Below are 920,861 nucleotides of genomic sequence, written 5' to 3'. Positions count from 1 at the left end.
ATTGAATGATAAAAAAAGCCCCTGATTTTATTCAGGGGCTTTTGCTTTATGAGGCAAAGACTAGGTGAGGTCTAAATCCAAATCGGTTACTGCACCCTTACTTGCGCTGCTTGCAAGACTTGCATATTTAGCCAAGAGGCCGCGGGTGTAACGCGGCTTAGGTTGTTTCCATGCTGCGCGGCGTTTTGCAATCTCTTCATCACTCACATTAAGTTGAATCAGAAGCTTATGTGCATCGATGGTCACCGAGTCACCTTCGTTAATGAGAGCGATTGTTCCGCCAACATAGGCTTCAGGTGCGACGTGACCTACCACCATACCCCATGTTCCGCCCGAGAAACGACCGTCGGTAATGAGGCCAACGGATTCACCCAAGCCTTGACCAACTAAGGCAGAAGTAGGGGAGAGCATCTCACGCATGCCGGGGCCACCTTTAGGGCCCTCGTAGCGAATGATTACGATGTCACCATCTTTAATCTTTTGCGCCATGATGGCAGCCATGGCATCGTCTTCAGAATTAAATACACGAGCAGGACCCGTAATGGATGGGTTCTTGAGGCCAGTAATCTTTGCGACACAACCTTCGGGAGAGATATTGCCCTTCAGAATGGCTAAGTGACCTTGCTTATACAAAGGATTATCTAGAGTACGAATCACTTTTTGATCAGCACGTGGCACGGATGGAACATCCTTCAATACCTCAGCAATTGTCTCGCCAGTAATCGTCATGCAATCACCATGCAATAAACCGCCGTCTAACAAAATCTTCATTACTTGTGGAATGCCACCAGCTTGATGTAAATCTGTTGCCAAATAAGTGCCTGATGGTTTCATATCCACGATGACTGGAACGCGCTTACGTATGCGTTCAAAGTCATCAATTGTCCAATCAATTTCAGCGGCGCTGGTGATTGCCAAGAAATGTAATACCGCATTGGTAGATCCACCTACAGCCATGATCACGCTAACTGCGTTCTCAATCGATTTTTTGGTAATGATGTCGCGCGGGCGCAGATTATTTTTAATGGCTTCAACTAATACACGTGCAGATTCCGCAGCGCTAGCCACTTTCTCGGCATCTTCATTCGCCATGGTGGAAGAGTAAGGGAGGCTCATACCCAGGGCTTCAAAGGAAGAGCTCATGGTATTGGCGGTATACATGCCGCCACAGGAACCGCTGCCTGGACAGGCATGTTGTTCTACCCCTTTGAGGTCTTCTTCACTCATACGACCAGAAGTAAATTCACCAACAGCTTCGAATGCAGAAACAATATTGAGGTCTTTACCTTTGTAATGGCCCGGCTTTATTGTGCCGCCGTAAACATAAATTGCAGGAACGTTAGTGCGTGCAATTGCCATCATGCCACCAGGCATATTTTTATCGCAACCACCAATCACTACGACACCGTCTTGCCACAAGCCATTGACGCAAGTTTCAATACTGTCAGCAATGACTTCGCGAGAAACGAGGGAATATTTCATGCCTTCAGTTCCCATACCAATGCCATCAGACACTGTTGGTGTGCCGAACATTTGGGCTTTTGCGCCAGCTTCTTCTAGTGCAATCACAACAGCATCGCTTAATTTTTGTAAGCCACTGTTGCAAGGGGTAATCGTGGAGTGACCGTTAGCAACTCCAACCATGGGCTTAGAAAAGTCCTTTTCTTGATAGCCCATTGCGTAATACATTGAACGGTTTGGTGCGCGAGCGACTCCCTCGGTGACCATGCGTGAGCGTTCATTAAGGCGTTTCATGCTTATTACTCCAGAAAAGGGTTATTTTTGATAGGCTCTATTGTGCCGTGAGATGCGATGGAAAGCTCCTTAGGCTATAAATGAAGGTTTGGGCCGCTTTCGTGTTGCACCGCAACACAGAATTATCAATGAATTCATCGATTTAGGTAATGATGTTAGCTTGATAGCTAATAGCTTAGTAAAACAGGCTCTAGTACATTAGCTCATCTATTGCTTTTTTCCTTTGGATTCAATGACTAAAGTTGGGTATATCTATTTAATTGACGATGATGAGTCTATGCGGGTGTCACTGTCTCGTATGTTGCGAGATCTTGGTTACCTGGTTGAGGACTACGCATCGGCCAAAGGATTTCTAGAAAAGTCTGCACCAGTTTCACCTGCAGTCATTCTGTTGGATATGCAAATGCCAGACATGACAGGCCTAGATTTGCAGGAACAGCTTCTCAAAATTGGTCGTAAGACACCCATTGTGTTCGTAAGTGGTCAAAGTCACCCGCACCAAATCGTTCAGAGTCTCAAGAAAGGGGCTCTTGACTTCTTATTTAAGCCATTCAATCTAGAAGAATTGTTAAAGGCAGTAGCCGATGCAATTGATTTTGATGGTCGCCAACTCAAACGTGTCTCAATGGATGTTGAGACCAAGAGGGATTATGAAAGTCTGACCCCTAGGGAGCGAGAGGTCTGTGCTTGGTTGGTTGCGGGGCTTTTAAACAAGGATATTGCTGTTAAGCTAGGCACTACAGATGCCACAATTAAGGTGCATAAAGCCAGGGTGATGGATAAGATGCATGTGGATTCTGTTCAGACTTTGGTGAAGAAGTACTTAGAATCGGATTTGGAAAATCATCCCTTATCTAAATCATTCGCTATATAGATAGTTGCTAAATGGACAATTACTTTTGCGCTATTTTGGTATTAGTATCAGATTTATAACTCATAAATGAGACAGACGCTAAGTTGTGAGTACACAGATTAAGCTTCCGGAGATAAAAAAAGAGGCCTTTCAGCGGGCTAGAGAAAATCTTGGTTTAAGCACCAAAGATTTATCTGTCATGGCATGTCTCTCAGTTCGCCAGATTGAGCAACTTGAGAGTGGTGAATCTGGTTCTTTCTATGGCCCACAGATTAAATTAACTGCCGCTAAAAAGGTGGCTGGACTACTGAAGCTGTCTGAAGAGGATGCTTTTGATTTTATGGGTGTGGCGCCTGAAGAAAAAATAGCCCCTGAAAATATGGTGGAACAGACTAAGCCGGTTGTCGTGCCTGAAGAAAAAAAATCAGAACCAGCTAAACCGGTGGAAGACAAAATCCCTGAGGAGAAAATAGAGCCTCAGCAAACTATTTCAGTGCATGAGCAAAACTCAGAGTCATCAAATGTTGTGACTGTTGAAGCCTCGGCAAAGAATCCTAAGAAAAAATTATTCGTCTTATTGAGTATTGCTGTAGCAATTACGTTTTCCGTGGTCAACTTACGCCCACTATTCTTTCCGGAAGTGGTGAAGGAAGAAATTGTCGTAATTCAAGAGACGCCCGCTAATCCTGCGTCTGAGGCTACCACTGACGCTAAGCCCATTACACCGCTAACACCGGAGCCCACTGTCGCTGCAGCGCCTGTAGCTGCTTCCGCCCCAGCGGTTTCTGCTGAGTGCCCGCCTATTGAATCAGCTGCAGTGAGTTATAAGGTAGATGCTCCCAGAAAAGCAGGTGATATGGTCTATTTGCAATCAAAGACTGCGCAGACTGTTTGTGTCGTCGATGCTAGTGGCAAGACTCAAAATAAAACCCTAGAGCCAGGAGTGGGGGTAAGTATTTACGGTAAGCCACCATTGAAGGTATTAACTTCAGGACAAACTCCGGTGGATATGTATTATCAAGGCGCGAGAGTGCGCCTATCCAATATTACAGCCAAGACAATTGTTTTGGAGCCGGCCGAGATTACTCAGCCTGCCCCTCCAGCCGATACTCAGCCCCGTTAACTTTTAAAAAGATGTGCTGAGATTAAAAAAGCAGTTTTTATACCGCTGCTTCGTTTGTTTCGCCAGTGCGAATACGAATGACTTGCTCAACTGCGGTAACGAAAATTTTACCGTCACCAATTTTTCCAGTGTGAGCTGCTTTTGTAATAGCTTCAATAGCTGCTTCCACGCGATCGCCTGGAACAACGGCCTCAACCTTTACCTTAGGCAAAAAGTCGACGACATATTCAGCGCCACGATAGAGTTCGGTATGACCTTTTTGACGGCCAAAGCCTTTTACTTCGGTCACGGTCAGGCCGGTAACACCTACTTCAGCCAAGGCTTCACGAACTTCGTCGAGCTTGAATGGTTTGATGATTGATGTAATGAGTTTCATGTATTTCCCCCTAGTAAGGTAATCATACCTAGAACTAGAAAGGAGTGCCAAATTTGGCCCTACTCAGCAAATTAGGCTCTAAATTGAGATGTAATGGGGTAGCGCCAGTCACGACCAAATGCGCGGGTGGTCACGCGGACGCCGGGAGGGGCTTGGCGGCGCTTATATTCATTGAGCTTAATGAGGCGGGTAACCTTTTCAACGCTCTGTGCATCAAAGCCATCAGCAATGATTTGGGCGATCGATTGATTCTGCTCCATATAGCGCTCTACAATGCCATCGAGAACCTCATAGGGGGGCAGGCTGTCTTGGTCTTTTTGATCGGGACGCAATTCTGCAGAAGGGGCGCGTGTCAAGATGCGTTCTGGAATGACAGGTGCAAGACTATTGCGATAAGCACAAAGTCTATATACCAAGGTTTTAGCAATATCTTTAATGACCGCAAATCCGCCAGCCATATCGCCATATAAAGTGCAGTAACCAACCGCCATCTCACTCTTGTTGCCGGTAGTGAGTACAAGGCGTCCAGTTTTGTTAGAAAGTGCCATGAGCATCGTGCCACGCACACGAGCTTGAATATTCTCTTCGGTGGCGTCGACCTTCATGCCCTTAAATTGTTCTGCTAAAGATTGCTCCAAAGCATCAACAGGACCGCTAATCGGAATCTCGTCATATTGAACGTCCAGGTTCTTGGCCAACTCACGAGCATCAATCCAAGATATATCGGCTGTATAGCGTGAGGCCATCATCACGGCGCGTACTTTGTCTGCCCCAAGGGCATCGACTGCTACAGCTAACACTAAAGCCGAATCTACGCCTCCTGAGAGCCCAATAATCACACCAGGAAAACGGTTCTTATTGACGTAATCGCGCACGCCTAAAACTAAGGCCTGGTAAGCCTGCGCCTCAACACTTTGTGGTGGAGCAATTAAACCCTTTTCGAGCTCGCCTGTTGCGGTGACATCGACCATCCCGAGGCCAGTTTCAAACTGGGGCATGGACATAACGACTTCACTATTTTTATTTAAGGCAAATGATCCACCATCAAAGACCAATTCATCTTGACCGCCTACTGCATTGACATAAACCAAAGGCATTTTGGTTTGATCGATATGCCCACGCAACACATCGATGCGCAGCGCTTCTTTTTTCAGGTGATAGGGCGAGGCATTGGGAACTAGCAGAATTTGCGCACCAGCAGCGTGAGCTTGTTTAGCAGGTCCAGGATGCCAAGCATCCTCACACAGAATCAAACCATATTGAATGCTGTCACATTCAAAGACGCAGGCTTGATTGCCTGGCACGAAGTAGCGTACCTCATCAAATACTTCATGATTCGGTAGCTCTTGTTTGGCATAGCCTGCTACGACTTTGCCATTGCACAAAACAGATGCATAGTTCTGTAAGCCTGCAAGAGTTTGTTTGGGGTGACCTACGATGACGGTGAGGTCAACATAGCCTGCCAGCTCTTTCATCAAGAGCTCGAGCTGTTGCTCGGCTGCTTGAATAAAAGCAGGGCGTAGTAATAAGTCTTCTGGTGGGTAACCGGTAAGAGATAGCTCAGGTGTAACTACGAGCTTAGCGCCTTGATTAAAGGCCTCTAGAGCGGCTTTGTGAATCAGTTGAGCGTTACCAGCCAGATCGCCCAGTAACGGGTTCATTTGGGCTAGGGCAATTTTCTGTGCGCTCACTCCGAATCACAAGGCCTTTATGAATAACAATCTAAATTAAGCGTGCTCTTTGTTATAGCGCTCAATACCCTCAAGAATTTCTTTATGAGCATCAGCAACGCCACCCCAACCTCTAACTTTTACCCACTTTCCTTTTTCAAGATCCTTATAGTGCTCGAAAAAGTGTTGGATCTGATTTAAGCGCAATGGGTTCATATCTTCTGGTTTTTGCCAGTGGGTATAGATTGGCAAAATTTTATCTTCTGGAACAGCCAATAATTTAGCGTCTTCACCACCTTCATCTTCCATTTGCAATAAACCAATCGCACGGCAAGAAACAACTACACCTGGAATCAGTGGAAATGGAGTAATGACCAGAACGTCAACAGGGTCGCCATCACCAGCGATGGTTTTGTTGATGTAGCCATAGTTACACGGATAGTGCATCGCAGTGCCCATAAATCGGTCAACAAAAATTGCGCCAGACTCTTTATCCACTTCGTACTTCACTGGATCAGCGTTCATTGGGATTTCAATAATGACGTTGAAGCTTTCAGGGATCTTTTTACCTGGCTTAACTTTGTCGAGACTCATAAATACTCCGAATAAAGATTAGTAAATACCCTGATCCTAGGACGAGGGAGCAGGGGTGATTCTGTTACATACTGATACAGCTTAAAGACATAGTTTAAAGCTTTCGCAAACTAGGCCTACCTAAGCGCTAGTAATACAAAACAATAAAGATTAACTATAGGGAGTTCAAGCATGAGTAATGTCACTTTAGGCTTGTATTTTGCCTTGGCATGCGGTGTCCTGGCCGTGATTTACGGTTTTGTGATGCGCGGCTGGATTTTGAAGCAAAGTACGGGCAACGCCAAGATGCAAGAGATTGCGGAGGCGATTCAACAGGGTGCAGCAGCCTATCTATCGCGCCAATATAAAACGATTGCCGTAGTAGGAGTGGTCCTCACCATTCTGATGGCACTCTTTTTAGATTTTGCAACGGCGATTGGCTTTGTTGTTGGTGCAGTTCTTTCTGGAGCCTGTGGCTTTATTGGTATGAATGTTTCTGTACGTGCAAACGTACGGACTGCTGAAGCTGCTACCAAGGGAATGAACGAAGCTTTGAACGTTGCATTCAAAGGCGGTGCGATTACTGGTATGTTGGTAGTTGGCCTTGGACTATTAGGTGTTGGTCTGTTTTTCATGTTCCTGGTCTCAATTGGTGCAGGGCAAGACCTATCTTCCGTATTGCATCCTCTAATTGGTTTGGCATTCGGCTCATCATTAATTTCCATCTTCGCGCGCTTAGGTGGTGGCATCTTTACTAAAGGTGCAGACGTTGGTGCAGACTTGGTTGGTAAGGTTGAAGCAGGTATTCCGGAAGATGATCCACGTAATCCTGCGGTGATTGCAGATAACGTTGGCGATAACGTTGGCGACTGTGCTGGTATGGCGGCTGACTTATTTGAAACCTACGCTGTGACATTGATTGCAACGATGGTGCTTGGCTCCTTAATGGTTACTGGTGCTCCAGTGGCTGCGATCATCTATCCATTGGTGCTTGGTGGTGTATCGATTATTGCTTCGATCATTGGTTGCTCTTTTGTTAAAGCAACCCCTGGTATGAAGAATGTGATGCCTGCTCTGTATAAGGGCTTAATCATTGCTGGTGGTTTATCACTCGTTGCTTTCTATTTCGTGACCAATATCATCATGCCGGATGATGCACTGGGTATTCCAGGTAGTCAGTGGCGTTTATTTGGCGCAACGATTGTTGGTCTCTTGCTGACTGCTGCATTGGTATGGATTACCGAGTACTACACCGGTACTCAGTTCAAGCCAGTACAGCATATTGCTGAAGCTTCAACCAAAGGTCATGGCACCAACATTATTGCTGGTTTAGGTATCTCGATGAAGTCGACTGCTTACCCAGTATTGTTTGTTTGTGCAGCAATTTATGCAGCCTATTGGCTAGCTGGTTTATATGGCATTGCGATTGCGGCTACCTCCATGTTGTCAATGGCCGGTATCGTAGTTGCACTTGATGCGTACGGCCCTATTACCGATAACGCTGGTGGTATTGCTGAGATGGCAGGCTTGCCACAAGCGGTGCGTGATATTACCGATCCGTTAGATGCAGTAGGTAACACTACGAAAGCGGTGACTAAAGGCTACGCTATTGGTTCTGCTGGTTTGGCTTCATTAGTGCTTTTTGCTGACTACACCCATGCTTTAGAGGGTATTGGTCAACAAGTGTCTTTTGATCTCTCTAATCACATGGTGATCATTGGCCTATTTATCGGCGGCATGATTCCTTACTTGTTTGGTGCGATGGCGATGGAGGCGGTCGGTCGTTGTGCTGGCGCAGTAGTGGAAGAGGTGCGTCGTCAGTTCCGTGATATCCCAGGAATCATGGAAGGTACTTCTAAGCCTGAATACGGCAAAGCAGTAGACATGCTCACTTCTGCAGCGATCAAGGAAATGATTGTTCCTTCCTTGCTCCCTGTAGTTGCACCAATCGTGGTTGGTCTCTTATTAGGACCTGCTGCGTTGGGCGGCTTACTCATGGGTACGATCGTGACTGGTTTGTTTGTAGCGATCTCAATGTGTACAGGTGGTGGTGCTTGGGACAATGCTAAGAAATATATCGAAGAAGGTAACTTCGGTGGCAAAGGCTCTGAGGCACATAAGGCTGCTGTGACTGGTGATACTGTAGGCGATCCCTACAAAGACACTGCAGGCCCTGCTGTAAACCCACTCATTAAGATCATCAACATCGTGGCATTACTTATCGTGCCGCTCTTGCCGGTGATCTCACGTTAAGAGTCCAAGAAGTAGTAATGTAAATAAGCAATTCAAGGTAACAAATAAAAACGCCTAGCAATGCTAGGCGTTTTTGCTACCAAAGAATTTAAAACGAAGTGCTTATTCCAAAGTTTCCAAGTAACGCTGCGCATCTAATGCAGCCATACAACCTGTACCTGCACTGGTAATGGCTTGACGGTAAATATGGTCTTGAACATCGCCAGCAGCAAACACACCAGGGATATTGGTAGCTGTGGCATTGCCCTCAAGTCCTGAGTGTGTCTTGAGGTAGCCGTTATTCATATCAAGCTGACCAACAAAGAGTTCAGTGTTCGGTTTGTGACCAATCGCAATGAATGCGCCAGTTACAGCAATATCTTCAGTGCTGCCATCTTGTTTTTTGATGCGCACACCAGTAACGCCTTTTTCATCACCGAGAACTTCATCGAGAGTGGAGTTTAATTTCAATTCGACTTTACCTTCGGCGACTTTAGCCATCAGGCGATCATTCAGAATGGGTTCAGCACGGAATTTATCGCGACGATGAATCACGGTGACTTTTTTGCAAATGCCGGTCAGGTAGAGTGCTTCTTCAACGGCTGTGTTGCCGCCACCAACTACACACACATCTTGATTGCGATAGAAAAAACCATCACAAGTTGCGCAACCAGAAACACCGCGACCCATAAATGCTTCTTCACTTGGCAAACCAATGTACTGAGCAGATGCGCCAGTACAAATGATGAGTGCATCGCAGGTATAAGTTCCAGAATCACCAACGAGGCGAATAGGCTTCTCTTTTAGAGCTGCCGTATGAATGTGGTCAAAAATGATTTCTGTATTAAAGCGCTCAGCATGCTTTAAAAAGCGATCCATGAGCTCAGGACCTTGGACGCCATCAGCATCTGCTGGCCAGTTCTCTACGTCAGTGGTGGTCATTAATTGACCCCCTTGAGCCAATCCAGTAATGAGGGTAGGCTTTAAATTGGCTCGGGCAGCATAGACTGCAGCGGTGTAGCCAGCAGGGCCGGATCCGAGGATGAGAACTTTGGAGTGTTTTGGGGTATTTGTAGTCATAACCAAATTATAGATTTGCTTGTTTACAATCAGTAGAACATGGCGAGAACCGTATACCCGAAGTCCCAATTACCCCAGCCCCCAGATAATGGCGGGCAGGGCCGGATGCCCCGCCTACTGCTAGAGGCGCGCTGGTTCATTTCCCTCGGTTTGTGCCTTGGGCTATTTGCCATATTGCTGACGTATTCCAAGGCAGATCCTGCTTGGTCCCATGCCAGTTTTGAGGCCCCCAAGAACCTAGGCGGTCGTTTTGGGGCTTATTTAGCCGATTTAATGTTGTATATCTTTGGGATCTCTGCCTTTTGGTGGGTAGTTTTATTTGGACGCCGTGTCCTCAATGGCTGGCGTGAGCTCTGGAGCATTCCTTTGCCCCCAGATCCAGAGGCTAAGCCTGACTCCTTAGTAATGCGCTGGTTGGGCTTTGGCCTGACCTTGGTCTGCAGTATGGGTCTTGAGTCCATTCGGATGCATTCCTTGTCCTGGGAGCTTCCACGGCCGCCTGGTGGCATTTTGGGCGAGTTGATTGGCGATCCTCTGCAAATGTCCTTAGGTTTTACTGGCGCAACCTTGGTTCTCCTATTTGGTCTTTGTTCAGGCCTTTCTTTATTTCTGCACTTTTCTTGGTTAGATGTTGCGGAAAAAGTAGGTCGCTTCATCGAGGTGAGTTTTCACCGCATCCGCGAGCGTCGCGATAGCGAAGAAGATCGCAAGCTGGGCGAGGCTGCTGCTGAAGAGCGTGAAGAGTTTGTAGAAGAGATTCGGGGGCGCGTTGAAGTTGCAGCACCTGTTCAGATTGTGCGTGCACCAGTAGAGATACCAAAGAGCGTACGTGTTGAGCGTGAGAAACAGCAACCACTATTTGTCGATATTCCTGATTCAGAATTACCACCGTTGGCTTTGCTTGACCCAGTTCCAGAAGCAAAAGAAACCATCTCTGCTGATGTCTTAGAGTTCACCTCTCGCTTGATCGAGCGCAAGTTAGCAGAATTTAATGTTCAAGTCACTGTCATTGCTGCTTACCCTGGACCAGTGGTTACACGTTATGAGATTGATCCAGCCGTTGGTGTGAAGGGTAGCCAGATTGTGAATCTATCACGTGACTTAGCACGCTCACTGGGCGTGGTGAGTATGCGTGTTGTAGAAACCATTCCAGGTAAAACTTGCATGGCTTTGGAATTACCAAACCCAACACGTCAATCGGTTTACTTGTCAGAGATTCTGACTTCACAGGTTTACAACGATAACCATTCATTACTTACCCTTGCATTGGGTAAAGATATTTCTGGCAGTCCAATGGTGGCTGATTTGGCAAAGATGCCCCACTGCTTGGTAGCAGGTACGACTGGTGCTGGTAAGTCGGTTGGTATCAATGCCATGATTTTGTCGTTACTCTTTAAAGCAAAGCCTGATGAAGTGCGTTTGATCATGATTGATCCGAAGATGCTCGAGATGGCTATCTACGACAAGATCCCTCATCTGCTGTGTCCAGTGGTGACAGATATGAAGCAGGCCTATAACGCTCTGAATTGGGCCGTTAATGAGATGGAACGCCGCTACAAACTGATGAGTAAGTTTGGTGTGCGTAACCTAGCTGGCTTTAATAAGAAAATTCTCGAGGCAGAAGAGAAGGGTGAGAAGCTCACTAATCCATTTAGCTTGACTCCAGATGATCCTGAGCCAATCTATAAAGCACCAGTTATCGTCATCATCATTGATGAATTGGCAGACTTGATGATGGTCTCTGGCAAGAAGATTGAAGAGCTTATTGCGCGTATTGCACAAAAAGCCCGTGCTGCGGGTATTCATTTGGTGTTGGCAACGCAACGTCCAAGCGTGGATGTCATCACTGGTTTGATTAAAGCCAATGTCCCTACACGCATTTCTTTCCAAGTTAGTAGCAAGATTGATAGCCGTACGATTTTGGATCAGCAAGGCGCGGAAGCATTACTAGGTATGGGCGACATGCTTTACATGGCTCCTGGTACTGGCTTGCCTGTTCGTGTACATGGTGCATTTGTATCCGACGATGAAGTCCATCGAGTTGTTGAATGGCTTAAAGAGAAAGGCGAAGCCAATTACATCGACGGCGTGCTCGAGGGCGCTGATGAATCCAATATCGATGCACTCACTGGCGAGAGTGGTGGCGAAGCTGACCCACTCTATGATCAAGCTGTAGCCATCGTTCTAGAAAACAAACGACCATCGATTTCTTTAGTGCAGCGTCACTTACGTATAGGCTATAACCGTGCAGCACGCCTCTTAGAGGATATGGAAAAAGCTGGTCTTGTATCGAAGATGGGTAACGGCGGCAATCGCGAGATTTTGCATCGTCCTTCAGAGTAGGAAGCATCTTGCAACGATTCTTATCTGCGGTAACGATTCAATTTGCTTTAGGCATTGCAACGATCGTATTTTCCGGCGCTGCAGTCTCACAGGGCGAGAGTGGCTCAGAGCAGTTGCGTCAATTCGTACGGAATTCTAAAACTGCTGAAGGTGATTTTGTACAGCAGCAGTTACGTGCACCTAAAGTAAGTGAATCGCAAAACAAAGACTTTAAAGTCGTTCGTCAAACGCAAGGCCATTTTGTATTTCAGCGTCCCGGACGTTTTGTGTGGGATACCCAAAAGCCGTATGAGCAAAAGCTCATTGCCAATGGCAATCAACTGATCTTGTGGGACAAAGATTTAAATCAAGCAACTTTCCGTCCTTCAGGACAAGCGCTTGCATCAACGCCAGCGGCCATCCTGTTTGGCGAATCTTCTTTAGATCAACACTTTGATTTAATTGAAGGCGAAGAGCGTTCTGGTATGAAGTGGGTAGGCTTAGCTCCCAAAAGTGACCCCAATGCTAAGAAGCAAAACGATTTGCCCTATACCAAGATTTCGATTGGCATGGCCAACGGGCTACCAAAAGCGCTTGAGCTAATCGATGGATTGGGAAGTGTGGTGTTGGTCACCCTGGATAAGATCCAGATCAACGTCAATTTGCCTGTTAATCGCTTCAATTTCACACCACCAGCCGGGGCTGAAGTCTTACGCTTAAACTAGAGCCTCAATTTAAAACTCGAGCAATATATGATTGATCCGCAATTACTCCGTAAAGATATCGCTGCAGTAGCGGCCCGTTTGGCTACTCGTAAATACCAGCTTGATGTTGAGAAATTCAACACCCTAGAGTCTGAGCGCAAGTCTTTGCAAACTCGTACAGAAGAATTGCAAGCAAAACGCAATCAATTATCCAAAGCCATTGGTATGAAAAAAGGCAAAGGCGAAGATGCCTCTGCTGAGATGGCTGAAGTAGCTCAAGTCAATTCCGATATGGAATCGGGCGCAGCACGTCTAGCAGTCTTGCAGGCAGAGATATCTGATTTCTTGATGGGTATTCCGAATTTGCCAGATGAGTCTGTCCCGACTGGTAAAGATGAAACTGAAAATAAGGAGATCAAACGCTGGGGTGAAGAGCCCATCTTTGATTTTGAGATCAAAGACCACGTTGACCTTGGTGGTCCGCTCGGATTGGATTTTGAAGTAGCCGCCAAAATTAGTGGCTCACGTTTTGTTGTGCTTAAAGGACCGATTGCCAGATTGCATCGCGCTCTAGCGCAGTTCATGATTGATACGCACTCCACCAAACATGGCTACGAAGAGGTCTATGCGCCATACATGGTCAATACAGCCTCCATGCGTGGCACGGGCCAGCTTCCCAAGTTTGAAGAAGACCTCTTCAAGGTTCCTCGCCAAATGGGTGGAGAAGACGGCAATGGCGAATCTAAAACAGAAAACTTCTATCTGATTCCGACTGCAGAAGTCCCTGTCACCAATTTAGTGAGAGATGAGATCGTTAATGCAGATACTTTGCCATTGAAGTTTGTTGCCCATACACCGTGCTTTCGTTCTGAAGCGGGTAGTTATGGTCGTGACGTGCGCGGCATGATTCGTCAGCATCAGTTCGATAAAGTGGAGTTAGTGCAAATCACTAAACCTGAAGATTCAATGCAAGCCCTCGAAGGTTTAACTACTCATGCAGAGAAGATCCTGGAATTACTTGAGTTGCCATATAGAAAAGTGCTGCTCTGTACTGGCGACATGGGTTTTGGAAGCACCAAGACTTATGACTTAGAAGTATGGGTGCCTTCACAAAAGGCTTACCGTGAGATTAGCTCATGCTCCAGCATGGGCGACTTCCAGGCGCGCCGTATGCAAGCTAGATTCAAGTCAGGTCAAGGCAAACCAGAGTTGGTACATACCTTAAATGGTTCTGGCTTAGCAGTGGGTAGAGCATTGGTTGCCTTAATTGAGAACAAGCAACAAGTAGATGGCAGTATCGCTATTCCAAAGGCGCTGCAGCCATACTTGGGTGGCTTAGAAGTACTCAAGCCAATCTAATACCATCAGAAAATTGGGTATACCCAAATGAATAAGCGTTCATTGTTCTCATTCTTGATTGGCTCAGCACTGCTTTCTCAGGGGGCTTTTGCCGCTGGAAAGGTCTATCGCTGTGAAATATTAAGTGATGCCTATATTAAAACGAATGGTGAGCTGGCCATTGTTCAAGATAGCCCGCGAGTTGGTCAAGAATTTGCTGTGATTAAAAAAACAGGCGAAGTGGTTGGGGACGTCATGGATGCCTTGAAGAGTCCAAAGGTGCTTGCTTCAGGAAATGCCAGCAATTCTTATAAAGTGATCTGGACGCAAAAGTCAGCTGGTAAGAACGGAGTTTTTGTTGATTACTTGAGCATCGAAGAGTTTGTAGCCGGCAGTAAGAAGCCATTTGGATTCTTTTCTGGCGGAATGCTCATTACAGGTGTTTGTGAGTAAAAGATCAAAAAGCCATGAATGTGATTGCCGCATTATGGCACCATCAACAGTGCCTTCAGCGGCAATATAGCCGTCCCTTTAAATTAGAATAGTTTTTATTTTTAGATGCGCAGCATTTTTCTCAAGTATTTTGTCTAGGGTGATAAGGGCCTTAGCTTTGAAAGATTTGGCAGCTGCGAGATGAAGTGCATCGCCAGAGCGTAATTTAGATGAGCTATCAAGCACTAGAAGCCCGGCTGAGTAAAAGACTTTATTTTCCATTGGTAGCAATTCAATATCATTCGCGCATATAGCTTCAAAGAGTTTCCAAGCATTTTTGCTCTCTTTGGGAGTAATTTGTCCAGTTCTCTCTTTAATGCTTAATGCGCTGGCAAATTCAGTAAAGGTCCACGTCGATGAGATTAACTTCGCATCTTTGGAGTTCTCGTACCACTTATGGATGGCTGGACTTTTTCCTTCGTGAGTACAAAATCCAACTAATACGCTTGTATCGACATAAAGCATTAGTACCGCGCTCCAGAGCGAAGCTCATCCATTACTGATTTACCCCTTTTCATAGAATCTCTTAACTCCTTAGCCATTTTGGCCAATGTTTTACGATCTAGTTTTTGGGGTCGGATAACTAATGCTCCATCGCTAGATAGGGTAGCTTCAACTCTATCGCCATCTTTCAGTTGAATTTCCTTAATGAAGACTGCAGGAATGCGAAGCGCCAAGCTATTACCCCATTTTGAAATTTGAATATTCATGATGCGCTCCTTTTAAATAGATATACATAAAAGTATATCTATTTTAAGATAGCCAATCTCTTTTGTCAGTAAATCCATAAGTCAATATCAGTTGTATGGATTTGTATATCGCTAGCTATAATGGCCTATCGGTTCGGAGAGGTGGCAGAGTGGTCGAATGTACCTGACTCGAAATCAGGCGTACTGTCAAAGGTACCGAGGGTTCGAATCCCTCCCTCTCCGCCATTCATCAGTACTTTGGACTTGGGTAGACTTGATGAGAAAGATATTTTCCATTCTTGTCCACCTTCACTAAAACCATATCCCCGACGTTAACAACCTTGCCCGTGTAAGCCTGAATATTTACATGGTGCGTTACCAAGATAAGAGGCGTTTTGGGGTTTGCGTTGAGTTGATCTTGAATGAGTTTTTCAAGGTCTTGAGTTTGCTTCTTTTCAAGACTCATGTCATCAAAAAAAGAAGCTAATGCGGGGGAGGTAGTAACAGGTCCCTTATTCAGCAATCTTGCGGTATCAAGGCAACGACACCAAACACTACTGATTACCTTTGCAGTGCTGATGCCTTGGCTACTTAACCACTGTCCAATGATGACGGCTTGTTCTCTGCCTTTGTCGCCTAGATTCCTTTGAGTAGAGCACTTGTCTAATTGATAGCCCGCGGGATCTCCATATCCTGGCGCATCCGCATGGCGCATGAGTAATACATGTTGCCCGTCACTAAGATCATTGGCTAGATTTGTATTTGCACGCAGGGCACCAGTAGCTAGCAATGCACCTACTAATAGAGGGGTAATTATCTTTAGGTATTTCATGGTTTTATGCGTTTTGAGGGCCTCAGTGTATTAAAACTTTAGAACTTGCGCATCCTCCCGTCAATCAATTAAAAGTCCGAGCAGCTAGCTCTGGTTTGTGTCAAACTGACCTAGTTGCTTAACTAGTAATAAATATTACGGAGTCACTCATGAACATCAGAAAAACCCATTTACTTCTTGCCACAGCGGTTGCGGGTCTATTTTCGCTTGTAGCTTGTCAATCCATGGAGCAGGGTACAGGTCAAAAAGCGAGCGCTACCTTAGATTCTAGATCAGGCTCACAGGCCAAGGGTGAGGTCAACTTCACTTGGCAAGGCCATGACGTATTAATAAACGGTAAATTCTCTGGCTTAAAACCCAATTCTGAGCAAGGTTTTCATGTTCATGAAAAAGGGGACTGCTCCGCTCCAGATGCAATGAGCGCTGGCGGACACTTTAATCCTGAGACCAAGATGCATGGCGTGCCTGATAGCGGTATGAATCATGCTGGTGATTTGCCAAACATTAAATCCGATGCCAATGGCAATGCAGTGTATACAGCTAAGTTGCATGGTTTTGCTGTCAATACTGGGCCAACCGGAATTGTTGGTCGCTCGGTAGTTGTTCATAGAGACCCAGATGACTACAAGTCTCAACCTGCAGGTAACTCTGGTCCACGCATTGCTTGTGGCTTGATTAAGTAAATCTTTTAAATCCAAGGGTGCCGGCTAGTGAGCTGGCACCCTTTGTATTTAAGCCTGCTTGCCCAGTTGCTCAAACGCATTGATAAATTGCTCAGGTGGCTGTGCCCCTTGCAATAGATATTGATCATTCAGAATAATTGAGGGCACAGAGTTGATGCCTAAGTTGGTGTAAGTGCTCTCTTCAGTTCTGACCTCTTGAGTAAATTCATCCCCACTGAGAACGTGCCGCGCTCTATTGCAGTCTAGTCCTGCACGACTCACTGCATCAAGAAGGTTTTCTGGATCATCTAGGCTAACTGCTAGGCAAAAATAAGTACTGAGCAATTCTTTCTTTAAGAGCGCCTGCTTCTCGAGATTAAATTCTTTGGCCGCCCAATAGAGAAGGCGATGGGCATTGAAGGTGTTGTAAACCCGTTTCCTACCTTCTGGATGAAACTCAAATCCGGCCTCTAATGCTTTGGCTCGGATATTAGCTTGATTGGCTTTTACTTGCTCTACTGACAAACCATATTTTTCAGTGAGATGTTCAATGGCATCTTGGCCGCCTTGAGGCATCTTTGGATTCAGCTCAAACGGACGGAAATGAACCTCAAAATTGAACTGATCACTCAGCTTTGCCATGGCTTGATTTAAATTGCCAAGGCCTACAGCACACCAAGGGCAGGCAACATCGGATACAAAGTCAATTTTGATGGTCGGTTTCATGGTTTTGATTCTACAGATAATGAGTATGTAAGGTGAATAGGGGGTGTGCAAATCTGATAGAGTAGTTTCTATGAAACTGAATGTTAGCCAATCCTCTATTTTCTTAGTGCTCTGCCTTGCCATCTTATTGTCGGCCTGCTCAACTCCGCCAAGTAGATTTGGTGTGTATCAGCAGTCTGATGGAACGATAGGGGTGCACTCTCCGAAGGATGCTAAAGAGGAAGAGGCTCAGGAAATGGCTCTTGCAGAATGTAAGAAGCTCGGAAAGAGAACTGCAACGATTATCGACAGTCGAAAAACGGTCAATGACCGCTTTCCGATGACGTACAACTATTTATGTAGATAAGACAAGAATGTGATGCTTGGTTTAGCTAAGCAGCCACTTCTTAATGGACTTGTTGACACACATTGCATCTAAAGCAAGGCCAAAAAACTCAGAGCCATTGGTAACCATGCTCTCGATCGCTTCGACCTTGCCTGATTTAATGCCGCGCAAGTAAGTCGCTGCACGGTACCGCAAGAAGTGCTCAGTTTCACCATCTTCATTCTCGGTAGAGCACAGCTCTAGGCTGCCATAGCGTGTTTCAGGATTGATGTTGAGGATAGATAGGCTCAATGCCCCAACTAACTTCTCTGGTACCGGAATAGGCACGTAGGAGTAGAGGGAGATCAGCATTTCTTCTTCATCAACTTCAATAATGTGATCAATATCTAAAACATCTTGCTCGGTTAATTCAGTTTCACCTGAATCGCCACCGCCAAAAGTAGACTCAAACTGCAACATGGCAGTATTGCTACCTTTAGAGATTTCAATCATGTCAGGATAGCCAAGCAAACCTTTCCACCAATACATGAGGGAAAAGGTGCAGGGTTTAACTTCAACTAAACCTTTGCTGGTTGATTTAGCAAAGTAGAGGCCATAAAACTCGTCATCTTTTTCAAGGCCATATTGATCAACCTTGGATGATTTGGCTGCAGGTTTTGCAACAGTCTTTTTGGCCGCTTTCTTTGCTGCTGGTTTCTTAGCCGGTGCTTGTTTAGCAACAGTCTTTTTGGCCGCTTTCTTTGCTGCTGGTTTCACTACCTTTTTCATTGTCTTCTTAGCGGCTACTTTTTTGGTAGCAACCTTCTTAACGACTTTCTTTGTAGGGGCTTTTTTTACCACCTTAGTAGCTACTTTCTTTTTTGCTGTCGACTTCTTTGTAGCCATGGTTTATTACCCTTCTATTTGGTAGTTAATAATGTGCTTCAGCACGTGTTCATATTACTGCAAATTAATTACATTAATAATCAAAGGTATATGGGGTTTTTCCTGTTAATTGCAAGGGTCCCTGTGAAATATAAATATTTCTTAGCTTATTGTTCTCTGGGGTTGGGATTGATACACTGGAATCAGCAGTATTAATAAACCCAGTTACTTCTCAATGAGGAATTCTATGTTTCCAGAATATCGCGAGTTAATTACCAAGTTAAAGACAACAGATCGTCACTTTTCTCATCTCTTTGATAAGCACAATAACTTGGATGCAAAGATTTTGCGCATGGAAGATCATAAAGAGCCGAGCACCCCAGAGGAAATTGAAACTTTGAAAAAAGAAAAATTGCTGCTCAAAGACCAGATTTATGCGGCGCTAAAGAAAGCTAGTGCCAGTTAATGCTGGTCTATTAAGCTTTTTTCAAGAAGCAGGCTTTGAGCAACATATTGCCTGCTTCTGTTTTGCAATCGACTTCATGGTCACCAGAGACCAGGCGAATGCCCTTAATCTTAGTGCCCACTTTTAAGGTTGTTGAAGATCCTTTGACCTTTAGGTCTTTAATGAGGGTAACTGTATCGCCATCCGCAAGTAGATTCCCATTGGCATCTTTCACTATCAACTCAGCTTCTTCCTCTGCTGTAGTAGCCATTGACCACTCATGACCACATTGAGCACAAACATAGTTGACTCCATCAAGGTAGGTCATGTCTTCCTGGCAGGCGGGACATTTTGGTAGGTTATCAGTACTCATAGCCGTCATTTTAGTCTAGCCATATAGAATGAGGCGAAATGAACAAATCACACAAAATCTTTTTAGTAGTAGCGGCAACGGTTTTTGGTATTGGTGCTGTTGGCATCTGGTATGTAGCATCAGGCATTGATCCAGCGCGACTCACCCAGTTACTCAGCTCATCTGTAAAAGAAGCTACTGGCCGTGACTTAAGGATTGCGGGCCCCGTTAGTCTGAAGTTATTTCCAGCCTTGGGTATTACTGCTGAGCAAGTGTCGCTTAGCAATGCATCTTGGGCCGATAAGACGGATATGTTGACGGTCAGGCATGTGGAGCTGGATATCGAAGTACTTCCTCTACTAAAGAAAGAGATTGCATTTAATGCCATTAATCTAAGTGGAGTAGAAGCTCACTTGCAAACGAATCAATCAGGTGATGGGAATTGGGATTTCACGCCACCAGTTTCATTGGGGGGTAGTGCGGGCAATAGTACTCAGTCTGCTGCAAATAGTTCCTCTTCTGATCAAGTCGATCCAGTCGATCCAGTCAGAATCAGGAGTCTGAATATGACTGATGCAAACCTTAGCTATCAGAGTTTTGGTTCAGATCGCACCCTCATTGCAATACCTAAGCTCTCCATCGTTGGTAGAAGTACTAAAACAGAAATATTGGCTCAAGCAAAGTATGCCAACTATCAACTGGAAATGAAAGGCACGACTGGAAATCTTCATGATGCATTGGATGACTGGAGCACCAATTCAGTCAAAATGCCGATCGATTTGAGTCTCATGGTGAATGGAAAAGTATTGAATATCAACGGCCAAATTGATAAGAAGCCGAAATCATTGCCCACCTTTGATCTTCATTTAAGTTCTAAATCATTTGAGCTTGGCCCTTTGGCTGGTAGTGCAGCACTTGCTGGCTCAGGTGGTAAACAAGTCGCCGGTAGCAATTCTAATAAAGCCCAAAGAAAATTTCTTTTTGGTGAAGATGTTTTACCTTTTAATCTATTGCCCCAAGCAAATGGAAAACTAGCAATCAATATCGATGAGCTCAGTTTCCCCGGTCGTGTGCCCATGACTGCTGTTAAAGGAAATGTTGTCTTTGATGGCTCTAATTTTCATGTGAATGATCTTTCTTTTGGTCTTGGCAAGGGAAGTGCTCAAGTGCAAGCTAGCGTCTTGCAATTTCAAGGATTAAACCCAACTTTATCTCTCAAAGGTACGGCTAAGGGCTTCACCCTTGAGCAGCTAATGGATGCAGTTGATTCGGGCACCAAGGTCAAGGACGGAGATGCGGAACTTGCCGTTAATCTACGAAGCTCTGGAACATCTATGCATCAATTAGCTAGCAGGGCAAATGGTGCCATTCAAGTCTCTATAGGCAAGGGAAGCATTGATTCTCAATTTATTAATAAGGGCGGTGATTTGATGATTACCGTAGTTGATGCGATTAATCCCTTACGCAAGAAAACAGACCAAACTATTTTGGAGTGTGCAGTGTTTTACTTGCCAATGAGTAACGGTCAGATTGCCTTAAATAACTCTATTGGAGTAGTCACCGATCGCCTTGACATTGTTCTTTCTGGCTCGATAGACTTAAAAACTGAAACCTTGAATGTCAAGATTGATCCTAGAGAAAAGTCTGGGTTAACAACAGGCGTTAATCTAGCTGGATTGGTAAAACTCCAAGGAACCTTGCTCAATCCTCAGGCTGGGGTGAATAAAGAGGGCGTAGTCAATAGCGCAGTGTCGATCGGCTTAGGAATATTGACAGGTGGCGCAACGATCTTGGCTGAGAATGCTAAATCACTCGCGACCAAGTCGCAACCCTGCAAAGCAGCACTACATCCTTGGCCAGATATTTACCCAGGCGCGAACTAGCTAGTGGCAATCTAGAAAACTAAGCCGCTAACAAATAAACTGAATAATGAAATAAAGATGCTGGCGAAGAATGCGGTCCAGAAGCTGGAGATCGTAAAGCCACTAACAACAGCAGATACCAGCATCAATACCAATGCGTTAACCACCAGCAAGAACAGGCCCATGGTAACCACGGTTAATGGCAGCGTGAGTAGAATCAACAAGGGCTTAATGATTGCGTTAGCAAAACCCAAAACTAGAGCAGCAATCAACAGTGAGCCACTATCTGCAAAGCGGAGGCCGCTAAAGAGATAGCTAGCCACCCATAGAGACAAAGAAGTTAAGCCCCATTGGACTAGAAATAGCGTTAAGTTACTCATGATTGATTCCTTGCTGGTAGTTAATCTGGAATGTTAAAGCGTTTATACAGTAAGCCACCATTAATAATGGGGTGGAATTTCATCTTTCAAGCTGCCACCTCCGCCACCGCTACTGGCCTGCTCTTTAATGGCTTTGAGTTCGCGATACAAAAATTCAATTTGCTGTTGCTGCTTGTAGACGGTCTCATTGAGTTTTTCAATGAGATCCTCGGTAAAGCTCAACTTGATTTCTAGATTGGTGATTCTGTCCTCAGTCATATTACTTGCCCTGTCTATTCGGTAATGAGTTCAAAGCGACCATCTTCCATCTCCGCCTGTGGTCTGATCCAAAAATCATGTGACTGCAGCGATTCGTAGACATAAGCTGGCTCTAAGTTTGCTTCCACATTCGCTAGAAGAACTACTTTATAAAATCCGCCAGTCTTTTTGTGCCTCAATTTTGCGCCGGGCTTGAAGAGACCGTCATCGGGATCAGCCATTTTGGGTTTACTCATAAAACGTACTTTCTCGGTATGATTTGGTGATGGCTAATTCCATCCCGTACTCCATTCTAGATATATCTCCTATTCCGCAGGGATTTACCGCTGCAGATGCACTGCGCAACTCTCTAGACGTGGCTCAACATGCAGAGGAGTGGGGCTACACCCGTTATTGGGTAGCTGAGCATCACAATATGACGGGTAACGCTAGTTCGGCCACCGCAGTGCTCATTGGATACCTAGCCGCAGGTACCAACCGCATCAAATTAGGTTCTGGCGGAGTGATGTTGCCAAATCACGCCCCATTAGTGATTGCAGAACAATTTGGTACCTTAGAGTCTCTCTATCCTGGTCGGATTGAATTGGGCTTAGGTCGTGCGCCCGGAACCGATCAGATGACGGCTCGTGCATTACGTCGGGATTTGCTGGGTAGTGATGACCGCTTTCCACAAGATGTGCGAGAGTTGCAGCATTACTTTGGACCGATTCAGGATGGCCAGTCAGTAAAGGCTATTCCAGGTGCGAATACCAATGTACCAATATGGATCTTGGGCTCTAGTCTCTATGGGGCGCAATTGGCTGCGCACTTTGGCTTGCCTTATGCCTTTGCATCACACTTTGCCCCAGACCAACTATTAGAAGCGATGTCGATTTATCGCGAACTCTTTAAACCTTCTGCGCAGCAAGCAACTCCTTACTCTGCTTTTGTCATGAATGTTGTTGCAGCAGATACAGATAAAGAGGCACAACATCTCTTTACTAGCTTGCAGCAAAACGTGGTCCGGATGCGCCGTAATACCCGAGGTCAACTACCGCCTCCTATCGCCAATCTTGATGAGTTCTGCGATCCACATGAGCAGGCGGCCGCAGCTCATACATTGCAGGTCTCGGTAGTTGGTTCGCTCGAAACCATTAAAACGGGAATGCGAACTTGGCTAGACCGTACGGGTGCAAATGAAATCTTATTTACTGGCCAAATCTTTGATCACCAAGCACGCCTTAAATCATTTGAGATCGCAGCTAAGGCTGCTCAAAGTCTATAGGTTTTTACTGCAAGGCATCTACCCGACAATAGTACTGTAGTCAGACGTAATCAAAAGATCTTCTTTGATAGCTCTATTAGCAAGCTTAAGTACTTCATTGTCTTTGCTAATCAGTAGGGATGGCTTTGCGGTGTAAGCTAGATTTAAAAAGACTTGATCGTCTGGGTCTTGGCATTGCCAAGGGGCAATCAACAAAGTCTCATCGTCTAAGACTCTCGCGATAGAGTGCCATTGAGATAGGATTCTGTCTTGTACCTCTTGCTCGAGACAGAAGAGGGGGCGACTAATCACATCAGCAAACTCTTCAAGTGTTTTAGAGGTGGCTAAGGCATCGACTTGCCGGTCGATTAAAGCCTGCTTGAGATGAACTGCTCTAAAGTCATTAAAAACAAAGATGTCTAGTAAGACATTGGTATCTAAGACAACAGACTTCATTCGGTCAAGCTGGATTTGAGTTAATGTTGATGATTGCGCCAGAGTTCAGGCGTAATCGTGACCTGGCCTTTGTCTGAAGAGACATAAACTTCACCGTCTTGAACATTGACATGAATCACCATGCTGCGCTCCACCAGTTTATTGAGTTCATTGGCTTGCTCTGCAGGGATCGAGATAATTTGGAGATTGCGGGCACGATTGAGTTTATTCGCGATGCCATCCCACCAAATTTTGCTCGTATGGCCACCATAGCAATAAACAATAACTTGGTCTGATCTACCGCAGGCTTTCAGAATACGACGCTCATCTGGTTGACCAATTTCGATCCAAAGCTTAATGGCATCGGTGAGGTCTTTAATCCAAAGATCTGGTTCATCGTTATCACTCAAGCCTTTGGTAAAGGTAAGGTCCTCATGGGCCTGTAGTGCAAAAGCGATGATTCTGACCATCATCCGCTCATCAGTCTCCGACGGGTGTCTGGCGATAGTGAGGGAGTGACTGCTGTAGTAGTGGCGGTCTGAATCTGCGACATGAAGGTCGGCTTTATGAATGGTTGAGCGTAGGGCCATAAGGCATTATCGCCCTTAAATGAGGGTGCCCCAGATTGCCGTATCATTTTGGTAGTCAATTCCACCCTTAGGGCCAATATGAGTACTGCTATTACCTGGAAAATTCGCTTAGTAGCCACTTTCTTGCTTGGTATTTGTGCTGTGAGCTTTCATCCGGCAGCGATGGCTGATACATGGCCATCTAGGCCTATAAAGATCGTTGTTCCTTTTTCTCCTGGTAGCGTTCAGGATGCATTGGCAAGATCGTTTTCAAATGAGTTGGGCGCAGCACTCGGTGAACCTGTCGTAGTTGAGAACAAAGCAGGCGCAGGCGGCACCGTCGGCACTGGAATTGTTGGCAAATCTGCGCCGGATGGGTATACCTTTTTATTGGCTGCAGCCAGTCACAACATTAATGGCAGTTTGTTTAACAAACTGAGTTTTGATCCGATCAAGGATTTCACGGGCGCTGCCTACATTGGCACTAGCAGTTACATCATGATGACGAATGCCGAGTTTCCAGCAAAGTCGGTGGCTGAGTTCATTGCGCTAGCAAAAGCAAATCCAGGGCAATATAACTATGCCAGCGCTGGTAATGGCAGCGCTTCACATTTGGCAATGGCTTATTTTGATAGTATGGCTGGCATCAATCTCGTCCACATTCCTACTAAAGGTACCGGTGATGCGATTACTGAGTTACTAGCAGGGCGCGCACAGGCAGTGATTGCTGCCAATGTAGCGGCTCTTCCTTTTGCAAATGATTCCAGAGTGCGTTTCTTAGGCGTTTCTTCAGAGAAACCATCCCCATTCGTTCCAGGCGTACCTCCCATAGGCAATACCGTAAAAGGTTACGTCTTTGATAGTTGGTTTGGATTGCTTTCACCCGCTGGTACTCCAAAAGCAGTTATCACGAAGATGCAGTCTGAGATGACCAAGTTATTAAAGCAGCCAGAGATTATCGAGCGTATGCGCCGTCAAGGTATTGAAATAGGCAATCTTTCTCCCATGGAGTTCAATCAGCTATTAGTCAGAGACTATGTGCGGATGGCAAATGTCGTCAAAGCCTCCGGTGCAAGAGCTGAATAGATCAATACTTGTGTATCGTAGAGACCCATGATTCGTATCACTGAGCTACGCCTACCGATTCATCACGCCCCAGAAGAGATTGAGGCGGCAATTTTGAAGCGCCTTAAATTATCTCCAAAAGATTTAATCTCTTTTGAGATTTTTAAGCGGAGCTATGATGCCCGCAAAAATGTAGCCCTCGCTTTTATTTATACGATAGATTTATCGGTGAAGAATGAAAAGGCGGTACTCAAGCAATTTTCAAACGATAGCCACGTAAGACTTTCACCAGATACGAGTTATCACTTCGTCGCTAAAGCACCAGAAACGATTGAAACAGGAAAAGCATTGCGCCCAGTAGTCATTGGTTTTGGCCCATGCGGCATATTTGCTGCACTAGTATTGGCGCAGATGGGATATAAGCCAATCGTTCTTGAGCGTGGTAAGCAAGTCCGCGAACGTACACAAGACACTTGGGGTCTTTGGCGAAAAAATATTCTTAATCCAGAATCAAATGTGCAGTTTGGTGAGGGTGGGGCTGGAACATTCTCTGATGGAAAGCTCTATAGCCAAATTAAAGATCCTAAGTTTTATGGTCGCAAGGTCATTAATGAGTTTGTGAAGGCAGGTGCACCTCCTGAAATTCAGTATGTTGCTAAACCCCATATCGGAACATTTCGCTTAGTTGGAATGGTGGAAAAGATTCGCCAAGAGATTATTGATTTAGGCGGAGAGATTCGTTTTTCACAAAAGGTTATTGGCTTTGATATTGAGAATGAGCAAATTACTGGTGTCAAGATTGAAGGTCATCCGGATTTGGCTGCCAATCATGTGATATTGGCATTGGGGCATAGTGCACGTGACACTTTTAAGGCTTTGCATGATGCGGGCGTATTCATGGAGGCTAAACCTTTCTCGGTAGGCTTTCGAATTGAGCACCCACAGTCTTTAATTGACAAAGCGCGCTTGGGTCCTCACGCAGGAAATGAATTGATTGGCGCCGCTGACTATAAGTTAGTCCATCACGCCAAGAATGGTCGTGCGGTCTATAGCTTCTGTATGTGCCCAGGGGGAACTGTGGTCGCTGCTGCCTCAGAGCCCAATCGCGTCGTGACGAACGGTATGAGCCAATACTCTCGCAATGAGCGCAATGCTAATGCTGGCATTGTGGTTGGCATTACTCCAGAAGATTATCCCGGTGGTCCGCTAGCAGGGATTGAATTTCAACGCCAATTAGAGTCTAAGGCTTTTGAATTAGGCGGTGGAACGTATGAAGCTCCAGGTCAATTAGTGGGAGACTTTATTGAAGGCAAGCCCTCAACTGAGTTTGGTAGCGTTCTACCTTCTTACAAACCAGGGGTTCACTTAACAGACCTGGCTGATGCTTTGCCTGCTTATGCAATTGAGGCAATACGTGAAGCGCTACCTGCGTTTGAGAAACAAATCAAAGGCTTCTCCATGAAAGATGCTGTGCTAACGGGTGTTGAAACGAGAACCTCTTCGCCTTTGCGCATTACCCGTGGTCCGAACTTTCAGAGTTTGAACATTAAAGGACTCTATCCGGCGGGTGAGGGTGCTGGATATGCGGGCGGAATCTTGTCTGCTGGAGTTGATGGGATTAAAGTAGCAGAAGCAGTAGCGCTTGACTATCTTTCTTAGTTACCAAGATATCTATTCATATTTTCACGAGATCATCAATCAGCTTTTCAAAACTTGTCACTTCAAAAATGTGATTGTCAAATCGTCTAATTGCCGTATGCGCGGGCGGATCATTTCTGCGTTTGACGTATTCATTCCAGTGGGCAAGCTTCCACTCGTCTCTAGAGTCGCCACGCTTTTGCATCCGTATTCTGGCTTCATTCTCATCTAGATCAATCCATGCAATTGAAATTTTTGTTTGAGCAGGTATACCTAGCGCTTGCGGATTAAACATCCTACCGCTCTGTATTTCTTTAGAAAATGGACCCACTAAAATCACATTGACGCCAAGCAATAGGTTTTCACGAGCGATATCAATTAATCCTCGGTATTCCCAATCGCGTAAATTCTCAAGATAGTAGGGGCTGTCACGGTCATTAGGGTTCTGGGTAGTGAGCTCCATCACGTGTGCGCTATAGTCACCGTAGACCGTATCCTTATCTAAAAAGAAAAAGTCCTCACCTGTTTTCTCAATGATGAGTGGCAGCGCTTTCTTGGCTAAGGTGGACTTGCCTGTGCCTGCATGTCCTGCAAAGAGGATGAGGCGGGGCGCGGAAGGACTGAGTTTGCAGATCATTTATAGCTAGTCTCGCAGAAATTGGCAGAAATATCTCCTGTTTCTCTGAAGTGACGATAATGTCTCCATGGCTTTAATCGTACTCACAGATGCAAAACTGGCTTTCGGCCACGTTGACCTCCTCGCAAACACTGCTTTTTCACTCGAATCTGGTGAGCGTGTTGGCTTAATTGGCCGCAATGGCACTGGTAAGTCTTCTTTATTGAAGATCCTGGCTGGCATTGAAAAAATGGATGATGGCTTACTGCAATACCAACAGGGCCTGCGCATCTCTTATGTTCCTCAGGAGCCTATTTTTGAGGCTGAGGAAACTGTATTTGAGGCAGTATCAAAGGGCGTAGCTGAAGCTAAAGCCCTGCGAGAAGAGTATGAGGCTCTGAGCGTAGGCGAGTGGGATGATGACGCCCATCATCGACTGGATGAAGTGCAATCCAAACTCGAAGCTTTAAGTGGTTGGAATTGGGAGCAGCGAGTTCATGAAACCTTAGACCGCTTACATCTTGATTCTGAGCAAAAGATTAGCAATCTGTCTGGTGGTACTAAAAAGCGTGTCGCTTTGGCTCGCGCCTTAGTTGAAATGCCAGATGTCCTTTTGCTAGATGAGCCAACTAACCATTTGGATTTGGATTCCATTGCATGGTTAGAAGAACTTCTTAAAGAGTACCAAGGCTCTGTCATCTTGATTACCCATGATCGAGCCTTCTTGGATAACGTTTGTACCCAAATTGTGGAGCTTGATCGTGGCATTTTGCGTAGCTATCCAGGAAACTTTACGCAATACGAAGTGCTGAAAGAGCAAGAACTCAACGCAGAGTCCCTTGCCAATGCAAGAGCTGATAAGTTGTTGGCGCAAGAAGAGGTTTGGATACGTAAAGGAGTGGAGGCGCGTCGTACACGAAGTGTTGCCCGAATCGCTCGTCTCGAAAAGCTTCGTACTAGCCGTGCTGAACGCAGAGATGCTATGGGTCAGGTGAAGCTAGCAGTGTCCGCGGGAGACCGCAGTGGCAAGATCGTGGCTGAACTTGAGAATGTCAGCAAGTCTTACGGTAGGCCAATTGTGAAAGACTTTACGGCAACCATATTGCGTGGCGATAAGGTTGGCTTACTGGGGCCGAACGGCGCAGGTAAAACTACCTTACTCAAACTCATTCTTGGAACAATTGCACCAGACTCTGGTACAGCCACGATGGGGACTCGTATTGAGGTGGCTTACTTTGACCAGATGCGCGAAGGTCTTGATCTGAATGCATCCCTTGAAGACTACATTAGCCCTGGCAGTGAGTGGATTGAAATCAATGGCAATAAAAAACACGTTAAGAGTTACTTGAGTGATTTTTTATTTGCGCCTGAGAGAACGAATTCACCGGTAAGCACCTTATCTGGTGGCGAGCGCAATCGTCTTTTGCTGGCTCGTTTATTTGCACGTCCTGCAAACGTCTTGGTTTTGGATGAACCAACCAATGACTTAGATATTGACACCTTGGATTTGCTGGAGCAGTTACTACAAGACTATAAGGGCACGGTTTTCTTGGTTAGTCATGACCGTTACTTCTTAGATAACGTTGTCACTAGCATCATCGCCAATGAAGGTGACGGTTTCTGGCGTGAGTATGAAGGTGGCTATGAAGATTGGAAGATTCAAAAAGCCCGTTCAGACAAAATTCGCGCTGCAAACTCTAATCCAAAGATGGCGCTTAAGGCGGAAGCAAAGCCTGAGCCAGTTGCGGAAGTAAAGCCAGTAGCAAAGAGTGGTGTACAAAAGCTCAATGGTAAAGAGCGCCAAGAGCTTGAAGCCTTGCCTTTACAAATCGAAGAGCTTGAAACAGAGCAGGCTGATATTGGCATTGCGATGAGCAATCCAGACCTTTATAAAAATGAGCCTGAGTTGGCCGCCAGTATGCAGGCGCGCTTAAGTGAAATTACCGAACAGCTTGAACAAAAATTACAGCGCTGGGAGCAACTCTTGAGCCGCTCCGAGCCTTAATCATTACTCGCCACGCTGAAGACGTGCGCGAAGCTCAGCAATTTCATCAAGAAGATCCAAAGTAAGCGCTACTCCCGGAACATTAAGTTCTAAATCGTGAGTGAGATGTGCCGCGGTCTTTGCTCTTCTTAATGAGTCGCCACCAAAGCGCCAATCTTGAGGGGATGATCCAGTAGGGCTCAGTACACCCTCGGTAACCCATGACATGATCATTTCTTCTGGCGTGCGTGAGGCATGAGAGAGCTCGACAATACTCATGTGCACTTCATTTTCAACAACGCTACCTTCAATCCAGGTGATATTCGTTTGGTTCATCTCATCATCCCTTCAAATGGGTTCTAGGGTTGAAATCAAAAGCCTTCTCAAAGTTTTGATAGGCTTCTTTATGGGTATCCGTATCTGCAGGCGGTAGTGCAATTGTGGGAACGACATACAAGTCGCCAGGCTCAGCACTTGGAATGCCCTTGCCTTTCAGGCGCATCTTTCGACCCGCAACAGTGCCTGCTGGTATTTTGAGTTCTAAAGTACTTCCCGCTGGAGTGGGAACATTGACGGTAGTGCCTAATGCAGCTTCCCATGGTGCAAGTGGGATATCAATAAAGACATCTTTGCCGTCAACGCGATAAATGGGATTAGGGTGAAATTCAATTTCAAGATAGAGGTCGCCAGCTGGACCTTCGCCAACTCCTGGGCCCCCTTGGCCTGATAGGCGTAAATTTTGACCGGCTTTAATGCCCTTTGGAATGCTGACGTCTAGTTTGCGCTCTTGTGTAGTGACATGACCACTCGCATCTAATGTGGGCATGTGTAGTGCAATAGTGCGCTTGGCACCGTTATAGGCATCAGCAAGATCAATCATAATTTTGGCATGATGGTCTTGCCCTTTGAAGTTCATGCCTTGGTGTGTGTGACTACCTCTGCCACCTTGGCGATGCTTGCCTCTACCAAACAATGATTCAAAAAATTCGCTTTGATCACCTTCAAAGCCACTGCCATAACCAGGATGGGCTCCGCCATATCCATCATCAGCGTATTCAAAGCCTTCATTCCAATTTGGAGGAGGGGTAAAGTCTTGGCCATTCTTCCAGTTAGCGCCAAAACGATCATAGGCGGCACGCTTCTCGGTGTCTTTTAGGACTGCGTAAGCTTCACCAATTTCTTTGAACTTTTCTTCAGCACCAGCTTCTTTATTGACGTCTGGGTGATATTTGCGAGCAAGCTTGCGGTAGGCAGCTTTAATTTCTGCCTCGGTGGCCGAACGGGCAACACCGAGGGTTTCGTAATAATCCCTAAATTTCATAAGCCTGTATTAATCCATAGTAAGCCAATGGATTAATTCTACAGGCGTATTAGCTCATCACGCCAATTTGCCAAGGCACAAATTCATAATCGCCTAAGCCCAACAATTCACTCTTAGAAGGCTCTCCGGATGCAGTTCTGAGGAATAGCTCAAAAATACGCTGCCCCATCTCTTGAACGGAGACAGTGCCATCCAAAATTTCGCCACAATTGATGTCCATGTCTTCTGTAAGTCTTTGATACATGGGGGTGTTAGTGGCAAGCTTGATGCATGGTGCAGGTTTAGAGCCAAACATCGAGCCACGACCGGTTGTAAAGGCAATGAGATTGGCGCCGCCAGCAATTTGTCCCGTAGCAGATACAGGATCAAAACCAGGGGTGTCCATAAATACAAAACCTTTCGCAGTTACTGGTTCTGCATATTTATAAACTTCCATCAGCGGGCCTGTTCCACCCTTCATCGAGGAGCCTAAAGACTTCTCAAAAATATTGGCAAGGCCGCCAATTTGATTGCCTGGACTAACTTGGCCATTGATCTGCACATCACGACCAACCGAGTACTCATCCTTCCACCAGCGAATACGTTTGATCAGTTTTTCACCAACTGCTTGGCTTGCTGCGCGTCGAGTAAGAGTATGTTCAACACCATAGATCTCTGGAGTCTCCGACAGAATTCCTGTGCCACCATGACGAGACAAAATATCAATTGCTGCGCCTAGTGCTGGATTGGCGGTGATCGAAGAAAAGCCATCAGAGCCACCACATTGCAAGCCCACTGTTAAATGGCTTGCGGATACGGTTTCCCGTTTTGCTTTATTCGCTTCTGGTAAAAGAGCTTTGACCGCCTCAATGCCTGCTTCAATGGTTTTGCGAGTGCCGCCAGACTCTTGCATGATGAAGGTATGGAGGTTAGATCCTTCTTTAAGGTCCTCTTGCTCCATCAAACCTTTAAGTTGGTTGCGCTCACAACCTAAGCCAACGATCAATGCGGCCGCGAGGTTAGGGTGACGAGCATAGCCAGCCATCGTACGACGCAGCAACTGCATGGGTTCGCCACTCATTTCCATACCGCAGCCGATATCGTGACTAAATGCCACTACACCATCAACGTTTGGATAGTCTTTTAAACGCTCTGGGGTGAAGTAGTCAGCGATTTTATTCACTACAGTTGCAGAGCAATTGACGGTGGACAAAATACCAATGAAATTCCGAGTACCCACTTTGCCATTTGGTCTGACATATCCTTGGAAAGTAGCACGTTCTGATTCTGGCAACATTTGGGTTGGCTTGAACTCGCTTGCATAAGCATAGTCACGATCAAACTCTCTGAACTCGGTGTTATGGCTGTGAACCATGGTGCCAGGCTCAATATCGGTATTAGCAAAACCAACGGTGACGTTGTATTTAAGAATCGGCTCGCCCTTGAGAATCTTTTTGGTAGCAATCTTGTACCCAGCTGGTACTTGGCTACGACTTGTGAAGTTCTCACTAGGTACTTCAGTGCCAATACCCACGTCAACACGAGCAACGACGATATTGTCATTAGGATGCAGGCGAATAATCGGACCTATTAGACGTTTTTCAGAGATTTCAATCATGGATTTCTTTCAAATAGAGAGTTTGATTATTCAGGAGTTGCGCCAGACTTTTTCACGATGGGGGCCCATTTGGAAACCTCTGACTTAATGTAATCGCCCAATTGAGATGGACTGCTAGTCACAATCTCAAAGCCTTTACTATTGATTTGCGCTTTGATTTCTGGATTATTGAGAACCGCATTTAATTGTGAGTTCAGTTTATCGATAACTGCTTTGGGCGTCTTTGCTGGGGCAACAATGGCGTACACCAGCTCTACTTCAAACTTTGGGTAGTACTCTGAAATGGCAGGAATCTCAGGAGCGGCTGGGGAGCGCTTGAGGCTAGTAATGCCAAGCGGTACTAATTTCCCAGAGCGCACATAAGGAAGCGCAGCTGGGGTGCCCACTAAAGCAGTTTCAATTTGACCGCCCAACACATCAGTTAAAGCAGGTGCAGCCCCTTTGTATGGGACATGCAGGATATCCGTTCCTGCAAGCGTATTAAAGAGTTCGCCACCGAGATGCAATGGCGTTCCAGCGCCTGAGGATGCAAAACTGACTTTATTCGGATTGGCTTTTGCATAAGCCACCAACTCAGAAATCGTTTTAAATGGAGCAGAAGGGTTAGCAACAAAAAGTAGTGATGAAGAGGCAACCAAAGATACCGGGGAGAAATCCTTAACGAGGTTGTAATTTAATTTTTTATAGAGTGTTTCATTAATGGCCTGTGTTCCTACCATCATCAGAAAGAGCGTGTAGCCATCAGGTTTGGAGTTCGCGACATATTCAGCGGCAAGGTTTGCGCCAGCCCCCGGTTTGTTTTCAATGATGATTGCTTGCCCCAAGTTCTCACCCAGTTTGGGAGTAAATCCTCTCGCGAGAACATCGGAAGGGCCACCCGCAGCAAAGGGAACGATCAGTTTGATTGGTTGTGATGGGTAGGTTTGTGCCTGCAAAGTAGTGCTAAAGCCAATGGTGACCAGCAACAATGCTAAAAAAGTTTTTCTCATGTAATGTTCTCCGTATTCCGTATATTCTTATTTAATATTTGTTTTAGATGCTTTGTAAAAAATGAAAATCACTCAGGCAACCATCTTTCCGCTTTCGATACCACTTGTTGACCCAATCAAGATGGCTAAAGAGCTGATCGCGGATGCCAAAACAGTATTACTTTGCCTAACTGATGAAGAGGGCCGCCAAGGCTGGGGAGAGGCATCTGTCGCGCCACTCATGACTGGTGAAACGCTTGAGAGCTTATTGGCCAGCGTCAAATATCTAGTGGATAAGGCCCGTGAACCAGAGTGGAGCGATCCGAAGTATTTTGCAAAAGCTTGTGATGCAATTTTGTATGGCAATCCATCAGCGAAATCTTGCCTGCAAATGGCATTACTTGATCTATACACGCAGAAAAACTCAATTTCCTTATGGAAGTACTTGCGCTCACTGAGCGCTGGAGTCGATTTACCAGTATTCACTGAACTTCCATTGCTCCGTATGTTAGGTGGTACATTGGAAAAGGAAATGGCCGATGCCAAATCATTTCGTGAGGCAGGATTTAAACATTGGAAAATTAAGATTGGCTCTTTATCTTTGAAAGAAGATTTGCACAGAGTAGAAGTGCTATCTGATTTGTTAGAGGGCGATGTCATCTCGGTGGACGCAAATGGCGCTATGTCTTTAGATGATGCCGTGCAATTCTGTACCTCCAAACAAGCAAGCAAGTTATCTTTTGCGGAGCAATTAATCCATGCTGATTGTGCTTTGGCAGACTTTGTGGTGCTTAAAGAGCGTTCACCTATTCCTATTGGCCTAGATGAATCTATCCATGGGGCTGACGAGATAGAAGCATTCATGAGTGCTAAAGCGCTCGATGGGGCAAGTCTTAAGCTCATCAAGACCGGTGGAGTGTTAGCAGCTTGGAAATGTGCACAAATTCTGCGCAGAAACAATCTCAAACTCAACCTTGCTTGCAAGGTAGCGGAAACATCGCTAGCAGGAGCAGCAACGGCAGCGATTGGTTTTGCAATTGGAGATGTGCCTTGGGGATTTAGCATGTCAAATCAATATCTACGCTTTGATATTTGCGATCGTCCATTAAGCGCAAAGCACGGCCATCTGGATATCGCGCAACTCAACACTACTGGTGTTGGAGTGACTCCCAATCTGGATCGTGTGAAGGATGCCATAGCCCAAGGTCACTCAGTCATTCAATATTAAGTACATCAAAAGCGGCTTTTAATCTTCGAGAGTAGGAATCGGAGACGGATTTAATTTCTTCTGGAGTCCACTTTCTAAAACCTTCACCTGCTTTCATGCCTGTTTTACCGTCAGCCATGAGTTGAACGACCTTCGGGGGCAGGGCGGTGATGTTCGATAGTGATGGATAAATTTCTTTAGCGGCGTTAGCCATTCCATCCCAGCCAGAAATTTCTTTTTGGGTCATTGGGCCCACGGCAGCATAGCGAAAGCCAAAGCTGTATCTGACTGCATCATCAATATCTGCAGGGGTAGCGATCCCTTCTTGCACAAGCGAGAGCGCCTCTCTCATTAAAGCGTGCTGAATGCGATTGGCTAAAAATCCAGGGATGTCCTTCTTCACCAGAACAGGCTTCTTATCAATTTTTTTATACAGCTCACAAGCCTGCTCTGCATATTTGAGCTCTGTCTTTTGTCCCATGACGATCTCTACTAAGGGCACGACCTCTGCTGGCATGAAGTAGTGGGCGCCCATCATGCGATTGGCGGTCTTGAGTCCTTCGGCAATTTTGCTAATGGGAAAACCGGAGCTATTGCTGCCAATGGGAATATTTGCTGGCACGACCTGATCAAGGTATTGAAATACCTTTTGTTTGAGCTCTAAGTTTTCGGCTACGGTTTCAATCACCCATGAGCATTGATCCCAGCTCTGCCACTCCTCCATGACTCCAACGAAATGCTGCTTCTTAATGTCAGCTTCTTCTTTGGTGGCATTGTCTCCTACCACGCCAATTTTCTTTGCTAGGGTGATGGCCTTATCTAAGCAAGCCTCAGCCTTTTCTTTTGTTCTGCCCAATATGACTACAGGGATGTTCTGGGCGATAAAGCCAGCAGCAATGCCAGCCCCCATGATTCCGGTTCCGATAACAGTTACAGATTTCATATTTTTTAAACCTATACGGTTAAGTAATTAATTGGGCTTGATCAAATTTCATCAATAGATGCGTAAGATTAGCATTATTTATGGTTTAATAGTTAAATAATAAAATTCACTTATCCGTATAACTTATCCTAGGAGACCTCCACATGACGATGCATAACCCCTTCCAGCCGGTTGAAAAAATCAAGACTGAAGTTTTTTCATCCATGCCTGCGAAATTCCGCAAAAAATCCCGTACAGGCTGGTCTGACCCAAATCGTCAGGGCGCGGAAGTAGAGTGCTTTTTAGAGGGCCCTTCATTTGATCGTGAAGGAAATCTATGGTTTGTGGATATTCCTTTTGGCCGTATTTTCCGCATTGATAAGAAAGGCGAGTGGGAGCTTATTACTCAATACGACGGTTGGCCAAACGGCATGAAGTTTCATAAGGATGGCCGTGCCTTTATTTGTGACTACAAAGCAGGCTTACTCGCCTTGGATCCAAAGACTGGAAAAATTGAAACCATTTTGGGCTCCATGTACAGCGAGAACTTCAAAGGTTTGAACGATCTGCATTTTGCTTCTAACGGCGATTTGTATTTCACCGATCAAGGTCAGACTGGTATTGCTGATCCAACCGGTCGCGTATTTAGATTGCGTGCCAATGGTCAACTCGATCGCTTGGCTCTGAATGTCCCAAGTCCAAATGGCATTACTTTAAACACTCAAGAAAAGCATGTGTTCGTAGCCGCTACAAGATCTCAGCAAATCTGGAGATTACCTTTGATGGCAGACGGCTCTGTTTCTAAGACTGGTGTGGCGGTGCAGTTGACTGGTGGTGTTGCAGGTCCTGATGGTATTGAAATGGATTCAGAAAATGGCTTATTGGTGTGCCACCTCGGTATTGGTATCTGGAGATTTGACAACAATATGTTGCCAACCCACTTGATCTACTCTGAGAACCCACATCACCATCATTTGGCTAATATGTGTTTTGGCGGTCCCGACAATAAAGATCTCTATATCACTGAGTCTTTATCAGGCGATATTCTGAAAGCACACGTGCCAGTTGCTGGCAAAAAAATGTTTGGACTTTCCTAAATTGACTGAGCGATTACCGTTATACAAAGCTCTAGCGAATACACTAGAGCAGCGTATTTATAACGGTGATTGGCCGGTGGGATCCGTCTTGCCTGCCGAGGCGGATCTTTGCCGAGATTTTCAGTCTAGTCGGCATACATTGCGCCATGCACTACAAATCTTGGAAGCTAATGGCTTGATTTATCGCCATCAAGGCGCACCAACGAAAGTAGTTTCAAGGCAGCGCTTACGGCGTTTCACTCAAAGTTATAACTCTCCAATTGATATTCTGAGTTACTCACGCGATACCTATCGTGAAAACCTAGTTGAAGAATTTATTGAGCTAGATAAGCGCTTGAGTTTGATCGTGGGCGCCCCAGTTGGGTCGTCTTGGTATCACATTGGTGGAATTCGTAAGCGTCAACAAGCTGAAGAGGTGATTGCTTGGACAGACATCTATATCCTGCCGCAGTTTGCATCGCTGACAAAAGATCCAGAGCACACTCAGATAATGGTCTATGAGCAAATTGAGAAAAAATACGGCGCTCGCATTGAAAGGGCTGAAGTTGATGTCTATGCAGCTGTTGCCTCACCAGAGATTGCAGCAAAACTTCACATCAAGCCGGAAACTTCATGCTTGGTAATTATTCGTCGCTATTTTGATGATCAAGATAAATTATTTGAAGTGACAGTAACGCACCACCCAGAAAATAAGTATGTTTACAGCATGGAATTTAAAGCGAGCTCAGAGGTTTAAGTCACTATGAACTACTTGCCAATAGCAGACGCAGAGCGTTTTATCTCAAGCGCACTTCAGGCTGAAAAAGTTCCTGCGGGAGATGCTGACATCATTGCCAATTTAATGGTCAAGTCCGATCTCGTTGGGGCAGATGGTCATGGAATATTTCGCCTGCCTGCTTACCTCAAAAGAATTCGGGCCGGTGGCGTAAACCTTCATCCCAATATTCACGTTGAGCGCGAGCAGGGTGCAACTGCCTTAATTAATGGTGACAACGCCTTGGGTCATTTGGTAATGAACAAAGCTGTTGATCTCGCGATTGAAAAAGTAAAGCAGCATAGTGTCTGCTGGATAGGTAGCCACTTTGGTAACCATTCAGGAGCTGCATCGGTATATGTGCGCAAATTGGCAGAGCATGGTTATATCGGTATCTATATGGCAGTAGGCAATGCCAATCATATGGCGCCATGGGGTGGTATCGATTTGCTGCTATCCACTAATCCGATTGCAATTGCGGTGCCTGCTGGTGATGAGCCTACAGTGCTCCTCGATATTGCAACAACGGTAGCTGCTTACGGAAAAGTTAAAGTAGCGGCACAAAAGGGTGAGTCCATTCCAGATGATTGGATGATTGATCGTCAGGGCAAGCCGATTACTGATCCTAAAAAGTCCGCTGAAGGTTCGCTATTGCCCATTGGGGGTTATAAGGGTTATGGCTTGGCAGTCATGATTGGATTGCTAGCCGGTGCGCTCAACAATGCCGCGGTTGGCAGGGGAACGATTGACTTCAATGCGCATCACGATTTAGTCACCAATACTGGTCAAACAATTATTGCGGTTGACCCAAGCGCCTTTGGTAATAAGGAGGACTTTGTTGCCAGAGTAACCACCTTGGTGAATGATCTTAAAAATTCATCAACGTTACCTGGCGTTAAAGAAATTCGGGTGCCAGGTGAGGGTGCCGCTAGGACGATGTCGGAGAGAGCAAAGGCGGGCATTCCTGTGTCTCCAGAATTATTGGAGGCATTAAATACCTGCGCTAAGGAGTGCGGTATTCCTGCTCTGAAGTTCTAAAGAGCATACAAAAATTACTGGGGGAGACATATGTTTAAAAAATTCATCAAAAACATAGCAATAAGTGCAGTAGTAGCGGCGGCAATCATTCCAGTATTCATGGGTTCAGCATTTGCTGCTTATCCAGATAAACCAATCAAAATGATGATTGGTTATGCACCGGGAAGCTCTACTGATATTGTTGGCAGGATGATTGCCAATGATCTCAGTCTTGCTTTAAAACAGCCGATCATTGTAGAAAACCGTGGAGGTGCTGCAGGTAGTTTGGCTGCAGATGCGGTGGCTAAAAGTTCTCCTGATGGCTACACCATCTTATTTGCACAAAATGGCTTAGCAATTAATGTGGCCGCAAATCCCAAGCTGCCTTTTAATGGTCAAAAGGATCTGTTACCTGTAGTTGGTGTTGCGGCAACCCCTCACATCCTCATCGTCAATAACAATTCACCTGCAAAAAGTGTGGCCGATCTAATTGCCATGCTCAAAGCAGATCCGGGCAAGTTAAGTTTTGGGTCTTCGGGTATTGGTAACTCTGATCACATGGCTGGCGAATTGTTTTTGGCGACTACAGGCTTACAAGCAATTCACATTCCTTATAAAGGCGGCTCACCGGCAGCAACGGATTTAGTTGGCGGACAGATTGATTTTTACTTTGCAGGTATGCCGGTTGGTCTACCTTTGTATAAAGGCGATAAAGCCAGAGCTTTAGCGGTGACTAGTAAAAATCGTTTCAGCGGTGCTCCAGAATTGGTGACCATTCAAGAGTCAGGGGTGAAAGGTTATGAGATGGCTTTATGGCAAGGTGTCTTTGTGCCCGCAGGAACACCACAGCCAATCATCAAAGAGCTGAATAATTCGATCTTGAAAATCTTAGAAACCCCTGAGATGAAAGATCGCTTTCAAAAAGCTGGCGTACAAATTGCGCCAATGAATACGCAACAATTCTCTGATTTGTATTTCTCAGATATCGCTCGCTGGAAAGTCGTCATTGAAAAGGCGAAGATTAAGTTAGATTGATCTTCCCCTTGGCAGTCATCAAGCGCTGAGGTCAAATACCAAGACTTCAGCGCTTTTTCCATTAGAGATATCTAAATGGCTTTCTTGATCAATCATTAGGGCATCACCACCATTCAAGGTTTGACCATTCACCGCTAATGAGCCGCGAATGAGGTGAACATAGGCCTTGCGTTTTGGGTCTAATGTTAGTTGAGCAGATTGCGCTCCATCAAAAAGACCTGAGTACATGTTGGCATCTGCAGATATCGAAACAGATCCATCATGACCACTAGGTGATGCAACCAAACAGAGCCTTCCTTCTTTGCTCGCTTGCGGTATGGTTTTTTGTTCATAGTCTGGACGAATTTCTAGAACATTGGGCTCTATCCAAATTTGTAGAAAGTGTGTGGTTTGATCTTTTGCGTGATTAAATTCACTATGCATTACACCCGTTCCAGCACTCATGCGCTGAACATCCCCTGGAGGAATGCCCTTCACGTTTCCCATGCTGTCTTCATGAGCGAGCTCTCCTGAGAGAACGTAGCTAATAATTTCCATATTACGGTGACCATGTTTGCCAAAGCCCATTCCAGGAGCTATCCGATCCTCGTTGATGACCCTTAGATTGCCCCATCCCATAAATTGTGGGTCGTGATAACCGGCAAAAGAGAAGGAGTGAAAGCTTTTTAGCCAGCCGTGATCAGCATAGCCTCGATCTTGGGATTTTCTGAGAAATAACATATCTTTAGTGTATCAATTTAGTGAAATTGTAGATAAGGACATTATCATTAGCTTTTAGATTATTTGCTAATCGGCGCACATGGCTAGCTTCAAACAAAACTTACAGGAAACTTTTCTGGGGATTTCTGAGACGGCTCAGGAGAAATGGACAGACTTCACTCAATTTTTACAAGAGGCATGGCCGCTATTAATTTTTTTATTGATGGTTCTGATGGGAATCTGGTGGTATGCCGATCCACCCCCACCAAGACATGTCATCATGGCAACTGGGTCGCCTGGTGGTTCCTACGAAGTGATTGGCAAGAAGTATGCAGAATTCTTTGCCAAGAAGGGCGTGATTCTCGAGTTGTTGCCGACCAATGGTGCACAAGAGAATCTTGCGCGCTTAAGTGATCGCAATGATCCAGTGCAAGCTGCGTTTGTCCAGGCTGGAGTTGCCCATCCGAAAACCGTCACCGGAATCCAATCATTGGGTGCGATTGGATACGACCCGATTTGGTTTTTCTATTCTGGTCCGGAAGTGAAGTACAGCGATTTTGAGGTTGTACAAGGGCACTCTAAATTCTTTTCAAACCGTAAGATTTCTGTTGGAGTTGAGGGCAGCGGAACCCATGCCCAGTCCATGCGTATTCTGAAGGCTACGGGGCTAGACCGTGCTGACCTAAAGTTTGTCAATTTGCCTGGTGAGCATGCGGTTCAAGCCCTCAAGAAAGGAGAGATTGATGGCACCTTTATCGTCGACTCTTATGAAGCGCCTAATGTCCAGACTCTTCTGGCTGACCCTAATATGCATTTAGTCACCTTTAAGCGTGCTGAGGCCTTTACCAAAATCATTCCTTATCTGCAAATCCTAAAAGTCCCTGAGGGGGCTTTTGGCTTGGAGCGTAACTTCCCAAGTGAAGATCTCAAGTTAGTTGCAACAACTACCAATCTCTTGATAGATGACAGGATGCATCCAGCAATTCAGTTCTTATTTCTAGAAGCGGCGCGAGAAATTAATGGCAGAGAATCTTTCTTTAATAAGAGAGGAGAGTTTCCTTCATTCAAGGATTCTTTACTACCAGAAAGTCCGGTTGCGATTCATTATGAAAAAAATCGCTATCCACTGATCTCTACTTATTTCCCATTCTGGCTTGCTGAATTTATCAGTAGGTTGATATTTGTCCTCTTACCATTCTGTGTTCTTGCCTATCCAGTATTAAACACATTGCCAAGCTTTAGAACTCGGCGGATGTACAACATCATTAATCGTCTATACGGTGAGTTAAAAACTTTTGAGCAAGATCTATTGACGAACTATGACGAATTAAAGCGGGACGAGTATTTAAAGAAGCTTGATCTCATGGAGTATCAGGCTCTCAATATCAAAGTCTCGAAGCGATTGGCTGGCGATTACTACTCACTGCGCACCAGCATTGATTACGTTCGCAATTGCTTAAATAGGGGCGTTCACCCTTATCAATACACACCAGTACAAACATCAGCCTCTAGCCCGATGGCACTTTAATTATTCGCCTTCGCTGTGCCTGCTCGGAAACTTGAAGGAGGCATAGCGAACAACAGCGTTTGCTAGCGCTAAGATCAAGATTGTGATGCCCATAAATAGTATGGCCATATCTGCTTCGTGCTTGGTGTTGACCAAGTCGATGATTAAGCGGGTCACAGCTGTGATGGCAACATAGATCAAGAAACGCACCGGCATGTGGTTGGTCTTGAAATAAATACCTACCATTGCGCCGATTTCTAAATAGATAAACAAGAGCAACAGATCTTCAATCGAAGCAGCACCTTTGCTGACCATGCCTAAAAATGCGACAGCTGCTGACCACACGGTAGCTGCCCCAATGCCAAACAAAGCAATCCGATGAAAGAGTGAGACAAATAAGTTACCAATGGGCACTGTCCACTTTTCAATGGCAACCTCAAGTTTGGTTGCATCTTTTGGTGAAGTAGGGGTCATATTCATAAAGCCTCCATCGTTCTATTGATGAGACTCAGTATATTTATCTGTTGGGCTAAAGCAATAAAAAAGAGGCCAAAAGCCTCCTTTTTTTGGAAGAGTTGATCTGGGTCAACCGAGTGTGTCTGCCCAGATATTGTGAGCCCAGCCCCATGCATAAACGCCTTCAAGCGTTGTTGGCCCGGGAGAAACTCCCCCGGAGCCAGGAACTGGCTTAAAGGTCTTTTCTTCTGCGATGTACTGATGCACGCTAGCAACATGGACTACTTCCTTGGCGTTGACAAAGCTGTAGCAGGTATTCGTGAGGACTGGCGATGGGTTTACTTCCCAGCCACTTAATTCGGCAACGATTGCTGCCGCAGCTACTTTGGCATGCTGGTTCGCCATATGTCCTGATTTAGGCATGGCATAGGCAACCTGAATGGAATCACCCAGCACATGAATATCTTTCTGTGCAGTCGATTCGAAGTTAATGAAGTTCACATTTACCCAGCGACCATTGGAATTAGCTAGACCTGTTTTAACAGCGATTTCACCAGCACTCATTGCAGGTAGTAGGTTAAGAACATCGGCTTTGATGTCATCCTGAATTTCAAACTTGATCGTCTTTGTTTTGGCATCTACAGCAGTGACGTTGTGTTTGGGTAAATATTCGACCATGCCAGGATATTGCTCAGCCCAGACCTTTTTAAATAGGGTGCCTTTAGAAACCACATCTTGATTTGCGTCGAGGATGAGGACCTTTGACTTTGGCTTATTTTGTTTGAAATAACTTGCTACCTGGCAGGCCCGTTCGTAAGGTCCTGGCGGGCAGCGATAAGGAGCTTCGGGGATGCTAATGGCATAAGTCCCACCATCACGTATCGCAGCAAGTTGTTTGTGTAAGGCGACAGTTTCTGCTCCGGCTTTCCAGGCTTGGAGCGTTACTCCTGCTTTATTGGCTTGCGTAAGCCCTTCAATACTATTCATTAATAGACTTACGCCAGGCGACACAATCACTTTGTCATAGGGAAGGGTTTTACCGGAAGCAAGTTTGACTGTTTTTTTGTCGGGATCAATTCCTGTCACGCTATCTTGAATAATCTTTACCCCATGACGTTTACTGAGATTGTCGTAAGGACTTGTGATGTCTGCAAGGGAGCGGGAGCCGCCGACAACTAAATTGGAGAGCGGGCAGGAAACAAAAGAGGCATTAGGCTCAATCAGAGTTACCTTAGCTGTATTGTTGGAGAAGAGGCGTAAGTATTTGGCAGCAGTTGCGCCACCATAGCCACCACCAATGACCAAAATTTCAGCTTTCTGTAAATTAGCCTTAGCTTGTCCCGAGAAGCCTGCGAGTAAGCCAAGGGCTGCAGTGCTTTGGCCTAAAAAGTGTCGACGATCCATGCTGATTTCCTAATTATTTCTTGCCAAGTTGATTGGCGATGATTTGCAACTGCTCATCAGAGTAGCCCTTGGCCAGCTGCGGCATGATGGTGCCTTCACGTGCACCCGATTTAAATGCTTTTAACTGACTGAGCATTTGTTCACTCGTTAGGTTATTAATGAGAGGCATACCCCCATCAACAACACCTTTACCATCTGTTCCATGGCAATTGGCGCAGGTTGCGGCTAAGCCGCGGTGATAAAGATTGGTAGCGTCATTAGATTGCGCATAGCTAGTGGAGCAGAGTGTCATGAGGCTGATAAAGGGTATTGCTACTAAGGTTGATGTCATTCGAATTGATCTCATGGGCATGTATCTCCGTTCTTATTAAATGCGCACTGATTTCACAGATGCCTAAATTTATTCTTGAGCTATCTTACCCAAAGATTCTGCACAATGGGGAACCACGCTCATAGAGATTTGTCATAAGCTCATCTGAAAAAGTGCATATCAAGGCTTTTTCTGAGCCCAAGGTTTAAGCCTTAAACTATAGCCATGCGTGGCTCATTCCCCCTTCGGTATGCTCTCCTAACCCTCGTTTTAGCGATGTTTACCTACCTTTATGGTTTAGACAGTAGATTTGCGCCTAAAAATGGGGATGAGTACCCTTATATGCATATCGTGCGGATGACTGCTGATGTTGGTAATTGGTTGCCGCTACAGTCCCAAATGGAAGGCATCAAAAATACCAAGCCACCACTCATTTTCTGGCAGGGAATTGTCAGTACTCATTGGGCTAATGAGTGGAGCCTCTTTAATTTACGCTGGCCGAGTGTGCTCTATACCGGCCTAACTGCATTTTTCTTATTTTTGGCTGTTCGTCGCTTTAGCGGAAAAACCCAAACAGGTTTTTTAGCTGCGCTGGTATGGCTGTCATTCTTTGCAACTTATCGATATGGCCGTCCATTCTTGACGGATCCCCCAGAAGTGTTCTGGTTGAGTTTGCCATTCTTAGCGCTTCTATATTGGGGTAAGAGTGCTTTTGAGTCTAAATTGCTTTACCCAGTTTTAGCCGGCCTATGTTTTGGCTTGGCGCTCTTTGCAAAATCATTTGCCTACCTTGTTCCCGCATCTCTAGCTTTAGGTTTGCATTACTGGCACTGGAGAAATTGGAGTATTCCTCAAACGCTTATTCGAGATCTCTATAAATTAGTGCTGGTTGGCACTCTTGCATTAGGTGTATTTGCTTTATGGTTTGCTTTGGACCCACAGCCAGAGGCGATTTGGCGGGAGTTTGTATTGGGCGAGAATGCAGGGAAGTTTGCTGCGCGTAGCTCCAACTATTTCATGGATCTAGTGCGAGGTGGCGATAGTATTTGGATGTTGCTACTCACAACACTGGTAAATGCAGGTTTATTTACCTTTGTGTTGGTCGCTACCTTAATGCAATGCTGGCGTGAGCGTCGCTTCCTATCAGCACAAGAAGTTCTACTTGTATTGTGGGCTACAGCATTCTTGCTTGTATTTAGTTTGCCAAGTCAGCGTTCTGGTCGTTACCTCTTGCCAATAATGCCGGCTTTTGCTGCACTCATTGCTCTGCACTGGGAGCGTTTATCATTATGGGGATTTTGGATTGCACTAGTGTTGCAAGGTATCGTGCTTGCAGCTTTACTTTGGCTCGGTATGAATCTTCAACATTCTCAATTTATGGGTGATACAGGATCGTGGACATATCATCCTGCGCATTGGTTGCTCATGGCCATAGCTTTAGTCACAGTCCTTATAGGCCTCATCAAGAAAAACCAGTGCAAGATACTTGCGCTGATTGGATGCTTTTTTACCTACTGCGCCTTAACAAGCAGCCTTGCCCCATTGGAAGGTCAGCTGGGTCGCTTCACTGCTCAAACGATCTCTCAAGTCCAAGGTAAAGATGTTTGGATTCCGTGCGACTATCGTGCAAAAGACGAGGAATACCGATTATTACTTCCCGGTGCTCAGCTCCATGGTTATCTAGCGAAGGATGCTGCTGATCTAGGAGGGCTTACTAAAACGTATCCCCTTGTAGCTGTACATGCTCCATTAGGAATTGCCCCGGTCATCTGCGATGCTTGCCAGATCGTTGGACAAAGAATGGAGATGAGGGCGCGCCATTCCGATGAAGAGATAAAAGCTATGCTTCATGGAAATATCGGTGAACATCTTTTTGTAACGGAATATTTAATTGCAACACCAGTCTCGAATGCGGAGTTGTTGAATACGAAGGATGTCTGTAGATGAGTCGTGTGATTGCATTATGCTTTTTGCTACTAGCCGCAGTCGTTGGCTTTATTCATATTGATAGTCGTCCTGTATGGGCACCATTTTCTAGTGGTGAAGTTGAATTAACAGAGGCTGAAGATGCGAGTCAAGAAATTGGCTCATCGGCAAAGTTGTTAAACACAGTTGCAAGTAAAGCAAAAGGCTCCATCCAGACTGCTCCTCCAAGCCCCCGTGCTGACTGGTTGCCGGACACTGGCGCTCTTTCAGTTCATGCCGCGTCACTGATCGCCCTAAGAGATGGTGGCGTTCGTGCATTTTGGTTTGCTGGTACTCGAGAGGGCGCTCCTGATGTGGTTATTAATACAGCGGTGTTTGATACAAAATCAAATCATTGGTCCACCCCAGCTGTTGTGATAGACCGTGTAGGTGCGGAAAAAGGCTTATCTCGTTACATAGCGAAGTTAGGCAATCCAGTTCCTGCGCGCATGGCAGATGGCCGTATGCAATTATTTTTCGTTACGGTTTCCATTGGTGGTTGGGCGGGCAGCTCGATCTCTACGATGATTTCCGAGGATGAAGGTTTAAGCTGGAGCAGACCACAACGCTTGATCACTTCACCTCTTATCAATCTCAGCACTCTAGTGAAGTCTCCGGCGGTTCTATTTGCTGATGGTCGTTTAGGCTTGCCTTCATATCATGAGTGGATTGGGCGATTTGGTGAGTTCTTAAGATTGGATGGTGTTCGGGTCATCGATAAGCGCCGCATGAGCTCGGGTCGCAGTGCGATACAGCCCGTGGTCTTTGTGAATTCAGCTCAAGACGCTACTGCCTACTTTCGTCAAACAAGAGGTGCTGGGCTACCAAAACAGATTCCTGTGAGTCAATCTCAAAACGCAGGTCAAACTTGGCAAGCTGCTACAGATCTTAATATTCCGAATCCAAATTCAGCGCTTGCAGGTTTAACTCTACGGAACGGCGCCCATATTTTGGCTCTAAATAATATTGAGGCAGGACGTCATCGTTTGGTATTGATGATGAGCAATTCTCAATCAGGTCAGTGGCATGTTATTGAGACGCTGGAAAATGATGAATCTGCGCCCGATCAAGAGCGAAAAGAATTTTCTTATCCGTATTTAATGAGCGTTAATGGTAAAGATGTGCACTTGGTCTACACCTGGGATCGAAAAAGGATTCGCCATATCTATTTTCCAGATAATTGGCTTGTGCGCGCTAACAGCCAACTACCTATCCAGAGGGATAGTGAAGTAGGGGCTGATATGAAAGGGGCTCAATGATGAATTCATTTTTGCAGACGATTGCTTTGCTTGAGATGGCCATCACAAGTGCCATGATCATCATTTGGGGTTTGCAAAAAATCTCTCAGAAAGAATTTCCATTTGCGGTAAAAGCCGTTTTGCTCTTGGCTCTTGCCAATCTTTTTTTCTGGCCTTTGGGCATGTCACTTGAGTTGCCATTAGCAGCTTATGTTCGTGGCGTTACAGGCGATCTGAGTATCGTGTCAACCCTATTGTTATGGAGCTCTTTGCTGCCTGGTAATAAAAGTGCGCCGATTTCATTTAAGTTCGGTATTGCTTTGATTGCTCTTGGCTTCTACCCCTTTGCGCTAGGGTTGAGCATGATTGATCCATATGGATGGGGTTATGGCTCTATTGCATTCTTTATTGCTGTTTTAATCTTTGCAGTCATTTGTGGAGTTGCCAATTGGTCTAAGGGCGTTTGGATTATTGGCTTTGCCATTATTGCTTGGGGCGTTCATTGGCATGAGTCAATGAATCTTTGGGATTATCTATTGGATCCATTCTTGGCGATTTGGGCGATCTACGGTTTGTGTAGCGCCATCCTACATAAGCGCAAGGAGAAAGCGCGCGCAGGCTATTTGTTCAGACCAGGTTAAGGCATGCGATATATAAAAAATAAAGCCAGCTTCAAGCTGGCTTTATTTATTAAGGAGTAGGTAATTAGTCTGCGTAAGCTCCAGCCTTACGAATCACTGGGCCCCACTTATTGATTTCGGCATCCAGATGGTCTTTTAAGCCATTCGGAGTCCTCTTGGCTGGAGGAACGATCTCAATGTTGGACTCTGCTAAGCGCGCCTTCACTTCAGGATCGTTCAAGGCAACGTTCAAGGCCTTATTGATTTTGTTAACGATGGCTGGCGGTGTGCCTTTAGAAACATACATGCCGTGCCAAACTTTCACATCAAAACCTTTTAAGCCTTGCTCATCAAGAGTAGGAATATTTGGTAATGCTGGCAGGCGTTTAGGTGTGGTAACGCCATAGGCCTTTACTAAACCATCCTTAATATAAGGAACAGTCTGTGTAGTTTGATCGCAAAGTAGATCTACCTGCCCACCAAGTAAATCGGTTAATGCTGGACCAGTTCCCTTGTAAGGGACGGTGGTTAACTCAACACCCTCGCGGGACATGAACAATAAGCCGCACAACTGAGATACCGCACCAGGACCAGCATTTGCCAAAGTAACTTTATCTTTATTGGCCTTGATATAAGCCTCTAACTCTTTAAAGTTATTTGGCGGGAAGTTTTTGCGACCCAGAAGAACCATTGGTACATCAACCACTTGACCGATGTACTCAAAATCCTTCATAGGATCAAAGTTCAATTTTTTATACAGGGCTGGTGCGGTAGCCATACCCATGTGGTGAATGAAGATCATGTAACCATCAGGAGCAGAGCGCGCAACGCGAGTAGCAGCAATAGTGCCACCAGCGCCAACGGTATTTTCAACAATCACCGTCTGACCTAATTCTTTACCCATGGGTACTGCAATGAGTCGCGCAACTGCGTCAGTTGGGCCACCAGCAGCGAAGGGTACAACGAGCGTAACCGGTTTATTTGGGTAGACATCTGCAGCGAATGCATTGCCAGTAAATATTGCCGTGGCAGCGATGGCGCAGAATCCTGTGAAAAGCGATTTACGTAATTTCATAATGAGTCTCAGTAGTAGTTGTTATCAAAATCTGTTGAGTAAAGAGTTACTCGAATTCATTTTGCCAGTTTTTTGATAAAAATGAGCCTCACTGGGGATTAGTGTTTACCAGCAATTGCGACTGTTCTTTGGGCCAGCAGGACAACCGGTCGATCAATCATCTTCCCATCGAGTTTGACTGCGCCCCCTTTTGATGCAAGATCAGCCGCAATCACTCTTTTGGCCCATTCGATTTCATCTTCGGTGGGCATGAATGCATTTTTAACAATAGTCACTTGCTTGGGATGGATGCAAAGCTTTGCCCCAAACCCCATGCGCTTGGAGCGTTTGGCATCATCAGTGATGCGAGGGATATCGTCAGTTGAAGGTGTAACCCCATCAATAGGAGGGGCAATTCGGGCTAAACGGGAGGCCAAAACTATTTGATAACGCGCCGTTTGTAGCTCAGTCTCTTGAGAATCACAAATCATTCCTAGATCTGCTTGGAGATCAAGATTGCCTAGTGCCAAGCGAAGCACCTGATTTGCATTGGCGATTTCGCGCAGACGATCTAAACCAATCGCGGTCTCAATCATTGGAATGATTGCGACCTGGGGGAGACCCAAGGCGGCGCCATTGATTTGATCAAGGGATTCGCTTTTAGGAATCAGCAAGCATTCCACATGTAATTCTTGAGCAAGTAATAAATCCGCAGAGTAAAACTTGCTGCCTGGAGAATTGATTCGAATGACTAAACGTTTCCTTTGCTCTGCGGAGAACTGGGGCCACGCAGTCCGAATGGCATTGCGAGCGGCCTCTTTATCTTCTTCTGCAACAGCATCCTCTAAGTCGAGCACAACACCATCAGCGCCACTATCAAGTGCTTTGACAAAACGCTCAGGACGAGTACCAGGCACAAATAAAAAGTTAGAACTAAAGCCTAGAGGAGTATCAAGTGGATTCATGAGTGTGCTTAGATTAAATTGCTAGACAGTAAGGAGCCTACCTTGGCTTGTTTACGAATATTCCACAAACGGTCTATAGCTTGACTCATTTCTGCTGGGCTAGCGCCGCCGCTAAAAGCAGCCAAACGCATGGCTTTATCGGTAATTTCTGCGCGGGATAGAGTATTGCCTGGATCGCCTTTAGGCTCATCGACGCGACCATCTAATACCTGGCCATTATTAAGATGAACTTTAACTTTACCAATCCAACGTTGTGGATAAGCGCCATCCACCTCAGGATCGAGGGTCATAGTCACGCGATCTCTAAATAAACAAATCGCATCATCATGGAAATGTTCATCGAATTCTTGTAAGCCAGCAAATTGGTAATGAGCAATGAGCGCTAGTACAGTGCCCATGGAGAACTTTGATTGATGGACAGTTATCGGATCAGTAACTGGCCCTAAAACATCAATTGCACCTTGATGTACCAAAGTTTCTACTTTAGCGATATCACTAGGCTTGAGTTTATTCGCAAGCATCACTTGTAATAGGGCGTCAGCAGCAGGATGAGTATGACGGCAAGAAGCGTGATATTTAAAACTGGTTTCTGCCAAAGTCCAACGAGTACCAAGACGATCGACTAGCTTGCTGGGATCTGCATCACTAGACATGCCTGCTGCTAGCCCTTGCTTGCCTTCCAGAATATGTTGCGCCCCAGTGAAGCCTGCTTGGGCGATGTATGCTGACATCAAGCCAGTAGAGGCTGCATGCGCAGTGTGTAGCTGCTTGGAATCAGCGGCATCGCGTAAAAACTCCCAGAGACCTGCTGACTGTGTGCCCGCTGAACCAAAGGCGTGCAACATTTGTGCAGGATTGAGTTTAAGTAAGCGACCTACAGTAGCGGCAGCGGCAATCGTTCCTGCAGTGCCGGTTGTATGAAAGACTTTATAGTGCGAACGCCCTAAAAATTCGCCAACCCGTATACCGACTTCATAGCCCGCTACTGCTGCAACTAACATCTCTTCGCCTGAGGCTCCAATTGCTTGAGCACAGGCTAAGGCGGGAGGAAAAACAACTGTTGCCGGATGAAAGACTGAGCCGTTGTGAACGTCATCTTGTTCTGCAACATGTGAAGCAGCGGCATTAGCCATTGCTGCTAAAAAAGGACTAGAAGTTTTTCGGGAGATGAGGATTTCAGAAGGTCCGGTGTGAGTAGCATCAAAACCTCCCATATTTTGGGCAAACTGGGTAATGGTTTCGACAGGTCGTGAGCCTTTGCCTGCGATTGCAGATCCAAACCAATCGACCAATAAATCTTCTGCACGACTAATGACATCACTTGGAATATCGCTAATCTTGAGATTGGCGGCAAAGCTTGCAAGCTCGCGAGATAAGTGTTCTGTACTCATTAGGATGATGTCTCTAGTCTTTTAATTATCAATTGAATTACGCCAGCACTGCGCTTGCTTGCATCGTGAGCCAGCCTTCGTGGTCTTGCGCCCAGATCGCAATCGTTTTTCCAGATGGATCTTTTTCTAAATCTGGCTTAGCACTAACTTTAAAAATATTGATATCAAAAGTAGGGCGAATAGCCCGGAACTCAAAGCTCTTCAGCTTGCACCCTGGAATGCTCTGTCGCACTAGATCTACTAAAAGTGTAGCAATCAAGGGGCCATGCACAATCAGACCTGGGTAGCCTTCCACCTCAGTCACGTACTTGCGGTCGTAATGAATGCGATGACCATTGAAGGTCAATGCAGAGTAACGAAATAAAAATACATCATCAGGCGTGATAGTTTTGCTCCACTTAGCATCTGTTGGGGCGGGAGTAGGTGCTACAGGTTTGTCATCAGGACCCGGTGCATCGCGATAGACGATGTCGTGCTCCTCAATAATGGCCAAACCTTCTTGATTGGAGATTTCGTGTTTGACCAAAACAAAAATCAAATCACCGGTGCGTCCAGACTTATGGGTTACCGATTCAATTTTAGAAACGCGTTTGATTTCATCGCCAACACTTAAAGGTTCTAACCATTGCACCCGGCTACCAGCCCACATGCGGCGGGGTAGTGGTACAGGCGGTAAAAAGCCACCACGTTTAGGATGGCCATCGGACCCAATTTCAGATTGACGTGCATGTGGCAAAAAATATAGCCAGTGCCAAAGTTCAGGCAAGAAGGTGCCTTTGCTTGGCTCGGGATCGGGTCTATCAAGTGTTGCCGAGAGGGCGCGCACTGGCGCAGCCGTAACAGTGTCAGTGAGTATTTCGGTTTTACCGAGCCACTCTTGGAGATGGGTGATGGTTTGAGGTTCGATTCGCATAACTTCCATTATGCCAATCTTGGGAAAAATCCTAGCCGATCAAAATCGAGGCAAAGTAGCTCAGCAGCCCCGTCAGTGCGGAGCTGGCAATGACGAGCATTACCCCTTTTTGGAATTTAAACAAGGCTAAACCTGCTAATCCGCAAATGAAGATGGATATCCAAGAAATTGACCCACCCAAGCCATGGGGCAAGAAGACGTGATACGCAAAAAATAGACCTAGGTTAACAATCACCCCAACGACTGCCGCAGTTATGGCAGTGAGTGGTGCAGTAAATCCAATTTTGCCGTGGGTCGATTCCACCAGAGGACCGCCAACGAGAATGAAAAAGAAAGATGGCAAGAAGGTGAACCAGGTGGCCACTACTGCGCCCAATACGCCAAACCAAAACGGGCTGCTGTAACCAATCAGGTGTTGAATATGCCCTGCAAGATAACCAACAAATGCCACCACCATGATGAGTGGTCCAGGAGTAGTCTCTCCCAGAGCTAAGCCGTCAATCATTTGATTGGCGCTCAACCAATGGAACTGATCTACTGCCCCTTGGTATACATAAGGCAACACTGCGTATGCGCCGCCAAAAGTAAGGAAGGCGGCTTTAGTAAAGAACCAAGCAATATTTGGATACAGCGTTTTCCAACCAAAGTAGGCAATCAGCATTGCGAGCGGAAGTAACCAGCAGGCAAAGGCAGTAACGCTGTGAAGCACCGTTTTTTGCAAACGAAATTGGGCATGCGCTGGAGTAGGAGTATTGTCATCAATGATGGCGCTGCCATAGCTCTTGAGGTCTTGATTACCATGACCACTTTGCGCAAAATATTCTGGATAACGTTTGCCGCCCCAGTAGCCGATGGCGGCAGTAATGAGAACAATGATCGGAAAAGAGACATTGAGAATAAAGATGGCTAAGAATGATCCAACTGCAATCCACTTGAGTGCAGGATTGTGAATGGTGCGTTTACCTATGCGTACTGCAGCATGTAAGACGATTGCAGTGATTGCAGGTTTGATGCCAAAGAAAATGGCGGCAATCCATGGCACTTGCCCATAGGTGAGATACACCCAAGATAAACCAATGAGGATAAATAAAGAAGGTAGAACAAATAGTGCGCCAGCGAGAATGCCACCCCAACTACGATGCATTAACCAGCCAATGTAAGTTACTAACTGCTGAGCTTCAGGCCCGGGCAGTACCATGCAATAGTTGAGCGCATGTAAAAAGCGCCGTTCAGAAATCCAGCGACGCTTCTCAACCAACTCTTGATGCAATACAGCGATTTGTCCTGCAGGCCCTCCAAAGCTAATAAAACCTAGCTTTGTCCAAAATTTGAGAGCCTCGCGCAGGCTGATTGCTGAGGGTTCGCTCAAGCATCTTCCATTCCGCCAACAACTTGGCTAAAACCGTTATCTACATAGATGATTTCTGCTGTGATGCCATTTGCCAAATCAGAAAGCAAGAATGCAGCAGTATTGCCTACATCATCGATCGTGACGTTGCGACGCAATGGGGCGGTTTGTTCAACCGCTTCCAAAATCTTGCCAAAGCCTTTGATGCCTGAGGCAGCTAGCGTTTTGATCGGGCCTGCAGATATGCCGTTCGCACGAATGCCTTTAGGGCCAACAGAGCCGGCGAGGTAGCGCACTGATGCTTCAAGCGAAGCTTTGGCCAAACCCATGGTGTTGTAGTTTGGAACATTCTTCATTGAGCCTAAGTAGGTCAATGTGAGTAATGAGGACTTATCACGCAACATTGGCAATGCTTCTTTTGCCATGGCTGGGAAGCTATATGCAGAGATATCATGGGCAATCTTGAAGCCTTCGCGTGAGAGCCCCTCTAAAAAGTCGCCTGCAATCGCTTCGCGTGGAGCAAAGCCAATGGCGTGAACAAAACCGTCAAACTGAGGCCAGGATTTTGCAAGGTCCTTAAAGAGGGCAGAAATCTGTTCATCGCTACCAACATCGCAGTCAAAAATGAGTTCGGTATTAAATTCTTTTGCAAAATCAACAATCCGGTCCTTAAAGCGCTCTCCAACATAGGTAAACGCTAGTTCAGCGCCCTCGCGGTGGCAGGCCTTGGCAATGCCATAGGCGATAGAGCGGTTGGAGAGGAGGCCGGTAATGAGGATTTTTTTGCCGGAGAGAAAGCCCATGTTGTGTCCTTTGCTTCAAATATGATTTGCTATCTACAATTGTTGCATATATGTCAAACCAAACCCTTTTTCGCCAAACTGCCTATTTCTTGCTACTAGCCCTGCTATTGGGTGCTAGTAGCAATAATGCACAGGCGGCACAAGGGATTGCCCAATACGGTAAGCCAAAGTACGCCGATGGGTTTACCCATTTTGACTACGTCAATCCCAATGCTCCGCGGGGCGGAACGTTGACCTTGCCAAATCCGGGCCAAAGAACCAGTTTTGATAAGTTCAATCCTTACACATTGCGCGGCGTCACTGCTCCCGGCATTGACCTCATGTTTGAATCCCTCGCCGAGGGAAGTGCGGATGAAGTGTCAAGTATTTACGGATTACTTGCTGACGATATCGAAGTCGCTAAAGATCGTAAGTCAGTCACATTTCACATTCGTCCAGAAGCAAAATTTTCTGATGGCACCCCAGTATTGGCAGCCGATGTAAAACATAGTTTTGATACCTTAATGAGTGGTCTTGCTCATCCCCGCTACAAAACCACCTTTGCTGATGTGAAGCAGGCTATTGTGATTTCTGATCGAGTAGTTCGCTTTGACTTTGCAAATAACAATACAGAGTTACCCATCATGGTTGGAACCTTACCAATCTTTTCGCGAAACTGGGGAAAGCGCCCTGACGGCACCATGATTGCCTTTGACAAGATTGCCTTTGAAACACCTATAGGTAGCGGTCCTTATCTGATTGAGTCCTTCAAAGCTGGTAAATCGATCACATACAGGAGAAATCCACAGTATTGGGCGGATCAACTGAGTAAGCCATTGAATGTGCGAGTTGGTTTTTATAACTTTGATCGGGTGTTGTACAAACTCTATAGTGATGACGCAGTTCGGTTAGAGGCATTTAAAGCGGGCGAGTTTGATGCCTTAGTGGAGTACCGCGCTAAGATTTGGGCCAAAGGATATGTGGGCTCTAAATTTGATAACGGCACTCTCTTGAAGAAAGCCTTTATCAATCACAACGGTGCTGGTATGCAAGGCTTTGCCATGAATGTGCGCAAGCCTACATTGCAAGATCCACGCGTTCGTCAAGCCCTCGGATTGGCTCTCGATTTTGAGTGGCTCAATCGCCAAATCTTTTTTGATCAGTATGGGCGGATCAATAGTTACTTTACGAATAGCGATCTAAGTGCTAACTTCGATGGCCCGCGTAAACCGACTGAAGCAGAATTGAAATTGCTCAGGCCACTAAAAGCCAAATATCCACAATGGGTTCCTGATGCAGTTTTTGGCCCAATGCCTGCACCGCCTTCAACCAAGTTGCCAGGTAGCCTCCGTCAAAATTTACGTCTCGCTCGTGAATTACTAATGCATGCAGGCTGGCAGTATCGTGACGGCGCCTTGCGCAATGAAAAGGGCGAGCCATTTCGGATTGAGATGGTGGAGAACGGCGGATTTTTCTTGAGAGTGCTATCCGCTTACGGTCGTAACTTGGAAAAGTTGGGTATTCAATTGGATATTCGCACTAGTGACTTTGCTTTGTATCAAAAGCGTATGGATGAATATGACTTTGATATGACTACCACCCGTTTTCCAGATTCACAAAATCCTGGCAATGAATTGTGGGATCGTTTTGGTAGTCAGGCTGCAAAAGCAAAAGGGTCAGATAATATTATTGGCATTCAGTCACCAGTGGTTGACGTATTAATCGAAGAGATTACCAAAGCGCAAAATCGCGAAGAATTACGCGCTGCTTGCAGAGCGCTAGATCGGGTGCTGTGGAATAGCTATTACGTCATCCCACAGTGGTACAACCCAACACACCGCGTTGCCTTCCGTAAAGAAATGCGTTATCCAGAGCCACCGCTGTATTACCAGGCCGAGCCTTGGATCATGCAAAACTGGTGGAAAGAAGAGATTAAATAATGCAAGGACAAATGCGCGCCTACATCTTCAAGCGTTTGCTACTCATGATTCCTACTCTGTTAGGTGTTTTGACGCTGACCTTTGCGGTAGTTCAGTTTGTGCCAGGCGGCCCAGTTGAGCAAATGGTTTTAGAGCTTAAGGGCAAAGGTGATGCTGCGGTAGGGGGAACAGAATCTTCTGGTGCAGGCGCAACTTATCGTGGGCGTCAGGGTATTGATGCGCAGCGACTAGAAGAAGTCAAAGCTTTATATGGATTTGATAAGCCACCACTAGAGCGTTATTTCATGATGTTAGGTCGCTTTGCAAGATTTGATTTGGGTGAGAGCTATTACCAACACGAAAGCGTTTGGCGATTAGTGGTTTCAAAATTACCAGTCTCTATCAGCATTGGCCTGTGGACATTCTTTATTACCTATTTAGTATCGATACCACTGGGTATTGCTAAAGCGGTGCGCGATGGCTCTCGTTTTGATGCGGTCACGAGTACTATGATCTTGGTAGGTTATGCCATTCCAGGTTTTGTATTAGGCGTTCTCTTATTGGTAATTTTTGGCGGCGGAAGTTTTCTACAAATCTTCCCCTTGCGAGGATTAACTTCTGATAACTGGAGTGATCTGAGCTTCATTGGTAAGGTAATAGATTACTTGTGGCACTTAGTATTGCCCATTACGGCATCTGTTTTGGGTAGCTTTGCAGTAGTCACGATGCTGACCAAGAACTCTTTCTTGGAAGAGATTCGCAAGCAGTATGTATTGACTGCCAGAGCCAAAGGCCTCGCTGAAAAACAAGTACTTTGGAAGCATGTCTTTCGCAATGCTATGTTGCCACTAGTCACTGGATTTCCAGCAGCCTTTATTGGTGCCTTTTTCACTGGATCGTTGTTGATCGAAACCCTGTTCTCGCTTGACGGACTTGGTTTGCTCTCTTATGAGTCAGTGATGCGCCGTGATTACCCTGTGGTCTTTGGTACTTTGTATCTCTTTACTCTGATTGGTTTATTTACCAAGTTGATTTCTGATCTTTGCTATGTTTATGTAGACCCTCGTATTCAGTTTGGTGCCGGAGGTGGTTCATGAGCCGCTGGCACCGCTTTAGAAATAATCGTAGAGGTTATGCCAGCCTTTGGATCTTTATCGTTCTGTTTGGTTTATCGCTTTGCGCTGAACTGATTGCGAACGATAAGCCACTCATCGTTCGCTATGACGGACATTTTTATTTCCCAATTGTGAAGAATCTTCCCGAGACAGTGTTTGGTGGAGACTTTGCCACGCCAACAGATTTCTTGGACCCCGATATTCGTCACAACATTACAAGTGATGGCAATTGGGCAATCTATCCAATCATTACGTATAGCTATGAGACACTGAACTACTTCTCGCAAGTGCCTAATCCAGCGCCACCATCTTGGCAAAACTGGCTTGGCACTGATGACCGCGGTCGCGATGTCCTCTCGCGCTTGATTTATGGTTTTCGACTATCTATTTTGTTTGGCTTGGCGCTAACACTTGTGGGGGTCACGGTTGGCATCATCACCGGGTCCTTAATGGGGTTCTTTGGGGGTAAGTTTGACTTAATCTCTCAACGTTTAATCGAAATTTGGTCAGCAATGCCAGAGTTATATCTATTGATTATTTTTGCTTCAATCTTTAATCCTAGCGTTTCTCTATTGATTATTTTGTTAGCAGCGTTTGGCTGGATGGGGCTGTCCGATTACGTCCGCGCAGAATTCTTCCGCAACCGTTCTTTGGAGTATGTGCGCGCAGCCAGAGCGCTTGGTCTCACCAATTTGCAAATCATGTGGCGCCATATTCTGCCTAATAGTTTGACCCCAGTAATCACCTTCTTGCCATTTCGAATGAGTGCGGCAATTTTGTCGCTCACCAGTTTAGATTTCTTAGGTTTAGGCGTCCCCCCTGGAACACCTAGCTTAGGTGAGTTGCTTTCGCAAGGTAAAGGTAACTTGGATGCCTGGTGGATTTCACTTTCTACCTTTGTTGTCTTGGTAGCGACCTTGCTACTGCTCACTTTTATGGGTGAGGCACTGCGTGATGCTTACGATTCTCGTAAAGCAGGTCTGATGAGCGGAGGTCGCTCATGAGCTTATTGCGCTACGAAGACTTCTGCATTTCTTTCGGAACAGGTCGCCGTGAAAAATTTGCCGTCAATCATTTAGATTTGGAGATCGGTATTGGCGAACGGGTTGCCCTAGTGGGTGAATCTGGTTCAGGTAAGACGCTTACCGCACTTGCGCCCTTAAGACTTGAGCCTGAGGGTGCGAAAGTTTCTGGAAAGATTTTGTGGAACAAGAAGGATGGTAGTGGGACAGTGGATTTATTGTCTATGCCCATCCAAGATATTCGCGAGATTCGAGGGCGCGAGATTGCCATGGTCTTCCAAGAACCGATGACAGCACTGAATCCACTCTTTACTATCGGCAATCAAATCATTGAGGCAGTGCAGATCTACCAACCCTTACTCTCTAAAACTGATTGTATTGATGCGGCCATTGATCTACTCAAAAAAACCGGTATTCCCGAGCCAGACAGACGTTTTCATTCTTACCCCCATCAGCTGTCTGGCGGTCAAAGACAACGAGCCATGATTGCAATGGCTCTGGCTTGCAAACCGCGTTTATTGATTGCCGATGAACCAACGACTGCTTTAGATGTTAGTTTACGTTTGCAAATTCTTGATTTGCTAAAAGAATTGCAAGAAGAATCTAAAGAGCACGGTGGAATGGGCATCTTGTTGATTACGCACGATCTCAATTTGGTAAGGCATTTTGCACAACGTGTGGCGGTCTTGAACCAGGGCAATCTCATGGAGTCTGGGCCCACAAAGCAAGTCTTTGAGCATCCAACCGATCCTTACACTCGTGCCTTAGTGAATAGCGAGCCAGTACGCGAGCTTGCTCCAGTCATGCCTTTGGCGCCCGTGCTCCTCAAGACAGAGGGTTTGTCTGTCGCCTACCCAAGCTCTGAGTCGACTTCCTGGTTTAAAAAAGCGCCAGCTCATAAAGTATTAAAAAAAGTTTCTTTTAGTCTAAAGCAGGGTCAGACCATTGGTGTGATTGGCGAGTCTGGCTCAGGCAAGACGACATTAGGTATGGCAGTGCTTGGCCTACTTGGCGACTCTGCAGCGCAAGTCAGTGGTGATGTGGATGTTCTTGGTAAGGACTGGCAACAGTTAAAGCCTGTTGAGCGCCGTGCAATGCGTTCAAGTTTGCAAGTAATTTTTCAAGATCCCTTTGGCTCGCTTTCGCCGCGCATGAATGTGATGCAAATTATTTCCGAAGGATTGGATGTGCATTATCCAAAGCTCTCTGCGTCCGAACGTGAATCTCGAGTTGTTGACATGCTCAAAGAGGTAGGCTTGGATCGCTCAGCATTGTCGCGCTATCCACATGAGTTTTCTGGAGGGCAGCGTCAGCGCATTGCTATTGCGCGCGCTTTGATTTTGCGTCCACAGATCTTAGTTTTAGATGAGCCAACCTCCGCATTGGATGTATCGATTCAGAAACAAGTGCTTGCATTGCTCTCAGAATTACAGAAAAAGTACAACTTGGCCTACCTAATGATTAGTCACGATTTGGCAGTCATTCGTGCAATGTCGCATGAGGTCATGGTGCTCAAAGAGGGTAGGGTAGTGGAATTCGGGGATACCGAGACCATGATTAAGCAGCCTAAGCAGGTTTACACCAAAGAATTATTTACAGCAGCTGAGCTAACTTAGTTCTAATCCAAGACCCTATTTTTGGGCTATTTTGGTGCATTAAAGCGATATCAGCATCAAAAAAGTGAAAAAAACGCTTTCTAAACAATGACTTAATACTACAGTCAGGCTTGGTGAATTATGGGTTCTTTGTTAAACTGACTTGATGTCATTGAAAAAAGCGCTACTTTCACAAATCTTGGGCCTAGCCTTGGGTTTCGCGATTTCGTCTTCTGCCCAAGCGGTAGAGGCGAATGCCCCTGCGCCTGAGGTGACGTCTTCAAGCGTTGAGACGGTAGTTCCAAAAGAAAGTATGTTCCAGGCAGGCAGAGCCTATATTGCTCGGGTATCGGATCGTTTGGCTGATACCGTTACCGGAAAATCTGAAGAGCTTATTAATCGTGCCATGGAAGTGATTGGTGTGCGCTATCGCTGGGATGCTGAGTTGCCTCAGTCTGGATTAGATGGCAGTAGCTTTGTTCGCTATGTCTTTAAAGATAAATTAGGTTTCTTATTACCACGCAAGTCGACACAAATGAGTCGCGTTGGAAAGCCGATTGGTCGTGATGAGTTGCAGCCCGGTGACCTCGTATTTTTTAATACGATGCGTTTAACTTTCTCTCACGTGGGTATTTATGTGGGGGACAATAAATTTATTCACTCACCATCGAAAGGTACCAGTGTTCGCGTTGACGATCTGGGTAGCCTCTATTGGGATAAACGTTTTGATGGTGCCCGTCGTCTTGATGGTAGCGACAACTTAGATGATGCTGAGCGTCAAGAGTTGTTAAATGAGGTGAAGAACCTCAAACGCAAGTCTCGTAGCCTCTAGGCCTACTCCCCAGCCCCTTTGGCTGACTAGCCTTTGAGCTTTTCTTTAATCAATGCCATTTGTTCTTGGGTTGCTACTTCGCCAGCTAATATGGCCGCATTTCTGGATTTGAAATCACCGCTACTCATTTGTTTGAGTTGCGGCTGAATTACGATATCGGCACTTTTCAATTCGTATTGATTGATGCTTCTTTGCATTATTGAGATAGTTTGTTGCAACACTCCAAAGGTGCCACTCGCATCCTGATGAACGGGCTCTGAAGAGATATTGACTGCAATTACGAGTGTAGCTCCCATCTGTTTTGCATAACTCACGGGTACCGGCGCGACTAAACCACCATCAAGATATTCTTTGCCGCCAATGACAGTCGGCTGAAAAACGCCGGGAATACTGCAGGAGGCTCGTACGGCTTGACCAGTGTTTCCGGTACGAAACAAAACGCCTTTGCCTGATTGCAATTCAGTTGCAACAATGCCCAGTGGAATGCGCATCTGCTCTATGGTTTTGTTTTGCACTTCGCGGTTGACCATATTTTGTAGGGCATCACCCTTAATTAATCCCCCAAACCGTCCTGCAAACGGTAAACCCCAATCGGCAATGGTGGCCTCATCAAGATTAAGGGCTAGGCGATTGAGATCATTTCCTGTGGCGCCAGACGCTAGTAGGGCTGCGATAACGCTACCGGCACTACTGCCAACCACGAGATCTGGGTGAATGCCTTGAGCCTCTAAAGCTTTAATGACGCCAACATGCGCAAACCCCCTTGCTGCGCCAGCCCCCAACACTAGGCCAACAACTGGCTTTTTAGAGCCAATCAGACTGCACGAGCTCAAAGCGCCAGCACTAAGCAGGGCGCTCATGCCAATGCCAAAACCCAATAAATGGCGTCGTTCAGCGGAAACGGGGGCTTTTGATGAAATATTGTGCATGTGGCTATTGTATTGAGCCTACCTTATAATAGATACACGGTGAACGAAAAGGACTTCGTTGCAGCGCGGACATAATCCCTAACTAGAAATTATGAGATGGATTGTCTGTAGTCGCTAAAACACCAAAACCCATTACTGAAATACATTATTAAAGCCTGCTCAGGATATTCCTGATAGCCCCACATTTATGGACGATCACAATAAGCGCGTTATAGAAACAGCCCTCCTGTGCGCGCAGGAGCCACTGACCGTTGCTGACTTGTCTCGTCTATTTGTCGAAGACATCACTACTGCAGATATTGAGGAAGCATTAGTGGAACTGCAACGCGCGTGGCACGACAGGGGAATGGAGCTGGTGCATATTGCTACTGGCTGGCGTTTCCAAAGCCGTCTATCGATGCGCGAGTATCTTGATCGCTTGACGCCTGAGAAGCCGCCAAAGTATTCTCGTGCAGTGATGGAGACCCTGGCAATCATTGCCTACCGTCAGCCTGTTACTCGCGGTGAGATCGAAGAAATTCGTGGCGTTGCTGTCAGTAGTAATGTGATGAAACAACTAGAGGACCGTGGTTGGGTAGAGGTGATTGGCCACAAAGATACTGTTGGTCGCCCTGGTTTATATGCCACTACAAAACAATTTTTGGATGACTTAAGTCTGACCAATTTACAAAGCTTGCCAATGTTAGAAGATGCAGCGCCGATGGCCGCTGCAGAGCATTTAGGTCAAGCAGTGATGGAATTTGATTCCAGTGCCACTGTAGAAACCGTTGTGATTGATGGTGAAGCGCAAGCGGCAGAAGAGGTAGAGGTTGAAGAAGTCACCACCGAGATTACTGAAGAGACAGAAGCAGTTACCCCTAAGTCTGATGAGCAGTCAGACGAAACAAAATAATAATTAATGACAAGCTCCAACGAAAACGATTCAAATCCGCCAATACCAGCAGCGCCATCACAAACTGATTTAGGGTCTGCTCGCGCAGAAGGATCTCAGGCTGAGGGTAGTGAATGCCCACCACGTGAGGACCGCGGTCCGCGTCATCCACGTCGTGCAGGAACCGGCAAGCATCCATTCAACAAGAAGCGTCCTTTTAACAAAGACAAGCCACGTCGTGAAGGTGAAGGCTCTCAAGGCCCTCGTGAAGGTGGCAGTAATCATTCCGCAAAATTAGGGCCAAACCCTGCAGACGTAGAGGCATTATTTGCTTCTGTAGTATCTGGTGAGTTTGATGCTGCACTTGATGCGCCAGAAGTCTTGGAAACAAAAAATCCAGATGGCTTGAATGAGAGTGAGATCTCTCATCAGACTGGTGCAGAGCGTCGTGCACAACGCGCTCAGCGTGCGCGTGAAGATGAAGATCCAGATGCGCCAACGGAAGAAGAAGTCAGCAGTTTGCAATTTGCAAATGTGGATGACTTACCGCTCAGTTTGCGCGATGAAGTATGGTCCGACCTTGATGGTTTAGATGACGATGCTGACGACGAAGATACTGTCAAGTTACATAAAGTGTTAGCTGACGCGGGCATGGGTTCCCGTCGCGACATGGAAGACTTGATTATTCAAGGGCGCGTATCGGTGAATGGTTTGCCTGCCCACATTGGTCAGCGTATTGGGCCAACCGACCAAGTGCGTATCAATGGCAAGCCAGTGCATCGCAAGATTCAAACCAAACCGCCACGCGTCATCATGTATCACAAGCCTGCGGGCGAGATCGTGAGTCAGTCTGACCCAGAGGGTCGTCCAACTGTATTTGATCGATTGCCAAAGCCACGTCAAGGCCGTTGGATTGCTGTTGGTCGTTTGGACTTTAATACTGAAGGTTTGTTGTTGTTCACCACTTCAGGTGAATTAGCAAATCGTTTGATGCATCCACGTTATGGTGTTGAGCGTGAATACGCTGTGCGTATCTTGGGTGAGTTAAGCCAAGAAAACACGGCACAACTCAAAAGCGGCATTACGCTCGATGATGGCCAGGCTAAATTCTTGCGCCTCTCAATGGGTGGTGGTGATGGCGCCAATCGTTGGTATCACGTTGCATTAACGGAAGGTCGTAATCGCGAAGTACGTCGTATGTTTGAAGCAGTGGGTCATACGGTATCCCGCTTGATTCGTACGCGTTACGGCATTTTCTTATTGCCTCCTCGCTTGCGACGCGGCAAATGGGAAGAGATTGAAGCTGGCGGCATCTATAACTTGATGAAGTCTGCTGGTTTGAAAATGCCTCAGCCGCAAGATAAAGGGCGCAATCCCAATACTGGTGGACAAAGTCGTAATCCAGAGGGGGCGGATTTCCAACCCGACCCAATGCAAACCTCGGTCTCTTATTGGGGCTCAAGGGATGCTTTAACTCTAGCAAGCGGCCATAACGGCCTGACTCATCAGGGGAGAGGTGGAAAACCCGGTGGCGGAGGTTCAGGTGATGGTCGTGGCCCATTCCGGGGTCGCACCCAGGCCGGTAGACCTGGTCAAGGTGGTGGTCAGGGTGGTCAGGGCCAAAACCGCAATAAAGGCAAAAAAGTGCACCATGGTCAGTCCGCATTTGTGACGGGCAACCCCCAAAGTCCAGGAAATGGGCCCAAACGCAGTGCCCCAAAAGGTAGAAAACCGTTCAATAAAGGCCCCAGAAAGCCTCGAAATCCTGGCGAAAGCTTCTGATTTCTAACAGATTTCTCTAAAAATCAGCTATAATTTTGGTCTTGCAGTACAAACATACTGCAAGTGTTGTTACCGACTGATGTTGCGATCAACGTAAGTCGGCCTGTTCTGAATTTCGAGAATATGGGCTTCAAAGCCCATTTTTTTTTGCCGTTTTGGTTTGAAGGGTGTTGTGAAAGATCAAAAGATCATCGCTGCAGAGTTGGAAAACTTAGGTTACACGTTAGTAGATATTGAGCGTGAAGCTGGGGGATTGTTGCGCGTCACAATTGAAAACCCAGATTACGAGCGTTTGATTACTGTTTTGGATTGCGAGAAGGTGAGTCATCAATTGAGCTACACCTTGCCAGTTGAAAACATTCCATACGAGCGTTTGGAGATTTCTTCTCCGGGCTTAGATCGCCCTGTAAAGACAGCTGTTGATTTTGAGCGCTTTACTGGAATGGAAGTGGATTTGAAGTTGCGTGTTGCCGTTGGCAACCGTAAGAATTTTCGTGGTGTGTTGCAAGGTTTGCTGAGTGGTGATTTGAATTCACCTGATGCGAAATTTGGTTTGGTGTTCGAGGCAGCTGATGGTCAGCCGTCTCAATTGGAGTTTTCTTTAGCCGAGGTCGATAAGACTCGGTTGGTCCCTGTTATTGATTTCAAAGGAAGAAAGTCATGAGCCGAGAAGTTCTCATGTTGGCAGACGCGCTAGCGCGTGAAAAGAACGTTGATCAAGCGATTGTGTTTGAGGCGCTTGAAATGGCGTTGGCATCAGCCACTAAAAAGCGTTATGCAACTGAAGATGTGGATATTCGTGTATCGATTGACCGTGAGTCAGGCGAATACGAGACATTCCGCCGCTGGTTGGTTGTTCCTGATGAAGCCGGTCTGCAAGAGCCAGATAAAGAGATTTTGCAATTCGAGGCCAAAGAACAAATTCCGGATATGGAAGTCGGAGACTATATCGAAGAGCAAATCGAATCTTTAGCTTTCGGCCGTATCGGTGCGCAAGCTGCAAAACAAGTTATTTTGCAACGCATCCGTGATGCTGAGCGTGAGCAGATTTTGAATGACTACCTCGAGCGTGGCGAAAAAGTCATGACTGGTACCGTTAAGCGTGCTGATAAAAATGGTTTGATTATTGAATCGGGCCGTGTTGAAGCTTTGCTGCGTCGCGACCAAATGATTCCGAAAGAGAATTTACGTTCTGGTGATCGTGTACGTGCATACATCCTTAAGGTGGATCGTGAAGCCCGTGGTCCACAAATCGAACTCTCCCGTACTTGCCCAGATTTCTTGATTAAATTGTTTGAGAACGAAGTGCCTGAGATGGAGCAGGGCTTACTCGAGATTAAAGGTGCTGCCCGTGATCCTGGTATCCGCGCAAAGATTGCCGTTGTAACTTATGACAAGCGTATCGATCCAATTGGTACCTGCGTCGGTGTTCGTGGAACCCGTGTTACTGCAGTACGTAACGAAGTTGCTGGTGAGGCGGTAGATATTGTGTTGTGGTCAGAAGACCCAGCACAGTTTGTCATTGGCGCTTTGGCCCCAGCGCAAGTATCTTCAATTGTGGTGGACGAAGAGCGTCACGCGATGGATGTGGTGGTTGATGAGGAGAACTTAGCAATTGCAATTGGCCGCAGCGGACAGAACGTTCGTTTGGCTAGCGATTTGACTGGTTGGCAGATCAACATCATGACTCCTGAAGAGTCTGCTGAGAAAACCGAGAAAGAAGCTTCATCTGTACGTCAATTGTTCATGGATAAATTGGACGTTGACCAAGAAGTGGCTGATATTTTGATTGAAGAAGGTTTCAATACATTAGAAGAAGTAGCTTACGTGCCATTGTCTGAAATGTTGGAAATCGATTCATTCGATGAAGATACTGTGAATGAGTTGCGCACCCGCGCACGTGATTCTTTGTTAACAATGGAGTTGGCAAAAGAAGAGCGTATTGGGGAAGTATCCCAAGACTTGCTTTCCTTAGAAGGAATGACCAAAGACTTGGTTGCTAAGCTTGCTGACAATCAAGTACATACCCGTGACGACCTTGCTGAACTAGCTGTTGATGAGCTAGTTGAGGCGACACAAATTGACGAAGAAACTGCGAAAACGCTCATCATGAAAGCGCGCGAACATTGGTTTACTTCATGAGAGGAAGTAGTGCATGGCAACAACAGTAAAAGTACTCGCTAAAGAATTAAAACGTACCGCGCCAGACCTCTTGGAGCAGTTGAAGGCGGCCGGTATCGAAAAAAGTTCTGAGGACGATAGCATTACCGAAAAGGATAAGACTGCCTTGCTTGAGCATTTGCAAAAAGCTCACGGCAGTGCTGACACTGGCGCTCGCAAAAAAATCACCTTGATCAAGCGTGAGAGTTCTGAGATTCGTCAAGCAGACTCTGCAGGGCGGACTCGAACTGTGCAAGTGGAAGTTCGTAAAAAGCGTGTACTCGTTAAGGCTGGGGATAAAACTCCGGAGGCAGCTGAAGCCAAGCCGGCAAAAGAAACTGCCCCAGCAGCACCTGCTAAGCCAATTCTCTCAGAAGAAGAATTAGAAAAACGTGCAGCTGAAGCAACACGACAGGCCGAGTTATTGGCCCGTCAAGAAGCAGAAATGAAGGCAGCTGAAGAAGCGCGTCAAAAAGAGTTCGCCGCTCCTGAAGTTGAAGCTAAAGCTACCGATGAAGTGTCTGATGTAGCAGCAGCTGAGAAAAAAGCTACGGCCGAGAAGGCTTCCAAAGAATTGGCTGCAAGCAAAGAAAAAGAGTTGGCAGATATTCGTGTGCGTCGCGCTGCTGCGGAGGCAGAGGCTTTGGCTATTCGCGACATGATGAGTGCGCCTGCTCGAGTTCTAAAGGCACCAAGCGAAGTTGCGGCTGAAGAAGCGAAAAAGGGTACTCTACATAAACCTGCAAAAGCAGAAGGTGCGGACGATAAGAAAAAATCCCCAGCTAAAGTTGGCGGTAAGACAATTAAGTCTTCTGAGACATCATCTACTTGGCAAGAAGAAGGCGCCAAGAAACCAGGCGGTCTCAAGACCCGCGGCGATACCTCTGGTGGTGTTGGTGGTTGGCGTTCAGGTGGCGGTCGTAAGAAACAGCGTCAAATCGCTGAGGCAAACGTCGACACTAACTTCCAAGTGCCTACGGAGCCGGTAGTACGTGATGTTCATGTTCCAGAAACCATTACGGTTGCCGAGCTTGCCCATGCTATGGCAGTTAAGAGTGCTGAAGTAATTAAGCTCCTGATGGGTATGGGCCAAATGGTCACTATTAACCAAGTGCTAGATCAAGATACAGCGATGATCATCGTTGAAGAGATGGGTCATACAGCTCATGCAGCAAAATTAGATGATCCAGATTTGGACCTTGGTACTGATGGTCATGATGCAGAGTTACTACCACGTCCTCCAGTAGTGACTGTAATGGGTCACGTTGATCACGGTAAGACTTCTTTGCTCGATAAGATTCGTTTAGCGAAGGTAGCCTCTGGCGAAGCTGGCGGTATTACTCAGCATATCGGTGCATATCACGTAGAAACTCCACGTGGCATGATTACTTTCTTAGATACCCCAGGTCATGAAGCGTTTACCGCAATGCGTGCTCGTGGTGCTAAGGCAACCGATATCGTGATCTTGGTCGTTGCAGCAGATGACGGCGTGATGCCGCAAACCAAAGAAGCGATTCACCACGCAGTTGCAGGTGGCGTACCTTTGGTAGTTGCAATCAATAAGATTGATAAGCCAGAAGCGAACTCAGAGCGCGTGAAGACTGAATTAGTGGCTGAGCAAGTGGTTCCCGAAGAATACGGTGGCGATGTGCCATTTATTCCGGTGTCTGCTAAAACAGGTGAGGGTATTGATGCATTGCTAGAGAACGTACTTCTCCAAGCAGAAATTTTAGAGCTCAAAGCACCTAAAGATGCTCCTGCACAAGGTCTCGTGATTGAAGCGCGTTTGGATAAAGGTAAGGGTCCAGTTGCAACCGTCTTAGTGCAGTCTGGAACTCTCAAGCGTGGCGATATGTTGTTGGCCGGATCAACCTTTGGTCGCGTACGCGCTATGTTGGATGAAAACGGTAAGCCATGTAATGAGGCTGGCCCATCCATCCCAGTAGAGATTCAAGGTTTGGCAGAAGTTCCTGCCGCTGGCGAATCCGTGCAAGTGGTTGCCGATGAGCGCAAAGCTCGAGAGATTGCACTCTTCCGTCAAGGTAAGTTCCGGGATGTGAAGTTGGCGAAACAGCAAGCAGTCAAACTTGAAACCATGATGGAAAACATGGGTGAGGGCGCTATTGAAGCGAAGTTATTGCCATTGATCATCAAGGCAGACGTACAAGGTTCTCAAGAAGCCTTGTCACAGTCCTTAATGAAACTCTCTACACCAGAAGTCAAAGTACAAATCGTCCACGCTGCTGTGGGTGGCATTACTGAAACTGACGTGAACTTAGCTGTAGCCTCTAAAGCAGTCATCATTGGCTTTAACTCACGTGCAGATGCTGCAGCGCGTAAGTTGGCTGAGAATAATGGTGTGGATATTCGTTATCACAACATTATTTATGACGCAGTAGATGAAGTGAAGCTTGCCCTGAGCGGTATGTTGACTCCAGATAAGAAAGAAGAAATCACAGGTCTAGTTGAGATCCGCCAAGTCTTCTTGGTATCTAAAGTTGGCGCGATTGCGGGTTGCTTGGTTATTGACGGTATCGTTAAGCGTACTTCAAGCGTTCGCCTCTTGCGTGACAATGTGGTTGTCTGGTCGGGTGAGTTGGACTCTCTCAAGCGCTTCAAAGATGATGCTAAAGAAGTACGAGCCGGTGTTGAGTGTGGCCTGTCATTAAAAGGCTACAACGACATTAAAGAAGGCGATCAATTAGAAGTGTTTGAAGTTACTGAAGTAGCTCGCTCACTCTAATTACTCGAATCCAATCGGCATGCATAAAACTAGCCCTCATCGTAACCAGCGTCTCGCCGATCAAATTCAGCGAGACCTGGCCGAGCTGATTCCTCGTGAGCTAAGTACTTCTAGCGTGGGTTTGATTACTTTACAAAGTATCGAACTCTCGCCTGACTTGGCGCATGCAAAAGTGTTTTTCACTGTATTGGGTGCTGAGCCTGAGATTGCATTAAAAGCGCTCCAGGATAAGGCAGGCTATTTGCATTCTTTGTTGTTTAAGCGTTTGCATATTCACACAGTGCCAACCTTACACTTTCACTATGACAGCTCCGTAGAGCATGGCATAGAAATGTCTCGATTGATCGACCAAGCTCTAGAGAGCGATCAATCAGGCGAGAATAAATAAACATGTCCACGCGTATCGACGGCGTAGTGTTGCTAGATAAACCCGCAGGAATGAGTTCCCAGGGTGCGGTAACCGCTGTAAAGCGCGCATTTAATGCTGACAAAGCAGGGCATACTGGGACTTTAGATCCCATGGCAACTGGTTTATTGCCAATCTGTTTAGGTGAGGCTACTAAGTATTCTCAAGACTTGCTTGAAGCAGACAAGACTTATATTGCTCAAGTGAAGTTTGGCTCCCGAACAGATACTGGCGATGCTGAAGGCCTCACAATTGAGGAATTACCATTACCCACTTTTGAAAATATGGCTGCAATGCAAAAAGCACTAGATGCTTTGTTACCAGCTTTTTCTGGGGTGATTACTCAAGTGCCACCAATGTATTCGGCACTCAAACGTGATGGCAAGCCTTTATATGAATATGCGCGTGCTGGTGTTGAGTTAGAGCGCACCCCACGTGAGATTACCATTCACAAAATTCGCTGGATCAATATTCAATGGCCTGAAGCAACCCTAGAAGTCACTTGTAGTAAAGGTACCTATATTCGTGTTTTGGCTGAAGATATTGGTAATTTTTTGGGCTGTGGTGCTCATTTAGTCGGGTTGCGTAGAACCGAAGTAGGGCATTTAAGTCTTGAGCAGTCATTTACGATTGAATCGATTCAAAATGCTTTGCACGATAGCTCCAACTACATTCTTCCAGTTGATGCTCTCTTGCAATCATTGCCGCACTTAACCGTGGACGAGCAACAAGCCAAGCGCCTGGAAATGGGCCAACGGGTTCCATTGAATCTTCCTTCGATAGAAGCACTAGTACGTATTTATCGCGCTACCGCCGCTCCCCATAACTTTATTGGAACTGCCGATTGGCGTTCTGGAGTTTTACATCCAAAACGGTTGATTTCGCAGGCTCACTAAACACATTATTTACAACCCTTTTTACTTATCTTTAACTTTAGAAGCTTCACATGACTAAACGCGCACTTCGTAATATCGCCATCATCGCTCACGTTGACCACGGCAAAACTACTTTGGTTGACCAACTTTTGCGTCAATCTGGCACATTCCGCTCCAATGAAAAAATGACCGAACGCGTCATGGACTCAAACGATCTTGAGAAAGAACGCGGCATTACCATTTTGTCTAAAAACTGTGCGGTGGAATATGACGGCACACATATCAACATCGTTGATACCCCAGGGCACGCAGACTTCGGTGGCGAGGTAGAGCGTGTGCTGTCTATGGTTGACGGTGTGTTGCTGTTGGTTGATGCGGTAGAAGGCCCAATGCCGCAAACCCGTTTCGTAACCAAGAAAGCTTTGGCATTAGGTTTAAAGCCTATTGTGGTGATCAATAAGGTTGATCGTCCAGGTGCGCGTACTGATTACGTTATCAATGCGACTTTTGAGTTGTTTGATAAGTTGGGTGCTACTGAAGAGCAGTTAGATTTCCCGGTGGTCTATGCATCTGGTTTGAATGGCTATGCCGGTTTGACTGATGATGTGCGAGAAGGAGATATGCGCCCCTTGTTTGATACTGTCCTGAAGCACGTTCCAGTGCGTGATGACAATCCAGAGGGCCCATTGCAATTACAAATTACCTCTATTGAGTACAGTACATACGTAGGTAAGATCGGTGTAGGCCGCGTTAATCGTGGAACGGTGAAGCCATTGATGGATGTGGTCTTTATGGATGGTCCGGATGGTGTTCAACGTAAGGGCCGTATCAATCAAGTATTGAAATTCCGTGGCTTAGAGCGTGAGTTTGTTGAAGAAGCTCAAGCGGGCGATATCGTTCTGGTAAATGGTATTGAGGACTTAGCAATTGGAACAACAATCTGTGCGCCAGATACTCCGGAAGCATTGCCAATGCTCAAGATTGATGAGCCTACCCTGACCATGAACTTTATGGTAAACACTAGCCCATTGGCTGGTCGTGAAGGCAAGTTTGTGACGAGCCGTCAGATTCGTGAGCGCTTAGATCGTGAATTGAAATCCAATATGGCCCTACGCGTTAAAGATACGGACGACGACACCGTATTTGAAGTATCTGGCCGCGGTGAATTACACCTTACTATTTTGGTCGAGACCATGCGTCGCGAAGGCTACGAATTGGCTGTTTCTCGTCCACGCGTAGTGTTCCACGAAGAAGATGGTGTGAAGATGGAGCCATACGAGAACTTAACTGTTGACGTTGAAGACACCACTCAAGGTGCCGTGATGGAAGACTTGGGTAAACGTAAAGGTGAATTACTTGATATGGTGAGTGACGGTAAAGGCCGTACTCGTCTTGAGTACCGTATTCCAGCGCGTGGCTTGATCGGCTTTCAAGGCGATTTCATGACAATGACCCGCGGTAATGGATTGATGAGTCATACGTTTGATTCTTATGCGCCAGCTAAAGACGGTATTTTGGGCGAGCGTCATAACGGCGTATTAATTAGTCAAGATGATGGCGAAGCAGTCGCATATGCGTTGTGGAAGTTACAAGACCGTGGCCGTATGTTTGTGAGCCCTGGCGATCCTTTATATGAAGGCATGGTGATTGGTATACATAGCCGTGATAACGATTTGGTTGTGAATCCGATTAAAGGTAAGCAATTAACCAACGTGCGTGCTTCTGGTACCGACGAAGCAGTGCGTTTGGTAACCCCAATTGCAATGAACCTGGAGTACGCAGTGGAATTCATCGACGATGATGAATTGGTTGAAGTAACGCCGAAGAGTATTCGTATTCGCAAGCGTTACCTCAAGGAGCATGAGCGCAAAAAAGCCTCACGCGAGTAAGCATCTAACGGCTACACAACAAAAGTCACCTCTGGGTGGCTTTTGTTCTTCAGACATTAGCAATCTTCCAAAAATATCACCATTTACCAGTATTAGAGAATCCAATACATGCTGCCATCCATAGAACAACGTCTTGCCCAAGAGCTCTCTGCAAAACCTAACCAAGTAGCAGCTGCAATCTCTTTATTGGATGAGGGAGCCACAGTTCCATTTATTGCTCGCTACCGTAAAGAAGTCACTGGCGGCCTTGATGATGTGCAATTACGTCTATTAGAAGAGCGGCTGACATACCTGCGTGAGCTGGAGGAACGTCGCAAGACAATCGTGACTTCAATTGAAGAGCAGGGCAAGATGACTCCTGAGTTGCTTAAGGCGATCATGATGGCTGAAGATAAGACGCGTCTTGAAGATCTATATCTACCCTATAAGCCCAAGCGTAGAACGAAAGCACAGATTGCGCTCGAGGCTGGATTGGAGCCACTCGCTAATGACTTATTGGCTAATCCAGGTCTGGATCCAGAGGCTGAGGCCGCTAAATATATTAAGCCAGCTTTCAAAGCCGATGAAACTGAAAATCCTGGGGTACCTGATACTAAGGCAGCTTTAGAAGGCGCCCGCCAAATACTGATGGAACGCTTTGCTGAAGATGCAGCTCTTGTTCAGTCATTGCGTACCTATTTACAAGACCATGGTGTAGTTGAGTCCAAGGTGATTGCCGGGAAAGAACAAGAGGGTGAGAAGTTTGCTGATTACTTTGACTACTCTGAACCCATTAAGGCAATACCATCACATCGTGCACTAGCGCTCTTTAGAGGTCGTCGTGAGCAAATCTTGATGGTGATATTGCGCTTAGATAGCGAAGCAGAGAAGCCCAAGTGGGATGCGCCGCACAATCCTTGTGAAAACCGTATTGCCAATCATTTTAAGATCAAGAATGAAGGGCGACCAGCAGACGGCTGGCTGATAGATACAGTGCGTTGGACATGGAGAGTGAAGTGTTCATTGCATTTAGAGTCAGAGCTGATGACTGCCTTGCGTGAACGCTCAGAAACCGAGGCCATCAACGTCTTCGCGCGCAATCTGAAAGATCTTCTTCTGGCAGCGCCTGCAGGCCCAAGAGTCACCATTGGCCTTGATCCTGGAATGCGCACTGGTGTGAAGGTTGCAGTAGTCGATGCAACGGGTAAAGTGGTTGACACTGATGTCATCTATCCACATCAGCCCAAGAATGACTGGACGGGTTCGCTCCTAACGCTTGCCAAGTTGGCTGAGAAACACAAGGCGACCTTAATTTCGATTGGGAATGGCACGGCGTCACGTGAAACCGATAAGCTTGCACAGGATTTAATCAAGGCAAAGCCAGAGCTAGGTCTTACTAAGATTGTTGTCTCAGAAGCAGGAGCCTCGGTTTACTCTGCATCAGAGTACGCCTCAAAAGAATTGCCAGGAATGGATGTCTCTTTGCGTGGCGCAGTATCCATCGCCCGACGTTTACAAGACCCACTAGCAGAACTAGTGAAGATTGATCCCAAATCAATTGGCGTTGGCCAATATCAGCATGATGTTATGCAAACCCAATTGGCTAAATCATTGGTGGCAGTGGTAGAGGATTGCGTAAATGCGGTAGGTGTAGATGTTAATACTGCCTCAGCACCATTATTAGCAAGGGTTTCGGGTTTATCGAGCGTAGTAGCAGAAGGTATCGTGGCCTATCGCGACAATAAGGGGGCATTTCAATCCAGAATGGATCTCAAGAGCGTGCCACGACTCGGTGAAAAGACTTTTGAACAGGCGGCAGGTTTCTTGCGCATCATGAATGGTAATGATCCACTTGATGCTTCAGCAGTACACCCAGAATCCTATCCATTAGTTGAGAAGATTCTGAAAGATATTAATAAGGGTGTGAAAGAAGTGATTGGCGATACTAATCTTCTTCAATCACTCTCACCAGAAAAATATGCAGATGGCCAGTTTGGTGTACCAACCGTTACAGATATTCTGAAAGAATTAGAAAAGCCTGGTCGTGATCCGCGTCCAGAATTTACAACCGCCACTTTTAAAGATGGGGTTGAGAAAATGAGCGACCTCAAGACTGATATGATTCTTGAGGGAGTTGTGACTAACGTCGCGGCCTTTGGAGCTTTCGTAGATATTGGCGTTCATCAAGATGGCTTAGTGCATATCTCCGCGTTATCAAACACCTTTGTCAAAGACCCGCATTCTGTTGTCAAGGCGGGGCAGGTCGTCAAAGTCAAAGTGCTTGAGGTAGATGAGAAGCGTAAACGCATTGCGCTAACGATGCGTCTATCTGATGAGGCACCAAAAGCAACTGTAGGCGCTAGGCCTGAGCAAAGGATTGCAAGTCGTCCTAAATCGAATGAGCCTAGAAAACCTCAAGATGATAGAAGACAGGCTGCACCCATCAATAATGCGATGGCGATGGCCTTAGCAAAGTTAAAGAAGTAGTCTTGAGTGATTATTATTTTTAGGTATGACTAAGATTAATGCAGAGGGGGTATCGGCATCGAAGGTATTTTTGCCTGCGAATCAATCACATCCAAACCTGTTGCATTTCTTTATTGCTCAATTTCCCCATATCAATCCTGGTGAGTGGGAGCAGCGATTTAATGACAACCTCATTTTAGATATCGAAGGTCAACCCCTAGCAGCAAATGATCCATATCAACCCAACATTCATCTGATGTATTTCAGGAGATTGGAGCGCGAACCCGAGATTCCGTTTGAAGAGCAGATTCTCTTTCAAGATGAACATATTCTGGTTGCGGATAAGCCCCATTTCTTACCAGTGACACCAAGCGGCTTATATTTGCACCAAACCTTACTCAACCGTTTAAAGAAAAAGACGGGTATTCCAACACTCAGCCCTATTCATCGTATTGATCGAGATACTGCAGGCTTAGTCATCTTCTCAGTTAATCCTCAGGAGAGAGCTAAATACCAAAATCTCTTTCGAGATCGTGCGGTAAAAAAAGTATACGAAGCAATCGCTCCTTACTCAGAAGATCTGATTACGCAATTGCCCATAACGTATCAAAGTAGATTGGAAGAATCAAAGCACTTTTTGCAGATGCAAGAGGTGGAGGGTGATCCTAATAGCGATACTTTGATAGAGTTACTTGAAAAAAAGGCTGCTTGGGCTAGATATCAATTAACGCCCGGTAGTGGCAAAAAGCACCAACTGCGTTGTCATCTCAACGCATTGGGAATCCCAATCAAGTTTGATCAGATCTACCCAGATTTGACTCCGTATCAAGAATACGACCTGGATTTTTCTAAACCCTTACAACTTCTAGCAAAAAAAATCATATTTCAAGATCCCATTACGGGTGAGATGCACTCTTTCTGCAGTCAACGAGATCTTGAGGGTTGAGTTTTATTAGTCTTTGAGGGCTGCAAAACTAGCGGCCTGAGCCTTATTCCAGTAGAGCTCAAATACTTTCGGTAGATTCAGAGTTGGATCGATGTTACCCCCCTGAAGAAGAAGTCCTCCTGGCATTTCTGGTAACAAGAAGGACAGGAGGCGTACTTCATTTTTGCTAATCCGTCGAACAATATGGGAAGCATCGATCTCATTTGGATGATCTAAGCCCGCTGCCTCCACTAACTCTTTTAATGTCTTGAGAGTTTCATTATGAAAGTGATAAACGCGCTCGGATTTATCAGGTACCACCAAGGCTTTTTGGCGCTCAGGATCTTGGGTGGTTACGCCAGTAGGGCAGAAGCCTGTGTTGCAGACTTGTGCCTGAATGCAGCCGATTGAGAACATAAAACCACGGGCACTATTACACCAGTCCGCACCTAAGGCAAAGGCCACTGCCATATCAAAGGCGCTAATAATCTTGCCTGAGCAACCAATTTTGATCTTATCGCGTAAGTTCACACCCATTAGAGTGTTATGGACTAAACGTAAACCATCTTGCAGTGGCGTACCAACGTGATTCGTAAATTCCACTGGGGAGGCACCAGTGCCACCTTCAGAGCCATCCACTACGATGAAGTCAGGATGAATATTGGTTTCTAGCATGGCTTTAACAATCCCAAACCATTCCCAAGGATGGCCAATGCACAACTTGAAGCCAACCGGTTTACCACCAGACAAATCGCGTAAGCGTTGTATAAAGTGCATCATCTCAAGGGGTGTGGAGAAGGCGCTGTGTGATGAAGGGGAGATGCAGCTTTCACCTTCTTTAACGCCACGAGCGGCAGCAATCTCTGCGGTAACTTTAGGTCCTGGCAAGATACCGCCATGGCCTGGTTTAGCCCCTTGGCTTAATTTGATCTCGATCATTTTGACTTGAGCATCAAGGGCATTTTTTTTAAACTTATCAGCATTAAAAGTGCCGTCTTGATTGCGGCAACCAAAGTAGCCTGAACCGATTTCCCAAATGAGATCACCACCATGTACGCGGTGATAATGAGATATCGAGCCTTCACCTGTATCGTGCGCAAAGCCTCCCTTCTTAGCTCCTAGGTTCAAAGCTAAGATGGCATTAGCGCTCAGTGATCCAAAGCTCATAGCCGAGATATTAAAAATACTGGCCGAGTATTTTTGCGTACAGTCTTTACCACCAATCTCTATTCGAAAATCATGACTTGGTAAATGGGTAGGCACCAGGGATTGATTGATCCATTGATATCCCGGCGCCATCACATCTATAGTTGTGCCAAAAGGAATCTCATCGGCAACCGCTTTTGAGCGCGAATACACTAAAGTGCGTTGCTCTCTCGAGAAGGGCGTCTTATCGTTATCGCCCTCAATAAAGTATTGTCGAATCTCAGGACGAATAAATTCCAGCAAGAAACGCATGTGACCCAGAATCGGGTAGTTCCGCAAAATGGCATGTTTAGTTTGCAAGCGGTCATAAATACCTAGCAAACTAAGAAGGCTAAAAGCTATAAAGAGGAGCCAGCTAGAAGCATCCATCAGCAAGGCAATACCGCTGATGAGGGTGCCAACAATACAAATGGCAAAGGTACTTAAGCGAATGGGCAGAATAGGGCGAGATGATTTATTCATAAAGGATACTTGGCTCCATTGGGTCTGAACGCAGTATAGACAGTAAATATGTAAGCTTTATTGTGATTTAGGTCAAATTCTGACACGAATCCTCTGAATGGTAGGAGTATGCTGGATCTAAGGAGATCTTAGTGCTTGTTCCAGGCTCTGCAAAACTCGAGCCAATTCAGCATACTCATCACCATGACGCTTAGATTGTGGAAAAATCCTTGCGTAAGCATGCAAGTTTTTCTATAAAGTAGATCGAATGTTGTAATTTTTTAAATAGGACCAAGTAATGACTAAAGAAACTCTAGGGCCAGATGGCTTGCCAGGACATGATTACTTCTTGGATGCGGTAAACCATATTGATGAGGCCGTAGCCAACAAAACGATTGCCATCAGCGCAGCAAAGGGTATTGTCTATAGTCTTGTAGAAACTCTAGGAGCCATGGTTGGTGACCCTGACTTGCCGGCCCACCTAAAGTCTGGTTACATGGGTGCGCTTGATTTGGCTGTTGACTTAGAAGCAAAGCTGTCTAAGTAAGTTATATCGATAATCAGTCTCGTAAGGGCAACTTCGGTTGCCCTTATCCATTTAGAATGGAAGATAAATGCCTTTGTATAGATGTTTATGAGCACTCCCACAGAAAAACGCTTGGCGGTCGCACCCATGATGGAATGGACGGATCGCCATTGCCGTTCTTTTCATCGCACACTGACCAAACAGGCAGTTCTCTATACAGAGATGGTAACTACTGGGGCATTAATGCACGGAGATGTTCCCCGTCATTTAGATTATTCAGAAGATCAGCATCCCGTAGTGTTACAGCTTGGAGGCTCTGAGCCAAATGATTTAGCGAGATCAGCTGAGCTCGCTGCGCAATGGGGTTACGACGAAATTGACCTCAATTGCGGTTGCCCATCTGAACGTGTACAGCGTGGAGCATTTGGTGCCTGTCTGATGGCTGAGCCAAAGTTAGTAGCTGATTGTGTCAAGGCAATGAAGGATGCAGTCAATATCCCGATTTCAGTCAAGCACCGCTTGGGTCTAGATTTTATGGATGCTGCAAGCTCAGAAAAAGATTATCAATTTGCTCTGGACTTTATTCTTGCTGTAGCCGATGCGGGTGCAAGTCAAGTCACTATTCATGCGCGCAATGCAGTACTCAAAGGTTTGTCTCCTAAAGAAAATCGTAGCAAGCCTCCATTGCGTTATGAGGTAGCAGCAAAGCTTCGCATTGATGCACAAAAGCAGTTTCCCAGGCTCAAAGTCCTACTCAATGGTGGCTTAGAAACCAATGAACAAATTGCAGGGCACTGGAATGATTTTGATGGTTTCATGGTCGGCAGAGCGGCATACCATTTTCCAGCATTGTTATTAGGGTGGGATGATTTAATAAGCACTAATGGTGATGCGGCAGGATATCTTTTTAGTGAGACTGAGTGGCATCGTATCCAGATAGCTTTAGTAAAGCAGGTATGGGCTTGGTTTGATGAATGCAAAGAAAAGCAAAGACCGTTTTATATCGGCGCATTTACAAGACATATTCTGGGATTGGCGCATGGAAGGGCAGGCTCACGTTATTGGCGTCAACGACTTTCTGATCACCATGCTTTAGCAAAAGTACAGAGCAAAGCTGCCATCGCCGACTTCTTTCTGGATGCCAGCCTATGCCTTGGCGATTGGGCTGCTTTTGAGTTGGGAACGGCCGATTAGGGTCTTTTTGGCAGGTTTTTGGTCAAAAAGGCTATAATCTGACCTTCTACAACGGCGGACGTAGCTCAGTTGGTAGAGTCCCAGATTGTGATTCTGGTTGTCGCGGGTTCGAGCCCCGTCGTTCGCCCCACAATATTCATAAAAGGCTCCTCAATTGGAGCCTTTTCACTTGGCTTGTACAGTGCAAAATAATAGAGAATGACAAAGCCATACATCGAATCATCTGATATTGAAATCACCCCTGATTACCAAGCGGTGATTGAAGCTATCGAGCGCCATGACCCTTATATCTTTGTGAGTGGTAAGGCAGGCACGGGGAAAACAACCTTAATAGGTCACCTCCGTGAAACGATTCCTGGCAACGTCGTTGTAGTTGCCCCAACTGGCATCGCTGCATTGCAGGTAAAGGGTGTCACAATCCACTCGTTCTTTAGATTGCCTCCACGCCTGATTTTCCCTGAAGAAGACATCAAGCCACTGCGCGACAAACGTCTCTATAAAGACATTCGCTTGCTGATCATTGACGAGATTTCGATGGTGCGCGCCGATGTGGTGGATGCGATGGATTTATTCTTGCGTGAGAATGGTCCACAAAAAGGTAAGCCCTTTGGCGGTATTCAGGTGATGTTTGTGGGTGATTTATTTCAGCTGCCTCCGGTAGTCTCCAGTGCAGATATGCAGGTACTATCAGATCGAGGTTACGAAGGTCCTTATTTCTTTTGTGCCATGGCGTTACATCGTAAAGACGTCACGATGGTTGAGCTATCCAAGATCTTCCGTCAAAAAGATGAGCACTTTGCTAGTCTGCTCAATCGTATCCGTATTAACCAAGACGTAGATGAAGCGATTGATACCCTCAATGCACAGTGTTATCGCCAAGACGAACAAGTGGATGAACAAACTATCACACTAACAACGACTAACGCTCGGGCTGATCAGATCAATGGAGCAGGACTGCGCGCCATTACCACTGAGGGCAAGGTGTACACAGGTAAAACAACTGGTAAGTTCAATGTCGATGAGCGCAACCTGCCATCGCCAAATAATTTAGTCCTCAAGGTCGGCGCTAAGGTGATGTTTACCGCAACGGATCCTGGATTTCCGAAGCGCTGGGTGAATGGCACGATTGGAGTGGTGCGTGAGTTATTACCAGACAAGGTCAAAGTCATGGTGCAAAACGGACCTTACTCCAATACTGTTGAGGTAACGGGTCATCAGTGGGAATCGTATCGCTACGATCACGATATGATGTCAGGCAAGATTTCACCGAGCATCATTGGCACTTATGTGCAGATACCGCTGATGCTAGCTTGGGCTGTCACCATCCATAAGAGTCAAGGCAAGACCTTAGATAAGGTGAAGGTTGACCTTTCTTCCGGTGCCTTTGCCTCAGGTCAGGTCTATGTAGCGCTCAGTCGCTGCAAAACGATAGAGGGCATTTCTCTACAAAGGCCAATTGAGCCAAGAGATGTCAGCTGCGATCAAGAGATCAAGCGCTTTTATATGAATTGCCTGCCAAAGAATTAAAACCCGGCTGCCAATCCATCGCGGCGGTGATCACTACCAGCAATATAGGCAGAGTGAGTGTCATCACCCAGTTTGGCAATGGCTTGCGCGCTACCAAAATCTAAGCTGTTAGCAGGCTGCACAGCCACTTCATGGCCCATCGCTTTAAGTCCATCAACAACACTCTGCGGCATAGATGCCTCAACCGTCAGTTTGCCCAGATCATCAATACGCCAGCGAGGAGCATCAGAGCAAGCTTGTGGGTTTAAATACTCATCAACAAAGCGCATTACAAATTGAATATGGCCTTGAGGTTGCATATTGCCGCCCATCACGCCAAATGCCATTGCTGGCTGACCGTTCTTCGTTAAGAAAGCAGGCAAGATCGTGTGGAAAGGACGTTTACCTGGAGCTACTTGATTGGGGTGTCCGTCAACTAAGCTAAAGCTCATGCCACGATTATGGAAAGCAATGCCACCTGGAGCGACCACACCAGATCCAAAGCCTTTAAAGTTTGACTGAATATAAGAAATCATCATGCCCGATTCATCTGCGGCACAAAGGTATACGGTACCACCAGAGTGAGGATCACCGGCCCCGTAGTTGCCCGCCTTGCCATGATCAATCAGTGCAGCTCGACTTGCGAGATAAGTGCGATCTAACAAACTGGTTACTGGAACTTGCATCGAACGTGCATCACTGACATAAGCATACGCATCAGCAAAAGCTAAACGCATTGCTTCAATCTGAAGATGAATGCGCTGCGCAGAATTTGCTGGATATTGTTTGACATTAGCGGCTTGCAAAATTCCTAAAGCCATTTGCGCCGCGATGCCAGAACCGTTCGGTGGGATTTCTAGAAGAGTGTATTCGCCATAATCAAATGCAAGTGGCTCAACCCAATCCGGCTTGTTATCGGCAAAGTCTTGCATGGTGAAGCAACCACCAGTTTTCTGGGCAAAGTCCACCATACTTTGGGCAAGCGGACCTCTATAAAAAGATTCGCCTTCAGTTGCCGCAATTTCTTTCAAGGTCTTAGCTTGCGCAGGATATTTCCAGATCTGTCCAGCTTGTGGAGATTTGCCATCAATTAAAAAGGATTCACTAAAGCCCGGTTGATTTTTCAAAATTGGAATTGCTTCACGCCATTGACGAGCAATGACTGGAGATACTGGAAAGCCATTTTCTGCATAGTCGATTGCACGTTTAAAAAGTTGCGCAAAAGGCAGCTTGCCAAATTTTCTGGAGAGCTCAATCCAACCGGCCACCATCCCCGGAACGGTAACCGTATTCCAACCAATTAAATCCATTGCGGATTTGCCAACAAAATACTCTGGCTTCCATGCGGCAGGCGCACGACCTGAAGCGTTCAGACCATGAATTTTTTTGCCATCCCACAAAATTGCAAAACCATCCCCACCAAGACCATTCATGGTTGGTTCTACAACAGTGAGGGTGATAGCAGTTGCTAGCGCCGCATCGACTGCATTCCCACCGTTTTGCAGAGCTTCAATACCCGCTTGGGTTGCTAAAGGTTGGGAGCTGGCAACGGTATTTCTGGCAAGCACTGGGGCACGACCGCCACCAAAGGGAGGGGAAATAATCATGGATTTACTTACTTAAAGATTGAAGACACATTAGTCCACTTTAACATTCGCTGACTTTACAACTTTGGTCCATTTGTTTGCCTCTTCGGCTGTAATTTCAGCCAACTTCTCAGAGTTGGCAAACTGCGGATGAATACCTTGAGCAGCCATGCGTGATTTAAAGTCTGGATTGGTCAAAATCTTCCGTATCTCATGCTCTAACTTACTCACAATGGCTGGGGAGGTTCCTTTGGGAACAAATACCGCATAAAAGTTCTCAACATCAAATTGCTTCATGCCATCTTGTCCCAGCGTTGGTACATTGGGCATCAGTGGCGAACGTTCGGCAGCAGCAATCGCAATGGGTCTTAGCTTTCCGCTCTGAATGTGAGGTAGGGAAGCTGTTACGCTGTCGAACATCATTAAAGTGTTGCCAGCAATGAGGTCGGGTAATGCAAAACTACTACCTTTATAAGGAATATGAGTTCCAGCAGCACCGATGCGCTGCATAAACAAGGTAGATTCTAAGTGCGAGAGACTGCCGTTGCCTTGAGATGCGTAATTGAAATCACCTTTTTTAGATTTAATGAAGCCAATCAGTTCAGGAAGATTTTTTGCGGGGACGCTTGGGTTCACCACAATCAAATGGGGAATGGTACCTATGAGAGCAACAGGTACAAAATCCTTTTGCAAGTCAGCGGGGGGATTTTTAAATAAAGCAGATGAAATCGATTGATTAGTGAGTGCGCTGATATGAATGGTGTAGCCATCTGGAGCGGCCTTGGCGGCTGCTTGCAGACCAATCATGCCACCTGCGCCAGGTTTGTTCTCCACCACAATTGATTGGCCAAGTAAATCCGCTAGAGGGGCAGTTACGCTACGCGCAAAAATATCGGTAGATCCGCCAGCTGGAAAAGAAACAATTGCGAGGATGGGTTTCTTAGGCCAATCAGCCTCTGGAGCAGCGAACGCAGTACTCAACAAGCTAAGTAGGGTGCAAGTGCTGAAAAGTAAGGATTTGAGGATAGTCATTTCAAGGTCCGTAGAGTCAAACAGGTCAATGGGTAATATAGTATTGGATATTCATAAAACAGATTCATACAGACTACAAGAGACATTCATGACGGCAGCAAATAAAACATTGAACGGTGTAGATATGTCAGCGTATTGGCTGCCGTTTACTCCAAATCGCTATTTTCATCAGAATCCCAAGATCATGCAGTCTGCTAAGGGAGCTTACTACTACGATGATCATGGTCGTAAGCTATTTGATGGTCTTTCTGGGCTCTGGTGCTCACCATTGGGGCATGCTGATCCACGCATTGGTGCAGCAATCTCTAAACAGTATGAAACCATGGATTATTGTCCTGCCTTTCAGATGGCAAGCGAGGCCACTTTTAGCCTAGCTACTCGCATTGCCAACATGGCGCCTGCAGGGCTGGATAAAGTCTTTTTCACCAACTCTGGATCAGAAGCCGTCGACACTGCGCTGAAAATTGCTATTGGTTATCACCGTGTTATGGGAAATGCTTCGCGCATTCGCATGATTGGCCGAGATCGCGCATATCACGGCGTTGGTATGGGCGGTATTTCAGTGGGCGGCATGGTCGCTAACCGCAAAATGTTTGCCAGCATGATGATGCCCGGTGTTGATCATCTCCCGCATACCCTCAATCTTTCGCAAATGGCTTTTTCAAAAGGACAGCCAACCTGGGGCGCACACCTAGCAGATGAGCTAGAGAAAATTGTTGCCCTTCATGATGCCAATACGATTGCAGCCGTTATTCTTGAACCCGTACAAGGATCTACGGGAGTGATTGTTCCACCACAGGGTTATCTTCAAAAGATTCGCGAGATTTGTACGAAGCACGGCATCTTGTTAATTTTTGATGAGGTCATTACAGGTTTTGGGCGTTTGGGAGCAAACTTTGGTGCTGACCGTTTCGGAGTGACACCGGACATGATTACGTTTGCAAAAGCCATTACTAATGGCGTGATTCCTCTAGGTGGTGTGATTGTCCGTGGCGATATTTATGACAACATTATTGCTAATGGTGGTCAAGAACAAGCTATTGAGTTTTTCCATGGCTATACCTACTCAGGACATCCAATACCAACTGCTGCTGGTCATGCGGTACTCGATATTTTTGAATCTGATGACTTAGTTAATCGTGCAAAAGCGCTAGAGCCAATTTTAGAGAATGGTTTACACGCCATGAAAGGTAAATCTGGAGTGTTGGATATTCGTAACTTTGGTTTGTCTGGGGCGGTAGAGCTTGATCCCGTCCCTGGTAAGCCTGGTCTGCGTGCGCTCAAAACATTAGAGGCATGTATTGAAAGGGGCGTACTTGTGCGTGTTGCGGGAGATGTGATTGCTGTAGGCCCTCCATTTATTTCGGAGCCAAAAGAGGTAGAGTTTTTGTGCAGCGTTTTGGGTGATGCGGTAGATGCAGTGATGCAAATTAAATCGTAGCAATCTAAAAAATAATTAATAAATAAGCACATAAATAGTAGGAGACTTATGACCACTCAACGAAATTTATTTAATCAACGACTCAGTAAGCCAGGATTAATTGTTGCGCCTGGTGTTTATGAGATGGTGTCATTGCGTTTAGCGGATCGGATGAATTTCGATGCTCTCTATATGACTGGTTACGGCACGGTTGCCTCTCTAATGGGTTTACCAGATGCTGGTATGGCAACCTATACCGAAATGGTAGGCAGAGTAACTGCAATGGCTGGCATGGCCAAGACTCCTTTGATTGCTGATGGTGATACGGGTTATGGTGGGCTATTAAATGTTCGTCACACCATTCGTGGCTATGAAGCTGCAGGTGCAGTAGCGATTCAATTAGAGGATCAAGAGTTTCCAAAAAAATGCGGACATACTCCTGGGCGCCGAGTAATTCCCATGGAAGATATGGTTAGAAAGATTGAGGTGGCTGTTGCTTCACGCACGGACCCCAATTTCAAGATCATCGCTAGAACAGACGCGAGAACTACCTTAGGTTTGGATGAGGCACTGCGCCGCGGTGAAGCCTATGCAAAGGCGGGCGCAGATATTTTGTTTATCGAATCACCTGAGACGCAAGAAGAAATGCAACGCATAGGCAAGACCTTTTCAGGTCATCCCTTGATTGCTAATATGGTAGAGAAGGGAAGGACACCTGTTCTATCAAAGGCTGAGTTAGAACAGTTGGGATACAAAATCGCTATCTTCCCTGTAACCGCTTTACTGGCTTCAGTGCAGGCTATGACCAAGGTGTACGAACACTTCAAGGACTCTGGATCCTCGATTAACAATCCAGTCGATTTGTATGACTTCGGTGACCTATCTAAGCTAATGGGCTTCGAAGATGTTTGGGAGTTTGAGAAGCGTTTCGTTGAGACTAAATAAAATTAGATAAAGGTTTTTCATGAAATTACACCGTTACCTAGCAACAGGCCTGATATTCCTTGCGGTATTTAGTGCTTCGCATGCCTACGCTCAATCAAACTATCCGAATCGACCCATTCGTTTAATTATTCCATTTACCCCAGGTGGTGTAACTGATACATCAGGTAGATTTATTGCCGAACAATTGTCATTAAAGCTTGGTCAACAGGTGATTGCTGACAATAAACCTGGCGCATCGGGCAATATTGGCACTCAAATGGTTACAACTGCTGAACCTGATGGCTATACCTTGCTATTGGGATACGCAGGTACCTTATCAATCAATCCTTCACTTTTTGACAAAGTGCCATTTGATAGTGTGAAAGACTTTGCGCCAATCGGAAAGATTGGTGATGCCATCTTGATCATCGTTGCTAATAATGATTTTCAGGGAAAAACTTTGTCGGATGTCATCGCGATATCTAAAAAGGATCCCAATGGACTGTCCTATGGCACCTCTGGATCTGGTGGCACACCGCATATTGCGGGGGAATTATTTAAACAAAAGACCGGCGCCAACCTCGTTCATGTCCCTTATAAGGGTGGTGGTCAAGCTCTGCTAGATTTATTGGGTGGGAATATTCCGCTGGTCTACACCGCAGTTGCTGGAGCAAATCAATACGTGACAACCGGAAGAATTAGAGCAATTGCGGTATCAAGTGCAAAGCATAGTCCAAGCATGCCTGATGTGCCAACCTTTATCGAGAGTGGCGTGAAAGATTTTGTAATTGATGATTGGGTTGGTTTATTGGCACCAGCCAAAACACCCAAACCAATTATTGCCAAGTTGAATCAGGCATTAAATGAAATTCTGAATTCACCAGAAGGCAAAGCAAAGTTGCTATCTATGGGTATATTCCCATCACCCGGCACCCCTGAAAAATTTGGCGAACAAATTAAAGGTGACTTGGTCAGATTTGCGCCGATTGTCAAAGCTGCTCAAATCAAATCTGAGTAAACCAGGTTGGTTGCTAATTCACTTATTGAATAAGTGATAGATGATGGGAATGGCAACGGCACTAATAACGCCATTCATTCCCATTGCAAGGCTTGCATAGGTTCCCGCCTCTGGGTGAATGCTAAATGCGCGTGAGGTACCAATTCCGTGCGCGCCAATGCCAATTGCAAATCCTCTTTGCCACCAAGCTTTCATTCCTAGGGCATTCAGAACAAAGGGTGCCAAGATAGCGCCTAGTATTCCAGTGCTCACCGCAAAAATTGCTGTCAAAGTAGGTGACACGCCAATACGCTCAGCAATACCCATCGCAATTGGCGCAGTCACTGATTTTGGATACATGGCACCAGTAATACTTCTATCAGCCCCTAAAAGCGTAGCAATTTCTACGGCACTCACAATTGACACTAAACCGCCAGTACACAGCGCTGCAATCAAGGGCAGTGATCTTCCTTTGAGGCTGCTCAGCCCACGATAAATCGGAATGGCTAAAGATACAGTTGCGGAACCAAGCAAGAAGTGAATAAATTGAGCACCCTCAAAATAAGTTGAGTAGGGCATTTCAATGAATTGAATGCTAGTTGCAACAATCAAGATGGCAATTGCTACTGGGTTGGCTAAAGGATTTTGCTTGGCGTGCTTGTAAATGGTTAGGCCTATTTGGTAGGCGGCCAGCGTAATGAAGAGTGCAAAGAGGGGGCTACCCGATAAATAAACCCAAATTTCGACGATGGAATGCTTTTCACTCATGACTAGCCTTTCGGCTTAAGAAGCGAACCACTAATGCGCTTGAACCAATCGTGAGTATGACGCTGGCAACTAGTGCGGATATGATGGCCAAGGCATTGGCTTTGAGTTGCGGTAGAAATAGCACCACACCAACGGCAGCGGGTACAAAGAGTAAGCCAAGATACTGGCTAAAACCATCGGCGACCATCGCTAGTTCAGCATTGATCCCCTTACGGATGACTAGCCACCCAACCATCAGAACTAAGCCAATCACTGGGCCGGGTAGGGTAGGTAAGAGAAGCTTGGAAACCAACTCCCCAAGGCTCTGAAAAAGCAGGATTTGTACTAAGCCAGAAATCATGATTCGATCTTACAGGCTCTAATTTATGTTGCATAGCAATAAATCAATTCTTCAGTAAGATAAATGCACGAAATTAATGGGGGTTTTGCTAAAAGACCTTTGTTAAAAAAGTAACAAAGTAAAACAAGAACAGAGATAAATAGGAGACCACTCATGGCTGAGTTAAATGTCAATGGCAAGAAATACAAGGTGGATGTAGATCCAGATACCCCATTACTTTGGGTCATACGTGAGCAAATTGGTCTCACTGGTACTAAGTATGGTTGTGGAGTGGGCCAATGCGGCGCCTGTACGGTTTTGTTTGAAGGCCAGGCATTGCGTAGCTGCTCAGTGCCAGTTTCTGCAGCAGAAGGCAAGAAGATCGAAACCATTGAGAGCTTGGAGAAGAGCGGTCAACTTTCTAAAGTACAAAAAGCTTGGGTTGATAACCAAGTGCCACAGTGTGGCTACTGCCAGTCTGGCATGGTGATGGCAACAACTGCTTTGTTGCGTAACAACCCAAAGCCAACCGATGCGCAAATCGATGAGTCGATTACCAATATCTGCCGTTGCGGCACATTCCAACAAGTGCGTGCAGCGATTCATGCTGCTAGCAAGGCTTAAGGGGGGCATATGACTACTACTATTAATAGCTCCCGCCGTCATTTTGTCGTTGGCTCGACTGCTATTGCCACCGGTTTGGCAATCGGCTTTGATCTGACATTTATGTCAGCAGCAAATGCTGCAATGGGTACTGGCACAACATCTATGGCGCCACTAGCTACCCCAGAGATTGGTGTGTGGGTTGTGGTTAAGCCGAATGATGATGTGATTGTGCGTATCGTTCGTTCCGAGATGGGACAGGGCACTATTACTGGATTGGCGCAAATGGTTGCAGAAGAATTGGAATGCGATTGGAAAAAAGTCAGCTACGAATATCCATCGCCTGCCGAAAGTCTCAAGCGTAAGCAAGCCTGGGGTAGCTACTCCACTGGCGGTAGCCGCGGCATCCGTACATCCGAACAATATGTTCGCAAAGGTGGTGCAGCAGCGCGCATGATGTTAGTTCAGGCAGCTGCAGATCAATGGGGCGTTCCAGCCTCTGAGTGCGTTGCAGCCAATAGCGTGATTACACATACGCCATCTGGCCGCAAGACTACTTTCGGCAAGGTTTCTGTAGCGGCTTCACAGCTGCCCGTACCTACTGAAGTGCCATTGAAAGATCCAAAAGAATGGAAGTTAATTGGTAAACCTGTTAATCGTATCGATGGCGTTGCAGACAAAGTGACTGGGCGTCAGGTCTATGCGATTGATTTGAAGATGCCTGGCATGTTGGTTGCCAATATCAAAGAGTCTCCGGTTTTTGGCGGCAAGGTTAAGAGCTACGACGCTGCTAAAGCCCAAGGGATGAAGGGTGTGAAGAAGGTCGTGCAAGTGGGTGACTCTGCTGTTGCTGTTGTGGCAGAAACTTTCTGGCAGGCTAAGACTGCATTAGATCAAGTCAATATCGTTTGGGATAACGGCGCCAATGGTAATGTATCGAGCGCTTCCATCAAGAAAATGTTGGAGGAAGGCTTGACTGCGGATGATGCATTTGTTCATAACACCAATGGCGATGTGAACTCTGCGCTATCTAGTGCATCTAAGAAGATCGAGGCAACTTACTTCTATCCATTCTTGAACCATGCAACTCTAGAGCCACAAACTGCTACTGCTAAGTGGACTGCAGATTCATGCGAAGCATGGGTTCCAACACAAGACGGTGAAGCTTCTTTGGCTGCAGTCATTGCAGCTTCTGGATTGCCTGCTGAGAAATGTAATGTCTACAAGGTAAACCTTGGCGGCGGATTTGGTCGTCGTGGTGCATTCCAGGATTACACAACTCAAGCAGTCAACATTGCTAAGCAAATGCCTGGTACTCCGATCAAGTTGATTTGGACTCGTGAAGAGGATATGACACAGGGCCGCTTCCATCCGGTCATGATGTGCAAGATGACCGCGGCTATTGATGACAAGAAAAATGTCACCGGTCTGAATATGCGTTTATCTGGCCAGTCAATTTTGGCGGCGGTTCGTCCTGCAGTAGTTGCTGCTAATAAAGGTAAAGATCCATTGGCATTCCAGGGTGTCGAGCCTAGTGGCGAGCACGGTATTACTTATAGCTTCCCTCATTTGACGATTGATCATGCAATGCGCAATACCCATGTTCCACCAGGCTTCTGGCGTGGTGTGAACGTTAACCAAAATGCCGTCTTTATTGAAACATTTATGGATGAGCTGGCTGAAGCAACAGGTATGGATGCGGTGGAATTCCGTCGCAAGCATATGAAAGAGTTTCCGCGTGCAGTTGCCGTTCTCAATGCAGTAGCTGATGGTATTGGTTGGACTAAGCCTGCTGCTCCAGGCGTTTACCGTGGTGTAGCACAAATGCGCTCATTCGGTAGTTATGTAGCCGCTGCTTGTGAACTCTCGGTGACCAATGGCAATGAAGTGAAGATACATCGTATTGTTGCTGCTACCGATCCAGGTTATATCGTTAATCCAGCTCAGGTATCTCGCCAAGTTTCTGGCTCTTTCGTATACGGCTTATCTGCTTTGTTTGAAGAAGAGATTACGATTGAAAATGGTGCCGTCGTGCAGAAGAACTTCGACACATTTAATTCCATTCGTTTATCCCAGATGCCAAAGGTTGAAACTATTGTGATTCAGGGTGGCGGTAAAGAGTGGGGTGGCGTTGGTGAGCCTACGATTGCAGTGGCTGCCCCAGCAGTGCTCAACGCCATCTACCGTGCAACAGGCAAGCGTTACCGCACTGTACCTTTGAAAAATAGCGGCATTAAGCTCGTTTAATCATTAAAGCTTTGTGAAACAGCGTTTATGAGAAAGGGGTGCGTTCTAGCAATATTCTTGCTAGGCGCCCTCAATCTCCATCCGATTGCTGCACAAACGATTGTTAATGGCGCGATAGATCAACCGCTCACTGCATTGCCAGGTGATGCTCTTCGTGGAAGAGCCATTGTGGCTAGTCGTCAAACGGGATTGTGTCTGCTGTGTCATAGTGGACCGTTTCCAGAGGGGCGTTTTCAGGGCAACCTAGCTCCTGAGCTCAGTAGTAGTGTGGCGCGGTATACAACACCTCAATTAAGAGCCAGAATCGTGGATGCCAGTTACTTTAATCCCAATACCATCATGCCAGCGTATTACCGCACTGATCATCTCAATCGGGTTGCCCCAAAGTTTGCAGGGCAAACGATTCTGAGTGGTCAAGAGATTGAAGATGTTTTGACATTTTTACTGACCTTAAATACCAATAACAAATGATGCATAAAGAATTTGTTTTTCAAAAGAGTCGACGTGCTTGGCTCAAGAAAATTCAACAGCTCGGCTTGATTGCTGTCGGAGCTTGGTTTAGTCCTGCGACTGTATTTGCAAAACCAGAAGACGCTGCAAAAGCCATTCAAGAAATTACTGGTGGAAAGCCTGTGATAGACGGAAAAGTCAAACTCGTTATTCCACCCTTGGTGGAAAACGGCAACCTCGTCGTGCTCAAGGTCAGTGTGGATAGCCCAATGACAGCCAATGATTACGTGAAATCAATCCATGTGATTGCTGAGGGCAATCCATTGCCCAATATTTTTACGGTTTACTTAACGCCGCGCTCTGGCACGGCTACTATTACTACTCGCGTTCGTTTAGCCGATAGCCAAACTGTGCGGGCTATTGCGCAGATGAGTAATGGTAGTTTTTATCAAGGACAAGCGGAAACCTTGGTGACGCTATCAGCCTGTACTGAGTTGGTATGAGGAGGAATCATGAGTAAAACTTCTCGTACCTCTATCACCATGCCATCGAGTGCTAAGAAGGGCTCGATCATCGAGATTCGGGCAATTGCTCAGCACGATATGGAATCAGGATTTCGCTATACCGAAAGCGGCAAGTTAATCCCGAGAGACATTATTCGGGTATTCACTTGCACCTATAACGATGTCGAAATTTTTAAAGCGGACTTTTACTCTGGAATCGGCGCTAATCCATTGATCATCTTTACTACCATCGCTACAGAAACTGGTGTCTTAGAATTTAAATGGTCTGGTGATAATGGCTATGAGGCGGTGAACCAAGCCAACATCACGGTTTCATGAGTAAGCCACAGTTCTTGTGGTTTCTTGCTGCCACGATGATCTTGAATTCTGCCACGCTGTTGGCGGCTAGCGATAGCAGCAAATCAAAACCTCAGTCAAGTTACGAGCTAATGTCGTCTGAAAATAAAGCCATGCAAGATGATCCTAGCCTCAACCCGGCGATGTTTTGGGTAGGTGATGGCGAAGTTTTATGGAATAAGCCTGAAAAGAACAATCAATCCTGTGCCAGTTGTCATGGCGATGCCAAAAAATCAATGCGTGGTATTGCAACAGCATTTCCAAAAATGATGAAAGGGAAGTTGCAAACTCTAGAAGGTCAGATTAATCAATGTCGCGTTAGCGCGCAGGGCGCATCTGCATTGGCATATGAAAGCAAAGATCTTCTCTCGCTTACTGCCTATATTGCATATCAATCCAAAGGGATGCCAATCGCAATAAAAGAAACCCCAGAGAACAAATCCGCGATGCAGAAAGGACGCCAATCCTTTTACCAGCGAATGGGGCAGCTAAACTTGTCTTGTGCTCAATGTCATGAGGACCGAGCTGGACTTAAATTGGGTGGTAGCCCCATCCCACAAGGTCATCCTAATTCTTATCCAATCTATCGCTTAGAGTGGCAGACTCTAGGATCTTTACAACGTCGCTTGCGTAACTGCATGAGCGGGGTAAGAGCGCAACAATATGAATATGGCTCACCAGAAATGGCTCAGCTGGAGTTGTTTCTGGCTTGGCGCGCTCGTGGGTTACCTCTGGAGTCCCCAGGGGTAAGGCCCTAACTACTTTTATTGCCCTGATTAGTCTGAGAATACGACCGAGGTAGTGCCGTTGATTAAGACGCGATCATGCAGATAGTATCGTAGGGCACGAGATAAGACGGTACGCTCCAAATCACGACCCTTACGCACTAAATCCTCTGGAGTATCACCATGAGTGACGCGGGTGACGTCTTGTTCAATGATAGGACCCTCATCTAAATCGCTAGTCACAAAATGTGAGGTTGCTCCAATGAGCTTAATGCCGCGAGCATGGGCTTGGTGATAGGGCTTGGCACCTTTAAAGCTTGGCAAGAATGAGTGGTGCACGTTAATGCAACGACCAGATAATTTGGTGGATAGGTCATCTGACAGAATTTGCATATAACGCGCAAGAATCACCATGTCGACTTTAGAGTCAGCAATGATCTCAAGTAGCTTAGCTTCTTGAGCGGGCTTAGTTTCGGGGGTAACCGGCAAATGATAAAAAGGAATGTTCGCAAAATCAATGCTTGCATAGACATCGCGAGGGTGATTTGAAACAATGCCACTGATGATCATGGGTAGTTCACCAATGCGCCAACGGTATAAAAGATCAACTAGGCAATGATCTAGCTTAGAGGCCATGATCAACACACGCTTCAAATCTTTTACAGCACGCAGATTCCAGGTAAGTTCAAAGCGCTTAGCAATTTCTGTAAAGCCGGACCGCAAGGTATTACCATCAGTAGGGCAGCTAAAACTGACGCGCATAAAAAAGCGTTTAGAGGCTTTGTCATCAAACTGTTGAGCTTCTTCAATATCACCGCCCGCCTGAAAAATATAGGTTGATACTGCGGCAACAATGCCAGGTTTATTGGGGCAGGTGAGTGTGAGGTAGTAGTTTTCAGTAGTCATGGCGTAAATGCTCAATATTGCAAGATCAGTTGATTTTAATCCCCCACAGCATTGTTGACAGGGAATGCCGACCGCTACTGTTTGATGGTCTCTTTGGGCTTGTCAGCTGGGCCTGGAAGGGGGCTGCTGTTGTCAATGATTTTTGGCAGAACGACATCTTCACAGATGGGCTTGGGGCCAATAATATTGGTAAAGTTGCACTCTTTTTTTGTAGCCGCAGAAGCTGCATGCTCCAAAGGTGATTTTCCAGTGGCAACAGTTGAGGCAACACTTGTGGCTGTCATAGGATTTGCTGCGGCAGCAGTAACTACGGTTGTACCAGCAGAGCTTGCTGCTGCAGTACCGCTAGTGCCGAGTGCTGCTAAAGGAGCTGCGCAGCCTTGCAACAAGGCAAAGCCCAGAATGGATGTAAACCAAACCCAGTGTTTTAAGGGCATTCAGTCAAGAGTAATAATGAATTACTTAGCTTTGCAAACGGAGTTAAAGACACCAGCCACCCAGTCACCACTTGGTACAGGCTCAAATTTGCTATCAGGGGTATTGTTATCTGACACCACTTTTCCTGATCCCTTGTTGCCGGAAAATTCTTTAAAAGCAATTGGGCGGTAACTGACTGTAGGGCAGTCAAATTCATTGAGGCCAACGATGGAATTCACGGGCTCTTTATTCGTTGGATTTACGCCAGGCTTTTTGAAGTCAAGCATCGAAATGATTTGGGTCTTTTCACCTTGAGTTTGAACAGTATCAAGATCTACATACACCACCATTAGTTGATTTGAACCTAATTCTTTCCATGCAGCATTAGCATTGCCGGCAGAAAGCAATAAGGTTGCTGTAGTTAAGCTAGCGAGAAGGATTTTTTTCATAGAGCGGCTTTCAATAATGACGCGGACGCGTAAATACATTAAGGCTATTTTAAACACCTCAGATGTTTAATCAATTACTTATTGCTTAATTCAAGAGTGCGCTTGCTGGAATCGGGCTTCATCTGCAGGGGTAGATATTCATTCTTTGCCCAAAGAGGAACCATATTCCGATAGAGCTTGCTTTGCACCCAGCCTGATTGTCCGGACTGGAAGATAAAGAGGGATTTCTCTAGATCAGAAAGGTCATAAATTGCTCGCAAGCTTGGTGCTTGAAGAGTTTCATAGGGGTGCTCCGACCGAAGCAGCTCTAATCGACCAACATTAATCGTATTGCTATCGCCTGGGAAAGGAGTCTCGAGGTTAAAGAGTTTCCCAAGGACAGGAATCTTGCTTAATGGGCGATGCGCAGAGATTGCAATATGCGCTTTGCCCCAAGCCCATTTGCTGGGGTCATTACCGTACTCTTTGCTTAAAAACTCCAGCGCTTTATTAAAGGCGTCGTTAGAAGCCTCGGCACAAGTTTCTATTGCTTGAGTCTTGGGGTTATCGCACCAAGGACTATTCGGATTTTTCATTTGCGCAATCAGTGCGCCACGGTAATTGCGATCGCCGTAGGTTTCAGAGAAGATATAACTCAAGCGAGAAAATAAATTACGCGTTAGTTGATCTGCCCAGGCATTAAAAATCAAAGCAGCGGCGCTATCAACTCGCATGTCACCATTGAAATCTTTAGATATTTCTAATGCTTTAGCGCCTAGTGGGTGGCTTGGCACGCTGGATTTAAAGAGCTCTAGCAGAGGAATCGAAGTCAGGGAGAGGGTGTCGGCCTGCATTGTTTTCATATACTCGAGATCGTAACTATTTCTGGCTTTAATGAGATCCACAATCCGATCGTAACGGGCTGATAAGTCCCAGTCACTCGTCAGGGGATTGGGATCGTTACTCGCAATGATTCTTTGATTGGCCGTTGCAATCCATCCCTGCTCTGGATTATTGCTAGCTGGGAGTTGTTCAAATGGCACGTAGCCATTCCAGTCGTATTGCTTTTCCCAACCAGGCGCTGGAGCAACACCATATAGTCCGTGATGTAGTAAACGCTTAGGAGCAACACCGGCAGCTTGATAAGCAATATTGCCATCAATATCTGCCATGACGACATTTTGCATCGGGGCGTAATTTTTGCGTAAGGACTGTTTAAAAGCATCCATGTCCTTAGCGCGATTGAGGTCGAGTAATCCTGCTACCGATTGATTTTCAATATCCAAAGCGGTCGAACGCAGAGCCAAAGCGAAGCGGTCAGTGTCAATTGCGCGTTTTGCACGTGCATAAGAGTCTGATATCACGGGACCATGGCGTGTTTCTTTCACAATGAAATTTACAGATGGAGCCCCTTTGACATCAATTATTTCTTGACGAACTTTGAACGGTAAAAGGCCATCAGGCCCGCGGTACATCCCTGGATTGTTCGGGTCTATCTGTTCGATATACAGATCTTGCACATCAGGGTTGGTATTTGTAAAACTCCAGGCAAACTTTTCTGCTCTACCCAGAACCACTGTTGGTATACCAGGAAGGGTGCTTCCAAGAACATTTAAGCCGGGCGCATCTAGATGAGCAAAATACCAAATTGCTGGTGCAGATAATCCCAGGTGAGGATCGTTTGCAAGCAGTGGCTTGCCGCTTGCAGTGAGTTTGCCGCTCAAAGCCCAATTATTGGAGCCAATACCATCTTTACCGCCAGGAAGATCAATATTAGAGTGTTCAGTCGCAGGGAGTTTTTTTGAGCGCTTGTGAGCGGGGCCTGTCTTGGGATTAAAGACGTCAAGATCCCGATAGATTTTGGCAAAATCCATCTTGGTCACAGGTTCATCAACCTCAAATGGCGGAAGCACTTCCCAGATTTGTTTAGTTGTTAAATATTGAGAGAGCTCCAGCCTTTGTAGTTCTTTGTGCCAGTTGCCGCCCAAATCTAAAGCCATCATGAGCATCCAAGCAACACTATCAGTTGGAGACCAGTGTCCTGGCTTTGAGCCAGTTAGAAAGTATTCGACTGGTAGAGCCCAGCCTAATTGCGCATTACCTGCGTTTACACCATCTGCGTAAGCCTGTAGTAAACGCTTGGCTGAGACAGGGTATTTATCGAATTGCTGCTCAGCTGCGCGCTTAATTCCAAGAGTGCGGATGAAGCGATCAATATTGATTGTTTCGTTTCCTAAAATTTCAGAAAGGCGACCACTAGCAATGCGACGGTTCATTTCCAACTGCCAAGAACGCTCAGTCGCATGCAGATAGCCTAGAGCAAACAATGCGTCAGATTGACTATTGGCTTTGATGTGGGGAATGTCAGATTCATCAAAGGTAATCACTACTCCATCACCCAGACCTTTGATGCTGCGCTTGCCTGATGGACTTGATTGTGCTGAATATAGGTAAATCAGCGTTGCGCTGAAAATGGTTAGCAGAGTGACGCCCACCACCCAAATCAAGGGGCGAAGTAGCTTGCCATGTCTTGCCAAATTGCCAGCGGATTTCATGACCACATTTTAGTATTTTTGAAACTGACTCACCCAGAATCTATGGAGTATCAGGCCTTCTGAGGGGGTTGGGGGTGTACATGCTAAAATTAGAGTTGTCTTGATTTATATAGCGCGGCAGTTACTGCATGTGCGAGCCCGAGTGGTGAAATCGGTAGACACAGCAGATTTAAAATCTGCCGACTCAAAAAAGTCGTGCCGGTTCGATTCCGGCCTCGGGCACCACCACTGTTTTTCCTCAAGATTCACCTCATATGAATTTATTCAAAATCCTTATCAGCTTACTTCTTGGCTTGGTTCCTATATTTGCTTGGCCTATTGATGTTCTCGAATTTAACTGTAAGCGTACAGAGAATGGTTATATCGAAGAGTACGATATGAAGATTACTTTAGCTGCTGGCACTCAGAAAGCGAAAGTGTATTTAGATAATCGAGACCTTGATCAATCTGATGATTACGGTAAGCAAGTTGTTAAAAGTGTGACGCTGGCGCGACCCAATATCGTGATTGCAATAGAGGCTAGTTTTGAGCCAGAGAATTTGATGGGAGTTGTGTACCCCGCAGGAACGGTATCAACCCAAATAACACTGGACCCAGTTACTGGCAAACTCAAAAAGGTAGAAAAAATTCAAGGTGGTATTTTGGGTGAAACGATGGGCAATGGAACTTATATCAGCGAAGAAAGTTGTCTGCTTTCCAAAATGCCTTATAAAACACAGTAGGCACAAGCACTTATGTCAGCCTAGTCTGGTTCAGTTACAAAGCCCAACTTTGTTAAGCCCGCTCGGCGCGAAGCCGCTAATACTTGGGCGACATATTCATATTTCACTGATTTATCGGCACGCAGATTAATTTCTGGTTGCGGATCTTTTTCAGCAGCCTTTTGAGCATAGCCATCAAACGTTTTTAGTTCGATAGGGGTACTGTTCCAAAAGATTTGACCCTTCGCATCAATCGTCAGTTGAACAGACTCAGGCTTGATCTCGTTACGAACACTATTGGCTTTTGGCAGCTCAACTTTTACTGCCTGCTGAATCACCGGTAGGGTGATCATAAAAATAATGAGCAGGACCAACATGACGTCCACCATCGGAGTCATGTTGATTTCTGCCATGATGGCGTCATCACTCTGATCGTCTTGCATATGGAAAGACATGTTTATTCCCCAGACTTCACGCGTGCGCCAGTCACAAAATAGGCCAGCAAGTCATTGCCAAAGCGATTGAGATCAGCCACTAGAAGTTTGTTGGCACGATTGATGGCATTAAAGCCAAGTACTGCAGGAATCGCTACAGCAAGACCTAAAGCGGTCATGATCAACGCTTCGCCAATAGGGCCAGCCACTTGATCAATCTGCGCACTACCTGAGCTGCTAATTGAGATCAGAGCATGGTAGATGCCCCACACAGTTCCAAATAGGCCGATAAAAGGGGCAGTAGCACCAGTAGAGCCTAGAAAGGTGAGCCCTTTTTGGAGGCTGGCAGCAATACTATCAATGCCATTCTTAATACTCCGCGCCATCCACTCAGAGTAGTTTAGAGTTTGTAAGAGCTCACGATGATTACTCGCTTGACTCTGATGATGCACGGAAGCGCCGCTGGCTGATTTTGCAATTTGGTAATAAGGGTTGAGCGCATGATCGCTAAAAGAATGAAGGCCCTGCTCAAAAGAGGTGGCACGCCAGAATTGCTCTAGCTCAGGTTTAAATTTGCGTAAGTTGCGTAGCTCCCAAAAACGCGTGAGCAAGATGACCCAGGTAACGATAGAGCACAGCAATAAGGCAATAGCTACAAAGCGAGTGATGGCATCACCCTCAAGCCAAAGATTTGCAATTCCAAATGGTGTATTCATAGTCGTTAATTCTTGAGATTAAATTTAATTAAAAGATTGGTAGAAATTCTTTGAGGCGAGCCATTTACTAAAAAAGGTTTAAAGCGGTAGCGTCTGCCGATATCGGTTGCCGCACGATCGAGTCTTGGAAAGGAGCTAGATTGCAATATAGCCACATCTTCAACTTCTCCATTCTCTGAAATAATCAAACGCACAACTACGGTACCTTGCTCACCTGATCTCTTAGAGAAAGAAGGGTAGTAGGCATCTGCATCGGGCTGGTATACGACAACCAGTTTACCAATGTCCGTCTGAATCGGCGTGCCGCTGGCTCCACCTGACGTAGCGGGCGCTACAGCTGCATTTTGCATCTGGCTTTGCGACTGGGATTCACTCTTTTGTTGCTGCTGCGTGTTTTGTGTTTGAGGAGGAGTCGGCTTTTGTGAAGACTTTTCTTCTACCGTTTTTTTCCTAGGCTCTTCCTTTGGTTTTGGAGGAGGTGCAGGTGGTTGCTGACTTTTGCTTGAGGCGGTGTCGGGGCTCACTAAATTCGCCATCACACGCTCATCATCCATTTTTGTAGGCCGCGATGAAAAATGTAAGAACTCTAAAGCAGGTAAAGCATGCATCAGAAGAACGATTCCAATAATGATCCGTTCCGTTTTCGTAAACGGCAGGCGAGCATCGAGCTTATCTACAAACCTACTCATCGTATGTTGCCCAACATCTGAGATCTGACCTTGTGCATCTCAAGGTCACTATGCATTAAATCCTGCGCCATTTGTAGCAGTACTGCATCATCCTTACTGCTCACAAAGTTTACGGATCCATGATCCTGAATAGCTGACATGTCATCGAATACTAGTTGCTCTAGTTGGCGCTTGAGTTGTCTTACTACGGCTTCACTGGTATCAATGAGTGTGATGGAGTCGCCTAATAGTTTGCGAATCGCTTTTCGAAGAAAAGGGTAGTGGGTGCAACCCAGCACTAAGGTATCTGAGCCTGCATCTTGAATAGGCTCTAAATGTTTCGCGAGTAGATCTAAAGTCTCTTCACTATCGGCTTTACCAGCCTCAATCAGGGGAACTAAACCTGCACCGGTTTGTTTGATGAAATGACAATTACTTGGCAAAGTCGCCAAGAGTGCATTGAACTTATCGCTATTGAGTGTTGCCTCAGTTGCTAAGACCCCAACAACTCCATTTTGAGATTGCATTGCGGCAGGCTTGATACCAGGCTCTACCCCGATAACCGGGATTTGTAATTGCTCACGAATCTGTTTGATTGCTTCAGCAGTGGCGGTATTGCAAGCAACTACGATGGCGTCGCATCCTGAGTCCGCTAAGTACTTACATAAATTTAAACTGCGCTCAGCAATCCAAGAGCCAGACTTCTCACCATAAGGCGTGTTGGCAGAATCTGCTAGATAAATATAGTCGTGTTGCGGGAGTTGACGCAGGGCCTCATCCAAGATGGATAAGCCACCTACGCCAGAATCAAAAACGCCTATGAGGGGCAACGCGAAGCCTATTACGCAATCTTGACTGGAATATTGCCAATCTTCGCTTGCCACTCTTTGGGGCCAGTCTCGTGCATGGAGATGCCTTCAGAGTTCACGGCAACAGTCACAGGCATATCTTTCACATCAAACTCATAGATCGCCTCCATACCTAGATCCGCAAAGCCAACCACTTTAGAGGTCTGAATTGCTTTCGATACCAGGTAAGCTGCGCCACCCACGGCCATAAGGTAAGCAGACCGGTGTTTCTTGATCGCCTCGATTGCTACAGGGCCACGCTCAGCCTTACCAATCATCGAAATCAAACCAGTCTTAGCCAGCATCATTTCAGTGAACTTATCCATGCGAGTAGAAGTGGTCGGACCTGCTGGACCAACCACTTCATCGCGCACTGGATCTACTGGGCCAACGTAATAAATGACACGGTTCTTAAAGCTGACAGGTAATTCTTCACCTTTGGCGAGCATGTCTTGAATGCGTTTATGAGCAGCATCACGGCCAGTCAAAATCTTGCCATTCAACAGTAAGGTCTCACCGGGTTTCCAGCTAGCAACTTCTTCAGCAGTTAAGGTGTCTAAATTAATGCGTTTCGATTTTTGAACATCCGGTGTCCAAGTGACATCTGGCCAATCAGACAGAGAAGGAGCTTCCAACTTAGCAGGGCCATCACCATGTAAATGGAAATGCACGTGACGCGTTGCGGCACAGTTCGGAATCATTGCTACAGGCAAGGAGGCTGCATGCGTTGGGTAATCCAAAATCTTGATATCAAGCACGGTAGCCAAACCACCTAAGCCTTGAGCGCCGATACCCAGCTTGTTTACTTTCTCGTAGAGTTCAAGACGCAGTTCTTCAACGCGATTCTTCGCGCCGCGTTCAATGAGTTCTTGAATATTAACGGGACCCATCAACGCTTCTTTAGCCATCAACATTGCTTTTTCTGGAGTGCCGCCAATACCGATACCGAGAATGCCAGGTGGACACCAGCCGGCACCCATCGTTGGAACGGTTTTCAGAACCCAATCCACAATCGAGTCAGAAGGGTTGAGCATAACCATCTTGGCTTTGTTTTCTGAGCCACCACCTTTGGCTGCGCAGATGACCTCAACATCATCACCGGGAACGATTTCGTAATGGATAACCGCTGGAGTGTTGTCGCCGGTGTTCTTGCGTTTACCTGCTGGGTCAGACAAGACTGAAGCGCGTAGGGTATTTTCAGGATTGAGGTAAGCGCGACGGACGCCTTCATTCACCATGTCAGTAACGCTCATAGTGGCATCGGGCCATTTCACATTCATACCAATCTTGAGGAAAACCACGGCGATACCAGTATCTTGGCAAAGCGGGCGATGACCCTCAGCACACATCCGGCTGTTCGTCAGAATCTGCGCAATCGCATCCTTAGCCGCCTCACCTTTTTCAAGGGAATAGGCTTTGCCCATGGCATCAATGAAGTCTTTTGGGTGGTAGTAAGAGATGAACTGGAAGGCGTCAGCAACACTTTGGATGAGATCGTTTTGTTTGATATTGGTCATGGTTTTAGGCTAATTTCCACATAATTAGTAAGGTTTCCCCTATTTTAAGGGTTTGCCATAGAGCAAATCCCAAGTGTTTTCACTTATCTTCGAAGGTCTTAAGGGTCTAAACCCGCCATTTTGCGACATTTTGCGCATTATGAGACGTAAAGATCGTTGATTATTTGATAGAGGGCTGTGAAGCATGGAACCATTAAAACAAGAAAACCGCATATTTAACCCACCTGCAGACTTTGTAAAGGGTGCGGCTATTCCAGGTATGGATGCCTACAAGAAGCTTTGCGCTGAAGCCGAAAAAGATTATGACGGTTTCTGGGGTCGCCTTGCAAAAGAGAATATCTATTGGAAGAAACCATTTACCAAAGTTTTGGATGAATCGAAAGCACCGTTCTACAAATGGTTTGAGGATGGCACAACCAACGCTTCTTATAACTGTTTAGATCGCCAAGTTGAAGCTGGCTTGGGTGATAAGACGGCCATCATTTTTGAAGCCGATGACGGCGCTGTAACTAAAGTTACCTATAAAGAGATGCTCGAGTGCGTTTGCAAAATGGCAAACGCATTACGCAAGATGGGCATTAAGTCTGGTGACAGCGTCATCATTTATATGGCAATGACCATTGAAGGCATTGTGGCGATGCAAGCGTGTGCTCGTATTGGCGCAATTCACTCTGTTGTATTCGGCGGCTTCTCTGCGCAAGCGTTGCGCGATCGTATTATGGACGTTGGCGCAGTTGCCGTGATTACCGCTGATGGACAGTACCGTGGCGGTAAAGCATTGCCATTAAAGGCAATTTGCGATGAAGCACTCTCTACCGGTGAGTGCCCTAAAGTTAAGCACGTCATCGTCAGTAAGCGCACAGGCACTGATGTTCCTATGCAGGCCGGCCGGGATGTTTGGATGCAAGAGATCGTTGCTAATGAGGCGACAACTTGTGAGCCAGAGTGGGTTAGCGCTGAGCATCCATTGTTTATTCTTTACACCTCGGGATCTACTGGTAAGCCAAAGGGTGTTCAGCACTCTACAGGCGGTTACCTCTTGTGGGCCATTCTCACAATGAAGTGGACCTTTGATATCAAGCCAAACGATGTGTTCTGGTGTACGGCAGATATCGGCTGGGTAACTGGACACTCCTATATTACTTACGGCCCACTCGCAGTCGGCGCTACTGAGATTGTGTTTGAAGGTGTTCCAACCTATCCAAATGCTGGCCGTTTCTGGGAAATGATCCAAAAACACAAGGCAAGCATTTTCTACACTGCGCCAACCGCGATTCGTTCTTTGATCAAAGCTTCTAGTAATGATCAAGCAGTACATCCAAAGAGTTATAACTTGTCTTCACTACGTCTCTTGGGGTCTGTAGGCGAACCAATCAATCCAGAAGCTTGGATGTGGTACTACGAAAATGTTGGCGGCTCACGTTGCCCAATCGCTGATACCTTCTGGCAAACCGAAACTGGCGGCCATATGATTTCACCATTGCCAGGCGCAACCCCAATGATTCCAGGTTCATGCACATTGCCATTGCCTGGTATTCAGGCAGCAATCGTGGATGAAGCGGGCGTTGATGTTCCAAACGGCCAAGGCGGTATCTTGGTGGTAAAACGTCCATGGCCTTCTATGATTCGTACGATTTGGAATGACCCCGATCGTTTCGTGAAGTCTTATTTCCCAGAAGAGTTGGGTGGCACTTTGTACCTTGCTGGTGATGGCGCAATCCGTAACAAAGATACTGGTTACTTCACCATCACGGGTCGCATCGATGATGTCTTGAACGTTTCTGGTCACCGCATGGGTACCATGGAAATTGAATCTTGCTTGGTAGCCAATCCATTGGTTGCTGAGGCAGCGGTGGTTGGCCGTCCAGATGAGCTTACTGGAGAAGCAATTTGCGTATTCGTAGTTCTCAAGGGTGGACGCCCAACAGGTGAAGATGCTAAGAAAGTGGCGACTGAGTTGCGTAATTGGGTTGGTAAAGAGATTGGCCCAATCGCTAAACCGAAAGATGTGCGCTTTGGCGATAACTTGCCGAAGACCCGTTCGGGCAAGATCATGCGCCGCTTATTACGTGTAATCGCTAAGGGCGAGGAAGTCACTCAAGATACATCCACTTTAGAGAATCCCCATATCTTGGAGCAGCTCAAAGAGTCTCTCTAAGCAGTCTTTATCAGGGTTTGGAGTAAAGCCCTTTCGGCAATCGTATAATTAACGGTTCCGGAAGGGTGGATGAGCGGTTTAAGTCACACGCCTGGAAAGCGTGCGTAGGTTAATAGCCTACCGCGGGTTCGAATCCCGCCCCTTCCGCCAAGTATTGCTAAAACCACCTGCGGGTGGTTTTTTCTTTAGGGAATCAATTAATAGGTATTGACTTTAATATCAGCTAAGCTTGACACCTATTAGCAACTTTTAACATAAGGTTCCCAATGAAACGCTTTATTCAAACAACGCTGATTTCTGCTGGACTCATGGCAACAGCTTTTTCTGTGGCCGCAGCTCAAGTCGCTGACACCATTTTCTTTGGCGGTCCGATCGTGACAGTCAACCAGAAGAACGAAGAGGTGCAGGCATTAGCTGTACAAAATGGAAAGATTGTCGCCGTTGGTAAGAAGGATGTTGTTCTGAAAGAGTGGAGAGCCAATACAACACAGTTGATTGACCTCAAGGGTCAAACACTCATGCCCGGATTTGTTGAGCCTCATATTCATATTGTGATGACAGCGATGACAGAGGTGCTTTGGCTCAACCTGTCAAATTTCACGCCCCAATATGACACTTTAGATACCCTCAGTCAAAAGCTAAAGGAAAGATTAAATACATTACCAAAGGGTCAATGGCTGGGTGCTTTTGGAGTAGATCCATCTCGCACTCAACCATTTATGGCTGAATTAACTGCAGATATTTTGGATAAAGTTTCTACTGAGGTGCCTATTGCAGTTATGAATCAATCGGGCCATATTTTGTATGTGAATCACAAGGCTCTTGAAGTTGCTGGCATTAACGATAAAACGCCAAATCCAGGTGATGGTGGAATCTACATGCGCGATGCTCAAGGTCGACTCACTGGCGTGGTAGTTGAGCCATCCGCGATTTTATCTATCCTCAAACATGCACCCGCTCCAACAGAAGCAGAATTGGCAGTAGCGATGCAAAAGACGGCAAAAATGATTGCCTCAAAAGGGGTAACCACTTCTGCGGAAATTACTCTGGGTTTGATGCTGGGCTTGGATAATGAAATCAAACTCTTTAACAATATTGTTCATAACCAGGATTTCCCATTGCGGGTCAGGGCATATTTGTATGGACCCTTGTTGGCTAAGGGTACTAACGGACTCAAGCCTAACGATGGCGACGATAAGTTGCGGTATGTGGGAGTGAAGTTCGTTTCGGATGGATCTACTCAAGGCATTACGGCCGCATTAAGTGAGCCCTATATTTATCCTAAGGGAACTCAATTTCTTGGCCACTTAGATTATGCCGATGATCAAATTTACAAAATGACTAAACCCGTTTTTGATCAAGGATGGCAAATTGCCACACATGCAAATGGTGATCGCACGATAGAGCAAACGCTCAACACCTACGCTAAGTTGCTAGCCAACTCACCCGATCCTAAAGCTCGCCGTCTGCGTATTGAGCATTTCACGATCAATACTCCTGAGCAAGTCAAAAAGGCGGCGCAGTTAGGAGTGATTCCAGGCTTTACTATTGGTCACGTTGACTATTGGGGAGAGGCTTTTCACAATCACATCGTTGGTCCAGAGCGCGCTAATCGTATCGACCCTTCAGCATCATTCAAAAAAGAGGGTGCACGTTTTGCCTATCACAGTGATTCCCCGGTATCAAACGTAGGACCGTTGAATTACATTTCTGAAGGTGCAGGACGTTTGTGGCAAAAGGCGCCTCGTAAAGTATTGGGACCTGACGAGAGAGTATCCGTTGATGATGCAATTCGTGCGGTAACGATTAATGCTGCCTATGAAATGTTCTCTGATGATAAATTGGGTAGCTTGGAGGTCGGCAAGCAAGCGGACTTAGTAGTGCTTTCTGACAATCCTAGAAAAACGCCGATTGAGAAAATTCGTAGCATTGGCGTAAAAGAAACTTGGATTGATGGCAAGAGGCAGGCTTGGTAAGGCTAATCGATTAACATCCGATCACTAATAAAAAGACATGGAGAAAATATGATTTTTGCAATTCTATTAATGGATCGCCCTGGCACTGCTGATTTGAGGGTGCAAGTGCGTCCAGAGCATCGCGCTTATTTGGCGCAGCAGGCAGATCGTATGGCTTTTGCTGGTCCGCTCACTTCAGAGGATGGCAAAACAGTGCTTGGTAGCTTATTGGCATTGGACTTTCCGGATAGAGCCGCTGTTGATGCTTGGTTAAAAGATGAGCCCTTTACTAAGGCGGGTGTTTATGAAAAACCCGTGATTCATGTATTTAATAATATGTGGGCGCAGAAGGTCGGATTTCCACCGGCCTAAGTTCATAAGTCTTCAATACTGCAGTCAAAAGAAAAGCCACCCTTGGGTGGCTTTCATCTTGTGGGGAAAGACTTCAAATTGGCTTGATCTGAACTTTCCTAAATTTAATCACGCCTCCAGCAGACTGAAGAGCAATAGGACCTTCTGCAAATTTACTGTCTTGCCCATCTTCAACGGTGACTACGCCATTGAGGATGACTTTAAAGTGTGAGCCGTTTGCAATAATTTCCATGGTGTTCCATCGTCCACCAGCTTTATGAATGGGATTGACTTTAGCGACATCCACAATTGCACCAGTCGCATATGCTTGCTCAGGGCGGGTATCCCAAATATTCACCTCATAAGATGTGGCCGCAGAAACTTTTTTAGGATCTTGGCAGCGAATAAAGATACCGCTATTCGTGTTCGACTCTGCCCAAAACTCTGCTTTGATGATGAAGTTCTTGTAAGACTTTGTACTCACCAAAAAACCATTTGGTTTGTTGCTTTCAACTAGGCCCTTGCCGATGATCCAATTGGCATCACCAATAATATTCCAGCCATTAAGGCTTACTCCATCAATCAAGTCTATGTAACCATCTTGATTTTGAGCGATAGCCAAGCTGCCAAATAAGGCGGCATGAAGGCAAAAAACAAGTGAAGCAATCTTCTTTAAAGGTGATTTCATGAGGTCTCCAGTGGGTTTAGATTATTTCGTCTGCAATCATTTTCATTGTGACTGATATTGATCCGTAAAGACAAGTAGATGCTCTCCCTCGATGTTGAGCTCAGAATCAAGTAGACTTGAGCCATGAATTCAACGAAATTTCGCCTCTCCCTTATTTCAGCCCTTTTAGCTGGCATTTCTTTGGCAGGTTGTGGCTCGATTGAGCAAGCGGCCCAGGATGATTGCACCTCTATTGGCTGGAATATCGGTAGCAAAGGCTATGAAGATTGCTACAAGGCAAGGCTCTATGAGCGTAAGCTGGATTACTCCTTGCCCCCTGGAGATAAGCCATCTCCATCCCTTCTCTAAATTAGGGTTTACCCGTAATTCAATCCCTTGAGCGCCGTCAAGGACTTAGGGGTTGAAATAACCCAAAATCAAGCGTTATTTTGCCTTTCCCCTTATTTTAGGGTTTGCGCAAACGCATACATAAATATTAGAGACTAGAGACCATGAATCACCCAAAACCTACTAAGGAAATCAAAGCAGTTGCCATAGCAACAGCAAATGATTTGAGGGAGACCATTCGTCGCAAAAGCAAGCTCAAGGGTCGTCAAGCGGATGACGCATCGATTGCAGAAGTGCGACAGCTGATTGGCAATGCGCCACATCGTCGTGATTTATTAATTGAACATTTACACAAACTTAATGATGAGTATCGTGCTTTGCATGATCGTCATTTAGTTGCTTTGGCAAAAGAAATGAATTTGCCGATGGCCGAAGTCTATGAAGTCGCTACTTTCTATCACCACTTTGAGGTGGTACGCGGAAATGATCCAGTTGCTGACATCACTGTGCGTGTGTGTGATGGCATAGCTTGTGAATTAGCTGGCGCACAAAACTTGCTCGCTAAACTTCCTGCGATTTTGGGCAACCCCAAGGTTAAAGTCATTGCCGCTCCATGCGTAGGGCGCTGTGAGCAAGCTCCTGTAGCTGTGGTTCATCAGTATCCGGTGCTCTTTGCGACAACGGATAAAGTCAAAGCTGCTGTTAGCAATGGCTTAACTACTCAACCTATGGCAAAAGCTAATGCTAGCTTTGATCCAGCGGCATTAGCAGAGCAGGGCGTATCACCACAAGGTGAAAACCAAGCACTCTCGCCAGACTATGTAGGTTATGAAGCTTACCGTGCTCAAGGTGGTTATGCCTTGGCAAAAGAAATTCATGAAGGTAAGAAAGACGCTGAGAGTGTCATCAAGGCGATGGAAAGTTCAGGTCTACGTGGCTTAGGGGGTGCAGGTTTCCCAGCGGGTCGCAAATGGCGCATCGTGAGAGACCAAGTGGCGCCTAAATTAATGGCCGTCAATATTGACGAAGGCGAGCCGGGAACATTTAAAGATCGTACTTATTTAGAGCGTGACCCCCATCGCTTCTTAGAAGGCTTATTGATCGCAGCAAACGTTGTTGGTATTGATGCTTGCTACATCTATCTGCGTGATGAATATCACGGTTGCCGTGAGTTGCTCGAAATAGAATTGGCTAAACTCAAAGCGAACCCGCCATTTCCGATTCCGAATATTGAATTGCGCCGTGGTGCTGGTGCCTACATCTGTGGTGAAGAATCTGCCATGATTGAAAGTATTGAGGGCAAGCGTGGTGAACCACGTATGCGACCTCCTTACATTGCCCAGGTTGGCTTATTTGGCCGACCAACCCTTGAGCATAATTTTGAGACCCTCTACTGGGTGCGCGACATTATTTCTCGTGGCCCAGAGTGGTTTAGTTCTTATGGGCGTCACGATCGTAAAGGCTTGCGTAGCTATAGCGTGAGCGGGCGCGTCAAAAAACCTGGCGTGAAATTAGCGCCAGCGGGTATTACTATTCAAGAATTAATCGATGAGTACTGTGGTGGCATGCAAGATGGTCACCAGTTCTATGGCTACTTACCTGGTGGTGCATCAGGAGGTATTTTGCCTGCGACGATGAACGACATTCCGCTTGACTTTGATACCTTGCAACCTTATGGATGCTTTATTGGTTCTGCAGCGGTGATGGTATTTAGTGACAAAGATAAAGCGCGCGATATGGCCTTAAATGTCATGCACTTCTTTGAGCATGAGAGTTGTGGTCAATGTACGCCTTGCCGTGTTGGTACTGGTAAAGCCGCCAAACTCATGCAAGCTAAATCTTGGGATCAAGACACCCTCGAAGATTTGGCAACGGTGATGGTTGATGCTTCGATCTGCGGCCTAGGCCAAGCAGCACCAAACCCGATTCGCTGTATTCATAAATATTTCCCAGAAGAGATTCAATAAGGAAGTACCTTAATAAGAGAATAGGGAAGAACGAGACTATATGAACGCACCAACTAATCTAAAAGAACTCGAACTACAAACTGTTGAGTTCAAGCTAGACGGCAAGACCATTGTTTCTTATGAAGGTGAAACCATTCTTAAGGCAGCAAAACGTCATGGCATCGATATTCCACACCTCTGTTTTAAAGATGGCTATCGACCTGATGGCAACTGCCGTGCTTGCGTAGTCGAAATCAATGGTGAGCGTACTCTAGCGCCAAGTTGCTGCAGAAGTGCAACTCCAGGCATGGAAGTCAAAGCCAATAGCGAGCGTGCAGTCAAGAGTCAAAAGCTGGTTCTGGAGATGTTGCTATCTGATATGCCTGATGAAGGCTTTAAGTGGGTAGGTGACACCAAGGCAGAAGAGCAGAAGCAACAACATGGTGAGCTTAGTACTTGGGCGACTCGCATGGATGTCACAGTGCGTCCGCAGCTCAAAGCTTTGCGTCGCGATAAGGTTGCAAATGACGTTTCTCATCCAGCAATGGCGGTAAATCTTGATGCTTGTATTCAATGTAATCGTTGTGTACGCGCATGTCGTGAAGAGCAGGTTAATGATGTGATTGGCTACGCTATGCGTGGCGCACACAGCGAAATCGTTTTCGATTTAAACGATCCAATGGGTGATAGCACTTGCGTTGCCTGTGGTGAGTGTGTGCAAGCCTGTCCTACTGGTGCATTGATGCCAAAGGGATTAATTGGTTCACAAACAGTGGATCGTAAAGTGGATTCTGTTTGCCCATTCTGCGGTGTAGGTTGTCAGATCACTTACAACGTGAAAGATGAAAAGATTGTCAGCGTAGAAGGTCGTGATGGCCCGGCTAATCACAACCGCCTTTGCGTTAAAGGTCGCTTTGGTATGGATTACATCCATAACCCACAGCGCTTAACCAAACCCTTAATTCGTAAACCAGGTGTACCTAAGGATGAATCTATCCTCGAAGGTAAGCAGGACTGGTCTGATATTTTCCGTGAGGCGACTTGGGAAGAGGCGCTTGATTTTGCGGGCGGCGGTCTTAAGAAGCTCAAAGATCAACATGGTCTCAAAGCATTGGCTGGCTTTGGCTCTGCTAAGGGTAGTAACGAAGAAGCTTATTTATTTCAAAAACTAGTGCGTACTGGTTTTGGTAGCAATAACGTTGACCATTGCACCCGTCTTTGCCATGCATCATCGGTAGCAGCATTGCTCGAAGGTGTTGGCTCTGGTGCTGTAAGCAATCAGGTTAATGATGTCGAACACTCCAGCTTGATTTTCTTGATTGGATCTAATCCAACTGCTAATCACCCTGTAGCTGCAACTTGGTTTAAGAATGCCGCTAAGCGTGGCGCAAAGATTGTTTTGTGTGATCCACGTATAACCGAGATCAGCAAGCATGCCTGGCGCACCATGCAGTTCAAGCCAGATACTGATGTGGCAATGCTCAATGCCATGATCTATACGATTATTGAAGAAGGTTTGGCTGATAAGGACTTTATTGCCAATCGTGCCAATAACTTTGAAGCGCTTAAAGACAACATCAAGGGCTATAGTCCAGAAGCAATGGCGCCAATTTGCGGTATTACAGCAGAGACTTTGCGTGAAGTTGCTAGAGAATTTGCCACTACAAAATCTGCCATGATTTTGTGGGGCATGGGGGTTAGCCAGCACGTTCACGGCACCGATAATGCACGTTGTTTAATCGCATTGGTGAGTATCACTGGCCAAATTGGTAAACCAGGGTCAGGCTTGCATCCACTGCGCGGACAAAATAACGTTCAGGGTGCGAGCGATGCTGGTTTGATTCCAATGATGTTCCCGAACTATCAGCGCGTTGACAATCCAGAAGCGCATGCTTGGTTTGAGAAGTTCTGGGGCACACCGTTGGATAAAAAACCTGGATATACCGTAGTGGAGATCATGCACAAGATCACTGCACCAGATAGCGATCCAGACAAGATTCGTGGCATGTATGTGGAAGGTGAAAACCCTGCGATGAGTGACCCTGATTTAAATCATGCCCGTCATGCTTTAGCATCTCTAGAGCATTTAGTGGTACAGGATATTTTCATGACTGAAACAGCATTGTTGGCAGACGTAGTATTGCCAGCAAGTGCATGGCCAGAGAAGGTTGGTACTGCAAGCAATACTGATCGTATGGTGCAAATGGGCAAGAAGGCAATCAATCCTCCAGGTGATGCAAAGCCCGACCTTTGGATCATTCAGGAAATCGCCAAGCGTATGGGTCTCAATTGGAACTATCAAGGGCCAGATGATGGTGTTGCAGAAGTCTATGATGAAATGCGTCAAGCAATGCATGGTGCCATCAACGGCATTACATGGGAGCGCCTTGAAAAAGAATCAAGCGTGACCTATCCATGTCTTTCTGCTGAAGATCCAGGGCGCCCAATTGTGTTTGATGACAGCTTTGCTACGCCAGATGGTAAGGTTAAGCTCGTTCCCGCAGACATTATTCCTGCAAATGAACGTCCAGATATTGAGTATCCTTTTGTATTGATTACGGGCCGGCAGCTAGAGCATTGGCACACTGGCAGTATGACGCGCCGCGCAACAGTACTTGATGCGATTGAACCAATGGCAACCGTGTCGATGAATGGTGAAGATATGGCCCTGTTAGGTGTGACTGCTGGCGATGTGATTACCGTGCAGTCTCGTCGTGGTGAAGTTGGTATTCATGTGCGCAGAGATGACGGTACGCCAAGAGGAGTGATCTTCATTCCGTTTGCTTACTACGAAGCTGCGGCAAATTTGATCACTAATCCTGCTCTTGATCCATTTGGCAAGATCCCAGAATTTAAGTATTGCGCTGTCAAACTCGCCAAAGGTGGAGATGTTGCCAAGATCATGGGATACGGTACCAATGCACCTGGCGGATCAAAGGTGATGTCTAACGTCTAATTGCTCACCTAGTACTGAGCTAGCAAACCCAAAAGGCTCCAGAAATGGAGCCTTTTTACATCCGCTTCATGAATTTGAATTGCCCTTTAGAATGAACCCTCTATGGCAAGTTCCACACCAACACCCTCCCAAGCTCAAGCTGAGTTACCAGTTCTCATCATTGGTGCTGGATTAGCTGGCTTGACTGTTGCCCTGCATATGGCTGAAACCCAGCCCGTGATTCTCATGGCTAAGCGTGGCCTAGGTGAAGCAGCTACAGCATGGGCCCAAGGTGGCATTGTCGGGGTAGTAGATAAGGAGCATGACAGCATTGATTCGCACGTAGCAGATACGCTGGATGCTGGTGCTGGTCTCGTTGTGGAATCCACTGCGCGCTATATTGCCGAAGAAAGTGCTGAAGCAATTAAATGGTTAGTTGAGCAGGGCGTACCTTTTACTGAAGACAAATCTGGACCGATGGGTTTGCACTTAACTCGCGAGGGTGGCCATAGTCATCGGCGAATTGCCCATGCTGCCGACGCTACTGGTAAGGCAATTCATGAAGTATTGCTAGATAAAGCCAAGTCTCATAAAAACATTCGTATTCTGGAGCATTGGATTGCTCTTGATCTCATTACCAATCGTCAATTAGATGCCAAGACTCAACGCGCAAAGCCTAATCGTTGCTATGGTGTGTATGCCTTGGATATTAAAAACAATCGTGTAGATACCATTGAGGCGAAATCAGTAGTACTTGCTACTGGTGGAGTAGGTAAGGTATATCGCTACACAAGTAACCCCGATACAGCTACAGGCGATGGTATTGCCATGGCCTGGCGTGCAGGCTGTCGTGTGGGTAATATGGAATTTATCCAGTTTCATCCAACCTGTTTGTATCACCCAAGTGATCGAACTTTTCTGATTACTGAAGCCATGCGTGGTGAGGGTGGTTTGTTAAAGCTGCCCGATGGCATGCGCTTCATGCCCGATCATGATGAGCGTAATGAATTGGCTCCACGCGACATCGTCGCCCGCGCTATCGACTTTGAAATGAAAAAGCATGGTTTGGATTATGTGCATCTCGATGCTACTCATTTGGGTGAGGCATTTGTAAAAGAACATTTCCCCATGATTTATGCGCGTTGTTTAAGTCTCGGTTTGGATATCACTAAAGAGCCAATCCCGGTGGTACCTGCAGCGCATTACACCTGTGGTGGTGTTGTGACTGATCTGAAGGGCCGCACTGACTTACCTGGACTATATGCGGTAGGTGAGGCAACTTACACTGGTTTGCATGGCGCCAATCGCTTGGCAAGTAACTCTTTACTGGAATGCGTAGTCATTGGTAAGGCCGCAGCTGAGGATATCTCAGCACTGAAGACTCCAGTAATGCCTAAGTTGCCACTTTGGGATGAGAGCCAAGTAGAAGATGCCGATGAGCAAGTGGTCATTGCCCATAATTGGGATGAATTACGCTCACTTATGTGGAACTACGTTGGCATCGTAAGAACTAATCGACGTCTAGAGCGTGCCTTACATCGTATCAAGCTTCTCAGATATGAAGTCCAAGAGTATTACGCAAACTTTAAGGTTACCCGTGACTTAATTGAGTTACGCAATCTTCTTGAGTGCGCTGAACTGATCGTGCGATCAGCGCTTATGCGCCGAGAAAGTAGGGGATTGCATTACAGTCGCGACTACCCAGGCACATGGGCAGTTTCATATCCAACGATTTTGACTCCTCAATCCGAGGGAGGCGAGAATCCGCAGGAAAGTTAAAGCAGAAAGCTAGAGAACAGTTTCTAGCCTAGAATTCTCATTGAGAAATCCACTGCATTCACATCTTTGGTTAACTTACCTAGCGAGATGCGATCAACTCCAGTAGCCGCAATTGCACGCATCTGATCTAAATTGATCCCGCCAGAAGCCTCTAAGAGCGCACGACCTGCAGTAATAGCAACGGCTTGTTTCATTTGATCGGTATTAAAGTTATCAATTAAGATGCTCTGAGCACCAGCAGCTAAAGCTTCTTCTAGTTCAGAAAAGTTTTCTACTTCAATTTGAATATCTACTCCAGATTTCAGTGCTTGCGCATTCTTAAGGGCAGCGGTTACGCTACCTGCAGCGGCAATATGATTTTCTTTAATCAAAATACCGTGCCATAGAGCAAGACGTTGATTTTTCCCACCACCCACTCGTACTGCATACTTTTGTGCCTGACGTAATCCCGGAATCGTTTTACGGGTATCTAGAACTGCACAGCCTTTTGGGTTTGGGCTAGCGCTCGCAATCGCATCAACGTGCTGGCGAGTAATGCTTGCTGTCCAAGATAGGGTTTGCAGGAAGTTAATACAGGTACGCTCCGCAGAGAGTAGCGCTTGCGAGTCAGCTTGGATATCACAAACCTTGGTATCGGGTTTCATAAGGTCGCCCTCAATGTAGTGCCAAGTGACTTTCGCATTGGGGTCTAACTTCTTGAGGGTGCCTTCAAACCAATCTACGCCGCAGAGCACGGATTCTTGACGAACGATCAGTTGTGCTTGAACCAGCTTGCTTGGAACGAGCTTAGCAGTCCAATCACCCATACCAATATCTTCCATGAGTGCATCATGAATATTGCGTTGACGTGCTTGCTCTAAGGTTTCGTTGTAATCAAACATGAAAAACAATATCTATCTATAAAAGAAATAACTTAATTAAGCTGCGCCAATATTCTTCACAAAGCCATGTTGTGCTTTAGCAAGAAGATCAGGATGATTTTTTGTGAAATCGAGCATACGCTCGATGCAGCCAAGCGCCTCAACACGAATTGGCTCATCAATGAAGATTTCACCGGAGGCATTTTCAAGGCAATCTAGGATTCCTTGAAGACCATTCATGGCCATCCAAGGGCAGTGAGCACAGCTCTTACAAGTGGCACTATTGCCAGCAGTAGGCGCCTCAATCAGTTTCTTGTTTGGAGAAAGCTGACGCATGCGATGCAAGATGCCCTTATCAGTCGCAACAATATATTCGGTAGCTTGACCTTCAACTACGGCTTTGATCATGGCTGAGGTAGAACCAACAACATCTGCTAGATCCACCACTGCTTGAGGAGACTCAGGATGAACCAAGATCATGGCATTGGGGTGGGATGCTTTTAGGGTCTCTAATTCAGCCGCTTTGAATTCATCATGAACAATACAAGCACCATTCCACAAAAGCATATCAGCGCCAGTTTGTTCTTGAATATATCTACCAAGATGACGATCAGGTGCCCATAATATTTTCTTGCCTTCAACTTTGAGTTGATGAACGATAGCTAATGCACATGAACTAGTCACCATCCAATCTGCTTGAGCTTTAACTGCTGCCGATGTATTGGCATACACGACTACAACGCGATCAGGATGTGCTGCGCGAAATTTTGCAAAGTCAGCAGCATCACAGCCCAAATCTAAAGAGCAGGTTGCATCAAGATCGGGCATGAAGACGTGCTTTTCAGGACTGAGAATCTTGGCGGACTCACCCATGAAGCGTACGCCTGCAACAATGAGATTTTTGGCAGGATGATTTTTGCCAAAGCGCGCCATCTCTAATGAGTCGGCAACAAATCCACCGGTTTCAAGTGCTAAATCTTGGATATCGCCATCAACATAATAGTGGGCAACTAAGGCGGCATCTTTTTCAATGAGAAGCTGTTTAATGCGAGCAATAACTGCATTTTTCTCAGCTTCGGCTAAGTGGACTGGTACTTTTGCCCAGGCTTGGGCGGTGCAGGTAATCCCAGCAGAGTCTTGCTGAGGGTAGTCAAATGCAATTGGTGCGCTAACAGTTGAGTTCATAAGAAATCATAAACGAGTGCTAGTAAGTTTACTGAATTCTAAAAAGCTAACTTTGCATCAGGCTTGACTGCTAACAATACAGCCTTAAATTCGGCCTGTATTCTCTTGATGGCTTCTTCGCTATCTGCCTCAAAGCGCATAACAACTACTGGCGTGGTATTTGAGGGCCTTGCTAGGCCAAATCCATCTTTGTATTCCACTCGCACACCATCAATCGTGTTAATTGACTCAGAAGTGGGGAACTTAGCGGTTGCCTTAATGGTCTCTAGTAAGGCAAAAGGCTCACCTTCAGCGCAAGCTAGTTGTAATTCAGGTGTGCAAATTGCATTTGGTAAGTCATTTAATGTCTTACTGGGATCTTTTTCTTTGGAGAGGATCTCGAGTAAGCGTGCGCCGGTATAAAGACCATCATCAAAGCCGAACCAGCGGTCCTTAAAGAAGATATGACCAGACATTTCACCGGCAAGGGGAGCGCCAGTTTCTTTGAGCTTAGCTTTGACTAAAGAGTGACCTGTTTTCCACATCAAAGGCTCACCCCCATGTTGCTTAACCCAAGTAGCTAAGTTACGAGTGCATTTGACGTCATAAATAATCTGACCACCAGGATTGCGAGCGAGCACATCTTTAGCAAAGAGCATCATTTGGCGATCAGGAAAGATCACTTGACCATCTTTGGTCACGACTCCCAAGCGATCAGCATCACCATCAAAGGCAAGGCCGAGTTCGTTGTCAGTGGTCTGGAGGTTATGAATGAGGTCCTGCAGATTCTCAAGATGTGCTGGATCAGGGTGGTGATTCGGAAAATGACCATCTACCTCACAAAAGAGTTCCTCTACTTCACAACCTAATGCTCTGAATAGTTGCCCGGCAAATGCGCCGCCAACACCGTTGCCGCAGTCAACTGCAATCTTCATGGGGCGAGCGACTTTCACATCGCCAACAATATGTTTGAGATACATTGGGAAGATATCGAAAGTCGAGCGGACACCTTGGCCCGTAGCAAATTGCTTGGCTTCAATACGCTTGCGTAAAGCTTGAATCTGGTCACCATAAATTGCTGCACTACCTAGAACCATTTTGAAGCCGTTGTAATTTGGCGGGTTATGACTGCCGGTAATCATGATTCCAGACTTCGGTTTCTTGCCGTTTAGGATTTGATTGGCACCAAAGTACACCATAGGTGTAGCAACCATCCCAAGATCAATCACATGAATACCTGTAGAGAGCAGGCCTTCTGTTAATGCCTCAATCAGACTCGGTCCAGATAGGCGACCATCGCGACCAATAACGATTTCTGTTTCGCCAAGTTCACGCATCTCAGTACCAAATGCTTGGCCAATCAATTTGGCAATCGATGGATCCAGAGTCTCATCAATAATGCCGCGAATGTCATAGGCTTTAAAAATAGATGGGGAGAGTTGCATGTAAGACCTTGAATGAAAGAAAGCGCTTGGCGCTTAAGAAATTAAGAGTTGAGAAAGTTAATGCGGGCCGCAGTGATGGCATCAACACTATCGTCGGCTGCCACATGATCAGAACCGCTGGCAAGTGCTTTTTCAATTGGTTTGGCCAGAACCTTGCCATACTCGACGCCGGGCTGATCAAAACTATTGATGTTCCATAGTGCCCCTAGTGCGGCAGTACGATTCTCATAAAGTGCTAGCAAAGCGCCTAAGTAGAAGGCGTTTAGTTCGGGCAGGAGCAGTAGGCTGCTGGGGCGCTTGCCTGGATAGACATTATTGGGATTGCTATCTACCTTGCCGTGCGCCAAGGCTTGGGCTTGGGCTAAGCAATTGGATAAGAGGATACGGTGATGTGCCTCAGCCTCGGGTCGATCACTCATGGGTTTTCTGACTGCAATAAAGTCAATTGGAATAATCTCTGGGCCTTGGTGAAACAGCTGAAAATAAGAATGCTGAGCATTGCTACCAGCACTACCAAACACTACTGGGGAAGAGTGTTTTGCTGGCTTTCCGTCTTTACCAACACTCTTACCATTACTTTCCATATCAAGCTGTTGCAACCACTTCGGAAACCAATCTAGAGCATCGGCATAAGGAATGGCAGCATAGGCTTTAATGTCATGTTTTTCTTGTTGGTAGAGTAACGCTAGAGCCATGATGACTGGCAGGTTGCTTTCTAGAGGCGCATTCTTAAAATGCAAATCCATGGCATGAGCGCCAGCTAAAAATTCTTCGAAGGTCTTAAATCCATATTGCAAGGCAATTGGTAGGCCAACAGCTGACCATACAGAGTAACGGCCACCAACCCAATCCCAAAAGGGAAAGATATGATCCTCCTCAATGCCAAACTCTTTAGCGCCAGTAACGTTTGCTGTCACTGCGAATAGAGCCTTATTGATTTGGCTCTTGGTGCAACCAGAGGCTTTGAGCCAAGCCACAATTGCCTTGGCGTTCATGGTTGTTTCTAAAGTGGTGAAAGACTTAGAAACAATCACCACTCGGGTGCTATGGGGTAAGGCGCGCGCAAGAATCCGGGCTAATTCAGCGGTATCAATGTTGGCCAAGAAATGCATCCGCATGCCACGGCTATCAATATCGGGAACGTGAGCCAAGGCCTCAATGGATAAGCGTGGACCAAAGTCTGAGCCGCCAATACCAATATGAATCACATCGGTTACGCCAACCCATTTATTGCAAAGTGCTTCAATGCGACGCCATACATCCGTTATATCTGGCATGACGTCCTTGCCATCGAGTAAGACAGGGGATTTTGAGAGGTTGCGCAGCGCCGAGTGCAGGGCAGGACGATTCTCACTCTGGTTAATATGTTTGCCCGCAAACATATCAGAAATAAATTCTGAGAGTTTTGCCTTACGAGCTGTTTCAAATAACTGAGACCAGCCATTCTGATCAATACCTTGGTAAGCGGTATCTAGAACAACATCTACGGCAGTGTGAGCGCCATTGGGCATATTGCCAGATAGCTTATTTATAGCGTTCGGTTTGTCAGAAACAGTGTTTGAAGACATCCTTGGATTTTATCAATAAGGGGGTCAAAATCCCCTAAAACACTGAAAATGTTAGGATTTCGGTATATTGGGCGTCATCAAATAGTCACAATGAGTGAAAAAAGAGACTAGTGCTGCAGTAAATAAGCAAAAACAATCAGTAAAACTAAATACGGGCGGAGATAGATGGAGCAGGTTGATTGTGTTGTGGTGGGTGCCGGCGTTGTCGGGCTAGCGGTTGCCCGTGAGATGGCGCTTCAAGGTCGCGAAACAATCTTGCTTGAACGTGAAAGCGCCTTTGGTACTGTGAGCAGTGCCCGCAACAGCGAGGTAATCCATGCTGGCATCTACTATCCCAAGGATTCATTAAAGGCCAAACTTTGCGTTCAGGGCAATCGGTTGCTCTACGAATACTGCCGTAGTCATCAAGTTGCAACCCAGCCCTATGGCAAGCTCATTGTTGCTGCTGATGAGACCCAGATTGATGATTTACAAGCTATTTTGTATAAAGCACAAAATAATGGCGTACCTGAAATCAAGATGATTTCAGGGGAGGAGGCAAAAGCCTTGGAGCCAAATCTCAGATGCGTAGCAGCAATTCTGTCTTCGACGACGGGCATTGTAGATAGTCATGGATATATGCTTTCCCTACTCGGGGGGTTTGAGGATGCTGGAGGCATGGTTGCTTATCAATCTCCATTAATCAGTGCCAAGCCAATTAGTAATAAGGCTGAGGGTGGCTATGAATTAACGATCGGTGGACCTGATGGCATGCAAATTCAGACAAAATGGCTCATTAATTGCGCTGGTATGAGTGCGCCAGCGGTTGCGCAAAAAATCGAAGGATTAACAGCAGATCAAATTCCAAAAGCCTATTTTGCAAAAGGCAATTATTTTTCCCTCTCCGGAAAATCACCATTTACCCACTTGATCTATCCGATTCCAGAGCCAGGTGGATTAGGTGTGCATCTCACCTTAGACATGGGTGGCCAAGCTAAGTTTGGCCCGGATGTCGAGTGGCTTGATATTGAAACTGAAGAGCAGATTGATTACACGGTCAACCCAAAGCGAGGTGAGGGCTTTTATGAAGCTGTGAGACGTTACTGGCCTGGCCTTCAGGACAACTCCTTGCAGCCTGATTATTCAGGAGTGAGGGCAAAAATCGTCCCACCTAACTCACCAGCAGGGGACTTTAGCTTTAATGGTCCGCATGATCATGGTCTACAGGGGCTTTACAACCTATATGGCTTTGAGTCCCCAGGACTCACCTCTAGCCTTGCGATTGCTAAGCATTTAGAGGGACTAATCAAAAGTTCCTTATAATCTAGGGCTGAAATCGCAAAGGAAGAGTGGCAGAGCGGTTGAATGCACCAGTCTTGAAAACTGGCGAGGATGAAAGTCCTCCGTGAGTTCGAATCTCACCTCTTCCGCCAAAAAGCAAACCCCAGTTCTTGGACTGGGGTTTTTCTTTATTCGATCAAGCCCATATAAAAGCGATAGATCGTTGTACGATTTGACCTATGAAGCTATTGCTAGCCATCTATTTTTTCATTATCGCCATCATTCAGATGGGGCTGTTGTTTGGCATTTATCACTACTACCGCTCTCAAAGCTTGTTAAAACCCAATCCTTATTGGATGGGCTCATTACTAGTTAGCGTGTTGGCTTTATTTGTTTTTGGTGGTGGGATCCTAACCTTAGACAACATCATTAACCCTGGCTTTAATTTCACTATTGCCAATACTTTATTTGTTGTTGCAATTACTTTGCAAGCACTTTTCTGTTTATCGCTAAATCAAACAGTCTCTAAGAGGATACAGCTTGCCTTTTGCGTTTCAACAATCATCTTTGTGATTGCATTTGAATTCTTGCGCATCAACGGTAATTTTGAAATACGAACTGTACTTGTCGCAAGTTTTTATTGTCTCTTTTATATATGGCAAATTGTTGAGTTAACAAAGACAAGAAAAAGGACCCCCTCAAGTCAGTTGACATACTTGCAATACGCAACGTATGGAGAATTATTTTTTGCAATCGGACGCATTGCCATTCTAGTTGCGTCTACTTTCACCATCACCGAGGTGAGTCAGATCCCGCAAATTCTGATTCTATTTACGATTGCCCAACTGGTAATGAACACCCTGTCTTATATTGCGATTGGTGGCTTTTGGGCGGAGCAGATTGCCAAGTCCAGTGTTCGGTCGAATCTTGAGAATCGGGAAATTAAAGCACTCTTAGCCGAACGAGAGAGCTTGATTAGCTCATTGCTCAAGGCCAATAAAACCGCTAGTACTGGGGCACTATCAGCTTCTATTGCCCATGAGCTCAATCAGCCGCTTGGAGCATCAAGTCTCAATATTCAATTTCTGCAAAAGAAATTAGCTGAAGGTGAGATTAGTCCTGTGCTTGAAAAAGAAATTTTGGATACCCTACTTGCTGATAATCAGCGAGCAGCAAATATTATTCGTTCCCTACGATCCATCTTTTCAGAGGAAAAAGTAGTATCAAAAAAAGTAGATGTAGGTGAGTTATTGCAAACGGTTTTAAATATCGCTAAGGCAGAAATTACTAGCCAAAAAATTCAGATTACCCTGCAGCTGGAGCCCAACTTAATCGCCAATGTTACTGCTGGCGAAATTCAGCAGGTTCTCTTAAACCTGATTAACAACGCTATTCAGGTTTTGGCAGCCTCTAGTGGCCCTGATCGAGCCCTGATTATTCAAGGGCGTCACATTGATGGCAGTATCCAGATCTCTATTGCTGACAATGGTGAGGGAGTCTCACCAGAAGTTCAAGAGCACCTATTTGAGTTACTTTCTTCTACTAAAAAATCAGGGATGGGTCTCGGTCTGTGGTTGTGCAAACACATCATCACAAGACATGGTGGAACCATTTGGTATGAGAATTCTATTGATGGCGGGGCAAAGTTTATTTTTCAATTGCCTGTAGAGTCGGCGCCAATGCCGCATTAAGATTGCATTGCTCAACAAAAAGGGTCGTACGAAACCCTTTTTTATTGGCCAAAATAATGGTTGGGGTGTTAATTCAGATCTACTTGTAGCTTGGCATCTTTAACTAATTTAGCCCATTGATTACGATCTTTAAGGATAAATTTACTGAACGCTGCTGGAGTGCCGCCGCCATCTTCTGCGCCAACTTCATTTAACTTTGCCTGAATTTCTGGTTTACGCAAAATGGTGTTCACGTCAGCATTTATTTTTTCAACGATCTTGGGATCCAACTTTGCTGGACCCATTAAGCCATACCAAGCCGTTGCCTCAAAACCCACGTAGCCTAGTTGCTCCATGGTTGGAACGTTGGGGTATGCAGGTGAGCGCTTAGTTCTTGTCTGTGCCAGAGGGATCACTTTGCCACTTTGAATATGGGGCGTTGCGGCACCCATGGTTTCAAATGCATAAGTGATGTGGCCAGCAATTAAATCAACCAATACAGGACCGCTACCTTTGTATGGAATATGCAAGGCTTCTGTACCCGCCATGTGCATAAAGAGCTCATATGCTAAGTGTTGTGTACTGCCATTGCCAGCCGAGCCAAAACTGACCTTGCCTGGATTTTGTTTCATATAAGCAACCAGATCCTTCACATTTTTTGCTGGAGCATCAATATTTGCAATCAAGATATTAGGGGTGATACCTAACAATACTATTGGTGTGAAATCGGTAGAGGCGTTATAGGACATTTTTTGTCCAAGTGCCGGAATAATAGAAAGGGCATTCACATGCGCAAGGCCAAGGGTATAGCCATCAGCAGGAGATTTAGCAACTAAATCAGCAGCGATCGTACCTGCAGCGCCACCACGGTTATCGATAATGACCTGTTGACCCCACATTTGTGAGAGGTTAATAGCAATGATGCGAGCAATAGCATCAGAGCCGCCACCTGGTGGGAAACCAACATAGAGCTTTACTGGTTTATCTGGCCAACCTTTTGCTTGTGCGAAAGCAACTGGCGAGGTCAGTAGGGCGCTTAATGACATGGCTAGGCAAGCTAGCAAACGAGCGCAGTGCTGCTGATACAAATTACGATAAATCATTGGTTGTCTCCGGGGCGGATTGATATATTTTTCAGCAAGTTACTTTAACTGAGAAATATCTCTTGTAGATTATTTAAATAGCGTAAACCCTGATCGGTAGCTTTAAGTTTGCTCGGATTTTCATCTAACAAGCCCTTTTTGCTTGCTTCATCTAAGCCTTTGCTGATGATGCTTAATGGTAGCCCAGTGCGCTCGCTGAAAGTGCTGGTGTCAACCCCATCGCGTAATCGCAAAGCATTGAGCATGAATTCAAAAGGCAGATCTTCTGAATCAAGCTCTTTTGACTCAATCAAGGCATTACCTTTACTCTCCATTAAGGACATATAAGTTTCTGGGTGGCGTTCACGAACTTGACGAGTGATCTTGTTTGGAAAAGAAATCTTGCCATGAGCACCGGCGCCAATGCCGATGTAATCTCCGAAGCGCCAGTAGTTCAAATTGTGTTTACATTCTTGATTCTTCTTGGCATACGCGGATACTTCATAGCGTTTGTAACCAGCTTTTGTTAACAAATCCAAATTTTGCTCAAAGATGGCATCTACTTCATCTTCGCTTGGTAGCTTCGGAGGAAAGCTGGCGAAATAAGTATTGGGCTCAAGCATGAGGTTATAAAAGGACAAGTGCGGTGTTTTAAACGAGAGTGCAGTTTCGACATCGGCCTTAGCAGCTTGCAAGGTCTGATTGGGTAAGCCGTACATGAGATCTAAATTGACGGACGTGAAGTTTTCCAAGGCAATCTGTATAGCGCGCTTCGCCTCTGCGCCATTATGTATGCGTCCCAAGACTTTTAGTTGTTCGTCTTGAAAGCTCTGCACGCCAATCGATACACGGTTAATGCCGTATTTTGCAAAGGCGGCAAACTTGTCAGCCTCAATTGATCCGGGATTGGCCTCCATAGTGATTTCAGCATTGGGCTCTAAATTTACTCTGGCGCGAATTGCAGAGAGCAACTGATCCACACCCTCCGGTGAAAGGAGGCTAGGAGTACCGCCACCAATGAAAATACTATGGACTTGTCTTCCCCAGATATTGGGAAGCTCAGTTTCTAAATCTGCAATTAATGCTTTGATGTAACGTTGCTCATCAAATCCAGATCTTTTGCTGACACCTTCTTTAATTTGATGTGAATTGAAGTCGCAATAGGGACACTTCTTTTCGCACCAGGGAAAGTGGATATACAGAGCAAGAGGGGGAAGCGCTGTTAAAGAAACAGCTTTTGCTTGCAGCTTAGGCACGTAATTTCAGTTGCTCAATCAGTTCACGTAGTGCTTGGCCACGATGGCTAATGGCATTCTTACTCACGGGCTCTAACTCGGCAGCAGTAAGACCTAATTCGGGTAGAAAGAAATGCGGGTCATAGCCAAAACCATTTGAGCCTTTTGCTTCATGAATAAAAGTTCCATACCAGCGTGTTTGCACAATGATGGGTTCGGTGTCTTTTACGCTATCAACAAAAACTAATGCACAAACGTAGTGAACACTACGATCTTCCTTACCTTTGAGTTCGTGAATTAACTTTTGATTGTTAGCGGCATCATTTGCAGGCTCGCCTGCATAGCGGGCAGATAACACCCCAGGTTGACCATTTAAAGCATGTGCGCAAATTCCAGAATCGTCTGCCAGTGCTGGAAGACCGCTAGCTGCGCTAGCATGACGCGCCTTGGCAAGCGCATTCTCAACAAAGGTGTGATGGGGCTCTTCTGCAGAGGGTATACCTAACTCGCCTTGAGGAATAATTTGATAATGCAAAGGCGCCAAGAGCGCCTGAAACTCTCGAACTTTGCCAGCATTATTAGAGGCGAGCACGAGCTTTTGCATAATCAATACTTCCCCTGAATTATTTCAAAGCATCAATTTGTAATTGGGTCAGCTCTCGTATGCCTTGCTCAGCCAAATCTAATAGAGCAGTCAACTCACTTCGAGAGAAAGCTGCTCCTTCAGCAGTGCCTTGTACTTCAATCATGCCGCCTTTACCAGTCATAACCACATTCATATCGGTATCGCAGGAAGAATCTTCCGGATAATCTAAATCTAAGACTGGCACGCCTTGATAAATACCAACAGAAATTGCAGCTACGCTATCAATGATCGGGTCTTGAGTAAGGACACCACTTTTGAGCAATTGATTGACCGCATCACGAGCGGCAACATATGCGCCTGTAATGGAGGCGGTACGCGTACCACCATCGGCTTGCAAAACATCGCAATCCAAGTGAATCGTACGCTCACCTAGAATTTCTAAATTAAACACGCTACGCATCGCACGACCAATGAGGCGCTGAATTTCTTGGGTGCGACCCGATTGCTTGCCGCGTGCTGCCTCACGATCGCTACGGGTATGAGTGGAGCGTGGAAGCATGCCATATTCAGCGGTAACCCAGCCTTCGCCAGAACCCCGCTTATGAGGAGGAACTTTATCGAGAATGCTGGCAGTACACAGAACCTTGGTATCACCAAAGGCAATCAGTACAGAACCTTCGGCATGTTTGGTGAAGCTTCTGGAGATGGTTACAGGGCGTAAGTCTTTTGGCTTACGACCGCTGGGACGGGTGATATTGGCTGAATTTGGGCTGCTCATGGGTTTGTCCTGAAGTGACTATAAAGAATCTACAATGTTCATATGATATCGAGCATGACTGGTTATGGTAGCGCTTCTTGCCAAGTCTCCCTAGGAGCGGGCGTAGTTGCTGATCTGCAGGTGGAATGTCGGGCTGTAAATAGCCGCTTTCTGGATTTAGGCTTTCGTCTTCCCGATGAGTGCCGAGGGGCGGAGCCTGCCTTACGGGAGATGGTCACTCAAAACCTATCGCGGGGAAAAGTCGAGTTTCGGGCAGCCTGGCGGGTCAATAGTGGAGCTGCGGGTGCATCGAAGAGTAATCCCCATGCATTGGGTGCTTTAAATAAAGATCGTTTAGATGCGCTCTATACCCTTCAAGAAAAAGCCCAAGAGTCTTTTCCGAAAGCGCAAGAATTAAGCATTGCTGAAGTATTGCGCTGGCCTGGAATTGTTTCTGAACCCAGAGGCGAAGAGGAGGGTTGGATTGTGGCAACTGTTGAAGCAGGGCGCGCAGCTTTAGATGCCTTGATGGAAAGTCGCCATGCTGAAGGCAAGGCATTGGTTGGTGTGCTGGGCAGTATTACTGCCAAAATGCGCGAGATTGTTAAGGCCATTGAGCCTAAGGTTCCAGAATATGTGGCGCAGTACCAAGAGAAGTTAACGGAACGCTTGGCAGAAGCTTTGGTCGCTCAAGAACAAGCCAAAGCGGGTGCCGAGCTGATGGAGCGCATTCGGCAAGAAGTAGTTCTCTACGCAGTTCGGATTGATATTGCTGAAGAGTTTGCGCGTTTAAAAACCCATCTACAAGCAGTCGATACCGCCCTAGCTGGTAAGGGACCGGTTGGTAAGCGCCTTGATTTCCTCATGCAGGAATTAAATCGTGAGGCTAATACCTTAAGTTCTAAATCGGTTTCTGAGGAGTGCACTCAGGCTGCTTTAGAGCTCAAATTATTGATAGAGCAAATGCGGGAGCAAGTACAAAATTTGGAGTAATTAGCCCTTTGTACAATTGATCTATGACTAAGCCAATCTCAACCACTTCATATCAGGGCAGCATGCTCATGATCGTCGCACCTTCAGGTGCAGGTAAGTCATCGTTGGTTAATGCACTATTGAAAGAGGATGCCGGATTAAAGCTCTCGCTATCTACGACTACACGTGCTCCTAGGCCAGGTGAGGTTGATGGCAAAGATTATCGTTTTGTCACTCAAGAAGAGTTTATTGCCGAGAGAGATCAAGGTCACTTTTTGGAGTGGGCTCAGGTTCATGGCCATTTTTATGGCACCTCAAAACCTTGGATCGAATCTCAAATGCAAGCGGGCAATGATGTGATGCTTGAAATTGATTGGCAGGGTGCGCAACAAATTCGCAAACTCATTCCGTCAGTCCAGTGGATCTTTATTTTTCCACCATCCATTGAGGCTCTTGAAGAGCGCTTGCGTAAGCGTGGTCAAGATAATGTAGAGACAATTCAGAGAAGATTAGCGGCAGCACATGTGGAGCTTTTGCATGCCCATGAAGCGGATTACATTGTGGTCAACGATTCTTTTGATCAGGCTCTAGTTGATCTGAAACACATATTGGCTTCCAGTCGTCTTCGTTCTGGACCCAGTATGGCCCGAAATCCAGCCCTTTTGAGGCGCCTCGGGGTCTAATCAGTTATCCTATAGGTATTGAAGCTAAATTAAGTGAGTTCAGCATGGCCCGTATTACTGTAGAAGATTGCCTTAAAACCATTCCAAATCGTTTTGAACTAGTGCTGGCTGCGACATATCGTGCGCGTCAATTGGTTCAAGGTCACTCCCCACGTGTTGAGTCCCGAGACAAAGCTACGGTTGTTGCATTGCGCGAAGTAGCCGCTGGTGTGACTGACCGTGATATGTTGACCAAAGTACCTTTGTAATTTAGGAGTTCCGGTGTGGAGCTCCCTCTAGGATCGACCAAGACATCGGAATTAGTAGGAGGGGTCTCGTCCAAGGAGACCTCTTTGAGTGCAGTAAAAAATGATCTCCAAGCAGATCTACTAGATACACCCTCAGACACCTCAGGCGGTTTTAAAAAGCAGGATGGAAAAAAATCCATCATTGCTACTTTATTAGCGCAATCAAGTCGCCATTTATTCGGGCCGACTTCAGCCCCAAGCCTTCCTTTAAAGCATCAAGTTGTATCAATTGAAGGTTTGATTGCAAAATTGGCTTATCTCAAGCCTGACGAAATAACGCAGATCAAAAAAGCCTTCCAGTTTTCAGATGCAGCCCACTTAGGGCAGTACCGTCATAGTGGTGAGCCTTACATTACCCATCCAGTTGCAGTAGCAGAGCTTTGTGCCACTTGGCGTTTAGATGCGCCATCGATCATGGCAGCACTATTACATGATGTGATTGAGGACACAGGTTGTACTAAAGCAGACTTAGTCGAAAAGTTTGGTAGCAAAGTTGCAGAGCTGGTTGAAGGCTTAACGAAGCTCGACAAGCTCGAGTTTCAGAGTCATGCAGAAGCGCAAGCAGAAAGCTTTCGCAAAATGTTTATGGCCATGGCCCGTGATGTGCGTGTCATTCTGGTCAAGCTAGCAGATCGTACGCACAATATGCGTACGCTTGACGCTGTGCCGATGGAAAAGCGCCGCAGGGTAGCCGCCGAAACTATTGAGATCTACGCGCCGATTGCGCATCGCCTTGGTCTTAACGTGATCTACCGTGATTTACAAGACCTGAGTTTTCGATATTCCATGCCCATGCGCTTTCGCGTTATTGAAGGCGCCGTTAAACGGGCTCGTGGCAATCGTAAAGAAATGGTTGAGAAGATCTTGCAAGCCTCACGTCTGGCTTTTGCAAAAGCAAATCTCGAGGCAGATCTTCGTGGTCGTGAGAAAACCCTCTACAGCATCTATAACAAGATGCGCTCTAAGCATGTGAGTTTTTCTCAAGTGCTAGATGTATATGCATTCCGTGTAACGGTTGGGAGTATTGATGAATGCTATCGCGCACTCGGCGTCTTGCACTCATTTTTTAAGCCGATGCCTGGCAAGTTTAAGGATTACATCGCCATTCCCAAATTAAATGGCTACCAGTCTTTACACACAACCTTATTGGGACCATCTGGTGTGCCAGTAGAGTTTCAGATTCGTACAACAGATATGCATGCCGTAGCGGAGGCTGGTGTAGCTGCCCATTGGGCCTATAAGGATGGCTCACCCGATATGAGCGAGGTACAAAATCGTGCTCATCAATGGTTGCAATCCTTGATTGATATTCAAGATAGTAGCGGCGACTCCCAAGAGTTCTTAGAACACGTCAAGATTGATCTGTTCCCTGATGCTGTTTATGTCTTTACACCTACCGGACAAATTCGTGCGTTACCAAGAGGTGCAACAGCCCTAGATTTTGCATATTCTATTCATAGCGATTTGGGTAATAACTGCGTAGCGGTAAAAATTAATGGCCTGCAATTGCCTTTGCGCAGCGAGCTCAAGAACGGTGACATTATTGAGGTGGTCACCTCAGCCAACTCACAACCCAATCCTGGTTGGTTAGCCTTTGTTAGAACAGGTAAGGCGCGCGCCTCCATTCGACATTCATTAAAAACTAAGCATTATTCTGAATCACTGCAATTAGGCGAGCGACTGCTTGCTAATAGTCTACGCCAGCAGGCTGTTGATGCCGCATTACTTACCCCGGAGATTTGGGAAAAGCTTATGCATTGGACGGGTGACAAAACACGTGAAGAAGCTTGTGTGAATATCGCCCTTGGTCGCCGCTCACCTCAAGAGTTGGCGATTCGTCTCAAAATCTTGATTGACGATGAGGGTGGTGGTGAACAAATGCGTCTTGGTGCTGCTGATTGGGTTGCTCCTAATCAAGAGGCACATCAATATCACCACCAGCGTCAAGCGATATTGGTTGATGGTCGGGAAGGTAATTCTATTAGCTTTCAATCATGTTGCCACCCAATTCCAGGCGACAACATTATTGGCTATCTTGGTAAAGGTGAGGGTTTACACGTCCACACCAATGACTGTCCAGTAGCTATAAGAATGTTGTCAAAAGATAGCGATAAGTGGGTTGAAGTGGAGTGGGCCAAAGAGCTTAACCGTGAGTTTGAAGTTGATCTTGCGATTGATACTCGTCAAGGTAAGGGTGTATTGGCGCGGGTTGCTAGTAGCGTTACTTCAGCAGATTCGAACATCATGAATGTGTCGATGGAAGATCGTTTCAAGGAAGACTCTGTAACCATTCGCTTCACGATTCAAGTCTATGATCGTCTGCACTTATCTAAGGTGATGCGAAGCTTGCGTACTAATCCTGATGTAATGCGAGTCACACGTACTCGCGCAGTCTAAAGTCTGACTACTTTTTAAAGATACTGAACGTCTAGGATTTCAATTTCCGTTGGCCCCGTTGGTGTTTGGATCGTGACACAGTCACCCAGTCTTGCTTTGATCAGTGCCTTGGCAATAGGCGATACCCAACTGACGTGATTCTTCTCTAAATCCACCTCATCCACACCTACGATAGTAATGGTCGTCTCTTTTCCAACATCCTTACCCTCTAATGGAGAGTAGGTGACAGTTGCACCAAAGAAGATTTGCTCTGTATCTGCGTCGCCTGATTTTCGGGCAGAATTGTTGACCACAACGGCAAATTCGAGCCGTTTATTCAGAAAGCGAATGCGCCGATCAATCTCCCGAAGACGCTTTTTACCGTAGATATAGTCCCCATTTTCTGAGCGATCACCATTGCTCGCTGCCCAGTGCACCACCTTTACAACCTCGGGTCTATCAAGGTTTAGAAGCTGTAATAGCTCAGTTTTAATTCGCTCGTGACCAGCAGGGGTGATGTAGTTCTTCTCTTCCATGGCATAATTATGGCTGTTGCGGCTGTAGCTCAGCTGGATAGAGTACTTGGCTACGAACCAAGGGGTCGTGGGTTCAATTCCTGCCAGCCGCACCATCCTATATAGGGCCTAGTTAAAAAACTAGGCCCTTTTTTCATTTTTGCAAATTTCACAAAGGCTTTACAGAGATCCCTTATAGTCTATTTATGAGCGTTTCTGAGACAAATTCTGCGGTTTCCCCTAAAACTAGTACCCCAGTTGCTGTTTGGTCGCAAATTGATGCCTCCCACGCCAAGATCACGCTTAGTGGTGTGGTTAACGTCTATACCTTAGGTGGAGTGTGGACGCAGATTAAGGATTCCCAAAATGCTTGGCTTGCAAACATACCCGCCAGCATTCTTCCAAATGCTTCGCTGGTTTTTGATGCATCGCAGGTCACCTCATTAGATGGTGCAGGCATAGCCTTCTTAATCGGAGTTCAAGAGTCACAGCAAAAGGCTGGAGCTAAATTTGAATTGCAGGGCCTTGAGAGTCGCTATCAACCTTTGCTGCACGAATTTGATCCGATCTCGAATTTATTTCCAGTACCAGTTGTTAAGCCTAAAAGAAGTTTTGTGGTTAGTACTGGTATGGCTATGCAGAACCTGCTGGATGATGCGCGTGGACTCATTTCTTTTACGGGCCATCTAGCCGCAGATTTATTTTGGTCAATTCGTCATATTAGACAAGTGCGCTGGGGTGACTTTGTAAATGCAGCTGTAGAAGCGGGTATTGCAGCCTTGCCCATCATTGGCCTAGTTTCATTTTTGATTGGCGTGATTCTCTCATTTCAGGCCGCCATTGGCATGAAGCAATTTGGGGCCACAACCTTTGTTGGCCCCTTGGCAGCTTTGGGAATCGTGCGTGAGATGGGTCCTTTAATTACAGCCATCTTGCTCGCTGGTAGATCATCCGCAGCTTTTGCTGCTGAAATTGGCACGATGACTGTGAACAATGAGGTTGATGCATTGGTAACTGGCGGTTTGAGTCCAATTCGTTTCTTGGTGGTGCCAAGAGTCCTCGCTGGTATTTTGGTGGCGCCCATCCTGACACTATTTGCTGACATCGTGAGTATCGTCGCCTCCATGATCACCATGCTGCTTTACGGTATTCCTTTTATCAATTTTTATAACGGCATGATTAGCGCTGTCGGTGTTGAGGATGTGATCTCAGGTTTGGTTAAGGCAACGATGTTTGGGGTTGTTGTCTCTGCAATGGGTTGCTTGCGAGGTATGCAAACAGGTACTGGAGCTGCAGCTGTCGGTATCTCAGCTACGCGAGCAGTCGTGAGTAGCATTGTCATGATCGTTTTGGTCGATGGTATCTTCGCTGTCATTTCTTATAAAACAGGTTTCTGATGAGTACGCCGGTAACCGCTCCTATCTCTCCATACGCTATTGAGGTCAAAAATTTGACCGTAGGCTATGGCTCTAATATTTTGATGAAGGATCTCAATTTCACTGTCAATAACGGTGAGATCTTTGTTATCTTGGGCGGCTCGGGTTGCGGTAAATCAAGTCTTCTCAAAAACATTTTTGGCTTGTACCAACCTCTATCTGGAGATGTCTTGATCGAGGGTCAAAATATTACTGTGGCTCAGGGAGCTGAGCGCCAAAAAATTATGACAAGCTTTGGCGTTATGTATCAGCAGGGAGCGCTATTTGGTTCCATGAATTTGCTGGACAACATTACTCTGTTCATGCAGGAATACACCCAGTTAACGCAAGACCAAATGAACTTGTTAGCACGTTGTAAGCTTGATCTAGTGGGTTTATTGCCTTACGAGACCTATATGCCGAGTGATATCAGTGGTGGCATGCAAAAGCGTGCAGCAATTGCTAGAGCAATGGCACTAGATCCAAAGATCTTGTTCTTGGATGAGCCTTCGGCTGGCCTAGATCCAATTACTTCAGCAGATTTAGATCAAACCATTCTTGATCTATCCAAAAACTTAGGCATTACTTTTGTGATTGTTTCGCACGAGTTAGCCAGCATCTACACCATTGCAGATAAGGTGATCATGTTAGATAAAGCCGCCAAAGGAATCATTGCAGAAGGTGATCCTAGAGTTTTAAGAGATACCAGCACCGATCCCAGGGTGCGCCAATTCTTTAATCGCATTACGACTAAGGACGCAGTATGAGTAATAACTCCAACCCTAACTATTTCCGCCTTGGCGTTTTTGTGCTAGCCGCTATCGGTGTGCTCATAACGGTGATATTGATTTTTGGTTCTGGCCAATTATTTAAAAAATCCTTCATGATCGAGACCTATATCAAGCAGTCGGTTACCGGCCTAGATACTGGCGCTGCTGTCAGATTCAGAGGCGTGAAGATCGGTCAAGTAACTGATATTGGATTATCTGGCGATATTTATGAGCAGGATGTGCCGTTTCATGATCGCCATCAGTACGTAGTGGTTCGCATGCAGATTCTTGGTGAAACCGTTAACGAAGACCTGATTAAAGAGTTTGTGAAGAATAATTTGCGTGCTCAGGTTAAGTCGCAGGGTATTACTGGGGTGAACTATATAGAGTTCAACTTCACGCCAGTTGCAGACTCTTACCCACCATTGCCATATGGGTGGAAATCAAAATATCCTGTCATTCCTTCTTTACCAAATCAAGCAGATCAAATTATTGAAGGCGTTCAAAAGTTGATTGATGGATTAAATCAAGTCAACATTGACGGCACTCAGAAAAAGTTTGATGCACTGTTGGGTAATCTCAACACGCTCATGGCTGGCGATGGAAAAGACAATGAGGGACTAATTCGATCTGTGAAAGAGATGAACATCATCATGGAGCGGATTGCAAAAGTCACTGATAAGGAAGAGCTCAATATCCTAATGCGGGAATTGGTTGGCTCTATGGTTGCCTTGCGTCAAACCATTACCAGTATTCAGGGTGATACGCAGCTTACCATTGAGAATCTTAAGCAGACTAGCGAACAGCTGAATGAATTTAGTCGCATTGCTAGTCAATCGCCATCCAGTTTAATTTGGGGCGAGCCACCCCCAAAAATTACACCTCCAATGCAAGGCTCTCAAGCGCAACCAGGAGCCGCTAAATGATTAAATATTTACTTTCTTTTGCATTCGCTAGCGCCCTGATGGCGTGCTCCCTTCCATCTCGTGCGCCCGTTACGCCTGCTAGTTGGATGGTTGTACCCGAGCGCACTGGCGCGCCTCTTAAATTGCGTTCAGACTTTTGGCTGAAGGTTGGGTCGGTAAGCGTAGCCCCACCATTTGACGGTAAGTCTTTGGTTTACCGTATCTCCGATCAGCGTTATGAAAAAGATTTTTATAACGTCTATGCCGCCATCCCATCAGAGATGATTGCTAACTCAGAGCGTGATTGGCTGAATAAGGCCGGAATCTTTGCGGCAACCGTGGGGCTGAATTCCAGCTTTTTCTCCTATTACACATTGCAAGCTACCGTGAATGAGTTTTATGGTGACTATCGCGTCAAGCCTGAGGCGGTTGTCAGTGTTGAATTCTTCCTTACAGTCACTAACGCCGGCAAAGGCAATCCCTTAATTGGTGCAAACCGTTATACCAAGCGTATTGCTCTTAAAGACAATACTCCTGAGGCGCTTGTGTTGGGTCAGCAGCAAGCCCTTGCTGAAATCTTGAAGCAATATGAAGAGCAGCTTTATCAATATGCTGGCAATTTACCTAAGCCTATGGGGCAGTGATTATATGAAATGGATTGTTATGAGAACTAAGTTACAAAGCGCATTCGCAACATTATTTACTAGTCTGATTTTGTGTTCAGTTACCCATGCTCAAAGTTTTCCAAACAAGCCTATCCGCCTAATCGTTCCCTTTGCTCCGGGCGGTAGTACTGACATCATTGCCCGCGCTGTTGGGGATGCTTTAGGTCGTCAACTAGGCCAGCCGGTGATTGTTGAGAACAAGGCAGGGGGTGGTGGATCAGTCGGTGCGCTTGAGGTAATGAGGGCGCCAAAAGATGGTTACACCATTGGCATGGCAACGGTATCAACCACTGCGGCCAATCCCGCAATCAATCCGAAGATTGGCTACGACCCGATTGCGGATTTCACAGCCATTAGTAATATTGCTGCAACACCGAACATCATTGCAGTAAATCCAGCATTTCCAGCAAAAGATTTCAAAACTTTTATGCAGGTCTTAAAAGCGAACCCCGGTAAGTATTCCTACTCAAGCTCTGGAACAGGCGGTATTGGCCACCTTCAAACTGAGCTCTTTAAAAGCCTGACGGGCGTATTCATTGTTCATATTCCTTACCGTGGCGCAGGTCCTGCTTTAGCGGATACCGTGGGTGGTCAAGTGTCGATGATTTTTGATAACTTACCTTCCTCTTTGCCGTTTATTAAGGATGGCAAGCTAGTTCCCATTGTCATAGCGGCGCCTAAACGCCTAGCGCAGTTGCCAAACGTACCAACTTTTTCTGAGGTTGGTCTTGCACCGGTCAACCGCATGGCCTATTACGGTTTCCTGGGGCCTGCAGGCTTGCCTAAGGATGTGGTGGACAAGTATTACGCCGCACTGAAAGTGGTGGTCAACGACCCTGCCGTGAAAAAACGCATCGAAGATACTGGCTCCCTCATTAATGTAAATGGGCCAGATGCTTTTGCGAAAGAAATTAAAGCCGAGTACACGGTTTACAAAGAAGTCGTTGCTAAGCAAAAATTGGTTCTGGATTAAATTGCTTTAGCATTACCGATACGAATAAGTTGTCATAAATAAAACAATAGTGGGGACAAAATGGATTTAGGGATTAAAGGAAAAGTTGCATTAGTCATGGCATCAAGCCGTGGCTTAGGTCAGGCAATGGCAGTGGCTCTTGCGCGCGAGGGCGTTAAAGTCGCTGTGACTGGTCGTAGCCCGGAGGGATTGCAAAAGTCAGTCGAATTGATTCAGGCTGCTGGCGGTGTTGCTCTAGCGCTCAACTGGGACTTATCAGACCCATCCGTCATTGATGGCTTAGTTACTAAGGTAGAAAATGAGCTTGGTCCGATTGATATTCTGATTAATAACACTGGCGGCCCTCCGCCAACTCCCGCCGCTGGTCAGGATCCTGCACTTTGGCAGAAAAGCTTTAACGATATGGTCTTGTCCTTGATTGCCATTACTGATCGTGTTCTACCTGGTATGCGTCAACGTAAATGGGGTCGCATCATTACCAGCACCACATCAGGTGCGATTGCCCCGATTAAGAATTTGGCGATCTCCAATACTTTACGTGCCGCCTTATTGGGCTGGTCTAAGACTCTGGCTTCAGAAGTAGCAAGCGAGGGCATTACTGTGAATGTCATCATGCCGGGCAGGGTAGCAACTGATCGCCTTCGCCAATTGGATGAAGCGAGAGCGAAACGCGAAGGTACAAGTTATGAAGAGGTGGTGAAGGCCAGCTTGCGCCAAATTCCAATGGGTCGCTATGGCGACCCTAAAGAGTATGGCGATGCAGCTGCGTTTTTAGCAAGTCAAAATGCTTCTTTTATTACTGGCACTGTCATGAGAATTGATGGCGGCCAGATACAGGCAATTTGACCTATTTCTTGACTAGCCTTCTGCGAGGCTTGCGGCAAGATCTTCGCTCTAAAGAGCTGAAATGGTTATTGCTTGCACTCATCACTTCGGTGAGCGCAATGACCAGTGTGAGCTTTTTAGCCGACCGAATGCATCGGGCATTTGAATTTGATGCGCGCCAGTTACTTGCTTCTGACCTCCTGATTGCATCTGATCAACCTTTATCTGAGCGCTTTCTTCAGGAGGCGCAAGATGGACAACTGCAGATTGCGCAAACGGTCGTATTTCCGAGTATGGCAACTGTGGGCTCACACAGTAAATTGGCCTCGATTAAGGCAGTCAGCCCTAAGTACCCACTACGTGGCTCTCTACAAGTGGAGTCAAGTCAGCAGGTAATGTCCTCCAGCTTAATGAGGGGCACCGTTTACGTAGAGCCTGCGCTATTAAACAATCTGCATGCCCAGTTGGGTGATTCAGTGCGTCTTGGGGGCCGGCAATTTGTCATTGCTGGAGTCTTGATGCGTGAGTTAGACCGAGGTGCTGGTTTTATGAATTTTGCACCTAGGGTCATGATGTCCTTGGAAGATCTTCAATCGACCGGACTGATTGGCCTAGGTAGTCGCGTCACCTATCGTCTGCTATTGGCTGGACCAGATGAGCAGATCGCTGCCTATCAAAAATGGGCCAGCACCCATATCGAAAGTGAAAACCTTCGCGGTCTCCGGATTGAGACACTCGAAAACGCCCAGCCAATCATGCGTAAAACGCTAGAGAGGGCAGAGCAATTTCTATCTTTGGTTGCTCTACTAACGGCCATGATTGCGGCAGTTGCGATTGCCTTATCTGCAAGACGCTATATGGTGGGTCAGGCTGATGCCTGTGCCGCGCTGAAATGTTTTGGCGCCACCAGGGGTGTAATACTGAAAAAACAAGTGACGACCTTATTGTCGCTTGGAGTCTTTGCTGCTGCAGTGGGGTCAGTATTTGGTTATCTTATTCAGGAGCTACTCACAGGATTGCTTGGCAATCTGATGGTAGCTAACTTGCCCTCAGTTTCACTCACTCCAATGTTGTGGAGCATCGTATTTACTTGGGTATTTCTGTTTGCATTCGCTGGACCACCATTATTAAGTCTGGTAAATGTTTCACCCATGCGACTCATACGTAAAGAGTTTGAATTAGCAACTATGGCTACGGTTTGGCTTGCTCTGTTGTCATTGTTTACTTGCGCTATTTTAATTTGGGTCGCCGCCAAGGATGGCAAGTTGGCGCTTTGGGTGGGTTTCAGTTTTGCTGCCGCAATTTTCATTTTTGCAGCAACTGCGCGTTGCATTCTTTGGTTAGTATCTAAAGTTAGTGCTAATAGCTTTGCAATACGCTTTACCTTCACTGCGATGGGTCGTCGCGCTGGATTTGCAGTGATGCAAATCACTGCTTTGGGTATAGCCATCATGGCTATCTTAATGATTTTGCTCTTGCGCCAAGATTTATTGAGCACCTGGCAAGGCAATATCCCTACTGATGCTCCTAATCGCTTCATGATCAATATTCAAGGAGATCAAAAAGACGGTATCACTCAAGCGCTGCAGAAGGGTGGTGTAACTAAGCCTGAGTTCTATCCTATGGTCAGAGGCCGCTTGATTGAAGTCAATGGCCGCGAAGTTGCCCCAGTCGATTACTCTGAAGAAAACGCGCGGCGTTTAGTTGATCGAGAATTTAACCTGTCATACACAGATCAATTGCCATTGGGTAACCGCATTGTTTCAGGTGAATGGATTCAAGGCACAAGCCCGCAAATATCAATGGAAGCCGGAATTGCTAAGACACTCAAGCTCAAGCTGGGCGATCAAATTGCTTTTGAGGTGGCGGGCGAGAAGGTTAGTGCGCCCATTACATCGCTGCGTAAATTAGATTGGGGGTCGATGAGGGTCAATTTCTTTGTCATCATGCCTCCAGCACAACTCAGTGGCATGCCTGCATCTTGGATCACCTCGTACTATCAAAACCCCAATAAAGACATTTTGGATTTTGAGTTAAGCCAAGCCTATCCCAACTTAACTCTAGTGGACGTATCTGCATCCCTACAGCAGATTCAAGAGGTCTTGAATAAGTTATCAGCAGCACTAGGTCTGTTATTTGCATTTACGATCATCGCCGCTATTCTCGTCTTGATCGCAGCGATAGCAGCAACGCAAGATGAGCGCTTCAGAAATGCTGCTCTCTTAAAAGCAATGGGAGCATCACGTTCTGTATTAAGTCAGATTGCTCGGATGGAGTTACTGCTAATTGGTTTGGCGGCCGGCTTGTTAGCAGGTATTGCGGCAGGAGCGGCCGCTTGGGTCTTAGGTCGCTACGTGATGGAGATTGAATTTAATGCCTTTGCGCAATCTATTCTCATGGGAATAACCTTTGGAGTAGTGGCTTCACTAGCTGCGGGATATCGTTTTCAGAATCGAATCCAAGCTGCTACTGCAGTGGAATGTTTGCGAGAGGCCTAGGTGCTCCAGGTACCTTAGGAGAGCGTAACGAGATTCTTTGGTAGCTCAACCAATCTTGAGCCTGCAAGGCGATCTGGAAGACTCTGACGTAAGCTGGGTTCTCGACGATCCAAATAAATACTGAGTGGCCAAAAGAGGAGGGCAGTTGTAAATAGCATCTCAATAATTTGCCATTTCTCAAGATGTAGTATCCATTGCAAAATAATGCAGGGAATAATCCAGAGTGATCCATAGATATAACGCCACAAAGCTTGACGACGACTCAAGTTAAAGCCATTGCCGCCAATCATACGTACACGCCATGTCTGCATGGCGAGGGTTTGACCAGACTTAGTCCAATACCAAACAAAGTACACGCCGAGCACTGCATAGAGATATAAGAAAGTGAGCCAGCTTGGTAATGCTACGCCAAACAAAATTCCCAAGCCAAGATTGGGAAGTAGGAATGTCAGCGCGACTACACCAAGCAAAACCAGTTGTTCGTAAAGACAACAAGATACGCGGCGCCAAAAGTTTGGAGACGGTAAAGCATTTAATTCAGCAGGCGTCATAAAGCTAGGTAGCTCAAATGCTTATTGTGACTCAGTGCTAGCGGGCGCAGGAGCGGGTGCGGCTTCAGGAACTACTGCGCGTGGTCTCGGTGCCGGCGGCGGGGGAGTAGTTTCTTGTTTGATAGTGTGTTGCTGCAAGGTAGGAGCATTAATTGCGTTTGGCTTCTTCTTAGCCTCCATATCCGCAAGCTTTTTCTTTTGTTCATCACTAAGCTTTTGATATGCACTCCAGGCTTCCGCTTTTTTCTCTGCTGGAAACTTAAGGCTGGCTAAATAATTTTCACGAGCAATGCGGCGATCTTTTTGTGAGAGGTTAGACCAGCTCGTCATGCGAGACTGAAGTCGCTCTTGATCCTGGGCGCTCATTTTGGGATAGAAGTTAGCAATGTATATCCACTTCTTGCGACTATCGGGGAGCATGTAATCCCAGTCGCTTTCAAGTGGTGCCAGAATTTTTTGTTGAGCGGGATTTAAGCCATCCCAAGTACCGTCGGGCGCCTTCAAGGGAATGGCGGTTGTTTTGCCATGCGCACTGCCACCAGCTGTTTGTGCGTGGCTCATTGGCGCACACAATACAAAGATGGCTGCTATCACCGCAACCATGGCGTTGTTAGCGAGAGACTTCAATGTTGAAAGCATTGAATGTTGAATTATTTGCTCGGAGATAAATCAGAAGCATTATCTTCAGAGTCGGACAGAGGACCATTTTTAAGGAAGGCCATAAAGCCACTATCAGCATAAGCGTCTGGTGGAACATCGTCTGTCAGAAGTGCAGCATCTACTTCAGCAATGTCGGTGATGCGTGAATCGTTTTGCCACTGCCCAATACCAATGAGACCAAATACCAGAACGACCAAAGGCGCTACCCAGCTAACGGTATCCCACAGGCCATTTGAGCCTGAGGAAAAATTGCCCATCGAGCCAGCAAAAACAGGCTTTTGAGCACGCACCTTTTCAGCCTTGCGAACAGAGAGTGCTTTCATGCGAGCAGCATGAAGACGGTCTTTAATACCGGCAGGCAGGCTTTGAGCGCCTTGGGTCAACAGGGCGGCACTCGCTCGACCAAATCGGTCCGCTTGGATCTGGCTTAGGGTTTCATCAAGGTGTTTCACAGGGTAATTCCTTTTAATTTCAATGCTTTAGCTAAGGTTTGTGTTGCTCTCGAACAATGGGTTTTGACACTGCCTTCACTACAACTCATCGCTTTGGCAGTTTCAGTAATGCTTAGCTCATCCCAATAACGCATCAGGAAGGCTTCTCGTTGACGCACAGGTAATTTAGCTATTTCCGACTCCAAAGCCTGTAAAAGCTGACTTTGTTCTAGCTTTTGTGACCCATCTTGGTGAATTTCACTGTCATCCGGGGCGGAAAGTGACTCCAAGGGGTCAAAATCGTCGTTTTCATCGCTTTTTCTGCTCAAGCTAGAAAAAAGTGTGACCCAGGCGTTTCTGACTTTTTGGCGTCGAAACCAGTCATGGATGCGGTTTTGCAAGATTCTGGTGAAAACTAGAGGCAATTCAGCAGCTGGCCTATCGCCGTATTTCTCAGCCAGCTTGATCATGGCGTCTTGAACGATATCTAGGGCGGCATCGTCATCGCGAACGGCATACACCGCCTGCTTAAAGGCGCGCTGCTCGATGCTACTCAAAAAGTCAGATAGTTCTTGGGCTGATGCCATGCAATCGATTACACCTGAATCGGTAAGAATTGAGCCATTTTAGGGGATTGCTATAGAATATAGGGCTTACTACCTAGATTCTCATTCAAGAAGTGGTTTTTCCGGTAGCAGCGCCGTTCGAACTCAGGCCATAAGCAGGAGATAGAACAGACCAAACAATTTTTTGCCGAAAATTGCAAAGGACGAAAGAAAATGAATACAAGCAGCGCCGAATTTTTAGCTAATAAAGCTAACAAAGAATCAAATCCAAATACCGTAGCAGCTCCTCCAGAAATGATTGGTGCTGAAATGCTTGTGCATGCACTGCACAAAGAGGGTGTTGAATATGTCTGGGGTTACCCAGGCGGTTCTGTTCTCTTTATCTACGACGAAATTTTTAAACAAGACAAGTTCGAGCACATTTTGGTTCGCCATGAACAAGCTGCTGTGCATGCCGCCGATGGCTATGCTCGCGCAACCGGTAAGGTTGGTGTTGCATTAGTTACTTCCGGCCCAGGTGTGACGAATGCGGTGACTGGTATTGCTACTGCATATACTGATTCAATACCCATGGTGATCATCAGCGGTAACGTACCAACATACGCAATTGGTGAAGACGCGTTCCAAGAAGCCGACACAGTTGGTATTACTCGTCCTGTGGTTAAACATAACTTCCTCGTGAAGGATGTTCGAGATTTGCCCTTGGTTTTGAAGAAGGCATTCCACATTGCTCAAACTGGTCGCCCAGGTCCTGTGTTGATCGACATTCCTAAGGATGTATCTGCAGCCAAAGCGCCATTCGTATACCCAGAAACCTTGGAGATGCGTTCCTATAACCCGGTAGTCAAGGGGCATAGTGGCCAAATCCGTAAAGCGATTGCATTGTTGCAAGAGGCTGAGCGCCCATATATCTACACCGGTGGCGGCATCATTTTGGCTGACGCAGCACCGGAGTTAAAAGAATTCGCTGACCTTCTCGGTTATCCCGTTACCAACACCCTGATGGGTCTTGGTGGTTATCCAGGCACCAGCCCGCAGTTTTTGGGCATGCTCGGTATGCATGGAACCTATGAAGCCAATATGGCGATGCAACACAGCGATGTATTGATTGCAATCGGTGCGCGCTTTGACGATCGTGTTATTGGTAATACTGCCCACTTTGCTGGTCATCCGCGCAAGATCATTCACATTGATATTGATCCTTCTGTGATTTCTAAGCGCGTGAAAGTGGATGTGCCTATCGTTGGCAACCTCAAAGAAGTATTGGTTGAAATGACTGCGCAATTAAAAGCGGCTGGTCCTCGCAAGAATGGTGACAAGATTGCCGCTTGGTGGGATCAGATTAACGAATGGCGCAAAAAAGATTGCTTGAAATATGATGAGGCATCACAAATTGTGAAGCCACAGTACGTAGTTCAGAAGCTTTGGGAGCTCACAGGTGGTGATGCCATCATTACTTCTGATGTTGGTCAACATCAAATGTGGGCCGCGCAGTTCTATAAATTTGATAAACCCCGTCGTTGGATTAACTCTGGTGGCCTTGGCACCATGGGCGTAGGCTTGCCATACGCAATGGGTATTAAGAAGGCTTTTCCTGAAACGGATGTATTTGCCATTACTGGCGAAGGCTCAATCCAGATGTGTATTCAAGAGCTCTCCACTTGTAAGCAATACAACACACCAGTGAAGATCGTGTCATTGAACAACCGTTACCTCGGTATGGTTCGTCAGTGGCAGGAGCTTACCTATAACAAACGCTATTCCAGTTCCTACATGGATTCATTGCCTGACTTTGTGAAGTTGGCAGAAGCCTTTGGGCATGTCGGTATGCGTATCGAGAAAAAATCTGATGTTGAGGGCGCGCTCAAAGAAGCGATTCGCTTGAAAGATCGCACAGTGTTTATGGATTTCCAGACTGACCCAGAAGAAAACGTTTGGCCTATGGTCCAAGCAGGTAAGGGTATTACTGAAATGCTTTTGGGTAGTGAGGATCTGTAATGCGACACATTATTTCTGTCTTGATTGAGAACGAGCCGGGTGCTTTGTCACGTGTTGTGGGTTTGTTCTCGGCACGTGGTTACAACATTGATACCTTAAGCGTTGCACCTACTGAAGATCCATCCCTCTCTCGCATGACCATCGTAACTTTTGGTTCGGATGATGTGATTGAGCAAATCACAAAGCACTTAAACCGCTTGGTTGAAGTGGTGAAGGTCTTCGATTTGAGCGAAGGCCCGCACATTGAGCGTGAGCTCATGATGATTAAGGTGCGTGCAGTTGGTAAAGAGCGTGAGGAGCTCAAGCGCACTACGGATATCTTTCGTGGTCGCATCATTGATGTGACTGATAAGAGTTACACCATCGAGCTTACTGGTGATGGCGCTAAGTTGGATGCATTTATTGATTCGATCGATCGTGCATCGATTCTGGAAACAGTTCGCTCAGGCGGCTCTGGAATTGGTCGCGGTGAACGCATCTTGAAAGTTTAATTTTTTAACTGATTTATTACTCTAATAACGATATTTTTCAACACAAGGAAAGAGCATGAAAGTTTTTTACGATAAAGACGCAGATTTGTCCCTCATTAAGGGCAAGAAAGTCACCATCATTGGTTACGGTTCACAAGGCCATGCACATGCATTGAACCTCAAGGATTCAGGCTGTAACGTGACTGTTGGTTTGCGTAAGAACGGCGCTTCCTGGAGCAAAGCTGCTAATGCAGGTTTGACAGTGAAAGAAGTTGGCGAAGCTGTGAAAGATGCCGACGTAGTCATGATGTTGTTACCTGACGAGCAAATTGCTGATGTTTATAACAAAGAAGTGCACGCCAATATTAAGCAGGGCGCAGCGCTCGCTTTTGCTCACGGTTTTAACGTGCACTACGGTCAAGTACAGCCACGCGCTGACCTGGACGTAATCATGATTGCTCCAAAAGCTCCTGGTCATACTGTACGCGGCACATATTCACAAGGTGGTGGCGTTCCTCATTTGATCGCTGTTTACCAAGATAAATCTGGTTCAGCTCGCGATGTTGCTTTGTCATATGCAACTGCGAACGGTGGTGGTCGTGCCGGTATTATTGAAACCAATTTCCGCGAAGAAACCGAAACTGACTTGTTCGGTGAGCAAGCTGTTTTGTGCGGTGGCGCAGTAGAGTTGATCAAAGCAGGCTTCGAAACTTTGGTTGAAGCAGGCTACGCTCCTGAAATGGCTTACTTTGAGTGCTTGCATGAGCTCAAGTTGATTGTTGACTTGATTTACGAAGGCGGTATTGCCAATATGAACTACTCTATCTCTAACAATGCTGAGTATGGCGAGTATGTCACCGGCCCACGTGTTGTTACTGAAGATACTAAGAACGCAATGCGTCAGTGCTTGAAGGACATTCAAACTGGTGAGTATGCAAAGAGCTTCATCCTCGAGAACAAAGCTGGTGCTCCAACATTGATTTCACGTCGCCGTTTGAATGCTGAGCATGACATCGAAGTGGTTGGCGCAAAACTCCGTGCGATGATGCCTTGGATTGCTAAGAACAAATTAGTTGATCAAACGAAAAACTAAGTGAAGAACTCAGGATTCCTAAATTAAAGTAACTTAAAAGGCTCAGAACAAAGATGATGTATCCGCACCCCATTATTGCGAAAGAAGGTTGGCCCTATTTGGCGCTAGTGGGGGTAGTGACTTTGTTAGTTCACCAATTTGGTGGTATCGCATGGTCCTGGCCACTCTGGATAATTTTTGTCTTTGTTCTGCAGTTCTTTCGTGATCCCCAGCGCATTCCTGCCTTAGGTCGCGATCTTGTTTTATCTCCTGCTGATGGACGTATTGTGGTTGTTGAGACTGCTAATGATCCGTATGCTGGACGAGAAGCGCTCAAAATTAGCGTCTTCATGAATGTCTTTAATGTGCACTCTAACCGCAGTGCTGTAAATGGATTGGTTAAGGCGATTCAATATTTCCCTGGCAAGTTTGTTAATGCAGATCTAGATAAAGCCTCTACTGAGAATGAGCGCAACGCAGTAGTTATCGATGCTAACGGTCAAATCGTGACCTTGGTACAAGTAGCTGGTTTGATTGCACGTCGTATTCTTTGCTATATCTACGTGGGTGATCGCCTGAAAGCGGGTGAGCGCTATGGCTTCATACGTTTTGGATCTCGTGTGGATGTCTATTTGCCCTTAACTGCAGAGCCTTTAGTTTCTGTGGGTGATAAAGTGTTTGCAACCAATACCGCTTTGGCACGTGTGCCAGGCTTAGATTGATTTCAATCTTTTAACGGAAATACATTGACTACATTTCGCCGTCGTGGTCGTATTGAGCGCAGTCGCCTTGCTCATAAACGAATAGAGTCTACTCAAGCCGAGTGGGTTGATGCTTTGGGGGATGGAGTAGATTACGAAGTAGAGGAGTTGCATCCTCCTAAGCCTCGCCATCGTAGTAAAGGCATTTACCTATTACCAAACGCATTTACTACCGCAGCCTTGTTTAGCGGTTTCTTCGCCATCGTTAATGCGATGAACGATCAGTTTCAGATTGCAGCCATCGCTATTTTTGCTTCGCTAGTGTTAGATGGTATGGATGGTCGCGTAGCGCGCATGACCAATACGCAAAGTGCGTTTGGCGAGCAATACGATTCTCTAGCTGATATGGTTTCCTTTGGCGTTGCACCGGCTTTGGTTGCTTATGAATGGGCACTCAAAGATTTGGGCAAGTGGGGCTGGCTTGCAGCTTTTACGTATTGCGCTGGCGCTGCCTTGCGATTGGCTCGCTTTAATGTGAACACTGGCGTCGTAGATAAAAAGTTTTTCCAAGGCCTACCTAGTCCAGCAGCAGGCTCTTTGATTGCTGGGTTTATCTGGCTAGCCGATGACAACAAGTTGCCAGTGCGTGATACCGCAATACCCTGGATTACATTTCTAATTGCTGTTTATGCTGGCTTGACGATGGTCTCTAATGCGCGCTTTTATAGTGGAAAAGCCTTGGATGTTCGCTACCGCGTGCCTTTTGGTGTCATGGTCCTCTTGATTTTGACCTTTGTACTGATCTCATCAAATCCACCATTGACGCTATTTGGCTTATTTGTTGTGTATTCGATCTCAGGCTATGTCATTTGGGCATGGGAGCGTCTCAGCGGTAAGCGTTTTAGCTAAATCCGCATTTTTGGGGTATATTAATTCCATGTTGATGAATTTTTCACCTTTAACCGGCCTTCTTCTACTGGCACTAAGCATTACGCTTGGGGCGGGTAAGGCCTGAGTTGATGAGATAAAGAATATTCATTAACCACCAATACCAGCCCCAGCATTTTGCTGGGGTTTTTGTTTTTAAGATGCTGCACAGAATTTGTAACAAATCTAATTGAAGTAACTGGTTAAATCAGTAATCCAAACTGGAGAGTAGTGATGAGCGACAAAGTAATCATTTTTGACACGACCTTGCGTGATGGCGAACAATCCCCTGGGGCATCCATGACCAAGGATGAGAAGGTGCGCATTGCTCGTCAGCTTGAGCGTCTCAAGGTTGACGTGATTGAAGCCGGCTTTGCAGCGAGCTCTGAAGGTGATTTCCAGGCTATATCAGCCGTGGCTGCTGCAGTAAAGGATTCAATAGTCTGTTCATTGGCGCGCGCTAATGATAAAGACATCACACGTGCAGCGGATGCATTGCAGGCTGCAAATGCAAAGCGCATTCATGCTTTCTTGGCAACGAGTCCATTGCATATGGCTGTGAAGTTGCGCATGTCTCCAGAAGAGGTATTGGAGCAGGCAAAGCGCTCTATTCGTTTTGCTAGAAATTTGGCTGCGGATATCGAGTTTTCTGCAGAGGACGGCTATCGCTCAGAGATGGATTTCTTGTGCAGAGTGGTAGAGGCCGTGATCAATGAAGGCGCATCCACCATCAACATTCCCGATACAGTGGGTTATGCCACGCCAGAGCTTTATGGCGAATTTATTAAAACATTACGTACCCGTGTACCTAACTCAGATAAAGCTATTTGGTCTGTGCATTGTCACAATGACTTAGGTATGGCGGTAGCTAATTCCTTGGCTGGTGTGAAGATAGGCGGTGCTCGTCAGATTGAATGCACCATCAATGGTTTAGGTGAGCGGGCGGGTAATACTGCATTAGAAGAAATCGTCATGTCTTTGCGTACCCGCAAGGATTACTTTGATATGGTTTGTGGGATCGATGCCAGTCAAATTGTTCCTGCATCTAAATTGGTTTCTCAGATTACGGGCTTTGTTGTACAGCCAAATAAAGCAGTGGTTGGTGCTAATGCATTTGCCCATGCCTCCGGTATTCATCAGGACGGTATTTTGAAAAACCGTGAAACCTATGAGATCATGCGCGCGGAAGATGTGGGTTGGTCAACCAATAAAATTGTGTTGGGTAAATTATCTGGTCGCAATGCATTTAAGCAGCGCTTGCAAGAGCTGGGAATCACTGTCGAGGCAGAAGCGGATTTGAATGATGCATTTACTCGCTTTAAGGCTTTGGCCGATCAAAAAGCGGAAATCTTTGATGAGGACATTATTGCCATCATGTCTGACTCAGCGGCTGCGGAGGAGGGTGAACATTACCATTTCATCTCCTTAAGCCAGCACTCAGAAACTGGTGAGCGTCCTAAATCTCGTGTGACATTTCGCATGGGCGATAAAGAAGTGAGTTCTGAGGCAGAGGGAAATGGTCCGGTTGATGCTAGCCTAAATGCCATCGAAGAAATCGCTAAGAGCGGCGCGGAACAATTGCTTTACTCAGTCAATGCCATTACCTCTGGGACTCAATCTCAGGGTGAAGTGACAGTGCGCTTATCTAAAGGTGGGCGCATTGTGAATGGTGTTGGAACTGACCCTGACATCATTGCCGCCTCTGCAAAAGCGTATTTGTCTGCATTGAATAAATTGCATGATCCAAGTCAGGCAAAGCTCAATGCTCAGATGACCCCTTAAATCATCGAAAGTCAGCATGAATACAAACGAGCCAAATAATCTAGGCCACAATCGCACCATGTACTTTGGTTTGGATATTCCGTTTTTGGATCACCTGGGTGTCGTGCCCGAATCTGCAGAGAACGGTAAGGTTCGAATCAGTTATACCGTGAAGCCAGAGCATACGAATAGCTTTCATGTAGCCCAAGGGGGTCTCATCATGACTCTGCTGGATTTTGCGATGGGTGCGGCAGCTCGTACAGCCTCAAATCATCAGCTGGGTGCCATTACGATCGATATGACAACAAGCTTCCTGCGTCCTAGCTTAGGAAAAATAGTGGTTGAGGGTACATTACTTAAGGCAGGTAAATCGATTAATTATTGTGAGGCCGTAGCCCTGAATGAGGCCGGTGAGATAACTGCTAAAGCGAGTGGCACCTTTATGTTGAGAAAGTAAAAAGCTCAATAAAATCGCATTAATTAATAATGTTATTTATAATGATTATTTATATTTAGTTATTATTAATACAATAAACCTTTGATTAATAAGGACTTAATTTCTAATTCAGTAATATTGGTTTAGTTATTAATATCCCTATATAATAGATTCATGAAATACATTATTCATTAGATATTTCAGATAACCTATTATTCGGAGAAACCAATAGATGTCTTTTTATAAAGAGCTTTTAGCTCAACGTGAGCAATTAGATAAACAGATTAAAGAGGCAATCGCCCGCGAAAAAGCGGATGGCATTGCAAAAGCAAAGCTGATTATTGAGCAGTACAACTTGACTGCTTCAGACTTATTTAGCCGTAAAGCAGGCGGTAAGAGCGCAGGTGGCAAGGTTGCCCCTAAATACCGTAACCCATCTACAGGAGAGACTTGGACTGGCCGTGGTAAAGCCCCTAAGTGGATTGAGGGTAGAGACCGTAGTAACTTCTTGATCTAAGTGTTTGATTTAATTAGATTTATTAAAGGCCGCAACAGCGGCCTTTTTTATTGCAATGAGGTATTGGCTACCTAGGCACACTTGCGAGATAGTGCTTCTATAAAAAGGGGTTCAAGTAGTTCATGGCGACTTATTTGTGTCAGTGTTGAATCATGTTCTGGATTCGTTGCTGGGTAGCCAATGATGAGTGGATTAAGGTCAATTAAGCCATTTTCAAGCTCTTCCTTAATGCTCTCTGTTAGCTGAGGTCTATTGCCATTGTTTTCATCAGCTAGGGCTACAACCCCGGGATGAAGCTTAATGAAACCTTCATCTACTAGTATAGGAATCCGCTGTGTGTCCTTGTTTTTACTCAAATAATGGATCAAATGAACTTGCTCTACTGGTGGGATTAACGCGTCTAAAAAGATCAGGTCAGGAGCAATTGAAACTGCTTTCATCAATCCCTCGAGGCTGTCAACGGCTACCTCCATCTCTACCTTAAGTTGCCAATCGGCAATTGATTGCAGCAATTCTTCGCTGTTTTCAGTTCTTCTGAATATCCCCATCGCAACGCAGTTTTGGGTAGTTTTCTGGCGCATGGCTCGCTTTCTCCGTTGCAGTTGCTGCTCAAGAGAGCTAGCCAATATGCGACGGTGACCGCCACGGGTTTTCCAGGCGATTAATTCACCCAATTCGACCATTTTTTGAACCGTCCCCAATGACACCTGCAAGACCTTGGCGCTTTGTCTGGTGCTTAAATATTCCATTTCTGGCGTAATCGCTTTCATATTTCCCTTTAATTTCATTAATTCACTTGAAGATTTAGAGAATAAAAATCAAATAGATTTGAATCTGTCCGTATTTATTGAAAGCTCAGTAGGAAAGTTCTTATTCATTTTGGATTGATAGGGAAATACCCCCAAAAGCCGATAAATCAGGGAAAGCCCTTTATATGACTATGGGCACTCGTGTTAAATTACTGCAGTAGTACCAGTATTTGCACAGAGCAATTCGTGAAGCGGTACAGCCGTGTAGCGGATGGTTATAACCACAGTTTTTATTCGGGAAACCCGATGAAAGGTGAGCATCATGATGCAGGATCAAAGAGATAACTCCTATCTCTTCGGCGGTAACGCCCCTTACGTAGAGGAACTCTACGAATCTTACTTGCACGATCCAGCTTCCGTAGCTGATCATTGGCGAGATTATTTTGATAACGTGAAACAAGTCCCTGCAGTCGATGGTTCATCACGAACTGACGTTGCGCACGGACCGATTGTTGCGTCTTTTGCTGAGCGCGCTAAGCAAGGTCCCATCAGAACCATTTCTGATTCGGCTGACTCAGAAATGGGACGTAAACGTGTTGCAGTTCAGCAATTAATTGCGGCGTATCGCAACGTCGGTAATCGCTGGGCTAACCTAGACCCATTAAAGCGCACGGAACGCCAGGATATTCCTGAGCTTGATCCTGCCTTCTATGGCTTTACCGATGGCGATATGGATATCGTCTTTAACACCAGTAATACTTTCTTCGGCAAAAACGAAATGACTCTGCGCGATTTGCTGCAGGCATTACGTGAAACCTACTGCGGCACGATTGGTGTCGAGTTCATGTTTATTGCCGATCAAAAGATTAAGAAGTGGTGGCAAGAAAAGTTAGAGTCGATTCGCTCAACTCCACAATTTAATGTGGAAGAAAAGCGCCAAATTCTAGATCGCTTGACCGCAGCTGAGGGTCTTGAGCGTTACCTCCAAGCTAAATATGTTGGTCAAAAGCGCTTCTCGCTTGAAGGTGGCGAAAGCTTCATCGCCTGTATGGACGAGTTGATTCGTGATGCCGGCAACAAGGGCATTCAAGAGATTGTGATTGGTATGGCCCACCGTGGCCGTCTTAACGTTTTAGTAAATACTTTGGGCAAAATGCCACAAGACTTGTTTGCTGAGTTTGAGCACAAAGGTCCTGAGACATTACCTGCGGGTGACGTGAAATACCATCAAGGTTTCTCAAGTGATATTTCTACACCTGGTGGTCCGGTTCACCTATCCCTTGCATTTAATCCATCTCACTTAGAAATCGTGAACCCAGTAGTTGAAGGTTCCGCCCGTGCCCGCATGGAGCGTCGGGGTGATATGTTGGGTGAACAAGTCATGCCAGTCTTGGTACACGGTGATGCTGCGATTGCAGGTCAGGGCGTGATGCAGGAAACGTTAGCGATGTCTGAAGTGCGTGGATATTCCACTGGCGGTACGGTTCACATTGTGATTAATAACCAAATTGGTTTCACCACATCTGACCCACGCGATTTGCGTTCTAGTCTCTACTGTACCGACATCATGAAGATTGTTGATGCACCAGTATTGCACGTGAATGGCGATGATCCTGAGGCGGTAGTTCTTGCAACGAAATTAGCGCTTGAATTCCGCATGAAGTTCCACAAGGATGTAGCGATTGACATCATCTGCTTCCGTAAGCTTGGTCATAACGAACAAGATACGCCTGCCATGACGCAGCCATTGATGTACAAAATTATTGCTGCGCATCCTGGCACACGTAAGCTTTACGCGGATAAGCTCGAAACCCAAGGAGCATTGCCTGCTGGTACTGGCGACCTAATGGTCAAAGAGTACCGCGCCGCAATGGACGAAGGTAAGCAGACTTCTGACCCAGTTCTCAGTAACTTCAAAGGGAAGTTCGCGGTAGATTGGTCACCTTTCTTGAATAAGAAATGGACTGATGAAGCGGATACTGCCATTCCATTAACGGAGTGGAAGCGTTTGGCTGAAAAGATTTCGACGATTCCGGAGAACTTCAAAGCTCATCCATTGGTTGCAAAGGTCTATAACGATCGTGCTGCGATGGGTCGTGGTGAGGTGAATATCGACTGGGGTATGGGTGAGCATATGGCTTTCGCATCTCTGGTGGCAAGTGGCTATCCAGTACGCTTGTCTGGAGAGGATAGCGGTCGCGGTACTTTTACTCACCGTCATGCGGTATTGCATGAGCAAAATCGTGAGAAATGGGATACCGGTACTTACATCGCACTTCAGAACGTCACTAAAGATCAGGCTCCATTTGTTGTCATTGACTCGATTCTCTCTGAAGAAGCTGTGCTTGGTTTCGAATACGGCTACGCTGCTGCAGAACCAAATACGCTGACCATCTGGGAAGCTCAGTTTGGCGACTTTGCTAACGGCGCTCAAGTAGTGATCGATCAGTTCATCGCCTCTGGCGAAGTAAAGTGGGGTCGTGCCAATGGCTTGGTCATGATGTTGCCACACGGTTATGAAGGTCAAGGCCCTGAGCATTCATCAGCGCGTCTTGAGCGCTTCATGCAATTGTGTGCTGATACCAATATGCAAGTGATTCAGCCAACAACCGCATCACAAATCTTCCATGTATTGAGACGTCAAATGATTCGTCAGTTCCGCAAACCGCTGATCTTGATGACACCAAAATCATTGCTGCGTAATAAAGAAGCTGCTTCACCTTTGTCAGAGTTCACTAAAGGTGGCTTCCATACTGTGTTGGGTGAGCGCGATGAGGCTATTGATGCCAAGAAAGTTACTCGCTTGATTATGTGTTCAGGCAAGGTTTACTACGACTTAGTCAAGCAACGTACAGAGAAGAAGATTGATGATGCAGCGATTATTCGCATAGAGCAGCTCTATCCATTCCCACACAAAGCGTTGACCGCTGAATTGAAGAAATATCCAAAGTTAGAAGAGGTAGTGTGGTGTCAGGATGAACCGCAAAACCAAGGTGCATGGTTCTTTGTGCAACACAACATCTTGGAAAACATGTCTGACAGTATGAGGTTGGCTTATGCAGGTCGTCCTGCATCTGCTTCACCTGCTTGTGGATATGCGCATCTTCACCAAGAACAGCAGAAGTCTCTTCTCAATGCGGCATTTGCCAAATTAAAAGGTTATGTGATCACGAAATAATCGTTTTCATTACTCAACATACATATTTATAAACAGGATTAATCATGGCTATTTTCGAAGTTAAAGTTCCACAACTCTCAGAATCAGTTGCTGAGGCAACTTTATTGCAATGGAAAAAGAAGGTTGGTGATGCGGTTGGTCAAGACGAGATCTTGATCGAAATCGAAACAGATAAAGTGGTTCTTGAAGTACCAGCACCTTCTGCTGGTGTATTGACAGAGATCGTAGTGGCTGATGGTGGCACTGTCGTTGCAGAGCAGTTGATTGCAAAAATTGATAGTACTGCAGTAGCCTCTGCAGCTCCAGCCGCTGCCGCTCCTGCTCCTGCTGCAGCACCAGCAGCCGCTCCAGCTAAAGCTGCAGCGCCAGCAGCGAAAGCTTCAGGTGCAGCTGCGTCACCATCAGCAAGCAAGATCCTTGCTGAAAAGGGTGTAGATGCAAGTCAAGTTGCCGGCTCTGGTCGTGATGGCCGCATTACCAAAGGTGATGCATTAAATGCCTCTGCAGGCGGCGCTAAATCTGCTGCATTGCCAAGCGCACCAATTCCAACTGGTGACCGTCCAGAAGAGCGCGTTCCAATGAGCCGCTTACGTGCTCGTATTGCAGAACGTTTGCTTGAGTCACAGGCTAACAATGCCATATTGACCACATTCAATGAAGTCAACATGGGTCCAGTGATCGCATTGCGTAACAAGTACAAAGATCAGTTTGAAAAGACTCATGGCGTCAAACTAGGCTTTATGTCTTTCTTCGTTAAAGCAGCTACCCATGCTCTGAAGAAATTCCCATTACTCAATGCTTCCGTTGATGGCAATGACATTGTTTACCACGGTTACTTTGATATCGGTATCGCTGTGAGCTCACCGCGCGGCTTGGTGGTTCCGATTCTGCGTGACGTTGATCAAATGAATTTGGCTGACATTGAGAAGAAGATTGCAGAGTTTGGTGTTAAGGCTCGTGAGGGTAAGTTGTCGATTGAAGAGTTGACTGGCGGTACATTCTCCATCTCTAACGGTGGTGTATTCGGATCAATGCTCTCCACACCAATCATCAACCCACCACAATCAGCGATTCTCGGTATTCATGCAACTAAAGACCGTGCTGTAGTTGAAAACGGTCAAGTTGTGGTTCGCCCAATTAATTACCTAGCTTTGTCTTATGACCATCGCATCATTGACGGTCGAGAGGCTGTGCTTGGATTGGTTGCCATGAAGGATGCTTTAGAAGATCCTTCGCGTCTTCTCCTTGATTTGTAAGAAGGGAAGATCATGAGCCAAGCTTTTGATGTACTCGTAATTGGTGGTGGCCCTGGTGGCTATATCGCTGCAATCCGCGCAGCGCAACTCGGTTTTAAGGTTGCCTGTGCCGAATCTAATGCTTATGACGATCCTAAGGGTGAGCCACGCTTAGGTGGTACTTGCTTAAACGTAGGTTGTATTCCGTCTAAAGCCTTGTTGGCGTCCTCCGAAGAATTCGAGAAGATTGGTCATCATGCTGCTGATCATGGCATCAAAGTTGGCTCAGTCAGCATTGATTCCAAGAAGATGGTTTCTCGTAAAGATGACATCGTTACCAAGATGACTGGCGGTATTCAATATTTGTTCCGCAAGAACAAGATTACTTTGCTAAAAGGTCATGCTTCTTTTGAAGGCAAGGGTGCTGATGGCTATCAAGTCAAAATTGATGGCAAAGACAAAGAGACTGTTTCTGCGAAGAATGTGATTATTGCTACTGGATCTAAAGCACGTCACCTACCTGGCTTGCCAGTAGATAACGTCTTGATCTGTGATAACGAAGGTGCCCTGAAGTTTGATTCTGTGCCTAAGAAACTTGGCGTGATTGGCGCCGGCGTCATTGGATTGGAGCTTGGTTCTGTATGGCGTCGCCTCGGTTCTGAAGTGACTGTGCTTGAGGCATTACCTTCATTCTTGGCTGCTTGCGATGTCAGTATTGCCAAAGAAGCACAAAAGCTTTTCGTAAAACAAGGTTTGAACATCAATATGGGTGTGAAGATCGGTGATGTTAAGGCAGATAAGAAAGGTGTAGTGGTTAACTACACCGATAGCGCTGGTAAAGCTGCCAAATTAGAGTGTGATCGCTTGATCGTGTCTGTAGGTCGCATTCCAAACACTGACAAATTAGGCCTAGAAAAGATTGGCCTCAAGGTAGATGAGCGTGGTTTTATTCCAATTGATGATCATACTTGCGCAACTGCAGCGCCTGGTGTTTACGCGGTAGGTGACGTAGTGCGTGGGCCAATGTTGGCTCACAAAGCAGAAGACGAAGGTGTTTTGGCTGCTGAAGTGATTGCTGGACAAAAACCTCATATTGATTACAACTGCATTCCTTGGGTGATCTACACCGATCCTGAAATTGCTTGGGTTGGTAAAACAGAGCAAGCACTTAAAGAGGCAGGCGTTGCTTATAAAGCAGGTCAATTCCCATTTGCAGCTAACGGACGGGCCTTAGGTATGGGCCGCTCCGATGGCTTTATCAAAGTATTGGCTGATGCGAAAACCGATGAGATTCTCGGTGTTCACATCATTGGGCCAAATGCTTCTGATTTAATCGCTGAAGCCGCTGTAGCCATGGAATTCAAAGCAGCAGCAGAAGATATTGCACGTATCTGTCATCCGCACCCAAGCTTGTCAGAATTGATGCGCGAAGCAGCATTAGCGACAGATCAACGCGCACTCAATATGTAATTGAAAACTATTGAGTATTACAAGCAGGAATTAAAAGCGCGCGGGTATCACAGCGATCCCGCGCAGCTTCGTGCTGTTGAGCGTTTGCAACAATGCGAGGATGAATGGATTGCATACAAGGAAATCCGCAGCAACACTCTCAAGAAAAAAATCTTCAAGCCCAATCTCCCTCGCGGACTGTATTTATGGGGTGGTGTAGGGCGAGGTAAATCGTTCTTGATGGACTGCTTCTACGCAGCCTCGCCACTAGAGAAAAAGATCCGCATCCACTTTCATGAATTCATGCGCGAAGTGCATCGTGAGTTGCATGAGCTCTCGGGCCTCTCAGATCCGTTAGACGAGCTTGCAAAGCGGATATCCAAGCGTTACCGCTTAATATGTTTTGATGAGTTTCACATCAATGACATTGCCGACGCGATGATTCTATATCGTCTACTCGATGCGTTATTTGCTGATCGGGTTCAATTTGTGATGACCTCAAATTACCGCCCAGACCAACTCTATCCAAATGGCTTGCATCGTGATCGTTTGATTCCGGCCATCAAGTTGCTTGAAGAAAAGTTAGATGTTCTAAACGTGGATGCAGGCAATGATTACCGCCGCGTACAGATGGCACAAGTTGAGGCCTACTTAACGCCTGTGAATGCAGAAACGCAGGCGACCTTGGGTCAAATGTTTCAAACGCTGATTGGCAATCAAAAAGAAGCTCGCAGCCCAGTCTTGTATATTGAGTCCCGCGAGTTACGACCACTTCATATGGCTGATGGTGTAGTGTGGTTTGATTTTCAAACTCTGTGTTGTGGACCTCGTTCACAAAATGACTATTTAGAAATCGCAAATCAGTTTCATACGGTCATTTTGTCTGGAGTGCCTTATATGCCACCCAGAATGACCAATGAAGCACGCCGTTTTATTTGGTTAATTGATGTGCTGTATGACCACAAAATTAAGCTCATCTTGTCAGCTGAGGTCCCAGCCCCAGATTTATACACAGAAGGCCAAATTACCGCAGAATTCTCAAGAACGGTGTCCCGCTTGATTGAGATGCAGTCTCGTGACTACCTTGATGCGCCACGCCGGGTAATTGATACCAGCTTGACCTAAAATAGGGTCATGAGTAGCTTATCCACCTTAAATGCCGATTTACATTGCCACTCTGTGGTCTCTGATGGCACCTTGACGCCCGAAGCTTTGGCTGTGCGTGCCAAGGCTAATGGCGTAACTTTATGGGCGCTAACTGATCATGATGAGTTAGGCGGTCAACAGCGTGCTAAAGCCGCAGCCAGCGCAATCAATCTGGACTACTTGGCTGGCGTAGAAATCTCTGTTACTTGGATGGGGCAAACGATTCATATTGTGGGTCTGGGTATTGATGCTAATCATCAAGGCATCATTGAGGGTTTGCGCAGTACCCGTGCAGGACGCGGTAATCGTGCCAAGTTAATGGCTGAGCAATTGCTCAAAGTTGGAATTCCGGGTGCTTATGAAGGCGCCTTACATTTCGCAGGTAATCATGATTTGATTTCGAGAACGCACTTTGCGAGGTATTTGGTTGAGCAGGGTGTTTGTAAGGACACGGAGCATGTCTTCAAAAATTATTTGGTAGAAGATAAGCCTGGCTATGTACCCCATATGTGGGCCAAATTAGATGATGCTGTATCGTGGATTAAGGCTGCAGGCGGTGTCGCTGTTATTGCACATCCAGGTCGCTATAACTTTAATGCGATGCAGATGGACGAGCTGTACAAGCACTTTAAAGAGCTAGGGGGTCTTGGCATCGAGGTCATTACTGGTAGTCATAGTCCAGACCAATACAAGACCTATGCCAAGATTGCACAGCAATATGGATTTTTGGCATCCCGCGGTTCTGATTTTCATGATCCAAATGAAAGCCATATTGACTTGGGCACCTTGCCGCATTTGCCAGATCATCTAACACCAGTTTGGTCTGTATTCCATTAATTTCAATTCACAATAAAGACAAAGAAAAACGATGTTTGCTGAACGTGTTCTATCTGGTATGCGGCCTACGGGCAATTTGCATCTTGGTCATTACCATGGTGTATTAAAGAATTGGGTGCGCCTGCAATCTGAATATCCCTGCTTCTTCTTTGTTGCTGACTGGCATGCATTAACCACTCACTATGAAACCCCAGATGTGATTGAGCAATCCGTTTGGGATATGGTGATTGATTGGTTAGCAGCTGGTGTCGACCCAAATCAAGCAACTTTATTTATTCAAAGTAAAGTGCCTGAGCATGCAGAACTATTTCTATTGCTCTCAATGGGTACTCCATTAGGCTGGTTAGAGCGGGTTCCAACCTACAAAGATCAGATTGAGAAGCTCAAAGAAAAAGATCTGCAGACTTATGGTTTCCTGGGCTACCCATTGCTACAGGCTGCCGATATCTTGATATACCGTGCACAGCATGTCCCAGTAGGTGAAGATCAGGTGCCCCATGTGGAAATGACTCGTGAAGTTGCGCGTCGCTTTAACTACCTTTATGGTCGCGAGCCTGGTTTTGAAGAGAAGGCACTTGAGGCTGTGAAAAAACTTGGCAGTAAACGTGCCAAGATGTATTTAGAGTTACGAGTTGCATTCCAAGAGCGTGGCGATGATGAGGCCCTAGAACAAGCTAAGGCGCTACTACAAGAGGCTCAAAGTTTATCGATGGCAGATCGTGAACGACTCTTTGGTTTCCTCGAGGGCGCACGCAAAATTATTCTGCCTGAACCTCAAGCATTGCTTACTTCAGCCTCACGCATGCCAGGCATTGACGGACAAAAAATGTCTAAGTCTTATGGCAACACCATTAGCATTCGTGAGCAACCAGAAGAAGTGATTAAAAAGATTCGAACCATGCCAACCGATCCCGCTCGTGTGCGCAGAACAGATGCTGGTGATCCTGCGCGCTGTCCGGTATGGCAATTACATACCGTTTATTCCAGTGAAGAGACAAAGCAGTGGGTGGATAAGGGTTGCAAATCTGCCGGTATTGGATGCTTGGAATGCAAGCAACCTGTGATTGATGCAATCTTGGCAGAGCAACAGCCTATGTTTGAACGTGCTCAAAAATATTTGGATGACCCCAGCTTATTACGCTCCATCATTGCAGACGGTTGCGATAAGGCCCGTAAGGTTGCCCAAGAAACGATGCGCGAGGTTCGTGAAGCAATGGGCTTAGCATACGATTAAGGCGTCCCTCATAGTGAATCATCATGATGCTCAAATAAACGCTTCACCTTGGGTGAAGCGTTTTGCTTCTCAGATCCCCAAAGATGGTTTGGTTCTAGATCTTGCTTGCGGGGGCGGTCGCCATACAAACTATTTAGCGCAATTGGGATATTCGGTCATGGCCGTCGATCAGGATGTGACTGCACTTGAGCAAAACAAGCATTTCCTGGTTGAGACGAGATCTCTGAATTTAGAGCTTGAGGAATGGCCCCTAGAGAACCTGCAATTTAGTGGCATCGTGGTGACGAATTACTTATACCAACCCCATATGGATCGCTTGCCCTCTATGCTGGCTCAGGGAGGCATTTTGATCTACGAAACCTTCGCTCAGGGCAATGCCCAGTTTGGAAAACCATCTAACCCTAATTTCCTTTTAAATACAGGGGAATTGCTCAATTTTGCAGGTCGCCACAGCATGAAAGTCCTCGCCTACGAGGACATTTATACAGACGAACCCAAACCAGCTATGGTTCAGCGCCTATGTGCTGTAAAAGCAGGGTAAAAAGGGCGCATTCCGTTACAATTTCAGGGTTAAGACAGCTAAAAAATCGGTATACGTTCGGTGATCAATACAGCCCATTCCAAAGGTAGTAAAAAGACCATTTCTGGCAGCATGCCGGCAATCGTCACACCCATGTTTGAAGATGGTAGCTTGGACTTTTCTAGCCTGAAATCTTTGCTTGATTGGCATGTCGCTGAAGGTACCGACGGGATTGTTATTGTTGGTACCAGCGGCGAATCTCCAACGGTTTCCGTAGAAGAGCATTGCGAGTTAATTCGTGTCACGGTTGATCATATTGCAGGTCGCATTCCGGTGATTGCTGGCACTGGTGGTAATTCCACTGCCGAGGCAATTGAATTGACTGAGTTTGCCAAAAAGGTTGGTGCTGATGCAAGCTTGCAAGTCGTTCCCTATTACAACAAGCCTACCCAAGAGGGTATGTATGCACACTTCAAGAAGATTGCCGAGTCAGTAGATTTGCCAGTCATTTTGTATAACGTGCCAGGCCGAACCGTTGCTGATTTGGCTGGAGATACCGTGGTTCGCCTAGCAGCTGTGCCAGGGGTGATTGGAATTAAAGATGCCACTGGTAGCCTAGAGCGCAGCACCTTATTGATTAATGAGCTTAAGCACGCTGGGCATAGCAATTTCTCAGTATTTTCTGGTGATGACCTCACTGCAGCTATGTTGATGCTGATGGGCGGCAAGGGAAATATCTCTGTTACCGCCAATGTGGCGCCACGTCTGATGCATGAGTTATGTGTTGCTGCCATGTCTGATGACGTAAAGCGCACGCGCGAAATCCAATACCAATTGATTACAGTGCATAAAGCGATGTTCACCGAAGCTAACCCTATTCCGGTTAAGTGGGCTCTCCATGAAATGGGCAAGATTACCGCTGGTATTCGTTTGCCCTTAACCCCTTTAAGCAACTCACTAAGAGAGCCTTTGAAGGCAGCATTAAAACAGGCCAACTTACTATGAAGAATTTGTTTTTACTCTCACGCAGAACCCTCGCGGTGGCAGCATTGCTTACAGCAGCCTTTACTTTGATTTCATGTAAGTCTGTCACCAGCAGCGATACAGTCGACTATAAGAGTTCAGGTGCAGTTCGTGGCCCTAATTTGTCTTATCCACCTGATTTAATTACCGCTCAAGCAGATCGTCGTTATATCGTTCAGGACGGTACAGCCACGATGTCTGAGTACAATGCGGCCGTCAAGAAGTCGGCCCAAATGAGAAGCAATGTGATGACTGGCATTCCAGGAATGCGCATTGCAAAAGACGGTGAGCGCAGGTGGTTAGTGGTTGAAAAGCCAGCGCCTGAGTTATATCCACAAGTAAAAGATTTTTGGCAAGAGAATGGTTTCCTATTGGTAGTAGATTCACCATCTACTGGGATTATGGAAACCGACTGGGCTGAAAATCGTGCCAAGATCGCACAGGACTGGATTCGCTCCACAATCGGCGGCGCAATTGATTCTATTTATGACACTGGTGAGCGAGATAAGTACAAGACCCGCCTAGAAGTGAGTAAGCCTGGTGAAACGGAAATCTACATCACACAGCGCGGCGCAATTGAGAAGTGTGTAACGGATACTACGGGCGCATGTCTCTCGACCATCTGGACACCACGCCCTAATGATCCAGAGTTAGAGGCAGTATTTTTAGCTCGCTTGATGGAGCGGCTTGGTATGACGCAAGAGCAGGCTAAAGCCATGGTTGCCACTCCTTTAGGGCCGAAGACACCTAAAGCAAAGTTTGTCGAAGAGGCTGGGAATAAAGGCTTTATTGAGCTGAGCGTTGGTTTTGATCGCTCTTGGCGAGACGTGGGTCTGGCCTTAGATCGCTCGAACTTTACCGTTGAAGATCGCAATCGTTCCGAGGGTATTTATTTTGTTCGCTACGTAAATGCAAAAGATGTTGGTGATACAAAAGGTTTCTTTTCTAATCTATTTAGCAGCAAAGACGACTCAAAACTTCAAGCCAAGAAGTACCGGGTAGTTGTAAAGAGTACGGGCGATAACTCTGCCATTGTCTTTGTGCAAGATGGGGAAGGTAAACCTGAAAATACGCCGGCAGGTATTCAGTTACTCACGATTTTGACGGATCAGCTATCGAAGTAAGGCATTGGACAAAATAAAAAAGCCGCTTTTCAGCGGCTTTTTTTCTTCAAGAAGAAGATTACTTCTTAGCGTCAGCAGCAGGAGCTTCAGCAGCAGGAGCAGCAGGAGCAGCAGCAGGAGCTTCAGCAGCAGGAGCAGCAGGAGCTTCAGCAGGCTTTGCTTCTTCTTTTTTACCGCAAGCGGCCAAAGCGATAGCTAACATTGCAGCGAATACGAGTGACTTCTTCATTTGTAATTTCCTCTTAAAAATATTGAACACCAATTATCGATAATTGTTGTGGGAGGTACCGAGGGCAAATCCCTAGGTAGTTTCCTGTAATTATTATAGCCATACCTTTATTAATCCTCGAAAATTAGCCAGCCTGCCAGGTAGGCTTCGTAGAGGCTTGTTTTATCAATACTTTTTAGTTGTTGAGTGACCAGCCGCTTATTAGCTGAAAGGGTACTCCAGGCCGCGGCAACCGAAGGTGGCTGACCCTTGGTGACATTATCACCATTGCAAAACACCTGTTTCCCAAGGCTCAAAATGCGTGTTTGAGGGTTTGGCAGTAAGGCAGTCTTGGCCAATTTCAGTAAAAACTGTTTTGGTGAAAGACAATTCTTAGGCCCATCAAAATATGCTTGTTGCTTCGGCTCAGATAGATAGGCGGCGATTCCTGGCAAAAACCGATCAATCTGATGAAGTTGCAGTGTATCAAGCTGAGTTTTTAATTGTTTAATGAGCTCATCTGGCAATTGTTCTGCATTGGCGGTAGCTAATTGCTGTGGGTCGGCAAATTTGTTTTCTAACTCGGGTAGCTGCTCTAGAGATTCTGCAAGTCGCCATAAACCTTCTTGGAGTAATTCTTTAAAGCTTGGCGAGCGAAAGCCAACTGACCAAGTTTGACAACCGCTATCTAAAGCGATGCCATCATGAGCCACTTGAGGTGGAAGATAGAGCATGTCGCCAGGCTCTAAGATCCATTCTTGTTCATGTTTGAAGTTTTTTAAGATCTTCAAAGGTAAATTGGGGTTGAGGCTAAGATCCTTCTGCTCAGAGATACACCATTGCCTTCTACCTGACATCTGGATTAAAAAAACATCATAAGAATCAAAGTGGGGGCCAACGCCGCCACCAATACCCGCAATACTGATCATGAGGTCATCTAGACGCGCATCGGGGATGAAACGAAACCAGGAAAGTATTTTTGCTGCTGCGGGGTGATGGGCTTCCATACCTTGGAGCAGTAGGGTCCAATCGGACCTATCTATTTTGGGAATTGATTTGTTAGTAAATGGACCATGATCTAAGTGCCATGGTTTGGATTGAATCAGTCGTGACTCAACTTCCTCTTGACCTGCAAAATGAACTATTTCTTCATAGGAGATTGGGCTGTCTAATACTTCATCATTTTTGGCTGAGAGCGCAAAGGCTGGAATAGCGCCCCGGACAAGCAATGGCTTTTTGTGCCAATACTGTTTCATAAACCGATCGGGGCTGATTCCCCCCAATAATGCCCAAGGCTGCTTTAGGGGCAGGTTTTGAGGGGCTTGGGGTGGCTGATAGGGCTTGCTCAAGTAAAATGCAGTCATAAAGTAAAGGCTAGTGTTAACTCATTAAAAACGAATGTACGACAAATTGCGCATGAAAATTGAAAAAAATACCATCGTATCCCTTCGCTATAAGCTGACTGATGCACAGAACAATGTCATCGAGGAGCCAGATTCTCCGATGGTATACCTGCATGGTGGCTATGAGGGTACTTTTCCTAAGATTGAGTCTTTATTAGACGGTCAAGATGTTGGCTACGAAGCAACCATTCAATTGGAGCCAAACGAAGCCTTTGGTGAATACGATCCAGAGTTGCTCAAGATTGAGCCCCGGACGCGCTTTCCAGAGCCTCTTGAAGTGGGTATGCAATTTGAAGGTGTTCCAGACTCTGATGCTGATGAAGAATCGGAGGATATTTCTGCGTCCGCAGATGATTCAGATGATGCCGATGATGAGCCGCTCATTTATACAGTGACTGATGTTGCAGATAACCAAGTAGTTTTGGATGGTAACCATCCGCTGGCTGGCATGGCTTTACGATTCTGGGTGCAAGTAGAGGATGTGCGTGCAGCTACTGAGGATGAAATTGAAAATCGACACCCCGATGGCGGGGAGAACTTTAGCTTTGGCATGCCTAATGAAGATTCGGAAGATGCTGATGAGGAAGATTACCTCGAGCAGGCTTTAGGGCTGCAAGGTCAAGCTCCACGCACCTTGCATTAAGTCACTCCAATTATTCCTTAAGCCATTCTTTGATGGCGCCAAGGTCACGCTTGGTATCGCTGCTCCCTAAAGTTTCGGTTGGGCTATTACTTAGTCTAGCTAGAGCTTTCTCAAGCTGAGCAATTTTGGCTTCTTGCTCGATGGTCGCATCAATTAAGCCTTTCAATGCCATAGACACAGGATCATCAACATTTGGCGTTACACCATAAGCAGAAAAATATTCTTTGGTTTTACTGTCAGCACTTTGAGGCAAGTCTGGATGCAGAATGCGCGCAGGTATGCCAACCGCTGTTGCGCCTGGGGGGATTTCTTTTAGGACTACTGCATTGGAACCAACGCGTGCGCCATCACCAACCGTAAAGCCACCAAGTACTTTTGCGCCGGCGCTGATTACAACCCCTTTACCAAGAGTGGGGTGACGCTTAACACCTTTGTAGAGTGACGTACCACCTAAGGTCACACCCTGGTAGATCGTGCAATCATCCCCAATTTCAGTGGTCTCGCCAATCACAATCCCAAGACCATGATCTAAAAAAACGCGACGACCAATTTTTGCTCCCGGATGAATTTCTATTCCGGTAATAAAGCGCGACACCATTGAAAGTACGCGAGCGATCCACTTCAATCCCAGGTTCCATAGGAAGTGGGAGAGGCGATGAAACCAAACCGCATGTAAGCCTTGATAGCAGGTAATCACCTCAAGGCGATTTCTTGCGGCAGGATCTCGAACGATGATGGAGTCGACTTGGTCGAAGAGGGAATTAAACATTATGAGATTTTAACGGGGCTGGCTTATTTTCTCAGGAGCATCTGTTTTGCAATGCCACGTAACAGGTCAATCTCCTCCTTATGAAGGTGACTACGAGCAAATAAGGCCTCTAGGCGTGGCATCAGTTTCTTGGGGTTGGCAGGATCTAGATAGCCTATGGCTTCTAAGCCCTCACGCCAGTGACTTAGCATGGCAGCCACTGCTGCTGGATCGGCAAGGTCCGATGATTCGGCACGAGGGTTTAGATTCATTGATTTGCCCTCTGAAAGCGTCTCTCTGAGGCTAAACGCACAGACCATGAGGGCTTGCGCAAGATTTAAGGAAGGGTAGTCTGGATTGGCGTCCAGCCACACGCGATGGGTGCAAAGGGAAAGATGGTGATTCTCAAGGCCAGTTCTCTCGGGGCCAAAAACGAGGGCGACCTTGCCCTTGTTCTGCACGATTTGAGCAATGAGCTGGCGGGCTGACTTCCAATCTAAAGCCGGTGGTCCAAATTCACGTTCACGGCTGGTTAAGCCCAGCACCAATGAGCAACCTTGTACAGCGCTATCTAATGAGTCTGATTCTATTGCTGCCTCGAGAAGGTCAGTAGCACCACTAGCGAGGGCAATAGCTTCAGGCTGAGTAGTCATTCCGCTGATTTTGGGCTTGATCAGACGTAGGTCATTAAAGCCCATGGTTTTGAGGGCGCGCGCTGCTGAACCCACATTACCGGGATGGCTTGTTTCTACAAGAACCCAGCGAAGTAGGTGAGCTTGATCGTTATTCATGGGTTTCTAGCTAGCGAGTATCAAGTACAAAATGCAAATCGTTTAGAATCAGGGTATTAGCCTCGTATTGTCATGCAGTTTGGGCAATATCACAGGCTCGTTCTTATTTAATTTGTCCATCAATACTATGCATCCCATGTTAAATGTGGCCATCAAGGCCGCCCGTCGTGCTGGAACCGTGATAAATCGCGCTTCTCTCAATTTAGAACGTCTACAGGTTGATCGCAAACAGCACAATGATTTTGTGACTGAGGTGGACAAAGCCGCAGAAGCGGCCATCATCGAAACCCTGAGTGAAGCTTATCCAACCCATGGATTTTTGGCTGAAGAAACAGGCGAACACAATACCGATGCAGAGAATGTATGGATTATTGATCCATTAGATGGCACAACCAACTTCATTCATGGCTTTCCGCAATATGCAGTCTCAATTGCATTGGCAGTCAATGGCGTGATTCAACAGGCAGTTGTTTACGACCCAACTCGTGATGAACTCTTTACTGCCACGCGTGGTGCTGGCGCCTATTTAGATCGCCGTCGTTTGCGCGTTGGTTCACAAGATCGTTTAGCGAATTCTTTAATCGGCACTGGCTTTCCTTATCGCGAAGATCAAGACTTAGAGAAGTATCTCAAGATCTTTAGCGAGATGAGCCGTCAATGCGCAGGCTTGCGTCGTCCCGGTGCGGCTTCGTTGGATTTGGCTTATGTTGCAGCCGGTCGTTACGATGGTTTTTTTGAGAGTGATCTCAAGCCATGGGATATGGCGGCAGGTGCCTTGCTCATTACTGAGGCAGGTGGCTTGATTGGAAACTACCGTGGTGAAGAAGGATTTTTGAAAAGCGGTGAAGTGATGGCCGCTAATCCACGCATCTACGCTCAGATGGTGCAGTGCCTCTCCAAATACTCAGCTTCTTGAACTTTATCTAGGCTTTAGCAAACCTTAATTAAATCAATAGAACGGACGCCCTGATCATTTATCAGAAGTGCGTTCGCTCGCGGGCGCGCACCTTCAGGGTGATCTAAGTCCCAATCAGATAATACCCAGCGTTGCCATATTTGCTCACCTGAGGATTCTTGGTGGTGTGCGGGAAGATGGGTGTGCCCATGAATCAACTTATCGCAAGCATGGCTTCTGAGGCTGGCTGCGCAGGCGTCAAGTGTTACATTGGCCTTGATTTGATTCTGCCGATAGGAGATCTTAGCGTTGCGTTGATACTGAGCATGACTGTTAGCGCGTAAATGATTTGCGATGGCACGGCGCCAAGCGATGGGAAAAGCTAGAAAGAGCTTTTGAACCCAACGCTTTCTGGTCCAGGTTCGAAATACTTGATAACCCACATCGGCTGTACAGAGTGCATCACCATGAGCAAGCAAATATTGATGGCCAGCAATCTTCACAAGAGATGGATCTACTAGGACTGTCATGCCAGTCTTCTTCAAGAATGACGAGCCAACTAAGAAATCCCGGTTACCGTGAAGGTAATACGTTTTGGTTTTGGTGGAGAGGTTCGCAAGAGCGCTTTTTACTTCTTGCAGAAAAGGGGATTGGGATGCAGCGTCATCGCCAACCCAATATTCAAATAAATCACCTAGGATGAAGACCGCCTCTACTTGCGAGACATCTTTTTCACAGAAGTCAAAAAAGCGCTGCGCCGTCAAGGGCATTGACGGCGTCAGGTGAAGATCTGAGATGAGCAGTGCGCTCGCGTGCTGAGGGATCATTCCTCGAGGACGGAAGCCTTCTCAATGACTACATCTTCTTCTGGAACGTCTTGATGAAAGCCAGAATTGCCAGTCTTCACTTTGCGAATGGTATCAACCACATCCATACCATCTGTCACTTTCCCAAATACAGCATAGCCCCAGCCTTGAGCGTTTGGTGCAGTATGGTTCAAGAAATCGTTGTCATTAACGTTAATGAAAAACTGCGCAGTTGCAGAATGGGGATCGCTGGTGCGAGCCATTGCAATCGTGCCACGCTCATTCTTGAGTCCGTTATTTGCTTCGTTTTCAATTTCAGCGCCGGTAGGTTTTTGTTTCATTCCGGCAGTCATGCCGCCGCCTTGGATCATGAAATTGTTAATCACGCGGTGAAAGATCGTGCCGTCGTAGTGGCCGCTCTTCACGTATTGTAAAAAGTTTTCAACACTCTTAGGCGCCTTCGCAGCATCGAGAGTTAAGGTGATTTCACCCTTATTCGTTTTTAGTAGTACCTTCGCCATTATTGGATTTACCTTCAGAGGGGTTAGTGGATGGATTGCTTAAAGCAGGATTGGAATTAGAGCCTTTAGATTGAGGCTTTAATAAATTCAGAAGATATTTAGCGCGATTGGTATATAGACGTTGATTGAGCTGGGTATTGGCTGCAGCCTCTTCATAGGCCTTGACACCCAATCGGACATAGACTTCGCCTAAATTAGCGGCGGCAGAGCTGTAGCTGGGACGTAGTTTGAGGGCAAGCTCTAAATAGTCACGCGCTTCAATCCACTGATCTTGATTGGCTGCAATTGCCGCCAGGTTGTTATAGGGCTCAGGTAGCTCTGGAAATTGTTGAGTAATTTCAATTAAAGTTTTTTTGGCGTTACCAAAATCACGCAATTCAATTTGCAAGCGCGCTTTAACGTAACGTAGTTGTACATTGCGTGGCGTCTTTTTGAGCTTGGTATTAATTAGATCAATCGCATCTTGATATTTACGTGCCTTGACTAATTTTTCTACATCCGATGGCACCGCATTCTTAGTGACTGGATCTGGTTCAATGATCAAGAAGGATAAGAATGGAACGCCAACAGTCTCAGATAGTTCCGGATTGAGAGGGTTGTATGGGGCATCGGTAGAGAGTCTTGGGGGATCGGTTGGCCCATAACTTCCCAAGTAGGCTTGCGTTTGTGCTTGAGGTGAGCTTGCCGCTTGTTTGTTAGCCGCAGCGATTTCAGCATTTGCTAGCTGTTGAGCAGGGGTGCTACACCCAGTCACTAGTAAGAGGCTAGAGACAACGGCTAATGCCGTAAAAAGTATGGGGATCGGCGCTTTAAGGGTTGCAAACATAAGGGAAGGGGTAAAAAACTGGCTCATTCGATATACTCAGCGCTCAGTCTAACAAATTGGCGCTACTTGCCTCACCTTTATAGCCCTATGCTGCAAATCTATAACACTCTTAGCCGTTCAAAACAGGTTTTTAAGCCCATCGTACCGGGCAAGGTGAAGATGTATGTCTGCGGCATGACTGTCTACGATTTTTGCCATATTGGTCATGCCAGGGTCATGATCGTATTTGATATGGTGGTTCGCTGGCTAAGATCCAGTGGCTATGAGGTTCTTTATGTGCGCAATATCACTGATATTGACGATAAAATCATCAATCGCGCTATCGAGAATGGCGAACCAATTTCAGTCTTAACGAATCGCTTTATTGATGCAATGCACGCCGACTCCGATGAATTGGGTCTCATGCATCCAGATCAAGAGCCGCGCGCTACTGACTACATCAAACAGATGCAGGGCATGATTGGCAAGCTTATCGAGCATGAATTGGCTTATCAAGCTGAAGATGGCGATGTCAATTTTGCAGTGCGGTTATTGCCACGTTATGGTCAGCTCTCCGGCAAAACACTGGATGAACTGAATGCAGGCGAGCGCGTTGCTGTAGGTGGCGGCAAGCGAGATCCACTCGACTTTGTGCTCTGGAAGAGCGCCAAGCCCGAAGAGCCGGCAGATACGCGTTGGAGCTCACCATGGGGTGAAGGTCGCCCTGGTTGGCATATCGAGTGCTCGGCTATGTCCTGTGACTTACTTGGCGAGCATTTTGATATTCATGGTGGTGGGGCTGATTTGCAATTCCCACATCACGAAAATGAAATCGCGCAAAGCGAGGGCGCTATGTATGGGCAAAACCGCAAAGAGGATGACGCCCCCTTTGTAAATTACTGGATGCACAACGGCCACATCCGGGTTAACGAAGAGAAGATGTCTAAGTCTTTGGGTAACTTCTTCTTAATTCGGGATGTATTGAAGAGTTTTGATGCTGAGGTATTGCGTTTCTTTATGCTCAAGGCGCATTACCGAAGCCCAATTAACTATAGCGATGCGCAACTAGAAGAGGCGCGCGCTGGATTGGTTAGGTTATATACCGCATTGTCGCAAGCAGCACATTCTGCGAACCTTACCCTTGATGTGAATAATCCTTGGGCCAAGCGCTTTGCTGATGCAATGAATGATGATTTCAATACGCCTGAGGCGATTGCCGTCTTGTTTGATTTGGCTAGTGAAGTCAATCGTGCACAAGGCGAAGAAAAGCAGTTACTTGCAGGTACCCTGAAGTCCTTAGGTGGAGTGCTTGATTTCTTGCAAAGAGATCCTACCGCTTTCTTGCAATCAGGGTCTAAGGGTCAAGCTGGTTTGAGTCCTGCACAAATTGAAGATCAAATTGCCGCACGCGTTGCTGCCAAACAAGCTAAAGATTTTGCTAAAGCGGACCTCATTCGCAAAACATTGCTTGAACAGGGTGTGGTTTTAGAAGATAAACCTGGCGGTATTACCGAATGGCGAAGAGCATAGTGTCAGCTGTAAAAGAAGAATCTATCCTTCAAGAGGTAGCCCCTGATTATTGGGAGCAGGCTTGTCAAGAGTTGATGAAGCATGACCGCATTCTCAAGAAGCTCATTCCTAAATGCGGATCTGGTTTTTTAGTGACGCGTGGTGATGCATTTACTACTTTAGCCAGAGCGATTGTTGGTCAACAAATTTCAGTTGCAGCTGCGCAAACAGTGTGGGATCGTGTACTCCTAGCCAGTAAGAAAAAAGTAAACCCAAAAAATATCTTGGCGCTCACTGTTGAAGAACTTCGAGCCGCTGGATTGTCTGGCCGCAAAGTTGAGTACATTCGTGATTTAGCGGATCACTTTGATTCTGGTCGTTTGCACGCTAATCAGTGGAAAGACATGGACGATGAGAGTGTTATTAAAGAATTAAGCTCAATTCGGGGAATTGGCCGCTGGACTGCCGAAATGTTCCTCATTTTTAATATGGTTCGCCCTAATATCCTCCCGCTAGATGATGTTGGTCTAATTAAGGCGATTTCCCTTAATTACTTCAGTGGCGAGCCTGTTAGCCGTCATGAGGCGAGGGAAGTGGCAGCCAATTGGGCCCCATGGCGTACGGTTGCCACTTGGTATATGTGGAGAAGTATCGACCCCATCCCAGTCGAATATTAAAATCAGACTATGAAAACGACTTTCCTGGATTTTGAGCAGCAAATCGCCGAATTAGATTCAAAGATTGAAGAGCTGCGTTTTGTACAAGATGAATCATCGGTAGATATTTCCGATGAGATCAAAACGCTTTCTGAAAAGAGTCTTCAACTCACTAAAGATGTTTATGCCAACTTGACTCCATGGCAGGTGTCCCAAGTTGCGCGTCATCCACAGCGTCCATACACCCTAGATTATGTTGGTGCCTTATTCACCGATTTCCATGAATTACACGGTGATCGTACTTTTGCCGATGATCAATCCATCATTGGTGGCTTAGCCCGTTTTGATGATCAACCCTGCATGGTGATTGGTCATCAAAAGGGCCGCGACACTAAAGAGCGCGCATTACGTAATTTTGGTATGAGTCGTCCTGAGGGCTATCGCAAAGCGATGCGCTTAATGCGCCTTGCAGAAAAGTTTGGCATTCCAGTGTTTACCTTTGTTGACACACCAGGCGCATTCCCAGGGATCGATGCAGAAGAGCGTAATCAATCCGAAGCGATTGGCCGTAACCTTTATGTTCAAGCTGAACTAGAAGTGCCGATCATTGCTACGATTATTGGTGAGGGTGGCTCTGGCGGTGCTTTGGCTATCGCTATGGGCGATGTTGTCCTTATGTTGCAGAACTCTACGTATTCGGTGATCTCTCCAGAGGGCTGTGCTTCTATCCTTTGGAAAACAGCTGATAAGGCCTCTGAGGCTGCAGAACAGCTTGGCCTGACTGCTCAGCGCCTAAAGGCTCTCGGTCTGATCGATAAGATTGTTGCTGAGCCTATAGGTGGTGCGCATCGTGATTACGACGTCATGATGAGCAATATGCGCAAAGCTCTTTCTGAATCGATCAAAACATTTGATGGCATGAAGATTGATGCATTACTTGAGCGTCGCCATGAGCGCCTAATGAGTTATGGCAAGTTCAAGGAAATCACAGCCAAGTCCTAAGTTAGCAAAACGAATTGCGGTTGCCTTGAGTGGCGGCCTCGATTCTGTTGTGCTACTTGATACGGTTTGCAAGTCGCAAGCCCAAAATCAAAATACCAAAATTTTGGTTTTCCATATTCATCATGGCTTACAAAAGCAGGCTGATGATTGGTTGATCTTTTGCGAGAAGCTTGCTCAAAAATACAAAGTGCAATTTGATTTTCGTCTGTTACATCTTGATAAGGCGCAAGGTAATATTGAGGCCAGAGCACGAACAGCTCGTTATGAGGCTTTAGCGGATCTCTGCGAAGAGTATGGCGTTGAGGATCTACTCTTGGCGCACCACCAGAATGATCAAGCTGAAACAGTGTTGCTGCAGCTTCTGCGTGGCGCCGGTGTGGCTGGGTTATCTGGCATGCCTGCCAGCAAAACAGTCCAGCTTGGTTCTGCAGAAGTCACGCTATGGCGTCCATTGCTAGATCAAAGTAGGGTAGACCTTGAGATGTATGCGAAAGAACATAAGCTCAAATGGTTTGAAGATCCTAGCAATCAAGATCGTCAATACAGACGTAATGCGATCCGTAAAGACATTATTCCAAAGCTAGAAAAGATTCAGCCAGAGGCAATTGCTAATTTAGCGCGTAGTGCCAGCCTGCTGAGCGATGCGCAAATACTATTGGATCGTCTTGCAATCCAAGATGGAAAAGAGATTCTTTCCAAGGAAAGTCTCAATACAACGCCACTCTTAAAGCTAGCAAAGTCAGATCTACCGGCGGCAAATAATATCTTGCGTTACTGGTTAAAGCTTAATGAACTAGCCATGCCATCTCAAGAGCGCATGAACGCTTGGTGGCGCGACCTCGCTACTGTGAAAGCTGGTGCGCAATTAGAGTGGCCTCATGATGGCAAAGTGATTCGACTATGGCGTAATCAATTACTGCTGGCCTCAGACCCAACTGGGCAGTGGGTATTTAAAACAATTGCTCCTAGGAGTAAAAAACTGGGCTTTCCAGCCGCTTGGGTAAAAGAAGCTCAAAAGGAGGGCCGCATCGCTACCAAACCCAGGACCGGTTCCGAAAAGCTACAGACCAAACCCAATAGCCCCCGTAAAATTCTCAAGAACCTCTTTCAAGAAGCCGATATTCCACCTTGGGAACGAAATGCGCCTTTGCTCTATATCGATGATGAACTGATTGCCGTTGCAGGCGTTGGTGTGAGCTATCCCCGCCTTGTGCAATCTGGAGCGCGACTATGGCCGGAGTGGCAAGAGTCGTCTTAGTAGGCACAAAACCCTGTAAAATAAGCCCTTTTTAGACACTCGGGTTAGTGATTCCCGCTTACGGATAGTTAAATAGACGGTTTTTATGGCTCTTATCGTTCATAAATATGGTGGCACCTCAATGGGCTCAGTTGAGCGCATTGCTAATGTCGCTAAACGCGTTGCTAAATGGATGCGTGCAGGCCACCAAGTGGTGGTGGTGCCTTCAGCGATGTCAGGCGAAACCAATCGCTTACTTGGTTTAGCTAAGGAAATTAATCCTGAAGCAAGTCCACGTGAGTTGGATCAAATCGCCTCTACAGGCGAACAGGTTAGCTCAGGTTTGCTTGCCTTGGCTTTGATGCGCGAAGGTATTGATGCAGTAAGTTATGCAGGTTGGCAAGTAACCGTACATACCGATTCTGCATTTACTAAGGCACGTATCAAAAGCATTGAGAGCGAGAAGATTCTCAAAGATCTCAACGCAGGTCGTGCAGTTGTTGTTACTGGATTCCAGGGTGTTGATGCTAATGGCAACATCACAACACTTGGTCGTGGCGGCTCAGATACTTCTGCTGTAGCGATGGCAGCCGCTCTTAAGGCGGATGAGTGTTTGATTTATACCGACGTGGATGGCGTGTATACAACTGATCCCCGTGTTTGTGAAGATGCACGTCGTCTAGACAAGATTACCTTTGAAGAGATGCTAGAGATGGCTAGCTTAGGCTCTAAGGTATTGCAAATTCGTTCGGTAGAGTTTGCTGGTAAGTACAAAGTTAAAACCCGTGTTCTGTCATCATTGACAGATCCGTTGATGCCTTTAGACCAAGAGATGAAGTCGGGCACCTTGATTACATTTGAAGAGGACAGCACTATGGAAGCCGCAGTTATTTCCGGCATCGCCTTTGCGCGTGATGAAGCGAAGATTACCGTTTTAGGAGTTCCTGATCGCCCAGGTATTGCCTATCAAATTCTTGGGCCAATCGCTGATGCAAATATTGATGTAGACATCATCATTCAAAATCAATCAGTAGAAGGCAAGACAGATTTTACTTTCACAGTTCCACGCGCCGACTATCAAAAGGCCCTGGATATTTTGAAGAACACAGTTCAAGCCCACATTGAAGCGAAAGAAATCTCCGGTGATCCTAAAGTTTCTAAAGTCTCCGTAGTTGGCGTTGGTATGCGTTCACACGTAGGTATCGCTAGCAAAATGTTCCGTACTTTGTCGGAAGAGGGCATCAATATCCTCATGATCTCTACTAGCGAAATCAAGATTTCTGTAGTGATCGATGAGAAGTACATGGAATTAGCGGTACGTGCCCTTCACAAGGCATTTGAGCTCGACCAGAAGTGATCTCTTAAAAGGGCATTAAAGCCACTCAGGGGCGGTTATCCGTTAAACTGTGGGGCGTATTAGCGTTATAGGTAGTCAAAAGTACGGAGACGTGGCCGAGCTGGTCGAAGGCACTCCCCTGCTAAGGGAGCATCGGGGCTAAAACTCTGATCGGAGGTTCGAATCCTCTCGTCTCCGCCAGTACTTTTCATTAAACCCAGTAAATTCAATGAGTTACTGGGTTTTTTGTTGCCTAGAAATCCTAAATTTGGGCAAAAAACCCACACACTTTATATGGTTTATGTTGCTATGCAATAAATAATTGTTGCATCACAGCAAAATATTTCTTACAATGGTGCATCGCAATAAATAATGTAACTATTTACTAAATAAAGGATTAACCATGTTCCAGAATCAATTAAACGATCAAATCGCTCAAGCTCAAGCTAAAGCTGTTGAAAACGCTAAACATTTGGCACAAGTTGCTGTTGAAAGTGCGCAAGAATTGGCAGAAATCAACCAAGCTGCTGCTAAAGATGCATTGGCTGCTGCACAAGATGCTAGCTCACAGTTGTTGGCTATCAAGGACCCACAACAGTTGACTAAATTGGCTCAGCCAGAAGCTGCTCAAGAAGCTGCTAAGTACGCTGCTGCTTACCAAGCTAAAGTAAACAAAGTTGTTCGTAACGGTAACAAAGAAGTTGCTCAAGTTGTTGATGCTTCTATCGATGACGCACGTGATGACTTAGTTAAGTTTGTTAAAGAAGCTACTAAGACAGCTCCTGCTGGTTCTGAGGCATTTGTATCTGCATTCAAAACTGCATTCGAAGCTTCACTCCAACAGTTCGACCAAGTTCGCGCTACTGCGACTGATGCATTCGCAAACTTTGAAAAAAGTGTTGACGCTGCATTGGCTAACATTCAAGGCCAATACGCTGTAGCTAAGCCAGCTGCTAAAACCCGCAAAGCTGCTTAATTAGTTATTCCTGCTTCAATAAAAAAACCGCCTACGGGCGGTTTTTTTATTTCCTAAAATAAGTCCGATAGCTTTATGCAACAGGCTTTGTAGGGCTAACAGACTTAATAGTTTGTGCCATCAACTGCTGTTAAGTAGCCCTTAATGTACTGGGGCGGGACATAAACAACAGTACTGATACCAGCCTTTGAAGACAGATTGAGTTGAAAGCCTTCCTTCATATTCTGCTTCAGAAATGAATCAGTTAATTTTACGGATACAAGTTCTTTAAAAAGGCAGCCTCTGGCTTCGCAGAGGCCAGCTTCTCTGGAGATTACTTTGAAAGAGGTGACTGGGCCATTCAGAAGGCTTGCAGAATCGTAATTACGCATTTGCATGAAATAGGTCAAGTGAACCTGGAGTTCATAAGATTTAACACCTTGCGCTGTTTGCTCACTACGCAGATTAAATATCTCATAGGTATTTGCTTCATCCATCGTATTGATGGATGGACCAATGTAGGTCTTTCCACCAGAGGCATTGGGTGTAGCAATAGTGGATTGGTAGACATCATTGACTTCCCAAGAACTGATTTTTTTATCGTTATTGGCGCAGGCGGTGAGCCCAAGACTAACTACAAGTAATAGTGCAATACGGTACATATTTAGCTCCTTAGATCACCAAATCATACTATCGTCCCGCTAGGATCTCATTCTTTAGATCTAAACCAATCTTTTTATCTCCATTTCCTTATAAATCCACTTTTTAGGTCATTACCTAGGGTTTGTCATAGCAAAAATACTACAGTTCACAACTTCACAAGTTGTGAATTTGTGATATAGTGGAGGTTCTGGGAGATAAAATGAAAAGACAGATACCGAAAACACATCAAGCCTTGGAGTGGATAGGCAAGGGCATGAGCGCAGCTCAAGCCGCTAGAAAGATGGAGATTTCAGAATCCAGCGTTTATGCCGCCCTCAGAAAAACTAAGGCAAAAAATATGGGATGTTGTCCTACCTGTGGTCGCAAAATAAGGAACTAAGATGAAAAAGACTCTATTAGCAGCAGTAACAATTTCTGTCGCCGCATTTGCTTATGCAAATTCATCTTCTGATTCATCAGCGCTAGTAAGTCAGCAGTGCAAGATCTCTGCTGAAGCGGTATCTACTTTGAAGGGCTTGCAATATGGCAATACTTCGATTCGTAAGGATGTGACTAATTTGATTGACCGTCATTTGAAGACCCAAGAAAACAGAGACCTCGCTCATAAGAAGTTGAACTTGATGGTGGATGATAAGTCGACAGATGCTGGTGTTCTTGAAGTGAAGTACTGCTCCTAAGCCTTGCTTAGAGTAGTAAAGAAAAACCCCGCACATGGCGGGGCGTGAATTCCTGACGCTAAATTTCTAGTGCGTTTTAGTGCTTGAGGGTAGCTAAAAAGGCTTTGATTGCCTTATTTTGAAGATCGTTCTCTGCTTGTGTTGCTCCTGCCCCAGATAAGTGACCCATTGGCAGCCGATCATTAATAGCAATATATTTCGCGCCTGGTATTAATTTGGCTGTAGATTTGGCATCTGACTCTGGATTTAATAAATCACCAGTACCTGCCAAAATTAAGGTTTTCGCTTTAATAGATTTCAACGCGGCTGCAGTGTTGTTATCAAAACCTTTTGTTTGACCTACGTCATGACGATCATAGGCACGTGATTGCCAGATCCAATCATTGGCATCCATTCTTCTCCAGCCTGCATCCTGTACCTTTTTGAGATAGTCAATTTCAGCTGCAGGAGTTGGATTCAACTGATCTTGGTAAGCAGGGGTGCGAACAATAACTCCGCTTAACCAACCTGACCATAGACGCATCCCTTGTTCAACGGGCTTGTCATATTTGCCGCCCTGGTAGCCTGGGTCCGTCATGATACTTTGGCGAAGCATCTCTAATACGCCGGTGGTCCATGCAGAGGTTTTTGCAAGGGGGATGATGGGTATAACCGCTTGCATATCATTAGGATAGGATACTGCCCATTGCAGGGCCTGCATGCCGCCCATTGAGGCTCCGACTACGGCAACTAATTTTTTGATGCCAAAGTAATCCACAATTAATCGATGCTGAGTGTTCACCATGTCCCGAATATTGAATTCTGGAAAACTAATATTGGGTTGGGATTTGCTATTGGAGGGCGAAGTACTCAGGCCGTTACCAATTGCATCGGTACAAATGACAAAATACTTATCAGTATCTAAGGCTTTGCCAGGCCCAATGAGGTAATCAATACGATGGTGGTTGCCGCCAATAGCGGTCACCATGAGAATGGCATTACTTTTATCGGCATTGAGAGTGCCTTGTGTTGTGTAGGACAAATTGAAGTCCAGAATCACAGCACCATTTTCTAATGGGAAGTTGCCCTCGGAGTAAAGTTGATGCACAGACTCATTTGGTTTGTGGGCTAAGACATTTAGTGAGCTTAGGGCGAGCGCGAGTGCTATACCCCTCATAATGGCTAAATACATGTTTTGTCTCCTTTTTATTTTCATCATTTATAGCAGGAATTTTTGATGGCCCAAGCTTTTGAGTGCGCAGAGTGTGGAAACCCTAGACGTTTCATGGGGTCATGCCAGCATTGTTCGAGTGAGGAGCTGCCCAACGTCTTTGTCGACGCGATAGAGCTGAATATCAAACAGGGCTTGCCTACAGTCGAGGAAGCGCTGGAATTGCTTACCGACTATCTTCGGAGGGCTCATCAGCTTGGCATCAAGGCAATCGTTTTGATTCATGGTTATGGATCATCAGGCGAGGGTGGAAGAATTAAATGGGCTATTCATGATGCTTTGGAAAATAATCACTATGCCGATCGTATTGAGGAGTATTTCTTTGGCGAACAGGTTCCTTATGGAAGCAAGGCCTGCCAAGATTTACTAAAACAGCGGCCTGGATTAAAGCAGTATTTGAGGCATTTCAAGGTTGGAAACGCAGGGATGACCATCTTATTGCTGGGTTCTGGCTATAGAAGTGCTTAGAATAGATGTGAACTTAGGAAACGCACATGACTAATAAGAAATCAGAACATGCTGTAACTCAAGAGGCTGTTGCTTCGAGCGCAGATCAATTAATCGGCGAATTCAAATCCTTGATGGCAGATGCCGAGGCATTAATCAAGGCTACTGAGGATCATCCTAGCGAGACGATTAGTTCTATTCGCAATAAAGCGCTTGAAACGATTACGGGTGCGAAAGCAAGTCTATCTAATCTTGAGGGTACTCTGACTGAAAAAACGAAAGTCGTCGCTGAAGGTGCCGATGACTTTGTCCATCGCAATCCCTGGGAAGCGGTTGGGGTTGCAGCTGGCTTAGGTTTGTTGATTGGCCTATTGATTGGTCGTCGCTAGATTCTTATGTCTCAAGAAAACATACTTTCGTCCATTAAAAACCTTGCCTCTACCGGCGCATCCATTGCGCAAACTCGCTTAGAGCTCTTATCGGTTGATGTGCAAATTGCGCGTAGTAAGTTCATTAGCTTGCTCATCATGATTGTGAGCGCATTATTCTTTTTGTTTTTTGGCTTGGTGATGCTTGCCTTACTGATCGTCATCTATAGCTTGGAATCGGACCGCATGCTCGCCTTGGGCTTACTGACTAGCGCGTTTATTGGTGTTGGCCTCATCTTAGGGCTCCTTGTCATGCAGTCACTACGCAATATGCCTAAGTTATTTGAGGCTTCTATTGCAGAGTTGGCAAAAGATAAAGAAGATCTCTCTCGCTAAAGTCATGAGCAATACACTTCAATCTCTCGAGGCGCGTCGTCAAGCACTTCAAGAAAGAGCGGGTCGCGAACGGCGTGAATTTGCCCAGCATTTTGAGCCCTGGGAAAAGCCGCTCTCATGGGCGGATAAGGGCATTGATGCCTTCCATTTTCTAAAAGACAATCCACTTCTTTGGACCAGCGCATTTGCTGCATTGGCACACTACAAGCCTAAATTAGCCAGCAAAGTATTGGCAGTCGGTTGGGGCGCAATGAAGTTACTCAAAAGCGCCAAGAAAATGGTTTAGCTGATCAACACAGTTTTGTGTGCAATGTCATGTTGTTGCAAAATGGCGCTTCCGTTAAGCGCACCAATTTCCAATAAAGTAATTGCGCCGCAGACTGTAAATCCCGCTTGACGAAGTAATTTATCGGCGGCAATGAGTGTCCCGCCAGTTGCCAAGACATCATCAATCAATAAAACCCGAGCATCCTTTGGAATAGTCGATTGCTGAATTTCGAGGGAGTCTTTACCATATTCCAATCCATAGAACTCACGGTGGGTAGCCAAGGGCAGCTTATTGGGTTTTCGGGCAAGAGCTAAGCCCTTGTTGGCATGGAGGGCAAGGGCAGAGCCAAAGATAAAGCCCCGTGATTCAATTCCCAAAATATGGGTATAGTCAAATGAATGGGCTAGTTCTTCAAGCTGATGAATGGCTTCTTTGAACGCTTGGGGGTCAGCCAGCAGGGGGGATATGTCCCGAAATAGGATTCCAGGTTTAGGAAAGTCCGGCACTCCGGGTAGATAATCAAATAAATTCATATATGGCAGACATGAAAACGAATTACTTGATTATTACCGCATTAGAGAGCGAGCTCAAGCGTTCAGCACTTCCACCAGGGGTGGAAATTGTCTATTCCGGAATTGGCAAGATCAATGCCACGATTGCCAGTGTCAAGGCCATTCACCAATTTGCACCTGCACATATCCTCAATTTTGGTACCGCTGGGAAAGTCAATTCTGATCTTCATGGATTATTAGAGATTGGTAAGGTGATACAGCGCGACATGAATACAGAGCCTCTTGCTCCCCGGGGCCAAACTCCATTCTGCCTAAATCCTTCAGAGTATTTATCTTCAGGAGAATATGTTTGTGGCACCGGCGATAGTTTCGTTACTGCTCGCGATCCTTGGCTCCACAGTCAAGGCGTGGATGTAGTTGATATGGAATTATTTGCCATTGCGGCGACTGCACACCAATATCAAATTCCTTGGCAGTCCCTCAAATATATTACTGATGATGCCAATGAAAACTCTGCAAATGATTGGCAGGAAAAGGTTAATCATGGCCAAGATCTATTCATTGATCGACTAAAGCAGTTAATGAGCTAGGGATTGAGATACGGCATGAGTAACTCTAAGCCTTGGTTAAAAAACTATCCTCTAGATGTTCCTCAGGAAATTGGTGCTCCTTCACATTCATCTCTAGCGGATTTTTTTGAAGAATGCTTTGAGCGTTATGCCAATCGCCAGGCTGTGGAGTCCATGGGTAAATTTTTTACCTATCGACAACTAGATAGTTTGTCTCAAGAATTTGCCTCTTACCTTCACGCCTTAGGGCTAGAAAAGGGTGCGCGCGTAGCACTCATGTATCCAAACGTCATTGAGTATGTCGTCGCCATGATTGGAACATTGCGCGCTGGCTATACCGTTGTTAATATCAATCCCCTCTATACGGCCCGTGAACTTGAGGCTCAATTGCAAGATAGTGGTGCATCGGTTTTGGTACTCATGGAAAACTTTGCCAATACCTATCAACAGATTGCAGAACAAGTGCCATTAAAGCAAGTGATTGTGAGTAGCCCTGGCGAGTTGCTGGGTCTTAAGGGGCATATTGTGAATTGGGTGGCACGCAATATTAAGAAAATGGTTCCCCCTTGGAATTTTGATCACATCAAGTTTAATGACGCGCTGCGCATTGGTGGCCAACATTCATTTCAAAAGCTTGCCATTGAATTAGATGACATTGCTTTTTTGCAATATACCGGTGGCACCACGGGCACCTCTAAAGGCGCCATCTTGCTACATCGCAATATTTTGTCAAACGTGATGCAAATCGAGACATGGCTTAATCCTGGGCTCAAGCATCGCAATGAGCAGCAACTCCATTTTTTATGTGCGTTACCAATGACGCATATATTTGCTTTAACCGCATGTGCTTTTTTAGGTATTACCAAAGGGGCGCTGTTGGTATTGGTGGCTAACCCACGAGATATTGATGGTTTTATTAAGATGCTAATGAGGCATCCGAAGATCAATATATTTCCCGGAGTCAACACGCTCTTTCATGCCTTAATACATCGCCCTGAATTTAAAAAAGTTAAATTACCGAACTTGTTAGTCACCATTGGTGGTGGTATGGCAGTCCATAAAAAGACTGCTGATCATTGGCAAGCCCTTACAGGATGCTCAATTGCGCAGGGGTATGGCTTGTCTGAGACCTCGCCTGTAGTGTGTGTGAATAGTCCACTAGAGAAGCATTTCACAGGTCATATTGGGATGCCCATGCCCAGTACCGATGTCGTCATTCTCGATGATGATGAGGTGGAGTTACCACAAGGAACCCCTGGGGAGATCTGTATCAAAGGTCCACAGGTGATGCCAGGTTACTGGAATAAGCCCGAAGAGACATCGCATTGCATGACTGCTGATGGATACTTTAAGTCGGGTGATATTGGATTAATTACTCCAGAAGGCCATATCCAAATTGTGGATCGTAAAAAAGACATGATTGTGGTGGCTGGTTTTAAGGTCTTCCCAAATGATGTAGAGGATATCTTGGTGCAAATGCCCGGTATAAGAGAGTGCGCAGTCATTGGTGTGCCGCATCGCAAGTTAGGCGAGATTGTCAAAGCCTATGTCGTCAAATCCAATCACGACATTACTGAATCCGATGTTTTGCAGTATTGCAAAGAGCATCTCACCAGCTACAAGCGACCTAGAAAAGTGGTATTCATCCACGAACTTCCTAAATCAAATGTAGGCAAGATTTTGCGCCGTGAGCTCAGAAATATCTAAGCTTAAATACAGTTTTTACTTGCTAGGCGTCTTGCCAACCATCTTAGCTGCACGTAAGAAGTCAAAATCCACCCCTTTATCTGCTTGCGTTACCGTATCTAAAAAGAGTTTTTTATAGCCACGCTCGGCGGTAGGTGGGGTGATAGGGTTTTCAATTGCGCGTTTTGCTAATTCTTCATCAGAAATAAGCAAACTAATCTCACGGTTCTTCACACTCAGACGAATCCGATCACCATTGCGCACATGGGCCAAGGGTCCACCAATCGCTGATTCTGGTGTTACGTGCAAGACGATCGTACCAAAGGCTGTCCCGCTCATGCGACCGTCAGAGATGCGGACAATATCTTTCACGCCAGCACGCGCCAATTTCATGGGGATGTGAATATAACCAGCCTCAGGCATACCAGGCGCACCTTTAGGGCCGATATTTTTTAAAACAATAATGTCATCTACAGTGACATCCAGATCAGGGCTATCAATGCGATTGGCTAGATCTTCTGAGTTTTCAAAGACTACTGCGCGACCTTCATGCTCCATGAGTTTTTCATCGGCAGCCGATTGCTTAATAATCGCGCCACCAGGAGCTAGATTGCCATGAAGCACTGCAATACTGCCTCGCGGATAGATTGGATTATCGATTCTGCGCACAACATCTTGCTTAAAGCTTGGTGCCCCGGCATCAATTTCTTCACCAAGGGTCCTGCCAGTGACTGTCATGGTATTTAACTTTAGAAGGGGCTTGAGTTCTCTGAGAAGGGTTGTCATCCCACCAGCATCATGAAAGTTTTCCATGTAATGATCGCCTGATGGTTTTAGGTCAACCAACACCGGGGTTTCGTTGCCCATCTTATCCAGTGCATCTAGATCAATCTCAAGGCCCATGCGGCCGGCAATAGCGGCTAAGTGAACTATGCCATTGGTAGAGCCGCCAATGGCTAGTAAAACGCGCATCGCATTTTCAAAGGCATCTGCAGTCAGAATTTTGTCGATGGTTAAGCCATCTTTTGCCATTTGAACAGCGCAGGCTCCAGTTTCTTCTGCAACCCGAATGCGATCCGCAGTAACGGCTGGAGGGGTAGCGCCACCAGGAACCGTCATGCCGAGCGCCTCAGAAATACAGGCCATCGTACTGGCGGTACCCATGACTGAGCAGGTGCCAACACTAGCAACTAGTTGGTCGTTAACCTCATCTTTTTCAACTTCATCAATTTCGCCCGCACGAAACTTTCCCCAATAGCGACGACAGTCGGTACAAGCGCCAACACGTTCGCTGCGATGGGATCCGGTGAGCATCGATCCGGTAATGAGTTGAATGGCAGGAAGACCTGCTGAAGCGGCGCCCATCATTTGAGCCGGAACAGTTTTATCGCAGCCACCAATCATGACCACTGCATCCATTGGTTGAGCGCGCAACATTTCTTCGGTATCCATCGACATGAGGTTGCGCAAATACATGCTCGTAGGGGCGGCAAAACTCTCATGAATCGAAATCGTTGGAAACTCCATCGGTAAACCACCGGCAAGCATTACTCCACGTTTTACGGCCTCAATGAGTTGCGGCATATTGCCGTGGCAGGGGTTGTAGGCGCTTCCTGTATTAATAATGCCGATCACGGGACGATCAAGTGCGCTATTGGTATAGCCGGCACCTTTAATAAATGCTTTACGCAAGAAAAGAGAAAAGCCTTTGTCGCCGTAACTCGTCAGACCTTTACGCAGGCCTGTCTCTGAAGGAGTTTTATTGTCTTTTGGCTTGGAGCTCATAGTTGTCTCGAATGATTGTTTATGGAATGCTTTTTCTTAATTGTAGCTATCCCAGCGCGTTCATACCTAAGGGGAGCCTCCCCAGCGGAATTGCCACGATATACCCACCGCGTTATAGCTGGTGTCAGTACGTGAGTAGACTCCTTTGCTACCAGTGAGACGGATGGAATTTTGCTGATCAATGGGATAAGACAGGGTGCTACCAAAACGCCAATTTTCTTGAGGGCCATTAGCAGGAATGCCGTTGATGTATATTTGTCCGCCCGTGAAATAAGTGGCATCAGCAGAAATCCACGCAGTATTGGGGAAGTAATAAATGGCGTGGGTTTCGCCAGAATAGATAGGATTTTGTGAGAGCGTATTGCTGCCTAAATAACTGGTGTTACTGGTGTATATCGTTGCCATACCCGCCAATTCCAAACGCCATGGCCCAACAGCTTGTGAAAATCCCATGGCAGGTTGTATTAATGATCGATTGGCACCGACATTAATCATTTGATTGTTGTTGTATTTGCCCCATGGGATAGTAGCTGCCAAGCTGGCCCCAATAATGAGATCTTGTAGGTAGTCTTTAAATTGACTATTGGTTAGGGCTGGAGCACCGTATAGATTAACTGATGCCTTAATCATTGGATCAGATAAGCCTTCAGCAGAAGCGTTGATGGATTGTCCGCCAACTTGTCCCGTGCCCGTTAGTTCTGAGTAGGGTAGCACTAAGGTGAGTCGCCCAGATTGGCCAGCAACATCAAGCACATGCGTCATGCTCAGCGCCTGAGTATTCAGTATGTACGAACCGCTCTTAGCTTGTGCAAGACCACCCGTTATAAAGTTTATACCTATTGGTGCATTGGAATATGCACGCGCTTCAATTTCTTGTGCCTGCGCTTGCAGACAAACTATTGAGAAGCAAAGCATGCCAACTAGGCTAAGTTGCACCCGCATTGCTGACCATTGTCGGACAAAAGATTGCCGCAAAATCACTTCACTTGCCTAAGGTATTTTTGTAGCCAAAAAGCAATGTAGTGAAATTTTCTCTACCAAGGATGATTAAGGTGCCGCAATAGAGGAGGTACGGCCATACGATTAGCCAGTAGACAAGAGCCATAGCTAGAACGTGTAAGGGATCAGAGTGACCAAAGGCCAACATCGATTCAACAAAGTTTTTTCCATGGATCAAACCATCAATACCAGCTTCAAGGTAATTAAGCGCCAGCACAATGACAAGATAGATGATTGACTCAATCAAAAGTGATCGCACAATTCCATGATGTTTACTGACTCTGATTGGATAGATGGCTTGACCAATCAACATAAATTTTGCTGTGATCGCAGCCTTTACAAAAGCAAAGCCAAAAATAGTCAATGGAATAGGGCGCTCATCAATGGCTGTAACTGCTAATAAGGTTAGAGAACAAAACCAGAGGCCAAAATAAATCGTGAGGGCGAAAGCTTTTTTAGCTTCCTCTATTAATCCTTGTTTGAAATTATGTTTTGGTGCTGCAGAGGAAATATCGGTCATATCTCTTATTGGTACTTAGGCATTACAGCAAGATTCACCACTTGAGCAAGCGGAGCTCGCCTCGATTGGAGCGGGTTCATTGGTGTATCGAGCGATATATGCCTTCTTACCTTTGAGGGGTAGTTTGATCCAAACAAAGTGCCCAGAGCCAGGCGCAACAGCAATAGATTCGCCTTGCATATTCCACATGGCCTCTAAGATCACATCTTGATTGCCTTGTGGTTCAATCACTTCGAGTTTGTCCCCCACGGAGAAGCGATTCTTAACATCGACTCTTACACGACCACTAACCTGATCAATCTCAAGGGTCTCACCAACATAGAGACTTCTGCCTGAAAGAGAATGGCCGCGCATATACAGTTGATATTCTTTGTCATGATGGCGTTCGTAAAAGCCATCGGTATAGCCGCGATTAGCTAAGCCCTCTAGATTACCTAGTAAGGTTGTATCAAATGGTCTACCCGCCACAGCATCATCAATGGCAGATCGATAGGCTTGTACAGTTCGAGATACGTAATATGGCGACTTGGTGCGGCCTTCAATTTTGAAGGAGTCGACACCCATCTTGGTGAGCCGTTCAATATGCTCAACAGCACGTAAATCTTTTGAGTTCATGATGTAAGTGCCGTGCTCATCTTCTTCCATTGGCATCAAGTCATCAGGTCTTCTAGCCTCTTGGAGTAGTACGACATCACCACTTTGATTTTGCTGTCCTGGCTTCACTTTGTAATCCCAGCGACAGGCATTAGTGCAAGCCCCTTGATTTGAATCACGGTGTGACATGTAGCCTGATAGTAAGCAACGGCCTGAGTAGGCAATACATAAAGCACCGTGGACAAATACTTCAAGCTCCATCTCTGGACAATCTTGACGGACTTCTTCAATCTCATCAAAGGAAAGTTCGCGAGACAAAATGACGCGGCTAATCCCAACAGAGCGCCAAAATTTAGCAGAGGCCCCGTTAACTGTGTTGGCCTGAACAGATAGATGAATAGGCATATCCGGCCAAGCTTCTCGGGCCATCATGATAAGACCCGGATCAGACATGATGAGTGCGTCTGGCTTTAATGCCACAACCGGTGACATATCGCGAATATAGGTGCGAGTCTTGCCACCATGGGGTAACAAATTAGAAACAAGATAAAACTTCTTACCTAATTCATGGGCGGTATCAATACCCTGCTTGAGTACTTCAATCTTGCCGAAATCGTTATTGCGAACGCGTAGGGAGTAGCGTGGTTGGCCTGCATAAATAGCATCCGCTCCAAAATCAAAAGCGGTTTCGAGCATTTGGAGGCTGCCTGCGGGGGCTAGGAGTTCTGGCGTTTTCATCATGAGCCTATTTTAATGCCTGCCAAGCCCTTTTGCTCTGGGGTAGGAGCCCCTAATTGGCTCAATTAAGGCTAATTAGGGGAATATTTTTAATACGTAGTGACTTATTCGTCGGCGATGGTATTTCTCAGGATGCCAATGGATTCAATTTCAATTTCGCAGACGTCCCCTGGTTTCATAAAGACGGGTGGGGTTCTTGCGTAACCAACGCCAGCTGGGGTACCAGTGATCACCACATCTCCTGGCTCAAGAGTCATGCATTCTGAAATGAGCACAATGGTTTCTGCAACACCCCAGAGAAAATCTTTGGTATTGGCGTTTTGCATCACTTGCCCATTTAGGCGAGATTGAATACTCAGGCCATGACAGCCAGCAGGAAGTTCATCGGGGGTTACTAACCACGGACCAAATGCACCAGTTTGATCAAAGTTTTTGCCAATCGTCCACTGGGTTGTTTTGCGTTGGTAATCCCGAATACTTCCGTCATTAAAGATGCTGTAAGCAGCGACACAATCTAAAGCATTCTCTAGGTTGAGGTTGCGCGCCTTTTTACCAACAACAAAAGCTAGCTCTGCTTCGTAGTCAAGCTTGTCAGAAACCTTGGGTCGCATGATTGGACTCAAGTGTGCAGTCAATGAACTTGGTCCCCGCATAAAAAAGCTTGGGTACTCCGGTCTCGCATTGCCGCCTTCTTTCGCATGATCTGCATAATTCAGACCCATGCACACAATTTTTCCTGGTCTCTCGATTGGTACCTTAAAGGAAACGTCTTTGAGATTTCCTGTTACTGCTTTAGGGTTTGCAATAACCGCTGCAGTGCGATCTAAGTGGGCTTGAGACTGAATAATGTCTTGAAGATTATTGGGGATCTGAGGATCGGTAGCGCATAAATCAATATACGTATCAGATCCGCCTTTTGAGAGCGCACCAACGCCGTCGTTTCCATTCAAGCCCTTAAAGCCAAATAGCCTCATGTCTCTGTCTCCAATGAGATTGGTTTATGAATTATTCGTTTTCGCAGTATAGGTCAGTTAGAAGGGGCGGTGCGTCGCTTCAATCGGCTTTGGCAAGGGGGCTGGGACCTATAAAGTGTGATAACTTTCTAGATAGACGTTTGTGAATTAATACTCATCAGAAAGCATAAGAACTATATGGAGACACCAAGCAAGCTGCTAAATGGTGGCCAGATTTTGGCAAATGCATTAATCAGACAAGGGGTCGATACTGCCTTTGGTGTTCCAGGAGAGAGCTTTTTACCTCTTCTGAACGGACTTGTAGATCACCCAGACTTTCGCTTCATTACCTGCCGTCAAGAGGGTGGCGCTGCATATATGGCAGAGGCCTATGCAAAATTAACTGGTCAACCCGGTGTTGTGATGGTAACCCGGGGACCTGGCGCATCTAACGCCATGGTTGGTATTCATACTGCCTATCAAGATTCAACCCCAATGGTGTTGTTAGTTGGTCAGGTTGGTACAGATATGGTTGAGCGCGAAGCTTTTCAAGAGATTGACTATCGTCGTATGTATTCAGAGTGCGCGAAATGGGTGGGTAGTATTGATCGAGTGGATCGCATTGATGAATTTGTTTCGCATGCCTTTCATGTTGCGCAGGCAGGTCGTAAAGGCCCTGTAGTTCTGGCATTACCAGAGGATGTGCTGTACATGTCTGGACAAGAAAATCCTGTGAAGCCAGCACACATTGTGCAACCAGGCTTAGATGGCAATATTTTTAACCAGGCAATGCAGGCTTTTGCATCCGCTAAGAAACCTATGATTATTGCTGGCGGTGGTAATTGGAATTCAGCTGCCTGCGAAGACCTAAAGGCATGGGCCAATAGGGAGGGTGTGCCGGTTGCAACCAGCTTTCGCTCACAAGATGTTCTGGATAACTTAGATCCTGCATTTGCAGGTGATTTAGGAATTGGTGCTAATCCTGCCTTAGTCAAGCGAATTCAAGAGGCGGATGTGCTCCTGGTGATTGGTGAGCGCTTAGGTGAAATGACCACAGCAGGCTACAGTATTTTGTCAGTCCCGCAGACCAAAGCCACATTGATTCATGTGTTGTCAGGTCCTGAAGAGTTGGGTCGCGTATATAGACCGGACTTTGCATTAAATTGCAGTCCTGAAAATTTCTGTGCAGCGTTAAAGACCGTGAATATGGGTAAGAGTCATGATCCTGCGGCAATGAATGCTGCTCATGATGAGTATTTGGCTTTTTCAAGCCCAGTCACGGTTCCTGGGGATATGCAATTAGCCCAGATCATGAGTTCTTTGCCTCACTCGATTCCACGCGATTCGATCTTGACTAATGGTGCAGGTAACTTTGCAACCTGGGTGCACCGTTTTTATCCTTATGGTCCATTTAAAACTCAATTAGCACCTGCGAATGGCTCTATGGGTTATGGCCTGCCAGCAGCCATTGCTGCAAAGATTGCTAGCCCTGAAAAGGTAGTAATTGCTGTTTGTGGTGATGGTGACTTCATGATGAACTGCCAGGAGCTAGCTACTGCAGCTCGTTATGAGGCATTCCCTATCGTATTGGTTGTGAATAACAGCATGCTGGGAACAATTCGTATGCATCAAGAGCGTGAATTTAAATCTCGTGTGATTGCAACTGGCTTAACAAACCCAGATTTTGTGAAGTTTGTAGACAGTTTTGGTATGCCTGGATTTAGAATCACTAAGACTGAAGAGTTTGCACCGGCCTTTGCTAAGGCGTTAGCAAGTAAGAAGGGGGCCTTAATAGAGATTGTCTTGGATCAAGAGGTGATCTCACCCAGTAAATTACTCTCCCAATTGGGGAAGTAGTAGAACAAAAAAGCAAAGCAATCAGTCAATAAAAAAGAGGAGCGATGCTCCTCTTTTTGCTGGGTAGCTCAGGATTAATCTACCTTAGCCCCAGAATCTTTTACAACCTTAGTCCACTTAGCGATTTCATTTTTAATGAAGCTAGCAAACTGAGCTGGTGTGTTGCCTACAGGTTGTGCACCCATTGCTAAATATTTTTCTCTCACTGATGGGCTATTAATAGCAGCCATCAATGTGGTGCTATCTTTATTGAGAATATCTGCAGGCATACCTGCTGGGCCTACAACACCAAACCAGGAGGTCGCTTCATATCCAGGCAGGTTTGCTGCTTCAGCGACCGTTGGTAAATCTGGAAACGCAGGAGAGCGTTTAGCACTCGTTACTGCCAATGCTTTGAGGCGTCCAGCACGAATGTAGTTGATTGAAGACGGAAGGTTATCAAACATGATGTCTACGTTCCCTGCCATCAAGTCAGTCACTGCTGGTGGACTTCCCTTATAAGGGAGGTGAACCATATAGGTTTTGGTCATGGACTTAAAAAGCTCACCAGCCATATGAATTGACGTTCCATTGCCGCTTGATGCCATATTGATCTTGCCTGGATGCGCTTTAGCATAAGCAATCAAATCATTAACGCTATTAATGTTGTTCTTGGCGGCAAATTCTGGATTAAGTACTAAGACATTCGGTAACTCAGCTACTAAGGTGATTGGTGTGAAATCTTTAATGGGATCAAAAGGCATTTTTCCGCCACCCTGGGTGTAGAGCGGTAAGTTAATGCCATGTGTACCCACAGAGGCCATCAACCAGGTGTATCCATCTGGAGCTGATTTGGCAACTACTTCGCCACCAATATTGCCTCCAGCGCCGGGTTTATTGTCGATGACAACATTCCACTTGACTGTATTGAGGAGCTCATTTTGAAGGGGTCTTGCAATATTGTCAGTCGCACCACCAGCAGGAAAAGGCACCACAAACCGAATCGGTTTATTTGGGTAATCAGCTTGCGCAAAAGCGGCTTGAGCACCACCCAGCAAAACCGCAAGAACCGAGAACAGTTGTACTGCTCGTTCAGCCACTTTAAAAAGACTACTTTGAATCATTTCCATCTCCTATTTATGGAATCATTCTGTTGATGATTTCTCATTGCTGAATTTAAGCATAACAGAGCAAATCAGAGACTTAAAAATGAAAAAGGGCCTAGATTTCTCTAGACCCTTCACATATTTGGCTCCTCGACCTGGGCTCGAACCAGGGACCTACGGATTAACAGTCCGGCGCTCTACCGACTGAGCTATCGAGGAATAAGCCGATATTATAGCAAGATGGATACGCTTCTTCCCACTTCTGTGCAGATCCCCAAAGTACTGACCATTGCTGGGTCAGACAGTGGTGGCGGGGCAGGCCTTCAGGCTGACCTCAAGGTGATCACAGCCCTCGGCGGCTACGGCATGTCTGTGGTTACGGCAATCACTGCCCAAAATACTCTTGGAGTGACAAGAATTCAGGACATTGATTTGGATGTTATTGAGGCGCAGATTGATGCTGTTTTAACGGATATTGGCGCCGATATCGTCAAGATTGGCATGTTAGCCAGCCCAGAAATTGTTCGAACAGTGGCTAAATCATTACGCAAACACGGTATTCAAAGAATCATTCTTGATCCAGTGTTACGAGCCACTTCAGGCGCGAGTTTAGGAGGTGACGACACTGCGCAAGCAATGATTGCTGAATTATTTCCGATGTCAACACTCATTACGCCAAACCTGGACGAGGCATCTTTGCTCTTGGGTCGAGACATTGCTCAAATTGGCGACTTCAAACTTGCTGCACAAGAATTACTCGATATGGGTCCGCAGGCAGTTTTGATTAAGGGTGGACATCTTGATGCAACGCATACGCAGATTACCGATCACTTAATGTGGCGGAGTATTGAGGATGAGCTGGAGGTGATTCTGTCTAAGGAGTTCAAGCACTATCGTGTTAATACCGCCAATACCCATGGCACAGGTTGTTCGCTTGCATCGGCAATTGCTACTTACCTAGCAGATGGTCATGACTTATCTCATGCGGTTGCAAAAGCGATTGCCTATGTAGAAGCTGGCCTTGAAGCAGGGCGCTTTCTCAGTATTGGTGAGGGTCCTGGCCCCTTATGGCATATGCATGATTTCTATCCGACTGCTTTGTTGGATGAACAAGTAAAAAAATAATCACTTGAAATGCAGCTTAAGCCTGCATGAGTTCCTGCAACTGTTTCACTGCAGCCTTAGGGTCCTTGGCCTGGGTAATAGCTCTGACAACTGCAACCGAACCCACGCCACTTTTTGACACCGCATGAATACTGTCTTGGTCGATTCCACCAATAGCCACTAGCGGATAGTGACTCATTAATTTGGCGTATTGATAGAGCCTGCCAAGTCCTTGTGGGGCTGTAGGCATTTTCTTGAGATTGGTTGGGAAGACGGCGCCCATCGCAATGTAGCTCGGGCAAAAACGATCAGCGATAGTCAACTCAGCATAACCATGCGTACTTAAGCCTAGCCTTAATCCAGCCTCACGAATTTTGTCGAGGTCAGCAGTTTCTAAATCTTCTTGTCCGAGATGTACTCCATAGGCTTCCGCGTCAATGGCTTCCTCCCAGTAATCATTAATAAAGAGCAGGGTCTTGCTACCTTCAACAGCTTTAACCGACTCTTTGATTTGTTTTCTGATCTTGTAACGATCTTCAGACTTAAAGCGTAATTGGACGGTGGGGATTTCTGCCTCAACCATGCGCTTTACCCAGTCGGCATCAGGCATCACACCATAAAGCCCTAGTCGCTTAGGACATTCTTTAAAGGCGTTGGGATTCATGTTGCGAGTCCAGGGCAGCAAATCAAATTGTTCAGGTCTACTAGGCCACTTAAAGGGATTAAAGCCGCCATCATGAAGTGTCATCCGAGACCAGGCCTTGCCTAAGACCTTGGCGTCAGACTCAATAAAGCCCATCTCAATTGCAGCAAGCGCTCCAGCAAGTTCGTAATGATCAGCAGCAGCCTCGTTATCAATACGTGGCGGAGGTGAGCTCATTGAAAATGCAGGGATTAGTATACAAAGATCATCATTTAGATGAGCTTGAATAATTTGATCGGCAAGGTCGCGTACGAGACTCATCTGGTTGTCCTTAGACTTGATGCCAAAATGGGGTGCCCACTAACGGTGTGCTTGCTTGCGCAGATGCTTGAGGCTTCATTGCGCCAGAGAGGTAGGCAGTTCGTCCAGCCTCAACTGCCATTGCAAATGATTTAGCCATAGCAACAGGATCATTGGATAGAGCAACTGCAGTATTCAGTAACACGCCATCAAAGCCCCACTCCATGACAGTGCAGGCGTGTGAAGGTAAGCCTAAGCCTGCATCAACAATTAGGGGCACCTTAATACGATCGCGCAAAAGTTTCATGGCATAAGGATTGAGCGGTCCTTGCCCTGTACCAATCGGCGCAGCCCAAGGCATGATTGCTTGGCAACCAACATCAACTAAACGTTGGCACAAGATTAAATCTTCAGTGCAGTAGGGTAAAACTTTGAAACCTTCTTTTATCAAGATCTCTGCCGTTTGCACAAGACGAAGGGTATCTGGTTGTAAGGTGTAGTCATCACCAATGAGTTCTAATTTGATCCAGTCGCTCTCAAAAACTTCGCGTGCCATGTGAGCTGTAGTAATCACTTCTTGAGGGCTATGACAGCCAGCAGTATTTGGCAGTACGGGTACCGCCATCTTTTTGAGCAATTCCCAAAACCCGCTATGCGCTTCGGTTGTACTGGTTCCTTGACGACGAAGACTCACCGTAATCATTGCAGGGTTAGATGTCTGAACCGCATTCTCGAGAACCTGTGGCGATGGGTAGCGAGAGGTGCCCAACAGCAGGCGGCTTGCAAAGCTCTCGCCATACAAAACGAGTGCGTCAGCGTTATTGAGATTGTTTGGTAAAGGTGCAGTCATAAAGCGCTCAATCGTTTAGCCACCCGTAACCGGGGCGATGACTTCAATTTGATCGTTCTCATTCAAGGAAAATTGATCGTATTGCGTCTTTGGCACAAAATTCAAATTCACGGCAACAGCAAAAGGCGGTTTAGCATTGATCAAAGCAAGGGCATCTGAAATCATGCTTTGACTGGGAATATCGTATTCAATTTGATTGACGATTACGCGCATAAACTTGCCTTGTGACTGCTGGTGCTATCGGTCTTGCCAAAATTACTGCTGATGCTTAAGCCCAATTCCAGGGCAGTATTACTTTGACCACTTGCTAAAAGCTCCAAAGTGGAATCTAAAACCGCTGGAGAAATCATAAATCCATGGCGATAAAGACCATTGATCATGATCAAATCAGATAGACCTTTATCTTTCTGGACCCGAATTTCTGGAAGATTATTTTTTAATGTTGGACGACATTGCGTCGCCATCTCCAAGATGCGTGCTTCAGCAAAGCCACTGTGTACTGTATATACAGCACTGAGAAGCTCCATTGCAGAGCGAACGCTCATTTCCGAAAGGTCATCAGATTCAATTTCAGTGGCGCCAACAACATAGACATCATTTTCTTTCGGGGCGATGTAAATAGGGTAGCGTGGATGAATCAGGCGAGTAGGGCGACGCAATTTAACCTCTGGCGCATATAAACGAACTACTTCACCGCGAACACCTCGCAAGCTATTGACAGAGGATGACCAGGCATCTTTCGCCCCATTGCCTCGGCAATCAATGACGCACTCATACTGATGATTTGCGCGAAGTTGCTCTGGATCGACAGCTTGATTCCAGTGGCAGTTGACCTTGAGTAAATTTAATTCTGCTAATAAGGCATCAAGTAGTTGACGGTTATCCAGCTGGCCTTCATCGGGTAAATATAAGCCCTGCATAAAGCGATCTGCTACTCCGGGCTCAATATGACGCAACTCTGCACTGTTAAGTTTTTGAGGAAGCGTTAACTGAGGATTATGAAGACAATTCTTTTCAAGATGATTGGTAAATCGTTCCGCCTCACTGGCATCTTGCCTGTGCCACAAAATCAAAGTGCCATCTTGTTGAAAAAACACTGGCGTGGATAACGTATCAATTAACTGCTTCCATCGTGGCAGGCTATGAATGCCCATCCGTACAACAGAATCTTCGGTAATCGCTGATTCTGCTAATGGGGCTAGCATGGCTGCAGCAATGCGAGCTGCGGCACCTCTAGCATCACAACCACCTTGATCATATAAATTAACCTGGGCTCCAAGCTGAGCAAGCGCTACCGCTAGGAGCCGACCCATGAGGCCGGCACCAACAATAGCGTACTTGCTATGCAGTGATTGAGATTGATTCATCTTAATTACTGATAAATCTCGCTACCGCGTTTGCGGAATTCTGCAGACATTTCTTCCATACCTTTGGTGGCATCTGTCACTTCAGCAATCGGAATCACTTTAGAGCCTTGCTTTGGATTGCCATCAGCATCTAAGGTAGCTGCGTAGTCACGCACTTCTTGTGTGATCTTCATTGAGCAGAACTTGGGACCACACATTGAGCAGAAGTGCGCAATCTTGGCGCCTTCTGCTGGTAAGGTCGCATCGTGATACTCGCGAGCACGCTCAGGATCTAAACCAAGATTAAACTGATCTTCCCAGCGGAACTCAAAACGTGCCTTAGACAGTGCGTTATCCCGCACTTGAGCGCCAGGCAGGCCTTTTGCAAGGTCGGCACCATGAGCGGCAATCTTATAAGTGATGATGCCCTCACGCACGTCTTCTTTATCGGGAAGACCTAAATGCTCCTTCGGGGTGACATAACAGAGCATTGCTGTGCCGTACCATCCAATCTGGGCAGCACCAATACCGCTGGTGATGTGATCGTAACCAGGAGCAATGTCGGTAATCAATGGTCCAAGGGTGTAGAAAGGTGCTTCCAAGCAATGCTTGAGCTCCTCAGTCATATTCTCTTCAATGCGTTGCATTGGAACGTGCCCAGGACCTTCGATCATCACTTGAACATCATGCTTCCAGGCTTTAGCAGTGAGTTCACCTAAGGTGTGGAGTTCGCCAAACTGAGCGGCATCATTAGAGTCGGCAATGCAACCAGGGCGTAGGCCATCGCCTAAGCTGAAGGAGACGTCATAAGCCTTCATGATTTCACAAATCTCATCAAACTTGGTGTAGAGGAAGTTCTCCTTGTGATGGGCAAGACACCATTTCGCCATGATGGAGCCACCACGTGACACGATACCGGTAATACGATCAGCGGTTAGTGGCACATAACGCAGTAATACACCAGCATGAATGGTGAAATAATCCACGCCTTGTTCTGCTTGTTCAATCAAAGTGTCGCGGAACATTTCCCAGGTGAGGTCCTCTGCAATACCGCCAGTTTTATCTAAGGCTTGATAAATAGGAACGGTGCCAATAGGCACTGGCGAGTTGCGAATAATCCACTCGCGAGTCTCATGAATATGTTTACCAGTGGAAAGATCCATGATGGTGTCAGCACCCCAACGAATTGACCACACCATTTTTTCAACTTCTTCGTTAATTGAAGAGGTCACTGCAGAGTTGCCAAGATTGCCGTTAATCTTCACGCGGAAATTGCGACCAATAATCATGGGCTCAAGTTCAGGGTGATTAATGTTGGCAGGGATGATGGCGCGGCCAGCAGCAATTTCAGAGCGCACGAACTCACCAGTCACGATGTCAGGAAGATTGGCGCCGTAGCCTTTACCAGGGTGCTGCTTGAGTAATTGTTTGTATGCAGGGTCTTTGCGCAACTGCTCTAGACCCATGGATTCGCGCAGGGCGACGTATTCCATTTCTGGAGTGACGATTCCTTTGCGAGCGTAATACATTTGGCTAACGTTATGGCCAGCTTTGGCAACGCGAGGTGCACTGATGTGAGCAAAACGTAAATCTTGAGTTGCTTGATCTTTTGAGCGCGCAACACCGTACTCGGAACTTGGCCCCGCTAATTGTTCAGTGTCATTACGCTCCTTAATCCACGCATCGCGCAATCTTGGCAAACCTTTTTCAAGATTGATAACGATTTCAGGATCACTGTAGGGACCAGAGGTGTCATAAACAGGCACGGGTGGATTGGCAACCAACTCTTCACCAACTCGGGTTGGCAATTGCTCAATCATCCGAATAGGTGCTTTGATATCCGCACGAGAACCTTGCAAGTACGTTTTAGTCGAAGCGGGGTATGCAAATTTTTGACCGAAGTCGCGCTCCAAGCTTTTTAAGCTCGGAATCTCATGTTTGGTTTTTGGGTTGCCTGTACTCATGTCCATCTCCTCACTGTTTTAGATGGACGAAACCGGGTGTCGGTCTGATGTAACTCCCCACGCCAGCATTACCTGGATCGGGTTCTAGGGTCTTTCTCAGCGCCTTCAAGCTAAATCTACCTTGAAGGGCACCCCTGTTTCATCCTTAAAGAAGATTTAACCACGAAAAGGGCCTGAGTGGCATGACGCCGATCAAGTCGGCCTGGTTAAAGCTGATAACTTACTTATTCCGTCGCAAAATAAAGTCCGCGGTCACAAAAGCGGCGTCGCTGGTAAATTCATCCGCCAGGATGCGGGCAGCAGCTTCAGTAAAGGAAACCTCAATAAATCCACTGACTTCGCCATCGTGATTTGTGGGAATGAAGTTTTGAGTGAGCTCGAGGTCATAAACATAGAGTTGCTCGTCATGAAAACCGAGCCCCGGAATTGGTCGTCGCATATGAATGCGACCGACGGGTTCAATTTCTTCGGAAATTTGCAACGGTACCCCAGCTTCTTCCCATAACTCACGACGCGCGCTGATCCAGGGTGTCTCATCTGCAGTAATACCGCCAGCCGCAAGGTTGTCTAACTTGCCAGGATCAGTCGATTTATTTTCACTGCGTCTACCTAGCCAAATGGTGTTGCTCTTTGTATAGCCGTTGATATGGGTTGCCATGCTGCGGAAGCCAAATGTCCGAAACGCAGCACGCTCTAAGCGAAAGTATTTGTGTCCGTTTAGGTCAACCCAAGCAAAGTCTTCATTGCGCCATCCTGGAATGAAGCCGCCTAAACGCAAATAGTTTGCCAATTGATTTAAGCTGCTGGATAAATCTCTGGGCTTGCCAGGGTGAATCGTAAGACGATCATTGCCCGTGGAAATCAGTGGTACAGATTGCTTTTTGAGCGCTTCTTGTAAACAGGGAATAAATTCTGGATTTAAGTGACCAATTGCAGTTGATTCACTCGTGCCACGAGCAAAATAAATGGGCATGAAATCTGCTGGAGCGGGCCGCGAGGTATTCTGTAGCATCTCCTCAAGGGCGGCGATAGTGCTGGTAGATAGTGCAGTCATGAGCTGGAGTGTAAGGGAACTTGTCCCAACATGCTGTTATTTAGTTTGACTCTTAACACAAAGCTTAGAAGAATTAGCAATATGCATTGCACAATTTCACGCTCATCATTGTGCTGATAATTTAAGCAAGCTAGGTCAGTCTATACAAATCTGTGACTTACGAAAACTTTTGGGTATTTATCCACAAAGCCTGTGGATAACTCTCAATCATTTGATGGTCCCGCCGACAGGAATCGAACCTGTATCCCACGCTTAGGAGGCATGTGCACTATCCATTGTGCTACGGCGAGATGAAATTTGTTTCAAACTATGTTAGGCGACATTATGACAATACTTACCATCCACACAGCGCCCAAACTTGATTGGTAACAGCAACCATCATATCGGGGGCATAGTACGCGGAAAAAATTAATAGCAATACAAAGAATGAAAATCCATAAGCCATCCACTTCCAAATAGAAGCTTTGCTGCATTGCTGATTATGCATTCGCTACTCTGACAATAGCGCGCTCTTTCACAGGTAGATTCACTAAGAATGCAAAGACGCCTAATGCAATGGCAATTTCCCAAACGATGAGATATGAGCCCGTGTGGTCGAATAAATAACCACCCAGAAACGCTCCACAAAAACTGCCGAGTTGGTGTGAGAAGAACACCAAACCTGAGAGCATTGTTAAATATTTCACCCCAAAGATCTGCGCAACAATGCCATTGGTTAATGGGATCGTAGAGAGCCATAAGAAGCCCATAATGGCCGCAAAAATATATGTTGTTATTGGGCTTAATGGCAGCAGTAAAAACCCAGCGATGGCGATAGAGCGACCAATATAAATAGTTGACAAAAGGTAGCGTTTAGGAAAACGTTGACCCAAAATTCCAGCACTATAGGTACCAAAGATATTAAAGAGTCCGATTAAGGCAAGGGCAGTTGTGGCTACTGCTGGTGCACCTACTGCCGGGTAAATCGAGGACATGTCTTTCAGGTAGGGCGCTAAATGCACTGCAATAAAGACAACCTGAAAGCCACAAACAAAATAACCCAAGGTCAATAATCGAAAACTAGGATTACTGATTGCTTCTTTTAAAGCTTCCTTGATCGTCTGATCACCCAAGGTATGGTGATGAACAAAATTCTTCTCACGTAACATAAAAGCTGTTGGAATCATGAGGCTAGCCATCAACCCTAATAACAGAAGTGCATCCTGTGCCCCAAACGCACTTAACAAACCTTGCTCTGCTGGAATCATTAAGAATTGTCCAAAAGAACCGGCAGCTGCAGCAATGCCCATTGCCCATACGCGTTTATCAGCCGGAACGTTGCGACCTAAGATGCCGTAGACTACGCTATAGGTGGTGGCGGTTTGCGCAAGACCAATGAGTAAGCCACCGGCAAGCGTAAAGTTAATAGCATCTGTAGAAATTGCCATACCTGCCAAACCGAGCGCATACAGTGCGCCACCGGCAATCATGATTTTGAACGCGCCATAGCGATCGGCTAGGGCGCCGGTAATCGGCTGAACAGCACCCCAAATGAGATTTTGCAATGCAATGGTTAAGGCGAAAGTTTCGCGACCCCACCCATTAGCCATCGTGATGGGTAAATTAAACAAACCAAAGCCATGACGAATACCCATAGAAAGGGTCACCATCAAGCCCCCAAAAATCAGCACCTGTTTCATGGTTAACGAAGCTTTAGCGGTGTTCATTAAATAATTCCCTTTTGTCTAAGCTCGTCAATGGCCTTGCTATCTAAATGAAGGCGTTCATTCAAGATCTCATTGGTATGTTGCCCAAGAGTGGGTGGAGCCATGCGCACCTCAGTAGGCGTCTTGGATAATTTCATTGGGCTGGCTACCAGTTTCATATTTCCGACAGTTGGATGCTGCACATGAATTTGGGTGTTTCTCGCTGTGACCTGTTCATTTTCAAAGACTTCTTTGAAGTTATTAATAGGGCCACAAGGAACATTGGCTTGCTCCAGTAGTGCAATCCACTCGCCCTTTGATTTTTTCCGTGTCATTACTTCTAGCAAAGGAATTAAAGCCTTGCGATGTTGAACACGCAATGGATTAGTCAAGAACCGAGGATCATCTGCTAGATAGGCCTCACCGCCAGCAGTAACAAAATGGCGGTACTGACCATCATTACCGGCAGCTACGATCATCCAGCCATCTGATGTTGGAAAGGTTTGATATGGAACGATGATGGGGGATGCGTTACCCCAGCGACGCGGTATTTCACCAGAGGTGAGGTAGGCGCTCGATACATTGGCCATGACAGCAATTTGAGTATCGAGCAAGGACATATCAATATATTGACCTTCACCTGTGTGGTCGCGATGGACGATTGCGGCGAGGATGGCGGTAGAGGCATACATGCCAGTAAAGATGTCGGCAATTGCTACTCCTGACTTTTGCGGGCTGGCACCTTCAAAATCATCAGCCTCACCAGTAACACTCATAAAGCCACCCATACCTTGAATAATGAAGTCATATCCAGGGCGATGTGCATAAGGACCGGTTTGACCAAATCCAGTGATAGAGCAGTAGACCAAATCCGGTTTGATCTTTTTGAGGCTTTCGTAGTCAAGTCCATATTTAGCAAGATCACCAACTTTGTAGTTCTCAATCACCACATCGGACTCCGCAGCTAGCTGTCGAATGATGTCCTGACCTTCGGGCTTGCTGATATCGACAGTAATAGAGCGCTTATTGCGATTAATGCAAATAAAGTAGGCAGACTCGTCTGTTTCTTGACCGCAGGGGTCTTTTGCAAATGGAGGGCCCCAATGACGGGTGTCATCCCCAGCACCTGGGCGCTCCACTTTAATGACGTCAGCACCCAGATCCGCAAGATTTTGAGCGCACCAAGGTCCCGCAAGCACCCGGCTAAGGTCTAAAACACGAATATGACTTAAAGCTCCCATTGCCCAATTTTGGCATGGATGATAGGGGATTTCTGGAAAAGTTCCGACTTGAGCTCAGACATGACTACAATTTGCGCGCATGGCTACCCGTAAAACTTCCGAATATAGCGAATCGTCGATTCAGGTCCTAAAGGGACTAGAACCAGTCCGTCAGCGGCCTGGAATGTACACCCGAACTGATAACCCCTTGCACATCATTCAAGAGGTCTTAGATAACGCTTCAGACGAAGCTTTGGGCGGGTTTGGCAAGCAAATTGTTGTCACCATGCATACCGACGGTAGCGTTAGCGTTGAAGATGATGGTCGCGGCATTCCCGTTGGAATGCATCCTACTGAAAAATTACCCGTAGTTGAAATCGTCTTTACACAACTTCATGCTGGTGGCAAATTTGAAAAGGGCACTGGTGGTGCCTACGCATTCTCCGGTGGATTACATGGTGTTGGTGTTTCTGTTACGAACGCGCTATCCAAACGCTTAGAGGTTACTGTATGGCGTGATGGTCAAGTTTCCACATTGACCTTTGCTGATGGCAAAGTGATTGAGAAACTCAAATCTAAGCCCTCTGTAAAAGACGATAAGTCCCATGGCACGCGTGTTCGTGCATGGCCGGATGGTAAGTACTTTGATAGCTCTGCTATTCCCATGGCTGACCTCATTCGTCTGCTTAGATCTAAAGCAGTTTTGTTGCCGGGTGTCAAAGTAACCCTGATTCAAGAAAAATCTGGCGATACGCAAACTTGGCAATATGCGCAAGGTTTGCGTGGCTACCTGAATGAGGCCATCGCCCAGGCAGGACATGGCCCTGAGGTAATTCCGCCGTTTGAAGGTGAGCAATATGCTACTGGTACCGGAGAAGATGATTCTTTCGCTGAAGGCGAGGGTGCAGCTTGGGTCGTTAGCTGGACTGAAGATGGTGCGCCAGTACGCGAGAGTTATGTGAATTTGATTCCCACTCCAGCTGGCGGAACGCATGAAAGTGGTTTGCGTGAGGGCCTCTTTAATGCTGTTAAAGGTTTTATTGAAATGCATGCATTGCAACCCAAAGGCGTGAAATTAATGCCTGAAGACGTTTTTGCACGCGCCTCATTTATTTTGTCTGCCAAAGTGTTGGATCCACAATTCCAAGGGCAAATTAAAGAACGCTTGAACTCACGTGATGCAGTGCGTCTAGTTTCTGGATACGCAAAATCTGCATTAGAACTTTGGCTTAACCAACACGTTGACTATGGACGCAAGCTTGCGGATCTTGTAATCAAGCAAGCGCAAGCACGCACCCGTGCGGGTCAAAAAGTAGAGAAGAAAAAATCCTCTGGCGTTGCCGTTCTTCCCGGAAAGCTCACGGATTGTGAGAGCGAGGATATCGCTCAGAATGAAATCTTCTTGGTTGAGGGTGATTCTGCTGGTGGCTCAGCCAAAATGGGTCGTAATAAGGAATATCAAGCCATTCTGCCTTTGCGCGGTAAGGTTTTAAATACCTGGGAAGCTGAGCGCGATCGCTTATTTGCCAATAATGAGGTCCACGATATTGCTGTAGCGATAGGAGTAGATCCTCATGGTCCAAATGATGATCCAGATTTATCTAATCTGCGTTATGGCAAGGTATGCATTCTTTCAGATGCGGACGTCGATGGTGCGCATATTCAGGTATTGCTCCTGACATTGTTTTATAAGCATTTCCCTAAATTGATTGAGTTAGGTCATGTACATATTTCAAGACCTCCGCTGTTTAGGGTTGATGCCCCAGCCCGTGGCAAAAAACCCGCACAGAAAATTTATGCGCTAGATGCTAGCGAGCTTCAAGCAATTGAAGATAAGTTGCGTAAAGATGGCGTCAAGGATTCTGCATGGCAGATCTCCCGCTTTAAAGGTTTGGGTGAGATGAGCGCTGAACAGCTGTGGGATACCACTCTCAATCCCGATACACGTCGTTTACTACCCGTAACGCTTGGTTCGTGGACTGAAGATGAAACCTTTAAAACGATGGATATGTTGATGGGTAAATCGGAGTCTGGTGCGCGCCGTGATTGGCTTGAAGAACGCGGCAATGAAGTTGAGGCGGATATTTAATGGCAACGAAAAAGACACCAGGTAAAAAGCCGGCAGTAGAGCAGGCGGATTTGTTTTCTTCTCCGGTGGAAGAAATGGAGATTGTTGAGGTTGCTGAAACAGCCGTCGCTAAAGCTAGCGCATCAAACACACCAAATGGCCCCAAAGATCCACATGATCCTAAGACCATGGATTTAAATGAAGACAATAAAGATAGCCTAACGCTTGCAGTGTATGCAGAGCGAGCCTATTTAGATTACGCCATTAGCGTCGTTAAAGGACGTGCCTTACCTGAAGTGGCCGATGGTCAGAAGCCAGTACAGCGTCGTATTTTGTTCTCCATGAATGAGATGGGCTTGCGTGCTGATGCCAAGCCTGTAAAGAGTGCGCGTGTTGTGGGCGATGTCTTGGGTAAATTTCATCCGCATGGCGACCAATCTGCTTATGATGCGCTAGTGCGTTTGGCACAAAGCTTTTCATTACGTTACCCACTAATTGATGGCCAAGGTAACTTTGGCTCTCGCGATGGTGATGGTGCAGCAGCGATGCGATATACCGAAGCGCGTTTAACCAAAATCGCAGGCTTGTTGCTCAGTGAAATTGATGAAGGAACGGTTGATTTCGCGCCAAACTATGATGGCTCTTTCCAAGAGCCTAAGTTATTGCCTGCACGCTTACCCTTTGTATTGCTCAATGGTGCATCCGGTATTGCGGTAGGTATGGCAACCGAGATTCCATCGCACAATTTGCGTGAAGTCGGTAACGCTGCCATTGCTTTGATGAAATCACCAAAGCTTTCTACTGCGGATTTGCTCGAAATCATGCCGGGCCCTGATTATCCTGGTGGTGGACAGATTATTTCCTCTGCAGCAGAAATTGCACAAATCTACGAAACCGGACGCGGTAGTGTCAAAGTACGTGCCCGCTGGTCTGTAGAAGAATTGGCTCGTGGTCAATGGCAGGTTGTTGTGAATGAATTGCCACCATCCGCTTCATCTCAACGGGTCTTGCAAGAGATTGAGGAGATTACCAACCCTAAGGTGAGGGTTGGCAAGAAGACCCTCACTCCAGAGCAGAACAATCTCAAGTCAACGATTTTGAATGTGCTCGATGGTGTTCGTGACGAATCCAGTAAGGATGCTGCAGTGCGATTGGTATTCGAGCCCAAGAGCAAGAACATTGATGTCAACGAGTTTGTAAACCTCTTGTTGGCGCACACCTCGCTTGAGTCCAACGCACCAATGAACTTGGTGATGATTGGTAATGATGGTCGACCACGTCAAAAAGGTCTTAAAGAAATTATCTCTGAGTGGATTGAGTTCCGAGTAACAACGGTTACGCGTCGTACCCAATACCGCCTGGGTAAAGTTAAAGATCGTATGCATATTTTGGAAGGGCGCTTAATCGTTCTTCTCAATATTGATAAGGTCATTAAGATTATTCGCAATAGCGACGAGCCAAAAACAGACCTCATCAAAGAATTCAAACTGACCGATCGCCAGGCCGAAGATATTCTGGATATTCGCTTGCGCCAATTAGCACGTTTGGAAGGCATCAAGATTGAGCAAGAGCTCAAAGAGCTGAAGTCTGAACGCGATGACTTAGAAGGCTTGTTGCAAAGCGATACCGTACTGCGTAAACGCATTATTAAAGAAATTGAAGCTGATGTGAAAGATTTTGGTGATGATCGTCGCACCTTAATACAAGAAGATAAGCGCGCTATTGCAGAAACTAAAGTCATTGATGAACCGGTAACGGTTATCGTCTCTCAAAAAGGCTGGGTACGTGTACGTCAAGGTCATGAGCATGATGCAACCCAATTTAGCTTTAAGGCGGGTGATGCTCTCTATGCTACCTTTGAGGTGCGTACTGTAGATGTCATACAGGGTTTTGGTAGTGACGGTCGAGTCTATACCGTCCCGGTAAGTGAGTTGCCCGGCGCTCGTGGTGATGGTTCACCATTAACCAGTTTTGTGAACTTGGCCGCAGGCTCGCAAATGGTTGCTTATTACGCCGGCCAGTCGGATGATTTGGTGTTGCTCTCTACTAAAGCTGGTTATGGTTTCTTGGCCAATGTTGCTGATATGAGTACTCGCAATAAAGCCGGTAAATCGTTTATTACAGTAGATGCCAAAGTGCCTGGCGATGCTCCTTTAGGCGCAACCAAGGTTCAAGTCGGTATGAAGCAGGTTGCTTGCTTATCTCAGGCTTCTAAGTTGTTGGTTTTCCCATTAGATGAGCTAAAACGCTTGCCAACCGGCGGTAAGGGTATGATCTTGATGGGCTTAGACGATAAAGAATTTATGGCTTCTGCCATTGCAGTAGGTCCCAATGGCGCCACCTATTCTGGTGCAGGTCGTGCAGGCAAACCTACTGAGCTCAGTCTCGATGCAAAAACCTTGAAGTCATTTGTGGGCAATCGTGCACGCAAAGGTCACTTTGTTGAGCCACGCCTCAAAGACGGAAAGCTCACCGCAAATTAGTTCTGCTGAAAAAAGTTATTTAAACTTTTTTTGGAACAGAGATACCGTACTTCACAGCAATCACTTCTGCCAGAATCGATATAGCGATCTCTGGTGGGGTGAGAGCGCCGATATTCAGGCCCACTGGGCCATGTAATCTTTCCACCTCTTCTTTGCTGACATCAAACTCTAACAAACGTTCTTTGCGTTTCTGAGTATTTTTGCGACTACCTAAGGCGCCGACGTAAAAAGCTGGGGACTTGAGAGCCTCCATCAACGCCATATCATCCAGCTTAGGATCATGAGTTAAGGCAACAACAGCGGTATGGGGGTCAACTCCAATCTCTAGAAGGACATCATCTGGCATACCTTTAATGAAGCTCACATCATGACGATTGAGACCCTCGGCATATTCTTCACGTGGGTCAATGACGATCACCTCAAAGTCAGATGCTAGGGCAAAGTCTGCTGTATATAAAGAGAGTTGCCCAGCGCCAATAATGACCATGCGCCAGCGTGGGCCGTAAGTCGTGCACATTTCTGTATCAGTGCAAGTAAATTCATCATTACGATTGCCTGATGCTAATGTCGATGTGCCGTTCGCAATATTGACAGTGCGTCTAGTTATTTGATGTGATGAGATCGCCTCTAGAAGTTTTTCTAGAACGACTAATTGAGGTTTAGGCTCAACAAGCAGACGAAGCGTTCCGCCGCAGGGAAGACCAAATCTCGCCGCTTCCTCTTGACTCACTCCATAGACAACCATTTCAGGAGTATTGCGTGTGAGGATTTCTGTTTGGACGCGGCTAATTAAATCATCTTCTACACAACCACCAGAAACAGAGCCGGCAACTTGACCGTCTTGTCGAATGGCTAGCCAAGAGCCTACGGGACGTGGTGCGGAGCCCCAAGTTTGAACAACAGTAGCAATAGCAACAGGGTGACCCGTTTTTAGCCAGCTGACTGCAGATTTGAGAACGCTTAAATCGGTACTATTCATGCAATGTCTTTTTATGTTTTATTTTCAGATTCTTATTTATTATCACTCTAATGAGTTCAACCCGTAAATCTTCCCCAATGAACGCTAAGCTCAGTCTAGCTATTGTGTTATTGGCCGCTGGCGAGGGTAGTCGTATGGGATCCATTCCAAAAGCCTTGTTGTTGAAAGAAGGCAAAAGCCTTCTAAAGCGTTTTTGTGAGGTGGTAAAACAGCTTGAGCAGCTTGAGCCAGTGGAGTTTGTCGTGATTACAGGCTTTCATGCAAAAGAGATTGAAGCGGAGTTGGCAAGAATTAGTAAAGAGATCAATCTCGCCGTCACCATTCAACATAACCCCAATGCCCAGCATGGCCAAGCATCATCGGTACGCCTTGCTTTGGAAGGCTTGCAGTCTCAGTTTGATGTGCTTGCAATATGTCTTAGTGATCAGCCCAACATTGGACTTGAGGAGATGGTATTGTTGCTTGAGCAATTTTCAAATCGTCAGGGCGATCAAGAGATCGTCATGCCTCAAGTGAATGGGCAGCGCGGCAACCCCGTACTGTTTTCGAGAAAAGTAGTAAAGGCTATTTTGTCAACGCCGGGAATGGTTTGCCGACCTTATATGGATCAACATCCTGAACTAATTCAAATCTATGAAATGAATAACCCAGCTTATGTTCTGGATGTTGACACTGAGGCAGACATCCAGAAACTCGGAATCACACGCGCTTAGATCTCAGCGATTAATTCAATTTCAACGCAAGCACCCAGAGGGATTTGGGCTACACCAAAGGCGCTGCGAGCGTGTTTACCAGCATCACCAAACACTTCAAACAATAACTCTGAGCAGCCATTCACAACAAGATGTTGCTCTGTGTATTCGCTGGTGGAGTTCACTAGGCCCATGACTTTGACAATGCGCTTCACTTTGTCAAGAGAGCCTAGGTGATTTTGTAGTGTGGAAATCAAATCAATAGCGATAGAACGAGCAGCAGCTTTACCTGTTTCGGTATCCATATCTTTACCCAGTTTACCAACCCAAGGTTTACCATCGCGCTTAGCAATATGGCCAGACAAAAAGACGGTATTACCAGTCGTTGCTGCCATTACGTAAGCCGCAGCGGGAGGTCCGGGAGGTGGTAAATCAATGCCAAGAGTTTTAAGGCGCTCGCTAATGTTGCTCATAATGATTTTTCAGTCTAAGTGTTTGAGGTGATTAGTGGAATCTTACTGGCAAATTACTTTGAAAGTTGACGCATAGCGCTCTCAAGGCCACTTAGGGTGACCGGGTACATGCGATCCTTCATCAGGTTTTTTATGATGTCGATCGATTGTCGATACTCCCAAATAGATTCCGGTTCTGGATTAAGCCAGGCAAAATGGGGGAAGTGATCTAACAGACGATTAATCCAAACTGCGCCAGCTTCTTTGTTGTTATATTCGACAGAACCATTGGGGCTGAGAATTTCGTAGGGAGACATGGTGGCGTCCCCAACAAAGATGAGTTTGTAATCAGGGCCATATTTGTTGATGATGTCTTGAGTAGAGCTCACTTGATCTCTGCGTCGACGATTGCTTTGCCACAGGTTTTCATAAACACAGTTATGAAAATAGTAATACTCAAGATGCTTGAACTCTGCTTTTGCGGCAGAGAATAATTCCCCGATTTGTTTTATGTGGTCATCCATGGATCCGCCAACATCCATCAAGAGCAACACCTTAACTTGATTATGACGTTCAGGACGCATTTGTATATCGAGCATTCCCGCGTTAGCGGCCGTAGAGTGTATGGTCTTATCTAGGTCTAGCTCGAGCACCGATCCCTCGCGAGCAAAGCGGCGCAAACGACGCAACGCAACCTTAATATTGCGCGTACCTAAGGCAAGGTCGCTGTCGTAATCTTTGAATTCTCGAGCTTCCCAAACTTTGATAGCAGTTCGGTTGCCGGCGCTTTCGCCGCCAATGCGAATACCCTCTGGGTGATAGCCGCTGTGGCCAAAAGGTGAGGAGCCGCCAGCCCCAATCCATTTATTGCCACCGCCATGCCATTCCTTTTGTTCTTTGAGTAGCTCCTCTAACCGTTTCTTGAGTGCTTCGGGGCCGCCTAATTTCTGCAGAGCTGCCTTTTCCTCATCCGTTAAGACGCGTTGCAATTTTTTCTCCAACCAATCCATAGGAATATCGGGAGAGAGGGCGATGATTTGCTCAACACCTTTGAAGTAGCTGCCAAATACTTGATCAAATCGATCAAAGTGTTGCTCATCTTTGACTAAAGTCATGCGTGAGAGTTGATAAAACTCATCGATCGACGGGTTAATAACGCCTGACTTGAGAGCCTCTAGGAGGGTTAAAAACTCTCTCACTGAAACAGGCACTTTGGCCTCTTTCAAGTTGAGGAAGAATTGAATCAACATCAGCTTGCCCTGAGATGATTTAGCGGTGGTTACGATTCATCATTACTAGACGCTCAAATAAATGAATATCTTGTTCATTTTTTAAGAGCGCACCATGTAATGGCGGCACCACGATCTTGTCATCTTGGCTGTATAGCGCCTCCGGAGGGATGTCTTCTGCTAATAAGAGCTTTAGCCAGTCGATTAATTCGGATGTGGAGGGCTTCTTCTTTAAGCCTGGTAATGCGCGTATCTGGTAGAAAGCCTTCAAGGCAGATTCCAATAGATCCTGCTTGATGTTGGGGTGATGCACATCCACGATACTTTGCATTGTTTGCGCATCGGGGAAGGTGATGTAATGAAAGAAACAACGACGCAAAAAGGCATCGGGTAATTCTTTTTCATTATTCGAGGTGATGATGACTAAAGGGCGATGCTTTGCCTTAATCAATTCACGAGTTTCATAAACATAAAATTCCATGCGATCAATTTCACGCAAGAGATCATTCGGAAATTCAATATCGGCTTTATCGATTTCATCAATGAGTAGGACCGTAGGTTCATCTGCTTCAAAAGCTTGCCAGAGAACACCTTTGACAATGTAGTTGCGAATGTCTTTGACTTTTTCATCGCCTAGTTGAGAGTCTCGTAAACGACTGACCGCATCGTATTCGTATAAGCCTTGTTGGGCTTTGGTGGTGGACTTGATATGCCATTGCAACAGGGGCATCTTTAGGGCTGCCGCAACTTCTTCAGCCAACATTGTTTTCCCTGTACCAGGTTCACCTTTGATTAATAGGGGTCGCTGCAGTGCCATGGCTGCATTCACTGCTAATTTCAGGTCATCCGTTGCTACATAGCTTTGGCTACCCTCGAAACGGTTAGTAGATTGGGGTGATGGCTTGGTCATTGGCAGGCATTCAAAATGTCATTTATTGGACGTTCAAGTATAGGTAAATGGAGCCAATTTTTCAGTATTTCTACTGATTTTGATGTTCGGGACTGCTAAACAATGGTTAGGAGGGCGTCTGTCCGCTATACTCTCCCAAATTGATTTAAATCAAACTCATTAATACTGATTTCTATGAAAAAACTCTCAATTCTTTCCCGCTTGCTTATCTGTGCTGGCTTGGTTTTTGCTGGGTTCTCAGCTCAGGCTGACGAAGTGAAGGGCAGTGCTGCAGCTGGTAATGCCAAGGTTTGGCTTTGCGTTGGATGCCACTCTATTCCTGACTATCGTGCTGACTATCCATTAGTCTACAGAGTGCCGATGTTAGGTGGTCAAAATGCTGCTTACATCGCAACTGCTTTGTCTGAGTACAAAAAGGGCGAGAGAAAGCACCCAACGATGCGTTCTATTGCTAAGAGCCTCTCTGATCAAGATATGGCTGATATCGGCGAATATTATGCTGCGCAAACTGCCAGCTCACCTAACAACCCATTGAAGTGATAGAGGCACGTTTATGAAATTTGCACTAGTTACCGCAGTTTTGCTTTCCAGTATTGGTTTGATCAACGTTGCTAATGCCGCCAGCGTCGATAAAGGTCAGGCGTTGGTTGAGAAAGCCAATTGTGCTTCTTGCCATGGCGCTGGTTTAAATGCACCAATCTTGCCGGCTTATCCTAAATTGGCTGGTCAATATCCTGATTACCTTTTTTACGCTTTGAAAGCGTACAAGGTTGGCAATGGCAATGCTCAATATGGTCGCAATAACGCGATCATGGGATCCCAAGTACAGGTATTCTCAGAGGCTGATTTGCAGGACATCGCTGCATACATTGCATCTCTGCCAGGAAACTTCGTTATCAAGAAGTAATATTTGACTCCGTTGCACCTAAAATAAAGGCTTAGAATAAACTTCTAAGCCTTTATTTTTATTGAAAAAATCCCTTATCTGAGCGCTTCAAGACCTCTGGCTAAGTGTTTTCGCATGGCACTTTCTGCTCCTGCCTGATCTCGCTTGAGTAGGGCATTGAGAATGGCTCGATGCTCAATCAAGGAGTTCTGTAGTCGTCCAGTGCTCGTTAAGGAATCACGGCGATGGAGCTTGAGAACTTTGCGTAGGTCTGCGATAACACCATTCATCCAGCGATTTCCAGCGATTTTTTGGATTAATTCATGAAATTTGCCATTAATCTCAAAGAATTGCTCTAAATCTCTGTCGGCAGCCGCTTTTTCTAGGCGGTGATGCCAGTAATCCAATTGGTTTAACTCTTCTTCAGTGGCTTTTGCGGCAGTTTCCCTCGCTGCTTCGCCTTCGAGTAGGGAGAGGATAGTGAAAATCTGCTCTAAGTCTTTTCTGGCTACCTCTGTAACGTAGGCTCCACGCCGCATTTTGATGGTTACTAGGCCTTCAGAGGCCAATACCTTAATAGCCTCTCGCATTGGTGTGCGGCTAATGCCGAACTGCTCAGCCAAGCTTTGCTCATCAAGCCAGCTACCAGGAGCCAATTGTTTGGCAAATATCTGTTCACGAAGGCGATCTGCAACATCTTCGTATAGGGGGTGATTATTCAGTTTTGTATTCATAATTATGAATACATGATAGCTAGACAAAATACTAATAGTCAAGCAGAATTAGCAAATCTAATATGCAATGCAACAAAATTAACGGGAGTGCTTTGTGAGTTCAGAAAAGAAAGTTCCATCAAGTTCATGGCCATCATTTCCAGAAACGAATTTAGATGCCTGGAAAAAGTCAGCACAAAAGTCTGCGCCGAATGGTGATGTTGACAAACTTGGCTGGAAAACTCCAGATGGCATTCAACTCAAAGCACTTTACACATCCGCTGATACTCAAGGTCTCAATTACACAGATACATTGCCAGGCTTTGAGCCATTTGTTCGCGGACCTCAAGCAACGATGTATTCCGTTCGACCATGGACGATTCGACAATACGCTGGTTTTTCTACTGCTGAAGAATCTAATGCCTTTTATCGGAAAGCATTAGATGCGGGTGGTCAAGGTGTATCAGTTGCATTCGACTTGGCAACACATCGTGGTTATGACTCTGACCATCCACGCGTCACTGGCGACGTGGGTAAGGCTGGTGTAGCTATTGATTCTGTCGAAGATATGAAGATTTTGTTTGACGGTATCCCGCTCGATAAAGTCTCTGTATCCATGACCATGAATGGCGCCGTACTCCCGGTGTTAGCAGGCTATATCGTTGCTGGTGAAGAGCAAGGCGTCAAGCAAGAGCTCTTGTCCGGAACGATTCAGAATGACATTCTGAAAGAGTTCATGGTGCGCAATACCTATATTTACCCACCAGAGCCTTCAATGCGCATCATTGGCGACATTATTGAATACACCGCCAAGCATATGCCGAAATTTAACTCGATTTCGATTTCGGGTTATCACATGCAAGAGGCTGGTGCGAACCAAGTATTGGAATTGGCATTCACATTGGCTGATGGTAAAGAGTATGTCAAAACAGCGCTCGCAAAAGGTTTGGATGTTGATGGTTTTGCTGGAAGACTTTCGTTCTTCTTTGCTATCGGGATGAACTTCTACTTAGAGGTTGCTAAATTGCGTGCTGCTCGTTTGTTGTGGTGGCGCATCATGAAGTCATTCGAGCCAAAGAATCCAAAGTCCTTGATGTTGCGCACCCATTGTCAAACATCGGGTTGGTCATTAACAGAGCAAGATCCCTATAACAACGTCGTGAGAACGACTGTTGAGGCAATGGCGGCTGTATTTGGTGGTACACAGTCTTTGCATACCAATTCTTTAGACGAGGCAATTGCCTTGCCTTCCGAATTCTCTAGCCGTATTGCTCGAAACACTCAGTTAATTCTTCAAGAGGAAACCCATATCACCAGCGTAATCGATCCATGGGCTGGCTCTTACATGATGGAGAACCTCACTCAAGAGATGGCTGACAAGGCTTGGGAAATTATTGAAGAAGTCGATGCCATGGGTGGTATGACCAAAGCGGTTGAAAGTGGTTGGGCTAAGCTCAAGATTGAAGCAGCCGCTGCTGAAAAACAAGCCAAGATTGACTCAGGTTCAGATGTCATTGTGGGCGTGAATAAGTACAAGCTTGGCAAAGAAGATCTTGTTGATGTACTGATGATTGATAACGATAAGGTTCGCGAAGGTCAGGTCGCACGTTTGAAAGAAATCAAAGCTAAACGGGATGGCAAAAAAGTAGAGGCCGCATTAGAGGCGCTAACCAAGGCTGCTGAGGATAACTCAGGCAATTTATTGGAGTTGTCTGTAAACGCAATTCGTTTACGTGCAACGGTTGGTGAAGTATCTGATGCATTGGAAAAAGTTTACGGGCGCCATCGCGCCGATACTCAAAAGGTGACCGGAGTGTATGCAGCTGCCTATGACTCACCCGAAGGTTGGGCAAAACTACAAACAGAAATCGCTGATTTTGCAAAAGACTTTGGCCGTCGACCACGCGTGATGATTGCCAAACTTGGTCAAGATGGTCATGATCGTGGAGCCAAAGTTGTGGCTACTGCCTATGCAGACTTAGGTTTTGATGTGGACATTGGACCATTGTTCCAAACACCTGAAGAGTGTGCTCGCCAGGCGATTGAGAATGACGTACATGCCTTAGGCGTATCGACTTTAGCAGCTGGTCATAAAACATTGGTGCCAGCGATTATTGCTGAGCTGAAGAAGCAGGGCTCTGACGACATCATTGTGTTCGTAGGTGGCGTCATTCCAAGACAGGATTATGAGTTCCTATATGAAGCAGGTGTTAAAGGAATCTATGGACCAGGCACGCCAATTCCAGCTTCAGCTAAGGATGTGCTTGAGCAAATTCGTAAATCTGTAAAGCCGGTTTAATTAAAAACTGACTGATGAGCATGCTCGAAGCCGCTGATCTTGCATTAGTAAATGATCTGACCGGTGCACCATCGCTTAAACAGCGACGTGCCCTAGCTAAGGTTATTACATTGCTGGAATCAACGCGTCTAGATCATCGCAAGCGTGCTGATGAAGTACTCAATACGCTCTTACCTAAAACGGGTAAATCCTTTCGCTTGGGTATTTCTGGTGTGCCCGGCGTTGGAAAGTCCACTCTGATTGAAACCCTTGGGCTTCAGTTAATTGAAAAAGGGCATCGTGTTGCTGTTTTGGCAATCGATCCATCCTCAAGCTTATCTGGTGGCTCAATTCTGGGTGATAAAACCCGCATGGAGCGTCTATCTGTTCTCGAGAACGCATTCATTCGTCCGAGCCCATCTTCACTAACACTAGGTGGCGTTGCTGAAAAAACCCGTGAAGCAATGTTGGTCGCTGAAGCTGCTGGCTTTGACATCATCATTGTTGAAACTGTTGGCGTTGGCCAAAGTGAAATTGCGGTAGCCGGCATGACTGATATGTTTTTGCTCTTGCAGTTACCAAACGCTGGAGATGATTTGCAGGCAATCAAAAAAGGCGTGATGGAGATTGCTGATCTGATTGTGATCAATAAAGTGGATCTCGATCCGGATGCAGCCATGCGGGCGCAACTGTTTATTACAAGCTCACTGAGATTGCTTGGCTTTCAAGGAAATCCAGATCACGCTTCGCACAATGAAGATTATTGGCACCCAACGGTGATGACTTTAAGTGCGCTGGAAGGTAAAGGCGTTCCTGAATTATGGGATAAGGTAGCGCATTTCGAAAAGCTCCAGCGAGCCAATGGCAAGTTTGATTCCCGTCGCAAGCAACAGGCAGGCGCCTGGATGTGGGACCGCATTGACGCTGGACTAAAGAATGCATTTCGTAGTAACGAAGCGGTTCAATCGCTTCTACCAAGTCTAGTGGCACAAGTTAATCAAGGAACCATGGCGCCTTCAGTAGCAGCAAGACGTCTACTGGAATCCATGGGGCATGAATTTTTCTAAGGAGTCGGTAATGAAGGAAATCATTCAACAACTGGAAGCAAAGCGCGAGCTAGCACGCTTAGGCGGTGGGCAAAAGCGTATTCAGGCTCAGCATGCAAAGGGCAAGTTAACAGCCCGTGAGCGTATTGAGCTCTTGCTTGATGCTGGCACATTCGAAGAGTGGGATATGTTCGTTGAGCATCGTTGCTATGACTTTGGCATGAGTGATCAAACTGTGCCAGGCGATGGTGTGGTTACCGGTTACGGAATGATTAATGGTCGTTTGGTATTTGTGTTCTCACAGGACTTTACCGTTCTTGGTGGCTCATTATCCGAAGCTCATGCTGAAAAGATTTGCAAGATCATGGATCAAGCGCTGAAAGTGGGTGCTCCAGTCATTGGATTAAATGACTCAGGCGGTGCTCGTATTCAGGAAGGTGTCGCTTCCTTGGGTGGTTATGCCGAGATCTTCCAGCGCAATGTGACAGCCTCTGGTGTGATTCCACAGATTTCCTTAATCCTGGGGCCATCGGCTGGCGGCGCGGTGTATTCACCTGCGTTGACTGACTTCATTTTTATGGTGAAAGACAGCTCTTACATGTTTGTTACAGGCCCTGAAGTAGTCAAAACTGTGACACATGAAGATGTGACTTCTGAAGAGTTAGGTGGTGCCGTAACGCATTCGACAGTGTCAGGAGTTTGCGACTTGGCTTTTGATAATGATGTGGACGCAATCATGATGCTGCGTCGTTTCTTCAACTACTTACCACTCTCTAACCGTGAAAAACCACCGCTTATAAAGGGCGCAAATCGCACTGAAGAGCCAGATTTCTCCTTAGATACTTTGGTGCCATCTAATCCAAATCAACCTTACGATATGAAAGAGTTGATTGAGAAGATTGTGGATGATGGTGAGTTCTTTGAGCTGCAACCTGATTATGCCAAAAATATCGTGATTGGTTTTGCTCGCATTGAAGGTCGCTCAATTGGTATTGTTGCCAATCAACCACTAGTGCTAGCTGGTTGCTTAGATATCAAGGCTTCGATCAAAGCAGCGCGTTTTGTCCGCTTCTGTGATGCTTTTAATATTCCCGTGGTGACCTTAGTTGACGTACCAGGCTTTATGCCGGGAACTGCTCAAGAGTATGGCGGCATTATTAAACATGGCGCTAAGTTGCTCTATGCCTATGCCGATTGCACCGTACCAAAAGTTACCTTGATTACTCGTAAGGCCTATGGTGGTGCTTATGATGTGATGGCTTCAAAGCATTTGCGTGGCGATGTGAACTTTGCTTGGCCTTCAGCTGAGATTGCTGTCATGGGCCCTAAAGGCGCTGTAGAAATTATCTTCCGAGAAGAGAAGTCTGATCCACAGAAGATTGCAGCTCGTGAAGCGGAATACAAGGCGAAATTTGCAAATCCATTCGTGGCTGGACGTCGTGGCTATATTGATGACGTCATCCTGCCTCATGAGACTCGCAAACGTATTGCTCGTTCACTAGCCATGCTCAAAGATAAAGAGTTGAAGAATCCTGCGCGTAAACACGGCAACATTCCTCTGTAAAGGCGCCCAAACAATGACTACGAAAATGTTTAAGAAAATTTTGATTGCTAACCGCGGCGAGATTGCTTGCCGGGTCATGAAAACTGCCCAGAAGATGGGCATTAAGACTGTTGCCGTCTATTCTGAGGCGGATAAAGAGGCGCGTCACGTTCAAATGGCCGACGAAGCGATTTATATTGGACCTGCACCTTCACGTGAATCCTATCTCGTGATGGATCGCATCATTCAGGCATGTAAAGATACTGGGGCTGAAGCAGTTCACCCAGGCTATGGATTTTTATCCGAGAACGAGCAATTTGCTAAACGTTGCGAAGAAGAGGGTATTGTCTTTATTGGGCCTAAGCATCAATCCATTGCAGCAATGGGAGACAAGATCGCCTCTAAAAAGCTTGCTCTAGAAGCTAAGGTCAACACCATCCCAGGGCATAACGAAGCGATTGATACCAATGAAGAGGCGGTGAAGATTGCACAAGGCATTGGTTATCCAGTCATGATTAAGGCATCAGCGGGTGGCGGTGGTAAAGGCTTGCGGGTTGCCTTCAATGACAAAGAGGCTGCTGAAGGTTTTGCAGCTTGTAAGACCGAAGCAATGAATAGCTTTGGCGATGATCGCATCTTTATTGAGAAGTTCGTGGAAGGTCCTCGTCATATTGAGATTCAGGTCTTGGGCGATTCACATGGCAACGTGGTGTATTTGAATGAGCGTGATTGCTCCATTCAACGTCGTCACCAAAAAGTGATCGAAGAGGCGCCATCTCCATTTATTGATCCCGCAACCCGTAAAGCAATGGGCGAACAAGCGGTTGCCCTCGCTAAAGCGGTGAACTATCAATCAGCTGGTACGGTCGAATTTGTGGTTGGTAAGGATAAGTCTTTCTACTTCCTAGAAATGAACACCCGCCTGCAGGTTGAGCATCCAGTAACCGAGAGCATTACCGGCCTAGATTTGGTTGAGCAGATGATTCGCGTTGCAGCCGGAGAGAAACTAGCATTCAAACAGGAGGATGTGAAGCTTGATGGTTGGTCAATGGAGTGCCGCATCAATGCCGATGATCCATTCCGCAACTTCTTGCCATCTACTGGTCGTCTAGTGAAGTATCGTCCACCAGAGTCAGTTAATGGGGTGCGTGTCGATACTGGTGTTTATGAGGGCGGTGAGATTCCGATGTATTACGACTCCATGATTGCGAAATTAATCGTCCACGGTAAAGATCGTACAGAGGCAATTGAGAAAATGCGCTCGGCATTAAATGACTTTGTGATTCGCGGTATTCATTCGAATATCCCATTCCAAGCTGCTTTATTGCAACATCCTCGTTTTGTAAACGGCGATTTCACCACTGGCTTTATTGCAGAGGAGTACCCAGAAGGCTTCAAGAAAGATTCTGTGCAACCTGCAGATCCGAAGCGCCTTGCTGCCTTAGCGGCATTCATGCGTTATCGCTATCTTGAGCACATCAAGATGATTGACGGTCAATTGGCTGGTCATGAGATGGTGATAGCCAAGAAATTTGTTGTAGTGACCGGCAAAAAGACGGGCTCGATGAATGATCCATATGAAGAGCCGGTACGCATTGAACTAAAAGACGGCATTTACTCTGTTTATATTGATGATGCTGATGGCGTCAGTCGTTATGACATTGAGAGCAATTGGCGTCCAGGACAGCTTGCTTTGCATGCAACCATTAATCGCACCAGCAAGGTAACAACCCAAGTAGAGCGTAAAGGCGTTCGTTACTATCTGGTACTCGATGGCGCGCATTATGAATGTATGGTGCTCAGCCCCCTCGGAGCAGAGTTGCAACGTCGTATGCCTGTGAAGTTGCCGCCAGATACATCGAAGTTAGTCATGTCTCCAATGCCAGGCTTATTAACCAAGATCGCAGTCAAGGTTGGTGAAGCGGTTACTGCCGGTCAAAAGCTTGCCTCTATAGAAGCAATGAAAATGGAAAATACCATTTCGGCAGCTCAAGATGGCGTAGTTTCTGAGATCTGCGCTATAGAGGGTGACAGCTTGGCGGTTGATCAACTCATCATTCGTTTTGAATAAGCAGGATGATTATGACAGCTAAGCCATTCAAAATTTTAGGTATTCAGCAAATTGCAATTGGTGGTGAGAATAAGGATCGCCTCAAGAAACTCTGGGTCGATATGCTCGGCTTTGAATACAAGAGCACTTTTGTCTCAGAGCGTGAAAACGTTGATGAGGATATTTGTGCGATAGGCACAGGGGTAAATGAGGTTGAAGTTGATCTTATGCAACCCTTGGATATTAATAAAAAGCCTGCGGTTCACCAAACACCGCTCAACCATATTGGTTTATGGGTGGATGATCTGCCTAAGGCCGTGGAGTGGCTATCAGCCAATGGCCTGCGCTTTGCTCCGGGCGGTATTCGTAAGGGTGCGGGCGGACACGATATCACTTTTGTTCACCCTAAGGGTAATGATGACTTTCCCATCAGTGGTGAAGGTGTCCTGATTGAGTTGGTACAAGCGCCACCGGAAGTAATTGCAGGATTGCGTTCATAATTTGGGTTTCTAGCCAAATAAACAAGCGAGTCTGAATTGACGCGAATATTGGCCATCGATACCTCGTCAGCGTGGTGTTCGGTGGCTTTGTCTTTAGGTGATAAAGCGCCTGAACTCCGACACGAATTAGTGTCGGCTGGCGCTAGCCAACTTTTACTTCCATGGATCGAGGATTTACTCAGAGCATCAAACCAAGCGCTCTCTACGCTTGATGCCATTGCAGTTGGTATTGGTCCCGGTGCATTTACGGGGGTGAGATTAGGGGTTGCAGTAGTTCAGGGTCTTGCAATCGCTGCAAATGTATCGGTTGTGCCAGTTGCTAGTTTGGATGCCATTGCTGCTCAAGTAATTACAACGAAACAATTTACCAAGATCAAGCCAGTCTATTTTGTTGTTGCTATTGATGCTCGTATAGATGAAATTTACTGGGCAAAGTATGAGACCGAAAATTCAGCAGGATTGTCCAAGCGATTGGGGGATATTCATCTAACTAAGCCAGAAGAGATTCAATTGGATGGCGTTGGCTATATCGCAGGTAGCGCCGTTAAAGCTTATGGCGATAGGCTGTTTATGAATCATTCATTACCCCTTGATTGCCTCGATCCAGATGTCAGTATTAGTGCATTAGGTATTTTGGATTGCGCTAAAGAGATGATGACCTTAGGTCGGCAAATTTCGGTTACTGATTTGGAGCCGCTTTATGTTCGCAATAAGGTTGCTTTAACAACTGATGAGCGAGAAATTGCTTTTAAAAAGGTTCAGCAGTAATGGCTGTAAAGCAAAATGGAGCTGAGCTGTCCTTTATGCCGATGCATGTGGCCGACCTAGATGAGGTGCTTGCTATTGAAGCTGTATCGCACATTCATCCGTGGACCAGGGGCAATTTCTCAGATTCATTGGCAGCCGGTCATTGGGCTTACTGTATTCGACCGCAAACTGATCAAAACAATACACAGACTGGAACCTTTTTAGACCCATCTGTTCTTTGGGCTTACTGCATCTTATTTCCTGCGGTAGATGAGCTACATCTGCTTAACATTACGGTTTCACCAAAGCTGCGCAAGTTAGGAATAGGATCTCGCATGATGGCGGCCATTGAGGGTGTAGCAGCCCAACAAAACATGCCCCGCATCATTTTGGAGGTTAGACCAACTAACGAATCAGCCTTAGCGCTCTACCAAAAACTGGGTTACGAGCAAATTGGTGTCCGTAAAAACTATTATCCTGCCAATCCAGGGTCGGGTGATCGGGAAGATGCGCTTGTGATGGCTAAATCGATTAAGCTAGAGGCATGAGCAATACGCATTCAAGCTTCTTAAAAGAGATGGGGATTACCGAGTGGGTCGCCCGTGACGGGACTGCTCCTGAGGCAGTCTCTAGCAATCCTGTAGCAACGGAAGAGGCTGCTGTAGGTCACACTCCAAATGCTCCAAGAGCCCATTGGTGGTTCTTTGGAGCTCAACCTCTAGGTGATGCTCAATTATTGTTTCAGAATCTGATTCGAGTTCTGGGATTGGCGAGTAATGAGTGGTCATGGAAAAACCCCGGTGACAACCTTTCTAAAATTCAGTTACCTGAAAATGGCATGCCGGTAGTTGCATTCGCTTTTGGTGGACCAACTGCACAAAAGATTACTGGTGAGCGTGATCCATTGCCGCAATTGCGTGAGACCATCCTGGCATTAAATACTGGAAACGACGATGAGATACCAGTAGTTGCTAGTTTTGATCTTGCTCAGCTCGCAACGAAGTCCAAAGAGAAGGCCATGCTCTGGCAAGATCTGTTGCTGGCTAAATCCGTACTTCAAAACATTTAGTAATCAGCGAAGTCTTAGTGCTTATGTTCGCCGATGAGATGCATCGAGTCATACTCTGCTTGGTTGCGAACATGACGCTGAATCACCATCCACATGATTAGGCTCACTACCAAGCCAAAGCCAATAATCACATATTGAACTGGTAGATCGAGCCAGATCAGTAATGAGTAGATTGCTAACATTGCTAAAACAGAAATATTTTCATTAAAGTTTTGCACTGCAATTGAATGGCCAGCAGACATCAATACGTGACCACGATGCTGTAAAAGTGCATTCATCGGCACTACAAAATATCCTGCTAACCAGCCTACCAAAATGAGCAAAGAATATGCTGGCAAAAGATTTAAGTTCACTTGTAATTTGCCAATACTAAATAGAGTCGCAGCAGGGAGCATGTCAGAGTTATAAATCGCCATCACGCAGACAACGAGTCCCATAGCAATGCCATAAGGCAGGACGTTAAGTGAATTACGTAAGGGGACGCGCCATGCAGCCCATACAGCACCGCCAGCCACACCTACAGCAGAGATTGCTTGCAAGATTGCGCCTTGAGAGAGTGTCATGTGCAGAGCGACTTGTGCCCATTTAATTACAATAAACTGCAAGGTTGCACCAGCACCCCAAAATAAGGTAGTTACCGCTAAGGAGATTTGTCCGAGGCGATCATCCCAAAGAGTCTTAAAGCAAATCGCGAAATCCTTAATGAGTGCTACTGGATTGGTTTTTTGAGAAACATAGCGAGCGCCAGTATCGGGGATCTTGAGGTTTATGAGGGCGGCGATGACATAAATCATCATGATGATCAGGATGGCAGACTCGGCTGGAGTATCGATACCGGTATCCATGCTTGGGATATCTAAGGCCAAGAGGCTTTGAGAAACAGTGCTGCTGATCAGTACACCACCCATTACCGTTCCCAAAATAATGGAGCCAACAGTAAGACCTTCAATCCAGCCATTGGCTGCGACTAATTTTTCAGGTGGGAGCAATTCAGTGAGGATTCCGTATTTCGCTGGTGAATATGCAGCAGCTCCAAGACCAACGATTGCGTAAGAGAGTAATGGGTGTCCACCAAAGAGCATCGCCACGCAGCCAACAAACTTAATAGTGTTTGTAATGAACATGACGTTACCCTTGGGGCGGGAGTCTGCAAAAGCCCCTACGAATGCTGCAAGCAGCACGTAGGACAATACAAAGAATAATTTGAGTAAAGGGGTCATCCAGGCCGGAGCGCTAAGCTGGGCCAATAGGGCAATTGCTGCAATTAGCAGGGCGTTATCAGCAAGCGACGAAAAAAATTGCGCCGCCATAATGATGTAAAAACTACGGTTCATTCGTACAATCTAGTCATTAATACAATTAAAACATGAAAGGAGGGGTAGAAATGGGTGCTTCGGCTAATAGTTTGATTAATAGACCAATTTTGGCATCTATTCATACACAGGCCTTTCAGCATAACTTAAACCGGGTTCGAGGGCTTGCCCCGGAGTCCAAAATTTGGGCTGTCATCAAGGCTCGGGCATATGGCCACTGTTTTGATGCCGCCCTCAAGGGTTTGGCATCTACCGATGGTTTTGCGCTACTAGATATCCAAGATGCTGCCTGGCTCAGAGAGCATGGCTGGGAAGGTCGCATTTTGCTCCTGGAGGGCTTATTTCATGAAAATGAATTGGATCTGGCTCAGGAATTGCATTGTGATTTAGTGGTCCATTCTGAAGCCCAGATCGAATGGCTAGAGCGCTACGCGGATAAAGTCCACAAGCCAACTAGTGTCTTTCTGAAAATGAATACCGGCATGAATCGCTTAGGTCTGAAACCGGCTGCATACAGAACCGCTTTTCATCGATTGCATGCTGCAGGATATCGCATGCATCATATGACCCACTTTGCCAATGCCGATCAGGTGAGCCAGCAGCCTACTGTTGGTAGTCAACAAGAATTATTTAATCAAACCATTGAGGGCCTAGAAGGCCCAACTTCCTTGGCAAACTCTGCAGCAATTTTATGGCATCGTAACGCATTAGGTGACTGGGTTCGCCCAGGCATCATGCTCTATGGGGCGTCACCGACAGGTTTGCATGCCGATATTGAAGACGCTCATCTTAAAGCGGTAATGCAATTGCACAGTGAAATCATTGGTATTCAAGAATTGCAAGCGGGTGAACGCATTGGTTATGGTGGTCGTTATGTTGCATTAGAGCCAATGAGAGTGGGTGTTGTTGCTTGTGGCTATGCTGATGGATATCCGCGACATGCTAAGGATGGCACACCAGTTTGGATTCATGATGGCAAGTCTGGCGGTGTGATCTGTCCTATCGTTGGCCGTGTTTCGATGGATATGCTCACTGTGGATTTGCGTAATGCCCCACGTGCAAAGATTGGAAGTGTTGTTCAGCTTTGGGGTGATCAAGTGCCTGTGGATCAAGTTGCGCATATGAGCGATACCATTGGATACGAATTACTCTGCGCTGTAGCCCCTAGAGTGCCCGTCAAAATCATTTGAGCGTTCAAAATAAAAATTCTCTTTTACAGAGGATTTTTCATATCTGCTCATGTGACGCAAATCAAAAAATTACTTATTCCAGATCTGCCACCACTTACGTTCTTTTTGCACGCGTTGGCCAGTTTCCATCATCTGACTATCCGGGAAGTTCAGTTTAAATACGCGAGCTGTATCGTTGCTGAGCTGTGTCATACCCAGTTTTTCATAAGACTTTGTCAATATATAGAGCGCTTCTTCAACCGCAGGAGCACGATCGTAATCACGAATCACGAGCTGTGCACGGTTTGCAGAGGCAAGATAGGCGCCGCGCTGGTAATAGAAGCGCGCCACGATGACATCAGCCTCAGCGAGAGAATTGACGATATAGCGCATCCGATCCAATGAGTCTGGTGCGTACTTGCTATCAGGAAAACGTTCAACCACAGTCTTGAAAGATTCAAATGCTTCTTTGGCTGCTTTAGGGTCGCGCTCACTTAAGTCTTGACCGGTAAATTTACCCAACCAGCCAAGATCATCATTAAATGTAATCAGGCCTTTCAAGTAGTACGCATAATCAAGCGTTGGGCTACCTTGATGCAATTTAATGAAACGATCGATCGCTACCAGGGCTTGAGTTTGTTCTTGTGCTTTCCAATAGCAATATGCAGCATTAATTTGCGCTTGCTGTGAATAAGGTCCAAAAGGAAAGCGGGCCTCTAGCTTGTCAAAGTACTTGCCGCACTTTGCAAAGTCACCATCGTTTAATTTATCGGTTGCTTCAGAGTAAAGCTTGGATTCAGACCAAATATCGGTATCGTCTTTTTGACCATCGCTACCGGCACATGCACTTAATAAAATTGAAGAGCATATGGCTAAAAAGAGGATGCCAAATAAACCTATGCCATTACGGGTAGGAAATTTTTGAGGGGCTAATGACCCAGCAAGCCTTAAACTGGCGTCTGATATTACGTCGGACATAACTGAAAGGCTCTTTAAGCGTGGCATTGCCGCAAACTCCTGATTCGAATCCCATTGATTATATCGATGAAGAGGATTTCATCTCCCTGGAAATCCCCATGGAGATGGCTGGCGAGCGTCTAGACAAGGTGCTAGCAGGCTCTTTGCCGGATTATTCTCGAAATCGCCTCAAAACATGGGTGGAAGCCGGGGCGGTGATGGTTGATGGCAAAGTGACTAAAGCTCGTTATTTGCTTAGAGGTGGAGAGAGTATTAAGGTGTTTCCACAGGAGATGCCCGAGCAGTTTGCCTTTAGCCCAGAAGACATTCCCTTGGATGTGGTCTACGAAGATGATGCAATGATTGTGATCAATAAGCCTGCCGGTTTAGTAGTTCACCCAGCCGCAGGAAATTGGTCAGGCACTTTATTAAATGGCCTCTTATTTAGATATCCAGAACTTAAATCCTTGCCCCGCGCAGGAATTGTTCATCGCCTAGATAAAGATACTTCTGGTTTGATGGTCGTTGCCAGAACCGCGCAAGCACAAACCTCACTAGTCAGACAGCTTCAGGACAGAACAGTGGGGCGGCGGTATTTATCTTGGGTTTGGGGGGAAGCGCCAAGCCAAGGGAAAGTGCTTGCAAGTGTTGGGCGTGATCAACGCGATCGCTTAAAAATGGCTGCAGGCAGTCCGCAAGGTAAGCCTGCCGCAACTTTATTTCGGCGCTTGGCCAGGGGTGCATTTAATGAATCGCCGGTGGCTTTGCTCGAGTGCCGTCTAGAGACGGGGCGCACTCATCAAATTCGAGTACACCTTGAGTCTCTTGGATTTCCTTTGCTTGGTGACCCCGTCTATCGCAAAAAGACTCCTGGAGTCGCCCAGTCACTTCCATTTGAACGACAGGCACTGCATGCCTTTGCCCTAAACCTTCAGCATCCGGTTACTAACGAGCTCAGCAGCTGGTTTCGCTTGCCTCCAGCAGACCTGATGGTTCTGTTAACTCAGGTGGGTATGACTGAAGCCGATTTGCCTCAAGAATCTGTTGTGCTGGCGTCTATTCAGAATGAACGCTCACATGACTAATTTGCAGGCTAGCTTTATTAAGCCGAATTGGAATGCTCCAGCATCCATTCAAACTTTGGTGACTACTAGAGTTGGGGGTATCAGCGGCGCTCCCTATGATTCTCTAAACCTAGGAAATCATGTTGGGGACTTACCTGGGAATGTTTCTAAAAATAGAGAGCTATTAAGAAGCTATCTTCCAGGAGAGCCTCTGTGGTTAACTCAGGTGCATGGGACTAGAGTAAGCACGCCATCTGAACGGTGTAGCGAAGCTGATGCCATTGTGAGCAATATTCCTGGTGAAGTACTTTCCATCATGACGGCTGATTGTTTACCAGTTCTGTTTTCCAATCAGAGCGGAACAGTTATTGGTGCAGCCCATGCTGGCTGGCGGGGTCTATGTGCTGGAGTGCTAGAGAATACGGTCAAAACTATGCGTAGCCTATCGGCAGATGAGGATGACGCAAGTGAAGTAGTGGCCTGGCTAGGCCCTGCAATTGGTCCTTTGGCTTTCGAGGTTGGGCAGGATGTTGTGCAAGCCTTCAATGAATCTGGAATTCCCTACTCGGAAGATGCTTTCACTTCGATTCCGCAAAAGCCAGGAAAGTATTTAGCCAATATCTATTCTTTGGCGCGCAGTAGACTTCAATCTATAGGCGTGCATCAGATTGATGGTGGTGATTTTTGTGCTGTGACACAAGCCAATCAATTTTTTTCCTATCGCCGAGATGGAGTGACTGGAAGGTTTGCTAGCCTGATTTGGATTGATCCATCTCAATAATCGCAATTTTTATCACCCTTTCATCCGAGGGTAATTACTAGCTCAGCTCTACAGCTAGGGTTATTGCGTATAACTCTATATACCTTCTAGATGCAGAATGGTCTCTCTTAAATGAAGAGATAACTATGTTTGCAGGCATGAACACTGGTGCAACGCCTTCTTTGGCTCCGCACCACATGGCACTAATTCCACAAGAGCGCTTAGCTGAAATTCAAAAAGAATATTTCACTGAGTTGGCTCATATTGCGACAAATCCCGAGGCAATTGAAGTCAAAGATCGTCGCTTTTCAGGAAAAGCATGGCACTCCTCTTGGAGCAAGGTTATCGCAGCAACCTATTTGCTCAATTCAAAACACTTATTGTCTCTAGCTCAAGCGGTTGATACGGATGAGAAAACCCGTCAGAAGATTTTATTCACTACAGAGCAAATGATTGATGCCTTGTCCCCATCGAATTTCATTGCCACCAATCCTGAGGTCCTTGAGAACATCATCAGTACACAAGGTCAATCCATTCAAAAAGGGATTGTGAATTTACTGGGTGATATGAAAAAGGGCAAAGTATCCATTACCGATGAGAGTGCATTTGAAGTTGGTAAAAATATTGCCACCACCGAAGGTCATGTGGTGTTTCGTAATGAGCTTTTTGAATTAATTCAGTACACACCGCTGACAGAGACCGTTTTCTCGCGACCTTATTTAATGGTGCCCCCATGCATTAATAAGTATTACATCTTAGATTTACAGCCAGATAACTCCGTAGTGAGACATATGGTGTCTCAAGGGCATACAGTGTTTTTGGTCTCTTGGAAGAACCCAGATGCGTCTATGGCCCAAGTGAGTTGGGAAGATTATGTTGGCAAGGGCGTCATCAAGGCTATTGAAGTGGTTCAAGACATTGGTGCATCTAAGCAAATTAATATATTGGGGTTCTGCGTTGGCGGAACCTTGACGACTTCAGCACTCGCGGTGTTGGCTGCACGTGATCAGCATCCTGCAGCTAGCTTGACCTTGTTTACAACTTTGCTTGATTTTACTAACACTGGCATCTTAGACGTCTTTATTGATGAAGGCATGGTTGAACTTCGAGAGAACACTATCGGCGGCAAGGGTGGTAAATACGGAATGATGTCTGGTCTTGATTTGGGTAATACTTTCTCATTCCTCAGGCCAAATGATTTAGTGTGGAACTATGTTGTTGAGAACTATTTAAAGGGAAATTCCCCACCACCATTTGATCTCTTATATTGGAATGGAGACTCCACGAATCTCCCCGGCAATATGTATTGCTGGTATTTGCGTCACACCTATTTACAGAATGATCTGATAAAGCCCGGCAAAGTCACCATTTGCGGTGAAAAGATTGACCTGGGCAAGATCAAATGCCCTGCATACCTCTATGCATCTCAAGAGGATCATATTGTTCCTTGGCAATCTGCCTACCAATCTACCCACATTCTTAAGGGGAAGAACCGCTTTGTATTGGGCGCCTCTGGACATATTGCAGGAGTGATTAATCCTCCTGCTAAGAACAAACGTTATTACTTTGAGAACAACAAGATTGAGCCCACAGCCGAAGCTTGGTTAGAAGGCGCTAAACAAATACCTGGAAGCTGGTGGCCAAATTACACCGCATGGTTAGAGCAATTCGGAGGGGAACGCAAACCGGCAAGCAAAACATTTGGTAATGCCAAATATAAAAAGTTGGAAGCTGCGCCGGGTATTTACGTAAAAGAAAAAAGCAGCTTAGATCAATTGCAAACGAATAATTAACACAGGTTTTTTACAAGGGGAAAGTGATGTCTCAAAAAGTCGCATATGTAACTGGTGGTATGGGTGGAATCGGTACCGCTATTTGCCAGCGTTTGGCAAAAGATGGTTTTAAGGTGATTGCTGGTTGTGGTCCAAATTCACCGCGTAAGGACCGTTGGCTTGGTGAGCAAAAGGCTCTTGGCTATGATTTCATTGCCTCAGAGGGTAACGTATCTGACTGGGATAGCACTGTTGCGGCATTTGACAAGGTTAAGGCGGAAGTTGGTCGTGTCGACGTATTGGTAAATAACGCAGGCATTACCCGTGATAGCGTATTCCGCAAAATGACTCCAGATGCCTGGAAAGCCGTTATAGATACCAATCTCAATTCACTTTTTAATGTAACTAAGCAAGTGATTGATGGCATGGCTGATAACAATTGGGGTCGCATCATCAATATTTCTTCGGTGAATGGTCAAAAGGGTCAGTTCGGTCAATGTAACTATTCCACTGCTAAAGCGGGTTTGCATGGTTTCACAATGGCTTTAGCGCAGGAAGTGGCGACTAAGGGCGTTACAGTAAACACCGTATCTCCTGGCTATATCGGTACTGATATGGTGAAAGCGATTCGTGAGGACGTGCTCGAGAAGATTGTTTCCGGCATTCCTGTGAAGCGTTTGGGCACTCCGGATGAGATTGCATCCATTTGCTGTTGGATTGCATCGGAAGATGGTGGCTATGCAACTGGTGCCGACTTCTCACTTAATGGCGGTATTCACACTGGCTAATCTAGCCAAAAACGCAGTTTTGTTAGGGCGCAACACAGCTTGTTTACCTTTTGGTCAAACTAGAGATAAACTACACTGATGTTGCGTTGCAGTATTCAGTAAGGAAAAAAATGGCTACCCGTACCAAAAGAGCTGGTGAAGATCGGCTGATTAAGAAGTACCCAAATCGTCGTCTTTATGACACTCAAACCAGCACTTATGTGACTCTGGCAGATATCAAGGGTCTAGTCATGACCAACGAAAGTTTTAAGGTTGTTGATGCTAAGACAGATGAAGACTTAACACGCAACATCCTATTGCAAATTATTCTGGAAGAAGAGGCTGGAGGAGCACCAGTCTTCTCAACCCAAATGCTTTCTCAGATTATTCGTTTCTACGGTAATTCCATGCAAGGTCTGATGGGAAATTATCTCGAGAAGACTATGCAGTCCTTTGTGGACATTCACAATAAGTTGGGTGATCAAACTAAAGGCTTAGGTGCTGGTAGTACGCCTGAAGCTTGGTCGCAAATGTTGAACCTACAGAACCCGCTGATGCAGGGCCTGATGGGCAACTATATGGAACAAAGCAAAGACTTATTTGTGAAAATGCAAGAGCAAATGCAAGGCTCTCACAATATGTTTGGTAGCTTTCCATTTACACCACAGCCTAGCAAAACTGAAAAAGATTAGTTGTGGCTGGAAAAATTGGTTTTGTTTCCTTGGGTTGCCCCAAGGCTTTAGTTGATTCTGAACTCATCCTCACGCAACTGAGTTCGGAAGGTTATGAGACCGCTGATGATTATTCAGGCGCTGATCTCGTTGTCGTAAACACCTGTGGCTTTATCGACTCTGCTGTCGAGGAGAGTCTTTCTGCAATCGGTGAAGCGCTTGCTGAAAACGGCAAAGTGATTGTTACGGGGTGTTTGGGTGCCCGGAAGAATGCCGATGGAAGTGATTTGATTCAGAGCATTCACCCCAAAGTCCTTGCTGTAACTGGCCCGCATGCTACTGATGAGGTGATGCAAGCCATTCACTTGCACCTACCTAAGCCACATGACCCTTTTACTGATTTAGTTCCGCCCGCTGGTGTGAAGCTCACGCCAAAACACTATGCTTATTTGAAAATTTCTGAGGGTTGCAATCACCGCTGTACTTTTTGCATCATCCCCAATTTGCGTGGCGATCTTGTTTCTCGTCCAATTGGCGAAGTCTTGCTTGAGGCGAAACGTCTCTTTGAGTCAGGCGTTAAAGAATTGTTGGTAGTCTCGCAGGACACTAGTGCGTATGGTGTAGATATTCATTATCGCACTGGCTTTTGGGATGGTAAGCCAGTAAAAACCAGAATGTTTGATTTAGTGAACGCGTTAAATCAAATAGCGCGCGAACATCAAGCCTGGGTCAGACTTCACTATGTATACCCATATCCTCATGTGGACGACATCTTGCCGCTGATGGCAGAATTTTCTGAACATGGTTATGGGGTCTTGCCTTATCTTGATATTCCATTGCAGCATGCTCATCCAGATGTGCTCAAGAGAATGAAGCGTCCAGCAAGTGGTGAGAAAAATGTAGAACGCATCTTGACGTGGCGACAAGCATGTCCAGATTTAGTCATTCGGAGCACCTTTATTGCTGGATTCCCTGGTGAGACTGAAGCAGAGTTTGAGTATTTACTGAATTTCTTGGATGAGGCGCAAATTGATCGGGCTGGTTGCTTTGCATATTCACCAGTCGATGGCGCGCTTGCTAACCAGCTTGATAATCCAGTGCCAGACCAGGTTCGTGAAGACCGCAAGGCTAGATTTATGGCTAAAGCAGAAGAAATATCCATCAAACGCCTATCCAAAAAAGTGGGTAAGCGTATTCAGGTCATCATTGACCGCGTGGACGAATCAGGTGGAATTGGTCGAAGTATTGGTGATGCCCCTGAAATTGATGGTCTAGTGCGGGTTTTACCCCCTAGCAAACCCTCCAAACGCTATCGAGCGGGTGAAATCATTCGAGCTACGGTCATTAGCTCCCAAGGGCATGACCTAATAGCCGAAACTTGACGATTGTTATAAAAATACTGCTTGTGTCATTTAGATAGTGCAAATAAGCCTAATTTTTAGGCATAGTAAAGGGGATTGATATGAGTCGTGATGTCGTTGTCTTAAGTGCAGTACGTTCCGCAATTGGCGCCTTTAATGGTTCTTTGAGCAGTTTCGAACCTTCTGAACTTGGCGGAATCGTCATGAAAGAGGCGGTCACTCGCTCCGGTGTTGATCCTGCCCTGATTAATTATGTAACTGTTGGCAACACCATTCCAACAGACAGTCGTTATGCTTATGTTGCACGTGTTGCAGCAATTCAAGCTGGTTTGACAATGGAGTCTGTAGCAATGGCCTTGAACCGCTTATGTAGTTCCGGCCTACAAGCAATCGTGACAACTGCTCAACAAATTATGTTGGGTGATTGTGACTATGGTGTTGGTGGTGGTGTAGAGGTCATGTCTCGCGGCATGTATGGCTCACCAGCAATGCGCAGTGGTGCCCGCATGGGTGATACCAAGATGCTCGACCTCATGGTGGCTGTACTAACGGATCCATTTGGTGTTGGACACATGGGTGTGACTGCAGAGAACCTTGTTGAAAAATGGAAACTGACACGTGAAGAGCAAGATGCTTTAGCGGTTGAGTCTCATCGCCGTGCTGCAAATGCCATCAAGGAAGGCTGCTTCAAGTCACAGATCGTGCCGATCACTATCAAATCTCGCAAAGGTGAAGTTGTATTTGATACTGATGAGCATGTGAAGCCAGATACCACGATGGAAACATTGAGCAAGATGAAGGCTGTATTTAAGAAAGAGGGCGGATCAGTAACCGCTGGCAATGCCTCTGGTATTAATGATGGTGCTGCATTCTTTGTTTTGGCTGATGCTGAAACGGCGAAGAAAGCCGGTCATAAGCCAATTGCTCGTTTAGTTTCTTATGCGGTAGCCGGCGTTCCTAATCACATCATGGGCGAAGGACCTATCCCTGCAACCAAGCTTGCTCTAGAGCGCGCTGGTTTGAAATTGGATCAGATGGATGTAATTGAATCTAACGAAGCCTTTGCAGCACAAGCTTTGGCAGTGACCAAAGGTTTGGGCTTGGATCCTGCTAAAACCAACGTGAACGGTGGTGCAATTGCATTGGGTCATCCAATTGGTTGCTCGGGTGCTGCCATTGCTACTAAAGCAATTCATGAGTTACAACGTGTACAAGGCAAATACGCTTTGGTCACTATGTGTATCGGTGGTGGTCAGGGTATTGCGACCATCTTCGAGCGTATGTAAATACTTTAAGAAATTAGCAGCAAAGCTGCATCTAAGCCGACATGGTCAAAAGCCGCGTCGGCTTTTTCTTTGACTACAGGTTTTGCTTGATAGGCCACGCTAATGCCTGAACCATTCATCATGATTAAGTCGTTAGCGCCATCGCCCATTGTGATGGCGTTTACTTTAGAGCAACCGAGGATGCGACAAGCTTCGTCAAGGTATGCTGCTTTAGCTGCGCCATCCACAATATCTCCAAGAACTTTCCCCGTGAGCTTGCCATCAATGATTTCTAAGGTGTTAGCTTGCGTCTGTTTAAAACCTAAACGCTGACGGAGTTTTTCGGTAAAGAAGGTAAAGCCACCAGAAACAAGCAGGGTGTAGAGACCACGTTCATGGACGCCGGCCAAAAGTTCAAGTGCGCCAGGATTGGGGCGTAAACGTTCACGATAGACTGCCTCTAGAGCATCGGCATGAACACCCTCAAGCAAAGCAACACGTCTACGCAAACTCTCTTTGAAATCTTTAATTTCACCACGCATTGTGGCTTCAGTAATTTCTGCGACAGCGGATTTTTTGCCAGTGAAGTCGGCAATTTCATCAATGCATTCAATATTGATTAAGGTCGAGTCCATGTCCATTGCAAGAATGCGAATATCTTGCGGTACTAGGCCAGCATTCAGAAAACAGAGATCTGTTTTATATTGACTTGCAATCGCTCGCAGAGACTCTCTTTGGCTTACAACAAGATCTTGATTGCATTCCCATCGCTCTGAATGATAAGTGCCATTTGATAGTTGATCGCCAAGACTATGTAGTGCAGCGCCGAACTGTAGGGCGACATCTTTGAGCGCAAAAACAAGCTTTTCCGCAATGGGCTCTCGAGACAGGGCAACTATGGTTTGATACGTTTGCATATATTAATGATAGTAGATTGCTAGCGTAATACTCAGTCGACTTTGGCGCTGCTCAGAACTGCAGATTCATTTAGGCGGCGCAAAACTTGTCTAATGGCATCTAGGCGTTGCTCTAACTTGTCAAACTCCCTGTCTTTCTGAGGCAGAACCTTCAATTTGTCTTGACCGTTTAATTGAATGTGTTTTGAGGATTGAATTAATTGAATGATCTTCAGAGGATCAATCGGTGGGTTCGGAATAAATTGAATCTGGATAGATGCTGGAGTGGCATCAATTTTCTTAATACCAAAACCAACCATTTCTAAACGCAAGCGGTGAGTCTCGTAAAAGGATTTGGCTTGATCCGGTAAGTCACCAAAGCGATCGACCAATTCTTCTCGAAGACCCATGAGTTCAGAAAAATCATTACAACCAGCAAAGCGCTTGTATAAGGATAAGCGCTCATGAACATCAGGACAATAATCTTCGGGTAATAGGGCAGGCACTCCGAGATTTACATCGGTAGTGGCTTGCAAGGGTGAGAGCAGGTCAGGCTCTTTACCGCTACGCAATGATTTCACTGCACGGTTAAGCATTTCGGTATAGAGCTGAAAGCCAATTTCATGAATCTCACCAGATTGTTTATCGCCCAGCACTTCACCAGCTCCACGAATCTCCAAATCATGCATCGCTAGATAGAATCCAGAGCCCAGTTCTTCCATGGCCTGAATAGCATTCAAACGTAATTGTGCTTGTTTGCTCAATGCCTCTGGGTCTGGAACCAGCAAATAGGCATAGGCCTGATGGTGTGAGCGACCAACACGACCACGTAATTGATGTAATTGCGCTAAACCAAATTTATCAGCGCGATGCATGATGATGGTATTTGCGGTCGGTACATCAATACCAGTTTCGATGATGGTTGTGCATAAAAGAATATTTGTGCGCTGGGTTACAAACTCACGCATCACGGATTCGAGTTCACGCTCATGCATTTGACCGTGGGCTACGCTAATGCGAGCTTCAGGAATCAGCTCCTGTAAGGCATGCTTACGATTCTCAATCGTTTCGACTTCATTATGTAAAAAGTAGACCTGTCCACCACGTTTGATTTCACGCAGCACGGCTTCTCGTATGACGCCATCACCTTCACGGCGCACAAAAGTCTTGATAGCCAACCGTTTTTGTGGGGCGGTAGCAATGATGGAGAACTCCCGCAAGCCTTCCATAGCCATACCTAAGGTTCTTGGAATCGGCGTGGCCGTTAGGGTCAAGATATCAACTTCTGCACGTAAAGCTTTCAACGCATCCTTTTGGCGGACTCCAAAGCGATGTTCTTCATCAACAATGACTAAACCTAAATTAGCAAACTGAGTTTCTTTAGAGAGTAATTTATGCGTACCGATGATGATGTCTGCATCTCCTTTGACAATCGCTTCAAGGGCAGCGTTAATTTCTTTGGTCGTTTTAAAACGTGATAACTCCACAATACGCACAGGCCAGTCGGCAAAGCGATCTTTCCAGGTAGCAACATGCTGTTCGGCAAGTAGGGTCGTTGGCGCCAGAATAGCTACTTGCTTTCCGCCCATCACAGCAACAAAGCTGGCACGAAGGGCAACTTCAGTCTTGCCAAACCCTACATCACCACAGACCAACCGGTCCATAGGTGTGCCACTGGTCATATCACCGATGACTGCAGCAATTGCATTGGCCTGATCTGGTGTTTCTTCAAAGCCAAAGCTCTCTGCAAAGGCGGCATAGTCGTGTGCTGAGAATTCAAAGGCATGACCCTTGCGAATCGCTCTCGCAGCATATAGTCCTAATAGCTCTGCAGCAGTATCCCGAATTTGTTGCGCAGCTTTACGCTTCGCTTTATCCCATTGACCTGAGCCAAGCTGATGCAAGGGAGCAGAGTCTGGATCCGATCCTGCGTAACGGGTAACCATTTGCAACTGTTGAACAGGCACATAAAGGGTTGCTTGCCCTGCATATTGCAAATGCAGGAACTCTTCAAAGATGGGTGCTTCCTTGGGCGGCGCTAGATTGAGCAGAACTAGACCTTGATATCGTCCAATACCATGCTCTGCATGCACAACAGGATCGCCAATCTTAAGCTCCGATAAATCCTTAAAGAGCATGTCGGGATCAGCATTTTCTGAACCCTTGCTTTTACGTCGCTGTCTTGCAGTCGAGGTGAATAACTCTGCCTCTGTAAGAACTAGTAAATTTTCAGCCTGCCACAAAAAGCCATTAAATAGGGGGGCAGTAACCAGGCCAAATAGTGAATCGCTTTTCACAAAGTCAGCGATACCCTCAAAGCCTTCAGGCTTGAGTTGATAGAGAGGCTTGCCATCTTGGCCTGCAACAGAATTACTCTCTTCTAGTAGTTGTCGAATGGATTCTTTGCGACCCGCGCTATCACTGCATATTAAAACGCGCAATTTCTCCTGAGAAACGACTGCTCGTAGACGGGAAATCGGATCGGTATCACGACGATGTACAGCTATATCTGGAACTGGCAAAAATTGATTTGCTTCATTAATTGCGTTATCTAACACCAATCTTGCATTTGGTTTTGCAGTAGAAAAGAATTCATCAACATCAAGAAATAGCTCTTTCGGCGGAAGAATAGGTCGATCAAGGTCGTGTTTGAGAAACTCGTAACGAGAAAGCGTGTCTTTCCAAAAACTGCGGATGCTCTCTTCTGTATCGCCAATGCTTACCAACCATACTGGATCACCCGATCTAGGGAAGTAATCAAACAGATTGGATTGCTCTTCAAAGAATAAGGGTAGATAAGACTCAATACCTGCACTAGGAATGCCTAGGTTCGCATCTTTATAGATTGAGCACCGTGTTGGGTCACCTTCAAATACTTCACGCCAACGCCCCCTAAAAGCAGTACGTGCCTCATCATTGAAAGGGAATTCATGACCGGGCAACAGTCGAACCTCTTTAACTGGATACAAGCTGCGTTGAGTATCTGGATCGAAAGAGCGAATTTGTTCAATTTCATCGCCGAATAAATCAAGTCGATAGGGCAAACTCGAGCCCATTGGAAATAAATCAATTAACCCACCACGAATGCTGTATTCGCCCGGGCGCATCACTGCGCTCACCGGATCGTATCCCGCTTGTTGCAGTTGAAGTCTTAATGCCGCTTCATTAAGCTTGTCGCCTTGCCGAAAGAAAAAGGTATGACCGGATAAAAATTGTGGCGGGCCTAAGCGTTGTAATGCAGTAGTCACAGGAACTAAAACAATGTCACAGCTTCCATTCAGCAGCTCATAAAGCGTCGCCAGTCTCTCTGACACTAAATCCTGGTGTGGGGAAAAGTGATCGTAAGGAAGGATTTCCCAGTCTGGTAATAGGCGAACTTTCAGTTGTGGTGCAAATGCTGGAATTTCTTCAACGAGCCTTTGGGCTTCCTGCGCCTGAGCGCAGAAAACGACCATGACCGAGAAATCATTGCGATAACGTAGGGCGGATTGAGCGAGGAGAGCCGCATCAGCTGATCCCACTAGCCCCGAAAAGGTAAAGCGCTGCCCAGCCCGTGGCGCGGGTATGGGGGGTACTAGATTTAATGCATCAGACATCTACGCTCATTATAGAATCAGGCATGGGCTTACCAAACCAATCAAATATGAAGTGCCATGCGCTCTTGCCAACGGCGGGTACTGGCTCTCGTCTTGGCGGGCAGTTACCTAAGCAATTTCAGCAATTAGCTGGAAAGCCCATGTTGGCATACGCCCTTGAAGCTTTTTTGCAGTCCCCTGAGATTGAATCAATCTGGGTTGGTGTCTCCCCAAGTTTTATCGACAATCCCATTCTGAAGAGTCTTGAAAAGGGCGGTAAACCCATTCATTTTTTGCCCACTGGTGGACCAACAAGACAAGAAACGGTCCGCAATACTTTGCGAGCATTATTAGACTCTGGGATTGCAGAGAGTGACTGGATACTAGTTCACGATGCTGCGAGACCAGGTATCACGCCAGCATTAATAGAGAAGTTAATTAAAACTGTTCAGTTATCAATCTCAGGCGGCATATTGGCTGTCCCTTTAGCTGATACATTGAAGCAGGCCGATCTCGATTCTGCAATTGCAGGTAATTTGCCGCATGCTGAGAAAACGATTCCCCGTGAACATCTTTGGCAAGCTCAAACACCGCAGATGTTTGCCTTAAAGAAGTTGCATGATGCCCTTGAAGATGCCATTAGGCTGGAGGCAGATGTGACAGATGAAGCAAGCGCTATAGAGCTAACAGGTGTTAAGCCACTATTAATAGAAGGCGCTACTCGCAATTTCAAAGTGACTCATCCAGCAGACTGGGAATTGATGCAATTGCTCCTGAGTTCAGGAAAGTAACGGTAATATTTTGCAAAGATCTTGATATGACTCAAACCAACTTACACATTCCACAATTTCGAATTGGTCAAGGTTATGACGTTCACGCTCTTGTTGCTGATCGCAAATTAATTCTGGGCGGCGTTCATGTACCTTATGAAAAGGGTTTATTGGGTCACTCTGATGCTGATGCTTTATTGCATGCTTTAACGGATGCTCTACTTGGAGCAGCGGGCTTAAATGATATTGGGCAGTTATTTCCAGATACCGATCCTCAATTCAAAGACATGGATAGCCGTATTCTGCTCAGAGCAGCCCTTCAGAAGGTTCAAGCTGCCGGTTATCACGTTGGCAATGTGGATGCCACCATCATTTGTCAAAAGCCTAAATTGGCTGATTTTTTGCCAGAAATGGTCAAAAACATTGCCGCTGATTTGGCTGTTACTCCAAGTCATGTGAACCTCAAGGCTAAAACCAATGAATCCCTGGGCCATTTGGGTCGGGGTGAGGGCATAGCAGTCCATGCAGTTGCTTTGCTCTACAAGGCCTAAAAAGCCTCTAAAACCCTAAGCATTGTAGAATTATGGTCTTTAGAGTGAAGTCTAAGCTTGGCAGTGTTTGCGGATATTCGCGAGGATGGCGAAATTGGTAGACGCACCAGGTTTAGGTCCTGACGCCAGAAATGGTGTGGGGGTTCGAGTCCCCCTCCTCGCACCACAAGATTGCTACTTGGCTTGGACTTCACATTTCCAGATTTCAATTAAGAGACGAGAATGGCTGTGCAGATAGAAAATTTAGGTTCATTAGACCGCAAAATGACTTTGGAATTCGCTCGTGCCGATTTGGCGAAAGCGCGTGAAGCTCGTTTGGTTAAAGTTGGCAAGACCATGAAAATGGCCGGCTTCCGTCCTGGCAAAGTGCCTAAGAATATTGTCGAAAAGCAGTATGGCATGCAAGTGGATTTCGAACTTCAGTTTGATAAAGCCTCCGAACTCTTTTATGAGCAAAGTCAAAAAGAGGGTGTTAAGTTAGCCGGACAACCTCGTCTTGAACCAAAGAGTGAGCTTGATGCTGACACAATCATATTCGATGCATTTTTTGAAGTGCTCCCTGAAGTCAAGATTGGTGATTTCAGCAAAGCAGAAGTAACGAAGTACACAACCGAAATCGGTGATCCTGAGATTGACCGTGCTCTTGATGTATTACGTAAGCAGCAAGTTCATTATCACCCACGCGGCGAAGCCGGTGCTCATGGTGATGGTGGTGCTAATACAGCTGCTCAAAACGGTGACCAAGTAGTGATCGACTTCGTTGGCAAGATTGATGGCGTTGAATTTACTGGCGGCAAAGCCGAAAACTTTGAATACGTATTAGGCGAGGGTCGTATGCTTCCTGAGTTTGAGGCTGCTACCTTGGGCTTGAAAGCAGGCGAAAGCAAGTCATTCCCACTCAGTTTCCCTGCGGATTACCACGGCAAAGATGTCGCTGGAAAAACTGCTGAATTCACAATTATCGTGAAGTCTGTTAACTGGGCACATTTGCCTGCGGTTGATGATGCATTTGCTCTCTCCTTAGGTGTTGCTGAAGGTGGTGTTGCAAAGATGCGTGAAGAAGTAAAACAAAATTTAGATCGCGAAGTAAAGCGCCGCATCACCTCTTTGTTGAAAAATGAAGTGATGGATAAACTAAATGAATTATGTGAACTTGATGTTCCTAAGTCACTGGTTGCCTCTGAGCAAGAGCGTTTGGTTGAGGGTGCCCGTCAGGACCTTATGCAGCGCGGCATTCCAAATGCAAAGGATGCTCCAATTCCTGCTGAGATTTTTGCTGAGCAGGCGCTAAAGCGTGTACGTCTCGGCTTGATCTTGGGTGACCTAGTTAAGCAAAATAATCTCGCTGCTACAGCCGATCAAATTAAAGCTGAAATCGATGAGCAAGCAGCCACCTATGAAGATCCAAAAGAAGTGGTTCGTTGGTTCTATAGCAACCCAAGTCGCCTCAAAGATATCGAAAACCTAGTCCTAGAAGACAATGTGATCAAGCATTTCACATCATTAGCTAAAGTTAGTGACAAGGCGATTAGTTTCGAAGAGTTAAGCAAGCTAAAATAAATCTAACTATTTAACAACAAAGGTCTCAATATGAATCTGAACCATTTTCAATCTGATGATTTAGAACCTAAAGGATTGGGCTTGGTTCCGATGGTCATTGAGACCTCTGGACGTGGTGAGCGTGCATATGACATTTATTCACGCTTACTGAGAGAGCGCGTAGTTTTCTTGGTTGGCGAAGTAAATGATCAAACAGCAAACTTGGTCATTGCACAGTTATTGTTTCTAGAGAGTGAAAACCCAGACAAAGATATTTCTTTGTATATCAACTCCCCAGGTGGATCTGTATCTGCTGGCTTGGCGATTTATGACACGATGCAATTCATTAAGCCCCACGTCAGTACCTTATGCATGGGTATGGCCGCGAGTATGGGCGCATTCTTGTTGTGTGCCGGTGAAAAGGATAAGCGTTATGCACTACCTAACTCTCGCGTTATGATTCATCAGCCACTAGGCGGTGCTCGTGGTCAGGCTTCTGATATTGAAATTCAAGCCCGTGAGATTCTGTATTTGCGTGAGCGTCTGAATAAAATTTTGGCTGATCGCACAGGTCAGTCGATTGAAACCATTGCAAAAGACACTGATCGCGATAACTTCATGTCAGCAGACCAAGCCAAGGAATATGGCTTGATTGACAAAGTAATCGAAAAGCGTCCTTAAGTACCTAATTATTTTCTTTGAGTAAACACATTGAGCGATACCACTACCAATTCAAGCGATAAAGTTTTGTATTGCTCTTTTTGCGGCAAGAGTCAGCACGAGGTAAAAAAACTGATTGCCGGTCCATCAGTATTTATTTGTGATGAATGTATTGATTTATGTACAGATATTATTCAGGAAGAAATTGCCAAGCTTCCTAAGGAAGAGGACGATGATTCATTACCAACACCTCATCAGATACGCGAGAATCTAGATCAGTATGTCATTGGTCAAGACCATGCTAAGAAAACCTTGGCAGTAGCTGTTTATAACCACTATAAGCGTTTGCAGTACTTGCCTAAGCCTAAAAAAGAGAAGCTAGACAAGGATGGCAAAGCAGTTGAGGCTATAGATAAAAAAGAATCAAAGGCTCCAGCTAAAGCAATCGTTGACGGTGTTGAGTTGGCTAAAAGTAATATCTTATTAATTGGTCCAACTGGGTCCGGTAAGACATTGTTAGCCCAAACATTGGCGCGTATGTTGGATGTACCGTTCGTAATGGCTGACGCTACAACATTGACTGAAGCTGGATATGTTGGTGAAGACGTAGAAAACATTATTCAAAAGCTTTTACAGGCTTGTGATTACAACGTAGAAAAAGCACAGCGCGGTATTGTTTACATTGATGAGATAGATAAGATTTCACGTAAGTCTGACAACCCATCGATCACGCGTGACGTATCCGGTGAGGGTGTTCAGCAGGCTTTGCTCAAGTTAGTTGAGGGTACGATGGCCTCTGTACCTCCGCAAGGCGGACGCAAGCATCCTAACCAAGATTTCTTACAAGTGGATACCACCAATATCTTATTTATTTGCGGCGGAGCATTTGATGGACTCGAAAAAGTCATTCAACAACGCACAGCAAAAACAGGTATCGGCTTTAACGCTGCAGTACCGGGTAAGGATGATCGCGGTGTTAGCGATTTGCTCATTGAGGTTGAACCAGAAGATTTGATTAAGTTTGGTTTGATTCCAGAATTGATTGGTCGCTTGCCAGTTGTGGCAACACTAGCCCAGTTGGATGAAGAGGCCTTGATTCAGATTCTGACTGAGCCCAAGAATGCCCTTGTAAAGCAATATCAAGCACTGTTGACTATGGAAGGCTCTGAGCTTGAAGTACGTCGTGAAGCACTTTCAGCTATTGCCAAAAAGGCAATAGCACGCAAAACAGGTGCTCGTGGTCTTCGCTCCATCCTTGAGGGCTCTCTAATGGATGTCATGTATGACCTTCCATCCTTAAAGAATGTGCAGAAGGTTGTGATTGACGAAGCGAGCATTGCAGAGGGTGGGAAACCACTCTTGGTCTATAAGCAAGATTTAGATCAGTCCGATTTAAGCAAAAAAGCCTAAATTCTTAGGCTTTTTGCTATTTTTTGGGTATTTTTGCCCTTTTTTCGCACTTTTTCCCCTTGAATTTCTCAAAGTGCTACCCATATAGGTAGTATGCTACTCAATAATAACGTCTGTATTTAGTGCCTTATAAATTGAAGCTGCTAGATATTGATGCTTGAGGATTGATTACTTTGGAGGAATTGCCCCATGCCTGGCCACTTATTACTACCCTCTGAGCCGATTCAACTACCTTTACTCCCATTGCGGGATGTAGTTGTATTCCCGCATATGGTGATCCCTTTGTTTGTGGGTCGCCCAAAATCCATTAAAGCCTTAGAGGCTGCAATGGAAACCGGTAAAAACGTCCTGCTAGTGGCTCAAAAGACTGCTGCCAAGGATGAGCCTGGTATTGAAGATCTTTATGAGGTTGGTTGTATCGCCAACATCTTACAAATGCTCAAACTTCCTGATGGCACCGTTAAGGTGCTTGTAGAAGGTGTGCAACGTGCTGAAGTCAGTCAGATTGAAGATAGCCTTGGTTATTTCAATTGTGAAGCGACACCTACTGCTTTGAATGCGATTGATGCGCATGAAACGGAAGCATTGCGCCGCGCCATCATGGCGCAATTTGATCAGTACGTAAAACTGAATAAAAAAGTTCCACAAGAAATCCTGTCATCACTTGGCGGTATTGATGATCCAAGTCGTTTGGCCGACACGATCTGTGCTCACTTACCAGTGAAGCTTGAGCAGAAGCAGCGTTTACTGGAGATGACTGATGTCGTGCAGCGACTTGAAAGTCTTTTAGCCGATCTCGAAAGTGAGATTGATATTCTTCAAGTGGAGAAGCGTATCCGTGGTCGTGTAAAGCGCCAAATGGAGAAGAGTCAGCGCGAGTACTACTTGAATGAACAGGTAAAGGCGATTCAAAAAGAATTGGGTGAGGGCGAAGAGGGCGCTGATCTTGAGGAGCTAGAAAAGCGAATAAAGGCAGCACGTATGCCTAAAGAAGCTCTAAAAAAAGCCGAGTCTGAATTAAAGAAACTCAAATTGATGTCGCCGATGTCAGCTGAGGCTACTGTCATCCGTAACTTCATTGATACCTTGGTGAATCTCCCTTGGAAGAAAAAAACCAAAATCAATAATGATCTTTCTAATGCAGAAAAAGTGTTGGATGAAGATCACTATGGGTTAGATAAAGTGAAAGAACGTATTTTGGAGTACCTCGCGGTTCAGCAGCGAGTTGATCGAGTGAAGGCGCCGATTCTTTGCTTGGTTGGACCCCCTGGTGTTGGTAAGACATCTTTAGGTCAATCGATTGCCCGTGCAACGAATAGAAAATTCGTACGAATGGCGCTAGGTGGTGTGCGTGACGAGTCTGAGATTCGTGGCCATCGTCGCACCTATATCGGCTCTATGCCGGGCAAAATTTTGACTAGTCTGACGAAGGTGGGCGTTCGTAATCCCTTATTCCTCTTGGACGAAGTCGACAAGATGGGTATGGACTTTCGCGGAGATCCTGCCAGTGCACTGCTTGAGGTTTTGGATCCAGAGCAGAACCACACTTTCCAAGATCACTATGTCGAGGTGGACTTCGATCTGTCTGATGTGATGTTTGTGGCTACGTCAAATTCATTGAATATTCCAGGCCCATTACTAGATCGTCTAGAGATCATTCGTTTAGCCGGTTATACGGAAGATGAGAAGACCAGTATTGCTGTCAATTACTTGATTCCAAAACAAATCAAAAATAATGGTTTGAAAAAGGACGAACTCAAGATTGAAGAAAGTGCTGTTCGCAACATGATTCGCTACTACACTCGTGAGGCTGGTGTGCGCTCCCTAGAGAGAGAAATTAGCAAGATTTGCCGTAAGGTAGTCAAGCTGTTGCTCTTGAAGAAAGAGGCTGCTCCCGTAGTTGTCAATGCAGACAATTTAGAGAAGTTCTTATCAGTGCGTATGTTTGATTTCGGCTTAGCCGGTAAAGAAAATCAAGTTGGACAGGTAACTGGTTTGGCTTGGACAGAGGTTGGCGGTGATCTTCTCACCATTGAAGCCGCTACTATGCCTGGTAAAGGTGTTATCACACGCACCGGATCTATTGGTGACGTGATGAAGGAATCAGTAGAAGCTGCTCGCACTGTTGTCCGCTCAAGAGCTAAGCGACTTGGTATTTCTGATGAGGCATTTGAGAAGAAAGATATTCATATTCACTTCCCAGATGGTGCTACTCCTAAAGATGGTCCATCAGCCGGTATCGCCATTACAACGGCCCTGGTTTCTGTCTTTACAGGCATTCCAATTCGTTCGGATGTGGCAATGACCGGCGAGATTACCTTGCGTGGTGAAGTACTTCCAATAGGCGGCCTAAAAGAAAAACTACTTGCAGCTCATCGCGGAGGTATCAAACTTGCCTTGATCCCAGAAGAAAACGTGAAAGATCTTATTGAAATTCCTGACAACGTTAAGAATGCAATCGAAATCGTTCCGGTTCGCTGGATTGATAAAGTCCTTGAACTTGCGCTAGAGCGTATGCCAGAGGCTTTACCTGATCCGACCCCTGAGGAGTTAGCAAAGAAGGTATCTGAAGCCAGCAAAGCTAAAGAGAGCGTTTCTTCAGGAGATGTGCTCAAGCATTAAAGCTTTTCATCTGCTAGTGATGCCCACCAAAACCGCGCTTAAGAATGGGCTGGTTTTGGTGGTTTTCGGTCAATAAATCCACGTTTAGGTTACAATCTCTCCTTGTAATATTTTGGGGCGCTTAGCTCAGTTGGTAGAGCGTCTGCCTTACACGCAGAATGTCGGGAGTTCGAGCCTCTCAGCGCCCACCAAATATTCACATGCTTAAGCCTTTTCATGGCTTTCTGCTCAAAACCTTTCCTCCCTAGTAAAATCCTATCATTCCCGTTTATCTAAACGCGATACTACTTATTATTACTAGCGAACTCATACATGTTTGATACCGTCCGTAAGCATCAAAAATTACTGCAGCTTGTGCTGATGTTATTTATTGTTCCGTCATTTGTCATGTTCGGTATTTCTAGCTACTCCGGTTTTATGGATAAGGAAACCGATCTAGTAAAAGTCAACGGTAAACCGATTACTGCACAAGAGGTGGATAACGCAGCGAAACGTCAAGCAGAGCGTGTTGGTGGAAATTTGCAAATTGCGCAGAACTTGCAATTTCGACAGGCTATTTTGGATGATTTGTTACAGCAACGTATTTTGGGTTTTGCTGTTGCAAGCCTTCGTTTGCAAGTCAGCAAGGAAGCCCTGGTTAAAAATTTACAAAGCATCCCGCAAATTCGCGCTCTATACCGTCAAGATGGTAGCTTTGATGATGCTCGCTTTAAGCAATTACTAGTTAGCAATGGTCTTAATGAAGAACAATTCTATGCCAGCCAGGCATTCGATCTCAAGATTGGTCAGCTGGTCAATTCAGTAGCACGTACTGAGATTGGTACTCCGAAATTATCTGATATTGTTTCCACTCTTTATGCGAGAGAGCGCCAAATCCAAGCTTTGAACTTTAATGCAAAGGATTATTTGACGAAGGTGAACCCAAGTTCAGAGGAACTTCAGACTTTTTATAACGCAAACTCTAAGTTGTTTGAAAGTCCTGAGTATGTGGATGTTGAATACATTGTTCTCAAAGCCGATCCCAAAGAAGATGCAAAGATTTTTAGTGAAAAGGCAGATCAATTTGCCAATATGACTTATGACCAATCTGACAGTCTAAAGCCTGCTGCCGATAAACTAAAACTCTCTGTTCAAAGTCAAAAAGGTTTAACTAGGTCAGGACCTTCAGGTGTATCTCGAGACCATCCGTTGGCCAATCCAAAGGTGGTTCAATCCTTATTTAGCGATGAAGCCTTAAAAAACAAACGCAATATTGAGGCTGTGCAAACTGCTCCTGGTGTTTTTGTTTCTGCTCGCGTGCTTACTTTTCACCCGGCCGAAATCATGCCTTTTAAAGATGTTGTAACGGAAGTGAAGCGTCAGGTAAGTCAACGTGCCGCCGAGAAATTGGCGGTAGCGGCTGCCGCAGAGCGTTTTGCTGCTTTAGAAAAAGATCCCAAAAATGCAGCAGGCTTTGACAGCCCAATTTGGGTGTCGCGCAATAAGCCTGCAAACTTGCTTGGTCCTGCAATAGATGATGTGATGTCTATTGATCCAGATAAATTTCCTGTAGTGGTATCTGTAAGGAACCCCGGCGTTGGTACTACACTATATCGCGTTGATCAGGTGCGCCAGCCTACTGATGTTGATGCCAAAGTCCATAAAGCTCAAGCACAACAGATACAAGCTTTAGCAGCTCAATCAGAATTTGCAAGCTTTATGTCTTATTGGCGTGACTCCGCTTCTGTAAAAGTGATCAATCCTTTAAAGCCACCATCAAACAATTCTGGCAGCTAAGCTTACGGGGTTTTTTGGAGTAGCGACTGATATGGGGCCATAGCGTCCCATACATTTTTAAAGAGAATAGGTTGTGCCGTAACATTTGGATGAATGTTGTCACTCTGAAATAAATCTTTATTGCTTACTACCCCAGCCATGAAAAATGGTACAAGAGAAATGCCTTCCTGAATGGCAAGTTTGCTATACAAGTCTTTAAATTGCTTGGTGTACTGTTGCCCATAATTTGGTGGTATTTGTATGCCAAATAGTAGTACCTTGGCACCCGATTGTTTGCTCAGAACAATCATCTTGCGAAGATTGCTTTCGGTCTGCTCTATTGATAAACCACGCAATGCATCATTAGCGCCTAACTCCAAAAGAACGAGGCCAGGTTTCTTGCTATCCAGCAAAGCAGGAAGACGAGTCAGGCCGCCAGAGCTGGTTTCACCACTAATGCTGGCATTAAAAACAGTCCATGGACTAGCTTGTTTTTTTAATTGCGCCTCCAAAAGCTTCACCCAACCAGACCCGCGTGGCAGACCGTATTCTGCTGAAAGACTATCACCCATGACCAGGATGACTGGGTTAGCCCTACTTGCTGTGACAAACGAAATTAACAGGCAAAATAAGCCCATCGTTACTATTTGTTTGCCTCGGCAGTTCCACCAACCTAGATTCATTTATGAGTATTCCAGCAAAAGTATTGAGCGCCAATCACCTTGGTAAACAGGTGATTTCAAGCGATGGTTCATTGACCATTTTGCACGACATTTGCTTTGATATTGTGCAAGGCGAAAGCATCGCTATTACTGGAGCCTCAGGTTCGGGTAAAAGCACATTACTCGGGCTCTTGGCCGGACTTGATCTACCAAGCTCAGGCAATGTCACTTTGATGGGCCAAGATTTAAATATCTTGAATGAAGATGGTAGGGCAAATCTACGGGCAAAACACGTTAGCTTCGTTTTTCAGTCATTTCAGTTGTTATCCCATCTCACTGCCCTGGAGAACGTCCTTTTACCTGCTCAAATGTCTGGCCGTAAGGACGCTAAGAATGAGGCCATTGCTTGGTTGGAAAAAGTTGGCCTTGAAGACCGCCTGAATCATTTTCCAAAGACCTTATCAGGTGGCGAGCAGCAAAGGGTTGCCCTAGCCAGAGCCTTTATTACCAAGCCCGATATTCTTTTTGCAGATGAGCCTACTGGTAGTCTTGATGAGGCTAGCGGAGAGCGAGTTATAAGACTCCTTTTTGAGCTAAATCAGGCCAGCAAATCCACTCTGGTATTGGTGACCCACGATCCAGCCTTGGCTAGTCGGTGCCAGCGCCAATTGCACCTTCAGGGCGGTAGGCTGGCGTAAGCAAAACCTTATAATCTGGAGATGCATTTTTTCCACTTTTTGCCCGGCGCTGATGCGCTTTCCTCATTCCGTCAACAGCGACTTTTAGCCTCGCTAGCGTCACAAGGTGTAGAGCTCGAATCGATCGAGGCGCAGTTTTTACACTTTATTTGGTCAGAGAATCAGCTAAATACTAAAGACCAAGAGGTGCTAGCTAGTTTACTTACCTATGGTCAGCCATTTGCCTCCAAGATTAGCCAGAGCAAATCCTGGTATGCAATCGGTCAGAGTGGTGCTGAAAATATCCAAGGTGCAATTGTCATTCCGCGACTGGGAACAGTTTCACCATGGGCAAGTAAGGCAACAGATATTACCCAGCAATGTGGGTTAAAAGTTTTACGAATTGAGCGCGGTGTTCAATTTTCGTGGAAGAGTAAAAAGTCTTTAACTCCTGAGCAAGAGAAAAAGGTTTTAGCTGCAGTCCATGACCGGATGACCGAAGCTGTCATCAATTCAGTGGAGGACGCTAATGCTCTCTATCAAACTTTAGATGATCGTCCTTTAACGCGCATTGCAGTTCTAACAGAGGGCAGAGCGGCGTTGGACAAAGCGAATCAGGAGCTGGGGCTAGCGCTCTCTGATGATGAGGTTAGCTATTTGACTGAAAACTTTATTCGCCTGAAACGCAATCCAAGTGATGTAGAGCTCATCATGTTTGCGCAGGCCAATAGCGAGCATTGTCGACATAAGATATTTAATTCCAGTTGGACGATCGATGGTGATGATCAAGAGCGCTCACTCTTTGCCATGATTCGCAATACCCATCAATTACAGCCAGAGGGCACCATCGTTGCCTATTCTGATAATTCAGCAGTGATGGTGGGTTGTGAAGCGGAAACCTGGGTTCCTCAAGGCGATGATCATCGCTATGAAAAAGATACGCGGCTTGTTCATACCTTAATGAAGGTGGAAACCCATAACCACCCAACAGCGATTGCTCCTTTTCCAGGAGCCTCAACTGGCGCTGGTGGAGAAATTCGTGATGAGGGTGCTACTGGTATTGGTGGTAAACCTAAAGCGGGTTTAACTGGCTTCTCCGTATCCAATCTCAATATTCCTGGCACGGATCTTCCATGGGAAGGTGAAAAATACGGGAAGCCAGAACGTATTGCCACACCTCTGCAGATCATGATTGATGGCCCACTGGGTGGTGCTGCCTTTAATAATGAATTCGGTCGCCCAATTTTGGGTGGATATTTCCGCGTATTTGAGCAGACACTCAATGGTATCCGCCGTGGTTACCATAAGCCCATCATGATTGCTGGCGGTATCGGCAGCATCGACTCTATTCACACTGAAAAGAAAGCCATTCAGTCCGGACATTTATTGATTCAGCTTGGTGGTCCTGGCATGCGCATTGGTATGGGTGGTGCAACAGGTAGCTCAGTAGCAACAGGCACCAACACGGCAGATCTTGATTTTGACTCGGTGCAACGGGGAAACCCGGAGATGGAGCGTCGCGCTCAAGAAGTCATCAATGCCTGTTGCGCGCTTGGTGAGAATAATCCCATTGTGTCTATTCATGATGTTGGTGCGGGTGGTCTATCGAATGCATTCCCTGAGCTCGCTGATGGCGCAGGCTTAGGAGCAAAATTCAAGTTACGCAGCATTCCTCTCGAGGAAAGTGGTATGAGCCCAGCTGAGATTTGGTGTAACGAATCTCAAGAGCGTTATGTATTAGCGATTGAAGCTAAGGATCTAGATTTATTTAAAGCTTTCTGCGAACGTGAACGTTGTCCTTTTGCAGTTGTCGGTGAGGCCACAGAAGAGCGCCAGTTGCAGTTGGTGGATTCCAAGCAGGCAGAAGGAACTGATGCCTCATTGCCAATTGATATGCCAATGGAGGTGTTGTTAGGTAAGCCACCTCGTATGCATCGCGATGTCAAGTGCTTATCTCAAGAGTTCATAGAGTTAGATGTCACTGATGCTGATTTGGCACAATCGATCGCTTGGGTTCTGCAACAACCAACTGTTGCAAGTAAATCATTCTTAATCACCATTGGTGATAGAACTGTTGGCGGCTTAAATGCTCGTGACCAATTCGTTGGCCCATGGCAAGTCCCTGTGGCTGACTGCGCAGTCACCTTGATGGATTACAAAGGTTACCGCGGCGAAGTAATGACTATGGGTGAGAGAACTCCATTGGCGGTGATTGATGCTCCTGCTGCAGCGCGTATGGCTGTAGGTGAGGCGCTTACCAATTTGTTAGCAGCAGACATTCGCCGTCTAGAGGACGTCAAGCTTTCTGCAAACTGGATGGCAGCTTGTGGTGCTCCGGGAGAAGATGCCAAGCTCTATGACTCTGTAAAAGCGGTTGGCATGGAATTATGCCCAGCCCTTGGGATCTCTATTCCTGTTGGTAAAGATTCTTTATCCATGGCTACAGAATGGCGTGATGGAAGCGATGCGAAAAAAGTAGTCGCACCCGTTTCATTAATTATCTCTGCCTTTGCTTCAGTGCAAGATGTTCGGAGGACTGCAACACCATTACTAAAGCTTAAAAATCAGGATGGCTCAGCCTTAGAAACTGAATTAATTCTGATTGATTTGGGTCGCGGCAAGAATCGTATGGCCGGTAGCATCTTGTCTCAAGTTCTGAATCAATCCGGCAAAGTAGCGCCCGATCTTGATCACCCAGATGATCTCAAAGCAATGGCGGCAGCCATTATTGAGCTACGTAAAGAAAATAAATTGTTGGCCTATCACGATCGCTCTGATGGTGGTTTATTGGCCTGCGTTGCTGAGATGGCTTTTGCATCCCATGTCGGTATCTCCATTAATGTCGATATGATTGCTACCGACCCAGGACAAGAGCCAGATTATGGTGATGCCAAGAATTGGGCTCAGCAAGTATCTGGTCGCCGTCATGAGCAGACAATGCGCGCACTATTTAACGAAGAGCTTGGTGCAGTCATCCAGGTGCGCAAAGAAGATCGCGATGCAGTATTTGCTATCTTGCGTAAATTGGGCCTGAGCGCATTTAGTCATGTCATTGGCAAACCGAACACTAATGGTCGAATTGAAATTTGGCGCGATGCCAAGAGTATTTTTGCTGAGCCACGCGAGTTGCTGCAAAAGATGTGGAGCAACACAAGCTATCAAATTGCGCGTTTGCGTGACAACCCCGCTTGTGCTGATTCAGAATTTGCTTTGCTAGATAATTTATCTGACCCAGGAATGTCGCCTAGGTTGACATTCGATGCTGCGGAAGATATTGCTGCACCATATATTGCCAAGGGTGCACTCCCTAAAGTCGCTATTTTGCGTGAGCAGGGTGTGAACTCCCATGTTGAAATGGCTTATGCAGTGAACTTGGTGGGATTTGATAGTTATGACGTGCATATGTCTGACCTATTAAGCGGTAAAGCCAAGTTAGATGATTTCAGGGGCCTGATTGCCTGTGGTGGCTTTAGTTATGGCGATGTTTTAGGTGCAGGTGAGGGCTGGGCGAAAACCATTTTGTTTAATCAGCAACTGCGTGATCAGTTCTCCAGCTTCTTTAATCGTCAAGACAGCTTTGCTTTAGGCGTCTGTAATGGTTGCCAAATGATGAGTAATCTTGCTGGAATCATTCCTGGTGCAGAAGCTTGGCCAAAATTTACTCGCAATCAGTCTGAACAGTACGAAGCGCGTTTGGTAATGGCGGAAGTACTTGCTTCACCATCGATCTTTACGCAAGGAATGGAAGGTAGTCAGCTACCAATCGCCATTGCACATGGTGAAGGCTATGCGAACTTTAGCCAACAAGGCAATTTAGAAAAAATCACCAATCAAGGCTTTGCTACGCTACGTTTTGTAGACCACCAGGGCAATCCTACCGAAATCTATCCAATGAACCCCAACGGATCACCTGGCGGTTTAACTGGAGTAACCACTCCCGACGGACGATTTACGGTCATGATGCCGCACCCAGAGCGTGTGTTCCGTGCTGCGCAAATGAGTTGGTGTCCGCCAGAATGGCTTGAGACCCCAGACGGTGCTAGCCCATGGTTGCGGCTCTTTAGAAACGCACGTCGCTGGGCTAAATAATGTCCTTTGCAATGGAGCCGGTCACCTTTTCGGAAAGCGGAGGTATTCGATATCTCCATTTTGGGAGCGAATTGATTCAAGGGGCAATGCGCATTCGTGACCCTGATGAAATCTACCTCGAATACAACCAACAAATGATGGCTTGGCTTCTATTCTTAGAGACCAAGCCTGGAATGAAGATTGCACAACTCGGTTTAGGTACAGGTGCTCTGACAAAGTTTCAGCATCGCTATTGCCCAGCAGTAAAAACAACTGTGGTTGAGCTTAATCCTGCGGTAATTGTTGCTGCTAGGTCGATGTTCTTTACTCCGGACGATGATCGTAAGCTAGAAACGCTACAGGCTGATGCAAAGGCATTTGTGAAGGCTAATAAAAATAAGACCCAGTTTGATGCAGTACAGGTGGATCTCTATGACGCGATCTGCGATGGACCCGCTGCGAGCTCACTGGAGTTTTATCAGGGCTGCTACAACATCCTCAAAGCCCCCGGTGTTATGACAGTTAATCTTTTTTCTCGACACAAGAGCTATGATGTCAATCTAAAGAATATCTGTGAGGCTTTTGATAATCGCGTTTTATTATTTCCAGAGTCCCATGATTGCAATGTTGTGGCAGTGGCATTTAAAGGCCCAAAACTTGAGGCTGAATGGAGAGACGTTTCAAAGCGTGCAAAGTTGATATTGGAAAAGACCGGGCTTCCAACGAATAAATGGGTATCTGGCATCAGTCGAGAGAACGCAAGACAAGAAAGCAAACTTTCTATTTGAATTTGCTTATGAGGCTAAAGAAAAAGGCGATCATCAGATCGCCTTTTTGCATTCTTATCCCATTGCTGGGATGAGCGGTTTGGGTATTACACAGTTACCGTATCTGCTACATCGCTAAATGATTTGAGCTTATCAAAGCTCATGTATTTATACACATCCGCAGACTTAGCATCGAGCGCTTTAACTTGCTCTAAATACTCAGCAGGCGTAGGCAAGCGACCTAGGAGGGCGGCAACAGAAGCTAACTCAGCAGAAGCTAGGTATACGCGCGTATCGATACCTAAACGGTTAGGGAAGTTGCGAGTTGAGGTAGATACTGCTGTTGAACCCTTGCGAATCTGAGCTTGGTTACCCATACATAATGAACAGCCTGGGCTTTCCATACGCGCACCTGCAGCACCTAACATGCCGTAGTAACCTTCTTCCATCAAGACCATTGCATCCATCTTGGTTGGAGGAGCAACCCATAAGCGAGTTGGCATATCTTTTTTGCCTTGCAATACCTGGCCGGCGGCGCGGAAGTGACCAATATTGGTCATGCATGATCCAATAAAGACTTCATCAATCTTATCGCCAGCAACCTCAGACAATACTTTCACATCATCTGGATCGTTAGGGCATGCCAAGATAGGCTCTTTGATCTCATCGATATTAATCTCGATGATTTCAGCATAGTCAGCATTGGCGTCTGCTTTGAGCAATTGTGGGTTGGCAATCCAAGCTTCCATGGCCTTGATGCGACGACCAAGGGTGCGCTTATCTTCATAACCATTTGCAATCATCCATTTCATCAAAGTGATATTGGATTGCATGTACTCAATGATTGGCTCTTTGTTCAAGTGAACAGTACAACCACCGGCAGAGCGCTCTGCAGATGCATCAGACAATTCAAAGGCTTGTTCAACTTTGAGGTCGGGTAAGCCTTCGATTTCAAGGATGCGGCCAGAGAAAATATTCTTCTTGCCTTGTTTTTCGACAGTGAGCAAACCTTTTTTGATTGCATATAAAGGAATGGCGTTTACCAGATCACGCAAAGTGATACCAGGTTGCATCTTGCCTTTAAAGCGAACCAAAACAGACTCAGGCATATCTAATGGCATAACACCAGTAGCTGCTGCAAATGCAACCAGACCAGAGCCTGCTGGGAAAGAAATACCAATTGGGAAACGGGTGTGACTATCACCACCGGTACCGCAGGTATCTGGAAGAAGCAAGCGATTTAACCAGCTATGGATCACGCCATCACCGGGACGTAATGCAATACCACCTCGATTCGTCATGAATGGTGGCAATTCGTGTTGAGTGCGAATATCAACTGGCTTTGGATAAGCAGAGGTGTGGCAGAAAGATTGCATTACCAAGTCAGATGAGAAGCCCAAGCAAGCTAAGTCTTTTAATTCGTCACGAGTCATTGGGCCAGTGGTGTCTTGTGAGCCAACGGTTGTCATGCGTGGTTCGCAGTAAGTGCCAGGTCGAACACCTTGTCCCTCTGGCAAGCCACAGGCGCGTCCAACAATCTTCTGCGCCAAGCTGAAACCTTTTTTGTTATCAGGTGGGCTGACTGGGAGGCGGAACTCGGTAGAAGCTGGCAATCCAAGAGCAGCACGCGCTTTAGCTGTTAGACCACGACCAATGATTAATGGAATACGGCCGCCTGCACGAACTTCATCCAAAATGACCGGTGACTTCAAGGAGAAGGTGGTGATCTCTTGACCATTCTTGAATACCTTGCCTTCGTATGGGCGCAATTCAATTTCATCACCCATATTCATTTGAGATACATCTAATTCGATTGGTAATGCACCGGAATCTTCCATGGTATTAAAGAAGATCGGAGCAATGTTGCCGCCAAGACAGACGCCGCCAAAACGTTTGTTAGGTACGAACGGAATATCTTGACCTGTCCACCAGAGAACAGAATTGGTAGCTGACTTACGTGATGAGCCAGTACCTACAACGTCACCTACATAAGCAATTTGGTTGCCTTTTTTCTGGAGTGCAGCAATTTGCTTCATTGGGCCACGAACGCCAGACTCATCTGGCTCGATACCAGGACGTGGGTTCTTGAGCATGATGGTTGCGTGCAACGGAATATCTGGACGACTCCATGCATCTGGTGCTGGAGAGAGGTCATCAGTGTTTGTTTCACCAGTGACCTTAAATACGGTCAACTTCATGGACTCTGGAACAGCAGGGCGGCTGGTGAACCATTCGGCATCTGCCCAGCTCTTCATTACAGCCTTAGCATTAGCATTACCCTTTTCAGCAAGTTCTTGAACATCATTGAAGTAATCGAACATCAGGAGCGTTTTCTTGAGCGCCTCTGCCGCGACAGTGCCACATTCAGCATCGGTTAACAACTCAACTAAAGGTTTGATGTTGTAGCCACCAAGCATGGTGCCCAATAATTCAGTTGCTTTGATACGTGAAATCAATGGAGATTTCTCTGTACCTTTTGCAATCGCATCTAAAAACTCAGCCTTAACCTTAGCCGCCTCATCAACACCAGCCGGTACGCGATTAGTAATTAGCTCTACCAATTCCGCTTCTTTACCTGCGGGTGGATTATTTAGTAGCTTTACTAATTCCGCAGTTTGATCTTTAGTCAGGGGGAGGGCTGGAATGCCAAGAGCGGCACGTTCAGCAACTTGGGCGTTATAGGCATCTAACATTGTGTTTCCTAAGAGGTAAAAGTGATCAATAGAAAGGCCAAAAGGGGATTTCACCCGATTTGCTCAATTATAGTTACTAATTTAAGTCTTATATAAGAGTTTAAACCCTAAGCATTTTGAGAGATCTTGAATAAGCTAAAAAATAGGTCAAAAATTGCATTTTTAAGACAAAAACCGGGAATTTGAAACTAAACGACGTTTTCTTCCTTCAATGCCCAAACCAAGGCTACTACCCAACCAATCAAAGACCAGCCTAAAAAGAGGTTAAGGGCAAAAATAGCCCCTGTATTTGCTCGTTTCTTGTGAAATGCGATAGCAAAGGGCAGAAAGTAAAAAAGGGATAGTAGGGTGATAAGAACTGCGAAAAGGAGGCGCATAGGGTTTATTTCTCCCGTATCCAGGTCTGAGTCCGTCCCAGTAAAGGTATGCCAATATAGGCTCTGAGGTCTAGTTTTGAGCCCTGATCCTTTAATTTCATCTCAGCACGATAAATCTCCCCATCATCAGGGTCAAGAATCTGGCCTCCCGAGTAGCTATCACCTGTCTTTTTAAGATTTGAGAGGATTTCCATACCCATCACTGGCTTGCCTTTGCGGGCATCCGTGCATTTATCGCAGATAGTGGGGGCGCTTGGATCAAGTAATTTGGTGATTAGTCCTGAAAAAACACCATTTTTTTCCGAAATTTGGACAATAGCCGCAGGTTGGTTGGTGTCATCATCAAAAGTCTTCCAGCTACCAGCTATGGAATCTAGAGTCTCAGCAGAGATTTGAGTAGCACATAAACACAGCATGCCTGCTGTAATGGTGAAAAGATGCTGTTTTTTCATAGAATTTAACGATATTACCTTTTTTCATTTTTCAAAAATAGCAATTCCTATCGTTATAATTGCTTTTTCCAACAGAGCTTAAGCGATGACCAAATACGTTTTTGTCACTGGTGGCGTGGTTTCTTCTTTAGGGAAAGGAATTGCAGCTGCCTCGCTTGCCGCGATTCTCGAATCCCGCGGCCTGAAAGTCACCCTCCTAAAATTAGACCCCTATATTAACGTTGACCCGGGTACTATGAGCCCGTTACAGCATGGCGAAGTTTTCGTTACTGAGGATGGCGCTGAAACTGACTTAGATTTGGGTCACTATGAGCGCTTCGTATCTGCCAAGATGCGCAAGAGCAATAACTTTACTACCGGCCAAATTTACGAGTCAGTGATCAGTAAAGAGCGTCGTGGTGAATATCTAGGAAAAACAGTTCAAGTTATTCCGCATATTACGAATGAGATTCAGGCTTTTGTAGAACGTGGTGCAAAAGCAAGTCATGACGGAGAGGCCGATATTGCTATTTGCGAAATCGGTGGCACGGTAGGTGATATCGAATCACTTCCATTTTTAGAAGCTGCTCGCCAGATGAGCTTGCGCCTGCCGATGCATAGTTGCGCCTTTGTTCACTTGACCTTAGTACCCTTTATTCGCAGTGCAGGTGAGTTAAAGACAAAGCCTACTCAGCACTCCGTGCAAAAGTTACGCGAGATTGGCATCATGCCAACGGTTTTACTTTGTCGAGCGGATAGACCCATTCCTGATGATGAGCGCGCGAAGATTTCGCTGTTTTCAAACGTACGTGAAGAAGCGGTTATCTCAGTATGGGATGTAGACACCATTTACAAGATTCCAGAAATGCTTCATGCGCAAGGCATGGACGATTTGATCTGCCGTGAATTACAAATTAATGCTAAGCCTGCAGATCTTTCAGTGTGGGCGAAGCTAGTTTATGAGTTAGCCAATCCAAAGCATGAGGTAACCATTGGCATGGTTGGTAAGTATGTTGAGCTAACAGAATCCTATAAGTCATTGATCGAGGCATTGCGTCATGCTGGTATACATACTCATACCAAGGTCAACATCAATTACATCGATTCCGAAGTAATCGAGAAGGATGGTATTGATTGCCTTAAAAAACTTGATGCGATATTGGTGCCAGGCGGCTTTGGTAAGCGCGGTACTGAAGGTAAGATCGCTGCGATTCGCTATGCCCGTGAGAACCAAGTACCTTATTTAGGTATTTGCTTAGGCATGCAATTGGCAGTGATTGAATTTGCACGTCATGTAGCTAATATTGCCAAAGCAAACAGTACCGAATTTGAACCAGAAACCGATAGTCCTGTCGTAGCGCTGATTACCGAGTGGTTGGATCGAGAAGGTCGTGTTGAGAAACGTACTAATGAGTCTGATCTTGGCGGAACTATGCGCCTTGGATCTCAACGTTGTCCGGTGAAAACGAATACCTTGGCGCATCGCATTTACGGCGCCGAAGTAAATGAGCGTCATCGCCATCGCTATGAAGTGAATAATTTTTATGTGCCCAAGTTAGAGCAGTCAGGTTTGATTATTTCTGCAAGAACACCCAATGAGGAGCTTCCAGAAATGATGGAATTACCTGAGTCAATGCACCCTTGGTTCTTCGGCGTACAGTTCCACCCCGAGTTCACATCCACGCCACGTGATGGTCACCCGTTGTTCTCAGCCTTTATCAATGCCGCACTGATTCATCAAGATGCTGCATTAAAGCAGGTCGCCTAAAAGGACGGTATGAGTACATTTAAGCTTTGTGGTTTTAACGTTGGCTTAGATCAGCGCTTCTTCCTGATTGCCGGCCCTTGCGTTATTGAGTCTGAGCAATCTGCAATTGATATTGCGGGGCAACTCAAAGAAATGACTACAACCCTCAAGATTCCATTTATCTATAAATCCTCTTTTGATAAGGCGAACCGTTCATCTGGCACGTCTTTTCGTGGCTTGGGGATTGATAAAGGGCTTGAGATTCTTGCTAAGGTTAAAAAACAAGTTGGTGTTTCTGTTCTGACGGATGTTCATGATATTAGTGAAATTGCTGCTGTAGCCGAGGTCGTAGATGTGTTGCAAACACCCGCCTTTTTATGCAGACAGACTGACTTTATTCGAGCTTGCGCTCAGAGTGGTAAGCCTGTGAATTTTAAAAAAGGCCAGTTTCTTTCCCCTCATGAAATGCTCAACGTAGTTGAGAAAGCGAGGGCAGCTGCTGCAGAGAAAAACCTACCAGACCAATTTATGGTCTGTGAACGCGGTGCTTCATTTGGTTATAACAATTTAGTTTCCGATATGCGCAGCTTAGCTATTCTGCGCGAATCTAAGGCGCCAGTAGTATTTGATGCTACCCACTCTGTCCAGCTTCCAGGCGGCCAAGGAAATTCCAGTGGCGGTCAAAGAGAGTTTGTTCCAGTTCTCGCGCGTGCAGCCGTTGCTGTTGGTATTAGCGGGCTCTTTATGGAGACGCATCCTGATCCTGCTAAGGCTTTATCAGACGGCCCTAACGCAGTGCCCTTAGATCGCATGAAAGAGCTATTAGAGTCTTTGCTTGCAATCGATACGGTTATTAAATCTACAGGTTCTTTTTTAGAGAATAGTTTTAAGTAATTTCATTTTGTTTTGAGGAGAAGGTGCATGAGCGCCATTGTTGACATCATCGGCAGAGAAGTACTAGATTCACGCGGTAACCCAACGGTAGAGTGCGATGTATTGCTTGAGTCCGGTGTGATGGGTCGTGCTGCAGTTCCATCCGGCGCATCTACTGGGTCACGTGAGGCAATTGAATTGCGTGATGGTGATAAGTCACGCTATTTAGGTAAGGGTGTTTTAAAGGCGGTTCAAAACATCAACGTTGAAATTGCAGAAACCATTTTGGGTCTCGATGCTAGCGAGCAAGCTTTCTTAGACAAGACTTTGATTGACTTAGATGGCACCCATAACAAAGCGCGCCTAGGTGCGAACGCTACCTTGGCTGTTTCTATGGCTGTTGCCAGAGCAGCAGCTGAAGAGGCTGGTTTGCCTTTGTATCGCTATTTTGGTGGGTCAGGTGGTATGCAATTGCCGGTACCCATGATGAACATTGTTAACGGTGGAGCCCACGCTAATAACAGCCTTGATATCCAAGAATTCATGGTGATGCCTGTAGGCGCAGAAAATTTCCGTGATGCTTTACGTTGCGGTGCAGAGATTTTTCATGAGCTCAAAAAGATCATTGGCGCACAAGGTATGCCAACTACCGTTGGAGATGAGGGCGGTTTTGCGCCAAATTTCAAGAGCAATCAAGAGTGCTTACAAACCATCATGAAAGCCATCGAGGGCGCAGGCTATCAAGCGGGTGAAGATGTTGTTTTAGCCTTAGATTGTGCAGCTAGTGAGTTCTATAAAGACGGCAAGTACCATCTATCAGGTGAAGGTTTGCAATTAACATCCAGTGAATTTTCCGATTACCTTGGAAATCTAGCCGATCAATTTCCAATCGTTTCGATTGAGGACGGCATGCATGAGAGTGACTGGGATGGTTGGGCTGATATCACTAAGAAGCTTGGCAACAAGATTCAGTTAGTTGGTGACGATCTATTTGTTACCAACACACGCATCCTAAAGGAGGGTATCGAAAAAGGCATTGCCAACTCTATTTTGATCAAGATTAACCAGATCGGTACATTGACTGAAACATTTGCAGCGATCGAGATGGCTAAGCGAGCTAACTACACAGCGGTTATCTCTCATCGCTCTGGCGAGACTGAAGATAGCACTATTGCTGATATCGCTGTTGGCACTAATGCCGGTCAGATTAAGACAGGATCTTTATCTCGCTCTGATCGTATTGCCAAATACAATCAGCTCTTGCGCATTGAAGAAGATTTGGGTGATGTAGCCACATACCCAGGCAAATCTGTTTTCTATAATTTGAAGCGCTAAGTAGCCCAGTCTCAATGCGTTTAGTCATCTACTCCATGCTGGTATTGCTCATTGCAATTCAGTACCCACTCTGGCTGGGTAAGGGTGGATGGCTCAAGGTATATGAAATGGAAAAGCAAGTAGAGCTTCAAGAGGCTAAAAATAGTCTTCTGGCACTACGTAATGCAAAACTGGCCGGCGATGTTAAGGATCTAAAAGATGGCACACGTGCGATTGAAGAGCGGGCTCGTGTTGAGCATGGCCTCATCAAAGAGGGGGAATTCTTTGTGCAAATCCTGCCAGCAGAAAAAACTACCCCAGCTCAAGCGACCAAGCAGTAGCCTTCTTAATGGCCACCAGAGGGTGGTCTTGTTGCATCGCTTAATGAATCTGTTTTGAAAACTTGCAAGCAATCCACTGCATCAAAGCGATAGGGTTTTGAGCAAAAATCACAGATTGTCTCTACGGATCCTTGTTCTGCAAGGATGTTTTTGACCTCTTGCTCACCAAGCATACGCAATACATCGGCTACTTTGGTTCGCGAGCAGCGGCAAGCAAAACGAATTTGACGGGCAGGGAAGCTGCGCACTCCATTTTCAGTAGACTCTTCTAAAAATAGACGTCTCAAAATCGTTGCTGGAGGCAAAGTAAGCAGCTCTTCATTGGTAATCGTCTCACCAAGGGCTTGAATGCGTGACCATCCTTCGGCAGCAACTTGAGGGTCTAAATGTGCATGACCACCAGAATCTGGCAATCGCTGTAACATTAAGCCGCCTACATTGGTGTCATTGGATGTTAACCAAATGCGTGTATCCAACTGTTCAGAATTTTGCATGTAGAGAGCGATGGCTTCAGCCGCACTGGAGACGGGTTTGGACATGTCGCCACGATGATCCTGAAGAGCCACAATTCCTTGATAGGGTGCTTGGCCTGGCTCTCTATTCGAAGGGTCGAGTGTAATAACCAATCTACCGCTATTACTCGCATCTAACAAATCACCCAGCGTTGCGTTATCCGCAACTTGTGATGCATCAACGGAAAGCTTAACGGTTGCCCGCATAGAGAGATCTGACTTACATTCCACTACCAATAGTTGAATAGGTCCCTTGCTTTGGGCTTGAATGATGAGGGTGCCATCCAATTTCAAGCTGGCACTCAAAAGGGTGGCAGCGCCAACAAAATCCCCCAAAATACGGCGTATTGCCGGGGGATCATTACGACGCTCTAAAACAGCCTGCCAAGCGGACCCAATAGAGACAATTTCTCCGCGCACTGGGGCGCCATCACACATAAATACAAGCAATTCATTCATGCCTCAAAGTATCCACTTTTTTTGAATTCCCTGTCCATTTTTGCCGACCTGAGATAATAGAACTTATGCATATTCGTACACGTTTCGCTCCCAGTCCTACAGGCTTTATCCACTTAGGAAACCTCAGAAGCGCCCTATATCCGTGGGCCTTTGCTCGCCACAATAAAGGCGACTTCATATTGCGTATTGAAGACACCGATATAGAGCGCTCCACACAAGAAGCTGTTGACGTCATCATTGAAGGCATGGCTTGGTTAGGTATGGATATTGATGAAGGCCCGATCTATCAAATGCAACGCATTGATCGTTATCGCGAGGTCATCAAGCAGATGTTAGATTCTGGTCTAGCTTATCCATGCTACATGAGCGAGGAAGAGCTTAATCAACTGCGCGACCAACAAATGGCCAATAAAGAAAAGCCACGGTACAACGGTCTTTGGAGGCCTGAGCAAGGTAAGACTCTGCCACCAGTTCCAGAAGGTGTATTACCGGTGATTCGTTTTAAGAATCCCATCGGTGGTTCTGTTATTTGGCAAGATGCAGTGAAGGGTCAAATAGAAATCTCTAACGATGAATTGGATGACTTGGTGATCGCTCGACCCGACGGCACGCCAACCTATAACTTTTGTGTAGTTGTTGATGATCTGGACATGAAGATTACCCATGTTATTCGGGGTGATGACCATGTCAACAATACGCCTCGCCAGATTAATATCATGAAAGCATTAGGCGGAACACCCCCCATTTATGCTCATCTACCAACAGTTCTCAATGACTCTGGTGAAAAGATGAGTAAGCGTAATGGCGCGATGAGTGTGCGCGATTATCAAAAAGCAGGGTATTTGCCTGAGGCAATCTTGAACTACTTGGCGCGTTTGGGGTGGTCCCACGGTGATGCAGAAATATTCACTAAAGAGCAGTTTGTGGGCTGGTTTGATTTAGAGAGTTTGGGTCGTTCGCCAGCGCAACATAACCCAGAAAAACTACTGTGGCTCAATCATCAATACATTCAGAATGCTGATGCAACTCAATTAGCAGAGGCAGCAAAACCATTTGCTCACGCTTTAGGTATTGATACCGATAAAGGTCCCAATTTTGTTCAAGTAGTTGCTTTATTAAAAGACCGTGCAAATACTTTGATTGAGATAGCAGAAGGATCTAAATTATTCTATCTACCAGCACCTCAGTTAAATGCAGAACAAATTGCTGCAAATATTCCTGCAACTGTAATTCCAGCGCTTAAAGATTTAATTGAGGCCATAAAAAATGCTGAGTCTACGAAGGAGGCTTATGGTGCAGCGTTTAAACAAGTTTTGGCTCAGCACCAACTGAAAATGCCAGCCTTAGCAATGCCCGTTCGTTATGCATTATTTGCCACAACTCAGACTCCCGCGATTGATTCTGTCCTAGTGGTGTTGGGTAAAGAGGAGGCTGTAGATAGGCTCTCTAAGGTGGTCCTGTAGTCAATTTGCGCACTTGCACAAAAATAGGCTAAAATCTTGGATTGTTTTGAGTGTCTTGTGGTTTTATTGCGAGATTTCGGGGGTATAGCTCAGCTGGGAGAGCGCTTGCATGGCATGCAAGAGGTCAGCGGTTCGATCCCGCTTATCTCCACCAAGCATTTAAGGCATCAGCAGTTAGTAGTAGTCCAGGTCCCCATCGTCTAGAGGCCTAGGACATCACCCTTTCACGGTGAGTACGGGGGTTCGAATCCCCCTGGGGACGCCAAATCTTTTTGGTAGTAGTAAACGTTTTAACAGTTGTAATTTGGAGCGGTAGTTCAGTTGGTTAGAATATCTGCCTGTCACGCAGAGGGTCGCGGGTTCGAGTCCCGTCCGTTCCGCCAAATTCCAAAATAAAAAGCCTCCAAATTGGAGGCTTTTTATTTAAGCACTACCGCACTATAGAGTTCTAGCTTTCAGAGGTTTTGGAGACATGTCTGAGTAGTAATTCTCTAGTCCAATGTTTCCCCCAGCTGCGCGCGTAAGGAAGCGCAAGACTTCGTTCAAGACGATTTCACGCTCATTATCGATAGTAATAATGTGATAACTATTGCCTAACCATATTGTTCTTCTTAAATCAGATTTCGTATTTGCCAAGATTTTTTCAGCAGACCAAATGGAGCAAGTGTCATCCTCAACCGACTGGATAATCAGCAATCTTGAGGTGATTGAATCTAGATTCTTGGTGACATAGGACATGAGTCCTTTGGCTTCATGTAAATGACGCGCCGTGATCAAGGGTGCGCCAACTTCAGACAATTCATGTGCCTTGAATTTATCTCGAATGCGCCTGCGTAAATCAGGGTTCTTGATGCCAAAAGGCTCCCTCTCGGAATATTCCCAATTACGAATACCAATTTTGTAGGCAATATTAAGCAAAAATCGATACCAGGGCACTGACCAACCGTCATATCGCAGGACTGGAGACAGTAGGGCTATAGAAGAGATATCGATTCTTTGACTGGCAACCGCTAGAGCTAAGGTTGAGCCCATGCTAATACCTACAAGATTAATCGTTTTGAATTCACCTCTGAGTACATCAATAGTATTGTGAACTTGGCTGATCCAACTTTCAAAGGTATCAGCAGGACTACCATAGAGATAGCCTTGAATCTCCGGAATACGAGTTTCATAACCATTAGCATTTAAAAAATTAGGCAATTGCCCAAGTTCTAAACCACCACCGTTCAATCCTGGCAGTAGAATGGTGACGCTCTCTTTTAGATTCTCTATTGCATTTCGGTAAGGCATCTTTTACAGTGTCTCAAATAATGTATTGCTAAAGGATACACTGACTAAGGAATCCATGAAACACAATCTCAACGCTACTAGATGGTGCCCCAATAAGAGTGCTGGCTATCTAAATGCCTGTGTAGGGGTATTTTTTGCATTTTGCGTCAGATTGGGTCTCCAGCCTCATATTGAAGAGGCATTGCCGTTGTTCTTCTTCCAAATTAACACTATTGTGATTGCTTTCTTTTTTGGTGCTGGCCCAGCATTTTTAACCGTTGCTCTTAGCATTCCCTTGATATCCTATTTTTTTATGGCGCCATTTGGAGAATTTACTGTGCTTGATGCTAGAGATATCTCCACTTTATTCGTCTATGGCACCTATACATTGTTAGTTTCTTTCTTGGTGGAGTGGTTGCGCCGTGAGCAGTACAACGCCAAGATGGCAATATTAGTCAGCGAAACTCGATTCAAATTGATGGTTGAGGGTGACGCCAAAATTCGGGAGCTGATTAAGAGTACCCCCCCTCAAATCTAACTAATTAGATTTTTAGGCCTTCTAAATCCTTATTTGGATTTCGCTTTTGGGGCTGATTGATAAAGAGGTTCCACGGCAGGCATCAACTCTGTGAGTTGCTCAATCCGCGTTTCACCGGAAGGGTGGGTCGATAAAAACTCAAGAGTCCCTTTGCCCTGAGTCGCTTTATTCATTTTTTGCCACACACTAATTGCTGCATGAGGATTGTATCCAGCTCTAGCGGCTAACTCTAGACCAATAGCATCAGCTTCACTTTCATTTTGCCGCGAGTTTGGCAGCACTAAGATGTACTGTGATGCTTGGTTGGCGGCGCTTATAGCTGATCCGTAACTACCAGCCGCAGCCATCGCTATGTTGACAACGGCGCTTTGTGCCATAGCCTGAGATAAGCGTTCCCGACCATGCTCACGAAGCGCATGGGCAATCTCATGACCCATAATGGCAGCGATTTCATCATCGTTTAGATTGAGTTGCTCTATCAACCCTGTATAAAAGGTTATCCTTCCACCAGGCGCACAAGTTGCATTTAAAATTGGGGCATTGATTAATACCAATTCCCAATTCCATTGCCTTGTGTCATCACGAAATACTCCGGTTTGCGCAATAAGGCGGTTTGATATGGTCTTCAACCTGTCGTATTCGGGACCAGAGGTCACCAAAACGTTTTTTTCTTTAGCTTTTTGATTTTGTTCGTTATAGCTAATGGCGGATAAACGATCTACTTCGGTGGCAGATACGAGTAAGAACTGGGAGCGATTAATACCAACAGCCCCCGACCGAGTGGTATTAGCACAGGCCGAGAGGAGGGTGATAAGAGTAATACAGACAAATAACTTACAGCAAATTACTTTGAGCAGCATCGAATGAGATTATTTTTTCGGAGAGGTAATTGAAGCTGCCATTGCATCGTAGTAAATCACCTTGACCTGTTCGCCTACATTAACGTCAGCCAATAGCGCAGGATTCTTTACAACCACGGTAGTAACTTTGCCACTTGGCCCTTTAACGGACACTAATTTTTTCTCACGGTTCACTTCAACAATATCCGCAATGATGGTGGTCTTGTTTGCAATGGTCTCTGCTGGCTTTTCATTTGCCTTAGATGTAGTAACGGTATTGGTTTCCACCTTGCTACGTACACCATCGCTTTTGGTTTTAATTAATTCGATTGCTACAGCCAATTGATAGGTTACGCTTAGGCGATCACCTTTCTTTATTTGATCAAAATTTTTGATTTCTGGCCCAGCTACGAACTTAGATTCACCTTCATTATTTTTGAATGTAATAGTTCGCGTCTTTTTATCGGTTTTGATAACGCTGCCCTCATAAAGGAGGTAACTATTATCAACAGCAGCAGCATCGATCACCATGGGCCTATTCTCAGCTGCAACAGATTGTGCAATCGCGGCAAATGAGCAGAGTAGGGCTGCTGCAAATGCCAGGAAGATTTGGGTTAATTTGATATTCATTATTTTCCTTATTTGATAAAAGTTATTTATCTCAATATTAGCCTACTTTCTATAGATTTCTGGCTCAAATTGCCTATTTAGAGACTTATGAAGGAATCTCACATCTTTGTTAACATTCTCTCCTTACCATCCCTCCCTCAGGTTTTCAATGCCAAAATTCGCCGCTAACTTGACCATGCTCTTCAATGAAGTTCCTTTCCTCGATCGATTTGAGTTGGCCGCTAAATCAGGATTTAAGGCTGTGGAATTTTTGTTTCCATATCCATTTCCTGCAGCTGATATCAAACAAAGATCAGATCAACATCAGCTCACCTTGGTATTACATAATTTACCTGCTGGTGATTGGGAAGCTGGAGAGCGCGGCATTGCATGCCATCCCGATCGCAAGGAAGAATTTCGTGCGGGAGTTGCTAAGGCAATTGAGTATGCTAAGGCGCTGGGTGTTCATCAGTTAAATTGTTTGGCTGGTAAGATTCCCACCGGCTCTGATATCACAGTCGTGCATGCAACTTTCGTAGAGAATTTACGCTACGCTACTAGTGAACTCAAAAAAGCCAATTTACGCTTATTGATTGAACCTATTAATACCTTTGATATTCCAGGATTCTTTTTGAATACTACTCAACAGGCAATTGATATTCTGGGTGAAGTGGGTGCAGATAATCTATTTGTTCAGTATGACATTTATCATGCACAAAGAATGGAAGGTGAGATTGCCAACACCATTGAAAAGAATCTTACAAAAATTGCCCATATTCAATTAGCTGATAATCCTGGGCGCAATGAGCCCGGTACTGGTGAAATTAACTATGCTTACTTATTTAAATCCCTAGACCATCTAGGTTATAGCGGTTGGATAGGCTGCGAATACAAACCGAAGACTACTACTGCAGCTGGTCTTGGCTGGATCAAACAACTGAATTCATAAAAAAATATTTTTAATCGGAGACGTTATGAGCAATCAACAAAAGCTGGGATTTATTGGTTTGGGCATTATGGGCGCACCAATGGCCCTGCACCTAGTTAATTCTGGCCATCAGGTATTCATTAATACGCGCAGTAAGGTACAGGACGATTTGGCTAATTCAAAGGCTATTCAATGTAAAACACCTAAGGAGGTTGCTGAGAACGCCGATATTATTTTTACAATGGTTCCCGATACTCCCGATGTTGAAAAGGTATTGTTCGGTGAGAATGGCGTTGCATCTGGTCTTGTCAAGGGCAAAATTGTTGTTGATATGAGCTCAATTTCTCCCATTGCTACAAAAGAATTTGCCAAGAAGATAAATGCTCTCGGTTGTGACTTCCTAGACGCCCCAGTATCAGGAGGTGAAGTAGGGGCTAAAAATGCAACTCTATCGATCATGGTTGGAGGCGATGAGGGTGTATTCAATAGAGTGAAGCCTGTATTTGAGTTAATGGGCAAGAACATAAACTTAGTAGGCGCCAATGGCGATGGACAGACCGCCAAGGTTGCCAATCAGATTATTGTTGCTCTCAATATAGAGGCTGTAGCAGAGGCTCTATTGTTTGCCTCTAAAGCCGGCGCTGACCCTGCTAAAGTTCGCCAAGCACTCATGGGTGGTTTTGCGGGCTCTAAGATTCTCGAAGTTCATGGCGAGCGCATGGTGAAGCGAACCTTTGATCCCGGTTTCCGAATTGAGCTGCATCAGAAGGATTTGAATCTGGCTCTTAATAGTGCGCGTGCATTGGGTGTCTCTCTGCCAAATACTGCAACTGCTCAAGAATTATTTAATTCGTGCTCAGCACACGGCGGCAAATCCTGGGATCACTCAGCGATGGTGCGAGCTCTTGAAAAATTGGCAAACTTTGAAATTGGTCAAAAAGCTTAAGGCCCAATTTATATGTCTTCAACGCTGTTAGTCTATCTTCATGGATTTCGCTCCTCGCCACGTTCTAGTAAAGCAGTGATGACAGGTGAGGCTATTAAAGCTTTATCAAGCGCCGCATATCCCATCGAGTGGTATTGCCCTCAACTGCTTGCTTCGCCAAAAGAAAGCATGGATATGGTGACTGCTCATATTGAGCAATCTAAAGCAGATCGTATAGTGATCATTGGATCATCCTTGGGTGGCTTTTATGCCAACCACTTAGCTGAAAAATATGCTTGTAAAGCAGTGGCACTTAACCCTGCAGTACGAGCAGCGCGTGAGCTTGCTCCTCATGTAGGCATGATGACTGCTTATGACAGCGATGAGCCATTTGATTTTCGCCCTGAATACATTGACGAACTCAAAGCGTTGCAAGTTGAAGCAATTACTAATCCTGGTCGCTATTTCCTGATTGCCGCTAAGGGTGACGAACTTCTAGATTGGCGTGAGATGGTGGATTTTTATTCTGGCGCAAAGCAGTTAGTACTGGAGGGTAGCGATCATGGAATCGCTGACTATGCAGAACACCTCCCAAAAGTCCTAGATTTCATCTCTGGAAAATAGCCCTTTATTGATTGCCTAGCACTTCTTCTGTAAGATGGTCTAAACGACTGCAGCTGTTTTTAGATCAGTCTAGAAAGGAGAGTTTGTGCTAAGCATCTTGAAATTAGACGCAGGTGGAATCCCCCAGGGTTGGGTTAACGCAGAAGAAGCCACCAAACAATACGCTGATAGTAGTGTGTTGTGGACCTTAGGTGATCCAATCATGCGAATGCGAGGCGGTATATCACGGTCAAGCGGCCTTCAGTCAGTTATTGAGCTGCACTCCATTATTGCTGTAAAGGGTACGTCAAAGATCAATCTTTTCGATGTTGTCCCCGTTATCACGAAGCACAAACTGTTTAAACGTGATCGTGGCTTATGCGCCTACTGTGGAGACGCTGTTCATGAAAATCATGCAGAGGCTGAGCACATCATCCCCAATAGTCATGGCGGTAAATACTCCTGGATGAATTTAGTGATCTCCTGCAGGGCTTGCAACCAACGCAAAGGTAATCGCACTCCTGAGCAAGCTGGCATGAGTCTTTTGTATACGCCATACTTGCCCAGCCTCTATGAAGATATGATTTTGAGGGGGCGCAATATTTTGGCAGATCAGATGGATTTTTTGGCCGCCAATCTTCCAAAAAATAGTCGCTTGCTTGAAGGATTTTCCTGAAAAGATCACTCGTGCAGTTGAGTTTTTCACCCATCATCCGCACACACTCGTTGCGAATTATTTTTCTTGCACTTTTAGTTTCGGTGCTTGGGCACTTTTTACTTTTTTTTGGCTTATCTTTTATTTCATTTGGAAGTTCTCCAGAGATAGCCGAAGATCTCATTATTAGGACGGAAATTAAAGCCGAGCCACCTCAAAAAATTCAGATGGCAAGATCACCTAAGAAGAAAGTTTCGGAAGAGAGTGTTTCTAACAGTAGTCTTGATAGCAATACTCTTAGTGGAGAGCAGGGCGGCAATATAGATCAGAAGGGCGTTGCTTTTAAATTACCTCTGCCGGGCATTCTTTACTACGATGCCTATGTTGACGGTCAGAAATATCAAACCGCTGAAATTGATTGGATTACAGAAGGTAATTCCTATCGACTCTATGTCAATATTCCCTATGCATTTGTTGGCCCCTTTGTATTTGAATCTCGGGGTACGGTTGACGGTTACGGTATTGCCCCCATTATTTATTGGTCACAGCGAGGCACTAGAACTCCACGCTACTCAAGATTTGATCGCGATGAAAAAGGAGGAGGGCAGATGTATTTTTCTGAAAAGCCAGAATTTACTCCTGCGATCGTGCCCGGCACTCAAGATCGATTTAGTCTCATGTTCCAGTTAGCATCTCTTTTGAATGGTAATAACAAGATAGATGACTCCGGAAGCATCCGCTCTATACCCGTTGTTGATTACAACACCCTTGAAAATTGGCAATTTAAAAGCTATGGAGAAGCCTTTAATGAGGATATTCCTAGCTTAGGGAAAACCGTAAATCGACACTACGCATTAATGCAAAGAGAAAATGATCCCTATAAGCGCCAAGTCGATATTTGGTTAGCAAAAGACCTGGAATGGTTGCCGGGCAAGATTCGATCCCTGGAATCGAATGGGCGAATTCTGGAGCTGGTGTTTAGGCAAAAGAATCCTATACCAGTGGGTGTAACCCCCTAAAAGCCAGAACCTGATATGGGGTGCTGATTTTGATTATTGTGTCCAAGCAATGCGCCCATCATGGTGTACAAAGCAGCGCCAGACATCGATACAGCAAAAATACCCGAGAAAGAAATAATGATCGGCAAGATACGCCATTGTTCTGCTAGGTTGTAGTTTCCATATCCCACAGTGGTATACATCTCGCCAGCAAAGTAAAAGGTTTGGGGATTCGTTGGAAATACCCTTAGGGCCACGCATATATAGGCCCATACAACGATTTCAGCCAAATGTATTGCAATGACCAACAATATGGCAATGAAATAGGAAAGAAAGCTAGCCCCAAAAATCCGGCGCCTTGTCATCAAATCATCGATGGAATGAAATGCTCCAGCAATACCTAATACTGCAATAGCGTGGATCGCAAGCATCAAGCATGCTGATACAACCATGACCCATATTTGACTGTTTCCCATATCTGTATTGATCTCATTAAAGAGCGTTGCAAAGCTGGGGAGGTCGGTATTGTGAAATAGGCTGAACATGAGATTTGTACCTAGGCTTTCCTACAGAAATATCTTATTTGACATAATAATGATTATACGCAAATAGGGATTAGGACGATTTGTTTGAAGTGTACTTCTGAGGCCCTGGATATGGCTGCTTATATAGCTTTTGCCAACGTGATGACAATGCCTCCGCTATCCAAGGCTTTTGATAAATCTCAGCAATCTCAATTACTGAGAAGCCATGGGAATTGCGCATCCGGATATCAGCACCGTTATCCAATAGGAGCTTAATGAGTTCTTCGTTGCCAGCTTGAGCGGCCATCATTAATGGCGTGGTGCCATTTGGGCTACGGGAATTTACATCTGCGCCACTAGTGACTAAAAACTGGGCAACCTGTAATTGACCTTTGGCGCATGCGTAATGCAAAGGTGTCCAGCCGATGTGATCAATCTTGGCCTTATTTTGCTGAACCAAGGTCTTAACAACAGGCAAATTACCGTCAATAGAAGCCATCATCAACGGCGTTTCTCCATACTTATTTGACAAATCAACATCAATTTTCTGGTCTTTAAGGAGGTATTCCGTCACTTTGGACGATTTGTCCCGTATCGCTATAAGTAGCATAGGGTCGCCTTTGGGATCCACCGTATTTGGATTTACACCTGCAGCCAACAAAGCTTTGACCTCAGATAAATCATCGAACTTTGCAGCCTTTGTGAAATCATTAATTTGGGCTTCTGTTTGGGCAAAAGTGAGTGAAGAAACGCCCAAAAGAGCTACTAAAGCAGATATTTTGAAAATATTATTAAACATTAATTAACTGCTCTATCTATTTGAAAACATTGATAAAAATTACTTGATGTACAGCTTGCCAACTCCTCAATAGATATGCCCTTAAGGTCGGCAATAAATTCACCTACTTTAGATACCCAGGCTGGTTCATTGGTTTTACCGCGGTACGGAATTGGAGCCAAATAAGGTGAATCTGTCTCAATCAGCATGCGATCCAAAGGAATCTGCTTACAGGTCTCCTGAAGGTCTTTGGCACTCTTAAAGGTCACTATGCCAGAGAATGATATGTAAAAGCCTAGGTCCATAGCCTTGCGCGCAACATCAAGGCTTTCGGTAAAGCAATGCATCACACCGCCAATACCCTCTGCACCCTCTTCCCTCAGGATTTTGATTGTGTCCTCAGAGGCGGACCGAGTATGAATAATGAGGGGCTTTCGGGCTGCAAGGGCTGCGCGAATATGAGTTCTAAATCGCTCCCTTTGCCATTCCATGGACTCATAGCTCCGATCCCCCATGCGGTAATAGTCGAGTCCCGTTTCGCCAATCGCAACGATCTTGGGGTGCTTTTTGGCGGTATCAACTAGAAATTCAAGGCTGGGTTCAGGCGTATCTTCATAGTCCGGGTGCACGCCAACTGAAGCGTAAAGATGCGGATGCTCCTGGGCAAGCTTGAGGACATTTGGAAAATCTGGAATATCTACGGATACACAAAGCGCATGGCTGACCTGCGCTGATTTCATATTAGCCAGCACTTCTGGAAGGCGCGCTTGGAATTCTGGGAAATCGAGGTGGCAGTGTGAGTCAATAAACATAACTCTATTTTAGTCTGCCTTATCTAAAGAAACTTGCCGCTATCCCTCAAATACTTGCTGATACTGGGATAGCAAAGCCTCAATCTGGATACGATTAGCTAACGGATGGTTTTCTGAGCGACGGGCTTGCACTAAGGCCTTCCAAAAAGCTAATAGTTTGGTGACCCTGGCAGTTTGGGATAGACCTTGTAGTGTGGGGAGATGTTTTGGGTAATAACGCGGATGTCCACCTTGTGAAACCATTTGAATATCGGAAACCCAGCGCTGCATTGTTGCCAGTAAAAATGAAAACTGGGCTTTATGGATCTTTTCAGCCGTTTCCAACCAAGGAATACGACCGCCCTGCGCCATGGATTGCAACAACACTCGAGAGGAGGCAATGGCAATTGTGAGTTCATCCTTCTCGTCCTTGTTGTGACGTGCAATGATCGATTCAAGAACGGCAAAGGGCGCCCCACCCTGCTCGTCATAAATCGTATCAATATCACCATCACTAATTTTGAGGTAGGGAATAGTTGTTACTTGGGACTTTAGCCAAGCCAATCCTTGGTTCCGATCAGGTCTGGGAGCTGTCAATAGTCGGCAACGTGAGCGGATGGTTGGTAAAACACGATCAACGCGATCGGCCAATAGAATAAAGATCGTATTAGCTGGTGGTTCTTCTAGCGATTTCAGCAAGGTATTAGCAGCATCAGAACGAAGTAGCTCTAAGGGGTAAATCAAGATCACGCGGTGACCACCACGATGCGAGCCAATCGAAAGACTCTCAATTGCGCTTCTCGTTTCCTCGATGGAAATATTCTTCTTCTCTTTTTTCTCGCTTGGTTCACCATCAGAATCATCTTTTGAGGCTTTACCACGTTTGGGCGTATCTTCAGATTCAAAATCTGCTTGTGGCAAAAGTTTACGATGCGTCTCTGGCACCAATGCAATAAAGTCTGGGTGATTGCCAGTATTAAACCAATGGCAAGCTTCGCATTGATTGCAAGGCTTAGGGCTATTACCTGCCTCGCAAAGCAAGGCCTTGGCAAGTTCTACAGCAAATGCGAACTTACCAATACCAGATTGCCCATGTAACAAAATGGCATTGGGTAACTTGCCAAAGTTCAGGCTATCCCATAGAGGTTTGAGCCACGGTGCTACCTGGCTTTCTTGCTCCATAGAAGACATGAGATCAGACATTTATAGATCGATCTTCAGAGATTGCAATTCTTCCCAAATGACTTCTGGGGTTTTAGTCGCATCCACTAGATGAAAACGCTTTGAGTCTTCTTTGGCGCGTCGCAAATATTCTTGACGAACTTTTTCAAAAAAAAGTAAATCCATTTGTTCAAATTTATCTGGAGCGCGAACTTTTGAGCGACGCGCTTCTGCTATGTCGCCGGGTAAATCGAAGAGGATTGTCAAATTGGGCTCCAATAAAGATCCATCGGGACGCCCCTGAACCCATTTCTCCAAATCATTTAATTTCTGGATACTCAGTCCGCGACCGCCACCTTGATAAGCAAAACTTGCATCAGTAAAGCGATCTGAAATCACAATTTTTCCTGCAAGCAATGCAGGTTCAATCACTTGGGCAATATGTTCTCGGCGAGCTGCGAACATGAGCAAAGCTTCTGTTTCCAGATTCATGGGGGCATCGAGTAATAATCGACGCAACTGTTCACCTAATGGTGTTCCACCTGGCTCTCGCGTTAGGATGACTTCACGATCTGGAAAACGTTGTTGCATGAGCTTGCAAAATGACTCGATGTGTGTACTTTTACCTGCACCATCTATGCCTTCAAAGCTGATGAAATATCCCAGAGATGTTGATTTCATATTAATTTTATTTTGGAGCTAATTTTCGCTGATAGAGATCAACGGCGGATTCATGTTCGTTAAGAGTTTCAGAAAAGTGACTGCTACCATCCCCTTTTGCAACAAAGTAAAGGGCCTTGCTTTGAGCAGGATGGACTGTTGCCAAAAGCGATTCTTTGCTGGGCATTGCTATTGGTGTAGGGGGTAAACCTTTGCGCATGTAGGTATTGTAGGGACTATCTTTACGAAGATCTGCCTTGCGTAAATTGCCATCAAACTGAGGCCCTATTCCATAAATGACCGTAGGATCAGTCTGCAACATCATGCCCTTATTCAGGCGATTAATAAAAACTGCTGCAACAAAGCCTCGATCACTGGATTTGCCGGTCTCTTTTTCAATGATGGAAGACAAAATGAGCAACTCATAGGGGGTTTTGAGAGGTGAATTAGCGGGCTTTTGCTCCCAAATTTGAGTAAGCTGCTTTTGCATAGCAAGCGAGGCACGTCGATAGATGCTGACATCAGATTCACCTGGATCAAAGACGTAGGTGTCAGGAAAAAATAGACCTTCATCATTTGGAAAACTCAGATTCAAGCTTTGCAGTAATGCATTTGAACTCAACCCTTTAGTTTGATGTACCAATGCAGGGTGTGAATCTATTAGGGCACGAAGCTGCCGTATGGTCATGCCCGGAATAATCGCAATGCTTTCTCTCACACGATCGCCGCGTGCCATCTGTAGCAATATTTTTCCTAAGCTAGCCCCAATAGGTAATTGATAGGTTCCTGGTTTTAACTTTGAGCCAACAAATAATGCTTTAGCGCTTACTTGAAATGCAAGTGTGTAAACAGATACGCCCTGATCCTGTAATTGTTTTGCAATGCTCGCCAGACTCGATTGCGGCGAAATTTTGACCTTATACGCTGGTATATCTTGAATGTTTGCTTGGCTTGGTACGACTGACCATAGAAATATGCCGCCGTAAACGAATACCAATCCGATGAGTCCAATCATGAGAGTCCTCAGGACAAGACGTTCCGTCTTTTTATTCATAAAAAGGATCTTCCCTGAATTTTTCCGTGCATCAGGCTATGATAAAAGGGAGATGACCAACATTAGCCAAAATACACATAATCAAGGGGAAATCCCCTCCTCTGGCCTATCCCCCCTACCTCAATGGGGGTTGATATTGGTAGAGGGGTCAGATGCCGCAAGCTTTTTACAGAATCAACTCACGAATTCAGTTTTAGGGCTGCGTCGTACCTTTTCGCCTCAAATCGCAGAAAGCTATGCAGCCACCAGACTAGTTGGATATTGCAGTCCTAAAGGGAGATTACTCGCAAGTGCGTGGATCACTTTAGTTCCAGTAAGTGAATCATCAGACGATCGCTTTGCTTTATTTATCTCTAAAGATATTGCGGCGAGTATTGCTAAACGATTAGCGATGTTTGTATTGCGATCTAAAGTCAAGATAACGGATGTATCTAATCAAATGACCATCTCGGGGTATTTTTCTGCAAGCAGTGAGATTGCAGAATTTGAAATAAATGACTCTGCGATTGGGCTGCGTTTACCGGATGTTTTTGTAAACAGTCAATCTTACGGTCGCATCTTGGTTGCTCAAGAGAACGCGGTACCAACTGAAGATCATTCCATGATCAATACATGGAATGATTTGGAAGTTCAAAGCGCCATTCCCCGAATCGTGCTGGCAACGCAAGAACAGTTTGTTCCGCAAATGATTAATTTTGAATCTGTTGCCGGAGTGGATTTCAAAAAAGGATGTTATCCAGGTCAAGAAATTGTCGCTCGCAGCCAATATCGCGGCGTAATTAAAAGACGTCTTTTTTTAGCTCATACCGATAGAGCCGCTGATCTAGGCCTCTTTGGTCCAGGAACAGAGTTATTTCATAGCTTGGACCCGAGTCAACCAGCTGGAATGGTGGTTTTATCGTCCCCAAGCGCACAAGACTTAAATCGGCTGGATTTACAGGTGGAATGCAAGTTGGAAGCGCTAGAAAAGGGTGAAATTCGGTTAGGAAGTGCTCAAGGACCTGTGTTAAAAATAGACGCATTGCCCTACCCTTTAATCGAAATCTAAATCCAGAATAACTACCCTCCTTTATGTGCCTCATTCTCTTCGCATGGAATTCGCATCCCGACTATTCATTAGTCGTTGCAGCTAATCGCGATGAGTTTTATGAGCGTGATACCGAAGGTCTCGCTTATTGGCCAGAGCATCCTCATGTCTTGGCGGGCAGAGATCGCGCAGATGTTTTGGGTAGCCCTGGTACTTGGTTAGGTTTTACCAAAACAGGAAAGTTTGCCGCCCTTACAAACGTTCGTGCGCCAAGCGAAAAAAATCCAGATGCCAGAACTCGCGGCGAATTATCTTTGATGTATTTAACAAGCAAAGATAAGCCAACTTCATTTGTTGAAGAAAACTCGAAGCGCTTTTCTCACTACAACGGCTTTAATTTATTAATGGCAGACCTTAGCGATCCTGCAAATGCGGAGATGCACTGGGTGAGTAATCGGATCTTGATGGGTCAAAATATCCGCCCTCGTAAAGTGTTTCCGCATCAGCCCCTGTCACCAGGTGTATACGGGTTATCCAATGCCATGCTTGATACCCCATGGCCCAAGGTAAATCATCGGGTTGCCGCCTTTGCTCAGGTATTAGCAATGGATCATGGTCAACTCAAGAGCGCGGACCAATATCTTAAAGTTTTGGCCGATACCCACCATGCCAGCGATCATGAATTGCCTAGCACGGGAGTTAGCAAAGAGTGGGAAAAAGCGCTCTCCCCTGCATTTATTAAGACCCCCTCTTACGGCACCCGTTCCAGCACAGTGCTCAGGGTGCGTAAAGATGGTCAATTTGAAATGGTGGAGCGACGTTTTGATGCAAGCGGTACCGTTGGCCACGACGTCATTACGGGCGCACTAAGTACTGCGCCAGGATCAAACCTGTCTGTTTAAAAACGCAGGTAACTTGAGTTAGTCTGAACGAAGATCTTCGTTCACAACACGGTCCCCTTTTGCATCTCGGGTCGGCAGGCGCTTAATGAACTGAAAGGTTCCTGTCGCCATGCAACATACTTCACCTTGATCGTTGTAGAGTTTGGCCTCACAAAAAGCCATTGTCGCGGTTCTGCGAACGGTATCTGCCTTAACGCGCAATACACCATTAGCAGCTTGCATAAAGTTGTTTTTTAACTCAATCGTGACTACGCTGCGGTCGCTGGGGTCGCCCGAACGTGCAGCTACAGCCATTGCCACGTCCATCAAAGTCAACAAAACACCGCCGTGTGCAACTGCCCAAGTATTGGTATGTTCAGGCTTGATTGCGAGAAGAATTTCCCCTTTGCCCATCTCTGCGCTCAGGAAGCGAACACCTAAGAGTTTTAGAAAGGGAACATTTAATTCCTCGCCTAAATTGGCTAATTGAGTTTGCGGATTAATTTGGACTTGTTTGTTCATATTTCAATTTTAGAGGCTTCAGCACCATTTTGGGAATACACCTAGAATAGTCTGATGGCCTTTACCTTAAGCGGCGATGACGCCTGTCAGATAACCCACCCTAGCCCAATTCCCAATCCTTATTGGGTGGCATTTTCTCCTGCCGCTGCGAAGCTCATTGGATTAGAGCTCAATAGCGATGGATTACCATCCGATCCTGCCTGGTTAGAAGTCTTGGCGGGAAATTCGTTGACTACCAATCAACAGCAATTCCACAAACCAATTTCCACTGCATACAGCGGCCATCAATTTGGTGTGTGGGCAGGTCAATTGGGTGATGGCAGAGCAATTTTGCTTGGCGAGATGAATGGTCAAGAGTTGCAATTGAAAGGCGCAGGAAAAACGATGTATTCCCGCATGGGTGATGGTCGCGCTGTCCTGCGCTCTTCCATACGAGAGTTCTTATGTAGTGAAGCAATGCATGCCTTGGGTATTCCAACGACACGAGCACTCGCCATTGTTGGCTCCGAGCTTCCTGTAAGACGAGAAACTATCGAAACTGCCGCTGTTTGTACGCGGCTAGCACCTAGCTTTCTTCGTGTTGGTCATTTTGAACACTATGCATCGTTACAAAACGTAGTTCGAATCAAGGAGCTGTCGGACATATTAATTAAGGATTATTACCCAGAGTGCCAGAGTGATGCAGAGCCTTATTTAGAATTATTCAAACGTATTTGTGAGCGCAACGCCATTTTAGTAGCTCAATGGCAAGCCGTTGGCTTTTGTCATGGAGTTCTCAATAGTGACAACATCAGCGTATTGGGTCTAACGATGGACTATGGTCCCTTTGGATTCCTAGATCAGTTTGAGATTGACCATATTTGCAATCACAGTGATCAAGGAGGTCGATATGCATATCATCGTCAGCCACAAATCATGCACTGGAATATGGCTTGTCTTGCCAGCGGCTTTTTGCCACTTCTAGAGCTAACGCATGATGAACAGAAGGCACAGTCTTTATTGCGCGAAGCATTAGAGACTTTTCCCATAACCTATGCCAAGGCTTGGCAATCTCTTTTTAGGCAAAAGCTGGGTTTTACAAGCGAAAAAGAAGGTGATATTCGATTGATCGAACGCTTATTGCAGGCAATGCACGATTCCAAGGTCGATTTCACCCACTTTTTTAGGCAACTGGGCGCTGTTCGTCAAGATCAAATTGTCCAACAGATTAGTCTGCGAGAACACTTTGTGGATCGCGATAGTATTGATCAGTGGTTTACAGACTACCTCATTCGGCTTAAAGAAGAGTCTAGCCAAGATCGCTCTAGAAAAATGGCCATGGACTTGATAAATCCTAAATACATTTTGCGCAATCATTTGGCACAAGTTGCTATCGATAAAGCTAAGCAACATGATTTCTCAGAAATTAATACACTTCTGGAAATACTGAGTAAGCCCTATGATGAGCAGTCGGCACATGAGCAATATGCTATACCTCCTCCACCAGATTTTGAAAAGGTAGAGGTGAGTTGCTCATCTTAAAGATCGAGTCTAAATACATACTGTGGAGCAAATATGAAAAAAACAGACGAAGAATATAAACAAACACTCACTGATATTGAATACCGAGTTACTCGAGAAGCGGCGACTGAACATCCTTTTTCTGGAAAATTCTGGGATCACTGGGATAAGGGCCGTTACTCTTGCGTTTGTTGTGGCACCCCCCTTTTCTTATCTGAGACAAAATTCGATGCGGGATGTGGTTGGCCAAGTTATAACGCCCCTGAAAATGAGTCCACCATCAAAGAAATCAAAGATACTTCACACGGAATGATTCGTACTGAGGTGCGCTGCGCTAATTGCGATGCTCACTTGGGGCATGTATTTGATGATGGACCAATGCCGACAGGGTTGCGCTACTGCATCAACTCTGCCTCACTGAGCTTTGAGCCTAGCAACAATGCCCAGCTAAACCAAAAGGGTTGATTACCGCTTTCTGTGACCATGAGAAATAGTTGGATAATCCTTTTATGAAATTTCTATTTGATCTCTTCCCTATTATTTTGTTCTTTATCGCCTTCAAGCTTGGCGATATCTACACGGCGACTATTGTGGCAATGGTTGCGACAATTGGCCAAATCTTGTGGGTCTATTACCGTCACCGCAAGATTGATGCGATGCAATGGGTGAGCTTGGCCATGATTGTGGTCTTCGGTAGCCTAACCATCTTCTTGCATGACAAAACATTTATTCAGCTAAAGCCAACCGCACTTTATTGGCTTTTCTCTGGTGCTCTACTAATTAGTGCACAGTTCTTTAATAAAAATTGGATTCAGGTTCTGATGGGTAAACAAGTTACCCTCAAAGCCGAGCATTCACACTCTGTATGGCGTCAGCTCAATTTTGCCTGGGCAGGATTCTTTTTCTTCATGGGCGCCCTCAATCTTTATATCGCTTTTGAATATTCCGAAGAGACCTGGGTGAACTTTAAGCTCTTTGGCAGCACAGGATTGTTGATTGCATTTGTGATTATTCAAGGTATTTGGTTGTCTAGGCATATGGAGCATCCGCAGGAATGAGCATCAATCAAGAGCGTATTGCACTGTTTCAAGAAGACTTAAATAAAGCCTTTTCTATCAAAAAACTCTTGATAGAAGATGAAAGTCACCTACATGCCGGTCATGCAGGGGCTGCAAGTGGCGGCGGCCACTTTAAGCTAAGCATTATTGCCCCCGAGTTTGAGGGGATGAACTCTGTAGCCCGTCATCGAGCAATTTATGCCGCTCTAAATCGCCATATTCCTAAGGAAATTCATGCTTTAACGATTTCTGCCCTAACTCCTGGGGAGGCGGGCTTATAGCCTGCTTTACACTCTAGAAGTTCATTACTTTTAATCGATTGCGATCATGTTAAAAACCCGTCATCTTATTTTCGTGGGCATTGCTTCTATCCTTATTTCAGCGCCAACCTTTGCTCAAAACGCAGTGATTGTGAATGGCAAAGCTATTCCTAAGGCACAGCTAGATAGGCTAGTTCAAAAATCTGGTCAGCCAGACAACCCTCAAGTGCGGGATCAAGCTCGCGAGATGCTTGTTACTAAAGAACTGATCCTGCAAGAAGCTGATAAGCGTGGCGTGACTCAAAAGGAATCCGTACGTGAACAGCTAGAACAATCCCGTGTGGGTATTTTGGTTGCGGCTGTTTTCGAAGATTATGTTGAAAAAGAAGGTGTCACAGAAGCAGAACTAAAAGTAGCTTATGAGTCTGTTAAAGCCCAATACACCGGCAAGGAATACCATGTTGAGCATATTCTGGTTGAGAAGGAATCTGACGCTAAAGCCATCATTGCTCAATTGAAGGCTGGCAGTAATTTTGAAGAGATTGCTAAAGCAAAATCAAAAGATCCTGGCTCTGCCCCAAGTGGTGGTGATTTGGGCTGGGTTACCGAAAAGTCTTTAGTGCCCGAGTTTTCTAAAGCGATGGTGCAACTCAAGCCAGGTCAAGTTACCGACAAACCAGTGAAATCTCAGTTTGGTTGGCACGTTATTAAGATGATGGATTCTCGTGATATGAAGGCGCCCAGCTTTGATGAACTCAAAGCCCAACTCAAACAAATGATTGCTTCAGATCAAAATTGGCAAAAGGCGAAGTTTTCAGAAATGATGCAAAAGTTACGCGCTAAAGCAAAAATTCAGTAATCATAGTGAATTAATCTTTTCTGGCTGGGTAGTGGCGAGGTCTCATCTTTTGAATCGCCATACCCGCCAGTCCGCAAGCAAATGCGGACATCACGAATACATCTCTTGGTTGCGATAAATCCCAAATCCAACCAGCACATAAGCCTCCAATAGTTCCACCTAAACCATACGATACTGTTGCCATGATGGCTTGCCCCCTTGCCTGTAGAGGTCCCGTAAACCATCGTTGTAATAATTTAGTCGCTGCACTGTGATGCGCGGCAAACGTTGCAGCATGCATGAGTTGCGCCAGAATCAGCACAGACGTAATAGGCATGAATGCAATCAAAATAAACCTGATTACGCCGATGCCAAAGGCGCCTTGTAGCACCACTTCAGCATCTAATCGGCCTAATACTTTATTTTGGAAGTAAAAGAATAGAACTTCCGCAGCAACTCCTAATGCCCAAAAGAGTCCGATCTGAAATTTGTCATAGCCCAGGTCAGCCAAATAGAGTGAATAGAAGACATATAAGGAGGCATGCGCAAAGATCATAAAAAAGCCAGAAACCAAAAACCAGCGCACATCAGGATTTAATAAGACAGCAAGTAGTTCACCCTTAACCATTTTGCGACGTTCCATCTTGGGTTCATGCAGGCAAAAAGTCATTAAGGCCAAAGCAGAGAGCACTACAACGCCCACATAGGGGTAGAGCTCAATGCCCTTGCGTTGGAATAGTTCACCGGCTACTAGTACCATTGTAATAAAGCCTATAGAACCCCACAGTCTCAATCGGCCATAGCGCTTATCAAAAGAATTGTCTTTATATAAAGCGTGAATAGTCGCAGTCTCACCCAAAGGCATCTGGCTGCTGAGAATGGTGTGCAATACAAACATCCAAATAAAAAAACTGATGTAACTATGTAAGAAAAAGATGCATAGAAAGACCAAAGCAGCAAGACAGGCGCAGACCCTAATGATGCCAATGCGATTGGATAAATAATCTGAGAGCCAACCCCAGCTAAAGGGTCCAACAATGCGCGTAATTTGCAGCATGGACATGAGTACTGCAATCTCAATGACATTAAAGCCGCGCTCTAAAAAGAATAAACTTGCGTACGGTGAAACTAAGCCAACATAAGCAAAATATAAAAAGAAAAAGGACCCGAAGGCCCAGCGAAGCACAGGCGTCATCTAGCTCTTCTGTTTAATCGCGCGCGGAACCGAGACGTGCCGCTGGAATCCGCGATACATCTACTTTGACATCTGCGCATTGTGCGCGATGACGCAGTGCATGATCCATCAACACTAATGCCAACATTGCCTCTGCTATTGGAGTTGCACGAATACCAACACAAGGATCGTGACGACCTTTGGTTTGCACGGTAATCGGTTTACCACTCAGATCAATAGACTGTTTCGGGCTCATGATGCTAGAAGTAGGCTTGATCGCAATGGAGACACGAAGATCTTGTCCGGTGCTAATGCCACCCAGAGTGCCGCCAGAATGATTTGTTGCAAAACCATCGGGGAACAGCTCATCACCATGCTCGCTGCCACGTTGGGAGACAGATTCAAAGCCTGCGCCGATCTCAACGCCTTTAACAGCATTAATACCCATCATGGCGTGCGCAATATCCGCATCTAACTTATCGAATAGCGGCTCGCCAAGACCAAAAGGAACATTTTGAGCACGCACTTCAATTTTGGCTCCGCAAGAGTCCCCTGCTTTACGCAGCTCATCCATGTAACTTTCTAATTGCGGAATGATTTGCGCATTCGCCGCAAAGAATGGATTTTGTTCAATGTGAGATGCATCTACAAACGGAATCTCAATTTCACCAAGCTGACTCATGTAGCCATAAAACTCAGTGCCATATTGTTGCTTAAGCCATTTTTTTGCAATTGCTGCTGCAGCCACAACAGGAGCAGTTAGTCGCGCAGAAGAACGGCCTCCACCACGTGGATCACGCAAACCATATTTATGGTGATAAGCGTAATCCGCATGACCAGGGCGGAATGTTTGCAGAATATCGCCGTAGTCTTGGCTGCGTTGATCAGTATTGCGAATTAATAGGCCAATTGGTGCGCCAGTGGTCTTGCCCTCAAAAACACCCGAGAGGATTTCAACCCTGTCATCTTCTTTGCGTTGAGTAACGTGGCGTGAGGTGCCTGGCTTGCGTCGATCGAGATCTGTTTGAAGGTCTGCTTCGCTCAGGAGCATGCCTGGTGGGCAACCATCAACTACGACTCCGATTGCCGGACCGTGTGATTCACCAAAAGTGGTAACAGTAAAAAGAAGGCCTAAAGTATTTCCTGACATATCGACATTATGTCATTTGTCAGCAATATTGGGCTGGAAAAGCTTAGTTTGCAGTCTTTTCGGATTCTTCAGGCCAATCACGAATGTAGGCCTTGAGCATGGTGTTCTCAAAGTCTTGCGCTTCTACAACAGATTTAGCGACATCGTAGAAAGAGATCACGCCCATCAACATCTTTTGATCAACGACTGGGAGATAACGAGCATGGTCGACGAGCATCATGCGACGCACTTCGTCAATTTCAGTTTCCATATTGCAAGTCAATGGTTTTTGGTTCATCACTGATTGGACTTGCAAGCCGTCTAACTTGCCGTGATGTTTGGCTAGCGCAGAAATCACTTCACGAAAAGTGAGAATTCCAACGAGCTTGTCATATTCCATTACAACTAGAGAACCAATATCATGTTCGCTCATCACTAACACGGCAGTCTGCAATGCAGTCTCAGGGGCAACAGTAAATAAAGTGCTGCCCTTCACGCGCAAAATGTCACGAACTTTCATTTGGTCTCCAAAACAATGAATTTATAGCTTCAATATAGACCCAAGCAACCCTTGAATCAAGTGCCTAGAAGCAGGTTTTAGTAACGAATAACCCTAATGACGCCGGTGCGGATGCTTGGAAGATTGGCCACCAGGACGGCGCCCGCCAGCGTAATCCACCAAGTCAGGTAGACCCACAGTAAGGCCAGGGGGAAGATTGCAAATGCGCCATAGACCGTCTTGTAGAACGCTGTATGGGTCAAAAATATGGCGAAACCAAATTTCATCAATTCGAAACTGAGAGCGGCAAAGAAAGCCCCAGAAAAGGCATCCTTCCAGAGTATTTGTGAATACGGCAAGATCTTGTACACCACGGTATAAACAAGAACCGCAAGAAGAATGGGTGCTACTGTTGCAATGACTCTAAAGCCAAATGAAATGGCTTCAGTCCATCCTTCGGATGCACTAAATAAGACGCCACTCAGATATATACCTACACCCAGTAAAACTGGACCCAAAAATGTAGCCGATGTGTATATCACCAATTTTTTATAAAAAGGTCTACTCTGCTTTACTTTGAAGATCTGATTAAAAGCACCCTCAATAACCGATAAAGTCATGATCGCCGTTACAAACAATCCTGCCAAACCTAAGAGTGTTAAACCCCGAGCTTGTGATGAGAATTGATCAAGGTAAATAAAAACTTGTTGATTGATGCCGCCAGGCATGTAGGTTTCTAGAAGCCAAGACCTGAAAGCATTTTTTACCTGAATAACCCTCGGTAGGTAGCCAATGAGAATGGTCGCAATTGTGACCATGGGAACCAAGGACAGAATCGTTGTGTAAGCCAAACTGGCCGCAATTTGATTCAATTTTTGGTCGCGGTTGCCCTCCCAGATCTCTTTAGCCAGAGAGAGCCATAATTGGGGGTTACGAAATAGGCGCATCGCCGTATCATAAGAGAAGAATATGAGCCAACACTATATTTTAGTTTTGTACTACTCCCGTTATGGTGCAACTAGGGATTTGGCACGTCTAATTGCCGAGGGAATTGAGAGCGTCCCCGGAGTCAATGCCCGTCTAAGAACTGTTCCTGCAGTATCTACGGTATGTGAATCTAGTGAACCAGCCGTTCCTTCTGAAGGCGCACCCTATGTAGAGTACTCAGATCTACAGGAATGTATTGGCTTGGCTTTGGGCTCCCCTACTCGGTTTGGCAATATGGCCGCACCAATGAAATATTTTTGGGATGGCAGTTCATCTCAGTGGCTCAGTGGCGCCTTGATTGGGAAACCTGCATGTGTATTTACCAGTACTGGCAGCATGCATGGCGGTCAAGAAAGTACGCTACTCACGATGATGATTCCTCTGCTTCATCACGGCATGATGATTGTTGGCCTGCCCTATAGCGAACCAGATCTCATGTCATCTTCCACAGGTGGCAGCCCATACGGCGTAACCCATCTTGCGCATGCTGACGGTAGAGCTCCTATCAGCGCCGAAGAGCAACGCCTTGCCAAAGCACAAGGTAAACGACTTGCTGAAACAGCATTAAAGCTCATCATGGCATGATCCATATGTACAAAAAGATTCTCGATAAGAATCCCTATCTAGTAGTTGCTACAGCCGCTTTTATAGATCTGTTTATTCTCTGTGTTGCCTGGGAATGGTTTATCTCCCCTTTGCGCCCAGGCGGCTCTTGGCTCATCCTTAAGGGCGTGCCACTACTGTTTGCGATTCCCGGTATTTGGAAAGGTAAGGTCTACACTATGCAGTGGGCGTCAATGTTGATATTGCTCTACATCACTGAAGGCTTGGTGCGTATTCTAGAAACTGGTACTAACTTTTGGATGGCGCTGCTCGAGACAATTTTGGCAACGATCGGCTTTGTGTGTCTGCTGATGTATCTCAAGCCTATCAAAAAAGAGGCCAAAGCTTTAGCTAAGCAAAAATTACATACCCATCCGCAATGAAATCTTTTCTTGAACAATTACAGCAAGTCATTGAGGAAAAATATATTCTGGTCGAGGATGCAGATACAGAACCCTATCTCACCGACTGGCGCAAACGCTATACCGGTAAAGCCCTAGCAGTTGTCTTGCCAAGAACAGCTCATGAAGTTGCTCAAATAGTGCAGCTTTGCGCTAGCAATCAAATTGCCGTGGTACCCCAGGGTGGTCACACCGGTTTTTGTGGTGGCGCCACTCCAGATGACAGTGGCAAACAGATTGTTCTCAATCTGAAGCGCATGAACACTATCCGTGAAATTGATGTTGCCAACCAAACCATCACCGTTGAAGCTGGCTGCATTTTGCAAGCCATCCAAGAAAGGGCTGCTGCACAAGACTTTTTATTTCCATTAAGTCTAGGTGCGGAGGGTAGCTGCATGATAGGTGGTAACTTAGCAACTAATGCAGGCGGTACCAATGTATTGCGCTATGGCAATACTAGGGATCTTTGCCTTGGTCTTGAAGTGGTGACCGCAAAGGGCGAGATTTGGAATGGCTTAAAGGGGTTACGTAAAGACAATACTGGTTACGATTTACGGGACCTCTTTATTGGCTCTGAGGGCACATTAGGAATCATTACGGCTGCCGTCATGAAGCTTTATCCTTTGCCGATTTCTCAATGGACAACGCTAGTTGCAGCCAATAGCGTTGCCTATACCATTGCCCTGCTGAACTTGTTTCAGAAGCGTGCCACTTCATTGCTCACAGGCTTTGAGATGATGACCCAAGAATCCTTAGAGCTTAATGAAAAGCATTTTCCGCAAATGGCCAACCCCTTAAAAGGTAATCCACCCTACACCGTCTTGATTGAGTTATCAGATCATGAAAGTGAAGCGCACGTAAGACAACTTCTGGAAACGATTCTGGAAGATGCTTTTGAAGCAGGTTTAATCACCGATGCAGTCATTGCCAATAACTTGGCGCAAGCGAATACTTTTTGGCATATGCGTGAGCACATCACCCTCGCGCAGGCTGAGGAAGGCGCCAACCTAAAGCATGACATTACCATCCCTCTCTCAGCCTTAGAGAGCTTCATCAAAGAAACTGATGCCTTGGTAAGGGCTCAATATCCAGGGGTTCGAATCATTAATTTTGGCCACCTCGGCGATGGTAACTTGCACTACAACATCGCTCCACCAGTGGGGGTTGATCACAAAGCCTTTAACTTGGCGAATGAAAAACCTATTCATGAACTGGTTTATGCCCAAGTTGAACGATGCCATGGCTCTATATCTGCCGAGCACGGCGTAGGACAGCTCAAATTAGAGGGTTTGAGGGCTCATAAGGGTGAAGTTGCCCACGAGCTTATGAAAACCATAAAAAGGGCTCTAGACCCCCAAAATATCCTCAATCCCGATAAAGTTGTCTCTATCTAAGATATTTGACATTTTCTTTAGTTTTTTGAGATTTTTTTGTATTTCCTGTCATCTCGGCAAGTTTCTGAGGCGTTGTATGCCCATGGAGGTGACAAACATGTCAACAAGACTGAAACGTTGGGCCCGTGCAATTCAAGAAATCGACTTGTCCAAGAGGACGCCTGAAGTCGCTATTGGCTACCTAGATAGCAAATACCGCGATATCGCTTGGCGCTATATCCGTATTCTTGGGTTTGAGCGCACCATCAGCTTCATGGCTAGCAACAACTTCCATCCAGAATAAGTAAAGCACTTTAAAAATAAGACCTAAATAATTGATTTATTTAGGTCTTTTGTATTTCTAGGCATGGATTTCTTCAGAAACTAGTTGAAAAATGCCTTTGCCTCCTCGATCACGTTATCCGGGAGTTCTTCAGGGATGTAGTGACCACAAGGCACAGCCATGCCACTAACCTCATTGGCAACCCTCTTCCAGTCTTCAATAGGCTTAAAACACTTATTTACTAATCCGTGCTCACCCCAAAGAACGCGCAGGGGCATTTGTAGTTTCTTACCTAAATCTCGATCTGCCCTGTCATGCACTAGGTCAATGGTCGCTGCCGCTCGATAATCCTCACACATGGCATGTATGCCCTCGGAATGGCTAGCACCAGCAAGGTACTCTGCCCAGCGATCTGGGCTAAAAATCCCAGTACCTGCATGACGACCCATATGATTCCTCAACCAGTATTCAGGATTAGCACCAATCATGGTTTCGGGGACTGGTTCTGGCTGGATTAAAAAGAACCAATGCCAATACCCTTTAGCAAACTCCATTGTCGTGTTTTCATACATGCACAGCGTTGGAGAAATATCTAAGACCATCAACTTCTTAATGCTAGCTGGGTAGTCCATCGCCATGCGATGTGAAACCCTGCCGCCACGATCATGACCCAATAGAAAAAATTGTTCATGACCTAAAGCCTTCATGAGGGCAACTTGGTCGGCTGCCATAGAGCGTTTTGAGTAAGTTGAATGGTCAGACTTGCCATGAGGCTTAGATGATGCGCCATACCCTCGTAAATCTGCAGCAACTACTGTGTAATGCTTGACTAACGCTGGGGCAACCTGATGCCAAATGGCCTTAGTTTGAGGAAAGCCATGCAAAAGCAATAGCGCTGGGCCAGAGCCGCCTACGTGACATGCAATATCAATCGGACCATCATCTGATGAAACGGTAATGAGTTTTTGCTCAAAGCCCGAAAAAGAAACTGCCATATAGGTCTCGCTCAACGAACTGCTATTGCTTGAAGTTCAGCTACAGACAGGTAGCCCTGATTGCCAGAGTCAAGATAGCTAAAGTGATCATGGATGCGATGCATACAATCCTTGGCGTATGAAGATTAATCTGGTGTCGGGCATGGCAGCATGCCACCAGTTTTTTTGTGAAGCTGTGGCTTGCAATCAGCTGGCGTTGTTGCGCCCGGAGAATAAGTTTTGCCTGGTGATGCTGCAGAGGGTGAGCTAGAGATTGGTGCTGAATCAGTTACGATTACCGCCCCCGCTGTGGGGGTAGCTTGAGGGGCTCCGGCTGGGACGCTAGCTTTAGCAGGCTCTAGACCCACTGATCGATAGAATGATTTATCAGTACCAGGGCATGGCATGACTGCACCAGTCTTTGGATTAATGACATCCTTGCATTGCGGGTTGGCTTCTAGCCTGGCTTCTAATTTGGCTACAGTGCAAGCTGTGAGGCTGAGGCTACCAAGTATTGCAACTATGTATAGCTTGGTATAAGTACGCATAGGAATTTAGTGAGCCAGAATTTTAGATAGAAAGTCTTTGGCGCGATGAGATCTGGCATCTGGATTGCCGAAGAACTCATCTTTACTACAGTCCTCGAGAATGCGGCCTTGATCCATAAAGATCACGCGGTTACTAACTTTACGAGCAAAGCCCATTTCGTGTGTGACGCAGCACATCGTCATACCTTCATTAGCAAGTTTGACCATCACATCCAAAACTTCGCCGACCATTTCAGGATCGAGTGCTGAGGTTGGCTCATCAAAGAGCATCACAATCGGGTCCATACTTAAAGCACGTGCAATAGCAACACGCTGTTGTTGACCACCAGATAGTTGACCTGGAAACTTGTCTTTTTGCGCCATCAAACCGACGCGCTCTAAATACTTAAGACCATGAGACTTCGCTTCATCAGCAGAGCGCCCAAGCACTTTCATTTGGGCCAGCGTGAGGTTTTCAGTAATGCTTAGGTGTGGAAAGAGCTCAAAATGCTGAAATACCATCCCTACTCTTGCTCTGAGTTTGGGAAGATTAGTCTTTGGATCATGCAAGCGGATACCGTCAACCGTAATTTCACCAGCCTGGAATGGCTCTAAGGCATTAATCGTTTTGATCAAGGTTGACTTACCTGAACCAGAAGGTCCGCAGATAACAACTACCTCACCTTTTTGGATGGAGGTAGTGCAATCAGTCAGGACCTGAAAGTCGCCATACCACTTCGAAACGTTTTGAAGTTCAATCATGATTTAGAAATAGTAAACATTAATAAAATTAGCGAATGATCGCTACTTTGGATTGCACTTTTCTCACAATTTTTGATAGTGAGAAGCAAATAATGAAATAGGTAAAGGCTGCCAAGATATATGTCTCAATGGGGCGACCAAAGTTTTTACCTGCAATTTCAAAACCTTTGAGAAGGTCATATGCACCAATGGCATAAACCAAAGATGTGTCTTGAAACAAGATGATGGTTTGGGTCATGAACACCGGAATCATGTTTCTAAAGGCTTGCGGTAAGACAATAAAGCGCATGTTTTGACCATATTTCATACCAAGTGCTTGGGCCGCATAACCCTGTCCCTTTGGTACAGATTGAATGCCTGCACGAACGATCTCTGAGAAGAAGGCGCCTTCAAAAGCAATGAAGGTAATCGTGGCTGATAAGTCTGCTCCAATCGGGCGGCCGATTAACATCGGAATTAACAAGAAGAACCACAAAATTACCATCACCAAGGGGATGGAGCGCATGGTGTTGACATAAATTGTTGCCGGGTATGCCAAGCTTGGTTTTCCTGATAGACGCATCAGCGCTAAAAAGGTACCAAAGACAATTCCACCAACAGTTGCGATAACGGTGAGCTGAAGGCTAAACAGCAAGCCCTTCAAAATATAGTTGGTGAAGAGATCCCAATTGTAAAAACTCAGGTCTAGGCTCAGCATGATGTCACCATGAAATCAGTAGTCAGTTTCATTTAGTGCGCTGCCGCTTCTGTATTGGCCACGATGAAACCTGGAATACGAGAGCGCTTTTCAATGTGCGCCATCACGCGATTTACTGCAAATGCTGACAAAGCGTAAAGCAGTGTTACAGCTAGATAGATCTCAACTCCGTGAGAGGTTTCTTCTTGTGCCTGCATCGCAAATAAAGTGAGTTCTGGCACAGAAACCGCAAACGCAACCGATGAGTTTTTGATGAGATTCATACTCTCTGATGTCAAAGGGGGAATAACGATACGTAATGCCATTGGCAAGATAATGTATCGATAGCTTTGAAAAGTGGTTAATCCTAATGCGGTTGCCGCTGCTTTTTGTCCAGAAGGTAGAGATTGAATACCCGCCCTCACCTGCTCTGCGATACGCGCAGAAGTGAAGAATCCGAGAGCAATAGAGACTAACAAGTACGATGGGAAGGCTTTTAATGCAGGAATAAACGCTGGGATTACGTGGTACCAAAGGAGGACCTGAACCAAGATTGGAATATTTCTGAACAGCTCAACCCACGCAGTAGAAAAGCGAATGAGAAAGCGATTCAAGGGTGTATCTGTAGGTAAGGTACGTAAGGTACCCATGATTGCACCAAGAGTTAAAGCTATCACTAAACCTAGGCAAGCAACCGCTAAAGTCCAGCCCCAAGCTTTCATTAGCCAGTCTAAGTAACTTGGGTCCGGATTTTTTCCAAGAGTGAATAGAGCAGAAAAACAGTGATCAACTGTTTCCTGCTCTAGCGTACTTTTACAGAAGATTCCTAAATCCATAAATCCAATCGCATTGATATTGACTTATTAAAAGCTGAATGAGCGATCAGAATTACTTCTTGTTGTAGTCCTCCGCAGGTTTATCGTTTAAGTTTGCCCATGCATTTTTAGTTGCTGGAGATAACTCAAGACCAACGACAATATTTTTTGGTGGAATTGGCGACAAGAACCATTTGTTCCACAAGCCAGGCATTTTGCCGTTGGCAACAATCTTAGCAATCGCAGCATTTACAGCAGCTTTAAATTCTGGATCATCTTTACGAACCATGATAGCGATTGGTTCTGTGCTCAATACTTCACCAACAATCTTGTAATCTTTTGGATTTTTAGAGTTAGCAATATTGCCTGCCAAGATGGAACCATCCATCACAAAGGCATCGGCACGTCCAGACTCAAGCAATAGGAAGCTGTCAGCATGATCTTTACCAAAGACTTCATCAAAGTTCACGCCATTAGCTCTTTCATGTTTGCGGAGCAATTGAACAGAAGTTGTACCGGTTGTTGTAGCAACCTTTTTGCCGTTCAAGTCAGCAATAGATTTAATACCTGAATTTGCTTTAACAGCAATGCGTACTTCCTCAACATACAAAGTATTGGCAAAGCCAACATCTTTTGCACGAGCAGTGTTGTTAGTGGTTGTACCGCACTCAATATCAACAGTACCGTTTTGAACTAAAGGAACACGGTTTTGGGAAGTGACTGGCTGATAGTTAATACGCAAGGTATTCATACCAAGCTTGTCTTTGATATCACCCAAAATCATGCGGCAAATTTCAACGTGATAACCATCAAAACGGCTATCACCAGTTGTGTAAGACATTGGAATGGATGATTCACGAACGCCCATGGTGACAGCACCAGTTGATTTGATCTTATCCATCGTTGCGCTTGCAGCATGTACGCTGACAGCGCTAATAAATAGTCCAGCTACTAGGCCAGCCTTCATCAAAGATTTGCTCTTCATCGTCTTCTCCTGTTTTTACTTCTATATTTATCTAGCAAAATAGCCACATCTGCATTTATAGCAAATTTATGAAAGCAAAATGCGTTTTAAAGCCTCTTTTTGAGGCTTTTATAAGCAGAATGGAATGCAAAATAGGCTAATACTGAGGTTATTGAAGATTTTGGCCTGCCCAGCACGATTCGAACGTGCGACCTACGCCTTAGAAGGGCGTTGCTCTATCCAGCTGAGCTATAGGCAGTATGAGTGCACTGGGACTAATTGGAACAACTAAATGAGAAAATGGTCGGAGTACAAGGATTCGAACCTTGGACCCCCTGCTCCCAAAGCAGGTGCGCTACCAGGCTGCGCTACACTCCGACGGAATTGCTATTCTACACCGACAGGGCTATTCGAGGCAAATCCTGTAAGATTTAACGCATGGTTGCCTATTTTTCTAGCAAATTCACAAAGCAAATTCAAACCGCTCTAGCGGTCGTTTTGCTCATGGTTTGCATGATGGGAACCCATTGGGTTGGATTTGCCCACAGCATTTCTCACTCAACATTTCAACAGCAGTCAATTAGTCAGGCGTCTTCGAGTGAAATTGCGCCTGTATTTAGTCATAGCTCTGATACCTGCCATTTATTTGACGCCTTAACATTGGCTGGTTTTATACCTGATGCATCTACGCAGACGCTAACCCCGCTTATTGGTAGGTCTGTTTCTGAATCTCATATTCAGCTCGCTATTGCACAAGCCGCAACAACGGCTTACCAGTCTAGAGCTCCACCCAGCTTCATCCTTTAAAACCTCTGCCTACCAGTTTGGTGGCAACTCTCGTTTTAATTATCACCGTGATTGGTGATCTTGGATGAAATATGAAATACAGGCATTACCTTCTTCAGAAATTACTATTGATATTGCTCGCTGCAATGTTCAGCAAGTTGTCATGGTCACAAAGCGATAGTGAACCCTCCTTACAACTTAACGTTAGCGGTGTGCGCGACGACGGACAAGGATTTTTATCGCCAAATAAAGTACTTTCTGGTGATGAGCTGCAAAACAAATTGAGTGGTACCCTCGGTGCAACCCTAGCGAATGAACTGGGTGTATCCGCTACAGGCTACGGGGCTGGCGCCTCTAGACCTGTCATGCGAGGATTAGAGGGTGCACGTGTTCAGATTTTGCAAAATGGTTTATCGGTAGGAGATGTTTCTAGCATCTCAGCAGATCATGCGGTTGCCAATCCTATGCAAAACACTCATCAGATTGAAATTCTGCGTGGCGCCTCTGCGCTAATGTATGGATCGGGCTCAAGTGGTGGCTTGGTGAACGTCGTCAATGATCGCATTGTGACTTCTATGCCGGATGCTCTTTCAGGAGCGATGAATACTAGCTATGAAACAGTAAACCAAGGCAAGACTGGTAACCTTGAATTAGATGCGCCTGCAGGTCCATTCGCATTACACCTTGACTCCACAATCAGCAATTCAAATAATTACCAAATCCCTGGGTATGCTGAGCAAGGTGGACCTAATGCAAACTGGGCAATTAATCCTGGCCAATCCCTCAACGTTCCATACAGTGGAAAACTACCTTTCTCTTTTAGTAATCAGAATAGCCTTGGGCTTGGGGCATCGTTTTTGAGGGCTGATGGCTACACCGGTGTTTCTTTGGAGCGCATGAATCATGACTACGGCATTCCTACTGCTGAAGGTGGATTTATTCAGCAATCACAAAATCGTTATGACTTTGCCCATCAAACCAATGATCCATTTGATGGCTTTTCATCCATCAAGGTCAGCGCCGCTAATACCAACTATCAACATACTGAATTTACCAACAACGGTGTCGCTTCAACGCAATGGAACAACACGGCTACTGAGGCGCGCCTTGAACTTGCGCATAAAGAGTTGCTGGGCTCAAAAGGCGTCATTGGCGCGCAAATTACTGGCTCAACATTAAATGCCACCGATCTGAGCACCAATAACTACGCTATCGTGCCGCAAACTAAATCGAATTCAAGTGCATTGTTCTGGATAGAGGAAGGACGTTATGGGGCCTTGAAGACAAGCCTAGGTTCGCGCTATAACTATGCTGCTCAAAACCCGAACTCAGCCACCCAATTTCCGAGCCCAGGTTCGCAGGGATTTCAGCCAACTAGCTACGGTCCACCGAGCATTCAAAACCGACAATTTAATTTGATGTCCTACTCTGCTGGTGGCATGCTGGATATTGAACGAGGTTACGGTCTGGGATTGGCTTATACAGTTTCACAGAGAGCACCAACACCCCAAGAGCTCTATTCATATGGTCCACATGATTCAACAGCAACTTTTGATATCGGTAACTCCAACTTGGGTACCGAAACATCCCATAACGTTGAGTTGAGCCTTCAAAAAACATTGGGACTGATTCGGAGCAAAGTCAGCGTGTATCGTAATCAATTTACGAATTACATCTATGGCTTTTATACAGGTTCGTGCAGCACAAATAATGACAATTTTTCAGTTGTTCAAGCCTCACAGGCTAATGCAAACATTCGAGGTATTGAGGGAGAGCTGACCTATAACTGGAATCAAACTGGTTTTGGTGGTCGCTTATTTGGTGACGTAGTGCAAGGCAGCTTTAATGCCGGTGGAAATCTTCCACTTCAGCCAGCACCTAGACTAGGTACTGAGCTAGTCCATCAACGAGACGGTTGGTTAACCAGTGCAACTTATATCTATAGCTATCAACAGAATCGATTAGCAAGCTGGGAAATTGGTCCCGTACCAAGTTATAACCTCTTAAACGCCAACCTCTCCTATACAGAGCGTATAGGCAAAATCAATTGGACTGGATATCTTGCCTTAAAAAATCTCTTGAACGAAGAGATTCGATATGCAACATCTCCGATGGCTGTGAGGCTCTATGCCCCTCAACCAGGTAGAAGCCTGATGGTTGGTGTTAGAGCAGCGTTTTAAAGAAAATGAAGGTAGCGTAAATAAATAAATCCCAACCCGCCTGACCCCAGAATCACATATACCGGATTTAACTTCGTTTTGAGAATGAAATATAAAGCTAGAAGGCCTAATATAGCTGTTATGGGACTATTGATGGATGCCTTTGCTACAGCATAAACACCTGAAGCCATTAACCCGATGGATATAGGTTCAAGCGCATCCTGAATGGAGCGGCGCCAAGGGTTATCGGCAAAATGATTCCATAAACGCCCAGCGTAGAAACACAAAATACTTGAGGGAACAAAAAAGGTGATTAATACTATTCCCGCCCCGATTAAGCCCGCTACCTTAAAGCCAATGATCAAGACCATCAGCATGTTTGGCCCTGGAGCTACCTGCCCAATACTATAAATATGAACAAATTGAGTATGGTCTATATGAAATTGTTGAGCTAATAACGTTTGCATCTCTGGCAATACGGCAGTGCCACCCCCAACGGCCAGAATAGATAAAAGACTAAAAGTCAGTGCGAGTTGTATTAGCGAACTCATCATGAACGATTTGGTCTGTATAAATAAATTGAGATCGGTGCCATGATTAATAGAACTAGCGGCAAGGAAAACTTAGCAATACTCATTAAGCCAAAGGTACAGACGATAATGATGAGAGATTTAAAATGCTTCCAGTGTTGATCGCCGATACGGTATGTAATGGCCGCTAATAATCCGCATGCACCAGCTGCAATCCCAGTCAAGACGAGGTTTGCGAATGGGTGCTCGTTATTGTTTGTATAAGCTACCCCAATGATCATGACGAAAGCTGATCCAGGGAGAATGAGCCCAATAGTCGATACTAATGCGCCCCAAATCCCACGAATATGATCACCCGCTAGCACTGCTAGGTTTACTGAATTTAATCCAGGCATGGTTTGGCTGATAGCGAGAAATCCCATAAATTCATCTACGCTTAACCATTTGCGTTTTTGAATGAGCAATATCCGCTCATAGGCAATAATGCCTCCGCCAAAACTCACTGCACCGATGATTAAAAACTCTATGAATAAATCAACTAGCGCAACCTTTGGCTGCTTAACCGATGGTTGATCAATCATTCTGGTTTTCCATAAACCAGTGCTGTTTTCGTACTTCCGATCTCGAGCCAATCCGCTAGCTCTATTTGAAGCTTTTTGAAAAATTTATCTGCACGCTTATGCGCTTTTAATTGGGCCCTATTTTCATCGTTCACGCGGTAGGAAAAAGCAAGCTCCCCAACCATCGGGTCGCCTACGCTCTTCATCCAAATAGCAATTTCACAGTGAGCCTGAACGCCATCTCCAAACACCAAATTCCCCATTGGCAAGCATGCTTCTAAAATTTTATTAGTCGAACCCCCAACGATGCGTAAGGGGGTCTTCATATCAATGGCTAATTTGCCAAGATCGGGAAAAAATTTTGAAATGCTATCGAAAGTTCGGACAAACAAGTCATCAATCGGAACCGCATCCAATATCGCATTATTTGAATAGATTTTCCTTTGTGTCCCCAATTGGTCACCACGTAGAATCTCTTCCTTAAATCGAATGCGCGATTTAATCTTCTTCTTAGGACTGGGATTAAAGCTGGATGCTTGCAGAAGATCATGCGCCCTGCATTTCAGCGTCACCTCTGCAAAGTCATCAACCCAAACATTTTGACGAGACTCACGAACTCGCAAAATAATATTGTTTTGGCGAAAGTCTTGACCTGGCGTATCAAAGAAATAAATATTTCTGAGGCTAGTGGAAGCATTATCAAGATGGAAAAAATCCACCTTATTATTCTTGCAGAACCTTAAAATCTGATCACTTAAGGCAGTAATTCGACTACGACGATCTAAGCCCTGAGGCTTAATCAGTAATTTAAATTCACGGTTCGTGATGGCTGGATGGAGCTTTTTCAAAATAATCCCTTCTTTTAGGAGAGATTATCACCATCCTGAAAATATTAGTAAACCTCTGGAACGTACATCTCAGGGGGGACTGGGCCACGCAAATAATCTGGGTTGTGAACTCGCTCGGGCAGAGTAATTACAGGGTGATCGATTTCTTGATAAGGGATTTGATTTAAAAGGTGCGTAATACAGTTTAAGCGCGCCTTTTTCTTGTCATTTGCTGCTACTACCCACCATGGCGCCTCAGGAATATGAGTGCGCTCTAGCATTGTTTCTTTGGCCTTTGTATATTGCTCCCAAAGACGACGTGCCTCTAGGTCCATAGGGCTGAGCTTCCACTGCTTTAATGGGTCATGAATGCGCATCATAAAGCGGTTGTACTGTTCATCATCAGAGATAGAGAACCAGTATTTGATAAGGATAATGCCGGAGCGAATCATCATGCGCTCTAAATCTGGAACAGTTCTCAAAAATTCTTCGTACTCAGCATCAGAACAAAAACCCATGACTTTCTCTACCCCAGCTCGGTTGTACCAGCTGCGATCAAATAGTACGATTTCACCACCCGCAGGTAAATGGGATATATATCTCTGGAAATACCACTGAGTCTTCTCGCGTTCATTTGGAGCAGGTAGCGCTACAACTTTGCAAACTCGGGGATTTAGTCTTTGGGTGATACGTTTAATTGCACCCCCCTTACCTGCTGAATCACGACCCTCAAACAAAACGGCTACTTTTACCTTATTGGCAACAACCCAATCTTGAAGTTTGACAAGCTCACCCTGAAGCCTAAAGAGCTCTCTGAAATAGGTATTGCGTGGAACTTGTGAACCAGAATCGCCGTCTTGAGAAAGACGATCATCATCAAGCTCCATCTCGAGCTCTTCATCCATGCTGTCAAGAATTTCTTCTTGCGCACGCTGATACCACTCTGCCATTTCTTTATGTTTGGTGGGCATAACTATCCTCAAAGGGTTTTTGCTAGTTTACGCTCTAAGTTATGACGCTTTTATTACATTCCCTAATGCTTGTTGACCTGATCAAAGTAAGTAGATATTTGCTCATAACTATGGAGTGCCAGCCATTTTCTATCAGTGGGACTCATGGGGCTGGATCCTGCCGGCGGGAAAAAAGTTAGCTCTACTGCAAGATTTCGATTTTTAAGAATATTGCTCATAGATTCAAGAAGCCCCATATCTCCAATAAAAGCAGGTACATTAGAGCGCCTGCCAGTATTTTTGCAAACATAGCGAATCGCTAAGGTGTATACGGGGGCATCTGAAACTACGGCTGACTCGAATAAATTAGGCTTAAAAGGTCTTACGCCCTCACCATCAGTAGAAGTCCCCTCAGGAAAAATGCAAATGGACTCCTTCTTTAAAGACTCAGCCATATTGCCAACCACTAGATGGGCATGCTTTGCACTCTCACGCTTGATAAATACCGTTCCCAATTGCTTAGCCATCCAGCCAAAAATAGGCCATGATTCGACTTCTGACTTTGCTACAAAGCGTATAGGCTTAAAAGCATTAATCGCATGGATATCCATCCAAGAAATATGATTTGATGCAAGCAAAATTGGCTTTATAGGAAGAATTGAGGAATTTTTAACCCTGAGCTCAATACCAAAAATACTCAGTAGTTTTTCTGACCACCGCTTTATATGAGCATCCTTTTTCGCCCTATTGGAAATTGGGAAGAAAACAAACAAGGTGAAAAGCCCACGAATAACATGAAGCCAAATTGAAGCCCATAGAAATAGGCGAACAATAAAAGGCGCTATCTTGTCTTGATGTTGATTGATTTGGCTCATAACGGTACTCAATATAAATTATCCACGCAAAAGGTCTACTAGTCATCAAAATGACTTAAAAGTGTCATGATCCTTACACAGTGGTTTGGCTTAATACGGTTTCATGATGCATTACAGAGCCATCTGGATTTCAGACGTACACCTCGGAACATCAGGGTGTCAGGCAGACTACCTTCTCGATTTTCTCAAACACAACGAAGCAGATAAGTTCTATCTTGTTGGTGACATTATCGATGGCTGGCGCCTCAAGAAATCATTCTACTGGCCACAAGCACATAATGATGTAGTGCAAAAATTACTTCGTAAGGCCAGAAAAGGCGCTGAAGTTATTTATGTTCCAGGAAATCATGATGAAAGTGCGAGACAGTTCTTTGGCCTTTCTTTTGGCGATGTCAAGGTCGTTGAGGAAGTTATCCACACAACCCTTGATGGCAAAAAACTCTGGGTCACCCATGGAGATCTTTTTGATGGGGTGATGCAATACGCAAAGTGGTTAGCTTACGTTGGCGACACGCTCTACTCATTGATCCTATACATCAACCGCTATTTCAATATGTTGCGGGTAAAAATGGGTCTTCAATATTGGTCGCTTTCGCAATATTTAAAGCATCAAGTCAAAAATGCCGTCAGTTACATCGCTGACTTTGAACACATCATGGCTCGAGAGGCTCGCCTACGAGGTTGCGATGGTGTTGTTTGCGGTCATATTCATAAAGCTGAAATTCGTGAAATTGACGGCCTTATCTACTGCAACGATGGAGATTGGGTGGAGAGCCTTACTGCTCTTGTTGAAACCCATACCGGCGAACTCAAAATTATTCATTGGCCCTATATCAAAGGTGAGCCAGTAGAAATTCCTGAAGTGACTTACCAACCTGCTGTTGAATCAATTCTATAAGAGGCTGCTCTATGAAAATAATGATCATTACAGATGCATGGGATCCACAAGTAAATGGCGTGGTTAGAACTCTGAAGCAAACTCGTGCTGAATTAGTTGCAATGGGTCACGAAGTTGAAATGATTACCCCAAATGGCTTCAAATCTATTCCCTGCCCTACATACCCAGATATTGCCCTATCTTTATTTCCAGGCAAAGAAGTTGCTCGTCGTATCAAAGAGTTTGCTCCCGATGCCATGCATATTGCAACGGAAGGGCCGCTAGGTCTTTCTGCGCGATCTTATGCAGTGAAAAATAACTTGCCCTTTTCAACCGCCTATCACACCCGTTTTCCAGAATATGTAAAAGCGCGTACAGGCATTCCTCTTGCCATTACTTACGCATTCATTCGTTGGTTCCATGGTCCTTCTATGGCTGTCATGGCGCCTACGATCGTCGTCAAAGAGGATTTAGAAAAATACGGTTTGAATAATGTTGTTCTATGGTCTCGCGGTGTTGATTTAGATATTTTTAAAGTACAAGAATCAAAAGCCCTCAATACAGCGCACCCTATTTATTTATATGTCGGTCGCGTTGCTGTCGAAAAAAATATCAATGCATTTTTAGAGTTAGACCTTCCTGGCTCTAAGTGGGTGGTAGGAGACGGTCCAGCCATGGCTGGCATCAAAGAAAAATATCCTGACATTAACTATCTCGGCGTTCTGCAACAGCACGAGCTTGCTAAAGTCTATGCAGCAGCAGATGTTTTTGTATTCCCGAGCAAGACAGACACATTCGGTTTGGTATTACTAGAAGCCATGGCCTGCGGCACCCCTGTCGCAGCCTATCCGGTAACAGGACCCATCGATGTTTTGGGAAGTTCCAAAGCAGGAGCCATGAATGAAGATCTGCGGCAAGCTTGTATTGATGCATTAAAGATCCCTCGCGAAGTGGCGCGTGCTCATGCGGAGAAGTTTTCCTGGAGAGCGGCTTCTGAAGAATTTGTGCGCCACCTTAAGCCTGTGCCATCACCTAATGTGCATGTAACTGCAATTGCTTAAAGGTAATCATAATTGAGCTCACCCTATCACATTGACCAAAACCCTCATAAAGGCAATCGTGGGTTGGCGAGAGCATGGCATGCTGCCAAAAATTCTTGGTGCGGTCTTGTTTATGCATTTCAAGAGGAAAGTGCTTTCAGACAAGAGTTGACCTTATTTCTAATACTGACCCCGATTGCCCTTGTATTGTCGATAAGCCACCTTGAAAAAGTACTCTTGATTAGCTCTTTGGTGATGGTATTGGTGGTTGAGCTATTAAATTCCAGTGTTGAGGCAGCAATCGACAGAATTTCATTTGAACACCATGATTTATCCAAAAGAGCTAAGGATTTTGGGTCTGCGGCCGTCATGCTTGCGCTTTTAATTGCTGTTTTATTGTGGTCTGCCGTGTGCGCACCCCTTGTCTTCAATTTGTAACAAATAGACCCTAATATTAGTAAAACTACCAAGGCTAACTATGTCTGATATTCCAAACCCGATTGGCGCATTTGAAATCTTCTCCCCCAAGAAAAAGAAGGATGTGACGCAATCTAAGTTAAATCCGATAAAAAAACTATCTAAGAAGTTTGCGAAGAAGCTTTTTGGTAAAAAGTTTGCCACTAAATCGCGCGCCGATCTCGTTCAGCCTGAAATTGTTGCTCCAGTTGGTCAAGTCGCCAAAGTCAAAAAACCTGCATTCAAAATTGAGTGGGCTACCAGTGCTATTGAAGTTAAAGAAGCTCAACGATTACGTTACAAAGTATTTGCTGAGGAAATGGGTGCAAACCTTGCTCAAAATGAAGAAGGTCTAGATGTAGATGAATTTGATGCATATTGCGATCATTTATTAATACGCGATCAAGACAGTCTGAAGGTGGTTGGAACTTACCGTGTTCTACCCCCTCATAAGGCCCAAGAGATTGGTCGCCTCTATTCTGACTCTGAGTTCGACTTATCACGTTTAGATCACCTTCGCTCTAAATTAGTTGAGCTAGGTAGATCTTGCGTACACCAGGACTATCGCTCAGGCGCAGTCATTATGGCTCTCTGGAGCGGTTTAGCCCAATACATGCTCAAAAATGGCTATGAAATTATGTTGGGTTGCGCAAGTATCCCAATGGCAGACGGTGGCCATTTTGCAGCGAGCCTTTATAACTCACTGGGCACTGATCAAATGGCTCCAACAGAGTTTCATGCCTTCCCTCGTCTCCCCCTCCCATTAGATAAATTAAATGGCGGACTTGATGTTGAGGCTCCTCCGCTGATCAAAGGTTACTTAAAGCTAGGCGCAAAGATTTGTAGCGCCCCAGCTTGGGATCCAGACTTTAATACAGCGGATTTACTGACTATGTTGCGTCTTTCAGATATCAATCCAAGATACGCAAAACATTTCTTGGGCATGTAACAGACTATAGCCCTCCAATAAACAAAAGCCGTTTCATTTGAAACGGCTTTTTTATTCCCATTAGATTTATCTGATGTTTACTTAAGGCTAACTTGGTAAGAGCGTCCAACCCTTTCCCATTCAGCCGCTTCCTTTAATAGACTAAATTCAGTCAGGGGATGTTCTGATGTCCATTCCTTTGAAAGGCTTACCAAATAGGATCCGTCATGCTCTGACACTTTCACCTTGGGAAAATTTGCATCATTGCGACCCCGACAAAGAACCTGAGCTAAACGCAAGCAAAACAACATACGCCAATCTTGGAAATTATGATTATTGGCCAGTTTTCCTAGCTTTCCTGCATGACCAATTAATAGAGCAGCTAAACGGGCTTGATCATTCTTTGAAAAACCTGGCATATCCGCATTTCCTGCTATGTACGCAGAATGTTTGTGATAACCATTGTGAGAAATCGATAAACCAATCTCATGTAAATTAGCAGCCCATTGCAAGAGTGCAACATTATTGTCCCTGCTCTCTGATTGTGGCTTGGGTAGTTGCTGAAGGAATTCAGCGGCAAGTCTGCCTACTCTAGAGGCCTGATCTCGATCTACGTTGTAGCGTTGCATAAATTGCTCTACCGTCACATAACGCATATCGTGATGCTGTGATCGGCCCAAAAGGTCATACAAAACGCCACTACGCAAAGCAGCATCTGTTACCTCCATATCTTCAATACCTAATTCATCAAATACGGCAAGCATGATTGCAAGGCCACCCGGCCAAACAGATCTTCTATCATCTTTTAGGCCATTTAACTCAACTTGATTTACGTTTTCATATTTCAGAAGATGCTTCTTCAATGCCTTTAAGCCATCGCGTGTTATCAAGCCGCTTCCGGCGTTCACGCGACCCATAGTGAGGCTATCGCCGCTACCGTTAAAGTCATTTGCTGCAATCAACTCAGCAAGTGCCCTAGCGGTGCCAGACGATCCAATGGCTTGCTTCCATCCACTTTTAAGGTATGCACCAGAAATGACTTGAATCTCGCGTCTTGCTGCAAGCTCAGCCTCTTTAAAGGCATGCCCATCAATATTGCCCTTGGGAAAGAAACGCATACTGTGCGATACGCATCCTATGTATAAGCTTTCCATTAGCTTAGGCTCATAGCCCTTACCAATAATGAACTCGGTAGAGCCGCCACCAATATCGACAACCAATCGATTTCCTTGGACGGCTGGAACTTCATGTGCAGCGCCTATATAGATGAGACGCGCTTCCTCAACCCCCGCAATCACCTCAATCGGAAATCCGAGCGCCTCTTGGGCATCATCAACAAATTGCTGGGCGTTTTTTGCAACACGAAGAGTATTGGTGGCAACCGCACGAACATTGGAAGGGTCAAAGCCTCTAATCCGCTCACCAAAACGTCTAATAGCAGTAAGACCTCTTTGATAGGCGTCATTACCTAGAAGTTTATTTTCAGTAAGACCAGCAGCTAAGCGAACTGATTCACGTAAAGTATCAATTGGACGTAATTGGGTGCCCGAGGGCGTATTGACTGCTTGGGCGACCAGCATACGGAAACTGTTTGAGCCTAAGTCTACGGCGGCAACAAGATCCGCAGACTGCGTTAAAGGTTCAACAGGATTGCTGGCCAAGATAATCCCCAGTAAAGTTTTCAACATCAATTATGTCTATTTTATGTAAAAACCGTGACATATTGATGAAAACAGCCATCAGGCCATATAACTCGGGTAAGGATCTATCAGGCAGCTAAGTTTTGTTCCGGGGCGGAACAGTCACTAGACCCGAAACTGCATAAGATGCAGCAGTCGCCAGATTTAGGCTTCAAAATCGCGCTACAGGATCTACAACGATAGAAATGATGAGTAGAGCCAGATTGCAGTAACAATGTCTCAGAAGCCTCGCAATGCGGGCAAGTAACGGTTGATTCGAGATAATTATTGTTAAGCACAACTTGATAGTGAACTAATAATGTTTCACTATTATGTCAATGCAGATCCCTCTAGTCAGTTGTACTTGGACTCCAAAACGCTTGGGTTACAAACTCTTGATCCGCAATCTTGGCGATAAGCTTATCCATCTCATCCCCATCAACTGCAGAAGCAGTGAGCACAGCCTGAATCTCAACCTCATCAATACCAAATTGGTGCACTTCAATATCCTGAGTTTGATAACCAGCTTCTTCCAAGGTTCTGATGAATTCCTTTAACGCATGCTTCTGAGCATGTTTAGGTGTAATGATATAAACCGAGTTTGTAACCTCTACAGATTTAGTATCTAAGGGCTGGCGATTAATAAAACTCACTACCGGTCTCAATAAGGTATTTGCCGCCAATATAAAAGCTGTTGCTAAACCAGCCTCTAAAATGAGATCAGCTCCTGCGCAGGCTCCTACTGCACCCGAGGCCCATAAAGTGGCAGCCGTATTGATTCCGCGAACATTACCTTCTTCGCGCATGATGACACCAGCACCCAAGAAGCCTATACCCGAAACAACATAAGCCATGATGTGAACAGCGCCATCATGACCAGTTAGGCGATTACCAGCATCTACAAAAATTGCAGCCCCTAAAGCAACTAAGATATTCGTTCTGAGACCGGCTGTTCGTTGTCGATATTGACGCTCTAGCCCAATTAAGCCGCCAAAGAAAAAAGCGGCACACAGACTGATAGCAGTATCTGTTAAAGATGCATAGTTGATGTTGTGAATAAATTCCATGAATACAGGGTGCTTTATTTAGAGCTCAGTCCTAAGGACTCTACCATTACTCTAAATACCTCAGTGTTATCCATGAAGCCTTTGAACTTTTCTGATCCAGGGCCCTGTGCATTTAATACAGCATCGTCGGCTGCATGAACTCCGGATTCTTGATTTGTGGGTAGATTTCCGCCCACATGAATGGCATCTTCTTGCAATTGAATATATTTAGGATTAGCCACGTATTTCCCTGCCTCATCTTTAATGGCTGGTACAAATGTGCCATCTAATTTTGGATGCATTGTTTCGTAATGGTCTGGATAGCTTCCATAGAAATAAGCCAAACGCTTAGAAACATCGATCTTATTAGGGTAGCCTTTGAGGTCTGCTTTTGGGTAATTTGGATACCCTGCATCCGCGTAGACACCTACCTTCTCGCGCAATGCCCCAGGTTTGTCATCATGCACGACGCCGCTAATTGAACCACTATGGGTGTGATCTGGAGTAACGATGATGAGAGTATCGGGATGGGTTTTGGCAAAATCTTTGGCAATTTGGACGGCATTACTAAGCATTATCGTGTCAAAAGCTGCTCGCTCCCAATCTAGGGGATGATTGAATTTATCGATTAATGCGGCCTCAACCATTAAAAAGAAACCATTTGGATTTCTGGAGAGCACATCGATTGCTGATTGGGTCATCTCAGTCAAATCGGGTTGGTTCGGATATTGCTCGACAGTGTTCTTTTTAAGGTAAAGGCGGTCTAGAGACCCATCCATATTATCCGGATGAAAAACACCAAATAATTTCTTTGTATTTTTACTGGAGGATTCGGCTAATAGTTGCTGTTTTGTAAAAGCCAACTGATAGCCTTTTGCTTTAAAACCATCAATAAGATTTTGCTCGTCTTTACGCTTCGAGCCTTTAGTTGACTGAGGATAAAAATAGGCTGATCCTCCACCTAAAATAACATCAGCACCACTAGCTAGTAATTGATCAGCAATATACTGCTTATCTGCCCTACGACGTGTATGAGCAACTACGGCTGCTGGAGTTGCATCTTCAAGTTCGGCATCTGACACGATCCCTACGGACATTCTTGTATTGCGCTTAATCAGTTCAGCGATGGTCTCAACCTTAGGATGCGATAAATTATCAGTGGCTCGGGATACATACAATCCCATTGCATTAACAGCTGTTTTATGTCCAGTTGTGTAGGCACTCATTGAATTTGCCGAATCCGTAATGAGAGAGTCTGAACCGGAGGTTCCTATCATGGCCGTACTAGGCATGTCATCAAATGCCAACCTACCCTGATATTTGCCCTCGGTTATGCCTTTAGATAAAACTCTGGCGGCGGTTCGATTGGCGATCGTCATACCATCACCAACAAAAAGAATGACATTTTTGACCTTACGAGGGCCGCTAGCATATACATCCCAACTCACTTGAAGACGTTCTTGTGGGACGGATGCTATCAATTGATATTTACCAGCCTTTGAGATCTGTACATCTCGAAAAACCAATGAACTTCCCTTGCCATTCTCATTAGCAATAAATTCTGGTTTCACCGTGACTAGTGTGTTGATAGGCTTGCCGTTCAGCTCAAGAATGACATCATTCTGATTGACAACGGAATTGAATTCAACCTTGATGTCAAACTTGGAGCCAGCCAAAATATTAGCCTGATCTATGGGGTAGATTGCAGCCGCATGGACAATGCCTGTAACCAAACAAAATAACGCGATGAGATGAGGCTTAAGCAATTGGATTAATTTCATGATGATTTCCAGAGATGGATAAGGTCAATATTTACTATCAATCAAAATGATGACATCTTGATGACTCAAGCTCAAGACACCTAAAGTGCTGCTTTTTTACTTGCAACTTGCAATTTACCGCTTTTGACAGCTTTTTTAAAAACCTCAAAATCGCTCTGATTTTGTTTGGCATAGGACTTCGCAAAAGAATATAAGGCATTCCCAAACTCTTGTGATTCTCCGCAATATCCAGAGATCATTGCAGCATCACCGGAACGCGCATGACCCAAAGCCAAGGCCCAACCGTACAGTCTTGCGTAGTCAGGAAAGTTTTTTAAGGAAACCCCTTCTGCACCAATATCTAAGCCACCTTTCATATCTCTGAGCTGACGCATATAAAAACCTTCACCGCGATTGATATCAAACTGCACCAGCCCAAAATTCAAAAAGATGTCAGGTGCCCCTTGGAGAAGTCTTTGACCAGCAACAACACGATGACCCATGTCGCGGAAAATCGATTTGCCGAGATAAGGACTCAATACAGATTTTTGAGCCTCTTTGTATTGCAAAAATAAGGGGTCGTGCTCGCTATCGCCCTCAAAGTAAAACAGCATACAGTTAGTGCCTACGCTGCCAACGCCCACTACTTTTCTAACATAGTCCTTTAATGTGTAGCGCTCGAATAATACTTTTCGGTCCGCTAGCAAAGTACTTGCATAATTCATGAGGGCTTTATCAATCAGAGTCTGCAGTGGCACACCATATGCCTCTTCCTTGAAGTGTTCAATAAGAGGTGGTTTATTAATGATCTTGCGGTTCTTGCCAACAAGTGTTGTGAGCTTTTGCAACACTTGAATATTATTCTGACCTTTACACTCCTTTAGATAGGCATCAATTTTCTTTTGATGCTCCTTGCTGAAATGTTTGCGAATTTGTTGTTCACCAATAAATTCTTGCGCTAACTCGAGATACGGCATATTTGCATACCTAGCCATTTGCTTTTGATACTCCGAGCAAATTCGATAAACCAGCTGTTTGGCTAGTGCTTTATCGCCACCGGCACTTTCACATGCAATCAATGCGCTTGCTACAAGCCTCTTTAAATCCCACTCCCAACTTCCGGGCAAAGTTTCATCAAAATCATTAATACCGAAAACTAGTCTGTGCTCAGCAGTACCGAAGAGTCCAAAATTAGAAACATGCATGTCACCGCACAGCTGGACAATAATATTGGTTGTCGGTTGATTGGCTAAATCCTGAGCCATGATTGCAGCCCCACCTCGATAAAATGCGAATGGCGACTGCAGCATTCTTCTGTAGCGAATAGGAATGAGCGATTGAATGCGAGTTTTGGCTTGTTCTTCAAGAATGGTTATCGGGTCAACACGAATTTTGGGGGGTGTATAAATTCCCTGCTCCGCAAAACTAACCCTTTTGCGCAATGCCTTCCCATCCGCAATGCGCCTTCTAATGGTAGGTCGCCCTTTAGCAAAGGACTCTACAGATCGCAATACAGCATATTTAGGTTTTTTATCGGCAGGCATTCATGCAATCACTCATTAGGATCGCATCATTTTAATGCCTATGTAGTCCTGCTGGAGCTTTTAAGAATTAAGGTAGTTCAACTTCTTCTGGATGCCATTAGGCAAGGTAGAAAACCAAACCTTATCTTGCCCCACTGATGGAAGGATTTGGCCATACTCAATCATTTGGCAAGGGGCTATCTCATCAATGTAAGCCCAAATCTGGTGGCTGGCTAACTTAGTGGTAGTTTGTAGGGCAATCTCAATCTCAACCAATAATTGTTTTTTAGTTTGCTCGCTTCTTCCAGATCGAATTTGACCATTCAAAAAAATGTGCGGCTCCTCTAGCAATACACCGCCAATAAAACAGTCATGTAGGTCTAACTCTTTAAAAATCACTTGCGCAAAATAGGCTTCTGCACCAGTGACTTCTGCATGAATTTTTGTAATGGCGCGCGCAATCGCAAACTTCTCATGAGTTCCGAATGATAGACCTGCAGAGTAGACGCTATACGTTGCCATAACTACGCTTTATTTGGGATCGCTTGCTTGCTGGTGGATTGCTAGCAGATGATCTTTGACTTGTAAGTGATCAAGACTATCAAGAGGCAGATCCAGAAGCAATTCAATACGGTTACGCAGACCAATCTCAACCTTTCTAAAGGCATCCCAGATTTCTTCTTCACTCCCCGCTGCAGCCGCAGGATCCGGAAACCCCCAATGAGCTGTTGCTGGGTGACCAGCCCAATAGGGGCATTCTTCTCCAGCAGCTGCATCACAAACGGTGATGATGAAATTCATATGGGGTGCATCTTCCCTCCCATACTCATCCCAACTTTTACTGCGAACTAATGTTAAGGGGTAACCAATCTCTTTAATGATTTTTAAAGCTACGGGATGAATAAATCCTGCAGGCTTTGAACCAGCAGAATAGCCAATAAAACGACCATGGCTTAATGTAGTAGTTAAAGCTTCTGCAAGAATTGATCTAGCAGAATTACCTGTACATATGAAAAGAATATTAAAAGGCTTGTTCATGCGCTCTTCATTTGTCAGTTAAACAATCTCATCAAGACCAAGTGAGTACTTTTTTTCTACTAGAAATTTCCTAGCGATATGATCCTCAACCACCACATCTCTAGAGTGCTTGATTGGGGCACCTGCACTCTGTTGCAAGTCTTGGATTTCATTACGAAATACCTTAGCCAAATACTCATTGATATTGTGGTCCACAGACACCCCCTGAAAAGTAGCCAACAGAATGATCCTAAATGGGCTTTATTTCAGATTTATTAAAGGTATATAGGGTGCCTAAGGCTCATCAAAGCGTCTAGCAAACTCCAATTAGCTTCCAAGTCGATGATTAATATACCGTTTTGCGTAATTTAAGCGCGCCTCGTACCATGCATGCCAAATCATAGATAGCGTATTTTTCATTTTATATCCTTGTGGTGAAAGACGAGGTTAGGAACAATCATTTTGCGAAGTCTCCTGGAAATATTGCCCCTCTATTGTTCGCCATAAAGATGACAAGGCGGAGGCGAATTGATGACGGATTGAAGTCCCTGCGATAAACTGAATTGGTCAATACTTAGGAAATAAATGATGAGTAACTTGGATTTGTATTGCAACATTGCTTTACGACTGGGTCTGGCATTGATTGTTGGTGCAGTGCTAGGCCTCAATCGATGGTTACACCATAAATCTGCGGGTATACGCACCCATTCTTTAGTTTCTATCGGTTCGGCGATGGCGGTAATGCTGATTAGCGACTTTGTAAATGATGATGCGCAATCGGTTAGTCGCGTCTTACAGGGATTAATTACTGGTCTTGGATTTTTAGGTGCCGGCGTCATTATTCATGAGCAAAGTTCCCAAAAAATTCATGGTCTAACCACCGCCGCAAGCTTATGGGCGTGCGCCCTCATTGGGGCTGCTTTTGGAGCCGGAAAATTCGCTTTAGGGCTGCTAACCTTAGGGGCAATCTTACTCACCTTGTTTATAGGGGGTCCTTTGGAAAGGCTTTTAGCAAGGCTGACTGGTATCAAACGGGGGTCGGAAATTTCAGGGGATCCGGACTAAAACCCACCAAAACACTCAAAAAAGCAGGTTTTGTCATATTTGTTTGCTAGGATTAAAGATCCTAAGGACCATATGTCAAAGCTATGAGCAATTATCGATACGAAGACGCAGTAAAACAATTGCAAGAATCTGGTGCCATTGGGCTTGTAGACCTGAAAAATCTACCCCATGATGATCTCGTAGAGTTGTTCGAGGAGATCAAAGTATGGTGTTTATACGCCAGCGGAAAACCTGAAAAACTCCCAAAAGAGTCTAAGAAAAAGAAGAAAAAGAAGAAAGACTGAGCTTAATTGCCCAGTCTTTCCCTCGGAATGCGCAGCATGAATGTGCTGCCTTTTCCGGGGGTACTTTCAATCATGAGCTGAGCCTGATGTCGACTGGCAATATGCTTCACAATCGCCAATCCCAGCCCTGTACCACCCGTATCTCTGGAGCGACTTCTATCTACCCTGTAAAAACGCTCTGTCAGCCTAGATAAATGCTCAGACGCAATACCAGGACCAGTGTCTGAAACAGCAAACTCACCTTGACCTTGGTGATTCACAGACCATTTGACATTGATCTTCCCTCCGTCTGGAGTGTAGCGAATTGCATTGGAAACTAAATTGCTAAAAGCAGAGAGAATTTCCCGCTCATCTCCCAAAATACTCTGGGTAGAGTCAATCTCAAAACTAAATTGATGCTTACCTTTTGATAGAGCTTCAGCATCATTTCTCAATAAAGCCATGAGCGTTTCACTTTTGACAACATTTGTTACAGCCGGCTGTGTGTTGGCTTCTAGGTTGGCAAGTGTTAGTAAATCTTCTACCAAGCTCTTCATGCGTTGAGCTTGGGACATCATCATTTCAAAATATTGATCACGCTGCTCCTTTGCCAACTCCAGTGACTGAACCGTCTCTAGGAAACCCATCAATACTGTAATTGGCGTACGCATTTCGTGGGATACGTTAGCCACGAAATCTCTGCGCATTGCATCAGCCTTCTGGAGGTCTGTGACATTTTGAATCAGAAGGAGATGGCGATTTTGTCCAAATGGGAATGCTTGCATCATCAGACTCAAACTACTATCTGGCCCCATACGCTCGATCAATAGCGGCTCGTCAAAATGGCGTCTATTGAGATAGTGAATAAACTCAGGACGGCGTATTAAAAAATTGATACGTTGCATCGCGTCACGCTTAAAAATCAGACCAAAAAAATGCTCTGCAATGCTATTGCACCATTCAATCTGATCATTTTCATCGAGCATCACAATGCCATTAGGCGATGCTTGAAAAGCCTCGATAAAGTGATCATGCTGTTGTTCAATCTGACCCATTCTCTGCTTCAGATTTTTAATTAAACGCTGAAGTCTAAAAAATATTTCTTCCCATAAGCCGCTAGGTAATGGCATATTTTCTAAAGAATCATTCTGGATATATCTGCCCAAACGAGCAAGATTGATATAGGAATAGATCAGGGGGATAGATAAGATAAAAATCCCCGCAGCAATACCCCACTCATTACCCCAATTAGCCAGGACAATAAATGAGACGATAAAAGCAACGCAAATGATGAGAATGAAGCGTGATAATGCTGAAATCATGCTGCAATCTTAGACCATTCTTTCAGAATACCTCAGAATGCAATAAATCGGTCGCTCAATCTTAGGACTGATTGGGAGTTTTGGTAATCCTGTAGCCGCTACCCCGGACAGTTTCTATATAGCGATCACAATCAAATGGGGCAAGAGCTGCTCTGAGTCTTTTTATGTGGACATCGACAGTTCTTTCCTCGATATAGACCTCATTTCCCCATACATTATCTAGAAGATTTGTGCGAGAATGAACCCGCTCAGGGTTACTCATAAAGAACTGCAAAAGACGGTATTCGGTTGGGCCCAAGGAAATTGACTTTGGCTCAGAACTGGGCCAAATTGCCAATACTCGATGGGAGCTAGGATCTAGCTTTAAGGGGCCTATCGTTAATGGCCCTGTATCCTCAACTGGTGTTTGGCGGCGCAATAAAGCCCTAACCCTGGCAACGAGCTCTTTTGGTGAAAAGGGCTTTGTTACATAATCATCAGCACCAGAATCAAGACCCATGACTTTATCCGCCTCTTCGCTCTTGGCAGTAAGCATGAGAATAGGTAGCCCCCTAGTTTTTTCATTAGCGCGCAATTCTTTGGCAAATTGCACGCCTGATTTACCCGGAAGCATCCAATCCAAGATGATCAAGCTTGGCAAACGATCTTTCATTAAATTCAAGGCAAGATCGGCTTGCATCGCCTTTTCAACTTCGTATCCAGCATGAGTTAAGTTGATAGCAATTAACTCTGAAATTGATGGCTCATCTTCTACTACAAGTATTCGGTGAGTCATATTCGGCAAGCTTTACTTTGTTGCTTCGCGCACCAAATCTTCGTGCGGAATATGTCGAACATCAGAACCTTTAGCAATGTAGATGACGAATTCAGCAATATTTTTTGCATGATCACCAATACGTTCAATCGCTTTAGCAATTGTTAGCATATCGAGACCAATGGAAATGATGTGCGGATCCTCAGACATATAGGTAATGAGCTTGCGAACAAATCCACGGAACTCCTCATCAATCTGTCGATCTTCAGCAACCACTTCAGCAGCTGCAACAGTATCTAAGCGAGCGAATGCATCAAGACTGCGGCGGAGCAGATTAATGGCCATTTGGCCCGATAGACGAATCTCAGCAACGTTGATATTGTGAGTCGCACCAGATTCAATGAGACGCTTTGTACGCTTTGCAACGCGCTCAGCTTCATCACCAGCTCGCTCTAAATTGGTAATTGCCTTTGATACAGCCATGACCAAGCGTAGATCACGAGCAGTAGGCTGACGTCGAGCAATGACCTCTGTACATGCTAAGTCAATCTGAATTTCAAGATCATTTACAAGTTTTTCATTTTCGATCACTACATTGCAAGTCTCGATATCCATTTGAGTGAATGCACGCATTGCAGTGGCAATCTGGGACTCAACTAGACCACCCATTTCTAGCAATCGGCTAGAGAGTGAATTCAGATCAGCGTCAAATTGTGATGATAGGTGTTTATCTGGCATATTCATCTCCCAATCAACCGAAGCGGCCGGTTATATAGTCTTCTGTTTCTTTGCGCTTAGGTTTAATAAATATTTCATCAGTTTTACCATATTCAACCAAGCTTCCGAGATACATGTAAGCAGTGTAATCGGATACGCGAGCCGCTTGCTGCATATTATGAGTAACGATTGCAATGGTGTACTCATGCTTTAGTTCGTTAATGAGTTCCTCAATTTTGCCGGTAGAGATTGGATCTAGGGCTGAAGTAGGCTCATCCAACAGAATGATAGATGGCTTTACTGCAACACCACGTGCGATACATAGACGCTGCTGCTGACCACCCGATAGCGATAAACCGCTTTGATTTAACTTATCCTTAGCCTCAGTCCACAAGGCAGCCTTATTGAGAGCCCATTCAACCCTCTCATCCATTTCTGAACGAGACAGCTTTTCATAAAGGCGCACACCAAAGGCGATGTTTTCATAGATAGACATCGGGAATGGAGTTGGCTTTTGGAAAACCATACCAATACGTGAACGCAAGAGGTTCAAGTCTTGACCTGGCTCGAGAATATTTTGGCCGTAGAAATTGATTTCACCTTCGGCACGTTGACCTGGGTAGAGGTCATACATACGGTTGAGGGTCCGTAATAGGGTTGACTTACCGCAGCCAGATGGCCCAATAAATGCAGTAACCTTGCCCTGCTCAATATCCAGATTGATATTCTTTAGACCTTGAAATGCGCCGTAAAAGAAATTTAGGTTTCTTACTTCAAGGGCATTGACAGCTTTTTGCCCTCCATTTTGATTAGTTGCTTCCACGCTACCCCCTTGACTATCAATCTTGTTTAAGTCGAACATTGTTTTCATGTTGCTCATCATCCTTGCACCTTCTCACGGAATACGACACGCGCCAGAATATTGAGACCTAGCACGGCAAATGTAATGAGAAGCGCTCCACCCCAAGCTAATTCAACCCAGTTATCGTATGGGCTCATTGCAAATTGGAAGATCACCACAGGCAAGTTAGCCATTGGCGCATTCATATTGGTAGAGAAAAATTGGTTATTCAGCGCGGTAAATAACAATGGCGCTGTCTCACCGCTCACACGAGCTAGCGCAAGCAAAATACCAGTCATGACACCACTCTGCGCTGCTCTCAAAGTGATCATGAAAGCAACTTTCCACTTTGGGGTACCCAGAGCATAAGCTGCTTCACGCAAACTACCAGGTACCAAGCGCAACATATTTTCCGTTGTTCGAACCACTACTGGTATTGCAATGAGTGAGAGCGCAATAGTGCCAGCCCAACCAGAAAAGTGTTTGGCTTGAGCAACCACAAAAGCGTACACAAACAAACCGATCACAATAGATGGGGCAGATAGCATGATGTCAGTAACAAAGCGGGTTATAGCTGCTACCTTGCTGCGATCGCCATACTCAGAAAGATAAAGACCTGCAAGCACACCAATTGGAGTACTAATTAAAGTACAAAAACCCACCAATAGAAGGCTTCCAACAATAGCGTTAGCCAAACCGCCGCCATCAGATCCTGGGGCTGGAGTGCTATGCGTAAAGAGCGACAAATCAATTGCCGAAAAACCCTTAATGACTAAAACACTCAAAATCCAAAGCAAGAAGACCATTCCCAAAAGCATGGCCCCCATAGAGAGAGTTAAACCAATTTTGTTGGCACGTTTGCGCTTAGCAAAAATGGATGCATCAATATTAGAAGTATTGTTCATGTTTTCAGACCCTGCTTCTTCTCCATATTATTTAGCATCCACTTAGCACATGCCAACACAATGAAGGTAATAATAAAAAGCGCCAATCCCAAAGCAAATAAGGAAGATAAATGGTTACCAGCCTCAGCCTCGCCAAACTCGTTAGCTAAGGTAGAGGCAATTGATGTGCCTGGAGCAAATAATGATGCAGAGAGGCGATGTGCATTACCAATCACGAAGGTAACAGCCATTGTTTCACCAAGTGCACGCCCTAATCCCAACATCACTCCACCGATCACACCAGCCTTTGTATAAGGAAGCACGACATTTTTGACCACTTCCCAAGTTGTGCAACCAATACCATAAGCAGACTCTTTTAATACCGGCGGAACAATTTCAAAAACGTCACGCATAACTGAAGCTATGAAGGGCAGAATCATCATGGCCAATATCAAGCCTGCGCACAAAACACCAATGCCATTAAACGCACCAGAGAACAAAATTCCCAAGCCAGGCACTTGGCCCAGGGTTGCGGCTAACGCTGGCTCGATGTACTCGGCAAACAGCGGAGCAAAAATAAAGAGACCAAACATACCGTAAATAATGGATGGGACTGCTGCCAACAATTCAACTGCAGTACCTAGCGGTCTACGGAGGTAACCAGGACAAAGCTCTGTTAGAAATACCGCAATACCAAAACTCAGTGGAACGGCAATTAACAATGCAATAACAGAAGTAATGACCGTGCCATAAATGGCAATTAGGCCACCAAACTCACCGTTCACAATGTCCCATTCTTGGGTCACAAAAAAGGCTGGACCGAAGGTATGTAATGCAGGCCATGCATTGATCACCAAAGAAATCAAGATACCCATCAGAGCGATTAATACTGACAAGGCAAAAAATTGAGTAATCCCATGAAACAAAAAGTCTTGGACTCTTTGTAATTTAGCGATTCTGAGAGCTTGTGGCGTTGGCGCTGATTGAGACTGCGTTATATCCATCATATTTTCTACAATTTAAATATTGAAACAGCCCCACGGACTTGTGGAGCTGTTCATTAAAGAATGTGAAAGCTAAAAAATATCAACGCTTATTTTGTAATTACCTTAGTAAATACATTTTTGCGAATGAAGTCTGTAGTAGCGTCAGGCATTGGTACATAATCCAACTCTTCAGCCATTTTCTTGCCTTCTTTGAATGCAAATTCAAAGAATTTGATTACTTCAGCAGAGTTAGCCTTGTTCTCAGGTTTCTTGTACATCAAGATGAAAGAAGCGCCAGTAATAGGCCATGATTTAGCACCAGATGCATTGGTGATGAATGTGCCCATACCAGGAATCTTTGCCCAGTCAGTACCAGCTGCTGCAGCTGCAAAAGTTGCATCATCTGGGGCTACGAAGTTACCATCTTTGTTCTTCAAAGAAATGAAAGTCATCTTATTTTTCTTGGCGTAAGCATACTCAACATAACCAATGGAATTCTTGACGCGGGTGACGTTAGCAGCAACACCTTCGTTACCTTTTCCACCAACTGTTGAAGCAGCAGGCCACTTAACGTTTGCACCAGAACCCACAGCATCTTTGAACAACGTGCTGGTTTTAGCCAAATAGTCGGTAAAGATTGCTGTTGTGCCAGAGCCATCAGCACGAGTTACTACAGTGATTGGACCAGAAGGAATCTTTAAGCCAGGATTCATGATGGCAATACGCTTATCGCCCCAGTCAGAAATGACGCCTTGAAAAATATCAGCCAATGTAGGGCCATCTAATTTAATTTCGCCTGGCTTAACACCATCAACGTTAATAACCGGTACAACGCCACCGATGATTGCTGGGAACTGAACCAAGCCATCAGCTTCGAGCTCTTCGAACTTCACTGGATTGTCAGTTGCACCAAAATCAACAGTCTTTGCTTTAATCTGTTTGATACCACCAGAGGAGCCAATAGACTGATAGTTCAAATTTGAACCTGTCTTCGCCTTGAAAGCTTCTGCCCATTTAGCGTAAATAGGGTACGGGAATGTCGCACCCGCACCGGTCATGTCAACAGCGAAAGCGGCTGGGGCAAGAGAAATAGCAATAATTACTAGTGCTTTTTTCAAGAAAGATTTCATTTGATCAGTCCTTAGTTAGAAGTAACGCAACATCGCGATATTCGGACAATACGGATCAACTATGACGCTTTCATGACATTTGCCATTCAATCAAAATAAATTCAATTAAATCAATAACATGAGAATACTGATCGAGAAATTATTTAGATAATTTTCTTTAGTTTTAGGGCACCATAAACACCAGCGCCAGCTAGCGACATTAAAACCATGACCTCAAAAAATGAGCCTTTCAGGCCTGGTAAGTCCTCCATATTCATCCCCATAATGCCGCTTAGCAATGTCATCGGAAGAAATATCACAGTCATCACAGATAAAACATGCAAATTTTTAGCGTTAAATTCTGCTACGTGAGCCGCTTGTTCGTCCTGAAGCAATTTAGCGCGGTCGTAAAGACTTGCTATCTCCTGCGCTAGGTAGCTTAGCAAATCCAAGTCATCATTAAGACTATGCTTATCTTCCTCACTAAACCAATAGGGTAGACGCTTTAAAAGCCGATGTAATGCTACTAATTCAGGAGAAAAATGCCGCCTGAGACGACTGCACTGCATGCGAATGCGTCCAAGTGTTTCATGCTCAGGAAACTCTCTACCCTTAAGCAGCTTTTCTTCTAAGCCATCCATATCCTCAGATAAATGAACTAATAAGGAGCGTAAGTGCTCTGCACGCAAATCAAGAAGCTCATGGAAAAGCTCAATAGTCGATGCGGGGTTAATATGGCCACTTCGAAGTTCATATCGCAGGTTGTCAGTAGTTCTTAAGGGATTATTTCTCAGAGAGACCATTAATTTGGGCGTCAAGATAGCCCATAGGGTTCCAAGGCCTGCATCAGCACTAATGTCACCAAACTCTTGCTGAAAATCATTCATCACCATGAGAAGGCAATCATCGAGTTTTTCTATCCGCTCAAGACGACTTAGATTTACCCCCTCTTCTATCATTTCTACAACTCGCTCTGGGATCAGTGGGGTATCTACCAGCCATCGCTGAATTTGGGAGTTGGAAAGATTTAAATGTAACCAAACCGATACGTTTTCATCTTCTAAGGCCTGAGGAATCTCAAACAATGGAATTTCATAGCCCCTACCTGATTGAGGCATTGCCCAGGCAAATACGACTCCAGCGACTGGAAAGGGTTTATGGATAATGGCTTGAGACATAACAAAATTGTATGACACAACTTACAAAAGCCCCCTCACTGATGACATAAAAGCGTCACGACATTGCGCTAAAAGTTCATGTGAGCTAGATCTATTCTGACTTATGGCTTTGAATTTAATGGGGGTGAACTATCCATGCAATACCAAATTATTCCCCTAGAAATAGGCTCCTTAGTAGAGCGCTATATTTTTCAGCAAAAAAATAAAGAGATTAAATGCGGTAAGGTGTGGAAACTAGGCTCTGTTCTAACATCTATAAAACCTAATTTTATAGATGACTATGATCCCAATCTCGGGATTTGTATCGAAAATATACCTGGCGGTCAAATCAGCCAAACTTATGGTGGAGAAAAAGTCATTTACTTCTCTGAAACAATAGATCATGAGGAGCAAGATGAATTGACGGATATTTTTTATCAGAGTAGTAAAAAATATGCCAAAAATTTTTCTGATGTATTCCATGATCTGGGCTGGAAGCAAGTAAGCTTCAATACCTATATTTTTGGTGAACTTGAAATTAAAGAACTACGAGAATCATCTCACCCCAATAAACATATATGAAATTACATATTGCATTCTTACTTGCTCTACTAACCAGTATCTCAACCTCTCTGAATGCCCAATCATCCTCTGCGTTTAAGTTCGTGGCATTGGGAGATATGCCCTACAACATTCCTAGTGACTATCAGCGTTATGAGCGGCTCATAAGCGCTATTAATCAGACCAACCCCAGTTTCAGTATTTTTGTTGGAGATACAAAGTCAGGTTCCACACCATGTAGCGATGAATACAACCAAAAGGTAAAGAACTATTTCAATCAATTCAGTGCACCACTCATCTACAGCATCGGGGATAACGAATGGACAGATTGTCATCGTCCATTAGCAGGTTCATACGACCCAATAGAGCGCTTAGAAAGCGTGCGAGCAACTTTTTTCAACTCTTCAAAAAGTTTAGGGAAAAAGCAAATAGACCTCGTGCGTCAGGCAGATATTGATTCTCAATTTATAAAATACGTAGAGAACTCTTATTGGTTAAAAAATAAATTTATTTTTGTAAATCTGCACATACCTGGTTCTAACAATAATTATGAAAGAAATGAAAGCGCAAAGGCAGAGTATCAAGACAGAAATCGCGCAAACATTTCTTGGATCAATCACATCTTTTCAATCGCTAAGTCATCCGATATTGACGGTATCGTATTGGCATATCAAGCTGATATGTTTTATCACCCATCCCAAGCGACAAGTCCTGAAAGTGGGTATCGAGATACCTTGGTGGTTCTGAGCCAAAAAGCTTCTGAATTTAAAAAGCCGATACTCTTAATACATGGCGACAGTCATAGACTAATCATTGATCAACCACTTAAAACAGCGGATCAAAAAGGCTATCTCGAAAATGTAATCCGCCTAGAGGTAATGGGGGCAGAACAAATACAGGCTGTTGAGATTCAGGTGAATCCTCAATCAGCACAACCCTTTGGATTCAAGCCGATAATCCTACGAGAAAATATGTTGAACCCCTAAGGTTCTTCATGTTTACCTACCAATGTTACCCATATAGAGGTCTTAAGCTGATACTAAATAGAGTTATCAGTGGGTACTAAATCAGCAATACTTTTAGCAGAACTCATAGCAAGGTCAGCGTCTTGAGTTTCAACCATTACCCTGAGAAGTGGCTCTGTGCCAGATGCACGAATGAGTACCCTTCCAATGTTCTTGAGCTCGTTTTCTACTTTTGAAATCTGTTTTTTAAGAACTTCATCTGCTTTCCAGTCATAGCCTTGCTTAAATTTCACATTCAGAAGCACTTGTGGAAAGATCTTCACTGAGTCGAGTAGTTGCGCTAAGCTCTTCTTATTCATACTCATAGCAGCCAAAACTTGGAGTGCGGCAATCGTGCCATCACCGGTTGAGTGTTGATCCAAGCAAAGCAAATGACCTGAGCCCTCTCCGCCAATAATCCAGCCCTTTTGCTTTAAAAGTTCTAATACATAGCGATCACCGACATTGGCACGATCAAAACCAATACCCAGTCCTTTGATGGCATTTTCAACGGCTAAATTGGTCATGAGCGTACCAACGGCACCACCAATCTTTTCACCTCGATCTAAACGATCTTTAGCGAGGACATATAGTAATTCGTCACCATTAAATAAGCGACCAGTAGCATCTACCATCTGAAGTCGATCAGCATCGCCATCTAAAGCAATACCTAAATCAGCGTTGACCTCTTTGACCTTAGCAATCAAGGCAGCGGGTGCTGTAGCACCGCAACCATCGTTAATATTGCGGCCATCTGGATTGACGCCAATGGCAATCACTTCAGCACCCAGTTCATGAAATACGTGAGGAGCCGTATGGTACGCAGCTCCATTAGCGCAATCAACTACCAGCTTTAATCCTTTGAGGTTAAGCTCACCTGGAAATGTCGATTTACAAAACTCAATATAACGTCCGGCTGCATCATCCAATCGGTAAGCCTTGCCTAATTCTTTTGAATTAACGCAACCCATCGGTTTTGATAGCTCTGCCTCAATGGCAAGCTCAAACGCATCATCTAACTTATCGCCATTTGCCGAGAAAAACTTAATCCCGTTATCTTGATAAGGATTGTGCGATGCAGAGATCACGATGCCTGCTGATAATCGCAATGCTTTAGTAAGGTAGGCCACTCCCGGAGTTGGAATCGGACCGCATAGCATGACATCAACACCAGCAGCTGCAAAACCGGCCTCTAAAGCGGCCTCTAATAAATAACCTGAGACACGCGTGTCTTTGCCAATTAATACTTTGCAACGCTCGCCTGGTTTAGCATTCTTGTTCAACACCATGCCAGCGGCATAACCCAAGCGGGTCATAAATTCAGGCACGATCGGAAAAGTTCCAACCTCGCCACGAATACCATCAGTTCCAAAGTATTGTTTTTTCATGGATGTCATTATAAAACTGTGAAGCAAGGGTTTTAAAACCCAAGTCTAGGTATATACAGCCTCCCACAGCTTTAAAGCATCGATCGTCTCTGGTACATCATGCACCCTCACGATCTTGGCGCCTCGATCTGCCGCCATGATAGCTGCAGCAATGCTGGGAGCAACGCGCTCATTAGTGTCTTTACCTGTAATTTTTCCGATCATTGACTTGCGAGATATTCCGGCAAGAACTGGATAGCCAAGTTCAGAGAAGCTTTGGAAATTAGTCAGCATATTGAGGTTATGTACAAGACTCTTACCAAATCCAAAGCCAGGATCGATTGCAATGCGGTGATGGTCAATCCCTTTTCCGATTAACAGGTCGATACGTTCTTTTAGAAACTGCTTCACCTCAGCAACCACGTCAAGATACTCAGGATTAAATTGCATTGTGATCGGGTCGCGCTGCATATGCATTAATAGAATGCCGCAATTCGAATTATCAAGAACAGCATTTACAGCACCCTCTTGTCTAAGTGCCCAAATATCATTCACACAATCAACGCCAGACTTTAGCGCTTGGCGCATGGTTTCTGCTTTGTAGGTATCGATCGATAGCGGTACTCCACAATCTTTTAAGCCCTCAATCACTGGCAGCACGCGATCTAATTCTTCTTGAAGTGATACTGGTTCGGCGCCAGGTCTAGTGGACTCACCGCCAATATCAATCAAATCAACACCACTCTTAATCATCAGCTCTGCTTGAGCAATTGCATCATTGGCGTTTCGAAATTGGCCGCCATCCGAAAATGAATCAGGCGTAGCGTTCAGAATGCCCATCACAATGGGGCGCTTACGTTTGCTGAAGTCAAAAAGAAAACGCCCACAACGCCATGTTGTGGGCATCTCTTGAATGCCTATCTTAACCATAAAGCTCTATTTAAGCTGTGGCTGGAGCGCTACCGGCTGCTGGACCTGGTGTACCAGCGGAGTTACCAAATTGGGTTGCAGGTGGCGGTTTAGGAGCACGGGGTGGACGACCCTCCATGATGTCATTGATTTGCTCTGCATCAATGGTCTCCCATTCAAGCAATGCAGCAACCATGGCTTCAACCTTGTCGCGGTTTTGCTCCAAGATCGACTTCGCCAAAGCATATTGACTATCGATCAACATCCGAATCTCGGCATCAACCTTTTGCTGGGTTAATTCAGAAACAGTCTTAGTGCTATTGCGACCAAAAATGCTCTCTGATTCTGTATCGACATAAACCATCGTACCCAAGCTATCACTCATACCGTAGCGTGTCACCATATCACGCGCCATTTTGGTAGCACGTTCGAAATCATTTGATGCGCCAGTACTCATAGAGTGCAAGAAGACTTCTTCAGCAGCGCGGCCGCCAAACAAAATCGCCAACTCTTCCAACATGCGATCTTTGTAAAGATTCACACGGTCAAATTCCGGCAGTTGCCAAGTCACACCCAGTGCCATGCCGCGGGGCATGATGGTCACTTTATGGACTGGGTCGGCCTTAGGTAGGATCTTTGCTACAACCGCATGGCCAGACTCGTGATATGCCGTATTACGGCGCTCTTCTTCACGCATCACAGCAGACTTACGCTCAGGACCCATATAGATCTTGTCTTTAGCGTCTTCAAAGTCTTTCATATCCACTGAACGCTTATTGCGGCGTGCAGCAAACAAAGCGGCCTCATTGACCAAGTTAGCTAAATCAGCGCCCGAGAAGCCAGGGGTGCCACGCGCTAGTACAGCAGCATTCACATCTGGGTCGATAGGAACCTTACGCATATGTACCTGTAAAATCTGCTCACGACCGCGAATGTCTGGCAAGCCCACATGTACTTGACGGTCAAAACGACCTGGGCGTAATAACGCCTTATCCAACACATCAGAACGGTTCGTCGCGGCAACTACGATTACGCCGCTATTGCTTTCAAAACCATCCATTTCAACGAGCATTTGGTTTAGCGTTTGTTCACGCTCATCGTTACCGCCGCCCATGCCGGCTCCGCGATGACGACCAACTGCATCAATCTCATCAATAAAGATGATGCAAGGAGAATTCTTCTTAGCATTCTCAAACATATCGCGCACACGTGAAGCACCAACACCCACAAACATCTCTACGAAATCAGAACCTGAAATGGAGAAGAACGGCACTTTTGCTTCACCCGCAATGGCGCGTGCCAAAAGAGTCTTACCAGTTCCTGGAGGACCTACAAGCAATACACCATGCGGAATACGTCCACCCAGCTTCTGAAATTTTTGAGGATCTTTTAAGAAGTCAACTAATTCAAAAACTTCTTCTTTTGCTTCATCGCAACCTGCAACATCAGCAAAGGTAACAGTGTTGCTGTTCTCATCAATTAAGCGCGCTTTAGATTTACCAAAGGAAAATGCCCCACCTTTGCCGCCACCTTGCATCTGACGCATCATGAAAAACCAGAAACCAATGATCAATAAAGTCGGTCCGAGATAATACAAAGCAGAAACCAACATATTGGGTTCATCTTCTGCTTTACCAGTAACTTGTACGCCGTATTTCATTAAGTCACCAACCATCCAGATATCGCCTGGAGAGATGATGGAATACTTATTACCGTCTGCGGGTGTCACTTGCAATGTCCGACCCTGCACATCGACACGTTTTACTTTGCCTGCCTTGGCATCATCCATGAATTGGGAATACGTGACTTGATTTTGGTCCTTAGGCTTATCAAACTGTTTGAAAACAGTGAAGAGCACCAAGCCCACAATGAGCCACACGCCGATTTTTTGGAACATATTGCTGTTCAAAATTGAGTCCTTTTCTGGATAAATCCAGGAGTTAAAGCAAATCGCTACCTAAGTATTTGATTCTACTACCAGCCTTTTTCAAGGGCTAATGGCTTGTTTATTTGATAAACCCATGTATTTCAGGGGGTTATTGGAGATTGATGGGGCTATTTCCTAGCTTATTTAGATGGCTTGAGGTTTCTGCCCAAAAGGAAGATCTCTGAAGACCTTGCCCGAGAAGCTTTGGGCTTTCTGGATGCTACTGATTTGAAGACCTTTTTAAAGGATTCAACGATCTGGCTGTAGCCGCTACCATTAAAGCATTTAATCAGCAAAGCACCTTCTGGCTTCAGATGGTCGACTGCAAAATCAAGGGCTATCTCAGCCAAAAAGGCCATACGCGCAGCATCAGCCACCCCGACTCCGGACAGATTAGGCGCCATGTCGGAAAGCACGAGATCCACTTTGCCATCAGCACTTTTTGGCAATAAAGCCTCCAGTGCTGCAAGCCCTTCGTCCTCTCTAAAGTCACCTTGAATAAAACTTACATCAGCAATATCTTCCATCGGCAAGATATCGATGGCAATAATTTGGCCATCAGGCTTGCCGGACTCGATATTGGGATTACTTTTGCCTAATTCAGTTAAACGATTACGGGCGTACTGAGACCAGCTACCTGGAGCACTACCCAAGTCCACAATGGTCATACCTGCTTTGATGAGTTGATCTTGCTCGTCAATTTCACTGAGCTTGTAAACCGCTCTAGCGCGATAGCCCTCTTTTTGAGCCATCTTCACATAGGGATCAGTTAAATGATCCTGCAACCAACTTTTATTAAATTTATTCTTTGCCACAACGTACCCACTTTCGCCCTACATTTTCCTAGTTTCTGCCCCCTAAAGCAAAAGGAATTGCTCTAAAACGGCTCAAATCTCTTTTAAATAGGCTCATTTAGACATCAATGCTCTATCATCAAGCCCATGACCGCACTATCCATCACCCCCCAACAACGTAAATCTCTCAAAGCCGATGCCCATGACTTAAGTCCCGTGGTGATGGTTGGTGGAGATGGCTTAACACCTGCTGTGATCAAAGAAGCAAAACTTGCTATCAACCATCATGGTTTGATCAAGATCCGTGTGTTTGGCGATGATCGTGAAGCGCGTCTGGCTATTTATGAAGAGCTATGTGACAAGCTTGATGCCGCTCCAGTGCAGCACATTGGTAAATTACTGGTTCTTTGGAAACCCAAAGATATCGTTGATGAGGCCTACGCCAACTTAGGTCGCTCAAGCAAGCAAACCAAAAAGATATTGCAAGCACCTAGAACAAAACGTCAACCGAATCGTGTACCAGCTAAATCTGGCGTGCGCACCAGCACTTCAGAAAGATCTGATCGACGCTCCATCAGCAAGTCGCCGTTTGAACGTGCTGCAGCTGTGAAGTCTGCAACGCCAAAGAAACGCGTACTGCGTTCAGAGGCCGCTGAATCTAAGATTGGCTGGTCATCACCAGGTTACCGTAAAGCTGCTGCAGCACCAGCGCCAATTAAGCGACGCAAGGTTCGCATGAGCAGCAACAAAAAGAAATCGCTTGGGTCTTAAACTGCAACCGAATGTGTTGCAAAGGATTTACAAAACGCCGCTAGTCGGCGTTTTTTGTTGCTCGCCATACTAAGAGCAAACCTAAGGCCGATTGAATCATGAATAAGACAGTAGACACGCCATGTAAACGCCCAAACAGCATCGCATTACTTGACTCACGTATAGCAAGTCCGGCATATAGAGCCTGATCTCTGAGGGAATTCATCCAGGGGATGATAATCAAAGCAGCGCCAATCGCGCAGGCGAGCATGCCTAATAAAATCCAACGGATCAACGTGTAATGTTGATGACCCTGTCGCACTAAATGATTGGCCATCACCATCAAAAATCCACTCAGAGCAACGCCAATATATGCAGTTGCTTTAAACAATAATGCTGCAACCATGCCAGCAACTTGACGATCGCCAAGCGTAGAAAATAAAACTGGTACAACCAGAAAACCAACGGTGATAAAACTACCTACCCACAACCCAGAGAGGATGTTAAAGAATCTCTGGGTTCGGGGATGAGTCATTAGATGTAGCGAATCGCCAGAATTTCAACCTCACGATTACCGCCAGGGGCTTGAACAGCAACCACATCACCCTCTTCCTTACTAATTAAGGCGCGAGCAATTGGAGAGCTAATAGAGATTTTATTAAATGCAATATCAGCTTCATCATCACCAACAATTTGGTAGGTGAACTTTGTGCCATCTTCAAGATCCTCAAGATCAACCGTAGCGCCAAAGACAATCCGACCCGATACATCTAATGATGCAGGGTCAATGATTTGGGCGGCAGAAAGCTTACCCTCGAGTTCTTGGATGCGGCCTTCGATAAAGCCCTGTTTTTCTTTAGCGGCATCGTATTCGGCGTTCTCAGATAAATCGCCTTGAGCACGTGCTTCAGAAATGGCGTTAATCACAGCCGGACGTTCTACATGCTTTAAGCGATGCAACTCCTCTTTGAGGAGTTCTGCACCGCGTTTGGTAATTGGAATTGTGCTCATGCTACTCACCTAACTTAAAAACAGGCGCAAAACGCGCCTATGAGTTCGATTTTAAATTAAATGAGCGCTCGATGTAAGTCTTGCAGAGAATAGACCTCTAGTGACTCTTTACTGCCATTCTGAGATGCTAGCAAACCATCCATCACTGCGCGAGCTGCACTAATGGTGGTGTAGTACGTCACGCCATTAGCTTGAGCGCTGGTCCGGATAGATCTAGAGTCAGCAATCGCAGTGCGGGTTTCATCAACAGTCGTAAATACCAATGAGATTTCTCCATTCTTAATGAAATCAACAATGTGTGGACGACCATCTTTCACCTTATTCACTAAGCGCACCGGTAACCCAGCAGCCTCAATCGCCGCTGCTGTACCTTTGGTAGCAACCATAGGGAATCCCAGCTGATGCAAAAGTTTAGCAACTTCAACCGCTTTAGGCTTATCACTATCTTTTACGGTCAGAAGTACTGTGCCGCTCTTAGGTAATTTGATACCAGCGCCCAACTGAGACTTAAATAAAGCCTCGCCGAAGGTTTTACCGACACCCATCACTTCGCCAGTAGAGCGCATTTCTGGTCCGAGGATTGGATCGATGCCAGGGAACTTATTAAATGGGAATACCGCCTCTTTGATAGAGAAGTATGGAGGCTTCACTTCAGACTTAATGCCTTGTTGCTCGAGTGATTGACCGACCATGCAGCGGGCTGCGATCTTTGCTAACTGCAAGCCTGTTGCTTTAGAAACAAATGGCACGGTACGTGAGGCACGTGGATTGACCTCTAATACATAGATCACATCCTTGCCATCGACATTCTGAATCGCAAACTGTACGTTCATTAAGCCAACAACATTAAGTCCTTTTGCCATGGCCGCAGTTTGACGCTTAATCTCTTCGACAGTTGCATCAGACAAAGAGTATGGTGGCAATGAACAAGCAGAGTCGCCAGAGTGCACTCCGGCTTGCTCAATATGTTCCATCACACCGCCAATAAATACTTTTGCACCGTCACTAATGCAATCGACATCGCACTCAATGGCATCATTTAAGAAGCGATCAAGCAATACTGGAGAATCATGGGATACCTTCACTGCTTCGCGCATATAGCGCTCGAGATCACGGCCATCATGAACGATTTCCATCGCACGGCCACCAAGCACATAGGATGGACGAACCACTAATGGGTAACCAATCTCTTCGGCAAGCTTCAGTGCCTCTTCTTCAGTGCGTGCAGTACGATTCGGTGGCTGACGCAAACCGAGGTCTTGCAATAGTTTCTGGAAGCGCTCACGGTCCTCTGCAGCGTCAATCATATCTGGCGATGTACCAATGATCGGCACGCCATTTCGCTCGAGGTCTAAGGCAAGCTTCAAAGGTGTTTGACCGCCATACTGAACAATGACGCCGTTTGGTTTTTCCTTGGCTACGATTTCCAATACGTCTTCGAGCGTCAATGGCTCAAAGTAGAGTCGATCAGAAGTATCGTAGTCAGTGGAAACCGTTTCTGGGTTGCAGTTGACCATAATGGTTTCATAACCATCATCGCGCATTGCTAAAGCGGCGTGGACACAGCAATAGTCAAACTCAATACCCTGACCAATACGATTTGGACCGCCGCCCAAGACCATAATCTTCTCTTTGGTCGTTGGACGTGATTCGCACTCACCATGTTCAGCTTCATAAGTCGAGTACATGTACGCAGTATTGGTTGAGAATTCTGCAGCGCAGGTATCAACCCGTTTATAGACTGGTACCACTTTCAAACGATGACGGGCTGAGCGAACTGAGGAAGCATCTACACCAAGCAATTTAGCGAGGCGACGATCAGAAAAGCCTTTTTGCTTCACATGACGTAGCTCAGCGGCAGACAAGCTATCAATCTTGCGTTGCTTAAGTTCTGTTTCAATCGCAATCAGCTCTTCGATCTGCTCTAAGAACCAAGGATCCACTTTAGTTTCGTTGTAGATTTCATCTAAGCCCATTCCCATACGGAATGCATCGGCTAGATACCAAATACGATCTGGGCCTGGTTCATTAATTTCATTAATGATGTCATCTAGATCGGTTGACACTTCATCTAAACCATCAACACCTACTTCCAAGCCACGCAAGGCTTTTTGGAAGGACTCCTGGAAGGTGCGCCCAATCGCCATGACTTCGCCAACGGATTTCATCTGTGTGGTTAAGCGAGAATCGGCTTGTGGAAACTTCTCAAAGGCAAAGCGCGGAATCTTCGTGACCACATAGTCAATTGATGGCTCAAACGATGCTGGGGTTGCACCGCCAGTAATATCGTTTTTAAGCTCGTCAAGGGTGTAGCCAACTGCCAATTTCGCTGCGATCTTTGCAATCGGGAATCCAGTGGCTTTTGAAGCTAATGCGGAAGAACGAGACACCCGTGGATTCATCTCAATGACGATCATGCGACCGTCTACTGGATTAATTGAGAACTGAACATTGGAGCCGCCAGTATCAACACCAATTTCGCGCAGTACCGCAATCGATGCATTACGCATGATCTGATACTCTTTATCGGTCAAGGTTTGCGCAGGAGCAACAGTAATGGAGTCTCCGGTATGCACGCCCATTGGATCTAGGTTTTCAATTGAGCAAACAATGATGCAATTGTCGTTACGATCCCGCACGACTTCCATCTCGAACTCTTTCCATCCAAGCAATGATTCTTCAATCAAGAGCTCACGCGTTGGAGATAAATCAAGGCCACGTTTACAAATCTCTTCAAATTCTTCACGGTTATACGCAATACCACCGCCCGATCCACCCATAGTGAATGAAGGGCGAATGACTACCGGGAATCCAGAGCTGCCGGTTTCCTTTTGAATGCGCTGCTGAACTTCATGAGCTTCATCCATGGAATGGGCGATACCCGATTTCGCTGAGCCTAGACCAATCTTGGTCATCGCATCTTTGAATTTCTGACGGTCCTCAGCTTTATCAATGGCTTCTGGCGAGGCGCCAATGAGCTCACAACCATATTTCTCTAGAACGCCATGACGGTGCAAATCCAGAGCACAGTTCAAAGCAGTCTGACCGCCCATCGTAGGCAAAATAGCGTCTGGTTTTTCAGCAGCAATAATGCGTTCAACCACTTCCCATGTGATGGGCTCAATGTAAGTGACATCCGCCATCTCTGGATCAGTCATGATGGTTGCAGGATTGCTGTTCACCAAAATGACTTTGTAACCTTCGTCACGCAATGCTTTACATGCTTGTGCGCCAGAGTAATCAAACTCACAGGCTTGGCCAATCACAATTGGACCAGCTCCAATAATCAGGATGCTCTTAATGTCGCTACGCTTAGGCATTATTTGCCCTCCTTCTTACTGGCAGCATTCATGAGCTCCACAAATCGATCAAATAAATAGGCAATATCATGAGGACCTGGTGAGGCCTCTGGGTGCCCTTGGAAGCACAGTGCTGGCTTATCTGTCCAAGCTAAACCTTGGAGTGAGCCGTCAAATAAAGAAACATGGGTAACACGCAAATTACTTGGAAGCGTATTTGCATCCACTGCAAATCCATGATTTTGTGAAGTAATGGCTACACGACCAGTATCAAGATCTTTTACTGGGTGGTTTGCGCCGTGGTGACCAAACTTCATCTTCAAAGTTTTAGCGCCTGCAGCTAGACCCATGATCTGATGTCCCAAACAAATACCAAAAGTAGGAACGCCCTTTTCAATAATTTCTTTTGCCGCAGCAATCGCATAATCACAAGGCTGCGGATCACCAGGGCCATTGGAGAAAAATACACCGTCAGGATTCATGGCCAATACTTCTGCTGCACTGGTTTGCGCAGGCACGACTGTTAACTCGCATCCACGCTCTGTGAGCATGCGCAAGATATTGCGCTTCACACCAAAGTCATATGCAACCACTTTCTTAGTTGGCTTCGAAATATCTAGAGTTCTGTAGGCGGGTTTACCGTCAGGACCATGCAAATCCCACTCGCCCTCGCGCCATTCATAAGATTTCTGGGTAGTAACGACTTTTGCCAGATCCAATCCAGCCATTCCGGGGAATGCCTTTGCTAACTCTAGCGCTTTTTTTCCTAGCACCTCATAGTCGTCACCAAGCTTGCCAGCAATAATCGCGCCAGACTGAGCGCCTTTATCTCGCAAAATCCGAGTGAGATTACGGGTATCGATTCCGGAGATACTTACTACCCCAGCTTTTGTGAGGTAGCCATCTAGAGTTCCTTCAGATCGGAAATTCGAAACACGCTTTGGTAGATCTTTAATGACTAAGCCTGCAGCATGAATCTGATCAGACTCTGCATCTTGTGCATTGACGCCAACATTACCAATATGAGGATATGTCAGGGTGACGATCTGGCGTGAATAGCTAGGATCAGTGATGATCTCTTGATAACCAGTCAGTGCGGTATTGAAAACGACTTCACCGGTTGTTTCGCCAGGGGCGCCAATACTAAATCCGGGAAAAATTGTGCCGTCGGCTAGAGCCAACACGGCGGGAGGAAAAGAAGGAAGCAAGGGTGACAAACCATCTCCAGTCCCTGCTCCATCCGACGCTCAAAACCCCCAAAAAGACCAACCCGAGGCTTGTTAATGCGGGAGGTGAGTGTCTTTAAGCGCTAGGGTATTTAATAAGTTTCGAACCTTGCAATGATACCAGTTTTGGTCCCTAAGTCCTTGAATCCCCAGCCAAATAGGCTCTAAAGGCAGATTTCCTCCCCCAACTCGAAGACTGAGGAGGTTCACCTGAACAGCTTAAGCGGCAGCGCTTTGCTCGATGATCGTCTTAATTTGAGCCAAAACAGTTTGATCTTCCATGGTGCTGATATCGCCCGGATCACGCCCTTCGGCGACCGCTTGTAAGGCGCGACGAACGATCTTGCCAGAACGTGTCTTTGGTAAAGCTGTAACCACATAGACGCGTCCAGGACGAGCAATCGCACCTAACTGGCTATCGACTGTCTTCATACACTCTTTTTCCAAGTTTTCTGCTTTAGAAGCATCTTTTGGAATCACGAATGCAATTGCAGCCTGACCTTTCAGCTTATCTTCAATACCAACAACAGCTACCTCAGAGATATTAGGATGACTAGAGATACTCTCTTCAATCTCCCGAGTACCAAGACGGTGGCCTGCAACGTTAATCACATCATCGGTGCGACCCAAAATAAAGAAGTAGCCATCTTTGTCTTTAATACCCCAGTCAAAGGTGGAATAAATCAATTTGCCTGGAATGGTTTCCCAATAGGTGCTGACGAAACGCTTGTCATCGCCCCATACGGTTTGCATACAACCTGGAGGCAATGGGCCTTCAATAGCAATAACCCCTTTTTGATCTGGGCCCAACTCTTCAGAAGTTGCATCATCCAAGAGCTTCATGTTGTAACCAAAAGATGGCACGCCTGGTGAGCCAAACTTGTGTGGCATCACTTCTACGCCACGTTGGATTGCCAGCATTGGCCAGCCTGTTTCAGTCTGCCAGTAGTTATCGACGATCGGCTTCTTAATCGCATCATGAATCCAACTTGCTGTTGGTTCATCCAAAGGCTCACCTGCCAAAAATAAGGCGCGTAATTTAGAGAGATCATGTTTAGTTAAGAATGATGGGTCTTGTTTTTTCAAGACACGTACCGCTGTTGGTGCCGAGAACATTACAGAAACGTTGTATTTCGCAACCAATTCCCACCAGATACCTGCATCAGGACGCAATGGGGTTCCTTCATACATGATGGTTGCCATACCGCTGAGTAACGGAGCATAAATGATGTAGCTATGTCCAACCACCCACCCAATATCAGAAGTACAGAACATGGTTTCACCGGCATTGCCAGTAAAGATATGCTTCATCGAAGCAGCCAAGGCGACAGCATAACCGCCGGTATCCCGTTGAACGCCCTTTGGCTTGCCTGTAGTTCCTGAGGTATACAGGATGTAGGAGGGGTGAGTTGCATCAACCCATTCAATCGCAACGATCTCATTCAAATGCTTTTGACGCTCCGTTGCGTAATCCAAATCACGGCCGGCAACGGTAGTGAATTCTGTTAAACCGCGGTTAACAATCAAGACCTTTTCTGGCTTGTAGCTCGCCAAAGTAATTGCTTCGTCTAATAGAGGCTTATAAGGAACGGCTTTGCCGCCACGAGCACCAGCTTCTGCAGTGACAACCATCTTGGGTTGTGCATCATCAATGCGCGAAGCTAAGCTGTGTGATGCAAAACCACCAAATACAACTGAGTGAATAGCGCCGATGCGCGCACAAGCGAGCATTGCAAAACATGCTTCCGCAATCATGGGCATGTAAATCAGAACGCGGTCGCCCTTTTGAATACCATTGGCTTTATAGATAGCAGCAATACGATTGACTTCTTCGTACAGCTCTTTATAGGTATAGGCTTTTTCTTGATTGGTCTCAGTGGAGACAGCTACAAGTGCAATCTGATCGGGACGATCTTTAAAGTGACGATCTACTGCGTTATAGCAAAGATTGGTAAGACCACCTTCGAACCATTTTGCAAATGGTGGATTGTCGTAATTTAAAACTTTGTCGAACGGTTTTTCCCAATGAATCAATTTTGCTTGCTCACCCCAAAATCCGTCAGGGTCTTTAATTGAGCGTTCGTGATGTGCTTTATAGGACATGGTCAACCTAATCTAAAAGTTTCTGAAATTACCGGTTTTTGCTTGTCCCCCTACCGCTTGAATTGGTACTAGAGGACACTGAACTATCATTTTTCGCAGATTTTGCAAGCCCTGTCGATGCGGATTTATGCTGAGATGCAGCATTTTTTGGAGAAGAATTACCCTTAGATCCAGCTGTTTGAGCTGCAGTATTCGATTTTGCTGGCGCGCACTTCACCGCCTTGGCGTTCTTCGCGCCCTTTGCAGGTTTGGGGCACTTTGATGCTGATGAGGACGGCTTTTCTAGGCTAAGACTTGCGTTATCCGCCATAGCTGACGACACATCGCCCGAGCGATTACCTGTTTTGGGAATGATGACGGTAGAGCCAGCCTTAATCCGCATCCCTTTGGGAATGCCATTCACTTGTCTTAAAGCATCAGCTTCAACACCCAGGGTTTTCGCCGCCTGATCAACGGTTTCTGTCTTGCTCACTTTTACAGCCGTCCAAGTCGACAATGGTTTAGTGTATTGCTTTAAATTGGATTGAAAGATTTCTGCATGACCAAAAGGTAGCAAAATTTGCTGATTGGCATTGCTCAAGATCACTGGCTTATTAAATGAGGGATTCAGACTATGAAATTCATCCTCAGGAATTTCCGCCAACTTGATTACCAATGCAACATCAATATCGCTACCAACATCAACAGCAACAAAGTATGGGTGATTTTCTAATTCCGGCAACACGATGCCATAAGCCGAAGGATCTAATACGATCGCTCGGTAAGCCATGAGTTTTGGCACGTACATACGTGTCTCACGGGGCATTGTTAAGCTCTCATAATCTGTAGGAAGGCCTGCAGCAAGATTGCGTTTCTGGGCCTTGGCAACATTCCCTGCACCCCAGTTATAGGCTGCCAATGCAAGTTCCCAGCTACCGAATTGGTTGTTCAGGCGCTGCAAATAATCTAAGGCGGCATCCGTTGATTGCAAGACATCTCTGCGCTCATCACGAAAAACGTTTTGCGTTAACTGAAAATCTTTTCCGGTAGCAGGCATAAATTGCCAGAGACCAACAGCCTTTGCACTCGACTTTGCATTCGTTACAAATGCACTTTCTACAAACGGGAGTAATGCGATCTCGGTTGGCATATTCCGCGCATTCACCTCTTGAACGATGTAGAACAAGTAACGCGATGAGCGTGCCATCGAGCGATTGACGTAGTCTGGTCTTGCGCTTAACCAGCGTACCTGCTCAATCTCTAGGGGGCTATTCATGGACTTCATTTGGAAACCGTCCCGAATGCGAAGCCACAAGTTATCGGAGGGTGCGTAGACCTTGCTGACAGACTGATTCTTTAAATTGATCCGTGTTGCACCTGAGGCTTTTGAGCCTTGCTTGGTTGGGGTATCCGATGACCAATCACCGGTGCTAGCACAACCCGATAAAAAAGCGGCAATCAACAGTGACACATAAACCAAACGCATCAGAATCGATCTTTCCAGGCACGAATGACTGCTAAAACATGGGCCGGGGTCGGCAGATCCGTCTGATCAGATACTGCTTTTGCCGATGCAATCACCTCAGCTTGATCACAGCGCATAAAAGGGTTTACTTGAAGCTCTTGGCCAATAGTAGTTGGCAATGTTGGAAGTCCCTTTTGACGTAACTCTTGCGCGCGTTCTGCCCAGGAAATTAAATTCACATTGTTTGGTTCAACTGCTAATGCAAAACGAATATTGGATAGCGTGTATTCATGAGTGCAAAAGACCAGGGTGTTTTTTGGTAAGGCCGCAAATTTAGCAAGTGACTGCGACATTTGAGTAGGCGTACCCTCAAACAAACGTCCACATCCTGAAGCAAATAAGGTGTCACCACAAAAAAGCATCGGCTCGACAACGTTGGCTTGCATATTCGCAAAATAAGCAATGTGACTTAATGTATGACCTGGTACTTCAAAAACTTTTAGGCTCAAGCGCGGAGAATCAATCTCTATCTTGTCGCCCTCCATAACAATATCTGTTCTACCTGGGATGTTGTCGCCAACCGGACCGTAAACCGGGATTTTGGGACCCAAGGCATTTAAGAGATTGAAAATACCCCCCGTATGGTCAGCGTGATGATGCGTAATGAGGATTCCCTTGAGTTGGAGATTTGCCTTCTCGAGGTACTCCAATACAGGCGCGGAATCTCCTGGGTCAACCACCAAGGCAGACTTCCCATCGTGGATACACCAGATGTAGTTGTCGTCAAAGGCTGGAATCGGCCAAACTTGCAATAAAGTATTCTTATCCATAAGACGATGATACCAACCCCACCCATCCCCTCGCAGATGCCTGCACCCCCATGGAGCTCATGGGAGAAATGGCTGCAATCTCCTCCTGGTCGCTATGTACTGCGTTGGGAGCAACAATGTTTTGACCAAATTGTGGCCGATGTTTTTGGCTTCCATGCCTTACAAATTGGCTTACCGCAAATGAATGCGCTTAGCGAGAACCGGATGCCTTTGCATGCACTACTCATTCATGCGAACGACAACCTTGAATATGCATCCAGGTTTAACTGGCATTTAATTGAAGGAAATACCTCTGAGCTCCCTTTTGCCAATGAAAGCCTTGACCTTGTAGTGCTGCCTCACGTTCTTGAGTTTGCTGCAGATCCCCATCAAATTTTGCGTGAGGTCGATCGCATCTTGCGTCCTGAAGGTCGCCTTGTGATCTCGGGTTTCAATCCTGCAAGCTTATGGGGTGCCCGTCAGTATCTCAGTAGATTAATAGGTAATCCTTTCCTTCCGAGAGACGGTCAATTTATTAGCTTGATTCGAGTGAAGGACTGGCTACAGCTTTTAAATTACTCTCTAGACCGTGGTCATTTTGGTTGCTATAAATTCCCGCTTCATGGTGAATCATCTATGTCCAGAATGGAATTTCTGGAATCGATGGGCAACCGCTGGTGGCCAATTTTTGGGGCAGTTTTTCTTGTATCTGCAATTAAACGACACAAAGGCATGCGCCTCATAGGACAAGTTCAACCTGTACGGATACCCGCCATTACCCAACTCAGTCCAGCCGCTGAGCGAAATCAATTGCGTGATTCTTTGAAGAACAGTCAGAAGCAGTAAATTACTGAGATGCCACATTCCAAGACCGCCCATCATCCGCCCCATATCGTTATTTATACCGATGGTGCTTGCAAAGGGAATCCAGGGCCTGGGGGTTGGGGAGCAGTTCTTCGATCAGGCAACCATGAGAAGCACATTCATGGAGGCGAGAAGCTCACTACCAACAACCGCATGGAAATTAGCGCAGTGATCTTTGCTCTGCGTGCACTCAAACAAAGAAGCTCAGTGGAGCTTTGGACGGACTCCCAATATGTCCAAAAAGGCGTTACTGAGTGGCTGGAGGGCTGGAAAAAGCGTGGCTGGAAGACAGCCAGCAAGGATCCCGTCAAAAATGCCGATTTATGGCAAGAATTAGACGCTCTACTGCCTGACCATGACATTTCTTGGCATTGGGTGCGGGGTCATGCTGGCCACCCAGGTAATGAGCTGGCAGACCAGCTCGCCAATAAGGGGGTTGAGGAGTTTTTGCCTTAGAGCCAATAAGCCTCAGACCAGCACTTATTAAGCCTGCTTATGAGAGAATGGGCGAGCTATAAAGTAGCTATAAACCGCATTTAAACTATAAAAAACTTAGAAAAACGAGACTGTGTCAAAAATTGAATCTTCTCTCGATCAGCTTGTCGCCAAGTTAGGTCAACTGAAAAATGGCAGCAAGACCCGTTTGTGCGCACTTTGGCAAAAAGCATCGCCTCGGCTGGGTAAATTAAAACAGCTTGATGTTCCTACTACTAAAGCTTTTATTCTGAAATTTAAGTGGCGCATTTTATTAGTCATCATCGTTCTTTACGCGGCCTCCAAAGCTTATGACTATTTTTTCCCGGCGCCCGATAAAGCTGGTGGTCCAGTGACTGTAACAACTGTCATTGTCGAAAAGAAAGATGTACCGCTCATCATTGAGGCTACTGGAACGATTGTTTCTAACAGCATTGTTGATATACGCCCAATGGTCAGCAATACAGTAGCAAAGATCAATGTCAAAGATGGTCAGGAGGTCAAAGCGGGCGATCTGCTATTTACCCTTGATGATCGCAACGACAAGGCAAATTATGAAAAGCTCAAGGCATTAGCTGATGACGCCCAAAAGCAATATTTACGCGCCAAGGAGTTGGTTGCTAAGAACTTTATCTCTAAAGCAGGTTTAGAGACCTCCTTAGCGAATGCCAAGTCCGCCCAAGCCGCAGCTAAAGCAGCTGAAGTTCAACTTTCATTTGACTACATCCGCTCACCAATTGATGGACGTGCCGGTATCGTGAACGTATTTCCTGGTTCTTTGGTACAAGCAAGTAACGTCGTCACTACTGCAACCAGTTCAACTGCCACCTCCAGTGTTGGATCAATGGTCACCATTACCCAATTAAATCCTATTAATGTGCAGTTTGTTATCCCAGAAAAAGATATTCCAACGCTACTTGAAAATCAATTGGATGGTGAGCCCTTAAAAGTGAAGGTCACCGTAGGCGATTCAAGCAAGAAGGTTTATGAAGGCACAGTATTGGTGGTTGATAACCAAGTAGATCCATCCATTGCAGCCGTACGAGTTAAAGCGCAAATTCCGAATGACTCAATGACATTGCTCCCGGGTCAATTTGCACGCGTCTCTTTGGTTGCCAGCGATTTAAAGGATGCCCTATCTGTTCCCTCTCAGGCAGTGGTCATCAATCCACGCGGGAAATTTGTCTTCACCTTGGATAAAGAAGGCAAAGCCAGTCTAGTACCAGTCAAAGTGGTTTATGACTATCAAGGCTCTTCTGTCATCACCGGCATCCAGGCAGGTGATAAGGTTGTGGTCGAAGGAAAGCAAAACCTTCGTCCGGGGGGCAAAACACGCGAGGCGAAGTCTAGTGAGAAGCCAGGGGCTAAACCAGAATCAACTCCTTCAGCACCCAGTGCACCAGCCCAGCCTGCTGCATCGGCCACGCCTCCAGCTACTCCAAGCACTACAGACAAAAAATGACGCTATCCGAGTTATGTATTCGGCGGCCCGTGATGACCGTGTTGCTTTCCGTAGCAACCGTGATCGCAGGCACAGTTGCCTATTTAAAAATTCCGGTAGCTGCGCTACCAAGTTTTAATTCACCAATTATTTCAGTAAGCGCCTCGCTACCAGGTGCATCGCCTGAGAATATGGCTGCGTCTGTTGCGCTTCCATTGGAAAAAGAATTCTCAACTATTGACGGCATCACCGTCATTAGCTCAACAAACTTTCTAGGCAGCACTAGTATTACGCTCGAATTCAACAATGATCGTGATATTGATAAAGCGGCCGTGGACGTTCAAGCAGCGCTATTGCGCGCACAAAAGCGCTTGCCGATTGAGATGACAATTCCACCGTCTTATCGAAAAGTGAATCCAGCAGATACGCCAGTCTTAGTTGTTCGTATGAGCTCGCCATCAGTCAACCTGTCCGATCTCAATGCATACGCCGAAAATTTGCTTTCACCCAATATCTCCACTATTAGTGGTGTTGCTCAGGTGTTGGTCTATGGTGCAAAGCGTTATGCGGTTCGCGTCCGCGCTCATCCTGATGCTTTGGCCAATCGTAATCTCACCATGGATGATGTAGCCCTTGCCATCAATAAAGCAAATGCTAATAGCCCGGTGGGCGTTCTTGATGGACCCCGTCAGGCCATCACAATTTATGCCAACCCACAATTAGTTAGGCCTGAAGAATTCGGTAATCTCATCATTAGCCAGAAAAATGGTTTGCCCATCTATTTGAAAGATATTGCTGAGGTTTCTGAGAGTTATGAAGATGTGAAGACCTTGGCAAGCGCCAATGGTGAACGCTCCATCGCGATTGCTATCTTGCGTCAACCTAGCGCTAATACCGTAGAGGTTGTGAAATCGGTAAAGCAATTATTGCCCGAGCTACAAAAGCAAATGCCGGAGTCCATCAAGCTCCAGTTACTCAATGACCGCTCACTGTCGATTATTGAGGCGATTCATGACGTGAACTACACCCTGGCATTAACTGTGCTCTTGGTAGTTCTTGTTATCTTCTTATTCTTAAAACATGTATCAGCAACAGTCATACCATCGATCAGCCTGCCTATTTCATTGATTGGTGCATTCTTCTTGCTGTATTTCTTGGGCTATAGCCTAGATAACATTTCTTTACTTGGCATTACTCTGGCTGTTGGCCTGGTAGTTGATGATGCGATTGTGGTGCTTGAGAACATCATGCGCTATGTTGAAGAAGGCATGGATCCGCTGAAAGCCTCTTTAAAGGGTAGTAAAGAAGTTGGGTTCACCATTATTTCAATCTCAATCTCACTAGTAGCAGTGTTTATCCCACTGTTCTTCATGGCGGGTCCTATTGGCTTGTTATTTAGGGAATTTGCAGTTGTGGTTTCGCTATCCATTCTGGTATCGGCAATTGTTTCTCTCACTGTGGTTCCGATGCTTTGCAGTCGCTTTTTGCCAAAACCTGGACAGCATGCCAAGGAGTATGCGATTAACAAGAAATTTGATCGCTTCTTTGATTGGATGCTCAAGACCTATATTCACTATTTAGATTTAGCACTAAAGAATCGTAAGAAAGTGCTTTGGGGTGCGGCTTCTACTTTTGTGATTACCGTTGTCCTATTTATCAATAGTCCAAAGGGCTTTTTCCCAGAGGAAGATATTGGCCAAATTCAGGCAACAACTGAGGCATCGGAAGATATTTCATTTAGAGCGATGCTGGCTTTACAAGATAAAGCGGCTGAGCTGGTTAACACCGATCCGAACGTCGCCAGCTCCATCTCTATTGTGGGAGGTGGCGCAAGCTCTGGTACGAATACAGGCCGTATCTTCATCATCTTGAAAAATAAGGCCGATCGCCAAAAGATGTCTAAGGTGCTGGAAGGTTTGCGCGCTAAATTTAAGGAGCTACCTGGACTACAGGTCTACATGCGTCCCGTGCAAAACCTCCAACTCGGCGGTAAAAATAGTAAATCCCGTTACCAGTTCATTTTACAAAGTGTTGGTTTTGAGGGCGTGAACGAATGGGCGGATAAGCTCATGCAAAAAATGCGGGCTGACCCGATGTTCCGTGACGTGACTTCTGATTCTCAACTCAAGGGCTTAAACGTCAAGATTGATATCAACCGTGAAAAAGCGGCGAGTGCTGGTGTCTCGATTTCTGACATTCGTACCGCGCTATATTCATCCTACGGTGAGAAGCAGGTTTCAACAATTTATACCCCTGTAAATACTTACTATGTCATTCTTGAGGCCTCAGAGGATGACCGTCAGTTCGAAACTGATCTTAATAAGATATTTGTTCGCGGCCGCGCCACGGATAAGTTAATTCCACTGTCGAGCCTGGCAACATTTACTCGCACGATTGGTCCAACTGCGGTGAACCATCAAGGCCAAATTCCCGCGGTAACACTATCATTTAATTTAGCGCCAGATGTCTTCTTAGGTGATGCCACTAAGAAGATTGAGGAATACACCAAACAAATTGACTTGCCCCCTTCTATCATTACTAGCTATGGCGGTGATGCTGCTGTCTTTAAGAGCAATCAATCGGGCCAGTTGATTTTGATTTTTGCCGCATTGGGCGTCATCTATATTCTTCTGGGCGTTCTCTACGAGAGTTACATTCACCCGCTGACTATTTTGGCTGGCTTACCATCAGCTGCTATTGGTGCAATTCTTTCCTTACGCTTATTTGGTTTTGAATTAACGATAGTTGCTTCGATTGGTATTTTGCTTTTGATTGGTATTGTTAAGAAGAATGCGATTCTGATGATCGACTTTGCCCTAGATGCACAGCGTAGTCAGGGAATGACTCCCGAAAAAGCCATTCGCGAAGCATGTATCTTGCGCTTCCGCCCAATCATGATGACCACATTTGCAGCCTTGATGGGCGCTTTGCCTATTGCATTCGGTATTGGTGCTGGCGCTGAATTGCGTCAGCCTTTAGGTATCAGTGTTGCGGGTGGGTTGATTTTTTCTCAGTTTGTAACCTTAATTATTACCCCTGTAATTTATCTCTACCTCGATAAATATGCTGGCAATGGTCCAATGGAAATTCCACCATCAGTTCTTGAGGGCACCTAATGCGTCAAGTTATTCTCGATACCGAAACTACTGGCTTAAACCCAGCAACAGGTGACCGCATTATTGAAATCGGCTGCGTAGAGGTCATTGACAGACGTTTAACGGATCGTACCTTTCACTATTACATCAACCCCGAGCGTGATATTGATGCCGGTGCTTTTGCAGTTCACGGACTCTCTCGTGAATTCCTTTCTGATAAACCTGTTTTTGGCAATATCGTAGAACAACTCATTGAGTTCGTTGATGGCGCTGAAATCGTGATTCATAATGCTGCGTTCGACTTGGGCTTTCTTGATAACGAATTCGCGCTTCTCAAGCGCCCTCCATTTCGAGGGTTAGCCGCAAAGGTTATCGATACTCTACTTGATGCGCGCCAAATGTTTCCAGGTAAACGCAACTCCTTGGATGCGCTTTGCGATCGTTTTGGTATTAGCAATGAGCATCGCACTCTCCACGGCGCGCTTTTAGACGCCCAGCTACTAGCTGAGGTCTATATAGCGATGACTCGCGGTCAAGAAGATCTCTCGATCGACTTAATTGATTACACCGTGGGTTCTGATTCTGATGGGCATGCTAGGGCTTTACCAACTAACCTTAAAGTTTTGGGCGCTAGCAACGAAGATCTTGAGCAACATGAAAAGATACTTGCGGAAATTGCAAAAGCTTGCAAAAAAGACCCCATTTGGAGTCCCGCAAATATTAGCAATTAAGCCTTTTGCTCTATTAGACTTAAATACAGAGATTCTAAGTTTGCAACGTATTGCTTGGTATCGAACAGGGGCGCTGTAAATCGATTTAACTCTTGCTTGTTTCGCAGATCTTTTAATAGCTGCGGATTATTAGCGAGCTCTAGCGCTTTGCTGAAATACTCATCCTGAGTTTTAGTAATTAACTCAGACATCCCTAAGGCTGACAACTGGCTCGCAGCAACTCGTCCTGCAAACGTCTCACCTATCTGGGTTAACACAGGCACTCCTGCCCACAAGGCATCAGCGGCTGTAGCATGCGCATTGTAGTTAGGAGTATCGAGAAATAGATCCGCAAGACGCAATCGGCTAAGGTGGTCTTTTCTTGCGGGAACTCTGGTAGCAAAAATAATGCGCTCAGAATCCACTCCTCGCGCATTTGCCTCAGCCCGAAGATTCTTCATCGCCTTCTCTGAGGTTTTTGAAAGCCAAAGGATACTATCAGGGATTTGTTTTAAAAGCCCCATCCAAACATCAAAGATCTGCGGTGTGATTTTGTAAGGGTTGTTAAAGCAACAAAAGATAAATGCATACTCAGGAAGATCTTGACTCTCCCTACTTGGCAGTGGGCCGAGTTGATCAAGCGTAATGCTTGTATCTACTGGAAAAAATGAGTGAGGCAAAACGGCAATCTTCTCGGTGTAGTGAATGCGATGATCTACTGGAACTGCAATGTCATCGGCAATGAGACAGTCGTAAAAGTCTGACCCTGAAGTTCCCGCATACCCTAAATAGTTAATCTGCACGGGTGCAATTTTTTTAGCAAATAAGCCGGTTCTCGCTCCTGCAGTATGACCATTGAGATCTATTGCAATATCCAGCCCTTGTTCAAGAATAAGATTCTTTGCAACAACATCATTGAGACCAAATAATTCAATCGATTGATCAAAACTTGATACGAGGCTAGTTTCCACCTCATCGCCGACTCTTCTATTAAGGAAGAATCCAAAAACCTCAAAGCGAGATCTGTCGTGATAACGAATCAGATTTTCCATCAAGATACCAACTGGATGGTTCTTAAAGTCTGATGAGAAATAACCAATGCGGATCTTTTGATTTGGATTCTTGTTTGGGCTAGGAACTACTTGAGAATCTAGTGCTGGGTAACGATCCGCAATAAACATCTGTGCACAACGTTTTTGGAGCTCTAGGCTGGCTGGAGTTTGGAGCAAGGCAAAGGGAATAGTCACCTGATTGCCATCACTCAGCAAGGAGAGCATTTGAGGAACAGTCGGCTCTGAGTCATTCCAAATGCAGGACGTTAACTTGGTAGAGAGTAACTGCCCAATCAAATAGGGATGCAATGGTTTTAAGGAGAATGCCTTTTGATAACTTTCAAAGGCTTCTTCACCCAACTTCAGCTCAAGTAATGCATTGCCGTGGTTAGACCAAGCCTCTGAATAATTGGGGTTTAGAGATAAGGCCCTCTCATGAGCTAGTCTAGCCTCTTCAAAACGGTCTAGATTGAATAATGAATTCCCAAAATTGGTCCATGCCTCTGGATAATTTGGATTGAGCTCAAGTGATTTTTGATAACTATCTACCGCCTCAGCGTTATAGCTAAGGTCTGATAGTAAATTGCCTCGGTTGGACCAAACTAGGTAGTAGTCAGGCTGCAATTGAATCGCCTGATCATATAGAGACATAGCCTTGTCATAGCCCTTTAACTTTGCGTAGGAAGTCCCCATATCCGTCAACACATGCGGATTATTGGGCATCAGGCGATTTATCTTCTCGTAGGTTTGGGTAGCCTCTCTAAATAAATTAGACTCATGTTGTGCTTTAGCCAGGTTATTGAGGAGCTCTGCATTTTTTGAATCTAAACTCGCTGCTTTTGTAAACGGTTCAACTGATTCAGTCACTCGACCTTGCATCGCCATGCACAGGCCTTGAACCTGAAGGGCTACAAGATCTTTAGAGTTAACTCGTAAAATGGAGCGCGCGATGCGCTCAGCTGATTCCAGACGCTGATTTTGAAATTCCAGCAACATCTGCTGGAGTAAAGGTGCGTACGGCTGAGCCATGCATTAAAGAATCACGTGATTAGATAGCAGCAGTAATTGCTTTGCCAAGGTCATCTGTTTTAGCAGTGCCGCCTAAATCTGGTGTTAACGGGGCATGCCCAGGACCAGCAGCCAAAACTTTTTCAATCGCTGTGAAGATCGCTTTACCAGCCTCTGGATAGCCCAAGTGGTCTAACATCATTGCACCACTCCAGATCTGCCCAATCGGATTAGCAATCATCTTGCCGTAGATATCTGGAGCCGATCCGTGAACTGGCTCAAATAGTGAGGGGAACTTACCTTCTGGATTAATGCTGCCAGATGGGGCTACAGCAATCGTGCCAGTACAAGCTGGACCCAAATCAGACAAGATATCGCCAAATAAATTGCTAGCAACAACAACATCAAAGCGGTCTGGGTTCATGACAAAGTGCGCTGCCAAAATATCAATATGGTATTTATCGGTGCGCACATCGGCAAACTTCTTAGACATTGCCTCTACACGCTCATCCCAATATGGCATAGTGATAGCAATGCCATTAGATTTAGTGGCTGAAGTCAGATGCTTCTTAGGGCGACTCTGCGCAAGATCAAAAGCGTATTGCAAGATGCGATCAACACCCTGTCTTGTAAAAATGGATTCCTGAATGACAAACTCGCGATCGGTATCAGGGAACATTTTTCCACCAACACTAGAGTACTCACCTTCAGTGTTCTCGCGAACCACAAAGAAATCAATATCGCCTGGCTTGCGATTAGCTAAGGGGCATGGCACGCCCGGCAATAAACGCACTGGACGTAAATTTACGTATTGATCAAAGCCACGACGGAATTGGATCAAGCTACCCCATAATGAAACATGATCAGGCAGAATATCAGGCATGCCGACTGCGCCAAAGAAAATAGCGTCGTATTTCATGAGCGTATCAAACCAGTCATCCGGCATCATCTTGCCGTGCTTTAGGTAGTAATCACAGCTTGCAAAATCAAAGTGGTCAAACTGCATGCCAATATTAAATTTGCGATTGGCAGCCTCAAGAGCACGAACCCCCTCAGGAATAACTTCTTTACCAATACCATCACCTGGGATCACGGCAATTTTGGGGTTCTTAAAGATTTTTTTTGCATTCATGTGCTTGTAGTCTCTAGTTATATGGATGGGTAAGCTAATTTAGGCTCTATAAAGTAATTTTACTCACTTATGGCTTAACTAATCGCGCGTCGAATCTCGTCTGGAGCCGCCTTAGAGCTTTTGCCAACCGAGTCGCTGTCATGGTCGCTAGTATTTTCAATCGTCTCAGGGATATCTTCTTGCATTCGGATATTGTCTTTGGGGCAAATAGGTGCGCCATAGCTAGCCCATTTTTTTAATAAAGTCACTTCATAGCCACACTGACCGCATTTAGCTTTGCTTCTACTAGCGTTTGACGGTCTTGGTGGTGGAAACACAATTGCTTGGTGTGGATAAGGTCCAAGCTCCTGACTAATCATCATCAGCTTGACGGTTAACTCTTCAGTGGCATGCGCCATTCTCGCAGGCCCCTCAAGACCCACCGTTTGAGCGATACCTTTGAAATCTTCTCCATGCCCACTAAAGCAGTCGTCAACCGCATGACAGAGTTCATGCACCAAGGTATCGAGCAGCTGTACTGGATCATCAATTTTTGGAGAGATAAATATCTCATTGACTCCTCCACCGGAACGTTCGCGCGGCCAACACTGACCCAAGGTAGTTCTTGGGCTACTGGAGGCAGGAAATCCACAAGAAACTCTTACAGGCGGAATTGCATAGCCAGCTTTTGAAAATACAGGCTCAAGATGTTTTACGGCATCCTCTAGCCACGCTTCACGGACAGAATGTTGCTTCATTTATAGGCAGATATCAGAAAGGTTAAAAACGGTAAATTGCGATCATACGCCACCAAAAGTAGAATAGATGAATGAAAGATTTGGAAAGTCTCAGCGCGTCCCAGGCAGCAAAAGCCCTGGCCAAAAGGGAGATTAAAGCTGCTGACCTCTTGCTATCCTGTCTTGACCGTATTGGGCAGCGTGAGAGCACCGTTAAAGCCTGGGTTAGCCTAAGTAAAGAAAATGCCCTAGCACGCGCCAAAGCCCTTGATAAGGGACCTATAAAAGGCATTCTGCATGGGCTACCTATCGGCGTGAAGGATCTTTATGACACCTACGACCTACCAACAGCATATGGCTCCCCTATTTACGCCAACCACTACCCCAGCACGGACGCAGTCTCAATAGCACTCATGCGTCAATCTGGCGGAATAATTCTAGGGAAAACCGTCACAACTGAATTTGCTTCATTCAAAAGCGGTCCGACAACCAACCCCCTCGATCAAAAACATGCTCCCGGTGGATCCTCTAGCGGCTCAGCTGCAGCAGTAGCCGATTTGATGGTACCGATTGCCACCGGCAGTCAAACCGCAGGTTCGATTATTCGCCCCGCTTCTTTTTGTGGCGTCGTTGGATATAAACCGAGCTTTGGAAAAATCAGTGTCGCCGGCGTGAAAAGCTTAGCACCCTCATTGGATACGCTCGGATGTTTTGGCAGATCGGTTGAAGATGTTGCACTTGGAGTTGCTGCAATGAGTGGTGATCATGGGCTGGCAACGGTTGATGACCTCCACAACAAACTGCGGATTGCCATATGCAAAACCCCAGACTGGGAATTAGCCAGCAAAGACACTGTCAGTGCAATTGCACTGGCTCGCTTTAGCGCAGAGAGTATTGCTAAAGGAAAGGTTGAGGATTTGTCTCTCCCTAAGACTTTTGATCATCTGCGTGAATCACAAACGCGCATCATGCTGAGCGAAATGTCTCGTAGTCTAGCGTTTGAGCGAGATCATTACTCTAAAAAAATGAGCGCTCAAATCAATAAGCAACTTACCGATGGTGCGATGATTACTTATGCGCAATATTCACAAGACTTAGACCACGCCAAAGCCGCGCAATTTTGGATAGCTGAGCTGATGAATAATCAGGTAGATTTGATTATTGCCCCTAGCGCAGTCGGCGAAGCCCCTTTATTAAAGGATGGTACTGGTGACCCAATTTTTTGCAGAATCTGGACCCTACTCGGATTGCCCTGCATCAACTTGAATATTGGAAGCGGCGTCAATGGCCTACCAGTTGGCATACAACTCATCGCCGGCCCTGGTAAAGATCGCTTTTTACTTAGCACTGCTAGAGCCTTTGCACTTGCTTTACCTGATCCCGTTTTGCGAGATCAGGCTTAGTCATTTCTAAAATAATGAAATGCTTTCAGGCTCTAGTCCAAGGTAATGTTGGCTGAATGGATTACCTTATTCCAGTAAGGAAGTTCTTTCTTTACCAAGACTTCGGTTGCGGCCGGATTTTGATAGCGAATTTCTACGCCAGCAGCGTCGGCGCGCTCTTTGACTTCTGGCAATGCTAGGCCTTTTTTAACTGAGTCTGTGAGCTTAGCAATGACTGACGCTGGAGTGCCTGCCGGAGCAAATAAGCCCACCCAAGATTCCAACTGAAAAGATGGTAATCCCGCTTCAGCAGTGGTTGGGACATTAGGCATGCCTGGATGTCGATTCTTACCAGTCACCGCCAAACCTTTGAGTTTGCCACTTTGAACATGCTGCATTACAGAGGGTGGTGTTGAGATAAATACCTGTACCTGACCAGCCAAAACATCCTGAATGGCCGGGCCTGATCCTTTGTAAGGCACATGAACCATATCAACGCCAGTAGTTTGCTTAAACATCTCAGTTCCGATGTGAGATACAGAGCCATTACCTTGCGAGGCATAGTTCAGTTTGCCCGGATTGGCTTTGGCATAAGCAATAAATTCTTTTAAGTTATTCACTGGTACTGAAGGATGTACAGCAATCACATTCGTTGAAACCGTTAACAAAGCGATTGGTGAAAAATCCTTAATCGGATCCCACGGAAGTTTATCCATGAGCGCAGGATTTCCAACGTGATAACCAGAATAGGAAATTAATAAGGTGTAGCCATCAGGCTTTGCCTTAGCAACAAATTGGTAGGCAGTATTACCACTGGCACCAGGTTTGTTATCAACAATCACTGGCTGGCTAATTACACGGGTAAGCGGTTCACTCAACAGGCGCGCTGAAGTATCTACTAGACCACCTGGAGGATTGGGAACAACTAACACAATGGGTCTATCTGGAAAACTTTGAGCGCTGGCTACATTCAGCAACGCTGCCAAACTGAGTGTTAGAACACCCTTAGAAAGAAATTGGAACTTTTTCATTACGATCTCCACTGAAATTTATCTAATGCTCTTATCGTTGACCAACCTTAACTGCGCCAAAAACTGCCTGTGCCTCACGAGGCAAACAACGCCAATAGCGTTCATTTGCAGTAACAGTGGCGCCAAGAGCAGCAGCAGCTTCCCAAGCCCAGCGCGGTTTGTACAAGAAAGCTCTTGCTAACGCAATGAGATCGGCATCGCCATCTTGCAAGATCTCTTCGGCTTGATGTGGATCTGTAATTAATCCAACAGTCATGGTTGGTAATCCAGATTGCTCTTTCACAATTTTGGCAAAAGGCACTTGGTATTTTGGGCCGATAGCAATTTTTTGCAATGGAGAAATGCCGCCTGAAGAGATGTGGACAAAATCACATCCCAACGGTTTAAGTTGTTTGGCAAAACTCGCTGCCTCCTCCGGAGTCCAACCACCCTCTACCCAGTCGCTCGCTGATATGCGAATACCTAGTACACCCTTGTAGGCTGCTCTGACTGCTGCAAATAGCTCCAATGGGAAACGAATGCGATTTTCAAATGAGCCACCGTATTCATCAGTACGCTGGTTAGCAATTGGCGATAAAAATTGATGCAATAAATATCCATGCGCACCATGCAGTTCGATGCCATCGAGCCCAATACGATCAGCACGTTTAGTAGCTGTGACAAAAGCATCAATGAGATCTGTTAACTCTGACTTAGAAAGTTCATGCGGTAAACGTTCACCATCAAGCTGTGGAATTGCTGAAGGTGCCAAGGTCTCCCACCCACCTTGTTCGACTGAAAGCAATTGACCGCCATCCCATGGGGTCGCACTGGAAGCTTTGCGACCAGCGTGAGCCAGCTGAATAAATACGGGGGTAGCTGGAGCCAATTGACGTGCTCGGCTCAATTTATCCTTTAAGGCAGCTTCTGTGCGATCGTCCCATAAGCCTAAACATGCTGGAGTAATGCGCGCTTCTGGAGTCACCCCAGTTGCCTCAATAATAAATAGTGCAGCACCACTATTTAAAAGATTGCCCCAGTGCATGAGGTGCCAGTCAGTAGCCTCGCCATTAGACGCTGAATATTGGCACATTGGGGCCACAACGATGCGATTGGCAAGCTCTAGGGTTCCTCGAGGGGAATTGATGGTGTATGGGGAGAATAAAAGACTCATGGAAATGCCTTAAAAGTCGGAAAAATGGGGTCAAAAATACTAAAATTGCCTTAAAGCGATAGAATACTAAAAAAAGCAGAATAAACGAGACAGCAAAGTTGTGCAGGCGCCCTAGCCTAACGCTTTTTACCCCATAATTAACAATTCTTAAAACTGAAGACTATGAACGCTCCAAAAGCCTTTGAATCAAAAGAAGATATCGGCCACTACGTTGGTGGATCTGTTATCAATCCAAAAGAAGGTCGTTTCGCAGATATTTACAACCCTGCAAAAGGCTCAGTAGCACGTAAGGTAGCTTTGGCTAGCCGCAGTGAAGTGGATGCTGCAGTAGCTGTTGCCCAAAAGGCTTTCCTGACCTGGAGTCAGACCAGCCCCCTGCGTCGCGCACGCATCATGTTTAAGTATTTAGAGTTGCTCAATGCCAACCGTGATGAATTGGCAGCCATCATCACTGCTGAACATGGCAAAGTATTTACTGATGCACAAGGTGAAGTAACCCGCGGTATTGAAATCGTAGAGTTTGCTACTGGTATCCCAGAGCTCCTCAAAGGTGAATACACCGAACAAGTTTCTACTGATATTGATAACTGGGTAATGCGCCAACCTTTAGGGGTTGTTGCTGGCATTACGCCATTTAACTTCCCAGTAATGGTTCCGATGTGGATGTTCCCAATGGCGATTGCCTGTGGTAATACCTTCATCCTCAAGCCTAGCCCAACAGATCCATCACCCTCTTTATTGATGGCGAAATTACTCAAGGAAGCCGGTCTTCCTGATGGCGTATTCAACGTGGTACAGGGCGACAAGGAAGCCGTTGATGCATTGATTGAGAATCCAGATGTGAAGGCGATTAGCTTTGTAGGCTCAACTCCGATTGCCAATTACATCTATGAGCGTTGCGCTCACTTTGGTAAGCGCTCCCAAGCGTTGGGTGGTGCCAAGAATCACATGGTCATCATGCCTGATGCCGATATTGATAAAGCAATTGATGCCTTAGTAGGCGCCGCTTATGGATCTGCTGGCGAGCGTTGCATGGCGATCTCTGTAGCCGTATTAGTTGGCGATGTTGCCGAGAAGATCATGCCGAAGTTGATTGAGCGTACCAAGACCCTTAAAGTGAAGAATGGTATGGAGCTCGATGCCGAGATGGGCCCTATTGTGACCAAGGCAGCTTTAGAGCGCATTACTGGCTATATTGATAGCGGTGTTGCATCTGGTGCAAAGTTATTGGTAGATGGCCGTGGACTTAAGGTTCCAGGCAACGAAAATGGCTTCTTCTTAGGTGGCACTTTGTTTGATAACGTCACTCCAGACATGAAGATTTACCTCGAAGAGATCTTCGGACCGGTGCTCTCTTGCTTGCGTGTTGCCAACTTTACCGATGCGCTCAACCTTGTGAACTCTTGTGAGTTTGGCAATGGTGTTGCTTGCTTTACGAGCGATGGCAATATCGCCCGTGAATTTGCACGTCGTGTTCAAGTAGGCATGGTTGGTATCAACGTTCCTATTCCTGTGCCAATGGCTTGGCACGGTTTTGGTGGTTGGAAGAAATCCCTGTTTGGTGATATGCATGCCTATGGCAAAGAAGGCGTGCGCTTCTACACCAAGCAGAAGAGTGTGATGCAGCGCTGGCCTGAAAGCATTGCTAAAGGCGCAGAGTTTGTCATGCCGACCTCAAAATAAGATCTCAAGTTTGAGACTCTAAATAAAAATAGCGATCTTCGGATCGCTATTTTTTTATCAAGTTCCGCTAAGCATTACTGCAGCGTATTTTTGAAAGCAGGCATCAGCGGGACGGCAAGCACCTCAATACCCTCTTCTCTTAAAGATTCTGCTTCATCCAGCGTCGTTTGCCCACGAATACTGCGCTCAGGCGCTTCTTTGTAATGAATCTTTCTAGCCTCTTCAGCAAAGGAAGTACCAACATCCTCTGACTTACCCATCAATTCACGCATACCTTTAAGAAAGGCAGCCTGTACTTGAGATTCTAGCTGAGAGTGATCGCTACCAGTCAATGCAACCACATCACCACTAGCTGAGCCAATATCTTCATTGGCAGTAGCAATTGGTGTAGTTAAAGCGGTGGATGATGATTTTACGATATGGGGTGCAGAAGGCATGCGGGCAATTTGCGTGCTATCGCATACTGGGCAGGCGAGCATACCTTTATCCTGCTGTGCAAGACAGTCCTCTTCAGAGTAAAACCATCCTTCAAAGCGATGATCTAGTGGGCAAGCGAGGTTGTAGACTTTCATAAGACCTATATAGGGGCAAAAATGCCAAATTCAATAGATCTATTTTAATAGGTTTTATACAGCGTCTATTTGATGGCCTTTGGAGTCGCTAAGCCACGACGATAGCGATCCAACCAATAGGCAGAAATGGTCGTTTTAACGTCGGTAATCTCACCCTCTTCTACCCAGGCTAGCAACTGCTCCAAAGGGGCAGCAAATACATCCAAAAACTCTTCATCATCCAAATGACTATTACCAGCTACCAAGTCTTCGGCCAAGTAAATGTCAATGAATTCTGTTGAATAGGAAATCACCGGGTGAATGCGGCGAATATAGCTCCACTTTCTGGCGGCATAACCAGTCTCTTCTTCTAATTCACGTTGAGCACATAACAAATGATCTTCGCCGATCTCTAATTTTCCAGCCGGAATTTCAATACAAGCCTTGGCAATGGGATAACGATACTGACGTTCTAATAACACCCTGCCATCATCCAATAAAGCAAGCACAGCAACTGCGCCAGGATGAGTTAAGTATTCGCGCGCTGCAAGCTCACCATCAGGTAGGCGCACTTGATCGCGCTTCATATTCAGAAAGATGCCGCCGTAAATATCCTCACCTGACACCCGCTCTTCTCGCAAGTGCTGATCACCAAGGGGCAAATCTTTAAAGAATTTTTCGGTCATAGACAATCTCTCACCATAGGTAATCTTTGTTATTCCTCAATCGTACAGAAATCAGATGTCATTTAAGTGTCATATCACTGCATATACAACCCAAACAATAAAGGCTCCCAAAGGAGCCTTTATGCATTGAGATAAACAAGGCTTACGAACCCAATAAGGTGCGACGCATTGCGTCCAAGCAAACGCTCATTAAGCCAGCTGGAATAATCCCAAGCGCCAATACCAAGATCGTATTTAAGCTTAACAAGCCCTTAGCAAAGCCCGAACCAGAAACACTAGCTTCATGGCTAGGCTCATCAAAATACATGACCTTAACCACCCTGAGGTAATAGAAAGCGCCTACGAGAGAAGCCAATACCGCAATAACAGCCAAGAATGTGTGCTCAGCATCAACTAAAGCTTCTAGCACGCCTAATTTAGCCGCAAAACCTACTGTTGGTGGAATACCAGCCAATGAGAACATCATCACTAGGCCAATAAAGGCAAACCATGGATGCTTCTTGTTTAATCCTTTAAGACCTTCTAAAGTCTCGCAGTCATAACCTTTGCGCGATAGCGCCATCAAAAGACCGAAAGTCCCTAGAGTGGTTAGAACGTAGGTAATGACATAGAACACTGATGCGCTAAAAGCATGATCATCAAATACTGACAACATACCTAACATCACAAAGCCCATCTGAGCGATCGCCGAATAAGCCAACATACGCTTGACATTAGTCTGCGCAATTGCGGTGACGTTACCAACCACTAAAGAAAGAACGGCGAGCAATACCAACATTGGCTGCCAATCACCCATCAACGGCAACAAGGTATTGACCAACAAGCGGAAGAGTAGCGCAAATGCTGCCAACTTCGGAGCGCCTGCAATCATCAAGGTCACCGCAGTCGGTGCACCCTGATAGACATCAGGAACCCACATATGGAATGGCACTACGCCTAATTTGAATGCCAGACCGGCAACAATAAATACCAAGCCAAAAGCCATCACTAAATGGTTTACGCGTGGGTCAGCAACGGTTTTAAAGATCTCGATTAGGTCTAGCGATCCGGTCACGCCATAAAGCATAGACATACCATACAAGAGGAATCCTGAAGCCAATGCGCCCAAGATGAAATACTTAATTGCGGCCTCAACACTCTTTTCACTGGTATGGCGCATTGCCACCAACGCATACATTGGCAAGGCCATCAGCTCTAGACCAAGATACAGCGTCAGTAAATTTGCGCCAGAGATCAAAACCATTTGACCCAATAGCGCCAGCAAGACCATCACGATAAAGTCCGGACGGAACAAAGCGCGATCAGTTAAATACTGTTTTGAGTAAATCAAGCTAACCAATACAGCGCCACAAGAGCATGCCTTTAATAAATTGGATAAAGGATCAGATTGAAATAGGCCATTCATAGCGATGAGAGACACATCACTCAATCGACCAACGAAAGCAAAAATCAGATAAATCAGCAAGAGCAACGAGAAGAAGTAGACAAATCCAACGCCACGCGGAGTATGGAAGATATCTTGCTCAACACCTGGAGTAGAAGAAACTCTCTCACGTACATACACACTCGCCACCAACAATAAGCAAGTAGCAATAAGTAAAACGAGTTCCGGCAGGACGGCGTATAGGTCGAATGCTTGCATTTGCTTTTACTCAGAGTTTGCTTACAGCAACGTGCTGCAGCAGATTGATTACGGCTGGATGAATAATGTCTGTAAATGGTTTTGGATAGACACCCATACCAATGACGCAAATCGTCAACACAGTCATCATGAAATATTCGCGGGCGTTGAGATCCTTGAGTTCTTCAACATGCGCATTATTAATGGTTCCAAAAAATACGCGCTTAACCATCCACAAAGAGTACGCAGCACCCAAAATCAATGCGGTAGCTGCCAAGATGCCAATCACAAAGTCGTAATCGACTGCAGCCAAAATCACCATGAATTCACCGACAAATCCTGAGGTGGCTGGTAAACCGCAATTGGCCATAGCCATTAAGACTGCAAAAGCCGTAAATGCGGGCATACGATGTACAACGCCACCGTAATCAGCAATTTGTCGTGTGTGCATGCGGTCGTAGAGTACGCCAATAGACAAGAACATCGCACCAGCAACAAAGCCGTGGGAAATCATTTGTACAATGCCGCCCTCAATGCCTAATGGACTAAAGAGGAAGAAGCCAAGCGTTACGAATCCCATGTGAGCAACAGATGAGTAAGCAACGAGCTTTTTCATATCCTTCTGTACCAACGCAACCGCACCTACATAAATCACGGCTACCAAGGATAAGAAGATGACAAATGGGCCGAGGTACTGGCTCGCATCAGGAGCAATTGGTAATGAGAAACGCAAGAAACCATAAGCGCCAAGCTTCAGCATAATGGCAGCCAAGACAACTGAGCCGCCAGTTGGTGCCTCAACGTGCACATCTGGCAACCAGGTATGTAAAGGCCACATAGGAACCTTCACTGCAAATGCCATAAAGAAGGCAAAGAACAACAAAATTTGCTCAACAATATCTAAACGGGCATTTTGCCAAGCCAAGATATCAAAACTATTTGTAACGTTATAGAGGTACAACATGGCAACCAGCGTCAGCAATGAGCCAAGCAAGGTGTACAAGAAGAACTTGAATGCTGCATAAATACGGTTATGTCCACCCCATACACCAATGATGATGTACATCGGAATCAAGGTAGCTTCGAAGAATACGTAGAACAACAAGGCATCTAAAGCACAAAACACACCAATCATTAATCCTGAGAGGATCATGAATGAAGCCATATATTGTGAAACTTTGGTGTCAATCACTTCCCAAGCAGCAATGACGACAAAAATATTGATAAATGCTGTGAGCACGATGAACCAAACAGAAATACCGTCGATTCCAAGGTAGTAGTTAATGTCGTAACGAGGAATCCAGCTCACCTTCTCAACGAACTGCATGCCTGCATTGGCAATATCAAAATGAATTACCAAAGGTAATGTGGCGATAAAACCGATTATTGCTCCAACAAGTGCTAACCAGCGCACTCCAGCAGATGGTTTCTCAGACCCATAAAACAAAATAATGAGTCCAAAAACAATCGGGGTCCAAATGGCGTAAGAAAGAATCATAGTGGCTACTTAAGTAACAAAGGCCTATCGAACAAAAGGCAGGTAAGCGTACAAAACCCAAGCTAGCAATACCGCTAAGCCTGCAATCATTGCAAACGCATAGTGATACACATAACCGGATTGCAAATGGCGAATTACTCCAGCAAAGCGTCCCACTGTATGAGCGCTGCCATTAACAAAGAAACCATCAATGACTTTTTGATCGCCACGATGCCACAGGATACTGCCGATCCAAATCAGCCCTTTAGCAAACACCGCTTGGTTTAGATCATCTAAATAGTATTTGTTATCAAAGAGTTTCTTGATTGGTGCAAATGCCTCTGCGACCTTGGCAGGTAATTTTGGTACCCACAGATAGCCAATTGCTGCAGTGAGAACACCAAGGGTTACAAGACCTAATACAGGCGAAGTAAATGCATGGATTGCCATTGCTATCGGGCCGTGGAACTCATCCTCGAGTTCTTTCATCACTGGGTGACGCGCTAAATCAATGAAGATAGAATCGCCAAAGTAGGTGCCAAACAACAGTGGACTAATTGTGTAAAAGCCAATGATCACAGATGGAATGGCCAGAAGGATCAACGGCAAGGTGACAACTAATGGAGACTCATGTGGCTTCTCACCGGGAGCTAAACCATGGTGGGCATGATCATCGCCCTGCTCCGCATGGTCATGATGGTGATCATGTGAATCTGCGTGACCCCAACGGGCCTTACCGTGGAATACCCAGAAATACAGGCGGAAAGAATACAAAGCCGTCACAAATACACTGGCCATCACCGCGAAGTAAGCAAATCCTGAGCCAGGAATATGACTTGCTGCAACAGCCTCAATGATGGAATCTTTTGAATAGAAGCCGGAGAAGAACGGCGTACCAATTAAGGCCAAGTTACCCAAGAGCATCATTAGGCAAGTGATCGGCATGTATTTCCACAAGCCGCCCATCTTGCGCATATCTTGCTCATGGTGCATGCCCAAAATAACGCTACCAGCAGCAAGGAACAAGAGCGCCTTAAAGAATGCATGCGTCATCAAGTGAAAGATTGCTACTGGGTAGGCAGACACACCCAAGGCAACAGTCATGTAACCCAATTGAGACAATGTTGAATAAGCAACTACACGCTTGATATCGTTCTGCACAATACCCAAGAAACCCATAAAGAGAGCGGTAATAGAACCAATCACCAAAATAAAGCTCAGAGCAACATCTGAAAGCTCAAATAAAGGAGACATGCGCGACACCATAAAGATGCCAGCGGTAACCATGGTTGCTGCGTGAATCAATGCAGAAATTGGGGTTGGGCCCTCCATCGAATCTGGAAGCCATACATGCAATGGGAACTGTGCTGATTTGCCCATGGCACCAATAAACAAACAAATACAAGCAACGGTCAATAGATTCCAGCTAGTGCCTGGCAAAGTTTGTGCTGCCAAAGCCGCGTTTTGCGAGAAGATCACGTCATATTGCATAGAACCAGTACTTGCAAGCAATAGGCCGATGCCGAGAATGAAGCCAAAGTCACCAACACGGTTTACTAAGAAGGCTTTCATATTGGCAAAGACAGCTGATTGGCGCTCGAAGTAAAAGCCGATCAATAAATACGACACCACACCCACCGCTTCCCAACCAAAGAAGAGCTGTAAAAGGTTATTACTCATTACGAGCATCAACATAGCAAAAGTAAACAATGAGATATACGAGAAGAAGCGGTTATAACCCTCTTCACCATGCATATAGCCAATCGTATAGATATGAACCATTAGTGACACAAAAGTCACCACACACATCATGGTTGCTGTTAATGGATCAATTAAGAATCCAATATCTAAATTGAGCTCACCCAATTGCATCCAGCGATAAACAGTACCGTTGAAATAGAAACCGTCCATGACTTGCGATAAAACATTGCAAGACAAAACAAAAGCAATGGTTACGCCTAAGATAGTGACAAATTGGCTTGCACCATGACCAATACGATTACCACCTAGTTTGGTGCCAAAGAAGCCAGCAATCATTGAGCCCACAAGTGGAGCCAATGGAATCGCGCAGAGAACAGGAATATTTAAGGTCAATTGCATGACTAGCCTTTTAGGTGGTCAAGATCTTCAGCATTAATGGTATCTACCTTACGGAAAAGAACAACCAAAATTGCCAGGCCGATTGCCGCCTCAGCAGCTGCCACAGTCAAAATAAAGAATACGAATACTTGTCCTGCCATATCACCAAGATAGTGTGAGAAAGCAACAAAGTTCATATTGACCGAAAGAAGCATCAGTTCAATAGCCATTAAAAGAACAATGACATTCTTACGATTTAAGAAAATACCAATCACACTGCTTGCAAACAAGATTGCACTGAGTACTAGGTAGTGAGCTAGAGTAATCGTCATTTCTTCTCTCCTCTAGTATCTTGTTTTGCGGCCATATCAGAACCCATCTTTACGATGCGCATACGATCAGCAGCAACCACATTCACTTGCTCGTGAATGTTTTGAGACTTAGAGTCTTTGCGATTGCGCAAGGTCAAAGCAACAGCGGCGATGATCGCCACCAACAAGATCACGCCAGCAACCTCAAAAGCATAGACATAATCGCCAAAAATCAGCATGCCTAGGGCTTGGGTATTGTTCGCCATCACCTCTTCAGGCATTGGCTGCACTGGAGTATTGGTTCCAATAAAGCTACGAATAATCACAATCGATAACTCAAGAACAATTACGGCACCCATTAAGAAGGCTACTGGTAGGAATTTCTTGAAATCACGGCGCAGGTGCTCCAGATCCAAGTCCAACATCATCACCACGAAGAGGAATAAGACCATCACAGCGCCTACATAAACCAAAATCAAGGCAAGGCTTAAGAACTCGGCTTTGAGCAACATCCACAAACCAGACGCGCAAAAGAAAGCTAAAACTAAGAACAGTGCTGCGTGTACTGGGTTACGTGCTGTTATCACACGCAAAGCAGAAATCACCAGTAAGCCTGCAAAGCCGTAGAAGAAAACAGCAAATAATGTAGAGGGATCGAATGTCATAGTGAGTTGTGCTTTATTCGATTAACGATAAGGCGCATCAATAGCGCGGTTCGCGGCAATTTCTTTTTCATACTTATCGCCTACTGCCAAAAGCATATCTTTGGTGAAATACAAATCGCCACGCTTATCACCAAAATATTCAAAGATATTGGTCTCAACAATAGCGTCAACTGGACAAGCCTCTTCGCAGAAGCCACAGAAAATGCACTTGGTTAAATCAATGTCGTAACGTGTTGTGCGACGTGTACCATCATCGCGCTCAGCCGTTTCAATCGTAATTGCGTATGCAGGACATACTGCCTCGCAAAGTTTGCAGCCAATACAACGCTCTTCACCGTTTTCATAGCGACGTAAAGCATGTAAGCCGCGGAAACGATTCGACAGAGGTGTTTTCTCGTCTGGGTATTGAACGGTAATTTTTGGATTGAAGAGGTAACGACCGGTAATAGACATACCAGTCAGAATGTCTTTAAGCATCAAGCTATCGAGGAATTGGGAAATTTTCTTAAACATGATTGATCAACTTATTTCCAAATATTCCATGGGGATACAACCCACGCGCCGATAACAACCACCCAGAACACTGAGATGGGAATAAAGATCTTCCAGCCCAAACGCATAATTTGGTCATAGCGATAGCGAGGCAATGTCGCACGCAACCAAATCACACAAGACAACAGGAAGAAGGTTTTGCCAAACAGCCAGAAGAAGCCCGGGATGTCCCGCAAGATTGGTAAGTCCACAATTGGTAACCAGCCACCCAAGAACATGATCGAAGCAACCGCTGCAATCAAAATCATATTGGCGTATTCGGCCAAGAAGAACATGGCAAACGACATGCCGGAGTACTCAACCATGTGACCAGCAACGATCTCGGATTCTCCCTCAACCACGTCAAATGGATGACGATTAGTTTCAGCTACACCAGAAATGAAATAGATCAAGAACATTGGCAGCAATGGCAACCAATTCCAGGATAAGAAGTTCAAGCCCATATGGGCAAAATAACCATGCTCTTGAGAAGCCACAATCGCGCTCAAATTCAGAGAGCCAGAGGTCAGCAATACAGTAACCAATGCAAATCCCATTGCAATTTCATAAGAAATCATTTGGGCAGAAGCACGCATTGCACCAAGGAATGGGTACTTAGAGTTTGATGACCAGCCAGCCAAAATTACGCCATACACACCAATTGATGAAATCGCCATGATGTAGAGCAGACCAGCATTGACGTCAGCCAAAACCATCTTCGCTTGAAATGGAATGACAGCCCAAGCTGCGAAAGCCGGAGCAATTACCATTACCGGCGCTATGAAATAGAGAACCTTGCTAGCTTGCGTTGGAGAGATGATCTCCTTCATTAAAAGCTTTAATGCATCGGCAATTGGCTGTAGCAAACCCAAAGGACCAACGCGATTCGGTCCAAGACGAATGTGCATCCAACCAATTAACTTACGCTCCCAAAGCGTTAAGTAAGCGACGCAACCAAACATTGGCAAAACAATGATGACAATGCGAACCAATGCCCAGACGAGTGGCCACAATGAGCCAAAAAATGCCTCGCCTTGAGTCGTAATGAGGTTCAAGAAATTATCCATCTCGTCCCTTATGCTTTGCTAACAGTTACAGGACCAAACATCGATCCTAATTTGGCACTTGCCACAGTACCAACAGAAATTCTGACTGCTGTTGGCGCTAAGTTGGTTTCCAAGGTTGCTGGCATAACCACCGTTTGGTTTCCTTGGCTTACCTGAACAAGGTCGCCCTCTTTCAAGCCAAACTCAGAAAAGAGTTTTTGACCAAGACCAACCTGATTGCCACGCTTTGCATCACGTGTTAACTGCAATACGGATGAACGACGAACAATTGGATCGCCTGCATAAATATTGACATCAGCCATACGCTCAAGGCCAGCCGCTGCAGTTGCATTTCCACTGCTTACTGCATTAGCAGTAGATTGATTGCTCAAACGAGTGCAATAGTTATCTCCCAATGCCTCACCAAGAACTTCTTCAGGTAAGTTATAGAGGAAGCCATCTAAATTAAGCAGACCACCTAGAACACGCAATACTTTCCATGCTGGACGTGAATCACCCAAAGGTTTTACTGAAGGCTGAATAGTTTGCGCTCTACCTTCAAGATTCACAAAGGTCGAAACTGTTTCAGTAAACGGTGTAATAGGCAAAATGACGTCGGCAACTTCTAATAGATCAGCTGATTTATATGCACTCAAAGCAATCACAGTATTCGCTTTAGCGAGAGCAGATCTTGCTTCTTGCGGATTGGGCAAATCAGAATCAGGCTCAATATTTAGCAACACTACAGCACGACGATCGCCTGACAATAATGATTGAACTCCAGCACCGTTGGCATTTACCAAAGATGCTCCCACCGCATTACCGCCAACTGGCAAGAAACCAAGAGTTGCACCAGTTTGTTGCGCAATGAACTGCGCTAAGACGTGTAGATCAGAAGCTTGAGGATGGGCAATAGCTGCCGATCCAATCAATACTGCTGCATTTGTACCAGATAACAAGCTATCAGCGATCTTCTGAGCTTGCTCAGAAACTGAAACGTTTGAAGTACCGGCTGGAGCAGAGGCAGATTTTGCTTTTGCCACGGCTAAGGCAACTTCACTTAATGTACCAAGCCATGCGCTTGGTGAAGCAGCAATACCTGTAGCGGGAATGAGCCAATCATCTCCGCCAGCATCAATGCGGCTAACTTGGAGGCTGCGCTTAGATGCTGTACGTATACGCGCAGCAATAATTGGTTGATCTTTACGCAAGAAACTACCGATGACTAGTGCGCGATCAAGTTCACTCAACTTGGTTACAGGCATACCTAACCAAGGAGCAGGAGCAGCGCCAGCAATATCCGTTTGACGTAAACGAGTCTCTACTTGATTAGAGCCTAAGCCACGCACAATCTTTTGCAAGAGGTGCAATTCTTCTGTACTGCTGATTGGGTGGGCTAATGCACCAATCGCTTGTGCTCCACTCTCAGTAGAGATAGTTTTCAGAGAATGGGCAACGTAATCTAATGCAGATTGCCAATCTGTTTCTAACCATTGGCCACCCTGCTTGACCATTGGCGTAGTTACACGATCGGCGCTATTTAATCCTTCATAGGAGAAGCGATCGCGGTCGCTAATCCAGCACTCATTAATAGCTTCATTTTCCAAAGCCACTACACGCAATACTTTATTGTTTTTGGTCTGAACGGTCATATTTGCACCCAGACTATCGTGCGGACTCACAGAGCGTTTGCGACCCAATTCCCATGTACGTGCATCGTAGCGGAATGGCTTGCTAGTTAACGCGCCTACTGGGCACAAGTCAATCATGTTTCCAGATAGCTCTGAATCTACAGTTTGACCTACGAAAGTGGTGATTTCAGAATGCTCACCACGATTAATCATGCCGAGCTCCATCACACCAGCAACTTCTTGTCCGAATCGAACACAACGTGTGCAGTGAATACAACGGCTCATCTCCTGCATGGAGATCAAAGGACCAACATTCTTATGGAAAACGACACGCTTTTCTTCGTCGTAGCGCGAATTCGATTTGCCGTAGCCTACCGCCAAGTCCTGCAATTGACACTCACCACCTTGATCGCAAATTGGACAATCCAATGGATGGTTAATTAGCAAGAACTCCATAACTGAGCGTTGTGCCTCTACCGCTTTGGCAGAATGCGTAAACACTTTCATACCTTGCGTTACCGGTGTTGCACAGGCAGGCAATGGTTTTGGTGCTTTTTCAACTTCCACTAAACACATGCGGCAGTTAGCAGCGATAGATAGCTTCTTGTGATAGCAGAAATGAGGAACGTAAGCACCCAACTTATTCGCGGCGTGCATCACCATCGAACCTTGCGGAACTTCCACCGTCTTACCATCTAATTCGATTTCTACCATGCTCACTTTAAGATGTCCCGTACTCAATAACTTATAAAGGTTTTGCAGAATCTAAGCAGCGCTTATGTTCTACGTGATACGCAAATTCATCCATGTAATGCTTCAACATGCCACGCACTGGCATTGCAGCTGCATCACCCAAGGCGCAAATTGTGCGACCTTGGATATTGGCTGCTACATCGTTTAGCAAATCTAAATCTTCTGGACGGCCTTGGCCGTGTTCAATACGATGCACAATGCGCCATAACCAGCCAGTACCTTCGCGGCATGGAGTGCACTGACCACATGATTCTTCATGATAGAAATAAGAAAGGCGTTCTAAGGCACGAACCATACAACGGGTTTCATTCATGACGATGACTGCACCAGAACCCAACATCGATCCTGCTTTGGCAATACTGTCGTAATCCATGGTCAGATCCATCATCTGTGTACCAGGTATGACTGGAGCAGACGAACCGCCCGGAATCACCGCTTTAATTGCTTTGCCATCACGCATGCCACCGGCAAGCTTTAAAAGCTCAGCAAATGGTGTGCCCAATGGAATCTCATAGTTGCCAGGATGAACCACATCACCAGACACAGAGAAAATCTTTGTACCGCCGTTATTCGGCTTACCAAGATCTAAATAGGCTTGACCGCCGATTGCCAATATGAAGGGCACAGCAGCAAAAGTTTCAGTGTTGTTAATCGTCGTTGGTTTGCCATACAAACCAAAGCTAGCTGGGAATGGTGGTTTAAAGCGTGGCTGCCCTTTTTTGCCCTCTAAGGATTCGAGTAATGCAGTTTCTTCGCCGCAAATATAAGCACCCCAACCTGGAGCGGCATGCAACTGGAATGAGAAATCGCTTCCCAAAATCTTATCGCCTAAATAGCCAGCAGCACGCGCCTCTTCAAGAGCCTCTTCAAAGCGTGAATACACTTCCCAGATTTCGCCGTGAATGTAGTTATAGCCTGCTGTAATACCCATGGTGTAGGCACCAATGATCATGCCTTCTATCAAAGCATGTGGGTTGTAACGCATGATGTCGCGGTCTTTAAATGTACCTGGTTCACCCTCGTCACTATTACAAACTAAATATTTTTGACCAGGGAATTGACGTGGCATGAAGCTCCACTTCAATCCTGTTGGGAAGCCAGCACCGCCACGGCCACGCAGTGAGGATGCTTTTAATTCTGCGATGATCGCGTCTGGAGCAACTTTGTCATTAATTAAGCGACGCAACTGTTGGTAGCCACCACGACTCTCGTAATCCCTTAAACGCCAGTTGTCGCCATTTAATCCAGCAAGGATCAAGGGCTTAATGTGACGATCGTGCAGGCTGGTCATGCTGCTTTCCCTTCTGCACGAAGCTCATTTAATAGAGCATCAATTTTTTCTTTACTCATAAAGCTACACATACGCATGTCATTAACCAGCATGACTGGAGAATCGCCGCATGCACCCATGCACTCACCCTCTTTTAAAGTAAATGTGCCGCATGGAGTTGTTTCGTTATAGCCAATCCCTAAAGTTTCTTTTAGGTAGGTTGCTGCTGTTTCACCATGAGTCAATTGGCAAGGCAAGTTGGTGCAAATGACTAACTTGTATTTACCAATCGGTTTGGTGTTGTACATATTGTAGAAAGTGGCTACTTCTTCGACAGCAATGGTGGGCATGTCAAGAATCTGCGCAACAGTAGCAATCACCTCAGGAGAAACCCAACCTACTTCAGTCTGAGCAGCAATTAGGGAAGCCATCACAGCGGACTGCTTTTGCTCTGGTGGATACTTAGCGACGTTACGGGCAATATCAGCCAGCGTTTTATCGGATAGTTGAAGAGTTGTTGTCATTAAATAATCCTTGGCGCGCTCAATTAGCGGTCAATCTCCCCGAACACAATATCTTGCGTACCAATAATGGTTACCGCATCAGCCAACATGTGACCGCGTGACATCTCATCCATTGCAGATAAATGTACAAAACCTGGTGCACGAATCTTCATGCGATACGGTTTGTTGGCACCATCAGAAATCAAATAGATACCAAACTCACCCTTAGGATGCTCAACTGCTGAGTAAGCCTCGCCATCAGGAACGTGAATACCTTCAGTAAATAATTTGAAGTGATGGATCAACTCTTCCATATTGGTTTTCATATCCACGCGTTTTGGTGGAGTAACCTTATGGTTATCACTCATCACAGGGCCTGGATTTTCTTTGAGCCATTTAACGCACTGCTTGATGATGCGATTAGATTGACGCATTTCTTCCATGCGCACTAAATAACGATCATAGGAGTCGCCATTCACGCCAACAGGAATATCAAAATCAAGGCGATCATAGACTTCGTATGGCTGCTTCTTACGCAAATCCCACTCGATACCAGAACCACGCAACATTGGGCCAGTAAAGCCAAGCTGTAATGCACGCTCTGGGGTCACGATGCCGATATTGACTAAACGTTGCTTCCAAATGCGGTTATCAGTCAAGAGATTGCAATACTCGTCAACATTGGCGTCAAAGCCATTAGTAAACTGCTCAATGAAATCAAGCAATGTGCCACTACGGTTTTCATTCAAACGCTTTACTGCAGAAGCACTGCGAATCTTAGATTTATCGTATTGAGCCATTTGATCGGGCAGATCTCGATATACGCCACCTGGACGGTAGTAAGCGGCGTGCATACGCGCACCAGAAACTGCCTCATACATATCGAAGATATCTTCACGATCGCGGAAGGCATACAAGAACACTGCCATCGCACCAACGTCAAGACCGTGACAACCGATCCAGAGCAAATGATTCAATAAACGAGTGAGCTCGTCATACATGACGCGAATGTACTGCGCACGCAAAGGCACATCGACTTGCAATAATTTCTCAATGGCCATGACATACGCATGCTCATTGGACATCATAGAAACATAATCCAAACGATCCATATAAGGAACGTTTTGAATCCAAGTACGTGTTTCTGCTAATTTTTCTGTAGCGCGGTGCAATAAACCAATATGGGGATCAGCACGCTGAATAACTTCGCCATCTAACTCCAACACTAAGCGTAATACGCCGTGTGCCGCAGGATGCTGAGGACCGAAATTGAGGGTGTAGTTCTTAATTTGTGCCATGACTTAAACCGGACCTCCATACTGCTCTTCGCGGACGATTCGTGGAGTAATCTCACGCGCTTCAATCGTCACGGGCTGGTAAACCACACGCTTGAGCTCTGGGTCATAGCGCATTTCCACATTACCGCTAATGGGGAAATCTTTTCTGAATGGATGGCCAATAAAGCCATAGTCAGTCAAGATACGACGCAAGTCTTCATGACCTTCAAAAATGATGCCGTAAAGATCGAAGGCTTCACGTTCAAACCAATTAGCAGAATTCCATACCGGCGTAATGGACGCTACTAATGGATAGCTATCATCCGGCGCAAATACGCGAACACGTAAACGCCAGTTATGCTCTAAGGAAAGTAAATGGCTCACAACACCAAAACGCTGACCACCCCAAGCACCGTCACGGAAGTCTTGATAATCAACGCCACATAAATCAATTAGTTGCTCGAAAGCTAGTGAAGGGTCATCACGGAGCAACATAGCAGACTCAAAGTAAGTATCTGCATTCACAACAACAGTTACTTCACCTAAAGCAATCTCAACAGACTGAATGCGCTTACCAAGCACTTTTTCAAGGTTAGCAGCGAGTTGAACCAAACGATCTGACATGAATTAAGCCTTCCGCGCAATCGTGCTAGTACGAGCGATCTTTGATTGCAACTGAATAATTCCGTAGATCAACGCTTCTGCGGTTGGAGGACAACCAGGAACATAAATATCCACTGGCACAATGCGGTCGCAACCGCGAACAACGGAATAAGAGTTATGGTAATAACCACCGCCATTGGCACAGGAACCCATTGAAATAACCCAACGGGGTTCTGGCATTTGGTCATAGACTTTGCGCAAGGCAGGAGCCATTTTGTTACACAGAGTGCCTGCCACAATCATCAAGTCAGATTGACGTGGGGATGGACGGAATACCACGCCAAAGCGGTCTAGGTCATAACGAGATGCACCCGCATGCATCATTTCAACTGCGCAGCAAGCCAAACCAAAAGTCATTGGCCATAAAGAACCATTGCGTGTCCAGTTAATCAACTGGTCTGCAGTAGTGGTAACAAATCCTTCTTTGAGAACGCCTTCTAATGCCATATCGATCACTCCCAGTCGAGAGCGCCCTTTTTCCAGATATATACAAATCCCACAATGAATTCCAGGAGGAAGATCACCATAGAGGCGTAGCCAAACCAACCGAGATCACGCAATGCTACTCCCCATGGGAATAAAAACGCAGTCTCAAGGTCGAACAAAATAAAGAGGATGGCAATGAGGTAATAGCGCACGTCGAACTTCATACGCGCGTCTTCGAAAGCTTCAAAACCACACTCATAGGGAGAGAGTTTTTCAGCGTCAGGCTTCGAAGGAGCCAAAATTTTTCCGAGGAACATGGGGACTAATCCCACCCCAATGCCCACGAGGATAAAAAGCAGAACAGGAAAGTAATTAGCGAGATTCAAAATGGTCCTGAGTCGTTCGTCTGGTAATTCTTCAAAACAGCAAATTATTAATTATTCCACTACATACTCTTTTGATTTAGAGCAAAAAACCTTAGCTAAACTTCAATTTTTGGTGCCGACGGCGAGACTCGAACTCGCACAGCCTAAGCCACTACCCCCTCAAGATAGCGTGTCTACCAATTTCACCACGTCGGCATCTTGTAAAACCCGTCAATTCTACTGCATTGCACCACTCTGCCACCCTAAAAATGGGGCAGGAAAATCTGTAAAAACCTACTTTTTTACTTAGGAACTGCTGGTTTGCTTGGATCTTGAGGAGGGGCAACCGGAGCAGCAGGAGATGCTGCTGGAGCTACCGTTCCAGAAAGAACCCCAGGGCTCACCTCCTTCTTATTGCCGATCCAAGTAATGCCCAAGGTACAAATGAAAAATACGGCTGCAAAGATGGCCGTTGTATGGGACAGGAAGTTTGCCGAACCACTAGCGCCAAATAGGCTACCAGAAGCGCCAGATCCAAAAGCAGCGCCCATATCCGCACCCTTACCTTGTTGCAAGAGCACCAACAAGATCACAGCCAATGCTGAAATCACCTGCAATACGATTAACAAAGTCTTAAACCATTCCACAGCTTATCTCCAAATAAAAAATCTATGCCTGACAGATAGCCAGAAAGTCTTGGGGATTTAAAGAAGCTCCCCCAACCAATCCACCATCGATATCTGGCATGGCGAACAATTCAACAGCATTGTCAGGCTTGACACTGCCGCCATACAAAATTCCTACGTGTGATGCAACATCCTCATCAAACTCCGCTAATTGCAGACGAATGTGGCGATGCATATCTTGTGCAACTTGGGAACTTGCAACCTTACCAGTCCCAATTGCCCAAACCGGCTCATACGCAATTAAGCAATCAGCCAAGCGATCTTGTAGCACGGACACTTGTTTAGCAACCTGACCACAGACGACTTCCTCAGCCCTTCCAGAGTTACGCTCATCCGCAGTCTCGCCAACGCAAATCACAGGAGTCATGCCGTTATCGAGAACCTGCAAGGCCTTGGCAGCAACCACCTCATCAACCTCATGATGGTTTTGACGGCGCTCTGAGTGACCCACAATCACATACTGACAACCCAATTCTTTGAGCATGGCAGCACTGGCTTCGCCCGTATAAGCGCCACTAGCTTGTGCTGACGCATCTTGAGCACCTAAACTTAAAAATGCCAAGGAATGCTCTTTAATCAAATTAGCGCATTGTGCCAAATAAGGAAAAGGTGGGCATACAGCAAACTTACGACCTGCTGGCATGCCACTCTCCATGCCGCGCGCAACAGTCTTAATCCAATCTTGATTACCTGCAAGATTGCCATTCATTTTCCAATTGCCGATGACGATGAGTGGACGCATAAGCTTGGAGTTTGCTAAACCGTTAGAATAATTTTGCCAACATGCTCAGATGATTCCATCAAACGATGTGCATCGGCCGCCTGGTCAAGCGTAAAAGTTTTATAAATTGCTGGCTTGAGTTTGCCCGCATTAAGTAATGGCCAAACATGATCAAACAATTGCTTAGTAATTTGTTTCTTAAATGCGACTGGGCGCGGACGGAGGGTTGATCCAGTGATAGTCAAGCGACGGCGCAAAATTTGATTGGTACTCACTTCCGCTTTTGAGCCGCCTTGAATAGCAATAATGACAATTCGCCCATCATCAGCCAAGCAATCGATTTCTCGTTGAACGTAAGCGCCAGTCACCATATCAAGGATGACGTTCACACCCTTACCATCAGTGGCCTTCTTCACTTCTTCAACAAAGTCTTGGGTCTTGTAATTAATCGCGAGATCCGCGCCTAACTTCAAACAAGCAGTACATTTCTCATCAGTACCAGCTGTAACAAACACCTTATGACCCATTGCTTTCGCAAGCAATATAGCCGTTACGCCAATGCCACTTGAGCCACCTTGAACCAATAGGGTTTCACCTTCAGACAATTCCCCGCGCATGAAGACATTACTCCAGACGGTATAAAAAGTTTCAGGTAAAGCGGCTGCTTCTTGATCAGAAAATCCCTTGGGATAAGGCAGACATTGAGCAATTGGTGCAGTACAAAGGTCGGCATAGCCGCCACCTTGGACCAAGGCACAGACTTTATCGCCAATCTTGAGGCCAAAGGCGTTATTCGCGTGAGCTAAGTCACCACCAATAATTTCACCGGCAACTTCAAGGCCAGGGATATCAGATGCACCTGCTGGTACAGGGTAATGACCTTTACGTTGCAAAACGTCTGGACGATTAATGCCTGAAGCCAAAACCTTAATCAATACCTCGCCAGTTCCAGCAGTAGGTACCGCTGGATCTGGACGAGTGGCAGGCACCAACATTTCTGGTGCACCGAATTCTTTGATCTCAATTACACGCATTGAAAGCTCCGAAAGATCTTAGAAAAAAACTTAGGCTGTTTCGTCAGTTGCAGGAGCAGCCTCAGCAGTAGCGCCCGCTAAAGGAGCAATCGTGCCACCTTCATCAGCCATTGCTGCCTTCAATGACAAGCGCAAACGACCACGCTCATCAGCAGCTAACAATTTCACGCGAACTACTTGACCTTCTGCCAAATAATCTTTCACTTCTTTTACACGCTCATTGGAAATCTCAGAGATGTGCAAGAGGCCATCTTTACCAGGGAGGATATTTACCAAAGCACCGAATTCAAGCAACTTCACAACTGGACCTTCGTAGATCTTGCCTACTTCAGCTTCAGCGGTAATGCCTTCGATACGCGCCTTAGCTTCAGCCATGCCTTCAGCAGAAGTTGAAGCAATCGTTACAGTGCCATCATCTTTGATGTCGATGCTGCAGCCAGTTTCTTTCGTCAGGGCTTGAATGGTTGCACCACCCTTACCAATGACTTCACGAATCTTGTCTGGATGAATCTTGAATGACACCATGCGTGGAGCGTGAGCAGACAATTCTGTACGAACTGATCCCATTGCTTCTTGCATTTTGCTCAAGATGTGCAAGCGACCTTCTTTAGCTTGCGCCAAAGCAACTTGCATAATTTCTTTAGTAATACCTTGAACTTTAATGTCCATCTGGAGTGCAGTAATACCATTTGCAGTGCCTGCTACTTTAAAGTCCATATCACCCAAGTGATCTTCATCACCCAAGATGTCGGTCAACACAGCAAAGCGATTGCCATCAAGGATCAAGCCCATTGCTACGCCAGCAACGTGTGCTTTCACTGGTACACCAGCATCCATCATCGCCAAGCAGCCGCCACAAACAGAAGCCATTGAGGAAGAGCCGTTTGACTCGGTAATTTCTGAAACAACACGGATACTGTACGCAAAATCTTCTGGGCTTGGCAATACTGGAATTAATGCGCGCTTAGCCAAACGTCCATGACCAATTTCACGACGCTTAGGGCTACCTACACGACCTGTTTCACCAGTAGCAAACGGAGGCATGTTGTAGTGGAACATGAAACGATCGCGGTATTCACCTTCAAGCGCATCAATAATTTGCTCGTCCCGGGCAGTACCCAAAGTAGCCACTACGAGAGCCTGCGTTTCGCCACGGGTAAACAACGCAGAACCGTGGGTGCGTGGCAATACGCCATTACGAATTTCAATCGGACGAACAGTGCGTGTATCGCGGCCATCAATACGTGGCTCACCATTCAAAATCTGGCTACGAACAATCTTCGCTTCGATTTCAAACATGATGTCACTGACAGCAACTGCATCAACATCGCCCTCTTCAGATAACTTTGCCAATACTTCTTTTGAAATTTCTTTGAGCTTGTCTGAACGAGCGCCCTTTTGACGAATCTGATAAGCCTCGCGCAATGGCGCTTCAGCCAAAGCGGTTACCTTGGCGATAAATGGCTCATCTTTAGGAGCGGCAGTCCAATCCCATTCTGGTTTGCCAGCTTCACGTACCAAATCATTGATAGCGTTGATTGCAGTCTGCATTTGGTCATGACCATACACAACAGCACCCAGCATGACATCTTCAGATAACTGATTTGCTTCAGACTCAACCATCAATACAGCAGCTTGTGTGCCAGCAACGATCAAATCAAGTTCGCTAGCGGCTTGCTCTGTACGAGTTGGGTTCAGGAGATATTGACCGTTTGCGTAACCAACACGAGCAGCGCCAACAGGTCCTGCAAATGGAATGCCTGAAACTGCCAAAGCTGCAGAAGCAGCGATCAAAGCAGGAATATCTGCGGGAACGTCTGGGTTAATAGACAAAACATGCACTACAACCTGAACTTCATTCAAGAAACCTTCTGGGAACAAAGGACGTAATGGGCGATCGATCAAACGGGAGATTAATGTCTCACCTTCTGATGGACGACCTTCGCGACGGAAGAAGCCACCAGGGATCTTGCCTGCTGCATAAGTTTTTTCTAGGTAATCAACAGTCAATGGGAAAAAGGACTGGCCTGGCTTTGCAGACTTAGAGGCAACTACTGTGCCCATGACTACTGTGTCATCTACGTTAACGATAACGGCACCACCTGATTGGCGAGCGATCTCACCTGTTTCCATTGTTACTTGGTGGTTGCCCCATTGAAAACTTTTTACTGCTTTTTTAAACATTGTCATTCTGATCTTCTCCAAATTGTTCACGTAAGACTCACATGAGCATTACGCTTGTCGTGGGATAAAGCAGTGTCACGACAACACTGGAGCGATTAAGGATTACAAGGGATGCCATTCCAGGGAGACTCTGACATCAGAAGCTCATTGGAATGACACGATCCCCTACACAAATAATCTAAAAGCGCTCAAAAAACATGCCATCTTCTTAAGACTGATTCTGCAAAGAAACAACCCTAAGTGAGATGGCATTGCAATACCGATAAGAATTACTTACGGAGACCTAATTTCTCGATCAATGCGCGATAGCGATCCAGATCTTTGCCTTTGAGGTAATCCAAGAGGCGACGGCGACGTGAAACCATCTTCAACAAACCGCGACGGCTGTGATGGTCTTTAGCGTTAGCCTTGAAATGGGGGGTTAATTCATTGATGCGGGCTGTGAGCAAAGAAACTTGCACTTCTGGACTACCCGTATCGTTTGCGCTGCGCGCGTTTTCTTTGACGATTTCCGCCGTTTTGATATCAGCAACTGCCATTTTTAATACTCCTTACTTGCGAACACTCGAGCTTTCACCCAATTTGTGTCGTGCGTTATTAACAAAATAAAACAAAAAAAGCTTTACAAATCAAAGCCATCGAATTGTAGCAGATGAGGATCTTAAAGAGCGAATTGCCCTACCGATATTGGTATTCTGAGGGTACCAATACCTCCGCAATATATAAATTAACTATTTAAATCAATAACTTACAAAATATGAATGCTATTTACCGCCCTCTGGCAACCCTTATCACCCTCTTTTTTTGCATGAATACTGCCGTTTGGGCTCAATTTTCGAACCCATTTGGCGAAGATAAAACGGTAGCTCAACAGCGCCAAGAAATACTTCAGAAGAATGAACAAATTCTCAAAGCGCTATACGCGACTGAACCTAAGGCAAGAGACATCATTGAAAAATCAGTGGGATATGCAACCTTTAGCAATTTCGGTATGAAAATTTTGATTGCTGGTGGTGGCTCGGGAACGGGTGTAGTTATCAATAAATTCAATTCCAATCCGATTTATATGAATATGGCCGAAGTTCAAGCCGGCCTAGGATTTGGCTTGAAGTCTTTTCAGAACATCTTCATATTCCAAAATGAAACCGCCCTGAATGATTTTGTGAACTCAGGCTGGACTTTTGGTGGTCAAGTCACCGCGGCAGCGAAATACGAAAAAGACGGTGGAGCCTATCAAGATGCTACTCTTGTTGCTCCAGGAGTATTGATGTATCAATTAACAGACTCTGGCTTGGCTGCAGAGATTACTGGAAAAGGGACCAAATACTATAAAGACAGCACCCTGAATAAGTAATTAGAGAATCGGGGAACCATGAATTGGTCGGGGCGAGAGGATTTGAACCTCCGACCACATGCACCCCATGCATGTACGCTACCAGGCTGCGCTACGCCCCGACGAAAGAAAATTGTAGCAGTATCTACTTCGACAGAATTTGCAGAACTGCTTGCAATTCTTCGCGCAAACGGAGTTCACCACGCGCCTCATCAAGACGATTTCTCGCGCCACTGATAGTGAAACCCTCTTCGTACAGTAGTGTACGAATTTTACGAATCAATACCACCTCATGGTGTTGATAGTAGCGACGATTACCGCGACGTTTTTGCGGGCTCAACTGAGAAAACTCTTGCTCCCAGTAGCGCAGAACGTGGGAACGCACGCCGCAAAGGTCTGCTACCTCACCAATAGTGAAATAGCGCTTAGCAGGAATAGGGGGAAGTTGAGAGCTCGAAAGTGTCGAGCTAACATCAAACTCGGTTTTCTCGAGCATGTGACTCCACTACATCTTTAAGCTTTTGACTTGCATGAAAAGTAACTACACGCCTTGCAGCTATGGGAATCATTTGACCTGTCTTTGGATTTCGGCCAGGACGAGCCGATTTATTGCGCAACTGAAAATTACCAAAGCCTGAAATTTTTACTTCAGTTCCAGACTCAAGCGATTGACCAATACGATCAAAAAATGCATCGATCATATCTTTTGCTTCACGCTTGTTTAAGCCAACCTGATCAAAGAGTGCCTCTGAGAGTTCGTTTTTTGTAACGGTATCGTTGGAAATGATTTCGTTCATTGATAGTCTCTTTTGTAACTCTGCATTCAATATTTTTCGTTATTACTGTAATAGTAAACCTAGCGCAGACGAGCAGCGCATTTTTTTTCTACTGCACCCAATAAAGCCGTCATAACAGCGTCAATTTGTGCGTCCTGCAATGTTTCATGAGGATTTAATAAGGTCACCCGAAAGGCCAGACTCTTCTCATCATCAGCCATGCTGCTCGAACCAGCCTTCGGCTTAAATTCATCAAACAATTCGATTGCACGCACAAAACTCTGCTTTGATGCTGCCATTGCGTCCAATAAAGATTGTGCAGAAATAGCTTGCTTTACTACTAGCGCTAAGTCGCGCTGCACCGCAGGAAACTTGCTTAACTCTTCTGGAACGGGCAAACCAAGATTGCGAATAGGTTCTAAATCCAATTCGAACATGACTGGCGCCTGTGGTAATTCATAGGCCTGTTGTAAGCCTGGATGCAACTCACCAATCCAGCCAACCTCAATACGATTCTTGCCAGCTAGCAAAAATATTTTTGCGCTGCGGCCAGGGTGCAAAGCAGGATGTTGGGCTGCTTCAGTCACAATGCGTAAAGGATCTAATACACGCTCTAGATCACCCTTGACATCAAAGAAATCTACCGCTCTTGTTGGGTTAGCCCACTGCTCAGGAACGAAGGAACCATAAGAAAGACCACCAAATTTTTGCGGCTGAGCAAATCCGGCTACTTTGCCATCTGCCTCGAGAACGCTGGTGTCCCGCTTAAATACGCGTCCTGTCTCAAAGAGGCGTACACGCCCTGCTCCACGGTTCAAATTGGTCTTGAGGTTACCGAGTAATCCACCCCACAGGTTGCTGCGCATGACACCATATTGGTTGGCAATCGGATTAAGCACCTTAATCAGGTCTTGATCTTTTGCACCTACAAGACGCTGTTCACTCTCAAGATCGATAAATCCAAAATTCACAGCTTCTTGATAGCCTTGTAAGGCTAAACGCTGACGAAGCAAATGAATACCGCGCTTAGCTTCTGCTTTAGCACTCATTTTGAGTGAAGCTAATGGTGGCGTGTCAGGAATGTTTTCAAAACCATACATCCGCGCGACTTCTTCAATTAAGTCTTCTTCGATTTCAATATCAAAACGATAGCTTGGTGCTGTGACAGTAAATACATCGCCATCTTGCTTAAATTCAAAACCAAGGCGCTTAAATACATCGGCAACCACTTCTGCAGTAAGCGGAATACCAATAACTTTTTCTGCTCTCGCTAAACGCATCTTCACAGCTTTACGCTCTGGTACGTTAAGCACTTGATCATCCACGGGACCAGCTTGGCCGCCACATACTTCCAAAATGAGTGAAGACAGATACTCGAGGCAATTCACCGTATTTTGGGGGTCTACACCGCGTTCAAAGCGATGCGCAGCATCGGTGCTGAAATTGAAACGACGAGCACGGCCCTGAATAGCAGAAGGAAGCCAATACGCTGCTTCTACATAAATATTTTTGGTCTCATCAGCCACTGCACAGTGATTACCGCCCATAATGCCCGCCAAAGCGACAGGACCTTTTTGGTCAGCTACTACACCAGCTTCTTGTAACTTACCTGCAGAGTCAGGACCTTGCAAAGTGACTGTTTGACCATTCAAAAGCTCCAGCGTTTCACCTGCTTTAGCCCAGCGCACAGTGATATCACCATCCAGCATATCGATATCAAACACATGGGTAGGTTGACCCATTTCTAACATGACGTAGTTAGAAAGGTCTACCAAAGCGGAGATGCTTCTTTGACCAGCGCGATTGAGACGCTTAACGATCCACTCTGGCGTTTTCGCCTGTAGATTAACGCCGCGAATCACGCGTCCGGCAAATCGACCACAAAGCTCTTTGCTCTCTACGGTTACTTTACGCTTGTCATCAATCGATACTGCTGGTGCATTCCATTTAGGGGCACAAAGTGCGGCACCGGTGATAGCGGAGACTTCTCTTGCCATACCCATCAAAGATAAGCAGTCAGCTTTATTTGGAGTTAACTTGATGACAAACACTTGATCATCTAAGTCGAGATACTTTCGAATATCTTCACCAATAGGTGCATCAGCCGGCAGCTCGAGAATGCCTTCGTGATCATCCCCAAGACCAAGTTCACGTCCAGAGCACAGCATGCCTTGGCTCTCAACGCCACGCAATTTACCAACCTTAATCATGAAAGGCTTACCACCAGCTTCTGCAGGAGGCAATTCGGCGCCAACCATGGCACAGGGAATCTTAATGCCAGCACGTGCATTGGGCGCACCGCAAACAATTTGTAATTCTTGCCCAGTACCTGCGTCCACTTTACAAACACGCAAACGATCTGCATCAGGGTGTTGCTCAGCAGACAAAATTTGCGCAATCACAATCTTCGTAAATGCTGGCGCTACAGAATGCTGCTCTTCGACTTCTAAGCCAGCCATAGTCATGGCATGACCCAGTGCATCACTATCAAGCGATGGGTTCACGTATTGACGAAGCCAAGATTCTGAGAATTGCATAGCGCGATCTTAGATGAGGTGATTGTTATGCAGGAAATTGCGCCAAGAAGCGCAAGTCATTTTCAAAGAACAGGCGCAGGTCATCCACGCCGTAACGCAACATGGTGAGACGCTCTAGACCTGAGCCAAAGGCAAAGCCAGTGTAGCGCTCTGGATCAATACCCATATTACGCAATACATTCGGATGAACCTGCCCTGCTCCGGAGATTTCCAGCCAACGACCAGCAAGCTTGCCGCTACCAAAGGCCATATCGATTTCAGCAGAAGGTTCTGTGAATGGGAAATAGGATGGGCGGAAACGAACCTGCAATTCATTCGTCTCAAAAAAAGTTCTCAAGAAGTCGGTGTAGACGCCTTTAAGATCTGCAAACGAAACGCTCTCAGCAATCCACAAACCCTCTACCTGGTGAAACATGGGTGAATGGGTTGCATCACTATCTACGCGATAGGTTCTGCCTGGAGCAATCACCTTAATCGGCGGCATCACATCTGCGCTGGCATATTTCTTTACATGTTCACTGGCATAGCGCACTTGTATCGGGCTGGTGTGAGTACGCAGTAGCAAAGGCTTTTCATGAGCATCTTTGCCATCAATGTAAAAGGTATCCTGCATTGAACGAGCAGGATGATTCTCTGGGCTATTGAGGGCTGTGAAATTAAACCAATCCGTTTCAATTTCAGGGCCATCAGCCACATCAAAACCAATGGAGCGGAAGATTTCTTCAACCCGCTCCCAAGTTCGCATCACCGGATGCAAGCTACCTACCGCTTGACCGCGCCCCGGCAAGGACACGTCAATCGATTCAGCAGCCAAGCGTTGCAGCAGGACAGCATCAGCCAAGGCTTGACGGCGGTCTTGTAACGCAGCTTCTACTTGAGTTTTGATTTGATTAATTTGGGCGCCAGCACTCTTGCGCTCCTCAGGCGACATTCCACCAAGCGCTTTTAAGCGCTCAGTGAGAACACCTGATTTACCGAGATACTTGGCTTTCGCGTCCTCAAGAGCCGCCGAATCGGCAGCTCCAGAGAAATCACGTTTAGCATCCTCGACAATTTGGTCGAGAGAAACCATTGCAGCTTAGTTTATAGAAACTAAGAATTAAGCTGCAGCGTTTACTACGGATTTGATCCGAGTAACCAAAGCAGCAAAAGCCGCTTTGTCAGCAATAGCCATATCAGAAAGCACTTTGCGATCGAGTTCGATTGCGGCTTTCTTCATACCATTCATAAATACGCTGTAGGTCATGTCATGCTCACGAACTGCCGCATTGATACGAGCAATCCACAAAGCGCGGAATACACGTTTCTTATTGCGACGGTCACGATATGCATATTGACCAGCACGCATAACCGCTTGCTTAGCAATACGGAATACGTTTTTACGACGACCGCGGTAACCTGTTGCGGCATCGGTAATTTTCTTATGACGGGCTCTTGCTGTAACCCCACGTTTGACTCTTGGCATTAAATTCTCCTAATCTAGTCTGAGGTTAAGCGTAAGGAAGCATGGAGCGAATTGACTTAACATCAGATTTCGCAACTTCTGTGGAACCACGCAAATGACGCTTGTTCTTGGTGGTCTTCTTAGTGAGGATGTGGCGTTTGAAAGCCTGACCTCGTTTGATCGTTCCGCCTGCGCGAACCGTGAAGCGCTTCTTAGCGCTACTCTTGCTCTTCATCTTGGGCATAAAGCACCCTTTCTTCTACTTGTGCAACATAGGTGGTAACCGACGGTTACTCTTCCTGTACCCAGAAGCACTTCAAACTGCCAGCACCTTTAGTTGTTACCTCAGGTGCCTCCCTACATAAGAACCAGGTAAAACCTAGTTACTTAGCCTTACGAATGGGGGCCAATACCATCACCATCTGGCGACCTTCCATCTTAGGAAACTGTTCAACTTGGCCAAACTCTTGTAAGTCCAACTTCAAACGTTCCAACATTCTTGCTCCGATTTCTTGGTGGGCCATTTCACGACCCCGAAAACGTAGCGTAATTTTTGTCTTATCGCCATCTTCCAAAAAGCGGATTAAATTGCGTAGCTTCACACCGTAGTCACCATCATCAGTGCCGGGACGGAATTTAACTTCCTTCACCTGAATCACTTTTTGCTTCAGCTTAGCTTCATGCATCCGCTTCGCTTCTTGGTACTTGAATTTGCCAAAGTCCATGATTCGGACTACAGGTGGCACAGCTGTCGGAGCAATTTCAACCAAATCGGTCTCTTTCTCTTCTGCTGCAGCCAAGGCTTCACTCAACTTAACTACACCGATGGGCTCTCCATCAATTCCAATCAAACGCACTTCAGGAGCAGTAATTTCCCGGTTAATGCGCTGCAATTTTTCAGTAGCGATCTTCTTAATTCCTTTAAAAAAACAATAAACACCGCTCTAACCCTAGCTAGGCTCGGGTCCGACTTTCTGGGATATATCCTGCTGGAGTCGGGCAACGAAGGCATCAATAGGCATTACACCCAAATCCACTCCGCCACGGGCACGAACGGCCACCGTATTACTTTCTGATTCCTTATCCCCTACGACAAGCAAAAATGGGATCTTCTGTAATGCGTGCTCGCGTATTTTATACGTAATTTTCTCGTTCCGCAAATCGGATTCGACTCTAAACCCTTGTTTTTTCAGCAATTGCTGCACTTGTTGTGCATATGCAGCAGAATTTCCAGAGATATTGAGGACCACAGCCTGCGTTGGGGCGAGCCAAACCGGCATATTTCCAGCGTGGTTTTCGATCAAAATGCCGATAAAACGTTCTAAAGAGCCCACAATTGCCCTATGGAGCATGACTGGGGTCTTGCGGCTGTTATCTTCAGCCACATATTCAGCACCAAGACGAGCCGGCATTGAGAAGTCGACCTGAATCGTGCCACACTGCCATGTTCGCCCTATAGAGTCCTTGAGGTGGTATTCGATCTTTGGACCGTAAAAAGCTCCCTCACCTGGTAATTCTTCCCATTCTTGACCAGAAGCCTTTAAGGCACCGCGAAGTGCTTCCTCTGCTTTATCCCAAATCGCATCATCACCAACACGCTTTTCCGGACGGAGAGCCAACTTCACAGCGACTTCGGCAAAGCCGAAGTCTTGATAAACGGCACGTACCGCTTTATCGAACTGAGCGACCTCAGACTGAATCTGGTCTTCAGTACAGAAAATATGGCCATCATCTTGCGTGAAACCACGCACACGCATCAAGCCATGCAATGCGCCTGAGGGTTCGTTACGATGACATTGACCAAACTCACCAAAGCGCAATGGCAGCTCACGATAGCTATGTAAGCCCGAGTTATAAATTTGCACGTGACCTGGGCAGTTCATCGGCTTTAATGCATAAGCCCGATTCTCCGACTCGGTCGTAAACATATTCTCTTTATAGTTTTCCCAGTGACCTGATTTTTCCCAAAGCGCGCGATCCAGAATCTGAGGCGCTTTCACCTCTTGGTAACCTTCCTGTTGATACACGCGTCGCATGTATTGCTCTACTTCTTGCCAAATAGACCAACCCTTTGGATGCCAGAAAATCAGGCCGGGAGCTTCTTCCTGGAAATGGAACAAATCAAGCTGCTTTCCTAGGCGGCGATGATCACGTTTTTCAGACTCTTCAAGCATATGCAAGTAAGCGTCTTGATCTTCTTTGCGCAACCAGGCCGTGCCGTAGATACGCTGTAACATCTCATTCTTACTGTCACCACGCCAGTAAGCGCCAGCAAGCTTCATCAACTTAAATACTTTTAATTTGCCAGTGGAAGGCACGTGAGGCCCTCGACAAAGGTCGGTGAACTTCCCTTCTGCGTAAAGCGAGACATCCTCATTCTGCGGAATGCTAGCAATGATTTCAGCTTTGTAATGTTCGCCTTGATCCTTGAAAAATGTGACAGCTTCATCGCGTGGCATAACACTGCGCACCACTGGCTCGTCTTTTTTAGCAAGCTCAGTCATTTTCTTTTCTAACGCTACCAAATCATCTGGTGTGAATGGGCGGTGATAAGAAAAGTCATAGTAAAAACCATTGTCAACAACTGGGCCGATGGTGACTTGTGCTTCCGGGAATAATTCTTTTACAGCGTATGCCAATAAGTGCGCTGTTGAGTGACGCACAATCTCTAAGGCCTCAGGACTCTTATCAGTAATGATGGCAAGCTGGGCATCTTTATCAATCAAGAAGCTGGTATCGACCATCTTGCCATCAACAATACCGCCAAGGGCTGCTTTGGCTAGCCCACTGCCGATGCTTTGGGCAACATCCGCTACACGAACGGGAGCATCAAACTCACGTTTTGATCCATCGGGCAGAGTAACTACTGGCATAACAACTCCATCTTATTAACTGAACAACAGCTTTAATACATCAACCTAAAAAGAAAGCGCGGTAGCTTGTGGGCAACCGCGCCTCTGGGTCATTATTCGTTGGTAGGCTCGATTGGACTCGAACCAACGACCCCCACCATGTCAAGGTGGTGCTCTAACCAGCTGAGCTACGAGCCTATACAGCCCTAGAGTTTATCACCGGCGACGTACTTGGGTGACCCCTTTGACCTCTTCTAGGCTATTTTGAACCACCCTTAATACTTCAGAATCCTTCACCTCAACCGTCAAAAGGATCTGTGCCAGACCTTTTTTGGTCGATTTGCGTAAATCAGTCACATGAACACCTTGACGCGTCAGAATCTCAAATAGCTCCCGCATGAGTTCAGCTCGATCTAATCCAGTTACTACCAGGTCTGCCGGGAAGACCCGTTTTTGCTCTGAACTTACTTCAGGGTTAGAAACGGATGCTGTCCAAGCTGTCTGAATAACTCTTTCAGGCGCTCTATCTAATAGACCCCTGAATGTTTTACAAGAACGGCGATGAATGGAGACTCCTCTACCTTGAGTCACAAATCCCGCGATAGGATCTGGTGGTACAGGTCTGCAGCAACGCGCTAATTGCGTTAGCAATGAATCCACTCCAACTACTAAGACATCACCAACCTGCCCGGTTTTACGACTGCTATGGCGCAGAATAATTTCTGGAGTAGTAGGTTTTACTTCAAGATTGGCTTCCGCTTTAATGTCCGGGGCTTTTGAAACTTGACCAGCCTCTTCATCATCGAGTGCATTAAACCAAGCACGTACTCGCTGACGCGCTCTTTGCGAGCGTACGTAATGCTTATCCGGACTAATCCAATCACGCGATGGGCCGCCATGCTTGACTGCAATGATCTCAACAGTTTGACCATTCTTAAGTGCAGTCTCAAGAGGCACCATTGCACCATCAACGCGCGCGCCACGACAACGATGACCTAAATTCGTGTGAACAGCATAAGCAAAGTCGATGGGAGTTGATCCTTTCTCCAAAGAGATCACCTTCCCTAGTGGTGTCAGCACATAAATATGATCATCGATTTCATGATGCTTGAGCTGCTCCCAAGCATCCTCTTTCCACGAGATCAATTGCCTTGCCCAAGCAATCTGTCTTTCGTACGCAACTTCAGCGCTATGTGTGCCCTGTTGGTGATTGATACTGGGCTTATTTGTCCTGGGAGGTGTGGCCATACCAGCATAAGCGCCCTCCTTATAACGCCAGTGTGCAGCTAAACCATACTCAGCTTGCTGATGCATCTCACGGGTGCGCACCTGAATTTCAAATGCAGTTCCGTCTTCATTCATGACGACGGTATGCAGCGATTGATAACCGTTGGGCTTAGGTCTAGCAATGTAGTCATCAAACTCACGAGGCACCGGTTGCCAGACGTTATGCACGATACCCAATACGGCATAACACGTTTTTACATCCTCAACCAGAACCCGAAATGCTCTCACGTCATACAGATTGGCAAAGTCGAGTGACTTACCCTGCATTTTTTTCCAAATGCTGTAGATATGTTTTGGTCTACCCAATACGTCTCCAGGGATGTGAGCCGCCTTTAACTCTGCTTGAAGTTCTCGCACAATGCGCTCAATAAATGCCTGGCGCTCAATCCGCTTGGCATCGAGCATCTTGGCGATATCGCGATAGACCACTGGTGATAGAACGCGGAAGGCCAAATCCTCCATCTCCCACTTCATTTGCCAGATACCTAAACGATTTGCCAAAGAAGCATCAATATTGAGAATTTCTTGTGCCCAGGGTGCGGGCATCTCGATCTTCTCTTGAGTAACCCAGCGTAAGGTCTGAAGTCGGGAGGCAAGATAAATCAGAATAACTCTTAAGTCATCGCCAAATGCCAAAAGCATTTTGCGCAGCATCTCCTCTTGACCAGAAACACTTAGCCCGCCATCTTCGCGCACCAACTTCGCCTGCGCCTGACGCAAACCTCGATAACTTATTAGGAGTTTGGCAGGCTCTTCTCCGACTAGCTTAGTGAGAGCCTCTTTGCTGTGAGTGCGGGCAATATTGTTTGCTGCAATTAAAGTTGCCTCATCCAAATTGAGTGATTGCAATATCTGTGCAACACCATGGGCGTGTGTCTCAGCTGGTTCACCATACCAAGCATCCTGAAAGAGAGAAGCTTTTTCGGGTTTAGTAGGCGTATTTGCCATTGGCAAAAATGAGATAAAAGATTAACTAAAGAATTCTTTTGCTAAAGCAACTTGTTCTGGCTTTACAAATGCTGGTGCATGTCCAACATTGGGAATTTCAATGCTACGGGCATAGGGATTGACTTTGCACATCTCGGCAACGGTTGCGGCAGATAGCAGATCAGAATCACCACCGCGCACAATCAATATCAGGATATGAATTTGCTTAAATGCATGCCACATCGCCATCTCCCCAGCTTTAGCCATAATGGGGTTGACTGTAGCAAAAGGCACCGAAATATTGGGGTCATAGTGCATGATCCATTGACCATTATTCTCAACCAACATTGGCCCGTTATAAATTTCCCACTCGGCCGGTGTGTGCTCACCAAATGAAGCGCAGATTTGATTTAAGCGTGTGAGTGCATCATGGCGATTAGCAAAAGCAAATGGCTGGCCTACATAAGAGCCTAAGCGCTGAATTGCCTCGGGTTCTATCCGTGGGCCAACGTCATTAATCAACATTCTGCGGATGGGAGAGTTTGGCATCGCTGCATAGACCATGCCAATTAATCCGCCCATGGAAGTTCCAAACCAATCGACTTGCGTAACTCCTAGCTTTTTAACCAGCTCCGCGATGTCAGCAACGTATTGAGGCACGGCATATTGCATCGGATTGGATAAACGATCTGAATCGCCACGGCCAACGATATCTGGACAAACAACGTAATAGTCTTTGCACATGGCTTGTGCGAGTGTCTTGAAATCACTGCCGCGTCTGGTTAAGCCGTGGACACAAAGCAAGACTTTGGAATTATTCGGGTTGCCCCATGCGTGATAAGCCATGCGATAGGTTTGCTTACCACTTGTACATTGCACATAAAAAGTATCGCCATTGTGCATTGCTGATTCAAGATCATCGTGATGCTCATGAGCTTGTGGATCTTCAATACAGTCAATCACTGCATGTACCTCTTCAGGCTGCAAGGTCACGTGATCAATACCATGCTTATCCAACAGCATTTGGTTGATTCTTTGCATGATGGCTGGCCACTCTTGAATGTTGGCAATCTCAATATGGCCAATCAGCGCTGGAAAGCTGGGAGTCATCTCCCACACATGCAAGTCATGCACAGCCAATACCCCTGGCACAGCTTTCAGATCTTTACCCACCTGTAGATAATCTATATGTAGCGGTACACCTTCCATTAAAAAATGATAGGACTCATGCAGAATTGAAATCGTGGACTTCAGGATGAGCAGTGAAACCAGGATCGAAAGAATGGCATCGATCGGCATCCAGCCAGTAAGCTGAATCACAACACCTGCCACCAATGCTGCTACCGAGCCCAGCAAATCGCCCATGACATGCACTAAGGCTGCACGCGTATTAACGCTTTTTTTGTCGCGCGAGAGCACGAACGCCACAACGATATTCATCAGAAGACCGATGGCAGCTACCACCGTAACAGTTAAACCGTCAACTTTGTGCGGGTTTGCAAAACGGCTCACTGCCTCAATTACAATCCAAAGCACTAAGCCCAGCATTGCAATGCTGTTGACAAATGCTGCTAAGGCCTCTGCTCTGCCAAATCCAAATGAGTGTTTTGGCGATGGCGGTCTACGAGAAATAATTTGCGCCAAGAGCGCCAACCCTAGCGCAGCTGCATCGGTCACCATGTGACCTGCATCTGAAATCAGGGCTAGTGAATTAGCAAAATACGCTGCGGCACCTTCAACTCCAGAAAAACCTAGAGTGAGCACCAAAGCGATCAACAGTAAATTTTGATTAGAAACTTCTTTGCTATGAGAATGCTTTGCATCCCCTTTTTTATGAGCATGCAAGGAAGGATCAACCCCAGAATGACTCTGGGGTTTTACTGGCTTGGAATGGTGATGATGGGCGCCCGACATGGTGAACCCATTATTCCATTAAATGATGACGGTTGTTATAAACCCGTTGTATCAACAGGGGCACCAGTTTTGGCAATCACTTCTTCCTTAGTGACGCCAGGAGCCAATTCAATCAACTTCAAACCTTTCGGAGTGATATCCAAAACGCACAGATCAGTAATGATCTGGCTAATCACACCAACACCGGTGAGAGGCAAAGTGCACTTAGGCAAAATCTTAAGCTCTTCAGTGCCATCTTTTTTCTTAGCCACGTGCTCCATCAATACCACGACGTGTTTTACGCCCGCAACCAGATCCATTGCACCACCCATACCCTTGACCATTTTTCCTGGAATCATCCAGTTGGCCAGATCGCCATGTTCGCTCACTTGCATTGCACCCAAGATCGCAATATTAATTTTTCCACCGCGGATCATTCCAAAGGAATCAGCGGATGAAAAAATAGAAGAGCCAGGCAAAGTTGTAATGGTTTGCTTACCTGCATTAATCAAGTCAGCATCAATCGTTTCTTCCGTTGGAAATGGGCCAATACCAAGCAATCCATTCTCAGACTGAAGCCATACCTCCATATCTTTTGGTACATGGTTAGCCACCAAAGTCGGCATACCAATACCAAGGTTTACGTAGTAACCGTCTTTTAACTCTTTTGCAGCACGTGCTGCCATTTCATCTCTAGTCCAAGGCATATCAGTCTTCCTATTAAGCTTTTGCAGTCAAAGTACGCTGTTCGATGCGCTTCTCTGGATTTTTGTGGAGCACCAAGCGGTGGACATAAATGCCTGGGGTGTGGATCTCATCAGGATGTAATTGGCCGTTCTCAACAATCTCTTCCACTTCTGCAACAGTAATCTTGCCTGCCATTGCCACCACAGGATTGAAGTTGCGCGCGGTATAGCGGTAGACCAAATTACCTGATTTATCTGCTTTCCAGGCTTTCACGAGAGAAATATCGGAGACGATAGAACGCTCCATGATGTACTTCTCACCATCAAATTCTTTTTCTTCTTTACCTTCGGCAACCAAAGTGCCAACACCAGTCTTGGTATAGAACGCTGGGATTCCACATCCACCTGCACGCAATTTTTCCGCCAAGGTTCCTTGTGGGGTAAATTCCAACTCCAATTCACCAGCTAAATATTGACGCTCAAACTCTTTGTTTTCGCCAACATAAGAAGCGACCATCTTTTTGACTTGACGAGAGTTGAGCAAAAGCCCCAAACCAAACCCATCAACGCCCGCATTATTCGCAATCGCTGTGAGATTTTGTGCGCCAAGATCCTTCACCGCTTGAATCAAGGCTTCAGGAATGCCGCAAAGACCAAAACCGCCAACAGCCAGTTTTTGTCCATCTTGCAAAATATCCCTCAAGGCATCAACTGCCGATGGGTAAGTTTTATTCATGACTTTTGTCCTAATATTGCCAAAAAGGGTAAAAAAGTAATCATAACGCCTTAGGCCCTTTAGCCTAGGCAGTCCTGGCACTAAATTGGTTTTTGACAGTTCGATCTAAACTATCTAGGCTGAAATACCCTATTTTTAAGAAATCTCGGAGAGTTTGCATGAATCAGGCCCAGCTACTAGAACAATTCGGACCAAGGGAATCCATGGATTACGACCTGGTCATTGTTGGGGGTGGGCCGGCTGGTCTTTCAGCCGCCATCAAGGCTAAGCAGCTTGCGAATGAAACAGGTAAAGACATTAGCGTTTGCGTTTTAGAAAAGGGTTCAGAAATTGGCGCGCATATTTTGTCTGGCGCAGTCATGGACCCTAGGGCGCTAACGGAACTCTTTCCGAATTGGAAAGAGTTGGGCGCCCCACTCAATACTGAAGTGACTCAGGATCAATTTCTATTTTTAACTTCGGATAATTCTTATCAAGTTCCTAATTGGATGTTGCCGCATTGTTTTAAGAATGAAGGCAACTATATTGTGAGCTTGGCTAATGTAACTCGCTGGTTAGGCGAACAAGCAGAAGCCCTCGGTGTAGAAATTTTCCCAGGCTTTCCTGCAGCAGAAGTTTTGTATAACGAGCAAGGTGCAGTCAGCGGTGTCATCACCGGCTCAATGGGTATAGATAAAGAAGGTAATCCAACCGATCAATTTCAACTGGGGATAGAATTACGTGGTAAGTACACCCTGTTTGCTGAGGGTGCTCGCGGCCATTTAGGTAAGCAGCTGATTGACAAGTTCTCTTTAGATAAGGATTCCGACCCGCAAAGCTATGGCATTGGTATCAAGGAACTCTGGGAAGTAGAGCCTTCCAAAAGTAAGCCAGGCTTTGTAGTACATACTGCTGGCTGGCCATTAGAGAGCGATACCTATGGCGGCTCGTTCCTCTATCACTTGGGTGATAACAAGGTTGCAGTTGGCTTGGTAGTCGGCCTTTCTTACAAGAACCCATACCTTTCCCCCTTTGAAGAATTCCAACGCTACAAGTTACATCCCAAAATTCGTGAAACATTTGAAGGTGGTAAGCGTATTGCTTATGGTGCGCGTGCACTGACTGCTGGTGGTTTAAATAGTCTACCTAAAACCGTTTTCCCGGGCGGTGCACTCATCGGTTGCGATGCCGGCTTCTTAAATGCATCACGTATTAAAGGTAGCCATGCAGCAATCAAAACGGGCATGCTTGCTGCAGAAGCTGCAGTCTCCGCACTGAACGACAATCGCTCCGCTGATGTCTTGGCTGGCTATCCAACTGCATTCCAAAATAGCTGGTTGCATACAGAATTGAATCAAGCCCGTAACTTCAAGCCATGGATGTCTAAAGGACTCTACCTAGGCACAATCATGGTTGGTCTTGAGCAAAAGGTTCTAGGCGGCAATATGCCATGGACTATTCACCTCAAGCACGCTGATCATGAGTGTTTGCAACCCGCAGTCCAGCACAAGCCGATTGAGTACCCAAAGCCAGATGGCAAGATCAGCTTTGACCGCCTCTCTTCTGTGTTTATCTCCAATACAAACCATGCTGAGAATCAGCCGATTCATCTCACCCTAAAAGATGCAGCAATACCGGTGAGCCTGAACCTCAAAACCTATGCTGGTCCAGAGCAGCGCTACTGCCCCGCGGGCGTTTATGAATATGTTGAAGCGGATGGACAGCCACGCTTGCAGATCAATTCACAAAATTGCGTCCATTGCAAAACTTGCGATATTAAAGATCCGAGTCAAAACATTGTTTGGGTCACCCCTGAAGGTGGTGGTGGTCCTAATTACGGGGCAATGTAAATCATGATGATCTTACACACCATGTTGCGCGTTGGGGATCTTCAGCGCTCAATTGATTTCTATACCAAGGTGTTAGGTATGAATTTGCTGCGCACTACCGAAAGGCCAGAGCAAAAGTACTCATTGGCGTTTGTAGGCTTTGGTAAAGGCAATGGTGATGGACAAGCTGAGATTGAGCTGACTTATAACCATGGCGTTCACTCTTATGACTTAGGCACAGCCTATGGTCATATAGCTATTGGGGTGCCTGACGCCTACGCCGCTTGCGACAAAATTAAAGCTGCCGGCGGCAATGTCACTCGTGAGGGAGGACCGGTTGCCGGTGGCGACACCATCATTGCTTTTGTAACCGATCCCGATGGTTACAAAATTGAACTCATTCAACGCTAATAGTGGCCGACTCTGAGCAATATCAATTAGAGATCATCGATCGACTCTCTGATATCTCCGCATCAGAATGGAATGGCCTACTAGGTCCAGATGCCGGCCCCTTTCTCAAACATGAATTCTTAAGCGCACTGGAAGAGACAGGCTGTGTTGGTGGCAACACTGGATGGCAGATTGCCCATTTGGTTTTAAAACAAGATGGTCGATTAATGGGTGCAATGCCACTGTATTTAAAGCAGCATTCCTATGGTGAGTTTGTATTTGATTGGTCTTGGGCGCAGGCTTATGAGCAACAAGGGCTCAACTACTATCCAAAGGTACTTTGTGCCGTTCCATTTACCCCCGTTCAGGGCTCAAGACTTTTGTGCTCTCCCGACGCTAATCAAATTGAAGTTCAAAATGCATTGATTGGCGGGCTAAAGTCCCTATTAAAAGATAACCAGTTATCTTCAGCGCACATACTGTTTCCCATGGGCACGGAGGCCAATCATCTCAATGACCAAGGCTTTTTATTAAGAGATTCAGTGCAGTTTCATTGGCATAACCATGGCTTTCAAAGCTTTGAGCAATTCTTATCCGTATTGACCATGAAGCGTCGCAAAAATATTCGCCGCGAACGCGAGCAAGTGGCAAAAGAAGCTATCACTTTCAGGCATGTACCCGGAAATGAATCCAATGATCAAGATTGGGAATTCTTTTACGCCTGTTATCAAAATACGTATTTCGAACATCAGTCGAGTCCCTATCTCAGTGAAGAGTTCTTTAAGCGATGGGCAAAACAAATGCCAGAAAATCTTCATCTGATCATTGCGCAACGAAGTAGTATTCCAATTGCTGCCTCTCTATTGGTTGTGGACAAGCCATCCTCCAAAGCCTATGGCCGATATTGGGGCGCTCTGGAACGCGTGCCCTGCCTTCATTTTGAAACTGCTTACTACCAAGCTATTGAATACTGCATTTCCCAAGGTATTCAAACCTTTGAAGGTGGCGCACAAGGTGAGCACAAAATGGCGCGGGGATTTTTACCAACTACCATTCAATCGGCTCATTTTATTCAAGACCCTAGGTTGTCTAAGGCTGTTGCGCACTTCCTAGAACGTGAACATCAAGGCATTGGCGCCTATGTTGATGAGCTTGCTGAGCATAGTCCGCTGAAATCGACTAAAGTACTTGCATGAATTCCGGAAGCAATAACAATCAAGCGCCACAAGACGGCTCACATTCCCTCTCCACCGGAGATGAGGAATCAGACTCACCTTGTATTGGCGTTTGCACTACTCTCTATGATGAGATTTGCCAAGGCTGTGGCCGCACACTGAATGAAGTGAGTAATTGGGTCTTCTTTTCTGATGATGAAAAGGCCTCTGTCTGGAAACGTATTCGCGAAGATGGCACTGCTACGCGCTTTCAGCGACAAGCCAAAGAAAATAAGCCCGCGTAATTCGCAGGCTTATTGTTTTTAAATCTCAAACCAATTTAGTAACTTAGCCAGTTAACTCCTGGCTACGCAAATACTCCTCGTAAGTGCCCGAATAATCTACTACAGTGCCGTCCATCTTTACTTCCAAGATGCGGTTCGCCAAGGCAGAAACAAACTCACGGTCATGAGAAACAAAGATCAAAGTACCATCAAATTTCTCGAGTGCAATTTGTAAGCTCTCAATCGATTCCATATCCATGTGGTTAGTTGGCTCATCCATTGCCAGCACGTTATATTTCTGGAGCATGAGTTTGCCCCAAATCATACGGCCCTTTTCACCACCAGAAAGCACTTTGACTGACTTGCCAATATCGTCACCAGAGAACAAGAGGCGACCTAAGGTGCCACGAATGACTTGATCATCATCACCAGTGTTACGCCAGTTATTCATCCAATCCATGAGCAACTCATCTTTGGCGAACATGTCAGTATTGTCCTGAGGCATAACGCCGACGTTCGCATTTTCTGCCCACTTCACATCGCCACTATCTGCAGCAATACCATCAAAGCGTTTGCTGAGGATTGTTTTAAGCAAAGTAGTCTTGCCTGCACCGTTCTGACCAATGATGGCAATCTTTTCACCAGCACGAACGCCCAGCTTAAAATTCTTAAAGATGACTCGGTCGTAAGCTTTGGTCAGTGCATTGCACTCGACTGCCATGTTGTGGAGTTTTTTCTCAGTATCAAAACGAATGAATGGATTTTGACGTGATGACGGCTTTACTTCAACTACTTCAATTTTCTCTAACTGACGTTGACGTGAAGTTGCCTGACGTGCTTTAGAAGCATTTGCAGAGAATCGAGCTACGAAAGCCGCTAATTCAGCAATTTTTTCTTTAGCTTTGACGTTATTACTTAACTGTTGTGTGCGCGCCTGCACAGATGCAAGCATGTATGAATCATAATTACCTGGATAGACCTTGAGTGTTCCATAGTCCATATCGGCCATGTGCGTACAGACTTCATTGAGGAAGTGGCGATCATGGGAAATAATGATGATCGTGCTCTTAATCTCGTTCAGAATATCCTCTAACCAATGAATAGAGTGAATATCCAAGTTATTGGTTGGCTCATCGAGCAATAAGACATCCGGATCGGAGAACAAGGCCTGGGCTAGCAACACACGCAATTTCCAACCTGGAGCTACGTTACTCATGGGGCCATTATGTTGCTCAATCGGAATACCAATACCTAATAACAATTCGCCTGCTTTTGCTTCAGCGGTATAACCACCATACTCAGCATATTTACCTTCAAGCTCTGCAGCCTTCATGTAATCTTCATCAGTAGCATCTGGATTCGCGTAGATGGCGTCACGCTCAGCTGCAGCTTTCCACATTTCTTCGTGACCCATCATCACGACATCAAGCACGCGTACATCTTCATAAGCAAATTGATCTTGACGCAATTTACCTAAACGAATACCAGGATCCAAACTCACGTTGCCGCTGGTTGGCTCTAGCTCACCCCCAAGGATTTTCATGAAAGTAGATTTACCGCAACCGTTTGCGCCAATGAGGCCATAACGATTACCGCCGCCAAACTTCACGGAAATATTTTCAAACAGGGGTTTAGCCCCAAACTGCATGGTGATATTAGATGCGGACAGCACGGATGTTTTCTAGCTTTCTGAAATTCAATTCAACAGATCCCCCTAGCATTAGGGGCAAAGACCGTTATTTTAACGGTTTAGGGCGAGGAAAGCTCTAAATCAGGGCCTGATTAGACTTTGACCCGAAATGGCGTGAAATTTGTATGAATATCGTAGTAATCCTCGTTTTCTTTACGCTTGAGGAAATGGACGATCCAGTAGGTCAATGGCGTTGCCAAGACTTCCCAAGCAGTTTTAAGTGCATATTGGGCTAAAGCGACTTGAAGGATTTCATGAGTTGGCCAGATACCATAGAAAGCCAGAAGGTAAAAGAAGGAGGAATCAACCAACTCCCCTACCGCCGTTGAGCCGATCGTGCGCATCCACAAAAATCGACCCTGAGTCCAAATCTTCATCTTGGCCAATACAAAGCTATTGGTAAAACTACCGCACCAGAAAGAAAAGATGGAGGCCAGCGCAATTCGCCATGAATTGCCAAAGACAGTCTCTAGCCCATGTTGATAATTGGCCATGTAGGCGCCAGGCGCAACCGGCAAAGCAATCACGATCTGCGCCATGATGGCTGCAAAAGCCAAAGCAGCAAACCCCGCCCAAACGGCACGGCGGTCATAAGCGTAGCCATAGACTTCTGTGAGGATGTCGCCAAAGAAATAGGCGATTGGGAAAAACAAAATGCCGCCCCCAAATGCCAATTCGCCATAAAAAGGCAAATTCACGACAGCTGCTTTACCAGCCCCAATAAAGTTTGAGCACAGGAGTACGACCACAAAGGCAGCCAGAATCAGGTCGTAATAGCGATGGTGTCGTCTTGGCGAGTCCATAAGTCTAGAAAAATGGATAATAGAACAAAGCATATCCGCATTCCTGGACTTACGCAGGAGGCGGGCAGAAAACATTCCATAGGACGACGAGAACCATGAGTAAAGCCAGCTTTAATTGGGAAGACCCTCTCTTACTAGATACCCAGCTTAGCGAGGAAGAGCGGATGATCCGTGATGCCGCTGCGGACTACGCTCAAGGGCGCCTGATGCCTCGCATTTTGGATGCCTATCGTAATGAAACCACTGACCCCGCCATCTTTCGCGAGATGGGTGAGCTTGGCCTCTTGGGTATCACGATTCCAGAACAGTATGGTGGTGCAAATTTAAATTACGTTTCGTACGGATTAATTGCTCGTGAAATTGAGCGCGTTGATTCTGGTTACCGCTCCATGATGAGCGTTCAGTCCTCCTTAGTAATGGTGCCGATTAATGAATTTGGCTCTGAAGCACAAAAGCAAAAATATCTGCCCAAATTAGCTACTGGTGAATGGATTGGCTGCTTTGGTTTAACAGAGCCAAACTATGGCTCTGACGCAGGCGGCATGATTACACGCGCAAAGAAAGTTCCTGGTGGATTTTCTTTAACGGGCTCCAAGATGTGGATCTCCAATGCTCCGATTGCCGATGTGTTTGTGGTGTGGGCCAAAAATGATGAAGGCATCATTCGTGGCTACATCCTTGAAAAAGGGATGAAGGGCTTAAGCGCCCCAAAGATCAGCGGCAAGATGGGTTTACGTGCCTCTATCACTGGTGAAATTGTGATGGATGAAGTGTTTGTCCCCACTGAAAATGAATTCCCAGAAGTCACCGGTCTCAAAGGTCCATTTACCTGTTTGAACTCTGCACGTTATGGGATTTCTTGGGGTGCATTGGGTGCTGCTGAGTGGTGTTGGCAAGCAGCGCGTCAATACACCATGGACCGCAAACAGTTTGGCAAACCTTTAGCTGCCAATCAACTGATTCAAAAGAAATTAGCTGATATGCAAACAGAAATTGCACTCGGATTGCAAGGTTGCTTGCGTTTGGGTCGCATGAAAGATGAAGGCATTGCTGCTCCAGAAATTACCTCAATAATGAAACGCAACTCCTGTGGCAAGTCTTTAGATATTGCCCGTATGGCACGCGATATGCACGGCGGTAACGGTATCTCTGACGAATATGGTGTAGTACGTCACATGATGAACCTAGAGGTAGTGAATACCTACGAGGGAACTCACGATATTCACGCGCTTATTTTGGGTCGCGCACAAACCGGCATTCAAGCTTTTAGTTAAGAAGCTAGGGCTTCATTTTTGCTACGATGGCCTTTGCTGCATTAGCAAAGGCCTCATCACTGTCATCCTCTAGTTGCACAAAGTTCTCAATCTTATATTGAGGAAAATTGCGCACGATCGAGGATTGATAGGATGGGTCATAGTGCTTGACCAACAACTCTTCTACTAATTCTGGAAACTGCCCTGCATCAATCGCCTCATTCCATTTAGCAATCTGCACTTTTCCATAATGAGCCGTTAGCAAAGACAATTTTCGTTTGAAGTTGTCGGTATCACTCAAAAAATGATGGTATTCACGGATGAGCCACGACACCCGTGTTTGTGTGCTCGAGCGTAGTTCAATACAAGCCCCATTGCGAATCTTTTCCATCAGAGCGTCAGGTATATGTACACCGCCTACCTTCTTGCTTTCTGACTCAACGAGAACTGGCCTAGCGGGATCTAGAGAGCGTAGCGCATTCCAAAGTTCAGTCTCAAAGCCTTTTTGCGAAGGCTGCTCAATATTGGGCTCATTACCAAGGACGGATCCACGATGTATCGCCAAAGCCTCGAGATCTAAGATCTGGGCACCATAGTTTTGCGCCTCCTGCAGAACTCTGGTCTTACCGCTACCGGTCATGCCACAAATCACTTGGAAAGAAAAATGTTTAGCAGATTCTTCTAGGCCGTCAATAACAGTTCGCCTAAATCCTTGGTAGCCACCCTCGAGCTGCATCGCTTTCCAGCCAATACGATTGAGAATGTGGGTAAACGCCCCGCTTCTCTCACCACCACGCCAACAGTAAATCAGTGGTCGCCACTCACGTGGGAGTTCTAATAAATGGTTTTCAAGGTGATTGGCAATATTGCGAGAAACTAATGCGGCACCGAGCTTCTTAGCGGCAAATGGTGAAACTTGTTTGTAAAGAGTGCCAATTTGTGCGCGCTCATCGTTATCTAAAACAGGATAGTTCACTGCACCTGGAATGTGATCTAGAGCAAACTCCGCGGGGGATCTCACATCGATCACAAGATCAAAACGATCTAGCTCTGATAGAAATTGTTCTAGTTTAAGAATGTGGGGATTGCTAGGTTGCATAGCGCAGCGTTAGCTAATCTTTTGCAAAATATGATCAGGCCAGGGTGCTGATTTATTGGTGGTGAGATCTACCCAGACCATCGTGGCTCCACCAATAGCAGCCTCTTCATCTGGCGTAGCGCTTAAAGCCATGCTGGTATAGACATCCATACTGGTTCTGCCAATAGCGCCAATGGATGTTTTTAAGATTAAATCGCCTGGATAAGAAAGTTGTTTGTAGAAGTTACAAAAGCCATTCATCATCAACATGGATTCGCGACCAGGAGCCACTTGATAACCTAAAGAGGTGATCCACTCCACCCGCGCTTGCTCCATATAACGAAAGTACACGGTGTTATTGACATGCCCATAGGCGTCCATATCACCCCAACGAATAGGCATGTTCATTTCATGAACGAGCTTACGTTCTTCGGGGATCGCAATGCGCATAGTGTTTGACTGCTGCTGAATTACTTCACTTGCAATGCAAGTTGATACAAATTAGTGGAGCGTGCACCAGAACGGCAAAAAGCAAGTACTGGACCTGGCATCGTCTTTAATAAACGCGCCATCTCTCGCACTTGTTCAACAGTCATCGCACTGGGCACTACTGGTAAGTAGGCGTAGTTCAATCCTAACTTTTCCGCTTCCGCTTGAATGCTGGCATTGGTGGGTTGATCAGGACCACCTTCGCCGTCGGGACGATTATTGATAACGCTTTTGTAGCCTTGCCGGGCAATTTCAGCTAAATGACTTGGACCAATCTGACCGAGAGTACCGAATTGATCGTTATGACAAGTAATGGGAAGACTCATTGCACCCTCTTCAATTAAGAATTAATCACTAAGAATAGGATTCATTCTAAATCAGGCGCTATTGGGCTGTCTTAGGCTATCTTTTGTGGGCGCTAAAGAAGCGGTCGCAAAGCTCCATGCCCACCAACATGGCGATCAGGAACACTAAAGCCTTGAGGTGTCCAGCACCTAAGGCAACCAAGGCGGGTCCAGGACAAAAGCCCGCAATACCCCAGCCGGTGCCAAAAATGAGACTGCCAATAATCAGTGGCTTAGTAATGTCACGGCGTTTGGGAATATGCAAGGCACCACCAAAGAAGGCTTCGGTACGTTTACTGACAACATAAAAACCGCCAAGACCAACTATAAGCGCGCCAGCTATCACAAACATCAACGATGGATCCCACGATCCAGCCAAATCCAAAAATCCTAAGATTTTCTGTGGATTGCTCATGCCAGAAATAATCAGACCCAAACCAAACAAAACGCCGATCAAGTACTGACTCAATAAACTGAAGTGCTTTCTCATCTTAAGCTCCGATCACATGGCGAAGGACAAACACAATGAGAAAGCCAGCACCCATGAATGAGAGTGTTGCTACTAATGAACGTGGGGATAGACGAGAAAGTCCGCAGATACCATGGCCGCTGGTGCAACCAGAGCCATATTGCGCACCGAACCCTACTAAAACACCTGCTACTAGCACTGCAAACCAATCGGCATCCACTTCAATAATCGGACGAATTTCAAAGAACAAGGCTGCTAATACTGGAGCAGTAACCAATCCTAAGATGAGCGCAATGCGCCAAGCACGATCGCCTTGCTTTGGATGCAGCAAGCCAGAAACAATTCCACTAATACCCAGAATGCGGCCGTGGAGTAAAACATAAAGCGCTGCTGCAATCCCCAAAATCATTCCACCCAATAGTGATGGGATGGGGGTAAATGAGAGCCAATCGATTTGCATGTGTTTTTCTAGCGTGTTCGAGTTAACTGCAAGGGTTTGGAGCAAGGCGCATCTTTAAATAACGTAAAGCCAAATAGGCACCAAAGATAAAGCCTGGTAGTGCCAATAAGGAGCCCACTGCAAGTGTAGAGATGCCGCTTAAGCCCTGACCAACTGTACAGCCTAAGGCTGTCACACCACCAAAACCCATTAGGGTGGCGCCCACTAAATGATTGGCAGTGTCTTCAGTATTGCGGAATGATTCCCAACGAAAAGACTTAGTCAGCAAAGAAACGATGAATGAACCCAAAATCATTCCCGCCACCGCAACAATGCCTACAGTAAGCACTTTTGATGTATCGCTATACATCATGAGCCAGTCAAGGGAGTATGCATATGGTGCAACAAAAGACAGACTCTCCATGCGACCAGAATTCGTCACCAAGAATACTTCTTCAAGCGTATTGGGATCTTCTGCTACAAACCCCAAATTACCCGATACCCACCACACTGCGCAGATTGCTACTCCTACTGCAACACCAGCGAATAGGTTATTGGCCGTCCAAAATGCTTTGTTGGCCAAGGCATAGGCAATAAATGCAAAGCCAATTACTAATCCCAAAGCAAGATGAAGATTAGCGCGCGCTATACCCAAAGGACCGCTGAGGAGACTAGGCAAATCTTGTGGAGTATTGAATGCAATAAATACTGTATCCAAAGTATTGATACGCACAACACCCAAGAAACCGCGCATCGTCATATAGGCAGACAAACCCAGCACCATAAAGACGATCACCGACTTCAAGTTGCCACCACCGATACGCACCAAGGTCTTGCTACCACATCCAGATGCTAAAACCATTCCAAAACCAAATAGTGTGCTACCAACAATCGTGGAAAGCCATAAGAACTTATTGCTGGTATAGAAACTTTTGAGCGGATCAACCAAGCCCAGATAAGACATCAAAGCAAAACCAACAATGGCAACTCCGATTGCCAAAAACCATTGTCTTAAGCGTTCCCAACTGGACATAATGAACGCATCAGAAACCGCACCCATGCTACAAAAGCCAGTCTTTTGCATAACCGCACCAAGCAAAAAGGTAATTACAAAAGTTGCCCAAAGGACTGACTTACTTAATGAATTGATATCTACAACATCCATAGCGACTGTATAAAAAAATTAAGGTTTAAATTTATAAAATTGTTGATTGAGATAGGCAGCAACATCTACCTCATCCTCGGGAAAAAGATCTAAACGTAGTTCGGTATTGCACAGACCCACCATCTTCTTCAAGCTGGCCATCGACTTCACCTTGCTGTCGCTACGCGTATAGATCATGTCACCATTACCAAAACCAGTTTTCTTGGCATGGCAGGCATAGCATTTTTGTTGATCAATGGTTTTACCGTTTGCCAAATCAGGAGCAGAAAAGACTGGTGCGGAAATGAGCGCACTCAGAATCGCGACTGAAAGGGTTCGAATAAAAATCATTTTCATTACAAATCAAGGATTTAGCATTAATCCTCTATTTTAAGGCCCAATGACCAAAATTGCCCTATTCCGCCTGGATTGATAGGTAAACGTTATAGGCATTCATGCGATTGGCCGCCCTAAATAAAGGCATTCCTTCATATTCAGACCAATCTGCTTGTTTGTAGGCTTCCTCAAACGGATCGAGATTGAGAGCTGCATCAGACATGGATTGCCGCAAATACTTGAGATACTCCCTTGTAAAGGCGATGTCTTCAACCGGCTTTACCGAATAAGAGCCATGACCTGGAATCACAATATTAGGATTTAATTTTTCGATTTCATCTAGAGCAACTAGCCACCCTTTACTATCGGCGTTGCCCACAAATGGAATGCGCCCTCTAAAAACCAAGTCCCCAGCAAAAAGTACCCTTTCTGATGGTACATACACCATCAGATCCTCTGGCGCATGCGCAGGCCCTACTCTACTAACAAAGAATTCAATACCACCAATCGTCAGCTTTGTTTTCTGATCAATCCATTCATCAGCAGCAACCAACCTTGTATTGGCATTTACCCAAGGAGAAAAATCAATTCTGGATGCAATCAAGCGTTGTTTTGCAGTTTCAGAAGAAAGGTAGTTTCGCCCCTCTCCTTGCGCATAAATCTTGGCACCAGTCTTTTTAAATTCCTGCAAGCCGTATACATGGTCAGCATGATAGTGACTGACAATGACAGCCACAATTTTTTGATTGGTCACCTTCTTAATTTCAGCAATGAGCTTCTGGGCCAAGATAGGTGAGCCCAAGGCATCTACCACGACCACTCCACCTGGCGTCACCACAAATCCCGCATTGGAAATAAAGTTCTGATTGGCACTACTACCCATCTCAGCAAAACCTTGCACAAAATACGTATGTGGAGCCACCTGAATGGGTTTAAACTGAACTGTATCGGCAGGCCTTCCCTGCCCAAAGGCTAGGCCACAAAAGACAAAGGATCCCAAAAGGATCCTTAGAAAACTGTTAAGACACTTCATGCGGTGGCTTAAGGCTTGATGTAGGCAAAGCCGTCTTTGTATTGCAGATCAGCTACACGCACCACCCCTGATGGCGTGAAATCCGCGTCAAGGGTGAATTGGTCTTTTTTAAGATTACGATTTTTCAAAGTAATTTCGCAAACCTCAAATTTCACACCACGAGATTTGAGGGCTCCAACTAATGGCGCATATTCCACATTATTTTTCTTATCCTTTGCACCTTCCATTAACAAATCAACGCCATTAGCATGAGTCACAACGATGATCATGGTATTGGGAGAAGTATCCAAATGGTTACGAATGTTGCGTAGACCTTTCAGGCCTTGAGTCTCAGCATCGTCAATGTGATAAACCACTTTGGTATTGCCCGTAGGTTGAGCTAAAGCAGTTGAGAAGAACCCTAAAGTAAGGGCCAGAGCAGTAAGAAAGGAAAGTAGTTTTTTCATATGACTATTCGATGAAGTTAATTAGATTGGAGCCATGCCAGGGTTATTGGAAACCCCTTTAATAATTGGCTCATTAAGCTTAACTGCTTTAACGACTTTGACATCACGCAGGTGTCGCTCCATAACATCCCAGATTGCTTCGCCACCAGCGTTTTTGGCTTCTTCGCTGACTGGGGCCCAACCTGCAACCTTATAGGTCTTGTCGGCTTCAATCGGTTTACCATTCAAACGCATGTCTGTAATTCTCTTGCCTGCGGTTTGCGCTGGATCAATGGTGTACTGCATTCCACCAACACGCACCATATCGCCACCCTGCTGGTAATACGGATCTGGGTTGAATAAGTTATCAGCCACGTCCTCAAGAATAGTTTTGATTGTTTCACCACTCATGTTGGTAACCGTGGTGTATGGGTAGGTAATCGCGGTTTGATCTAACAAGTTCTCGCGAGTAATTGCCTGGCCCGGCAAGAGGCTGGTTCCCCATCGGAAGCCTGGTGAAAACGCAATCTCCGCATTCTTCTGCGCCATTAAGCCATCCAGGATGAGTTGATCAAAACTGCCGTTGAAGTTGCCTCGACGATATAAGAGACCTTCGGTAGTTGCTAACTTCTCATTCAGCTTAGCCTCATACGGTGCTCTAACCTTCGTAATGAGCTTAGTCATGGTCGAGTCTGCCGGAATCATATTCGAGAAGATTGGGAATAACTTGTAACGGAAATCAACAGGCTTTCCGCCCTTTACGTCAAAATCGAGCACGCCAAGGAACTTGCTATTGGAGCCGGCATTGGTAACAAGCGTTACACCACCAGCATTTTTTACCTTAACCGGAATAGGAACGCCGTCATGAGTATGGCCACCTAGGATTGCGTCCAAACCACGAACACGAGATGCCATCTTCAAGTCCACATCCATACCATTGTGAGATAGGAGCACTACTACCTTCGCTCCTTTTGATCTGACCTCATCAATAGTCTTTTGCATATTCTCTTCTTGGATACCAAAGGTCCAGTCGGGAGTGAAATAGCGAGGATTTGCAATTGGCGTATATGGGAAAGCCTGTCCAATAATGGCAACCTGAATGCCATTCTGCACTTTCATGACATATGGATTAAAGACCATATCGCCAAAGTCTGCGGTCTTAATGTTTTGCGCAATGAAGGAAACCTTGCCTTTGAAGTCGCCATACACAATTTCCATCACACGCTTTTCGCCAAGCGTCATCTCCCAATGCGGTGTCATGACATCCACACCCAATGCAAGGGCGGCATCAACCATATCTTGGCCATTGGTCCAAAGCGCAGTTCCAGAGCCCTGCCAAGTATCGCCACCATCAAGCAATAAGGCGCCAGGACGACTTGCTTTCATTTGCTTGATCAGTGTGGCCATATGAGCAAAGCCACCCATCTTGCCGTAGTTCTGCGCAGCAGCTACATAATCCAAATAGGTAAATGCGTGTGCATCACGAGTGCCTGGCGCAATACCATTGGCTTTTAAGAAATATTCGCCAACCAAATGAGGCGTTTTTCCTTCTTGCGCACCAATACCCAAATTTACATTGGGTTCACGGAAATAAATTGGCAGCAATTGCGCATGGCAATCTGTGAAATGTAGAAAGTGCACATTGCCAAATTTAGGCAAGTCATAAAATTTTTGCGCAGTAGTTTGTGCATTGACAAAATTGGACTGCAAACTCATTCCGCCTGCAGATGCTATAGCCAAGGCCTGCAAAAAATCGCGACGACTTAAAGACATGATATTTTCCTTATGAAAACAGGCCTGTCGGCCTGTTTTTTTGATTCCTTATTGGTTTAATGGAGAAGCAGGATCCAGGAGCAACGCCATCACATCCTGAATCTGTTGCTCATTTAAGAGCTTGAAGTGTGCAAACCGAGGCATATTGCTGCATGCGTTATATGCCTTGGAATTATTGATGCGATTCCAGGTATAGGTCACAACCTCTGGAGAATAGCCACGGAGTTTGCCGTAATTCCACAAGGTAGGTCCAATCGTGCCATAAGAAATTTCTTTCTTATCGATCTGGTGACAGTTATAACAACCGCCACCAATCGGCGTATCAGCTTTATCAGTCCAAGTAGCGCCACGTCCGCTTTGTGCAATGGCCTCACCCTTCTTCCAATCACCGATGTATTTACCATCAGAAGGCTGTTTAATGCTGTCCATATTCATCTTCTGAATCTTGTCACGCATTTTTTCACCCTGCTTGCTATTAGCAAACATGGGATCGGAGCAAAACTTTTGCGTTGCATCTTGATCAATACGATCTAGACCAGCAATACCATCAGCCCTAAAGCCATCCTTCATCATTTTGTTGAACTTAGGATCGTTAGCTTGTTGAGCATTTACAGTACCTTGTAGAGCAACGGCAGTCAAAGTAAATGCAGTGATGGCTAAGAGGGATTTCATGTTCTTCATATTCATATTCTCTGTCTCTTATCCATTAACGCTTCAAACCAGGGGTTTCAACTGTGCCGCCATTAGCATTTTTTGCCATATACATCGACAAAGCGACCGTTAAATCAGAGCCATAAATAGGGAACGGAAAACGTTGCTGACGATAGCAATCATTCAAACGTTGTTGCATTGTCCAAAACTGTCCACTGGAGACGCGATACGCTGGCCAATAGCCCCAACCTAAGGCAGCGCCTTTTTGAGTCGTGATGTTAGGCAAATCTTGCAAGCGAATGCGCTTACCATCTTCACCGTGACAAGAGGCGCATGAGAAATCCATTGGGCCACCTTGGAAAAAGAATGCGCGCTTTCCAAGTTCATACATTTCTTTTTCTTTAGGATGAGTGGTGCTGACTTTAATTTTGTCACCTTTAGACAAGGTGACTACGTAAGCAACAATAGCCTCCATATCCTTCTTGGGGCCCTTTTGAAATGGTGCATCAATCATCTCTTGCGGATCACGACCTTGCAGCTTTTGCATGCAGGTCATCAAACGGGACTCCAGATCCTGAACCTTGTTGGTGTCTTTGAAGTAGCGTGGCAACTGTGCTGCTGCACCCTTTACAACACCAGGTCCCAATCCTAGATCACACTTCTCAAGCGTGGCATTTTTTGGGCCAGCTTGTTTTTTCCAAAGCTCTTCACCAGCAGCCTCATAAAGTTCAGAAGGGTTTCCATCTGCAATCATCTCGCGATACTTTGCAATATCGTCTGTTGCATTTTGTGCGAAAGACGCAGATGAAATTGACAACATCGTTGCCAGCAATCCTGAGGCTAAGCCTAAGGTGAATTTACGCTGCATTTGTTACCCTTTCAGAACTATTGAGACGATGAAGATGTTGGCATTAAGAAGCAGTAGCTTCGTCAGTGCGCTTGTCACCCTTGCTATCTACCCAGCTCACCACAATCTTGTCACCTTTGGCGCCTTTGTATTTAAAGTTCAAGAATGGATCCTTGGAAACTGCTGGACCAAACTGACCATTCAATACATCTTTGCCATTCGCTTTGACATTAATAGTGCTAATGAACCATGCAGGAATCGTTTTACCAGCAGCATCTTTACGCTGACCAGATTCCATGTCATGTTTCATCAAAATTTTTACATCCACAATTCCACCGTTCTCAGCAGCTCTAACGCGCATTGGATCAGCCATGTTTTCCTCTTGTAATCTAGTAATTAATTAATGATATTTATTGGATTGAGAGCGATTAACCGCCGCAACCACCCAAAGTGACTTTGACTTCCTTAACAGCCATGCTCCACTTGCCATCCGCTTTTACCAAGGCATACACGTTGGAGGTTTGACCCATCTTGATACGAGTAGTAACAAATGGCTCTGTACCGGCAGGAATAAAGAATTGCGCAGCTAATGCACTTGGGTTTTTCTCAACCAAGATTGCCATCTGCTCTGCTTTAAGAGTTGTGACAATACCAACTGGAACTACCGCACCATTTTCTGCAATATCTGGGGCATTCAAAGTAACGGCACCAGACTTATCTGGACTACCTGCACCTAGAATCTTGAATACATCGTCGAGGCTCTTGCCTTCAAAAGCGGCTTTATTCCACTCTTGCGCTTGGGCCACGCTAATGAGACCCGCAGAAGCCATCAAGCCAAAAATGGCTGAGTATTTCAATAAACTGCGTCGCTGCTGATTCATAAAAACTCCTTTAATAATCTACTCTTAGTATCAAATATAGCGGTATTTCAAAAAACCTTCTGTAAATCTATTGTCCAGTAAGCACCCAACGCACAAGCGTCGCCCTGTCCTCATCTGATAACTGTGACTGTGGTGGCATCGGAATCGCCCCCCACACCCCTGAACCCCCATTCTTGACCTTAGCCATAAGCTTTTCTTGAGCCCCACTCTGCCCTTTATATTTCGCTGCAATATCGGCAATGGATGGGCCAACTAACTTGGCATTGGGTGCATGACATGCTGAACAGTTTTCATTCTTAAACAGCGCTGCAGGCCCTTTTGTAGTGGCGGCATGAGTATCGGCTGCATGGGCTAAGCCCTCTGCGCTAGATCCGGGCAGCTTATCGATTGGAGGTTTAGTAGAGTCTGAACCGCGATATGGTCCATACAAGCGATTTTGCTCTGCAATATTGCCATGGGCATTTCTGGCGAAGTCTGGGAGGGTTGATCCAATCTGCACAAACTTCACGCAATTAGTCATGCAAGATGAACCATTGACATCTGGTTTACCGTTCACGCTCCAGAAGCCATGATTGCGCGTCATACCATTGCGATTAGGCATCTTCTTCTGAACGTCGGCAATATTGGTATTGCTCAATACAAAATCATCCGGAACAATTTCTCCTAAACTCAAGATAAACGCAACCAAAGCGTACGTATCATCCGGCGTTAATGATCTTGGCGCATTCCAAGGCATCGCGCGATAGATGTAATCCCACAAAGTAGACACTGTGGGAACTTTCATCAAGGTGGTGCGCTGAGGCTGCTTGCGATCAGCCAAAGAAGCAACTCTTCCGGTCTTTACGTCATCAGCAGTTGTTCCCCCAGCGATCGGTGTAAAGATCTCATTCGACTCACCAAAGACACCGTGACAACTGGCGCATTTAGATTCCCATATCGCTTGGCCCTGCTCTACCGAGCCAGATCCTTTTGGCAGGCCTTTAAAATCAGGTCGTACATCGATATCCCAAGCCATTACTTCGGCGGGCGTAGCATTACGGCCAATACCAGGGAACTTTACAGACCCTTGAGTATTTTGCGCATAAGCAACTTGAATTGATAAGACTGCTAAGCCTGCAACAGTTAAGCGAGCAAATAAATTATCCAACTTGTACATTGCTCACCTCGCCGTTTGAATCCAATTTCCAGGACTGAATTGCATTGTTGTGATAGATAGAACGATTACCACGCAAATCACGCAACACTTTAATAGAAGGCTGAATGTAGCCAGTGTCATCCACCGCTCTTGACTGCAGTATTGCCGGTGAACCATCCCACACCCAATCGATATTGAAACGGGTAATGGACTTCGTGAGGACTGGGGTCTCTAGACGTGCAGTACGCCAGTTATTGCCACCATCAAAAGAGACATCAACACGCCTAATCTTGCCGCGGCCTGACCAAGCCATACCGCTGACGTTATAGAAACCTTTGTCCAGTAGCTGCTGACCACCAGAAGGTGTAGTAATTACCGATTTGCATTCTTGAATCGATGCATATTGACGGTGCATGCCATCCGGCATCAACTCGATGTAATGAACTGCCTCATCTTTGGCATTCCATGGCATATCGCCAACTTCCAAACGACGCAACCACTTCACCCAGCTAACGCCCTGTACGCCCGGAACTACCAAGCGCAATGGAAAGCCGTTTTCTGGACGTAACATCTCACCATTCATACTCCAGGCAACAATCGTATCGTCTAAGCAGCTCTCCAAGTTGATGGTGCGCGTCATGCCAGAACCATCGCCACCTTCAGCAAGCAGGAACTTACCTTTTTTCAAATCAGCGCCACACTCTTCAAGCAATACTTTGAGTGGAACGCCTGTAAATTCACAGCAAGACAACATGCCATGGGTGTACTGCACTGTTGGCACAGCTACATTACCCCACTCCAAACCAGTATTGGCACCACACTCAATAAAGTGAGTGCGAGATACCGAAGGCAATCTCATCAAATCATTCATCGTGAATACACGGGCATTCTTGACCATGCCATTCACCATCAATCGATGAGTTTCAGGGTTAAGGTTGTACCAGCCTTGGTGGTGACGCTCAAAATGCAAACCGTTTGGAGTAATCGTTCCAAATAAACCTTGCAATGGTGTGAAAGCAACTGAAGCTGCCGAGACGCGCGTTAATCCCGGTGATTCACGGCGAATGAGATTGGCTTCATAGATTGATGGCACACCGTATGGCATGGTGGCAACGTTTTTACCGAGAGTAGTTTGCCATTCTTGCTTTTCTAGGATGGCAGGGTCACCCTCTCCAGCCGCAAAAGCCATTGGAGCGGCCAAGCCAGCAGCCGCACCACCAATAGCCGATAAAAAACCTTTACGCAAGAAGCCACGGCGCGTTTCATCTAGACCATTTGAATTGATATCAGCAATTAACTCTTGTGAGATAAAGTGCTCCGGCGCTTTCACTAAGCGAGCTCTGTTGGCCGGCTTCTCTACCGCCGAGATATCCTCGGCACTTAATTCAATTTGCTTCTTAGTCATTTGACCTCTACTTGAAAAGTGATTTACTGCAAAACTTATTAAATTCTCTTAGTGAATGCCTTCAGCAATCTTTGCGCAGACTGTCTGACACATCTCTACAGTTGCGTTATCCGCAATCGAGTAATAAACCGTTACACCCTCTTTTCGCCTCATTAAAATTCCAGCTTTATGAAGCGCTAATAAATGTCTCGAAACATTGGCCTGGCTCGTGCCACACATCTCTACAACCTCAGAGACGGATTTTTCACCGCTACAGACTGCATACATGATGCGTAAACGTGCAGGCTCTGACAAAACATTGAAATAAGCAGCCACATGTGCAAAGACCTTCTCCATCTGTTTTGGAGATAAGTTTTTTGTTGCTTTTTGTACTTTAGCTTTCAATTCCACCAACCTTTTAATATATGCATATATACGCATATATTTGACCCTGTAAGCAGATAAATCGGTATAGTGAGATACCCTATATTGCTTAGCAATACAATCAAACAATGGACATGGATGCAATCCTTCTCTCGCTTAAGCTAGCGCTTTGGACCCTGGTCCTCATCATTCCATTTGGAGTTTGGGTTGCCCATAGCCTCTTAGGCCTTAATAGAAGCAAACCCTGGGTGGAAGCTGCCCTAGCCCTGCCGCTCGTTTTACCCCCCACGGTTTTAGGCTATTACCTTTTAGTTGGCTTGGGTGGAAAGACCTTTTTAGGCATTCCATTAGTGTTTTCCTTCACCGGCATCCTCATTGCCTCCCTCATAGTTAACCTCCCTTTTGCAATACAGCCGATTCAGCGTGCATTTGAGGCCATCAATCCAGAAATTCTGGAGGCTGCCCAAGTCAGCGGGTTATCCAACTGGCAAATATTTCGCTTGATTGAACTCCCGTTAGCGTGGAGAGGCATCACTAGTGCCGCGGTATTGACGTTTGCCCACACTCTAGGTGAGTTTGGCGTCATCCTCATGGTTGGGGGTGCTATTCCAGGGGAAACCAAAACGGTATCGATTGCGATCTACGACCAAGTGCAAAGCTTTGATACCTCAGGCGCCGGCGCACTGGCCTTATTGCTGCTCGGCATATCCCTGATTGCAATCGCCCTTTCATATGGTGTTTTTGGCAAAAGTGTCTCCCAACAGCGCCATCGGAGAGGCTGATGCTTAAACTCAAAATAAGCCAAGCCCTCCCCAACCCTCTGCAGATCACACTGGAATGTGCGGCCGGTCAATTACATGCACTTGTAGGGCCATCTGGTAGCGGCAAAACCAGCACTCTGAGAACGATTGCCGGACTCAGCCAAGCGAAGACTGGAAAAATTGAATGTGATGGTGAAACCTGGTTTGAGGCTAACGAACTTGCAGGAGTAATACAAAACCTGTCTCCCGCACAACGTTCTTGCGGATTTTTATTTCAGCAATACGCCCTCTTCCCGCATCTATCGGCCCTTGAGAATGTGCTCATCCCTTTGCATAATTCTGCACATAAGGCGGCGGAACGTAAAGCCATTGCTCAGGACTGGCTTAGTCGCATGGGGATTGCTGAACTTGCCCATCGTTTTCCACACCAGCTCTCAGGCGGACAACAGCAACGCGTAGCACTTGCTCGCGCATTGGCACGACAGCCAAAGATCTTATTGTTAGATGAGCCATTTTCTGCTGTTGATGCCCCAACACGACAAGGCCTATACAAAACTCTTGCTGATTTACGCAAGGACTTAAACATTCCGATTGTGTTGGTTACGCATGATTTGCGTGAAGCTGATCTGCTTGCCGACCGCATTACCGTGATTGATAACGGCATCAGCTTGCAAACGGCTGCGCCCCAAGTGCTGTTTCAAAGACCCAGAAACCCACGTGTAGCCGAGTTGGTTGGCATCAGTAATTTATTTCATGGAATATTTAATGCGGGCAGCCTTACTTGGGATGGCTGCGATAAAACCTTTACCGTTGCCGATAAAGGCAAAATTCCTCCAAATGCGCAAGTAGCATGGGTGATTCCGCAAGATGGTTTAAGCATCCATAGCGCACCAACCGCGACCAGCACTCCTGCCATTGCCGTAGAGATTAGTGTCTTGGGTCAAATTGCGGTGATCCAACTACAAATTCAAAATAGCGCACATAAAATTGAATGGGTTGCATCCGCATCTGAAGTGAAAAGACTAAATATGGAAGTTGGCAGTCAAATGCATGTTGAATTAGATGGCAATCAAATTCACATCATGCCGTTGCGACCAATCAATGATCCTAGGCGATTTGTTGGTCACTAATCTGCATAGCTCTAAATCGCCATGAGTATGGTCCTCAAGTTATTTCTAGCAACTCGGCCCGCATTTCTCACAATTACCCTTTTAGGCTGCCTTATTGGGCTTTCGATTCCAAGCTCTAAAAAAGAGTCTATGGCAATCAACCTGCTTGCTGTGACTTTGGCCCTCTGCATACATGCTGGAGCGAATTTAATAAATGATTACTTTGATCACCTCAATGGTAGCGATGAAAATAATCGCAATCGAATTTCACCATTTACTGGCGGCAGCCGCTTTATACAAAACCATTTAATAAAGCCAATCGAAATATATCAGCTTGGTTTTGCGCTAATCACAATTAGCGTCTTTATTGGCTTATATATTTGCTCGCAAACTACATGGCTCTTGATACCGCTGGGGTTCATTGGAGTAACCGCCGCATGGACATACTCCGCACCACCACTGCAGCTGATGTCTAGGGGGGTTCTCGGAGAGTTATCTATAGCTATTGCATGGTCGCTTGTGGTTATCGGATTCGCCTTTATGCAAACAACCAATAATTCTTACCAGACAATCCTGATAGGACTTGCATATGGATTAATGGCCTCCAATATCCTGCTAATAAATCAGATCCCTGATATTAAGGCAGATCGGCTTGCACAAAAGCTAACTCTTGCCGCCAAGAGCAGTCCCCATGAATTGCGTGCCTGGTATACAGGCATATCAATTGCAGCTTATAGCCTTCAAATAATTGGAATTTATTTTTTTGGGATTCCAATTAAAACGTTGATTACCTTGTCTGTACTTCCTGTATTTATATTTTGCGCCAATCAAATATCAGAAGAAATGATTCGAAAAAATGCAATGAAGAAGCTTATTTTGCATAATTTAGTGGCGATACATCTGTATTCCCTTCTATTGCTCATAGGACTAGTGTGGCGGTAATTAAACTTGGGTATAAAAAAGGGCAAACTCAGTTGCCCTTTTTTATATAGTCAACTTATTTACAGCAACCGCCGCCGCCACATGAAGAATCAGTACCGCAAGTATTGATTCCTAGGAGTGGGTACGCTGGGCAGAATCTAAATAGGCCCGTTGCGAGAGGTACAACACCAATCCAACCCCATACACCAACAGTTCCGGTTACGGCTAGACCAATTAACACTAAGCCAACCACCATACGTAACATACGATCAACACCACCGACATTGCATTTCATATTAAGACCCCTTTTGGTTATTTACTGCAGTAATTTTGATAAAGCACATTCATCACTTCCAAAGCAATCCGATTAGAAAGCGAATAATAGATTTGCTTACCATCTCTTCTGGTTTGGACCAGCTCTTCATTTCTAAGAACGGTGAGTTGCTGGGATAAGGTAGGCTGATGAATATCAAGACATTCCTCAAGCTCACCAACGCACATTTCACCCTGACTTATTTGACACAACAACATCATTCGATCTCTATTGGCGAGAACTTTCATCAAGCGACAAGCATCATCTGCTGATGACTGCATCTTCTTAAGATTGATGTTTGCTTTAATTACAGGCATAGAGGACTTTCTCTTAATTCAGCGGCACACCAACCAATGGACGACCTTCAAGTGTCCAAAGATACAAAGAGCCATCGTATAACTTAGTAGATTTATTGCCTACCAGCTCTGACATAACAAACCAACCACCAGCCGCTAAGTGGCCAGTATTGCAATAGGCAATTGTTGGCCCTTTAACACTTAAACCATTGGCTGATATCAACGCATCGTAAGTATTCTTTTGCCAGAAATACAATGCGCCATTGCTTGGCTTTGCTAATAATTCAGGCGCTAACTCTTTCGAGCCCGCAATATGACCAAAGGTCAGCACATCCGGACGTTTTGCAAGGCCTAAGTATTGAGCAGGCTGACGCGCATCCAATAATTGCGGCTTACCTGCTTTAGATGCAGCAGCTACATCATCTGAACTAGCGATTAATTCTTTGCGATATGCTTTCGCAGACCAATTACCAGTTGCCTTTTGAGTATTGGTAGTTACGTATTCACGTCCCTCACCAAGCCAACCAGCAATTCCGCCATCTAATACAGCTACTTGATCTTCGCCATACACCTTGAATGACCAATAAGTTCTTAATGCCTCGTCGATATCGGACATATCCTGTCCAATAGGCACGAGCACAATCGGCTTATCAGAGTTGATGCCTAAAGATTGAACCAACTTATCAAAATCTGCTTTTTCTGGAATCAGAAACTTAATCTTTTTTCCATCTACCAGACGCTCTACACGCACCTTCTTAAAATCTAGGAGAGTGGAATTAGCAATATGGCCACCAACCTCTACTAGGAATTTCTTACCAGTCTTTTTGTCGGTATCAAATTCAGGGTTTCTGATGTAGCTTGCTAAATCCGTTCTTACTTCAATTACCTGAACATCAGATAGATTATTGGACAACCAATCGGCACTGACTACTGGACCAGGCAAGGTAATTGCCTGAACTAGGCTCACCAAGCCGGTTAGGGCAAATGCTAAAAGCCATTGAATTTTTTTCATCTCTACTCCCTTATGAATTTACAACTAACAAATTGTCTGAAAGACGACCCATCAAATCAATCTTGCATTCTGTTAAAACATGATGCTTTTTTGAGTTCAATACCAGCTCACGATTGCCCTGCTCTTCCACTAGTCGAGTAATCTTATGATCTCGCTCTAAAAGCAAACCCTCAATCTCTACAGCAAATAATTGAATTAAAGCGCTAATCCAATTGCTTACTGGAGCCATACGACCTTTTGTGGTCACTTGAAACTCTTTAGTGAGTTTGATGACAATGTCCGAATTAGCCATCTCTTCGCCGGTAACCCACTGGTTAGTGGTAAATAAGCGAACTGGCAAACCCTTCTGGTCTAAAGAAATGCCAATAAGATGATGAAAGATATTTGCATCACGTTTAATTACATGAAAATGGCCATGCTCACCATTAGGCATTTCATTTGCAGAATGCGCATGGTAGTAGAACTCATAACCACTATGCTCATCCACAAGATCATTACTTGGATAGTGCTGCCACTCAATAAAATCCTTGGCGCCACATAAAGCAGCTTCATTCAAGGTGCGCCCGGTTTCGGCATATCGCATCTGAATATTTGCTAGCGCTTGTGCGGCCAACCAGAGATTAGATTGAGTAAGCATATATATATTTAATTACTCTGCAGCTTTACGCTTTTTAGGGCCGCAAGGATTTGCAGGACCACATGGGTTAGCTGCTTTTTTCTTTGCAGGGCCGCATGGATTTGCCGACTCTTTTTTAGGACCGCAGGGGTTCTTCTGCTCTGCGCCTGATGGATTAGCAGGGGCATCTGCTGAATGTGCCAATGGCGCAGCCGCCAAACCAGCTAAAGCCATTGCCAACGCAGCTACTGTTGATTTCTTAGACATAACTTTCCTTTTAATTGATTAAACCTGGGAACTAACCGGGCCTTTGGACTTCTTCTCCATCCAAGAGCCCAAGATAAATACTCCGACGGCCGCAATAATCAAGCCAACATCGATTGATATACCCGATATGTGGAATGCGTCAGGCAATGAATCTGCTTTTGCATATTCACCCAAAGTCGTCAAGAACTCGATGCTTGGATAGATGCCAGCAAACAATACGGTCCCTAACAATAAGCCAAGCAAAAATATGGCCGCATCAATGCGTCCAGACATCAAACCGACGACTGAGGTTCCAGGGCAATATCCACCAATTGCAAAGCCTGCACCAACAAATGCTCCACCAAGAGCAGCGGCGCCTAAAAATGCAGGTGGTACAAATAAATTACCAGCATCTACAAAACCCACCTGCTCCAAAATTAAAAGGCCAACAGCAGCAAATACAATGGCGGTGAACATCACCTTAAACACAGACCAATCTGTTAGACGAAATTGGCCAGTCAACTTATTAGGATTACCGAATCCGGCGCGTTCCAAGACATAGCCAAAAGCGCCACCCAATAGAAGCCCTGAGAGAATTTCACTCATCTTATTTCTCCTCTTTCAAGAAACGGCTTGTCAATAAGCCTACCGCAAAGAATGTTCCCAGGAAGGTAAAGCCTGCCAGGCTTAGTACTGCTGCACCGGATAAACCGAGGCCACTAGTACAGCCAGCCGCAATCCTTGCACCAAAACCCGCAAGCACGCCACCAAAAAGAGCTGTCCATGGACGCTTAGATCCACCTAAAAACTTTGCTCCGTCCATCTTGAATTGAATTCTGCTCGCAAAAAATGCAGAAGTAAGCGCCCCAAGAGCTACGCCAATGACTTGCCAAGTAATCCATGCATTTAATGGCTTGCCCTCTTCAACCATCCCGCCCAGGTATTCATTTGTATTTGTTACTAAAGGTGCAACATACATTCCAACCCACGCTGTTAAGCGTGTCGTAAAGCCTGTAGCTCCCAGCCCATGGCCAGTAACTACAAAAGTGGCTAACAAAACCATTCCGAGAAGGATTCCCGCTAAAAGTGGGTTCATATACGGCGCCGGTTTAACCTGTTCTACCTTGTTAACCATATTTTCTCATTTCATTTAAATATTTAATAATATATATATTTATATACTATATTATCTGAATGCAATGTCAAGACATTCAAACCTAATAGCATGAAATATTTGATCTACATCATGAAATTCAGCTTGAGGGCAATAAAAAAGGGGGCCTAGGCCCCCTGTTCTCATCAATATCAATAAAGCTTAGTTTAAAACTCGCCTTTAATGGTGGTTAGACCCAATGCATCCCAATCAAGCATGCCGCCACGGTAGTAATAAATCTTGGTTGCAGGAAAACCATCGCGAGTCATAGCAGCCATCGCCATAGGACTTTGTGGGCAAACAGGGCCGTTACAAAAGGCATAAACCTTCTTCGCCTTAGAGCAGTCCCATTTAGTTGAACCAGTCGCTGGCTTTTTGCAACCTAATTCATCCATGCGCATGGCCACTTCAGTGTAAGGAATACCGATAGAGCCAGGGATAGTGCCTTTAACGCGATCATCAACCACTCGCATATCAACAACTAGCGAATCCTTATCATTTAATGCGTTAAGAACATCAATTTCATCAACCGGCACAACACCCTTAATTGGAATTAAAGGCTGTAGCCAACCTTTATTTTTCGCACAAGGTGTCATTACGCGTGTGATCTCAACTGGACCTTTGGCTGTTTTAACCACGAAGTTGGTGGACTTATCAATAATTTGTAGCAGCTCTGGATTTGCTGACGCACTGGTTTGCGCTGCGGCGAGACCTGAAAACAACATCAGGCCAAGAGAGAGAAACTTTTTCATAAAACCCCTTAATTTGGATAAACACCTGTTTTAAATGCTTCTATACGCATTTATGCATATTTGGTTAGTGTGAGCCCAAGTCTGGTTAAACTTAATACTGAGAAACCCCTATTGATGGTGGAGTTATCCCCTTTAATATGCCGTATAGCTAGTTATTTAGACTTTTTATTTACCCAAACACTGGAACTCTTATGAAAAATAGTCGTCGCCAATTTATGATTTTGTCTGCTGCTGGTGCTTGCACCCTTGCATTGAACGGTAAAGTTCAAGCTCAAGCAATGGTTGCTGAATCAGATCCACAAGCTGCTGCTCTTGGTTACAAGGCTAATGCAACTACAGTCGATAAAGCTAAGTATGCAAAATACGCTGCCGGCCAAGAATGCGATAACTGTGCATTGTTCCAAGGCAAAGCAGGCGATGCAACTGGTGGCTGTTCATTATTTGGAACAAAGAAGGTTGCAGGTAAAGGTTGGTGCTCTGCTTATGCTAAGAAAGCTTAAGCTAGCAATCAGGTTTTAGTCGAATTGTTTCGATCATTAAAAAGACTGCCAAGGCAGTCTTTTTAATTTTTAAACACCAGCTTGTGAAAAGCTTTCAAGCTTTTTTATACTCGGAATTTGAATGCTTAACTTTCCGATATTGGAAATTAAGCCCTGCTCCGCCATTGAAGCAAGAGCTCTACTGATAGTTTCAAACTTCACGTCCATCATTAAGCCCATATCCTCTCTCTTAAAGAGTGGCGCAACTGCCATATCACCTGAGATCTTAGCAATTCGCAAGAAAAATCGGGCTAGACGCACTTCGATTCTTCCGGTATTGATCTCTGAAAACCAAGACTCAGACTGAGCCAGTGCTTCACCCCATTTTTTTACAATTTGACGATGTAAGCGTGGGGACTCTTCACCCAAGCTGGAAATAATCGCTTTTGGAATGCGGCACAGGTGAATATTGGATAAAGCTGCAGCAGAATGCGCATAACTCTCACCCAACAGAGCCTCCATACCAAATAAATCACCAGGCATGACAAGCCGCACTATTCTGCTTGAGCCGTCGGAATTGATATGCAGCAACTTGATATAGCCTTCGCGTAAGGTATACAAATGTTCTGCAGAATCCCCCTGTGCGTAAATACCTGAATTTGCCTCGTATCGTAAATCATCGATTGGTGAATGAATCTTAGAAAAATCTTCTTCATTCAATTCAGCAAAAAGCGCAGAACTGCGAATAGAGCATGCATTGCAATCGCTATTGCCCTGCCATGCACTTTTAATTTCGATAGTCTTCATACGAAACTACTCATTTTTTACAAACCAAGCCTAATATTGCGGACATGCCGGTATGTCTTGGGCCTTCAGAAAGCTCTTTCTCGTAGCTAACGAGCTCTAGAATCTGAAACTCTTTAGCAAGATCCCTAATCAACTCTTCTGTGTACAGATGCTCAATTAAAGATGGACCACCAGTTTTGTATTCGAGCTGCTTAGGAGTATAGCCCTGCAGGATAAAGAGTCCGCCTGGCTTAGTCGCCTTATATGATTGCTGAAATATTCTGGTGCGCATTGCTGGATCTGCGAACTGTATGAAGATCCCAATCACTGCATCATAAGTATTTTCGGGCCAAGCATAACTATCAGTATCCGAGAACGAATACTCGACCTCGACTTGATTATCCTTAGCGAACTGTTTTGCTTTTGCCAGTGCAATGTTCGATGCATCAAAGCCAACTACTCGCATACCTTGCTTAGCCAGCCAAACTCCATTACGACCTTCTCCGTCAGCTATACAAAGAACTTTGTCATTTGGCTTGAGATATTGATGGGTCTTCTCGACCAGATATTCGTTAGGCTCTTTTCCGAAAATAAACTCATCTTTATCAAAGCGTTCATTCCAAAACTGAGTAGCATCCGCAAAACCCATGGGCTTGTCTTGATGTATTTGATTACTTTTTGAGTCCACCAACTAAATCAGCCTTAAGGTCGTTGATATTCTCAAGGCCAACCGCAATGCGCACTAAGCCATCAGAGATGCCTGCAGCTTTGCGAGCCTCAGGACTTACACGGCAATGAGTCGTTGTTGCAGGGTGCGTAATGGTTGTGCGAGTGTCACCCAAGTTTGCAGTAATTGAGCATAGCTTGGTTTGATTAATGAGTTTGAATGCAGCCTTCTTGCCACCCTTTAAGGTGAAAGACAAAATTGCTCCGCCCTCTTTTTGCTGACGCATTGCTAATGCGTGCTGAGGATGAGATTTCAAGCCAGGATGATAAACACGTTCAACGCCAGGCTGTTTCTCTAGCCACTGAGCCAAGGCAAGTGCATTCTGACTTTGTTGCTTCATACGAAGCTCAAGCGTCTCCAGTCCCTTTAAAAATACCCAGGCATTAAAGGCAGAGAGAGTTGGCCCAGCAGTACGAACGTATGGAAATACTTTGCCCATGACAAAGTCATTGCTACCCACAATTGCGCCTCCAACTACCCTACCTTGGCCATCTAAATACTTTGTTGCTGAATGTATGACAACGTCAGCACCCAAAGCCAATGGCTTTTGTAGGGCTGGGGTGCAAAAGCAGTTGTCGACTGCAAATAAAGCGCCTGCTTTCTTGGCAATCTTCGCAATTGCTTTAATATCCGCAATCTCGGTTAATGGATTAGATGGTGTTTCTAAGTAGAACAGCTTGGTATTAGGCTGAACAGCAGCCTGCCATGACTTGACATCAGCCAAGTCAACATAGGTCGTCGTAATTCCAAAGCGGCCAAGAATATTGGTGAACAACTGAATCGTGGCACCAAATACTGAACGCGAGCAAATGACATGATCACCAGCTTGCAAATGCGCCATTGCCATTGTCAAAATCGCCGACATACCAGAAGCAGTGGCAATACAGGCTTCTCCACCCTCCAATGCTGCCAAGCGATCCTGGAACATGCTCACTGTTGGATTGGTAAAGCGTGAGTAGATAAAACCTTGGTCGGCGTGAGCAAATCCATCGGCAGCTAACTCAGCGCTATCAAAACAAAAACTTGAAGTTAGAAACATCGCCTCTGAATGTTCTTGATATTCAGCGGTGCGACGTGTGCCAGCGCGGACCGCTAAGGTCTCTAGCGCAAGCTTGGAAAAATCAGGTTTTTTACGGGTAGTTTTGCTCTTCATACAGCTATTTTGACACCGAATTACAGATTTGCCTCCTAAGAGGCAAATTCCTGTCGCTTTTTAGTCTTCGGTAGCTAAATGGAGATGGAGCTGAGAGCGTGCAAAGTCGCTGGAATCTCGTTGGCGATCAGCCTTAGCCGCAGAGGAATTGCGTTGCGCTTCCAGTGCATCTAAATACGAATCATTGATATCACCGGTAATGTAATTGCCATCAAAACAAGAGGCTTCAAAGTTCTTAATACCTGGATTGATATCCCGCACCGCCTGCTTCATATCTTCAACGTTTTGATAGATGAGTTGATCTGCACCAATCATCTTATTGATTTCTTCATCGGTACGGCCATAGGCAACTAACTCGCTGCGGGTTGGCATATCAATGCCGTATACATTCGGGAATCGCACAGGAGGCGCTGCAGAAGCAAAGATCACTTTCTTTGCACCAGACTCACGTGCCATCTGCACAATCTCAAATGAGGTAGTGCCGCGCACAATAGAGTCGTCAACGATCAAAACCGTTTTATCTTTAAATTCAATACGCATCGCGTTGAGCTTTTGACGAACTGACTTCTTACGTACTGCTTGACCAGGCATGATGAAGGTACGACCGATGTAACGGTTCTTAAAGAAGCCTTCACGGTAATCGACACCCAATTTTTTGGCCACCTGCATAGCTGCAGGACGACTAGAGTCCGGTATTGGCATGACCACATCGATCTCAGCGACATTCGTTTCCTTGCGAATCTTCTCTGCCAAATAATCACCCATGCGCATGCGCACGTTATAAACCGTGACACCATCAATTGTGGAATCTGGACGAGCCATATAGACATACTCAAATATACAAGGCGTTAGAACTGCGTTGGGTACGCATTGACGCGCATAAAAGTTACCGTCTAAGTCAATATAGATTGCTTCGCCAGGATTAACGTCACGCACAAAAGTAAAACCGAGACCTTCTAGCGCAACAGACTCTGAAGCAACCATCCATTCAGGGCCTTGCGGTGTATCAATACGACCAATACACAAAGGACGAATACCAAAGGGGTCGCGGAATGCCAATAAACCATAGCCAGCAATCAAAGAGACCACCGCGTATGAACCTTTAACCCGACTTGCCACACCAGTAACCGCATTAAACATTGCGCCCTCATCAAGGGCAGCGCTATTGGTTTCTTTTTGGAGTTCGTCAGCTAGAACGTTCAGCAATACTTCAGTATCAGAGCTAGTATTGATGTGACGACGGTCACGATAAGCCATCTCAACACGTAAGCTCGGTGCGTTTGTGAGATTGCCGTTGTGAGCCAAAATAATGCCATAAGGTGCACTTACATAGAACGGTTGTGCTTCTTCTTCACTGCTAGCTGATCCAGCAGTTGGATAACGTACCTGACCGATACCTGCGTTACCAACCAAGCTACGCATATTACGCGTTCTAAATACGTCGCGAACTAAACCATTTGCTTTATGCATTGTGAATGAATTGCCATTCATCGTTGCGATACCAGCGGCATCTTGGCCGCGGTGTTGCAATAGCAGCAACGCATCATAGAGAAGTTGATTTACTGGTGAGTGGGAAACAGTTCCGACAACGCCGCACATATCTCTAGATTCCTATTGTTAATTTAGGAGCAATGGTTGGGGTAACTTTAGGCATAGCATCACTCATTTGCTTTGCCCAATCGGTTGGCAACCAACCTTTGATAAATCCAGTAGCAACATCAATCGCCGGTCTAGTAATTGCATTTTTCCAAGCCACGCTCTGCGGGATAGGAGTTAAAGCGGCTAAGGTAGCAAGCACCACCACAATTAAGCCACCGCGTATCAAACCAAAAACCAAACCCAGAAAACGGTCAGTCAAACTTAAACCCGCAGACAAAATAATCTTTTGCACTACTCCGCCAAATAATCCACAGATGACTAGCGTCAACACAAACAAAATTAACCAACTCAAACCTAGGCTGAGTAACTCATCGAGGTGGAATGTTGAGAGCCACTCAGTGGAGAGATAGTTGCTGTAATGATATGCAACCCAGGCAGCGACAAACCAAGAGGCAAGCGCGAGCACTTCTTTAAATAAGCCACGAGAAATACCAACCAAGGCTGACACTAAAAGTACTACCAGGGTGAAGTAATCCACCGATGTTAGCTTTAAGGTGGATAAGTATTCCATTACTGCTTACCAATAGTGACTAGTTTTGTGGGGAGGTTGACTGCTTTCACTTTTTTCTCAGCAGCCAGAGCGGTATCTTTTTCTGCATATGGACCAACTCGAACAACAGACAATTTCGCTCCATCACTAGTAGTTTTATTTAAAACGATATAAGCAAGCTTTTGCCCTTTGAGTTTTGCATAAATATCTTTTAAATTACTCTCAGACGCATAAGCGCCAACCTGAATAAAGTATTTTGTAGATGCATCAGCAGCAGTATTGTTTGCGTTCGCATTAGCAACATCAGTCGATGGTTTTGTAGTTGCTGAAGTGGCAACCACTTCTTCGCCTGCAGCTAGACCTAAGCCAGGGGCTTTAGTGGGTGCGGGCGCAGATGCGCTTGATTTCACATCAGGCTTTGAATCTGATTTGATATCGGGTGATGGCAGAGCAGTTTTAGGAGCCACAACAACTGCTTCAGTTTTTGGCTTTTCTTCTGGCTTTACTTCAGGCTTGGTTTCAGCACTAGGAATTGGTAGGCTAGTCATGATGTTGACTGCAATATCGTTAGGTGCAGTCTTTGGCCTACTATCAAGAATCCGTGGCAGACCTACTACAGCAATGAGAACTAATACTGCAGCACCAATAAGACGATGACGAGCACGTTGTTGTTCTGGATCTTCAGTGAGGGCAAGCTCTTCAGCCTCGGCAGCACGTTGGAAGCTACGAGGGGCAGCCCGTTTAGTGGAACGACGGCCTCCTGAACCGAATTCAAGGTCATCAGCCTGTGTTTTTCGCTTAAAAAAGCTCGGTAAACGAATCATGGATCAATGCGCCTGGTTGTTTCGATAAGCCATTACGCCGGCAACGGTATAGAAGGATCCGAAGATGATAATTCTATCACCCTCACCAGCCACAGATAGCGCTTTTTGATACGCTAAAGCAGGGTTTTCAAAGATTTCGATACCGCCATCAGCCCCATTTTTAGACTTCACCCCCATTGCCTCTAGCCTCTGTGCCAAATCCTTGGCCAAAGCTGCTCTTGGGGTCGGCAAATCCGTGCAAAACCAAAAATCAACAATATTGAGCAAGGGCTTAATGACTCCCTCGATATCCTTATCAGCCATAGCCCCAAAAATGGCATAGGTGTAAGGGTGATAACCCATTTTGTCCAAACCTTGAGCCAAAGTAGCGGCAGCATGAGGGTTATGCGCCACATCGAGTACCACGGTAGGCTGACCAGGTAACACCTGAAAACGACCAGGTAATTCCACTAAAGCAAAACCATTACGAATGTCTTGGGCACTCACGGGCAAGCGTTGATGCAAAGCCATCAAAGCTGCAATCACCGCAGAGGCATTCAGAATTTGATTCGCGCCGCGCAATGCGGGATAACCAAGTCCACTAAAGCGCTTATTGCGCCCTGCCCAACCCCACTGCTGTTTATCACCTTGAAAGTTATAGTCCCTGCCTTGCAACCAGAGGTCGCAATCTAATTTTTCTGCGTAATCGATTAAAGACTGCGGTGGTACAGGATCGCCACAAACCGCTATGTGCCCAGGACGGAAGATGCCCGCCTTCTCTAAAGCAATCGCTTCACGCGTTCCGCCCAAGTAATCTGCATGATCAATATCAATGCTGGTCACAATGGCGCAATCCGCATCAACAATATTGACAGCATCTAAACGACCACCCATCCCAACTTCAAGCACCACTGCATCTAAATTGGATTTAGCAAATAAATGCATGATGGCCAAAGTAGTGAACTCAAAATACGTCAGTGTTGGCGCATCAACCAAACTAACCCGAGCATGCTCTACCGCGGCAAAATGTTCTAGCAAGAGCGCGTCTTTTACTTCTTCTCCATTGACGCGAGCACGTTCATTAAAGCTCAGTAAATGTGGCGAAGTGTGACAGCCAACGCGATATCCAGAGGCTAGCAAAATGCTTTCAAGAAAGGCGCAGGTAGAACCTTTACCGTTGGTACCAGCAACCGTAATGACAGGACAATCAAACTGAAGATCTAGCGCAGCTTTAACGCGATTGATGCGATCAAGACCCATATCGATACCGACTGGGTGAGCCGTTTCGAGGTGGCTAAGCCAAGCCTCTAGGCTGGTAAATAGAATTGGGGCTTGGTGTGCTGTGCTCAAGCGCTTAAACGGCCGAGCTACCCGCGATCGCAGGCTCTGGAAGTTTTTGTAGCAACGCTAATAAGCGTGCAATCTCTCCACGCATCTGACGGCGATCAACGATCATATCGATGCCACCTTTTTGCATCAAGAACTCTGAACGCTGAAAACCTTCAGGCAATTTTTCACGCACAGTTTGCTCAATCACACGTGGTCCTGCAAATCCAATCAAGGCTTTTGGCTCAGCCATCACCACATCACCCATAAAGGCAAAGCTCGCTGAGATACCGCCCATGGTTGGGTCAGTTAAAACGCTGATATAAGGCAAACCTTTTTTAGAGAGCAAGGTCAACATGGAATTGGTTTTGGCCATCTGAAACAAGGAAAGCAAGCTTTCTTGCATCCTCGCGCCACCAGTAGCGGTTACGCAGATGAAGGCGCATTTCTTATCAATCGCCTCTTGTACGCCACGTGCAAAACGCTCACCCACGACAGAGCCCATTGAGCCACCCATGTATTGAAATTCAAAACAGGCAGCAACAACTGGAATAGTTTCAATTTTTCCACCCATCACGACGAGGGCTTCGGTTTCACCAGAAGCGTCATTTGCTTCCTTAATGCGATCTGGGTATTTTTTGGAATCTTTAAATTTCAGCGGATCGGTTGGGTAAATATCAGCACCAATTTCATGGCGGCCCTTTGCATCAAGCAAATTATCTAAACGTTGGCGCGCACCGATGCGCATGTGATGACTGCATTTTGGACAAACCGAAAGGTTTGCTTCAATATCGGCGCTATACAGAACCGTTTCACAACTTGGGCACTTTACCCACAATCCTTCAGGAACTGATTTGCGATTTGCAGGATCAGTATGTTGAATTTGGGGTGGGAGTAATTTATCAATCCAGCTCATCAGTTTTAGCTATCCAATGCGTCGCGAATCTCACGAATAAAGGTTTCCAACGATTGTACTGCCTGCCCTGGGGGCGCATCCTCTAAAAGGCGAATGATCCGGCTACCGATAACTACTGCATCTGCGCTATGGGAGACCGCCTTGGCACTAACCGCATCGCTAATACCAAAGCCTACCGCGATCGGTATATCAGTCTCCTCGCGGATTTTAGGGATGATGCTAGCCACGTCCTGAGTATTGAGATGGGATGCCCCGGTTACGCCTCGCATAGAAACGTAGTAAATGTAACCAGAAGCTATTTTGGCAGCCTCTTTTATACGCTCAGGTGATGAAGTTGGCGCCAATAAAAAAATCGGATCAATTCCAGCAACACGCATACGTGCCGCAAAGTCAACGCACTCCTCCGGCGGGTAATCAACCACTAAAACACCATCCACTCCCGCTGCTTTTGCTTCGGTTGCAAAACGCTCCGCACCCATTTGCTCTACAGGATTGGCATAACCCATCAACACTACAGGAGTGGTTGAATCGTTTTTACGAAACTCTTGAACCATCTCTAAACAAGAGTGCAAAGTCACACCATGTGTCAATGCACGCTCTGACGACCTTTGAATCACAGGACCATCAGCCATCGGATCTGAGAACGGTACCCCCAACTCGATCACACTTGAGCCGCCACGCACCAATGCATGCATCAACTCAACCGTCATTTTAGGATCAGGGTCGCCTGCAGTAATAAAAGGAATCAACCCTTTTTTGCCAGTTGCTTTTAATTCTGTAAAGAGTGCCGTAATTTTGGACATGCTATTTTTTCTATTCTTGTTATTCTTTTTTATTGCTTAGCCTTCAGACCCCGTTGCTTGGGCAACAGTGTGCATGTCCTTATCACCACGACCTGAAAGATTGACCAAGATGGTTTTGTCTTTAGGCAAAGTCTTGGCTAGCTTGCAAGCATAGGCAATAGCATGAGATGACTCTAATGCTGGAATGATGCCCTCAATCTGGCAACAATCATGGAACGCCTTCAAAGCCTCTTCATCAGTAATAGCAACATAGTCAGCGCGACCAGAATCTTTTAACCAGGCATGCTCAGGACCAACACCTGGATAGTCCATTCCAGCAGAAACAGAATGTGTCTCAGAGATCTGGCCATTTTCATCTTGCAAGAGGTATGTACGATTGCCATGCAATACCCCTGGTTTACCCACACACAGTGCCGCAGAATGCAAACCACTTCCAAGACCATGGCCAGCAGCCTCCACACCAACCAATTGCACTTCTGGGTAATCGATGTAGGGGTAGAAAATACCCATTGCATTTGAGCCACCACCAACACATGCTAATACGTAGTCAGGTTGACGACCTGTCATCTCTGGCATTTGTACTTTGCACTCTTCACCAATCACGCTTTGGAAATCACGCACCATCATGGGATAAGGGTGAGGCCCTGCAACTGTACCGATAATGTAAAAAGTATTGTCGACGTTAGTAACCCAATCGCGCATCGCTTCATTAAGTGCGTCTTTTAAGGTTTTGGTGCCAGACTCAACTGGAACAACTTTGGCGCCAAGTAACTTCATCCGAAATACATTTTGTGCTTGACGAGCCACATCCACAGAACCTTGATAAACCGTACAGTCCAAACCAAAGCGTGCACAAATAGTTGCCGTAGCAACCCCGTGCTGTCCAGCCCCTGTTTCAGCAATGATGCGTGGCTTACCCATGCGTTTAGCCAACATTGCTTGGCCAATCACGTTATTAATCTTGTGTGCGCCAGTGTGATTAAGGTCTTCACGCTTGAGGTAGATCTGCGCGCCACCTAGCATTTCGCTCCAGCGTTTGGCGTGATAAACCGGTGATGGACGACCTACGAAATGTTTGAGTTCGTAATGAAACTCTTCAATGAACTCTGGATCATGTTGATATTTTGCATAGGCTTCTTTGAGCTCTTCCAATGCATACATCAACGTCTCAGAAACAAACACGCCGCCGTAAGGACCGAAGTGTCCTCGTGCATCTGGCTTGTCGTACATAGCTACCTCTTTTGATTTATTTACAGCAAATTATTGGGTTGATGTTTTAGCATCAGCCGCGCGCACTGCTTGAACAAATTGAGCCATGAGCGCAGGATCTTTAACGCCCCTGCTGCTTTCTACGCCACTACTGACGTCTACCGCGCAAGGATGCAGGCGCGCAATCGCCTCGCCCACGTTGTGCGTGTTCAATCCACCACTCAAAACGACCTGAGGCGCGTTTTCGCTTACCCATACCTGTGGAATTCCTTGCCAATCAAAAGGAACGCCCCCGCCACCGTAGCCTTCAACAAGGGCATCGAGCAGGAAAGCGTTTGCATCCCTATATTGTAGGGAAAAATCGTCAAAAGCGAAGCCCGTACCTACACGTGCCGCCTTCATCCATGGCTCGCCTTGAGCTAATTGAGCGCACCTTTCAGGGGTCTCGTCCCCGTGAAACTGCCACAAAGTGATCGATGCAGCAGCACGAATAGCGGCAAATTCCGCATCTGTGGCATTTACAACCAATCCAACTACATCAACCCCCGCTGGTAACCTAGAAATGAGCTGGGCAGCGATATTGGGGCTAACGGCACGTACGCTAGGTGGATAAAAGACAAAACCGACCGCATCTACCCCCGCTGCAACAGCAGCATCAATGTCGCCAGAAGTCCGTAAACCGCAGATTTTGACCCTAGTACGACCGGGAGAGTGTGTCAGTAAGCCCATAAATGAATGATAAGGCCATATATCCGCCTAGGTCTGAGTGATCCCTCTGGGTAGCCAGGAGTTGGCCAACCAAGGTGCTGGAATAGCAAATTCGTCTGGATAGGCGATTTTGGCTAAATATAGCCCATCAGGCATAAATGTTGGTGCAGCAAGCTTGCGATCCTTTGCCGCCAATAATTGCGCCATCCACTCTGGATCTTGTCTTCCACGGCCAATCTGCAAAAAACAACCGACCAGATTGCGGACCATGTGATGCAAAAACGCATTGCCTCTGATACGAAAATACAGCCATGGCTCATCCGAAATAATGTCAATCGCATACATTGTTTTCACTGGCGTTTTGCTCTGGCATTCAGACGATCGAAATGAAGAGAAATCATGCTCACCAATAAGGCACTGCGCTGCCTGCCTCATAGCATCAACATCAAACCATTGATTGGGAGGAAGTAGAACGTAACCAGCACGTTCATTCATCATTGGCGAGCGACATGGTCCTGCATGCAAGGCATAAATATAAGTGCGCTCAAACGCTGAGAAGCGTGCACTGAATTCTTCGGGCACAACTTTTGCCCAGTTCACAACAATCGAACCCGGCAAAAAAGAATTCACTCCCCTCACCCACGAAAACTCCTCACGCTCTACATGAGTATCAAAATGAATGACCTGACCTAGAGCGTGGACGCCAGCATCCGTTCTGCCAGCGGTAATAGTGTGAATTGGACTAGCAATACAAGCATCAGGACCCACAAACGAAGTAATCGCTTTTTCTAACTCGCCTTGAACGGTGGTTTGATGATGCTGAACTTGCCAGCCAGCATAGGGACTGCCGTCGTATTGAAGACCGAGCACCAATCGCATTACTAAATCCTAGGAACTACGATTCGAGAGCTCCGCTAGCAAGCCCTGAGCTTCAATGGTGATTGCTGGGTCCACCTTATTGCTCAAAACCAAAACTTCTTCTATAGATTTCTTGGCCGCTGAAAAATCTTCAATGGTGATATAGGCTCGAGCTAAATTAAGCTTAACTCGCAAGGTATCGGATAAAGGACCTGAATCAATAGCGCTTGCAGGCGAATCACCCTCATCTTTTTTAGGTGCAGGACTCAAGTCTAGATTAAGCCCAGAGAACAGCGCTTTTGCACGCTCAGGCATATCGTAGTCAGAGCTAGGTTGTGCTTTTGGAGAATCCTTAACGTTAGTAATCGGTTGATGAGGGGCAAGGAATTCACTAAGCCCAGGTTTACGGGCATAGCGCACCAAGCCCCAAAGCAATAATCCGGCAAATACAATGGCCAGCGAAATGACGATAGCCCGTACAGGAAAGTTAAATTTTTTGGGTTGCTCAGTCTTCTCATTACCGTTGGATTGGTCAATTAAACGTTGCAACTCGGCAATATTTTTTTCTAAAGTAGCAATACGAGACCTGGTTTGCTCTAACTCTTTTTCTTCAGCAACAAGCTGTTCTGTGTATTGTTTTCCAAGATCCTTAACCTCTACGCTTGCGTCAATCTTTAGCGTATCTTTCGGGGCTTCGCCTTCAGTCTTAGCAGCATCCTGTCCGGACTTGGACTCAGTCTTAGTAGAGGACCCGTGCTCAGAAAGCCACTGCTGGTTAGCCTCAAATACCAACTGACTAGCATCAGCAGGACTAATGGAGCGCAACATAGCCTGACTTGGCTTGCTTAACTCTGCACCAGCAGACAACAAATTAATATTTCCACTAGCAAATGCGTCTGGATTGGCCTTAAATAATGCAATCATCGCCTGATCTAAAGTAGCCCCTTCTAGCTGGGGCAGGATATTTAAAGCAATCTCTGAGAGGGTTTGCCCAGACTTCACTAATAATTTTTGAGGGTCAGCCAATAGAAAGGTAAATACTTTAAATAGGCTTCCATTTGACCAAGTGAGGTTAAGCAATAAATTAATAAATGGCTCTTCAGCAACAGGAACAGGGTTCACCGTTTCAATCAGAACCATCAACTCTTCTTGACGATTGCGATAGATCATCGCCTGGGGATTTAAATCAATGATTCGCTGGGAAATACCGAGACGTTCGTACGCGGCTCTGTTGGGCATATCAACAGTTAGGCTTGATAAAAGTGACTGATCAGCTGCATCAACTCGAATGGGAATTTCTACTCTTAGCGGCTCACCAGCCAAAGACTGTACTTGTGGACCGCCTAAGGTAAATGCCCAAGACGCAGTCGCCCAACTAATTGCTATCAAGCATAGTATTTTGATTAAATTAAACCAGGCGGTGCGCATCATACTGACATTATTACTCAAGTAGGATCCTGAGCATGCGACGCAATGGCTCAGCAGCACCCCATAACAACTGGTCGCCAACTGTAAATGCGCCAAGGTACTCAGGGCCCATAGCTAGCTTATGCAAACGGCCAATCGGTACTGTCAAGGTACCACTCACCGCTGCCGGCGATAAATCTCGCTCAGTGGTTTCACGATCATTGGGTACTACTTTGACCCACTGATTGTCATTTGCCAAGATAGTTTCGATTTCTTTGAGGGGAATATCTTTCTTAAGCTTAACTGTCAAACCTTGCGAGTGACAACGCATTGCACCAACGCGAACGCATAATCCATCAATTGGAATGCTGCCAGGCGTACGGAATGCAGGACGACCCAAGATCTTGTTGAACTCAGCGCCACCTTTCCACTCTTCTTTCGTTTGACCATTTTCAACTGGTACATCAATCCAGGGAATCAAGCTACCAGCCAAGGCGGTGTTACGGAAATTCTTCTTCGGAAAATCAGCAGAACGCAATGTCTCAGTCACTTTGCGATCGATATCCAAGATCCATGAAGATGGGTCTGCCAATTCTGTCGCTACGCTGTCACGCAATGCGCCCATCTGCAGGAGGAGCTCACGCATATTTTGAGCGCCAGCACCAGAGGCGGCTTGATAGGTCATGGCGCTAATCCACTCAACCATGTCAGCCTTTACTAGACCACCCATTGCCATCATCATCAAGCTGACTGTGCAGTTACTACCAATCCAGTTTTTGCCGCCAGCAGCTAAGGCTTTATCAATCACCGAACGATTGACTGGATCCAGAATCAATACGGCGTCATCTTTCATGCGCAATGCGCTAGCAGCATCAATCCAATGTCCAGTCCAACCCGCTGCACGTAGCTTAGGGAATATCTCATTGGTGTAGTCGCCACCCTGGCAAGTCAAAATAATGTCGCAACGGGACAATGCCTTAATGTCATTAGCGTCTTGCAATGTGCTTTCGCTCTTAGTCACCTTCTGGCCGTTGAGCAGAGGAACTTCACCGCCCGCTTGGCTAGTGCTAAAGAAAATCGGTTCGATGAGATCAAAGTCCTTCTCAGCCAGCATGCGTTCCATCAGAACGCTACCAACCATACCTCGCCAGCCAACTAAACCTACCAATGGTGTCTGTGTATTTGCCATGATTTAACTATCTAATGAATATATTTACTGCTTTTGTTACTGTTATTTAAACGAGTGCTGCAACTACTGCCTCACCCATTTGAACGGTAGATACCTTTTGCGTACCATCGGTATAAATATCTGCTGTACGCAGTCCTTGTGCCAATACCTTCTGTACCGCCTTTTCAATACGATCCGCTTCTAGAGGCATGCCCAATGAATAACGCAACATCATTGCCGCAGACAAAATGGTAGCTAGAGGATTCGCAATTCCTTTACCAGCAATGTCTGGTGCAGAGCCATGACTTGGCTCATACAGGCCCTTGTTATTCTTATCCAATGAGGCTGAAGGCAGCATCCCGATGGAACCAGTCAACATGGCTGCTTCATCAGACAAGATATCGCCAAAGAGGTTGCCTGTTACAACCACGTCAAAGGCTTTAGGCGCTTTAACCAATTGCATCGCAGCGTTATCCACGTACATATGGGATAACTCTACATCTGGATAGTCTTTAGATACCCGAATCATTACCTCGCGCCACAGTTGTGAAGTCTCCAAGACGTTCGCTTTATCAACACTGCAGACTTTTTTACCGCGCTTGCGAGCCGCTTCGAATGCAACGCGTCCAATTCGCTCTACTTCTGGCTCACTGTAGTGCATAGTGTCAAAGCCTTCACGCGCACCTTTAAATAAAGGCAACTCTGAAGTACGAATACCCCGTGGCTGTCCAAAGTAAATATCGCCGTTGAGTTCACGAACGATCAAAATATCTAAGCCGCCAATAATTTCTGGTTTTAAGCTTGAAGCCGCCGTAAGTTCTGGATAACAAATCGCTGGTCTAAAGTTAGCAAACAACTCTAAGTGTTTACGCAATCCTAAAATGGCCTGCTCAGGTCGCAGCTCACGAGCAAGTGTGTCGTACTTCCAATCACCCACCGCGCCGAACAAAATTGCATCCGCTTTCTTAGCCAACTCTAAAGTTCCTGGTGGCAAGGGATGGCCAGCTACGTCATAAGCAGCTCCACCAACAGGGGCTTCCTCTAGGTCAAACTTTGGGCTTAGCGCTTGAAGTACGCGAACAGCTTGAGCAACGATTTCCGGGCCGATCCCATCGCCCGGGAGAACTGCAATTTTCATGAAAGGCCTTTAAATCTATAAATTATGGCAATTGAGTTGCCAGCCAAGGCATCTTCAGGATGCGCTCAGCTTCATATGCCTTAATTTTATCTGCATGTCGCAGAGTTAAGCCAATATCGTCCAAGCCATTGAGGAGGCAATACTTCCTAAATGGGGCTACATCAAAGCTATAAGCTGTGCCATCAGGGGTAACGACCTGTTGTGCATCTAGGTCGATAGTCAGTTGATAGCCGTTAAAAGCTTGGGTCTCATTAAAGAGATGATCAACCTGCATTTCAGTCAAAACGATGGGTAGAACACCATTTTTGAAGCAGTTGTTATAGAAAATGTCCGCAAAGCTAGGAGCAATAACCGCTCTAAAGCCAAACTGGCCTAAAGCCCACGGTGCATGTTCACGGGAACTACCACAGCCAAAGTTCTTGCGAGCCAACAAAATGCCAGCGCCTTTGTAACGAGGTTGATTGAGAACAAAGTCAGGATTAATTGGACGTGTGCTGCAATCTTGACCAGGCTCGCCATGATCCAAGTAGCGCCACTCATCAAATAGATTTTGACCAAAACCCGTTTTCTTAATTGATTTTAAGAATTGCTTCGGAATGATTGCATCGGTATCCACATTCTCGCGATTCAGCGGAGCGACTAAACCTTTGTATACCGTAAATTTTTCCATAATTCTCTTTGACTCTCTGACTTTGACTCTGTAGATACTTTAATTTACTTCACTGGAGTAACGACAACGTCCTTACCTTTTGTTTGTGATTGATTCTGCTGAGTAGAATTCGCACCAGACCCACCCATCGCATTGCCCATGGTCTGCATATCTTTACCCATACCCTCCAGGGTATTGCTACAAGCAGCAATGATCAAACCAGCAATACCAACAATGGCTAATCTAGCAATTAACGATACAGAAGAAAATTTCATGTTGATTACCCTTAAGAGATCTTACGAACGTCAACAAAGTGACCTTCAATTGCAGCGGCAGCTGCCATTGCGGGGCTTACCAAATGAGTACGCCCACCGTTACCTTGGCGACCTTCAAAATTACGATTCGAGGTAGATGCGCAACGCTCACCTGGCTCAAGACGATCCGCATTCATTGCCAAACACATAGAGCAACCAGGCTCGCGCCATTCAAAACCAGCAGCTTTGAAAATACGATCTAAGCCTTCACGCTCTGCTTGGGCTTTTACCAACCCAGATCCAGGAACCACCAATGCTAACTTAATGTTTGGGGCTACTTTTTTACCGATACGATCAACAACCTTAGCAGCTGCACGAATATCTTCAATACGACTATTGGTGCATGAGCCAATAAAGACTTTATCAACAGAGATGCTACTGAGTGGTGTATTAGGAGTGAGATTCATGTACTCCAAGGCGCGCTCCATCGCAGAGCGTTTGTTTGGATCACGCTCTTTTTCTGGATCAGGTACACGATCACTAATCGATAGCACCATCTCAGGGGATGTGCCCCAAGTTACTTGAGGGGCAATTTCTTCAGCACGCAATTCAACAACTGCATCAAACTTTGCATCTGCATCGGAATGTAAAGTTCTCCAATACTGCAAAGCCTGCAATAGTGCTGGGCCTTTAGGTGCGTATGGACGACCTTGAATGTATTCAATCGTGGTTTCATCAACTGCAACTAGACCAGAACGCGCTCCAGCTTCAATTGCCATATTACAGAGGGTCATACGACCTTCCATGGAAAGATTGCGAATCGCTTCACCAGCAAACTCAATGGTGTAACCAGTACCGCCTGCAGTTCCAATCTTGCCAATCACTGCCAAAACAATATCTTTTGCCGTAGAGCCTGGTTGCAAGCGACCATCTACGCGCACCAACATGTTCTTGCTCTTTTTCATGAGCAAAGTTTGGGTTGCGAGAACATGCTCCACTTCTGAAGTACCAATACCAAAAGCCAAGGCACCAAAGGCGCCGTGCGTGCTGGTATGAGAATCACCACAAACCACCGTCATACCGGGCAAGGTTGCACCCTGCTCTGGTCCGATGACATGAACAATACCTTGACGGGTATCGTTCATCTTATATTGGGTGATACCAAAAGCATCACAGTTTTGATCCAAGGTATCAACCTGCAACTTCGAAATCGGATCAGCAATGCCCTGCGAGCGATCAGTCGTTGGTACGTTGTGATCTGAAACCGCCAGATTGGCAGAGATACGCCAAACAGGACGGCCAGCTAAAGTCAAACCTTCAAATGCCTGAGGGCTGGTTACCTCATGGAGCAATTGACGATCGATGTAGATTGTGGCAGTGCCATCCTCTTCCGAGTAAACAACGTGGTCATCCCACAATTTGTCATAAAGCGTACGAGACATGAGAGACCTTAAAAACTTTATTTACGAACAGAAATGTTTGGAACCTTGCGTGAAGTTTCACCAACGTACAACTGTCGCGGACGACCAATCTTGTACTCTGGATCGGTGATCATCTCTTCCCATTGAGCAATCCAACCTACTGTTCTTGCCAAGGCAAAGATACAAGTAAACATTTCTGTTGGAATGCCGAGTGCGCGCTGAACGATACCGGAGTAGAAATCAACGTTTGGATAAAGCTTACGACTTACAAAGTAATCATCTTCCAAAGCAATCTTCTCTAGAGTCATTGCCAATTTAAACAATGGATCATCTTGCAAGCCAAGCTCATTCAGTACTTCATAGCAAGTTTCACGCATCAATTTAGCGCGTGGGTCAAAGTTCTTATAAACGCGATGACCAAAGCCCATCAAGCGGACGCTAGAGTTCTTATCTTTGACTTGAGCAATGAATTCATGAATCTTGTCTACACCGCCATGAGCTTGAATCTCATTGAGCATTTCCAAGCAAGCTTCGTTTGCACCACCGTGTGCTGGACCCCAAAGACAAGCAATACCAGCAGAAATAGCAGCAAATGGATTTGTACCTGAAGAACCACACAAACGCACAGTAGATGTAGAGGCATTTTGTTCATGATCGGCATGCAAGATAAAGATGCGATCTAAAGCACGAACCAATACTGGATTGACCTTGTACTCTTCACATGGTGTAGCAAACATCATGCGCATAAAGTTTGCAGTGTATGACAAGGAATTATCTGGATAGATAAAAGGTTGTCCTACAGAATATTTATAGGCCATTGCAACCAAAGTAGGCATTTTGGCGATTAAACGAATCTGCGCCACTTCACGTGCTTTAGGGTCTGTGTAATGTATTCCATCGTGGTAGAAGGCGGCCATCCCGCCCACAAGTCCTGTTAGGACAGCCATCGGATGCGCATCACGACGGAAACCGCGCAAGAAAAATTGCATTTGCTCATGAACCATGGTGTGGTGCATGACCATTTCATCAAAATCTTTTTTCTCGGCAGCATTTGGTAACTCACCATTGATCAGGAGGTAACAAACTTCCAAGAAGTCGCTGTTTGCAGCCAAGTCCTCAATAGGATAACCACGATAGAGCAACTCACCCTTGTCGCCATCAATGTAAGTAATTTTGCTATTGCATGAAGCAGTCGAAAGAAAGCCGGAATCGTATGTGAACTTGCCTGTCTGACCATAGAGCTTACGAATGTCAATGACATCAGGACCTACTGTCCCTTTATAAATTGGCAGATCAATATCTGGGGTTCCATCCGAAAACGAGAGTTTTGCTTTGATGTCCGATTCAATCATTTCTAATCCTTAGTCATTCAAAATTATGATAAATACACTATTCGATCACACGCTTGCACCACAAATGCACCAAAAGGCTGAATTACTTCTCTCTCAGTCTTTGTAAAACCTGCCTAAAGGAGTCTGATGACATCTCTCCTTCGTGCCCAGCCACTAAATCTTTACGACCAATCAATAAATCCATGAGGTCGTTGTCATCTAAGGCCAGTAACTGGCTTAATACTTTTCCATCTTCTACGCTAAGCTGAGCACCGTAACACTCAAAGAAACGCTGCAGAATTAAATCGTTCTCCAGCAAGCCCCTACGAGCATCACTTTTTAATCGATATAACTCTGCATTACCCAGGGTCATACTGCCCTGCGAACCATTAACTCCTTGATCTTGCCAATCGCCTTCGTTGGATTCAAATGCTTAGGACATACGTCCACGCAATTCATGATGGTGTGGCAACGGAACAAACGGTACGGATCTTCTAAGTTATCCAAGCGCTGATTGGTTTCTTCATCACGGCTATCAGCAATAAAGCGATACGCCTGCAATAAACCAGCTGGGCCTACAAACTTATCAGGATTCCACCAGAAAGATGGGCATGAAGTTGAGCAAGATGCGCACAAGATGCACTCATACAAGCCATTTAATTCTTCACGCTCTTCAGGGCTTTGCAGACGCTCTTTTTCTGGAGGTGGGTTATCGTTAACCAAATATGGCTTGATAGACAAATATTGTTTGAAGAACAAAGTCATATCGACAATCAGATCACGCACTACTGGCAAGCCAGGCAATGGGCGCAATGTAATGACCTTAGGCAAGGTCAACATATTGGTCAAACAAGCCAAACCATTTTTACCGTTGATGTTCATCGCATCTGAACCGCAAACACCCTCACGGCACGAACGACGATACGAAATGGATTCATCTTGCTTTTTCAATGAAATCAAAGCATCTAACAACATACGTTCGCCAGTGAGTTCCAACTCATAGCGCTGCATGCGAGGAGCTGCATCGACATCTGGATCGTAGCGGTAAATTTCAAATATACGGGTATCACTCATTCTCTATCTCGCTTGCTTAGAAAGTACGTTCTTTAGGAGGAACTGAATCAACAGTCAATGGCTTCAAGACAACCGGTTTGTAATCCAAGCGATTGCCTTCGCTATACCAAAGCGTGTGCTTCATCCAGTTGTCGTCATCACGATGCGGGTGATCATCGTGCGAATGAGCACCACGACTTTCTTTACGGGCTGCAGCAGAAATCATGGTTGCATTTGCAGTCTCAACCAAGTTCGCCACCTCCAAGGCCTCAATACGTGCAGTATTGAAAATCTCGGACTTATCTTTAACCCACAGGTTCTTAGCACGTTCAGTCAATTTCGCCATTTGACGAACACCTTCGTCCATCAACTCTTGATTGCGGAATACGCCAGCGTATTTCTGCATGGTCTTACGAATATCGTTGGCAACGTCTTGCGCGTATTCGCCAGAAGTGGAGCTATCCAACTTCGCAATACGCTCCAAGGTTTGCTGACCCGCATTCTTAGGTAGCGGTTTGAATTCACGATTCTTCAAATTCAAACCAACAATGTGATTCCCTGCTGCGCGACCGAATACCAAGAGGTCGAGCAATGAGTTAGTACCTAAGCGATTTGCACCGTGAACAGAAACGCATGAGCACTCACCAATCGCGTACAAACCATTAACAATTTCGTTGGGCTTACCATTTGCAGGCACAACTACTTGACCATTGATATTGGTTGGAATACCACCCATCTGATAGTGGATTGTTGGCACCACAGGAATCGGTTCTTTTGTAACGTCAACGTTCGCAAAGTTGATACCAATCTCATATACAGAAGGCAAACGCTTCATAATCGTATCGGCACCAATGTGTGTCAGATCGAGCACAACGTAGTCACCGTTAGGACCGCAACCGCGCCCTTCTTTAATCTCTTGGTCCATGGAGCGTGATACGAAATCGCGTGGAGCCAAATCCTTCAAGGTTGGCGCATAGCGCTCCATAAAGCGCTCGCCATCTTTGTTACGCAAGATACCGCCTTCACCGCGACAACCTTCTGTCAACAACACGCCTGCACCAGCTACGCCAGTTGGGTGGAATTGCCAGAACTCCATATCTTCCAATGGGATACCTGCACGAGCTGCCAGGCCCATACCGTCACCGGTATTAATAAATGCGTTTGTGGATGCATCCCAAATACGGCCTGCACCGCCAGTAGCCAACATCACAATCTTGGCTTCCAAGATGTAAACCTGGCCAGTTTCCATTTCAAGAGCGGTAACACCAACAACATCACCCTCATCGTCACGGATCAAGTCAAGCGCTAACCACTCAACAAAGAAGTTGGTTTTTGCGCGCACATTACGTTGATACAGGGTGTGCAACATGGCGTGACCGGTACGGTCAGCTGCAGCACAAGCACGTTGGACCGGCTTTTCACCATAGTTTGCAGTGTGGCCACCGAAAGGACGTTGATAAATCGTGCCATCTGGATTGCGGTCAAACGGCATACCGAAATGTTCAAGCTCATACACAACTTTTGGAGCTTCACGACACATGAACTCGATCACGTCTTGGTCACCCAACCAGTCAGATCCTTTGATAGTGTCATAAAAGTGATAGTGCCAATTGTCTTCACTCATGTTGCCTAATGACGCACCAATACCACCCTGTGCAGCAACAGTATGGGAACGTGTTGGGAATACCTTGGTTAACACGGCAACATTCAAGCCAGCTTCAGCTAACTGCAATGAAGCGCGCATACCTGAACCACCCGCACCAATAATTACCGCATCAAAACGGCGGCGTGGCAATGATTTTTGAATCGCAGTCATCGAATTACACTTTCCACAAAATTTGTACGGCATAGGCCGCACAGGCTACGAGATACAAAACGGTTAACACTTGCAGTGTCAAACGAATGCTTACTGGTTTGATGTAATCCATCCAGATGTCACGCACGCCAATCCAAGCGTGGTAGAACAAACTAAAAAAGGCCAAGAGAGTAAGCAACTTCATGAACTGATTGCTAAACAAGCCAGACCAGCCCTCATATGTAGCGCTGCCGGTGACGCAATAGTCAACCAACAAAACAACTGTAAATACCACCATCACGATCGCTGTTACGCGCTGAATGATCCACTCTTTAAGACCGTAATGAGCGCCTACAACTAAGCGCTTTGGTCCGATTTGATAAATAGGCATGATATTTCCTTAAGTGATGTGCGCTTAGTACAAGCCAAATAATTTGAGGCCAACAACCGCAGTCAGAGCGATACCAACAATCAACACAATAATTGCTGAACGATTGGACTCAGACTTCTCTACGCCGATTTCTAAATCGAGCAAGAGGTAACGGATACCAGCACAGAAGTGGTGCAAGAAAGACCAGATCAAACCAAGGCAAATAATTTTTACCAAAATGTTGCCAGTGAAAGCTTGGAAATTTTGATAGCTCAACTCAGAAGCAAGGCTCTGATCAAAGAGATACAAAATAAACGGTAACAAGAGGAACAGCACCGCTCCACTAATGCGGTGAAGAATGGAAACTTTACCGGCCCAAGGAAGGCGATATTTGATTAACTGGGCAAGACCAATATTGCGGTAAACCGGTCTATCTTTTTTAACGTTTTGCTGTGCTTCAACCATGGGTAATCTCTATCTTTAGGTGGAGGTTCAGTGCTACTTTGTTGTGTTGCAACATATTCTATTGGAAACCTTGGGACTGGTGTGGGTTTTTAAGGGTTTATAGGGGTTTAAAAAGGGTTTTACGGATAAGTTCAGTTCAATTTATTTTCGTAATGCTGTTCAGAAGTGTCGTATCTTGCGTGACGAATTTCTACTGGTTTATTCCCGTAGGTAAAAGCCACCCGCTCTACTGAAAGCAATGGCGCGCCAACCGCTAATTGAAGATGCTTGGCGAGTACCTCATCAGCTGCTACGGCCTTGATTTTTTCCTCAGCGCGAACCATGTGTGTGGCGTACTGGCTTTCATAGAGCGCATAAACCGGTCCATGCCAGTCGTTAAGAGTCTCTAGATCAAGATCCTTAAAGCGCGCTCCAGGAAGCCAAATCTCTTCAAAAACAACGGGTTGGCCAGCAAAGCTCTGAACGCGATCAATATAAATGACAGGATCACCTGCCTTTAATTTAAGCAAGTTAGCAACATAGGCACTCGCCTTGGTCTTTTGACAAACCAAGAACCGGTTCGTTAAATGAAACTTCTCACCTGAATCTGGGGCCAAGCGTAAGAATCGATACTGCCAGTCATCTTCTTGATGGGTAGCAACAAAAGTGCCCTTGCCTTGGCGTCTTACTAGAAGATTTTGGGCGGCTAGCTCATCAATAGCCTTGCGGACAGTGCCTTGACTGACTGCATATCGAGCTGCTAGCTCCATTTCACTGGGAATAGCCTCCCCTGGAAGCCATTCAGAGGCTTGCAGGCTTGTCAAAATCATCGCCTTAATCTGCTCGTACAGAGGGCTAAATGAAGCAATGGGCAAATTTACTTCTGACAAATTAACTCCAGCGGAAAGCAATTGGATAAAATTCAGGGTAATTCTAGTCTTATATAAGACGTCATTGACAGTGTAAAGCTAAAGTCCCTACACTTGAATGGATAATAGAAAAGTTCTAGTTAATTAACCCTCTTAACCTTCCTCTGGAGTGATTAGTAATGGCAAAAGCCCCAATGCGTGTCGCCGTAACCGGTGCAGCCGGTCAAATCGGATATTCCCTACTATTCCGTATCGCCAATGGCGACCTTTTGGGCAAAGATCAGCCCGTGATTCTGCAGTTACTTGAAATTCCAGATGAAAAAGCTCAAAAAGCCCTTACAGGCGTAATCATGGAGCTCGAAGACTGCGCATTCCCACTATTGGCTGGCGTTACAGCGCACTCTGACCCACTGACTGCATTTAAAGATATCGACGTTGCCCTGTTGGTTGGTGCGCGTCCACGCGGTCCTGGCATGGAGCGCAAAGATTTGCTCTCCGCTAACGCACAAATTTTCACAGCACAAGGTAAAGCATTGAATGCTGTTGCGAAGAAGACTGTGAAAGTATTAGTTGTTGGTAACCCAGCAAATACCAACGCTTACATCGCCATGAAATCTGCTCCAGATATTCCTGCGAAAAACTTTACAGCGATGTTGCGTCTCGATCACAACCGTGCGCTCTCACAATTGGCTACTAAGTTGAACAAACCAGTTGCTGGCATCGAAAAGTTAGTTGTTTGGGGTAACCACAGCCCAACGATGTACCCTGACTATCGCTTTGCAACTATTGATGGCAAGTCTGTTAAAGATTCCATTAATGATGCAGCATGGAACAAAGATGTGTTTATTCCAACCGTTGGCAAGCGTGGTGCAGCGATTATTGATGCGCGTGGTCTTTCTTCTGCTGCTTCAGCAGCAAACGCAGCGATTGATCACATTCATGATTGGGTTCTCGGAACGAATGGCAAATGGGTCACCATGGGCATTCCTTCTAAAGGCGAGTACGGCATTCCAGCAGAAGTCATTTATGGCTTCCCAGTGACTTGTGAAAACGGCGAGTACAAGATGGTTGAGGGTTTGGAGATTGATGAGTTCTCACGTGAGCGCATGACTCATACCTTGAATGAACTACTTGAAGAGCAAGCTGGCGTTAAGCACTTGCTCCCTTAATCCTCCCTAGGAAAGTACATGAACAAATCCCTTCTATCCATTAGCCTTGCACTTGCTACCCTACTTGGCACTGCAAATGCAAGCGCTAATGAAGAAGTATTTACTTGGACTTGCAGCGAAAGCAAACAGTTCAAAACGTCTGGCTCAATGGAAAAAATTCGTTTGACTTGGGAATCCAGATCATACGATTTGGATCGTCAGAATTCATTACCGGGTAGTCTTCGCTACAAAAATGCTGATACTGGTCATGACCTGGTGGTGCTTGGTAATAAAGCAATGCTATTCAATATCAAGACTGGTAATCGATTGGCTGACTTCTGCCAAACCGCAGAAATGAAGGCAGGTAAGTTGCCACATTTATTTGCAGGCGCCGAGCCTTTTGTACCAAACTAAGTTGTAAGCTTCACTCATTAAAAAAGCCGAGGGATCCTCGGCTTTTTTATTAATGAAACAGTGGTTGCTGCGTTGGCGTGTCCTCAGGCATCTCTGCATGGACTGCCTCACCAGAACGATCTGGAAACAAAGGCGCCCCACAATCGTCACACAACTCGGGATCAAACAACATTGCATGGCGGAATACATCCTCCACACCAGCATCGTGCAAAGCATCACAGATTTTTTTGATTGGACTCTCGTCGTCTGATAAATCATTTAGCGAGTCGCTCGTTACACTTTCGCGATCATAAAGCGGCCAAATTACACCATACATCACCTCCGAAGAACCCTTAGCGCTAAAGGAGATGCGATATTCGTCGGCCTGCTCTTCTCCAAAGGCACCGACTACGCAAGATAAGCCGGCAGGTAAGATCCCCAGAGTGCTCTCCAAGAAATTCACGGCAGCACGAATGCTCAGTGGGCGCACATGCTTATCAGCCAAACGGCAGTTGGTGAAATACGCTTCGGGCAATAACAATTCAAATTCGCAACCAGGCAACATTGATGCAATTGGTTCTTGCATCGCGTTTTGCCATCCAATCAAACTGACACCGCGTTCTTGTCGCGCTAGTGATTCTTCTTGCCATTTAAAAATTGGGGTGCCACTGGGTGCGCTGAGCGCCGCGATAATAAAACGTGGGTCAGCAAGCACTGCAATCGTTTCTGACATGTCGCGCAACTCAAGCTTGACGTCTTTGCCGGAAATAGCAGCAGCGGCTAATGCTTCAGTAAGTATTCGAGTTTGGCAGTGCGAATGGGGCATCTGATCAATACTGTAGAGCCAAGGAACAATAGCCAGACGCGTATTGGTTGCCGCAATGGCGCTGTGTAAGGCACCTGCAGTAGCTTCAATCATATTGGCCGGCAATGGTCCCGAAGGTATTTGATAACGGGTATGGGCCACAATGGGCATGGCCAATAGCAACACATCCCAATGCTGACCTTCGTGCTCCATCTTGAGCGACTCCGCTAAAGTCTCAGCGATATCCGCAAGCACTTCGAACGCCACTGTATTGATTCTAAAAGTTTGATCTAGTGCAGCATCGATGACATTTTGATTTTGGCTTTTGAGTAAACGCATCAAACGTACATTCAGGCGCTCTTCCCAAAAATTATCTTCGATTTGACTGCCTGAAGCAGCTAAAGAAATCGCATCTGCGACCAGCTTTTCGACTTCTGGTGAACTGCGTTGCGAGGGTTTAGTGCGATGTACGGCCATTATTTTTTCTCTGCCCGTCTAAATACTGGTTTGTCTGGTTTGGATTCTGCCGCATAGTATTTATAACCATCCAAATTAAAACCTTTTAAATCGGCTGGATCGGTAATACGATTTTCTACAACATATCTTGCCATTAGGCCACGAGCGCGCTTGGCATAAAAGGAAATAATCTTGTACTTACCGTCTTTACCATCCTGAAAGACGGGTGAAATCACAGGGCAGCCCAATTCTTTTGGTTGCAAGACCTTGAAATACTCTTCAGAAGCCAAGTTCAGTAAGACAGGCTTCTTTTGCTTATCTAAAATTTTCTTCAAAGACTCGGTCACCCGATTGCCCCAAAAAGCATAGAGATCTTTGCCTCTGGCATTTTTAAAGGAAGTTCCCATCTCCAGGCGATAGGCTTGCATGAGATCAAGGGGTCTCAAGGCCCCATAGAGACCAGACAAGATTCGCACGTGGTCTTGAGCGAAATCTACCGCTTTGGCGTTGAGGGATTTGACGTCAAAGCCGTCATAGACATCACCGTCAAAGGCATAGATCGCCGGCTTACTGTTTTCTTCTGTGAACTTTTTAGACCAATCTCGATAGCGCCCAACATTCAAGGTTGCCAATTGATCGGATAAGCCCATGAGCTTAGCGACGTCCTGAGGGGCTAATTTCTTTAGGTCAGCGATGAGCTTGGCCGATTCTGAGACAAACTCGGGCAAGGTAGGCGCCTTGACCTTTACGGGGGTCTTGTAATCAAGGGATTTAGCGGGAGAAAGTACGATCAGCATGGCACAATTTGAATATGTATTTCTTCCATTCTAGCGACTACCCGATTTATTCGCCCAAAACCCCTGTCGGACTCATTTAGCCCGTTTTTATTTCTATGATGAGCACCCATAACATCACCCCATCGTTTCCAAGCCGACTCCCAAATGTCGGCACGACGATTTTTACGGTGATGTCCGCCTTAGCAACAAAACATCAAGCGATTAATTTAGGGCAAGGCTTTCCAGACTTTCCATGCGATCGTCAATTGATTGCTAATGTGAATGAAGCGATGCTCGCAGATCACAACCAATATCCACCAATGGTAGGCATTGCAGATCTTCGTCAAGGTATCGCACAAAAGATTAGCAATCTTTATGGTCATCAATACGATGTCGATTCTGAAATCACCATCACTGCTGGTGGGACGCAGGGAATCCTCACAACCATTCTGTCTTGCGTTAGCCCTGGCGATGAAGTCATCATCATTGAACCTGCTTACGATAGCTATAGACCCTCCATTGAATTGGCTGGCGGAAAAACGATTGCAGTCTCTCTAGAGGCTGTGCGTGATTCCAATGGGCAAGTTGCTGCATACAGCATCCCATGGAATGCTTTAGAGAACGCAATCCATTCAAAAACACGTCTACTGATTATCAATACACCACACAACCCAACGGGCATGGTCTGGCAAGAGGCTGATCTTGATCGTCTCGCTGATCTAGTCAGAAATACCTCTACCCTAATCTTGAGCGATGAAGTCTATGAACACATGGTCTATGACGGAGCAAAACATCACAGCGTAGCTTCACACCCAGAATTAGCGGCCCGGAGCTTCTTAATTTCTAGCTTTGGCAAGACTTATCACGTCACTGGCTGGAAGGTTGGTTATGTTGCGGCCCCAGCTTCGTTAACTGCCGAGTTTCGCAAAGTGCATCAGTTCAATGTGTTTACTGTAAATACACCAATGCAATATGGATTGGCATCCTACCTTGCTGCTGCATCACACTACTTAAACCTCCCCGCCTTTTATCAAGCCAAGCGGGACTTCTTTAGAGCGGGTTTAGAAAAGACATCATTTAAGTTACTACCAACACCAGGAACCTATTTTCAGTGCGTGGACTACTCTGCACTAAAAATACCAGAGGCTAAATTATCTGAAGCTGAATTTTGCAAATGGCTCACCACTGAAGTTGGTGTTGCCGCAATTCCAGTGTCAGCCTTTTACGAACAAGCAACGGAATCCGGCGTCATCCGTTTTTGTTTTGCTAAACAAGAAAAAACGCTATCTACCGCATTGCAACGTTTGCAGACCTTATAAAACTAGAGGGATATATGACAACTAAAAAATCGAAACCAACAAAAGGTGTAATTGATGTCTACAGCTGGCCCACACCAAACGGCCACAAAGTTCACATCATGCTCGAAGAGTGTGGCTATCACTTAGGAAAGGATTGGCTTGCGCATCCCATCGATATTGGTGCGGGCGATCAATTTGCTAAAGCCTTTTTAAAAATTAGCCCCAACAATAAAATCCCCGCCTTAGTAGATCCTAATGGCCCTGATGGTAAGCCGATTAGCATTTTTGAATCAGGCGCAATTTTGCTGTACCTGGCAGCTAAAACAGGCAAGTTTTTACCCAAGAGCACTCGCGGCAAATATGAAGTCTTGCAGTGGTTAATGTTCCAAATGGGTGGCTTAGGCCCCATGCTTGGGCAAAACCACCATTTCCGGCTCTATGCCCCTGAGAAAATTGAGTATGCCGTCAATCGCTACACCAATGAAGCTAAGCGCCTTTATGGCGTCCTCGACGCGCAACTGAAAGATAATCCTTACATCGCAGGTAAATCGTATTCAATCGCCGATATGGCAATTTATCCTTGGACACGCAATTGGAAAAATCAAGGGGTTGAAATCAACGATTTCCCAAATTTCAAACGCTGGTTTGAAATGATTGGTAAACGCCCTGCAGTAATACGCGGGTGTGAAGTGTTAACCGCATTACGCAAGCCTTTGCACGATGACAAGGCTCGAGAGCAGTTATTTGGATCAACTCAGTATCAAAGAAGGAAATAAGATGAAGATTCAGTCAGTTGGTGTAATTGGTGCAGGCACCATGGGCAATGGCATTGCGCAAGTTTGCGCTGTCGCCGGTCTCGATGTTGTGATGGTGGATATCAATGATGCTGCCGTGCAACGTGGCCTAGATCAAATTAGCAAAAGCTTGGATCGTCTCGTCAAAAAAGAAACACTTACCGCCGATGCCAAAGAAGCTGCTCTCAAGCGTATTAAAGGCAGCACATCGTATGCCGACTGCAAAGGCTTAGGCCTTGTCATTGAAGCTGCTACCGAGAATCAAGCCATTAAAGAAAAAATTCTCAAACAAGTTGACGAGATTGTGAGCAAAGACACCATCATTGCTACCAATACCTCATCACTTTCAATTACGAAGTTGGCGGCACTCGATTCAAATCCAGCGCGCTTTATTGGCATGCACTTCTTCAACCCGCCACCCTTAATGGCGCTGGTTGAGGTGATTCGCGGCTTACAAACTAGTGATGAAACACACGCCGCTATTATTGAAATGGCCAAACGCGTTGGTAAAGAGCCTATCACCGTGAAAAACTCACCAGGCTTTGTGGTTAACCGTATTTTGTTACCGATGATTAACGAGGCTTTTTTCGTATTGTCAGAAGGTTTAGCTAGTCCAGAAGATATTGATGCCGGCATGAAGCTTGGTTGCAACCAACCGATTGGTCCGCTCGCTTTGGCTGACCTCATTGGCTTAGATACATGCCTCGCAGTGATGGAAGTGTATTTTGAGAACTTCAGTGACTCTAAATATCGCCCTTGCCCACTCTTACGCGAAATGGTTGCAGCAGGTTACCTCGGACGCAAAACAGGTCGCGGCGTTTACACCTACGATAAATAATTTTCTTCATTTTTTAACTTACTTCCCTAAGCTCACGTGAACTCAAGCAACAATCCCATTCCATCAATCGTCCTTAAACTTGGATATGCGGGCTTAATTCCTTTTGTAGGGCTGGCACTGCTAGTTCAGCTTGCTCCCACGCCCTTAAATTACCTCAGCGCAGAGTCATTGGCTGGTTACGGCGCAGTCATCACTTCATTCATGGGCGCATTACATTGGGGCGCAAGCTTGCACACTCTTGGTAAGGCGCCTAGTGGAGACCGTTGGGTTGATCGCAATGCATGGATCTGGGGCGTTATCCCCGCCCTAGTCGCTTGGGTTGCCTTGCATATTTATATTCCAGTGGGTTTATTGATTATGGCATCGACCTTGATCATTCAGCGCAATATTGATCAAAATACTTATCAATACTATTTTTCTGATGAGGCTGCGCGCTTAGCTTTTATGGTGATGCGCAATCGCTTAACGTATGTTGCGGCTGCGTGCCTCACTTGGGCTGCCATCGTGATTCTTTTCATCCAAGCTTAATGGAATGAGCGGTCTCTTTGATAGCACGCCACCGCCACCGTTAGCGGAAGCACTACGCCCAAAATCGATTGAGGAAGTCATTGGGCAGACCCATTTATTAGCAATAGGTAAACCTCTTAATTTAGCTTTTGCCTCCGGTAAGCCACACTCCATGGTTTTGTGGGGGCCTCCAGGCGTTGGTAAAACAACCCTCGCTCGCCTCTCTGCCAAAGCCTTTGATCGTGAGTTCATCGCAATCTCTGCGGTGCTTGCTGGCGTAAAAGAAATTCGTGAGGCGATAGAACAAGCCCAACAAAATATGGCGCAATACGGTAAACAAACGATTTTGTTTGTGGATGAGATTCATCGCTTTAATAAGAGTCAGCAGGATGCTTTATTACCTCACGTGGAGTCTGGCTTATTCACCTTCATCGGAGCGACCACCGAGAATCCTTCTTTTGAAGTGAACTCCGCCCTACTTTCACGTGCACAGGTTTATGTTCTTAAGTCTCTCAGCGCCGATGAATTGAAGCAATTATTTGAGCGTGCTCATCAATATGCCATGCCAGACATTCAGTTTGATGCAGCAGCGATTGATGCACTCATTAATCATGCTGATGGTGATGCGCGTCGTCTGCTGAATTTAGTTGAGCAGGTTCGTAATGCAGTATTGACCCCGGGCTCATCAGTAAAAGTAGTTGATCAAGCCTTTATTGAAAATGCACTCACCGTGCAAGCAAGGCGCTTTGACAAAGGTGGCGATCAGTTCTATGACCAAATCTCAGCCCTACATAAGTCCGTCAGGGGATCTGACCCTGATGCAGCACTGTATTGGTTTTGCAGGATGCTCGATGGTGGAGCCGATCCACGCTATTTAGCGCGTCGCATTATTCGCATGGCCTGGGAAGATATTGGCCTTGCAGATCCGCGTGCAATGCAATTAGCCAACGATGCTGCCCTCACCTTTGAAAGACTCGGCTCACCAGAGGGTGAGCTCGCTTTAGGTCAAGCGGTTGTCTACTTAGCAGTAGCATCCAAAAGCAATGCCAGCTACAAAGCATTTAATGCTGCGCGCGCTTATGTTGCCAATGACCAATCGAAACCCGTACCGAACCATCTTCGCAACGCGCCAACCAAACTCATGAAAGAGCTTGGGCATGGCAAAGAATATCGCTATGCGCATGATGAGCCTCATGGTTATGCTGCAGGTGAATCTTATTTACCTGAAGGCATGGCGCAGCCGCATTGGTACGAGCCCGTTGAGCGCGGTTTAGAGGCTCAGATAAAAGAAAAGATAGCGTTTTTACGCCAACTTGATGCCGAACATCAAAAGAAATAGGTCTTACGGGTATTCAAAATGAGCGCTAAGATTTCTGCCACCTTTTATTACGACATCGTTTCTCCATTTGCTTACCTGTACATTAAGCAACGCGAACGTCTTGAGAAAAAATTGGAGATCACTCCCGTTCCCATCTTATTAGGGGGACTTCTCAGAGCTGCAGAGAATAAAGGGCCTGGTGAAGTTGCTGCAAAGCGCCCTCATACTTATCAGTTTTGTATTTGGCAAGCAGAAAAGTTAGGGATCCCCTTTCGATTTCCAGAGCACCATCCGTTCATGACGGTTGCGCCTCAGCGATTACTCGTTGAGAAAAATGCTGATTGGTCTATGGTTGAACGCGCTTTTGACTATGTTTGGGTTGAAGGTAAAGATCCCAACCTGTCTTGGTCGGAGTTTTGTCTCTACTTGAGCCTACCGGCCGATACCGCCAAGCCAGATAGCCCCGAGATCAAGGCGCAACTCATTAGCAATACCAATCAAGCGAAAATTGCAGGTGCATTTGGTGTGCCAGCTTTAATCGTCAATCAACATTGTTTTTGGGGGGTTGATACGATTGACTGGGTGCTTGACTATCTCGCTAGACCAGGGATGTTTGAGGAAACTTCATATGCATATGCTGGCAGTATTCCTAATGGTTTGACCCCCTAGCAATACAATCTTCCTAATTACAACAAGTCCAGGAGCCATCATGCGTAAACTTTTTGCCAGTATCGTTCTCATCGCCAGCTGCTTTGTCAGCCAAGCCGTTATGGCGGGCCCCAAGGTCGAATTCAAAACTAATATGGGTAGTTTTGTTGTAGAGCTCGATGATGTTAAGGCGCCTAAAACAACTGCCAACTTTTTGAACTATGTAAAAAGCGGTTTTTATAATGGCACTATTTTTCATCGTGTGATTGATGGCTTCATGATTCAAGGTGGTGGCTTTACCCCTGACCTCGTGCAAAAGCCAACCGATGCACCAGTTGCTTCAGAGGCTAATAATGGTCTCAAAAACAATACTTACACTATTGCAATGGCGCGCACCTCTGACCCAGATTCTGCTACTGCACAGTTTTTTATTAACGTAAAAGATAACGAGGGTCTTAACTACCCTAATGCTATGGGTAATGGCTACACCGTTTTTGGCAAAGTCATCTCTGGAACAAAAACGATTGATGCCATTCGCACAGTACCGACCATGGTTGCACCTGCGCCACGCATGGGCAGAATGGCTGATGTGCCAACCAAGGCAGTCGTGATTGAATCTGCCACCATTCTCAAATAATTAGACTAGCCGCCATGATTTTGCTCGATGACGCCCAAAGCACGGCGGCCAATCCAACCAGTCGACTGTATGAAGCGCCACTACAGTACTGGCGCATATTGCCAAGTGGCAATGAATCAGTTGATCGCTCTTCCATTCAAAAATGTTTAGATGAGATATCCCAAGCTTTAAACATAGGTCAGTATGTTATTGCTGCCTTTGCTTATGAGATGGGTAGATTGATTCACAAACTCCCCCAAAGGGTAGTAGGTAGCCCCCATCCTCTGATTGAGGCTTGGTCATTTAAGAGTTTTCAGAAGCTATCCAAAGAAGATGTTGAGCATTGCATTACTCAAGAACTCAACAGGCTTCAGGACTCTGAAAAAATTGCCGGCGTATCCGACCTACACGAATCCATTACACAAGCGCAATTTATTGCTGATATAGCGAAGATCCAAGAATATATTCGTAATGGCGATACCTATCAGATCAATCATACTTATCGCATTACTGGAAAAGCTTATGGCGCTCCCCTAGCCCTATACAACAGACTGCGCGAGCGCCAACCTGGTCGCTTTGGGGCATATATAGAGCAAGACTCACATTACCTTCTATCACAATCGCCCGAACTCTTTATTGAGCGTAAAGGCGATGTACTAAAAGCAATGCCAATGAAGGGTACGGCTAGTGCACTGTCAGATACTGCTAGCTCTTTATCAGATGATCCAAAAAATCAGGCTGAAAATGTCATGATTGTGGATTTGTTACGAAACGATCTGAGCCGCATCTCATTACCTAATACCGTGACTGTTCCCAACTTATTTGAAGTAGCAAGACATGGTGATGTTTTGCAAATGACCTCTACCGTACAAGGGCAAGCAAAACCAGGCATCACCTTAAGCGATATTTTGAGCGCAGTTTTTCCATGTGGCTCGGTAACCGGAGCTCCTAAAAAGCGCAGTATGGAGATCATTCAAGAACTTGAACCGGAAGATCGCGGCTATTATTGCGGCGCCCTAGGATGGCTTGATCCTAATGGTGACTTTGCATTTAGCGTACCTATTAGGACACTTGAAATTCAAGCTGAAGATGCTACAGACACCCCCACCTTTACGCTGGGGGTTGGCGCCGGCATTACGATTGACTCTGATGCGCAGCAAGAGTGGCAAGAGTGTCAAATTAAATCTGCATTCTTAATGAATCTTCCAAGCGCAACAGGATTATTTGAAACGATTGCAGTATTAAATAACTCACCAGAGCGCTTAGAGCAGCATTTAGATCGCATGCAGTCATCGGCCCTTGCCCTAGGAATTCCTTTTGATCGAGCCAAGGCAAAGAAAGTGGTTCTTGAAACTTGCAACTCTCTTGATCCAAGCATTGCATTCAGATTACGACTTGATCTTGCGGAAGATGGTGGGCTTACCACCTCAACTGGAGCCCTGGACCCCTTAGAAGATTCAGTCAAGATTTTCTGGGCCAAAGATATCCTAGTGGACGACTGCGCCATGCAATCTGGCAACCTTTTACTACACCACAAAGTGAGTCATCGCAGTCTTTACGATGCTGCTTGGCAGGCCGCAGTCAAACTCGGTGGCTTTGATGCATTGTTTATTAATGAACAAGGCTTTGTGACAGAAGGCGGTAGGACCAGCGTATTTATTAAACCCCAAGGAAGCTCTGAATGGCTCACCCCACCAGTATCAGCAGGCCTATTGCCAGGCGTGAAGCGTGCTGAATTGCTAGCCGACCCAAAATTTAATGCCCGCGAAGCTAACCTGACTATTAAAGATGTTTCAATGGCTGATGAGATTATTCTTAGCAATGCCTTACGAGGCGCTATCAAAGCCCACTTTTAGAAAGCTTGCATGAAGTTTTGCCCCAACTGCGCTGCAACCTTAACTGTCAAAATTCCAGCAGATGACTCTCGCGAACGTCATGTCTGTGAAGCTTGTGGCAGCATTCATTATCAAAACCCCAGAAATGTAGTGGGTAGCATTCCGGTATATGGGGATCAAGTGTTGTTGTGCCGTCGGGCAATTGAACCTCGCCATGGCTATTGGACGCTTCCTGCGGGATTTATGGAATTGGGTGAGAGCACTAGCCATGGCGCTGCTCGAGAAACCTTTGAGGAAGCGGGAGCGATTGTTGAAGTTGGCCCACTCTATTCTTTACTCAATGTGCCTCATGCAGAACAAGTTCATCTGTTCTATCTCGCTACTATGGCCACACCCAAATTTAGTGCAGGCGAAGAAAGTCTTGAAGTAGCTCTCTTTCATGAACATGAGATACCTTGGGGAGAGTTAGCCTTCCCTACAGTCAAGCAAACCCTAAAATGGTTTTTCGCTGATCGCGCAGCAGGTGTATTGAGTGGTGAATTTCACGTGCGCAGTCGCGATGTTTTGCCCTCTGAAAGAATTTGATCGCTTTACATGAGTCAAATTACTTGGCTAGGACCGCACGATGCCTTTCCAGACCCTTTGCTTTGCGCCGATCCAGATCCTAGCGTTCCTGGGCTGATTGCGGTTAGCGAGCGCATCTATCCAGGCCAATTACTACAAGCGTATCAACTGGGAATTTTTCCGTGGTATTCAGATAAGCAACCCGTTTTATGGTGGTCCCCTGATCCGCGAATGGTTTTAAAGCCCAATCACTTTAAGTGCAGCGATTCCCTCAGAAAAATCATTCGGCATTTTTGCCAAGAAACCCAAAGTCAACTATTGGTAGATCAGGATTTTGGCGAGGTGATTAGAGCTTGTGCAACTAGCGCGCGCAAAGATCAAGATGGTACTTGGATTACTCATGAAATTATGGATGCTTACACGACCATTCATGAGCAAGGTCATGCTCATAGCATTGGCTTGGTAGAAAATGGCAACCTTATTGGCGGTCTTTACTGTGTCGCTCTAGGGGGCATGGTTTTTGGAGAGTCGATGTTTAGCCGTAAACCAAATACCTCCAAAATAGCGCTTGCAGCCCTCAGTGCCTGGTGCATCCAGAATCAGGTAGCCATGATTGATTGCCAACAGGAAACTGCCCACCTATCCTCTTTAGGGGCTGCCCCAATCGCTAGAATGAAATTTTTGCAGCAACTGCAAATATCTCTAAATCAATCTAATATTGAGAAACCTTGGAATTTTGATAAGAACATCTTGACCCACTGGCTATGACTCGGCTTAAAGAACTTCCCTTAACAGCACTTCAGTTTTATGCAACTGCGCCCTACCCATGCAGTTACTTACCCAATAAAACTGCACGCTCACAAGTAGCCACCCCATCTCATCTTATTCATGCAGATATCTATAACGAATTACTCAATGCGGGTTTTCGTCGTAGCGGTTTGTACACCTATCGCCCGTATTGTGACGCGTGTAAGGCTTGCATTGCTACGCGCATTTTAGTAAATCAATTTGCACCGACCCGTAGCCAACGTCGTGCCTGGAAAAAACATTCAGGACTAGAAGCATTTGTACTGAACTTAGGATATCAAGAAGAGCACTACGAACTGTATCAACGCTACCAAAATGATCGTCATTCTGGTGGTGAGATGGATAGCGATGATCAAGACCAGTATATGCAGTTCTTACTGCAAAGCCGGGTGAATTCTCGCATTGTTGAATTTAGAGATGGAGCTCATGACCCAAACCCAGGAAGACTGCGCATGGTCAGCATGATCGATATCCTGGAGCAAGGCATCTCTTCGGTCTACACCTTTTACGACACCTCTGATCATTCGGCCAGCTTTGGTAGCTACAGTATTTTGTGGCAAATAGAACAAGCCAAAGTATTAAATCTGCCCTACCTCTACCTTGGCTATTACATCAAGGAAAGCGAGAAGATGTCCTATAAGGTCAAATATCAGCCCATGGAAGGGTTAGTGGATGATCATTGGCAAGCTCTAGCTGGTTCATAATATCCATCCATGATCGATCGCTATTCCCTCTTACGTCCTTGGCTATTTTGTTTAGATCCTGAGAAAGCCCACAATCTCACACTAAGCAATTTAGATCGCGCTCAACGCTGGGGTCTTTTAGACAAGTTCATCACCAAGCCTGTTGCTGATCCTCAAACACTGTGTGGCATCACTTTTGCCAATCCTGTTGGCCTTGCTGCAGGTTTAGATAAAGATGGAAAACATATTGATGCTCTAGCGGCATTAGGTTTTGGCTTCTTAGAGATCGGCACTGTTACACCCCGCCCCCAACCAGGTAATCCAAAGCCGCGCATGTTTCGATTGCCCCAAGCTCAAGCAATCATTAATCGCATGGGCTTTAATAATGATGGCGTTGAGGCCTGTGTCGCAAGGGTTCGTCGTTCACGCTTTTGGCAAGCCGGTGAAGTATTAGGATTAAATATTGGCAAGAACGCCAGCACACCGATTGAAGAGGCTGCAAATGACTATGTTCTGGCCATGGAAGCGGTTTATGAAATCGCTACCTATATTACCGTCAACATCTCCTCCCCCAATACACAGAACCTTCGCGCCTTACAGGGCGAAGAAATGCTCCGCGGATTACTGAGCAGCCTAGACGATGCACGCAAACGCTTGAGCGATCGCTTTGGCGTGCGTAAACCACTCTTTTTAAAAATTGCACCCGATCTAGACCAAGGCGACATCAATCTCATTGCTGATCTCTTGATGGAATTTGGTATTGATGCAGTGATTGCAACAAATACGACCATTTCCCGCGATGCCGTCCAAGGCATGGAACACGGTCAAGAAACTGGTGGCTTATCTGGAGCGCCCGTTCGCACTGCATCCAATATTGTCATCAAAGCACTCAAGGCGAGACTTGGTAATCATCTACCCATTATTGGAGTTGGCGGCATCCTCTCTGGTGCTGATGCGAGAGAAAAGATTCTCGCTGGCGCCAGCTTAGTTCAGATCTATAGCGGACTCATCTATCGTGGTCCTGATCTTGTGAATGAGTGCGCCAAGGCACTGAGAAACGGCTGAGAGTCTTTTAAGCGACTTTTTCTAATTTTTCCGCTTCAATCAGGGGCAGATCAGTAGTTAGCTCATCAAAATGCATTTCATAATATGCAATATGGTCTGAAATCGCTACAATACCCTTTATGAGTACAAGTAAAACGGTCAAAACCTCTAAGGACACTGGGGAAGTTGCTAAAACAGCAATCCAGGTGGTGGAGCGCATGATGAATTTACTTGATGCCCTAGCCGTCCATGAAGAATCGAGCAGTCTGAAGAACCTAGCCGAAGAAACAGGTCTTCACCCCTCTACCGCTCATCGAATTCTGAATGATATGGTTGCCTGCAGATTGGTTGAGCGTGGTGATGGCGGCACTTATCGCCTTGGACTCAAGCTCTTGGAGTTGGGTAACCTGGTTAAGGCCCGTCTCTCAGTTCGTGAAGCTGCTCAAGTACCTATGCGCACCCTGCATAAACTCACTGGTGAAACAGTCAATTTATCCGTACGCCAAGGTGATGAGATTGTTTATATTGATCGTGCCTACAGCGAACGTTCTGGAATGCAAGTCGTGCGCGCAATCGGTGGACGCGCCCCCTTGCATCTCACCTCAGTGGGTAAATTATTTTTAGCGAGTGATGATGCCAATCAAGTTCGTGCCTATGTGACTCGCACAGGCCTCTCAGGACATACTCGCAACAGCATTACCGATTTGGCTAAGCTAGAGTCTGAGCTCAATCATGTTCGTAGAGTTGGCAATGCACGAGATGATGAGGAATTAGAGTTGGGCGTGAGCTGCATTGCTGCAGCCATCTTGGATGACACTGGAAAATTAGTTGCAGGTCTGTCTTTAAGCGCCCCTACCGACCGCATTCAGGCAGATTGGTTGCGTTCACTGCAGGACACTGCCCTGCAAATCTCTAAAGGAATGGGCTACAAACCCAAGTCTGCTGAGCCAGGCACTGCAGCCTAGCTCGCTCACATTACATTAAGCGACGAATCGGCTGCGCACCAGAAGGCATGCGCTCATACCAATCACGTACCCGCACCGCATCAGCAAAACGCGATTGTGTTCCAACTGAATCAAGGAACACTAGCAATAGTGGTGTGTTATTCACTCGGGCCTGCATCACCAAGCATTTACCTGCGGCATTGATAAAGCCAGTCTTTTGCAAGCCAATATCCATATCACCCGAGCGCACTAAACGATTCGTATTCAAGAATTTTTGTGGGCGCTTAGCAATGACCATTGTTAAATCTGGCCAAGTAGAAAACTCTCGTATCAATTTGTATTGATAAGCAGCATTGAGCATTCGAGTTAAGTCTTCAGCGCTCGCCACGTTCTCACTGAGCAAACCAGTAGGATCAGCAAAGTGCGAGTGATCCATATTCAACTCTTTTGCTTTACGATTCATAGCATCGACAAAAGCTGGGATACCCCCTGGGTAATTTCTACCTAAGGTATAGGCAGCACGGTTTTCAGAGGACATCAAGGCAAGATGTAAAGCGTCTTCCCTGCTTAATGCGGTACCGCCTGCTAAACGAGAGTGCTTGTATATATGCACGTCCTCTTCATTGATGATGATGGTTTCATTTAAGGGTAATTTGGAATCGAGCACTACCATCGCGGTCATTAACTTCGTGATGGATGCGATTGGCAAACTTACCGTAGGATTTTTTTCAAAGTAGACCTCTTTGGTATCTTGATTAACCACCATTGCAACACTAGACTGCAAACTCAGATCATCGTGTTGTCCACGCAAACCTAACGCGGTGGCAAGCGACGGAGGTCCTGCAACTACAGGCCCAGCAGAACGGGTAACGGTAACGCGAACCGTCTTTGGTTTTTTGGGAGACTTGACGACCACTTTAGTGGTTTTGGTTTGTTTGTCCTTATCCTTGCTAGCGGCAATTGCCGGCGCAATATTGAATGCACCACAGGCAAAAACCAAGGCTACGGCAAAGAGCCAAAAACGATTCAAACGCATCCCTAAAGACCTTCCAAAACTTTCAACATACGGAATGATAATTAATTTCCCAAGGCAAAACTGATTTCTGAGCCCCATCTTGGTTAAATCATTCCCCTCACTCCACACCTACTCCGCAATGGTGGCAACGGCATTATTCTGACGGGCATTGACCAGCACTACACCAGTCATCGTCAAACACAGACCCAATGCCATCAAGAGTGTAAATGGCTCATCAAATAAGAGCCACGCCATTACAGCTGTGGTTGGCGGAGTCAAGTACAGCAAACTGGTTACTTTAGTGGCGGCCCCTTTACGGATCATCATGAATAACAGGCTGATGGAACCAATCGACAAGGGGAAGATCGCCCATAACAAGGCAGTCACCACTGGTACATTCCAAACCATGACACCGGTTTCAAAGAAATACATACAGAGGAAACACAGTATTGCTGAAATACCGAACTGAATAGAAGAGCCTGCGCGCAGATCAAAGACTGGGCAATATTTTTTTTGATACAGCGTACCAAAGGTAATGGATAGTAAAGCGATAAATGCAAGAATGTAACTTACCAAAGGGATATGGTTAAAGCCAATCTTCTCGGCAACTACCAAGGCAACTCCAGCAAAGCCAAAGCACAAGCCAATCCACTGACGCGAGCTTACCTTCTCAGAGATCCATGCAGCAAACCAGGCGGTCAAGATTGGCTGTAAGCCAACAATGATGGCCACTAATCCTGCGGTCATGCCCAATCTGACCGCAAACCACACTCCAAGTAAGTAGCCAAACTGTAAGAGCATGCCAGCCACAGCAATATGCTTGGTTTGGGACCAGCTAGGCCAAGAAATGCGCCAAACTAGACTTAGGGCTACCATTGCAGCAATTACCCCTGCAAAGCGCCAGAATAGAAAGGTAGCCGGCTCTACATAAGGCATAGCCAAACGCGCAATCACAAACCCAGTACTCCAAATCAACACAAAGATGGGCGCAATCACGTTGTCTAAACTAAGCTTCATTGGTAACTAGCTGAAATTATTGAGATTTTTAATGTAATCCATCATTTTAGGCTCTTTTTACAGATGCTCCTCCATGCCGGAAAGCCCAATAGCCATTATTTATGGTGCGTTGCAATATAATGATTCATAAATCATTGATTGACGCAAAGGGCTAGCGAGATCATAGTGAACTCAGCGAACCCACAGAAAGGGATTGAGATGAATTTAACGCCAGAACAAATCGCCGCAGCACAAAAAGCAAATCTAGAGACCTTGAGTGGTCTGACTAGTCAAGCACTCCAAAGCATTGAAAAATTAGTCGAGCTGAACTTGGCAATTGCTAAGCAAAGCTTGAGTGAGAGCGTTAACAACGCCAAAAAAGCTTTAGAAGTAAAAGATATTCAACAGCTCCTCGCTCATCAAGCAGAGACTGTTCAGCCAATTGCTGAAAAAATTATTTCCTATAGCCGTCATTTGTATGAGTTAGCTCATGAGACTCAAGACAGCTTCACTAAGTCTGCAGAAAAAGAGTTTGCTGCTGGCCAGAAGAAAATGAATGCATTAGTGGAAGAGTGGACTAAGAATGCTCCAGCTGGCTCTGATGCTGCCGTTCAAGCACTCAAACAGGCGATCGCATCTGCAAACAATGTTTTTGAAACTAGTCAAAAGGCAGTCAAGCATGCAGTTGAAGTTGCGCAAACCAATATCAACACCGCAGCTGATACAGTATCAAAGACAGCTAGTGCTGCCAGCAAAGCATCTAAGAAAAAATAATTACAAGACCTCTCTTGTAATGCAAAGCCCCGATCTCTCGGGGCTTTTGCTTTTGCAGTCCTTTTGAAATTAAAGTCTTTAGGACTTCTTCTTGACTGGTGGCAAGTCTGTGCAATGGCCATGAGCTGACTCAGCAGCTAGACCAACTGACTCGCCTAGGGTTGGATGCGGATGAATAGTTTTACCGATATCAACTGCATCAGCACCCATCTCAATAGCAAGACAAACTTCGCCAATTAGATCGCCAGCATGAGTGCCGACGATACCGCCACCAATGATGCGATGGGTTTTAGCATCAAAAATGAGTTTGGTAAAACCTTCATCACGGCCGTTGGCAATCGCACGACCACTTGCCGCCCACGGGAACAAACCTTTTTCGTATGCAATGCCTTGAGCTTTGCACTGCTCTTCAGTGAGGCCAGCCCAAGCTACCTCAGGATCTGTATAGGCAACGGATGGAATCTGCTTGGCATCAAAGTATGACTTCTCACCAGCTGCTGCTTCAGCTGCTACATGACCCTCATGCACTGCTTTATGAGCCAACATCGGTTGACCAACCAAGTCACCAATCGCAAAAATGTTCGGTACATTAGTACGCATCTGCTTATCTACCAGAATAAAGCCACGCTCATCAACTTGAACACCGGCTTTATCGGCGGCAATCTTTTTACCGTTTGGTGTGCGACCGACTGCTACCAATACCAGGTCATAGGTTTGTGGTTCTGTTGGTGCATTTTCACCTTCAAAGCTCACTTGAATGCCATCAGGCTTCACCTCTGCTTTAGCGGCGCGGGTCTTGAGCATAATCTTCTCAAAGCGTCCGGCATTGAACTTCTCCCAGACTTTCTCTAAATCACGATCCGCTCCAGCCATGAGACCATCCATCATTTCGGCAATATCAATGCGTGATCCCAGAGTGCTGTATACAGTCGCCATCTCTAAACCGATAATGCCGCCACCAATCACAAGCATTCTCTTTGGAATGCTCTTGAGCAACAAAGCGCCAGTACTATCCACAATGCGAGGATCTTCGGGCAAGAAAGGCAGCTTCACTGGCTGACTACCAGCCGCAATGATGGCTTTCTGAAAACGTACTACTTCTTTTTGACCGGTTAAGTCTTGGCCATCACCACTGGTGAGCTCAACCTCGACATGATTTGCATCCAAGAAGCGTCCAAGGCCACGCACCACTTTTACTTTACGTGCCTTAGCCATGCCCGCTAAACCACCAGTCAATTTGGCTATGACAGACTCTTTATAACCACGCAATTGATCAATCTCAATCTTCGGTGCACCAAAGGTAATGCCATGCTTAGCCATGGTCTTGACTTCATCCATGACTGCAGTAGTGTGTAGCAATGCTTTGGATGGAATACAACCCACGTTTAAGCAAACGCCACCTAAAGTGGCATAACGCTCCACCAAAATGGTGTTCATGCCTAAGTCAGCACTACGAAATGCCGCGCTATAACCACCAGGGCCTGCACCAAGAACTAATACTTCACACTCGTGATCAACCTTGCCACTGTACTGCCCTGCTTTTGGAGCAGGAGCCATGGCAACTGGTGCTGCGGCAACGGCTGGAGCTGGAGCAGAGGCAGGTTTTGCTGCGGGCGCTGCTGCGCTAGCTTCAATTTCAGCAATGACTGTTCCCTTGCTGACTTTATCGCCTAACTTTACCGAGATAGAAGTGATAGTTCCAGCCGCATCTGCAGGAACTTCCATTGTTGCTTTATCTGACTCAAGAACGAGCAATGGCTGCTCTTTCTCAATCGTATCACCCACTTTTAACAATACTTCAATGACGGGTACATCTGAATAGTCGCCAATATCCGGAACAAGGATCGTTTGCTTAGCCATAGACCCTCCTTACAGAGAAGCGCGACGGAAGTCGGCTAAGAGTTGAGCGATATACACATTAAAGCGTGTCGCTAAAGCACCATCAATTACGCGGTGATCCGCAGAAAGTGACAATGGGCAAATCAGACGTGGCACAAATTGTTTGCCATCCCATACTGGCTTCATTGCTGCTTTGCTAACACCTAAAATAGCGACTTCAGGAGCGTTCACAATTGGTGAGAAATAAGTGCCACCAATACCGCCCAATGAAGAAATCGTGAAACTAGCGCCCTGCATTTGATCAGGCTTTAATTTGCCATCACGAGCCAGTGCAGCTAATTCAGAAGTTTCTTTGGCGAGCTCGAAGATGCCTTTCTGATCAGCATCTTTAATAACTGGTACTACCAAACCAGTTGGAGTATCGGCAGCAAAGCCGATATTGAAATACTTCTTGAGAATCAAATCATCGCCATCAAGAGAACTGTTGAACTCTGGATATTTCTTAAGCGCAGCTACCGCAGCCTTCATTAAGAACGCGAGCATAGTGATCTTCACGCCCCTCTTCTCGTTCTCTTTATTAGTGAGGACGCGGAAAGCCTCGAGGTCAGTGATATCTGCATCTTCGTGATAGGTCACAGCAGGAATCATTACCCAGTTGCGACCCAGATTGGCGGCTGTGAGCTTCTTAATGCGATTAAGAGGTTGACGCTCAATCTCACCAAATTTTGTGAAATCCACTTTAGGCCATGGAATCAAATTGAGACCGCCTAAACTGCCGCCACTTGAAGCTGCGGCAGGAATACCTGCGCCACTACTCATGGCTGCTTTTACGAATGCTTGTACGTCTTCTTGGGTAATACGACCCTTAGGGCCCGAGCCTTTGACTTGCGTAATCGTAACGCCAAGTTCACGGGCAAATTTACGCACTGATGGGCTGGCGTGACTTAAGGTCGCATCAACTGCTGGCGCAGGAGTGCCGTTCACTGGAGGAGGAGCTGGTGCTCTAGCAATTGGAGGCTCAACTGCCTTAGTAGCTGCTGGAGCCGATGGCGCCGATGCAACTACTGGAGCAGGGGCTGCTGCTGGACCAGAACCACCTTCCAAGATCACTACGACTGATCCTTCAGAAAGATTGTCACCAACTTTGACTTTGACTTCCTTCACCACACCAGAGTGTGAGGAAGGAACATCCATTGTGGCTTTATCAGATTCCAGCACAACGATAGATTGCTCTTTCTCGATCTTGTCGCCTGCTTTAACAAGAACCTCAATGACTGGCACATCTTTATAGTCACCAATGTCTGGTACTTTAATTTCAATAGTTTGACTCATGAATTAATCTCGCTTTAAACCGTCATTGGATTTGGTTTAGTAGTGTCGATGCCATACTTCTGAATAGCATCGGCCAATTTCTGACGATCAAGCTGACCTGCGTCAACCAAAGATCTCAATGCAGTAATCACTACCCAGCGACGATCTACCTCAAAGAAGTCACGAAGTTTTTCACGAGTATCAGAGCGACCGAAACCATCGGTACCTAAAACTTCATAACGACGGCCCATATGCTGAATTGCTGGACGAATCTGTTCTGCAAACATGCGCACATAGTCCGTGGCCGCAACGATTGGACCAGCAGTGTCTTTCAAGCACTTCTCCACATGAGAAAGCATTGGCGCTAGGGTTGGGTTGAGTAAGTTGGCGCGGTGCACTGCATTCCAATCACGACCCAATTCGGTAAAGCTTGGGCAACCCCATAAATCAGAAGCGATACCCCAATCTTTTTGCAACATCTCAGCCGCTTCAATGACTTCACGGAAGATCGTGCCTGAGCCTAAGAGCTGAACACGTAACTTGGCATTGTTATCGCCAACAGACTTGAGCTTGTACATGCCCTTGATGATGTCTTTATCTGCACCCTTTGGCATTGCTGGATGAGCGTAGTTCTCATTCATCAAGGTCACGTAGTAATACACGTCCTCTTGAACTTCGAGCATACGGCGCATACCGTCCTGAATGACTACTGCTAATTCAAATGCGAAGGTCGGGTCATAACTAATACAGTTTGGTACTGCAGCACTCCACAGATGGCTGTGGCCATCTTCGTGCTGTAGGCCTTCTCCGTTCAAAGTCGTTCTACCTGCAGTGCCGCCGAGCAAGAAACCACGGCTACGCATATCCCCAGCTGCCCACGCTAAGTCGCCAATACGCTGGAAACCAAACATCGAGTAGAAAATGTAGAACGGCAACATGGGTACGCCATGAGTAGAGTATGAAGTTGCAGCGGCGATCCAGTCGCACATGCCGCCCGCTTCATTAATACCCTCTTGCAAGATCTGACCAGTCTTGTCTTCTTTGTAGAACATCAATTGATCATGGTCTTCTGGTGTGTAAAGCTGTCCCAACTGATTCCAAATACCCAGTTGACGGAACATGCCTTCCATGCCGAAGGTACGGGACTCATCTGGCACGATGGGTACTACGCGCTTACCGATAGTCTTATCACGTACTACGGTATTGAGCAGACGAACAAAGGCCATCGTAGTAGAAATCTCACGACCTTCAGTGGTTGCCTCTAGCAATGGTGCAAATGCATCTAATGCTGGTACTGGCAAGCTCTCTGCCTTAGCACGGCGTTGTGGCAAGTAACCGCCCAACTCCTGGCGACGCGCTTTCATGTACTCAAGTTCTGGACTACCTTCTGCAAATTTCACCAAAGGCATTTCTTCGAGCTGCTCGTCCTTCACTGGAATCTCAAAACGATCACGGAAACGGCGCACGTCGTCGTCATTCATTTTCTTCGCTTGGTGAGCAATATTCATCGCCTCACCAGAACCACCCATACCGTAACCCTTAATGGTGTGAGCCAAAATGACAGTTGGTTGATCCTTGTGATTTACTGCTGCATGAAATGCTGCATAGACCTTATGTGGATCATGGCCACCGCGGTTTAACTGCCAAATCTCTTCGTCACTCCAGTCGCTCACCAACGCTTTGAGTTCTGGTGTATTGAATACGATCTCGCGAACATAAGCGCCGTTCTTCGCTTTCATGGTTTGATATTGACCGTCAACGATCTCGCCGAGACGCTGCATCAAGATGCCCTTCTTATCGCGAGCAAACAATGCATCCCACTGACCGCCCCACACAACCTTAATGACGTTCCAGCCAGCGCCGCGGAATTCGCTTTCAAGTTCTTGAATGATTTTGCCGTTGCCGCGGACTGGACCGTCTAAGCGTTGCAAGTTACAGTTGATTACAAAGATTAAGTTATCTAACTTCTCGCGCCCAGCCATACCGATGGCACCAAGTGATTCTGGCTCGTCAGTTTCACCATCGCCCAAGAAAGCCCAAACCTTGCGACCCTGCTCTTGAATAAAGCCACGGTCTCTTAAGTACTTCATAAAGCGCGCTTGGTAAATCGCCATGATTGGGCCAAGACCCATCGATACTGTTGGGAACTGCCAGAAGTCCGGCATTAACCAAGGGTGTGGATAGCTAGAAATACCTTTACCGCCAACCTCTTGACGGAAGTTGTCTAACTGGTCATCTGTTAAGCGACCCAACATATATGCACGCGCATATACACCTGGAGCTGAGTGGCCTTGTACAAATATCAAGTCACCACCATGCTCTGGAGATGGGGCATGCCAGAAGTGGTTGTAACCAACGTCATACAAAGTTGCCGCAGACTGGAAAGAAGAAATGTGTCCACCGACGTTGGTATCTTTATTTGCGCGAAGCACCATGGCCATCGCGTTCCAACGAGTGTACGAACGAATACGATGCTCTACGTTTTGATCGCCCGGCAAACGTGCTTGGTTCTCCACTGGAATCGTATTGATATAAGGAGTCTCTGCATGGAAGGGTTGATCTACCCCATTTACACGTGCATGAGAAATTTGCTGATCAATTAAATAAGCCGCACGCTGTGGACCTTCATTGTGAATAACGCCATCTAGGGCCTGCAGCCATTCTTGTGTTTCACCAGGATCAGCATCCTGTAGATTTTGCTTACCTAAAACTTGATCTGGAACCGCAGCCATAACTTGTCTCCAATAGTTATTCAGTACATCAATATGAGTCATTCACTCTATAGGCAACATTCTAGGAAGGTATATGGGTGTAAACAAGCAATTTTCCACATAATGATAATATTTCTCATAATGTGGGATTATATTGCGATGCATATAGAATCAGCTCTTAAGGTCCAAAAATGAGATTTTCAGGGTCTGATAAGGCAAAATGGCCTTAATCTTATGAAATCCTCGGCTTTATCCAAGTTAATTCTCAACCCCCTTAAATGGCTCCGAAAAATACGGGGCTTTAAGCTCGTGTACACGCCTTTATTGGCAATCGTGCTCTTTACGGCAGTCATGGGCGTTATTTTGGGGACCCTACACCTCCAAGAAAAGGGGCAACAAGAAGCCGCTCTTTTTAGAGAGCTCTCTTTTGCAAAACAACGCATTCAGTTGCGCTTTGCCAATAATGCAGATTCTCTCAATACGATTAACCGCGAAATTGCTGCAAGTAATGATGATGCAAAACTAAAACAACTAGTCCGAGAACAAGCAGATGATTTAGTTTTAAATAATCATGAAATTATCAAAATCATTTGGCTCAATTCCGATAGCTCAAAACAATGGACGGCCCCTGTTAGCAACTCTAAAACAGATTGGATTAGCAAAACACAAAACGATCAAAAAGTGAATGAAGGTCTAACTAAGGCCATTGAATTGAGTCATGCAACCAGTAGAACTGCCTTTAGTCAATTCATCTCGCTGAACATTCCCGATGAAGAATCGCTTTCCAAAGACAGAAGGACTGTTTTTTGGCAGGTAGCTCCAAATATTGTTGGAGGTCAAGAAATAGGCTATTTGGCTGCTCTGTATACCACCCAAGGCATTCTAGATATCATCCCCGGCGAGTTAAAGGCGCACTATCGCTTCACTCTCCTGACCGATAACGAGCGCGTGCTCTCTATTTCCTCTGATCGAGATACACCCAAAAGGGCTTTTAGTAATCAGACGAGTTTGGACATTGGGGTTTTGAGTCCAAACATGGTCTTACGCATTGATACCTATCCGCCCCCCACGAATCTGACTTTCAGAATGTTGATCGGCGTTGTGATCGGACTATCCGCTTTCGTAGTCTGGAGTTTATGGTCAGTCTTAAAGCAGATGCAAGTACGGCAAGAAGCGGAAGCAAATCTAAGCACTGAAACGAGCTTTCGTAATGCCATGGAGAACTCCACACCGGTAGGCATCCGTGCTCACGATATGGAAAAGCGTATTACCTATGTGAATCGAGCCTTTTGTGAGATGACTGGGTGGTCGGCAAAAGAATTGGTTGGGCTCATGCCACCCTTCCCTTTTTGGCCAGATAGCCGTAAGGACGAATTGGTTGAAAAAATGAATCGCGCACTTGTTGGCAGGGATTCAAAAAAGGGGATTGAAGGCGCCGTCATGAAACGGGATGGCACTCTAATCCAAACCCGTACATTTATTGCGCCACTGATTAATGAAAAGGGTAAACAAACTGGTTGGGTCACTTCCTTAATTGACATCTCTGAGCCTAAAAAGATTCGAGAAGAATTAGCCATCTCTCAAGAGCGCTTTACAACCGTACTTGAAGGACTTGATGCAGCTGTGTCCGTGGTTTCCCTAGAGACCGATGAGTTGTTGTTTGCGAATCGCTTCTATCGCGAAAATTTTGGTAGTGATTCTAAGGGGCACTTCCAGCTAGCACATCAGGACAATAAGATTGAGACTTTGCACAATATTGCACAGGATCTTCAAGATTACATTCGCGATGGTATCCCCACTTCATATTTATACCAAGAGTCTGAACCTGAAGAAATCCAATTGAGTGACGGCAGCAATAAATGGTATGAGGTACGACGTCGCTTTATCCCTTGGATTGATGGTCATCTAGCTCAACTATTAATTGCAACTGACATTACCGCTCGTAAGGATGCTGACGAATTATCACGTCAACAGGAAGAGCGGATGCAATTTACTAGCCGTTTGACGACGATGGGTGAAATGGCCTCTTCACTAGCGCATGAATTAAACCAACCGCTCTCCGCAATCTCGAACTACTGCATGGGTGTTGCAAAACGTTTAGAGGGTAATTTGGATCCAGCACTGACTAAAGATATCTTGCCCGCTCTAGAGAAAGCCTCTGAACAAGCGCATCGTGCAGGCACCATCATTCAGCGGATTCGTGGTTTTGTGAAACGCAGCGAGCCTCAGCGTAAGTCCACCGCTATTTCTGAAATTATTAATGATGCCGTTGGACTCGTGGAGATTGAGGCGCATCGCCACCGCCTCACTATTAATGCCAACATCGCCGAGAACCTGCCAGAGGTTGATATCGACCCTGTCTTGATTCTGCAAGTCTTAGTCAATCTCCTCAAAAACGGTCTTGACAGTATGCGGGAGGCTTTTCCACTTTCGTCTCGATGGTCTGCCCCCCCAGTGAATATTAGCGCTGACCTTGATACCAGCATCTTCCCAGCCATGCTCCGCATTCAGGTAAGTGATGGCGGGTCTGGCATCCCAGAAGCCGTCTTAGAACGCATGTTTGAGCCGTTTTTCAGCACCAAATCCGATGGAATGGGTATGGGGCTCAATATTTGCCGTTCCATTATTGAATCCCATCAGGGACGCCTGTGGGCGGTCAATCGGATGGACTCAGAACATACCAAGCTAGTTGGTTGCACCTTTACAATACTTCTACCCCTAGTTTCTCCTGAAGTTACGGGAAATGTATAACAGCATCATTAATTGAATTATCTTGCGAGATTGAATATGAACTTGAGCGCGAATACCAAACCTAACCAAGCCGAAGTGGTTTACGTGGTAGATGATGACGAAGCGGTACGTGACTCCCTCACTTGGTTATTGGAGAGCAATGGTTATGTAGTCCGTTGTCACGCCAGTGCCGAGCGCTTCTTGCAATCTCTGCAAAGCACAGATAAATCCACTATCTCCTGCGCAATTCTCGATGTACGTATGCCTGGAATGTCTGGCCTTGAATTGCAAGAGCGCTTAATTAGTGAAAATTTACCAATGCCAGTTGCCTTCATTACAGGTCACGGCGATGTATCCATGGCAGTCTCCACCATGAAACGTGGTGCAGTAGATTTCATTGAAAAACCTTTCAAAGAAAATGATCTGTGCGGCTTAGTAGATCGCATGCTTGCCAAGGCCCGCATTGATTACTCACAAGCTAGCCAACGCAAGATTACCCAAAGCTTATTGAGCAAATTGACTGGTCGTGAACGTCAAGTGCTTGAGCGCATTGTTGCTGGTCGCCTGAATAAACAGATCGCTGATGATCTTGGCATTTCCATTAAGACTGTTGAAGCGCACCGCGCCAATATTATGGAAAAGCTCAACGTCAATACCGTTGCCGACCTTCTTCGTCTTGCACTGTCTGATCCACAGCCTAATTAATCCTATTGATATTAACCTGCAATGCCCGCTCAATTACTCGACGGAAACGCCCTCTCTAAGAAGCTACGCGCAGAAATTGCTGCCCGCGGTGCGATTGTTACTGCTAAAGGGGTTCGCCCGGGTTTAGCAGTCATCGTAGTTGGCGATAACCCTGCAAGTGCTGTATACGTGCGCAACAAAGTGAAAGCTTGCGAAGATGTTGGCTTTCATTCGGTGTTAGAGCGTTACTCTGCTGAATTGGCTGAAGAAGAATTGCTTGCTCGCATTGCCACCTTAAATGCTGATCCAGCGATCCACGGCATCTTAGTGCAACTCCCTTTGCCGGAGCACATTGCTTCTGAGCGAGTACTCGAAGCAATCGCACCAGAAAAAGATGTTGATGGATTTCACGTAGCGAATGCTGGCGCTCTAATGGTTGGTCAACCAGAATTCAAACCCTGCACTCCTTATGGATGCATGAAGATTTTAGAAAGCATTGATTACCCGATTCGAGGTGCTCGCGCAGTCATTGTTGGCGCCTCCAATATTGTGGGCAAGCCTATGGCCATGTTGTTATTGCAGGCAGGCGCTACTGTGACAATCTGTAATAGCAAGACTCGCGACTTGGCTCACCACACAAAAGATGCTGATATCTTAGTTGTAGCAACCGGCAAACCTAAAATGGTTTCTGGCGATATGGTCAAAAACGGGGCGGTAGTGATTGACGTTGGTATTAACCGCCTCCCCGATGGCAAGCTGTGTGGTGATGTGGATTTTGACACCGCCAAATATGTAGCTGGCTGGATTACCCCAGTTCCAGGCGGTGTTGGACCAATGACAATAACCATGCTTTTAATGAATACTTTGGAAGCAGCTGAAAAAGCAGCCAAGCTGTAGATCCATTAAGCTAGAGGGATGAATACATCCCCCTCCTCGAACTTACACAATTTACCCCCTGCCTTGCAGAATAACCCTCTGCTGACCTTTGGACGCGGAATCGCTGCTTACCCTGAGGTAAAGCCTGAGCACATCACCCCTGCGATTCAGTTTTTACTAAAGCATGCACAAGAAGCAGTTGATGTTGCTACCGACTCTAAAACACCTTCAACCTGGAATGCGCTTGCAGAGCCTTTAGAAGATGCAACTGAAGCCTTGGGTCGATCATGGGGTGTTATCTCCCATCTTAATAGTGTTGCCGATACTCCTGAGTTGCGAGCTGCTTACGGCGCCATGCTCCCAGAAGTCACTGCATTCTTTTCGAGCTTGGGACAAAACCTAGCGCTCTATCAAAAGTTCAAAGAGCTCAGTAAGAGTTCCGAGTTTGCAACACTCAATCGTGCACAGAAAAAAGTGATTGAGAACTCTTTGAGAGATTTTCGTCTAGGCGGCGCTGAATTAAGCGATGCAGACAAACCACGCTTTTCAGAGATTCAAGATGAGCAAGCCATTTTAGGCAAGGCATTTTCCGATCATGTGCTCGATGCTACCGATAGTTTTGTGCACTTAGTGACTAATGAAGCGGATCTTCAAGGGTTACCAGACGATGTCAAGGCTGCAGCCGCAGACACTGCCCAGCAAAAGGGTTTGCAAGGCTGGGCTTTCACCCTGCACTTCCCTTCATACTATCCAGTCATGCAGTATTGCGAGAATCGGGCATTGCGTCGCCTGATGTACGAAGCCTATGTAACCCGCTCATCTGAGCTCGGGCCTGAATACGCCAAAGGCAATATTGCTTGGGATAACACCCGCAATATGCTTGATCAACTGAGATTGCGTGACGAAGAAGCTCGCATGCTTGGGTTTGCAAACTTTGCCGCCTTAAGCTTGGCACCAAAGATGGCTAATACCGTTGACGAAGTCGACCTCTTCCTCACGAATTTTGCAAATAAAGCAAAACCATTTGCCCAGCGTGATTGGGATGAGTTATGTCAGTTTGCAAAAAACGAACTGGGTCTTACTGATGGTGTGCAACCATGGGATACCGCATTCGCTGCGGAGCGCCTAAAACAAGAGCGTTATTCTTTTTCGGAGAATGAACTCAAGCAGTACTTCCCATTACCCAAAGTATTGGATGGTTTGTTTGGGGTAATTCAAACGCTGTTTGGCGTCAAGATTGAAGCTGCCAACCTGCCTACTTGGCATGCGGATGTGCAGTCCTTTGCCGTTAAGGACCTTGCTGGAAAATTACGGGCCTACTTCTATTTAGATCCTTATGCTCGTCCTGGCAAGCGCGGTGGTGCCTGGATGGATGATGCTCGTGGACGCCGAGTACTACCTAATGGAGAAATTCAGATTCCGGTTGCTTATCTCGTATGTAACTTTGCACCTCCAGTGAAAGTTGATGGCGTTTTACGTCAACCCACGATTACCCACGATGATGTCATTACCCTCTTCCATGAGAGCGGTCATGGATTGCATCATCTTTTAACGCAAGTCGGTGCCTTAGGCGTTTCAGGAATCAATGGTGTTGAGTGGGATGCTGTGGAGTTACCGAGTCAGTTCATGGAGAACTTCTGCTGGGAATGGGAAGTATTAGAAAAAATGACGGCTCATGTTGATACTGGCAAGCCTTTGCCACGCGAACTTTTTGACAAGATTTTGGCGGCCAAGAATTTCCAGAACGGTCTCATGACCCTACGGCAAATTGTGATGTCTCTTACTGATTGGCGCTTGCACTCCCACTTTGATGCAAAAAATGCTCAAGGACAAGCAGTACTGGAGCTATCGAGAAAAATTGCCAATGACTACAACGTCATTCCACAGCCGGAGATTTCACGCTGGATCAACACTTTCAGTCATATTTTTGCTGGCGGTTATGCTGCAGGCTATTACAGCTATAAATGGGCTGAGGTTTTATCCGCTGATGCCTATGCTGCTTTTGAAGAGGCAGCAAAGCTTACGGGTTCCATACTTGATGCTAAGACTGGCACTCGCTATCGAGAAGAAATTTTAGAAGTAGGAGGCAGCCGACCTGCTGCCGAATCCTTTAAAGCCTTTAGAGGGAGGGAGCCGAGTATTGACGCACTCTTGCGCCATGGTGGTCTAGCTTAAAAGTGAGATACTCTTCGTAGAAGTAAAAAAGCCCATCATTGTTGATGGGCTTTTTATTATTTTATAAATTGTTTTTTCTGTTGCCAATGATCAGAATTAACTTGGTAACTGAGATGCTTGCTGACAATTATTAGTTGCTCCCTTACCTGCCAGGCGATCTTTAATCCATGCACGATACAAAGGTGCAGAAGCTCCAGGGGTGGTGAAGTGCGACTGGTCTCCAGGTAATTCCACTCGGCTTATATTGCCGCCTAACTTACACATTTGCTCTTGGTAAAGCTTGCCCATGATTGGTGGGTTGGTAGTGTCCTTATTGCCCCAATAGATCACCACTGGTGCAACTGGCTTAACCGGGTTTACGCTACCCTTGACCATCGCCTTAGTCCACTCCAAAGGATTGGTTATCTGATCCTTGAGAAGTGTCTTGTATTGAGTGCCGAAGTTGAAATTGAGCGTATCAGCGACAGCGTGCATACATTTATTGCGAATCACTTCATCAAGGGCCTTTGCACCATCAGCTGTAAAGATATCAGTCAGCTTGAGATTAGGATTGCCTGCCCTAACACCCCACATGCTCATTGCCATGTGCGAGAAATCAAATACATTGCCAGTAAACATTTTGATAATGCCACTCAATGACTTTTGCGCCGATGCTTCATCGCTTGTAGAGTTGGGCATCATGATGGCAATATCGTCTGGAGCCAAGGCCACTGCACCAATAAGCTCAATACCATCTGCGATAGTCCCTTTTTTAGAAAGGTAGTCAGGCATGCTAGCTGCCGCCAACACCGCGCCACCACCTTGAGACCAGCCATAAATTATTGCCTTCTTACCGGCACCAGTTTCTGTCATGGAACTTGCTGCTCTTGCAGAATCAATCATATCCATCCCATTGGTCGCAGCTAAAGCATATTGATGTTCACCGCCACCACCTAAGCCTTGGTAGTCGGTAGCAACAATGACATAACCCTCTTTAATGAACTCTTCAATACTTGGGATTCCATAATCTGTCCAAGAGTTGCCGCCAATTAAGAAATATTCATTCAAGGGAGATACGGGATTAAGCACTTGTGAAGGACCGCAATTTTGAGCGGCTCCTGTGGTTCCGTGCGCCCAAGCCATAATCGGGCGCCCTTCCTTAGGCGCAGCACCAATTGGGGCAACCACCAAACCCGTCACCAGGTGCTTACGTCCGCCAATATCAGAGGAGATGTAGGCAATCTTCCAAGCTTGCGCACCCTTGATGGAAGTTTGGATTTTTTCCTTCTTCAGAACTTGTCCTAACTTACCACTAGGACTCAACTTGATGACATCCTCATAGAACGGTGGAACTGGAGGATCGGCATATACCGTTGAAGAAAGTAATCCCAAAAAAGTACTGATAGCTATGGCGGTTAATGATGTTTTCATGGATGTCATCTGTATTAAGTGGCAATACGTATAACTATACTCAAAACATTTTGGAGTAAGGCTATCTCCTACTCAATCTTAGGATTGGATGCTTGGCTCGATCCAGGCTGGATGTTTTTCCATCACCGCTTGAAATAACGCAGACTCAAGATGATGCTTAAGCCATTTCTGTGTTGTCGGCAATGGCAACTTTGCAAACTCTTCAGGATTAACCATGGAGAATTGCCTGATAAATGGAAAGATGGCGACATCAACCCAGGTAATCTGATTACCCAATAAGAATTGACTGGAACTTAACGCTGACTCAATGGGCTTGAGCATCAATTCCATCGCGGCATTGAGAACATCATCCTGTTTGAGCTCAGGATGACGATTGGGATACTTGTATTGATCCAGAAGCTTTTTAAATGGGCCATCGTTTATCTCAATCCAGTCTCTTGCCAAACTCTCGTCAGCATTCTTCCAGCCATTGGGGTCAGACTGAGTCAATGCCCATTGCATGATGTCTAGGCTTTGGTCAATCACTTGATCGCCTAAGCAGAGAACGGGAACAGTACCTTTGGGGGAAGCCAAAAGCATTGCCTTTGGTTTATCTCGTAATGCAATCTCGCGATGCTCAACTGCAATCCCAGCGTACTTTAACGCCATACGCGCTCTCATCGCATAAGGACATCTTCGATAAGAATACAAAATGGGCATCATGGATGCACGCTCAACTGGGTTTAACTTAAGATTTTTGAATCGTTGCAATTACCGGAGCATGATCTGACGGTTGCTCCCATGTTCTTGGCTCTTTATCGACCTTGCTTGCTGCACACTTTACCTTAAGGGCATCACTTAGCAAGATGTGATCGATCCGCATACCAGCGTTTCTTCTAAAGCCCATCATGCGGTAATCCCACCAGCTGAAGGTTTTAGGGGCTTGCTCAAACATTCTGAAGGAATCACTCATGCCCAGCTTAAGCAAATCTTGGAAGGCGTTTCTTTCAGGTGGCGATACCAGATTTTGTCCTTCCCAAGCTTTGGGATCGTGTACATCTTGATCTTCTGGTGCAATATTAAAGTCGCCTAACAGTGCTAAACGTTGGTTTTGCTCTAACTCGGCCGTTAGCCAAGTTTGCAATGAATTTAACCAGTTGAGTTTGTAAACAAACTTATCGCTATCAGGTGACTGCCCATTGGGGAAGTATGCTGAGACTAAGCGAATAGGCTGCATGCCGGCAAAAGGAATCGTCGCAGCTAAGATGCGCTGCTGCTCGTCTTCAAAATTGGGAATATTTCTGGTGGGCTTTAAAAAAGTGGTGGCTGCATCTGATGCAATCGAAGCTAAAGCGGCTTTGCGCACAATGATAGCAACACCGTTGTAAGTCTTTTGTCCAGCAGCCAGACTCAAATAGCCTGCTGCCTCCAGTTCTGCGTGGGGATACTTATCATCAGTGAGCTTGAGCTCTTGCAAGCAAAGCCCATCGATGGGTTCTTTCTTGTTTTCTTGATCTTGCAACCAACGAAGTACGTGTGGAAGGCGAACTTTTAAGGAATTCACATTCCACGCCGCAATTCGGATTGAATCAGTCATCTATCCCCAGTTCCTGCAATTTTCTTGTAATCGTATTACGTCCAATGCCAAGGCGTTGAGCCGCCTCTACTCGGCGACCACGCGTTACCTCTAGCGCAGCTTGCAATACAGCCTTCTCAAAGCGTGAGCATAGAGCATCGTAAACTTCTTTGTCACCATCTTGTAGCATTTTGACTGCTAAGCGACCAAGACCACTTTCCCAATCGCCCGCATTTGCCTTAAGGGAAATAGGAGTAATTGGCGATGATTCACCTTGTAGAACGGTAGGATGCTCGCTCGCCTGAGAAACTATATCAGCAGGAAGATCGCTCACACCAATAATATTTGCTGGTGTCATGACCGTTAACCAGTGGCAAAGATTCTCAAGCTGACGCACATTACCCGGGAATGGCATAGCGCTCATCTCTTTAAGTACTTCATCAGAAAGCTTCTTTGGCTCCACACCTAATGCCTTTGCGCAACTAAGCATGAAGTGTTTTGCCAGTATAGGAATATCTTCGCTACGTTCACGCAATGAAGGCATACGCAAACGAATCACATTTAAGCGGTGCATTAAATCTTCGCGGAAGAAACCAGCGGCAACCCGTTGCTCTAGGTTCTGATGCGTAGAAGCAATGATGCGCACATTGACCTTAATCGGGTCTTGACCGCCGATGCGATAAAAATGGCCATCAGTCAAAACACGCAGCAAACGCGTTTGCAATTCAAATGGCAAATCCCCAATCTCGCCTAAAAAGAGTGTACCGCCATCCGCTTGCTCAAAGCGTCCACGACGCAGTGTTTGTGCCCCTGGAAAAGCGCCACGCTCATGACCAAATAATTCAGACTCTAGTAAATCTTTTGGGACTGCAGAGGTGCTAAGCGATACAAATGGGCCCTTTGCTCTTGGGCTGTGTTTATGCAATGCATGGGCTACCAACTCCTTACCGGCGCCAGACTCACCAGTAATGAGCACGGTTGAATGAGATTGGGCCAAGCGGCCAATTGCACGAAAGATTTCTTGCATCGCTGGGGCTTGACCAATAATCTCAGTCGACTCTTGTCTTAAAGCAGCCAACTCCTTATTGCCAGACTCGCTCCGAATTCCCTGCTCTACAGCACGACGAATGAGCTCAACCACTTTCTCTACGTCAAAAGGTTTAGTGAGGTACTCAAAGGCACCACCCTGAAATGAAGCAACTGCAGAATCCAAATCCGAGAAAGCGGTCATGATGATGACCGGTAGATTTGGATGACTCACTTTTACATGCTGCAACAAATCCAAACCATTACCACGTGGCATGCGAATATCAGAGATCAATACTTGGGGAGTCTCTTTTTCTAATGCATTCAGAACATCGTTGGGATTGGAAAAACTCTTGTGAGGAATATTCTCTCGAGCCAAGGCTTTCTCTAAAACCCAACGAATAGATTGATCATCGTCGACGATCCAGATTGGTTTCATGATGTTTTCTCCTGCCTACGATATGGAATTTGTATATGAAAATCGGTACGACCAGGGCGACTCTCACAAGCAATGAAGCCCTGGTGTTGCTGAACAAAGGTTTGCGCCAAAGTCAGGCCTAAGCCACTACCCCCTTCTCGCCCAGAAACCAAGGGGAAGAAGATGCGCTCAATAATTTCTTTTGGAATACCTGGGCCGTTATCAATCACATGCAAATCCATCGCCAACTTGTAGCGATTCTTAGCAATCGTGACTGAACGGGCAACTCGGGTTTTTAATTCAATTTGTGCGATGCCCTGATCAATCTCTTCAGAAAGTGCCTGGGCTGCGTTGTGAACAATATTGAGTACTGCTTGTATTAGCTGCTCACGATCACCCATCACATCAGGCAAGCTCGTGTCGTAATTACGAATGATGCGCAAACCCTTAGGAAACTCTGCTAATACCAAACTGCGCACACGCTCCAGTGCCTCATGCACATTAAACGACTCCATCACATGCGCTTTGCGGTGTGGCGCTAATAGGCGATCAACTAGAGTCTGTAAACGATCGGACTCTTTAATAATGACCTGCGTATATTCACGCAAGCCTTTTTCAGGTAATTCAAATTCTAATAGCTGAGCTGCCCCACGAATACCACCCAATGGGTTTTTAATCTCGTGCGCTAAATTACGCATCAATTGTTTATTGGCTTCGACTTGTTGCGTCACGCGTTCATCGCGTTCACTACGCAACTGTTGATCAATCGGAAACCATTCCATCATGATTAAAGCAGGGTCTTCGAATGCGGCCAAAACCACGTGCGCTGGAATAGAGTCTTGATGAATGCTACCGGGCAAGGAATGTAAGACCATTTCTTGGCGTTGCGCTGATACATGACCATGTTTAATTTCTGAAATCATGGTCTTTAAGGCTTTATTATCGCCAAATAAATCGTGCACAGTCTGACCCTCAAGTGATTTACGTGAGAGATCCAACGCTGACTCAGCAGCTGGATTCACATAAACCAATTGTTGGTTCTCAGCCTCAAATACCACGATGGCATTGGGCATCTGATCGAGCAATGTCGGAAAAAAAGGAGCAGCCGAAGCTGCTCCCTTGAACGAATTGCGCAACAAACCTGCGCTCAAGTTCTCTCCTTCGCTTACAGGGAGTAGTACATATCAAATTCGATAGGATGGGTAGTCATACGGAAACGTGTGACATCATCCATCTTCAAATTGATATATGCATCAATCATGGACTGAGTGAATACACCACCGCGAGTCAAGAACTCATGATCTTTCTCGAGTGCAGCCAATGCTTCTTCCAAGCTTGCACAAACGGTTGGGATCTTTGCATCTTCTTCTGGTGGCAAGTCATACAAGTTCTTATCAGCAGCATCGCCAGGATGAATCTTGTTCTGAACACCATCCAAACCAGCCATCAACAAGGCAGAGAATGCCAAGTATGGGTTGGCCAACGGGTCTGGGAAACGAGTTTCAATACGACGACCCTTAGGACTAGATACGTGCGGAATACGAATAGAAGCAGAACGGTTACGTGCTGAGTAAGCAAGCTTCACTGGAGCCTCAAAGCCTGGAACCAAACGCTTGTATGAGTTTGTACCTGGGTTGGTAATCGCGTTCAATGCCTTAGCGTGCTTGATGATACCGCCGATGTAGTAGAGAGCGAACTCTGACAAACCAGCATAACCATTACCAGCAAATAAGTTCTCGCCGTTCTTCCAAACAGATTGGTGAACGTGCATACCTGAACCGTTATCGCCAACAACTGGCTTAGGCATAAAGGTTGCTGTCTTGCCATAGGCGTGTGCAACGTTTTGGATTACATACTTCTGCCAGATAGTCCAGTCAGCGCGTTGCACCAATGTGCTGAACTTAGTACCCAATTCGTTTTGGCCTTGACCAGCAACTTCATGGTGATGAACTTCAACTGGAATGCCTAATGATTCGAGAATCAAGCACATTTCAGAGCGCATATCCTGGAATGTATCAACTGGTGCAACTGGGAAATAACCACCCTTCTTTCCTGGACGGTGACCAGTGTTGCCACCCTCGATTTCATTACCAGATGACCATGGAGCTTCTTCGGAATCAATCTTCACGAAGCAACCCTGCATGTCGGCACCCCAACGAACGCCATCAAAAATAAAGAATTCTGGCTCAGGGCCAAAGTAAGCAGCATCACCTAGGCCAGTGCTCTTTAAGTAAGCTTCAGCGCGTTTAGCAATAGAACGTGGATCGCGGTCGTAACCTTTGCCATCTGCTGGCTCAATAACGTCGCAGGTGAGAACCAAGGTTGGCTCTTCATAGAATGGATCGATGTAAGCAGCTGTTGGATCTGGTTTAAGCAACATGTCAGAAGCTTCAATACCTTTCCAACCAGCAATAGATGAACCGTCAAATGCATGACCATCCTCAAACTTACTTTCATCAAATGCAGAAATAGGAACAGACACATGCTGCTCTTTACCCTTTGTATCCACAAAGCGGAAATCAACGAAAGTACATTCTTTCTCTTTAACTAACTTCATCACATCAGCGACGGTCTTCGTCATGCAAATCTCCTCTATTAACTAAAACTCGGAATTCAAACTTAAGGCATACACCCTTGTTCATTCCAGGCATTCAACATGCCTAACGGATGTAAGTAATTTACTGAAGCAAACAATGGGGAATAGCCATTATTGCACTAATTAAGTGCTCAATTACTCCCTATTTAACCTATAAATAGATGATTTGCACCGTTTTAGTGCAATTGGGCCTTAGCTAATATCGTGGATCTCATAGCCCAGCTCCTGCGTGCCCGTTCTTAGGGCAATCCAAGCACTTTCTAGCAGATTTGCGTTACCTTTAATACCAAGTTCGATATGTCTTTGGGCATATACGCCACCCTTACCGGTGTCCCCCACTGAAGGCAAACTAAAGACCTTAACCCCAGGGAAATTAGCCTCAATACGCTCCATTAAGGGGGTCAAAGTTGACTCAATGCCTTTAGGCACGATAAAACTTTGCTCAGCCCAGTTCTCTTGATGAAAGAGATCTTTGTAATGCGTATCTAAACACCACGCCATCATCGGTGCAGCCATGACTGGAAAGCCAGGAACGAAGTGATGCTCTTTAATCCGAAAGCCAGGGATTTGGTTATAAGGATTCGGAATGATTTCGCTGCCAATCGGAAACTCACCCATCTTGAAACGATGCTGATTCTCTGGAGTGCTTAGATCCGCTTTAATCGGATCGCCCTCAGCCATTGATTGAATACGCCCTGCAATCAGTTCTTGTGCAGTAGGATGCAATTGCGTTTTAGTTCCCAGTGCCAATGCTGCGCACTGACGTGTGTGGTCATCAGGAGTTGCGCCAATACCGCCCGTACTAAATACAACATCACCACTAACAAAACTCGCTTTTAAGGTTGCGGTAATTTGCTCCGGGTCATCAGCAACATACTTTGCCCATGACAGACTCAAGCCCCGCTCATTGAGTAGCTCAATGAGTTTACTCATATGTTTATCTTGACGACGACCCGATAGGATTTCATCGCCAATCACAATTAATCCAAATCGCCGTGTAGCAGCGGCAGTTGATGGTGTATCAACTTCAACTTTTTTCACTGCATCAACCAATTCATTGGCCATGATAAGGAAGCTCCGGATCTACCACGCGTGTTTCAACTGTTAAGGATTTTTCTAACTCTTCTTGTCTGAGTGTTTGCAAGGCATCTAATAGGAAATGACTAAACCAAAGCGCTGCGAACACAAAGATTAAAGAATAAATCCAAAGTGCCACGAAGCTCACAATAGGAAACAACACCAGAGCTAACGCAGAGGTAGCCCAAAAGAATGTTGGTACCGCTCCGAGCATGCCCGAGATAACGCCCATCGTAAGCAATGGCCAGCGATATTTCTCAAGCAGGATATCGCGCTCCTGACTGCTTGCATGTTTTGCTAATACGTCATACGACATGAGTCGCATAGTTAGCCAACCCCATAGCAAGGGAGGCAACACTGCAACCAGTGGTGGAACCCACCACACCGGCAAAGTAAGCATCACTAATGCTAAACAAATCAGCGCTGACCATAGTGTGTAAATCAGACTGCCAATGAAACCGCCGCCCTGCTTACATTCCAAGCCATGATAGGCGGATTGCCGAGCCACAATATTAACGATGTACGGCACGGTAGAAAAAGCAATAAATACTAATAGACTAATCGTGATCAAAGGAATAATCAGCATCACAAAAAAGAGAGGCGCGATCCACGCTCGGGCATTTTCAAAGCCGGCCCAAACAAGTCCTTCCTGAATCCAACTTGTAAACATGGAGGTTGTGAGAAAAATACTCAAGGCCTCAAGTGCTGGGGTCCAGGTGAGCCAGATGAGGCAACCCCATAAAACGGAGACGATTAAAAATGGTCGCAAGCTTAACCACAGCATGCGAGGATGCATCGTTCCTACCAGCGCAAGTCCAAACGATTTAAATACTTGCTGCAATCCGACCATATAACTCCTATGACATACCTTGAGTATGCTTACTTAGGCAATAACTCTTTGAACGCGTGAACTAAGCCCTGCCACTGCTGAGTGATGACGTTTTGAGAAACATTCAAGTTGCGCACGCCTGTGGGATAAACCGCCTTGGGGAAGATTGCTGTCTTAAAAACCATATCCCACCATGGAAATAAGATGCCAAAATTACATCCACCCAATACCCCTGGCTTGCCAATCGCCTCATGACCATAACCTACTGCATGGTGCATACGGTGATACATCGGGGAAATGAGAAGATAACGTGCTGACCCTAAATGCACTTTGATGTTGGAGTGCTGCCAACTTTGAATAAATTGACTTAATGCAACCAGCGCAATGAATTGCCCTGGCGAAACACCAAACAAAAGTGCGAAAAATGCCATCACTACCGCACGCATGATGTCATCCAAAAAATGATTGCGATTATCTGACCATGCAGTCATGACAGTTTGACTGTGATGCAAGGCATGCAACTGCCACCACCAGTTAAAGGCATGCGATGCGCGATGGTAGAGGTAATCAACGAAATCAAGTAAGACTAGGTAGCATAAAAAACTGACCCAAGGAATCGTTGTTACTCCAGGCCACCAACCCTCAACATTCAAACGATCAAAGCGAAAATCATGCAAGATTGAATCGATTTCAAAGAAAAATCCTGATAGTGCAATAAAGATTAGACCGTGAAAGATGCCCAAGCGATGAAACAAGGTGTAGAAAATATCGGCTTTGCTTGAAGTTGATAAGCGCTCTTGTGGCTCAGCTGGATTAAAACGTTCCCAAGTCCGCAACACCAAAATAATCAATGCAATTTGAATACAGCCAAACAAAAACCAATCGACCCCATCAAAGGCATCCTCTGCCCAAGACATCAAATCCAATTGATACAGCGCTGGCCCAACAATATTTGAGAAAAGCCATTCCTGAGCACTGCCGTAAGCATTTGCGATTGCCGAGGTGATTGAGCTTAAGTCCATGCTCTATTTTGACTGATCTACAGAATTTTTGTGCTCAGTGGGCAATAAACCGAAACAAAAGCCTCGCTGCTTCAAATTTACGATCAATTGCTCTAGCACCGCAGGTGCCCAAGGATCTTTTCTGGACCAAATGCCAAGGTGCGCCATCGTGATGTCGCCGTCTTTAATATCTCGAGTAGCTTTTTCTAATAGCAAGTGATTGGGGTGCTTGTCAGAATTAAGTTCATCCCCCAAAAATCCTGCAGGAGCCCAGCCAATATGTTGATAGCCACACATGTCCCCGATCCGAATTAAGGTTGGAGAAGTTTTGCCACCTGGTGCACGCCAGATTTTTTGTAAGGGTTGATTGGTCATCTCCTGAAAGCGCTGATCCACCCGGCGAATCTCTTTGCACATAGTCGCTTCGTTATATAGAAGGGTTTCGCCCGCCTTGGTACCAAACTGTGGCTTCTCAAACACCTGTCCCTTAGGGGCATCTTTTACAAAATAGTCATGGTCGTAGGTATGACTACCAAAGTGATGACCTTCTTTGGCAAGTTGCTGCCAAAAGGGTTTCCAAGATTCATCTAAAGCAAAATCTCCGCGAAAGGTTTTTTCATTTGCTAGAAAGAAAGTAGCTTTAACGTCTTGTCGCTTTAAGATTTCAGCAACCTTATTAGCAACGGACATGTTGCCCGTATCAAAAGTGAGATATACCGTCTTATTGCAACTAGCAGTTTGTGCATTAGCGCTCAATGAAAAACAGCCGAACAAGAGTGCGGCTGCTAGACGGGTAATCAGATTGCGCTTCATTGATGATTGGCATGAATAAGGCTAAGCCATTACTCCCATGAGGCTCTTGGATAAAAGAAGACACCATGCGGAGATTTACCAACTGGGATCACGGTGACTAGTTTCATCGTCGGAATATCAATCACACCCACTTTTTTAGCAAAACGGAAAGTCACCCACATCGTCTTACCATCGGGGGTAATTTCCATATCGTCAGGACCTGAAGGTAAACCAGTGATATCGCCCACCTTCTCTAAGGTTTGCATATTAATTAGGCTAATACTGGAAGCAATACGATTACTGACAAATACATGCTTCTTATCACCCAAAGGGCGGAAGTTGTGTGCCCCCTTGCCTGTAAAGATACGCTTCACTTCTTTGCGATTCTTCCAATCAATGACTTGAACGTTATCTTCACCAGTAATACCAACCAAAAGATATTGATCGCCCGGCGTCATCCACAGGCCTGCTGGAACTTTTCCTGTAGGCATCACCCATAATACTTTTTGAGTTTCTAAATCAATCGCAGCTAACTCACTCGAGTCTTGCAAAGTGATAAAAGCAATTTTGCTATCCGAAGTAAATGCAATGTGACTTGGGGTCTTCGCCAACTTCACCGTCTTAGCCAATTTCAAATCGGCGCCATTGGCAGAATATATATCTACGCGATCTAAACGATTGCCGTTAGCCACAAACCATTTGTGATTGGGAGAATAGCCAACCTGATATGGATCAATAATATTTGGTACACGACCCGTGATTTCACCACTCACTGGATTCATGAGTACGACGTCATTACCTGCTGCGTTAGCAATCAATAACGTTTTTTCATCTGGCGTCATCATCAAGTGATGAGGCTCTTTGCCAACAGGAACCGTTTTCACCACTTGGCGAGTTTGCATATCAATCAAGCTGACAGATGCTTGACCTGAATTGAGAATCACTGCTAATTTGGGCTGGGCTGGAGCTGCCGGAGCTTGAGCTAAGGCTTGATGTGTTATTGAGACAAAACCGACTGAAAGGGCAATAGTGCAAAAAGCTCTAATCTTGGTAAATTTATACATAACCACATTGTAAGCAATGCTGAGGGCTTGGCTGAACTCTAAATGCCCACTATTTAGCGGTGGATTTGACTTAGCGCAAGCTAGCCAAAACTTTTTCTAAACGCTTTAAGGACATTGGGGTTGGGGTTTTAAGCTCTTGGGCATATAAAGCCACCCTCAACTCTTCTAATTGCCAACGAAAATCGATCAAGGCTTGATCGTCGGTCATGGCGTAATTAGCACCCTTGCTGCCTTGCGTTAGCTTTTGCCAGGGCCTAGCTACAGACTCCCAGTCCTTTTGACATTGGGCATCCCGAGATGGATTGGACCGCATCTTATCGATCCGCATTGCAATCGCCTTTAAGTAGCGCGGTAGATGAACCAATTGGGCATAGGGAATATCTGCCACAAATTTAGGAAAAATCAGCCCTTGTACTTGCGATTGAATATCTGCATAAGCACTGGGGGATGCTGCTTTGGCTTGCGCCATCTTCTTTTGCAAATCAGCATAGGCCTGTAATGCGGCTAAGGCATGGCGTGATATTTCTTGGGCAATTAGTGCCAATCTGGGTTTACCTGCTTGCATCCGCTCAGTAAATTGTTCTGCGTTGTTTGGTAATGGTTCATTTAAGAAAGCACGCTCTATCGATAGGTTGAGTATCTGATCAATTAAACTTTCAACGGAACCCACATTAATAAAGAGCAAACCCAATTCCCGAATCCCAGGTAATTGTTTTTGTAATGCTTTGAGTGTGTCTTTATTGCCCAATGCAAATAAACGGCGCAAACCTTGCGCATGCTGCTTGCGGGCTTCTAGCAAATCATCAAACACCTCAAGATCGCAATAATCACCGCGGTCAATTAAAGCTGGGTAACCGAACAAGGTCTTATTCCCTTTTTGAATCTCTAAAGTTTCTGGTAGCTCGCCAAACTCCCAAGTGCAATAGCCGCTCTGCTCCACCCGTCTAGCCTGATCTGACTTACCAGCGCTATTGGACTTAGTAATCGCCTGCGTGCTGGGCTCAATTCCGAGTTCTGCTTGGGCTACTTCCTGAGCAACCGCTTGAAAAGCATCGCGAGCTGTCTGGCCGTATTCAGAGCGCAGTCGGGTTAAGTTACGCTCGACTTCTAATTGACGCCCATGCTCATCAATCAAACGAAAGTTCATAGATGAGTGCAAAGGCAAGGCTTCGGGCCTGAAATCCGTTCGTTTGATTTCTAGTCCACGTTCTTTGCGAATGTCCTCTATTAAGCTATCTAAAAAATCTCCGACACCAAATTGATTGGAATCGAGCTTTCGCTCTAAATAGGATTTGGCGTAATCAGGCAATGGCACACAATGGCGCCGTAGCTTCTGTGGCAAGGTTTTTAGTAAGAGCAGAATCTTCTCTTCGCACATCCCTGGCACAAGCCATTCACAACGACGACCATCAACTTGATTGAGTTGTGCCAGAGGAATTACCAGAGTGACACCATCCTTGGGGCTGCCTGGTTCAAAGTGATAGGTGAGATTGAGCTCTGCACCCCCTACCTTCATGACTTTCGGATAGCGGTCTACGGTAATTCCTGCAGCCTCATGGCGCATGAGGTCAGCCTTTTCCAAGCGAAGCTGAGCATCAAGATCTGGGGTCTTTTTGAGATGAGCCTTAAGGCCTTCTCGATTACAAACACCTTTGGGAATGCGCGACTCATAGAAAGCAAAAAGCAAATCATCATCCACCAATACATCTGGGCGACGTGAACGATGCTCTAATGCTTCGATTTCTTTAATCAGACGACGGTTATGCCAAAAGAAACCGAACGTACCAGAATATTTTTTCTTGGCATCAGCTTCAGTCTCGCGTTGAAGTGCTGGGGTGTCCATGCGCCCAAACATTTCTTCTTGCACCAGCGCCTGTCGAATGAATAACTCGCGGGCTTCTTCTGGATTGTGCGGCTCATAACGCACGCGGCGCCCGTGATAAATCGGCAAACCATATAGAGTGCCACGCTCAAAGACCAATACCTCGCCTTGGCGGTTGTCCCAAAAGGGGTCACTCAAAGACTTGATCAGACGATGGCCGGCAACTTTCTCAACCCATTGCGGTTCGATCTTAGCAATCGTGCGAGCATACATGCGGCTTGTCTCTTGCAACTCACCCGCCAAGATCCACGCGCCTCCTTTTTTGCCAATGGTCGAGCCTGGCCAGATAAAAGGGCGAATACCGCGAGCACCCACATAACCGCCCGTCTTGCTATTGCGATCCTGCGATTTTTCATCCTCTTCTTTTTTAGCAACGTAACCCAATAAGCCATTGAGCAATGACAAATGCACCTGCTCATAAGTTGCTGGGCTAGCATTTTCTTTCCAGCCCTTTTCACCTAACATGGTGTGGAGTTGTCCATGAACATCACGCCATTCACGCAAACGCCTTGGTGATAAAAATTTACTGCGGCAAAGATTTTCTAACTGACGATTGCTATGTTTATGTTGCAGGGCATCTTGGTACCAATTCCACAGCTTTACAAAGCTAAGGAACTCAGAACGTTCATCGGCAAACTGCAAATGTGCTTGGTCTGCAGCAGCCCCTTGATCCATTGGTCGTTCACGCGGATCTTGAGTAGCTAAGGCTGAAGCAATAATAGTGACTTCTTTTAATGCATTCTGTTCTTTAGCGGTTAATAGCATTCGGCCGATACGAGGATCAAGCGGAAGATCAGCAAGCTGCTTACCGATCTGGGTGAGCTTGAAACTATTGTTGATGTCTTTGCCATCACCAGCTTGCGCTTCATCAAACTCAATTGCCCCCAACTCATCCAGTAACTGCACACCATCGGCAATTGCCCTGCCCAATGGCTTATCAATAAATGGGAAATGCTGAATTTTGGATAAGCGTAATGAGCTCATGCGCAGTAAGACTGCCGCTAATGAGCTACGCAGAATTTCTGGATCAGTAAATTTAGGGCGGCTTTGATAGTCCTGCTCGCTATAAAGCCGCACACAGATACCATCTGAGACACGTCCGCAACGCCCCGCCCGTTGATTGGCGGCCGCTTGCGAGATTGGCTCAATCTGGAGTTGTTCCACCTTGTTACGATAGGAATAGCGCTTTACTCTTGCTAGGCCACTATCAATTACATAGCGAATGTTAGGAACCGTTAAGGAAGTCTCAGCAACGTTGGTGGTCAAAATAATGCGACGACCGTTTCCAGGAGAAAAGACACGTTCTTGTTCTGCTACTGATTGACGTGCAAAGAGACTTAATACTTCCGGATGAAAGCGTTGTTGCAGTACGTGATCTTTTCGTAACGCTTCTGCGCAATCCCGTATCTCGCGCTCACCAGGCAAAAAGACTAGAACATCTCCCGCCCCACTTGTACCTTCGCGCCAGACCTTAGCGATTTCTTCTGCAACTGCATCGGGAATTTCTTTGGCAGTCTTTGATTCTTTTTTGCCGTCAGGCTTGGTGTCTGGCTCTAGCGGTGAATAGCGCTGCTCTACCGGAAATAATCTGCCACTCACTTCAATGACCGGGGCAACTTTGCCATTCATCGCAAAGTGCTCAGCAAAGCGCTGAGCATCAATCGTCGCAGACGTAATAATGAGCTTGAGGTCAGGTCGCTTAGGCAGTAACTGTCTTAAGTACCCCAATAAGAAATCAATATTCAGACTGCGTTCGTGTGCTTCGTCAATGATGAGCGTGTCATAAGCCTTGAGCTGAGGGTCCCTCTGAGTCTCTGCCAACAAGATGCCGTCCGTCATCAACTTAATGGAGGCGGTATGACTGGTCTTATCTGCAAAGCGCACCTGATAGCCCACATCTTGGCCAATTGGTGAACCTAGTTCTTGGGCGATGCGCTTAGCAGTTGCTGTGGCTGCAATACGTCGTGGCTGAGTATGGCCAATGAGCTTGCCACCATTGATCGTGCCCCGCCCTAGGTCCAAACAAATCTTGGGTAGCTGGGTAGTCTTACCTGAGCCAGTCTCACCGCACACAATCACCACCTGGTGGCTCTGCAAGGCATCCTTGATTAACTGACGCTGACCAGAGACGGGTAATTCTTCCGGAAAGCGGATATCAAGCCGGCGTCCGGTGTTGGAAGCAGGCACAGGCTTAGTGATTGGTTTGGGTTTTTGTTGGTTTATGAGCTCTTGCACCCTATAATTTTCTCACTATGCCGACAAATGCACCAAACCAGGCGCCAAGCGCTGAAGAATCTACCTCCAACTTCCCCTTTGTAGGGTGGTTGCGCGATGTTGCGCCCTATATTCATAGCTTCCGCGAAAAGACCTTTGTTATCGCCTTTGCTGGTGAACTCGTTCAAGAAATCGGCCTTGAGAACCTCATCGAAGATATTGCGATGTTGCATGCCATGGGCATGCGGATTGTTTTAGTCCACGGTATTCGTCCGCAGATTGAAGAACAACTCATGCTGCGCAAGATTAAGAGCAAGTTTGGTAAAAGTGCAATGCACAGCTATCGGATTACCGATGCGGCCGCTCTGGAGTGTGTTAAAGAAGCTGCTGGTGAATTGCGTCTGGATATCGAAGCAGCATTTAGCCGCGGCCTTCCAAACACGCCAATGGCGGGTTCTCGTATCTCAGTGATTTCAGGAAACTTTATTACTGCAATGCCGGTAGGTGTTGTTGAAGGTGTTGACTATATTCATACCGGTTTAGTACGTAAGGTTGACTCCACCTCCATTAAGTTATCGCTTGACAGCAATAAAATTGTTTTACTTTCTCCTTTAGGCTTCTCGCCAACAGGCCAGGCATTTAACTTAGCTTACGAAGATGTAGCAGCCTCTACTGCGGTCGCTCTTAAAGCCGACAAGCTGATTTTCTTAAGTCCTTACGAGGGCTTACATGATGCTGAGGGTGACCTCATTACTGAACTTTCTATGCCGCAGCTGCAAGAGTACGTTGCACTGAATAAAGATCTTGATCTGGGCATGAAGGGCTTGCTCAACATTGCTGGCAAAGCCATTCGCGCTGGCGTGAGCCGAGTTCACTTCTTGCCATGCAATCAAGATGGCGCCCTATTAGAAGAACTCTTTACCCACGATGGCATTGGCATGATGTTGGCGTCTTCCGATATTGAGAATCTACGCGAAGCCAATCAAGATGATGTGGGCGGCATATTGCAACTCACGATGCCGCTGGAAGAAGAAGGTATTTTGGCCGCTCGCGGGCAAGACGTGATTGAGCGTGATATTCAGCGCTTTTCCGTGATTGAGCATGACCGTGTTCTATTCGGTTGCGCCGCCCTCTTCCCGTTCCCCAATGGTGTTGGTGAATTAGCCTGTCTCGCGGTAGACCCAGATGTTCAAGGGTCTGGTGACGGCGAGCGTTTGCTCAAACGTGTTGAGATGAGAGCCAAGCAAGAAGGCATCAAAAAATTATTTGTCCTCACTACTAGAACTGAGCACTGGTTCCTCAAGCGCGGCTTTAAGCGGGCTACAGTGGATGACTTGCCGGAAGAAAGAAAGCAAATTTACAACTGGGACCGCAAGTCCATGGTGTTAACCAAAGATCTTTAAGAAATATCAGCAATATTAGAAAGGCATTACAGATGGCACGGATGGTTCAATGCATCAAACTCAATAAAGAAGCAGAAGGCATGGATTTCGCTCCGCTTCCTGGTGAATTGGGCAAAAAGATTTGGAATCAAGTTTCTAAAGAGGCTTGGGCTGCTTGGTTAAAGCAACAAACTATGTTGATTAACGAAAACCGCCTCAATATGGCCGATCCTCGTGCTCGCCAATACCTGTTAAAGCAAGTTGAAAAGTACTTCTTTGAAGGCGGCGCTGATATGGCGCAAGGCTACGTACCGCCAGCCGAATAAACCGATGGGGATGCCCCGTCGGTTTTTTATTTGTCTTTATTTTTAAATTACTTTTTAGAGTGCTATGCGACTGACGCCAGAAGCATTACTCACCAGCAAGATATTGGCTTTTTCTTTAGCAAATAATCCAACGGTAATCACACCGGCGATTTGATTGATCTGAGATTCCATTTTGCTGGGGTCGGTAATTTGTAAGCCTGCTACATCCAAGATCCAACCACCGTTATCAGTTACAAACGGCTCACTTGGAGTTTGATCGAGATCTGCACGAGTGTTCTTTGCCAAACGCAAAGTGACTTTGCCGCCAAACTTTTCGAGCTCTCTACACACTACCCCTTTAGCAAGCGGAATGATTTCTACAGGAAGTGCGAAGTTGCCAAGTACGGACACCTGTTTAGAAGAGTCGCAAATACAAATGAATTGCTTGGCCATGGAGGCGATGATTTTTTCCCGAGTCAGCGCACCGCCCCCACCTTTTATCATATGACCGGCAGGATCAATTTCATCAGCACCATCAACATAGGCCGGCAGACTGAGGACATCATTGGGGTCAAGCACCTTAAAGCCATGCTTGAGCAATCGCTCGGTGGTGGCATTCGAGCTAGAAACCGTTCCCGCAAAATGATCTTTATGAGGGGCCAAGGCATCTATAAAGCAGTTGGCAGTAGAACCAGTGCCAACCCCCAGGATTTGCCCAGCAGGCAGTTTCAATACCTCGTCGCGAGCTGCCTCGCCTACCAGTTGCTTGAGTTGATCCTGATTCATATCTATGCTAAACGCCCTTATATCTTTTATAAAACTACGTAGTCAATGCATCTATCATATGATATTCATAAGCAACTCACTATAGAAACTTCTCAATCAGAGTCATCCAACTATGAACAGCGCGTCCTCAGCCTCCAGTCAACTAGAGCAACTCAAGAAACTGACCACGGTCGTTGCCGACACTGGTGATTTTGAGCGTATGCAGGCCTTTCAACCTCAGGATGCTACGACCAACCCCTCCCTCATTCTCAAAGCTGCTCAGCAAAGTAATTATCAGTCTCTGGTGAACTCAGTAAAAGCTGCTCACCCAGGAATGAGCCCCACTGAATTAGTGGATTACATCTTGGTCGCTTTTGGCCTAGAAATTTTAAAGATTGTTCCTGGTCGCGTTTCGACTGAAGTCGACGCCCGATTATCTTTTGATACCCAAGCTACAGTTGCCAAGGCGAAACACTTGATTAGCTTGTATGAGTCTCATGACATTGACCGCAAGCGCATCCTAATTAAATTAGCTGGTACCTGGGAAGGCATTGCCGCAGCAAAACAATTAGAGGCAGAAGGAATTCATTGCAATATGACCCTACTCTTCTCGCTTGTGCAAGCAGCTGCATGTGGTGCTGCAAATGCAAAATTGATTTCTCCATTCGTCGGGCGGATTACGGATTGGTACAAGGCCAAATTAGGCGCCAATTGGAGCGATGTCAATAATGGTGGAGCCAATGATCCAGGCGTAACTTCAGTCAAACGCATCTTTCACTATTACAAGCACTTTAGGATTGCTACAGAGATTATGGGTGCGAGCTTTCGCAACACTAGTCAGATTCTTGAACTCGCTGGTTGCGACCTGCTTACCATTAGCCCAGAGCTATTGGCTGATTTAAGTGCGGCTACTGGAGTGGTTAACAAAAAATTGGATTCTGCTAATGCCAAAGCAGCTTTGAGTGCTGAGAATATTGTGCAGCTCAAGTTAGATGAGTCAAGCTTTAGATTGCAACTGAATAATGATGCGATGGCAACAGAAAAGCTAGCAGAAGGGATTCGCAATTTCTGCATCGATACAGAAAAGTTAGAGATGCTACTAGCCAAGTAATTGGCTAGCATTCACAGCGCTTACTTCTTAGCAGTATTGATTCCGAGCATGCTATACGCTCCGCAATAACCAAGTACTCCGGTTAAAAAAGACGCAATTCCGATCCAAGCCCACGGGCCTGTGATTCCAAACCCAGCCAAACCCATCAGGGTGACGCCAACCGTCATACGAAGAACGCGATCGGTGTGACCAACATTGCATTTCATAAAAGCCCCTTTTAGTGAATGACTCAATTCAGCTTAGGCTTATTTAGCAGTTTTAGCAAGACGCTGTCTTAGTGCCTCATAAAGACAGACGCCGCTCGCTACAGATACATTCAAACTCGAGACCACACCCTGCATTGGAATGCGTACAAGCTCATCACAAGTTTCTTTTGTTAGGCGACGCATACCCTCACCCTCAGCCCCCATGACGATGGCAATGGAGCCAGTGAGATCAATGTCATAAATTGATTTTGTAGCCTCATCATCCGTACCGATTAACCAAACACCTGCTTCCTGCATCTCTTTCATGCTACGAACGAGGTTGGTAACGGTAATCACTGGCATGACCTCAGAGGCTCCGCTAGATACTTTGCTCACTGTTGCGTTGATTGAGGCAGAGCGATCTTTCGGAATGACTACCGCGTCTACGCCTGCTCCATCGGCAACCCGTAGGCAGGCACCAAAATTATGAGGGTCAGTCACGCCGTCCAGAACCAAAAATAAAGGCTTCTCTTGGGCTCCTTCAACATCCTCAATCACTTCAGTGATGGTGCGAGCAATTGTCATTTTTTCAGCCAAAGCAACTACGCCTTGGTGACGATCATGACCAGTGAGTTTTTGTAGGCGCTCTGCATCAGCAGCATGCAAGCGTTCACCTAAAATCTCTTCAGCCTGCTTTAGAAAATCTCCCATGCGTCGATCGCGGCGGCTCGGATCAAAATAGACCGATTTCAGACTATCGGGGTCAACGCGTAAACGCGCTTGAACCGCATGAAATCCCACTAATATTTGTTTCATCTTTTACTTGATCTTTACTTGCTCATTATTGGGCGTTTACTTACGTCTAGCCTTGGTATTGCGTACTGGTGGTTTAGTGCCAGCAGGCTTACCAACAGATCGGCCAGGCTTATTCGCCTTTCCATTCTTACGGCTAGCCTTGCTCTTAGACTGGGTAGCACCCAAGGTGCCTGCAGACTTAGCCGCATTCACATTGATACCACTTGGCTTTTGAGGCACCTTATGAGCTGGACGACTCTTATTCGGAGCAGCCTTCTTATTTGGTCTACCAGTATCTGCAGCCAATAACAATTGACGGCGACTAGAAGATCCTCCGCCTTCAGCCCCACCACTTTTCACGAGACTAAATTCAATCTTACGTGCGTCTAAGTCAACGCGGCTAACTAAAACATGCATCCGATCGCCTAAGCGATAACGAATACCAGTGCGCTCGCCGCGTAATTCTTGGCGAGCCTCATCATATTGGAAGTAGTCACCACCTAATTCAGTAACGTGAACCATACCTTCAACAAAAAGATTCTCTAATTGAATGAACAATCCAAAATTCGCTACACCAGTGACTGTGCCGGCATATTCTTGGCCAAGATGGTCACGCATGTAATAGCACTTAAGCCATGCCTCTACATCACGTGATGCCTCATCAGCACGACGCTCATTCGAAGAGCAGTGAACACCCAACTGACCCCAAATCGGCATCGCTGCATTTGCACCTTTTGGGGCCTTGGCGCCCTTAGCTAAACCTGCTTTGGCATCGCTTTGGGATTTCTTAGCATTAACGGCATTCTCTCTACCCTTACCCTTACGTGGCAATGTGAGATTAAGAGGTACTTTTGGCGGCAATACTGGAACGTAAGGCTTTTTCTGCAAGATTGACTTAATCACACGATGGGTCAACAAGTCTGGATAACGACGGATCGGACTCGTAAAGTGTGAGTAGGCTGGATACGCTAAACCAAAGTGACCCTCATTATCGGGCTGATACATCGCTTGCTGCATCGAGCGCAAAACAACCGATTGGAGCATATTGGCATCAGGTCGCTCTTTAATTTCGCGCATCAACTTTGCAAAGTCACGAGGTTTTGGTTTTTCTCCACCACCTAAAGACAGACCTGAGGTTCTTAATACTTGGCGCAGGGTAACAAGCTTCTCTTCAGAAGGCTCGCCATGCACACGATACAGACTTAATTGCTTGTTCTTTTCAATGAAGTCGGCAGCGCAGACGTTTGCTGTCAACATGCACTCTTCAATCAAGCGATGTGCATCATTTCGGAGACGTGGCTCAATTCGCAAAATCTTGCCAAGCTCATTGCTAATAATTTGGGTTTCAGTAGTTTCAAACTCGATAGCACCACGCTTCTCGCGAGCAGACAAGAGAATCTTGAATAAAGAATAGAGATTGGTTAATAGCGGACGAAATTGTGCAAAGCGCACTGCCTCAGGACCCTTACTATTCGAGAGAATTTCCCAAACGGTGTCATAGGTAAAGCGCTGTGCAGAATGCATGACCGCTGGATAAAACTGGTAAGCCAAAACCACTCCGTTGTTATCGACTACAGAGTCGCAAACCATACAGAGACGATCGACATTGGGGTTAAGCGAGCACAGACCATTGGAGATCTTCTCTGGCAACATCGGAATGACCCGTCTTGGGAAATACACTGAAGTTGCGCGTAGCAAGCCTTCATCGTCCAGGGGATGGCCCGGTTTTACATAGTGAGATACGTCAGCAATAGCCACGATCAGACGCCATGCCTTGGTCTTGCCGTACATGACTGGCTCGCAATAGACAGCATCATCAAAATCTCGAGCATCGGCACCATCAATCGTCACTAGCGGTATATCACGCAGATCTACGCGACCTTCCAAATCTTCTTGCTGAACCGAATCAGGTAAAGCCGCCGCCTCTTTCATAGCTGCAGTTGAGAACTCATGAGGTACGCCATACTTACGCACAGCGATTTCGATTTCCATGCCAGGATCATCAATCTCACCCAAGACCTCTACAACCCGCCCTACCGCTTGGCGATAGCTATCTGGGTAGTCAATAATCTCAACGCTAACGACTTGGCCTAACTTTGCCTGTCCTTGACCCTTTGGCGGAATCAAAATGTCATGGCCAATACGCTTATCTTCAGGCGCAACAATCAACACACCGCTCTCATTGAGAAGACGGCCAATGACGACTTTGTTAGCATGCAAAACGACCTCAACGATCTGACCCTCAGGGCGACCACGTCGATCGGCTCCTAATACTCTGACATTGACTCTATCGCCGTGCATGACGCGGGACATTTCTCTTTCAGAGAGAAAGATATCTTCACCACCATCATCAGGAATAACAAATCCAAATCCATCTCGATGTCCTTGAACCGTACCTAAACGATCCGCCTCGCGGGGCATCAAGTCTTTTGCTTTACGCATTTAATTCCTTCGGCAATACATGCCCTATCTATATATCTACTGATATCTATTTTTGTTATGAATAAGGCTACTGTATCAAACCATCAAGTCTGAAGCGAAAAAGCCAAAATGGGGTTCAAAAAGCCTAAAAACGCCCATCCCTCTATAATAGAGGCATGCCCAGGTGGCGAAATTGGTAGACGCACCAGCTTCAGGTGCTGGCGATCGTAAGGTTGTGGGGGTTCGAGTCCCTTCCTGGGCACCATTTATCCTCAAAAGCAATTTGATTGAAACTTAAACCGACAAGATTACCCTGCTAGATTGCCATTGAGCGGTGCAAGATCTTGGTCTTCATTTCTTCCCAGAGACTTGCAAAATCCTCAATTTTTTCATCTGAGAGTTTTACTGGGTCGTAGAGATGCCCAAAGACAATGGAATTTCTTTTAACCAAGGTCTTCTCAAACTCTGAAAGCCCAATCGGCTTATCTTCAAGATTGCGAGTTAACTCAGCCGAGCAAACGATAGCTTGAGCATCGTCTTTATCGACCACCGCAAATTCAATAAATTGCTGTGCTTGATCCACAATGACCAGGGTCCCGCGAGCATAGCTAACAGCGTCATGCTCTTGAATAATGTAGGACAAAAACTGATCCTCTTCAGCCCTCTCCATCTGCAAGTCATCGATAAAGAATAGATATTGGTCACCATCACCATTCACCAAGGTAAATACTTTTGGCGTGGCACCATGACCTAAGACAATATTGCGATAGTACTGCGCTACCTCTAGAGCAAGATTTTCTGAATAAAGATGCATTACAAAATCACTTACAGGTTTAATTAAGCCAAGTTCTTTTTCAAGAATTCTATGGTTCTATCCCAAGCCAGTTTTGCAGCTGACTCGTTATATTGCAAGGGAGACAAGCCACGAGCATCTGACTTTGGGTTTGCAAAAGCGTGCTTGGCGTCATAGCGATAAAACTCATGACTTACATCAGCCTCATTTAATTTCGCCTCTAGCTGATCTACTCCGGAGATAGCAAAGAAGTCATCATGGGTTGCCCAATGAGCCATCATAGGCTTGGTAATTGCCTTTGCATCCACATACTCCAGTGGAGGATAGCCGTACCAAACAACTGTGCCATCGAGCTCAGGAACATTGCATGCCGATAGGACTGTCAGTGCTCCGCCCATACAAAATCCTGTCACTGCCACCTTTTTGCTTCCAGTCGCTTTGAGATATTGCACCGCTCCACGTATATCTTGACCAGCGGCATCGCCAAAGTTCAGATCACCCATGAGATGTTCCGCCTCTTTTGCTTCAAGGGCTAGTTTGCCGCGATATAAATCGGGTACTAGGGCGCGATATCCCGCTTTAGCTAAACGATCTGCCACGAACTTTACTTCATCATCTAGACCCCACCATTCCTGAATCACAACAACGCCTGGTGCATTGGCTGGGTCAGCAGGGTCTGCTAAGTAACCTTTAATCACCTGGCCATCGGGCCTTTTGTATTCGATCATATGCACTCCTAAATTACTCTCTGTGTAATGACTCTTTAAGCAGTCTTCATTTTTGCGTCAGTATGAATATAGCCCACCAGCCAGAATGTGAGCAAGCCACAAACTGCTGCACCATAGCCAACGAGGTTGTAATGTTCCATCTTGCCATCTGCAGTAATGGTCACCACCCAGCCAGCCAAGACAGATGCAATACCAGAGGCCAGCATCTGTACTGAGCCAACCAGGCTCATAAATGTCCCTCGAATTTTGGGCTCTACTAGCTGGCTCACAATCGCCATTGCCGGAATCATGCGTCCTGAAATCAAGATGAAGAATGAAGTGGAATTGATTAACACGACCCATAAAGGTACCGGGACCAAATTGGTAGTCACGAGAAGCGGGATCAGACTGATAATCGCCAGCATTCTAAATACCCTGACCTTGCCATACTTATCTGCCATGTGGCCTATTAAGCGAGAGCTCATCAAGGTAGCAACCCCGCCACAGAGATAGATCAAGGAAATATACGAGTTTGCAATTCCGACGTTTGAAGTGAGATACAAAGCGATATAGGGAATGACCGAAAAGCCCGTGATCATAATCAAACCCATGAATAAGAATGCGCGAGCATGCTGATGGGCAATTAAGACTTCATAAATCTGCTTAAAGCGACTACCCTCTTGTACATGATGCAAGTGACCGGAGATCTTGGGAATATTGCGATAACCAATAAAGAGAATCACAGTAGATATCAGGCCAATAAACATAAATGGCGCACGCCAGCCTAAGGACTCAATATGGTTTGCCAAGAAAAGACTTAATGGCACACCAGCAACAGTAGAAACAGAGAACGCTGCCATGACAGTTCCCAAGGCCTTACCTCTGCGCTCAAATGGAATGGAATCAGCAACAATCGTCTGAACCAGCGACCCTAAGATGCCACCAAATGCGCCTGCGCAAGCACGAGCAATAAATAATAGATGGTAGTTAGGCGCAAAACCGCAAGCCACAGTAGCCACAATGAAACAAATATACAGACGCAGTAGTAATTGCCTGCGCTCAAAGCGGTCCACATAATAAGTAGCAAAGACTCCCGCTACAGCCGCCGCAAAGGTATAGGAAGAAAGTAGTAAACCAAACTGATGGGTATTGATCGAGAGCGCTTTAATGAACTGAGGCCCTAATGGCATCATGATCATGAAATCTAAAATATGGGTGAACTGAATACCCGCTAGCGCAAAGAGAAAGAAACGCTCTCTCTTAGGGGATTCAAATAGGGTGTTTGGCTGGTTCAAAGGCTGCTTTACAGGGTTAGATCAATATGACATTATCGCCTTTGATACCTATTTTTGCTGAGATCCCCATGGCCGCCGAAAACATTAGCTTCCCCCAACCCGCTCTACAAACGACGGTATTAGGCATTCCAGCAATACCACTGATCACCGATATTTTCTTTGGGATTTTGGGGCTCATCATTATTTTGGTATTTCATGGCAGCTTGATTAATCACATCATCATGCGCTTTGATAGAAGAGTAAATCGAAATCTTGAGCTTGGCCAATATAACCGCGTATTTGTGCATTTTTACGTCTCATTTTTCTTTATTGCATTAGTGCACATTATTGAAATCATCTTATGGAGCATGTTCTTGTTGGGTCTTGGCTTGATGGATGATGCTATTCAAGCGCTATTATTTGCTGGAAGCTGCTACACCACTGTTGGCTTTGTCGCGGATGTTTTACCCGTTGGCTGGAAGAGCCTTGCTTTCTTCATTGCATTTACAGGGCTCTTTTCCTTGGCATGGACAACTTCAGTCATGATCGGCATGACTAATACCTATAAAGCTGCTTGGAACCTCAAATACGGCCAAGATGACCTTAGCTCTTCTTAATGTAATAGCCGTAAACGCAGCGACTTCCCCCTCTTGAGGGATTATGGGTATCAAAGATAACTCCATCAATGACAGCGGTCAGATGCTTTGAGACTTTAACGATCAAAGCGCCATGAGGTAACTCGTTGCGTCTTAAATGCACCTGACAACCAGCGCCAACCTTCATCGTTGGTACCCATTCAAAGCCCAGACTCAGAATGTAATCATGAAAGACATTACGGTGATTGCCATTGCGCGGCGAAGATCCCCTGCGCGTGAGGTGTCTTGATAACTTGTTATCTCGCTCAGTGGCATAACGCTCATTCGCTTTGCGTAAATCTTCATAAACCTGCATATAGGGAAGATTGGCTGCGATCGCAATCGACCGTACTACACAGTCACCTGCCCCACCTTTAAAGCCAGCTGCCTCCCTACCACCATCATGAAGCTGAAAGGCAAAGGTTTGCTGCGGACGCAAGAATAAATTTAAGAAACCAAACATCAGGTGTGCGGAGGTTGAAAATAAAAAATGGACTTGCCTTTCGACAAATCCATTTCTATTAGCAAATCGAAGTAGATGATCAGCTGATTACTTCACTTGTGCTTTCTTTACTTCCAAGCGCCATGCATGCAACAAAGGCTCAGTGTAGCCATTAGGCTGCTCGAGACCTTTAAAAATCAAGTCGCTAGCGGCTTTATAGGCATAAGAATCTTTGTAGTTTGGCATCATTGGCTTGTACAACGGATCCCCAGCATTTTGACCATCTACTACCTTGGCCATGCGCTGCAAAGTCTCATTAACCTGGTCCGCAGTCACGATACCATGCAATAACCAGTTGGCGATATGCTGGCTAGAGATACGCAAAGTAGCGCGGTCTTCCATCAAACCCACGTTATGAATATCAGGAACCTTGGAACAACCAACACCCTGATCAATCCAACGAACGACATAACCCAAGATACCTTGGCAGTTGTTGTCCAACTCTTGCTGAATCTCTTCTTTAGACCAGTTTGGCTTCTCAGCCACTGGAATGGTCAACAAGTCATTAATCAGGGCCTCTGCTTCAGCTGCTGTATCGAGCTTTTCCATTTCTTTCTGGAGTTCAGCAACGTTTACTTGGTGATAGTGAAGTGCGTGCAAGGTAGCTGCGGTTGGTGATGGTACCCATGCAGTGTTTGCGCCTGCTTTAGGATGAACAATCTTTTGCTCAACCATGGCTTTCATCATGTCTGGCATTGCCCACATACCCTTGCCGATCTGTGCGCGGCCACGTAAACCACAATCTAGACCTGCAAATACGTTACGGCGCTCGTAAGCAGATAACCATTTACTGGTTTTCATATCACCTTTGCGGATCATTGGGCCAGCGTACATAGAGGTATGCATTTCATCACCAGTACGATCCAAGAAACCAGTATTAATAAAGGCAACACGGGCACCTGCAGCAGCAATCGCTGCTTTGATGTTGGCGCTCATACGACGCTCTTCATCCATGATGCCCAATTTAACGGTATCCGCTGGTAAGCCCAGCAATTTCTCAACACGACCAAAGAGTTCGGCAGCAAAAGCCACTTCTTCAGGGCTGTGCATTTTTGGTTTAACGATGTAAACGGAACCCTTGCGAGTATTGCCAATCGCTTGAGTTGCCGGACGATTGATGTCATACAAAGCAATCAATACAGTCACTACTGCATCTAGGATGCCTTCGTAAATCTCTTTACCTGCGCCAGTAATGATTGCTGGATTCGTCATCAAGTGGCCGACGTTACGCAAGAATAGAAGTGAACGTCCGTGCAAAGTAACTACGCCATCTTTAGCATTAACTGCGCCAATACCAGCGGTGTATTTGCGGTCTGGATTTAAGGTGCGAGTAAAGGTTTTGCCACCCTTACTTACTTCCTCAACCAATGTGCCCTTCAAAATACCAAGCCAATTTTCATAGGCGAGCACTTTGTCGTCACCATCGACTGCTGCAATAGAGTCTTCCAAGTCCAAAATGGTAGAAAGCGCCGCTTCGAGCACAACATCATTAATGCCCGCCGGATCGCTAGCACCAATAGTCTTACTCTTGTCGATTTCTATATCGATATGAACACCGTTATTCCGGAGAAGCACAGAGCTTGGAGCGGCTGCATCACCTTGATAACCTACGAATTGCTTCTCATCAGCCAAACCAGTTGTACTACCATCTTTGAGCTTCACAGATAACTTATTACCATCTACTGTGTAAGCCACTGAATCTTTGTGTGAACCTTTAGCTAATGGAGCGGCTTGATCCAAGAAATTGCGCGCATAAGCAACCACTTTAGCGCCACGAATTGGGTTGTATGCACCAGTCTTCGTTGCGCCATCTTCTTCAGACAGAACATCGGTACCGTACAAAGCATCGTACAAAGATCCCCAACGCGCATTTGCTGCGTTCAGTGCATAGCGGGCATTGAGAACCGGAACGACTAACTGAGGGCCTGCTTGTAATGCCAACTCATCATCAACATTCTTAGTCGTTCCAACTACCTTACCTGGAACTTCGTCAAGGTAAGCAATTTCTTTTAGGAATTTGCGATATGCAGGCATATCTTTAATTGGGCCTGGGTTTGCTTGATGCCATTTATCCAAGTCAACCTGAATACGATCGCGCTTTGCAAGTAAGGCTTCATTTTTTGGAGTTAAGTCTTTAACGATTTCATCAAAGCCTTTCCAAAAGTCAGCACTCTTGATGCCAGTTCCTGGAAGCACTTTGTCTTCAATGAAACGATATAGAGGTGTTGCCACTTGAAGGCTATTGCAGGTTGTACGCGCAGTCATGTTCTAAACCTTAATTTCTAATGCAAAAAGTTAATAAATAGTTTGTAAATCAGAGAATCGGATATTTTCCATTAATCCTGAAAAGGATGCTGGAGCAAGATGGTTTCGTCACGCTCCGGGCCTGTAGATACCATTGCAATTGGTTTACCAGCCACCTCCTCGATACGGCGTAAGAAGTTTTGAGCTTCCACAGGCAGTTTTGCCCATTCACGAATACCGAAGGTGGTGCCTTTCCAGCCTGGGAAATCCTCATAGATTGGTTCGCAACGAGCTACTGATTCAGCGCCACGTGGCAAAACGTCTAATTTTTTACCGTCCAAGGTGTAGCCAACGCATAAGCGAATAGTTTCCAAACCATCGAGCACGTCAAGCTTAGTGATACACAAACCAGATAAGCCGTTAATTTGAATCGAGCGCTTTAACGCTGCTGCATCTAACCAACCAGTACGACGTGGACGCCCAGTAACAGAACCAAACTCCTTACCAACTTCAGCCAAACGAACGCCAATTGGATCTTGTCTTGCTGGATTGTCATGGTCATAGAGTTCACTTGGGAATGGTCCAGCGCCAACGCGCGTGCAATAGGCCTTAGTAATACCCAAAATGTATTGGAGTGAATCTGGGCCAACACCCGAACCAGCGGCAGCATTACCTGCTACGCAGTTACTGGAAGTGACGTATGGATAAGTGCCATGATCGATATCAAGCAAGGTACCTTGCGCACCTTCGAACAAAAGATTTTGGCCGGCCTGCTCAGCGGCATACAAAGCGCTTGAGACATCAACTACCATAGGCTTGAGACGTTCTGCATACGACATCGCTTCAGCAAGTGTCTTCTCATAGTTCACAGGCTCAGCGCCATAGTAATTAGTGAGCATGAAGTTGTGATATTCCAAGTTCTCACGCAATTGCGCAGCAAACTTTTCTGGGTAAAACAAATCTTGTACACGCAGAGCACGGCGCGCAACTTTATCTTCATAGGCCGGTCCAATGCCGCGACCAGTAGTGCCAATCTTCGCTTCGCCACGCTTTTTCTCACGCGCATGATCAATCGCTACGTGGTACGGAAGAATTAAGGTCGTCGCTTCGGAAATCCTCAAACGGGATTGAACATCTAAACCAGCAGCTTCGAGCTCGCCAATTTCTTTAAAGAGCGCCTCTGGTGAGAGCACCACGCCATTACCGATATAGCAAATGACATCTTTATGCATGATCCCAGAAGGAATCAAACGCAAGATCGTTTTCTTGTCACCAATAATCAAAGTATGACCAGCATTGTGACCACCTTGGAAGCGAACTACTGCTTGTGCATGGTCAGTCAACCAATCAACCACTTTACCTTTGCCTTCATCACCCCACTGGGTGCCAATGACAACTACGTTACGACCTTGTGCTTGCTGCTTTGAAGACATAGTGAAATCCAAAAAGATAATTACAAAATAGATTAAGTGTTTTGCTGATGCTTACTGGTTACTTTTTCTTGATTTCCCAAGAGCTACCCTGCTTTACTAGCTCTCGGTCACATTCATATTCGGCTGCCTCTACAGACTCGCCAGCGAGTACCTGAATCACAACTTCGCCACGGTTACGCAACTCAGCAACCGCTTGTTCCAATACAGCATCTTGAACCCAAGGTGCGAGGATCGCAAGCTTACGCACCTTAAGCGGTGACAAGCTTGCCAAAGTAAGCAAATCCAATGAAAAACCCGTTGCTGGACGTGAACGTCCGAAAGCCTGACCCACTTGGTCATACCGACCGCCTCTAGCAATCGGTTGTGGCAAGCCATCTACATAGGCGGCAAACATCACACCGCTGTGATATTGATAGCCACGCAGATCTGCTAAGTCGATGCTCAGCTCTAGACCAGCATTGGCGTTTGCAGCAGAAATAATGCGCTCCAGATCAGTTAAAGCCTGATCAATCGCAGCGTGCTTAGGCAGTACTTTTTTTGCCTTTGCCAATACTTCAGCACAAGGGCCATTTAGTTCAGTTAAGGCAAGTAGCGCTTCAGCTACTTTTGCAGGCAAACAAGTAGCCCATTGCTTTAAGCGTGGACGATCTTTACTCTGCAAAAGACTATATAAAGATTCGATCGTTTCTTTGTCCAGCTTTTGGTCGGCCAAAATACCAGTCAAGATGCCGGCATGCGACAAATCAAGATATACCTTCTTCAGGCCCGCTACATTTAGGGTCTTGAGTAATAAGGTAATCGCTTCAAAGTCGGCTTCCCAATTAGCAGAGCCATAAATCTCAGCGCCCAATTGCAATTGTTCGCGTGAAGAACTCCCAACTGGGGTGCGGGCGTGCGCTACGGAACCTGCGTAACAAAGACGGGTCACACCAGCACGATTGAGTAAGTGTGCATCAATACGCGCCACTTGTGGGGTGATGTCAGCGCGCAAACCTAATGTGCGGCCAGACAATTGATCCACTAATTTAAAGGTCTGCAAGTTCAGGTCTGAACCAGTACCCGTCAATAATGAATCTAAGAACTCCAAAATAGGGGGCGCAACTAGCTCATAGCCATAAGATTGATACAGGTCCAAGATAGTGCGGCGCAAAGTCTCCACCTTGCGTGCCTCAGCCGGCAAAACGTCTGCAATATCTTCGGGAAGTAACCAACGATTCATGATGTGAACTATTCGCTTTCTTATTTCTTATTTTTTGTGCAGATTCTTAAAGAATTCGCCATTAGGCTCAATCACCATGAGGTCCTTCTTATCTTTGAAGGAGTTGCGATAGGCCTCTAAGTTCTGATAGAACTGCGCAAACGAAGGGTCACGTCCAAAAGCTTCAGCATAGACAGCTGTGGCCTTAGCATCCCCTGCACCCTTGATCTTTTGAGCATCACGATAAGCTTCAGCCAAAATCGTATCGCGTTGACGCTCGGCATTGGCGCGAATCTTGTCGGACTCAGCAGCGCCAGTTGAGCGCAACTCATTAGCAACGCGCTTACGCTCAGCTTCCATGCGGCGATATACAGAATCACTAATTTCTGCAAGCAAGTCAACACGCTTTAAACGCACGTCTACAATCTCAACACCAATATCTGAGGCGTCTACTGCAACCTTTTTGCGGATACCCTGCATCACTTCTTCGCGTTGATCCGAAATCAGCTCGCGTACAGTGCGCTTGGTGAACTCCTCATTCAGTGCAGAACGAACCAATTGGGTTAGGCGATCTTGGGCTAAGCGCTCATCACCCTTAAAGCTAATGAAGAATTTACGTGGATCAACAATGCGCCACTTCACATAAGAATCGACTAAGAGGTTCTTTTTCTCAGCAGTTATAAAGCGCTCTGCTTCTGGATTGTCGATCGTCAGAATGCGGCGATCAAAGAAACGCACACTCTCAAATGGCGCTGGGTATTTAACCTGTATCCCGGGCTGTTCAATCACACGAACAATCTGACCGAAAGAGAAGACCACCGCAAATTTACGCTGATCCACCACAAAAATACTTGAGGACAGCACATAAATCAGCGCAATAAAGGCAATTGCTGCAGCAATCAGACGATTAGCATTCATTAGCGAGAATCCCGATCGCGACTGCGCAAACCATCACGCTTGTCAGTTGTTCTGTCATTGTTATTGCTTGAGGTGCCCTGTGGTACTGGTGTATTGACTCCTGTAGCTCCGCCAACGGTGACTGAACCTGTTGGAGTAGGAGTGGGAACACTTCCTGAGTTGACTTGTACGCTTGCTGCTTGAGCGCTTTCCGCACTTACTTGTGCAACGAGCTTATCCAGTGGCAAATACAAAAGACTATTGTTCCTTGTGGTGTCAACAATCACTTTGGTAACGTTGCTATACATTTCGCTCATCGCGGTGGTGTACATACGATCGCGCGTAACGCCTGGGGCCTTGGCGTACTCCACTAGGACTTGTTTAAAGCGAGCGGCATCTCCTTCGGCAGTAGCTTCGACACGAGCCTTATAGCCTTCAGCCTCCTGAATGAGACGGGCAGCAGTACCTTTGGCGCGAGGGATGATGTCATTAGCATAGGCCTGTCCTTCACTCTTCAAACGCTCTTGGTCTTGACCAGCTTTAACGGCATCATCAAATGCCGCTTGTACCTGCTCCGGTGGTTGAACGTTTTGTACTGTGACGCTAGTCACATAGATACCAGTTTTATAGCTATCCAAAATCTTTTGAATAGATGCGGCCAAATCAATGCCGATCTTCTCGCGCCCCTCGTACAAGACTGTATCCATCTTGCTTCGAGCCACAATCTCACGTACTGCGGTTTCAGCTGCTTGTACTACTGCTGTATCTGGGTCGCGATTATTAAATAGATAATCGGTTGGATCTTTTAAGCGATATTGCACAGCAAAGCGCACATCAATGATGTTTTCATCTTCGGTCAACATCGAAGAGTCTTTTTGATTGGTAGCCTTAATTAATACAGGGCGACCTACTTCAACTGAGCGCACACCAGAGAGATTCACAGTCTCTTCGGACTGAATCGGCCAAGGCATACGCCAGTTAATGCCTGGCTTGGCGGTGTAGTCGTACTTACCAAAAGTCATCACAACACCGGCCTGACCCTCTTGAATAATAAAAAAGCCGCTACAAAGCCAGAGAAAAGCAAAAATGCCGATGGCAACTAATGGGCCGCTCTTTGAGCTAAATGGGTTTGTGAAATTGAAGTTCGGACCAGTAGGCCCCGCACCATTACCGCCACCATTGCCACGTTCCGAAGGAGGTGGAATATCACTGCTGTTGGGTTTATTGGCAGTTGGGCCTGCACTAGTCCCTGGCTTTTTCTTGCCACCAAATAGGCCAGCAATTCTGTCATTGAAATCACGCCACAACTCATCCAGATCGGGAGGTTCGTCTGGCTTAGCAGGTTGCTGGGGTGACTGTGGGGGTGACTGATTCGGTGGTTTGTTTTGCTCTGGATCTACTTTTGGAGCTTGTTCGTTACCCTGCCCGTCTTGGGCATTTTTAGATCCACTGTTGTGACTATTGCTCCAACCTGGATCATTGACCGAAAACAGGTCGAGAAATTTACGCATCATTAGCAAGGTAGCTTCGGTTAGGAATCGGATTAAATTCGGATGATTCTGGTCGTTCTGGTAAAGGGGCTAAAAACTCGTCCGGGGCCATTTGGGTCTTGGCACGGTTGTGTTCACTCCTCATTTTATCAGTCATTTGGGAGCATTCCGCCAAGGTTTGCCGCAGCAAATCAAGGCCTAAGCCCGTTTGGGCGGAGAGGAAAATCTGGCTTGCGAAACCTTGGTTATCCCGCTCCAAAACAGCCCCTTTGGTGAAGGTCTGGGGCATTAAATCGATCTTATTCATGACCTCTATGCGCGGGATATCGTCAGCCCCGATTTCAGCCAAAACGGCCTCAACCTCAGCTTTTTGCTCCCTGGCAACCGGGCTACAGGCATCAATCACATGCAAGATCAGGTCCGCATGGATAGTTTCGTCCAGGGTGGCTCGAAATGCCTCAACGAGCTGGTGAGGAAGTTCTCGGATAAATCCCACCGTATCGGAAACCACGATCGAGCCAACTCCATCCAAATGCACTCTTCTAGAGGTGGTGTCCAAAGTGGCAAAGAGCTGATCGGCCGCATAGGTGCCCGCTTTTGTGAGGGCATTGAATAAGGTTGATTTACCCGCATTGGTATAGCCCACCAAGGAAACTGAAAATACATCCTTACGGTTTCGCGCTCTTCTTTGAGTTCGCTGTTGGCGTTGTAGTTTTTCTAATTCGTTTTCAAGACGCTTGGCTTTAGTCGCCAACATCCGGCGGTCCAACTCCATCTGCGTTTCACCAGGACCGCCACGCACACCAATACCACCGCGCTGACGCTCCAAGTGACTCCAAGCACGTACTAAGCGAGACATGCGATAACGCACTTGCGCTAACTCGACTTGGGTCTTACCGATATGGCTTTGTGCGCGCTGACTAAAGATATCCAATATCAAACCAGTGCGATCCATGACATGGCGACCGATGTGACGCTCTAAGTTACGCTGCTGCGTGGGAGACAAAGGATGATTAAAGATTGCCAATTCAGCATCTTTCTCCTCCATCACCCGCTTGAGTTCATTAGCTTTTCCCGAACCAATGAATAAAGCAGGATCTGTTCTGCCTTTTCGCACAATAACGCTGGCTGCGGGTATAGAGCCGGCACTATCAGCCAAGAGGCTGAGTTCAGCCATGCTGTCTGCAAAATCTTCGCGGCCTGTATCAACACCCACCAAGACGGCGCGTGCGGCATCTACTCCAGTTTTATACAGAGCTGCCTTCTTCTATGCGGAAATCAATCGCACGAGCAGGAACGATCGTGGAGATTGCATGTTTGTAAACCATCTGCGTGACGGTGTTGCGAAGGAGCACAACATATTGATCGAATGATTCAATATTGCCTTGCAACTTAATGCCGTTCACAAGATAGATCGATACAGGAATATGCTCTTTGCGCAATGCATTGAGAAATGGGTCCTGTAGTAATTGAATTTTATTGGTGTTATTGCTCATACTGCTCCTTCATTATTTTTTCTAAGTTACTTTTTTGGGAGTCTTACTTTTTCTGTCTTACTTTTATGTCTTACTCACTACAAATTCTGAAACCGCTGTTACCAAACTACCTACTAACTCTATATTGGGCTTCATTTCAAAAAAATCAAGCCCTCATTAAGTTCTAGATAGAAAGCTTATCTCAAACTAGCGCTTTTTGCCCTTTTTGCCCTTATCTGCATCCACATAGGGGTTTTTGGCGGTATTCATCTGAATCCGTAAAGGGGTTCCACGTAATTTGAAGACATCTCTAAAGCGGCCTTCCAGGTAGCGCTTATAGCTATCAGTGACACCACTCAATGATGTTCCATGAATCACCACGATTGGAGGATTCATACCCCCTTGGTGTGCGTAACGGAGTTTTGGACGACCCATGCCAACCCGTTTAGGCTGCTGGTGTTCAATCGCTTCTTGCAAAATGCGGGTCAAACGTGGGGTTGGCAGTTTCGCCATTGCGGCTGCATAAGCAGCATCCACATCTTTAAAGAGTTCTTTTAGGCCAGTGCCTTTCTTTGCAGAAATCGGATGTACGTTTGCAAAGTCTAAGAAGCGCAACTTTTGCGCAATCTCTAAACGGGCACGCTCTTTTACATATGCGTCAATGCCATCCCATTTATTCACAGCAACAACAAGGGCACGCCCTGCTTCCACAATAAATCCAGCGATATGCGCATCTTGCTCAGAAATATCTTGCTGGGCATCGAGCATCAGAATGACTACATTGCAATCAGCAATCGCTTGTAAGGTCTTCACGACTGAGAACTTCTCAATCGCCTCAAATACTTTTCCACGACGGCGTAAACCTGCGGTATCCACCAGGATATAAGGCTTGCCATTGCGCTCAAAGGGAACTTCGATGGCATCACGCGTGGTGCCTGGCATGTCAAATGCAATCACACGCTCTTCACCAATCAGTTTATTGATCAGAGTGGATTTACCTACGTTAGGACGCCCGACTACGGCAATCTTCATTGGGCGATTTGGATCGTTTGCTAACTCTTCTTCATCTGGCTCTGCAATACCGAGCGTATCCAATGCATCGTCAATCAACCCACGAACACCATCTCCATGCGCCGATGAAATTGGAAATGGCTCACCCAATCCCAATTCATGAAAGTCTGCAGTCACTACCCCAGCTTGCATACCTTCGGTTTTATTGACAGCCAAAATGATAGGTCTGCCAGTCTTGCGCAAGAAGTCTGCAATTACTCGATCTTGTGGTGCCATACCGAGGCGACCATCAACCAAGAAAATGACAATGTCTGATTCAGCAACCGCTTGTTTGGTTTGCTTTGCCATCTCGGCAACAATACCGGTCTTAGCTACCGGCTCGAAACCACCGGTATCTACGCAAATGAAAGCACGCTCACCAATGCGACCTTTGCCGTAGTGGCGATCTCTCGTTAAACCAGAGAAGTCTGCTACTAGGGCATCACGTGAACGCGTTAAGCGATTAAAGAGAGTCGACTTGCCCACATTGGGACGACCGACAATAGTGATGACTGGATTCATTTAGGAGTGTACGCCGCGATTTTTCCACCTTGAGATTGAATCAAGATGAGACCACCCACTGCAATTGGGGCGGCTGAGATTGGACTGCTGTCGTGACGAATACGCGCAACCATCTCGCCATTCGCTTGTGAAAATGCATGCACGTAACCTTGAGCATCACCCATGAGCAATACTCTGCCCACTGCCAGAGGCTCGCCGACATCACGGTAAGTTAGCTGGGTATTTTCCCAAGCCTGACTACCGTCTTTAGTAGCAAATGCAGTGACGTACGATTTTTCATTGGCCGAGAAAACTAAATCGCGACTTTGGGCAGTACCGGTGTAACTAGAAAAATCTTTAAACCAGAGCAAAGCACCGGTACGCGCTTGACCACAACCAATACGACCTTGATAAGAGACAGCGCACAAAATATCGCCTTCCATACTGGGCTTGGCCGTGACATCGTTCAAACGCTCAATTTCAGAAAAGCCCTTTGGAAAAGAAACCGGGGTCTCCCAAACCAAACCACCATTGGCAATCGCAATCATGCCAAAACGACCGCCAGCAAAGCCAGTAACAATCACTTCATTATTAATTGGTAACATGCCATATCCAACGCGCAATGACAAAGCAGATTGCTGACGCTGATAAATCCACTTACGCATGCCCGTTAATTCATCTAAACCAATGAAGCGGTTATCTAATGCGCGAATCACGACGATGCCACCCGCTACTACCGGTTCACTCAATACTTCAGAGCCTACGTTGACATTCCACAATGGCTTGCCAGTGTCGTCATAAGCGTAAACATTACCTTTAATGCTTACCGCAACAGTCACGCGACCATCAGAACCTGGACCAATCGCTAGACGCTCTGGAACAGAGACTTCCCATACCTTATTACCCGAAGCCAAATCAATTTTGGCTAAGTTGCCACGATGCGATGCTGCGTAGACTGCATCACCAGCAACCACTGGATGGAAATTGAATGTCTCGGATGAACCAACACTGGTTGACCAAACAGGCTGCAAATCGAATTGATTGTTAACTGCAACCAGCTCTGCTGGCTTACGAACGCGTGAATTGCCCGAGCAAGCAACTAAAGCGGTAGCTACTGCGCCAAGGATCAGGGCATTACTAACTAGCTTAACCATGCGTTTTGTTGAGACCATCACTGAGCAATTCCTCCAAGAGCATCTAATTTGACCTTCAGGAGACGACGCGCCTCTTCCGGAAATTCTTTAGCTTGGTCTAATTTCTTCCAAGCATCTTGGTAGCTTGCTTTTGCTTCTGCGTTTTTCTGTTGCGCCAAATACCAATCGCCACGACGCTCAAGCCACAAGGCTTCAAAACCAACAACTGGCTTATCTTTGAGAATTTGATCAGCTTCAGCAAAATCTTTGTCAGCGCCCTGCTCGATTAATTGAGACACCAAGCGCATCTTCGCCAAAGCAAGGTAACCATCATTAGAAGCATTCTTAGCAGCCCAACGTAAATAATCGAGTGCTTTAGCACTATCGCCCGCATCAGATGCGATACGAGCAGCAATTAAACTAGCCATTGGTGCGTACGGCGTGCTTGCAAAGTCTTTTTGCAAATCATCCGCAGCGCGTAAGGTCTGATCTTTATCACCCTTAGCAATTGCACTGACCATAGTCTCGTAAAGCTTAGAAGCTTCCATAGCTTGGCTATTCCGCCACCATTGATAGCCGCTATAGGCCGCATAAGCAAACAGGGCAACAGTCACAACACCAGTAATGAGGTTGCGATACTTTTGCCAAAACGCTTTGAGTTGGTCTAATTGTTCTTGTTCTTCTAGATCTAAAGGCATGTCAATCCAAGCTAATTAATCAATTTTTGTTACATACCTATCTTGTTAATGAGATAGGCTCTTCTGTATTCTATTCGGAGGCGCCTACTAAAGCGTCAATTACCGCTTCCAGTACACCTTCCAGGGGAATAGACTTCTGCTCCCCTGTGCCCCGTAAGTCTTTAAGTCCTGCCTCATTTTTAGCCAATTCATCAGGTCCAATGATGACGGCAAAGGCTGCCCCGCTGGCATCAGCCTTTTTCATTTGTGACTTAAAGCTGGCTGATTGGCCATCTGGCGGGCAAAAAAGGATGGTATCGATACCTGCACTACGCAATCGTTCGGCAATAATCATCGCTGTCGTTAAAGTCTCGCCGCCTTGATGTAATACAAACACATCACACTGGGCTTGCGCTTCTGGCAATGAACCCGAAACCTTCATGAGTTCTAGCACACGCTCCATACCCATTGCCCAACCACAAGCAGGCGCTGCTTTACCACCCATACGCTCGATTAATGGATCGTAACGACCTCCACCAGCGATGGTGCCCTGTGCACCTAACTCTTCCGTAATCCACTCGAATACAGTGAGGTTGTAGTAATCCAAGCCACGCACTAAACGCGGATTGATTTTGCAGGGAATGTTATTGGCTTTGAGAATTGCTTGTACTGCATTGAAATGCGCAAGGGATTCTTCGCCTAAGAAATCCAATAGCTTTGGCGCACCTTCAATCAAAGTTTGTATCTGCGGATTTTTGGAATCCAAAATACGCAATGGATTGGTCAGTAAGCGACGCTGTGAATCCTCGTCTAGCTGAGATTGATGTTTCTCAAAGTACTGAACTAAGGCTGCACGGTGCTCTGCACGCTCGTTAGCCTGCCCTAAAGAATTTATTTCAAGGCGCACACCCTTTAAACCAAGCTCATCCCAAAGGCGTTGACCCATGAAAATGATTTCCGCATCAATATCGGGACCAGCAAAGCCTAAAGCTTCAATGCCAAATTGGTGGAACTGACGATAGCGCCCCCGTTGTGGGCGCTCATGACGAAACATCGGGCCGGTATACCAAAGACGCTTAGGCCCCTCATAAAGCAAATTATTTTCAATGACTGAGCGCACCAGCGCTGCAGTACCTTCAGGACGCAAAGTAAGCTGCTCACCATTGAGGCGGTCCTCAAAGGAATACATTTCTTTTTCAACGATATCAGTGACCTCACCAATACCGCGCTGAAATACTGCCGTTGCTTCCACAATCGGCGTTCTCAAAAACTCATAACCATAGGCACGGGTTAAATCACGCAGAACATGCTCAAGATGTGCCCATTGCGCAGCATCAGCTGGCAGCAAATCATTCATGCCGCGAACGCCATTAATTTTTTGAACTTTAGTTTGCTTGGTTTGGTCAGTCATTTTTTATTGTTATGTAATTAATTCTTGGCTGCATAGTTCTGTTTGACATAGTCATCCACGATGACCTGAAACTCCTGGGCAATATTTTCACCGCGCAAGGTCTTTACTTTAACGCCATCCACAAACACTGGAGCAGCCGGTGTCTCGCCTGTGCCGGGCAAGGAAATACCGATATTGGCATGCTTACTCTCACCAGGACCATTCACGATGCAACCCATTACCGCCACATTCATATTCTCTACGCCTGGGTGGGTCTTCTTCCAAATCGGCATCTGCTGGCGCAAATAAGATTGAATATTGGCAGCTAGTTCTTGAAAGGTGGTGCTAGTCGTTCTTCCGCAACCAGGGCAAGCAATCACCATCGGTGTGAAATTGCGCAATCCCATGGTTTGCAAAATTTCTTGGGCAACAATCACTTCATTTTCGCGGGGAGCGCCAGGGTCAGGCGTCAATGAAACGCGAATCGTGTCACCAATGCCCTCTTGCAACAAGATACCCATTGCCGCTGTTGAAGACACAATTCCTTTGCTACCCATACCCGCTTCAGTTAAACCTAAGTGCAATGGGTAGTCAGAGCGACGTGAGAGGTCGCGGTAGACTGCAACCAAGTCCTGAACATTGCTGACCTTGCAAGAGAGCAAAATTTGATTCGGGTTCATACCCAGCTCAACCGCTTTTTCTGCAGACTGTAGCGCGGACTGAATAAGCGCTTCAATCATGACCTCTTGGGCAGACTTTGGACTCTCAAGTGCAGCATTGCTATCCATGATGGATGCCAACAACTCTTGGTCCAAACTTCCCCAGTTCACCCCAATGCGAATCGGCTTATCGTATTTGCAAGCGGCTTCAATCATTTGCGCAAACTGTGGGTCACGCTTGGCGCCCTTACCCACATTGCCAGGATTGATGCGGTACTTTGAAAGTGCTTTAGCGCACTCTGGGTAATCGTTTAATAGAGTGTGGCCGTTGTAATGAAAGTCACCAATCAATGGCACCAAGACATCCATCTTGTCTAACTGCTCACGAATATATGGAACGGCTGCTGCAGCTTCTGGTGTATTGACCGTAATGCGCACCATCTCTGATCCGGCACGCGCTAACTCTTTAACTTGAATCGCTGTACCCACTGCATCTGCAGTATCGGTATTGGTCATGGACTGAACGCGTACAGGCGCATCACCACCAACAGTAATGATGTTAGTTTTCCAAGCAACGGTTGCTTGACGTGTAGCTCGCTTAGGAGATGGTCCTAAAGGCAGCTTTGGAAGCGATGATGGATTAGAGCTCATGGGGTTCTAATTAATTTAATTTTTTGAGCCACTCAATGGGGTGCTCGTTTGACTGGGTATCAGATTCAACTTCTTCAATCTCAATTTCTGCTTTGTGCACAGCGCGCTCGCGCACGCGAGTACGGTCTACTACATCACCCGCTAGCTGACCGCAGGCTGCAGCGATATCGTCACCACGGGTCTTACGCACAGTTGCCACCATTCCAGCATCCAGCAAGATGCTGGCAAAGGTGTTTACACGCTGGTTTGATGAGCGCTTAAGGCCTGACTCAGGGAATGGATTAAACGGAATCAGGTTAATTTTGCATTTGATGTTCTTGAGCAAACGTACTAATTCTTTTGCCTGAATGTCAGAATCGTTTACGCCGTCGAGCATGCAATACTCAAAGGTCAAGAAGTCCCGTGGCGCAAATGGCAAGTAACGCTCGCAAGCGTCTAACAATTCCCGTAGTGGATATTTTTGATTCAGTGGCACGAGCTGATCACGCAAGGCATCGTTTGGTGCATGCAATGACACTGCTAATGCAACTGGGCAATCTTCCGCGAGGCGATCAATCATCGGCACTACGCCGGAGGTTGATACGGTGACACGACGACGTGATAAGCCATAGGCTCTATCGTCTAACATCAAACGCAATGCAGAAACCACATTGTCATAGTTGAGCAAGGGCTCGCCCATGCCCATCATCACCACATTAGAAATCACACGACCCGTGTGTTCCCAACCTGGCGTTGGATATTTTTCAATTCTGCGCACTGCTTCTGGGTCATTACGCAAAAGATGTTCTACAAACCACAACTGTCCAATGATTTCACCGGAAGTCAGATTGCGTGAGAAGCCTTGATGCCCAGTTGAGCAAAAACGGCAATTGACTGCACAACCCGCTTGAGAAGAGATACACAAGGTGCCTCTGTCATCCTCGGGAATATAGACAGACTCCACCGCATTGCCAGCCCCCACGTCGAGCAACCACTTGCGGGTTCCATCGAGAGCGTGTTCGTCTTTAATTACGGGAAGAGAGAATACTTCTGCTTTACCCTGCAAGGTAGCTCGAAAGCTTTTTGCCAGATCACTCATGTCATCAATGTTCGCTACACCACGTTGGTGTATCCACTGCATGAGCTGCTTTGCCCTAAAGGGCTTTTCATTCAACCCCGCGACATACGCCGCCATTTGGTCAGCGTCAAAATCTAAGAGATTTACGCGCGGGGAGGTCAATGCGCCTACTTATCAATCAATAGGTGGTTGATTAACGATTGAAAACATTCATGCCAGGGAAGAAGAATGCAACTTCCACAGCAGCTGTTTCAGGAGCGTCAGAACCATGTACAGCGTTTGCATCGATGCTGTCAGCAAAGTCAGCACGGATTGTGCCTTTTTCTGCTTTCTTCGGATCGGTAGCGCCCATCAAATCGCGGTTCTTAGCAATAGCGCCTTCGCCTTGCAACACTTGAATCATGACTGGACCAGAAATCATGAAGTTCACTAAATCTTTGAAGAAAGGACGATCCTTGTGAACGCCGTAGAACTGCTCTGCTTCATTTTGTGACAAATGCGCCATTCTAGAAGCAACGATCTTCAAACCAGCGGATTCAAAACGGTCATAGATTTTGCCGATGACGTTTTTAGCGACAGCATCAGGTTTGATAATAGATAGGGTGCGTTCAATTGCCATTCAAGACTCCAATAGTGATTTCAAGGGTATTTGCTGGGTCGGGTCAATAAGGCACCCTTCTTCAGCGACCCCCGAATTATACATTGCCTGACCGTATTTACCCCTATGTCTGTAGGGCTAAGCCCTTGAATTTACAGGGCATAAGCCCAGTATTTGTAGGTCTTTATATGGGGGGCTTGAAATTGAGGTGTTTTGTCTATACTTAATGTCAACAGCCCTATATGGGCTCTTGTAACAACTATGAAAAAGAAGGAGTCAATATGAGTGATCTGAACTCTTACGGCTTTGGCCAGACCGGCTCAATAAGCACCGTCCAGGTACGCAACCGCGTACTGCGCAATACCTATGCCCTGTTGGCGCTCTCCATGGTTCCAACTGTTATCGGCGCGTGGCTTGGCGTAGCGATGGGTCTTGATCTGTTCTCAGGCAGCCCTTTCTTAGGCTTCATTGTTTTCATGGCAGTGGCATTCGGATTCTTCTGGGCTATTGAAAAGAATAAAGAGACTGGCGTCGGCGTACTTCTGCTGTTGGGCTTTACCTTCTTCATGGGAATCATGTTGTCCCGTTTAGTTGGCTTCACCCTCAATAGCTATAGCAACGGCGCTGCGCTCATCATGCTTTCCTTTGGTGGCACAGCGGCAATCTTTGCAACGATGGCAACTATTGCTACCGTGAGCAAGAGTGACTTTGCTGGCCTAGGTAAATGGTTGATGGTCGGCGTATTACTCTTAATCGTCGCTTCCTTAGCAAACATCTGGTTGCAATTGCCTGCTTTGATGTTGACTGTGATGGTTCTGGCTATCGCGATCTTCTCTGCCTTCATCCTCGTTGATGTACAGCGCGTGGTCAATGGCGGCGAAACCAATTACATCATGGCTACATTAGCGATCTACTTAGATGTGTACAACGTGTTTACCAACTTGCTAGCCCTCTTGGGTATTGTTGGCGGTAATCGCGATTAAGTGACATTAAGACACACTAGAAGCCACACTTGAATTTGAGTGTGTTGCTCTCTCAAGGCACCTGCGGGTGCCTTTTTTATTTAATGTCTGCTTGTTTGTAGTTGCTTGAACTAAAAAATTAGTTCGCTACAAACATACTCACCGCATAAGACAGTGCAATCAAAATCAATAAGATTGCAAAACTATCTGAGGCTCTCATGATGCTCTCCTAGAAGTAAATGAATCTGTAGGCCACCAACCTCTACCTACAAGTTCAATCTACTCTTCTATAAGACAGATAAACCCCTCTAATGCACCCAAAAACAAGGAAAACACCAAAAGTGCACTAGAGAAGTACCAATTTGGTGCATATATTGCCTATCTAGGCAGTTTTCATTGGAAGGCTAGAAACGCCAGCCCAAAGAAATACCGTAGGAGTTGATATTCACCTTATCGGTTGAGCCATCGCTCCATTGAACGGTTTTATAGTTTTGCTGTGAGACCTCGACTCTTGTGAAGAGGTTCTTAGTGAGCAAGTATTCAGCGCCAATGCCATAACTTGATCCATTCAACCACTGATAGTAGCCTGGCGAAGAGTACTTGGACCATGACCAACCTAGTTTCACATAGCCTAGTAAATTGTCAGTAATTGCATAGCCAATTTTTCCACCAGCCTCAATTGGATGGTGAGCGTCAGGATCACTGCCTGACGTATCAGTTGTACCCAAATCATAAGTTCCGTAGACCCCAACCAGCCAATCCTTATTCATAGCCTTGTATGCATCAGCAGTAATACTCGGAATACCACTTCGACTCGTTGCGGATCCTCCGGGTGTTGATACGTCCGTAATAGAGTTCATGGAGTAGTCAATTGACAAACCAAAACCCTCAAAATTTTGTGATTGAGCATAGGCAATAGGCGTAATAAGAGCCCATATCAAAATTGCTATTTTTTTCATATCACTACCCCTAAATACTTATTTATATTGATTGCTTAGCAATATATCAGAAGTCTAAGTCTTGTCAAAAACCGCCATGGATTCAACGTGGGATGTATGCGGGAACATATTCACAATACCCGCCCCTTTGAGGGTGTAGCCAGCTTGGTGACACAAGATATCAGCATCTCTGGCCAGAGTTTTGGGATTGCAAGACACATAGACAATACGCTGTGGGAGCAAATCACTTTTCTGCAGATGTAGATCTGCCAGTGACTTACAAATTTCCATAGCGCCCTCACGTGGCGGGTCCATTAACCAGCGCTCTGCTCTACTCCATGAGGCAATCGTCTCGGTAGTAACTTCAAACAAATCGCTTTGCATAAAACTTGCCTTATCTTGCAAACCATTATGTTCTGCGTTTTGTTTAGCTCTGGTTGTGAGCGTTGCTAAACCTTCAATTCCTAGAACCTGTTTTGCTTTTCTAGCGAGTGGCAAGGTGAAGTTACCAATGCCACAAAATAAATCGAGCACCCGATCTGATTCATTTACTTCTAACAAGCGAATTGCCCTACTCACCAGTGAGCGATTCATCATGTGATTAACCTGCGTAAAGTCTGCAGGTTTAAATGGCATCTCAATTTCAAATTCAGGCAAGCGGTAACAAAGCTTGCCTGTCTCTGGATAAAAAGGGGCTACCGTCTCAATGCCTTTGGGCTGCAGCCAAATCCACGCCTGATGCTGATCAGCAAAGGATCGCATGAGCACTTCATCGGCTAGCGTTAAGGGCTGAAGATTACGGAACACTAGCGCGGTGACGGGCTTGTTTTTCTTGGGGTCATCCGAATTTGGATCTTCTGGCTCACCAACCGCAATCTCAATTTGGGGCATGCGATCGACAATCGATAAACCCATCACCAATTTTCGCATTTCCGGTAATAGATCAGATACATGCTTAGGCAAAATCTCGCAGGCCAACATGTCGGCTACATAACCACTCTTACCTTCATGAAAGCCAATGAGAACTGTGCCTTTTTTGATCGAGCGATTAACGGCGCTCAAACGGGCACGATGACGATATTCCCATGCAGGCCCACCCATCGGACGCAAAATTTCTTCTGGTTTTACTTTGGCGATGTGATGCAAATCATCTTCGAGCACGCGCTGCTTCATGGCGACTTGCGCCCGAATATCTAAGTGCTGCATGGTGCAACCACCACATACCCCAAAGGCTGCGCACTTGGGCTCCGCCCGAAATACTGCAGGCTTTAATACCTCGCGTAACTTCGCTTTACTAAAGCGGGCTTTATCGCTGGTGATGGTGTAGGTGACGAGCTCTGTAGGTAGCGCGCCTTTAATGAAAATGACTTTACCGCTCTGTCCTTGCGCTAACTCTTCTTCGTTTGGGGTTAAGCGGGCAATACCTTGGGCATCTAAATCAAGCGCTTCAACTCTTACTGGCTCAGTCACTTCAATATTGACTGGCTTGTCGCCTCTACGCATCCGGTGCAAAACCTTGGAGATATTCTTGCCACTGACTACCGTTTGGCTCTTTGGCTTCTTTTTCTAAATAAGCTTTTACAAAATCAATTTCTTCTTGATATTCCGCTAATGAGAAACCACCGCGCAGCAATTGAAAACGGCAATACATGAGATAAGTGTTCACAACATCAGTCTCACAGTAACGACGGATGTCATTTATCTTGCCTTCTTGATATGCTGGCCAAACTTGGCTGCCGTCCATACCCATCTTGCCTGGAAAGCCACAGAGTTTTGCAAGACCATCCAATGGTGCGTTGGCTCTGCCATTAAATTTGGCTAGAAGGTCCATCATGTCAAGATGACGCATGTGATAACGACTGATGTAGTTGTTCCACTTAAAGTCTCGGCTATCGGCCTCTTGGCTCTCACCCATTTCCCAATAACGTGGCGCTTGAACGAAATTGGCTAGCGCTCGGTAGTGCAAAACGGGCAGGTCAAAACCGCTACCATTCCATGAAACGAGTTGTGGCGTGTACTTCTCAACCAAATCAAAGAATGCCTGAATTAAGACCTTCTCATCATCTTCTGGCGTACCTAAGGTTCCCACTTTAATTTGGGGCGCACCTTCTTTTGTCGTTCTACGAATGACACAAGAGATAGCAACAATCTTTTGTAAGAACAATGGTAGAAACTCACTACCGGTTTTTGCTGCGCGCTCGGCCATCGCCTTGGCTGCAACTTCTGCATTAGTCATGGAATCGGGATAGTCTTCGAGACGACGCAAGCCTGCTACATCAGGAATCGTTTCAATATCAAAGACGAGAACGGTGGCCATAGGCTCTTAACTTGGGGTACGGCTTACTGCAAGTATGGTGTTGGATTGACTGGTTTGCCATTCACACGCAACTCAAAATGCAGTTTTGGCGCATTGGCATCAGTATCACCCATTTCCGCAATCTTCTGACCCTTGCGCACGCTATCACCCTCTTTAACTAAGAGCTTGCTGTTATGTGCGTAGGCGGTCAGATACGTATTGTCATGTTTCACAATAACTAAATTGCCATAACCACGCAAACTATTGCCGGCATAGACGACTTTGCCATCAGCAGCGGCCAATACAGGCTCGCCAACTTTGCCAGCAATATCGATACCTTTATTGGTTTCGTTAAATTCACCAGTGACCTTACCTTTGGCTGGCCAAGATAAGCGAATGCCTGGCTCTGCCACCACTTCAGACTTAGCAGATTCAGCTTGTGCTGGTGCATCCGCTTTCTCTACGCTGAGAGTAGATTTCTTTTCCACTGGCTTTGCTGCTTTGGTGCTTGCTGGTGGCTTAATCAAAACCAAATCGCCCACTTCAATCACATTCGGATTGAAATTGGGATTTTCGTCTTTGTTCCACTGCGTTACATCACGCGGCGCTTGGCCATGATCTAAGGCAATGCGGGCTAAGGTATCCCCTTTTTTCACACGATAGTAACCAGGAGGCGCTGGCTCATAAGAAACAGATCCACCGGAGCGATCAAAGACGCTCGCTGGTTTTGTACGAGGCGTCGAGCATGCTACTAGGAGCATCAAGGATGCTGATAGGGTTGCAAGCAGAAGACTTTTGGATAGATTCGTCATGGAATTTGCGGAGGATTTCATACTACCCCTGATTGTAAGGGGACAAAAAAGACCTCGTCCAGGACAGTCCTTTGATAGCGCTGGGAACTCATTCTTTCCACAACTACAAGCTGCTGCTCTTTTTCATTTTTAGCAACCGGGGCTACCAAGCGTCCACCAATCGCCAATTGATCCAGTAAGGCATCCGGAATACCCAAACCAGCAGCAGCCAGAATGATTCCATCAAATGGCGCAGCTTGTGGCAGACCCAAAATGCCGTCACCATAAATCAGGCGCAGATTATTAATCCGAAATGGACGCAGCTTTGCTCTGGCCAAATCATGCAAAGGACGAATACGCTCAATGGAATAAACTTCGTCAGCCAGCAAACTGAGAACCGCTGCCTGATAACCACAGCCTGTGCCAATCTCTAATACCTTACCCAAAGGGTGCTTTGGCTTATGAAGCAACTCAATCATGCGCGCCACTACTGATGGTTTAGAAATGGTTTGCTCATGTCCAATGGGCAGTGCCGTATCTTCGTAAGCTTGGGCATGTAAACCCGCATCCATAAATGCATGCCGTGGAACAGTGGCAATCGCTTCTAAAGTTTTACCGTGCTTCACGCCCCCAGCATGAACTTTTGCTGCTAATGCTTGCCGGTAGGCTGCGAATCGCTCGGTGGGTGCCTTCAACCGCGGTCCCAACCATTTGCACGCATTGCTGCTAAGCGGGCGTGATGCGTTAAATCCAATTGCATTGGGGTAATCGAAATACAGCCTTCGCTGATGGCATGAAAGTCAGTACCTTCAGAACCCTCTTTGACGTCTCCTGCTGCGCCGATCCAATAAATCTTCTCGCCGCGTGGACTATCTTGCACTACTACTGGCTGTGAGTGATGGCGATTACCCAAACGGGTGACGCGCCAGCGGTGTAAATCGGCATACGGGCGATTAGGAATGTTGACATTTAATAGCGTGGCATTGCCATCGGTATGGTTGTGGTTCAGACTTGATTGCAACATCTGCGCTACAACATCATGCGCTGCTTTGGCAGCATCTTCAATGCGATTCCAACCACGATCAATTTGAGAAAAAGCAATACCAGACACACCAAACATGACGCCTTCTATTGCTGCAGCAACCGTACCGGAATACAGCACATCTTCGCCCATATTCTCGCCTTGGTTAATCCCAGAAATGACTAAGTCTGGCTTGTCTTCCAAGAAGCCCGTCATGGCAACGTGCACACAATCCGTTGGCGTGCCATTAATAAAGAAGAAACCATCACGCTCTCCACCAGCTACGCGATGAATCGACAATGGCCGAGACAGCGTGAGCGAGTTAGAAGCGCCGCTATGATTTTGCTCTGGCGCAATCACCGTAATGCGACCTAAAGGACGCACTGCATTGACTAGGGCTAAAAGACCAGGGGCCAGGTAGCCATCGTCATTGGATACTAGGATATGGGGTTGCTTTGACATGCTTAAGCGAGCCCTGCTTTTTTAACGCCGCGTGATCTTAAGGCAGCGTAAATCACGGGTAATACCAATAAGGTCAAAATCGTTGTAGTCACCATGCCACCCACAATCACCAAAGCTAATGGGCGCTGCGCTTCTGAACCAATCGAATGCGACAAGGCGGCAGGTAAAAGACCTAAACCCGCTAACATCGCCGTCATTAATACGGGACGTACACGCAAGGAGGCGCCATCGACCATGGCATCTTTCATGGCGCCATGCTCTTCGGCTACGGTCTTATTAATATAAGAAATTAGAATCACACCGTCCTGAATCGCAATACCAAACAGGGATAAGAATCCAAACAGAGCGGAGATACTCAAAGTCTCGCCACCAAGATGCAGCGCAAAAATACCACCAATTGCAGCAAACGGTACATTGATCAGCACAATTACAGCATCGCGGAAATTACCCAAGGCCGTAACAAGGAGCAAGAAAATAGCTACTAGTGTTAAAGGAATAATGACCATGAGCTTTTGTTGTGCTGCTTTCATCTGATTGAACTGTCCATCCCAAGCAATGGTGTAGTTGGTAGGCAAGGCCACATTTCTTTCAACCAAGAATTTGGCGTCCTCTACAGCACTACCCAAGTCACGACCACGCACACTAAAGATAACAGCGATGTAGCGCTTGCCAGCTTCACGATAAATAAAGAACGGTCCGTCGGTTAGCTTTACCGAAGCGACCATAGCTAATGGTACTTTTTGACCATTTGGTGTATCGACTAACAGATTAGAAACATCAGGAATGTCATTGCGACTAGCTTCATTCAGACGAACAGCGATACCGAAGATCTTTTCATCTTCTAAAAAGTTCGTTACTGCTGCGCCACCAATAGCATTGGCAACAACGGTCTGAATATCATTGACGTTCACACCAAAGCGCGCGGCTTTCTCACGATCAATTTGAATATTCAGCGTTGGTTGACCTAACTCTTTGAGAATATTTTCATCCTCGATGCCGCGCACTTTTTTAAGTTGTGTCACAACTTCATGCGCCTTCTGTGCCAGAACCTCTAAATCTGATCCATAGATCTTGACCGAGTTCTCTCCCTTAACTCCGGACAGCGCCTCATTCACGTTATCTTGGATGTACTGAGAGAAACTGACATTGATGCCAGGAATCTTATCGAGCTCAGCCTGTAAGTGCTTAATCAAAAGATGCTTGCTGCTATCTTTTGGCATATTTTCTGGCGACTTCAAATACAAACCGTACTCTTGGTTAAATACACCGGTTGAATCCGTGCCATCATCTGGGCGACCAATCTGGACAGCAACACGTTCTAACTCTGGTTGCTTTAAGAAAATCTCACGCAGCTGGTTGGCTACTCTAATGGAGTAATCAAGATCAACAGTATTAGGTAAGGTCACGCGCAACCAAATATTATTCTCTTCTAAGGTTGGCAAGAAGGCAGTTCCTAAGCGAGTTGCACTTAATAAAGTAACTCCTAAAATAAAAACAGAAATTGCAATCACGTGACGCGGATGATCCATCCATCTGCGTAATAAAGGACGATAGCGCTCGAGCATCCAAGTAATGAATTTCGGCGGCGCATGGTGAAAGTTTTCGCCAAAGACATAAGACATCGAAGCGGGCAAGAAGGTCAAACTCAAAATGATGGAGGCAACTAAGGCAAAGCCCATGGTAAAGGCCATGGGTTTGAAGATGATGCCTTCAACGCCACCCATTAAGAATAATGGTGAGTACGCCACAATGATGATGCTCGTTGAGTAAATCATGGCACGTTGCACTTCACTCGTTGCCAAAATAATGCTTTGATTAACGCGTTTACCGCCCTCTTCCATATGGCGCATCACGTTTTCCGTAATAATCACAGCCGCATCCACAATCACACCAAAGTCAATCGCACCCAATGAGATGAGATTGGCAGGCACATTAAAGATGTACATCATGATGAATGAAAAACACAGTGCCAGCGGAATCACCGCTGCTACCACTGCCGCTGCGCGCAGATTACCCAAGAATACGTAGAGCAATACCAAGACCATGGTGATACCAAAGAACATGGTGTGCTTCACAGTGCCTACCGTGATATCCAAAAGTACTTGGCGGTCATAAAACGTTTTGACCTGAATGCCAGGTGGCAAGATATGGTCATTAATGTTGGTAATTTTTTCACGCACGCGTGCTAAGACTTCAGAGGCATTTTCACCACGACGCAAGAAGATTACGCCTTCTACTGAATCAGGATTGGTGTCGAACTGAAATAAACCTAAACGAGGTGCATTACCAATTTGTACAGTGGCAACATCACCAATACGAACGGGTACACCTTTATTTACCGCAATAACGACTTGCTTGATATCTTCAATATTTCTTAATAAACCAACGCCACGCACAACAAACTGCTGCTCGCCACTAGGCAACAAGCCGCCACCCGTGTTGTCATTTGCTTTAGACAGAGCTTCAACCAATTGAGGAACTGTTACTCCTTTGGATTGCAAGCTCTCGGGGCTGACAATCACTTGATACTGCCGAATCTTGCCCCCAAAGGAGGAAACATCAGCTACACCAGGGGTTTGCTTGAGCTCTTTATAGATCTCATAGTTCTGTAAAGTTTTCAGACGGGTTGGTGATGCATATTCCGAGACCACTTGGTAGCGCATGATTTCGCCAGTAGCATCGGAGTCTGGACTAATACTTGAACTAACGCCAGGTGGAAATGCAACATTACCTAAGTTAGCAATAAATATTTGGCGAACTTTAAAAGGGTCGGCATTGTCATTGAACTTAAGAGTGACAACCGATAAGCCAAAGAGTGACACCGAACGAAACGCTTTCACACCCGGTATACCAGCCAAGGCGTTTTCAACTGGAATCGTGACTTGCTGTTCTACCTCAGTAGTACTTCTACCAGGCCATTGTGAGATTGCCTGAATGGTCAGCGGTGCTACACCAGGGTAAGGCTGAATCGGTAATTGTTTTAAGCTAAACGCGCCGAGGACGAGCAAGACCCCTGCGGTGATCAAGATGATGACGCGCTTGTCTAATACTCCCCGAATGAAGGAGGTTACGAAACTCAATTATTCCTCCTGCTTGGCAAAACGTTCATTTAACAAGACCGCGCCATCAGTAAGTACCATCACGCCCTGCTCTAGGCCTTCAGTCACGGCAAAACGTTTGCCATCTAGGTCGTATCCCTTCACAGCAAATCTACGAAAAGAATCTTTGCCAGTCTTAATGATGGCGTAACGCGTCTCACGTACTCTCACAATTGCGGTTTGCGGCACTACTACCGCTTCAGCCTCGCCTGTCTTCAAACGGGCGCTGACATACATGTCAGGACGCAACAAGCCATCTGGGTTTTCAACATCGCAGCGAATGAGAAGCGCATGGGTCTCAGGATCAATCGTAGGGGCAATGTAATTGGCAGTCGCTACAAATTCTTTATCAGGGTAAGACTCAGAACGCAGAATCATGGTCTGCCCTTTTTGAATCTTGCGAATATCTTGCTCGTAAATATTGCCTAAAAACCAGAGTTCTTTGGGGTTAGCCAGCGTTGCCAATACATCACCAGAATTGACAATCGAGCCTGGATCAACAGCGCGCTTGACCACCACCCCTTGCAGTGGAGAACGCATCACCAAGTTGTATTGGGTTTTGCCACTTCTCTCTAAGGCTTTGATGTCACCATCACTAGCCCCTAAATTACGCATTCTGTTTGCGGCAGCTTGCTGGGTAATTTGGGCATCACCCAATAGATCACTCATGGTCTTATTGCCCTCAAGCACCCTAGCAGTCTTAGAGGAGAGTAAATATTCTTGCTGTGCTGAGAGGAACTCCGGGCTGTAGAGCTCAATAATCGGTGAACCTACTTCGATTTGCGCGCCATCAAAGGCATAGATACGCTCAACCCTACCTGGCGCTCTGGCAGAAAGTACTTTAGATTTTTCAGCATTAAAGGCTAGGCGACCAGGAACCTTGAGCTCGACAGGTACTGCCACTTTTTGCGCTTCTTGAAATACATAGATGCTCGGATTGAGCTGCACGCCTGGAAGCTTGAGCTCCATTGCGCCAGTGTTTTCAATCGTTAAGGTCTTGGCCATCTTGTCAAACTTCACAGGACGATTGATGTTCACAAATAAGCCAATGACGATACCGAACATCATCAAAGAACTACACAGCAACACCATCCGAATGCGCGCACGTGCCTCAGGAGATAGCGCCCAATAAGCAGTATGAATCCGGTTGGTATTCGCTTGAGCGCGCGCTTTTAGTTGCGCCTCTAACTTTTGTGCTTCAGTCAACACTGGATTAATCGCCTTTTTGAGACGATTGGCAATCTCTTTTAAGCGTTGATATAGATGGATGAGCTTGTCTTTCAAAACAACTCCTTAAAAAGGTTCTTTTCCAGCAGTCACAAGCAATACTGCTTGAGCTTGCAGAAGGTTTGCCTCAGCCAAAGCCAATTGCACTTCCAAATTACGCAACTGGGTTTGGGCTGTCAATAAATCATTAAATCCTTGGCCATTATTCGAATACTGCACAAGGCCTACTTTATACGCAGCGTCTGCTTGAGGAACTTGACGGTCCTTTAAAAAATTGGCTGCAGTTTTGGCTTGTTGATATGCAGCGTAGGCTGAATTTACTGCCAAGACTATTTGTTGACGATTGGAAATATCACTAGCCTCTGCAGAAGCTTGGTTACGCTGTGCCTGTTCTACACCGTATTTTTCTTTCGTGAAAAAATACAAAGGAATGATGAGGTCTAACTCAAACTGGTAGTACAGAGCACCATTATTAGAAGTAAACGGTCCGCGTGGCGTATACGAAGAGCCAATCACCTGAAAGTCAGGCAAGTAAGCTTTCTTGGCTAAGCTGACGCCCTTACGCGCAGCATCTAACTGCAGAGCAGAGCTCTTCAAACTAGGGTGACTCGATTCTGCGTAGTCCTCAAGCTCTACTAGGGTAGGCACGGCATTCATCGAGCGACGTACATCACCTTTGAGAATGAGTTTTTCGCGAGAGTGCCGCCCCACCAAGGTATTAATACTGTTCATAGCAACTTCTAACTGACGCTCTAAATTAAATTGATCGGCTTGAGCAGCGCTTTGCGCAACTTGCGCATTAAGGTATTCAACATAAGCAGCAGCGTTATTTGAATAACGTGCTTTCGCTACGTTTTTAATCATCTCAAGGCGTACGACGGATTCTTTTAAGACTTGCAATTGCTTTTGAGAAGCCAATGCACTGTAGAATAAGGTAGAGAGTTGCGCACCCAACTGCAAGTATGTCGATTCGGATTGCGCTAGCAAGGCTTCTGCATTGGTATCGGCAATCTCTGCAGCCAAACTCTTCTTGCCAGGAAACTGAAACGGCTGCGCAATCGAGATAGCGTTGTTATTACTATAGGCAGGGTTACTGCCGGCAGTACCAAGTGCTAGTGGTGAACCTACTGGCATCCCTGACCAAACGAGTCCTACTTGAGGATTTGCTGGCGCGGCAATTTGCGGCACTGTTGCTTTGGCAGACATGTACGATTCACGCAAAGAGGCGAGCTGTGGATTATTGATCTTGAGTTCATTCCACAGTTGACGCAAATCCATTTCGACTGGACCAGAAGCAATTGCCTTGGTGTAAATCTTGGGCGTATTTGCTTTAGTGACTGGGGCTAATGCATCTGAAGCTTTCAGGGGCTTTTCTTGACTGGCAAGTTGCGCGCCAATAGAAGCTTGCCCTACAACCGATGGTGGCGCGGCTAGAGAAGAATAGACATAGGCATTACCAGAATGCACCGTCACACTAGCGCCAGACTTTTCTACAACCGGAGCATCAATAGGTGCCGTGGTATTTAGCGCGACACCAGCCTGCACAGCATTCGTTGTGCCGTCCTGCTCAGTGACCAGATTACTATTTGCTTGCGCAAACACTGCGCCAGAAAAAGAGGTCAACGCTGCAACAACAATACTGTTGATAACAATTGTTACGCGAGTTGTCCGTGTGCCGTAGATCACCAAAAGCGGCTGCCTCTAAATCAATAAAAATGCTGTTTTTTTAGCCTCTAATGCAGATTTTAGTAAGCAACAGACCTGCACGAGAGGGTTTACAGGATTATAGGCTACAAAAGGTAAAAGTCGAATTATTGACAACTCCTATCCCTTTGATTTTAAAGATAATATTGACTAACCCGCCCCGCCAAAGCCTCAAAACTCAGCGTGGACCCTAAAAGAGGCAATGTTTACGGGTCCGCGGGCAGAGTTATAGGCTGGATTATTAATGTGCTGAAAGTTCACACCGAGTAGAACGTTTTTTACTAACAAGGTGTTGTAGTAAATCTCGCCGATACGCTCTGGGCTATAGCTAATGGTCTGCAATGGTCCTGCATAGTCACCAATAAAGTAAGACACACCGCCTGCTTGCAAGTAATTTCTACGAAAGCTCGATAGGCCGTTTTGCATCACCGAAACTCCTAGGGTGTCATTAGGGCGAGTCCAGCCTGCGCCATTTAAGCTCATACCCACAGAGATCGAGTTATCCGCTTCAGTAAATGACATGGTCTCGGTATGACCATCCGAAGTAAAGGCGCGACCGTAAATACCAAGGTCTTTTGTGAGAGCCTGCTCGCCATTGATACCCACACCCGTTTTGTATTGGTAATTGGTGCGTACATTATTAATAGCTTGTGTGCCTTGTGCATTATTGGCAATCACATAATTAGTGGCATCCTGAAAGCGCGCCAGAATCATGCGGTTACGATAGGCTAAGACACTGACCTTACCAGGAAGGTCGCCAATTTGATGTTGGCGCTCGACTTCAACTTGATCCCCATAAGTATTAAAGATCTGCCAATTGAGATCTTTGCCATTTGGGGTCTTGGGCGCAAGCATGCGGGAGGCACGCAGCACCCAATTATCCAAATACCACTCACCCGCTAAGCCCCAGCTATAGCCACGCGCATCAGCCGAATAGTCATACGCGAGATAAGTCATATTGCCCCAGTTCATAAACTGAATACGGGGATCTTTTGCGTATTTACTATCGTCAAAAATATCTAAAGTAGAAAACTGACCACCAGTCAGTACCACGCGATTACTGCTCACTGTTTGAGTAATCTGGTTGGCATCATTTTCTAGAACAACTTTATCGCCCTCTTGATTGATCGTCTGACGAACAAAAGCACGCGCAGAATAAAAGTGGGCTTGCGCACCAGCAGCTTTTGTCGCTTCACCGTTGGTAAAGCCACCCAATCCAACTAAACCTGAAAATGGCACGCCAGAAACAACTTCTGGGTTGAAGTAAATATCGGTGTCGGGCGCAATGCGGGCACCAAAAAATAATGTACCTGACCAGGTGTAGCTCATCGACTTTTGGGCATTCAAACTATTTTGTCCTGAATAGCTTGATGTGAAATTGTTGTAGCGCTGATTGATATAAGTGGTTTGGCCGTGAACGTTGACTGGCAAACCAAACAATTCACCTTCGGTTGGTAACCAAGCAAGATCCCCTGACATGCTAGAAATTTGGTCTGCGCCTGAACCTGCTCTTTGCGCCATCGCTGGCAAGCTGAGCATGAGTGATACTGCGAAAAGAAGACGCAAAAGATTATTCATGAGACAAAAGGCTAGGCTACTAAAGGAATCAAAAGGTAAAACAATATGTCATTTATGTGACATTTAGATGTCTTATTGATTTGAGTTGCTTCAAGTTGTTTTGCCTGCAGATAGCACTGGCTACCATCACTGCAATTTTTATACTAGCGCCGATCCATTAAGGCTCTAGCGAGAGTACCAGCATCAACATACTCAAGTTCACCACCTACTGGAATGCCGCGTGCGATCCGCGTGACCTTAATGCCTTTGGATTTGAGCACTTCACCAATGTAATGGGCAGTGGCTTCGCCTTCACTCGTAAAATTTGTTGCCAACACAACTTCTCTAATCGGTACGCCAGTGTCTGGGTTTTCAATACGGGTCAGTAATCGATCAAAATGAATTTCATTTGGGCCCATGCCATCAAGTGGTGAGATGCGACCCATGAGGACAAAGTAATTGCCTTTGAAACTGAGCGTCTGCTCGACCATCACTTGATCAGCCGGCGTCTCGACAATACACAGGAGTGATGGATCACGACGACCATCAGAACACGTATTGCAAATTTGCGTTTCCGAAAAAGTATTGCAACGTGCGCAGTGGCCAACGGTCTGCACTGCCTCACCCAAAGATTGCGCCAGCACTGCTGCGCCATTACGGTCATGCTGCAGTAAATAAAAAGCCATGCGCTGAGCAGACTTGGGACCCACTCCAGGCAATACCCGCAATGCCTCGATCAATCGACCGAGTGCATCAGCAGGAGCTTCTTGGCGTGCCATGAAACGCTAACTTAGAAAGGCAACTTAAAGCCAGGGGGCATTGGCATGCCAGCGGTTGCACCAGACATCATTTGCGCGCTTGCTGCTTCTACTTGCTTAAATGCTTCTGTATAGGCAGTAACAATTAAATCTTCTAGCATCTCACGGTCATCCATTGCGCCTGGGTCAATTTGCACACGCTTGAGTTCATATTTGCCAGAGACAGTAACTTTGACTAAGCCACCAGCAGCTTGACCAGTGACTTCTAGCGCAGCCAATTGCTCTTGCGCTACTTTCATCTTCTCTTGCATCTGCTGAGCCTGTTTCATCAGACCAGCAAGTCCGCCTTTCATCATCGCTTCTTTTCCTTAATGAATAATGAGTACTGAATAGTTATAGTGGCTTTACTGAGCCACTAACCACTTGGGCACCAAACTCTTTTTGCAATTGCTGAATAAAGGGATCAGCTGCAATCATTTGCTCAGCATTCATTCTTTTTTCTTGATGAATAGCAGCATCGACCTTGGCAACTGTCTTGCCTTCTACTTGTCCTTTTTCAATCACGATTTTGATGGTCTTACCAAAGTGCGCAGTTAGCGCATCAGCCAAACGGGCAACCGATGCTTCAGATGCTAACTGTGGCATTGGCGTAACGATGGTTGCTTTAACTCCGTTAGCAGAATCTACCCAATCTTGTAACTCCGTTTGAAACGCTAACTGCTGCACTAAACCACGCACAGGCAATTGACGCATCAAGCTATGCCAATCAGGACGGTCTGCTGGATTACCAGTTGGAGCAGTTGAACTAGTTGAAGCAGCTGCAGGTGCAGAAGCCACAGGAGCTGATACCGCAGGTGCAGGAGCAGCAGAAGTTTTTGCTACCGGCGCTGCTGATTTAGAGGCAGGCGCTGCAGTTCTAGCTTGTGGTGCTGAAGCTGGACGTGCTGTATTGACTGGTGGTGCTGATGGAGATGATGGTGCTGGCGCTGAGCCACCGCCACCGCCGCCACCATTGCTGCCCGGATGAAAAGCTAACATGCGCAAGAGTGTCATCGCAAAGCCGGTTTGCTCATCTGGTGCGAGCGACAAGTCAGGACGGCTCGTAATCGTGATTTGATAAAAGAGTTGCGCTTCTTCTTTGGATAACTGACCAGCTAAGCGATGAATCTCGCCAGCTTCTGGCCAATCTTCTAATACCGATTCTGGAACGACTTGCGCTGCTGCAATCTTTTGCAACAAGCTGGATAAATCTTGCAATGCTAATGAGAAAGACATACTGCGCTCACCCATTTCATTTGCTACTGCTAGAAGGCTTGCTCCATCTTTAGCAATTAAGCAATCGAGAATACGAATGAGATACGCATCATCTAATGTGCCAAGCATCCCGCGCACAGACTCTTCGGTAACTTTGCCAGCAGCATAAGCAATAGCTTGATCTGTTAATGACAGTGCATCGCGCATTGAGCCTTGGGCTGCTTTTGCTAATACTCGCAAAGCGTTGACTTCGTAATCCACTTTTTCTGCAGCAAGTACTTTTTCTAAGTGCTCAACAATGAGTGGCACTGGCATTTGCTTGAGGTTGAACTGCAAGCAACGAGACAAAATCGTGACTGGAATCTTTTGCGGATCAGTTGTTGCCAGAATAAATTTAATGTGCTCGGGTGGCTCTTCCAATGTTTTGAGCATGGCATTAAAGGCATGATTGGTGAGCATGTGCACCTCGTCAATCATGTAAACCTTATATCGTCCACTGCTTGGTGCGTAGGCTGCTTTTTCTAGGAGAGCAGCAATGTCGTCTACACCACGATTACTAGCGGCATCCATCTCAATATAGTCAACAAAGCGACCTGCATCGATTTCCATACAGGCTGGGCATTTGCCGCAAGGCTCTGAAGTCATCTTGCCTGAACCATCAGATCCAGTGCAATTGAGTGCTTTAGCCATAATGCGAGAAATCGTGGTCTTACCCACACCACGAGTGCCCGTAAAGAGCCATGCGTGGTGCAATCGACCTTGATCTAGTGCATGGGTTAAGGCTTTGACCACATGGTCTTGTCCCACTAACTCAGAGAAGGTTTTGGGACGCCACGAACGGGCTAATGCTAAAGCGGTCATAGCCACCATTCTAACAAGCTAAAATGGAATTGGATGGGCCTCCCCGCATGGTGGGTTGGATAACCTGGTCAGGTCGGGAACGAAGCAGCCAAACCCAATTTCTGCCAGTGCCGGGGGTTTGGCTCATCCACCCTTCCCCCTATATATAAGTATGTAATTAGAAGATCTTCAGAATCCTGAAGATTCCCCAAATCATCCAAAGAATGGTCAGTACTAGGACGGTTCGTACGTCCAACTGAATCTTAAACAGACGCAATGTTTTATGGGTGCACTCAACAGATACTTGCAAACCTAACCCTCCTCTATACAGAAGGATTCAGCGTAGAGGCTTGAGGGACAAATAAATAGGGATTGAGGATGATTTGGTCGTAGGAAATGGTTGGGTACGCCAATTATTTACAAGCTAATGTAGTTGAGGGCTTGTACTGCGATGCTTTTTGAGCCATAGACTCCAGCCTCTCATACAGATTGTTTTTCATGAAGTACTCAATGACAGCCATCGGCACAATGGAATCAAGCTCAACCACTGCATCATATTTAAAAGTTGTTTTGTCTTTTTCCGGAACCAATTTCCAAGTGCCTTTGTAATGCTTGGCATCACCACTGACTTGTTCAAAGCTTAAAAGGCGATATGGTACTTCGGTATATTCGACTACAGTTCTTAGCTCCACATGAAAAAATAGAATCTCTTCTTCTAAAGTTCTGCTCACCCGCACTTTATTAGCTGACCTTGAGACAATTTTGACGTCTACGATACCTGCAATATTTTTAGAAGCTTCATAGTCAGTCAAGAACGCATATGCATTACAGGGCTGAATGGGCACAGTGTAGTTTGCGTTGATATGAAAGCGGCCATTGAGAGGCTTGATACTAATCTGAACATTGAAGGGGTTATCGGCTTCCTGCGCGCAGACCTGCAGGCTTAGCAAACTGAGAATTGAGATTAGAAACCATTTCATGGGCCGATTTTAGAGTAGATTCAAAAAGGCTGATCAAGCCCTTGAATAACTAACCAACTATTATCTTTGTGATGCACTCATCTCAATAAAAAAATTCCATTTTGAAGTCAAACATAGGTACAGCTTTACGACACTAAGGCTTCTCTTTTTTCGCTTGAAAAACTAAGCAGGCTAACCCTGTGTTGGCGAGCACTTGAGTATCAGGGCTGGTTTTGGATTTAATGCCATATTGCTTACACCCATAGGGAAATTTCTGGTCCCAGGTGATGTAGAAAAATTGACATTCTTTGCAGTTCATTCTGCTTACAGAATATCAAATGTTGAGAAGCCACTCTCGTATAGCTTACCTTGGCAACACTAAGCAATATTGATGAATCTTTTTATGACTCTTGTTATGAGTCTTTTTATCAGTCTTTTAAGGACTTCACCGACAGAAATTGAGAGTGATCAAGACCGAGAAGACTCCCGATTCTTTTAGCGCCCTGTAATTTGATTTCTTGGGAGTAAAAAGTTCTGCAAGAATCCGTTTCTTCGATTTCTTGAATATGCCACTTTTTCAGACATGCCTGATTGGCAAGCTCTTCCTGACTCATCCCCTGATCCATGCGAGCGGTCTTGAGCACCTCCCCAAGGATCATGGTGGTTGATACTGGTTTAGGTCTAAAAGACATAGGAACCTGTACTGAAATTGTCATACTCAGATGCTAGAGTAATTTATTGACAGTTTTATTACCATTTACCGACAAAAGGTGGCATTACTGATGTTTTTCAAAAAAGAAAATTCTCAGACCAATAGTCAGGCCACTCTAGACGCCTCACCTCAAGAGATGCCCCAAGGTCAATTACAGGATGATTCTTCGCAAGACTTGGCAACGCAGAAGCAAGCTATTGCTTCTCAGCAACAAAGCGCCATGCGCCCTGGCAGTCTTGTGGTCGGAGAAGGAGTTCGACTGGTGGGCTCCCTCAACATACCGGATATGGCAACTGTGTCAGGCCTTATTGAAGGCAACTTGACGGCTCATGCCTTGTTCGTCGAAAAAACGGGTGAAGTTCGAGGACAGGTTGATTGCCAGCTAGCAGACATTGCAGGGCATATTGAGAACCGCCTTCAGGTTCATGATTTTTTGACCCTGCGCTCAACTGCGGTCATCACGGGCGACGTTTTCTATAAAGAGATCGCCATTGAAAAAGGCGCCAAAATTACTGGGAAATTTACTAGACTGTAATTTGCCTGTAGTCTCGCCCCCTCTTTTTCCATTGCATTACAAGGCGGCTAATTTCTTGCAGAGGGGGTTGGGATTTGGATTGCCATTGGCATTTGTGCTGATCTGCTGCTGAGCTACACGCTCGGCCATGATTTCAAAGCGCTTGGTTGCACTATTTTCTAAAAAATATTGAATGATAAAAAGTGGGATTGAGGTATCTAGTTCAAAGCTTGCCTGATGGATAAAGCGCGTACCAGCTCTGTCAGGCTCAATAACCCAGTTACCCTTATAAGATTTTGCATGACCCTCAAGTTGTACAAACTCTAAGCGACTATTGGAAACCTCGGAGAATTCTAATAAAGAGCGCAGATAGATCGGAATAAACAAGACCCGCTCTTCTGCAACCCGCTCTACTTGAACTTTATTGGCATTGCGATTAATGATTCTCGATTCACTAATACCAGGGATATTTTTTGCAGCTTCATAGTCAGTTAAAAATGCGTATGCTTGGCATTCATTGACCGGTACTACGTAGCTGGCATGTACTTGAAAAGTAGCACCTACCCGATCTACTGACACCTTCAGATCAAATGGAGGCTGTGCTGCTTGTGAGTTGGGGGCACAGAGCAGTGAAAAAACCAGCATGAAAAGAGGTAACGCGATCTTCTGATATCTACCAAACATACTCGATTGACCTATATAAATTTCAACAATACTCAATCAATACGATGATTTGATGGCAGTTTGATGACTATGCCTTAGCAATCGGGAGTCAGACTACTTTAATAAATTTGCAACAAAATTGTCACTACTTTGACTTAAAGCTTGTCTTAAATGAGGTCTGCCTTTTAACCACTTCATGAGTAACTATGGACAACCTTACTGCATTGCCTAAGTCAAATCTTTCGCGCTCAAAAAAACTACTTAAAGACGCTGTCTATGCAAAAAAGAAAAAAGTGTCATTTCATGATCGACTTTTTGCGCTTTGGTTTGAGCGCTTAGTCTATCCCCAAATCTGGGAAGATCCTGTGGTGGATTTAAAAGCACTCAAACTGCAGCCCACCGACCATTTAATTACGATTGCCTCTGGTGGCTGCAATGCCCTCTCCTACCTCACTGCAAGCCCTAAAAAAATTACTGCGGTAGATTTAAACCACGCCCATGTGGCCTTGGTTAACCTAAAGATGGAAGGTATTCGTAGGCTTGAATACAAAGAATTTTATAAATTTTTTGGCGAAGCAAAATCCATTAATAACCCTCGCCTCTACCGAGAAGTCTTAGCGCAGCATTTAAATCCTGCGACACGCGATTACTGGGAAGGTGGTATGAAAGGGTTTGAACGCATTCGGATGTTCGAAAAAGGATTCTATAAATACGGTTTGTTAGGCAAACTCATTGGGTTTATCCACATTAGCGCCAAACTCTATCGCGTAAAGCTAGACGAATTACTCAAACAACCTACGGTCGAAGCCCAGGCTCAATGGTTTGATGAAAATGTTGCCAAAATTTTTGATTCACGGCTTGTGAAAAAAATTATGGGTAGCCCGCTAGCGCTATACAACCTCGGAATTCCGCCAAGTCAACACGCTAGCCTGTGCGAAGACCGCCCAGAAACCATGGCTCAAGTTCTCAAAGAGCGCGCTAGAAAATTAGCCACCATTGATAACATCAATAATAATTACTTTGCTTGGCAAGCCTACGGTAGGAGTTATGACCATCACAACCCCACCAATAAGCCTTTATATCTACAAGAACAACATTTTGAATTGGTTCGCAACAACATCGATCGATTATCTATCGAACAAAATAATGTCTTAGATGCACTTAAGAGAATGCCAGCAAACTCAGTAGACGCTGTTGTGTTACTAGATGCTCAGGATTGGATGACTCCAGAAGAAATATGTACCCTCTGGACTGAGATTACCCGAACTGCCAATCCTGGCGCGCGGATTATTTTTAGAACTGCTGGAACAAGCTCTCCTATTGAGGGTGCTCTTACGGCTGATCTAAATAGACTTTGGAAACGAAATCACGCTACATCGGATCAGTTAATCCATGAGGATCGCTCAGCAATTTACGGGGCTTTTCACCTATATGAACTAGCCGCTTAAATTGAATTTAGCGCTAGCATGAGCTCTACTTGGCCCCAAATTCATTTAAGGGACTGGGTTGCTAACGCTAGCGCTAATTTACTTTGGGAAGGCTTCTTAAGAATACCCGTCAGCATTACCCTGCCTTCAAGACAGAAAAATGCAAGCTATCTTTTTTCGCCAAGGAGCGCATGGTTTGACTATTTAGCCCATGAGTGCCGTAGCCAACCGCTATTGGTTCTTCTCATTCAGGCTTTGGGTAAGCTCTCTTTTTTACTTGGTATTGATCGAACAATATTTGTTGGAAATTATCCAATCTCCACTTCAATTTGGTCTACAGAACAAGAACAGGAGATTCATAGCATTGCCAGTCAAATGCAGCAGGCTCATCCAAACTACTATGTCGGGATACGCAACCTTTTGCCCCACCGCCATCCTGCACTGATTAATCAACTTCAGTCCAGCGGTTTTTATGGCATACCCTCGCGCGTGATTTATGAATTTGATTTACGGGATGAGGCCCTGCAAATACCATCCCACCTCAAACGAGATCTGACCTTATTTAAAAAGCTCCAGATGCAAGTAGAAATTACTACTCAGCTTGATCAAATTAGCTTGTTACGAATTCAGGCGCTCTATCAAAAAATCTATCTTGAGAAGCACTCTTTATTAAATCCGCAATATACGCAAGAATTCTTTGAAGACGTAGTGCGCTCGGGGGTCATGTCTTGCCTCTTAGTGCGCAATTCCTCTGGTCAAATTTGTTCATTTGCCTTGTTGCAATCAACCCAGCAGACGCTCACCGTACCAGCCCTTGGCTACGATCCAGCATTAGATCTAGAAGGCTCTTACAGAGTACTTTTTGCAGCAATCTATTCTTACGCAAATGAAGAGCGGGTACTTCTGAATTACAGCTCCGGAGCAGGAGACTTTAAGAGAAAAAGAGGTGCTAGCGCTCATCTTGAGTACACCTTCCTGGCTAGCCCAATTTCAGGAAATTGGCTGCAAAGAAAGATCCTCAAAGTGGTGGCCAATAAAAGCCTAGGTATCAGTGCGCAGGATTTGATCAAGCTGGGAGCTTGATCTATCAGGTTGATTATTTGACCGTTTTTTACGTTTGTTAGTTTGTAGCTTATTGCATCTAGCTTCTAGCTACCAGCACAACGCCCATAAAAATAGCTGCAATACCGACAATCCGGCTTGTCGTGATGGTCTCGCCACATAACAAGCCAACCAACAATGTCAGCACAAAACCCATCCCCATCATTGGATAAGCTTTGCTAACGTCCCAGTCAGCAAGAACTCGCAACCAAACTAAAGCGGCGCTTGAGTAGCAGGCAAAACCAGCCCAAATTCTCCAGTTTTTGGCTACCAGATACCAGTCAGCAAAACTATTTGGCGACAATCCTTGCAACCCAGACTTTAGAAGAAACTGGGCGAGCACTGAAAAGCTAACACTGAGCATTGCAATCAAAAAAGTAGTCATCTAAGCCTCATCTAAGCTTCACACAAGCCCATGGCAATTAAGGTTGGTTGATTTGTCTTTTAAAAGCCTCGCCGGCCCTAAATTGAATGGACTTTGATGCGGCAATTTTGAGAGGAGCGCCTGTGGCAGGATTTCGACCGATACGGGCACTTCGCACGCTTTGGGAAAAAGAACCAAGGCCGCCAATTCTGACCTGCTCATTGGCACTCACTGCCTCGATTACCCGACAAATCATGGACTCTAGAACGCGCTCAGCATCGGCATAGCCAATATCCGCTGCCACTGCCATGGATTCGATTATTTGCACTTTATTCATTTCTTGCCAATTGATAGAAATCACATTTATTTGGCGCAAATTTAACAGGGCTTTGTGACAAATTAACTCTTATTGAGTCCGTCAGCCACTAAAACTCTTGTGAAGTAGCCGATTTCGTTTTAACCTTATCAAAAGTATTCCACCTCAATCAAAAGGGAGCAGTATGTCAGCTAATAAAACAATCAAAAAGTTAAGCAAAAAATTAGAGAAACTAGAAGCGGCAAAAGAAAAAGTCTCTAAAAAACTGGTTAAAGCAACAGCCTCTAAAGCTTCCAAAGATTCCAAAAAGGTAGCTAGTAAAAAAGCTGCTCCTAAAAAAACGACCGCCAAGAAAGTAGTTAGCAAAAAGGCGGCTACTAAAAAGGTAGTTAGCAAAAAAACTGCCACTAAAAAGGTGGCTAGTAAAAAAGCGGTAGCGAAGAAGGTTGTTGCTAAAAAGGCTCCTGCAGCCCCAAGCACCCCAAGCAGCACGCCTACAGCTTAAAGGGGCACAAAGCCCCTTTTTTCAGAGCTTTAGTTAATCCTCAAGCTCTAGCTCGAGATGCAGAGAGGACTCTGCATCAGCTAGCTCGGCATACTCCATCGCCGCCATCTGATCTTCAAAAGACAGCTGCGCAAAACGATCTGCCGCTTCAAAGTTTTTTTCTCTGTAATTATCGAGCGCCAACAGTTGATTCCAGGCCGCCTTTTGATAGTACTCGGCAGACATTCTTCTTAATTCAATAACCTTGTCACTTTGATTTTGATCTAGCATTTTTGTCTCCTTCAATGAGCCATTGAACTTGACTGTGATGCTCTACTTTTCTCATGACATCTTGATGAATGCTTGATGCTCATTGTCATATTTGAGCTCGATTTATCAAGGCCAAATATGACAATTTCACCTTTTAAAATTTACCGAAAAATATTTCAGTTCACGATAGATTTGTCACATTAATTCATCAAGAATGATGGCTACTTATGGGAGATGAAGAGCAATTCTGTTCCTTACTGGTTCCTCAGTTTGTTCTAACAGCCCATAGGTAACCACATCTGATTCATTTAGGGAGAGTAATGATGACTACTTTTACTACTGAAGATCGCGAGCTAGTTGAAAAAGAGCCTATTCCTTTTTATGGCTACTGCCACTTAAACGATGTATCCAAGGATGCAAGTCCACTGTTACATCCTGTATTAAAGAAAATTAAGGTGGAATACAGAGTGGAAGACAGTAGCGAAGATTTAGAAGATTAGGCTTTAAGGTCTTTTAAATTTTTTTCCGCTTGAGCTCACAAAAACACCGCCTTGGTGCAATTCTTGTATGGCACAGTAAGTTCGCCGCAGGCACCCGTTTTTTAAGTCATTTTGATAGGGCTTGATCACTAAAAAATTATTTTTGCTGTCATGCAACATACACAAATAGGTGCTAGTCTAACTAAGTATTAACCCTAATACATTTAGATAAGGAGCGTTAAATGACACAATTATTGAGCCTCTTTAATCAAGTTTTCGGCACCTATGCCAAAAGCAACGATTTGGAGCAATTTATCAATAGCCATCACCCTACTAGCCATCAGCAAGTAGACGAACTTACCCGTGATTACCTCTATCACTACACCACATTGCGGGGGCTATAAATTATGAACAAGATTAAACAGATGATTACTGACCTCCTAGATGCCTGGTTAGAGGCCAGGTCTGAGCAAGCGCGGTATTACAACAAACATTGTCATATTGAGTAGCGCCATGCTGACGACTGAGTTTCTTGTACGAAATCAGTATGCCAAATATGGATCTTGGTTAAAAACCCAAGATCCTCAAACTCTCCACAACTACTTTGGCCACTCAATGAATAAAAAGGCCATTGATACTCTTGTAAAGCAATTTGCGAAAGATCATAAGAATAATTATTTCTTAGTGGCCAAAATTGATGGCAAGTGGGCGGGAACGATTCATATTGCTTCGCATGGTACCGAAGTAGAGTTTGGTGTAATCGTAGGTCAAAAATATCGCAAACAAGGAATTGCCGACACCATGATGGATGAGGCTATTACTTGGGCTCGTAATCGCCACTACAAAGATCTCTTTATGCATTGCATTAGCTGGAATAGACCCATCAAACGCCTGTGCGAAAAACACGGTTTAGTGCCGCGCAATATGCTGGGCGACTCAGAAGCCAACTTACAACTAGAACCGCCAAATTGGGGAACGTATTTCAAGGAACAAATGATCATTGCCAAACGCAATTGGTTTTTGCTAGCCCCTTTTGCACAGAATCATTTTTTACTAGGGAGATAGTGCATGGATTACTCTAATGCCCAGCTAACCATGACTGTTTTAATGACGCCAGATAAAGCAAACTTTACTGGCAATGTTCACGGTGGTGACTTGCTGAAATTGCTCGATCAAGTAGCGTATGCCTGCGCTAGTCGCTATGCGGGCAAGCAAGCAGTTACGCTAAGCGTTGATCAGGTAACTTTTAGACAGCCCATTCATGTAGGCGAGCTAGTAACCTGCCTTGCATCGGTCAATTTCACTGGAAACACCTCAATGGAAATTGGCATTAAGGTGATTGCGGAAAACATTCAGTCGCAGATTAAGCGCCATGTGAATAGTTGCTTTTTTACCATGGTGGCAATTGGTCAAGATGGCAAGCCATCAGCAGTGCCGGCATTTATTCCCCAAACACCTGATGAATTACGTCGTCACAGAGGGGCAAAACTTCGTAGAGAAATGCGTCTTCAATACGAGGAAGAGGCATTAGACATCAGAAGCTCCAGAGCAATCGATATCACAGAAAATTAAAGCTAACCCCTTAAAAAAAGACCACCCGAAGGTGGTCAAAGTCAGAGACAAATAGATTTGTGAATTGATTTAATCAACTTGGACGTTGCCGTCTTTAATCACTTTGGCGTAACGCACTCGGTCGCTTTCAATTCTGGCTTTAAACGCTGCTGGTGCTAATGGCATTGGTGTAGCGCCCTGCTGAATAAGAGTTTGCTTAGTATCTTGCTCGGAGATCACTGCCTTAATGTCTGCAGCAATTTTGTCTACGAGCACTGGAGGTGTGCCTGCTGGCGCTGCAATACCAATCCAAGAGGCAGCATCAAATCCAGGAACACCGGACTCTGCAATCGTGGGTAAGTCAGGCATGGCTGGTGAGCGCACTAGTGAGCTGGCGCCGAATGCTTTGAGCTTTCCGGACTTGACTGAACCAATGGACTCTAAAACGGTTGAGAAATACATATTCACATGGCAATACTCTCAGCACAGCCTCACAACTCTCTTTGCCCAATTGGATCAGAGCGCGGGGAATGTCCTTCTACCAGATGAGCCTTATGGGAGGCAGTGCGCTGGGTGCATTTGTATGGGGAAAGATCACCAACTCTACTGATGTCACTACAGGCGTTGTAGCGAGCGCTATTTTTGGCATCGTAGCACTAGTATTAATCCGCAAACATCGCATTCATGGTCATGAGGGAGAGGATTTATCTCCCGTCTGCCCGATAGAGAGACCGCATCCCTCAAGAGACATTGATCCTCATGAGGGACCTGTGATGATTTCGATTGAATATCACATTCACCAAGAGCAGGCGGACGCCTTTAGGAAATTGATGGCAAAGACCAGAGGCTCACGCCTAAAGCAAGGCGCTTTGTCTTGGAGTCTTTTTGAAGATGTCGAACATGCAGGTAAGTTTTTAGAGTATTTCGTATTTGAAACATGGGCAGACTATCTCAGACGCTTTGATCGGTTTACTGCTGATGACTTAGCGATGCAAGAAGAACGTCACCGGCTGCATATTGATTCCAGCCCACCGAAGCTCACTCGTCGAATTGCTACACAATTAAAACACTGACTTTACTGCTTGATTAGCAGCTTTATTGCATGTTCTTGCTTTGCTCCATGAGATCGTCAAAGACTTTTTCCATCTTGGAGTTTGTCCCTCGGATACCAAGAACCACTGCTGCAGACCATGCGAAATATTCTTGTTTGCGCCTTAGATCCCAACCAGTTGGAGGTGAGCTCAGAATATCGCGAACATTACAAATCTTATCTGCCAACTTAACGAGCTTTGCTTCATGACTTGCAAAAGGTGCATGCTCTACCTGCAAGCGTTTACGCACATCCTTGGCCAGCGATTTATCGTCGGTCACTTCTTTGACAATGGCAGTGACCTTTTTACCAAAGTGAGCCAGTAATTCTTCTTCGGTAGTTTCGGTGTCTTCAATCACATCATGCAATAGAGCTGCGCACAGCACATCCCACGAAACTACACCACCCTGATTTACCAAGACATTCACAAGATCAATGGGGTGATTGATATACGGCGTGATTTGCGCATCTTTACGGCGCTGATTCTTATGCTTGTCGGCAGCAAACGCTAAGGCTTGCACAAAATGATTAATCATGATGTCCCTATTATAGGGAGGCTCTATGACTCCATTAAGCGACTCTGATAGCTGCTAATGGTAACGTGCAAATGTGTGAGAAATACCCAAAGAGAGAATGCTACTCAACGAATGTGCACTTTAAGGAAATCGATACGCCATCTTTTTTGGGTTTAATGGTAAGCGCTCCAGTTCGACGATCTAAAGACGCTGAACTCGTACCCCTATCCCAAGTAAAAGTAGTTTTACTGACCTTACCAATGCAGGTCTCCGAATTAAATCCATCTAATACAGAGATTGGCAAATTGTAGTTAGCCTCTGACCAGAGGATTCTGATGCTCTCCGCTTTTACATATTCACTTGAGCATGAGTATGTAATGTCTCTTAATGGACTAGGTTTGGTTTTATTGCCGGCCTGTGTTGCCGAGTTTGCGCTGGAGTTTGCCCATGCTACGACATTGACATTGGCCAGCAAAATTGCACAGATCAAAACTAGTTTGTTTCTCTTCATGGATCGGACGGAATCTGAATTTATCTTCAATAACTCTAAATATAAGGCACACCCTCTTACGCCACCCAAGTCTATGCCAAGAGCCTAATTTTGCAAAACACCCCAAAACCTCACCCAATATTGCTGTATTTAAGACACTTTTCTATATTTCCCCCCTATTTTCCTCAATTAGGCGTAGGCTGATAGTGGTAGTTCAAGCAGTTTGGAGCAGTTCACTTTGCCTCGCGCAAAAAGGAGCATATATGTACATATATCCCAAAAAGAGTGTGCCAGTTGCGCACAAAATTGTCCGCTTACCCAAGTCTAGATTTGAGCGACTAAAAGACGAACTCATTGAAATAAAGCAAAGCCTACGAGATTTTTTCTCTGCTGCGCCATTGTGGGAATGGATCATTGGCGGCATTGTGGTCTTTGGTGCATACAGTTATTTCGCTGGCTACTTTTCAGACTTTTGGACATCACTCAATCCACTCTATCGTTAAGAGTGTAAGTTTGATAAAAGCCAAAATCTGACACGAGATTTTTCGAAGTTTTAAATAGACAATCAGTCCAGCTTCAAGGAGTCTTGATGGCCAATTAGCCCTACAGCGCATGAGTCATTATTTTGTCATATAGGCTTAATTGCTGAGGCTATCTATGCAAATCAATCACTTAGAGCATGCATGATTTTGGTGCCATGCAACTAGATTTCACCTGCTAAAAAACCCTAAAATTCATTAGACAAAGTCTTACCAATACCTCAGCATATTGTTTATGCCGATGAGTCAGCTGATCATGCCGATGGTCTCGTTTCGATACAGCTTGGGTCATCTGATTTATTGGCAACCAACGCAATGATAAAAGCGGAGTAGGCACCATGTTTGACAGCAAAAAACCGATTAACTATCACCTATCTTTTTCAAATGAAATTGGAGCAGGCTCAAAGGTATTGGGAAACCTAGAAGGCAAAGGTAACTTTCGGGTTGCTGGGCATTTTGTGGGTAATATTTCCGAAGTGAAAGACAGTGCTTCAACCTTAGTGATCGATAAAGAAGGTCTTTTAACGGGTGACCTGCATTACTCCAATCTGATTGTTGCTGGAACGATTGAGGGCTCGATTACGGTTGATGAAAAAATGGAGGTTTACCCAACCGCTGTCATCCGTGGCGATATTCGTTACAAAACCCTCGATATTCACCCAGATGCCAAGGTTAACGGCTTGTTATCGTGTGTCGACCTTGATAAAACTAGCTCAAAAGATTCCGAGATCCTGCCTTTTGATACCAAAAAGAAAGCCTCATAAGTCACTTTCTCTCAATTACCTTAACTGCTTCCTCATTCAGGAGTAATCATGGTTTTTAAAATCTCACCAAAAGAAGAATTTCATATTACCGAGCGCATGACTTATCGCAAAGATAATAAAGAGATAAATTGTGGCTTTCTTTGGAAAACGGGTAACTTCGTAACATCACACCCACCAGATTTTTTAGCCACCTATGAAGAGTCTATTGGATTAAGTCTGGGCAATCAGGATTTTTCAGAAGTTAACCTCTCATCCGAAGGGCAAAAATTAATTTATTTTTCTGAAACTACTCCTAAGGATGAGCAAACTGCGCTAAGAGCAATCTTTGAAGGCAGCAAAACAACGGATGATTTTGATATTGGCTTTCAGCACAAAGGGTGGCAATTAGTCGATATGGATGTTGTGATGTGGGGTGAGTTGTCTGTTAACGCAGCATAGATGAACACCTTGCTTCATCGCAATCTTTTTCCTACCAAATAAAAAACCACCCTAAGGTGGTTTTTTATTTTCTCAATTCTTGTTTCGCCTCAAACCCAAAACTTACGCAACTCTTTGTAAAAATACGGGAATAGCTTCTTCAATAGAAAACGTCTTTTGAGGAACAGGAGAAATTTGACCGGACGATCTGATATCTGCCCCGATCATTTCTGCACAGTGATGAGCGTTAGCCAAGTATTGATCTAAGCTTTGATTAAACGCAAAGAAATTACCGTTTTCGATATGCACCACTTGGTTCAGAGTGAGGCCACTCAAATTTGCTAACCCTTGCAGTGTGATGCCGCTGGACTCACGTGCCTTATGAAGCAGCTTCCCTGTCTCTCTAGCGCATTTAATCTCCGTTAAATTTGCCATTTACATCTCCGTTTTGCGAATCAGAAGGCGATATTCCCACTTTGAGTATGTGATGTCAACTAGCTCTTAGGGTAATGCAGCATCCTTTTTAACTACTATTTTCTACTGCAGTGCACCATAAATGCCTACTCGTCTTTCATATTCGCGCTCTTGACGATCGGCTGCAAACGATTTCTCTCTTCTGTTAAGAACTTGATGAAATCTGCTTGCGAGCCTGGTGCTGGCTCAATACCCTGTGGAATCAAGCGAGATTTAAGAGCATTAGTATCCAAAGCTGCCTGAATCGCGCCATTCATTTTGGAAATGATCTCCGGTGACGTACCTTTAGGTGCAAAGAGCCCCGCCCAGTGGCCAATAAAGATATTGGGATAGCCCAACTCTTTGGTTGTGGGTACGTTCGGCAAACGGGTGATACGTTTATTCCAGGTAGAGGCCAATGGTCTAAGCTTGCCACCTTCAATTTGTGGGAGCACCACTACGCTAGCCTCAGAAGTTGCATCAACCTGCTTGGATACCACTGCGAATACGCCCTCGGATCCAGACTTGTAGGGAATGATTTCGTAATTACCACCACCTGCATAAAGCTTGAGCATTTCTGCAACAAAGTGTGGCGTACTACCAGATCCTGCTGTTGCAAATGTCACGCCAGGTTTACCTTTAGCTTTTGCCAGCAATTCTTTAAAGTTCTGAATCGGCGAATCGCTATTGACCACAATGATGGATGGGCTCACCGCCATCATGCCAACAGGCACTAAATCCTCTTGTTTGTACGGCATATTGTTACGCAGCATCGGAATCGTCACTACGCCACCTGCAGCACCTGCATAAAAAGTGTAACCATCCGGAGCACTCTTGGCTACGTAATCACCGCCAAGCACGGAGCCAGCACCCGGTTTGTTTTCTACAATCACGGGTTGACCCAATTGCTTACTCACCCCTTCAGCAACTGCACGTGCCACTAAATCGTTTGCACCGCCTGGACCAAAGCCAACAATGAACTTGATTGGACGATTAGGCCAGGGGTCCGCAGCGATTGCAGTAGTGCCGATGATGGCAAACATCATCGAGAGAAAAATTTTGGATGGCTTGATGAATTTCATGAGTTTCATGTGAGGCTCTGATGAGTTGTTAGTTGTGACGGTTTATGAGAACTTCTTTTCTAGCGCGTCAAAGTCTTCTTTTTTGACAACGCTTTGACGCTCTGCAAAGGAGGCTACTAAGGTAGGGTCTTCTTTGAGTTCGCCAGTCTTCTGTAGATGCTCTAGGGCATTGGTCATACCGCGCACCGCACCTTGCAAGGCAGCGTTTGCATACAGCACGATACCAAAACCCATCTCAGATAAGTCCTTTAATGGTAGTGAGGGGGTTTTACCGCCAATCACGATATTAATTAACTGTGGGCAATAGGTTTGAGAAGCGATGAGCTTCATCTCCTCTACACTTTCTGGCGCTTCGATAAAAGTCATATCTGCACCAGCCTGTGCATAGTTTTGCGCTCTATCCAACGCATCTTCCAATCCAGTGATTGATCTAGCATCGGTTCTGGCGATGATTAAAAAATCATCATGAATTCGCGCATCGGCTGCTGCTTTAATCTTGCCGCACATTTCTTCTTTGCTAATGATAGTTTTACCGGCAAAGTGACCACAACGCTTTGGCATGGCTTGGTCTTCGATTTGTACTGCATTGGCACCTGAGCGCTCAAGGACTTTAATCGTATGATGAACGTTGACGGCATTACCAAAGCCAACATCGATATCCACTATGAGTGGTAATTGAATGACATCTCTAATGGCCGCAGTGTGCGCTGCAATATCGTTTAGGCTAATAAAACCGAGATCTGGAATCCCGTAGAACTGATTCGTGAGTCCTGCCCCGCTGAGATAGACTGCCTCAAAGCCAGCGTCTTCAATCACCCTAGCGGCTAGAGCATTACCCGCTCCTGGCACTAATAAGCCTCTGCGCTCATTGATGAGTTTGCGCAATCGCGTGCCTAAATGCGTTGAGCCATCTTGCTGTGGCATGGTAGTCTCCTTTTTACAGAATTATAAAGATGAACTGAGAGACGGATGCAAGAAAAACAAGCTATCACTGGAATTGATTGCCACGCCCATATCATGGCTGTGGACTTTCCTTTGGCCCCTGAAATCCACTCTCACCCCATTCGTGATATCACTGCCGATGAATACCTTTCCGTTTTGGATGCACATGGCATTTCTCATGGCGTGTTAACGGCGCCCAGCTTTTACGGTCCCAACAACACTCTCTTATTAGAGGCTCTCAAGCGGCACCCCAATACTTTGCGTGGTACCGTCATAGTCGATGTAAATTTGGCAAAAGCTGATCTTGAGCATCAATTACTTGCCATGCGGGAGCATGGTGTTGAAGGTGTTCGTCTCAATTGGATTAAGAGGCAATCTATTCCTGATATTGATAGCCCTCAATACAAAACCTTGTTAGGTGTAGCAAAAGATCTTGGCCTTCATGTTGAGTTATTTTTAGAGGATTACTTGCAAGAGCGGGTGGTTCCACAGATTTTGGCCAGTGGTGTCACGTTGGTACTAGATCACTTTGGTAATCCCGATCCTCGGCTTGGCGTGAATAGCACTTCCTTCCAAAATACTTTACGCGGCCTTAGCGAGGGTCAAGTTTGGGTGAAGCTTTCTGCGCCCTACCGCTTCGGTTCCCTAGATGGTGTCAGTATTGAACCGTACCTTGATGCTTTAGTCGCTGCAAACCCCAAGCAATTGGTATGGGCTAGCGATTGGCCTTGGCTCAGTTATGAGGGCCTCTTTACTTATCAAGACTGTATTGATTGGATTGAGTCTGCAGTTGACGATCCCGCAATTTGGGAAGATATTTTGATCAACAACCCCAAAACACTTTTCCACTTTTAGCGTTTTAATTTTTTAATGGCTCTTTTTTATCTAAGGTACTAATATGCGTCACACATTCACACAACAATTTAATAGAGGTCTACTCTTTCTGGGGATCATCTCTTTATTAGGTGGATCCGCATCCGCCCAGACCGTGACTAAATTGATTGTGCCTACTGCACCTGGCGGTGGTACTGATGCCCTCTTTAGAGTAGCCTCAAAAGATGCGCAACGTTTTATTGGTGGTCCAATTAGCATTCAGAACGTACCTGGGGCAGGCGGCACGATTGGTCTTGCTCAGGTGGTGAACTCCGCCCCCGATGGATACACATTAGCTGGTGTATGGCCATCACCAGTTACTGTAGTTCCACAAACGAGCAAAGTACCATACACTCCGAGCGACTATATTCCAGTTGTGCAGCTCTCTACTGCACCCTATATCTTCTGCGTTCATCCTGACTTCCCCGCTAATGATGGCAAGTCTTTTATGGAAGAGTTGCGTAAGAATCCCAAGAAATATACCTATGGCACCGATGGTCTTGGTGGCCCCGCTCAATTAGCGACAGAGCGTATTTTTAGACCACAAAATATTCAAGCGGTAGACGTTCCTTATAAAGGTGCTGGCGAAACCATTATTGGTTTCTTATCAAACCAAATTGATATTTATGTTGGCTCCATTCCACCAGTCATTCAGCATGCCAATGTTGGTAAAGCGAAATGCTTGCTAGTCTCTTCTGCCAATCGCAATGCGCAGTTTCCCAATGCAAGCTCTTTGAAGGATATTGGCCTTGCTAAAGAAGAAACTTTGCTCTGGAGAATTGTCTTAGCACCAAAGGGTACGAAGCCTGAACGCATTCATCAAATCGCCAAGGCGTATAGCCAAGCAATGAAAGAGCCAGATACCTTGCGCTACCTAGATGAGGTGGGTGAATCTTCAGCAGTACTCACCGGCAAGGAGCTACAAAACAAACTTGATCAAGAATATGCTGCATTTAGTCAAATTGCGAAGAGTTTGAATCTTCGTTAAGTCGCGACTTGACGTCGCTTCTTAGCAAGCTCTTGTAGCTCCTGACATTTAGGGTTGGGTGTTCCATCCTCATTGAGGATATTAAAATTTCGGCAAGTACTAGAACGCTGTTCGTAGATTGAGCAGCGATAGCCTTCTTCTGCTGTATACCTGAGCGCAACACAGGGTGCCCCACCCTTTTCTGTCCCTTTCATGCAGACTAGATGAGCTGAAACTTTCGTCGTGAGTTCTGCTGGCACTGTACCAGCGCCATTCCCCTCAATTTCTCCATGGTAAAAACTGACTCGTAAATGTTGGCAGCACATGCCGCATTCAAAACACGGATTTTTCTCTACGCCAATCACCATAGGCCCCAATCCCAATCCCCTAAGCCTGGCTGACTATTTTTTATTGGCGTCTTCAGGACAGTTTTCCCAATTCCCTTGATCAATTTTTCTCAGGTACTCAGGACTGGCAACTTGCATAGACAGAATCCGCCGATTAAAAATTCGATAACGCAAATTAAGCCCTGGGAAATCGTAGATACGAACTTTAGTGAAGACACCCGTATTTTGCTTACCAGCCCAACAAGAAATTCTAAAAGGCGTCTTCTGATATTGATTGATCAAAGTCTGCTCACTATCTGCACAGCTAATGCCATTTAATAACACTGGGCTACGCATTGGGTTGTGTACTGTAGGACACAAGTGGGTGATAGCCTTGACTGTCAAACTTTTATCATCCACATCCGCGTAATTGGTGGTCAATTCCATACGCTTCTTACTAACGTTGTATACCGATATACCTGGATATGGACTAGACTTCATGCGGGTCAGGAAATTATGCTTTTTGAGATCTGAAAAATTCTGCTCTAAGGCCATCCCATCCATACTCACCACAACTTCTTGAGAAATTTGCCTTGCAGGCCTTTGTAAGTAGGTCTCCAAGGGTTGGACTACCCAATACAAAATAAAAGCAATAACAGGAACGCCGTATATCACCGCAAGCCATTGATGATATCGAGGATATTTGTACCATAGATGGGCGCCTACTCTAATGAGCAATAGCGCAATGATTACGGTAGCGATGATTTCAAAAAATGGCATGAATACTAAACTCTAGTAACGTCTTTATTTACATTGAATAAATGATTATCCTCTCCTCTTGCCGGCTTACTAGAGGTTTTCAGCATCCACCCCTTAAGAGCTTCGCTATGCCTCATTTTAGGCGTAAGCATCAAAGAATAACCTTGGGAAATTACCAATCGGCAGTCCCCTGTTTACATTCCGCTTTTTAAATTTACCGCACTTACTATTAGCACTCATTACGAACAGATCGGCATTGAGGATTTCATATTCACAGCTGTCGTTTTTTAGCAATAATTTTAGGCTTTGTGAAAAAAAGTCCCTCCCTTTGATAGACATGTCATCTCAAATTCCTCAGACTTCGCACAAGCATTAGATCTGTGGAGCGAAATACTTACTTGTTTACCGCTTGAATTAGATTGCTCCTCAGTCTTTGGGTCAAAAACCTAACTAAGCCAGGAGGTAATGATGCGGATTCACCACTATCACGCTGAAGATGATGACTACTTTAATGAGTATGCCGATACCATTAAGTACGAAGTTTTAAAAGATCGCTTGCATTGGCAGCACAAGCTCCGCAAAGATATTCAATTGGAATATCGTTTTTTTGATGACGATTGTGACTTTGATTTTTGATGTAGTAGCATCCACTTGGCAGGCCCAAAAGAATTAGGGAATAAGGAGTCCGTGATTTCCTTATTCCCCCAAAAAAACCTGCTACAACTATTATTTTTTCAACTATTCCCTTAATAGGAACTGCGATTAAATGCCTGTTTTGTGGCACTTTCATGACGCTTAGTGTTTTTCAACACGGCGCAATAAGACAAAATCATGACAGCCGCCAATGAGATGCCGTTAAAGTTATTTAATAAGTCCATTTGTTTGCTCCTATAGTGGGTTTGCTTGTTTTACTTACTGCTATGTATATAAGGTTAGTGGGTCAAAAGCTCATGAAATGAGCTAGTTAAAAATAGTGTTTATCGGTGTTGTTTTCATGCGTTTCTTGATGCCTCGACCTATCTAGCCACCGGTAATTCATCCCACTTCGTGGTGTAGTTCGGTGATTTATTGTTTGATCTCATTTGCCAGACTTCTTTAGTAGTGTTTGTGCCAGCAGCTGCCGATCTGATTGCAGTATTCCCAAAACGTGTATTGATCTGATCAACCACTTTCATGAGACTGGCTGACTTGCCTTTGCTTTCGACATCCTCAAAGAGGGATTGCTGAATCGTTGGCTTATCACTAATGAGATTGAGAATGACCCCCGCCTTCTTGTAACGAAAGTTCGGTTGATAAATTTGTTTGAGACCCGCTAAAGCTGCATTGGTTAATGTCAGCGTGTTATCGCTTGCATTGGTCAGCGGAATAGTGATGCTTTGGTGATACTGTGGCTCATGCTGCTTAAACGGGTTTGTTTGAATAAAGACTGTCAATGCACCTGTCACACTATCTTGGCTTCTGAGCTTCTCTGCAGCCCGCGCTACATGAGTAGCAACCGATTGAGCAAGCTCTGCCTGGCTGGTTACCAACTTACCAAAACTACGTGAGGCAATGATTTGTTGTTTAGCAGGCGCGACTTCTTCCAACTTTAAGCAAGAGGTGCCGCGAAGCTCATAGCAGAGGCGCTCCATCACTACACCAAACTGTTGACGCATCACTTGTGGTGAAGCTTGCAAGAGATCAAACACACTATGAATATCTTGCGCTTTGAGTTTCTTGGCAATTTGTCTGCCAACCCCCCATACCTCACCTACTTCTGTCTCGCTCATCCACTGATAGAGCTCTTCTTTACTCATGGCACTGACATCGCATACACCAGAGAACTGTTTATGTTTTTTAGCTAAGTGATTGGCTAGCTTTGCCAGGGTTTTGCTCGCACCAATACCTACACATACTGGCAAACCCGTTGTATCTTTGACTTGTCGTTTGATACCCTGGCCTAGCTCGATCGCGTTTTGATATTGCTTTAAGACGGTCTCGATTTGCAGAAAGCTCTCATCAATGCTGTAGACCTCTAAATTAGGTGTGAAGCCGCGCAATACCTGAACTACACGGTTACTCATATCGCCATATAAAGTGTAGTTTGATGAGTAAGCCTGAATGCCATGCTTTCTGGCAAGTGCTTCCATCTGAAACCATGGCGTACCCATTTTTACACCTAGCGCTTTGACTTCAGCACTACGCGCGACTGCACAACCATCATTATTTGATAGCACCACCATCGGCACTTCTTCTAGCTTAGGCTGAAATACTCGCTCGCAAGAAACGTAAAAGTTATTTACATCAACCAAAGCGAACAATGAGTTTGATGCTAAATAAGCGCTCATTGCTTGCCACCTTTGTTATATCTGCTACTCGCATTGCTGTACTTACGCACCACGCCAACGACAACACCCCAAATTTGCAGTTCGCTACCCTCACTAAAAGTGATCGGCTGATAGCTTGGGTTTTCTGGCTGCAGCTCAATACGACCACGTAATTGGTAGAGGCGTTTGATGGTGTACTCACCATCGACTACAGCCACAACGATGTCTTTATGTTTTGGCTTAAGAGCTTTGTCGACAACCACTTTATCGCCATCACAAATACCCGCGCCCAGCATCGAATCCCCCTTCACGGTAAACATGAATGTTGCTGGCTTGTTTTGGACGAGGTAATGATTTAAATCAAGGCCATCCTCAGCGTAATCTGCTGCCGGACTGGGAAATCCCGCTGAAATCCGGTGACTCAGAAGCTTGAGCTCATAGGCGGCAAAATGACCCGCCAAGGCTTGTGGTGCCTGACTTAAGGTTACTTTTGGGGTGATTATTTCTTGCGTCATAGTCATTAATATACTGTATGTTTATACAGTATATGTAAAAACCGCAAAAATGAGGCTGATTTTGTTGTTTTGATGCTTTAGAGGGGTGTTTTGAGAGTTTCTAGCGAGGCCAATCTACAAATAAACCCAAGCGCTAGGGTCTCTTTTTCCGAGGAAGCGCCCCCATAATGGGTCTAGCAATTTACCAACATTCCGATACCACCGATTACGGTGGGGGAGACAAAGGAAGCTGTTTAAGCTTGTCCTGTTTTGTGCATAAAGATTTGCATATCCTCTTGGGAGACGGGCAAGTTCTTTAACTCAGTCGCATAAAGGCTTGAGCCAGGCAAACGATCAACCGATGCTGGAGTCAAGCGACCAACGGGTACTAGATACTCCTGCCAGAGATAGCGCATATGCATACTAAAGGCGCCAATCGGAACCTTTAACTCAATGGCACGCTCCGTTAAGCGTTCACACAAAATTCTCGGCTCTTCAACATGCATCTCAAAAAGATGTGGTCTTTCTGATTTCGCTCTCTTTTCATAGCGCTCAACATGGTAATCGCGATACGTCCTTGTACCAAAATCAAAAATATTATCAGCAATCGCGCGTGATAGCCAATAGGCGTCTGTTGAGTCGTAAGTATGTGAAAGGATGTCTTGTAACTTTCTTTGATAGTTCTCTTTGTATTTTTGAGTTTTGTGGCTATAAAAAGGATGTGTCTTCATATAGCTGGCAACTAAGCCGCCCAAAATCACTAAGCCTCCGATCAATATGCCCTCAGTCATACCCTAAATCTCTTTTCCTGTTGATGAGCTCAATCTCGGAGCAACGAGACAGAAACCCAACTAAGATGGTGAATTACCTAAGCCTACCAAAAAATGATGTCATCTGCACAAGGCATGGCACATTTTGTGTGCAAGGCGAAATTGACAGTATCTAGAGGGGGCTAGCAAAACATGAATGCCAGAATGGCAGGGTCATCCAGAAATGCATTAGAGAGGTAAACGCTAACTCGGAAAATCCAAGGGTTTATTGACTCAATGATTTCAGAAAAATATTCCATGGCGCCATTGTAATGGCCACCTAACTCCCTAGGAAGTCTGACTTGCCAATCTCTACCCCGTTGTGGCGCAGGATGTTATAGGCAGTAGTCACATGAAAGTAAAAGTTTGGAATGATCCAAGTCATTAAGTATTGATCGCCCACAAACTCAAAGTTCCATTCTCTAATCGAGAACTTAATCTCTTTGGCTTCAGTGCCATCAACCTGTTCGGGCTTAATGCTCTTAGCAAAGGCAATCGTTTTAGCAATGCGCTCTTGCAGTTCTGTAAATGTAGATTCATTGTCATCAAACTTGGGTGGCTCTACGCCAGCCAAACGTGCCATGCCGTTTTTGACTTGGTCACAGGCAATCTGTACTTGCTTTGCGAGTGGGAACATATCAGCAGCAAGACGACTACCGACTAATACTGTGTCATCAATATTCTTGGCCTTAGCAAACTCTTCACCCTTTTTCAGAATATTCGAAAGATTGCTTAGCATCTTAGTAAATTGCGGAATTGATGCTTGGTACATTGACATTGCCATAAAGACTTTTACTTTCTGTATTAATTTATTTTAGCTTCTGGCTTACTCGATCAGACATCATCCATAAAACCACCGCCACCACTGTCATCCCAAGAGCTTGAGCTCGCATCATCCCAAGAGCTTGCATCATTCACACCAAAGTTAGGCGCATCGGGTGCAGGACCACCCACTTGGTTAAAGTCATTATTGATGTTTGGATTTGTATGTTGACTGCCACCCATAAGATGACTTGCCAAGGCCTCACCCGCAACCATGCCAGCACCTAATGCTGCGCCAGTTGCCAAACTGCCCATCAAGCCACTACCCATGCCTGATGCTGGTGCACCAGGATAACCAGGGGGATAAGCTCCAGGAGCCCCCGGCATTCCAGAATACGGGCCATTAGCTGTTGGTGCGTTATAGACCTGAACTGGGCCTGGGCGCTTTCTCATGAAGAAGACCACGCCCGCAACCAAGATTGCAATCAAGATCCAAAACAATGGGCTACTAAAGATTGATCCTGCACCCGCATTGGCATGCGCAGGCACACTACCAGCTCGTAACTGAGCCTGTAATCGTTGTACAGATTCTGGTTGAGCAAAAGGCAAGCCTGGCGCTAAGTTCTCCGCTTGCACAAATGCACTCCTTGCCGCATCTAACTTACCTTCCTTTAAGTAGAGCTCAGAAGCAATGTAATGTGCTTTGGCACTATTAGGATGATTCTGCAAAACTTCTTTCATCATGGCATCGGCTTTAGCCAACTGGCCAGATTGAATGGCTTGAGAAACCTCAGGCAAAGTTGCTTCTGCTAAAGCAAGATTGCTAGTGAGCAATAGCGTGCTGGCAACAACGCCAACAAACAACTTCAGTACATTGCGCATCTTCATCATGACTCCTTATAGGATATTTCACTACGATTTTTATTATCACCAGTTTAGGTATTTTTGCTATTCCCTAGTTATATGGGGGCTTTTAGGGGGAATTCAAGGCTGGCCTAGATTAGCCAATTTCGTGAATTTTGCCTTCTGAGGAGATCAAATAAGCCTTATTGGGCTTGTCTCCTCGAATCCGACTGAGCTCGGCTTGGTAGTTTTGAAGTTGCTTGAGATATTTTTCGTATTTCTCACTGTCAACTTCTGGAATGGTGAGCTTGTAATCGATGATAGCAATATGGTCATCTAACTCGACCAAACGATCCATACGATAGCTCTTGCCTTCTTTGCTCGCGATATCCAATTCATTCCATGCAGCTATCCACTGACCAGAAGTGAGATACGGCTTAAGTTCTGGAGACTCTAAAACCTTTTTAGTGCGCTCCAGCAATTTCTGAGCATGCGCTTGATCGATAGCCAGCCAATTTATGAGCTCTTGTTCGCTTGGCATCGCAGGTTTAATTTGATCACTAGAGTCTGGCGTAAGGAGTTCAAGCAATTTATGAAAGTGCGTCCCCTCTTCCAAAATCTCTGGATCAGGCTCAGTCGATTGATCATCCTCACCTACAAAAACTTCTACAGTGACACCACCCTCGATATCGCGCAGTAATTGCGTGTGACTTTCTTGTGCGGGGCTCCACTCCAATACGAAATCTTCAACAGCGCCTTCTGGGGCAATTTTGGACTTAACCTTCGAATCCTTGGCCTTATTAACCAACTCTTGTGTAACTTGATAGATTGGCAGTCCAGCGGCATGAGCTTTGCCGTACCAAGAGGTTTTATCTAAACCATCAGGATGATTCTTGGTGGGCTTCTGAGCATCACCGCTGATCCACAAGCCTTGACGAGCACGGGTCATAGCTACGTAGAGCAAATTCCAGTTTTCGTTTTCACCAATGCGCTTTTCTTCCTTATTGATATCAACTCGTGGACTCGTTAATGTTTTGGAGGTGAACAGAGAAAGGTGTGATGGACTCTCTTCTTCAGGTGACCAATCAATTAAGACGCCACTGTAATCAATATTGGTATCAGTATTGTTAGCGTCTAACATAATGACAAACGGCGACTCTAATCCTTTTGCTCCGTGAATCGTCATCAGACGTACGCGCTTGTGACGATCCTCCTCTGACATCTCGCTCTCTTCATCGATGTCAACAAGACTGTCATCACTGGCAGCATCCACATCGCCCTCATCAGGCGTCTCATCATCATCGCCGCGACGCTTGATATTAATTTCTTGAATAAAACGACTTAAGCTTGGATATTGACCACCATCTTGATTGAGCGCCACTTCTAAAAATGCATCCAAGTTCGCCAATACTTGTGGACGATCAATATCTTGGTAAACGGCAGCGTATTTAAGACGAACATCACCCTCCTGATAGATACGATCTAATAAATCGTGAACTGGTAGCCGCTCACCCAAGAGGTGCCAGTGCTTGAGATATCGTGCGGCTACTTGCGTATTAGCATCTTGACTATCTTGTAAGGCATCCCACCAGGAGCGATATTGCCCAGATGTCATTGCAATAGCCAAGCGCTGCATCTGTTTTTCAGAAAAACCAAAGATTGGACTTCGCAAAACCTGTGCCAGAGGTAAATCATGGCGCGGCGTTACCAGTGCTGTTAGTAGAGCAATCAGGTCATCAATCTCGAGGGTGTTCAATAAACCGCCTAAGCGTGAACTCTCATATGCAAGGTCTGCCTCACGTAGTGCCCTCTCATACTGAGGTAAAAATTTTCGGCGTTTTACTAACAACAAGAAATCGCTTGCTCTCGCCTCGCGCCAAATCTCCTTGCCACCCTCTTTATCCGCTACTTTTCGTGTAGCAATCATTTCTTTAATGAGGCGAGCTACCAATTCACCCTCTTGCTGGCGCTGTAATGCAGCAACCGTCTCACTTGAGTCTGCAATGGCTTTATCAAAAGCACTGCCCTGCCTAACTTTCTCTAGTTTTTCTGCATACGGTATGAGAGGTAGCAAATAAATCTCTCCCTCTTTGGCATAAGCCTCTGCAGGGATCTGATCCAGAGGGCTTGTCCATAGTGTTTCTTGCTCGGTATAGGGATATTCTGGGGGTATCTGCTCGCCCCTAAAGATCTTATTAACGGCTGTATTAATTTGCTTAGCATTACGGCGCGTTTTATCTTGCTCAATGTATGCGGCACCCAAATTCTGATGCAGAAACTGTCTTGCACTCACAAATAATCTAGGGTCAGCGCGCCGGAAGCGATAAATTGATTGCTTAGGGTCACCCACAATAAATACTTTAGGCTTCTCATCGCCATCGCTATAGCCTGCTAACCATGCACGCAATATCTGCCATTGCAATGGATTGGTATCTTGAAACTCATCAACGAGGATTTGCTTGTACTTTGCATCTAAACGAGATTGGAGATAAGCCGCATTCGCAGAATCGCCCATGAGCATACTGACACCTATTTCCAAATCATCAAAGTCACGCACGCGCATATTTTCTTTTGCAGCATTAGCATGCGCCATCATGGATTGATTCAAAGCAAACCAAGCTTCGTTGATTGCGAAGGCGTCTTGCTCGGCCTGCCACTGGAGATAGTCCTCAAAAGCATGACCCCAAGCCTGTTTGATGGCTATGCACTCTGCAATACGATCTGCCTTACCTGCATTTGTTAAAAAAGTTTGTAATGCAGATAAAGCGCTATCGTTACCAGCTCGATACTTCACAGGGTCTTTCGTTAGAAAGACATTTTGCAAAGTGACAGCAATATCCATCACATCGCCATCACGTTTCTTACATGCAATAGCTGGCAATAAGTGTGGCACCAACTTTTGATCATTTGCACTGCTATTACTCAAGGACCATTCTAAAAACTCTAGATCAGCCAATGCATTCGGTGCATTCCACTGCGCCAATAATGGATTGGGTAAATTAAGCTTATGTAATGTTTGCTTTAATCGCTCAATTGGGCTCTTGCCGGATTGCTTACAATCTTTGGCAAAGAAAGTCCACGCGCCTCTTTGCTTAAACAGACTACCTCTACCCATCAACAGTTTTTGGGTTTCGTGTGAGCCAAGATGCTTTAGCAAGACGTCGTAATGAGCCTTAAGCTCTGGAGTGAGATCGCCCCACCAGTCATCGAGACACTCTTCTTGAAGGCGCTTAGAATCTTCACGTAGCTTAAATCCAGGCTGAATACCCAGAGATACTGGGGCGGCGCCCAATAATCTGCCAAACCAACCATGAAAAGTATCAATCACGATTGGCTGCGGATTTGCTAGCACCTGCTCATAAAGGGCTCTAGCTTTTGGTAATGATTTCTCAGCTTGCTCTGGGCCCATACCCCTAGAAGTAAGCTCTTTCATTAAAGCTACATCATCACTTTTAGAGAATTGTTCTAACAATCCATACAAACGATCACGCATCTCTTGCGCCGCTTTTCGCGTAAATGTCAGCGCAAGAATTTCCTGTGGCTTTACATCATCTAGCAAGAGTCGCACCATGCGCGCGACTAATAACCAAGTCTTACCACTACCCGCACAGGCAGAAACAATCACTGAGCGCTGTGGATCACATGCAAGCTTTTCTGAATAGGGCTGCTTTTCTGGAGGCAGGTTTAGCTGATCACTCACCAAACACCCTTTCTGCAGATGCCACGTGCCTCACAATATTGACATACACCCTCAGGCGCAAATGCCTGCATAGGTTTCTTGGCCCAGAGTTGTTCAACATCTTTTGTAATTTGCAAAGAAAATGCTTGCATCATGGCAGGCATATCTACAACCTCTTGAGCGCGCAATGCCTTTTGCTCACTTTTAGAAAGATCGGCTTTCAGGGCCACCCATTCAGCCTGCTGAACCTGGTGTCCAGTAAGTTTATGGTTTTCTGCATCTTCATTTGCAGCGCGGGCGTAGATTAATAACTGCGGATCATCCATCAGATGTTCTGCGCGCTCTTTCACTCGCTCAAAACGTTGATTTTTGTAATCGATTACTGAAGCTAGCTTGCTGTCATTTAAGTTAACGTCATAGCGATCTGCAAAGCCTTCAATACGAATCGTCTTAGGATTACCATCAGAGTCCTCAAATGGCAAATCAAATCCGACCTTCACTTCGCCATCAAAATATTCCCAGCCAGCTTGCTCACGTTGTAATTGCCAATCTACAAAACTAGGGATTTGTTTTTGCCAATCTCTTAGCGTACCCATGACTCTGGCATCACCCTCAATCAAAGAAGCGAACTCTTGCTCTGAATGGATGGACAGACTTTTTTCCATCCAAGCGCGTCTTTGCTCTTGATCTGTTTTGATAGCAGGATTGGTATGCTCCTGTGTTTTAAGTGCCTGATAAAAACGCTTGAGCAGTTTGTGTAATGTCTGTCCTGCCAATGAAGCATCAAAACCTTCATCAAAGCCTTTGTTCTTACGTAAACCTAATAAGCTACGAACGTAATAACGATATGGGCAATCCCGCAAAGCCTTATAAGCGCTAGGGCTCATCGATAGCGGCATTGGCAGCGCTTCTTCGAAGTTTGCCACTGACATATCCAATGGGGTTGCTTTAAATGTGCGTTTTTTCAATTGGGTTGGGGTCGCTTCCCACCCAATTTGGTTTTGTAAACGCTGAATCCAGGCAGATGGTCTTAGTGGCTCTCCGTTATTACTCTTGCTTTGCCACAGAAGGTCCACGTTAGGGCAAGACACTAGCAATTGAGAAAGATCTCTCGCCTGCTGGACAAACTGCATCGCAATCGTAGAGGTCTTTAATAGTTGATTGAGCGCATCCGAGAAAAATAATGGTGGCTCTGAATATGCGGGTAGCTGCTGCTCATCACAACCCACTACGACCACCGCCTCAAAATCACGAAGACGAGTCGAACTCAACGGCAAAATACTCAGCGTTGCTTTTGCCTCCTTACCCGCCTCTTGATAGCTAGCACTCTCAATAACGGTTTTGAGCAAGCTGAGCCATTCACTTAAACGAATTGGCGTCTCTTGATATTCAGACTTGCTTAAGTCGAATGCTTTGAGCACCTCCAATAACTGCTTACCAGCCGAGTCTTGATTGAGGGACTGAGTCATGCCGACAGCCTCAAGATTAGCCTGCAGCAGCGTGTAAGCCTTATTGCAATCGACCTTGAGAGTTAACCACTCGTGGTGACGCTCTCTTACAAACTGCAAGATTTCGAGCAAGGCGGCACTTGGTAAGCGGGAAGAAGTTTTAGCCGCATTCTCCTGTGCGCCCTCTATAGCTAAATAGAAAGTTTTCCAGCCAGATTCTGCTTTACTAGCCACCAGGATATCTTCGAGCTCCGCAATCAAGCCAGTACAAGATTCTGGATCGCGATTGAGAATTTTTCCGAGATCTAAAAATGGGTTTTGCAAAAACTCAAGCAACGCTTTTGCACTTGGCCCATCCTTAGGTGCTCTGATTAATTCTAGCCAACTATTCAATGCCGCTGCAGCACGCGTAGTAGACAATTTCCAACCGGTCTCATCACGAATATTGAGAGCAGGCCCTAATCTTGCGAGTAAGGCGCGCGCCCTTCTCGCTACCAAGCGATCTTGAGCAACCAGTGCTAACTTAGTCTTGCCATCAATCAGATGCTGCTCAATAGTCTTAGCCGCTGCCCATGCCAATTCTTCGAAGCGCTTGGCCGAAATCAAACGCCACTCTTTACTTCGTGCACTTTTGGCATTCATAAGTGCTTTTGCTTGAGCATCTTCTGTGCCTATAGCTTCCGCCCAAAGGCCTACATTGCACCAATCCATCTTGGCCTCAATCACAGGAACATACTGTACGCATGCATTTAGTAAATTGCTAATGATCTCTTGATCAATTGGGGTTGGGTCAGCCGTCTCTACCCAAATGAGTGGTCTTGCTTGATTTACAGCTTGCGCAGCAACCTCAAGATGCGCAGCCATTGCAAACTGATTACGAAATACTGGATCACTAAGACTAGCGGTATATCGCCAGAAGGTCAGCAAAACTTTGGTTTCTTGATCTACAACCTTGCGCGCCATACCTGAATAGACTTTAGCTACAGTTGCATCTAATAATCCTTGTACTTGAGCAAGAGATGTCTCGCCGATATTGCTCTGCTTGGCGTGCCCCTCCTTCATCAATGCGTGAATCTGTTTTTGCAATTGAGGGCTGATTGCTTTGGATAAGGTATCGCATGCTTGCACAATTGCTTGCGCTAATCCCCAAGCACCATTTTCACTTTCTGCTTTAAACCATGCTTGCAAATCTTTGTGATTGCGCAAAGTGGAATAGACACCCAACCATCTCTCAAGGTCTGTTTGTTTCTTAGGAAACTTCCATGCACCTGGCGCCGCTTCTAACCAGTCAGTAAAACTAATGACTTGCGGTAAGAATGCAATCTGGGGATCAAGGTTTGAGGGACGATACTTTTCGAGTGCAGCCCTTACCCCAATCAGAGGGCCTGCAGTACTGAGCACTACTAGAGGGCGTTGTTTAGTTTGTAGCGCACAATCCCATATGCCTTTGGCCAACTGCTCAAGCGCGCCAGCATCAGGCGTAATTGCCCAAGACTGCACTTGCTTTTGGTTAGAAATGGCGGGAAATGGGGAAGACATTAATTGAGTATTTATCTATTTTGAGCAGAATGTTTCGCTTATTGCTAATATAAGCGCTGTAACGCCATAACTAAATAAACTAATTACGCCCAAATAAGGAATTTTCATGAGTGCCGGCATTAAATATGTAACTGACGCCTCTTTCGAACAAGACGTCCTCAAGTCCGATAAACCTGTTCTGCTCGACTTCTGGGCTGAGTGGTGTGGTCCTTGCAAAATGATTGGTCCAATCCTAGAAGAGCTCTCAGGCGAGTATGGCGACAAGCTGCAAATTGCAAAAATGAACGTAGATGAGAACCAAGGCGTGCCCGCCCAGTTCAATATCCGTGGCATTCCAACCTTGATCCTATTCAAAAATGGCACTGTAGCTGCTCAAAAAGTAGGCGCTTTGGCAAAATCTCAGTTGACTGCATTTATTGATAGTCATCTGTAAATCATCCCAGACCACAGGTTCATCAGTTGAGCCTGTGGTTTTTACGTGTTTCTAGTTCTTGTCAGACCCATTTTTTAGTGTAGTATTGCATTTAACAGTATTTCAGCGCCTCTAAGAATGTTTTAAAGAACGCGCCCTTTCCAGCAATTTACCTCCCCCTCTTTTAGCAAATTTCCAAAATTCTGTTTTTCCATATCTGCGTGATCTCAATCAGCGCGGCGATACCCCAAAACACATTTCCCTTATTCATTCTTATCAACACCCGAGAACCACATGCAATTAACTGAACTCAAAGGCCTCCACGTATCCGCTCTGCTCGAAATGGCAGCTGGCTTGGAGATTGAAAACACCCAACGGATGCGCAAACAAGAATTGATGTTTGCGATTCTGAAGAAACGCGCTAAAGCAGGTGAAACCGTTTTCGGTGACGGCACTTTGGAAGTGTTGCCTGATGGCTTTGGTTTCTTGCGCTCCCCTGAAGCTTCTTACATGGCTTCACCGGACGATATTTATATTTCTCCTGCACAGATTCGCCGCTTTAACCTGCACACTGGTGACAGCGTAGAAGGTGAAGTTCGCACCCCTAAAGATGGTGAGCGTTACTTTGCCTTGGTTAAGGTCGACAAGATCAATGGTTTGGCTCCTGAAGCCCTCAAGAACCGCATCATGTTTGAAAACTTAACGCCTTTGCACCCAAACCGTGTGATCGGTTTAGAGCGCGATATCAAGGCCGAAGAGAACCTGACTGGCCGCATTATCGATATGATCTCCCCGATTGGTTACGGCCAGCGTGGCTTGATCGTAGCCTCACCAAAATCCGGTAAGACTGTGATGATGCAGCACATCGCTCATGCGATTTCTGCAAACAATCCAGATGCGATTTTGATTGTCTTGCTCGTTGATGAGCGTCCCGAGGAAGTAACTGAGATGCAACGCTCCGTTCGCGGTGAAGTGGTTGCCTCTACCTTTGATGAACCTGCAGTGCGTCACGTACAAGTTGCCGAGATGGTGATTGAAAAAGCAAAACGTTTGGTAGAAATGGGTAAAGATGTCATCATCTTGCTTGACTCAATTACCCGTTTGGCACGCGCGTACAACACCGTCGTTCCTTCTTCAGGTAAGGTGCTTTCTGGCGGTGTGGATGCAAACGCATTGCAACGTCCAAAACGTTTCTTTGGTGCGGCACGTAACATTGAAGAAGGCGGCTCATTGACCATCATCGCTACAGCCCTGATTGAAACGGGTAGCCGTATGGATGACCTCATCTATGAGGAATTCAAAGGTACCGGCAATATGGAAGTTCACCTTGAGCGTCGCTTGGCTGAGCGTCGTGTTTACCCATCGATCAACCTCAATAAGTCTGGCACCCGCCGTGAGGAACTCTTGGTTAAACCTGAGAACCTCCAAAAGATCTGGGTATTGCGCAAATTGTTGGCCGATATGGACGATATCGAGGCGATGAACTTCATCGTTGATAAGCTTAAATCGACCAAAAACAACGGTGAATTCTTCGACCTGATGCGGCGCGGAGGCTAATTTAGGGGTTTAGAGGGCTGTTTTAGCCCTTTTTGGACCCCGAAAGTGCGCTTTGTTGTTGATTTCATGGCATAATTTCGCTTTTGCTACTTCTGTAGCTGCTTTTAACTTGGGAAAGTATTTAGGTTAAGAAGTTCTCAATAACTTGAACGGCTACCCGCTAATAGGACTCAAAATGAAACCTGGCATTCACCCCGAATATCGTGAAATCGTCTTTGTAGACGTTTCAAACAACTTCAGCTTCAAGACTCGCTCCACAATGTCTACTAAAGAGACTATCAAGTGGGAAGATGGCAAAGAATATCCTTTGGCCAAGATCGAGACTTCATCTGAATCACACCCTTTCTACACTGGCACCCAAAAAATCATGGATACCGCTGGTCGTGTTGAGAAATTCCGTCAGAAATTCGGTACCAAAGCAGTTGCTAAGGCTTCCGGTGATGGCGCTGCTAAAACAGCTGAGAAGAAAGCTGCTGCTGCAGAAGCTAAAGCTGCTGAAAAGCCAGCTAAGAAGAAGGCTTAATACACCTCATATTCGCAGGGTATGGCAATGCCCTTCTCTGCGAGATAATCAAGGCAGCGTTTGCTGCCTTTTTTATTGCTTGTTTTGCTTAAATAGAGTTCATGGTCAAATTAACCGCTGCTGCTACTAAATCAATTCCGCGCATCATTATTTTTGCGCTGACTTTAGTTTATGGTTTTGCAGGTCTCTTCTTTCGTGATCCTTGGAAGAATGAGGATGCTATTGGCTTTGGAGGCATGTGGACTTTGTTCCGCGGCAACTCTATCGATTGGCTGGTTCCTCACTTAGCGGGGCGCGACCTCTCATTAGGCACGCCGCTTCCTTATTGGATGGGCGCTACTCTGATTAAATTGTTTGGGGGCTGGATTGGCGCAGCCAATGCGGCACGTTTATATTCTGCGATTTGTTTCTTTGCTGCTGCATTAGCAATTTGGTACGCAACTTATTTATTGGGTCGTCGTCGTGAAGTGCAACCCATGGCCCTAGCAGTTGGAGGTCAACCTGATCTGAAGAGTTACGGCATGACGCTTGCCGATGGCGCACTATTAATCTTCTTAGCATGCGTTGGTCTTGCTCAGCGCGCCCATGAGACAACGCCCATGATGGCTCAATTAATGGGCATTAGCATTGTGCTCTATGGCACTGTGCGTGGCTTGGATAAACCATGGCAAGGCGGTCTATGGACTGGCCTAGGTATCGCAATTGTGGCGCTCTCTAGCAATCTCACTTTAAGTCTGCTCATTGTTAGCTCCACCATCATTGCCGTCGTTGCTAGCAATGCCAAGTTGCGCTTTCGTTGGACGCTTGCCAGCACCGTTTTAGGTTTAATCGGTTTCGGAATTTGGCCACTGCTTTGGTACATCACAGGTTTGCCAGTGGAGTGGCGTCATATTGCAGAAGAAGGTTGGCGCAATATGCCAGAGATGCGTGCATCACCCTCGATTGAATCGCTCGGTTTCTTGAGTGTGAACTTTTGGGCGTATGCATGGCCAGTATGGCCACTTGCCGCAATCTCCCTAGCGCATTGGGGCAGAGTAAAAGAAGCGGGTTCATCGCGCGCCCCTCACCTTTGCATTCCACTTAGTTTATTTATCGGCAGCTTGATCTATGTTCTGTTTCGTCTTGAGGCAAATGAACATGACCTCATGATTCTGATTCCAAGCCTATCCATCATTGCGGCTTTTAGCTTACCAATTCTTAAGCGCAGCATGATTAGCTTTATCGATTGGTTTGCTATGTTTAGCTTTACGCTAATCGCGCTAGCCATTTGGATTATTTGGTTAGCAAAAGTGACTGGCTACCCAGAATCTACTGCCGCCAATATCTCTCGTCTATTACCAGGCTTTGAGGGTCAATTTAATTGGCTTGCTTTTATCGTTGCTCTTGTAATTACGGGTGTCTGGCTTTCTGTTGTGCGCTGGAGAACCTCTCGCGCCCCTAAAGAAATCTGGCGTTGCTTAATTATTTCAGCATCAGGCACGACCCTGATGTGGGTATTACTCATGACTTTGTGGTTGCCAACCATTAACTACGCTAAAACCTATCGCCCAGTCTCTGCACGCCTTGCACAAGTAGTACCTGTTGATGCTGGCTGTATCAACACTAGCAATATTGGCCTTGCCCAATTGGCATCCTTTGACTACTTCACCAAACTCAATTTACGCGATGATCCAAATTGCCCTTGGATGCTCACGCATAACCAATCTGAAGCGCAGGCTTATGCGCAACTCAACAATAAAAAGCTCCATCTGCTCTGGGAAGATCGTCGCGCTGCTGACCGCGATGAACGTTTGCGTCTCTACGAAGTCATTCCGGAATAAGGCGTGTTGCACTTTAAGCTATCGCGCTTACGCGAGGACATCCCTGCTTTACTGAAATTGGCTGGTCCGCTTCTGATTGGTCAACTAGCGGTCATTGCTTTTGGTGTTTTAGACACCGCCATGACAGCGCGCTATTCTGCCGATGATCTTGCAGCATTAGCAATGGCCTCGGCTATTTTTATTAGTATTTATGTTGGCTTGACTGGCGTAGTCTCTGCGCTTGCTCCAATTGCAGGTCAACTCTTTGGCGCTAAACGCTATAGCGAAATTGGCGAAGAAGTTCGTCAAGCCACTTGGCTAGCTCTAAGCTTGACTGTGCTCGGTTGCTTTATTTTGCTCAATGCAGATCACCTATTGGCAATCTCACAAATTAGTCCCGACATTGAAGGCAAAGCTCGGTTGTATCTGAGCATCTTGGCTTTAGGTTTGCCGGCAAGCATGGGGATGCGCGTCTTAATGGCCTTACATAATGCAGTCTCGCGCCCTGCTGTCATTACTGTAGTGCAATTGATTGGCTTAGCACTCAAGCTGCCCTTAAATCTGCTTTTCATTTATGGCGGCTTAGGTATTGAGGGGATGGGTGGTCCAGGCTGTGCAGTAGCGACCGTCATTATTAACTGGTCTTGGCTGCTAATGACTCTAGGTTTTGTCTTGCTTGATCGCTTCTACCACCCCTTCAAGATATTTGAGCGCTTTAGTCTGCCAGACTGGCATCGCATCTGGACCTTGTTAAAGCTTGGTACACCCATTGGCTTTAGTTATTTGATTGAAGTGACATCGTTTACCTTCATGTCTTTGTTTATTGCCCGCTTAGGCACCACCGCTTTGGCTGGCCATCAAATTGTGGCAAACATGGGTACTGTGATCTATATGGTGCCACTCTCACTCTCAATTGCAACGATGACTATGGTCTCTCAATCCATTGGTGCCAATAAACCTGAGCGCGCTGAAGAGATTGGCTGGTCTTCAGTTTTCTTCACTACTGCTTTGTGCATCACGATTGGTATCGCTGTTTGGGTCTTCCGCTTACAGTTACTCGATCTATATGATCCGCCCGAAGCAGTGAAGGTCTTCTCAGTGCCGCTCTTCTTATTTATCGCTTTCTATCAAGTGTTCGATGCTTTACAGGTAACTGCAGCATTTATTCTGCGTGCGTATCGCATCGCCTTTTGGCCGATGCTAATTTACGCAGGTTCACTCTGGGGTGTTGGTCTTGGCGGCGGTTATTTGATGGGCTTTAATGTATTGGGCAATACACCCAACTTCTTGCAAGGCGCCAATGGCTTTTGGGCAGGCAATAGCATCAGCTTAGGTTTAGCTGCTTGCTTATTACTCTACTTGTTTAGAAGAACGGCGGAGCGCTATGAAAAAACGCATCCGCCAGTAAAGGTGTAAGACAAAAGCGATGCCCTAGCGGTAGCTTGGACTTTGTTGAGTAGGTGCAGCATAACTCGGTACTTGATTGCCCTTGGAGTACATGCACTGTTGATAAGCAATGTTGTATTGCGTTTGTGCTTGATTTTGTTTACCAGCAGAATTCATAGCCCCCATTGCAGCGCCACCCAATAATCCAATGCCTGCGCCAGTACCGACGTTCTGACTATTGCCACCTTGAATCACCGCACCAGCAGCAGCACCTAAAGCAGCGCCAATGGCGGCGCTAGTCGCACCTTCTTTTAATGCAGCATTACTCGTATCCTTAACCGCGTCGGCAGCAAACTGACGGCATACTTGATCTTCTTGCTGAAATACCTCAAATGGTTTTCCCTCGCGCGGCATGATCGCCACTGTAGGACCGGTTGGAGCAGACACACAAGCAGTTAATGAGGTAATAACAGCGGCAGACAACACTGCAATACGAGCAAATCGTTTCATATCAAACCTTTAAATTATTCTGATCAACTTTACTGATTTTCTATCAATATTTAGTTCTGAGGACGTCTTGGTTGAGCACTACTTGTCGGCGGAGTTGCAGGCTGTGTTTGCCAACCAGACGGGCACTCTTGTGCATAAGGAAAATATTTTCCACTCGCTTCACAGTAATACCAAACCGCAGGCTGAGGTTGAGCCGCCAAGACCATGGGTTGAGCTGGCGGCATATAAGCTACAGGTGGAGCATAAACAACGGGAGGTGCATAGTAGCCTGCATAAGGACCGTAATATCCACCACCATAAGCCCAATTATTTCGCCAACCTGGACCCCAGCCACCGTAAGGTCCGTATGCAGCAGGACGCCAACCGCCTCCATAGCCACCCCCGACAGAAACATTCCAGCCCACATTACCGGCTTGGGCAGCCATAGGCGCGACTGCGAGTAAAACCGCAGCAATAATACCTAAGATACTGAATTGATTGATTTGTTTCATGATCGACCCCCTTATTTGCACTGCTTGGTCTTTTATTCTGATCTACTTCTATTCTATTTTTTTCACTTCTTACTATCAATAACGCCTCAAATACACCTAAGCTGACAAGAAAATAGCTTATTTATTAAGCTTGGCCTATTGGTCTAATTTTGCACCCGATTGTTGTACCACCCTACTCCATTTAGCAGACTCATGGGCAATCAATTTTGAGAGATCTTTGGGGCTGCCAGGGGCTGGATCTAGACCGCTAGACAAGAGACGACTTTTCACTTCTGGATCATTTAAGGTTCGACGGGTTAACTGATTGAGGCGTTTTTGAATTGCTGGCGGCAAGTTTGCGGGCGCCATTAAAGAGAACCAAGAAACCGCTTCAAATCCTGGTAAGCCTTGCTCAGCTAAAGTAGGAATTTCTGGGACGGCATGGGAACGCTTTAAGGTGGTAACACCTAAAGCTTGAACCTCTCCTGCCTTAATAAGCGGTAATGAAGAAGAGAGGTTATCGAAAAGCATGGAAATGCGGCCGCTCACTAAATCAGGCAAAGACTGTGCCCGACCTTTATAAGGAATATGCCGAATTTGTACTCCTGCCATTTCCTTCAATAGCTCACCAGACATATGCAAAGAGGTGCCGACACCAGAAGAGCCAAAGGTGAGTTGATTGGGCTTAGCTCTTGCTAGCTCTATCAGCTCATGCACATTGCTAACCCCTAATTGTTTATTCACAATGAGCACATTAGGCGTACTTGCTAAAAAACTAATCGGCGTGAAATCTTTTACAGGGTCAAAAGACATCTTTTCATAAAGAGCCCCATTGATCGCATGAATCCCAACCGTGCCAATGAGTAGCGTATAGCCATCGGCCTCACTCTTGGCGACGATATCGGCACCAATGTTGCCTCCATAGCCAGGGCGATTCTCGACCAGAACAGCAACGCCTAAACTTTTTTGCCAGCTTTCAGCGAGAACGCGCGCCAGAATGTCTGGTGCCCCACCTGGAGTAAATGACACAATGATGCGGATCGGCTGCATAGGCCAAGGAGCTTTTGTATTTTGACTTGTTTGTGCATGAGAAGGGAATGCGCAAATACTGAAGAATAAAAATACGAGTAAGTGAAATAGAGGGCGTTGGGCCACTTTGAGAAATTGCATTATCTTGAGCCCAAATAACTGGGCAAGCTCACTTAAAAACCAAATCGGGATCTTAACCACAGCAAACCGTCATACCTTACTGGATCATCAGCACAAGGTCCAATGCCACACTCTAATAACGTAGAGACGAGATTACCAAATACGATTAGGATAAATAGAATAATTAATGTATTGGCAAACCAAGAGTGTGAACGCACATCACGATTAGGCAGCATCAACAAGATCGAGAAACCAAGCAATAAACCCAGGTAACCAACAAAAGCCCAAGTATAAAAATGTAGCTCTAAGAAGGTTGCACCAAAACCCTTATCGCCCGGCAAAATATGTAAAAACACTTGGCGTAATGACACCATCATGCCGACTAGGCCGCCCATAATGCCCCAACCGTAATAGGCAGAATGCGCACCACAACGAATATTGAGCACTAAAGCAAAACCAATAATGACAAAACCAACACGCTGCATTAAACACAATGGACAAGGCAGCTCACCAAAATACAGTTGGTCAACAAAGGCATATGACAAGGTACCAATGACTGCTAGCAAGGCCAATTGGTTACCAAGCGCCGCTAACGAGGGAAAGGAATGCTTACTCACAAAAAATTAGAAGCTCAGATTAAGGTGAGATGTGGCATGAAAGCGGAACCATGCCATCAGAACGAGTACGGTGGTTGCGAGCATGATCAAACCTGCAAGACGCTTCTCAAACCAGACTAAGACAAGTCCGATAAATGCTGTCAGAAAAGGTAGGAACATATACATAAGTGAATTCTAGCGCAGGATACTGTGGGGTCCCATAAATCAGTAATTCAGAGGCTAGAGCATGGTCTTTGATGGCAAGCTTTGTTTAGAATGCTCACATGACTAAGCTCTCTTCACCACCCTTCCTTGATCTTCAGATTGATGGCTCAATAGCCAGAATTACTTTTAATAATCCAGCGGCTCGCAATGCTATGACATGGCCTATGTATGAAGAGCTCAAAAATATCTGCGACTCTCTAGCGAAAAATGATGCCATTCGGGTTGCCATATTTAGAGGTGCTGGTGATAAAGCATTTGTTTCTGGTAGCGATATTGAGCAATTCGTCAACCTTCAAAAGGATGAGGCTTATGAAGTTGCAGTCGATGAAATCTTTAGCTCACTTCAGCAACTACCTATCCCTACGATTGCTTTAATTGAAGGCTTAGCAGTCGGCAGCGGATTATTGATTGCGACTGCTTGTGACTTTCGGATCTCAACTCCAGAAGCACGTTTTGGCATTCCGGTCGCGCGCACATTGGGCAACTGCTTGTCACCTAGCAATCTTGCCTGGATTAGCGCGCATCTGGGTATTCCAATGGTGAAAAAAATGCTGCTCACTAGCGAACTCATTAAAGCCCCAGAATTACTTGCCACGGGCTATCTTTATGAAACCGTAGAAGCAGAGCAGATTAGCGCTACTGCTGATGCTTTAGCTTATAAGCTAGCAGCACTGGCGCCCATTACCCAAAAGGCCAGCAAACTTACGCTGGCTCGCCTTCTACAGAATAATTTACCTGACTGCACTGATCTCATGCGTGAGACCTATAACAGCCAAGACTTCAAAGAAGGTGTAGAGGCCTTTTTAGAGGGTCGACCACCACAGTGGAAAGGTAAGTAACTAGTTTTTGCTGGGCTGATTTAAGAACTGAACAACGGTAGTGACAAATAGATCCGGTACTTCGACGTGCGGAACATGTCCTACGTTTTCAATGGGTACCAGTTTTGCATTTGGTATGACTGCTTGTGCTTTTTTACCTAACTCAGGAAAGTTACCTAAAGACTTCACCGCTTCTGGTGGCGCAAATCTTCTACCAAATACGGTGCGATCTTTTTGACCAATCACTAGCAATACCGGCATCTTCAATTGCGGCAAATCATTGATGACCGGTTTTTCAGCAATCATTTGATAGGTGAGAACTGAAGTCATTGCATAAGCAGGATAGTCCGATCCTTTTTGAATGCGGACATAAACCTCTACAAACTTTTCATAGGCAGGTTGCCAGTTTGGAAAATAGGTTTGCAGAAAGCGGCGATAGCTCACTTCTGTTTGCGCCATCTCGAGCTTAATCAAGGTATCGTTTTGTTGTGGCGGAATATCTTTGCTGTAATCCTCAAGCCCCAATGGATTCTCAAGCACTAACTTTTGTACTGTCTGCGGATAGAGGCGTGCAAAGCGAATACCCACCATGCCGCCCATCGAGTTTGCAATTACGGCAACCTGATGAATACCCAGTGATTTGAGCAATGCTTTGGTATTAGCAGCCAAATCATCAAAGTGATATGACACATTTGGCTTAGATGACTTACCAAACCCAATTTGGTCTGGCGAAATCACCCGATAACCTGCTTGCGTTAAGCCTGCAATCGTTGGCGCCCAATAATCACTTGAGAAGTTTTTGCCATGAAAGAGTAAGACAACGCCCTTCTGCTTACCTTTTGCTGGCACATCCATATAGACCATGCTTGCAGGCGTACCTTGCAAACTGGTTTTAAATTCTTTGGTCGGATAGGGATAGGGCCAGGTACTAAGACGCAAATCTAAAGGCGCTGCATTGGTGTATAGACTTGCAGGAGCAACACTCGCTGCAGTGTTTACTGATTCATTGCTGGCACATGAGACGAGCAATACAGTGACTGCAGCAGTCACTACAAGCGTTTTCAAAAAATTCATATCGGTTCTTATATAGAGGAGTATTAAATAATTTTTGTTTTGAGATTTTTCAATCCCGCAACACTACCTTCTAATACATCCCCTCTTTTTACTGGACCGACTCCAGCAGGTGTACCAGAGAAAATCAAATCGCCCGGCTCTAGAGTAAATAGCGTAGAAAGATAAGCAATTGTGTCAGGCACATTCCAGATCAGTTGGTTGAGATCCCCAGATTGACGCTCTTCACCATTGACCAATAGCTTTACCGCACCTTTGCTAGGATGGCCACACTGACTCACTGGAGTGATCTCGCCACATGGAGCAGATTGATCAAACGCTTTGCCTGTATCCCATGGTCGACCCATCTTCTTTGCTTCGCCTTGTAAGTCACGTCTAGTCATATCTAAGCCAACGCCATACCCATATACATGGTCTAGGGCTTTATCTGCGGCAATATTCGCACCACCTTTACCAATCGCCACTACCATCTCAATCTCGTGATGAACATCATTGGATAGATTGGGATAAGCCATATCTTTACCATCAGTCACGATCGAGTTTGCTGGCTTCATAAAAAAGAATGGTGGCTCACGGTCAGGATCATGCCCCATCTCACGCGCATGATCCGCATAGTTACGTCCCACACAGTAAATACGATTTACCGCAAAGCGCTTGGCATCTCCTGTGACCGGCAAAGAGATCTGTACTGGAGGATCTATAACAAATGCTGAACTCATGTTTAACCTTTCTGGGGGATTATTTTTGTTGTTTCCGTTGTTTAGAAGTATGACGCAATTTCAATAACAAGATACTGAAAGCAAGTACAAAGGTGAGTAGATTGGCCAGTATCAAGGGCCATTTTTCGATAATCAGACCATAGATGAGCCATAGACCTACTCCAGCAGTAAATAGGGAATACATCCCCAAGGAAATTCCGGACAGTTCACGGGTTCGCCAGGACTGAATGGCTTGAGGCAAAAAGGCAACTGTTGTCAGAAAGGCTGCGCAGTAGCCAATGATCTCGATATGGTGAGGTTCTAAATTCATTCCCTCATTGTAAATAGGGAATTTTGTAATACCTTGTTCTAGCGTAGAAATACAATTTCTGTAGATAATGAGATCTTGCAGTTCAACAAATACTAAAAAATACAAAATGAGACAAAAACTAAGCCTGTGGTTTGGCGCAACCCTTTGCGCAGCCCTAATGAATGCCCCTGTAATCGCCCAAAGCAATAGTGCACTCAAAAATTATCCGGATAAGCCAATCCGTTTAGTGATTCCCTATCCTCCGGGTGGCGCTACCGATGTTATTGGTCGTATCATGGCTCAAGAACTTTCTAAGACCTTGAATCAGCAAGTGGTCCCCGATAATCGCGCCGGAGACAGCGGCAATATCGGTGCTGATATGGTTGCCAAGGCGCCTGCTGATGGCTACACCTTGTTGATGGGCGCCCTAACCTCTCACGCAATCAATACCAATCTAGAAAAAGACAAGATTAAGTACAACCTGGAGAAAGACTTCACTCCTGTGGCGATTGTTGGTGTAGTGCCACTAGTCTTCGTGGTGAACCCGTCAGTACCAGTGAAGAATATGAAAGAGTTCATTGCTTACGCAAAAGCCAATCCAGGCAAACTCACTTTTGCCTCTTCTGGTGCTGGTGCTCCACAACGTCTTGCGATGGAGATGTTCCGCTACCAACTCGGACTTGATTTGCTGCACGTTCCTTACAAAGGAAGCGGCCCAGCAATGACAGATCTGGTGGGCGGACAAGTTCTCACCATGTCTGAGACTGTTCCAGCAGCTTTGCAATTTATTCAAGCTGGTCAATTAAGGCCCTTGGCAGTGACAACTGCGAAGCGCATTAGTCAGCTGCCAGAGGTACCTACCGTTACTGAAGCGACTGGCTTGCCAAATTTTGATGTGGTGAGCATGTTTGGCATTGAGGCACCAGCAGGCACACCTCAGGCTATTGTCTATAAATTAAGCTCAGACATTAAAACTATTTTGCAGCGACCTGATGTGCAAGAACGCATGCTTGCTGCGGGCGTCTATGTAAACTACCTCTCTCCAGCAGAATCAAGCAAGCGCATTACCCGCGAACTCAATATGTGGGCAAAAGTAGTCAAGGATGCCAATATCAAGGCCGACTAAAAAGGAATTCGTATTTGCAAAAAACAATAAGGGGATCTCAATGAGATCCCCTTTTACTTTGAAGCGATTGATTACTGGGTAGTTATTCAGCTTCAATCTTGGCTTGCTGAGCAACTAGCTCCCACTTCTTCTTCTCGGCTGCAATAAAAAGTTTGGTGTTTGCCGGTGTATCGCCTACTGCCCAACCCCCTAAGTCCTTCCAGCGCTGCTTAATCTCTGGGGAATCCAATGCCTTTTTCACTGCTACATAGAGCTTATCGATTACCGGCTTTGGTGTACCAGCTGGAACAAATAATCCAAACCAAGCTGTTACTTCAAAGTTTGGATAGCCTGATTGAATCATGGTTGGCACGTCCGGCAATTCTGCTACTCGATTTTTACTAGTAACCGCTAAGGCACGTAATTTACCCGACTTGATATATTGCATTGAGCTTGGCAAGTTATCCACCATCATGCTCGTCTGACCAGCGAGTAAATCGGCGAGTGCTGGGCCTGCACCTTTGTAAGGTACGTGAATGATGTCAATGCCCGCTTGCGTCTTAAAGAGCTCGCCTGACATATGAATGGATTGGCCACGACCAGAGGAGGCAAAAGAATACTTGCCAGGATTAGCCTTAGCAAGGGCCACTAACTCAGCAACCGTCTTTGCAGGTACTTCTGGATTCACAACCAATACGTTTGGGTTGGCAATCACGATTGTAATTGGCTCCATATCTTCCATCTTGTACGGAAGGCTTTTGTATAGGCTGTAATTAATCGCGTTTGGACCAATATTGCCCATCGCCATGGTGTAACCATCTGCAGGCGAGGCAAGCAATGCTTGCAAGCCAATGATTCCTGCGCCACCAGCCTTGTTCTCAACAATGACAGTTTGACCAAGCTCTTTACCCAAGATGTCAGAGAGAGCACGCGAAGATATATCGGTCGTACCGCCTGGTGCCGCTGTCACAATAATTTTGACAGGCTTGTTGGGGAAAGGCTGTGCTTGCGCAGCTGGAATGGTGAGCAGTAATGCTGCACATATCAATACTCCAAGTGCACACGTGCGCTTCATACAATTAAGACTAAACATGGCTGTCTCCGACTAAGGTCAATATTGTTTTATTTATGTATGGGCTTTTGCCCATTACCACCATATTAAACATTTATTGCCAAGATGCACAATCCTCAATATGGCGCCATCCCTAAGGCAAGGGAATGGAGAAGATTGCCTTTAGGGTCAATGAGTCCGTGCTATTGGAGAAACCCTTCCCTACACCTGCCTGAAAAGAAATGGGTTTGCCGTCGTAGTACATCATCAAGAATCCCAACTGTTGGGTATTTTGATAATTGATTGGCTGCCCCAATTGATTGAGATTCGAGTAATACTCCACTCCTAAAGCTAAATCAGGGATAACCTCTCTCGATAGACGCGTAGCGGTTGAAAAGTATGGCGATTGGTGCACATACGGCTGTGACAGCGGCATATCAATGATCGGGTTAAATGAGAATAGCCATTCATCAAAGTGCTTACCAATGATAAAACGGGCTTCGCCGTTATATCTTGATTCATCAAACTGAGGTTGGACATTTGATAATTCCAGATTAACGCCGGCAAAAAAAGGGTCGCCCTTTTCTTCCCGATAAGGCAACCACTTCAAACGAACTTTTGTGGCTGCATACTGAAATTTATTGTCATAGTTCACGTAAGAGATATAAAGACCAGCCTCAAGATCATGGCCAAGGCCATAAGCAAGCTCGGGAGTAACGCGCACGCCATTGTTATTCATCACCTCACCAGGATAGGACGGTGTCTGTATTCCGCGAGGAGTGCTATTCACATGCAGCTCTAAGCTAGACTCACCCTTGGCATTAATCTCATCGTCGTATACCTGAATCTCATCTTGCAAAACAGCCATAGCCGTCGTTGGCATGACCGCAAGGAATGCCAAAACGAATATTGGTGTGAAAGCGCACTTTAAAAGCCACTGGATACGTGGCATGCGCACAAATAGCTGCATCTTCATGATGCAGAGAGTTTAACAACTATTGCGGTTTTTTGACGCGCTCACTCCATAGCTGCCATGGACGTCCAATAGTCTTCTCAATGGTCTCTTGAGAAATAGATGCTTCACCAGGGGTCAGGTATTGCACTTGCCCCATCTTCATTGCCTCACTCTGAATGCTGGCGTTTTGAATCGCATATACCGCTCTGAAGACTGCTTTCTTAATTGAGTCCGCGCCAGCGGCATAGCCATGACCCCGCATCAAGACAAAATATTGCAAACCCATCGTTTGGGATAGCGCGTTACCGAGATCTACACTACTAACAAACATATCGGTATCAGGATTGGGTTTAGCAAAATTGCGGATCTCAAAAATAGGCGCGCCTTCACCCAAGAACGAACTCATGTGATAGACCGGCTTGAGTGTGGTTCCAGTCAAGCCGTAGGGCAGAATCGGGGCCGCATGGCCATGAATCGCTGAATTAATATCGGGACGGTTTTTGAGAATGCCGCTATGAATAAAGCGCTCACCATACGCAACCCGCGTATCGCCGTGGAGCGCTTTACCGTTCATATCAAATTCCATGATGTCTTCCACCTGCACTACCGATGGAGCAACACTCCTAGCCAGAAAGAAAGTATTAGGGTTATTAGGATTACGAACACTAATATGACCATAACCATCTACTGCATTTTGGTCATACAAAATATGATTAGCAATCACTAATTCTTCAACAGCAGCCTTGACTTTGGGATCTTGTGCTATTTGTTCTTGAACAGTTTGCGCACTGACATGCGTCGCTCCCAGCATGAGAAGTGAAATGAAGACTCTTTTCATCATTCAACCTTTCCAATCTTTCTGACGACTTCACCCATCTGGGCAGATTCTTTATCCCAATAAACCTTGAATTCGGGTGCATCCATGTACTGAATTGGGCTACCCGCACCATTAATGACTGAGCGCACACGCTCATCAGTGGAGGCTTGCTTGGCTGCTTCACGTAATTTGTTAGTGATGTAGTCAGGCGTGGCGCTTGGCACAAACAAACCTGCCCATTGTGAAAACTCAACCTTGACGCCCATTTCTTTAAAGCTTGGAACATCAGGCATGCTAGCCAATCTGCCATCACCCCAATGCGCTAGAGCCCTAACCTTACCTGCTTTGATCTGCTGCACGATGGAAGATGGACCCGTTGCAATAGCGTCAACCTGTCCTCCTAAAAGCCCAACAATTGCGGGGCCTGCGCCTGTGTAAGGAATGTGGACCATGTAAAACTTCTCAGAAGATTTCAGCATCTCCATTGGCACGTGCATCGTGCCGTAATTTCCCGATGAACCAAAATTGTATTTACCAGGATTAGCGCGCATCGCCGCTACAAACGACTTGTAATCTTTCCAGGGGCTATCTGCCCTCACCACCAATACTGTTGGATCTGCAGTAAAGCGTGCAATGGGTTTGAGTTGGTTTAGTTGAAATGATTGTTCACGGCCAACAACTTTATCTGCCTCGGGAATAATCGAAATTGATGATAGGGCCATCAAGATGGTGTAACCGTCCGGCTTAGATCTTGCAACCGCAGCCATACCAATGCCACCACCAGCGCCAGCTTTGTTTTCAACGATCACAGGCTGACCCAAAATACGGGAGAGCGCTTCTGCAACTGGTCTACCCACAGCATCTGCTACCCCGCCAGGAGGAAATGGCACTACCATCGTAATCGACTTGGTTGGCCAAGGCTCTTGTGTCTGAGCAAAGGCTGAAACCGTTAACAAAGATGCTGCAATACAGCCCAGCACGCGACTAAGATAGGATTTTTGTCTCATTTTGTCTCTAAATCGTAATTTAGTTATTATTTATGCTCTTTATCCTACTACAAGAATCAAGACAATAAACAAGGGTTAACTTAGACATAACCCCCAATGGAGATAGCAAGATGAGATATGCAGCATTTTCTTTAACAAAAGAACCTTCGAAAACACTCGTAGGAATTGTCTCGGCTGATGGTACGACAGTTCAAGAACTCGATTTAGGGGTCGATGTCAGTGAAGATGGCATCGTTGCCATCCTTAAATCTGACCTAGCAGGCAAATTACCCAAGCCAGTTGCTGCTCACGCATTCGATGATGTGCGTTTACTTGCGCCCATTCCAAGACCGCGCAGAAATATTTTCTGTGTAGGCAAAAATTATCATGAGCACGCTAAAGAGTTTTCTAATAGCGGCTTCGATGGCAGCGCAAAACCTGGTGAAGATATCCCAAGTCACGCAATCTTTTTTACCAAGCCACCTGAGTCTGTAACAGGTCCTAATACCAATGTCATTATTCCGACTGCGGTTTCTACCTGCATCGACTATGAAGCTGAGTTAACGATTGTGATTGGTAAAGGTGGCAAAGGTATCAGCGAAGCCGATGCAATGAAACATGTCTGGGGTTACACCGCCATCAATGATGTGACTGCACGTGATTGGCAACAACGTCACAAGCAATGGTTTTTAGGCAAGAGTTTTGATACCTTCTGCCCCATGGGTCCATGGGTTGTCACTGCCGATGAAGTAAATGCCGAAGATATTTCCGTGAAATGCTGGGTGAACGGCGAGCTACGCCAAAACTCCAATACCAAAGACCTCATCTTTGATATTCCAAACATGATTGCCACCGTTTCTGCCGGCATTACCCTCTACCCTGGTGATCTTATTGCAACCGGCACACCAGTTGGTGTTGGTATTGGCTTTAAGCCGCCAAAGTATTTGGTCAATGGAGATGTAGTTGTGGTTGAGATGGGTGGTATCGGTAAATTAGAAAATACATTTGTTGCTGTCTAAGCAGTAACTGGTCATTGAACAACAAAAGCCACCCTAGGGTGGCTTTTTTAATGCACAACTTAGTTATGTATTGACTTAAGCCAAGGTAAATTTAAGTTCGCCAAGATTACCTACGGAACTTACCACCTTGTCACCCTTCTTCAGCCAAACTTGCTTACCCTGTGGCATTCCTGCAATCACGCCTTCCGGAGTTCCAGTAAAGATAATATCCCCCGGCTCTAGGGTCCAATAGGTGCTAATGTAAGAGATCATTTTTTGGGTGTTGTGAATAAAGTCGGATGTATTGGAGTTTTGACGTAGCTCACCGTTGACCCAAGTTTTAACGGTTAAGTTATTGGGATCACCAACCAAATCCGCGGTTACAAAATACGGTCCGATTGGCGCGTATTGATCTAAGGTCTTGCCCACCATCCACTGACCATTAGGTAACTCTAATTGCAAGTCGCGTGATGAAAAATCGTTGGAAGTGCAATAGCCAGCAACATAATCCAGTGCTGCTGATTCTGGGACGTTACGCCCTTGTTTGCCAATCACAATCAAGAGTTCGGTTTCGTAATCAAGCTTATAAGAAACAGATGGTGAAGGGATCTGTAATAAGCAGTTATGAGCGGCAAGACTATTATTGTATTTATTGAACAATGGCGGGACTCGTGGGTAACCTCTACCAACCTCATCAGCATGCGCGCGAAAGTTCAAACCGACGCACACAATCTTTCCAGGGTTCTTGAACAGACGACCAAAAGTAATATCGGATTCTTTTAAATAAGGGACACCGGATTTATCAGCGCTTGCCACTACTTTATTAAAGCCCGCAGCATTACCTTCTTGCAAAAGTTGATCCAAAGTTGTTGGCGCAGCAATTTTCATCTTCTTGGCAACAGCGCGAACATCGATTACACCCTTAGGAGTGACAACACCCAAGGTCTCAGTACCATCTCCATTCATGATGGAGAGGATCTTGCTGTTCTTGACCATTTCACGTGGACCTGTGTATGGCTCACCACCCCATACTGAAGTTTGATGTGCTGAAGCTTCATTCATCACACCTATAGTGGAAGCGGCTACTAAACCAGCACCTGCTGCTGATGCAGTTTTCATAAATTGACGGCGTGAACTCATTCCAATCTCCTTGTTCTTTTTGTATATTGTGTTTACTGCTCATTTATGACTACAAAAAGAATAGTACTGCAGCAATTTATGCGGTGGTGCAGCAAATATAAATGGAGTCTTTTAACCTAAGCCAAAGAAGATGGCGATGCGGTAGGTAATGAATGAAGCGATATACGCTAGTCCGAATAAGTAGCTCAGCATGATGGCCGGAATCTTCCAGCCACTCGTTTCGCGCTTCACTGCTGCAATCGTTGAAAGGCACTGCGGTGCAAATACAAACCAAGCCAATAAAGACAGTGCAGTAGCTAATGACCAGGTGCTTGAAATTAAGGGAACGAGAGCTTCAGCAGCATCTGCGCTGGAGCTAGACAAGGCATAGACCGTTGCCAGTGAGCTCACCACTACTTCTCGTGCTGCCATCCCCGGCACTAAAGCAATACTGATTTCCCAATTAAATCCGATTGGGGAAAAGACATGAGCCAAAGCTTGTCCGAGCATGCCGGCAAAACTGTATTGAATAGGGGATAGCGTTGCACCCTCTGGTGGCAAAGGAAAGCTAGAGAGCGCCCAAAGTCCAACCGTCATGATGAGGATGATGCCGCCCACGCGACGCAAGAAAATTTCTGCACGTTGCCACAAACTAATAGCAAGGTTACCTAAGCGTGGCAAGTGATAACTTGGCAACTCCATCATCAACGCATTCATTCTGAATTGCTCACTAGCAAAGCGCTTTAATATCCAAGCAACAGCCATGGCACCAAAAATTCCGGCGAGATAAAGCAAGAACAGTACCAAACCTTGTAAATCAATATTGGCCCATAACTTTTGCTCTGGAATAAAGGCGGATATGAGCAAGGCGTACACCGGCAGACGAGCTGAGCAAGTCATCATTGGGGCAATCAGAATGGTGACCATACGATCGCGCGCATTCGAGATACTTCTGGTTGCCATGATTCCAGGGATAGCGCAGGCAAAACTCGAGAGCAGCGGAATAAATGAACGGCCAGATAAGCCTACTGAGCCCATCACCCTATCCAATAGATATGCAGCCCTTGGTAAATAGCCAGACTCTTCTAGCAGCAGAATAAAGAAGAAGAGGATCAGAATCTGCGGCAGGAAGACCACCACGCCACCAAGGCCAGCCAAGATGCCATTAATCAATAAACTGCGCAACCAAGAATTTGGCAAGACCTCAGAAATTTGAGCGCCAAGATACTCAACTGAAGTCTTGATGAGCTCCATGGGTAATGTTGCCCAACTAAAGACCGCTTGGAAAATACAAAACAGCAACGCAACCAAAATAATGGGGCCAAATACCGGGTGCAACAAGACCGCATCTAATCGATCACTTAATTGATCGGGAATGATTTGATCAAGGCCTAGATTCTGCAAAATGCGTTGTACTTGAACATTGTCAGATTCTGCATGGGCGATATGTGAGGCAACACTCTCTAATGTCGCATCACTGGTACCAGTGCGAAGATGATTCAGATTTCGCCAATCCAATTCTGATAAGAATTTTTTGATCTCATCAGCACCATCGGACTGAATACCTACGCTGGTAATTACTGGCAAGCCCAGCTCTTGTGAGAGCGCCGCAATATCGATCTGTAGGCCCTGACGCTTGGCAATGTCCAGCATATTGAGGACAACAACACAGGGCAAGCCTAAGCGCTTAGCTGCCAGCACTAAGCGTAAATTACGGCGCAGGTTCATGGCACTCAAAATGCAGAGAACTAAATCAGGACGCTTTTCACCTTCTGCCCTTCCTAGGAGGACATTACACGTCACACGCTCATCGAGTGATCTTGGATACAAACTGTACGCGCCAGGCAGATCTAAGATACGAATATTTTTTCCAGAAGCAAGCGAGAGTCTTCCCTCTTTGCGCTCTACTGTCACACCAGAATAGTTGGCAACCTTTTGACGGCTGCCAGTAAGCAAATTAAATAAAGCAGTTTTTCCGCAATTGGGATTACCCAATAACGCGACTATAGGTTCGCTTGGGAAAAAGTGGACGGCCGACTCAGACATGAGGAACCGATTCAACCTCAATCAAGCGTGCTTCAGACTGGCGCAAGGCAAATGTAGATGCACCCACCCGAACAAGATAAGGCCCTTTTTTTAATAAGCCTTTACGAAGTAAGGTGACCTGCTCACCCGGAAGAAAACCAATATCTTCTAACTGCCCCTTAATTTGCGGGGCGCCTTTAGGTGCATTTATCGTGCAAACGCGATAGGTGGCTTCTAAATCAACCTGGTCCAAATGCATGGAAGATTGTCACTTTTATCAATTAATAGGAACGATTCTCATTATATACCTTATAATTGAGAATAGTTCTCATTTACAAAGTTATAAAAGTATCACTAAAGCATGCTCTCATATAGAAAAAAACAGGTTTTGACCTATCGCAAGGGAATTGGCATTTTTGCTCAAAATAGTAATTTGCTTGCCGTATTGTCTCTAGTTATAACCATTTTTTATATGGGGTTTTCAAGCTCGGCGCTTGCTGAATCCCCTGTAAGCGATGCCCCTATCGTTGATAGCGATGTCTCGGTCGAGGGCGAAACCGAACAGTGGAGTATTCACGGACAGTCAACTTACATTGTTCAGCAAAAAAATAATTTCAATTCACCTTACTATGGACAAAACAGTCTTTTGAATAAATCTGAAGGTGGTGGCGGTAAAAGTTACACCTTGAGTGCAACTGCTTTTTTAGGCGCCAGACTTTGGGAAGGCGCAGAGGTCTATTGGAATCCAGAAATGTTTGAGGGAACGCCATTTAATGGGCAGTTAGTTGGTCTCGGTGGCTTTCAGAATGGTGAACTACAAAAAGGCGCTTATGCCCCACCCGTCTACTACACTGCTCGAGCCTTTATTCGGCAAACTATTGGCCTCGGTGGCGGCAAAGAACATATTCAGGGCGCCCCAAATCAATTAGCAGGAAATCTAGACAAAAATAGAATCGTGGTGAGCTACGGGAAATTTGCAACTTTAGATTTCTTTGATCAAAACAGCTATAGCCATGATCCTAGAACGCAATTCCAAAACTTTGCCATTTTCTCGATGGGCGCTTATAGCTATGCTGCCGATACCAAAGGCTATACCTATGGTGCTGTTGCAGAGTGGTATCAAGGGGATTGGATCTTAAAAGCGGCAAGGTTAGCAATGCCAACGATTCCCAATACCGCTCAACTTGATTACAGCATGACCTGAGATTACGCCAATCAAGTTGAATTAACGCACGAGCATGAATTGTGGGGCAAACCTGGTGCAGTGAGAGCGCTTTATTATCAGCAGCATGCATATATGGGCAACTATCAAAGTGCGGTTACCCTTGGCCAACAAACCAGTTCAACGCCTGACGTATCAAATACACGCCTTGCTGCCCAAAATTCTTGGGGATATGGAATTAATATTGAGCAAGCAATCAATGAAGATATTGGCATTTTTGGTCGCTGGAGCTGGAATCCTGGCAACACTGAAACACAAACGGTGGATATTAGCCGCTCTCTATCTGGCGGCGTAAGCATTAAAGGAGGTACCTGGTCTAGACCAAACGACACAATAGGTATGGGCTTTGCGGTAAACGGTATTGCTCCTATACAAAGAACATATTTACAGATGGGCGGCATGTCCCCGTTCATTGGGGATGGCAATCTAAACTACAAAACAGAGCAAATTTTGGAGACATTCTATAGCGCTAAAGTTTATAAAGAGCTCTACCTTTCCGCCGACTACCAGCGCATTGCCAATCCAGCCTATAACGCAGCACGAGGTCCTGTCAATTTCTTTGGCTTACGCGCCCATATAGAGATGTAAGATATTGCTTAACCGTAATCAACCCATTAGGGCTAAGCATTATGTATTTACCAAAACACTTTTCTGTTGATGATCCAGCTTTACTCGCTCAGCTCATTGCCGAGTACCCGCTTGCAACGATTGTTGGTAGCTTAGAAAATCAGCTCGAGATTAATCATCTGCCCTTAATGCTCAGTTCAGACAGAACAAAATTGTATGGTCACATTGCCAGAGTCAATCCTTTAGTGAAGGTTGCGGGCAGCAGTAACACCTCAGTAACGGCCATCTTCAATGGGCCACAAGCATATGTCACACCAGCTTGGTACCCCTCTAAAAAAGAAACCGGCAAAGTTGTTCCAACCTGGAACTACGCCGTGGCTCATGCCCAAGGCAACATCAAGTTGATTGAAGATGCGCAGTGGCTAAGAAGTCACGTAGCGCAAATGACAAATATTCATGAGCCCACCTATCAGTCGAACTGGAAACTAGACGATGCTCCTGAGGATTATGTGCAGATGATGCTTAAAGCCATTATTGGCATTGAGATTGAAGTAAAAAGTTTGGTTGGCAAGTTCAAGCTCAGTCAGAACCGTCCTGCCCAAGACTATGCCGCGGTAGTTGAGACTATAGAAAAGTCACCTCAAGAAGTCTTGCAGGAGATGCGCAAATACATGAAGCTCAACTAAGCCCTAGGGCGTGGTGAAGCCGTATTTACGCAGAATAGATCTGGCCTGCGGACTCTGCATAAATTGATATAGATCCTGAGCCTCTTGTGGTGCACCCTTTATCAATACCATTCTTTGTGCAATCGGCTGATAGAGCTTGCTATCAGCCAGAATAAAGCGAGTGTCTTTTGCGACCTCTGGCGACTTTGCTAAAGATAAAGCGGTAAATCCAAGATCTGCTGCCCCACTCACTACATAAGTTGTTGCAACTCCGATGTTGTCGGCATAAACCAGCTTTTCCTTCGCGATATCCCATAAACCTTCTGCCTTGAGATACTCCACTGTTGCTTTTCCATAAGGCGCTAGTTCAGGCTTTGCAACAGCGATCTTGTTTGCTTTGGCAATGACTCTAGCAATCTCTGCTTTATTGTCAGCCAAAGAAATGCCGGAAGAAGTCTTTGTAATTAAGGCAAGCTTGCCGATTGCGTAGACCACGCCCTCGTTTACAGTCTTACCATTCTTAAAAAGCTCAAGCGGAAAATGTTCATCAGCAGCGATAAACACATTAAATGGTGCACCATTCATGATCTGTGCCGTGAAATTACCAGATGAGCCATACACCACCCTCATCTCAGGCTTACCAGCTGCTTTAAATACAGTGGCGATTTCAGCAAAAGCATCTTTCATATTGGCGGCAACAGCAATTGTTACACCTTGAGCAAATGCCAAGTTTGCACATAGCAAGAGCGATGCAAATAAAGAAAGTGAGCGGCTAAGCATATTGAGATGGATTGTAGCCTTCGACCCAGCTAACTTAAAGCCAATCTTTGACCTGCCTATTCAGGCTAACAGCTTTATAGCCAGGCGTATTACCTGAATAGCTGCGTATTTTGCGGATCAATTTTGAGGATTCTGGCTGAGACACCATTTCTCGATGCATGGCGATAAAGAATATTTCATCTTTCAAAGGAACAAAACCAAGGCCATTCTCTAGGGCAATATTTTTAACTCCTATTCCTACATCAGCCTTGCCAGCAAGGATCGCATTGGCTACCGCAGAGTGCGTGAACTCTTCTTGCAAATAGCCATTGATCTCCAGAGGATCAATACCCTCATCGATCAAGAGCGTATCCAATAGCAACCTTGTTCCAGAGCCGATCTGACGGTTAATAAAGCGAAGTTTTGGATTGAGCAAATCCTCGATTGAGCGAATATGCAGTGGGTTACCCTTTCTGACAATCAAGCCTTGTGTGCGCTTCATCACGGGATATATCTCAATATCGTTTTTAGCTAAGCGCTGGTGAATCGCCTTTGAGCTTTTCTCGCTCGACACATGATATCCAGCGATGTGAGCTTCATGATTAAGCAGCCTTTCTAGTGATTCACCCGAACCAGCAACCTTGAGATTAAAACCTTTAACCTCTCCAGCAGCTTTTTGAATAATCGAATCACTGCTTGAGAAAAACTTCCAACGGGCACTCTCCGATTTTTGTATTTGATTAATGGCTTTAAGAAGATTCTCTTGGTAGGAGCTCCCATATTGAAGATGACCAGCCTGCATCTCATCAATAAACTTAATTAAAAAAGATCCGAACTCCGTTAGCTTTGATCCATGGCCCTTAGTGCGCACTATCAGAGGCATACCTAGGGTGGCCTCTACCTCATTGAGCTTTCCCCAGGCGCCGCGATATGAAGTGCCAGATTTCTTACTTGCCGCAACCAAGGAGCTCCCGCTTTCAATATCTTTTAAGAACTGAGAGAGCCAAATTAGGTCGACAGAGCCTTTGCCTTGGCTATCCACAATCAGGGAGGGGCGAACTTCAATCTGCATGTGTAATTTTTTGCATATTCATTAAGTATTAATGTATGCGAAGATAAGGGCTTAATCAACCCTTTTACAAGATTTATGAAAAAACTGATCTCTCATTTAGTTCTTAGCCTTTTGCTAGCAGTCTCAATCAATAGTCATCAAGCACACGCCCAGGAGAAGAGCATCGTAGTGTCATCTACCACTTCTACTGAGCAGTCAGGCCTATTTGACTTCATCCTCCCCATTTTTAAGATGAAGACCGGCATTAATGTGAAGGTAGTTGCAGTCGGCACAGGACAGGCTCTAGATATCGGCCGTCGTGGTGATGCTGATGTGGTGTTTGTTCATGACAAACCTGCAGAAGAGATTTTTGTTCAAGAAGGCTATGCAACCAAACGCAATGAAGTGATGTACAACGACTTTGTCTTGATCGGACCTAAAGCCGATCCAGCAAAAGTAGCCGGTGGCAAAGATATTCAAGCAGCTTTTCAAAAGATTGCTACTTCACAAGCACTTTTTGTATCGCGTGGCGATAAGAGTGGCACTCATGCCGCGGAATTGCGTTACTGGAAAGGCGCTGGCATTGCACCTTCAGCTGGTCAGAGTTGGTACAAAGAAACAGGATCAGGCATGGGCCCTGCTCTCAACACTGCATCAGCTATGAATGGCTATATCTTGGCTGACCGCGCTACCTGGTTAAGCTTTAAGAACCGTGGCGATCTCACCATCCTAGTTCAGGGTGACCCAAAACTGTTTAATCAATATGGCGTGATGTTAGTTAATCCCGCTAAGTTCCCCAGCGTCAAGAAAGCAGAAGGTCAAGAATTTATTGACTGGCTCGTCTCCAAGAATGGTCAGGACGTGATTGCTAGTTACCAAATTGGTGGCCAGCAACTCTTTTTCCCTAACGCCAAAAAATAACAAGGATCACTTTCAGAATAAAAAAGCCCGCTTCTGCGGGCTTTTTACATCCTGCTAGCGTATGCCAGCAATGAATAAATTACTTCTTAGGTGTTACAAAACCAATTGCTGTGTCATCAACATACTCAACAATGACATCATCACCAGCCTTGAATTTCTCTAGACCAAGAACTGCTGGATCTACTTTAACCTTTTGCTTCTCGCCAGATGGCAATGTGAAAGTCACAATACGAGTCTTTTGATCGATCGTACCAATCTTTACAGTTGCATAGATTGTGTCGGTTGTTTCTTCGAATGGCTTAGCGGAACCTTTGCCTGCGATCGTTACAGAGCGCACACCAGATACGCCTGGCTTAGCATCTTTTGGAGCTACAGTTAAACCAACTGCAATCGCTTGTGCATGCTCAACCAAGAACACGTCACCCTTTTTAACTTTGTCTAAGTCATTTACAGCCTTGGCAACATTCATCTGCGCCAAATTACCGTTGGCATCTTTCAATACGACGATACGTTTTTTAGCATCTACTGAATCTACAGTTGCGCTAAGTACAATCACGTCAGCAGCTAGTGGCAACATTTTTGCAGGCATTTGTGCAAAGGTAGATGCTGCAAAGGTGATGCCAACAACAGCGAATAAACCAGCAAGTAAAGATTTCTTCAAGATAACTCCTAATTAAGGGGATTTAGATGGGACTAGGCAAGCTCCCAACCCATTGTAACCATGCCACATTTAATTAAACTTTCTTATTTGGTAAATTAGGGTTCACTGCATTTTGCACCTAAGCTCTGATTGCCAAACCCTTGAAAACTTTAGAAATCTTTTTATTACCCTGGGATCAGGCCTCATCAAGCGCCTACCCTATTCGTCAGCAGGTCTTTATTGATGAGCAAAAGGTTCCAGAAGAGCTTGAGCTTGATGAATTCGATCCACTCGCATTCCATGCCCTTGCCTATCTTGGCGAGCAGTGTGTGGGCACAGCAAGATTGATTGACTTGGGGGACGGGCAATCTCAAGTGGGACGCATGGCTGTATTAGCCAACTTTCGAGGCCAGGGTATTGGCAAGCAGATTCTGGCAAGACTTGTGCAGACCGCCAAAGAGATGGGATTCTCTTCTATTGTCTTGCACTCGCAAGTCAGCGCCACCCCCTTTTATGAAAAACATGGCTTTATTGCTCAAGGCCCGACCTACGATGAGGCAGGTATTGCACATCGTAATATGATGCTCATATTGCCCAATTCGATTAAATGACTTATGACTACCGCTTCTAATCAGACCTTGCCTTTTATTTACGTACATCGGGTTTGCTATTCCGATACTGATGCCGCTGGCTTTGTGTATCACGGTCGCTATCTCGAAATATTTGAGCGTAGCCGTGCAGAGTGGTTGGCTCAATATGACCTGAGCCCCACTAAACTCATTAATGAACACAATATCGTGATGCCAGTGCGTGAGCTGACCATGAATTTCTATAAGCCGGGTCGCTTGGACGATATTTTGTATATCGATCAGGTCATTGAGAACCGTGGGCGTACGCAAGTTTCTGTAAAGCAGCAAGCCCAGAGAAAATTACCTGATAGCGAAGAGTTACAAGTTATTGCCAGCGCTACATTGCATATTGTTTGTGTGGACACTGTCACACTTAAACCAAAAGCATGGCCCGATTGGTTTTTTCCAAACACTTGAGATCAACATTGGAGCGCATCATGCCTGAGGGAAAGTTACTCAACTTTGTTAAAGAACTAAGTGTGTTGCTTGAGCAAAAGCCAAGCGAAGAGATTGTTTTCACCAAAGGTAAAAAGCTCTTAGAGAATCTCATTGCGGTTGATGATTGGCTTCCAGAAGAATTCACTAAGCCGCATCCGCAGTATTACCAGCAATACCTACTCTACGCAGATCCGCTGGATCGCTTTTCTATCGTGAGTTTTGTGTGGGGTCCTGGCCAGAAGACGCCGATACATAACCACACCGTTTGGGGCATGATTGGTCAGCTCCGTGGCGAGGAAAAAGGAACGCCCTACTACCCGCAAGCGGGGGGTGGATTCAAGATCGGTGAAGCTTGTGTTTGCCCTCCAGGCCATGTTGATACCGTCTCCCCCAATACACATGACATTCATATTGTCGAAAATAATCTGACCAATAAAACGTCAATCAGCATTCATGTATACGGCGGCAATATCGGCAGAATTCAGCGCTCAGTTTTTGATCCAATAACTGGCGTAGAAAAATCGTTTGTCTCTGGATACGCCAACACTCTTGTTCCAAACCTGTGGAACCCTGGTAAATAGAGTAATTCGGGCTATATAGACCCAATGACTTAAAATAGGGTCTCTTACTGCAAACGCATATGCGTAGCAGCTCACCCCATTGACCGGGATAGTCGTTTTTTAATACGTTGAATACGGGTCAATACTATATTGGTCCCTATGTTATTTACAGATCTCGGTTTATCAGAACCTATTCTTCGCGCCATTGCTGAAGAAGGCTATACAAGCCCCACTCCCATTCAAGCAAAATCCATTCCTGCCGTTCTCAAAGGCGGAGATCTTTTAGCTGCCGCTCAAACCGGCACCGGTAAAACTGCTGGCTTTACGCTACCCATCCTGCAGCGCTTGAGCAGCACCCCCAAATCTAGTGGTAAAAGATTATTACGAGTTTTAATCTTGACTCCTACTCGTGAATTAGCAGCGCAGGTCCAAGAGTCAGTAGTGACTTATGGCAAGTACACTGGCTTAAAGTCCACCGTGATCTTTGGTGGTGTTGGAGCAAATCCTCAAATCAAAGCAATTGCTGGTGGCTTAGATATTTTGGTTGCAACACCAGGTCGACTTCTGGATTTAATGTCACAAAATTGTGTCTCGCTCGAGGATATTGAAATTCTGGTGTTAGACGAGGCTGATCGTATGCTCGATATGGGCTTCTTACGTGATATCAAAAAGATCTTGGCTGCTTTGCCCAAGAAACGTCAGAACTTACTTTTTTCAGCCACTTTCTCTTCTGAGATTAAACAACTGGCTGATGGATTACTGAACTCACCTGAATTAATTGAAGTAGCGCGTAGCAATAGCGCCAATGAAGCAATTGCCCAGCTCATTCATCCTGTGGATAGGACTAAGAAGCATCCTTTATTAGCCCACCTCATTAAGACGAATGACTGGAAGCAGGTGCTGGTCTTTACTCGCACTAAGCATGGTGCCAATAAATTGGTTACCCAATTAGAAAAAGATGGCATTACCAGTATGGCGATCCATGGCAATAAAAGCCAATCAGCCCGCACTAAAGCGCTAGCTGACTTTAAAGCTGGCAAATTAACCGCTTTGGTTGCAACCGATATTGCTGCTCGCGGAATCGACATTGATCAATTGCCCCATGTCGTGAACTACGATCTGCCGAACGTCTCTGAAGATTATGTACACCGAATTGGGCGCACTGGTCGGGCTGGATCAAATGGTGTTGCAGTCTCATTGGTCTGCATTGATGAACACCAAATACTGCGCGATATTGAGAAACTCATTAAGCAGAAGTTGCCCCAAGAGGTTGTTACTGGATTTGAGCCCGATCCTAATGCAGTGGCGCAGCCAATTCAATTGCGTAGTCAACAACACCAGCAATCCAGAAAGCCTCGTCCGGCTGGAGGCAATAGCTCCAGCGGCACTCCAGCTAAAAAGGTAGCAGCAAAACGGGGCAACCCAGCCAAAAGAAGCTTTAACCGCTAATAGGTTCGCTAAAATATTGTTTTTACATTTAACACTACTCATCCCAAAATGACTACATCACGCCGCTCTGCTCTTAAAACGATTGCTAGCGCTTTAGCATTGCCATCTTTTAGCGCTTCTGTATTGGCTCAATCAGCACCAAACTGGACTACCTATGAAATCGTTACTGAGGTGAGTTTAGATTCTCCTAGCGGAGCTGCAGAAACTTGGATCCCCTTGCCATTGGTTTTAAATACGGATTATTTCCGCACTTTGGCAATCAGACCTGAAGCAAGTGATTCAAAAGCCATCAGCAAAATCTATGAGACCCCAGATAAGCAAGCTCGTATGCTCTGGACAAAATGGGATAAGTCAGCAACAAACCATACAGTCAAAGTGTCGATGTTGGTTAGCACCCAAAATCGTCATCTTGAGATGTCTACCCCAAATCCAGCATTAAAACTTTCCAAAGAAGAACAACAGTTTTGGACTCGCGGAACAAAATATCTGCCAACAGACGGCATTGTGAAAGCGAAGGCCCAAGAGTGCCTTGCCAACCTTCCCGCCAATGCAAGCGATGTAGAAAAAGCAAAAGCGATTTACAACTGGGTGGTTGATAACACGCATCGCGATCCCAAAACACGGGGTTGCGGTCAGGGTGATGTGAAGCTCATGCTCGAAACCAACAATTTAGGTGGTAAATGCGCCGATATCAACGCTGTATTTGTAGCACTAGCTCGCTCTGCTGGCATTGCTGCCCGTGACGTATACGGCATCCGCATTGCTGATTCAGTTCGTGGCTATAAGAGCCTAGGCAAGGCTGGCGATATTACTAAGGCTCAACACTGCCGTGCTGAGTTTTACGCCTCAGGCTATGGCTGGGTTCCAGTCGACCCTGCCGATGTTCGCAAGGTCATTCTGGAAGAAACTGGTGGACTTGCAGTAAACGATCCTAAGGTATTAGCAATCCGTGATTACCTCTTTGGTAATTGGGAAATGAATTGGATGGCTTACAACTATGACCATGACATCGCACTGCCAGGATCAAAGCTTGGCAAGAAAGGGGATATTCCGTTCTTGATGTATCCCCAAGCAGAAAATACTGAAGGTCGTTTTGATTCACTAGATCCAGACAACTTTAAATACAAAATTACCAGTCGTCGTATTGGCTAATTGACTCAATATTGAGAGCAATAGCAATGCGTTTAAATAAGCCAGCAATAGATTTTGTTCTTGCGCTGGCTTTTTCATGCCTAGCAAGTCTTTCTCTTAGCGTTTATGCGCAATGGCGCTCCGCCTCACAAGTAGGGCTAATGCAAGCACCTCCTCTTGTACTCAATAATTTATCCGGCAAGTCCATTGATATTGCCAATTACAAAGGGAAAGTGCTTGTCGTCAATTTTTGGGCTAGCTGGTGCGAACCCTGCCGCGAGGAATTTGCTGAACTCATTGAACTCCAAGAAAAATATGGCCCCAAAGGATTGGTAGTTCTCGCAGTTAATTTAGCGGAAATGAAACCCCGCATCACTCAGTTTCTAAAAGGCAATGGTATTGCTGAGAATGCCATCGAGATTTTGATGGATCGCAATAGCATCATCTACAAATCCTGGAAGGCACGCGGTATCCCAACCACCTATTTGATTGGTAGAACCGGAAAAATAGAGGGTATTTGGATTGGTGCAATTGAAAATGTCGACAGCGATGAAGTTAAAGGTAAAGTAGAAGCTCTTTTACGCCAATAAGATGAATACACAAACCCACAATCTCGAAGCCAATGAACCGCGCTTGACCTCCCTTTCCCATGGTGGTGGCTGTGGCTGCAAGATTGCGCCAGGCGTTCTTTCCGAGATTCTTAAGAATGTTCCGCAGCTCCCTTTTCCCAAAGAATTGCTTATTGGTATTGAAACTTCAGACGATGCAGCTGTTTACCAAATCAATGAATCACAAGCGATTGTCGCAACGACAGATTTCTTCATGCCAATCGTCGATGACCCATTTGATTTCGGCAAGATTGCAGCAACCAATGCCATTAGCGATATTTATGCCATGGGTGGTACACCATTATTTGCACTTGCTTTGGTGGGTATGCCCATCAAGGCGCTTTCTAATAAAACGATTGCACGGATTTTAGAGGGTGGTACTGAAGCTTGTCGCAGTGCTGGCATTCCGATTGCCGGTGGTCATACGATTGATTCTGTTGAGCCAATTTATGGCTTGGTTGCTATTGGCATCGTTGATCCAAAGCGTGTGAAAAGTAATGCAAGCGCAAAACCAGGTGACGTATTGATTCTAGGTAAGCCACTAGGTATTGGCATCCTGTCAGCAGCCTTAAAAAAAGATTTACTCGGTCCTGATGGTTATCGTGAAATGATTTCCAATACAACGAAGCTCAATGCTGCAGGCCCTGATCTAGCAAAGCTTTCTGGGGTACATGCTCTAACTGATGTCACCGGCTTTGGCTTAGCTGGTCATATGTTAGAGCTAGCAAAAGGTTCCAACTGCACAGCGCATATTGACTGGAGTCAGGTACCCCTACTCTCTAATGTTCAAAACTTGGCTGATGACGGAATCATCACTGGTGCATCGGATCGTAATTGGCTCAGTTATGGAGATGAAGTTGGCATTCCGGAGAATTTCACACCAGCTCAGCGCGCTTTATTAACTGATCCCCAAACTAGTGGGGGTCTATTAGTCTCTTGTAGCCCAGAGAGTGTTAAAGAGGTCTTGGATATCTTCAATCAACATCATTTTTTAGGTGCTCGCGTGATCGGCCAAATGAGTAAACGCCAGGGCAAACCTCTCGTCGTTTCTTAAACCTGTTATTTCTTGAGATTAAAGACGCTTGAGAAATCAAGCTGACCATTGCCGGCTTTGCTGTGTGCCTCATAGAGTTGTTGCGCTAATTTTCCCAGGGGCACACTCGCTTTTAAAGCTTCTGCATTTTCTGTGGCTAAGCCCATATCTTTGAGCATCAGATCAACGCCAAAGCCACCAGCATAGCCTTTAGAGGATGGCACGCTCTCTATAACACCGGGACATGGGTTGTACAACTCTAGCGCCCAATTACGGCCAGAACTCTTTGACATGATGTCTGAGAGCACCTTGGGGTCTAAGCCATTTGCAATGCCCAAGTGCAAAGCTTCACAAGTTCCAAGCATCTGAATACCCAGAAGCATATTGTTGCAAACCTTAACTGTCTGCCCCGCTCCGCTAACACCTGCATGAAAAATATTCTTACCCATCTTTTCCAGAATGGGGCGAATACATTCCACCACAGAGGTTTCACCACCCACCATAAAGGTTAGTGTGCCCGCTTGCGCACCAGCAGTTCCACCCGAGACTGGCGCATCGACCATTGAAAAACCTTTTGTCTTTGCGGCACTTGCGACTGACTGCGCCACCTTTGGTGAAATCGTTGAGCAATCAATCAGAATCGTTTTTGGGTTGGCATTTGCCAATAAACCAGCGTTACCTAAATAGAGACCTTCTACATGTTTTGATGCCGGCAACATGGTGATTAAAACATCCACATCTTTTGTAGCAGCATTAGCACTAGTGGCTACCTGGCCGCCAGCTTGTGCAAAAGCATCTAATTGAGTTTGGACTAAATCAAATCCAGTAACGTGATGCCCTGATTTCAATAAATTGATTGCCATAGGCAGCCCCATGTTTCCTAAGCCAATAAATCCGATATTCATATTGCCCCTGATGATTTAATTTTTCGAGATGCCAAATACTTCACCCCTTGCGGCCCATAGTGCTCAGCATGCAATTGCTCGAAGCCAAGCTGAAATACGTCACCCGCAGCATATTGATTGATCTTGCCAGCAATCTCAATCTCAATAAAGCCCTCAATAACTAAAGCTTGCACTCCAAATGGATGGGTGTGATTACCCAAATGGCCATTGGGTGGCTGCTGGACTTCTACAGGATCGGGATATCCCGCCTCCTTGAGGCTTTGCAAAAATTGTTCTAGATTCATGCTTTAACTATAGCGCGGATATACACTGCTGACATCAAGCACACAAAGTGAGGATCTATGGCAGTCAAAGTGATTGGATTAATCGAACTCACTGATCAAGGGGCGTTTGAGCAATATCGCAATCAAGTAGGCAAAACGGTAGAGCTATACAAAGGAACTATTGCGCACCGTGGCGTGGTTACCGAAATGTTTTGGAATGAATTGTCATGCCAACCCTTTAGCGCGTTTGTGGAATTGCATTTCCCTAGCAAGGAAGATGCGCATGCCTGGGCTCACAGCTCAGAATATCAATCCCTGGTGGCCATTCGCAATCAAGCCATGACACTGACTTTGTTTGGAGTAGAGATCTAAAAAGAAAAAGCCTAGCGTTTAAGCTAGGCTTTTAGATCAATTGGGTTAAGAATTACTTCTTAGCTTCCATTGCCTCTTTTGTAGCGGTAATTTCTTTACGGCGCTCTTTGCAAGCACCAGCGATTTCTTGCAAGGCCTTGCGAGCGCGCGCTGCAGATGCCTTAATACCTTTTTCAATGAATTTTTCGTTCTCAGCTTTGTATGCTTCGAAAGCAGCTAACAATGTATCGTGTTGTGACATCTCGTCTCCCATTAATCAAATAAATATTCATTCCAACAGCGAAATCAGTATATCCCTATAAAAACTACAAGAAAGAGGGTTTTTTATCAGGGATAACTCTTAGAAGCGCCCTTTCAGCCAAAATACTTTAATCACAGAAAGTATCGCAAAGAGAGACAAAATGCGCAGAAATATCCCCTTTTTATTGCTTGCCAGCCTACTTTCCCTGCTTTCGTTAACGGCGGGGGCTCAAAATAACGCTTGGCCGGCCCCCAATAAGCCGATTACTTTTATTAACCCCTTCCCCCCTGGCGGAGCTGTCGATGCTTTTGGTCGCCCTTTAGCCAAGCAACTGTCAGTTCAGCTCAATGACTCGATCGTGGTTGATAACCGGGGTGGGGCAGGTGGCACTCTCGGTGCTGCAGTTGCAGCAAAAATGGCGCCCGATGGATATACCTGGTTACTTGGTGCAGTGCACCACTCCATTGCGCCAAGCATGTATCCCAATCTGTCCTATGACATCACAAAAGACTTTGAGCCGATTGCCATCATTGGTAGCGTTCCTCATGTCATCGTAGTGAACCCAACAAAGTTTCCAAAAAATGATTTGAAATCCATCATTGCAGAAATTCGGAAATATCCCGGCAAGTACAACTATGCATCTACTGGTAATGGCACATCGCAACACTTAACTGGTGAGCTATTTAAGATGCAAAACAAATTATTCATTACTCACATACCCTATCGTGGCACCGGCCCTGCATTACAAGATGTTGTTGCGGGACAGGTCGATATGATGTTTGATACTCTTGCAGGTGCCGCTCCATTTATTAAAAGCGGTCAGCTCATTGCAGTAGCCGTTGCCAGCAATCAACGTAGCTCAGCCTTTCCTAACGTTCCAACGGCCCAAGAATTAGGTATTAGCAACTTTGTGGTTTCGAGCTGGTATGCGATGTGGGCCATTAAAGGCACTTCCAAGGAGATTGTCGATAAGATGAGTGCTGAAGTGCAAATAGCCCTCGCTTCACCAGATATTAAAGAGCGCTGGGCCGGCATGGGTGCTACCGTTCCCAAGATGACTCGCCCTGAGCTAGCAAACTATATTAATCAAGAGATTGTGCGCTGGAATGAAGTAGTGAAAAAATCTGGCGCTAAATTAGACTAAGAAAATAAATTTCAATTCCTATTTCAGAGACAGCATGAGCATTTCGACTAAAAACTATTCTTTCGTACGTAACAAACTTTTGAATAAAGAGGAGATTGCTTTTTTAGATGTGCGAGAAGAAGACCCTCATGCTCGTGAGCATCCTCTATTTGCCGCCAATCTTCCGCTTTCCAGGATCGAAATTGATGCTTACGGAAAGCTACCCAAGAAAGACGTTCCCATAGTGACCTTAGATGATGGTGAGGGTTATGCCGAACTGGCTGCCCAACGTTTGATTGCTCTTGGCTTTAGTGATGTATCGGTATTTAAAGGTGGCGTTAAGGGGTGGAAGGCTGCTGGTGGAGAAGTATTTAAAGATGTGAATGTCCCGAGTAAGTCGTTTGGTGAGTTGGTTGAATCTAAGCGCCATACCCCCTCTCTATCCGCTCAAGAAGTAAAACAGTTGATCGATAATAAAGAGGATGTCGTCGTCGTGGATGTGCGTCGCTTTGATGAATACAACACGATGAGTATTCCAACCGGAATTAGCGTCCCAGGCGCTGAGTTAGTCCTGCGCTTACCGGAGTTAGCACCCAATCCAAAAACTAAGGTGATCGTCAATTGCGCTGGCAGAACTCGTAGCATTATTGGCACGCAATCGTTAATTAACGCCGGCATTCCTAATGAAGTGAATGCGCTGCGTAATGGCACGATTGGCTGGACTCTTGCAGGTCAAGATCTAGATAAAGGTCAGACCCGTAAATTTAAGGAGGTTAGCGAAGGCACTACCAACGAAGCAGCGCAACGCGCCCGAAGTGTTGCAGATCGTGCTGGCGTAAAACGCGCCTCTCTCACGGATGCAGCCAAATGGCAATCTCAGAGTGAGCGTACAACTTACTTCTTTGATACTCGTACTCTTGAAGAGTATGAAGCGGGACATCTTCCAGGTTTTCGCTCTGTCCCAGGCGGACAATTGGTTCAAGAAACTGAAATGGTGGCGCCCGTTCGTGGCGCTCGCATCGTTTTGGTTGACCCAAGCGGTGGCAGCGTGCGCGCGAATATGCCCGCTTCTTGGTTAGCCCAAATGGCTTGGGAAGTCTATGTTCTTGATGATGTCAAAGTCTCAGACCTTACTGAAAAAGGACCGTGGAAGACGCCCCTACCAACACTGCCTCAAGTCACAACAGTGGATGCTATTACTCTCTCGAACTGGTTGAAGTCCGATAGCAACACGATCGCAGTAGATTTCAGTACCCACGCTCATTATGTAAAGGGTCATATTCCTGGAAGTTGGTATGCCCTGCGCTCACAACTATCTGAAGCTCTTCAAAAAATCCCCAAAGTCGATCGCTATGTATTAACAAGCACTCCTACTGAATTAAGCCTTTTTATTGCTCAAGAATTTCAGGCGCTGACTAAAGCTGAAGTATTGGTTCTGCAGGGTGGCAATACCGCGTGGACTAACGCTGGCTTAGGGCTTGAAAAAGGTCCGACGCATTTAGCTTCTCCACCGCTTGATCGCTACAAGCGACCATACGAAGGAACAAGCGTAGACCCCGCAGCGATGCAGGCCTACTTGGATTGGGAGTTCGGTTTAGTAGAACAGCTGGGCAAAGATGGAACCCATCATTTCTGGGTTCTTTAGCATCTCGTTAAACCACTTTGATAACCAAATCAGGGAGTCGGTCAATTGTGCAACGAATGACATCCCCTTTCACTACAGGTCCGACATTTTCTGGAGTTCCTGAATAAATAATATCTCCAGGAAAGAGTTCATTAGCTTCAGATAGCTTTGCAATCTGTTCTGCCACCGACCAAATCATTTGACTTAAATCGGCGCTTTGCTTAGTCACACCATTGACTGATAGCGCAATTTTTCCATTTGGGAAATGTCCAATTTGAGTCACGGGAAATATCGGTCCAATTGGCGCCGAGTAATCAAAAGACTTGCCAATTTCCCAAGGCTTTTTTTGATCTCCCATGAAACGCTGTAGATCCCTTCTGGTCATGTCCAGACCCAATGCATAACCATAAACATGATCTAGAGCCTTTTCTACGGAAATATTCTTGCCACCTTTACCAATTGCAGCGACTAACTCAACCTCATAGTGATAGTTTTTGGTCAATGTTGGGTAAGGATGATCAACCACTTTATTGGGAGCTACAAACTGGATAGCATCAGTTGGCTTTTGGAAAAAAAATGGTGGCTCTCGGTTGGGATCAGAACCCATCTCTCTAGCGTGAGCAGCATAATTTCGACCAATGCAGTAGATTCTTCTTACTGGAAATTCCTGGATACTTCCAGCGATAGGGACATAGGTTTGTCCAACTACGAAAGGGGTCTTAATGGTGGAGGTATGCGCCTGCCCAGAAACAGAGGCCGTGGTTAAAGCAGCGGCACCAAGGCTCATTTTCAGGGCGCTGCGACGACTTATATTTTTATTGCTACTCATTTTGTCTCCACAATTTAATAGATGAATTAATCTTAATACTAAATCAAGGTAAGCTAGTCAAAATGAATCCACTTAAAAAATACTGCGTACCCCTTCTGATCTGTCTTGCGCCCTTTATTAGCGCATGTGAAAGAGACTCTTACACCACTTGGGACTGTAGCTCCACCAGCCAGACCAAGATCTCCATGGTCATTCGTAAAGCGCAAATGGAGTTTCAGGGAAATACCTTCAAGTTTTGCGGCAGCCTTGGTAATCAGAGCTACTTCGATCAACAATGCTCTACGCAAACTGAGCAATCGAGCGTGGTATTTATCCCATCCTCGGGCTCTCTTGTATTGGGTGGACAAGATTATCAATGTAAAGCCCTGTAAGCAGAGATTTCGATGAATAAGCTTAGCCCCAAAAAATTACTTCTGACTAAGTGGACTGCTGTAACTCCTATTGCCAAGCAAAAACATTTCTTGGTGAGTAAAGTCATTCTTCCTGAACCTCCTAATGAGGCCATCGAGTTTGTGGAGATTGAGGCCGTCTACAGCAAGAAGATCACGCAAATTGCTTGGCGCGATCTTACTAATGAAGAGCTCTGGTTGCAGGGCTGGAAATAAAAAAACCGCCTCAATGCTGCAAGGCGGTTTTATATCAAAAGCTTAATGACTTAATCAATTTTCGGTTTTCTTTTTCGCTGCTGGTGCTTTCTTGACCATGTCGTCAATGTTCTTTTCAGCAGCTTCGGCCACTTGATTAACAATGCGGCGCCCCTCTTTAAACATCTTCTGACCAGTGGTTGACATCTCGTGAACTACTTTTGACAACTTTTCAGCATGTATTGGCATTTTATTTTCAGCATCTTCCAACCAGGATACGAGTGAGCTTCGAACCTTTTCTAAATGCTTTTCAGTTTCATCGGCAGCGCCCTCACCCAAATCTTTCAAAACAGCTTTAACTTTCTTTTGATATGCGGCGGCACGTTTTGCAGCTTCTTTTGCCGCCTCTTCTTGTAAATCCTTGAGCTTAGATAAATCATTTTTTGCAGCAGATTTTGCGCTATCTAAGGCATTCTTCATCCCCCACTCAACCTCTGCCAAATGGTGATCGCTCAGTTTCTTCGCAGCCTCTAGCAAGGTATGCGAATAGTCAAATAACTCTTTAGCTTTTTCACGTTGCCACTTTTGCAAATCTTTTGTATCCATTTTTAAGCTCCTATCAGTAGGGTTGATTAAATCTCTGACTTCCACTCTATACCCAAATTAGCGGGCTGCCAATTGGGTCCAATATTCCTGCAAATTTAAGGCATTAAAATGACACTATGACAGAAAGACAGAGCATTTATGAGGCCATTGGGGGCATCGATAAGGTCGATGAATTAGTAGACCGCTTTTACGATCTCATGGCCCTTGAGCCCCAATTTTCAGAACTGCGGGCGATGCATCCCCAGGATATGGCAAGCTCACGCGAGAAGCTCAAGTTTTTCCTAACAGGCTGGATGGGCGGACCGGACATATATTCACCTAAGTATGGACACCCCATGCTGCGGGCCCGTCACCTACCTTTTAAGATTGGTCTCCAAGAGCGCAATCAATGGCTAGCCTGCATGTATCGCGCCATGGAAGAATGCGGTATTGAAGGTAATGTTGCCAAGCAGCTTGAAGAAGCTTTCTTTAATACTGCTGACTGGATGAGAAATCAGCCGAATTGATTGCGTGGGTCGCAAGTTTTACCCCGATAAGCCTTAGGGTTTTAGTTGATACAGGCAGGTTTTTAGGACTTAGATACACTTTATCTTAATGCCACTTATGCAAATTAGCCAATGATCGAAAGCATCCTGCAATTTCTAAGCGATCCCAATGTCTGGATTGCTTTTTTTACACTTTCCGCCTTAGAAATTGTTCTTGGCATAGACAATATTATTTTCATTAGCGTCATTGCTAATCGCTTGCCCATTGAAATCCGGGAGAAGGTACGTCGCTTTGGTTTATTTTTTGCTCTAGTCACCCGTATTCTCTTGCTACTCAGTTTGTCGTGGGTGATGAGCTTAACTACCCCGCTCTTCACATTCTTAGAGCATGCCATTAGTGGTCGTGATCTCATCTTGCTACTTGGTGGATTCTTTCTGATCTGGAAAGCCTCAAAAGAAATATATGTTGAGGTGGAAGTGGGCGAGCATGATGAAGCAAGTCATAGTGAAAACAATGAAGCCATCCAGAAATCGATCCCCGCTTTGTTTATCGGCTCAGTTTTGCAAATCGGCCTACTCGACATTATTTTTTCGCTCGATAGCGTGATTACTGCTGTCGGTATGGTCGATCAAATTAGCGTCATGATTGCTGCTGTGATTGCCTCAATTCTGATCATGCTGATGGCCGCCAAGCCCATCGGCGACTTTGTGCAAAGTCACCCCTCTATTAAGGTACTAGCCCTCTCCTTCCTAACCGTTGTTGGTATAGTGCTGATTGCAGAAGGCATGGGTGTGCATATCCCTAAGGGCTATGTCTATGTTGCAATGGCATTCTCACTCGCTGTTGAGCTACTCAATATCCGTGCACGTGCAAAAAAGAACTTGAAGAAGATTAGTTAACTTAACCTACTCATAAGGCTTGAGCGCAAGCGAAGCCGCTAGCCCAAGCCCACTGAAAATTATGTCCGCCCAGATGTCCGGTGACATCAACGCACTCTCCAATGAAATATAAACCGGGGTGTTGACGTGACATCATCGTTTGACCATCTAGCGCTTTGGTGTCTACGCCCCCTAACATCACTTCAGCTTTTTTCCAGCCTAGCGTACCAGCCGGCTTTACTGTCCAGTTCGTTATTAGCTCTTTAAGAGCTTGACGATCTTTCTTAGAAACTTCTGCCCACTTGCGCCCCATTAAATTGCGCTGCTCAGCAAATGCCTTCGCTAAGCGCTGAGGCAGAACCGAGGCCAAGATAGTCTCGGTTAACTTGAGGCGATTTTCTTCATGATTGAATAATTCATCGCAATTAAAGCCTCCTGGAAGCTCGATGGCACCCAACCAATCAATGTGAATGGGCTCACCCTCGCTCCAATAGCTGCTGGCTTGCAGAACCGCTGGTCCTGATAAGCCTTTGTGTGTCAGTAACAGATCTTCATTAAAGCGGCAGGCTCCGTAACGGTGACCCTTAGAACCAGAGGCAATACGAACCGGCACACTCAAACCAGCGAGCTCATTGAGATTGCCAAAGTTTTCGGCAGTAAATGAGAGCGGCACCAGAGCGGGTCTTGGATCAACTACCTGAAGTCCGAACTGCTTTGCAATATCTAAAGAGTAGGCGGTCGCGCCAATCGCGGGTACGGGTAACCCACCAGTTGCCATCACTACTGACTTCGTCCTCTCAAGACCCTCACTGGTTTGCACGAGCCATTGCTCACCTTCTTGTGCAATCGCCTGCATAGATGCTGGGTTCCGAATGGTTACCTTCCCTTTTTGACATTCGGCAAAGAGCATCTCAATGATTTGCTTGGCAGAATCGTCACAAAATAGCTGACCTTGATGCTTCTCATGGTAGCCAATGCCATGAGAAGTTACGAGCTTAATAAATTCTTGTGAAGGGTATCTTGCTAAGGCACTCTTTACAAAGTGCGGATTGAGGGATAAGAAATTGGCGGGACTACTGTGAACATTAGTGAAGTTGCAGCGCCCACCACCGCTAATACGAATCTTCTCCCCCAAGACTGGCGCATGATCGATCACTAAGATTTTTTTACCTAGCTGGCCAGCTACCCCAGCACAAAATAGGCCAGCAGCCCCGCCACCAATAACGATGGCATCCCATGTCTTAGTCATCGCTTATTCAAAACGATCAATGATCTCAGAGGAGATATTGAGTTTTTTCATATGAAGCTTGGTGTAAGCCTGACGGAAGTTTTTAGTCATTGAGATCATGACCGATGCAGTCCAAGCGAAAGAAAACATTCCTGAGAAAGCAATAATGACTGCAAGCATCTTCCAGCCATCCGGAAGAATATCTTCCATAAAACCCATCGCAGTGTAAGTACTGCCGCTGAACAAAATGCCTTGACCCAACCCAGGAAGAAGTTTGAATGTAAACAGCGCCATTCCCCAAATGAGAATTTCCGCAATATGGGTCAGAAATAAACAAAATACGCTGACATAAAAACAGAGTGCCACAGCAGAATATTTTTTCTCGGCTAAATAAAGAAAGGTCTTCACTTCATAACGCTTCGCAATCTGCAGCAATAAAACACCATGAAAAACCATCACTACCAAGAGCATGACTCCGCCCAGTAGATAGCCAGGCAGATCTAATGCAGTAGCGATATTGGTTTGGGCTGGATTCATAGATGTCTTAGGAGTTTTTGCTATTTTACTTGGGCTAGAAGACGATTTAAGCCAATTGATACCAGTCCTGGATGATCCGCCATGCTTCCTGAGGAGTCTCGACAAAATGGATAGACCCCATATCCTCCTGATCGATAACGCCAAATTTCGCCATATCGTTAAAGTTCACCATCTCATTCCAAAATGCTTTACCTACGAGGATCACTGGGATAGCTGCGACCTTCTTAGTCTGTATCAAGGTCAATACTTCGAACAACTCATCGAAAGAGCCAAATCCCCCTGGATAAGCAACAATCGCTCTCGCACGTAACATGAAATGCATTTTGCGTAGTGCAAAGTAATGAAAACGAAAACTGAGCCCCTGACTAATATAAGGATTGGGATGCTGCTCTCGAGGAAGGCTGATATTGAAACCAATCGTTTCATCACCCGCTTCAAATGCACCACGATTAGCAGCCTCCATAATTCCAGGGCCACCGCCAGTACAAATATGCAATTTATTGGAGCCTAACTTTTGCGTGGCGTTGTACTGCGCCACTAAGGCAGCAAACTCCCTGGCCGACTCATAGTATTTGCTATGGAGTAAGGCAGTATTGGCTAACTCATGCTCTACAGGAGTCTTGGCCTCTTTGACGAGAAGCTCTGCTTTTTCACGACTAATGAAACGAGTAGATCCGAAGACAGTAATCGTATGCTCTATACCCCGTTCTTTTAAAAGAATTTCTGGCTTCAGTAGCTCTAACTCGAAACGAATGCCAATGGTTTCCCGGCGAGAAAGAAAAGCCTCATCATCAAACGCAAATTTATAAGAATCTGCAGAGTCTTCTTCGGCCAATTGACTCTTATGTAGATTTAAAAACTCAGTAATCGTCTGAGCGTTATTAATGGGAAGCTTAGGACTCATATTGCTACCTTAAAACATCTGTGTGATCCCATCTTACCCTTTATGGTATTTTTCTCGGTATTAATACCTAGTTTTATCGTGGATATGCAGCACTAGGGCTTGCACGGGTTTACTGAGGTCTCAAGCAGAGTTAATATTGACAGAATTTCAACCAACTCGAAGGAAAATCCATGAGCAATCGTTCAATCATCATTATGGTACTAGTATTAATTGGTGCCACTGCCTACCTACTCCTCAAGGGCGACGGCAACGTTGATATGAGCGGCGAAAAACATGGTGCTGAAGCAACTCATGTTGAAGAGGCTAAGAAAGATGCTCCTGCTGAAGCTCCAGCAGCCCCCGCCGCTGCTCCTGCTGCTGCTCCTGCTCCTGCAACTGACGCTAAGAAGTAATTCTCTAGCGACTAAATAAAAACCGCGGTATGCCGCGGTTTTTTTATACTTACTCGATGAACAAATTTCTATTCTGTCTTGCCATATTGTGTTTTTCACAATTGAGCTATAGCCAATCTAACCGCACCATGAAAACCATTAACCCAGCCATGATCACCTCATTCGCTCCTACTGGAACCTTACGCGTGGGTATTAATTTAGGTAATCCCATCTTGGCCAATGAAGATCCTATAAGCCATCAACCCCAAGGCGTCACCGTAGATATTGCACAAGAAATTGGTAAACGCATCGGCCTTCCCGTGAAGTTAATCCCATTCAAGACTGCAGGTAATACTGTAGATGCTGTAAAAACAGGGGAGGTTGATTTGGTATTTGTAGCGATTGATCCAGTCAGAGGCGCCGATATTAGTTACACCCCAGCCTATATTCAAATAGAAGGCGCCTATATGGTCAAAGCAAGCTCTCCAATTCAGAGTAATGAGCAAGTTGATGTGGCTAACAATGAAATCGTGGTTGGCAAAGGCAGTGCATATGACCTCTACCTCACGCGAGAAATTAAACATGCAGCACTACTTCGAGCTGCAAGCTCTCAAGCTGTAGTGGATGACTTTATGTCTGGCAAAGGCAATATCGCTGCTGGAGTAAAGCAACAACTTGAAAGCGATGCCAAACGCTATGATGGCTTACGCATGTTGCCCGGTCGCTTTATGGTGATTAATCAGGCAATTGGTATTCCGAATGCAAGGCCACAGTATGAACAGACCACCGCCTATTTGGCAGATGTCATTACACAGCTCAAGCAGTCCGGTTTTGTTGCGCAGGCCATGAAACGCCATCAGATTGAGGGCGCTAGAGTTGCTGACTGAGCTAACTGAATCAGCAACCCGTAGCATCAATACGGTCAGGATATGACTGCTCTACCAAAAACATTGGATGCTTTTGATCTAGTAAGACGTTTACAGCGCGAACCCGCTGAACACAAAGGTAATGCGGGTAAAGCCGTCCTGATTGGTGGTACGCCCGGTATGGCTGGAGCTCTCATACTCGCTGGAAAAGCCTGTTTACATCTTGGTGCTGGTTGGACCATCTTAGAAATGCTTGATCCTGCTTCTGCGTTTGCAAATCAAGAGCAACCTGAGCTGATGATTCGTCAAGCAAATGAATCAGCTGCTGATGTATTAAATGAAACCCAACCTGACGTCATTGCGATTGGACCGGGGCTTGGTCATTCTGATCTTGCGGTGCAATGGCTCAAAGCCTGTCTGGCTTATCCTCAGATTCCACTGGTCCTCGATGCAGACGCCCTGAATCTGATTGCAAATTCAACCGAATTACTTGCAGCCCTACAACACCGCAATCAACTATTTCCAGATCAAAGTATTCTGACTCCACACCCTGGTGAGGCAGCAAAACTGCTCAAGGTTTCAAGTACGCAGATACAAGAAAATCGACTACATTCAATTGATCAATTGGTTTTACTCACCCAATCTATAGTGATTCTTAAGGGTCAACATACTTTGGTAGCAGGATGCCAGCACGCTACAGTTCAATGCATCGCTGGCAATCCAGGCATGGCTACCGGCGGCATGGGGGATGTGTTAACAGGCAGTATTGCAGCGATTGCCGCACAAGGCGTTCGTCATCACCTCACCCTCTGGGATGCAGGATGCATCGGAGTACAACTGCATGCCAGTGCAGCAGATAGTTTGGTACAAAAGGGCATTGGTCCAATTGGTCTCACCCCTTCAGAAACCATTCTTGAAATGAGAAGTCTTCTCAATAAACTGTTATAAAACGGTATGCACTCCGTAAGCGCAGCACACCAACACCGACGTTATCTCTATGGCATTTTGATGGCTGGTATTGGCTCAATGTTATTTTCCGGAAAAGCGGTGCTTGTCAAATTAGCGTTTGGTCATGGCGCTGATGCTGAGACATTATTAGCCTTGCGTATGCTGATGGCACTTCCCTTGTTCTGGAGTGTCTACTGGTGGGAATCCTACAGAAAACCGATGAGCCCCATTACTTGGCTTGATCGAGGAAAGCTATTCTTCTTGGGCTTCTTAGGATATTTTTTCTCAAGCTATATTGATTTTTTAGGCCTGCAATATATTTCAGTTGGGTTAGAGCGGATTGTTCTCTATCTGACCCCAACGATTGTGTTACTGATTTCATACTTCGCCTTAAACAAAAATATCTCGCGGATGCAGTGGTATGCCCTCATCGTGGGATACCTTGGAGTATTTGTTGTATTCATTCAAGATGCTAGTTCATCAGGTATTCACGCCTGGCTTGGTATGCTCCTCGTTTTTGGCAGCGCGTGTAGCTATGCGATGTATATGATCGGCGCTGGTGAGATGGTGAAACGCATTGGTAGTGTGCGCCTTGTAGTCTATGCTAGCTCAGCCTCTGCAGTGCTGAGCGTCATTCAGTCATCTCTTTACAATCCTAGTGCAGTATTCGAACAAACTGCCCAAGTGTATTGGCTCAGCCTGCTCAATGCTAGTTTATGCACAGTAATACCGATGCTACTCATCATGATTGCAATTAATCGCATCGGCTCGCCACTTGTTGCGCAGGCGGGAATTTTAGGTCCAGTATCAACGATCTTTATGGGTTATTTTATTTTGTCTGAGCCTATTACGTGGATGCAAATTGCTGGTATGGCGCTGGTAATTTCAGCAATGTGGTTATTGGTACGTAACGATGCACCAATAAAAAAGTCACCAGACATTAAAAAATCTGATGACTTTAATGAGATCGAACCCCTTCACTAAGGGATCAAGTTAAATCAATTTGAAATTACTGTGCCGCTGACTCAGCAGCTTTAGCTTTTTTCTTTGACTTTTTCTTTGCTTTTTTCTCAGCTTTGTTTTCTTTCTTCGCTTTTTTAGCGGTCGCCTTATCAGTAGGTGCAGCAGCAGGTGCAGGGGCTGGAGCAGCTACTGGGGCTGGCGCTGGCGCTGGAGCGGGGTCAGCAGCTATCACGGTGATTGGTGATAAACCAATAGCAACTGAAATAAGGGTTGCCAAGCTGAAGCGAGCGATACGAGAAACCATGCAATTCTCCAAGAAAGTTTTTAGATAATTTAATAATACTCAAAAATCTGACATAAATGCTTCATTCTGAGAATAATAAAAAGGCCACCCCGAGGTGACCTTTTCGTGAAGAGATACTGTATTAAGCTGGCTGCGCTTCTGCTTCAGTAATTTTTTCTAGGGCAGCAGCAAGATGACCTACTGTGCGATCCACGTGACCCAATTTCTCTAGACCAAACAAACCTATACGGAAGGTGCGGAAATCTGGCCTCTCATCGCATTGCAAAGGAACACCTGCTGCAGTTTGCAAACCTAATGCAATAAATTTCTTACCCGATTGGATATCTGGGTCTTTGGTGTAGCTCACTACAACGCCAGGGGCCTGGAAGCCCTTTGCAGAAACTGAGTGATAACCTTTAGAAACGAGCAGCTCACGCACTTTAGTGCCTAGCTCTACTTGTTTTGCTTTGAGAGCAGCAAAACCGAGTGACTGAGTTTCTTTCATGACGTTACGCAGAATCTTCAATGCGTCAGTAGGCATGGTGGTGTGATACACATGACCGCCCTTTTCATAAGCCTCCATGATTTGCAACCACTTCTTCAAATCCATAGAGAAGCTACTGCTCTGAGTAGCATCAATACGCTCACGAGCTCTATCACCCAGGGCGATCAAAGCACAGCATGGCGAGCTACTCCAACCTTTTTGTGGAGCAGTAATTAATACGTCTACATTGCACGCCTTCATATCAACCCACATTGCGCCTGAAGCGATGCAATCGAGAACAAACAAACCATTGACTGAACGAACTGCTTCACCAACTGCTTTGAGGTAATCATCTGGCAAGATGATGCCAGCAGAGGTTTCAACGTGAGGAGCAAATACGACTGCTGGCTTTTCTTTATCAATGAAAGCAACAACCTCTTCAATCGGCGCAGGGGCAAAAACACCTTGTGCAGAATTCTCTAACTGACGACCCTTGATCACAGTGACATCATCGGAAATGTGGTCCAAATCAAAAATTTGGGTCCAACGGTAGCTAAACCAGCCGTTACGTAAAACCAAACACTTTTGCTTGTTCGCAAACTGACGAGCAACCGCTTCCATACCGAACGTGCCGCTACCAGGAACGATGACTGCGGAACTTGCGTTATAGGCATTTTTAAGAACGCTCGAGATATCCACCATGACGCGTTTGAACTCTTCAGACATGTGATTCAAAGAGCGGTCTGTATAAACAACCGAGAACTCTAGCAATCCATCTGGATCAACATTGGGGAGCAAGCCTGGCATAGTAATTTCCTAGGGATTTCTGTGATTAGCCCTAAATGATACTGATTTAAGCTTTTATTGCACTGCAATCTTGTTGTCTTTGATCAATTTGGCCCATTTTGACTGGTCTAGGCGCAGAAAAGTGGCAAATTCCTCGGCACTACCGCTTGCAGGGTCACTTCCCCGCTCCAGCATAGCCTTACGAATTCTTTCCTGCCCTAAGACGAACATGATGGTCTGATTGATCTTTTGAATCACCGACTTTGGGGTATTGGCTGGCACGAATAATCCGAACCAACCCACCGCGTTATATCCCGGCAAACCAGATTCAGACACGGTTGGAATATTGGGCAATGCCTCTGAACGCTTAGCGCCCGTTTGCGCTATGGCTAGTAATTTGCCAGATTCAATTTGCGGCATCACGGTTTGTGCTGGCGCAAACATCAAGTCAATATGTCCTGCCAGTAAATCTGTTAACGCTTGGCCGGTTCCTTTGTAAGGAACATGCAGTAATGTCACACCCGTCATTGATACAAATAATTCTCCTGCCAAGTGCGATGCAGATCCAGGCCCCGATGAGCCATAGCGAACTTTGCCAGGGTTAGCTTTTGCATATGCAATTAAAGTCTTAATCGAATTGACATTTAATGCGGGATTCACAGTGACTAAATATGGTGAGGCCGATACCAAAGCCACTGGTGAAAACTGTGCAATATTCTTTTCTGTGACAGCAGCAGTAGATCCCATGAGCAAGGTATAGCCATCTGCAGGAGACTGAGCAACAAGATCGGCACCAATAAAACCACTTGCTCCCGGACGATTTTCAATAATGAGGGACTGCTTCCACAACTCGCCAACTGTGGGAGCGATCAAACGAATTAAAGTATCTGCGCCACCCCCGGGAGGAAATGGAACAATCACCTTAATAGATTTGGATGGGTAAATCTCCGCAGCGTGGGAAATGGACGACAAAAGGAGTGTGCAATACAAGCCAACTGTTACCCATTGCAAAGTGCGCCTAACCATTTTTTATTCAATGATGGTTGTGCGTAAAGTAGAAATACCATCGATGGAGCATTCCACAACATCACCGGGCTTTAAATACAGGTCCTCCGCATTCTCTTTGCCGACAGCAACACCGCCCGGCGCGCCCGTTGAAAACATATCCCCTGCCTCAATCGGAATAAAGCGAGAGAAATGCTCCAAAATATCTGAGATCTTCCAAATCTGATCAACGGTGTTAACGCGCATGCGCTCTTGTCCATTAACAGAACAGGTCATCCATAGGTTATACACATCTGGAATCTCATCAATTGTGACTATCTCTGGACCCAAGGGACCAAAGCCTGGAATATTTTTGCCCGTCCAAAAACGAGACCCTGATGCCACCTCTCGCAATTGCAGATCACGGCAAGTCAAATCATTCAGAATGGTGACGCCGGCAACATAATCCATTGCTTCGGCTTTTTTTGCTCCCAAGGCTCGTTTACCAATCACAAACACCAGCTCGGGCTCGTAATCTAGGCGAGTAATTCCCTTTGGGCGTACCACCTTTGCTTCATGGCCAGACAAACAGGAGTTCAACTTAATAAATGACGTTGGCTCCTGTGGAATTTCTTTAATCAAATTTGTACGCTTAAGCTCTTCTAAATGCGTACGATAGTTCTTGCCTACGCAGAGAAACTTCTCAGCATTGGTAATTGGTGGCAAATAGGTAATCGCATTTGAGCTAATCAGCAAAGAAGAGTAATCGCCTGAAGAGGCTACCCAAGACTTAGCCTGCTCCATCACTTTATTACCTGCGCGTAAGAATGATTTCATATCAACTGGGAAATCCGTAATCCCCAACTTCTTTGCAACATCTGCAAACGGGAGAATTTGATCGCCAGAGGGATTGGGCAAACGAGCGCCGATTTCAGGATGGCTTGAGCCAGTACGGGTAAAGGTAATTAGTCTCATGTTCTTTTCTTCTAATTGATTTTATTTTTACTTCTAATACTGCAGTGTTAGTGAAATATTAATCTGCCCCAAATTGCAGATGGTTTTTCTGGCGCTTTTCGATTGAGTTCTTCAATAAAGCAGCAAGCCTATAAAAGCCATGTGCAAACTTACCGTATGGCATCGTCAAAAATAAGCCCATCACAAAACCAAGATGTATCACTAGCCAGATCGACATTGAAACAGTATCTCGATATGCCAACAATCCAAGTCCAGAAATGCTGATCAACAGGAGTAGCAAAATAAATGCTCTATCCATTGGTTTCTGGGAACGATCTCCATGAGCCGGATCTCTTTGGAAATTCAAATAGAGCAAACCCACTGGTCCGATCACCAACCCTATTCCACCTAGCATGCCCAAGATAACTGGCAAGCTATTGAGCGCATAAGGTGCATGCAGACCCAAAAGATAGTGATAAATCGTTGCGACACTTGTTGCAGCGAAACACAACATGAAGCCATAGAACGTGAAATGATGGAAACGCTTACGCCACAGCGAGAATGCATCATCTTCATTATTGCAACCATCCCCATGGCCGCCCCCAAGATATTTCAACGTGAGTGCATCATGCGCCGCTTCGGCAACCGCCTCTCCAGAGGCTTTGCCAGGAGCCATCTCACACCAAAAGCGAGTCAATCCAACTGCCAACGCCAAAATTGCAAAGCCAAAAACGATGCCAAAGATCAGTACTAGAGTGTTATGTGGGAAAACAGCATAGAAGTTTCCATCTAGAACTCCACCAAAATATTTACCGTTCAGTGCAAGCGCGAGCAAGAGAAAAACCATGACTGAAACCGAGGCGCTCAGCGCTACCGCAACACCGTTGATCTTGTATAACTTTCCCATCATCCGAGGCCAAGCAAAGTCCATATAAGTTTCTTTGCGCAACTGTGCCATCACCAGTGGGATATTTACCGCAAACTCATGGGGAGGTGCATATTGACATGCATGAAGACACGCACCGCAGTTATGACACAGGTTGGCTAAATAATGAACCACGCTGGGCGTGAACTCAATACGACGAGTCATCGCAGGAAAGACTGCACAGAATCCTTCGCAATAACGACAAGCATTACAAATTTGGAGCATACGATCCGCCTCTGACTCAGGCGTCCCCATAGCTAAATCACTAGCTTCGCGAATAAGTGAATTAAGTTGCCGCATATTCAGCCTTTAAAGATTGATTTTTAAGTGCCTTAGCAGCTTCCGCTCCTGCGATGCGACCAAAGACGGTGCCTATGGCCATGCCAATGCCGGCTGCATAGCCTTTTCCTAGGACATTGCCCGCCATCATCTCGCCTGCAACAAATAAATTTGAACTAGGTACATCGTTAAAACGAACTGCTGCAGTCTCATCGGTCTTCAAACCTAAATATGTGAATGTCACGCCAGGTCGAACAGCATAGCCATAGAAAGGTCCTGTATCTATTGGCAAAGCCCAATGGGTTTTAGCGGGCTCTAAACCTTCTGTACAACAATCATCTAAGATCGTGTGATCAAAAGTGCCCACTCGGCAAGCTGCGTTATAGGTCTTTACGGTTTCTTGGAGCGCCTTGGGATCTAAACCTAATTTGATTGCCAACTCATCCAATGTATCCGCTTTCTCACCGGGGAATACAGGCGGCATGAAGCGACCCAATACTTTGGAGTCAATAATGGAGTATCCGATCTGACCTGGTTGCTGTGCAACCAACCTTCCCCAAAATGCATAACGCTTAGGCCAAAAATCTTCTCCTTCATCTGAAAAGCGCTGTGCATCTTTATTGACAACAATACCGAAAGAAACTGCATCAATACGAGTACATATACCGCCATCATATAAAGGGGCTCGAGCATCAACAGCAACCATATGGGCTTGAGTAGGATCACTGACTGAATCGGCACCTAGGGATATGAGTTGCTTAAGCAATACGCCGTTGTTATATCTCGTACCCCGAATTAAAAAGTTATCCGCAGGGGACTCACCGTATTGATTGATGCCCCATACCTCTTTAAGCCATTCGCGGTTGGACTCAAAGCCGCCAGCAGCCAAAACACAAGTTTTGGCTGCAATGCGCTCATCACCAACATAAGCAGCAATAAATTTTCCGTCTCGAATTTCTACTGCGGAAACGGGAGACTCATAACGAATCTTCACTCCAAGCTTTTCAGCGCTGCGATAGTAAGCATTAACCAATGCTTTTCCCCCACCCATGAAAAATGCATTGGTTCGTGAGAGATTTAAAGTGCCGGATAAAGGAGGTTGAAAACGTACACCATGGTGTCGCATCCAATCACGGCACTGAGATGAAGCACGGATGACCAGTCTGGCCAAGAACTCATCTGTGACGCCACTCGTAACTTTTAAAACATCCTGCCAATACTCTTCCTCGGTATAAGCTTCGAGCATGACATCTTGAGGCTCATCATGCATTGCACGAATATTACGAGTATGAGAAGAATTTCCACCGCGCCATACTTTAGGGGCCGCTTCCAGAAGTAAAACGCTAGCGCCCGCTTCCCTAGCCATGAGGGCAGCACACAGAGCGGCATTACCGCCGCCAATCACCAACACGTCAACCATGGCTAAGAGTTCGATAGAAAAGAATTACTTTACTGTTTTTTTGGTTTTTTTACCGAAATACAGATTAAGCAACAGAACGGCCTTGACTAGAGGAGACCCAGATTCCAGCCACAATTAAGGCAAATGCCACCCCATGAAACAACTGCGGGGGCTCCCCCAACATCGCTGCGGATAAGATTGCCGTAAATAGAGGAATAAAGTTTGCAAAGAAAGCAGCTACTGTTGGTCCTGCCCCATTAACACCCATTCCCCAGCAACGATAGGCAATCAGCGATGGGCCAACTGCAACAAACAAAATCAGTGAGCCAGTCCAAAGATTGAGGTCAAGGTAAGCATGACCCAAAGCAATCTCAAAGCCATCAAAAAATCCTGTCCACAACAGACCTACTAAAACCTGCGCCATCAAGAAATCCGCCCATGGCCATTGACGTTCAGTACTCGTTCCTGGGCGACTAAGCATCCAGCTATAGAAGGCCCACAGAATTGTTGCCAACATGATCAATAAATCACCAGTCACCATTTGCATGGAGAGCAAAGTAGCAAGCTCTCCCCTTGTGAGCACAATTGCCACACCTAGCAAAGAGACAATAGCGCCAATCAATTGCAAAAGATTAGGTTTGGTTTGGTAAAAGACAGCGCCAATAAATAGCATCCAAATTGGCATACTGGCGCCAATCAAAGTGACATTGATTGCGGTTGATGTTTGTAACGCAAGGTACAAGAGGACGTTATAGCTACCCACCCCGAATAGACCCAAGAGTAAAAAGCGCTTCTTGTTCTGCCATAGGGCACTTTCCGGTTTAAATACTCGCCAACCCAAAGGTAATAAAAGCAAGGCGGCCAAACCCCAACGAACTGCACTCAGGGTAATTGGTGAAACACTTCCCACCAACAAACGCCCTGCAATCGCATTTCCAGCCCACAGGGCTGTAGCAGTCAATAAATAGGCAGCAGTAGCAATAGTCAGTTTTGGCATGCAATTGTTAGAGGGTGAACTCCCCCAGAGGGTGTTATTGATAGGGATACCCTAGCATTGTAGAAACAAATCCTCGGTATTGCTAAGATATAGCTTAATTAGATAAGGATTTACTGTGCCAATCATCACCAATATTGAAGACCTTCGGGTTCTCCATCAAAAACGTACCCCCAAGATGTTTTATGACTATGCAGACTCAGGGTCATGGACAGAATCAACTTATCGCGCCAATGAATCTGATTTTCAGAAAATTAAATTGCGTCAGCGTGTCGCAGTCAACATGACCAACCGCACCACCGAGACAACCATGGTAGGCGAGAAAGTAGCCATGCCAGTAGCATTAGCTCCGACTGGTTTAACTGGTATGCAACACGCTGATGGAGAAATTCTGGCAGCAAAAGCAGCTGAAAAGTTTGGTGTGCCCTTCTGTTTATCCACGATGAGTATTTGCTCTATTGAGGATGTTGCTGAGCGCACCACCAAACCATTTTGGTTTCAGCTGTATGTGATGAAAGATCGTGGCTTTATTCAGCGCCTAATTGAGCGCGCAAAAGTGGCGAAGTGCTCAGCCCTGGTTTTGACTTTGGATTTACAGATTCTGGGTCAACGCCATAAAGATTTAAAGAATGGTCTCTCAGCACCACCAAAACTGACCATTGCCAATATGATCAACATGGCAACCAAACCGCGCTGGTGTTTGGGCATGGCAATGACCCCTCGCAGAACCTTCCGTAATATTGTTGGTCATGCCACCGGAGTGGGCAATATGTCATCCCTCTCCTCTTGGACTGCAGAGCAATTCGATCCAGGCCTGAACTGGGGCGATGTCGAGTGGATTAAAAAGCTTTGGGGCGGCAAGCTCATCATTAAGGGTATCTTGGATGAAGAAGATGCACGTCTAGCAGCAAACTCTGGCGCTGACGCACTGATCGTTTCCAACCATGGCGGCCGTCAATTGGATGGCGCGATTTCGAGCATCAAAGCATTACCAGGAATCGTAGATGCGGTCGGTAAAGATATTGAAGTATGGATGGATGGCGGGATTCGTTCGGGCCAAGATGTTTTAAAAGCTTGGGCATTAGGTGCTCGCGGCACCATGATTGGTCGCCCATTCTTATATGGCTTAGGAGCGATGGGTGAAGCTGGCGTAACTAAATGCCTTGAACTTATTCACAATGAACTCGATATCACCATGGCGTTTACAGGTCATCGCGATATCCAAAATGTGACCAAAGACATCTTATATCCAGGAACTTTCTAAATTTCTTCTCTCCTTAACCACCCTGTTTTGGTCTTTGGAATTTCATTCCTGAGTTTTTCTTTAGCTGTTTGGTTTGGTAATACTGCTAAAAGCCGCTATTGCTCTAATGATGCTGAAATTTCTGAAGACTTAGGTCTTGCTCCGATTGGTGCGCGCAATCTCCTTACCCTTAAACAAAATATCACTCCTAAGATGAGCTCCACTAATTCATCTTCAATCAGCAAGTAAGCTTCACCACATAGGCGGTACTCATGAAACGTGTTGTTGATGTATTTAAGAACCGCGGCCGCGAATTGGTTTGGACCTACGTGATCCACCTGCAAAATGATGATGAATTCCACCCTGGTCAACTCGACTTTGAGTTGGAGGCACTCAGGCTTTCTCAGCTTGATAAAAGAGGTCCAGTCAACGAACTAAGCGCCAAGGTTCGACTCAGTCAAACCTGAATTTGGGTGAAGTTCAGCCCTTTCCATCCCTATACGGGGCATTTAACCCTAATGTTGTAATTGTTAATGAGATTCATTATCATTTATAGAGAATTTCATTAATAGAGCCTCAGCATGTCTAAATCTCGCTATCACCCTTTATCCATCTTTCTGCATTGGTTTGTTTTTATCCTCATCATTGCAGCCTTTATTGCCATTGAGCTCAAAGGGCAGTTTCTCAAAGGTAGTGAACCGCGCGAACTTTGCAAAACCATCCATGGTGTCTTTGGGCAACTCATTTTTCTGGCGATGGCTATTCGTCTCATGGTTCGAATTAAATATGGAGTCCCCGAGCCAACCAACCGGAAAGCCATCGTAAACACACTAGCCAAAACAATACATTGGTTAATGTATGCCTTGCTATTGATAGCACCCATATTTGGCATTCTCTATTTTCAATACGCTGGCAAGGCTATCCATTTCTTTGGATTGATATGGCCTCAACTACTAACCCCTAACCCTGAGATGAAAAAATTCGTTGAGGGAATCCATGAGTTTTTAGGCAACTCTTTGTACTTCCTAATTGGCCTGCATGCTCTCGCTGGCTTATGGCAACATTACGTTACAAAAGACGATACACTTCGTCGCATGTTGAACAAAGTCAAAGCAAGTACTTAAGGATTAAACAGATGAAGCCCTTATCTAAAAAAGCCAAGATGGCAGTAGGTTGGACTGTACTGATGACCGTTGTTGGCACTGCGATGCTGCACCAATGGGAGTTCTTTGCAATGGGGTGCGCCTCCTTAGCGCTACTGCTAGTAGCCAATCATTACGATCTATTGAAAGATCCTGAAGACAAAAAATAAACCCCGCCTAGAGAGACGGGGTTTATAGGGAAACTCTACTTCACTAGAGCGTTGGGTAATCGGTATAGCCCGCCTCTTGACCACCATAGAACGTGGCACGGTTATAGGGATTAAGCGGGGCATTCTTCTGGAAGCGCTCTGCTAAATCTGGATTAGAAATATAGATTCGTCCATATGCCACTGCATCAGCCAGGTCTTCTTCTAAAACCTTCTCACCCATAGCTTGATCGTAACCACCTGCAGTTATAAATTTACCCTGATAGGCTTTGCGAAAAAGCTCTGAAGTGCTTGGGGCATCTTCGTTTATCTGGTCACCGCCACCTGCGCTAGTAGCGCGAGGTTCAATCATGTGAACATAGGCTAAGTTATATGCATTTAGCTTTTGAATCGCCGCAGTAAATAAAGCTACCGGGTCACTATCAGACATATCGTTAAAGGTGCCATAAGGAGAGAGACGCACACCAACCCGATCACTTGGGAACACTTTACTAACTGCATCAATCACTTCGCCCAATAAACGTAAACGGTTTTCAATTGAGCCGCCGTATTGATCAGTCCGGTGGTTGGTTCCATCTTGCAAGAACTGATCCAATAAATATCCATTTGCTGAGTGAATCTCTATACCGTCAAAGCCTGCTGCTTTTGCATTCTTGGCAGCCGCCTCGAACTCTCTCAATAAACGCGCGATATCCTCGAGAGTCATCGCCTTAGGTGTCTCATAGTCGTGCAACTTCCAATCAGCACCATAGGTTTGCCCTGCAGGAGTAATAGCAGATGGCGCCTCAGGTAAGCCCTGTTCTGGATGCAATGAAGAATGGGAGATGCGCCCGACGTGCCATAACTGCGCAACGATAGAACCACCCTTGGCATGTACAGCCTCAACAATCTCTTTCCAGGCGGCTGTTTGCTCTGGTGAATAGATGCCAGGTGTTGCTGGATAGCCCATACCCAAAGGTGAAATTTGGGTAGCCTCGGTGATGATAAGACCCGCACTAGCACGCTGCGCATAGTAAATCTTCGCCAATGGATTTGGTACATCACCAGCCACTGCACGCATCCTGGTGAGCGGAGCCATCACGAGACGATTCTTTAGCGAGATTGAACCCAGCTTAACTGGGGTGAACATGATTTCTTTACCGGACATGAAATACTTTCTTTATAAATGGTGAAACAACATGAATGACTCTAATTAATTTTGAATAAATGTGCTGAGCTTACTTTTACTTTTTCAGATTAATGCCAAAACGCTCTCGAATACAGACTGACAAAGCAGCAAACTCAGCTGTGTGTGCAGTAGAAGATCGTGCCACTAGCGCAATAACTCTTTTGGGAGCAGGTGCCGCCATGGCCTTAGCAATCAGATCGCTGTTATTAAGCAAACTGCTCTTTACAGCCATTTCAGGAATTAGGGCAATGCCAAAACCCGACTCAACCATCTGCAGCAAGGTCAACAAGCTTGTAGCCTCCATACCCTCATCCTTACGAATGTCTGCTTTCTTACAAGCCTGCAAGCTATGCTCGCGTAAGCAATGACCCTCCTCTAATAGCAAGAGTCTCTCAGCCATTTTGGCGGGAAGCATCACCTCTTTACCTTTAAGCGCAGGATCACCCTCTCGTGCTACCAACCAAAAAGGATCGTCAAATAATTCTTCAACCAATAAACCACTGACGTCATAAGGCAAGGCAATTAATGCAAAGTCCAACTTATGGTCAGCCAGCCTAGATAACAAATTGGCAGTGAGATCTTCTCGCAACGTAATTTTGAGATCGGGAAAGCGCTTGCGAACTTCGGGCAAAACAGTCGGCAATAAGAAAGGTGCGATTGTTGGAATCACCCCCATCCGAATGGTTGCCGTCATCGGTTTGCCTGATGCGCTGGCGTACTCCACTAAATCTTCTGATGCAGTCAAAATTGTTTTTGCGCGCTCTAGCACCTCAAGACCGGCAGGTGTAATCGACACATTTTGCCGATCTCGCTCTACCAATTTGATGCCCAAGCCATCCTCTAATTCTTTTAAGCCAGCGCTGAGTGTGGATTGCCCTACAAAACAGGCTTCAGCTGCACGGGTGAAATTAAGCTCTCGAGCTAGGGCTACCAGATAGCTTAATTGCCTTAATGACGGTAAATAGGCCATTACGCCTCCTTATCGAATTATTTGATCAATAATAGCATAATTATTCATTGGACTGATTAAGAGATCAAGACCACAATGCATTCCATAGTTGAGCGAGCAATAAGAAGTAATGCAAGGCCAACAAATTTTTGTATATGAATGATAGAAATTAAATAAAGGAATCAAAATGACACGCCCAGAAATCAAAACCATCCAAAACTTGGAATCAGCATTTGCCGGTGAATCCATGGCTCACATTAAATATCGCTATTTTGCAAAGTTATCCCGTGCTGCTGGTGACGAAGAGACTGCAAAGATTTTCGAGGCCACTGCAGACCAAGAAGTAATGCATGCATTCGGTCACTTGGATTTGCTCTACCCTGCTAGCACCATCACACCAGAACGTGCATTGGAGATTGCCATTGAAGGGGAAACGTATGAGTACACCGAAATGTATCCATCTTTCCGTAAAACCGCTGTGGAAGAAGGTAATGCTGCAGCCATTCAAGAAATTGATGAGCAAATTGCAGAGTCTAAAGAACATGCCGAGCAGTTCCAAGCGGTCTTGGTAAAAGCAGCCAAGCGCTTTGCTGCCTTAGCCAATGTGGAGGAGCGTCATGCCAACCATTACAAGCAGGCTCTAGAGAAGGCAAAAGTGTTCGCCTCTCAATAAAGCGTTACAAGAAATAAATCTCAACTGAATTTAAACTTACATCTACTACTGAAGGAATGAACATGAAATCTTGGCAATGTATCGTATGTGGCTTTATCTATGATGAAGCAAAAGGCTTACCAGAAGACGGTATCGCCCCGGGCACAGCTTGGGCTGATATTCCAGAAGATTGGGAATGCCCCGATTGTGGCGTTTCAAAATCTGACTTTGAAATGGTGCAGATTTAAATAACGCTGTTTAGTAAGCCTTTGAATCACCTTAATTAACGCATTGCTAGGGAGCCCAGCTTTGGATCAAAATACATCACAATCCTCATCCGCTATTGTCATTATTGGCAGCGGATTGGCTGGGTACACCGTTATACGAGAGATTCGTAAAATCAATAAAGAAATTCCCATTACGCTAGTTACTAAAGAGCCTGGATATTTTTATTCCAAACCAATGCTCTCGACTGCTCTAGCAAGCAAAAAAGAAGCGGCGCAATTGATTTCTACGCCAGCAGATGGAATGGCCACACAACTTGAGCTCAACATCTTGTCTGAGGCAGATGTCACTGCAATTGATAGCACTAAGCAAGTGATTCAAACCAGTAAGGGAGAAATTCCTTATTACAAACTTGTCTTGGCACTGGGTGCCGATCAAATTCGTTTGCCTCTTCAAGGAAATGCAGTCAATGAAGTATTGACTGTCAACGATCTTGAGGATTATGCAAAGTTTCGTAGTGCTATTGCTAATAAGAAGAAGATTGCCATTCTGGGCGCAGGCCTGATTGGCTGTGAGTTCGCCAATGACTTAGTCTTGGGTGGCTACGAAGTTGATGTTATTGACCTAGCACCTCAGGCTCTGGGACGCTTAATTCCGGAGGCTGCGGCTACCGACCTACAAAATAAGTTGAGTGATGCGGGTGTTCATTGGCACTTTAGCACTACAGTGCAGACGATAGATCGTGCCAATGAGCAACTCCACATTACTTTAGCCAATGGCACTGTAATCGTTAGCGATGTAGTGTTGTCTGCCGTAGGATTAAAACCCCGACTAGATCTTGCCAAAGCATCGGGTATTGCTACTGGTGTAGGCATCCAAGTAAATCGCGAACTAGAAACTAACGTTCCTCACATTTACGCATTGGGTGATTGCGCTGAAGTCGAGGGCTTAGTACTTCCATACGTCATGCCGATCATGCAAGCAGCAAGAGCGTTGGCCGTGACGCTTACTGGACAACGTACCGCTCTCACCTACCCTGCAATGCCTGTGATGGTTAAAACACCAGCCTTAGCGACTATTGTTTCGCCACCTGCTAAAGGTGCTGCTGGTCAATGGAAGACAAACTCGGTTGAAGGTGGTCTAGAGGCACGCTTTGAGTCTGCCGATGGCGAGCTCCTAGGATTTGTATTGATGGGTTCGGCTACCGCACAGCGTGGCGCCCTCACCAAGGAATTGCCAGCAATTCTGGCCTAAATAGACTCTCGGCAAACAAAAAGGCCCGCATTGCGGGCCTTTTCTTTACACTAACTAGGGGTGATTAAGAAACGATCACAAACCAAGTAGTGTTGTGTGACTGAGCAACCATCAAGAACAACATTGGGATAGAAAGCAATGTGTTCAAACGGGATGTCAACATCGCTACGCGTGCAGACTTTGCTTTTACATCAGCTTCAACAGTCACGATGCCAAGGGCACGTTTCTGATTAGGCCAGATGATGAACCATACGTTAAATGCCATTACCAAAGCAATCCACATACCCAAACCGATTGCGCGGAAAGGGGCTTGTAATGTGAAAGCTTGATGTGCATAACCGTTTACTACTGCAAGGATCAATCCAGTAAGCACAGTGAAGAGTGCAGCGTAACGGAACCAGAACAATGCTGCTGGAGCAATCACTTTACCAATCGCTGGCTTTTGCTCGTCAGGGATTTTTGGCATGGAAGGAATTTGCACAAAGTTAAAGTACCAGAGCAAACCAATCCACATCACACCAAACATCACGTGCAACCAACGGAACACGAATGGCAATTCAGCGGAGCTAAAGTTACCACCCAAAGCAAGAATAATTAAAACGAGGAGCACAAAACCAGCTAATACTGTGCGTCCCAATGAGGTCAAGATTGAAGCCATGAAAGGATCTCCTATATATAAGAATGCGCTGTAACTATAAACGATTCTGTTAGTTTTGTTTAGGTATCTAAAAATATCAGCATCTTCAATAAAATAGCGATTTTGCTAGTGACTTAGGGCATTTTGGGGTGCAAAATAAGCAAAAAACAATTATTCAAACGAGACAAAACATGCCCTTCCCATCCTTTTCTAAAGTAATCGCTTGCCTGAGTCTATTGGCATTTGGATTCATCTCCAACGCTCACGCCCAAGAATTTCCACCCAAGAAAACCATCACGATTGTGGTCGGCTTTGCCGCTGGCGGATCTGCCGATAGCGCCGCTCGCGTCATTGCTAAAAAATTGAGTGAGGATCTTGGGCAAAATGTCATTGTGGATAACAAGCCAGGGGCAGGCGGCAATATTGCCCACGCCTATACCGCTACTGCACCTGCAGATGGATCAGTCATTCTCTTTGGTTCGATTGGCCCACTATCGATCGCACCACATTTGATGAAGTTGCCATATGACCCTCAAAAAGATCTAGCACCCCTCACGATGGGGGTGACCTTCCCTAATGTACTGGTGGTGATTCCAGAGTTGGGTGTAAAGAGCTTTAAAGAATATGTTGCTTTAGCCAAAAAAAATCCCGGCAAGATTACCTTTGCCTCCACAGGTAGTGGCTCTGCATCACACCTTCAGGGTGAATTATTGAACGTGCGCGCTGATATTGATACCGTTCACGTGCCTTATAAAGGCGGAAGCCCTGCAATGGTGGACCTCCTTGGCGGCCGCGTTTCCTCTTATTACTCTGCTCTAGCCACTGCTGATCCATATATTAAGAACGGCAAGTTAATTCCAATTGCCACCACAGGGTTGAAGCGTGCACCCACCTTGCCAAACGTACCAACGATTGCTGAATCTGGTTACCCCGGTTTTGATGCAAGTAATTGGTATGCATTTGTGGCGCCTGGTAAAACACCAGATGTCATTTTAGAGAAATGGAATAAAGCACTGGTTGCAGTCCTAAAAGATAAAGTAACCAATGCGCAATTAGCTGAGCATGGCTTAACGCCGAATCCTGGTAGCCGCGAGGACCTCCAGAAATATATCGCCAGTCAATCTGCAATGTGGGGAAAGATTATTGCTGATAGAAAAATAACCGCCGAGTAACTTTGCAGTTACCTAGCGGTCATTGTTTGCACAACTAGTAGACTTTTCTTTGGACTTACTGAGCTGTCCAACCACCATCCATATTCCAAGCTACACCGCGCACTTCAGAAGCATCTGGACCACATAGGAATACTGCTAGCGCAGATAACTGCTCTGGAGTAACGAACTCTCCTGATGGCTGCTTCTCAGAGACCAAGGCCGTCTTAGCAGCCTCATTAGAGATACCTTCGCGCTCCGCACGAGCATCTACCTGCTTTTGCACCAATGGGGTCAAGACCCAGCCTGGGCAGATTGCGTTACAAGTAATACCAGTGCGAGCATTTTCCAGAGCAGTAACCTTTGTTAAGCCAACGATGCCATGCTTAGCTGCGACATAGGCTGCTTTTTGTGTTGATGCAACCAAGCCATGCACAGAGGCAATATTAATAATGCGGCCCCAGTTGCGTTTCTTCATTCCAGGGAGTGCATGGTGCGTAGTATGAAATGCGGAACTCAAATTAATCGCAATGATCGCATCCCATTTATCTGTTGGGAATTCTTCAATATTCGCGGTGTGCTGAATGCCTGCGTTATTCACCAAAATATCGAGCGAACCAAAACGTTTTTCAGTTTGCTTAATGAGATCTTCGATCTCGGCTGGCTTGCTCATATCTGCGCCGTGGTAATCCACCTCAACACCACAGGCCTTAATTTTTGCAATTGCTTCGTCTTTTTCACCAAAGCCATTGACCATAATGTTGACACCTTGCTTAGCCAATGCAACTGCCATACCTAAACCAATACCACTAGTAGATCCTGTTACTAGGGCTGTTTTACCTTTTAATGTGGACATATCGATGTTTACCGTATCAAGTTAACCAATGTACCCTAGAGCGGGTCACCTAAAACTTGATGTTACAGGATGTGCAAAGCCCAAATTTGGGCTTTGCACTAAGGTGGACCGGCAGACTAAGAGATATGCCCGAAAATCAGATCTTCTTGAGTGCCCGCAGGATCTTCTCGCAGGTAATTGGCTGGTCAAATACCGTGGCATTAAATGGTGCCAAAGCATCATTAATTGCATTTTGAACAGCGCCTGGTGCGCCTGCTGTACCAGCCTCACCCGCCCCTTTTGCACCTAACTTGGAAGATTGAGTTGGGGTTTCTACGTGAGCCACCTCAATATCAGGCATCTCATTAGCCATTGGCACCAGATAATCAGCCATACTGCCATTGCGAAGCAAGCCACTCTCATCGTAAAGGCATTCTTCAAAGAGAACACCGCCAATGCCTTGCACAATCGCACCACGAACTTGCTCATCCACCAGCATCGGATTAATGACTCGACCACAATCTTCCACTGCCCAATGCTTCAGTAGTTTGACAAAGCCCGTATCGGGATCCACCTCCACATAAGAAGCTTGTACACCATTGGTGAAGATGAATGGGTAATCCTTCTGAGTGTAATGACGAGTCACCATGAGATCAGCAGAAAAACCTGCAGGCAAGGTGTCAGTACGGAAATAACCAATGCGACCAATTTCACTAAATGGGAGTAGCTGCTCGCCAGTCGCTTTATCAAGTACGTGACTGCGATGGATGCTTAACTCTGTAACGGGACGATTCAAAATCGCACCAGCTAATTTCAAAATATTCTCGTGCAGAGCTTGGCAAGCAAGCAATACTGCTTCGCCGCCTACACCCGCACCTCGAGACGCCCAAGTGCCACCGCCATAAGGGGTCACATCAGTATCGCCAGTCACGAGACGGACTTGGTTGATCGATACGCCGACCGCATCAGCTGCAATCTGCGCATAGATACCCTCAGTGCCCTGGCCTTGCTCACCAACGCCGACCAATACTGACACAACACCGCTTGGGTCAAGTCGAACTGAAGCGCCATCTTGCGAAGCAATGCGGGCACCACCAACCCCATAAAAAGCAGGGCTTGGATTTGTGAGCTCAATCAAGGTAGCAAAGCCAATACCGCGATAAATACCCTTCTTACGCAACTCTGCTTGCTCCTTACGCAATGCTGGGTAATCCATCATCTTTTCAATCGTACGCAAGCATTGCTCATGTGACAGAACTTCTAATTTGATGCCGGAGATTCCGGAGCATGGATACGCATCATCGGGAATCACATTTCGTTTGCGAAACTCCAATGGATCCATTTGCAATTTTTGCGCAGCTAAATCCACTAAGCCCTCGGTCACAGCACAAGCGATTGGATGCCCTACGCCACGATATTGGCAAGTTGGTGTTTTGTTTTGAAAGACAACATCCAAATGAGCACGATAGTTTTGGTGTTTATACGGGCCACCCACCAAGTTCACCACTTGGTTACCTTCAATCGCACTGGTTCTTGGGAACATGGAGTAAGGACCGATACCCGTTAAGTCATTAATCTCAAAGGCTAAGATGTCACCGGCTTTATTAGCGGCAATGCGGCCTTTAATGCGGTGTTCACGCGCATGTATATCGCTTGTAAACGACTCTAAACGGTCCGCAACAAACTTCACTGGACGTTCCAACATCATAGATAGCCCGACAGTTGCAAAGTCATCCGGATAGGCGTGAACTTTAATGCCAAATGAGCCACCCACATCTTTACAAATCACATGGACATCTGATTCAGATAAGCCAAACTGACGACAATACAAATCTTGCATCATGTGTGGCGCTTGCTGTGAGTGATACACCGTGAGGCGACGCTCGCCCGGGTTGTAGTCTGCAATTTGACAACGGGGTTCGAGCGTTACACCAGTGTGACGACCGAATCCAAAAGTCGCTTCAGCAACAACATCCGCAGTTGCAAATGCCTCATCAACATTGCCGACATCCAAACTGCGCGTGAAGCACAAGTTATCGCCGAGCTCAGGATGAATTAATGGGGTCTTCGGATCTAAAGCAGACTCCATTGAGATAACGGCGGGTAACTCTTCCCACTCAACATCAACATGTTGCAAAGCATCCTCTGCTTGGGCTCTAGTCTCAGCAACTACTGCCACTACAGGTTCACCCTGCCAGCAAGCTCGGTCAATAGCAAGCGCATGCTGAGGGGCAGATTTCATACCAGCTAAGTGACCTAGTGTCGCAACCCAAGGCTTACAAATTTTGGCCATCTGCACACCGTCTACTACCGCAAGTACTCCTGGCATTTTGCTAGCATGCTCAGTATGAATCTTGCCGATCTTCATATGCGCTACTGGTGAACGCCAAAAGACGACGTGACCCATGCGGGGCAATTGAATATCGTCAATATAGGTACCCTGACCTTCAAGTAAGCGACGCGCGCTATGTCTTGGTTCGCTGTTACCGATGTAACGCTGGTCATTGGTTACGGGATCGAGAACGAGTCCTTTTAAATCGCTTGGCTTATTCATAATGCTTTCCTAAATTCCTTAAGCGTGGGCAACGACAGGTTTGATTTTTTGGCCCTTTGCTCGAGCCTCGAGAACATCCACAATCGCATCTACGATTGCGTGATAGCCCGTACAACGACAGTAATTGCCAGAGATCCACTCACGGACTTCTTCGCGACTGGCTTTGGGCTGCTTTTCAATTAACTCCGCAGCAGCCAACAACATGCCAGAGGAACAAAAGCCACACTGCATTGCGTTATGACGCATGAAGGATTCTTGTAGATCAGCTAAAGCGCCACTCTTAGTGAGTCCCTCAACAGTCTCAACTACCGAGCCATCCGCCTGTACCGTAAGAAATAAACAGCCTCGAATAATCTGACCATCCACCTTGACGGTACAAGCCCCGCATGCACCCTGCTCACAACCTAAATGAGGGCCTTTAAGATGCAAATCCTCACGCAAAAAATCGACGAGGTGACGACGTGGCTCAATTTCTGCATTTACAGTGACGCCATTCACGGTCATCGATACTTTTTTCTTCAAACTCATTTTTAGATCTCCGAACAATCTGAGTAGTTAGACTACCAAGTGCTTTAGGCCGCGCTCAAGCAACACTCCAATTAAATGGGTCTTCGCTGCAGCGCTGTTAGTGATATCTGCTATCGCATCAATCTCTTCACGCGCAGCTTCCACTGCCTTTGCAATTACTTGATCATTAATGACTTGCCCATTGACCACATCTTGAGCAGCTACTGCCATCACTGGTGTTGAACTGACTGAAAAGAATGTAAACACGCAGTTGTTCAACACACTTCCTTGCTTTTCAGCAACCGCCGCTAAGCCCGCAACCGCATAGTCTCCATGGCGTCTTGCTAGCTCGTGGAAATAAAAAACTTGATTGGCTGTAGCTAGCGGAATTTCAGTGGCAACCAAAATTTCATCTGGCTCCAGGGAGGTGGTATACAAATCAATGAAGAAATCTTTTGCAGAAATTTTACGTTCGCCGCTCGGACCATGAATCACCATCGTAGCTTGCAATGTGAGACTGCAAGCGGGCCATTCAGCAGCAGGGTCACCATAAGCAAGTGAACCACCCCAGGTTCCTAAGTTACGAATCGCGCGATGTGCGATGTGGGGCGCAGCCGCCTTTAGAAGTGGCGCATGTTTCGCGACTAAATCAGAATCTTCGATTTCTGTATGCGTAACGAGAGCGCCAATGCGAAGTTTGTTACCTACAACAGAAATACCTTTGAGCTCTGCAACATCAGTGATGTCAATCAAGATGCTTGGCTCTGATAAACGCATATTGAGCGTAGCTAAGAGAGTTTGTCCGCCAGCAATTAATCTTGCGTCATCACCCCCCTGCTCCAGCAAAGACAAGGCATCACTTAAAGCTGTTGGCTTTGCATAGTCAAATGCTGCTGCTTTCATTCAGTCTCCTCCACCATCAATTGATATAAGCCTTTGTGGCTCTTTTTATATTGACTACTCTTACTTTTAATTACTTTTGCATTACAACTGCTGTTTTTATTTTTGAACTGCTCTTTTACTCACTTCCAGCGCCAGACTCCACCGCTGCTGCCTCCCCGCCTAATTCTTTTGCAAACTTCTGAAAAAAGTCATCTGCGATTTTTTTAGCGGAGGCGCTAATTAAGCGTCCGCCAATCTGACCAAGCTTTCCACCAATTGAAGCTTCGGTTGTATATGAAATTAATGTGCCACCTTCGGCTTGCTTGAGCTCAACGCGAGATTTACCTTTTGCAAAACCCGCCGCTCCACCAGAACCTTCAAAAGCCATCGAACACGATTGATCTGGAATGATGTCGCTAAGTAAAAGCTTCCCGGAAAAACGGGCTCTCACTGGGCCAATCTTGAACATCACCTTGGCATGAACCTCTTCTGGTGAGACTCGGCTGATCTCTTCACACCCAGGAATGGACTTGGCCAATACATCAATATCGTTCAACCCCCTCCACACATCAGGGATTGGGGCGGATATTAATTGTTCGCCATTGAGTTCCATTTAGCTTCCTTGGGGTTTGTACGGATAGAGTCTTATCTACCAATTGTTCAACAATGTACCATTATTTAACTTTTGGTCAATAAGTCCAAATTCGGATAAACCCTGAGAACCCATGCGTTTTAGCGAAGACAGCCTTTCTAGCTCAAATGAGACCGAAAATCCGGCCCAATCATTAATGCCAGCACGTCGGCGCATGAATACTGCTGACCGCAAACGCCAAATATTGGATCGCGCGATTCAGTTCTTCGCCAAATACGGCATTGATGGTCAACTCCGCAATCTCACCAAGGAGCTCGGTGTAACCCATACCCTGCTCTATCACTACTTCCCAACGAAAGAAGCGCTGATTCAAGAAGTCTACAAAGAAGTTTTTGAATCCCGCTGGAAACCTGAGTGGGAAGAATTATTAGATGACCCCAAGCTCACACCAGAAGAAAAGTTCAACGCTTTTTATTTGGATTACACCAATACTGTTTTAACTTATGACTTTGTTCGCATTTTAATTTTCTCTGGTTTAAGTGATCACTCTATTAGTGATCGCTTCTTTGAGCTTTTGCGTTCGCGTCTATTGCCTCGCCTCATTCGCGAGACTCGCAAGTACTGTAAGCGCCCCATAGAACCAAAGCCGACAGAACGTGAGCTTGAGTTTTTAATGGGCTTACACGGTGGTATCTTTTATATCGGTATGCGTCGCTGGATTTACGGTCAAGCTATCTATGCCCAAGATATTCCGAGCTCTGAACAAGAAATCATTCGCGATCGTGTTGAGTCTTATTTGCATTCCGCCAAAACGCTATTTACTTAATTTAAAAGGTCACTATGTCCAATCTAAGCCTTAATCACTTCTCCATTCGCAGTCTTGAGATTGAAAAAACTTCAGAATTTTTTAGCACGGTCTTGGGCTTAACGATTGGTCCAAGACCAGACTTTCCTTTTCCAGGCGTTTGGCTGTACAACGGGGCCCATGATAGCTATGCAAATGCAGTGCTTCATCTGATTGCAATAGATAAGAATGATCCCAATGGCTTAAAAAAATATCTTGGAGATCGTGATCCCAGTTCATTGCATGGCTCTGGCGCCGTAGATCACATTGCCTTTTTTGCGAATGGTCTTGAAGAAAAAATTGCTTTATTAAAACAGCTCAATATTCCTTATCGTGAGCGGACAGTTCCTGTATTGAAACTGCATCAAATTTTTCTAGACGACCCTAATGGTGTTGTGATTGAGCTCAATTACCCAGCCGAAGAAAAAGCAGCTCTAGACGCAAAGGCCGCTTAAGGAAATACTGATGGCAAAAATACTAGTAGTGGGCGGCTCCTTGGGAGGTTTATTCGTAGCAAATATCTTGCTACGCCAAGGCCATGACGTCACCCTGCTAGAAAAAGCTACTGGTTCCCTTGATGGTCGTGGTGCAGGCATCGTGACTCATGATGCGCTTGCGCAAGCATTGCGTACCGCTGGTGTTACTGTTGATCACGCTCTTGGCGTGCCAGTGACGCAGCGCGTTACCTTGGGGTCAGATGGTCAAAGTCTTGGTGAAATGGCTTTGCCACAAATTCTCACGTCTTGGAGTCGCCTCTATCACATGCTCAAAGAAGCGTTTCCGCAAGAGCGTTATCTTCAAGGCAAGACTGTTAAAACTGTTGCGCAAGATGTGGACTCGGTAGAGGTGGGATGCGAAGACGGTAGCACCTATAAAGCAGAGCTATTGATCGCTTCTGATGGCATCCGCTCTGGCGTCAGAGCACAAGTCGCCCCCAAAATTCAGCCTGAATACGCTGGCTACATTGCTTGGCGCGGTGTCTGCGATGAAGCCTATCTCTCTCAATACACATTGGACACTCTCTTTAATTACTTTGGCTTTTGCCTTCCAAATGGAGAGCAGATGCTGGGCTATCCCGTCGCAGGCTCCGGAAACGATACGCGCCCTGGCAAACGTCGCTACAACTTTGTTTGGTATCGACCAGCCTCCGAGCATGAAGAGCTTGTCCAATTGCTTACCGATGATGATGGCCATTACTACCCAATTGGCATTCCACCATCAAAAGTTTCTTGGAGGCATATTGCGCATATGCGCACAGTAGCGCGACAAATTTTGGCACCTCAATATGCGGAGATCCTGGAGAAGACTGCAGCTCCTTTTTTACAAGCAATTTATGACGTACGCTCTGAGCAAATCGTCTTTGGCCGAATAGCTCTCATGGGTGATGCCGCTTTTGTAGGTAGACCACACGTAGGCATGGGTGTTACTAAAGCGGGCGATGAAGCCATGGTGATTGCCAAGCATATTGAGAAACTAGGTGCTACCCCTAATGCCCTTCAAGCGTACAGTGATGAACGTCTTAAGCTAGGTCAACAAGTAGTTGCCAGAGCACAGTATTTGGGGCGCTATATGCAAGCTCAAGGGAGTAAAGGTACAAGGGATCAAGAGAATCTCAAGCGCAATGCTGGCACGGTAATGGCGGAAACCGCCATCGACATTAGCGATTTACTAGCCCAAGGGAAAGCAGTACCTGAGTCTGCCCATTAAAAGGCACATTCAGTTAAGATTTGAGAAACAAAAAAGCATTCTTATTTAAACAAAGTTTTATATGGAGGAGACAACCATGAAACAAAAAGTAACGAATCAAACAAGACGAAAGATGTTGATTGGTGGCGCTGCCGCGGCAAGCACGCCGCTTTGGCTTAATGTCGCCAATGCACAAGCGGACACAATCAAAATTGGATTCCCAACGCCATTAACAGGACCCTTCTCTGCTGAAGCTCAAGATCAAGTAAAAGCTGCTGAACTCGCTATTAAAGAATTTAATGATGCAGGCGGTTTTAATGGTCGTAAAGCTGAACTCTTGGTCCGCGATGACAAACTCAATCCTGGTGAAGCAGCAACTCGCACACTCGAGCTGATTGAAAAAGATAAGGTGAATTATGTTGTTGGCTCATTGTCTGCTGCAACTCAACTATCAATTAATGCGGTTTGTAAAGAGCGTAAAGTACTCTTTAACTCCATCAGCCAATCTGATGCGATCAATGAAGCAAAAGACTGGAGTGTTTATACATTCCACGAAGCTTTAAACCCAACCATGACTGCTGGTGCAGTAGCCCGCTACTCAATTCCCCGCTTTGGTAAAAAGATCGTGTTCCTCACTGCTGACTATGCCTATGGCCATGAGATGGTGCGTGCGTTTGAACGCGCTGGTAAAGAAATGGGTGCCACTACTTTGGCCGATATTCGCCACCCATTGGGCGCTTCAGACTACTCTGCTTTCTTGCCTCGCATTAAGGCATTGAATCCTGATATCTTGGTGCTCTGTAACTTTGGCCGTGACTTGGTGAATGCTGCAAAACAGTGTACTGATTTTGGTCTCAAATCCAGCATGAAAATTGTTACTCCAGTATTGCTCTATACCTCACGCCTCGCTGGTGGCCCAGAGGCATTCGAAGGCATTATCGGCGGTACCTCATACTACTGGGGCCTTGAAGATCGTATCCCTACAGCAAAAGCATTTAACGATGCTTTCCGCAAAATGTATAACGGCTCAGTTCCATCTGACTACGGTGCATTAGGCTACGCTGGTGTGAAGAGTGTTTTGGCCTCCATCAAGATTGCCAAATCTACCGACACCATGAAGGTTGTTAGTGCGATGGAGAATTTAAAGTACGACTGGTACAAAGGTCCTGAGTACTATCGCAAGTGCGACCACCAAGCTGTTCAAACGGTCATCATCGTAGAGTCTAAGTCGAAGAATATGAAAGACAAGTATGACGTCTTCAATATCTTGACGATTGAACCTACCACTGAGAAAAATATGCGCTCCTGCGCAGAGCTGGGCCACAAAGCCTAATACAAACTCAGGGGGATCACCTGATCTTCCCTGAATCACTCCCCTTGCACCTTCGGGTCATGGGGAGTTTTTCTGAGTACATTTATGACCGGTCTGACATTTGAACTTTTATGCATGCAGTTGCTTACGGGAATCGCCCTCGGTAGCATCTACGCTCTTTTAGCTTTAGGTCTTTGCTTGATCTTTGGCATGCTCAATGTAGTGAACTTTGCCCATGGCGCCTTCTTTATGGTTGGCGCCTTCTTAGGCGTCTATTTCTTAGGCATCACAGGAAACTTTTGGTTTAGCTTGGTACTAACACCGCTATTAACTGGTTGTCTTGGTTTGGTCACTGAGCGCTTTTTGGTCAGACCACTCTATGGACGGGGATTGGACTACCCATTACTTCTTACTTTTGGCTTGTCATATGTATTGATTGAAGTCATGCGCGTGACCTTTGGCATTGAAGGCCTGCCGTCCATCACCCCCGACGGATTGAGTGGCACCGTAAACGTCGGCATTGGCTTCTTTCCGAAGTACAGACTCTTTTTAATTGCCGCAACAGCCCTCATCATTCTTGGAGTTTGGTTTCTGATTCAGAAGACGCGCTATGGCCTCATTATTAAAGCCGGCGCTGCTGATCAAGAAATTGTCAAAGTGCTTGGTGTTGATATCGCCAAGGTCTGGCTTTTAGTGTTTGGGTTGGGATGCGCAATCGCTGGTTTATCCGGCATCTTAGCCTCTCCTACTCGCTCAGTAAATCCAGAGATGGGCATTCCCATTTTGGCTGAATCATTTGTGGTGACTGTAGTCGGCGGCATGGGCTCTCCTGTCGGTGCCGTAGTTGCAGGCTTATTGGTTGGGGTGGTTTACAGCATGACCTCATTATTTTTCCCAGACCTTGCTGAGCTTTCAATTTTTGTATTAATGGCTGTGGTCTTATTAATCCGACCACAAGGTTTATTTGGTAAAGCGGGGGCAATGGGCTAAGGCTCTCAGTGCATATGAATTCATATTTTCAACTTATCTCTCGACATCGCGTTTTAGCGAGCACCCTGTTCTTGGCAATCTTCCCGTTCATCATGCCGTATGAAGCATTGGCAATCAACATCCTGATCTTTGGATTATTTGCGATGGGCTTTAACCTGCTATTTGGTTATATGGGCTTACTCTCCTTTGGGCATGCAGCCTTCCTTGGTATTGGTAGCTACCTTACCGGCATTGGTATCGTGCACTATGGCTTAGGCTGGGGTACCGCAATCCTCATTGGGGTTATTGGCGCCGCCATAGGCGGATTGATCATGGGCTTTTTAGCAATTCGCACTCGAGGAATTTATTTCTCGATGGTGACCTTGGCGCTTGGTCAAATTGTTTACTACGTATTCTATAAAGCCGAGAGTCTGACTGGTGGTGAGAATGGCTTGCGCGGCGTGCGCGTGGATTCTTTCAATATCCTTGGCATCCCCGTAGACTTTCTCAACCCAATGGTGAAGTACTACATCATCTTGTTCTTTGTTGTAATTGCCATTTGGTTGATCTCCCGCATTCTGAACTCGCCACTTGGCGCTGTCATGGAAGCGATTCGTGAAAACGAAAAGCGAGCAGCAGCATGCGGCTTTGATGTCGCCAGAACCAAGTTGCTTGTATTCGTTCTATCAGCAGCCATTTGCGGATTGGCTGGCTCCTTACGCGCACTACACCTTTCTATTGTTCCAATCGATTCCTTGCACTATCTGCAATCAGGTCAAGCAGTAATGATGAGCATCTTGGGTGGCATGGGTACTTTCTTTGGACCCTTTGTGGGCGCTGCAGTCATGCTCTACCTTGAAGACGTAGTCACCACTTTCACAAAACACTGGATGGCCGTGGTTGGCTTGGTCTTCATGTTCTTTGTGCTGTTCTTCCCTAAAGGTATTTGGGGAACCATTCTGAGCAAGCTACAAATTCATCAGGATTCTAAATAATGAATAGCCCAACTACAACTCCTATTCTTGAAGCGCGCAATGTCAGCAAGAGCTTTGGCAAGTTCAAAGCATTGCAAAACGTTTCTACAAGCTTTATGCCTGGGACATTAACAGCAATCATTGGTCCTAATGGCGCAGGCAAGAGCACCTTCTTTAATGTTTTAAGCGGCGCCTTTCCTCCATCTAGTGGACAAATTTTATTTAATGGCAAAGACATTACCGGTATGCAGCAATATGAATTTGCGCAGATTGGTATTTCTAAGAGCTTTCAAATAACCAATGTTTTTAAGCAACTCACCGTTCATGAAAATGTTCGCGTTGCTGCTCAAATGGAAACCGCTCGATATAACTTTTTGCGTAATGCTCAAAGCTATCCAGGCCCCATTGAAATTGCGGATCAACTTTTGCGACGCGTGAACTTAGAGCATCTACGCAATAAGAAAACTGGGGATTTAGCGCATGGTCAACAGCGTGCACTTGAAATAGCGATGGCATTAGCATGCAATCCCAGCCTTTTACTTCTCGATGAACCTACTGCAGGCATGTCTCCTGAAGAAACTCTAGTCATGATGGAACTCATTCGCACCTTGGCAAGTGAGCGCACTGTCATTTTGGTAGAGCACAAGATGAAACTCATTATGGGTTTATGCAAACGCATCATTGTTTTGCATCATGGTGAATTCTTGGCCGAGGGAACCCCCGAGGAAATCCAAAATAATGCTGAGGTACGTCGTGTGTACCTAGGTCAAGGTTAATTGAAAGTCAGCTATGTTGCATATTGAAAACTTAAACGCTTGGTATGACCGTAGTCACGTCTTGCAAGGTATTTCTTTGGATGTTCACAAGGGAGAGATTGTGACCTTGATGGGTCGCAATGGCGCTGGCAAAACCACTACTCTCCGCTCCCTCATGGGCTTGCTCTCTAAACGTCAAGGAAAAGCGAGCATTGATGGCACATCCTTTTTGGATCTTCCTGCGCACGAACGCTTTCACCTTGGTTTGGCTTACGTTCCAGAAGATCGTCGCATTGTTCCAGGCTTGACTGTCAAAGAAAATCTAGAGTTAGGCGTCATTGCGCAAAAGAACCGCGGTGATATGACCGCCCTAGTAGATGAAATCGCCGAAACCTTTCCACGACTCAAAGAGCGTCTTCATCAGGACGGCACATCCATGTCGGGCGGCGAACAACAAATGTTGGCGATTGCCCGCGCCATGATTGCTAAGCCTAAAGTAATTTTGCTTGATGAACCCTCTGAAGGCATCATGCCAGTCCTGGTTGAAGAAATGTTCGAGCTTTTTGCGAAACTCAAGCAACAAGGTTTAACAATTTTGCTCGTCGAGCAAAATGTTCAGCAAGCTTTAAAGATTTCTGATCGCGCATACATCTTAGATCAAGGCGAGATCGTGTTTCATGACACTGCGCAAAATCTCTTAAACAACGATGAGATACAGCAGAAGTATTGTGCTGTTTAATTCAGCATTAAATGAGATGCAACCAGTGACCTAACTGGCGCCAGAAGCTTTCTGGAACCAGAGTCAACAACCAGGTTAAGGTAAGGTAGCGCAACAACTTACCGATGAACATATAAATTAAGCATGGCTGCCAGGCAAGCTTTAACCAACCCGCAGCAATGCACAAGGGATCGCCAAGTCCAGGTAGCCAAGATAGCAATAGAATCTTGGGACCCCAAGCCTCTAGCCAATCTTTCAGGCGTTCATTTTTAGGCTCTCCAACAGATTTCATACTTCTGTGAGCAATGAGGCCGAGCCACCAATCAAGCATACCTCCCAAGGTATTGCCAACAGTGGCGACAAAAATAGCAGCCCAATACAAATGGGGATTTAGAGAAATATAACCAAATAGAATGGGCTCAGATCCAACTGGAAGTAAGGTGGCTGAAACAAAAGCGCTCACGAACACCGCTGGCAGGCCTACTGAGGGCAAGCCAAACCATCCAAAAAAATGCGCGAGTGCGTGCTCCATGAAACGCATACCCCTTTTGTATTGCTATCTTAGGATTGAGTAACCCCAATGGGTCTATTTTGCCTTGTTTTATCAATCCTCCAAGAAATTCAAATCTTGCTTAAACTAATGCTTTAGTCCAAAAAGCAATATAAATCCTACAAAACGAGACATTCATGAATCACCCTATTCCCAAGCCCGATCAATATCAAGATATGCGCGAAGCATTGCGTGACCTCTGCAAAAGTTTTGATTCAGCCTACTGGCAAAAGATTGACCATGAACGCGACTATCCCGAGGCTTTTGTCAAAGCTATGACTGAAGCAGGCTGGTTAGCCGCTTTAATTCCAGAGGAATATGGTGGCTCAGGATTGGGTCTAGCAGAAGCTTCCGTCATCATGGAAGAGATTAATTTTTCTGGTGGCAACTCTGGCTCATGCCACGGTCAGATGTACAACATGGGCACACTACTTCGCCATGGATCTGAGACGCAAAAGAAAATGTATCTCCCAAAGATAGCCACTGGCGAGTTGCGTTTACAAAGCATGGCAGTCACAGAACCTACGACTGGTACCGATACAACCAAACTGAAAACGACTGCAGTCAAAAAAGGTGATAAATATATTGTGAATGGTCAAAAGGTCTGGATCTCGCGCATCCAGCATTCTGACTTAATGATTCTGTTAGCACGAACAACCCCAATCAATGAGGTGCAACGTAAATCTGAGGGGATGTCGATTTTTATCGTCAACCTCAAAGATGCTATTGGCAAAGGCATGGAAGTCAGGCCAATTGCCAATATGGTGAATCATGAAACTAACGAAGTCTTTTTCGATAATTTAGAAATTCCGGCAGAAAATCTGATTGGTACTGAAGGCCAGGGATTTAAATATATACTTGATGGCTTAAATGCTGAGCGGGTTCTCATTGCTGCAGAATGTATTGGTGACGCCTATTGGTTTATAGATCGTGCCCGTCGTTATGCCAATGACCGCGTAGTATTTGATCGACCTATTGGTAAAAACCAAGGCATTCAATTTCCGATTGCAGATAGCTATATTGAAACCGAAGCAGCCAATTTAATGCGCTTTAAAGCATGTGAACTGTTTGACACCCATCAGCCCTGCGGTCCGGAAGCAAATATGGCGAAGTTTTTAGCAGCCAAAGCCTCCTGGGAGGCAGCCAACGTTTGCCTGCAAACCCATGGTGGCTTTGGTTTTGCCAATGAATATGATGTCGAACGTAAATTTAGAGAAACTCGCCTCTATCAAGTAGCGCCAATCTCCACGAACTTGATCTACTCTTATGTGGCCGAGCATATTCTTGGTTTACCAAGATCCTTCTAATTCTTCCGGCAGATATTGAATATGAGCATTCGCCCTCTAGACGGCATTACCGTTGTTTCACTTGAACATGCTATTGCCGCACCCTTTTGTACACGCCAACTGGCAGACTTGGGTGCTCGTGTTATTAAGGTGGAGCGCCCCGGTAGTGGTGATTTTGCTAGGGCTTATGACAAGCAAGTTAAAGGTTTGTCATCTCACTTTGTTTGGGTCAACCGCTCGAAAGAAAGTTTGACGCTTGATTTAAAACAACCAGCTGCCCTAGCGGCTTTAAAAAACCTTCTAAAGACGGCTGATGTATTGGTACAAAACCTAGCTCCTGGCGCAGCTGCACGGATGGGCTTAACTGCAGAGCTTTTACACAAAGAAAATCCTCGGTTGATATTGTGCGATATCTCTGGCTATGGAAATAACGGCCCTTACCGTGACAAGAAGGCCTATGACCTTCTCATTCAGAGTGAAGCAGGATTTCTATCGGTGACCGGCACACCAGAAACTCCTAGTAAGGCGGGTAACTCGATAGCTGATATAGCAGCTGGCATGTATGCCTATACCAATATATTGGCTGCTTTATTGCAAAGGGGTAAAACTGGTAAAGGCTCCGTGATTGATGTATCCATGCTTGAAGCATTAGGCGAGTGGATGAGTTTTCCGTTGTATTACGCCTATGATGGCGCTGATGCTCCACCAAGAAATGGTGCTTCACACGCAACCATTTATCCATATGGCCCCTTTAAAGCGGGTGACGGCAAGACTGTCATGCTTGGTCTTCAAAACGAACGTGAGTGGGTCCAATTCTGCGAAACCGTACTAGAAAATCCAGAGCTTGTTCAGGATGAGCGCTTTGACAAAAACTTCAAGCGGAACGAAAAACGTTCTGAACTACTAGAAATTATTAATGCCTGTTTTGGTAAACTCACAGCCGAGCAACTCATTGCCCGTCTAGAGCAAGCTCAGATTGCTAATGCCCACCTGAATGATATGGAAGGCCTTTGGAAGCATGAGCAATTAAAAGCTCGCAATCGCTGGGCTGAGGTGGATACCCCCAACGGAGAAATACCCGCCCTACTGCCGCCTGGCTTAAATGATAGCTACGACTATCGCATGGACCCGATTCCAGCGGTAGGTCAACATACCGACCAAATCCTTAAAGAGCTTGGCTTAGCAGATTCTGAAATTACTAGTATGCGTGCAAGCGGAGCAATTTAAAGAAGCGGCGAAGTTAAATGCGCAGCATTTTCCAAGTAGTGATGCCAGCGTGGTCGTTTTGCCCAAACTTTTGAATCCACATAATCAGATTGCGCTAAGTAAGATTCAATTAATTTTTCAAGCTTAGAGCAAAAATCATTGTTATAAACAATTAGACTGATCTCAAAATTCAAGCGCAGACTACGCTGATCAAAATTAACCGATCCAAAAATAGCAATTCTCTTATCTATTAGGAGACTCTTGGTATGCAGTAAGCCTCCATGAAACTCCGCAATCTTCACCCCTGCATTTAGTAAATCACTATAAAAACTTCGACTACTCCAAGCAACTAATTTGGAGTCATTGAGTTTAGGAACAATTAAGGTAACTTTTACTCCGCGCGCAGCAGCAGCCATCAAAGCCTGAAGTAACCCATCGTCAGGACCAAAGTAAGGCGTGGTAATCGTTAACTCTTCGCGTGCGTCCATGATGGCCGATAACAGCACCTGATAAAGAATATCGTCTCGGTACACTGGGCCAGATGAAAACTCTTGCGCTATAGCGCCACCTTCATGAGGAGATACAGGTGGCTCACGATCATCAAAGTGGGTAATTTTAGGATTATCAACACTCCAATCAAACGAGAATGTGAGCTCAAACTGAGATGCGACAGGCCCTTCAATGCGCACCATGGCATCGACCCACTCACCCACTCCAGAGTCCTGCTTAAAGGTCCGAGGGTCTACCAAGTTCATACTTCCAGTCCAAACAACAGCCCCATCAATCACAAATATCTTTCGATGCAGACGCAAATCAGCACGCCTAAACTGAAAACGACCCACCTGTATTGGCAAAGCTTCAGTCACCTGGATGCCTGCCTTCCTGAAACGCCCAGACCAAGAAGACTTAAACCAATCTTTACTTCCGAGTGAATCCAACAAAACACGGCAGGCGACCCCACGCTGAGCTGCAGCAATTAAGGCCTCGCAGACACGATCTGCATCACCGCCCAGAGCCCAGATATAAAACTCTAAGTGCAAACTTTTTTTAGCTTGGTTAATTTCATCAATAAAGTTTTGTAGGATCTGCAATGAATTTGTATGCAATTCGATCTTATTTCCGGCAACCACAGGGGAGCCATTCTTCGATTCCGCTAAGAGACTAAGAGCTCTACCCTCAAGAGGCAATTTATCTCGATCGCCAATAAATTGCTGCCTCATGAGTTTGGTAATGTTCTCGTATTCGCGATTCATACGAATAATTTTCCGAGTTAAAGCCCTCCCAACTGGACGCTCACCAATCAAAATATATAAGCTAATTCCCAACAGCGGAAATGTCATCACAATGAATATCCAGGCAAAAGCTACACCAACAGGCCTTCTCACAGAAATGATGATGAAAATAAAGTACGTCACCAATAAAAAGTGAGCCAATAGAATCAATCTCAAATTGAGCTCAGAGTTTGTATTGATAAAAAATCCTAATAAGTCATTCATAGCAATTCCAGTTCGGCAGTGATACCAAGGTGATCAGACAATTTCATCCATTCATGCAAAATTTCCGCTGAATGGATTTTTAGACCGCGGACATAGATACGATCCATCGGCAATAATGGTTTCATACTAGGAAAAGTTCTTGCGGGAGCCCCAGTCAAAGTTTCGAATACCTCATTAAAGCCGGCCTCACGCATTGGCTCACTCACGCGGTTACGCCAATCATTAAAATCGCCTGCCAAAATTGTCGGGGCGTCATTGGTTAACGTATCGATATAGCGAATGATCTCCGTTAGCTGACGCTCTCTACCACGTTCAAATAATGCTAAATGCGCACAAAAACAATGGATCGGTGAACTCGCATCATCGAGTTGAATCATGCTATGCAAAAGCCCCCGTTTTTCAAATCGATATGCAGAAATATCGTAGTTCTTTCCCTTGTGCAATGGGCGCTTAGAAAGAATGGCATTCCCATGGTGGCCATCTGGATACTCGACGTTCTTACCATAGTGCCAGTCACCCCAAAAGTCCTCAGATAGAAAATGGGTCAACTCAGTCAGGGGCCACTGTCCAAAGCGCCGAATTCTTCCCCGATGCTCTTGTTGTAGTTCCTGCAAAAATAATAGATCGGGATAATGACTCCGCATTCTTTGGCGTAGCTGATAAATAGTGGAATGGCGATGCAAAGGTGACAAGCCTTTATGTACATTCATACTCATTACTGTAAAACGCTTAGGGTTCATTTGAGTCATTAAAACTGCCCCTCAGCCCGCTGTCGTCGAACACGCGCCAAATAAATCTCACCCTCTACTAGTTCTTGGCACTGCATACACTTATTACAGATGGACGCCTGCTCCCGCAGCTCATCTATCGAGCTAATGGGGTGAGTATCTAAATATTCACGCAGATCAACGTCAAAGACGTTATTGCAAAGGCAAATTACTTCTGCCATGAGTTAAAAAATAGGGGTAAGAGTCTCATTCAAGTCATTTTGCCATTGCCTTGATAGAATCGAACGCATGTTGACCGCTTTTTCTGATGCCTTTGTACTGCTTACCCATTTGGACGGCGGAGTGCTAGGCATTGTAGGGGTCTCTCTTCAGGTCAGCCTCACCGCCCTGCTACTAGGGACTGCCTTAGGGCTGCCCATTGGCGCCCTTCTGGCTACGGAAGAATTTAGTGGAAAGAAGCTCGTCATCGTGACCCTTAATACGCTCATGGGGGTACCCACTGTGATCGTTGGGGTGATTGTTTACCTACTTCTTTCTCGATCAGGACCTCTAGGAGCATGGGGATGGTTATTTACTACTAACGGCATGATCGTGGCCCAAACACTGCTCACAACCCCCTTAATTGCCGCCCTAAGTCGGCAAATCCTCGAGGATTCCTGGAGGATTCATCGGGACTCATTTTTGAGCTTGCGCTTACCCCCGCTGGCTCAATACAAGTGGCTCATTTGGGACTGTCGCTTTTCATTGACGATTGCCATTCTTGCTGGATTAGCTAGAGCCATCTCTGAGGTTGGAGCCGTCATGATTGTGGGTGGCAATATTCAAAATTCAACGCGCACTATGACTACTGCTATTGCTCTTGAAACCAGTAAAGGCGACCTACCACTAGCGCTTGCTTTAGGCATTGTGTTACTTGGAATTGTTTTGCTTGCGAACCTTTTTACCTTTATTGTTCGTCAAGTAGTGGAGCGTCGCTATGGCTAATATGACCGAACAATTTGAAAGGTTTGTTGAGCTGAAAGATATCACTGTCAACAGCAATGGTCGCGCTATTTTAAATATTCCCCATGCGATTATTCCAGCGGACAGAATCACTGCCTGCATAGGGCCAAATGGCGCCGGTAAAACCACTCTTTTAAAACTGCTTGATGGCTTGATTAAGCCAGATACTGGAACAGTGAGCTATTCGTTTGCTAATAAAACAGCTTTAGTTTTGCATCACACCCCGATGATTAAGGCCTCCGCCAAAACGAATATCAGCCTTGTCAGGGATGCAGACCCAGCGATTGATGAGAAAGCAATTGATCAGGTGATTGAGCGCGTTGGCTTAAAAGATTTAGCATCCAATCCTGCCCATAAGCTATCAGCAGGAGAAAGGCAAAAGCTGTGTCTGGGTAGAGCTATCTTACAAAGACCCAACTTAGTTTTATTAGATGAGCCTACTGCTAACTTAGATCCAACTGCTACAGAGCAGGTGGAAGAAATTATTCGTACATTCAGTCAACATGGATCTGATGTGATTTTTTCATCACATCAACTTGCGCAAGTGCAACGTCTTGCTCAGTACATCATCTTGATTGATGGCGGCGAGATAAAAGAAAAGGGACCTGTAGGCCCCTTCTTCTCGAATCCTCAAACATCAGCAGCTAAACGCTACCTGCATCAAGAGCTAATAACAGATTAATAGCTAAGATTACTTTGCTGCTGGTGCAGTCGCCGGAGCAGGTGCCGCAGCAGCCACAGGAGCTACAAATGGTGGGGGAGCCACGCAGGCTGCAGGGGCAGCAGTACCTGCAACTTTGAAGCGATCAGCCACTCGATTTTGCGCTTGGCATAACTGATAGGCACCAACCTTATCACCGTAGGCAGTCTTTGCTTTTGCTAGCGCTGCAGCATCAGCTTGCTCTGGAGTCAATGGAGGCAAAGTTGCGAACGCAAATGCACTTGCCAGCGTGCACAAGGTAAAAGCAATAATTTTTTTCATGGCCCTATCCTTATTTTTTCAGTTTGTCATACCAGAGCCTGTGATGTTCTTCAGCCCAGGTAGCATCTACATAGCCAGTTTTCATGCCATCAATGGAACCTTGCATACCAATGGAGCCGATATAAATATGGCCCATTGCCATAGCAGTCATCAAGATAGCAGCGCTACTATGAATGATATTAGCGACCTGCATGGTACCGCGCAGGTATTCAACCTGCATAAACGGAACTATCATGTCGAGCACAAAACCTGAGGCTGAAATCACCAAACCCAAGAATGTCATTCCAAACCAGAACCATATTTTTTCACCGAAATTGAAAAAACCTGCAGGTGGATGCGCTCCTCCGAACATGCCACCAAATGACTTGATCCAAGTAAGGTCGCCTTGACCAGGAATATTTCGAGTAGCAAATAGTAGGAAGAAAATCACCACGCTAAGAGTAAACAATGGGCCAGAGTAATTATGAATATTCTTGCAAACCATCAAGAATGAGCCGTAAGCAACTCCACCCATGAGAGGCATAGCAAAATATTTGCCGTACAAAATTAGCAAGCCAGTAAAAGCAAGGCCAATAAAACTAGCTGCCATCACCCAGTGGGTAAAGCGCTCAAAGCCATTAAACCGTTTTACTTTTTGCCCAGACATCGGCGCATGCAATTTAATTGGGCCTTTGATAATAAAAATCCCCGCAATACCAAAGAAGGCAATAGCCAGTATCCAGCCGCCAAATACCGTGATCACGCCGTTACGAATCAAGCGCCACTCTTGACCAGCGCGCTGGATTAGAACACCGGCTTGCTTGTCTGGAATGCTGACATAGTTTTGAGGATCGCTATTTGGTGCCATGAAGATCGACGGATTAGCCGGCTGAGACTGAGCTTGAGTTCCATTAGCCAAGGCATTAGGATTTGCTGGCACTGACAATGGTGGCACATCAACACCACTCGGCGATGGCAAAGGTGGCATCGGTGCACGCTCAGCAAAGCTCATACCACTTGCTAGTGTGAGCGACAAACCTGCAGTCACTACCAAAGTGCGTAGAACTTTAGAAAATGATCGTTTCATACACATGTCCTTAAACGTTTTCGTTTTATTTATTGTTATTTAGATGATCACTTAACACGACTGTATTCGTTTTGACCTTGCGTACGCTTGTCAATGGATTCAGTCCAACTTGCTTGATTACCAGGCGTCCAGTTTTTGGTCACGAAGCCATTATTAGCACCCATATACGGCGCAACATCGGGACGTTTGGCAGCTTTAGCAGCAATCTCTGGAGGCTCAGAGCATGCAGCCAACAAAGTGGCTGCTGCAAAACAAAGACTGAGAGTTTTGAAATTGAATTTCATTATTTAGCTCCCGGGATTTTTGCAGCAGGCGTTGGTGTTGGCGCTGGAGCATCTGGACCACCATATGCCGTTGTCCAGCCAAATGCTTTAGAGCCTGGATATTTACCATTCTTCTCACGAGTAGCAACGCGATTATTGAAGATGCCAGAAATAATATCGCTGTCGCCACCAATCAGTGCCTTGGTAGAGCACATCTCAGCGCAGAGTGGCAACTTACCTTCTGCTAAACGGTTACGACCATACTTCTCGAACTCAGCAACGCTGCCGTTTTCTTCTGGTCCACCGCTACAGAATGTGCACTTATCCATTTTGCTGCGTGAGCCAAATGCGCCTTTGCTTAAGAACTGAGGCGCACCGAATGGGCATGCAAATGAACAGTAACCGCAACCAATGCAAATGTCCTTGTCATGTAACACGACACCTTCATCGGTGCGGTAAAAGCAATCTACTGGACATACCGCCATACAAGGGGCATCAGTACAGTGCATACAAGCAACTGATACAGATTTTTCTTGGCCGATGATGCCATCATTAACGGTAACCACGCGACGGCGATTAACACCCCAAGGCACTTCGTTATCGTTTTTACAAGCCGTGACACAACCATTGCATTCGATGCAGCGTTCTGTGTCACAAATAAATTTCATTCTTGCCATTGTGTTCTCCTGACTTTATTTTTTGACTTAGGCAAATTTCTCGATCTGACACATAGTGGTTTTTGTTTCTTGCATCATCGTCACCTGGTCATAACCATAAGTAGTCGCAGTATTGACCGCCTCACCCTGAACGACTGGTGCAGCGCCCTCTGGGTAATACTTGCGAATGTTCTCGCCCTGCCACCAGCCAGCAAAGTGGAATGGCACAAAGGCAGTTCCTTGATCGACCCGCTCTGTTACTAGAGCGCGCACTTTGATCTTGGCGCCTGTAGGCGATTTAACCCAAACATAATCCCAGTTCTTAATGCCGCGATCCGCTGCAGCTTTCGGATTAATCTCCACAAAGTTTTCTTGCTGGAGTTCCGCCAACCATGGATTAGAACGAGTCTCGTCACCACCACCCTCGTACTCAACCAAACGACCAGAGGTCAGAATGATTGGGAACTTCTCATAAAGCTTCTGATTCAAGTTTTGATCTTGAACAGTCTTATAGAGAGTTGGCAAGCGCCAGAAATTTTTCTTATCAGCAGAAGTTGGGTACTTACGCATCATTGGTGCATTAGTACTGTAGAGCGCTTCACGGTGAATTGGAACTGGATCTGGGAAGTTCCATACCACTGCACGCGCCTTAGCATTACCAAACGGATGGCAACCATTCTTCATCACCACGCGCTGAATACCGCCAGACAAGTCAGTCTTCCAGTTCTTACCTTCAGCAAGTTTCTTCTCGTCGTCGGTCAACTGATCCCACCAACCAAGCTTCTTCATGAATACGTGATCAAACTCTGGGTAGCCAGTAGTAATTGCGGCACCCTTGGAATGAGAGCCATCAGCTGCAAGCAAGCTCACGCCTTCACGTTCAACACCAAAGTTGGCACGGAAGTTACCGCCGCCCTCCATCACACTCTTACTGGTGTCATAGAGATTTGGTGAGCCAGGATGTTTGATTGCTGCCGTACCGTAGCAAGGCCAAGGCAGGCCATAGTAGTCACCAGTTGTGTCATATCCAGTGACTGGATCAACACCACCACGTGACTTCAAGGTCTTCGGATCAAATGTTGCCACCATTCTCATGTGCGCTTTGAGACGCTCTGGAGTTTGGCCGGTATAACCAATCGTCCAGCAGGAGCGATTGATCTCGCGCAAGATATCTTCAATCTGCGGCTCTTTCCACTGCTTGCCAGCAAATTTCGAATTAAGGATCTTGTAGTTTTTGGATAGCTCCTCACCAAAACCTAGGCGATCAGCAAATGCTTGCATGATCACATGGTCAGGCACTGACTCAAACAATGGGTCAATGACTTTTTCGCGCCATTGCAGAGAGCGGTTTGATGCCGTAGCAGAGCCACAGGTCTCAAACTGAGTAGCAGCGGGCAACAAGTAGACATTGCGATTCTTATTGACTGCCTGACCTTCTGCAGGAGGCATTGCCGCCATTGCAGCAGTCGCACTTGGATAGGGATCCACCACTACAAGGAGATCTAACTTATCCATCGCGCGCTTCATATCGAGGCCACGAGTTTGTGAGTTAGGTGCATGACCCCAGAAGAACAAACCTTTTACGTTTGTCTGCTGATCAATCATGTCATTTTTTTCCAGAACCGCATCTACCCAACGAGACACGGTAGTACCAGATTTCTCCATCATGTCTGGTGCGTATCGGCCCTTAATCCATTCATAATCCACGCCCCAAACGGTAGCGAAGTGCTTCCATGAGCCCGCAGCCAAACCATAGTAGCCAGGTAATGAATCTGGGTTAGGACCAACGTCAGTTGCACCTTGTACGTTATCGTGTCCGCGGAAAATATTGGTACCACCACCAGACTTGCCAACGTTACCTAATGCCAACTGCAAGATACAAGATGCGCGAACGATAGCATTACCAATGGTGTGTTGGGTTTGACCCATACACCACACTACCGTACTTGGGCGATTCATGGCCATAGTTTTTGCAGCTTGATAAACTTGGGCCTCAGGGACGCCACAGGCTTCTTCAACAGCAGCCGGAGTCCACTTCTCCATCACCTCTTTACGGATCTCGTCCATACCGTAGACGCGATCGTTGATGTATTTCTTATCTTCCCAACCGTTCTTGAAGATGTGATAGAGCATGCCAAAGAGGAACGGAATGTCGGTACCTGAACGAATACGAATATATTGGTCAGACTTTGCTGCCGTCCTGGTGTAGCGTGGGTCAACCACAATGACCTTACAACCATTTTCTTTCGCATGCAACAACATCAACATGGAAACTGGGTGAGCTTCAGCAGCATTTGAACCAATGTACAAAGCAGCCTTGGCATTCATCATGTCGTTGTAGCTATTGGTCATCGCACCATAGCCCCAGGTGTTTGCTACACCAGCAACAGTAGTTGAGTGACAAATACGCGCCTGATGGTCTGTATTGTTAGTGCCAAAGAAAGAGACCCACTTACGGAGTAAGTAGGCCTGTTCATTGTTGTGCTTTGATGAGCCAATAAAGAACATCGCATCGGGAGAGTGCTTCTCACGAATGCTCTTCATCTGCGCAGTAATTTCTGTGAGTGCTTGATCCCAAGAAATACGCTGATACTTGCCATCAACCAACTTCATTGGATAACGCAAGCGATAGTCACCGTGACCGTGCTCACGTAACGCCGCACCTTTAGCACAGTGAGCGCCCATATTAATTGGGGAATCAAATACGGGGTCTTGACGTACCCATACACCATTCTCAACCGTAGCATCTACCGCACAGCCTACGGAGCAGTGAGTGCAGATGGATCTCTTGACTTCGATCTTTCCCTTGCCATCAAGCATTGCTTTGCTAGGCTCAGCTACCGCCTTCTGCACCAAGCTCAATTGGCTAGCAGCAATACCGGCACCAACGCCAACACCAGAACGTTTTAAAAATGTTCGGCGATCCATCGTAGGTACCGCTGCTTTTAAGCCGCGCGATAAGCTACCGATAAGACGAGATGATGTACGGCTGCTTTGTGGGGTATTGGATTTACGAGTCAGACTCATATGTTGTCCCTGAGAAAGTTTTTTTATTTAGTAGTGTTGAATTCGAAATCTAGGTGTAATGAAATTTTTAAATCATGGTGCTTTCGTAATACTTACGCATGTGCGCAGTAATCGTTTGGCCATCAGCTTTATCTTTTACAGTGCTACCAATTTCCTGGATGACCGCTTTACCAACCGAAGTTTGGGAAGCAACGGCCACTGCACCAACTGCTGCTCCTGCACCAATAAAGAACTTACGGCGGGAAGGTTGATTCTCTTCACTCAAAGCGACTTTAGATTTTGTGCTCATGGCTGTGCTCCTATTAAATATTCTTGATCTAAATCAAGTGTAATAGGAATTTGCACTTTTGACATATTGCTGTAACACCCATCAATTAGGGCGTTTTAATATTGCAGTGCAACACTAAATCATGTCAAAACTTTGAGCCTCGATTGCCATGAATTCCCGCATTAGAGCTGCAATTGAGCGGTATAGATGCATTTCTGGAATGCCTTCGATCGCATCACATAACTCGTCATACCAGGGACGAATATGCTCATTGAAAAAAACCCTTTGGTTTGTAAGGTTTGATACCTCAACATCATCCCCCGCAATGAGATAACGCATCACCTCACACAGCGCAGAAATATGGTCTTCGGTTTCGGTGACCTCTTCGGCAGACTCCAGGCCAAATTCTTCCAAGGCCTTGCGAATATTGACCAATGGCTTTTCATTCAAATGACCGGCCATATAAAAAGATCCGTTGAGGACCACATTGGGCTTGCCCACGCTGATGAAGTTCAAGTCAAACTCATCATGCCAAGCTTTAGCAGGATTGTTCTTGGCAACCTCCACTACATTCATCCACACTTTAGCTAAAGGCGCCTCATCGGCCGCATCTTGTTGATCAGCAGTGGCAGCAATTTGATCAAGCAACTGCTGATCTGGCGGCAAATGAAAAAATCTTGCAATCAAACCATAAAGGTCGGCTCTTGCTAAATCCTCTGGCAGACCAATGTCACCTACTTCGGTTGATGCATTCTCTTTTGCGCTCATATTTCTTTTTTCACCATATCAACCACTCGACAATCACCACACATTTTCAGCCTATCCATTGCTGCACCCGAGAAAGCGCTATGAGCCCCCAATTTGGTCAGCATCAGGTCCACCATCTTGGCTGTGCCAAAGGGCTTTCCACAACTGATGCAATAGAAGGCTTGGGTTTGGTTCAATGCTACTTTTTGTTTACGCTGCTCAACAGTTTGCAAACGGGGATCTAAAGTCAAAGCATGCTCAGGGCAAGTTTGGGCGCAGATGCCACATTGCACACACTGTTTTTCAATGAAGGAAAGAATGGGCTCATCAGGATTATCAAGTAGCGCACCTTCTGGACAACAGCTCACGCAAGACATGCATAAGGTACATGCATCTTTGTTGATCGCTAAGCCACCCAATAATGAATTTTTAGGAAGAGTAGCGCCCGCTTCTGGCAATGGCGTCTTTGCTTGTTTTTGCAAATACTCAAGTACTGCCTCCAAGGTTTCACGTTTTTGATTGGAGAAACCATAACTAGCAGGGGTACAAATTGCATCTAAGGAGCCGCGTTGACGTAAAGTAGCCATCGCTTTAGAGACGGCCTGCAAATCTTCTGCAGAATTTGCTATAACCAGCTGGATACGATTCTCAAAGCCATACGCGTTGAGTATTGCATTCGCTAGGGTAGATTGCTCATCAATGGCTGCGCGATAGCTGGGATCTTCATCGCCACTTAACAACAAAATTACTTCAGCAAAACCATAAGTTAATGCGCCAAGCCAAAGATCTAATCCAGTAGAGGCAATGTGCTCTATACCGTAAGGGATTACAAAGGATGGTAATCCCTCATATTGCTTTGGCATGACATGTGCTGAACGGCCTAAGCCATCAATCATTTGAGTGCCGGCTTTTAGTGCGTGGAGAAGCAAACTTGGGGCTACCATTTGATTAGTCTTCTTGGCTTCAGCCTGAAACACAGTAGCAATCGTTTTTAGTTCTTTTCCTTGATGCGGTACGCTTGGATAGTTATAACGCATTGCGCCTGATGGACATACGGTAGAACATGCACCGCAACCCATGCAAAGGTTTGGGTTGACTTCAACAGTACCTTGCCCATTTTTAAATAGAGAGCTAACTGCACCGGTTGAACAGACATCAATACAAGCATTGCACCCCACCTTACCGTTGCGACCATGTGCACAGACTTTTTCGTTGTACACAAAATACTTTGGCTTCTCGAACTCACCAACCATCTCTAGCAGTTGGTTGACCACCAATGCCTGATCAAGCGGATCCTTGCCTGGCGCAAAGTAACCTTGCGGAGTTTGACTCATGCTCATTTTTGGGTCTGAGCGCAAATCTAGAATCAAATCAAATTCGGCATTGCGTTGACGATCACTGCGATCAAATGAAATAGCGCCAATACTGGCGCAAGCTGTTACGCAGGCACGATGTGACTTACACTTCTCCAAATCAATCTGAAATGAGAGATCAATCGCATTTTCAGGGCATGTCTCCACACACGCACCACAACGCGTACACATCTCGGGATCAATTGGGTTTTGTAAATCCCAATCGACTGAAAAATTGCCAAGAAAGCCCTCTAGTTTTGTAACGCGTCCACTATAAATTGGGTAAGTTCGAGTCAGCGGGACATCGCCAGGCTCAGTACAGAGGACAGAAACATCTAATGAGCTAGAAATCTTTTCTGCCCAAGGAATCGCTTGTGAGCCAGGACCTAGGATTAAGAGTCTTCCTAGGCTCTCGTAATTTACTACCGGTACAGGCTCAGCTTCGGGCATATCCACTAAAGCCAAGAGCGCAGCAATTTTGGGTCCTGATAATTTGGCCTCTTGTGTCCAGCCAGCGACTTCGCGAATGTTGACAAAGCGCAATGGTGCGACCAAGGGCTTTTCAGATTGCTCTGCTATCTCAGTAAACAGGGCGCCTTCTTGTGTGCAAGCAATGACTAACTCTTCCGAGCCATCAAGCGCTTTGATAAAAGATCCAACCTCTTGCCTGCATAAAGATTGATGAACAGCAACACCCAAAGCCTTCGCATCTAAAGGCATCGTGCCATTGCAGTTACAGACTAATTTTTGACTCATTGACAACCTTCTTAGGTTTTTTTCTTATCTGACTCTATCGGCATTTCGTCCAAGTTGGTGGATTTTTCCAGTTCTTGGGATTGAGTGGATGTTAAATCACTTTCAGAAGAAGCTTCTAAAGCTGAATTATCAGGGGTGACTGATCTATCAGTCTGGTCGCCCGCTTTAACGACTCCTTCATCAGCCTTTTGGAACAAATTGAGTATGCCGCTTTGCGCCATTCTTTCGAGCATACCAGGAGGTAATGGGTCTGGTTTGGAGTAGTCGTCTATGTAAATATCAAGGCCATCCATCACGTTGAAGTGTGGATCAGTAAACATTTTCTTAAGGGCTGCCTGTTGCACAGCGGGATCAACATCGGGCTTCATGAATGAAGAAAAATCTGGCGCAAACCGATCAATCTTTTCTACATCATCTAAAGTTGCCGGAGGAGCTTCCTGTGTTTCTTGACCATTTACTTCGGTATCAATCTGCGCAGGAGCTTGGGCGGACTTCTCTTCCTGCTTTGACAGGTCATCTTCTTTTCCAGCCTTACGGCGAGACCAGCGACTGAGAAAACCGTCCGCCATCATTTCTCCGCTGGACGCTCAGCGCCTTTAAATGAAGCTGGCTTATGGCGCTTCTTAGACTCAGGTCGATAATGATCGTTAACATACTCCTGCAGCCAAGAAGCATGCTCATCGCTCATGGGAATAGTATCAACAGACTCACCGCCATCTAATAAGCGGGCAGCTTCGTTATAGCTCACACAAATTCGATGAGGGACGGCAATATTGGCTTCAGATCTTGCTAATGGCAGAGATTGATCTTCTATATAGCGCTCAATATCCTCCTCAAGCCTCCACATAACGAACCAGCAAGGTTTTGTTGCAGAGACGTTTAGGTAATAGCCTTCAGCCTCATCAAGAAAAAGATCTAGCTCATACCCCGTGAACAACCAAGATTCACCATCGGCATCACGGTCCAGAAATTTTCCAGAAATGACTTTGCTTTGGTTGCTACTGAACTCACCAAAATCCGGCAGCACTTCCCGAGGAACCCAGCGGTATGATACCCATGGGTTATCCAGATTCTGTTTGCGCATTAATACTGCAAAACGCATAGATACTCTAAGCCTTAGGTATTTTGAACTACGATGCTTGGGAACTTGCTACTCATATCTTTAGCTAAGGTAGCAACACGAATAGCAACTTGTCTAGCGATGTTCTTATAGATTGCACTTATAGTGCCGTCAGGATCAGCAACGACCGTTGGACGACCTGCATCAGCCTGCTCACGAATAGAAAGATTCAAAGGTAATGCGCCCAAAAACTCAACACCATATTCCTTGCACATCTTCTCGCCACCACCCGTACCAAATACATGCTCCTCATGTCCGCAGCTTGGACAAACATAGGTACTCATGTTTTCAATAATGCCGATGATGGGAACACCAACCTTTTCAAACATTTTGAGACCCTTACGCGCATCTAATAATGCAATGTCCTGAGGGGTGGTCACAATCACTGAACCTGTCACAGGAACTTTCTGGGATAGGGTGAGCTGAATATCACCAGTGCCTGGAGGCATATCAACTACTAAGTAGTCCAGATCACGCCAACGAGTTTGACGTAACAACTGCTCTAGCGCAGAAGTCACCATCGGTCCACGCCACACCATAGGCGCATCCTCTTCAATTAAGAACCCAATGGAGCTTGCTTGTAAGCCGTGACCTTCCATTGGCTCAATCGTATTTTCTTCAATCGATTCTGGTCGACCGGTAATACCCAACATCATTGGCTGACTTGGGCCGTAAATATCTGCATCTAATATGCCTACTTGAGCACCTTCAGCCGCAAGGGCTAGTGCTAAATTAACAGCAGTTGTAGATTTACCTACACCACCTTTGCCGCTAGCTACAGCAATAATATTTTTTACGCCAGGAAGAAGTTTCACGCCACGCTGCACTGCATGCGCAACAATTTGACTAGAAACATTGACACTCACATTTTTCACGCCAGGCAATTCACGAACTGCATTAATCACAGATTTGCGGATAGTATCGAACTGGCTTTTTGCGGGATAACCCAAGACAATATCTAAAGAGATATTGCCATCCTCTACTTTTAAGTTCTTTACATTTTTTGCTGTAACAAAATCGATCTTCGTGTTTGGATCAATCAAGTTTTTTAAAGACCCTTGAACAGCCTCAATAGTTACTGACACTACTTTCTCCTATGATACGCAATTCTCTGATAATTCTAGAATTTGTGATGATGCTTTTGAATCAGAAAGAAGCTAGATTAACCGCAGCAGAGAAAAATTGCTTACCCCCATTCGGATCCAAGCTTAATTGGATACTGGAAAACCTGCTTCTGTGATCAACTGACTAGCTTGATCGGCACTTAGCGATGTATCTAAGGTCACGATTTGGGTTGCTAAGTCGGCCTGCACTTTTGCACTTGGATCCTGAGATTGAACTGCCCTTGTCACCGCATTGATACAGCCACCACAAGTCATGCCCGATACTTTTAAACTCAACATGCCCGCTCCTTTGCATTGAATTTGCTTCCTATAAGGTAGATTATCTTCTATATGAGTAAGCAAAATGATCCAAATTCAAGCATTTTTACCCTCGATATTGGTGGGATGACCTGTGCATCCTGCGTGGGTCGCGTTGAAAAGGCGCTCGATCGAATACCGGGCGTGGAAGCTGCAAGCGTTAATCTGGCAACCGAACAGGCTAAAGTCCGTCTCAATGCTAATTCCGAGACCAGCGTTGACGAAATTATTGCTGCCGTCCAAAAAACAGGTTACGAGGCCAAGTTAAGCACCTCCCACGGAAATACCCAAACAAATCAATCACATTCATTTTGGGGTTCAGATGGTCTAGGCAGAGTTCTACTGAGCTTCACCCTCTCAGCTCCACTCTTCTTGCCAATGTTTCTGATGCCTTTTGGCATTCACTGGGCTTTATCTCCAAAGTGGCAAATGATTCTCGCCACTCCAGTGCAATTTATTTTTGGTTGGCGCTTTTACAAGGCTGGCTTCAAATCTCTTGTAGCGGGCGCTGGCAATATGGATTTATTGGTTGCTCTTGGTACTAGCGCAGCTTATGGATTGAGCGTGTATCAAATGATGGTATCGCCTCATGCAAATCATGAACTGTATTTTGAAGGTTCTGCTGTCATTATTTGCATGGTCTTGTTAGGCAAGTGGCTTGAAGCCAGGGCAAAGCAGCAAACTAGCGAAGCCATTCGCGCCCTGCAAAAACTCTGGCCAGAAAACGCCAAGGTTCTCAATCCAACAGTGGTGATTGGCGATGGCACCTTCCTAGAGCAATACCGAGAACTTTCACTAGAACAAGTATTTTCCAGTGATCGCATTTTGGTTTTGCCTGGCGAGCGAATTCCGGTTGATGGCATCATCGTGTATGGCAGCAGTCATGTTGATGAATCTTTGCTTACCGGTGAGAGTGAACCTGTTAAAAAATTACTAGGAGCCAAAGTCATCGGTGGAGCGCTTAATGGTGAAGGCGTCTTAGTAATTGATGCGCAAGCAGTAGGCGTAGAGAGTGTTTTATCTCAGATCATCGCTCTCGTAGAAGATGCACAAACGCAGAAAGCACCCATTCAGAAATTAGTAGATCGCGTCAGCGAGATTTTTGTTCCTAGCGTTATTGCAATTGCAATTCTCACTGGATTTGTCAATTGGTATTATTTAGACTCCGCTTCGATTGCGATTTTACGTGCCGTCTCCGTATTGGTTATCGCCTGCCCATGTGCACTTGGATTAGCAACGCCAGCAGCAATCATGGCAGGTACCGGAGTAGCAGCACGCTTTGGCATCTTGATTAAAGATCCTCAAGTATTAGAGCTTGCGCATCGATTAAATATCGTGGCCTTTGATAAAACTGGCACGCTCACTATTGGTAAGCCAAGAGTACTGGCTTTTATTCCCCTCACAAACACTTCGGAAGAAAATCTTCTGTTTGCTACAGCAGCTGGATTGCAATTGGGTAGCGAGCATCCGCTAGCCAAGGCATTGTTAGATGCTGCCAAAACAGCAGGTATTAGCCCTATCCCACCTTCTGAAAGCCAGGCGCTTGCTGGTATTGGCATTACTGGGAAACCAAGCGCTGGACCTTTTGCCGGTCAAAACCTTGCTTTAAAAAGTATTGCTTCATTAACAAGCAATAGCAACTGGTTAGAAATCTTAAGTAAGGCTCAGCCTCTTCTGGATGCAGGCAACACGGTTTCTGTATTAATAAATCAGGACTCTTTCTCACCCCTTGCGATCATTGCCTTTGGTGATGAACTCAAACCAAATGCAAAAGCTGCAATTACATCATTACATCAATTGCATATTCGTACAGTCATGCTTTCAGGGGACAACACTGCAGCTGCCAATCGTGTTGGTCAATTCATTGGTATTGATGAAGTATTTGGGCAAATCATGCCAAGCAGCAAAGCGCAGATTATTCACGCGCTTCAAACATCCAGCAAAGAACATCAATATGTTGCTATGGTTGGCGATGGCGTTAATGATGCTCCGGCCTTAGCAACAGCTGACGTAGGTATGGCTATGTCCACAGGTACTGATGTGGCAATGCAAGCGGCCGGAATTACACTCATGCGCGGGGACCCCAGCTTGGTTGCTGATGCAATTGATGTTTCTAAAAGAACTTGGAAGAAGATTCAGCAAAATTTATTTTGGGCCTTTGCCTTTAATTCCACAGGCATTCCACTAGCAGCATTTGGTTATCTTTCACCGATGCTCGCTGGCAGTGCAATGGCCTTATCTAGCTTTTGCGTTCTCAGCAACGCACTATTGTTAAAACGTTGGCGCCCATCTCATTACTCAACACGCTAGCAGTTATTTTGGATTCTTGCGGACAAGCTCTATATCTCCATAAAACGCTCGCGTCTCAGACTTGGTGTTATCGGTATCGGTAAGTAAGGCAACTCCAATCACTTCTCCCGGCGCTTCTCCGTAGACACGCTTGTAATCAGCAGTTAAATCTCGTTGATGTTTATGCCATTGCCCTAAATTATCCCAACCTGAATCCACCACAATCATTTTGATGCGTGAGGTATGGGCGTTAGTAATGATCGTATCGATGGGTGATTTGCCAGACCATATGTACATCACGGTGGCATATGGCATTTCTTGACCACTAATCAAGCTGGCCATCTCAAAATTCAGTTTTTCTTTTAAGGGAAGCTTGGATTTATTGCCATCAAATGCAACTAGAATTCTTAAGGGAGCATCATCACTAATACCTTTTGCATTGTCAGCTTCAGGCATCGCCCCCAAAGCCTTCCACTCCCACTGTAGCCATAAATTATTTGCCTGACGAGGACGCAATTTCACTGCCAAACCTGATGCAGAAGTTTTAGAGTTAGCGCTCAAAACGGTTTTTCCCTGATAGCTCTCTAAACGGTAAACTGTGTTCTTCTTATACGGTGCGATGCGATAAAAGTTCCAACCATTTGGCATCCCGTCGCGTGCAGTCTCCGCTGAAAATTTGGGAAGCTCATCTTGTACGGGCATTTGATCGACATTCATGGCCTGCCCTGACTCATTTTGAACTGAGCCTCCGCCAAGCCCAGCGCAGCCAACAAGAGTCAGCGCTATCGAGATCAGCAGAGAAAGGGAAACAGACTTCAACATGAGTTGATTGTCCCAAATATTTACTAAAGCCGATACAAAAAGTAAGTCTAAAATCGACACATGCGCCAACAATCACCTTCAATCTGGGCCGTAATCTGTATCTGCATTGCTGCTTTAGTGCACTTTGCCCTTGGCTTTGCGATTGAATTCTCGGTTGATGAGGCTCACTACGCCCTCTATGCCCAGCACCTAGCCTGGAGTTATTTTGATCACCCACCGTTGGTTGGTTGGATACAGTGGCCTCTAGTTGCGCTCACCTCTGCTGAAGGCATCATTCGCCTCATTCCAGAATTGCTCTGGGTCCTATCTTGTTACCTGGTTTATCAAGTGACTCTAGAGGTACATCACTTCATTCAAGGTCGTAATGCTGGCTACCTTACCAGCGCGTTACCCTCAGCCAATACTTGCGGCCTGATGGCAGTGCTGGCCATCATTGCCGCACCCATGACGCATATTCTTGCCATCGGTTTATTACCTGATACCCTGCTTACACCATTAAGTCTTGGTCTCATGCTGATGGCTTTACGTTGGTTAGTCAAAGATGATCTTAGTGTTGCTGAATGGCTGATTACTGGCGTTTTATTAGGACTTGCAGGTCTCAGTAAATACACCGCTGTATTTACGGCTATTGCTCTGTTGTTAATATTTTTAAGCAATCCTCGTAAGCCTTGGATTAACAAAATAGGGTTTTGGGTTGCTGTAATAGTTGCCCTTCTCTTGATCAGCCCTGTGCTCTATTGGAATTGGGTTAACGATTGGATTTCATTTAAATATCAAATTGCTCATGGAGCAGGCAGTACATGGCTTTGGCGCCGGCTTGGTGCTTACCTGGGTATTCAGATATTGGTCTTTGGACCCCTACTCGTCTTGGGCGCTTATCTTTTTATCAAGCACTGTATTCACGGTACCAAGTTGTCATTGCTAGCCTTACTGGGATTCTTTGTAATTCCCTTTGCAATCTTTACCGGCCTTTCTGGTGGTGGAGGTTTACCGCACTGGACATCGCCCGCATGGTTTTGCTTGGCACCATTTGCTGGAATTGGTTTAGCGAAAGCTTGGTCAACACAACATCATCGCCTCATTCGTATCTTGTTTATTGCCCAAGTAGCGCTATGCTGCATTGGCTTTGCTTATGTTCTCTCTGGTGGCATCAGCTCAGCTGTAGTGAAATCCAATCCGATTGCTGATCTCTATGGCTGGAAACTCGCAGGTCAAAAAGCGGCTGAATTAACTCAAACTAGCAAAGCAAATGGTATTGGCGTTCAAAACTGGACCCTCGGGAGCCGCGCTGCTTGGTATGCCAAACCCATCCCTGTATTTGTGTTGGATACACGCAAAGATCAATTTGATCTTTGGTTTGGTCAATTGCCTCGCGGAGCGAATCTTCTTCTCATTAACTGGTCCGGGATGTCTTTTGGACCCCCCATTGGTAATCAGACCGCTTTTGAGCGCTGCGAACCTTTAGATACCCTAGAGATTAAGCGCTTTGGACAAATTCTGTCTAAATTTGACTTTAGCCTTTGTCACAACTGGCAAGGCCCTGATTTGGCGGAGTAATTCACCCAAATTCAAGACCTTAGGCGCCCAAAGCATTATCCTTACGCCTATGAGCTCTTTACCCCAATCCACCCCTAAAACCCCATCTGGGTGGAAATCAATCCTCAAACGGGCATGGCCCACCATTCGGATTTTGCTATCTATTGCCCTGCTCTGGAAAGCCACCAGCGGAATTGACTGGCACACCCTATTAGATTCAGAAATCAAGATGCAACCAATGTGGCTTATCGCAGCAGCAATCGCCATTTGTTGTGCCTTTATTTGCGGCGGCTTACGCTGGGGCTTTTTGATGCGCAGCGTTGGTTTACAAGGTAGTCTCAAAACTTATGTTGCACTGTACTTTGCTGGTGGGCTCATTAACCAAGGTTTGCCAAGCACACTTGGTGGAGATAGCTACCGCGCCATCACTGCTACCCACCTAACCAACAACGGAAATCTGAGTGGGACAAAAGAGCTTGATGATGAGCTTCACCACTCGGTAGATTTAGAGCATGCACCGCCTAAACTTCGCTTGAGCTTTGCGATGGTTTTAGTGGATCGACTTTTGGGATTAGCCGGCAACAATCTTCTCGGCGGATTGGGTTTGATTCTTGGTGGCGCAACACTCGCAGTTTGGGGGCAAGACCTAGGGTATGCAGTAGTAGCCCTCATGGTCTTAGCGGGACTATCGATTGCTTTTGTCTTAGCGTGGACACCCACCCGCCAGCTCTTACAAAAATTACTGGATCGCTTGCGCATGAACAACGCGATGCCCGGCATTCACCTGGCTTTCTCATGGCCAATGAATATCGCCCAAGCACTCTTTGCGATCGGTATCCATGGCTTCATTATTTTGGCTTTTGGTTTTTGTCTTCGGGCGTACGGTGCTGAAGCGCCTGTATCAAGCCTCATGATTGGATTGCCTGCGCTAAGTCTGTTGCTGATGTTGCCAATTAGTATTTCTGGATGGGGATTGCGTGAAGCCACTTTATCTTCCGTGCTAGCTTTGTGGGGCGTCAACCCCTCATTAACTGTATTGGCCTCTATTAGTTACGGCGCCATTACCGTTATCTCAGCACTACCAGGTGCGTACTTTTTACTAAAACGAAAATAATTTTTTCAGAACAAAACTATGACTATTAGCGTCAATACCATGCGTGCCATTGATCATTGGGTTGGAGTACCCCTATGCGCAATTGCCAGTCCATTGGTAGCTTTGATCGATGGCATCAAAAATATTTTCAGCCGTGGACCTCAGACACCTAAAAAATTACTTTTTATTGAGCTCTCAGAAATGGGAAGTGCAATCTTGGTTGATCCAGCCATGCGCAATGCTCAGGCTCGTGGTGCTGAATTATTCTTTTTAATTTTTAAGAGTAATCGCGCTAGCTTGACTCTTTTGAATACAGTTAAGCCAGAAAATATTTTCACTATTGACTCTTCAAGCCTAGGCGGCTTGATTAAAGATACTTTGCGCTTTTTAATTCTGGCGCGCACTCATCGCATTGATACTGTGATCGACCTTGAGCTTTTCTCGCGCTTTACCGCCCTTCTTACTGGCCTCTGTGGTGCTCGTCGCCGTGTCGGTTATCACATTTTTCACGGGGAAGGCTTGTGGCGCGGCTTTATGCTTACACGCAAAGTGCATTACAACCCGCATATTCACATTACTAAGAATTTTCTATCCCTGATCCATGCTGCTTTTGCTACAGAGATCGAAGTTCCGTTTAGCAAAATTCATATTGCTGATTCAGAAGTAAAGCTAGAACAAGCGCACATCATTCCAGATGTTATGAAAAAAGTGCTCTCGCGAATCGAGCAAAAAGCTTCTGAAGCTGGAATTGCCTATACCCACGGAAAGGATCGCTTAATTCTGATTAATCCCAATGCTAGCGATCTATTGCCACAACGTCGCTGGGCACAACAGCGTTTTTCTGAATTGATTCAAGCGGTAAACCAGCGCTATCCAAATGATTTAATCCTCATTACTGGATCGCCTGCAGAATTTGTCTATGTAGATAAAGTTCGTTCTGTTGCAAATGTAAAAAATGCGCTGAACTTCGCAGGTCAAGTATCTTTCGCCGAACTACCACCCCTATACACACTGTCTGATGTGATGGTGACCAATGATTCTGGGCCAGGACACTTCTCAGCAGTGACGCCACTGCGAACTGTTGTACTCTTTGGCCCAGAAACTCCAGCCCTCTATGGCTCAGTCGGCAACTCTATTGCGATTACTGCCAATCTTGCTTGCTCTCCTTGCGTGAGCGCTGCAAACCATCGAAAGACCCCCTGTCATGACAATGTTTGTATGCAGGCTATTACTGTTGCGCAAGTATTAGAAAAAGTTTCTTTACAGCTTGATGAGTCTGATAAAGCAAAAGGTCGTTCAGCTGGATGAGCAAGAAAGCTATCCCCACACTGATTTGGTTTATACCGCTTGCTCCATTAGCTCTTGCGGCAGTCATTTACCTTGGTGATCTACAGAGTAGTAGCTTTTTAATCATCAATCGCTTCACTAGACTATTGCCTGATATTACTTGGGCGTGGCTAACATTTTTGGGTAATGGTTGGGGCATTTTTGCACTCGCCTTTCCGCTCCTGCTTTTAGCACCACGTCTATTAACTGCCGGAATTTTAGGCGGAGCAATTTCTGCAATTATCAGTACAGCCCTTAAAAGCCTATTTAATCTTCCAAGACCTGCAGGTTTGCTAGAAGATGGCAGCTTCTATCGCATTGGCGAGCCTTTACTCCATAAAGCATTTCCCTCAGGCCATACACTGACAGCATTTGCGATTGCAAGCGCTTTATATTTCGTTTCCGCTATGGGTAAGCGCGTGCATCTTGCCGCCCTCTTCCTTGTAGCCGCATTGGTAGGCATATCTCGCAATGCCGTAGGGGCGCACTGGCTAACAGATGTGCTGGGTGGGGCTGGATTTGGCATTTGGTGCGGCATGATTGGCGCCCTACTAGCTGAGCGTGTTCCAGAGTCACAACTGAAACCTAAAAGTATTTGGTCTCACTTGATTGCGCTAGCAGGTATTGCCGCAATCTATGCGCACTACACACAGGTAATGGATCTTGAGCTCAATCAACCCTTGCAATATGCATCCATCGCTGTTGTTGCAATCACGTTGGTATTTTTTGTACGAGCGCAATTTACACAATTGCCTGGTACTAGTAAATAATTTCTTATGTTTAGCTATAGACATGCATTTCATGCTGGCAGTCATGCTGACATTCTCAAACACCTCACCCTAGTTCATTTAGTAGAATATTTGCAGGAGAAACCTGTCGCATTAACGATGGTCGACACTCATGCTGGCGCCGGCATTTATAGCCTGCAGGATGGTTTTGCGGCCGTGAGCAAAGAGGCAGAGGGCGGAATATTTCGATTACTGAAATTCAAAGAAGCTGGTAACCCGATTCCCGAGAGCGTTCAAAAATATTTGGACTGCATTGCGGCCGAAAATATTACTGAAGAACTCAATACCTATCCTGGATCTCCATTCATTTTGGCTCGACTTCTCAGACCACAAGATCGCCTCAAGTTATTTGAGTTACACCCCAAAGAAATTGATATTCTTCGCCACAATATCAGTGAGCTGGAATGCGCAAAGCAAATTGATGTTTACGCAGCAGATAGCTTTAGCAGGCTTAGAGGCTTACTACCCCCGCCAAGTAGGCGTGGCCTCGTGTTAATTGATCCCTCGTATGAAGATAAGCAAGACTATCGTTATCTTGAGGTGGCAATCGAAGAGGCTATGCAGCGCTTTGCTACGGGCTGTTATGCAATCTGGTATCCCATTCTCTCCAGAAGAGAATCGGCAGCCCTACCCGACCGTATGAAAAAAATTTGCACTGCCCATAAACGCTCCTGGCTTCATACCGAACTCCGAGTTGAAAATGCACCTGGGGAGCGGCGTCTTCAAGCCAGCGGTATGTTCATCATTAATCCGCCGTGGACGCTTGAAAAGCATCTCGCTGAAGCCTTACCTATCCTCACTAAAGCCTTAGGACTCGATGATGGTGCGCAGTTCTTATTAAAGAGTGTTGAAGCCTAAGACCAAAGTGAGGCGTGAACTAGTCACGCACATCAATTTGAATCTCATTACGCCGCATAAATGGCAAAGTCCAGGGCGGGTTATAGCGAGCAAATTTAGGCGTACCGGTTGCCAGTAAATTTTTGGTCTTCATCCACTCTTCTAGCTCGAGCGTCTTCTCAGTGACCTTCTGATGATTATAAAAACCGGAGAAGGTGATAACCGCTCTCTTGACTGCAGGAATTTGCCTTAGCTGAACCTTTGAATTGAGTGGCTTAGGCAAAGTATCCATCGTGTATTCTGCAGGCATCACAAAGGTAACAGTCCATTGGCCCGCATTACTCTCAATATTGACTGGAGCAGTCATGGCAATCTTGGCACTTTTAACGGTTTGCTCCTCAACTGCAACTGGTGCAGTCATCGCAATCTTTTCGCTTACTTGATTTTGACCAAAGATATAGGCGGCAATTAGTCTAAAGCCTTGGCTTGAAGCATCGTCTAGATCACCTTCAACCTGAACCTCAGCCAAAATCATTGGCGCATAAGAACGAAGTTCAAATGGAGGCGTCTTCTCAAGAACTGAGTATTTTGGCTCTTCGATCGCCATTGCGGCCCCTGTAAAAATCAACGCTATTAATAGAATACTTGGACGAATCCATCTTCCCAAGGACATGTTTACCAACTTGCTTTAAGAGTAAATCCTGCAGTGCTGTAATCGAGGCTTGCATTTGCACCAACAGGTAAGGTCAGCTTGTTAGCCTGATGACCAAAGGGCAGGTCAGTTAATATCGGAATATTCTTTGTCAAGCGCTCTCGAATCATCTCGATCGCACGCTCAAGCGTATAACCCCTATCGTTGTCATACAAACGATATGCAGAGAAGCCGCCTAACAATATTGCCGCTTGATTACCAAGCACACCAGCATCTAATAGCTGCATCAAGGTTCTCTCCAGGCGGTAAGGATGTTCATTCACATCCTCTAGGAACAAGATGCCGCCTTTAGTTTGACTTAATGAAGGCAAATAAGGGGTGCCGATGAGGCTCGCAAGCACTGTAAGATTGCCACCCCAAAGCATCCCAACCACAGCGCCTGAATTTGCTTGGCCCAAAAAGACTTGCTTTGAATGAATAGCCCAATCTAACTTTCGATCCCGCACCGCTGATAAGAAATGCTTCCACATAAAATCGTCTGGGGCAATCGCCTTGCCAGCTTCATCTATTTTCCCAAAATCATAATTGAGCATAGGGCCAGATAAAGTAATAGCGCCAGTTTTAGCCAAGAGACCAAGCTCAAAGGTTGTGAAATCACTATGTCCACAAATCTGCAAACCATGTTTCACCGCCTGAGCAATCGCATTCCATTCAATATTGGGTAGGAGGCGATGAATGCCATAGCCTCCACGCATAGCCATAGCAATTTGCTGTGGATCTAATGTGGCTAATTGATTTAGTTCGCTTAATCGCTCCGAATCGCTTCCTGCAAAGCGCTCGTGAACACGATGCACGCAATGAGGATTTTGAATCTCAATCCCCTGGCTTTTTAACCAAGCAATACCAGCTAGTGGACTTTTCTCGTCTAAGCTAGCGCCAGATGGTGCAATAAGATGGATAGATTTCAACGACGCTCCTTAAAGAAGCTGCGCAGCAATTGACCGCACTCTTCACTCATAACGCCACCCTCAACACTGGTTTGATGATTAATTTGTTTTGAAGAGAATACATCCAAAACACTTCCAGCGGCACCTGTTTTGGGGTCGGGGGCGCCAAAAACAACTCGGTCTACCCTAGCATGAAGAATTGCACCTGCGCACATAACACAAGGCTCTAGAGTCGCATATAAAGTGCTACCAGGAAGACGATAATTTCCCTCTGTCTTGGCAGCCTCTCTGAGGGCTAGCATCTCAGCATGGGCACTGGGATCATGATTGCCAATAGGCTTATTAAATGCTTTAGCAATCACCTGACCATCGCGCACTAAAACAGCCCCAACCGGAACCTCACCCGCAACCGCAGCCAATTGAGCCTGCTCAATTGCTTGTTGCATAAATTGATGATCAAGTTCTGCTTGATTCATTTAAGCAGAATGTACGTCAGCCCAGCAATTTGGAGTTTCGTATAGGCGGATAGCTGATAACTGCAGGCGACCACCAAATGCTTTAGCAAACACCGGTTGCAAGATTGCAAAGGCAGCATTAGCTAAATTCTCCACAGTAGGAACATGCTCCATGATGACTGTTTTGTGATTTGGTAATGTTGCCAGGAAATTCACAAGGCCCTGATCTTCTTTGGCCACTAAAAAAGCGTGGTCCCATTGCTCAACGATATATTGATTGGTCAGTTTTTTGATATCGCCAAAATCTAAAACCATCCCATCATCTGCTTTACCCGGATGATCTGCCACTTCACCAATTAAGGTCACTTCAATAGCATAACGATGACCATGAAGATGCTTACATTGCCCATCATGATTCGGAATGCGATGGCCTGAGTCAAACTCGAGGCGGCGGGTAATGGAGATGGCGGGTTGTTTACTAGTCATTTGTTACTTATAAGATGTGGGCTATGCCCTTTTAACGAATTCCAATGAGTTTATGCGATTGAACACTCAATCTCCATAAAGGACGTTTTTGGCACAAGCCTACTGCTAACTCTGTATTACTTTTGAGATTAGGCCCATCCATGGGTTGCAAGAAGCGATTGCGGTAATCCATCTTCTCAAAACGAGCCATCAATTTTTCCAAAGAATCGTGTCCTGTCTGTGGTACCACTAACTTCAATTCATTTGCTTGCAGCACGATCAAATCAGAACCAGCCTTAGGGCTTACGCAAACCCAATCCACTCCTTTAGGAACTTTAATGGTGCCATTGGTTTCGATCGCTACCTCAAAGCCTTTTTGGTGAAGCGCAGAAATTAATTCTTCATCTAACTGCAAAAGCGGCTCGCCACCGGTGAAGACAACATAGCGTTGTTGAGGTCCCGCGGAAGTACTTCTCCACGCTGCCTCAATAGCATCAGCTAAATCTTTAGCAGCTTCAAACTTACCGCCGCCAAGGCCATCACTACCCACAAAGTCTGTATCGCAAAATTGACAAACTGCTGTGGCTCGATCTTCTTCGCGACCACTCCAAAGGTTGCAACCTGCAAAGCGGCAAAATACGGCAGCGCGTCCGGCATGAGCGCCTTCACCTTGTAAGGTTGGGAAAAGTTCTTTAACGGTATACATAGCAATACGCCATTTTAAGCGCTTTGCTCACTTCCAGGAGACCAACTCCCATTGGTAAAAGTCTTCCCAGTAAGGGTTAAACCACGAAACCCCAAGCGTTATATATTGACCGCTGCTCCTGCGGATGACCCAGCGACCGATTTCTGGAGCAAACCACACATCCTCAGCGCGGATGTTTTGGACCCTAAAGAGATCATTGCTCTGAAAATAAGGGGCTTCATTGTGATAACGCAGCGCCAAGAATTTACCCGCTGGCACCTGAATTTGCTCCCACGCAACGGCAGTCATACCCAAACCCCAGTAATAACTACTATCGGGATAGCCTGGCACTTGATAACTTGTTTTATAGAACTGATTAAATCCTAATTGAATTTGTGGTGGCCAAGCTGGGATAATTGGCTGAAATTTTTGCGAAGTGCTCCAATGAGGATCTTGCACTAGATAACCCCAAGGTGATTGAATTTCATCAGGGAGTGATCCCGTCTTCACCCCCGATCTACTAATACGAACTTCGGCACCTACTGATACAACTCTCTCGGTAACCGTATCAACCACCTCTTGATTAAAGACATTGCGAACTTGATAAACCCATTCTTGCCCAACCTTTGGTGCACGAACTGTCGGCTGAGGTATGGGCTGTCCAACATTGACTCCCTGAGGAAACGGCTGCGAAGAAATACACCCTACCAAAAACAGCGACAGGGTTAAAAAAAATAATCTACGCAGCTGTTTTACTTGTATGAAGTGAGTTGCCATTGCAGACTATCTTCTAAGTTAGGCATGCCCAGCTGACCCTGAATCATGTATGAACCTGAAGATTCACGAGCAACCCAACGTCCGATACTAGGAGCAAACCACACCGTTTCTTTGCGAATGCAATTGACCTTGTTGTCATCTTCGCTCTCATAGTTAATCAAACTCTGATAACGCAAAGTTAAGAAGGTGCCAGCAGGAACCGTAATTTGCTCCCATCCGTGGGCACTAATATATTCTTGCCAACCCAGTTTGCCATCCGGATAGCCGCCAATACTGTATTTAGTGTTGGCTTGCTTGTTCCATGTAGCGGTCAACTCTTGTGGCCACAATGGAATAGCAGGGTTAAAGCTGATGAGTTTTGGCCATTGCGTGTCGGTCTGCACCATACCCCAAGGTCCTTGAATCTCATTTGGAAGTTGGACCCCACTATCCATCGATCTTTGGATCGTAATGGTCGAGCCAACACTTGCCACACGCTCAGTGACTAATCCTATAGTTTTTCCATCAAATACATTTCGCTTGATATAGGTCCATTCTTGACCGACTTGTGGTGGACGAACTTTAGGAATTGGATTTGGTTGAGCAACTGGTGTCCCACGCTCATATCCCAGAGGCACACCACAGGCAACTGGAACTAATGTAGCTGATACGATAAATGTTCGTCTAGATAGATTCATATATCCTCCTGTTTTTTATTCACTATACCCCAAGCAAGCTGAGCTCCTCTTCGCTAAATCCAGCCTGTCTGCGAGCCTCTAAATTGAATGGGCCTCTTAATTTTGGCGCACAGTATTTCCTTGCTAAATCTTTATACGCTGAGATTGGTGACAAACCCTCTTTTGCACACAAGAAATTAAACCAATGGTTGCCAATCGCTACATGCCCCACTTCATCTCGGAGGATGATTTCTAGAATCTCTACTGCGGTCAATTCTTTAATCTGTTTAAAGCGATCTCGAATCATTGGCACTGCATCGAGACCTCTAGCCTCCATCGTCCTGGGAACTAAGGCCATTCTGGCAATGACGGCATCTTTAGTTCGCTCAACCATCTCCCACAAACTATTGTGCGCTGGAAAATCGCCGTAAGTAAACCCAAAGGACCGAATGTGTTCATTCACTATAGTGAAGTGGTAAGACTCTTCTTTGGCAACCTTAAGCCAATCTTCATAGTATTGATCAGGCATATTTGGAAAACGCCAAATAGCATCTAAAGCTAGGTTGATGGCATTAAATTCAATATGCGCAAGAGAGTGCAATAGCGAAGCTCTACCCTCTACAGTATCCATTCTTCTTTTGGGAACTTGCAATGGTGGAATTAACTCTGGCTTACTGGGTCGGCCAGGAAGATCCAGCCCTCCCTGGTTTAATACCTCAGAAGAATTTAGAGTAATGCGCCGCTCTTGATAATCTTCGAATAACTGAGAGACCAGACCTACCTTAGTTTGGGCATCTGTCATTGCCAGAATTTCAAGGGCAGCTTGGCGTAACTCAGTCATTTACAGCGGTAGGAGCTTTATTCCCACTCTATCGTTGCCGGCGGTTTGCCGCTGATATCGTATACCACCCGGTTAATCCCGCGCACTTCATTGATGATGCGGTTGGAAACTTTACCCAACAACTCATGTGGCAAGTGTGCCCAGTGTGCCGTCATGAAGTCTTGTGTCTGTACTGCTCTCAGTGCAACGACATACTCATAGGTTCTACCGTCACCCATCACGCCAACAGATTTAACTGGCAAGAAGACAGCAAATGCCTGACTTGTTAGGTCATACCAAGACTTTTGACTCGCTTGATCAATCGTATTGCGCAGTTCTTCAATAAAAATGGCATCAGCACGTTGCAATAAACTGGCAAATTCTGCTTTGACTTCGCCCAAGATGCGAACGCCCAAACCTGGTCCTGGGAATGGGTGGCGGTACACCATCTCGCGCGGCAGACCTAATGCAACTCCAAGTTCACGCACTTCATCCTTAAATAATTCACGCAAGGGCTCAAGTAATTTGAGGTGCATATCCTCAGGAAGACCGCCAACATTGTGGTGGCTCTTAATCGTGTGCGCACCTTTTTTGCCTTTGCCGGCAGATTCAATAACATCCGGATAAATGGTGCCTTGTGCTAACCACTTAGCATTCTTGATCTTGCCAGATTCTGTCTGGAAAATTTCTACAAATTCTTTGCCAATGATCTTCCGCTTTGCTTCCGGATCAGACACGCCAGCCAATTCGCCCATGAAAGTATCTTTTGCATCGACGCGAATCACTTTGACGCCAAGATTTCTGGCAAACATCTCCATCACCATGTCGCCTTCATTGAGGCGAAGTAAACCATGATCAACAAACACGCAAGTCAATTGATCGCCAATTGCACGATGAATCAACGCAGCAGCTACGCTAGAGTCCACACCGCCAGATAAACCCAGAATGACTTCTTCATCACCAACTTGTTTGCGAATATTTTCAACCGCCTCGGCAATGTAGTCGCCCATTACCCAATCAGGCTTGCACCTGCAAATCTCATGCACAAAACGCTCAAGAATAGCTTCTCCTTGAATGGTATGAGTGACTTCCGGATGAAATTGGAATGCATAAAAGCGACGCTCTTCATCGGCCATGCCCGCAATTGGGCAAGACTCAGTTGAAGCCATCAATTTAAATGATGGTGGCATGCTAGTCACCGAATCCCCGTGACTCATCCACACCTTCAAAATTCCATGACCTTCAGAGGTAGAGAAGTCTTGGATACCTTTTAGTAAATCAGTGTGTCCGTGAGCACGCACTTCAGAGTAGCCAAACTCACGTGCTTTACCCAATGACTCAGCAGATGCAACTGCGCCGCCCAATTGGGTTGCCATAGTTTGCATGCCATAACAAATACCGAGGACAGGTACACCCAATTCAAAAACGATTTGTGGAGCACGAGGACTACCATCCTCTGTTACTGAGCTAGGACCCCCAGAGAGAATGATTCCCTTGCCATCCTGCTCTTGAATAAATTTGCGAATGAATTCTGGATCGCAATCATAGGGATGAATCTCTGAATACACTTGCGCATCACGCACACGTCTAGCAATTAATTGAGTTACTTGTGAACCAAAGTCGAGAATCAGTATTTTGTCGTGCACGAAAAGAACAGCCTTAATTTCAGCTTTTATTTAGTTGTTAATCAATGTGGTAATTCGGCGCTTCCTTAGTGATCTTCACATCATGAACATGTGACTCGCGCACACCTGCTGATGTAATTTCCACAAAATTGGCTTTTTCATGAAGTTCGGCAATAGTCTTGCAGCCGAGATAACCCATAGAGGAACGAATGCCACCTGTGAGTTGATGCAGGATTGCAAGAACGCTGCCCTTATATGGGACTTGTCCTTCAATACCCTCTGGCACAAGCTTCTCAGCATTAGCAACGATGTCGCTCTGGAAGTAACGATCGGCAGAACCATCAGCCATCGCGCCCAAAGAGCCCATACCGCGATAACTCTTATATGAACGACCTTGATACAAGAACACTTCGCCCGGAGCCTCTTCTGTGCCAGCGAACATGCCGCCCATCATCACAGAGCTGGCACCAGCAGCTAATGCTTTAGCAACGTCACCGGAATAACGCACACCGCCGTCGGCAATTAACGGAATGCCCGTGCCTTTTAAAGCAGTAGCAACATTCACGATCGCAGTAATTTGCGGAACGCCAACACCAGCAACAATACGAGTAGTGCAAATAGAGCCTGGACCAATACCAACCTTCACGCCATCAGCACCATGATCAGCCAATGCTTTAGCAGCATCACCAGTAGCGATATTGCCGCCAATCACTTGGACCTGTGGATAATTTTTCTTGACCCATTTGACGCGATCTAATACGCCTTGGCTGTGTCCATGAGCAGTGTCAACCACAATCACGTCAACACCAGCACGCACCAGTAACTCAATACGCTCATCGTTATCTGGTCCAACGCCAACTGCTGCGCCAACACGTAGCTTACCTTCGCTATCCTTACAAGCATTTGGATGCTCAGTAGCTTTCAAAATATCTTTGACGGTAATCAAGCCACGTAATTCAAATTTATCATTCACAACCAGAACGCGTTCAAGACGATGTTGACTCATCAAACGCTTTGCTTCATCCAAGGTGCAGCCCTCTTTTACCGTCACCAAACGTTCACGCGGCGTCATCTTTGTTTTAACGGGCGCATCTAAATCTTCCTCGAAACGTAAATCGCGGTTTGTGATGATGCCAACCACTTCTTTACCAACGAGAACTGGAAATCCTGAGAAACCATGTTCGCGAGAAAGTTGAATGACTTGGCGCAAGGTAAAGTCAGGACCAATCGTAATTGGATCGCGCAGAACACCAGATTCATAACGCTTAACCTTAGCAACTTCACGAGCTTGCTCTGCAGGCTTTAGATTTTTATGAACAATGCCTATGCCGCCCTCACTAGCCATGGCAATTGCCAATCGACCTTCGGTGACAGTATCCATCGCTGCGGACACCAAGGGTGTATTAAGTGAAATATCTCGAGTTAATTTACTTGCCAAGCTGGCATCTCGAGGGAGTACCGATGAATAGGCCGGTACGAGGAGCACATCGTCAAAAGTGAGTGCTTTTTGAATGAGTCGCATGCAAAACCCCTAGTCGCAAAAACAGATTATAGCCTCCTAGCCTTCCTTTTGGCTGCGGCAGCCTGGAATTTGGCGTCCTGATTTTGATTGGCCTTCTTGCGCCTTACCGCCTTGGGGTCAATCAATAAAGGGGAATAGAGCTCTAATCGATCTCCAGAGTAAATTGGGCTATCCCAATCCTTGCGCTTGCCAAAAACCCCAAAACAACCTTTCCTGGATAAGGCAGGATCCTCCTTGCTACTTGCTAAGCCTGCTTTTAGTAGGGCTAATCCGACCGTCGGCATCTCATCAGCTGAGATGGTGAGCTCAAAGGGATTGAGAGTGGGATTGCCCTGCCTCGCATCACAAATCCAGATATCAATCGTGCGACTAGCCATAGAGCTCTTCCGCACGTTTCACAAAGCAATCAACGAATGTGCCCGCAATGTGTCCAAAAACAGGACCAATGATCTTATCGAGAATCACACTCTTAAATTCCCAATGCAGCTTGAATTCCACTTTGCAAGCATCTTCACGCAGAGGAATGAAATTCCACTGGCCAGAAAAGTGCTTGAAGGGCCCATCCACAAAAACCATATCAATCGTTTCGGGGCGATGATTCACATTACGAGTATGAAAGAACTGATTGATGCCCTTAAAGCTAATGTTGATCTTGGCATCCAAAACAATCTCGCTCTGCTCAAAGATCTCCACTCCGCCGCACCAAGGCAAAAACTCGGGATAACTCGCTACATCGGTTACCAGGCCGTACATTCGGTCGGCTGATTGGCCAATTAAAACGGTCTTGTAGACGTCTGCCATAATCGATCTTGGAAGCTAAATAAATATGAGTATCGTCGATAACAAAAAAGCCTTCTTTGATTATTTTATCGAGGAGCGCTTTGAGGCAGGGCTAGTGCTAGAAGGCTGGGAAGTGAAGGCTATCCGCGCCGGTCGCGTGCACATCAAGGAAGCGTATGTTGTCATTCGCAAGGCGGAGCTTTTCCTGATTGGCTGCCACATCACACCCTTGCTTTCAGCCTCGACCCATATCGTCCCAGACAGCACCCGCACCAGAAAACTTCTTCTGAATGCTATTGAGATTCGCAAATTGATTGGCAAGGTTGAACAAAAAGGCTATACCCTAGTACCGCTCAATCTTCATTTCTCCAAAGGCAACGTCAAGTGTGAAATCGGCCTAGCTAGAGGTAAAAAACAGCACGACAAACGCGCAGCGACCAAAGAACGCGAGTGGGAAGTTCAAAAAGGTCGAATCGCTAGAGGTGATTTAAACGCTTAAAACCTCAAAACTGGTTTAGACTGGCCTCAAGGCTAATATCAGAGCAATTATGCACCTGTATGGTGCAATACAGCACCAAGCTGCTTCAAACGCCCTTAATCGATTCCCCTCAAAGGCTTTAGTTTTATATTTATGAAATTGCCTTTTGACGAAATGCTCGACGCTGCTGGCAAAGCGCGTCCCCACTACCAAATTTTTCACAACTGGTTAAAGCAGCAGAGCGACACCCTCATGGGTCTCAAACGCGCTGAAGCAGACCTGATCTTTCGACGAGTAGGCATTACGTTCGCCGTCTATGGGGATGACCTTGGGTCTGAGCGAACTATCCCCTTCGACCAAGTGCCGCGTATTTTTACTGCTAAAGAATGGGGGCAACTTGAAGCAGGTTTGCGTCAACGGGTAAAAGCGCTCAACCGCTTTATCTACGATGTATATCACGATGAAGAAATTATCAAGGCAGGCATTGTTCCAGCCGAACAAATCTATAACAATGCGCAATACCGCCCAGAGATGCGGAATGTTAGCGTGCCACGTGACATCTATGCACAAATCGCTGGTATTGATATTGTGCGCGCAGGTGAGGGTGAGTTCTACGTTCTAGAGGACAACCTACGAGTGCCTTCTGGTGTGTCTTACATGGTGGAAGACCGCAAGATGATGATGCGCCTCTTCCCAGATCTCTTTCAAAAATACCGTATCGCTCCAGTTGAGCACTATCCAGACCTTTTGCTGGAGTGCCTGAAATCAGTCAAGCCTGATGACGTTAAAAAACCCAATGTGGTTGTGCTCACGCCTGGTATGTATAACTCTGCATATTTTGAACATAGCTACCTTGCCCAGCAAATGGGTGTTGAGTTAGTTGAAGGTAAAGATTTATTTGTGAAGAATGAACAAGTCTTTATGCGCACCACTCAAGGTCCCGAACGTGTTGATGTGATCTATCGCCGCGTGGATGATGACTTCTTAGATCCACTGGCATTCCGCTCTGACTCAACCTTAGGAGTGGCAGGCCTATTATCAGCGCATCGCGCCGGTAATGTGACCTTGGCAAACGCTATTGGCACCGGTATTGCAGACGACAAATCAATTTACCCTTACGTGCCGGAGATGATTGAGTTTTATCTTGGCGAAAAACCAATTTTGAATAACGTACCTACCTTCCAATGTCGTAAGCCAGATGATTTGGCATACACATTGGCTAATTTAGAAAAATTAGTAGTGAAGTTGACTCATGGTGCTGGCGGTTACGGCATGTTAGTTGGACCAGCTTCAACTAAAGCAGAGATTGAAGAATTTAGAGCGCATTTGATTGCCAATCCCGACAAATACATTGCACAGCCTACTTTGGCGCTCTCGACCTGCCCAACCTTTGTTGAGTCAGGCGTGGCTCCAAGACATATTGATCTACGACCTTTCGTTCTCTCTGGAAAAACCATCAAGATGGTTCCAGGCGGCCTAACCAGAGTTGCCCTCAAAGAAGGCTCTTTAGTGGTGAACTCCTCTCAAGGTGGCGGTACTAAAGACACCTGGGTCTTAGAAGATTAAGAGGGATAAATAAACATGTTAAGCCGCACTGCTGATTGTCTATATTGGATGGCTCGCTACACAGAGCGTGCAGAAAATACTGCCCGCATGTTGGACGTCAACCATCAAACCTCTCTGCTACCACAGCCTACTGAGTTTTTAGAACAAAGTTGGAAAAAGTTACTCACCATCTCAAAATTAGAGGAAGCTTTCTTAAGCAAATATGATTTTGTGAATCGTGAGAATGTTTTAGATTTCATGATCTATGAAACCAGCAATCCCTCTAGTATTGTTTCTTGCCTATATGCTGCTCGTGAAAATGCCCGCGTGATTCGGGGCAAGATTACCTCTGAAGTTTGGGAAACCCAAAATACTACCTGGCTGGAATTACAACGCATCCCAGAAGCTAGGCATCAAGCAGATCCTAGTAGACTATTGGAATGGGTTAAGCATCGTTGCCATCTCTTTAGGGGGGTAATGCATGGAACCATGCTGAAGAACGAGGCCTTCTACTTCATTAATGTGGGAACGCTACTAGAGCGCGCCGATAATACTGCCCGTATTTTAGAAACGAAGTATGAAGATCAGGCAACACTCAAAGTATTAAGCCCTAGCAAAACTGCTGAAGATGGCACCGATGGCGAGTTCTTTGATTTCTATCACTGGGCTGCACTATTGCGATCCGTTTCGGCTTTTGAGATCTACCGTCAAATTTACTCTGATCAAGTAACACCTAAACAGGTCGCCCAACTCTTGATCTTTAATAAACAGATGCCTCGTTCACTAGTCTGCTGCGTGAATGAACTCATTCCATTGATATCTGAAGTCAAGAATCAACAGTCTAAAGAAATCGAGCGCTTGCTCGGTAAGCTCAAGGCAAGTTTGGATTACTCTGACATTGACGAGGTTTTTGAACAAGGGCTAGAAGAGTTTATGGAAGCCTTCCTAGAACGCATTAATCATATTGCAGATGAGTTCAGTAACGCCTACCTCATTCCGTTAGCAGTTGCCTAAGATCCAACAAAGAATATATGCATCTAAAAATTCGCCACCGTACTGAGTATCGCTATGAAACCCCAGTGCGCTACTCTATCCAAGAATTACGCTTGACACCGCCAAACGTTGCTGGTCAACAAGTAGATAAGTGGAGGGTAAGCACGCCCATTAAGGCGTCTAACTCTATAGATACTTTTGGTAATGCTTGTAGCGTCTTTGTCCAAGAGAGCCCTTATACGTCGATGATGATTGAGGCAGAAGGTGAAGTACATACTCGAGATGCATTTGAGGTTCGCGATGAACTCAATGCAGTTTCGCCTTATTACCTGCTGCAGCAGACCAGTCTGACAGAGCCAACAGATGAAATGCTGGAGTATTTCTCATACAGTCTTCCCAAGAAAAATACTGTTGATCAAATTATCAAGCTCGCTGAAGCTGTTCAGGGTTTAATTGTGTATACCCCAGGGCAGACTAACTTTGCTACTACTGCTGCCCAATCCTTTGCTATGAAATCTGGTGTCTGCCAAGATCATTCCCATATTATGTTGAGTCTATGTCGCGCCTCCGGAATACCAGCGCGCTATGTGAGCGGCTATTTTTTCGCCGAAGAATCTCCTAATTTGGCTAGTCACGCTTGGATTGATTTCTGCAGCGATATTGAAAAAGGAATTTGGGTCAGCGTCGATATCACCCATGCCTGCTTGGTTGACTCGAGACATATTCGCTTAGCTATTGGTCGTGACTACTACTCTGCAGCACCGGTCAAAGGTGTTCGTACAGGTGGTGGGGGCGAGGAGCTCAGTGCCGCCATCTCTATTACTCAACTACCCTAAATCCTGAGAGTCATTTAAGAGATAATCTTAGCTAATTATTTAAGGGGAATGGGTATATGACGTATTGCGTTGGGCTTTGCCTGAAAGATGGTCTAGTATTTTTGTCGGATACCCGAACGAATGCCGGAGTAGATCAAATCGGCACTTTCAGAAAAATGACTCTGTTTCAAAAAGATAAGGATCGTTTTTTCACGCTCATGAGTGCTGGCAATCTTGCCATTACCCAAGCCGTCAAAGAAATTTTGTTGCAAGGCCAACTTCTGGATGGCAAAAATCTATGGAATGTTGAGAATGCACATGATGCAGCAGTAGTTGTAGGTAATGCCATTAAGCAAGTTTACGAACGAGATCATAAAGCCCTTGAAAAGGCTGGCATTGACTTCAACTGCAACCTGATTTTTGGTGGTCAGGTAAAAGGGGAAAGTCCGCGCCTCTTTAATATTTACTCTGCCGGTAACTTTATTGAAGCAACCCCAGAGACTTGCTATTTTCAAATAGGTGAATCTAAGTATGGCAAACCTATTCTGGATCGCGTGGTGAATTTTTCTACGCCACTAAACCTTGCCACGAAGTGCGCTCTCATCTCTATGGACTCCACACTCAACAGTAATATTTCTGTTGGCCTCCCGTTAGACCTATTGGTTTATGAGAAAAACTCCTTTAAGGCTAGCAAGCTAGTGACCCTAGATGAGTCCAATCCCTACTTCCAGATGATTCATCGTCTTTGGGGTGAAAAACTCAGAGCGGCCTTTAACTCAATTGCTGAACCAAGCTGGAGTGGTGCCAATAAATCAAGCTCAATATCAGAGCCAGCAAAAAAAATGGGGGCTGTTCCTATACATCGACAACCTGCTAGAAAGCCTTCTAGCAAAGTAGCTAAGCCCGTAACTCAAACTCGAAAAAAAGTTTCTGTTAAGAAAAAAGCCTAGATCAAATCTAGGCTTTTTTGCTGTACCTCTTAGGAGAATTTGGCTTAAGCCTTCAAACTCTTACCTAACATTTCCCAAGTTTCAACTACGCTATCTGGATTCAGAGAGATGGAAGTAATGCCCTTCTCTACTAACCAACGCGCGAAATCTGGATGATCTGAAGGCCCCTGGCCGCAAATACCGACATATTTATTTTGTTTGCGGCAGGCATCGATTGAGCGAGCAATCATGAACTCAACTGCCGGATCACGCTCGTCAAAGTCAATTGCTAATAATTCCATACCGGAATCACGATCTAATCCCAAGGTCAGTTGTGTCATATCGTTTGAGCCGATAGAGAAGCCATCAAAGTACTCAAGGAATTGATCCGCCAGAATGGCATTTGATGGAATTTCACACATCATAATCAAACGAAGGCCATTCACGCCACGCTTGAGACCAAACTTCTCCATCATCGCAATGACGCGTTGAGCTTGAGGAATAGTCCGCACAAACGGAACCATAATCTCTACGTTATCTAATCCCATATCCTCCCGAACACGCTTCATTGCAGAGCACTCTAAGGCAAAAGCTTCGCCAAACTCTTCAGAAACGTAACGGGATGCACCACGGAATCCTAACATTGGATTTTCTTCATCCGGCTCATAACGTGAACCGCCAATGAGCTTCTTGTATTCGTTTGATTTGAAGTCAGACAAACGCACAATGACTGGCTTTGGATAGAAAGCTGCAGCAATTGTTGCCACGCCTTCAACTAATTTATCTTCATAGAACTGACGTGGGCTGGCATATCCACGAGCAACACTTTCTACTGCGCGTTTAAGATCAGGATCAATATTTGGATACTCAAGAACAGCGCGTGGATGCACGCCGATATAGTTATTGATGATGAACTCGAGACGGGCTAAGCCGACACCCGCATTTGGAATTTGACAGAAATCAAATGCCAACTGAGGATTACCAATGTTCATGGTGATCTTCACTGGAATCTCAGGCAATACACCGCGAGAAACTTCAGTTACCTCTGTCTCGATCAAGCCATCATAGATATGACCTTCATCACCTTCTGCGCAAGAGACCGTCACCACCATACCATCCTGGAGTTGTTCAGTAGCATCACCGCAACCAACAACTGCAGGAACACCTAACTCACGAGCAATAATCGCCGCGTGACAAGTGCGACCACCACGATTAGTCACAATCGCTGAAGCACGCTTCATCACCGGCTCCCAGTTTGGATCAGTCATGTCTGCAACTAACACATCGCCTGGCTGAACACGGTCCATCTCGCTTGGATCACGAATGATGCGAACAGGGCCCGCACCAATCTTCTGACCAATGGCGCGACCTTTTGCCAAAACCTTTGAGCTTCCTTTGAGCTTGTAACGCATCTCAACTTGACCAGCAGCTTGACTCTTCACGGTCTCGGGGCGCGCTTGAAGAATATAGATGCGACCATCTTGACCGTCTTTACCCCACTCAATGTCCATTGGGCGGCCGTAGTGTTTCTCAATAATGACAGCGTACTTAGCTAACTCAGTGATATCAGCGTCTTCTAATGAGAAACGATTACGCTTCTCTGGAGTGACATCAACCGTTTGCACTTTCTCAGCAGAACCTTTAGGTGCAAATTGCATCTGAATTAATTTTGAACCAAGTGCACGACGAATGATCGCTTTTTTACCTTGAGCCAGCGTTGTCTTAAAGACATAAAACTCATCTGGGTTCACCGCGCCCTGCACAACAGTCTCACCTAAGCCGTAGCTTGAGGTGATGAATACAACATCCTCAAAACCAGACTCAGTATCCAAAGTAAACATCACGCCAGCAGCGCCGAGGTCAGAGCGCACCATACGCTGAATACCAGCAGATAAGGCTACTTCTGCGTGGGCAAAGCCCTTGTGTACCCGATAAGAGATTGCACGATCGTTATATAGGGAGGCAAATACTTCACGGATCTTCTTGAGAACATCTTCGATGCCTTCAACGTTCAAGAAAGTCTCTTGCTGACCAGCAAAAGAAGCATCTGGGAGGTCTTCTGCAGTAGCAGATGAACGCACAGCAAAGGATCCTTTGCCAGAATCATCCAAAGTTGCAAAAGCTTTACGAATCTCTTCTTCAAGCTTTGGCTGAAATGGGGCTGTTTCAATCCACTGACGAATCTCAGCACCAGCTTGGGCCAAGGCGCGGACATCATCAATGTTGAGACCTTCCAAACGCTTTTGAATACGCTCAGTCAGATTGTTATGCTTTAAGAAGTCACGAAATGCTAGTGCAGTTGTTGCAAAACCAGTTGGAACACGAACCCCAGTTGAGGCTAACTGAGAAATCATCTCACCTAAGGAAGCATTCTTACCGCCGACGGATTCCACATCTGTCATGCGAAGTTGCTCAAAAGGCAATACATAGGCATCTGCCACACTGCTATTTTGTTGCTGTTGGTTGGACATAAAATACTCTCTAAAGATAAGGAAACTGGTCTAGCTGTCGCCTAAAATGCGACTTACTTTAATATGATTCTATTGTAGTGCTGACCCCCACGTTTAGGCCAAATTGATGTCTACAGAAACCCGCATTGTTTTTATCGTCTCAGACGGCACTGGTATTACCGCCGAGAACTTTAGCCAGTCGATTTTGGCCCAATTTGAAGCCTCCTTTAAGCACATTCGCGTCCCCTTTGTGGATAGCGTAGATAAAGCCCATGAAGCCGTCAGCAGCATCAACCAAGCGGCAAGTAAATACGGGGTTCAGCCCATTGTCTTCACCACTTTGGTGAATTCCGAACTGAACTCTATCGTCGCCAAGGCCAATGGTCTGATTCTGGACATGTTCCAAACCTTCGTTGCTCCTCTAGAAGCTGCGCTGGGAATGAAATCTACCCATGCCATGAATCGCCTCCATCACAATGCTGATACTGAGGCCTACAAGAATCGAATTGAGGCGATCAACTACTCGCTAGCCCATGATGATGGGCAATCTAACCAGAACTTAGCCGAGGCAGATGTCATCTTGGTAGGTATTTCCAGGGTTGGTAAGACCCCTACCAGCCTTTACCTTGCTATGCAATACGGCTTAAAGGCAGCTAACTACCCTTTAATACCCGAAGACTTCGAACGTGGACAACTCCCTAAAGATTTGGTGCCTCACCGTCAAAAGATTTTTGGCCTGATGATCGATGCCGAGCGTTTATCTGAGATCAGAAATGAACGTCGACCTGGCAGCAACTATGCCAAACTGGAGAATTGTCGCTATGAAATTAATGAAGCAACCGCAATGATGAAAAAGCAATCGATCCCTTGGGTATTAACCACCAGCAAGTCTATTGAAGAAATTGCGACAACCGTTTTACAGGCTATTAAGTCGGATAAAACGATCTTAGGTTAGCCATTAGATTGATCTAACTACGTCTTACGCGCACCGTCTCAAATAGACAAATTGCTGCAGCCGTAGAGACGTTAAGCGATTCCACTCTAGAATCAATTGGAATCGATACACTCTTCGCTTGGGCCAAGATCTCCTCCGAAACGCCTTGACCTTCACTGCCCATCACCCAGGCTACCGGATGCAATAAGTCGTTTTTTAATTGATAGAGGTCACATTCAGCATCTGCTGTAGTGGCCAACATTGGCGCCGTTACCGCACTCAAAACTTGCTGGGTCGACCATCCCTCATAAAGATCCAATAGACGATGTGCGCCCATACCGGCACGCAAGACCTTGCTAGACCATAAATGGGCGCATCCCGATAAAGCCAGCACTTTCGTAAAACCCGCTGCCGCAGCGCTACGCAAGATAGAGCCCACATTGCCCGCATCTTGCACGCGATCCAAAATAATGACATCGCCCTCAAGCGTTGCTATCGACTGTGGTGAAACAAGGCAGGATTTAGGCAGGTCCAATAACCCTCCAATATGGGGCGCATTAACCAAATCACTCAGCAAACTCCATAAGACACCATCCAATTGATACACCTTGGTATCAGGGCAGATCTCAATATGCGCATAAACCGCTTCAGCAATTTCAGCATTCTTGAGCCCCAGATCTGAGGTCAATATTGTCTTAAGAGCAGGATCACCTACCCAAGTTTGTATGAGATGGATGCCTTCGAGCAAAGCATGTCCGCCTGCTAATCTCGCCTTTTGACCCTTTGCACCTGCAGCTTGTAAGAGTCGAATTTCTTTGAATAATGGATTCTCTTTTGAGGTGATAAGTTCAAAGTTCATATCAAATTACCCAGCAATTGCTTCCAGGACTTTACGAACAGGCGCAAAACTTTTGCGATGTTCAGAGCAAGCACCGAATTTCTGAAGGGCGGCAAAATGCGCCTGAGTCGGGTATCCCATATGCTGAGCAAAACCATATTCTGGATGACGCTCATGCAGAAGTTGCATTTGACGATCGCGCGTTACTTTGGCCAAGATAGAAGCCGCTGAAATTGCCGGCTCTTTCGCATCGCCTTTGATAATCGCTTCGGCAGAAATTGGTAACTCTGGACAACGGTTGCCATCGATCAAAGCCTTATTTGGCCAGCATCCTAATCGAGTCGTTAAATCCTCAATAGCACGTCGCATCGCTAACATGGTTGCTTGTAATATATTGATCTGATCAATCTCGACAGGACTAGCTTCGCCCACACCCCACGCTTTTGCTTTTTCCATGATTTGTTCATACAAGAACTCACGCTTTGCTGGCGTCAACTTTTTGGAGTCTTTTAAACCCTCAATAGGATTATGCGGATCGAGTACTACCGCACCAGCAACGACTGAACCAACTAGGGGACCACGACCTGCTTCATCTACTCCACAGATCCAAACCAAACTCATGATCCTGCTCGCTGTTTTTGGGTATGTTTAATCGTTTGTGCAACTGCTTGAGCTACCAATAAACCTGTAGGGCGCCGCAAAGTTTCATGCATTTGCACAAAACGCTCTTTCAGCTTTGCTACTTTGATTGGATTATCCAGCCAATCTTGCAAGGCATTTAATAACTTTTCTGCAGTAGCATCATCTTGCAAGAGCTCCGGAACTACAAACTCGCCACAGAGGATATTTGGTAAACCTACGTAAGGCAAATACCCTTGACGCTTCATAATCTGCGCCGTCAACCAAGGTACTTTATACGAAATAACCATAGGCTTTTTCCATAAAGCTGCTTGCAATGTTGCTGTCCCACTAGCTATCAGAACCACATCCGCTGCCTCAAGCACTTCATCTGCCATACCATCTAGTAAATGTATCTGAATATCGGGATGATTATTTTTTGTTTGAAGTAGCAACTGTTCAAGTGGCTCTCGTAATTTTGGTGTTGCTACCGGAATCAAGAAATTAAGCTTCTGCCCCTTTAACCTACTGGCAAGCAACTGCATTGTTTCAAAAAAGACGGGGGCAATCAACTCAATCTCAGAGCCTCGGCTACCAGGCAATACAGCAATCACAAGACTATCAAATACATTGGTCGAAAGATGTAATGTGTTAGCAATCTTTTCACGGGCTTGCTTTGGATTTGGCTCAAGCGGAATCTCGCTAGCAAGAGGATGGCCAACGTAAGTAGAAGGTACGCCCGCACGATCATAAATTTCTGTTTCAAAAGGAAAGATGCAGAGCATACGATCCACTGCTTGCGCGATCTTTTTAATCCGCCCCGCTCTCCAAGCCCAAATGGATGGGGATACAAAATGCAGAGTAGGAATACCAGCCTTACGTAATTGAATCTCAACCCCTAGATTAAAGTCCGGAGCATCGATTCCCAAAAAAACATCTGGGCGACCATCGCCCAAGAGGTGAGCAATCAACTCTTTACGCATTTTCAGAATGGCAGGAAGCTGTTTAATTGCCTCAACATAACCGCGAACACTCAATGTATCCATCGGCCAGTTAGAGCTTAAGCCTTCCGCCTGCATGCGAGGGCCACCAATGCCATAGACCTGAAGGCCAGCCATATCTGGAATTTGATTTAATGCGCTAAGGACTGGTGCCGCGAGTAAGTCACCAGAGGGTTCGCCAGCTACACAAGCTAACTTTGGCAAAGTATTCCCGTTAATTAACGAATGATGCCGCGAGTAGATGCGGCAATAAAGTCATGGAACTGGGCCAGTTTTTCAGCAGTCGCTTGGTCGGCAGTATTTGCCACAACCATCTTCTGAATCTCGACTTTAGCTTCTTCAAAACTTAAACCATCCTTATAGAGGACTTTGTAAGCCTGACGCAAAGCCGAGATGGTTTCACTTGAAAAACCACGACGCTTTAATCCCTCTACGTTAATACCGTGAGGCGAGGCTTTATCACCAGCCGCAATCACAAATGGTGGAATATCTTGTACCAAAGCTGACGCACCGCCAAGCATGGCATGCTGACCAATGCGTACAAATTGATGCACGCCAGACATACCACCCATAATCGCCCAATCATCTACCTGTACATGACCTGCAATTTGTGCATTACTTGAGAAAATTGTGTGATTTCCAACTTGGCAATCGTGTGCAATATGGACGTAGGCCATGATCCAATTGTCATTACCAATACGAGTGATACCTTCATCTTGAGAGGTACCCGTATGAATCGTTGTGAATTCACGAATAGTATTGCGGTCACCAATAATAAGTTGCGTTGGCTCACCACGGTATTTCATATCCTGCGGGGGTCCGCCAATTGCAGCAAAGTGAGCAAAGTTATTCCCTACACCAATGGTGGTGTAACCCTCGATTACAGTATGTGAACCTACTTTAGTCCCTGAACCAATTTTGACATTGGGTCCAATTACTGAATATGGGCCAACCTCAACATCGCTAGCGAGCTCAGCTTTGCTATCTACTACAGCAGATGCATGAATCTGAGTCATTACACGCCTTTCGTACGAACCGCACAAGTAATATTTGCCTCGGCAGCGATTTCACCATCGACCGTTGCTTGTACGGCAAACTTATAGATGCCAGCGCGCCCACGCTCTAACTTTGCAGTCATGATCAACTGATCACCAGGCAGAACTGGCTTTTTAAAGCGTGCGCCATCAATACCTGCAAAGTAGTAAATAGCATCTTCAGCTCGCTCCTCAGAAAAAGTGAGTAACGCGGCTGTTTGCGCCAAAGCTTCAATAATCAATACACCTGGCATTACCGGAAAATCAGGAAAGTGCCCCTGAAAGAAAGGCTCATTCATAGTCACGTTTTTAAGCGCAGTAATGGTTTCGCGTGGAGTAATTTCCAATACGCGATCAACCAATAAAAAAGGATAGCGATGTGGCAGCAACTGGAGAATCTTATTGATATCGATCGCAATTGGAGTGCTCATAATGACCTACTTAAAAGTGAATATAAATGAATGATGAAATGCTTTTAAGACTCAGAATTCTTATTGTTATCTAATAAACGTAAACGTTGACGTATTTTATCTAGGCCACGCAAAATCGCTGCATTTTTCTCCCAAGCACTATGGGGCATGGAGGGATAAACCCCTGTGAAATGCTGTCCTGGCTCGGTAATAGAACGAATAATGGAAGTATTGCCTGAAACTGTTGTTCGATCAGCAATGGTCAGATGGCCGGCAAAGTTCGCCGCCCCGCCAATAATGCAGAAGTTACCGATTTTTGTGCTGCCAGAGATTGCAGCGCAGCCCGCAATAACGCAGCAAGCACCAACAACTACATTGTGAGCAATCTGAACCTGATTATCAATTTTGGTTCCAGAGCCAATCACGGTATCACTCATTGCGCCTCGATCGATCGTAGTTGATGCGCCAATTTCAACGTCATTACCAATGACAACATTACCTGTTTGTGGGATTTTGACCCACTCTTCGCCTTTAGATGAAAAATCAGGGGCAAATCCAAAGCCATCAGCACCAATGACGGCGCCGCTATGAATAATGCATCGCTCACCAATTTGAGTGCCTTGATAAATCGATACAGATGGATAAATTAGAGTATCACTAGCAATTACGCTATTTCTAGCAATGCTTGTATTACCTAGAATAGAAACTCGCTCACCAAGCCTTACGCCCGCCTCAATCTGCACAAACGGTCCAATATGACACGAATCCGGGATGACCGCCGAAGGATCTATCGCAGCACTAGGATGAATTCCAGCGGCATATGCTGGCGCACTTTGCTTTGCAAAATATTGCGCCATTCTTGCAAACGTTGCATAAGGATTTTTGGATACGAAATAAACGCGCTTACTCGGAGTAGGTCCTTTGATTTCTTGCAAGAAATCAAAGTCTGCTTTGCTGACAATTAAGGCCCCCGCATGACTCTCAGAAGCCTGCTGACGATATAAAGGATTTGACAGGAAAGAGATTTGATCCTGTCGTGCAGATTCAAGTGGGGCTAACCCAATAAAGGCACTAGAGGCCTCCCCCATCAAGCTTGCTTGAAACTGTTCGGCCAGCTCAATGGCGGTAGGCATAAAGCTTATTTTTGGCTATTTAAAGCCTTGATGACATCATCGGTGATGTCAGACTTTGGATTAACAAAAGCCGCTTCTTGAACAATGATGTCTAATTTTCTTTGCTCAGCAATTTGGCGCAAAACCAAGTTTGCTTTTTCAGCGATCTTTGCACGCTCTTCAAATGTACGTTGATTTAGATCTTCAGTAAATTCACGTTGCTTGCGTTGCAACTCACGGTCCTGATCAGCCAAATCGCGTTGACGACGTACACGCTCCGCTTCATTCATAATCGCACCATCTTTATCAAGCTTTTCAGCAGCCGCCTGAATTTTTTGGGCATTATCACGCAATTCATTTTGGCGTTTAGTGAATTCGGTTTGTAAGCGAGTTTGCATCGCCTTAGCTAAATTTGACTCATTAAACACTTTTTCGGAGTTAACCACTGCTACGCGAGTACCCGCATCTTGCGCAAACGCTTGCGCGGGAAGAGTAAAAAATGTAGCGGCAATTAAGCCGACTTGAATCCATTTTAAAAATTGAGACTTCATAAAACCATCCTTAAGCAATTAAAACGCCGTACCCACTTGGAACTGCAAACGTTGGATATTATCCGTTGGCTGAGACTTAATCGGGATACCATAACTAAATTTTAATGGTCCAAGCGGTGATATCCATGATAAACCCAAACCATATGAGTATCTCAGGACTAGATTGATATTTTCACCAAAGGCATTACCGCCATCAACGAAGGTAAATACTCGCAGAGTTTTATCAACGCCAGACCCAGGCACCGGAACTGTATATTCGACGTTACTCACAATCTTGGACTGACCACCAGTTGGCTGATAAATGCCGTATACAGTGTTGTAGTACTGAGGGCCTAATGAGCCCGGGGCATAACCCCGAACAGAACCAATACCACCCACATAGTAGTTTTTAGTAATTGGGAAAGGGTTGCTACCATAAGCCTCGCCGTAACCAACCTCACCATTAAATGACAAGATATTGCCCTTAGAGAACGAGTGGTATTTTTGATACTGGCCATACAGGCGATAGAAAGTCATATTCCCTACAGGCGTTCCAACCTCGGCAGAAAATTGCTGCAAAGAGCCATCAGAGGGAATTAGCGCACTATCACGCCCATCACGCGCCCAACCTACCGTTAAAGGTACGTTATAGGTGGTTAAGGTTCCTGGATAGCCTGGTGCCGCAATTCCATATTTTTGGGCATAGTTCAAATAAGGCACGGGAGTGTTAACTGTAGTTTGGATCTGGAAGGCCTCGACACCAGACCCAAAGAACACTCTATCCACCTCGGTGTAAGGCACTCCAAACTTTAAATTAGTACCTACAGACTTAATTTGATAATCAGGGTCGCCAACATAGTAGAGGGGCTTGGATGATCGATAGTAAAGATCGGTATATCGACTGATTCCGTCTTCTGTGAAGTAGGGATCGTAATTTGAAAGGGTTAAGTTTTGATTGATCTTACCCACCGAAGCATTTAAGCCAACGGATGTACCCGTACCAAAAGCATTGTCTTGATTAATGCCTGCGGATAGGATCAGTTTTTCGGTAGAGGAAAAGCCGGCGCCAATCGTAACGGCACCTGTCGGCTTTTCGGTAACCTTCACATTTACATCCACCTGGTCTGGAGATCCAGGCACATCCTCGGTAGTGATATCTGTTTCGGTGAAATAACCCAACCTACCCAAACGCTTTTTAGATAAATCGATCTTGTCACTATCAAACCAAGAGCTCTCAAATTGCCGTATCTCACGACGAACCACCATGTCACGAGTTTTAGCGTTTCCAGAGATCTCTACTTTGCGAACGTAAATCCTACGGCCTGGGTCAATCACCAATGTGAGATCAACTTCCGACAACTCTCTACGTATGTCCGGTTGAGGATTAATGATTGCAAAGGCATACCCATAAGAACCCAATACTTCAGCAATTGCTTTTGTACTCTCCGTCAAGCGAGCGGATGAGAAGGTGTCGCCTGGTTTCAGAACGATTAACTGCTTAAGTTCAGCCTCTTTTCCCAATAATTCTCCAGCCAACCGGACATCTTTAACCGTAAATTTCTTACCCTCGCGAATACTGATTGTTAAATAGATGCCTTTCTTGTCAGGCGTAATAGATACCTGAGTAGATTCAATCACAAACTCGAGATAGCCACGATTTAAATAATATGAACGGATCGTTTCTAAGTCGGCAGTGAGTTTTTGCTTAGAGTAAAGATTATCTTTGCTGTACCAAGAAAGCCAGCCACCGGTTTTAAGCTGCATCTCGCCCCTGAGAGTACCCTCGCTAAATGCTTCATTACCAATGAAATTAATTTCCTGAATTTTGGCGACAGGGCCTTCATCAATATTGAAATAGATAGCAACCTGATTGCGCTCTACAGGAGTCACTGTGGCAACAACTTCTGCTGCAAACATGCCCTTACCTACATACTGGCGCTTTAACTCTTGCTCAGCCTTATCAATTAGCGCTTTGTCATAAAAGCGAGCCTCTGCTACACCAACACTCTTTAAGGATTTTCGAACGATTTCGTTATCAAACTCTTTCATTCCAGTAAATTCAATACGGGAAATTGTTGGGCGCTCCTCAACGATGACAATTAGAACATCGCCCTGAGCCTGAATTTGCACATCCCTAAAAAATCCAGTGCTATACAAAGCCTTGATTGCTTCGGCACCTTTTTCCTCGGTGAATTTGTCTCCGACTTGAACGGATAGGTAGCTAAATACCGTGCCTGGTTCTACACGCTGCAATCCTTCGACGCGAATATCTTTTACAACGAATGCATCCGCAGCATAAATATTCAAACTCAATCCAACGGCTATAAGCACAAGCAATTTGGATGTAAATCTTGCAATCAAGGAAGGGTAGGAAGTCAGAAAGTTCAAGGCGAAAAATAGCGTTGTAAATCGTTAAACAAGGCCAGTAGCGATAGTGATATCAACAATAAAAAGCCCACTTTTTGGAACTGTTCTTGCATTGAAATCGAAATCCGCTTTCCAGCAACCAACTCCCATGCATCATACAGGAGCTGACCCCCATCAAGCATGGGGAATGGCAGTAAATTTAGCAACCCAATACTGATACTGATTAATGCCAAAAATGCCAAAAAAGGTTGCCACCCAACCTGAGCAGACCTGCCCGCCATATCGGCAATACTTAAGGGGCCCCCAAGCTGTTTTATGGATGTTTTTCCGGTGAACATCCCCACCATCAGCCTCAGAGACACCTTGGTGATTAACCAAACCCTGTGGGATGCATAGCCCCACGCCCGAGTAGGGCCAAACTTCAGCTCATTCCACTCGCTTAGAGGCGTTTTTCGGGGTAAAAGACCCAAATCACTCATCGCGTCAGCTTCTGGGTGAATTTTGGGTAAATCCTGAGTCTTGAAGGTCTTAACAGTCTTACTACCATCCGAGGCTTTTAGCTCCAAAGCAAAACCATACTCCCCAGTCAAAGCATCCATCAAAGTCCACCGCAAGGCATTCCAACTGGGAACCGGCTCAAATTCACCAGAAATAGGCACAGATTCCTGCCCTAGGGTTTGCCATCCAATAACCTTATCCCCCTCGGTAACGCCCAATTTTGCTGCCACAGAATTTTCTGGTGGGCTTTGTAGGACAGCTGGTAGTTGCGGTACTCCAGATATATAAATCAAAGCGAACAGCGTAATGGCTAAGAAAAAATTAGCAAATGGTCCTGCCGCCACAATTAAAGAGCGCTGCCAAAGAGGCTTTTGATCGAATGAGTTAGACAGATCCTCTACAGCAATTTTCTGAGAGCGATCTCGACCATCTAATAATTTAACGTAACCGCCCAGAGGAATCGCAGATAACATCCATTCCGTTTTATTTTTTGCGCGATAAGTAAAAAGTGGCTTGCCGAAACCAATAGAGAATCGAAGCACCTTTACCCCACACAAGCGAGCGGCTAAGAAGTGACCAAACTCATGGAAGCTTACCAACACACCAAGAGTTAATAAAAAAGCGCCAAGAGAAGTTATTGCTTGCAAATAAAGCCTCTATTCATCAGTCTTTTTAGGGAGAGCAAATAAACTCATGCGCTATTTTTCTTGCACGAGTATCGGCATTTAAAACCGTCTCTAAGGAATCTGCATTAACAGGTGAAACGGCATTCAAGGTTTTCTCAACAACCAGGGGAATCTGCAAGTATGGAAGGCCATCATCTAAAAATGCTGCCACTGCCACTTCATTGGCGGCATTTAATACTGCAGGAGCTGTGCCGCCTGCTTTTGCGGCCGCAAAAGCCAAGGCAAGACATGGAAAACGAGCTAAGTCAGGTTCAGAAAAATTCAGATCAGCCAATTGGGTCAAATTCAAAGGCACTACCCCCGCATCAATTCGTTCTGGCCATGCCAATCCATAGGCAATCGGAGTTCGCATATCAGGTTGACCCAATTGCGCCAGTACGGAACCGTCACGATAGCGCACCATTGAATGCACTACGCTTTGCGGATGAATTAATACTTTAATTTTTTCAAGTGGCAAACCGAACAACCAAAAGGCTTCAATCACTTCAAGCCCCTTGTTCATCATCGTCGCCGAATCCACTGAAATTTTTCTACCCATCACCCAGTTCGGATGAGCGCATGCTTGTTCGGGAGTAATGTTGGTTAATTGCTGGAGAGGTGTATTTCTAAATGGTCCGCCAGAGGCAGTCAACCATAACTCCTCAACACCAAGACTTACATGGGGTGACTTAGCAAACTCATTTGGCAGGCACTGGAAAATAGCATTGTGCTCACTATCAATTGGTAGCAACTCACCACCACCATTTTTCATAGCCTGCATAAATAAATTACCGGACATCACTAGGGCCTCTTTATTGGCTAGCAATACCCTTTTCCCAGCACTTGCAGCGGCTAAGGCAGGCACCAAACCAGCAGCACCGACAATAGCAGCCATGACCGTATCGCATCCCGATTCTATGACGGCGGTTACTAGAGCTTGCGCGCCATACAACACTTGAGTTTTGATATTCTTTTCGAGCAATAGTTTTTGCAGGTGTGCTGCATCACTCGACTCAGAGACAACCGCAATCGCAGGCTTAAACTCAATACACTGATCAGCCAGTCTCTCTATTTGTCTACCCGCAGTCAGAGCCACGACCTGAAAGCGATCAGCATTCGACCGAATGACATCTAACGTATTAACACCAATTGAGCCCGTTGAGCCCAGGATCGCAACATGCCGTACCACTAGACCAATCCTGCAAGCAAAGCTGCAATGGGCATCGTCGGAATTAGCGCATCTACGCGATCTAACACACCACCATGCCCTGGCAACAAATGACTACTATCTTTGACGCCAGCTAAGCGTTTTAACTGGGACTCAAAAAGATCCCCAAAAATACTGAAGACTGTTAAGACCGTCACCATCAAAAACATGGGAATCCAACCAAAACGAATCGCCCAAGCACCAAACAGGGTAGATTCGAACGGCAAGAAAAAGACGCATGCTAAAGCGTACACATAACAAAGTACAAAGCCGCCTACTGCACCCTCAACCGATTTGCCTGGACTAATTTGTACGGCGAGCTTACGCTTACCAAATGCTTTGCCGACAAAATAAGCGCCAATATCTGCTACCCAGACTAAAGCCATAGAGCTTAATAAGAACACCAACCCTAACTCGCGCAAGAAAACCAGTGCAAACCAGGTTGCAGGCAACAGGATGAATCCGAGTAAAACATAAAAGGGGCGCAATTTTTGCAAAGATAGATTCATGCCTTTAGCCAGAATAAATGGGGCAATAAAAAACCAAAAAAACACTGCCATTAGCAATAAAGAAAATTGCCAGCTAACGTTTTGCATACCCAGCAAAAATAAAATGATCGCCAAACTAAAGAGTGCATAAAGGTATGCAGACCGCTTTGCATCAGGAGCCAAAAGTCGACTCCACTCCCAAGCACCAGCTAGCAAAGCAACCAAAAAGAATATGCCGATATATATTGCCGGCAACAAAAATAAGATCGGCAAGAGCACTGCCAACAAAACAAGGGCAGTAATGACTCGGGTTTTTAACATGTGGATTGGTTCAGAAAATTAAACTGCATCACTTATCACTTGCGATGCAAGCTGAGCACTGGTGCGCCCAAAGCGCCGCTCGCGCTGACTAAACCAATCAAAGGCTTTGTGCAACTCAACCTCATCAAAGTCTGGCCACAAGACATCCGTAAAGTACAACTCTGTATAGGCTAATTGCCATAGCAAGAAGTTACTAATTCTTTGCTCGCCACCAGTTCGGATAAATAGATCCGGCTCTGGGGCATAAGCCATTGAAAGATGTGGCTGCAATAAGTCTTCGCTTATATCTGCAGGTTTTAAATTTGGATTAGCAACTAAGCAACGTTGCATAGCCTGCAGAATATCCCAGCGACCACCGTAGTTTGCGGCAATCGTAAAAGTCAAAGCCTTACAGCTAGCAGTCTTTTCTTCTGAAAACTGGACCATTTCCTGTATAGCATTATCAAAACGACTCAAATCACCGATCAAACGCAAACAAATATCATTTTCAGCAAGGCGCGATACTTCACCCTTGAGAGATTTGAGAAACAGCTTCATGAGGAAGCCAACCTCTTCAGGCGGGCGACGCCAGTTTTCAGAGCTAAAAGCAAACACCGTCAGGTATTCAACGCCAATGCGGCGGCACTCTTGCACGATCTTGCGGACTGCACCCAAGCCCTCAGAGTGACCAGCCACCCGAGGCATCATCCGCTTACTAGCCCAACGCCCGTTGCCATCCATGATGATCGCCACATGGCGAGGAATAGCACTTACCTCTGGAATTGTCTGTGTTGAACTAAGGTGTTGGGTCATAAAAGAAAGTGATGCAAACAGACCTTAAACGGTCATGATCTCTTTTTCTTTTTCGGAGATGATCTTGTCAATATCTACCACCGCTTTATCGGTCATCTTTTGAATCTCATCTGTAGCGCGACGCTCTTCATCCTCAGAAATTTCTTTGTCTTTAGTTAAACGTTTGAGATGTTCATTTGCATCACGACGCAGATTACGAACCGCAATCTTCGCATCTTCACCTTCACTCTTCACCACCTTGGTCAGCTCACGGCGACGCTCTTCCGTTAATGCAGGCATGGGTACGCGGATAACAGTCCCCTGTGAGGCAGGATTTAAACCTAAATCAGAATCGCGGATCGCCTTCTCAACTGCAGCAACCATTGTCTTTTCAAATGGCTGTACATTAATCGTACGCGCATCGGCTAAACCTAAGCTGGCTACTTGGCTCAGTGGTGTTGGGTTGCCGTAATACTCAACTTGGATATGCTCCAAAATTCCAGGATTTGCTCGACCAGATCGAATCTTTGCCAAATTCGATTTCAAAGACTCGAGAGACTTTTCCATCTTTTGATTGGTATTGGTTTTAATTTCTGCTGCAGACATCAGGCCTCCTATTAAACGTGTACCAAAGTACCCTCAGACTCACCTTGCACTACACGCATTAATGCGCCTGGCTTGAGAATCGAAAATACTTTGATTGGTAATTTGCGGTCACGACACAATGCAAATGCTGTGGCGTCCATGACTTGTAGGTTTTTGATGAGACACTCATCAAACGTAATGGTTTTATACAGAGTGGCGCCAGGATCTTTGACTGGATCCGCGCTGTAGATACCATCAACCTTAGTTGCCTTGAGCATTACTTCGACACCCATCTCAGCACCACGTAAGGCAGCAGCAGTATCGGTAGTAAAGAAGGGGTTACCGGTACCAGCAGCAAAAATCACGACCTTACCTTCACCCATTGCACGAATCGCACGCGGGCGAATGTAGGGCTCAACCACTTGATCCATTCTTAATGCGGATTGCACTCGAGCCTCAACCCCTTTTTGACGCAAAGCATCTTGTAGTGCGAGAGAATTCATCATCGTTGCCAACATACCCATATAGTCAGCTGTTGCTCGATCCATGCCTGCTGCACCACCAGCAACACCGCGGAAAATATTTCCGCCGCCAATAACGATAGCGAGTTCTACACCGCTATTTACCACTTGAGCAATTTCTGAAACCATGGAATCAATGGTGACCGGATTGATGCCAAAAGCATCATCCCCCATCAGGGCTTCACCAGATAATTTAAGGAGGACGCGTTTGTAGCCTGGCATGTTTTTATTTTCCGTAATTTGCCAAGTACTTTACATACTTAGCTTATTGATCTTTAAGCACTTTTTAATATCTCCGTCAAATTATAAAGGGCTTGGGACAGACCAAACAAAAGGGCACAGAAACTAAGGTTTCTATGCCCTTTTGGGTATTGCGGACTAGTCGGGGTAAGCCCCGAATAGCTAATTAAGCAGTAGCTTTAGAAGCAGCAGCTACCTGAGCGGCAACTTCAGCCGCAAAGTCGTCTTGACGCTTCTCGATACCCTCGCCTACAACAAACATTGTGAAGCCTTTAACGTTTGTATTGGCGGCCTTGAGCATTTGCTCAACAGTCTGCTTATCGTTTTTCACGAAAGTTTGGTTCAACAAAGAAACCTCTTTAAGGTACTTCTGAATAGAACCCTCGACCATCTTCTCAACGATTTCTGGTGGTTTGCCAGATTCAGCAGCCTTCTGAACAGCAACGCTACGCTCAATCGCAATCGATTCAGCAGGAACGTCAGCCATAGATAAGGCAACTGGCTTCATTGCAGCAACGTGCATTGCAACGTCTTTAGCAGCAACTTCATCACCATCAAACTCAACTACCACACCAATACGAGTGCCATGGAGATAGGAAACCAACTTGTTGCTGCCAGAAAAACGTTTGAAGCGACGCGGCATGATGTTCTCGCCGATCTTGCCGATCAATGCGCTACGAACTTCATCAACCGTTTGGCCGTTCAATGGCAATGCAAGCAATGCAGCAACATCAGCTGGGTTCTTTTCAGCAACCAACTTCACGCACTCGTTTACAAATGCCAAGAAATCATCATTCTTAGAAACGAAGTCAGTTTCGCAGTTCACTTCAAGCAATGCACCAGTTGTGCCATTGATTGCAGCAGCAACAATACCTTCAGCTGTAACACGGGAAGCAGCTTTACCAGCTTTGCTGCCAAGCTTTACACGCAGAATTTCTTCTGCACGAGCCATATCGCCATCAGCCTCAGTCAAAGCCTTTTTGCACTCCATCATCGGAGCGTCAGTTTTGGCGCGTAAATCGCCAACCATTGCAGCGGTAATAGCGGCCATTATTCAGCTTTCCCTTCTTCAACAAACTCTTCTTCACCTTCTTTAACTGCTGTCAAGATTTCTTGAACAGAGTTTGCTTTGCCTTCGAGGATTGCGTCAGCAATGCCACGTGCATAGAGGGTTACAGCTTTGCTAGAGTCATCGTTACCAGGAATAATGTAATCAACACCTTCTGGTGAGTGGTTGGTATCAACAACAGCAATCACTGGAATACCAAGCTTATTCGCCTCAGTAATCGCAATCTTGTGATAGCCAACGTCTACTACGAAAATCGCATCAGGAACACCGTTTAAATCTTTGATACCACCGAGTGCTTTTTGCAACTTGTCGAGATCACGATCATTTGTCAAAGCCTCTTTCTTGGATAGCTTTTCCCAGTCACCAGCTTCTTTGGCAACTTCCATATCTTTCAAGCGCTTCAAAGAACCTTTAACAGTTTTGAAGTTGGTGAGTGTTCCACCCAACCAACGGCTGTCGATATAAGGCATACCAGCACGAGCAGCTTCTTCAGCAATGATCTCGCGTGATTGACGCTTGGTACCAACAAACAAAATCGTGCCACGATTAGCAGCAACTTGTTTTGCGAATTTCAGGGCGTCCTGAAACATTGGCAATGTTTTTTCCAAGTTGATGATGTGGATCTTATTGCGATGACCGAAAATAAATGGGGCCATCTTTGGGGACCAGAAGCGCGTTTGGTGACCAAAATGGCAACCGGCTTCCAGCATTTGACGCATGGTAACTGACATAACTTCTCCTAAGGGTTGGTTCTAAAGTTGAGTCCTAGCTGCGCTAAAAAACGCCACCCTGGAAGGCTCAACTCGCGATTTCAAGTCCAAATAGACCTGATACTGAAATTATAGCTTAAATATCAAGGCTCTAGCTAAGTCAAGCCAGACTGGGAAAGACTGCTGGCCGACTTAAAGACGGTTTAGAGGTCCTGAAAATGGAAATTCTGCCTAAAATTTAAGCAATTAGAGCCTGCCAAATCTTCACAAGTCGTTGATAATCAAGGCATGAATAGTGTATTTACTGCAGAAAAAGACATCCTTGGGATGCGCGAGGCTGGCCGTTTGGCTAGCGAAGTTTTGGATCATGTTGCGCCCCATGTAAAAGCCGGGGTGACAACTGGTGAATTGGATCGTATTTGCCATGAATACATGCGCGACGTCCAAAAAACGATTCCAGCTCCACTGAACTACCAACCTCCCGGCTACCCTCCATTTCCAGCATCGATCTGCACTTCAGTTAATGACGTGATCTGCCACGGCATCCCCGGAGAAAAAGTTCTCAAAAGTGGTGACGTTGTCAATCTCGATATCACCGTTATCACTCCAGATGGTTACTACGGTGATACCAGTCGCATGTTTATGGTGGGCGAAGTTTCGGTGATGGCAAAGCGCCTTACCCAAATTACTTTTGAATGCATGTGGCTAGGAATTGCACAAGTTAAGCCTGGGGCATCGTTAGGAGATATCGGACACGTGATTCAAACGCATGCAGAAAAAGCAGGTTACTCCGTTGTTCGCGAATATTGCGGGCACGGCATTGGCAAAGTATTTCATCAAGATCCACAAATTCTTCACTACGGTCGCCCAGGCACTGGTGAAAAATTGGAAGCAGGCATGACATTCACGATTGAGCCGATGATCAATGCGGGCAAAAGAGATATTCGCACCATGCCCGATCAGTGGACTGTAAAAACAAAAGACCGAAGTCTTTCGGCACAGTGGGAACACACTCTTTTGGTTACCCAAACTGGTGTCGAAGTTCTCACATGGTCAGAGGGCAGCAACCCACCACCAGAGTGTGTCAAAGGCCTGAGCTTTAGACCCTCAACAGCTAACGCTTAATCAAATGGGTCAGAAGTCATCGGAAAATATAATTACGGATGCAGCAAGTCTTCGCGCTGCTCGCGAAACTGCTTATGCTGAATTTAAGAAAACTCAGGCTGTTGGCAAGCTTACTAAGCAACTGAGCAAGTTAACCGATCAATTACTTTCTCGGCTATGGAGTGATTGCGAATTAACGAGTGAAGCAACGCTTGTCGCAGTTGGCGGTTATGGAAGGGGCGCCCTCTTCCCTTACTCTGATATCGACATCCTCATATTACTGCCGTCAAATGCAACGATGGTCGATGCCTTATCAAAAAGAGTGGAGCAATTTGTTGCCAAATGTTGGGATACTGGGCTTGAGATTGGATCGTCAGTTAGGACAGCACATGAATGCATCTCAGAGTCAGAGCAAGACATCACCGTTCGCACCTCTCTGCTTGAAGCGCGTTTGATCTGCGGCAAAAAACAGCTCTTTAAAGAATTTGCCACCGCCTTTGAATCCGCAATGGATCCTAAAAGCTTCTTTCAAGCCAAGCAGGCGGAGCAAATTCAACGTCATTACAAATATCAGGACACACCCTACTCCCTTGAGCCAAATTGCAAAGAGAGCCCCGGCGGCTTACGCGATCTTCAGGTGATCTCTTGGGTCAGTAAAGCCGCATTGTTGGGTGACACCTTTAAAGATTTAAATCAAGCTGGTCTAGTAACTCAAAGAGAGCTTACAGAACTCAATCGCAATCAACGCTTTTTAGAAACCCTGCGCGCTAACTTGCATTTACTCGCAGGCCGCCGCCAAGACGTCATTGCTTTTGACTTGCAAGCACCCCTTGCAAAATCTATGGGGATCGAAACGGATTCCTCACGGCAAGCCAGCGAAGCCATCATGCGACGCTACTATTGGGCCGCGAAAGCAGTTACCCAGCTAAATGACGTACTGTTGCAAAACATCGAAGCACTACTGTTTCCGCAGGAATCCAAAACAACTCACCCGATTCCAGGCGAGGGAAATGAATACTTTATTGAAAGACAGGGTGTATTGGATATTACCGATCCACAACTCTTTCAAAAGCATCCTGAACAAATTTTGCGCACCTTTTTGGTATTTGCTCAAACAGCTAATGTCAAAAGTCTCTCAGCAACTATTTTTAGGGCGCTCTATAACGCTCGCCAGAAGATGGATGCAAAGTGGCGTGCGAATCCCATTAATCGCGCCCTGTTTATTGAGATTCTGAAACAGCCAGAAGGCGTAAGTCGTGCATTCCAACTTATGAACCGTAGTAGTGTGCTGGGTCGATACTTACCAGCCTTCAGAAAAATTGTTGGGCAAATGCAGCATGACTTGTTTCATGTCTATACCGTTGATCAGCATATCTTGATGGTGTTACGCAATGTACGCCGCTTCATGGTGGTTGAGCACACCCATGAATTTCCTTTCTGCAGTAGCTTAATTGCCCACTTTGAAAAGCCTTGGTTACTCGTGATTGCTGCACTTTTTCATGACATTGCTAAGGGACGCGGTGGCGATCACTCGCAACTTGGCAAAGCAGATATGCGCAAGTTTTCTAAAGAACATGGGTTAGATAAAAAAGATACCGAGCTACTAGTATGGCTAGTTGCAGAACATCTCAATATGAGTCAGGTAGCTCAAAAGCAAGACATCACGGACCCAGATGTCGTCCGCGCATTTGCCAAGAAGATGGGTGATGAACGTCATCTCACCGCCTTGTACTTGCTTACTGTTGCAGACGTGCGTGGCACCAGCCCTAAAGTTTGGAATGCCTGGAAAGGTAAGTTACTCGAAGATCTCTATCGAGCAACCCTGAGAGTACTAGGCGGTGCTAAACCCGATGCGTCCTCTGAACTAGCCCAGCATCAAGAAGAGTCGAAAGCCAAATTACGCCTTTATGGCATCAATGACGATGCTTATGAAGAGCTTTGGAAGCAGTTAGACGTTGCATTCTTTCTCAGACAAGATTCGTCTGATATTGCATGGTTAACACGTCACCTCTATAACAAGGTGAACACTGATCAGCCCATTGTGAGAGCAAGGCTATCTCCAATTGGCGAAGGCTTACAAATCGCAGTCTATGTAAAAGATCAAGAAGATCTTTTTGCCAGAATTTGCGCCTACTTCGAAAAACATGGCTTCTCGATTTGGGATGCCCGTATTCATACTACGCGACATGGCTATGCATTAGATACATTCCAGATTTCTGGAAGTAATTTAGTGGATGAAGGTGGTAGTTATCGTGATCTCATTCAATTGGTAGAGTTTGAATTGACTCGGGCTTTAATGATTACGGAGCCTCTTCCTAATCCAAGCATGGGTCGCCTCTCTAGACAATCACGCACTTTCCCAATTCAGCCTCGTGTTCACATGGTGCCAGATGATCGCGGAAGATATTACACACTCGCACTTTCAGCAAGCGATCGCACAGGGCTACTCTACACAATCTCAAGAGTGCTAGCCAAGCATCAAGTGTCGATTCACACTGCAAGAATCAACACCCTAGGCGAGCGAGTAGAAGACATATTGCTATTGGATGCTGCTAACTTGGGCAAAAACCCAAAGCTGCAGATTCAGCTAGAGACAGAGTTGCTTGAGGCCTTGGGGGCTTGATTAAGCTGAGTGAGCACCCGTTGAATGCGAGCACTTGCAATTTGATCAAAAGAAAACCAACTAAAAGCAATCTCTTCAGAGGATTGCTCCTTTCCCAATAACTTAAGCCTATACAGCAGATCGATATGCAAATGAGATCCCTCACCTTTATGAGGATTAGCAGGGATTTCATGCACATCTATATCGAGAGGCTCTAAGTCATCGGAATCTAAAGCACAAACTAAGCCAGTCTCTTCATAGACTTCGCGAATGGCTGCCTCACATGGAGACTCACCTTCATCAATATGGCCACCAGGCTGAAACCATTGCTTGATGTAAGGGTGAAATATTAATAAGACCTTATTATGGTAGATAACCAAACCGCTGGCAGTGATATGTCCAGGTTGATTTGATCTTGTAAAAGGACTTTTGTGATTAAGAATCTCATAAATCCTATCTCGAAAAAATGCATCATATTTACTGATGTCAAAATTTTTTATGTCTTGAGTATCAAATTTTTTCATAACTTACCGAAAAGACTACCACCCCAGTAATAAAAAATACAAATGAGATAAATATAAAATCTCTTAGCCTTACTTTTTCGCCAAGAAATAGGTAGGCAAATACCGCGCCCAAAAAACCAGTTGAATTAAGTATTGGCCAAAGAACCATTAAATTTTTTGCTGTAATTGCAAATATAAATGTGACTTGTGTAACGACGGTTAAAAATCCTCGCAAATAAAATCCAGCATGCGAAATAAAATGCCTAGGAAATATAAAAATATCAGAGACCTTATGCTTAAACAACAAAAGAAAACATGAAAATCCAAATCTCCAAACCAAGACGGAAAAAGCAACTGATAGCAAGCCCCAAAAACCTCTGCCAAGACTCATATCCAAACCCACAAAGGAAGCAAAAAGACCTTGGGTTGTTAGCATCAAAACCAAAACAATGGAGGGTTTATAGGTTTTTTTAACAACATCAACTCCAGCCGAGAAAATAAATATTGCGAATACTATCGGCAAAAGTAAAAAGACGCCGTACGAAATTGAATAAAAACCTAAAAGCACCAAAATCAAAGGGACTGTTAAATCAGCAGACTTTGATAAAACCGCTACATCCGTCACCCTTAGCACCATAAATGCATAAGAAAAAGCATAGGCTACGAATTGAATCAGAATTGATAGAGAAGCAACTTCTAAAGAAAGCAGATCATCAAAGCAATCATCAATTGCTGGTGTAAATAAAATAATAGGTAGCATTAGAATAATCGGTAACAAATTATTCCAATAACTAATTATTAAAGGGCAAACCTTATCTTGTCGAAATTGCTTTCGATCAACTACATTTAGTCCTGCGCGACTGAATGAGGATATTACAGATGCAAATAATGGCATAAACTCAGACATTAACTCATTTACCTCTTAAGCATACTGATGATGCGATATCCATTTTTCAGCTATAAATTTTTTATCTAAGTCTGGCAAGCAAGTAATTTCATTCCTGGGTGCATCATGGAGGCTTCCAATTGAATAAATGATTTCGCCCTGTACCAACTCAATAAAGCTATCCACGACTGCGCCATGAACAAAATTCACCGAGTTACCTTCGTTATGTATATATACACACCTTCCTTTCGTAAAAATTGTGCAGGTATGCTCTCTTGCTGATGAAGAGGCAATACCAACTTTATTTCGAAGGCATGCCGATAACTCATCATCAGAAGAAGTTGCGCAAAATATATGAAGACCATCTTTAAAGTAAATCTCATCAGCAATAGAAAGGGATTTATTGCCCGTAGCACAAAATAGAACATCTACTGAACTTAAGAATTCAGGCCTTGAGGATGTATGGAAACCCAGAGATAGCGCCGAAGCTAGAAGAATGGGATTTGAATCAAATACGTCGACCCTAGAACCTCTAGATGATAAAGATAAGGAAATTGATTTTCCAATCTTCCCAAAGCCTATAACTCCAACTCGCTTACCAAGAAGGATTAATCCATGTGAGCGCATAATCGCCTCGGCCGAAAAAACAATGGCCTGACCAACCAATGAATCCTCAGGCTCCTTAAGAGGGCTTCGCGCAACTGAAATTACTGGAGCAAGATCATCATAAGCATTTTTTCCCCTAATCAAAGTCTCGTATTTTTGATGGCCATTCTCTGTATCTTCAACAATCCCAACCATTTGTTCATCAAATTTTTTAACTAGATCCAAAGCAACATGAGAAAAATACCCGCCCATATCCACAATTACGAAACGCTCATTTTTTATAAGGCATGCAATCGTATTGATAAATTTAGTTGGGCTAGCTAGGATTGATTCTCTATCAATGTCATATACAGGATAACTCTGTTTCAAGGCATTAAGATTGGCAAATTTTTTAGAGCTTGCCTTAGGTATCACGCCAGCAACTCGGATAACACTACCTAATGCAGTTAAGAAATTTACGAACTCGACATTTGCATGCATTACAACAAGCACGCTATCTATATCTTTATACCTATCAGAACTAATGATTGAACGAAAAAATCCAGGAAATTTTTGCATGGTGAACTCTCAAACAGAAAATCTTAATGAGAGCCCTTTTAAATTACCACCTGATTTCTCTGTAAGAAATTGCCGACAGTAGGCAATAACTTCAGGTACAGAATTTTAATTACCTCAGCAAATTTAGCATCGCCGCTTCATCAATTACCGGAACGCCTAATTCTTCTGCTTTTGTAAGCTTGCTGCCGGCATCCGTGCCGGCAACAACATAATCAGTTTTCTTGGAAACTGACCCAGCAACTTTTGCACCTGCCTTTTCCAGCAAATCCTTTGCTTCATCGCGAGTCATTGTCGGGAATGTACCCGTGAGTACAAAGGTTTTGCCAGCCACTGCAGCACTGATGACCTTTTCTTCTACAGATAGCTGCATTCCAGATGCCAGAAGCTGTTCGATGACTTCGCGATTGTGGGCTTCCTGCATAAAGCTGGTAATGGAATCAGCAACAACTGGGCCCACATCTTTAACCGATAAGAGATCTTCAAGAGTTGCGTCCATGAGCGCGTGCATAGATTGATAGTGATTCGCTAGATCCTTGGCAGTTGTCTCGCCTACATGACGAATCCCTAGGGCAAAAATAAATCTAGCTAGAGTCGTATTTCTAGATTGGTTGATTGCCTGAATCAGATTATCTGCAGACTTCTCGCCCATGCGCTCAAGATTCGCTAAAGCTGTAAACCCAAGTCGATACAGATCAGCTGGAGTTCTGACGAGGTTTTGATCTACTAATTGATCCACAATCTTTTCGCCAAGACCTTCAATATCAAGAGCCCTTCTGTGCGCAAAATGAATAAGTGCTTGTTTACGCTGCGCGCCACAAAATAATCCGCCACTGCAGCGAGCAACAGCCTCATCAGCGAAGCGCTCGATATGCGAATCACACACTGGGCAATGGGTGGGCATTTGAAACTCTTTCGCATCGGCTGGTCTGCGATCTTTAATAACCGAAACCACCTCAGGAATCACATCGCCCGCTCTGCGAACTGACACAGTATCGCCAATACGTACATCTTTGCGTTTAACCTCATCCTCATTGTGTAGGGTGGCATTCGTAACCGTCACACCACCCACTTCCACAGGGGCAAGCCTGGCTACAGGGGTAATAGCACCCGTGCGCCCCACTTGTACATCTATTCCCAATACCGTGGTGAGCGCTTCTTGAGCGGGATACTTGTGAGCTAATGCAAAGCGCGGGGCTCTTGAGACAAAGCCAAGTTTGGCCTGCTCTGCAAATGAATTCACTTTGTATACAACACCGTCAATGTCATAAGGAAGTGAATCACGCTTAACCCCAACCTCTTCATAAAAAGCCAAGATCTCCTTTACCGAATGAAGTACGCGTCTCTCTGAGCAGACTGGTAAACCTAATTCGGCATAGGCATTGAGTAACTCTTCGTGGGTTTTTGGCAGCCACGACTGTGGCTCTAATGCGCCCAAGCCATAAGCAAAGAAAGACAGCGGTCTTTTTGCGGTGATCTTAGAATCGAGCTGACGTAGACTGCCGGCAGCAGCGTTTCGTGGGTTGGCAAATTCTTTTTCACCAAGCTCGGCGGCTTGACGGTTCATCCTCTCAAAGTCTTTGAGATACATAAACACTTCCCCGCGAACTTCTAAAACCTTAGGGAGATTTTTTCCCGTCAGCTTCAGAGGAATAGCGCGAATTGTCCTAATGTTTGCAGTCACATCTTCGCCACTTGCTCCATCGCCTCGAGTAGCTGCCCTCACCAAAGAACCATTCTCATAGCGCAATGAAATAGCCAAGCCATCAAACTTGAGCTCCCCCGCGTAAGCTACATGATTCGCATGTAAGCCTTCTCGGCAACGACGATCAAAAGCAATAAGCTCAGCCTCTTCAAATGCATTGTTGAGGGATAGCATCGGAACTTCATGGGTAACCGACTCAAACTCTTTTAAGGCCGTACCACCCACACGCTGCGAAAGAGACTCTGGTGTAACCCACTCAGGATGAGCCGCCTCAATATCCAATAACTCACGATAGAGACGGTCATACTCAATATCAGGTAAAAGTGGGTTATCGAGAACATAGTAAGCATGCTCTAGGCGTGCAAGCTCAGCCTGCAAAAATACGTAACGCTCCGCTAAATTTGTCGGACTGTGTGACGACAAAGTAATTTCCTAGCTAAAGAGTCTGCTAGCTGTTGAAGAACCTGCTGGAATACCGGCTTTTTCAAGATTGGCATATAGACCATCGAGATGCTGACGGATACTGATCACGGCAGCCTCGCTTAAGTTAATGCCATTGTCATCCACCAACCGACCATGGGCTGCTTGGGCGATCTCAACAGCCTCTCCAAGCATTCTTTCAAAAGCGCGTTCTTCATGCGCTACCAATGGAATTTCCAGAAGTAGTGTCAACTGCGTTAGGGGCTTATTTGGGTCAAAGTCAGCACTATTAAAAATCATAGAGCCGTTGCTATGGAACTCATATTGCCTACCATTGCGTGCCAACCTAAAGCCACGTTGTCGCATCAAAGCATTAAAGCTACTCCAAGGGCATGGCTCATAAAATAAGATGTTAATACTGAGTTGAATATCACTCTCTGCGGCCATAGCATCCAACTCTTTCGCACTATCAAGCATGGTGTTGACGCTCGGCATATCGATTTGGGAGCCCAGGGTATCAGCTAAAGCCTGTGTACGAGAGCAAAAATCAGAGAGCTCAATGACGCCAATAGGTCCTTTGCGACTAGCTAGCTGAATAGCTAGCTGAAGATCGGAATACTTGGACTCAGGATGCAATTCTTCCCAGTCTTCGGCTATGTCGATATTAGCATTGAGGCCCTCACACATTGTGCGAGCGTTAGATTGGCTTTGTAAATCTCCCCAGGAATGCATTTCCTCAAGAATCTCAGAACCACTAATAGCCCCATCAAACCGAAGAGTTATAACGCAATCAATTCGCGGGTCAATTAAAAATTTTTCTCGCGAAATAGAAGCTGCTGGCCTAATAACCCCAAAACTAGGCTCGGCCCGTTCGAGAGGATGAGGATCTGCAAACCCCTTGCCGAAATTTGGCTCACGTAATGCGCTCTTGTCAACCTCGCTATGTTTTTGCTCACTTGCCTTACGACGTGCGCGCGCATACTTTAAATTGAGAATCGCAACTAATATCAAAATGAGCAGGCCAATGACCGCCAATGCAAACTGCAAATCAGACATGCCAAACTTTGTCATGATTTGTTCAGCGTACACTTAGGCCGCCTCTACCATTGAAACTGCGGAGGAGATATCAACCGCAACAATTCTGGAAACACCCTGCTCTTGCATGGTGACACCAATCAATTGATGGGCAATTTCCATAGTGATCTTGTTATGCGAAATAAACAAAAACTGCGTCTTATCTGACATTTTGGAGACTAGCTGGGCATAGCGCAGCGTATTAGCATCATCTAAAGGCGCATCAACCTCGTCAAGTAAGCAGAACGGTGCAGGATTAAGGAGGAAGAGCGAGAACACCAAAGCAATCGCAGTTAACGCCTTTTCACCACCTGAGAGTAGGTAAATGCTGCTGTTTTTCTTACCAGGCGGCTGAGCCATTACTTGAACGCCGGAATCTAATATCTCTTCGCCTGTCATTACCAGCTCCGCATGACCACCGCCAAACAACTCTGGGAAAAGTTTGCCAAAGTGTCCATTTACCTGATCAAAAGTACCCTGCAATAAATCACGTGTTTCTGCATCAATCTTGGCAATTGCATCCGTCAAAGTTTGCATTGCTTCGTTCAAGTCAGCAGATTGCGCGTCCAAAAATTGTTTGCGCTCTCGTGAGCTTGCCAATTCATCAAGAGCCGCCATGTTGACAGGGCCAAGTGATTGAATTTCAGTATTCAAACGATTCACTTCGGTCTGGAGAGCGCCCACTTTTAAGTCAGGACTAAAGTTTGCTTCCAACGCGGTCAAATCAGCCTCTGCATCAGAGAGCAATGTTGCAAATTGCTCAAAGTTTAGACGGGCAGCTTGCTCACGTAACTGCAAATCAACCACCTTGTCGCGCATGGGCTGTAAACTACGCTCAACCTGCATACGTGCTTCATCAACCTCACGCAACTGATGCAATAGAGCATCTTGTTCAGTGCGAGCGTTAGCCAAAGCAGCTTCACGAGCACTGCGTGCTAATAACAAGCCCTGCAATTTGTCTTGTGCTTCTTCGTCACTCAAAGACTCAAGCTCTTGTGTGGCGAGGTCATGTTTATCCTGAATCTCCATGATCTGAGTACGCGCAGTACTTTGATCACGCTGCAGATCCGCAATACGCTGCTGCAAAGAACGTGTTGCAAATGCAGCTTCTTGGGCAGCCATTTCAGCAACCCGCAATGACTCACGCAAGCGATCACGCTCTTGAGTAGAAAGTTCCAACTTTTCTTGCGCAACTGAAAGTGCATCTTGAAGATCTTGCTTAGATTGCTCTGACTCAGCTAAATCGGTTACAGATTGCTCTTGCGTTAGGTTCAACTGCTCACCCTGCTGACGCAACTCACTTAATTCACTCTGAATTTGTGCAGCACGCTGACTATATTGCTCTTCAGCCTGAGTTAACTGCATTCTCTCCACTTCAAAGCCATGCGCCTCTTGAACTGCTTGTTCTGCAGCAATGCGCGCCTGCTCGGCAGCTTGATGAGCCGCTTGATAGTTGGCAACGCATTGATCTAGTTCACCCTGCAATTCACTTTGCATCAATTTTTGCGCACGTAATTGCTTCTCAAGACTCTCCATCTCTTGAGCACGCGCCAACATGCCTGCCTGTTCTGAATCTGCCGCATACAGTTGAACGCCTACACGACTGACTAAGTGCCCTTGTTGTGTAACAAATGCACCGCCAGCTGGCAACTTCTCACGACGATGTAAGGCATCCTCAAGACTTGAGGCGATATAGATGTTATCTAACCATTCTTGCAATACGGATGTCAGTCTTGGAGCGCCAGCACTTTGCACGCGACTTAATAGTGGCGTGAAATCTGCTGGAGCTGATGTGTGAGCAGGGCTAATTTCTTCCGTGAGTAAAATCGCCAAGCGACTGGGCGGCGCATCATTAGCTAAGGCTAAGGTTTCTTGCACGCTCTTTGCGGTAACAGCCGCTAAACGTTCGCGTAATACCGATTCCAACGCGGCTTCCCAGCCACTTTCCACCTTGAGCTCTTGCCAGAGACGCTTACTCTCCTTTAGACCCTTACTCTCAAGCCATGGACCAATCTTGCCCTGTGCTTGAACACTAGCCTGCAAAGCAGTTAAGGCCGTTAATTTAGCTTCGGTTTGCGCCAAATCTTGATTGGCAGTCTGAATCTTTTGTTGAGCAGCATTTCGCGCTTCATCGGCAGCAGGTACGCGTTGCTGTGTTTCTCCTGCGCGCTGCTTTGATTCTTCAACCTTACGTTGAGCCATTGCATGACGATCAACGGCCATTTGCAGCGCTTCAGCATCTGGTCTACGCATCCCATCAAGCTCGCCTGTTAAACGCGCTTCACGCCCTTTAAGTTCATCTGCCTGCGCTGACATTGCACGAATACGCTCACCCAAACTAGCAAGACGTTGCTCGATAGTGGCCAAACTATCGCGGGCATTATTTAAATCGCGTGCTGAATTTTGAAATGCCTCTTCATGACTTGGCATCTGATCTTGTAAACCATTGAGCTCTGTCAATAAGGTTTGCTCTTTTTCAGCAGCCAAAGCCAGCTCATGTTCAGTGGTACGCTGTGCTTGAGCAGCATCAGTTTCTTGTACAGTCCAGCGTTGTAACTGCGCTTGCAAATCTTGAGTTTGCTGTTGTAAGCGCTGACGCGCTTCTTGCACATAATGAATCTGTGATTCAACTTGACTGACATCAGAATTTGTTTGATACAGCTCGCCTTGCGCCGCAGAGACTTTGTCTTGCAATTCGTACTGTTGAGTACGCATCGTTTCCAACTCAGACTCCGCATGACGAAGCTTGGCGGTCTGCTCTTCCAGACTCACTTGAGTATCACGAATACCGTTCGCATGGCGCTCTTGCTCTTTACCAGCCTCAGTCTGACGGACAAACCACAATAACTGCTGTTGTGACTTCATTTGTGTTGAGAGTTCAGCATGACGCTCAGCAACCGTGGCTTGTTTTTCCAGGCGGGTAAGCTGTTGATCAAGCTCACGCAAGATATCTTCAACACGCGTTAAGTTTTCTACTGTGTCTTCCAAGCGAGATGCAGTTTCCTTGCGGCGCTCTTTATATTTAGAAACGCCAGCTGCTTCCTCCAGGAACACGCGCAACTCTTCTGGCTTTGCTTCTAAGATACGATTGATGGTTCCCTGTCCAATAATTGCGTAACCCCTTGGACCCATGCCGGTACCCAAGAAGATATCTTGAATATCTTTACGGCGTACTACTTGATTGTTGACGTAGTAACTAGAGTTGCCGTCACGAGTTAAAACACGTTTAATACCTAATTCAGTAAATGCACTCCATTGACCTTGAGCGCGTCCCTCAGAGTTATCAAAAATGAGTTCAACGCTGGCACGACCCGATGGTTTACGCAAACCAGAGCCATTGAAAATAACATCCTGCATTGATTCACCACGTAATTCACTGGCACGGGACTCACCCAAAACCCAGCGTACGGCGTCAATAATGTTCGACTTTCCGCAACCGTTAGGGCCTACAACACCAATTAATTGACCAGGCATTTCAAATTGGGTTGGGTCAACGAAAGACTTAAAGCCGGAAAGTTTGATGGATTTCAGTTGCACGGCGTACTTTGCAGGGAAAAAAGAGGTTCAAATAAAGGGGTAAAAATTACATCTAAGGTGGGAAGATGATAGCAAGCTTGGGGCTACTCAGACGCGTTTTTGCCCCACCGATATAATGATAAATCTACCTTCAGGGACAAAATCCCTTAACAATCTGATAGTTAACTAAAAAGCATGAGCCAATCACCACAAAGCATCATCGAACAAGCCTGGGAAAACCGCGCAGACCTCTCACCAAACAGCGCCCCCGGGGAGGTCCGCAGTGCCGTCAATGCGGTCTTAGAGGGCCTCAATGCAGGTACCATTCGTGTTGCGGAGCGTCGCTCTGTTGGTAAGTGGGAAGTGAATCAATGGGTTAAGAAAGCCGTTTTGCTCTCTTTCCGCCTGGAAGACAACGCTCCCATGAGCGCTGGAGGCTACACCCAGTTCTATGACAAGGTTCCCAGCAAATTTGAAGGCTATACCGCCGCCGACTTTGCAGCCGGCGGATTTCGTGTAGTTCCCCCTGCAGTTGCTCGCCGCGGGTCCTTTATTGGCAAAAATGCGGTTTTAATGCCCTCTTATGTCAATATCGGCGCTTATGTAGGTGAAGGCACTATGGTTGATACCTGGGCTACTGTGGGTTCATGCGCTCAGATTGGTAAAAACGTTCACCTCTCTGGCGGCGTTGGTATTGGCGGTGTTTTAGAGCCAATTCAAGCTGGTCCAGTCATTATTGAAGACAACTGCTTTATTGGCGCCCGCTCTGAAGTTGTTGAGGGCGTAGTCATTGAAGAAAATGCTGTCCTATCAATGGGTGTCTATATCGGCCAAAGCACCAAGATTTATGACCGTGAAACTGGTGAAGTGCATTACGGTCGTGTTCCAGCAGGCTCTGTGGTTGTTCCTGGCTCCCTTCCTTCTTCATGTGGCAAATACAGCCTGTATGCAGCCATCATTGTCAAAAAGGTAGATGCCCAAACGAGAGCTAAGACCGCCATTAACGAATTACTTCGCGATTAAATTTTATGAGCGCCACCCTCGAGCTCACCGAAGCTCTTATTGCTTGCCATTCCGTTACACCGGCTGATGGTGGCTGCCAAGATTTAATTACGAAGCGCTTACAAGCCATTGGCTTTCATACTGAAAGCGTCGTGAGCGGCCCAGAAAACTTTCAAGTAACGAACTTATGGGCGATTAAAAAAGGTAAGGCTGGCGATCAAGGCAAAGTTTTAATGTTTGCTGGTCACACCGATGTCGTACCTACCGGCCCCCTTGAAAAATGGACTAGCGATCCATTCAAGCCAACTATTCGTGATGGCAAGCTTTACGGACGTGGCGCAGCTGATATGAAAACTTCTTTAGCAGGCTTTGTAGTTGCTACCGAAGAATTTGTAACGACCCATCCAGATCACCAAGGAACCATTGCCTTCTTGATTACCAGCGATGAAGAGGGTCCAGCCAATGATGGCACTGTGATCATGTGTGAGCGTTTGCAAAAACAAGGGCAACGCCTGGATTACTGTGTGATTGGTGAACCCACTTCGGTTGATCAGTTGGGTGACATGATTAAAAATGGTCGTCGCGGCTCCTTATCCGGAAAAGTGAAGATCAAAGGTATTCAAGCGCATATCGCCTACCCTCATCTTGGCAAAAACCCGATTCATCTCTCTGCACCCGCAATTACTGCTTTGGTAGAAACCGAGTGGGACAAAGGAAATCAATATTTCCAACCAACCAGTTTTCAAATCTCTAATGTTCACGCTGGCACTGGCGCGAACAATGTTATCCCTGGCGAGTTAGTCATTGACTTCAATTTCCGCTTCTCTACCGAGAGCAAGCCCGAGCAGTTGCGTGAGCGTCTTGAAAATATTCTCAAAAATGCTGGCTTAGAGTTTGAGATTGACTGGGTATTGGGTGGTAGCCCCTTTATTACTGGCGATGGCGATTTGGCTGGTGCGCTCCGCAAAGCAATTAAAGAAGAAACTAAAGTAGATACAGAACTCTCAACTACTGGCGGCACTAGCGATGGACGCTTTATTGCCAAAATTTGCAAAGAGGTGGTGGAGTTTGGCCCCTTGAATGCAACCAGCCACAAGATTGATGAGTGCGTCATTGTTGATGATGTTGAGCCCCTCAAAAATATTTATCGCAAAACACTTGAGCAACTTATTGCTTAAGCGCTCACCCATTTACTCTCTCCTCTTAATCACAATTTATCCATCATGGACCCTGAGCCTTCACAAGCGATGACAGTCAATCGGTGCATTAATCAGATTGCACAAAAGCTTGAATCAGCAAATTTACATTATGGGCATGGCGCTATTGATGCACAAAGTGAAGCGCTATGGATTGTGAGTAAGCAACTCGATCTGAGCCCAACTGAAGCGCTAGATCATCTAGAGCAAGAACTCCCCACTGAACAGCAGCAGAGGGCATACGCCATAGCAGATCAAAGAATTTCCACTCGCAAACCTCTGGCCTACATATTGGGCGAAGCTTGGTTGATGGGTGTACCGTTTTTTTGTAGCGAGCAAAGCATCATCCCTCGCTCCTGGATTGCTGAGTTGATCGTAGATGGATCCTTAGAATCTTGGCTACCTGCCGATGGAAATGTCCTTGATTTATGCACAGGCAATGGATCACTAGCGATCTTGTTAGCCCTGTCTTGCCCAGATATTCATGTCAGCGCCTGTGATATTAGTCTGCCAGCCCTCTCCCTTGCCGCACGCAATATTGATCGTCATGGTCTGAATTCTCAAGTAGAGCTTTTTGATGGAGATCTATGGGATGCATTACCAGAACCCAATGAAGATAATCTTTTTGATTTGATCATTTGCAATCCACCTTATGTAAATGCCACTTCAATGAGTGCGCTTCCTGCCGAATATCATGCAGAACCAGAACTTGCGCTTGCGGGTGGTGATGACGGCATGGATCTCATTCGCAGAATCATTGCTCATGCCCCCGATTACCTTTCGGAACGCGGAGCGATCCTAATTGAAATTGGTAATGAGTATGAGAACTTTAAAAAGGCCTTCCCACAAATTCCAGCCATCTGGATGGAAGTATCTGCAGGCGAAGAGCAAGTACTCTTAATACAAGCAGAAGACCTGCGTTAAATAACAGTCGGATTAACTCAGCTCGGCTGCCGCAGCGATTGCCTGATCAATCCGCTCTACTGGAATTACCTTTAGTCCCGGAATCTTGGTCTTAGGCATATTTGCTTTTGGAATAATGGCTACCGTGAAGCCTAGCTTAGCAGCCTCCTTCAAGCGCTCTTGACCCCGCGGGCACGGACGAATCTCTCCTGCCAACCCCACTTCACCAAACACAATCAGCTCTTTAGGCAGCGCCCGATTACGAATTGATGACTGAATTGCCAAGAGCACTGCTAAGTCGGCCGCTGGCTCTGAAATCTTGACGCCACCAACTGCATTTAAGAAAACATCCTGGTCAAAACAAGCAACACCAGCGTGACGATGCAATACCGCCAGAAGCATTGCCAGTCGAGCCTGCTCTAAGCCGACTGCTAAACGGCGTGGATTTGGCACATGCGCTGTATCAACCAAAGCCTGAATTTCCACTAATAGCGGTCTACTACCCTCTTGCGTTACCAACACACAAGCGCCAGGCACCATTTGCTCATGTTGCGACAAGAAAATAGCTGATGGATTGGTGACGCCACGCAGACCTTTTTCGGTCATCGCAAATACCCCAAGCTCATTCACCGCGCCAAAGCGATTTTTAATTGAACGAACTAAGCGGAATGAAGAGTGGGTGTCGCCCTCAAAATACAGTACGGTATCGACGATATGTTCCAATACGCGTGGACCAGCCAAGTGCCCATCTTTAGTTACGTGACCTACCATTAATACACAAATACCACTGGACTTTGCCGCCCTAGTCAGCTGAGCAGCGCACTCTCGCACTTGCGCAACAGATCCTGGAGCAGAACTTAATACTTCTGAGTACAAAGTCTGAATGGAGTCGACCACTAATACTTGTGGCTTGACGGTATCCATGATGGAGATCAGTTTTTCCAACTGAATCTCTGCCAAGACTTCAAGCTGCGGAGCATTTAGGGCAATCCGTTTTGCGCGCAAGGCAATTTGCGCGGCAGATTCTTCGCCACTACTATAAAGAACATTCATACCAGCAGAACTCATCTCTGCAAGAGCTTGCAGTAGCAAGGTGGACTTACCAATACCGGGATCGCCACCCAATAGAACCACGCCGCCGGGAACTAAGCCACCACCCAGTACACGGTCAAACTCTTCAACTCCAGTACTAAAGCGCGGTAAATCTTCCGCAGTAATTGCAGAAAGCTTTTGTCTTGGTAGTGATTGGGCTAAACCTTGGAATCGAGAATTGGATGTAGTCTCTGGCAAACCCTCTTCCAAAGTGTTCCACGCCTGACAAGATGGGCACTGCCCCTGCCATTTTGCAGAAGTACCGCCACAAGACTGGCAGATATAAACTGTTTTGACTTTAGCCAAGAGTTGCCTAATAAATGAAATGGAAATGGAGAAGAAAATTAGTCGAGCTGAGTGCCCGCTTTATTTTCTTGAGCACGCTTAGGAGCATCCTTACGGCGCTGCTCTAAATCAGCCGCTCTGGCTGCTGCTGCTTTTTGCTTATCCTCAAATTCACGCTGGTTATCAGCCCGTTCAGCCGCCTTTTCTGGAGCAGCACGCTCAGCGGCACGTTTTTGATCTTCCTGATCCTTAATACTCTTGCGTAGATTGCGCTGGACTTCATGCAAAGCACGCTCTTGCTCGCTGATCGGATCAATCTCCTTGCGGTAATCCGCTCTTGCGCTACGCAAGCAATAGTTCACCCAATAGTTTTGATAACAATCTGAAGAGGCTTTGCCCCAGCGGTACTTAGCCCAATCTCTTTGGAGCTCAAGTTCAGATTCAATCTTATCCAACTTGGCTAACTCCGCCTCTTCGGCAGGAGTAGCCAAGACAATTCCGCTAAAAGAACTGACTAGTAAAAATATTCCGATGAATATTTTAGGTCTTAGTGAAATATTACTTCTCAAATCTCTACCTTAGCGCCAAGCTCCACCAGACGGTTTGCTGGAATCTTGAAGAAGTCTGATTGACGTCCAGCATTTTGATACATCCACGCAAACAAAATCTCACGCCAAAGGGCCATTCCAGGAATATCAGTTGGCACCACAGTATCGCGTGACAAGAAGAATGAAGTATTCATCTCATCAAATTTTTGGCCTGAAGCTTTTTCAATTAATGAGATGATCTGCGCCATATCCGGAGTTTCATTAAATCCATATACCGCACGAACTACGTAAACACCATGTCCCAGATCACGCAAGGTGATGCGCTCGGAATCCTTTACATAAGGAACATCCCAAATGCTCACCTTCAGAAAGAAAACTCTTTCATGGAGAACATGATTATGTTTTAAATTATGCAAAAAAGAGACTGGCACATAATCTACGTGAGCAGTTAAAAAAACTGCCGTTCCCTCAACGCGATGTGGAGGATGCATCAACAAGGCCTCAATAAAGCTTTTGAGCTCAATGCCGTTATTAGTAGCATGCTGTCGCAAAATTTTTCGACCTTGATACCAAGTCATTAACAGGACAAAGCAAATAGCCCCAAGCAAGAGAGGAAACCACCCGCCCTCTAAAATCTTTAAAAGGTTTGCCGACAAGAAAGCTAGATCAACTGCCAAGAAAGAGCTGATTACTAACGTTACTAGCGCCGTGTTCCAACGCCATACCACGCGCATCACAATCGCCGCTAAGAAAGTGGTGATGATCATCGTTGTGGTAACTGCAATACCGTAAGCAGCGGCTAAATTTTCAGACTTCTTAAATGCCAATACTACTGCAACCACTAAAACCAATAAAGCCCAATTTACCAGCGGCATATAAATTTGACCAATTTCACGGTCGGAAGTATGGCGGACTTTCATGCGCGGAACAAAGCCAAGCAAGATAGCTTGACTGGTCATTGAAAATGCACCTGAGATAACGGCCTGAGATGCAATAACAGTTGCAGCAGTGGCCAAAATAACCAAGGGAAGAACAAGTACTTCAGGAACCATCAAGAAAAAAGGATTGCTGATCGTATCTGGATTGCCCAAAAACATTGCCCCTTGCCCAAAATAATTTAAGAGCAAGCTCGGCATCACGATAAAAAACCAACCCATACGAATTGGCTTAATACCAAAGTGCCCCATATCAGCATATAAGGCTTCCGCCCCCGTTAATACAAGAAAGACAGCGCCCAAAACGATAAATCCTTGCAATGCATGCTCTTCCATGAAATGAATGGCATACATAGGATTAACAGCGGCAAAAATAGTAGGGTTCTGCACAACCTGATACAAGCCCATCAATGCGATCGCCAAAAACCACAAGACCATAATTGGGCCAAATAATTTACCAACCACTTCGGTACCCGTTTTTTGGATAACGAATAGGATGATCAAGATAGCAACGGTGATTGGCAAAACAAAACGAGTTAAGTCGCTTGATATCACCTCTAGACCCTCAACTGCAGACAGCACTGAAATAGCCGGTGTGATGATTGCATCACCATAGAACATGCAGGCACCAAAAACGCCGGCCATGATAATCAGCAATGATCGTTTAGATCCTGTTGGCGCGGTTCTTAATGCCAACGCCATGAGTGCCAATATGCCGCCTTCGCCATGATTGTTAGCGCGCATCACGAATAAAACGTATTTAAGCGACACAACGATTGCAAAGGCCCAAAAAACCATCGAAATAACGCCGTAGACAGCATCAGCCGAAAAGGGAATACCATGATCTGGACTAAAACATTCCTTAAGCGCGTATAGAGGACTAGTACCTATATCTCCGAATACAACACCAATTGCCGCAAACATTAAAGCAACAGAAGCACCTTTTTTATGCGGGTGACTCTCACGAGAGACTTCAACCGGTCTTAATAATGATGATTCAGAAAACTCTGGATTACTCAGCGACATGAATTGTTCCTAGCGTGTTGTTGCGTGGCAATATATTACTCCTTATGCCCATTGAGGGAAATGTCGATTTCTTAGTAAAAATGCCGTTTTTTATGCGTTATTTAAAGAAATGCCTCGACGGGAGGGTCCAAAAAATGGTAGAATTTCAGCTTCAGACGCGGGGTGGAGCAGTCTGGCAGCTCGTCGGGCTCATAACCCGAAGGTCGTAGGTTCAAATCCTGCCCCCGCAACCAAGAATTACGTACTAAGCCCTTAATTTTAAAGGGCTTTTTGCTTTTTGCCCTCCAGTAATTTGAGTGGGCCTACATGTGGATCTGCATTTCGGTGCCATAGACGCTTTGCATCCCATCTCAGAAAACTTACCGAGATCTCTGGATCTTTTCCAAACTTCCAAAGTTGAGCTCCTGTCTTAGGCGTTTGAAGAAAGGGGATTCCTAAACTCTCATAGCGAGCAGTAATAGTTGGGTGCGGATGTCCATAACGATTACGGTAGCCATTTTGAGCAAAGGCAACGCCGGGACTTAATTTTGTTAACAGCCCAATCGATGAGGAAGTTTTGCTACCGTGGTGTGGCGCCATAAAAATTATTTCCCGATCGCCAATCATGTTCAAGGCAATCTGATCCAAGCGATTCGAGATTTCTTCTTCGCCCCGTTTCTCCACATCTCCAGTTAGCCACAAAGAACTATTTTTATTGCGGATCTCTAATACGCAACTCATCTCATTAGGCTTCATTGAATATTGATTTTCAAAAAGTGTTTCTTCGTGCGGATGCCAAATCAAAAAATCCACTTCATCCCAAGTCCAGTGCTGTAGATAACGACAGGGAATACTGGGTATCTTTCTTGTGTGCAAGTTCAATAACAGTACATTGTTATTTGGTAGCGACCCCATCATCAAATCAAATTGAAGATGCCTCAATAAAGAAGCTGCGCCGCCAATGTGATCACTATCGCTATGGCTGATGACCATACGATCAATTCGATCAATCCCCCTACCGCGTAAATAGGGCAAGATCACACGTTGACCGGCATCATCATTCTTCCCTTGAATCGATCCTGTGTCATAGAGCAATTTCCGGTTCGCTGTCTCAACCAGGACGGCTGTTCCCTGGCCAATATCTAAGACTGTCGCCCTAAACTCACCTGGCTTAATGGATTCATCGATCAAGCCTCCTATAGGGATGAAGAGTACAAAAGCTGGAAGCAGCGCTAACACTCTCAATCCCCATGATTGCTGAAGTCCTCCTGGGCGAATTGCATAAATAATTCCTGCTCCTGAAATTAATAATAGCCAGTTATCTGGTTGCCTCGCCCACACCACCGACCATCTCCAGCTCGCCATCCACTCAAGCAATACAGAAAGATATTCCATGGATATATGTGCAAGCAGCAAAAGCCAGCGCCCAATAAATTCTGGTAGCAGCGATCCGGCAATTGCCAATGGAGTCACGATATAACTCACTAAAGGAATGGCTAACGCATTAGCAATGGGCGATACAACTGACGCCTGATAAAACCAATACAAAGTAAATGGTAGTAAAGCAATGGTCACTACTGCTTGCACTCTGCATGCCTCTCGTAAAGCTTGCAAGGCTCGATGTGACCACTGGACCTCGAGCTCTTTGCCCGTAGGGATACCTAACAAACTGGAAGAATCCTTCATAGCAAAGAGAATGGCTGCAACTGCCCCAAACGAAAGCCAAAAGCCCGGCGTATATGGCGCCATCGGATCGATCAACAAAACAAGTGCAAGCGCCCACCACCAGATATCAAATGATCTCGGATTTCTGCCGGTCCATAATGCATAAGCTACAACACCAACCATGTACATCGTTCTTTGTGCTGGTATTTGAAAGCCTGCCAACCAGGCATAGATAAAGGCGACAACAAACCCTGCGGATGCTGCAACCTTGCTGACTGGAATAATCAACGGCCAAGTGCAACGTCGCCAGATACATGCAGCAACAGAAGCTCCAATTCCAGCCAGCATCGTGACATGCAATCCAGAAATAGAAATCAGATGCCCTATTCCTGTTGCATTAAAGACCCGCCAGTCATCTTGCTCAATAGCATTTTGATCGCCCATCACCAATGCTATGATCACGCCTCCATAGCGAGCATCTTTAGGTAGAAGCGAACGAATACGCTCGCGTAACTTCCAGCGCGCTAACTCCATGCGCAACTCAAAATCAGCAATGCCAATATCTTGAGGGATTAAGAGTTCGCCAGACTTTACAGAGCCGCTAGCACCAAAATCTTGATGAAAAGACCAGCGCTCAAAATCAAATGTATAAGGATTGAGAGAGCCATATGGTTTTTTGAGTTTCACCTTGAACCTCCAGCGCTGACCCGGAATAACTTCAGGAATCTTTTGATCACTTCTCCATGCAGGCTGCCAACTGAGATAGACCCTTTTAGGAAAGTGACTAACCCGCTCCTTTCTAGATGAAAGGTAATCAAGCTCAAAAGCAAACTTAGCGCCCGTTGAATTACTTTGCGGTAAAGCAATAATCCTTCCTTCAGCAATCAATTCCTTACCTTCCAATTCTTCGGCAAGGATATTTTTCAAACGGCATTCTGCATAGTGGGCGTTCCAGGCAAAGCCAACAACAAACAGCAAGATACTGATGGAAATGCAACGAGACCATTTGGCTCTTGGGCCTATCAATAAAACTAATAAACACAGCATGCCAATAGACAAGCAAACTAATAGCCATGCTGAAGGTATTTTTGGCAAAAAGAAAAGGAGTGATCCCCCGGCAATGAATGCCGTAATCGCTAAGCGCAAGAATTTAAGAGGCTGGGGTTAAATTAGGTTTGCTAGCGCAAAGAGCTGACCAACGCGGTAGTGCCTGCATAGCATTGCTCCACACTGCGAAAGCAAATTCAGAATCTCTGATGCCACGTAGGGCAGCTAACTCTTTGGCAATTCGCTCTACAAACGCAGGCTCATTGAATGCAATACCCTCTTCTTTTAACCAGGCAGGCGGGATGTCGGGAGAATCTGTTTCCGTAACAATCGAATGGAGGGGAAGTTCTGTTAATAACCTACGGATCTGCAGCGCTCGCTCATAAGTTGCGGCACCACCAAATCCTAATTTAAAGCCTAGTTCAATAAACTGATCGGCCTGTTGAAAGCTGCCATTAAACGCATGGGCAATTCCGCCAGAAATATTGCGGCGTCTTAATGCTTTCAAAATAGCATCTTGAGAACGACGCACATGCAAAATGACCGGCAATTGATATTTTTGAGCCAGATCTAATTGAGCATGAAAAAAATATTCTTGTTTGTGCGGATCTAAGCCTTCTACAAAGTAATCGAGCCCAATTTCACCAACACCAACAAATCTTGGATCAGAGAGTGACTGCTCAATGTGCTCATCAAGATAGGAGATGTCTTCCTCATGGGCTTGATTGGTATAGAGAGGATGAATACCTAGCGTATAAACTAGCCCGGGAATCTCCTCTCCATATTGAGATGCAATCTCTTTTACCCGCATGAAATCAGCCGCTTTTACTGCGGGCAACAATATAGCTTGGACGTTCTTTTCTTTTGCAGCAGAAGTAATAGACGACAGAGTCTTGGAGAACTCGGGTGCGTCTAAGTGGCAGTGAGTATCAATCCACATAGGATGCCCTACTGCACGAAAGTCTTTAATACTCCACGCTCTAAATGCAAAATACGATCGCAGCGTTTTGCGCGCACAGGGTCATGCGTCACGATTACAAAAGCAGTGCCTTGCTCGCGCGCAATATCGAGCATTAAATCAAATACCCCATCTGCAGTTTCAGTGTCTAAATTTCCAGTAGGCTCATCTGCCAAAACACAAGCAGGATTACCTACCAACGCCCTAGCCACTGCAACACGCTGACGCTCTCCACCAGATAACTCACCCGGGGTATGCTGCACTCGGCTTATTAGCCCAACAGCATCAAGCATCTTAGAAGCCCTACGCTCACTATCGGTGCGATCAAGACCTCTTATACGAAGTGGTAGCGCAACATTTTCTAGCGCTGTGAATTCATCTAACAAATGATGGAATTGGTAAATAAATCCTAAATTTTCATTACGAAGCAAATCTAACTGTCTCACAGAGAGTTGCGAAAGCGCAAGGCCCGACAGCGTAACTGAGCCAGCCGTGGGCGAATCAAGACCACCTAACAAATGAAGTAAGGTACTTTTGCCAGAGCCTGAAGAGCCAACGATCGCCACCTTCTCACCAGGATCAACCATTAAATCAACACCCTTTAACACCTCAACTGCAGTAGGCCCTTGGCCATACTTCTTACTGAGGTCACGCGCTATCAGCACTGGATTGGCAGCTTTACTCAAATCATTCATAGCGCAATGCCTCCGCGGGCTGCACCTTAGCAGCGCGACGACTCGGGTAGAGCGTTGCCAACACTGAAAGGCCAAATGCCATCAAACCAACGGTGAGCACATCATTTAATCTCACATCGGAAGGTAGCTCACTAATAAAATAGACATCGCGCGGTAAAAAGCGCACGCGGAATATCGCTTCAATTGCGGGAACAATCACATCGATATTTAGAGCAATTAATAGGCCCAAGCCTACACCCGCTAAAGATCCTAATAATCCAATAGCGAGACCTTGAATTAAAAAAATTCTTTGAATTAAGCCTGGGCTTGCGCCCATTGTTCTTAATATTGCAATATCAGCTTGTTTTTCATTCACCGTCATTACTAATGTAGAGACCAGATTAAAGGCAGCGACCGCAATAATCAAAGTCAAAATAATGAACATCATCTTTTTTTCAGTTTGAACTGCAGCAAACCAATTTCGATTAGAGCGAGACCAATCCGTAATCCACAATGCCTGAGGTACTACTGAGGCTAATTGGGTAGCTACTTCTGGCGCGCGCTGCATATCGTCAACCTTGACTCGAAGTCCGGATGGATCATGCAAGCGCAATAAGGCTGCTGCATCTTTCCAATGCATGATGGCAAGCGAGCTATCGTATTCATAGTGGCCGCTATCAACAATACCTACTACTTGAAGTGTACGCATGCGCGGCATTGCACCTGCAGGAGTCAAATCACTCTCAGGAACAATGAGATTGATTCGATCGCCGACATGAGCACCCACTAAGGAAGCAAGTTGAGCGCCTAAAGCAACCCCGAAAGCGCCCGGCTTGAGATCAATAATGCCTCCCGCAACAAATTGCTTTGGGAGGTCGGAAACTTTTCCCTCGTCATCAGGCGAAATGCCACGAATAGCAACGCCACGCATAACATTGTCACGAGTGAGTAATCCCTGAGAACCAACCATTGGGGCAACACCAACAACATGAGGCTGCTCCGCCACTTTCAAGGCAATTGGCTCCCAATTTGCTAATCCATCAGGCGCGGTAATTTCGACATGAGAAAGTACCGAAAGCATGCGATCGCGCACTTCTTTTTGAAAACCATTCATCACCGATAGCACCACAATCAGAGATGCCACGCCCAAAGCGATGCCGGCAGTAGAAATTCCAGAAATAAAGGAAAGGAAGCCATCACGCTTACCAACCGTCTTGCGACGCTTGGAGCGGGTATAGCGCAAGCCAATTTCTAGCTCAATGGGAAGTCTCAACATAGCCACAGTTTAGACAATTGCAAGGGCAAACTGATGGAATACCTAAATGCCACCTAAAATCAGGGGAATGACTGCAAATATGAACTCCCTGCAAAACGCTCCACGGCGCTTTACCCTGATGCTGGCCGGGGAGGATGCTTTAGATACACAGAACATTGGGGATCAGCCATTAAAAGGGCTCCCCCATGAGCGCTTCTTATTAGGAGATTTGACTCCAATCGCCCCAATCCTTCTCCTAGGCCAATCATCATTGACGGTAAATCCAAACCAGGAAATTGCCTGCCTACAACCAGTTCATCTGCATGCTACTCGCGACCATCTGATTTTGATGAGTCAGAACCAGATTGATCTGACCATCAAAGAATCATCTGAACTTCTCAAAGTCGCTCTTCCCTTTATAGAAGAAGATTTTCAGAGTCCAGTGTTATTTCATGACCAACATTACTGGTTTATTCCTGCGGGGCCTTTTGCAAGTTTGGCAAGCTATAGCGTGGATCAAGCGCATGGTCGCAATATTGATTGGTGGATGCCACGCGATACAAAGGAGCAAGGTGTCGCAAAGCGTTGGCGTAAATTGCAGAATGAGATTCAAATGCTTTGGCATATTGGCCCCGTCAACGAAGAGCGTGAGCAACGTGATCTACCAAGCATTAACTCACTTTGGATTAGTGGCATTGGCAAACTCAGTGATGTGCAAGCTCCCCAAGCAATCACATCATCCCGTCAGGTCTATGGTGAGCATCCCTTGCTAGCTGGTCTAGCCAAGTATTTGAAAATACCCCATAACAACACAGTTAAAACTGGAGGGCTTGCTGGTGCTTTTGCATGGCTTGATCAGCCAGAGACAATTTGGCCTGTTCTAAGCAAAGCTTTAATAGATAAGCAACTGGACGCGCTTGCACTAATTGATTTTTCAAATGGAAAAGTGCGAGAGCGCATCTTTACTGCAAAAGATCTTTACAAAAAATCTTGGGCGTTTTGGAAAAAAGCAGAACCACTCACCTGGAAAGAAATCGTCTCTTCATGAGCCTCTTCTCCCAAAGACCTTACTCTGAACGGACTGCTACTTGGCTTCAGCAAAGTGGCCTGCATCCGTTATTGGCTCGCTTATATGCCGCCCGTGGTTTGGAGTCTCCAGAAGAGCTGTCACTAGAACTGAAAAATCTGCTTTCTCCAACAGAGCTCAAGAATTGCATCTCTACTGCAAGCTTGCTAGCAGATATTCTGGAGAAAAAAGAGCCCATGCTCATCGTTGCAGACTATGACTGCGATGGAGCCACAGCTTGTGCAGTGGGTCTAAGAGGGTTGCGAATGCTCGGGGGAGCAGATACCCCTATTCAGTTTTTGGTACCCAATCGTTTTACGATGGGCTATGGCCTAACCCCCGAGGTAGTTGAGCTCGCAGCACAGCAAAACCCAAAACCGAAATACCTCATCACCGTTGATAACGGTATTGCCAGCGAGGCAGGTGTCGATCGTGCCCGTGAGCTTGGGATGGAAGTCATTGTGACTGACCACCATCTACCAGGCGATCGATTACCCAAAGCCACAGCAATCGTCAATCCCAATCAATCGGGTTGTACATTTCCAAGCAAAGCACTCGCAGGTGTTGGTGTGATGTTTTATGTATTGGTGGCATTACGTGCAGAGCTTCGTCAGCGCGGAAAATTTACCAACGAGACTCAACCAAAGGTTGAGAACTTATTGGACCTTGTTGCACTAGGGACCGTTGCTGACGTTGCACAACTTGATCGCAATAATCGCGTCTTAGTTTCAAATGGTTTAAAACGTATTCGTGCCGGGATCTCTCAGCCTGGTATGCAAGCTTTGTTTCAGGCTGCTGGACGGGATCCTCGCAAAGCCAATACGTTTGATTTAGGTTTCGCTATTGGCCCTAGACTCAATGCTGCTGGGCGTCTGGCGGATATGACACTTGGCATACGATTGCTGCTGACAGATAACGTTGATGAGGCAATGACCCTCGCACAAGAACTCGATCGCATTAATCGCGAGCGCCGTGTCATCGAGACTGGTATGCAAGAAACTGCGCTCGCCCATCTATCTGAAGATCAATTGGCTGGAACGATGGCGCAACGCACGAGTATTTGCCTGTGGAATCCCGAGTGGCACCAAGGTGTCGTTGGCATTGTGGCCTCACGCTTAAAGGAACGCTTTAATCGTCCTGCAATTGTCTTTGCTCCTGATGGCAACACTGGGGAAGAATTACGCGGCTCTGGAAGATCATTAACCGGCTTTCATTTGCGGGATGCACTCGATATTGTTTCTAAACGTGAGCCAGGTCTGATTCTGAAGTTTGGTGGCCACGCAATGGCTGCAGGCCTGACGATTCGTAAGTCTGATTTCGAGAAGTTTGATACTTGCTTTCAAGAAGTGGCAAACAGTTTATTGACCGATGAGATCTTAGAACGTCGCCATCCTCATGATGGTGCTCTTCAACCTTCAGAATTTACGCCCGAAATTGGCGACTTACTCGCAGAAGAAATCTGGGGTCAAGGATTTCCACAACCAGTGTTCTATGGTGACTTTGAAATCACCCAGCAAAGCCTCATGAAAGAGAAGCATCTTCGATTGATGGTGCGCCCTCTAGGCCCCAATGCCTCTGAAAACACACTAGCCGCTAAGCCATTAACAGCGGTTTGGTTCAATCGAACCCAAAGCCTACCGGCCAGAGCCAAGCTTGCATACCGCTTGGTCACCGATCGCTACCAGGGCCAAGCCCGAGTTCAGCTCATGATTGAGGCTCATGACGAGACTCCCGCAGCCTGAGAGTCAGATGCAATAACCCCCTTATAATTAGGGGATGGAAGCTGAACAACTCAATACTATTTCAAATACCTTGTCCGATCTGCTCACCCGTGAGCAAGCACTTCGGGGGTATCTTTGACTTCGAAGTAAAGTCGCGTCGCCTTACTGAAGTTAATTCGATTCTGGAAGATCCCACGATTTGGGATGATCAAAAGAAAGCGCAAGCACTGGGCAAAGAGAAAAAATTGCTCGACGGTGTTGTTGCTACTCTCACCGATTTAAATAACAATATCACTGGCGCTATCGAACTATTCGATATGGCCAAAGAAGAAAGTGATTTTGAGACGATTGCTGCGATTGAGCAAGACGTTGAGAGTTATAGCAAGATCATCAACGATCTTGAGTTCCGTCGGATGTTCCACAACGAGATGGATTCTTGCAATTGCTTTATTGATATTCAAGCAGGTGCCGGCGGTACTGAAGCCTGCGATTGGGCCAGCATGCTCTATCGCCAATATCTCAAGTATTGCGAACGCAAGGGTTACAAAACCGAAATCTTGGAAGAGTCTGATGGTGACGTAGCTGGCATTAAGAGCGCTACGATTAAAGTCGATGGTGAATATGCATATGGACATCTGCGTTCTGAGACTGGTGTACACCGTTTAGTGCGCAAGTCTCCTTTTGACTCTTCAAACGGACGCCACACTTCATTTGCTTCTATCTATGTCTACCCAGAGATCGATGATTCTATTGAGATTGAAGTCAATCCCGCCGATATTCGAACCGATACCTACCGCGCCTCTGGTGCGGGTGGACAGCATATTAATAAAACCGACTCTGCAGTTCGTCTCACCCATATCCCAACGGGGATCGTAGTGCAGTGTCAAAACGACCGAAGTCAGCACCGCAACCGCGCTGAAGCGATGAGTATGCTCAAGTCACGACTTTATGAGCACGAGATGCAAAAGCGTCGTGCAGAACAAGATAAGTTAGAGGCCAGCAAGACTGATGTGGGCTGGGGTCACCAGATCCGCTCCTACGTTTTGGATCAAAGCCGTATTAAAGATTTACGCACTAACGTTGAGATCTCCAATACTCAAAAAGTGTTGGACGGCGATCTCGATGCCTTTATTGAAGCTAGCCTAAAGCAAGGCGTTTAATTACTGACCAATATGAACGATAAAACCAACTCAGCCAATACATCAGCACCAGTCACTGAAGCTGTTGATGAGAACCATATCATCGCCGAGCGTCGTGAGAAGCTTGCCAAGCTTCGCCAAAATGGCGTTGCCTTCCCAAATGATTTTGTCCCAACCCATTTGGCTGCTGACTTACACACTCATTACGATAGCCTCACTAAAGAAGAGCTCGCAGCTAAAAAGGTTCATGTCAAAGTAGCTGGCCGCATGATCCTCAAACGTGTGATGGGTAAAGCCAGCTTTGCGACCATTCAAGATCGCAGTGGACAAATTCAGTTTTACATCAATGATGAGTTGACTGGTGCAGATACCCATGGTGCCTTTAAGCACTGGGATATGGGCGACTTTATCTCTGCTGAAGGCAATCTGTTTAAGACAAACAAGGGTGAACTTTCAGTCGAGTGCAACAACTTACGTCTTTTGAGTAAGTCTTTACGTCCCTTGCCTGACAAGTTTCATGGCCTCTCAGATCTGGAGACTAAATATCGCCAGCGCTATGTTGACCTGATCGTTAACCCAGAAAGCCGCAATACATTTAAAGCACGCAGTAATGCGATTGCATCATTACGTCGCCATATGCTCGATGCTGACTTCATGGAAGTCGAGACTCCAATGCTTCATCCGATTCCTGGTGGTGCAGCAGCAAAACCATTTATTACTCACCATAACGCACTCGATATGCAGATGTTCTTGCGTATTGCGCCTGAGCTTTATCTTAAGCGTCTAGTAGTTGGCGGCTTTGAGCGGGTATTTGAAATCAACCGCAACTTCCGTAATGAAGGTGTGAGCCCACGCCACAATCCAGAATTCACAATGATGGAATTCTATGCAGCCTATACCGATTACCGTTGGTTGATGGATTTCACCGAAGGTTTGATTCGCGCCGCCGCTATTGATGCGCAAGGTACAGCAGTACTGACTCACCAAGGACGTGAACTCGATTTAAGTAAACCATTCCAGCGCTTAACTATTAATGAGGCAATCCTCAAGTATTGCGGCCAGTCAGGCAAGAGCTACGAGGCCTCTCAGTTAGAGGATGCGACTTTCATTCGCGCTGAATTGAAAAAAGGTGGCGAGAATCCCGATTCTCCAACTCTTAAGAATGCTGGCATCGGCGCATTGCAACTAGCCTTATTTGAATTGGTTGCAGAGGAGCATCTCTGGGAGCCAACTTACATCATCGATTACCCAATCGAAGTAAGTCCTCTAGCTAGAGAATCAGATACCCGCCCGGGGATTACTGAGCGTTTTGAACTTTTCATCACTGGTCGCGAGATTGCTAATGGATTTTCTGAGCTAAATGATGCCGAAGATCAAGCCAATCGCTTCCGCAAACAAGTAGAGCAAAAAGAAGCTGGTGACGAAGAAGCAATGTACTTTGACCATGACTTTATTCGCGCGCTCGAATATGGCATGCCTCCGACCGGTGGGTGCGGCATCGGTATCGACCGCTTGGTCATGCTGCTCACGGATGCGCCAAACATTCGTGATGTGATTCTCTTCCCACACTTGCGCCGCGAAGAAGAATAATCATTCCCGCAATAAACAAAAGGCACCCGAGGGTGCCTTTTTTATTAAGGTTATTGCGGCTAATTGAAACAATTCCGAATTATGCTGGTAAACCCTTTTCATCAAACACACCCTCAAACAACGCAGAGCTCAAATAGCGCTCAGCAGCATCGGGCAGTACAACTACGATTGTTTTACCTGCGTACTCAGGCTTCTTAGCAAGGCGAACTGCTACCGCAGCAGCTGCGCCACAAGAGATCCCAACCAAAATACCTTCCTCTTTAGCAATGCGGCGAGCAAACTCAATTGCCTCTTCATTACTTACTTGCTCAACCTTATCAACAACCGATAAATCCAAATTGTCCGGAATAAAACCAGCGCCGATGCCTTGAATCTTATGCGGAGCTGGTTTAATTTCTTCGCCGTTAAGTTTTTGGGTAATGACAGGACTAGTAGTTGGTTCAACCGCCACGACTTCAATCTTTTTATTCTTGATGTTCTTAATGTAGCGCCCAACACCAGAGATAGTGCCACCCGTCCCAACGCCGGCTACGAATACATCAATCTTGCCATCAGTGTCTTCCCAAATTTCTGGGCCAGTGGTCTTTTCATGGATTGCTGGATTAGATGGGTTGCTAAATTGCTGAAGCAATACATACTTATTTGGGTCAGACTCAGCAATCTCTTTGGCTTTAGCAACTGCACCATTCATGCCTTTGGGGCCTTCGGTCAAAACAATCTTTGCACCTAAAGCAGTGAGTAACTTACGACGCTCAATACTCATGGTTTCTGGCATGGTGAGTGTTAGCGGAATGCCACGAGCAGCAGCCACGAAAGCCAATGCGATACCCGTATTGCCAGAGGTTGGCTCAACCAGCTCTTTGCCCGGTCCAAGCAAGCCCTTCTCTTGGGCATCATTAATCATGGCAACGCCAATGCGACATTTGACTGAATACGCAGGATTGCGACCTTCAATCTTGGCGAGCACAGTCGCTTTAGCACCATCAGTCACACGGTTCAAACGAACCAAGGGTGTACGTCCAATCGTTTGGGAGTTATCAGTAAAGTAGGTCATCAATATTCCTTAATGCAAAAAGTATGTGTAGATCTTATGGGTTAAACCAAATCTTGTAAAAGATGGGATTGTTATTAGCTAAGCACGAGAATTTCTAAAGAAAGTAATTAGCAAAACAAGCAATAACACCCCAAACCAAAATAAGGACCATTCTGGCACTTGCAAACCTAGAATGGCTGGAAGTTTTGCCGAGCAAAGGCCATCAGCCTTTAATAACCAAGGCAGGCCTTTGGCTAACTGAAATTGATTAATCCATACTTCTAGCGGATCGATACCGCAGGAGCTTTCTGGGTGAGACAAAAGCCATACCTGTTGTGCAGCCACCGAGAACCCATAAGCCGCTGATAAAGCAGCCAAGCCATGAAATAATTTTCGAACTGGAGAAAAGCCGACAGCCAAGAAACAAAAAATGGCGACGCCTAAATAGCCAACCCGTTGCAAGATGCATAAGGGGCACGGCAAAAAACTCACCCCTTGATAGCCTGTCTGCTGTAAGACAACTGCAAAAGCAACCAGTGCAAGACTAAATAAAGAGAGGAAAAGGTATTGAGATCGGGTCATATTTAAATGATAGCGGGCTCTATATAGAAGCCCCTAAATTGCGGTCTTTATTACTAAAAGTCCGATCTATATCACTACAGAGTCCTATTTTTCAGGGCATTAGACCTGAAATCGAGCCTCAAGAATGGGATAATCATCGTTTTGCCCTTATAACCAAATCGTATTTATGGCCGCATATCACACCGAAACCGTTCTCACCGTTCATCACTGGAACGACACTTTATTTAGCTTTACTACTACCCGCAATAAAGGCCTGCGCTTTCGCAGTGGCCACTTCTTGATGATTGGTCTTGAGGTAGAAGGCAAACCATTAGTGCGCGCCTATAGTGTTGCTAGCCCTAACTACGAAGAGCATTTGGAATTCTTGAGCATTAAAGTACAAGATGGTCCATTAACATCGCGCCTTCAAAAGATTCAGGTTGGTGACCCAATTTTGGTGAGCGAAAAGTCTGTTGGCACTTTGGTATTGGATGACTTAAACCCAGGTAAGCACCTCTATCTCTTTAGTACTGGCACTGGCCTTGCTCCATTCATGAGCATTATTCGCGATCCAGAAACCTATGAAAAGTTTGAAAAGGTTGTATTGATCCATGGTGTGCGCTTGGTAAGTGAACTCGCTTATGCCGACTACATCAAAAATGAACTCACTCAAGATGAGTACCTTGGTGAATTGATTCGCGAAAAATTGATCTACTACCCAACTGTGACACGTGAAGCATTCAAACACACCGGTCGTCTCACAACCGCGATTGAGTCGGGTCAACTCTTTAAAGATATTGGCTTGCCACCACTTGATCCTGCTGTTGATCGCGCCATGATTTGTGGCAGCCCATCGATGCTCAAGGAAACTTCTGAGATGCTAGATGCCAAAGGCTTCAAAGTTTCACCAAGCCTTGGTCAAATGGGTGACTATGTCTTCGAACGTGCATTCGTAGAGAAGTAATCAACCAGTTTCTATATACCTAAAAGTAATTTAGATATCGCTATATATTCCTTGTAGATATATAGACCCCTTGGTAAATTCTCTTTTAACGAGATATTTACCAAGGAATTTCAATGTCCCCCGTTAGAGAGCATTACAACCCCGTCATTACCCAATTGTTGCGTGAGCATGATCGCCTCCCTCAAGAGAGAGTTGCTGAGCGCAAAAAATTTCAGCGCCAAATTCTATTTCTGATGAACGCAATAAAACTCGAAGAGTTTGAGCAGTCATTTGCATAACTGAGAAATTAATAACATGATCCAATTTTTTATAGATTCCTCGCATTTCATTATTTCAGGCGCATTAGTTGGCCTCTTAGTTGGCATGACTGGTGTAGGCGGCGGGTCACTCATGACTCCACTACTAACCATTATCTTTGGCGTAGCACCAACTACTGCAGTAGGAACGGATTTAGCTTTTGCAGCCATCACTAAGGGCTTTGGCACAGCTGCGCACAGACTACATGGAAACGTTCGCTGGGATATTGTTCGTCTTTTGTGCACCGGTAGCATCACAACTGCAATCATTTCGATTCTTTTATTAAAGTTTGTTGGCCCCGTTTCAAAAAACTTCAATCACTTCATCAGTCTCTCCATTGGCATTTCAGTTCTTTTAACTGCTGCGTCATTACTGTTTAGAACAAAACTATTGAAGTGGGTTCAAGATAATCCAAAACTTCTCCCCACAGGCTCACGCTTAAAGCTAGCGACCATTATTGTTGGAGCAGCAATCGGTGTATTGGTTACGATCTCATCAATTGGCGCTGGCGCAATTGGCGCAACACTCATCCTCCTGCTTTACCCTCATCTCAAACCAGCACAAGTGGCTGGCACTGATATCGCTTACGCCGTTCCACTAACTGCCTTAGCTGGTATTGGTCACTGGTGGCTTGGTAACGTTCATTTTGACTTGCTATTTGGATTATTAATTGGATCAGTTCCAGCCATTTGGTTAGGTGCCAAACTCTCCAGCGTACTATCAGAACGCATTACTAGAGCAACCCTTGCTACAACGCTATTTTTAGTGGGCATTAAATTAGTTTGCTCATGATTACGCCAGAATTTTGGTCAATACCAACAAGCACCCTTACACCAGCAGAGCTTGATAATAAGTCTGCTGTTTTAAAGCAGCGAATCGTTGATATTTCCAAACGATATTCCGATGTTCGTTTTGCAACGAGTCTGGCTGCTGAAGACATGGTGTTGACAGATGCTATTAGTAAAGCCAAAGCAAATATCAAGTTATTCACATTAGCTACAGGTCGCTTGCATCAAGAAACCGCTGATATGGTTAAGACAACGGAAAATCGGTATGGTGTTTCGATCGAAAAAACTTACCCCCAAGAAAATGATATCCAGGCCTTTATTGATCAATATGGCATGAATGGCTTTTATGATGGCGAAGAGCCTAAGAAAGCTTGCTGTGGTGCTCGCAAAATTAAACCACTTAATGCGGCCTTGCTTGGCGCTGATGCTTGGATTACCGGCCAACGCCGTGAGCAATCAACTACTCGCACTGAGCTCAATTTAGAAGAACTTGATGATGCAAGAGGCATCGCCAAGTTCAATCCTCTATTTGATTGGAGTGAAGCAGATATCTGGGCTTATATCAAACAAGAGAATGTTCCCATTCATCCGCTACACCTCAAGGGCTTTCCTAGCATTGGCTGCGAACCCTGCACACGCCAAGTTAAGAAGGGCGAAGATATCCGAGCTGGTCGCTGGTGGTGGCTACAAAGCGATAGCAAAGAATGTGGCTTGCACGTTAATAAATAATTCATTATTCAAACTTAGTAGAAGCTATTTACAGAATGTCAGAACAAAAATTACTTGATGATCACTTAGATTGGCTAGAAGCCGAATCGATCTACATCATCCGTGAGGTGGTAGCACAGTGCTCTAATCCAGCCATGCTCTTCTCAGGCGGCAAAGATTCTATTGTAATGTTTCACCTAGCCCGCAAAGCTTTCCAGTTTGGCGACCGCCCTGTGAAATTACCTTTCCCGATTTTGCATATCGATACTGGTCATAACTATCCAGAAGTCATTCAGTATCGCGATGATGTCGTAAAAAATACCGGTGCAAAACTCATTGTGGGTCACGTTGAAGACTCCATCAAAAAAGGGACTGTGCGTCTGCGTAAAGAAACCGATTCACGTAATGCTGCACAAGCTGTCACCCTACTTGAGACGATCGCTGAATATGAATTTGACGCCCTCATGGGTGGTGCACGCCGAGATGAAGAAAAAGCTCGTGCTAAAGAGCGCATTTTTTCTTTCCGCGATGAATTCGGTCAATGGGATCCAAAAGCACAACGCCCTGAGCTCTGGAACCTTTATAACGCCCGCATTGCTAAAGGTGAGAACATGCGTGTGTTCCCTATTTCAAACTGGACTGAGCTTGATATCTGGCAATACATTGCCCGTGAAAAGCTCGCCTTACCAGGTATTTACTACACTCATAAACGCGAAGTAGTGAAGAAAAATAATCTCCTGGTGCCAGTGACTGATGTCACACCCAAGGCAGCTGGTGATGTTAGTGAAATTCTCGATGTGCGTTTTCGCACTGTTGGCGACATTAGCTGCACCTGCCCAGTACTGAGTACTGCAGCCAATCCTCTAGACATCATTGCTGAAACAGCGATTACTGAAATTACTGAGCGTGGCGCTACTCGCATGGATGATCAAACTAATGAGGCCTCAATGGAGCGCCGCAAGAAAGAAGGTTACTTCTGATGACTACCAACCAAAATCACCAAAACGTAGTGCGCTTTATTACTGCTGGTAGTGTTGACGATGGTAAGAGTACGCTGATTGGACGCCTACTATATGACACCAAATCTATTTTGGTAGATCAACTAGAGTCTCTCTCCAAAACCAAACATGCTCGCGTTACCTCATCTGATGCGGGTGTTGACTTAGCCCTTCTGACCGATGGCCTAGAAGCTGAACGTGAGCAAGGCATTACGATTGATGTGGCTTACCGCTATTTCTCAACACCGAAACGTAAATTTATTGTTGCTGATGCCCCTGGTCATGAGCAATACACCCGCAACTTAGTTACTGGCGCATCGCAGTCTGATGTAGCAGTAATTTTGGTTGACGCTACCCGCGTTGATCTCAATACCACTCCAGCTACCCTCTTGGCACAAACTAAACGTCATGCAGCGATCGTGCATTTACTAGGTTTGCGTCATGTAGTCTTTGCAATCAATAAGATGGATTTATTTGAGTTTGATGAGAAGGTTTACAACACTATCAAAGCTTCTATTGAAGATCTAACTCAGAAGATTGGTTTACCTAAGCCAACCTTAATTCCGATTTCTGCTTTATTGGGCGCTAATGTGGTTACAGTCAGTAAACATACTCCCTGGTACAAAGGTCCTACACTGCTTGAGTGGCTAGAAAGCCTCGATACCAGTCCTGAGTCTGAAAAACTGGCTTTGCGATTCCCGGTTCAGTATGTAGCACGCCAAGATGGCAGCGCTTCAGATGACTTCCGCGGCTACCTTGGTGAAATTGAGTCTGGCAGTATTCGTAAGGGTCAAAAGATTAAGATTCTACCTGGCGGGTCTGAAGCGACAGTTGCTGAAATCTATTTAGGCAATCGATCAAGCAGCAAGCAGACCAATGGTAGCAATGCTGTTGACTCTGCCCAAACTGGTCAGGCCGTTGCTATTCAGTTAGCCGAAGATATTGATATTTCACGTGGCTCACTGTTTATTAGCGCGGAAGATAGCAAGCCGCCAGTATTAAGCAAACAACTTTCCGCTGATTTGTGCTGGTTAGATAGCGAACCTCTTTCATTAAGTCGTAAATATGCTTTGCGTCACACCACCAATACTGTTGGCGCCAAAGTCAAAAATATTGAGCAAGTATTAGATGTACAAACTCTCTCACACGCCAGTGATGTGCATGCACTGTCCACTAATGAAATCGGACGTGTAGATTTTATTTTACAAAAGCCCATTGTTGCCGATCTATTTGATCAATCCCAACGTACTGGTGCATTCATTTTGATTGATGAAGCAACCAACCACACTGTTGCTGCAGGCATGATTCGTGAGGCCGTAGCGCAATAAAGCTTTGTGCAGTTTGAGTTTAAAAAGCCTCGCAATGCGAGGCTTTTTTCTTTTTATCCCTTAATTTTTTTTTGAACTAAAAGATATTCCAATTATCACCAAAGCCGCCAATACTTCAGCTAATAAAAATCCTAATACATCACTAGGAGCGATTCCCACAAAAGTATTTGTAAGGCTCCTTGCCAAGGCAACGGCAGGGTTAGCAAAGAAAGTAGATGAGGTAAACCAGTAGCCTGCGGTCACAGTTAAGGCAACGAGCATGGGCACTCTATCTTTAGCTTCTTTATCACCAATGCGAATAACTGAGAGCAATACGAGTGTTGATACGAATTCACTCGTCCATATACCCATTCCCGTTCTGACTTTGGTTGACTCTTGAATAATGGATAGGCTAAACATCAAGTGCGTCAGCCATATTCCAGTAACAGCACCTGTGAACTGACAAACCCAATAACCTAACATCTTTTTTCGATTCAGATGACCTAGTTTCCAAAACATCAAACTCACAACAGGATTAAAGTGAGCGCCAGATATAGGTCCTAGCAAAGTAATCAAGACATACAAGCCAGCGCCTGTAGCAATGCTGTTACCAAGTAAAGCCACAGCCGCATTACCTGCTCCCAAGGTCTCGCCCATAATTCCTGAGCCAGCAATGATTGCCAATAGTAGGGTTGTGCCAATAAATTCGGAAAGATAAGATTTCATAATCAGATCATAAAGCCCAAATATGAAAAAACAACCCGAAGGGAGTTCTGGTGTTTCTTGGTGGCCCGGGGCAGAATCGGCCAGAGTCGAGGATGCCTGACTCTATGCCCAGAAATCTCTAATTTTTGGTGCCTCTAATTTTGCGCGATCATACCCAGTTCGCAATGCGCCCTCGATCTGCTTTGGATCCAATAAATTTACGCCCGCTGGAGTGCCGGCGACAATCCACTTTACCTTTGTACCGGTTGCCTCTACATCTTTAATATTTTGAGGAATTGGGTGAGGAATTGTTGTGAGAATTGCCCCAGTAATACCATTGGTTAATGTAATGATTAGCGCTCTTTTTGATCCCGCTACTAGATCCACATGGGCGGGATTAGAACAAATACCTCCGTCCATAACATAGCGCTGACCTAATAAAGTTGGTCCAGCAACCCCTGGCAATGAACTGCTTGCCGCCGCACCATGCGCTAAGGCAATATTATTTTTCTTAGCCGTTTGCTGACCGACAACCAATCGCTCTCCTGTGTAGCAATCAATTCCAGTTGTATACATTCTATTTGGGGGCCAGCTAGTTTTGCTGTCACCCGTTAATAAAGCAGCCAATTTTTCAATACGATCGCTGTTTAATTTATTGTCAGCGGCCAGCGCGGCTGCGCCAATGACTCTGCGTGTTTCAATACTGCCGTCTGTAGCACTCATATTGACCTTGTCAGCCCTCATCTGACTGAGATTAGGTGTTGCCAAAGGCGCCATTTTTGAAAAGATTTCTGGAAACTTACCGAAAAAATCAAATTCTGTTCGCAGACGATAAAACTCACCAGAAAGTAGTGATGAGCCTATGTACGAACCAGCAGAAGTGCCAACAACCATTTCAGGCATATTAGCCATATCTAAACCAGCTTCATAAAGGCCATGAAAAAATCCGCAATACCAGGCAATGTAATACTCACCGCCACCACCAAGCACCATAGTGCGATCCAATCCTTTTGCCAAATTGGAAATGGTTGGTTTTATTGCGATAGGAATTGCCAAGCCATCATCAGCAAACAATTTTTTAGATATTTCGTTTGCTTTAATTTCAATGCTTGACTTTGGTGGGTTTGATTGAGCATTAGCAGAGCTCACAATAGCCCCGGGGGCACTAGCAACCGCGATGGCACCAACAGTAGAAGTTTTCAAAAAATTACGGCGTGAAGATTGAGTCATATGCTCTCCATAGATAACCAATCAATTTATAGCAGATCCCGCCAACGAAAAAACCACCCGAAAGTGGTTTTGGTGTTTCTTGGTGGCCCGGGGCGGAATCGAACCACCGACACAAGGATTTTCATTCCTCTGCTCTACCGACCAGGCTATCAGCAGCAAAAGAAAAAGCCACCCCGAGGGATGGCTTAAAAGAAATCTATGGAGGTACTACATAAAACAAACTACAGAATGAACAATTCCATATTAGTGACCTGATGTTTGGCGTTTTAAGCCAAATGCATTGCTTTGAACCTACTGCACTGTATTAGTGCATTAATAGGCCCTTTTTAGTGATTCTCTTTAGCATGATTAATAGAGTATTTAGGGATCTCAATTACTAAATCTTCTTTAGAAACAATGGCTTGGCAAGATAAACGGGACTGAGGGTTGAGTCCCCAAGCGCGATCCAACATATCTTCTTCATTCTCATCGGGGGGATTCAAACTATTAAAACCCTCTTTTACGATGACGTGACAGGTAGTGCAAGCACAGACCATATCGCACGCATGCTCAATCGGAATGTCATTCTCAAGAAGCGCTTCACAAATTGAAGTGCCAGGCGCCACTTCAACTACCGCACCTTCTGGGCAATATTCACTATGGGGAAGAACAACAATTTGGGTCATGGTTATTTATTTGGTTTCTATTGATCTGTGTATTGTTTAAATCTCGGCAACATTCTTGCCTGATAGCGCTTTTTGAATACTGTGATTCATGCGCATCTGCGCAAACTCATCGGTAGCTTTGGCGGCATGATCAACCGCTTTTCGAACAACATCACTATCGGTTTCTTCATTCAAAATCTTTTGTAGCACAGCCATCTCTTGATCAATAGCTGCTTGCTCATCAGCATTGAGAAGATTGCGATCGCTTGCTAATGCTGTTTGTACCGCATCTAACAAGCGTTGTGCATTGACCTGCTCTTCACGTAAAGATCTAGAGAGCAAATCCTCTTTAGCTGATGCAAATCCATCTTTCAGCATTCGAGTAATTTCAGCATCGGTTAAACCATAAGACGGCTTGATATCAATCGAGGCTTGAACTCCCGAGCCTTGCTCCATAGCACTTACGGATAACAAGCCATCAGCATCGACTTGGAAAGTGACTCGAATACGTGCAGCCCCTGCGGCCATTGCAGGTATACCGCGCAATTCAAAACGACCAAGTGAGCGGCAGTCTTGCGCTAGCTCACGTTCACCCTGCACTACCTGAATGGCCAAAGCAGTCTGGCCATCTTTAAAAGTCGTGAAGTCTTGCGCTCTTGCTACTGGAATTGGTGTATTACGGGGAATGATTTTTTCCACTAAACCACCCATTGTCTCAATACCTAAAGAGAGCGGAATGACATCTAATAAAAGCCACTCATCATCTTTGCTTTGATTGCCCGCTAATAAATCTGCTTGCATTGCTGCGCCTAGCGCAACGACTTGATCAGGATTTAAATTATTTAAGGGCTTGCTACCAAATAACTCACCAACAGCACGCTGAACATTGGGCATCCGGGTTGAGCCACCCACCATCACGACGCCTTTAACATCTTCTGCTTTTAAGCTGGCATCGCGCAAGGCTTTTTTACAAGCCATTAAAGTTTTAGCAACTAAGTTTTGGGTAATTTCGAAAAACTGGGCTTGGCTAACACCAACATTGACTACCGTACCATCGGCAAGAGTCTCATGAACCCGAGCAAGAGGGTTATGACTAAGCTGCTCTTTAGCGTGCTTACAAGCTTGCAGTAATGTGCGATGGTCATGAATTGATAGGGGTGATAACTTGGCTTGTTCAATCACCCAGCAATACAAGCGGTGATCAAAATCATCGCCACCTAAAGCAGAATCACCACCAGTAGAGAGCACCTCAAACACGCCTCTACTCATACGCAAAATAGAGATATCAAAGGTGCCACCACCTAAGTCATAGACAGCGTAGACACCTTCAGAGGCGTTATCCAATCCATAAGCAATTGCGGCTGCTGTTGGTTCATTGAGTAAACGCAGGACTTCGATGCCTGCTAACTTGGCCGCATCTTTGGTTGCTTGTCGCTGCGCATCATCAAAATACGCTGGCACTGTAATGACTGCACCAACGATGTCATCATTCACAGAGTCTTCAGCTAACTGGCGCAAACGTGCCAGAATTTCTGCAGACACTTCAATAGGACTTTTGTCACCAGCAACGGTTCTGAGCTTAAGCATGCCGGGCTGATCAACAAAATCATAAGGCGCACTCTCAATATGCTCGACATCTGTCAAACAGCGCCCCATGAAACGCTTAACTGAAACAATTGTGTTCTTTGGATCAACGACAATGCTCTCAAGCGCCTCAAATCCAGCTTGGGTGCGGCCATTAGGTAAATAACGCACCACTGAAGGAAGCAGTTCGCGCCCTTGTTCATCACGGAGCACCTTAGGAAGCGCATCTTTAACGATGGCTACCAAAGAATTGGTGGTACCTAAATCAATGCCTACGGCAATACGGCGCTGATGTGGCGCCAGTGACTTACCGGGTTCAGAGATTTGCAATAAGGCCATAAGATTTAGAGTTTAGCTGGTGCGGCCTAGATTAATGCTGCAATGGTGTCGTCAAGCTCAACTGCAAACTTATCGATAAAGAGTAATCCGCGCAAAAGTTCTGCAGCGCGCTGATAATTTTTGGCGCCATCAATGGCTTGGGTGATCTCAGCAAGCGTTTGGGATTTCGATTGCTCAACCTCTTGCATCATCGCCTCAAGAGCAGGCAAATCCTCTGCTTGCTCGTCTAAATTCTCACGCCACTCCATTTGCTTCATCAGAAAAGCAGCTGGCATCGCTGTATTGGTTTCGAGCCTGGCATCAACCCCATGAAGCTGGCAAATATAGAGGCCGCGCTGAATTGGATTTTTGAGCGTTTGAAATGCGGTATTGGCTAGGGTAGCCATTTGCATTGCTAGGCGCTGCTCAGTTTCACTGCCACGCGCATGGCGATCAGGGTGCACTTCCTTCTGAATCGCTAAGTAAGCCTGATCAAGCGCAGGCAAGTCGATGTTGAATTGCTGATTTAAACCAAAGAAGCGAAAGTAATCGTCAGACGCGGAAGGATTCGCCACAACCACACTCATCTTTTACGTTTGGATTTTGAAACTTAAATCCTTCGTTCAAACCCTCACGTACGAAATCCAATTCAGTACCATCCAAATAAGCCAAGCTCTTTGGATCTACAAATACTTTCACACCATTGGATTCAAATACTTGGTCTTCAGCTGCTGGCTCATCAACATACTCCAACTGATAAGCCAAGCCAGAGCAACCAGTGGTGCGAACACCCAAACGCAGACCGCAACCTTTACCGCGCTTCTCTAGATTGCGGTTAACGTGCTTTGCTGCTTTTTCAGTTAAGGTGATTGCCATAGCTTTCTCAAATTCCTAATACTTATTTAGCTGGATGCTTTTCTTTATAGTCAGCAACTGCAGCTTTGATGGCATCTTCAGCCAAGATAGAGCAGTGAATTTTCACTGGTGGCAATGCCAACTCTTCAGCAATTAATGAGTTTTTGATCTCTAAAGCCTGATCCAAGGTCTTACCTTTTACCCACTCGGTCACCAAAGATGAAGAAGCAATAGCAGAACCACAACCATAAGTCTTGAACTTAGCATCCTCAATCACGCCTTGATCATTCACGCGAATTTGCAACTTCATGACGTCGCCACAAGCTGGTGCGCCAACCATGCCAGTACCTACGCTATCGTCACCCTTTTCAAAAGAGCCAACGTTGCGGGGATTTTCATAATGGTCAATGACCTTTTCGCTATATGCCATGGTATTTCCTCTTTAATTTCTTTATCTAGGTATTTCTTTTAGTGTGCAGCCCACTGAATCGTGCTCAAGTCGATTCCGTCTTTATACATTTCCCATAGTGGGGAGAGCTCTCGCAACTTTGCGATCTTTTCTTTAACCAACTTGATGGTGAAATCGACTTCTTCCTCAGTTGTAAATCGACCCAAAGTAAAACGAATCGAGCTATGCGCTAACTCATCATTACGGCCTAGTGCGCGCAATACATAAGAAGGCTCTAGTGAGGCAGAAGTACAAGCAGAGCCAGAAGAGATCGCCAAGTCTTTAAGCGCCATCAACATAGACTCACCTTCAACATAGTTAAAGCTGATGTTCAGGTTATGTGGAACGCGATCATCCATATCGCCGTTCACATAGACTTCTTCAATATCCTTTAAGCCGGCCAATAAGCGATCACGTAATCCACGGATACGTTTATTTTCTTCAGCCATCTCGATACGGGCAATGCGAAATGCCTCACCCATGCCAACGATTTGGTGAACTGCCAAGGTGCCAGAACGCATACCGCGCTCATGACCGCCGCCATGAATCTGCGCCTCAATTCGAATGCGAGGCTTACGACGTACAAACAATGCGCCAATCCCTTTTGGACCATAGGTCTTGTGAGCAGAAAAGCTCATCAAATCCACCTTGATCTTCTCTAAATCAATTTCAACCTTACCAGTAGCTTGCGCTGCATCCACATGAAAAATCACATTACGTGAACGGCACAACTCACCAATGGCTGGAATATCTTGCACTACGCCAATTTCATTATTGACATACATGACCGATGTCAAAATCGTACCTGGCTTCATCGCTGTTTCTAATTGCGCAAAATCAATCAAGCCATTAGGCAATACATCTAAGTAAGTGACTTCAAAACCTTCGCGCTCTAGTTCGCGGCAGGTATCTAAAGTTGCTTTATGTTCGGTTTTCACGGTGATGATGTGATTACCGCGTTCTTTGTAAAAATGTGCAGCACCTTTAAGTGCTAAGTTGATACTTTCAGTCGCACCACTAGTAAATACGATCTCTCTTGGATCGGCGTGTACTAATTGAGCAACTTCTGAACGCGCCCACTCAACAGCCTCTTCTGCCGCCCAACCATAAGCATGGCTTCGGGAAGCAGCATTGCCAAATTGCTCACGCAAATATGGCAACATTTTGTCAACCACACGAGGATCAATCGGTGTTGTTGCTGAATAGTCCATGTACACCGGAAAGTGCTTGGGACTAAACATTGGAACCGGTTGCTGAGGAAGGTCTTGTGGTGCGTTCATGGTTTATTTCTACTTAGGTATTACTGCTGTTTAACTTTGCCGCGCCAAATTGAATACGGAATTGACTAAAGGCGCTTTTGGGGCAACTTCTTTTTTCGCTGCAACTGCTGATGCTATTTTTTCAGCCTTAGCGCTTTCAACTTTTATTTTCTTCTGGCGCATATCCTGGATCACTATGCCGCGACCCTCTTGTTGTTGCACCAAATCTTTCAATGTCACTGAACTGAGGTACTCAACCATTTTGAGATTGAGATTGCTCCAAAGATCGTGAGTCATACAACGGCCATGACCCTCTTCTTCGGTATGGCAGTTGCCTTTACCGCCACATTGAGTAGCGTCCAAGGGCTCATCAACTGCCACGATGATATCGGCAACGCTCACCTCTGTAGATGGACGAGCTAATGTGTATCCGCCTCCAGGACCGCGAGTACTCTCGACGATATTGAAACGGCGCAATTTGCCAAACAACTGCTCGAGGTAAGAAAGGGAAATCTTTTGTCTTTGGCTAATTCCAGCCAAAGTTACAGGACCATGCGTCTCGCGCAGGGCTAAATCAATCATTGCGGTTACTGCAAAACGACCTTTAGTTGTAAGTCTCATATGTCACCTTGGTAATGGATTGTTATGGACAGCTCATGGCCAGGTGGGTAATACCCGACCATTCCACTCAACTTTACCATAAGACCCAGCAAAATGCTCGGGAATTATCCCAAAAACCCCCTATGAAAGCTAGGAATTAAGGGGTCCTTAGACGGAGTCTCTAGACCTAGCGCCAAATGCCATTTCTTTGACTTTAGTGAGTCGATCGCGCGTACTGGCAGCCTTTTCAAACTCCAGATTTTTGGCTTCTGCGTTCATCTGCTTCTCTAAACGCTTGATTTCGTTAGATAAATCTTTCTCAGTCATATCCTCGTAGCGAGCCCGCTCTTGCTCGACCTGCATCTCTTGGCGCTTCTCTTTGACGTCATAAACGCCATCAATAATGTCTTTGATGCGTTTTTGAACCCCTTTAGGTTCAATGCCATGCAGCTTATTGAAGGCAACTTGCTTGGTCCGGCGTCGTTCAGTCTCGCCCATCGCTAAGCGCATGGAATTAGTGACCTTATCAGCATAAAGAATCGCCTTGCCGCGAACATTTCGGGCCGCGCGGCCAATCGTCTGGATTAAGGAGCGTTCAGAGCGCAGGAAGCCTTCTTTATCGGCATCCAAAATGGCCACTAAGGAAACCTCGGGGATATCCAAACCTTCGCGCAGTAAGTTAATACCTACGAGCACATCGAAGACACCCAAACGCAAGTCACGCAAAATTTCAACGCGCTCAACCGTATCAATATCAGAGTGAACATAACGCACCTTCACACCATTATCGGAAAGGTAATCTGTTAATTGTTCAGCCATGCGTTTAGTCAGCACCGTTACCAATACTCTCTCGCCTACTTTGACGCGCTCATAAATTTGACTGAGTAAATCATCCACCTGCGTGCTTGCTGGTAGCACCTCAATTTCCGGATCAACCAAACCAGTGGGTCTTGCCACTTGCTCAACCACTTGACCTTGATGCTCTTTCTCATAATCTGCAGGCGTTGCTGAAACAAAAATGGTTTGACGCATTTTGGTTTCGAACTCCGTAAATTTGAGTGGGCGGTTATCCATTGCAGATGGCAGACGGAAACCAAATTCCACCAATGTATGTTTGCGAGATTTATCGCCGTTGTACATCGCATTAAGCTGACCAATTAACACGTGACTCTCATCCAAGAACATCAATGCATCATTGGGCAAATAGTCCACTAGCGTAGGTGGCGCCTCGCCTGGAGCTGCGCCAGAGAGATGACGGGAGTAATTCTCAATCCCCTTGCAAAAACCTAATTCGTTCAGCATCTCTAGATCAAAACGGGTGCGCTGTTCTAAGCGCTGAGCCTCAACCAACTTGCCATCTTTGACAAACCCATCAAGGCGACTGCGCAATTCTTCTTTGATGGTTTCAATCGCCTTAAGAACCGTTTCACGCGGGGTGACATAGTGCGAGCTTGGGTAAACGGTGAAGCGCGGAATCTTTTGACGAATTTTTCCAGTTAGCGGATCAAAGAATTGCAAACTCTCGACCACATCATCAAATAATTCGACTCGCACTGCTAATTCATTATGTTCAGCAGGGAAGATATCGATCGTGTCGCCGCGCACTCGGAACACGCCACGCTTAAAGTCGGTTTCATTGCGGTCGTACTGCATCGCAATGAGTCTTGTCAAAATATCGCGCTGACTCATCTTGTCGCCAGGGCGCAATGTCATCACCATGCTGTGATAGTCGCCAGGATTACCAATACCGTAGATCGCAGACACAGTTGCAACAATGATGACGTCACGACGCTCTAACAAACTCTTGGTAGCCGACAAACGCATCTGCTCAATGTGTTCGTTGATCGACGAATCCTTCTCAATAAAGAGATCGCGCTGAGGCACATATGCTTCTGGCTGGTAGTAATCGTAGTAACTCACGAAGTACTCCACCGCATTTTTCGGGAAAAACTCCCTAAATTCGCTATAAAGCTGGGCAGCGAGAGTCTTATTGGGGGCAAAAATGATGGCTGGTCGCCCTGTTCTAGCGATCACATTGGCCATCGTGAAGGTCTTTCCTGACCCGGTGACCCCCAACAGCGTCTGGAAGGTCAAACCATCCTCTACCCCCTCCACTAACGCATCAATGGCACCTGGCTGATCACCTGCGGGCGGGAATGGCTGATAAAGCTGATAAGGGGAGTCCGGGAAACTCACAAACTTAGCCGGATCTAGGTCGTGCCCAACCTCACCCAAGGGGTCAGCAGCAGGGTTTTTCTGCACTTCTTTTACTTCAGATTTCGAACTATTTTTGGGTGACTTAGGGGGCATCTCGGCTATCATTTCATCTGTGAGCTTTCTTCACAGCGAATTTTGTACAAACAATGATTTTGCCGTTTTTATTTAGAAATAGTTGATTCTGACTTCAAAAACAGACAATTAAGCCCAATTTAACGTCAATTACTAGCAAAACTACCTTTAAACCCTCAATACCGACCTCAAATGACCCTGTTTACCTCAGTTCAATTAGCCCCTAAAGATCCTATTTTTGGCCTCACAGAAGCCTATGTTGCCGATCAGCGTCCTGACAAAGTAAACCTCGGTGTTGGTGTGTATTACACAGACGAAGGCAAAGTGCCTCTTTTAAAAGCGGTGATTAAAGCAGAAGAAGCCATTGTGGCTAAGCACTCACCACGCAGCTACATTCCGATCGAAGGTCCAAACCCTTACAACAGCGCAGTCCAAAATTTATTGTTTGGCGCTGACTCTGCTCTTATTAAAGATGGTCGCGTAGTCACTGCTGAATGCTTAGGTGGTACAGGAGCATTACGTGTTGGAGCAGATTTTATTAAGCGCCTTAATCTCGATGCACCTTGCGCCATTAGTAACCCAACTTGGGAAAACCATCGCGGCATTTTTGAATCTGCCGGCTTTGAAGTGGTGGAGTACACCTACTTTGATGGCAAAACTCGGGGTGTTGATTTTGATGGCATGGTGAAGTCTTTGGAATCATTCCCAAAGAACACCACCGTACTCTTGCATGCATGCTGCCACAACCCAACTGGTGCGGATATTACAGAAGCGCAATGGCGCCAAGTAATTGAGATCTGCAAGAACAAGGGCTTGATTCCTTTCTTGGATATGGCTTACCAAGGCTTTGCGGCTGGGATTGAGCAGGATGGTATTGCTGTGCGCCTCTTTGCTGAATCTGGCATGTCTTTCTTTGTATCTAGCTCTTTCTCCAAGTCATTCTCACTCTATGGTGAGCGTGTCGGCGCCTTATCTATCGTGACTCAGAGCAAAGATGAATCTACTCGCGTGCTGTCTCAATTAAAGCGCGTGATTCGCACAAACTATTCCAATCCACCAACTCATGGAGCTGCAATTGCAGCAGCTGTTTTGAATTCACCAGAGCTTCGTCAGCTCTGGGAAGATGAGTTGGCGCAGATGCGTGATCGTATTAAAGCGATGCGCCACGGTTTAGTAGAAAAATTAGCAGCTGCTGGTGTGAAGCAAGATTTTGCTTTTATCGAAAAGCAACGTGGAATGTTTTCTTACTCAGGCTTAACTGCTGAGCAAGTGGATCGCTTACAGAAAGAGGATGGCATTTATGCCCTCTCTACTGGACGCATTTGTGTGGCGGCGCTCAATACTAAAAATATTGATAAAGTTGCCAAAGCAATCGCCCGTGTATTGGCTTAAAAGAGCTTAATACGTGGCTATATAGATTTACAGGAGGTGTCATGCTTTATCAGTTACACGAATTCCAAAAAGCCTTACTTCAGCCAATAAGCTCTTGGGCACATGCTGCCTCTGAAGCTTTCATTAATGCCGCTAATCCGGCATCCAAGGTTCCAGGATCTCAGCGTTTAGCTGCTAGCTATGAACTCCTCTATCGCTTAGGTAAGGACTACAAAAAACCAGAATTTGGTATCCGCTCGGTCATGGCACATGGTCATGAAGTAGCGATTCATGAGATCACCAAAATCTCCAAGCCATTTTGCAATTTAATTCGCTTTAAACGCTTCTCAGATGATGTAGAAACCATCAAAGCTCTCAAAGAGGATCCTTCAGTGTTGGTAGTAGCACCTTTGTCTGGCCATCACTCGACCTTGTTGCGCGATACAGTGCGCACTTTATTGCAAGATCACAAGGTTTACATTACCGACTGGGTTGATGCTCGCAACGTACCAGTGAGCGAAGGTGAATTTGGCCTTGATGACTATGTTCACTACGTTCAAGAATTTATTCGCTCGATTGGTGCTGAAAATTTACATGTCATCTCCGTATGCCAACCTACCGTTCCAACCTTAGGTGCTATTTCTTTGATGGCTAGTGCTGGCGAAGCCACTCCTGCATCAATGATCATGATGGGTGGCCCAATTGATGCTCGCAAATCACCAACTGCCGTCAATAACTTAGCAGAGCAAAAATCTTACGAGTGGTTTGAGAGTCACGTGATTTACAAAGTGCCGCCATCGTATCTAGGCGCAGGTCGTCGGGTTTATCCTGGTTTCTTGCAGCACACTGGCTTTATTGCCATGAATCCACAAACTCACCTGCAATCTCATTGGGACTTCTTCCAGAACTTAGTAAAAGGTGATGAACAAGATGCGGAGTCTCATATTCGCTTTTATGATGAGTACAACGCGGTACTCGATTTAGATGCCAAGTTTTACTTGGATTCGATTAAGACTGTGTTCCAAGACTATTCATTGCCTAATGGCACCTGGGAAGTTGCTGGCAAATTAGTAAAGCCCCAAGATATTGAACAAACCGCCCTCCTCACTGTTGAAGGTGAGTTAGATGACATCTCTGGAAGCGGTCAAACTCGTGCGGCACACGGTCTATGCTCAGGCATTGCAAAAGAGAACAAGGATCATTACGAAGTCGCAGGTGCAGGTCACTATGGCATCTTCGCTGGCCGTCGTTGGCGCGACAAGGTCTATCCAAAGATCAAGTCCTTTATTCGTGAACATCAAGGTGTACACAAAAAGACCAAAGCGAGACCTCCTAAATTAGAAGGCTCTAACTAGGAACAAATCAGTGGGGGCATGAGCCCTCACTTTTTTAGACTTCTCAAAGCAATGAATACTCAACAGGCGAATGAACTTGCGAATCGCCTCGAGGATCTTCTTCCTCAAACCCAATGTACAAAATGTGGTTACCCCGATTGCAGAGGCTATGCAGAAGCTCTGGCGAGTGGCGAGGCTTTGCCAAACCGCTGCCCGCCAGGCGGTATCGAGGGCATTAAAAGACTGAGTCAAGTTTTAACACCCATTTACCCACAAGACGCATTTGATCTGCACCCCACCATCGATCCCGATTGTGGAGTAGAGCGTCCAAGGCCTGTCGCTTTCATTGATCCGCAAAAATGTATTGGCTGCACTCTTTGTATTCAGGCATGTCCAGTTGATGCCATTGTTGGTGCATCCAAACAAATGCACGTCGTACTTACCGAATGGTGTACGGGTTGTGATCTCTGTATTCCGCCATGTCCAGTTGATTGCATCAGCATGATTGATGTGACTGATCGTAAAACTGGTTGGGATGCTTGGTCTCAAGAACTAGCTGATATATCACGCAAGCGTTATCACGATCGGGAGCAACGCCTAGAGCGTGAGCAAAAAGATAATGATGAACGCTTAGCTAAAAAAGCAGAAGCTAAATTGGCAGCGGTCAACGCAGAGTACCCCACTTCAGCAGAAGAGGAAAAAGAAAAAGAGCGTAAACGTGCCATCATTGCTGCTGCGATTGCCAGGGCTCAGCAACAGAAATGATGAACCCCGAAAAACGTCGCGCTTTTTTTGAGCAACTTAAAGCCAATAACCCAAAACCCACTACCGAGCTGGAATACAGCTCGCCTTTTGAACTCTTAATTGCTGTACTACTATCAGCCCAAGCTACCGATGTATCGGTCAATAAGGGAACAAAGAAACTATTTAAGATTGCCAATACTCCTCAAGCGCTTTTAGATCTTGGCGAAAAAGGCGTACGCCCCTATATTCAACACATTGGTTTATTTAATTCCAAAGGCAAGCATATTCAAGAAACCTGCCGACTCCTCCTGGAAAAACATGGTGGCAAAGTACCTGAAACACGCGAGGAACTTGAAGCGCTACCTGGGGTTGGCAGAAAAACAGCCAACGTCATTCTCAATACCGCCTTTGGCCAACCGACGATTGCAGTAGATACCCATATCTTTCGCGTTTCTAATCGCACTGGGCTAGCACCTGGCAAAGACGTTCTCAAGGTAGAGCAGCAATTATTAAAACGAGTGCCCAAGGAATTTCTTTTAGACGCGCATCATTGGCTCATTCTTCATGGCAGATACACTTGCAAGGCACGCAACCCTGAGTGCGCTCAATGTGTTGTAGAGCCACTTTGTGGATTTAAACAAAAAACTGGTAAAGGAAAAGTTCGTGGCGATATTTAATCCAACCCGTGAAGAAGTACGACGTTTTTTCTGCGACACCTGGAAAAAGAAGACTGAAAATCACATTCTGGATCCAATGGAAACGCTTGCTAGCGATTGGATGGCTAAGCACCCTGAATATCATTCGCTACTTGCCGATCCTGAGGGCGCACTAGAGCAGAACTATACGCCAGAGCGTGGCGAGACCAATCCGTTCTTGCACTTATCGATGCACCTCTCGATTAGCGAGCAGATCTCGATCAATCAACCACCTGGCATCAAAGAGATAGCAGAAAAACTCAGTCAGAAATTAGGCTCTGAACATGAGGCCCAACACCTCATGATGGAATGCCTAGGCCAGGTGATGTGGGAAGCGCAACGTGAAGGCAAGCCATTGAGCCCCGAGAACTATCTCGAGGCCCTTAGAAAACTAGTTTAGGAAGTTACCTACTAGGCGGGCTCAAAGAGATGGGTTTTTTGCCCATCTTGTGTTTCCTGAAAGACTACTTTTACTTTTTGTCCAACACGAATTGCATCAAAATCACAATTTGTCAGATGAGTGAGTATGGAGATACCTTCATTTAAGCGAACATACGCCATCGCAAAAGGCACTTCCACGCCACGCCTCATCACGGTATAGGAATAAATCTCTCCCAGACCATCAGAGTTAACCCAAGTTGTATCGTTACTGCCGCAATGTGGGCATATCGTACGTGGGTAGTAATGAGCCTGATGACAAGCGTTGCAATGCTTTAAAACCAACTGGTTATGTTGTGCAGCTTCTAAGAAGGCTTTGTTTTCGGGATTAGCAATGGGGCTCGGCAAACGATGCTCTTGATTTAATTTGGTCATTACAGTCTCCCTAAAATTAATACCGCTGCGCCATGACGAGTGCCAAGCGCGCCACCAATACCTGAGGCCAGTGCAAACTCGAGATTAGGTACTTGGACCGCGGGATGGGCTTCACCACGCAACTGCCTTACTGCCTCAATGACTTTAGTCATACCACCGCGATTGGCAGGATGGTTATTACACAAGCCTCCGCCATCCGTATTAAAGGCCAATTTACCTTTGCCTGAAATCAATTGACCGCCTTCTACAAACTTACCGCCTTCACCCTTCTTGCAGAAGCCAAGATCCTCTAACTGAATTAATACGGTGATCGTAAAGCTGTCATAAATCGAGGCATACCGAATTTGCTCAGGCGTGAGCTTTGCTTCTTTAAACGCTAATGGTGCGGACCAAGCCAATCCTGAATAAGTCAGATCCACCTTGCCACCCATCTGCCCTTTAGTGGTTTCACCTGCGCCCATCATCGTCACAACTGGCTTGTTCAAAGTCTTTGCAATATCAGGATGCACCACTACTAGTGCACCGCCACTATCAGTCACCACACAGCAATCTGCACGATGCAATGGATCAGCAATCATTGGTGAGTTCAGAACATCTTCGACAGTCAAAACATCTTTGAGGGCAGCGTTTGGATTATGTTGCGCATGATGTGACGCGGCCACCTTAATCCAAGCGAGCTGCTCGCTAGTAGTGCCAAACTCATACATGTGACGCATGGCACACATTGCGTAGGTATTTAAAGGTGCTGGAGAATACGGTTTCTCAAATGCAAAGTCAGGGGCGCTAGCCCACTGGCTGCGCACTTGCGTTCCACTAGAGCCTTCAGATTTTGGGCGCCCAGCCAAAGTAATCAATGCTACCTTGCATTGACCTGTCGCAATTGCACGTGCAGCATGGTTTACATGGCTTAGGTAGGAGGAGCCGCCTGTATCCGTAGAATCAAGATACTTGAGTTTTTTCAATCCCAGGTAATCTGCCATCGATACAGGGCCCATGCCAGGAGCATCACCCGCACAGAAATAGCCATCGACATCATCCAGTGTCAGTCCAGCATCCAACAAAGCACCGCGAGCAACTTCAGCATGTAACTGCGCAACCGTGTGATCAGGTGCCACCCTTAATGGATGCTCATATATTCCTGCAATACAGGCATTAGATGCAAATGACATGAATCTTCCTTTGAAATTTTTGAAATACTCAATTCTTCAACAAATATTTAATCAACAGTGATATTTGACTGTGCAATCAACTTGCGCCACTTTTCGGTTTCGCTCTTAATTAATGCCGAAAATTGTTCGGGTGTTCCTGGCATTGGATCAGCACCTTGTGCGATCAGCTTATCTTTAAATTTAGGATCAGCCAAAATGCTTTGTAATTCTTTATTTAAGCGGTTACGAATATCTATCGGTAAGTTTGCAGGCGCTACAACGCCGTACCAAGTGGCCATGTCATAACCGGGCAAGCCAGATTCCGCAATGGTTGGAACACTGGGGGCCGCGGCAGAGCGCTTTGCCGTTGTTACACCCAAAGCTCTTAAGTTGCCGGCTTTCACTTGCGGCCAGCCACTCGGTAAGTTGGGGAAACTCATATCGACTTGACCAGAAATCACATCTGGCATTGCGCTACCAGTGCCTTTGTAAGGAATATGAATCATGTCAATCTTAGCCATCTTCTCAAAGAGCACCGCGGACAGATGCACGGAAGTACCACTGCCACTAGAAGCAAAAGTGAGCTTGCCTGGATTAGCCTTTGCTGCAGCAATCAATTCAGGAACAGACTTATAAGGTGAATTGACGGGCACTACTAAGATATTGGGTGCTGAAAACACACTGCCTACAGCAGTGAAATCTTTAATCGGATCGTATGGCAGATTTTTATATAGTGATGCATTGACTGCATGGCCAATCGATGGGAAATACAAGGTGTATCCATCTGAAGCTGAACGCGCCACTAACTCAGCTGCAATATTGCCATTAGCGCCTGCTTTGTTCTCAACAATGACTGGTTGGCCTAACCGAGTAGACAAACCTTCTGCTAAAGCGCGCCCTACCGTATCCGCAGAGCCACCTGGAGAAAAGCCCACGATTAAATGAATCGGTTTATTGGGGTAGGCAGTCTTCGTATCGGCAAAGCTTGAGCCAATACTAAATGAACACAATAGGAGTACGAGGAAAAATTTAGTGCGCAATTTTATTTACCTAATTTGCGCATCGGCACACCACTAAGTTCTTGTAACTCTTCAAAACTCAGACCATCTACCCAATCAATCGCGACCAAACCCTCAGGCGTAACGGCAATCGTTGCTAAGTCTGTATAAATACAATCAACCGCTTCTAGAGCAGTGAGTGGATAAGTGCATTCCATGACAAACTTCGATTCTCCGGACTTAGTAAGATGCTCCATCATCACGAAGAGCTTCTTAGCACCCAAGGCAAGATCCATGGCGCCACCAACTGCAGGAATGGCTTTAGGATCACCTGTGCGCCAGTTAGCAATATCGCCTTTAACGGAAACCTGGAAGGCTCCCAAGACACAAATATCAATATGCCCACCTCGAATCATCACGAAAGAATCAGCATGGTGACAGAGTGAAGCACCTGGCAACATGGTTACGGGTTGCTTTCCTGCATTGACCAATTCTTCATCGATCTCATGCTCTTTGGCTAATGGACCCATACCCAGTAAACCATTTTCGGAATGCATCAAGATCTCTTTATCTGCAGGTAAATAATTGCAGATCGTCATAGGCTGACCAATACCCAAGTTCACATGAGCGCCATCCGGAATATCTTGCACAATGCGCTTGGCGATATCAGCAGTAGTGCGCTTTTGGACTTTAGAGAGATCAATCATGATTTACCTCCAACAAGCACCACGCGTTTTACGAAAATGCCAGGCGTCACAATCGTTTCTGGATCCAAGGCTCCCAGCTCTACAACTTGATTGACTTGAGCAATCGTACAACGGGCTGCAGTAGCCATAACCGGACCAAAGTTGCGGCCAGTACGGTGATAGGTAAGATTACCCCAGCGATCACCTTTGTTTGCCTTAATCAAAGCGTAATCTGTTTTTATTGCAGTTTCAAAAATATGATTGACGCCATCAATCACGCGTGTGTCTTTGCCGATAGCTAATTCAGTTCCATAACCAGTAGGTGTATAGAAGCCGCCAATACCTGCCCCACCCGCACGAATACGTTCTGCAAGGGTGCCTTGTGGCACCAACTCTAATTCAATCTTGCCAGCACGATACAGGTCATCAAATGCGCCAGACTCTGGTTGACGCGGAAACGAACACACTACTTTTTTAACTTGGCCATTTCCAATCAATTTAGCAATACCAATGCCTGAATTGCCAGCATTATTACTAATGATGGTGAGGTTCTTTGCGCCCTGCTCAGCAAGTGCGTCTAATAAGTAAATGGGTAGGCCTGCACCACCAAAACCAGAAACCAAAATGGTTGAGCTATCACCAATGTCCTGCACGGCACTCGCCACGCTAGGAATGATCTTATCTATCACTACCTGTCTCCATCTATTTTTTATTATTAGCACTGCTTTTCAGCTTTTTGCTGAATTTCTACTAATTTAATGCATTTGAGAAATGGCAGCCCGAATTGCTGTAGGGAGCTCTTTAGCAAGAGTTCCTCTTGCCTCTAAAACGGATTTAGAGGTCTCTTGGGTTCTTGCAGACCATGCCGACCCTGGAAAGAAAGCATCATCTTTAAATCGTGGGATGACGTGCCAATGAATATGGGGAACCATATTGCCAAGTGCAGCCAAATTGATCTTATCCGGATCCATCACCTGACGAATGGCTTCTTCAACCGCAAATACGAGAGATAGGATGTGATCTCGCTCGCCATAAGTCAGATCAGACATCTCTGAAACATGCAGGTTCCAGATGACACGGCAAAATCCAGGAAGATCGGGATCATTTACCAAGATGACGCGACAGTAATCCCCGCGCCAAATGAGTTCACCCTCTTCGGCCTTGAGATCTTCTTTGCAGAGTACGCAATTTGTCATGTGAAGAATGTATACGAAAACGGCATCTAAGTCACCCTTGTGGGGTAATTTAGATGCCGCGGCAGTAATGGTGCTACTGCTACTACAAGACTACTTAGGGATTCTTAGTGGAACTGCTCTTCTTCAGTAGAACCGGTCAATGCAGTAACAGAAGACTTACCACCTTGGATTACGGTTGTTACATCATCAAAGTAGCCTGTACCAACTTCTTGCTGATGTGAAACGAAGGTGTAACCACGATCACGCGCAGCAAATTCTGGCTCTTGTACTTTCTCAACGTAAGCAGTCATGCCACGCTTAGAGTAGTCTTGTGCCAAGTCGTACATGTTGTACCACATAGAGTGGATACCAGCGAGAGTAATAAATTGATATTTGTAACCCATCGCGCCCAACTCACGTTGGAACTTCGCAATTGTTGCGTCATCCAAGTTTTTCTTCCAGTTGAAAGAAGGTGAGCAGTTGTAAGCCAACATCTTGCCTGGGAACTTCGCACGAATGGCTTCAGCAAATTGACGAGCAAACTCAAGATCAGGAGTGCCTGTCTCACACCAAACCATATCAGCGTATGCAGCATATGCCAAACCACGTGAGATCGCTTGATCCAAGCCTTTGCGTGTTTTGTAGAAGCCTTCTGGAGTGCGTTCGCCAGTCAAGAATGGCTTGTCGTTCTCATCGTAGTCAGAAGTTAACAAGTCAGCAGCTTCAGCGTCAGTACGAGCCAAGATGATCGTTGGAACGCCCATTACGTCAGCAGCCAAACGGGCAGAGATCAATTTCTGCACAGACTCAGTGGTTGGCAATAACACTTTGCCACCCAAGTGACCGCACTTCTTCACGGAAGATAATTGGTCTTCGAAGTGAACGCCAGCAGCACCCTGCTTGATCAATGCTTTACTCAATTCAAATGCATTCAATACACCACCGAAACCTGCTTCAGCATCCGCAACGATTGGAGCAAAGTACTCGATATAACCAGGATCGCCCTTGTTAATTCCTTTGGCAGTTTGAATTTCATCAGCACGCTGGAATGAGTTGTTAATACGCTCAACCATCTTAGGTACTGAATCTACTGGATACAAAGATTGATCTGGATACATTGCTGCATAAGAGTTGCCATCAGCAGCAACTTGCCAGCCGGATAAGTAAATTGCTTGGATACCAGCTTTAACTTGTTGCATTGCTTGACCACCAGTCAAAGCACCTAAACAGTTAACGTAGGCTTCGTTATTAACCAACTCCCAAAGACGCTCTGCACCATGCTTAGCCAATGTGTGCTCAATCTTCAATGAGCCACGAAGACGTACTACATCCTCAGCTGTGTAGCCACGAGTAATACCTTTCCAACGTGGATTGGTATCCCAGTCTTTTTGTAGTGCTGCGATTTCTGCTTTGCGATCTGCCATGTTTCTCTCCCTAAGTTAAACAAGTACTTCAAATTTGAGGACCTTTAAGACGAATTTAAGTCTTATGTCTTATATAAGAGTTTAGAGAGTTAAAAAATCTGAGCAAGTGAAATACCCATCCTTTTTGAAATTATTTAACTGATTAAATTCAGTTACTTAGGGGTATTATTTTGCAATATGAAATGTGTATTCATTTCATGCAATCAATCCAAGCACTACATGCTGCGCTACATTTTACGCAGTGTAATGTCGTTTCATATTATGAAAAATATAGGCGCTGTGGATTGGCACAAAGGATTTGATTGCGGGCCACCTCGTCTGGCGCATACAAAGCCAAGCTTTCCAGCATCTGCGCAACCCTAGGCATGATTCCCCAATTGGCGACGTGTGGCCAATCAGAGCCCCAGATGCATCGATCTGGAGCGGCTGCAATTAAGGCCTTGGCATAAGGAACTACATCTTCATAAGGCGGAGGTTCATCCGTTAATCGATAAGCTCCAGATACTTTTACCCACGCCCTTTCTTGCACGAGCTCACGCAAGGCTTGAAAGCCAGGTGACTGCAAGCTAACAGATGTGCGCAGATATCCCATGTGATCGATGACTAATGTGGATTGCAACTTTTGCATTCGCGGCATCAAAGTTGGCAAATCATTTGCATCGAGCAAAAATTGGATATGCCAGCCCCAATCTTTCGCCAAGGCATCACACTCCTCTAACTTAGAGATGTCTAAACCGCCCCCTGAGAACATGAGGTTCATGCGAATACCCACTACACCGGCATCTTTCATTCTTTGATAGTAAGCATCTGACTGGCTCAGCAATGGCACTGCTACCCCACGCAATCTTTGTGGGTGCCGCTCAAGCACTTTCAGCATTGGCTCATTGTCTTGACCGTTAACGCTCACTTGTATCAACACGCCATAGGTCATGCCGACTTCATCAAGCATGCGAATGTAATGATTCTCCGTTGCTTCTGGGGAGGTATAGGAGCGATTAGGTACAAAGCTTGCGGCACTAATCACATGCGCATGGGTATCGACCGCACCTAGAGGAACTTTAAAAGGAAAAGGACCGCTCTGATGTTCAGGCGGTCCTGGGCAAAACGGAATTTCTACTTCTGACACGCAATACCAATCAGTTTGCTTGTAATTCTCGTCCTCGAGTTTCTGGGAGGATCACTGCAGCAACAAAGAAGACTCCATAAGCAATCACAGCAAAGATCGCAATTGCCATTGCCAAGCCATATTGAGCAGAGAAGTATCCAACTAATGCTGGAAACAATGCGCCAATACCACGACCAAAGTTATAGCAAAAGCCTTGGCCAGATCCACGCAAGCGAGTTGGGAACAACTCCGTCAAAAATGCACCCATGCCAGAGAAGTAGCCGCTGGCAAAGAATCCCAATGGGAAACCAAGCCACATCATCATCTCGTTCGTAATTTCTAATTGGGTATAAGCCAGCACTAAAACGATTGCACCGAGTGAGAAAGTCATAAACAACTTACGACGTCCAAAACGGTCAGCCATCCATGCACCAAACAAATACCCAACAAAACTACCAACAATCAAAAATGCCAAGTAACCAGTAGAACCCACTACAGTTAACTTACGTTCTGCTTTTAAGAAAGTAGGCACCCAAGTAGTAATTGCGTAGTAACCACCTTGCGCACCCATGGTAAGCAATGAAGCCAAGATCGTGGTTTTTAAAATACCGGGCTTGAAGATTTCCAAAATAGATGGTGAGTCACCTGCTGCTGCAACTTTTTCGCGGGCCACTTTTGCAATTTCTGGCTCATCAACATGGCGACGAATATAGAGCAAGAGCAATGCTGGGAAGAAGCCAACGACAAACATTGCACGCCACGCCATATCTGCTGGCAACAAGCTAAACATAATGGCCTGCAAGAGCACAGCTGCGCCCCAACCTACAGCCCATGCAGATTGCACGGTGCCCACTGCACGACCACGATATTCAGCGCGAATGGTTTCACCCATCAATACCGCACCTGCTGCCCACTCACCACCAAAACCAAAACCCAAGAGAGCACGAGCAATCATCAGTTGATTAAAGTCTTGTGTAAAAGCGCAGATCAAGCTAAAGCTTGAGAACCACAGAATAGTAAATTGCAATGTACGTACACGGCCAATACGATCGGCTAAGTAGCCTGCAAACCAACCACCAAAAGCAGAAGCCAGCAGCGTGCCGGTTACCGCAAGACCAGCCATTCCTCGATCAACCTGCCATACTGCAATAATGGTGCCAATGACTAAGGGATAGATCATGAAGTCCATGCCATCCAAGGCCCAACCTAAGAAGCAACCCCAAAAGGTTTTCTTCTCTTTGGGGTTCATGACCTTATAAAAACCGGTCAGACTGGTATCTGTATGTTGACTCACTTTGTCTCCTTTTATTTTTAGGCTTTAAATTAATGAATGAGTAGCATCTTTATAACCCAAATATTCTGCCCGCAGGGCAAATTAGAGAAAACCCCTAAGCCATTTTCATGATGCATTGCACACTAATCGGCGACCATAGTGTTCTGATTGATTTCTCAAAATCAAAGGATGCGCTGAAGGAGATTCATGAGCTGAGCAAGCTACTGTTTGCAAATAAGCCCCTATGGGCAGCTGAAATTGTTCCTGGCTTGGATTCTCTCGTCATCCAATTGCAGTATGGACAAAATAATCCCCATGAGATCCGCCAGACTGCTTTCGCTGATTTAGAAAAAATAGCCAAGCAATTAGAGGAGCATAGGGAAAGTAAAACGTATCCGAATAAGATTCATCGCATTCAAGTTTGCTATCACCCAGATGTCGCGCTTGATTTATTGGCAATCGCCAAAGCCTCCAAGTTATCCCCCGAACAGACAGTGACTTTGCACAAAAGTAGTTTGTACACCGTCGATATTTTGGGGTTTATGCCAGGCTTCGCATATTTCAGTGGACTCAATCCTAAACTACGCTTACCGCGCCTGGCATCTCCTCGCCCTGCCGTCCCTAAAGGTAGCGTTGCCATCGCTGAGTTACAAACCGCTATTTATCCACGCACTACCCCAGGTGGCTGGAACATTATTGGTAGATCTCCGAATATTTTATTTGATATTGAACACAATCCACCAGGCCTGTTTATGGCCGGAGATCAAATGCAGATTGAGGAAATCTCTCTCGATGAATTTCACAGAATAGATAAACAATCTCAACCCTCGAAGATCATTCAATCCTTTGATAAGGACAAGGGAAGCATTGAACTCTTGCAGTCGGGAACATTTACTAGCATCCAAGATGATCCTCGCTCTGGCCTATCGCATTGGGCTGTCGGCCCTGGTGGTGCCTGTGATTTATCCTCGCTGCATCTAGCTAATGCTTTAGTCGGCAACTCATTAGATACCGCTGCGATTGAAATGACTTCAAGCGGGCCTAGCCTACTCTTTCATGAAAAAGCATGCGTAGCATGGGTGGGGGCTGAGTGTGAAGGCATCGTCGATGGACAACGCATTCCAGGCAATCGCCCTATCTGGATAAAAAAGGGGGCTACTTTAAAGTTCTCATCACTAAATCCAGGATTTCGTACGCTGCTCGCCATTGGTGGAGGACTGGACCTACCAACCATTCTTGGTAGAGCAGGCTCTCATATCAGCGCAGACATTGGACCTAAGCGATTAGAAAAAGGGAATCTTTTGCAACTAAGAGATCCCAAGGCGCCACTTCGATCCCCTTTCTTAAAAAACTTACTCAGAGAGGATGCGCTGCCATGCTTTCCTAAATGGCATGTCCGATCCCCTTTTGTGCCCATCAGTGCGATTACTCCTGTGCATTGTTTGGAGGGACCGCACCTCACCTTTCTCAGTGCGAAAGAACGAGAATTTTTTTGGTCTAAGATTTGGAAAGTAAGCAAGCAAAGCAATCGCATGGGCGTGCGCCTCGAGGGTGACTTTAAGCTCAATAAAGGTTTACCAAACATCCCTTCGCAGGCCATCACGTTTGGAACCGTTCAGTTCCCACCTTCCCAAGAACCAATCATCATGCTTGCAGAGCATCAAACTACAGGGGGCTACCCACGTCTTGCTGAAGTGATTCATGCTGACCTGACTAAATTAGCGCAAGTGAAGCCGGGTAATGCAATACAGTTAATACCTATTACCCTCGAAGAGGCAGATCATCTCAATGCAGAAGCATTAAAGTTACAAGAATCAACCATTAATTCAATTCAAACAATGATTCAACCTAATGGAAATGCGTAATGGATATTAATAGCGATATGGGTGAAGGCTTCGGCGCCTGGGACATGGGCAACGATGCCTTATTGCTTGACTACATCACCTCCACCAATATTGCTTGTGGATGGCATGCTGGCGATCCAGCCCGCATGAAAAAACTGGTTGAGCTTGCCACTGCAAAGAAAGTACATATTGGCGCACATCCTGGCTTACCTGACTTGGTTGGCTTTGGACGACGCGAAATGGCCATTTCTGAACAAGACGCTTATAACTACGTTCTTTATCAAGCAGGAGCGCTGCAAGCATTTATCAATGCAGCAGGCAACAGATTGCATCACGTTAAACCCCATGGCGCTCTCTACAACCAAGCAGCTAAAGATATGAAGCTTGCAAGAGGTATTGCAAGAGCGGTAAAGGACTTAGGTGGCAATGTTATTTTGTATGGCTTAGCAGGTAGTTACCTAATAGATGCGGCCAAAGAATTGAATGTGCCAGTATGGCAAGAGGTCTTTGCTGACCGCAAATACACCAAAGAAGGATTTCTGGTGCCACGCACTCAAGTGGGCGCAGTAATCGAGGATGAATCCGAGGCACTCAAACAAGTCATGAGCATGGCTAAGGAGGGAATAGTCATCGCCATCGATAGCAGTGAAATCAAGATACAAGCAGATACTCTATGTATCCACGGAGATAATCCTCACGCTGTCGAGTTTGCTAAAAAAATTAAGGCAGCTTTAGCTTAGCTGGTGTGGCGAGTGTCAGCAGACACTCTAAAAACCGTTGGAATAATCATCAACTGGAACAGCACGATGCCAAGGAATAATGCTTTTGGTAGTCCAGCGTCCATGAAAAGTCCAAAGATAAAAGGGCCAATGGCTGCACCGAGATCAATACCGGAGTAGACAATTCCATACACTCGTCCTGCTACTCCTTTTGGAGTCGCCTGCTTCACTAATAAATCTCGCGATGGTGCAACAACGCCATAGCCAAAACCTAAGGCAAAGAAAATAATCGGAATGAGGTCAACCGAAATGAGGCCTGTAAAGAGCATGAGGCACATCACGACGGTAATCGATAAACATGTCGAGACTATGCGCTCAGGGGCTTGCAACTTGGCAGCTAAATAACCTCCAAATAAAACACCCCCCGCACTTCCTAATGCAAGCAGCGTAATGTAATAGCTGCCTATTGTTAGAGGAACTTCGTAAATGCTAAAGAGTGCGCTAGGTGCAAAAGATTGCAGGCTTGAGGTCGATGCCATGCTAAAGAAAAAGAAGATCCAACACAGCCAAACGGCTGGCAGTTTTAGAAATGCAAAAGTACTTTCTGGTGCAATCCCAGGATGAGAAGCTTGAGTATTTGCATGAGTGTTTTCATGACGTTCTTTAACGTTATCAATCAACTGACTCTTATTGAGCCAGAGAATCAGTAGCACTAATGCCTCAAATACTGCCGCGAAAAGGAAGGCGATGCGCCAATCCGATAGCTCGGCAATAGCGACCATAAATGCTGGTGCTGCAGCCCAACCCAAATAACCCGTTACGCCATGCATTGAATATGCGTAAGGCAAGTTCGCTGGTGAGATCTTGTGATTAATTAAGGTGTAGTCAACTGGATGAAAAATGCCATTACCGCACCCAGCAATCACTGCACCGACGATCAACATGAAATAACCATTACTCTGGGAGTAGGTTAACGCCGCAAGCGCTAGCAAACCAACACCTGCAAAGAGTACTGGCCTAGCTCCGATACGATCCACCAAAAAACCAGAGGCTGCCTGCACTACACAAGACACCACAAAGAAAATCGACATGAGCAGACCAAGCTCGGCATAAGACAAAGCAAATGCATCCTTCAACCATGGGAACATGGGAGGAAGTACTAAATGGAAAAAATGGGAGCTGCCGTGAGCCAGGCTAATGAGACCAATAACCCGGACATCACTGGCACGTCTACTGAGCGCAACAGTCATGTACCGAGTTTACTGGCACAGGAACATTCCTGCAAAAACTACTGAGATATCAGTGGACCTGACGAGTAAAGCTAAAGTCGCCTTTTTTATCCACGTCTACAGGCACTACATCCTTAGGACCAAACTTGCCTTCCAAAATCATCTTGGAAACAGGGTTCTCAATATGCTGCTGAATTGCACGCTTGAGCGGCCTTGCTCCAAATACCGGATCAAAGCCCACTTCTGCAATTTTGCTTAGGGCAGCATCACTCACCTCAAGTTGCATATCGACCTTGGCCAAACGATCCGAGAGATTTTTGAGCAAGATTTTCGCAATGTTGGCGATATTGCCTTTATCTAAACCATGGAAAACCACAATCTCATCAATCCGGTTCAAGAACTCGGGACGGAAATGATTCTTCAACTCTTCAAAAACAGCCTCTTTGATTTCAGGCTGCTTCTTATCAGCCATGGACTGAATCAAATGGGAACCAATATTGCTAGTCATCACAATCACAGTGTTCTTAAAGTCCACAGTACGACCTTGACCATCTGTTAAGCGGCCATCGTCAAGTACTTGCAAGAGAACGTTAAAGACATCTGGATGCGCTTTTTCAATTTCATCAAACAAGATGACGCTATAGGGATGACGACGCACTTGCTCAGTCAGATAACCACCCTCTTCGTAACCAACATAACCTGGAGGCGCGCCGATCAGGCGGGCAACGCTATGCTTTTCCATGAACTCACTCATGTCGATACGAATTAAATGATCTTCACTATCAAATAAGAAGCCAGCCAATGCCTTACAAAGCTCGGTTTTACCAACGCCAGTAGGACCTAAGAATAAGAATGAGCCATAAGGACGATTCTCTTCAGCCAAGCCTGCGCGGGAACGACGGATTGCATCAGATACCGCACGAATGGCCTCTTCTTGACCAACCACACGCTTATGCAACAACTCTTCCATCTTCAAAAGCTTATCGCGCTCACCCTGCATCATCTTCGATACCGGAATACCAGTTGCACGAGAGACGACCTCAGCAATTTCTTCTGCGCCAACTTGCGTACGTAAGAGCTTGTTCTTCACAACGCCATCTTTATCGCCCTTGGCCTCTGCCGCTGTTGCAGATTTGAGCTTAGCTTCGAGCTCAGGCAACTTGCCGTACTGCAATTCAGCAACCTTTTCTAGCTTGCCTTCACGCTGTAACTTGGCAATTTCTGCACGAACCTTTTCAATCTCTTCCTTCACAGTAGCGGCCCCTAATACAGCACCCTTCTCTGCTTTCCAGATTTCCTCAAGATCAGCATACTCAGCACCAAGGCGTTTGATCTCATCCTCAATCAATGCCAGACGCTTCTGAGAGGCTTCGTCTTTTTCTTTCTTAACCGCTTCACGCTCAATCTTGAGCTGAATTAAACGACGGTCGAGCTTATCCATCACCTCAGGCTTGGAGTCGATCTCCATTCTGATGCGTGAACCTGCCTCATCAATGAGGTCGATTGCCTTATCTGGCAAGAAGCGATCAGTGATATAGCGGTGGGACAACTCGGCCGCTGCCACAATTGCTGGATCGGTAATCTCAATACCATGATGGAGCTCATAGCGCTCTTGCAAGCCACGCAAGATTGCAATCGTTGCTTCAACGCTGGGCTCTTCAACCATCACTTTTTGGAAGCGACGCTCTAGCGCAGGATCTTTTTCAATATATTTACGATACTCATCTAATGTGGTTGCACCAATGCAATGCAATTCACCCCGAGCTAAAGCAGGCTTGAGCATATTGCCAGCATCCATTGCACCATCACCTTTACCAGCGCCGACCATGGTATGAATCTCATCAATAAAGATGATGGTTTGACCTTCATCTTTTGCCACATCACTCAAAACGGCTTTGAGACGTTCCTCGAATTCCCCGCGGTACTTTGCACCTGCTAATAGCAATGCCATATCTAAGACTAAGACGCGCTTGTCTTTCAGAGTCTCAGGCACTTCACCATTGACAATACGCTGAGCTAAGCCTTCAACAATGGCTGTCTTACCTACGCCAGGCTCGCCGATGAGCACGGGATTGTTCTTTCCGCGACGTTGCAAGATCTGAATGGTGCGACGAATCTCATCATCACGACCAATCACAGGATCCAACTTACCCATACGGGCACGCTCTGTTAAGTCAACGGTATATTTCTTTAAGGCCTCGCGTTGACCTTCAGCATCTGCACTATTCACTGATTCCCCTCCGCGCACTAAATCAATAGCCGCTTCTAACGATTTACGATTCAAACCATTTTCACGAGCAACCTTACCCAACTCACCCTTGTCATCAGCCACAACGAGCAAGAACAGTTCACCAGCAATAAATTGGTCATTACGCTTATTGGCTTCTTTTTCACATAAGTTCAGCCAATTGCTTAAATCGCGACCGACTTGAACTTCACCACTTGTGCCTTGCACTTCGGGCAAGTTGTTGATGATTTTCTCTACACCCTTTTCCAGGCCCGGGACATTGACGCCAGCGCGAGTTAACAAACTCTTGGCAGCACCATCCGAATCACGCAACATTGCTAGCAAAACATGCGCTGGCTCGATATATTGATTATCTTTAGCTAAAGCGATACTCTGGGCTTCACTTAAAGCCTCTTGAAATTTGGTAGTTAATTTATCTATTCTCATTTTTATGCCTCATGTATTCCACGTATTTCTATCTATAGAATATAAGGGCAATATTGCCGATTTCAAGGCTCTCTGAACCCTTTTTAACCCTAATCTGACCTAATTTGAGCTGGCTTGTTTACCTTCTAGAGTGTTCCGATGGCAGCTATTACGCTGGCATTACTAACCGCTTAGAGCATCGTTTGGAAGCCCATAATTCAGGGCAAGGTGCCCGCTATACAAGATCACGCAGACCAGTTGTCCTTTTGGCTACACAAGAGCACCCAGACAGATCAGAGGCCTCTAAGGCCGAGATAAAATTAAAGCAATTGCCAAGATCAGAGAAATTGGGATTTTTTAAATAAGGCTTTAGAAGTCTTAATCATTATTCCAACGAGCCATAGCGGCATCGTCGGTCACACGGGCATCAACCCAGCGAGCACCTTCAGGCGTATCTTCTTTTTTCCAGAAAGGGGCTGCAGTCTTGAGGTAGTCCATGATGAATTCACAAGCAGCAAACGCTTCACCTCTATGAGCGCTAGCAACCGCAACCAACACGATTTGATCCTCTGGCAATAAAGGTCCAACACGATGTATGACGAGAGTGTTGTAGATATCCCAGCGTGACTTTGCTTGAGTGATGATCTCTTCTAAGGCTTTTTCTGTCATCCCTGGGTAATGCTCAAGCGTCATACCCTTAACTTGACTACCATCATTCATATCCCGCACGGTACCCAAGAATGTCACTACTGCACCCACTCTTGGATCGCCCTTGCGAAGCGCCGTAATCTCAGCGCTGAGGTCAAAATCATGTTCTTGAATACGGATTGGCATCTTAGCCTCCGGTTACTGGAGGAAAGAAAGCCACTTCAGCGCCTTCTAGTAAAGCTGTATTAGCATCAACCATGTGCTGATTAAGAGCACAACGCAGGGCTTTGCCTTCAGCCAAAGCTTGAGTCCAGACCCCGCCCCTTTGAATCAGAAATGTCCTGAGCTCAGAAATAGTCTTCACCGATACCGGCACATCAATGCTTTCTTGCGAAGTTCCTAGAGCTTCACGCAAAGAGGCAAAGAATCGTAATTCAAGTTTCATGAGGCAATCGTAAACCGATTATTTGAGCAATGCATCAAAAGGAATGTACTTCACTAAATCGCCCTTATGAATAGGCTGTCCTGGTGGGCAGTCAACCAAACCATCACCCCATGAGGCACTAGTTAGTACTCCAGAGCTTTGATTAGGGAATAAATCAAGACCACCCTGCGTATTAGTTTTTACTCGCAAAAATTCATTGCGTCGATCCGCTTTCAGCCAGTCAAAGTCAGCCCGCATGAAATAAGACTGGGGCAACTTCTCTTCTCTGCCCTGTAGCTTCAAAATAAACGGGCGTACAAACAATAAGAAAGTAACAAAGCTCGAAACTGGATTTCCAGGCAATCCAATAAACCAAGCCTCACCATCTTTTGGCTCATCAGATTTTCGAACCGCGCCAAATGCCAAGGGTTTGCCAGGCTTGATTGCAATCTGCCAAAGATCCAATCTACCCTCAGCGCTTACCGCTGGCTTAATGTGATCTTCCTCGCCAACCGATACGCCGCCAGAGGTAATAATGAGGTCATGGTCTTTGCTTGCCTTACGCAATGCTGCACGAGTAGCGTCCAAACGATCGGGAACAATGCCCAGATCAGTGGCATCGCAACCCAAAGACTTGAGGCATGCCAATAAGGTATCGCGATTAGAGTTGTAAATCCCACCTGGTTTGAGTGGTTCACCTGGTAACGCTAATTCATCACCAGTAAAGAATGCTGCAACCTTAACGCGACGCTTCACATTGAGATGCGTTAAGCCTGCAGATGCTGCGACACCTAACTCTTGAGGACGTAAAAATGTTCCTGCAGTGAGTGCCGTTTTACCAGCAGTTAAATCTTCGCCACGACGACGGATCCATTGACCTGATGTCGGAGCAATATTGACTTGAACCTGATCGTTAGAACCTTCTGGGATCGCACAATCCTCTTGCATCACAATCGCATCAGCCCCGGGTGGCACTGGGGCACCTGTAAAAATACGAGCAGCGGTACCAGGTTCTAACTGGGTACCCATAGAGCCCGCAGGAATGCGCTGTGCAACTTTTAGTACGTGCCCTGCACTTGAGGTATCCGCAGTTCTTACCGCGTAACCATCCATAGAGGTGTTGTCAAGCGGAGGTACATCCACCAAACTATTGACGTTTTCTGCAAGCACGCGACCCAGCGTTGCTTGCATCGGAATACTTTCACTTTCTTTTACTGGTCTTGCATGAGAGAGCAAGTGATCTAAAGCCTGCTGCGCAGTCAACATGGGTGGCTTAGTCATAGCGATTTGATGGTTACTTCGGTATTAAATTAGAAGTTTAATTAACGTGCGCGGTAATGAAATCTTTAACTTGATTTACATCCGCATCAATATTGTCGACACGCTGTGGCTTAGATTTAATGTCTTTAAATGTAGGAGGACACTCAGCGGGACGACCTAAGGCTTCTTGAATAGTCTCTTCAAACTTAATTGGCAAGGCGGTCTCAAGTACCAACATCGGAATGCCATCCTGCAGATGCTCGCGCGCCACCTTCACGCCATCGGCAGTATGGGTATCAATCATGACGCCATATTTCTGATCAATATCGCGAATGGTATCCAGGCGATTGGTATGGGTGCTACGACCCGACTGGAAACCATATTTACCAAGATCCTTAAAGACTGCGTCTTTGGAGATATCAAAGCCACCAGTTGTATCGACTTGCTTAAACATCGCAGCAGTCGCATTGCCGTCTTGACCCATGAAGTCAAAAACAAAGCGCTCAAAGTTACTGGCTTTAGAAATGTCCATGGAAGGACTTGAAGTATGTAGGGTCTCAGCAGACTTACGAGCGCGATAGACGCCCGTGCGGAAGAACTCATCAAGCACATCATTCTCATTCGTTGCCACAATCAAATGCTCGATAGGCAAACCCATCATGCGAGCAATATGGCCAGCGCAGACGTTACCAAAGTTGCCTGAAGGAACAGTGAATGAAACCTTTTCAGAACTGGACTTGGTTGCTAGCAAGTAACCTTGGAAGTAATAAACCACTTGAGCAACAACGCGCCCCCAGTTAATCGAGTTCACAGTACCAATTTGATTCTTCGCTTTGAAGGCATGATCATTGCTCACTGCCTTCACAATATCTTGGCAATCATCGAAAACACCAGCCACCGCCAAATTAAAGATATTCGGATCTTGCAGAGAATACATCTGTGCAGATTGGAATGCGCTCATCTTGCCGCGTGGCGAGAGCATAAATACTCTGACACCTTCTTTACCGCGCATGGCGTATTCAGCGGCGCTACCAGTATCACCAGAAGTGGCCCCCAAAATATTGAGGTTCTGACCTTTTTTCTTGAGCGCATATTCAAAGAGGTTGCCGAGCAACTGCATCGCCATATCTTTAAAAGCCAATGTTGGGCCATTAGACAAACTCAAGAGGCCAATTCGGGTACCATGCTCTTCACCCAACCAATGTATAGGCGTGATGTCCCTCGCATTATCTTGTGGACGACCATTGCAATAGACTTGCTCGGTATAAGTCTTACGTAAGAGCGCACGCAGGTCCGCCTCAGGAATGTCATCAGAATACAAACTGAGTACTTCATAAGCTAGATCGGCATATGACAAACTACGCCAAGAATCAAGCTGAGCAGAGGTGACTTTTGGATATTGCGTTGGCAAATACAAGCCGCCATCAGGCGCCAATCCACCCAACAAAATTTCTAAGAAGGATTGTTGTGGGCTATTGCCACGAGTAGATTGGTAACGCATGAATTTAATTAAGACAGATTTTCTAAACGAATCTTCACTACTTCGCCAGCAACTGTTTTGAGATTCTGAATCTCTTGAATTGCGGCAAGCATGTTCTTCTCTTTGGTTTCGTGAGTCAAGGCAACTAAGTCAGTTTGACTTTCACCCTCATCAGCCTCTTTTTGCAAGAGTGCATCAATCGATACGCCATGAGAAGCCAAGATCTTGGTGATATCAGCTAGTACGCCGGCTTGATCGGCAACGCGCATACGTAAGTAGTAGCTCGTGGTGATCTCACCAATTGGTAAAACTGGAGTATCTTGAACCGCATCTGGCTGGAAAGCTAAATAGGGAACGCGGTGCTCAGCATCGGCGCTCAACAAACGAGTGATATCTACCAAGTCAGCGATCACTGCAGAAGCGGTTGGCTCTGAACCAGCACCTTTGCCATAGTAAAGCGTAGTACCTACTGCATCACCGAAGACTTGTACTGCATTCATGGCGCCTTCAACGTTCGCAATTAAACGTTTAGTAGGAATCAAGGTTGGATGAACGCGCAACTCAACGCCAGTTGGTGTTTTCTTGGCAATGCCAAGCAGCTTAATGCGATAGCCTAATTGCTCTGCATAACGAATATCAATAGCTGCTAATTTAGTAATGCCTTCAACGTGAGCTTTTTCAAACTGCATTGGAATACCAAATGCAATCGCACTCATGATGGTTGCTTTATGGGCAGCGTCAACACCTTCGATATCGAAAGTAGGATCTGCTTCAGCGTAACCTAAACGTTGCGCTTCCTTGAGAACAGTTTCAAAGTCCAGGCCCTTGTCACGCATCTCAGAGAGAATGAAATTGGTTGTGCCGTTAATGATGCCAGCAATCCACTCAATACGGTTGGCAGTTAAGCCTTCACGCAAGGCCTTAATAATCGGAATACCACCAGCAACAGCCGCCTCAAAAGCTACCATGACACCTTTGGCATGAGCCGCCTTGAAGATCTCATTACCGTGAACCGCGATTAATGCCTTATTGGCTGTAACAACGTGCTTACCCGCTGCAATCGCCTCTAGAACTAAGTCTTTAGCAATACCGTAGCCTCCAATGAGCTCAACCACGATATCGATTTCAGGGTTATTAATCACCGCGCGAGCATCATTCACAACCTGCGCACGATCCTTCACGAGCTCTTTGGCGCGCTCTACATTTAAATCGGCAACAGTATTAATCCGAATCCCACGTCCTGCGCGACGAGTAATCTCATCTTGGTTACGCTCGAGAACTGTGAATACGCCACCACCAACAGTGCCAATACCTAATAGACCTACTTGAATCGGTTTCATGATGCCTTTGCTGCAGTTGAAGAAGCCTTACGGCTGTGTTTATTACGATAACGCTCAAGAAAACGTGCGAGACGACCAATTGCCTCTTTCAGAACATCTTCATGAGGTAAGAACACTACGCGGAAGTGATCAGGCTGACCCCAATTAAAACCAGAGCCCTGCACTAACAATACCTTTTCTTCCTTTAAAAGATCAGCAACAAACTGCTGATCATCTTCAATTGGATAAACCTCTGGGTCTAACTTGGGAAATAAATACAAAGCAGATTTTGGTTTGACACAACTGACTCCGGGGATATCCGTAATGAGTTTCCAAGCAAGATCACGCTGCTTTGCTAAACGACCACCCTCATTAACCAAATCGTTAATGCTTTGATAACCACCTAAGGCAGTTTGAATCGCGTATTGACCAGGAACGTTTGCACACAAACGCATAGAGGCCAACATATTGAGGCCCTCGATGTAGTCGCGCACCATCTCCTTATCCCCGGACACCACCATCCAGCCAGCTCTGTAGCCGCATGAGCGGTAGTTCTTAGATAAACCATTAAAAGTAATAATGACCACATCATTTGATAAGGAGGCAAGCGAAATATGCTTCTCACCGTCATACAACATCTTGTCGTAGATTTCATCAGCAAACAAAATCAAGCCATGCTCACGAGCAATTTGTGTGAGCTCAAGCAACACTTCTTTTGAGTAAATCGCGCCCGTTGGATTGTTAGGATTAATCACCACAATCGCTTTTGTACGAGGCGTAATTTTTTTACGCAGATCATTTAAATCTGGCGCCCAATCTTTTGACTCATCACAGAGGTAATGCACAGGTGTACCGCTCGATAAACTGACTGCAGCTGTCCAAAGCGGATAGTCTGGTGTTGGCACCAAAACTTCATCACCATCATTCAAAAGCGCATTCATTGAAAGTACGATGAGTTCAGAGACACCGTTACCGGTGTAAACGTCATCCAGGTTTACTCCTTGGATACCTTTTTCTTGGCAGTACTGCATGATGGCTTTACGAGCCGCAAAAATGCCCTTGGAATCAGAATAGGCGGATGCGTTGCTCAAATTGCGAATCATGTCCAACTGAATTTCTTCAGGAGGATCGAAACCGAAAACCCCTACGTTTCCGATGTTTAATTTGATGATTTTGTGACCTTCTTCTTCCATGCGCTGAGCAAGCTCGAGCACGGGCCCACGAATGTCGTAACAGACGTTATCGAGTTTTTGGGACTTTAGGATCGGTTTCACAATAAATTAAAGGGTAAGTTCTTGAAATCTTGGAAAAAACAGCTAGCTATAATCCACATAATTATGACAGAGAGTCCACTTGAAGCTTCAATCTGACCCCCATTCTGGAGCCAATACGATTACCGGCTATGGCGATGGCTATGTTGAGATCAACCAAGTCCCATATGCACATGCGGTCTTATTGAGCTCTAACGGAGCTATCTCAGAGTGGCCAGCCAAGTCCTTTGATCATCTAGAAGCTAGTCATTTCGCCCAAATGGTTGATCTCAAACCTGAATTGATCCTAATCGGCACCGGCAACCGTCAGCGCTTTCCAAAGCCAGAACTCTTAAAAGCGCTCATTTCAGCCAAAATTGGCTTTGAAATCATGGACTCCCAAGCAGCTTGTCGCACCTACAACATACTGGTAGGCGAAGGTCGCCAGGTCCTCCTGGCTCTCATTGTGGAGCCCACTTAATGCAGTTCGGGAATATGCGTCGGTCATCCGCCCTGCACCTTGGCAAGATTCTGCTCTTAACCATCATTTATGTATTGCTATGGTTTGGCACGATGAACTATCGCCACCTCATCCCATCCGATGAAGGGCGCTATGCAGAAATGGCTAGAGAGATGCTGGTTACAGGTGATTGGGTTACTCCTCGCTATAACGGCTATAAATATTTTGAAAAACCCCCATTACAAGTTTGGGCAACTGCTGCAACATTCCAAGCTTTCGGCATTGGTGATTGGCAAGCGCGGCTTTGGACAGCACTCACCGGGTTTTTAACTATTTTGGCAATTGGCTTTACAGGCGCTCGCATTTACAACCCAAGAGCGGGGTGGATAGCGGCGCTAGTTTTAGCTTCGAGCCCGATGTGGGTCATTAGCGGCCACTTCAACTCTCTTGATATGGGCCTGTCAGCATTTTTAGTTGCAGCTCTGTGCAGCCTCTTGTTAGCACAAACCTCTCACAATAAAACAAGTAGTCGTAACTGGATGTGGGCTTGTTGGGTTTTTATGGCGCTTGCAACCCTATCCAAAGGATTGATTGGCGCCGCAATACCTGCCATGGTTTTTATTGCCTACTCAATTAGTGCGTGGGATTGGAAAATTTGGACTCGCTTAAGATTATTTAGCGGAATTGTTATCTACTTACTCATCACAGCCCCATGGTTTGTATTGATTGCCCAACGCAATCCAGAGTTCTTGGAATTTTTCTTTATCCATGAACATCTACAACGCTTTACTCAAGATACACACAGCAGAACCGGACCCATTTATTACTTCGCGCCACTACTAATCATCGGCGCCCTGCCCTGGGTGCTACAGATCCCAGGGTCGATTGCACAGGCATGGCAAGAACGTAGACGCGAGTTCTCTAGCGGATGGTTATTGGTATGCTGGTTTGCAATCATCTTTACCTTCTTTAGCGTGTCGCACTCTAAATTACCTGGCTACATCATCCCTATTTTTCCAGCACTTGCATTGCTCACCGGTAGTCGACTAGATCGTCTGCTAGGACATACCAACTCCATGGCCTTACCTTGGAAATTACAAACTCTTGGATTTGCATTGTTAGGTTGCGTGGGTTTTTTCTTCTTATCGGAAATCGGCAAACAAGCAAGACCAGATGAAATTGAAGCGTATGCCCAATATGTAAATTGGGTCATTGCTGCATTAATTGCCTTGGTTGGATTTAGCTTATATGCCGCCTTTCAATCGAAGCGTAATGGCTTACAAAGCATCGCGAGTTTTGCGAGTGGTTTTTTCCTATGCGCCATCATCGCTGGCACTGGTCACGAAACTCTGGGGCGTGCAGTGTCTGGTATCGATCTTGCTCACCGTGTGAAGACAAACATTCCAACAAATGTGAACTTCTATTCTGTTCGCCTACTAGATCACACCATGCCTTTCTACTTAGGCAGAACGATGATTATGGTTGAAGACCCTGATGAGCTACAGTTTGGTGTGAATCAACAGCCCGATTTATGGCTCCCAACGCTGGATGCTTTCATCACTCGCTGGAGAGAAGACCAAACCGCATATGCGATGATGGTTCCCGAGCAATATGTCGCACTTCAGGCAATGAACTTGCCGATGCAAGAGGTGGATCGTGACTCTCGTAGAGTAATTGTGAAACACCCAGACACCGCAAAGGTGACGCAGTAATATAAGAGCCATATGTCGAACTCCACTACTAACTTTATCCCCTTTACGCGCCCTAGCTTTAATCAAGAAACGATTGATGCCGTTGGAGAAGTATTACGTTCTGGATGGGTGACCTCGGGACCAAAATTGGCGGAATTTGAAGCAACCCTGAGCGAATACTTTGGCGGCCGTCCTGTGCGTTGCTTTGCTAACGGCACAGCAACAATGAAAATTGCTTTGCAAGTCGCAGGCATAGGTGAAGGCGATGAAGTCATCACTACTCCAATTTCTTGGGTGGCAACTTCCAATGTCATCTTGGGTGTTGGTGCTAAACCTATCTTCGTCGACATTGATCCGCTAACTCGCAATATTGATCTCAACAAAGTAGCAGCAGCTATCACCCCCAAGACTCGCGCCATCATGCCAGTGTATCTGGCAGGCCTACCAGTTGATATGGATCAGCTCTACGCTTTAGTAAAGCAATATCAGCTCCGCGTGATTGAAGATGCTGCGCAAGCTTTTGGCTCGCAATGGAAAGCTAAGAAGATCGGGAGTTTTGGCGACCTCGTGAGCTTTAGCTTCCAAGCCAATAAGAATCTCACCACAGTTGAAGGTGGTTGCCTTGTTCTTAACAATATCGATGAAGCCAAACTCGCTGAGAAGTTCCGTTTACAAGGATTAACTCGCCAGGGTATGGACGGTATGGATGTGGATGTTCTTGGCGGAAAAGATAATTTGACTGACGTGAATGCGGTAATTGGTTTGCAACAGCTCAAGCAATTACCAAGCTATCAAACACGTCGCTCTGCATTAGCTCGTCAGTATTTTGATGCAATTCGCAACGAGCTCAAATCTGCTGGATTAGAACATCTCAAATTAGAACTTCCAGTTGAAAACTTTACCGAAAGCAACTGGCATATGTTTCAGGTAGTGCTTCCACTCGATCAACTGAACTGTGATCGTGCCCAAGTCATGACGGAGTTGAAAGATCTTGGTATCGGTACTGGCGTACACTATCCAGCAATCACAGGCTTTACCTTGTATGAAGAACAAGGTTATAAAACGAGTGATACTCCGATCGCAGAACGTATTGGTCGATCCATTCTCACACTCCCTTTATTCCCAGGCATGGCTGATGAGGATATTGGCCGCATCGCCAGTGAATTGGTCATAACCCTCAAAAATCACTGCAAAAATTAGTCTTATTGGGCTAGATTCTCAGAATCAGGCAAAATTGCGGCATGACTGCAAACTTAGTTGCCAACCCAATCCTCAGCATTGTTATTCCTGTATATAACGAGGAAGACGGCCTCCAAGCGTTATTTGATCGCCTCTACCCAGCTTTAGATGCTATTGCCACCAAACGCAATATTGCTTATGAGATCGTTTTTGTAAACGACGGCAGCAAAGACCGCTCCGCTGGAATTCTGGCTAAGCAAGTGGATTTACGCCCGGATGTAACGCGCGCGGTTTTATTTCACAGCAACTTTGGTCAACATATGGCCATCATGGCTGGCTTTGAATATGCAAAAGGTGAGCACATCATCACCTTAGATGCGGACTTACAAAATCCCCCAGAAGAAATTGATGCGCTTACTGAGCAGCTATTAAAAGGTCATGATTATGTCGGCACCGTTCGTGCAAATCGCCGTGATAGCTTTTTCAGAAAATTTGCTTCACGCGCCATGAATCGTTTACGTGAAAACATCACGCGTATCACTATGACAGACCAAGGCTGTATGTTGCGCGGCTACAACCGCCGTATTGTTGACCTTGTTCGTCAATGCGATGAGAACAATACTTTTATTCCAGCCTTAGCTTATACATTTGCTGCAAACCCAATTGAAATTACCGTCAAGCACGAAGAGCGTTTTGCGGGCGAATCCAAATACAACCTCTACCAACTCATTCGCTTGAACTTTGATTTGGTCACCGGCTTTTCCATCATGCCTTTACAGATCTTCTCAATACTGGGCATGTTGCTATCGCTCGCCGCAGGTAGCTTGTTTGTATACCTCCTGGTTCGCCGCTTTGTTCTAGGCGCAGAGGTTGAGGGAGTCTTTACCCTCTTCGCACTCACCTTCTTCTTGATTGGCGTAATGCTCTTTGGCCTTGGCCTCTTGGGCGAATACATTGGTCGCATCTATCAGCAAATCCGCAATCGTCCACGTTACGTGGTGCAAACTGTTTTAGAGAAAAAATAATTGCACGCAGTCGTATTCGCATATCACGATGTTGGCGTCAATTGCCTCAAAGCGCTACTCAATGCAGGCATTCAAGTTGATCTCATAGTGACCCATGAGGATGATCCAAACGAAAACGTTTGGTTTGGTAGCGTTGCTAAACTCTGTCAAGAGAAAAACATCCCTTACATCATGCCAAGTGCTAGCGACTTACCTGGTTTAATTCCAAAGCTTGAAACGCTGGCACCGGATTACATTTTTTCTTTCTACTACCGCCATATGATTCCAGCGCAAATATTGGCATGTGCCAAGATTGCTGCGCTCAATATGCATGGCTCATTACTTCCAAAATTCCGCGGTCGTGCTCCAGTCAATTGGGCCATCTTGCATGGCGAGACTGAAACTGGTGCCACCTTGCATGTGATGGAAGTAAAACCAGATGCAGGTGATATTGTTGGTCAAGCATCAGTAAGCATTGGTCCAGATGAAACCGCTACCGAAGTATTTGGCAAAGTGAGTGATGCCGCTTTAGAGGTCATGCGTAATGTCCTTCCAGAGCTAGTTCAAGGCAGAGTCCCCCGCAAGCCTAATGACCTACAAAACGGCAGCTATTTTGGCGGTAGAAAGCCCGCTGATGGGCAAATTCACTGGAATCAAACGGCTCGCCAAGTACATAACCTAGTCAGAGCTGTTGCACCCCCTTATCCCGGCGCCTTTACGGATCGCGAGGGTACAACAATGATTGTGGCTAGAACGAGTCTAAAAGGGCCTTTTCCAGCTAGTCTGAATCTTGAGGCTACCGGCATCCAAGTGGTTGATAATCGGGTATTCGGCATTTGTGGTGACCGCCAAGCAGTAGAAATCTTGGAGTGGTTTCCAGCAAGCAAATAAGCATTAAATACAATTAGATTAAAACGAGGCAGTAAAGATGAAAAAAGTACTCATTCTTGGTGTTAACGGCTTTATTGGTCACCATCTTTCTAAGCGCATTCTTGAGACAACCGATTGGGATGTCTACGGCATGGATATGCAGAATGATCGCTTAGGTGATTTGATCAATCACCCACGCATGCACTTTTTTGAAGGCGATATCACCATCAATAAAGAGTGGGTTGAATATCACATCCGCAAATGCGATGTGATCTTGCCTTTAGTTGCGATTGCTACCCCAGCTACTTATGTGCAGCAGCCATTAAAAGTATTTGAGCTCGACTTTGAAGCAAACTTACCAATCGTTCGCTCCGCCGTGAAATACAAGAAGCACTTGGTATTCCCATCAACCTCTGAGGTTTATGGCATGTGTGAGGACGGCGAGTTTGATCCTTCTAAATCCAATATGGTTTATGGTCCGATTAATAAGCCGCGCTGGATCTATGCTTGCTCTAAGCAGTTGATGGATCGCGTAATCTGGGGTTACGGCATGGAAGGCTTACGCTTTACCCTCTTCCGCCCATTTAACTGGATTGGTCCTGGCTTAGATAGCATCTACACACCAAAAGAAGGCTCATCCCGTGTAGTGACACAGTTCTTGGGTCACATCGTTCGCGGTGAACCCATTAACTTAGTCGATGGCGGTGCACAGAAGCGCGCCTTTACTTATGTGGATGATGGTATTGATGCACTCATGCGCATCATTGATAACAAAGATGGTGTTGCTAATGGCAAGATCTACAACATTGGTAACCCAAAGAACAATCACTCTGTTCGTGAATTGGCAAATCAAATGCTAGATATTGCTCGCAGCATTCCTGAATACGCTAAGACAGCTAATGATGTGAAGATTGTGGAAACCACTTCTGGCGCTTATTACGGTGAAGGTTATCAAGATGTGCAGAACCGTGTTCCTGCAATTGATAACACGATGAGTGAGCTAGACTGGAAACCAACAACTACGATGGCGGATGCCCTGAAGAATATTTTCGAAGCCTATCGCCAGGATGTTGAAAAAGCCCGTTCTTTAGTTGATAAAGAATAAGAAACATCACTCAAGGATTCATGGCTAAGATTGCACTCAAGGTTGATGTCGATACCTTACGCGGCACCAAAGAAGGCGTTCCCAATCTAGCTAGAACTTTTGAGCGCTTTGGCTTAAAAGCGACTTTCCTATTTAGCCTTGGTCCTGACCATACCGGCTGGGCATTAAAAAGAGTCTTTCGTCCTGGCTTTCTGAAAAAAGTGAGCCGCACCTCTGTCGTTGAACACTACGGCATCAAAACACTTCTCTATGGTGTTCTGCTTCCTGGTCCAGATATTGGCGAAAAGGCAGCGGCAGAAATGCGTGCCATTGATCAAGCTGGTCATGAAACCGGCATTCATACTTGGGATCACGTGGCTTGGCAAGATGCGGTCCGTAATCAAGATTCAACATGGACTAAAGCGATGATGCAACAAAGCTGGGACCGCTTTATTCAAATCTTTGGTCATGCACCGGTGACCTATGGTGCTGCTGGTTGGCAAATGAATGAAGCCGCCTTTGAGCAACTCGATCAATGGGGAATAGCCTATTCTTCCGATGGAAGAGCTGAACCTAATTTAATACCCTATCGTTTAGCGCTTGCCTCAGGCAAAGCGAAGCATGTGCAATACCCAACTACCCTGCCAACCTTTGATGAGTTGATTGGAATCGATGGTGCCGATGAGTTTGGCGCCGTTAAGAAACTCCTAGAGATCACACAAAGCAACCCGAATGACCAAGTCTTCACCCTGCATGCAGAGTTAGAGGGTCAGAAGCTATTACCGGCCTTTGAGCAGCTATTAGCTGGATGGCTAAACCAAGGCCATGACCTCGTTACTATGGGCGAACTGCACCAATCTTGGAAAGCCACCAATCAACTAGATAAAATAGCCGTGTTACCACTAACTTGGGGGGAAATCCCAAATCGCAGCGGTGAACTCATTATTCAGAGCAATTAAATCAGCAATAAAACTTATTACCTATCAGAGACAAACCAAAGGATCATCATGACAGTAACTATCGGCCAACCTATCCCAGAATGTGCTATCCCAGCGACATCAGGCCTCACTTTTTCTCCAGCGTCAGCCAAAGGCAAAAAACTGGTTCTGTATTTTTATCCTAAAGATATGACTCCAGGCTGCACTGCAGAGTCCGGTGAGTTTCGTGACAACATTGAGGAATTTACTAAGGCCAACACTTTGGTTGTCGGCGTATCACGCGATAGCCTCAAGTCCCATGATAATTTCCGCAGCAAATTAGAGTTACCGTTTGAGCTCGTGGCCGATACTGATGAGAAACTATGCCAACTCTTTGGCGTCATCAAAATGAAGAATATGTACGGAAAACAAGTCCGCGGGATTGAGCGCAGTACCTTCTTGTTTGACTCCAATGGCAAGCTTGTACAAGAGTGGCGCGGCCTTAAAGTTCCAGGCCATGTGACAGAGGTATTACAGGCTGCCAAAGCTGCTAAATAATTTTTACAACAATTTGCTTTAGGGTGCTTGCAAACCCCAAAATTTGGGGTAAAGTGATTCATATGCACCGTAAACGACGGGAAAGTCTGACAATCCGTTTGAATCAGAAACCTGAATATCTCATAGCAGGTTCGGGGAGTAACCCCCTCCGTTTTTTAGATGTCGCAACCAGTTTCGTAATAAACCGTCAACGCACTCCGCTTGGCGGTTTTTTCTTTTAGGAGAGTCTGCATGCCATTGCCACCCATCCCAACTCAAATTGCTGACCAAGTGAAGCTCAGTCGGAAAGATACCCCTGACTTGAAGAAACGCCCAGCGCCAGCAAAACCAGTGGTGGTAGAAAGTGCAGATTGGACAAATGATGTGGAGGAAGACTTATCTGCAGCTGAGGTTGCGCTTGAAAAAATCAAAGCAGATCGTAGCCCAATGCGCAATGACATTAAATCAGTTGCACCAGCAAAACCAAAGCGCGTAATCCGTACAGGACCTCCATCCTTGTTCGTACTTGACACCAATGTGTTGATGCATGATCCAAGCTCTTTATTCCGCTTCTCTGAACATGACCTGTTCTTGCCGATGACCACTCTTGAAGAGTTGGACAATCACAAAAAAGGGATGACTGAGGTAGCCCGTAATGCCCGTACTGTTAGCCGCTCCTTAGATCAACTGATTGCTGGTACAAGCGGTACATTAGATGACGGTATCCCCTTAAACAAACTTGGCAATCAAGATGTTTCAGGTCGCCTCTTCTTCCAAACCAAGTTGTCTACCCAAGCATTGCCCGAAGGTCTGCCTGAAGGTAAGGGCGACAACATGATTTTGGCAGTGGTGAGCGAGTTACAAAAAACACGTAATGGTCAAGAAGTTGTACTGGTATCTAAAGATATCAATATGCGCATTAAGGCGCGTGCTTTAGGCTTGCCTGCTGAAGACTATTTCAATGACCAGGTTTTAGAAGACCGTGATTTGATGTACTCCGGAGTAATGGCTTTATCAGCCGACTTCTGGCCAAAGCATGGCAAAGATATGGAAAGCTGGGCAGACTCTAAATCTGGAACGATGTTTTATAGAGTGACTGGTCCCGCCGTACCAAGCATGCTAGTCAATCAGTTTGTTTACCAAGAAAATCCAGACGGCTCAACTCCTTTCTACGCACACGTAAGAGAAATCAATGGCAAGACTGCTCTCTTGCAAACCCTCAGAGACTTCTCGCACCAGAAAAACAATGTTTGGGGAGTTACTGCCCGTAATCGCGAGCAGAACTTTGCGATGAACTTACTCATGAACCCAGATGTCGACTTTGTCACTCTCTTAGGACAGGCTGGTACCGGCAAAACCCTACTGGCATTGGCTGCTGGACTTGAGCAAGTCTTGGATAGCAAACGCTATAACGAAATTATCATTACCCGTGCCACTGTACCTGTAGGCGAAGATATTGGTTTTCTGCCGGGTACTGAAGAGGAAAAAATGCAGCCTTGGATGGGCGCTTTTGATGACAATCTTGAAGTGCTTCAACGGAATGATGATGCTGGTGAATGGGGTCGCGCTGCAACTCAAGAACTCATTCGCTCACGCATCAAAGTGAAGAGCATGAACTTCATGCGCGGCAGAACCTTTGTGAGTAAGTTTGTGATCATTGATGAAGCCCAAAACTTAACACCAAAGCAAATGAAAACCTTGGTCACCCGTGCGGGCCCTGGCACAAAGATTGTCTGCTTAGGTAATATTGCCCAGATCGATACTCCATACCTGACTGAAGGCTCATCCGGTCTTACTTATGTAGTGGACCGCTTCAAAGGCTGGCGTCATGGTGGTCACGTCACTTTGGCGCGTGGCGAGCGCTCACGCCTTGCGGATCATGCTGCCGACGCTCTCTAAGCAATCCCGCTCATGCCGCACTCTCATCGGGTGCGGCATTTTTATTTATGCGGTCCTACTAGTATCGGGATGCAGCACATTTGGAAATAAATCTCACCAAGCCAAGGTTACGCAATTTAAGCAAGACACCAGTGTAGGCACCGAGGATATTTCGATTGCAGCGGTTGGCCTAGTCGATGTGCCCTATCGCTATGGCGGCAATACACCCAAGGGTGGCTTTGATTGCAGCGGGTTGATTGTCTACGTCTATAACAAGGCAGCTGGAATTAAATTACCCCGCACCATTCAACAGATGAGTACTCAAGGCAGAAGTGTGGAGAACCAACCGCCAGCTCCAGGCGATCTCGTTTTCTTTAACACTACTGGTGAAAAATACTCACATGCTGGCATCTATGTGGGTCAAGGAAGATTTGTGCATGCCCCAAGCGCCGGGGGCACTGTAAGACTCGAATACATCACTGCGCCCTATTGGGCTGCAAAGTTTACTGAGGCGCGTCGCATAGTACCTCAGTAAAACCAAGTGTTTTAGAACGGCTCGTAGCCGCCGGATGAATAGCCAATGGATCCCATCGCCAAGTTATCAAACTTGGTATATGGACCTTGCCAGCTTAAGCGCACTGTTCCAATTGGACCGTTACGCTGTTTACCGATGATGATCTCTGCGACGCCTTTATCAGTCGTCGTGTCAGGGTGATACACCTCATCACGATAGATAAACATAATTAAGTCAGCATCTTGTTCAATAGCGCCAGACTCACGTAAGTCTGACATGATTGGACGCTTGTTTGGACGTTGTTCAAGACCGCGATTTAACTGTGAAAGCGCCACAACTGGACACTGTAATTCTTTTGCGAGTGATTTGAGTGAGCGTGAGATTTCGGAGATCTCAGTTGCACGGTTTTCAGAACCAGAGCCACTCATCAACTGTAAGTAGTCAATCACTACTAAACCTAAGGTACCGCCAAAGTTTCTAGCGATACGACGTGCACGTGCACGCAACTCTAAGCTTGATAAGGAACCAGTCTCATCAATCAAAATTTGGGTATTGCTTAAACGCGCAATCGCATCGGTAACCCGTGGCCACTCATCATCTTGCAATTTGCCGGTACGCATACGACCTTGGTCAACGCGCCCTACTGAGCCCAATAAACGGGCTGCCAACTGTTCACCTGACATCTCCATAGAGAACACTACAACTGGCAAACCCTCTGCAAGCGCAACGTTCTCAGCGATATTCAATGCGAATGCTGTTTTACCCATCGAAGGACGACCAGCAACAATCACTAAGTCGCCTTTTTGCAGGCCACTGGTTTGTTTATCTAAATCAATAAAGCCTGTTGCTATACCAGTGATGTCACTTCCACCCTGGCGGTTATAGAGCTCATCAATTCTGGCAACGACTGAGCGCAGCAAAGGCTCAATCTCAAGGTAGTCGGCCTTACGACTACCCTCTTCACCAATTTGCAAAATGCGGGACTCGGCTTCATCTAACAGGGTACGAACAGTTCGACCCTCTGGCACAAATGCTGAATTCACAATACTGTCAGATACCTCAATCAATCGACGCAAAATACTGCGGTCACGAACAATATCGGCATAGCCTTTAATATTCGCCGCACTTGGTGTGTTTTGCGCTAGAGAATTGAGGTAATCAATACTAACCAAATCCCCGCCTTGCTCAGACTTGATGGCGTCATGAACAGTAATGACGTCTGCGGGATGGTTGTCGCCAACTAAGCGCGCAATGACCTTGTAGATCAAAGCGTGTTCAGGACGATAGAAATCTTTGTCGTTTAAGACTCCACCAAGGTTATCCCAAGAGGAGTTATCGATCAGTAGACCACCGAGCAAAGATTGCTCGGCTTCTACAGAATGAGGAGGAACTTTTAAAGCCTGCACGACTGCATCCCCAGGTCCCGACATGCCGGGATTCAGCGTTACGGAACGTGAACGGGATTCAGCCATGAGGCTAGTTTACAGTTCTTAAAACTTAGGCTTGCTCGCCAACTACACGGATAGTGATATCAACCACAACATCGGTATGAACAGCAACCGCTACAGGATGATCACCAACCATCTTCAATGGGCCAGTAGGCATACGGATTGAAGCTTTCTCAATCGCAAAACCTTTAGCTTTCAAAGCATCGGCGATGTCGTGGTTGGTTACGGAACCAAACAAACGACCGTCAACGCCAGCCTTTTGACCGATTTCGAGAACCAAGTCTTTGAGCTTTACGCCAACCGCTTCAGCAGCAGCCAATTTCTCAGCAGCTAATTTTTCCAACTCAGCACGACGTGTTGCAAAATCAGCGATAGCTGCTTCAGTTGCACGACGAGCTTTACGTTGTGGGATTAAGAAGTTACGAGCGAAACCGTCTTTAACGCGAACTACGTCACCGAGGTTGCCCAAGTTTGTTACTTTTTCTAAAAGAATGATTTGCATTGAGGGCTCCCAATTATTTTCTATGTTGATCGGAGAATGGCAACAAAGCCAAGAAACGAGCACGCTTAATAGCAGTGTCTAACTGACGCTGATACTTTGCTTTTGTGCCTGTCAAACGAGCAGGAGTGATCTTGGCGTTTTCGCCAATGAAGTCCTTCAATGTATCTACATCTTTGTAGTCGATCTGTTCTACGCCAGCAACAGTGAAACGGCAATAACGCTTACGCTTGAACAATGGGTTCTGAGCTGGTTTCTTTTTGAAATCGGGTTTCTTTCCAAACGCCATGATGATTTCCTCTTTTTAATTTTTCAATTGAATATGGGTAATATGGAAAACAAGTCTTTGATTACGTAGAGTCTTCGGGGCTAAGAATCCTTCGAACACTGCCTCGGCTCCTAAATCCATTCGCTCTAGATCCTTTTGTATCGGACCAATTGCTATGGCTTCAACGCTCATCTGAATTTTCCTTGCCACTCCTACCTCGCTTGCTTGCCCACTATGTTCTAGCTGGCAATGCATCACCGGTATTCCTGCTGGTGTAAATCGAATCGCGTCTTTAGATACCAAGATTGCAGTGAGGGTGAAATGATTCAACGCCGCTCCGCTTCTCTGATACGTTTTCTAGTCTGTGTATTCCTCTTCAAATTTCTAACTTATTCCGCTGCTACAGGAGCTTCGGACTGAGCTGATTTGCGCGCTTCTTCACGTTGCACTTCTTTCATCATGATGGAAGGCTCAGTTTCAGCTTTCTTAGTCTTGCTGATGAGGTGACGCAAAACAGCATCGTTAAATTTGAACGCATGCTCGAGTTCTTCCAGAGTCTTCTGGTCGCACTCAATGTTCATGCAAACGTAGTGGGCTTTAGCAAGCTTGTCGATCATGTAAGCCATCTGACGACGACCCCAATCTTCAATGCGATGAATTTTGCCGCCCGCAGCTGCTAATGTAGCTTTGTAACGATCGATCATCGCTGGTACTTGCTCGCTTTGGTCCGGATGGACGATAAAGACGATTTCATAATGACGCATCAAACACTCCTTAAGGATAAAGTCACCTGGGCGTCTTGCTAATTTCTGATGGTTTTGAAATCAGCGCCAGTGTGACAAGGTAGTAACAAATTGTAGGTACTGCTCACAACACTTTTTAAAACCCTTACCTAGATTCAGGCAAGACCGCTATTCTAGCAAAAAAATCCTGCCAAGTCAGGGATTTAGAGGTGGCAGAAGCATTTAAGGCTAACTGGAGCGCAATCCTCGCTCTAGGGGCAGAAAGCCCTCCCGCAAGCTGGCAAATCAGGTCATCTTTTGAGTCTACAGTGAGACCGGCGCCCGTTCGCGAGGCACGGACTAATGCAATTCCTTCTACTTGGGCTTGTTTTAAAGGGGCCAACCAAGCCTGATTGAGGCCTCCTAAGCCAGTACCCGCCAAGATTAAACCCTGAACACCTGCCCCAACAATCGCGTCAATGCCCTGTGATCTTGCTCCAGCATGACTAGTCAATATCTCAACCCAAGGCCAAACACCCTCCGGGATTGGCAAATCCTCCACACAAGCCGCCTGAATCGCCTTCACACGCGATAACCATGAGGGGTTAATTAAGCCAATAGAACTAGAAGGCGAGTCCATTAAGGGAGCATTTAAGTTGGAAGTGTGGCGTTTAGCTAAATCTCGCGCCAAGCAAACTTTGCCTGCAAATACGGCATAAACACCGCCAGGGCAGTTTTCTGGGGCAGTAGAAGCCCACTTCAGGGAATCCAAGAGATTCTGCGGGCCATCCGCCTGAGGCGCGTTTGAAGGCAACATGGCGCCAGTCAAAACGATCCGTTTGCTTAATTTTTCAGCAAGCTTGCCGCAGGTGGCACTCAAGAAAAATCCGCTCTCCTCAATGGTATCTGTACCATGGGTAATAACAATCCCTTTTACAGCGGAGTCTTGAAGGGATTCCTTTACTGTATTGCCGATCAGGGTGAGTAGATCTTCACTTAGATCCCGGCTATCGATGTTGGCAAGCTGTCTGGATACCAACTTTACAGATCCTGGAATGCCTTCCTGAATCCGCGCCAACAGGGTATCAATGCCCACTTGACCCGCTTGATACTCGGTTGGGTTGGTTGGATCTTGGGCTAAGCCAGCGATAGTGCCCCCAATACCCAAAACCAAAATATGAGGGGCATTTTCAGAATTGCTTTGGATTGAGCTCATACCCCATTATCACTCCTAAATTACTTGAATTATCAAAAAGTGCTGTATACAATCCCAGTATGGACATAAATACAGTCGATTTTCAAGAGGAGCTGACTGCCCTCCCTAAACTCACTGCACGCCAGGGTGAGATTTTGGATCTTATTACCAAAGCCATTGATGAGAGCGGGTTACCACCCACTCGCGCAGAGATTGCGACGCAACTCGGGTTTGCTTCTGCAAATGCCGCCGAAGAACATTTGCGGGCACTCGCGAAAAAGGGTTATATCGAATTAACGCCTGGCACTTCACGCGGCATTCGCATTCCGCAGCGATTCAATCAAACGCAACATTCCAATAAGTACCGTCAGCTGTCATTGCCATCAGGCGCACTGCAACAACTCACACTTCCCTTAATTGGTCGCGTTGCTGCTGGTTCACCAATCATGGCTGTAGAACATATTGAAAGGCAGGTGCCGATTGACCCAAGCTTATTTAGCAAAGGTGCTGATTACCTATTAAAAGTAAAAGGTATGAGCATGCGCGATGCAGGCATTTTGGATGGCGATTATTTAGCCGTTAGAAAAACTACTGAAGTACGTAATGGCGATATTGTTGTTGCTCGCTTAGACGATGAGGTCACTGTTAAACGTTGGCAACAAAAGAAAACTGCTAACGGCCTAGTGATTGAATTACAAGCTGAGAATCCGGACTTCAAAAATATTGTTGTGGATAGACGTCAGCCCAATTTCGCAATTGAAGGTCAAGCCGTTGGCCTTATCAGGGCTGAGGGGCTATAGGCTAATGCCATTAAATAAAAAGGCCTCCAATGGAGGCCTTTTTATTTGCCCTGAGTAGGACGTCAGTACCTTTACTCCTACCTCTTACTGGGCGCCACAACGTTCGCATTCTTTGGCGAAGAAGTAATGGTGATGAAAGTTTTAGGTCCTGTGAGTGAACCTTCATTTAATTCCATAGTGGCAGTGCGATCACCTTTAGTAAACACCAAAATACTGGTTTTGGATTTCACTGCACTCACTGTTGTCCAGCCTGCGCGCGGATACTCGGATTGAAAGAAAGCATAAATATCAGTTGGTGATTGGACGCCGGATAAAACAACGCGACCTACCCAGTTATCACCACGTCCAATGATTAACGAATCTGCACCAATCATTTTTGCAGCAGCAGGCAAAGGCATATCACCTAAGAGTTGCTGTTGAACCTCTTGCACTTCTTGGGGCGTACCGGTTGGTGAATCACCAGAACTGGCGCAAGCACCTAGCAATGCAGCAAGGAATAATGCGAGGGTGCTAAGCTTTAGAGATTGAATATTGATCATTTTTCGCTTTAGAGAATGGATGAAACTTCCTATAGATACTGAAAGTATTTTAGGTGCTCAACCTTTTTCGTCAAGGGAAATTACTGGAGGCGCGTGAGGGAATCGAACCCCCGTACGAAGCTTTGCAGGCTCCTGCCTAACCACTCGGCCAACGCGCCATATATCTGAATCAAAAATGGGAAGCTTTTTAGGGCTTCCCATCGAACTTGGAGCGGGAAAGGAGGTTCGAACTCCCGACCTATACCTTGGCAAGGTATCGCTCTACCAGCTGAGCTATTCCCGCATAACAGGGCAATAGTTTAACAAACAATCGAAAAGAAAGCATTATTCCAAGGCCAAGGGAAAATTCTAGAGGGTTGAGCCGGTCTCTAAGCCTTGATGGCTATAGAGAAAAAGGAATTAATCGATTTTGCCTGCCAACTGAGGCAAGGCTTTTTTCAAGTAATAAAACATCGACCAAAGGGTTAGAAATGCGGCCACCCAAATCAGCCAAGTGCCAATCTTGGCACAATCTAACCAAGCAAATAAAGTGTCATTCAGCAGAAGAAATGGAATCGCCACTAACTGCGCAGTTGTTTTTAATTTGCCCACCATATGAACAGCGACGCTCTTACCTGCACCAAGCAATGCCATCCACTCTCTTAAAGCGGAGATTGTAATTTCTCGACCAATAATCACTAAGGCGACCCAAACCTGAACACGATCCATATTGAGCAGTACTAATAATGCTGCAGCAACAATTAACTTATCCGCCACTGGATCTAAGAACTGACCAAAAGCCGATTCTTGTTTTAAACGACGCGCTAAGAAACCGTCAAGCCAATCGGTGATAGCTGCCGAGATAAAAATAACAGCTGCAATCAGATTCTTCTCAAATGGAGTAAACCAAGAATTTGGTAGATAGAAGATCGCCACCAGCAATGGAATTGCTGCAACACGCAACCAAGTCAAGGCAATCGGTAAATTGAATGGCATTAGATAAGGATAACCTAATATGGTTGTTGGTTATTAGTGCAGTTGACGGTAGATTTGCTCTGCCAAGGTAAGAGATACCCCCTCTACACTGGCGATCTCTTCAATACTGGCATTCGCCACCCCTTTCAGTCCACCAAAGCGTGCCAATAGTTTCTGACGGCGCTTGGCGCCAATGCCCTCAATCTCTTCTAGGCGGGAAACCGTTCTGGCCTTGGCACGCTTAGCGCGCATACCGGTAATCGCAAAGCGATGCGCCTCATCCCGAATTTGCGCAACCAGAAGTAGCGCAGCACTATCAATACCAAGCTCTAGGGGCTCGCGACCATCTGCAAAGATGAGTGTTTCTAAACCAACCTTGCGGCCTTCGCCTTTTGCCACACCAACAATCAAACTAACATCCATGCCGAATTCTGAAAGTACTTGTCTTGCCATTTCTACCTGGCCTTTACCGCCATCAATCAAAATGACTTGTGGCATTTTTTCAGGAGGAAGCTCTTGGAAGTTCGCATACCGTCTTTGCAGTACTTGACGCATTGCTGCATAGTCATCACCCGGAGTAATGTCGTTGATGTTGAAGCGTCGGTACTCACCAGATTGCATTGCATTCTTGGCATACACCACACAGGATGCTTGGGTAGCCTCACCAGAGGTATGACTAATATCGAAACATTCGATTCTTAGATGCTCTAAACCCTCAAGATCTAAGCCTAAAACATCTACTAAGGCGCGCGCCCTAGCAAGTTGTCCACCGGTTTCAACCAAACGTTTTGTTAATGCAATTTTGGCATTACCTTCTGCCATTGCCAGCCAATGACGGCGTTGACCTTGAGGCTGATGTAAGAAGGTAATTTTTTTACCAGCTTGCGCATTTAATAAATCATGTAAATCCTCTGGAGGCTCTTCTGTAGATTCATTCACATCATCACTCACAGAATGAAGTGAATGATTTAAGACCAAAACGGGTGGAATTAAATTGCTTGTTGCTCCTTCTTGATCATCGCCATCCTGCAAATAATGCTGGGCAATGAAGGCCTCAAGAATCTCTGCTGGTGGGGGCAGCTCACCAGAGGCAGTTCGCAGCCCTTTAGGGAAATATGCTCGATCGCCTAAGTGACGGCCGCCACGGACCATTGCAAGGTTTACACAAACCATACCTTCCATCAGCGCTACCGCAATGATGTCAACATCACCCTCACCTTCGGCAACGGTATCCATCGCTTGTTGCTGGAGAACGCTGGAAAGATCTGCAATACGATCGCGCAGTACGGCAGCCATTTCAAATTCCATAGCGTCACTGTGAGTATGCATTTCTTTTTCGAGCTCTGAGAGCACGCGGCTATGATCACCCTCCAAGAAGCGTGTTGCCTGGGCTACATCCTGACCATACTGCTCTACACTCAATCTTCCAACACATGGCGCGCTACAGCGATGAATTTGATGCAACAGACAGGGGCGACTGCGGTTTTTGAAAACAGAATCTTCACAAGTTCTTAAACGAAATACCTTTTGCAAAATCTGCACACTATTACGAACTGCCCAGCTATTTGGGAACGGCCCAAAGTAATGATTGCGTTTATCAACTTTTCCACGATATGAAGCTAATCGTGGGAACTGGTGACCGGTTAACATCACATAAGGGTAAGACTTGTCATCCCTGAAAAGAATATTGAATGGTGGAGCCAATTCTTTAATGAGATTGTTCTCTAGAATGAGGGCTTCAGTTTCAGTCCGTGTTACTGTTGTTTCATAGCGAGCGATTTTGCCCACCATCAGCGCTATTCGTGGTGATAGTTGCTTGCTTTGAAAATAACTAGATACACGCTTTTTAAGGTTACGAGCTTTGCCAACATACAGAATGTTCCCCGCCTCATCAAAGAAGCGATATACCCCCGGCAATCCGGGTAGCCGTTTAACATCCTGCTGAAGGGTTTCAAAAAGCGAATTGCTCATGCGTTGGGATATTTTCTGCCAAATCGTAGACAACTATGGTGATGCCGGTGTTTGCTGGCGTCTAGCCCGAAGCTTATCAAGCCTTCATGGCCAAGAGGTACGCATTTTTTGCGACGATCTACCAACCCTCAATTTACTCGCTTCTGGCGTAGACCCCACAATTAAAGACAAAATTGATATTCAGCCTTGGGAAGCTAGCTATAGCAATGCCCGGCATCCTGTGCAAACTCCAGACGTGGTGGTCGAGGCTTTTGGATGCGAACTTCCCGAGCGCTATCTGGCAGGACTATTTATTGTCCCCATTAAACCCCTCATCATTAACCTAGAGTACCTCAGCGCAGAACCTTGGATTATGGACTTTCATGCAAAGGCATCGCCACAATCTCACGGCATTTCGAAGTATTTCTTCTTCCCCGGATTTCAGCGTGAGGTTGGCGGCATCTTAGTTGACCCAGTGCCATCAGAAGGCGCGGTGGTGGAACAGAAAATTCCTCATGACCTAAAAACAATTTGGACTCAATCGCGCAGTGGTGCAAAACTTATTAGTGTGTTTTGCTACCCAGGCGCACCTCTACGGAAATGGTTAGAAGATTTGGGCGCACTTGGTGAAGATGTTGATATTTTGCTAACCCATGGGCATGCCGAACTTCTCAATTTGTATGGAGAGCAACCCATACAACTGCCAAGTAATTTGCAATTACTATCTCTCCCCTTTGTTTCACAAGATGATTACGATTGGGTTTTATCGCAATGCGATTTCAATATCGTACGAGGTGAGGATTCATTCGTACGCGCACAACTAGCTGGCAAGCCATTTATTTGGCATATTTATCCGCAAGAAGATCGGGCTCACGAAGTGAAATTAGCCGCCTTTCTAGACCTCTACCTCGAAGAGGCCAATCAAGAATTAAGACTGGCAACCATCGCGGCAATGACTTGGGCTATGCCTAAGCAATGGTTCCATTCTCTCGGGCTTTGGAATGCCCATGCAAGGGCTTGGCGTACCCAATTACTCAAAAATCAAGAGGATGGTGGCTTGGCAGCCCGTCTATTGAGGTTTGTAGCCTAAGACCAAGCAATAAAGGCTTGCGGGCGGTTACAATCTTGTTTTTGATAAAAACCGCAGAAAACCACTCTGCACCCAGGAATAGCAAGATGAAAACAGCACAAGAACTCCGCGTTGGTAACGTAGTCATGATTGGTACTGATGCTCAGGTCGTTTTAAAGGCCGAATATAGCCGCTCAGGTCGTAACTCCTCAGTTGTAAAAATGAAATTTAAGAACTTGTTAACTGGCGCGCCAAACGAAGGTGTTTACAAAGCGGATGACAAGTTTGATGTTGTGATTCTCGAAAAGAAAGATTGCACTTACTCTTATTTCGCAGATCCAATGTATGTGTTCATGGATGGCGATTACAACCAGTACGAAGTTGAAGCTGAGTTTATGGGTGATGCGTTGAACTACCTCGAAGAAAGCATGCCTTGTGAAGTTGTGTTCTACGAAGGTAAAGCACTATCAGTGGCAATGCCGAACTCACTCGTACGTGAAATCGTTTACACCGAGCCAGCGGTTAAGGGTGACACCAGCTCAGGCAAGGTATTGAAGACTGCAAAATTGGCTACTGGCTATGAATTACAAGTGCCCCTGTTCTGCAACACGGGCGATAAGATTGAGATCGATACTCGCACTGGTGAATATCGTAGCCGCGCTAACTGATTAGCAAGCTACATATGCAAAAAAGCCCGGTACGCCGGGCTTTTTTCTTTTACTTATCTCTTTTTCTTTTTTCTTATTTCTTGTTTCTTATATCTGACTTACTCGCTTTACAACGAAGAGATTAAGCAATCAATTTGAACTGCTTGAGTATGCCTTTAGTATGCTGGTACTCGGCTTCTTTTTGAAGTGCCTCCCATGTCAATGGTGTAGTGCTTGGCATTAAGCGAATTAAGCGCGCAGCAGACTCAGCTTGTTTGGCCTTAGATACCCTCAAGTTACTCAATAACTGATCAGCTAAATCAGGGCGATTACAAATCAATACTGCATCACAGCCTGCATCGAGGGCCATTTCAGCGCCCTTCACTACTGAGCCAGCAACACTCGCCCCTTCCATGGAGAGGTCATCACTGAAGATTACACCTTCAAAACCGAGCTCTTGACGAAGTATGGAATGCAACCAAATCTTAGAAAAGCCTGCCGGGTTCTTATCCACTTTGGGATAAATCACATGAGCCGGCATTACCGATGCCAAACTAAGATCCAGCCACTCATAGGGCTTGGTATCATCATTGAGAATTTCAGCCAATGAACGCTCATCCACTGGAATAGCGACATGAGAATCTGCTTCTGCCCAGCCATGACCAGGAAAATGTTTGCCGCAGTTTGCCATACCGCCAAGGCGCAGACCTTCATTCAAACTCTTGGCCAATGCGAACACAATTTGTGGGTCACGACTAAAAGAGCGGTCACCAATAACGCCACTGCGGCCAAAATCTAAATCCAGCACTGGCGTGAAACTAAAGTCCACACCACAAGCACGCAGTTCAGTAGCTAATATATAGCCACATGCAGTTGCCGCAGCCATTGCTAGCGCAGCAGATTCAGCGGCATGAGTCGATTTACTTTTTGCACTCCAAAGCTCGCCTAACTTACGCATTGCCGGAAGATGGGTAAAACCATCGGTCTTGGCACGCTGTACTCGACCACCTTCATGGTCAATCGAAATCAGGACATCCGGACGAAGCTTCTTAATATCTGCGGTGAGTTTAGTTAACTGCTTGCGATTGGAAAAATTTCTGCCAAATAAGATGACGCCGCCAGTTAGAGGATGCAAGATACGACGACGATCCTCGGCATTTAATACTTGTCCTACTACGTCTAAAGTAATAGGGCCGGGATTCATTGTCGCTTTACTCATGGATTCCTCTTCTTGGTTTCTTTATTTCTGGGTAACAATTACATGCGCAATTGCCATATCTTGTTCATCGCTCACAGTGACGTGAGCTTCCCAATTTTTCTCCTGCATGAACTGAGCTAAGGCTCCGAGATAAGTCGTAATAGGCTTACCGCTGGGCTCATTTAGGGTTTGTAATGAGCGCCAAGTCATGGGCATTCTCATTCCCAAACCGATTGCTTTTGAGAAGGCTTCTTTTGCAGCAAAGCGTGTCGCTAAGAATGCAATGCCACGCTTGTGATTTCTGGCCAAGCGATGTCGAAAGACCAACATCTCATCTGGACCTAAAACTCTTTCGGCTAAACGTCCATTAGTGCGATCGTAGGCTGCTTGTAAGCGCTCAATCTGAAGAATATCTGTGCCGATACCAATGATCATGACGTTTTTAGTAATCAAAGAGGATGAATGTGATCTTTGTGTCGACCGCGAACCATCAGGGCTTTCATATCCTGGATCGCATTTTGCCAACCTTTAAATAAAGCCTCAGCCACAATCGCGTGACCAATATTGAGCTCAGATAATTCTTCAATAGCTGCAATAGACATCACATTACCTTCATGCAAACCATGGCCAGCGTTCACTCTGAGGCCAATGCTCTTACCAAATTGCGCCGCCTTACGAATACGCTCTAGCTCTTTGCTTTGTTCAGCGCCAGATAAATCGGCATAACGACCGGTATGTAATTCCACGACGGTGGCACCAACCTCTTTTGCCGCCTGAATTTGTTTCTCCTCTGGATCAATAAATAGTGAAACGCGTATACCAGCTTCTTTTAATTGCTTAGTTGCTGCTTTGACTGCCTCAAATTTACCTAAGACATCCAAACCACCTTCAGTAGTCACTTCTTCACGCTTCTCAGGCACCAAACAGACATCATGAGGCTTAACCTTGCAGGCGATATTGAGCATTTCAGGAGTAACAGCACACTCAAGATTCATGCGCGTCTTAATGAGCGGACGCAATGCTAACAAATCCGCGTCTTTAATATGGCGACGATCTTCTCGCAAATGAAGGGTAATTAAATCAGCCCCAGCCTCTTCAGCCAATTGCGCAGCTATTAGAGGATCTGGATACACCGTACCACGTGCATTACGAAGGGTGGCAACGTGATCAATATTGATACCGAGTTCTAGGGCTGTCATCACAGTAGATTACTAGATTTTCTTCAAATCAATCAAAATTTGACGGGTCGTCAATACCTGATCCTGCAGATGCAGACCTAAGAGAAAGCGCATTAGCTGCTTACTTTCAGAAAGCGTCTCTGGATCGGAAAAATCGCCTGCCGCAATCGCTAGTAATGATTGACCCTTAAGGATAGGCCAATGTCCGGGGTCGTCCCCTTGGGCTGGGCGCACGCCTCGTTCTGGCTGATATACATACTGAGTCTGCGCATCAGGCAAATCATTGGTTTCTACACAGCGATCTAAAGCCGCTGCATAACCAGTCTCTTGCAGTAGCGACAACTCAAAAGGACGCAGGATTTCTTCTAGGCCCTTAGATTCAAATTCGAGATTTGATAAGGCATTGATGGTTTCTGCGTAGCGATCATAGAGTTTTTCATATTCATCTTCACGCGCGAGAAACTTGACTAGCAATTCATTGAGATAGAAACCGCAAAGAAGCGCATCACCCACTAAGGATGGCATTCCACCAACCCACTCTGACTTAGTTAAAGTACGTAACTCAGACTTGCCACTCCAAGAAACTAAGAGTGGTTGGAAACGTTGTAATACAGGACGCAATACTGAATGGGGGCGTTTTGCACCCTTAGCAATGAGGGCCATGCGTCCATACTGCCTTGTGAAGACATCCAGAATTAAGCTGGTCTCTTTATAGGGAATGCTGTGCAATACAAAAGCAGGCTCGTCAGCAACACGAATCGAGGCCATAGAAACTTATTCCAGACCTTGCGCCCGCAATTCAGCGCGATCATCAGCCCAGCCACGTTTCACTTTGACCCAAGTCTCCAAAAAGACTTTGCCATCAAAGAGCTTTTCCATATCGATGCGGGCATCGGTAGAAATCTTTTTCAGACGCTCACCCTTTTGACCGATGATCATGGCTTTATGACTATCGCGATCCACCAAGATGGTTGCAGCAATGCGGCGCATCTTGCCATCCATCTTAAATTGATCAATTACTACAGTAGAGGTGTAGGGCAATTCTTCCCCAGTGAAGCGGAATACTTTTTCACGCAAAATCTCCGCAGCCAGAAAGCGCTCACTACGATCGGTAATCGTGTCGCCATCATAGACTGCTGGCGCTTCAGGTAAATAACCTTCAAGCACATCCAATAAGCGTTCGATATCGCCAGGACTCTTGGCACTCATTGGCACGATTTCAGCGAACTCACACTGTTGATCTTCATGACCACCCAATTCACACCAAGGCTTGGACATTTCTTTCATAAAGTTGAGCAAGGCTTGGTCGCGCTCAGACGGTGTCTGAAAACGGCTATTAAACAAGTCCAACTTATTTAATACGAGCACTACCGGCAAGTCATCTGGTAGCAACTTCAACACCTTCTTATCATCTTCACCAAAATAACCTGCCTCAACCACAAAGCAAGCCACATTCACATCTTGCAAAGCAGTGGTAACCGTCCGGTTCAATGCTTTATTGAGTGTATTCATCAAACGCGTCTGAAAGCCTGGTGTATCGATAAAGATAAACTGAGCTTCTTCACGATTCTGAATACCCAAAATGCGATGACGGGTTGTCTGCGCTTTGCGTGAAGTAATGCTAATCTTTTGACCAACCAATGCATTAAGCAATGTGGATTTGCCCATATTCGGACGTCCAACAATGGCGATAGTGCCGCATCTAAACACGATTAGCCCTTCAGCTTAAGATTTAACTGCTCTTCGGTTGCCTCTTTCTTTGCTGCTTTTTTCTTGGCAGACCGAGTTTTCTTTGGCTTACGAGATTCTTGAGGTAATGCCTTCAAGACAGCAGCCAACGCCGCCTTAGCGGCGGATTGTTCAGCGGCGCGGCGCGAGGCTCCCTCGCCTTTGACTGACACCTTCAAACTCGGAATCAAGCACTCTACTTCAAATTGCTGATTATGTGCGGCACCGGTTGTGCCAGTCACGTTATAGGTCGGCAACGGCAATTGATAGCTCTGCAAACACTCTTGCAACAGTGTCTTGTCATCCTTACCTAGGGTTTTAGGATCAACTTGAGCCAAGATCACCGAGTACAACTTACGCAAGCAATCTTTTGCGGCATCAAAACCACCATCCAAAAAGATTGCGCCTGTAACGGCCTCTAAAGTATCGGCCAAAATAGATGGGCGACGGAAGCCACCACTCTTGAGCTCACCTTCACCTAACCGGAGATAGTCAGACAATGACAATGTTTGCGCAATCTCATACAAAGCTTGCTGCTTAACTAAATTAGCACGTACACGAGACAGGTCACCCTCGTCTAAATCAGAGTAACGCTCGTAGAGCAAATCAGCAACAACGCAATTGAGAATCGAATCGCCCAAAAACTCTAAGCGCTCATTGTTTTTTTTGCTATGACTGCGGTGAGTCAGCGCTTGATTTAGGAGTTCAGGCCTCTTAAAGATATAGCCGAGGCGCTCTTGAAGCGGTGCGGTTTCGATGACGGCGCGCGCATTCATGATTGCTTACTCAAACCCACCGATACGGCCTAAATTACCTAGGTTTAGCCATACAAAGAAAGCTCTACCAACGATATTTTTATCCGGCACGAAGCCCCAGTAACGAGAGTCAGCGCTGTTATCTCGGTTATCACCCATTGCGAAGTAATGCCCCGCAGGCACCTTACAAGTGAGGCCTGTTGGTTGATATTGGCAAAATTCAGAGCCAGGGAAGCGCTCAGTTGGGAACACGGTTGCTGGACGATCGGGATCGTTCAAAATCTCATGACGATTACCACCAAGGTCCGCTGGGAATGTTTCTGTAAAGCGTTTGGCGTAACGCATATTTTCAGGGTCAAGATAAGACTCGCCACCGCTATATTGCAATGGCTGACCATTAATTGTTAAGCGCTTATCTTCATAACTAATCACATCACCTGGCAAAGCAACGACACGCTTGATGTAATCAACAGACTCATCACGTGGGTAACGGAACACAATCACATCACCGCGCTTAGGCGATCCTAAATCAACCACCTTTTGATTAATTACCGGCAAACGGATGCCATAGGTGAATTTGTTCACCAAAATGAAGTCGCCGATCTGCAAGGTTGGGATCATAGAGCCCGATGGGATCTTAAAGGGCTCAACAATGAAAGAGCGCAATACAAATACTGCACAAATGACGGGGAAGAAACCTGCGGTGTACTCCAACCACAGTGGCATACGATCAATGCCAGCGACTTTTCTTTGGGGTGCGAAGTACATCTTGTCGGCAACCCAAGCAATGCCCGATACGATCACCAAAATGAAGAGAATGAGAGCGAAGTTCATTAATCTTCTACCTGCAAAATAGCCAAGAAGGCCTCTTGTGGAATCTCGACGTTACCCACTTGCTTCATACGCTTCTTACCTTCTTTTTGCTTCTCTAATAACTTACGCTTACGGGAGATGTCGCCACCGTAACACTTGGCCAAAACGTTTTTACGCAAAGCCTTGACGTTTTCACGAGCAACGATATTGCTTCCAATCGCCGCCTGAATCGCGACATCAAACATTTGACGCGGAATAATGCCGCGCATCTTAGAAACCACTTCACGGCCGCGGTGCTGACTATTACTTCTGTGTACGATTACAGAGAGAGCGTCAACCCGATCGCCATTAATCAAAATATCGACCTTCACTACATCTGCTGGACGATATTCCTTAAATTCATAATCCATGGAGGCATAACCACGGGAGATCGATTTGAGACGATCAAAGAAGTCCAAAACGATTTCTGCCATAGGTAGTTCATAGGTGAGTTGCACTTGACGACCTAAATAGTTCATACCCGTCTGAATACCGCGCTTACCGACGCACAAGGTAATCACTGATCCCACATACTCTTGTGGCATGTAGAGATTGACGGTAACAATTGGCTCCATGATGGTGTCGACCTTACTGGTCTCTGGCATCTTGGATGGGTTATCCACCATGATGACCGTGCCATCGGATTGTTGCACTTGATATACCACCGTTGGCGCAGTCGTAATCAGGTTCATACCGTACTGGCGCTCTAAGCGCTCTTGCACGATCTCCATGTGGAGTAAACCCAAGAAGCCGCAACGAAATCCAAAACCTAAAGCCTGTGATACTTCGGGCTCATATAAGAGAGAGGCATCGTTTAGCTTGAGCTTTTCAAGCGATTCACGCAATTGATCATATTCACTTGCCTCAACTGGATACAGGCCAGCGAACACTTGAGGTTTCACTTCTTTAAATCCAGGCAATGGCTCAGCTGCAGGAACTCGACCTTGCTGTCCAGGAGAATGCGTCACGGTGTCGCCGACTTTAGCGGCTTTCAATTCTTTAATGCCCGCAATCACAAAGCCCACTTGACCTGCAGATAACTCTGGGCGATCAACAGACTTCGGACTAAACACGCCGACATGCTCGACTAAATGGCTTGAACCATTAGCCATCAAAGTAATTTTTTCTTTTGGCTTTAAGGTTCCATTGACAACGCGTATCAACATCACAACGCCAACGTAGTTATCAAACCAAGAATCAATGATCAATGCCTGCAATGGATCGGCCGCATTGCCTTTTGGTGGCGGGACCTTTGCGATCATCTCTTCAATCACATCCGCAACGCCCATGCCTGTTTTAGCTGAGCAAGTAACTGCCTCTGAAGCATCAATGCCAATCACGTCTTCGATTTCTTTTTTAGCGCGATCAGGATCGGCTTGCGGCAAATCAATCTTATTGAGCACCGGTACCACCTCAACACCCAACTCAAGAGCCATGTAACAGTTAGCAACTGTTTGAGCCTCAACACCTTGACTAGCATCCACCACCAATAACGCACCCTCACAAGCAGACAAAGAACGACTTACCTCATAGGAGAAGTCAACGTGTCCTGGGGTGTCAATGAGGTTAATGTTGTAGATCTTGCCATCTTTGGCTTTGTAATTTAATGCTGCAGTTTGAGCCTTAATGGTGATGCCGCGCTCACGCTCAATATCCATTGAATCGAGAACCTGAGCTTCCATTTCGCGATCAGAGAGACCGCCGCAAAGTTGAATAATGCGATCCGCAAGCGTAGATTTGCCGTGATCAATATGGGCGATGATAGAAAAATTGCGGATTAAATCCATAGCGTCTTATTTAATGATTCAAAAAACGCCTTGTCAGAACGCACCACAATGATGCGCTGCAAAAAGTCGTCTTAAGGGGATTGTAATGGGTGGCGCCCAAAAGGCGCCGAACCCCATTTTTTGCCTAAAAAGGGCTTATTTTGGCCTGACAGGAATGACTAAAGTGCTATCAGCACGGCGGATAAAGACTGGAACAGCCTTATTTGCATCCAGGCCTTTCACCAGGGCCTCAAATTGCTTTACCCCTAAAACATCGGCATCAGCTATCCGAATAATCACATCGCCAGGACGAACCCCTGCTTTACCCAGAGGGCCATCGCCCAAACCGGTTACTTCTACCCCGCCCTTGATATTCAGATCCTTCTTTTTAGCGTCCGATAAATCAGTCACTGTCACACCCAAGGTGTTTGCACTATTGCCATTTACAGCGGGTGCATCAGACTTTTTAGCAGCTTGTGCAGACTCAGTATCAGTTACGGTGACATTAAGTTCGCGTGTTGCACCTTTGCGCCAAACTTGCACGGGCACAGAAGTGCCTGGCTTGGTATCGCCAACTACTCTTGGTAAGTCAGTAGATTTTGCAATTTCGCGACCATTAAAACTCAAGATGACATCGCCCGCCTCAATTCCTCCGGAAGCAGCAGGACCGCCAGGCTCAACATTGCGAACATACGCGCCACGGGGCTTACCCAAGCCTAAGCTCTCAGCCACTTCTTTTGTCATCTCACCCAAAGCAACACCAATACGACCGCGTGTCATTTTCCCATTGGTACGCAACTGATCAGCAACCCGCATAGCTTCATCAATCGGAATTGCAAATGAGATTCCCATGTAGCCGCCAGAGCGACTAAAGATCTGAGAGTTGATACCAATCACTTGACCTGCAGTATTGAGCAATGGACCACCAGAATTACCAGGGTTAACCGCAACGTCAGTCTGGATAAAGGGCAAGTAATCGCCAGTATCACGACTCTTTGCAGAAACAATGCCTGCAGTCACAGTGTTCTCAAGTCCAAAGGGGGAGCCAATTGCCAAGACCCACTCACCTACTCGCACCTTAGACGAATCACCTAAAGGCATCTTAGGCAAATCACGGGCTTCAATTTTGACAACCGCAACATCGGTACGCTTATCCATACCCAATAGCTTCGCTTTGAACTCACGTTTATCTGTCAGTGTCACATAGATCGTCGTCGCGCCCTCAACCACGTGTGCGTTTGTCAGAATCAAACCATTGGATTCAATAATGAAACCAGACCCAACGCCACGGTCTGCTTCTTGTGGTTTGCCAGGATTGGGTTGTGCTTGTTTAGGTCCATTGGGAATGCCCGGAATTGGCACGCCAAAGAAGCGACGAAAAAATTCTGCTTGATCTTCAGGCATTCCAGGAATGCCACCTTGATTCTGCTGAACCATGATTTTTTCAGTCGTACGGATATTCACGACCGCTGGACTTGCGCGCTCAACCAAGTCGGCAAAATCCGGAATAGTGACTCGCGGATTTTGAGCGATTGCAGGTGCAACAAACGACATCTGCCCCAAACTCAAAATAGCCAAGAGCGCAATAAAGTGCTTTTTCATAATGCTATGACCTACTTGGTAAAAACCAAAAAATGGAGATAAAAAGAATATTAGGTCAGCTTACCAAAAATCAAGGTGCCGTTAGTACCACCAAAGCCAAAGTTGTTTTTGACTGCGTGATCAATTTTCACATCCCTAGCGGTATTGGCGCAGTAGTCCAAATCACACTCAGGATCTTGATTGAAGATATTGATGGTGGGTGGAGATTTCTGGTTGTGGAGAGCCAAAATCGTGAAAACAGACTCCAAACCGCCCGCGCCACCCAAAAGGTGACCAGTCATCGACTTGGTGGAGTTAATTAAAGCCTTCTTAGCGTGGTCGCCCAATGCCGCTTTGATTGCATCGGTTTCATTCTTATCACCCAAAGGCGTTGAGGTGCCGTGCGCATTCAAATACTGAATTTGATCTGGATTTAAACCAGCATCGCGCATTGCGTTCACCATGCAACGACGTGGGCCATCCATATTGGGAGCGGTCATGTGATACGCATCACCACTCATGCCAAAGCCAAGTAATTCGCAATAAATTTTCGCGCCGCGCGCTTTAGCGTGTTCGTACTCTTCAAGCACAACAACACCAGCACCTTCACCGAGAACAAAACCATCACGGTCTTTATCCCAAGGACGTGATGCGGTTGCAGGATCATCATTGCGAGTAGAGAGCGCTCTCGCAGAAGCAAAGCCACCAACTCCTAAGGCAGAAATGGTGGATTCAGCACCTCCGGCAACCATCACATCAGCATCACCGTACTGAATTAAACGCGCAGCCAAACCAATACTGTGCAATCCAGTCGTGCATGCTGTTACCGCAGCAACGTTTGGGCCTTTGAGACCAAACAAAATACTGAGGTGCCCAGAAATCATATTAATGATGGAGCCTGGAACAAAGAATGGTGAGATACGACGAGGGCCGCGAGCCAATAGCTCAGCGCCAGTCTCCTCAATCATTGGCAAGCCGCCAATGCCAGAGCCAACCATGACACCAATGCGCTCTGCGTTTTGCTCTGTAACTTCTAGACCGCTGTCGCGAATAGCTTGCGTACCAGCAGCGATGCCGTAATGGATAAAGGTATCCATATGGCGCGCCTCTTTGGCAGAAACATATTCTTCAACATTGAAATCTTTCACCTCTCCAGCGAAATGAACGCTCAGTGGAGTGTGGTCAAACTTGGTGATCGTAGCAATACCTGATTTGCCTTCCAGCAAATTAGACCAAGCTACGTCAACTGAATTACCGACAGGTGAGATGAGGCCAAGGCCGGTGACTACTACCCGGCGTCGGCCATTTAATGCTGACACAGTAATACCTAGGCTCGGGAATTAACCCTGAGCTTTTGATTTAGCGAAGTCGATCGCGAGCTGAACTGTGGTGATCTTTTCAGCTTCCTCATCAGGAATTTCGATGCCGAATTCATCTTCCAAAGCCATAACCAGCTCAACAGTGTCAAGAGAGTCAGCGCCCAAGTCGTTCACGAAAGAAGATTCATTTTTGATATCTCCTTCAGCGACGCCCAATTGCTCAGCGACGATTTTCTTAACGCGTTGTTCGATGTTGTCCATTAATTTCCCCAGGGGTTGTAAAAACGATGAAAAGGATTTTATCAGTTTGGTGGACTGAATTAGCAAATTCGCTCAAAAATGACCAAATCCATGCTTAGGCTTAGGCTAAATAGAGCCCGCCATTGACGTGGAGGGTATTGCCCGTGACGTAACCAGCTGCTGGAGAGGCCAAAAACGCTACCGCTTGGGCAACATCCTCCGGACTTCCCAATCGGGCTAGTGGAATGTTCACTTTTAGGGCATTTTGCTGCTCTTCGCTCAAAGCACGGGTCATATCAGTATCGATAAACCCAGGTGCCACGCAATTGACGGTGATGTTGCGACTACCAATTTCACGAGCCAAAGCACGTGTCATCCCTGAAACACCCGCTTTTGCAGCGGCGTAATTTGCCTGTCCTGCGTTACCCATATGACCGACGATAGAAGTGATATTGATAATGCGGCCACCACGTACTTTCATCATAGGACGCAAAACAGCTTGAGATAAACGGAAAACTGAGCTTAGGTTGGTATCAATCACGTCGGTCCACTCTTCAGACTTCATGCGCATAGCCAAGTTATCGCGAGTAATGCCAGCGTTGTTGACCAAAATATTGATACCGCCAAAATCTTTCACAATCCGATCAATAATTTCTTCACAGGCATTTGGTGCGGTGACATTGAGTAACAAACCTGCACCACCAGAAGCTTTTAAGCGATCATCAATTGCTTTTGCACCACTCTCTGAAGTAGCGGTACCAATCACCTTAGCACCACACTTCACTAATTCATCCGCAATTGCCTGTCCAATACCGCGCGAGGCGCCAGTTACTAAGGCAATTTGTCCACTTAAGTCGAGATTCATATTTGTCTTTCGCTCTGTTTCTTTGAAGTGCTGTTTTTAATCTTTAGCTTTTATTGCAAGCTTGCCAAGACTTCATTCAAGCTAGCCTCATCAAAAACTGGCACGCCCGTCACTTGATCGTTGATGCGCTTGGTGAGACCCGCCAACACCTTACCTGGGCCGCACTCTACTACTTGAGTGATACCTTGCGCAGCCATTGCTTGAATCGTTTCTTGCCAACGCACTGGTTTAGCAGCTTGACGAACCAGCGCGTCCTTAATGGATGCTGGATCATCCAAAATTTCTACATCAACGTTATTGATTACAGCAATCGTTGGCGTCTTAAATTCGATATTAGCCAAGTAGTCTTTGAGTTTTTCAGAAGCTGGTTGTAATAAAGAAGAGTGAAATGGCGCAGACACCGGCAACGGCAGCGCACGTTTAGCACCAGCCGCTTTTAATAATTCACATGCTTTTGTTACCGCATCACTTGCGCCAGCGATTACCACCTGACCAGGGGCATTGAAATTGACTGCCTCAACTACGCCACCAGATGCAGCACTAGCTTCGGCGCAAACTTTGATGACAGTCGCATCATCTAAACCTAGGATAGCCGCCATACCACCGGTACCTACTGGTACAGCGGTTTGCATCGCTTCGGCACGAAAACGCACCAAAGGCACTGCATCCTTAAATGAGATCACGCCAGCAGCAACCAAAGCAGAATACTCACCAAGACTATGACCTGCCATTACCTTAGGGGCATGACCACCGACAGCTAACCAAGCGCGGTAGAAAGCCACCGCGGCGGTCAACATCACTGGTTGAGTGTTCGTAGTTAATGACAGCGCTTCTGCAGGACCTTCTGCAATCAGCTTTGCAACATCTTCACCCAAAGCTTCGGAAGCCTCTTGTAATGTTGCACGCACTTCAGGACGCTCAGAAATGGAATTGAGCATGCCAACCGATTGAGAACCTTGTCCAGGGAATACGAATGCAAAAGTCATGAGATTAATTTACTGAGTAATAAAAATAGAATCAATACTTTAGAGCAACTGCGCCCCAAGCAAATCCACCGCCCACACCCTCCAATAGGAGATGTTGACCGCGCTGAATTTGGCCAGATCGCACACCAGTATCTAAAGCCAATGGAATGGATGCTGCAGAGGTATTACCATGCTCATGCACGGTAACAATTACCTTATCCATGGACATGCCCATCTTTTTAGCTGTGCCTTCCATGATGCGAATGTTTGCTTGGTGAGGCACCAACCAATCAATTTGCTCTGGCTTGAGATTACCTTTTTCCAAAACCTCATGCGCCACTTGTTCTAATACTTTGACTGCCAATTTAAATACTGCTTGACCATCCATCGTCATAAATGGAGAGCCATGGACTGAGCCATTGCCAGAACGTCCAGGCACACACAAAATATCGCGTTGGCTACCATCAGCATGTAAAGCGGTTGACAGAATGCCGGGCTCATTTGAAGCTTCCAATACCACTGCGCCTGCGCCATCACCAAACAAAACACAAGTACCGCGATCTTGGAAATCCAAAATACGCGAAAAGGTTTCGGCGCCAATCACCAGGACTTTTTTGTAAGAGCCTGAGCGAATAAAAGCATCTGCAGTTGCCATGGCATACATAAAACCAGCACAAACAGCCTGCACATCAAACGCAGCGCAATCGGTATGCGCACCCAATTTGTCTTGCACTACACAAGCTGTACTTGGAAATCCACCCAAATGATCTGGGGTAGAGGTTGCCAAAATGATGAGATCCAAATCTTCTGAAGTAATACCCGCACTAGTCAGTGCTGCTTGGGCTGCTTTAACAGCAAGATCGCTAGTAAGCTCATTCTCGGCAGCAAAGTGACGCGCCGAAATACCACTACGAGTAGTAATCCACTCATCGCTGGTTTCCAAACCAGACTTCGCCAAAAGTTCAACTAAATCTTGATTGGTTAAGCGCTGTTTGGGAAGATAGCTTCCAGTACCAGCAACTCTTGCAAAAATACTCATACTTTTGTCTCCGCTACAAAGGCTGCGGCAATGCGCTCGACCATCCGATTTTTGGCAGCCTCATAGGCACGATCCAGAGCAAAGCCAAATGCAAAGCGATCCGCAGATCCATGACTCTTAATGACACAACCGCGTAGACCTAACAATACAGCACCGTTGTAGCGACGATGATCAACACGCTTGCGAACACGCAGCAGCGGCACCATAGCGCCAATTGCCATCAATTTCGTCAGCAAAGAGCGATTGAATTCATCACGAATCATGCCGCTCATCATTTTTGCTAAACCTTCACTAGCTTTGAGTACTACATTACCTACAAATCCATCACATACAACGATATCAGTTGTGCCCTTAAAAATATCATTACCTTCTACGTTGCCGTAAAAATTCAAATTGGTCTGTCGTAACAACTCACTAGTTTGCTTGACAACTTCATTTCCCTTGATCACTTCTTCACCAATGTTAAGAAGACCAATAGAAGGATTTTGTTTGCCATCAACGACCTGAACCATGACGTTAGCCATCTGCGCAAACTGAACTAAGTGCATCGGCTCACAGTCAGCGTTTGCCCCCAAATCCAACATTGTCGTACCGCGCCCTAATTCATTCGGGATGGCGGTAGCAATAGCTGGACGATCAACACCTTCGAGGGTTTTGAGAATATAACGAGAGATAGCCATCAACGCGCCAGTGTTACCAGAGGAGATCACTGCATCCGCCACACCTTCTTTGACTTGCTCGATAGCAACCCGCATCGACGAATCTTTTTTACGACGCAAAGCAACTTCAATGGGGTCATCCATCAAAACAACTTCACTCGCAGAAATAATATGAATGCGCTCCATTGGCGCTTTGGGAGATTTGCTCAAGGCTTGCTTGATCAAATCCGGATCACCCACTAGGGTAATCTTGACATCACTGTGTTTTTCTAAAAAATCGCAGGCAGCAGGAACCGTCACGACGACTCCATGATCTCCGCCCATGGCATCAATAGCAAGAGTAACGCTCATAAACTCATTGATTGCTGCAAGTGATTTATCCAAGAAAAAAGCGGCTTTAACAGGAGCCGCTTCTATCTGTTTAGACTAAAAAATTAGTCGTTTTTAGTTTTAACAACTTTACGACCACGATAGTAGCCGTTTGGTGAAATGTGGTGGCGCAAATGAGCCTCACCAGTTGTGGCTTCAACAGCCGTAGCAGGTGCGGTCAAAAAGTCGTGCGCACGGTGCATGCCACGTTTGGAAGGTGATTTTTTATTTTGTTGAACAGCCATATTGAACTCCTAAGCAAGGCGTCATTCTAGCATGGAAAAGCGTCTAAATGCTTGATTTGTCTATGAGGCACACTGAAAACAACAGGCCCGTTAAAGACCCCATTTTCAATTTTTCTTCATATTTTTCAGTATGTTAAAGGGATTTTCCCGCTCATCTGCAGCTGCTTCGCCCTCATCATCCCCAAAAACTGAGGCATGGGGCTCACAAAAACCTTCTGGATGCTTTGGAATCAAGGGGATAGAGAGCAAAACCTCATCCTCAATGGTTTCTAAGAGGTTAAATTGCTGACTTACCACCAAAGGTTCCTGCTCCTCATCCTCCAAGGGATAATCATCAGCTTCAGCCTCAGTGGAGACCAGGATAAAACGACGTTGTTCAGCTAAATCGACACTGCAATCCTGTAAACAGCGCTGACAAACCAGGTGTAGGCGCCCTTTTAGACCCAATTCCAATATTTGCAGGGGGTCGCTACCAGGCGAGCCCTCAAAATGCGTCTCGACATTCCAGTTAAAGCCATCCCCCGGAACCACAGTGGATGCCTCCTCAGCTAGCCTTGGCAACTCTAAGATGCTTAAAAAACCAGCACCTTTAAAAGATTGTGGGGCGCAGAAATCCACCCGCTTCAAAGCACTTGGATCTGCAGATAACTGGACTTGAGGTAAAACTTGATTACGATTCATGGCATCAGTCTAAATCAAGGCACTCTCGAAAGTCAGCAGCAATGAGTATTTCTACAAACCCACCTCTTATCTTGGCGTCTACCTCTGTATATCGCCGTGAACTTTTAGGGCGCCTACGCATTCCGTTTGAGGTCATTTCTCCAAAGGTGGATGAAACACCTCTGACTGGCGAAAGCACACTCGACTTAGCGCTACGACTTGCACATGCAAAAGCGGCGGCAGTTGCCAAACAACATCCTGATGCATGGGTCATTGGCTCTGATCAAGTTGCCGATCTTTGTGGTGCGGCAATTGGTAAGCCTGGAAACTTTGAAAGGGCGATGGCACAACTCCAACTCATGCGTGGTCAAACAGTCATCTTTCAGACAGCATTGTGCTTAATGAAAGGTGATACCCAAACTACCTTGTGCATTCCAACTGAAGTCACCTTTCGCAAACTTTCTGATGATGCTTTAGAAAGTTACTTGCTCGCCGAGGAACCTTATGACTGCGCAGGCAGCGCCAAGTCAGAAGGTCTAGGCATCAGCCTGCTAGAAGCCATCAAGAGCGATGACCCTACCGCCCTCATCGGCTTGCCACTCATTGCCTTAACGGGGTTATTGCGTGATGCTGGCTTTGTCATTCCAGCAAAGAAATAAAAAATACCTTTATGGCAAAGCTTGGCACACTCTACTTAGTTCCCAATACGCTGGGTGATGATGCTCGCACCGAGCAATTACCTTGGGTATTACCAAATGAAACGATTGCTTGTACTGCCAAACTAAAATATTGGATTGTGGAAGATGCTAAAACAGCGCGCGCATTTTTAAAAGCAGTAGATAGCGTTTCTCCACTAGCTTGCACCATTCAAGAGATGCAAATGAGTGAATGGCGTGGTGCTGCGCGTAATGCAAAGTATGGTGATTCAGTAAAGCCTGCTGATTTGTTAAAACCTCTACTTGCCGGCAATGACATGGGTCTCATGTCTGAAGCAGGTGTGCCAGGTGTTGCCGATCCGGGCGCTGAACTCGTGCTCGCAGCCCACAAACTTGGCGCTCAAGTCAAGCCTTTGGTTGGCCCTAGTTCGATTTTGCTAGGCCTGATGGCTAGTGGCCTGAATGGGCAGCGCTTCGCATTTCAGGGCTATATCCCACACGACAATCATGAGCGTAGCGCCAAGCTCAAACAATTAGAGATTGAGTCTCGAAAGTTACAACAAACTCAGATTTGGATTGAAACTCCTTATCGCAATACCGCGATGTTGATGGCATGTATCCACTCATTAGCACCACAGACATTACTTTGCCTTGGTATGGATCTCAGTCTCAAATCTGAAATGATCACTACGCTATCGATCGCGGATTGGCGCAAGCGCTACCCTAATGAAGCAGCATGCGCCTCATTACAAAATAGGCCAACAATATTTCTATTATTGGCCTAAGTGGGCTCACTCTTTATTGAGTGAGGCATGCTTGCAATTTTTTACTTGAGATCTGGTGTTTTGACTAAAGCCTTACCAGCGGCAGCGCCTGCTTCTGCACCAAAGCGCTTAGCAACGCGCTCCGCAAAGTTTTCTTTCATGGTGTAGTCAAGGACATCTGGTGCCTTAAAGATATCGCGTGCCACTGAATCAACCGTGCCATAACCATCGACCAAACCAAGCTTCACAGCCTGCTCGCCATTCCAAATGCGGCCAGAGAATAAATCTGGAGTGTCTTTTAAGCGATCGCCACGTCCCTCTTTCACTACCTGAATAAATTGTTGATGAATTTCATCGATCATCTTCTTGACCATCTCTACTTGCTTAGGCTCTTCCTTGCTAAAGGGATCGAGCATCCCTTTATTTGAGCCAGCAGTAATCATGCGACGCGTTACGCCTAATTTATCCATCAAACCCGTAAAGCCAAAGCCTTCCATGATGACGCCGATAGAACCAACCAAGCTCGCCTTATCCACCAGGATTTGATCACCCGCCACCGCAACGTAGTAACCACCAGAGGCGCAAATATCCTCTACCACTACATAAAAAGGTTTCTTTGGATAGAGTTTGCGCAAACGATGAATTTCATCATTAATCATTCCTGCCTGAACTGGCGAACCACCAGGGCTATTGATGCGCAGCACTACGCCAACACTATGTTCATTCTCAAAAGCAGACACTAGCGAAGAATTAATATCCATCGCATTTGCTGGTGAGCTTGAAGAGATTTCTCCGTCTAAGGTAACCATAGCGGTATGCTTTTCAGTATTCATGCCGCGCCCGGGTAGATGAAAATCAAACACTGATAAAACCACAGCAACGATGACTAGCAAAGTGAGAACACGCAAGACTGCTTTCCAACGACGCGCTTTGCGTGTCTCTTTTAAATTCTCCAAGAGCAAATGCTCAAGTGCCTGACGTTCCCAGTTTGGGTTTGGATTACTTTCCATCTTGATTCCTCTGTATTACTTACTAATTTAGTTATTAAGTTACTAATGAAATTTCAAATACGGTTTATAAATTTTCTTTGAGCCATTGCGCTAGCTGCGGTACATCATCTACATGCGCCAACGATTTCGATGTTTTTAGGGTGTCTGGCGGGTGGGCGCCATAAGTTACGGCCACCGCATCCACCCCTGCATTGGATGCCATATCTAAATCATGCGTTGTATCACCGATCATCAACATTCGACGCGTCGGCACCTGAGTCACATCAGACAACTCTAAGAGCATGCCGGGATGTGGCTTTGAGAAAGATTCATCCGCTGTTCTCGTTTCATGAAAAAGATGGCCAATTTGGTGATGCTTGAGGGAGCGGTCTAAGCCAACACGTGATTTGCCAGTAGCAACACCTAAGAGATATTTATCTGCGCGAAGTTTCTCAAGCAGTTCACGTATCCCAACAAATAAATCGAGCTCGTGATCTTTAGCTAAATAGTGATAGCGAAAACGATCCGTCAGCTTGGGAAAATTAACTGGCTCAATCCAAGGCACTGCTCTGCGCAAAGAATCCTGAATACCCAAGCCAATAACTGAGCTTGCCAGTGCGTCATCTGGCTCCTTGAATCCAAGATCACGACACGCTTGCTGAATGCAATGCACAATCGTAGGTGTGGAGTCCATAATAGTTCCATCCCAATCCCACACAATGAGGTCGTAACGACGATCGGACTTTTGTTCTTGCGGCATCTTCTTATGGTGATTATTACTCTTCAAAATGTTTCATCATGACAGCAAACTCTGATGGCAATGGGGATTCGATCCGCATTTTTTCTCCTGTACGCGGATGGGTAAAGCCCGCTAAATGAGCGTGTAAATAGAGCCTCTTCGATTTAATGACTTTATCTAGATCCTCAAAACCATATTTATCGTCACCCAAAATAGCATGCCCCAACTTTTGTAGGTGCACGCGGATCTGATGGGTGCGCCCAGTCTTGAGCTGAGCTTCAGCTAGAGTAATGGCAGCATCCTCACGCTTCATAGTTTTGGTCACTCGTAAAGCAGTATGACTTGGCAAGCCTTCTGGATCAACACGAACGCGGCGCTCACCATTAGCCAATAAATATTTATGTAGCGGGTATTTCAGTTGCATGACTTGTGCACCCTGTTGGATTTCACCGTGCGCTAGCAAGTAATAACGTTTATCGGTTTGACCTTCACGGATCTGGCGATGCAATTCAACAAGGGCGCTCCGCTTCTTCGCCAAGAGCAGTACTCCGGAAGTGTCGCGATCTAGACGATGGACTAATTCTAAAAATTTCAACTCCGGCCGGGTGATGCGCAATGTCTCGATAACACCTAAGGCAATTCCAGATCCACCATGCACAGCCAAGCCCGAAGGCTTATCGACTATTAAGAGTGCCTCATCCTCAAATAAGATCGGCATCTTGTCGGAATAACCATGCGCTCTAGATTTAGTCTGAGCAGCATTGACTGCTGTCATTTGAGCAGGTTCGGCAATACGGACAGGAGGGACTCGCACAACATCCCCCTCAATTAAGCGAGTAGTTGGTTCGGCCCGCTTTTTATTCACCCGGACCTCCCCAGAGCGAATAATTCGATAAACGTGACTTTTGGGCACTCCTTTAGCCCAACGCAGCAAATAATTGTCCAAACGCTGGCCAGCCTCTTCCGGACCAATGGTCTGCAAGTGGACTGCGGGCGGCGTGGACGTTTTTGCCTTAGAAGGCTTGGATACTGGGTCGGATTTCATGATTTATCTCTCTTATCGCCTCGCTCGAGGACGACAAGGGACTCAACAATACCCCATTGTCATTCAACTTGTGCCGTATAATCAACGCTCTAGCCAATTTATTGGCCCGATCCCATCCTGAAATCAGGTTTGAATCGTGGAGCTTGGAGTCGCCCTTTAAAAGACTCTCGGGGTTGCCCCTCCCCCGTTGTAATGAGGCGCAGGGTTGGTGTGCCGTATGCCGCGACCCGCGATTAGAAGACAGTTTTCAGGCGCGCGCCTGCATTGATGACCTAAAGGAGGTCTCTGCGGCGATCGTCAAGTGTGGCACCGATTTAACCAACAGTTAACTGGGTGAACTAGGCAAAAAGTGCTTAGATTTGCATGATCCACACTTACATACCGCTACAGGCTTAGACCTTAGCGGCATCTAACTGACCCCCTAACGCACCGCGCTTACTGCATCCTCCCCCACAGGAGAGTGTTATGAAACGCATGTTGTTTAATGCAACTCAACAAGAAGAGTTGCGAGTTGCCATCGTTGATGGTCAAAAACTCATTGATATTGATATCGAAGCTGCCGGTCGTGAACAACGCAAAGGCAATATTTACAAAGGTGTCATTACCCGCATAGAGCCTTCACTGGAGGCGTGCTTTGTCAACTATGGTGAAGAGCGTCATGGCTTCTTACCATTTAAAGAGGTTGCCAGAGCCTATTTCAAAGAAGGTATCGACGTCCGCAATGCCTCTATCAAGGATGCCCTGCGCGAAGGTCAAGAAATCATTGTTCAGGTAGAAAAAGAAGAGCGTGGCCAAAAAGGCGCTGCCCTCACTTCCTTTATCTCCCTAGCAGGCCGTTATTTGGTATTGATGCCAAATAACCCACGTGGAGGCGGCGTTTCCCGCCGTATTGAAGGTGAAGACCGTCAAGAACTGCGTGAAGCCATGTCTCAATTAGAAGTACCTGATGGCATGAGCATCATTGCTCGTACTGCCGGCATTGGTCGTGATGCGACTGAATTGCAGTGGGACTTAAGTTACCTCCTGCAATTGTGGAAAGCGATTGATGAAGCCGCTAAAGGCAATTCAGCGCCGTTGTTGATTTACCTCGAATCTAGCTTGGTGATCCGCGCAATCCGCGACTACTTCCAGCCAGATATCGGCGAGATTCTTATCGATACCGATGACATCTATGAGCAAGCTGCGGCATTTATGTCCGTGGTGATGCCGGACAATTTACCGCGAGTAAAGCGCTATCAAGACGATGTGCCTTTGTTCTCTCGTTTCCAAATTGAGCATCAAATTGAAACTGCGTACTCACGCACAGTGCCATTGCCATCAGGCGGCGCTATTGTGATCGACCACACTGAAGCTTTGGTTTCTGTGGACGTGAACTCTGCACGTGCTACCCGTGGCTCTGATATTGAAGAGACCGCAACCCGAACTAACTTAGAAGCTGCCGATGAAATCGCTCGCCAAGCACGTTTACGTGACTTGGGTGGTTTGATCGTGATCGACTTCATTGATATGGAATCGAGCAAGGCCCAGAAGGATGTTGAGAATCGCTTGCGCGACGCTTTGCGCCATGATCGCGCCCGCGTTCAAATGGGCAAGATCTCCAAGTTTGGTCTGATGGAAATGTCACGCCAGCGTTTGCGCCCTGCTTTGTCTGAAGGTAGCCACGTTACTTGCCCACGTTGTAACGGCACAGGCCACATCCGTGATACCGAGTCTTCTGCATTGCAAGTTCTGCGCATTATTCAAGAAGAGGCAATGAAAGAAAACACAGCAGCGATTCATACACAGGTACCAGTCGAAGTGGCTGCGTTCCTCTTGAATGAAAAACGTGCTGAAGTGATCAAGATTGAGACTCGCTTCAAAGTGAACGTCTTGATGGTTCCAAATAAGCATCTAGAAACACCTCATTACAAGTTAGAGCGCTTGCGTCATGACGATCCTCGTTTAGACGATCAAAAAGCAAGCTATGTGATGGCTGAAGAAGCTGCCCGCGAATTGGAAACTGACACAACCGTAAGCAAAAAAGATGCTGATGTGAAGGTTCGCCCAGAAGCGGCAGTGAAAGGTATTACGCCAACGCAACCTGCACCAATCAGCCAACCACGCCCAGCGCGCACTGAAAAAGCAACTGCTGAAAGTTCTGGTGGTTTCTTTGGTTTTATCAAAAAACTTTTCTCTTCCTCCCCAGCGGTTGAAGAGAAACCAGCATCAGGCAATAACCGTGGTCGCAATCAAGGCCGTAACGGTGGCGATCGCAACCGTGGTCGCAATCGTCGTGGCGAGCGTAATGATCGCAACGGTGATCGTGCCGAGCGTCCGGCAGCGAATGCTGCCGATGGCGCAAGCGCTGAAAGCAACAACCGCAATGGCAATCGCAATAACCGCAATGGCAATCGTAACCAAGGCAATCCAAATGGCCCGAAGCCTGAGCGTCAAGTAAACCCAGCTGCAGTAACTCCTGCGACTGAAGCGGCTTCTGGTAGTGAAGCCACTGCAAGCGCAGATGGTGAAGAGCGTCGTGGTCGTGGGCGCAATCGTCGTGGTCGTGGGCGCAATCGAAATGATCGTGGCGAACGCACTGAGAATGGTGACGTAGCAACTGCAGCACCTTCAGCAAGTCCGTTTGCTGGCCCTCCAGTAGGTATGGGCGGTGCATCCGCTTCCATGCCCATCCAAAATATTGTGAATAGTTTTGGTAATCAACCTACTACTGAGAGACAAGAGCGCAGTGAGAGAGCGCCACGCCCTCCACGTCAATCGAATCGTCCTACTCAAACCTCCAATGCAGCTCCTGCAGCAACTCCAACATCAGCACCGATTGCTGTAGTAGCTGCTGCGGCAACAGTAGAAGTCATCACCAAGCCTGTACCAGAACTTCCAAAGGTTGCCTTCCAGGCGCTTGAAGAAACTCCATTGCATAGCGTGGTCCAATCTGCCGGGATGGTTTGGGTTGCTACTGATGCATCAAAGCATGCAGAAGCGCAGAGCCAAATTCAGCCTGAAGCGATGAACTTAGGCAGAACACCGAAACCTGCTGCAGCACGCCCAGAAGGTCCAATGGTTTTAGTTGAAACCGGCGGCCAAGAAAAAACAGTCTAAGGCGATACCGCTTTTTCTCCAGACCGCCTTTTATCCCAAAAGGATATTGGGCGGTTTGGCAGAAAGACCGTTTCACAGCCATAATTCAGAATATGGTTGAAAAAGCGATTTCCAAAGTAATTCCCATCCGCATTGATGAAGGGAAAGGCCTTACTCCATCCATTGGCGAGGAATTGCTTGCACCTCATGATCGCACTCAAGATACCCGTGGTCGCACTTTGCGTGATCTTCGCATCTCAGTAACGGATCGCTGTAACTTCCGCTGCACTTACTGCATGCCCAAAGAAGTCTTCGATCAAAACTATCCCTACCTTGCCCATAAAGAATTATTAAGCTTTGAAGAAATTACTCGCCTCACCACCATCTTCTCTACTCTAGGTGTAGAAAAGATTCGTTTAACTGGCGGCGAGCCTCTACTGCGCAAAAATTTAGAAATTCTGATTGAGATGTTGGCTGCGGTACGCACCCCTAGTGGAAAATCTTTGGATCTCACCCTAACAACGAACGGCAGCATCTTGCGTAAAAAAGCCGCTGCACTGAAGGCTGCTGGACTGCAAAGACTCACCGTCAGCCTGGATGGATTAAATGATGAGATCTTTCGGAAAATGAATGATGTTGATTTTCCGGTGGCAGATGTATTAGATGGCATCGCAGCAGCACAAGAAGCCGGCTTTGAGAATATCAAGGTCAATATGGTTGTGAAAAAAGGCACTAACGATCATGAGATCGTTAGTATGGCAAAACACTTTAAGGGTAGCGGCATCATCTTGCGCTTTATCGAATTTATGGATGTCGGCAGCTCTAACGGCTGGAATATGCAAGAGGTTCTCCCTTCCAAAGAAGTGATTGCCCGCATCAACGAAATCTACCCACTAGAGTCTATGGAGCCCAACTATGCTGGCGAAGTAGCCCAACGGTGGCGCTACGCGGATGGTACTGGTGAGATTGGCGTGATCTCTAGCGTGACACAAACCTTCTGCCACGAATGTACTCGCGCTCGGATCTCAACCGATGGGCAAATGTATCTTTGCCTTTTTGGAAACGAAGGTTTTGATTTCAAAACCATGCTGCGCTCAGGAAGAAGTGATTTAGAGATCGCTAATGCCGTTATGAATACCTGGGCGCAACGCAATGACCACTATTCTGAAATCCGAGGTTCTCACACCGCTAACCAATCGACCGGTAACCGTAAAGTCGAAATGTCTTATATCGGTGGCTAATGATTTCTGATGCGCAAATTACGGGGCTCATTCTTGCTGGCGGTCGCGCTCAGCGCATGGGTGGTATTGATAAGGGTTTAATTCCTTTTCATCAAAAACCATTAATTGAATCCACGATTGCACGCTTACAACTTCAAGTTGGAACTCTCCTCATTAATGCCAATCGCAACATTACTAAGTACGCTGCCTATGGTTACCCTGTCATCATGGATGAAACGCCAGACTTCTCTGGGCCATTAGCGGGATTCTCAGCCGGTCTTAAGGCCTGCAAGACGCCATATTTACTTACTGCTCCCTGTGATTCGCCATTGCTTCCTGAAGATTTAGGTGCAAGATTAGCTACAGAACTTGAGCAAGGTGACTATCAGTTGGTTTACGCCTCCAGCAAAGAAACAGATGGCAAAGTTTGGTCCCAACCCGTCTTTTGTTTGATGCGCGCCAACCTACAAGATTCTTTAGAGGCCTTTCTAAAAAAAGGTGATCTTAAAATTGATCGCTGGTTTAAAGAATTAAAAAGTAGTACGGTAATTTTTGATGAAGCCAATGCCTTTGCAAACGTTAATACGCCAGAAGAATTGAAAGCGCTAGAAGCGACATCTGTATGAAACATTCACCAAATAGCCCTATATTGCTGACCGCATCACTCCATGTTGATGAAGCTCGTAAAGCGATTGCGAATTTAGTCAGTGAACTCATGCAAGAGTCTCAAGCGATCAATGATCCCGCTGATATTGAAACAGTCTCACTTGACCAAGCGATCAATCGCATTCTTGCTGAGGATTTACTGTCTCCCATCGATGTACCTGCTGCCGATAACTCTGCGATGGATGGTTACGCATTTGATGGCAAGTGCCTCACTAACAATAACCCAGACATCAAACTTCAAATTGTCGGCACCGCTCTAGCAGGCAAACCCTACGAGGGCAAGATTACCCCAGGCGAGTGCCTCAAGATCATGACTGGCGCCCTCATGCCAGCTGACTGTGACACTGTCATTCCCCAAGAATTTACCTCTAGCAGCAATGCTGAATTTATTAGCTTTAAATCAGATCAACTCAAGGCTGGCGACAACCGTCGCTTACGAGGGGAGGATCTACAAAAGGGTAAAGCAGCAATTTCTGCAGGTCGTCTATTGAGACCCTCTGATTTAGGATTGGCTGCATCACTTGGTATTGCCACCTTAAAAGTGCGCCGCAAATTGAAGGTAGCAATTTTGTCATCAGGTGATGAATTGCGCTCGCTTGATCAATCATTAGATGCTGGCAGCATCTACGACAGTAATCGCTATAGCCTCACTGGCTTACTCAATCGTCTCGATTTAGAGATCATTGATTGTGGAATCGTTCACGATGATCCTCAGGCTTTGAAACAAGCATTTATTGCAGCAGCGAGTAAGGCTGATGTATTGATTTCTTCTGGTGGCGTTTCAGTTGGTGAGGCAGACTTCACCAAGCAAATCATGCAAGAGTTAGGTGATGTAGGCTTCTGGAAAATTGCGATGCGCCCCGGACGTCCGATGGCTTTTGGCATTCTCAAGCCAGTCCCTGGAAAATCTCCAACCAGAAAGACCCTCTTCTTCGGCCTACCAGGTAACCCCGTTGCTGTGATGGTCACCTTCTACCAATTTGTCCGCAGCGCACTCTTGCAGCTCAATGGCGCCGAGCAAACCGAGCCCCCGCTGGTCCAAGCGATTTCTGAAACCGTTATCCGCAAGAAGCCGGGTCGCACTGAATTCCAGCGCGCTATCTTGGGGCGAAATAGCGAAGGTAGACCCTCAGTCAGACTAACCGGCAGTCAAGGAGCAGGAATTTTGCGCTCCATGAGTGAGGCAAACTGCTTTGTGATTCTTGGTCATGCACAAGGAAATGTTCCCGCAGGTGACTGGGTAGATGTAGCACTTTTTGATGGACTGCTTTAAGATAGTCCCATCATGAAACTTACCAAAAAAGAACTCGCTTTTCTCGACCCAACCCACACTGCTAAAACACTTGTGTTGGTTTACCTCTGCTTCTCAGTACCTATCGTTTTGCTGGCTTTGTTTGTAGCCTTTATTCGTGATGGCGCCATTCCAGGGTTTACCGTTCTGTCAGCATTAATACTCAACGCGTTACTTGGCTTTGGTTTGCTTTGGATTGCTTGCAAAGTGTATAACTGGGTCGCTGGCAAATTCGGTGGTATTGAATTAGCTTTGCGCGAACTTCCAGAAGAGGTTGACGCTGAATAATTTACTTTAGCGCGTTCAAATAAAAAGCCGAGAGATTCTCGGCTTTTTTAATGCGCATCAATCTATAACCCTAAGCTTTAAACACCTCAGCATTAATTAAACTGGGTGGCCTCTTGCCATCAAGCGCAGCTCTTAGGTTATCAATCGCCAAATCAACCATTGCTCTGCGGGTTTTTTCAGTGGCACTAGCAATATGCGGAGCAAGCACAACGTTACTCAGCTTTAATAGTTCAGGATTCACTTTTGGCTCACCTTCAAACACATCCAAACCGGCAGCAAAGATCTTCTTTTCCTTGAGCGCCTGCGCTAACGCTAAGTCATCAACAATACCGCCGCGTGCAATGTTTATCAGAGTCGCTGTGGGTTTCATGAGGGCGATCTCTTTAGCACCAATAGTGTGGTGGCTCTCTGCTGAGTAAGGCAAGACTAATACAACATGATCTGCAGTGCACAGCAACTCTTCCTTAGAAACATAGCGCGCACCACAAGCTTTTTCATCTGTTTCAGATAAGCGACTGCGGTTGTGATAAAGCACATTCATCCCAAAACCTAGTGCACGCTTTGCAATACCTTGACCGATACGACCCATACCAATAATGCCAACAGTGCTGTGATGCAAATCCATACCAAGAGGATTATTAACAATCGACCACTTATCCCAATGACCGGCACGCACCCAATGCTCAGACTCGGTAATGCGTCTTGCGGTTGCCATCAACAATGCAAATCCAAAATCAGCAGTAGTATCGGTTAGAACATCCGGTGTATTGGTAGCCATTACTCCAGCAGCACTAATCGCAGACACATCAAAATTGTTATAGCCCACGGAAATATTGGCCACAATTTTTAAATCTTTCGCGTTCGCCAATGCGCTGGCATCGATTCGCTCGCTACCAGCAACTAAAGCCCCTACTACGCTAGAAAGTTCTTTTTGCAATTCTTCTGGAGTAAAGATGCGGTCCTCCTGGTTCGATCGAACCTCGTAGGATTCCTCTAATTTGGCTAAAGCCTCTGGGAATATCGCCCTTGCAACCAGTATTTTTGGCTTCTGAGAGGCGTTTCCATGGGTAGTTGGGGTATTTGTCTGTGTATTCATAAGGGGAACTTTACCTCAAGTAAATTGGGGTATTTCGGCTAAAATTGATGTTTTATAACTCAGCAGCCCTTAACTGAGGGCTATTTAGATCACACATCATGACTTACGTTGTTACCGAATCCTGCATCCGCTGCAAATATACTGACTGCGTTGACGTTTGCCCAGTTGACTGCTTCCGTGAGGGACCCAATTTCTTAGTCATCGATCCAGATGAGTGCATTGACTGCGCGGTTTGCGTTCCAGAGTGCCCAGTAAATGCGATTTATGCTGAAGATGACGTGCCCGGCGATCAGCAAGCGTTTATTAAGCTCAATGCCGAGCTCTCACCTTCATGGACATCCATTACTAAATCAAAAGCTGCTCTTCCCGATGCGGAAGAGTGGAAAGATGTCAAAAACAAACTCGATCAATTAGTAAAGTAATACTTCTACCTCCCGAGAATCGATTTGTACTCACCCACAGAAGCTGACGCAGTCATTATTGGCGCCGGCCCTGTGGGCCTCTTCCAAGTATTTGAGCTTGGACTCCTGGAAATTAAAGCGCACGTCATTGATTCTTTGCCAGAGGTTGGCGGTCAATGTATAGAGCTCTATCCAGATAAGCCGATCTACGATATTCCTGCGATACCAGTATGCACTGGTCGCGAGCTAACAAATAATTTACTCAAGCAAATTGAGCCCTTTAGCCCTCAATTTCATTTGGGACAAGAAGTCACTCAACTAGAAAAACAAGCGGATGGACGCATACTCATCGGCACCTCACAAAACCTACATTTTCTGGCTAAGACCGTCTTTATCGCCGCTGGGGTCGGCGCCTTTCAGCCTCGATTACTCAATCTAGAGGGTATTGAGGCTTTCGTCGATAAACAAGTTTTCTATCGCGTTAAACATCCTGATCAATTTATTGGCAAACGAATTGTGATTTGCGGTGGCGGAGACTCTGCTCTAGACTGGGTCTTATACTTTGCAGATAAAGCAGCAAGTGTTACCTTGATTCATCGTCGTGATGACTTCAAAGGGGCGCCACAATCGATTGCCAAAATGCGCGAGCTTTGTGCTGCTGGAATAATCCAATTACTCATCGGTCAAATTACTGGCTACGAAGCTCAAGAAGATTGCCTCACTGAGATTACCGTCACTGATATTGACGGCAATACTAAGATCGTGGCCCTTGATGATCTCCTGATCTTTTTTGGACTCTCTCCTAAACTGGGGCCGATTGCCCAATGGGGTCTCGATATTGATCGCAAGCAGCTTGTAGTTGATACGGAAAAATTTCAAACAAGCATTCCTGGAATTTACGCCGTGGGGGATATTAACGTCTACCCAGGCAAAAAGAAGCTCATTTTGTCCGGCTTTCATGAGGCTGCTTTAGCAGCATTTGCGGCGGCCGCATACCTGAACCCTGAGAAGCCAATTCAGTTGCAATATACGACCACCTCCCCCAAGCTCCATAGGGCACTTGGGGTAAAGCCAGCCACATTCGAATAAGCTATCCTTACGGGTATCCGTTAATCCATTTTTAGTTGATTTATATGCGCCAATATCACGATCTAATGAAAGAAGTCCTTGCTAAGGGCGTTCAAAAGTCCGATAGGACTGGCACTGGCACGATCTCGGTATTTGGCCACCAGATGCGTTTTAACTTGGCCGATGGCTTCCCAATGGTGACTACCAAGAAGCTTCACCTCAAATCCATCATTTACGAATTGTTGTGGTTCCTCAAAGGCAGTACAGATAACAATTGGTTGAAAGAGCGCGGCATATCCATTTGGAATGAATGGGCTGCACCTGACGGCGATCTCGGCCCAATCTATGGTTACCAATGGCGTTCATGGCCGGCCCCCAATGGACAGCATATCGACCAGATCACTGAAGTGGTCGAGACGATTAAAAAGAATCCTGACTCACGTCGCATCATTGTTTCAGCGTGGAACGTTGCAGATATTCCACGCATGGCATTAGCGCCTTGCCACGCCTTCTTTCAGTTCTATGTGGCTGATGGCAAGTTGTCTTGCCAGCTATATCAGCGCAGCGCAGATATCTTCCTGGGCGTTCCATTTAATATTGCCAGCTATGCATTGCTGACTCACATGATGGCTCAGCAATGCAATTTAGAAGTAGGCGATTTTATTTGGACTGGCGGTGATTGCCACTTGTATAGCAATCACCTTGAACAAGTGGATCTTCAGCTCTCGAGAGATTTCTTCCCGCTGCCTAAACTCAATATCTTGCGTAAACCTGCTTCGATCTTTGATTACGAGTTCGAAGATTTTGAGATTGTGGGTTACGAGTCCCATCCCCACATCAAAGCTCCTGTAGCTGTTTAAGAAGCACTCGATATGACACAACCCGCTATCTCTATGATTGTTGCCCGCTCACGTAACCACGTGATTGGTCGTGACAATCAAATGCCCTGGAAAATCTCAGCTGATTTACAGTTTTTTAAACGCGTCACTATGGGCTACCCGGTCATCATGGGTCGCAAGACTTGGGAATCAATTGGTCGACCTCTACCAGGACGTCGCAATATTGTGGTTAGCCGCAACGCAAATTACGAATTGACTGGCGGCGAATTGGCCAGCTCTCTGGATGAGGCCCTCCATCAATTGAGCGAAGCACCAAGAGTCTTTGTCATTGGTGGAGAGCAACTCTTTAAACAAGCATTTCACAAAGCAGATCGCATCTTTATCACCGAGATTGATATGGATGTTGAGGGTGGCGATACCTTCTTTGAGGTTCCTAATGCGTCGGATTGGAAAGAGGTTGAACGTACGCCTGGATCGGAAAACGGCATTCACTTTAACTTTATTACGCTTGAGCGTAAATAAAAAGGACTCCTCGGAGTCCTTTTTATTTGGTCAGTCTATTTATTACTGAACCACAATTTTTGAATTTTTCGCAATCCCAGAAATAAATTCAAATTGTTTTCTCTGTGCTATGCCCGCACGAATCGCTGGCTTAGCCTGCTCAAAGGTAGGTGGTTTACTAGATTTCTTATCTTCTAGCTTGACCAAGTACCAGCCTTGCTGCAATTGAATTGGGGCTGATGTTTGACCTTTGCCTAGATTAACCAAGACAGCAGAAATTTGGGGTGGCACCTGACCAGGTTGAACCCAACCAGCAACGCCGCCCTGCGCTTTATTGGGGGCTAAGGAAACACTTTTAGCAACCTTATCAAATGCCTCACCTTTTTTAATTCGATTTAGGGCAGCCTGCGCATCAGCCTCTGAAGCAACTGCGATATCACTGATTTTGTATTCTACGATCATGCCTTGCGGCCCAAGCGAAGATACTTGCTTGTTGTATTCGGCCTGAACGTCAGCATCAGAAATGGGATTTTGTGCCATGAAAGTGGAAAGTTCAAGATCAGCTAAATAATTTTGACGAATCATCATTAACTGAGAATTAGCTTTCTCTGAATTTGCCAAACCATCTTTTTCAGCCTGTTGAGATAACAATAAAATTTCAATATATTTTTCGATAACTGCTTTACGCAATTCAGGGGAGTCTTTTTGGCCTTGTGCAAGAGCCACTTTAATGCCCTGCTCAACCATATCATTGGTGATGATGGTGCCGTTGACTGAAGCGGCAGAATTAATCGGTAATCCGCTTTGTTGAGCGTATGCAGTACCGCATAAAGCAAGCGTCAAAAGGCTGGCTGAAATAAAACGAAGTGACAATGGTTTAAGTTGAGACATAAAGGATTTCATGAGGATAGGTCTTTCTAAAATATATCCCCAATAGTAACAGCTGGGGTAATAACTAAGCCAGCGGTAAAATGGTCCTATGTGCGTTCAGTACCTCACCACTAACAATGTCGATTGGGTCAAGGCCCATTTTGATCTTGATCTGACAGCTTCAACTAGGCATGATGTGTTTCCAACCTACCCTGGAAGCATTATTTTAAGAAGCCACAATACCCAAAGAACTGCTATTGGCCCAGCTCGCTTTGGCTTAATACCCTCCTGGGCAAAAGATGAAGAATTTGGTAGGCATACCTATAACGCCAGATCTGAAACCGTTAGTGAAAAACCCTCTTATAGGCATGCATGGTCCAATCGACACTATGCATTAGCTTTAGCTGATGCTTTTTATGAACCCTGCTATGAAACTGGTAAAGCCGTACGCACCAAAATCGCACAAGCTAATCGTGAGCCTATGGCGATTGCTTCGATTTGGGATAAATGGACCGAACCAGAAACTGGCGAGTTGATTGTGTCGTTTTCAATGTTGACGATAGGGGCAAGTGATCATCCTGTTATGAATCGCTGTCACAAACCAGAAGATGAAAAGCGCACTATTGTGCCCTTACGGCCTGAGTTATTTAATGACTGGTTAAATGCAACACCTGAAACTGCAAATGCTCTACTAAATCTTGAATCAATGCCTGATCTAATATTTGCTGATTAAATTTTCTTCTTGATATAGGGTAGTCGCATAATTAATAGCAAAGTCATCACGGCAGCATAAATCGAAACTGTTTGTAGGTCGTTCTTGCCAGCCTTATGCCACCAATAGTGCGCAATCACGGTAAGCGCAATTACATAAATGAATTTGTGCAATAAACTCCAGCGACGCCCTAGCTTCTTTACTGACCAAGTATTTGATGTGACTGCAAGCGGAATGAGGAACACTAGACTCAAAAATCCCATAGTGATGAATGGTCTTTTAAGCACATCATGAATCATTGCTTGTAGATCGAGGCTTTGATCTAACAATAGCCAAATCGCAAAATGAATACTGGCATAGAAAAAACAGAATAGGCCAAACATGCGGCGCATCTTGATCCACACTGCTGAACCTGTGATGAGTCGCAGTGGCGTCATTGCCAATGTGATGCAGAGAAATACTAAGGCCCAAGTCCCCGTTGATCGTGTGATCAATTCAATTGGATTGGCACCTAAATCATCTGAATAACCCAGCCATACCAAGCGTCCTAATGGTATGAGCGAGATAAGAAATAAGATACTTTTTAAAGACTTCATGAGTCAATGTTAAACGACCCCATCAAATTTCTCTGATGGGGTCGTTTTGCTACCTGTCTTATTAGACTATGCCAAACTTAACCCCTCTTTATATAGAGGGAAGTTGCGCACGGGTCTACCAATAGCTGCTGAAACAGCATTTGCCACTGCAGGACCAACAACGCAAATTGTTGGCTCACCAACCCCGCCCCAGAAATCATAGCTCGGCACTAATACCGTTTCGATTCTCGGCGTAGAGGCCAGTTTGAGCATTGGATAAGAATCCAAATTCTGCTGCTTGATGCGTCCATTTTCAACCGTAATCTCGGGATTAAAGATTGCACCCAAGGCCATTGCTACTGAACCTTCAATCTGCTCACGAGTTAAATAAGGGTTCACAACATGGCCAGAGTTTAATGCGAATACTAAGCGCTTCACATGAACAATATTGCCATCTACCGAAACCTCAGCAACACATGCAGAGTAGCTGGCATAGCCCATAAATTGCGCTACCCCGCGGAAAGTACCGGCAGGAAGTGGCTTATCCCAATTTGCTTTTTGAGCGGCTGCATTAAGCACACCCAAATGCTTGGGATGACTTTGCATGACTGCCTGTCTAAACTTCACTGGATCTTTGCCTGCCGCTTTAGCGCATTCATCCATAAAGCATTCCATGAAGATGCCATTTTGATTTGTATTCACACCACGCCAGGGCCCCACTGGGACATGGGTATTCTTCATGACATATTCAGTCAATAGGTTTGGGAATGTGTAGCCCAGCTGTGCATCAGGCCCCTTCTCATAAAAGCCTTGCAATTGACGCTCATCCTTGCCGTCTTTGATAGCTGCTGGAGCAAGGGTTGCATTAATAGATTGGCCCGCAACTTTGATATGCATACCAGTCACATTGCCGCTAGCATCCAGTCCTGCTGACATCTTAGCCATTGCTATCGGGTGATAGTAATCATGCGTGAGATCCTCTTCACGACTCCAGAGTACTTTCACAGGTACGCCTGGATACTTCAGTGCAACCTTAGCCGCAAAAGTGGTGAAGTCTTGGGTCGAGCCACGACGACCTAAGCCGCAACCAGAATCCAATTTATACACTTCACAGTTAGCCAATGGAATCCCGGTTGCTTCAGATAAGGCCGCAAGTGAACCTTCACCATTTTGGGTTGGTACCCATGCTTCTGCACGATCGCCACTAATCTTTACGGTGGCATTCATAGGCTCCATTGTGACGTGAGCACGAAATGGCGTGTAATAGATTGCTTCCACTTTTTTAGAGGAGCTATTAATCACTTCTGGGGCATCACCCACCTTACGTTGCCAAAAATCACCTTGCTCATCCAAGCCAGCGCGTAACATCTTGTCAATGTCACCCTGAGAAACGCCTGCGCCTTTGCCCTCATCCCACACAATTGGCAAAGCATTCAAAGCAGTGTTTGCGCGCCACCAAGTATCGGCAACTACCGCCACAGTACTATCATCAATCTTGACTACACCCTTAACACCACGTAAGTTTTTAATCTTGGCTTCGTCATAGCTCACAAGCTTTCCACCAAATACCGGGCAAGCTTTTACTGAGGCGCACAACATGCCTGGCATCTGTAAATCTGCGCCATAGACTTTTGTGCCGTTCACCTTATTGGCAGTGTCTAAACGTGCATAGGGCTGGCCAGCAACTTTCCAGTCACGAGGATCTCTTAGGGTGATCGATTTTGGATCAGGAGGCGTGAGTGTCGATGCAAGCTCGGCAACTTTTCCGTAGGTCGTTTTACGGCCCGTTGGGGTATGGGTAATGACACCTTTGTTAACAGTTAATTCGCTGACCGGTACATTCCATTGATTAGCAGCAGCTTGAACCAACATAATGCGAGCTGCTGCTGCACCACGTCGAACATAATCTTCTGATATGCGAATGCCACGGCTACCACCAGTACCATGCTCACCCCAAACACGCTTGCGTGCCAAACTTTGACCTGGAGTGGCTGACTGAGTCTTCACTTTTTTCCAGTTGCACTCCAATTCTTCAGTAACTAATTGAGCTAAACCTGTGCGAGTACCCTGACCCATTTCTGAGCGTGCAATTCTGACGTAAACAGTGTCATCAGGCTTGATGCTGACCCAAGCATTAACCTCTGCCTCCCCAGCCTTCGTGGGCGAATTTGGGTCATATTGACCAGCTTGTGCAAAGGCAAATTCAGGTAATGCGCCCACTCCCAGCATGAGGCCGCCACCAACTAAGGTGCCCTTAATAATGAAGTCGCGACGTGAAATATTTTCGATAGTCATATTCTTCCCCTTAACCACGTGTCGCGGGAGAAGCTTGGTATTGCGCCAACACTTCTGCTAGTTTTTTCTGACCAGAGGCAACATGAATACCATCCCGAATTTTCTGATAAGTACCGCAGCGACAAATATTCGACATCGCATTATCAATATCCGCATCCGTTGGCTTTGGGATTCTCTTTAATAGGGCTGCAGCAGCCATCACTTGACCCGACTGACAATATCCACATTGAGGCACGTCTAAGGCAATCCAAGCTTGCTGGACTGGGTGTGAATTGTCTTTGGAGAGCGATTCGATCGTGGTGATCTTGGCAGCACCTACTGCGGATACCGGGATTGAACAGGAGCGCACAGGTTCACCATTCATATAGACGGTACAGGCACCACATTGAGCCACTCCGCAACCATATTTTGTACCTGTTAATCCAACTACTTCTCGAATAGCCCATAGCAAGGGCATATTCGGCTCTACGTCGATATTATGGGTCTGCCCATTGATGTTTAGCTGCATGCTGCCTCCTCTGTTTTATTGTTAAATCACTATAAATCATTATTCAATTTTTGCAGGTGCACATCAATCGAGATAAATCCGATCCAAAAAGCCTATACGGACAATTATTGCTATCCCAGAGGAAGGTAATTTGCTATTCTGAACCCTTCAATGAAGGATATTTATGACAAACGATGATCAAACCCAAAACGACGAAGATTTTGACTATGGGTGTGAATGTGCCATGACCTTGCTCAATGAGCCAACCGAAGATTGCTTGAATGACTTAATTGATGAGCTTGATGAAGATGGCATGATTTCTACCGAAGTAGTTTATGGCCTCTTAGCAACCATTTTGATGAGCCTAAATGAAGAAGACCATGAAGGCGAGGAGCATTAAGCTCTAAGTTTGGACTTGTAAGGCAAATGCATCCATTGCTTTTGCCATCTGAATATCCAACTCAGTAAGTGCTTTTGCTGAGTGGGTACTCAAGTGCACTACCACCTTATTCCAAGAATTACTCCAATCAGGGTGGTGATCAATTTCTTCAGCATACTGCGCGCAGAGGGTCATAAAAGCAAAGGCCTCTTTGAAGTCTTTAAAAATAAACTCGCGCGAAATGTGAATGCCCTCTAGTCTCCACATAGGAATAGAGGCTTGAAAGTCAGAATCGTTTACCAAAATCTGTTTGCTCATTTTGTGTCCACACTTTGCGATAGGTTCTTTAAATCATCTGGGTAAAGCCAGCGCCACTGACCTTCAACCAAGTCAGCGGGCATAACATAGGCACCAATTTCTGTACGGTGTAATTTAGCCACATGATTGCCAACTGCGGCCATCATTCGCTTTACCTGGTGATAGCGACCCTCAACGATAGTCATTGCTAGTACATTATCTGAAAGTTGTTTACAGGCAGTGGCATAGCATGGACGTGGATCATCATCCAACACAACACCATTCATCAGGTGATCAATTTGGGATTGTGTAATAGGGTCAGGTGTCGTGATCTCATATACCTTACCGATATTCTTTTTGGGCGTAGTCATTTTATGAATAAATTGACCATCATCAGAAATCAACAGCAATCCTGTGGTGTCATAATCCAATCGTCCTACGCATTGCAAACCGCGCTCGATAAAAGGCGCTGGTAATAGGCTGTAAACACTGGGATGATGTGTCGTTTTATGAGAGCACTCATAATTTGGTGGTTTATGAAAAGCGATATAAGCTTTTTCGTGATACTCCCAATCCTTGCCCTCAACATTAAGCATAAGACCTTCAGTTGCAATACGCTCTTCAGGATCCTCAGCTACAACGCCATTGACCTTCACTAGGTCGGCATAAACCAAATCGCTGCAATACCGCCTGGTGCCAAAGCCCTGGCTAAAAAGAATTTTTTCAAGGGAAATTGGTTTGGCCATATGCTGCAGAGAATACTACAGAGGCGTAATTTCAGTAGATCAGAAAGGCAACTTTTGAATTCATTATTATTGGAGTTATCAAAGAAACCAAGCCATCTAGTCGCCTATATCCCCACATGCTCTCTACACCTAAAGCCCGATCACTGCTCCATACTCGAGAAGTTACTTTTCAAGGTTTTGAAAGGGAAGATGGTCTATGGGATATTGAAGGTCATCTCAGGGATTGCAAGACAAAGCCATTTGTTACTGGTACGAAAACCTGGCAGCCTGGTGAGGCTTTCCATGATATGTGGGTGCGCCTCACTTTAAATACCGAATTAGTTATTCAAGATATTGAAGTGGCAATGGATGGCCACCCTCACCCTGAATGTCCGAATGTCATTCCAACCATGGATGGCTTGATTGGTGAGCGCTTAGGAAAAGGATGGCGCAAAACCGTCCAAACCCATTTAGGTGGAATTGCCGGCTGCACTCACTTACGCGAACTACTCAATAGCCTTGCAACTGCAGCTTTTCAAGCGATTCCAGGGGCGCTATTTGATCCCGATGAAAGCAAGCCACCTCTCTATTTAGGTACCTGCAAATCATGGGACTTCAATGGTCCCGTAGTGATGCGTATCTATCCGCAGTTTTACCGCTGGAAAGATTAAGACAAACAGTCTTAAAGTTCCCCACGGTGAATATTGAAAGGGTTAAATGCTTGTTGAACTGGCATAAGTTCTAAAACATTAATATTCATGTGACTTGGCAAAGTAGCTGACCAATAAATTGCCTCAGCAACATCATCGGCACTTAAAGCTTTTACGCCATCATAAACCTTACTAGCTTTATCGTCGTCGCCCTTAAAGCGCACATTAGAAAACTCCGTACCTGCGCACATACCAGGCTCAATACATGTCACACGCACTGGAGTCCCAATTAAATCAGCACGCAAGTTCAAGCTGAACTGCTTTACAAAGGCTTTAGTGCCACCATAAACATTGCCGCCAGGATAGGGATAGTTCGCCGCTACCGACCCCAAATTAATCACATGACCACACTTTCGTTCAACCATACCAGGCAAGAACGCACGGCTCATATGAACCAAGCCTTTAATGTTGGTATCAATCATTTTGTCCCAGTCGCTCAAGAAAGCCTTATGAGCAGGCTCGAGGCCTAAAGCGAGACCAGCGTTATTCACAAGAACAGTGACCTTAGCAAATTCAGGAGGTAAGTTGCTTGCTAAAGCGTCTACTTTGGCGCTATCACAAACATCTACAGCGAGAGTCAGTAATTTTTTCTGTTGGTCTGCAGGCAAAGATGCTTTGAGAGCCTCAAGACGCTCGGTTCTTCTGCCAACCGCAATCACTTTATGGCCGTGAGCTAAAAAACGGCGCGCAGTTGCTTCACCAAAACCAGCGGTAGCACCAGTCACTAAAACGGTATGTTCCATATGTCCTCTTTTTTAAACTTGATCGATTAAATATTTGCCATCCAATATGGCTGCCCCTGACTTCACCAAAGCTTGTGGCAACCATTGGGAAAACTCTTCTGTATCCATATTAAGCTGATTTGCTGCACTCTTCAGCGCTGGAGTGCTCCCAATCCAATCAATAACCTCGTTGAGATCTTTGGATTGCCATTCGATCAATTTGTACTTTAGCAATACTTTCGCCCCATGGCGGGCGTTACGGTCAGGATCCGATGCTAAGTAATCCAATCTTGATCGAGCCGTTGCAATCGATTTAGCAACATCGGTAAATACTTTTCCATGCCCTGGTATTACAAGCAAGATAGAAAGATCCTCAATGAGATCTAAAGTCTGTGCCACCTCTTCAAAGCCAGGCTCACCCCAGAGCTCTGGGAAAATAACGCCAAACCCCTCTTCCCACAGCGCATCAGCAGAAATCAAAATACCGTGCTGCTCTTGATAGAGCATGACTGAATGGGGATCATGGCCTGGTGCTGCCAGTATTTTCCACGTATAGCGCCCCAACACAATGTCTTGTCCGGGGATCAGCAAATCATCATGCTTGAAGCGAGGACATTCTTGACCTAGGTTTTGATAGCTTAATAATTCTTCATTCCAGTCTTGTACTGCTAATGCCTCCGCAGCAGGAATACCGACTTCGCAAGCAAAAGTCTTAACCAGCTCAGCATTTCCTCCGCAGTGATCTGAATGAAGATGTGTATTAACAACTTTATTTAAGGTCTTGAGTCCATGTTTTTCTAGCGCATTACGCACTAAATTAATGGTCATGGCTTGATGAGTGTAGTAGCCACTATCGACTAAAGAAACGTCACTATCGCCGAAATGAAAAATATTATTTGCAGATAACCAGCCTCGCTCGAATACCTCAATTCCTGGAGGCAAAGTCAATATGCTCAATTTAGTTCTTCTGGGTTTCTACTGCTTGCGAAGTGAGCTCTAGTTTACGTATATCAAATTGCTGGGCTTGCAAACGAGAAAGCAATTCTTCATAAGTTCTTTTATCCATGTTTGGAGTTCTAGAAAGAATCCAAAGATACTCACGTTTAGGATCGCTCACAACAGCGACCTGATACTGAGGGTCAAGATCAATGACCCAATAGTCACCCCAAACCATGGGCAAAAAAGCTAACCAAGCTGGCGCAAAACGCACTTCAAGCTTAGGCGAATCCTTGGCACCAATTTGCCGAGCTAAGCCCTCAGCCTGAGAAATTGCTCCATCTGCTTGCTTACAACTATTGAGCACTTTGAGATTACCGTCAGATCGGAGCGAATAGACTGCCTGCGTATTGCTGACACATTTTTTCTGAAACCAATTCGGAAACTTGGCAATCTCATACCAGGTTCCCAGGTAGCGAGGTACATCTAACGATGGAATCGTTTTAACTGGTGCATCAACACTTTGGCTATAGCCAGGCGAACTACTGAATAGAAAGAAGCTGCTAAGGAGTGCAACAACTCCCGCCGAGTAAATTTTTCTCATTTGTTTAATAGTATTTTTTCAAATCCATACCAGCATACATGCTGGCGACTTGATCGGCATATCCATTAAACATTTGCGTTTTGATCTTCGGAGCAAACATGCCTTTTGGATCGCCAATACGACGCTCTGTCGCTTGACTCCAGCGCGGATGATCAACCAGTGGGTTTACGTTCGAGTAAAAGCCATACTCTCGCGCATCGAATTGATTCCAGCTAGTTTTAGGCATCTCTTCTGTAAACCGAATTTTGACAATCGATTTTGCGCTCTTAAACCCATATTTCCAGGGCACCACGATGCGCACTGGAGCACCATTTTGCTTAGGTAGAACCTCGCCATATAGACCAAAGGTGAGAAGCGTCAAGGGATTCATAGCCTCATCCATACGCAAACCTTCGCGGTAAGGCCAATTAATGATATTGCTGCTGATTCCTGGCATTTGTTTGCGATCTGCCAATGAAATAAATTCTACATACTTGGCCGAACCCAATGGCTCTACTTTATCAATCAACTTGGAAAGCGAATATCCATCCCATGGAATAACCATTGACCAACCTTCGACACAGCGCATACGATAAACACGCTCTTCCATGGGCGCCAACTTGAGTAAAGCATCAATATCGAGTGTTACTGGTTTTTTTACCAAACCTTCGATAGAGATAGTCCAGGGCCTCGTTTGCAAACTTCCAGCATTGGCTGCTGGATCTGATTTATCAGTGCCAAACTCATAGAAGTTGTTATAGCTCGTCACATATTTATATGGCGTTGCTTCATCTTTAGTACTGTAGGTCGAATTGAGTGTAGCGCTCAACTTTTCTGGAGTAGCTGCTAATGCCTCTCTCGAAAACCAAGGCGCCAAGACTGCTCCAAAACTACCAGCAGCGGCAGCCTTGATTAAGGTACGGCGATTTTCAAACACCGCTTTTGGCGTGATGTCACTAGCAACAATGGTTTTATCAATAAAGCTCATGAGAGGCTCCATCTAAGTAATAGAGCTATTTTGCTACTGTTTTGATCTGAACGTATTTATTGATTAATGCTGGGATTCGCGCATTTTATTTAAGAGCGAAAGGCTATGTTTATCCATCCCACCTACCATGCCAGCTAGAACGGGATAGTCTTTAACTAGAGTTTCTCCACCGTAAAACCGAAGCAACCATTCCGGATAACTCCGCTCGGCAATCTCCCGAATTTCTAATAACTCAATGCGATGATGACGCTTATCTTCCTGAATTCGCTTCCAGACTTTCATGATGTTGGCGCGCTCACCCTCAATGACTTGACCAAACTGCTGGTTGTCATAAAACAGAATGCCAGTAATGCTGTGCAGCTGATTAAAAGCGCGAGCTGACTCAAGCAACCTCATCAAACCTAAAAAAGACATATCCGAGACTGCTTCGCTCAGATAAGTTAATTCAACAAGGTCTTTTGGTTTTGGCATGATTGCGATAAAGGTTTTGGGGCGATAAAAAAGCAAACCCGAGAGTTTGCTTTTTTATCTTAAACCTAATTTATGTAATGAGGTCTTATCGCTTATACCTACTAAGCTCTTGCTGCTTTCAAGGCTGCATTGAAGGTAGTGCTTGGACGCATTACTGCTTTGCACTTCTCAGGATCAGCAACATAGTAACCACCAATGTCAGCTGGCTTACCCTGTACTGCTTTGAGCTCTTCAATGATCTTCTTCTCATTTTCAGCCAAAGACTTAGCCAAAGGCGCGAAATAAGCTTGCAACTCCTTATCTTCAGTTTGTGCTGCCAAAGCTTCAGCCCAATACATCGCGAGGTAGAACTGACTTCCACGGTTATCTAGCTCACCAGTACGAGGAGATGGTGACTTATTGTTATCCAACAATTTGCCAGTAGCCTCATCCAGGGTACGCGCCAAGATCTTCACTTTTGGATTGCCGGTCTTATCACCGATATCTTCAAGAGAAACTGCTAAAGCCAAGAACTCGCCCAGCGAATCCCAGCGTAAATGATTTTCTTCAACAAGTTGTTGAACGTGCTTAGGAGCAGAACCGCCAGCACCAGTCTCAAACAAACCGCCGCCAGCCATCAATGGCACGATGGACAACATCTTCGCACTGGTTCCCAGCTCCATAATTGGGAACAAATCGGTGAGGTAGTCACGTAAGATGTTGCCTGTTACAGAAATGGTGTCCTTGCCGCGAATCACGCGCTCAAGGGTGTATCGCATTGCGCGGGTTTGAGACATGATCTGAATATCAACACCTTCAAGATCATAGTCTTTGAGGTAGGTTTTAACTTTCTTAATTAACTCAGCCTCATGTGGACGGTACTCGTCCAACCAGAATACAGCTGGAGTATTAGAAAGACGTGCACGGTTAACTGCCAATTTGACCCAGTCCCGAATCGGAGCATCTTTACATTGGCACATACGCCAGATATCACCCTCTTCAACATTCTGCTCAAGCAATACTGTGCCGTCGTCAGCAACAACGCGTGCTACACCTGCCTCTGGAATCTCGAAGGTTTTGTCATGTGAACCGTACTCTTCTGCCTGCTGAGCCATCAAGCCCACATTCGGCACAGTACCCATAGTAGTTGGATCAAAGTTGCCATGAGTCTTACAGAAATTGATCATTTCTTGATAGATACGGGCAAAGGTACTCTCTGGAATCACAGCCTTGGTGTCATGCAAGCGACCGTCTGCACCCCACATCTTGCCGCCAACACGAATCATGGCGGGCATAGAAGCATCCACGATCACATCGCTTGGAGAATGTAAGTTGGTGATGCCTTTAGCGGAGTCGACCATTGCCAAAGCTGGACGATGCTCATGGCAAGCGTGCAAATCTTGAATAATTTCCTCACGCTTAGACTCTGGCAAGGTTTTGATCTTGTCATAGAGACTACTCATACCATTATTGGCATTCACACCCAACTCTTCAAACAACTTAGCGTGTTTTATAAAAGCATCCTTGTAGAAAATCTTCACCGCATGACCAAATACGATCGGGTGTGAAACTTTCATCATGGTTGCCTTCACGTGTAAGGACAGCATCATGCCCGTCTTATAAGCATCTTCGATTTCTTTTTCGTAGAACTCGCACAATGCTTTTTTGCTCATATACATACTGTCGATAATCTCGCCAGCCAATAAAGAGACCTTTGGTTTCAGAACAATGGTTTTGCCACTCTTGGTCACCAAGTCCATCTTGACATCACAGGCCTTAGCCATAGTCATAGACTTCTCGCTTGAGTAGAAGTCACCGCCATGCATATGAGAAACGTGTGTACGGGATGCCTGACTCCACTCCCCCATCGAGTGAGGATTTTTGCGGGCGTAGCGTTTAACTGCAGGAGGGGCGCGGCGGTCAGAGTTACCTTCACGCAATACTGGATTCACTGAACTACCCAAGCATTTGGAATAACGAGCACGGATGGCTTTTTCTTCATCCGTTTTGGGATCATCCGGAAAATTCGGGATTTTGTACCCTTTGCTTTGTAGTTCTTTAATCGCCGCAAGCAATTGCGGTACTGAGGCACTGATATTTGGCAGCTTAATGATGTTGGTATCTGGGAGCAAAGTCATTTTGCCGAGTTCAGCCAAGTTATCAGGCACTTTTTGTTCAGCAGTTAAGCAATCAGAAAATTCAGCCAAGATACGAGCAGCAACAGAAATGTCGCTTTTGACAATTTCTACTCCAGCCGGCGCTGTAAAAGTACGGATGATTGGTAAAAATGCGCAGGTCGCCAAAAGTGGCGCTTCATCTGTCAGCGTGTAAATAATCTTTGATTTCTCTGAAGCCATTAACTTTTCCTCGATATTGATAAATTTACAGAGTCAGGTTTTTACCCTGCCACCCTCATATTCCGCATTTTGCAAGTCGCTTTTAGCTGACGTTTTGCCAATGAGGCGAGACTTCGATTTTAAATCATTGGGGTTGTCAAAAATGGGGGTTTTGCACCCCAAACACGCAGATAAACACCAATTTAAGGGAATTCACCGAGTCAGCTGAACCCTGCAATTCCCCGTAAACTGCAAGCCATGACTAGCAAGCACCCTTTACTCAATAAAAATCTTGTCTTGCTGATTCTTTGCCAGGGCTTGTTCCTGACCAATAACGTCACGTTTATCGCCATTAATGGCCTAGTGGGTCTGAGCTTAGCCCCCATTAGTTGGATGGCTACGCTGCCGGTCATGGGCTATGTAGTTGGTGCAGCCTTTTCCACCTCTATCGTCGCCAAATCTCAAAATCGTTTTGGACGAAAGATTTCATTTCAACTTGGTCTATTGGTAGCAATGCTATCTGCCTTGTTGTGTGCCTATGCAGCACTGAGTAGAAATTTTTGGCTACTCGTTCTAGGCACTTTTATTGCGGGCTACTACAGCGCCAATGGACAACTCTACCGTTTTGCTGCTGCCGAACTTACCGAAGCTAGTCAACGGGATAAAGCAGTTTCTTGGGTTTTAGCTGGCGGCATTCTAGGGGCAGTCATAGGACCCAACCTCGCCTCTTGGACAAGAGACTTCTTCAGTACTGCTTTTTTGGGTGCCTACCTTACGCTATCCATTGCAGCCCTCATCGGAATAGGTGTGATGCAGTTCATTCACTTTCCCGAAGAATTTAAAACCCAGCATTCGCTATCGGATGGGCGCCCACTCAAAAGCATTCTGCAGCAACCCGTATTTATGGTTGCTGTGATTGGCGCATCTCTAGGTTATGGGGTCATGAATCTGCTCATGGCTGCAACACCTTTGGCCATGCAAATTTGCGGCTTACCTTTTTCAGATACTGCTCTGGTATTAGAGTGGCATGTCATAGGGATGTTTGCTCCTGGATTTTTCACAGGCTCCCTCATTCAACGTTTTGGCGCCCTCAAAATGATGGGTGTTGGTGTGTGCCTTAATTTCCTGTGCATATTCATTGCACTGACTGGAGTAGACCTTCATCAATTCCTCATCGCCCTCTTTTTGCTGGGCGTGGGCTGGAACTTCTTATTTACCGGTTCTACTTCATTGGCAATGACTGCTTACCATCCCAATGAGCGTGATAAAGCTCAGGCATCGATTAACTTCTTCGTCTTTGGCACGATGGCCTTCACCTCTTTTGGATCGGGTGCGCTAGTTACCTCACAGGGCTGGAATATCCTGAACCTTGGCTCACTCATCCCTGTGATCATTACAGCTATGGCTCTACTCTGGCTTACTAGTCAAAACAAAAAACAACCGACAGCTTAGGAAGCCTTAGCTAGTGGCAAATTAAATAATAAGTTTTGAGGTTTGAGCTTTAGTTGCTGCTGATCATTCATAGCGATTGCTAGATATACCGGCTTACCTTGCTGCGCCTTAGCCACCGCTGCTTCATCGATAAAATCCAGGCGAAAGAGGCAAATTACTCTCTCGAGTTCTTCAGCATCCAGCAACTCTTTGTTATAGAGCTTATTCAATATCTCAGTCGCAGCGGCATCTAAACCAACATGCCAAGACCATTTAGGATCGTTAATTTGCTGCATTGGGGTGATGCGTACTGCTGCACCTAAAAAATGTTTGATCCACTTTTCGAGCACACGACAAAAATGATTCATTGGTTCATGGCCAAAATTGAGCTGAACCGCATAATCGAAATCTTCATTACGCGCCCAATATTCAGCAGCGTTATCTTCATATAAAACATCTAGATCTGCAGATTTAGTCAACATCGACTTTCCCTTGAGAAGGTCCATAATGTTTCCTGACTCACCAGCTTGGGCATTACGAGCCACCACATCTTCATCAGCACCCATCACAATACTATCTTCCAGTACGGTGATTTTTTGAGCTCGAAAGAACAATTCAGCCATACGCACTTCCAGTGGGTGCGCACTCTCGCCCAGGATATGTCGGACAAAGATCTGCGCTAGCTGCATCACAAATAAGGGGGGTACATCAACGCCATCACCCTTAAATAGGCTCATGTAAAAATTCTCTAATGAGCTTGCAGCCAGTAATCGAGCTCGATAGCGCAACCACACGCGATAGTTTTCCTGAATATCTTCATCTTGCATTGTTGCAATTTCTTGCTCTGTAATAACTGCGCGAGGGTCATCAAGAAGACGTTGGTGTAATGCTTTTTCGGCATCACAGGATTCTGGGACGAGACTCAATTCAGGTCGTTGTAAATACGTCCGTAAAAAATCATCTGTTACCAATAGTTGTCCATCAGAGCTTGAAAGCAATGTTTGATACCCGCAATTGGGCCAGTAATTGGTCATGTTATTTATCGTGCAGTAAGAATCTAGAGCTCAGCATATACTAGCCAATCTATTTTTACCCAATAGGAATAATCATGACCGAACTCAAAAAAATCGATACAGTTGTTGGTGAGGGCAAAGAAGCGACCAATGGCAATCATGTTGATGTGCACTACACCGGCTGGCTTTATGATGAGAGTGCCCCTGAGCACAAAGGCCAAAAATTTGACAGCTCACTCGATCGTGGCCAACTCTTTAGCTTCCCATTGGGTGCAGGTCATGTTATTAAAGGTTGGGATGAAGGGGTTGCCGGCATGAAAATTGGCGGTAAGCGCACTCTTATCATCCCTTCTGAGATGGGTTATGGAGCCCGCGGTGCAGGTGGCGTGATACCTCCAAACGCAACATTAGTATTTGATGTTGAATTACATGACGTGAATTAAACGCCACTCCACCCAAACAAAAAGCCACCCTAGGGTGGCTTTTTGTTTCTTTACTCTGAAATTAAGAACGTAGGTCTTTGCCATTCAGTGTTAAGCGATTGGTAGATCGAGTCTGACAAATACCAATCAGGCGATTACGCTCTGCCATTACCTTATCGGCATAACCGCCATCGTCTTCAGCATTCGCTGCGCCTACATAAAACTTCAGACCATTTCGCAAAGAGCCTGCAGTAGCAATGAGATATTTCAAGATATAGGCGCCCACACGAATATTGACCTCAGGCTTTACCGCCTCTTGAGTCCCGCCATACAGTGCGTACTTATCACGGTGCACTGAAGTCATTACTTGCATGAGGCCTTCTGCACCAGCATGGCTCTTCGTATTTGGGTTGAAGTTGGATTCAACTGAAATCACAGCCAATAACAAGACAGGATCAATATTGACCTCTTTGGCAATCAGAATCGTGTTGGATACGTACTCTTCAATCTTGGAGCGATCAAGGCTATATTTTTTCTCAAAGAAATCCGCTACTGCTCTTTGATTCTGAATCGAGCCCATCAAATTACTATCTAGAGCTTGTGGATCAATCTTGGAACTCGGAATCCGGTCAGCCAAATGGGAGATTGACTTAACCTGTACTTGCGCGACAGAGGGCATTAACAGGGCAACCGCCTGCTGTTTAGCGCCAGATAAACCAGTATTGACGGTCTTAGCTTTATCGTAAATTACACTGGCAATATTGGCATCCGAGATTGTTGCTTCAGAGTCAGGACCGCCAGTCTTGTACTGATCCAACATGTCAAAGCCATTGTTCCAAACAATATGACGCGCCTCATCGGGTACCAAGATACGGGCTAAATCAAAAGCACCGGCATTTGTTCCGTTGCCCGATAGCCAAAGTCCAATCACCATGAATACAGCCACAACGAGTAGACCTTTAATGACTCTAAATACCGGAGCCATAGTTTGGGTCAGCAGTTGTTTGGCTGCCAGCATTGCTGACTGCCCCTCCTGCATCTCACTCAAATTGTTCAATAAACATTTACTCATTCATTTGTTTGCGACACCCCAAAACCGTGCCATTGGTTTATGTTGCACCGCAATATCTAAAAAACATGGGTCATCCTAAAAAGGTTCTTATATCAAGTCAAGAATAAAGAACGGTATTTCAATAACTTTTAGGTCTTGATTTACGGGGGATCCCTTAGACATGACAAAAAATTCATATTTAATTTAGATAAATCAATTACTTATGAAAGTTAGTGAGCATTAATTTCATTTTGTAAAAAAATTCTTAAATGAGGACTTTTTTACTATTTGAAACGAAAAATTGCCTAGAAAAACCATACATCTAGTATTTCAATCGCCCTATATATCTACCAGTAGTATTGCCTACCAAATGCTGCAAGGCATTATTTTAAGGGCCGGAGGGTCTGGGAATCAACGGGCAATGGGTGATTAGCGCTGATTTCTCGTGCACTGAAGAGCTAACTCATGGAGCTACTGCAGAATGTTTTAGGGAAGCTTGGAGTAACCCCTACACTTGTAGGAAATGAAAGCAATTCACATACTTCTAAGGCCTCTATTATTACTGGCCGTCTTACTAGGCCCCGTGAGGGCCTATGCACTCTTTGATGCATGCAAAGATCTCTTTCCAGGCCAACAAGTGCCCGTTACCACCGAAATTGGTCGCGACCTTTGCTTTGATAGCTTTGCGGTGTATTACTCGCCGCAAGATAAAAAGCCTATCTACACGGTAGAAAAACTCAATCGCGAACAATTGCTTGGGCCACATCCACGTAGAACCAATCAGTTTTACGAAGAAGCAAGACTACCTTTTGCAGAGCGAGCCCTACTTTCTGACTACCGTGGGAGCGGCTATGATCGTGGACATAACGCTCCAGCTGGGGATATGGGCAATGAAAGTGCAATGGACCAGTCTTTCTCCCTGGCAAATATGATGCCGCAGGCTAGGCAAAACAATCAGGGGATTTGGGCGAAAAATGTTGAAGAGCCTACTAGGCTTTATGCAAAAAGAGCATCGGGAGATGTTTATATCTTTACTGGCTCTACTGGAAATCAAGGCAGCATCGGCAGGAGTCGTGTCACGATTCCGAGTCACTTGTTTAAATTGGTTTATGACCCCAATCAGAATCATGCATGGGCTTATTGGATAGAAAACAGCAATGAGGCGCAAATGTCTCCGCCGATTTCTTATTCCGAATTAGTTGCCAAAACAGGCATCGATTTTCAATTACCTATTCAGCCTGAGCAGTCTAAGCCTAAACCCACCATTGCCCCTAAAGCCCTACCAAATCAGGGATTGATGGGTGGCTGGTACCCCCTATTTTTCGATGAATACTCAACCGATAAGCTCAATGCTCTGATTGCACGCATTCAAGAAGGTAAGGTGGCCAGTGTTCAGATTCAATATGATCGGAATGGTGAACTCGCTAAAAGAATTGCGACGCAGCTTAAATCGCAAACCTCGCTGTTTGTGAGCCCAATTCAAAGTAGCCCACCAGAATCACCTCGGGTCACTTATGAGCGCAACCGCGTCACTGTCATCGTTCGCTCAAAGTCATTTTGATTTAGCTTGTAAGCCGTGGGCTCTTTGAATAGGGGCTAATAATCCACGCAAGCCATTGTGATCAAGCGTGTGCATTAACTCCAATAGTTCGCCTAGCTCGCCCTTGGGAAACCCCTCGCGTGCAAACCACGCCAAATAGTTTCCCGGCAGATCTGCCAATGCTCTCCCAGCATGTTTACCAAAGGGCATCTTCATGAGTACGAGTTTTTCGAGTGCTTGTAAATCCATTGAAAAGAAATCTTACAAGGGAATTCAAATCGCCCTAGAAATTGAATCATTTATTGAAATATGGTCTTTTTCCTATTTGAGAATCATTCTCATTTGATGATATATTGAGAACCGTTCTCATTTAACTTTCTCAACCCTCTCTCAGAAAACTATGAAATTGACTATTCAAAAACTGATTGCCTTTAGCCTCGTCCTTGCCGCAGCATTGCACCTCTCACTAGCCCACGCCGGGGAAGGAGCCTTTGGCTGGATCTACACCTTAGACCTGCAACCCAAGGGTAAGTGGGAATTTGAGCAACGAGTTCAACTTAATCAAACACAAGCTGCCGGTACATACGATGCTTGGACAGCAAGGACGGAACTCGAGTACGGCCTCACCAATGACTTACAAGTAGCCGGTTATATCAATTCTTACCATACGAATGCCAATCAAAACTACACCAACTCAGAAGCCTGCGGTGACACACCAACCTGTACGGGAGGCTACGGCGTTCCCTCATCACATGATCCCTCCACCGCCTACAGAAAGAGCGGTATTGAAGGTGGCTCTTTGGAGGCGATTTACCGTATTACCAATCCAGTAACTTCACCCGTAGGTGTTGGTCTATATCTTGAGCCTACTTGGGGTAGAAATAAAGATGAGATTGAAGCACGTTTATTACTGCAATCAAACTTCATCGACGATCGCCTAATACTTGCAAGCAACGTTGTAGTTGCAAATGAGCGTCTCAAATTTATTGAGAATGGCAACGTGCCTGAATCTATGCTCGATATTTTGGTTGGGGCAAGCTATCGATTTGCACCCAAATGGTCAGCTGGGGTTGAAGCACGTTTTCATAACGACTATTCAGAACTCAATTTACGCAATCAAGTACAACGCGCAACCTTTGTTGGTCCAAACTTGCACTATGCCGCTAAAGACTGGTGGGTGACCGGCGCTTGGCGCTATCAGCTTGCAGGTGGTACCTGCATGGGTGGCGGTGAAGCTGAATGCTCAAATGCCCGCGTATGGGATAGCCACTCAGTCAATGAATACATTCTCAAAGTTGGCTTTCCTTTGAATTAAAGAGATAAGAAAAAATGATCGATTGGAAACCAAATCCATATGCTGTAGCAGGGCTCGCAATGCTAACAGCACCCATCATTGCTCAGGCAAAAATTTATATCTCGAGCGAACAAGCTCAGCAAATTCTTTTTCCTAACAAAGCAATGAGTAAATCACCCATCATCATTAGTGATGATTTACAAGAAAGGATGCGGACAGCCTCTAGTATTCGCCATCCTTTCCAGGGTGATCGTATTTGGAGATCCGCAGATGGTGGTTGGCTGGTGATTGATGAAGTCGTAGGTAAGCATGAAATGATTACCTACGCCGTTGCCCTGAACGCTAGGGGCAGTATTTTGGGTATTGAGATTCTGGAGTATGTTGAATCTTATGGCTATGAAGTGGGTGATCAACAGTGGCGCAAGCAGTTTGTTGGTAAAACAGTGAATGATCCCATCAAACTGAATCAAGATATTCAAAATATTGGTGGTGCAACACTTTCCTGCAAGCACCTCACCGATGGCGTAAAGCGGGTCACCGTTCTATATGACTTGGCACTCAAGAACACCCCCATCAAATCAAAATGAGCGCTGCATGATCACCCGCTGTAAGCCCTTGCTTGGAACCTTTGTTGAGATCTCTGTTGATCAGGGAGCTCAACAGACTGCCATAAATTACGCCTTTGAGGCGATTGAACAAATTCAAGGCTTAATGGGTTTTCATAATCCGTCTAGCGAACTCAATTACATCAATCGCTATGCTCATCACAAAGCAGTGGATATCCATCCTTGGACAGCACAGGTACTTCGCACTGCAAAAGAGGTGAACCGTTACTCTAGGGGTCTCTTTAACTGTGGCATTGGTCATCGTCTAGTTGCTGCCGGGCTACTACCGCGTCATATTGACTTCACCAATCACAATCTTGGTGGCATAGAGGATATTTGCTTTCTTACGCCTGAACTGATTACCTCTTCGCGCCCAGTCTGTTTGGATCTTGGAGGAATTGCAAAAGGATTTGCAGTAGATATGGCAGTAAAGATTCTGATCTCAGAAGGCGTGAGCTCTGGCATTGTCAATGCTGGAGGAGACTTAAGGGTATTTGGAGATATGCACACTCCGATCCATATTCGTAACCCTAAAAATCCCTCAGAACTTCTTGACATTGGCTCTATTAGAAATGCTGCACTCGCTACAAGTAGTCTCTATTTTGCAAATAGAGACCAACAGCAAAGTCATCTGATCAACCCTATAGCCAATGAAGTGGCTGAGATCTATGTGCAATCTTCTGAGTCCTATTCAATTTTGGCAAAAGAATGTGTCTACGCTGATGCGCTCACCAAAGTCCTAGCCATATCAAAGCAAGCCAATCATCCCTGCTTTGCAAAATTCTCAGCCCAAGCGATTCGGATTGCCATATGAGTCGATTAGGAAAAATGCCAAACTGGCAGAAATGGTTTGTCACTCTAGGGATCTTAAGCTGCTCATTGAGTGGGAGTATTTACTTGATAGGTAATGAGTTTCAGATTCAGCGGTCTCTCATGGGATCTCACAATATTTTGGCTATACATGGGGTAGCGGCCATGCTGGCGACTCTTGCACTTGGCTCTGTTCTACCCTTTCACCTCAAGGCGGGCTATAAATCCAGGCGGCAATGGATTAGCGGCTTTGGTCAACTAGGCTTTGTATTGATTCTCCTCACTTCTGGAGCGCTACTCTACTATGGTCCAGAAGGGATCCGGGAAGGAGTCATTGATGTGCACTGGATAGCTGGGCTAGTCTTTTTTGCCATTTTTTTATGGCACAGTATCTTTAATATACGGATCAAAATTAGCTTAGATAAATAAAGCCATTCGCACTATAAAATGAAGTGCAATGGACCACTCAATACTCATCAGCCCTGCATTGGGAATGATCGTCGGAATCCTCATGGGACTCACCGGCGCTGGCGGCGGAATTCTTTCTGTTCCGCTTCTGGTTTTTGCTCTTCACATGAATATGGTGGATGCCAGTCCCATTTCTCTGTCGGCAATTGCACTCGCAGCAGGCGTAGGTGCATTGATAGGGCTCAAAAATAAACTATTGCGCTACAAAGCTGCTATCTTTATGGCAATCTTTGGAGTGATTTTGGCTCCTGCTGGTTTTTGGTTGGCAAATCAAATTCCCAATGGTCCTCTTCTACTCATTTTTAGCGCAGCCCTCTTTTACTCTGCATTTAATCAATACAGACAAGCTCGAAAAACATCTTTAGGAATTGTTGATCCACCAAGAAAACCACCCCCTTGTTTAATAGATCCCTCAATTGGAAAGCTATATTGGAATGTGTCCTGTGCCAGAGCGCTTGCTCTTACTGGCGGTTTGGCCGGCTTCTTATCAGGACTTTTAGGAGTTGGTGGTGGCTTCATCATCATTCCTGCATTAAAACGCTATACCAATTTAACTGCGCAATCGATCATTGTGACCTCCTTAGGTGTACAGGCTCTGATCTCTGGCGGAAGCGTGATCTTTTCTGCGGCAACAGGTGGATTTAATTTCTTAGTAGCCGCACCATTTTCTCTTGGTGCATTGGCAGGGCTACTCGTAGGCTTAGCAATTAGCAAAAAGCTCAGCGGGCCTCGCTTACAACAAGTCTTTGCCATCATGGTTTTTGGTGTAGCAGTAAGTCTCACTATCAAAGGTTTGCATGGTTTATGAAAAGACCACTGCTCTCGATTCTTTATATTCTGATATTCAGCCTTTTAGGGGTCATGCTGATGTCAGTGATTAAACCAAGCACCTTTTTATCCACGCCTCTCAGAACCGTTTCGGGCACGGTAAGCAATCTTCATCATGAGCTCTTGGAATACATCAATCCCGAGAAACCGACCCACGATCACTCATCGGTCTATTGCAAGCGCTTCCTTTGTCTCTAAATTCATTAGGCAATAAAACAAAAGAAAAAGCCCTTCAAAAAGGGCTTTTTCTTTTAATGGCAGTGACTGCTTAGTGGCCGCCTGCACCACCCAAGTAGGCTGCTTTCACAGCAGGATCATCTTTGAGTTTTGCAGCAGGGCCATGTGTTGCGATCTTGCCGTTCTCTAATACATAACCATAGTCAGCAACATTCAAAGCTGCTGCAGCGAACTGCTCGACCAGTAACATGGTCACGCCTTGTGATTTGAGGTTAGAAATAATCTTAAATACTTCTTCAACCAAAATTGGTGCTAGGCCCATGGATGGCTCGTCCAAGAGAATAATTTCTGGGTTGAGCATCACAGCACGAGCCATCGCCAACATCTGCTGCTCACCACCGGACAAGGTACCTGCTAATTGATTGCGACGCTCTTTTAAGCGCGGGAACATCTCGAGAGACTTTTCTAAGTCATTCTTGATATCACCCTTTGGGCGGCTTCCCGTAAAGCGAGGAAATGCGCCAAGCAATAAATTGTCAGTCACTGACATGGTTGTGAACACGCGACGACCTTCTGGGCTATGTGCCAAACCTAAGCGAGCAATCTTATGAGAGTCGTAACCATCGATTTTTTCACCACCCAAGATCACTTCACCAGCGGTTGGCTTGATCATGCCGGTGATAGCACGCATAGTAGTCGTTTTGCCAGCGCCGTTAGAGCCAATCAACGTAATTACTTGTCCCTTAGGAACATTAATATTGATGCCGTGGAGGACTTTGACTTTGCCGTAGCCTGCTTCAAGATTCTTAATAGATAACATGGTATTTACCGATTCAATATTGTTCTAGTGATTAAGTACCCAAGTAGGCATGAATCACCTTCTCGTTTGCCTGAACTTCAGCTGGTTTACCTTCTGCAATCTTTTGACCGAAGTCCAAGACAGAAACGGTATCGCAAACTGACATCACCACGTCCATATGGTGTTCGATCAGGATGAATGTAATGCCGTTATCACGAATCTTACGAATAATGCGCAAGAGTTCTTTGATATCAGGAGCAGTCAGACCAGCCGCTGGCTCATCCAAGAGGAGCAATTCTGGATCAAGCGCCAATGCACGCGCAATCTCCAATAAGCGCTGCTTACCGTATGGCAAGTTACGAGCTTCTTCATTTGCTAAGTCATCTAAGCCAACGAACTTCAGGAGCGCCATTGCGCGAGCGTACGCTTCGGCCTCCTCTTTCTTATAGCGTGGCAAGTGCAGTGCAATTTCCAACATATTAGATTTGAAGGTGTGATGCAAGCCAACCAAAATATTTTGGATCGCAGTCATCTCACCGAAGAGTTGTACGTTTTGGAAAGTACGTGCGATACCAGATAAGGCGATATCAGAGGAAGTCTTACCAACTACTGTTTCACCTGCATACAAAACATTACCTGCAGTTGGTGTGTAGATACCAGTCAAAACGTTCATCATAGTGCTCTTACCAGAGCCGTTTGGCCCGATCAGACCATGAATAGTGCTACGCTTGATGCTCAAATCAACATTGTTCAAGGCCTTTAAGCCACCAAACTGCATCAAGATGGAATCAACCTTGAGAAGTTCTGCGCCAGCGTTTTGATTACCGACAGCACTAATAAAGCTGATGGAGTCATCCACCGCTTCAGCATCTCCACCACGAGTTGTTTTTGCTTTGCCAGCAATCGATTGGTAGAAGCTCTTCGCAAAACCAACAATACCGTTTTGCAAGTAGTACACCACTAACAAAATCATGAAGCCGAAAATACTCAAACGCCAGTCAGAGATACTGTTCAGCCAGAATGAGAATGCAGCCAAACCAACAACACCAGCAATAGGAACTGCAACGCGTTTTGGAGTAGTGACTTTCTTAGAGAGCGCCATAGCTGCACCCACTACTACGACGATCGCAATAATCGATGCAACGATGCGGAACAAATTAATGTCGTCCAATAGTTTTGGTAACAACACAATAATTGCTGCACCAATCACTGCGCCAAGGCGTGACTTACGCCCACCCATGATGATGCCGAGCAAGAACAGAACTGCAAGCTCATTGTTATAAGTATTAGGTGAGATGTATTGCTCTGAGTATGCGTACAAGCAACCAGCTAAACCAGCAAAGGCTGCGCTGATCACGAATGCAATCACCTTAAAGCGGTATACGGAAACACCCATACAGTCACAGGCAATCGGGCTATCGCGCAATGCTTCAAAGGCACGACCAATTTGAGACTTCACAAAGCGGTCAACGACGATCAAAGACATGATCAAGATGGCAGAAACCATCCAGAAGTACTCAGCCTTCGTCATTGGCACGCCCATCAGTTCTGGCTTAGGAATCTTAATGCCCAATGGACCTTCAGTCATCCAAGTCATCTCGTTAATGAGAATTTGAGCAATCGTTCCGAAGGCCAATGTCACCATCGCCAAATACGGTCCGATCACCTTCAGTGCCGGCAAGGCCAAAATACCGCCGAAGATCGAGGTCACGACGATAGATGCAGGAATGGTTCCCCAGATAGTCCAGCCAAAGTGGAAGTACAAAACACCAGCAGTATATGAACCAATGCCGAACAAGGCTGCGTGACCTAAGGAAACCTGACCTACATAACCCACCACGATGTCCAAACCATATAACAAGATGGTGTAGATCAGAATCGTTTCAACTAGGTGAATGTAATACGGGTTGTGAATAAACAGGGGCAAACAAAAGAGTGCCGCAATCGCAATTAATATGGGTAATAGAGACTTCAATTTCATCATTAAACTTTCTTAATTGCAGATTTGCCGAAGAGGCCAGATGGTTTGTATGCCAATACGAGCAATAACAAAATCAAACCTGGAACATCTTTGTAACCAGTAGAGATGTAAAAGCCGGTAGCAGTTTCAACAATACCTAAAATCAAACCACCAACAATAATTCCGAGACCACTAGAGAGGCCGCCAATAATCGCAACAGCGAACGCTTTCAAACCTAAAGCGCCGCCCATGGTTGCGCCAGTCAAGGTCAAAGGTGCAATCAATACACCTGCAAATGCAGCTGTTAATGAAGACAAAGCGTAGGAGAAAGTAATTACCACGCTGGTATTAATACCCATCAAGCCAGCAGCATCGCGATCGTTTGCTGTGGCTACCACCGCTTTACCGTAGATGGTTTTGCGATTAAAGAACTCAACTAATAACATCATTACTAAAGCGCCAACCACCACTAAGATTTCCATTGGGAGAATATTCGCGCCCAAGAAATTCATTGGCTCCATTGGCAATGGTGATGGGAATGGCAAAGCATCACGGCCCCAAATATTTTCAGCAACGTTTTTGAAAATAATACCAAGTGCGATGGTCGACATAATCCAACCAAACTCAGATTTAATTTTGATCGCAGGACGAACGCCGATCAACTCCACAAAGCTACCTTGCAACATACCGAATAAACACACCACTGGAATCATGACCCAGTAGTTCATTCCAAAGGTATCCACACAAGTTAAACCGACCAGAGCACCCAACATGAGGGCTTCACCCTGTCCGAAGTTCAATGTGCCTGAGGTAGCAAAAGTAAGCTGGAAACCGAAAGCGATTACCGCATAGATCATCCCCACCGCGATACCGCTTGAGAGGATTTGTGCAAGCATGTCCATTTTGTTGGCCTAAATATACTTAAAACTGTTTTATTAACGAATCCGACATTGTAAGCAAAACGCCGCTTTTTGGGCGGCGTTTTGCTTTATCAATTGTTGCAGTGCAGAATAATTTATCGCCTGCAGATCGAAGGTGGATTACTTCTTCTTAGCAGTTGCGTCCTCAGCATTCAAGAACTCAACGCGACCGTTCTCAACTACGCCCATGACAACGTCTTTAGCCTTAATAGCTTCATGATCATTTGCAGAGAATGGCTTGTTGTAAGTAATCACAACGCCATCAACTGGAGCCTTGAGGTCTTGCAATGCTGCCAAGATCTTTGGTCCTTCAGTGCTATTAGCTTGCTTGATCGCTGCAGCCAAGAGGTAAACAGAGTCGTAACCTTGAGCAGCAGAAACTGGTGAAGCAATGTTGTTATTTTTAGGCTTGAACTCTTTTACGTAAGCATCTTGGAAAGACTTACGCTTAGGAGTGGTAGATGGGGATTGAATATAAGTTTGTGGCATTGTTGCGCCGTCACCATTCTTACCTGCTGTATCAATAAAGCTCGCCATAGACAATGTCCAGCTACCGATAATGGGTTTTTTCCAGCCCAACTTAGCCATACCATTAGCAATTTGCGCCAACTCTGGTCCGATTGCGTATGTCAAAACTACATCAGCACCAGCATTTTTTGCCTTAAGCAATTGTGCAGTCATATCAACGTCACCAATGTTGAACTTTTCAGTTGCCACTGGTGTTACGCCATAGGTCTTCAAAGCCTTCTCTAAGTCCTCACGACCTAATTGGCCGTAGTTTGTAGAGTCAGCCAAAATCGCCACTTTCTTCAAGCCACGCTTCTCAACGGCCTCTTTAGCAACCATTGGCGCTTGAATGTTGTCAGCTGCAGCATTACGGAAAACATAGTTTTCTGGTGCGTTAGGAAATTGCTTAGTAATAATGGAACCGGTTGCAACGTTATTCAATACTGGAATCTTGGCATCTTGGTAGAAACGCTGTGAAGCCAATGCAACACCAGTGTTGATGTAGCCTAAAGTTGCTACTACTTTTTCATTGTTGATCAACTCTTGCGCAATTTGCACGCCACGCTCGTTTTTGGCTTCATCGTCACGCTCGATCAAAACGATCTTGTTGCCGTTGATACCACCAGCAGCATTGATTTCTTTTGCAGCAAGGCGTACACCGTCACGCATACTGACACCCATTGAGGATGAACCACCAGTAAACGGACCTGCAACGCCTACCTTGATATCGGCAGCGTTAGCGCCTGTTGCGAGCAATGCAGCAGCTGCTACTGCAAAAATGTGATGACGAATCTTCATAAAGTCTCCATGACTAAAAGTGCTATTAAATAAATATTTTTATAGGTACTACAGATAACGAATAGCTATCTTACTGTTAATGCAGAGGCAAAAAAAGGGGGCTCTATTAGGGTTTTACATTAGCCCCAAAAGACCATAAATCGCTCAAGAAAAACGGTGTTTTAGCTTCTCAAAGAGGGTTGGCCAGAATAAATTGACCACTAAGCCAGTGATCACTAACCCCGCAGCCAAAATCTTCCATAGAGGCAAAGACTCACCCAAGAAATAAGCGGCTGCCCCCATGCCAAAAATGGGTACTAACAAGGGTGCGGGAGCCACCACAGCTGCCGGGTGCTTAGAAAGCAGCCATGCCCAGGCGCCGTACCCAAAGATGGTGTTCCCCCAGGACTGCCAGAGCACACCAAGCCAAGCCCCTATTGGCGCAGAGGCTAAGAAGGCCTTCATGGAGCCCCAGCCACCCTCAAATACCCAGGAGATCACAAAAAGCGGGGGAATGGCAAAGATGCTAGCCCAAACTACATAAGAAAGCATATTGATTGCGCCAGCACGGCGACTGGTCGTATTGGCTATACCCCAAGAAAAGCCTGCAAACACCACCAAAGCCAAGCCTAGAAAAGTCGTCGTTGCATCTGTGTGCACTGCAATGATTCCTAGTCCCGTCATGGCAATAGCTACTGCAATAGCCTGATACAGCTTTAGTCTCTCTTTGGCAAAGAGCATGGCAAAACCAATGGTGAAAAACACCTGCGTCTGAATGACCAGAGAAGCCAAGCCAGGAGAAATGTTTCCATCAATTGCGTAATACAACACACCGAATTGCCCTACCCCTACTGCCACGCCATAAACACAGAGATTGATCCATGAAACTTTTGGTCTTGGCAAAAACAATGCGGCAGGCAAAAAAGCAAATAAGTAACGCAAACCAGCAAACAAAAAAGGTGGGAAGCTGTCTAGCGACATTTTGATCACAACAAAGTTGGTGCCCCACACTGCCACAATTGCTAGCGCCAGTAACAAATGACTTACTGGCAACTGGTAACTCAGTTGTTTATTAATTTGCTTATTGACTTGCTGAGAGCTATTCACGTGTGAGCAATTCCGCTACGCGCTCTGCGATCATCATGGTAGGGGCTGCAGTATTTCCTGAGGTAATCTTTGGCATCGCAGACGCATCAACTACGCGCAACTGATGAATGCCTCTCACCCGAAGTTGAGAATCTAACACTGCCATTGGATCATCATCACGCCCCATTTTGCATGTACCTACAGGATGAAAAATTGTTGTCCCAATATCGCCAGCAGCTTTAACCAACTCTTCATCACTTTGATATTGGATGCCAGGTTTATATTCCTCTGGCGCATAAGGAGCAAGCGCAGACTGCTCCACGATATTACGAGTCAAACGCAGAGATTCGGCTGCCACTTTGCGATCTTCATCAGTAGATAAATAATTTGGATGAATCGCTGGAGGGGCTTCGGGATCGGTTGACGTAATATGCACATTGCCACGTGATGTGGGACGCAAATTGCACACACTCGCAGTAAATGCATTGAACGAATGCAAGTCTTCACCAAATTTTTCTAGCGATAGAGGTTGCACGTGATATTCCACGTTAGCGCTCTTTTGATCGGGAGAGCTATATGCAAAGGCGCCCAGTTGTGAAGGCGCCATCGACATAGGGCCAGAGCGTTTTAATAGATACTCCAAGCCAATCATCAACTTGCCAAATAATGAGTTGGCTTTAGTGTTCAAGGTTTTAATACCATTGACCTTATAGACCATGCGTAGTTGCAAGTGGTCTTGCAAGTTTTCACCAACGCCTGGTAAATCAGCAAGCACTGGGATGCCGAGCTTGTTCAAATGAGATGCAGCACCAATACCAGATCGCTCCAGTATTTGCACACTACCAATTGCACCAGCACTCAGAATCACCTCGCCCTTTGAATTAATTGCCGCCTCAGTACTTATTCCATTCTGGCGATATTCAACACCATAACAATTTTTTGTTACTGGATCGATTTTGAGTTTTGTCACAATCGCTTCTGTGAGCACGGTCAAATTGCTTCGCTTAACAGCATCTTTTAAGAATGCTTTTGAAGTATTTAATCTCCAGCCCTTACGTTGACTCACATCAAAATAACCTACGCCAAAATTATCACCGCGATTAAAGTCATCCGATGCTGGAATGCCCGCCTCTACTGCGGCATCCCTAAATTTATCCATGATGGGCCAACGCAAGCGTTGCTTCGATACGGTCCACTCGCCGCCTTTGCCATGCCATTGGTTGGCATCACCGTGGTAATCCTCAAATGATTTGTAACGTTTGAGTGCATTTTCCCAAGACCAGGCTTCATCTCCAGTGGCTTGCACCCAAGATTCATAGTCGCCCGCTTGACCACGCATATAGATCATGCCGTTGATAGATGAGCATCCGCCAAGCACACGACCACGGGGATATAACAGCGAACGGCCATTAAGGCCTTTTTCTGCAACAGTCTTAAAACGCCAATCCGCCCTTGGGTTATCAATGCAATATAGATACCCCACCGGAATATGAATCCAAATGTAGTTATCGTTCTTGCCTGCTTCAATCAGCAATACCTTTTTTTGGGGGTTTTCAGTCAAACGCTTAGCCAACATGCAACCCGCACTGCCTGCTCCGATGATGATGTAGTCATAAGTATTTACTTGAGTCATGATCTGTAAATCAGATAAAAATGAGCGATCCCCGAAATATGTTCTGTTTTATTGCTGCACTACCTTATCGCTCTATTATTCACCAAACTCCAAAATTGAACATCTGGGTCATACAAGCCCAATACCCGTCTAAAATAGCAGCATGCATATTAATGAGAAAAATCGCACTCCCAAGCTTGCTGAAGAAGATGAAGGCCCAAGCAAGTCTGAGTTAAAGCGCCAAATGACCGAACGCCAGAAATTGGCGGAAGTATTGGCAGCTTTGAGTAGCGACGCCCTCAAAACGATTCCTCTTGATGAGGCCATCAAGACAGCGATTGCCGAAACGAACAAGATCAAGAGTTTTGAAGCGATTCGCCGTCATAAGCAGTATTTAGGAAAACTCATGCGCTTTTTGGATGAAGCAGAGCTTGAAGCAATCCAAAAGCGCTTAGATACCATTCAAGGTGTAAGTAAGGCGGAAACTGCCAAGCTCCATTTCTTAGAGAGCTATCGCGATCGACTGATTGCCAATGACGAAGCATTTACCAAAATGATTGAGCAATATCCTGATATGGATATTCAGAACATGCGCACACTCATTCGGAACGCGCGCAAAGAAAAAGAGCAGAACAAACCGCCCAAAGCTTATCGCGAAATCTTCCGCGTCTTAAAAGATATGGGTCTTTAAAGTTTGAAGTTGCGTGACGGCACTTCAATCCAACGATAGAGTAAATTTGCAGTAGCCCAGCTAGAGGCAAGCGCAATAAATATCAACGCAATTGCTAACGCACCATCGTGCCGCTGACTCATACCCCATCCAATGTATAAAGTGTTAGCCAGCAAGACAAATGAGAAGTGAATTAAAAAGGCGCAATATGATCTGCGACTTCCCCAAAGAATTCCGTTCACTAATTTATGCACTTTAGATTGGTGTTGAGGACGCTGATGAATCTGTTTTTGATCCTTATAAGCCCAGTCGCCAAAAAGGATAAGTGCAATGGCAACGATATAAGCGAGTATGTTTCGCAACCAAAACTGCTGAAAGCTCGAGATAATTATCACTAACCCAATCGTTAGCATCAAGATTTTGGCAGAACGATTGACTGATTGATCAGGGTAGTTTTTGCAGAGCTGGGCTAATACGCCCAAGCCATAGGCGCCGATGAAATAAATAAAGTAGTTCTCATATAAGCCATCTCGATTGAAGTACAACAAGGATGCAACACAAAGTGGTAGCAACATCCAAATCAGAGATCGTAAGCTTGGAAACATACTCAGCATGATGGCCAAAATTGCATAGAGCTGCCAGTCGATTGCAACATACCAGACGCCTGCAGATATGGAATCTAAACCTAAGATACCTTGGAGGAAAAATAAGTGGGCTAAGAATTGACCCAAGGTTTCTGATTCGCCGACGAATTCATCTTGCACCCAAAAGCGCGCTACCCAAGCGCAAGCAATCGTCACGAGTAATGCCATAACATAAGGAGTAAATAAGCGCAAGTAGCGATTGAAAATCGTTTTGAGAACAGTTTGGGGATTTTTTAAATCACCAGCACGTGTAAGTGATTGAGCAGCTAGGTAACCGCCCATCACCAAAAAGATCTGCACTGCATAGCGCCCATACTCAAACAACCATGTCATGATTCCTGGTAACAGACTGTGAGCATCCTGCGCAATTTGGCCGTAGCTCGAAAAATGATGGAGGATGATTATTAAAGCAGCAAATGTCTTTAAGAAATCAACGAGAAGGAAATGGTTTTTGGACTGCAAAGAGGCAACTTACTAAAAGGTTCATGAGAATGCAGCCTCTAGTTTAGTGAAGCGGCATAAGCAGCAATCGCCTCGATATCCTCATCACTTAAACCACGCGCCGCGCTACCCATTGTGCCATCCATATCAACTCGGCTACCAGAACGGATGTTCTTTAATTGCGTCACGATGTATTCAGGCGATTGGCCAGCCAAACGGGCGATGTGCTTTTGTCCCTGCAACTGTGCCCCATGACAAGAATTGCAGTACTGAGCACTCGATATTTGTTGACCTTTTGCAATCTTCTCTACATTGCCAGATTTAGCTGGCGGCGGAGGCAGAGATGCGTAGTAAGCAGCAATATCGCGCATGTCCTGATCGCTTAAAGGCATAGCTAATGCTTCCATTGCACCACCCTTACGCTGTTGTCCTCTGAACTGGATCAATTGATATGTGATCGATAGTGCTGGCTGAGCTGCAAGATTCGGAATCTCTGGTGCAATGCCAATACCGTTTTCACCATGACAAGCAAAACACGTTTGTGCCTTTGCTTTACCTGCGACTGCATCAGGTGGAGCAGCGTAGCTATTGCATGACAGAAAGAGAGAAGTAAAAAAGGCCACCCCGAGGATGGCCTTAGTGCTAGAGATCAATTTCATTTGCCGTAAGAAACGCGGAAGATTGCGCCAGTCTCATCATCTGAAACTAACATAGAACCATCTTTGAGCATTTGCACATCGACTGGACGACCCCAGAAATTCTCGCCATCCAACCAACCAGTAACAAAAGGTTCGGCTTTCACAACTTTGTTATTGGAATCGAGCACTACGCGGACCACTTGATAGCCAACGCGTTTTGTTTTATTCCAAGAGCCGTGTTCAGCAATAAAGATGTTGCCTTTGTATTCAGCTGGGAATTGTTTGCCGTTATAAAAGCGCATACCCAAAGCAGCAACGTGAGCACCCAAATTGTAAACAGGCTTGTCAAACTCATCGCATGAACGGCCTTTACCAAACTCAGGATCCAAGAAGTCTCCTTGATGGCAATGAGGGTAACCAAAATTCATACCTTTTGGACGTACCAAACGATTGAGCGTATCGCCTGGCTTATCTTCTGCAACCCAGTCACGGCCATTATTAGTGAACCAGAGTTCTTTTGTACCAGGTTGGAAGTCCATGCCAACACTGTTACGCACACCAGTTGCCACTGTTTCCAAAATATTGGTTTTGAGGTTCAAGCGAACAATCGTCGCATGAGTTGATGGTGGCACAACAATATTTGCTGGTGTGCCAATTTGGAAATACAAATACTGTCCATCAGGACTGAGCTTCATAAACTTCCAACCATGTGGCTCATCCTTAGGGAGTGCATCAAACACTACTACCGGGGCAGGTGGGTTATCTAAGTTCTGCTCAATATTGTCGTAACGAATAATGCGAGAAAGTTCAGCAACATAAAGTGAGCCATTAGTGAACGCTACGCCGTTTGGACGATGTAAACCTTTAGCGATAGTTTTGACTTCGCGCTTACCGTCTTTAGTAACGACTGCATACACATTACCTGTAAAACGAGTACCGAGAAACACAGTGCCGTTTGGAGATTCGGTCATAGAGCGACCGTTTGGCATACCAGATGCCCACAGCTCAATCTTGAAGCCAGCTGGTACTTTTAACTTGCTGACGGGAATCTCATCAGCAGGCATTGCAGAAATGCCAGGAGGGTTTGGCGCCAAAGATGGATTCATGCCATCCGGTGTTCTACCCTGCGCCCAGGTTGGCGGAATTGCAGGTGCTGCAGCTGGCGCCGGAGCTTGAGCGCCTGCCAAAGTGGCAACAGCCATACCTGCAGCGAACATCAAAGAATGAATCGTTTTCAATTTCATGGATATGTCTCCCAGTGTTGTTTTTATTGCGCAATTTATAGCTTCTTCTTATTGGCTATGAACTGCGTTTTGTTAAATCCTAAAGCATTTTTAATACATCCACACCAAACTCTAACTACTGCACTGCACCAAATCCTAGAAAGTTACTCGCGCGCCAACGGTTATTGCCTGAGGCATGCCAGCCTGATAAGCAGTTGCCTGAGAGGCTATATTAAATGTCACATATTGCCGGTTGAATAAGTTCACCACAGAGGCAAAGACGGAGGCTTGTGGAGTTACTTGGTAATTCGCTTTTAAGCCAACTACTGCGTATGCGGGCACCGGCAAGGATCCGGTTGCCATCCAAGAATTTCCCACATAGCGAACTGTAGTGGTCATGCTTGCCTGTGGCACGGGGTAATAAGTAATTGCAGCATTAGCCATATTCATCGGAACACCCCCAACCTGTGTATTGGTTGGATCTGTAGTTGCACTCCAAGTCAAAACTGTACGGGTGTACGAATAACCGCCATCTAAAGCCCAATTTGCGTTGACATCTTGGTGGTACTGAAATTCGATTCCGCGGCTTAATAAATTTTGTTGGTTAGTGTAGTAATTCACCTTACCCAAGCCACAGCCTTGAGGATTCCCAGCAGAGGCACAAAGACTGTTTGCTAAAGCCAGGTCTGAACTCGTGGAAAGGTTGTAACTGGTAATTGCATTCTGAATGTAGTTATTAAATGCGGTAATTTGAGCAAACCCTTGCTTCCAGCGATAGTCGGTTCCCAACTCATATCCTGTCATCGTTTCTGGTGTTAGGTTGGGGTTTGCAAAAAAGTAACCGCCCGAGGTAGATCCATAGCTACGCAAGGTATTGTTCATACTGGGTGCATGGAAGGCTTGATAGGCTGCAGTACGCAAGTTCAAATCATCGGTTGCTTTGTATACCAAGCCTAAGGATGGACTCAACTGCGTTTTACTTTTATTTGGAATCGCTTGATATAGTGGGTTGGCACCATTAGCCCCAGCGTTATAAAGCGTGGGGGTTTGACTTGTCCATGCATCCAGTCTTGCGCCCAATGTCGCCTCTAAAGGAATCGAGCTTGCACTTGATTTAAGCTGTCCAAGAAGTCCATAAAAATTTTGCTGTCCTTGCGCATAATTTACGGAAGTCACTGCACCGCTGCCATTTGAATTGAGATTATTCGTTAAATTTGATGCTGAGATATTTCGCACATCGACGCCAACAATATACTGATCAATTCCAGCAATCTTTAAGTCATGCGTATATTGCGCCGAGGCCCCAAGAGTTGAGTAGGGGTCAGTGTAGTTAGCATTGATATAAGGCTGATTTTTATTAGGCACAGCAGTGGATGTTGAGCCACTTTGCTTATAAAAATTTGTATTTTGATAATAGATATTTACCTGAGCCTTTTTATCTTCCGACAATTTGGTGGTTGAGCCAGCAGCCACATCCGCCGTCTGAATCAAGTTTGGCGCAATTGCATAATTGGTGCTTAAGTCAGCCATTGTGCTGTAACCCAATCTCAAGAATGCATTGGTATCTTGTGTCGGCTTGAAGTAGTTTTGCAAACGAACGTTAGAGTTCTTGACGGTATCAGTACCCATGCCATTTTTAATATTACTTGGCGAGCCTGGATAAATCGTAGCGTAGTTCTGAAAGCCTTCGCTTGAAAAATAGTCAGCAGAAAGTCGCATTTGCATTGCATCAGAAACGATTAAGTCTTTTGAGGCCGCCACATTGCCAGTGCCAAATGAGCCAATGCTGGCAGAGACATCTTGAGAACTATTTTTAGGAGTCTTGGTGTTGATATTAATCACGCCACCCATTCCATAGTTGCCATATAAGCTAGAAACACCACCACGCACAAACTCCACTGATTCAATCGATGACATGGGAACCAAATTCCATTGCACAGTTCCGTAAAAAGCATCGTTGGCAGGCAAGCCATCAATCAGCACTAAAGTGCGGCCATAACCCAAACCACGCACGTTAATACTCTGACCTGTAGGATCTTTTTGATAGTAAGGTACGTCATTCAAAAATACGCCTGGTACGTTTTTGAGCACCTGATCAATTGTCTGATCAGGCGAGGACTCCAATACCTCTTTTGTCAAAATTGTCGTATTGAGTGACATTTCATCTAGAGGCGTTCCCGAGCGGGTGGCATTCACCACCATATCGTTTAGTTTTTGATCGTAATTCGGAGGCGGCGCAATTTGCGCCCAAGCGTGGCCTGTTAGCAGAAGAAATAAGGGGATTAAGGCATGAGCGAACCGTTGTAGCCACTCATTGCGCAGGTTCTTACACATGACCATTATTGAGAGTGCACTGCCTGCATTACTTCTGATTGCTTACTTTTTCTTAGGTCTGCTTTTGCCCATCAAAGAAGCGAGCATCGGGTTTGCCTCTGCAAGCTCTTTTTTGGTTTTGGCATGCGCTTCAGCGACACCGGGTTTAGGCGTCTTGGCAGCATTCTTCATACGCTGAGCAGTAGTCAAGGCCAAATTCTTATAGAGATCTGTTTTTTTCATTGCCATGACTATTGCTCTTTATTTGTATGGTTTTTATTTAGTTAGTGATTTGGCAGCAAAGCCTAAGAACAATAAAGACCAGCCCTGCAATAACAATTCAATTGCGATCAATAAGCCTGGCAACCATAAGCTTGATGATGGGAAGTTATTCATGATGAGCACGCCCATCAAGATAGAAATTGCAGCTGATAAGGCAAGCCAGAACCACTCAGCAAAATGGCGATGCTGAAATGCAGATACCAGGCGCAAGAAACCCGTAATAAAGAAGATTGCCGCAAGCCATAAAGTGATAGCCTCTAACGCTGGAATCGGAAATGCCCAAACGTAGATGGCAGCACCGATATATAAAACCGCAAAGATGAGCTGAACAGCAACGCTTTTCCAGCCGGTAGACTTGAAAGCATGAGCACCTTGAAGCACGCCACCCGCAAACAAGAAGATACCAAGAACGTTTACCGACACTAGAGAGAAAAGAACCTGACCAGCAACGCCAATCATGCCAAGAATAATGAACAAAATACCAAGGCCAATAAGAGCTCCTGGAACTTTTGCAGCAGCACCTAATACATTGGCGCGAATTGCTTTAATTTGATCTACAGATAAATCGGCCATATAAAATCCCTCTAGTTATAAAAATGAGAACCACTTCGTTACTACTGATTTACAAACGATCATCTACTGAATCAATAAACTTTCGCACCGCCTGATTAAATCGTGCGGGCTGCTCAATATTGGATAAATGAGCCGCGTCTTCAATAATAACCATCTGCGAGCCATCAATCAGGCGATTGAGCACAATCCCCTGGTCTACGGTACACGCAGGATCATGGCGGCCAGATAACACTAGGGTTGGCGCCTTAATCTTAAGTAGCATCGTGCTTTGCGCCATATCGCGCACTGCACTACCGCATCCGATATAACCATCAACATTGGTAGCCAGAATCATTTGACGCACTTTTTCAATATCTTGTGGAGCTCGCTCAATAAATGGTGCAGTGAACCAACGCGCAATCGTGCCATCAACTAAACCTGCAAGACCTTTAGTACGGGCAGTTTGAAAACGATCCTCCCACAAACTCCGTGGCGGCATTTCGCTGGCAGTATTGCAAAGAGAGAGGGACAGGATACGTTCTGGATAACGAGCACCTAATTGCTGACCAATCATACCGCCAATGGATAGCCCCATAAAGTGGGCTTTCTCAATCTTGAGAGCATCCAATAAACCGGCTGCATCGTCTGCTAATTGAGCAATGCTATAGGGGCCTGGAGCAACACCAGATTTGCCATGCCCTCTCTTGTCGTAACGGAGCACGCGGTATCGGTCAGTAAAAGCAAGCATATTCCAATCCCACATACTGCCATTGGCCATCAAACTATTAGCCACCAAAAGTACTGGACCATCCTCAGGGCCATCAAATCGATAGGCAATATCAACGCCATTCACATTGACAGTTTTTGTATCTTGTAATTGAGTCATTTGTCTCCGCCTTGTTTCTTATGTGTACCTGGTGGCCTCTGTTTATCTATTTTTAAGACCGTGTTAGATTATCCATTGAAACGCTGCATAACGCATTCATACAAAACCATAAAAAACGCTTATTAAAAGCATAGGAGACATGATGTTCACATCAAAGATTCAGAGCAGACTCTTGCTCATCTTCAGCCTCGTATTTGGGACAAGCCTGGCAATTGCCCAAAGCTACCCCAATCGCACCGTCAAAATGATTGTGCCTTTAACGACTGGTTCAGGAGCTGATATCGCCGGCCGCGTTGTTGCCAAGAGCCTTACCGAAACCTGGAAGCAGCCTGTCATTATTGAAAACCGTCCGGGTGCTGGCGGACTTATCGGGACAGGTGTGGTAGTGAACTCGGATCCAGATGGTTACACCTTGCTTGTGCAATCCGCATCTTATGCAGCCAATCCTGCTATCTATAAAAAATTACCTTATGACCCTCTCAGGAGTTTGATTGACGTTGCGATTCTTGGGCAAACCCCTTATGTGATGATTACCGCCGCTGATGGTCCTTATCAAACGATTCGTGATTTAGTGATTGCCGCAAAATCCAAACCCGGTGAAATTACCTTCGCTTCAGCGGGTGTTGGTAGCTCTACACACTTAGCGGCTGAGTACTTTAACCAAATGATGGGCATTAAGTTAATCCACGTTCCCTACAAGGGTTCACCAGAAGCGATTCAAGACACCATGTCTGGCCGCACTGCTTTTTATATGGCGCCACTGGATACTGCCATTGGACAGCTGAGAGGCGGCAAGGTACGCGCATTAGGTGTCACTAGCAAGACTCGAAATGGGGCAGTTCCTGAAATTGCGAGCGTCGCTGAACAAGGCTATCCGAATTTTGAAATTGGACTTTGGTTTGGTGTTTGGGCGCCTGCAGGAACACCTGCTGCAGTGGTGAAAAAGATTAATACCGATATCAATCAATCGATGCAAGATCCTGAAGTGAAAAATGCTTATGAAACTAAAGGCATCAAAGCGACACCGATGAGCCCAACAGAATTTAGCAAATTTGTGCGCGAAGAAATGGCGAAGTATCAAAAGATTGCTAAAGAAGCTAACATTGAACCGCAGTAATCTGCAGTCCTAATGCCTCATCCTCAAGCGCCACTGTGCCAAGCCCCAGATCCAGAAATTCGGTCACCGAAGATTGCATTTCCAGCTGGCGCTGTAGATTGTCACGCGCACATTTGCGGGCCAGCATCTCAATTTCCTTATGCACAAGAGCGTATCTATACGCCGCCTGACGCTACCCTAGAGAATTACGAGTCTTTACTCGCTATGCTTGGCGTTGATCGTGCAGTATTAGTACAGCCTAGTGTGTACGGCACCGATAATCGGGCGATGTTGGCGGCACTTAAGGGGCGACCAGAAAAGTTTCGCGGTGTTGCAGTCATCTCCAATGATGTTAAAAAAATTAACGAAAAAGAATTAGAAGAGCTCCATAATTCTGGAGTACGAGGCATTCGTTGCAATATTGTCGATGTTACAGATAAGTCTGCCGGACTACCCATTCAAAATCTCAAAGATTTAGCAGAAAGAATTCAACCTTTTGGCTGGCATCTAGAACTCCTCATGCATGTCAATGAATATCCGAACTTAGCTAAAGTCTTTGAAAACTTTCCGGTGGATTTGGTATTTGGGCATTTTGGCTATAGCCATGCAAAATATGGCATAAGTGATGCAGGTTTTCAGGGGCTATTAGAGTTGCTCAAAAACCAGCGTGCTTGGGTCAAGATGACGGGACCCTATCGCATTTGTGATGGTGATCTTCCTTATGCCGATATGCGAGCATTGAATGATGCGGTTATCAAGGCAAATCCAGAGCGACTTGTTTGGGGAAGCGATTGGCCCCATGTGATGGTTAAAAAGCAAATGCCTCACGATGCTGATCTATGCGACCTCTTTGGTGAATGGGTTACAGACCCAAGTTTAAGAAAATCCATCTTGGTTGATAACCCCTGTATTCTGTATGACTTCCCGGCACCGAATGAATAAACACAGTTGAAAGAATATTGAATGGATACTACTCTCACTATTATCTTAGGCATTGTTGCGATGCTGCTTCCACTAGTGGTTGGACGCCTTGTTTGGAAACGCTTTGACGGGTGGTTTGGCCGCAACGATGAAACCTACATGGATAGTCTGGAATATTTCCTCAAGAAAATAGGCTTTACCGTACTCGTTGCCTTCATTTTGTTATGGATTGGCATTAGCCTAGTATTCAATGGTAATGGCGCTGCACTAGCTTAAGCAATATGAGCGATCAACTCAAATCTATTCTGGCAAAAGCAAAATTGAACTTTGCCATCTTGGCTAGCATCTTAGTCATTGCAGTATTGGGCAAGCTTACAAACCCTGAATTAACTAATTCAATTTTCATTACTGCAGATCAGTTAGTTTCTGATCTTTATTTGGTATTTATTGCAATTACCTTGGGCGCATTCATTCCTAACTTCAAACTGGTGGCTTTTGGATCGATTGTCGTATTTATTGCTGCAATCGCACTCATACAACTCAAAGTCTTTAACTACCTCACTAGTGAATACCTATTTGCAGTCTTGATTGTGACCTTAGGATTTGCGTCGATTGCAAATTTATATAGGCATTATCGAGAATATGGCCTGTAAGACGGCTTAAGCTCAATCCAACAAAAAGCCCCGCTTAGTTCATCACTAATCGGGGCTTTTTAATTACAGGACTTACTCCACTCGCCAAATAAATTACTTTTCGAGCGCTCCATAAATGACTGCGTTGAGCTGCTCACGATGCACCTTACGAATCTCTCCTGGTGCTACAGCCATCATGACAACGACCATTTGCTCTTTGGGGTCGACCCAAAAAATAGTGCCGTTAGCGCCATTCCAGGTGAAATCGCCAACGTTGCCATTGATGGCCGAAAGGCCGCGCTCCATACGAACTGCAACACCCAAACCAAATCCATAACCTACGCGTCCTGGCTCGGTACCACCAACATTATTTTTAATGTCTTTATTCAGATGGTTGGATGTCATGAATGCCACAGTTTGTGGGCCAAGAACTCTCTTACCATCCAAGCTGCCACCATTAAGTAGCATCTGACCAAAACGCACATAATCACCCGCGGTTGAGAATGCACACGAACCCCCGCAATCAAACTTCACCGTTTGATTCAGAATGTCGACCTTCTGTGGCTTACCCGTGAGCGGATCAATTGATAGTGGCTGAGCTAAGCGAGCACGATCCTTCTCTGCAACCTGAAAAGTAGTATTAGGCATACCAACTTTGCTCCATACGCGCTCTTGCAATACACCCCCTAAAGGCTTGCCTGCAATTTTTTCTTCAATGATGCCCAGCACATCAATACCAAAACCGTAATCCCATGTGTTGCCTGGCTCGTAGAGCAAAGGATTGCTGGCCAACTTATCAATAAACTCTGATGATGTGTATTGCACTGCTGCCGGTGCTGAACCAGCAGGAAATAATTTATGAACAGGAGTTGTGCCACGTCCACCATAAGTAAGGCCATTAGTGTGGCGCATCAGGTCCTGAACGGTAATGGGGTTTTTTGCAGGCACAGTTGTGAGATTGCCATCCGCATCAACCTTGCCGACTTTCATATCTTTAAATTGTGGAAGCCAATTAGAGATTGGGGCATTGAGTGGTAACTTACCCTCTTCATAAAAAGTCAGTGCACCAACAGATGCCATCACCTTGGTCATTGATGCCAAATTAAAAATGGCATCGGTGGTCATGGGTTTATTGCTTGCCTTGTCGGCATAGCCATATGGCTTGAAAATAACTAACTTGCCATTTTTTGCTACTGCTAGCACCGCCCCCGGTAATTGATTATTAGCAATCTGATCAGCAAAAAATGTATCAATTTTCTTGAGACCCTCTGAACTAAATCCTTGGCCAGGGGTGCCACTCATTGGCAATGGTCCTTTTGAGGCATCGGCAGCATACAAAGTTGTTCCGCCCAACAATCCATAACCCAAGGCAAGAGCTAGGCTAAAAGCCTGTAATTTCTTCATTTTGTCTCCATATTTTGTGTTTTTATGAGGCTTTTGCCCTCTATCTTTAATACTGCATGACTATTGAAGCAGACTTTTCAAAAATGCTGCCCTTTCATACCTTATATATCTGAAAGTTATATAGGATGGATTTTTGAGTATTTGGAGGAATATTGAAAATCCATGACAATCATGGGCTATGTACAAATATGACCACATTGACCAAACCCTTGTAGATCAAAGGGTTGCACAGTTTCGAGACCAAGTAGCAAGACGCCTTGATGGCAGTCTAGCCGAAGAAGAATTCCGCCCGCTTCGTTTACAAAATGGTCTCTATCACCAGCGTCATGCCTACATGCTGCGTGTTGCGATCCCTTATGGATTATTTAATTCCAAACAATTGCGCACGATGGCGCTCATTGCCGAGAAATATGACCGCGGTTATGGTCACTTCACAACTCGTCAAAACATTCAGTACAACTGGGTCACTTTAGAGGACACACCCGATATTTTGGCTGAGCTTGCCAAGGTGGAGATGCATGCGATTCAAACCTCAGGCAATTGTATTCGCAATATTACGAGCGATGCCTTTGCTGGTGTTGCTGGTGATGAATATGTTGATCCACGCCCCGTCTGTGAATTACTGCGCCAATGGTCAACACTGCATCCTGAATTCGCTCACTTACCCCGCAAATTTAAGTTTGCGATTAATGGTGCCAAAGAAGACCGCACCATTCTCTTGTGCCATGACGTCGGCATTGAGCTGAAGAAGAATACCAATGGTGAATTGATTGCTGATATCTATGCTGGCGGTGGCATGGGACGCACCCCAATCTTGGGCGCACTTATTAAGACTGACTTACCTTGGCAGCTATTGCCTAGTTATCTCACTGCCCTGTTGCGGGTATATAACCGCTTCGGCCGTAGAGATAATCTCTATAAGGCTCGCATCAAGATCTTAGTCAAAGCTTTAAGCCCTGAAGAGTTTGCCCGACAAGTAGAAGGTGAATGGCTTCATATTAAAAATGGGGATGACAATTTCACTCAAGCAGAATGGGATCGCGTTGCCAAGCACTTTACTAAACCCGCTTATAAGAATTTGCCGAAACTCTCTGACGAGCAAATCATCAATGCGGCAAGTGAAACAGAAAAAGCTTCTTTTGCCAGATGGCTAGAGCGTAATGTTAAGTCACACCAAGTACCAGGGTATGCCAGCGTCATTTTGTCACTCAAGCCTCACGGGTCTGTTGCGCCTGGTGATGCAACGACCGCACAAATGCTTGCTATTGCTGATTTGGCCGATCAATATAGTTTTGGTGAATTGCGTGCAACCCATGAGCAAAACTTGGTATTGGCTGATGTCGAACAATCTAAGCTCTATGCACTTTGGCAAGAAGCAAAAAAGCAAAAAGTAGCACTCCCAAACATCGGCCTACTGACAGACATCATTGCCTGCCCTGGTGGTGACTTTTGTTCTTTGGCCAATGCCAAATCTCTTCCGATTGCAAAAGCCATTCAAGAGCGCTTTGATGACTTAGACTACTTATTTGATTTAGGCGATATTTCACTCAATATCTCTGGCTGCATTAATTCCTGTGGCCATCATCACGTTGGCAATATTGGCGTTTTAGGTGTCGATAAAGACGGTGAAGAGTGGTACCAAATTACCTTGGGTGGAGAGCAAGGCAATGATGCCGCTATTGGCAAAGTGATTGGCCCTTCTTTTTACGCCGACGAAATCCCCGATGTGATGACCAACATCATTAATACCTATGTTGAGCGGCGCAGTCATGATGAGTCTTTCATTGAAACCTACCGTCGTCTGGGTGTAGTGCCATTCAAAGAGGCTGCATACAAAAATGCTAAGAAGAAAGAAAAAGCTGAAGTTGCAGGAGATGCATCATGAGCAATACCCCCCAAACCATTGCAGCGCATGAGCAAATTTTGCACTTTCCCAAAGGACAAAAACCAAGTTTGTCACCCAATGAATGGCTCATCTGGAGCGGTAGCCAAGATGAGGGTGGATTGCCGAATTTAGAGCATGGCAAAAAGAAAGTACTAGTGCCATTTAGTTGGTGGGTACAACACTATCATGAAGATGATATTCAATCCAAAGCAAAAGCTGGAAACATTGGAGTTTGGTTTGCAGCGGATGAAGATATTTTGAAACATGCAGATCTCATTGAACAGGGAAAAGCAGTATGGCCAGTTGTAGCTGCGCACTTTCCAATTTTCAGAGATGGGAGAAGCTTTAGCACTGCCGCCCTCCTCAGAGACCGTTTCCAATGGTCTGGTGAAATCCGCGCTATTGGCGATGTATTGATTGATCAGCTCTTACAGGGTGCTCGTGTTGGTTTTGATAGCTTCGCACTTCGCCCTGATCAAAAAACGGATGTGGCTTTGAAGCAATTTGATTTATTCTCGGTGACTACTCAGAACAGCTGGCGTGATAAGCGCGCAACTCTGAGCGCTTAAGAATTGAAGAAATAGAAGATTCAAACATAGTAAATCATGAATAAGAAAATCAACTCTATTAACACCAATGCTCCAGGAAAGGTGTTCTTGGTTGGTGCTGGTCCTGGCGCAGCTGATCTCATTACTGTGCGCGGCGCCAAACTCTTGGCAAAGGCTGATATTGTTTTTCATGACGCTTTGGTGGAGCCTGAGATGCTTGTCTTATGTCCACAGGCTGAATTAGTAGCTGTAGGTAAGCGCTGTGGCAAGCTCTCTTCTGCACAGCAGTTTATTAATAAGCGCTTAGTGGATGCCGCACAAAAATACCAAGTTGTTGTGCGCTTGAAGGGTGGCGATCCAATGCTTTTTGGTCGCGCAGATGAAGAAATCACCGCCCTAAAAGAAGCGGGTATTGAAGTTGAAGTTGTACCTGGTATTACTGCTGCACTGGCGGGCGCAGCAAGTATTCAACAGTCACTGACATTACGAGGCGTTTCTCGCAGCGTGGCTTTTATTACCTTGGCGCAAGGCACTGAGAACACTCAAACTCTAACACCTGGTCAACCCATTACCAATCCTAGTGCGGACACATTGGTTTACTACATGGGTCGCAAGGATGCCGCAAAGATTGCGCAACAACTCATCTCACAAAGCAAGAGTGGTGGCATTCATAATGAAAATACGCCAGTGCAAATTCTAGAAGCAGTGAGCACACCTCGTGAAAGACTCTGGTCAAGCACTCTTGCTGAACTAGCAAAGGGTCAAGCAGATAATTGGTTTGATACTGCCTCGCCAGCACTCACCATGATTGGTGAGGCGCTAAGACAATCAGAGCGCTTTGGCACTAAAGTCGATGATAGCCTGCAGCACAGCCAAATCCTCACCAACGGCAGGCGTCGCGCTTAAAGCAATCTGCGGAAATTTTTCCCGGCAATCATCGAGCAATACTGGAAAGTCATTGCGTAAATGACCTCCCTGGCCAAAAAATACTGGCACCACGGTGACCTGAGTGGCTCCAGAGCCAGCTAAAGAAGCTACCGCCTCCTCTAGGGATGGCTGCATCATCTCCAAGAATGCTACTTCAACAGGAGTGCCTAAATGCTGCGCGCGCCATAAAGTTGCTAAACGATCAAATGGCTCACGCCAACGAGGGTCCCTAGCACCATGGCCAAAAAGGATGATTGCCTTCATAAATACCTATAAACTCCAATACGAACTCACGTAATCAATCTATCTATATGTACAAGCTTAACCGCAAATTCATAAAAGTGTTTGCACCCATCAGATAAGGCTCACTCATGGAACTCCTTCACTCCTTAGCCAGTCAAACTTGGTTCATTGTCCTCATGGCTATCGCGTTAATTGGTGGTGTGCTTTCAGCAGTTCATCATGCCGAAGTAGTTGCTCATAAAACAGGTGAGCCCTATGGCGCACTAGTGCTTGCCATTAGCGTCACCATTATTGAGGTCTCTTTGATCATTTCGATGATGCTCTCAGGCCATGATGGCTCTCAGTTTATTGCTAGAGACGCTGTATTTGCCACTGTCATGATTGTGATCAATGGTGTGATTGGCCTATGTATTTTTATTGGCGGTCTACACCATCATGAAATGTCCTTTCGCAATGAAGGGACGAATTCTGCATTAGCAGTTCTGACAGCCTTGGCTACCTTTATTTTGGTAATGCCTATCGTAACAACTAGCACTCCAGGACCCGACTTTACCAAGAGCCAATTGGCTTTTGCTGGTATTGCCTCATTTGCCCTTTATGCTGCCTTTCTATTCTTCCAAACAGTGAGTCATCGCGATTACTACTTACCCAAAGTTGAAGACAAGAAAAATGATATTAACTTTCATGCGCCTAAGCCAAGTAATCTCAAGACCGCTGTAAGCGTAGCATTACTTATACTCTCACTGGTTGTGGTTGTCGGTCTCGCTGAATTGCTGAGTCCCGCTATTGAGGCTGGAGTAAACGCTGCAGGAGCCCCCAAGACGATTGTCGGTATTGCGATTGCGATGCTCGTTCTTTTACCAGAAGGCTTTGCAGCAGTCAGAGCAGCCAAGGCCAATAGGCTTCAGAGCAGTTTGAACTTGGCGCTCGGTTCTGCATTAGCCAGTATTGGACTATCCATTCCAACGATAGCTGCTATAGCTATTTTCTTCAACTTGCCACTTAGTCTTGGTATTAGCGATCTCAATATGACGCTAATGTATCTCACCTTTTTTATTGGTGCATTAACCCTGGCGATTGGTAGAACCACCCTATTACAGGGTGTGGTTCATCTCATTATTTTCTTTGAGTACCTCTTCTTAAGTCTTGTACCCTAAATCCCTAATGGACCATAACCCCAGTGACCTCAAAGATCACTAGGGTTACTTCACTAAAATAAATATTTAAATTGTAAAAGAGCAAACTGAACCGTTTATATCAATAATAAGGCTCAGTTTTTGTATTAATTTGTCCCGCAAAATACTTGCAAATCCTGATACTGATTCAATTTTTTACTCATTTGTTTTTTCATTTTTTGATTTCTTTGAACCCGGCAAAGAGCCTATGGTTCTCTGCATCCTAAGAGTTAGTGCTTGCTTTCACCGCCTTCTACACCCGCTAATTGTGTCAAAACAGGTGAAAATACCACTTGGCTTTTTTTCAGGCGCTCATACGCAGCCAACTGTTTTCGAAAATCAGCGCGCGCTTTAATGCCTAAGCTTTTCAAATGCTCTAATCGCGAGCTTTCTGACTCTTGAATAAAATACCAAGACTCCACCCATGGCAAGGCAGCATTACGAATTGATTTCCATTGGGAAATAAAGTAAGCCTTGTGATAAACCTTTTTGAGTAATTTCCATAGTTGCTCAGTATTGCTCTGCCAAATAGCTGCTAAGGTTTTCGATGCAATATTGCAGACATCTGGATGACCCAGTTCCTTAGCCATCAAATCAGCACAATAAAATAATTGTGGATATTTACTGTAGACGGCAGCTAAGTTGGGGATAGAGGCAAAATTTTTCCGACAATCCTCGTATTCCTGACATACTTTTCGCGAATACGCCGCAACACTCGCTTTTATAGTGTGCTTCATATCGGTAAGCCAATCTGGCAAGTTCACGCAAAACTCTTCTGGAACATTAGCTACTTGCGCCACCATCTGCGGCGTGAGACGGTCATAAATTTTTTGACGCTGCGCGTAAATTTGATCATCATGACGGCGCACACGCCAAGCATCATCAGCAATATCATTAGCAAGGTGTCGCTCTAAATCATTTTGTGGATTAAGGCTGGCAACGGTATTGCGCCGAAAACGCAAATAATCTCGACGATTTTCAAAAGGCAGTAGGGCTTCCTTAGTAAAGAGCCCATGTTTTAAGGCGTTATATTTCATTGTCATTTTTCACTCCTATTTTTTTATGGATTCCGTGCCTTATTTGCTTTAACTGGTATTGCGCTAAGTAATCCCTTTCTTGCATCACCGCTTGAAGGATTAGCTTTCGAGTCAAAATCGTCACCAAGCAGTCCTGCAAACGCTTGCGCGCTGACTTGCCCGCTATTGATCATGTGTATGAGCGCCGCTTTGATGCCGCTCACATCCTGATGAGTGGATCGATTAAGCTCAAACGGAAAAGTGCCATCTTCAGCAATTCGCTTTAAAAATAAACGGATGGCCGTCGATAAGGTCATACCTATTTGATCTAAAACCAAAGAAACCTTTTCTTTGGTTTGCTCATCGATACGACAACGTACGGTGACTTCAAGCATTGAATACTCCTGTAGCATTAATAAGCTACATTGTAGCTACAATTTTATTTAAGCGCAAGCAATTCCCCAATTTCATTTTCAAGAATTAAAAAGGTGAATTAAATCAGAGGATTAGAAAAGTATGCTCAATACAGCTAGGGTCGCCAGCGCACCCCTGCCCCGCTATCAGCCGTGCCGATGAATTCAATCCCCGCCTCTTCCAAAACCTTCTGAACTGCATCCAATGTTTTTACCTGTCCAGATGGAATGCCGTTAGAAGATTCCATTCGTACAACAGTTGTATAAGCAACCCCAGAGAGCTCAGCAAGCTTGGTTGCCGTCATTCCAACAAGAGCTCTAGCAGCTTTTATTTGACCACTTGTAATCACAATAATTTCTGACTATAATAGGATATATTGTTCTATTAAAAGAACTTAATATTGTTTATAAAGGATAAAAAATGCTTATTAATCAAGATTTTAGCGTAGATCGGTCTAAATTTGTAGGCGGCTCTGACATTGGTGCCATTTTGGGTCTGTCGCGCTTTCGATCACCCCTGCAGGTCTGGATGGAAAAGACGGGTAAGGAAACTTCTACGACCGATTCCTTGCCGCTGCGCTTTGGCTCTTTTGCTGAAAGCTTTGTTGCTAGTGAGTATTGCCGCGCAACTGGCCTAAAGCTCGTTCATGATGAATCAGCTTTTATCCATCCAGAGCATTGCATGTTTTGCGCGCATATCGACAGGCTGGTGATGGGTGATAGATTAGATTGTCCACCTACCAAAATTTTGGAGTGCAAAACCGCCAATCCTTTTGTATCTGGTGATTGGGGGATAGCAGGTTCTGATGAAGTGCCCCTGCCCTACCTATGCCAAGTGGCTTGGTATCAAGCTATTACCGGGATTGAACAAGCAGACCTTGCAGTCCTCTTTGGCAATCATGACTTTCGGATTTATGAAATTGCTAGAGATAAAGAACTTGAACAAATGATCATCCAAAAGGCGTTGTTCTTTTGGCATGAGTATGTTCTTAAAGACATACCGCCACCAGCAATGAACGAACAAGACTGCCATACTCTTTTTAGCAAAGGCGATCCCAAGAAAAGTATAGAAGCTAAAGCAGATACTTTTGATCTGACCAAACGCTTACAAATACTCAATTGTGAGATTGATAGTCGAGAAGCTGAGATATCGCACATTAAACAAAGCATCATGAGTGAACTTAGAGAAGCGGAGACCCTAACCTATCAAGGAAAGGTGTTAGCCACCTGGAAAGCCCCAAAACCATCATTGAGGTTAGATAGCAAGCGCTTAGAAGCAGAGCACCCAGAGCTCGCTAGCAATTACAAGATTGCAGTACAGAATAGTCGACGCTTAGTAGTAAAGCAACTGGGAGATCGATCATGAAAGCTGCTATGACTAAAACCAGCAAAGCCGGTAAAGGGATCCATACCCTCAAAGAGATCTTAGAGCGGCAAGAAGCAACTAAGAGTAAATTAGTTTCTACGGTATTGACAGATAAAGATGTGGATGCAGGCGATCGTAGCCAAGTAGATCCGTTACCAAGCTTATTTAACACTACTGAAGATGATCCGTTTGCAAGCACTGATCTAGAAGGCGTTGCAAGAACGGTTCAGTTTGGTGGTGAAGCATTACCTGCGCCTAATCAAACTATTACTAACCTAGCAGAACCTATCCTTGTATTTAATGAACTCATTAACCAGGAAGTTGCTAGCGCAGCTGCTGTACTAGAAATAGATGAGGCGCAACTAAAGGCTTGGATCGATTTACAGATTGAAGTGCCGGCAAAAACCATGTTGCATTTACTACGCACCATACAAAATCTGCATTTAGATCCTCTTAATGAAGAACTTGGGATTACCCAATACGAAGATGGATCTTGGCAAGTCTTTATTACGATTGAAGGATGCTCAAAGTTACTCAATAGCCATCCTCAATTTAATGGCCTAGTCTTTAACCAGGCAGAATGCCTAGTAGAAGGCGTTCCAGAGTGGATTGAATGCTCTATTTTTAGGCGCGATCGTATGATGCCCATTACGATTCGAGAGTACTTTATAGAGGTGCGTAATGACAAGGAGATCTGGAAGAAGATGCCTAGAAGAATGCTGCGGCACCGGGCACTGCAGCAGTGTGTGAGGTTGGCGATAGTGTGATTTATCCCAAATGCAATATGCTTTAGTCATACCCCATTTATAGATAACTAATTTGAAGACACGCCTTGCATTCTCGCTTTTACCTTCATTAATCTTCGCATAAATATAAAAATTACATCAACATTAAAGATTATTGATGATTTGAGATAAATTCCCAGATTATTTAAATTTTCTAAGGCGAAGACCTTCGATAATTTACTAAATTCACCGGCTTTAACTTCATCAAAACATCCATTAACAGTAAGAGTATCAAATCCAAATGGATATTTAAAAATATAAGCCAAAGAAGCTGAGTGCATCGAAATTTCAGGCCGATCTTGGGAAATCTCCAATTTACCCTTTAGGAAATCAACCAGTACTACCATTTCTAGATCTTCTATTAATATTAAAATCGGCTTAAAAGCATTTAATCTGGGAATTTTAGATAGGATCCATATAAGCCATTGAGAATTTTTTTCTAAAATTCGATTCCGATATCGATGAAATAAATCTTGCAGGCCAATCAATGATGAGGGGTCAATAAAAGTAGAAGCATGTGCTTCAGAAATTATTTTATAGGCATCATCCCAAAACTGTATAGATTCTACTTTTTGATCGTGGCCTTTAGGCGAGTGTACGACAGTAAGCCTTTCATATGGAGCTAAAAATATTACATCAAATGGGGCATTATTTTCAGCACAGTAAGCTAAAACATCCTTAGGTAAATTAATTGAATCGTTTAGATAAAAGTTTTTAAGATTTGAAAACCAAACAAAACTAGCAAATGGAATTACTACTTTCGCTTCAAATATTAAGCCTTGATTTAGCAAAGACCTTAGCTTTTCCCTTGCGGCACCTCGTCTCCATTGTAAATTCTCAGGACCACCTTTCCAGGCAGCATAACTAAATTGCGTCAAAAGTATGTCACAAGTGCCATAGCGTTTTCTAAAGTTTTTAATTCTATTTAACTCATGAAGAGGGCAATCGTTTATGTTAAAAATAGTGCAGCCATTGACGTATCCAATCAATGCGGAATCATAAAACTCATCTTTGATTATTTTTAAACTAAACCCATCCTCTATCTCAAATAATTCATTAGACTCAAGCTCTATTACAGACAAGCCAAGCCCCCTAAGAAACTGCACTACCCTTAAATCTTTAGTTTTTTGAAACAATATTTTTATCTCATGATCAATAAGAATCTCTTTATATTTTTTAAAAAAAGGAATTGAGAAATGATCTGGATGTTCGTGTGAAATCCAAATATAGTTTATATCTTCCAGCATCCTCTTGATGCAATCATCAGGATTTTCATAAAGAAGCCTCCAACCATCATGAAATACGGATCCTTCATACCAAGGATCTGTCAAAACTGAACTATTAGTCCCCCTAATAATCACAGAGGCGTGATTAATAAACTCGATGTTATTTTGTGTTAGCTTCATTCTTCTAGAATCATTAAGTCACATTAAATAATTTTTAAACTAGAGAAAGAGACCTTAAGTTGCATCAAAAATTGAATATTGGTCATATTTATGCCGTGACATTTGGAATATATTCAGGAACCAAATTTTTCAACTTTTCATATACTAATTTTAGATCATTAGACTCTAGTATCTCTTCAAGGGCCTTTAGCTCTTTATTCAGTTTATCCAAAGGAATAAAAGATTCATTACCTTTTAAGATTTTTGCATGTTTTGTAGGCTGCGGATCATTTCCAATCAACAGCTCTTCAAATAATTTTTCGCCGGGTCTTAAACCTATGAATTTAATTTCAATATCTCCATCTGGATGAAGCTCATCCTTCAGAGTAAGTCCTGACAAATAAATCATTTTAAGCGCCAAGTCATAAATACGGACAGGGGCACCCATATCTAAAATAAAAACCTCTCCCCCACTAGACATTGAACTTGCTTGAAGCACCAATTGTGCAGCCTCAGAAATTGACATGAAATAGCGTGTAACATCCGGATGCGTAATGGTAATAGGCTCTCTATTTTTAATCTGGTTCACAAAAAGGGGGGCTACAGAACCTGAAGATCCCAGTACGTTCCCAAAACGAACCATAGAAAATATGGTTGGTAATTGACTACTCTTAACAGACTCAGCCAAAGACTGAAGAATTAGCTCCGAGATTCTTTTGGTTGCCCCCATTACATTTGTAGGTCTCACTGCCTTGTCCGTACTCACCAATGTAAAATTTCTGACACCGCTAGCCATACTCAATTCAGCAATAGTTTTTGTACCAAAGACGTTATTACGTATACCTTCAACTGCGTTTTCTTCAACCAAAGGAACATGTTTGTAGGCAGCGGCATGGAACACCGTATCTGGGCAGTGTCTAGAAAAGACTCTTTTTATTGAATTAATATCTCTTATAGATAGTAGATAAGAAAAGATTTTTGTATGGTTAGCAATTGAATCTGATTCAGGGTGAGCCCCATCTAATTTTAGATTAACTCCAGGGAGACATTTTACTTTTAGCTCAGATGAAATCGTGTAAAGATTAAATTCGCAACTATCTACTAAGATCAGCTCTTTAGGGGATAGCGCAAGAATCTGCCTGCATAACTCACTTCCAATAGATCCGCCTGCTCCAGTAACCAAAATTACCTTATTAGAAACTGCATGAGAGATAGCAAGAGGATCTGGGAGCACCTCATTTCGACCAAGCAAATCAGGCATTTCAAGGTCATGTAAATCTGCGAGATTAATTTGGCCGGTTACAAAACTTACCACGCTGGGCAAAGTTCTTACCCGCACTCCACAACCCTCTAGCGCATTAATAACTTCAAGTCTGCGAGAACGCGATGAAGATGGCATTGCCAATATAAGATCTGTAATAGCAAGGTTATCAATAAGCGCCTTTAAATTTTCGCAGCTGTAAACACATATTCCATTTACAAAGTTTCCCTGAAGCCTAGTGTCATCATCGACAAAACCCTTAACAATTATGTTTTTGTCTATATTTAGACTAGCTAGTAACTGTCGCCCAGATTGACCTGCGCCGAAGATTAAGATAGATTTCTTTTTCCTTTCAATATTGGATCTAGAATAAGAAAATATAAAACGAATTAAATACCGAAAACTTCCTATTGCACAGAATAAAAGTATCGGCTGGATTATTCCGATAGACCTCGGAACATCTTCCACCCCAATTAGTGTAAAAACAATTAATGCAGTACAAAAAAGATAGATAAATGCTCTTACAGTTGACTTAAAAGCAGCAGATCCAATGTATCTAAAGACTTCGTTGTAAAGGCCAAAACAATAAAAAATAGCAGTACTTACAATTATTTCAAAGGCCATTGAAAGCCATTGGCTATTACTTTGAATAAGCCAATTACCGCTCAATAAATATATTGAGTACCAGAATGTTAATCCACTTAAAGAAATATCGACGAACAACACACAAATTCGCTTGAATCTTCTTGGAATTAGGGATATGAGTGTAATCAGTGCATTGATTTTCATGTTTGAATAAATTTGCCAATCCTATCAATAAAATTACATAAAAAATGTAGATGACTATTAGTGTTTGACCCCAGAATGTTCAATTACCTTAAAAAAAGTTAATATCAGTATTTGGAGATCAAATCTAAAATTTTGGCGTTCCATATATTGAACGTCAAATTTAACTTTTAACTCAACAGAAAGATCGTCCCTACCATTTATCTGCGCCCACCCTGTTAATCCAGGAAGCATCTTCTCTACGCCAAATTTTGTTCGCAGTGCGATTAAATCATATTGGTTAAATAAAGCGGGACGAGGCCCTACAAATGACATGTGTCCAACAAAAATCGACCATAACTGAGGCAGCTCATCAATACTATATTTTCTCAGAAAAGTACCGATTGATGTCATGTGTACGTCTGGATTGCGAAGTAAATGCGTCGCAACAACAGGAGTATCCACTTTCATGGTTCTAAATTTAGGCATTTGAAAAACCCGGTTAAGCCTTCCAACCCTATCTGACCAATATAGAATAGGCCCCCTAGAAGTTAATTTAATAGCAATAGAAGCGCCCATAATTACTACAGCCAACAAGGCAGATGCTAATATAGCCAACATAAGGTCAAAAATTCTTTTCATAAAATGAACATCAATTGGAAAACAAAATCTTTCATTTTTCTTTTAATAGACTTATTTAAAATTTATAAGCTATTGTATTTTATTCAAAAATATATAACAAAAAAATCTATCATAGAAATTCAATGCCTAAATCCAAAGTGGATCACTCACCAAAGTAATTTAAGCACCTTACCATCCCCGAAGATTATTGAGTTTGGAGCTGGGAAAAATCTTGCTCAAAATATATACTTATCTCAATTTGCTGAAAGCCAGCTTTTAGTGGATATAAGGTCAATGCTAGACATTAGTCTTGTTAATAATTCTTTTAATCAGCTTTCAAAAATTTGTACGAACCTTAAGTATCATGAATTAAGAAATACAGACGAACTCTTTAAGTTTCTAAAAATTACTTATAAAGCACCATTTAATTTAGTCAACAATTCATTAGAAGAAAATTCTTTTGACGCATGTATCTCAACAGACACACTTGAACACATTCCATTAAATGATTTAAAAAGTATTTTTCAGGCAATGAAGAGAATTCTTAAACCTAATGGACTTATATCAGCAATAGTTGATTATACTGATCATTATTCTTATTCTGATTCAAGTATAGGCAAGCTCAACTTTCTCCAGTTCGATGATCATTGTTTTGGAAAATATAATCATTCATCACACTACCAGAATAGACTGAGGCATTATGACTACTTATCGTTATTTAATGACCTTGGATACGAGTTATTAGCCTGCAAATGTGAAAATTCTGCAATGCTTCCTGAAATTATTTCCAATCAATTTAATCAATTGGATCCATCTATCACAGCAACTCAGGGTATATTTTTACTTAAAAATATAAAATGACTTTTAAAGTTACAAGCTTAAATTTATGATGGCCCGGCCGTATTGAGGTCAGAGCTTTATTGCTTGTTAATTTCAATAATTCCTTTTTTGATCATATCATTTATCAAAAGTAAGCTTGCTTTAGTATTTATGTGATTATTATCCCAATAAAGTAATTCATCATCACGTTTTCCATAACATTTATTTGCGTCACAAAAAATTGCATTTGGATCATAAATCCTAAGCGAGGGATAAGCCAATTGAATTTCTTTAATAATTTCTCTATAGCTTCCTTGCCTTTGTAAAACTTTTTCTAAGGACTGGGAGCAATCATTAAAGGTAATTTGCAGCGGCCTCTTTCGTAGACAATAATCAGGATCCTCACCTATTTCTGGAACTTGAATTAAGAAAATGATTTTTTTATTCCTTGAGCCAATGTAATTTAGAAAATTTATATATCCGTCTCTAAACATATCCTGCTGTCTTTCTAAGCTTCCATTGGAGGGTACTATTGAAAAACTATTTTGACCTTCTAGTCCATACCCTTTTCCCGTAAAATAATGAGGCCCTCTTGTTGCCACAATAATAGTATCGATAGATTTATATTTGATTAATAAATCATTGATTGCTTTAGGTAACTCATTACATAAATTATTTTCCACCCCCTTTGAGATTAATTTAAATCCAACAAGAGGCAAGCAGGATGGTACCCCGATCATAATACTATCTAAATTTACACCCCCTCGGAAGGATGCAGCATTTAATGCTCTAGCATGGCTGTCTCCAATAATCAAAACTTTGGGATTTGTTGTTTTAACTTCGCAATAAATACCTTCATCATAGGAAATACCTAAAATAGACTTGCAACTAATATTTTCAATTTTCTCAAATATTATTTTTTCAGAGTTTGACTGGGACTTAAATGAGCTTATGGAATCTCGAAAAGAAGCTCCATCTGTAAAGTACACAAAACACCCACTTAACCCAACAATAAGTAACGCACCAACTAAAACAGGTATTGACACTCTAAGTCTATATGAGCGTACCTTTTTTTCTAAATAGAAATAAGTCAACCATGATAGAAAAATTGAGAGCAGCAATAAACTAAATCTTAGGGTTCTATTAGGGAATTCTCCTTCTAAAATCCATGCGAAGCTCAATATTGGCCAGTGCCAAAGATAGAGTGGATAGCTAATTAGACCAAACCAACAAAGCAATTTGTTGGATAGAATCACCCTATTGACCCATGCGTCTTCACTAGAAACAATTATGAAAGTAGTTCCTAGTACTGGGAATACTGCGAATAATCCTGGATAAGGTAAACCAGAGTCAAATTTATAAATACCAAAAAGAAGTAAAGACAACCCCAAAATTGAAACGAAATTTAATATCAATTTTCTAGCAGGTTTTACTGCTACAGGTGAAATTAATTGTTCACTGTAGTTAGTTAATATTTTCAGTCTACCATTATGAATAATCCAAGCTATAAGACTACCCGAAATTATTTCCCAAATTCTTGTTATTGGTAAATAGAATGTTGCTTCAGTATTGATAGTAATTAATGCGATATTAAGTAAAAATGATATTGCAAGAACGGAAATTAATATTCCTAAAAATCTTCGACGAATATATGTAAACCATATCAGAAGTGGCCAAACAAGATAAAACTGCTCCTCTATTCCAAGGCTCCATAAATGTAGTAATGGCTTTGAATAAGCTGATGCATCAAAATATCCGGCATCTTTAAGCAATGCTATGTTTGATATGAACACAGAAGCAGCAGCTACATACCTTCCTAGAGGTTTGTATTCCTCGCTAAAAAGAGCAAACCAACCCAATACTAAGCAAAAAATTAAAACAAGCAATAGAGCTGGAGTAATTCTTCTTATTCTTCTAGCATAGAATTTAATGAGACTAAAAATATTATTATCTAGTTCATAAAATGTATTTTTAGCAATTAGGTAACCAGATATGACAAAAAAAATATCGACCCCAATAAATCCACCCTTAACCCATGCTGGAAAAGTGTGAAAGAGGACAACTGCAAGAACTGCAATTGCTCTCAGCCCATCAATATCTGACCTATATCCTAATTGACTCAAATTTGGATGCGTCTATTATTTGGAATTAATTTTTGAATCACGGCTACAAGATAGAATAACTCGATGCTCGTGCATCTTCATAAAACATCTTAACAGTATCTAGAGAATATTGATCAAGATCATAACCAATCATGTTAATCTTACTCAAGATATCATTTGTAGCTGTAATAATATGGCATCCAATATCATTCGCTTGAATTACATTTAATAGCTCTCTTGGACTTGCCCAAATCATTTCAGCATTTCTATTTTCCTTAATTAGATTTAGAGATGACTTTAAAGTTGAAATTGGATCTACTCCAGTATCTGCGATCCTTCCAGCAAAAATTGATACATAACTGGGCACCCCTGGATTCAGGCATTCAACTAACAATTCCACCTGCTTGACGGTCATAATCGCTGTTACATTAACTTTAACCCCATGATTTGTTAAGCGTTTTATTAGATCGTAACTAGTCTTAGCCTGCGTATTTGTAATTGGGATTTTTACGTAAACGTTTTTTGCCCAACTGGATATCTCAAGCGCTTGGCGCTCCATATCATGAAAGTCATCGGAAAATACTTCAAATGAAATTGATTTTTCAGTTATATGACTAAGCACTTCTTTTGCAAATTTTTTATATTCTAGAACCCCAGCTTTTCTCATCAACGTAGGATTCGTAGTCAAACCCTTTATATGTTCCAGGCTATTCATCTGGATCATAGTTTTTAAATCTGCTCCGTCAGCAAAAATTTTCACATTTAAGTCTTTAATATTCACAATTACCTTCTAGTTGTTTAATTTTTATACTTGCATCATAAAGGGATGTGGTCTCGAATGTAAATCCTATAGGTTGCTTTTCTTTATATCCATAATTTATAAATATAGTCTTACACCCAGACTGCAATCCTGCCTCAATATCCCTCCAGCGATCACCAATCATGAAGCTTTTTTTTACATCTATGTCATATAAATTAACTGCCTTCAATATTGACCCAGGCTTTGGTTTGCGACACTGACAATTATCATCATCATCGTGATAACAAGGAATTATTTCATCCAAGGGCAATATATCCATTAGATATTTGTTGATATTGTCAGCGCTACATTTGCTGATAATACCTCGCGCAATATCTGGTTGATTTGTAATAACTATGAGTAAGAAGCCTAACTTTTTTAGCAGAAACAAAGCCTCCCTTGCTCTAGGTAGAATTTCTACTTCAGCTAACGTAGAAGGAGGCTTGGGTACTCCATTATCTACAAATGCTCGATTTATAACGCCATCCCTGTCTAGAAATACGGCTTTTTTCGTCACTTTATTTTACTGACTCCCATTTTGTTTCTTTAATTTTTAACTTCGGATGGGAAACGATTAGATGCCATATGACAGCTTGAAATGCCTCTGAATGAGGAGTTACGTTGCTACTATTAACGGTTGGAATGATCAAGCATTGTTTTGATCGTTGCGCAGCGTAACCACCATCTCTTCCAACAACACCAAGAATGCCGGCGCCAATAGATTCGGCATACTTTATAGCCTCGACTAGATTTGGACTAATATTTTTTTCTAGACTACCGCCTCCTACTGAAAATATAAAAATTAAATCATTTTTATTTAACTTACTAATTCGCAACCATTCAGAAAATATTGTTGCCCATCCCTCATCATTGGCTCTTGCCGTTAATTCAGATACATTATCAGTTGGCGCATAACATTCAATGCCTAATATTTTTCTAAAATCATTTACTGCATGAGAGCAATTGGCAGCACTGCCACCAACGCCCAGAAAAAATATTCTACCGCCAGCATCTCGTGTTGACACTATTGAGTCAATCATACTTGATAAAACTTCTTTATCAATTTTATTTAAAATATCAAGTGATTCTTTCAGATGACTTTCTATGTATTGCATTTAATTCCCCGTTAGAAAAATGTTAGTATCTTTGATTCCATTGAAAGATCCAATTTCATAAAATCTTTCAAACACCTCAAATCCAGCCAATTTATTTTTAGCAGCAAGCGAAGAATAAATTTCTGTAAGATCAAATTTTGTTGGCCGATCATCAAAAAGAGATTTTCTCAATACTCCTAGCCCATAATCTATGTGCCTCATTTCACTTTTTGATATTTTTTTATCGTACTCTAAAACTATATCATTGGAGAATCTAACATTGCTCTTATCAAACTTTCCATTATTTTCAAATACAGTCATTAGTGCTGAATAATTTTTTGAAAAGAAAAATTTTTCGATAGTTTCGTAATTAATTGGCAAATAGGAATCACCATACAGAACAAAAAAAATATCTGTCAGAAGTGGCAAGGCTTTCTTGATTGCACCCCCGGTGCCAACTAATTCATCGCCATCATGGGAATATGATATTTTTAAACCAAATCCATCTTTACTTTCAACATAATTTCTAATTTCATTACCCAAATATCCAAGACACATAATTACGTTTGTGATTCCTTGTTTTTTCAGATAAATTAACTGATGCGAGATAAATGGTTCACCAGCAATCGTTATCATAGCCTTAGGAACCGTCTCGGTATAGGGGCGCAATCTAGTTGCTAAACCTCCAGCAAGTATCACGACTGGAAGCATCACATACCCGATATCAATTTTGTACCCTCAAAATCAAAACTGAATGGCACCTCAGTTAATCCCTGAGATTTCATTTCAGATCTCAGCCTTTCCCGATCAAAGGCCAGAAACATTAAGAAACCTCCACCACCTGCACCCACTACCTTTCCTCCAATAGCACCATTTCGGATTCCATGGTCATACCAATCATTAATATTTTCATTGCTCATGCCAGCTGATCGTCTTTTTTTGTGCTCCCAATGTTTATGCATTAATGCGCCAAAATGCTTAAGATTCCCACTTTCTAATGCAATTTTGCTTTCAAGGCCAAGCTCTTTTACAAAATGAAGATTTTCTATCATTTCTTTATCATTGCTTTGTGAGCGATCTTTTTGATCTTTCAATATCGAACTAGCTGATCTTGAAAATCCAGTAAAAAATAGTAATAAATTTTTCTCAAGCTCATTCAGGATATCCGGGCTAATATTAAGGTCTTCCACGCTCACACTATTATCAGCATGAAATTTAAAGCATCTCAAGCCGCCATATGCTGCAATGTATTGATCTTGTTTGCCGATAGGCTCACCAAGAACATCAATTTCTAAGTGACAGGCTAGCTTTGCAAGCTCTTCTTTTGATAATTCTATATTTTTTTGCACGTAAAGCGCCTTCAAAAGGGCTGTAGTGAAGCTTCCCGAAGAGCCAAGACCAGTTCCCGATGGAATTTCAGCCATGGTGGTAATTTCAATCTGAGGATCAGGAATCCCACTAAGTTTTAACGATTCTCTAATGATTGGATGAGACACATCATCTATATTTTCAACACTCTCAAACTGCGAGTATTTTAAAATAATTTTTTTTGCAAATGGAGTAAGTAAATTAATATACACATATTTATTGATTGCACCGGCGATCAAAAAACCTTCGTGTTCTCTATAATATGATGGTAAGTCTGTTCCGCCACCTCCCAAAGAAATTCTCAATGGGCTTCTACAAAAAATCATATTTAATCCATTAATTTTATATTAGTAATTTCTTATAATTATAATAGTTATAAAAATATTTATGAAAGATTTTTGGTGTAATTAAAAAAGCCAATGAAATTGCAATACCAAGGAGTCTTTGAAATATATTATTGGCTCTAAAATATCGTAACTTAACTAGCAAGTTAAAATACCAATTCAATCTATCCCTACGGAACTCATTGGCCACTCGATGCTGTATCAAAGGAGTTTTTAGATTATGAAAATTAACGCCATCGCCGATTAGCCTCATCCACATTTCATAATCTTCGGACCTTTGAAATCTTTCGTCATAGCCTCCGCTAGGCACAACTATATCCCTTCTCATCATTACACTTGCATGAGAAATTGGATTCCTAATTGCCCCTGCTAGAGCAATTTCCTTATGCATAATTGGATAATTTCTAACGCCGATTAATGATCCAAATTGATCAATTAATTCAATCGAAGATCCAACCACTCCTATCTCAGGGTTGTGCTTTAAAAATGATACCTGCATATCAAATCGCCCCTCCTTGAGAGGATCATCTGAATCCACACGCGCTATAAATTCCCCATTTGCATATTTAAGCGCCAAGTTTAATGACTTAACAAGTCCTAATCTGACCTCGGGTCTTATTATTCTTACCCTTTCATCCTTTAGTCTAAATTGGTCAAGCAAACGCAGAGTTTTAATGTCTGTGCTTTCATCAATTACTATCAATTCAAAGAATTTAAAAGATTGATTAGAGATGCTACATAAGGTCTCATCCAGAATTTTGGAGTCTTCATTAAAAACCGGCAGCAAGCATGAGACTATCACCTTCAATCTTTATCACTCCTAGCGGCCAACATACTTCTTATTGCAGACCGCATTGCATCACGAGAGTTTAATTTAGGGATCCAGCCCAATTCCCTTAGCTTATTATCGTTAATTCTTACAATTGGAACATCTCCAGGCCAGCCATAAGGGGTCGAAGTAAATTCAAAATTCACATTTACAAGTTTCATTTCCTCAACCACAATTTGAGCAATTTCACGTACTGTTATGTAATCACCAGAAGATAAATTAAATGTGTTAACTCCCTTCAGTTGCATATTTGTAATATAAAAAATTGCCTCAATGACATCATCAACATGAACGTAGGATTTACTTTGGTATCCATCTCCAAATATATTTAATTTACTTGGTTGATCGCAAAGCCGGTTGATAAAGTCATAAGCAACTCCGTGAGTCTGGTTTTTACCTATTACATTAGCAAATCTAAATATCAAAGCGTTGATTTCAAACAAAGATGAAAACGCAGAAATCATTGCCTCAGCACTCAGCTTGGTGGCACCGTACATCGACGCAGGATATAAGGGTCCAAAATCTTCGCCTGGAGAAATTTCTCCTATATCCCCATAAACACCACTGCCCGACGAGTAAATAAGATTTTTTACTCCATTTAGTCTCATTGCTTCTAAGACATTATAAGTTGCCAAAACAGTTTGCTGGAGATCGAGAGAGGTACTTTTGGAACTCAAAGCTATATCAGAATTTGCTGCGAGATGAATAACTAGATCGCTATGAATAATTTCCTTACTCAATGTGTCAAAATCTAATAAATCAGCATTAATAAAATTATAACTGTATTTAGTAATAATATTTTTAATAAAATTAAATTTACCATTGGATAAATTATCATAAATAGTTATTTCAACATTTTGAAATTTATTAGAAATGAACTCAATAATATTACTTCCAATAAAACCTGCACCCCCTGTAATAAAAATCTTTTTCATTTATTTTTTTACTCCAATCCATATTTTTGATACGCATAAAATATCCCATAAACCATGAGAGCAAATTTTTCTTTTAAATGGTAACCAATAAACTAAATTTATAATAATTGCAATGGGAGAAAATATAATAACTCTAAATAAGTCACATCTACAGCCAATCCTCATTACTTTCATATTATTATTTTGTAACGCAGGTAATATCTCAGAATCATGGTAACAACGAATATGTGTTGGGTCATCGTAAAAATTGAGAAACCCAATAGCAGATGGATAGTTGATTGTTCTAGCACTTGGAGTTTCTATATAAATTAGACCATTTCTTCTTAGCTTGGAACATAATGAAGAAATAATAAATTCTCCATTTTTAATATGTTCAATTACGTGGCTTAATATAATGATATCAAAATGGTCTTCTGGAATTTTATCTAGCAAACCATCATTTAAGTCAAGCATGTAAAATTTATCAATATCCTTATATCCCTCGACGTCATCCTCCCAATATCCATTATCGACACCATGATATTCGGAAGTATTTATCCAGTACTTTGTTAATGCTGGAGATTGAGATCCACAACCAATATCCAATATTCGATACGAGGAATTTTCTTTGTTGATGTATCTCTTAATATATTTAAATCTTACTGGCTCAATTATTCTTTTGATTAACTTTGATAACTTAAAATACATTAATTAGTTCTCCGGAAATAATTAGCGTATGCAAACATGACCCACGGCATTGGAAGCGTTACAAGGCCAAATAATAAAAGCCACACAATTGCAGGAAAAATGAAAATATATGATTTATAAGAGCAGCTAAGTCTATTGGACTTACCAATAAAAACTAAAATAATTATAGTTGTAACAATTAAGCCAAAAATTCCCATATCATATGATATTAAAGAAAAGAAGGACTGTGGTTTAACAATATCTCCGTATGGTATTGTTGATGCAGAATACCCATAGTATGAAAAATCATGTATGTTGATTCCTATTGCATCTTGAACCAGCTCTCTACTCCCAGGAATGGCCCATGAAGCAATTCCATGACCCAATCCATAATTATCAATAATGCTCATATAGCCTAAAAGCAAAGGAAGTACCCTTGCTGAACCCAACTCTAGTGCAATGTCTAAAATAGACCTATCACTATCAAAGGCATCAATAATTTTATATATTGATAAAAAAAGGCGAGAATCTTCGCTATAATAAATGGAGATATTAATTAGCAAAAAAAGTACTGCTAGAGAAATTACTACAACTACCCACCTATATTTTTTTGAAATGATGAATAGATAAATTAGCAGCCCAAGTAGCATAGCAAGCAAATCGACACCCAATGTTGCTGATTTATTTAGATAAACCATAAATATGCAGGCCATAAGCGCCGTAAATGTTTTAATTAAATTCTTATCTTTGAAATAAAAGAAAAGGCCTGTACCGATAAACAAAATAATTGTTGGAGCTGAAATAGACGGTTCAGATGCCAAGAAAAAAGCACCGCGTCCATCATTCGTAGGGTTCACTAGAAATCTATCTGAAAATGCCAACTTTCCTATCTCTAGCAAAAATGGTTTTAGCAATGAAAAAAAATCATAAGTTTGAATTAGCCCTACTATTAACCAAATTAATAAGCTAAAAATATATACTTTATAACTTAAATATCCCATTCTATTGTAAATTGACAAATATAATAATATCGGACAAAAATAACTAAATCCATTAATTAATATATTAAAAATATTTTCATCATAAGTTATAACGGATAATATAACATATAGCAAAACCACTAAAAAAAATAGAATTGAAATTTTTAATTTATCATCTAATCTAATTTTAATACATATTAAATAAATACAAAAAATAGCGTATAAGGGTTGAGTTTCATAAGGCAGCAAAAAGAAAATAGTAGTGGGGAAAAAACATAACATAAAAATCATGTTAGTGATTAAATATTCATTGCGTATATTAAACTTTGACATTTTCTCGCCATAATTTCTTTAATATTATAATTTCCCAAGGTAATGAAATTATTAATATAACTGACGTAAATGCAGTAGCAATTCCTATCACTGAATAATTTTTTCCCATTAAGATTATCATTAATCCAGTAATAAAATTACAAATTAGATTAACATTCATTAATAGCTCTTTGCCGAAACTTCTAATCGCTATATTCAAGCAATTTATTAATTGAAGAGCGAGTATTCCAATAATAAGTATAAAAATTGTAGTTAAATTAGTAAATTTTTCAATTATATAAATATTATTAAATTTCATAATAAGGTATATAATATTAAATACTATAAGACATATTAATACTATTATGGTTGAGAATAATGATATTTTAAACCACTCTTTTTTTGCCTGTGAATAAATTTTCTTATGTACCAACTCTACTAATAAAGGATATTTAGTATATAAAATTGCAGCACCAATACCTTGAATCGCTGTTAAGGCCGACCAAGTTAGTCCCATTTTTCCAGCCGTTTCACTATCGTAGTAGTAATATATTACCGGAATAAAAAGATTAAAGCCGAAATACATAGACAGGTTAGAAATAGCCAATTTATTTTTCATTACCTTCAATTCTGAAAAAATAAAAATTTTCTTTTCACAATGATTTGAGTTCAGTATTATTTTTAATTTGTTTCTATATATTATGCAAATTAACATATCTCTAAAAATGCTAAATAACAATATACAGGCTATAGAATAAATTCCAAATCCATTAGCAATTAATAACCAACTTGAAATTGATCCAATGATTGCAAAATTTAATTTATATCCCTGTATTGAGCCTAAATGTCCCAATGACTCCAACAGAGTAATGTATGGGAGAAATAATATACTTAGAGATGTTAATGTAACAGAAAGGAACCATGGGTATTCCCAAAACCCTGTTATTCCCTTTAAACTGATAAATAGGTATCCAAATACTGATACTATTAATAAAAAAAGGGCTGATATGTTGATGTACCATTTTTTTGCATATTTAAGTAATTTTTTTAGCTCACCATTTTTATATAAAGATATATCTCTGTACTTACTATAATAAGTCATTAGTGCAGATGAAAATCCGCCCTCAAAAATAATTTGTATTCCCAAAATACTACTAATTAAATAGTAGTAACCCATTTCATTATCATTTAAATATTTTGTAAGAAAATATATTGATAAAATTCCGGATAATACAGACCACACTTTATTTATAACTGAAAAAATTACTGCTTTATCTATAATTGATATTATATTATTCATTTAATCTGAAATATTGCAGAAATAAATCCTTTTGATTTAATTCTATTTAATACATAAATAATAGTATTTTTAAAACCTTTTTCTTTTTGAATTTTTATTATTTTTTTTATATTTCTTATATAATAGTTAAATTTTCTAAATATAAAATATAGGTATGAAATATAGTACATTTTTTTCATTTCTTTATCGAAATTTAATATCTCAAGAATTTTTACATTAATTCGTTCAACCGGATATAAGATTAACATCTTTTTAGCCCTTTTTTTCATGGCCTTTATATATATACCTTTATGGTTTGATGTCATTAAATTGTAGTGTATTACAAAGGCAGCTTGGCCAACGCATTTATGCCAATCGTTATTCGATAATGTAAATGAATTTTCAGGTCTACCCCTAATGCTAATTATATTATCAGATAAGGCTACATTTCCTATGCTCGACAATAAGAATTGGGAGGCGAAAAACTCGTCCGGAAGAATGCCTAATTTATCTGCATATGACTTAGGTAAATTGTATGGGTAGTGAAATCCACCTAATTTTCTTAAATTTGGCACGTTGAATATCACTGAAGACCATGGAGGATATCCCATTCCATCGGAACCTAATATATTAATATATTCCTCTCCAGTTAATGTGTTCCATTTATTGATAATATATTTATTTGGAATATTAAGCATTTTTATTCCAATATTGTCTTCCTCGTATGCATTTCCTATACATAAATTACACTCCGGATCTTTTTCCATGATATCGACTGTCTCAGATAGAAAATTACAATCGATCCACCATTCATCATGCTGTATATTTACTCCATATTTACCAGAACATTGATCAAATCCAAATATCATATTATCCAATCCCCTAATATTTTTATCATGCCTAAAATATTTAATTATTAAATCGGGAGATTGAAATTCCTTAAATTCTTGCATAAGAATTTCTAGGCTGTTTGGGGAGCAATCATCACATAATAAAATTTCTATTGGTCTATAAGACTGATCTATGATAGATTGTATTGTTTTCCTTGTATAACTTGGATTATCATAGGCTGCTATAAAAACACTCACCAACACATTTTTATTCATTTTTATCCATTGAACAATATTAAATTTTCAGTAATTACTACGAACTACAATGATGCAAATTTTTTACCAAGGAATTTTGCATCAGTTGAAGCTCAAACTTACAATAATTATGAGCATATTTTAGTTGATGATTGCTCAACTGATGAAAGTATTTCTGTAATTAATGGTTATATTAATTCTAATTCTAATGCTAGCCTCTTCTTCCACGATCATAACTTAGGACCTGCAGCAGGAGTTGGCACCGGAATTTCGAAGTCAACCGGTACCTTTTCCACCTTCTTATCTGCTGATGATGAATTAGATCCCTTCGCATTAGAAAATATTAATAAAATTGTTATTAATGATATAAATGCAAAATTAATTTGTGGTGATGTTATTTTTGTAGATCCTGATGGCAATCAATTTAAAAGATCTTTTTTTCGATCTGATGCCCCTATTTACTTTTCTCCTGAAAAAGTAAAAGATCTGATGAGAAAAGGCGTTTTTATAATTAATGGTGGAGGCTCTTTTGTAAATATAGCTAAACTTATCAGAACCCCTTTTAATGATCCCTTTCTTGAATGGCACTGTGATAGTTTTGCCTATAGCATGATTGGACTAATTGAAGGTTTTTGGTATGTTCCCTCTACTCTTCATAAATTTTATATTCGCCAAAATAATTTTAGCCTAGGCGCAAAAATTTGGTCTGAGCAGAAGCATGTAATCAAACATTCCCTTGATTTGCTAGATTCCAGCAAATACTGCAACCTTAAGGAATTATTCAAAGAAAGCTCTTTCTTTGCTTCCTATCCCCATATTCTTAAATTTTTATTTCTAAACTACAAATCTTATTCTGATTTTTTAACATTTAATCTTTTTATTAACGCCCTAATCATATCTACCTTACGTAACTTTAGAAAAATATTTCCTCGGTTTTTTATTAACTACTATAACAATATAAAGTCATTTACATGGAAAAAATAATCAAAAATAAAATTTTTAAAAATTATCTAAGCACTTGTAAGTCTTATTTGTTATCACCATCTAGATTCCTCTTCTTAATTCATAATATTTTAATTGTATTATTTTATGGTAATTTAAAAAAATATTATATTTTCCAATTACCACCTAAATTCAATGATGAGCTATTAAGCAAAATTTTTTTGGGTAGTAGTTCGGTAATCAATTTATCCAATTGTGTAATCCCACATAAATCAGACTATTTATTTTCTTCTTTTTATGATGATAGTGCGACTGAATTAAGAATTGATGCCAACATCAAAACCTATGATATTGATTGCCTTGATTTAATAAGATATTTACATAAATCCATCAAGGATCTTATAGCGCCCTTAACGAAATCTCCCTTTATAATCATAAACACTAGGGCTTGGACTTCGAAGCCAAATAGTGAAAGATTCGGGCCAAATGCTCTTCATTTGGATGGATTTTTTCCAGGCCATCTCAAAATTATGATTTATTGCTCTGGCTTAAGCATTGCCTCAGGAAGTTTGCAGATTGAAGATCAAGTGCTTAATGATCATCCCCCTGGTACCTGTGTCTTATTTAAAAACTCTAATGCACTTCACTCTGGAATCCCTGGAAGCTCAATGGATAGACATGTATTAGAAATTACAATTGCTAGATCTTTTTCATTCAGAGAGAGAGAGATTTTCTGTCATCCACTGGCACGTCATTTAAAGTCAGTTCTTTTATTCTATAAATAAATCTGCCCTTTTAGGAAATTTTCAGCCTTTATTAGGTTCCTTATTGTTCCAACATCGATAAAAAATTGATTTGATTGATAACAGTAGATTCTCCCTAGAAAATTTGGCACTATTTCGTTACTAAAGTCTACCGCACTAGAAAATTTCTCACTAATTTCTAATAATGCATTTTTAGAAATGCAATAAATTGCACCATTAGCCATGTTTCCATTAAAACCATCAACTTTTTCATAAAATTTAGTAATTATTTTTCTTTTATCTACCTCTACTATCCCGCACTCCTTAGGATGCTCACATTGGAATGTAAGCATTGTGATGTCACAAATTTCTTGTCTTTTGCTATGCGCCAATATAAATTTTTCAAGATTATCCGCGCAAAAGTTATCAGCATGAATCAATAATCCATCATCACTCCCAAAAAAATCAATATTTTTTATTAATGTACCTGCCGTACCTTCAATTTCTTTTTCATGAGACAACTGAATCTTATCTCTAAATTTGTGCTTAGAAACAAACTCCTCAACTTGGGCTGCAAGATAATGAGTATTAATTAATATTTCATCAACCCCTAAATTAATTAACTTATTTATCCATATATCTAATAGTGGCTTCCCATTAAGCTCAATCAAACATTTAGGTTTGTGTTCTGTTAAAGGTCGCAATCGCTTACCATAGCCAGCTGCTAACAAAATTGCCTTCATGAAATACACACATCAATAATTTCATTTATTGTTAGAGGAGTATTCCCCACTCTTGATACCTGTATTGCCGCCGCAATTGAACCTAAACAAGCAGCCTCCCAAATATTTCCACCTGCAGCCAATGTTAAAGAGCTCGCAATTAGTAGGGAATCCCCTGCGCCGGAAACATCTTTTATTGAAGAATTTAGTGCCTCAATACGCTCCGTAACCCACTTATCTCCACTACTTCCAGCATGAACCAATAAACCATCAGAACCCATTTTTAACAAAATATTGTCAGCCTTGGAATAATCCATCAGTTTCTCAGCCACTATCACTAAGCCATTATTATTGTCCCGAATACTAATCCTTGCCTCACGTTCAGTTGGGGCAATTAGATTCATTTCCTTGAATCGTCCAATATCACCAATTTGGGAAGATGATTGGCTATCTGCAGATAACATTACGTTATTTTTTTTTGAAATATCTATTATTTTTTGAACTAACTTTTGAGGAAGACAACCATAATTGAAGTCTGAGAATATTATTAAATCAAGACTATTAATCATGCTTTCAATATTTTCAATAATCTCCATCTGTAACTTCTCTGAAATTTCTTCTTGATGAAGATAGCTCACTCGTAATAAGCCCTTCTCCTTTGATCTGAATCTTTGTTTTAAGGTGGTTGGACGTGATTCATCCACAATTAATTTTGCACTAACTCCATAATTTTTCAGTTGATTTGTAGCATATTCTGATGTGGGATCATTGCCCACAATGGAGATCAGGTTTGCATTTGCATTTAAACCAGCAGCATGTGCAGCGACAATGCCTGCACCGCCAATAAATTTCATGTAATTAACAGGAGTCACAACTATGGTTGGCTCTTCTTGTGATAGACCCAAAGGCTCACAATCTATATATTCATCAATAATAAGATCGCCCAATACGCACAACCTAACTTTTGAAAACTTAGCGGCCAACTCAATTAAACGTTCTTTAGTAATCGAATGACGACTCATGAACATATCTGGTAATGTAATTGATAATTTTTTTACCTTATTAATTTCTCCTCGTATTAGGTCATCGGAAGTGAAAGTAGTTTCACCTGAGCTGAAGATTAATTTACCGCCATATCTTTTTAAAATCTCCTCCTCTGGATTCGATTTATATTCATACTCTTTACCCTTTACTACAAAATCCGGCTTAATTTTCAGAAGACAATCCTCTAAAGATTCATCTAAAAGAAATGCTTCATCAACTAATAAATTGTTTTTAATCGCTTCAAGGCGAAACTCTTGATTAATTAATGCCAAATCTTCTGCGACCCTATCGCTAAAAACCCCTATAACTAGTTTATTACCAATTTCCTTTGCAAATCTAAATAACCTTAAATGCCCAGGATGGAAAATATTAAAATTTCCTGATATGAATACAATCTTTTCTTTAGACATCTTGGATTTGCCATGAAAATGTGAAATGTTATTTCAATTTTGAAACTTAGCCTCAACCATCTCAGTGTTCAGTTCGAATACTTAGGCCATTAATTAGATTTATATCAATATTTAATAATTCATTCTTAGAAGCATAAAAAATATTTTTTTGGTTCCATTTATTTTTTAAAGAGCTATCTTTATAATATTCTTTATATTCTTGGACTGAGGGACTTAGTTGAAAATATCTTTCTAATAATGAATTTATTCCTTCGGGAAGATCTCTATTCATAAACTGTCGATCTCTATTATTTGAATACATATAGTTATAGTTTAAATTTTTTGCTTGAAGATAGTCTAAAACTTGAGCTTGACTCATCTCGCAAAATGAGTTCTCATTTATTAGCAAATCTCCTTCAATTTGAATACTTTTATATAAAAAGTTTGGTACTAAAGCTAACTCAGCATTATCTAACTCAGACTTATTGCTACCATCATATATAACAATCTTTAATTTTGGATTAACCACTTTTGACCATATTGCAACAAAAAAAAGCATCTCTGGATAATCGATTATTGTATATTTTTCTACTTCATAAACCTTAATAACTTGGTTTGCTAAAGCTCCATATCCACCTCCAATTTCAATACAAGATTTAAATTTTGGAAAATTATTTAAATTTGAAATTGTCGATTGAACCCTCAGCACATCCTCTGTTATGTATTTTCCATTAAACTCAATTGCAATTTCGTTGCGAGTAGGATCAAGCTCAGTAAGCTTTAAATTCTCAGGAATATTTTTTGTTAATCTTAAATAGTCTTTTATATACGATGAATCACTTGGCTGCATAAGCTGAAGTTTGATTTCATTTGCTTGATAGTAAGCCTTTGACCAGGGAGCTCCAATGAAGAATCCCATTCCTACATATAAGCGAATTTCTCTTAGTGACTTTTCTGACAACTCTCTTACAAAACCAAGTTTTTCAAGCCATTTTTTCCATAGGCCAGATGGTACATGCAAAGAATTAGAGTGCTTACTATCCCTCAAATTAATAATCTTGTTTATAGTTTCTTTAACTTCATTCATTTCTATATTTTTACCTTATACCTAGCTTGTAATTGTAATTAGTGCTCCATACAAATCAATGGCCTGATAACCTCTCCAGACTCCATATCCCTCATTGCATTATTGATTTCTGCTAATTTATATTGCTTTGAAAAGAAATCTCTCAGCTCTATCTTAGAACTTAAAAATTGTCTATAAAATCTTGGTATATCAATATCGGGACTAGCCGCTCCTCCCCAAGTTCCAGCAATTTCTTTTCCACTTATTAAATCATGGGGCTCAATCTGAATTTTTTTTCCCTGAGGTGGATGAGATGCAAATAGCAACTTTCCGCCAAATTTTCTTATTAAAGAATAGCCCAACTCAATACTCTCAACGGTCCCACCTGATTCTATGCAATAATCTGCCGCACCTATTGAATTTATTATATTTTTTATAAATTCATCATCGGTTGAAAGAAATGTATGGGTTACTCCAATTTTCTTTGCAATGCGCAATCTATCTTCCGATTTATCAATTGCAACAATTGTTTCAACTCCCATGGATTTCAGGGCCAATAGTGCTGAAATCCCAATTCCACCAAGGCCAATAACAAATACCTTGCTTGATCTATCTGGCTTAATTTCATTAAAAACCATACCAGCGCCAGTTGGAAGCGCACATCCAAATAATACGGCTAGATCAAATGGCAAATCTTTCGGCTTAATCACCAGCCTATTCTCAGAGACGACAGAGTAATTGCTAAAAGTAGTCACTTTTCCCGAATTAATTACGGTATCACCATCATAATAAATTGCATTTTTTGCATCAATTCCGGCGCCCTTAATCCAACCTAGTATTACGCTATCACCCAACCTAACCTTAGTCACGCCCTCCCCAACATCTATAACTATGCCAGACCCCTCATGACCTAATAAATGTGGCAACCATGGATCATCGCCCCTACCACCCTTTGCCTCCATCAGCTGGCTTCTACATATGCCACTATAAAGAATTTTTACTAGTACTTGACCGTAATGCAATTCTGGGCATGTGATATTTTTTACCTCTAATTCCTTGCCAAGTTCAACCAATATTGCTGCTGTTATGGCTCTTTTCTGACCGTCGTAATTCATTTTTAATTACCGTATCGGCGAAGCTTGTATAAATCCTTATCATTTTCTAGTCTTGCATTAAGATCTTCTGTGCCCCATTTGTCAAAGACAAGACTAAAGTTTCTTCCTGTTAGTAATTCTTTTTGGGAATCAATAAGCCAATTACAGCAACTAATTACAGATGACATTGGAACCCATTCATCTTTAGAAAACATATCTATTGTTCTTTCATAATTCGACCCGGCTTTCGATTTCGCATTTAATGTGGAATCATGTATTTTTGTTTTTACCCAACCTGGTCCAAGTATTACAAATTTTGTATCTGGAATTTCAACACTTAACAGCTCCGTCATCTTCATCAAAGCTATTTTTGATGCTATGTACGCAGAATAGTGAGTAGGGGCATTATTCGTTCCACCGCCTGCAAAAAAAATTACACTTGGAGTTGCGTCAGATTGCATATTCCTAGATCCGATTATTCGATGAACAAATCTAATTTGGTTTACAAAATTTACCATTATTGAATTTGTCCAATCATCAAAGTTGCAATCAGCAAATAGTCCAACTGGATCCTGAAGCCCTGGGGCCATAACCAAGACATCCCAATTCCGAACTTTTGACTCGATCTTAGCGACAGCACTATCCACATCTTGCGAATTAGAAAAGTCACATGAAAGGATTCCTCCAAGCTTATCCTCCAGATCAGTCAATTCTTTAGATTTTTTTCTATATGTTCCATAGACGTCCCAGCCCTTATCGGCCCAATCTTTTAACAAAGAAATGCCTATGTCTGATGAGATTCCTGCAATTATTGCCTTTTTTATATAGCTCATAGCTCAACCCAATTCATCTCATCTTTCGTTGATATAAAAAGAGAGCCCTCTTTATAGCTAACAGGTATGTCGGTAACGTTTGCAACCCTTCTCCAGCCATTCTTCTGCGAAAAGCAATTTACTCTGATTTCATTTAAATGGTTGAAAATATCCTCTGCATTTTCTGGGCTACCAACTTCAAGCATCATATCGACACTTTGCCAATCCACATTTTTAGTGCTTTTGATAATTACAGCCTCATGTCCCTCTACGTCAAGTTTAATAAAATCAACTCTATTCATGATGTCAAAAATTGCTTCCACATCAACACGGAACTTTTCAAGATCACCATAGGGTGTTTTTTTAGATCCAGTTAAATGACTGCCTGTTGTATTCCCCTTAACTCTTGTGAACTCCAAAGATCCTGCCTTATCTGAAACTGCAGCCTCAAATAATGTCACACTATTTACATTATTCAAATCAAGATTTCTTTTAATCAAATTACAGTGTACGGGATCTGGTTCATATGCAGCCACTTGCCAGCCACATCGACTCATCAAAAGACTGTGTAGACCAATATTTGCACCAATATCTGCTACATTTCTGTATCTCATACGATTGGTCCAATAGTAGCTAAATATTATTAATTCATCCAAACCAAATAAATCCAAGGAATCTATTGCACCCATTTTTGTATATGGAAATATAACCTTTCCAAATACTCCAGTATCAATGGGTAAATACTCCTCTTTACTTAAAACGCTTGCTTCAATAAGATCATTTGATGCAGCCGAGAGCTGCTCATAGATTTTTGTATCTCTCGAATGAAGTTGAAATACTTCGGGCAAGCAATTAATTATTTTTTCTATATTTGAATTCATCTTAAGCTTTTACTATAAATTGACAATTTTTTTAACTGCTGCATAAACAGCATGATGATCAAGGCCTGATTTTTTACAAAGATCCTCGTAACTACCATAACCATGAATGAAGTCTTTTATTGCAATTTGCTCACACTTCAAACCATCAATACCAATACTCGACTTAATGCTTATACTAAATAAACCATCATGCTCAGACAATTCTTCAAGCGTAACCAGCCGCCTAGTCTTCAATAGACTCTCACGTATTATTTTTTTATCAAATGGCTTGATGGTATGAAAATAAATGATTTCAGTCGAAATTCCATCTGATTTTAAAAGCTCTGCAGCATTCATTGCATTTTTCAATTGTGAGCCCACAACCGCAATCGTCACATCTTTTCCATCTTGGATCTTAATGCCCTCTCCGAACTTGATGTCCTCTCTATTAAAATTTACGCCATGAGATTGTTCAGATAACCTAAAGTAATTAATATTATTTTCAGAATAAATATCAGTAAATAATTTATTAAACTCAATTGGACTTCCTGGCATTACAACAACGCCCCTATTCAAATGACTAATTAAGGACACATCTGTATAGCAGTGATGACTACAACCTAATTGAGCATAATCGAATGATCCGCCTACTGAGACCAAATTAACAGGTAATTTTTGATAACCAAAATCCAACTTAATCTGTTCATATGCACGCTCTATTATGAAAGGAGCAATTGTATGAATTACAGGTATCAAGCCTACCTTACTAATTCCTGATGCAATATTAACCATGGCAGGTTCACATATACCAATATTAAAATATCTACCAGGGCATGCTTTTGCAAATGGCTGGAGAATTCCGTGGCTTATATCCCCAACCATTACAACAACTCGAGAATCCTTAGGGCCAAGCTCAAGCAAAGTATCTGCAAATTCTTCTCTTAATTTTTTCATTTTTCGTTCTTTAGCTCTAATATTGCATGATCCATTTCCTCATCCGTGGGAACTCGATGATGCCATTTACCATGGCCCTCCATGAAACTTACACCCTTACCTTTAATTGTTTTAGCAATTATTGCTTTTGGAGCATTTGATTTTGAATTAAGCACCAAAGCAAATACTTTTTCAAAATCATCCTTAGAATGTCCATCCATTAAAAATGTTTCCCAGCCAAATGCCTTCCATTTTTCTGGTAAGTCATCTCTAGGCATAAGTTGAGCAGCAGACCCATTCCAGTCTACTATTGCACAAATATTCCTCAACTCTTGATTGGTTGCAATATTTGCTGCCTCCCATATTGTCCCTTCATGACATTCCCCGTCGCCTAAAAGGGCGAATACTTTGTTTGATAGGCCCAAAATTTTATTTCCCAAGGCAATACCGACTGCAGTAGGGAAGCCGTGCCCTAAGGATCCCGTGCTAGCCTCCGCACCAGGAACAATGGTGGAATCTGGATGCCCTCCAAGAATCCCAGCGGGAGTTCCATAATTAATTATGTCGTCATTTTTTAACACTCCTTTAGCGTGCAGTACCGCATAGAGTGCTCCAGCGCCATGCCCCTTGCTTAGAATGAAATAGTCTCTTTCTGACCATTTTGGCTTGAGGCAATCATATTTGAGTACACTTGAATACAAGTACTCTATTATGTCGACAATTGAAAAGGAACTGGGAATATGACCCTCACCAGATCGCTTCACCATTTCAAGTATTTTAATTCTTAGTTCGCTATTCAAACCAACTCCTTAATTCATTAAACATATGACAATCAAAAAGGTCCTTTGAACCAATCACCAGGTACATCATGAGGATCTGGTTCTGATAAGTCAGCATTAATGTAGTCAACACTTTTGTCCATCATTGACAGGACTTTAATCGCAATGTCAGCAGCACGCACATAAAATCCTTTAGTTAAGGCGATACTTGTAGGCTCAGGAACATCTGGCATTGCTAATCTGGCTGGCGCTTTACGCAAAGCAGAAAACTTCTCCATAGCCACCCTTGCTACAATTTCGCCCGCTACAGACCCTGTAGTAAAACCAGAATCCAATGCAATTAAGCGACCGGTTTTTACTGTCGATGCAAAAACTGTCTCCCAATCAAGTGGCTTTATACTCCTCAAATCAACTACCTCACAAGAGACTCCTTGCTTCTCTAGATAATCAGCGGCATGCAGTGCCTCAATGGTCATATATGACATTGACACAATTGTGATGTCTCGACCTTCTCGCATCACTTTAGCCTTACCAAGTGGTAATCTAAAATCGCCATCAGGAACCTCGCCGATTGAATTATGAAGCCAGCGATGCTCCAAAAATACTACAGGGTTCGGATCCAAAATTGAAGAAATTAATAATCCTTTAGCATCTTCCGGGGTAGTGGGCATAACCACTTTTAATCCTGGTATATGAGCAAACCATGCTTGTAGGTTTTGTGAGTGGGTTGGTCCCTGCCCCCAACCTCGACCAATTATCAAACGAATTGTGATTGGAACCGAATTTTGACCCCCAAACATGTAATGCCACTTTGCAGCGCTATTTACCAACTGATCCAATGCCAAAAGAAAAAAATCGACTCTTTGGTGCGTCATTACTGATTTAATACCATTAAGGGCAGCGCCAATCGCTACGCCAGTCATTGCATTTTCTGAGGTCGGCATATCAAATACCCTGGCAGCCCCAAAACGTTTCTCTAGACTGGCGGTGGTACCAAAAACTGCCTTTGGATCAGTCACTCCCAAGCCATAACAAATTACAGAATCGTCCAGATCCATTGCTTGGGCAATTCCTTCGTTGATTGCGGTGGCAAAACTCTTTTGGGGCATCTTAAATTCTTTGCTTATGCGAAAACATTATCATAGGCTTCATGCTGATTAGGAAAAGGAGACGTCTCTGCAAAATCAAAAGCAGCATTTACTTCATTCATCACGTTAGATTTAATATCCATGACAAGACCTTGCAGGCTCAGATCTTCAATTAATTGCATCTCCAAATGATGTAAAGGGTCTTTTTGTTGCCAGTCCAAAAACTCTTCTGGAGTCCGGTAACCAATTTCATTGTCAAAAGCATGACCACAATGCTCGCGCCATCGATAGGTAGAAAACTCCAGAAAACAGGGTAATCCGGTTTTTCGTACACGCTCTATAGATCTTTTCATCAGGCCTTGGCTTGCTTCAATATTCATTCCATCAGCAACCCCAACTTCAACACCCATCGCTTTGACCATATTTGCGATACTTCGACCAGCCGGCTGACGCACTGATAACGGACTATATACGGAATATAAATTATTCTCACATATAAATAAGACTGGCAACTTGCGAACTGCAGCAAAATTTACTGACTCGTAAAAGACTCCCTCTTCGATTGCACCATCCCCCAAAAATACACAACTAATTTGATCCGTCTCCCTGAGTTGTACGGATAAAGCAAGACCCACTCCAATCGGAATGCTGTTACCCACAATGGCTGAAGTGCCCATAAAATTTACGGCTAAATCAATTAAGTGCATTGAACCGCCTTTACCTTTGGAGCAGCCCGTGGACTTACCATAAATCTCAGCTATCATCGCGTTTAAATTTCCGCCTTTAGCCAAGTAATGTGCATGACCGCGATGAGTGCTCACTGCAAAATCAGTAGGTCTAATCGCCTCTGAAAATACCGATGGAATTAACTCTTGGCCTATAGACAAATGTACTGGGCAGCGCATCTTACCTTCTGGATAATGATAGGCAATAGCCTCCTCAATCGCGCGAATGCGATACATCTTTGCGAACAAATTGATAGACAAACTCTCAGTCATGGGATAAACCAAAAATAGTCGCCGGTATAACCCACTTCCTCAAAGAATTGAACCCACTCATCTACAGACATAATTGTCTTAGCAGTCAAGTTCCAAGCATACATGCGTTTTTTTTCTTCCCCATTACGGTAAGCATCAACAGTTATGAAAGAGCCCTTACGACTAACGCGCTCAATTTCCTGCAATGCCTTGCCGCATTCATCACGCTCAAGATTGTGAATGCTATTAATAGAAATCACCACATCAAAGGACTGATCCTCAAATGGTAATTTTGTAGCATTAGCCACTTGTACATGCGGTTTCATATCTTCGATTGTGTTTTCAATTGCATACTTAGAAATATCAATTCCCTTAACTGTGATGCCGGGAATAAGCTGAGCTAAATCATGCATCATAAAACCCTTAGCGCATCCAACATCCAAGATAGAGCTATTTTTATTTAATCCCCAATACTCCTGAAAAGTAGGGATTACTGGCTGCCAAAATCTTGCGAAGTAATGAAAGCCGCCATAACCGTGGTTTCGATCACCATCGAAAAAATCAAACCCAAATTGCCTTGCAATAGCCCGATCAGCCTCAGTTTTAGACGCTACCCGCTCCTCAAGGTTACGTTTAGTTTTTGGGTAATTAACAAGAAGGTCAATTTCTTTTCCCATACTTTCTCCAGACTCCATTAAGGCTTGTGCTCATAATCAAAGGGCTGCAACTTTAATACTTCTAAATTTGATTTTATCCAGCTAATGCAATCATCTAAGCCTTGCTCTAAAGTAATTTTGTCTTGCCATGCAAGTTCGCTACGAATTTTTTTACTATCTAAGTGGTAAGCAGAATCTTTGCCAACTCGATCACCAACAAACTCAACATGATCATCGAAAGATACATTTAATTTTTCGCAAATTTTTTCTACTAAGTTTCGAATGGAAATAACTTCATTAGTAGAAATATGATATGTCTGTCCATCTTGGCCATTCATCATAATTCTCCAAGTAGCATCCGACACATCATTCATATGTATAAATGATCTAGTCGAGATTCCTCCGCCATGCAATTGCAACTTACGACCCAATAATATAAACAGTATGGTTCTAGGAATAATTCGGTAGAGCTGCTGTCCAGGTCCGTAGACGTTAGCAGCACGAGTAGTTACTACTGGAAAGTTATAGGCTGATCGAAACGTCCGCAAACTCATGTCGGCTGCCGCACGCGAAACTGCATATGGGGTGCTGGGATTAAAAGGAAAGCTCTCATCTACAAAGCCAGAACAACTGCCGTACACCTCTGGAGTAGATACGTGAACATATCGCTTTAAGAAATCACATTTTCTCAGTACATCATGAAACTTAATGGTTGATACTGCATTAGTCATGAACCAATCTCCTGGATTCTGCCAACTCTCGCCCACCATGCTTTGTGCGGCAAAATTAATCACATAAGATGGCTTCCTCTCGTGAACCAGTACCTCTAGTTCCTCTAAATGCGCATTAAGGTCCAAGTTATGAAATAAAAAATTAGTGTGATCGTGCCACTTATAGGGCAAGAAAGCTGGATTAGGCTCTACAGACCGGCTAGCACCGATCACCTGGGCGCCCTGTCTCAGTGCGAAATCAGCAAAAGTAGACCCAGAAAACGAATTGCTACCGATGATTAAAATTGGGGGCATAGAATTTTGTAATTGATTAAGAGTCCTGATCAACAACTCTATTTATATACATCCATTGCATCAACATATGGCCAACAATCAACTGCAGATCTTCGGCAATTTGCATATCGTCAACGGGAAAGTGAATGGGGATAGATGAAATTCTTTTGCAGACCCCACCAGAAAATCCTAGAATTGCAGAAGTCACAACACTCATTTTATTGGCCTGCTCAATAGCATTAATAATGTTTTTTGAATTTCCGCTACCACTTAAGGCAATCAATAAATCCCCGGGACTTGACAATACTGCAATTTGCTCAGAGTAAATATGCTCATAACCGATATCATTTGCCAAGCAAGTTAATACCGCTGAATTTGCAGACAATGCATTAATTTTCAATCCGGATCCAGTTTTTTTGGCAATCCCGTAGAGAAAATCATTGGCAAGGTGAATTGCATTTCCAGCACTGCCGCCATTACCGCAAATAAATACCTGCCGTTGGCTTCTCCAGCATTTCATCATTTCTTGGGCTAATTTGGCTACAGCCGACCAATCTGTAGCTGAAAGTATTGCTTGCAAACGATTTGAGTAATCACTAATGTGAGACTCAGCCGAGGAAAATTGACCCATCACAAAGAATGTCCATTTGAGAGAACTGTTTTTTCCATCCAGCGAAGATTGTAGAAATGGTCCTCATCCCTTAAAATTCCAGAATGGTATTTCTCAATGATTTCTTTAATGGCATCCTCAACGATTTTCTTGGGCTTATATCCAGTAGCTAACAATTTATCAGAATTAATTCGATAGGAGCGAGGATCATTTGAATCCGTAATTTCAATCTCTACAGGGAGATATTTTGTAACTAGTTTAGCTATATCCTTAATAGAGATATTCTCAAATCCAGCGTTATATATCCCAGTAATGCCTGGATGATCAAGCAAGTGCAAATATACGTCAGTAATATCATCAATGTGTATATTTGGTCTAACCTGATCCCCGCCAAATACCGTGATTTTTCCTTTTGACAAAGCCTGCATAGTCAAAAGATTAACGGATACATCTAAACGCATTCTTGGGGAGTAGCCACAGACAGTCGCAGGGCGGACGATCTGGACAACCATATCATCCTCATAACTCAATAAAACGCGTTCTCCAACCATTTTAGTTTTGTTGTATTCGGAGAGTGGTTTTAATTCTAAATCTTCGGTTACATCGAGCTCTTCTTTAACACCATAAACACTACCAGAGGATGCGTAAATAAAACGCTTTACACCCGATCTTTTGGCTTTATCAGCCAATTGCATCGTTGCTAAGGCGCTTACCTCCCAGGTAAGCTTTGGATTTAAATCTCCACATGGATCATTGGCAATGGACGATAGATGAATAATCGAATCGACCCCTTCCAGTGATATCAAATCAATATCGCGCACATCTCCCTTGAGGACTAATAATTTCGGATGTGGCTGAAGATAATTACCAAACCATTGCAAATCAAATGCAATTACTTCGTGGCCCCTTTTGAGTAATTTTGGGACTAGTATGTGGCCCTTATATCCACAAGCTCCCGTCACTAGTATTTTCATAGCTTAAATCCACTAAATGGTTATATTTTATTCTTCCATTGTATGGCATTTATATATATGTGTGTGAAGTTAATATAAAAATTAAAATCACTTTTCTAATCGATTAAATATCAATGATTCGATCATACTGCAATCAAAGGTTGGGATACCAAGGGATGCATTAACTTCACTCCGCTCTGAGAAGCTATCATCTACAAATATCGCATTTACATTTTTAATATAATCACTCTTTCTTTGGTTATCCAGCAAATGAATAACATCATCGAATAAGCTTTCTAAGCGATATTTTTTTAGAGTCTTGGAAAGATCCCCTTTATGACGAGTAATTAGTATTATCTCTATCCCTTTGTTGATGCAAGAAAAAATTAGCCTCAAAGCATCTAAGTTAACCTCTCCTCGAAGAATTAAAGTATCATCTAGGTCGATGTATAAGGCCTCAAAGGCTAAATTCAATTGATATCTATTTTGTAGCGATCTATCCAACTCAATATGTTTATCTAATATGATCAGATTGAGAGGCAACCTCTCACTCTCATATATAGTCAAAAGAGGGAAGTTAACGCCCTTCACTCTGTGAGCACTCATTGAGCCCGCAATTCTTGGTGCAATCTCAAGCAAAGTTAGCTCACCATTTCTTGCTCGCTTCAACTGAAAAAACCAAGCGCCATAAAGTTTTAGTTCATCACTTATTCGAGAAGCTATTTCATGAACACCATCTAACCATAGACTTCGAGTATGAACAGCTATCCCATTCCTCGTTCTTAAACGAATTCTGGCCCCAGAAAATAATAAACCTCTATCGCGATCACTAAAACAGTCAACTGTAAATTCTTCGCCAGGCAAATATTCACAAATTATCGGGTCATTAACAACTCTTAGAGCGGAACTCAATTCTTGCTCACTATTTACTCTTGTTACATCCTGGGATCCCTGGCCCCTATTAGGCTTTACGATAAGCGGAAAGTGATCTGCCTCTCCTATGCTATAAATTTCTGGAACGCGCAAAATGGATTTAAGCCGCTCATAAGTGAGAGCTTTCGAGCGAGTAAGCAAACATGCCTCCAAAGAGGGTATCAGTACTTTGGCAGAAATTTTTTCGCGATTCTGTGCTAATGCCACTATTGCATCGTCATATGCAGGGAAAATATAATCAATCTGCAATTTTCTACATAACTTAATTAATTCCTGAAGCCAATCTGAATCATTAATGGTTGGCAGTTCATGATAGCTAGGAAAAATAAAGGTGGCGGGGTTTGATATTGCTTGACCAGCCCCAAAAATCTCTACCTCTTTGCAGTGCTTAAGGGAGTTATAAATCTCAAGTCCAATTTCAGTCCCAGCAGGAAAAACTAATACGCGGCGAATTTTCACTATGCAAACTTTCTTATGAGACTAATAATTTTCTCTTGATCCACTAATTCCAGATCAGGATAAATTGGCAGGCAAAGTATTTTTTGGGCTATGTCATTTGCAATGGGCAAATTAGATTGCGAAGATGAAGTAAATTCCTTATACATGCTCAAATTTGAAATGAGTGGATAAAAATATCTGCGGGCGTATACACCATGCTCTTTTAGTTTTTCATACAACCTATCGCGACTAATTGAATAATCAGGCCCGACTAAAATTGGAAAATATGAGTAATTATTTATAACATCTGTAATTAATTGAATGCAATCTATGCCTCTGATATCGCGAAGCGCAGCGCGATAGATCTCATCGATTTTTTTCCTCTTCAATATAGCTAAATCCAAGCACTTGAGCTGCAATAATCCAAATGCCGAATTAACCTCGCTCATCTTTCCATTAATTCCAGCAGCAACAATGGTTACTTCGTCTACGAAGCCGAAGTTTTTGAGTTGATCAATATGTTTTTTTGTGCCTATATCGTGGCAAACGATAGCTCCGCCCTCAAAGGTATTAAATACTTTTGTGGCATGGAAACTGAGCACTGATAAGTCACCGCTACGCAAGATACTCCCAGACTGATTTCTTACCCCAAAAGCGTGAGCAGCATCGTATATAACTTTTAAGTTATATTTTTGGGCAATTTTCTGGATTTGCTCAAGATCACATGGTCGTCCATAACAATGGACTGGCATTATTGCCGCAGTCTTATCTGTAATGGCTTCTTCAATTCTGGAGGGATCCAAATTAAGCGAAATTGGATCTATATCTACAAAAACGGGTTGAATCCCATTCCACAAAAGAGAATTGGCGGTAGCAACAAAAGAATATGGAGTTGTTATTACCTCCCCTTTTAGTTCTAAAGCTTGTAAAGCCGTAATGAGGGCAATTGTGCCATTATTAAATAAGGAAATGTAATTGACCTCAAGATAATCGCACAAAGCTTGCTCAAGCTGCTGATGAAAAGGGCCTCCATTGGTAACAATATTACTTTTCCATATTTCAGTTAAATAGGGAATGAATTCCTCTAGTGGAGGAAGAGTAGGGCGCGTAACATACACGGAATTACTTTTTGTCATTTTTAAGTTATTGCGCAAGTGTAAGGAAAAATAATTTACGTTATTTTTCGCATATTAAGACTGATAAATTTAACAATATGCCAACCAAGTAAAATACTTAGGATCAGAAAAATACTAAAGACAATTGTTTTAACCATTGCAACTTTTTTGATGACGGGCGGAGCATTTGCGCTCAGCCCGGTCTCATATTTTTCATTAATCGAAAGAAGCTCAGCATTCACTCTGGTAAGTTGCTGCTTACTGGAAAACTCTACACCTGAAAGCTGAAGTTGCATTTTTGAAACAATACCTAATAATTGCTTGATTAAGGCCAGCCCATCGTAGTTTTTTCTCATCAAAGGCTCGGCTTCATCATTGAAACTTTTCAAAGTTTCAATGCCAATCAATTGACCGCGTAACCTCTCTAAAACCTCTTTAATTCGATTCACATCAGTGTTGCATGCAATAATTTGAGCGTCTATAGGTAAAAACTTGGAATTACCATCTTTTCCGTCTATCATAAATTTAGTTCCAACATCCGATGAGGATGGATAGCGTTTTTTTAGCTCTTCATATTGCTTCAGGCGCTTTTCAACATAGCCTAACTCTAACTCGTTAAGACTAATTTGTTTTTGAAGTTCGGCAGTCTCAACGATAGTCAGATTCTTATAATCATTAAGTAGGCCTCTCACCTCCAAAAAAGCCCCGCCCGTACGAAAAAACTTTATAGCTCCCTTTAGATTCTCAATAGATTGCCCTGCACTTGAACCTGATACTGATATTGACAAACTCAGAATGGTTGTTGATGCAAGATCTAAGTCTTTGCTTATGGTTAACAGATCCTTAGTATCAGCTTTTGAAAATGCATAATTTGCTGTGAGATTTTTTAACCACCACTTCTCGCTTGATAGAGAGCTATACAACGATTCCTGTCCATTAGGAGCCATGGAATCACCAACTATTTGAGCGGCTAGGTTGGGGAGGCTTTTTTGCAACACCTTCAAGGACATCAGACTCAGTCTGCTGTTGTTGGTGTTGGTGTTGGTGTTGGTGTTGGTGTTGGTGTTGGTGTTGGTGTTGGTGTTGGTGTTGGTGTTGGTGTTTAAGGTAAGCACAGCAACATAATTACCAGCAAAAAACCAAATTCCCAAGCCTAAAAATATGCCGATAATAATCGAAAAAACAATTGATTTAATTATAATTAGGTGAGCATTAATAAAATCAAAAAAACTAACTGCAACATCTGATTCTGCCTGATTATTATCTACATGGTGAGTCAATTTTTACTCCAATTTTTTTGTTTTTTACACTGTTGAAACCATTATATGAGATTTAATTAGCTAAATTTTCTATAACTTTAATTTATAAAAGTTTAAATTACTACGACTTTTTTTTGATAGGATGGCCTTACAAAATGTCTACATACATCCGTCTGCCTCAAAAACTAATAGCGCTAATCATTGTTATTTGCTCGGCTACTCTTGTTGCAATTTGGCCCCTTCCTGGCACCATCGCTCTGAGACACATCATATTAGTCATAGGGTCATTAGCAAGCCTTTTCTTTTTAAATAGATACAAAAGCTACCTTCTGGCAATTTACGCCTGGCCTATTTGGCTACTCTTAGGGTTTTATGTCTGGCTGCTATTTCACCTTGCTTTTTTGTCACATCAGCCTGAACTTCAGCTTGCTGAGCTCCTCAGCATCTGGATACGGTGCCTTCTCGCAACCACCATAGGCGTGGGACTTGGTTTAATTATTTATAAAACATCAACTCTACACGAGCCAGATGCCGTTTGGCTCTTTTCTAAAGTATTAGCAATAATAATAATTGGATTTTCTGGGGTCCTGATTTTTACCCTTATAGGGTCTCTAAGTCAAATTATATTTACTGATAAGCCTCTTTATATCAACCATCTATTACCCCCTTATAAGGCAAAAGTTCCATTTGTAATAACAAATGTATTACTAACGCCTCTTTGCTTCATACTTTTACTTGAGGCCCTAAGAAATAAAATCAATAGGTGGTGGGTCCTCGCTTGCCTGACCTTAATTGCAGGCTGTCTATTCATAAGTTTTTTTGTAAATACAAAAAATGGTATGGTAGTTTTGCTTATAAGTTTTCTTATTTTTACCGTTAATCTGATTTTTGCTTTCTTCAAAAGCGCACGTTGGCGAAAAATTTTTTGGGTTCCATTAATGGGGGCAATTTTCGCAGGCTACTTAGGAATATATACTCACATAAGCACTAACACTGCATATCCACCCCTACTACTGGACGCCAAAATCGGTGCTGATATTGATCACCAGAACCACTGGAAAAACCGAAATACTTATCCCATACCAATTAACCCACTTGGGAATGCCGTTGATTCAAGCACTTATGAGAGAGCTGCGTGGTTCACCGCTGGCACCCGCTTGCTGACTGAAAACCCACTGGGTTTTGGGTTAATTCATCACTCTTTTGGTTGGTTAGCACTTGAAAAGTGGTCAGATTTTTATAAACCGGTTGGCAATCTTCGTGGCGCAACACACAGTGGATGGCTAGACTTTGCATTGGGACTTGGCATCCCGGGATTAATGTTGGTGCTGATTCCGCTATGGAGCTCTTGGTACAGATCTTTATTCCAAAAAGGAATTTGGTTCTCGTATACGTCTTGGACTATTCCACTTTTAACGGCTGCCTACTTAACTACCGAAACTGCCGGGGGACATTTTACAGAGCTATTATTTTTTATGACTGCTTTTTTCTGCGGCTTAACCCTCAGCACTGAAAAGTCTCAATCCAATCGAACCGTCACTTAGCTTCCTCAAACTATTTTTTGGTCGCAGCAATTGAAAGCCTAGGCTTTAGTATTGGCTCGATCAATACTACTGAAGGTAAAGTTCTTATGTGCAAAGAATGAAAACAGAACAATTATTGCAATCGATAAGCCTTGCGCAAGCCAGAATGGAAGTCCAATCAACCTCACTAAGATCCATAGCATTGCAATGCTCATACCGGCGCTAATGCCATAGACCAGATAACACCTGAGATACTCTTTGATCCAATTGCCTTTGGTTTTGAAAACAAAAATTTTGTAGCTTAAAAATGCAAACGAAATTGAAATAATATTGGACAGAACCGATACCGCAATTAAACCAATTTCTTCATAGAGGAATTTGTAGATAATGAGCGCAGAAACATAACCGAAAATTGTATTGGCTGCTCCGGCTATTAAAAAACTTATTGAATTTTTTGAATCTGTCATTTAACGCATTTTAAGCCACCTGCACTAAATCGACAGCCCACATGTTGCACCAGGGCAAAGCCATAAATGGCCTATAAATCTTGAATAATCATACAATCAGAGCCTATATGAACGATACAATGCACCTTTAAGTCTGAAGAAGTTCACCCACTAAATTCCCTAAAAGACATCTGAATTGACCCATGGGCAAATACATCTTACAAATTAGCTATGTGATTCTTGGGCTCATTCTAGTATTTATCTACCCCAAACGATATTTAATCTCTCAGAATTCTTATTTAGGCCAGCTAAATTCAGAAAGTATTTTCTCAAAGAAATCTTTTATTGCTCTATCCTCTCTGATTTTTATTGCCAGCCTGATACTGCTACCACTATCGTTTGTTGGCTTAGCCATTCTTTTCAGCATTGCATTGGGGTACTCAGAGACAGATCAAAAGCGTAGCGAATTAATTATTAAGACAGTCTCAATTTGTTTAGGATTTTTAATAGCTTCTTTTTTATCCTCATGGATGCATGATGGCCATAACCGCCTCACACTTCCCCTAATACAGTCGGTGCAAGTTTTAGGAATTACTTCAATTGGTTTTCTACTCTTACAAAAATTGCATCAAGGACATAAAAATAGCGTTATCAATACTATGGTGTGCTCGATACTCTATTGTTTTGCTGCAGTAGCAATTTGTTATCTAGCATTAACAGTTAATCAAAATTTAAAAATAGATAGCTTTTATCAATGGCATCATTGGGGTGCCTATATTGGTCAGGCACAATTATTAGCAGATGGAATTAAACCATTCAATGATATTCCGCTCTTGTATGGCCTTGGTCCCGTAAGCACAATTGCCTTAGGATGCACATGGAACTGCTGGTATGCCATGTTTTGGATTACAAGTATTGGGCCAATAATCTTTACAGCATTAATTATTTATCTTTCGCTAAAGCTGGGAAAACTGAAGAATCCGTTAAGCGTTTTCTTGGCAATATCCGTCGGTATTTCTTCTTGCTTACTCTGGCCTCCATATCAGCATGAAATTCTCTCAATCACCACGTTTCCCTCAATCTCTGCATTACGCTTCTTACCAGCCCTACTGGTTTTTTCTATTTCTATATCGATAGTAATTGACTTACAAAAATCCATCTCGCCACTGAGCATTAAAACTATATTTACTCACTTCTTGTGGATAGCTTGCTTTGCGTGGTCCCCTGAAGCCGCAATTCAATCAAGCGTTATTTGGGTGCCATTATTTATTTGGTTTCGCTATCCCGCCCCATCATTTGCAACACTGCTACAAGCATCTATCGAACTGTTTTTAGTGTTTATGATTGGCATTGGCTTTTTATGCCTTATTTTCTACTCATTTTTAGGCGCATGGCCAGATTTAACTCAATACCTCACTTACCTTCAGTTTCAACAAGCAGAACATGAGAAGGTAAATTCAAATGGCATGATCTGGTTTGCTATTGCCTGTAGTTTTATTTTCTTTAGCCTTAGTAGCTCCAAGGACTATTTGGCGATCCCTAGAAATAATGCTCTCGCAATCTGGCTAACCGCTTTACTGTGTTTTGCAAATTTTTCTTATTTTTTAAGTCATAGCCATGACAGCGTATTGGCAGATTTACTGCCCTATTTTTCCCTGCTGCTCTTCTCAATCTTTGGTCAGCTGCGCCAAGACATTAGACAAAATGTCTGTGCCATTTTGCTTTCTTCAATCGTTGGATGGGCTTCGTTATTTTCGGGGTGGAGCCAAATCATCAATCAATTTTATTTAGATACCCATACTTCTCTAGCCCATTTTTTAATTGATGCTCCTAAAGATCTAATAGACCGCTTTAATCGTCAAACTCAAGATCCATTTCAGACAATACCTAGATCAGAAATTGAGGCTAAAAAGGCAAAGACTGTAAATAGAGCAATTGCCTATATTCATGAAAACTTTCATGAATCGGTTGAAACTTACGATAGTTGGTGGTTAGTCGATGCGGGAGAAATTTACCCACCTTGGAATACGCTGCATGGCCCAGTAAATTTCTGGAGATTTCCATCCGAGAAACGTCGTTACTACCTCCAAAAGGGCGCACAAAAATTAGGGCGCTCTGGCTGGCTTTTGTATGACAAAAGCTTACCAAATATTGATGTCATTTTGACAGACCATGATGTATTTTACGATCGCACCCATCAAATTGATTTTGATGATTACAAAGCTATTCGCTATCGACCAAAGTAATGCCTTCCTTAATCTAATTGAAAAGAATGGCCCTAATTAAAGTAATAAGCTGGTAGTTATCCAACCCGAAGTATTTCTTATAAAATACTGTTATTGGAAAGAGTTATCTCTTTTCTGATTTTCAACCCCTTTCTTCATCATGAAAATATTCTCCCGCAAAAAGCTCTTTATCCTAATGCCAATTTTTATTGCAATCATTGGTCTAGCAATTTCGAAGTCGCATATTCCACTCAAAGTAGAAGCTTATTTAGTTCGAAAAGGCTATATAAAATCTAGCGCGCCAACAAAAATTATTATTGATTCTGCCTACTACCAATTTGAAATGATGCCCTATAAAACTACCTTTGGGCTGAAATCTGGAGATGCAGGTTTAGAAAAAGATCTTCAATCTAGCGACAAAAATGCACCTCAATTTTCATCAAGTGCAACTTATGGGGGTCTTGAATTATTGGGTGATAAATTATTTTTTGCCGATGGTGATGGCAAAGTATTGCTTATCAAAGACGATCAATTTGTTGTAGGGCCTCAAATTAATTTACCGACATCAAAATCAGAATTTGTGAAAGAGTTTGGCGAAAAGGGTGTAGGAGAAGATGTTCACTATAAAAGCGCTTACTTTGGGATTAAAGATGTCTTAATCATTCCCAAAACAAATGATCTATCTCAAGTATTTGTTAGCTCAACGGATTATGACATCAGTAATAAGTGTTATTTTCTATCAGTTTTTGAAAATGAAATGAGTATTTCTAAGAGTCAATATATTTTTGATAATTGGAAAAAGCTCTACAGCACTAAACCCTGCTTATCGAAACACCAAGGTTCGAAATACTTCGTTGCAGGATCGCCTTTTTTGGGGCAGTCGGCAGGTGGTCGCCTTGCAACTGATCATCAAGGCTCTGTTTATCTAACAACCGGGGATTTTTATTTTGATGGCGTCAACGAGAAAAGTATCTTGCAACAAGTCGATAGCGACTACGGGAAGCTGTTAAAAATTTCATTAGCCAAAACAAATCCCGTCAAGCCAATAGCTCAAGGATTTCGCAATCCACAAGGCCTTACTTTTGTAGGTAATGGTTTTTATACAACCGAACATGGCCCCCAAGGAGGAGATGAGCTCAACTTTATGGCTCTTAATCATGCTGTATATGACTTTGGCTGGCCATCAGCAACTTTTGGCACCCACTATGGTTCAGATCACTGGCCGCTTGACCCTAATAATGATCGCCATTTCACTAAAAAATATACCCTGCCAAAATATACCTGGATACCTTCCATAGGAGTCTCTAATCTCATTGAAATTAAAAAATCATCAAAACTAGATCGATGGAACCAAAATCTCTTGATTGCATCCTTAAAAGATCAATCTCTTTACCGAGGTGCATTTGATAAAGTCAATAGCATCTACCTAATGGAACGCATTAAGATTGGCTTTCGGATTCGCGACCTCATTCAGGTCAATGACTATATTTACTTATTAGAAGATAGCCAAACACCTGTACTGTGGAAGCTTACCTTAGTAGAGAAGTAAAAACTAATCGCCTCTTCAATGCGCAGCCATAAATGAATATTCTTCTGACTGGAGCTACTGGCTTTTTAGGTAGCCACCTTTTAAAAAAACTACTTCAAACGTCGGATCATCAAATCACGATCTTGAAACGGTCTACATCAAATGTTTTTAGAATTACTAATGAAATAAATTCACTAGAATTTTTAGACGCCGATACAAAAAATCTTAAAGAACTTATTGAGTCACGAGAAAAACGGTTTGACTGCATCATTCATTGCGCCACTGATTTTGGCAGAAAAAAAACACTGTACTCAGAAATGATTCAATCTAATGTTTTGCTTCCCCTTGAACTCATTGAATATTGCTCAAAGTGGAATCAACTTAAGTGCTTTATTAATATCGATACGCTATTAGATAAAAATATTTCAGCGTACAGCTTATCAAAGCACCAATTTAAGGAATGGTTACAAAAGCATTCTCATAGTCTGTGTGCTATCAACGTTGGTATAGAACACTTCTATGGCCCTGGAGATGATGATTCTAAATTTACTAGTCATGTAATTAGGCAATTAATGAATCTTGCGCCAAAAATTGAGCTCACTCCAGGCCAACAAATAAGAGACTTTATTTATATTGACGATGTTGTCAATGCGCTAGAGCTCATTATTCGCACCGCGAAGATCTCAATACCTAGTTATCAAGAGTTTAATATCGCCACCGGGGAATCCATCACCATCGAAAATTTTGTAAGGCTAGTACAAAAAATCTGCTGCAATAAGACTACCGAGCTGCAATTTGGCGCCCTACCTTACAGAGAAAATGAATTGATGGCCTCAACCATCGACACTAGTAAAATAGTTGAGCTGGGATGGAAACCAAACTTCAGCCTAGAGGCTGGCCTTACAAAAACAATTGAGCTTGAGCGGAAAACATTAGCATGAAATATTTCATTACTGGGGGTTGCGGCTTTCTTGGGTGCAACATCGCTAGCGCACTGCTTACTCAGGGTTTTGACCTACTGATTCTGGATAATTTATCTAGGGTTGGATCAGAGTCGAATCTTCACTGGCTCAATAACCAAGGAGCCTTTAAATTTGTCCAAGGTGATGTGACTGATGCCGCATTAGTAGACTCACTTATTGAGCAACACAAGCCGGACATCATCTTTCATTTTGCCGGCCAAGTTGCTATGACAACATCCCTACAGGATCCGCGACTAGACTTTAATATCAACGCCTTAGGTACCCTTAACGTATTAGAGGCGACAAGAAAACGTCACCCTCAGGCTGGAATTATTTATTCTTCAACCAATAAAGTGTATGGCGACCTTGAAGAATGTGTTTTTGCAGAGAATGCAACTCGTTATGTAATGCCCAGCTATCCAAACGGGCTTCCCGAAACAATGCAATTGAGCTTTCACTCGCCTTATGGCTGCTCTAAGGGTGCGGCTGATCAATACGTCTTAGATTATGCCCGCATGTTTGGATTAAAAACAGCCGTCTTTCGTCATTCTTCAATGTATGGAGGTCGTCAATTTTCTACTTATGATCAAGGATGGATTGGCTGGTTTTGCCAACAAGCGGTACTTCAATCCCTTGATATGGGCTCAGAATTTACGATTTCTGGAAACGGCAAACAGGTTCGTGATGTTTTGCATGCTGAGGATATGGTCAATTTATATACAACGGCTGCTTTACAGTTAAATACCATTTCAGGCCAAGCTTTTAATATTGGTGGCGGCATGTTAAATAGCTACTCACTTCTAGAATTATTAAGTCAACTTGAGTCATTGCTAGGCGTATCTTTGAAATGGCACTCTATTGCGCCACGTGAAAGTGACCAGAAGGTATTTGTTGCTGATTTAGAGAAGATTACTAGAGCGATTGGTTGGTCTCCCAAAATAAGCAAAGTTGATGGACTTCAAAAAATGATCGATTGGACTAAATCCAATTTAGCGACCCTATAAATGACTCAATCATCTAGCTGTGAAATCAGCATAGCTTTACCAGCCTATCAAGAGGAAGAGAATTTACGCTTACTACTACCGCGCATTAGTATTGCGATGGATGGTATTGGCAAGTCCTATGAAATTTTAGTTATTGACACCATCGAGCCATTAGATGATACAAAAGCAGTTTGCGCTGCCTATGGCTGCAGATATCTCACCAGAATTGGTGGCAATAGCTTTGGCGACGCTGTTCGAACCGGCATACAAAACGCAAGAGGAAATAAGATTATATTTATGGATGCTGACGGGTCTCATGCTCCTGAATTTATAGAAAAGCTTTATGCACATCAAGCAGATGCCGACCTCGTGATTGCCTCGCGTTACGTTGAGCATGGCTACACAGAAAATAGCAAAATCCTTACTCTCATGAGTAGATCATTAAATCTAACTTACAGACTTGTTTTGGGTGTTCAATGCCACGATCTCTCTAACAGCTTTAGGCTATATGATGCTGCCCAATTAAAAATTCTGAAACTAAGCTGCAATAATTTTGATATTGTCGAAGAAATATTATTAAAACTTGCACGCAATAAAAGATCTCTAAAAATTATTGAAGTTCCATTTACTTTCAAGAAGCGAATGTTTGGAAAATCAAAACGTAATTTATTTTTATTTATATTTACGTATATTTATACTCTCCTTCGACTGAGATTTTTTGTCTAATTTCTCTAATTTGTACTTAGACAGTATCAAGGTAGAACAATCGTTAGATTTTAAAAATTTACTCCCAAGTAGGTTTCAATCTGAGTGGCAGCATACTCTAGCATCTCCCTGGTAAGGGCCGGCTGCACTCCAATCCAAAACGTATTACTCATAGCATTATCGGTATTACTCAAATTACCACTGATTCGATATTGAATATTTGACATATACGGCTGCCGAGTGAGATTGCCCGCAAACAACAAGCGGGTTCCAATCTTGTGTTGGTCTAAATATGTTGTCAAATCCACTCTGGATACTGGGCAATCTTTTTTTAGAGTTACCGGGAAACCAAACCACGAGGGATCCGAATCCTTGGTTGCAACTGGTAGTTGTAAAAACTCTTCACAGGTAGAAAGCCGCTCTCTTAGAAAAGCAAAATTTTCTTTACGGGCCTTGATAAACGCTGGCGCTTTTTCAAGTTGAGCTAAGGCACAGGCAGCCTGCATATCGGTAATTTTTAAGTTATAGCCCAAGTGACTATAAGTATATTTATGGTCGTACCCTTCCGGAAGGTCGCCTAACTTCCAACAAAATCTTTTTCCACAAGTGTTATCTTTGCCTGGAGGACAATAGCAGTCACGCCCCCAATCTCGAAAACTTTCAGCAATTTGCTTGAGTTCATAATTGCTTGTTAGGACCGCACCTCCTTCACCCATCGTAATATGATGCGCTGGATAAAAACTTAAGGTGGCGATATCACCAAAGGTGCCGACCATTTGACCTTTATAAGTTGTGCCCAATGCATCACAACAATCCTCAATCAACCACAGATGGTATTTTTTACATAATGCCGTCACAACCTCTAAATTAAAGGGATTGCCCAAAGAGTGAGCCAACATAATAGCTTTGGTTTTAGGGTTAATCGCAGCTTCAATTTTTTCTGGGTCGATATTATGAGTGAGCACATCAACATCTACGAATACTGGGATCGCTCCAAATTGAATGATAGGGTTTACTGTTGTTGGAAAACCTGCCGCTACTCCAATGACTTCATCACCCCGCTTAATTGCTCGCTCACCCAATTTCGTTGAAGTTAGGGCTGAAAATGCAACTAAGTTTGCAGAAGAACCGGAGTTTACGGTCAAAGCGTACTTAACACCAACAAACTGAGCCAATCTTTTCTCAAAGAGCTCATTGAATCGGCCTGTTGTCAACCAGCCGTCTAAGGATGCCTCAACCATATTTTGTAATTCTTCTGAACCAATCAGTTTTCCAGAAGGGGGAATCACTGTTATGCCAGGCACAAAACTTTTAACTTCAAAGTCTAAGCTAGCATATTCTTTAACCAACTCTAAAATATTTTTACGAATTTTATCTTTGGCAAGCTGATTATCTATTGGTGTTAATTTAGTCATAAATAAAATTCTATTAAAAGGTAGATGAAAATAACTTCTAAATCATTCAAAGGTTGCAATTTTTAAGATTGATTAAATAAATCAATTTGCTCACACATAAATACTTTCATATCGCGTTTACTGCTTAATTCTTTATGCCATCGAACAATCTCTTCAATCGACTTTTCTAAAGACCAGCGTGCACTCCAACCTAATTGTTGACGCGCTTTTGTGCAATCTAATTTTAAAAAATGAGCTTCATGAGGAGTCAAGCTTCCATCCTGCTGCCAAGATGCTGGGGTACCCCATCTACCAATTAACAACTCAACCACCTCTTTAACAGAACGCGCATCAATGTCATTTGGTCCAAAATTCCAAGCCCCATTAAATTGAATGCCTCGCTCATATAAAGCCTGAGCTAACGTGAGATAGCCCGAAAGGGGCTCCAAAACATGCTGCCAAGGACGTATAGCCGAAGGATTTCGAATCAATAATGGTTTATTAGCCTCAAATGCTGCTATTGCGTCGGGTATGAGTCGATCGACAGACCAGTCTCCACCACCAATGACATTACCTGCTCGGGCAGAAGCAATGGCAACCTTATGTTTTGAATACTCTTTTTCAGGGAAAAAAGATTGGCGATAAGCCGACACGACTAACTCTGCGCAACCCTTGCTGTTGCTATAAGGATCGTAACCCCCCATAGGTTCATTTTCACGATATCCCCAAACCCACTCTCGATTCTCATAGCATTTATCGGTGGTGACAATCACAACAGACCGGACATTAGAGCAAGAGCGGATAGACTCCAAAAGGTTCACTGTGCCCATAACATTAGTAGCATATGTCTCTACAGGATTAGCGTAGGAATAGCGCACTAGCGGCTGGGCAGCCATATGAATCACTAGATCCGGATTAGATGCATGCATCGCATCTCGTAACCCATCTAAATTACGAATATCTCCTATGCATGAATGCTCACACTGAGTTGCAATTTTTGCAACCTCATACAAATTTGGGCTTGTATTGGGCGCTAGAGAATAGCCTGTTACTTTTGCGCCCATACTAGAGAGCCAAGTTGTAAGCCAACCCCCTTTAAATCCAGTATGGCCGGTTAAAAATACTTTTTTGCCATGCCAAAACTGTGATTGCGCTTGCCAATTCATATTTTCAATCCCAACTTTTCCATGGAGCATTTCCGCTAGCCCATAATTCTTCTAAGCTTGTCTTATCTCTTAGGGTATCCATAGGACGCCAAAAGCCTGAATGAAAAAAGGATTCGAGTTGACCTTGTCTTGCTAAAGTCTCTAATGGCTCTTTTTCCCACACGATTGCATCTGAAGCGACCAAATCTAGAACCTGTGGATTTAGCACAAAAAATCCACCATTAATCCATCCGCCATCGCCTTGGGGTTTTTCAATAAAGGATTTAACTGCAGTGCCGTCAATCTCTAGGGCGCCGAAACGACCAGGAGGTTGGACTGCTGTCATCGTAGCCAACTTACCATGCTGCTGATGAAATTGAATGGAAGCAGAAATATCAACCGATCCAACTCCATCACCATAAGTCATGCAAAAATCAGAATCTAAGTACTCAGACACCCTCTTTAAGCGGCCGCCAGTTTGAGTATTGTCGCCTGTATCAATCAAAGTAATTTTCCAAGGTTCTGCTTTTTTTTGATGAACCTCAATAGAATTGTGGCTCATATCAATAGTGACGTCTGACATGTGCAAAAAGTAATTGGCAAAATACTCCTTGATAACATAACCTTTGTATCCGCAACAGATAATAAAATCATTAATTCCATGCGAAGAATACATTTTTAAAATGTGCCATAGGATGGGTTTTCCACCTATTTCAATCATAGGCTTTGGACGAGATACACTTTCCTCGCTAATACGGGTTCCAAGACCTCCTGCGAGAATGACTGCTTTCATAATTAATTCTTAATTAGTCTAAATGGGCAATTTTACCCTCAGCCTGTCATCAACCAAATAATATATTGCATTGCAACAGGGCTAATTTAAGCCTAAACCTTGGGAATGAAATCCTGGGATTAAATTGACTGAACCTTAACTCTGTAGAATACGTGCAAACCACTTACTCAATAAAGACCTCATGAACACTGAAATGTACCGAATTTTCTTTGAGATTCAAAAGAAACACTGGTGGTTTGAGACTAAGAAGAAGATTGTTTTAGAGACGATTGCTCTCAATCTAGCCCCCAACAAAGACTGCACGATTTTAGATATCGGCTGCGGCAGTGGCCTCATGTTAAATTCCCTTGAAAAAATAGGGGCCACTTCAGGCATGGATATGTCCGATGAAGCTATTTCCTTTAGTCAGGAAATCTTCTCTGGAACAATCAAAAAGGGGTCGCTCCCATCGAATGTGCCTTACGCCGATGATCAATTTGACCTTATTACGGCGCTAGATGTCATTGAGCATATTGATGATGATCAGGCCTCTTTAGAAAAAATCAGGGGCTTACTAAAAAACAATGGGAAATGCATTCTTACGGTTCCGGCATACATGTGTCTATGGTCGCATTTTGATGAGCTTAATGAACATAAGCGTCGCTATACCAAAACTGAATTACTAGAAAAATTGAACTTGGCAGATTTTAATGTTGAAAAGCTGAGTTACTACAATACCTTACTATTTCCACTCGTGTATATCGTGCGCAAGCTCAACAATTTATTAGGTAGAAATGGCTCATCAGATATCGACATGCCAAATCCCTTTATCAACAGCATCCTCAAGATGATCTTTAGTCTTGAGAAATTTCTACTGCGTCATTTCAATTTGCCTTTTGGTGTCTCCATCATTGCTGTAGTTAAAAAATAAATTCCTTGGAAAATAGCGGATGAGCCCTATGTTAATTTCAATTGTTGTTCCAACGTATAACGAAGAGCACGGAATACATGAGTTTTACCGGCGCACTAAAGCAGTTCTGGCAAACCTCGAACCACGCTTTAGTCATGAAATCATTTTTGTAAATGACCATAGTCGCGACCAAACATATCAAAAATTGCTTGAACTCTCAAAAGCCGACAACACTGTAAAGCTAATTAACTTTTCACGCAATTTTGGTAACCAGATGGGCATTACAGCCGGACTTGACTATGCACAAGGTGAAATAGCCGTAATCATTGACGACGATCTGCAAGATCCTCCAGAGCTGATTCCTCAATTCATAGCTAAATGGGAAGAAGGTTATAAGGTTGTCTATGGGGTGAGGCCAAAAAGGAAAAATATCAATCCAATATTTAAATTTGCTACGGAAATATTTTATAAATTGATATCACGACTTAGCGATACCTCCATACCTAAATACACGGGAGATTTTCGATTACTTGACCGCAAGGTCATTGATACCCTCAAAGATATGCGAGAAGAAAACCGGTATTACCGTGGCATGGTTGCCTGGGTAGGCTTTAAGCAAATAGGGATTGAATATGAGAGAGATTCAAGATATGCGGGCACCTCAACATTCTCACCATCAAAATACTTTAGTTTTGCTGTTAATGGACTTACTTCATTTACCGATCGCCCCCTTTATTTTTCTACATTACTAGGAACAATCATCACTATTATTAGTTTTATTTTTTTAGCGACTCTTCTGATACAAAAAATCTTTAACCCAAATTTTTCAATACCAGGCTGGACATCTCTTGTTGCATTAATGCTTTTTTTTGGCGGGGTACAGCTACTATCTATTGGACTAGTTAGCGTTTACATCAGCAAAATATATCGAGAAATAAAAAAACGCCCCCTTTATATTATTGAGGAAACGATTAACTTTGATAAAAAATCTTAAGAGCCAACTCCATATTTGATAATGCAATAAATTGCTCGAAATCCATCACGCCAACCTATTTTTTTTCCCTCATCATAGGTTCGTCCATAGTATGAAATACCTACTTCATATATGCGACAACGCAATTTTGCAATCTTGGCAGTAATCTCAGGTTCAAATCCAAACCTGTTTTCCTCTATGGCAATGCCTTGTATGATTTCTCTGCGAAAAACTTTGTAGCATGTTTCCATATCAGTTAAATTGAGGTTGGTAAACATGTTTGAAAGCAAGGTCAAAAAACCATTACCAAGTCTATGCCAAAAATATAAAACGCGGTGTGCATCCCCACCCAAAAACCTTGAACCAAAAACGACATCTGCGCGATTATTCACAATAGGCTCCACTAAACGAGGATATTCATTTGGGTCATACTCTAGATCAGCATCCTGAATAATGACTAAATCCCCTGTAGCAGCTCTAATTCCGGTACGAAGTGCCGCGCCCTTTCCACTGTTAGCAGTGTGATAGAGCACCTTACTTACCCGCCCTGATGACTCAATATCATTCATCAGCCTTTCCCGAGTTCCATCCGTAGAACAGTCGTCCACAATGATGATTTCTTTATGGGGATAGGGTGCCGCATTTACAGCATCGATAATTAGATCAATCGTACTAATTTCGTTGTAACAGGGAATGATGACCGAGAGGAGCATTTTTAATATCCTTAACCTTAAAACCTACTTGGCACAGAAGGCTTCGGATGCCAACCTACCGGTACACAAATCAAATACGCGTTCGCTTCCATTATCATAAATAGGATGAGTTATATTGGCGAGATCCAATAGTTGCTTATTTACAGCAAAGTACCTAATGACCTGATTGCGAACCCACTCAATTTTAGAGTGCATTTCATAAAGATCGTTAGTTTCAGACCAACCCTTATAGGTATGGACCACATATCTAATTTCATTGGAAAGCAAATATTTTGCAAGATCCATAGAAGTGCCTTCAAAAGGCATGCCAGGGCTAAAACCAGTTGTTCCGACAATATCTGCAACGTAAATCTTATTTCTTGAAAAATCAAATAGATAGGGATCATCCACTACTACTAGCACAGTAGCATCAGGTGGTACTGAATTTTGAATTTTTTGATAGTACTCAATTCGATTGGAATAAAAGTATGAGAGCGGATCCGGGGTATCTAAATTTTTTTGGTTTAGCAAAATAAATCTATTGACCAATCCTCTTTCAAAAAGATTAACCCCAACTCGCTTTACTTGATTAGACATCAGAACTGTAGTTATTACAGCAATGAATACAATGAATTTCTTAGCTTTTGAGGTAGAAATAAATCTCAAAGGCGACTCAAATACTTCATTCCTTAAAACCAAATAATTCAAAAAATAAAACAAACTTGGAATTGAGAGAATGATGAAGTTATATCTAAATCCGCCCCCCGGTGTTAATGCTAAAAAGAGTGTACTTAAAAAATAAAATACTAGCAGCCAGTTATAGGAACTTCTTTTGATTATCGACTTCTCGTAGCATATTAGAAGCACCCATGTCGCCAGGGTAATTAAGTAGAGTGGGTGGTACTGATATAGATTATCCAAAAACGTATCAAGCGCAACCAATCCAAAGCCACCCGAACTAATCAAACCAACACCTAAGAGTGGATAAAAAAATGTATTGAAAAAATGATAATTTACGTATGCCCACGGTATCAATGCGGCACATAAAATAAAAAATGTGACAACAAATTCATAAAAAACCCAGATTTTTTTGTAGTACAAAAACCTTGTAGCAAAGTAACTGGCAAAGAAAACAACCGCAGGAACGATTAATGTTCCCTTTAGCAATGTCAGGCCGGCAGATAACAATCCAAGCAAAAGTGCAACTTTAAAATCTAATTTCGACTCAGCACTCATACCTATACATAAAATTGCTAACCCAAGTGCGGCTGCGCTCAGTATTGGACTGATATTGACGATGGGTATAAAGATGATGTAAACACAAACAGCGGCCAGACCCCAAAGCATGGACCAAAGATTGAAATTCATACTTTTAACGTAACCTACAGACAATACGCAGAGGAAAAGCACGCCCAATCCAGCCTCTGGTAAGTGTAAATATTTCAATGGAATCGCCGTTAGGAAAAAAGCATTGACGTAATTTCCCCCTCCAAATCCTTGGATAATTAATCTATTATTAAATACGTCTCCACCCTGATATCCCTCCTCCAGGATGCGCTTTGCCAATACTAGGTAGCCCTGAAAATCATCGCGATCGTTAAATGGAAAATACGCTAAATTTATTAAATAAGAACCAAGAAAGATCAGAATGAGTAAGCTGCATAAAAGAAAAATAAATTTTCTTGGGCTGGTCATTAACTCAAACTGTAGGCATATGAATAGCTTTAGTTTTTGATGTTGCCAAACCGTCAAAACCAAACCTATTGCCATAAAGCATAAAAACGACAATTGATTGCTTACTTTAAATAACTCTAGATATCCACAAAAACATAAAAAAATTGAATATCCAACGCAAAAAAATATTCCAATATTTGCATTTTTAAAGGCCAAACATTTTTCTATTAAAAATCTTCCATATCCATAGAAAACAATTGCTCCTGTAAACAGAATTAAGAATGAGCCCGCAAGCAGCAAAGTATTTTGCATAATATTTAAGCGTTATCGTGAATAAAAAATTAAATCTTTTCCAAGAACTTCTCCAGGAGACTCTAGCGCAAGAGAGTATTTGCTATTTGTTTTAATAATCTCTCTTGCCAACTGACGATTATCGCGGCCATTGCTATTAATTCCAGATTGCGTCTCCGAACTTGTGACGTCTATTACGCACCAATGATCATTTTCTCTCAACAGCTTGAGAACTTGGGCTTCAGGAAAATAATAAAAAGGACGTACCACACCAATTTCATTAGGGGCGGAATGCCCAAAAATATAATAAATTGTTGGGATGTTATCTAAAACGATTAAAGGCTTAGTCTTGCAATTTTTTTGTGTATACAAGATGCGTAACGTAGATAAAGATTCGTAATATTTTTCAGTCTCATAGATTCCCGTGAGTGGCGCCTCTTTTAAAACTACTTTCTTGATATCAATTGGCGCCCCTGAGGCAGGATGATTGTAATAAAGAGTAAATACTAGAAAAATAGCAATCCAAGCAAATGCAAAGCTATAAATCCCTATTGAACTCTTTTGACCTTGATGCTTAGAGATCATCATTATCAAACCAACCATTGGTCCTGCAAAATACACCAAACCAACCAAGATGGCGGTATTGCTTCCGGCAGCCAGTCCTGCAGGAAGCAATAAAAATCCAGCAATTGCAACTAAAAATTTGTAATTTTGTGTTGGTGAGGAAGTTTCTTGCAACCAATTTACAGCAAACAAATAAGCACTGCGAAGCAATGAAAGGTTTTCCTTTATAGAACTTCGATATGAAGTCCCAATAGCACAAAACAAAGTGAAAAATAGTGAGTAATAGACTGCACCAGGAATTTGGTGCATATTCATCAAGCCTGGAACATCCCACTGTAGTAAATAAATATTATTTAATAGAGATGCTACTGCAAGCGCTGTTGAACTTACTATCAAAACATTTTTTGCAACGGTGAACTTTCTCTTATTAAGTCTTTTGAAGATCACAATGAATACTAAATAATAAAAGAGTGTAATTGACGGGAATTTTAGAATTAAATAGATTCGTCTAAATAATTCATGCAAACTAGTTTCATGGGCGGCGGGCACCTTAAATAAAGTAGGTAGTCCTACTGTATGAATATACCAAGACCATAATCCGAGCAATACCGTAATCAAAACGTATGGAAAATTACTCTTTCTTGCTATTGAGTCTTTGTAGCAAACTAGAATCGCAATAAGAATAATTGCAATTGCTGCAGCGGCATGCATGAAGCCTGATAATCCCAATACGAGGGCGCTAAAAAATAATAAAACCTGCCTTGTCCACGCGCGGGAACGGATGGATAAAAAATAACATCCAACTCCAATTAAGAAGAAATGCAGGACCAGTGAATTAGGGCACTCAACTGAATTCAGATACACCAGGATACTGGCAGTTACTGCAATAGGTACCAAACCTGACTTGATGCCGCGCGAGTCAAGTCCAACAAAGAAAATAATTGAGCCAATAAAACATAGGGTGTAGTTGACAATACGAAATGCAAGCAATTCAACGACACCAAATTTCATTAAAATTGCATTAAATAAATAGCTTGGAGATTGGGGTAACATTTGATCCCAACCATTACCATTGGCCGCATCCCATGACATTCTTAAAAATAAACCGTCATCTGAAAACCATGGAGCCCCTCTTCTAGGGGCGATGAAAAGCACTAGGAATAAATAGCACGCTATTGGAATACTCCATCCCAATAAAGTACGCAAATTTGAATGAGAAACTCGAGAATTTTGAATCAAATTCTTCCTATAACTTTAATCTTTATTATGGAGCCCATCTTTTGAAGCTCAGAACCGCCGCCACACGATGAGCATGAATAATCCTGGCAATCTTGATGAGTGATTTTATACTACGGGTGAGCCATTATTAATATAATGATCCAATAAATATCCCATTATTAGAGTCCTAAAAGCTAATAGTGCCGCCCAAAATGCATAACCTACCCTCTAATGCCAAAAATTCTCCTAATTTTTTTACAGCTACTACTTCAACATCCCAAAGATTTGGTGTCAGCAAAGAAAATATCTCTACTTTGGCGTTATGCCCAGGAATCATGTCTATTTACCCGAAATGGGGGCAGAATTGACAAATATTGGCCCATTACATCCGAATACCATCATCAAGCAGGCTTTGCTACCGGTCACTATTTTCATCAAGATCTTTTAGTAGCCAATTTTATTGCGACCAACAATCCCGACCGCCATATAGATGTTGGCTCCAGAATTAGTGGATTTGTTGCGCATGTAGCCTCCTATCGAAAAATTGAACTGATCGATATTCGTAAATTGGATCCCGGCCCACATCAAAATATTTCTTTTGTGCAGCTTGATTTAAGCAGCAGCTCTTTAGAGCCCGAAATTACAGACTCCATTTCGTGTCTGCACGCCATTGAACATTTTGGTCTTGGAAGATATGGCGACCCCATTGATCCAAAAGGGCATCATAAGGGATTTGCTAATTTAATCAAAATGTTGAAACCAAAGGGAAAACTATATATTAGTTTTCCTATTGCCAATCAGAATTCAATTGAATTTAATGCTCACCGCATCTTTCATCCGAATGACATTTTCACATGGCCAAATACAGTCAACAGCTTAACTTTAGACAGGTTCGATTATGTTAATGATCAAGGCGATCTAGTGCCCAATGTGAGTATTGATGATGTTCCATCGAGCCTAAAATATGGTTGTGGTATTTACACCTTTACAAAGATTTAAAGTCTGAACTTTGCGTCTTCATATGCAAAAGACAAGCCCTGGGCAATATCTACCTTAGGCCTCCAGCCCAATGTATTTATTCGCGATGAGTCCATCCATTTTCTTGGAGCTCCATCGGGCTTTGTTAAATCAAAACTAATAGAACCTAGGTAGCCTGTTGCCTTGGCAACGGCTTGAGCAAGCTCTGCAATAGTGATATCACTTCCAAAGCCAACATTAATGTGACTTTGCATTGGTAGCGTTTCTTTGTCATAGGACTCCCTATCGAGTTCCATAACAAATACTGATGCAGCAGCCATGTCATCTACGTATAAAAATTCACGTCTCGGGGTTCCGGTACCCCAAATCACCACCTCAGGTGCATTGGCAAGCTTTGCTTCATGAAACCTACGAATTAGAGCGGGTATTACATGACTATTTTCTGGATGATAGTTATCCCCCGGACCATAAAGATTAGTTGGCATTACCGATCGATAATCCACGGCGTGTGATTCGCCGTACTGTCGGTTATAGCTTTCACACATCTTGATACCAGCAATTTTTGCAATCGCGTAAGGCTCATTGGTAGGCTCTAGCTTTCCCGTAAGAAGAGCATCCTCGCTCATGGGCTGGGCTGCTAGGCGAGGATAAATGCAGCTAGATCCTAAAAATAGTAACTTTTTAACTCCACTAATAAAAGCCTGATGAATGACATTATTTTGTACCATCAAGTTATCGTAAATAAATTCTGCTGGAAATGTATTGTTTGCATGTATCCCGCCCACCTTTGCTGCCGCTAAGTAAACTTGATCAGGTCGTTCTCTATCAAAAAAGGCCTGTACTTCATTCTGATTTGTTAAATCCAACTCAGAGTGCGTGCGAGTCACAATATTGGTGTAGCCCTTATCTTTCAGATTGCGCACAATAGCAGAACCCACCATGCCGCGGTGACCAGCAACATAAATCTTTTGATTAAGCATATTCATGAATTTGCTTTAACTCTCTTTACCAACCGCAACCGAATAGCCATGTTTTTGTAGCAATGCATGCTGCTTTGCTTTATCGAGATCATTAGCAACCATCTCAACAATCATTTGATCAAGAGTAATCTCTGGAACCCAGCCCAGTTTTGTTTTTGCTTTAGTTGGATCACCCAAAAGAGTCTCCACTTCAGTAGGACGGTAGTAGCGCGGATCAATCTGCACAATCACATCACCCACTTTTAATGCAGGGGCTTTATCACCATCAATGGCTGCAACAATTGCTTTTTCATTCTCTGCAGAGCCCTCAAAGCGAAGAGTGATACCTAACTGCTTGGCGCTACGAGCAATAAATTCCCGTACGGTAAACTGCACACCAGTAGCAATTACAAAGTCCTCTGGCTTATCTTGTTGAAGCATCAACCACTGCATGCGTACATAATCTTTTGCATGACCCCAATCCCGCAGTGCATCGATATTGCCCATGTACAAACACTTTTCAAGGCCTTGGGCAATATTAGCTAAACCACGAGTCACCTTGCGCGTTACAAAAGTTTCGCCACGACGTTTAGACTCATGATTAAACAAAATTCCGTTACATGCATAAATGCCATAAGCTTCGCGATAATTTACGGTGATCCAATAGGCATACATTTTTGCCACTGCATAGGGACTTCTTGGGTAAAAAGGGGTTGTTTCTTTCTGCGGAATCTCTTGAACCAATCCATAAAGCTCTGAAGTTGACGCTTGATAGAAACGGGTTTTTTGCTCAAGCCCTAAAATACGAATTGCTTCCAACATTCGCAATGGGCCTATTGCATCGACATCGGCAGTGTATTCAGGAGATTCAAAAGAAACTGCAACATGACTCTGTGCGCCTAAATTATAAATTTCATCTGGCTGACACTCTTTAATGATGCGTACTAGGTTGCTGGTATCGGTTAAATCACCATAATGCAGGATCAAATCTGGATGATTAATATGTGGATCCTGATAGATATGATCAATACGCTCAGTATTAAAAGAAGATGCGCGCCGCTTGATTCCGTGAACAATATAGCCCTTTTCCAAAAGAAACTCGGCAAGATAGGAGCCATCTTGGCCAGTTATTCCTGTAATTAATGCGACTTTTTGCTTACTCATTACATTTACTCTTTTTTAATTTTTTAAATTAACTTCTTCCATAGGTATCTTCAAAGCGGACTATATCGTCCTCCCCTAAATAACCACCCGACTGCACTTCAATAATTTCTAGCGGCTCAGAACCAGGATTGGCAAGTCTATGGGTCTGCCCCTGTGGGATATAAGTGCTCTGATTCTCTCTTAGTATCAGCACTTGATCGCCGTTAGTAATCTCAGCAATCCCCTTGACGACTATCCAATGCTCAGCACGATGATGATGCATTTGCAACGAAAGACTTGCTCCAGGTTTTACTTGGATACGCTTCACTTTAAATCGCTCGCCCTCATCGATGCTGTCATACCATCCCCATGGGCGAGAAACCTTGCGATGGAGATTCTTCTCCTCGCGCTTTTGAGCTTCTAATTGCCCAACAATATTTTTAACATCTTGGCTATTTTTTCTGTCTGCAACCAAAACTGCATCAGCAGTTTCAATAATGATAAGGTTCTCAACACCAACTGCACTCACCAACCTACTGCTTGCATGAACTAAAGAATTCTTAGCATTGATTAGCAAAGTATCGCCATGGGTAACATTGCCATTCGCATCTTGTTTGCCCACTTGCCATACGGCATCCCAGGCACCCAAATCATTCCATCCTGCATCTAATTCCACCATCTTGATTGAAAACTGAGAGCCAGGACATTTCTCAATCACTGCATAGTCAACCGATTCAGCTGGGATAGCATTAAATAAATCTTTTTCTGGCCGCACAAACATCGCATCGCCTGAAGCGTCAGAAGTCTTCGCATTCCAAGCCGCCTGGGTTGCAAGCAAAATATCTGCTCTATACGCCTCTAGAGCATCCAACCAAACACTGGCTTTGAGTACAAACATACCGCCATTCCAAAAATAGTTGCCCTCTTCAAGATATCCCTTCGCAGTAAGTGCATCTGGCTTCTCAACAAAACGCTCAACTGTAAATCCACCAGAAGTCTTATCTGCAATTGCCTTGATATATCCATAACCCGTTTCTGGAGTTGTTGGAGTAATCCCTAAAATTGCTATGGCACCATCCTTTGCGATCTGAATACTATTTTGCAGAGCTTTTGTAAAAGCAGGAGTGTTAGTAATGGTTTGATCAGCAGGCGTCACCACCAAAATGGGATCATCGCCTTGGTCTTTGGAATATAAGGCTGCAAGCGTTAGTGCGGGGGCAGTATTTCTTCCGGAAGGTTCAAGTAATAATGTGGCAGGCATATTCTTGAGTTCACGC

The 920,861-nt window shown here is 45.2% G+C and carries 922 protein-coding genes, 23 tRNA genes, 1 other RNA gene, 3 pseudogenes and 1 riboswitch (1 of these 950 cut by a window edge); of the genes and pseudogenes, 387 read left to right on the top strand and 562 right to left on the bottom strand.

The features are described from left to right. Positions 1-60: 60 nt before the first annotated feature. On the bottom strand, positions 61-1,755 hold the full coding sequence (gene ilvD, locus ICV38_RS06285; RefSeq protein WP_215378426.1) for a dihydroxy-acid dehydratase: 1,695 nt from the start codon (positions 1,753-1,755) through the stop codon (positions 61-63). Positions 1,756-1,987: 232 nt separating this feature from the next. On the opposite strand from ilvD, the gene ICV38_RS06280 reads away from it, so the two are divergent. Both ICV38_RS06280 and ICV38_RS06275 read left to right on the top strand, forming a co-directional pair. Beyond that, positions 1,988-2,629 (top strand): response regulator transcription factor, encoded by a 642-nt coding sequence (locus ICV38_RS06280; protein WP_215378424.1) that lies wholly within the window; start codon positions 1,988-1,990, stop codon positions 2,627-2,629. Positions 2,630-2,714: 85 nt separating this feature from the next. Further along, entirely contained in the window at positions 2,715-3,731 is a 1,017-nt protein-coding gene (locus ICV38_RS06275; protein WP_215378422.1) for a RodZ family helix-turn-helix domain-containing protein, read from the top strand. A 37-nt stretch (positions 3,732-3,768) separates the two neighbouring features. On the opposite strand, the gene ICV38_RS06270 is transcribed toward ICV38_RS06275, so the two are convergent. The 3 genes from ICV38_RS06270 to ppa all read right to left on the bottom strand — a co-directional run bounded on the left by ICV38_RS06270 (position 3,769) and on the right by ppa (position 6,371). After that, a complete protein-coding gene (locus ICV38_RS06270; RefSeq protein ID WP_215378421.1) occupies positions 3,769-4,107 on the bottom strand; it encodes a P-II family nitrogen regulator in 339 nt (112 codons plus the stop codon). Between the two features lie 71 nt (positions 4,108-4,178). Beyond that, entirely contained in the window at positions 4,179-5,798 is a 1,620-nt protein-coding gene (locus tag ICV38_RS06265) for an NAD+ synthase (RefSeq protein WP_215378419.1), read from the bottom strand. A gap of 36 nt (positions 5,799-5,834) precedes the next feature. Further along, the gene (ppa, locus tag ICV38_RS06260; protein WP_215378417.1) at positions 5,835-6,371 is read right to left on the bottom strand and encodes an inorganic diphosphatase; all 537 of its coding nucleotides are present in this window, start codon (positions 6,369-6,371) and stop codon (positions 5,835-5,837) included. Between the two features lie 171 nt (positions 6,372-6,542). On the opposite strand from ppa, the gene ICV38_RS06255 reads away from it, so the two are divergent. After that, complete coding sequence (locus ICV38_RS06255; protein ID WP_215378415.1) at positions 6,543-8,603, top strand: sodium-translocating pyrophosphatase; 2,061 nt, start codon at positions 6,543-6,545, stop codon at positions 8,601-8,603. A 102-nt stretch (positions 8,604-8,705) separates the two neighbouring features. Here ICV38_RS06255 and trxB read toward each other — a convergent pair whose 3' ends face one another. Continuing rightward, on the bottom strand, positions 8,706-9,662 hold the full coding sequence (trxB, locus tag ICV38_RS06250; RefSeq protein ID WP_215378413.1) for a thioredoxin-disulfide reductase: 957 nt from the start codon (positions 9,660-9,662) through the stop codon (positions 8,706-8,708). Between the two features lie 105 nt (positions 9,663-9,767). Here trxB and ICV38_RS06245 point away from each other — a divergent pair, with 105 nt between their 5' ends. Genes ICV38_RS06245 through ICV38_RS06230 form a run of 4 tightly spaced genes read left to right on the top strand, consistent with a single transcriptional unit; the run spans position 9,768 to position 14,479 of the window. Next, on the top strand, positions 9,768-12,005 hold the full coding sequence (locus ICV38_RS06245) for a DNA translocase FtsK (protein ID WP_215378411.1): 2,238 nt from the start codon (positions 9,768-9,770) through the stop codon (positions 12,003-12,005). Between the two features lie 8 nt (positions 12,006-12,013). Continuing rightward, positions 12,014-12,709 carry an outer membrane lipoprotein carrier protein LolA gene (locus tag ICV38_RS06240; protein WP_215378409.1) on the top strand — a complete coding sequence of 232 codons (696 nt, stop codon included), beginning with the start codon at positions 12,014-12,016 and terminating at the stop codon, positions 12,707-12,709. Positions 12,710-12,736: 27 nt separating this feature from the next. Beyond that, positions 12,737-14,047: a serine--tRNA ligase gene (gene serS / locus ICV38_RS06235; RefSeq protein WP_215378408.1), complete on the top strand. Its 1,311-nt coding sequence runs from the start codon at positions 12,737-12,739 to the stop codon at positions 14,045-14,047. 27 nt (positions 14,048-14,074) lie between these two features. Beyond that, positions 14,075-14,479 carry a hypothetical protein gene (locus tag ICV38_RS06230; RefSeq protein WP_215378406.1) on the top strand — a complete coding sequence of 135 codons (405 nt, stop codon included), beginning with the start codon at positions 14,075-14,077 and terminating at the stop codon, positions 14,477-14,479. Between the two features lie 78 nt (positions 14,480-14,557). Here ICV38_RS06230 and ICV38_RS06225 read toward each other — a convergent pair whose 3' ends face one another. Next, positions 14,558-14,983 carry a type II toxin-antitoxin system VapC family toxin gene (locus tag ICV38_RS06225; protein ID WP_215378404.1) on the bottom strand — a complete coding sequence of 142 codons (426 nt, stop codon included), beginning with the start codon at positions 14,981-14,983 and terminating at the stop codon, positions 14,558-14,560. After that, positions 14,983-15,228 (bottom strand): AbrB/MazE/SpoVT family DNA-binding domain-containing protein, encoded by a 246-nt coding sequence (locus ICV38_RS06220; RefSeq protein WP_215378402.1) that lies wholly within the window; start codon positions 15,226-15,228, stop codon positions 14,983-14,985. The genes ICV38_RS06225 and ICV38_RS06220 overlap by 1 nt, the downstream gene beginning before the upstream one ends. Positions 15,229-15,363: 135 nt before the next feature. On the opposite strand from ICV38_RS06220, the gene ICV38_RS06215 reads away from it, so the two are divergent. Beyond that, positions 15,364-15,453: transfer RNA gene (locus ICV38_RS06215), tRNA-Ser, on the top strand. A 4-nt stretch (positions 15,454-15,457) separates the two neighbouring features. Here ICV38_RS06215 and ICV38_RS06210 read toward each other — a convergent pair. Then, positions 15,458-16,039, bottom strand: coding sequence for a histidine phosphatase family protein (locus ICV38_RS06210; RefSeq protein ID WP_215378400.1), 582 nt, complete (start codon positions 16,037-16,039; stop codon positions 15,458-15,460). A 149-nt stretch (positions 16,040-16,188) separates the two neighbouring features. Between ICV38_RS06210 and ICV38_RS06205 the strand changes: the two genes are divergently transcribed. Beyond that, on the top strand, positions 16,189-16,722 hold the full coding sequence (locus tag ICV38_RS06205; RefSeq protein ID WP_215378399.1) for a superoxide dismutase family protein: 534 nt from the start codon (positions 16,189-16,191) through the stop codon (positions 16,720-16,722). 48 nt (positions 16,723-16,770) lie between these two features. Here ICV38_RS06205 and ICV38_RS06200 read toward each other — a convergent pair whose 3' ends face one another. Then, the gene (locus ICV38_RS06200) at positions 16,771-17,427 is read right to left on the bottom strand and encodes a DsbA family oxidoreductase (protein ID WP_215378397.1); all 657 of its coding nucleotides are present in this window, start codon (positions 17,425-17,427) and stop codon (positions 16,771-16,773) included. A 70-nt stretch (positions 17,428-17,497) separates the two neighbouring features. Between ICV38_RS06200 and ICV38_RS06195 the strand changes: the two genes are divergently transcribed. Next, entirely contained in the window at positions 17,498-17,773 is a 276-nt protein-coding gene (locus ICV38_RS06195) for a hypothetical protein (RefSeq protein WP_215378395.1), read from the top strand. Between the two features lie 21 nt (positions 17,774-17,794). Here ICV38_RS06195 and ICV38_RS06190 read toward each other — a convergent pair whose 3' ends face one another. Beyond that, positions 17,795-18,637 (bottom strand): hypothetical protein, encoded by an 843-nt coding sequence (locus ICV38_RS06190; RefSeq protein ID WP_215378393.1) that lies wholly within the window; start codon positions 18,635-18,637, stop codon positions 17,795-17,797. Between the two features lie 226 nt (positions 18,638-18,863). Between ICV38_RS06190 and ICV38_RS06185 the strand changes: the two genes are divergently transcribed. Beyond that, positions 18,864-19,082, top strand: coding sequence for a YdcH family protein (locus tag ICV38_RS06185; RefSeq protein WP_215378392.1), 219 nt, complete (start codon positions 18,864-18,866; stop codon positions 19,080-19,082). 10 nt (positions 19,083-19,092) lie between these two features. Here the strand turns inward: ICV38_RS06185 and ICV38_RS06180 are convergent, their stop codons facing one another. Next, positions 19,093-19,434: a zinc ribbon domain-containing protein YjdM gene (locus tag ICV38_RS06180; RefSeq protein ID WP_215378390.1), complete on the bottom strand. Its 342-nt coding sequence runs from the start codon at positions 19,432-19,434 to the stop codon at positions 19,093-19,095. Positions 19,435-19,472: 38 nt separating this feature from the next. Between ICV38_RS06180 and ICV38_RS06175 the strand changes: the two genes are divergently transcribed. Further along, positions 19,473-21,296: an AsmA family protein gene (locus tag ICV38_RS06175; protein WP_215378388.1), complete on the top strand. Its 1,824-nt coding sequence runs from the start codon at positions 19,473-19,475 to the stop codon at positions 21,294-21,296. 11 nt (positions 21,297-21,307) lie between these two features. Here the strand turns inward: ICV38_RS06175 and ICV38_RS06170 are convergent, their stop codons facing one another. Genes ICV38_RS06170 through ICV38_RS06160 form a run of 3 tightly spaced genes read right to left on the bottom strand, consistent with a single transcriptional unit; the run spans position 21,308 to position 22,149 of the window. After that, positions 21,308-21,658, bottom strand: a complete 351-nt coding sequence (locus ICV38_RS06170; RefSeq protein WP_251368283.1) for a phage holin family protein — start codon at positions 21,656-21,658, stop codon at positions 21,308-21,310. Between the two features lie 57 nt (positions 21,659-21,715). Then, a complete protein-coding gene (locus ICV38_RS06165; protein WP_128112435.1) occupies positions 21,716-21,913 on the bottom strand; it encodes a SlyX family protein in 198 nt (65 codons plus the stop codon). A 14-nt stretch (positions 21,914-21,927) separates the two neighbouring features. Further along, the gene (locus ICV38_RS06160; protein ID WP_215378385.1) at positions 21,928-22,149 is read right to left on the bottom strand and encodes a hypothetical protein; all 222 of its coding nucleotides are present in this window, start codon (positions 22,147-22,149) and stop codon (positions 21,928-21,930) included. A 29-nt stretch (positions 22,150-22,178) separates the two neighbouring features. On the opposite strand from ICV38_RS06160, the gene ICV38_RS06155 reads away from it, so the two are divergent. Beyond that, entirely contained in the window at positions 22,179-23,177 is a 999-nt protein-coding gene (locus ICV38_RS06155) for an LLM class flavin-dependent oxidoreductase (protein WP_215378383.1), read from the top strand. Positions 23,178-23,195: 18 nt separating this feature from the next. Here the strand turns inward: ICV38_RS06155 and ICV38_RS06150 are convergent, their stop codons facing one another. Both ICV38_RS06150 and ICV38_RS06145 read right to left on the bottom strand, forming a co-directional pair. Then, a complete protein-coding gene (locus ICV38_RS06150) occupies positions 23,196-23,612 on the bottom strand; it encodes a putative toxin-antitoxin system toxin component, PIN family (protein WP_215378381.1) in 417 nt (138 codons plus the stop codon). 20 nt (positions 23,613-23,632) lie between these two features. Continuing rightward, on the bottom strand, positions 23,633-24,181 hold the full coding sequence (locus tag ICV38_RS06145) for a YaeQ family protein (RefSeq protein WP_215378379.1): 549 nt from the start codon (positions 24,179-24,181) through the stop codon (positions 23,633-23,635). A 78-nt stretch (positions 24,182-24,259) separates the two neighbouring features. Here ICV38_RS06145 and ICV38_RS06140 point away from each other — a divergent pair, with 78 nt between their 5' ends. Both ICV38_RS06140 and ICV38_RS06135 read left to right on the top strand, forming a co-directional pair. Beyond that, the gene (locus tag ICV38_RS06140) at positions 24,260-25,246 is read left to right on the top strand and encodes a tripartite tricarboxylate transporter substrate-binding protein (protein WP_215378377.1); all 987 of its coding nucleotides are present in this window, start codon (positions 24,260-24,262) and stop codon (positions 25,244-25,246) included. 27 nt (positions 25,247-25,273) lie between these two features. Continuing rightward, complete coding sequence (locus tag ICV38_RS06135) at positions 25,274-26,884, top strand: NAD(P)/FAD-dependent oxidoreductase (RefSeq protein ID WP_215378375.1); 1,611 nt, start codon at positions 25,274-25,276, stop codon at positions 26,882-26,884. Positions 26,885-26,900: 16 nt separating this feature from the next. On the opposite strand, the gene ICV38_RS06130 is transcribed toward ICV38_RS06135, so the two are convergent. Further along, on the bottom strand, positions 26,901-27,500 hold the full coding sequence (locus ICV38_RS06130; protein ID WP_215378373.1) for an AAA family ATPase: 600 nt from the start codon (positions 27,498-27,500) through the stop codon (positions 26,901-26,903). Between the two features lie 67 nt (positions 27,501-27,567). Here ICV38_RS06130 and ICV38_RS06125 point away from each other — a divergent pair, with 67 nt between their 5' ends. After that, a complete protein-coding gene (locus tag ICV38_RS06125) occupies positions 27,568-29,484 on the top strand; it encodes an ATP-binding cassette domain-containing protein (RefSeq protein WP_215378371.1) in 1,917 nt (638 codons plus the stop codon). A 3-nt stretch (positions 29,485-29,487) separates the two neighbouring features. On the opposite strand, the gene ICV38_RS06120 is transcribed toward ICV38_RS06125, so the two are convergent. Genes ICV38_RS06120 through ICV38_RS06105 form a run of 4 tightly spaced genes read right to left on the bottom strand, consistent with a single transcriptional unit; the run spans position 29,488 to position 33,370 of the window. Continuing rightward, positions 29,488-29,799 carry a chaperone modulator CbpM gene (locus ICV38_RS06120; RefSeq protein ID WP_215378369.1) on the bottom strand — a complete coding sequence of 104 codons (312 nt, stop codon included), beginning with the start codon at positions 29,797-29,799 and terminating at the stop codon, positions 29,488-29,490. A 4-nt stretch (positions 29,800-29,803) separates the two neighbouring features. Beyond that, positions 29,804-30,784, bottom strand: a complete 981-nt coding sequence (locus ICV38_RS06115) for a DnaJ C-terminal domain-containing protein (protein ID WP_215378367.1) — start codon at positions 30,782-30,784, stop codon at positions 29,804-29,806. Positions 30,785-30,833: 49 nt separating this feature from the next. Then, entirely contained in the window at positions 30,834-32,381 is a 1,548-nt protein-coding gene (locus ICV38_RS06110; RefSeq protein WP_215378366.1) for a UxaA family hydrolase, read from the bottom strand. Between the two features lie 26 nt (positions 32,382-32,407). Beyond that, entirely contained in the window at positions 32,408-33,370 is a 963-nt protein-coding gene (locus tag ICV38_RS06105) for a tripartite tricarboxylate transporter substrate binding protein (protein WP_215378365.1), read from the bottom strand. 61 nt (positions 33,371-33,431) lie between these two features. On the opposite strand from ICV38_RS06105, the gene ICV38_RS06100 reads away from it, so the two are divergent. Beyond that, positions 33,432-34,577: a mandelate racemase/muconate lactonizing enzyme family protein gene (locus ICV38_RS06100; protein ID WP_215378363.1), complete on the top strand. Its 1,146-nt coding sequence runs from the start codon at positions 33,432-33,434 to the stop codon at positions 34,575-34,577. Here ICV38_RS06100 and ICV38_RS06095 read toward each other — a convergent pair. Then, positions 34,564-35,499 (bottom strand): 3-hydroxyacyl-CoA dehydrogenase family protein, encoded by a 936-nt coding sequence (locus ICV38_RS06095; RefSeq protein ID WP_215378361.1) that lies wholly within the window; start codon positions 35,497-35,499, stop codon positions 34,564-34,566. The two genes, ICV38_RS06100 and ICV38_RS06095, sit on opposite strands and share 14 nt — an antisense overlap. Positions 35,500-35,642: 143 nt before the next feature. Between ICV38_RS06095 and ICV38_RS06090 the strand changes: the two genes are divergently transcribed. Genes ICV38_RS06090 through ICV38_RS06075 form a run of 4 tightly spaced genes read left to right on the top strand, consistent with a single transcriptional unit; the run spans position 35,643 to position 39,381 of the window. Continuing rightward, entirely contained in the window at positions 35,643-36,575 is a 933-nt protein-coding gene (locus tag ICV38_RS06090) for an SMP-30/gluconolactonase/LRE family protein (RefSeq protein ID WP_251368124.1), read from the top strand. Further along, positions 36,562-37,311, top strand: coding sequence for a GntR family transcriptional regulator (locus ICV38_RS06085; protein ID WP_251368123.1), 750 nt, complete (start codon positions 36,562-36,564; stop codon positions 37,309-37,311). Before ICV38_RS06090 ends, ICV38_RS06085 begins: the two co-directional genes overlap by 14 nt. A gap of 6 nt (positions 37,312-37,317) precedes the next feature. After that, positions 37,318-38,367 carry an Ldh family oxidoreductase gene (locus tag ICV38_RS06080; protein ID WP_215378357.1) on the top strand — a complete coding sequence of 350 codons (1,050 nt, stop codon included), beginning with the start codon at positions 37,318-37,320 and terminating at the stop codon, positions 38,365-38,367. Between the two features lie 30 nt (positions 38,368-38,397). Beyond that, positions 38,398-39,381, top strand: coding sequence for a tripartite tricarboxylate transporter substrate binding protein (locus ICV38_RS06075; RefSeq protein ID WP_215378356.1), 984 nt, complete (start codon positions 38,398-38,400; stop codon positions 39,379-39,381). Positions 39,382-39,399: 18 nt separating this feature from the next. On the opposite strand, the gene ICV38_RS06070 is transcribed toward ICV38_RS06075, so the two are convergent. Beyond that, entirely contained in the window at positions 39,400-40,101 is a 702-nt protein-coding gene (locus ICV38_RS06070) for a pirin family protein (RefSeq protein ID WP_215378354.1), read from the bottom strand. A gap of 79 nt (positions 40,102-40,180) precedes the next feature. On the opposite strand from ICV38_RS06070, the gene ICV38_RS06065 reads away from it, so the two are divergent. Beyond that, positions 40,181-41,608 (top strand): TAXI family TRAP transporter solute-binding subunit, encoded by a 1,428-nt coding sequence (locus ICV38_RS06065; RefSeq protein WP_215378352.1) that lies wholly within the window; start codon positions 40,181-40,183, stop codon positions 41,606-41,608. Here the strand turns inward: ICV38_RS06065 and ICV38_RS06060 are convergent, their stop codons facing one another. The 3 genes from ICV38_RS06060 to ICV38_RS06050 all read right to left on the bottom strand — a co-directional run bounded on the left by ICV38_RS06060 (position 41,609) and on the right by ICV38_RS06050 (position 43,793). Next, the gene (locus ICV38_RS06060; RefSeq protein ID WP_215378350.1) at positions 41,609-42,067 is read right to left on the bottom strand and encodes a phosphate-starvation-inducible protein PsiE; all 459 of its coding nucleotides are present in this window, start codon (positions 42,065-42,067) and stop codon (positions 41,609-41,611) included. A gap of 105 nt (positions 42,068-42,172) precedes the next feature. Next, the gene (locus ICV38_RS06055; RefSeq protein ID WP_215378348.1) at positions 42,173-43,447 is read right to left on the bottom strand and encodes an NAD(P)/FAD-dependent oxidoreductase; all 1,275 of its coding nucleotides are present in this window, start codon (positions 43,445-43,447) and stop codon (positions 42,173-42,175) included. A gap of 13 nt (positions 43,448-43,460) precedes the next feature. Continuing rightward, on the bottom strand, positions 43,461-43,793 hold the full coding sequence (locus tag ICV38_RS06050) for a c-type cytochrome (RefSeq protein WP_251368122.1): 333 nt from the start codon (positions 43,791-43,793) through the stop codon (positions 43,461-43,463). A 189-nt stretch (positions 43,794-43,982) separates the two neighbouring features. Between ICV38_RS06050 and ICV38_RS06045 the strand changes: the two genes are divergently transcribed. Genes ICV38_RS06045 through ICV38_RS06035 form a run of 3 tightly spaced genes read left to right on the top strand, consistent with a single transcriptional unit; the run spans position 43,983 to position 47,601 of the window. Next, positions 43,983-45,704 (top strand): glycosyltransferase family 39 protein, encoded by a 1,722-nt coding sequence (locus ICV38_RS06045; protein ID WP_215378347.1) that lies wholly within the window; start codon positions 43,983-43,985, stop codon positions 45,702-45,704. After that, the gene (locus ICV38_RS06040) at positions 45,701-46,981 is read left to right on the top strand and encodes an exo-alpha-sialidase (protein ID WP_215378345.1); all 1,281 of its coding nucleotides are present in this window, start codon (positions 45,701-45,703) and stop codon (positions 46,979-46,981) included. Before ICV38_RS06045 ends, ICV38_RS06040 begins: the two co-directional genes overlap by 4 nt. Continuing rightward, a complete protein-coding gene (locus ICV38_RS06035; protein WP_251368121.1) occupies positions 46,978-47,601 on the top strand; it encodes a hypothetical protein in 624 nt (207 codons plus the stop codon). Before ICV38_RS06040 ends, ICV38_RS06035 begins: the two co-directional genes overlap by 4 nt. Positions 47,602-47,665: 64 nt before the next feature. On the opposite strand, the gene ICV38_RS06030 is transcribed toward ICV38_RS06035, so the two are convergent. The 6 genes from ICV38_RS06030 to fabI all read right to left on the bottom strand — a co-directional run bounded on the left by ICV38_RS06030 (position 47,666) and on the right by fabI (position 54,054). Beyond that, positions 47,666-48,655, bottom strand: a complete 990-nt coding sequence (locus ICV38_RS06030) for a tripartite tricarboxylate transporter substrate binding protein BugD (protein WP_215378344.1) — start codon at positions 48,653-48,655, stop codon at positions 47,666-47,668. 98 nt (positions 48,656-48,753) lie between these two features. Then, the gene (locus ICV38_RS06025; protein ID WP_215378342.1) at positions 48,754-49,599 is read right to left on the bottom strand and encodes a CoA ester lyase; all 846 of its coding nucleotides are present in this window, start codon (positions 49,597-49,599) and stop codon (positions 48,754-48,756) included. An 8-nt stretch (positions 49,600-49,607) separates the two neighbouring features. Further along, positions 49,608-50,990 carry an MmgE/PrpD family protein gene (locus tag ICV38_RS06020; protein WP_215378340.1) on the bottom strand — a complete coding sequence of 461 codons (1,383 nt, stop codon included), beginning with the start codon at positions 50,988-50,990 and terminating at the stop codon, positions 49,608-49,610. A gap of 37 nt (positions 50,991-51,027) precedes the next feature. Further along, positions 51,028-51,912, bottom strand: coding sequence for a MaoC family dehydratase N-terminal domain-containing protein (locus tag ICV38_RS06015; protein ID WP_215378338.1), 885 nt, complete (start codon positions 51,910-51,912; stop codon positions 51,028-51,030). 22 nt (positions 51,913-51,934) lie between these two features. Further along, entirely contained in the window at positions 51,935-53,272 is a 1,338-nt protein-coding gene (gene chrA / locus ICV38_RS06010; protein WP_215378336.1) for a chromate efflux transporter, read from the bottom strand. Further along, on the bottom strand, positions 53,269-54,054 hold the full coding sequence (fabI, locus tag ICV38_RS06005) for an enoyl-ACP reductase FabI (RefSeq protein WP_068948801.1): 786 nt from the start codon (positions 54,052-54,054) through the stop codon (positions 53,269-53,271). Before fabI ends, chrA begins: the two co-directional genes overlap by 4 nt. Before the next feature lie 50 nt (positions 54,055-54,104). Here fabI and ICV38_RS06000 point away from each other — a divergent pair, with 50 nt between their 5' ends. The 5 genes from ICV38_RS06000 to ICV38_RS05980 all read left to right on the top strand — a co-directional run bounded on the left by ICV38_RS06000 (position 54,105) and on the right by ICV38_RS05980 (position 60,516). Then, positions 54,105-55,973: an extracellular solute-binding protein gene (locus ICV38_RS06000; protein WP_215378335.1), complete on the top strand. Its 1,869-nt coding sequence runs from the start codon at positions 54,105-54,107 to the stop codon at positions 55,971-55,973. An 11-nt stretch (positions 55,974-55,984) separates the two neighbouring features. Then, entirely contained in the window at positions 55,985-57,049 is a 1,065-nt protein-coding gene (locus ICV38_RS05995) for a microcin C ABC transporter permease YejB (protein ID WP_215382814.1), read from the top strand. Then, positions 57,046-58,071 carry an ABC transporter permease gene (locus ICV38_RS05990; protein WP_215378333.1) on the top strand — a complete coding sequence of 342 codons (1,026 nt, stop codon included), beginning with the start codon at positions 57,046-57,048 and terminating at the stop codon, positions 58,069-58,071. Before ICV38_RS05995 ends, ICV38_RS05990 begins: the two co-directional genes overlap by 4 nt. Further along, entirely contained in the window at positions 58,068-59,705 is a 1,638-nt protein-coding gene (locus ICV38_RS05985; protein ID WP_215378331.1) for an ABC transporter ATP-binding protein, read from the top strand. Before ICV38_RS05990 ends, ICV38_RS05985 begins: the two co-directional genes overlap by 4 nt. A gap of 145 nt (positions 59,706-59,850) precedes the next feature. Then, positions 59,851-60,516: a C40 family peptidase gene (locus ICV38_RS05980; protein WP_215378330.1), complete on the top strand. Its 666-nt coding sequence runs from the start codon at positions 59,851-59,853 to the stop codon at positions 60,514-60,516. Positions 60,517-60,542: 26 nt separating this feature from the next. Here ICV38_RS05980 and ICV38_RS05975 read toward each other — a convergent pair whose 3' ends face one another. Beyond that, positions 60,543-61,445 (bottom strand): patatin-like phospholipase family protein, encoded by a 903-nt coding sequence (locus ICV38_RS05975; RefSeq protein ID WP_215378328.1) that lies wholly within the window; start codon positions 61,443-61,445, stop codon positions 60,543-60,545. Positions 61,446-61,632: 187 nt separating this feature from the next. Here ICV38_RS05975 and scpB point away from each other — a divergent pair, with 187 nt between their 5' ends. The 10 genes from scpB (at position 61,633) to ICV38_RS05925 (ending at position 75,562) form a co-directional block, all read left to right on the top strand. Continuing rightward, the gene (gene scpB, locus ICV38_RS05970; protein ID WP_215378326.1) at positions 61,633-62,337 is read left to right on the top strand and encodes an SMC-Scp complex subunit ScpB; all 705 of its coding nucleotides are present in this window, start codon (positions 61,633-61,635) and stop codon (positions 62,335-62,337) included. A 6-nt stretch (positions 62,338-62,343) separates the two neighbouring features. Further along, positions 62,344-64,098, top strand: a complete 1,755-nt coding sequence (rluB, locus tag ICV38_RS05965; protein ID WP_215378324.1) for a 23S rRNA pseudouridine(2605) synthase RluB — start codon at positions 62,344-62,346, stop codon at positions 64,096-64,098. A 172-nt stretch (positions 64,099-64,270) separates the two neighbouring features. Continuing rightward, positions 64,271-64,762, top strand: coding sequence for a ribosome maturation factor RimP (gene rimP, locus ICV38_RS05960; protein ID WP_215378322.1), 492 nt, complete (start codon positions 64,271-64,273; stop codon positions 64,760-64,762). Then, positions 64,759-66,240: a transcription termination factor NusA gene (gene nusA / locus ICV38_RS05955; RefSeq protein WP_215378320.1), complete on the top strand. Its 1,482-nt coding sequence runs from the start codon at positions 64,759-64,761 to the stop codon at positions 66,238-66,240. Before rimP ends, nusA begins: the two co-directional genes overlap by 4 nt. 13 nt (positions 66,241-66,253) lie before the next feature. Beyond that, positions 66,254-69,001, top strand: a complete 2,748-nt coding sequence (gene infB, locus ICV38_RS05950) for a translation initiation factor IF-2 (RefSeq protein ID WP_215378318.1) — start codon at positions 66,254-66,256, stop codon at positions 68,999-69,001. Positions 69,002-69,020: 19 nt separating this feature from the next. Then, positions 69,021-69,389: a 30S ribosome-binding factor RbfA gene (gene rbfA, locus ICV38_RS05945; RefSeq protein ID WP_215378316.1), complete on the top strand. Its 369-nt coding sequence runs from the start codon at positions 69,021-69,023 to the stop codon at positions 69,387-69,389. 2 nt (positions 69,390-69,391) lie between these two features. Then, positions 69,392-70,303, top strand: a complete 912-nt coding sequence (truB, locus tag ICV38_RS05940) for a tRNA pseudouridine(55) synthase TruB (RefSeq protein ID WP_215378314.1) — start codon at positions 69,392-69,394, stop codon at positions 70,301-70,303. A gap of 50 nt (positions 70,304-70,353) precedes the next feature. Continuing rightward, complete coding sequence (gene typA, locus ICV38_RS05935) at positions 70,354-72,171, top strand: translational GTPase TypA (protein WP_215378312.1); 1,818 nt, start codon at positions 70,354-70,356, stop codon at positions 72,169-72,171. 108 nt (positions 72,172-72,279) lie between these two features. Continuing rightward, complete coding sequence (locus ICV38_RS05930; protein WP_215378310.1) at positions 72,280-74,637, top strand: Tex family protein; 2,358 nt, start codon at positions 72,280-72,282, stop codon at positions 74,635-74,637. A gap of 25 nt (positions 74,638-74,662) precedes the next feature. After that, the gene (locus tag ICV38_RS05925) at positions 74,663-75,562 is read left to right on the top strand and encodes a pseudouridine synthase (RefSeq protein WP_215378309.1); all 900 of its coding nucleotides are present in this window, start codon (positions 74,663-74,665) and stop codon (positions 75,560-75,562) included. 6 nt (positions 75,563-75,568) lie between these two features. Here ICV38_RS05925 and ICV38_RS05920 read toward each other — a convergent pair whose 3' ends face one another. Continuing rightward, entirely contained in the window at positions 75,569-77,209 is a 1,641-nt protein-coding gene (locus ICV38_RS05920; RefSeq protein WP_215378307.1) for an FMN-binding glutamate synthase family protein, read from the bottom strand. A 277-nt stretch (positions 77,210-77,486) separates the two neighbouring features. Between ICV38_RS05920 and ICV38_RS05915 the strand changes: the two genes are divergently transcribed. From ICV38_RS05915 to ICV38_RS10345, 4 genes are all read left to right on the top strand, one after another. Next, positions 77,487-77,735: a hypothetical protein gene (locus ICV38_RS05915; RefSeq protein ID WP_215378305.1), complete on the top strand. Its 249-nt coding sequence runs from the start codon at positions 77,487-77,489 to the stop codon at positions 77,733-77,735. Between the two features lie 87 nt (positions 77,736-77,822). Then, positions 77,823-78,908, top strand: a complete 1,086-nt coding sequence (dusA, locus tag ICV38_RS05910) for a tRNA dihydrouridine(20/20a) synthase DusA (RefSeq protein WP_215378303.1) — start codon at positions 77,823-77,825, stop codon at positions 78,906-78,908. A gap of 54 nt (positions 78,909-78,962) precedes the next feature. Beyond that, positions 78,963-79,038, top strand: a tRNA-His gene (locus ICV38_RS05905). Between the two features lie 68 nt (positions 79,039-79,106). Then, complete coding sequence (locus ICV38_RS10345) at positions 79,107-80,435, top strand: ATP-dependent RecD-like DNA helicase (protein ID WP_215378301.1); 1,329 nt, start codon at positions 79,107-79,109, stop codon at positions 80,433-80,435. Here ICV38_RS10345 and ICV38_RS05895 read toward each other — a convergent pair. Together ICV38_RS05895 and ICV38_RS05890 are read right to left on the bottom strand one after the other, a co-directional pair. Beyond that, positions 80,432-82,021: a gamma-glutamyltransferase family protein gene (locus tag ICV38_RS05895; protein WP_215378298.1), complete on the bottom strand. Its 1,590-nt coding sequence runs from the start codon at positions 82,019-82,021 to the stop codon at positions 80,432-80,434. The two genes, ICV38_RS10345 and ICV38_RS05895, sit on opposite strands and share 4 nt — an antisense overlap. Positions 82,022-82,051: 30 nt before the next feature. Then, a complete protein-coding gene (locus ICV38_RS05890; RefSeq protein WP_215378296.1) occupies positions 82,052-83,032 on the bottom strand; it encodes a tripartite tricarboxylate transporter substrate binding protein in 981 nt (326 codons plus the stop codon). Between the two features lie 88 nt (positions 83,033-83,120). On the opposite strand from ICV38_RS05890, the gene ICV38_RS05885 reads away from it, so the two are divergent. From ICV38_RS05885 to ICV38_RS05875, 3 genes are read left to right on the top strand one after another with little or no spacing between them, the layout of a single operon-like run. After that, positions 83,121-84,473: an aspartate aminotransferase family protein gene (locus ICV38_RS05885; protein ID WP_215378293.1), complete on the top strand. Its 1,353-nt coding sequence runs from the start codon at positions 83,121-83,123 to the stop codon at positions 84,471-84,473. Between the two features lie 48 nt (positions 84,474-84,521). Next, positions 84,522-85,397, top strand: a complete 876-nt coding sequence (locus tag ICV38_RS05880; RefSeq protein WP_215378290.1) for an oxaloacetate decarboxylase — start codon at positions 84,522-84,524, stop codon at positions 85,395-85,397. A 19-nt stretch (positions 85,398-85,416) separates the two neighbouring features. After that, positions 85,417-86,394, top strand: a complete 978-nt coding sequence (locus ICV38_RS05875) for a tripartite tricarboxylate transporter substrate binding protein (protein WP_215378288.1) — start codon at positions 85,417-85,419, stop codon at positions 86,392-86,394. A gap of 18 nt (positions 86,395-86,412) precedes the next feature. Here ICV38_RS05875 and ICV38_RS05870 read toward each other — a convergent pair whose 3' ends face one another. Beyond that, the gene (locus ICV38_RS05870; protein ID WP_215378285.1) at positions 86,413-87,141 is read right to left on the bottom strand and encodes an LrgB family protein; all 729 of its coding nucleotides are present in this window, start codon (positions 87,139-87,141) and stop codon (positions 86,413-86,415) included. Beyond that, positions 87,134-87,481, bottom strand: coding sequence for a CidA/LrgA family protein (locus ICV38_RS05865; RefSeq protein WP_251368120.1), 348 nt, complete (start codon positions 87,479-87,481; stop codon positions 87,134-87,136). Before ICV38_RS05865 ends, ICV38_RS05870 begins: the two co-directional genes overlap by 8 nt. Positions 87,482-87,634: 153 nt before the next feature. Between ICV38_RS05865 and ICV38_RS05860 the strand changes: the two genes are divergently transcribed. The 6 genes from ICV38_RS05860 to soxA (ICV38_RS05835) are packed head-to-tail and all read left to right on the top strand — an operon-like array spanning position 87,635 to position 92,378. Next, complete coding sequence (locus ICV38_RS05860) at positions 87,635-88,084, top strand: (2Fe-2S)-binding protein (RefSeq protein WP_215378283.1); 450 nt, start codon at positions 87,635-87,637, stop codon at positions 88,082-88,084. A 9-nt stretch (positions 88,085-88,093) separates the two neighbouring features. Continuing rightward, on the top strand, positions 88,094-90,310 hold the full coding sequence (locus ICV38_RS05855; RefSeq protein ID WP_215378280.1) for a xanthine dehydrogenase family protein molybdopterin-binding subunit: 2,217 nt from the start codon (positions 88,094-88,096) through the stop codon (positions 90,308-90,310). Between the two features lie 27 nt (positions 90,311-90,337). Beyond that, positions 90,338-90,781 carry a sulfur oxidation c-type cytochrome SoxX gene (gene soxX, locus ICV38_RS05850; protein WP_215378277.1) on the top strand — a complete coding sequence of 148 codons (444 nt, stop codon included), beginning with the start codon at positions 90,338-90,340 and terminating at the stop codon, positions 90,779-90,781. Continuing rightward, on the top strand, positions 90,778-91,263 hold the full coding sequence (locus ICV38_RS05845; protein WP_215378274.1) for a SoxY-related AACIE arm protein: 486 nt from the start codon (positions 90,778-90,780) through the stop codon (positions 91,261-91,263). Before soxX (ICV38_RS05850) ends, ICV38_RS05845 begins: the two co-directional genes overlap by 4 nt. Positions 91,264-91,272: 9 nt before the next feature. After that, complete coding sequence (locus ICV38_RS05840) at positions 91,273-91,602, top strand: thiosulfate oxidation carrier complex protein SoxZ (RefSeq protein WP_215378272.1); 330 nt, start codon at positions 91,273-91,275, stop codon at positions 91,600-91,602. Next, a complete protein-coding gene (soxA, locus tag ICV38_RS05835) occupies positions 91,599-92,378 on the top strand; it encodes a sulfur oxidation c-type cytochrome SoxA (RefSeq protein ID WP_215378269.1) in 780 nt (259 codons plus the stop codon). The genes ICV38_RS05840 and soxA (ICV38_RS05835) overlap by 4 nt, the downstream gene beginning before the upstream one ends. An 18-nt stretch (positions 92,379-92,396) precedes the next feature. On the opposite strand, the gene purU is transcribed toward soxA (ICV38_RS05835), so the two are convergent. From purU to ICV38_RS05815, 4 genes are all read right to left on the bottom strand, one after another. After that, on the bottom strand, positions 92,397-93,251 hold the full coding sequence (purU, locus tag ICV38_RS05830; RefSeq protein WP_215378267.1) for a formyltetrahydrofolate deformylase: 855 nt from the start codon (positions 93,249-93,251) through the stop codon (positions 92,397-92,399). Between the two features lie 74 nt (positions 93,252-93,325). Then, positions 93,326-93,688 (bottom strand): hypothetical protein, encoded by a 363-nt coding sequence (locus ICV38_RS05825; RefSeq protein ID WP_215378264.1) that lies wholly within the window; start codon positions 93,686-93,688, stop codon positions 93,326-93,328. A 21-nt stretch (positions 93,689-93,709) separates the two neighbouring features. Then, complete coding sequence (locus ICV38_RS05820; RefSeq protein ID WP_251368119.1) at positions 93,710-94,156, bottom strand: surface-adhesin E family protein; 447 nt, start codon at positions 94,154-94,156, stop codon at positions 93,710-93,712. Positions 94,157-94,191: 35 nt separating this feature from the next. Next, positions 94,192-96,651 (bottom strand): penicillin acylase family protein, encoded by a 2,460-nt coding sequence (locus ICV38_RS05815; RefSeq protein ID WP_215378261.1) that lies wholly within the window; start codon positions 96,649-96,651, stop codon positions 94,192-94,194. Between the two features lie 136 nt (positions 96,652-96,787). On the opposite strand from ICV38_RS05815, the gene ICV38_RS05810 reads away from it, so the two are divergent. Together ICV38_RS05810 and ICV38_RS05805 are read left to right on the top strand one after the other, a co-directional pair. Further along, positions 96,788-96,876 (top strand) — tRNA-Leu (locus ICV38_RS05810). Between the two features lie 29 nt (positions 96,877-96,905). After that, the gene (locus ICV38_RS05805; RefSeq protein ID WP_251368118.1) at positions 96,906-97,373 is read left to right on the top strand and encodes a hypothetical protein; all 468 of its coding nucleotides are present in this window, start codon (positions 96,906-96,908) and stop codon (positions 97,371-97,373) included. Between the two features lie 20 nt (positions 97,374-97,393). Here the strand turns inward: ICV38_RS05805 and ICV38_RS05800 are convergent, their stop codons facing one another. The 5 genes from ICV38_RS05800 to ICV38_RS05780 are packed head-to-tail and all read right to left on the bottom strand — an operon-like array spanning position 97,394 to position 101,535. Further along, positions 97,394-97,807 carry a biopolymer transporter ExbD gene (locus ICV38_RS05800; protein WP_215378259.1) on the bottom strand — a complete coding sequence of 138 codons (414 nt, stop codon included), beginning with the start codon at positions 97,805-97,807 and terminating at the stop codon, positions 97,394-97,396. Positions 97,808-97,809: 2 nt separating this feature from the next. Continuing rightward, a complete protein-coding gene (locus tag ICV38_RS05795; protein ID WP_215378256.1) occupies positions 97,810-98,502 on the bottom strand; it encodes a MotA/TolQ/ExbB proton channel family protein in 693 nt (230 codons plus the stop codon). Positions 98,503-98,507: 5 nt separating this feature from the next. After that, the gene (locus tag ICV38_RS05790) at positions 98,508-99,191 is read right to left on the bottom strand and encodes an energy transducer TonB (protein ID WP_215378253.1); all 684 of its coding nucleotides are present in this window, start codon (positions 99,189-99,191) and stop codon (positions 98,508-98,510) included. Further along, positions 99,188-100,000: a glutamate racemase gene (murI, locus tag ICV38_RS05785; RefSeq protein ID WP_215378251.1), complete on the bottom strand. Its 813-nt coding sequence runs from the start codon at positions 99,998-100,000 to the stop codon at positions 99,188-99,190. The genes ICV38_RS05790 and murI overlap by 4 nt, the downstream gene beginning before the upstream one ends. A gap of 11 nt (positions 100,001-100,011) precedes the next feature. Then, positions 100,012-101,535 carry a fumarate hydratase gene (locus ICV38_RS05780; RefSeq protein WP_215378248.1) on the bottom strand — a complete coding sequence of 508 codons (1,524 nt, stop codon included), beginning with the start codon at positions 101,533-101,535 and terminating at the stop codon, positions 100,012-100,014. Positions 101,536-101,719: 184 nt separating this feature from the next. Between ICV38_RS05780 and acs the strand changes: the two genes are divergently transcribed. The 4 genes from acs (at position 101,720) to ICV38_RS05760 (ending at position 106,020) form a co-directional block, all read left to right on the top strand. Further along, positions 101,720-103,693 (top strand): acetate--CoA ligase, encoded by a 1,974-nt coding sequence (acs, locus tag ICV38_RS05775; RefSeq protein ID WP_215378245.1) that lies wholly within the window; start codon positions 101,720-101,722, stop codon positions 103,691-103,693. A 59-nt stretch (positions 103,694-103,752) separates the two neighbouring features. Next, positions 103,753-103,843: transfer RNA gene (locus tag ICV38_RS05770), tRNA-Ser, on the top strand. 116 nt (positions 103,844-103,959) lie between these two features. Further along, positions 103,960-105,669 (top strand): amidohydrolase, encoded by a 1,710-nt coding sequence (locus tag ICV38_RS05765; RefSeq protein ID WP_215378242.1) that lies wholly within the window; start codon positions 103,960-103,962, stop codon positions 105,667-105,669. Positions 105,670-105,717: 48 nt separating this feature from the next. Then, positions 105,718-106,020 carry a YciI family protein gene (locus tag ICV38_RS05760; protein WP_215378239.1) on the top strand — a complete coding sequence of 101 codons (303 nt, stop codon included), beginning with the start codon at positions 105,718-105,720 and terminating at the stop codon, positions 106,018-106,020. Between the two features lie 73 nt (positions 106,021-106,093). Here the strand turns inward: ICV38_RS05760 and ICV38_RS05755 are convergent, their stop codons facing one another. Continuing rightward, the gene (locus ICV38_RS05755) at positions 106,094-106,687 is read right to left on the bottom strand and encodes a DUF1080 domain-containing protein (RefSeq protein ID WP_215378236.1); all 594 of its coding nucleotides are present in this window, start codon (positions 106,685-106,687) and stop codon (positions 106,094-106,096) included. Positions 106,688-106,810: 123 nt separating this feature from the next. On the opposite strand from ICV38_RS05755, the gene ICV38_RS05750 reads away from it, so the two are divergent. From ICV38_RS05750 to nadB, 4 genes are all read left to right on the top strand, one after another. Continuing rightward, positions 106,811-107,035, top strand: a complete 225-nt coding sequence (locus ICV38_RS05750; protein WP_215378233.1) for a hypothetical protein — start codon at positions 106,811-106,813, stop codon at positions 107,033-107,035. A 143-nt stretch (positions 107,036-107,178) separates the two neighbouring features. Then, on the top strand, positions 107,179-108,981 hold the full coding sequence (locus ICV38_RS05745; protein WP_215378231.1) for an NAD(P)H-dependent oxidoreductase subunit E: 1,803 nt from the start codon (positions 107,179-107,181) through the stop codon (positions 108,979-108,981). A gap of 40 nt (positions 108,982-109,021) precedes the next feature. Next, positions 109,022-111,916 (top strand): formate dehydrogenase subunit alpha, encoded by a 2,895-nt coding sequence (gene fdhF, locus ICV38_RS05740; protein WP_215378228.1) that lies wholly within the window; start codon positions 109,022-109,024, stop codon positions 111,914-111,916. Positions 111,917-112,018: 102 nt separating this feature from the next. Continuing rightward, positions 112,019-113,674, top strand: coding sequence for an L-aspartate oxidase (gene nadB / locus ICV38_RS05735; protein ID WP_215378225.1), 1,656 nt, complete (start codon positions 112,019-112,021; stop codon positions 113,672-113,674). A gap of 23 nt (positions 113,675-113,697) precedes the next feature. On the opposite strand, the gene nadC is transcribed toward nadB, so the two are convergent. Genes nadC through pgi form a run of 4 tightly spaced genes read right to left on the bottom strand, consistent with a single transcriptional unit; the run spans position 113,698 to position 118,711 of the window. Further along, positions 113,698-114,555, bottom strand: a complete 858-nt coding sequence (gene nadC / locus ICV38_RS05730; RefSeq protein ID WP_215378222.1) for a carboxylating nicotinate-nucleotide diphosphorylase — start codon at positions 114,553-114,555, stop codon at positions 113,698-113,700. Positions 114,556-114,591: 36 nt separating this feature from the next. Next, positions 114,592-115,719 carry a quinolinate synthase NadA gene (gene nadA / locus ICV38_RS05725; protein ID WP_215378220.1) on the bottom strand — a complete coding sequence of 376 codons (1,128 nt, stop codon included), beginning with the start codon at positions 115,717-115,719 and terminating at the stop codon, positions 114,592-114,594. A 38-nt stretch (positions 115,720-115,757) separates the two neighbouring features. Then, positions 115,758-117,143 carry a phosphomannomutase/phosphoglucomutase gene (locus ICV38_RS05720; RefSeq protein ID WP_215378217.1) on the bottom strand — a complete coding sequence of 462 codons (1,386 nt, stop codon included), beginning with the start codon at positions 117,141-117,143 and terminating at the stop codon, positions 115,758-115,760. 41 nt (positions 117,144-117,184) lie between these two features. Beyond that, positions 117,185-118,711 carry a glucose-6-phosphate isomerase gene (gene pgi, locus ICV38_RS05715; protein ID WP_215378214.1) on the bottom strand — a complete coding sequence of 509 codons (1,527 nt, stop codon included), beginning with the start codon at positions 118,709-118,711 and terminating at the stop codon, positions 117,185-117,187. Positions 118,712-118,876: 165 nt separating this feature from the next. Between pgi and ICV38_RS05710 the strand changes: the two genes are divergently transcribed. The 3 genes from ICV38_RS05710 (at position 118,877) to ICV38_RS05700 (ending at position 121,662) form a co-directional block, all read left to right on the top strand. After that, positions 118,877-120,013 carry an NAD(P)/FAD-dependent oxidoreductase gene (locus ICV38_RS05710; RefSeq protein WP_215378211.1) on the top strand — a complete coding sequence of 379 codons (1,137 nt, stop codon included), beginning with the start codon at positions 118,877-118,879 and terminating at the stop codon, positions 120,011-120,013. Between the two features lie 20 nt (positions 120,014-120,033). Beyond that, positions 120,034-120,123 (top strand) — tRNA-Ser (locus ICV38_RS05705). An 87-nt stretch (positions 120,124-120,210) separates the two neighbouring features. Beyond that, positions 120,211-121,662 carry a sensor histidine kinase gene (locus ICV38_RS05700; RefSeq protein ID WP_215378208.1) on the top strand — a complete coding sequence of 484 codons (1,452 nt, stop codon included), beginning with the start codon at positions 120,211-120,213 and terminating at the stop codon, positions 121,660-121,662. A gap of 68 nt (positions 121,663-121,730) precedes the next feature. On the opposite strand, the gene ICV38_RS05695 is transcribed toward ICV38_RS05700, so the two are convergent. The 4 genes from ICV38_RS05695 to rph are packed head-to-tail and all read right to left on the bottom strand — an operon-like array spanning position 121,731 to position 125,322. Further along, a complete protein-coding gene (locus ICV38_RS05695; protein WP_251368117.1) occupies positions 121,731-122,744 on the bottom strand; it encodes a tripartite tricarboxylate transporter substrate binding protein in 1,014 nt (337 codons plus the stop codon). Between the two features lie 44 nt (positions 122,745-122,788). Further along, positions 122,789-123,979, bottom strand: a complete 1,191-nt coding sequence (gene hemW / locus ICV38_RS05690; protein ID WP_215378205.1) for a radical SAM family heme chaperone HemW — start codon at positions 123,977-123,979, stop codon at positions 122,789-122,791. After that, on the bottom strand, positions 123,972-124,562 hold the full coding sequence (gene rdgB / locus ICV38_RS05685) for an RdgB/HAM1 family non-canonical purine NTP pyrophosphatase (protein WP_215378202.1): 591 nt from the start codon (positions 124,560-124,562) through the stop codon (positions 123,972-123,974). Before rdgB ends, hemW begins: the two co-directional genes overlap by 8 nt. Before the next feature lie 19 nt (positions 124,563-124,581). Beyond that, positions 124,582-125,322 carry a ribonuclease PH gene (gene rph / locus ICV38_RS05680; protein WP_215378199.1) on the bottom strand — a complete coding sequence of 247 codons (741 nt, stop codon included), beginning with the start codon at positions 125,320-125,322 and terminating at the stop codon, positions 124,582-124,584. 42 nt (positions 125,323-125,364) lie between these two features. Here rph and ICV38_RS05675 point away from each other — a divergent pair, with 42 nt between their 5' ends. From ICV38_RS05675 to ICV38_RS05660, 4 genes are all read left to right on the top strand, one after another. After that, entirely contained in the window at positions 125,365-126,294 is a 930-nt protein-coding gene (locus ICV38_RS05675) for a YicC/YloC family endoribonuclease (RefSeq protein ID WP_215378197.1), read from the top strand. Between the two features lie 23 nt (positions 126,295-126,317). After that, on the top strand, positions 126,318-126,956 hold the full coding sequence (gene gmk, locus ICV38_RS05670) for a guanylate kinase (RefSeq protein WP_215378195.1): 639 nt from the start codon (positions 126,318-126,320) through the stop codon (positions 126,954-126,956). A gap of 44 nt (positions 126,957-127,000) precedes the next feature. Further along, positions 127,001-127,204, top strand: a complete 204-nt coding sequence (gene rpoZ / locus ICV38_RS05665) for a DNA-directed RNA polymerase subunit omega (protein ID WP_011902918.1) — start codon at positions 127,001-127,003, stop codon at positions 127,202-127,204. An 84-nt stretch (positions 127,205-127,288) separates the two neighbouring features. After that, entirely contained in the window at positions 127,289-129,640 is a 2,352-nt protein-coding gene (locus tag ICV38_RS05660) for a bifunctional (p)ppGpp synthetase/guanosine-3',5'-bis(diphosphate) 3'-pyrophosphohydrolase (protein ID WP_251368116.1), read from the top strand. 14 nt (positions 129,641-129,654) lie between these two features. Here the strand turns inward: ICV38_RS05660 and greB are convergent, their stop codons facing one another. Then, on the bottom strand, positions 129,655-130,155 hold the full coding sequence (greB, locus tag ICV38_RS05655) for a transcription elongation factor GreB (RefSeq protein ID WP_215378189.1): 501 nt from the start codon (positions 130,153-130,155) through the stop codon (positions 129,655-129,657). A gap of 18 nt (positions 130,156-130,173) precedes the next feature. On the opposite strand from greB, the gene ICV38_RS05650 reads away from it, so the two are divergent. The 8 genes from ICV38_RS05650 to ICV38_RS05615 all read left to right on the top strand — a co-directional run bounded on the left by ICV38_RS05650 (position 130,174) and on the right by ICV38_RS05615 (position 138,185). Continuing rightward, positions 130,174-130,250 (top strand) — tRNA-Arg (locus tag ICV38_RS05650). 90 nt (positions 130,251-130,340) lie between these two features. Continuing rightward, complete coding sequence (locus tag ICV38_RS05645) at positions 130,341-131,531, top strand: ABC transporter permease (protein ID WP_215378187.1); 1,191 nt, start codon at positions 130,341-130,343, stop codon at positions 131,529-131,531. Next, positions 131,531-132,316, top strand: coding sequence for an ABC transporter ATP-binding protein (locus ICV38_RS05640; RefSeq protein WP_215378184.1), 786 nt, complete (start codon positions 131,531-131,533; stop codon positions 132,314-132,316). The genes ICV38_RS05645 and ICV38_RS05640 overlap by 1 nt, the downstream gene beginning before the upstream one ends. Continuing rightward, complete coding sequence (locus ICV38_RS05635) at positions 132,313-133,245, top strand: MlaD family protein (RefSeq protein ID WP_215378182.1); 933 nt, start codon at positions 132,313-132,315, stop codon at positions 133,243-133,245. Before ICV38_RS05640 ends, ICV38_RS05635 begins: the two co-directional genes overlap by 4 nt. Further along, positions 133,242-133,868: a membrane integrity-associated transporter subunit PqiC gene (locus tag ICV38_RS05630; RefSeq protein ID WP_215378179.1), complete on the top strand. Its 627-nt coding sequence runs from the start codon at positions 133,242-133,244 to the stop codon at positions 133,866-133,868. The genes ICV38_RS05635 and ICV38_RS05630 overlap by 4 nt, the downstream gene beginning before the upstream one ends. A gap of 4 nt (positions 133,869-133,872) precedes the next feature. Then, positions 133,873-134,862, top strand: coding sequence for a tripartite tricarboxylate transporter substrate binding protein BugE (locus ICV38_RS05625; RefSeq protein ID WP_251368115.1), 990 nt, complete (start codon positions 133,873-133,875; stop codon positions 134,860-134,862). A 60-nt stretch (positions 134,863-134,922) separates the two neighbouring features. Beyond that, positions 134,923-135,708 (top strand): SDR family oxidoreductase, encoded by a 786-nt coding sequence (locus ICV38_RS05620; RefSeq protein WP_215378176.1) that lies wholly within the window; start codon positions 134,923-134,925, stop codon positions 135,706-135,708. Positions 135,709-135,716: 8 nt separating this feature from the next. Beyond that, the gene (locus ICV38_RS05615; protein WP_251368114.1) at positions 135,717-138,185 is read left to right on the top strand and encodes an ABC transporter permease; all 2,469 of its coding nucleotides are present in this window, start codon (positions 135,717-135,719) and stop codon (positions 138,183-138,185) included. A gap of 14 nt (positions 138,186-138,199) precedes the next feature. Here ICV38_RS05615 and ICV38_RS05610 read toward each other — a convergent pair whose 3' ends face one another. From ICV38_RS05610 to ICV38_RS05595, 4 genes are read right to left on the bottom strand one after another with little or no spacing between them, the layout of a single operon-like run. Beyond that, positions 138,200-138,736, bottom strand: a complete 537-nt coding sequence (locus ICV38_RS05610; protein WP_215378171.1) for an RDD family protein — start codon at positions 138,734-138,736, stop codon at positions 138,200-138,202. Positions 138,737-138,757: 21 nt separating this feature from the next. Further along, complete coding sequence (locus ICV38_RS05605; RefSeq protein WP_215378168.1) at positions 138,758-139,375, bottom strand: DUF3106 domain-containing protein; 618 nt, start codon at positions 139,373-139,375, stop codon at positions 138,758-138,760. An 11-nt stretch (positions 139,376-139,386) separates the two neighbouring features. After that, positions 139,387-139,848 carry a DUF3619 family protein gene (locus ICV38_RS05600; RefSeq protein ID WP_215378165.1) on the bottom strand — a complete coding sequence of 154 codons (462 nt, stop codon included), beginning with the start codon at positions 139,846-139,848 and terminating at the stop codon, positions 139,387-139,389. Beyond that, positions 139,845-140,414 carry an RNA polymerase sigma factor gene (locus ICV38_RS05595; RefSeq protein ID WP_215378162.1) on the bottom strand — a complete coding sequence of 190 codons (570 nt, stop codon included), beginning with the start codon at positions 140,412-140,414 and terminating at the stop codon, positions 139,845-139,847. Before ICV38_RS05595 ends, ICV38_RS05600 begins: the two co-directional genes overlap by 4 nt. Before the next feature lie 192 nt (positions 140,415-140,606). On the opposite strand from ICV38_RS05595, the gene ICV38_RS05590 reads away from it, so the two are divergent. The 8 genes from ICV38_RS05590 (at position 140,607) to ICV38_RS05555 (ending at position 148,275) form a co-directional block, all read left to right on the top strand. Next, positions 140,607-142,391 (top strand): acetolactate synthase 3 catalytic subunit, encoded by a 1,785-nt coding sequence (locus ICV38_RS05590; protein ID WP_215378160.1) that lies wholly within the window; start codon positions 140,607-140,609, stop codon positions 142,389-142,391. After that, on the top strand, positions 142,391-142,882 hold the full coding sequence (gene ilvN / locus ICV38_RS05585; RefSeq protein WP_011902903.1) for an acetolactate synthase small subunit: 492 nt from the start codon (positions 142,391-142,393) through the stop codon (positions 142,880-142,882). The genes ICV38_RS05590 and ilvN overlap by 1 nt, the downstream gene beginning before the upstream one ends. A 55-nt stretch (positions 142,883-142,937) precedes the next feature. After that, the gene (gene ilvC, locus ICV38_RS05580) at positions 142,938-143,954 is read left to right on the top strand and encodes a ketol-acid reductoisomerase (RefSeq protein ID WP_215378157.1); all 1,017 of its coding nucleotides are present in this window, start codon (positions 142,938-142,940) and stop codon (positions 143,952-143,954) included. 53 nt (positions 143,955-144,007) lie between these two features. Further along, positions 144,008-144,655 (top strand): phosphatidylserine decarboxylase, encoded by a 648-nt coding sequence (locus ICV38_RS05575; RefSeq protein WP_215378155.1) that lies wholly within the window; start codon positions 144,008-144,010, stop codon positions 144,653-144,655. Positions 144,656-144,769: 114 nt separating this feature from the next. Continuing rightward, positions 144,770-145,543 (top strand): CDP-diacylglycerol--serine O-phosphatidyltransferase, encoded by a 774-nt coding sequence (gene pssA / locus ICV38_RS05570; RefSeq protein ID WP_371819251.1) that lies wholly within the window; start codon positions 144,770-144,772, stop codon positions 145,541-145,543. A 252-nt stretch (positions 145,544-145,795) separates the two neighbouring features. Then, entirely contained in the window at positions 145,796-147,343 is a 1,548-nt protein-coding gene (locus tag ICV38_RS05565) for a 2-isopropylmalate synthase (RefSeq protein WP_215378149.1), read from the top strand. A 16-nt stretch (positions 147,344-147,359) separates the two neighbouring features. Further along, entirely contained in the window at positions 147,360-147,779 is a 420-nt protein-coding gene (locus tag ICV38_RS05560; RefSeq protein WP_215378146.1) for a PaaI family thioesterase, read from the top strand. Positions 147,780-147,990: 211 nt separating this feature from the next. Beyond that, complete coding sequence (locus ICV38_RS05555; protein ID WP_215378143.1) at positions 147,991-148,275, top strand: H-NS family nucleoid-associated regulatory protein; 285 nt, start codon at positions 147,991-147,993, stop codon at positions 148,273-148,275. A gap of 71 nt (positions 148,276-148,346) precedes the next feature. On the opposite strand, the gene ICV38_RS05550 is transcribed toward ICV38_RS05555, so the two are convergent. Continuing rightward, entirely contained in the window at positions 148,347-149,063 is a 717-nt protein-coding gene (locus tag ICV38_RS05550) for an excisionase family DNA-binding protein (protein WP_251368113.1), read from the bottom strand. A 283-nt stretch (positions 149,064-149,346) separates the two neighbouring features. On the opposite strand from ICV38_RS05550, the gene ICV38_RS05545 reads away from it, so the two are divergent. From ICV38_RS05545 to bamC, 9 genes are all read left to right on the top strand, one after another. Continuing rightward, a complete protein-coding gene (locus tag ICV38_RS05545; RefSeq protein ID WP_215378140.1) occupies positions 149,347-152,202 on the top strand; it encodes a 2-oxoglutarate dehydrogenase E1 component in 2,856 nt (951 codons plus the stop codon). 44 nt (positions 152,203-152,246) lie between these two features. After that, positions 152,247-153,458: a 2-oxoglutarate dehydrogenase complex dihydrolipoyllysine-residue succinyltransferase gene (gene odhB / locus ICV38_RS05540; RefSeq protein WP_215378137.1), complete on the top strand. Its 1,212-nt coding sequence runs from the start codon at positions 152,247-152,249 to the stop codon at positions 153,456-153,458. Positions 153,459-153,470: 12 nt separating this feature from the next. Continuing rightward, positions 153,471-154,907 (top strand): dihydrolipoyl dehydrogenase, encoded by a 1,437-nt coding sequence (gene lpdA, locus ICV38_RS05535; protein WP_215378134.1) that lies wholly within the window; start codon positions 153,471-153,473, stop codon positions 154,905-154,907. After that, entirely contained in the window at positions 154,908-156,011 is a 1,104-nt protein-coding gene (gene zapE, locus ICV38_RS05530; protein ID WP_215378131.1) for a cell division protein ZapE, read from the top strand. It abuts the gene before it with no gap. 9 nt (positions 156,012-156,020) lie between these two features. Continuing rightward, positions 156,021-156,869 (top strand): 3',5'-nucleoside bisphosphate phosphatase, encoded by an 849-nt coding sequence (locus ICV38_RS05525; protein ID WP_215378128.1) that lies wholly within the window; start codon positions 156,021-156,023, stop codon positions 156,867-156,869. A 31-nt stretch (positions 156,870-156,900) separates the two neighbouring features. Next, positions 156,901-158,103 carry a tryptophan--tRNA ligase gene (locus ICV38_RS05520; RefSeq protein WP_215378125.1) on the top strand — a complete coding sequence of 401 codons (1,203 nt, stop codon included), beginning with the start codon at positions 156,901-156,903 and terminating at the stop codon, positions 158,101-158,103. A gap of 13 nt (positions 158,104-158,116) precedes the next feature. Further along, positions 158,117-158,644: a bifunctional 2-polyprenyl-6-hydroxyphenol methylase/3-demethylubiquinol 3-O-methyltransferase UbiG gene (locus ICV38_RS05515; RefSeq protein WP_251368112.1), complete on the top strand. Its 528-nt coding sequence runs from the start codon at positions 158,117-158,119 to the stop codon at positions 158,642-158,644. Between the two features lie 111 nt (positions 158,645-158,755). Then, the gene (dapA, locus tag ICV38_RS05510; protein ID WP_215378123.1) at positions 158,756-159,628 is read left to right on the top strand and encodes a 4-hydroxy-tetrahydrodipicolinate synthase; all 873 of its coding nucleotides are present in this window, start codon (positions 158,756-158,758) and stop codon (positions 159,626-159,628) included. Then, entirely contained in the window at positions 159,625-160,770 is a 1,146-nt protein-coding gene (gene bamC / locus ICV38_RS05505) for an outer membrane protein assembly factor BamC (RefSeq protein WP_215378121.1), read from the top strand. The genes dapA and bamC overlap by 4 nt, the downstream gene beginning before the upstream one ends. 58 nt (positions 160,771-160,828) lie before the next feature. On the opposite strand, the gene ICV38_RS05500 is transcribed toward bamC, so the two are convergent. Both ICV38_RS05500 and ICV38_RS05495 read right to left on the bottom strand, forming a co-directional pair. Further along, positions 160,829-160,999: a hypothetical protein gene (locus ICV38_RS05500; protein WP_215378118.1), complete on the bottom strand. Its 171-nt coding sequence runs from the start codon at positions 160,997-160,999 to the stop codon at positions 160,829-160,831. A gap of 110 nt (positions 161,000-161,109) precedes the next feature. After that, positions 161,110-162,342: a cupin domain-containing protein gene (locus ICV38_RS05495; protein ID WP_215378115.1), complete on the bottom strand. Its 1,233-nt coding sequence runs from the start codon at positions 162,340-162,342 to the stop codon at positions 161,110-161,112. Positions 162,343-162,394: 52 nt separating this feature from the next. Here ICV38_RS05495 and ICV38_RS05490 point away from each other — a divergent pair, with 52 nt between their 5' ends. Beyond that, positions 162,395-163,024, top strand: coding sequence for a peptidylprolyl isomerase (locus ICV38_RS05490; protein ID WP_251368111.1), 630 nt, complete (start codon positions 162,395-162,397; stop codon positions 163,022-163,024). A 10-nt stretch (positions 163,025-163,034) separates the two neighbouring features. Here ICV38_RS05490 and cysE read toward each other — a convergent pair whose 3' ends face one another. Then, the gene (gene cysE / locus ICV38_RS05485) at positions 163,035-163,793 is read right to left on the bottom strand and encodes a serine O-acetyltransferase (RefSeq protein ID WP_215378110.1); all 759 of its coding nucleotides are present in this window, start codon (positions 163,791-163,793) and stop codon (positions 163,035-163,037) included. Positions 163,794-163,816: 23 nt separating this feature from the next. Continuing rightward, complete coding sequence (locus ICV38_RS05480) at positions 163,817-164,563, bottom strand: RNA methyltransferase (RefSeq protein WP_215378108.1); 747 nt, start codon at positions 164,561-164,563, stop codon at positions 163,817-163,819. 127 nt (positions 164,564-164,690) lie between these two features. Here ICV38_RS05480 and ICV38_RS05475 point away from each other — a divergent pair, with 127 nt between their 5' ends. After that, the gene (locus ICV38_RS05475; RefSeq protein WP_215378106.1) at positions 164,691-165,479 is read left to right on the top strand and encodes an inositol monophosphatase family protein; all 789 of its coding nucleotides are present in this window, start codon (positions 164,691-164,693) and stop codon (positions 165,477-165,479) included. Positions 165,480-165,493: 14 nt separating this feature from the next. Here ICV38_RS05475 and ICV38_RS05470 read toward each other — a convergent pair whose 3' ends face one another. Genes ICV38_RS05470 through ICV38_RS05460 form a run of 3 tightly spaced genes read right to left on the bottom strand, consistent with a single transcriptional unit; the run spans position 165,494 to position 167,611 of the window. Continuing rightward, on the bottom strand, positions 165,494-166,285 hold the full coding sequence (locus ICV38_RS05470; protein WP_215378103.1) for a UDP-2,3-diacylglucosamine diphosphatase: 792 nt from the start codon (positions 166,283-166,285) through the stop codon (positions 165,494-165,496). Further along, entirely contained in the window at positions 166,282-166,785 is a 504-nt protein-coding gene (locus ICV38_RS05465; RefSeq protein WP_215378101.1) for a peptidylprolyl isomerase, read from the bottom strand. The genes ICV38_RS05470 and ICV38_RS05465 overlap by 4 nt, the downstream gene beginning before the upstream one ends. Next, positions 166,757-167,611: a lipopolysaccharide assembly protein LapB gene (locus ICV38_RS05460; RefSeq protein WP_215378099.1), complete on the bottom strand. Its 855-nt coding sequence runs from the start codon at positions 167,609-167,611 to the stop codon at positions 166,757-166,759. Before ICV38_RS05460 ends, ICV38_RS05465 begins: the two co-directional genes overlap by 29 nt. A gap of 87 nt (positions 167,612-167,698) precedes the next feature. On the opposite strand from ICV38_RS05460, the gene cysS reads away from it, so the two are divergent. The 7 genes from cysS to ICV38_RS05425 all read left to right on the top strand — a co-directional run bounded on the left by cysS (position 167,699) and on the right by ICV38_RS05425 (position 174,306). After that, positions 167,699-169,120, top strand: a complete 1,422-nt coding sequence (gene cysS, locus ICV38_RS05455) for a cysteine--tRNA ligase (RefSeq protein WP_215378096.1) — start codon at positions 167,699-167,701, stop codon at positions 169,118-169,120. Then, on the top strand, positions 169,105-169,776 hold the full coding sequence (locus ICV38_RS05450; RefSeq protein ID WP_215378094.1) for a DNA-3-methyladenine glycosylase: 672 nt from the start codon (positions 169,105-169,107) through the stop codon (positions 169,774-169,776). Before cysS ends, ICV38_RS05450 begins: the two co-directional genes overlap by 16 nt. A gap of 9 nt (positions 169,777-169,785) precedes the next feature. Then, positions 169,786-170,757, top strand: a complete 972-nt coding sequence (locus tag ICV38_RS05445) for an acetyl-CoA carboxylase carboxyltransferase subunit alpha (RefSeq protein WP_215378091.1) — start codon at positions 169,786-169,788, stop codon at positions 170,755-170,757. Continuing rightward, positions 170,723-172,015 (top strand): tRNA lysidine(34) synthetase TilS, encoded by a 1,293-nt coding sequence (gene tilS / locus ICV38_RS05440; protein WP_215378089.1) that lies wholly within the window; start codon positions 170,723-170,725, stop codon positions 172,013-172,015. The genes ICV38_RS05445 and tilS overlap by 35 nt, the downstream gene beginning before the upstream one ends. An 85-nt stretch (positions 172,016-172,100) precedes the next feature. After that, a complete protein-coding gene (locus ICV38_RS05435) occupies positions 172,101-173,351 on the top strand; it encodes an aspartate kinase (protein WP_215378086.1) in 1,251 nt (416 codons plus the stop codon). A gap of 85 nt (positions 173,352-173,436) precedes the next feature. Continuing rightward, positions 173,437-173,531 (top strand) — tRNA-Ser (locus ICV38_RS05430). A gap of 202 nt (positions 173,532-173,733) precedes the next feature. After that, on the top strand, positions 173,734-174,306 hold the full coding sequence (locus tag ICV38_RS05425) for a phasin family protein (protein WP_215378084.1): 573 nt from the start codon (positions 173,734-173,736) through the stop codon (positions 174,304-174,306). A gap of 104 nt (positions 174,307-174,410) precedes the next feature. Here the strand turns inward: ICV38_RS05425 and ICV38_RS05420 are convergent, their stop codons facing one another. After that, positions 174,411-174,947, bottom strand: coding sequence for a hypothetical protein (locus ICV38_RS05420; protein WP_215378081.1), 537 nt, complete (start codon positions 174,945-174,947; stop codon positions 174,411-174,413). 200 nt (positions 174,948-175,147) lie between these two features. Here ICV38_RS05420 and ICV38_RS05415 point away from each other — a divergent pair, with 200 nt between their 5' ends. Further along, complete coding sequence (locus ICV38_RS05415) at positions 175,148-175,327, top strand: hypothetical protein (protein WP_215378079.1); 180 nt, start codon at positions 175,148-175,150, stop codon at positions 175,325-175,327. 1 nt (position 175,328) lies between these two features. Further along, entirely contained in the window at positions 175,329-175,625 is a 297-nt protein-coding gene (locus tag ICV38_RS05410; RefSeq protein ID WP_215378076.1) for a hypothetical protein, read from the top strand. A gap of 76 nt (positions 175,626-175,701) precedes the next feature. Here ICV38_RS05410 and ICV38_RS05405 read toward each other — a convergent pair whose 3' ends face one another. Beyond that, positions 175,702-176,796: an alpha/beta fold hydrolase gene (locus ICV38_RS05405; protein ID WP_215378074.1), complete on the bottom strand. Its 1,095-nt coding sequence runs from the start codon at positions 176,794-176,796 to the stop codon at positions 175,702-175,704. Positions 176,797-176,841: 45 nt separating this feature from the next. On the opposite strand from ICV38_RS05405, the gene ICV38_RS05400 reads away from it, so the two are divergent. From ICV38_RS05400 to ICV38_RS05385, 4 genes are read left to right on the top strand one after another with little or no spacing between them, the layout of a single operon-like run. Beyond that, on the top strand, positions 176,842-177,303 hold the full coding sequence (locus tag ICV38_RS05400; RefSeq protein WP_215378072.1) for a Smr/MutS family protein: 462 nt from the start codon (positions 176,842-176,844) through the stop codon (positions 177,301-177,303). A gap of 26 nt (positions 177,304-177,329) precedes the next feature. Continuing rightward, complete coding sequence (locus tag ICV38_RS05395; protein WP_215378069.1) at positions 177,330-177,671, top strand: YqjD family protein; 342 nt, start codon at positions 177,330-177,332, stop codon at positions 177,669-177,671. A 6-nt stretch (positions 177,672-177,677) separates the two neighbouring features. Beyond that, positions 177,678-178,046 carry a phage holin family protein gene (locus ICV38_RS05390; RefSeq protein WP_215378067.1) on the top strand — a complete coding sequence of 123 codons (369 nt, stop codon included), beginning with the start codon at positions 177,678-177,680 and terminating at the stop codon, positions 178,044-178,046. A gap of 4 nt (positions 178,047-178,050) precedes the next feature. Beyond that, on the top strand, positions 178,051-178,332 hold the full coding sequence (locus ICV38_RS05385; protein ID WP_215378064.1) for a YqjK-like family protein: 282 nt from the start codon (positions 178,051-178,053) through the stop codon (positions 178,330-178,332). Here the strand turns inward: ICV38_RS05385 and ICV38_RS05380 are convergent. Beyond that, positions 178,329-178,847 carry an adenine phosphoribosyltransferase gene (locus ICV38_RS05380; RefSeq protein WP_215378062.1) on the bottom strand — a complete coding sequence of 173 codons (519 nt, stop codon included), beginning with the start codon at positions 178,845-178,847 and terminating at the stop codon, positions 178,329-178,331. The two genes, ICV38_RS05385 and ICV38_RS05380, sit on opposite strands and share 4 nt — an antisense overlap. Positions 178,848-178,858: 11 nt before the next feature. On the opposite strand from ICV38_RS05380, the gene ICV38_RS05375 reads away from it, so the two are divergent. After that, positions 178,859-179,416 (top strand): 5'-methylthioadenosine nucleosidase, encoded by a 558-nt coding sequence (locus ICV38_RS05375; RefSeq protein ID WP_215378059.1) that lies wholly within the window; start codon positions 178,859-178,861, stop codon positions 179,414-179,416. Positions 179,417-179,431: 15 nt separating this feature from the next. Then, on the top strand, positions 179,432-181,102 hold the full coding sequence (locus ICV38_RS05370) for an AMP-binding protein (RefSeq protein WP_215378056.1): 1,671 nt from the start codon (positions 179,432-179,434) through the stop codon (positions 181,100-181,102). A gap of 15 nt (positions 181,103-181,117) precedes the next feature. Here the strand turns inward: ICV38_RS05370 and ICV38_RS05365 are convergent, their stop codons facing one another. The 5 genes from ICV38_RS05365 to ICV38_RS05345 all read right to left on the bottom strand — a co-directional run bounded on the left by ICV38_RS05365 (position 181,118) and on the right by ICV38_RS05345 (position 186,691). After that, the gene (locus tag ICV38_RS05365; protein ID WP_215378053.1) at positions 181,118-182,866 is read right to left on the bottom strand and encodes an IlvD/Edd family dehydratase; all 1,749 of its coding nucleotides are present in this window, start codon (positions 182,864-182,866) and stop codon (positions 181,118-181,120) included. Between the two features lie 66 nt (positions 182,867-182,932). Then, positions 182,933-183,808: a transporter gene (locus ICV38_RS05360; protein ID WP_215378051.1), complete on the bottom strand. Its 876-nt coding sequence runs from the start codon at positions 183,806-183,808 to the stop codon at positions 182,933-182,935. Positions 183,809-183,848: 40 nt separating this feature from the next. Then, a complete protein-coding gene (locus tag ICV38_RS05355) occupies positions 183,849-184,385 on the bottom strand; it encodes a hypothetical protein (protein WP_215378048.1) in 537 nt (178 codons plus the stop codon). Positions 184,386-184,400: 15 nt separating this feature from the next. Further along, positions 184,401-185,720 carry a U32 family peptidase gene (locus tag ICV38_RS05350; RefSeq protein WP_371819227.1) on the bottom strand — a complete coding sequence of 440 codons (1,320 nt, stop codon included), beginning with the start codon at positions 185,718-185,720 and terminating at the stop codon, positions 184,401-184,403. A 101-nt stretch (positions 185,721-185,821) separates the two neighbouring features. After that, positions 185,822-186,691: a fumarylacetoacetate hydrolase family protein gene (locus tag ICV38_RS05345; RefSeq protein WP_215378045.1), complete on the bottom strand. Its 870-nt coding sequence runs from the start codon at positions 186,689-186,691 to the stop codon at positions 185,822-185,824. A gap of 177 nt (positions 186,692-186,868) precedes the next feature. Here ICV38_RS05345 and ICV38_RS05340 point away from each other — a divergent pair, with 177 nt between their 5' ends. Further along, on the top strand, positions 186,869-188,527 hold the full coding sequence (locus tag ICV38_RS05340) for a thiamine pyrophosphate-binding protein (RefSeq protein ID WP_215378042.1): 1,659 nt from the start codon (positions 186,869-186,871) through the stop codon (positions 188,525-188,527). 74 nt (positions 188,528-188,601) lie between these two features. Here ICV38_RS05340 and ICV38_RS05335 read toward each other — a convergent pair whose 3' ends face one another. Next, positions 188,602-189,630: a tripartite tricarboxylate transporter substrate binding protein gene (locus ICV38_RS05335; RefSeq protein WP_215382798.1), complete on the bottom strand. Its 1,029-nt coding sequence runs from the start codon at positions 189,628-189,630 to the stop codon at positions 188,602-188,604. A gap of 125 nt (positions 189,631-189,755) precedes the next feature. Next, positions 189,756-189,831: transfer RNA gene (locus ICV38_RS05330), tRNA-Asn, on the bottom strand. A gap of 21 nt (positions 189,832-189,852) precedes the next feature. Between ICV38_RS05330 and thiD the strand changes: the two genes are divergently transcribed. Continuing rightward, positions 189,853-190,737: a bifunctional hydroxymethylpyrimidine kinase/phosphomethylpyrimidine kinase gene (thiD, locus tag ICV38_RS05325; RefSeq protein ID WP_215378039.1), complete on the top strand. Its 885-nt coding sequence runs from the start codon at positions 189,853-189,855 to the stop codon at positions 190,735-190,737. A gap of 16 nt (positions 190,738-190,753) precedes the next feature. On the opposite strand, the gene thiE is transcribed toward thiD, so the two are convergent. From thiE to ICV38_RS05275, 10 genes are all read right to left on the bottom strand, one after another. Continuing rightward, complete coding sequence (gene thiE, locus ICV38_RS05320; RefSeq protein WP_215378036.1) at positions 190,754-191,680, bottom strand: thiamine phosphate synthase; 927 nt, start codon at positions 191,678-191,680, stop codon at positions 190,754-190,756. A 10-nt stretch (positions 191,681-191,690) separates the two neighbouring features. After that, positions 191,691-192,509 carry a thiazole synthase gene (locus tag ICV38_RS05315; protein WP_215378033.1) on the bottom strand — a complete coding sequence of 273 codons (819 nt, stop codon included), beginning with the start codon at positions 192,507-192,509 and terminating at the stop codon, positions 191,691-191,693. A 15-nt stretch (positions 192,510-192,524) separates the two neighbouring features. Continuing rightward, positions 192,525-192,722: a sulfur carrier protein ThiS gene (gene thiS / locus ICV38_RS05310; protein WP_215378030.1), complete on the bottom strand. Its 198-nt coding sequence runs from the start codon at positions 192,720-192,722 to the stop codon at positions 192,525-192,527. Further along, positions 192,713-193,876, bottom strand: a complete 1,164-nt coding sequence (locus ICV38_RS05305; RefSeq protein ID WP_215378027.1) for an FAD-dependent oxidoreductase — start codon at positions 193,874-193,876, stop codon at positions 192,713-192,715. Before ICV38_RS05305 ends, thiS begins: the two co-directional genes overlap by 10 nt. A gap of 5 nt (positions 193,877-193,881) precedes the next feature. Then, complete coding sequence (gene thiC / locus ICV38_RS05300; protein ID WP_251368109.1) at positions 193,882-195,819, bottom strand: phosphomethylpyrimidine synthase ThiC; 1,938 nt, start codon at positions 195,817-195,819, stop codon at positions 193,882-193,884. 37 nt (positions 195,820-195,856) lie between these two features. Continuing rightward, positions 195,857-195,965, bottom strand: a riboswitch (TPP riboswitch). Between the two features lie 74 nt (positions 195,966-196,039). Next, on the bottom strand, positions 196,040-196,873 hold the full coding sequence (locus ICV38_RS05295; RefSeq protein ID WP_215378024.1) for an NUDIX domain-containing protein: 834 nt from the start codon (positions 196,871-196,873) through the stop codon (positions 196,040-196,042). A gap of 215 nt (positions 196,874-197,088) precedes the next feature. After that, positions 197,089-197,163, bottom strand: a tRNA-Arg gene (locus ICV38_RS05290). A gap of 44 nt (positions 197,164-197,207) precedes the next feature. Then, complete coding sequence (locus ICV38_RS05285; RefSeq protein WP_215378022.1) at positions 197,208-197,360, bottom strand: hypothetical protein; 153 nt, start codon at positions 197,358-197,360, stop codon at positions 197,208-197,210. After that, positions 197,353-198,579, bottom strand: coding sequence for an MFS transporter (locus tag ICV38_RS05280; RefSeq protein ID WP_215378019.1), 1,227 nt, complete (start codon positions 198,577-198,579; stop codon positions 197,353-197,355). Before ICV38_RS05280 ends, ICV38_RS05285 begins: the two co-directional genes overlap by 8 nt. Continuing rightward, the gene (locus ICV38_RS05275; RefSeq protein WP_215378017.1) at positions 198,579-199,799 is read right to left on the bottom strand and encodes a CaiB/BaiF CoA-transferase family protein; all 1,221 of its coding nucleotides are present in this window, start codon (positions 199,797-199,799) and stop codon (positions 198,579-198,581) included. Before ICV38_RS05275 ends, ICV38_RS05280 begins: the two co-directional genes overlap by 1 nt. Positions 199,800-199,878: 79 nt before the next feature. On the opposite strand from ICV38_RS05275, the gene ICV38_RS05270 reads away from it, so the two are divergent. Both ICV38_RS05270 and parC read left to right on the top strand, forming a co-directional pair. Beyond that, positions 199,879-201,867, top strand: a complete 1,989-nt coding sequence (locus ICV38_RS05270; RefSeq protein WP_215378014.1) for a DNA topoisomerase IV subunit B — start codon at positions 199,879-199,881, stop codon at positions 201,865-201,867. Positions 201,868-202,034: 167 nt separating this feature from the next. Next, positions 202,035-204,329 carry a DNA topoisomerase IV subunit A gene (gene parC / locus ICV38_RS05265; RefSeq protein WP_215382795.1) on the top strand — a complete coding sequence of 765 codons (2,295 nt, stop codon included), beginning with the start codon at positions 202,035-202,037 and terminating at the stop codon, positions 204,327-204,329. A 19-nt stretch (positions 204,330-204,348) separates the two neighbouring features. On the opposite strand, the gene ICV38_RS05260 is transcribed toward parC, so the two are convergent. Then, complete coding sequence (locus ICV38_RS05260; protein ID WP_215378012.1) at positions 204,349-205,308, bottom strand: XdhC family protein; 960 nt, start codon at positions 205,306-205,308, stop codon at positions 204,349-204,351. Positions 205,309-205,358: 50 nt separating this feature from the next. Between ICV38_RS05260 and ICV38_RS05255 the strand changes: the two genes are divergently transcribed. Next, positions 205,359-206,021, top strand: a complete 663-nt coding sequence (locus ICV38_RS05255) for an NTP transferase domain-containing protein (protein WP_215378009.1) — start codon at positions 205,359-205,361, stop codon at positions 206,019-206,021. Here the strand turns inward: ICV38_RS05255 and ICV38_RS05250 are convergent. The 3 genes from ICV38_RS05250 to ICV38_RS05240 are packed head-to-tail and all read right to left on the bottom strand — an operon-like array spanning position 206,018 to position 208,591. Then, the gene (locus ICV38_RS05250) at positions 206,018-206,473 is read right to left on the bottom strand and encodes a RidA family protein (RefSeq protein WP_215378006.1); all 456 of its coding nucleotides are present in this window, start codon (positions 206,471-206,473) and stop codon (positions 206,018-206,020) included. The genes ICV38_RS05255 and ICV38_RS05250 overlap by 4 nt on opposite strands. Before the next feature lie 53 nt (positions 206,474-206,526). Further along, the gene (locus ICV38_RS05245; RefSeq protein WP_215378003.1) at positions 206,527-207,702 is read right to left on the bottom strand and encodes a VWA domain-containing protein; all 1,176 of its coding nucleotides are present in this window, start codon (positions 207,700-207,702) and stop codon (positions 206,527-206,529) included. Positions 207,703-207,721: 19 nt separating this feature from the next. Beyond that, on the bottom strand, positions 207,722-208,591 hold the full coding sequence (locus tag ICV38_RS05240; protein WP_215378000.1) for a MoxR family ATPase: 870 nt from the start codon (positions 208,589-208,591) through the stop codon (positions 207,722-207,724). Positions 208,592-208,765: 174 nt separating this feature from the next. Here ICV38_RS05240 and ICV38_RS05235 point away from each other — a divergent pair, with 174 nt between their 5' ends. Both ICV38_RS05235 and ICV38_RS05230 read left to right on the top strand, forming a co-directional pair. Continuing rightward, the gene (locus ICV38_RS05235; RefSeq protein ID WP_251368108.1) at positions 208,766-209,131 is read left to right on the top strand and encodes a cytochrome c; all 366 of its coding nucleotides are present in this window, start codon (positions 208,766-208,768) and stop codon (positions 209,129-209,131) included. A 13-nt stretch (positions 209,132-209,144) separates the two neighbouring features. Further along, on the top strand, positions 209,145-209,498 hold the full coding sequence (locus ICV38_RS05230) for a cytochrome c (protein WP_215377997.1): 354 nt from the start codon (positions 209,145-209,147) through the stop codon (positions 209,496-209,498). A 74-nt stretch (positions 209,499-209,572) separates the two neighbouring features. Here ICV38_RS05230 and ICV38_RS05225 read toward each other — a convergent pair whose 3' ends face one another. Next, a complete protein-coding gene (locus ICV38_RS05225) occupies positions 209,573-210,211 on the bottom strand; it encodes a GntR family transcriptional regulator (RefSeq protein WP_215377994.1) in 639 nt (212 codons plus the stop codon). A gap of 94 nt (positions 210,212-210,305) precedes the next feature. On the opposite strand from ICV38_RS05225, the gene scpA reads away from it, so the two are divergent. From scpA to ICV38_RS05185, 8 genes are read left to right on the top strand one after another with little or no spacing between them, the layout of a single operon-like run. Then, a complete protein-coding gene (gene scpA, locus ICV38_RS05220; RefSeq protein ID WP_215377991.1) occupies positions 210,306-212,489 on the top strand; it encodes a methylmalonyl-CoA mutase in 2,184 nt (727 codons plus the stop codon). 20 nt (positions 212,490-212,509) lie between these two features. Further along, positions 212,510-213,535, top strand: coding sequence for a methylmalonyl Co-A mutase-associated GTPase MeaB (gene meaB, locus ICV38_RS05215; protein ID WP_215382791.1), 1,026 nt, complete (start codon positions 212,510-212,512; stop codon positions 213,533-213,535). A 10-nt stretch (positions 213,536-213,545) separates the two neighbouring features. Then, entirely contained in the window at positions 213,546-215,078 is a 1,533-nt protein-coding gene (locus ICV38_RS05210) for an acyl-CoA carboxylase subunit beta (RefSeq protein WP_215382651.1), read from the top strand. A 25-nt stretch (positions 215,079-215,103) separates the two neighbouring features. Next, entirely contained in the window at positions 215,104-217,128 is a 2,025-nt protein-coding gene (gene accC / locus ICV38_RS05205; protein WP_215382789.1) for an acetyl-CoA carboxylase biotin carboxylase subunit, read from the top strand. A gap of 11 nt (positions 217,129-217,139) precedes the next feature. After that, positions 217,140-217,607 (top strand): VOC family protein, encoded by a 468-nt coding sequence (locus tag ICV38_RS05200; protein ID WP_215382650.1) that lies wholly within the window; start codon positions 217,140-217,142, stop codon positions 217,605-217,607. A gap of 36 nt (positions 217,608-217,643) precedes the next feature. After that, the gene (gene tsaB / locus ICV38_RS05195) at positions 217,644-218,375 is read left to right on the top strand and encodes a tRNA (adenosine(37)-N6)-threonylcarbamoyltransferase complex dimerization subunit type 1 TsaB (protein WP_256441300.1); all 732 of its coding nucleotides are present in this window, start codon (positions 217,644-217,646) and stop codon (positions 218,373-218,375) included. Beyond that, positions 218,375-218,902 carry a ribosomal protein S18-alanine N-acetyltransferase gene (gene rimI / locus ICV38_RS05190; protein ID WP_215382649.1) on the top strand — a complete coding sequence of 176 codons (528 nt, stop codon included), beginning with the start codon at positions 218,375-218,377 and terminating at the stop codon, positions 218,900-218,902. The genes tsaB and rimI overlap by 1 nt, the downstream gene beginning before the upstream one ends. Next, the gene (locus ICV38_RS05185) at positions 218,899-219,423 is read left to right on the top strand and encodes a DNA polymerase III subunit psi (protein WP_215382648.1); all 525 of its coding nucleotides are present in this window, start codon (positions 218,899-218,901) and stop codon (positions 219,421-219,423) included. Before rimI ends, ICV38_RS05185 begins: the two co-directional genes overlap by 4 nt. 14 nt (positions 219,424-219,437) lie before the next feature. On the opposite strand, the gene lplT is transcribed toward ICV38_RS05185, so the two are convergent. Beyond that, entirely contained in the window at positions 219,438-220,757 is a 1,320-nt protein-coding gene (gene lplT, locus ICV38_RS05180; RefSeq protein ID WP_215382647.1) for a lysophospholipid transporter LplT, read from the bottom strand. Positions 220,758-220,807: 50 nt separating this feature from the next. Between lplT and alr the strand changes: the two genes are divergently transcribed. Next, positions 220,808-221,926: an alanine racemase gene (gene alr, locus ICV38_RS05175; RefSeq protein ID WP_371819245.1), complete on the top strand. Its 1,119-nt coding sequence runs from the start codon at positions 220,808-220,810 to the stop codon at positions 221,924-221,926. A gap of 69 nt (positions 221,927-221,995) precedes the next feature. On the opposite strand, the gene ICV38_RS05170 is transcribed toward alr, so the two are convergent. Beyond that, entirely contained in the window at positions 221,996-222,883 is an 888-nt protein-coding gene (locus tag ICV38_RS05170; protein ID WP_215382646.1) for an outer membrane protein assembly factor BamD, read from the bottom strand. A 20-nt stretch (positions 222,884-222,903) separates the two neighbouring features. On the opposite strand from ICV38_RS05170, the gene ICV38_RS05165 reads away from it, so the two are divergent. From ICV38_RS05165 to ICV38_RS05135, 7 genes are all read left to right on the top strand, one after another. Further along, positions 222,904-223,947 (top strand): RluA family pseudouridine synthase, encoded by a 1,044-nt coding sequence (locus ICV38_RS05165; RefSeq protein WP_251368256.1) that lies wholly within the window; start codon positions 222,904-222,906, stop codon positions 223,945-223,947. Beyond that, on the top strand, positions 223,940-224,707 hold the full coding sequence (pgeF, locus tag ICV38_RS05160; protein ID WP_215382645.1) for a peptidoglycan editing factor PgeF: 768 nt from the start codon (positions 223,940-223,942) through the stop codon (positions 224,705-224,707). Before ICV38_RS05165 ends, pgeF begins: the two co-directional genes overlap by 8 nt. Before the next feature lie 125 nt (positions 224,708-224,832). Next, positions 224,833-226,479 carry a class I poly(R)-hydroxyalkanoic acid synthase gene (phaC, locus tag ICV38_RS05155; RefSeq protein ID WP_215382644.1) on the top strand — a complete coding sequence of 549 codons (1,647 nt, stop codon included), beginning with the start codon at positions 224,833-224,835 and terminating at the stop codon, positions 226,477-226,479. 26 nt (positions 226,480-226,505) lie between these two features. After that, positions 226,506-227,246, top strand: a complete 741-nt coding sequence (locus ICV38_RS05150; RefSeq protein ID WP_215382643.1) for a 3-ketoacyl-ACP reductase — start codon at positions 226,506-226,508, stop codon at positions 227,244-227,246. 110 nt (positions 227,247-227,356) lie between these two features. Continuing rightward, complete coding sequence (phaR, locus tag ICV38_RS05145) at positions 227,357-227,917, top strand: polyhydroxyalkanoate synthesis repressor PhaR (RefSeq protein ID WP_215382642.1); 561 nt, start codon at positions 227,357-227,359, stop codon at positions 227,915-227,917. 2 nt (positions 227,918-227,919) lie between these two features. After that, positions 227,920-229,278 carry a 30S ribosomal protein S12 methylthiotransferase RimO gene (gene rimO / locus ICV38_RS05140; RefSeq protein WP_215382641.1) on the top strand — a complete coding sequence of 453 codons (1,359 nt, stop codon included), beginning with the start codon at positions 227,920-227,922 and terminating at the stop codon, positions 229,276-229,278. Positions 229,279-229,358: 80 nt separating this feature from the next. After that, positions 229,359-230,543 (top strand): acetyl-CoA C-acyltransferase family protein, encoded by a 1,185-nt coding sequence (locus ICV38_RS05135; RefSeq protein ID WP_215382640.1) that lies wholly within the window; start codon positions 229,359-229,361, stop codon positions 230,541-230,543. 5 nt (positions 230,544-230,548) lie between these two features. Here ICV38_RS05135 and serB read toward each other — a convergent pair whose 3' ends face one another. Both serB and mfd read right to left on the bottom strand, forming a co-directional pair. Further along, entirely contained in the window at positions 230,549-231,439 is an 891-nt protein-coding gene (serB, locus tag ICV38_RS05130; RefSeq protein ID WP_215382639.1) for a phosphoserine phosphatase SerB, read from the bottom strand. A gap of 32 nt (positions 231,440-231,471) precedes the next feature. Beyond that, the gene (gene mfd / locus ICV38_RS05125; protein ID WP_215382638.1) at positions 231,472-235,014 is read right to left on the bottom strand and encodes a transcription-repair coupling factor; all 3,543 of its coding nucleotides are present in this window, start codon (positions 235,012-235,014) and stop codon (positions 231,472-231,474) included. Positions 235,015-235,037: 23 nt separating this feature from the next. Between mfd and ispD the strand changes: the two genes are divergently transcribed. From ispD to ICV38_RS05080, 9 genes are all read left to right on the top strand, one after another. Further along, positions 235,038-235,784, top strand: a complete 747-nt coding sequence (gene ispD / locus ICV38_RS05120) for a 2-C-methyl-D-erythritol 4-phosphate cytidylyltransferase (RefSeq protein WP_215382637.1) — start codon at positions 235,038-235,040, stop codon at positions 235,782-235,784. Positions 235,785-235,810: 26 nt separating this feature from the next. Next, positions 235,811-236,314, top strand: coding sequence for a 2-C-methyl-D-erythritol 2,4-cyclodiphosphate synthase (gene ispF, locus ICV38_RS05115; protein ID WP_215382636.1), 504 nt, complete (start codon positions 235,811-235,813; stop codon positions 236,312-236,314). Positions 236,315-236,393: 79 nt separating this feature from the next. Beyond that, positions 236,394-236,480 (top strand) — tRNA-Leu (locus tag ICV38_RS05110). A gap of 56 nt (positions 236,481-236,536) precedes the next feature. Further along, a complete protein-coding gene (gene tig, locus ICV38_RS05105) occupies positions 236,537-237,874 on the top strand; it encodes a trigger factor (RefSeq protein ID WP_215382635.1) in 1,338 nt (445 codons plus the stop codon). Positions 237,875-237,904: 30 nt separating this feature from the next. Next, positions 237,905-238,534 (top strand): ATP-dependent Clp endopeptidase proteolytic subunit ClpP, encoded by a 630-nt coding sequence (gene clpP, locus ICV38_RS05100; protein WP_215382634.1) that lies wholly within the window; start codon positions 237,905-237,907, stop codon positions 238,532-238,534. A 30-nt stretch (positions 238,535-238,564) separates the two neighbouring features. Next, complete coding sequence (clpX, locus tag ICV38_RS05095) at positions 238,565-239,923, top strand: ATP-dependent Clp protease ATP-binding subunit ClpX (RefSeq protein WP_215382633.1); 1,359 nt, start codon at positions 238,565-238,567, stop codon at positions 239,921-239,923. Positions 239,924-240,112: 189 nt separating this feature from the next. Beyond that, positions 240,113-242,545, top strand: coding sequence for an endopeptidase La (gene lon / locus ICV38_RS05090; RefSeq protein ID WP_215382632.1), 2,433 nt, complete (start codon positions 240,113-240,115; stop codon positions 242,543-242,545). 115 nt (positions 242,546-242,660) lie between these two features. Then, positions 242,661-242,736 (top strand) — tRNA-Val (locus ICV38_RS05085). A 121-nt stretch (positions 242,737-242,857) separates the two neighbouring features. Beyond that, the gene (locus ICV38_RS05080; protein ID WP_215382631.1) at positions 242,858-244,321 is read left to right on the top strand and encodes a peptidylprolyl isomerase; all 1,464 of its coding nucleotides are present in this window, start codon (positions 242,858-242,860) and stop codon (positions 244,319-244,321) included. 2 nt (positions 244,322-244,323) lie between these two features. On the opposite strand, the gene ICV38_RS05075 is transcribed toward ICV38_RS05080, so the two are convergent. Further along, complete coding sequence (locus ICV38_RS05075; protein ID WP_215382630.1) at positions 244,324-244,983, bottom strand: arylesterase; 660 nt, start codon at positions 244,981-244,983, stop codon at positions 244,324-244,326. Positions 244,984-244,991: 8 nt separating this feature from the next. On the opposite strand from ICV38_RS05075, the gene ICV38_RS05070 reads away from it, so the two are divergent. The 3 genes from ICV38_RS05070 to ICV38_RS05060 all read left to right on the top strand — a co-directional run bounded on the left by ICV38_RS05070 (position 244,992) and on the right by ICV38_RS05060 (position 250,495). After that, entirely contained in the window at positions 244,992-245,660 is a 669-nt protein-coding gene (locus ICV38_RS05070) for an ABC transporter ATP-binding protein (protein ID WP_371819250.1), read from the top strand. 21 nt (positions 245,661-245,681) lie between these two features. Continuing rightward, positions 245,682-249,728 carry a phosphoribosylformylglycinamidine synthase gene (gene purL / locus ICV38_RS05065; RefSeq protein WP_215382628.1) on the top strand — a complete coding sequence of 1,349 codons (4,047 nt, stop codon included), beginning with the start codon at positions 245,682-245,684 and terminating at the stop codon, positions 249,726-249,728. A gap of 86 nt (positions 249,729-249,814) precedes the next feature. Further along, the gene (locus ICV38_RS05060; protein WP_251368255.1) at positions 249,815-250,495 is read left to right on the top strand and encodes a spermidine synthase; all 681 of its coding nucleotides are present in this window, start codon (positions 249,815-249,817) and stop codon (positions 250,493-250,495) included. Positions 250,496-250,581: 86 nt separating this feature from the next. Here ICV38_RS05060 and ICV38_RS05055 read toward each other — a convergent pair whose 3' ends face one another. The 3 genes from ICV38_RS05055 to ICV38_RS05045 form a co-directional block, all read right to left on the bottom strand. Then, positions 250,582-253,167: a bifunctional aconitate hydratase 2/2-methylisocitrate dehydratase gene (locus ICV38_RS05055; RefSeq protein WP_215382627.1), complete on the bottom strand. Its 2,586-nt coding sequence runs from the start codon at positions 253,165-253,167 to the stop codon at positions 250,582-250,584. Between the two features lie 188 nt (positions 253,168-253,355). Continuing rightward, complete coding sequence (locus tag ICV38_RS05050; RefSeq protein WP_215382626.1) at positions 253,356-253,544, bottom strand: superinfection immunity protein; 189 nt, start codon at positions 253,542-253,544, stop codon at positions 253,356-253,358. 5 nt (positions 253,545-253,549) lie between these two features. Next, complete coding sequence (locus tag ICV38_RS05045; protein ID WP_215382625.1) at positions 253,550-253,996, bottom strand: DUF2147 domain-containing protein; 447 nt, start codon at positions 253,994-253,996, stop codon at positions 253,550-253,552. 85 nt (positions 253,997-254,081) lie between these two features. Here ICV38_RS05045 and ICV38_RS05040 point away from each other — a divergent pair, with 85 nt between their 5' ends. Genes ICV38_RS05040 through ftsB form a run of 4 tightly spaced genes read left to right on the top strand, consistent with a single transcriptional unit; the run spans position 254,082 to position 258,250 of the window. Next, positions 254,082-255,743 carry a CTP synthase gene (locus tag ICV38_RS05040; protein WP_215382624.1) on the top strand — a complete coding sequence of 554 codons (1,662 nt, stop codon included), beginning with the start codon at positions 254,082-254,084 and terminating at the stop codon, positions 255,741-255,743. 9 nt (positions 255,744-255,752) lie between these two features. Next, positions 255,753-256,616, top strand: a complete 864-nt coding sequence (kdsA, locus tag ICV38_RS05035; protein WP_215382623.1) for a 3-deoxy-8-phosphooctulonate synthase — start codon at positions 255,753-255,755, stop codon at positions 256,614-256,616. Positions 256,617-256,643: 27 nt separating this feature from the next. Next, positions 256,644-257,930: a phosphopyruvate hydratase gene (gene eno / locus ICV38_RS05030; RefSeq protein ID WP_215382622.1), complete on the top strand. Its 1,287-nt coding sequence runs from the start codon at positions 256,644-256,646 to the stop codon at positions 257,928-257,930. Between the two features lie 14 nt (positions 257,931-257,944). After that, positions 257,945-258,250 carry a cell division protein FtsB gene (ftsB, locus tag ICV38_RS05025; RefSeq protein WP_215382621.1) on the top strand — a complete coding sequence of 102 codons (306 nt, stop codon included), beginning with the start codon at positions 257,945-257,947 and terminating at the stop codon, positions 258,248-258,250. Positions 258,251-258,255: 5 nt separating this feature from the next. Here ftsB and ICV38_RS05020 read toward each other — a convergent pair whose 3' ends face one another. After that, positions 258,256-259,221: an Hsp33 family molecular chaperone HslO gene (locus tag ICV38_RS05020; RefSeq protein ID WP_215382620.1), complete on the bottom strand. Its 966-nt coding sequence runs from the start codon at positions 259,219-259,221 to the stop codon at positions 258,256-258,258. 65 nt (positions 259,222-259,286) lie between these two features. On the opposite strand from ICV38_RS05020, the gene gltX reads away from it, so the two are divergent. The 4 genes from gltX to ICV38_RS05000 all read left to right on the top strand — a co-directional run bounded on the left by gltX (position 259,287) and on the right by ICV38_RS05000 (position 261,067). Beyond that, a complete protein-coding gene (gene gltX, locus ICV38_RS05015) occupies positions 259,287-260,684 on the top strand; it encodes a glutamate--tRNA ligase (RefSeq protein ID WP_215382619.1) in 1,398 nt (465 codons plus the stop codon). Between the two features lie 78 nt (positions 260,685-260,762). Then, positions 260,763-260,838 (top strand) — tRNA-Ala (locus tag ICV38_RS05010). A 35-nt stretch (positions 260,839-260,873) separates the two neighbouring features. Next, positions 260,874-260,949, top strand: a tRNA-Glu gene (locus ICV38_RS05005). A gap of 41 nt (positions 260,950-260,990) precedes the next feature. Beyond that, positions 260,991-261,067: transfer RNA gene (locus tag ICV38_RS05000), tRNA-Asp, on the top strand. Positions 261,068-261,122: 55 nt separating this feature from the next. On the opposite strand, the gene ICV38_RS04995 is transcribed toward ICV38_RS05000, so the two are convergent. After that, a complete protein-coding gene (locus tag ICV38_RS04995) occupies positions 261,123-261,974 on the bottom strand; it encodes a carboxylesterase (protein WP_215382618.1) in 852 nt (283 codons plus the stop codon). A gap of 55 nt (positions 261,975-262,029) precedes the next feature. Between ICV38_RS04995 and ICV38_RS04990 the strand changes: the two genes are divergently transcribed. Then, entirely contained in the window at positions 262,030-262,491 is a 462-nt protein-coding gene (locus ICV38_RS04990) for a DUF4118 domain-containing protein (protein ID WP_215382617.1), read from the top strand. Between the two features lie 29 nt (positions 262,492-262,520). On the opposite strand, the gene ICV38_RS04985 is transcribed toward ICV38_RS04990, so the two are convergent. Together ICV38_RS04985 and ICV38_RS04980 are read right to left on the bottom strand one after the other, a co-directional pair. Then, positions 262,521-263,351 carry a M48 family metallopeptidase gene (locus ICV38_RS04985; protein WP_215382616.1) on the bottom strand — a complete coding sequence of 277 codons (831 nt, stop codon included), beginning with the start codon at positions 263,349-263,351 and terminating at the stop codon, positions 262,521-262,523. Between the two features lie 9 nt (positions 263,352-263,360). Further along, positions 263,361-263,960 (bottom strand): hypothetical protein, encoded by a 600-nt coding sequence (locus tag ICV38_RS04980; RefSeq protein ID WP_215382615.1) that lies wholly within the window; start codon positions 263,958-263,960, stop codon positions 263,361-263,363. 148 nt (positions 263,961-264,108) lie between these two features. Here ICV38_RS04980 and hyi point away from each other — a divergent pair, with 148 nt between their 5' ends. The 5 genes from hyi (at position 264,109) to ICV38_RS04955 (ending at position 268,069) form a co-directional block, all read left to right on the top strand. Further along, entirely contained in the window at positions 264,109-264,888 is a 780-nt protein-coding gene (gene hyi / locus ICV38_RS04975; protein ID WP_215382614.1) for a hydroxypyruvate isomerase, read from the top strand. A 25-nt stretch (positions 264,889-264,913) separates the two neighbouring features. After that, positions 264,914-265,813 carry a 2-hydroxy-3-oxopropionate reductase gene (gene glxR, locus ICV38_RS04970; protein ID WP_215382613.1) on the top strand — a complete coding sequence of 300 codons (900 nt, stop codon included), beginning with the start codon at positions 264,914-264,916 and terminating at the stop codon, positions 265,811-265,813. 12 nt (positions 265,814-265,825) lie between these two features. Beyond that, on the top strand, positions 265,826-266,416 hold the full coding sequence (locus ICV38_RS04965; RefSeq protein ID WP_215382612.1) for a YqiA/YcfP family alpha/beta fold hydrolase: 591 nt from the start codon (positions 265,826-265,828) through the stop codon (positions 266,414-266,416). Positions 266,417-266,501: 85 nt separating this feature from the next. After that, the gene (locus ICV38_RS04960; RefSeq protein ID WP_215382611.1) at positions 266,502-267,071 is read left to right on the top strand and encodes an HNH endonuclease; all 570 of its coding nucleotides are present in this window, start codon (positions 266,502-266,504) and stop codon (positions 267,069-267,071) included. A 206-nt stretch (positions 267,072-267,277) separates the two neighbouring features. Continuing rightward, positions 267,278-268,069 carry a DUF3108 domain-containing protein gene (locus ICV38_RS04955; RefSeq protein WP_251368254.1) on the top strand — a complete coding sequence of 264 codons (792 nt, stop codon included), beginning with the start codon at positions 267,278-267,280 and terminating at the stop codon, positions 268,067-268,069. Here the strand turns inward: ICV38_RS04955 and ICV38_RS04950 are convergent. The 6 genes from ICV38_RS04950 to mltG all read right to left on the bottom strand — a co-directional run bounded on the left by ICV38_RS04950 (position 268,066) and on the right by mltG (position 273,016). After that, positions 268,066-268,593 (bottom strand): ion channel, encoded by a 528-nt coding sequence (locus ICV38_RS04950; protein WP_215382609.1) that lies wholly within the window; start codon positions 268,591-268,593, stop codon positions 268,066-268,068. The two genes, ICV38_RS04955 and ICV38_RS04950, sit on opposite strands and share 4 nt — an antisense overlap. Positions 268,594-268,663: 70 nt before the next feature. Next, positions 268,664-269,371, bottom strand: coding sequence for an ankyrin repeat domain-containing protein (locus ICV38_RS04945; RefSeq protein WP_215382608.1), 708 nt, complete (start codon positions 269,369-269,371; stop codon positions 268,664-268,666). Continuing rightward, on the bottom strand, positions 269,371-270,162 hold the full coding sequence (locus ICV38_RS04940; RefSeq protein WP_215382607.1) for a TatD family hydrolase: 792 nt from the start codon (positions 270,160-270,162) through the stop codon (positions 269,371-269,373). Before ICV38_RS04940 ends, ICV38_RS04945 begins: the two co-directional genes overlap by 1 nt. 39 nt (positions 270,163-270,201) lie before the next feature. After that, positions 270,202-271,344, bottom strand: coding sequence for a DNA polymerase III subunit delta' (locus tag ICV38_RS04935; RefSeq protein ID WP_251368252.1), 1,143 nt, complete (start codon positions 271,342-271,344; stop codon positions 270,202-270,204). Further along, the gene (tmk, locus tag ICV38_RS04930) at positions 271,345-271,983 is read right to left on the bottom strand and encodes a dTMP kinase (protein WP_215382606.1); all 639 of its coding nucleotides are present in this window, start codon (positions 271,981-271,983) and stop codon (positions 271,345-271,347) included. It abuts the gene before it with no gap. A 7-nt stretch (positions 271,984-271,990) separates the two neighbouring features. Further along, the gene (gene mltG, locus ICV38_RS04925) at positions 271,991-273,016 is read right to left on the bottom strand and encodes an endolytic transglycosylase MltG (RefSeq protein ID WP_215382605.1); all 1,026 of its coding nucleotides are present in this window, start codon (positions 273,014-273,016) and stop codon (positions 271,991-271,993) included. A 52-nt stretch (positions 273,017-273,068) separates the two neighbouring features. Here mltG and ICV38_RS04920 point away from each other — a divergent pair, with 52 nt between their 5' ends. Both ICV38_RS04920 and ICV38_RS04915 read left to right on the top strand, forming a co-directional pair. Further along, positions 273,069-274,064 (top strand): folate-binding protein YgfZ, encoded by a 996-nt coding sequence (locus tag ICV38_RS04920; RefSeq protein ID WP_215382604.1) that lies wholly within the window; start codon positions 273,069-273,071, stop codon positions 274,062-274,064. A gap of 23 nt (positions 274,065-274,087) precedes the next feature. Next, complete coding sequence (locus ICV38_RS04915; protein WP_215382603.1) at positions 274,088-274,945, top strand: NRDE family protein; 858 nt, start codon at positions 274,088-274,090, stop codon at positions 274,943-274,945. A gap of 18 nt (positions 274,946-274,963) precedes the next feature. Here the strand turns inward: ICV38_RS04915 and ICV38_RS04910 are convergent, their stop codons facing one another. Then, positions 274,964-275,446: a PaaI family thioesterase gene (locus tag ICV38_RS04910; protein ID WP_215382602.1), complete on the bottom strand. Its 483-nt coding sequence runs from the start codon at positions 275,444-275,446 to the stop codon at positions 274,964-274,966. A 54-nt stretch (positions 275,447-275,500) separates the two neighbouring features. Here ICV38_RS04910 and ICV38_RS04905 point away from each other — a divergent pair, with 54 nt between their 5' ends. The 5 genes from ICV38_RS04905 to ICV38_RS04885 are packed head-to-tail and all read left to right on the top strand — an operon-like array spanning position 275,501 to position 279,123. Further along, complete coding sequence (locus ICV38_RS04905) at positions 275,501-276,967, top strand: YdiU family protein (RefSeq protein WP_215382601.1); 1,467 nt, start codon at positions 275,501-275,503, stop codon at positions 276,965-276,967. A gap of 33 nt (positions 276,968-277,000) precedes the next feature. Continuing rightward, positions 277,001-277,411, top strand: a complete 411-nt coding sequence (gene msrB, locus ICV38_RS04900; protein WP_215382600.1) for a peptide-methionine (R)-S-oxide reductase MsrB — start codon at positions 277,001-277,003, stop codon at positions 277,409-277,411. Positions 277,412-277,455: 44 nt separating this feature from the next. Continuing rightward, positions 277,456-278,004 carry a septation protein A gene (locus ICV38_RS04895; RefSeq protein WP_215382599.1) on the top strand — a complete coding sequence of 183 codons (549 nt, stop codon included), beginning with the start codon at positions 277,456-277,458 and terminating at the stop codon, positions 278,002-278,004. Further along, positions 278,001-278,285 carry a BolA family transcriptional regulator gene (locus ICV38_RS04890; protein WP_215382598.1) on the top strand — a complete coding sequence of 95 codons (285 nt, stop codon included), beginning with the start codon at positions 278,001-278,003 and terminating at the stop codon, positions 278,283-278,285. The genes ICV38_RS04895 and ICV38_RS04890 overlap by 4 nt, the downstream gene beginning before the upstream one ends. A gap of 46 nt (positions 278,286-278,331) precedes the next feature. Then, complete coding sequence (locus ICV38_RS04885; protein ID WP_215382597.1) at positions 278,332-279,123, top strand: peptidylprolyl isomerase; 792 nt, start codon at positions 278,332-278,334, stop codon at positions 279,121-279,123. Positions 279,124-279,133: 10 nt separating this feature from the next. Here ICV38_RS04885 and ICV38_RS04880 read toward each other — a convergent pair whose 3' ends face one another. The 4 genes from ICV38_RS04880 to ICV38_RS04865 all read right to left on the bottom strand — a co-directional run bounded on the left by ICV38_RS04880 (position 279,134) and on the right by ICV38_RS04865 (position 282,851). After that, entirely contained in the window at positions 279,134-280,297 is a 1,164-nt protein-coding gene (locus ICV38_RS04880; protein WP_215382596.1) for an MFS transporter, read from the bottom strand. 13 nt (positions 280,298-280,310) lie between these two features. After that, entirely contained in the window at positions 280,311-281,426 is a 1,116-nt protein-coding gene (gene aroC, locus ICV38_RS04875) for a chorismate synthase (protein WP_215382595.1), read from the bottom strand. A gap of 43 nt (positions 281,427-281,469) precedes the next feature. Continuing rightward, positions 281,470-281,925 carry a CBS domain-containing protein gene (locus ICV38_RS04870; RefSeq protein WP_215382594.1) on the bottom strand — a complete coding sequence of 152 codons (456 nt, stop codon included), beginning with the start codon at positions 281,923-281,925 and terminating at the stop codon, positions 281,470-281,472. Positions 281,926-282,002: 77 nt separating this feature from the next. Next, entirely contained in the window at positions 282,003-282,851 is an 849-nt protein-coding gene (locus ICV38_RS04865) for a YhjD/YihY/BrkB family envelope integrity protein (protein WP_215382593.1), read from the bottom strand. Positions 282,852-282,873: 22 nt separating this feature from the next. Here ICV38_RS04865 and wrbA point away from each other — a divergent pair, with 22 nt between their 5' ends. The 4 genes from wrbA (at position 282,874) to ICV38_RS04845 (ending at position 285,572) form a co-directional block, all read left to right on the top strand. Next, entirely contained in the window at positions 282,874-283,476 is a 603-nt protein-coding gene (gene wrbA, locus ICV38_RS04860) for an NAD(P)H:quinone oxidoreductase (protein WP_215382592.1), read from the top strand. A 5-nt stretch (positions 283,477-283,481) separates the two neighbouring features. Continuing rightward, the gene (locus ICV38_RS04855) at positions 283,482-283,877 is read left to right on the top strand and encodes a DUF2069 domain-containing protein (protein ID WP_215382591.1); all 396 of its coding nucleotides are present in this window, start codon (positions 283,482-283,484) and stop codon (positions 283,875-283,877) included. Next, the gene (locus tag ICV38_RS04850) at positions 283,874-285,289 is read left to right on the top strand and encodes an FAD-binding oxidoreductase (protein WP_215382590.1); all 1,416 of its coding nucleotides are present in this window, start codon (positions 283,874-283,876) and stop codon (positions 285,287-285,289) included. The genes ICV38_RS04855 and ICV38_RS04850 overlap by 4 nt, the downstream gene beginning before the upstream one ends. Positions 285,290-285,386: 97 nt before the next feature. Beyond that, positions 285,387-285,572 carry a hypothetical protein gene (locus ICV38_RS04845; protein ID WP_087909997.1) on the top strand — a complete coding sequence of 62 codons (186 nt, stop codon included), beginning with the start codon at positions 285,387-285,389 and terminating at the stop codon, positions 285,570-285,572. An 80-nt stretch (positions 285,573-285,652) separates the two neighbouring features. On the opposite strand, the gene ICV38_RS04840 is transcribed toward ICV38_RS04845, so the two are convergent. From ICV38_RS04840 to ICV38_RS04805, 8 genes are all read right to left on the bottom strand, one after another. Next, positions 285,653-286,546, bottom strand: a complete 894-nt coding sequence (locus ICV38_RS04840) for an alpha/beta fold hydrolase (protein ID WP_215382589.1) — start codon at positions 286,544-286,546, stop codon at positions 285,653-285,655. Positions 286,547-286,671: 125 nt separating this feature from the next. Continuing rightward, complete coding sequence (locus ICV38_RS04835) at positions 286,672-287,073, bottom strand: hypothetical protein (protein ID WP_215382588.1); 402 nt, start codon at positions 287,071-287,073, stop codon at positions 286,672-286,674. Positions 287,074-287,079: 6 nt separating this feature from the next. Continuing rightward, positions 287,080-287,814 carry an amino acid ABC transporter ATP-binding protein gene (locus ICV38_RS04830; protein ID WP_215382587.1) on the bottom strand — a complete coding sequence of 245 codons (735 nt, stop codon included), beginning with the start codon at positions 287,812-287,814 and terminating at the stop codon, positions 287,080-287,082. 28 nt (positions 287,815-287,842) lie between these two features. Continuing rightward, positions 287,843-288,514, bottom strand: a complete 672-nt coding sequence (locus ICV38_RS04825) for an amino acid ABC transporter permease (RefSeq protein WP_215382762.1) — start codon at positions 288,512-288,514, stop codon at positions 287,843-287,845. Positions 288,515-288,543: 29 nt separating this feature from the next. After that, a complete protein-coding gene (locus ICV38_RS04820; RefSeq protein ID WP_215382586.1) occupies positions 288,544-289,326 on the bottom strand; it encodes an amino acid ABC transporter permease in 783 nt (260 codons plus the stop codon). 52 nt (positions 289,327-289,378) lie between these two features. After that, entirely contained in the window at positions 289,379-290,272 is an 894-nt protein-coding gene (locus ICV38_RS04815; protein ID WP_215382760.1) for an amino acid ABC transporter substrate-binding protein, read from the bottom strand. A 179-nt stretch (positions 290,273-290,451) separates the two neighbouring features. After that, positions 290,452-290,528 (bottom strand) — tRNA-Arg (locus ICV38_RS04810). Between the two features lie 42 nt (positions 290,529-290,570). Next, positions 290,571-290,647 (bottom strand) — tRNA-Pro (locus tag ICV38_RS04805). A gap of 60 nt (positions 290,648-290,707) precedes the next feature. On the opposite strand from ICV38_RS04805, the gene ICV38_RS04800 reads away from it, so the two are divergent. Both ICV38_RS04800 and ICV38_RS04795 read left to right on the top strand, forming a co-directional pair. Beyond that, the gene (locus ICV38_RS04800; protein ID WP_215382585.1) at positions 290,708-291,076 is read left to right on the top strand and encodes a hypothetical protein; all 369 of its coding nucleotides are present in this window, start codon (positions 290,708-290,710) and stop codon (positions 291,074-291,076) included. A 71-nt stretch (positions 291,077-291,147) separates the two neighbouring features. After that, positions 291,148-293,235: a TonB-dependent receptor gene (locus ICV38_RS04795; RefSeq protein ID WP_215382584.1), complete on the top strand. Its 2,088-nt coding sequence runs from the start codon at positions 291,148-291,150 to the stop codon at positions 293,233-293,235. On the opposite strand, the gene ICV38_RS04790 is transcribed toward ICV38_RS04795, so the two are convergent. The 5 genes from ICV38_RS04790 to ICV38_RS04770 form a co-directional block, all read right to left on the bottom strand. Then, positions 293,232-293,768, bottom strand: a complete 537-nt coding sequence (locus ICV38_RS04790; RefSeq protein ID WP_215382583.1) for a chromate transporter — start codon at positions 293,766-293,768, stop codon at positions 293,232-293,234. The two genes, ICV38_RS04795 and ICV38_RS04790, sit on opposite strands and share 4 nt — an antisense overlap. Then, complete coding sequence (locus ICV38_RS04785) at positions 293,765-294,325, bottom strand: chromate transporter (protein WP_215382582.1); 561 nt, start codon at positions 294,323-294,325, stop codon at positions 293,765-293,767. The genes ICV38_RS04790 and ICV38_RS04785 overlap by 4 nt, the downstream gene beginning before the upstream one ends. Next, a complete protein-coding gene (locus ICV38_RS04780) occupies positions 294,322-295,152 on the bottom strand; it encodes a hypothetical protein (RefSeq protein WP_215382581.1) in 831 nt (276 codons plus the stop codon). The genes ICV38_RS04785 and ICV38_RS04780 overlap by 4 nt, the downstream gene beginning before the upstream one ends. A 44-nt stretch (positions 295,153-295,196) precedes the next feature. Beyond that, on the bottom strand, positions 295,197-296,102 hold the full coding sequence (ppk2, locus tag ICV38_RS04775; RefSeq protein WP_215382580.1) for a polyphosphate kinase 2: 906 nt from the start codon (positions 296,100-296,102) through the stop codon (positions 295,197-295,199). A 62-nt stretch (positions 296,103-296,164) separates the two neighbouring features. Continuing rightward, positions 296,165-296,956 carry a 1-acyl-sn-glycerol-3-phosphate acyltransferase gene (locus ICV38_RS04770; protein WP_215382579.1) on the bottom strand — a complete coding sequence of 264 codons (792 nt, stop codon included), beginning with the start codon at positions 296,954-296,956 and terminating at the stop codon, positions 296,165-296,167. Between the two features lie 106 nt (positions 296,957-297,062). Here ICV38_RS04770 and ICV38_RS04765 point away from each other — a divergent pair, with 106 nt between their 5' ends. From ICV38_RS04765 to ICV38_RS04750, 4 genes are read left to right on the top strand one after another with little or no spacing between them, the layout of a single operon-like run. Beyond that, positions 297,063-297,854, top strand: coding sequence for a UDP-2,3-diacylglucosamine diphosphatase (locus ICV38_RS04765; protein WP_215382758.1), 792 nt, complete (start codon positions 297,063-297,065; stop codon positions 297,852-297,854). 11 nt (positions 297,855-297,865) lie between these two features. After that, positions 297,866-298,894 (top strand): glycosyltransferase family 1 protein, encoded by a 1,029-nt coding sequence (locus ICV38_RS04760; protein WP_215382578.1) that lies wholly within the window; start codon positions 297,866-297,868, stop codon positions 298,892-298,894. Positions 298,895-298,906: 12 nt separating this feature from the next. Beyond that, a complete protein-coding gene (locus ICV38_RS04755) occupies positions 298,907-299,311 on the top strand; it encodes a diacylglycerol kinase (protein WP_215382577.1) in 405 nt (134 codons plus the stop codon). 40 nt (positions 299,312-299,351) lie between these two features. After that, entirely contained in the window at positions 299,352-300,278 is a 927-nt protein-coding gene (locus tag ICV38_RS04750) for a GNAT family N-acetyltransferase (RefSeq protein ID WP_371819244.1), read from the top strand. Between the two features lie 77 nt (positions 300,279-300,355). On the opposite strand, the gene ppx is transcribed toward ICV38_RS04750, so the two are convergent. From ppx to ICV38_RS04715, 8 genes are all read right to left on the bottom strand, one after another. Further along, positions 300,356-301,945 carry an exopolyphosphatase gene (gene ppx, locus ICV38_RS04745; protein WP_215382576.1) on the bottom strand — a complete coding sequence of 530 codons (1,590 nt, stop codon included), beginning with the start codon at positions 301,943-301,945 and terminating at the stop codon, positions 300,356-300,358. An 80-nt stretch (positions 301,946-302,025) separates the two neighbouring features. Continuing rightward, a complete protein-coding gene (locus ICV38_RS10340) occupies positions 302,026-302,235 on the bottom strand; it encodes a GDCCVxC domain-containing (seleno)protein (protein ID WP_305848976.1) in 210 nt (69 codons plus the stop codon). 51 nt (positions 302,236-302,286) lie between these two features. Next, on the bottom strand, positions 302,287-303,003 hold the full coding sequence (locus ICV38_RS04740) for an MgtC/SapB family protein (RefSeq protein ID WP_215382575.1): 717 nt from the start codon (positions 303,001-303,003) through the stop codon (positions 302,287-302,289). Between the two features lie 14 nt (positions 303,004-303,017). Beyond that, positions 303,018-304,763: an alkaline phosphatase gene (locus ICV38_RS04735; protein WP_215382574.1), complete on the bottom strand. Its 1,746-nt coding sequence runs from the start codon at positions 304,761-304,763 to the stop codon at positions 303,018-303,020. A gap of 80 nt (positions 304,764-304,843) precedes the next feature. Then, on the bottom strand, positions 304,844-306,286 hold the full coding sequence (locus ICV38_RS04730; RefSeq protein WP_215382573.1) for a DUF2252 domain-containing protein: 1,443 nt from the start codon (positions 306,284-306,286) through the stop codon (positions 304,844-304,846). A gap of 60 nt (positions 306,287-306,346) precedes the next feature. Beyond that, a complete protein-coding gene (locus tag ICV38_RS04725; RefSeq protein WP_215382572.1) occupies positions 306,347-306,787 on the bottom strand; it encodes a tautomerase family protein in 441 nt (146 codons plus the stop codon). 9 nt (positions 306,788-306,796) lie between these two features. After that, positions 306,797-307,303, bottom strand: coding sequence for an arsenate reductase ArsC (locus ICV38_RS04720; RefSeq protein ID WP_215382571.1), 507 nt, complete (start codon positions 307,301-307,303; stop codon positions 306,797-306,799). A gap of 18 nt (positions 307,304-307,321) precedes the next feature. After that, a complete protein-coding gene (locus tag ICV38_RS04715) occupies positions 307,322-307,498 on the bottom strand; it encodes a hypothetical protein (RefSeq protein WP_215382570.1) in 177 nt (58 codons plus the stop codon). 369 nt (positions 307,499-307,867) lie between these two features. Between ICV38_RS04715 and ICV38_RS04710 the strand changes: the two genes are divergently transcribed. Beyond that, a complete protein-coding gene (locus ICV38_RS04710; RefSeq protein WP_251368248.1) occupies positions 307,868-308,347 on the top strand; it encodes an MgtC/SapB family protein in 480 nt (159 codons plus the stop codon). An 83-nt stretch (positions 308,348-308,430) separates the two neighbouring features. Continuing rightward, positions 308,431-308,631, top strand: a complete 201-nt coding sequence (locus tag ICV38_RS04705; protein ID WP_215382569.1) for a hypothetical protein — start codon at positions 308,431-308,433, stop codon at positions 308,629-308,631. A 2-nt stretch (positions 308,632-308,633) separates the two neighbouring features. On the opposite strand, the gene phoR is transcribed toward ICV38_RS04705, so the two are convergent. From phoR to ICV38_RS04665, 8 genes are all read right to left on the bottom strand, one after another. Continuing rightward, positions 308,634-309,932: a phosphate regulon sensor histidine kinase PhoR gene (gene phoR, locus ICV38_RS04700; RefSeq protein ID WP_215382568.1), complete on the bottom strand. Its 1,299-nt coding sequence runs from the start codon at positions 309,930-309,932 to the stop codon at positions 308,634-308,636. Positions 309,933-309,993: 61 nt separating this feature from the next. Then, complete coding sequence (phoB, locus tag ICV38_RS04695; protein WP_215382567.1) at positions 309,994-310,707, bottom strand: phosphate regulon transcriptional regulator PhoB; 714 nt, start codon at positions 310,705-310,707, stop codon at positions 309,994-309,996. Between the two features lie 12 nt (positions 310,708-310,719). Then, positions 310,720-311,424, bottom strand: a complete 705-nt coding sequence (phoU, locus tag ICV38_RS04690) for a phosphate signaling complex protein PhoU (RefSeq protein WP_215382566.1) — start codon at positions 311,422-311,424, stop codon at positions 310,720-310,722. Between the two features lie 13 nt (positions 311,425-311,437). Then, positions 311,438-312,274 carry a phosphate ABC transporter ATP-binding protein PstB gene (gene pstB / locus ICV38_RS04685; protein ID WP_251368246.1) on the bottom strand — a complete coding sequence of 279 codons (837 nt, stop codon included), beginning with the start codon at positions 312,272-312,274 and terminating at the stop codon, positions 311,438-311,440. Between the two features lie 8 nt (positions 312,275-312,282). Next, a complete protein-coding gene (gene pstA, locus ICV38_RS04680; RefSeq protein ID WP_215382565.1) occupies positions 312,283-313,149 on the bottom strand; it encodes a phosphate ABC transporter permease PstA in 867 nt (288 codons plus the stop codon). Continuing rightward, a complete protein-coding gene (pstC, locus tag ICV38_RS04675; protein ID WP_371819243.1) occupies positions 313,146-314,135 on the bottom strand; it encodes a phosphate ABC transporter permease subunit PstC in 990 nt (329 codons plus the stop codon). The genes pstA and pstC overlap by 4 nt, the downstream gene beginning before the upstream one ends. Before the next feature lie 86 nt (positions 314,136-314,221). Then, positions 314,222-315,244 (bottom strand): phosphate ABC transporter substrate-binding protein PstS, encoded by a 1,023-nt coding sequence (pstS, locus tag ICV38_RS04670; RefSeq protein ID WP_215382564.1) that lies wholly within the window; start codon positions 315,242-315,244, stop codon positions 314,222-314,224. Positions 315,245-315,387: 143 nt separating this feature from the next. Next, positions 315,388-316,401, bottom strand: a complete 1,014-nt coding sequence (locus ICV38_RS04665) for a CorA family divalent cation transporter (protein WP_215382563.1) — start codon at positions 316,399-316,401, stop codon at positions 315,388-315,390. A gap of 135 nt (positions 316,402-316,536) precedes the next feature. Between ICV38_RS04665 and ICV38_RS04660 the strand changes: the two genes are divergently transcribed. Both ICV38_RS04660 and ICV38_RS04655 read left to right on the top strand, forming a co-directional pair. Then, positions 316,537-316,962, top strand: coding sequence for a hypothetical protein (locus ICV38_RS04660; protein WP_215382562.1), 426 nt, complete (start codon positions 316,537-316,539; stop codon positions 316,960-316,962). Beyond that, a complete protein-coding gene (locus tag ICV38_RS04655) occupies positions 316,959-317,927 on the top strand; it encodes a hypothetical protein (RefSeq protein ID WP_215382561.1) in 969 nt (322 codons plus the stop codon). Before ICV38_RS04660 ends, ICV38_RS04655 begins: the two co-directional genes overlap by 4 nt. Before the next feature lie 53 nt (positions 317,928-317,980). Here the strand turns inward: ICV38_RS04655 and glmM are convergent, their stop codons facing one another. From glmM to ICV38_RS04635, 4 genes are all read right to left on the bottom strand, one after another. Then, a complete protein-coding gene (gene glmM / locus ICV38_RS04650) occupies positions 317,981-319,333 on the bottom strand; it encodes a phosphoglucosamine mutase (protein WP_215382560.1) in 1,353 nt (450 codons plus the stop codon). 45 nt (positions 319,334-319,378) lie between these two features. After that, on the bottom strand, positions 319,379-320,242 hold the full coding sequence (gene folP, locus ICV38_RS04645) for a dihydropteroate synthase (RefSeq protein ID WP_251368244.1): 864 nt from the start codon (positions 320,240-320,242) through the stop codon (positions 319,379-319,381). 10 nt (positions 320,243-320,252) lie between these two features. Next, positions 320,253-322,130: an ATP-dependent zinc metalloprotease FtsH gene (gene ftsH / locus ICV38_RS04640; RefSeq protein ID WP_215382559.1), complete on the bottom strand. Its 1,878-nt coding sequence runs from the start codon at positions 322,128-322,130 to the stop codon at positions 320,253-320,255. 158 nt (positions 322,131-322,288) lie between these two features. Further along, positions 322,289-322,963 (bottom strand): RlmE family RNA methyltransferase, encoded by a 675-nt coding sequence (locus ICV38_RS04635; protein ID WP_215382558.1) that lies wholly within the window; start codon positions 322,961-322,963, stop codon positions 322,289-322,291. Positions 322,964-323,089: 126 nt separating this feature from the next. Between ICV38_RS04635 and ICV38_RS04630 the strand changes: the two genes are divergently transcribed. Then, the gene (locus tag ICV38_RS04630) at positions 323,090-323,713 is read left to right on the top strand and encodes a YhbY family RNA-binding protein (protein WP_215382557.1); all 624 of its coding nucleotides are present in this window, start codon (positions 323,090-323,092) and stop codon (positions 323,711-323,713) included. Positions 323,714-323,753: 40 nt separating this feature from the next. On the opposite strand, the gene ICV38_RS04625 is transcribed toward ICV38_RS04630, so the two are convergent. From ICV38_RS04625 to gloB, 7 genes are all read right to left on the bottom strand, one after another. Next, complete coding sequence (locus ICV38_RS04625) at positions 323,754-324,227, bottom strand: DUF4149 domain-containing protein (RefSeq protein WP_215382556.1); 474 nt, start codon at positions 324,225-324,227, stop codon at positions 323,754-323,756. Continuing rightward, on the bottom strand, positions 324,227-324,703 hold the full coding sequence (gene greA, locus ICV38_RS04620) for a transcription elongation factor GreA (RefSeq protein ID WP_215382555.1): 477 nt from the start codon (positions 324,701-324,703) through the stop codon (positions 324,227-324,229). Before greA ends, ICV38_RS04625 begins: the two co-directional genes overlap by 1 nt. 56 nt (positions 324,704-324,759) lie before the next feature. Next, positions 324,760-328,023: a carbamoyl-phosphate synthase large subunit gene (carB, locus tag ICV38_RS04615; RefSeq protein ID WP_215382554.1), complete on the bottom strand. Its 3,264-nt coding sequence runs from the start codon at positions 328,021-328,023 to the stop codon at positions 324,760-324,762. Continuing rightward, positions 328,023-329,210 carry a glutamine-hydrolyzing carbamoyl-phosphate synthase small subunit gene (gene carA, locus ICV38_RS04610; RefSeq protein WP_215382553.1) on the bottom strand — a complete coding sequence of 396 codons (1,188 nt, stop codon included), beginning with the start codon at positions 329,208-329,210 and terminating at the stop codon, positions 328,023-328,025. Before carA ends, carB begins: the two co-directional genes overlap by 1 nt. Positions 329,211-329,447: 237 nt before the next feature. Beyond that, positions 329,448-331,331 carry a propionate--CoA ligase gene (locus ICV38_RS04605; protein ID WP_215382552.1) on the bottom strand — a complete coding sequence of 628 codons (1,884 nt, stop codon included), beginning with the start codon at positions 331,329-331,331 and terminating at the stop codon, positions 329,448-329,450. Positions 331,332-331,359: 28 nt separating this feature from the next. Beyond that, positions 331,360-332,796, bottom strand: coding sequence for a transglycosylase SLT domain-containing protein (locus tag ICV38_RS04600; protein WP_215382551.1), 1,437 nt, complete (start codon positions 332,794-332,796; stop codon positions 331,360-331,362). Next, complete coding sequence (gene gloB / locus ICV38_RS04595; protein ID WP_215382550.1) at positions 332,796-333,605, bottom strand: hydroxyacylglutathione hydrolase; 810 nt, start codon at positions 333,603-333,605, stop codon at positions 332,796-332,798. Before gloB ends, ICV38_RS04600 begins: the two co-directional genes overlap by 1 nt. 36 nt (positions 333,606-333,641) lie before the next feature. Between gloB and ICV38_RS04590 the strand changes: the two genes are divergently transcribed. The 5 genes from ICV38_RS04590 (at position 333,642) to dnaQ (ending at position 340,189) form a co-directional block, all read left to right on the top strand. Then, positions 333,642-334,430, top strand: coding sequence for a class I SAM-dependent methyltransferase (locus ICV38_RS04590; RefSeq protein WP_251368243.1), 789 nt, complete (start codon positions 333,642-333,644; stop codon positions 334,428-334,430). 9 nt (positions 334,431-334,439) lie between these two features. Beyond that, positions 334,440-334,904, top strand: coding sequence for a ribonuclease HI (gene rnhA, locus ICV38_RS04585; RefSeq protein ID WP_215382548.1), 465 nt, complete (start codon positions 334,440-334,442; stop codon positions 334,902-334,904). 112 nt (positions 334,905-335,016) lie between these two features. Continuing rightward, positions 335,017-336,384: an efflux RND transporter periplasmic adaptor subunit gene (locus tag ICV38_RS04580; protein WP_215382547.1), complete on the top strand. Its 1,368-nt coding sequence runs from the start codon at positions 335,017-335,019 to the stop codon at positions 336,382-336,384. Further along, entirely contained in the window at positions 336,381-339,479 is a 3,099-nt protein-coding gene (locus ICV38_RS04575; protein WP_215382546.1) for an efflux RND transporter permease subunit, read from the top strand. The genes ICV38_RS04580 and ICV38_RS04575 overlap by 4 nt, the downstream gene beginning before the upstream one ends. Then, positions 339,479-340,189 (top strand): DNA polymerase III subunit epsilon, encoded by a 711-nt coding sequence (gene dnaQ / locus ICV38_RS04570; RefSeq protein WP_215382545.1) that lies wholly within the window; start codon positions 339,479-339,481, stop codon positions 340,187-340,189. The genes ICV38_RS04575 and dnaQ overlap by 1 nt, the downstream gene beginning before the upstream one ends. Here the strand turns inward: dnaQ and ICV38_RS04565 are convergent. The 3 genes from ICV38_RS04565 to ICV38_RS04555 form a co-directional block, all read right to left on the bottom strand. Next, on the bottom strand, positions 340,186-342,249 hold the full coding sequence (locus tag ICV38_RS04565) for a tetratricopeptide repeat protein (RefSeq protein ID WP_215382544.1): 2,064 nt from the start codon (positions 342,247-342,249) through the stop codon (positions 340,186-340,188). The two genes, dnaQ and ICV38_RS04565, sit on opposite strands and share 4 nt — an antisense overlap. Positions 342,250-342,268: 19 nt before the next feature. Beyond that, positions 342,269-343,360 (bottom strand): tartrate dehydrogenase, encoded by a 1,092-nt coding sequence (locus ICV38_RS04560; RefSeq protein WP_305848975.1) that lies wholly within the window; start codon positions 343,358-343,360, stop codon positions 342,269-342,271. 74 nt (positions 343,361-343,434) lie between these two features. Further along, entirely contained in the window at positions 343,435-344,097 is a 663-nt protein-coding gene (locus ICV38_RS04555; RefSeq protein ID WP_215382543.1) for a SprT family zinc-dependent metalloprotease, read from the bottom strand. A gap of 71 nt (positions 344,098-344,168) precedes the next feature. Here ICV38_RS04555 and ICV38_RS04550 point away from each other — a divergent pair, with 71 nt between their 5' ends. Beyond that, positions 344,169-345,479 (top strand): amidase, encoded by a 1,311-nt coding sequence (locus ICV38_RS04550; protein ID WP_215382542.1) that lies wholly within the window; start codon positions 344,169-344,171, stop codon positions 345,477-345,479. A gap of 32 nt (positions 345,480-345,511) precedes the next feature. Here the strand turns inward: ICV38_RS04550 and ICV38_RS04545 are convergent, their stop codons facing one another. Together ICV38_RS04545 and ICV38_RS04540 are read right to left on the bottom strand one after the other, a co-directional pair. After that, positions 345,512-346,489 carry a tripartite tricarboxylate transporter substrate binding protein gene (locus ICV38_RS04545; protein ID WP_215382541.1) on the bottom strand — a complete coding sequence of 326 codons (978 nt, stop codon included), beginning with the start codon at positions 346,487-346,489 and terminating at the stop codon, positions 345,512-345,514. Between the two features lie 31 nt (positions 346,490-346,520). Further along, positions 346,521-347,642: an NADH:flavin oxidoreductase/NADH oxidase gene (locus ICV38_RS04540; protein ID WP_215382540.1), complete on the bottom strand. Its 1,122-nt coding sequence runs from the start codon at positions 347,640-347,642 to the stop codon at positions 346,521-346,523. A gap of 162 nt (positions 347,643-347,804) precedes the next feature. Here ICV38_RS04540 and ICV38_RS04535 point away from each other — a divergent pair, with 162 nt between their 5' ends. After that, positions 347,805-349,325 carry a CoA-acylating methylmalonate-semialdehyde dehydrogenase gene (locus ICV38_RS04535; protein WP_215382539.1) on the top strand — a complete coding sequence of 507 codons (1,521 nt, stop codon included), beginning with the start codon at positions 347,805-347,807 and terminating at the stop codon, positions 349,323-349,325. Positions 349,326-349,399: 74 nt separating this feature from the next. Here ICV38_RS04535 and ICV38_RS04530 read toward each other — a convergent pair whose 3' ends face one another. The 22 genes from ICV38_RS04530 to rpsO all read right to left on the bottom strand — a co-directional run bounded on the left by ICV38_RS04530 (position 349,400) and on the right by rpsO (position 370,344). Next, complete coding sequence (locus tag ICV38_RS04530; RefSeq protein WP_215382538.1) at positions 349,400-349,897, bottom strand: DUF1178 family protein; 498 nt, start codon at positions 349,895-349,897, stop codon at positions 349,400-349,402. A gap of 65 nt (positions 349,898-349,962) precedes the next feature. Then, positions 349,963-350,562 carry an NUDIX domain-containing protein gene (locus tag ICV38_RS04525; protein WP_215382537.1) on the bottom strand — a complete coding sequence of 200 codons (600 nt, stop codon included), beginning with the start codon at positions 350,560-350,562 and terminating at the stop codon, positions 349,963-349,965. Between the two features lie 142 nt (positions 350,563-350,704). Further along, positions 350,705-352,204, bottom strand: a complete 1,500-nt coding sequence (nuoN, locus tag ICV38_RS04520) for an NADH-quinone oxidoreductase subunit NuoN (protein WP_215382536.1) — start codon at positions 352,202-352,204, stop codon at positions 350,705-350,707. Positions 352,205-352,214: 10 nt separating this feature from the next. Further along, complete coding sequence (locus ICV38_RS04515; RefSeq protein ID WP_215382535.1) at positions 352,215-353,681, bottom strand: NADH-quinone oxidoreductase subunit M; 1,467 nt, start codon at positions 353,679-353,681, stop codon at positions 352,215-352,217. Positions 353,682-353,705: 24 nt separating this feature from the next. Continuing rightward, on the bottom strand, positions 353,706-355,760 hold the full coding sequence (nuoL, locus tag ICV38_RS04510; protein ID WP_215382534.1) for an NADH-quinone oxidoreductase subunit L: 2,055 nt from the start codon (positions 355,758-355,760) through the stop codon (positions 353,706-353,708). A gap of 2 nt (positions 355,761-355,762) precedes the next feature. Continuing rightward, positions 355,763-356,071: an NADH-quinone oxidoreductase subunit NuoK gene (nuoK, locus tag ICV38_RS04505; protein ID WP_215382533.1), complete on the bottom strand. Its 309-nt coding sequence runs from the start codon at positions 356,069-356,071 to the stop codon at positions 355,763-355,765. Further along, positions 356,068-356,715: an NADH-quinone oxidoreductase subunit J gene (locus ICV38_RS04500; RefSeq protein WP_215382532.1), complete on the bottom strand. Its 648-nt coding sequence runs from the start codon at positions 356,713-356,715 to the stop codon at positions 356,068-356,070. The genes nuoK and ICV38_RS04500 overlap by 4 nt, the downstream gene beginning before the upstream one ends. A 21-nt stretch (positions 356,716-356,736) precedes the next feature. Next, positions 356,737-357,228 carry an NADH-quinone oxidoreductase subunit NuoI gene (gene nuoI / locus ICV38_RS04495; protein ID WP_215382531.1) on the bottom strand — a complete coding sequence of 164 codons (492 nt, stop codon included), beginning with the start codon at positions 357,226-357,228 and terminating at the stop codon, positions 356,737-356,739. A gap of 11 nt (positions 357,229-357,239) precedes the next feature. Then, positions 357,240-358,313, bottom strand: coding sequence for an NADH-quinone oxidoreductase subunit NuoH (nuoH, locus tag ICV38_RS04490; RefSeq protein ID WP_215382530.1), 1,074 nt, complete (start codon positions 358,311-358,313; stop codon positions 357,240-357,242). Positions 358,314-358,321: 8 nt separating this feature from the next. Next, a complete protein-coding gene (gene nuoG, locus ICV38_RS04485; RefSeq protein ID WP_215382529.1) occupies positions 358,322-360,637 on the bottom strand; it encodes an NADH-quinone oxidoreductase subunit NuoG in 2,316 nt (771 codons plus the stop codon). A 31-nt stretch (positions 360,638-360,668) separates the two neighbouring features. Beyond that, positions 360,669-361,967, bottom strand: a complete 1,299-nt coding sequence (gene nuoF, locus ICV38_RS04480) for an NADH-quinone oxidoreductase subunit NuoF (protein ID WP_215382528.1) — start codon at positions 361,965-361,967, stop codon at positions 360,669-360,671. After that, positions 361,964-362,470 carry an NADH-quinone oxidoreductase subunit NuoE gene (nuoE, locus tag ICV38_RS04475; RefSeq protein WP_215382527.1) on the bottom strand — a complete coding sequence of 169 codons (507 nt, stop codon included), beginning with the start codon at positions 362,468-362,470 and terminating at the stop codon, positions 361,964-361,966. Before nuoE ends, nuoF begins: the two co-directional genes overlap by 4 nt. A 23-nt stretch (positions 362,471-362,493) precedes the next feature. Next, positions 362,494-363,747, bottom strand: a complete 1,254-nt coding sequence (locus ICV38_RS04470) for an NADH-quinone oxidoreductase subunit D (protein WP_215382526.1) — start codon at positions 363,745-363,747, stop codon at positions 362,494-362,496. Positions 363,748-363,750: 3 nt separating this feature from the next. Further along, positions 363,751-364,350, bottom strand: a complete 600-nt coding sequence (locus ICV38_RS04465) for an NADH-quinone oxidoreductase subunit C (RefSeq protein WP_215382525.1) — start codon at positions 364,348-364,350, stop codon at positions 363,751-363,753. A 3-nt stretch (positions 364,351-364,353) separates the two neighbouring features. Then, positions 364,354-364,836, bottom strand: coding sequence for an NADH-quinone oxidoreductase subunit B family protein (locus ICV38_RS04460; protein WP_011902891.1), 483 nt, complete (start codon positions 364,834-364,836; stop codon positions 364,354-364,356). Positions 364,837-364,841: 5 nt separating this feature from the next. Next, positions 364,842-365,201 carry an NADH-quinone oxidoreductase subunit A gene (locus ICV38_RS04455; RefSeq protein WP_068948474.1) on the bottom strand — a complete coding sequence of 120 codons (360 nt, stop codon included), beginning with the start codon at positions 365,199-365,201 and terminating at the stop codon, positions 364,842-364,844. Between the two features lie 110 nt (positions 365,202-365,311). Then, positions 365,312-365,396 (bottom strand) — tRNA-Leu (locus ICV38_RS04450). A gap of 86 nt (positions 365,397-365,482) precedes the next feature. Then, on the bottom strand, positions 365,483-365,827 hold the full coding sequence (gene secG, locus ICV38_RS04445; RefSeq protein ID WP_215382524.1) for a preprotein translocase subunit SecG: 345 nt from the start codon (positions 365,825-365,827) through the stop codon (positions 365,483-365,485). A gap of 22 nt (positions 365,828-365,849) precedes the next feature. After that, positions 365,850-366,608 carry a triose-phosphate isomerase gene (tpiA, locus tag ICV38_RS04440; protein ID WP_215382523.1) on the bottom strand — a complete coding sequence of 253 codons (759 nt, stop codon included), beginning with the start codon at positions 366,606-366,608 and terminating at the stop codon, positions 365,850-365,852. Positions 366,609-366,622: 14 nt separating this feature from the next. Further along, positions 366,623-367,621 carry an NAD(P)H-quinone oxidoreductase gene (locus tag ICV38_RS04435; protein WP_215382522.1) on the bottom strand — a complete coding sequence of 333 codons (999 nt, stop codon included), beginning with the start codon at positions 367,619-367,621 and terminating at the stop codon, positions 366,623-366,625. A 30-nt stretch (positions 367,622-367,651) separates the two neighbouring features. Then, the gene (gene pnp, locus ICV38_RS04430; protein ID WP_215382521.1) at positions 367,652-369,811 is read right to left on the bottom strand and encodes a polyribonucleotide nucleotidyltransferase; all 2,160 of its coding nucleotides are present in this window, start codon (positions 369,809-369,811) and stop codon (positions 367,652-367,654) included. Between the two features lie 263 nt (positions 369,812-370,074). After that, entirely contained in the window at positions 370,075-370,344 is a 270-nt protein-coding gene (rpsO, locus tag ICV38_RS04425; RefSeq protein ID WP_068323724.1) for a 30S ribosomal protein S15, read from the bottom strand. Positions 370,345-370,613: 269 nt separating this feature from the next. Between rpsO and ICV38_RS04420 the strand changes: the two genes are divergently transcribed. After that, positions 370,614-371,159 (top strand): YSC84-related protein, encoded by a 546-nt coding sequence (locus ICV38_RS04420; RefSeq protein WP_251368241.1) that lies wholly within the window; start codon positions 370,614-370,616, stop codon positions 371,157-371,159. A gap of 24 nt (positions 371,160-371,183) precedes the next feature. Here ICV38_RS04420 and ICV38_RS04415 read toward each other — a convergent pair. The 14 genes from ICV38_RS04415 to ICV38_RS04350 form a co-directional block, all read right to left on the bottom strand. Continuing rightward, positions 371,184-371,260: transfer RNA gene (locus ICV38_RS04415), tRNA-Pro, on the bottom strand. Positions 371,261-371,283: 23 nt separating this feature from the next. Further along, complete coding sequence (locus tag ICV38_RS04410) at positions 371,284-371,634, bottom strand: MerR family transcriptional regulator (RefSeq protein ID WP_215382519.1); 351 nt, start codon at positions 371,632-371,634, stop codon at positions 371,284-371,286. Next, positions 371,612-371,935, bottom strand: a complete 324-nt coding sequence (locus ICV38_RS04405) for an integration host factor subunit alpha (RefSeq protein ID WP_215382518.1) — start codon at positions 371,933-371,935, stop codon at positions 371,612-371,614. Before ICV38_RS04405 ends, ICV38_RS04410 begins: the two co-directional genes overlap by 23 nt. A gap of 59 nt (positions 371,936-371,994) precedes the next feature. After that, positions 371,995-374,451, bottom strand: coding sequence for a phenylalanine--tRNA ligase subunit beta (gene pheT, locus ICV38_RS04400; RefSeq protein WP_215382517.1), 2,457 nt, complete (start codon positions 374,449-374,451; stop codon positions 371,995-371,997). Between the two features lie 25 nt (positions 374,452-374,476). Beyond that, positions 374,477-375,523, bottom strand: a complete 1,047-nt coding sequence (gene pheS / locus ICV38_RS04395) for a phenylalanine--tRNA ligase subunit alpha (RefSeq protein WP_215382516.1) — start codon at positions 375,521-375,523, stop codon at positions 374,477-374,479. Positions 375,524-375,550: 27 nt separating this feature from the next. Further along, positions 375,551-375,916 carry a 50S ribosomal protein L20 gene (gene rplT / locus ICV38_RS04390; protein WP_215382515.1) on the bottom strand — a complete coding sequence of 122 codons (366 nt, stop codon included), beginning with the start codon at positions 375,914-375,916 and terminating at the stop codon, positions 375,551-375,553. 25 nt (positions 375,917-375,941) lie between these two features. Further along, complete coding sequence (rpmI, locus tag ICV38_RS04385; protein WP_114691330.1) at positions 375,942-376,139, bottom strand: 50S ribosomal protein L35; 198 nt, start codon at positions 376,137-376,139, stop codon at positions 375,942-375,944. Positions 376,140-376,278: 139 nt separating this feature from the next. Continuing rightward, the gene (gene infC / locus ICV38_RS04380) at positions 376,279-376,803 is read right to left on the bottom strand and encodes a translation initiation factor IF-3 (RefSeq protein ID WP_191904683.1); all 525 of its coding nucleotides are present in this window, start codon (positions 376,801-376,803) and stop codon (positions 376,279-376,281) included. A 42-nt stretch (positions 376,804-376,845) separates the two neighbouring features. Beyond that, positions 376,846-378,768, bottom strand: coding sequence for a threonine--tRNA ligase (gene thrS / locus ICV38_RS04375; protein ID WP_215382514.1), 1,923 nt, complete (start codon positions 378,766-378,768; stop codon positions 376,846-376,848). A 100-nt stretch (positions 378,769-378,868) separates the two neighbouring features. Further along, positions 378,869-378,945: transfer RNA gene (locus ICV38_RS04370), tRNA-Val, on the bottom strand. 18 nt (positions 378,946-378,963) lie between these two features. Next, positions 378,964-380,982, bottom strand: coding sequence for a bifunctional (p)ppGpp synthetase/guanosine-3',5'-bis(diphosphate) 3'-pyrophosphohydrolase (locus ICV38_RS04365; RefSeq protein ID WP_215382513.1), 2,019 nt, complete (start codon positions 380,980-380,982; stop codon positions 378,964-378,966). Between the two features lie 21 nt (positions 380,983-381,003). Next, positions 381,004-382,875 carry an alpha/beta fold hydrolase gene (locus ICV38_RS10375; RefSeq protein WP_215382512.1) on the bottom strand — a complete coding sequence of 624 codons (1,872 nt, stop codon included), beginning with the start codon at positions 382,873-382,875 and terminating at the stop codon, positions 381,004-381,006. A gap of 35 nt (positions 382,876-382,910) precedes the next feature. Beyond that, positions 382,911-383,561 (bottom strand): CoA transferase subunit B, encoded by a 651-nt coding sequence (locus ICV38_RS04355; protein ID WP_215382511.1) that lies wholly within the window; start codon positions 383,559-383,561, stop codon positions 382,911-382,913. Positions 383,562-383,574: 13 nt separating this feature from the next. Then, the gene (locus tag ICV38_RS04350; RefSeq protein ID WP_215382510.1) at positions 383,575-384,276 is read right to left on the bottom strand and encodes a CoA transferase subunit A; all 702 of its coding nucleotides are present in this window, start codon (positions 384,274-384,276) and stop codon (positions 383,575-383,577) included. 158 nt (positions 384,277-384,434) lie between these two features. Here ICV38_RS04350 and ICV38_RS04345 point away from each other — a divergent pair, with 158 nt between their 5' ends. Genes ICV38_RS04345 through ICV38_RS04330 form a run of 4 tightly spaced genes read left to right on the top strand, consistent with a single transcriptional unit; the run spans position 384,435 to position 387,933 of the window. Further along, a complete protein-coding gene (locus ICV38_RS04345; protein WP_215382509.1) occupies positions 384,435-386,105 on the top strand; it encodes an electron transfer flavoprotein-ubiquinone oxidoreductase in 1,671 nt (556 codons plus the stop codon). Between the two features lie 3 nt (positions 386,106-386,108). Continuing rightward, complete coding sequence (gene gloA / locus ICV38_RS04340) at positions 386,109-386,495, top strand: lactoylglutathione lyase (protein ID WP_215382508.1); 387 nt, start codon at positions 386,109-386,111, stop codon at positions 386,493-386,495. A 2-nt stretch (positions 386,496-386,497) separates the two neighbouring features. Further along, entirely contained in the window at positions 386,498-387,670 is a 1,173-nt protein-coding gene (locus tag ICV38_RS04335; RefSeq protein ID WP_215382507.1) for a GNAT family N-acetyltransferase, read from the top strand. Then, complete coding sequence (locus ICV38_RS04330; protein WP_215382506.1) at positions 387,667-387,933, top strand: DUF1289 domain-containing protein; 267 nt, start codon at positions 387,667-387,669, stop codon at positions 387,931-387,933. The genes ICV38_RS04335 and ICV38_RS04330 overlap by 4 nt, the downstream gene beginning before the upstream one ends. Before the next feature lie 43 nt (positions 387,934-387,976). On the opposite strand, the gene ICV38_RS04325 is transcribed toward ICV38_RS04330, so the two are convergent. Both ICV38_RS04325 and ICV38_RS04320 read right to left on the bottom strand, forming a co-directional pair. Continuing rightward, complete coding sequence (locus ICV38_RS04325) at positions 387,977-389,584, bottom strand: ABC-F family ATPase (RefSeq protein WP_215382505.1); 1,608 nt, start codon at positions 389,582-389,584, stop codon at positions 387,977-387,979. A gap of 110 nt (positions 389,585-389,694) precedes the next feature. After that, the gene (locus ICV38_RS04320; protein WP_215382504.1) at positions 389,695-390,405 is read right to left on the bottom strand and encodes a queuosine precursor transporter; all 711 of its coding nucleotides are present in this window, start codon (positions 390,403-390,405) and stop codon (positions 389,695-389,697) included. Between the two features lie 95 nt (positions 390,406-390,500). On the opposite strand from ICV38_RS04320, the gene ICV38_RS04315 reads away from it, so the two are divergent. Then, positions 390,501-391,679, top strand: a complete 1,179-nt coding sequence (locus ICV38_RS04315) for an acyl-CoA dehydrogenase (protein WP_215382503.1) — start codon at positions 390,501-390,503, stop codon at positions 391,677-391,679. Positions 391,680-391,683: 4 nt separating this feature from the next. Here the strand turns inward: ICV38_RS04315 and mnmH are convergent, their stop codons facing one another. The 17 genes from mnmH to ICV38_RS04230 form a co-directional block, all read right to left on the bottom strand. Next, positions 391,684-392,757, bottom strand: coding sequence for a tRNA 2-selenouridine(34) synthase MnmH (gene mnmH, locus ICV38_RS04310; protein WP_215382502.1), 1,074 nt, complete (start codon positions 392,755-392,757; stop codon positions 391,684-391,686). A gap of 9 nt (positions 392,758-392,766) precedes the next feature. After that, a complete protein-coding gene (locus ICV38_RS04305; RefSeq protein WP_215382501.1) occupies positions 392,767-393,186 on the bottom strand; it encodes a thioesterase family protein in 420 nt (139 codons plus the stop codon). Between the two features lie 20 nt (positions 393,187-393,206). After that, positions 393,207-393,551 carry a TIGR01244 family sulfur transferase gene (locus ICV38_RS04300; protein WP_215382500.1) on the bottom strand — a complete coding sequence of 115 codons (345 nt, stop codon included), beginning with the start codon at positions 393,549-393,551 and terminating at the stop codon, positions 393,207-393,209. A 76-nt stretch (positions 393,552-393,627) separates the two neighbouring features. Then, positions 393,628-394,059 carry a DUF6691 family protein gene (locus ICV38_RS04295; RefSeq protein WP_215382499.1) on the bottom strand — a complete coding sequence of 144 codons (432 nt, stop codon included), beginning with the start codon at positions 394,057-394,059 and terminating at the stop codon, positions 393,628-393,630. A gap of 1 nt (position 394,060) precedes the next feature. Beyond that, the gene (locus tag ICV38_RS04290; RefSeq protein ID WP_215382498.1) at positions 394,061-394,498 is read right to left on the bottom strand and encodes a YeeE/YedE family protein; all 438 of its coding nucleotides are present in this window, start codon (positions 394,496-394,498) and stop codon (positions 394,061-394,063) included. 22 nt (positions 394,499-394,520) lie between these two features. Further along, positions 394,521-395,642, bottom strand: a complete 1,122-nt coding sequence (locus tag ICV38_RS04285; protein ID WP_215382497.1) for a YeeE/YedE family protein — start codon at positions 395,640-395,642, stop codon at positions 394,521-394,523. Between the two features lie 18 nt (positions 395,643-395,660). Beyond that, positions 395,661-395,978: a hypothetical protein gene (locus tag ICV38_RS04280; RefSeq protein WP_251368239.1), complete on the bottom strand. Its 318-nt coding sequence runs from the start codon at positions 395,976-395,978 to the stop codon at positions 395,661-395,663. A 58-nt stretch (positions 395,979-396,036) separates the two neighbouring features. After that, positions 396,037-396,957, bottom strand: coding sequence for an MBL fold metallo-hydrolase (locus ICV38_RS04275; protein ID WP_251368238.1), 921 nt, complete (start codon positions 396,955-396,957; stop codon positions 396,037-396,039). A gap of 41 nt (positions 396,958-396,998) precedes the next feature. Further along, positions 396,999-397,436, bottom strand: coding sequence for a DsrE family protein (locus ICV38_RS04270; RefSeq protein ID WP_215382496.1), 438 nt, complete (start codon positions 397,434-397,436; stop codon positions 396,999-397,001). A 21-nt stretch (positions 397,437-397,457) separates the two neighbouring features. Beyond that, positions 397,458-399,188, bottom strand: a complete 1,731-nt coding sequence (soxB, locus tag ICV38_RS04265; protein ID WP_215382495.1) for a thiosulfohydrolase SoxB — start codon at positions 399,186-399,188, stop codon at positions 397,458-397,460. A gap of 48 nt (positions 399,189-399,236) precedes the next feature. Continuing rightward, positions 399,237-399,875, bottom strand: a complete 639-nt coding sequence (soxX, locus tag ICV38_RS04260) for a sulfur oxidation c-type cytochrome SoxX (RefSeq protein WP_215382494.1) — start codon at positions 399,873-399,875, stop codon at positions 399,237-399,239. 19 nt (positions 399,876-399,894) lie between these two features. Beyond that, complete coding sequence (gene soxA, locus ICV38_RS04255) at positions 399,895-400,707, bottom strand: sulfur oxidation c-type cytochrome SoxA (RefSeq protein ID WP_215382493.1); 813 nt, start codon at positions 400,705-400,707, stop codon at positions 399,895-399,897. Positions 400,708-400,750: 43 nt separating this feature from the next. Next, the gene (soxZ, locus tag ICV38_RS04250; protein ID WP_087909856.1) at positions 400,751-401,059 is read right to left on the bottom strand and encodes a thiosulfate oxidation carrier complex protein SoxZ; all 309 of its coding nucleotides are present in this window, start codon (positions 401,057-401,059) and stop codon (positions 400,751-400,753) included. Positions 401,060-401,114: 55 nt separating this feature from the next. Then, positions 401,115-401,567 (bottom strand): thiosulfate oxidation carrier protein SoxY, encoded by a 453-nt coding sequence (gene soxY / locus ICV38_RS04245; RefSeq protein ID WP_215382492.1) that lies wholly within the window; start codon positions 401,565-401,567, stop codon positions 401,115-401,117. A gap of 67 nt (positions 401,568-401,634) precedes the next feature. Next, positions 401,635-402,723, bottom strand: coding sequence for a c-type cytochrome (locus ICV38_RS04240; RefSeq protein ID WP_215382491.1), 1,089 nt, complete (start codon positions 402,721-402,723; stop codon positions 401,635-401,637). After that, positions 402,707-404,107, bottom strand: coding sequence for a sulfite dehydrogenase (gene soxC / locus ICV38_RS04235; protein ID WP_215382490.1), 1,401 nt, complete (start codon positions 404,105-404,107; stop codon positions 402,707-402,709). Before soxC ends, ICV38_RS04240 begins: the two co-directional genes overlap by 17 nt. A 48-nt stretch (positions 404,108-404,155) precedes the next feature. Further along, the gene (locus ICV38_RS04230) at positions 404,156-404,497 is read right to left on the bottom strand and encodes a metalloregulator ArsR/SmtB family transcription factor (protein WP_215382489.1); all 342 of its coding nucleotides are present in this window, start codon (positions 404,495-404,497) and stop codon (positions 404,156-404,158) included. 101 nt (positions 404,498-404,598) lie between these two features. On the opposite strand from ICV38_RS04230, the gene modB reads away from it, so the two are divergent. The 3 genes from modB to ICV38_RS04215 are packed head-to-tail and all read left to right on the top strand — an operon-like array spanning position 404,599 to position 407,282. After that, the gene (modB, locus tag ICV38_RS04225) at positions 404,599-405,252 is read left to right on the top strand and encodes a molybdate ABC transporter permease subunit (RefSeq protein WP_215382488.1); all 654 of its coding nucleotides are present in this window, start codon (positions 404,599-404,601) and stop codon (positions 405,250-405,252) included. Continuing rightward, positions 405,252-406,361, top strand: a complete 1,110-nt coding sequence (locus tag ICV38_RS04220) for an ABC transporter ATP-binding protein (RefSeq protein ID WP_215382487.1) — start codon at positions 405,252-405,254, stop codon at positions 406,359-406,361. Before modB ends, ICV38_RS04220 begins: the two co-directional genes overlap by 1 nt. Positions 406,362-406,382: 21 nt before the next feature. Continuing rightward, positions 406,383-407,282 carry a prenyltransferase gene (locus ICV38_RS04215; protein WP_215382486.1) on the top strand — a complete coding sequence of 300 codons (900 nt, stop codon included), beginning with the start codon at positions 406,383-406,385 and terminating at the stop codon, positions 407,280-407,282. Positions 407,283-407,337: 55 nt separating this feature from the next. Here ICV38_RS04215 and ICV38_RS04210 read toward each other — a convergent pair whose 3' ends face one another. From ICV38_RS04210 to ICV38_RS04175, 8 genes are all read right to left on the bottom strand, one after another. After that, positions 407,338-407,556 carry a DUF2892 domain-containing protein gene (locus ICV38_RS04210; RefSeq protein ID WP_215349389.1) on the bottom strand — a complete coding sequence of 73 codons (219 nt, stop codon included), beginning with the start codon at positions 407,554-407,556 and terminating at the stop codon, positions 407,338-407,340. A gap of 17 nt (positions 407,557-407,573) precedes the next feature. Next, the gene (locus tag ICV38_RS04205; protein WP_215382485.1) at positions 407,574-407,891 is read right to left on the bottom strand and encodes a metalloregulator ArsR/SmtB family transcription factor; all 318 of its coding nucleotides are present in this window, start codon (positions 407,889-407,891) and stop codon (positions 407,574-407,576) included. A 13-nt stretch (positions 407,892-407,904) separates the two neighbouring features. Next, positions 407,905-408,882: a sulfurtransferase gene (locus tag ICV38_RS04200; RefSeq protein ID WP_215382484.1), complete on the bottom strand. Its 978-nt coding sequence runs from the start codon at positions 408,880-408,882 to the stop codon at positions 407,905-407,907. A 10-nt stretch (positions 408,883-408,892) separates the two neighbouring features. Beyond that, entirely contained in the window at positions 408,893-409,519 is a 627-nt protein-coding gene (locus tag ICV38_RS04195) for a hypothetical protein (protein ID WP_215309815.1), read from the bottom strand. Positions 409,520-409,531: 12 nt separating this feature from the next. Next, positions 409,532-409,765 (bottom strand): hypothetical protein, encoded by a 234-nt coding sequence (locus tag ICV38_RS04190; protein WP_215321932.1) that lies wholly within the window; start codon positions 409,763-409,765, stop codon positions 409,532-409,534. Between the two features lie 18 nt (positions 409,766-409,783). Beyond that, on the bottom strand, positions 409,784-410,350 hold the full coding sequence (locus tag ICV38_RS04185; protein ID WP_215382483.1) for a YeeE/YedE thiosulfate transporter family protein: 567 nt from the start codon (positions 410,348-410,350) through the stop codon (positions 409,784-409,786). A 1-nt stretch (position 410,351) separates the two neighbouring features. Next, entirely contained in the window at positions 410,352-410,840 is a 489-nt protein-coding gene (locus tag ICV38_RS04180; RefSeq protein WP_251368235.1) for a YeeE/YedE thiosulfate transporter family protein, read from the bottom strand. 224 nt (positions 410,841-411,064) lie between these two features. Beyond that, positions 411,065-411,649 carry a rhodanese-like domain-containing protein gene (locus ICV38_RS04175; protein ID WP_215382481.1) on the bottom strand — a complete coding sequence of 195 codons (585 nt, stop codon included), beginning with the start codon at positions 411,647-411,649 and terminating at the stop codon, positions 411,065-411,067. Between the two features lie 191 nt (positions 411,650-411,840). On the opposite strand from ICV38_RS04175, the gene ICV38_RS04170 reads away from it, so the two are divergent. Beyond that, on the top strand, positions 411,841-412,149 hold the full coding sequence (locus tag ICV38_RS04170) for a high-potential iron-sulfur protein (protein WP_215382480.1): 309 nt from the start codon (positions 411,841-411,843) through the stop codon (positions 412,147-412,149). A 69-nt stretch (positions 412,150-412,218) separates the two neighbouring features. Here ICV38_RS04170 and ICV38_RS04165 read toward each other — a convergent pair whose 3' ends face one another. From ICV38_RS04165 to ICV38_RS04045, 25 genes are all read right to left on the bottom strand, one after another. Then, positions 412,219-412,935, bottom strand: coding sequence for a Crp/Fnr family transcriptional regulator (locus ICV38_RS04165; protein ID WP_215382479.1), 717 nt, complete (start codon positions 412,933-412,935; stop codon positions 412,219-412,221). Positions 412,936-412,945: 10 nt separating this feature from the next. After that, on the bottom strand, positions 412,946-413,602 hold the full coding sequence (locus ICV38_RS04160; RefSeq protein ID WP_251368233.1) for a bifunctional 2-polyprenyl-6-hydroxyphenol methylase/3-demethylubiquinol 3-O-methyltransferase UbiG: 657 nt from the start codon (positions 413,600-413,602) through the stop codon (positions 412,946-412,948). Next, positions 413,586-414,794: an O-succinylhomoserine sulfhydrylase gene (locus tag ICV38_RS04155; protein ID WP_215382478.1), complete on the bottom strand. Its 1,209-nt coding sequence runs from the start codon at positions 414,792-414,794 to the stop codon at positions 413,586-413,588. The genes ICV38_RS04160 and ICV38_RS04155 overlap by 17 nt, the downstream gene beginning before the upstream one ends. A gap of 60 nt (positions 414,795-414,854) precedes the next feature. Next, positions 414,855-416,393, bottom strand: a complete 1,539-nt coding sequence (gene purF, locus ICV38_RS04150; RefSeq protein ID WP_215382477.1) for an amidophosphoribosyltransferase — start codon at positions 416,391-416,393, stop codon at positions 414,855-414,857. A 4-nt stretch (positions 416,394-416,397) separates the two neighbouring features. Next, the gene (locus ICV38_RS04145; RefSeq protein WP_215382476.1) at positions 416,398-416,964 is read right to left on the bottom strand and encodes a CvpA family protein; all 567 of its coding nucleotides are present in this window, start codon (positions 416,962-416,964) and stop codon (positions 416,398-416,400) included. Beyond that, a complete protein-coding gene (locus ICV38_RS04140) occupies positions 416,964-417,767 on the bottom strand; it encodes an SPOR domain-containing protein (RefSeq protein WP_215382475.1) in 804 nt (267 codons plus the stop codon). Before ICV38_RS04140 ends, ICV38_RS04145 begins: the two co-directional genes overlap by 1 nt. A gap of 3 nt (positions 417,768-417,770) precedes the next feature. Continuing rightward, positions 417,771-419,096 carry a bifunctional tetrahydrofolate synthase/dihydrofolate synthase gene (gene folC / locus ICV38_RS04135; RefSeq protein ID WP_215382474.1) on the bottom strand — a complete coding sequence of 442 codons (1,326 nt, stop codon included), beginning with the start codon at positions 419,094-419,096 and terminating at the stop codon, positions 417,771-417,773. 4 nt (positions 419,097-419,100) lie between these two features. Continuing rightward, a complete protein-coding gene (accD, locus tag ICV38_RS04130) occupies positions 419,101-419,988 on the bottom strand; it encodes an acetyl-CoA carboxylase, carboxyltransferase subunit beta (RefSeq protein ID WP_215382473.1) in 888 nt (295 codons plus the stop codon). A 5-nt stretch (positions 419,989-419,993) separates the two neighbouring features. Continuing rightward, positions 419,994-420,791, bottom strand: coding sequence for a tryptophan synthase subunit alpha (gene trpA, locus ICV38_RS04125; RefSeq protein ID WP_215382472.1), 798 nt, complete (start codon positions 420,789-420,791; stop codon positions 419,994-419,996). Positions 420,792-420,827: 36 nt separating this feature from the next. Continuing rightward, positions 420,828-422,021 (bottom strand): tryptophan synthase subunit beta, encoded by a 1,194-nt coding sequence (trpB, locus tag ICV38_RS04120; protein ID WP_215382471.1) that lies wholly within the window; start codon positions 422,019-422,021, stop codon positions 420,828-420,830. A gap of 30 nt (positions 422,022-422,051) precedes the next feature. Continuing rightward, positions 422,052-422,729: a phosphoribosylanthranilate isomerase gene (locus tag ICV38_RS04115; RefSeq protein ID WP_215382470.1), complete on the bottom strand. Its 678-nt coding sequence runs from the start codon at positions 422,727-422,729 to the stop codon at positions 422,052-422,054. Between the two features lie 27 nt (positions 422,730-422,756). Next, positions 422,757-423,587, bottom strand: coding sequence for a tRNA pseudouridine(38-40) synthase TruA (gene truA / locus ICV38_RS04110; RefSeq protein ID WP_215382469.1), 831 nt, complete (start codon positions 423,585-423,587; stop codon positions 422,757-422,759). A gap of 9 nt (positions 423,588-423,596) precedes the next feature. Beyond that, the gene (locus ICV38_RS04105; RefSeq protein ID WP_251368232.1) at positions 423,597-425,015 is read right to left on the bottom strand and encodes a FimV/HubP family polar landmark protein; all 1,419 of its coding nucleotides are present in this window, start codon (positions 425,013-425,015) and stop codon (positions 423,597-423,599) included. Then, complete coding sequence (gene asd / locus ICV38_RS04100) at positions 425,008-426,162, bottom strand: aspartate-semialdehyde dehydrogenase (RefSeq protein WP_215382468.1); 1,155 nt, start codon at positions 426,160-426,162, stop codon at positions 425,008-425,010. Before asd ends, ICV38_RS04105 begins: the two co-directional genes overlap by 8 nt. Positions 426,163-426,208: 46 nt before the next feature. After that, positions 426,209-427,279 carry a 3-isopropylmalate dehydrogenase gene (gene leuB, locus ICV38_RS04095; protein WP_215382467.1) on the bottom strand — a complete coding sequence of 357 codons (1,071 nt, stop codon included), beginning with the start codon at positions 427,277-427,279 and terminating at the stop codon, positions 426,209-426,211. A 22-nt stretch (positions 427,280-427,301) separates the two neighbouring features. Then, complete coding sequence (leuD, locus tag ICV38_RS04090; RefSeq protein WP_215382466.1) at positions 427,302-427,949, bottom strand: 3-isopropylmalate dehydratase small subunit; 648 nt, start codon at positions 427,947-427,949, stop codon at positions 427,302-427,304. A gap of 44 nt (positions 427,950-427,993) precedes the next feature. Next, the gene (locus ICV38_RS04085) at positions 427,994-428,203 is read right to left on the bottom strand and encodes a hypothetical protein (RefSeq protein ID WP_215382465.1); all 210 of its coding nucleotides are present in this window, start codon (positions 428,201-428,203) and stop codon (positions 427,994-427,996) included. An 11-nt stretch (positions 428,204-428,214) separates the two neighbouring features. Then, entirely contained in the window at positions 428,215-429,624 is a 1,410-nt protein-coding gene (leuC, locus tag ICV38_RS04080; protein ID WP_215382464.1) for a 3-isopropylmalate dehydratase large subunit, read from the bottom strand. A gap of 17 nt (positions 429,625-429,641) precedes the next feature. Beyond that, positions 429,642-430,955: a citrate synthase gene (gene gltA, locus ICV38_RS04075; RefSeq protein ID WP_215382463.1), complete on the bottom strand. Its 1,314-nt coding sequence runs from the start codon at positions 430,953-430,955 to the stop codon at positions 429,642-429,644. Between the two features lie 82 nt (positions 430,956-431,037). Further along, entirely contained in the window at positions 431,038-431,307 is a 270-nt protein-coding gene (locus ICV38_RS04070; protein ID WP_215382462.1) for a succinate dehydrogenase assembly factor 2, read from the bottom strand. Further along, positions 431,304-432,008: a succinate dehydrogenase iron-sulfur subunit gene (locus tag ICV38_RS04065; protein ID WP_215382461.1), complete on the bottom strand. Its 705-nt coding sequence runs from the start codon at positions 432,006-432,008 to the stop codon at positions 431,304-431,306. The genes ICV38_RS04070 and ICV38_RS04065 overlap by 4 nt, the downstream gene beginning before the upstream one ends. Before the next feature lie 16 nt (positions 432,009-432,024). After that, positions 432,025-433,803: a succinate dehydrogenase flavoprotein subunit gene (gene sdhA, locus ICV38_RS04060; protein ID WP_215382460.1), complete on the bottom strand. Its 1,779-nt coding sequence runs from the start codon at positions 433,801-433,803 to the stop codon at positions 432,025-432,027. A gap of 4 nt (positions 433,804-433,807) precedes the next feature. Then, complete coding sequence (gene sdhD, locus ICV38_RS04055) at positions 433,808-434,173, bottom strand: succinate dehydrogenase, hydrophobic membrane anchor protein (RefSeq protein WP_215382459.1); 366 nt, start codon at positions 434,171-434,173, stop codon at positions 433,808-433,810. Between the two features lie 24 nt (positions 434,174-434,197). Continuing rightward, positions 434,198-434,617 (bottom strand): succinate dehydrogenase, cytochrome b556 subunit, encoded by a 420-nt coding sequence (gene sdhC / locus ICV38_RS04050; protein ID WP_215382458.1) that lies wholly within the window; start codon positions 434,615-434,617, stop codon positions 434,198-434,200. A gap of 131 nt (positions 434,618-434,748) precedes the next feature. Next, on the bottom strand, positions 434,749-435,486 hold the full coding sequence (locus tag ICV38_RS04045; protein ID WP_215382457.1) for a GntR family transcriptional regulator: 738 nt from the start codon (positions 435,484-435,486) through the stop codon (positions 434,749-434,751). A gap of 158 nt (positions 435,487-435,644) precedes the next feature. On the opposite strand from ICV38_RS04045, the gene ICV38_RS04040 reads away from it, so the two are divergent. Together ICV38_RS04040 and ICV38_RS04035 are read left to right on the top strand one after the other, a co-directional pair. Then, on the top strand, positions 435,645-436,634 hold the full coding sequence (locus tag ICV38_RS04040; protein WP_215382456.1) for a malate dehydrogenase: 990 nt from the start codon (positions 435,645-435,647) through the stop codon (positions 436,632-436,634). A gap of 18 nt (positions 436,635-436,652) precedes the next feature. Next, the gene (locus tag ICV38_RS04035) at positions 436,653-437,027 is read left to right on the top strand and encodes a hypothetical protein (protein WP_215382455.1); all 375 of its coding nucleotides are present in this window, start codon (positions 436,653-436,655) and stop codon (positions 437,025-437,027) included. Positions 437,028-437,076: 49 nt separating this feature from the next. Here the strand turns inward: ICV38_RS04035 and ICV38_RS04030 are convergent, their stop codons facing one another. Together ICV38_RS04030 and yaaA are read right to left on the bottom strand one after the other, a co-directional pair. Further along, complete coding sequence (locus tag ICV38_RS04030) at positions 437,077-438,288, bottom strand: DUF2863 family protein (RefSeq protein WP_215382454.1); 1,212 nt, start codon at positions 438,286-438,288, stop codon at positions 437,077-437,079. Next, the gene (yaaA, locus tag ICV38_RS04025) at positions 438,288-439,064 is read right to left on the bottom strand and encodes a peroxide stress protein YaaA (protein WP_215382453.1); all 777 of its coding nucleotides are present in this window, start codon (positions 439,062-439,064) and stop codon (positions 438,288-438,290) included. Before yaaA ends, ICV38_RS04030 begins: the two co-directional genes overlap by 1 nt. A 98-nt stretch (positions 439,065-439,162) precedes the next feature. Here yaaA and ICV38_RS04020 point away from each other — a divergent pair, with 98 nt between their 5' ends. The 13 genes from ICV38_RS04020 (at position 439,163) to ICV38_RS03960 (ending at position 450,960) form a co-directional block, all read left to right on the top strand. After that, positions 439,163-440,362 carry a pyridoxal phosphate-dependent aminotransferase gene (locus tag ICV38_RS04020; RefSeq protein ID WP_215382734.1) on the top strand — a complete coding sequence of 400 codons (1,200 nt, stop codon included), beginning with the start codon at positions 439,163-439,165 and terminating at the stop codon, positions 440,360-440,362. Positions 440,363-440,376: 14 nt separating this feature from the next. Continuing rightward, positions 440,377-441,117, top strand: a complete 741-nt coding sequence (locus ICV38_RS04015; RefSeq protein ID WP_215382452.1) for a glutathione binding-like protein — start codon at positions 440,377-440,379, stop codon at positions 441,115-441,117. Position 441,118: 1 nt separating this feature from the next. Next, positions 441,119-441,973: a 3-hydroxybutyryl-CoA dehydrogenase gene (locus tag ICV38_RS04010; protein ID WP_215382451.1), complete on the top strand. Its 855-nt coding sequence runs from the start codon at positions 441,119-441,121 to the stop codon at positions 441,971-441,973. A gap of 36 nt (positions 441,974-442,009) precedes the next feature. Next, positions 442,010-442,501 carry a DUF3429 domain-containing protein gene (locus ICV38_RS04005; protein ID WP_251368231.1) on the top strand — a complete coding sequence of 164 codons (492 nt, stop codon included), beginning with the start codon at positions 442,010-442,012 and terminating at the stop codon, positions 442,499-442,501. A 4-nt stretch (positions 442,502-442,505) separates the two neighbouring features. Next, positions 442,506-443,819, top strand: a complete 1,314-nt coding sequence (locus ICV38_RS04000) for a replication-associated recombination protein A (RefSeq protein WP_215382450.1) — start codon at positions 442,506-442,508, stop codon at positions 443,817-443,819. Between the two features lie 18 nt (positions 443,820-443,837). Beyond that, positions 443,838-444,467, top strand: coding sequence for a 2-hydroxychromene-2-carboxylate isomerase (locus tag ICV38_RS03995; RefSeq protein ID WP_215382449.1), 630 nt, complete (start codon positions 443,838-443,840; stop codon positions 444,465-444,467). 40 nt (positions 444,468-444,507) lie between these two features. Then, a complete protein-coding gene (locus tag ICV38_RS03990; RefSeq protein WP_215382448.1) occupies positions 444,508-445,083 on the top strand; it encodes a peptidylprolyl isomerase in 576 nt (191 codons plus the stop codon). Positions 445,084-445,097: 14 nt separating this feature from the next. Beyond that, positions 445,098-446,918, top strand: a complete 1,821-nt coding sequence (locus ICV38_RS03985; RefSeq protein WP_215382447.1) for a chorismate-binding protein — start codon at positions 445,098-445,100, stop codon at positions 446,916-446,918. Positions 446,919-446,927: 9 nt separating this feature from the next. Then, a complete protein-coding gene (locus ICV38_RS03980; protein ID WP_215382446.1) occupies positions 446,928-447,482 on the top strand; it encodes an NUDIX hydrolase in 555 nt (184 codons plus the stop codon). A 9-nt stretch (positions 447,483-447,491) separates the two neighbouring features. After that, positions 447,492-448,229, top strand: coding sequence for a leucyl/phenylalanyl-tRNA--protein transferase (gene aat / locus ICV38_RS03975; protein ID WP_215382445.1), 738 nt, complete (start codon positions 447,492-447,494; stop codon positions 448,227-448,229). Then, positions 448,226-448,972 (top strand): arginyltransferase, encoded by a 747-nt coding sequence (locus ICV38_RS03970; protein ID WP_215382444.1) that lies wholly within the window; start codon positions 448,226-448,228, stop codon positions 448,970-448,972. The genes aat and ICV38_RS03970 overlap by 4 nt, the downstream gene beginning before the upstream one ends. Before the next feature lie 9 nt (positions 448,973-448,981). Next, positions 448,982-450,016: a quinone-dependent dihydroorotate dehydrogenase gene (locus tag ICV38_RS03965; protein WP_215382443.1), complete on the top strand. Its 1,035-nt coding sequence runs from the start codon at positions 448,982-448,984 to the stop codon at positions 450,014-450,016. A gap of 119 nt (positions 450,017-450,135) precedes the next feature. Beyond that, positions 450,136-450,960: an IclR family transcriptional regulator gene (locus ICV38_RS03960; RefSeq protein ID WP_215382442.1), complete on the top strand. Its 825-nt coding sequence runs from the start codon at positions 450,136-450,138 to the stop codon at positions 450,958-450,960. A 10-nt stretch (positions 450,961-450,970) separates the two neighbouring features. Here ICV38_RS03960 and ICV38_RS03955 read toward each other — a convergent pair whose 3' ends face one another. Further along, positions 450,971-451,975, bottom strand: coding sequence for a serine hydrolase (locus ICV38_RS03955; RefSeq protein ID WP_215382441.1), 1,005 nt, complete (start codon positions 451,973-451,975; stop codon positions 450,971-450,973). Positions 451,976-452,083: 108 nt separating this feature from the next. Next, positions 452,084-452,971, bottom strand: coding sequence for a DMT family transporter (locus tag ICV38_RS03950; protein ID WP_215382440.1), 888 nt, complete (start codon positions 452,969-452,971; stop codon positions 452,084-452,086). 198 nt (positions 452,972-453,169) lie between these two features. Here ICV38_RS03950 and ICV38_RS03945 point away from each other — a divergent pair, with 198 nt between their 5' ends. After that, a complete protein-coding gene (locus ICV38_RS03945; RefSeq protein WP_215382439.1) occupies positions 453,170-453,724 on the top strand; it encodes a phasin family protein in 555 nt (184 codons plus the stop codon). A 78-nt stretch (positions 453,725-453,802) separates the two neighbouring features. On the opposite strand, the gene lpdA (ICV38_RS03940) is transcribed toward ICV38_RS03945, so the two are convergent. Genes lpdA (ICV38_RS03940) through aceE form a run of 3 tightly spaced genes read right to left on the bottom strand, consistent with a single transcriptional unit; the run spans position 453,803 to position 459,606 of the window. After that, positions 453,803-455,584: a dihydrolipoyl dehydrogenase gene (gene lpdA / locus ICV38_RS03940; RefSeq protein ID WP_215382438.1), complete on the bottom strand. Its 1,782-nt coding sequence runs from the start codon at positions 455,582-455,584 to the stop codon at positions 453,803-453,805. A gap of 9 nt (positions 455,585-455,593) precedes the next feature. After that, positions 455,594-456,895: a dihydrolipoyllysine-residue acetyltransferase gene (aceF, locus tag ICV38_RS03935; RefSeq protein WP_215382437.1), complete on the bottom strand. Its 1,302-nt coding sequence runs from the start codon at positions 456,893-456,895 to the stop codon at positions 455,594-455,596. Between the two features lie 14 nt (positions 456,896-456,909). Further along, a complete protein-coding gene (gene aceE, locus ICV38_RS03930) occupies positions 456,910-459,606 on the bottom strand; it encodes a pyruvate dehydrogenase (acetyl-transferring), homodimeric type (RefSeq protein ID WP_215382730.1) in 2,697 nt (898 codons plus the stop codon). A 288-nt stretch (positions 459,607-459,894) separates the two neighbouring features. Here aceE and ICV38_RS03925 point away from each other — a divergent pair, with 288 nt between their 5' ends. The 4 genes from ICV38_RS03925 to ICV38_RS03910 are packed head-to-tail and all read left to right on the top strand — an operon-like array spanning position 459,895 to position 466,050. Beyond that, the gene (locus ICV38_RS03925) at positions 459,895-462,336 is read left to right on the top strand and encodes a PAS domain-containing sensor histidine kinase (protein WP_251368229.1); all 2,442 of its coding nucleotides are present in this window, start codon (positions 459,895-459,897) and stop codon (positions 462,334-462,336) included. Positions 462,337-462,372: 36 nt separating this feature from the next. Next, a complete protein-coding gene (locus ICV38_RS03920) occupies positions 462,373-463,020 on the top strand; it encodes a response regulator transcription factor (RefSeq protein ID WP_215382435.1) in 648 nt (215 codons plus the stop codon). Positions 463,021-463,041: 21 nt separating this feature from the next. Further along, positions 463,042-463,896, top strand: a complete 855-nt coding sequence (gene folD, locus ICV38_RS03915) for a bifunctional methylenetetrahydrofolate dehydrogenase/methenyltetrahydrofolate cyclohydrolase FolD (protein WP_215382434.1) — start codon at positions 463,042-463,044, stop codon at positions 463,894-463,896. An 18-nt stretch (positions 463,897-463,914) separates the two neighbouring features. Next, the gene (locus tag ICV38_RS03910) at positions 463,915-466,050 is read left to right on the top strand and encodes a M3 family metallopeptidase (RefSeq protein ID WP_215382433.1); all 2,136 of its coding nucleotides are present in this window, start codon (positions 463,915-463,917) and stop codon (positions 466,048-466,050) included. 96 nt (positions 466,051-466,146) lie between these two features. Here ICV38_RS03910 and ICV38_RS03905 read toward each other — a convergent pair whose 3' ends face one another. From ICV38_RS03905 to hrpA, 12 genes are all read right to left on the bottom strand, one after another. Beyond that, complete coding sequence (locus ICV38_RS03905) at positions 466,147-467,460, bottom strand: lipase family protein (protein ID WP_215382432.1); 1,314 nt, start codon at positions 467,458-467,460, stop codon at positions 466,147-466,149. 78 nt (positions 467,461-467,538) lie between these two features. Further along, positions 467,539-468,210, bottom strand: coding sequence for a glutathione S-transferase (locus ICV38_RS03900; RefSeq protein WP_251368228.1), 672 nt, complete (start codon positions 468,208-468,210; stop codon positions 467,539-467,541). Beyond that, entirely contained in the window at positions 468,188-469,036 is an 849-nt protein-coding gene (gene xth / locus ICV38_RS03895; RefSeq protein ID WP_251368226.1) for an exodeoxyribonuclease III, read from the bottom strand. Before xth ends, ICV38_RS03900 begins: the two co-directional genes overlap by 23 nt. After that, positions 469,029-470,480 (bottom strand): nitrogen regulation protein NR(I), encoded by a 1,452-nt coding sequence (gene ntrC / locus ICV38_RS03890; RefSeq protein ID WP_215382431.1) that lies wholly within the window; start codon positions 470,478-470,480, stop codon positions 469,029-469,031. The genes xth and ntrC overlap by 8 nt, the downstream gene beginning before the upstream one ends. Further along, on the bottom strand, positions 470,477-471,598 hold the full coding sequence (gene glnL, locus ICV38_RS03885) for a nitrogen regulation protein NR(II) (RefSeq protein ID WP_371819249.1): 1,122 nt from the start codon (positions 471,596-471,598) through the stop codon (positions 470,477-470,479). The genes ntrC and glnL overlap by 4 nt, the downstream gene beginning before the upstream one ends. Before the next feature lie 26 nt (positions 471,599-471,624). Continuing rightward, positions 471,625-473,040 (bottom strand): type I glutamate--ammonia ligase, encoded by a 1,416-nt coding sequence (gene glnA / locus ICV38_RS03880; RefSeq protein ID WP_215382429.1) that lies wholly within the window; start codon positions 473,038-473,040, stop codon positions 471,625-471,627. A 207-nt stretch (positions 473,041-473,247) separates the two neighbouring features. After that, a complete protein-coding gene (locus ICV38_RS03875; protein ID WP_256441298.1) occupies positions 473,248-474,120 on the bottom strand; it encodes a molybdopterin-binding protein in 873 nt (290 codons plus the stop codon). Then, positions 474,110-474,982, bottom strand: coding sequence for an EI24 domain-containing protein (locus ICV38_RS03870; protein ID WP_215382428.1), 873 nt, complete (start codon positions 474,980-474,982; stop codon positions 474,110-474,112). The genes ICV38_RS03875 and ICV38_RS03870 overlap by 11 nt, the downstream gene beginning before the upstream one ends. 29 nt (positions 474,983-475,011) lie before the next feature. Then, a complete protein-coding gene (locus ICV38_RS03865; protein WP_215382427.1) occupies positions 475,012-475,983 on the bottom strand; it encodes a sterol desaturase family protein in 972 nt (323 codons plus the stop codon). 3 nt (positions 475,984-475,986) lie between these two features. Further along, complete coding sequence (locus ICV38_RS03860; protein WP_215382426.1) at positions 475,987-476,775, bottom strand: polysaccharide deacetylase family protein; 789 nt, start codon at positions 476,773-476,775, stop codon at positions 475,987-475,989. A 29-nt stretch (positions 476,776-476,804) separates the two neighbouring features. Continuing rightward, positions 476,805-477,818: a cytochrome D1 domain-containing protein gene (locus tag ICV38_RS03855; RefSeq protein ID WP_215382425.1), complete on the bottom strand. Its 1,014-nt coding sequence runs from the start codon at positions 477,816-477,818 to the stop codon at positions 476,805-476,807. A 70-nt stretch (positions 477,819-477,888) separates the two neighbouring features. Continuing rightward, positions 477,889-481,935 carry an ATP-dependent RNA helicase HrpA gene (hrpA, locus tag ICV38_RS03850; protein WP_371819240.1) on the bottom strand — a complete coding sequence of 1,349 codons (4,047 nt, stop codon included), beginning with the start codon at positions 481,933-481,935 and terminating at the stop codon, positions 477,889-477,891. Positions 481,936-481,952: 17 nt separating this feature from the next. Between hrpA and argA the strand changes: the two genes are divergently transcribed. Together argA and ICV38_RS03840 are read left to right on the top strand one after the other, a co-directional pair. Next, positions 481,953-483,317: an amino-acid N-acetyltransferase gene (gene argA / locus ICV38_RS03845; RefSeq protein WP_215382424.1), complete on the top strand. Its 1,365-nt coding sequence runs from the start codon at positions 481,953-481,955 to the stop codon at positions 483,315-483,317. A 32-nt stretch (positions 483,318-483,349) separates the two neighbouring features. Beyond that, positions 483,350-483,622 (top strand): oxidative damage protection protein, encoded by a 273-nt coding sequence (locus ICV38_RS03840; RefSeq protein WP_062308940.1) that lies wholly within the window; start codon positions 483,350-483,352, stop codon positions 483,620-483,622. A 54-nt stretch (positions 483,623-483,676) separates the two neighbouring features. Here the strand turns inward: ICV38_RS03840 and rpiA are convergent, their stop codons facing one another. Beyond that, positions 483,677-484,387 (bottom strand): ribose-5-phosphate isomerase RpiA, encoded by a 711-nt coding sequence (gene rpiA / locus ICV38_RS03835; RefSeq protein WP_215382423.1) that lies wholly within the window; start codon positions 484,385-484,387, stop codon positions 483,677-483,679. A gap of 112 nt (positions 484,388-484,499) precedes the next feature. On the opposite strand from rpiA, the gene tal reads away from it, so the two are divergent. Beyond that, a complete protein-coding gene (tal, locus tag ICV38_RS03830; protein WP_215382422.1) occupies positions 484,500-485,477 on the top strand; it encodes a transaldolase in 978 nt (325 codons plus the stop codon). A 20-nt stretch (positions 485,478-485,497) separates the two neighbouring features. On the opposite strand, the gene ICV38_RS03825 is transcribed toward tal, so the two are convergent. From ICV38_RS03825 to rnr, 3 genes are read right to left on the bottom strand one after another with little or no spacing between them, the layout of a single operon-like run. Next, complete coding sequence (locus ICV38_RS03825; protein WP_215382421.1) at positions 485,498-485,683, bottom strand: DUF2892 domain-containing protein; 186 nt, start codon at positions 485,681-485,683, stop codon at positions 485,498-485,500. Positions 485,684-485,722: 39 nt separating this feature from the next. Further along, a complete protein-coding gene (gene rlmB / locus ICV38_RS03820; RefSeq protein WP_215382420.1) occupies positions 485,723-486,478 on the bottom strand; it encodes a 23S rRNA (guanosine(2251)-2'-O)-methyltransferase RlmB in 756 nt (251 codons plus the stop codon). Between the two features lie 36 nt (positions 486,479-486,514). Then, on the bottom strand, positions 486,515-488,899 hold the full coding sequence (gene rnr / locus ICV38_RS03815; protein WP_215382419.1) for a ribonuclease R: 2,385 nt from the start codon (positions 488,897-488,899) through the stop codon (positions 486,515-486,517). Positions 488,900-489,056: 157 nt separating this feature from the next. Between rnr and ICV38_RS03810 the strand changes: the two genes are divergently transcribed. After that, positions 489,057-489,143: transfer RNA gene (locus ICV38_RS03810), tRNA-Leu, on the top strand. Between the two features lie 51 nt (positions 489,144-489,194). Here the strand turns inward: ICV38_RS03810 and ICV38_RS03805 are convergent. The 3 genes from ICV38_RS03805 to ICV38_RS03795 are packed head-to-tail and all read right to left on the bottom strand — an operon-like array spanning position 489,195 to position 491,673. Further along, positions 489,195-489,692 carry a hypothetical protein gene (locus ICV38_RS03805; protein ID WP_215382418.1) on the bottom strand — a complete coding sequence of 166 codons (498 nt, stop codon included), beginning with the start codon at positions 489,690-489,692 and terminating at the stop codon, positions 489,195-489,197. A gap of 23 nt (positions 489,693-489,715) precedes the next feature. After that, complete coding sequence (locus ICV38_RS03800) at positions 489,716-490,399, bottom strand: dienelactone hydrolase family protein (protein ID WP_215382417.1); 684 nt, start codon at positions 490,397-490,399, stop codon at positions 489,716-489,718. 35 nt (positions 490,400-490,434) lie between these two features. Next, positions 490,435-491,673, bottom strand: a complete 1,239-nt coding sequence (locus ICV38_RS03795; protein ID WP_215382416.1) for an MFS transporter — start codon at positions 491,671-491,673, stop codon at positions 490,435-490,437. Positions 491,674-491,699: 26 nt separating this feature from the next. On the opposite strand from ICV38_RS03795, the gene ICV38_RS03790 reads away from it, so the two are divergent. Continuing rightward, on the top strand, positions 491,700-492,269 hold the full coding sequence (locus tag ICV38_RS03790; protein ID WP_251368225.1) for a hypothetical protein: 570 nt from the start codon (positions 491,700-491,702) through the stop codon (positions 492,267-492,269). On the opposite strand, the gene ICV38_RS03785 is transcribed toward ICV38_RS03790, so the two are convergent. The 15 genes from ICV38_RS03785 to ndk all read right to left on the bottom strand — a co-directional run bounded on the left by ICV38_RS03785 (position 492,256) and on the right by ndk (position 509,263). After that, positions 492,256-492,750 carry a hypothetical protein gene (locus tag ICV38_RS03785; RefSeq protein WP_215382415.1) on the bottom strand — a complete coding sequence of 165 codons (495 nt, stop codon included), beginning with the start codon at positions 492,748-492,750 and terminating at the stop codon, positions 492,256-492,258. The two genes, ICV38_RS03790 and ICV38_RS03785, sit on opposite strands and share 14 nt — an antisense overlap. Positions 492,751-492,837: 87 nt before the next feature. Further along, entirely contained in the window at positions 492,838-495,054 is a 2,217-nt protein-coding gene (locus ICV38_RS03780; protein ID WP_215382414.1) for a malate synthase G, read from the bottom strand. Between the two features lie 71 nt (positions 495,055-495,125). Further along, complete coding sequence (locus ICV38_RS03775; RefSeq protein ID WP_215382413.1) at positions 495,126-496,466, bottom strand: adenylosuccinate synthase; 1,341 nt, start codon at positions 496,464-496,466, stop codon at positions 495,126-495,128. Between the two features lie 58 nt (positions 496,467-496,524). Continuing rightward, the gene (locus ICV38_RS03770; protein ID WP_215382412.1) at positions 496,525-497,685 is read right to left on the bottom strand and encodes an ATP phosphoribosyltransferase regulatory subunit; all 1,161 of its coding nucleotides are present in this window, start codon (positions 497,683-497,685) and stop codon (positions 496,525-496,527) included. 27 nt (positions 497,686-497,712) lie between these two features. Further along, a complete protein-coding gene (gene hflC / locus ICV38_RS03765; protein WP_215382411.1) occupies positions 497,713-498,582 on the bottom strand; it encodes a protease modulator HflC in 870 nt (289 codons plus the stop codon). Next, positions 498,582-500,075, bottom strand: a complete 1,494-nt coding sequence (gene hflK / locus ICV38_RS03760) for an FtsH protease activity modulator HflK (protein WP_251368223.1) — start codon at positions 500,073-500,075, stop codon at positions 498,582-498,584. The genes hflC and hflK overlap by 1 nt, the downstream gene beginning before the upstream one ends. Then, complete coding sequence (gene hflX / locus ICV38_RS03755; protein ID WP_371819239.1) at positions 500,065-501,270, bottom strand: GTPase HflX; 1,206 nt, start codon at positions 501,268-501,270, stop codon at positions 500,065-500,067. Before hflX ends, hflK begins: the two co-directional genes overlap by 11 nt. Positions 501,271-501,298: 28 nt before the next feature. After that, positions 501,299-501,547 (bottom strand): RNA chaperone Hfq, encoded by a 249-nt coding sequence (hfq, locus tag ICV38_RS03750; RefSeq protein WP_215382409.1) that lies wholly within the window; start codon positions 501,545-501,547, stop codon positions 501,299-501,301. Between the two features lie 186 nt (positions 501,548-501,733). Then, positions 501,734-503,098 (bottom strand): ribosome biogenesis GTPase Der, encoded by a 1,365-nt coding sequence (der, locus tag ICV38_RS03745; RefSeq protein ID WP_215382408.1) that lies wholly within the window; start codon positions 503,096-503,098, stop codon positions 501,734-501,736. Next, positions 503,095-504,249, bottom strand: coding sequence for an outer membrane protein assembly factor BamB (gene bamB / locus ICV38_RS03740; protein ID WP_215382407.1), 1,155 nt, complete (start codon positions 504,247-504,249; stop codon positions 503,095-503,097). Before bamB ends, der begins: the two co-directional genes overlap by 4 nt. Continuing rightward, a complete protein-coding gene (locus ICV38_RS03735) occupies positions 504,249-504,908 on the bottom strand; it encodes a tetratricopeptide repeat protein (protein ID WP_215382406.1) in 660 nt (219 codons plus the stop codon). Before ICV38_RS03735 ends, bamB begins: the two co-directional genes overlap by 1 nt. Positions 504,909-504,978: 70 nt before the next feature. After that, positions 504,979-506,298, bottom strand: coding sequence for a histidine--tRNA ligase (hisS, locus tag ICV38_RS03730; protein WP_215382405.1), 1,320 nt, complete (start codon positions 506,296-506,298; stop codon positions 504,979-504,981). Between the two features lie 17 nt (positions 506,299-506,315). Continuing rightward, positions 506,316-507,587, bottom strand: a complete 1,272-nt coding sequence (gene ispG / locus ICV38_RS03725; RefSeq protein ID WP_215382404.1) for a flavodoxin-dependent (E)-4-hydroxy-3-methylbut-2-enyl-diphosphate synthase — start codon at positions 507,585-507,587, stop codon at positions 506,316-506,318. Between the two features lie 10 nt (positions 507,588-507,597). Further along, positions 507,598-508,761, bottom strand: coding sequence for a 23S rRNA (adenine(2503)-C(2))-methyltransferase RlmN (gene rlmN / locus ICV38_RS03720; RefSeq protein WP_251368274.1), 1,164 nt, complete (start codon positions 508,759-508,761; stop codon positions 507,598-507,600). A 76-nt stretch (positions 508,762-508,837) separates the two neighbouring features. Next, positions 508,838-509,263 (bottom strand): nucleoside-diphosphate kinase, encoded by a 426-nt coding sequence (ndk, locus tag ICV38_RS03715; RefSeq protein WP_068948326.1) that lies wholly within the window; start codon positions 509,261-509,263, stop codon positions 508,838-508,840. Between the two features lie 260 nt (positions 509,264-509,523). Here ndk and ICV38_RS03710 point away from each other — a divergent pair, with 260 nt between their 5' ends. Then, positions 509,524-510,225 (top strand): Bax inhibitor-1 family protein, encoded by a 702-nt coding sequence (locus ICV38_RS03710; protein WP_215382402.1) that lies wholly within the window; start codon positions 509,524-509,526, stop codon positions 510,223-510,225. A gap of 383 nt (positions 510,226-510,608) precedes the next feature. Here the strand turns inward: ICV38_RS03710 and ICV38_RS03705 are convergent, their stop codons facing one another. The 13 genes and pseudogenes from ICV38_RS03705 to dnaX all read right to left on the bottom strand — a co-directional run bounded on the left by ICV38_RS03705 (position 510,609) and on the right by dnaX (position 526,171). Continuing rightward, the gene (locus ICV38_RS03705; protein WP_215382401.1) at positions 510,609-511,163 is read right to left on the bottom strand and encodes an outer membrane protein; all 555 of its coding nucleotides are present in this window, start codon (positions 511,161-511,163) and stop codon (positions 510,609-510,611) included. 54 nt (positions 511,164-511,217) lie between these two features. Then, a complete protein-coding gene (gene rlmD / locus ICV38_RS03700; RefSeq protein ID WP_215382400.1) occupies positions 511,218-512,645 on the bottom strand; it encodes a 23S rRNA (uracil(1939)-C(5))-methyltransferase RlmD in 1,428 nt (475 codons plus the stop codon). Then, a complete protein-coding gene (locus ICV38_RS03695; protein WP_215382399.1) occupies positions 512,638-513,459 on the bottom strand; it encodes a 3'-5' exonuclease in 822 nt (273 codons plus the stop codon). Before ICV38_RS03695 ends, rlmD begins: the two co-directional genes overlap by 8 nt. A 23-nt stretch (positions 513,460-513,482) precedes the next feature. Further along, on the bottom strand, positions 513,483-514,271 hold the full coding sequence (locus tag ICV38_RS03690) for a peptidoglycan DD-metalloendopeptidase family protein (RefSeq protein WP_215382398.1): 789 nt from the start codon (positions 514,269-514,271) through the stop codon (positions 513,483-513,485). After that, positions 514,268-514,891 (bottom strand): annotated as a pseudogene (locus tag ICV38_RS03685) (protein-L-isoaspartate(D-aspartate) O-methyltransferase); the annotation flags it as partial. The pseudogene ICV38_RS03685 and the gene ICV38_RS03690, both read right to left, overlap by 4 nt. Before the next feature lie 29 nt (positions 514,892-514,920). After that, positions 514,921-515,712 carry a 5'/3'-nucleotidase SurE gene (gene surE, locus ICV38_RS03680; protein ID WP_215382396.1) on the bottom strand — a complete coding sequence of 264 codons (792 nt, stop codon included), beginning with the start codon at positions 515,710-515,712 and terminating at the stop codon, positions 514,921-514,923. Between the two features lie 2 nt (positions 515,713-515,714). Further along, a complete protein-coding gene (locus ICV38_RS03675) occupies positions 515,715-518,792 on the bottom strand; it encodes an efflux RND transporter permease subunit (RefSeq protein ID WP_215382395.1) in 3,078 nt (1,025 codons plus the stop codon). Further along, entirely contained in the window at positions 518,793-520,094 is a 1,302-nt protein-coding gene (locus tag ICV38_RS03670) for an efflux RND transporter periplasmic adaptor subunit (RefSeq protein ID WP_251368220.1), read from the bottom strand. A 9-nt stretch (positions 520,095-520,103) separates the two neighbouring features. Then, entirely contained in the window at positions 520,104-521,723 is a 1,620-nt protein-coding gene (locus tag ICV38_RS03665; protein WP_251368218.1) for a TolC family protein, read from the bottom strand. 189 nt (positions 521,724-521,912) lie between these two features. After that, entirely contained in the window at positions 521,913-523,319 is a 1,407-nt protein-coding gene (locus ICV38_RS03660; RefSeq protein ID WP_215382394.1) for a carbohydrate porin, read from the bottom strand. Positions 523,320-523,462: 143 nt separating this feature from the next. Then, entirely contained in the window at positions 523,463-524,077 is a 615-nt protein-coding gene (gene recR, locus ICV38_RS03655) for a recombination mediator RecR (protein WP_215382393.1), read from the bottom strand. 11 nt (positions 524,078-524,088) lie between these two features. Then, positions 524,089-524,412: a YbaB/EbfC family nucleoid-associated protein gene (locus ICV38_RS03650; RefSeq protein WP_215382392.1), complete on the bottom strand. Its 324-nt coding sequence runs from the start codon at positions 524,410-524,412 to the stop codon at positions 524,089-524,091. A gap of 37 nt (positions 524,413-524,449) precedes the next feature. Continuing rightward, the gene (gene dnaX, locus ICV38_RS03645) at positions 524,450-526,171 is read right to left on the bottom strand and encodes a DNA polymerase III subunit gamma/tau (protein WP_215382391.1); all 1,722 of its coding nucleotides are present in this window, start codon (positions 526,169-526,171) and stop codon (positions 524,450-524,452) included. 32 nt (positions 526,172-526,203) lie between these two features. Here dnaX and ffs point away from each other — a divergent pair. Then, positions 526,204-526,302, top strand: an RNA gene (gene ffs, locus ICV38_RS03640) — signal recognition particle sRNA small type. A gap of 261 nt (positions 526,303-526,563) precedes the next feature. Here ffs and ICV38_RS03635 read toward each other — a convergent pair. Together ICV38_RS03635 and ICV38_RS03630 are read right to left on the bottom strand one after the other, a co-directional pair. Further along, positions 526,564-527,130, bottom strand: coding sequence for an SRPBCC family protein (locus ICV38_RS03635; RefSeq protein WP_215382390.1), 567 nt, complete (start codon positions 527,128-527,130; stop codon positions 526,564-526,566). A 407-nt stretch (positions 527,131-527,537) separates the two neighbouring features. Beyond that, on the bottom strand, positions 527,538-527,825 hold the full coding sequence (locus ICV38_RS03630; protein ID WP_215382389.1) for a RodZ family helix-turn-helix domain-containing protein: 288 nt from the start codon (positions 527,823-527,825) through the stop codon (positions 527,538-527,540). Positions 527,826-527,891: 66 nt separating this feature from the next. Here ICV38_RS03630 and ICV38_RS03625 point away from each other — a divergent pair, with 66 nt between their 5' ends. After that, entirely contained in the window at positions 527,892-528,356 is a 465-nt protein-coding gene (locus tag ICV38_RS03625; protein WP_215382388.1) for a polymer-forming cytoskeletal protein, read from the top strand. Between the two features lie 36 nt (positions 528,357-528,392). Here the strand turns inward: ICV38_RS03625 and ICV38_RS03620 are convergent, their stop codons facing one another. Then, positions 528,393-528,980 carry a cyclase/dehydrase gene (locus tag ICV38_RS03620; protein ID WP_215382387.1) on the bottom strand — a complete coding sequence of 196 codons (588 nt, stop codon included), beginning with the start codon at positions 528,978-528,980 and terminating at the stop codon, positions 528,393-528,395. Between the two features lie 224 nt (positions 528,981-529,204). On the opposite strand from ICV38_RS03620, the gene ICV38_RS03615 reads away from it, so the two are divergent. Both ICV38_RS03615 and ICV38_RS03610 read left to right on the top strand, forming a co-directional pair. Next, the gene (locus ICV38_RS03615; protein ID WP_215382386.1) at positions 529,205-530,446 is read left to right on the top strand and encodes a DUF3419 family protein; all 1,242 of its coding nucleotides are present in this window, start codon (positions 529,205-529,207) and stop codon (positions 530,444-530,446) included. Between the two features lie 18 nt (positions 530,447-530,464). Continuing rightward, positions 530,465-531,508, top strand: coding sequence for a hypothetical protein (locus tag ICV38_RS03610; protein WP_215382385.1), 1,044 nt, complete (start codon positions 530,465-530,467; stop codon positions 531,506-531,508). A 58-nt stretch (positions 531,509-531,566) separates the two neighbouring features. Here ICV38_RS03610 and ICV38_RS03605 read toward each other — a convergent pair whose 3' ends face one another. Both ICV38_RS03605 and ICV38_RS03600 read right to left on the bottom strand, forming a co-directional pair. Then, positions 531,567-531,911 (bottom strand): hypothetical protein, encoded by a 345-nt coding sequence (locus ICV38_RS03605; protein ID WP_215382384.1) that lies wholly within the window; start codon positions 531,909-531,911, stop codon positions 531,567-531,569. A gap of 37 nt (positions 531,912-531,948) precedes the next feature. After that, positions 531,949-532,227, bottom strand: coding sequence for an HU family DNA-binding protein (locus tag ICV38_RS03600; protein ID WP_215382383.1), 279 nt, complete (start codon positions 532,225-532,227; stop codon positions 531,949-531,951). A gap of 163 nt (positions 532,228-532,390) precedes the next feature. Between ICV38_RS03600 and ICV38_RS03595 the strand changes: the two genes are divergently transcribed. Further along, positions 532,391-532,711, top strand: coding sequence for a hypothetical protein (locus ICV38_RS03595; protein ID WP_215382382.1), 321 nt, complete (start codon positions 532,391-532,393; stop codon positions 532,709-532,711). Between the two features lie 33 nt (positions 532,712-532,744). Here ICV38_RS03595 and ICV38_RS03590 read toward each other — a convergent pair whose 3' ends face one another. Next, positions 532,745-532,981 (bottom strand): hypothetical protein, encoded by a 237-nt coding sequence (locus tag ICV38_RS03590; protein ID WP_215382381.1) that lies wholly within the window; start codon positions 532,979-532,981, stop codon positions 532,745-532,747. Between the two features lie 299 nt (positions 532,982-533,280). Here ICV38_RS03590 and ICV38_RS03585 point away from each other — a divergent pair, with 299 nt between their 5' ends. The 4 genes from ICV38_RS03585 (at position 533,281) to ICV38_RS03570 (ending at position 535,011) form a co-directional block, all read left to right on the top strand. Then, on the top strand, positions 533,281-533,460 hold the full coding sequence (locus tag ICV38_RS03585; RefSeq protein WP_215382380.1) for a hypothetical protein: 180 nt from the start codon (positions 533,281-533,283) through the stop codon (positions 533,458-533,460). A gap of 221 nt (positions 533,461-533,681) precedes the next feature. Beyond that, positions 533,682-533,843: a hypothetical protein gene (locus tag ICV38_RS03580; protein WP_215382379.1), complete on the top strand. Its 162-nt coding sequence runs from the start codon at positions 533,682-533,684 to the stop codon at positions 533,841-533,843. A gap of 109 nt (positions 533,844-533,952) precedes the next feature. Continuing rightward, a complete protein-coding gene (locus tag ICV38_RS03575) occupies positions 533,953-534,504 on the top strand; it encodes a GNAT family N-acetyltransferase (RefSeq protein ID WP_215382378.1) in 552 nt (183 codons plus the stop codon). A 3-nt stretch (positions 534,505-534,507) separates the two neighbouring features. After that, positions 534,508-535,011, top strand: a complete 504-nt coding sequence (locus ICV38_RS03570) for an acyl-CoA thioesterase (RefSeq protein ID WP_215382377.1) — start codon at positions 534,508-534,510, stop codon at positions 535,009-535,011. A gap of 69 nt (positions 535,012-535,080) precedes the next feature. Here the strand turns inward: ICV38_RS03570 and ICV38_RS03565 are convergent, their stop codons facing one another. Further along, positions 535,081-535,452, bottom strand: a complete 372-nt coding sequence (locus ICV38_RS03565) for a tripartite tricarboxylate transporter substrate-binding protein (RefSeq protein WP_215382376.1) — start codon at positions 535,450-535,452, stop codon at positions 535,081-535,083. On the opposite strand from ICV38_RS03565, the gene ICV38_RS03560 reads away from it, so the two are divergent. Then, positions 535,440-536,063 carry an MFS transporter gene (locus ICV38_RS03560; protein ID WP_215382375.1) on the top strand — a complete coding sequence of 208 codons (624 nt, stop codon included), beginning with the start codon at positions 535,440-535,442 and terminating at the stop codon, positions 536,061-536,063. The genes ICV38_RS03565 and ICV38_RS03560 overlap by 13 nt on opposite strands. Before the next feature lie 22 nt (positions 536,064-536,085). Here ICV38_RS03560 and ICV38_RS03555 read toward each other — a convergent pair whose 3' ends face one another. After that, complete coding sequence (locus ICV38_RS03555; RefSeq protein WP_215382713.1) at positions 536,086-536,613, bottom strand: HD domain-containing protein; 528 nt, start codon at positions 536,611-536,613, stop codon at positions 536,086-536,088. A gap of 103 nt (positions 536,614-536,716) precedes the next feature. Further along, the gene (locus ICV38_RS03550; protein WP_215382374.1) at positions 536,717-537,106 is read right to left on the bottom strand and encodes a hypothetical protein; all 390 of its coding nucleotides are present in this window, start codon (positions 537,104-537,106) and stop codon (positions 536,717-536,719) included. Positions 537,107-537,348: 242 nt separating this feature from the next. Between ICV38_RS03550 and ICV38_RS03545 the strand changes: the two genes are divergently transcribed. From ICV38_RS03545 to ICV38_RS03535, 3 genes are all read left to right on the top strand, one after another. Further along, positions 537,349-537,588: a hypothetical protein gene (locus ICV38_RS03545; protein WP_215382373.1), complete on the top strand. Its 240-nt coding sequence runs from the start codon at positions 537,349-537,351 to the stop codon at positions 537,586-537,588. Between the two features lie 374 nt (positions 537,589-537,962). Beyond that, entirely contained in the window at positions 537,963-538,388 is a 426-nt protein-coding gene (locus tag ICV38_RS03540; protein WP_215382372.1) for a polymer-forming cytoskeletal protein, read from the top strand. Between the two features lie 48 nt (positions 538,389-538,436). Further along, a complete protein-coding gene (locus tag ICV38_RS03535; protein ID WP_215382371.1) occupies positions 538,437-538,826 on the top strand; it encodes a hypothetical protein in 390 nt (129 codons plus the stop codon). Positions 538,827-538,928: 102 nt separating this feature from the next. Here the strand turns inward: ICV38_RS03535 and ICV38_RS03530 are convergent, their stop codons facing one another. From ICV38_RS03530 to ICV38_RS03520, 3 genes are all read right to left on the bottom strand, one after another. After that, positions 538,929-539,240 carry a RodZ family helix-turn-helix domain-containing protein gene (locus ICV38_RS03530; RefSeq protein ID WP_215382370.1) on the bottom strand — a complete coding sequence of 104 codons (312 nt, stop codon included), beginning with the start codon at positions 539,238-539,240 and terminating at the stop codon, positions 538,929-538,931. A gap of 125 nt (positions 539,241-539,365) precedes the next feature. Next, positions 539,366-540,340 carry a tripartite tricarboxylate transporter substrate binding protein gene (locus ICV38_RS03525; RefSeq protein WP_215382711.1) on the bottom strand — a complete coding sequence of 325 codons (975 nt, stop codon included), beginning with the start codon at positions 540,338-540,340 and terminating at the stop codon, positions 539,366-539,368. Positions 540,341-540,382: 42 nt separating this feature from the next. Next, a complete protein-coding gene (locus tag ICV38_RS03520; RefSeq protein WP_215382369.1) occupies positions 540,383-541,264 on the bottom strand; it encodes an oxaloacetate decarboxylase in 882 nt (293 codons plus the stop codon). Between the two features lie 45 nt (positions 541,265-541,309). Here ICV38_RS03520 and ICV38_RS03515 point away from each other — a divergent pair, with 45 nt between their 5' ends. After that, a complete protein-coding gene (locus ICV38_RS03515) occupies positions 541,310-542,137 on the top strand; it encodes an amidohydrolase (RefSeq protein ID WP_215382368.1) in 828 nt (275 codons plus the stop codon). Positions 542,138-542,180: 43 nt separating this feature from the next. Continuing rightward, the gene (locus tag ICV38_RS03510) at positions 542,181-543,143 is read left to right on the top strand and encodes a tripartite tricarboxylate transporter substrate binding protein (protein WP_215382367.1); all 963 of its coding nucleotides are present in this window, start codon (positions 542,181-542,183) and stop codon (positions 543,141-543,143) included. On the opposite strand, the gene ICV38_RS03505 is transcribed toward ICV38_RS03510, so the two are convergent. Both ICV38_RS03505 and ICV38_RS03500 read right to left on the bottom strand, forming a co-directional pair. Continuing rightward, positions 543,140-543,490 carry a YkgJ family cysteine cluster protein gene (locus tag ICV38_RS03505; protein WP_215382366.1) on the bottom strand — a complete coding sequence of 117 codons (351 nt, stop codon included), beginning with the start codon at positions 543,488-543,490 and terminating at the stop codon, positions 543,140-543,142. The genes ICV38_RS03510 and ICV38_RS03505 overlap by 4 nt on opposite strands. A 33-nt stretch (positions 543,491-543,523) precedes the next feature. Then, on the bottom strand, positions 543,524-544,228 hold the full coding sequence (locus ICV38_RS03500) for a hypothetical protein (protein WP_215382365.1): 705 nt from the start codon (positions 544,226-544,228) through the stop codon (positions 543,524-543,526). Between the two features lie 444 nt (positions 544,229-544,672). On the opposite strand from ICV38_RS03500, the gene ICV38_RS03495 reads away from it, so the two are divergent. Beyond that, positions 544,673-544,843, top strand: a complete 171-nt coding sequence (locus ICV38_RS03495) for a hypothetical protein (protein WP_215382364.1) — start codon at positions 544,673-544,675, stop codon at positions 544,841-544,843. Between the two features lie 110 nt (positions 544,844-544,953). Here the strand turns inward: ICV38_RS03495 and ICV38_RS10330 are convergent, their stop codons facing one another. From ICV38_RS10330 to ICV38_RS03460, 8 genes are all read right to left on the bottom strand, one after another. Then, positions 544,954-545,085, bottom strand: a complete 132-nt coding sequence (locus tag ICV38_RS10330) for a hypothetical protein (protein ID WP_256441297.1) — start codon at positions 545,083-545,085, stop codon at positions 544,954-544,956. 138 nt (positions 545,086-545,223) lie between these two features. After that, the gene (locus ICV38_RS03490) at positions 545,224-546,534 is read right to left on the bottom strand and encodes a Y-family DNA polymerase (protein ID WP_215382363.1); all 1,311 of its coding nucleotides are present in this window, start codon (positions 546,532-546,534) and stop codon (positions 545,224-545,226) included. Further along, positions 546,531-547,034, bottom strand: a complete 504-nt coding sequence (locus ICV38_RS03485; RefSeq protein ID WP_215382362.1) for a LexA family transcriptional regulator — start codon at positions 547,032-547,034, stop codon at positions 546,531-546,533. The genes ICV38_RS03490 and ICV38_RS03485 overlap by 4 nt, the downstream gene beginning before the upstream one ends. 227 nt (positions 547,035-547,261) lie before the next feature. Beyond that, the gene (locus ICV38_RS03480) at positions 547,262-547,798 is read right to left on the bottom strand and encodes a hypothetical protein (RefSeq protein WP_215382361.1); all 537 of its coding nucleotides are present in this window, start codon (positions 547,796-547,798) and stop codon (positions 547,262-547,264) included. A 298-nt stretch (positions 547,799-548,096) separates the two neighbouring features. After that, positions 548,097-548,600, bottom strand: a complete 504-nt coding sequence (locus ICV38_RS03475) for a DUF1993 family protein (RefSeq protein WP_215382360.1) — start codon at positions 548,598-548,600, stop codon at positions 548,097-548,099. 50 nt (positions 548,601-548,650) lie between these two features. Continuing rightward, on the bottom strand, positions 548,651-549,469 hold the full coding sequence (locus ICV38_RS03470; protein ID WP_251368216.1) for a tetratricopeptide repeat protein: 819 nt from the start codon (positions 549,467-549,469) through the stop codon (positions 548,651-548,653). A gap of 109 nt (positions 549,470-549,578) precedes the next feature. After that, positions 549,579-553,121: an exodeoxyribonuclease V subunit beta gene (locus ICV38_RS03465; RefSeq protein ID WP_215382359.1), complete on the bottom strand. Its 3,543-nt coding sequence runs from the start codon at positions 553,119-553,121 to the stop codon at positions 549,579-549,581. Beyond that, positions 553,118-556,087: a PD-(D/E)XK nuclease family protein gene (locus tag ICV38_RS03460; protein WP_215382358.1), complete on the bottom strand. Its 2,970-nt coding sequence runs from the start codon at positions 556,085-556,087 to the stop codon at positions 553,118-553,120. The genes ICV38_RS03465 and ICV38_RS03460 overlap by 4 nt, the downstream gene beginning before the upstream one ends. 106 nt (positions 556,088-556,193) lie before the next feature. Between ICV38_RS03460 and trxA the strand changes: the two genes are divergently transcribed. From trxA to ICV38_RS03435, 5 genes are all read left to right on the top strand, one after another. Further along, positions 556,194-556,520: a thioredoxin TrxA gene (gene trxA / locus ICV38_RS03455; RefSeq protein ID WP_068948270.1), complete on the top strand. Its 327-nt coding sequence runs from the start codon at positions 556,194-556,196 to the stop codon at positions 556,518-556,520. A gap of 273 nt (positions 556,521-556,793) precedes the next feature. Then, entirely contained in the window at positions 556,794-558,056 is a 1,263-nt protein-coding gene (gene rho / locus ICV38_RS03450) for a transcription termination factor Rho (protein ID WP_215382357.1), read from the top strand. A gap of 175 nt (positions 558,057-558,231) precedes the next feature. Beyond that, complete coding sequence (locus ICV38_RS03445; protein ID WP_215382356.1) at positions 558,232-558,579, top strand: type B 50S ribosomal protein L31; 348 nt, start codon at positions 558,232-558,234, stop codon at positions 558,577-558,579. A gap of 101 nt (positions 558,580-558,680) precedes the next feature. Beyond that, positions 558,681-560,399, top strand: coding sequence for a glycosyltransferase family 39 protein (locus ICV38_RS03440; RefSeq protein WP_215382355.1), 1,719 nt, complete (start codon positions 558,681-558,683; stop codon positions 560,397-560,399). Positions 560,400-560,402: 3 nt separating this feature from the next. After that, positions 560,403-561,794, top strand: coding sequence for an MATE family efflux transporter (locus ICV38_RS03435; RefSeq protein ID WP_215382354.1), 1,392 nt, complete (start codon positions 560,403-560,405; stop codon positions 561,792-561,794). Between the two features lie 15 nt (positions 561,795-561,809). Here ICV38_RS03435 and ICV38_RS03430 read toward each other — a convergent pair whose 3' ends face one another. The 5 genes from ICV38_RS03430 to ICV38_RS03410 form a co-directional block, all read right to left on the bottom strand. Next, complete coding sequence (locus tag ICV38_RS03430; protein WP_215382353.1) at positions 561,810-562,274, bottom strand: glycine zipper family protein; 465 nt, start codon at positions 562,272-562,274, stop codon at positions 561,810-561,812. A 50-nt stretch (positions 562,275-562,324) separates the two neighbouring features. After that, complete coding sequence (locus ICV38_RS03425; protein WP_215382352.1) at positions 562,325-562,765, bottom strand: hypothetical protein; 441 nt, start codon at positions 562,763-562,765, stop codon at positions 562,325-562,327. A 135-nt stretch (positions 562,766-562,900) separates the two neighbouring features. Further along, positions 562,901-563,914: a tripartite tricarboxylate transporter substrate binding protein gene (locus tag ICV38_RS03420; RefSeq protein ID WP_251368214.1), complete on the bottom strand. Its 1,014-nt coding sequence runs from the start codon at positions 563,912-563,914 to the stop codon at positions 562,901-562,903. 32 nt (positions 563,915-563,946) lie between these two features. Beyond that, positions 563,947-564,510, bottom strand: coding sequence for a disulfide bond formation protein B (locus tag ICV38_RS03415; RefSeq protein ID WP_215382351.1), 564 nt, complete (start codon positions 564,508-564,510; stop codon positions 563,947-563,949). A 6-nt stretch (positions 564,511-564,516) separates the two neighbouring features. After that, positions 564,517-564,675 carry a DUF5993 family protein gene (locus ICV38_RS03410; protein ID WP_215382350.1) on the bottom strand — a complete coding sequence of 53 codons (159 nt, stop codon included), beginning with the start codon at positions 564,673-564,675 and terminating at the stop codon, positions 564,517-564,519. A 98-nt stretch (positions 564,676-564,773) separates the two neighbouring features. Here ICV38_RS03410 and ICV38_RS03405 point away from each other — a divergent pair, with 98 nt between their 5' ends. Continuing rightward, positions 564,774-565,553 (top strand): enoyl-CoA hydratase/isomerase family protein, encoded by a 780-nt coding sequence (locus ICV38_RS03405; RefSeq protein ID WP_215382349.1) that lies wholly within the window; start codon positions 564,774-564,776, stop codon positions 565,551-565,553. Here ICV38_RS03405 and ICV38_RS03400 read toward each other — a convergent pair whose 3' ends face one another. The 3 genes from ICV38_RS03400 to ICV38_RS03390 are packed head-to-tail and all read right to left on the bottom strand — an operon-like array spanning position 565,554 to position 567,632. Further along, positions 565,554-566,606 carry an alpha/beta fold hydrolase gene (locus ICV38_RS03400; protein ID WP_215382348.1) on the bottom strand — a complete coding sequence of 351 codons (1,053 nt, stop codon included), beginning with the start codon at positions 566,604-566,606 and terminating at the stop codon, positions 565,554-565,556. 23 nt (positions 566,607-566,629) lie between these two features. Further along, on the bottom strand, positions 566,630-567,322 hold the full coding sequence (locus tag ICV38_RS03395; RefSeq protein ID WP_215382347.1) for a fumarylacetoacetate hydrolase family protein: 693 nt from the start codon (positions 567,320-567,322) through the stop codon (positions 566,630-566,632). Between the two features lie 19 nt (positions 567,323-567,341). Continuing rightward, the gene (locus tag ICV38_RS03390) at positions 567,342-567,632 is read right to left on the bottom strand and encodes a SemiSWEET transporter (RefSeq protein ID WP_215382346.1); all 291 of its coding nucleotides are present in this window, start codon (positions 567,630-567,632) and stop codon (positions 567,342-567,344) included. A gap of 106 nt (positions 567,633-567,738) precedes the next feature. Here ICV38_RS03390 and ICV38_RS03385 point away from each other — a divergent pair, with 106 nt between their 5' ends. Further along, the gene (locus tag ICV38_RS03385; protein WP_215382345.1) at positions 567,739-568,737 is read left to right on the top strand and encodes a tripartite tricarboxylate transporter substrate binding protein; all 999 of its coding nucleotides are present in this window, start codon (positions 567,739-567,741) and stop codon (positions 568,735-568,737) included. Between the two features lie 82 nt (positions 568,738-568,819). Here the strand turns inward: ICV38_RS03385 and ICV38_RS03380 are convergent, their stop codons facing one another. The 4 genes from ICV38_RS03380 to ICV38_RS03365 form a co-directional block, all read right to left on the bottom strand. Further along, the gene (locus tag ICV38_RS03380) at positions 568,820-569,809 is read right to left on the bottom strand and encodes a tripartite tricarboxylate transporter substrate binding protein (RefSeq protein WP_251368213.1); all 990 of its coding nucleotides are present in this window, start codon (positions 569,807-569,809) and stop codon (positions 568,820-568,822) included. A gap of 112 nt (positions 569,810-569,921) precedes the next feature. Further along, positions 569,922-570,743 carry a hypothetical protein gene (locus ICV38_RS03375; protein ID WP_215382344.1) on the bottom strand — a complete coding sequence of 274 codons (822 nt, stop codon included), beginning with the start codon at positions 570,741-570,743 and terminating at the stop codon, positions 569,922-569,924. Between the two features lie 19 nt (positions 570,744-570,762). Further along, positions 570,763-571,563 (bottom strand): class II aldolase/adducin family protein, encoded by an 801-nt coding sequence (locus ICV38_RS03370; RefSeq protein WP_215382343.1) that lies wholly within the window; start codon positions 571,561-571,563, stop codon positions 570,763-570,765. Continuing rightward, the gene (locus tag ICV38_RS03365) at positions 571,560-572,546 is read right to left on the bottom strand and encodes a tripartite tricarboxylate transporter substrate binding protein (RefSeq protein WP_215382342.1); all 987 of its coding nucleotides are present in this window, start codon (positions 572,544-572,546) and stop codon (positions 571,560-571,562) included. The genes ICV38_RS03370 and ICV38_RS03365 overlap by 4 nt, the downstream gene beginning before the upstream one ends. A gap of 110 nt (positions 572,547-572,656) precedes the next feature. Here ICV38_RS03365 and ICV38_RS03360 point away from each other — a divergent pair, with 110 nt between their 5' ends. Next, positions 572,657-573,544, top strand: coding sequence for a fumarylacetoacetate hydrolase family protein (locus tag ICV38_RS03360; RefSeq protein ID WP_215382341.1), 888 nt, complete (start codon positions 572,657-572,659; stop codon positions 573,542-573,544). Between the two features lie 75 nt (positions 573,545-573,619). Here ICV38_RS03360 and ICV38_RS03355 read toward each other — a convergent pair whose 3' ends face one another. The 3 genes from ICV38_RS03355 to ICV38_RS03345 all read right to left on the bottom strand — a co-directional run bounded on the left by ICV38_RS03355 (position 573,620) and on the right by ICV38_RS03345 (position 576,926). Next, a complete protein-coding gene (locus tag ICV38_RS03355; protein ID WP_215382340.1) occupies positions 573,620-574,663 on the bottom strand; it encodes a fumarylacetoacetate hydrolase family protein in 1,044 nt (347 codons plus the stop codon). 111 nt (positions 574,664-574,774) lie between these two features. Further along, positions 574,775-576,688 (bottom strand): ferrous iron transporter B, encoded by a 1,914-nt coding sequence (locus ICV38_RS03350; RefSeq protein ID WP_215382339.1) that lies wholly within the window; start codon positions 576,686-576,688, stop codon positions 574,775-574,777. Next, positions 576,681-576,926 (bottom strand): FeoA family protein, encoded by a 246-nt coding sequence (locus ICV38_RS03345; protein WP_215382338.1) that lies wholly within the window; start codon positions 576,924-576,926, stop codon positions 576,681-576,683. The genes ICV38_RS03350 and ICV38_RS03345 overlap by 8 nt, the downstream gene beginning before the upstream one ends. Before the next feature lie 102 nt (positions 576,927-577,028). Between ICV38_RS03345 and ICV38_RS10370 the strand changes: the two genes are divergently transcribed. The 3 genes and pseudogenes from ICV38_RS10370 (at position 577,029) to ICV38_RS03330 (ending at position 579,142) form a co-directional block, all read left to right on the top strand. Next, positions 577,029-577,871, top strand: coding sequence for a carbohydrate porin (locus tag ICV38_RS10370; protein WP_215382337.1), 843 nt, complete (start codon positions 577,029-577,031; stop codon positions 577,869-577,871). Between the two features lie 27 nt (positions 577,872-577,898). After that, positions 577,899-578,477 (top strand): annotated as a pseudogene (locus tag ICV38_RS10365) (carbohydrate porin); the annotation flags it as partial. 41 nt (positions 578,478-578,518) lie between these two features. Further along, on the top strand, positions 578,519-579,142 hold the full coding sequence (locus ICV38_RS03330) for an FMN-binding negative transcriptional regulator (RefSeq protein ID WP_215382335.1): 624 nt from the start codon (positions 578,519-578,521) through the stop codon (positions 579,140-579,142). Positions 579,143-579,145: 3 nt separating this feature from the next. Here the strand turns inward: ICV38_RS03330 and modA are convergent, their stop codons facing one another. Both modA and ICV38_RS03320 read right to left on the bottom strand, forming a co-directional pair. Next, entirely contained in the window at positions 579,146-579,901 is a 756-nt protein-coding gene (modA, locus tag ICV38_RS03325) for a molybdate ABC transporter substrate-binding protein (RefSeq protein WP_215382334.1), read from the bottom strand. A gap of 34 nt (positions 579,902-579,935) precedes the next feature. Continuing rightward, positions 579,936-580,952 (bottom strand): substrate-binding domain-containing protein, encoded by a 1,017-nt coding sequence (locus ICV38_RS03320; protein WP_215382333.1) that lies wholly within the window; start codon positions 580,950-580,952, stop codon positions 579,936-579,938. A 75-nt stretch (positions 580,953-581,027) separates the two neighbouring features. Here ICV38_RS03320 and ICV38_RS03315 point away from each other — a divergent pair, with 75 nt between their 5' ends. Next, positions 581,028-581,852 (top strand): substrate-binding domain-containing protein, encoded by an 825-nt coding sequence (locus tag ICV38_RS03315; RefSeq protein ID WP_215382332.1) that lies wholly within the window; start codon positions 581,028-581,030, stop codon positions 581,850-581,852. Between the two features lie 79 nt (positions 581,853-581,931). Here the strand turns inward: ICV38_RS03315 and ICV38_RS03310 are convergent, their stop codons facing one another. After that, a complete protein-coding gene (locus ICV38_RS03310; RefSeq protein ID WP_251368211.1) occupies positions 581,932-582,513 on the bottom strand; it encodes a hypothetical protein in 582 nt (193 codons plus the stop codon). A 140-nt stretch (positions 582,514-582,653) separates the two neighbouring features. Between ICV38_RS03310 and ICV38_RS03305 the strand changes: the two genes are divergently transcribed. The 7 genes from ICV38_RS03305 (at position 582,654) to selD (ending at position 588,361) form a co-directional block, all read left to right on the top strand. Beyond that, positions 582,654-583,103: a GNAT family N-acetyltransferase gene (locus ICV38_RS03305; protein WP_215382331.1), complete on the top strand. Its 450-nt coding sequence runs from the start codon at positions 582,654-582,656 to the stop codon at positions 583,101-583,103. Between the two features lie 3 nt (positions 583,104-583,106). Beyond that, entirely contained in the window at positions 583,107-583,538 is a 432-nt protein-coding gene (locus tag ICV38_RS03300; protein ID WP_215382330.1) for a YbgC/FadM family acyl-CoA thioesterase, read from the top strand. Between the two features lie 20 nt (positions 583,539-583,558). After that, positions 583,559-584,140: a hypothetical protein gene (locus tag ICV38_RS03295; protein ID WP_215382705.1), complete on the top strand. Its 582-nt coding sequence runs from the start codon at positions 583,559-583,561 to the stop codon at positions 584,138-584,140. A gap of 138 nt (positions 584,141-584,278) precedes the next feature. After that, positions 584,279-585,568, top strand: a complete 1,290-nt coding sequence (locus tag ICV38_RS03290; protein ID WP_215382329.1) for a DEAD/DEAH box helicase — start codon at positions 584,279-584,281, stop codon at positions 585,566-585,568. A 48-nt stretch (positions 585,569-585,616) separates the two neighbouring features. Continuing rightward, the gene (locus ICV38_RS03285; RefSeq protein ID WP_215382328.1) at positions 585,617-586,720 is read left to right on the top strand and encodes a transglutaminase family protein; all 1,104 of its coding nucleotides are present in this window, start codon (positions 585,617-585,619) and stop codon (positions 586,718-586,720) included. A gap of 26 nt (positions 586,721-586,746) precedes the next feature. Further along, positions 586,747-587,289 (top strand): TlpA disulfide reductase family protein, encoded by a 543-nt coding sequence (locus ICV38_RS03280; RefSeq protein WP_215382327.1) that lies wholly within the window; start codon positions 586,747-586,749, stop codon positions 587,287-587,289. Position 587,290: 1 nt separating this feature from the next. Then, a complete protein-coding gene (gene selD / locus ICV38_RS03275) occupies positions 587,291-588,361 on the top strand; it encodes a selenide, water dikinase SelD (RefSeq protein ID WP_215382326.1) in 1,071 nt (356 codons plus the stop codon). Between the two features lie 5 nt (positions 588,362-588,366). Here selD and mmsB read toward each other — a convergent pair whose 3' ends face one another. Beyond that, positions 588,367-589,245 carry a 3-hydroxyisobutyrate dehydrogenase gene (gene mmsB, locus ICV38_RS03270; RefSeq protein WP_215382325.1) on the bottom strand — a complete coding sequence of 293 codons (879 nt, stop codon included), beginning with the start codon at positions 589,243-589,245 and terminating at the stop codon, positions 588,367-588,369. Next, the gene (locus ICV38_RS03265; protein WP_215382324.1) at positions 589,242-589,529 is read right to left on the bottom strand and encodes a cupin; all 288 of its coding nucleotides are present in this window, start codon (positions 589,527-589,529) and stop codon (positions 589,242-589,244) included. The genes mmsB and ICV38_RS03265 overlap by 4 nt, the downstream gene beginning before the upstream one ends. 57 nt (positions 589,530-589,586) lie before the next feature. Between ICV38_RS03265 and ICV38_RS03260 the strand changes: the two genes are divergently transcribed. Continuing rightward, positions 589,587-589,880: a DUF1330 domain-containing protein gene (locus ICV38_RS03260; RefSeq protein ID WP_215382323.1), complete on the top strand. Its 294-nt coding sequence runs from the start codon at positions 589,587-589,589 to the stop codon at positions 589,878-589,880. A gap of 52 nt (positions 589,881-589,932) precedes the next feature. Here ICV38_RS03260 and ICV38_RS03255 read toward each other — a convergent pair whose 3' ends face one another. Next, positions 589,933-590,121 (bottom strand): hypothetical protein, encoded by a 189-nt coding sequence (locus ICV38_RS03255; RefSeq protein ID WP_011903187.1) that lies wholly within the window; start codon positions 590,119-590,121, stop codon positions 589,933-589,935. A gap of 160 nt (positions 590,122-590,281) precedes the next feature. Here ICV38_RS03255 and ICV38_RS03250 point away from each other — a divergent pair, with 160 nt between their 5' ends. Both ICV38_RS03250 and ICV38_RS03245 read left to right on the top strand, forming a co-directional pair. Then, positions 590,282-591,265: a tripartite tricarboxylate transporter substrate binding protein gene (locus ICV38_RS03250; RefSeq protein ID WP_215382322.1), complete on the top strand. Its 984-nt coding sequence runs from the start codon at positions 590,282-590,284 to the stop codon at positions 591,263-591,265. 34 nt (positions 591,266-591,299) lie between these two features. Continuing rightward, positions 591,300-592,889 carry a rhodanese homology domain-containing protein gene (locus ICV38_RS03245; RefSeq protein ID WP_215382321.1) on the top strand — a complete coding sequence of 530 codons (1,590 nt, stop codon included), beginning with the start codon at positions 591,300-591,302 and terminating at the stop codon, positions 592,887-592,889. Positions 592,890-592,896: 7 nt separating this feature from the next. On the opposite strand, the gene ICV38_RS03240 is transcribed toward ICV38_RS03245, so the two are convergent. Beyond that, the gene (locus ICV38_RS03240) at positions 592,897-593,697 is read right to left on the bottom strand and encodes a fumarylacetoacetate hydrolase family protein (protein ID WP_251368210.1); all 801 of its coding nucleotides are present in this window, start codon (positions 593,695-593,697) and stop codon (positions 592,897-592,899) included. A 62-nt stretch (positions 593,698-593,759) separates the two neighbouring features. Here ICV38_RS03240 and ICV38_RS03235 point away from each other — a divergent pair, with 62 nt between their 5' ends. Beyond that, a complete protein-coding gene (locus ICV38_RS03235) occupies positions 593,760-594,068 on the top strand; it encodes a hypothetical protein (protein WP_215382320.1) in 309 nt (102 codons plus the stop codon). Positions 594,069-594,080: 12 nt separating this feature from the next. Beyond that, a complete protein-coding gene (locus ICV38_RS03230) occupies positions 594,081-594,302 on the top strand; it encodes a TIGR02450 family Trp-rich protein (RefSeq protein ID WP_215382319.1) in 222 nt (73 codons plus the stop codon). 54 nt (positions 594,303-594,356) lie between these two features. Here ICV38_RS03230 and ICV38_RS03225 read toward each other — a convergent pair whose 3' ends face one another. Then, entirely contained in the window at positions 594,357-594,887 is a 531-nt protein-coding gene (locus ICV38_RS03225; protein ID WP_215382318.1) for a phasin family protein, read from the bottom strand. 116 nt (positions 594,888-595,003) lie between these two features. Here ICV38_RS03225 and ICV38_RS03220 point away from each other — a divergent pair, with 116 nt between their 5' ends. Both ICV38_RS03220 and ICV38_RS03215 read left to right on the top strand, forming a co-directional pair. After that, positions 595,004-595,393, top strand: a complete 390-nt coding sequence (locus ICV38_RS03220; protein ID WP_215382317.1) for a group II truncated hemoglobin — start codon at positions 595,004-595,006, stop codon at positions 595,391-595,393. Between the two features lie 111 nt (positions 595,394-595,504). Next, positions 595,505-596,272: a TerC family protein gene (locus ICV38_RS03215; RefSeq protein ID WP_215382316.1), complete on the top strand. Its 768-nt coding sequence runs from the start codon at positions 595,505-595,507 to the stop codon at positions 596,270-596,272. Positions 596,273-596,282: 10 nt separating this feature from the next. On the opposite strand, the gene ICV38_RS03210 is transcribed toward ICV38_RS03215, so the two are convergent. The 3 genes from ICV38_RS03210 to ICV38_RS03200 are packed head-to-tail and all read right to left on the bottom strand — an operon-like array spanning position 596,283 to position 598,920. Continuing rightward, positions 596,283-597,500, bottom strand: coding sequence for an NAD(P)/FAD-dependent oxidoreductase (locus tag ICV38_RS03210; protein ID WP_215382315.1), 1,218 nt, complete (start codon positions 597,498-597,500; stop codon positions 596,283-596,285). A 3-nt stretch (positions 597,501-597,503) separates the two neighbouring features. After that, the gene (locus ICV38_RS03205) at positions 597,504-598,016 is read right to left on the bottom strand and encodes a hypothetical protein (RefSeq protein ID WP_215382314.1); all 513 of its coding nucleotides are present in this window, start codon (positions 598,014-598,016) and stop codon (positions 597,504-597,506) included. 46 nt (positions 598,017-598,062) lie between these two features. Then, complete coding sequence (locus tag ICV38_RS03200; protein ID WP_215382313.1) at positions 598,063-598,920, bottom strand: LOG family protein; 858 nt, start codon at positions 598,918-598,920, stop codon at positions 598,063-598,065. A gap of 170 nt (positions 598,921-599,090) precedes the next feature. On the opposite strand from ICV38_RS03200, the gene ICV38_RS03195 reads away from it, so the two are divergent. The 4 genes from ICV38_RS03195 to ICV38_RS03180 are packed head-to-tail and all read left to right on the top strand — an operon-like array spanning position 599,091 to position 602,089. Further along, positions 599,091-599,312 (top strand): hypothetical protein, encoded by a 222-nt coding sequence (locus ICV38_RS03195; RefSeq protein ID WP_215382312.1) that lies wholly within the window; start codon positions 599,091-599,093, stop codon positions 599,310-599,312. Positions 599,313-599,368: 56 nt separating this feature from the next. Further along, positions 599,369-600,178 carry an ABC transporter substrate-binding protein gene (locus ICV38_RS03190; protein WP_371819238.1) on the top strand — a complete coding sequence of 270 codons (810 nt, stop codon included), beginning with the start codon at positions 599,369-599,371 and terminating at the stop codon, positions 600,176-600,178. Between the two features lie 42 nt (positions 600,179-600,220). Further along, positions 600,221-601,105 (top strand): NAD(P)H-hydrate dehydratase, encoded by an 885-nt coding sequence (locus ICV38_RS03185; protein WP_215382311.1) that lies wholly within the window; start codon positions 600,221-600,223, stop codon positions 601,103-601,105. A gap of 6 nt (positions 601,106-601,111) precedes the next feature. Beyond that, on the top strand, positions 601,112-602,089 hold the full coding sequence (locus ICV38_RS03180; RefSeq protein WP_215382310.1) for a DMT family transporter: 978 nt from the start codon (positions 601,112-601,114) through the stop codon (positions 602,087-602,089). 25 nt (positions 602,090-602,114) lie between these two features. On the opposite strand, the gene ICV38_RS03175 is transcribed toward ICV38_RS03180, so the two are convergent. The 7 genes from ICV38_RS03175 to ICV38_RS03145 all read right to left on the bottom strand — a co-directional run bounded on the left by ICV38_RS03175 (position 602,115) and on the right by ICV38_RS03145 (position 609,159). Further along, positions 602,115-602,372, bottom strand: a complete 258-nt coding sequence (locus ICV38_RS03175) for a protein tyrosine phosphatase (protein ID WP_215382309.1) — start codon at positions 602,370-602,372, stop codon at positions 602,115-602,117. Between the two features lie 121 nt (positions 602,373-602,493). Next, positions 602,494-603,642: an aminotransferase class V-fold PLP-dependent enzyme gene (locus ICV38_RS03170; RefSeq protein ID WP_215382308.1), complete on the bottom strand. Its 1,149-nt coding sequence runs from the start codon at positions 603,640-603,642 to the stop codon at positions 602,494-602,496. A 54-nt stretch (positions 603,643-603,696) separates the two neighbouring features. Next, positions 603,697-604,632 (bottom strand): tripartite tricarboxylate transporter substrate binding protein, encoded by a 936-nt coding sequence (locus ICV38_RS03165; protein WP_215382307.1) that lies wholly within the window; start codon positions 604,630-604,632, stop codon positions 603,697-603,699. A gap of 18 nt (positions 604,633-604,650) precedes the next feature. Further along, the gene (locus tag ICV38_RS03160; protein ID WP_215382306.1) at positions 604,651-605,580 is read right to left on the bottom strand and encodes a fumarylacetoacetate hydrolase family protein; all 930 of its coding nucleotides are present in this window, start codon (positions 605,578-605,580) and stop codon (positions 604,651-604,653) included. A 58-nt stretch (positions 605,581-605,638) separates the two neighbouring features. After that, positions 605,639-606,784, bottom strand: coding sequence for a tricarballylate utilization 4Fe-4S protein TcuB (gene tcuB, locus ICV38_RS03155; RefSeq protein ID WP_215382305.1), 1,146 nt, complete (start codon positions 606,782-606,784; stop codon positions 605,639-605,641). After that, complete coding sequence (gene tcuA, locus ICV38_RS03150; RefSeq protein ID WP_215382304.1) at positions 606,771-608,183, bottom strand: FAD-dependent tricarballylate dehydrogenase TcuA; 1,413 nt, start codon at positions 608,181-608,183, stop codon at positions 606,771-606,773. The genes tcuB and tcuA overlap by 14 nt, the downstream gene beginning before the upstream one ends. 64 nt (positions 608,184-608,247) lie before the next feature. After that, positions 608,248-609,159, bottom strand: coding sequence for a DMT family transporter (locus ICV38_RS03145; RefSeq protein ID WP_215382303.1), 912 nt, complete (start codon positions 609,157-609,159; stop codon positions 608,248-608,250). 115 nt (positions 609,160-609,274) lie between these two features. Between ICV38_RS03145 and ICV38_RS03140 the strand changes: the two genes are divergently transcribed. The 4 genes from ICV38_RS03140 (at position 609,275) to ICV38_RS03125 (ending at position 611,711) form a co-directional block, all read left to right on the top strand. Beyond that, complete coding sequence (locus tag ICV38_RS03140) at positions 609,275-610,420, top strand: alpha-hydroxy acid oxidase (protein ID WP_215382302.1); 1,146 nt, start codon at positions 609,275-609,277, stop codon at positions 610,418-610,420. Between the two features lie 251 nt (positions 610,421-610,671). Further along, entirely contained in the window at positions 610,672-610,866 is a 195-nt protein-coding gene (locus ICV38_RS03135) for a hypothetical protein (RefSeq protein WP_215382301.1), read from the top strand. A 114-nt stretch (positions 610,867-610,980) separates the two neighbouring features. After that, positions 610,981-611,523, top strand: a complete 543-nt coding sequence (locus ICV38_RS03130) for a cytochrome b (RefSeq protein ID WP_215382300.1) — start codon at positions 610,981-610,983, stop codon at positions 611,521-611,523. Positions 611,524-611,534: 11 nt separating this feature from the next. Beyond that, a complete protein-coding gene (locus ICV38_RS03125) occupies positions 611,535-611,711 on the top strand; it encodes a hypothetical protein (protein ID WP_215382299.1) in 177 nt (58 codons plus the stop codon). A gap of 43 nt (positions 611,712-611,754) precedes the next feature. On the opposite strand, the gene ICV38_RS03120 is transcribed toward ICV38_RS03125, so the two are convergent. Then, positions 611,755-612,855, bottom strand: coding sequence for an alkene reductase (locus tag ICV38_RS03120; protein WP_215382298.1), 1,101 nt, complete (start codon positions 612,853-612,855; stop codon positions 611,755-611,757). Between the two features lie 76 nt (positions 612,856-612,931). After that, entirely contained in the window at positions 612,932-613,846 is a 915-nt protein-coding gene (locus ICV38_RS03115) for a hydrogen peroxide-inducible genes activator (protein WP_215382297.1), read from the bottom strand. 166 nt (positions 613,847-614,012) lie between these two features. On the opposite strand from ICV38_RS03115, the gene ICV38_RS03110 reads away from it, so the two are divergent. The 3 genes from ICV38_RS03110 (at position 614,013) to ICV38_RS03100 (ending at position 615,956) form a co-directional block, all read left to right on the top strand. After that, the gene (locus ICV38_RS03110) at positions 614,013-614,498 is read left to right on the top strand and encodes a rubrerythrin family protein (RefSeq protein ID WP_215382296.1); all 486 of its coding nucleotides are present in this window, start codon (positions 614,013-614,015) and stop codon (positions 614,496-614,498) included. 62 nt (positions 614,499-614,560) lie between these two features. Next, positions 614,561-614,725, top strand: a complete 165-nt coding sequence (locus ICV38_RS03105) for a rubredoxin (protein ID WP_251368208.1) — start codon at positions 614,561-614,563, stop codon at positions 614,723-614,725. Between the two features lie 61 nt (positions 614,726-614,786). After that, positions 614,787-615,956 (top strand): NAD(P)/FAD-dependent oxidoreductase, encoded by a 1,170-nt coding sequence (locus tag ICV38_RS03100; RefSeq protein ID WP_215382294.1) that lies wholly within the window; start codon positions 614,787-614,789, stop codon positions 615,954-615,956. Positions 615,957-616,020: 64 nt separating this feature from the next. On the opposite strand, the gene ICV38_RS03095 is transcribed toward ICV38_RS03100, so the two are convergent. Then, entirely contained in the window at positions 616,021-616,614 is a 594-nt protein-coding gene (locus ICV38_RS03095) for a urate hydroxylase PuuD (RefSeq protein ID WP_215382293.1), read from the bottom strand. Positions 616,615-616,784: 170 nt separating this feature from the next. On the opposite strand from ICV38_RS03095, the gene ICV38_RS03090 reads away from it, so the two are divergent. Beyond that, positions 616,785-617,765, top strand: coding sequence for a tripartite tricarboxylate transporter substrate binding protein (locus ICV38_RS03090; protein ID WP_215382292.1), 981 nt, complete (start codon positions 616,785-616,787; stop codon positions 617,763-617,765). Positions 617,766-617,820: 55 nt separating this feature from the next. Here the strand turns inward: ICV38_RS03090 and ICV38_RS03085 are convergent, their stop codons facing one another. The 5 genes from ICV38_RS03085 to ICV38_RS03065 form a co-directional block, all read right to left on the bottom strand. Next, positions 617,821-618,597 (bottom strand): 3-hydroxybutyrate dehydrogenase, encoded by a 777-nt coding sequence (locus ICV38_RS03085; RefSeq protein ID WP_215382291.1) that lies wholly within the window; start codon positions 618,595-618,597, stop codon positions 617,821-617,823. A gap of 136 nt (positions 618,598-618,733) precedes the next feature. Next, a complete protein-coding gene (locus tag ICV38_RS03080) occupies positions 618,734-621,130 on the bottom strand; it encodes a xanthine dehydrogenase family protein molybdopterin-binding subunit (RefSeq protein ID WP_215382290.1) in 2,397 nt (798 codons plus the stop codon). Between the two features lie 18 nt (positions 621,131-621,148). Next, a complete protein-coding gene (locus ICV38_RS03075; protein ID WP_215382289.1) occupies positions 621,149-621,658 on the bottom strand; it encodes a (2Fe-2S)-binding protein in 510 nt (169 codons plus the stop codon). A gap of 27 nt (positions 621,659-621,685) precedes the next feature. Next, positions 621,686-622,540 carry a xanthine dehydrogenase family protein subunit M gene (locus tag ICV38_RS03070; protein WP_215382288.1) on the bottom strand — a complete coding sequence of 285 codons (855 nt, stop codon included), beginning with the start codon at positions 622,538-622,540 and terminating at the stop codon, positions 621,686-621,688. 115 nt (positions 622,541-622,655) lie between these two features. Further along, positions 622,656-623,132: a CoxG family protein gene (locus ICV38_RS03065; RefSeq protein WP_215382287.1), complete on the bottom strand. Its 477-nt coding sequence runs from the start codon at positions 623,130-623,132 to the stop codon at positions 622,656-622,658. A gap of 112 nt (positions 623,133-623,244) precedes the next feature. On the opposite strand from ICV38_RS03065, the gene ICV38_RS03060 reads away from it, so the two are divergent. The 8 genes from ICV38_RS03060 (at position 623,245) to ICV38_RS03025 (ending at position 630,390) form a co-directional block, all read left to right on the top strand. Next, on the top strand, positions 623,245-623,937 hold the full coding sequence (locus tag ICV38_RS03060; protein ID WP_251368206.1) for a TetR/AcrR family transcriptional regulator: 693 nt from the start codon (positions 623,245-623,247) through the stop codon (positions 623,935-623,937). Between the two features lie 14 nt (positions 623,938-623,951). Continuing rightward, positions 623,952-624,410: a glyoxalase gene (locus ICV38_RS03055; protein WP_215382286.1), complete on the top strand. Its 459-nt coding sequence runs from the start codon at positions 623,952-623,954 to the stop codon at positions 624,408-624,410. A 10-nt stretch (positions 624,411-624,420) separates the two neighbouring features. After that, the gene (locus ICV38_RS03050) at positions 624,421-625,662 is read left to right on the top strand and encodes an FAD binding domain-containing protein (protein ID WP_215382285.1); all 1,242 of its coding nucleotides are present in this window, start codon (positions 624,421-624,423) and stop codon (positions 625,660-625,662) included. A 76-nt stretch (positions 625,663-625,738) separates the two neighbouring features. Beyond that, a complete protein-coding gene (locus ICV38_RS03045; protein WP_251368204.1) occupies positions 625,739-626,974 on the top strand; it encodes an ABC transporter substrate-binding protein in 1,236 nt (411 codons plus the stop codon). Between the two features lie 114 nt (positions 626,975-627,088). Beyond that, positions 627,089-627,943, top strand: a complete 855-nt coding sequence (locus tag ICV38_RS03040; protein ID WP_251368203.1) for a branched-chain amino acid ABC transporter permease — start codon at positions 627,089-627,091, stop codon at positions 627,941-627,943. Positions 627,944-627,957: 14 nt separating this feature from the next. Beyond that, positions 627,958-628,917 (top strand): branched-chain amino acid ABC transporter permease, encoded by a 960-nt coding sequence (locus ICV38_RS03035; protein WP_215382284.1) that lies wholly within the window; start codon positions 627,958-627,960, stop codon positions 628,915-628,917. Next, positions 628,917-629,672: an ABC transporter ATP-binding protein gene (locus tag ICV38_RS03030; protein WP_215382283.1), complete on the top strand. Its 756-nt coding sequence runs from the start codon at positions 628,917-628,919 to the stop codon at positions 629,670-629,672. Before ICV38_RS03035 ends, ICV38_RS03030 begins: the two co-directional genes overlap by 1 nt. A gap of 13 nt (positions 629,673-629,685) precedes the next feature. Continuing rightward, positions 629,686-630,390, top strand: a complete 705-nt coding sequence (locus ICV38_RS03025; RefSeq protein ID WP_215382282.1) for an ABC transporter ATP-binding protein — start codon at positions 629,686-629,688, stop codon at positions 630,388-630,390. Positions 630,391-630,397: 7 nt separating this feature from the next. Here the strand turns inward: ICV38_RS03025 and ICV38_RS03020 are convergent, their stop codons facing one another. Further along, positions 630,398-630,901, bottom strand: coding sequence for a YqaA family protein (locus ICV38_RS03020; RefSeq protein WP_215382281.1), 504 nt, complete (start codon positions 630,899-630,901; stop codon positions 630,398-630,400). A gap of 155 nt (positions 630,902-631,056) precedes the next feature. On the opposite strand from ICV38_RS03020, the gene ICV38_RS03015 reads away from it, so the two are divergent. Next, entirely contained in the window at positions 631,057-632,226 is a 1,170-nt protein-coding gene (locus tag ICV38_RS03015) for an acyl-CoA dehydrogenase family protein (RefSeq protein WP_215382280.1), read from the top strand. 21 nt (positions 632,227-632,247) lie between these two features. Continuing rightward, positions 632,248-633,432: a CaiB/BaiF CoA-transferase family protein gene (locus ICV38_RS03010; RefSeq protein WP_215382279.1), complete on the top strand. Its 1,185-nt coding sequence runs from the start codon at positions 632,248-632,250 to the stop codon at positions 633,430-633,432. On the opposite strand, the gene cls is transcribed toward ICV38_RS03010, so the two are convergent. From cls to ICV38_RS02995, 3 genes are read right to left on the bottom strand one after another with little or no spacing between them, the layout of a single operon-like run. Next, the gene (gene cls, locus ICV38_RS03005; protein WP_215382278.1) at positions 633,429-634,907 is read right to left on the bottom strand and encodes a cardiolipin synthase; all 1,479 of its coding nucleotides are present in this window, start codon (positions 634,905-634,907) and stop codon (positions 633,429-633,431) included. The genes ICV38_RS03010 and cls overlap by 4 nt on opposite strands. Then, entirely contained in the window at positions 634,904-635,656 is a 753-nt protein-coding gene (locus ICV38_RS03000; protein ID WP_215382277.1) for an endonuclease/exonuclease/phosphatase family protein, read from the bottom strand. The genes cls and ICV38_RS03000 overlap by 4 nt, the downstream gene beginning before the upstream one ends. Further along, complete coding sequence (locus ICV38_RS02995) at positions 635,656-635,856, bottom strand: hypothetical protein (protein WP_215382276.1); 201 nt, start codon at positions 635,854-635,856, stop codon at positions 635,656-635,658. Before ICV38_RS02995 ends, ICV38_RS03000 begins: the two co-directional genes overlap by 1 nt. Before the next feature lie 67 nt (positions 635,857-635,923). Here ICV38_RS02995 and ICV38_RS02990 point away from each other — a divergent pair, with 67 nt between their 5' ends. Beyond that, the gene (locus ICV38_RS02990; protein ID WP_215382275.1) at positions 635,924-636,619 is read left to right on the top strand and encodes an ABC transporter permease; all 696 of its coding nucleotides are present in this window, start codon (positions 635,924-635,926) and stop codon (positions 636,617-636,619) included. After that, positions 636,612-637,319 carry an ATP-binding cassette domain-containing protein gene (locus tag ICV38_RS02985; protein WP_215382274.1) on the top strand — a complete coding sequence of 236 codons (708 nt, stop codon included), beginning with the start codon at positions 636,612-636,614 and terminating at the stop codon, positions 637,317-637,319. Before ICV38_RS02990 ends, ICV38_RS02985 begins: the two co-directional genes overlap by 8 nt. Positions 637,320-637,328: 9 nt before the next feature. On the opposite strand, the gene ICV38_RS02980 is transcribed toward ICV38_RS02985, so the two are convergent. The 12 genes from ICV38_RS02980 to ICV38_RS02925 all read right to left on the bottom strand — a co-directional run bounded on the left by ICV38_RS02980 (position 637,329) and on the right by ICV38_RS02925 (position 648,277). Next, entirely contained in the window at positions 637,329-637,619 is a 291-nt protein-coding gene (locus tag ICV38_RS02980; RefSeq protein ID WP_215382273.1) for a hypothetical protein, read from the bottom strand. 10 nt (positions 637,620-637,629) lie between these two features. Continuing rightward, complete coding sequence (locus ICV38_RS02975; protein WP_215382272.1) at positions 637,630-638,685, bottom strand: formate dehydrogenase subunit gamma; 1,056 nt, start codon at positions 638,683-638,685, stop codon at positions 637,630-637,632. A gap of 47 nt (positions 638,686-638,732) precedes the next feature. Continuing rightward, positions 638,733-638,969 (bottom strand): hypothetical protein, encoded by a 237-nt coding sequence (locus tag ICV38_RS02970; protein ID WP_215382271.1) that lies wholly within the window; start codon positions 638,967-638,969, stop codon positions 638,733-638,735. Further along, on the bottom strand, positions 638,969-639,625 hold the full coding sequence (gene fdh3B / locus ICV38_RS02965) for a formate dehydrogenase FDH3 subunit beta (RefSeq protein WP_215382270.1): 657 nt from the start codon (positions 639,623-639,625) through the stop codon (positions 638,969-638,971). The genes ICV38_RS02970 and fdh3B overlap by 1 nt, the downstream gene beginning before the upstream one ends. A gap of 27 nt (positions 639,626-639,652) precedes the next feature. Beyond that, positions 639,653-642,631: a formate dehydrogenase subunit alpha gene (locus tag ICV38_RS02960; protein ID WP_215382269.1), complete on the bottom strand. Its 2,979-nt coding sequence runs from the start codon at positions 642,629-642,631 to the stop codon at positions 639,653-639,655. A 67-nt stretch (positions 642,632-642,698) separates the two neighbouring features. Further along, the gene (locus ICV38_RS02955) at positions 642,699-642,920 is read right to left on the bottom strand and encodes a hypothetical protein (protein ID WP_215382268.1); all 222 of its coding nucleotides are present in this window, start codon (positions 642,918-642,920) and stop codon (positions 642,699-642,701) included. Positions 642,921-643,034: 114 nt separating this feature from the next. Continuing rightward, positions 643,035-643,667 (bottom strand): molecular chaperone, encoded by a 633-nt coding sequence (locus tag ICV38_RS02950; protein WP_215382267.1) that lies wholly within the window; start codon positions 643,665-643,667, stop codon positions 643,035-643,037. Beyond that, positions 643,664-645,754, bottom strand: a complete 2,091-nt coding sequence (locus ICV38_RS02945; RefSeq protein WP_215382266.1) for a 4Fe-4S binding protein — start codon at positions 645,752-645,754, stop codon at positions 643,664-643,666. Before ICV38_RS02945 ends, ICV38_RS02950 begins: the two co-directional genes overlap by 4 nt. 11 nt (positions 645,755-645,765) lie before the next feature. Next, positions 645,766-646,326: a DUF3306 domain-containing protein gene (locus tag ICV38_RS02940; protein WP_215382265.1), complete on the bottom strand. Its 561-nt coding sequence runs from the start codon at positions 646,324-646,326 to the stop codon at positions 645,766-645,768. Beyond that, entirely contained in the window at positions 646,323-646,856 is a 534-nt protein-coding gene (locus ICV38_RS02935; protein ID WP_215382263.1) for a DUF3305 domain-containing protein, read from the bottom strand. The genes ICV38_RS02940 and ICV38_RS02935 overlap by 4 nt, the downstream gene beginning before the upstream one ends. A gap of 14 nt (positions 646,857-646,870) precedes the next feature. Next, entirely contained in the window at positions 646,871-647,959 is a 1,089-nt protein-coding gene (apbC, locus tag ICV38_RS02930) for an iron-sulfur cluster carrier protein ApbC (protein WP_215382262.1), read from the bottom strand. Positions 647,960-648,082: 123 nt separating this feature from the next. Beyond that, on the bottom strand, positions 648,083-648,277 hold the full coding sequence (locus tag ICV38_RS02925) for a heavy-metal-associated domain-containing protein (RefSeq protein ID WP_215382261.1): 195 nt from the start codon (positions 648,275-648,277) through the stop codon (positions 648,083-648,085). 51 nt (positions 648,278-648,328) lie between these two features. Between ICV38_RS02925 and ICV38_RS02920 the strand changes: the two genes are divergently transcribed. Beyond that, positions 648,329-650,605, top strand: a complete 2,277-nt coding sequence (locus tag ICV38_RS02920) for a cation-translocating P-type ATPase (protein WP_215382260.1) — start codon at positions 648,329-648,331, stop codon at positions 650,603-650,605. Positions 650,606-650,608: 3 nt separating this feature from the next. Here ICV38_RS02920 and ICV38_RS02915 read toward each other — a convergent pair whose 3' ends face one another. After that, positions 650,609-651,466 (bottom strand): DUF3047 domain-containing protein, encoded by an 858-nt coding sequence (locus ICV38_RS02915; protein WP_251368201.1) that lies wholly within the window; start codon positions 651,464-651,466, stop codon positions 650,609-650,611. On the opposite strand from ICV38_RS02915, the gene ICV38_RS02910 reads away from it, so the two are divergent. Genes ICV38_RS02910 through ICV38_RS02890 form a run of 5 tightly spaced genes read left to right on the top strand, consistent with a single transcriptional unit; the run spans position 651,467 to position 657,007 of the window. Then, complete coding sequence (locus ICV38_RS02910) at positions 651,467-652,963, top strand: glycosyltransferase family 39 protein (RefSeq protein ID WP_215382259.1); 1,497 nt, start codon at positions 651,467-651,469, stop codon at positions 652,961-652,963. Positions 652,964-653,012: 49 nt separating this feature from the next. Beyond that, complete coding sequence (locus ICV38_RS02905; protein WP_215382258.1) at positions 653,013-654,056, top strand: lysylphosphatidylglycerol synthase transmembrane domain-containing protein; 1,044 nt, start codon at positions 653,013-653,015, stop codon at positions 654,054-654,056. 18 nt (positions 654,057-654,074) lie between these two features. Further along, complete coding sequence (locus ICV38_RS02900; protein ID WP_215382257.1) at positions 654,075-655,343, top strand: glycosyltransferase family 9 protein; 1,269 nt, start codon at positions 654,075-654,077, stop codon at positions 655,341-655,343. Then, the gene (locus tag ICV38_RS02895; protein ID WP_215382256.1) at positions 655,340-656,131 is read left to right on the top strand and encodes a phosphatase PAP2 family protein; all 792 of its coding nucleotides are present in this window, start codon (positions 655,340-655,342) and stop codon (positions 656,129-656,131) included. The genes ICV38_RS02900 and ICV38_RS02895 overlap by 4 nt, the downstream gene beginning before the upstream one ends. 6 nt (positions 656,132-656,137) lie before the next feature. After that, positions 656,138-657,007 carry a 23S rRNA (adenine(2030)-N(6))-methyltransferase RlmJ gene (locus ICV38_RS02890; protein ID WP_215382255.1) on the top strand — a complete coding sequence of 290 codons (870 nt, stop codon included), beginning with the start codon at positions 656,138-656,140 and terminating at the stop codon, positions 657,005-657,007. 19 nt (positions 657,008-657,026) lie between these two features. On the opposite strand, the gene ICV38_RS02885 is transcribed toward ICV38_RS02890, so the two are convergent. The 12 genes from ICV38_RS02885 to ICV38_RS02830 form a co-directional block, all read right to left on the bottom strand. Beyond that, complete coding sequence (locus ICV38_RS02885) at positions 657,027-657,593, bottom strand: heme-binding protein (protein WP_215382254.1); 567 nt, start codon at positions 657,591-657,593, stop codon at positions 657,027-657,029. A gap of 68 nt (positions 657,594-657,661) precedes the next feature. Then, positions 657,662-658,606: an LD-carboxypeptidase gene (locus tag ICV38_RS02880; protein ID WP_215382253.1), complete on the bottom strand. Its 945-nt coding sequence runs from the start codon at positions 658,604-658,606 to the stop codon at positions 657,662-657,664. Next, on the bottom strand, positions 658,603-659,061 hold the full coding sequence (gene tadA / locus ICV38_RS02875) for a tRNA adenosine(34) deaminase TadA (protein ID WP_215382252.1): 459 nt from the start codon (positions 659,059-659,061) through the stop codon (positions 658,603-658,605). The genes ICV38_RS02880 and tadA overlap by 4 nt, the downstream gene beginning before the upstream one ends. Further along, a complete protein-coding gene (queD, locus tag ICV38_RS02870; protein WP_215382251.1) occupies positions 659,062-659,526 on the bottom strand; it encodes a 6-carboxytetrahydropterin synthase QueD in 465 nt (154 codons plus the stop codon). It abuts the gene before it with no gap. A gap of 31 nt (positions 659,527-659,557) precedes the next feature. Continuing rightward, entirely contained in the window at positions 659,558-660,211 is a 654-nt protein-coding gene (queE, locus tag ICV38_RS02865; protein ID WP_215382250.1) for a 7-carboxy-7-deazaguanine synthase, read from the bottom strand. A 27-nt stretch (positions 660,212-660,238) separates the two neighbouring features. Then, a complete protein-coding gene (locus ICV38_RS02860; RefSeq protein WP_215382249.1) occupies positions 660,239-660,967 on the bottom strand; it encodes a hypothetical protein in 729 nt (242 codons plus the stop codon). Next, entirely contained in the window at positions 660,943-661,644 is a 702-nt protein-coding gene (locus tag ICV38_RS02855; protein ID WP_215382248.1) for a hypothetical protein, read from the bottom strand. The genes ICV38_RS02860 and ICV38_RS02855 overlap by 25 nt, the downstream gene beginning before the upstream one ends. Positions 661,645-661,666: 22 nt before the next feature. Next, positions 661,667-662,464 (bottom strand): ferritin-like domain-containing protein, encoded by a 798-nt coding sequence (locus tag ICV38_RS02850; protein WP_215382247.1) that lies wholly within the window; start codon positions 662,462-662,464, stop codon positions 661,667-661,669. Between the two features lie 17 nt (positions 662,465-662,481). After that, complete coding sequence (gene guaA / locus ICV38_RS02845) at positions 662,482-664,089, bottom strand: glutamine-hydrolyzing GMP synthase (RefSeq protein WP_215382246.1); 1,608 nt, start codon at positions 664,087-664,089, stop codon at positions 662,482-662,484. 37 nt (positions 664,090-664,126) lie between these two features. After that, complete coding sequence (gene guaB, locus ICV38_RS02840) at positions 664,127-665,590, bottom strand: IMP dehydrogenase (protein ID WP_215382244.1); 1,464 nt, start codon at positions 665,588-665,590, stop codon at positions 664,127-664,129. A 26-nt stretch (positions 665,591-665,616) separates the two neighbouring features. Then, the gene (locus ICV38_RS02835; RefSeq protein ID WP_215382243.1) at positions 665,617-665,967 is read right to left on the bottom strand and encodes an RnfH family protein; all 351 of its coding nucleotides are present in this window, start codon (positions 665,965-665,967) and stop codon (positions 665,617-665,619) included. Next, positions 665,960-666,391: a type II toxin-antitoxin system RatA family toxin gene (locus ICV38_RS02830; protein ID WP_215382242.1), complete on the bottom strand. Its 432-nt coding sequence runs from the start codon at positions 666,389-666,391 to the stop codon at positions 665,960-665,962. The genes ICV38_RS02835 and ICV38_RS02830 overlap by 8 nt, the downstream gene beginning before the upstream one ends. 25 nt (positions 666,392-666,416) lie before the next feature. Here ICV38_RS02830 and smpB point away from each other — a divergent pair, with 25 nt between their 5' ends. The 5 genes from smpB to ICV38_RS02805 all read left to right on the top strand — a co-directional run bounded on the left by smpB (position 666,417) and on the right by ICV38_RS02805 (position 671,151). Beyond that, the gene (gene smpB / locus ICV38_RS02825; RefSeq protein ID WP_114638281.1) at positions 666,417-666,869 is read left to right on the top strand and encodes an SsrA-binding protein SmpB; all 453 of its coding nucleotides are present in this window, start codon (positions 666,417-666,419) and stop codon (positions 666,867-666,869) included. 132 nt (positions 666,870-667,001) lie between these two features. Then, positions 667,002-668,414, top strand: coding sequence for a circularly permuted type 2 ATP-grasp protein (locus ICV38_RS02820; protein WP_215382241.1), 1,413 nt, complete (start codon positions 667,002-667,004; stop codon positions 668,412-668,414). 15 nt (positions 668,415-668,429) lie between these two features. Next, positions 668,430-669,407, top strand: a complete 978-nt coding sequence (locus tag ICV38_RS02815) for an alpha-E domain-containing protein (RefSeq protein WP_215382239.1) — start codon at positions 668,430-668,432, stop codon at positions 669,405-669,407. Positions 669,408-669,424: 17 nt separating this feature from the next. After that, positions 669,425-670,222, top strand: coding sequence for a transglutaminase family protein (locus tag ICV38_RS02810; protein ID WP_215382238.1), 798 nt, complete (start codon positions 669,425-669,427; stop codon positions 670,220-670,222). Between the two features lie 56 nt (positions 670,223-670,278). After that, positions 670,279-671,151, top strand: a complete 873-nt coding sequence (locus ICV38_RS02805) for a proteasome-type protease (protein ID WP_215382236.1) — start codon at positions 670,279-670,281, stop codon at positions 671,149-671,151. A gap of 44 nt (positions 671,152-671,195) precedes the next feature. Here ICV38_RS02805 and ppsA read toward each other — a convergent pair whose 3' ends face one another. Next, positions 671,196-673,601 (bottom strand): phosphoenolpyruvate synthase, encoded by a 2,406-nt coding sequence (gene ppsA / locus ICV38_RS02800; protein ID WP_215382235.1) that lies wholly within the window; start codon positions 673,599-673,601, stop codon positions 671,196-671,198. 106 nt (positions 673,602-673,707) lie between these two features. Here ppsA and ICV38_RS02795 point away from each other — a divergent pair, with 106 nt between their 5' ends. Beyond that, complete coding sequence (locus ICV38_RS02795) at positions 673,708-674,535, top strand: pyruvate, water dikinase regulatory protein (RefSeq protein ID WP_215382233.1); 828 nt, start codon at positions 673,708-673,710, stop codon at positions 674,533-674,535. A 13-nt stretch (positions 674,536-674,548) separates the two neighbouring features. Here ICV38_RS02795 and ICV38_RS02790 read toward each other — a convergent pair whose 3' ends face one another. The 16 genes from ICV38_RS02790 to rpsB form a co-directional block, all read right to left on the bottom strand. After that, positions 674,549-675,373, bottom strand: coding sequence for an RNA methyltransferase (locus ICV38_RS02790; protein WP_215382232.1), 825 nt, complete (start codon positions 675,371-675,373; stop codon positions 674,549-674,551). 6 nt (positions 675,374-675,379) lie between these two features. Further along, the gene (gene rnhB, locus ICV38_RS02785) at positions 675,380-675,973 is read right to left on the bottom strand and encodes a ribonuclease HII (RefSeq protein WP_215382231.1); all 594 of its coding nucleotides are present in this window, start codon (positions 675,971-675,973) and stop codon (positions 675,380-675,382) included. Then, positions 675,970-677,175 (bottom strand): lipid-A-disaccharide synthase, encoded by a 1,206-nt coding sequence (gene lpxB, locus ICV38_RS02780; RefSeq protein WP_215382229.1) that lies wholly within the window; start codon positions 677,173-677,175, stop codon positions 675,970-675,972. The genes rnhB and lpxB overlap by 4 nt, the downstream gene beginning before the upstream one ends. Positions 677,176-677,189: 14 nt before the next feature. Continuing rightward, complete coding sequence (gene lpxA / locus ICV38_RS02775) at positions 677,190-677,987, bottom strand: acyl-ACP--UDP-N-acetylglucosamine O-acyltransferase (RefSeq protein ID WP_215382228.1); 798 nt, start codon at positions 677,985-677,987, stop codon at positions 677,190-677,192. Next, positions 677,987-678,436, bottom strand: coding sequence for a 3-hydroxyacyl-ACP dehydratase FabZ (fabZ, locus tag ICV38_RS02770; RefSeq protein WP_215382226.1), 450 nt, complete (start codon positions 678,434-678,436; stop codon positions 677,987-677,989). The genes lpxA and fabZ overlap by 1 nt, the downstream gene beginning before the upstream one ends. 44 nt (positions 678,437-678,480) lie before the next feature. Next, positions 678,481-679,548 (bottom strand): UDP-3-O-(3-hydroxymyristoyl)glucosamine N-acyltransferase, encoded by a 1,068-nt coding sequence (gene lpxD, locus ICV38_RS02765; RefSeq protein ID WP_215382224.1) that lies wholly within the window; start codon positions 679,546-679,548, stop codon positions 678,481-678,483. Positions 679,549-679,553: 5 nt separating this feature from the next. Beyond that, complete coding sequence (locus ICV38_RS02760) at positions 679,554-680,078, bottom strand: OmpH family outer membrane protein (protein ID WP_215382223.1); 525 nt, start codon at positions 680,076-680,078, stop codon at positions 679,554-679,556. 18 nt (positions 680,079-680,096) lie between these two features. Beyond that, the gene (bamA, locus tag ICV38_RS02755) at positions 680,097-682,415 is read right to left on the bottom strand and encodes an outer membrane protein assembly factor BamA (RefSeq protein ID WP_371819247.1); all 2,319 of its coding nucleotides are present in this window, start codon (positions 682,413-682,415) and stop codon (positions 680,097-680,099) included. Positions 682,416-682,441: 26 nt separating this feature from the next. Next, positions 682,442-683,569: an RIP metalloprotease gene (locus ICV38_RS02750; protein ID WP_215382220.1), complete on the bottom strand. Its 1,128-nt coding sequence runs from the start codon at positions 683,567-683,569 to the stop codon at positions 682,442-682,444. Positions 683,570-683,594: 25 nt separating this feature from the next. After that, positions 683,595-684,776, bottom strand: coding sequence for a 1-deoxy-D-xylulose-5-phosphate reductoisomerase (ispC, locus tag ICV38_RS02745; RefSeq protein ID WP_215382219.1), 1,182 nt, complete (start codon positions 684,774-684,776; stop codon positions 683,595-683,597). Further along, positions 684,776-685,603 carry a phosphatidate cytidylyltransferase gene (locus ICV38_RS02740; RefSeq protein WP_215382217.1) on the bottom strand — a complete coding sequence of 276 codons (828 nt, stop codon included), beginning with the start codon at positions 685,601-685,603 and terminating at the stop codon, positions 684,776-684,778. Before ICV38_RS02740 ends, ispC begins: the two co-directional genes overlap by 1 nt. An 18-nt stretch (positions 685,604-685,621) precedes the next feature. Beyond that, positions 685,622-686,395, bottom strand: a complete 774-nt coding sequence (gene uppS / locus ICV38_RS02735) for a polyprenyl diphosphate synthase (RefSeq protein WP_215382216.1) — start codon at positions 686,393-686,395, stop codon at positions 685,622-685,624. A 24-nt stretch (positions 686,396-686,419) separates the two neighbouring features. Further along, positions 686,420-686,980 carry a ribosome recycling factor gene (gene frr, locus ICV38_RS02730; protein WP_215382215.1) on the bottom strand — a complete coding sequence of 187 codons (561 nt, stop codon included), beginning with the start codon at positions 686,978-686,980 and terminating at the stop codon, positions 686,420-686,422. An 11-nt stretch (positions 686,981-686,991) separates the two neighbouring features. Further along, positions 686,992-687,702: a UMP kinase gene (gene pyrH / locus ICV38_RS02725; RefSeq protein WP_215382214.1), complete on the bottom strand. Its 711-nt coding sequence runs from the start codon at positions 687,700-687,702 to the stop codon at positions 686,992-686,994. Positions 687,703-687,886: 184 nt separating this feature from the next. After that, entirely contained in the window at positions 687,887-688,771 is an 885-nt protein-coding gene (gene tsf / locus ICV38_RS02720) for a translation elongation factor Ts (RefSeq protein WP_215382213.1), read from the bottom strand. After that, complete coding sequence (gene rpsB / locus ICV38_RS02715; RefSeq protein WP_071467757.1) at positions 688,771-689,520, bottom strand: 30S ribosomal protein S2; 750 nt, start codon at positions 689,518-689,520, stop codon at positions 688,771-688,773. The genes tsf and rpsB overlap by 1 nt, the downstream gene beginning before the upstream one ends. A 207-nt stretch (positions 689,521-689,727) precedes the next feature. Here rpsB and map point away from each other — a divergent pair. Both map and ICV38_RS02705 read left to right on the top strand, forming a co-directional pair. Then, a pseudogene (map, locus tag ICV38_RS02710) lies at positions 689,728-690,624 on the top strand (type I methionyl aminopeptidase); the annotation flags it as partial. Positions 690,625-690,628: 4 nt separating this feature from the next. Further along, positions 690,629-693,226: a [protein-PII] uridylyltransferase gene (locus ICV38_RS02705; protein ID WP_215382211.1), complete on the top strand. Its 2,598-nt coding sequence runs from the start codon at positions 690,629-690,631 to the stop codon at positions 693,224-693,226. On the opposite strand, the gene ICV38_RS02700 is transcribed toward ICV38_RS02705, so the two are convergent. From ICV38_RS02700 to smc, 6 genes are all read right to left on the bottom strand, one after another. After that, the gene (locus ICV38_RS02700; RefSeq protein ID WP_215382210.1) at positions 693,187-693,729 is read right to left on the bottom strand and encodes an NUDIX hydrolase; all 543 of its coding nucleotides are present in this window, start codon (positions 693,727-693,729) and stop codon (positions 693,187-693,189) included. The two genes, ICV38_RS02705 and ICV38_RS02700, sit on opposite strands and share 40 nt — an antisense overlap. Continuing rightward, complete coding sequence (locus tag ICV38_RS02695) at positions 693,716-694,615, bottom strand: hypothetical protein (RefSeq protein WP_215382209.1); 900 nt, start codon at positions 694,613-694,615, stop codon at positions 693,716-693,718. The genes ICV38_RS02700 and ICV38_RS02695 overlap by 14 nt, the downstream gene beginning before the upstream one ends. A 15-nt stretch (positions 694,616-694,630) precedes the next feature. After that, the gene (locus ICV38_RS02690; protein ID WP_215382208.1) at positions 694,631-695,758 is read right to left on the bottom strand and encodes an adenosylhomocysteinase; all 1,128 of its coding nucleotides are present in this window, start codon (positions 695,756-695,758) and stop codon (positions 694,631-694,633) included. Between the two features lie 109 nt (positions 695,759-695,867). Next, positions 695,868-697,883: an NAD-dependent DNA ligase LigA gene (gene ligA / locus ICV38_RS02685; protein ID WP_215382207.1), complete on the bottom strand. Its 2,016-nt coding sequence runs from the start codon at positions 697,881-697,883 to the stop codon at positions 695,868-695,870. A gap of 9 nt (positions 697,884-697,892) precedes the next feature. After that, positions 697,893-698,969, bottom strand: a complete 1,077-nt coding sequence (locus tag ICV38_RS02680) for a cell division protein ZipA C-terminal FtsZ-binding domain-containing protein (RefSeq protein WP_251368198.1) — start codon at positions 698,967-698,969, stop codon at positions 697,893-697,895. Beyond that, positions 698,970-702,491: a chromosome segregation protein SMC gene (smc, locus tag ICV38_RS02675; protein ID WP_215382206.1), complete on the bottom strand. Its 3,522-nt coding sequence runs from the start codon at positions 702,489-702,491 to the stop codon at positions 698,970-698,972. It abuts the gene before it with no gap. A 174-nt stretch (positions 702,492-702,665) separates the two neighbouring features. On the opposite strand from smc, the gene dapD reads away from it, so the two are divergent. Genes dapD through prmB form a run of 3 tightly spaced genes read left to right on the top strand, consistent with a single transcriptional unit; the run spans position 702,666 to position 705,592 of the window. Next, positions 702,666-703,493: a 2,3,4,5-tetrahydropyridine-2,6-dicarboxylate N-succinyltransferase gene (gene dapD, locus ICV38_RS02670; protein WP_215382205.1), complete on the top strand. Its 828-nt coding sequence runs from the start codon at positions 702,666-702,668 to the stop codon at positions 703,491-703,493. Between the two features lie 5 nt (positions 703,494-703,498). Next, positions 703,499-704,650, top strand: coding sequence for a succinyl-diaminopimelate desuccinylase (gene dapE, locus ICV38_RS02665; RefSeq protein WP_215382204.1), 1,152 nt, complete (start codon positions 703,499-703,501; stop codon positions 704,648-704,650). A 45-nt stretch (positions 704,651-704,695) separates the two neighbouring features. Next, entirely contained in the window at positions 704,696-705,592 is an 897-nt protein-coding gene (gene prmB, locus ICV38_RS02660; protein ID WP_215382203.1) for a 50S ribosomal protein L3 N(5)-glutamine methyltransferase, read from the top strand. Positions 705,593-705,604: 12 nt separating this feature from the next. Here prmB and radA read toward each other — a convergent pair whose 3' ends face one another. The 3 genes from radA to ICV38_RS02645 form a co-directional block, all read right to left on the bottom strand. After that, positions 705,605-706,969 (bottom strand): DNA repair protein RadA, encoded by a 1,365-nt coding sequence (gene radA, locus ICV38_RS02655; protein WP_215382202.1) that lies wholly within the window; start codon positions 706,967-706,969, stop codon positions 705,605-705,607. Positions 706,970-707,007: 38 nt separating this feature from the next. After that, positions 707,008-707,439: a hypothetical protein gene (locus ICV38_RS02650; protein WP_251368197.1), complete on the bottom strand. Its 432-nt coding sequence runs from the start codon at positions 707,437-707,439 to the stop codon at positions 707,008-707,010. A 74-nt stretch (positions 707,440-707,513) separates the two neighbouring features. After that, the gene (locus ICV38_RS02645) at positions 707,514-709,355 is read right to left on the bottom strand and encodes a potassium transporter Kup (RefSeq protein WP_251368271.1); all 1,842 of its coding nucleotides are present in this window, start codon (positions 709,353-709,355) and stop codon (positions 707,514-707,516) included. Between the two features lie 258 nt (positions 709,356-709,613). On the opposite strand from ICV38_RS02645, the gene ICV38_RS02640 reads away from it, so the two are divergent. Next, positions 709,614-709,690 (top strand) — tRNA-Met (locus tag ICV38_RS02640). Positions 709,691-709,715: 25 nt separating this feature from the next. Here ICV38_RS02640 and ICV38_RS02635 read toward each other — a convergent pair. The 4 genes from ICV38_RS02635 to ICV38_RS02620 are packed head-to-tail and all read right to left on the bottom strand — an operon-like array spanning position 709,716 to position 715,053. Further along, positions 709,716-712,196, bottom strand: coding sequence for a DNA internalization-related competence protein ComEC/Rec2 (locus ICV38_RS02635; RefSeq protein ID WP_251368195.1), 2,481 nt, complete (start codon positions 712,194-712,196; stop codon positions 709,716-709,718). A gap of 55 nt (positions 712,197-712,251) precedes the next feature. Beyond that, entirely contained in the window at positions 712,252-713,088 is an 837-nt protein-coding gene (locus ICV38_RS02630) for a TatD family hydrolase (protein WP_215382199.1), read from the bottom strand. Between the two features lie 8 nt (positions 713,089-713,096). After that, positions 713,097-713,801 carry an ABC transporter ATP-binding protein gene (locus ICV38_RS02625; RefSeq protein WP_215382198.1) on the bottom strand — a complete coding sequence of 235 codons (705 nt, stop codon included), beginning with the start codon at positions 713,799-713,801 and terminating at the stop codon, positions 713,097-713,099. Beyond that, positions 713,794-715,053 carry a lipoprotein-releasing ABC transporter permease subunit gene (locus ICV38_RS02620; protein WP_251368270.1) on the bottom strand — a complete coding sequence of 420 codons (1,260 nt, stop codon included), beginning with the start codon at positions 715,051-715,053 and terminating at the stop codon, positions 713,794-713,796. Before ICV38_RS02620 ends, ICV38_RS02625 begins: the two co-directional genes overlap by 8 nt. 49 nt (positions 715,054-715,102) lie before the next feature. Here ICV38_RS02620 and ICV38_RS02615 point away from each other — a divergent pair, with 49 nt between their 5' ends. From ICV38_RS02615 to lysS, 4 genes are all read left to right on the top strand, one after another. After that, the gene (locus ICV38_RS02615) at positions 715,103-716,083 is read left to right on the top strand and encodes a hypothetical protein (protein WP_215382196.1); all 981 of its coding nucleotides are present in this window, start codon (positions 715,103-715,105) and stop codon (positions 716,081-716,083) included. Beyond that, complete coding sequence (gene recJ / locus ICV38_RS02610) at positions 716,080-717,843, top strand: single-stranded-DNA-specific exonuclease RecJ (protein ID WP_215382195.1); 1,764 nt, start codon at positions 716,080-716,082, stop codon at positions 717,841-717,843. The genes ICV38_RS02615 and recJ overlap by 4 nt, the downstream gene beginning before the upstream one ends. Before the next feature lie 34 nt (positions 717,844-717,877). Continuing rightward, positions 717,878-718,982 (top strand): peptide chain release factor 2 gene (gene prfB, locus ICV38_RS02605; RefSeq protein ID WP_215382194.1). Its coding sequence is split into 2 segments (ribosomal slippage): positions 717,878-717,949 and positions 717,951-718,982, totalling 1,104 coding nucleotides; the frame shifts between segments, so codons are not numbered across the junction. 12 nt (positions 718,983-718,994) lie between these two features. Further along, entirely contained in the window at positions 718,995-720,551 is a 1,557-nt protein-coding gene (gene lysS, locus ICV38_RS02600; protein WP_215382193.1) for a lysine--tRNA ligase, read from the top strand. A gap of 79 nt (positions 720,552-720,630) precedes the next feature. Here the strand turns inward: lysS and cysK are convergent, their stop codons facing one another. Both cysK and ICV38_RS02590 read right to left on the bottom strand, forming a co-directional pair. After that, positions 720,631-721,605 carry a cysteine synthase A gene (gene cysK / locus ICV38_RS02595; protein WP_215382192.1) on the bottom strand — a complete coding sequence of 325 codons (975 nt, stop codon included), beginning with the start codon at positions 721,603-721,605 and terminating at the stop codon, positions 720,631-720,633. A 78-nt stretch (positions 721,606-721,683) separates the two neighbouring features. Then, positions 721,684-722,166: a disulfide bond formation protein B gene (locus tag ICV38_RS02590; protein ID WP_215382191.1), complete on the bottom strand. Its 483-nt coding sequence runs from the start codon at positions 722,164-722,166 to the stop codon at positions 721,684-721,686. Positions 722,167-722,332: 166 nt separating this feature from the next. Between ICV38_RS02590 and ICV38_RS02585 the strand changes: the two genes are divergently transcribed. The 6 genes from ICV38_RS02585 to ICV38_RS02560 all read left to right on the top strand — a co-directional run bounded on the left by ICV38_RS02585 (position 722,333) and on the right by ICV38_RS02560 (position 727,228). After that, positions 722,333-723,109: a ferredoxin--NADP reductase gene (locus ICV38_RS02585; RefSeq protein WP_215289257.1), complete on the top strand. Its 777-nt coding sequence runs from the start codon at positions 722,333-722,335 to the stop codon at positions 723,107-723,109. Between the two features lie 113 nt (positions 723,110-723,222). Continuing rightward, positions 723,223-723,387 carry a hypothetical protein gene (locus ICV38_RS02580; RefSeq protein WP_215382895.1) on the top strand — a complete coding sequence of 55 codons (165 nt, stop codon included), beginning with the start codon at positions 723,223-723,225 and terminating at the stop codon, positions 723,385-723,387. Between the two features lie 16 nt (positions 723,388-723,403). Beyond that, positions 723,404-724,198: a sulfite exporter TauE/SafE family protein gene (locus ICV38_RS02575; RefSeq protein WP_215382190.1), complete on the top strand. Its 795-nt coding sequence runs from the start codon at positions 723,404-723,406 to the stop codon at positions 724,196-724,198. Further along, positions 724,195-724,923 carry a phosphoadenylyl-sulfate reductase gene (locus ICV38_RS02570; RefSeq protein WP_215382189.1) on the top strand — a complete coding sequence of 243 codons (729 nt, stop codon included), beginning with the start codon at positions 724,195-724,197 and terminating at the stop codon, positions 724,921-724,923. Before ICV38_RS02575 ends, ICV38_RS02570 begins: the two co-directional genes overlap by 4 nt. A gap of 35 nt (positions 724,924-724,958) precedes the next feature. Beyond that, positions 724,959-725,882, top strand: coding sequence for a sulfate adenylyltransferase subunit CysD (gene cysD, locus ICV38_RS02565; RefSeq protein ID WP_215382188.1), 924 nt, complete (start codon positions 724,959-724,961; stop codon positions 725,880-725,882). Beyond that, the gene (locus ICV38_RS02560; protein WP_215382187.1) at positions 725,882-727,228 is read left to right on the top strand and encodes a sulfate adenylyltransferase subunit 1; all 1,347 of its coding nucleotides are present in this window, start codon (positions 725,882-725,884) and stop codon (positions 727,226-727,228) included. The genes cysD and ICV38_RS02560 overlap by 1 nt, the downstream gene beginning before the upstream one ends. Positions 727,229-727,288: 60 nt before the next feature. Here ICV38_RS02560 and ICV38_RS02555 read toward each other — a convergent pair whose 3' ends face one another. The 10 genes from ICV38_RS02555 to uvrB all read right to left on the bottom strand — a co-directional run bounded on the left by ICV38_RS02555 (position 727,289) and on the right by uvrB (position 737,172). Further along, complete coding sequence (locus ICV38_RS02555) at positions 727,289-727,933, bottom strand: MIP/aquaporin family protein (protein ID WP_215382186.1); 645 nt, start codon at positions 727,931-727,933, stop codon at positions 727,289-727,291. A gap of 102 nt (positions 727,934-728,035) precedes the next feature. Continuing rightward, the gene (locus ICV38_RS02550; RefSeq protein WP_215382185.1) at positions 728,036-729,142 is read right to left on the bottom strand and encodes a patatin-like phospholipase family protein; all 1,107 of its coding nucleotides are present in this window, start codon (positions 729,140-729,142) and stop codon (positions 728,036-728,038) included. A gap of 326 nt (positions 729,143-729,468) precedes the next feature. Continuing rightward, positions 729,469-729,807 carry an ISC system 2Fe-2S type ferredoxin gene (gene fdx, locus ICV38_RS02545; protein WP_215382184.1) on the bottom strand — a complete coding sequence of 113 codons (339 nt, stop codon included), beginning with the start codon at positions 729,805-729,807 and terminating at the stop codon, positions 729,469-729,471. A 36-nt stretch (positions 729,808-729,843) separates the two neighbouring features. After that, positions 729,844-731,709 (bottom strand): Fe-S protein assembly chaperone HscA, encoded by a 1,866-nt coding sequence (hscA, locus tag ICV38_RS02540; RefSeq protein ID WP_215382183.1) that lies wholly within the window; start codon positions 731,707-731,709, stop codon positions 729,844-729,846. A 26-nt stretch (positions 731,710-731,735) separates the two neighbouring features. Next, positions 731,736-732,275, bottom strand: coding sequence for a Fe-S protein assembly co-chaperone HscB (gene hscB, locus ICV38_RS02535; protein ID WP_215382182.1), 540 nt, complete (start codon positions 732,273-732,275; stop codon positions 731,736-731,738). Continuing rightward, positions 732,241-732,564 carry an iron-sulfur cluster assembly protein IscA gene (gene iscA, locus ICV38_RS02530; protein ID WP_068948041.1) on the bottom strand — a complete coding sequence of 108 codons (324 nt, stop codon included), beginning with the start codon at positions 732,562-732,564 and terminating at the stop codon, positions 732,241-732,243. Before iscA ends, hscB begins: the two co-directional genes overlap by 35 nt. A gap of 22 nt (positions 732,565-732,586) precedes the next feature. After that, positions 732,587-732,973 (bottom strand): Fe-S cluster assembly scaffold IscU, encoded by a 387-nt coding sequence (iscU, locus tag ICV38_RS02525; protein WP_068322308.1) that lies wholly within the window; start codon positions 732,971-732,973, stop codon positions 732,587-732,589. A 38-nt stretch (positions 732,974-733,011) separates the two neighbouring features. Then, a complete protein-coding gene (locus ICV38_RS02520; protein ID WP_371819237.1) occupies positions 733,012-734,271 on the bottom strand; it encodes an IscS subfamily cysteine desulfurase in 1,260 nt (419 codons plus the stop codon). 30 nt (positions 734,272-734,301) lie between these two features. Next, positions 734,302-734,871, bottom strand: coding sequence for a Fe-S cluster assembly transcription factor (locus ICV38_RS02515; protein ID WP_215382181.1), 570 nt, complete (start codon positions 734,869-734,871; stop codon positions 734,302-734,304). Between the two features lie 147 nt (positions 734,872-735,018). Continuing rightward, on the bottom strand, positions 735,019-737,172 hold the full coding sequence (uvrB, locus tag ICV38_RS02510) for an excinuclease ABC subunit UvrB (protein ID WP_251368190.1): 2,154 nt from the start codon (positions 737,170-737,172) through the stop codon (positions 735,019-735,021). A 159-nt stretch (positions 737,173-737,331) separates the two neighbouring features. On the opposite strand from uvrB, the gene ICV38_RS02505 reads away from it, so the two are divergent. From ICV38_RS02505 to ICV38_RS02485, 5 genes are read left to right on the top strand one after another with little or no spacing between them, the layout of a single operon-like run. Then, positions 737,332-738,531, top strand: coding sequence for an amino acid aminotransferase (locus tag ICV38_RS02505; RefSeq protein ID WP_215382180.1), 1,200 nt, complete (start codon positions 737,332-737,334; stop codon positions 738,529-738,531). A 41-nt stretch (positions 738,532-738,572) separates the two neighbouring features. Next, positions 738,573-739,865: a polyhydroxyalkanoate depolymerase gene (locus ICV38_RS02500; protein WP_215382179.1), complete on the top strand. Its 1,293-nt coding sequence runs from the start codon at positions 738,573-738,575 to the stop codon at positions 739,863-739,865. A 51-nt stretch (positions 739,866-739,916) separates the two neighbouring features. Then, positions 739,917-740,609: an electron transport complex subunit RsxB gene (rsxB, locus tag ICV38_RS02495; protein ID WP_215382178.1), complete on the top strand. Its 693-nt coding sequence runs from the start codon at positions 739,917-739,919 to the stop codon at positions 740,607-740,609. After that, entirely contained in the window at positions 740,609-741,265 is a 657-nt protein-coding gene (nth, locus tag ICV38_RS02490; protein WP_215382693.1) for an endonuclease III, read from the top strand. Before rsxB ends, nth begins: the two co-directional genes overlap by 1 nt. Next, positions 741,258-741,683, top strand: a complete 426-nt coding sequence (locus tag ICV38_RS02485) for a DUF1841 family protein (RefSeq protein ID WP_215382694.1) — start codon at positions 741,258-741,260, stop codon at positions 741,681-741,683. Before nth ends, ICV38_RS02485 begins: the two co-directional genes overlap by 8 nt. A gap of 11 nt (positions 741,684-741,694) precedes the next feature. Here ICV38_RS02485 and ICV38_RS02480 read toward each other — a convergent pair whose 3' ends face one another. From ICV38_RS02480 to ICV38_RS02440, 9 genes are all read right to left on the bottom strand, one after another. Continuing rightward, a complete protein-coding gene (locus tag ICV38_RS02480) occupies positions 741,695-742,096 on the bottom strand; it encodes a Zn-ribbon domain-containing OB-fold protein (RefSeq protein ID WP_215382177.1) in 402 nt (133 codons plus the stop codon). Continuing rightward, entirely contained in the window at positions 742,096-743,265 is a 1,170-nt protein-coding gene (locus ICV38_RS02475; protein WP_215382176.1) for a thiolase domain-containing protein, read from the bottom strand. Before ICV38_RS02475 ends, ICV38_RS02480 begins: the two co-directional genes overlap by 1 nt. 47 nt (positions 743,266-743,312) lie before the next feature. After that, on the bottom strand, positions 743,313-744,284 hold the full coding sequence (locus tag ICV38_RS02470; protein WP_215382175.1) for a tripartite tricarboxylate transporter substrate binding protein: 972 nt from the start codon (positions 744,282-744,284) through the stop codon (positions 743,313-743,315). Between the two features lie 2 nt (positions 744,285-744,286). Continuing rightward, positions 744,287-744,949 (bottom strand): 3-oxoacid CoA-transferase subunit B, encoded by a 663-nt coding sequence (locus ICV38_RS02465; protein WP_215382174.1) that lies wholly within the window; start codon positions 744,947-744,949, stop codon positions 744,287-744,289. Continuing rightward, positions 744,946-745,617 (bottom strand): 3-oxoacid CoA-transferase subunit A, encoded by a 672-nt coding sequence (locus ICV38_RS02460; RefSeq protein WP_215382173.1) that lies wholly within the window; start codon positions 745,615-745,617, stop codon positions 744,946-744,948. The genes ICV38_RS02465 and ICV38_RS02460 overlap by 4 nt, the downstream gene beginning before the upstream one ends. Before the next feature lie 66 nt (positions 745,618-745,683). Then, entirely contained in the window at positions 745,684-746,124 is a 441-nt protein-coding gene (locus ICV38_RS02455; RefSeq protein ID WP_215382172.1) for an HIT family protein, read from the bottom strand. 104 nt (positions 746,125-746,228) lie between these two features. Continuing rightward, positions 746,229-747,527, bottom strand: a complete 1,299-nt coding sequence (gene aceA, locus ICV38_RS02450; protein WP_068948029.1) for an isocitrate lyase — start codon at positions 747,525-747,527, stop codon at positions 746,229-746,231. Positions 747,528-747,786: 259 nt separating this feature from the next. Beyond that, entirely contained in the window at positions 747,787-748,653 is an 867-nt protein-coding gene (locus ICV38_RS02445) for an amidohydrolase (protein WP_251368189.1), read from the bottom strand. 10 nt (positions 748,654-748,663) lie between these two features. After that, positions 748,664-749,881, bottom strand: a complete 1,218-nt coding sequence (locus ICV38_RS02440) for an MFS transporter (RefSeq protein ID WP_215382691.1) — start codon at positions 749,879-749,881, stop codon at positions 748,664-748,666. A 152-nt stretch (positions 749,882-750,033) separates the two neighbouring features. Here ICV38_RS02440 and ICV38_RS02435 point away from each other — a divergent pair, with 152 nt between their 5' ends. Both ICV38_RS02435 and ICV38_RS02430 read left to right on the top strand, forming a co-directional pair. Beyond that, positions 750,034-751,770 (top strand): 5-oxoprolinase/urea amidolyase family protein, encoded by a 1,737-nt coding sequence (locus ICV38_RS02435; RefSeq protein WP_215382171.1) that lies wholly within the window; start codon positions 750,034-750,036, stop codon positions 751,768-751,770. Beyond that, positions 751,770-752,489 carry a 5-oxoprolinase subunit PxpA gene (locus ICV38_RS02430; protein WP_215382170.1) on the top strand — a complete coding sequence of 240 codons (720 nt, stop codon included), beginning with the start codon at positions 751,770-751,772 and terminating at the stop codon, positions 752,487-752,489. The genes ICV38_RS02435 and ICV38_RS02430 overlap by 1 nt, the downstream gene beginning before the upstream one ends. Here the strand turns inward: ICV38_RS02430 and ICV38_RS02425 are convergent. Next, entirely contained in the window at positions 752,486-753,718 is a 1,233-nt protein-coding gene (locus ICV38_RS02425) for an MFS transporter (RefSeq protein WP_215382169.1), read from the bottom strand. The two genes, ICV38_RS02430 and ICV38_RS02425, sit on opposite strands and share 4 nt — an antisense overlap. A gap of 49 nt (positions 753,719-753,767) precedes the next feature. After that, positions 753,768-756,371, bottom strand: a complete 2,604-nt coding sequence (gene clpB / locus ICV38_RS02420) for an ATP-dependent chaperone ClpB (protein WP_215382168.1) — start codon at positions 756,369-756,371, stop codon at positions 753,768-753,770. Positions 756,372-756,475: 104 nt separating this feature from the next. Between clpB and ICV38_RS02415 the strand changes: the two genes are divergently transcribed. Then, on the top strand, positions 756,476-756,715 hold the full coding sequence (locus tag ICV38_RS02415) for a GIY-YIG nuclease family protein (protein ID WP_215382167.1): 240 nt from the start codon (positions 756,476-756,478) through the stop codon (positions 756,713-756,715). Between the two features lie 13 nt (positions 756,716-756,728). Here ICV38_RS02415 and moaE read toward each other — a convergent pair whose 3' ends face one another. From moaE to ICV38_RS02385, 6 genes are read right to left on the bottom strand one after another with little or no spacing between them, the layout of a single operon-like run. Next, entirely contained in the window at positions 756,729-757,184 is a 456-nt protein-coding gene (gene moaE / locus ICV38_RS02410) for a molybdopterin synthase catalytic subunit MoaE (RefSeq protein WP_215382166.1), read from the bottom strand. A 1-nt stretch (position 757,185) separates the two neighbouring features. Then, complete coding sequence (gene moaD, locus ICV38_RS02405) at positions 757,186-757,443, bottom strand: molybdopterin converting factor subunit 1 (RefSeq protein WP_215382165.1); 258 nt, start codon at positions 757,441-757,443, stop codon at positions 757,186-757,188. Between the two features lie 18 nt (positions 757,444-757,461). Beyond that, positions 757,462-758,688, bottom strand: a complete 1,227-nt coding sequence (glp, locus tag ICV38_RS02400) for a gephyrin-like molybdotransferase Glp (RefSeq protein ID WP_215382690.1) — start codon at positions 758,686-758,688, stop codon at positions 757,462-757,464. 52 nt (positions 758,689-758,740) lie between these two features. After that, positions 758,741-760,183 (bottom strand): threonine synthase, encoded by a 1,443-nt coding sequence (gene thrC / locus ICV38_RS02395; protein WP_215382164.1) that lies wholly within the window; start codon positions 760,181-760,183, stop codon positions 758,741-758,743. A gap of 8 nt (positions 760,184-760,191) precedes the next feature. After that, on the bottom strand, positions 760,192-761,502 hold the full coding sequence (locus tag ICV38_RS02390; RefSeq protein WP_215382163.1) for a homoserine dehydrogenase: 1,311 nt from the start codon (positions 761,500-761,502) through the stop codon (positions 760,192-760,194). Further along, complete coding sequence (locus tag ICV38_RS02385; RefSeq protein WP_215382162.1) at positions 761,499-762,755, bottom strand: pyridoxal phosphate-dependent aminotransferase; 1,257 nt, start codon at positions 762,753-762,755, stop codon at positions 761,499-761,501. Before ICV38_RS02385 ends, ICV38_RS02390 begins: the two co-directional genes overlap by 4 nt. A gap of 79 nt (positions 762,756-762,834) precedes the next feature. On the opposite strand from ICV38_RS02385, the gene ICV38_RS02380 reads away from it, so the two are divergent. From ICV38_RS02380 to ICV38_RS02335, 10 genes are all read left to right on the top strand, one after another. Beyond that, the gene (locus ICV38_RS02380; RefSeq protein ID WP_215382161.1) at positions 762,835-763,212 is read left to right on the top strand and encodes an Mth938-like domain-containing protein; all 378 of its coding nucleotides are present in this window, start codon (positions 762,835-762,837) and stop codon (positions 763,210-763,212) included. Positions 763,213-763,226: 14 nt separating this feature from the next. Next, positions 763,227-764,903, top strand: coding sequence for a glycosyltransferase family 39 protein (locus ICV38_RS02375; protein WP_251368185.1), 1,677 nt, complete (start codon positions 763,227-763,229; stop codon positions 764,901-764,903). Positions 764,904-764,915: 12 nt separating this feature from the next. Further along, on the top strand, positions 764,916-766,082 hold the full coding sequence (locus ICV38_RS02370) for a DegT/DnrJ/EryC1/StrS aminotransferase family protein (RefSeq protein ID WP_215382159.1): 1,167 nt from the start codon (positions 764,916-764,918) through the stop codon (positions 766,080-766,082). Between the two features lie 41 nt (positions 766,083-766,123). Further along, positions 766,124-767,086, top strand: coding sequence for a glycosyltransferase (locus ICV38_RS02365; RefSeq protein ID WP_215382158.1), 963 nt, complete (start codon positions 766,124-766,126; stop codon positions 767,084-767,086). Continuing rightward, entirely contained in the window at positions 767,087-767,956 is an 870-nt protein-coding gene (locus tag ICV38_RS02360) for a formyltransferase (protein ID WP_215382157.1), read from the top strand. A gap of 37 nt (positions 767,957-767,993) precedes the next feature. Further along, complete coding sequence (locus ICV38_RS02355; RefSeq protein ID WP_215382156.1) at positions 767,994-769,040, top strand: bifunctional UDP-4-keto-pentose/UDP-xylose synthase; 1,047 nt, start codon at positions 767,994-767,996, stop codon at positions 769,038-769,040. Positions 769,041-769,060: 20 nt separating this feature from the next. After that, positions 769,061-769,978 carry a polysaccharide deacetylase family protein gene (locus ICV38_RS02350; RefSeq protein WP_215382155.1) on the top strand — a complete coding sequence of 306 codons (918 nt, stop codon included), beginning with the start codon at positions 769,061-769,063 and terminating at the stop codon, positions 769,976-769,978. A gap of 48 nt (positions 769,979-770,026) precedes the next feature. Then, positions 770,027-770,494, top strand: coding sequence for a peroxiredoxin (locus tag ICV38_RS02345; protein WP_215382154.1), 468 nt, complete (start codon positions 770,027-770,029; stop codon positions 770,492-770,494). Positions 770,495-770,725: 231 nt separating this feature from the next. After that, complete coding sequence (locus ICV38_RS02340) at positions 770,726-772,372, top strand: PhoH family protein (protein ID WP_215382153.1); 1,647 nt, start codon at positions 770,726-770,728, stop codon at positions 772,370-772,372. Continuing rightward, positions 772,353-772,886 (top strand): C40 family peptidase, encoded by a 534-nt coding sequence (locus tag ICV38_RS02335; protein WP_215382152.1) that lies wholly within the window; start codon positions 772,353-772,355, stop codon positions 772,884-772,886. The genes ICV38_RS02340 and ICV38_RS02335 overlap by 20 nt, the downstream gene beginning before the upstream one ends. A gap of 11 nt (positions 772,887-772,897) precedes the next feature. On the opposite strand, the gene dnaB is transcribed toward ICV38_RS02335, so the two are convergent. From dnaB to ICV38_RS02305, 6 genes are all read right to left on the bottom strand, one after another. After that, complete coding sequence (gene dnaB, locus ICV38_RS02330) at positions 772,898-774,295, bottom strand: replicative DNA helicase (protein WP_215382689.1); 1,398 nt, start codon at positions 774,293-774,295, stop codon at positions 772,898-772,900. A 67-nt stretch (positions 774,296-774,362) separates the two neighbouring features. Beyond that, on the bottom strand, positions 774,363-774,815 hold the full coding sequence (rplI, locus tag ICV38_RS02325) for a 50S ribosomal protein L9 (protein WP_215382151.1): 453 nt from the start codon (positions 774,813-774,815) through the stop codon (positions 774,363-774,365). 13 nt (positions 774,816-774,828) lie between these two features. Beyond that, positions 774,829-775,101 carry a 30S ribosomal protein S18 gene (rpsR, locus tag ICV38_RS02320; RefSeq protein WP_068948002.1) on the bottom strand — a complete coding sequence of 91 codons (273 nt, stop codon included), beginning with the start codon at positions 775,099-775,101 and terminating at the stop codon, positions 774,829-774,831. A 15-nt stretch (positions 775,102-775,116) separates the two neighbouring features. Then, entirely contained in the window at positions 775,117-775,410 is a 294-nt protein-coding gene (gene priB, locus ICV38_RS02315) for a primosomal replication protein N (RefSeq protein WP_215382150.1), read from the bottom strand. A gap of 59 nt (positions 775,411-775,469) precedes the next feature. After that, complete coding sequence (rpsF, locus tag ICV38_RS02310; protein ID WP_215382149.1) at positions 775,470-775,844, bottom strand: 30S ribosomal protein S6; 375 nt, start codon at positions 775,842-775,844, stop codon at positions 775,470-775,472. Between the two features lie 124 nt (positions 775,845-775,968). After that, on the bottom strand, positions 775,969-777,018 hold the full coding sequence (locus ICV38_RS02305) for an asparaginase (protein ID WP_215382148.1): 1,050 nt from the start codon (positions 777,016-777,018) through the stop codon (positions 775,969-775,971). 59 nt (positions 777,019-777,077) lie between these two features. Between ICV38_RS02305 and lexA the strand changes: the two genes are divergently transcribed. Next, positions 777,078-777,797 (top strand): transcriptional repressor LexA, encoded by a 720-nt coding sequence (gene lexA, locus ICV38_RS02300; protein ID WP_215382147.1) that lies wholly within the window; start codon positions 777,078-777,080, stop codon positions 777,795-777,797. A gap of 77 nt (positions 777,798-777,874) precedes the next feature. Here lexA and ICV38_RS02295 read toward each other — a convergent pair whose 3' ends face one another. The 5 genes from ICV38_RS02295 to uvrC form a co-directional block, all read right to left on the bottom strand. Beyond that, positions 777,875-778,336 carry a hypothetical protein gene (locus ICV38_RS02295; RefSeq protein ID WP_215382146.1) on the bottom strand — a complete coding sequence of 154 codons (462 nt, stop codon included), beginning with the start codon at positions 778,334-778,336 and terminating at the stop codon, positions 777,875-777,877. A gap of 84 nt (positions 778,337-778,420) precedes the next feature. Then, positions 778,421-778,494 (bottom strand) — tRNA-Cys (locus ICV38_RS02290). A gap of 49 nt (positions 778,495-778,543) precedes the next feature. After that, positions 778,544-778,619, bottom strand: a tRNA-Gly gene (locus ICV38_RS02285). A gap of 116 nt (positions 778,620-778,735) precedes the next feature. Further along, positions 778,736-779,311, bottom strand: coding sequence for a CDP-diacylglycerol--glycerol-3-phosphate 3-phosphatidyltransferase (gene pgsA, locus ICV38_RS02280; RefSeq protein WP_215382145.1), 576 nt, complete (start codon positions 779,309-779,311; stop codon positions 778,736-778,738). Between the two features lie 33 nt (positions 779,312-779,344). Beyond that, entirely contained in the window at positions 779,345-781,261 is a 1,917-nt protein-coding gene (gene uvrC / locus ICV38_RS02275) for an excinuclease ABC subunit UvrC (RefSeq protein WP_215382144.1), read from the bottom strand. Here uvrC and earP point away from each other — a divergent pair. Then, on the top strand, positions 781,260-782,330 hold the full coding sequence (gene earP, locus ICV38_RS02270; RefSeq protein WP_215382143.1) for an elongation factor P maturation arginine rhamnosyltransferase EarP: 1,071 nt from the start codon (positions 781,260-781,262) through the stop codon (positions 782,328-782,330). The genes uvrC and earP overlap by 2 nt on opposite strands. 86 nt (positions 782,331-782,416) lie before the next feature. Beyond that, entirely contained in the window at positions 782,417-782,977 is a 561-nt protein-coding gene (gene efp / locus ICV38_RS02265; RefSeq protein WP_215382142.1) for an elongation factor P, read from the top strand. 121 nt (positions 782,978-783,098) lie between these two features. Here efp and nagZ read toward each other — a convergent pair whose 3' ends face one another. The 17 genes from nagZ to ICV38_RS02180 all read right to left on the bottom strand — a co-directional run bounded on the left by nagZ (position 783,099) and on the right by ICV38_RS02180 (position 798,396). Further along, the gene (nagZ, locus tag ICV38_RS02260; protein WP_215382141.1) at positions 783,099-784,175 is read right to left on the bottom strand and encodes a beta-N-acetylhexosaminidase; all 1,077 of its coding nucleotides are present in this window, start codon (positions 784,173-784,175) and stop codon (positions 783,099-783,101) included. A gap of 21 nt (positions 784,176-784,196) precedes the next feature. After that, positions 784,197-784,589, bottom strand: coding sequence for a holo-ACP synthase (gene acpS, locus ICV38_RS02255; protein WP_215382688.1), 393 nt, complete (start codon positions 784,587-784,589; stop codon positions 784,197-784,199). A 14-nt stretch (positions 784,590-784,603) separates the two neighbouring features. After that, positions 784,604-785,353: a pyridoxine 5'-phosphate synthase gene (gene pdxJ, locus ICV38_RS02250; RefSeq protein ID WP_215382687.1), complete on the bottom strand. Its 750-nt coding sequence runs from the start codon at positions 785,351-785,353 to the stop codon at positions 784,604-784,606. A gap of 12 nt (positions 785,354-785,365) precedes the next feature. Further along, positions 785,366-786,100, bottom strand: coding sequence for a DNA repair protein RecO (recO, locus tag ICV38_RS02245; protein ID WP_215382140.1), 735 nt, complete (start codon positions 786,098-786,100; stop codon positions 785,366-785,368). Positions 786,101-786,106: 6 nt separating this feature from the next. Further along, positions 786,107-787,000: a GTPase Era gene (gene era, locus ICV38_RS02240; RefSeq protein WP_251368269.1), complete on the bottom strand. Its 894-nt coding sequence runs from the start codon at positions 786,998-787,000 to the stop codon at positions 786,107-786,109. A gap of 44 nt (positions 787,001-787,044) precedes the next feature. Continuing rightward, positions 787,045-787,836 carry a ribonuclease III gene (gene rnc, locus ICV38_RS02235; protein WP_215382138.1) on the bottom strand — a complete coding sequence of 264 codons (792 nt, stop codon included), beginning with the start codon at positions 787,834-787,836 and terminating at the stop codon, positions 787,045-787,047. A 6-nt stretch (positions 787,837-787,842) separates the two neighbouring features. Next, the gene (gene lepB / locus ICV38_RS02230; RefSeq protein WP_215382137.1) at positions 787,843-788,649 is read right to left on the bottom strand and encodes a signal peptidase I; all 807 of its coding nucleotides are present in this window, start codon (positions 788,647-788,649) and stop codon (positions 787,843-787,845) included. Beyond that, entirely contained in the window at positions 788,649-790,454 is a 1,806-nt protein-coding gene (gene lepA, locus ICV38_RS02225) for a translation elongation factor 4 (protein ID WP_215382136.1), read from the bottom strand. Before lepA ends, lepB begins: the two co-directional genes overlap by 1 nt. 135 nt (positions 790,455-790,589) lie before the next feature. After that, positions 790,590-792,035 (bottom strand): DegQ family serine endoprotease, encoded by a 1,446-nt coding sequence (locus ICV38_RS02220; protein WP_215382135.1) that lies wholly within the window; start codon positions 792,033-792,035, stop codon positions 790,590-790,592. A 50-nt stretch (positions 792,036-792,085) separates the two neighbouring features. Continuing rightward, positions 792,086-793,333, bottom strand: coding sequence for a beta-ketoacyl-ACP synthase II (gene fabF, locus ICV38_RS02215; RefSeq protein WP_215382134.1), 1,248 nt, complete (start codon positions 793,331-793,333; stop codon positions 792,086-792,088). A 21-nt stretch (positions 793,334-793,354) separates the two neighbouring features. Beyond that, positions 793,355-793,594 (bottom strand): acyl carrier protein, encoded by a 240-nt coding sequence (acpP, locus tag ICV38_RS02210; protein ID WP_028819177.1) that lies wholly within the window; start codon positions 793,592-793,594, stop codon positions 793,355-793,357. Positions 793,595-793,694: 100 nt separating this feature from the next. Further along, complete coding sequence (fabG, locus tag ICV38_RS02205; protein ID WP_215382133.1) at positions 793,695-794,438, bottom strand: 3-oxoacyl-ACP reductase FabG; 744 nt, start codon at positions 794,436-794,438, stop codon at positions 793,695-793,697. Between the two features lie 50 nt (positions 794,439-794,488). Then, on the bottom strand, positions 794,489-795,424 hold the full coding sequence (gene fabD / locus ICV38_RS02200) for an ACP S-malonyltransferase (RefSeq protein WP_215382132.1): 936 nt from the start codon (positions 795,422-795,424) through the stop codon (positions 794,489-794,491). A gap of 31 nt (positions 795,425-795,455) precedes the next feature. Further along, positions 795,456-796,442: a beta-ketoacyl-ACP synthase III gene (locus ICV38_RS02195; protein WP_215382131.1), complete on the bottom strand. Its 987-nt coding sequence runs from the start codon at positions 796,440-796,442 to the stop codon at positions 795,456-795,458. Continuing rightward, positions 796,439-797,452: a phosphate acyltransferase PlsX gene (plsX, locus tag ICV38_RS02190; RefSeq protein ID WP_215382686.1), complete on the bottom strand. Its 1,014-nt coding sequence runs from the start codon at positions 797,450-797,452 to the stop codon at positions 796,439-796,441. The genes ICV38_RS02195 and plsX overlap by 4 nt, the downstream gene beginning before the upstream one ends. Positions 797,453-797,535: 83 nt before the next feature. Continuing rightward, a complete protein-coding gene (gene rpmF, locus ICV38_RS02185; protein ID WP_011902241.1) occupies positions 797,536-797,715 on the bottom strand; it encodes a 50S ribosomal protein L32 in 180 nt (59 codons plus the stop codon). 105 nt (positions 797,716-797,820) lie between these two features. Beyond that, positions 797,821-798,396 (bottom strand): YceD family protein, encoded by a 576-nt coding sequence (locus ICV38_RS02180; RefSeq protein ID WP_215382130.1) that lies wholly within the window; start codon positions 798,394-798,396, stop codon positions 797,821-797,823. Between the two features lie 41 nt (positions 798,397-798,437). Between ICV38_RS02180 and ICV38_RS02175 the strand changes: the two genes are divergently transcribed. Both ICV38_RS02175 and ICV38_RS02170 read left to right on the top strand, forming a co-directional pair. Further along, positions 798,438-799,034, top strand: coding sequence for a Maf family nucleotide pyrophosphatase (locus tag ICV38_RS02175; protein ID WP_215382129.1), 597 nt, complete (start codon positions 798,438-798,440; stop codon positions 799,032-799,034). Between the two features lie 11 nt (positions 799,035-799,045). Continuing rightward, positions 799,046-799,816 (top strand): SAM-dependent methyltransferase, encoded by a 771-nt coding sequence (locus tag ICV38_RS02170; protein WP_215382128.1) that lies wholly within the window; start codon positions 799,046-799,048, stop codon positions 799,814-799,816. A 41-nt stretch (positions 799,817-799,857) separates the two neighbouring features. Here the strand turns inward: ICV38_RS02170 and sppA are convergent, their stop codons facing one another. The 3 genes from sppA to ICV38_RS02155 form a co-directional block, all read right to left on the bottom strand. Next, positions 799,858-800,805 carry a signal peptide peptidase SppA gene (gene sppA / locus ICV38_RS02165; RefSeq protein ID WP_215382127.1) on the bottom strand — a complete coding sequence of 316 codons (948 nt, stop codon included), beginning with the start codon at positions 800,803-800,805 and terminating at the stop codon, positions 799,858-799,860. A gap of 64 nt (positions 800,806-800,869) precedes the next feature. Next, positions 800,870-801,544, bottom strand: a complete 675-nt coding sequence (locus ICV38_RS02160; RefSeq protein WP_215382126.1) for an HAD-IA family hydrolase — start codon at positions 801,542-801,544, stop codon at positions 800,870-800,872. Positions 801,545-801,560: 16 nt separating this feature from the next. Further along, positions 801,561-802,568 (bottom strand): RluA family pseudouridine synthase, encoded by a 1,008-nt coding sequence (locus ICV38_RS02155; RefSeq protein WP_215382125.1) that lies wholly within the window; start codon positions 802,566-802,568, stop codon positions 801,561-801,563. 465 nt (positions 802,569-803,033) lie between these two features. Between ICV38_RS02155 and ICV38_RS02150 the strand changes: the two genes are divergently transcribed. The 5 genes from ICV38_RS02150 (at position 803,034) to ICV38_RS02130 (ending at position 809,108) form a co-directional block, all read left to right on the top strand. Beyond that, positions 803,034-805,664 (top strand): Rne/Rng family ribonuclease, encoded by a 2,631-nt coding sequence (locus tag ICV38_RS02150; RefSeq protein ID WP_215382124.1) that lies wholly within the window; start codon positions 803,034-803,036, stop codon positions 805,662-805,664. A gap of 92 nt (positions 805,665-805,756) precedes the next feature. Next, positions 805,757-806,884 carry a GTP 3',8-cyclase MoaA gene (gene moaA, locus ICV38_RS02145; protein ID WP_215382123.1) on the top strand — a complete coding sequence of 376 codons (1,128 nt, stop codon included), beginning with the start codon at positions 805,757-805,759 and terminating at the stop codon, positions 806,882-806,884. After that, complete coding sequence (mobA, locus tag ICV38_RS02140) at positions 806,884-807,489, top strand: molybdenum cofactor guanylyltransferase MobA (protein ID WP_215382122.1); 606 nt, start codon at positions 806,884-806,886, stop codon at positions 807,487-807,489. The genes moaA and mobA overlap by 1 nt, the downstream gene beginning before the upstream one ends. Beyond that, a complete protein-coding gene (gene glp / locus ICV38_RS02135) occupies positions 807,486-808,802 on the top strand; it encodes a gephyrin-like molybdotransferase Glp (protein WP_215382121.1) in 1,317 nt (438 codons plus the stop codon). Before mobA ends, glp (ICV38_RS02135) begins: the two co-directional genes overlap by 4 nt. 12 nt (positions 808,803-808,814) lie before the next feature. After that, entirely contained in the window at positions 808,815-809,108 is a 294-nt protein-coding gene (locus ICV38_RS02130; protein WP_215382120.1) for a hypothetical protein, read from the top strand. 70 nt (positions 809,109-809,178) lie between these two features. Here the strand turns inward: ICV38_RS02130 and ICV38_RS02125 are convergent, their stop codons facing one another. After that, positions 809,179-810,204 carry a D-glycerate dehydrogenase gene (locus ICV38_RS02125; RefSeq protein WP_215382119.1) on the bottom strand — a complete coding sequence of 342 codons (1,026 nt, stop codon included), beginning with the start codon at positions 810,202-810,204 and terminating at the stop codon, positions 809,179-809,181. 98 nt (positions 810,205-810,302) lie between these two features. On the opposite strand from ICV38_RS02125, the gene fdxA reads away from it, so the two are divergent. Genes fdxA through ICV38_RS02105 form a run of 4 tightly spaced genes read left to right on the top strand, consistent with a single transcriptional unit; the run spans position 810,303 to position 813,034 of the window. Next, the gene (gene fdxA / locus ICV38_RS02120; RefSeq protein WP_068322070.1) at positions 810,303-810,626 is read left to right on the top strand and encodes a ferredoxin FdxA; all 324 of its coding nucleotides are present in this window, start codon (positions 810,303-810,305) and stop codon (positions 810,624-810,626) included. Positions 810,627-810,650: 24 nt separating this feature from the next. Next, entirely contained in the window at positions 810,651-811,694 is a 1,044-nt protein-coding gene (locus ICV38_RS02115; protein WP_251368184.1) for an NAD(P)/FAD-dependent oxidoreductase, read from the top strand. Positions 811,695-811,738: 44 nt separating this feature from the next. Next, complete coding sequence (locus ICV38_RS02110) at positions 811,739-812,533, top strand: thymidylate synthase (protein WP_215382118.1); 795 nt, start codon at positions 811,739-811,741, stop codon at positions 812,531-812,533. 12 nt (positions 812,534-812,545) lie between these two features. Beyond that, positions 812,546-813,034, top strand: coding sequence for a dihydrofolate reductase (locus ICV38_RS02105; protein ID WP_215382117.1), 489 nt, complete (start codon positions 812,546-812,548; stop codon positions 813,032-813,034). A 42-nt stretch (positions 813,035-813,076) separates the two neighbouring features. On the opposite strand, the gene ICV38_RS02100 is transcribed toward ICV38_RS02105, so the two are convergent. Further along, complete coding sequence (locus ICV38_RS02100; RefSeq protein ID WP_251368183.1) at positions 813,077-813,904, bottom strand: peptidylprolyl isomerase; 828 nt, start codon at positions 813,902-813,904, stop codon at positions 813,077-813,079. 88 nt (positions 813,905-813,992) lie between these two features. Here ICV38_RS02100 and ICV38_RS02095 point away from each other — a divergent pair, with 88 nt between their 5' ends. Beyond that, entirely contained in the window at positions 813,993-814,616 is a 624-nt protein-coding gene (locus ICV38_RS02095) for an SOS response-associated peptidase (protein WP_215382115.1), read from the top strand. Here the strand turns inward: ICV38_RS02095 and msrQ are convergent. The 3 genes from msrQ to ICV38_RS02080 form a co-directional block, all read right to left on the bottom strand. Then, positions 814,613-815,191, bottom strand: a complete 579-nt coding sequence (gene msrQ, locus ICV38_RS02090; protein ID WP_215382114.1) for a protein-methionine-sulfoxide reductase heme-binding subunit MsrQ — start codon at positions 815,189-815,191, stop codon at positions 814,613-814,615. The genes ICV38_RS02095 and msrQ overlap by 4 nt on opposite strands. Positions 815,192-815,257: 66 nt before the next feature. After that, positions 815,258-817,465: a xanthine dehydrogenase family protein molybdopterin-binding subunit gene (locus ICV38_RS02085; RefSeq protein WP_215382113.1), complete on the bottom strand. Its 2,208-nt coding sequence runs from the start codon at positions 817,463-817,465 to the stop codon at positions 815,258-815,260. A 10-nt stretch (positions 817,466-817,475) separates the two neighbouring features. Further along, a complete protein-coding gene (locus ICV38_RS02080) occupies positions 817,476-817,973 on the bottom strand; it encodes a (2Fe-2S)-binding protein (protein ID WP_215382112.1) in 498 nt (165 codons plus the stop codon). A 163-nt stretch (positions 817,974-818,136) separates the two neighbouring features. Here ICV38_RS02080 and ICV38_RS02075 point away from each other — a divergent pair, with 163 nt between their 5' ends. Continuing rightward, a complete protein-coding gene (locus tag ICV38_RS02075; protein ID WP_215382111.1) occupies positions 818,137-818,352 on the top strand; it encodes a hypothetical protein in 216 nt (71 codons plus the stop codon). Between the two features lie 3 nt (positions 818,353-818,355). On the opposite strand, the gene ICV38_RS02070 is transcribed toward ICV38_RS02075, so the two are convergent. Both ICV38_RS02070 and ICV38_RS02065 read right to left on the bottom strand, forming a co-directional pair. Then, on the bottom strand, positions 818,356-818,649 hold the full coding sequence (locus ICV38_RS02070) for a 4a-hydroxytetrahydrobiopterin dehydratase (protein WP_215382110.1): 294 nt from the start codon (positions 818,647-818,649) through the stop codon (positions 818,356-818,358). After that, a complete protein-coding gene (locus tag ICV38_RS02065) occupies positions 818,646-819,374 on the bottom strand; it encodes a pseudouridine synthase (RefSeq protein WP_215382109.1) in 729 nt (242 codons plus the stop codon). Before ICV38_RS02065 ends, ICV38_RS02070 begins: the two co-directional genes overlap by 4 nt. A 116-nt stretch (positions 819,375-819,490) precedes the next feature. On the opposite strand from ICV38_RS02065, the gene ICV38_RS02060 reads away from it, so the two are divergent. Further along, a complete protein-coding gene (locus ICV38_RS02060; RefSeq protein WP_215382108.1) occupies positions 819,491-820,024 on the top strand; it encodes a DUF2889 domain-containing protein in 534 nt (177 codons plus the stop codon). An 11-nt stretch (positions 820,025-820,035) separates the two neighbouring features. Here ICV38_RS02060 and ICV38_RS02055 read toward each other — a convergent pair whose 3' ends face one another. The 6 genes from ICV38_RS02055 to ICV38_RS02030 all read right to left on the bottom strand — a co-directional run bounded on the left by ICV38_RS02055 (position 820,036) and on the right by ICV38_RS02030 (position 826,099). Beyond that, complete coding sequence (locus ICV38_RS02055; protein WP_215382107.1) at positions 820,036-820,806, bottom strand: SDR family NAD(P)-dependent oxidoreductase; 771 nt, start codon at positions 820,804-820,806, stop codon at positions 820,036-820,038. 12 nt (positions 820,807-820,818) lie between these two features. Further along, on the bottom strand, positions 820,819-821,742 hold the full coding sequence (locus ICV38_RS02050) for an MBL fold metallo-hydrolase (protein WP_251368182.1): 924 nt from the start codon (positions 821,740-821,742) through the stop codon (positions 820,819-820,821). A gap of 1 nt (position 821,743) precedes the next feature. Further along, the gene (locus ICV38_RS02045; RefSeq protein WP_215382106.1) at positions 821,744-822,325 is read right to left on the bottom strand and encodes a lipocalin family protein; all 582 of its coding nucleotides are present in this window, start codon (positions 822,323-822,325) and stop codon (positions 821,744-821,746) included. A 4-nt stretch (positions 822,326-822,329) separates the two neighbouring features. Next, entirely contained in the window at positions 822,330-823,292 is a 963-nt protein-coding gene (msrP, locus tag ICV38_RS02040) for a protein-methionine-sulfoxide reductase catalytic subunit MsrP (protein ID WP_215382105.1), read from the bottom strand. 63 nt (positions 823,293-823,355) lie between these two features. After that, positions 823,356-823,763, bottom strand: a complete 408-nt coding sequence (locus ICV38_RS02035; RefSeq protein WP_215382104.1) for a BLUF domain-containing protein — start codon at positions 823,761-823,763, stop codon at positions 823,356-823,358. A gap of 101 nt (positions 823,764-823,864) precedes the next feature. Further along, positions 823,865-826,099 carry an NADP-dependent isocitrate dehydrogenase gene (locus tag ICV38_RS02030; protein WP_215382103.1) on the bottom strand — a complete coding sequence of 745 codons (2,235 nt, stop codon included), beginning with the start codon at positions 826,097-826,099 and terminating at the stop codon, positions 823,865-823,867. Positions 826,100-826,336: 237 nt separating this feature from the next. Between ICV38_RS02030 and ICV38_RS02025 the strand changes: the two genes are divergently transcribed. Beyond that, positions 826,337-827,530, top strand: a complete 1,194-nt coding sequence (locus ICV38_RS02025) for an MFS transporter (RefSeq protein WP_215382102.1) — start codon at positions 826,337-826,339, stop codon at positions 827,528-827,530. Here ICV38_RS02025 and ICV38_RS02020 read toward each other — a convergent pair. Further along, positions 827,527-828,543 carry a DUF6352 family protein gene (locus ICV38_RS02020; RefSeq protein WP_215382101.1) on the bottom strand — a complete coding sequence of 339 codons (1,017 nt, stop codon included), beginning with the start codon at positions 828,541-828,543 and terminating at the stop codon, positions 827,527-827,529. The genes ICV38_RS02025 and ICV38_RS02020 overlap by 4 nt on opposite strands. A 74-nt stretch (positions 828,544-828,617) precedes the next feature. Here ICV38_RS02020 and ICV38_RS02015 point away from each other — a divergent pair, with 74 nt between their 5' ends. Further along, the gene (locus tag ICV38_RS02015; RefSeq protein WP_215382100.1) at positions 828,618-828,965 is read left to right on the top strand and encodes an FKBP-type peptidyl-prolyl cis-trans isomerase; all 348 of its coding nucleotides are present in this window, start codon (positions 828,618-828,620) and stop codon (positions 828,963-828,965) included. 61 nt (positions 828,966-829,026) lie between these two features. Here ICV38_RS02015 and ICV38_RS02010 read toward each other — a convergent pair whose 3' ends face one another. After that, entirely contained in the window at positions 829,027-830,016 is a 990-nt protein-coding gene (locus ICV38_RS02010) for a transglycosylase SLT domain-containing protein (RefSeq protein WP_215382099.1), read from the bottom strand. Positions 830,017-830,518: 502 nt separating this feature from the next. Between ICV38_RS02010 and ICV38_RS02005 the strand changes: the two genes are divergently transcribed. Next, complete coding sequence (locus ICV38_RS02005) at positions 830,519-831,556, top strand: DNA/RNA non-specific endonuclease (RefSeq protein ID WP_215382098.1); 1,038 nt, start codon at positions 830,519-830,521, stop codon at positions 831,554-831,556. Here ICV38_RS02005 and ICV38_RS02000 read toward each other — a convergent pair. Next, positions 831,548-831,784 carry a DUF3820 family protein gene (locus ICV38_RS02000; protein ID WP_215382097.1) on the bottom strand — a complete coding sequence of 79 codons (237 nt, stop codon included), beginning with the start codon at positions 831,782-831,784 and terminating at the stop codon, positions 831,548-831,550. The two genes, ICV38_RS02005 and ICV38_RS02000, sit on opposite strands and share 9 nt — an antisense overlap. A gap of 151 nt (positions 831,785-831,935) precedes the next feature. Here ICV38_RS02000 and ICV38_RS01995 point away from each other — a divergent pair, with 151 nt between their 5' ends. From ICV38_RS01995 to ICV38_RS01970, 6 genes are all read left to right on the top strand, one after another. Continuing rightward, a complete protein-coding gene (locus ICV38_RS01995) occupies positions 831,936-832,850 on the top strand; it encodes a DUF6662 family protein (RefSeq protein WP_215382096.1) in 915 nt (304 codons plus the stop codon). Positions 832,851-832,864: 14 nt separating this feature from the next. Further along, positions 832,865-833,416, top strand: a complete 552-nt coding sequence (locus tag ICV38_RS01990; RefSeq protein WP_215382095.1) for an FMN-binding protein — start codon at positions 832,865-832,867, stop codon at positions 833,414-833,416. Then, a complete protein-coding gene (locus tag ICV38_RS01985; RefSeq protein WP_251368181.1) occupies positions 833,376-834,248 on the top strand; it encodes an FAD:protein FMN transferase in 873 nt (290 codons plus the stop codon). The genes ICV38_RS01990 and ICV38_RS01985 overlap by 41 nt, the downstream gene beginning before the upstream one ends. A 119-nt stretch (positions 834,249-834,367) precedes the next feature. Further along, positions 834,368-834,673 carry a hypothetical protein gene (locus ICV38_RS01980; protein ID WP_251368180.1) on the top strand — a complete coding sequence of 102 codons (306 nt, stop codon included), beginning with the start codon at positions 834,368-834,370 and terminating at the stop codon, positions 834,671-834,673. Positions 834,674-834,701: 28 nt separating this feature from the next. Continuing rightward, complete coding sequence (locus ICV38_RS01975; RefSeq protein ID WP_215382093.1) at positions 834,702-835,520, top strand: sulfite exporter TauE/SafE family protein; 819 nt, start codon at positions 834,702-834,704, stop codon at positions 835,518-835,520. A 59-nt stretch (positions 835,521-835,579) separates the two neighbouring features. After that, complete coding sequence (locus ICV38_RS01970) at positions 835,580-835,738, top strand: hypothetical protein (protein ID WP_215382092.1); 159 nt, start codon at positions 835,580-835,582, stop codon at positions 835,736-835,738. 70 nt (positions 835,739-835,808) lie between these two features. Here the strand turns inward: ICV38_RS01970 and ICV38_RS01965 are convergent, their stop codons facing one another. From ICV38_RS01965 to ICV38_RS01940, 6 genes are all read right to left on the bottom strand, one after another. Then, entirely contained in the window at positions 835,809-836,537 is a 729-nt protein-coding gene (locus ICV38_RS01965; RefSeq protein ID WP_215382091.1) for an ABC transporter ATP-binding protein, read from the bottom strand. Positions 836,538-836,568: 31 nt separating this feature from the next. Next, entirely contained in the window at positions 836,569-838,497 is a 1,929-nt protein-coding gene (locus tag ICV38_RS01960; protein ID WP_215382682.1) for an ATP-binding cassette domain-containing protein, read from the bottom strand. A gap of 2 nt (positions 838,498-838,499) precedes the next feature. Further along, positions 838,500-839,378: a branched-chain amino acid ABC transporter permease gene (locus ICV38_RS01955; protein ID WP_215382090.1), complete on the bottom strand. Its 879-nt coding sequence runs from the start codon at positions 839,376-839,378 to the stop codon at positions 838,500-838,502. A gap of 138 nt (positions 839,379-839,516) precedes the next feature. Then, positions 839,517-840,701, bottom strand: a complete 1,185-nt coding sequence (locus tag ICV38_RS01950; protein WP_215382089.1) for an ABC transporter substrate-binding protein — start codon at positions 840,699-840,701, stop codon at positions 839,517-839,519. Between the two features lie 144 nt (positions 840,702-840,845). Beyond that, entirely contained in the window at positions 840,846-841,733 is an 888-nt protein-coding gene (locus tag ICV38_RS01945) for an EamA family transporter (RefSeq protein WP_215382681.1), read from the bottom strand. A 46-nt stretch (positions 841,734-841,779) separates the two neighbouring features. Then, a complete protein-coding gene (locus ICV38_RS01940; protein ID WP_215382088.1) occupies positions 841,780-843,399 on the bottom strand; it encodes a GMC family oxidoreductase in 1,620 nt (539 codons plus the stop codon). A 142-nt stretch (positions 843,400-843,541) separates the two neighbouring features. Between ICV38_RS01940 and yjgA the strand changes: the two genes are divergently transcribed. After that, on the top strand, positions 843,542-844,069 hold the full coding sequence (gene yjgA, locus ICV38_RS01935) for a ribosome biogenesis factor YjgA (protein ID WP_215382087.1): 528 nt from the start codon (positions 843,542-843,544) through the stop codon (positions 844,067-844,069). On the opposite strand, the gene ICV38_RS01930 is transcribed toward yjgA, so the two are convergent. The 7 genes from ICV38_RS01930 to pcaD all read right to left on the bottom strand — a co-directional run bounded on the left by ICV38_RS01930 (position 844,066) and on the right by pcaD (position 851,027). Next, entirely contained in the window at positions 844,066-845,154 is a 1,089-nt protein-coding gene (locus tag ICV38_RS01930; RefSeq protein WP_215382086.1) for an acyltransferase, read from the bottom strand. The genes yjgA and ICV38_RS01930 overlap by 4 nt on opposite strands. Before the next feature lie 38 nt (positions 845,155-845,192). After that, positions 845,193-845,792 (bottom strand): cytochrome c, encoded by a 600-nt coding sequence (locus ICV38_RS01925; protein ID WP_215382085.1) that lies wholly within the window; start codon positions 845,790-845,792, stop codon positions 845,193-845,195. Then, positions 845,789-847,015, bottom strand: coding sequence for a sorbosone dehydrogenase family protein (locus tag ICV38_RS01920; RefSeq protein WP_251368179.1), 1,227 nt, complete (start codon positions 847,013-847,015; stop codon positions 845,789-845,791). The genes ICV38_RS01925 and ICV38_RS01920 overlap by 4 nt, the downstream gene beginning before the upstream one ends. Before the next feature lie 135 nt (positions 847,016-847,150). Continuing rightward, positions 847,151-849,328, bottom strand: coding sequence for a TonB-dependent receptor (locus tag ICV38_RS01915; RefSeq protein ID WP_215382084.1), 2,178 nt, complete (start codon positions 849,326-849,328; stop codon positions 847,151-847,153). 42 nt (positions 849,329-849,370) lie between these two features. Then, positions 849,371-849,556, bottom strand: a complete 186-nt coding sequence (locus ICV38_RS01910) for a hypothetical protein (RefSeq protein WP_068947931.1) — start codon at positions 849,554-849,556, stop codon at positions 849,371-849,373. 27 nt (positions 849,557-849,583) lie between these two features. Continuing rightward, complete coding sequence (locus ICV38_RS01905) at positions 849,584-850,162, bottom strand: HdeD family acid-resistance protein (protein WP_215382083.1); 579 nt, start codon at positions 850,160-850,162, stop codon at positions 849,584-849,586. Positions 850,163-850,211: 49 nt separating this feature from the next. Next, positions 850,212-851,027 carry a 3-oxoadipate enol-lactonase gene (gene pcaD, locus ICV38_RS01900; protein ID WP_215382082.1) on the bottom strand — a complete coding sequence of 272 codons (816 nt, stop codon included), beginning with the start codon at positions 851,025-851,027 and terminating at the stop codon, positions 850,212-850,214. Between the two features lie 139 nt (positions 851,028-851,166). On the opposite strand from pcaD, the gene ICV38_RS01895 reads away from it, so the two are divergent. Genes ICV38_RS01895 through ICV38_RS01880 form a run of 4 tightly spaced genes read left to right on the top strand, consistent with a single transcriptional unit; the run spans position 851,167 to position 853,697 of the window. Continuing rightward, the gene (locus tag ICV38_RS01895; RefSeq protein ID WP_215382081.1) at positions 851,167-852,144 is read left to right on the top strand and encodes a tripartite tricarboxylate transporter substrate binding protein; all 978 of its coding nucleotides are present in this window, start codon (positions 851,167-851,169) and stop codon (positions 852,142-852,144) included. A 12-nt stretch (positions 852,145-852,156) separates the two neighbouring features. Beyond that, complete coding sequence (locus tag ICV38_RS01890) at positions 852,157-853,065, top strand: amidohydrolase (protein ID WP_215382080.1); 909 nt, start codon at positions 852,157-852,159, stop codon at positions 853,063-853,065. 21 nt (positions 853,066-853,086) lie between these two features. Further along, on the top strand, positions 853,087-853,320 hold the full coding sequence (locus ICV38_RS01885) for a hypothetical protein (protein WP_215382079.1): 234 nt from the start codon (positions 853,087-853,089) through the stop codon (positions 853,318-853,320). 5 nt (positions 853,321-853,325) lie between these two features. Further along, entirely contained in the window at positions 853,326-853,697 is a 372-nt protein-coding gene (locus ICV38_RS01880; RefSeq protein WP_215382078.1) for a hypothetical protein, read from the top strand. Between the two features lie 93 nt (positions 853,698-853,790). Here the strand turns inward: ICV38_RS01880 and ICV38_RS01875 are convergent, their stop codons facing one another. Then, positions 853,791-855,080: a serine hydrolase gene (locus ICV38_RS01875; protein ID WP_215382077.1), complete on the bottom strand. Its 1,290-nt coding sequence runs from the start codon at positions 855,078-855,080 to the stop codon at positions 853,791-853,793. 178 nt (positions 855,081-855,258) lie between these two features. Between ICV38_RS01875 and ICV38_RS01870 the strand changes: the two genes are divergently transcribed. From ICV38_RS01870 to cobA, 3 genes are read left to right on the top strand one after another with little or no spacing between them, the layout of a single operon-like run. Next, on the top strand, positions 855,259-856,965 hold the full coding sequence (locus ICV38_RS01870; RefSeq protein WP_215382076.1) for a nitrite/sulfite reductase: 1,707 nt from the start codon (positions 855,259-855,261) through the stop codon (positions 856,963-856,965). Further along, entirely contained in the window at positions 856,962-857,534 is a 573-nt protein-coding gene (locus tag ICV38_RS01865) for a DUF934 domain-containing protein (RefSeq protein WP_215382075.1), read from the top strand. Before ICV38_RS01870 ends, ICV38_RS01865 begins: the two co-directional genes overlap by 4 nt. 36 nt (positions 857,535-857,570) lie before the next feature. Next, on the top strand, positions 857,571-858,419 hold the full coding sequence (cobA, locus tag ICV38_RS01860; RefSeq protein WP_215382074.1) for a uroporphyrinogen-III C-methyltransferase: 849 nt from the start codon (positions 857,571-857,573) through the stop codon (positions 858,417-858,419). Here the strand turns inward: cobA and ICV38_RS01855 are convergent. Continuing rightward, positions 858,342-858,704, bottom strand: a complete 363-nt coding sequence (locus ICV38_RS01855) for a sirohydrochlorin chelatase (protein WP_215382073.1) — start codon at positions 858,702-858,704, stop codon at positions 858,342-858,344. The genes cobA and ICV38_RS01855 overlap by 78 nt on opposite strands. A gap of 107 nt (positions 858,705-858,811) precedes the next feature. Between ICV38_RS01855 and ICV38_RS01850 the strand changes: the two genes are divergently transcribed. Beyond that, entirely contained in the window at positions 858,812-859,840 is a 1,029-nt protein-coding gene (locus ICV38_RS01850) for a calcium:proton antiporter (RefSeq protein ID WP_215382072.1), read from the top strand. A 248-nt stretch (positions 859,841-860,088) separates the two neighbouring features. Here the strand turns inward: ICV38_RS01850 and ICV38_RS01845 are convergent, their stop codons facing one another. From ICV38_RS01845 to ICV38_RS01835, 3 genes are all read right to left on the bottom strand, one after another. Continuing rightward, complete coding sequence (locus ICV38_RS01845; protein WP_215382071.1) at positions 860,089-860,901, bottom strand: hypothetical protein; 813 nt, start codon at positions 860,899-860,901, stop codon at positions 860,089-860,091. Between the two features lie 17 nt (positions 860,902-860,918). Beyond that, entirely contained in the window at positions 860,919-861,269 is a 351-nt protein-coding gene (locus ICV38_RS01840; RefSeq protein WP_215382070.1) for a type II toxin-antitoxin system RelB/DinJ family antitoxin, read from the bottom strand. A gap of 134 nt (positions 861,270-861,403) precedes the next feature. Next, positions 861,404-861,637, bottom strand: a complete 234-nt coding sequence (locus tag ICV38_RS01835; protein WP_256441291.1) for a helix-turn-helix transcriptional regulator — start codon at positions 861,635-861,637, stop codon at positions 861,404-861,406. A 71-nt stretch (positions 861,638-861,708) separates the two neighbouring features. Here ICV38_RS01835 and ICV38_RS01830 point away from each other — a divergent pair, with 71 nt between their 5' ends. Beyond that, positions 861,709-862,653 (top strand): YqaJ viral recombinase family protein, encoded by a 945-nt coding sequence (locus tag ICV38_RS01830; RefSeq protein WP_215382068.1) that lies wholly within the window; start codon positions 861,709-861,711, stop codon positions 862,651-862,653. Next, complete coding sequence (locus tag ICV38_RS01825; protein WP_215382067.1) at positions 862,650-863,420, top strand: hypothetical protein; 771 nt, start codon at positions 862,650-862,652, stop codon at positions 863,418-863,420. Before ICV38_RS01830 ends, ICV38_RS01825 begins: the two co-directional genes overlap by 4 nt. Before the next feature lie 47 nt (positions 863,421-863,467). Here the strand turns inward: ICV38_RS01825 and ICV38_RS01820 are convergent, their stop codons facing one another. The 3 genes from ICV38_RS01820 to ICV38_RS01810 all read right to left on the bottom strand — a co-directional run bounded on the left by ICV38_RS01820 (position 863,468) and on the right by ICV38_RS01810 (position 867,491). Then, positions 863,468-864,844 carry an MBL fold metallo-hydrolase gene (locus ICV38_RS01820; protein WP_215382066.1) on the bottom strand — a complete coding sequence of 459 codons (1,377 nt, stop codon included), beginning with the start codon at positions 864,842-864,844 and terminating at the stop codon, positions 863,468-863,470. Between the two features lie 88 nt (positions 864,845-864,932). Then, positions 864,933-866,873: a nucleoside-diphosphate sugar epimerase/dehydratase gene (locus ICV38_RS01815; RefSeq protein ID WP_215382065.1), complete on the bottom strand. Its 1,941-nt coding sequence runs from the start codon at positions 866,871-866,873 to the stop codon at positions 864,933-864,935. Positions 866,874-866,930: 57 nt separating this feature from the next. Beyond that, positions 866,931-867,491, bottom strand: a complete 561-nt coding sequence (locus ICV38_RS01810; RefSeq protein WP_215382064.1) for a sugar transferase — start codon at positions 867,489-867,491, stop codon at positions 866,931-866,933. 3 nt (positions 867,492-867,494) lie between these two features. Here ICV38_RS01810 and ICV38_RS01805 point away from each other — a divergent pair, with 3 nt between their 5' ends. Then, entirely contained in the window at positions 867,495-868,331 is an 837-nt protein-coding gene (locus tag ICV38_RS01805) for a class I SAM-dependent methyltransferase (RefSeq protein WP_215382063.1), read from the top strand. Between the two features lie 56 nt (positions 868,332-868,387). On the opposite strand, the gene ICV38_RS01800 is transcribed toward ICV38_RS01805, so the two are convergent. The 12 genes from ICV38_RS01800 to ICV38_RS01745 are packed head-to-tail and all read right to left on the bottom strand — an operon-like array spanning position 868,388 to position 880,103. Next, the gene (locus tag ICV38_RS01800; RefSeq protein ID WP_215382062.1) at positions 868,388-870,412 is read right to left on the bottom strand and encodes an acyltransferase family protein; all 2,025 of its coding nucleotides are present in this window, start codon (positions 870,410-870,412) and stop codon (positions 868,388-868,390) included. Between the two features lie 43 nt (positions 870,413-870,455). Continuing rightward, positions 870,456-871,172 carry a transaldolase gene (locus tag ICV38_RS01795; protein ID WP_215382061.1) on the bottom strand — a complete coding sequence of 239 codons (717 nt, stop codon included), beginning with the start codon at positions 871,170-871,172 and terminating at the stop codon, positions 870,456-870,458. After that, positions 871,162-871,707: an HAD-IIIA family hydrolase gene (locus ICV38_RS01790; protein ID WP_215382060.1), complete on the bottom strand. Its 546-nt coding sequence runs from the start codon at positions 871,705-871,707 to the stop codon at positions 871,162-871,164. The genes ICV38_RS01795 and ICV38_RS01790 overlap by 11 nt, the downstream gene beginning before the upstream one ends. Position 871,708: 1 nt before the next feature. After that, positions 871,709-872,305, bottom strand: a complete 597-nt coding sequence (locus ICV38_RS01785) for an SIS domain-containing protein (protein ID WP_215382059.1) — start codon at positions 872,303-872,305, stop codon at positions 871,709-871,711. After that, positions 872,306-872,995, bottom strand: coding sequence for a sugar phosphate nucleotidyltransferase (locus tag ICV38_RS01780; RefSeq protein ID WP_215382058.1), 690 nt, complete (start codon positions 872,993-872,995; stop codon positions 872,306-872,308). It lies immediately after the preceding gene. Next, positions 872,995-873,957, bottom strand: coding sequence for a GHMP kinase (locus ICV38_RS01775; RefSeq protein WP_215382057.1), 963 nt, complete (start codon positions 873,955-873,957; stop codon positions 872,995-872,997). The genes ICV38_RS01780 and ICV38_RS01775 overlap by 1 nt, the downstream gene beginning before the upstream one ends. A gap of 37 nt (positions 873,958-873,994) precedes the next feature. After that, positions 873,995-874,783 carry a glycosyltransferase gene (locus tag ICV38_RS01770; protein ID WP_215382056.1) on the bottom strand — a complete coding sequence of 263 codons (789 nt, stop codon included), beginning with the start codon at positions 874,781-874,783 and terminating at the stop codon, positions 873,995-873,997. A gap of 17 nt (positions 874,784-874,800) precedes the next feature. Next, complete coding sequence (locus ICV38_RS01765) at positions 874,801-875,760, bottom strand: NAD-dependent epimerase/dehydratase family protein (protein ID WP_215382055.1); 960 nt, start codon at positions 875,758-875,760, stop codon at positions 874,801-874,803. After that, positions 875,761-876,447: a bifunctional 2-polyprenyl-6-hydroxyphenol methylase/3-demethylubiquinol 3-O-methyltransferase UbiG gene (locus ICV38_RS01760; protein WP_215382054.1), complete on the bottom strand. Its 687-nt coding sequence runs from the start codon at positions 876,445-876,447 to the stop codon at positions 875,761-875,763. Beyond that, the gene (locus ICV38_RS01755) at positions 876,447-877,739 is read right to left on the bottom strand and encodes a hypothetical protein (protein WP_215382053.1); all 1,293 of its coding nucleotides are present in this window, start codon (positions 877,737-877,739) and stop codon (positions 876,447-876,449) included. Before ICV38_RS01755 ends, ICV38_RS01760 begins: the two co-directional genes overlap by 1 nt. Beyond that, entirely contained in the window at positions 877,726-879,018 is a 1,293-nt protein-coding gene (locus tag ICV38_RS01750; protein ID WP_215382052.1) for a lipopolysaccharide biosynthesis protein, read from the bottom strand. The genes ICV38_RS01755 and ICV38_RS01750 overlap by 14 nt, the downstream gene beginning before the upstream one ends. After that, positions 879,015-880,103, bottom strand: coding sequence for a glycosyltransferase family 2 protein (locus ICV38_RS01745; RefSeq protein ID WP_215382051.1), 1,089 nt, complete (start codon positions 880,101-880,103; stop codon positions 879,015-879,017). Before ICV38_RS01745 ends, ICV38_RS01750 begins: the two co-directional genes overlap by 4 nt. 9 nt (positions 880,104-880,112) lie before the next feature. Here ICV38_RS01745 and ICV38_RS01740 point away from each other — a divergent pair, with 9 nt between their 5' ends. Together ICV38_RS01740 and ICV38_RS01735 are read left to right on the top strand one after the other, a co-directional pair. Next, positions 880,113-881,066, top strand: coding sequence for a glycosyltransferase family A protein (locus tag ICV38_RS01740; protein ID WP_215382050.1), 954 nt, complete (start codon positions 880,113-880,115; stop codon positions 881,064-881,066). Next, positions 881,054-881,809, top strand: coding sequence for a hypothetical protein (locus tag ICV38_RS01735; protein ID WP_215382049.1), 756 nt, complete (start codon positions 881,054-881,056; stop codon positions 881,807-881,809). The genes ICV38_RS01740 and ICV38_RS01735 overlap by 13 nt, the downstream gene beginning before the upstream one ends. Here ICV38_RS01735 and ICV38_RS01730 read toward each other — a convergent pair. From ICV38_RS01730 to ICV38_RS01650, 17 genes are all read right to left on the bottom strand, one after another. Beyond that, positions 881,800-882,510 carry a nucleotidyltransferase family protein gene (locus ICV38_RS01730; RefSeq protein WP_215382048.1) on the bottom strand — a complete coding sequence of 237 codons (711 nt, stop codon included), beginning with the start codon at positions 882,508-882,510 and terminating at the stop codon, positions 881,800-881,802. The genes ICV38_RS01735 and ICV38_RS01730 overlap by 10 nt on opposite strands. Further along, positions 882,507-883,943, bottom strand: a complete 1,437-nt coding sequence (locus ICV38_RS01725; protein ID WP_215382047.1) for a PfkB family carbohydrate kinase — start codon at positions 883,941-883,943, stop codon at positions 882,507-882,509. Before ICV38_RS01725 ends, ICV38_RS01730 begins: the two co-directional genes overlap by 4 nt. Positions 883,944-884,004: 61 nt before the next feature. Continuing rightward, positions 884,005-885,009, bottom strand: coding sequence for a putative sugar O-methyltransferase (locus ICV38_RS01720; RefSeq protein ID WP_215382046.1), 1,005 nt, complete (start codon positions 885,007-885,009; stop codon positions 884,005-884,007). Positions 885,010-885,047: 38 nt separating this feature from the next. Beyond that, positions 885,048-886,103, bottom strand: a complete 1,056-nt coding sequence (locus tag ICV38_RS01715; protein ID WP_215382045.1) for a zinc-binding dehydrogenase — start codon at positions 886,101-886,103, stop codon at positions 885,048-885,050. 2 nt (positions 886,104-886,105) lie between these two features. Next, entirely contained in the window at positions 886,106-886,915 is an 810-nt protein-coding gene (locus ICV38_RS01710; RefSeq protein ID WP_215382044.1) for an SDR family oxidoreductase, read from the bottom strand. Continuing rightward, entirely contained in the window at positions 886,912-887,775 is an 864-nt protein-coding gene (locus ICV38_RS01705; RefSeq protein ID WP_215382043.1) for an FkbM family methyltransferase, read from the bottom strand. The genes ICV38_RS01710 and ICV38_RS01705 overlap by 4 nt, the downstream gene beginning before the upstream one ends. A gap of 12 nt (positions 887,776-887,787) precedes the next feature. Beyond that, a complete protein-coding gene (locus tag ICV38_RS01700; RefSeq protein ID WP_215382042.1) occupies positions 887,788-888,708 on the bottom strand; it encodes a transketolase family protein in 921 nt (306 codons plus the stop codon). Further along, complete coding sequence (locus ICV38_RS01695; protein ID WP_215382041.1) at positions 888,705-889,487, bottom strand: transketolase; 783 nt, start codon at positions 889,485-889,487, stop codon at positions 888,705-888,707. Before ICV38_RS01695 ends, ICV38_RS01700 begins: the two co-directional genes overlap by 4 nt. A gap of 32 nt (positions 889,488-889,519) precedes the next feature. Further along, positions 889,520-890,575: an alpha-ketoacid dehydrogenase subunit beta gene (locus ICV38_RS01690; RefSeq protein ID WP_215382040.1), complete on the bottom strand. Its 1,056-nt coding sequence runs from the start codon at positions 890,573-890,575 to the stop codon at positions 889,520-889,522. 14 nt (positions 890,576-890,589) lie between these two features. Continuing rightward, positions 890,590-891,552 (bottom strand): thiamine pyrophosphate-dependent dehydrogenase E1 component subunit alpha, encoded by a 963-nt coding sequence (locus ICV38_RS01685; RefSeq protein ID WP_215382039.1) that lies wholly within the window; start codon positions 891,550-891,552, stop codon positions 890,590-890,592. After that, a complete protein-coding gene (locus tag ICV38_RS01680; RefSeq protein ID WP_215382038.1) occupies positions 891,549-892,208 on the bottom strand; it encodes a class I SAM-dependent methyltransferase in 660 nt (219 codons plus the stop codon). Before ICV38_RS01680 ends, ICV38_RS01685 begins: the two co-directional genes overlap by 4 nt. Positions 892,209-892,225: 17 nt before the next feature. Further along, on the bottom strand, positions 892,226-893,212 hold the full coding sequence (locus ICV38_RS01675; RefSeq protein ID WP_215382037.1) for a GDP-mannose 4,6-dehydratase: 987 nt from the start codon (positions 893,210-893,212) through the stop codon (positions 892,226-892,228). Between the two features lie 16 nt (positions 893,213-893,228). Next, positions 893,229-893,822, bottom strand: coding sequence for an SIS domain-containing protein (locus ICV38_RS01670; RefSeq protein ID WP_215382036.1), 594 nt, complete (start codon positions 893,820-893,822; stop codon positions 893,229-893,231). Continuing rightward, entirely contained in the window at positions 893,822-894,775 is a 954-nt protein-coding gene (locus ICV38_RS01665) for an NAD(P)-dependent oxidoreductase (protein ID WP_215382035.1), read from the bottom strand. Before ICV38_RS01665 ends, ICV38_RS01670 begins: the two co-directional genes overlap by 1 nt. A gap of 87 nt (positions 894,776-894,862) precedes the next feature. Then, positions 894,863-896,146, bottom strand: coding sequence for an ATP-grasp domain-containing protein (locus ICV38_RS01660; protein WP_215382034.1), 1,284 nt, complete (start codon positions 896,144-896,146; stop codon positions 894,863-894,865). Further along, positions 896,146-897,261, bottom strand: coding sequence for a DegT/DnrJ/EryC1/StrS aminotransferase family protein (locus ICV38_RS01655; RefSeq protein ID WP_215382033.1), 1,116 nt, complete (start codon positions 897,259-897,261; stop codon positions 896,146-896,148). The genes ICV38_RS01660 and ICV38_RS01655 overlap by 1 nt, the downstream gene beginning before the upstream one ends. Before the next feature lie 35 nt (positions 897,262-897,296). Then, positions 897,297-898,187, bottom strand: a complete 891-nt coding sequence (locus tag ICV38_RS01650) for a hypothetical protein (protein WP_215382032.1) — start codon at positions 898,185-898,187, stop codon at positions 897,297-897,299. Positions 898,188-898,654: 467 nt separating this feature from the next. Here ICV38_RS01650 and ICV38_RS01645 point away from each other — a divergent pair, with 467 nt between their 5' ends. Continuing rightward, complete coding sequence (locus tag ICV38_RS01645) at positions 898,655-900,043, top strand: O-antigen ligase family protein (protein WP_215382031.1); 1,389 nt, start codon at positions 898,655-898,657, stop codon at positions 900,041-900,043. Positions 900,044-900,081: 38 nt separating this feature from the next. On the opposite strand, the gene ICV38_RS01640 is transcribed toward ICV38_RS01645, so the two are convergent. Further along, entirely contained in the window at positions 900,082-900,489 is a 408-nt protein-coding gene (locus ICV38_RS01640; protein ID WP_215382030.1) for a GtrA family protein, read from the bottom strand. A 182-nt stretch (positions 900,490-900,671) separates the two neighbouring features. Between ICV38_RS01640 and ICV38_RS01635 the strand changes: the two genes are divergently transcribed. The 5 genes from ICV38_RS01635 to ICV38_RS01615 all read left to right on the top strand — a co-directional run bounded on the left by ICV38_RS01635 (position 900,672) and on the right by ICV38_RS01615 (position 906,892). Beyond that, complete coding sequence (locus ICV38_RS01635; protein WP_215382029.1) at positions 900,672-902,714, top strand: hypothetical protein; 2,043 nt, start codon at positions 900,672-900,674, stop codon at positions 902,712-902,714. Between the two features lie 139 nt (positions 902,715-902,853). After that, on the top strand, positions 902,854-904,242 hold the full coding sequence (locus ICV38_RS01630; RefSeq protein WP_215382028.1) for a PQQ-dependent sugar dehydrogenase: 1,389 nt from the start codon (positions 902,854-902,856) through the stop codon (positions 904,240-904,242). A 32-nt stretch (positions 904,243-904,274) separates the two neighbouring features. Next, positions 904,275-905,162 carry an NAD(P)-dependent oxidoreductase gene (locus ICV38_RS01625; RefSeq protein WP_215382027.1) on the top strand — a complete coding sequence of 296 codons (888 nt, stop codon included), beginning with the start codon at positions 904,275-904,277 and terminating at the stop codon, positions 905,160-905,162. Then, complete coding sequence (locus ICV38_RS01620; RefSeq protein WP_215382026.1) at positions 905,159-906,187, top strand: GDP-mannose 4,6-dehydratase; 1,029 nt, start codon at positions 905,159-905,161, stop codon at positions 906,185-906,187. Before ICV38_RS01625 ends, ICV38_RS01620 begins: the two co-directional genes overlap by 4 nt. After that, a complete protein-coding gene (locus ICV38_RS01615; protein ID WP_215382025.1) occupies positions 906,188-906,892 on the top strand; it encodes a glycosyltransferase in 705 nt (234 codons plus the stop codon). 50 nt (positions 906,893-906,942) lie between these two features. On the opposite strand, the gene rfbH is transcribed toward ICV38_RS01615, so the two are convergent. From rfbH to rfbF, 3 genes are all read right to left on the bottom strand, one after another. Then, entirely contained in the window at positions 906,943-908,286 is a 1,344-nt protein-coding gene (rfbH, locus tag ICV38_RS01610) for a lipopolysaccharide biosynthesis protein RfbH (protein WP_215382024.1), read from the bottom strand. A 62-nt stretch (positions 908,287-908,348) separates the two neighbouring features. Then, positions 908,349-909,461 carry a CDP-glucose 4,6-dehydratase gene (gene rfbG, locus ICV38_RS01605; RefSeq protein WP_251368178.1) on the bottom strand — a complete coding sequence of 371 codons (1,113 nt, stop codon included), beginning with the start codon at positions 909,459-909,461 and terminating at the stop codon, positions 908,349-908,351. Next, on the bottom strand, positions 909,436-910,203 hold the full coding sequence (rfbF, locus tag ICV38_RS01600) for a glucose-1-phosphate cytidylyltransferase (RefSeq protein ID WP_215382023.1): 768 nt from the start codon (positions 910,201-910,203) through the stop codon (positions 909,436-909,438). The genes rfbG and rfbF overlap by 26 nt, the downstream gene beginning before the upstream one ends. Positions 910,204-910,384: 181 nt before the next feature. Between rfbF and ICV38_RS01595 the strand changes: the two genes are divergently transcribed. Together ICV38_RS01595 and ICV38_RS01590 are read left to right on the top strand one after the other, a co-directional pair. After that, the gene (locus ICV38_RS01595; protein WP_215382022.1) at positions 910,385-911,113 is read left to right on the top strand and encodes a bifunctional 2-polyprenyl-6-hydroxyphenol methylase/3-demethylubiquinol 3-O-methyltransferase UbiG; all 729 of its coding nucleotides are present in this window, start codon (positions 910,385-910,387) and stop codon (positions 911,111-911,113) included. A 19-nt stretch (positions 911,114-911,132) separates the two neighbouring features. After that, positions 911,133-912,086, top strand: a complete 954-nt coding sequence (locus tag ICV38_RS01590; RefSeq protein ID WP_215382021.1) for a glycosyltransferase family 2 protein — start codon at positions 911,133-911,135, stop codon at positions 912,084-912,086. On the opposite strand, the gene ICV38_RS01585 is transcribed toward ICV38_RS01590, so the two are convergent. Genes ICV38_RS01585 through ICV38_RS01575 form a run of 3 tightly spaced genes read right to left on the bottom strand, consistent with a single transcriptional unit; the run spans position 912,083 to position 916,492 of the window. Then, on the bottom strand, positions 912,083-912,778 hold the full coding sequence (locus ICV38_RS01585) for a glycosyltransferase family 2 protein (RefSeq protein ID WP_215382020.1): 696 nt from the start codon (positions 912,776-912,778) through the stop codon (positions 912,083-912,085). The two genes, ICV38_RS01590 and ICV38_RS01585, sit on opposite strands and share 4 nt — an antisense overlap. Before the next feature lie 24 nt (positions 912,779-912,802). After that, positions 912,803-914,743, bottom strand: a complete 1,941-nt coding sequence (locus ICV38_RS01580) for a hypothetical protein (protein ID WP_215382019.1) — start codon at positions 914,741-914,743, stop codon at positions 912,803-912,805. A gap of 12 nt (positions 914,744-914,755) precedes the next feature. Next, the gene (locus tag ICV38_RS01575) at positions 914,756-916,492 is read right to left on the bottom strand and encodes a hypothetical protein (protein WP_215382018.1); all 1,737 of its coding nucleotides are present in this window, start codon (positions 916,490-916,492) and stop codon (positions 914,756-914,758) included. Between the two features lie 243 nt (positions 916,493-916,735). On the opposite strand from ICV38_RS01575, the gene ICV38_RS01570 reads away from it, so the two are divergent. After that, the gene (locus tag ICV38_RS01570) at positions 916,736-917,503 is read left to right on the top strand and encodes a DUF268 domain-containing protein (RefSeq protein ID WP_215382017.1); all 768 of its coding nucleotides are present in this window, start codon (positions 916,736-916,738) and stop codon (positions 917,501-917,503) included. Here ICV38_RS01570 and ICV38_RS01565 read toward each other — a convergent pair. The 3 genes in view from ICV38_RS01565 to ICV38_RS01555 are tightly spaced (at most 28 nt apart) and all read right to left on the bottom strand, a layout consistent with a single transcriptional unit that may run on beyond the window. Next, positions 917,500-918,468, bottom strand: a complete 969-nt coding sequence (locus tag ICV38_RS01565) for a GDP-L-fucose synthase (protein WP_305848974.1) — start codon at positions 918,466-918,468, stop codon at positions 917,500-917,502. The genes ICV38_RS01570 and ICV38_RS01565 overlap by 4 nt on opposite strands. Positions 918,469-918,477: 9 nt before the next feature. Further along, a complete protein-coding gene (gene gmd, locus ICV38_RS01560; protein ID WP_215382016.1) occupies positions 918,478-919,605 on the bottom strand; it encodes a GDP-mannose 4,6-dehydratase in 1,128 nt (375 codons plus the stop codon). Between the two features lie 28 nt (positions 919,606-919,633). Next, positions 919,634-920,861: the 3' portion of a mannose-1-phosphate guanylyltransferase/mannose-6-phosphate isomerase gene (locus ICV38_RS01555; RefSeq protein ID WP_215382015.1), read on the bottom strand. Its footprint extends 233 nt past the window's final position; the window shows 1,228 of its 1,461 coding nt (coding positions 234-1,461); its start codon lies beyond the right edge, outside the window; its stop codon occupies positions 919,634-919,636.

It is taken from the genome of Polynucleobacter sp. MG-6-Vaara-E2 (assembly GCF_018687695.1).
Lineage (GTDB): Bacteria > Pseudomonadota > Gammaproteobacteria > Burkholderiales > Burkholderiaceae > Polynucleobacter.
The sequence above is the reverse complement of the archived record's forward strand: the minus strand, read 5'-3'. Positions and strand labels throughout refer to the sequence as shown.

What these genes read in the sequence shown, in the direction of transcription:
- ICV38_RS03995 (WP_215382449.1), top strand. Translation starts at nt 443,838, where the DNA reads ATGAGCGCTAAGATTTCTGCCACCTTTTATTACGACATCGTTTCTCCA.
- ICV38_RS04435 (WP_215382522.1), bottom strand. Translation starts at nt 367,621, where the DNA reads ATGCGTGTAATTGAGATCAAAGAATTCGGTGCACCAGAAATGTTGGTG.
- ICV38_RS04165 (WP_215382479.1), bottom strand. Translation starts at nt 412,935, where the DNA reads ATGAAGACTATCGAAATTAAAAGTGCATGGCAGGGCAATAGCGATTGC.
- bamC (WP_215378121.1), top strand. Translation starts at nt 159,625, where the DNA reads ATGAAGAATTTGTTTTTACTCTCACGCAGAACCCTCGCGGTGGCAGCA.
- soxZ (WP_087909856.1), bottom strand. Translation starts at nt 401,059, where the DNA reads ATGGCTGATCCAATGCGCGTTAGAGCTGCTGAGAACGGTGGAATTGTG.
- ICV38_RS01750 (WP_215382052.1), bottom strand. Translation starts at nt 879,018, where the DNA reads ATGAATAATATAATATCAATTATAGATAAAGCAGTAATTTTTTCAGTT.
- gmd (WP_215382016.1), bottom strand. Translation starts at nt 919,605, where the DNA reads ATGAGTAAGCAAAAAGTCGCATTAATTACAGGAATAACTGGCCAAGAT.
- ICV38_RS01680 (WP_215382038.1), bottom strand. Translation starts at nt 892,208, where the DNA reads ATGGGAAAAGAAATTGACCTTCTTGTTAATTACCCAAAAACTAAACGT.
- ICV38_RS05435 (WP_215378086.1), top strand. Translation starts at nt 172,101, where the DNA reads ATGGCTCTTATCGTTCATAAATATGGTGGCACCTCAATGGGCTCAGTT.
- meaB (WP_215382791.1), top strand. Translation starts at nt 212,510, where the DNA reads ATGCTCGAAGCCGCTGATCTTGCATTAGTAAATGATCTGACCGGTGCA.
- ICV38_RS04330 (WP_215382506.1), top strand. Translation starts at nt 387,667, where the DNA reads ATGAATTCCGGAAGCAATAACAATCAAGCGCCACAAGACGGCTCACAT.
- aat (WP_215382445.1), top strand. Translation starts at nt 447,492, where the DNA reads ATGAGTCAAATTACTTGGCTAGGACCGCACGATGCCTTTCCAGACCCT.
- fdxA (WP_068322070.1), top strand. Translation starts at nt 810,303, where the DNA reads ATGACTTACGTTGTTACCGAATCCTGCATCCGCTGCAAATATACTGAC.
- parC (WP_215382795.1), top strand. Translation starts at nt 202,035, where the DNA reads ATGGATTTAAATGAAGACAATAAAGATAGCCTAACGCTTGCAGTGTAT.
- ICV38_RS02890 (WP_215382255.1), top strand. Translation starts at nt 656,138, where the DNA reads ATGTTTAGCTATAGACATGCATTTCATGCTGGCAGTCATGCTGACATT.
- ICV38_RS05255 (WP_215378009.1), top strand. Translation starts at nt 205,359, where the DNA reads ATGAGTTCAACCCGTAAATCTTCCCCAATGAACGCTAAGCTCAGTCTA.
- ICV38_RS01735 (WP_215382049.1), top strand. Translation starts at nt 881,054, where the DNA reads ATGGAAAAAATAATCAAAAATAAAATTTTTAAAAATTATCTAAGCACT.
- nuoN (WP_215382536.1), bottom strand. Translation starts at nt 352,204, where the DNA reads ATGCAAGCATTCGACCTATACGCCGTCCTGCCGGAACTCGTTTTACTT.
- gloA (WP_215382508.1), top strand. Translation starts at nt 386,109, where the DNA reads ATGATGATCTTACACACCATGTTGCGCGTTGGGGATCTTCAGCGCTCA.
- ICV38_RS05185 (WP_215382648.1), top strand. Translation starts at nt 218,899, where the DNA reads ATGAGCAATACGCATTCAAGCTTCTTAAAAGAGATGGGGATTACCGAG.
- ICV38_RS10345 (WP_215378301.1), top strand. Translation starts at nt 79,107, where the DNA reads ATGACAAAGCCATACATCGAATCATCTGATATTGAAATCACCCCTGAT.
- ICV38_RS06140 (WP_215378377.1), top strand. Translation starts at nt 24,260, where the DNA reads ATGAGTACTGCTATTACCTGGAAAATTCGCTTAGTAGCCACTTTCTTG.
- ICV38_RS04035 (WP_215382455.1), top strand. Translation starts at nt 436,653, where the DNA reads ATGAACAAATCCCTTCTATCCATTAGCCTTGCACTTGCTACCCTACTT.
- ICV38_RS01910 (WP_068947931.1), bottom strand. Translation starts at nt 849,556, where the DNA reads ATGGCAATGAAAAAAACAGATCTCTATAAGAATTTGGCCTTGACTACT.
- surE (WP_215382396.1), bottom strand. Translation starts at nt 515,712, where the DNA reads ATGTCAAAGCAACCCCATATCCTAGTATCCAATGACGATGGCTACCTG.
- ICV38_RS04070 (WP_215382462.1), bottom strand. Translation starts at nt 431,307, where the DNA reads ATGACCCTGGGTAATGCAGAGTTATATCGATTAAAAAGTGATGCTCGT.
- ICV38_RS04315 (WP_215382503.1), top strand. Translation starts at nt 390,501, where the DNA reads ATGAGTAAAGCCAGCTTTAATTGGGAAGACCCTCTCTTACTAGATACC.
- ICV38_RS02570 (WP_215382189.1), top strand. Translation starts at nt 724,195, where the DNA reads ATGATTACGCCAGAATTTTGGTCAATACCAACAAGCACCCTTACACCA.
- ICV38_RS02935 (WP_215382263.1), bottom strand. Translation starts at nt 646,856, where the DNA reads ATGCGTTTTGCAGTATTAATGCGCAAACAGAATCTGGATAACCCATGG.
- ICV38_RS05460 (WP_215378099.1), bottom strand. Translation starts at nt 167,611, where the DNA reads ATGTTTGCAACCCTTAAAGCGCCGATCCCCATACTTTTTACGGCATTA.
- uvrC (WP_215382144.1), bottom strand. Translation starts at nt 781,261, where the DNA reads ATGAGCAATTCGCTTTTTGAAACCCTTCAGCAGGATGTTAAACGGCTA.
- ICV38_RS03875 (WP_256441298.1), bottom strand. Translation starts at nt 474,120, where the DNA reads ATGGCCAATGAATTGGTTGATGCAGTGAAAAAAGTTGAAGTTGATACA.
- fabD (WP_215382132.1), bottom strand. Translation starts at nt 795,424, where the DNA reads ATGACTTTTGCATTCGTATTCCCTGGACAAGGTTCTCAATCGGTTGGC.
- ICV38_RS01670 (WP_215382036.1), bottom strand. Translation starts at nt 893,822, where the DNA reads ATGGGTCAATTTTCCTCGGCTGAGTCTCACATTAGTGATTACTCAAAT.
- uvrB (WP_251368190.1), bottom strand. Translation starts at nt 737,172, where the DNA reads ATGATAGCCGAGATGCCCCCTAAGTCACCCAAAAATAGTTCGAAATCT.
- ICV38_RS04555 (WP_215382543.1), bottom strand. Translation starts at nt 344,097, where the DNA reads ATGAAGCAACATTCTGTCCGTGAAGCGTGGCTAGAGGATGCCGTAAAA.
- phaC (WP_215382644.1), top strand. Translation starts at nt 224,833, where the DNA reads ATGTTTGCAGGCATGAACACTGGTGCAACGCCTTCTTTGGCTCCGCAC.
- ICV38_RS02945 (WP_215382266.1), bottom strand. Translation starts at nt 645,754, where the DNA reads ATGAGTCAAAAATTAGTCTGTAACTGCAATGGCACGATGCCTTTAGAT.
- ICV38_RS05875 (WP_215378288.1), top strand. Translation starts at nt 85,417, where the DNA reads ATGAAATTACACCGTTACCTAGCAACAGGCCTGATATTCCTTGCGGTA.
- ICV38_RS03265 (WP_215382324.1), bottom strand. Translation starts at nt 589,529, where the DNA reads ATGAATCTAGAACAATTTTTGCAAAGCCTCAAGGAGGCGGGATATCCC.
- ICV38_RS01595 (WP_215382022.1), top strand. Translation starts at nt 910,385, where the DNA reads ATGAACACTGAAATGTACCGAATTTTCTTTGAGATTCAAAAGAAACAC.
- cobA (WP_215382074.1), top strand. Translation starts at nt 857,571, where the DNA reads ATGAATAAGAAAATCAACTCTATTAACACCAATGCTCCAGGAAAGGTG.
- ICV38_RS03525 (WP_215382711.1), bottom strand. Translation starts at nt 540,340, where the DNA reads ATGAAATTCATCAAGCCATCCAAAATTTTTCTCTCGATGATGTTTGCC.
- msrP (WP_215382105.1), bottom strand. Translation starts at nt 823,292, where the DNA reads ATGAGCTTTATTGATAAAACCATTGTTGCTAGTGACATCACGCCAAAA.
- ICV38_RS06045 (WP_215378347.1), top strand. Translation starts at nt 43,983, where the DNA reads ATGCGTGGCTCATTCCCCCTTCGGTATGCTCTCCTAACCCTCGTTTTA.
- ICV38_RS06190 (WP_215378393.1), bottom strand. Translation starts at nt 18,637, where the DNA reads ATGGCTACAAAGAAGTCGACAGCAAAAAAGAAAGTAGCTACTAAGGTG.
- ICV38_RS04910 (WP_215382602.1), bottom strand. Translation starts at nt 275,446, where the DNA reads ATGAACAAACAAGTCCAAATTAATCCGCAAACTCAATTAGCCAATTTA.
- ICV38_RS05400 (WP_215378072.1), top strand. Translation starts at nt 176,842, where the DNA reads ATGGCCCAAGCTTTTGAGTGCGCAGAGTGTGGAAACCCTAGACGTTTC.
- rlmN (WP_251368274.1), bottom strand. Translation starts at nt 508,761, where the DNA reads ATGGCGGCGTATGTCGCGGGGTTGAATGAAAAGCCCTTTAGGGCAAAG.
- ICV38_RS03370 (WP_215382343.1), bottom strand. Translation starts at nt 571,563, where the DNA reads ATGATGAAAAGAGTCTTCATTTCACTTCTCATGCTGGGAGCGACGCAT.
- ICV38_RS03945 (WP_215382439.1), top strand. Translation starts at nt 453,170, where the DNA reads ATGAATTTAACGCCAGAACAAATCGCCGCAGCACAAAAAGCAAATCTA.
- ICV38_RS05555 (WP_215378143.1), top strand. Translation starts at nt 147,991, where the DNA reads ATGTCTTTTTATAAAGAGCTTTTAGCTCAACGTGAGCAATTAGATAAA.
- ICV38_RS03530 (WP_215382370.1), bottom strand. Translation starts at nt 539,240, where the DNA reads ATGGCAAATTTAACGGAGATTAAATGCGCTAGAGAGACAGGGAAGCTG.
- ICV38_RS06115 (WP_215378367.1), bottom strand. Translation starts at nt 30,784, where the DNA reads ATGAAATTTAGGGATTATTACGAAACCCTCGGTGTTGCCCGTTCGGCC.
- ICV38_RS05860 (WP_215378283.1), top strand. Translation starts at nt 87,635, where the DNA reads ATGGCTGAGTTAAATGTCAATGGCAAGAAATACAAGGTGGATGTAGAT.
- glmM (WP_215382560.1), bottom strand. Translation starts at nt 319,333, where the DNA reads ATGAAAAAACAATACTTTGGAACTGATGGTATTCGTGGCGAGGTTGGA.
- ICV38_RS01810 (WP_215382064.1), bottom strand. Translation starts at nt 867,491, where the DNA reads ATGAAAAGAATTTTTGACCTTATGTTGGCTATATTAGCATCTGCCTTG.
- ICV38_RS05425 (WP_215378084.1), top strand. Translation starts at nt 173,734, where the DNA reads ATGTTCCAGAATCAATTAAACGATCAAATCGCTCAAGCTCAAGCTAAA.
- ICV38_RS02085 (WP_215382113.1), bottom strand. Translation starts at nt 817,465, where the DNA reads ATGACTATCGAAAATATTTCACGTCGCGACTTCATTATTAAGGGCACC.
- ICV38_RS04655 (WP_215382561.1), top strand. Translation starts at nt 316,959, where the DNA reads ATGAAATTACATATTGCATTCTTACTTGCTCTACTAACCAGTATCTCA.
- ICV38_RS02005 (WP_215382098.1), top strand. Translation starts at nt 830,519, where the DNA reads ATGAAAGCAATTCACATACTTCTAAGGCCTCTATTATTACTGGCCGTC.
- ICV38_RS10370 (WP_215382337.1), top strand. Translation starts at nt 577,029, where the DNA reads ATGCTCTCATATAGAAAAAAACAGGTTTTGACCTATCGCAAGGGAATT.
- ICV38_RS03625 (WP_215382388.1), top strand. Translation starts at nt 527,892, where the DNA reads ATGTTTTTCAAAAAAGAAAATTCTCAGACCAATAGTCAGGCCACTCTA.
- ICV38_RS03495 (WP_215382364.1), top strand. Translation starts at nt 544,673, where the DNA reads ATGATGCGGATTCACCACTATCACGCTGAAGATGATGACTACTTTAAT.
- yaaA (WP_215382453.1), bottom strand. Translation starts at nt 439,064, where the DNA reads ATGCTGATCGTACTTTCTCCCGCTAAATCCCTTGATTACAAGACCCCC.
- ICV38_RS03540 (WP_215382372.1), top strand. Translation starts at nt 537,963, where the DNA reads ATGTTTGACAGCAAAAAACCGATTAACTATCACCTATCTTTTTCAAAT.
- rpoZ (WP_011902918.1), top strand. Translation starts at nt 127,001, where the DNA reads ATGGCCCGTATTACTGTAGAAGATTGCCTTAAAACCATTCCAAATCGT.
- ICV38_RS06060 (WP_215378350.1), bottom strand. Translation starts at nt 42,067, where the DNA reads ATGAATATGACCCCTACTTCACCAAAAGATGCAACCAAACTTGAGGTT.
- ICV38_RS03955 (WP_215382441.1), bottom strand. Translation starts at nt 451,975, where the DNA reads ATGCGTTTGAATCGTTTTTGGCTCTTTGCCGTAGCCTTGGTTTTTGCC.
- ICV38_RS04750 (WP_371819244.1), top strand. Translation starts at nt 299,352, where the DNA reads ATGTCTGATATTCCAAACCCGATTGGCGCATTTGAAATCTTCTCCCCC.
- ICV38_RS04980 (WP_215382615.1), bottom strand. Translation starts at nt 263,960, where the DNA reads ATGAATATCAAATTAACCCAAATCTTCCTGGCATTTGCAGCAGCCCTA.
- ICV38_RS05890 (WP_215378296.1), bottom strand. Translation starts at nt 83,032, where the DNA reads ATGACTATCCTCAAATCCTTACTTTTCAGCACTTGCACCCTACTTAGC.
- rsxB (WP_215382178.1), top strand. Translation starts at nt 739,917, where the DNA reads ATGAATACTCAACAGGCGAATGAACTTGCGAATCGCCTCGAGGATCTT.
- ICV38_RS04170 (WP_215382480.1), top strand. Translation starts at nt 411,841, where the DNA reads ATGAAAAATAGTCGTCGCCAATTTATGATTTTGTCTGCTGCTGGTGCT.
- ICV38_RS06090 (WP_251368124.1), top strand. Translation starts at nt 35,643, where the DNA reads ATGACGATGCATAACCCCTTCCAGCCGGTTGAAAAAATCAAGACTGAA.
- ICV38_RS05640 (WP_215378184.1), top strand. Translation starts at nt 131,531, where the DNA reads ATGAGTACGCCGGTAACCGCTCCTATCTCTCCATACGCTATTGAGGTC.
- ICV38_RS05345 (WP_215378045.1), bottom strand. Translation starts at nt 186,691, where the DNA reads ATGAGGCTATTTGGCTTTAAGGGCTTGAATGGAAACGACGGCGTTGGT.
- ICV38_RS03210 (WP_215382315.1), bottom strand. Translation starts at nt 597,500, where the DNA reads ATGACTAAGACATGGGATGCCATCGTTATTGGTGGCGGGGCTGCTGGC.
- ICV38_RS01675 (WP_215382037.1), bottom strand. Translation starts at nt 893,212, where the DNA reads ATGCCCCCAATTTTAATCATCGGTAGCAATTCGTTTTCTGGGTCTACT.
- ICV38_RS05270 (WP_215378014.1), top strand. Translation starts at nt 199,879, where the DNA reads ATGGCTACCCGTAAAACTTCCGAATATAGCGAATCGTCGATTCAGGTC.
- accC (WP_215382789.1), top strand. Translation starts at nt 215,104, where the DNA reads ATGTTTAAGAAAATTTTGATTGCTAACCGCGGCGAGATTGCTTGCCGG.
- ICV38_RS04565 (WP_215382544.1), bottom strand. Translation starts at nt 342,249, where the DNA reads ATGGCTCAGCCGTACGCACCTTTACTCCAGCAGATGTTGCTGGAATTT.
- ICV38_RS06065 (WP_215378352.1), top strand. Translation starts at nt 40,181, where the DNA reads ATGGCTAGCTTCAAACAAAACTTACAGGAAACTTTTCTGGGGATTTCT.
- ICV38_RS03910 (WP_215382433.1), top strand. Translation starts at nt 463,915, where the DNA reads ATGAATACATCCCCCTCCTCGAACTTACACAATTTACCCCCTGCCTTG.
- ICV38_RS02995 (WP_215382276.1), bottom strand. Translation starts at nt 635,856, where the DNA reads ATGGCAGAAGTAATTTGCCTTTGCAATAACGTCTTTGACGTTGATCTG.
- ICV38_RS02390 (WP_215382163.1), bottom strand. Translation starts at nt 761,502, where the DNA reads ATGAAACCGATTCAAGTAGGTCTATTAGGTATTGGCACTGTTGGTGGT.
- ICV38_RS03240 (WP_251368210.1), bottom strand. Translation starts at nt 593,697, where the DNA reads ATGAGTAGCAATAAAAATATAAGTCGTCGCAGCGCCCTGAAAATGAGC.
- ICV38_RS06040 (WP_215378345.1), top strand. Translation starts at nt 45,701, where the DNA reads ATGAGTCGTGTGATTGCATTATGCTTTTTGCTACTAGCCGCAGTCGTT.
- rpsO (WP_068323724.1), bottom strand. Translation starts at nt 370,344, where the DNA reads ATGGCAGTTGCTGATATCAAAACGGCGGAAATCGTCAAAGAAAACGCG.
- fabG (WP_215382133.1), bottom strand. Translation starts at nt 794,438, where the DNA reads ATGAATCTCGACTTAAGTGGACAAATTGCCTTAGTAACTGGCGCCTCG.
- ICV38_RS05295 (WP_215378024.1), bottom strand. Translation starts at nt 196,873, where the DNA reads ATGACTGCACTATCTACCAGCACTATCGCCGCCCTTGAGGAGATGCTA.
- ICV38_RS01850 (WP_215382072.1), top strand. Translation starts at nt 858,812, where the DNA reads ATGGAACTCCTTCACTCCTTAGCCAGTCAAACTTGGTTCATTGTCCTC.
- glp (WP_215382690.1), bottom strand. Translation starts at nt 758,688, where the DNA reads ATGTTGACTGCGCAGCAGGCTTTAGATCACTTGCTCTCTCATGCAAGA.
- ICV38_RS03695 (WP_215382399.1), bottom strand. Translation starts at nt 513,459, where the DNA reads ATGGCCACCGTTCTCGTCTTTGATATTGAAACGATTCCTGATGTAGCA.
- ICV38_RS04270 (WP_215382496.1), bottom strand. Translation starts at nt 397,436, where the DNA reads ATGAAAAAACTACTTTCCTTTCTTACTGCTCTGGCCCTTACTTTAGGG.
- ICV38_RS02025 (WP_215382102.1), top strand. Translation starts at nt 826,337, where the DNA reads ATGACTAGCAAGCACCCTTTACTCAATAAAAATCTTGTCTTGCTGATT.
- dnaB (WP_215382689.1), bottom strand. Translation starts at nt 774,295, where the DNA reads ATGTCGGGACCTGGGGATGCAGTCGTGCAGGCTTTAAAAGTTCCTCCT.
- pstA (WP_215382565.1), bottom strand. Translation starts at nt 313,149, where the DNA reads ATGAACAATACTTCTAATATTGATGCATCCATTTTTGCTAAGCGCAAA.
- ICV38_RS03985 (WP_215382447.1), top strand. Translation starts at nt 445,098, where the DNA reads ATGATTTTGCTCGATGACGCCCAAAGCACGGCGGCCAATCCAACCAGT.
- ICV38_RS04560 (WP_305848975.1), bottom strand. Translation starts at nt 343,360, where the DNA reads ATGAATGCAAAAAAAATCTTTAAGAACCCCAAAATTGCCGTGATCCCA.
- ICV38_RS05790 (WP_215378253.1), bottom strand. Translation starts at nt 99,191, where the DNA reads ATGAGTAGGTTTGTAGATAAGCTCGATGCTCGCCTGCCGTTTACGAAA.
- ICV38_RS02350 (WP_215382155.1), top strand. Translation starts at nt 769,061, where the DNA reads ATGGCTAAGATTGCACTCAAGGTTGATGTCGATACCTTACGCGGCACC.
- ICV38_RS05150 (WP_215382643.1), top strand. Translation starts at nt 226,506, where the DNA reads ATGTCTCAAAAAGTCGCATATGTAACTGGTGGTATGGGTGGAATCGGT.
- ICV38_RS03405 (WP_215382349.1), top strand. Translation starts at nt 564,774, where the DNA reads ATGACTAAGCTCTCTTCACCACCCTTCCTTGATCTTCAGATTGATGGC.
- ICV38_RS04605 (WP_215382552.1), bottom strand. Translation starts at nt 331,331, where the DNA reads ATGTCCTATAAAGCACATCACGAACGCTCAATTAAAGACCCTGACGGA.
- ICV38_RS03825 (WP_215382421.1), bottom strand. Translation starts at nt 485,683, where the DNA reads ATGAAATGCAATGTTGGTCACACCGATCGCGTTCTTCGTATGACGGTT.
- mfd (WP_215382638.1), bottom strand. Translation starts at nt 235,014, where the DNA reads ATGTCTGATGCATTAAATCTAGTACCCCCCATACCCGCGCCACGGGCT.
- prmB (WP_215382203.1), top strand. Translation starts at nt 704,696, where the DNA reads ATGGACCCTGAGCCTTCACAAGCGATGACAGTCAATCGGTGCATTAAT.
- ICV38_RS06145 (WP_215378379.1), bottom strand. Translation starts at nt 24,181, where the DNA reads ATGGCCCTACGCTCAACCATTCATAAAGCCGACCTTCATGTCGCAGAT.
- ICV38_RS03235 (WP_215382320.1), top strand. Translation starts at nt 593,760, where the DNA reads ATGAATCCACTTAAAAAATACTGCGTACCCCTTCTGATCTGTCTTGCG.
- ICV38_RS02850 (WP_215382247.1), bottom strand. Translation starts at nt 662,464, where the DNA reads ATGACTGAGTTACGCCAAGCTGCCCTTGAAATTCTGGCAATGACAGAT.
- ICV38_RS03735 (WP_215382406.1), bottom strand. Translation starts at nt 504,908, where the DNA reads ATGCCTTTAGATCTAGAAGAACAAGAACAATTAGACCAACTCAAAGCG.
- ICV38_RS04525 (WP_215382537.1), bottom strand. Translation starts at nt 350,562, where the DNA reads ATGACCGAAAAATTCTTTAAAGATTTGCCCCTTGGTGATCAGCACTTG.
- hfq (WP_215382409.1), bottom strand. Translation starts at nt 501,547, where the DNA reads ATGAGCAATAACACCAATAAAATTCAATTACTACAGGACCCATTTCTC.
- ICV38_RS03105 (WP_251368208.1), top strand. Translation starts at nt 614,561, where the DNA reads ATGAAATCTTGGCAATGTATCGTATGTGGCTTTATCTATGATGAAGCA.
- ICV38_RS03045 (WP_251368204.1), top strand. Translation starts at nt 625,739, where the DNA reads ATGAAACAAAAAGTAACGAATCAAACAAGACGAAAGATGTTGATTGGT.
- ICV38_RS02365 (WP_215382158.1), top strand. Translation starts at nt 766,124, where the DNA reads ATGACTGCAAACTTAGTTGCCAACCCAATCCTCAGCATTGTTATTCCT.
- ICV38_RS04630 (WP_215382557.1), top strand. Translation starts at nt 323,090, where the DNA reads ATGACCGCACTATCCATCACCCCCCAACAACGTAAATCTCTCAAAGCC.
- lexA (WP_215382147.1), top strand. Translation starts at nt 777,078, where the DNA reads ATGGACATAAATACAGTCGATTTTCAAGAGGAGCTGACTGCCCTCCCT.
- ICV38_RS05045 (WP_215382625.1), bottom strand. Translation starts at nt 253,996, where the DNA reads ATGAAAAAACAGCATCTTTTCACCATTACAGCAGGCATGCTGTGTTTA.
- ICV38_RS02920 (WP_215382260.1), top strand. Translation starts at nt 648,329, where the DNA reads ATGAGTAAGCAAAATGATCCAAATTCAAGCATTTTTACCCTCGATATT.
- ICV38_RS05520 (WP_215378125.1), top strand. Translation starts at nt 156,901, where the DNA reads ATGTTTGCTGAACGTGTTCTATCTGGTATGCGGCCTACGGGCAATTTG.
- rnr (WP_215382419.1), bottom strand. Translation starts at nt 488,899, where the DNA reads ATGCGTAAAGCAAAAGACTTGATGCCCCGCGAGGCGGATCGTTTAGGT.
- rdgB (WP_215378202.1), bottom strand. Translation starts at nt 124,562, where the DNA reads ATGCAAAAGCTCGTGCTCGCCTCTAATAATGCTGGCAAAGTTCGAGAG.
- ICV38_RS02065 (WP_215382109.1), bottom strand. Translation starts at nt 819,374, where the DNA reads ATGGCCAAACCAATTTCCCTTGAAAAAATTCTTTTTAGCCAGGGCTTT.
- ICV38_RS04815 (WP_215382760.1), bottom strand. Translation starts at nt 290,272, where the DNA reads ATGAAGGCTGGCCTAGTAGCTGGACTATTTATTAGCGCTGTCAGCGTA.
- ICV38_RS02795 (WP_215382233.1), top strand. Translation starts at nt 673,708, where the DNA reads ATGTCTACAGAAACCCGCATTGTTTTTATCGTCTCAGACGGCACTGGT.
- ICV38_RS01720 (WP_215382046.1), bottom strand. Translation starts at nt 885,009, where the DNA reads ATGAATGAAGTTAAAGAAACTATAAACAAGATTATTAATTTGAGGGAT.
- ICV38_RS03860 (WP_215382426.1), bottom strand. Translation starts at nt 476,775, where the DNA reads ATGAAGCGCAATCTGATTACCCGTCTAGCAGCCGCACTCTTGTTCGGC.
- ICV38_RS06230 (WP_215378406.1), top strand. Translation starts at nt 14,075, where the DNA reads ATGAATAAGCGTTCATTGTTCTCATTCTTGATTGGCTCAGCACTGCTT.
- ICV38_RS06095 (WP_215378361.1), bottom strand. Translation starts at nt 35,499, where the DNA reads ATGAAATCTGTAACTGTTATCGGAACCGGAATCATGGGGGCTGGCATT.
- ICV38_RS03620 (WP_215382387.1), bottom strand. Translation starts at nt 528,980, where the DNA reads ATGCTGGTTTTTTCACTGCTCTGTGCCCCCAACTCACAAGCAGCACAG.
- nadA (WP_215378220.1), bottom strand. Translation starts at nt 115,719, where the DNA reads ATGAACTCAACTGTTAGCGCACCAATTGCATTTGACTACCCTCAGCAA.
- ICV38_RS05360 (WP_215378051.1), bottom strand. Translation starts at nt 183,808, where the DNA reads ATGCGGGTGCAACTTAGCCTAGTTGGCATGCTTTGCTTCTCAATAGTT.
- ICV38_RS05420 (WP_215378081.1), bottom strand. Translation starts at nt 174,947, where the DNA reads ATGTACCGTATTGCACTATTACTTGTAGTTAGTCTTGGGCTCACCGCC.
- rlmD (WP_215382400.1), bottom strand. Translation starts at nt 512,645, where the DNA reads ATGCGTAGAGGCGACAAGCCAGTCAATATTGAAGTGACTGAGCCAGTA.
- ICV38_RS04760 (WP_215382578.1), top strand. Translation starts at nt 297,866, where the DNA reads ATGAAAATAATGATCATTACAGATGCATGGGATCCACAAGTAAATGGC.
- ICV38_RS02760 (WP_215382223.1), bottom strand. Translation starts at nt 680,078, where the DNA reads ATGAAGTCTCAATTTTTAAAATGGATTCAAGTCGGCTTAATTGCCGCT.
- ICV38_RS04020 (WP_215382734.1), top strand. Translation starts at nt 439,163, where the DNA reads ATGAGCACCCATAACATCACCCCATCGTTTCCAAGCCGACTCCCAAAT.
- ICV38_RS01615 (WP_215382025.1), top strand. Translation starts at nt 906,188, where the DNA reads ATGACTCAATCATCTAGCTGTGAAATCAGCATAGCTTTACCAGCCTAT.
- ispG (WP_215382404.1), bottom strand. Translation starts at nt 507,587, where the DNA reads ATGAGCTCTAATCCATCATCGCTTCCAAAGCTGCCTTTAGGACCATCT.
- ICV38_RS06245 (WP_215378411.1), top strand. Translation starts at nt 9,768, where the DNA reads ATGCCCCGCCTACTGCTAGAGGCGCGCTGGTTCATTTCCCTCGGTTTG.
- ICV38_RS03515 (WP_215382368.1), top strand. Translation starts at nt 541,310, where the DNA reads ATGCAAGAAAAACAAGCTATCACTGGAATTGATTGCCACGCCCATATC.
- trpA (WP_215382472.1), bottom strand. Translation starts at nt 420,791, where the DNA reads ATGTCCAAAATTACGGCACTCTTTACAGAATTAAAAGCAACTGGCAAA.
- ICV38_RS04935 (WP_251368252.1), bottom strand. Translation starts at nt 271,344, where the DNA reads ATGTCTGATCTCATGTCTTCTATGGAGCAAGAAAGCCAGGTAGCACCG.
- queD (WP_215382251.1), bottom strand. Translation starts at nt 659,526, where the DNA reads ATGACTAGTAAACAACCCGCCATCTCCATTACCCGCCGCCTCGAGTTT.
- ICV38_RS04000 (WP_215382450.1), top strand. Translation starts at nt 442,506, where the DNA reads ATGAGCGGTCTCTTTGATAGCACGCCACCGCCACCGTTAGCGGAAGCA.
- greB (WP_215378189.1), bottom strand. Translation starts at nt 130,155, where the DNA reads ATGGAAGAGAAGAACTACATCACCCCTGCTGGTCACGAGCGAATTAAA.
- ICV38_RS04210 (WP_215349389.1), bottom strand. Translation starts at nt 407,556, where the DNA reads ATGAAATGCAATGTCGGTGGTGTTGATCGTATGTTACGTATGGTGGTT.
- truB (WP_215378314.1), top strand. Translation starts at nt 69,392, where the DNA reads ATGTCCACGCGTATCGACGGCGTAGTGTTGCTAGATAAACCCGCAGGA.
- soxA (WP_215378269.1), top strand. Translation starts at nt 91,599, where the DNA reads ATGAGTAAGCCACAGTTCTTGTGGTTTCTTGCTGCCACGATGATCTTG.
- ICV38_RS03510 (WP_215382367.1), top strand. Translation starts at nt 542,181, where the DNA reads ATGCGTCACACATTCACACAACAATTTAATAGAGGTCTACTCTTTCTG.
- ICV38_RS05060 (WP_251368255.1), top strand. Translation starts at nt 249,815, where the DNA reads ATGCGCATTCGTGACCCTGATGAAATCTACCTCGAATACAACCAACAA.
- ICV38_RS06185 (WP_215378392.1), top strand. Translation starts at nt 18,864, where the DNA reads ATGTTTCCAGAATATCGCGAGTTAATTACCAAGTTAAAGACAACAGAT.
- thiE (WP_215378036.1), bottom strand. Translation starts at nt 191,680, where the DNA reads ATGAGTCTCGTACGCGACCTTGCCGATCAAATTATTCAAGCTCATCTA.
- moaD (WP_215382165.1), bottom strand. Translation starts at nt 757,443, where the DNA reads ATGAAACTTGAATTACGATTCTTTGCCTCTTTGCGTGAAGCTCTAGGA.
- dnaX (WP_215382391.1), bottom strand. Translation starts at nt 526,171, where the DNA reads ATGACCGCTTTAGCATTAGCCCGTTCGTGGCGTCCCAAAACCTTCTCT.
- ICV38_RS03590 (WP_215382381.1), bottom strand. Translation starts at nt 532,981, where the DNA reads ATGCTAGATCAAAATCAAAGTGACAAGGTTATTGAATTAAGAAGAATG.
- ICV38_RS01655 (WP_215382033.1), bottom strand. Translation starts at nt 897,261, where the DNA reads ATGACAAAAAGTAATTCCGTGTATGTTACGCGCCCTACTCTTCCTCCA.
- ICV38_RS06080 (WP_215378357.1), top strand. Translation starts at nt 37,318, where the DNA reads ATGAACTACTTGCCAATAGCAGACGCAGAGCGTTTTATCTCAAGCGCA.
- aceF (WP_215382437.1), bottom strand. Translation starts at nt 456,895, where the DNA reads ATGAGTCAAACTATTGAAATTAAAGTACCAGACATTGGTGACTATAAA.
- ICV38_RS03080 (WP_215382290.1), bottom strand. Translation starts at nt 621,130, where the DNA reads ATGAATAAGCCAAGCGATTTAAAAGGACTCGTTCTCGATCCCGTAACC.
- ICV38_RS05695 (WP_251368117.1), bottom strand. Translation starts at nt 122,744, where the DNA reads ATGATTTATCGTAATTTGTATCAGCAGCACTGCGCTCGTTTGCTAGCT.
- ICV38_RS02110 (WP_215382118.1), top strand. Translation starts at nt 811,739, where the DNA reads ATGCGCCAATATCACGATCTAATGAAAGAAGTCCTTGCTAAGGGCGTT.
- soxB (WP_215382495.1), bottom strand. Translation starts at nt 399,188, where the DNA reads ATGTCTTTAAGTCGTCGCGATTTTTTGCAGGCCTTGGCTATAGCATCT.
- aroC (WP_215382595.1), bottom strand. Translation starts at nt 281,426, where the DNA reads ATGTCAGGAAATACTTTAGGCCTTCTTTTTACTGTTACCACTTTTGGT.
- ICV38_RS03535 (WP_215382371.1), top strand. Translation starts at nt 538,437, where the DNA reads ATGGTTTTTAAAATCTCACCAAAAGAAGAATTTCATATTACCGAGCGC.
- ICV38_RS01580 (WP_215382019.1), bottom strand. Translation starts at nt 914,743, where the DNA reads ATGCAAAATACTTTGCTGCTTGCGGGCTCATTCTTAATTCTGTTTACA.
- ICV38_RS05565 (WP_215378149.1), top strand. Translation starts at nt 145,796, where the DNA reads ATGAGCGACAAAGTAATCATTTTTGACACGACCTTGCGTGATGGCGAA.
- ICV38_RS03040 (WP_251368203.1), top strand. Translation starts at nt 627,089, where the DNA reads ATGCAGTTGCTTACGGGAATCGCCCTCGGTAGCATCTACGCTCTTTTA.
- ICV38_RS05230 (WP_215377997.1), top strand. Translation starts at nt 209,145, where the DNA reads ATGAAATTTGCACTAGTTACCGCAGTTTTGCTTTCCAGTATTGGTTTG.
- ICV38_RS05635 (WP_215378182.1), top strand. Translation starts at nt 132,313, where the DNA reads ATGAGTAATAACTCCAACCCTAACTATTTCCGCCTTGGCGTTTTTGTG.
- ICV38_RS03145 (WP_215382303.1), bottom strand. Translation starts at nt 609,159, where the DNA reads ATGCCAAAACTGACTATTGCTACTGCTGCCTATTTATTGACTGCTACA.
- lplT (WP_215382647.1), bottom strand. Translation starts at nt 220,757, where the DNA reads ATGAACCGTAGTTTTTACATCATTATGGCGGCGCAATTTTTTTCGTCG.
- ICV38_RS05395 (WP_215378069.1), top strand. Translation starts at nt 177,330, where the DNA reads ATGACTAATAAGAAATCAGAACATGCTGTAACTCAAGAGGCTGTTGCT.
- tal (WP_215382422.1), top strand. Translation starts at nt 484,500, where the DNA reads ATGAACAGCGCGTCCTCAGCCTCCAGTCAACTAGAGCAACTCAAGAAA.
- ICV38_RS04470 (WP_215382526.1), bottom strand. Translation starts at nt 363,747, where the DNA reads ATGGCACAAATTAAGAACTACACCCTCAATTTCGGTCCTCAGCATCCT.
- ICV38_RS03000 (WP_215382277.1), bottom strand. Translation starts at nt 635,656, where the DNA reads ATGACTCAAATGAACCCTAAGCGTTTTACAGTAATGAGTATGAATGTA.
- ICV38_RS02030 (WP_215382103.1), bottom strand. Translation starts at nt 826,099, where the DNA reads ATGGCTTCAGAGAAATCAAAGATTATTTACACGCTGACAGATGAAGCG.
- ICV38_RS05020 (WP_215382620.1), bottom strand. Translation starts at nt 259,221, where the DNA reads ATGAATGAATTGCTTGTATTTATGTGTGATGGCGCCCCAGTGCGCGGA.
- ICV38_RS02700 (WP_215382210.1), bottom strand. Translation starts at nt 693,729, where the DNA reads ATGAAAAAATTTGATACTCAAGACATAAAAAATTTTGACATCAGTAAA.
- ICV38_RS01985 (WP_251368181.1), top strand. Translation starts at nt 833,376, where the DNA reads ATGACTTGGCACTCAAGAACACCCCCATCAAATCAAAATGAGCGCTGC.
- wrbA (WP_215382592.1), top strand. Translation starts at nt 282,874, where the DNA reads ATGAGCCAACACTATATTTTAGTTTTGTACTACTCCCGTTATGGTGCA.
- ICV38_RS02475 (WP_215382176.1), bottom strand. Translation starts at nt 743,265, where the DNA reads ATGTCATTTGCATCTAATGCCTGTATTGCAGGAATATATGAGCATCCA.
- ICV38_RS03595 (WP_215382382.1), top strand. Translation starts at nt 532,391, where the DNA reads ATGTCAGCTAATAAAACAATCAAAAAGTTAAGCAAAAAATTAGAGAAA.
- modA (WP_215382334.1), bottom strand. Translation starts at nt 579,901, where the DNA reads ATGCTTAGCCGCTCACTTTCTTTATTTGCATCGCTCTTGCTATGTGCA.
- ICV38_RS03950 (WP_215382440.1), bottom strand. Translation starts at nt 452,971, where the DNA reads ATGAAGCTTAGTTTAGACAACGTGATTGCGCCCATCTTTGTGTTGATT.
- ICV38_RS05985 (WP_215378331.1), top strand. Translation starts at nt 58,068, where the DNA reads ATGAGCTTATTGCGCTACGAAGACTTCTGCATTTCTTTCGGAACAGGT.
- ICV38_RS03245 (WP_215382321.1), top strand. Translation starts at nt 591,300, where the DNA reads ATGAGCATTTCGACTAAAAACTATTCTTTCGTACGTAACAAACTTTTG.
- acpS (WP_215382688.1), bottom strand. Translation starts at nt 784,589, where the DNA reads ATGATCATTGGTATCGGCACAGATATTCTTCAGATTGAGCGCTTACAA.
- ICV38_RS03565 (WP_215382376.1), bottom strand. Translation starts at nt 535,452, where the DNA reads ATGTATTTCTCAACCGTTTTAGAGTCCATTGGTTCAGTCAAGTCCGGA.
- dapA (WP_215378123.1), top strand. Translation starts at nt 158,756, where the DNA reads ATGCCGGCAATCGTCACACCCATGTTTGAAGATGGTAGCTTGGACTTT.
- ICV38_RS02955 (WP_215382268.1), bottom strand. Translation starts at nt 642,920, where the DNA reads ATGAGCACAAAATCTAAAGTCGCTTTGAGTGAAGAGAATCAACCTTCC.
- soxC (WP_215382490.1), bottom strand. Translation starts at nt 404,107, where the DNA reads ATGACTAAGAAGCAAATTGAATTAAGTGCCGAGGATATCTCGGCGGTA.
- ICV38_RS06110 (WP_215378366.1), bottom strand. Translation starts at nt 32,381, where the DNA reads ATGATTGAAATCTCTGAAAAACGTCTAATAGGTCCGATTATTCGCCTG.
- ICV38_RS02520 (WP_371819237.1), bottom strand. Translation starts at nt 734,271, where the DNA reads ATGAACGCACCACAAGACCTTCCTCAGCAACCGGTTCCAATGTTTAGT.
- ICV38_RS01765 (WP_215382055.1), bottom strand. Translation starts at nt 875,760, where the DNA reads ATGAAAAAGATTTTTATTACAGGGGGTGCAGGTTTTATTGGAAGTAAT.
- ICV38_RS04955 (WP_251368254.1), top strand. Translation starts at nt 267,278, where the DNA reads ATGGCAAGATCACCTAAGAAGAAAGTTTCGGAAGAGAGTGTTTCTAAC.
- ICV38_RS05780 (WP_215378248.1), bottom strand. Translation starts at nt 101,535, where the DNA reads ATGACCAATATCAAACAAAACGATCTCATCCAAAGTGTTGCTGACGCC.
- ICV38_RS05765 (WP_215378242.1), top strand. Translation starts at nt 103,960, where the DNA reads ATGAAACGCTTTATTCAAACAACGCTGATTTCTGCTGGACTCATGGCA.
- ICV38_RS03115 (WP_215382297.1), bottom strand. Translation starts at nt 613,846, where the DNA reads ATGGCCTATTTACCGTCATTAAGGCAATTAAGCTATCTGGTAGCCCTA.
- ICV38_RS04175 (WP_215382481.1), bottom strand. Translation starts at nt 411,649, where the DNA reads ATGAAAAAGTTTCTCTCTCTTGGCCTGATGTTGTTTTCAGGTCTCGCC.
- rpmF (WP_011902241.1), bottom strand. Translation starts at nt 797,715, where the DNA reads ATGGCTGTTCAACAAAATAAAAAATCACCTTCCAAACGTGGCATGCAC.
- ICV38_RS03660 (WP_215382394.1), bottom strand. Translation starts at nt 523,319, where the DNA reads ATGAATAATCTTTTGCGTCTTCTTTTCGCAGTATCACTCATGCTCAGC.
- ICV38_RS01570 (WP_215382017.1), top strand. Translation starts at nt 916,736, where the DNA reads ATGCCAAAAATTCTCCTAATTTTTTTACAGCTACTACTTCAACATCCC.
- ICV38_RS03605 (WP_215382384.1), bottom strand. Translation starts at nt 531,911, where the DNA reads ATGACTACTTTTTTGATTGCAATGCTCAGTGTTAGCTTTTCAGTGCTC.
- sdhC (WP_215382458.1), bottom strand. Translation starts at nt 434,617, where the DNA reads ATGGTTGAAGCACAGCAAAACGTTAAAAAAGATAGACCGGTTTACCGC.
- ICV38_RS02990 (WP_215382275.1), top strand. Translation starts at nt 635,924, where the DNA reads ATGTTGACCGCTTTTTCTGATGCCTTTGTACTGCTTACCCATTTGGAC.
- ICV38_RS03485 (WP_215382362.1), bottom strand. Translation starts at nt 547,034, where the DNA reads ATGACTATGACGCAAGAAATAATCACCCCAAAAGTAACCTTAAGTCAG.
- ICV38_RS04500 (WP_215382532.1), bottom strand. Translation starts at nt 356,715, where the DNA reads ATGACATTCGATCCCTCTACATTATTTGCTGTTTTCTTCTACGGCTTT.
- ICV38_RS05240 (WP_215378000.1), bottom strand. Translation starts at nt 208,591, where the DNA reads ATGACCAAGCCATCACCCCAATCTACTAACCGTTTCGAGGGTAGCCAA.
- purF (WP_215382477.1), bottom strand. Translation starts at nt 416,393, where the DNA reads ATGTGCGGCGTTGTCGGAACTGTTTCCCACTCACCAGTAAATCAACTT.
- rimI (WP_215382649.1), top strand. Translation starts at nt 218,375, where the DNA reads ATGGCTGTAAAGCAAAATGGAGCTGAGCTGTCCTTTATGCCGATGCAT.
- nusA (WP_215378320.1), top strand. Translation starts at nt 64,759, where the DNA reads ATGAGCCGAGAAGTTCTCATGTTGGCAGACGCGCTAGCGCGTGAAAAG.
- ICV38_RS01890 (WP_215382080.1), top strand. Translation starts at nt 852,157, where the DNA reads ATGCCTCATCCTCAAGCGCCACTGTGCCAAGCCCCAGATCCAGAAATT.
- ICV38_RS02975 (WP_215382272.1), bottom strand. Translation starts at nt 638,685, where the DNA reads ATGAAACGATCATTTTCTAAAGTTCTACGCACTTTGGTAGTGACTGCA.
- der (WP_215382408.1), bottom strand. Translation starts at nt 503,098, where the DNA reads ATGAATCCAGTCATCACTATTGTCGGTCGTCCCAATGTGGGCAAGTCG.
- ICV38_RS03500 (WP_215382365.1), bottom strand. Translation starts at nt 544,228, where the DNA reads ATGCCATTTTTTGAAATCATCGCTACCGTAATCATTGCGCTATTGCTC.
- ICV38_RS06195 (WP_215378395.1), top strand. Translation starts at nt 17,498, where the DNA reads ATGAAACTGAATGTTAGCCAATCCTCTATTTTCTTAGTGCTCTGCCTT.
- lon (WP_215382632.1), top strand. Translation starts at nt 240,113, where the DNA reads ATGCCTGGCCACTTATTACTACCCTCTGAGCCGATTCAACTACCTTTA.
- ICV38_RS05170 (WP_215382646.1), bottom strand. Translation starts at nt 222,883, where the DNA reads ATGTCCGACGTAATATCAGACGCCAGTTTAAGGCTTGCTGGGTCATTA.
- ICV38_RS04870 (WP_215382594.1), bottom strand. Translation starts at nt 281,925, where the DNA reads ATGAAAGTTCGTGACATTTTGCGCGTGAAGGGCAGCACTTTATTTACT.
- ICV38_RS05335 (WP_215382798.1), bottom strand. Translation starts at nt 189,630, where the DNA reads ATGATTCAAAGTAGTCTTTTTAAAGTGGCTGAACGAGCAGTACAACTG.
- pheS (WP_215382516.1), bottom strand. Translation starts at nt 375,523, where the DNA reads ATGGTTTCTCTCGACCAAATTGTCGAGGATGCTAAACGTGATTTCTCT.
- ICV38_RS04550 (WP_215382542.1), top strand. Translation starts at nt 344,169, where the DNA reads ATGAAAGATTTGGAAAGTCTCAGCGCGTCCCAGGCAGCAAAAGCCCTG.
- ICV38_RS02070 (WP_215382110.1), bottom strand. Translation starts at nt 818,649, where the DNA reads ATGAGCAAACAGATTTTGGTAAACGATTCTGACTTTCAAGCCTCTATT.
- gloB (WP_215382550.1), bottom strand. Translation starts at nt 333,605, where the DNA reads ATGGATAAGAATACTTTATTGCAAGTTTGGCCGATTCCAGCCTTTGAC.
- nuoI (WP_215382531.1), bottom strand. Translation starts at nt 357,228, where the DNA reads ATGTTTAAGAAAATTTCCCAATTCCTCGATAGCTTGATGCTTAAAGAC.
- ICV38_RS04185 (WP_215382483.1), bottom strand. Translation starts at nt 410,350, where the DNA reads ATGAGTGAAATTCTCTCAGGGCTTCTATTGGGTGGCGCTTTTGGCTAT.
- yjgA (WP_215382087.1), top strand. Translation starts at nt 843,542, where the DNA reads ATGCATATTAATGAGAAAAATCGCACTCCCAAGCTTGCTGAAGAAGAT.
- ICV38_RS01745 (WP_215382051.1), bottom strand. Translation starts at nt 880,103, where the DNA reads ATGAATAAAAATGTGTTGGTGAGTGTTTTTATAGCAGCCTATGATAAT.
- ICV38_RS02335 (WP_215382152.1), top strand. Translation starts at nt 772,353, where the DNA reads ATGCTGCCGACGCTCTCTAAGCAATCCCGCTCATGCCGCACTCTCATC.
- infB (WP_215378318.1), top strand. Translation starts at nt 66,254, where the DNA reads ATGGCAACAACAGTAAAAGTACTCGCTAAAGAATTAAAACGTACCGCG.
- ICV38_RS03585 (WP_215382380.1), top strand. Translation starts at nt 533,281, where the DNA reads ATGATGACTACTTTTACTACTGAAGATCGCGAGCTAGTTGAAAAAGAG.
- ICV38_RS05895 (WP_215378298.1), bottom strand. Translation starts at nt 82,021, where the DNA reads ATGATTATTTCCCCTCCCTTTGGTGGCGGTCGTGCCCCAGTGCTTGCC.
- ICV38_RS03205 (WP_215382314.1), bottom strand. Translation starts at nt 598,016, where the DNA reads ATGAATCCAGCCCAAACCAATATCGCTACTGCATTAGATCTGCCTGGC.
- ICV38_RS05415 (WP_215378079.1), top strand. Translation starts at nt 175,148, where the DNA reads ATGAAAAGACAGATACCGAAAACACATCAAGCCTTGGAGTGGATAGGC.
- ICV38_RS05500 (WP_215378118.1), bottom strand. Translation starts at nt 160,999, where the DNA reads ATGAAGAAGTCACTCGTATTCGCTGCAATGTTAGCTATCGCTTTGGCC.
- ICV38_RS04215 (WP_215382486.1), top strand. Translation starts at nt 406,383, where the DNA reads ATGAGTATGGTCCTCAAGTTATTTCTAGCAACTCGGCCCGCATTTCTC.
- ICV38_RS04155 (WP_215382478.1), bottom strand. Translation starts at nt 414,794, where the DNA reads ATGAAGAGCAAAACTACCCGTAAAAAACCTGATTTTTCCAAGCTTGCG.
- ICV38_RS03780 (WP_215382414.1), bottom strand. Translation starts at nt 495,054, where the DNA reads ATGACTGCGCGTACAACCTGCAATAGCCTTCAAGTGGCAACACCTCTA.
- ICV38_RS01685 (WP_215382039.1), bottom strand. Translation starts at nt 891,552, where the DNA reads ATGACTGAGAGTTTGTCTATCAATTTGTTCGCAAAGATGTATCGCATT.
- ICV38_RS03215 (WP_215382316.1), top strand. Translation starts at nt 595,505, where the DNA reads ATGATCGAAAGCATCCTGCAATTTCTAAGCGATCCCAATGTCTGGATT.
- ICV38_RS04065 (WP_215382461.1), bottom strand. Translation starts at nt 432,008, where the DNA reads ATGAGTGATACCCGTATATTTGAAATTTACCGCTACGATCCAGATGTC.
- ICV38_RS04990 (WP_215382617.1), top strand. Translation starts at nt 262,030, where the DNA reads ATGAAACACAATCTCAACGCTACTAGATGGTGCCCCAATAAGAGTGCT.
- ICV38_RS05075 (WP_215382630.1), bottom strand. Translation starts at nt 244,983, where the DNA reads ATGAATCTAGGTTGGTGGAACTGCCGAGGCAAACAAATAGTAACGATG.
- ICV38_RS01880 (WP_215382078.1), top strand. Translation starts at nt 853,326, where the DNA reads ATGAGCGATCAACTCAAATCTATTCTGGCAAAAGCAAAATTGAACTTT.
- ICV38_RS03805 (WP_215382418.1), bottom strand. Translation starts at nt 489,692, where the DNA reads ATGCATCTTTATTCAGAAAATCTTGCTCTAGAGGTAGCGCAGTACTAT.
- thiD (WP_215378039.1), top strand. Translation starts at nt 189,853, where the DNA reads ATGGATACGCTTCTTCCCACTTCTGTGCAGATCCCCAAAGTACTGACC.
- ICV38_RS03390 (WP_215382346.1), bottom strand. Translation starts at nt 567,632, where the DNA reads ATGAATTTAGAACCTCACCATATCGAGATCATTGGCTACTGCGCAGCC.
- ICV38_RS04290 (WP_215382498.1), bottom strand. Translation starts at nt 394,498, where the DNA reads ATGCAAATCGATTGGCTCTCATTTACCCCCATCCCATCACTATTGGGT.
- ICV38_RS02170 (WP_215382128.1), top strand. Translation starts at nt 799,046, where the DNA reads ATGGCAAAGCTTGGCACACTCTACTTAGTTCCCAATACGCTGGGTGAT.
- ICV38_RS05795 (WP_215378256.1), bottom strand. Translation starts at nt 98,502, where the DNA reads ATGAATACACCATTTGGAATTGCAAATCTTTGGCTTGAGGGTGATGCC.
- ICV38_RS04890 (WP_215382598.1), top strand. Translation starts at nt 278,001, where the DNA reads ATGAGCATCAATCAAGAGCGTATTGCACTGTTTCAAGAAGACTTAAAT.
- ICV38_RS03490 (WP_215382363.1), bottom strand. Translation starts at nt 546,534, where the DNA reads ATGAGCGCTTATTTAGCATCAAACTCATTGTTCGCTTTGGTTGATGTA.
- ICV38_RS01905 (WP_215382083.1), bottom strand. Translation starts at nt 850,162, where the DNA reads ATGGCCGATTTATCTGTAGATCAAATTAAAGCAATTCGCGCCAATGTA.
- ICV38_RS03250 (WP_215382322.1), top strand. Translation starts at nt 590,282, where the DNA reads ATGCGCAGAAATATCCCCTTTTTATTGCTTGCCAGCCTACTTTCCCTG.
- ICV38_RS06255 (WP_215378415.1), top strand. Translation starts at nt 6,543, where the DNA reads ATGAGTAATGTCACTTTAGGCTTGTATTTTGCCTTGGCATGCGGTGTC.
- ICV38_RS06220 (WP_215378402.1), bottom strand. Translation starts at nt 15,228, where the DNA reads ATGAATATTCAAATTTCAAAATGGGGTAATAGCTTGGCGCTTCGCATT.
- ICV38_RS03480 (WP_215382361.1), bottom strand. Translation starts at nt 547,798, where the DNA reads ATGACTGAGGGCATATTGATCGGAGGCTTAGTGATTTTGGGCGGCTTA.
- ICV38_RS02550 (WP_215382185.1), bottom strand. Translation starts at nt 729,142, where the DNA reads ATGACTCAATCTTCACGCCGTAATTTTTTGAAAACTTCTACTGTTGGT.
- ICV38_RS04820 (WP_215382586.1), bottom strand. Translation starts at nt 289,326, where the DNA reads ATGGATTTAGGAATCTTCTGTAAAAGTACGCTAGAGCAGGAAACAGTT.
- cysD (WP_215382188.1), top strand. Translation starts at nt 724,959, where the DNA reads ATGTCAGAACAAAAATTACTTGATGATCACTTAGATTGGCTAGAAGCC.
- ICV38_RS01830 (WP_215382068.1), top strand. Translation starts at nt 861,709, where the DNA reads ATGCTTATTAATCAAGATTTTAGCGTAGATCGGTCTAAATTTGTAGGC.
- ICV38_RS05465 (WP_215378101.1), bottom strand. Translation starts at nt 166,785, where the DNA reads ATGGCGAAGGTACTACTAAAAACGAATAAGGGTGAAATCACCTTAACT.
- ICV38_RS04190 (WP_215321932.1), bottom strand. Translation starts at nt 409,765, where the DNA reads ATGTCTAAGAAATCAACAGTAGCTGCGTTGGCAATGGCTTTAGCTGGT.
- ICV38_RS04945 (WP_215382608.1), bottom strand. Translation starts at nt 269,371, where the DNA reads ATGTTTAATAATATTTTCAAAATATCTGCTTTAGTAGCTCTTTTGGGC.
- ICV38_RS03070 (WP_215382288.1), bottom strand. Translation starts at nt 622,540, where the DNA reads ATGAAAGCAGCAGCATTTGACTATGCAAAGCCAACAGCTTTAAGTGAT.
- ICV38_RS04320 (WP_215382504.1), bottom strand. Translation starts at nt 390,405, where the DNA reads ATGGACTCGCCAAGACGACACCATCGCTATTACGACCTGATTCTGGCT.
- ICV38_RS04200 (WP_215382484.1), bottom strand. Translation starts at nt 408,882, where the DNA reads ATGAAAAAAATTCAATGGCTTTTAGCATTTGCCCTAACCGGCTTGGTG.
- ICV38_RS05080 (WP_215382631.1), top strand. Translation starts at nt 242,858, where the DNA reads ATGTTTGATACCGTCCGTAAGCATCAAAAATTACTGCAGCTTGTGCTG.
- ICV38_RS05930 (WP_215378310.1), top strand. Translation starts at nt 72,280, where the DNA reads ATGCTGCCATCCATAGAACAACGTCTTGCCCAAGAGCTCTCTGCAAAA.
- ICV38_RS03010 (WP_215382279.1), top strand. Translation starts at nt 632,248, where the DNA reads ATGAGCATTCGCCCTCTAGACGGCATTACCGTTGTTTCACTTGAACAT.
- tadA (WP_215382252.1), bottom strand. Translation starts at nt 659,061, where the DNA reads ATGAATCAAGCAGAACTTGATCATCAATTTATGCAACAAGCAATTGAG.
- ICV38_RS05720 (WP_215378217.1), bottom strand. Translation starts at nt 117,143, where the DNA reads ATGCAACTCTCCCCATCTATTTTTAAAGCCTATGACATTCGCGGCATT.
- ppx (WP_215382576.1), bottom strand. Translation starts at nt 301,945, where the DNA reads ATGTTGAAAACTTTACTGGGGATTATCTTGGCCAGCAATCCTGTTGAA.
- ICV38_RS04855 (WP_215382591.1), top strand. Translation starts at nt 283,482, where the DNA reads ATGTACAAAAAGATTCTCGATAAGAATCCCTATCTAGTAGTTGCTACA.
- ICV38_RS02125 (WP_215382119.1), bottom strand. Translation starts at nt 810,204, where the DNA reads ATGAATACACAGACAAATACCCCAACTACCCATGGAAACGCCTCTCAG.
- soxX (WP_215378277.1), top strand. Translation starts at nt 90,338, where the DNA reads ATGAGAAAGGGGTGCGTTCTAGCAATATTCTTGCTAGGCGCCCTCAAT.
- ICV38_RS04295 (WP_215382499.1), bottom strand. Translation starts at nt 394,059, where the DNA reads ATGAGAAAGCACTTCAGTTTATTGAGTCAGTACTTGATCGGCGTTTTG.
- hscA (WP_215382183.1), bottom strand. Translation starts at nt 731,709, where the DNA reads ATGGCCTTATTGCAAATCTCTGAACCCGGTAAGTCACTGGCGCCACAT.
- ICV38_RS05885 (WP_215378293.1), top strand. Translation starts at nt 83,121, where the DNA reads ATGACGGCAGCAAATAAAACATTGAACGGTGTAGATATGTCAGCGTAT.
- ICV38_RS03785 (WP_215382415.1), bottom strand. Translation starts at nt 492,750, where the DNA reads ATGTTTGGTTTCTTAAATTTATTCTTGCGTCCGCAGCAAACCTTTGCC.
- moaA (WP_215382123.1), top strand. Translation starts at nt 805,757, where the DNA reads ATGGTTGAAAAAGCGATTTCCAAAGTAATTCCCATCCGCATTGATGAA.
- ICV38_RS03060 (WP_251368206.1), top strand. Translation starts at nt 623,245, where the DNA reads ATGCGTTTTAGCGAAGACAGCCTTTCTAGCTCAAATGAGACCGAAAAT.
- ICV38_RS05700 (WP_215378208.1), top strand. Translation starts at nt 120,211, where the DNA reads ATGAAGCTATTGCTAGCCATCTATTTTTTCATTATCGCCATCATTCAG.
- ICV38_RS06180 (WP_215378390.1), bottom strand. Translation starts at nt 19,434, where the DNA reads ATGAGTACTGATAACCTACCAAAATGTCCCGCCTGCCAGGAAGACATG.
- ICV38_RS04835 (WP_215382588.1), bottom strand. Translation starts at nt 287,073, where the DNA reads ATGCGTACTTATACCAAGCTATACATAGTTGCAATACTTGGTAGCCTC.
- nuoE (WP_215382527.1), bottom strand. Translation starts at nt 362,470, where the DNA reads ATGACAACAACTCTTCAACTATCCGATAAAACGCTGGCTGATATTGCC.
- rluB (WP_215378324.1), top strand. Translation starts at nt 62,344, where the DNA reads ATGACAAGCTCCAACGAAAACGATTCAAATCCGCCAATACCAGCAGCG.
- ICV38_RS02425 (WP_215382169.1), bottom strand. Translation starts at nt 753,718, where the DNA reads ATGACTGTTGCGCTCAGTAGACGTGCCAGTGATGTCCGGGTTATTGGT.
- rplI (WP_215382151.1), bottom strand. Translation starts at nt 774,815, where the DNA reads ATGCAAATCATTCTTTTAGAAAAAGTAACAAACTTGGGCAACCTCGGT.
- ICV38_RS01840 (WP_215382070.1), bottom strand. Translation starts at nt 861,269, where the DNA reads ATGCTTGAAGTCACCGTACGTTGTCGTATCGATGAGCAAACCAAAGAA.
- odhB (WP_215378137.1), top strand. Translation starts at nt 152,247, where the DNA reads ATGGCTATTTTCGAAGTTAAAGTTCCACAACTCTCAGAATCAGTTGCT.
- ICV38_RS03920 (WP_215382435.1), top strand. Translation starts at nt 462,373, where the DNA reads ATGAACTTGAGCGCGAATACCAAACCTAACCAAGCCGAAGTGGTTTAC.
- mobA (WP_215382122.1), top strand. Translation starts at nt 806,884, where the DNA reads ATGATTTCTGATGCGCAAATTACGGGGCTCATTCTTGCTGGCGGTCGC.
- ICV38_RS01980 (WP_251368180.1), top strand. Translation starts at nt 834,368, where the DNA reads ATGGGATCTCACAATATTTTGGCTATACATGGGGTAGCGGCCATGCTG.
- purU (WP_215378267.1), bottom strand. Translation starts at nt 93,251, where the DNA reads ATGACTACTGAAAACTACTACCTCACACTCACCTGCCCCAATAAACCT.
- ICV38_RS02960 (WP_215382269.1), bottom strand. Translation starts at nt 642,631, where the DNA reads ATGAGTCTGACTCGTAAATCCAATACCCCACAAAGCAGCCGTACATCA.
- ICV38_RS02645 (WP_251368271.1), bottom strand. Translation starts at nt 709,355, where the DNA reads ATGTTTGCGGCAATTGGTGTTGTATTCGGAGATATAGGTACTAGTCCT.
- nagZ (WP_215382141.1), bottom strand. Translation starts at nt 784,175, where the DNA reads ATGAGTAAAGCGACAATGAATCCCGGCCCTATTACTTTAGACGTAGTA.
- lepB (WP_215382137.1), bottom strand. Translation starts at nt 788,649, where the DNA reads ATGAACTTCGCTCTCATTCTCTTCATTTTGGTGATCGTATCGGGCATT.
- ICV38_RS02080 (WP_215382112.1), bottom strand. Translation starts at nt 817,973, where the DNA reads ATGCAGCTAAACATCAATGGGCAGACCCATAATATCGACGTAGAGCCG.
- ICV38_RS02885 (WP_215382254.1), bottom strand. Translation starts at nt 657,593, where the DNA reads ATGGCGATCGAAGAGCCAAAATACTCAGTTCTTGAGAAGACGCCTCCA.
- ICV38_RS05630 (WP_215378179.1), top strand. Translation starts at nt 133,242, where the DNA reads ATGATTAAATATTTACTTTCTTTTGCATTCGCTAGCGCCCTGATGGCG.
- ICV38_RS02950 (WP_215382267.1), bottom strand. Translation starts at nt 643,667, where the DNA reads ATGAGCGCAAAAGAGAATGCATCAACCGAAGTAGGTGACATTGGTCTG.
- ICV38_RS04345 (WP_215382509.1), top strand. Translation starts at nt 384,435, where the DNA reads ATGAATCAGGCCCAGCTACTAGAACAATTCGGACCAAGGGAATCCATG.
- ICV38_RS05880 (WP_215378290.1), top strand. Translation starts at nt 84,522, where the DNA reads ATGACCACTCAACGAAATTTATTTAATCAACGACTCAGTAAGCCAGGA.
- rfbH (WP_215382024.1), bottom strand. Translation starts at nt 908,286, where the DNA reads ATGACTAAATTAACACCAATAGATAATCAGCTTGCCAAAGATAAAATT.
- ICV38_RS02195 (WP_215382131.1), bottom strand. Translation starts at nt 796,442, where the DNA reads ATGAGTATTTTTGCAAGAGTTGCTGGTACTGGAAGCTATCTTCCCAAA.
- ICV38_RS01635 (WP_215382029.1), top strand. Translation starts at nt 900,672, where the DNA reads ATGGGCAAATACATCTTACAAATTAGCTATGTGATTCTTGGGCTCATT.
- ICV38_RS03375 (WP_215382344.1), bottom strand. Translation starts at nt 570,743, where the DNA reads ATGAAGATGCAGCTATTTGTGCGCATGCCACGTATCCAGTGGCTTTTA.
- ICV38_RS03855 (WP_215382425.1), bottom strand. Translation starts at nt 477,818, where the DNA reads ATGTATAAATTTACCAAGATTAGAGCTTTTTGCACTATTGCCCTTTCA.
- fabZ (WP_215382226.1), bottom strand. Translation starts at nt 678,436, where the DNA reads ATGAGCACTCCAATTGCGATCGATATCAATAAGATTCTCCAGTTGCTG.
- rph (WP_215378199.1), bottom strand. Translation starts at nt 125,322, where the DNA reads ATGAGCAGCCCAAATTCAGCCAATATCACCCGTCCCAGCGGTCGTAAG.
- ICV38_RS05355 (WP_215378048.1), bottom strand. Translation starts at nt 184,385, where the DNA reads ATGACCGATATTTCCTCTGCAGCACCAAAACATAATTTCAAACAAGGA.
- ICV38_RS01925 (WP_215382085.1), bottom strand. Translation starts at nt 845,792, where the DNA reads ATGAAATTGATCTCTAGCACTAAGGCCATCCTCGGGGTGGCCTTTTTT.
- ICV38_RS02690 (WP_215382208.1), bottom strand. Translation starts at nt 695,758, where the DNA reads ATGCAAAAATTTCCTGGATTTTTTCGTTCAATCATTAGTTCTGATAGG.
- ICV38_RS02015 (WP_215382100.1), top strand. Translation starts at nt 828,618, where the DNA reads ATGACCGAACTCAAAAAAATCGATACAGTTGTTGGTGAGGGCAAAGAA.
- soxY (WP_215382492.1), bottom strand. Translation starts at nt 401,567, where the DNA reads ATGAATCAGCAGCGACGCAGTTTATTGAAATACTCAGCCATTTTTGGC.
- ICV38_RS04720 (WP_215382571.1), bottom strand. Translation starts at nt 307,303, where the DNA reads ATGAACAAGCCTTTTAATATTCTTTTCATATGTACAGGTAATTCTGCT.
- soxX (WP_215382494.1), bottom strand. Translation starts at nt 399,875, where the DNA reads ATGAATATGAAGAACATGAAATCCCTCTTAGCCATCACTGCATTTACT.
- ICV38_RS05625 (WP_251368115.1), top strand. Translation starts at nt 133,873, where the DNA reads ATGAAATGGATTGTTATGAGAACTAAGTTACAAAGCGCATTCGCAACA.
- ICV38_RS06165 (WP_128112435.1), bottom strand. Translation starts at nt 21,913, where the DNA reads ATGACTGAGGACAGAATCACCAATCTAGAAATCAAGTTGAGCTTTACC.
- ICV38_RS02590 (WP_215382191.1), bottom strand. Translation starts at nt 722,166, where the DNA reads ATGACCCGATCTCAATACCTTTTCCTCTCTTTATTTAGTCTTGCACTG.
- glxR (WP_215382613.1), top strand. Translation starts at nt 264,914, where the DNA reads ATGAGCAATCAACAAAAGCTGGGATTTATTGGTTTGGGCATTATGGGC.
- sdhD (WP_215382459.1), bottom strand. Translation starts at nt 434,173, where the DNA reads ATGCCTATTTATCAAATCGGACCAAAGCGCTTAGTTGTAGGCGCTCAT.
- ICV38_RS03630 (WP_215382389.1), bottom strand. Translation starts at nt 527,825, where the DNA reads ATGACAATTTCAGTACAGGTTCCTATGTCTTTTAGACCTAAACCAGTA.
- ICV38_RS02900 (WP_215382257.1), top strand. Translation starts at nt 654,075, where the DNA reads ATGACTATTAGCGTCAATACCATGCGTGCCATTGATCATTGGGTTGGA.
- ICV38_RS03430 (WP_215382353.1), bottom strand. Translation starts at nt 562,274, where the DNA reads ATGAAACGATTTGCTCGTATTGCAGTGTTGTCTGCCGCTGTTATTACC.
- ICV38_RS03220 (WP_215382317.1), top strand. Translation starts at nt 595,004, where the DNA reads ATGACAGAAAGACAGAGCATTTATGAGGCCATTGGGGGCATCGATAAG.
- ICV38_RS01955 (WP_215382090.1), bottom strand. Translation starts at nt 839,378, where the DNA reads ATGGACATGCTTGCACAAATCCTCTCAAGCGGTATCGCGGTGGGGATG.
- ICV38_RS03710 (WP_215382402.1), top strand. Translation starts at nt 509,524, where the DNA reads ATGAGTGATCTGAACTCTTACGGCTTTGGCCAGACCGGCTCAATAAGC.
- era (WP_251368269.1), bottom strand. Translation starts at nt 787,000, where the DNA reads ATGGGCAAATCCACATTGCTTAATGCATTGGTTGGTCAAAAGATTAGC.
- ICV38_RS02345 (WP_215382154.1), top strand. Translation starts at nt 770,027, where the DNA reads ATGACAGTAACTATCGGCCAACCTATCCCAGAATGTGCTATCCCAGCG.
- ICV38_RS04030 (WP_215382454.1), bottom strand. Translation starts at nt 438,288, where the DNA reads ATGGCCGTACATCGCACTAAACCCTCGCAACGCAGTTCACCAGAAGTC.
- ICV38_RS05825 (WP_215378264.1), bottom strand. Translation starts at nt 93,688, where the DNA reads ATGCCCTTAAAACACTGGGTTTGGTTTACATCCATTCTGGGCTTTGCC.
- nuoL (WP_215382534.1), bottom strand. Translation starts at nt 355,760, where the DNA reads ATGCAATTGACCTTAAATATTCCTGTTCTCTGCGCGATTCCATTGGCT.
- ICV38_RS03170 (WP_215382308.1), bottom strand. Translation starts at nt 603,642, where the DNA reads ATGCCAGGCTTGCTCCCCAATGTTGATCCAGATGGATTGCTAGAGTTC.
- ICV38_RS05575 (WP_215378155.1), top strand. Translation starts at nt 144,008, where the DNA reads ATGATGTATCCGCACCCCATTATTGCGAAAGAAGGTTGGCCCTATTTG.
- rpiA (WP_215382423.1), bottom strand. Translation starts at nt 484,387, where the DNA reads ATGAATCAGGATCAACTCAAGCAACTGGTAGGCGAGGCAGCTCGCGAC.
- hflC (WP_215382411.1), bottom strand. Translation starts at nt 498,582, where the DNA reads ATGAATGCTAATCGTCTGATTGCTGCAGCAATTGCCTTTATTGCGCTG.
- ICV38_RS04995 (WP_215382618.1), bottom strand. Translation starts at nt 261,974, where the DNA reads ATGCCTTACCGAAATGCAATAGAGAATCTAAAAGAGAGCGTCACCATT.
- nth (WP_215382693.1), top strand. Translation starts at nt 740,609, where the DNA reads ATGAACCCCGAAAAACGTCGCGCTTTTTTTGAGCAACTTAAAGCCAAT.
- ICV38_RS05040 (WP_215382624.1), top strand. Translation starts at nt 254,082, where the DNA reads ATGACCAAATACGTTTTTGTCACTGGTGGCGTGGTTTCTTCTTTAGGG.
- ICV38_RS05050 (WP_215382626.1), bottom strand. Translation starts at nt 253,544, where the DNA reads ATGCGCCTCCTTTTCGCAGTTCTTATCACCCTACTATCCCTTTTTTAC.
- ICV38_RS06135 (WP_215378375.1), top strand. Translation starts at nt 25,274, where the DNA reads ATGATTCGTATCACTGAGCTACGCCTACCGATTCATCACGCCCCAGAA.
- ICV38_RS04085 (WP_215382465.1), bottom strand. Translation starts at nt 428,203, where the DNA reads ATGAAATTTTCTTCTGTATCGTTAATTGCTAGATTAGCCATTGTTGGT.
- ICV38_RS05445 (WP_215378091.1), top strand. Translation starts at nt 169,786, where the DNA reads ATGAAAACGACTTTCCTGGATTTTGAGCAGCAAATCGCCGAATTAGAT.
- ICV38_RS01990 (WP_215382095.1), top strand. Translation starts at nt 832,865, where the DNA reads ATGATCGATTGGAAACCAAATCCATATGCTGTAGCAGGGCTCGCAATG.
- ICV38_RS04850 (WP_215382590.1), top strand. Translation starts at nt 283,874, where the DNA reads ATGAAATCTTTTCTTGAACAATTACAGCAAGTCATTGAGGAAAAATAT.
- ICV38_RS05350 (WP_371819227.1), bottom strand. Translation starts at nt 185,720, where the DNA reads ATGATGAAAACGCCAGAACTCCTAGCCCCCGCAGGCAGCCTCCAAATG.
- pcaD (WP_215382082.1), bottom strand. Translation starts at nt 851,027, where the DNA reads ATGACTCAATTACAAGATACAAAAACTGTCAATGTGAATGGCGTTGAT.
- ICV38_RS01780 (WP_215382058.1), bottom strand. Translation starts at nt 872,995, where the DNA reads ATGCTTCCAGTCGTGATACTTGCTGGAGGTTTAGCAACTAGATTGCGC.
- ICV38_RS04660 (WP_215382562.1), top strand. Translation starts at nt 316,537, where the DNA reads ATGCAATACCAAATTATTCCCCTAGAAATAGGCTCCTTAGTAGAGCGC.
- ICV38_RS05980 (WP_215378330.1), top strand. Translation starts at nt 59,851, where the DNA reads ATGTCATTGAAAAAAGCGCTACTTTCACAAATCTTGGGCCTAGCCTTG.
- selD (WP_215382326.1), top strand. Translation starts at nt 587,291, where the DNA reads ATGAATACACAAACCCACAATCTCGAAGCCAATGAACCGCGCTTGACC.
- ICV38_RS02465 (WP_215382174.1), bottom strand. Translation starts at nt 744,949, where the DNA reads ATGATTGATCTCTCTAAAGTCCAAAAGCGCACTACTGCTGATATCGCC.
- ICV38_RS02440 (WP_215382691.1), bottom strand. Translation starts at nt 749,881, where the DNA reads ATGAACCCCAAAGAGAAGAAAACCTTTTGGGGTTGCTTCTTAGGTTGG.
- ICV38_RS04280 (WP_251368239.1), bottom strand. Translation starts at nt 395,978, where the DNA reads ATGAAAATGATTTTTATTCGAACCCTTTCAGTCGCGATTCTGAGTGCG.
- ICV38_RS01725 (WP_215382047.1), bottom strand. Translation starts at nt 883,943, where the DNA reads ATGTCTAAAGAAAAGATTGTATTCATATCAGGAAATTTTAATATTTTC.
- ICV38_RS02035 (WP_215382104.1), bottom strand. Translation starts at nt 823,763, where the DNA reads ATGCCAAAACCAAAAGACCTTGTTGAATTAACTTATCTGAGCGAAGCA.
- ICV38_RS05990 (WP_215378333.1), top strand. Translation starts at nt 57,046, where the DNA reads ATGAGCCGCTGGCACCGCTTTAGAAATAATCGTAGAGGTTATGCCAGC.
- rfbF (WP_215382023.1), bottom strand. Translation starts at nt 910,203, where the DNA reads ATGAAAGCAGTCATTCTCGCAGGAGGTCTTGGAACCCGTATTAGCGAG.
- ICV38_RS02940 (WP_215382265.1), bottom strand. Translation starts at nt 646,326, where the DNA reads ATGATGGCGGACGGTTTTCTCAGTCGCTGGTCTCGCCGTAAGGCTGGA.
- ICV38_RS02560 (WP_215382187.1), top strand. Translation starts at nt 725,882, where the DNA reads ATGACTACCAACCAAAATCACCAAAACGTAGTGCGCTTTATTACTGCT.
- ICV38_RS01960 (WP_215382682.1), bottom strand. Translation starts at nt 838,497, where the DNA reads ATGAAATTGAAGTCTCTATTACCCATATTAATTGCGATTGCGGCACTC.
- ICV38_RS04240 (WP_215382491.1), bottom strand. Translation starts at nt 402,723, where the DNA reads ATGTACAAGTTGGATAATTTATTTGCTCGCTTAACTGTTGCAGGCTTA.
- pgsA (WP_215382145.1), bottom strand. Translation starts at nt 779,311, where the DNA reads ATGCCATTCAATTTACCGATTGCCTTGACTTGGTTGCGTGTTGCAGCA.
- trpB (WP_215382471.1), bottom strand. Translation starts at nt 422,021, where the DNA reads ATGTACGACAAGCCAGATGCACGAGGACACTTCGGTCCTTACGGCGGC.
- fabI (WP_068948801.1), bottom strand. Translation starts at nt 54,054, where the DNA reads ATGGGCTTTCTCTCCGGCAAAAAAATCCTCATTACCGGCCTCCTCTCC.
- ICV38_RS03395 (WP_215382347.1), bottom strand. Translation starts at nt 567,322, where the DNA reads ATGAGTTCAGCATTTGTTATAGATCCTCCAGTACAGATCTCTTTGCCG.
- ICV38_RS05135 (WP_215382640.1), top strand. Translation starts at nt 229,359, where the DNA reads ATGAGTCGTGATGTCGTTGTCTTAAGTGCAGTACGTTCCGCAATTGGC.
- ICV38_RS01825 (WP_215382067.1), top strand. Translation starts at nt 862,650, where the DNA reads ATGAAAGCTGCTATGACTAAAACCAGCAAAGCCGGTAAAGGGATCCAT.
- ICV38_RS02555 (WP_215382186.1), bottom strand. Translation starts at nt 727,933, where the DNA reads ATGAAATCTTATCTTTCCGAATTTATTGGCACAACCCTACTATTGGCA.
- nuoK (WP_215382533.1), bottom strand. Translation starts at nt 356,071, where the DNA reads ATGACGATTACTCTAGCTCACTACCTAGTACTCAGTGCAATCTTGTTT.
- ICV38_RS01620 (WP_215382026.1), top strand. Translation starts at nt 905,159, where the DNA reads ATGAAATATTTCATTACTGGGGGTTGCGGCTTTCTTGGGTGCAACATC.
- pgeF (WP_215382645.1), top strand. Translation starts at nt 223,940, where the DNA reads ATGACTAATTTGCAGGCTAGCTTTATTAAGCCGAATTGGAATGCTCCA.
- ICV38_RS04790 (WP_215382583.1), bottom strand. Translation starts at nt 293,768, where the DNA reads ATGATGAGTTCGCTAATACAACTCGCACTGACTTTTAGTCTTTTATCT.
- ICV38_RS04010 (WP_215382451.1), top strand. Translation starts at nt 441,119, where the DNA reads ATGAAGATTCAGTCAGTTGGTGTAATTGGTGCAGGCACCATGGGCAAT.
- ICV38_RS01920 (WP_251368179.1), bottom strand. Translation starts at nt 847,015, where the DNA reads ATGAAATTGAAAACGATTCATTCTTTGATGTTCGCTGCAGGTATGGCT.
- ICV38_RS02045 (WP_215382106.1), bottom strand. Translation starts at nt 822,325, where the DNA reads ATGAGAAAAATTTACTCGGCGGGAGTTGTTGCACTCCTTAGCAGCTTC.
- ICV38_RS03280 (WP_215382327.1), top strand. Translation starts at nt 586,747, where the DNA reads ATGCGTTTAAATAAGCCAGCAATAGATTTTGTTCTTGCGCTGGCTTTT.
- ICV38_RS02580 (WP_215382895.1), top strand. Translation starts at nt 723,223, where the DNA reads ATGTCCCCCGTTAGAGAGCATTACAACCCCGTCATTACCCAATTGTTG.
- ICV38_RS01815 (WP_215382065.1), bottom strand. Translation starts at nt 866,873, where the DNA reads ATGAAAATCAATGCACTGATTACACTCATATCCCTAATTCCAAGAAGA.
- ICV38_RS03420 (WP_251368214.1), bottom strand. Translation starts at nt 563,914, where the DNA reads ATGCAATTTCTCAAAGTGGCCCAACGCCCTCTATTTCACTTACTCGTA.
- ICV38_RS04710 (WP_251368248.1), top strand. Translation starts at nt 307,868, where the DNA reads ATGATGAGTAACTTGGATTTGTATTGCAACATTGCTTTACGACTGGGT.
- ICV38_RS02480 (WP_215382177.1), bottom strand. Translation starts at nt 742,096, where the DNA reads ATGACCAAATTAAATCAAGAGCATCGTTTGCCGAGCCCCATTGCTAAT.
- ICV38_RS05275 (WP_215378017.1), bottom strand. Translation starts at nt 199,799, where the DNA reads ATGGGAGCTTTAAGTCATATTCGTGTTTTAGACCTTAGCCGGGTGCTT.
- efp (WP_215382142.1), top strand. Translation starts at nt 782,417, where the DNA reads ATGAAAACAGCACAAGAACTCCGCGTTGGTAACGTAGTCATGATTGGT.
- dnaQ (WP_215382545.1), top strand. Translation starts at nt 339,479, where the DNA reads ATGCGTCAAGTTATTCTCGATACCGAAACTACTGGCTTAAACCCAGCA.
- ICV38_RS03330 (WP_215382335.1), top strand. Translation starts at nt 578,519, where the DNA reads ATGTATTTACCAAAACACTTTTCTGTTGATGATCCAGCTTTACTCGCT.
- ICV38_RS03225 (WP_215382318.1), bottom strand. Translation starts at nt 594,887, where the DNA reads ATGGATACAAAAGATTTGCAAAAGTGGCAACGTGAAAAAGCTAAAGAG.
- ICV38_RS05820 (WP_251368119.1), bottom strand. Translation starts at nt 94,156, where the DNA reads ATGTATTTACGCGTCCGCGTCATTATTGAAAGCCGCTCTATGAAAAAA.
- thiS (WP_215378030.1), bottom strand. Translation starts at nt 192,722, where the DNA reads ATGCGCGTAATCGTCAATCAAATTGAATACGATATTCCCAGTCAAAGC.
- modB (WP_215382488.1), top strand. Translation starts at nt 404,599, where the DNA reads ATGGACATGGATGCAATCCTTCTCTCGCTTAAGCTAGCGCTTTGGACC.
- ICV38_RS02060 (WP_215382108.1), top strand. Translation starts at nt 819,491, where the DNA reads ATGCTCTCTACACCTAAAGCCCGATCACTGCTCCATACTCGAGAAGTT.
- ICV38_RS05475 (WP_215378106.1), top strand. Translation starts at nt 164,691, where the DNA reads ATGCATCCCATGTTAAATGTGGCCATCAAGGCCGCCCGTCGTGCTGGA.
- ICV38_RS04355 (WP_215382511.1), bottom strand. Translation starts at nt 383,561, where the DNA reads ATGCCTTGGACTAGAGATGAAATGGCAGCACGTGCTGCAAAAGAGTTA.
- lpdA (WP_215378134.1), top strand. Translation starts at nt 153,471, where the DNA reads ATGAGCCAAGCTTTTGATGTACTCGTAATTGGTGGTGGCCCTGGTGGC.
- rpsB (WP_071467757.1), bottom strand. Translation starts at nt 689,520, where the DNA reads ATGTCAGTTACCATGCGTCAAATGCTGGAAGCCGGTTGCCATTTTGGT.
- ICV38_RS06025 (WP_215378342.1), bottom strand. Translation starts at nt 49,599, where the DNA reads ATGAATCCACTTGATACTCCTCTAGGCTTTAGTTCTAACTTTTTATTT.
- ICV38_RS04915 (WP_215382603.1), top strand. Translation starts at nt 274,088, where the DNA reads ATGTGCCTCATTCTCTTCGCATGGAATTCGCATCCCGACTATTCATTA.
- ICV38_RS03190 (WP_371819238.1), top strand. Translation starts at nt 599,369, where the DNA reads ATGAACAAATTTCTATTCTGTCTTGCCATATTGTGTTTTTCACAATTG.
- ICV38_RS03030 (WP_215382283.1), top strand. Translation starts at nt 628,917, where the DNA reads ATGAATAGCCCAACTACAACTCCTATTCTTGAAGCGCGCAATGTCAGC.
- ICV38_RS05545 (WP_215378140.1), top strand. Translation starts at nt 149,347, where the DNA reads ATGATGCAGGATCAAAGAGATAACTCCTATCTCTTCGGCGGTAACGCC.
- ICV38_RS05840 (WP_215378272.1), top strand. Translation starts at nt 91,273, where the DNA reads ATGAGTAAAACTTCTCGTACCTCTATCACCATGCCATCGAGTGCTAAG.
- aceA (WP_068948029.1), bottom strand. Translation starts at nt 747,527, where the DNA reads ATGGCAGATCGCAAAGCAGAAATCGCAGCACTACAAAAAGACTGGGAT.
- ilvD (WP_215378426.1), bottom strand. Translation starts at nt 1,755, where the DNA reads ATGAAACGCCTTAATGAACGCTCACGCATGGTCACCGAGGGAGTCGCT.
- ICV38_RS03650 (WP_215382392.1), bottom strand. Translation starts at nt 524,412, where the DNA reads ATGATGAAAGGCGGACTTGCTGGTCTGATGAAACAGGCTCAGCAGATG.
- xth (WP_251368226.1), bottom strand. Translation starts at nt 469,036, where the DNA reads ATGACTGATTCAATCCGAATTGCGGCGTGGAATGTGAATTCCTTAAAA.
- ICV38_RS03095 (WP_215382293.1), bottom strand. Translation starts at nt 616,614, where the DNA reads ATGGCTTCAATCTTGACCTCATTGGGACGCACAGTATTAGCTGGTTTT.
- ICV38_RS06225 (WP_215378404.1), bottom strand. Translation starts at nt 14,983, where the DNA reads ATGCTTTATGTCGATACAAGCGTATTAGTTGGATTTTGTACTCACGAA.
- iscA (WP_068948041.1), bottom strand. Translation starts at nt 732,564, where the DNA reads ATGGCAATCACCTTAACTGAAAAAGCAGCAAAGCACGTTAACCGCAAT.
- folP (WP_251368244.1), bottom strand. Translation starts at nt 320,242, where the DNA reads ATGGTTAAGATAGGCATTCAAGAGATGCCCACAACATGGCGTTGTGGG.
- ICV38_RS04885 (WP_215382597.1), top strand. Translation starts at nt 278,332, where the DNA reads ATGTTAAAAACCCGTCATCTTATTTTCGTGGGCATTGCTTCTATCCTT.
- pstB (WP_251368246.1), bottom strand. Translation starts at nt 312,274, where the DNA reads ATGAAAACAATGTTCGACTTAAACAAGATTGATAGTCAAGGGGGTAGC.
- ICV38_RS02505 (WP_215382180.1), top strand. Translation starts at nt 737,332, where the DNA reads ATGACCCTGTTTACCTCAGTTCAATTAGCCCCTAAAGATCCTATTTTT.
- ICV38_RS03965 (WP_215382443.1), top strand. Translation starts at nt 448,982, where the DNA reads ATGATCGATCGCTATTCCCTCTTACGTCCTTGGCTATTTTGTTTAGAT.
- ICV38_RS03180 (WP_215382310.1), top strand. Translation starts at nt 601,112, where the DNA reads ATGCACTCCGTAAGCGCAGCACACCAACACCGACGTTATCTCTATGGC.
- nadB (WP_215378225.1), top strand. Translation starts at nt 112,019, where the DNA reads ATGGCAAGTTCCACACCAACACCCTCCCAAGCTCAAGCTGAGTTACCA.
- ICV38_RS04180 (WP_251368235.1), bottom strand. Translation starts at nt 410,840, where the DNA reads ATGAACCCACTTTTAGCGGGAATCCTTCTCGGAATGGTTTTGTTAGCC.
- ICV38_RS10330 (WP_256441297.1), bottom strand. Translation starts at nt 545,085, where the DNA reads ATGGACTTATTAAATAACTTTAACGGCATCTCATTGGCGGCTGTCATG.
- ICV38_RS05495 (WP_215378115.1), bottom strand. Translation starts at nt 162,342, where the DNA reads ATGACTGCATTTTACTTGAGCAAGCCCTATCAGCCACCCCAAGCCCCT.
- ICV38_RS06200 (WP_215378397.1), bottom strand. Translation starts at nt 17,427, where the DNA reads ATGAAACCGACCATCAAAATTGACTTTGTATCCGATGTTGCCTGCCCT.
- ICV38_RS03230 (WP_215382319.1), top strand. Translation starts at nt 594,081, where the DNA reads ATGAATAAGCTTAGCCCCAAAAAATTACTTCTGACTAAGTGGACTGCT.
- ICV38_RS04205 (WP_215382485.1), bottom strand. Translation starts at nt 407,891, where the DNA reads ATGCCTGTAATTAAAGCAAACATCAATCTTAAGAAGATGCAGTCATCA.
- ICV38_RS03110 (WP_215382296.1), top strand. Translation starts at nt 614,013, where the DNA reads ATGACACGCCCAGAAATCAAAACCATCCAAAACTTGGAATCAGCATTT.
- ICV38_RS05750 (WP_215378233.1), top strand. Translation starts at nt 106,811, where the DNA reads ATGAATTCAACGAAATTTCGCCTCTCCCTTATTTCAGCCCTTTTAGCT.
- ICV38_RS05375 (WP_215378059.1), top strand. Translation starts at nt 178,859, where the DNA reads ATGAAAACGAATTACTTGATTATTACCGCATTAGAGAGCGAGCTCAAG.
- ICV38_RS03360 (WP_215382341.1), top strand. Translation starts at nt 572,657, where the DNA reads ATGAGATATGCAGCATTTTCTTTAACAAAAGAACCTTCGAAAACACTC.
- tilS (WP_215378089.1), top strand. Translation starts at nt 170,723, where the DNA reads ATGGCAAGTTCAAGGAAATCACAGCCAAGTCCTAAGTTAGCAAAACGA.
- ilvC (WP_215378157.1), top strand. Translation starts at nt 142,938, where the DNA reads ATGAAAGTTTTTTACGATAAAGACGCAGATTTGTCCCTCATTAAGGGC.
- ntrC (WP_215382431.1), bottom strand. Translation starts at nt 470,480, where the DNA reads ATGAAACCAATCTGGATCGTCGACGATGATCAATCTATTCGTTGGGTT.
- fdhF (WP_215378228.1), top strand. Translation starts at nt 109,022, where the DNA reads ATGAACGCACCAACTAATCTAAAAGAACTCGAACTACAAACTGTTGAG.
- ICV38_RS04530 (WP_215382538.1), bottom strand. Translation starts at nt 349,897, where the DNA reads ATGAAAGTCTACAACCTCGCTTGCCCACTAGATCATCGCTTTGAAGGA.
- ICV38_RS04940 (WP_215382607.1), bottom strand. Translation starts at nt 270,162, where the DNA reads ATGTTTATTGACTCACACTGCCACCTCGATTTCCCAGAATTCCAAGCG.
- nuoG (WP_215382529.1), bottom strand. Translation starts at nt 360,637, where the DNA reads ATGGTAGAAATCGAATTAGATGGTAAGACGGTGGAAGTTCCGCAAGGT.
- ICV38_RS01975 (WP_215382093.1), top strand. Translation starts at nt 834,702, where the DNA reads ATGGACCACTCAATACTCATCAGCCCTGCATTGGGAATGATCGTCGGA.
- ICV38_RS06075 (WP_215378356.1), top strand. Translation starts at nt 38,398, where the DNA reads ATGTTTAAAAAATTCATCAAAAACATAGCAATAAGTGCAGTAGTAGCG.
- ICV38_RS02105 (WP_215382117.1), top strand. Translation starts at nt 812,546, where the DNA reads ATGACACAACCCGCTATCTCTATGATTGTTGCCCGCTCACGTAACCAC.
- ICV38_RS03320 (WP_215382333.1), bottom strand. Translation starts at nt 580,952, where the DNA reads ATGCAGATTGAAGTTCGCCCCTCCCTGATTGTGGATAGCCAAGGCAAA.
- ICV38_RS01645 (WP_215382031.1), top strand. Translation starts at nt 898,655, where the DNA reads ATGTCTACATACATCCGTCTGCCTCAAAAACTAATAGCGCTAATCATT.
- ICV38_RS02500 (WP_215382179.1), top strand. Translation starts at nt 738,573, where the DNA reads ATGCTTTATCAGTTACACGAATTCCAAAAAGCCTTACTTCAGCCAATA.
- nuoH (WP_215382530.1), bottom strand. Translation starts at nt 358,313, where the DNA reads ATGGATAATTTCTTGAACCTCATTACGACTCAAGGCGAGGCATTTTTT.
- ICV38_RS04765 (WP_215382758.1), top strand. Translation starts at nt 297,063, where the DNA reads ATGCATTACAGAGCCATCTGGATTTCAGACGTACACCTCGGAACATCA.
- ICV38_RS05370 (WP_215378056.1), top strand. Translation starts at nt 179,432, where the DNA reads ATGAGTAACTCTAAGCCTTGGTTAAAAAACTATCCTCTAGATGTTCCT.
- ICV38_RS01785 (WP_215382059.1), bottom strand. Translation starts at nt 872,305, where the DNA reads ATGCAATACATAGAAAGTCATCTGAAAGAATCACTTGATATTTTAAAT.
- ICV38_RS05915 (WP_215378305.1), top strand. Translation starts at nt 77,487, where the DNA reads ATGACTAAAGAAACTCTAGGGCCAGATGGCTTGCCAGGACATGATTAC.
- tcuB (WP_215382305.1), bottom strand. Translation starts at nt 606,784, where the DNA reads ATGCGGCAACTTAATTCACTTATTCGCGAAGCTAGTGATTTAGCTATG.
- leuD (WP_215382466.1), bottom strand. Translation starts at nt 427,949, where the DNA reads ATGGAAAAATTTACGGTATACAAAGGTTTAGTCGCTCCGCTGAATCGC.
- ICV38_RS02575 (WP_215382190.1), top strand. Translation starts at nt 723,404, where the DNA reads ATGATCCAATTTTTTATAGATTCCTCGCATTTCATTATTTCAGGCGCA.
- ICV38_RS05805 (WP_251368118.1), top strand. Translation starts at nt 96,906, where the DNA reads ATGAATTTATTCAAAATCCTTATCAGCTTACTTCTTGGCTTGGTTCCT.
- ICV38_RS02100 (WP_251368183.1), bottom strand. Translation starts at nt 813,904, where the DNA reads ATGTCTCAACTTAAACCATTGTCACTTCGTTTTATTTCAGCCAGCCTT.
- pgi (WP_215378214.1), bottom strand. Translation starts at nt 118,711, where the DNA reads ATGTCTTCAAACACTGTTTCTGACAAACCGAACGCTATAAATAAGCTA.
- scpB (WP_215378326.1), top strand. Translation starts at nt 61,633, where the DNA reads ATGGACGATCACAATAAGCGCGTTATAGAAACAGCCCTCCTGTGCGCG.
- ICV38_RS02075 (WP_215382111.1), top strand. Translation starts at nt 818,137, where the DNA reads ATGACAAACGATGATCAAACCCAAAACGACGAAGATTTTGACTATGGG.
- phoR (WP_215382568.1), bottom strand. Translation starts at nt 309,932, where the DNA reads ATGATTTCAGCATTATCACGCTTCATTCTCATCATTTGCGTTGCTTTT.
- ICV38_RS01585 (WP_215382020.1), bottom strand. Translation starts at nt 912,778, where the DNA reads ATGCTCCTCTCGGTCATCATTCCCTGTTACAACGAAATTAGTACGATT.
- ICV38_RS04770 (WP_215382579.1), bottom strand. Translation starts at nt 296,956, where the DNA reads ATGAGCCAAATCAATCAACATCAAGACAAGATAGCGCCTTTTATTGTT.
- ICV38_RS04600 (WP_215382551.1), bottom strand. Translation starts at nt 332,796, where the DNA reads ATGCGTTTGGTTTATGTGTCACTGTTGATTGCCGCTTTTTTATCGGGT.
- eno (WP_215382622.1), top strand. Translation starts at nt 256,644, where the DNA reads ATGAGCGCCATTGTTGACATCATCGGCAGAGAAGTACTAGATTCACGC.
- pstC (WP_371819243.1), bottom strand. Translation starts at nt 314,135, where the DNA reads ATGATGGATATAACGCAGTCTCAATCAGCGCCAACGCCACAAGCTCTC.
- ICV38_RS04140 (WP_215382475.1), bottom strand. Translation starts at nt 417,767, where the DNA reads ATGATTCGTTTACCGAGCTTTTTTAAGCGAAAAACACAGGCTGATGAC.
- ICV38_RS03035 (WP_215382284.1), top strand. Translation starts at nt 627,958, where the DNA reads ATGAATTCATATTTTCAACTTATCTCTCGACATCGCGTTTTAGCGAGC.
- ICV38_RS04350 (WP_215382510.1), bottom strand. Translation starts at nt 384,276, where the DNA reads ATGAATAAAACTTACCCATCGGCAGTTGATGCCTTGAGGGATATTTTG.
- ICV38_RS02130 (WP_215382120.1), top strand. Translation starts at nt 808,815, where the DNA reads ATGAAACTTACCAAAAAAGAACTCGCTTTTCTCGACCCAACCCACACT.
- mltG (WP_215382605.1), bottom strand. Translation starts at nt 273,016, where the DNA reads ATGAATAAAAAGACGGAACGTCTTGTCCTGAGGACTCTCATGATTGGA.
- ICV38_RS04540 (WP_215382540.1), bottom strand. Translation starts at nt 347,642, where the DNA reads ATGAGTCTTTTATTCTCCCCATACACCATCAATTCCCCTCGAGGAACC.
- ICV38_RS06030 (WP_215378344.1), bottom strand. Translation starts at nt 48,655, where the DNA reads ATGAAATTACGTAAATCGCTTTTCACAGGATTCTGCGCCATCGCTGCC.
- ICV38_RS03980 (WP_215382446.1), top strand. Translation starts at nt 446,928, where the DNA reads ATGAAGTTTTGCCCCAACTGCGCTGCAACCTTAACTGTCAAAATTCCA.
- queE (WP_215382250.1), bottom strand. Translation starts at nt 660,211, where the DNA reads ATGTATACCGTTAAAGAACTTTTCCCAACCTTACAAGGTGAAGGCGCT.
- ICV38_RS01895 (WP_215382081.1), top strand. Translation starts at nt 851,167, where the DNA reads ATGATGTTCACATCAAAGATTCAGAGCAGACTCTTGCTCATCTTCAGC.
- ICV38_RS05490 (WP_251368111.1), top strand. Translation starts at nt 162,395, where the DNA reads ATGAAAATTGAAAAAAATACCATCGTATCCCTTCGCTATAAGCTGACT.
- ICV38_RS06205 (WP_215378399.1), top strand. Translation starts at nt 16,189, where the DNA reads ATGAACATCAGAAAAACCCATTTACTTCTTGCCACAGCGGTTGCGGGT.
- ICV38_RS02980 (WP_215382273.1), bottom strand. Translation starts at nt 637,619, where the DNA reads ATGAAAAAAATTATTGCTTTTACCTTGTGCACGCTGGCAAGTGCATTT.
- ICV38_RS04730 (WP_215382573.1), bottom strand. Translation starts at nt 306,286, where the DNA reads ATGCCTGCCGATAAAAAACCTAAATATGCTGTATTGCGATCTGTAGAG.
- ICV38_RS03800 (WP_215382417.1), bottom strand. Translation starts at nt 490,399, where the DNA reads ATGATCGAATACAAAAGGCCCGATGGCCAGGTGATTAAAGGTTACTTA.
- ICV38_RS03055 (WP_215382286.1), top strand. Translation starts at nt 623,952, where the DNA reads ATGTCCAATCTAAGCCTTAATCACTTCTCCATTCGCAGTCTTGAGATT.
- ICV38_RS05760 (WP_215378239.1), top strand. Translation starts at nt 105,718, where the DNA reads ATGATTTTTGCAATTCTATTAATGGATCGCCCTGGCACTGCTGATTTG.
- ICV38_RS04460 (WP_011902891.1), bottom strand. Translation starts at nt 364,836, where the DNA reads ATGGCATTAGAAGGCGTTCTCAAAGAAGGATTTGTTACCACTACTGCA.
- ICV38_RS02905 (WP_215382258.1), top strand. Translation starts at nt 653,013, where the DNA reads ATGAGCTCTTTACCCCAATCCACCCCTAAAACCCCATCTGGGTGGAAA.
- ICV38_RS02160 (WP_215382126.1), bottom strand. Translation starts at nt 801,544, where the DNA reads ATGCCGCAAGAACAAAAGTCCGATCGTCGTTACGACCTCATTGTGTGG.
- acpP (WP_028819177.1), bottom strand. Translation starts at nt 793,594, where the DNA reads ATGGACAACATCGAACAACGCGTTAAGAAAATCGTCGCTGAGCAATTG.
- ICV38_RS05285 (WP_215378022.1), bottom strand. Translation starts at nt 197,360, where the DNA reads ATGCATAATCAGCAATGCAGCAAAGCTTCTATTTGGAAGTGGATGGCT.
- hisS (WP_215382405.1), bottom strand. Translation starts at nt 506,298, where the DNA reads ATGACTGACCAAACCAAGCAAACTAAAGTTCAAAAAATTAATGGCGTT.
- ICV38_RS03260 (WP_215382323.1), top strand. Translation starts at nt 589,587, where the DNA reads ATGGCAGTCAAAGTGATTGGATTAATCGAACTCACTGATCAAGGGGCG.
- ICV38_RS05055 (WP_215382627.1), bottom strand. Translation starts at nt 253,167, where the DNA reads ATGTTAGATGCCTATAACGCCCAAGTTGCTGAACGTGCCGCTCTTGGC.
- ICV38_RS01870 (WP_215382076.1), top strand. Translation starts at nt 855,259, where the DNA reads ATGTACAAATATGACCACATTGACCAAACCCTTGTAGATCAAAGGGTT.
- ICV38_RS03295 (WP_215382705.1), top strand. Translation starts at nt 583,559, where the DNA reads ATGCCTGAGGGAAAGTTACTCAACTTTGTTAAAGAACTAAGTGTGTTG.
- ICV38_RS03130 (WP_215382300.1), top strand. Translation starts at nt 610,981, where the DNA reads ATGTCTAAATCTCGCTATCACCCTTTATCCATCTTTCTGCATTGGTTT.
- ICV38_RS02055 (WP_215382107.1), bottom strand. Translation starts at nt 820,806, where the DNA reads ATGGAACATACCGTTTTAGTGACTGGTGCTACCGCTGGTTTTGGTGAA.
- ICV38_RS04040 (WP_215382456.1), top strand. Translation starts at nt 435,645, where the DNA reads ATGGCAAAAGCCCCAATGCGTGTCGCCGTAACCGGTGCAGCCGGTCAA.
- sdhA (WP_215382460.1), bottom strand. Translation starts at nt 433,803, where the DNA reads ATGACTGCGATTCAAAAATCATTGCCACGCCGCCGTTTTGATGCGGTA.
- guaB (WP_215382244.1), bottom strand. Translation starts at nt 665,590, where the DNA reads ATGCGACTCATTCAAAAAGCACTCACTTTTGACGATGTGCTCCTCGTA.
- iscU (WP_068322308.1), bottom strand. Translation starts at nt 732,973, where the DNA reads ATGGCATATAGCGAAAAGGTCATTGACCATTATGAAAATCCCCGCAAC.
- ICV38_RS01705 (WP_215382043.1), bottom strand. Translation starts at nt 887,775, where the DNA reads ATGAATTCAAATATAGAAAAAATAATTAATTGCTTGCCCGAAGTATTT.
- ICV38_RS04795 (WP_215382584.1), top strand. Translation starts at nt 291,148, where the DNA reads ATGAAATACAGGCATTACCTTCTTCAGAAATTACTATTGATATTGCTC.
- smpB (WP_114638281.1), top strand. Translation starts at nt 666,417, where the DNA reads ATGAGTATCGTCGATAACAAAAAAGCCTTCTTTGATTATTTTATCGAG.
- phoU (WP_215382566.1), bottom strand. Translation starts at nt 311,424, where the DNA reads ATGCCAGATAAACACCTATCATCACAATTTGACGCTGATCTGAATTCA.
- ICV38_RS01650 (WP_215382032.1), bottom strand. Translation starts at nt 898,187, where the DNA reads ATGGCTCCTAATGGACAGGAATCGTTGTATAGCTCTCTATCAAGCGAG.
- ICV38_RS01855 (WP_215382073.1), bottom strand. Translation starts at nt 858,704, where the DNA reads ATGAAGGCAATCATCCTTTTTGGCCATGGTGCTAGGGACCCTCGTTGG.
- ICV38_RS02830 (WP_215382242.1), bottom strand. Translation starts at nt 666,391, where the DNA reads ATGGCAGACGTCTACAAGACCGTTTTAATTGGCCAATCAGCCGACCGA.
- ICV38_RS02630 (WP_215382199.1), bottom strand. Translation starts at nt 713,088, where the DNA reads ATGTGGATTGATACTCACTGCCACTTAGACGCACCCGAGTTCTCCAAG.
- ICV38_RS01875 (WP_215382077.1), bottom strand. Translation starts at nt 855,080, where the DNA reads ATGAAGAAATTACAGGCTTTTAGCCTAGCTCTTGCCTTGGGTTATGGA.
- ICV38_RS02585 (WP_215289257.1), top strand. Translation starts at nt 722,333, where the DNA reads ATGGCCGCATATCACACCGAAACCGTTCTCACCGTTCATCACTGGAAC.
- ICV38_RS05560 (WP_215378146.1), top strand. Translation starts at nt 147,360, where the DNA reads ATGAATACAAACGAGCCAAATAATCTAGGCCACAATCGCACCATGTAC.
- ICV38_RS05480 (WP_215378108.1), bottom strand. Translation starts at nt 164,563, where the DNA reads ATGAATAACGATCAAGCTCACCTACTTCGCTGGGTTCTTGTAGAAACA.
- ICV38_RS04115 (WP_215382470.1), bottom strand. Translation starts at nt 422,729, where the DNA reads ATGGGCTTACTGACACACTCTCCCGGTCGTACTAGGGTCAAAATCTGC.
- ICV38_RS04865 (WP_215382593.1), bottom strand. Translation starts at nt 282,851, where the DNA reads ATGCGCCTATTTCGTAACCCCCAATTATGGCTCTCTCTGGCTAAAGAG.
- ICV38_RS02985 (WP_215382274.1), top strand. Translation starts at nt 636,612, where the DNA reads ATGGCTAATATGACCGAACAATTTGAAAGGTTTGTTGAGCTGAAAGAT.
- ICV38_RS05870 (WP_215378285.1), bottom strand. Translation starts at nt 87,141, where the DNA reads ATGAGTGAAAAGCATTCCATCGTCGAAATTTGGGTTTATTTATCGGGT.
- ICV38_RS03015 (WP_215382280.1), top strand. Translation starts at nt 631,057, where the DNA reads ATGAATCACCCTATTCCCAAGCCCGATCAATATCAAGATATGCGCGAA.
- ICV38_RS02175 (WP_215382129.1), top strand. Translation starts at nt 798,438, where the DNA reads ATGAGTATTTCTACAAACCCACCTCTTATCTTGGCGTCTACCTCTGTA.
- ICV38_RS02740 (WP_215382217.1), bottom strand. Translation starts at nt 685,603, where the DNA reads ATGTTAAAAACCCGAGTCATTACTGCCCTTGTTTTGTTGGCAGTGCTC.
- ICV38_RS04965 (WP_215382612.1), top strand. Translation starts at nt 265,826, where the DNA reads ATGTCTTCAACGCTGTTAGTCTATCTTCATGGATTTCGCTCCTCGCCA.
- ICV38_RS04740 (WP_215382575.1), bottom strand. Translation starts at nt 303,003, where the DNA reads ATGGAATTTATTCACAACATCAACTATGCATCTTTAACAGATACTGCT.
- hflK (WP_251368223.1), bottom strand. Translation starts at nt 500,075, where the DNA reads ATGATGCGTAAATTTCTCGACCTGTTTTCGGTCAATGATCCAGGTTGG.
- ICV38_RS02855 (WP_215382248.1), bottom strand. Translation starts at nt 661,644, where the DNA reads ATGAATCTATCTAGACGAACATTTATCGTATCAGCTACATTAGTTCCA.
- rpmI (WP_114691330.1), bottom strand. Translation starts at nt 376,139, where the DNA reads ATGCCCAAGATGAAGAGCAAGAGTAGCGCTAAGAAGCGCTTCACGGTT.
- ICV38_RS02925 (WP_215382261.1), bottom strand. Translation starts at nt 648,277, where the DNA reads ATGTTGAGTTTAAAAGTATCGGGCATGACTTGTGGTGGCTGTATCAAT.
- lpxA (WP_215382228.1), bottom strand. Translation starts at nt 677,987, where the DNA reads ATGACTCAGATTCATGCATCTGCTGTAGTAGATAGCAAAGCTGAGCTC.
- msrQ (WP_215382114.1), bottom strand. Translation starts at nt 815,191, where the DNA reads ATGAAGTCTTTAAAAAGTATCTTATTTCTTATCTCGCTCATACCATTA.
- ICV38_RS03175 (WP_215382309.1), bottom strand. Translation starts at nt 602,372, where the DNA reads ATGGTTTCTCGTATCGCTCGCTTCAGCTTGGCAACCCTTATTTCAGTT.
- ICV38_RS01565 (WP_305848974.1), bottom strand. Translation starts at nt 918,468, where the DNA reads ATGAATATGCTTAATCAAAAGATTTATGTTGCTGGTCACCGCGGCATG.
- clpP (WP_215382634.1), top strand. Translation starts at nt 237,905, where the DNA reads ATGAATCTGAACCATTTTCAATCTGATGATTTAGAACCTAAAGGATTG.
- ICV38_RS04950 (WP_215382609.1), bottom strand. Translation starts at nt 268,593, where the DNA reads ATGTTCAGCCTATTTCACAATACCGACCTCCCCAGCTTTGCAACGCTC.
- ICV38_RS04840 (WP_215382589.1), bottom strand. Translation starts at nt 286,546, where the DNA reads ATGGCAGTTTCTTTTTCGGGCTTTGAGCAAAAACTCATTACCGTTTCA.
- ispF (WP_215382636.1), top strand. Translation starts at nt 235,811, where the DNA reads ATGACTCAAACCAACTTACACATTCCACAATTTCGAATTGGTCAAGGT.
- ICV38_RS06050 (WP_251368122.1), bottom strand. Translation starts at nt 43,793, where the DNA reads ATGAGATCAATTCGAATGACATCAACCTTAGTAGCAATACCCTTTATC.
- ndk (WP_068948326.1), bottom strand. Translation starts at nt 509,263, where the DNA reads ATGGCAATTGAACGCACCCTATCTATTATCAAACCTGATGCTGTCGCT.
- earP (WP_215382143.1), top strand. Translation starts at nt 781,260, where the DNA reads ATGCGTTGGGATATTTTCTGCCAAATCGTAGACAACTATGGTGATGCC.
- ICV38_RS04410 (WP_215382519.1), bottom strand. Translation starts at nt 371,634, where the DNA reads ATGCTCGAGAAAACCGAGTTTGATGTTAGCTCGACACTTTCGAGCTCT.
- ICV38_RS06130 (WP_215378373.1), bottom strand. Translation starts at nt 27,500, where the DNA reads ATGATCTGCAAACTCAGTCCTTCCGCGCCCCGCCTCATCCTCTTTGCA.
- ICV38_RS05550 (WP_251368113.1), bottom strand. Translation starts at nt 149,063, where the DNA reads ATGAAATTAAAGGGAAATATGAAAGCGATTACGCCAGAAATGGAATAT.
- ICV38_RS05975 (WP_215378328.1), bottom strand. Translation starts at nt 61,445, where the DNA reads ATGCACAATATTTCATCAAAAGCCCCCGTTTCCGCTGAACGACGCCAT.
- ICV38_RS04590 (WP_251368243.1), top strand. Translation starts at nt 333,642, where the DNA reads ATGCCTGCACCCCCATGGAGCTCATGGGAGAAATGGCTGCAATCTCCT.
- ICV38_RS03065 (WP_215382287.1), bottom strand. Translation starts at nt 623,132, where the DNA reads ATGGAACTCAATGGCGAACAATTAATATCCGCCCCAATCCCTGATGTG.
- recO (WP_215382140.1), bottom strand. Translation starts at nt 786,100, where the DNA reads ATGGCCTCGATTCGTGTTGCTGACGAGCCTGCTTTTGTATTGCACAGC.
- cysK (WP_215382192.1), bottom strand. Translation starts at nt 721,605, where the DNA reads ATGACCTACTTTACTGATAACTCCCAAACGATTGGACGTACACCCTTG.
- ICV38_RS04465 (WP_215382525.1), bottom strand. Translation starts at nt 364,350, where the DNA reads ATGTCAGATCGTTTGGTTCAACTCGCTGCTAACCTTGAAAAAGTGCTT.
- ICV38_RS05470 (WP_215378103.1), bottom strand. Translation starts at nt 166,285, where the DNA reads ATGATCCCTCAGCACGCGAGCGCACTGCTCATCTCAGATCTTCACCTG.
- rnhA (WP_215382548.1), top strand. Translation starts at nt 334,440, where the DNA reads ATGCCACATTCCAAGACCGCCCATCATCCGCCCCATATCGTTATTTAT.
- plsX (WP_215382686.1), bottom strand. Translation starts at nt 797,452, where the DNA reads ATGAGCGTTACTCTTGCTATTGATGCCATGGGCGGAGATCATGGAGTC.
- ICV38_RS03025 (WP_215382282.1), top strand. Translation starts at nt 629,686, where the DNA reads ATGTTGCATATTGAAAACTTAAACGCTTGGTATGACCGTAGTCACGTC.
- ICV38_RS02910 (WP_215382259.1), top strand. Translation starts at nt 651,467, where the DNA reads ATGCGCCAACAATCACCTTCAATCTGGGCCGTAATCTGTATCTGCATT.
- ICV38_RS05245 (WP_215378003.1), bottom strand. Translation starts at nt 207,702, where the DNA reads ATGTTGATTCAATTCTTCCTCAACTTGAAAGAGGCCAAAGTGCCTGTT.
- ICV38_RS04905 (WP_215382601.1), top strand. Translation starts at nt 275,501, where the DNA reads ATGGCCTTTACCTTAAGCGGCGATGACGCCTGTCAGATAACCCACCCT.
- ICV38_RS05590 (WP_215378160.1), top strand. Translation starts at nt 140,607, where the DNA reads ATGAATACAAGCAGCGCCGAATTTTTAGCTAATAAAGCTAACAAAGAA.
- ICV38_RS03135 (WP_215382301.1), top strand. Translation starts at nt 610,672, where the DNA reads ATGAAACGTGTTGTTGATGTATTTAAGAACCGCGGCCGCGAATTGGTT.
- ICV38_RS01965 (WP_215382091.1), bottom strand. Translation starts at nt 836,537, where the DNA reads ATGTTATCTATTAAGAATCTTGAAGCAGGCTACGGCAAAGTCAAAGTC.
- ICV38_RS03790 (WP_251368225.1), top strand. Translation starts at nt 491,700, where the DNA reads ATGACATTATCGCCTTTGATACCTATTTTTGCTGAGATCCCCATGGCC.
- ICV38_RS01820 (WP_215382066.1), bottom strand. Translation starts at nt 864,844, where the DNA reads ATGAAGCTAACACAAAATAACATCGAGTTTATTAATCACGCCTCTGTG.
- uppS (WP_215382216.1), bottom strand. Translation starts at nt 686,395, where the DNA reads ATGACCCAACACCTTAGTTCAACACAGACAATTCCAGAGGTAAGTGCT.
- ICV38_RS05385 (WP_215378064.1), top strand. Translation starts at nt 178,051, where the DNA reads ATGAGCAATACACTTCAATCTCTCGAGGCGCGTCGTCAAGCACTTCAA.
- ppa (WP_215378417.1), bottom strand. Translation starts at nt 6,371, where the DNA reads ATGAGTCTCGACAAAGTTAAGCCAGGTAAAAAGATCCCTGAAAGCTTC.
- ICV38_RS02815 (WP_215382239.1), top strand. Translation starts at nt 668,430, where the DNA reads ATGTTAAGCCGCACTGCTGATTGTCTATATTGGATGGCTCGCTACACA.
- glnA (WP_215382429.1), bottom strand. Translation starts at nt 473,040, where the DNA reads ATGACGAAGACCGTCGCTGATGTGATGAAGTTAGTTAAAGAGAAAGAA.
- ICV38_RS02000 (WP_215382097.1), bottom strand. Translation starts at nt 831,784, where the DNA reads ATGGATTTACAAGCACTCGAAAAACTCGTACTCATGAAGATGCCCTTT.
- ICV38_RS02430 (WP_215382170.1), top strand. Translation starts at nt 751,770, where the DNA reads ATGGATATTAATAGCGATATGGGTGAAGGCTTCGGCGCCTGGGACATG.
- ICV38_RS02455 (WP_215382172.1), bottom strand. Translation starts at nt 746,124, where the DNA reads ATGACAAATTGCGTACTCTGCAAAGAAGATCTCAAGGCCGAAGAGGGT.
- ICV38_RS06070 (WP_215378354.1), bottom strand. Translation starts at nt 40,101, where the DNA reads ATGTTATTTCTCAGAAAATCCCAAGATCGAGGCTATGCTGATCACGGC.
- ppsA (WP_215382235.1), bottom strand. Translation starts at nt 673,601, where the DNA reads ATGTCCAACCAACAGCAACAAAATAGCAGTGTGGCAGATGCCTATGTA.
- ICV38_RS02615 (WP_215382196.1), top strand. Translation starts at nt 715,103, where the DNA reads ATGCCACCTAAAATCAGGGGAATGACTGCAAATATGAACTCCCTGCAA.
- ICV38_RS03865 (WP_215382427.1), bottom strand. Translation starts at nt 475,983, where the DNA reads ATGGACTTAAGCTCAATCACCTCGGCAATCGCAAATGCTTACGGCAGT.
- ICV38_RS03840 (WP_062308940.1), top strand. Translation starts at nt 483,350, where the DNA reads ATGGCACGGATGGTTCAATGCATCAAACTCAATAAAGAAGCAGAAGGC.
- ICV38_RS03120 (WP_215382298.1), bottom strand. Translation starts at nt 612,855, where the DNA reads ATGTCCGGTAAAGAAATCATGTTCACCCCAGTTAAGCTGGGTTCAATC.
- phoB (WP_215382567.1), bottom strand. Translation starts at nt 310,707, where the DNA reads ATGACTCACCGAATACTTGTAGTAGAAGATGAGCCATCAATTTCAGAG.
- ICV38_RS03255 (WP_011903187.1), bottom strand. Translation starts at nt 590,121, where the DNA reads ATGTCACAACACGATACATTGTTAGCTGCTTTCGAAGCATACAAAGCT.
- ICV38_RS03705 (WP_215382401.1), bottom strand. Translation starts at nt 511,163, where the DNA reads ATGAAAAAAATAGCAATTTTGATATGGGCTCTTATTACGCCTATTGCC.
- ICV38_RS03575 (WP_215382378.1), top strand. Translation starts at nt 533,953, where the DNA reads ATGCTGACGACTGAGTTTCTTGTACGAAATCAGTATGCCAAATATGGA.
- acs (WP_215378245.1), top strand. Translation starts at nt 101,720, where the DNA reads ATGGAACCATTAAAACAAGAAAACCGCATATTTAACCCACCTGCAGAC.
- ICV38_RS01760 (WP_215382054.1), bottom strand. Translation starts at nt 876,447, where the DNA reads ATGTATTTTAAGTTATCAAAGTTAATCAAAAGAATAATTGAGCCAGTA.
- ICV38_RS02895 (WP_215382256.1), top strand. Translation starts at nt 655,340, where the DNA reads ATGAGCAAGAAAGCTATCCCCACACTGATTTGGTTTATACCGCTTGCT.
- ICV38_RS03385 (WP_215382345.1), top strand. Translation starts at nt 567,739, where the DNA reads ATGAGACAAAAACTAAGCCTGTGGTTTGGCGCAACCCTTTGCGCAGCC.
- ICV38_RS01845 (WP_215382071.1), bottom strand. Translation starts at nt 860,901, where the DNA reads ATGACAATGAAATATAACGCCTTAAAACATGGGCTCTTTACTAAGGAA.
- ICV38_RS05210 (WP_215382651.1), top strand. Translation starts at nt 213,546, where the DNA reads ATGAAGGAAATCATTCAACAACTGGAAGCAAAGCGCGAGCTAGCACGC.
- ICV38_RS03470 (WP_251368216.1), bottom strand. Translation starts at nt 549,469, where the DNA reads ATGATGAAGATGCGCAATGTACTGAAGTTGTTTGTTGGCGTTGTTGCC.
- ICV38_RS03050 (WP_215382285.1), top strand. Translation starts at nt 624,421, where the DNA reads ATGGCAAAAATACTAGTAGTGGGCGGCTCCTTGGGAGGTTTATTCGTA.
- ICV38_RS04405 (WP_215382518.1), bottom strand. Translation starts at nt 371,935, where the DNA reads ATGAACGAAATCATTTCCAACGATACCGTTACAAAAAACGAACTCTCA.
- ICV38_RS03365 (WP_215382342.1), bottom strand. Translation starts at nt 572,546, where the DNA reads ATGAGACAAAAATCCTATCTTAGTCGCGTGCTGGGCTGTATTGCAGCA.
- ICV38_RS04845 (WP_087909997.1), top strand. Translation starts at nt 285,387, where the DNA reads ATGTCAACAAGACTGAAACGTTGGGCCCGTGCAATTCAAGAAATCGAC.
- tmk (WP_215382606.1), bottom strand. Translation starts at nt 271,983, where the DNA reads ATGAAATCAACATCTCTGGGATATTTCATCAGCTTTGAAGGCATAGAT.
- ICV38_RS01865 (WP_215382075.1), top strand. Translation starts at nt 856,962, where the DNA reads ATGAGCAATACCCCCCAAACCATTGCAGCGCATGAGCAAATTTTGCAC.
- ICV38_RS04365 (WP_215382513.1), bottom strand. Translation starts at nt 380,982, where the DNA reads ATGGCAAATACGCCTACTAAACCCGAAAAAGCTTCTCTCTTTCAGGAT.
- thrS (WP_215382514.1), bottom strand. Translation starts at nt 378,768, where the DNA reads ATGCCAGTAGTTACTCTGCCCGATGGATCAAAACGTGAGTTTGATGCT.
- ICV38_RS02515 (WP_215382181.1), bottom strand. Translation starts at nt 734,871, where the DNA reads ATGAGACTTACAACTAAAGGTCGTTTTGCAGTAACCGCAATGATTGAT.
- ICV38_RS03520 (WP_215382369.1), bottom strand. Translation starts at nt 541,264, where the DNA reads ATGCCACAGCAAGATGGCTCAACGCATTTAGGCACGCGATTGCGCAAA.
- soxA (WP_215382493.1), bottom strand. Translation starts at nt 400,707, where the DNA reads ATGCAGCGTAAATTCACCTTAGGCTTAGCCTCAGGATTGCTGGCAACG.
- ICV38_RS04575 (WP_215382546.1), top strand. Translation starts at nt 336,381, where the DNA reads ATGACGCTATCCGAGTTATGTATTCGGCGGCCCGTGATGACCGTGTTG.
- pheT (WP_215382517.1), bottom strand. Translation starts at nt 374,451, where the DNA reads ATGCAATTCTCAGAATCTTGGCTTCGTCAATACGTGAACCCATCGCTT.
- ICV38_RS04300 (WP_215382500.1), bottom strand. Translation starts at nt 393,551, where the DNA reads ATGAGTCTTCCCATTACTTGTCATAACGATCAATTCGGTACTCTCGGT.
- ICV38_RS06150 (WP_215378381.1), bottom strand. Translation starts at nt 23,612, where the DNA reads ATGAAGTCTGTTGTCTTAGATACCAATGTCTTACTAGACATCTTTGTT.
- ICV38_RS03445 (WP_215382356.1), top strand. Translation starts at nt 558,232, where the DNA reads ATGAAACCTGGCATTCACCCCGAATATCGTGAAATCGTCTTTGTAGAC.
- ICV38_RS03285 (WP_215382328.1), top strand. Translation starts at nt 585,617, where the DNA reads ATGACTACATCACGCCGCTCTGCTCTTAAAACGATTGCTAGCGCTTTA.
- dapE (WP_215382204.1), top strand. Translation starts at nt 703,499, where the DNA reads ATGAGCGCCACCCTCGAGCTCACCGAAGCTCTTATTGCTTGCCATTCC.
- fdx (WP_215382184.1), bottom strand. Translation starts at nt 729,807, where the DNA reads ATGACCCAAATTGTTGTTCTTCCCCATAGTGAATATTGCCCAGAAGGT.
- bamB (WP_215382407.1), bottom strand. Translation starts at nt 504,249, where the DNA reads ATGGTCTCAACAAAACGCATGGTTAAGCTAGTTAGTAATGCCCTGATC.
- ICV38_RS04420 (WP_251368241.1), top strand. Translation starts at nt 370,614, where the DNA reads ATGAATACTGCCGTTTGGGCTCAATTTTCGAACCCATTTGGCGAAGAT.
- ICV38_RS03085 (WP_215382291.1), bottom strand. Translation starts at nt 618,597, where the DNA reads ATGTCCACATTAAAAGGTAAAACAGCCCTAGTAACAGGATCTACTAGT.
- ICV38_RS01940 (WP_215382088.1), bottom strand. Translation starts at nt 843,399, where the DNA reads ATGACTCAAGTAAATACTTATGACTACATCATCATCGGAGCAGGCAGT.
- serS (WP_215378408.1), top strand. Translation starts at nt 12,737, where the DNA reads ATGATTGATCCGCAATTACTCCGTAAAGATATCGCTGCAGTAGCGGCC.
- ICV38_RS03200 (WP_215382313.1), bottom strand. Translation starts at nt 598,920, where the DNA reads ATGAGTCCTAAGCTTCCCATTAATAACGCTCAGACGATTACTGAGTTT.
- ICV38_RS04625 (WP_215382556.1), bottom strand. Translation starts at nt 324,227, where the DNA reads ATGACTCATCCCCGAACCCAGAGATTCTTTAACATCCTCTCTGGGTTG.
- gltA (WP_215382463.1), bottom strand. Translation starts at nt 430,955, where the DNA reads ATGATTGAATCGGACATCAAAGCAAAACTCTCGTTTTCGGATGGAACC.
- ICV38_RS03550 (WP_215382374.1), bottom strand. Translation starts at nt 537,106, where the DNA reads ATGAAGAGAAACAAACTAGTTTTGATCTGTGCAATTTTGCTGGCCAAT.
- hscB (WP_215382182.1), bottom strand. Translation starts at nt 732,275, where the DNA reads ATGAGTGTGGTTGTGGCGAATCCTTCCGCGTCTGACGATTACTTTCGC.
- ICV38_RS03970 (WP_215382444.1), top strand. Translation starts at nt 448,226, where the DNA reads ATGACTCGGCTTAAAGAACTTCCCTTAACAGCACTTCAGTTTTATGCA.
- ICV38_RS02810 (WP_215382238.1), top strand. Translation starts at nt 669,425, where the DNA reads ATGCATCTAAAAATTCGCCACCGTACTGAGTATCGCTATGAAACCCCA.
- trxA (WP_068948270.1), top strand. Translation starts at nt 556,194, where the DNA reads ATGAGTGCCGGCATTAAATATGTAACTGACGCCTCTTTCGAACAAGAC.
- ICV38_RS06020 (WP_215378340.1), bottom strand. Translation starts at nt 50,990, where the DNA reads ATGAGTACAGAACACTTATCTCGCGAGCTTGCAAGCTTTGCCGCCAAT.
- ICV38_RS01630 (WP_215382028.1), top strand. Translation starts at nt 902,854, where the DNA reads ATGAAAATATTCTCCCGCAAAAAGCTCTTTATCCTAATGCCAATTTTT.
- ICV38_RS05305 (WP_215378027.1), bottom strand. Translation starts at nt 193,876, where the DNA reads ATGAATCAATCTCAATCACTGCATAGCAAGTACGCTATTGTTGGTGCC.
- ICV38_RS02220 (WP_215382135.1), bottom strand. Translation starts at nt 792,035, where the DNA reads ATGAAAAAGCACTTTATTGCGCTCTTGGCTATTTTGAGTTTGGGGCAG.
- ICV38_RS05995 (WP_215382814.1), top strand. Translation starts at nt 55,985, where the DNA reads ATGCGCGCCTACATCTTCAAGCGTTTGCTACTCATGATTCCTACTCTG.
- rnc (WP_215382138.1), bottom strand. Translation starts at nt 787,836, where the DNA reads ATGAATGCGCGCGCCGTCATCGAAACCGCACCGCTTCAAGAGCGCCTC.
- rpsR (WP_068948002.1), bottom strand. Translation starts at nt 775,101, where the DNA reads ATGGCGTTTGGAAAGAAACCCGATTTCAAAAAGAAACCAGCTCAGAAC.
- ICV38_RS05525 (WP_215378128.1), top strand. Translation starts at nt 156,021, where the DNA reads ATGAGTAGCTTATCCACCTTAAATGCCGATTTACATTGCCACTCTGTG.
- ICV38_RS05675 (WP_215378197.1), top strand. Translation starts at nt 125,365, where the DNA reads ATGATATCGAGCATGACTGGTTATGGTAGCGCTTCTTGCCAAGTCTCC.
- ICV38_RS05745 (WP_215378231.1), top strand. Translation starts at nt 107,179, where the DNA reads ATGAATCACCCAAAACCTACTAAGGAAATCAAAGCAGTTGCCATAGCA.
- ftsB (WP_215382621.1), top strand. Translation starts at nt 257,945, where the DNA reads ATGCGTTTAGTCATCTACTCCATGCTGGTATTGCTCATTGCAATTCAG.
- ICV38_RS06270 (WP_215378421.1), bottom strand. Translation starts at nt 4,107, where the DNA reads ATGAAACTCATTACATCAATCATCAAACCATTCAAGCTCGACGAAGTT.
- ICV38_RS05390 (WP_215378067.1), top strand. Translation starts at nt 177,678, where the DNA reads ATGTCTCAAGAAAACATACTTTCGTCCATTAAAAACCTTGCCTCTACC.
- ICV38_RS03090 (WP_215382292.1), top strand. Translation starts at nt 616,785, where the DNA reads ATGCCCTTCCCATCCTTTTCTAAAGTAATCGCTTGCCTGAGTCTATTG.
- ICV38_RS03345 (WP_215382338.1), bottom strand. Translation starts at nt 576,926, where the DNA reads ATGCATTTGGACCAGGTTGATTTAGAAGCCACCTATCGCGTTTGCACG.
- ICV38_RS03350 (WP_215382339.1), bottom strand. Translation starts at nt 576,688, where the DNA reads ATGTCTGAGTCGGCCGTCCACTTTTTCCCAAGCGAACCTATAGTCGCG.
- ICV38_RS04920 (WP_215382604.1), top strand. Translation starts at nt 273,069, where the DNA reads ATGACCAACATTAGCCAAAATACACATAATCAAGGGGAAATCCCCTCC.
- ICV38_RS02010 (WP_215382099.1), bottom strand. Translation starts at nt 830,016, where the DNA reads ATGAGTAAATGTTTATTGAACAATTTGAGTGAGATGCAGGAGGGGCAG.
- nadC (WP_215378222.1), bottom strand. Translation starts at nt 114,555, where the DNA reads ATGTTTGATTACAACGAAACCTTAGAGCAAGCACGTCAACGCAATATT.
- ICV38_RS04665 (WP_215382563.1), bottom strand. Translation starts at nt 316,401, where the DNA reads ATGTCTCAAGCCATTATCCATAAACCCTTTCCAGTCGCTGGAGTCGTA.
- ICV38_RS03195 (WP_215382312.1), top strand. Translation starts at nt 599,091, where the DNA reads ATGAGCAATCGTTCAATCATCATTATGGTACTAGTATTAATTGGTGCC.
- ICV38_RS03020 (WP_215382281.1), bottom strand. Translation starts at nt 630,901, where the DNA reads ATGGAGCACGCACTCGCGCATTTTTTTGGATGGTTTGGCTTGCCCTCA.
- ICV38_RS03635 (WP_215382390.1), bottom strand. Translation starts at nt 527,130, where the DNA reads ATGAAATGGTTTCTAATCTCAATTCTCAGTTTGCTAAGCCTGCAGGTC.
- recJ (WP_215382195.1), top strand. Translation starts at nt 716,080, where the DNA reads ATGAGCCTCTTCTCCCAAAGACCTTACTCTGAACGGACTGCTACTTGG.
- ICV38_RS03380 (WP_251368213.1), bottom strand. Translation starts at nt 569,809, where the DNA reads ATGTTTAGTCTTAATTGTATGAAGCGCACGTGTGCACTTGGAGTATTG.
- ICV38_RS01690 (WP_215382040.1), bottom strand. Translation starts at nt 890,575, where the DNA reads ATGCCCCAAAAGAGTTTTGCCACCGCAATCAACGAAGGAATTGCCCAA.
- glp (WP_215382121.1), top strand. Translation starts at nt 807,486, where the DNA reads ATGAAACATTCACCAAATAGCCCTATATTGCTGACCGCATCACTCCAT.
- rpsF (WP_215382149.1), bottom strand. Translation starts at nt 775,844, where the DNA reads ATGCGTCATTATGAAATCGTCTTTATCGTCCATCCGGACCAAAGCGAG.
- ICV38_RS06000 (WP_215378335.1), top strand. Translation starts at nt 54,105, where the DNA reads ATGTCAAACCAAACCCTTTTTCGCCAAACTGCCTATTTCTTGCTACTA.
- phaR (WP_215382642.1), top strand. Translation starts at nt 227,357, where the DNA reads ATGGCTACCCGTACCAAAAGAGCTGGTGAAGATCGGCTGATTAAGAAG.
- leuB (WP_215382467.1), bottom strand. Translation starts at nt 427,279, where the DNA reads ATGAAAATTGCAGTTCTCCCGGGCGATGGGATCGGCCCGGAAATCGTT.
- dusA (WP_215378303.1), top strand. Translation starts at nt 77,823, where the DNA reads ATGAGCACTCCCACAGAAAAACGCTTGGCGGTCGCACCCATGATGGAA.
- ICV38_RS02150 (WP_215382124.1), top strand. Translation starts at nt 803,034, where the DNA reads ATGAAACGCATGTTGTTTAATGCAACTCAACAAGAAGAGTTGCGAGTT.
- ICV38_RS02095 (WP_215382115.1), top strand. Translation starts at nt 813,993, where the DNA reads ATGTGCGTTCAGTACCTCACCACTAACAATGTCGATTGGGTCAAGGCC.
- rfbG (WP_251368178.1), bottom strand. Translation starts at nt 909,461, where the DNA reads ATGCTCCATGGAAAAGTTGGGATTGAAAATATGAATTGGCAAGCGCAA.
- lpdA (WP_215382438.1), bottom strand. Translation starts at nt 455,584, where the DNA reads ATGGCTAAGCAAACGATCCTTGTTCCGGATATTGGCGACTATTCAGAT.
- ICV38_RS05800 (WP_215378259.1), bottom strand. Translation starts at nt 97,807, where the DNA reads ATGTCTTTCCATATGCAAGACGATCAGAGTGATGACGCCATCATGGCA.
- ICV38_RS04145 (WP_215382476.1), bottom strand. Translation starts at nt 416,964, where the DNA reads ATGGAATACTTATCCACCTTAAAGCTAACATCGGTGGATTACTTCACC.
- ICV38_RS04725 (WP_215382572.1), bottom strand. Translation starts at nt 306,787, where the DNA reads ATGGCAACGTATAGCGTCTACTCTGCAGGTCTATCATTCGGAACTCAT.
- cls (WP_215382278.1), bottom strand. Translation starts at nt 634,907, where the DNA reads ATGAATGACTTATTAGGATTTTTTATCAATACAAACTCTGAGCTCAAT.
- trxB (WP_215378413.1), bottom strand. Translation starts at nt 9,662, where the DNA reads ATGACTACAAATACCCCAAAACACTCCAAAGTTCTCATCCTCGGATCC.
- ICV38_RS02180 (WP_215382130.1), bottom strand. Translation starts at nt 798,396, where the DNA reads ATGAATCGTAATCAAGTTTTACCTCAAGTCCAGTTATCTGCAGATCCA.
- thrC (WP_215382164.1), bottom strand. Translation starts at nt 760,183, where the DNA reads ATGCGTTACCAATCTACTCGTGGCAATAGCCCACAACAATCCTTCTTA.
- ICV38_RS03770 (WP_215382412.1), bottom strand. Translation starts at nt 497,685, where the DNA reads ATGAATCGTTGGTTACTTCCCGAAGATATTGCAGACGTTTTGCCGGCT.
- ICV38_RS02295 (WP_215382146.1), bottom strand. Translation starts at nt 778,336, where the DNA reads ATGATCAATATTCAATCTCTAAAGCTTAGCACCCTCGCATTATTCCTT.
- truA (WP_215382469.1), bottom strand. Translation starts at nt 423,587, where the DNA reads ATGCGATTGGTGCTCGGTCTTCAATACGACGGCAGTCCCTATGCTGGC.
- frr (WP_215382215.1), bottom strand. Translation starts at nt 686,980, where the DNA reads ATGTCTGCAGCAGAAATTAAAACCAATACCAATCAAAAGATGGAAAAG.
- ICV38_RS02340 (WP_215382153.1), top strand. Translation starts at nt 770,726, where the DNA reads ATGCCATTGCCACCCATCCCAACTCAAATTGCTGACCAAGTGAAGCTC.
- asd (WP_215382468.1), bottom strand. Translation starts at nt 426,162, where the DNA reads ATGGCAAATACACAGACACCATTGGTAGGTTTAGTTGGCTGGCGAGGT.
- tcuA (WP_215382304.1), bottom strand. Translation starts at nt 608,183, where the DNA reads ATGGTTGACGTGTTGGTGATTGGCGGCGGTAATGCCGCTCTGTGTGCT.
- rbfA (WP_215378316.1), top strand. Translation starts at nt 69,021, where the DNA reads ATGCATAAAACTAGCCCTCATCGTAACCAGCGTCTCGCCGATCAAATT.
- rlmB (WP_215382420.1), bottom strand. Translation starts at nt 486,478, where the DNA reads ATGAAACAAATATTAGTGGGATTTCATGCGGTTCAAGCGCGTTTACGC.
- ICV38_RS06035 (WP_251368121.1), top strand. Translation starts at nt 46,978, where the DNA reads ATGATGAATTCATTTTTGCAGACGATTGCTTTGCTTGAGATGGCCATC.
- rplT (WP_215382515.1), bottom strand. Translation starts at nt 375,916, where the DNA reads ATGCCAAGAGTCAAACGTGGGGTTACAGCAAGAGCCCGTCATAAGAAA.
- ICV38_RS01665 (WP_215382035.1), bottom strand. Translation starts at nt 894,775, where the DNA reads ATGAAAATACTAGTGACGGGAGCTTGTGGATATAAGGGCCACATACTA.
- ICV38_RS01805 (WP_215382063.1), top strand. Translation starts at nt 867,495, where the DNA reads ATGAACATCAATTGGAAAACAAAATCTTTCATTTTTCTTTTAATAGAC.
- ICV38_RS04705 (WP_215382569.1), top strand. Translation starts at nt 308,431, where the DNA reads ATGAGCAATTATCGATACGAAGACGCAGTAAAACAATTGCAAGAATCT.
- ICV38_RS01970 (WP_215382092.1), top strand. Translation starts at nt 835,580, where the DNA reads ATGTCAGTGATTAAACCAAGCACCTTTTTATCCACGCCTCTCAGAACC.
- ICV38_RS03570 (WP_215382377.1), top strand. Translation starts at nt 534,508, where the DNA reads ATGGATTACTCTAATGCCCAGCTAACCATGACTGTTTTAATGACGCCA.
- ICV38_RS05235 (WP_251368108.1), top strand. Translation starts at nt 208,766, where the DNA reads ATGAAAAAACTCTCAATTCTTTCCCGCTTGCTTATCTGTGCTGGCTTG.
- moaE (WP_215382166.1), bottom strand. Translation starts at nt 757,184, where the DNA reads ATGCCAATCCGTATTCAAGAACATGATTTTGACCTCAGCGCTGAGATT.
- ICV38_RS01625 (WP_215382027.1), top strand. Translation starts at nt 904,275, where the DNA reads ATGAATATTCTTCTGACTGGAGCTACTGGCTTTTTAGGTAGCCACCTT.
- ICV38_RS05845 (WP_215378274.1), top strand. Translation starts at nt 90,778, where the DNA reads ATGATGCATAAAGAATTTGTTTTTCAAAAGAGTCGACGTGCTTGGCTC.
- fdh3B (WP_215382270.1), bottom strand. Translation starts at nt 639,625, where the DNA reads ATGGCAAGAATGAAATTTATTTGTGACACAGAACGCTGCATCGAATGC.
- greA (WP_215382555.1), bottom strand. Translation starts at nt 324,703, where the DNA reads ATGAGCACAATTCCAATTACCAAACGCGGTGCAGAACTCCTCAAAGAG.
- ICV38_RS02625 (WP_215382198.1), bottom strand. Translation starts at nt 713,801, where the DNA reads ATGAATGATTTGAGTAAAGCTGCCAATCCAGTGCTGATAGCGCGTGAC.
- ICV38_RS05315 (WP_215378033.1), bottom strand. Translation starts at nt 192,509, where the DNA reads ATGACTGCACCTTTACCAAACAATCTCAATAACGCTGACGCACTCGTT.
- ICV38_RS01710 (WP_215382044.1), bottom strand. Translation starts at nt 886,915, where the DNA reads ATGAGCTATATAAAAAAGGCAATAATTGCAGGAATCTCATCAGACATA.
- ICV38_RS01915 (WP_215382084.1), bottom strand. Translation starts at nt 849,328, where the DNA reads ATGTGTAAGAACCTGCGCAATGAGTGGCTACAACGGTTCGCTCATGCC.
- clpB (WP_215382168.1), bottom strand. Translation starts at nt 756,371, where the DNA reads ATGAGAATAGATAAATTAACTACCAAATTTCAAGAGGCTTTAAGTGAA.
- ICV38_RS03290 (WP_215382329.1), top strand. Translation starts at nt 584,279, where the DNA reads ATGTTATTTACAGATCTCGGTTTATCAGAACCTATTCTTCGCGCCATT.
- ICV38_RS05405 (WP_215378074.1), bottom strand. Translation starts at nt 176,796, where the DNA reads ATGTATTTAGCCATTATGAGGGGTATAGCACTCGCGCTCGCCCTAAGC.
- accD (WP_215382473.1), bottom strand. Translation starts at nt 419,988, where the DNA reads ATGAGCTGGATTGATAAATTACTCCCACCCCAAATTCAACATACTGAT.
- ICV38_RS03905 (WP_215382432.1), bottom strand. Translation starts at nt 467,460, where the DNA reads ATGAAAACATCATTAACCGCCATAGCTATCAGTACTTTTTTGGGATTA.
- ICV38_RS05225 (WP_215377994.1), bottom strand. Translation starts at nt 210,211, where the DNA reads ATGAATACAAAACTGAATAATCACCCCCTATACGAAGATGTTGCAGAT.
- gltX (WP_215382619.1), top strand. Translation starts at nt 259,287, where the DNA reads ATGCATATTCGTACACGTTTCGCTCCCAGTCCTACAGGCTTTATCCAC.
- ICV38_RS05610 (WP_215378171.1), bottom strand. Translation starts at nt 138,736, where the DNA reads ATGACGCCTGCTGAATTAAATGCTTTACCGTCTCCAAACTTTTGGCGC.
- ICV38_RS03870 (WP_215382428.1), bottom strand. Translation starts at nt 474,982, where the DNA reads ATGGTCGGATTGCAGCAAGTATTTAAATCGTTTGGACTTGCGCTGGTA.
- ICV38_RS01730 (WP_215382048.1), bottom strand. Translation starts at nt 882,510, where the DNA reads ATGAAGGCAATTTTGTTAGCAGCTGGCTATGGTAAGCGATTGCGACCT.
- ICV38_RS02705 (WP_215382211.1), top strand. Translation starts at nt 690,629, where the DNA reads ATGGGTCAGAAGTCATCGGAAAATATAATTACGGATGCAGCAAGTCTT.
- nuoF (WP_215382528.1), bottom strand. Translation starts at nt 361,967, where the DNA reads ATGACCAGCCTGCACGATCGTCACATTAAGCCCTTGATCCTTGCTGGA.
- gmk (WP_215378195.1), top strand. Translation starts at nt 126,318, where the DNA reads ATGACTAAGCCAATCTCAACCACTTCATATCAGGGCAGCATGCTCATG.
- ICV38_RS05200 (WP_215382650.1), top strand. Translation starts at nt 217,140, where the DNA reads ATGACAGCTAAGCCATTCAAAATTTTAGGTATTCAGCAAATTGCAATT.
- ICV38_RS04195 (WP_215309815.1), bottom strand. Translation starts at nt 409,519, where the DNA reads ATGCTTACTCAATCTAATCTCTGGTTGGCCGCACAAGCGCTAGCAAAT.
- hyi (WP_215382614.1), top strand. Translation starts at nt 264,109, where the DNA reads ATGCCAAAATTCGCCGCTAACTTGACCATGCTCTTCAATGAAGTTCCT.
- ICV38_RS03400 (WP_215382348.1), bottom strand. Translation starts at nt 566,606, where the DNA reads ATGAATTTTTTGAAAACGCTTGTAGTGACTGCTGCAGTCACTGTATTG.
- ICV38_RS05340 (WP_215378042.1), top strand. Translation starts at nt 186,869, where the DNA reads ATGGAGACACCAAGCAAGCTGCTAAATGGTGGCCAGATTTTGGCAAAT.
- ICV38_RS03475 (WP_215382360.1), bottom strand. Translation starts at nt 548,600, where the DNA reads ATGGCAATGTCAATGTACCAAGCATCAATTCCGCAATTTACTAAGATG.
- ICV38_RS05410 (WP_215378076.1), top strand. Translation starts at nt 175,329, where the DNA reads ATGAAAAAGACTCTATTAGCAGCAGTAACAATTTCTGTCGCCGCATTT.
- ICV38_RS05450 (WP_215378094.1), top strand. Translation starts at nt 169,105, where the DNA reads ATGGCGAAGAGCATAGTGTCAGCTGTAAAAGAAGAATCTATCCTTCAA.
- rho (WP_215382357.1), top strand. Translation starts at nt 556,794, where the DNA reads ATGCAATTAACTGAACTCAAAGGCCTCCACGTATCCGCTCTGCTCGAA.
- ICV38_RS03775 (WP_215382413.1), bottom strand. Translation starts at nt 496,466, where the DNA reads ATGTCTTCAAAGCAGCAAGCACAAGGTCGTAACGTAGTTGTCATTGGC.
- serB (WP_215382639.1), bottom strand. Translation starts at nt 231,439, where the DNA reads ATGCAAACGTATCAAACCATAGTTGCCCTGTCTCGAGAGCCCATTGCG.
- ICV38_RS04895 (WP_215382599.1), top strand. Translation starts at nt 277,456, where the DNA reads ATGAAATTTCTATTTGATCTCTTCCCTATTATTTTGTTCTTTATCGCC.
- cysS (WP_215378096.1), top strand. Translation starts at nt 167,699, where the DNA reads ATGCTGCAAATCTATAACACTCTTAGCCGTTCAAAACAGGTTTTTAAG.
- ICV38_RS02835 (WP_215382243.1), bottom strand. Translation starts at nt 665,967, where the DNA reads ATGGCTAGTCGCACGATTGATATCTGGATTTGTGATGCGAGGCAGGGC.
- ICV38_RS02695 (WP_215382209.1), bottom strand. Translation starts at nt 694,615, where the DNA reads ATGTCTGAGTTTATGCCATTATTTGCATCTGTAATATCCTCATTCAGT.
- purL (WP_215382628.1), top strand. Translation starts at nt 245,682, where the DNA reads ATGCATTTTTTCCACTTTTTGCCCGGCGCTGATGCGCTTTCCTCATTC.
- ICV38_RS03075 (WP_215382289.1), bottom strand. Translation starts at nt 621,658, where the DNA reads ATGAGTTTGAAGAAAAAAGTATCGATGACCGTGAATGGCGTCACTGTA.
- ICV38_RS06055 (WP_215378348.1), bottom strand. Translation starts at nt 43,447, where the DNA reads ATGGATCGTCGACACTTTTTAGGCCAAAGCACTGCAGCCCTTGGCTTA.
- ICV38_RS03610 (WP_215382385.1), top strand. Translation starts at nt 530,465, where the DNA reads ATGAGCTCTACTTGGCCCCAAATTCATTTAAGGGACTGGGTTGCTAAC.
- ICV38_RS04785 (WP_215382582.1), bottom strand. Translation starts at nt 294,325, where the DNA reads ATGATTGATCAACCATCGGTTAAGCAGCCAAAGGTTGCGCTAGTTGAT.
- ICV38_RS05755 (WP_215378236.1), bottom strand. Translation starts at nt 106,687, where the DNA reads ATGAAATCACCTTTAAAGAAGATTGCTTCACTTGTTTTTTGCCTTCAT.
- ICV38_RS03440 (WP_215382355.1), top strand. Translation starts at nt 558,681, where the DNA reads ATGGTCAAATTAACCGCTGCTGCTACTAAATCAATTCCGCGCATCATT.
- ICV38_RS03315 (WP_215382332.1), top strand. Translation starts at nt 581,028, where the DNA reads ATGAAAAAACTGATCTCTCATTTAGTTCTTAGCCTTTTGCTAGCAGTC.
- ICV38_RS02860 (WP_215382249.1), bottom strand. Translation starts at nt 660,967, where the DNA reads ATGGCAACTCACTTCATACAAGTAAAACAGCTGCGTAGATTATTTTTT.
- kdsA (WP_215382623.1), top strand. Translation starts at nt 255,753, where the DNA reads ATGAGTACATTTAAGCTTTGTGGTTTTAACGTTGGCTTAGATCAGCGC.
- ispD (WP_215382637.1), top strand. Translation starts at nt 235,038, where the DNA reads ATGGGCTTACCAAACCAATCAAATATGAAGTGCCATGCGCTCTTGCCA.
- ICV38_RS06015 (WP_215378338.1), bottom strand. Translation starts at nt 51,912, where the DNA reads ATGGAAGTTATGCGAATCGAACCTCAAACCATCACCCATCTCCAAGAG.
- ICV38_RS06155 (WP_215378383.1), top strand. Translation starts at nt 22,179, where the DNA reads ATGGCTAATTCCATCCCGTACTCCATTCTAGATATATCTCCTATTCCG.
- carB (WP_215382554.1), bottom strand. Translation starts at nt 328,023, where the DNA reads ATGCCTAAGCGTAGCGACATTAAGAGCATCCTGATTATTGGAGCTGGT.
- typA (WP_215378312.1), top strand. Translation starts at nt 70,354, where the DNA reads ATGACTAAACGCGCACTTCGTAATATCGCCATCATCGCTCACGTTGAC.
- folD (WP_215382434.1), top strand. Translation starts at nt 463,042, where the DNA reads ATGCCCGCTCAATTACTCGACGGAAACGCCCTCTCTAAGAAGCTACGC.
- ICV38_RS02435 (WP_215382171.1), top strand. Translation starts at nt 750,034, where the DNA reads ATGATGCATTGCACACTAATCGGCGACCATAGTGTTCTGATTGATTTC.
- tsf (WP_215382213.1), bottom strand. Translation starts at nt 688,771, where the DNA reads ATGGCCGCTATTACCGCTGCAATGGTTGGCGATTTACGCGCCAAAACT.
- ICV38_RS03160 (WP_215382306.1), bottom strand. Translation starts at nt 605,580, where the DNA reads ATGAGACTAATTACCTTTACCCGTACTGGCTCAAGCCATCCTGAAATC.
- ICV38_RS03505 (WP_215382366.1), bottom strand. Translation starts at nt 543,490, where the DNA reads ATGGTGATTGGCGTAGAGAAAAATCCGTGTTTTGAATGCGGCATGTGC.
- ICV38_RS01590 (WP_215382021.1), top strand. Translation starts at nt 911,133, where the DNA reads ATGAGCCCTATGTTAATTTCAATTGTTGTTCCAACGTATAACGAAGAG.
- alr (WP_371819245.1), top strand. Translation starts at nt 220,808, where the DNA reads ATGGGTGCTTCGGCTAATAGTTTGATTAATAGACCAATTTTGGCATCT.
- ICV38_RS03545 (WP_215382373.1), top strand. Translation starts at nt 537,349, where the DNA reads ATGTACATATATCCCAAAAAGAGTGTGCCAGTTGCGCACAAAATTGTC.
- ICV38_RS06175 (WP_215378388.1), top strand. Translation starts at nt 19,473, where the DNA reads ATGAACAAATCACACAAAATCTTTTTAGTAGTAGCGGCAACGGTTTTT.
- ICV38_RS02155 (WP_215382125.1), bottom strand. Translation starts at nt 802,568, where the DNA reads ATGAAATCCGACCCAGTATCCAAGCCTTCTAAGGCAAAAACGTCCACG.
- ICV38_RS06125 (WP_215378371.1), top strand. Translation starts at nt 27,568, where the DNA reads ATGGCTTTAATCGTACTCACAGATGCAAAACTGGCTTTCGGCCACGTT.
- ICV38_RS05365 (WP_215378053.1), bottom strand. Translation starts at nt 182,866, where the DNA reads ATGAGCTCCAAGCCAAAAGACAATAAAACTCCTTCAGAGACAGGCCTG.
- recR (WP_215382393.1), bottom strand. Translation starts at nt 524,077, where the DNA reads ATGGCACGCCAAGAAGCTCCTGCTGATGCACTCGGTCGATTGATCGAG.
- ICV38_RS02305 (WP_215382148.1), bottom strand. Translation starts at nt 777,018, where the DNA reads ATGAGCTCAATCCAAAGCAATTCTGAAAATGCCCCTCATATTTTGGTT.
- ICV38_RS01700 (WP_215382042.1), bottom strand. Translation starts at nt 888,708, where the DNA reads ATGAAAAAATTAAGAGAAGAATTTGCAGATACTTTGCTTGAGCTTGGC.
- leuC (WP_215382464.1), bottom strand. Translation starts at nt 429,624, where the DNA reads ATGTCTCGTACGCTTTATGACAAATTGTGGGATGACCACGTTGTTTAC.
- ICV38_RS03185 (WP_215382311.1), top strand. Translation starts at nt 600,221, where the DNA reads ATGACTGCTCTACCAAAAACATTGGATGCTTTTGATCTAGTAAGACGT.
- pnp (WP_215382521.1), bottom strand. Translation starts at nt 369,811, where the DNA reads ATGACAATGTTTAAAAAAGCAGTAAAAAGTTTTCAATGGGGCAACCAC.
- ICV38_RS04735 (WP_215382574.1), bottom strand. Translation starts at nt 304,763, where the DNA reads ATGAAATTAATCCAATTGCTTAAGCCTCATCTCATCGCGTTATTTTGT.
- ICV38_RS05925 (WP_215378309.1), top strand. Translation starts at nt 74,663, where the DNA reads ATGACTAAGATTAATGCAGAGGGGGTATCGGCATCGAAGGTATTTTTG.
- mmsB (WP_215382325.1), bottom strand. Translation starts at nt 589,245, where the DNA reads ATGAATATCGGATTTATTGGCTTAGGAAACATGGGGCTGCCTATGGCA.
- ICV38_RS01640 (WP_215382030.1), bottom strand. Translation starts at nt 900,489, where the DNA reads ATGACAGATTCAAAAAATTCAATAAGTTTTTTAATAGCCGGAGCAGCC.
- rnhB (WP_215382231.1), bottom strand. Translation starts at nt 675,973, where the DNA reads ATGAGTTTGGTTTGGATCTGTGGAGTAGATGAAGCAGGTCGTGGTCCC.
- ICV38_RS03960 (WP_215382442.1), top strand. Translation starts at nt 450,136, where the DNA reads ATGAGTACAAGTAAAACGGTCAAAACCTCTAAGGACACTGGGGAAGTT.
- ICV38_RS06100 (WP_215378363.1), top strand. Translation starts at nt 33,432, where the DNA reads ATGAAAATCACTCAGGCAACCATCTTTCCGCTTTCGATACCACTTGTT.
- ICV38_RS04015 (WP_215382452.1), top strand. Translation starts at nt 440,377, where the DNA reads ATGACAACTAAAAAATCGAAACCAACAAAAGGTGTAATTGATGTCTAC.
- ICV38_RS02370 (WP_215382159.1), top strand. Translation starts at nt 764,916, where the DNA reads ATGTCGAACTCCACTACTAACTTTATCCCCTTTACGCGCCCTAGCTTT.
- ICV38_RS06105 (WP_215378365.1), bottom strand. Translation starts at nt 33,370, where the DNA reads ATGAGAAAAACTTTTTTAGCATTGTTGCTGGTCACCATTGGCTTTAGC.
- ICV38_RS03690 (WP_215382398.1), bottom strand. Translation starts at nt 514,271, where the DNA reads ATGAAATCCTCCGCAAATTCCATGACGAATCTATCCAAAAGTCTTCTG.
- ICV38_RS02820 (WP_215382241.1), top strand. Translation starts at nt 667,002, where the DNA reads ATGAAATTGCCTTTTGACGAAATGCTCGACGCTGCTGGCAAAGCGCGT.
- ICV38_RS03615 (WP_215382386.1), top strand. Translation starts at nt 529,205, where the DNA reads ATGGACAACCTTACTGCATTGCCTAAGTCAAATCTTTCGCGCTCAAAA.
- ppk2 (WP_215382580.1), bottom strand. Translation starts at nt 296,102, where the DNA reads ATGCCCACCAAACATAAAGAAATGGCAGAGTGGTATCAGCGTGCGCAA.
- lpxD (WP_215382224.1), bottom strand. Translation starts at nt 679,548, where the DNA reads ATGCCTACCGCCATTGAGCTGGCCGAACAGTTTCAAGCAAGCTTGATG.
- ICV38_RS03580 (WP_215382379.1), top strand. Translation starts at nt 533,682, where the DNA reads ATGACACAATTATTGAGCCTCTTTAATCAAGTTTTCGGCACCTATGCC.
- ICV38_RS10375 (WP_215382512.1), bottom strand. Translation starts at nt 382,875, where the DNA reads ATGTCGGGCGCCCATCATCACCATTCCAAGCCAGTAAAACCCCAGAGT.
- ICV38_RS05260 (WP_215378012.1), bottom strand. Translation starts at nt 205,308, where the DNA reads ATGAATAGTACCGATTTAAGCGTTCTCAAATCTGCAGTCAGCTGGCTA.
- ICV38_RS06280 (WP_215378424.1), top strand. Translation starts at nt 1,988, where the DNA reads ATGACTAAAGTTGGGTATATCTATTTAATTGACGATGATGAGTCTATG.
- ICV38_RS03410 (WP_215382350.1), bottom strand. Translation starts at nt 564,675, where the DNA reads ATGTATATGTTCCTACCTTTTCTGACAGCATTTATCGGACTTGTCTTA.
- argA (WP_215382424.1), top strand. Translation starts at nt 481,953, where the DNA reads ATGCCGACAAATGCACCAAACCAGGCGCCAAGCGCTGAAGAATCTACC.
- msrB (WP_215382600.1), top strand. Translation starts at nt 277,001, where the DNA reads ATGAAAAAAACAGACGAAGAATATAAACAAACACTCACTGATATTGAA.
- ICV38_RS05710 (WP_215378211.1), top strand. Translation starts at nt 118,877, where the DNA reads ATGGAGCAGGTTGATTGTGTTGTGGTGGGTGCCGGCGTTGTCGGGCTA.
- ICV38_RS05855 (WP_215378280.1), top strand. Translation starts at nt 88,094, where the DNA reads ATGACTACTACTATTAATAGCTCCCGCCGTCATTTTGTCGTTGGCTCG.
- aceE (WP_215382730.1), bottom strand. Translation starts at nt 459,606, where the DNA reads ATGGCTGCGGTTCCAGATCAAGTTTTAGGTAAGCAAAATCTACAGGAT.
- ICV38_RS01995 (WP_215382096.1), top strand. Translation starts at nt 831,936, where the DNA reads ATGAAATTGACTATTCAAAAACTGATTGCCTTTAGCCTCGTCCTTGCC.
- ICV38_RS04800 (WP_215382585.1), top strand. Translation starts at nt 290,708, where the DNA reads ATGGTTGCCTATTTTTCTAGCAAATTCACAAAGCAAATTCAAACCGCT.
- ICV38_RS03990 (WP_215382448.1), top strand. Translation starts at nt 444,508, where the DNA reads ATGCGTAAACTTTTTGCCAGTATCGTTCTCATCGCCAGCTGCTTTGTC.
- ilvN (WP_011902903.1), top strand. Translation starts at nt 142,391, where the DNA reads ATGCGACACATTATTTCTGTCTTGATTGAGAACGAGCCGGGTGCTTTG.
- sppA (WP_215382127.1), bottom strand. Translation starts at nt 800,805, where the DNA reads ATGGAAAGTAATCCAAACCCAAACTGGGAACGTCAGGCACTTGAGCAT.
- ICV38_RS06160 (WP_215378385.1), bottom strand. Translation starts at nt 22,149, where the DNA reads ATGAGTAAACCCAAAATGGCTGATCCCGATGACGGTCTCTTCAAGCCC.
- dapD (WP_215382205.1), top strand. Translation starts at nt 702,666, where the DNA reads ATGAGCCAATCACCACAAAGCATCATCGAACAAGCCTGGGAAAACCGC.
- tig (WP_215382635.1), top strand. Translation starts at nt 236,537, where the DNA reads ATGGCTGTGCAGATAGAAAATTTAGGTTCATTAGACCGCAAAATGACT.
- ICV38_RS04535 (WP_215382539.1), top strand. Translation starts at nt 347,805, where the DNA reads ATGAACGCTCCAAAAGCCTTTGAATCAAAAGAAGATATCGGCCACTAC.
- cysE (WP_215378110.1), bottom strand. Translation starts at nt 163,793, where the DNA reads ATGTTTAATTCCCTCTTCGACCAAGTCGACTCCATCATCGTTCGAGAT.
- ICV38_RS05920 (WP_215378307.1), bottom strand. Translation starts at nt 77,209, where the DNA reads ATGAATAAATCATCTCGCCCTATTCTGCCCATTCGCTTAAGTACCTTT.
- ICV38_RS04830 (WP_215382587.1), bottom strand. Translation starts at nt 287,814, where the DNA reads ATGATTGAACTTCAAAACGTTTCGAAGTGGTATGGCGACTTTCAGGTC.
- ICV38_RS05595 (WP_215378162.1), bottom strand. Translation starts at nt 140,414, where the DNA reads ATGGCATCAGCCCAAGAACTATCTGACTTTTTGAGTAGCATCGAGCAG.
- ICV38_RS06120 (WP_215378369.1), bottom strand. Translation starts at nt 29,799, where the DNA reads ATGAACCAAACGAATATCACCTGGATTGAAGGTAGCGTTGTTGAAAAT.
- ICV38_RS03425 (WP_215382352.1), bottom strand. Translation starts at nt 562,765, where the DNA reads ATGAAACAAATCAATCAATTCAGTATCTTAGGTATTATTGCTGCGGTT.
- thiC (WP_251368109.1), bottom strand. Translation starts at nt 195,819, where the DNA reads ATGAGTACAGGCAACCCAAAAACCAAACATGAGATTCCGAGCTTAAAA.
- ICV38_RS03125 (WP_215382299.1), top strand. Translation starts at nt 611,535, where the DNA reads ATGAAGCCCTTATCTAAAAAAGCCAAGATGGCAGTAGGTTGGACTGTA.
- mnmH (WP_215382502.1), bottom strand. Translation starts at nt 392,757, where the DNA reads ATGCAACCTAGCAATCCCCACATTCTTAAACTAGAACAATTTCTATCA.
- ICV38_RS05815 (WP_215378261.1), bottom strand. Translation starts at nt 96,651, where the DNA reads ATGAAATCCGCTGGCAATTTGGCAAGACATGGCAAGCTACTTCGCCCC.
- ICV38_RS04880 (WP_215382596.1), bottom strand. Translation starts at nt 280,297, where the DNA reads ATGACGCCTGTGCTTCGCTGGGCCTTCGGGTCCTTTTTCTTTTTATAT.
- ICV38_RS04545 (WP_215382541.1), bottom strand. Translation starts at nt 346,489, where the DNA reads ATGAAAAAGTTCCAATTTCTTTCTAAGGGTGTTCTAACACTCAGTTTG.
- ICV38_RS01755 (WP_215382053.1), bottom strand. Translation starts at nt 877,739, where the DNA reads ATGTCAAAGTTTAATATACGCAATGAATATTTAATCACTAACATGATT.
- ICV38_RS02805 (WP_215382236.1), top strand. Translation starts at nt 670,279, where the DNA reads ATGACGTATTGCGTTGGGCTTTGCCTGAAAGATGGTCTAGTATTTTTG.
- ICV38_RS05620 (WP_215378176.1), top strand. Translation starts at nt 134,923, where the DNA reads ATGGATTTAGGGATTAAAGGAAAAGTTGCATTAGTCATGGCATCAAGC.
- pdxJ (WP_215382687.1), bottom strand. Translation starts at nt 785,353, where the DNA reads ATGACAGCCCTAGAACTCGGTATCAATATTGATCACGTTGCCACCCTT.
- ICV38_RS05605 (WP_215378168.1), bottom strand. Translation starts at nt 139,375, where the DNA reads ATGCTTTCAACATTGAAGTCTCTCGCTAACAACGCCATGGTTGCGGTG.
- ICV38_RS02790 (WP_215382232.1), bottom strand. Translation starts at nt 675,373, where the DNA reads ATGAACTTTGAACTTATCACCTCAAAAGAGAATCCATTATTCAAAGAA.
- ICV38_RS02375 (WP_251368185.1), top strand. Translation starts at nt 763,227, where the DNA reads ATGCGTCGGTCATCCGCCCTGCACCTTGGCAAGATTCTGCTCTTAACC.
- ICV38_RS05280 (WP_215378019.1), bottom strand. Translation starts at nt 198,579, where the DNA reads ATGAACACCGCTAAAGCTTCGTTAACCATGAAACAGGTGCTGATTTTT.
- ICV38_RS05380 (WP_215378062.1), bottom strand. Translation starts at nt 178,847, where the DNA reads ATGAATTTATTTGATTATCTACCCGGAGTGCCGGACTTTCCTAAACCT.
- ICV38_RS04515 (WP_215382535.1), bottom strand. Translation starts at nt 353,681, where the DNA reads ATGATTCTTTCTTACGCCATTTGGACCCCGATTGTTTTTGGACTCATT.
- ICV38_RS03460 (WP_215382358.1), bottom strand. Translation starts at nt 556,087, where the DNA reads ATGTCTTCCCCATTTCCCGCCATTTCTAACCAAAAGCAAGTGCAGTCT.
- lysS (WP_215382193.1), top strand. Translation starts at nt 718,995, where the DNA reads ATGAACGATAAAACCAACTCAGCCAATACATCAGCACCAGTCACTGAA.
- lepA (WP_215382136.1), bottom strand. Translation starts at nt 790,454, where the DNA reads ATGGATTTAATCCGCAATTTTTCTATCATCGCCCATATTGATCACGGC.
- ICV38_RS02020 (WP_215382101.1), bottom strand. Translation starts at nt 828,543, where the DNA reads ATGACCAATTACTGGCCCAATTGCGGGTATCAAACATTGCTTTCAAGC.
- ICV38_RS04285 (WP_215382497.1), bottom strand. Translation starts at nt 395,642, where the DNA reads ATGGATGTTGTAGATATCAATTCATTAAGTAAGTCAGTCCTTTGGGCA.
- ICV38_RS05250 (WP_215378006.1), bottom strand. Translation starts at nt 206,473, where the DNA reads ATGAGCAACATTAGCGAGCGCCTTAAAACTCTTGGCATTGATTTACCA.
- ICV38_RS02970 (WP_215382271.1), bottom strand. Translation starts at nt 638,969, where the DNA reads ATGAAATTCAATTTCAAAACTCTCAGTCTTTGTTTTGCAGCAGCCACT.
- tpiA (WP_215382523.1), bottom strand. Translation starts at nt 366,608, where the DNA reads ATGCGTCCACTCATCGTCATCGGCAATTGGAAAATGAATGGCAATCTT.
- ICV38_RS01715 (WP_215382045.1), bottom strand. Translation starts at nt 886,103, where the DNA reads ATGAATTACGACGGTCAGAAAAGAGCCATAACAGCAGCAATATTGGTT.
- ICV38_RS04220 (WP_215382487.1), top strand. Translation starts at nt 405,252, where the DNA reads ATGCTTAAACTCAAAATAAGCCAAGCCCTCCCCAACCCTCTGCAGATC.
- ICV38_RS03300 (WP_215382330.1), top strand. Translation starts at nt 583,107, where the DNA reads ATGACTACCGCTTCTAATCAGACCTTGCCTTTTATTTACGTACATCGG.
- ICV38_RS04985 (WP_215382616.1), bottom strand. Translation starts at nt 263,351, where the DNA reads ATGCTGCTCAAAGTAATTTGCTGTAAGTTATTTGTCTGTATTACTCTT.
- ICV38_RS05865 (WP_251368120.1), bottom strand. Translation starts at nt 87,481, where the DNA reads ATGATTTCTGGCTTAGTACAAATCCTGCTTTTTCAGAGCCTTGGGGAG.
- ICV38_RS02355 (WP_215382156.1), top strand. Translation starts at nt 767,994, where the DNA reads ATGAAAAAAGTACTCATTCTTGGTGTTAACGGCTTTATTGGTCACCAT.
- ICV38_RS03600 (WP_215382383.1), bottom strand. Translation starts at nt 532,227, where the DNA reads ATGAATAAAGTGCAAATAATCGAATCCATGGCAGTGGCAGCGGATATT.
- ICV38_RS05645 (WP_215378187.1), top strand. Translation starts at nt 130,341, where the DNA reads ATGAGCGTTTCTGAGACAAATTCTGCGGTTTCCCCTAAAACTAGTACC.
- pstS (WP_215382564.1), bottom strand. Translation starts at nt 315,244, where the DNA reads ATGAAATCTTTCTTGAAAAAAGCACTAGTAATTATTGCTATTTCTCTT.
- ICV38_RS04305 (WP_215382501.1), bottom strand. Translation starts at nt 393,186, where the DNA reads ATGCGCATTGCGATCCCCGAAGAACGTAAGCTCGTTCATGAAATGAAC.
- ICV38_RS06210 (WP_215378400.1), bottom strand. Translation starts at nt 16,039, where the DNA reads ATGAAATACCTAAAGATAATTACCCCTCTATTAGTAGGTGCATTGCTA.
- ICV38_RS03355 (WP_215382340.1), bottom strand. Translation starts at nt 574,663, where the DNA reads ATGAGTTCACGCCGTCAATTTATGAAAACTGCATCAGCAGCAGGTGCT.
- ICV38_RS01950 (WP_215382089.1), bottom strand. Translation starts at nt 840,701, where the DNA reads ATGAAGATTCGTCATCACATTTTTGCAGTAGCAGCTGCTGCATTGCTC.
- pyrH (WP_215382214.1), bottom strand. Translation starts at nt 687,702, where the DNA reads ATGCCAGGCTACAAACGCGTCCTCCTTAAATTATCTGGTGAAGCCCTG.
- ICV38_RS01885 (WP_215382079.1), top strand. Translation starts at nt 853,087, where the DNA reads ATGGATACTACTCTCACTATTATCTTAGGCATTGTTGCGATGCTGCTT.